This window comes from Streptomyces sp. Edi2, from assembly GCF_040253635.1.
Lineage (GTDB): Bacteria > Actinomycetota > Actinomycetes > Streptomycetales > Streptomycetaceae > Streptomyces.
Window position 1 is genome coordinate 5,720,398 of sequence record NZ_JBEJGX010000003.1, and the last position, 922,746, is coordinate 6,643,143.

A 922,746-nucleotide genomic window follows, 5' to 3' on the forward strand; every position below is an offset into this window, starting at 1 on the left:
CGAGTCCCTGGGCGTCAACGTCTACTCGTACAAGTACGCGGCGGTGCTGGTCTCCGGCGCCCTGGCCGGCCTCGGCGGTGCCTTCCTCTCCATCGGGGTGCACTTCTACCAGGACGGGCAGACCGGCGGCCGCGGCTACATCGGTCTCGCCACGATGATCTTCGGCAACTGGCGTCCCGGCGGCGTCGCGATGGGCGCGGGCCTGTTCGGCTTCATGGACGCCATGCAGCTGCGCAGCGGCGGCCCGACCGTCCACGCCCTGCTGCTGGGCCTGGCAGCCCTGCTCGCGGTGATCGCGCTGCTCAAGCTGCGCGCCGCCAAGCGCACCCAGGCCGCGCTGTCGGCGGTGGCCGCGGTCGTCCTCATAGGCTGGTACTTCCTGGCCGACACCGTTCCGCTCGAACTGGTCGAGGCGAGCCCGTACATCGCCACCCTGCTCGTCCTCGCCCTCTCCGCCCAGCGACTGCGGCCCCCGAAGGCGAACGGCAGGCCCTACCGCCGAGGACAAGGCAGATGACACCACCGGTGCCGGTCGACTGGACCGCACTGCGCGCGCAGGCCCGGGACGCGATGTCCCGGGCCTACGCCCCTTATTCCGGCTACCCCGTCGGCGCCGCCGCCCTTGTGGACGACGGCCGCACCATCGCCGCCTGCAACGTCGAGAACGCCTCCTACGGCCTGGCCCTCTGCGCCGAATGCGGCCTGATCTCCGAGCTGTTCGCGGGCCGGTCCGACGGTGACGGGCCCGCACCCCGGCTGACCGCCTTCACCTGCGTGGACGGCACGGGCGCCCTCCTCGTCCCGTGCGGCCGCTGCCGCCAACTCCTTCACGAACACGGCGGCCCCGACCTCCTGGTGGACACGATGGCGGGCATCCGTCCGCTCTCGGAGCTGCTGCCGGATGCGTTCGGGGCGGGGCATTTGAGGGGGTGACGGGGAGCGGTGGGTGCCGGTGACTCCATCCCCGCCACCCACCGCCCCCGGCACCACCCGCTCACCGGGCAAGACGCAGGTCGATCCAGGGAATGCTGTCCCCCGGCAGCAGATAGCGCTCGATCTCGACAAACCCGTGCTTGCGCGCGAACCGCAGCCCGTCCTCGTTGGAGGACAGCACCACGGTCTCGATCACTTCGGCGCCCAACTCCCGCGCCCTGCTGAGCCCGTGCGCATACAGCTCCTCCCCGAACCCCTGACCACGATGAGCTTCCAGCACACGGGCGATCACGGTCACCGTCAGCGCGTCATCGGCAGGCGGACGCACCGTGCTGCACCCGATGAGCTCGTCACCGGCATACGCGACCTCCAAGTGGTGACGCTGCGCCCGTTCCCGTACCTCCTCCAGCGAGAGGAGGTGGGTAGGGATGATCACGTTGTGGACGTACTGCCAGTCCTTGAGGGCAGCATCGCCCTCCGGCTGCTGAATACGAAGATCAGACATCGCAGCAGAACAGCCGAGTCCCTCCCGCACGTCAACTCCGTTCAGGTGGGACGAATGGTCAGGCCGTCACGGCATCGGTCGAGTCATCTGCACTTCGGACACTTCGAGCAATCCGTCGAGTTCGACCTTCCCCCTGGTCTGGCCCGGACTCACCACCAGTCCGTCCCGGCGCACGATGTCCAGGAGCCGTTCGGCCAGGGGCAGGACCATATGCCGGCCCCAGCATCGTTCGCTTACGTGGCCGAAGGGGAGATATCCGGGGTGGTTGTCTCCGTCCAGCTCTTCCCAGCGGTCGGGATGAAACGCGTCGGGTTCGTCCCAGAGATTGGGGTCGCGGTGGCTCAGCAGGGGAAGCAACAGGACATCGTCTTTCGGGCCGATCCGTGCGTCCACGTCCGAGAACTCCGGAGAAGCCATTCGCAAGATGTTCCATGAGGGGGGAAGCAGTCGGAGTGCCTCAAGGAGGATGTTCCGATTCGATACGTCATCGCTGAACGGAGCCCCGAGCCACAGGGCGTTGGTGACCAGCGCGGATACGGTGAAGCACACTGGTGCTGCCACCCGCCGATACAGGTACATGGCATAGCGCCGGTCACCGTAGGTCTTGGAATCGAGCACGAGAGCGGCAAGTTTCGACAGCGGCACGTCCTGCCCGGGCCTGCCCAGCAAAGCGGCACCGGAGGCGACGGCCGACCAGGTCAGTTTCGGCGTCAACTCCAGCCTGCGGTCGACCAGAACCCGGAATCGCAGACGTTCGTTCCCGAAAACGAGATTCCGCAGATAAACATGCGCCACGTGCGGCCACCGGCCGGTCAGGTCGACCGCCTCATCGAGGGGACGTTGCAGCGCGTTCCGCACGTCCGAGCCCACGGCTTGCATAAAAGTGGACGCATCCGTACGGGTAACGAGCCGCCCCTGGACGGGTTTGAAGGTGGGCCTCTCCTCCGCGTTGGCCGGCCTGCTGCAGAGTAAGCGGTCCATCAGCTCGGCGCCGGATACCCCGATCGTGTCGGACTCCAGACGAAAAAGCGACGCACCACGATAACGACTTAACAGTTCGTCGATTCTCGGCGCGAACTCGATGACCCGACCGCTCTCGCCGACGCGGTGCATAGGCATGGCTGAACTCCGTGGGTAGGCAGCTCGCGCCGGCCAGAATTCCTGACCGACGCGAGCCCGGCAGGGAAGCTGTCTAATTAAATCCAGCCGTACCAGGCGTATGCCTTGAGGCTCTTTTCCGGACGGAACTTCTTGACGATGCGAACGAGTTTCATGAGCACCTCCATTTGCGTGGCGAACGGGATACTTATGCGACGGCAGAAGATGTAGAGACCGGGCGGAATTCCCGGCATTAATTTCAACTGCCGTGGAAAGTGAAGACCTATTCGGTGAATGTGTCAAGTGATCCACATCACTAGCTGAATTGCCTCATTCGCGTTTCGAATTCATCCGCATTCGCATCTCGGCAAATCATCCCTAATTAACTCATTAGCGCCCAATACGGGTATCAAAAGAGAGTGGATGGCGTCGAATGAGGTGGTTTAGTCGCATATGTATGACATGAACATGTTCTATAGGGGCGGGTCGAAGGTCTCCGGTCCCTGCTCCGGCGCGGCGGCTCTCCAACACGGAAAACCGTGAAGCGGTGGTGAAGCCGGCGCAGTCGGTCGTCAACTGGCCCTCAGGCCCGGATCAGTTCCAGTCCCTCGGCCACTGCGGGCAGTTCGCGATGGGGCCTGTTGCCACTTCGCCACTACAGTCGCCGCATGACTGACTTTCTTCAGGTGTCCACGGCAACGGAGAACCGCGAAGCGGCGGTGAAGCTGGCGCAGTCGGTCGTCTCTGCACGGCTCGCAGCCGGTGCGCAGATCGTCGGCCCCGTCGGGTCGGTGTTCTGGCACCAGGGCGAGTTCGGCTCAGGCGAAGAATGGCAACTCGTCCTCAAGATTCGTGCCGACCGTTACCACGAGGTCGAGACGCATCTGCTCAAGCACCACCCCTGGCAGAACCCCGAAGTCTCCGCAGTGCCGATCGTTGCCGGGGCGAATGGCTATCTGCGCTGGCTGGAGACAACCACGGCACTGGACTGACGTCAGGCCCGGGCCAGTTCCATACCTCGGTCATCTCGGGCAGTTCGCCGGTGAGAGCTGAGCTGGCGCAGGGGCGATTTCAGCGTGTGGCGGGCATGTTGCCGTCGCGCCAGTCGTTGAGGCGCTTTCGGATGCTGGGCACCATCGGAAGCGCATCACTCTCTCCGGGCTCAAACCACCGGACGTCCGTGGATTCTTCGGACACCGCCAGCTGCCCGCCCAACGGTCTCGCCAGGAAGCAGATGGATAATTCCTGCCGCACTTCGCCATCGTCGTAGGCGAAGACGTGATGGGGGGTTGGTGTAGGTGCCCACGATTCCTACGACTTCGACATGGAACCCGGTCTCTTCGCGGGTCTCCCGAACTGGGCAGTCCGGCAGTGACTCGCCAATATTCATGGCCCCACCGGGAAGTGCCCACATGTCGTTGTCGCGCCGACGCTGAAGCAGGACGCGCCCGGAGTCGTCGACCACAACCGCAGATGCCACCGGAACCAAGCTGTTCGCGGCAGGGGCATGAGGGTCGTTCTCGTAGTCGCGCCTACTCATCGCCGCCGCCTTCCCGCACCGGAGAGCCCCTTCCACAGTTCTTCTACGCACTCGGGATTGCACACCCGCGCCTTTAGCTCTGCCCCGGGTATCTGCCCACGGACCCCGTACGGGCCGTACGCTGGCTGGGACGGCTACGCCACCCAGAGGGGGCACGCATGGATCTGTCGGACGAGCTCGGCACCGGCGAGCGGATCAGGGTTCTGCGGGAGTCGCGCGGTATGACTCGTGCCGCCCTCGCCCACCTCTGCGGGCGTGGCCCGGACTGGCTGAAGAAGATCGAGACCGGCGAACGTGAACTCGGTTCCCATACCCTGCTGTTGCGCCTCGGTGCCGCGCTTCAGGTGTCCGACCTCTCCGTTCTCACCGGGAACAGCGACGGCCCGGCGCAGCTGGTGCCGCTCGCAGGCTGAACCATCCGGCCATGCCTGAGATCTGGACCGCGGTGATGAACCGGTCCCTGACCACCGTGGCCAGGGGCCCCCTCGAACCGGCTGTGCTGCAAGGGCGCGTCGACCAGACATGGCGCCTGTGGCACACCACCGATCGCAACCGCACCGAGGTGGGGGCCTTGCTCCCCGGCCTCATCCGCGACGGGGAAGCCGCCGTGCGGGCGCTCGACGGTGACCAGCGCCGTGCCGCCCTGGTGGCGTTGTCCGACGTATACCGGCTCACGGGCCAGGCCACCGCCTACGTCGCTCCCGCCGAGCTGGCGTGGGTCGTCGCCGACCGTGCCCTGTCCGCTGCGCAGGACGCTGACCAGCCTGCCGCCATAGCTGCCGCCGCTTGGAACATGGGCAACATCCTGCGCGAAACGTCGTATCCGGAGGAGGCGTTGCGCATCGTCGCTGAGGCCGCCGACCTCATCCGGCCGCACCTCGATGACGCTCCCGACGACTGGCGCGGCATCTACGGTGCGCTTCAGCTGCACGCCGCGGTCACGGTGGCGCGAGAGGGCCGCGAGGGAGACGCGTGGCGGTACTGGGACAAGGGCGACCAGGCGGCGAAGTCCTTACCCGCCTCGTACGTCCATCCCTCCACCGTGTTCGGCCGGGCCAATGTCGATTTCCACGCTGTCAGCGTCGCGACCGATCTGCGCAAGGCGCAAAAGGCCCTTGGGCTCGCTGACGACCTTGATCCGGATGTGATGCCCTCCCGCGAGCGGCGTGCCCGGCTGTGGGTGGAAGTCGCCCGAGGGCACCTACAGCGCGGTGACCGGACCGCCGCCCTGCATGTGATGCAGATGGCCCACCGGATCGGTGCCGAGACCGTCACCTACACGCCGTCCGCCCGTGTCGTGGCCGCCGATCTGTGGCGCTCCGCGCCGCGCGCGATGCGTAAGGACGCTGGGCGGCTGGCCGAGGCCGTCGGGGCCGCGACCGCCTGACCAGAGGGACATACAGGGACAGGGGGACAATCTGTCCCCTTTTCCCTTGCACCGGCCCCTACGGTGGCGCACCTGCCTCCGCGCCGACCGAACGGGGTGACACATGAATCCGGGCGCCCGATTGCACGCATCGACCCGCCGGGGTGAACCGCCCTCCGGCGACGGCGTCACGGGAGAGATCCGCGTACCGCTGGCCCTGTACGCCGTCGATGAGCACCGCGGCACTGTTGACCTCGTTCTGTCGCGCGCGGATGCAGCATTGCTGCTTGCCTCGCTCGTGGAGGCCCTCGGCGCCCCCACCCACGCATCGTGGCCTCAGCGCCCGGAAGGCGCGCGGTGATCAGCCAATCCGGCTTGAGGATGTCGCGAACACCCCAAGCCCTGCCCGCCAACAAAGACCCCCGCGACGTTGCTGCGTCCGGGGGCGTGGCCATCAACCCCTGGGAGGTTGACGACATGGCGAAGACTATCGCCAGGATCTTCGAATCGCTGCTGCGGCTGTTACTGCCCGCACGAGGGCGTCACCGGTCCTTCGGCTGTCTGCCCACCGTGAGGTGTGAGGACGCGCCGACCCTCGTGCTTGCCCGTGTGCCCGGCGGAAGAGAGGGGCTGTCGAGCCCGGACGGGAAGCCGTGTTTCCTCGTGGGCGACGGGACCAGCTACGTGTCGCGGCTCGCCGACAACGTGGAGGCGGAGCAGCTCGACTCCGCCGCCGACCTCATGGACGAAGCGCGCCGCGTCTTTGCCGCCCGGACGTGGACGCCCGGAGAACTTCACCTGCTGGCCGTGGAATTGGCCAGCTCGCTCGCCAACGTGCACCGGGTGGCGAAGAGCAGAGGCGCGCGCCTGCCCGTGCCGGACGACGAGGGCCCCAATGCCGACGGTGACGGCCCCGATGCCGATGAAGCTCCGAGCGACCACGACATCAACGGCGAAGATGCCGGGCCTCGGCTTCCGGCGGAGTCGTTCGGCTGAGCCCGGCACGGTGCGCAGGCAGGCAGTCGGTTGCGCTGGCGCCACCGGAATCCATCCGCCGAGATCCACCACCGGAATCCATCCATCGAAAGAAATTCGAGAAAAGGGGAAGCAATGCCCACCACAGTTGAGGAGTGTCGGCCCGCCGGAGCAGACTGCCGCCGTGTACGCGAGTGTCGTCAACCCTGACGACCTCCCTCATGAGGCCATCGCCACCACCGCCCATATGTTCCAGGAGTGGGTACCCAAGGCGTACGAGGTGCGGTTGACGGTCGTCGACGGCGAGATCTTCGCGGCCGAGATCCATGCCGACTCGGACGCCGGCCACATCGACTGGCGCAGTGACTACGACAGCCATACCTATAAGGTCTGTGACCCGCCGTCCGAGGTGGCCGCCGGCGTGCGGCGGATGCTGGAACGGCTCGCCCTGCCGTATGGCGCGTTCGACTTCGTGGTGACGCCGGAGGGGCAATGGCGATTTCTGGAGGTCAACCCGAACGGGCAGTACGGATTCATCGAGCAGCCGACCGGACTGCCGATCACGGCCGCGATCTGTGACTACTTGGAAGGAGCTGCCCTGTGACGCAGGTCCTCGAGGACGAACAGCACGTTATCCGGGCACGTGTCTCACTCACCCGGCAGATCGACCGCGGAGGCGTGGTGCTGTCGTCGCCTCTGGCAGAAGCGTTTCTCAACGTCCCCCGGCATCCGTTCGTCCCTGCCTTCTACCGGCGCCAGGGTGAACGGTTCATCCCCTGGCGGATCACCGACGGTGACGCGGAGGCATGGCTCGACGCCGTGTACACGGACGACTCCCTCATCACCGAAGTGGACGGTGTACATGCCGAGCAAGCCGCCCCCGGCGGAGTGACCGGCGTACCTACGTCATCCTCAACCGCGCCGGGCCTCATGGCGGACATGCTCGACGCCCTCGACGTGCACGAAGGGGATGAGGTCTACCTCTGATCTTGCGCAGTGCTCCGTCCTTGAGGGCGGAGGTGAAGCGCATCCCTGGCCCGGAGGCGCGTAGCGCCGGAGTTCTCTGCGCCTGCGGGGCGACGGTCAGACAGGCCGTTTCTGGTTCTCGATGTACTGCTTTACGACGGTCAGCGGTGCGCCGCCGCAGCTTCCGGCGAAGTAGGAGCCGGACCAGAAGTGTCCGCCCCACAGGTACCGGCGGACGTGGCTGTCGTACTCCTTGCGCAGCAGGCGGGCCGAGACGCCCTTGAGGGAGTTCACCAGCTTGGAGAGCTGGACCTTGGGCGGGTAGTGCACCAGGAGGTGCACGTGGTCGTCCTCGCCGTTGAACTGCTTGAGTTCGGACTCGAAGTCCTCGCAGACCTCCCGCATGATCTCCTCACAGCGCGTGAGCATGGCGTCCGTCATAGCCTTGCGCCGGTACTTCGTGACGAAAACCAAGTGGACATGCAGGTTGCAGACGACGTGACGTCCGGTACGTACGTCGGGATTGGGGTTCCATCTCGGTGACATGAACCAAATGATAGAGTGATCGCGTGAACTCGGAACTTGGCCTGGTCAAGCGGAAGTTCGGGCATCGAGCCCGTCTGGCGCTGTCGCCTGCCGAGCTCCGGGCCATGGACGATCAGGCGCACGCGGCCCGTACCATGTGGAACTGCCTGCACGCGTGGTGGCAGATGATGCCGAAGGAGAAGCGGTCTCTGGCCGCTGCGGACGCGGCGATCCGCCAGGCCCGCAAGGACATCGACTTCCTCGCCGTACTTCCGGCGCAGGGCGCTCAGGCGGTCCTCAAGACGTACTTCCAATCCTGGAAGAACTGCTGGGACGGCCGCGCCGAGGAGCCGAACTTCAAGGGCCGGTTCCGGCCGGTGATGTCCATGGGCATCCCCCAGGGCCGCGACCTCCAGATCAAGCGGGTCCACCGCCGATGGGGCATGGTCAACATTCCCAAGGTCGGACGTGTTCGCTTCCGCTGGACCAAAGACCTGCCCGTCGGCAAGCAGGCAGACAGCGACAACCGGATCACCGGAGCCCGTCTGGTCAAGGACGGCCTGGGCTGGCACATCGCCTTCCGGATCACCATCCTGGACCGCACCCCCGAACCCCACTCGGGGCCGGAGGCCGGCATCGACATGGGCGTCAACATCCCCGTGGCGCTCTCCGACGGCAACCACCACGACCACGGACGCCCGCCCCGCCTCCCCGACGGCACCTGCGACCGGGACAAGTGGCTGAACCCCGACGAGAAGGCCAAGCTGCTCCGCCTGGAACAGCGCGCCGCGCACCGCAAGACCTTCCGCAAGCCGAAGGAGAAGACCTCTCGACGCCTGCACCGCACCTACGACCAGATCCGAGCACTGCGCGCAAAAGCCACGCGCCGCAGCATCGACTGGCAGCACAAGACCACCACGACCCTCGCCGAGCGGTACAGCGTGATCGTGGTGGAAGACCTGCACATCACGAACATGACCAAGTCCGCGAAGGGCACCGTCGAGAACCCCGGTAAGAACGTCAAGCAGAAGTCTGGTCTCAACCGCTCCAGCCTCCAAGAGGCATGGGGCCGCACCGTGACCATGCTGACGTACAAGACCGCCCGCCAGGGCGGAGCGCTGGTCAAGGTTCCCGCGCCCTACACCTCCCAGCGCTGCTCCGCGTGTGGCTTCCTCACGCCCGGCAGCCGGGAAACGCAGGCTCGGTTCGTGTGCAAGAACCCCGACTGCGGATGGACCGGCAACGCCGACCACAACGGAGCCCGCAACGTCTTGTACCTGTACCGGATCGGCCACGTGGCGATCCCGGCTGCCGGGAGGGCAGTCGTCAGGCGCACTCGCGGCGTCAAGCCCGCCACCGCAAGGTAGACGGGAATCTCCTTCCTGAGCTTGCGAAGGGAGGAGAGCACTTCAAGAAGCAGGGGCCGGTAGTGGCTACAACGCCGCGATGCTCTGCCACCTCGCCGGTGACAAGCACGTCACCACCATGGATCGCTCCGGCACCCTCACGACCCTGGCCCGCGAGCGGCTCAGCGGCGTCGGCTTCGACCCGCTCGTGATCCACGGCGACGGCGCACGGGATGTCCCGCCCGAGGCGACGTACGACCGCATCATCGCCACGGCCTCGGTACGCCGCGTGCCGCCCTTGTGGCTGGAGCGATGCCGTATCGGCGGCATCCTCGTCGTGCCTCTCAAGGGCACGCTCGCCGGGGGAATGATCGCCCGGCTCACGAAGCTGCCGGACGGCACGGCGGCCGGGCGCATTCTCCCTACGCCTGCCGCCTTCATGCCGCTCAAGAGCGGTAGCGAAGCCGATGTGAAGGTACCCGAGATCCCCGACAGCCCATCGCGTGAGGCGGCGCTCTCCGGGCGTGTGCTGGATGACTGGACGTTCTCGTTCTTCGCTCAGCTTCACATGCCGCGCAGCCTCCACCGTACCTACGGCCGGAGCGAGGACGGCCGTCACATCACGACGTTGCACGACCCTGTGGACGGCTCGGCCACCCGCATCGAGGACATGCCCGAGGCGACGCCGCTGGTGAGCTCCACCGGACCGCGCGATCTGTGGGCACCGGTCGAAGACGCACACCAGCTTTGGCGGCGACTCAACCGGCCACGACGTGAGTGGTTCGGTATCGAGGCCAGCCCCGCTGGGCAGACCGTGACCTACACATCACCGAACGGCCAGGAGCATCGCTGGACGGCATAGCCATGAACCGGCGACAGGGCCGATGTGCTGCTCCCCGGGGACGAGCACTCCTCCTGGATTCTGGAAGCCGTCGGCGAGTCCCGCCCCCGGTCCAAAGCGCGCGGAGGTGGCCCGCAGGAAGTGCGCGGCGGAGAAGGCCAGGCGAGTTCCCGCTCAAGGCAACCCCCGCCAGGGGGTTAGCTCTCGTCCCCGCCCGCCGTACGCCGTGACTCCTCGACGATCTGCTGCAGGGCCGCCGCATGCGCCTCCAGTGCCGCCCGCCCGCCGTCGCTGAGATTCACCCAGGTGCGGGGGCGGTTGCCGACGTACCCCTTGCGCACCTCGACGTATCCGTGCGACTGCAGCGTACTGATCTGCTTGGACAGGGCGGAGGGGGACAGCCCCGCCGACTCCTTTACCCAGCCGAACTCGGCCCACTGCACGCTCGCGAGCAGCGAGACGATCGTCAGCCGGGTGGGGTCAAGGAGTACGGGATCGAAGTCAGCGCGTGCCATCGACGGTGCTGCTTCCTGTGCGACTGCCGCTGCGTACGGCGACCTTGAGCAGCGCCCGCTGCCAGCGCGGCCCGAACACGGCCAGGGCGCCGCCGCCCACCACACCCACCGCGGTCCGCCAGTACGGCACGTCGAGGTGCCAGTCCGGTTGCAGCAGTTGGAGGGCGACGCCGGCCAGGACGACGGCAAGCAGCGTCAGCAGTGCGTAGCGGCGGAACGGCGCGGAGATGTCCTCCCTGCGCGGCCGGACGGGCTGGCCCAGCATTGCCGAGCCGCTGCGTGTGTTGAGCAGCGCGACATAGCCGACGGTGAGTATCGCGATGGCCGGTGAGGTCCAACCGGCCGCTTCCTGTCCGACGAAGTCGGGGGCTGCGAAGCCCGCGCCGAGCACGACGCCGAACAGGACCGACACCCACCGGGAGTTGGTGGCCGAGTCGTGCGCCTGGTCCCGGTGCCGGTCCATGTCCCTGAGCGCCCGGGCCGCCTCGGCTGCCGAGGGGCGGGGGTCGCCGGGACCGGACGGCGATGACGTTGATGACATGACTGTCTCCTCGAAGGGGGCTCTGTTGCCTCGGTGGAATCAGTTTCCTGAGAAGAAACTAGTTTCCCGCACCCGATTCGTCAACGGGGTGTCAGATGCGCCGGATCCTTCTCCGCCCCCGGTCCGGTCCCGGCCTCCGCCCCCGCCCTCCCTGGCCACCCCGCCGTCTATGCGTGTAGAACGGACCCATCCGTTCGAAAGGAACCCTCCATGGACGTCATCTCCGTCATCCGTACCAAGCGCGACCGCGGTGAGCTGACCCCCGATCAGATCGACTGGGTCATCGACGCCTACACCCGCGGCGAGGTCGCCCACGAGCAGATGTCGTCCCTCGCGATGGCCATCTTCCTCAACGGAATGAACCGCACGGAGATCGCTCGCTGGACGGCCGCGATGATCGCCTCCGGTGAGCGGATGGACTTCTCGTCCCTGCCCCGCCCCACTGCCGACAAGCACTCCACGGGCGGCGTCGGCGACAAGATCACGCTGCCGCTCGCCCCGCTCGTCGCCGCCTGCGGCGCGGCCGTCCCGCAGCTCTCCGGCCGGGGGCTCGGCCACACCGGCGGCACCCTCGACAAGCTCGAAGCGATCCCCGGCTGGCGCGCGAGCATCTCCAACGCCGAAATGCTGGACGTCCTGCGCGACGTCGGCTCCGTCATCTGCGCCGCCGGCGACGGCCTGGCCCCCGCCGACAAGAAGCTCTACGCACTCCGCGACGTCACCGGCACCGTCGAGGCCATCCCGCTGATCGCCTCCTCCATCATGTCCAAGAAGATCGCCGAGGGCACCGGCTCCCTCGTCCTGGACGTCAAGGTCGGCTCCGGCGCCTTCATGAAGGACCTCGCCAACGCCCGCGAACTGGCCGCCACGATGGTGGAGTTGGGCACGGACCACGGCGTGAAGACGGTCGCGCTGCTCACCGACATGGCCACCCCGCTCGGCCTGACCGCCGGGAACGCCCTCGAAGTCCGCGAATCCGTCGAGGTACTGGCCGGCGGCGGCCCCCAGGACGTCGTCGAGCTGACCCTCGCCCTCGCCCGCGAAATGCTCGACGCGGCCGGGCTCAAGGACGCCGACCCGGCCAAGGCGCTCGCCGACGGCTCCGCCATGGACCACTGGCGCCGCATGATCAGCGCCCAGGGCGGCGACCCCGACGCGGCCCTCCCGGTGGCCCGCGAACAGCATGTCGTCACCGCGTCCTCCTCCGGCACCCTCACCACGCTCGACGCCTACGCCGTCGGCCTCGCCGCCTGGCGCCTGGGCGCCGGCCGCGCCCGCAAGGAGGACCCGGTCCAGGCAGGCGCGGGCGTCGAGATGCACGCCAAGCCGGGCGACACGGTCACCGCCGGCCAGCCCCTGCTGACCCTGCACACCGACACCCCCGAGAAGTTCCCCTACGCCCTGGAGGCCCTGGACGGCGGCGTCCTCGTCGGCCCGGAGGACGCGGCCTTCGCCGCCACCCCTGTGGTGCTGGAACGTATCTCCTGACCTGGGGCTTTCCCATTCGGGTGAACGGGATCGGTGGACCATCACCGGTCCCGTTCGGCATGCTGGATCGGTGACGTACCGATAGAGGAGACCGCCATGGCAGCAGTCATCGCTGAGCGCCCCCACCCAGCCGATGAATCAGGCTGGGAAGAGGCGCTGAGGATCTGGGAGCGGACCAACGCTCCGGAGGGCTGCAAGGTGGAGATCATCGAGGGGATCGTCACCGTGGCACCACCGCCGGAGAGCGACCACAACGACACCGCGGACGAGCTTCAGCGGCTGCTGTACACCGTCATCCCGCGGGACTGGGGGATCTACCAGACCCAGGGGCTGACCGTTCCCGGCAAACACGGGCTGTTCGTTCCCGACCTGGCCGTCATCCCCAAGAAGCTGCTGCCGCGTCCAGGTGAGCGCCGGACGGCTGATGTGGCTCAGCTCATCGTCGAGATCACCTCTCGTTCCAACGCGAATCATGATCGCATCGAGAAACTGAACGGCTATGCGGCGGCCGGTGTCCCCTTGTACCTGCTCTTGGATCCCTGGCACTCCGGAAAGCCGACCGCAACGCTGTACGGAGAGCCGGCGGGTGGTTTGTACCGTGTGCTCGAGACCATGAAGTACGGCGACGAGATGCACCTCCCCGAGCCGTTCGAGGTCACCGTCGACACGGCACTCTTCCCCGCCGGCTGAGGGAGCTGACGACGAAGGGCCCGCCCCACCAGGACAGGTGGAGGGACGGGCCCTTCGGTCTGAGGGGCGGCGGTTACGCGGCCTTCTCCAGGTGGAGGAGGCGGCGTTCGGCCACGGCCTTGCGGGTGGCGTAGAGGGTGATCGAGGCGGCGCCGACCATCGCGGCCAGGCCCAGGAGGACGGTGCCCTCCCAGCCGACGGCGTGGAAGGCGGCGGCGCCGAGGGCGCCGCCCAGGCTGCTGCCGACGTAGTAGGCGCACTGGTACAGCGCCGACGCCTGGGCGCGCGCCGTCTTGGCGGTGCGGCTGACCGAGGACGAGGCGACCGCATGGCCCGCGAAGAAGCCCGCGGTGATCAGGACCAGGCCCGCCAGCACCGCGTAGACGGAGTCGGAAAGGGAGAGCAGCAGGCCCGTGGAGGTGGTGCCGACGGCCAGGTAGAGGGCGCCGCGGCGGCCCGTGCGGGCGACCAGCTTGCCGGCCGCGGCCGAGGAGACCGTGCCGACCAGGTAGATCACGAAGATCGAACCGACGATGCCCTGCGGGAGGTTGAACGGTTCGGAGACCAGGCGGTAGCCGATGACCGTGTAGACCGCGCCGAAGACCGTCATGAACAGTCCGCCGATGGCGTAGAGGCGGCGCAGCAGCGGGTCGGCCAGGTGGCCGCCGAGCGTACGGGCCAACGCCCGCGGGCCCACCGAACGGGGCGCGAAGTGCCGGGCCTTGGGGACCAGCAGCCGGAACGTCACCGCACACACCACGGCGAGCACACCCACCGCGGCCAGCGCGGCCCGCCAGCCCCACGCCTGGGCGACCCAGCCGGTCACGATCCGGCCGGACATGCCGCCGATGCTGTTGCCCGCCACGAACAGTCCGATGGCCGCCACCAGCGCCTTGGCGCGCACCTCCTCGGCCAGAAAGGCCATCGCCGACGCCGGCAGTCCGGCCAGCGCCACACCCTGGATGCCGCGCAGCGCGATCAGCGCACCGAGCGACGGGGCGAACGGGACCAGCATGGCGATCAGCGCGGCGACCGAGAGGGACACCGTCATGACCGTGCGTCGCCCGAAGCGCTCGGAGACCGCGCTCAGCGGGATCACTCCGAGCGCCAGGCCGAAGGTAGCCGCGGACACGGTCCAGCTCGCCTGGTCCGGGCTGACCCCGAGGTCGGTGGAGATCGCGGGCAGCAGCGCCTGCGTGGAGTAGAGGAGGGCGAAGGTCGCCACTCCGGCGGCGAAGAGGGCAAAGCTCATCCGGCGGTAGCCGGGGCCGCCCGGCCGCAGCTTGTCCGACTCGGGGTCGGGGGCGGTGGCGGAAAGAGAAGTGTCAGTGGACGACGAGGGAGAGGCGGCCGCACGGTCGGTGACGGACGCCCCGGTATCAGCGGGAGGCATGCTTCGAAGGTAGGCCGCCGCGTTTCATGCGTCCAATGCATGGAAACGCCATAATCGATGCTGTGACACATGATCCCAGCTCGCAAGGGCCGCTGTTGCAAGGTCGCAACAGAAAAGATGTTGCCGGAGCACCGCGGGCCGGTGCGGAAACGGGGGAGGCGGCCGAGCTCGGGGGCGATTCCTGGGCGGTGGTCCTTGCCCCGCGGCTCGCCCAGTTCACCGCCGTCGCCCGGCACGAACACGTCACCCGCGCCGCGCTGGAGCTCGGCATGCCGCAGCCGACGCTCAGCCGTGCCCTCGTCCGCCTGGAGGACGACCTCGGCGTCGCCCTCTTCGCCCGCCATGGCCGCACCCTCTCCCTCACCACGGCCGGCCGGGCCTTCCTCGCCTCCACCGAGCGCGCGTTGACGGATCTGGAGCGGGCCACGGAGTCCGTACGGGCCGATGTCGACCCCGCCGCCGGGAAGGTGGCCTTCGGCTTTCTGCACACCCTGGGCTCGGAGACCGTGCCCGGCCTGATCCGGAGCTTCCGTGCCGACCACCCGCGCGTCCGTTTCCAGCTCGTCCAGAACTACGGCGAGGCCATGATCGAGCGGATGCGCGCCGGCGGCCTCGATCTGTGCCTGACCTCGCCGGTCCCGGACTACCCGGACCTGGTCGCCCGCCGGCTCGACGAGCAGAAGCTGCGTCTGGTCGTCCCGGACGACCATGCGCTGGCCGGCCGGAAGCGGGTCCGGCTCGCCGAGGCCTCCGGCGAGCTGTTCGTCACCCTCGAACCCGGCTACGGGCTGCGCCGGATCACCGACGCGCTGTGCGCCGAGGCGGGCTTCACCCCGCGGATCGCCTTCGAGGGGGAGGAGGCCGAGACGCTGCGCGGCCTGGTCGCGGCAGGCCTCGGCGTGGCGCTGCTGCCGCCGCCCGCCGTACCGCGCCCCGGAGTCGCCGAGCTGACGGTGACGGCCCCGCGCGCGGTCCGCGAGATCGGCGTCGCCTGGCTGGACGGGCAGCCCGACACCCCGCCGGTCGCCGAATTCAAGAAGTTCCTGCTGAGCCGGCGGGGGAAGCTGCTGCCCAGGTGAGGGGCACCGGTGCGCCAGTGCCTTACCGCTTCACTCCCTCATCCTCACCCCGGTCCGGCCTCGCCCCCTCTCCTCGCTCCCTCTCCTCGGCGCCGCAGACTCGTAGTCCTTCGGTGCCTCACTCCCTCGGTCCCTCAATGCCGCAACGACGCCCCGAACCCCGCGGCCAGTGGCATGCGCAGGCCCAGCGGCGGGGGTGCGGCCAGGGCGTCCTTCACGGGGCGGGCGTAGTCGCGGGCGAAGAGGGAGCCGAGCATGAAGTCGGCGGCCAGGGAGAGAACTTCGGCGCGGTGCTGGTGCAGGGAGTGGCCGTCGGAGTGCACCTCGAAACGGCAGGTGTCGCGGTTGACCTTCTTGGCGCGCTCGGCGTAGCGGTAGGAGAGATCGGGGTCGGTGCGTTCGTCGTTGGTGCCGTGGACCAGCAGGACCTGCCGGCCGATGAGCTGTTTCACCGGATCGGGCCGCTCGTCGCTCCGGCCGGGGTCGGGCAGCCAAGGGGCCAGCGCCATCACGGAGTTGACGGCGGGGTGGCCCGCGGCGTGCAGGGCGGCGCGGGCGCCCATGCCCGTGCCGACGAGGCAGACCGGGACGTCGCCGTAGCGGCGGACCACCTCCTCCAGGGCCCAGGTGGCATCCCGTGCCGGGTGGGCGTCGGGTCCGTTCCAGCCGCTGCAGCGGTAGCGGACGACATGGGCCGTCAGGCCCTCGGGGCGCCCCGCCTTCGCCAGCCGGGCAGCCAGGGGACGCACCGCCAGCGCCGCTACCGGCGACGGACGCCGCACCCCGGTCGGTCCGCCTCCGGGCAGTAAAAGAGCGACCCCGCTCACCTCCCGGCCGGTGCCCCGACCGCCGCTACCCCGCCACCGGAACGCCTCGCGCGCCCCTTCCTTGCCGGCCGTTCCCAGCGGTTTTCCCAGCCGGGCCTCGCGCACCGGCAGTGCTTGCTGAGCCATGTGCAGAACGATGACAGAAGGTGGCGTGCCCGCCACCCCGTGGACGGGTCACTGTTACGTATCGTTCGATGAGTTCTACGCGCGTAGGGGCTAGAGTGCCGAGATGACGAGCGAGACCACCACACTCCCGACCAGTGAACAGATCCTCCGTGCCCCCAAGGTGCTGCTCCACGACCACCTCGACGGCGGGCTCCGGCCGGCCACGATCGTCGACCTGGCCCGTGAGACCGGCTACGAGGGCCTGCCCGAGACCGACCCGGAGAAGCTCGGGGTCTGGTTCCGTGAGGCCGCCGACTCCGGCTCGCTCGAGCGCTACCTGGAGACCTTCGCGCACACCTGCGCCGTCATGCAGACCCGTGACGCACTGGCCCGGGTGGCCGCCGAGTGCGCCGAAGACCTTGCCGCGGACGGTGTGGTCTATGCCGAGGTCAGGTACGCGCCCGAGCAGCACCTCGAACAGGGGCTGACCCTCGAAGAGGTCGTCGAGGCGGTCAACGAGGGCTTCCGTGAGGGCGAGCGGCGGGCCCGCGAGAAGGGCCACCGCATCCGCGTCGGCGCCCTGCTCACCGCGATGCGGCACGCCGCCCGCGCCCTGGAGATCGCCGAACTCGCCAACCGCTACCGGGACACCGGCGTCGTCGGCTTCGACATCGCGGGTGCGGAGGCCGGTTACCCGCCCACCCGCCACCTCGACGCGTTCGAGTACCTCAAGCGGGAGAACAACCACTTCACCATCCACGCCGGTGAGGCCTTCGGTCTGCCGTCCATCTGGCAGGCCCTGCAGTGGTGCGGCGCCGACCGCCTCGGCCACGGTGTCCGGATCATCGACGACATCGAGGTCGCCGACGACGGCTCGGTCAAGCTCGGCCGGCTCGCCTCGTACGTCCGGGACAAGCGCATCCCGCTGGAGATGTGCCCGAGCTCCAACCTGCAGACCGGGGCCGCCCCCTCCTATGCGGAGCACCCCATCGGCCTGTTGCGCCGACTGCAGTTCCGGCTCACGGTCAACACCGACAACCGGCTGATGAGCGGCACGGACATGTCCCGGGAATTCGAGCACCTGGTCAAGACCTTCCGATACACGCTCGATGACATGCAGTGGTTTACAGTCAATGCGATGAAATCAGCGTTCATTCCTTTCGATGAACGTCTGGGCATGATCAATGACGTCATCAAGCCCGGTTACGCGGAATTGCGGGCCGAATGGCTGTTCCGTCCCCAGGGCTCAACTGGCCCTGTGAACAGTGCTTCTGACTCTGCGTGAGGAGCTAGCGCGAGCTTATAGCGCAACGGCCGGTGGAATGTCCACCGGCCGTTTTTTCTTTCCTCGTGGCTGTTTGCGGCGCCGGTTGCCGCATCAGTAGGTTGATTGGCCGGTCAAGCCCCCATCACGAGGACGTAATTCGATGAAGCAGGGAACCATCAAGACTCTCGGTACCGTCGCGCTCGGTGCCGCCTTCGCCGTCACCGCCGCGGGCGTCGCCAGCGCCGCCCCGGCGATCGGCACCTCCGACACCACCGGGGTGCTGAAGAGCCTGCCGGTGAAGGACGCCGCCAAGACCGTCTCCGGTCTCACCAAGGCCAAGCCGGCCGGCAAGAACGTCAAGAACGTCAAGACCAAGATGAACTCCCAGGGCAACAAGCTGCTGGGCGGCCTGCAGCCCGGAAGCCTCCTCGGCGGCTGACGCCGGACGCGGCCCGGCCCCCCGGGGGCCGGGTACCGCGCCGTGCCCCAGCCGTACGCCCTGGTGCGTACGGCCGGGGCATCGTCATGTGCGGCCGTACGGGCCGGTCACCAGGCGGCGGCGCCGGTGGCCTTCTCCTCCGAGGGGAGGAGTATCCACAGCGCCAGATAGAGCAGGAACTGAGGGCCGGGAAGCAGACACGACACCACGAAGAGCACGCGCATCGTCGTCGGGGTCGTACCGAAGCGACGGGCCAGGCCCGCGCACACTCCGGCGATCATTCGGTTGTTGCGGGGGCGGACCAGTGCGGCGGCCATGAGGACGGCTCCTTTGCGACTCGGTGGGGCGTTTGCCCCGATGTCTCAAAGGTAGGTCCGGCTGCCGGAGAGAGCATCAGCCTTCGGGGCCAGTCCAACCCTGGGGATTGTCGGGGTTGCATCCCCGAGATGCCCATGGCGGCGGCGCAGCCGGCAGCGCGCCCCGGGGACGACCGCCAGGTGCACCACGGCCACCCCGAAGGTGCCCAGCAGCACCGAGTCGATGTCCGGGACCCGGCCGGGCACCCCTGACTGCAGCAGCTCGATGGCCAGCGCGATCATCGCTCCGGCGAAAGCGGTACGGGTCAGGGACACCAGTGGCGAAACGTTCAGGCGGCCCGCGGAGAGGGGCAGCAGCACCCCCAGGGGCGCCAGCAACAGCACCGAGCCGCCCAGATGCTGGACGACGTCCCACGACCAGCCGCGCGCCAGCTCGGCACGGATCGTCGCCAGTGGTTCGAGATTCGCGGCCGGCACCCACGGCACCGTGCGGGAACGCAGTGTCAGCCAGGCGACGGTCGACAAATGCGCCACGAGGAGGAGAAGTCCGGTGACGCGCATACGGGGAGCGGCGGTGGTGCCGGGGCCATGAGGCTGCACACAGGCCAGGACGCGGGGAGTGGGGGCTGCGGTTCCGCCCAGTTGCGCCCGTCTTGAGCCGCCCGATCGGCCGTGTCAGCAGCGTCGGACCCGTCGTGGTGACCCGTCTTCCCTCGACCGGTCACCCCTCTTCCGGCGCGACAGTCGTCCCTCCTCCGGCAGAGATCATCCCTCTTCCGGCGACGGGTCGTCCTTCCTCCGGCAGCGGGGCCCCCCTCTCCCGGCAGCGGGTCATCCCTCTTCCGACATGGGATCGCCCCACCCGGCGTTCTCCGCGATGTCGGGATTGGCCAGCACGTCCGCCGAGCAGTCGTAACGGTGCGCCGTATCGTCGCCCGGCCCGCCCAGCACGGCCGCATGGGTGCGGCCCAGCGCCGGGCTTGCGCCGTAGGTGCACACGAGCTGCGCCAGCGCGAACGACGGCAGGTCGTCCGGCCGGATGCTCAGCCGCAGCGCATCCGCGGGGTCGCCGTCGCGCGGCCCCGTGACCTTGACGTCCCGGGGCAGTGCGCTGCTGAAGCCGGCCTTCTCTTCGTCCGCCGACGGATCGCGCTGCAGCTCGTGGAGCAGGGCACGGGCGGTCGGCAGCCGTGGGTCGTCGGCCTTGGATGGGGGCACTGCCCGCTCGACCTGCGCCAGCGCCGAGCCGCACACCAGATACACGATCGCCTGCGAGCCCGGACCCGTGTCCGTGCCCGCGTCCGCGCCGGACGACGCCGATGCCGAGGGCGCCGGGCTCGCCGGGGCCTTGCAGCTCACCCGTGAGGGCGCGCCGCCCGCGTCGACCGGTACGGACGTGCCCCGGATCCCGCAGCCCGCGGCCGCGAGCGCGAGCACCGCCACGGCGGCGGTGCGCCGTCCTGTGCGCCTGCCCGGCCTCATCGCCCGCCCTCCGTGCCCTCGTCGTCGGCCGTGTCGTCGTTCCGCCGGTCGCCGTCCGTCAGAGGGGAGGCGTCCATCGGCAGGTGCAGGGTGAAGACCGCGCCGCCCTCGGGGAGGTTGGCCGCGGTGATCTCTCCGCCGTGGATATGCGCGTTCTCCAGCGCGATCGACAGGCCCAGACCGCTGCCCTCCGACCGCGGCCGGGAGGCGCTGGCCTTGTAGAAGCGGTCGAAGACGTGCGGGAGGACTTCCTCCGGGATGCCGGGGCCGTGATCCCGGACGCGGATCACCAGCTTCCCGCTCCCGGGCCGCCCCTCGCCCGACGCCTTGCCGGCCCGCTCCGGCCCGCCACCTTCCGTACCGGCCGCCGGCCCACCGGCCACATCAGCCTCGGCCGCGCCGCCTGAACCGCCTGAACGCCCTGAACTCCCAGGACCGCCTGAACCACCCGGACCGCCCGCACCACCCGGACCGCCGCCGGCAGAGACGGCCGTGCTGCCCGTCCGGCCCCCGCCGTCGCTCGCCGGGCCTTCCGTGCTGACCGAAACCCGCACCGGCGAACCACCGTGCTTGAGGGCGTTGCCGATCAGATTCGCCAGGATCACATCGAGCCGCCGCGGGTCCAGCCGGACCACGATGCCGCGGTCCGCGTCCAGTTCGACCGCGTCCAGCCAGGCCCGGGCGTCGATACAGGCGGTCACCTGGTCCGCGACATCGACATCGTCCAGCACGAGACGGGCCGTGCCCGCGTCGAAGCGGGTGACCTCCATCAGGTTCTCCACGAGGTCGTTGAGCCGCCGGGTCTCGCTGACCACCAGCTGCACGGCGGGCGCGATCATCGGGTCGAGGGAGTCGGCCTCCTCCTCCAGCACCTCGCTGACGGCGGTGATCGCGGTCAGCGGCGTCCGCAGCTCGTGCGACATATCGGCGACGAACCGCCGGGACGCCGCCTCGCGCCCGCTCAGCTCCTCGACCCGGTGCTCCAGACGCTCCGCCGTACGGTTGAACGTCCGGGAGAGGTCGGCGAGTTCATCCGTGCCGGTCACCCGCAGCCGGGTGTCCAGCCGCCCCTCGCCGAGCTGCCGTGCGGCATGCCCCAGCCGCTGTACGGGCCGCAGCACCGTCGTCGCGGCGGCCTGCGCCAGCAGGGCCGAGCCGACCAGCGCGAGCGCCGTGGCGATCCCCAGCGACCAGGCCAGTGAGGTGAGGTCCTGCCGCTCGGCGGCCAGGGACTTCATCATGTAGCCGGTGGGCCCGCCGCCGATCACCTTTGCCCCGGCGACGAGGTAGGGCGTGTCCTCGACCTGCTTGCGCTGCCAGTAGAGGTGGTGCGCGTACCGGTTGGACTCGTCGACCGGACGCACCTCGTTGACCGCGTGGCGGAGCTGCACGGGCACGTTGTCGAGCGTCAGCAGGTCCTTGTCCGTGGTGGCCGCGCAGTCCTTGCCCTCGCGGTCCACGCCTATCAGCAGCACCGTGTAGTTCTGCGGCCCTGCCGCCATCTGCCGGGCGGCATCCTGCAGTTCGGCGCACCGCGGATGCAGCGGCAGCGACCGCGTGTTGTCCTCCAGCGCCTTGCGGAAGTCCTTGAGGACGGCGTTTTGCGTGCGGTCCAGAACGGTGTTGCGGTTGAGCCAGTACGCGATGCCCGAGGCGGAGACCGCGGCGGTCAACGCCACCAGCGCAAAGACCACGACCAGCCGCAGCCGCAGGCTGGTCCAGCGCAGCAGCCCCGAGGGGCGGCCGAGCATCCGCAGCACCCGCCGGCCGGCCGCGGGCGCACCGTCGCCGCCGGCCCCGTCGCCCGCACCGTCCTCCGTCGTCGCACCGCCCGTGGAACGCTTGCTCACTGCGGCGAGTCCAGCCGGTAGCCGACGCCGCGGACCGTACGGATCAGGGTCGGGGAGGACGGTACGTCCTCCACCTTCGCGCGCAGCCGCTGTACACACGCGTCCACCAGGCGCGAGTCGCCGAGGTAGTCGTGCTCCCACACCAGCCGCAACAACTGCTGCCGGGACAGGGCCTGGCCGGGCCGGCGGCTCAACTCCAGCAGCAATCGCAGCTCGGTCGGCGTCAGTTGCAGATCCTCGCCGTTCTTGGTCACCGTCATCGCCGACCGGTCGATCATCAGCGAGCCGAACGTCGCGGAGTCACTGGACTCGCGCTCGCCACGGCGCAGTACGGCCCGGATCCGGGCGTCCAGCACCCTTCCCTGCACGGGTTTGACGACATAGTCGTCGGCGCCGGACTCCAGGCCCACCACGACATCGATATCGTCGTTACGCGCGGTGAGCAGGATGATGGGCAGCTGGTCCGTACGCCTGATCCGCCGGCACACCTCGAAACCGTCGATGCCCGGCAGCATCACATCCAGCACGATCAGGTCCGGGCGCTGCTCGCGCAGCAGCTTCAGGCCGTCCTCGCCCGTCGCCGCGGTCACCACACGGTGACCCTGGCGCGACAGCGAGAGTTCGAGGGCCGTGCGGATGGCGTCGTCGTCCTCGATCAGCAACAGGAAAGGCACGTCAGCCATTCTGGCCCATGGGACGCCTGGAGATCGACCAGTGGCGCTCTCGTACACAAGGCCCGCACCCGTGCGGCGTCCGCGACGCGCCGCACCGGCCCCTGTGACAGGCCTGTGACAGTCGGCGGACAACGCGATGAAACTGGGTTGGCAGTCTTTGGGGCATCGGGAGAGATCAACACCCGGACAGCACGAACGAACCGAACGAGCTGGCTCTACGACGGGGGGCGCGAGATGAACACACTGCACGGCACCACTACCAGCGCAGTTATCACGCGGCTCCATGACGTCAGGACCGGCGAGAAGTCCGGTGCAGGCCGGGTGTGCACCCGCAGCATCGGGCGCCAGCGGCCGCCGTACATGGTGGCCATCGACGCCACGACGGTCACGCAGGTCGGGGCCGACGGGGAAAACCGGGGGCACGGGGGCAACGCCGCCCACGGGGGAAACAACGGGGGAACGGAGTACAGGGAGGACACGGGGGAACGGCGCTCCGCGTCGGAGACGGCAGAGGCCGAAGCGGCCTTCACCGCCTACGTCCAGGAGCGCCGCGCCTCCCTGTACGCCACCGCCTACCACCTGACCGGCGACCGCTACGAGGCCGAGGACCTGCTGCAGAGTGCGCTGTTCTCGACCTACCGGGCGTGGGACCGGATCAGCGACAAGGCGGCGCTCGGCGGCTATCTGCGCCGCACCATGACGAACCTGCACATCAGCGCCTGGCGCCGGCGCAAGCTCAACGAGTACCCGACCGAGGAGCTGCCGGAGACGGCGGCCGACGTGGACGCGATGCGCGGCACCGAGCTGCGCGCCGTGCTGTGGCAGGCGCTGGTCCGGCTGCCCGAGACGCAGCGCACGATGCTGGTGCTGCGCTACTACGAGGGCCGTACGGACCCGGAGATCGCGGACATTCTCGACATCAGTGTCGGCACGGTGAAGTCGAGCATCTGGCGCGCCCTGCGCCGGCTGCGCGAGGACGAGGTCCTCAGCTTCGGCCGTGACCAGGAAGAGTCCTTCGGCGAGCTGGTGGCCTGAGGATCGGGGGAGCCCGAGGGGGATCGGGGGAACCGGGGGGAACGCCCGAGGGGGTAAAGGGGATACCCGGGGTACCGGGGATACGGGGGAAAGTAAGGGGAATACGGGGGAAGAGGGAGCGGGTTCGGGCGGCCGGGGGGTCTGCCCGAGCCCGCTTCTTCGTGTGTGGGGCCCGCCCCGGGACGGCCCGTCCCCGGTGCGGCCCCGGCGGCGACCGGCCTCGCTCTACGCGTCCACCGCATCCACCACGTCCGCCGCCCGGTCCGCTCGCGCCGCCGATATACGGGCCAGGGCCTCCGGCTTGGCACAGGGGTGTGCGCCCAGCGCGGCGTGCCGGGCGACGACGGACCTCTCGTTGCGCAGCAGGCGCAGGCCCCGGCGGACGAGGTAGGGGGCCGACTTGCGGCCCTCGCGCAGATCCCGTGCCAGCCGGCGGCGGAAGGTGGTGCCCGGGCGGCCGCGCAGGCACAGCGCGTCGGCCAGCAGTCCCGCCGCATGGCAGTCCGCGATGACATCGGCGGCGAAGATGCCCTCCGCGATGAACAGCGGGGCGCCGCCGAGGTCCAGCCCCGACACGCCGACCCGGGCGCTGGTTGCGATGTCGTAGACCGGCACGTCGGTGCGCCCCGAACGGCACAGCGCGTCGATGGCCGCGACCGCGGCGGCGGCGTCCCAGGACAGCGGCGCGTCCCAGTCGGCGCCGCCGCCGTCGGGCAGTTGCGGCAGCGTCGGGTCCGTCCCCTCCTTGTAGAAGTCGTCGAGACGGAGGACGGGCAGTCCGCTGCGTGCGGCCAGGGAGGTCTTGCCGGAGCCCGAGGGGCCGGTCAGCAGAATGACCCGGGCGCGGGCGCCTCCTTGCTCATGGGGGTCCTCCCGCTCGGGCGAAGCCGAGCGCGGGGGAGGGGCCGGGAGCGCGGGGGAGGGCGGCGGCTGGGTGCGGGAGTGGGAGCTCACGGGCACCCATTGTCGCGTATGGGGCCGTGTGGGGTACCCCTGGCGCGCGAGGTGGATCGGCTCCCCCGCCTCAACTACTCTACGGAGTCAATCGATTACTCGACCGCTCTCGCTCGCGCAGCGCTTCGACCCCTCCGAATCCCCAGGCAGGTGCCCATGCCCTCCCATGCACGTCTCAAGTCCAGCCGCATTCCGCGCACTCTGCTGCGGGCGGGGCTGGTGATCTCCGCGGCCGGTGCCGCGATCGCGGCGGGTGGTGCTGCCACGGCGTCCGCCGCGCCCGCCGCCGCGGAACGCCCCTCCGACACCGGCGCCACCGCCTCGGCACTGACCGGCGCACTGCTGAACTCCGCGGCCGGCCTCAGCACGGTCAAGAACCTCCCGGTGAACCCGCTGGCCAACACCCCCGTCGACCCGCTGGCCAACACCGTCAGCACCCAGATCGCCGACTTCAAGCCGGTGAGCACGTCGCTGCTGACCGGCGCGCTCTCGCACGGCGGTGCGCTCAGGGATCTGCCGCTGGTGGGGACGTTGACGAGGGTGCTGCCGGGCTGAGGGGCGGTGCGGGCGGCGGGCGCTGCCGGTTGCGCCCGCCGCCCGTGCCGGTTGCGGTCGCCGCCGAGGTGGTTGCGCCCGCTGCCGGGCCGGTTGCGCCCGCCGTCGTGCCGGTCCCGGATCAGCGCCCGTGGAAGGCCGTGACCATCGCCTGCATGTCCTCCTGGAACGAACAGCTCAGCGCGAGCCACGAGCCGTCGACGAAGACCAGGTCGAAGCGGCCGCGGGGGAACGTCATGCGCGGCCTGGGCCGCAGCTCCGCAATGTTCGAGAGCTGTACCTGGGCGGCGACTTCCAGCTCGGGCTCGTGCTCCCGCCACCCGGTGGCCTGGTCCGTCAGCACGAACAGCCGCCGGTCGGTGAGCGCCTGGTGCCGGGGCGAGCCGCCCGCGTTGGTGACCTGGACGAGGAACCGGCCGGCCATGCTGGTCCAGCTGCCCTCCATGGGCTTGGATCGCGGAGTTGCCGGGCGGCGGCCGGGCGGGCCACCGGCCGGGATGCCGTCGTCGTGCGGCGAGTCAATAGTAGTTAAAGATGCGGACAGCAGTGTGGGGCCCCGCCCAAAAGCGGGGCCCCACAAGGGCATTGGTGACGGTGCGCCGTAAGACGGCCGGAACAGGCCCGGCGCAGCCCTCCGTCAGGCTTAGACGCCCATTGGATGCCACACGGTCTTCGTCTCCAGGAAGCTCAGCAGGCGGCCGGTGCCGGGGTCGGCGGTCCAGTTCACCGTCCCCGGGCGGAGCACCCGCTTGAGGTTGTCGGCCGCGGCCTTCTCCAGCTCCGTCGCCAGCTCCTGGCCGGCACCCGCGAGATCGAGGGCGTTGACGTCCTGGTGGGCGGCGAGCGGAGCGCCCAGCTCCGCCGTACGGCCCGAGAGGATGTTGACCACGCCGCCCGGGAGATCGGACGTGGCGAGCACCTCGGCCAGCGACAGGGCGGGCAGCGGGGCGTCCTCGGCGGCCGCCACGACCACCGTGTTGCCGGTGACGATCGCCGGGGCGATCACCGAGACGAGGCCGAGGAACGATGAGTCCTGGGGGGCCAGGACCGCGACCACACCGGTCGGCTCCGGGGAGGAGAGGTTGAAGTACGGCCCGGCCACCGGGTTGGCGCTGCCGGCGATCTGGGCGACTTTGTCGGACCAGCCCGCGTACCAGACCCAGCGGTCGATGGCCGCGTCGACCTGGGCGGCGGCCTTCGCCTTCGACAGGCCCTCGGCGGCGGCCACCTCGGCGGTGAACTGGTCGCGGCGGCCCTCCAGCATCTCGGCGACGCGGTAGAGGATCTGTCCGCGGTTGTAGGCCGTGGCGCCCGACCAGCCGCCGAACGCCTTACGGGCGGCGGTCACCGCGTCCCGGGCGTCCTTGCGGGAGGCCAGCGGCGCGTTGGCGAGCCATGTGCCCTTGGAGTCGGTCACCTCGTACACCCGCCCGCTCTCGGACCGGGGGAACTTGCCCCCGACGTACAGCTTGTAGGTCTTGAGCACACTCAAGCGGTCAACAGTGTTCATCAGCGCGCGCCCTCCGGGCTCGACGGGGCGAGGTACGCCTCCAGACCGTGCCGGCCGCCCTCGCGGCCGTAGCCCGACTCCTTGTAGCCGCCGAAGGGCGAGGCCGGGTCGAACTTGTTGAACGTGTTGGACCAGACGATGCCCGCACGCAGCTTGTTCGCCATCCACAGCATCCGCGAGCCCTTCTCCGTCCAGATGCCGGCGGAGAGTCCGTACGGGGTGTTGTTGGCCTTCTCCACGGCCTCCGCGGGGGTGCGGAAGGTCAGCACGGACAGCACCGGGCCGAAGATCTCCTCGCGGGCGATGCGGTGCGCCTGGGTGACGCCGGTGAACAGCGTCGGGGCGAACCAGTAGCCGGAGGAGGGGAGCTCGCAGGACGGCGACCAGCGCTCGGCGCCCTCGGCCTCGCCCGCGTCGGCCAGCGCGGTGATCCGGGCCAGCTGCTCCGCGGAGTTGATGGCGCCGATGTCGGTGTTCTTGTCGAGCGGGTCGCCCACGCGCAGGGTCCGCATCCGGCGCTTGAGGGCGTCCAGCAGCTCGTCGGCCACCGACTCCTGGACCAGCAGGCGCGAGCCCGCGCAGCAGACGTGGCCCTGGTTGAAGAAGATGCCGTTGACGATGCCCTCGACGGCCTGGTCGAGCGGCGCGTCGTCGAAGACGATGTTCGCCGCCTTGCCGCCCAGCTCCAGGGTGACCTTCTTGTCGGTGCCGGCGACCGTACGGGCGATGGCCTTGCCGACCTCGGTGGAGCCGGTGAAGGCCACCTTGTCGATGCCGGGGTGCCCGACCAGGGAGGCGCCCGTGGAGCCGTCGCCGGTGAGGATGTTGACGACACCCTTGGGCAGGCCCGCCTGGCGGCAGATGTCCGCGAAGAACAGAGCGGACAGCGGGGTCGTCTCGGCGGGCTTGAGGACCACGGTGTTGCCGGTCGCCAGCGCCGGGGCGATCTTCCACGCGAGCATCAGGAGGGGGAAGTTCCAGGGGATGACCTGGCCGGCGACGCCCAGGGGGCGCGGGTTGGCGCCGTACCCCGCGTGGTCGAGCTTGTCGGCCCAGCCCGCGTAGTAGAAGAAGTGCGCGGCGACCAGCGGCAGGTCGGCGTCCCGGGACTCGCGGATCGGCTTGCCGTTGTCCAGGGACTCCAGCACGGCCAGCTCGCGCGAGCGCTCCTGGATGATCCGGGCGATCCGGAAGAGGTACTTGGCCCGCTCGGCGCCGGGCAGCGCGGACCACTTCTCGAAGGCCTTGCGGGCGGCCTTCACGGCACGGTCGACGTCCTCGGCGCTCGCCTGGGCGACCTCGGAGAGGACTTCCTCGGACGACGGGGAGACGGTCTTGAAGACCTTGCCGTCGGAGGCCGGGGCGAACTCGCCGTCGATGAACAGGCCGTAGGACGGCGCGATGTCGACGACCGCGCGGGACTCGGGTGCGGGTGCGTAATCGAAGGTCATGGGAGCCTCAGTCCACCGTGACGTAGTCGGGGCCGGAGTAGCGGCCGGTGCTGAGCTTCTGGCGCTGCATCAGCAGGTCGTTGAGGAGGCTGGAGGCGCCGAAGCGGAACCAGTCGGCGGTCAGCCAGGGCTCGCCGAGGGTTTCGTTGACCATGACCAGGTACTTGATCGCGTCCTTGGTCGTACGGATACCGCCGGCCGGCTTCACCCCGACCTGGACGCCGGTCGTGGCGTGGAAGTCGCGGACCGCCTCCAGCATCAGGAGGGTGACCGGCGGGGTGGCGTTGACGGCGACCTTGCCGGTGGAGGTCTTGATGAAGTCGGCGCCCGCGAGCATCGCCAGCCAGGAGACCCGGCGGACGTTGTCGTACGTCTGGAGCTCGCCGGTCTCGAAGATGACCTTGAGGTGCGCGGCCGTGCCTCCCCCAGTCTCCGACCGGGAGGTGCCCCCAGGGCGGGCGCAGGCCTCCTTGACGGCCTTGATCTCCTCGAAGACGTCCATGTAGCGGCCGGAGAGGAAGGCGCCCCGGTCGATCACCATGTCGATCTCGTCGGCGCCGGCCGCGACCGCGTCACGGGTGTCGGCGAGCTTGACCGGCAGCGCGGCGCGGCCGGCCGGGAAGGCGGTGGCGACGGACGCGACGTGGATACCCGAGTCGCCGAGCGCTTCCTTGGCCGTGGCGACCATGTCCGGGTAGACGCAGATCGCCGCGACCTTGGGGCTGGTGCGGTCGGTGGGGTCCGGGTGGACGCCCTTGGCGCACAGCGCCCGGACCTTGCCCGGGGTGTCCGCGCCTTCGAGGGTCGTCAGGTCGATCATCGAGATGGCGAGATCGATGGCGTACGCCTTCGCCGTCGTCTTGATCGAGCGGGTGCCGAGGGTGGCGGCGCGGGCTTCGAGGCCGACCGCGTCGACACCGGGGAGGCCGTGGAGGAAGCGGCGCAGCGCACCGTCGTCGGCGGTCACGTCCGCCATTGACGCCAGACGCCCCGCGGCTTCCTTGCCGTATGCGGGAACAGTGATGGGCATGGTCACGAGGTGAGCATATCTACGCGCGTAGCGCCATGTCATCCCCTTCGGCTGTCCGAATCCGGCCGGACGGGGGCGGGGGAGAGGGGGAGCCGGCGGCCCCCACGTGCCCGGTTACCAGCCCCTGCACGCCCGGTCACCGGCGCCGGATGCGACCGTACCCGGGCCCCGAGGCGCTCCCCGTCCCGCGTGCGAATGATGCCGTAACGCAATGTCCGGCATCCGGACGGTCAGGCAGAATCGGCGGCATGACGACCCAGGACCGGTCCACCCCGCCCCAGCAGCAGTACGCGGAGCGCAGCTACCGCTCGCCCGCGGCCCTCGCGGGCGGCGTACTGCTCCTCCTGCTCGGCGGCTGGCTCGGCGGCGACGCGCTGCTGCGGGGCGCCGCGCACACCAAGCTGATGGCGGTCTTCGCGCTGCTCATCGGCGTGCCGCTGGTGGTCGCCTACACCCTGCGGCCGCTGGTGCGGGCGGGCGATGACCGGCTGATGGTGCGCAATCCGTTCCGTACGGTCACGCTGCCGTGGGGCGCGGTGGAGACGCTGCGCGCGGCGTTCTCGACCGAGGCGGTCAGCAGCTCCGGCACGACGTACCAGCTGTGGGCGATCCCGGTCTCGCTGCGGCAGCGGAAGAAGGCCGGCCGGCAGGCGCGGCGGGGTGCCGCGCCCGGGCCCCGGTTCGGACCGCAGGCCGACGCCGGCCCGGCGCCGCTCGCGCTGGCCGACCAGGCCCTCGCGGAGCTCCGTGAGGTGCGGGAGCGCGCCGAGGGCCGCGAGAGTGCCCAGGGCGAGCCGGTGGTGCGCTGGGCGTACGCGATCATCGCGCCGGTCGTGGTGGGCGCGGCCGGGCTGGCCGTGATGGTGGCGCTGTAAGGGCGGTGCTGTAAGAGCGGCGCTGTAAGGGCGGCGCACCGTCACCCCGCCCCTCAGCAAACCCCTGAGAAAACCCCGGGAGCCCCCTCAGCAAACCCCGGGGGGCCTCCGGAAACCCCGGAAGCCCCCGGAACACCCCTCAGATTCCGGCCGCCGCCGCCATGTCCCGCTTGAGGGACGCCAGCGCCGTGGCGGCCTTCGTCCGGGCCGCGAGCAGCGCCTCGGGAGAGGCCACCGGGACCACGACCTCCAGGTAGCACTTGAGCTTGGGCTCGGTGCCGCTGGGACGGACCACCACGCGGGCGGCCTCGATACCGGCCTCCGGCGAACCGGACAGGTAGTAGCGCAGGCCATCGGTCGGCGGCAGCGTCTCCGTGCCCTGGTTCAGGTCGTCGGCCCGGGCCACGGCCAGGCCCGCCAGCGCGGTCGGCGGCTGCTCGCGCAGCGTGCGCATCGCGTCGGCGATCAGCGACAGGTCCTCGACGCGGACCGAGAGCTGGTCGGTGGCGTGCAGCCCGAATTCCAGCGCCAGGTCGTCGAGCAGGTCGGCGAGGGTGCGCCCGGACTGCTTGAGCTCCGCGGCCAGCTCGGTGATCAGCAGTGCGGCGGTGATGCCGTCCTTGTCGCGTACACCCTCCGGGTCGACGCAGTAGCCGAGCGCTTCCTCGAAGGCGTACCGCAGGCCGTCCACCCGCGCCAGCCACTTGAAGCCGGTCAGCGTCTCCTCGTACGGGAGCGACGAGGCGGCCGCGATACGGGACATCAGCTGGGAGGAGACGATGGTCGTCGCGAAGGTGCCGGACGCGCGCTTGCTCACCAGATGGGCGGCGAGCAGCGCGCCGACCTCGTCGCCGCGCAGCATCCGCCAGCCGTCCGGCGTACCGGGGTCGGGGACGGCGACGGCGCAGCGGTCCGCGTCGGGGTCGTTGGCGATCACGATGTCGGCGTCCGCGGCCCGGTCGCGGGCGGTGGCGAACGCGAGGTCCATCGCGCCCGGCTCCTCCGGGTTGGGGAAGGCGACCGTCGGGAAGTCCGGGTCCGGCTCGGCCTGTTCCGTGACGACCACCGGGGCCGGGAACCCGGCCCGGGCGAAGGCGCCGACGAGGGTGTCCCGGCCGACGCCGTGCATCGGGGTGTAGACGACCTTGGTGTCCCGGGGAGAGCCGGGCGTCAGGACCGCGTCGGTACGCGCCAGATAGGCGTGCAGGACCGCCTCGTCGAGGGTTTCCCAGCCGGCCTCGGGGCGCGGTACGCCGGCCAGCGGGCCGACCGCGGCGATCTCGGCGGCGATCTCGCCGTCCGCGGGCGGCACGATCTGTGAACCGTCGCCCAGGTAGACCTTGTAGCCGTTGTCGCGCGGCGGGTTGTGGCTGGCGGTGACCTCGACACCGGCCACCGCGCCCAGGTGCCTGATCGCGAAGGCCAGGACCGGGGTGGGCAGCGGGTGCGGCAGCACCGCGGCGCGCAGGCCCGCGCCGACCATCACGGCCGCCGTGTCGCGGGCGAAGTCGGCGCTCTTGTGGCGGGCGTCGTAGCCGATGACGACCAGCCCGGCGCCGTCGCCCTGCGCCTTGAGGTACGCGGCGAGACCGGCCGCGGCGCGGATGACCACCGAGCGGTTCATCCGCATCGGGCCCGCGCCCAGCTCCCCGCGCAGCCCGGCGGTGCCGAACTGGAGGGTGCCGGCGAACCGCGCGGCCAGCTCGGCCGCGATTCGGTCGTCGCCGGCGGCGGCCTCGATGAGCTTGGACAGCTCCTCGCGGGTCTCCGGGTCGGGGTCCTCGGCCAGCCATGCCTGGGCCCGGTTGATCAGCTCCGCGGGATCGGTAGCCACGTGATGCTCCTGACGGTGAATGCGGGTGGGGGCGCGCTGGGGGCAGCTGCCGGGGGAGACCCCGCCCGGCTCGTCACGCATACCCGCCCAGCGCATGAGGGGAGCCGCAGAACCGGCCAATGCCGCTGGATGGCAGCGTGCGGGAGACGGCGGCGCCGCACGGCGGGGCGGGCCGGCCGGCGGCCCGGGCGGTGCGGCGGGCGCCCGGCCGGTGCGGTGGGGACGGCGGGGGGCGGCCCGGCGGGTATGTCGCGCACCCGCCGCGGCCGTCGCCCGTCATCGCCCCGGGTCCGGCGCCGGAGCGCCGGGGTGCCTCAGAGCTTGCCGAGCACCTGGGCGAGCAGGCTGCCCATCCGGGTCGCGGAGTCGCGGCCGGCCTGCAGCACCTCTTCGTGGTTGAGCGGTTCGCCCGTCATACCGGCGGCGAGGTTCGTCACCAGCGACAGCCCGAGCACCTCGGCGCCGGCCTCCCGCGCCGCGATGGCCTCCAGGACCGTGGACATGCCGACCAGGTCGGCGCCCAGCGTCCGGATCATCTTGATCTCGGCCGGGGTCTCGTAGTGCGGGCCGGGGAACTGGGCGTAGACGCCCTCCTCCAGGCTCGGGTCGACCTCCTTGCACAGCGCGCGCAGCCGCGGCGAGTACAGGTCCGTCAGGTCGACGAAGTTCGCGCCGGCGATCGGGGAGGTGGCGGTCAGGTTGAGGTGGTCGCTGATGAGGACCGGCTGGCCGGGGCGCATGCCGTCGCGCAGACCGCCGCACCCGTTGGTGAGCACGATGGTCTTGCAGCCGGCCGCGGCGGCGGTACGGACGCCGTGCGCGACCGCGGCGACGCCACGGCCCTCGTAGTAGTGCGTACGGCCCAGGAAGACCAGCGCCCGCTTGTCGCCGATCCGGTACGAGCGGATCGTGCCGCCGTGTCCGGCGACGGCCGGCGGCGGGAAGCCGGGCAGCTCGGTGACGGGGAATTCGTGCTCGGGCGCGCCCAGGGCCTCGGCGGCCGGCGCCCAGCCGGAGCCCATCACCAGGGCGACGTCATGGGTCTCGGCGCCGGTCAGCTGGCGCAGACGGGCGGCGGCGTCGGCGGCGGCGCCCTGCGGGTCGCGCGCGATGTCCGGGGTAACAGATGCGTTCACGCGGACGAGGGTAGCCGGTAATCCCCTACGCGCGTAGATGTGTCTGCTCACGGGACCGGGATCGTTCTCTTGTGGTTTTTGCCAAAGGCGTCGTCCCGGGCGCGTCGCGGCACCCGTACGGCGGTGCGTCCCGGGGTACGCCCGGCGCGCGTCCGGCCCGCGTCCCGTGGTGCGCCCGGCGGTGCCCCCGCCCCGGCCGCCCCTCAGCAGGGCCGCTTGCGCAGCTCCATCACATAGTCGTGCGGTGCGCCCGCCGACTCCGCGGCGTCCGCGATCTCGCCCAGATAGCGGGCGGACGGCAGACCGCCCTCATAGCCGTTGAGGACGTAGATCCACGCCGTCTCGTCGCCGTCGAGGGTGTGCACCCGCACCCGCATCCGGCGGTAGATGTCCATGCCCACGCCCTCCCAGCGGTCCATGGACTCCTCGTCCATGGGCGCGATGTCGTAGAGCGCGACGAAGAGCTGGGAGGCGGGGGATTCGACGACCGTCGCCAGCGCGCCCTCCCAGCCCATCTGCTCGCCGCCGAAGGTGAGCCGCCAGCCGTCCAGCCAGCCGGTGCCGCGCAGCGGCGAGTGCGGTGCGCGGCGGGACATCAGCCGCGCGTCGAGGTTGCCGGCGTACGCGGCGTAGAGCGACATGGTTCCGAGGGTACGGGAGGTTGACCGCCGGGCCCGTGGTACCGGAGGTTCGCACAAGAGGCCTGGCCGGACGCGCCCCGGCTGCCCGTGGAGGGCACAGGCCGCCCCCGGGGGAGAGCGGCGTACGGGTGTGCGGGACAATGGAGTACGTGACTCGGATCGTGATCATCGGTGGCGGACCCGGCGGATACGAAGCGGCCCTGGTGGCCGCCTCTCTCGGCGCGGAGGTGACCGTCGTCGACTGCGACGGTCTGGGCGGGGCGTCGGTGCTGACCGACTGCGTGCCGTCGAAGACTCTTATCGCCACGGCCGAGGTGATGACCACCTTCGATTCGTCGTACGAAGAGCTCGGCATCATCGTCGAGGACGACACCCCGTACAAGGACCGGCCCGCCCGGGTCGTCGGCGTCGACCTCGGCAAGGTCAACCGACGGGTCAAGCGCCTCGCGCTCGCCCAGTCGCACGACATCACCGCCTCCGTCACCCGGGCCGGTGGCCGGGTCATGCGCGGCCGCGGCCGGCTGGAGCCGGGCCAGGCGCCGGACGGCTCCCGCAAGGTGACGGTCACCGCCGCCGACGGTACGACCGAGGGTCTGATCGCGGACGCGGTGCTGATCGCCACCGGCGCGCACCCCCGCGAGATCCCCGACGCGCTCCCCGACGGCGAGCGGATCCTGAACTGGACGCAGGTCTACGACCTCGACGAGCTGCCCGAAGAGCTGATCGTGGTCGGCTCCGGTGTCACCGGTGCCGAGTTCGCCGGTGCCTACCAGGCGCTCGGCTCCCGCGTCACCCTCGTCTCCTCCCGTGACCGCGTGCTGCCGGGCGAGGACCCGGACGCGGCCGCCGTCCTGGAGGACGTCTTCCGCCGCCGCGGCATGAACGTCATGTCGCGCTCCCGGGCCCAGTCCGCCAAACGGGTCGGCGACCGCGTCGAGGTCACCCTGGCCGACGGCCGCACGATCTCCGGTACGCACTGCCTGATGGCGGTCGGCTCCATCCCCAACACCGAGGACATCGGCCTGGAAGCGGCCGGCGTCAAGCTCAAGGAGTCCGGCCACGTCTGGACCGACAAGGTCTCCCGCACCACCGCCCCCGGTGTGTACGCGGCGGGCGACTGCACCGGCATCTTCGCGCTGGCGTCGGTCGCCGCGATGCAGGGCCGGATCGCGATGTACCACTTCCTCGGCGACGCGGTCACGCCGCTGAACCTCAAGACCGTCTCCGCGAACGTCTTCACCGACCCGGAGATCGCCACCGTCGGCTACTCCCAGGCCGACGTGGACAGCGGCAGGATCGACGCCCGGGTCGTGAAGCTCCCGCTGCTGCGCAACCCGCGCGCCAAGATGCAGGGCATCCGCGACGGCTTCGTGAAGCTGTTCTGCCGCCCCGGCACCGGCATCGTCGTCGGCGGTGTGGTCGTCTCCCCGCGCGCCAGTGAGCTGATCCACCCCATCTCGATCGCGGTCGACAACAATCTGACCGTCGAGCAGATCGCCAACACGTTCACGGTCTACCCGTCACTGTCCGGCTCGATCGCCGAGGTCGCCCGCCAGCTGCACGTCCGCAAGACGGCCGGCGAGTAGACCGGCAACGACTGGACGGGCGGCGAGCAGACCGGCAGCGGGACGACAATCGGACGACGGCGGTCGGGCGATGGGAATGTTTGTGCCACTGCTGAGCACTGCGGATGAAACGTGCCTGCGCCGGCCGGGGACCGGTCCGGCCCGCCGGACCGTCGCCGCGGGAGCCTCGCACGGCGGCTGACCAGGCGCCGAGCGGGTCCCGCCGCGCGGCCGTTCGGCGTCCGCACGACATATGCATACCGCATACCACGTCACGCTCCGCGGTGCGCAGAACTTCCGTTAATTGGTGCAACCTGCTGAAAACAGACGGTCGTTGGCGTTACTGTCAGTTTCGTGTTCGCTGCAGAACGTCGCCAATTGATCCTTGAAATGGTGCGCGCCAATGGAGCCGTATCGCTCCGGGAGCTCGCCCGCGTCGTCCAGACCTCCGAAGTAACCGTACGGCGGGACGTGCGGGCGCTGGAGGCAGAAGGGCTGCTCGACCGCCGCCACGGCGGTGCGGTCCTCCCGGGAGGCTTTACTCGCGAATCCGGATTCCCACAGAAGTCCCATCTAGCGACCGCGGAGAAGACGGCCATCGCCGATCTCGCGGCCGGCTTCGTCGAAGAGGGCGAGGCCATCGTCGTCGGCGCCGGAACGACCACCCAGGAGCTGGCCCGCCGGCTCGCCCGGGTCCCCGGTCTGACCGTCGTCACCAACTCCCTACTGGTCGCCCAGGCGTTGGCCCATGCCAACCGCGTCGAGGTCGTGATGACCGGCGGCACCCTGCGCGGCTCCAACTATGCGCTGGTCGGCAGCGGTGCCGAGCAGTCCCTCCAGGGCCTGCGGGTGTCCCGCGCCTTCCTGTCGGGCAGTGGCCTGACCGCCGAGCGCGGCCTGTCCACCTCCAACATGCTCTCCGCCAGCGTCGACCGGGCGCTGGTGCAGGCGGCGGGGGAGGTGGTGGTGCTCGCCGACCACACCAAGCTCGGGTCCGACACGATGTTCCAGACCGTGCCGACGGATGTGATCACGCGACTCGTCACGGACGAGCCGCCGGGCCACGACGACCGCGCCGCCACGGAGCTGCAGGCGCTGGCCGACCAGGGCGTGCAGATCGCCGTCGCCGGCGGCCCGGCCGCGGGCCGCGGTCCGGGACAGCCCGGGATGGAGGGGGGTGCCGGGGACCGGAGAGGCCCCCGGCGGGACGTCCCGCTGCCCGGCCAGCGGCGCAGCCATGCGCCGGGCGGCGGGGGCGGCGGCCCGCAGCTCCGCTCGGCCACCCCCCTGTCCGAGGCCTCGGGCGGCCGGGTCGCCGACCTGGCTCCGCGACGGCGCTGACCCCAGGAGCCGGAGGCGCGCCGCCCGGGCGCGCCGCCCCGGCCCGGGGGCGTCGGCACACTCCTACGGCTTCCGCGCGCCGCCCTTCAGCCCGCTCAGGGTGAGGGTCAGCAGCCGGTCGGCGAGCTGGGGGTCGTCCGGAGACTCCTCCACGGCCAGTGAGATGCCGTTGGTCAGCTGCATCAGATCGCTGATGCTCACATCGGGGCGTACCGCCCCGGCCTGCTGGGCGCGGGTCAGCAGCGCGTCACCGGCCTCCCGCATCGGCACGCTGCACCGCGCCATCCCCGAACTGTCGTCCGCCGATGCCGTCATCAGCGCACGCGACAGCCCGCGGTAGGTACTGGCGTGGGTGATGATCGCGCGCAGCCATTCCACCAGCGCGGCGCACGGCTGCGGCGCGTCCGCGAGCTCCCTGGCGTGCGTCAGCAGGGCGTCCACCTCGCCCTGGAAGACCGCGCCCATCAGCGCCGTCCGGTTCGGGAAGTGGCGGTAGAGGGTCCCGATGCCGACGCCGGCCCGGCGCGCGATGTCCTCCAGCGAGGTGTCCGTGCCGTGCTCGGTGAAGGCCGTACGGGCCTCGGTCAGCAGCCGCTCGTAATTGCGGCGCGCATCGGCCCGCATGGGGCGCACCTCCGGTGTCCGCGCCGCTCCGTCCGGCACCGGCCCCCGCCCCGACTGCCGCTGCCCTGCCGTCTCGGTCCCCATCGCCGTCCTCCCTCGACCGGGCCGGTCGCGGCCCGGTGGGTCCAGGATGCCATTGCGCACCAGGGAGCAGCTCAGGCAGCCGGTCTGCTGCTCCGCGCGGCCACGCAATCCGGGTCGTGGCACCGGACGACCGGTGCGCCCACCGGCCGTCTCCGCCGCACCCGGCCGCTGAGCGCGGCGGCGGCGAACGGCGGGTGCTTTCGCGGACCGCCGTCCACGTTGTCCGTGTCCTCTTCGGCGGATGTTGTTGCGGCCTGCCGAGGGGCCTCTCTCAACTGCCCTTATGCGAGGCCCACTTGGATGCTCGGAGCCCTCCCTGTGGCACCGCGACGTCAGTCCTCCAGTCTCCTGACGCGGTCGCGGAGGGCCGACAGGACGAGGCGGCCGTAGCGGCTGGTGAAGGCGATGGCTGTGACCAGGGTGGCTGCGCCCAGGGCGGCGAGCAGGTGGCCGGGGGCGTGGTCGTCGAGTACCTGGAGGATGCTCAGGGCTGTGCCCAGGGGGAGGCCGAGGATGGTGAGGACGCCGAGGGCGCCGGCGATCTGCTGGCTGTCCTGGGTCTGGACGAGCCGGGCGTAGTCGGCCGCCTCGGAGAGGATTTCCGCGAAGCGGGTCGGCAGGCGGTACTGCGCCTGGTAGGCCAGAAGCAGTTCGTTCGCCGGGCCGTGGGCGGTCAGATGCTGCCGCCAGTACGTGCTGCGGAAGCCGGCGATGTGCCGTTCCAGCGCGGAGACACGGGAGCCGAGCTTCGGGCCGTCGAAGACCCCGGAGAGCGAATCGGTGAGTTCGTCGATGTGGTCGCGCTGAACGGTGCCGAGCAGCAGCGCGTCGAGGTAGATCGTGCGGTGGTGCAGGGCCGCGAAGTCGTAGAAGTCGCCGTCGCCCCGGTCGGGGCGGTGTCCGAGGAACGCCGCGCCGTGGCGGAGCACGAGAGCGCTCCAGTCGGCGGATATCCGCACGGTGTGCTCCGTCTGGGACGGCAGGTTCTCCGGCGCTGCGGGGTAGTCGGTGCCCGTGGACCGGGATGCCAGCTGCCACAGCCAGCCGTCGGCCGTCCGGGGGAGCCGCCCGCCCTGGCGTAGAGCGGCCGTGTGCTCCGCTCCCGGGGTGAGGAACGCGATGGTGTACGGGCGCGCGATGGCAAAGGGCGACTCGACGGCCCTGGGTTCCGCCGCGCCGGCGAGAAGGGCGGCCGGATCCAGAGGGCCGTCGAGGGGATCGGCATCCGCCGTGTGGCGGTGTCCGATGGCCCGCAGGGTCTCCAGGAGCGCGGGGCCTGCCACGGTGAAGTGCAGGACCGCCAGCGCGTGCCGGCGGTGCCGGTCGGTCACGGTGCGCATCACTTCCATGCCGTGCAGATGCAGCGCGCCGTGGGAGATGTCCGCGAAGCGGTGCCAGCGGCAGGGGCGCCCCGGTGTTCCGTACAGGACCCGGGCCGCGGCCGGCGTGAAGTACGTCTGCCGGGTGGGAGTGTCGGTGCGGCGGCTGCCGAGCTCGAACGGTAACGGTCCCTCGGCCCACGAGGGCAGAGCGGGGAGCTGGACGGGGAGGATGACGGTGATCGCCTGGCGGACGCCCGTCAGGGAGCCGAGTTCCATGGTCACGGGCTGGGTGCCTCCTCCTGCCTGCGCCTTCCGGCGCCGGCGTGATCTGCGTGGGGCCTGGGAACGGTTCCTTGTCCCCACGCGAGGACGCCGCACGCCGCCGCCCCGTTCCCGTCGCCGGCCAGAGGCGCCCCGACGCGGTGAACCGTCTCGGGCGGTCCTCCTGGCCGGTGACTCGCCGGTGCGGCGTGTCCGGCCCGCCGGGTGGACGCGCGGAAGAGGGCCGGTGAAGCCCCGGCGTCCCCCCGTGGTCGCGCAGCCGAACACCGTGCCGGGGCCGCAACGTCCCGCCGCGAGTGGTCATCAAACCAGGCGCAACGAGGTCTTCCGGGGGTTTCCGGAGGCTCTGGAATACGCCGTGACGGGCCGCCGGGGAAGCGGAGCGCGGCGCGGAACACCTGAGGAAGAGTCATGGGACTGACCAGCCGATCGCTGTTGTATGCCGTGGCCGCGGTCGCCGTGGTCTGCGTGGGGCTCACGCTCTGGCTGTGGCCGCGGTTCGCCGGGCGCGGGCCGCGGGCGCTGCTGGGGCGGCTGGGGGTGATCGCCGCGACGCAGCTGGCCGTCGTGGCGGCGCTCGGGCTTGCCGTGAACGCCAATTTCCAGTTCTACGGCTCCTGGCACGAACTGCTCGGGCTGTACGACGATGCGCCGGCCGCCGTCGGCAAATGGGGCGACGCGGGGACGGCCGGGCCCGCCGGCGACCCGTCGAAGGGCCTGGTGCAGGCCTCGGGGGCGGACGGGCTGGACAAGGTGCACGGTCTGCCGAAGGGGGAGCCGTCCCTGGTGGGCAAGGTCGAGCCCGTGCGGATCGTCGGAAAGCGGACCCGGGCGGTGGACCCGGCGTACGTCTACCTGCCGCCGCAGTACTTCCAGCCCCAGTACGCCCGCCAGCGGTTCCCCGTCATCGTCGCGCTCAGCGGCTATCCGGGGGGCACCTTCCTGCTGGGCCAGCACCTGCGGCTGCCGCAGACCGCCGGCCGGCTGATCCGGGAAGGCCGGATGCAGCCGACCGTCATCGTGATGCTGCGGCCCACCATCGCGCCGCCGCGCGACACCCAGTGCGTCGATGTGCCGGGCGGCCCGCAGGCCGAGACCTTCTTCGCCCGCGATGTGCCGGACGCGCTCAAGTCCCGCTACCGCGTCGGCCACGACCCCGGCGGCTGGGGCGTCATGGGCTACTCGTCGGGCGGCAGCTGCGCGCTCCAGCTCGCGATGCGGCATGACCGTACGTACACCTCGGCGGCCGCCCTCTCGCCCGACTACAACGTCAGCAACGACCCCACTACCGGCAATCTCTTCGGCGAGGGACGGGGCCGGGTCCGCAACCGCCAGGAGCACGACCTGATGTGGCGGCTGCGGCACCTGCCCGCTCCCCGGGTGGACGTCCTGGTGGGCACGAGCCGCACCGGCGAGAAGAACTACCCGGCGGCCCGGGCCTTCCTCGCCGCGGTCCGGCCTCCGATGAAGGCGGACTCGATCGTCCTCGCCCACGGCAGCCACAACTTCGCCACCTGGCGGCGCGAACTGCCCGCCGCGCTGCAGTGGATGAGCCGGTCACTGAGCTTTCCGGAGGACGTGGTGGGCAACTCGTAGCGGGGCGGAACGGATGCGAGGGGCCCCCGGCCGGTGCCGGGGGCCCCTCGCGCGTGGACGGGACGCCGTCGCGTCAGTCCTTGATCTCGCAGATCACGGCGCCGGACGTGAGGGCGGCGCCGACCTCGGCGGTCAGGCCCTTGATGGTGCCGGCGCGGTGCGCGTTGAGCGGCTGCTCCATCTTCATGGCCTCCAGGACGACGACCAGCTCGCCCTCGGCGACCTGCTGGCCCTCCTCGACGGCCACCTTGACGATGGTGCCCTGCATCGGGGAGGCGAGCGCGTCGCCGGACGCGGCGGAGCCGGACTTCTTGGCGGCCTTGCGCTTGGGCTTGGCACCGCCGGCGACCGCGGCCCGGGCCAGCGGCATGCCCAGCGAGGACGGCAGCGAGACCTCCAGGCGCTTGCCGCCGACCTCGACGACGACCGTCTCGCGGGAGTCGGCCTCGCCCTCGTCCGCGCCCGGTGCGGCGAACGGGGGAATCTCGTTGGCGAACTCGGTCTCGATCCAGCGGGTGTGGACCGTGAACGGCTCCTTGGAACCGGTGAGTTCGGGTGCGAACGCCGGGTCCGTGACGACCGCGCGGTGGAAGGGGATGGCGGTGGCCATGCCCTCGACGGTGAACTCCGCCAGCGCACGGGCGGCACGCTGCAGGGCCTGCTCACGGCTGGCGCCGGTGACGATCAGCTTGGCGAGGAGGGAGTCCCAGGCCGGGCCGATGACGGAACCGGACTCCACGCCCGCGTCCAGGCGCACGCCCGGACCGGCCGGGGCGGCGAAGGCGGTGACCGTGCCGGGGGCCGGGAGGAAGTTGCGGCCCGGGTCCTCGCCGTTGATACGGAACTCGAACGAATGGCCGCGGACGGCCGGGTCGTCGTAGCCGAGCTCCTCGCCGTCGGCGATCCGGAACATCTCGCGGACCAGGTCGAGGCCGGTGACCTCTTCGGTGACCGGGTGCTCGACCTGGAGGCGGGTGTTGACCTCCAGGAAGGAGATGGTGCCGTCCTGGCCGACGAGGAATTCACAGGTGCCGGCGCCCTCGTAGCCGGCCTCCTTGAGGATGGCCTTGGAGGCGCGGTACAGCTCGGCGTTCTGCTCCTTGGTCAGGAACGGGGCCGGGGCCTCCTCCACCAGCTTCTGGTGGCGGCGCTGCAGCGAGCAGTCACGGGTCGAGACCACGACGACATTGCCGTGCTTGTCGGCCAGGCACTGGGTCTCGACGTGCCGCGGGCGGTCGAGGTACCGCTCGACGAAGCACTCGCCGCGGCCGAACGCGGCAACCGCCTCGCGCACCGCGGAGTCATACAGCTCCGGGACCTCGTCGAGGGTCCGGGCGACCTTCAGACCACGGCCGCCGCCACCGAAGGCCGCCTTGATCGCGATCGGCAGACCGTGCTCCTTGGCGAAGGCCACGACCTCCTCCGAACCGGAGACCGGGTCGGGGGTGCCGGCGACCAGCGGGGCACCGGCCCGCTGGGCGATGTGCCGGGCCGCGACCTTGTCACCGAGGTCGCGGATGGCCTGCGGGGGCGGCCCGATCCACGTCAGCCCCGCGTCCAGGACGGCCTGCGCGAACTCGGCGTTCTCCGACAGGAAGCCGTATCCCGGGTGGATGGCGTCCGCACCCGAATCGGCGGCGGCAGCCAGGACCTTGGCGATGTCCAGGTAACTGGTGGCAGGAGTGTCACCGCCCAAGGCGTACGCCTCGTCTGCCGCGCGTACGTGCAGTGCGTCCCGGTCGGGGTCGGCGTAGACGGCCACGCTTCCGATCCCCGCGTCCCGGCATGCACGGGCAACGCGAACAGCGATTTCGCCACGGTTGGCGATGAGCACCTTGCGCACGATGGGTCCTTCCTTGGCGCTTCGCCGTAACAAATGGATGCGGCGATTTTAGGGACTGGCGACACCGCGTGCCGACCCGTTCCCTGGGGTGAGCTTGCCCACACGGAGTGTGCTCGGGGCGCCAGTGAGGAACCTAAGTCCCCTGGTATCCCAGGGTAGGCCTGGATTCCTGGGCTTCGCGTCGCGCCCCGGTGTGGCTTAGGTCTCGCGCTTCGGGCGTCCAGCGGATCGTCAATTCTTTGTGGAGTCCCTACGAATGGGCGAAGGAAACTTTGCGGGCGGCTCGGTCCGTCGGCGTGCCGTCACCCATCCGGTCGCCGTCGCCCGCACCCGCCCGCGCACAACCCTTGCCCAGCTTTTACCTTCCGCAGAACTCTTCCCCAGGAGGGGGGACCCCCATGTAGCGTGCGCGATGTCCTGTACCCCGCGGTAACAGGGGCGTCAGCGGCATCTGTGGCAGCAGTGGCATCAACGGCATGAGGCGTCGGCAGGGCGCGTCGGCCCGGCACATGGCGGAAGTGGGTGGACGTGGTGGTGGCACGACGGCCGGTGGCCTTGGCCGCGGCGGTGGTACTGGTCCTGGAAGCGTTCGGGATCGTGCTGCTCAACTGGATTCTGAGCATCGTCGTGGACAGGCAGCAGATGTCCCTGGCCGGGCTGCAGCCCCGCGCGATGTCCGCCGGCTCGTGGGTCGGCGGCATCGTCTTCGGCCTCTACCTGCTGTTCTGCGCCGCCGTTCTGCTCCGCACCGCGATACGCGACCGCGCCCCCGGCGGCTTCACCCGGATCGCCCTCATCAGCTGCGCGGTGGTGCACGGCGTGCTGGGCGCCTTCGCCGTCGGCCTGGTCGGCTGGGTGGCCTTCCTCGCGATGACGGTGGTGCTGGCGCTGCTGGTGCTGACCCTGGTGGCGTACGGGGAGGGGCGTCCGGGTGAGGAGCGCGGGGCCCCGGAGAACGGCACGAACTCCCCGAATGCCCCGAACACCCCGAACTCCCCGAATGGAGCATCGCCCGCGGCCCCTTCGTCCGCCTGACCGCCCCGGACACCACCGGCCGAGCAGGCCCGAACTCCGGCCGCAGTGGGCCGGATCGAGGCCGTCCGGAGCCCCGCGACACGCCCGGGTAGGCTCACGCGCGGTGTCGTCGGACGGGGGATGGTGCGGATGTATGCGCCAGTTGCGGGTGAAGCGGGCGGGGCGAGAGCCGGGTACGGGGGACTGATCGGTCCGTACGTGGTGCTCCGCCCTCTGGATGACGAGCGGTCCGGGGTGCCCGTACCGGAGCAGCGGTTCATCGGGCGGAGCGCGGACGGGGACCGTACGGTGCTGATCGGCGTCCCGCTGCCGGAGACCGACCCCGGGCGGTTCCTCGCCGAGGCGGAGGCCTCGCGCTATCTGCTCGGGCCGTGGGCCGCACCGGCCGCCGAACTCGCCGCGCCCGGCGACGCGCCCTGGCACGCCCGCCCCTACCTCCCCGCGATCCCGCTGCCCACCGCGCTCGCCCTGTACGGCGGGCCGCTGCCCGAGCGGACCGTACGGGCGCTCGGCGCGGCCCTGATGGAGACCCTGATCGTCGGGCACGGGCAGGGCCTGGCCCATGCCGGTGTGTCGCCCGCCGCCGTGCTGCTGGCCGCCGACGGGCCCCGGCTCACCTGCTTCGGGGCGGTGCGCGCCGCGGCCGAGGACGGCACGCCGCGCTCCGGGCTGCCCGGCCTGGAGTCGGGGAGCCTGCCGCCGGAGCAGGCCGCCGGCGGGCGGCCGCAGCCGATGGGCGATGTCTACGCACTCGGCGCGACCCTCGCGTACGCCGCCACCGGGTACACCGTGCCGGAGCGGGAAGAGCTCCCCGCCGCCCTGCGGACCGTCGTCACGGGCTGCCTCTCCCGGGACCCGGCGGCCCGGCCGCGCCCCGCCGAGGTGCTGGACGCGCTCAGCCCGATTGCCGACGAGGGCGCGCGAGTACCCGGGCCCGAAGCTGCGGGTGGCGCCGCCGGCCCCCTGCCGCCCGCCACCGTGCTCGACGCCGCCGGAAACCCCGCGGGCCGCGCCGCCGCCGCGCTCGGCCCCGGTTGGCTGCCAGGACGGCTCATCGCGGCCCTCGCCCGCCAGTCGGCCGAGGTGCTCGCCGCCACCCTCCCGACTCCGCCCGCCGCACGCCAGGACTGACGCCCGCCATGCCCTTTCCCCTCGCCCATGACGACCCGCCCGGCCTCGGCCCGTACCGCCTCATCGCCCGGCTGGGCAGCGGCGGCATGGGCACCGTCTACCTGGCCCGCTCGCCGGGCGGCCGGACCCTGGCGCTCAAGACGATGCACGCCCGGATCGCCACGGAGACCGCATTCCGTACCCGCTTCCGGCTGGAGGCGGATGCCGCCCGGGTCATCGGCGGCCGGTACGGCGCCCAGGTCGTCGACGCCGATCCGCTCGCCGAAACCCCGTGGATGGCCACCGAGTACGTCCTCGGCCCGCCGCTCGACGAGGCGGTGGAGCAGGCCGGTCCGCTGCCCGAGGCGACGGTGCGCGCCCTCGGGGCGGCGCTGTGCGGGGCGCTCGGGCAACTGCACCAGTCGGATGTCGTCCACCGCGACCTCAAGCCGTCCAACATCATGGTCACCGCGCACGGCCCGAAGGTCATCGACTTCGGCATCGCCCGGGCCCTCGGCGACGACCGGCTGACCCACGCCGGTGCCGCGGTCGGCACCCCGGCCTTCATGTCGCCGGAGCAGGCCACCGGAGAGGAACACGCCCCGGCCGGGGACGTCTTCGCGCTCGCCGGGGTCCTGGTCTTCGCCGCCACCGGCCGCGGCCCGTTCGGCAACGGGCAGCCGGCCGACCTCCTCTACCGGGTGCGCTACAGCGAGCCGGACCTCACCGGCGTGCCCGCGGCCCTGGTCCCCGTCCTGTCCCACTGTCTGGCCAAGGATGCCGCGCAGCGTCCGACGACCGCCGAGCTGGCAGCTCAACTGCACGACGGCACGGGGGAGTTCGCCGACCAGTTGCCGGACGTGGTGCTCGCCGAGATCGGGCGGCGGGCGAGCGAGGTCTGGCAGGTGGTCCCGCAGCGGCTGCCCGCACCGCCCGGCCCGCCGCCGACCGTGCCGTCCGCCGGCGCCCCCGCCCGCCGCCTGTCCCGCCGGGGGCTGCTGATGGCGGGCGCCGGGTCGGTGCTCGGCGTCGCGGGGGCCGGGGCGGGGGTGTGGGCCTGGCTGGGCGCGAGCGCGCCGGCGCCGGGGCCCGGCACCGGGCCCGGGTACACCGAGCCGAAGCCGGGGCCGAGCGTCAGCGCGGTGAAGAAGAAAAAGCTGGACTCGGTGTGGCAGAAGCAGTACGGCGGCCCGGATGACGACCAGAACCCCGAAGTGCCCCTGCTCGCCGGTGACCAGGTGGTCCTGGTGGCCAATGCAGGGGCGCGCGGTGTGGACGCGAAGTCCGGGGCGTCCCGGTGGACGTTCTCGCTGTACGCGGATGACTCGTGGCAGGTCGCCTCGGACGGCACCCGTGTCTATCAGATCGCGAGGGACGAGCATCGTGACGCGAACGGCTCGCTGCGGTCCGTCTCGTGGTTCCTCGCCCGCGTGGACCTCGTCACGGGCAAGGCAGGCAAGCGCCTCGCCCCGGTGTCGGACGACCGGGACAACGGCCTCATCAGCCGGTTGCTGGCCGTCGCCGGCGACACGGCCTACCTGGCGATCTCACACGGGAAGGTCAAGCGGTACGAACGGCAGCTGCCCTGGTCCGTGAGGGCGGTGAACCTCCGCACGGGGAGCCCGGAGTGGACCGACCCGCTGCCGTTCCACTCCGCCGAGAGCGACGAGAACCACTTCCTGTCCGCCAAGGTCGTCGGCCACCTCCTGGTGGTCCTGCAGCAGATGAACGACGGCACGGTCCGGATCGCGGCCCGCGACACCCGTACCGGGAGGGTGGTCTGGGACAAGCCGTGGAAGGGCGCCGACCGGCGGCTCGTACGGGATCCGCTCACGGCCGACGACCAGCATCTCTACCTGGGCTACGGCCCGTTGCGGGCGCTGCGGCTGAGCGACGGCGGGCAGGCGTGGGACACGGCCGCCACCCGCCCCGGGAAGACGTACGGGCCGCCGGCCCTCAAGGGCGGGGTGCTGTACGCGGTGGAGAAGGGCCTCGGCCTGGTCGCGTTCGGCACCGGAAGCGGAAAGCCGCGATGGGCGGAGAAGAGCGCGGAGGGCCCGCGGGCGGACCACGTCGTCCATCCGGTGATCGGTTCCGCGTACGCCTACACCTACAGCCACACCGACCAGCTCCTCCGGGCCGTCGGCCTCACCTCGCACACCACCGAGCAGTTGTACAAGACCAGCGGGACCCGGTTCACCGCCCATGAGAAGAGCGGGATGGTCATCGCCTCCGGCCCCGACTTCCTCGCCGGCTTCCCCCTCCGCTGAACGCGCCACCACGCGATACGACCCGCCACGACCCGCCACGACGCGCCTGATCCTGCTGAACCCGCCTGCACCTGCCTGCATCTGCCTGAACCGCCTGAAGGACACCGCCCATGAACCCCCTCGGCACCGGCGATCCCCTCCGCCTCGGCCCGTACCGCCTGCTCGGTGTGCTCGGCGAAGGCGGTATGGGCAAGGTCTACGTCGGCCAGGACACCGAAGGCACCGTGGCCGCGGTCAAGGTGCTGCGGCCCGAACTCGCCGACGCGCCGCAGCTCGCCCAGCGCTTCGTCCGCGAGGCGCAGGCCGCACGGGCCGTGACGAGCACGGGCGTGGCGGGCGTCCTGGGGGCGCAGACCGAGGGCGGCCGCCCGTGGATCGCCACCGAGTTCCTGGCCGGGCCGACCCTCGATGAGGCCGTCGAGGCGTACGGCCCCCTCGACGAACCGGCCCTGCGCGCCCTCGCCGCGTCGATCGCACGCACCCTGGCGGACATTCACGCCACCGGCCTGATCCACCGCGACCTCAAACCCCCGAACATCGTCCTGACGTCGGCCGGCCCCCGCGTCATCGACTTCGGGATCGCCCGCCCCGAGCACGGCCTCACCCTCACCTCCACCGGCCAGGTCCCGGTCACCCCCGGCTACGGCGCCCCCGAACAGGTCCTGGGCCGGCGCGTGGCCTCCTCGGCCGATGTCTTCTCCCTGGGCGCGGTCCTGGTGTACGCGGCCAGCGGGCATCGCGCCTACGACGCCTCCCACATCGCCGCCCTCCAGTACAAGGTCGTCCACGACGAACCCGACCTGGACGGCGTCCCGGAAGCCCTGCGGCACCTCATCGCCCCCTGCCTCGCCAAGGACCCGGCCGCCCGGCCCGCGCCCGCCGAGATCGCCGCCGCCTTCGCACCACCGCGCGGCGCCGAACGGGCCTGGGGGCGCGGCCCGGTGGCCGAGGCGATCAAGGAGCGGGAACGCGGCATCCACGATCTGACCGCGCCGACCCTGCCCGACGGCGGCTCCGGTCGTCCGGTGACCCGGCGCAGGCTGCTGACGGGCCTGGCGGCGGGCGGAGCGGTGCTGGCCGCGGGCGGCGGCGCCGCGGCGGTCTGGTGGCCCCGTGAGCCGCGGCAACCGGCCGCGAAGCGCGATCTCTTCGCCTTTCCGCCCGCCGCCAGGACCCCGAAGGCGCATGTGCTCGACGCGGACAACGGCGACTACCTCAGCGGCGGCGAGGTGAAGCCGCTGTGGGGCCCGGTCGACGTCCTCGCCGACGACACGCCCGCGCCGCTGCCCGTACGGGACGTCATCGTCTTCGGCGCCCGCGGCGGCGGGATCGCCGCCCACAACGTCGTGGACGGCAAACGCCGTTGGGCCGCCCGCGGCGTCAGCGCGACCGGCCGCTACCTCTCCCTCTCGGACCGGCTGATCGCCGCCCTCGACACGAAGGGCACGATCCGCACGTTCGTCGCGTCGACGGGCGAGCCCCGCTGGACCGCCGACGCCGGGGCGAGCGTCCTGCTGGCCGCCGACGACGAGGCGGTCTACGTCCTGACGAAGGACCATCAACTCCGCGCCGTCCGGAGCTCCGACGCCACGATCCGCTGGACGGCGAAGATCGCCGCCGGCTACCGCACCAAGGTCGAGCCGCCGGGCGCCGTCGCCCACGGCCGCCTGGTCCTGTCCACCGGCGACGGCAATGTGTTCGCCGTCGACACGGCCGACGGCCACCAGGTGTGGGACCTGCCGGGCCAAGGGGGCGGCCTGATCCGCCCGGCCGTCCACGGCACCACCGTCTACCTCAACGGCAAGACGCTCACCGCCCGCCGGATCCGCGACGGCAAGAAGCTGTGGTCGGTCGACAAGCGGGATGCCTGGGACAAGCACGAGGACTGGGGTCCGGCGACGGTCTTCGACGACCGCACCGTCTGCGCCGCGCACGGCAGATGGCCCAGCATCAGGAAGACCGGCGACGGCAGCGAGATCCAGGGCGGGAACGGGGAGAGCATCCTCGGGCTCCCGGTGTTCATCCACGGGCGCGCCCTCTGGTCCATCGAGGGCGACCCCTGGTACAAGGTGTTCGCCGCGGATCTGTCGACCGACGTCCCCGTCCTGACGTACAAGCTCCCCGCGGCCGAGCGTTCCTGGCTGGTGGCGGACGGCAACCGGGTGTTCGTCCTCCACGGCACGTCGCTCTACGCGCTGCCGGTGCCCTGAGTGCCAGGGTGCGCCGGGGCCCGGGGGTGCCGGGGACGGGCCTCGGTCCGGCCGGGGCCGGTGCCCGGCCGGACCGCATGGGGGGCCGGGCCGCTCAGCCCTTCACCGGCGCATGCTCCCGCAGCACCTCCATGAACGCCCGCATCCACTCCGGCTGGTCGTTCCACGCCCGCGCCGAGACGACCTTGCCGTCGACGACCGCAGGGCCGTCGACGAAGATCCCGCCGCCCATCGCCACATCCGGCGCGCAGGCGGGGTAGGCGGCGGTCCGGCGGCCCTTGAGGACGCCGAGGGGGGCCAGGGTGGTGGCCGCGTGACAGATGTGGGCGACGGGCTTGTCCTCGTCGAAGAAGTGGGTGACCACCCGGCGGTAGTCGGAGTCGTTGCGCAGGTACTCCGGCGCCCGGCCGCCCGGGAGGACCAGCGCGGCGTACTCCTGCGGGTCGACCTCGGACAGGGCGAGGTCGGACGGCCAGGAGTGGCCCTCGCGCTCGACGTAGGTGTCGAAGCCCTCGACGAAGTCGTGCACCACGAACCGCAGCTTCTTCCGCGACGGGGCCGCGACCTGCGTCTCGTACCCCTCCTCCAGCATCCGCTGGTAGGGGTAGAAGAACTCCAGGTCCTCGGTGGCGTCACCGGCGATGATCAGGATCTTGGGCATGGTGCGGACTCCTCACAGGACAGGGGCCGTATCGGATCCATCGGTTCCCCACTCGGCGCCCTCGAATGCGTCGTCCGCCCACGCGCCCGCCCACGCGCCGTCCCGCTCGCCCACACGCCCGTCCCGCCCGTTCACACGCCCGGCCCGTCGGCCCGCCGACGCGCCCGCCCCGCCCGCCGGCGCCCCGGACCTACCCGCCCGCCGGCCCGCCCCGGAGCCGGGCAGCGCCGCTCAGGTCCACAGCTCCGTGATCGCCACGTCCAGGCCGGCCAGCAGACGGCGCAGCAGCGGCAGGGAGAGGCCGATGACATTGCCGGGGTCGCCGTCGATGCCGTCGATGAAGGGGGCGGAGCGGCCGTCGAGGGTGAAGGCGCCCGCGACGAACAGCGGTTCGCCGCTCTCGACGTAGGCGGCGATCTCGGCGTCGGTGGGCTCGCCGAAGCGGACCGTGGTCGAGGCGGTGGCGGAGACCTGGCGGCCGCCCGCCGCCGTGTCGATGACGCAGTGCCCGGTCTGCAGGATGCCGGAGCGGCCGCGCATGGACTTCCAGCGGGCGGTGGCATCCTCGGCATCGGCGGGCTTGCCGAGCGCCCGCCCGTCCAGCTCCAGGACCGAGTCGCAGCCGACGACCAGCGCACCGGCGGCCTCCGGGCGGGCGGCGACCGCGGTGGCCTTGGCCTCGGCCAGGACACGGGCCAGCTCACCGGGCGTGGCGGCGGTGAGCGCATCCTCGTCGACGCCGCTGACGATGACCTCGGGCGCCAGCCCGGCCTGGCGCAGCAGGGCCAGCCGGGCGGGGGACTGGGAGGCGAGGACGAGACGGCGGGGGCGGGGCTCTTCGGTCATGTCCGCCATCGTACGGAGCCGCGGGCCCCGCCGGGGCGCCCGGACTACTTGTTCAGCACCGCCTCCATCACGGACTTCGCGATCGGCCCGCCCAGCTTGCCGCCGGCGATCTCCGACCGGGGGATGTCCATGTCCTTGGGGTCGACGAAGACGGCGACCGCGACCGGGGAGGAGCCGTCGCTCTGCTTGGCGTAGGAGACGAACCAGGCGTAGGGGCGCTCGTCGTTGACGTTCGCGCCGTGCTGGGCGGTGCCGGTCTTGCCGCCGACCGTCACGCCGTCGATCTTGGCCTTCGAGGCGGTGCCCTCGTTGGCCGTGTACTCCATCATCTGCTGCACCTTCTTCGCCGTGTCGGCGGAGACGGCCTGGGACTTCAGCTTCGGCTTGATCTTCTCGATCGTCGACAGGTCGGGGCCGCGCAGCTCGTCGACGATGTGCGGCATCATCACCTTGCCGTCATTGGCGAGCCCGGCGGCCACCATCGCCATCTGCATCGGGGTGCTGGTGAGGCTGCCCTGGCCCATACCGGTCAGCGCGGTCTGCGGCTTGTCGAGCTTGTCCGGGTAGAGGCTCTTGCTGGCCAGCATGTCCCCGAGCTCCTTGTCGTAGACGTCGGAGTTGAAGCCGAACTTCTCCGCGGTCTCGCGCATCTTGTCCTTGCCGACCTTCAGCGCGGTGTCGAGGAAGACGTTGTTGCACGACCACTGCATGCCGGTCTTCAGCGAGGCCTTGTCGCAGGGCGCGCCCGGGACATCGTTGCCGATCTTCGTCGTGCTCTGCGGGAGCTGGTACGGAGCGGGTGCGTTCGAGGGGGCGTCGATGTCCGACACCACGCCGTTCTCCAGGGCCGCCGCCGCGGTGAGGATCTTGAAGGTGGAGCCGGGCGCATAGGTCTCGCGCAGCGCCCGGTTGCTCAGCGGCTTGGTCTTGTCGGTGTCCATCTCCTTGAACTTCCGGCTCTCGGCGTTGGAGATGCCGGCGAACACCGACGGGTCGTAGGAGGGGGTGGAGGCGAGCGCGAGGACCCGGCCGTCGCGCGGGTCGAGGGCGACCACCGCACCCTTGGCGTTGAGGTCGGTCAGCCCCTTGTACGCGGCCTTCTGCGCCTTGGGGTCGATAGTGGTGACGACATCGCCGCCGCGCGGCTTCTTGCCGGTCAGGATGTCCTGGGCGCGGTTGAAGGCGAGCCGGTCGTCCTTGCCGCTGAGCACCTTGTTGTAGATGCCCTCCAGGAAGGTCGTGCCCTGCGCCTGCGAGGCGAAGCCGGTGATCGGCGCGTACATCGGGCCGTCCTTGTACGTCCGCTTGTACTTGAAGTCACCTGAGGTCGCCACCGAGCCGGTGACCGGCTTGCCGCCGACGATGATGTTGCCGCGCGGGTAGGAGAACGCCTCGATCTTGACGCGCCGGTTGTGGGGATCGTTGGCGAGTTCGTCGCCCTGGACGAACTGGACCCATGTCGCGCGGGCCAGCAGGGCCAGCACCAGCACCCCGCAGAAGACGGCTATATGCCTCAGCGGCCTGTTCATCGCTCTCCCACTCCCGGCTGGACGCCGCTCCGCGGCCGGCCGCCCGAATTGCACTGTCGAGAGAGAAAGAGGCTGTTTCAGCGGTGATGGTTGCGAGCGGAAACTGTGAGGGTTACCTCCCCGCGGACGGGAACGGCTACCTCCCCGAGATCAGAACCATCAGCACCACCGCGACCACGGCCAGCACGATGCCCATTCTGCGGAGCTTGGCCTGCACATCGCGCAGCTCCTCAGGAGGCTCATCGGGCGGATCTGACCACAGCATGTCTCGATCCTGAGCCCGATGTGCCCGTGGCGCCTGAGTACGCGTACTCAGGCGCCACGGGCACAATGGACTAGTCAATGCACTATGCACCGACCTGACGCGGCCGGTCACCGCGCCCATACCGGCCGGTCAGTGCGGCCAGTAGCTCGTCCGCCAGGCCCGCGGGCCGGGGTGCGGCATCCGCGCCCGCGCCGGAACCGTGGACGCGGGATCCGACCACTCGGTGCCGCGATCGGCTCCCTCGGGCGCGACGGAAGCGGCAGCCGCCGCGCGGACCTGCACCACCGCCAGTGCGGCGGCCAGCTCCTCGGGTGTGGGATTGCCCCGTACGACCCTGATCACCGAAACGGCCCTCCTTCGCTGGTTCTGGTTGTGCCGGTCAGAGCGGAATGTTGCCGTGCTTCTTCGGCGGCAGCGCCTCGCGCTTGTTGCGCAGCGTGCGCAGCCCGCGCACGATGTGCCGGCGCGTCTCGGACGGCATGATCACCGCGTCGATGTAGCCGCGCTCGGCCGCGACATACGGGTTGAGCAGGGCGTCCTCGTACTCCTGGATCAGCTCCTGGCGCCGCTCGTCCTGCGCGGCCTGGTCCTCGATCGAGGCCAGCGTGCGGCGGTGCAGGATGTTGACCGCGCCCTGGGCGCCCATGACGGCGATCTGCGCGGTCGGCCAGGCCAGGTTGAGGTCCGCCCCCAGGTGCTTGGAGCCCATGACGTCGTACGCGCCGCCGAACGCCTTGCGCGTGATGACCGTGATCAGCGGGACCGTCGCCTCCGCGTAGGCATAGATCAGCTTGGCGCCGCGCCGGATGATCCCGTCCCACTCCTGGTCGGTGCCGGGCAGGAAGCCGGGCACGTCCACGAAGGTGATTACCGGAACGTTGAACGCGTCGCAGGTCCGCACGAACCGCGCGGCCTTCTCCGAGGCCTTGATGTCCAGGATGCCCGCGAACTGCATCGGCTGGTTGGCGACCACACCGACCGCATGGCCCTCGACCCGCCCGAAGCCGGTCAGGATGTTCGGCGCGAACAGCGCCTGGGTCTCCAGGAACTCGTTGTCATCCAGGACATGCTCGATCGCGACATGCATGTCGTACGGCTGATTGGCCGAATCCGGGATCAGGACGTCCAGCTCGCGGTCCGTGTCCGAGGTCTCCAGGTCCGCCTCCTCCGGGAAGGCCGGCGCCTCGGAGAGGTTGTTGGACGGCAGGTAGGACAGCAGGCCCTTGACGTACTCGATGGCGTCCTTCTCGTCCCCCGCCATGTGGTGCGCCACACCGGAGGTGGTGTTGTGCGTACGGGCGCCGCCCAGCTCCTCGAAGCCGACGTCCTCACCGGTCACCGTCTTGATGACGTCCGGACCGGTGATGAACATGTGCGAGGTCTGGTCCACCATGACCGTGAAGTCGGTGATGGCGGGGGAGTAGACCGCGCCGCCCGCACACGGGCCGACGATCAGGCTGATCTGCGGGATCACACCGGAAGCATGGGTGTTGCGGCGGAAGATCTCGCCGTACATGCCCAGCGAGGCCACGCCTTCCTGGATGCGCGCGCCGCCGGAGTCGTTGATGCCGATGACCGGGCAGCCGGTCTTGAGCGCGAAGTCCATCACCTTGACGATCTTCTCGCCGAAGACCTCGCCCAGCGCCCCGCCGAAGACCGTGAAGTCCTGGGAGAAGACGGCCACCGGGCGGCCGTCGACCGTGCCGTAGCCGGACACCACACCGTCGCCGTAGGGGCGGGTCTGGTCCAGCCCGAAATTGGTCGACCGGTGCCGCGCGAACTCGTCCAGCTCGACGAACGAGCCCTCGTCCAGCAGCAGATCGATGCGCTCACGCGCCGTCAACTTTCCCTTTGCGTGCTGCTTTTCCACCGCACGGGCGGAACCGGCATGCGTGGCCTCTTCGACCCGCCGCTGCAGGTCCGCCAGTTTGCCCGCGGTGGTGTGGATGTTTGCTTCCGGCTCGGACATCGGGATGCGGCTCCTGCTCGTCCTGGACTGGTGCTCGTACTGAGGGTGGTACGGGATTGGCTACCGATCCGTAGCGTATCGGCGGGACTGCTCAGCGGCACTGCGTCGTTGACCACACCTAGGCTGGCCCCATGACGTCTCAACCACCGGAAAACCGGGACAAAGATGCCGGTCGCTGGAGCGATCTGGGCCGCCCTCCGCTGAACGCCACGGCGTTGCGCCGCGCCCTCGTACGGCCCGACTCGCTCTGGACCGCCCTGGACGTCGTCTCCGCCACCGGCTCCACCAATACCGACCTGGCGGCCCGCGCGGCACAAGGGGAGGCAGAGGGCGCCGTCCTCATCGCGGAGGAGCAGTCGGCCGGCCGCGGCCGCCTCGACCGCACCTGGTCGGCGCCCCCGCGCTCGGGCCTCTTCCTCTCCGTCTACCTCATCCCCCAAGTCCCCGTGGCGCGCTGGGGCTGGCTCCCCCTGCTCACCGGAGTCGCCACCGCCGCCGCCCTCTCCCGGACGGCCGGCGTCGACACGGCCCTCAAGTGGCCCAACGACCTGCTGGTAACTTCCGCGGACTCCGACGCCCTGCGTCCCGGGGGCACCCTCACGGAACGCAAGGTGGGCGGCATCCTCGCCGAACGCGCCGGCCCCGGCGTCGTCATCGGCATCGGCCTCAACGTCTCCCTCACCGCCGCCGAACTCCCGGTGCCCGCCGCGGGCTCACTGACCCTGGCCGGCGCCAGTACCACCGACCGTGACCCGCTGCTGCGCGCCGTACTCCGCTCCCTGGAGCACTGGTACACCCAGTGGCAGTCCGCCGACGGCGACCCCGCCACCAGCGGCCTCCACGAGGCCTACGCCGCAGGCTGCGCCACCCTCGGCCGCTCCGTACGCGCCGAGCTCCCCGGCGACACCGCCATCACCGGCGAGGCCGTAGCCATCGACGCCGACGGCCGCCTGGTACTGGCCACCGCAAACGGCGTACAGCAGCCGGTGGGCGCAGGGGACATCGTCCATTTGCGCCCGGCTACGGAGGCGTAGCGGCAGATCGGGCGGGGCGCCCACCGGGGGCTGTATGAGTGACGGCTACCGGGGCGGCCGCCGTTGTTCGTCTCCGTGACGGCACCGGGGGCGGCGGGACGGCCGCCGACGGAGTGGGGTGGGCCGCCCGGCGGCGCCCGTGTCAGTGACGGCAACGGGTACGGCGGGACGGCCGCCGACGGAGTCGGGTGGGACACCCGCGACGCCTGTGTCAGTGACGGCAACGGGTACGGGGGACGGCCGCCGACGCCCATGTCGGTTGTCTGTGACGGCAATGGGTACGGCGGGAGGGCCGCCGACGACGTAGGCCGGAGGGGATGCCCGGTGCCCCGCCCGCAGGACCGGAGCGAACGCCGGGGCACTCTATGCCACGTACCAGGGCCGCCCGCGCCGTGGGGGCACCTCCCGGCCGAAGGCTGGGGGAGGGGTACCGGGCGTCCCCTCCGGCCCCCCACCCACGGCGGATACGCGCGACACCGGCCCCCACCACCCGCTGAACAGCACTGAACCGCACCGAACCACACCCCCCGCCGCGCCGACCCACCCCCACCACTTCCTTGTCCATAGCCAACATGTGAGAGTGAGCCAGAGCACACCTGCCGTATCGTTGAGGCGGTCCGCCAGGGAGCGGACCACCGGCGAGCAGTGATCGGAAGGGCAGTGCGCAGGGATCGGACAGGGAGCGGCCGGTGACCGCCGACGACTCGGGCGCCACCCCGCGCGACATGGACACCGAGGACGACGCCGTGCGCGACGTCCCCGTCGACGATCCCGCACGCGGCTGGGGCGACACCGCCACCGGCAGGGGCGAGACCACCGCCAACGGCGACGAGAACAACATCGCCGTCCGCCTCGAACATCTCATCCTCGGCGCCGACCGCCGCTACACACCGTTCCAGGCGGCCCGCGCCGCCGGCGTCTCCATGGACCTCGCGGCCCGCTTCTGGCGGGCCATGGGCTTCGCCGACATCGGCCAGGTCAAGGCCCTCACCGAGGCCGATGTGCTGGCCCTGCGCCGGCTCGCCGGCCTCGTCGAGGCCGGCCTGCTGAGCGAGGCCATGGCCGTACAGGTCGCCCGCTCCACGGGCCAGACCACCGCCCGTCTCGCCGACTGGCAGATCGACTCCTTCCTGGAGGGCCTGACCGAGCCGCAGGACTCCGGCCTGACCCGGACGGAGATCACCTACCCGCTGGTCGAGCTGCTGCTCCCCGAGCTGGAGGAGTTCCTGGTCTACGTCTGGCGCCGCCAGCTCGCCGCCGCCACCGGCCGCGTCGTCCGGGCCCAGGACGACGCGGAAATGGTCGACCGCCGCCTCGCCGTCGGCTTCGCCGACCTGGTCGGTTTCACCCGTCTGACCCGCCGCCTGGAGGAGGAGGAGCTGGGCGAGCTGGTGGAGGCGTTCGAGACGACCTGCTCCGACCTGGTGGCCGCGCATGGCGGCCGGCTCATCAAGACCCTCGGCGACGAGGTCCTTTTCTCCGCCGACGACGCGGGTATCGCCGCCGAGATCGGGCTCCGGCTGATCGAGACGATGACCAATGACGAGACGATGCCTGAGCTGCGGGTCGGCATCGCTTTCGGCACCGTCACGACCCGGATGGGCGATGTCTTCGGTACGACGGTCAACCTCGCCAGCCGCCTCACCTCGATAGCGCCGAAGGACACCGTGCTGGTGGACGAGGCGTTCGCCGAGGAACTGGGCCGTATCGGTGACGCGCCGGTCTCCGAGGCCGACGCCGCGGCCGCGGAGAAGGCGGCCGCGGAGGGCACCGGCGCCCCGCCGCCGTCGTACCGCTTCGCCCTCCAGCCGATGTGGCAGCGACCGGTGCGAGGCCTGGGTGTGGTCGAACCCTGGCTGCTGAGCCGCCGCCCAGTTCAGGGCACCGGCGACTGAGCCGCAGGCTCGGCCTCAGGCCCAGCCCCAGGCCCAGCCTCAGGCCCAGCCCCAGCCCCAGCCCCAACCCAGAGAGCCCTCCGGCCCGAGCCGCCGTCCCGTCCCTGTCCCCCAGGCCACCCACCTGGCATGATCCCCACGTCAGGTCAACGCCCGTTAACAGGGAGGGTTGCATGGAACGGCAGGGGCAACGGCAACAATTCGGCGCGGACGGCTGGGTGGCCGTCGAGCGCCACGGCCACAACGGCCACGTGGCGGAGCTGATCATGGACCGCCCGAAGGCCATGAACGCCGTCTCGACGGCCATGGCCGACAGCTTGGCGCAGGCCTGCGCCGAGCTGGCCGCGGACCGCTCCGTACGGGCGGTGGTCCTCAGCTCCACCCACGAGCGGGCGTTCTGCGTGGGCGCGGACCTCAAGGAGCGCAACTCCTTCACGGACGCGGACCTGATGCGCCAGCGTCCGCACACCCGCGCCGCGTACACCGGCGTACTGGAGCTGCCGATGCCCACCATCGCGGCGGTGCACGGCTTCGCGCTCGGCGGCGGCTTCGAGCTGGCGCTCGCCTGCGATCTGATCGTCGCGGACGGTACGGCGGAGGTGGGGCTGCCGGAGGTGTCGGTGGGCGTCATCCCCGGCGGTGGGGGCACCCAGCTGCTGCCGCGCCGGGTGGGTGCGGCGCGGGCCGCCGAGCTGGTTTTCACCGCGCGGCGGGTACGGGCGGCCGAGGCCGCGGAGCTGGGCCTGGTGGACCGGCTGGTCGCGGACGGGCAGGACCGGGCCGGGGCGCTGGAGCTGGCGGCCACGATCGCGCGTCATTCGCCGGTCGGGCTGCGTGCCGCCAAGCGTGCGATGCGTCTCGGGCACGGGCTGGATCTGCGGGCCGGTCTGGAGGTGGAGGACGGCGCCTGGCGCAGTGTGGCCTTCTCCGGGGATCGGGCGGAGGGTGTGGCGGCCTTCAACGAGAAGCGTGAACCGGAGTGGCCTGGGGAGTGACGTTGGCCGGTGGGGGCTGCCGTTGCGCGTCTCCGCCGTGGGTGGGGGCCGGCGTCGGGCGTCTCCGCCGTGGGTGGGGGCCGGCGTCGGGCGTCTCCGCCGTGGGTGGGGGCCGGTGTCGCGCGTCTCCGCCGTGGGTGGGGGGCCGGAGGGGATGCCCGGTACCCCTCCCCCAGCCTTCGGCCGGGAGGTGCCCCCACGGCGCGGGCGGCCCTGGTACGTGGCATAGAGTGCCCCGGCGTTCGCTCCGGTCCTGCGGGCGGGGCACCGGGCATCCCCTCCGGCCTATGTCGTCGGCGGCTGTCCCGCCGTACCCATTGCCGTCACAGACAACCGACATGGGCGTTGGCGGCCGTCCCCCGTACCCGTTGCCGTCACTGACACGGGCGTCGCAGGTTTCCCGGCCAACTCCGTCGGCGGCCGTCCCACCGTCCCCGTTGCCGTCACCGAGACGAACAACGGCGGCCGTCCCGTCCCGCCCCTGGGCCAGGAGCGACCCGAGGAGCCAAGCGACGAGCGGCGCCGATAACGACGCGAATAACGCCTAGGTGTCAATCACCTACGGAAAGGGGCGAAAGGGGTTAAACATTCCTACGCTGTAATAACGGAGCGTGCTCACGGTGACGGAATGCGAGGATCCGGTGACGGGCGAGGGCGATGCGAGGCTGCGGGCCGTGGTGGAGCTGGCGCAGGCGATGGCGGCCGCGCATACACCGCGCGACTCGGCGCACGCCGCGGCGCAGGGAGTGCGCCAGGCCCTGGGGGGATCCTTCGCGGCCATCTCGAAGTGGGAGCGCGAGCTGGGCAAGCTGCGCGTGCTGGTCAACGTAGGCGAACTCGCCGCCGACGAGGAGGAGTTCCCGGACGACGAGAGCTACCCCGTCCATGAATTCCCGGAGATCGTCGGCTTCCTGCACGAGCAGTGGGCGGGCGGTGGCGAGCCCAGTGCCTGGGTGGAGACCGCTGAGGAGCCGCACGACGGCCCGGTGCCCGCGGCCGCGGCGCAGTGGCGGGGCGGGGACGGAGGCGGGGGTGGAAACGGGAGTAGCGGTAGAAGCGGGGTCAGGGACGGGGTCGGCGGCGCCAACCCGCAGCGGGTGGCCGCGCTGCGCCGTCGCGGACGGGGTTGCTGCGTGGTCGCGCCGATCGTGCTGCACGGCCGGGCGTGGGGCGAGCTGTATGTCGCGCGGCGGACGGGCGAGCCGGTCTTCGGCCGGCCGGACGCCGACTTCGCGAGTGTGCTCGCCGCGGTGACGGCCGCCGGGATCGCCCAGACCGAGCGGCTGGCGGAGGTCCGCCGGCTGGCCTTCACGGACTCCCTGACCGGCCTCGCCAACCGTCGTGCCGTCGATATGCGGCTGGACGAGGCGCTGGAGCTGCACCGCAGGGACGAGGTGGTGGTCAGCCTGGTGGTGTGTGACCTCAACGGGCTGAAGCGGGTGAACGACTCGCGCGGCCATGCGGTCGGGGACCGCTTGCTGGAGCGCTTCGGGTCGGTGCTGTCCCTGTGCGGGGCGATGCTGCCGGGCATGCTGGCCGCCCGGCTCGGCGGCGATGAGTTCTGCCTGCTCGCGGTGGGCCCGCCGGCCGACGAGGTGGTCAAGGTGGCCGGTGAACTGTGCGACCGGGCGGGGGAGTTGGACCTCGGTGAAGGGGTGGCGGTCGGAGTCGCCTCGACCGGCGACCCGATCGGGCCGGTGCGCAGCGCCCGCCGGCTCTTCCGGCTCGCGGACGCCGCGCAGTACAAGGCCAAGGCGGCGCGGTCGGGTGAGCCGGTGGTCGCCGGGCGGCACGGCGGCAAGGATGACCCCGTCGTCCGGCTCGCGGACGCCCCGGACCGGCGGTCGGGGCCGGAGCGCCGCCGCTTCCGGAGGTGAGTGCCATGTTCCGTGCCATGTTCCTTGCGCAGGCCCGGGTTCCTTGCCTACGCCCCGTAAGGGGTGATCCCCAAACCTGGTGGTGACATCCGGCGATTCAGTCTCTAGGGTGCCTGAATATGGATATGCACACTGTGGTGCTGGGAACCTCCGGCACGACCGCACAGGACGTCATCGCGGTGGCCCGCGGCGCGGCCCGGATCGAGCTGTCCGAGGAGGCCCTTGCGGCCGTTGCCACCTCCCGCGCCTTCATCGACGAACTCGCCGCCAAGCCCGACCCCGTCTACGGCGTCTCCACCGGCTTCGGGGCGCTCGCCGTACGGCACATCAGCCCCGAGCTGCGTGTGCAGCTCCAGCGCAACATCGTGCGCTCGCACGCGGCCGGCATGGGCCCGCGGGTCGAGCGTGAGGTCGTCCGCGCGCTGATGTTCCTGCGGCTGAAGACGCTCGCCTCCGGGCGCACCGGCGTCCGCCCGCTCGTCGTCGAGACCATGGCCGCCATACTCAACGCCGGCATCACGCCCGTCGTGCACGAATACGGCTCGCTCGGCTGCTCCGGTGACCTGGCGCCGCTGTCGCACTGTGCCCTGACGCTGATGGGCGAGGGCGATGCGGAGGGCCCCGACGGCGTCGTGCGGCCGGCCGGCGAGCTGCTGGCCGTGCACGGCATCGAGCCCGTCGAACTGCGCGAGAAGGAGGGGCTGGCCCTCCTCAACGGCACCGACGGCATGCTCGGCATGCTCGTGATGGCCTGCGCGGATCTCGCCCGGCTGTTCACCTCGGCGGACATCACCGCGGCCCTCTCCCTGGAGGCGCTGCTCGGCACGGACAAGGTCCTCGCGCCCGAGCTGCACGCCATCCGCCCGCACCCCGGGCAGGCCGCCTCGGCGGGCAACATGTCCAAGGTGCTGGCGGGCTCGGGCTTCACCGGCCACCACCAGGACGACGCCCCGCGCGTCCAGGACGCCTACTCCATCCGCTGCGCCCCGCAGGTCGCCGGCGCCGGCCGGGACACCCTCGACCACGCCCGCCTGGTCGCCGACCGCGAGCTCGCCGCGGCCGTCGACAACCCGGTGGTGCTGCCGGACGGACGGGTCGAGTCCAACGGCAACTTCCACGGCGCCCCGGTTGCCTACGTCCTGGACTTTCTGGCCATCGCCGCGGCCGACCTCGGTTCGATCGCCGAGCGCCGTACGGACCGGCTGCTGGACAAGAACCGTTCGCACGGACTGCCCGCCTTCCTGGCCGGGGACCCGGGTGTCGACTCCGGGCTGATGATCGCCCAGTACACCCAGGCCGCCCTGGTCAGCGAGCTGAAGCGACTGGCCGCGCCCGCCTCGGTGGACTCCATCCCGTCCTCCGCCATGCAGGAGGACCATGTCTCGATGGGCTGGTCGGCGGCGCGCAAGCTGCGTACCGCGGTCGACAACCTGACCCGGATCGTCGCCGTCGAGCTCTACGCGGCGACCCGCGCCATCGAGATGCGCGAGGGGCTGACGCCTGCCCCCGCCACCCGCGCCGTGCTGGACGCGGTGCGCGCGGCCGGTATCCAGGGCCCGGGCGGGGACCGTTTCCTGGCGCCGGATCTGGAGGGCGCGTATGCGTTCGTGCGGGCCGGGAAGCTGGTGGCGGCCGTGGAGTCGGTCACGGGCGAGCTGGCGTAACGACGGGGTCGGGGCCGGGGCCGGGGTGCCCCGCCGTCCTCCCCAGGGGTGGCGTCCCTAAGGGGTGTCTCCCTTACGGGGTCTCCCCGCGCTCCGTCTCTAAGGGGTCTCGCCGTGCTCCGCCCCTGGTAGGGGGTTCCCGCTCGCCGTCCCCAGGGGGTCTTCCCGATCTCCGGGGGGGGGAGGCTCAGGCAGCGTCGTCGCGGGTGCGGCGGACCGAGTAGCTGACCAGCCCGGCGCCGAGCGCGAGACAGGCGGCGCCGCCGATCACGTACGGCGTGGTGTCCGGGCTGCCGGTGTCGGCGAGGAGGTGCGGCCGGGTGCCGGTGGAGCCGCCGTCGTCGGCGTCGGAGACCGCTCCGGTGCCCGTGCCCGTCCCGGAGCCGGTGCCCGTGCCGCTGTGGTGCGGGGTGGTCGTCGTGGAACCGCCGCCGGGGCCCGCTGCCGCCCTGCTGCTCAGCCGGTCGGCCAGGCCGGGACCGGTCGCGGCGGATGCCGTCCGCAGACCGGAATCTGTCGCTCCGTCATGTCCCGCGCTCGCATTGGCGGAGGGGACGAACCACAGGGCGAACAGTACCGATCCCGCGGCTGCGGCGGTCAGCAGTGGACGTCGTGCGGTCACGGAAGCGATCCCCCTTGTGGGTTCGGCGAATTGGCCGTTGACCTCAGATGTTAGTGACCGCCGCGGGTCGCGGGGAAGTCAGGACCCGTCCATGCCTAACCTCCGTGCTATGAGCAATGGTGAGACATCACGTTTTGTGCGCCTTCATGTGGAACTGATCATGGAGGTTGCCGACGCCCCGCAGCTGACCGGCGCGGCCCTCGATCACATCAACGGCGACCCGTCGCTGCCCGACGAGGAGCGCAGACAGTCCCTGGAGACGGTCAAGGAGGATCCGGCGGAGGCACTGGCCCACCTGATCGATCCGTTCGACCTCGTCTCCTCGGTGCCGGGCACCGAACTGGCCCAGGCCTCGTGGAGCAGTGAGGAGCTGACCGACTACGACCCCGACGCCGAGTGGAACGCGGCGGAGTGGGATCTGGCGGACGACGCGGACGGGGAGGGCTGACCGCCGCACCTCGTCCCGCCGCCCGAACCCATAGGGCCCCCGTACGGCTGCGCGCCGTACGGGGGCCCATGACGTGGCCGGTGTGGCCGATGCCGGGGTGTGGCTGGTGTGACCGGTGTGGCTGTCGGCTGCCGGGTAGCCCGGCAGCCCGGCACATCGGCAGTCGGGCGGTCCAGCAGGTCGGTAGTCCAGCAGGTCCGGCACGTCCGACTTCGGACTGTGTGTGCCCTGTGACCGATCTACGGGCATAAGTGGCCTTCCCCACACTTCATGGAGGCATGGAACGGGTGAAACGGAAAAGGCGTTTATATGGCGTCGGCAGGAATGCCTACGTCCGGATATGCCTGCGTTCAGTTGGCAGCTCGCTCGGGGAATGATGCGAAATCGGTAGTTACGGAGATGCGTGTGATGACGGACAGCCAGCGCCGGAAGGGGCTCATAGCCAGCGCCACGCTGCTCGGGGGCGTACTCACGCTCGCAGCGTGTGGCGGCAGCACAGCAGCTGACCAAGGCGACGGCGGCGCTGACGGGCCCCGGCACGAGAACACCCAGCAGGTGGACGAGGCGGCCGCGAAGGACGCCTCGCAAGCCAAGATCAAAATTCTGCCGGAGGACGGCGCGACCGGTGCCGGCGTCAACAACGACGCCAAGGTCACGGTCAGTGCCGGAAAGCTCACCGACGTCACCCTGACCTCGGCCGAGTCCAAGCAGAAGGTCGGCGGAACCCTCTCCGCCGACGGCACCTCCTGGAAGCCGGACAAGGCGCTGGACCGCTCGACGAAGTACAAGGTCACCGCGCATGCGAAGGACTCCCGCGGGCGCACGGCCGTGGAGAACTCCAGCTTCACCACCGTCGCCCCGGAGAACAGCTTCGTCGGGAACTTCACGCCGGAGAACGGCTCGACCGTCGGCGTCGGTATGCCGGTGTCGATCAAGTTCGACAAGCCGGTCAAGAACAAGGCCGCCGTCCAGTCCGCGATCAAGGTCGCGTCCAGCAGCAACCAGCAGATCGTCGGCCACTGGTTCGGTGACAAGCGGCTGGACTTCCGCCCCCAGGAGTACTGGAAGGCGCACTCCAAGGTCACCTTGAAGCTCGGTCTCGACGGTGTCGAGGCGTCGCCGGGCGTCAAGGGCATCCAGAACAAGACGGTCAGTTTCAACGTCGGTCACTCGCAGGTCAGCACCCTCGACTCCGCGGAGCACGTGATGTACGTGGTGCGGGACGGCGAGCTCATCCAGACCCTCCCGGTCTCGGCCGGCAGCGACGACCATGCGACCTACAACGGCCAGATGGTCATCTCCGAGCGGTTCGAGCAGACCCGGATGGACGGCTCGACCGTCGGCTTCAAGAAGAAGGACGGCAAGGGCGAGTACGACATCCCCGATGTGCCGCACGCCCAGCGCCTGTCGGACTCCGGCACCTTCATCCACGGCAACTACTGGGGCAAGGGCGTCTTCGGCAAGGCCAACACCAGCCACGGCTGCATCGGCCTGGAGGACGCCAAGGGCGCCAAGGACCCGAAGACGCCCGGCGCGTGGTTCTACAACAACTCGCAGATCGGCGACGTGGTGGACGTCGTCAACTCGCCTGACCAGACCGTCAAGCCGGACAACGGCCTGAACGGCTGGAACATGGACTGGTCGCAGTGGGTGACCGGCAGTGCGGTGCCGGTGCAGTAGTCCGGACTGGCCTGCTGCCCGGCTGCCCGGCATTCCGGTTGTCCGGCAGTCGGGCATTCCGGCTGCCCGACGTGGGACGGCTGGACAGCCGGTGGTGATTCCGCCATGAAGTGACCGACGCCCGGTGGCGCCCCGATCAGGGCACCACCGGGCGTCGTGGTGGCTGCGCGGAGGCCCCGCCGCCGACCATCACCGCGATGCGGGCCAAACCCACCGTGGTGCGGGCCCCGAACCACCGGGAGGTGGGCCCCGAACCACCGCGATGCGGGCCCCAGCCACCGCCCAGCCACCGGGACGCGGGCCCCGAGGCGCCCTCCGTACAGTGAGCGGGTGAGTGAGCGCAGGAGCAAGGGACGCGGGAGCGACGGGCGCGGGAGCGAGGGACGCGGAAGCAAGGGACGCCGGAGCGAAGGACCCGGTGGGCCGTCGTCGGCGGACGCGGCTCGTGAACTGGTCGGGCAGGTGCTCGGCAGCGTCCGCTACGCGCCGGACGGTGCGCAGGCCGAGGACGCTATCGAGGCGGGCGCCTCGATGCTGGCCGCGGCCGAGGCCGGCTGGGAGGCGGTGAGCGCGGCGGTGGTCGCCGCCGCCGTGGCGGGCGTGCGGCAGTGCTGGGCGGGTGGCTGGCAGCCCGCCGACCTGGAGCGGATCGTCCGACGGGACGCATCCGGCACATCAGTCACATCCGGCGCATCCGACGCCTCCCTGGTGGCCGTGGTCGTCGACGCCGTCGCGGCCGACGCGGCCCGGCCGCCGGCCCCGCGGCCTGTCCGGGACACCCGCTGGGCCGAGCAGCTGCGGCAGCTCGGTGCCGAGGTCTGGTGGGCGTCCGACGCCGGCTACCTCGACGCACTGGCCAAGCGCCGCCGCGCCTCCCGCTTCGAGACCGCGTACGACCTACTGACGGCGCTGCGCGCGCTCGCCCGCCTGCCCCGAATCACCCCGCTGCCGGCCCCGCCGCAGCCCGGCCGGGGAAACGGCCCGGCCGGCGCCGCCGCCTCACGTGCCCTCGGGCGGATCCGCGGGCTGCTCGCCAAGGCCGAGGCGACCGACTACGCCGAGGAGGCGGAGGCGCTGTCCGCCAAGGCACAGAAGCTGATGGCCCGGCACAGCATCGACGAGGCGCTGCTCGACAGCGCCGCCGCAGCGGACGGGCAGGCCGGTGGCCCCTCCGCGGTCCGCATCGGCATCGAGGGCCCGTACGAACAGGCCAAGGCGCTGCTGCTCGACGCGGTGGCGGCCGCCAACCGCTGCCAGGCCGTCTGGGCCGCCGACGTCGGCTTCTCGACCCTCGTCGGCTTCGCGCCCGACCTGGAGGCGGCCGAGATGCTCTACACCTCGCTGCTGCTCCAGGCCACCGCCGCGATGCACCGCGCGGGCGACGACCACCATCGCGCTCTCAAGCAGCAGGAGCAGGACCGAGCTCCCAAGGAACGGGGCGGAACCCCCGTCGCCCGCGGCTCCCGCCGTACCCGGGACTTCCGCCAGACCTTCCTCGTCGCCTACGCCGCCCGCATCCGCGACCGGCTCGGGGCGGCCACCGCCGCGGCCACGGCCGCCGCCACCGCCGAGTCCGCCGAAGCGGCCCCCGGCCTCCTCCCGGTCCTCGCCGCCCGCGAACTCGCCGTGGCACAGACCACCGGCGCCCTCTTCCCCGACACCGCCCCGGTCCGCCTCCGCGGCGTACGCGACGCGGACGGCTGGCACCAGGGCAGAGCGGCAGCGGACCGGGCACGACTGGGCGGGGGCGACGGGGAGGGGTGAGCCACGACGAGGCTCCCGTACGCCCTCTACCTACGTGACCCGCGCGCCCCATACGCACGATCCGCGTGTCCGCTAAGACAGCAACCCGCGCTCCAGAGCCGTGATCACGGCCGCCGTGCGGTCCGACACCTCCAGCTTCTTGAAGGCACGCAGGAGATGGGTCTTCACCGTCGCCTCACCGATGAACAGCTCCCGGCCGATGTCGGCATTGGTCAGTCCCTGGCTGACCAGCCGCAGGACCTCGCACTCCCGGGCGGACAGCGGCGGCGGCTCCACCGCCCGCGCCCGGAACAGCTTGGTGGCCAGCGACGGGGTCAGCACGGTCGCCCCGCGCGCCGCGCCGTGGACGGCCTCGATCAGCTCGGCCCGGGAACTGCCCTTGAGGAGATAGCCGGCCGCGCCCGCCTCCACGGCCCGCAGGATGTCGGAGTCGTCCTCGTAGGTGGTGACGATGACCACCTTGCTGCGCGGCGCCTGCCGCAGGATGTGCCCCGTCGCCGCGACCCCGTCCATCCCGCCCATCCGCAGGTCGAGCAGCACGACGTCCGGCAACAGCCGGGTCGCCAGCGTCACGGCTTCCTCGCCGGAGCCCGCCTGCCCCACCACGTCGATGCCCGGGTCGGACTCCAGGATCGCGCACAGGCCCTCGCGTACGACGGGGTGATCGTCGGCGAGCAGCACCCGCACCGCGACCGTGTCCTCAGCGCTCATCATCCGCCGCCTTCCCCCGATGCCCGGCCGCCCTGTCCACGGCCTCGTCCTCGGCCCCGGTCCCGTACGCGGTCTCCTCCCCGGTCCCGTACGCGGTCTCCTCCACGGCCCCGTACGCGGTCTCCTCCACGGGCACCGTCACCTCGACGGTGGTGCCCACCCCCGGCTCGCTCACCACGCTCAGCACCCCACCGGTCTGTGCCACCCGCGCCGCCATGCCCCGCAGCCCGAAGCCCCCGCCGTCCCCCTGGCCCTGCCCCGCCGCACCGCGCTCCTGTTCCCTCCCGGCCGCTCCCGCTGCTGCCGTTCCCGCTGCCACTTCCGCCCCCGCCCCCGCCGCCGCATCGAACCCCTTGCCATCATCGGCAACACGGAGCACGACCTGCCCCGCGTCGTACCGGAGCATCAGCTCCACCGCGCGGGCATCGGCGTGCTTGCGCACATTCGCCCCGGCCTCCTGTGCGGCACGCAGCAGTACGACGTTGACCGCCATCGGCAGCGGCCGCTCGTCCCCCTCGACGGCGAACCGCACCAACAGCCCGCTCTCCGCGATCAGCCCGTCCGCCTGCCGCCGCAGCGCCTGCGCCAAGGAGCTCTCCTGCAGGGACGCGGGCGTCCGGTCGGCCACGAAGGCGCGCGCCTCGACCAGGCTCTCCTTGGCCACCCTCCCGACCAGCGCGAGGTGCTTCCGGGCGACGGCGGGGGCGCCCTCCACCTCCGAATCCGCGGCCTGCACCAGGCTGATGATGCTGGTCAGGCTCTGGGCGAGGGTGTCATGGATCTCCCGTGCCAGCCGCTCGCGTTCGGCGAAGATCCCGGCCTGGTGCGACAGGCGGGCCACCTGCTCGCGGTTCCGCCGCAGCTCCTCGATCAGTTCGGCGTGCTCCTTGTTCTGCCGTACGACGCGTTTGATCCACAGCCCGAGGAGTGCCGACAGGGCGATCCCGAGCAGCGACGCCAGCAGCACGAACAGCACGGTCGGGCCCGCGGCGCCGCCGCGCAGCCACAGGATCGTCACGGGGACGAGATTGCCGAGAACGCCGGCCACCAGCGCCGGCCTGGTCGCCAGACTCATCATCAGCATCGGGATGAGGGCGAACAGCGCGAAAGAGCTCATCAGATCGACGGCAGTGGCGACCCCGAACAGCACGAAGAGTCCGACGGGGAAGACGATGTTCCGCCGGTCGCTCTCATGACGCAGCATCAACGGCCGCCCGAGCCCCGCATACCAGGGCACGATCAGCGTCAGCGCGGCGATGGCGATTACCCGGCCGCCCTCCGGGACCCCGGAAACCTCGGAACCCGCAGAGGCCCCGGAGGCGAACAGCAGCCCCGTGGTGACCAGGTAGCAGATCACGAAGTAGCTGTCCCACAGCCCGAACCAGCGCACCCGCGCCTCGGGCGCGTGCCGCGCCTCAGCCGTCACCGTGTCCCCCTGGATACCACTGTGTCCCCCTGGATATGAGCACCGCGCACCTGGAAGCGGGTGCGGCCGCGCGCCCAGTCCTATCACCCTGCTCCCGGTGCCGCGCTGTCCACCGACCGGTGGACAGCCGAATCCACCGGTCGGTCGTCCCGCAGCAACCTGCCTTCCCCATAACGTCGTTGATGCCCCCTCCGCGGACCTCGGAGAAGACCCAGGGAAAGGCCTAGGACAAGACCCCGGAAAGGCCTCGGGAAAGGCCCCGGACAGGTCCCTGGACAGGAACGGGGAAGAGAATCCGCAGACCGTCGGGAATTCCCGCAAGGGGAACCCTCCGAACCGCAGCGCACCCGCCGAGCAAGAGAATTCGCAGCACCGCAGAAAGGCCCGGATTTCCATGGACCACCTGAGTCAGTTCGCCGCTGCTCTCATCGCCAGCGCCACCATCCTCACCATCATCCTGGCGACCGACCTGGGCCGCCGCCGGGTCACCAACATGCGCATGCTGCGCTCCGTGATAGCGGTCGGCATCATCATTCCGCTCTTCGTGCACTCCTTCCCGACGTCCGGGAACGCGCCTTCATTTCAGCTCATAGGCTGTGGCGTGGGCGTGATCTGCGGCCTGATCGCCGGCGTACTTCTCCCCGCGCACCGCGGCAGTGACGGCCAGATCTACACCACCGGCGGATTCGGCTACGCCCTGGTCTGGGTCGTCCTTTCCTCCGCCCGCGTCCTTTTCGCCTACGGTGCCGAGCACTGGTTCGCCGAAGGCCTGATCCGCTTCAGCATCGAAAACCAGCTCAGCGGCCCCGATGTCTACGCCAATGCCTTTGTCTTCATGTCACTCGCCATGGTTCTCACCCGGACCGCGGTCCTCGTGACAAAGCGCCGCCGTATCCGTCACGCGGCCACCGACCCGGCAGCCACGGAGCAGCCGGCTGCGGTCTGACGGCTCCCCTTTCCCCCGCCGCCGCTCGCAGCGTCCTTCTGTGCTCCATTGCCGGCTGATTGAACGCACACCTCCGGTTGGCCGTACAGATAGCGACGGCGCCGACCTCCCGAGTCCGGTCCGCCGCGCCACCACCGGGCCTCGCACGGAAGGACCTTCGGGTTGTCGCACTTCACGCGCTCTGACCAACTGCCACAGGAGAAGAAGGCACCCCCGACCGGGGACTTGCCGCACGACGGCCCCCACAGCCCCAACGGCCCCCCGGAGCACGCACGGGATGCCAGGGACGCGCCGGATGCCGTGGCCACGCCAGATGCCGCCGCCCGGGCTGCCGTGCCCGCGCCGGACACCACGGCCACGGCATCGGAACAGAAGTCCGCCCCGGAACAGAAGTCCGCCCCGGAAGAGAAGTCCACTCCGGCCAGGCCCACGGACCACGCCACCACCCCGGACAAAGCCACCGACCACGCCCCCCTCCCCACCCACGGCTGGCGCGCCCGCCACCCGGCCGTGGCGCGGGCAGCAGCATGGACCACCACCGTCCTGGCCGCCGCCCTGGTGCTCGTCACCCTCCTCCTGCCGAACGACCCCAACCGCCTCACCCTCGCCGAATTCGTCCGCATACCGGTGGAGGGGATAGCCGGCGCCGCCCTGCTGCTCCTCCTGCCACAGAGGGCACGGCGGTGGGCCGCGGTGCTCGCGGGAGTCGTGCTCGGCCTGCTGACCCTCCTGGACCTCCTCGACATCGGCTTCGTCGAGGTGCTGGGCCGAGGGTTCAACGTGGTGTTCGACTGGGCCCTGCTCGGCGACGGCGCCTCCTTCCTCCAGGACTCCATAGGCCGGACGGGCACGATCGGAGTCGAGATCGCGGCCGTACTCCTCGTCCTCGCCCTGCTCGTTCTCCCCGCACTGGCGGTCGTCCGGCTCAGCAACCTCATGGCCCGACACGCCACCAGGACGGCCGGCACCACCCTCGTCCTCGGTACCGCCTGGGCCCTCTCCGCGGCCCTCGGCCTGCAGATCGCCGGTGCGCCGGTCGCCTCCCGCAGCACCTCCGACCTCGTCCAGGCTCGTATGGACGGCGTGAGCGCGACCCTGAAGGACGAGCGGGCATTCGCCAAGGAAGCGGCGAGCGACCCTTACCACCACACCCCGGGAAGCAACCTGCTCACCGGGCTGCGCGGCAAGGACGTCATCTTCACCTTCATAGAGAGCTACGGACGCAGCGCCGTCCAGGACAGGCTGATGGCTCCGGGCGTCGACGCCACGCTCGCAAAGGGGACCGAACGGCTGCGGGCGGCCGGCTACTCCGCCCGCAGCGGCTGGCTCACCTCGGCGACGTACGGCGGCGGCAGCTGGCTGGGCCACTCCACCTTCCTGTCCGGCCTGTGGATCGACAACCAGCAGCGCTACCGCACCGTCACCGCGGGCGATCACCTGACCCTCACCAGCGCCTTCAAGCGCACCGGAGCCTGGCGCACCGTCGGCATCATGCCCGGCGTCACCAAGAGCTGGCCGGAGGGCAAGTTCTACGGCCTCGACCACATCTACGACTCCCGGGAGCTCGGCTACAAGGGACCCAAGTTCAGCTGGTCGACCATGCCCGACCAGTACAGCCTCGCCGCCTTCGAGCGCCTGGAGCACGGCAAACCGCACGACAAGCCTCTGATGTCCGAGATCATCCTGACCTCCAGCCACAACCCCTGGGCGCCCCTCCCCAAGACGATCGGCTGGGACAAGGTCGGCGACGGCTCCGTCTACAACGGCATCGAGAAGGCCGGCAAGCGCCCCGTGGACGTGTGGCAGCAGACCGACAAGGTGCGCACCGAGTACGGCAAGTCCATCCAGTACTCCCTGAACAGCCTCATCTCGTACGTCGAGAAGTACGGCAACAAGAACACCGTGCTCGTTTTCCTCGGCGACCACCAGCCGGTCGCCAAGGTCTCCGGCGACCACGCCAGCAGGGACGTCCCGGTCGCGATCGTCGCCCATGACCCCGACGTCCTGAAGCGCATCTCCGACTGGCACTGGACGCCCAGCCTCAACCCCGGCCACAAAGCCCCGGTCTGGCGGATGGACACCTTCCGCGACCGCTTCCTGAAGGCCTACGGCTCACACCCCGGCCCCGCCACCACACCTCCGGCCTCCCACACCGGCCGCTGATGCCTGCTGCCAACTGCCCTCAAACGCTCTCCGGCACCCGGGGCTCACCACGGAAAACCTGCGCGGTATGCCAGGTGATGTAGTCGGGGGCGACCTCTGCGCTGCCCCGCTGCGGCCCGACCACGGCCTGTCCGGAGAGGCCGAGCACGTGCTCGCGCGCGGCCCGGCTGTGCCCGATGAACTCCTGGGAGACCGTGATCCGCCGGCCGGGATCCAGGCCCAGCACCCCTCTGTCGAACAGCTTGTGGTGCAGTGAGCACAGGCACAGACAGTTGGCGAGTTCATCGGGCCCGCGGAAGGCCCACCATTGGACGTGGGCGGCCTCCAGCCCGACCGGCACCCGGCCGATCGAACCGTCGAAGCCGCAGAAGGCGCACCGGTATTCGTAGGCGATGAGCACCCGCCTGCGCAGCTCGGCCGCCCGCCGACGCCCCGGGACCGTCCCGGAGGCGACCGGTATCCCCTCCGCCGTCTCCAGGTCGAGCCCCACGGCCGCGGCGATGTCCGGATGGGCCGACGGCGGGAAGTGCCGGTCCAGCAGCAGTTGGGCCAACTGCCCGAGCAACGCCGGATCAGCCGCGAGCGCACCGCGCAGCCCCGCGGCCAGCCGCCCCCGCGCCCCGCTCTCCCGCAGCGCCCGCACCCCTGTCCCCGGACTGCCGTCCCCGCTGTCGGTACGCACCTCCCACACCCCGTCACTGACGAGATGGTGGAACGGATAGGAGGGCGACGTCCGGTGCGTGGGGCCGTAATCCCGCAGCAGCTCGCTCAGCTCGTGCTCGATCTCGGAGTAGCGCATCGGCTGCTGCGGCACATGCTGAAACCGCCCCAACGCATAGAGCATCAGCAACGGCTTGTGCGGCGCCCGCGCTCCGTTCTGCGCCCACTGCCGCAGATTCCCCACCCGCTCCACCCAATCCATAACAGGACTCTAGGCCGAGGCCCCCACGCCAACCATGGAGACGGAGACGGAGACGGAGACGGAGAGGGGGATGGAGACGGAGACGGGGACGGAGACGGGGATGGAGACGGGGATGGAGATGGAGACGGGGACGGGAACAACTCGGAGGCCATCTCACGCGACGCGACAACCACTTGGAAAACCCAAGCACCATGAATACGCTGTGCCCTCATGATCACGAGCGGTGAAAACCACGGGTACGAGCTCTCTATGGACCCGGATCGCCTCGACGTGGAACTAGTGCACCGATGGCTCTCGACGGACGCGTTCTGGGCCCTGGGGCGCACCCGGGAAACCGTCGAAGAGTCGGTGCGCGGCTCGCTGAACTTCGCCCTCTACGACGCCGGCGGCAACCAGGCCGCTTATGCTCGCGTGGTCACGGGACTTGGGACGTGGCTTGCGACAGCAGTTCGCGACCACCTTGCCCCCTACCGGCTCAAGCGCGTTCTCCTGTCGACCCTGGACGCGCACCAGGTCTACGCGAAGGCCGGATTCGTCCCGGTCCCGAACCCCGAGAACTTCATGATCCTCAACGCCGAGGGGTGAGGGGAGCGAACAGTCTGCGGTAACAAATGAGAGCGCAGGCGCTGCTGCCGGCGAAGGCAAGGAAGCGCTGTCGTACCCCTCGTCGGAGTGCAGCTTTCCGGTCCGACGCCTGCCGGGCCCGCGACGCGAGCGAATGGGCGGAATGCCGCACACGAGGGGTACGAGCGCTTGGCCGGTATGCGGCGAAGCGGCGGTGAGCGGTCGTGCTGCCCTCTAGGACATCTAGGAAATCTAGGCGTCTAGGACGTAGGCATACCACTCGGCCGGCGACGAGCCTTCTCCACAACCTCGCGCACCGCATCGGTGACGAGCTGAGGCCGGTTGTTCTGGATGTTGTGGTCGCTCCGTGTCTTGGTGATGTGCTGCGCGCCGGGAAACTGCTGCGCGAGATCTCGCTGCGAGGCACGTTGGGCCCGCCAGAAGACCTGCGGGAAATCCGCCGGAGCATGAACCGGCAGCCGGGCACGGAACGCGTCGGCGTCGAATTCATCCCCGGTCAGCACGACCACCGGGATCTTCGGCACCGTCGGCGCGCCACGCACCTGCCCGAAGACGATCGCGGGACTCTGCCTTTCCACATCTTTCCACTGGGCGATGCGCTTCTTGTCGTCGTTACGGATCAGTGCCAGAAAGGTGCCGAACTGCTGCGGCGTGAGCCGCGATTGCAGAAATTCCGACTCGGCGTCCACGAGGACGAGACCGGACACCTCATGCGGGTACTCACCGGCATAGATCCTGACGATCGGCCCGCCAGCCGACCATCCCGCAAGCACATACGGGCCGGGTACCTTGGCTGCCTTCAGCAGTGCGTGCAGGTCCGCGACATCACCGCGTGCTGTGGTGGGCTGTGCGACCGTCGACGACGTGGTGAACTTCCCGTTCTCCCGCACCGTTCCCGGGCGATCGTAGGAACAGACCCGGGTGAACCGCCCCACCGAGGGATATACGGCAGAACTGCTGGGCTTTCTCCCGCCGCCCGGTCCGGTCACATAGCTCCAGGTGTCCGCGGCCGCGACGAGCCCCGGTACGAGCACGACGGTCGGCGACCCACTGCCATGGCACTCCAGATACATCATGCGGCCATGCCCGATATCGACCAGCCGCCCAAACGACGTCGCGGTCTCCGCGCCGGCGTTCGCCGAGACGGAAGAATGCGTGGTAGATGCACCACAGGCCGTCATGCACAGCGTCGATACGGCCAGAATTCCGGCCCACCCGAGAAAACCTCTTCGCGCGCCACACCCACCCCGGGGGACGATGCCAGAAAGACTCATCTCACTCCGTCGTGATTCTGCGCCAATTCGTCAGGGGGATCCCGACCATGAAATCCGGTGATGGGTCGCATCGAGCTAAGGGTTCAAGGTTCAGGGCTCAGCTCAGGGCTGTCACGGTGCCGTCCGCCGAGGAACAGAAGAACAGAGGAACAGGGGCCTCGGGCGAGAAATAACACCGGGGGGCAACGTATGCGATCTGCCAGACACCGACAACGATGCAGCCTTCGGCGAGTCTTCCCCGGCCGCGATGACCAACAATGACCAATGGCGGCCAACAGCGGCCAACAGCGGCCAACGCCGCCCAGACGCCGACCCAACGATGACCAACGACCGTCACTCAACCGGACTTCTTTACCACTGCCGCCTCCAACCCCATGCTCCCGGAGCGGGCACCGCGGCCGTTTTGATCAGGCGTCGGGCGACCCAGACGCGGGGCGGGGAGTTTCCAGGCGAAGGACAAGGGCACGCAGGGCGCGGAGTTCGGCGTCCAGCGCCTGCGCACCTTCGCGGGTGAGGGCAATCCACGTGCGGGGGCGCCGGCCGGCGTAACCCTTCTCCATGGTGATCAGATCCGACTCTTCCAGCACCTTCAGGTGCCGGGAGAGGTTTCCGTCGGTGAGGGCGAGTTGCTTCTTCAGAAAGCTGAACTCGACTCGGTCGGCTTCTCGGGCAATCGTGAGAATGCCGAGCCGCACGCGCTGGTGGACGGTGTCGTCCAGTGACCGGGTCGGATGGAGTCTTTCCTGTTCCTCGCATGCAGCCGGCGAGTCCTCGACGCTCATGAGGCAGCCGTACCCGCCGGGGCGGCGCCGGACGCGGCTCGGCGACGGGCCACCGCCCACTCGGCCAGGCCGGCAAGGAGCAGGATGGCGGCGAGCAGGCATGCCTTGGCCTGCGGTCCGTCGGTCCAGCCGGGGTCGGCGGTGCCGTTGGGGGCGGCGGGGTGCTGCCAGGGGAGCCATCCACTGCCCCAGGAGGCACCGAGGTAACCGGTGAGCAGTACGGCATGAGCGGCGCCGGCGGCTGCGGCGATCCAGCTGCGTTCGGCCATCCCGAGGGCGAGAAGTCCGATGCCGACCAGGTACCACGGTGACGCGTAACTGTTCTCCAGCAGCTCGGCGTCCCACGACTGGTGCCGGCTGAACAGCAGGGCCATCAGGGCTGCCGTGATTGTTGCGGTGGCTATGGCGGTTGTGCGGATCCACACGCCGCGGCGAGGGACGATACCCCGGGCCTCGCCGCGCAGGCGGTACCAGCGGGCGAAGACGAACCATGCCAGGGGAAGGAGCGCGAACCACACGCCCCAGGCCGCGAAGCGCAGGACGGCGCCGTCGAATTCGCCCCTCAAGCACGGGGTCCCCGGTTCATGGACGACGCACAGGCCGGTCAACTCTGCGTAGGCAAAGGTCGGATAGGACCCGATGGAGCGGCCATGGGCTCCGAAATTGAAGGCGTACCGGGCAACCGGAACAGCCGCCAGCGCAAGCAGGCTGAAGCCGAGAAGGGAGACCCACGAGCCGTTCATCTGCGCGCGGGCCCGGACCCGCAGGCCTTCCGTTGCTGCTAACAGGCCGACCGCATCCGCCCTCGGTTCGGGCCCTGCACTACTCAATGACGGTGTTCCCATCATGCCCCCCCATGCCCCTTGCGGCCCGCGCTTCGGCAGCCCCGGTCAGCGGACCGTCCGGTCGCGGCCGCCACCACTGCACTCACTTTGCAACGCAAAGTACATGGCAGTCAAGAGTAAGTGACAGTGGCTGCACCACAAGTGGCAGCGGCTGCACAGCCCTGAACCAGCGCACGATGTAGACACAGCGGTCCCTTGTCTACGGCGTACTGCCGGCGCGCCCTTACCCGACAGACAGTTCGGCCTCGATGAGGTCGGCCGCGCGATGGGTGCCGCCTTCGGCAGCCATCTCCCGCTGGATGGAGGCGAGTCGGCACCTCACGTCCGGGTCGTCGACGAGCGCGAGCACTGCCGCACGCAGGGTGGCGGCATCGGCCTCGTCCATCGGTACGTGGCGGGCCACGCCGAGCTCCTGGAGCATGTCCGCGTTGCCGAACTGGTCGACGGCCTGGGGGACGGCGACCATGGGCGTGGCGGTGGCCAGCCCCTCCTGGCTGCCACCCGCCCCGGCGTGCGTGATGAAGGCATCCGCCTTCCTCAGGATCGCCAACTGCGGTACCCAGCTGTGCACTTCGATGTTCGCCGGGACCTTCCCGAGATCATCGGCGGTGACATGCTTGCCCACCTGGAGCGCGACATGCCAGCCCGGCAGATCACCGAACGCCTTGACGCACTCGCCGTAGAAAGCCGACTGTTTGGTGAAGGACGAGCCGAGCGAGACCAGCAGCACCCGCTCGGCGTCCGCGGGTCGCTCCCAGTTGCCCTGCGTGGCGCGGTCGCCCTGGCAGGCGCCGACGAACGAGTGGACCTTCTCATCGACCCGGCCGGCGTTCGGCTGCAGTGCCTTCGGGATGAGCACGATCGAGCGGGCGGGGCGGCCGACGAACGGGTCGGGATGCTGCGTGATCCCGTTCTCGGCAAGCCAATGGGTGAACTTCTCGTAGTACGCCCTGCCGCGCTCCGTCTCCTTGGGCTCCGCCCACATCGGCTCGGCAACCTCCTCCTCGTACCCCTCCCATGCGACCAGATTCGGCGAGAGGGAGATCGCGGGAACGCCCCAGCGGTGAGCGAGGACGCGTGCCGGGTACGAGGTGATGTCGTGCAGCACGAGGTCCGGCTCATCGTCTTGGTACGCCGTGATGAGCTGCGGCAGTGCCTGGATCGCGTCGTCCAGGAACGGTTCGACGTTGTCGAGGAGCGTGGTACCCCACGCCGACGGGTCGTCGTCGGGCGAGGGCAGCGTGGTGCGGTACAGGACGGGTTCGGCGCCGGTCTCGGCAACCTTCTCCTCGAAAAGGTGCGGGATCGCGTACGTGACACGGTGCCCACGGGCAGCAAGCTCGCGGATCACTTCGAGGCTCGGGTTCACGTGCCCGTGGGCGGCGATGGAGAACATGGCGATATGTGCACGTCTGCGGGGCTTCGGGTTCATCATGCCCTCACCATAAGCGAGACGAGACGTCTCGTTCAATGCGTTTCCCCGGCAAGTGGATCCACGGCAAGCGGATCCGCAACAAGCACACCCAGTGCACGCGCATCCACAACAGGGCAGTTACGCCCGGGCTGTTGCCCCCCCCGCGGTCACCGTCGTCGGGCGGCCCTCGCCCGCAGCAGCAAAACGCCCGCACCGGCCACCAGGCGCGACAAGAAACCGAGACGCCGAGAAGCCGAGAAGCTGAGGAGTCGAGGAGTTGAGGCGCCAAGGAGTTGAGACGCCGAGAGGTCGACCGTCTACCGCCAACGACGGGGCAGCCGTGCTACTCCGTGCCTCGTTCGTCCCGCAGGAGGCGGCCACGTAGATCCCGGGCGGGATGTTTCCTACGCACGTCCGCCCCTGGGCCGGGCTCGTGCGACCGCCAGGTGAAGACGAAGCGGTTTGCGTCACGGTCGAACGAGATGGCGACGGCGACTTCGGGGATGCTGAACTCTCTCCGGGACCAATCGGTGATCGCTCAGGCCAGCCCCTCCGCCTGGAACTCGGTTTCGGGGAACAGCACGCGGTACACCGTGACCAGCGTCTGCCGTTCCGGAGGCTGGGCTGCCTCGATCGCCTCGGCTGCCAGACTCAATCCGTGCCGCAGCCAGCCGACTTCGCCCGGGGTGAGGCGCAGCCCTGAGCGGTCGGTGGGGGAATGAGCGAGGACAGGCGTGGCGTCCAGCCAGATCCGATGGCTGACCCGCTCGGCGCTGTGCGGGGGAGCTGCCACCGAGGCCGACCCTGCCGTGAGATCGATGGCGATACCCCAGGTGGGGCCGAGCATGCGGTAAACGGTCGTGTGCATCAGCCGCCAGTCGGGAACGCTGTGGTGGGCCGAGGGAAGGCACGAGTCGCACAAACCCGTTCGTGGATCACTCTCCGGAGCGGAGAGCGTAGTCGCGGGTGGTGCTTGCTGCGCAGTCCGTTGCGCTCGCTGAGGTCTACGAGCTGGCCGGCCAGACGTTCCACTTCCGTCACCACGTGACCGGGGATGCCGCCCGCCACGTGGGCGTGGTCGGGGTCGTACTCCCAGCGCCAGTCAGCGTTCTCCGGGCCGGGAGGCCGATGGCGGCGTGGGCCTCGTCCAGGATCCGGCCGATCTCGGAGGCGGCCTGCCGTGCCTGAGCCGCGTCGCCCGATTCGGTACGCGATCTTCCAAGCTAGTCTCCGATGCTTCCCGAAGCTCTTGGTCCTGGGCGCAAGCTCCGCACGAAAAGTGGCACCGACAACAAGAGCAGGGCCCCTTCGGCAGCCAGGCTGACCAGCCCAAGCGGCTCTGTCCAATTGCCGATGTCATCGCTGTAGTCGGGCAGTCCTGGCCCTCTGGAGAGGATGTAGCCCACCAGGGGGCCGAGGGCGACCCCGACCGCCAGCAACCATCCCAGTCGTACGAGGCCGAGGAGAAGCAGCACCGCCGCGACCACGGCCGCGATCTCCAGGACGTGGTAGGCGATGCCTATGTAGGAGGGGTCCCTCGTTGCCGTGATGCCGCCTTGGTCCACGACGTGGATACCGGCCACCACAAGGCACAGCAGAGAGCCCGCCCACCGGGCCACCCAGGTGGCTTCCGGCACCATGGCAGTACGGTGTGACATCGAAGGCACCTTTCCTTCAGGGCCGGGGAACCTGGCGTGCCACAGTCACCTCTGGCTAGCTCCTGAACGGGCAACGCACGGCCCCCGTGTCTACCCCCAGCCTCCGCGGGCAATCGTTTGCTGTCGATCCGCGCAGTGCAGACGGGTGATGCAGGCATCGACTCCCTTTCCGGAGCCTGTAGAACCGCCAATGCCCGATCTGAGCTTGTTCCGCTTTGACGGACACCATTGGTGTGGTGGTCAGGCTGCGAGTGCGGTCTCATATTCGGCGGGACTGCGGTAGCCGAGGCTGCTGTGTAGTCGGTGCAAGTTGTACCAGCCCTCGATGAAATCAAAGATCGCGGTGCGGGCGGCGGCCCGGCTGGGCCAGGCGGCAGTGCCGAGCAACTCTCGCTTGATGGTGGCGAAGAACGACTCGGCGAGCGCGTTGTCCCAGCACTGGCCGGTGCGGCCGACCGACAGCCGGATGCCGAACTGGTCAGCCAGGGAGGCGAATTGCTGACTGGTGTACTGGCACCCGCGATCGGAGTGGAAGATCACCGGACGGGTGGGGCGACGCTGCCGGCAGGCGGCCTTGAGAGCATCGGCGACCAGATCGGTCCGCAGGTGATCGGCTGTCGCCCAGCCCACCACCCGGCGCGAGGCGATGTCGATGACAGTGGCCAGGTAGAGCCAGCCCTCCTCGGTCGGGATGTACGTGATGTCGCCGCACCAGCGAGCGTCGAGGGCCGCTGCGTCGGGCCGGAAGTCCCGGACAACGAGGTCGGGCCGCACGGCAGCTCGTGGATCGGGGATCGTGGTCGGGTGCCGCCGTCTGCGGTGCCGGCCCTGCAGCCCGGCGGCCCGCATCAGCCGGGCGACGCGGCGACGGCCGCATCTGGAGCCCTCACGCTTCAGTGCGGCGTGGATGCGTGGGGAGCCGTAGGTGCCGCGCGAGTGCTCATGGACTTGCGTGATCTGTTCGGTCAGCTCGGCGTCGCGGGCTGCCCGCGGGCCGGGAGTACCGGTGCGGCGGGCGTAGAAGGCGGTTCTGGAGACCCTCAGCAGTTCACACGCTCGTTTGACGTTGTGGCCGCTCTGCTTCTCCGCCTCGATGAACGGGTGCACCGTCACCGGGTCTCCTTCGCGAAGAAAGCCGTGGCTCGCTTGAGGATGTCGACGTCCTCGCGCAGTCGGCGGTTCTCTCGCCGCAGCGCGGCCAGTTCCTCGCGTTCGCTGCTGGTCAGGCCTTCGCGCTCGCCCGCGTCGACCTCGGCCTGGCTGACCCACAGCCGTACTGCCGTCTCGGTCAGATCGAAGTCCTTGGCGATCTGACCGGCCGAGCGGTCACCGCGCCGGCACAGCTCGACGATCTCCGCCTTGAACTCCGGCGTGAACGAACGGCGAGGGCGAGGCTTCTTCTTCCCCATGCTCTCCATGATGGACATCCTCCCGGGGCAGAACCCCTGATCTCTGATGTCCGTCAAAGCGGATCAAGCCCAATCTCTGTAGATCCCCGGATCCGATGCTGACCGTGCCAGAACGAGCGGGGAGCCACGGGGAACCGCGGACATCGGCAGTGCATTAACCCCGCGTCCGCCAAAGTGCACTCACCGCAGGTCAACCGCCGGGTCGCTCAACCTCGCTCCTAACGCGGTGGTCGATCACCGTTCGCACCAGCCCGCGCCCGGTGGACTATAAATGGGCAGGATGGCTGAGGCAGGAGCCGGTTTGGCGAGGCATACGCGCGCCTGATCGTTCGGCGAACCCACCGTCGTGGCTGACTGTCGGTGGCTGATGTCAAGACGGGTGGGGAGTCATGACATGCCAGATGTGTGCCAGAACGGAGGGGTACCCACAGTCATTTAGGGCGCTTATCGGTGCATGAAGCCCTGGAGAGGTCGGGGTTAGTCGCCCGGCTACTGACCTGCAGATCCACCGTGGAGGTTACCTCCAGGCTTACAAAGCAGCGATCGTGAAGGCGGCGCACAGCTGCATCAGCAGCTTCGCGAATCCTCAGCGCCAGCCTTCCGCCACCTGAGCGCTTCTTCTCGCGCTGCGCTGGCCAGAGCTAGCGCAGCCTGCACGGGAAGTGACAGCCGGAGTACCCCCGAACCATCCGTTGTTGTCGATGCCGTCGACATAACCTGGGTCGTGTCGATGCCGGCCTCATCCATGGCTCCCTTCAGTTCCGTCGCAGCGTCCACCGCGCTCCGCCAGCCGGCTACGTAGTCCACGCCGCGTACCCACATCCAGCCGTCCGGTTCCGGAGCCTCGTCGTCGAAGTTCGGGTCCATCGGATCGTGCTGCACAGAACGTCACTCCCAGGAGTAGCAGTTGATTACCTGGGGATGTCACCCGCCGGTCAACGGGCATGACAGCGGCCCCAGTACCATCGGCACCGGGGTCCGCGAGAGCTCCGGACCGGACCACCCCGGATGCTGTCCAGGCGAGGGGTGGTCCGGTCTCACATGTCTTTGGTCAGCCGTTGTCAGGGGTGCTGATGACGACAAGCGGCACGACTATCGCCGCCCAGACGGCCACGATCAGCACGCTGAATAATCGCTGTCTCACAGGCACTCACCGTCCGTTGGCGTCATGCGCCAGAAGCGTGTGACGGTTTCGCGGTACTGGCGGTGCGAGGGATTTCGGCCGGTGTGCGAGAAGGCCCAGTCGCGTGCGACCTCGAACTCTTCCGAGGGGTCTGCTGCGGCGTCGCAGGACATGCACTCCAACTCGTGCACCATCTCGGGGGCTTCTGGAGCGGTCTCCGGCCCCATCGTCCACCTGAGGTAGCGATAGACCGACCTGTTCACAGCCCGCTCCTGCTGTGAGCGTTGAGTTCTGCGACTCGTGAGCTCAGGTCGTCACAGGAACCGAGTGCACGTAGATCCTCCGGACGTGCATCCCATTCGATCCCACCTTGGGGCGGACGCAGTTGTACGTGCGACCACCTGAAGTCCATGACCCGGCCGACTCGGCCGCTCCTGGTGTCCAGCGTCAAAGTGCCCAGCGCAGGGGCTTTCTTGTCGCTCATGCAAGGAGGATCACGGCGGTGCCCAGGACGTAGGAACCTCGCCCAAAACCCATTTTGGGACGTCCCGGAGGAGGTAGAGCGTCCCTAGCAACGTCCCAACTTCCAGGGAGAGACTGCGGATGCCGAACGAGAGGCTTCGTGCCGCCATGGCAGCCGGAGGGTGGACCCATGCCACCCTCGCAGCGAGGGCTCAGGTGGACCCCAAGTCCGTAGAGCGATGGGTCAACTTGGGTCGGACGCTCGACGAGCGACGGCCCTGCTGGCGGCTGAGACGTTAGGAGAAGACGTGCATGCACTTTGGCCGGCGCTCAGGCAAGCACGCTCTGCCCGCGCTGTCAGCTCCGAGCTGGTCGCGTTGTACGACCAGCGGGCGGACGTTCCCGTATCCACGTTCACGGACATGCTGGCGGAGGCCCGCGAGAACATCGACGTACTCGTCTACGCGGCGGTCTTCCTGCACGAGGGATTTCCCCGCCTGAACGATCTGCTCCGTGAGCGCGCCGCCGAAGGGTGCTCCGTACGCATCGCGTTGGGTGATGCGGAGAGCGAGAACGTGCGGCAGCGCGGCGAGGAGGAACGGTTCGGGCACGGCATCGAATCGCGTTGCCGGCTCGCCCTCATGCACTACCGGCCGCTCCTCGGGGTACCCGGAGTCGAGATCCGGACCCACGGAACCACGCTGTACAACTCCATCTACCGGGCGGACGATCAGCTCCTGGCCAATGCCCATGTCTGGGGAGTGAACGCCTACGGAGCGCCCGTGTGGCACCTTCGGCGCAACGGGGATGGTGGAATCTTCGACACCTACGCCCAGAGCTTCGACGCGGTATGGACGACGGCGAAGCCCGTACCCGAGGAGTGAACCCTGTCGCGTACCGAGTACTACGACGATCCCGACGCCCCCGAGCCCAACAGTCTCGTTGTTGCCGCTTCAGCCGTGGTGACCGACGACGAGGGTCGCATCCTGCTCCAGCGGCGCCGGGACAACGACCTCTGGGCCCTGCCCGGCGGTGGCATGGAGATGACCGACTCCCTTCCCGGCACCGCGGTCCGGGAGGTCAAGGAGGAGACCGGGCTGGATGTGGAGATCACGGGGCTGGTGGGGACGTACACCGATCCCCGTCACGTGATCGCCTACACGGACGGAGAGGTACGGCGGCAGTTCAACGTGTGCTTCACCGCGCGCCTCGTCGGAGGGCAGCTTGCCATCTCGGACGAGTCCACGGAGCTGCGGTTCATCCACCCCGATGAGATCGGCGATCTCCCGATGCACCACACGCAGCAGCTTCGTATCCAGCACTTCCTGGAGCATCGGGAGCGCCCCTACCTGGGGTGATGACCCGAGTCATTCCCCGGCCGGAGCCACGCCCACCGGGCAGCTCACGCCCGTCCCACCGATCCCGCAGTAGCCGGCCGGGTTCTTGTCGAGGTACTGCTGGTGGTATCCCTCGGCCGGGTAGAAGGGGCGGGTGGTGTCGGCGGGGAGGATTTCGGTGGTGATGTCGGCGTGGCCGGAGTCGTGGAGGACGGTGCGGTAGGCGTCGCGGGAGGCTTCGGCGGCCTGCTGCTGGGCGGGGGAGTGGGTGTAGATGGCGGAGCGGTACTGAGTGCCGACGTCGTTGCCCTGGCGGAAGCCCTGGGTGGGGTCGTGGGACTCCCAGAAAAGTTTCAGCAGGGTGCCGTACGAGACGATCTTGGGGTCGAAGACGACGCGGACGGCCTCGGTGTGGCCGGTGTGGCCGCTGCAGACCTCTTCGTAGGTGGGGTTCGGGGTGTGGCCGCCCTGGTAGCCGACGACGGTGGTCCAGACGCCCTCGGTCTGCCAGAACTTCCGCTCGGCGCCCCAGAAGCAGCCCAGGCCGAAGTCGGCGATCTGCAGGCCGGCCGGGTAGGGGCCGAGCAGCGGGTTGCCGAGGACGGTGTGCCGGTCGGGGACGGTGAAGGCCCGCTCGGGGCGCCCGTCGAGTGCTTCGTCCGGCGTGGGGAGGTGGGTCTTGAAGCGGGAGAAGAGCATGGGATCAGGCTCCTGGGCTGGGCGGGCGGGACGCGGCTGGTGGCTGGACGCGGATGATCGCTGCGCTGGGCCGGACTCGGTCGATGGCTGGCGGAGAACGTGTGTCTGGGGGAACGCCGGGGGAGTGTGGGGTATTCCGTCCCAGGGCGGTAGGGCGGTAGGGCGGTAGGGCAGTAAGGCGGCAGGGCGGGTGGGTAGACGGAATGGTCGTCGTGGGTGTGAGGGGCAATCGCGGTGGGCGGGCGAGGGCAGATGAACGCTCGTCCGCCGACCCGGTAGCCGTGCCGTCAGCCGCACTGCCAGGTGAACATCGCGCGGTCGAAGCGGCGTTCGGCCAGGTCCTCGGGGCGTATGAGCCAGTAGAGGGCGCCGCAGTCGCCCCACATCATGTCGGCGTCGTTGTCCGTGTCGATCTGGGCCAGCAGGACCCAGCGGAGTGTTTCCTCCTCGATGCGCGGGTCGCCCCACGGCGGGCCGCCGAGGGCTCCGCGGGCGACCTCGGACTCCACCGCGTCCTGTTGGGGGTTCGCGTGGCCGCCGAGGCGGTGTTCGGTGCCTCCGGAGTGGTCGTACAGCGCCTCCTGGAAGTCTTCGCCCCACAGCGGGTGGTCGTCCGGCAGCGAGTCGAACTCCTGCTGGACCACGGGGTGCCAGGTGTACGGGGCGGTCGCCTCCGTGCGTGCTGTCAACGGCACCTCGGGGTAGGGCCGGATTCCTTCCGGTGTGGCGCGTGCGGCGGTGGGGACGTCCGCCGGTGTGTACAGCACGCGTGCGCCCGCCCAGGTGTCGGGTTCATGGGGCGCGACCAAGGCGCTGCCGTCGTCGAGCTGCCCGTCGAAGTAGAAGAAGGCCAGCGTGCCGTCGGTCGGTATGGCGATGTCGAGGGCGGCCGAGGGGAGCAGAGCGCAGTCGAGCGAAGCGATGAAGGCGAGCGGGCCGTGGCCCTCCCAGACGGGCCATTCCGTGTCCTCGGGCAGTTCCGGGAGGCCGCCGAGCCGGCCGACGACCGGGGCGGTCCCGGGGGCCGTCGCCTTCTCCAGTCGCAGGCCCGGTCGCAGCAGGCCGATCCACCGCTCGGCGATCTCGGCGGACAGGTGCGTGTGGGCGAGCGTGTGCAGCGGTTCAACGGTGCTCAGGGTCATGTGGTCGATGATGCACGGGGCCACTGACAGTCGGTTGTGGGTGTGGGATTGAGTCTGCGGGCCGGCGTCGTCAGGGTGCGGAGCCGAGCCGTTCGGAGTCGTTTGGGGCCGAGCCGTTTGGGGCCCCTTGGAGCCGGGCTGTTTGGAGCCGTTCGGGGATGGCGTTCGGCTGGCCCTCGGCTTCCGGCTCGCCCTGTGCCTGTGGCCCGTATCTCCTGTGCGCGCGGCCCGTCCCTCCGGTGTCCGGCCCGCCTCGACGGTCCGGCCGGTCCTCTGCGCACCGCCCGTCCTCTGCACGCGTCTCGCCGCGTGGCCCGCTGCCTTCTGCGCGGCCCGCTGCCCTCCGCGCGGAAGCCGCTTCCGTCTGCCCGCCCGGGCCCGCCCTACTGCCCCGCCGGCGGAAAACCTGCCGCGTTGCCGCCCAGTTGTTCCCAGCCCGCGATGGCCTGGGCGCGGTAGGCGGCGTACTCGGCGGCGGGGCTGCGGCCGTACGACCAGGGGACCGCGCCCACGTGGCCGTCGACCAGGCGGAGCTGTTCCAGGGCCTCGGCGTAGCGCTCGGCGCGGACCAGGAACCAGACCAGCAGGTGGCGGACGTGCGGCGCCATGGGGTGGTCGGCGGGGGCCTCGCGGAGGGCGAAGTGGGCGCCCTCGATCGCGCGCTCGACGACCGCGCTCCGGTAGAGGCTGCGGACCAGGTTGGCCTCGGGGAGGTGGTCATAGACCGCGAAGAGGGGGAGGGCCGGGAGAAGGGTCTTGGCGGGGGCGGTGGCCGCCGCGCGCTCGGCGAAGGCTTCGGCCTCCTTGCGGGAGCCGTGCCACTTCTCGGACCAGTAGGGGAGCGCGGCGAGGTGTGCGCCCATGTGCTGCGGGGCGCGCTGGACGACCTTCGTCCACAGCTCCTCGTAGTCGGCGGGGCGGTCGCCCAGGCCGCGGGCGACGGCCAGCTCGGTGATGTACGGGATCGGGCTGCCGGGCGCCAGCAGGGCCGCCTCCCGGCAGACCGTACGGGCCTCTTCGAGGATCATGCGGAAGTCCTGCGAGCCCGGGTCGCGCAGGGCCTGGACCACCAGGAACTGGGCGTGCGTCTGGGCGCCGCCCGGGTCCTTGGGGGCCTCCGAACGCCAGGTCCGCAGCCAGATCCCGCCGGTCCGCCCGCCGTCGCCGTACCCCGGGGCCGTACCGCGCCGCTGCTGCTCCGTCGCCTCCTCCGCGGCCAGCTCGAACGCGGCGGCGCCGGCCAGCGTCTGCACCCGCTGCCAGCGCCGCTCCCAGTCGTCGCCGGTGGACTTCAGCAGCGCGGCGGCCGGGCGCCAGTCATGTGTCCGGCGCATCTCCTCCAGCGCATCGGCCAGTTCCTGGTCGGGGCCGGGCAACCGGACGTCGAGCTCGTCCAGCGGTACGAAGCCGTAGCCGGCCATCGGGTCGGAGGCCACCACCAGGCCCTGCCGGGTGTGCTGCACGGCCCGCCGGCGCCGCATCCAGGGCAGGAAGACGAAACCGCCGAGCGCGAGCGCGGCGAAGAGAACGAGCAGAGCGTCCATGTGGGGTGTCCTGTACCTGTACGGCTATCGGTAGCGGTGTGGGGGTGGGGGTGGGTGTGGGTGTTGGTGTCGGTCCTGGTGCCCGGTGGCCGTGGGCCGTAGTGGTCACGGCTACCGCTGTAACGCTAACCGTGCGGGGCGAAGGCGCGGCGGGAGCGGCGGGCGCTGGGGCGCTGAGGGGATGGGAGTGGCGGGAGAGTGGCGGGGGAGTCGTAGGGGCGGCTGGGATGGCGGAGGGTGGTGGGGTGGTGACGCGCGGTTGAGGTGATGCGGTGGGGGCCGGTGGGTGGTCCTGCCGTCCTGCAGTTCTTCGTATGTATCCACTATTCGGGCGACCAGAAAGTTCCGAAAAGTAAGGTCGCGAGGCCGACTACCCTCGTTTGGCATGAGCGATCAGCGCGAACCACGCCACCAGCATTTTGAAACCGTTGCCATCCACGCAGGTCAGGAGCCCGACGCGGCCACCGGCGCGGTGGTACCGCCCATCTACCAGGTATCCACGTACAAGCAAGACGGAGTGGGCGGGCTCCGCGGCGGCTATGAGTACAGCCGCAGCGCCAATCCGACCCGTACCGCCCTGGAGGAGAACCTCGCGGCCCTCGACGGCGGCCGCCGCGGCCTCGCCTTCGCCTCCGGCCTCGCGGCCGAGGACTGCCTGCTGCGCACCCTGCTGAGCCCCGGCGACCACGTCGTCATCCCCAATGACGCCTACGGCGGGACGTTCCGTCTCATCTCGAAGGTCGTCGAGCGCTGGGGCGTGGAATGGTCGGTGGCCGACACCTCCGACCCGAAGGCCGTACGCGACGCGCTGCGGCCCCGTACGAAGGCGATCTGGGTCGAGACGCCCAGTAACCCGCTGCTCGGCATCAGCGACATTGCGGCGCTGGCCGGGGTCGCCCATGACGCCGGGATCAAGCTGGTCGTCGACAACACCTTCGCCAGCCCCTACCTCCAGCAGCCGCTCGCCCTCGGCGCGGACGTGGTGGTCTACTCCACGACCAAGTACATGGGCGGGCATTCCGACGTGGTCGGCGGCGCTCTTGTCGTCAACGACGACGCCCTCGGCGAGGAACTGGCCTACCACCAGAACGCGATGGGCGCGGTCGCCGGACCGTTCGACGCCTGGCTCGTGATGCGCGGCATCAAGACGCTCGCCGTCCGTATGGACCGGCACAGCGCCAATGCGGCCCGCATCGCGGACCTGCTGGCCTCGCACAAGAAGGTGACCCGCGTCTACTACCCGGGGCTGGCCGAGCACCAGGGCCACGAGGTCGCCGCCAAGCAGATGCGGTCCTTCGGCGGCATGGTGTCGTTCCAGGTCGCGGGCGGTGAGCAGGCGGCAGTGGAGGTCTGCAACCGTGCCAAGCTGTTCACCCTCGGCGAGTCGCTGGGCGGTGTCGAGTCGCTGATCGAGCACCCGGGGCTGATGACGCACGCCTCGACGGCCGGGTCGCTGCTGGAGGTCCCGAACGACCTCGTGCGGCTCTCGGTCGGCATCGAGTCGGTCGACGACCTGCTGGCCGATCTCACGCAGGCGCTGGGCTGACCCAGGCGACCGACCCAGGCGCTGGGCCTCACGCAGGGACCGGTCTCACGCAGGCTCTGCGCTGACGCACCGGTCGCTCACCGCCGGTCGCTCACCACCCCCCTCCGCGGGAGGGGTGGTGCCGGCCGCGGGGGCAGCCGGTCCAGCAGTCCGCCGCGCGGCCGGCGGTGCCGCCGGGCGGTGTGCGCGATGGCGGTACCGCCCTGCTCCTTAAGAGCTTGGGGGAGGGCGGCCGTCTCCGGGCGGGTGCGCTCGTACGGATCGTCGCCGCGCAGCCGGTCCCAGCCGGCGTATGTCCGCGCGAGTGCGCAGGTCCGCAACTCCTCGGCGGCCGGAGCGGGTCGGGAAGCGGGCTCGCCGGTCAGCAGGTGGCGATGCAGGAGGTGGCCCGCCGCGCCCGCCACGAACAGCTCGACCTCACGGGCCTGGCGGCGCTCCTGCCCCGGCCGTCGCTCTCGTACCGCGCCTCCCGGATGACGGGCACCCGACCGGCCCCCGAACCCCCGACCTCGCGGGGATCCTCAGCCCTCTGGAGGACACCCGGCCCCCTGGGCACCTATGGCACGGCAGCGCGTCCGCCGGGTCAAGAGGTGCGACGTGTGCGGCGTGTGCGACGTGTGCGACGTGCGGCAGTCCGTGGACAGGCGGCCGGGCAGGCGCGCGGGCAGGCAGGCGGCCGGGCGGTCAGGCGCGCGGTTGGCCAGGCGCGGTTGAGCAGGCGGCCCAGGACGTCGCCGGAACGTCACCTCAGGACGTCGGGCCCACCGGCGGCAAGGACGCGGTGATGTCGGAGAGGGACGCGTTGAAGCGCGTCAGGAGCGTGGTGAACGCCGTGCGCTCCTCCTCGGTCCACTGCTCCGTCACCAGCGCCATCAGCGCGCGGCGGGACGTGCGGACCTCCTCCAGGCGGGCGTGGCCGCGCTCGGAGAGCTGAAGCACCACGGCCCGGCCGTCCTCCGGATGGGTGGCACGGCTGACCAGTCCGGAGTCGACCAGCGGGGCGACCTGCCGGGTGACCGTCGAGGAGTCGATGCCCATACCGGCGGCCAGGGCCTTCACGCCCATCGGACCCTCCTGGTCGAGGCGGTTGAGCAGCAGGTAGGCGGCGCGGTCCATGGAATTGCGCGCCTGCCCGACGCCGCCGAGCCGGCTCTGTTCTGCGCGGCGGGCGAAGACGGCCACTTGGTGCTGCAGCGCGTCGAGGAGAGCGGGGTCGGTGTGGGTCGTCATGTCCGAAGAGGTGGGCATGGCCGGGAGCTCGCTTCGATGGAAGTGCGTATGGATGGGAGGACAGCGTACGCGGACCCGGCGTGAGGCGTCCCTGGGCTGTCCATTCCGATAACGCCCCGTAACCCCCGGCGGCCGTACGGGGGCGCGCCGCTCGGTTCCGCCACGTGCCTGATCGCCATTCGGGCAGAAAACGCTCCACGGAGGCCGAACTGCAAGACTGGCGCCATGGCTGCCCACACGCCGCGTACGCCGCACGGAACCTCCGCCTCCGCGCACGGAACCGCTGCCTCCGCGCACGGAACCTCCGCCCTGGCGGACGGAGCCTCTGCCCCGGCGCACCGTGCCGAGGACCCGGCCGCCGCGGTGACGGTCGATGACGTACGCGAGGCGCACAAGATGCTCTCGGGTGTCTCCCGGGCCACCGCGATGGAGGGCAGCCGCTATCTGTCCGGGCTGGTCGGCGCCCCCGTCCACCTCAAGTGCGAGAACCTCCAGCGCACCGGCTCCTTCAAGATCCGTGGCGCCTACGTGCGGATCGCCGGGCTCTCGGCGCGCGAGCGGGAGGCCGGTGTGGTGGCCGCCAGCGCCGGCAACCACGCCCAGGGCGTGGCGCTCGCGGCGTCGTTGCTGGGGGTGCGGTCGACGGTGTTCATGCCGGTCGGCGCCCCGTTGCCGAAGGTCGCCGCCACCCGCGAATACGGCGCCGAGGTACGCATGTACGGCCAGGTGGTGGACGAGACGCTGGCCGCCGCCCAGGAGTATGCGCGCGAGACCGGCGCGGTCTTCATCCACCCCTTCGACCACCCCGACATCATCGCCGGCCAGGGCACCGTCGGCCTGGAGATCCTGGAGCAGTGCCCCGAGGTACGGACCATCGTCGTCGGGGTCGGCGGCGGCGGTCTCGCCGCGGGGGTCGCGCTCGTGGTCAAGGCGTTGCGGCCCGATGTGAAGGTCGTCGGGGTGCAGGCGGCGGGGGCGGCCTGCTATCCGCCGTCCCTGGCGGCCGGGCGCCCGGTGGCGATCGAGGGTCTTTCGACGATGGCGGACGGTATCAAGGTGGGGCGGCCCGGCGAGGTGACGTTCGGGATGGTCGAGAAGCTGGTGGACGAGGTCCGTACGGTCACCGAGGGCCAGCTCTCCAGGGCGCTGCTGTTGTGCCTGGAGCGGGCGAAGCTGGTGGTGGAACCGGCCGGGGCGAGCCCCGTGGCGGCGCTGCTCGCCGATCCGGAGTCCTTCCAGGGGCCGGTGGTCGCGGTGCTGTCCGGCGGCAATGTCGACCCGCTGCTGCTGCAGCGCATCCTGCGGCACGGCATGGCGGCCGGCGGGCGCTACCTCTCGCTGCGGCTGCGGCTGACGGACCGGCCGGGGGCGCTGGCGACACTGCTCGGGGTGCTCTCCCAGGCCGATGCGAATGTGCTCGACGTCGGCCATGTGCGGACGGACCCCCGGCTCGGGCTGACCGAGGTCGAGGTGGAGCTGCATCTGGAGACGCAGGGGCCGGCGCACTGCGACGAGCTGCGCACGGCGCTGCACGAGGCGGGGTACGTCATCGCGGAGTAGTGGCGGTACGGGCTCGAAGGGCGGTACGGGCTCGAAGCGGCGGCGGCACGGGCGCGCACTGGCAGTACGGACTCGAAGCGGTAATACGGGCTCCTGGTGCGGCGGCCCGTACGGGCCCGCGGTGCGGCGGCGCGCCGGTGCGCGCAGATGCCGTGCGAGGTACCGGGATACCGCAAAAGGGATCGCCGCAAAGGGATAGGGCGCAAGGGGCGTGTGGGTATAGCGTGGCGCCCCCCACACGCGCCGACAAACGCCTGTTCCCCTTCTGTTCGTGCGCGGAAAATCGAAATTTGTATCGCGATGTATCGCGTTTGGATGTACCGTCGTGGTCACGGGGTGCCAGGCAGTCGTGGCGTTCCGTTGCGGACTAATGCCGCAGAGCGGGCATAAGCCGCCGATCGTAATATTCGACCTGGAACTGACCCAAGCCATGGGAGAACCCATATGCCAGGCGCCATTTACGCCGAAGGTCTGGTGAAGACGTTCGGCGACGTGAGGGCACTGGACGGCGTCGATCTCGACGTCCCCGAAGGAACCGTCCTCGGAATGCTCGGCCCCAACGGTGCCGGCAAGACCACTGCCGTACGTGTCCTGACGACCCTGCTCCGGCCCGACCGCGGCAAGGCGGTGGTCGCCGGGATCGACGTCCTCGCGCAGCCCGACGAGGTGCGTCGCTCGATAGGCCTGTCCGGTCAATTCGCCGCCGTGGACGAGTACTTGACCGGTCGCGAGAACCTGACAATGGTCGGCCAGCTCTACCAGATGAGCGGACGTGACGCCAAGCGCCGGGCCGCTGAACTGCTGGAACGCTTCCATCTCGGTGACGCCGCCGACCGCACCGCCAAGACCTACTCCGGCGGTATGCGCCGCCGGCTCGACCTGGCTGCCGCACTGGTCGTCAGCCCGCCCGTGATGTTCATGGACGAGCCGACCACCGGCCTGGACCCCCGTAACCGACAGGCGCTGTGGGACGTCATCCAGGAACTGGTGGCGGGCGGCACGACCCTGCTGCTCACCACGCAGTATCTGGAGGAGGCCGACCGCCTCGCCCACGACATCTGCGTCGTCGACCATGGCAAGGTCATCGCCCGGGGCACCTCCGACCAGCTCAAGGCGCGTACCGGCGGCGAACGCGTCGAGGTCGTGGTGCACGCCCCGGAACACCTCACCGTCGCCGACGAGGTCCTGCGCGGCTTCGGCAAGGGCGAGGGCACGGTCGAACCGCACACCCGCAAGCTCACCATCCCCGTGACGGGCGGTGCCAAGCTGCTCGCCGAGGTCATCCGCGAACTGGATGCGCGCGGGGTGGAGATCGACGACATCGGGCTCCGCCGTCCGACCCTCGACGACGTGTTCATCTCGCTGACCGGGCACACCGCGGAGGCGGCGGAGGAGAACGGCGCGGGCGGCAAGGGCTCCGTGGGGCGGCAGAAGAGGGGCGGCAAGGACGGCAAGCCCAGCAAGGACGGCAAGGGCAGCAAGGACGCCGGGGCGGCCGGTCCTGGCGAGTCGGGGCCGGCGGCCCGGGTGGCAGATGCGGGCGCGGGCGTACCGACGGATGTGGCCGTCGGCGTGCCGACCGGCAAGGAGGGCGTGAAGTGAGCACGGTGACCGAAACGGCCGGCGACGCCCGTATCCGTACCCCGCTGTCCCGAGGCGGCTTCAGCCGGTCGGTACGCGACTCCCTGGTCGTCGCCAAGCGCAATCTGATCCGGATGATCCGGATCCCCGAAGTAGTGATCTTCGGCCTCATTCAGCCGATCATGTTCGTGGTGCTGTTCACCTACGTCTTCGGCGGCTCCATCAACGTCCCCGGTGCCCCGCCGGGCGACGATCAGGCCTACCACGAGTTCCTGATGGCCGGGATCTTCGCGCAGACCGTCACCTTCGCCACGGCGGGTGCCGGCGCGGGGATCGCCGATGACATGCACAAGGGCCTGATCGACCGGTTCCGGTCGCTGCCGATGTCCCGCGGTGCGGTGCTCACCGGCCGTACCCTCGCCGACCTCGTGCAGACCGCGCTGACGCTGGTGGTGCTGGCGGTCGTCGCGCTGCTGATCGGCTGGCGTTCCCACGAGAACATCGCCGAGGTGCTGGCCGGCTTCGCACTGCTGCTCCTGCTCGGCTACGCCTTCTCCTGGATCGGCGCGCTCATCGGGCTGACGGTGCGGACGCCCGAGGCGGCCACCTCGGGCGGGCTGATCTGGCTCTTCCCGCTGACCTTCATCTCGAATGCGTTCGTACCGGTCGACGGCATGCCGTCGTTCCTGCAGCACATTGCGGAGTGGAACCCGTTCAGCGCGACGGTGGCCGCCGCCCGGCAGCTGTTCGGCAACACCATCGACAAGGCGCCCACGTCGGTGACCGGGGCCTGGCCGATGGACCACCCGGTGCTGGCCTCGGTGATCTGGTCCGTCCTGATCATCGCGGTCTTCCGGACGCTGGCCGTCCGCAAATACCGGTCGGCTACGGCATGAGCGTCACTGCTTGAGCGGCCCTGGTGCCGCAGACGCGGCGAGTGCCGCAGACAAGGCGAAGCGGCCCGGAACATCCATGGTGTTCCGGGCCGCTTCGCTGTCTCAGGGGTGTCTCGGGCGTCAGCCGGTGTACGGCTTCGCGTCGAGGATCTTCACGGCCGCCTTCTTGCCGTTGGGGAGCTCGTACTCCGCCTCGGCGCCGACCTTCTTGCCGTTCACGCCGGTGCCCAGCGGCGACTGGGGGGAGTAGGTCTCGATGTCCGAGCTCGCGTACTCCCGGGAGGCCAGAAGGAACGACAGCGTGTCGTCCGGGTCCCCGTCGAACGCGATGGTGACGACCATGCCGGGGGCGACGACGCCGGTGGCGGCAGGCGCTTCGCCGACCTTGGCGGTCTGCAGCAGCTGGGTGAGCTGGCGGACACGCAGTTCCTGCTTGCCCTGCTCTTCCTTGGCCGCGTGGTACCCGGCGTTCTCCTTCAGGTCACCTTCCTCGCGGGCCGCCGCGATCTTCTCGGTGATCTCGGCGCGTGCGGGACCAGACAGGTGCTCCAGCTCTGCCTTGAGCTGGTCATACGCCTCCTGGGTAAGCCAGGTGACGTTTTCGCTGGTCTGGGTCACAGGTGCTCCTCGTCGGTACTGGGGATAAATCAAACGCCCTACCAGGAAGGTTTGCGCCTTCACAGGTGGGCGAAACCACGAGCCTAACAATTCCGGCACAAAACGGGGAAGAGGAAATTCACAGCGGCCGCACAGGAACGCATCATCGCTGATCAGAGGCGGTGACGACACGCCCCGCGGGGAAACGGCGCGGTGGGGCGGGGTGCAGTGAGCGGTGGGGCGGGCGATGCGGGTGTGGTGAGGGGTGTGCGGGGCTCAGGGCCATGCGCCGGGGATGCGGGCGGGTCCTGGGCGTGCGGGGTGTCCCGGGGCTGTGCGCCGGGGATGCGGGCGGGTCCTGGGCGTGCGGGGTGTCCCGGGGCTGTGCGCCGGGGGATGTGGGTGTGGTGAGAGGTGTGCGAGGGTGCCCCGGTACCTGGCGCCGGTGTGGCCGGGCGCCTGCCGTGCAGGTCAGCCGTTGCCCGAGGCCGTGCAGCCGACGAGGACGGCATTGGTGGCCCGCTTCGTGGTCCGCACCGTGACCTCGGTGTCCACCTGGGCCGAGCGCTGGTCGACGGTGACGTCCTTGCGGCCGACCTCGGAGCCGTCCTCGGCTTGCGAACGGAGCGTGCACACGCCCTTGCTGCCCGTGTCCTTGACGACCTCGAGGTGCACCTTGACGGCGTGGTCGGAGACCGCGTCCCAGGTGATCACACGGGCGCTGAGGTCCTGCCCGGAGATGTACGAGATGCCGGACCAGCCGATCACACCCAGCAGAGCGGCGCCGAGCACCGCGCCAATGATCTTGAGCTTACGGTCGGCACGCGCATCCGCGGAGCGGCCGTAGCGTCCGTCGGGGAGCCCGTCGCGCACCGCGGTCATGATCCATCCTCCTGGTCGGGGGGACCTGAGCAACGAACCCCCGGGGGGTCCCCGCCCCAGGGAATACAGCGCCCCCTCGCTTCGGTCACTATAGGAGGCATCTTCTCCGGCCCTTTACTGAGGATCGAGTCTTGACTGAGCAGCTGCGATTGATGGCGGTCCACGCCCACCCCGACGACGAGTCGAGCAAGGGTGCGGCCACGATGGCCAAGTACGTGTCCGAGGGGGTGGACGTGCTGGTCGCCACCTGCACAGGCGGTGAGCGAGGTTCCATCCTCAACCCCAAACTCCAGGGAGACCCGTACATCGAGGAGCACATCCACGAAGTACGGAAGAAGGAAATGGACGAGGCCCGGGAGATCCTGGGCGTCAAGCAGGAGTGGCTCGGCTTTGTCGACTCCGGGCTGCCCGAGGGCGACCCGCTGCCGCCGCTGCCCGACGGCTGCTTCGCACTGCAGGACGTCGACGAGGCGGCCGGGCAGTTGGTCAAGTTGATCCGGGAGTTCAAGCCGCAGGTCATCACGACCTACGACGAGAACGGCGGCTATCCGCACCCGGACCACATCATGACCCACAAGATCACGATGGTGGCCTTCGAGGCAGCCGGTGACCCGGAGAAGTACCCGGAGGCCGGCGAGCCCTGGCAGCCCCAGAAGCTCTACTACAACCAGGGCTTCAACAAGCCGCGCACCATCGCGCTGCACGAGGCGCTGCTGGAGCGCGGCATGGATTCGCCGTACGGCGAGTGGCTGGAGCGCTGGAAGCAGTTCGAGCGGCGGGAACGCACGCTGACCACGTACGTTCCGTGCGCCGACTACTTCGAGATCCGTGACAAGGCGCTGATCGCCCACGCCACCCAGATCGACCCCGACGGTGGTTGGTTCCGGGTGCCGATGGACATCCAGCGCGAGGTCTGGCCGACGGAGGAGTACGAGCTCGCGAAGTCCCGGGTGGACACTTCCCTCCCCGAGGACGACCTCTTCGCGGGCATCCGCAACAATTGAGTCCATGATGAGCGCGACCAGCACCCTCGCCCTGACGCACTTCGTCACCCTTGCCGACAGCTTCGACAAGGACAAAGTGACCCCCGGCGTCCTCGGCTTCATCGTCTTCGCGGTCATCGGCGGCGCCGTGTGGCTGCTGATGAAGTCCATGAACAAGCAGATGAAGAAGGTGGACTTCGAGGAGCAGCCAGAAGACGGCGAGGCGGGCAGCACCGCCTCCGCCGCCACGCCGGCCCCCAAGCCGAAGACCAGCTGAGTCCAGCCGAGACCGGATGAGTCCAGCCGAGACCGGCTGAGTCCAGCCGAGACCGGCTGAGAACAGCGGAGAACAGCTGCGGACCGGCCCGGGGGCGGGCCGCCGGTCCGTGAAGACCGGGTGGCGGTCGACGGCCGGCCGATGGACACGGCCGGCTGACCGGCCCGGCGGCTCGTCGGCCCGAGTGGCCGGCGAGCCGGGCCGATCCGCCATGGGACGCCGCCGGAGTAGTGCCGGACGCTGCCGGAGTACCACCGGAGTACGGGTGGGGCGGTGAGCCCTGCCGCGCCTCCTGCGGTGCGGCGTCGCTGTCGCTGGGCGGCTGGCGGTGGGCCCGGTTGCCGCTGGGCGCCCCCCTACCGCTGGGCCCGGTTGCTGGTGGGCCCGGTTCTAGATTGGCCTGGCTACCGCTGAGCCCGGTTGCCGTGGGGCGTCGCTGCCGGCGTGCCCCGCCGTACCCGGGTGCCCCGCCGTACCCGCGTGCCCGGGCCTCACTCCGCCGCGGCCGGGCCGACCGGCACCCCCATGACCTCGCGCGCATGGCGGTTGGGCACCATGCCGAGCCGCCATGCCTGCCACCCCGTCTCCGGCTCCACCCCGCGGTCCAGCAGCAGCGCGAACGCCTCCGCGCAGTCCTCCAGCTTGGAATCGCGGGCCGCATGCTTCTCGCGGATCAGCTGCGCCAGCTCCTCCTGGGCGACGGCCGCGCCCACCACGCTGCCACCCGGCGAGGCGAGCGGCAGCAGCGTGCAGCGCAGGAACCGTGCCCAGTCCTCGCCCCGCCGGTCGCCGTAGCCCGCGAACAGGCCCGCCGCCTCGTCGGCCAGCTCCAGCGCCTGCGCAGCCCGGCCGTTGCCGGCGTCGATGATCAGCAGCTCCAGGCAGGACCACGCCTCCCCGTGCGGGACCCCTATCCGCTGGAAGTCCTTACGGGCGTCCTGCAGCAGCTGCCGGGCGAAGCCGCTGTTGCGCAGCGAGCCGGTCTGCTCCGCCCGCAGATCGCGGGTGACCCGACCGGAGTGATGCCGGGCGCAGGCCAGGCCGTAGCCGTCCTGCATCCGGCTGAACATCGTCCGCGACCGCTCCAGCTGCCGCAGCGCCGCATCGTGCTCGCCGCGCTCCTCCAGCGCCTGGCCCAGGTAGTACATGGTCCAGGCCTCGCCACGGGCGTCCTCGTGCTGGTGGTGCAGCGGCAGAGCCTGCCGGAGCTGGTCCACCGCGGGACCCGGCTCGCCGTCCACCAACCGGGCGCGCGCCAGCTGCGTCATCGCCCAGGCCTCGCCGCGCTCGTCGTGCGTACGGCCGTAGAGCCCCATCGCGGCCTGCAGCGCAGTCTCCGCCGCCGGTACATCGCCCCTGCGCAGATGCACCTGGCCGAGCTGGAAGTGGGCCCATGCCTGGCCGTGGATGCTCTCGCTCTCCTCGTGCAGCTCCAGCGCCTCCCGCAGCATGGCGAGGGCGTCGGCGAGCTGGGCACGGTCCCGCTCCACCGCCGCCAGGGCGTGCAGCGTCCAGGCCCGGTCGCCGTGCATATCCGCGCCGGACTGCAGCTGAAGTGCCTCACGAAGCTTGGCCGCGGCCTCCGCCAGATTGCCCTGCTGCTGAAGCGTGATGCCCAGATCGCGCAGCGCACGGGCGGCGCCGGCCGGGTGCTGCGCCTCGAAGTACAGATCGACCACCGACGACAGCGTGGTCCGTGCCTTGTCCAGTTCGCCGAGCTGCCGGGCCGCCACACCCGTACGCCACTGCACCGAGCGGACCAGCAGCCCCTGCCCGACGGCCCGGGTCAGCTCACTCAGCTCGCCGAGACGGTAGAGGTCCCCGCGCAGCAGGCAGTAGTCGGCCAGCGCGCCCAGCAGATGGGAGACCGCCGCCTGGTCCACGCCCTGGTCGGCGTGGCGCAGCGCGGCCGTGATGAAGCTGGTCTCGTCGTCCAGCCACTGCAGCGCCGCGTCCAGGGAGGTGAAGCCGTGCGAGCCGAAGCGGTCGGCGCGGGTGGATGTCCGGCCGTCGACCAGCCGGATGACCGAGTCGGCCAGCTCCGCATAGCCCCGGATCAGCCGTTCCTGGGCCGCGCCGCGCTCGCCCGGCTCCTCCTCGTCCATCAGCCGGTCGTGCGCGAAGCGGTGCACCAGGGCGTGCAGGCGGTAGCGCCGGCCCCGCACATGCTCGATCAGCCCGGCCCGGGCCAGCGTCGTCAGCTCCCGCTCCGCCTCGGCCTGCTCGACGCCGAGCAGCGCCGCCGAGGCCGCCGCCCCCAGGCTCGCCCGGCCCACCAGCGCCAGCCGGCGCAGCAGCCGCCGCGCGGTCTCCGACTGGTCGGCGTAGCGCAGCCACAGCGCACGCTCCACGGGTGACGCCGGGGCGTAAGCCGCCAGATCCGTGGCCAGTGCGGTGGCGGTGCGCGACTCCAGTGCGGAGCCCGCCACCCGCAGCGCCAGGGGCAGGCCCGCGCACAGTGCGGAGATCTCGTCGATGGCCTGTGCGTCGTAGGGGACCGTCTCGCCCGGCGCGTCGTCGCCGGCCGTGGCGGAGGCGCGCAGCAGCTCTTCGGTGCCCGTGGCGTCCAGCGCTCCCACCGGCAGGTGGTGCACCCAGGCCTCGATGTCCCCGGGCAGCTCCAGCGGCGCACGGGAGGTGACCAGCACCAGGCTGTCGGACCGCTCCGGCACCAGGGTGCGCACCTGCGCGGGATCCGCGGCGTCGTCCAGCAGCACCGTCACCGGAAGGCCCGTCAGATGCTGGTGGTAGAGATCGGTGAGCCGTTTGACGTGCTGCTCCTGGGACGGGCGCTCGCGGAACAGCAGTTGCTCGCGGGGTGCGCCCAGCCGGTTGAGCAGATGCAGCAGCGCGTCCCGGGTCGGGAGCGGCACCTCCCCGGGGGTGTCGCTGCGCAGGTCCACCACACAGGCGCCGCGGAACTGATCGCGCAGCTGATGTGCGGCCCGCACCGCCAGCGCCGTACGCCCCGAGCCCGGCTCGCCGTGGAGTATCACCACCGTCGGCTTGGTCTCCGTGCTCGCGCGGGCCGCGTGCACCCACTGCGCGATCTGTGTCAGCTCCGCCCGCCGTCCGGCGAACGGGCCGTCCGGATGCGGAAGTTGGGAGAAGGAGTGCTCCAGCAGGGACCGCTGCCGGGCCGCGGCGCTGCGGTCCGCGCCGCGCAGCTTCGGCCCGCGGCCGCTCTTCGAGGCGACGGGCGTGGCGGCCGAACCGCCATGGGCGGCCGCCGTCAGCATCCGCTGCTGATCCAGGAACGGCCGGATGCCGCGCACCTCCAGCGCTGTCAGCCACTGCAGCCGCAGCTGCTGCGCACCGCCGGGCCGGTCGCGCATCCCGGCCTCGCGGTGCGCAGCCGGCCAGTGGCCCGCGGTCAGCTTCAGGACCGTGGCGGCCGCGCCCGCCACCACCACGGCGGCCCCCACACCCAGCGCCGGCCCCGCGCCCGTGCCGTACGCAAGGTCCGTACCTAACGCCGCCACCGCCGCCACGGCGGTCGCCACCGCGGGGGTGCCCAGCTCCTTGCGCGACAGCCGCCGGGACAGCGACGGCCGGCCGGCGGCGGCCTCGTCCAGCGCCCGGACATACGCGGTGTACTCCTCGGCGGCGCTGCCCGCCAGATCCTCCAGCGCCGCCCGCGCCCGGCCGAGCAGCGTGTCCCCGTCGAGCCGCCCGCCCGAGCGCCGTACCTCCTCCTCGACCGCCCTGGTCAACAGCGCTTCCGCTTCCGCCCGGTGGCCGTCGCGCAGCACAGCCAGTGAGCCCGGCATGCCATCCCCCTCCAGCAGTTCCAGCAGTGTCCAGCGGTGATCGTCGCCGTACGCACAGTGTTCCGCGTCCGCGTGATTTCCGGCAGGCCTGTGGATAACTCCCTCCGCTCCCGGCTCCCCGTGCCTCATTGCGAGAGGATGGCCCCATGCCGAACCGCCTGGCTCAAGAGACTTCCCCCTATCTGCTCCAACACGCCGACAACCCGGTCGACTGGTGGCCGTGGTCGGCCGACGCATTCGACGAAGCACGGCGGCGCGGCGTGCCGGTCCTGCTCAGCGTCGGCTACAGCTCGTGTCACTGGTGCCATGTGATGGCGCACGAAAGTTTCGAGGACCCGGCCACCGCGGCCCTGCTCAACGAGCACTTCGTGGCCGTCAAGGTGGACCGCGAGGAGCGTCCGGACGTCGATGCCGTCTACATGGAGGCCGTGCAGGCCGCCACCGGCCAGGGCGGCTGGCCCATGACCGTCTTCCTCACCCCGGACGCCGAGCCCTTCTACTTCGGTACGTACTTCCCGCCCGAGCCGCGCCACGGCATGCCGTCCTTCGGGCAGATCCTGGAGGGGGTACGCAGCGCCTGGACCGACCGGCGCGGCGAGGTCGGCGAGGTCGCAGGCCGGATCGTCGCCGACCTGGCCGGCCGGTCCCTGACCGAGTCGCTGCCCGCGGACCGGCGGCCCCCGCGCCCCGAGGAGCTGCACGGCGCCCTGATGGGCCTGACCCGCGAATTCGACACGGTCAACGGCGGGTTCGGCAGTGCGCCCAAGTTCCCGCCGTCCATGGTGCTGGAATTCCTGCTCCGCCACCACGCCCGTACCGGCTCCGAAGGAGCCCTGGAAATGGTGCAGGCGACCTGTGCGGCGATGGCCCGCGGCGGCATCTACGACCAGCTCGGCGGTGGTTTCGCGCGCTATGCGGTGGACGCCACCTGGACCGTGCCGCACTTCGAGAAGATGCTCTACGACAACGCCCTGCTGTGCCGGGTCTACGCCCATCTGTGGCGGTCCACCGGCTCGGACGTGGCGCGCCGCATCGCCGTCGAGACCGCCGACTTCATGGTCCGTGAACTCCGCACCGACCAGGGCGGTTTCGCGTCCGCACTGGACGCGGACAGCGACGACGGCTCGGGCACCGGCAGGCATGTCGAGGGCGCCTACTACGTCTGGACGCCCGAGCAGCTGCGCGCCGTACTGGGCGAGGAGGACGCGGAGTTCGCCGCCGTCCACTTCGGCGTCACCGAGGAAGGCACCTTCGAGGAGGGCGCCTCGGTCCTCCAGCTCCCGGGTGCCGAAGGCCCGGTGGACGCCGACCGGGTGGCCTCGGTAAAGCAGCGGCTGCTCGCGGCGCGCGAGGAGCGGCCGCGCCCCGGCCGGGACGACAAGGTCGTCGCCTCCTGGAACGGGCTGGCCATCGCCGCGCTCGCCGAGACCGGTGCCTACTTCGACCGGCCGGACCTGATCCAGGCCGCCACCGACGCCGCCGACCTGCTGGTACGCGTCCACATGGACTGGCAGGCCCGGCTGCACCGCACCTCCCGCGACGGCGCGCCCGGCGCCAACTCCGGTGTCCTGGAGGACTACGCCGATGTCGCGGAGGGCTTCCTCACCCTGGCCTCCGTCACCGGGGAGGGCGTCTGGGTGGAGTTCGCGGGCTTCTTCCTGGACACCGTGCTGCTCCAGTTCACCACCGAGGACGGCGCGCTCTACGACACCGCGGCCGATGCCGAGGCCCTGATCCGCCGTCCCCAGGACCCGACCGACAATGCGACGCCCTCCGGGTGGACCGCGGCGGCCGGTGCCCTGCTGTCGTACGCGGCGCTGACCGGCAGCGACCTCCACCGGAACGCCGCGGAACGGGCCCTGGGCATCGTCACCGCGCTCGGCGGCCGGGCCCCGCGCTTCATCGGATGGGGGCTGGCCGTCGCCGAGGCCGCGCTGGACGGCCCGCGCGAGGTCGCCGTCGTCGGCCCGCAGGGCGATCCAGCCACCGTCGCGCTGCACCGCGCCGCGCTGCTCGGCACCGCCCCGGGGGCGGCCGTCGCGCTGGGCGAACCCGGGGTGGACGAGGTGCCGCTCCTCCAGGACCGCCCCCTGGTCGACGGCAAACCCGCCGCCTACGTCTGCCGCCGCTTCACCTGCGAGCGGCCGACGACGGATCCGGAGGAGCTGGCGGAACGGCTCGGGGGGTAGTGGCCCGTGGCCAGTGACCCCGGGGCGGTGCCTCCGGGGGAGAGGCGATGAGGCCGGGGGCCTTCGGGATGAGGCGATGAGGCCGGTGGGCCTTCGGGGGTGAGGCGAGGGCGCAGCGCCGGCCCTCTGGGGCAAGCGGCACGACCGCCATCCCCGGGGGCGCCCGCACCTCGACCGCCCTCCTTGGGCCCCCGCCGTAGGAATCGTCCCGAGAGGGCCAAGGGAGCCGTCCGTCCCCGATCACGCCACAGGTGCCGCCCCGAGCGCGTCCGGGCGGCACCCCGGGCAGCCCCAGTCCGGCACCCCCTCCGTCACCTCCCCCCAGCCGGAAGTCCTAGGACCAGCGACCGGTTTGACCTTGACGCGCGCGTCAAGTTCTAGCCTCGACGCATGACACCTCGCACACACCGTGAAGTCCGCCTGGCCGCCCGCCCGCAGGGGCCCGTCACCGATGATCTCTTCGAGATCGTGGAGGTGCCGGTTCCGGAACCCGGACCCGGCCAGGTGCTGGTCCGCAACACCGTGATGGGCGTCGCCGCTGTGATGCGCACGCTGATGGACGAGACCAGCGTGGTGCCGATGCCCTCTTACAAGATCGGCGAACCGCTGCACGGGTCCGCCGTCGGTGAGGTGGTCGCCGCCCCGGGGACCGACCTCAAACCCGGCGACCTGGTGGAACACCACTTCGGCTGGCGGGAATACGCCGTGGTGGACGCCGACCAGGCGCAGCGGCTCGATCCGGGCCTGCTGCCCGACCCGGCCGCCTGCCTCTCCCAGGGCCCCACCGCGTGGATGGGCATGGTGCACGGCGCCGAAGTACGCCCCGGCGACACCGTCTTCGTCACCGGTGCGGCGGGCGGGGTGGGCTCCCTGGCGGGCCAGATCGCCCGGCTGCGCGGCGCCGCCCGGATCATCGGCAGTACGGGATCGCAGGAGAAGGCGGACCGGCTGATCAAGGAACTCGGCTATGACGCGGTGGTGATCCGCGGTGCGGGCCCCATCGAGGAGCAACTGCGCACGGCCGCCCCGGAAGGCATCGACGCGGTCTTCGACAACGTCGGCGGCGAACAGCTGCAGGCCGCCCTCGCCCTCGCCAACCGGGGGGCCCGGATCGCCATCGTCGGAGCGCTCTCCAGCCAGCTCGGCGGGGAGGGCAAACCCACCACCGTCGAGATCGACACCCTCTCGCTGCTCTCCCGCAGCATCACCCTGCGCGGCGTCGCCCTGTACGACCACCTGGACCTGATCCCGGAGTGGAACCAGCGGTTCGGCGAGGGGCTGCGCGACGGCACCCTCACCTTCCCGCACGCCCGGCTGCAGGGGCTCGAACAGGCGCCGCGGGCACTGCGCGAGCTGACCGAGGGTCGCCATCTGGGTGCGGTGATCGTGGAGTTGTGAGGCCGCGGCGCGCCGTCATGAGGTCGCGGCACCAGGCCGTCGTGAGGTCGCAGCACCCGTCATGAGGCCGCGGCACCGGGCCGTCGTGCGGCGAGGCGATTGCCCTGCCATTGTCGGTGCCCGGTTGTAGCCTGCACGCGTGACGACCTTGCTCGGGCAGCGATCCCTTGTCCAGGAGGCCGCGGCGCTACGGGCCGGCACGGACGACCCCGTCGACGCGGCGAACCGTTCGTGTGACCGTATCGACGCCGTCGATCCGCAGGTGCGGGCCTTTGTGCCCGAGGACGGGCGGCGTACGCGGCTTCTTGAGGCGGCGCGCCGGATCGCGGCGGCCGCTCCCCCCGCGGCCGACGCCCGGCCGGTCCTGTACGGCGTTCCCGTAGGCATCAAGGACATCGTGCATGCCGACGGGCTGCCCACCCGCGCGGGCTCGGAGCTGCCACCCGAAGTACTCACCGGCCCGCAGGCCACGGTCGTCGGCCGGCTGTGCGCCGCCGGTGCGCTGATCGCGGGCAAGACGGTCACCGCGGAGTTCGCGGTGACCGCCCCGGGGCCGACCCGCAATCCGCACAACCCGGCGCATACGCCCGGCGGTTCGAGCAGCGGCTCCGCGGCCGCGGTCGCCGCCGGGATGGTGCCGCTGGCCATCGGGACACAGACCGTCGGCTCGATGATCCGGCCCGCCGCCTACTGCGGAGTCGTCGGCTTCAAGCCGAGCTACGGGCGCATACCGGTCGACGGGGTGATCCCCAACGCGGCGAGTTTTGACACCCTCGGGTGCTACGCCACGGAGGTGGCCGGTGTCGCGCTGGCGGCGTCGGTGCTGGTCGACGGCTGGCGGGCACAGGACGGTGCGGGCCGGACGGAGCTCCCGGTACTGGGCGTGCCGGCCGGCCCCTACCTGGAGCGCGCCGACGCCGAGGCGCTGCGGGCGTTCGCGGAGCAGTGCGAGCTGCTGCGGGCCGCCGGGTACGTCGTCCACGAGGTGCCGGTGATGGACGACTTCGAGCAGATCGTGGACCAGCTGTTCACGATGAACCGCTACGAGGTCGCCCGGGCCCACGCCGACTGGTTCGCGCGCTACGGCGACCGCTACCGCCCGGAGACCACCTCGGCCATCCGACAGGGACACACCATCGGGGACGCCGCCTACGAAGCCGCCCGGGAGCGGCGTCAGGCCTTCCGCGCCCGGCTCGCGGCGGACCGCGCCGCGGCGGGCATCGACCTGTGGACCGCACCGTCGGCCACCGGCCCCGCGCCTGCCGGTCTCACCACCACGGGCAGCTCGATCATGTGCCTGCCCTGGAGCAACGCCGGGCTGCCGTCCGTCAGCGTGCCCGCCGGCCGCGCCGCCAACGGGCTGCCGCTCGGGCTCCAACTCGTCGGCGGTTTCGGCGCGGACGAGGACCTGCTGTACGGGGCGGCGGGGATCGAGCGAGTACTGAACGCCGCGGACCCCGGACACGGGGACAGCAGGCCGGACCCGGCGCAGAGGGGCTGAACGCGCCGGAGCGGGGCTGAGCGCCGGAGAGGGCCGGGACGCGCCGGAGGGCCGAACGCGCCGGAGAGGGAGGGGAGATGCGTATCGGGGACGCCGCGGTGGCCGCCGGCATGACGCCGCGGGCGCTGCGCTACTACGAGCAGCAGGGGCTGGTGACCGCCCGGAGGACACCGTCAGGTCACCGGGTGTACGACGCCGAGGACATCCGCCGGCTGAGGGCGGTGCGCGCACTGCGGGACGCGGGGCTGACGGTGGGGGATGTGCGCGCGTTCGCGCATCTGCTGCACACGATGCCGGCCGACGACGTACCGGATCTCATTCCCCGGGACCCTGCCTCCGGCCGCTGTCCGGCCATGGAAGAGGTGGCCCGGCGCCGGCTCGCCGACCTGGACGCCCGTATCGAGCGGCTGTCGCAATTACGGGCACGACTCGCGGCACGCCTGGGCGAACCGGTTGCCGCGGCGCCGGAGCCGGGGGAGCGGGGGAAGCAGCCCGGGCCGGGCGCCACGGTCCGCGCCGGGGCGGACAGCGGCCCGATCTTCCGGCTGGATGCCGCGCTGCCTCCGGGCGCCGCCGCCCTCAGAGCGTGAGGCCGCGCTCCAGTACCTCCAAGGCACGGTGGACCGACTCCTCGGGAACGCCGGTCCGGCCGCTCTCGCCCCAGTGCAGCAGTGCCTCCTGCAGCGCGGCCAGGATCGCGGCGCTGATCACCCGCAGCTGCAGGTCGTCGGCCGGCCGTCCGGAGCGCTCCGCCAGTACGGCGGTGAGCATCGCGGCGTCCCGTGCGGTGTGCTCCGCCGTACGGCCCCGGACGGCGGGCACCTCATGGATCAGCCGGACGCGCTGGACGAGTTCGCCACGCTCCTCGGCGGACATCGCGCGCAGTGCCTCGACGCTGACCTGCCGCACCGATTCGATCACCGGCTCGTCCGCGGGCCGGGCCCGGATTCCGTTCTCCAGTACGGCGTCGTACTCGTCCGTGAGCACGATGTCTTCCTTGGCGGGGAAGTAGCGGAAGACCGTACTCGGGGAGACGTCCGCGGCCGCGGCGATCTGGTCGACGGGGGTCGTGTCGTACCCCTGTTCCTCGAAGAGCCGGTAGGCGGCCCGCCGGATCGCCTGCCGGGTCTGGATCTTCTTCCGCTCCCGTCGCCCGGGCTGCGGCTGCGGTGTCCCGGTCGGCGTGGTGGCAGAGCTGCGTACGGCCATGCGCAGCATTGTCAGGCATCAGGCCGCCTTCCGGAGGCCAACGGCCGCACTCATGCGCGGAACAAACAGGTGCTGGGCAATCATCCGGGCAATCACCGAGCAAGCGCTGGGCAATCCCCGAGCAAGCAGTAGGCAATCTTCGAGCAAGCGTCGGGCAAGCAGTGGGCAAGACCGAGCAATCGCTGAGCAACCGCCGAGCGACCGGGAAGGCCCGGTGTCAGTGGGGCATGTCACGCTGTGAATAGGAAAAATTACGCTCGGGATTGGCGGGGGTGGGACGGTCGCCCGGGGCCGCGGGGTGCCGCCGCCTCAGGCGTGCGAATAGGCCACCAGGGAGATGCCGATGTAGTGCACGACGAACGCCGCCAGCGTGAAGGAGTGGAAGACCTCGTGGAAGCCGAACCACCGAGGTGAGGGGTTGGGGCGCTTGATCCCGTAGATCACGCCGCCCGCGCTGTAGAGCAGCCCGCCGACGATGACCAGTACCAGCACGGCGACGCCGCCGGTGCGCAGGAAGTCGGGCAGGAAGAAGACGGCGGCCCAGCCCATGGCGATGTAGCAGGGGGTGTAGAGCCAGCGTGGAGCGCCGACCCAGAAGACCCGGAAGGCGATCCCGGCCAGTGCGGCCGCCCAGACCGCCCAGAGCAGCGTCTGGCCGCGGGAGCCGGGCATGAGCAGCATCGTCAGCGGCGTATAGGTGCCCGCGATGATCAGGAAGATATTGGCGTGGTCGAGCCGGCGCAGCACGCCGTCGGCCCGCGGCCCCCAATTGCCCCGGTGGTAAAGGGCGCTGACCCCGAAGAGCAGGCAGGCGGTCATGGTGTAGATGGCGCAGGCCAGGCGGCCGCGGGGGCTGTCGGCGAGGGCGGTCAGTATGACCCCGGAGAGGAGCACGGCGGGAAACATCCCGGCGTGCAGCCAGCCGCGCAGTTTGGGCTTGAGGGGCGCGGCCGCGGCGGCGACCGCCGCGGTCGCGGGCGGCGCGCAGGGGGTCTGGCTCTCGGCGGCGTCGGGCGCGGAAGTCATGGCGCAATGCTACCTACGCGACCGTAAGTTACCGGTTCGTGGCGGAGTGGTGACGGTCACCAAAGTGCCCTCTGGACAGAACTCCCTCCGGGTCGGATGATCAAATGAGTGCGGTCGGCACCGGATGAGCGGTCACGAAGCATCCGGGTCGCAGCCCCCAAGGGGCAGGCAAACAAAAGAAGCGGATTTCCCGGCAAAACGGGCATAAATCCGTCCACACCCTCATCTAGGAGCGATCGTGGCGCGCGACAACGCGGCTCCCTCTGCCCATCCGACCCGTCACCAGAACCTCATCTCCTGGGTCGACGAGATCGCAGCACTCACCCAGCCCGACCGGGTCGTCTGGTGTGACGGCTCGGAGGCGGAGTACGAGCGTCTGTGCGAGGAGCTCGTCGACAAGGGCACGTTCAAGAAGCTCGACCCGGTCAAGCGCCCCAACTCGTACTACGCCGCCTCCGACCCGTCTGACGTGGCGCGCGTCGAGGACCGCACCTTCATCTGCTCCGAGAAGGAGGCGGACGCCGGCCCGACCAACCACTGGAAGGCCCCCGCCGAGATGCGGGCCATCTTTACCGGGGGAGACAGCAGCTTCGCTGGTGAGCAGGGCGTCTTCCGCGGCTCGATGAAGGGCCGGACGATGTACGTCGTCCCGTTCTGCATGGGCCCGCTCGGCTCGCCGCTCTCCGCGATCGGTGTGGAGATCACCGACTCCGCCTACGTCGCGGTGTCGATGCGCACCATGACGCGCATGGGGCAGCCGGTGCTCGATGAACTCGGCGAGGACGGCTTCTTCGTCAAGGCCGTGCACACCCTCGGCGCCCCGCTGGCCGAGGGCGAGGCCGACGTGCCGTGGCCGTGCAATTCCACCAAGTACATCTCGCACTTCCCCGAGGACCGCGAGATCTGGTCCTACGGCTCGGGCTACGGCGGCAACGCCCTGCTCGGCAAGAAGTGCTACGCGCTGCGGATCGCCTCCGTCATGGCGCGTGACGAGGGCTGGCTCGCCGAGCACATGCTGATCCTCAAGCTCACCCCGCCGCAGGGCGAGTCCAAGTACGTCGCGGCCGCCTTCCCGTCCGCCTGCGGCAAGACCAACCTCGCGATGCTGGAGCCCACGATCTCCGGCTGGACCGTCGAGACCATCGGCGACGACATCGCCTGGATGCGCTTCGGTGAGGACGGCCGCCTCTACGCCATCAACCCCGAGGCCGGATTCTTCGGTGTCGCGCCCGGCACCGGCGAGCACACCAATGCCAACGCCATGAAGACGATGTGGGGCAACTCCGTCTTCACCAACGTCGCGCTCACCGACGACGGCGACGTCTGGTGGGAGGGCATGACCGAGGAGAAGCCCGCGCACCTGACCGACTGGAAGGGCAACGACTGGACCCCGGAGTCCGGGACTCCGGCGGCCCACCCCAACGCCCGCTTCACCGTCCCGGCCGGCCAGTGCCCGATCATCGCGCCCGAGTGGGAAGACCCCAAGGGCGTGCCGATCTCGGCGATCCTCTTCGGCGGCCGCCGCGCCAGCGCCGTACCGCTGGTGACCGAGTCGCTGACCTGGCAGCACGGCGTCTTCCTCGGCGCCAACGTCGCCAGCGAGAAGACCGCCGCGGCCGAGGGCAAGGTCGGCGAGCTGCGCCGCGACCCGTTCGCCATGCTGCCGTTCTGCGGTTACAACATGGGCGATTACATGGGGCACTGGGTCAAGGTCGGTGCCGACAAGGACCAGTCCAAGCTGCCGAAGATCTACTACGTCAACTGGTTCCGCAAGGACGACAAGGGCCGCTTCGTCTGGCCCGGCTTCGGCGAGAACGGCCGGGTGCTCAAGTGGATCGTCGAGCGCCTGGACGGCAAGGCCGAGGGCGTGGAGACCCCCATCGGTGTGCTGCCCACGAAGGACGCGCTGGACACCGACGGCCTGGACCTCGACGACGCCGACCTCGACTTCCTGCTCACCGTCGACAAGGACGTGTGGCGCGAGGAGGCGGCGCTGATTCCCGAGCACCTCAACACCTTCGGTGACCACACGCCGAAGGAGCTGTGGGACGAGTACCGCGCACTGGTCCAGCGGCTCGGCTAGTCGCCGCGTCGGCTGTCGCACCAGCCGTCGCACCAGCCGCTGCACCGCCTTCGCCCGGCCGGGGCCCCGCACCACGCGTGCGGGGCCCCGGCCCGTTGGGCGACCGGAAAGGCTGCTGGTGTGGGAAAGGCTGCTCGGAAGGGAAAGGCCGCCGGGATGGGCCGGTGGAGTGATGCCGGGGCCGGGAGCCGAGGGTGGCAGGGATCCGGGGTCGGCGACCGAAGAGGCGCCGTCCCGCCCGTCCCGCCCGCAGGCCCAGGCCGAGGCTCAGGCCGTGATGCAGGCCGTGGTGCAGGCCCTGACTCAGGCCGTGGCGAGATCCCGGTCGCGATGCGGTGCGGCGTGTGCCTCCATCCGCTCCGCGGCCAGGGCTATCGCCGCGGCGTCACCCCGGGAGGTGGCGACCGCCAGGGCGTTCCCGGCGAGGGTGTGGGCGCGCTGCTGCAGGGCCTCGGCCCGGGACGGGCTGCCACCGTCGGAGGGCTCGGCGCGCAGCGGGTAGTGACCGCCGCTCAGCCGCGCGACCTGCTCGGCGATGCGCTCGGCGGCGGCAGCGAGTGCGGCGCCGTCCGGCGTGGCCCCCTGGGCTGCGCCACCGTCCTCCCGCGTCGCCAGGGCGTGCAGTTCGTCGGTGACGGTGAGCAGCGCGGTCAGCTGTCCGGCGAGCCGGATGTCCAGCTCCTCCTCGCGGGAGCGGTGCGGGACCTCCGGGGCGGCGGCCATGGTGTGGACCGACTTGGTGCGGATCGGTTCGTACATGGGACGGCCTCCTGAAAGCGTCTACGAGACCATCCTAGCTTAGACGATGTCTAAAGTTGTGATCCGTATAGAAATTGCTCCGGCTCAGCACTGTCCGTAACCGTCGAGGAAGGAGCCGATCCGGGTGACGGCATCCGTCAGATCGTCCGTGCTGGGCAGCGTGACCAGGCGGAAGTGGTCCGGCTCCGGCCAGTTGAAGCCGGTGCCGTGCACGATCATGATCTTCTCGGCGCGCAGCAGATCGAGCACCATCTGCCGGTCGTCCTTGACCTTGTAGACCTTGGGGTCCAGTCGCGGGAAGGCGTACAGCGCGCCCTTCGGCTTGACGCAGCTGACGCCGGGGATCTGCGTCAGCAGCTCGTACGCCGCATCGCGCTGCTCCAGCAGCCGGCCGCCGGGCAGCACCAGTTCGTTGATCGACTGGCGGCCGCCGAGGGCCGTGGCGACCGCGTGCTGGGCCGGCATATTGGCGCACAGCCGCATATTGGCGAGGATCGTCAGCCCCTCGATGTACGAGGCGGCGTGTGCCTTCGGGCCGCAGACCGCCATCCAGCCGCTGCGGTAGCCCGCCACCCGGTACGACTTCGACAGCCCGTTGAAGGTCAGGGTCAGCAGGTCGGGGGCGAGCGAGGCGAAGGGGGTGTGGGTGACGCCGTCGTAGAGGATCTTGTCGTAGATCTCGTCGGCGCAGACGATCAGGTTGTGCCGCCGGGCGATCTCCGCGATGCCCTGCAGCAGCGTGTCGTCGTACACGGCACCCGTGGGGTTGTTGGGGTTGATGACGACGATGGCCTTGGTGCGGTCGGTGACCTTGCGCTCGATATCGGCGAGGTCGGGCATCCAGTCGGCCTGCTCGTCGCAGCGGTAGTGCACGGCGGTGCCGCCGGAGAGGGACACGGACGCCGTCCACAGCGGGTAGTCCGGGGCCGGGACCAGCACCTCGTCGCCGTCGTCCAGCAGCGCCTGCATCGACATCTGGATGAGCTCGGAGACGCCGTTGCCCAGGTAGATGTCGTCGACCGAGAGCTCGATGCCCTTGGTCTGGTAGTGCTGCATCACCGCGCGACGGGCGGAGAGCAGGCCCTTCGCGTCGCCGTAGCCGTGTGCCGTACCGACCGAGCGGAGGATGTCCTCCAGGATCTCGGGCGGGCACTCGAAGCCGAACGCCGCCGGGTTGCCGGTGTTGAGCTTGAGAATGCGGTGACCCGCCGCCTCCAGCCGCATGGCCTCCTCGAGCACCGGGCCACGGATTTCGTAGCAGACGTTGGCGAGCTTCGTTGACTGGATCACCTGCATGACCGCCACCTTACGGCTGCGTAACGACGCCCGCCCGGTGTTCTTCCCCACGTTGGTCAGCGGATGGTGTGGGGTGCGTCACGCAAAGTGACGCTGTGTGGGTGGTGGGGCGAGTGGGCTGACGGGGGCGGGCAGACGCACGGACGGGCGGCCGGGACTGGCTGGGTGGCCGGCCCTGGCGCCTGCCCTGTGTTCCGGGCGCCTGCCCTGTATTCCGGGTGCCCGCCCTGTGTTCCGGCCGTCCGCCCCGTGTTCCGGGCGCCCGCCCTCTGTCAGGTGAACGGGCCTTCGGCCGTGAAGCGGCGCAGGTGGTGGGCGAATGCCTCGGCCTCGCCGGGCGGCCATGAGGACAGGCTCGTCATGATGTGGGCGGCCAGACGTCTGCGCAGCTCTGCCACTGCGGACTGGCCCTGCTCGGTGAGGACGAGCAGATGCGCGCGCCGGTCGGTGGGGTCTGCCTCGCGGCGGATGAGGCCGGCGGCCTCCAGCCGTGAGGCGCGGCGGGTGACGCCGGAGCGGTCGACGCCGGCGTCGGGTGCCAGGTCGGCGGCGCTGCGGGGGCCGGTCCGGGCCAGCGCGCTGAGGACCGGGTACGTCAATTCGTCCACCGCCTCGCCCATGCCCTCGGTGAGCTGCTGGTGCAGCTGTGCGCGGGTGGTGCGCCTGAGCAGGAGGCCCAGTGCGTCGGCGATCTCATGCCCTACCTCGTTCTCCACGCTCTCCATGCTCTCCACGTTCTCCATGCCCTCCATACCGAAAGAATAGCGTGCGCGGCGCACGCAATTGCTGCTACAGTCCAGGAAGTGCGTGCGCCACGCACGCACCTCTCCTCCTCTGAAGGGAACTCCCATGACCCGCACCGGCATCGAGGCCGCCATGAACGACCTGCTCTTCAACAGCGAGATCACCCTGCGGGAGGCCGCCGACCGCCACTTCGCCCCGGAGTACCGCCAGCGCACGGACGGCGAGTGGGCCGACCGCACCGAGTTCCTTGAGCACATCACCCACGTGCGCAGCCTCGTCGCCGGCGGCCATGTCGAGGTGCACGAAGAGCTGTACAGCGGCAGCAAGTACGCCGACCGGCACACCGCGCACATCGCGAAGAAGGACGGCTCGACCGTGAGCATGGAGGTCTATGTGTTCGCCGACCTCACGCCCGACGGCCGGTTCAGCCGCATCGAGGAGACCACTCTGATGCTTCAGGGCTCCGAAGCCGATCGCGGCATCGGCAGTGCCCGGTAGGAAGGCGCCCCCGGGAGCACGGTGCGCGACCCTTGGCCCGCCGCACTCCTGGCCGTCGGCCCCCTTGGTCCCGTCGGCCCCGTCGGCCCCGTCAGTCCTGTCGAGCCCATCGGGCCTGGTGGGGCGCGTGTGGCGGTTGGGGGCGAGTGCGGCACCTCCCTCAAGCGGCACCGTTTGAATGATGAAAAGAGCGGGGCGGTAGCATATGAGCACCGCCTAGCTCGAAAGATAAGCCTGTGACTGCTGTCAATGACGACTCGTTCACCAACTGGAAAAACCGCGAGGAGATCGCGGAGTCGATGATCCCGCTCATCGGGAAGCTGCACCGGGAGCGGGACGTCACGGTCCTGCTCCACAGCCGCTCCCTGGTGAACAAGTCGGTGGTCAGCATCCTCAAGACTCACCGGTTCGCCCGGCAGATCGCCGGTGTGGAACTCTCGGTCACCGAGACGCTGCCGTTCCTGCAGGCCCTCACCGCGCTCGACCTCGGCCCGTCCCAGATCGACATCGCCCTGCTCGCCGAGACGTACCGGACCGATGACCGCGGCCTGACGGTGGAGGAGTTCACCGCCGAGGCCGTCGCCGGTGCCACCGGTGCCGACAAGATCGAGCGCCGTGAGCCGCGCGATGCCGTCCTCTACGGGTTCGGCCGCATCGGCCGCCTCGTCGCCCGCCTGCTGATCGAGAAGTCCGGCTCCGGCAACGGCCTGCGGCTGCGCGCCATCGTCGTCCGCCAGGGCGGCGAGCAGGACATCGTCAAACGCGCCTCGCTGCTGCGCCGCGACTCCATTCACGGGCAGTTCCAGGGCACGATCACGGTTGACGAGGCGAACAGCACGATCATCGCCAACGGCAACGAGATCAAGGTGATCTACGCCAACGACCCCTCGGAGGTCGACTACACGGCGTACGGCATCAAGAGCGCCATCCTCATCGACAACACCGGCAAGTGGCGCGACCGCGAGGGCCTGTCGAAGCACCTGCGCCCCGGCATCGACAAGGTCGTCCTGACCGCGCCGGGCAAGGGCGACGTCCCCAACATCGTGCACGGCGTCAACCACGACACGATCAAGCCGGACGAGCAGATCCTGTCCTGCGCGTCCTGCACCACCAACGCGATCGTCCCGCCGCTGAAGGCGATGGCGGACGAGTACGGCGTGCTGCGCGGCCACGTGGAGACCGTCCACTCGTTCACCAACGACCAGAACCTGCTGGACAATTACCACAAGGCCGACCGTCGCGGCCGCTCGGCGCCGCTCAACATGGTGATCACCGAGACCGGTGCCGCCTCCGCCGTCGCCAAGGCGCTGCCCGAGCTCACGGCCCCGATCACCGGCAGCTCGATCCGGGTCCCGGTGCCGGACGTCTCGATCGCGATCCTCAGCCTGCGGCTCGGCCGTGAGACCAGCCGCGAGGAGGTCCTCGACTACCTCCGCGACGTGTCGCTGACCTCGCCGCTCAAGCGCCAGATCGACTTCACCACGGCGCCCGACGCGGTGTCGAGCGACTTCATGGGCTCGCGTCACGCCTCGATCGTGGACGCCGGCGCCACCAAGGTCGACGGCGACAACGCGATCCTCTACCTCTGGTACGACAACGAGTTCGGCTACTCCTGCCAGGTCATCCGCGTCGTCCAGCACGTGTCCGGGGTGGAGTACCCGACCTACCCGGCCCCGGCGGTCTGATACCGGCGCACGAACCGACTCGGCGTTCCGGCGGGCGGGGCGGTGGTGAGGGCCTGACGGTGCCCTACCGCCGCCCCGTCGCCGTGCGCCGTACCGTCCGTCCCGCCAGGACGTCCGTCCGCCGGCCGTCCTCGATCACGAACCGGCCGTCGATGAGTACATGCGGGATGCCGGTGGGCAGGGTGCGCGGTGCGTCGAAGGTGGCGCCGGCGGCGACCGTTTCGGGGTCGAAGAGGACGAGGTCGGCGCGGTAGCCCGCACGGACGAGGCCGCGGTCGGGGAGCCGCAGGCGGGCGGCCGGGCGGCCGGTCAGATGGGCGACGCACTCCTCCAGGGACAGCACACCCAGCTCGCGGACGTATCTGCCGAGGTACTGGGGGAAGGTCCCGTATGCGCGCGGATGTGGCTTGAGGCCCTGGAGGATGCCGTCGCTGCCGCCGGTGTGCACCTGGTGGCGCATGATCTGGCGGACGTTCTCCTCGTGGCCGACGTGCTGCAGGATCGTCGAGCCCAGGCGGTCGTCGGTCAGCAGACGCCGGGCGGTCACCCACGGCTCCTCGCCGCGCTCGGCCGCGCTGCGGGCGACGGTCTTGCCGACGTAGCCGGTCAGAGCCGGGTCCGCGACACCGGAGATCTCGATGGCGTCCCAGTCGATGGGCACCCCGTGGCAGCCGTCCGCACCGTCGATCTCCATGACCCGGCGGATCCGCTCGGCCGTCGCCTCGTCGTGGAGGCGGGCGAGGATCGCCTCGGGACCGCCCTCGCTCGCCCAGCTCGGCAGCATCGCGACCAGGGTCGTACAGCCGGGGGTGTAGGGGTAGGTGTCGAGGGTGATGTCCGCGCCCGCGGCCAGTGCCCTGTCCAGGAGCGCGAGCAGGTCGGGCGCGCGGCCCTCGTTGACGCCGAAGTTCATGGTGGCGTGCGCCAGATGCAGCGCGCAGCCGGCCTCGCGGGTGAGCGCCACCATCTCCTCGTACGCCTGGAGGGCGCCGGCCCCGTAGGAGCGGTGGTGCGGGCAGTAGTAGCCGTCGTAGCGCGCCACCACCCGGCACAGTTCGGTGAGTTCCGCGTCGGAGGCGTACATGCCGGGGGTGTAGGTCAGACCGGAGGACAGTCCCACCGCGCCCTGCTCCAGACCCTCGGCGACCAGCTGTTTCATCCGCGCCAGCTCGCCGGCGGTGGCGGGGCGGTCGTCCCAGCCGAGGGCGAGCATCCGGACGGTGCCCTGCGGGATGAGGTAGGCGGCGTTGACGGCGATGCCGTGGCCGTCGAAGCCGTGGTCGAGGCGGTCGAGGTAGCCGCCGACGGTACGCCAGGAGAAGTCGACGGAGGTGTCCCCGGGCCCGCCGCCGTTCCAGCCGGTGATCTGGGTGCGGACCTGGGCGAGGGCCCGGTCGTCGACCGGCGCGTACGACAGGCCGTCCTGGCCGATGACTTCGAGGGTGACGCCCTGGGCGGCCTTCGCCTCGTGCGCCGGGTCACGCAGCAGCGCGAGGTCGCTGTGCGCATGCATATCGATGAAGCCGGGGGAGAGGGCGAGGCCGTGGCCGTCCACCACGCGGGCGGCGCCCGGGCGCGGGCCGCCGTCCGACTCGCGGTGGATCGCGGCGATCCGGCCGTCGGCGAGGGCGACATCGGCGCGGTAGGACGGACCGCCGGACCCGTCGAGGACGCGGACGTCGCGGAGCACGGTGTCCATGGCTGGGGCCTGCCTTTCTCGTTGACTTCGGGCCTTCGGGCCTTCGGGCTGTGCCCGGGGGCCGGGGCCGGACCCTTACGGGTCTCGCGGCACCGGGCCCCGGGCGGGGGCCGGCGGTGCGCGCCGCGGGGGACCGGCACGCACCGCCGGGGTCGGGGAGGGGACAGGTGATCCCTGGCCCAGGGTTTCTGGAACTTCTGAGAGCTCCCTAAGGGCAACTAAGGGCAACTAAGGGGCAGTTAGGGCCCTAAGGGAAACCTAGGGTCCCTAAGGCAACCAAGGGTCCCTAGGGTCCCCAATGGCTCCTAGAAGAAGGTGCGGATGAAATCGGTGACCGTGCCGTCCTGCTCGACCAGCGGGATCAACTGCCACTTGTCGAAGGACGTACAGGGGTGCGACAGGCCCAGCCCGACCCAGTCGCCGACCTCCAGGTCACCGGCCCGCTCGGTGCGGACCCAGGCGTGCTGGTCGGACAGCCCGGTGACGGTGACGCCGCCCGCAGGGCGCAGGGTGCCGTCCCGGCCGGACCGTACGACCTGGGCCTGCGGCAGATGCAGGTCGTACGCCGCATCGCGCTTGCCCGCGTTGAGGAACGCCTGCTCGGGCGTGGGGCGGGAGACGACCTGCGCCCAGAGGCGGAAGGCGGGCCGCAGGGCGCCCTCCTCCGGGATGCGGTTGAAGGGGGTGACCTCACGGTAGTGGCCGTCGTCGTGCGAGACGTACGCGCCCGAGCGCAGCAGCTTGAGAGGCGGGGCGGACAGTTCGGGAATGTCGGCGAAGACCTCGGCCACCGCATCGAACCAGGCGCTGCCGCCCGCACTGATGACGATCTGGTCGAGGTCGGCGAACCGGCCCGACGCGTCGAACTCCACAGCAAGGGCGACCAGTCGGCGCAGCCAGGCGGTCACCCGCTCGGGGGTGGCGTCGGGCACCTCGCCCTCGTAGCCGGCGACGCCGACCAGACGGAGGGTGTCCACGCCCGCGATGGCGTCGGCGAGTTCGAGGCATTCGGCCTCGGTCCGCACACCGGTACGCGCGCCCTCCCCGGCGCCGAGCTCGACGACGACATCCACGGGGCGGGTGGCGCCGGCCTCGCGCAGAGCGGCGTCCATCAGCTCGATGCCCCGCAGCGAGTCGACGTAGCACACGAAGCGGAAGCCGGGGTCCGCGGCGAGCTCTCCGGCGAGCCAGCGCAGCGCGGCCGCGTCCACGAGCTCGTTGGCCAGGAAGATCTGCTGGATGCCGTAGTGGCGGTAGACGCGGACCTGGTGGGGGACGGCGGCGGTGATGCCCCACGCGCCGTGCTCCAGCTGGCGGGCGAAGAGCTGCGGTGCCATGCAGGTCTTGCCGTGCGGGGCGAAGGCCAGGCCGTGCCGGGCCGCGTAGGTCTCCATCAGGGCCAGGTTGTGGGCGACCGACTCGGCGGAGAGGGCGAGGAGAGGGGTGGTGAACCCGTCGTGGAAGAGGTTGCGGCGCTCGGCGGCCAGCTCGCCGACGGTCCGGCCCTCGGCGTCCGGGGGCAGCGACTTGAAGCGGTGATCGACCCGCTCGTCCGCGAGTCCCTTGAGTCCCTGCGCGAGCCGTTCACCGGCCATGGGGCCTCCTCGAAAGTCCTCGTTGCACTATCTGCAACAGTCATTGCGCATATCGCTGACCGCTGTCTAACATCCGAGCCATCGCCCGGTCAACGGTGGGAAACGCGTCGGGCAACGGCGGGAAATGCGGCGGGAAGCGGCCGGATGCGGCCGGAGACGGCCGGTTCACCGTGCGGCGCGGGACCGTATCCCGTGCGGCGCGGGACCGTATCCCGTGCGGTGCGGGACCGGAACCCTTGCGGCACCGGGCCGGAACCCTGCGGCACCCGGTCCGGGCAGGCACCACAGCGAAGGAGCGGAACCGATCGTGACCAGGCCCTCGAACGCCGGCGGCACCCCTGTTGCGGGCGGCACCTCCGTTGCGGGCGGCACCTCCGTCCCGGGCGGCACCCCCCTTCCGGACGGCCCCTCCGTCCCGGACGTCGACGTCGTCTGCCTCGGCGAGTCCATGGTCACCTTCCTGCCGAACCAGCCCGGCCGACTCGCCGACGTACCGTCCTTCGACCGCGCCATCGGCGGCGCCGAGTCCAACGTCGCCTGCACCCTCGCCCGCACCGGCCACACCGCACGCTGGATCTCCCGGGTCGGCACCGACGGCTTCGGCGACCACCTGCTTGCCGCCATCGCCGACTGCGGCGTCGATGTCACCCACGTCCGACGCGACCCGCTGCGCCCCACCGGCATCTACTTCCGCACCGCGGGCGACCGCGCAGGCGACACCCACGAAGTCGCCTACTACCGGGCCGGTTCCGCCGCCTCCGCCATGACGGCCGCGCAACTGGACCTGGACGCGGTCCGCTCCGGCCGGGTTCTGCATCTGTCCGGCATCACGGCGGCGCTGTCCGAGGACTGCCTCGGCCTGATGCGTGAGCTGACCGCCCGCCGCCCGGGGCGTCCGCTGCTCTCGTTCGACGTCAATCACCGGCCGGGGCTGTGGCGTGAGCCGTCACAGGCACAGGCGCTGCTCGAACTGGCGCGGGGCGCCGACCTGGTCTTCGTCGGCGACGACGAGGCCCGGGACGCCTGGGGCCTGCACGGGCCGCAGGCCATCAGCGACGCGCTGCCGGAACCTGACCTCCTGGTCGTCAAACAGGGCAAGCGCGGCGCCACCGTCTTCCAGCGCACCACCGAGACGGGCGGGCGCCGCGACGACGCCATCGGTACGACGACCGGCGAGCGCCGCGACGACGGCATCGGTACGGCGACCGGCGGGCGCCGCGACGACCTTACCGGCACCGAGACAGTCGTGGGCCGCGACGAAGCCACCCCCACCCCCACCGCTACCGCCACCCCCACCTTCGTCCCCTCCCTGGCCGTCGACCTCGTGGCGGCCACCGGGGCCGGCGACGCCTTCGCCGCCGGATTCCTCTCCGCCACCCTGCGCGGTCTGCCGGTCCGCACCCGCATCCGTCACGGCCACCTGTGGGCCGCCGCAGCCCTCACCGTCCCCGGCGACCTCGCGACCCCGCCCGGCCGCGCGCACGCCGACCGCCTGGCGGGCCTCGACGACGAGGCCTGGGGGAGACTGCACCTCGGCCCCGGCTGGACCGAAGCCGGCGCTTGCGGCCACCGGGCCGACGAGGAGGTACGGACACCGTGAACGAGCGACGCGAGACAGCCGTCGACGAGAGGCACACCCCCGGCGACGGCAGGGACGGGCGAAGCGAGGCACGCACATGAGCCAGACCGTCGACCGCGCCCTGAGCATCCTGCCGCTGCTCGCCGAGGGACCCGCCGACCTGGGACAGGTCGCCGACCGACTCGGTGTCCACAAGTCCACGGCCCTCCGGCTCCTGCGCACCCTCCACGAACACGGCCTCGTCTACCGCCAGTCCGACCAGCGCTACCGCCTCGGCGCCCGGCTCTTCGCCCTCGCCCAGCAGGCCGTCGAAAACCTCGACGTACGCGAGATCGCCCATCCCCACCTCGTCGAGCTCAACGAGCAATGCGGGCACACCGTCCACCTCGCGGTCCATGAGGAGAACGAGGTCCTTTACATCGACAAGGTGGAGAGCCGCTATCCGGTCCGGATGTACTCCCGGATCGGCAAACCCGTCGCGATCACCGTCGCGGCGGTCGCCAAGCTGCTCCTCTCCGACCTGCCCGAACCCGAGCGCCGCGCCCTCGCGGAGAAGCTCGACTACCCCCTCTACACGCCTCGTTCGACGCCCCACGCCACGGCCTTCCTCGCCGAACTGGCCAAGGTCCGCGAACAGGGCTGGGCCACCGACCTCGGTGGCCACGAGGAGTCCATCAACTGCGTCGCGGCACCCATCCGCGGCACGGACGGCCGCGTGGTAGCGGCCATGTCGGTCTCCGCGCCGAATGTCGTCGTCACCGCCGAGGAACTGCTCACGCTGCTCCCGCTGGTACGCCGCACCGCCGACGCCATCAGCCGGGAGTACTCCGGAACCGCCATTCCCCAGTAACCACCGGCCCGGCCCGGCCCGGCCCGACCTGACCCGACCCGACCCGTAATCACCAACTCCCCCAACCACCACCCCCGTACAGAAAGCCTGAACCCCATGACCGAGAAGACCGCGCTCACCCCGGCCACCCACACCACCCCGCCCGCGAAGTTCTCCCACGGAGTCAAGAAGGGCAACATCCTCCAGGTCGCGGGCCAGGTCGGCTTCCTTCCCGCCGTCGAGGGCCAGGCCCCCACCCCGGCCGGCCCCACCCTGCGCGAGCAGACCCTGCAGACCCTCGCCAACGTCCAGGCCATCCTCGAAGAGGGCGGCGCGAGCTGGGACGACGCGATGATGATCCGCGTCTACCTCACCGACGTGGACCACTTCGCCGAGATGAACGAGATCTACAACGCCTACTTCGAGGAGCAGGGCCTCAAGGAGGCCCCCGCGGCCCGCACCACCGTCTACGTCGGACTGCCCAAGGGTCTGCTCATCGAGATCGACGCCCTCGCGGTCCTGAGCTGAGGCACCGAACCCCTTGCTCAGCCTGCCGTTAGCACCACCGCACGTGCACCGTTCGCCGCACGGCACGGTGCCCCGTACCGACGGGGCGCCGTGCCGCGGTCCCCCCTGCCTGGAGATGCCTTCCAGGGGACACCCCGGACCTCCCGGGAACCGCCCCTGCCTGACAACGGAGTCACCCCATGTTCCTCGCCGCCACGCCCGCCACCCCGCCACCACCACCCCACACCGGTGGACTCATCGCCCTGATACCGGGCACCGCGGGGCTTCTGACGGTCGCCGCCCTGGGCATCGCCCTGCTCCTCGTCCTGATCATCAAGGTCCGGCTGCAGCCGTTCGTCGCGCTGCTGACGGTCTCCATCGCGGTGGGCCTGGCCGCCGGGCTCTCCGTCACCGAACTCTTCGGCACGGTCCAGAAATCCGACGCCGTCTCGATGATCGAGACCGGTATGGGCGGCATCCTCGGGCACGTCGCCATCATCATCGGCCTGGGCACCATGCTCGGCGCGATCTTGGAGGTCTCCGGCGGCGCCGAGGTGCTGAGCTCCCGGCTGCTCCGCCTCTTCGGCGAGCGGCGCGAACCGCTCGCCATGGGCCTGACCGGACTGATCTTCGGCATCCCGGTCTTCTTCGACGTCGGCATCTTCGTCCTCGCCCCGATCGTCTACGCGGCAGCGAAACGGAGCGGCAAGTCGATCCTCCTCTACTGCATGCCGCTCCTCGCGGGCCTGTCCATGACCCACGCCTTCCTGCCGCCGCACCCCGGCCCGGTCGCCGCCGCCGGCCTCTTCAAGGTCGACCTCGGCTGGATCATCCTCATGGGCATCCTCTGCGGCATCCCGGCGGTACTCGCCGCCTGGGGCTACGCGGCCTGGATCGGCAAGCGCCTCTTCGTCCCCGTCCCGCAGGACATGGTCGAGGCCGCCGAGGAGGCCAAGGCCGCGGTCACCGCGGAGAAGGCCGCGGCCGGCGTCAAGCCGCAGGAGGCGCCGGTCGCCCTGGGCACCGTCCTCACCATCATCGGCACCCCGCTGATCCTCATCCTGCTGGCGACCTTCTCCTCCATCGCCCTGGCCCCCTCGGCCGGCCGTTCGGTGATCGAGTTCTTCGGCCACCCCTTCGTCGCCCTGACCATCGCCCTGCTGATGTCGTACTACCTGCTGGGTGTCCGCCGCGGCTGGTCCCGCAAGTCCCTGGAGACGGTCTCCACCGCCTCGCTCAAGCCGGTCGGCAACATCATCCTGGTCGTCGGCGCCGGCGGTATCTTCGGCGCCGTCCTCAAGGGCAGCGGTGTGGCCACCGCCCTCTCCGACACCTTCCACAACGTCGGCCTGCCCGTGATCGTCCTCGCCTACCTCCTCTCCCTCGTCCTCCGCGTCGCCCAGGGCTCGGCCACGGTCGCCATCGTCACCACGGCCGGCATCGTCGTCCCCCTCGTCGAGGGCCAGGGCATGTCCCAGGCCCACCTGGCCCTGATCATCATGGCGATCTCGGCAGGGTCGATCTTCGCTTCGCACGTGAATGACGGCGGGTTCTGGATGGTCAGCAAGTACTTCGGGATCACGGAGCGCGACACCCTCAAGTCCTGGACCGTATTGGAGTCCGTGCTCTCGGTCGCCGGGTTCGCGGTGGCGGCGGCGGTGAGCCTGGTGGTCTAGCCGCCGGTCGCGACATCCCGTCCCTTTCGCGCGCAGGGGGCGCCCGGAATCCGGCGTCCCCTGCGCCTCATGCCGCGCGCCCGTACGCCCGTGCCCCCTCGCGTGGCAGCACCGCCCACAACCGCGTTCCGTCGCCGGGCTCGGACGACTCCCCGAACCCCCACTCACCGTCACAGGCGTGCATCACACAGGCCAGCAACAGAAGCAGAGACCGCCGCCTGCCGTCACAAGCCGCCGCGAGACGGCGATGAGTATGGCGCGGATGCCCGTCATAGAGGCAGACGCGCAGCGCGTCATCGCGATAGCGCAGCGACAGATAGACGCTGTCGGACGGCGTGAACAGGCACGCAGAGGCTGCGAGTTCACCGATCACCTGGGTCGCGGCGTCGGTCACGTCATGCAGTCCGTGCGCTTCCAGGATCGTCCGGGCGGCGGACCGCGCGACGGCCGGACTGGCGAGCGCGGCGGGAAGAGTGAGGCTGTAGGCCAGGTTCTCCGGCACGCGGGGTGTGCGGAGGTCGAGGGGGTGCGGGCAGACGGACATGGCTGTGGGCATAACAACTCCCTTGTGAACACGGGTGGTTGATGTGCGGCAGCCGGTGGCCTGTCTCCCTGGCGCGGTCCCGCCTCTCCCAGGGCAGGAGGATGCGGGCAGGCTCGCGCGATGCGCTTCCGGCTGCGTGGAGCGTGAGTGTTGCGTTACTGACTGTAGGAAGGGGTGTGGCACATTGTCCATCACGGTGAGGGGTAATTACCCCTCACCGTGATGGACTGGTGTGACCGGCGGGGGCAGACTGGCCCTGACCTCAGCGGGAGGAGGAGTTGCATGCCGACCAGGACCACGCCAACGGTGCGCCAGCAGCGACTTGGAGCCGAGCTGCGCAAGATGCGTCTCGCTGCCGGCGCCACCACCGAATACGCCGCGGGGTTGCTGGGCATCGACCGGACGCGGATCTCCAACATGGAGGGCGGGATCAGGCCGGTCTCCCCTGACCGTGTGCGCACGCTGGCCTGCAACTACGCCTGCCCGGACGAGTCGTACGTCGAAGCCCTGGTCGACATGGCTGCGAACCGAGAGCGCGGCTGGTGGGAGCAGTACCGGGGCACGCTCGCCGCTGGGATGCTGGATATCGCGGAGCTGGAATGGCATGCCGCTCGTATCAGTACGACGCAGACGGTCCACGTTCCGGGTCTGTTCCAGACCGAGGACTATGCCCGAGCCGTCTTCACCGCAGTCTTGCCGCCTCCGACGCGACTCGAAGTCGAACTGCGCGTCGCCCACCGTATGGAGCGCCAGCAGGTTTTCGAGCGGCCTGATCCGCCTGGCTATGTTGCCTTCGTCCATGAGGCGGCATTGCGCATGAGGTTCGGCGGAACCGGCGTCATGCGTCACCAGCTCAAGCAGCTATGCCATGCGTCGGAACGCGAGGGTGTCGATGTGCGGGTACTCCCAGTGGACGCGGGCGCGTTTCCCGGGGCAGGGCATGCTCTCCTGTACGCCGGAGGTGTCGTACCTCAGCTCGATACCGTGCAGCTGGACTCGGCCCACGGCCCGGAGTTCACGCACGCCGAAGCCCAGCTCGCGAAGTACCGCGCCCACCTCGACTGGATGGACAACGCGTCGCTGTCGACCCCGGCTTCGCGGGACTTCATCCGTAATGTCGAGCGCTCACTCTAGAAAGGTCATCATGAGAGACGTCAACTGGGAAGAGCCGTTCTGCGGCGAAGGCAACAACTGCTTCCGCCTCGGCACCGACGAAGACGACAACGCCTACATCGCCGTAGCCGGCGCCGAGGACACCTGCATAACCGACAGCCGCGAAGCCCTCCGCACCCTCATCCGCGAGATAAAGGCGGGTAAGGCGGACCACCTGCTCCAGTAGAGCAACTGTCCACACCTGTGGATCAGTAGGGCCGGGAGCGTTCCTGCGCATGGCCTTTCGCTCCTCATGGCCGTCATCCACACGTGTCGCCGAACCCCGCGACTGGTCGGCCGGCTCGTGCAGTTGGGCCACGATGTGTTCCTCCAGGCGCAGCAGACCAGGTGACCTGGGGTTTCGAAGCCGCTGAGATCAGCCGGGGAGGGGGATGAACAGCAGGATGCTGTGGTCGGTGGCGGCGGTGTAGCAGGCAGTGCCAGGGAAGGTGGCGGTGTAGAAGGGGGTGGCGATGGCGAAGACGGGGACGATGGCGTTGTGGATGGTGGCGGTGCCGTTCGCGTCGGTGACGGCGGTGCCGAGGTTGACCGGACCGAAGAGCGTGATGGCGGTGAAGGTCACCGGCTGACCGGCCACCGGCATCCCCGAGGCGGTCGTCAGGGTGGCGCTGAGGGTGGGGATGTAGAACTCGGGCAGCGGGGTCAGCCGGAGCCGGATCGTGCCTGGCTGCGCGGTCAGCGTGGTGGGGGTGGGGTTCAAGGTGACGGGGGTGCTGGTGGTGGAGCCGGTGAAGCAGCTGTCACCGCCGTAGGCAGCGGTGAGGGTGCCGGAGCTCAGGGCGGTGGTGGTGAAGCAGGCCTGCCCCGATGCGTTGACGGGGACCATCTGGGTTTGGCTGTTGGGGAGGGTGAAGGTGACCGTGCCGGTCGGCACTGTGGTGGTGGCTGGTGCCGGGGTGATGGTGGCGCACACGGTCACGCTCTGACCGCAGGTGGAGGGGTTCGGCGTCACCGACAGCGTGGTCGTTGTGGGGGTGGGGTTCAAGGTGACGGGGGTGCTGGTGGTGGAGCCGGTGAAGCAGCTGTCACCGCCGTAGGCAGCGGTGAGGGTGCCGGAGCTCAGGGCGGTGGTGGTGAAGCAGGCCTGCCCCGATGCGTTGACGGGGACCATCTGGGTCTGGCTGTTGGGGAGGGTGAAGGTGACCGTGCCGGTCGGCACTGTGGTGGTGGCTGGTGCCGGGGTGATGGTGGCGCACACGGTCACGCTCTGACCGCAGGTGGAGGGGTTCGGCGTCACCGACAGCGTCGTCGTTGTGGGGTTGGGGTTCACGGTGACGGGGGTGGGGTTGCCGTTCACGGTCGCGGTGAACGTACCGGCGGTGTAGGTGTGGGTGGTCTGCCCACTCCCGGTGGCGTCCAGGGGGACGGTGACCGTGGGGCTGCTGTCCCCGAAGTCCACCACCGCTGTCCCGTTTGGAGTCCCCCCGGAAATGCTGAAGGTCACCGGTTGCCCGCACACCGGCGACGCCGGCGAGGTCGTCACCGTCAACGGTGAAATCTCCGTCACGTTGGCCGAATTGGCATTGGTGACGTAGACATTGCTGTTCGGCGCCGCCGCCACCGAGAACGGGAACGCGCCGACGGGGACGGTTGCCAGGACGGTGTTCGTGGTGCTGCTGATCACCGTCACATTGTTCGAACTGCTGTTGCCGACGTAGACGTTGCCGGTCGGCGCCACCGCCACCCCGAACGGGCCCCCGCCGGTGGGGACGGTGGCCAGGACCGTGTTCGTGGCGCTGTCGATCACCGTCACGTTGTTCGAAACGGTGTTGGTGACGTAGACGTTGCCGTTCTGCGCCACCGCGATCACCCCCGGGACCGAGCCGGCGGGGACGGTTGCCAGGACGGTGTTCGTGGCGCTGTTGATCACCGTCACGTTGTTCGAGGTCTGGTTGGCGATGTAGACGTTGCCGTTCGGCGCCACCGCCGCCGCGCCCGGGAACCCACCGGTCGGGAGGGTGGTCAGGACGGTGTTCGTGGCGCTGCTGATCACCGTCACGGTGTTCGCGTTCCGGTTGGCGACGTAGACGTTGCCGTTCGCCGCCACCGCCACAGCGTCCGGGACCGCGCCGACGGGGACGGTGGCCAGGACCGTGTTCGTGGCGCTGCTGATCACCGTCACGTTGTTCGACGTGCTGTTGGCGACGTAGACGTTGCCGTTCGGCGCCACCGCCAGCGCGAACGGGCCCCCGCCGGTGGGGACGGTGGCCAGGACGGTGTTCGTGGCGCTGCTGATCACCGTGACGTTGCCCGAGCTCTGGTTGGTGACGTAGACGTTGCCGTTCGGCGCCACCGTGATCATGGCCGGGCTTGAGCCGACGGGGACGGTGGCCAGGACGGTGTTCGTGGTGCTGCTGATCACCGTCACGTTGTTCGAATTGGCGTTGCCGACGTAGACGTTGCCGTTCGGCGCCACGGCCACCGCCAGCGGGGTCGTGCCCGCCGGGATCGTCACCGTGGAGAACGCCGCACTGAACGGTGCGGCCACAAGCCCCCGCACAGCGGCCACCTCAGATCCACCGGCCGGTACAACCGGCCGAACCCCGGCTACCGCCGGAACTCCCAACCAACCCGTAGTCGGATTCATGACAAACCTCTCTCAGCTGAGAGGGCCGCCCAAGAACTCCCACCGGGGCCCGCGTCGCACGGCGCCGCTCTACACGAACCGGATCACCGCCTGCACACCGGGACAGAGAGAGGACACGCCGGCACTTTCCACGCCGCCGCGCACCACAGGGGTTGCCTCTCTCCCCGGAGAGATGGGCAACCCACCGGAATACGGTCACCACCATTAACCCGAAATAACCAATACGGCACCATGCCCTTGACTCGACTTCACCCGAACAGGTCAATCCACAACCCACCCCGGGCGCGCCGTACGAGAGGACGAACTGTCACGCGATGTGGCCCGGAACGTGGAGCCGAGCATGGCGGCGAAGCGAGAGGCGGAGCCGCCGGCCGTGAAGGAGGGCGAACCTGACAGGCGTTACCGTCCGCCCGGCAACCTCGTGACGTCCTGCGGCCACAAGAAGTGGGACAGCGTCAACCATCTGTAGATCCGGGAGCCGCCGCCTTCCCTGACAGGGAGGCGGCGGCTCGCGTTCTGGCTGACACCGGGCTCGTGCCCGTCGTAGCCGTCGTGCGTCAACTGCCCTTGCAGTACTGCCCTTCCTTCCCGATCGCCCGGTAAGGACAGTCCGCTATCTCCAGCAGCCGGAGCACCGCCTCGCGGTTGCGGGAGGTCTCCTTCGGGATGACGGTGTCGCGCGGGTAGAAGCCGCCGGAGCCGAAGGATGACGGGTACATCTCGAAGGTGTAGGCGAACACCTTCTGGTCGCCCCACAGCCAGTCGTCGATCGCGCCGTCGGTGATGTACAGGTCGCTGGACTGCTCGGGGGTGTAGCCGTTGGTGGTGGCCATGTCCTTGCCGATGGTGGCGAAGGTGTCGTGGTCGTCCTGGGTCATGCCGGGGCCGGTGTCGTCGTTGGTGAAGCCGAAGGGCCACAGGACCAGTTCGCTGTACGTGTGGAAGTCGATGGCGGCCTTGATCTGCTGCTTGCCGCCGACGATCCGGCTGTGGACGAACTTCGAGACGACCTGGACCTCGGGGGCGGAGGCGGGGGACTTGCCGCGGTAGGTCTCGGAGGAGGGGCTGGACGAAGAGCCGCCGCAGCAGCCCCACTTGAAGTCCCAGTTGCGGTTGAGGTCGGTGCCGACGCTGCCGGATCCGGCGTTGGGCTGGCGGTTCTTGCGCCAGCTGCGGAACGAGCCGGAGGCGATGTCGTAGGCGCCGCCGTCCGGGTTGAGGTCCGGGATGATCCAGATCTCGCGGGAGTCGAGCATCTTGGTGATGCGGGGGTCGGTCCCGTACTTCGAGGTGAACTCGTTCAGGAGGTAGAGGGCCATCTCGACGGTGAGGTGTTCCCTGGCGTGCTGGTGGGCGGTGAAGAGAACTTCGGGCTCCGCCTCGTCCTGGGCGACGTTCTTGCTGAGCTTGAGGGCGAGCAGGGCGCGGCCCTCGTGTGAGGTGCCGATGACCTGCTTGCTGAGGAGTGCCGGGTACTTGGCGACGAGGGCGTCGATCTCCTTCGTGGCCTCGTCGTAGGTGTGGTACTTCGTGTAGCCGGCGGGGAAGTCCTTGACCCGAGTGCCGACGGGGGACGCGGGCTTGGTGGCCGGAGGATCCGGCAGTCTGCGGAGTGAGTAGCCGAGTTGGCGGGCGGCTGCGGCCTGGGCGCGGTTCGCCGTGATGACGACCTTGCGGGCGTGGACCTCGTCGATGGTGGCGCCGGTCGCGGTGAGGGCGGTGCGCTGGGCGGGGGTGGCGAGGCCCGCCACCTCGTACTGATGGGGGAGTTCGGTGCGCGCCGCGGTGCCGGTGGCGGGCCCGTCCACGGGGGCGGCCCGGTCCTGGGCGGCGGCGATCGGAGCGGCGAGCGCGAGGGAGAGGAGCGCGGCGAGGACGGTGGTCCGTCCGCCGCGGAGACGTGGTCGCATGCGGTCTCCTGTGGGGTGTGAGGCGAAGCGACGGCGTCAGTGTTGGTGCGTTGGCATGAGCTGGTCAAGGTGTTGTACGGCCAGATGCGGAGCCGCCGGGCGGGCGTTCCGTAACGGATGGTCCGGGCAATTTCCCATCGTTTCCGCTGAATTGATTGCCACCTCAGGCCGTGGCGCCAACAATGCGCACGACAAAGCCGAACGCGCCTGAGGGGGCGTCGGTGACATAAGCGGAGAGGACCCCCACATGAACAGACCTCTCGTCGGCACCCTGGCCACGGCCGTGCTGGGAGCCGCAGCCCTGGCGGGCACCGTCGGAACGGCCCACGCGGCACCGCAGCACGGGACCCGGAACGTCAAGCAGCAGAGCGTGAAGCAGCAGCACGTCAAGCAGCAGTACACCGAGAAGCAGGGCCTCCGGCGGGGCAAGACCAAGGCGGTGGACTTCGCCGGCACTGTCGCGCTGAGCAACTGCTCCGGATCGGTCGTCCGGATGCCCACCTCGCAGGCGAACGACCCGGCCCTGGTGATGTCCAACGGCCACTGTCTGGAAAGCGGTATGCCCGGCGCCGGCGAGGTCATCGTCGACCAGCCGTCCAGCCGCAGCTTCACGCTGCTCAACAAGTCGGCCGGGCGGGCGGGCACGATCAGGGCCACCAAGATCGCCTACGCCACGATGACCGACACCGATGTCTCGCTCTACCAGACCTCGTCGACGTACGCGCAGATCGAGCAGAAGTACGGGATCAAGCCACTGGAGCTGGCCACCGACCACCCGGCCAAGGGCGCGGCGATCAGCGTCGTTTCCGGCTACTGGAAGAAGATCTACTCCTGCAACATCGACGGGTTCGTGCCCACCCTCAAGGAGGGTGAATGGACCTGGAAGGACTCGGTCCGCTACACCCCGCAGTGCAAGACGATCGGCGGCACGTCCGGGTCGCCGGTGATCGACACCGCCACCGGAAAGGTCGCGGCCATCAACAACACGGGCAATGAGGACGGCGAGAAGTGCACCGTCAACAACCCGTGCGAGGTGGACGAGAACGGCAATGTCACGGTGCACCAGGGCATCAACTATGCCGAGGAGACGTACGGGATACCGAAGTGCTTCGGTGCCGGCAACAAGCTGGACCTGAGCGCGGCCGGATGCGCGCTGCCCAAGCCGGCGGCCGCCCGTAGGTGACATGACGCGAAGTGCGATGCCAGGTCCCGTGCACGGGGTGCGCGGGACCTGGCGCTGTATTGGGGGAGAGGAGGAGGCGGGCCTTCCGTTGGGGGCCGCTGGGCCGGTATTCGCCATTTCACTTCGGGGTGATGGTCAGGATGAGTAGCCCAGAACGTGTTCTCTGGGACGTATCTCTGTGGATAAAGTGCTGAGCGTATGGCGCCTCTGGCGCAGAGCTGTGCCGATCCGCGGTCCCGGGACCCCCGGCGGCCGAAGGGAGTGGGGGAGCGACGTGCCGACCGCGATTGCAGTCACCAGCCCGGACCTCGCGCTGCCCCCGACCGATCGGCAGACCCCGGCCGCGGTCGTCCTCCAGGCCCCGCATCTGCAGCCGTTGGGCGACGCCCTGACGGAGACCGGCGCCGTCCTGGAGCACCACGGCCACCTCATCGTGCTGTACTCCTCGGCCTGCCCGCCGGAACACGTCCGCCGGCTGCACACCCTGCGCGCCGTCCTGGAGAGCGACCGGATCGCCATCGTGCCGCTGCCCCTGCCGCCGCTGGGTGTGGCGTTACTGGCCCGGCAGCTGCGGCAGTTGTCGCTGTGCGACTTCAGCCCCGGCGTGCTGGCCAGCGCCGCGCGGCTGCTGACCCACTACCTTCACACCGGTGCCCTGCTGGGCAGCGTCAGCGGCCTGGACCGGATCGAGGTCGATCTGCGGTCCCATATGAAGTCCTGGCTGCCCGGCGCGCACTTCGCGGTGCTGGCGCATCCCGAGCCGCAGCTGCTGCACGTGGACCGGCACAGTACCGAGGCCGGGCTGCCGGCGCCCGGGTTCGCCACCCAGCTGACGGTGGCCCGCGGCCAGCTCACCTCGGAGTGGGTGACCGGCACGCTGGCCCCGGCCTGGCAGGTGCAAGGGGTGCACGAGGCCCGGCTGCCTGCCGAGTCCGCGCGGTGGTGGGGGACCCAGAAGCTGATCGAATTCGCGGCGGCCATACCGGACGTGGCGGTCCTGCGTCAGCTGGTGGCCTCCGTACGGCGCGAGGAGTGCGGCTGGTGCGGCCTGGAACTCCTCGGCGACCGCTGTGCGTTCTGCGCGGCGCCGCTGGCACGGGAACGGGCGGCGGGGGGTGGCGGCTCGGGCCAGGGGCCGGCGGCCATAGGCGGCCCCGAACACCGGCCGCGGCAGGGGACGACGGGCACTGCGCAGGCTCTTGCTGCGGGTGCTGCGGGTGCTTCGGCGGCTTTGAGTTCGGCTACGGGTGTGGCTTCCGCTGTGGAGCCGGCTTCCGCTGTGGACTCGGATGCGGCTTCGGCGACGGCTCCTGCGTCTGCTCCCGCTTCGTCGGAGGCTTCGGCTGCAGGGTCCTCTGCGGCTCCCTCGGGTGCTGCGGATTCGGCGTCCCCACCTGTAGCCGCACCCTCTCCCGCACCCGCACCGAGCGCTGCCCCGTCTTCCGCCTCCGTCTCCGCGCCCCCTGCACCTCCCCATGCGTCGGCGCCCGGTTCTGCGCCTCCTTACGGGTCGGCGTCCGCTCCGGCCCCCGGGTCTGCTCCAGCCCCCGGTCCAGCTCCGGCCTCCGGAGCGCCGGGTGCGTCCGCCGCTCCCTCGGAACCGGCGGCCGGTCGGCCTCTCTCGCCGTGGGGCGAGCGCGGCCTCTCGCCGGTGACACCTCCCGGTGTGGCCGGGCTGCTCGGCGTGCCGGGTGTACGGGGTGGTGGCCGACCCGGAGAACCGGGGCAGGGGCAGAGCCAGGGGCAGAGTCAGGGGCAGTGGGACGTCCGTGGCCCGGATCTCACGGCGGGCGGCCCGGGCCCCTCAGGGAACCCGTACGGGTCCGGGCGCCCGGTGCCGGGCAACCCCTACGCGTCCGAGGGCCCTCGTGCCCCCGGCCCCCGTGCCCCCGGCCACTGGGACCTGCCCGGTCACCCCGATTTCCCCGGCCCCTCCGAGCAGCACCACCCGCAGCATCACGGCCATTCGCAGCACCCCGGCCACCCGCAGCACCCCGGCCACCCGGAGGGTCCCGGGTACCCGGACCCCTCCGCCCGGCCGGAGGCCCCAGGTACCCCGCGGACGGTGGCCCGAGTGCGCTGAGCCACCCGGGCCGCCCGCGCCCTACCGCCCCCGGTCGCCCACGCCCTACGGCTTGCTGCCGACCGGTCAGCCCCTGCAGCCGACCCCGTCAGCTGCCGTCGGCCGTCCCCGCCGGCCGCCGCCGTCCGGCGGACGACCGCCCGCAACTGCCCACCACCGCCGTCAACGTCCCGACCCCGCCCGCAACTTCGCACCCCCGCCCGCCTCCTGTCCGCCCGTCCGTCCCCTCCCCGTCCCGATCGAGGTCCCTCCCCCATGAACTCACGCCAGCGCCGCGGAGTGATCCTGCTGCTCCTGTCGGTTCTCTGTGCGGTCGGCGCGTTCGTCGGCGTACTGTCGGTGATCAAGAACGTCGAGTCCAAGGTCGGTCCCGAAAAGACGGCGTACCGGCTGAAGTCGGATGTCGCGGCCTATAAAGCGCTGGATCCTGGGCAGTTCGAGAAGGTGAAGATGCCCGAGCGGTGGCTGCCGCCCACCGCCGTGACCGATCTGGACAAGGTCAGCGGCAGGATCGCGGTGACCCCGCTGAAGAAGGGGTCGCTGCTGCAGGACGACATGATCGTCGAACGGCCCGCGCTGAAGGCCGGACAGCAGGAGATCGCCATCATGATCGACGCGGCCACCGGAGTGGCGGGCAAGATCAACCCTGGTGCCCGGGTGAACATCTACGCCACCTTCGAGGGGAAGCGCCCCGAGGACAAGCCGGTCTCCAAGGTCATCGTCTCCGGTGCCCAGGTCATCGACGTCGGCAAGCTGACGCCGCTGGAGGCCAAGGACCCCGGCGACACCAGCACCACCACAGGGCGGCAGGCCGGGGACGCCGTCCCGATCACCTTCGCGCTGAACACCCAGGACGCCCAACGAGTCGCGTACGCGGAGTCCTTCGCCTCGCACGTACGGCTCGCCCTGCTCGCCCCCGGCAGCGAGGCCACCGTCCCGCCGGGCCAGCGCACCTACACCCTCGACGGCGACAAGTGACCCGGAGGCTCAGGTGACCATCCGTATCCTCCCGGCGATCGGCGACCCGGACGCCGCACGAGCGGTGTCCTCGCTGCTCAACCAGCTGCCGGACGCCGAGCCCGCACCCGCCGTCGCCGACTCCGCCGCGCTGCTCCACGCGCTGGCCGGCGCCGCCGCCCAGGGGGCCGGCGGGTCGTTCGCCGGTTCTCCGCCCGAGGCGGGTGCGCCGTCCGGAGTCGAAGCGCTCCCCGAGGTCGTGCTCGTCCATGAGCGGATCGGCCCGACGCCGGCGCTGGAGCTGATCCGCGAGGTGGCGCTGCGTTTCCCCGCCATCGGCGTCGTACTGATCACCACGGACGCCGGGCCCGCGCTGTTCTCCGCGGCGATGGACGCCGGTGCCCGCGGCATCGTCGGACTGCCACTCGGCTACGACGAGTTGGCCGCCCGGGTGCAGGCCGCCGCCCAGTGGTCGGCGGGGGTACGGGTACACCTAGGGGGCAGCCCGGAGGCGGCCCCGGGGCCGGCCGGGACCCTGGTGACCGTGACCGGCGCCAAGGGAGGGGTCGGCGCCACCGTCACCGCCGTGCAGCTGGCGCTGGCCGCACGGGCCGCCGGACGTAGCGTCGCGCTGGTGGACCTGGATCTGCAGTCCGGTGATGTGGCCTCCTACCTGGACGTCCAGTTCCGCCGTTCGATCGTCGACCTGGCGGGCATTCAGGACATCTCCGTACGGGTGCTCCAGGACGCGGTGCACGACCACCACACGGGGCTCGGGCTGCTGCTGGCGCCCGAGGAGGGGGAGCGCGGCGAGGAGGTCGACGACCGGGCGGCCCGCCAGGTCATCGGTGCGCTGCGCTCCCGCTACGAAGTGGTGCTGGTCGACTGCGGCTCCCAGATGCAGTCCGCCAACGCCGCGGCCGTCGAACTCGCCGACGTGGCACTGCTGGTGACCACCCCGGACGTGGTGGCCGTACGGGCCGCCAAGCGGCAGGTGCGGCTGTGGGACCGACTGCAGATCCGTCAGGCGGAGGACACCATGACCGTGGTCAACCGCCTCACCCGTAACACCGAGATCCAGCCGCCGCTGGTCGCCAAGGCCACCGGCACCCAGGTTGCCAGGACCCATGTGCCGGCTGCCTTCAAGGAGCTCCAGCCCTGTGTCGACGCGGGCCGGATGCAGGACCTCGACGGGCGGTCGACGGTCCGGCAGGCGCTGTGGGCGCTGGCGGGCGAGCTCGGCCTGGTCGAGTCACCGGCCGTGCGGCGGGAGGGCCGGGGCAGCCACCGGGCGCGCCCGACACTGACGGGGCGCCGGCGCAAGGCCATAACGCCGGGGGCGGCTCCCGGTTCCGGGACAGGTCAGGGTCCGGTACCGGGGCAGGCCTCCGGGGCGGGGTCGGGGTCCGGTATCCGCTTCGGCGCGCGGCGGGGCTCCCCGGCGGCGGCCGGCGGCTCGGGTCCGTTCGATCCGGCCGGTCCCTACGAGGAGGGCTGAGCGGTGCGGCGCCCACTGGGCGGCAACGACCGGGGGCAGGTCGCCGTGGAGTTCATGGGGATGCTCCCGCTGATCCTGCTGGTCCTCGCGCTGCTGTGGCAGCTGGTGCTGGTCGGCTACGCGTTCTCGCTCGCCGCCCACGCCGCTGACCGGGGCGCGCGGGCCGGTACGGCGACGGAAGGCGGTGGCGCCGGTGCTTGCCATGCCGCCGCCGAGGAGGATCTGCCCAGTTCCTGGCGGGGCGGTGCCGGCATCTCCTGCCACCCCGAAGCAGGCGTGTGGAAGGCGACGGTCCATATCGAGGTCCCGGTGCTCTTCCCCGGCACGGGCAGCTTCCCGTGGCCGGTGCAGGGCTCGGCCGGCGCGGCGAAGGAGGACCCTCGATGAGCGCCGTACGCCCGCCCGACCGGCTCCGGAGGGCCGCCCGGCCTGGTCTGTCTGCCCGGCTCCGGCAGTCCGTCCGGCTCCGGAGGGCCACCCGGCCCGGTCTGCCCGCTCGGCTTCAGCAGCCCGCTCGGCCCGGGCTCCCTGCCCGGCTCGGTCTGCCCCACCGGCTCCGGCGGCCCGCCCCGCTCCGGCCCCCCGCCCGGCTCCGCGGCAACGGCCGCGACCGCGGCACGGTGTCCATCGAATTCCTCGGCTTCCTGCCGATCCTGCTGGTCATCGGGCTGGCGGTGGTCCAGCTCGGCCTGGCCGCATTCGCCGTCCAGCAGGCCGGTACAGGAGCGCGCGCCGCGGCCCGTACCGCCTCGATGGACGAGACCGACCACCCACCCGACCCGGAGACCGCCGGCCGGGCCGCGATGACCGGCTGGGTCGCCCGCGACGCGCAGGTCTCGGTGGACGGCGGCGGGGGCGACGCGGTCAGCGCGACCGTGCGCGTCACCATCCCCTCGCTCCTGCCCGGCGTCGACAACTTCGGCACCGCCTCCCGCAGCGCCACCATGCCCCGCCCGCAGGACCTCGGCGCCCTGGGACTCGGACCCGCCGTGGACACGTACGAAGTGGACACTCACGAAGTGGACACCTACGAAGGAGCACCCCCGCGATGAGCCTGAAAGCCCGGATCGTCGCACCCGAGCCGGCCGGTGAGGCGCGCCAGGACAGCAATTTGGTCGCCGTCTACCGCGCCAAACTGCTCGAAGAGATCGACCTCGCCGAGATGTCCTCGCTGGCCGCGGCCGAGCGCCGCGGGCGGCTGGAACGAGTGCTGGGCCACATCATCAGCCGTGAGGGCCCGGTGCTCTCCACCGCCGAACGCGCCCAGCTCATCCGCCGGGTGGTGGACGAGGCGCTGGGCCTCGGGGTGCTGGAGCCGCTGCTCGAAGACGCCTCGATCACCGAGATCATGGTCAACGGACCCGACCAGGTGTACGTCGAGCGGGCCGGCCGGGTCGAACTGCTGCCCGTCCGCTTCGCCTCGCACGAGCAGCTGATGCAGACCATCGAGCGGATCGTCTCCACGGTCAACCGGCGGGTCGACGAGTCGAATCCGATGGTCGACGCCCGGCTGCCGTCCGGCGAACGCGTCAACGTCATCATCCCGCCGCTGGCCCTGAACGGCGCCACCCTCACCATCCGACGCTTCCCGCGCGCCTACACGCTCGCCGAACTCATCGGCATGGGCACGCTCGACGAGCAGATGCTGATGCTGCTGGCGGGGCTGGTGCGGGCCAAGTTCAATGTGGTGGTCTCCGGTGCCACCGGCGCGGGCAAGACCACACTGCTCAACGCGCTCTCCGGACTGATCCCGGACGGGGAGCGGATCATCACCGTCGAGGACGCCGCCGAACTCCAGCTCCAGCAGAGCCACGTCATCCGGCTGGAGTCCCGGCCGCCCAACGTGGAGGGCAAGGGCCGGATCACCATTCGCGACCTCGTACGCAACTCCCTGCGCATGCGCCCCGACCGCATCATCGTCGGCGAGGTGCGCGGCGGGGAGACCCTGGACATGCTCCAGGCGATGTCCACCGGCCACGACGGTTCGCTCGCCACCGTCCACGCCAACAGCGCCGAGGACGCCCTGATGCGGCTGCAGACCCTGGCCTCCATGTCGGACGTCAAGATCCCCTTCGAGGCGCTGCGGGACCAGATCAACAGCGCCGTCGACTGCATCGTCCAGCTCACCCGGCACGCCGACGGCTCTCGCCGGATCAGCGAGGTCGCCCTCCTCGACTCGCGCGGCCACGAGGACTACCGCATCGCGACGGTCTGCCGCTTCGACGCCGAGCCGATGGGCGCGGACCGCATCGTGCACGGGCGGTTCCGCTACTTCCCGCTGCCGCGGCGGGTCGCCGAACGCCTCTTCATGGCGAGCGAGCCCACCCCGCCCGCTTGCGGCGTCGCCACCGATGACGCCCAACTCGCCACCCGGAAGGCCCTCTCATGACCGGCGGGAACCCCCTCGCCCTGCTCGCCATCGGGTCCGCCCTGCTGTGCGGGGTGCTCGCGATCGCCGGCGTACGGACCTATGCCGCCGGGCACGCCCAGCGGCAGGCCGTCGTCGACCGGCTCGACGACGAGCGCAGGCTGCCGGCCGACGGACGCCGGCGCCGCTTCCCGTCCGTCGACCGCGCCCTGCGCGGCACCCGCTTCGGCCGCCGCCTCGAACTGCGGCTGGCCGCCACCGGCCTGGATGTCACTCCCGGCGAATTCTTCGTCTACATGCTCGGCGCGGTGCTCGCGCTGTGGCTGGTCGCGCAGGCCGCCCTCGCCCCGTTCTTCGGCCCGATCGCCGCGCTGGTCGCCGTCTGGGCGGCGTTCGCCTTCCTCAACTGGCAGCGCCAGAAGCGCATCGAGAAGTTCATCAACCAGCTGCCCGAGCTCTCCCGGATCCTCGCCAACGCCACCCAGGCCGGACTGGCCTTGCGGACGGCGCTGGGCATGGCGGCCGAGGAGCTGGAGGCCCCGGCCGGCGAGGAGCTGGCCAAGGTCTCCGACAAGCTCTCCGTCGGCCACTCCATCGACGAGGCGCTGGGCGAGCTGGCCGAACGCCTCCCCTCCCGCGAACTCGTCGTCCTGGTGACCACCCTGGTGCTCTCCAACCGCGCCGGCGGCACCGTCGTCGGCTCGCTGCGCAACCTCACCACGACCCTGGAGGAGCGCAAGGAGACCCGCCGCGAGGTCCGCACCCAGCTCTCCCAGGTCGTCGTCACCGCCTATGTCGTCCCGCTGCTCGGCATCGGCACCCTGCTGCTGATGAACCGGATCGCGCCGGGCGCCATCGACCGGATGACCTCCTCCTTCCTCGGCCAGCTCGCGGTCGTGGCGGCCTTTGTCCTCTACGGGCTCGGGTTCTTCTTCATCCGCCGGCTGTCCAAGATCGACGTCTAGACACCGAACCGAACCGAACCGTCCCCGGTATCGACACCGGCATCGGTATCCCCAGAGGAACAGGAATGGGAATCGGAATTCTGCTGGCCGCGGCCTTCGCCCTCTCGGTCGCCGGCATCTGCTGCGGTATCGCGCTCTACCGCCGAGAGGCCCGGCTGCCGCCCGACCTGGCGCTGTCCCTGGAGGTCGGCGCGACCCGCACCACGGTGGTCGGTTCGGCCGTGGACCGCACCGGCATGCGCTACGCGCCGCTGGTGCTCCGGCTGATGGGCGACAAGCGCACCGCCCGGGTCCGGCGGCGGATCGACCTGGCCGGCAATCCCGGCGGGCTGACCGTCGACCGGTACGCCGCCCGGCGCGCCGTCTACGGGGCCCTCGGCTTCTTCGGCGCGCTGGTGATGTTCCTGCGCGCTCAGCCGCTGCTCGGCGTCCTGATGGTGCTCTTCGGTCTCTTCTGGACCGAGGTCGGCATCTGGGCCGCGATCCGCCAGCGCAGGGACACCATCGAACGCACCCTCCCGGACTTTCTGGACGTGCTGGCGGTCGTGGTCAGCGCGGGATTGAGCTTCCGTCAGGCGCTGGACCGAGTCGCGGAGAAGTACGAGGGGCCCTGGGCCGATGAACTGCGGATCACGCTGCGTCAGATGGACATGGGCGTCAGCCGCCGGGCGGCCTTCGAGGAGCTACGCAAACGCAACGACTCCGAACAGGTCGCCCAGTTCGTCACCGCCCTCCAGCAGGGCGAGGAACTGGGCTCGCCGATCGTCGAGACCCTGATCCAGATCGCCAACGACATGCGCCGCACCGACGCCCAGAACGCCCGGCGCCGCGCCGCCCGCGCGGTCCCCAAGGCCACCATGGTCGTCACCACTTTTATGGTTCCGGCCACGATGATCCTGCTCATCGCCGGGTTCTTCCTGGGCTCGGGGACCAGCTTCGGCTCGCTGATGGGGGAGTGAATCGTGCCACAGCTCCCGGCCCCGGCCCCGCCCGAGGCCACCTGGCGCCGCCGGTCCTGGCTCGCCGAGCCCAAGTCGACGCACCCCTGCGCGGCCCCTTCCGCCCTTCGCGCCGTCTCCTTCGCCGGCCCCTTCCACGACGGTCATGACGTCGGTCCGCCCTTGCGAATGCACATCTTCGGGCGGGCGGCCGCTGCGTCGGCCACCGTGCGGGCCGCTGGTCCGCCCGCAGTCGGCTGCAGCGGCCCCCATCCGGCCGGATGGGGCCGCTTCACCGTCCGCTTCTCGTCAACTCCTTCGCAAGAGCAACGAGTTGTGTCACAGTGGGTGGGCGGACGATTTCATTCGCGGTACGGCGCGGAGGGGTCGCCCGGTCCACATGGGCAGGGAAACGGGGCATGGTGCCGGAGGGGGAGCGGGGGTGGGTGAGGTGCGACTGAGTGGCCGAAATGCGCCGTTGCGCCCGTCATCTGTGATCCTGAATGAGGATGGGATACGGATTCCCTGTTCCGGGCACGCTGTTCCGGCGTACTTTTCTCGTGTCGTGAGCGCGGCCGACCGCGCCGGCACCACGGGGACTGACCAGCCGGACCAGAGCGGTACGGCCGCCCATGGAGGGGAAGACGATGGCGAAGCGTATTTTGGGGAACGACCGGGGACAGACCTCGATCGAGTACCTCGGCATCATCGCGGTGGTCGTGGCGATCGTCCTGGTCCTGTCGACCACGGACTTCGGCAGCCAGATCGCGAACGCCATCGCCAACAAGATCTCCGACGTCGTCGGTATTTAGGCCCCGTCGCTGCCGTCACCGTCGTGCCGGCCATCACCCCGCGCCGCCGGCGCGACGCCGGGCAGGCCTTTCCGCTCTACATCGTTGCGGTCGCGGGCCTGCTCTTTCTCGCGCTCGCTTTCTTCGCCGTCGGGCAGGCCGCGGCCACCCGCAACGGTGCCCAGACCGCCGCCGACGCGGCCGCGCTCGCCGCCGGCCAGAAGTACCGCGATCTGCTGACCAAGAGCTTCCTCGACGGCGTGCGCGACGGGAGCTACGAGAGCAACCGGGCCGTGTGGAAAGACCTGCTGAACGGGCGCGGCGTGCCATCCGACGAGGCCTGCGAGCGCGCGAGCTGGTTCGCCGGACGCAACGGCGCCTACCTCTCCGGTGAAGGCTCCGCGGCCCGCGGCTGCACGCCGGGCTCCTGGCCCACCTCGTTCGCCGTCGTGGTCAAGACCCGCAAACCCGTGGGCGATTCGGTCATCCCGGCGACCAAAGACGCTCATGGGGAGGCCGAGGCGAAGTCCGTCGTCGAACCCCGCTGCACCCTCGATCCCGCCAAGGACGGTACGGGGGGCACGGGTGATACGGGCGCCACAGGAGGTACGGGTGCACCCGACGGCAAGAGCGACGAGGGAGACAAGGGAGGTAAGGGCGACAAGGGAGGTAAGGGCGACAAGGGAGGTAAGGACGGCAAGGGCGGCAAGGACGCCCCCAAGGCCGCGCCCCTCGGCATCACCTGCGACGGAAAGCGCTGGACGCTCGACCCCGACGACCTCGGGCAGCTGCCCGGTGCCTCCGACCTCTTCTCCGTACGCCTCGCCCATTGAACACCCACCCCGAACCCCCGATGCGCACCCCGCCCCGCCCGCCGCGCATCCCGACCCGCACTCCGGCACCTCCGAGACGACCAGACGACGATCAAAGGAATCGCATCCCATGAGCATTCGGCGCACCACGAAGGCCGCCAGAGGAGCGGTCGCCATGGCGAGCGCTGTCGGCCTGGCTCTCGTCGTGGCCGGCTGTGGTGGTGGCGACGGCGGTACGAAGGGGACGGACGGCGACAAGCCCCCGGCCCGCAGCACCGCCCCCAAGGACAGTGGCCCCGGCAGCCCGGCGGCCGACTCCGACAAGGTGATCGGTGAGATGAAGGGGCCGGACGGCGTGGTGGTCACCCTGCACTCCGTCGTCCGTGACTCCGGTGGGTTCGTCACCGTCAACGGCACGGTGTCCAACCATGGCAACCGCGCCTTCAACGCGATCGACTGGCGTTCCAACGAGACCGATCTGCGGTCCCGTTCCTCGATCTCCGGCGCCACCCTCGTCGACAAGGCGGGCAAGAAGCGGTATTTGGTGCTGCGGGACACCAATGGCGAATGCCTGTGCACGACCGGCCTCAGCGGTCTGATGCCGGGGGCCAGCCGCCCGATCTTCGCGCAGTTCCCGGCACCGCCGGCCAAGGTGACCCAGGTCGACTTTCAATTGCCGACCATGCCCCCCGCCAGCGTGCAGATCACGGACTGAGCGGGCACCGATGACCGCGACCCACAGGCCCGCGCCCCGGATGACCGCGCCCCGGACGACCGCGACCCAGATGCCGGCGACCGAGATGCCCCGGGGACGCCGCGCGCGCCGAGCGCCCCGTACGGCCGTCACCGCCGCCGTCGCCCTGCTGCTGACCGCGGCGCTGACGGTCCCGGCCGCCCACGCCGATCCGCCGGGCCTGACCGAGGACTCCAGCCCCCCGGTCCACATCGACCCCAACGACCCCGATCTGCGCATGGTCCAGGGCGCCAAGCTCGCCCCGTCCAAGGTCCTCAACATCAAGTCCATCGTCGAGACCGACGACGGCTCCGAGCGCCGCCAGGACACCAACGACAATGTGACCTTCTCGCTCCAGGCGGAGGTCCTGTTCGACAAGGACAGCGCCAAGCTGTCGCCGGACGCGCTGTCGCGCATCGGCACCATCGCGGCGGAGATCAAGAAGCAGAACGCCACCCGCCTGCGGGTCTTCGGCTTCACCGACAATCTCGGCTCGGCGAGCCACGGCCTGGTCCTGTCCAAGAAGCGGGCCAACGCCGTCCAGCAGGAGCTGGCCAAGGATCTCGGCTCGTCCGTCAGCTTCGAGATCCGCGGCTACGGCGAGCAGTACCCGATCGCCGACAACGGCACCGAGGCGGGCCGCAAGAAGAACCGCCGGGTCGAGGTCAGCTTCCCGCGCTCTTCGTGACCGGCGGCGCAGATCCAGGCGTAGTCGCAGACGCAGACGTAGGCGCAGGCCCTCGCCGCCGCGGCGTGGGCCGCCGTACTGCAGCGGCGCACGGAGCGGGTCGGCGCGCCCGCCGTCGACTGCCCGGCGTACGCGGCCGGGTAGCGGTCGCCCGGGCACGGCCGGACGCCGGACGCCGGATGCCGGACCGGCCCGTCAGCGGACGGGATCGGCCCCGGGCCGGAGGTCGAGCCGGAGGCCGGGGCGCAGGCCCCAGCGCGCCATCATTCCGGCCTCCGCCTCCAGGACGTGCCGGGCGCGAAGCCGGGGGAGCCCCAGCCGGCCCGGACGCATGGTCCGTACGGCCAGCACGGTGAAGTCCCGGCTCAGATAGGCGACATCGATCGCAAACCGCATCCGGAAGGTGTGCACACTGCTCGCCGGGGTCAGCAGCAGCGCCCCCTCGATGCCGTCGCGGCCCAGCAGCCCGCGGCTGCGGGCACGCCAGGACGCCGCGATCTCCACCGGAATGACCGCCTCCGCGCCGTGCAGGACCCCCGGGCCGTTCTCCCCACGCACCATGCACAGCGTTCTATCAGCTCTCGCATGCCGCATGCCGCATGCCGCATGCCGTATCCGGATCCGCCATCCGTCCCCTGATCCGAAGACGGGCACCCTAAGGTCGGCACGTGCCAGTGATGCTGATGGTTCTCGCCGCCGTCTACGGGGCCGCGGCCGGGGTGCTCCTGCCACGGCCCGCCCATCGGATGGCCGTTGAGCCCGAGGAGGAGTGGTGCGCGGTCTGTCCCCGGGGGCATGCGATCACGGGGGTGGCGCGGGGCTGGCTGGGGCGGGGGCACTGCCCGGACTGCGGGGCGTACGGGCCGGGGGTGCTGCCGATGGCGGCGGCCACCGCACTGGCCTGTGCGGCCCTGGCGGCGGCCACCGGACCGCGGCCGGAACTCGTCGCGTGGCTGGCGATGACGCCGGTCGCGGTGCTGCTGGCGGCCGTCGACTGGCGGGTCCGGCGCCTCCCGGACGTGCTGACGCTGCCGCTCGCCGCGATGGCGGCGGTGCTGCTGGGGCTCGGCGGCTGGTTCACCGATGAGGGCGGGGCGTGGCGGCGGGCGCTGCTGGGCGGGCTCGTCCTGGGCGCGTGCTACCTCCTGCTCTATGTCGTCAACCCGCAGGGCATCGGGCTGGGCGACGTCAAGCTGGCGGTCGGGCTGGGGATCGCCCTTGGGTGGTACGGCTGGCGCACCCTGGTCCACGGCGGGGCGGCCGGCGTGCTGCTCGGCGCGCTCTACGGCGCGGGGCTGCTGATCGTCCGGCGCGGTGCACGGGGAGCGGCCATGCCCCTGGGGCCCTTCATGATCCTCGGGGCGTTCGGCGTGCTGCTCCTGGGTGCCGCCGATGCGGTGGCCTGACGGGACGGGCCGCACCCCCGCCCCCGCACCCGCCGCCGCACCCGCACCGCGCGCAGAGGAGGGGACGGATTCCGCCCGCGGGACCCGTCCCCTTTCTCTGTTCCACGCGCCCGCGCGCCCGCCTGCCCCGGCCCCGCCGGAGAACGGGCCACGCCGCCGCGCGCGCCGGTGCACGAAGCATCCCTCCCGCGGGGTTATGGTGGAAACCCCCCCTCGGGCCGGTCCGTATCCCCCCCACGGACCGGCCCGCTTTTTGTTCCGTGCACCGGCCGGTCCCTGCGCGGGCGACGCACTCGCCGTGGAGACCGCCGGGCACCCGCCCGGGCAGCAGCCCCCCGCGAGCACGCGGCCCGCGGCCGCCGGGCAGGTGCTACTGCCGGACCGGTGCTACCGCCGCGCCCAGATGTTCACGCCGTCCGTCGTCTTCGCGAACTCGTCGATCTCGGCCAGCTCGGCATCCGTGATCGCGGGGGCGTCGAGGGCGGCGATATTGGCCTCCAGCTGGGCGACGCTGCTGGCGCCGATCAGGGCGGAGGTCATCCGGTCGTCGCGCAGCACCCAGCGCAGCGCGAGCTGGGCCAGCGACTGGCCGCGCCGGGCCGCGATGTCGTTGAGGCCGCGGAGGCGGCGGACGACCTCGTCGGACAGCAGGCCCGGGTCCAGGGACTTGCCCAGGGAGGCCCGCGAGCCCTCGGGGATGCCGTGCAGGTACTTGTCCGTGAGCATGCCCTGCGCAAGTGGCGCAAAAGAGATGCAGCCCATGCCCTCGGCTTCGAGAGTGTCCAGCAGCAGATCGTCCTCGGTCCAGCGGTTGATCATCGAGTAGGACGGCTGGTGGATCAGTGCGGGGACGCCCATTTCCCGCAGGATTCCGGCCGCTTCACGGGTCTGCTCGGCGTTGTAGGAGGAAACCCCGGCATACAGGGCCTTGCCCTGCTGGACGGCGGACGCCAGCGCGCCCATCGTCTCCTCCAGCGGGGTGTCCGGATCGAAGCGGTGCGAGTAGAAGATATCGACGTAATCGACGCCCATCCGCTTCAGTGAGGCATCCAGCGACGAGAGGAGATATTTCCGCGAACCCCATTCACCGTAGGGGCCGGGGTGCATCAGATATCCGGCCTTCGTCGACAGAATCATCTCGTCGCGGTAGCCACGGAAGTCCTGCGCGAAGATCTTCCCGAAGTTCAGCTCGGCGGACCCGGGTGGCGGACCGTAGTTGTTGGCCAGATCGAAGTGGGTCACGCCCAGATCGAAGGCGCGGCGCAGGATGTCCCGCTGGGAGCTCAGGGTGCGGTCATCCCCGAAGTTGTGCCACAGTCCAAGGGAGATAGCGGGGAGTTTGAGTCCGCTGCGACCCGTTCTCCGGTACTTCATCGAGTCGTAGCGGGAATCCGCGGCGCGGTAGTCGGTGCCAGTCATGCTCATCTCCCTATCACGTACCTGTGACCTACCTGATTGGGCTGTCGAGACAGCCGAGAAGTAAAGTTGCCCACTTGAGGCGACGGGGCGACCGCCATTGGCACGGAGGGGCTGGACCACACATGCTGCGATCTTCCGGGATGCGCATCCCTTATCCGCCTGCACTGCGCAATCTGGTCTACCGGCTGTACGCGCGCAGGGTGGAGGGTCGCCTGGATCACACCCAGGTGCCCAAGCACATCGGCGTCATCCTGGACGGCAACCGGCGCTGGGCGCGGGCCGACGGGCGGACGACCGAGCAGGGCCACCAGGCCGGCGCGGCCAAGATCAGTGAGCTGCTGGGCTGGTGCGAGGAGACCGATGTCGAGGTGGTCACGCTCTGGCTGCTGTCGACGGACAACCTCGACCGGCCCGAGGGAGAGCTGAAGCCGCTGCTCGGCATCATCGAGAACACCGTCCGCGATCTGGCCTCCGACGGCCGCTGGCGGGTGCACCACGTCGGCAACCGCGATCTGCTGCCGACCGCCACGCAGCAGGTGCTCAAGGAGTCCGAGCAGGCCACCCGCGACAACACCGGCGTGCTGGTGAACGTCGCGATCGGCTACGGCGGCCGGCAGGAGATCGCCGACGCGGTGCGCTCGCTGCTGCTGAGCCACGCCGAGCGCGGCACCTCCTTCGAGGAGCTGGCGGAGATCGTCGACATCGACCTGATCTCCGAGCACCTTTACACCCGCGGCCAGCCCGATCCGGATCTGGTGATCCGTACGAGCGGTGAGCAGCGGCTGTCGGGCTTCATGCTGTGGCAGAGCGCCCATTCGGAGTACTACTTCTGCGAAGTTTTCTGGCCGGCATTCCGGAAGGTCGACTTCCTGCGCGCCCTGCGCGACTACGCCGCCCGGCACCGGCGCTACGGCTTCTAGGCGGCGCCCTGCGGGGGCGCTCGGTCCCCTCCGCGTTCCGCCAGGCGGGTTACTCACACCCCGTAAGCCCGATTCACCCCTGAAGTCCGCGATGTCCCTTCCGTTACGGGGCGTCACCAGGCCCCGTCGGCTCCATGTGCCGCTGACGGGGCCTCTTCTGACTCACCTTCCCCTCGGGTACCACCTTGGCGACGCCGCCGCTCGCCGAGCAGGCGTTACCCAAGGTTCATCGACCGTGCGTCATATGCCGTGGCATGGCTACGCAGGTTCGAGGGAATATCCCTTCCAGGTCGGCGTCCGGAACAAGCCATCGAGCGCCGCATCTCAGCGGACGGCATGGGGTCGTCCGCCCGGGAGGCCCTTTGCACATCACGGAGGTCCGTGCGTACGTCACGGTCGACGCGGAGGGCCGGCGTTCGGCCCGCGCATTGTGGTCCGAGCCCGGTCCGGTCACCAGATGGCCGGGGGTCCCGGAGACGCTGCCCAGCGACAGCTGGCCAGGCGGCGCCCCCGGGAGTACACCGCCCCGCGACGCCGTCGCACCCCAACCTCATCCGAGGGGGTTCGTCCACCCGTGGTGAACATCAAGCAGCGCCGTGAGCACGACCGGCGCACTTATGTCCTCGACACCAGTGTGCTGCTGGCGGATCCAGGAGCCATGGCCCGCTTCGACGAGCACGAGGTCGTGCTGCCGGTCGTGGTGGTCACGGAACTGGAGGCCAAAAGGCACCACCCCGAGCTCGGCTACTTCGCACGGCAGGCGCTGCGCCTGCTGGACGAGTACCGGGTGCAGTTCGGGCGGCTGGACTCGCCCATCCCCATCGGGGATCTCGGCGGGTCGCTCCGGGTCGAGCTGAACCACTCCGATCCCGGAATACTGCCCGCGGGCTTCCGGCTCGGCGACAACGACTCGCGGATCCTCGCCGTGGCGCGCAATCTGCAGGCCGAGGGGTACGACGTCACCGTCGTCTCCAAGGATCTGCCGCTGCGCATCAAGGCGTCCTCGGTCGGCCTGCTGGCCGAGGAGTACCGCGCCGAGCTGGCGATCACCGATTCCGGCTGGACGGGGATGGCCGAGCTGACCGTCTCCGCCGAGCAGATCGACGATCTCTTCGCCGCCGAGACCGCTCATGTACCGGAGGTCTCCGAACTTCCGGTGCATACCGGACTTGTGCTGCAGTCCGACCGGGGCAAGGCGCTGGGCCGGGTCACCGCGGAGGGCGCGGTCCGGCTGGTGCGGGGCGACCGGGAGGCATTCGGGATCCACGGCCGCAGCGCCGAGCAGCGGATCGCGCTGGATCTGCTGCTCGACCCGGAGGTCGGCATCGTCTCGATGGGCGGCCGGGCCGGTACGGGCAAGTCGGCGCTGGCGCTGTGCGCGGGCCTGGAGGCCGTATTGGAGCGCCGGCAGCACCGCAAGGTGATGGTGTTCCGCCCGCTGTACGCCGTCGGCGGGCAGGAGCTGGGCTATCTGCCGGGCAGCGAGGCGGAGAAGATGAGCCCCTGGGCCCAGGCCGTCTTCGACACGCTGTCCGCGGTGACCAGCAAGGACGTCATCGAAGAGGTGGTGGGGCGCGGCATGTTGGAGGTGCTGCCGCTGACCCATATCCGGGGGCGTTCGCTGCATGACGCATTCGTCATCGTGGACGAGGCCCAGTCGCTGGAGCGGAACGTCCTTTTGACGGTTCTGTCCCGTATCGGCGCCAACTCCCGGGTGGTGCTGACCCATGATGTCGCGCAGCGCGACAACCTCCGGGTCGGGCGGTACGACGGTGTGGTTGCCGTCGTCGAGAAGCTGAAGGGGCATCCGCTGTTCGCCCACGTCACGCTGAACCGCTCGGAGCGTTCGCCGATCGCGGCACTGGTGACCGAATTGCTGGAGGACGGCCGGATCTGACCGGTTGTGAACACAGCGCCGCCCGGCAAAGCGAAGGAGCTTAGCCGGGCGGCGCAGTGCTGCGAGTGGATATCCGAAAATCGTTTGCCGTAAACGAGGTGTGAGCTTTCACACCTAGCGGGGAATTGCCTCGCGGCGTCTCGTTCGGGCAGAGTCTGGGTCCTGTCAGGCCCCGCATACGGCAGCATCAGCACCCCCAGCGGTGTGGAACGAACACGAACTTCATAGCGAACAGCCGTATGCCGCCCGAGCACCACGCGGACCCCGAGGGGGACGTACCGGGCCAGTGCCTCCCGTGACCAGTCGGACCCGCCCGCTCAACAGGGTCCGGAACAAGGGGAGGTCAGCGTCAGGGGCACGATTGCGCCCGCGAGGTCACCTATGCGGGCGATGCTGGAAGGAAATCGTGTGAGCCGGATCTCGGTCCGGGGATTCGCCGTGGCATCCGCCACCGCGGTCACCACCGTCGGCGCCGTGGTCGGCGTCGCTGCAGGCAACGAGCCCGCCTCGGTCGGCAACACCGAGGCAACCGCTGCCGACGCGACGATCGCGGACATTCCCGCGGGCGCACAGGCCCAGGTGCAGACGGCTTCCCTGACGCAGCAGGCGGACGACCAGTCCACCCAGGCCGACACGGCATCGCTGAAGTCCGCTCAGGAGTCGGCCCGCAAGGCCGCCGCTGAGACCGCCAAGAGCAAGAAGGACGCGGCGGACGAGGCGAAGGCCAAGAAGGACGCCGACGCGCGTGACAAGAAGGAGCAGGCCGCGTCCCGCTCTTCCGCGCGCGGCGACCTGGGCGACCTCCTCGGCAAGAGCTCGTACTCCATCGCCGACACGCAGTCCATCGCGCGGCAGATGATGGCCGGCAACCAGTTCCAGTGCTTCAGCAACATCGTGGACCACGAGTCCGGCTGGAACTACAAGGCCACCAACGCCGGCTCGGGCGCCTACGGCCTCGTCCAGGCGCTGCCCGGCTCCAAGATGTCCTCTGCGGGTTCCGACTGGCAGACCAACCCGGCCACCCAGATCAAGTGGGGGCTGAACTACATGAACGACCGCTACGGCAGCCCCTGTGGTGCCTGGTCGTTCTGGCAGGCCAACAGCTGGTACTAGGCCCGCCGGCAGTAGCACCGCACTTCCGAAACCCCCGAACGCGGCAGCGTCGGGGGTTTCGTGCGTCCGGCGCAGGTAACGTCGTGCCCGTCAGGTTGTGGCGCGTGGGAGGGGAAGAGGAAGGCACATGTCCAGATTGCCTCAGTGGGTCGGTGGCCTCGGCGCCGGTCTGACCCGGCTCTCACAGCGGATGGAGGATCAGCGCCGCCGTGCGGAAGCCGCGGTGGGGGAATCCCCTGGCGGGAGCCTTCCGGGCTCCTCGGTGGAGGCCGGCGACTCAAAGGAGCTGAGGCCTGCCGGTCCTGCGGATGCCCCCGCGGCCGGCGGTGCGGCGGACGGCGGTCCGGCAGAAAGCGCTTCTGCAGTCAGCGGTGCGTCGCGCGCCGGTGCGCCGGCCACGCTCACGGTTCCCCGTACCCAGCTGCCGGAAGCGACGGACGGGGTGCCGCATCCCGCGACGGAGCTCGCCGTGCCGTCCGCCGATGCCGTCCCGCCGGAGAACGTCCCCCCGCCGCCCTCTTACGCCCCGGCCGTCGCGGCCCGCCCCGATCCGGTCGACGCGGTGCCGTGGGGCGTACGGGTCGCCGCCGAGGCGGGCTGGCGGCTGCTGGTGCTGGCGGCCACGCTGTGGGTCCTCGCGCGCGTCATCACCACCATCGAACTGGTGGTGCTCGCCTTCATCGCGGCGACGCTGATCACCGCGCTGCTGCAGCCCACCGTGGGCTGGCTGCGCCGGCGCGGGCTGCCGCGCGGGCCGGCCACCGCGCTGACCTTCATCGGCGGGTTCGTCATCATGGGCCTGGTCGGCTGGTTTGTGGTCTGGCAGGTCCAGGACAACATCGACTCGGTCTCCAGCCGTATCCAGGAGGGCATCACCGAGCTCAAGGGCTGGCTGCTGAAGAGCCCGTTCCATGTGACCGAGTCCCAGATCACCCAGATCGCCAAGAACCTGCAGGACGCGGTCGGCGCCAACACCGAGGCCATCACCTCGGCCGGCCTGGAGGGCGTCACCGTCGTCCTGGAAGTGCTCACCGGCATCCTGCTGGCGATGTTCACCACGCTCTTCCTGCTCTACGACGGCCGGCGGATCTGGAACTGGGTGCTCAAGCTGGTTCCGAGCGCGGCCCGCGAGGGTGTGGCGGGCGCCGGGCCGCGGGCCTGGCGGACGCTGACCGCCTATGTGCGCGGCACGGTGGTCGTCGCCCTGATCGATGCCATCTTCATCGGTATCGGCCTCTACTTCCTCAATGTGCCGCTGGCCGTGCCGCTCGCCGTCTTCATCTTCCTGTTCGCCTTCATCCCGCTGGTCGGCGCGGTGGTCTCGGGTGCGCTGGCGTGTGTCATCGCGCTGGTCGCCAACGGGGTGTTCACGGGGCTGATGGTGCTGGCGGTCGTGCTGGCCGTCCAGCAGATCGAGGGGCACGTCCTGCAGCCGTTCATCCTGGGCCGGGCGGTCCGGGTCCATCCGCTCGCGGTGATCCTGTCGGTCGCCGCGGGCGGCCTGATCGCGGGCATCGGCGGTGCGGTGGTCGCGGTGCCGCTGGTGGCGGTCACCAACACGGTGGTCGGCTACCTGCGTTCGTACTCCAGGGAACAGGCGGTACGGATGGCGGTGGCCCCGCGCGGCGCCACCGCGATCTCGGTGGCGCCGACCCCGCCCCCGGTGCGGGCCAGGCCGGAGGAACCCCAGGCGTAGGGCGCGTCTTCCGGAGCACCCGGAACGGATCACCCGGACTGGTCCACCCGGACCGGCCGGGCGATCCGGAAGAAGCTTCCCGGCCCGCGCCGGCCACCGGACGCAAAGAACCCCGCAGACGCCAGGTCTGCGGGGTTCTTGTGTGCGGGTGTCCCGCGCGGGCCGGAATTACTCGGCGAGCGCGGCCTCGGCGTCGAGGGTGGCGCCGACGGCCTGCAGGACGGACGCGATCTTGACGGCCTCCTGGATCGTCTCGCGGTCCACACCGGCCTTACGGAGCACCTGCTCGTGCGAGTCCAGGCACATACCGCAGCCGTTGATGGCCGAGACGGCCAGCGACCACAGCTCGAAGTCGACCTTGTCCACGCCCGGGTTGCCGATGACGTTCATCCGCAGACCGGCGCGCAGGGTGCCGTACTCCGGGTCCGACAGCAGGTGCCGGGTCCGGTAGAAGACATTGTTCATCGCCATGATGGCGGCGGCCGACTTCGCGGCGCTGTAGGCCTCGGCGGAGAGGTTGGCCTTCGCCTCCGGCTCCAGCTCGCGCAGCACCTTCGGCGAGCGCGAAGCGATCGCGCAGGCCAGCACGGTGCCCCACAGCTGCTGCTGCGGGAGGTCGCTGTTGCCGATGACCGAGCCGAGGTTCAGCTTGAGGTCCTTGGCGTAGTCCGGTACGGCGGACTTCAGTTCGTCGAGAGCCATGTCAGATCAGCCTCCAGTTCGCTAGCGGAGTGTCACTCGCCCGAGAGCAGCGAGACCGGGTCGAGGGTCTCGTCGCCCTTGGACCAGTTGCAGGGGCACAGCTCGTCGGTCTGCAGGGCGTCGAGGACCCGCAGGACCTCCTTGGGGTTACGGCCGACGGAACCGGCGGTCACCATGGTGAACTGGATCTCGTTGTTCTGGTCGACGATGAAGACGGCGCGCTGCGCGAAGCCGTCCTCGCCCTCGATGCCCAGGTCGCGCATGAGCTCGTGCTTCGAGTCGGCGAGCATCGGGAAGGGCAGGTCGGTCAGGTCCGGGTGGTCCTTGCGCCAGGCGTGGTGCACGAACTCGGAGTCGCCGGAGAAGCCGAGGACCTGGGCGTCACGGTCGGCGAACTCGTCGTTCAGCTTGCCGAAGGCGGCGATCTCGGTCGGGCACACGAAGGTGAAGTCCTTGGGCCACGCAAAGACGATCTTCCACTTGCCCTCGTAGGTCTTGTGGTTGATCTGCTCGAACTCCTGGCCCTTTTCCAGCGAAACGCAGGCGGTCAGGTCGAACTCGGGGAACTTGTCACCGACAGTGAGCACGTACTCTCCTTGTTGCGCAGAAAGTCCCTTTTGGGGCCTTTCCTTGAGGCTTGGACGGGTTACAGACTGCCACAGCAGGCATTGATCAGGGAAATAGCTAGACTGGTTGATGTTGATCGGAGGTGGTTATCAGTGGCTTCACCGGCGAGTCAGGGCGGCAGGCCCCGCCAGCCCAGCCTGGCCCAGCTGCGGGCGTTCGTGGCGGTGGCCGAGCATCTGCATTTCCGCGAGGCGGCGGCCGAGATCGGTATGAGCCAGCCCGCGCTGTCCGGGTCGGTCTCCGCACTGGAGGAGACCCTGGGAGTGCAGCTGCTGGAGCGTACGACGCGCAAGGTGCTGCTGTCGCCCGCGGGGGAGCGGGTGGCCGCGCGGGCCAGGGTGGTACTGGAGGCCGTCGGTGATCTGATGGAGGAGGCGGAGGCGGCCCGCGCGCCGTTCACGGGCGTGCTGCGGCTCGGCGTCATCCCGACCGTCGCCCCGTATCTGCTGCCGGCCGTCCTGCGGCTGGTCCATGAGACCTACCCCGACCTGGACCTCCAGGTACACGAGGAGCAGACCGCCTCCCTCCTGGACGGCCTGTCCCACGGACGCCTCGACCTGCTCCTGCTGGCCGTGCCGCTCGGCGTCCCCCAGGTCACCGAACTCCCGCTCTTCGACGAGGACTTCGTCCTGGTCGCACCCAAGGACCACTGGCTCGGCGGCCGCGGCGACATCCCGCGCCAGGCCCTCCAGGAACTGGACCTGCTGCTGCTCGACGAGGGCCACTGCCTCAGGGACCAGGCCCTGGACATCTGCCGGGAGGCCGGCCGGGACGAGAACACCCCCGTGACGACCAGCGCGGCGGGCCTGTCCACCCTGGTGCAACTGGTGGCCGGCGGACTCGGCGTCACCCTGCTGCCCCGCACCGCCCTCCGCGTCGAGACCGGCCGCAACGACCAGCTCACCACCGGCTACTTCAGCGACCCGGCCCCCTCGCGGACGATCGCCCTCGCCATGCGGGCAGGCGCCGCCCGCCAGGACGAGTTCGAGGAATTCGCAGCGGCGCTGCGGGCGGCGCTGCGGGGGCTGCCGGTGCGGATGGCCGGGGGGTGAGGGTCAGGGGCGGTGCGTGGCGCGGGGCCTGGCATCGTCGAGGGTCTGGGCCACGTCCAGGGAGACTTCGGCTCCGATCGAGTCGGGAAGAGTGACCTTTTCCCCGGCTACATGGATGCGGTGTACTCCGTAGCCGTCTCGCATGGGCTCGGTGAGGACGTGGAGACGTTCGTGCTTGCGGTCGACGATCACATACACGGGGATCCTGGCGGCGCCGTAAGCGGTGACCTTCGTGCGCAGGTCGTTGGCGTAATTCCCGGAAGTGATCTCGAGGACCATGCGGAAGGCTGCCGGGTCGCAGCACTCGTACTGGATGACATGGTCTTCGAAGTCGGCGTCGACAACGGACAGGTCCGGAACGGCGAAATTCTCCGGGCACACCAGCGGCGGAGGGGCGCGCCGCGGCCCGGACGGGACGCACCGGACGGTGCCGCGCTCACTCCGTCCGCAGCCCGTCGGGCCGCATCATCCGCCACAGCGGCGGCAGACTCAGCAGCGTCACAAAGAAGATCATGCCGCCGCCCGCCGCGGCGATGCCCGCCACCACCGGCCAGTCGACCGTCACGGTGCTGTCGATCATCGTCAGCAGCAGCGTCCCCAGCGCCAGCCCGCAGCCCAGCGCCAGGCCCAGCCCGAGCAGCACGGGGAGGGCGGTCTGCCACAGCACCGACCAGCCCAGGGTGGCGCGGCGGGTGCCGTACGCATCGAGGGTGGACAGCAGCCGGCGGCGCTCGTGGAGCTGCTCGACGGTGGAGATGACCAGGCCCGAGCCGATCAGCAGCAGGGTGACTACGGCACCGGCGAACAGGCCCTTGCGGACGCTGATGAACTGCGCGTCATGCGGATTGTCGACGGCGGAGGACTCGTTCATCGCCGGGTCGATGCGGGCCACGGTGTTGCGGATGTACTCCACGGCGTCCGGGGTGCCGCGGTCGAAGTCGACCTTGTACTCCGCGGTGGGGTGGTCGAGCCGGCCGGTGTCGAGCGCGGACGGGGTGGCCAGCAGGTCGTACGAGAAGTGGTCGGGGGCGCGTACGCGGTCCAGGAGCCGGACCTTGCGGGCGGCCGCCGGGACCGTCCAGGGGCGCGGAGGCAGCGGGCTTCCGTCGGTGTACGGGGGGTTGAGGTTGATCGTCGCCCCGGGCGCGAGAGCGGCGTCCCGGTCCGTGGCATCGGTGAGGAACACCTCGCCATCCCGGCAGGAGTCCAGGCGGGCCAGTTTGTGCAGCTCGGCGCAGCTGCCGACGGCGAGCGTCGAGAGCGGTGCGCCGGACACCGGACGCCGGCCCGTCGGCAGCCGGCCGATGTTCGCGTCGATCGTGCCGCGGACCGCCGTCACCCCGGGCGTGGCGCGCAGCGCGCCGAGCGCCCGCTGGGTCTGCGGCCAGCCCTCGGCGTCGGCCCACAGGGCGATCCGCGGAAGCTTGCCGGATTCCGCGTACGCCTGGGCGTAGCCGGCCTGCATACCGGTCATGAGCATATGGATCGCGATGGCGCCGGCCACCGCGACGGTGATGCCGCTGACCGCGCGGGTGGCCGAGCCGCTGCTCAACTGCAGGCGGCGGACCGCGAGTTGCCAGGCGACGGGGCCGCCGTGCAGCCGGCCGACCACCGCGTCCACCAGCCAGGGCAGCAGGACGGTGACGCCGAGCAGCAGCAGGATCGAGCCGGTCGCGAGCCGGAAGGCGTTGAACGGGGTGTCGCGCCACGGCTGCGCCCGGGCCAGCGGCACCAGCAGCGCGATGCCCATGGCGGGCAGCGCCACCCGCCACCACAGCCGGCGGCGCAGCACGCGGCGGTTGCGGACGATGCCCAGCGGCTCGACGGTGATGCCGCGCTGGGCGAACAGCGTCACCAGGACGGCCGCCGTCGGCACGAGCACGGCGATCAGCGCGGCGGCGAGCGGGCCGGGCGTCACGTCCGAGGGGAAGACGTTGACGCCCCACAGCGTGATCACCGAAGCGCACTGCCGGCCGGCCAGGAACAGCGCGCCGCCGCCTGCCAGCCCGAGCAGCGAACCGAGCAGCGCCTCACCGGAGGAGATCCTGCGGGTCGTGGGGACATCGGCGCCGACCAGCCGGAGCGCGGCCAGCCGGCGCTCGCGCCGCTCGTTGCCGAACCGGATGGACGTGCCGAGGAAGGCCAGCACCGGCATCATCAGCGTCACGCCCGTCATGACCACGAGAACCACGGCGGGCGCCCGCATCGGTGGCGCGTCCCAGTTCTTGCCGAAGCGGTCGATGCGGTAGCCGTCGGGCGCGGCGAGCGTGGCGCTCTGCGCGACGTAGGTGAGTTCTTGCGGGCCGAGCAGGCCCTCGTCGCCGATCACGCCGGCCACGTCGTAGTGCAGCCGGTCGCGCAGCAGCGCCCCTTCGGGGGAGTCCAGCAGGTCCTTGAGCGCCGGGGAGACCAGCATCCGTCCGGGGCCGGGGAGACGGCCGATGCCGGGCGGCACGGGCGGATGCGCGCCGTCCGGCCGCACCAGGCGCCCGCGGACCGGCGCACCACGGAAAGTGGTGTCGGCCGCGGCGTAGAGCAGGGTGCGGTCGGAGCGCGGGGGATTGTGTACCTGGCCCAGGTTGTCGCGGGCCTTCTCCCGGCCGTGCCAGGCATCCATCAGGGGCGGTACGGACGAGCACAGCAGCAGGACGGCCACGCCCAGGCCGACGCCGAGTGCGGTCAGCGCCGTACGGGCCCAGCCCTCGCGGCCGCCGCCGGCCGCGAACCGCATCCCCATCGCGAGGTCACGGGCCCAGGCCGCGGGGCCGGTGCGGGGGGCGGCGGACGGGCCCCGGGGGGCGGGCGGTTCGGGGGTGCGGTCGTCACCCCGGTCGTTGTTGCTGCCGCTGCCGCTGCCGCTGCCGCTGCCGCTGCCGCTGCCGCTGCCGCTGCCGCCGGCACCGCCAGTGCCGGTGGGCGAGCGCAGCAGGCTCATAGCAAGCCCGCCAGCATGTCCTTCACTTTGCCGTCCCGGACCACGATCTCCCGGTCGGAGTAGGCGGCGACCCGGGCCTCGTGGGTGACCAGGACGACCGCGGCGTTGGTCTCCCGGGCGGCGTTGGTCAGCAGGGTCAGGACGCGTTCGCCGTTGAGCGAGTCCAGGGCGCCGGTGGGCTCGTCCGCGAAGATCACCCGCGGGCGGGTGGCGAGGGCGCGGGCGACCGCGATCCGCTGGCCCTGGCCGCCGGATATCTCGCCGGGCCGCCGCCCGTGCACCTTCTCGACCTCCAGCCGCTCCAGCCACTCGCGCGCCTGCCGTTCGGCCTCCTTGCGCTTGGTGCCGTTCAGTCGCAGGGGCAGCGCGACATTCTCCAGCGCGGTCAACTCCGGTACCAGCTGGCCGAATTGGAAGACGAAACCGAAGTCGGTACGGCGCAGGGCGCTGCGCTGGGCGTCGCTCAGCGCGTTCAGGGTGTGCGGGCCGTAGCGGACGGTGCCGGAGTCCGGGCTGATGATCCCGGCGAGGCAGTGCAGCAGGGTCGATTTGCCGGAGCCCGAGGGGCCCATGACGGCGACGACCTCACCCGGGTGGATGGAGAACTCCGCGCCGTCCAGCGCCGGTGTCGCCCCGTAGGCCTTGTACAGCCCCTCCGCCGCGAGTTGGGGGCACCGCCCGGCGGAGCTGGGGGAGGATCCCTCCGGCGTCATGCACGGACCGCTTCCGCCAGCTTGTCGAGCCGGGCGGCGGTGAGCTCCAGCCAGCGCAGATCGGCTTCGAGATGGAACAGCGCGTGGTCGCAGATCAGCTGGTCGGCGAGGTCGCCGGTGCGCTTGCGCTCGGTCAGTCCGCGCATCAGCCGCAGATGCTCGGCGCGCTGGGAGTCCAGCAGTTCGGCGGCGTTGCGGCCGGTCATCAGGGCCAGGACGACCTTGGTGTAGAGCGTCGACTGGAGGTACGGCTCGGGCTTCTCCGGGCGGGTCAGCCACTGGGCGACATCGGTGACCCCGGCGTCCGTGATCGCGTACCGCTTGCGCTCCGGGCCTGCCCCGGCCTCCACGGCGTCCACCTCGACCAGGCCGTTCTTCAGCAGCCGGGACATCGTGGAGTAGACCTGCCCGTAGTGCAGCGGGCGGTCCTGGCCGAAGTGTTCGTCGAAGGCCCGCTTGAGGTCGTAGCCATGGCGGGGGCCGGACTCCAGGAGGCCCAGCAGCGTATGACCGATTGACATGACGACCACCTTACTGGGGGCTCTGTCGCTGGTGTATACGCGGTTGGTATAGCGGAGGGGAAGCCCGCTGGTACAGCGGACGGGAAGCCCGCGCCGCATCCCGCGCGGTCCCGGGATCCTGCGCGCGTGGCCCCGGGACCCTGCGCGCGGGCCCCGGGGCACAGGCGCTCCTCACTCCGTCCGCAGACCGTCCGGGCGCATCATGCGCCACAGGGGCGGCAGGCTGAGGAGGGTGACGACGGCGACCAGTCCGGCGGCGCCGCCGACCATCGGCCAGATCACCGACCAGTCGAAGGCGGTCTTGTGCGCCAGCCTCAGCAGCGCCAGGCCCAGTCCGGCACCGGCCGCGAGGGCGAGGGCGAGCCCCAGGGCGACCGGAACGGCGGTCTGCCAGAGCACCGACCAGCCGAGCGTGGCCCGGCGGGTGCCGAAGGCCACCAGGACCGACAGCATCCGGCGGCGCTCGCGCAGTTGCTCCAGCGTCGTCACCAGCATGCCGGCGGCGATCAGCGCGAGTGTCGCGGTGGAGGCCACGATCAGCCCGGTGCGCACGCTGGTGTACTGCTTGTCCCGCTCCAGGTTCTGCAGCGTCCGGACGGCCATCAGCGGGTCGATCCGCGCGGCGGTGTTGCGGACGTACTCGGCGGCATCGGGGACCGCCGGGTCGGTCCGTACCATCGCGCGGGCCGTCGGGTCGTCCAGCGCGGCGGTGTCCAGGGCGCCAGGGGTGGCGACGATGCCGAAGGCGGTCTGCCCCGAGGGGTCCTTGCGGGAGTCGACGATGCGGGCGGTCTCCGGGATGGTCCACATCCGTGGCGCGCCGTCCGGTTTCTCGGTCAGGGCGTCCCGGTTGAGGAGCACCCGGGCGCCGGGGCGGGCGGTCTTGAAGAGGTAGTCGGAGTCGACCGTGCCCGTGCCGTCCTTCACCACGAAGACGTCGCCGTCCTTGCAGGAACCGGTGTGCGCCAGCTCGGCGAGCGAGGCGCAGTCGCCGACCGTGAGCTGGGTGGTCGGGGCGAAGTCCTCGCCCTTGCGGACCGGTCCGGGGCGGGAGGCCGAGGCCTCCAGGGTGGCGATGACGCCGCGTACGCCCTTGGTGGCGCGGAACCGGGTGACCATCTCCCGGATCGTGCCGACATCGTGCGACGGCAGTGTCACGTCCTGCTGCGCCCGGTGCGGGTCCTGCCCGGTGACCTTCATGAAGTCGCCCTGGATCGCGGAGAAGAACAGCTGCAGCGCGATGGCGCCGGCGACCGCGACGGTGATGGCGCTGACCGCGCGGGCCGCCGGGCCACTGCTCAGCTGGAGCCGGCGGGTGGCCAGCTGCCAGGGCACCGGTCCACCGCGGAAGCGCCCCACCACCGCCTCGACGGCCCATGGCAAGAGCGCGGAGGCGCCCAGCAGCACGAGCGCCGCACCGCCCGCGATCAGATACGGATTGGCCGTGCCGGGGTCGGTGCCGACCCGCCCGTTGGCCAGCAGCAGGGCGATGCCCGCCACCGGGAGCGGCAGCCGCCACCACACCCTGCGCCGCCGCCCGGCGCCGCTGCGCACCACGCCCAGCGGTTCGATGGCCACTCCGCGCAGCGCGACGAGGGTGACGCCCACCGCGCACAGCGGGACGGCGACGGCCACCAGGGCCGCCGGTGCGGGGGAGGGCGTGAGGTCGCCGGGGAAGGCGTTGACGTCCCAGACGGTGACCGAGCCGATGCCCTGCCGCGCCGCCAGGAACATCAGCGTCCCCAGCAGCAGCCCGCAGACCGCACCGAACAGTGCCTCCCCGGCGGCCATCCGGCGCACCGTCCGGTTGTCCGCGCCGATCAGGCGCAGCGCGGCCAGCCGCTGGTCGCGCCGCTCGCCGCCGAAGCGGACCGCGGTCGCGATGAAGAGGGCCACCGGCATCAGCAGCACCACACAGGCCACCATGATCAGTACGAGCAGCGTCGAGGGCAGTTCCGACGGGAGCGGCAGGCTGCCGAAGCGGGCGATGCGGAAGGCGCCGTCCTCGTCGGCGAGGGTGTCGCTGACCGCGTAGTAGGCCAGCTCGCCGGGCCCGACCAGGCCCGCCTCGCCGATCGTGCCGACCGTCGTGAAGTGCAGCCGCTCGCGCAGCAGCGTGCCCTCCGATGAGGTGAGCAGCGTCTTCAGGGCGGGGGAGACCACCATCTCGCCGTGGCGCGGCAGCGTGCGCACGCCGGGTGGCGCCGGGGCCTGCGGCCCGTCGGGACGCAGCAGCGCGCCCCTGACCGGGGTGCCGCGGAAGGAGGTCGCGGCGTCGGCGTACAGCAGGGTCGCCGGGGAGCGCTCGACCGGCCGCTCCCCTCTGAAGGCGGTCCGGGCGTCGCCGCGCTGCTGCCGGGCGTCCAGGATGTGCGGGACCGACGCCGCGCCGAGCAGCAGCACCACCCCGAGCCCGACGCCGACGGCCGTCAGGAGCGTACGGATCCAGCCGTCGCGGCCGCCGCCGGCCGCGAAGCGGACGCCCATGGCGAGATCGCGCGCCCAGGAAGTCCGCCCGGGAGCCGGGCCGCTCCCGTGGCGTTGCGCCCGCTCCTCGTGCAGCACGTTCATACCGCCCCCACCTCTTCCCGGGCCACGCCGTCGCGCACCACGACCTCGCGGTCGGAGTAGGCGGCGACCCGGGATTCGTGAGTGACCAGGACGACCGCGGCGCGGGTGTCACGGGCGGCGTCGGTGAGCAGCGACATCACGCGCTCGCCGTTGAGGGAGTCCAGGGCGCCGGTCGGCTCGTCGGCGAAGACGACCCGGGGCCGCCCGGCCAGCGCGCGGGCGACCGCGACCCGCTGGCCCTGGCCGCCGGAGACCTCGCCGGGGCGCCGGTCGGCGACGGTGTCCACCTCCAGGCGCTCCAGCCACTCGCGGGCCTGCCGCTCGGCGTCCGCGCGCCGGGCGCCGTTCAGCCGCAGCGGCAGCGCGACGTTCTCCAGGGCGGTCAACTCCGGTACGAGCTGGCCGAATTGGAAAACGAAGCCGAAGTCCGCGCGGCGCAGGGCGCTGCGTTCGGCGTCGCTCATCGCGGTCAGCTCGCGGTCGCCGTAGTGGACGGTGCCGGAGTCCGGAGGGGTGATGCCGGCCAGGCAGTGCAGCAGGGTCGACTTGCCGGAGCCCGACGGGCCCATGACGGCGACGACCTCGCCCGGGTGCAGGGAGAAGTCCGCACCGTCGAGGGCGGGGGTGGCGCCGTACGCCTTGTGCAGGGCGACGGCCTGGAGCAGGGAACCGGACGGGATCATCCGCAGGCCTCCGGGGGTGCGGGCAGGGGGCTTCGCCCTGGGGGAGGTAGGGGGCATGCCGCGCACTCTACATGAGGTGTATACGCATGATGTATAGCTGGGGATCGCCGGAGCGTGCCGCGCTTTCGGCGGCTTCCGCGCCGGTGACGGGGCGGGGTTGGAGCGGGGCGGGCGGGAGCGGGCGGAGGCGGGAGCGGGGAGAGCTGGGAGCAGGGAAGGCTGGGCGCGGGGAAGGCTCAGTCTCCGCCCGGCCCAGGACCCCGGGGCGGCCCGCCGGCCGCCGGCCCCCCGGGCGGCCCCTCTCCGGCCGGCGGTTCCTTGGGCGGCCGCCCCCGTCGCGGGATCGCCCCCGCGCCCCGGGGCAGCCGGCCCGCGTCGGACAGCGCCTTGCGCAGCAGGAACTCGATCTGCGCGTTGGCGCTGCGGAGTTCGTCGTCGGCCCAGCGCGCCAGGGCGTCATGGATCAACGGGTCCAGCCGCAGCAGCACCTGCTTGCGCCGCTGCGGCCGTCGCGCGGGGGTCCGCCCGCCGTCGGCGCCGGACCCCTCCCGGGTTTCGTCACTCATGCCGAAGCCTCGCTTCGCTCAGCCTCGCATTCGCTCGGCGCGCACCTTTCCATGGTTCGCTCGGCAAGCTCACTCACTGGTAGAGCGAGCCCGTGTTCAGCACCGGCTGGACGGCCCGGTCGCCGCACAGCACCACCATCAGATTGCTGACCATGGCCGCCTTCCGCTCCTCGTCCAGCTCGACGATGCCCTGCTCGCTGATCCGGTCCAGCGCCTGCTCGACCATGCCGACCGCACCCTCGACGATCTGCTGGCGGGCCGCGACCACCGCGCCGGCCTGCTGCCGCTGGAGCATCGCGGAGGCGATCTCGGGGGCATAGGCGAGGTGGCTGAAGCGGGACTCGATGATCCGTACGCCGGCGGCCTGGACCCGTGCGGTCAGCTCCAGGGCAAGCTTCTCGGTGATCTCCTCGGCGTTGCCGCGCAGCGACAGGGCGTTCTCGTCGTGTGCGTCATAGGGGTATTCGATGGCGATGTGCCGGACGGCCGCCTCGGTCTGGGTGGCGACGAACTCCAGGAAGTCGTCGACCTCGAAGAGCGCCTGGGCGGTGTCCTCGACCTTCCAGACCACGATCGAGGCCAGCTCGATCGGGTTGCCGTAGGCGTCGTTGACCTTGAGCACCGCGGTCTCGTGGTTGCGCACCCGGGTGGAGATCTTCTGCGCGGTGGTGAGCGGGTTGACCCAGCGCAGGCCGTCCGTGCGGATGGTGCCGACGTACCGTCCGAAGAGCTGGATCACCCGGGCCTCGCCGGGGGCGACCATCTTCACCCCGGTCATGCAGAAGAACGAACCGAGCAGCAGGGCGACGCCGACGATGATCATCGGCGCTCCCACCGCCTTGTCGCCGCCGTCGCCGAGGATCCCGCCGACGACGATCAGGGCGATGCCCAGCGCCACCCCGAGCACGGTCAGCAGTAGGGCGAGACCGCCCGGAATGCTGTGCGCCGGGACCTCGCGGACCTGCGGGCGGGGCATCTCGGGCGCATCGACGGCGAGGTCTTCGCCGGGCCCCTCGGAGTGGCCGGCGGATGTCTGATCGGACATGGAATCCCCGTTTCTTCCCCTTGCGGCGGGTGATGTCCGCCGCAAGGGGTGATGTCACTGACCTAGCAAACTGATAGCACTTTAATACCGCGATCCGGGGGCTGTCCAGTGCTCGTGCGAGGATCCTCCGGCGGCAAGTTCGCAGGTGAGGCCCGGGCGACGCGCAAAACCCACCCCTTGGTTCCGTCGCGCCGGGTGCTGTTTGTCACGTCGGGAAAAGCCTTGATCGATGAGTATTTGTTGACAGATGCGGTGTTAGCTTCAACAGCTGAGTTAGCTGGGGGCGGAACGACTGGAGTTGCTGAAGCGATGGGCCGAGCGGACGCGAGACGGGCGCGACAGGTAAGCGCCCGCCGGGCCAGAACGAAGGACAAGAAGTCCGGCATAGGCCGCTTCTTCACCTGGAAGAAGCTCCTCGGAGCCTTCCTCGGGGTATGCCTGCTGGGCATCCTCGGCTTCATCGGCCTGTATCTGTACGTGGACATACCCAAGGGCAACAACGAAGCCAAGCTGCAGAGCAACGTCTACAAGTACGCCAATGGCAAGGTCATGGCGCGTACGGGTCTGCGCAACCGGGAGAACGTCCCGCTCAGCCGGATACCCAAGGACGTGCAGCGCACCTTCGTCGCCGCGGAGAACAAGAACTTCTACCACGACTCCGGTGTCGACCTGATGGGCACCATGCGCGGCATCTTCAACACGGTGATGGGCCGCGGCAAGCAGGGTGGTTCGACGATCACCCAGCAGTACGTCAAGAACTACTACCTGAGCCAGGAGCAGACGGTTTCCCGCAAGCTCCAGGAGATCGTCATCTCGCTCAAGGTGGACAACAAGTTCAGCAAGGACAACATCCTCGCCGGCTACATCAACACCAGCTACTACGGCCGCGGCGCCTACGGCATCCAGGCCGCCGCCCAGGCCTACTACGGCGTGGACGTCGACAAGCTCACCGTCTCGCAGGGCGCCTACCTGGCCTCGCTGCTCCAGGCACCGAACCAGTACGACTGGACCCTGGCGACCGACGCCGGCAAGAAGCGGGTCCAGGAGCGCTGGGCCTACACCCTCGACAACATGGTCGAGATGAAGTGGCTCTCCTCGGAGGACCGCCGCAAGCAGAGGTTCCAGCGGCCGAAGGATCCCAAGCCGCTGAGCGGCGTGAGCGGCCAGACCAACTACCTCGTCGAGCAGGCCAAGCAGGAGCTCTTCGCCCAGGGCGTCGACGAGAAGCAGTTCGCGGCCGGCGGCTGGACGGTCACCCTCGGCATCGACAAGAACAAGCAGAAGGCGCTGGAGTCATCCGTCAAGCGCAAGCTGCTCGCCGACCTCGACCCCAAGAAGCGCAAGGTCGACGCGGACGCCCAGCTCGGTGCCGCCTCGGTGGATCCCCACACGGGTCACGTCGTGGCGATGTACGGCGGCGAGGGCCCGCCCAAGCACTACCGGAACAACGCCACCCGCACCGACTACCAGGCCGCCTCCACCTTCAAGCCGCTCATCCTGGCCTCCGCGATGGAGAACAACGCGGTCACCCAGGGCGGCGTCCCGATCACCCCGAACACGATCTACGACGGCCGTAACCGCCGTCCGGTCGTCGGCGGCAAGATCCCCTTCGCGCCGCCCAACGAGGACGAGCACGAGTACGGGAAGATCAGCGTCCAGACGGCGACCAACAACTCCGTCAACGCGGTCTTCGCGCAGATGGGTGCGGACGCCGGCCTGGACGCGATCAAGAAGACCGCGGTCAGCCTCGGCATGGCCGACACGATGGACGTCAAGCCCGCCATGACCCTGGGCACCATGGGCGCCAGCCCGCTCCAGATGGCCGGCGCCTACGCCACCCTGGACAACCACGGCAAAAAGGTCACCCCGACCATGGTCACCAAGGCCACGCACAGCGTCAACGGCGTCGAGACGAACGTCCCGCTGAAGGACCCGATCGGCGACCAGGTGCTCAGCCCCAAGACCGCCGACACCGTGACGTCCGTGCTGACCGGCGTGGTCAACGACGGCACCGCCTCGGAGGCCGTGAAGAACACCGCCTACAAGGCGGCCGGCAAGACCGGCACCTCCGACGACGACAAGTCGGCGTGGTTCGTGGGCTACACGCCCAAGCTGGTCACCGCCGTCGGCATGTTCGGCGAATCGCCCAACGGCGGCCGGCAGGTCACCCTCAAGAACGCCGGCGGCGACGGCCGGGTCAACGGCGGCGGCTATCCGGCCCGGGTGTGGGCGGATTACACCGAGGCGGCGCTGAACGGCAACACCGGCGCGGACTTCGACCTGGACACCAACATGGGTGCCGCGATCCCCCCGACGCCCACCCCGACGCCGAGCCACACGCCGTCGTCCAGCCCGAGCCCGTCCAAGACGCCGAGCGGTTCGCCCTCGCCGCCCCCGTCCAAGACGCCGAGCGGTTCGCCCTCGTCGCCGACCCAGAGCGGACGGCCGAGCCCGCCCATCCCCTCCGGCTCCGGCTCGCCGGGCGGCGGGGCGGACGGCGGCGGTGCCGGCGGCGACGGTGCCGGTGGTGCCGGTGCCGGCGGCGCCGGGAACGAGACCGGCGGCAACAGGGCCGACAGCCTGCCCGGCTTCGGCTGACGCCGTTCGTGCGCACAGCAGCGCGGCCCCCGCCGGTGAGGCGGGGGCCGCGCTGCTGTGACGGAGCGGTGGCGCCTCAGCCGCCGTTCACCTTGTGGGCGATCCGGTCTCCCACGTTCTTGTCGATGTTGCGCCAGTACTGCAGCGCGCGGTCCAGCACCGGGCGGCTGACGCCGTTCAGCAGATGGCCGGAGACATTGCCGACGAGCCGGTCGCGGGCCGCGTCGTCGAGGACCTGGCGGACCATCGTGCCCGGCTGGCCGAAGTCGTCGTCGTCGCGGCGCAGCGTGTAGGCCTCGCGGACCATCTCGCCGCCGGTCTCCCAGCCCGCGGGCTCCCCGTAGCGCAGGGTGTCCGCCGCCGGGCCGCCGTAGCTGTTCGGGGCGTAGGGCCGGGCCGTACGGGCCGGGTCGTACCGCATCGGGCCGTCCTTCGCATACGAGTGGACGGGGACATGCGGCCGGTTGGGCGGCAGCTGCAGGTAGTTCGGGCCGATGCGGTAGCGATGGGTGTCCGGGTAGGAGAACAGCCGGCCCAGCAGCATCTTGTCCGGCGACGGGCCGACGCCCGGCACCATGTTGGACGGTTCGAACGCCGCCTGCTCGATGTGGATGAAGTAGTCCTCGGGGTTCTTGTTGAGCGTCATCCGCCCGACCTCGATCAGCGGGTAGTCGCCGTGCGGCCACACCTTGGTCAGATCGAACGGGTTGAAGCGGTAGTCCGGGGCGTCCGCGAACGGCATGACCTGCACATACAGCGTCCACGACGGGACGTTGCCGCCGTCGATGGCCTCGAACAGATCACGGCGGTGGTAGTCGCCGTCCTCGCCGGCGATCCGGTCCGCGTCCTCCTGGGTGAGGAAGTCGATGCCCTGGTCGGTCTTGAAGTGGTACTTGATCCAGAACTTCTCGCCGCCGGCATTGAGCCACATGTAGGTGTGCGAGCCGTAGCCGTTCATGTGGCGGTAGGTCTTGGGAATGCCGCGGTCGCCCATCAGCCAGGTGACCTGGTGAGCGGACTCCGGCGACAGCGTCCAGAAGTCCCACTGCATGTCGTTGTCGCGCATCCCGTTGTCCGGGCGGCGCTTCTGGGAGCGGATGAAGTCCTGGAACTTGATCGTGTCACGGACGAAGAAGACCGGGGTGTTGTTCCCCACCAGGTCGTAGTTGCCGTCCTCGGTGTAGAACTTCAGCGCGAAGCCGCGGGGGTCGCGCCAGGTGTCGGGGGAGCCCTGCTCGCCCGCGACGGTCGAGAAGCGGGCCAGCATCTCGGTGGTCTTGCCCGGCTGGAAGAGATCCGCCTTCGTGAACTGGCTGACGTCGTTGGTGACCTGGAAGAAGCCGTAGGCGCCGGCGCCCTTGGCGTGTACCACCCGCTCGGGGACCCGTTCGCGGTTGAACTGGGCCATCTTCTCGATGAGGTAGTGGTCCTGGAGCAGGATGGGGCCGTCCGGACTCACAGTGAGTGAGTGTTCGTCGCTCTCCACCGGAATGCCGGCGTTGTTCGTCGTGCGCGGGACGTTGTGCGCGGTGCTGGACATGGAGGAATGCCTCCTGTTTCGACGACTGGGAGTAGGGGTCGGTCAGTCCCGAATTGGGCGAGTCAGTCCCTTACATCCACCCAAGCAGTCAACTACCCCGACGGCACGTCGGCAAGAGTTGGACCCCGTCCGATCTCAGACGGGGTCCAACATATGGGACGGGCGGCCGGGGCCCGCGCGACGTCAGCGGCGCAGCGCCGCCGGAGGCATCGACAGCTCGAACCAGACGACCTTTCCCATGCTCAGACGGGTCGCGCCCCAGCGCCGTGCCATCCGGTTGACGAGGTAGAGGCCGCGCCCGCCCTCGTCCGACGGCCGGGCCTGACGCAGCCGCGGAAGCTGCGGAACGTCGTCACCCACCTCGCAGCGCAGTACGTCCGTTCGCAGCAACCGCAGGGTGATCGGCCGCTCCGCGTACCGCACGGCATTCGTCACCACCTCGCTGACCAGCAGCTCCAGCTGGTCGGTCAGCTCCTCCAGACCCCAGCGCGCCAGCGCCCGCCGGGCCAGCCTGCGGGCCTGCCCGGCCGTCTGGGCCTTCGGATCCAGATACCAGTACGCGACATCGCTCGGCGCGATCCCGTCGAACCGGGCCGCCAGCAGCGCGATGTCGTCATCGCGGTCGCCGGGGCCCAGCATGTCCAGCACCTCGTCGCACATCGGCTCCAGCGGCGGCGGGTTGGGACCCGTCAACCGGGCCGTCTCCGCCAGCCGCTCCCGCAGCTGCTCGATCCCGGTCCATACGTCCCGGATCCGCGACTCGACCAGGCCGTCCGTATAGAGGACCAGCGTGGCGCCCGCCGGGGCGTCCAGCTCTACCGCCTCGAAGTCCACCCCGCCGACGCCGATCGGCGCGCCCGACGGCACCCGCAGCACCTCGGCACGCCCGCCGCGGTGCAGCATCACCGGCGGCGGATGGCCCGCGTTGGCGATGGTGATCCGGTGCGCGACCGGGTCGTAGACCGCGTACACGCAGGTCGCCATCCGGTCCGTACCCAGCCGCTGGGCCTGCTCGTCGAGATGGTGCAAGACCTCCTGCGGCGGCAGGTCCAGCCCCGCCAGCGTCTGCGCGGTCGTGCGCAGCTGCCCCATGATCGCGGCCGAGGTCATCGAGTGCCCCATGACATCGCCGACCACCAGCGCCACCCGGCTGCCCGGCAGCGGGATCGCGTCGTACCAGTCGCCGCCCACCCGCGCGGTCTCGGCGGCCGGCAGATAGCGGCTGGCCAGCCGGACCCCGGTCGGCTGCGGCAGCGAGTCCGGCAGCATCGTGCGCTGCAGCGCATCGGCGATGTACGCCTCACGGCCGTAGAGCACCGCCTTGTCCACGCCCAGCGCGGTGTGCGTCGCCAACTGCGCGGCCACCAGCAGATCGTCCGGCTCGAACGCCGGGCGGTCCGGGCGGCGCAGGAACACCGCCGCGCCGATCACCCGGCGGCGGCCGCGCAGCGGCGCCAGGATCACCCGGTGGCCGCTGGGCAGCCGCGGATCCGGACCCAGCAGTTCCGGCAGCGCCGTCCGCGCCGCCTGCGCCTCGCCGAACAGCGGCCGTACGCCCCGCAGTACCTCGGCCAGCGGGCCGCCGGGCTCCACCTCGGCCAGCTCCGCCGCGCTGCCGCCCATCGCCGGGCCCAGATCGGGCTGCGCGGGCAGCACCGGCAGCCGGCCGCCGTTGGTGTCCGGCTCCTCCGGGATCCGGTCGGTACGGCGCAGCCGCAGCACCACCGGGCCGGTCGGGCGCTCGTCGCCCACCGGCAGCGGATCGCGCAGATAGACGAGGATGGCGTCGGCGAACGTCGGCACCGTCGCCCGGCACAGCCCGAGCACGATCTCGTCGAGGTCGATACCGCGGGCGATCCGCCGCGTCGCCGCCCCGATGAAGCGCAGCCGGTCGCCGCCGGCCTGCCGGGCCGCGGCCACCTCACTGCTCTCGCCCGGATGCGCCGAGCGGGCCGGAGGAGCGGCCGGCGGGTCCTGTGGCGGTTCGGCCTGACCGGGCACCGGGGCCGCGGTGGCCTCCCCGGCCGCCGGGTGCGAGGCCTCACCGTGGGCGCCCGGGCCGGCGGACCGTCCGCCGTGCGGCGCCGGCGACTGGCCCGGCACCGTCCCGCCCGGCCCGCCGCCGGCCGGGCCGCTGCCCTCCCGCGGCCGCCCGACGCCCTCGCCGTCGTGCCGCGGGCGCTGCCCGTGGTGCGGCTCCCCGCCCGGCTCCGGCGCCTCGGCGCGGCCCACCGCGCCCTGCGCCACCCGCCGTGCGGCACGGGCCGTCTCCCGCCCCGCGTCCGCTGCCCCGCCCGGCCGTCCTCCCGCAGGCATGGCCACCTTCCCGTACGTGTCGCCGTATGCCTCCCCGTACGGGTGCGAAACGTCCCGTGCGGTGGCATGCCCGCCGCTGTGAGCGGCGCTGTGATCACTGGTGCGCCCGCCGGTGTGGCCCGCGGCGGCGCCGTCCGCGTCCGCCGACGGGTCCCGCCGCGCCGCGCCGTGGTCCACGGGCGGCTCGCCGCCGCGTGGACCGGAAGAGGCCGTGACGGCGACACCGGCGAGGCCTATGTCGTCACCGCCGCGTACCGCGAACCCGGCGCCGGGCGACGGGGCGAACCCCGCCGCGGGCTGCTGCAGGGAGCTGCGCGGGTCGGGGACCGCGCCGAACGGCGCCGTCCGGGCCGGCCCCCGGGCAGGGGACGCCGAGGGCGCGGCGGTCGAGGCCGACCGCCGCGATTCGTGGGAGGTGGGGTGCTCCGTCACGCGTGGGATTCCATCCGTCCGGGGCTGTGCGCGAAACGCGCCGCGTTGCGAGCGCGCCGCCCGTACGGGACGCGCCGAACGCGCTGCGTGTCAGGCGCGTCGCAGGTGCAGAAAGAGCTGGATCTCGGGTGGTACGTCCGTGCTCGACGGGGCGTATGCGTAGGCATCCTCCCCGACGACGTCGAAACCCGCGTCGTGCACGACCCGGCGCAGGTCGTCCCGCAGGTAACCCGATACCCGGACCGAGTTGCCCAGGAACGGAATGGTGAAGTCGTCCACATCCGCCTCGACCATGGACAGGGCGAGCAGCCCCTCGGGACGTAGCAGATCATGGAGCATGCCCAGTGCGTAAGGGATTTCCGCACGGGGCAGCATCAGAAGGGAAAAATAAGCGGCGATACCGTCGAAAGAGCCGGGTCCGCCGAGCCGGCCGCGGCGCAGATCGGCGATGTCCAGCCGGTGGAAGTCGGCGTCCGGGACGTTCTCCCGGGCCAGTGCGACCATCGAGGGGGAGAGGTCGATTCCCACGACGCGGTGTCCGGCGTCCGAGAGCTGACGGGCCGTCGGCAGGCCCGTACCGCATCCGAGATCCAGGATGCGTGAGCCGGCGGTGAGGGTGTCGCCCAGCCAGGTGCCCGAGGCGAGCTGGCCCTCCTTGTGCGGGAAGGCGACGTCGTACCGGTCGCCGATGGCGTCGAACGCCTCGGCCTGGCCGGCCCGGTCCAGTGCTAACCGGTTGAGCCCCTCGTATCCGTCGTAGTGAGTTGCACTCACGACCTCGCGCCTCCTGCGACCGCAGTCAAGTTCGTTTTCCTGTTCTGGAGTTGCGCCTGTGCAGTCTTGCGGAGGACGATCCTACGTTTGAAGACCCGGGGCGCAGCAAGGGGGCTCGGCCCCGCTCCTCGCCCCGCAGGAAACAGCATTGCCCATAGGCGCAGCTTCCCACGGTTCGCCCCCTTCACTCGTGTGGTTTCACTTCACTCCCTCACGACCGCAAACGATCCGGTGCGCGGTCCCAGTTCTCCGGAAGCCGGGGAACGTCCCAGGCCGGGTCGGGCCGCCAGTCCTCCCAGCCGTCCGCGTACGGCTCACGCCAGGCCGTGATCTGTGCGATCGCGGCCCGGCCCGCCGATCTGACCTCGGCGGCCTGTGCGCCGGTCATCAGCCCGTCCCGCTGCGCCTGCGCGAACTCGTCCTCGTCCCGCCACTCCCAGTGCCGGTCCGGATAGACACAGATGTCGAGAAAGTGGTCCTCGGAGTCAATACCGCCCGCCCAACGGCGGCGCGGCTCCTCCAGATTGACGTACCAGTTCTTGAACTGCCAGTCGCGTTCCCAGAACAGCCACACCGACCAGGGGTCACCGGGCCGGGCCAGCTTCAGCACACCGGTGCCGAACCACTGGTCGTGGCTGGTCCGGCGAGGTTTGGTGTAACGGGTGGACAGCGGCTCGCGGTGCACCGGTGTGCCGTCGGCGAGCACCGGCTTGATGCAGGACGTACCCGGTGCCATCCACACCGCGAGCAGTTCGTCGGTGTCCTGGACAACGGTCATCGGACGGCAGATGTGGAACCGTCCGGCGTCGGCATTGTCGCGGTAGCGCCAGAGGATGTGGTCCCCCGGCGCCCAGTGTGACGTTTCCGCCGCACCGCCCGCCGCCCGTTCCGCCCCGGCCGTCCCGCGTCCGCCGGGCGTCTCGCCTTCCGTCGTGTCCACCATGTCCGCTGTCATGCGCAGATCTTAGTTGCGCGGCAGGGAGCGCGCCGTGACATGAGACGCACCGGGCGTTACGGGCATGATAATGGGGCCGCCCCACGGAACCCCCGCCACAGCAGGGGCGTTGGCGCGGGTGGGATCGGGTGAGGGCCGGGCTCAGGTCCGGATGGGGCTCAGGTTACGGGCGGCGGGCTCAGGGCCGCGTCATCCGCAGCACGTCCAGCGCCTCGTCCAACTGCTCCTCGCTCAGCAGCCCCCGCTCGACATAGCCGCCCTCCAGGACCACCTCGCGGATGGTCTTCCGCTCGGCGAGCGACTTCTTGGCGACCTTTGCCGCCTCCTCGTACCCGAGGTACTTGTTGAGCGGAGTGACGACCGACGGCGACGACTCCGCGTACTCCCGGGCGCGTTCCGCGTTCGCGGTGATCCCGTCGACCGTACGGTCCGCCAGCAGCCGGGAGACATTGGCCAGCAGCCGCACCGACTCCAGCACGTTCTTCCCGATCACCGGCAGCATCACATTCAGCTCGAAGTTGCCGGCCGCCCCGGCTGCCGCCACCGTCGCGTCATTGCCGGTGACCTGCGCCGCAACCATCAGCACCGCCTCCGGGATCACCGGGTTGACCTTCCCCGGCATGATCGACGAGCCCGGCTGCAGATCCGGCAGCGCGATCTCCGCGAGCCCGGTGCGCGGCCCGGACGCCATCCACCGCAGATCGTTGGCGATCTTCGTCAGCCCGACCCCGATCGTCCGCAGCTGACCACTCGTCTCGACGATCCCGTCGCGCGCCCCCTGCGCCTCGAAGTGATCGCGCGCCTCGGTCAGCGGCAGTCCCGTCGCCCGCGCCACCTCGGCAATGACCGCGGCCGGGAACCCGGGCGGGGTGTTGATCCCGGTCCCCACCGCCGTGCCGCCCAGCGGCAGTTCCGCCAGCCGCGGCAGCGATGCCCGCAGCCGCTCGACGCCGTAGCGCACCTGCGCGGCATAGCCGCCGAACTCCTGCCCCAGCGTCACCGGCGTCGCGTCCATCAGATGCGTCCGCCCCGACTTCACGACCTCGGCGAACTCCTCCGCCTTGCGCTCCAGCGCCTCCGCCAGACGCTCCAGCGCCGGAATCAGATCGTTGAGCACCGCCGACGTCGCCGCGATATGAATCGAGGACGGAAAGACGTCATTGGACGACTGACTGGCGTTGACATGGTCGTTGGGATGGACCTCCTGGCCCAGCCGTTCGCTCGCCAGCGTCGCGATGACCTCGTTGGTGTTCATGTTCGACGACGTCCCGGACCCGGTCTGGAACACGTCAACGGGGAAGTGGTCGTCCCACTGGCCCTCCGCGACGGCCGTGGCGGCCTCCTGCACGGCCTCCGCGATGTCCTTGTCCAGCACCCCCAGCTCGCCGTTCACCTTGGCCGCCGCGCCCTTGATCCGGGCCAGTGCCTCGATGTGCGCCCGCTCCAGCCGCTGCCCCGAGACCGGAAAGTTCTCCACCGCACGCTGCGTCTGCGCCCGCCATTTCGCATACGCGGGCACCCGCACCTCCCCCATGGAGTCGTGCTCGGTCCGAAAGCCGCCGGAGTCGCCGAATGCGCCGTTGTCACTCATACCTATGTCAGTGCCCGGGAACGGCAATCTGTTCCCGGACACCGTTCCGATGTCACCTGCCTGCGGGGTGCTCGCCCTGCAGGCCCGCTATGAAGGCGGCCCAGGCGTGGTGGGGGATGAGCAGGGCGGGGCCGTCGGCGTTCTTGCTGTCACGGACGGGGACGAGGGCGGGGTAGCCGTCGGCTACCTCTACGCAGTCGCCACCCTCCTTGTTGCTGTAACTGGACTTGCGCCAGGCGGCGGCGCTCAGGTCGGGACGGGAGGTGCTCAGCACGATATGTGCCCTCCATCGCGGATCGGATCATGTCGAGCGACATGTTCGGCGGTAGGGCCAGAGCCCGGACATGATCGTAGGTGGCTGCGAAGGACTCCACTTCCTCTGGCTCTTCAATGAGCTGCCCGCACTCGGAACTCTCCGCGTAGGCGCAATCGGGGGCGTCACGCAGAGACAGCACCGTCATGGACCCCTCCACAGCGCCGTGCACCCCGCTGCTGAACGGCAGGATCTGAACGGCGATGCGAGGGTCGTCGGCGGTTTCCAGCAGCCGTGCAAGCTGCTCCCGCAGCACGTCCGGGCTGCCGACGGGCCGCATGAGAATGGCTTCATCGAGAACAACCCACAACTCGGGCCGATCCGGTCGACGTAGCAGCCGCCTTTGGCGCCCGAGCCGGGACGCCAGTCGCTCCTCCAACTGATCAGGCGTCTTGAGTGTGCGACCGACACTCAGCACTGCACGGGCGTAGTCCGCGGTCTGCAGCAGACCGGGCACGACTGACGCAGCGAACTGCCGGATGACCAGAGCCCGTTCCGAGCGTTCCATGAAGGCTTTGCCCAGTCAGGGTAGGTCTCGCGGTAGACGTGCGGCCACAACTCCGTCAACAGCTCGTCGCCGCCCACGGCCTTGTCCAGGGATCGTGTCAGCTCCAGAGTCGGCTTGGCGCCGGTGGTCCGTTCGAGCTGGTTGATCCGGGTGGGGTGCGTATGCGTCCGGTGGCCCAGCTGAGTCTGCGTGAGACCGGCATTCAGACGCAGTCTGCGCAGGCGAGTGGCGAAGAGCGCCGCCATCGATGCCGAGGAATCAATTTCTTTGGCCACAGCCTCACTTCCGTCCTTACGGCGGCGGGAGTAAGGCGCTACCCCCTTTCGCAGCGTATGCCGCAGGGCAACGATGTGAACACGGAAAGTGACGATCCGCTCGAAGGTGGGGCGGACGGCAAGAGGCCCCGGCGGTCGCGCGAACGACCCCGGGGCGTGGTCAACGCCGCGAAATACACAGGAGCGTCAACATGGTTCAGCCTATTTGCCGTTGCCTTGCGTGGGTGCGAGCTTTACTCATCCCGCGAGCGCCGGGCCGGCACCGGGCAGCCGCGCCCTCTCCGTGCTGCGGCCCGGTGGCCGTCCGCACGGTCCTCGTACGGCCGTGGAGCCCGCCGCCGCTGCCGGGCCGGGGGTGCCGTCGCAGGCCCATGGAGCCACCGCTGGATGGCGACGCGTCACCTCTCGTCCGCCCCTACTACGCCGCGTACGAGCGGCAGCCGCAGCCGGCCGAGGTGGTCTGGTGAGCGCCGGCCGTACGCCACCGGGTACGTCGGAGCCGCCCCGGCAGTCCCTGATGACCCTGCGGGTCTACACCGCGACTCCCGGCGGCATCGTGAAGGAGGAGCGGACGCCGGTCCATGTCGTGGCCGGTGACCGGTCCGACCTCTACGGGCTCAGCCAGGCCTGGCCGCCCTGCGCCTGCCCGCGTCATCGCGAGCGGTAGCGCCACCGCCCGCCCGCAAACCCGTGGTGGCGGTGCGTCCGGCGCTGGTACCAAGTGGGAATGGAAAGCCAAGCGCTTGACCCCATGGAATGCCTGCTCGCCGAGCGGGCCTGCGAGCGTCTGATCGTCGAGTTCGTCCGCCGGCTCGACCTCGGGGACCCGGGATCGGTGGCGGACCTGTTCACCCCCGACGGGGTCTGGGAGTGGCCGTACGACGACCGCCGGGTGCAGGGACGCGACGCGCTCCGCGCCTACTTCGGCTCCCGGCCCGCGGACCGGCTGTCGCGCCGTATGTGCACCAACATCCTGGTCACCGTCACCTCTTCGGCGACGGCCACCGCCACCACCTACTTCGCCACCTACCGGGTCGACGGCTACCAGGACGGCATGGTGCCGCCCCGGCCCCCGGCCCAAGTGGGGCACTACGAGGACACCTTCCGCAAGGCCGACGGCGCCTGGCTCCTCGCCACCCGGACCACGTTCCTGCCCTTCGCCGGCCCGACGGAACGGCTCGGGGGCGCTGACGGGGCGTGAGGGGGACGGGGCCTGAGGGGGGACGGGGCGTGCAGGTCGACGAGGCGTGCGGGCACGGCCGGAATGATCGGCCCAAACCAACCCGAACGGTTTATGTCTGTCCACGGCCGGGACGCCGGGTATGCGAGATTACGCAATTACGCGAAATTCATCCGGTTTCATGGGGTCGACCTCGTTAAGGAATCCTCATTCCCAGTAAACTCATTGCGTGCATATAGCCACGCTGGTAGCGTCCTTCCCACAAAGATCAACACACTTCAGAGTGTTATTGGGGGATTGACTTCGTGAGCATGCGAAGCAAGGGGATCTCGACCGCGATCGCCTTCGCCATGACCGGCGCAATGTGTGGCATCAGCGCGCAGACGGCAAATGCAGCTTCGGGGGAAGGCGAAGGGGGTGCGGCCGTCGCGCGGACGGCCACAGAAGCACAGATTCACGCTGCCGGCGTCGATGAAATCTGCGCAGTTCTGGGGATCGGCAGTGGCGCGGCAGGCCTTACCAAGGCGCTGGCCAAGGGAGCTTCGTGGGTAGGCATCGGCGCCAGCGTGGGGTGCTATGCGTACACAAAGGCGAAGGAAGCCACGCCCGCGCAAAAGCGGGCAGCCATGATCAAGTCGTACAAGAACTACCAGGCGAAGAGTGACCTCGGGAAGCTCGAGGCGCTTGGTTATTCTTGCCGCAAGGAGGGTGGCGGCGGCGGTGGCGGCACCGACTTCGCCTCCTTCGCGGGGTACCGGGACATCAAAATGAAGGGCGTCACCTACAAGTGCGGCAACATCCGGGACTGACCGGTCGCCGTGCCCCGGGCCATGGAGAGCGGTGCCTGCTCTCCATGGCCCTGGCCGTAGTGGGCTTGCTGTGGTTCACGCAGGACATGGCCCCGTGGGCCACCGCATTGTGCGGGGCCGGTGCGGCTGTGGGAGTGCTGGGAGCGCTCTACTTCGGGTGGCGTTACATTCGCTCCCGCGGGGACTCGCGATAGCGGCGCTCTGGTCGCCGCTTGACGCTCCACGTAATCCGCCTTGACGTCATCGGAAATATCGAACCGCCGAACCGCCGAACCGCCGAACCGCCGAACCGCCGAACCGCCGAACCGTCGAACCGGGCTAAGGATCTGGTCAAGGTCTCCGACGGGTGGTGGACGGCGGGCGATGGGTAGCCGATTGGTATTCCCTGGCCCACCTTGCACGGCTTGCTTGCCTTGCTTGCGGATAAGAAAGTACCGCGAGGTGACAGCTTCAGCTTTCTCCCTCTCTCCCTGGATGCTTTCCTTAGCGCCCGGGGTGCGGCCCCCTGCTCTTTCCTGCGCATTATCCGTACTCGCCCATCGCTCGTAGAGGCACGTTCTTCTGATGGGCCCTTGTTGGCGAGGGGCGGAATTCTGATTTCCAGGCTTCGTTGTCATCCGCCGGCTGAGTCTCTTCGGCGGGAAACGCCCGGTAGGTCACATCCACCGGACAGCCGCGTTCGCCGGGTCCGCGGTGGTCGTCCAGGTCTCCAGCTGGACCGCCTCTCGCTGGAAAGTGCCGCACAGTTCGCCGGTATTTCTTAGTCGCCGTGTTTTCGTGTGGCGGGAATTTGTAGGCAGCGATCGCGCGGCCTCGCACCGCTGACGGCTCTCGGGTTCCTGTGAGACCCAAGGGGCCCCATGCGCGCCCACTTGCCACACCCGATGCCCACACCTGAGGCCCCCGCCCGGCACCCACGCCTGACGCCCGAGTCGGCCATTCCCACCTCCCCTCCAACACCCCACCCCCCAACCTCCCCTCGGTCTTCCGAAGCACCGCCACCGCCTTGAGCGACTGCTCAAAACGCTCTACGCTGCGTTTTGAGCAGTCGCTCAAACTCGTGGGATGGGGGAAGCCGCATGGGGCTGTACGTGGAGGCGCGGATCCGCGCCGGGATCGACGACGTATGGGACCGCAGCCAGCTGCCGGACCAGCATCAGCGCTGGGACCTGAGATTCAGTGAGATCGACTACCTGCCGTGCGTGCCGGGGGAGCCACAGCACTTCCGCTACGCCACCCGCGTCCTGCCGTTGCTCACGGTCGACGGCACCGGCGTCTCGGCCGGTGAGCGGAACCGGCCCGACGGCACCCGGACTTCCGCCCTTCGTTTCTTCTCCGCACACCCGCTGTCGCTCATCGAGGAGGGCCGCGGGTACTGGCGGTACGTCCCGGACGGCGACGCACTGCGGTTCCTCACCGGATACGACTACCGGCCGCGCTGGGGGCGTTTCGGACGGGTCGTCGACCGGCTCCTCTTCCGGCCGCTCATGGGCTGGGCGACCGCCTGGTCCTTCGACCGGCTGCGGCTGTGGTGCGAACGCGGGATCACCCCCGAGCGGTCGCTGCGCCACGCCCTCGCCGAACTGGCCGTCCGTATCGCCGCAGTCGTCGCCACCGCTGGGGCCGTGGCCCCCGTCTCCGCACTCGCCGTGGCAGGCGCCGCGCTGCTGCTGCCGCCGCTGCCCACCACCCCCGCGGCCCGCCGCTGTCTGCGCCGCCCTCCCGAGCGGGCAGCCGGACGCAGCGAGAGCGCTGCCGCCCCGACCGCCCTCCTCACCACCCTGGAGCAGTCATGACCTCGATGACGACCTCGATATTCCAGCGCGCCCTGGGCGCCGACTTCGACCGCCTTCACCCGCACATCCGGCGGCGCTTCTCCGTCGGGTTCGGTAGCGGTGAGGCGTGCATCGGGCGGGGCACGATGGACCGGATCTGGCACGGCCGCAGCTTCGTCCGCCCGTTCCTGGCCCTCGGGGGCAGCCGCAACATCCTCGTCCCGCAGGCCGGCCGGGACATCCCCTTCGTCATCGAGAATGTCCCGTACACGGACTCCTTCGGCCGCGAAACCGTCACCTTCGTGCGGACCTTCTCCTTCCCGCGCCGCCCCCGCCGCTTCGACGCCACCATGGTCTTCAGCCCCGAGCGCGGCTGCGTCGTCGACTACCTCGGCACCCACCAGCACCTCGCCACCGATCTGCACTTCACCGTGGACGACAGCGGGGCCCTGATCATCCGCTCCGGCGAGCACCGCTTCCGGGAGGGGCCGGTCGACGTCCGGGTGCCGGACCTGATCGGGGGCGACGCCGTGGTGCGGGAGTCGTACGACGAGGCGGCCGGGCGGTTCCGTATCCAGGTGCGGGTCGGCAACCGGCGGTTCGGCCCGCTCTTCGGCTACGAGGGGTCCTTCACCGCCGAGTTCGTGAACGTCGCCGAGCGCGGTGTCCGCGCCGGGCTGCGGCCGGTGCGCGAGGAGGCCCGGGCGTGAGCGCCGACACCCGTACGAAACTGCTCGCCGGTGCGCTGCGGACGCTCACCGAACAGGGCCTCGCCAAGACCTCGGCCCGCACCATCGCCGCCACCGCCGGAGTCAACCAGGCCCTGGTCTTCTACCACTTCGGAAGTGTCGACGAACTCCTCGCCGCCGCCTGCCAATACGGGGCGGAACAGCGCGTCGCGCACTACCGCGAACGCTTCGCCCGGGTCGGCAGCGTCGCCGAACTCCTCGAGCTGGGCCGGGAACTGCATACCGAGGAGCGCGCCGCCGGCCATGTCGCCGTCCTCGCCCAGCTCCTGGCCGGCGCCCAGACCCAGCCCCGCCTCGCCCCCGCGACCGCCGCCGGACTCGGCTCGTGGATCGAGGAGATCGAAACGGTGCTGGCCCGGGTACTGGCCGGGACGCCGATCGCCGCCTTCGTGGACGTCGCGGGCCTCTCACGGGCGCTCGCTGCGGGCTTCGTCGGCCTGGAACTGTACGAGGGCGTGGACCCGGACGGGGCACTGGCGGCCCTGGACGCCCTGGAGCAACTGTCAGGCCTGGTCGGCGTACTGGAGGACCTGGGCCCGGTCGCCCAGCGGGCCGTACGGGCCCGGCTGCGGCGCAGTACGGGGCGGCGGGGTCGGAACGACCCGCGTTCAGGCGCGTGACCGGCCGGCATCGTCCCGGGGCCCACTGGAAGGTGCCTGCCCGCTATTCGGGCTTTCCTTCTCCGGGATTCCCTCCGACGAAGAGCATGCGCAGCTCCATCGCCCCCTTGCGTGCCACCTTTGCCTCCTCGTACTCGGCGGAGGCGTACCACTCCTTGAGCCGGCCCATGTCCGGGAACTCGACGACGGTCGCCACCCGGGAGGACGGCCACGCCGCCCCCTCCGCGACCTCGGGCACAGCGCCCTGCACGAGGTAGCGGCCGCCGTAGAGCTGGATGGACGGCTCGGCCAGCGCCCGGTAGTCGAGCGCACGCTCCGTGTCCCACACCTCGGCATCAACGATCACATAAGCAGGCATGTGTCCTCCATAGCGTCGGAAGCTGGCGGCGGCCGCCCCGTCGGGGACCGCACCAACAGCAAACCCAGTCCGCCACCGTCACTCCGTCCCCCCTCCGGGGCTACCTCTCCACATCGGTTTACTCACCAACTCAGCTGGCTCATCCGCCATTCCTCGATGTGTGAGCCTTACCGGGGCGCCCGCACCCTGGTGGCCAGGGCGCGGGCTTCGTCGGACCGCTGAACTCGGCGCAGATCGGTGAGCTGCGGTCGTACTCAGCCGGCCCCGTCCGTCTGCCATGGGGATCGACGGACGGGGCCGATTCAGTCAGCCGCCGTGGCGGTCAGGCATCTACTTGCCGTCACCGCCCTGCGGGGCGGGGTCGCGCGGAGCCTCCGGCGGCAACGGCCCGCCGTCGTGCTTCCCCCCGTCGTCCTCGGCGGTCACCAGGTCGCGGGGGTGCCGGAAGGGGACACCGCGCCAACCTTCGGCATCGGGCGTCCGCGTCTCGTACACGTCGACAGAAGCAGCGCTCATCGACCAACCTCCTCTTTCGTGAGCGGACATGCCGCCGCACTGTCGTGGGCATGGGGCCCGTGATTCTCAGGGATTCGCATGGATTCGCAGGGAATCTCTCCTGCGGTGAGGTCACCCGCCCCGGACGTTCGACCTGTCCAGGGCTTCCACCCTCCGGGGCGGGCGGGGCTCTGCGGCCCAGGAACGCCTTCACCACCGGATCGGCTCAAGGGCCCCGCCGGAGCAGGCGGGGCACGGCACCTTGAATGTGTTACCGCACGTATCGCACCCCTCGAAGCCACAGCATCCCGGACACCAAATGCGGCGGGTAGCGATGCAAAATCCGCAGTAATTTGTGAAAGCCACCTGGGGTGCACTCTTCGCCTCTGTCGGCCGTTTACGCCGTACCCGCAGACCGGCGTGGTCGAGGGAGGCTTTGGCGGTGGTCATGGACCTTTCCGACCAGCGGCCTTGCGCTGCGGATGCGCCGCCAGTTCCACATTGCGATCGGACGCCGCCGAGAAGTCGCCTCTGGCCCGTGCCTCTGCACGTTGCTTCACCAACACGGCACAGACGTCGCATCCCTCGGCCGGCTCGGGAGGGTCAGGCGGGACCGGCAGGTGAACGGGCCGTCCCATGGTTGTCTTTGCGTCGCTCATTGCTGGATGCCTCCCCGGTTCGTCTGCTCGGTAACAAGAAATGGTCTACCGGGGTTGCGGCTGATGTGCCGTTCAGTCGCGTATTCGACTAAAGATCACGAACGACAGGTCGCCGCCCAATCGGCCAGTTTTGCTCGCGCCGGTTCTCCGAATAGCGCGCAGTCCTCATAGCGTGTGAAGTCGTCCAGATAGCTTTTCACGTCTCGAGCATCACGAAGTACAAGGCTCCCGGATAGAGAATCGCTTGCCTTTCCAGCTTTCCGGCCACTGCCTTACTCGTGTCCACTGGAGAATTGGCCAGGCTGGCTCGTGCATATTCGGGGGTGGCCAGCAGGCCGGTAATCATCGAAAGCAGAAAGTAGCGCATGTGAGTACAGGAAGATTCGAGTGCTTTGAGTTCCGCTTGCCGTGTGCCCAGCCCTTTACGGCGCAGCTCGCGAAGGTTGCGCCATTCCGTATTGGCGATCCTGGCCAGACCGGACACTTCTGCAACCACTTCGGGGGTAGCGTCCAGCGCTTTGAGGATCTGTTCTATATCGACAAGGGAGGGACGTACCTTCGCATTCTCGATGCGGCTCACCTTGGACTGCGAGATGTTGCAACGCGCAGCGAGCCGGTCCCCTGAGAGACCGGCCTTCTTGCGCAGTTCTTTCAGTTTGGCAGCCAGGTCCTGCGTGGACCGGTCCAACTGTTCTGGCTCGAACGTCACTCCTTCACGTACTCCAGGAACGGAACGGACTCGGCCACCGCGATCCGCTGATATTCGATGAACGGTGCCGGATCTCCCTCATACACTTCGCGGCTGATCTGAGTACCATCCGCCTCGTAGTGCATGAGTACGACGATGGACTCAGACATGCGAAACCCCCTGTTTCATGGCCCCAGTTGGGCCGGTGCCAACGACGGTACGAGGGTGAAGCCGATGCGTCCATGCACTCTCGCGACTATGCGCGTCTTCGCATAAACCGGGTCTGGGGAAGGCTGTGGCGCGGTCGGTTCGGTGTCTCAAGGCCGGTTTCCGGTGAGCCCGTGCGGGCGCAATGGGGACAGGTATGGCAAGAGCCCCCGACGAAACGTCAGGGGCTCTGTAATGGACTGCCGGTGGGGCCGGGGGATCAGCTTCCCTGGCGCACCGGAATGCTCGTGAACGTGGGTGCCGGGGCCGGGTCCTGGAAGAAGTCGTTGCCCTTGTCGTCGACGACGATGAAGGCGGGGAAGTTCTCGACCTCGATCTTCCAGACGGCTTCCATGCCGAGCTCCTCGTACTCCAGGACCTCGACCTTCTTGATGCAGTCCTGGGCCAGGCGCGCGGCCGGGCCGCCGATGGAGCCGAGGTAGAAGCCGCCGTGCGCGGCGCAGGCGTCGGTGACCTGCTGGGAGCGGTTGCCCTTGGCCAGCATGACCTTGGAGCCGCCGGCCGCCTGGAACTGCTCGACGTAGGCGTCCATCCGGCCGGCCGTGGTCGGGCCGAAGGAGCCAGAGGCGTAGCCCTCGGGGGTCTTGGCCGGGCCCGCGTAGTAGACCGGATGGTCCTTGAGGTACTGCGGCATCTCGTCGCCGGCGTCCAGCCGCTCCTTGATCTTCGCGTGGGCGATGTCGCGGGCGACGACCAGGGTGCCGGTGAGGGAGAGACGGGTCTTGACCGGGTGCTTGGTGAGCTCGGCCAGGACGTCGTCCATGGGGCGGTTGAGGTCGATGGCGACCGCGTCGAGGTCGGGGCCGGCGCCCTCGGTCAGCTCCTCGTGCGTCGTCTCCGGGAGGAAGCGGGCCGGGTCGGTCTCCAGCTGCTCCAGGAAGACGCCCTCGGCGGTGATCTTCGCGACGGCCTGGCGGTCCGCGGAGCAGGAGACGGCGATGGCGACCGGGCAGGACGCGCCGTGGCGGGGCAGGCGGACGACGCGGACGTCGTGGCAGAAGTACTTGCCGCCGAACTGGGCGCCGATGCCGATCTTCTGCGTCAGCTCGAAGACCTTCTCCTCCAGCTCCTTGTCGCGGAAGCCGTGGCCGGTGGGCGAGCCCTCGGCGGGCAGCTCGTCGAGGTAGTGCGCGGAGGCGTACTTGGCGGTCTTCATCGCGTACTCGGCACTGGTGCCGCCGACGACGATCGCCAGGTGGTACGGCGGGCAGGCGGCGGTGCCGAGCGAACGGATCTTCTGCTCCAGGAACTTCATCATGGAGGCCTCGTTGAGGACCGCCTTGGTCTCCTGGAAGAGGAAGGACTTGTTGGCGCTGCCGCCGCCCTTGGCCATGAAGAGGAACTTGTAGGCGCCGCCGTCGGTCGCGTACAGCTCGATCTGGGCCGGGAGGTTGGAGCCGGTGTTCTTCTCGTCCCACATCGTCAGCGGGGCCATCTGCGAGTACCGCAGGTTCAGCTGGGTGTAGGCGTCGTAGATGCCGCGGGAGAGTGCTTCCTCGTCGCCGCCCTCGGTCAGGACCTGCTGGCCGCGCTTGCCCATCACGATCGCGGTGCCGGTGTCCTGGCACATGGGCAGGACACCCGCGGCGGCGATGTTGGCGTTCTTCAGCAGGTCGAGCGCGACGAAGCGGTCGTTGGCGCTGGCCTCGGGGTCGTCCAGGATCTTGCGGAGCTGGGCGAGGTGATCCGGGCGCAGATAGTGCGAAATGTCGTGCATCGCCTCGGCGGCCAGCTTGCGCAGCGCCTCCGGCTCGACCTTGAGGAACGTCCGTCCGTCGGCCTCGAAGGTGCTCACGCCCTCCGAAGTGACGAGGCGGTACGGGGTGGTGTCCTCACCTACGGGGAGAAGGTCGGTGTAGGCGAATTCCGGCATCGAAGGTCATTCCTTACTCGGAGAGGTCCGGCTGGCATCTACGGCAGCGCCTCCACAGCGTAGAACCCCGGGGCGCGGACGCCGCTGTGAGGTCAGGCTCAGTCGGCGGGAGAGCCGTCCTTGCCGATCCCTGGTCGCGATCTATCGCGTTTCGGTACGCTGAGTCCGTGGATGCAGACAACGGGGGACGACCGGGCCCCGAGAACCCGCCCGGACCGCTTCAGAAGCAGGACGAGCGGCAGGGGCGCCAGCCGGTGAACATGACCAAGCCGGTGTCCGCGCCGGCCACCGCGCCGCACGCGCCGCCCGCGGTGGCCGAGGGGGACATCCGGGCGTCCGACGCCGACCGGGACAGGGTCGCCGAGATCCTTCGCGAGGCGCTGGCCGAGGGCCGGCTGGACCCGGAGGAGCACGCCGAGCGGATCGACACCGTCTACCGCGCCAAGACTCTGGGCGAACTGGAGCCCGTCGTACGGGATCTGCCCGCGGCGGGCACAGGGCGCGGGCAGCCGGGCCCGGACGCGTACGTCTACGGGCCCCGCGCCCCGATTCCGGACCAGAACCTGGTCGCGATCTTCAGCGCCTCCGTCCGCAAGGGCAGGTGGCAGGCCCCCGCGCGGATCAACGCCTTCGCGCTCTTCGGCAGCGTCGAGATCGATCTCACCGAGGCGGTCTTCCCGCAGCAGCAGGTCCAGATCAATGTCACGGCCGTCTTCGGCAGTGTGGAGATCCGGGTCCCGGAGAACATCACCCTGCGCAGCAGCGGCTCCGGCGTGCTGGGCAGCTTCGAGGTCGAGTCGCATGACTCCGAGGACGCCGACGCCCCGCAGGTCGTGGTCAACGGCTATGCCGTACTGGGCAGCGTGGAGGCCAAGCCCAAGCGCGGCGCCTGGATCCGCGATCTGCGCGACCGGGTGTGGGAGGAGCACCGGGCACTCCGCCACGAGCTGCGCGAGGAGCGGCGTGAACGGCACCACCAGCTGCGCCACGACCGCCAGGAGTGGCAGGAACGGCTGCGCTCCGCACGGCGCGAGCGCCGGGACCGGTTCCGGTAGGGGCGCGGGAGGGCCCGGGAGGCCGCTGGACTGCGGGTAGGGAGAAGCAGCGGCAGAGCGCGGGTACCCCGAGGCGGGGCCACGCGCCCGCGGGACGCGTACGGCGATCGCTCACCGCCCGTGCGCGGGTGCCCTGTTGAGGCGGCGTGGAGGGGCGCGGAGGCGGCGCCGCCCGCGATTGTCTCGTTGTCGCACGATCGCCACGGTGTGCATAAGCGTGCGTACAGCGGGTAGGGCTGGTGCATCGTCTCTCGTACGGCTGCGGGGTGCGGAAATCGGCCGTGCGCAGCGAGACGGGCAAGGGTGATTCTCGCGCCGAAGCCGTCGTCAGGAGTAGACCGTGCTGCTACCGCATCAGCCCCTGCAGGATGCCGCTGTCGTTCCGTCCCAGCAAGTGCCTGATCGCGACGAGGCCGGTCCCTGGCATTCGGAGGCGGTGTGCCGCCGGGACGAAGCCGGGCTGTTCTTCGCCCCGTCCAAGGAGCCGACCGCCGCGCGGCTGGCCAGGGAAGAGGCCGCGAAGCGGGTCTGCGCCCGCTGTCCCGTGATGGTCGAATGCCGGGAGCATGCGCTGCTCCAGCCGGAGCCGTACGGCGTCTGGGGCGGTCTGACCGCGGCCGAGCGCCGGGTCGTGCTGACCCGGCGGCGGCGCCGGGAGGCCGAGCTCCAGCGAGCCGCCCATATGCCTGCGGCCGGGTAGCCGGCCGCGCAAGGCTTCGGCCCGTAGCACGCACCCCAGGGCGTATGGGCCACTTCGCCCCCGCCGGAGCGTCTCCGGCGGGGGCGAAGTGTGTGGACGGGCGGGCCGGCTGCACGGGCCGGCCGCCCCATCCCGCTAGCTGGGGCGCTCGAAGTCCACCGAGCTGTAGGCACGCAGCTTGGACAGCCGGTGCTGGGAATCGATCTGGCGGATGGTGCCGGACTTGGAGCGCATCACCAGGGACTGGGTGTAGGCGTTCTCGGCGCGGTAGCGCACGCCGCGCAGCAGTTCGCCGTCGGTGATGCCGGTGGCGACGAAGAAGACGTTGTCGCCGCGGACCAGGTCGCCGATCTCCAGCACCTTGTCCAGGTCGTGCCCGGCGTCCAGCGCCCGCTGCCGCTCCTCGTCGTCCTTGGGCCACAGCTTGCCCTGGAAGGCGCCGCCCAGACACTTCAGCGCACAGGCAGCGATGATGCCCTCGGGCGTACCGCCGATGCCCAGCAGCAGGTCCACGCCGGTGCCCTCACGAGCCGCCATGATCGCGCCGGCGACATCGCCGTCGGCGATGAACTTGATCCGGGCCCCGGCCTCCCGGACCTCCTTGACCAGGCCCTCGTGGCGGGGCCGGTCCAGGATGACCACGGTGACGTCCTCGACCGCGGACTTCTTCGCCTTCGCGATCCGCTTGATGTTCACGGCCACCGGCGCCGTGATGTCGACGAAGTCCGCCGCCTCGGGGCCCGTGGCGAGCTTGTCCATGTAGAAGACCGCGGACGGGTCGAACATCGAGCCGCGCTCGGCCACCGCCATCACGGACACGGCGTTCGCCATGCCCTTGGCGGTCAGCGTCGTCCCGTCCACCGGGTCCACGGCCACGTCGCACTCCGCGCCGGTGCCGTCTCCCACGCGCTCGCCGTTGTAGAGCATCGGGGCGTTGTCCTTCTCGCCCTCCCCGATGACCACGACGCCGTTCATCGAGACGGTGTGGATCAGGGCGCGCATGGCCTTCACCGCCGCGCCGTCCGCGCCGTTCTTGTCACCTCGCCCCACCCAGCGACCCGATGCCATGGCACCGGCCTCGGTGACCCGGACGAGTTCCAGGGCGAGGTTGCGGTCCGGCGCCTCGGGGCTGACCTCGAGTGGGGACGGGAGATGATGCTCGCTCATCGAGCGCACCTTTCTGAACGGCGACGGCCGTGAAGGAATGAGGGTGGCTGTGCGGGGGTGCGGGGGGTTTCCCCCGGAGGTTCACAGTATCTCCAGGCCGCCAAAATGAGCAGAGGGCCCTACGCATGAGCAGCATCGGGGGCCCCGGTCACCTGGGTGTTTGCAGGGTGACGGGCTTTGCCGGGGGGCCTGTCGGGGCCGCGGCGGGGATGGGGGACCATAGGGGCGTGGCAGGTATGCGAGGCAGGCAAACGGTGCGGGACATGGTCCTGTCGCTGGCGGTGATCGGCATCCTCGTCGGGGCGATCTATCTCTTCATCCCGCACGACGAGGGCGCGGACGCGGCGAGGAACGCGGTCAAGAAGGTCGACTACCGCGTCGAACTGATCACGGCCCGGCGGGCGGCGCCCTACCCGGTCGCCGCGCCCGAGGGGCTGCCCAAGACCTGGCGTGCCACCTCCGTCTCGTACAAGGCGAGCGAGGACGGCAAGGGCGGTGCCTGGCATCTGGGCATGCTCGACCCGGAGCAGGAGTACGCGGCCGTCGAGCAGAGCGACGCCACGCCGCGGAAGTTCATAAAGGACGTCACGCTCGGCGCGACCAAGGCCGAGGGCAAGCAGGCCGTCGGCAGCAAGAAGTGGGACCGCTACAAGGGCGACAAGTACAACGCGCTGGTCCGGGAGGAGCCCGGGGTGACCACGGTCGTCACCGGCACCGCGCCCTACGGGCGGCTCGCCGACCTGGCCGCCGCGCTGGTGGCGAAGAAGAGCTGAGCGGCGAAGAGCTGCGCGGCGCGGCCGCCGAGCAGGAGACCGCTGAGGCCGCCGCACCCGGGAGGGGTGCGGCGGCCTCGTGCGTGGGGCGGGCGGGGTGTCCTGCGGCGTCGCGCCGTGCGACTGCCGCGGGTTCCCCATGGGGTTCCCGTGGCGCCTCCCGGAGGGGGCTCCCGGCGGGGGGCCCGCTCAGACGGTGGCGACGGCCTCGTCGAAGGTCAGCCGCGGGGAGCGCGGGAAGAACGCGTCGGCGCCCGGCTTGCCGATGTTGATGATGAGGAACGACTTCTGCTTGCCGTCGCCGAAGAACTCCTTGTCGACGCCGGTGAAGTCGAAGCCGGTCATCGGGCCCGCGGCCAGGCCGGCGGCGCGGATGCCGACGATGAAGTAACCGGCCTGGAGGGTGGCGTTCTGGGTCCCGGCGACCTCGCGGCGCGCGGCCTCGGAGAAGAAGGTGTCCTTGATGCCCGGGGCGTGCGGGAAGAGCTGCGGCAGCTTCTCGTGGAAGTCCAGGTCCACGGAGAGGATCGCGGTCAGCGGCGCGCCGAGGGTCTTCGGGCCGTTGGCGCCCATGGCGTGGTTGACCAGGCGCTCACGGGCCTCCTGGGAACGGACCAGGGTTATCCGCAGCGGCGACTGGTTGAAGGCGGTCGGGCCGAACTTCACCAGGTCGTAGATGGCCTGGACCTGCTCGTCCGTCACCGGCTCGTCCGTGAACGTGTTGGCGGTCTGGGCCTCCCGGAACAGGAGGTCCTGAGCGGCGGCGTCAAGGGCGAGAGACATAAAGGCACCTCGGTGAGTGAGCTGGGTTCGGGTTCTGTGGCACTGCAGACAGTAGTGATCATGCACGTACTACAGGGGTCGTACGGCAAAGCACTGTAGTTCAGATAGATTAAGATTCAACTAAAAGAGGGTGCTGTGAGGCGGTTCACAGGGGTGTGCCTCGTTCTGTGCTTCGCTCTTGCGGCTTTTGTGACGGTGAGGGGCGGCGGTCGGGGTCTCTCCCGGTGCGCTCCGCCGCTCTGCATCCTCCGCCGCTCTGCGCGCTCCGGCGCTATGCGCGCTCCGCCTCCGGCTCGTCCGGCGACTCCGCCAGCGCCGCGTCCAGCCGTGCCCGTGCGCCGTCCAGCCAGCGCCGGCAGACCTTCGCCAGTGCCTCGCCGCGCTCCCACAGCGCGAGCGACTCCTCCAGGGTCGTGCCGCCCGCCTCCAGGCTGCGGACGACCTCGATCAGCTCGTCCCGCGCCTGCTCATAGCCCAGCGTGGAGTCCACCGACTCCACCTGGGTCCCGGCGCCGGCCGCCGCACCCTGCTCCGTGTCCGCCGCGCCATCCGTCTTCGCCTTCGCCATGTCTCCCACCCTAAGAGTCTGCCTTTGCACTATTCGGGGGGTGTGACCGCGCCCGGGACGCCGTCCACCCGCACCCTGAACCCGCCCTCGGCCACCCGGGCCTGCAACGCCTCGTCCGCGCCGACCTCGTCCGGTGAGCGCACCGCCGTGCCGTCCGGCTTCTGGAGCACCGCATAGCCGCGCTCCAGCGTCGCCTTGGGGGAGAGCGCGACGACCCGGGCCAGGGTGTGCGTCAGCTCCGAGTCGGCGCGGTCCAGCAGGTGACCCAGGGTCCGCCGGCCCCGCTCCAGCAGCGCCGTGACCTGCTCCTCGCGGTCCTCGACCATCCGCTGCGGCCGTTGTATGCACGGCCGCTGCAGCGCCGAAGCGAGCCCCCGTTCCTCCCGCTGCAGAAAGCCGTCCACGGCGCGCAGCGCCCGGTCCCGCAGCTGCTGGACCCGGGCCAGCTCCTCGCCGACGTCCGGCACCACCTTCTTCGCCGCGTCCGTCGGCGTCGAGGCACGCAGATCGGCGACCAGGTCCAGCAGCGGGGAGTCCGGCTCGTGCCCGATCGCCGAGACGACGGGGGTCACGGCCGCGCTCACGGCCCGGACGAGCTGTTCGTCGGAGAACGGCAGCAGGTCCTCCACGCTGCCGCCGCCCCGCGCGACGATGATCACGTCCACCTCGGGCAGCGCGTCCAGCTCCTGGACCGCCGCGACCACCTGCGGGACCGCATGTACCCCCTGCACCGGCACATTGCGCACCGCGAAACGGACGGCCGGCCAGCGGTGCCGGGCGTTCTCCAGGACGTCCCGCTCGGCGGCGCTCGCCCGGCCGCAGACCAGCCCGATCAGCTGCGGCAGGAAGGGCAGCGGCTTCTTGCGATCCGCGGCGAACAGCCCCTCCGCCGCCAGCGACTTCTTCAACTGCTCCAGCCGGGCGAGGAGTTCACCGACCCCGACCGGTTTGATCTCCGCGGCCCGCAGTGACAGCTGGCCGCGCGGGGCGTACCACTCGGGCTTGGCGTGCACCACCACCCGGGCGCCCTCGCTCACCACGTCGGCGACCTTGTCGAAGACCTGGCGGTAGCACGTCACGCTCACCGAGATGTCGTACGACGGGTCGCGCAGCGTCAGAAAGACCACCCCCGCGCCGGGGCGCCGCGAGAGCTGGGTGATCTGCCCCTCGACCCACACCGCGCCGAGCCGGTCGATCCAACCGCCGATGAGCCGGGACACCTCGCCGACCGGGATCGGCGTTTCCGGGGACGTAGAAACAGCCATACGAGCGAGACTAGCGGCGGGCACCGACAGTGGCGGCACGCTCGCACGGTACGTGGCCCGGCAGGCCGTACCCCGCCTGCCGGTACGGGCCCTGCGCCCAGCCCGCACCCGCGCCCCAACCCCTCACTCCCGCACCCCGCCCCCGCGCACCCACCCCCGGTACTGCATCGCCAGCACCACCAGCCCCACCACCAGCCAGGCCCCACCCACGGCCTGCGCGGCGGCCGAGGCCTCGACGATCACCGCGACCACCACCGCCAGCCCCAGCAAGGGCACCACCAGATGCCGCAGCACGCTCGGCGTCCCGTCCGCCCGGCGGATCCAGAACCAGCCGGTCACCGACGCGTGCAGCAGCCCGAACGCGGTCAGCGCCCCCACGTTCACGACCGAGGACAGCTGGTCGAGCCCGTCGTCCCTGCGGGCCGCCCACACCGCTGCCACCAGCGACACCAGCGCCGCGCCCAGCAGCGCCCTGCGCGGTACCCCGCTGCCCGCGTCCACCTTCGACATCGCCCCGGGCAGCCGCCGGTCCCTGGCCATCGCGAACAGCAGCCGGCCGGCTGCCGCCTGCCCCGCCAGCGCCGCGAACGCCGCGCCGATGGCCTTGCTCACCGCCACCAGGTCGTGCAGCCAGCGGCCCACCGACGCGTCGACGGTGGCGTAGAAGGCGCCGCCCTGCTCGCCCGGCCGGGCCGCCAGCTCCGCCGCGCTCATCGGCATCAGCAGCGCCGCCAGATACGTCTGCGCCGCGAACAGCACACCGGCCACCGCCAGACAGACCAGCACCGCCCGCGCCACACGATCCGGCCCGTCGGCCACCCGGTCCGGCCCGCCGGCCACCCTGCCCGGCCCCCTGGCTCCCCGGGCACCCGCTGTCCCCGCAGGCCCCTGGCCCCCGGCCGCCCCGGCAGCCCCCCGTCCCCCGGCCTCCTCCGCGAACGACGCGATCGCGTCGAACCCCAGATACGACAGCACCGCCACCGACACCGCGGCCAGCACCGCCCGCACCGAGAACCCGCCCTCGCCGGTCAGCGGCTCGGCCCAGCCCCGCGGCGCCCCGTGCGCGACCAGCTCGGCGACCGCCGACACCACGAACACCGCCAGCACCACGATCTCCATCGCCAGCACCGCGAAGCCCACCCGGGCCGCCGTCCGCACGCCCCACAGATTCAGCAGCGTGGTCACGGCCACCGCCAGCGCCGTCCACACCCACTGGTGCACCGACGGCACCAGCGCATGCAGCGCGATCCCGGAGAACAGATACGCCACCGCTGGAATCAGCAGATAGTCCAGCATCGCCATCCACCCGGCGACGAACCCCGCACCCTCGCCCAGACCCACCCGGGCGTACGTATAGACCGATCCGGCTTGCGGGGCGACCCGCACCATCTGGGCGTACGAGTACGCGGTGAACGCCATCGCGACCGTCGCGACGAGGTAGACGGCGGTGACCGCACCGTGCGAGGTGGCCTGCAGCGTGCCGAAGATCCCGACCGGCGCCATCGGGGCGATGAACAGCAGACCGTAGACGACCAGATCCCGGAAGGTCAGCGTCCGCCGCAGCGCACCGGGGCCGCCGGAACCGCTGCCCCTGCCACTGCCCCCGCCGGCCGCGGTGTCCGCGCCGCCGCCGGGCTCCCCGCCGCCCGCCCCCGCACCGCCCGTGCCGCCGCTCGTGCCCGGCATCCTGCCTCCTCGCTCCATGCCGTCCCAGTCTCGGACAACGGCGCGATCTTCCGGAGCGGGCCACGCCTTTACGATGGGACGCATGACTTCCTCGCCCAGCCCGACGCCCGCCACCACCCCGGGCGAAGACGCTCCGCGCCGCAGCGATCAGCGCAAGGTCCTGCTCGCCGCCCCCCGTGGCTACTGTGCCGGCGTGGACCGCGCCGTGATCGCTGTCGAGAAGGCCCTTGAGCAGTACGGCGCCCCCGTTTACGTACGCCACGAGATCGTCCACAACAAGTACGTCGTGAAGACCCTGGAGAAGAAGGGCGCCATCTTCGTCGACGAGACGGAGGAGGTGCCCGAGGGCAACATCGTCATCTTCTCCGCGCACGGCGTGGCGCCCGCCGTCCACGACGAGGCCAAGCGCGGCAAGCTCGCCACCATCGACGCCACCTGCCCGCTGGTCACCAAGGTCCACAAGGAAGCCGTCCGCTACGCCAAGGAGGACTACGACATCCTCCTGATCGGCCACGAGGGTCACGAAGAGGTCATCGGCACCAGCGGTGAGGCGCCCGAGCACATCACGCTGGTCGACGGCCCCGAGGATGTCGGCAATGTCGAGGTCCGCGACCCGGACAAGGTGGTCTGGCTCTCCCAGACCACCCTCTCGGTCGACGAGACCATGGAGACGGTGGACGCCCTCAAGGGCCGCTACCCCAACCTCCTCTCGCCGCCCAGCGACGACATCTGCTACGCCACCCAGAACCGCCAGATCGCGGTGAAGCAGATGGGCGCCCAGGCCGACCTGGTCATCGTCGTCGGCTCCAAGAACTCCTCGAACTCCGTGCGCCTGGTCGAGGTGGCGCTGGGCGCGGGCGCCCGCGCCGCCCATCTGGTCGACTACGCCGAGGAGATCGACGAGGCCTGGCTGGAGGGCGTCGGCACGGTCGGTGTCACCTCCGGCGCCTCCGTCCCTGACGTGCTTGTCCACGGCGTCCTGGACTGGCTCGCCCAGCGCGGCTACGAGGACGTGGAGACCATCACGGCCGCCGAGGAGTCCATCCACTTCTCGCTGCCCAAGGAGCTCCGCCGGGACCTGCGCGCCGAGGCCAAGGCGGCAACCGAGGACTGAGCCCGCCGCGTTCGCCGCGCCGTCCGGGCCACCGGTCGGTGCATCCCGGGGGCGGGCCGCCCCGCCGACGCCTAGCCTTTTCCCATGAGGGTCTTCGGTGTGGACATCGGCGGATCGGGCATCAAGGGTGCCCCGGTGGATCTGGAGCGCGGCGAGCTCACGGAGGAGCGCCACAAGGTGCTGACCCCGCATCCGGCCACCCCGGATGCGGTCGCGGACGGCGTCAGGGAGGTCGTGGACCACTTCGGGTGGTCGGGGCCGGTCGGCGCGACCTTCCCCGGTGTGGTCACCGACGGGACGACCCGTACCGCCGCCAATGTCGACAAGGGCTGGATCGGGCTCGACGCGGCCGGGCTGCTCACCGCGCGGCTCGGCGGCGAGGCCGGCGGCAGCCCCGTCACGGTGCTCAACGACGCCGACGCGGCCGGCCTGGCCGAACTGCGCTTCGGCGCCGGCCGCGGCCGGACCGGCACGGTCATCGTGCTCACCCTCGGCACGGGCATCGGCAGCGCCCTCTTCACCGACGGCCGCCTGGTGCCCAACTCCGAGCTCGGCCACCTGGAGCTGCACGGCCACGACGCCGAGAAGCGGGCCTCCACCAAGGCCAAGGAGGACGAGGAGCTGAGCTGGCAGCACTGGGCGCACCGGGTGCAGAAGTACCTCGCCCATGTGGAGATGCTTTTCTCACCCGAGCTGTTCGTGATCGGCGGCGGGGTGAGCCGCAAGGCGGAGAAGTTCCTGCCGCTGATCGAGGGCGTCAGCGCGGAGATCGTGCCGGCTCAGCTTCAGAACAATGCGGGGATCGTGGGCGCCGCGATGGCGGCGTACGCCGCTCGGGCTGGCGAGCCACCTGCCGCGGACGGTTCCCCGGCCGCGGCCGCTCCCGCTCGGGCGTCCGCCCCGTCGGCCGGTCCTGCGGACCGCGCGGTGCGTTCTGCGGTCGACTCGCCGGTCGGCTGGCCCGACGCCGGGCAATGATCAGCACCCGGCGGACGATCGCGAGCAGCGCGCTGATCAGCGTGCCGGTGTAGAGCCAGCCGGCGTTCAGCGCGAGGACGGTGAACACGCCCATCAGCAGCCCGTCGAACCCGCCCGCGCCGCGCTGCAGCGGCAGCGCACCGAGCGTGAACGCGATCGGCAGCGTGACCGGCGCAATGACCAGGTCGAACGGCCTGACCCAGAGCGCCGCGCCGACCCCGACCAGCACATAGAAGACGCCGTACGGGGCCGGTGCGCCGCCGAGCAGCAGCCGGTCCAGGAAGGCGAAGGCCAGCAGCACCAGCGTCGCCAGCAGCCAGCAGCCGAGCCCGGTGAGCTTGGCCGCCGGCATCCGGCGCCGCAGGACGGGCGGCGGGGACGGCAGCGGGCGCTGCGGACGTGCCCGGTAGACGGTCGCGGACTCCACGCCCTCCGGTGCGGCAGGGGCGCGTCCCGGGGCAGCCGCCCCGGGCACTCGGGCGGGCGCGCGGAGGGGGCCGGCCGGTGCGGGACCGCGCCCCGCGGCCCGTGCGACCGCGGGTGCGGATGCCGGTACGGCCGCGAACCCGGAGGCCCGCATCGCGGTGAGGAAATCGTCGTCGGGGTCGGGGGCCACGGCCTCGGCGGGGCGCGGGAGCCGGGCGTCCTGGCCCGCGGGCGGACGTGCGGACCGCGGCGGGCTGGGCTGGGGGGTGCGCGCTTCGTGTTGCTCCACTCGTCAACGGTAGGCCGCTAAGTGGGATTAACCGGTTACGGGACACGCGCATTGGGCCGAGCCCGTTGCGGATTAGTTCGGCATCCGGAGCCGGGCGGGGGTGCGGCCGGAGCGGGGCGGGGGTGCGGCCGGAGCGGGACGGGGGTGGGTCCGGAGCCGGGTGGGGGGCGCGGCCGGTCCCGGTGGCGGCGGCCCGGCCCCGGCCGCCCCGTAGACTGGTGGATCGGCCCTCCCGGGGCCGTGCCCACCCCACCACCTCGCTCGGAAGTCGAGTCGCCACGTGTCGCTCACGATCGGAATCGTCGGTCTGCCGAATGTCGGCAAGTCGACCATGTTCAACGCCCTGACCAAGAACGACGTGCTGGCGGCCAACTACCCGTTCGCCACCATCGAGCCGAACGTCGGCGTCGTCGGCGTCCCCGACACCCGCCTCGCCAAGCTCGCCGAGATCTTCGCCTCGCAGAAGATCCTCCCCGCCACCGTCGACTTCGTCGACATCGCGGGCATCGTCCGTGGCGCCTCCGAGGGCGAGGGCCTGGGCAACAAGTTCCTCGCGAACATCCGCGAGTCCGATGCGATCTGCCAGGTCATCCGCGCCTTCAAGGACGAGAACGTCGTCCACGTCGACGGCAAGGTCTCGCCCAAGGACGACATCGAGACCATCAACACCGAGCTGATCCTCGCCGACCTCCAGACCATCGAGAAGGTGCTGCCGCGTCTCCAGAAGGAGTCGCGCATCAAGAAGGACGTGGCCGCGAAGGTCAAGGCCGTCGAGGAGGCCAAGGCGATCCTGGAGAAGGGCGACACGCTCTTCTCCGCCGGAATCGTCCAGGGCTCCGGCAACGAAGAGCTCCTGCACGACCTCCACCTCCTCACCACCAAGCCCTTCCTCTACGTCTTCAACGTCGACGAGGACGAGCTGACCGACGAGGACTTCAAGAACGATCAGCGGGCCCTGGTCGCCCCCGCCGAGGCCATCTTCCTGAACGCCAAGCTGGAGGCCGACCTCGCCGAGCTGGACGAGGACGAGGCCCTGGAACTCCTCCAGTCCGTCGGCCAGGAAGAGCCCGGCCTGGCCACCCTCGCCCACGTCGGCTTCAACACCCTCGGCCTGCAGACCTACTTGACGGCCGGCCCCAAGGAAACCCGCGCCTGGACCATCAAGAGGGGCGCCACCGCCCCCGAGGCCGCCGGAGTCATCCACACCGACTTCCAGAAGGGCTTCATCAAGGCCGAGATCATCTCCTTCGCCGACCTCGTCGAAACCGGCTCGGTCGCGGACGCCCGCGCCGCGGGCAAGGCCCGCATGGAGGGCAAGGAGTATGTGATGCAGGACGGGGATGTGGTGGAGTTCCGGTTCAACGTGTAGTCGCACGTTTGCCGCAGGCGACCTGAGTTGCCGAATGCGCAGGTCAAAGGGGTCGGACGCAGAGAGTCCGGCCCCTTTGTCTTCCTTTTTGTCATCTTCCCGCGCCGCTATGGTGCCGGCCTCGCACCGTGGTCTCAGCCGGGCCGGCCCGGGGTGAGCTCGTCCAGGTCGAGGCTGATCTCGAAGGGCAGGGACCGCTTGAGGGCATGGCGGAAGATCCCGGCCGGTGCGTAGGCCCCGGTCGGCCGGTCGAGCTCGTAGACGTGCACGGCGGGGACGGAGTCCTCGTCCTCGATGCACCAGTAGTGGGGGATTCCGGCCTCGGCGTACTTGCGCAGCTTGACGGTGCGGTCGCGGTGGGCGGATTCGGGGGAGACGACCTCGATGACGAGCAGGACGTCCTCCGGGGCGAACCAGGTGCGGTCCGCCTCGTACGGAGCCGTGGTCAGCAGTAGGTCGGGCTCCGGGCGGTTGCGGGCGTCGAGGCGGATGGTCATCTCCCGCTCGGCCTCGACGCCGCCGAGGGCCTGGTCCATGAGAGCCACGGTCAGGCCGGTGACGAGACGGCCGCGCCACGACCGCTGCGGGGACATCATGAAGACGAGTGCTCCGTCGATGAGCTCGGTGTGGCGGGGCGCCTCGGGGAGGCGGTCCAGGTCCTCCGCGAACCAGCCTTCCGCGCGGGGCGGGCGCATCCAGTCGGGCAGTGCGGTCATGGCTCAACCGTAGCGAGTCGGCGGGGTGGGGGCTACGAGATCATCAACGTCCGAGTGGGGCCTGTCCCTTCGGTCAGGACGGCGCGCCGGCCAGGACTTCCACCTTGCCGCTGTCGAGTGAGTAGTACGCGCCCACCACGGCGAGGCTGCCCTTGGCCACGAGCGGGGCCAGGTCCCGGTTGGAGCGCAGGTTGGCCGCGGTCAGCTTGACCTGGGCGCGGGCCATGGTGTCGACGGGGTCGCCGCCGCCGCCCTCGCGGACCGTTTGTTCGTACGCCGGCCGCAGGGCCCTGGCGATTGCCTCCAGGTTGCCGGGCAGGGGCTTGCCGTCGCGGAGGGACTTGTAGGCCGCCTCGACGGCGCCGCAGCGCTGGTGCCCGAGGACCACGATGAGCGGGGTGCCGCTCGTCATGGGGCCGTACTCCACGGAGCCGGTGACGACCGGGCCGACGGCCTCCCCGCCGGTGCGCATCACGTAGAGGTCGCCCAGGCCGGTGTCGAAGAGGAGCTCGGGCGGTACCCGGGAGTCGATGCAGGAGAGGATCGAGCCGAAGGGCACCTGCTTCTGGGCCACGAATTCGCGCCGGCTCGGGTCCCGGTCGGGGTGCTGGAGGTCTCCGCTCACCCAGCGGGCGTTGCCGTCCATCAGCCGGTCGAACGCCGCGGCGGGCGTGGTCGGCCGTGGTGACGGTGAGGGCGATGCCTCGTCCGCCACCGGGGCGGCGCCGGTCGAGGCGCAGCCCGCCAGCGTGGCGGCTGCCGCGACGCCGCCGGCGAGCACCGCTCTGCGATCCGGATGTCCCGCTGCGTCCATGGGCCGTTCTCCTCTGTCCGCCAAGATGCTTCCGTACGTGGTGACCGGGGCGATTGTGCGGCGCGGGGGCGGCGGGCGGCGGCAGGCGCAAGCGGGCGGGGGCCGCTTTGCCACCGACGGCCCACAGGAATCGGCCGGGACGGCGGCGCGAGCGCTGAAGACGCCGAGGCCGCCGCGTAGCATCGAGATGAGGTGAAAGGGGGACAAGGTGCGCTAAAGGGGTGGTGCGGTCGAGGGGGCGGCATGGTGTGGGGGTGTGCGTCATGCCGTGGTCGGCGGGCCCCGGGTGGGGGAGTCGCATCGGGCTTCCGGAGAGGCGCACCGCGCTCCGGGAGGGGCGCACCGTACTCCGGCGTCAGGAAGAGGCGGCGATGGGCGAGCAGATCCCGGCGGGCCCGGATCCGGCGCGGCAGGAGGAGTTCGCCGGGCGGATGCTCCAGGTGCTGAACGACGCCTGTCTGGGGCATTTGTGCAGTCTTGGCCACCGTGCCGGGCTGTTCGACGTGATGTCGGGCCTGCCGCCGGCGACCAGCGCGCAGATCGCCGAGGCGGCCGGGCTGGACGAGCGCTATGTGCAGGAGTGGCTGGGCGGGATGACCGTCGGGGGCGTGGTCGAGTACGCGCCCGAGGACGGGTGCTACCGGCTGCCGCCCGAGCACGCCGCCGTGCTGTCCCGGGCCGCGGGGCCGGACAACATGGCAGCCTTCATGCAGTACTTGGCGATGATGGGTGACGTCGAGGACGAGGTCCTTGCGGCGTTCCGGGCCGGCGGCGGGGTGCCGTACTCCTCGTATCCCCGCTTCCAGGACGTGCAGGCCGAGGAGACGGCGCGGGTGTACGACGCCGCGCTGACCGGCACGATCGTGCCGCTGGTGCCGGGGCTCACGGCCAACTGCACTCCGGGGTCGACGTCTTGGACATCGGCACCGGACAGGGGCATGCCGTCAATCTGCTGGCGCGCGCCTTCCCCGGAAGCCGGTTCGTGGGGAGGGACATCTCCGCCGCGGGCATCGCCACGGCACGGGCCGAGGCCGCGCGGTGGGGGCTGGGCAACGCCCGCTTCGAGGTGGCCGATACGGCCGAACTCACCGGCTCCTACGACCTGATCACGGCCTTCGACGTGATCCACGACCTGGCCCGTCCGGCGCGCACGCTGGCCGCCGTCGCGAACGGGCTGCGGGACGACGGGGTCTTCCTGATGGGCGACATCGCGGCCTCCAGCGAGCTGTCCGAGAACGTCGGCCATCCACTGGGGCCCGCCCTCTACGCCCTGTCGGTTTTCTACTGCATGACCGTCTCCCTCGCGGAGGGCGGCGCGGGGCTGGGCACGGCCTGGGGGCGGCAGGCCGCGCTGCGGATGCCGGCGGAGGCGGGGTTCGGCGAGGTCGAGGCCCGGGAGGTGCCCGGCGACATCCTGAACGTCTACTACGTGGCGCGGAAAGGGTGAAGAGCGGAAGGGGGCAGGCGCCGGGAAAGGCCTTGGCGGGCGCTCAAGCGGGCGCTCAGCGGGGGAAGAGCTGGAAGAGCGTGGCGGGGCGGCCCCGGTAGCGTTCGCCGCCGGTGCGCAGCATCTGCTCGATGAAGGTGCGGGCGTAGGTGTGCGGATCCTGTTCGGTGCCGCGCAGGCCCTTGATGTACGCCCCGTGTGCCGCCAGCGAGTCGATGGCGCGGTCGATGCCGGGGCCGACCTCCGCGGCGTGCGTGGGGTGTGGGGAGCCCGCCACGGCCACCCACCGGACGCCGTTCCAGGGCGCCAGTCCCTTCGCGCCGGCGAGTTCGGGGAAGATCCAGCGGTTGGCGGCGTCGCCCGCGGCGTCGAGGACGGCGCGGCCGACGACCCGGTGGTCCGGGCTGTTCCAGTGGCCGCCGCCCCAGGTGTCGTGGTGGTTGAGGGTGAGCAGCAGCTCGGGACGGTGGCGCCGGACGGCCGCGGACAGATCGCGGCGCAGCGCCCGGCCGGGCTCGATGATGCCGTCGTGGTGGTGGTCGAGGAATTCGACGGTGTGGACGCCGACCAGCCCGGCGCCGGCCCGCTGCTCGGTCTCGCGAACAGTGGCGGCCTCCCCGGGCGCGAGCCCGTCGATGCCGGCCTCACCGCGCGTGACCAGGAGGTAGCTGACCTCGCGGCCGGCGGCGGTCCATTCGGCGATGGCGGCCGCGGCGCCGTATTCGAGGTCGTCGGGGTGCGCGACGACGGCGAGTGCCCGCTGCCAGTCCTTGGGCATGGGGGAGAGCTGGGTTTCGGCGGGCATGGGCTCCCTTTCTTCCCGTCCTGATACCGCGTCCCGCGTTCCGTTGCCGGGTGCTGTGCCGTCTTCCGTTTGCTGTGTCTGCTGTGGTTGCAGTGTCTGCCGTCTGCCGTCTGCCGTCTGCCGTCTGCCGTCTGCCGTCTGCCGTCTGCCGTCTGCCGTCCGCGGCCTGCCGTGCGTTCCGTCGCCGCTCGCCGCTCGCCGCTCGCCGCTCGCCGCTCGCCGCTCGCCGTTCGCCGTGCGCCGTTCGGGCGTCTCTTCGCTTCGGCTCGACCGTGCTTCATCTCTTCGGCTCGGCCGTGCTTCCTTTTCGATCGTGACATGCATGGGCGGCGGCTACCGGGTGGAAAGGATGGGTGGGGTGGCGCGGGGTGGGGTTACGAGAGCCTGTGGTGCCCGGCCTCGGTCGTTTACACGGGCTGAGCTGGGTTTCATCACATCAGGTGAATATCTGGCCCAAGCTTGCGATCGGCAACGCGGGGTTGCCACGCTGTTGCTCACCGTCAAGCTGTTGGGAGGGGCACGTGCCTTTCGGTGAGCAGCCCGCGTACCTCCGCGTCGCCGGCGACCTGCGCCAGAAGATCGTCGACGGGGTGCTGCCGCCGCACACCCGCCTTCCCTCCCAGGCGCGCATCCGCGAGGAGTACGGCGTCTCGGACACCGTCGCCCTGGAGGCGCGCAAGGTCCTGATGGCCGAGGGGCTGGTCGAGGGCCGCTCGGGGTCGGGCACCTACGTCCGCGAACAACCCGTTCCGCGCCGTATCGCCCGCGTCGGCTTCCATTCGGCGGGCGGCTGTACGCCGTTCCGGCAGGAGCAGACGGACGAGCGGGTGCGGGGCACCTGGGAGTCCCACAGCGAGCAGGAGCCGGCCGGTGCGGCGATCGCCGCCCGGCTGCGCATCCCGCAGGACGCCAAGGTGATGAGGACGCGCTATGTCTTCCGGGCGGAGGGGGAGCCGTCGATGCTCTCGACCTCCTGGGAGCCCCTGGAGGTGACCGGGCGGACGCCCGTGATGCTGCCGGAGGAGGGGCCGCTGGCCGGGCGCGGGGTGGTCGAGCGGATGGCGGCCATCGATGTGGTGGTGGACAACGTCGTCGAGGAGGTCGGGGCGCGGCCCGCACTGGCGGAGGAGGCCATGGCGCTGGGCGGGGTCCCCGGGCACGGCGTGCTGGTCGTCTCGCGTACGTACTTCGCGGGCGGCAGGCCGGTCGAGACGGCCGATGTCGTCACCCTCGCGGACCGGCACCGCGTCACGTATCACCTGCCGGTGAAGTAGCCGGGGGCCGCTGCCGCCGACCGCTGCCGCGCACCGCTCCCGTCCCCCCCCCCCCGCACCGCTCCCGTCCCCCCCGCACCGCTCCCGCCCCCCCCCGCGAACCGCTTCCGCCTCCTCGCACCGCTCCCGTCCCCGGCAGACCGCCCCCGCGGACCGCTCGCACTCCTGCTGCCGCGGACCGCTCCCGCCCCCCCCGTATCCCCATGCGCGCGTGCCCGGCCCGCACCTACCTCTACGCCGGCACCTGCGCGAGACGCCCGCCGAGTCCCCCTACGCATGCGCAAGACGCCCCCGCGTCCGCCCCGCAACCTCCTGTGCGCGTGCGCGAGACGCCCCGATCTCACCCTCGGTTCTCTGGCGAGTGTCCGGTTTGCAGTTATTCGTACACAAAATTTGGCTGAAACCTTGTGTTGGATAACTCACAGACCCTCAACTACAGGCCTTTTTCTGGCTGCTGTGGGAAGCCGACGCTCCGATTCGCTCTTACGATGGCGAAGTTTGTGCACGGCACGGGGGAAGACCAGGAGACCAAGCACGTGAGCACGACGAAGACCCCGAGCGCGGAGCAGGGCTCGCACTCGAATTACCGTCGGTCCCTCGGGACCATCGCCCTGACCGCCACGGGTCTCGGGTCCATCATCGGCTCCGGCTGGCTCTTCGGAGCCGAACGTGCCGCCGCCATCGCGGGCCCGGCCGCGATCCTCGCCTGGATCATCGGGGCGCTGGTCGCCCTCACGATCGCGCTCACCTACACCGAGCTCGGCTCGATGTTCCCGAAGGCCGGCGGCATGGTCCGCTACGGCCAGTACTCGCACGGCTCGCTCGCCGGGTACCTCGCGGCCTGGGCGAACTGGATCGCGATCGTCTCGGTCATCCCGGGTGAGGCCACCGCCTCCGTGCAGTACATGAGTTCCTGGGACTTCGGCTGGGCGCATGCGCTCTACGACGGCAAGGAGCTGACCGGCACCGGCGTCGGGCTCGCCAGCATCCTGCTGATCTTCTACTTCTTCCTCAACTGGTTCGCGATCTCGCTGTTCGCGAAGACCAACACCGCGATCACGGTGTTCAAGGTCGTCGTCCCGGTGCTGACCGCGAGCGCGCTGATGATGGCGCACTTCGACACCAGCAACATCACCCACCACGGCGGCTTCACGCCCAACGGCTGGAGCTCGGTCTTCACCGCCGTCGCCGTGTCCGGCATAGTCTGGGCCTACAACGGCTTCCAGTCCCCGCTGAACATGGCCGGTGAGGCCCGCAACCCCGGCAAGTCGCTGCCGAAGGCCGTGGTGTGGTCGATCGTCATCGCGCTGGTCATCTATGTCGCACTGCAGGTCGCGTTCCTGATGGCGGTGCCCGGCGACAAGCTGACCGCCGGCGGTGGCTGGGCCGGTCTCGGCTTCAACTCGCCGCTCGCCGACCTCGCGGTGGCCTGGGGCCTGAACTGGCTGGCGCTGCTGCTGTACGCGGACGCCTTTGTCTCGCCGTCCGGCACGGGCATGATCTACGCGGCCACCACCTCGCGCATGATTCACGGCGTGCAGGAGAACGGTCATCTGCCGGGCATCTTCGGCAAGGTGGACAAGAAGACCGGTGTGCCGCGTCCGGCGCTGCTGCTCAACCTCGCGATCGCCTTCCTGTTCCTCGCGGTCTTCCGCGGCTGGGGCTCGCTCGCCGAGATCGTTTCGGTCGCCACGGTCATCTCGTACATCACCGGACCGGTCGCGGTGATGTCGCTGCGCCGGCTGTCGCCGAGCCTCGCGCGGCCGGTCAAGCTGCGGGCGATGCCGGTCATCGCGCCCATCGCGATGGTCTTCGGTTCGCTGGTCCTGTACTGGGGCCGCTGGCCGCTGACCGGCAAGGTCATCCTGATCATGGCCGTCGGACTGCCGGTCTGGGCCTGGTACGAGATCGGCAAGCCGCTCACCCAGGGCCGCAAGCCGTGGGCCGAGCTGCGTCCGCACCTCAAGGCCGGCGCCTGGATGGTCGTGTACCTGCTGGTCATGGCCGCTGTCTCATACCTGGGCGGCAAGGACTTCGGCGGCAAGGGCTATCTGCCGGAGGGCTGGGACATCCTCCTGGTCGCCGCGATCGGTCTCGCCTTCTACTACTGGGGTGTGCGCAGCTCCTGGCGTAACCCGACGCTGCTCCAGGCCGAGGCGGAGGCCGAGGCGGCGGCCGAGGACGCTGCCGCGGAGGACGAAGCCGCGGCCGAGGGCGTCAAGGCACCCGCCGGCGCCTGAGCCGCCACCCGCACCACGTCATGCATCGCCCGGGACCGCTCGGGATCACCGGCCATTCGCAGGCCTCTTCCGGTACGCCGGAGGCCCGCGGGTGGCCGGTTCGGTACCTCTTTGTGTAAAGCCATATGCGGTGAGTAAAGGTCGGGCGTAGGCTCGGGCATATGCGGATTGCGATGTCGGCATCAGCAGACCAGGGGCGTGCGACGGCGCGCTACGCGGCGGACGGAGGGGCGCAATGACCGAGGGTGGAGCAGTGCTCCCCTGGCTCGTCATCCGCCAGGACGAAGGCGGCAACCGGTATCGCGTGGGCCGCTATGCCACCCGAGCGGAGGCGGAGCGGGTGGCCGACCGGCTCGGACCGCGCGGCCACCAGCAGCTTTACGTGGTCGAGAAGGCCGACCGGGCGACGACCTGAGAGACGGCGAGCGGGAAGCGGGACGAGGGCGGGGGACGTAGGCTGCCGCGCATGACGACCGTGCGCGTAGTGGTGGGCGGAGCGGTGTGCGAGCGCGGGCGGCTGCTTGCCGCCCGGCGCAGTGCACCGCCCGCACTGGCCGGCCGCTGGGAGCTGCCCGGCGGCAAGGTGGAGGACGACGAGACACCCGAACAGGCGCTGGAGCGAGAGCTGCGCGAGGAGCTGGGTGTCGAGGCGGCGGCCCTGGAGCGGATCCCGGGGGAGTGGGTGCTGCGACCCGGCTATGTCCTGCAGGTGTGGACGGCCCGGCTGCTGTCCGGGGCGCCGCGGCCCCTGCAGGATCACGACGAGCTGCGCTGGCTGCTGCCCGGCGAGGAGTCCCAGGTCGACTGGCTGGACCAGGACCGCCCGGCGGTGGCCGAGGCGATGCGCCGGCTGGCGGGGACGGCCGGGGCGCCGAGCGTACGGCCGTAGTCGCCGTCCCGGGGCGTACGGGGCCCTGTAGGCCCTCCTTGCGCGGACCGGCGGGCCGTGCGCACCGCCCCACCCCCGCCCGCCGATATGTTTCATTTGTGCCACAGTGCGCCGCTGCAGGCGGTACTGCGGGATAGATAGCGGGTATGTCCTGATTGACCCCTTCGATGCAGGCAAGGCGACGGGGATTGCCATCGGGCTGGGATGTGATCGGCGTGAGCGACAGCGCAGCGGCAGGGGTCCCGGAGCCGGACTCCGGGCACGTCCGCGGGCGCGGCAGGGCCTCCGGTGCACCCAGCGCCGAATGGAGCTTTCCGGCAGATCCGGGGGCGGTGCGCACGGCCCGCATGGCGGTGCGGCAGGTGCTGGACGACTGGGGCCTGAACGGCGCCGCCGATATGGCCGTACTACTCGTGAGCGAGCTCGTCACCAACTCCCTGCGTCACGCCAGCGGGCCGATCGGAGTCCGTATGGTGCTCCTCAACACCGACGGGCTGCTCGTCGAGGTCTCCGATCCGCTGCCCGACCCGCCGCAGGAGCGCGACGCCGCTCCCGACGACGAGGGAGGCCGTGGATTGCAGCTGGTCGCATGCAGTTCGCGGCGCTGGGGGACCCGTCGCGGAAAGAGTGGCAAGACAGTGTGGTTCGAGCTGTCGGTGGCTGGTTAGGAGACAGGTGGGTCCTGATCGTTGCCAATTCATCGACATTCTGTGGGTGGGCTGCGATCGAGACTGTGCTGTGATCGTGAAGACCGTGTTCCGGATAGCCGGGGTACTGGATACTCAGGCGGGTCCGGTCCGGGCACGATGAGCTGGAGGGGACGGGGCTCGTGAGCGAGATGTCATCTGGCGGGGAAGAACCCGCGCAGGCCGATGGTCAGGGCGGTGCGGACGGCTCCGGTGATCCAGGTGGCCGCCCGCACGAGCCGGCGGGCCCGCCCGTGTGGCAGAGCAGCCGGCCCGGATCGATCTATGACTACATTCGCGTGGCCTCCTTCTCGCTCGGTCCCGACGGGCGGATCGACCAGTGGAGCGAGCGGGCGGAGCACATGCTCGGCATACCCGCGCGGTACGCGCTCGGCAAGGACCCCGTCGAGGCCTTCGTCCCCCGCGAGTTGCGGGCGACCGGGCGCCGCAAGGTGTCCGAGATACTCGACGGCCGGGAGTGGACCGGCCTGGTGCCCTACCGCAAGGGAGAGGGCACGGAAGCCGACGGGCTCGCCGAGATCTATGTGATGCCCTCGCGCGACGAGAACGGTGAGCGGGCCGCGGTCTGCCTCGTCGTCGACGTCCGCGCGCTGCGCGGCATCGAGACCGACCTCGCCGCCTCGCAGGCCGTTTTCGGTCAATCTCCCATGGGCTTCACCCTGTTCGGCACGGATCTGCGGCTGCTGCGGGTCAACGAACGGTTCGCCACCGTCTTCGGCGGTCCGGCGAGCAAGTACCGCGGCTGCGGTCCGCACGACTTCCTGCCGCGCTCCGAGGCCGAGCGGATGACCGTCGCGCTGCGCCGCGTCCTGGACACCGGCGAGCCGGTCACCGAGATGCAACTGGTCGGGATGGCGCCCGGCGAGGACGACCGCCGCCGCTGGTCGGTGTCGCTCTACCGGCTGCACGGCGCCAGCGGCCGCCCGATCGGCGTCGCGGCGCTGGCCGCCGATGTGACGGGCCGTCGGCGGGCCGAGCGCGAGGCCGCCAACGCCCGCCGCAACCTCGCCCTGCTCAACGAAGCCGGCGCCCGGATAGGCAACTCCCTCGATCTGGAGACCACCGCCCGCACCCTCCTGGACGTCGCCGTACCGCAGTTCTGCGATCTGGCCTCCGTGGACCTCTACCAGGGCCTGCTGGCGGGCGACGAGGCCCCGCCCGGCATGAGCGACGGCAGCGCGGAGCTGCGCCGGGTCGCCTTCGCCAGCGCCGTGTCGGACGCCCCGCTCGCCACCGCCCCCGGTGTGCCCGGCGACGCGCCGGGTCCGGTCGCGGTCGGCGCCGTCCACCGCTACCCCTTCAACTCCCCCTGCGCGGGCGCACTGCGGACCGCCCACGCACAGATCATCCCGGGCCGGGAGAGCGACGACGGGCCGGAGCTGGGCGCGGTGGTGCACTCCACCCTCGCCGTCCCGATGGTCGCCAGGGACACCGTCGTCGGACTGGTGCAGTTCTCCCGTACCAAGGGCAGCGAGCCGTTCGGGGAGCGTGACACCGCGCTCGCCGTCGAGCTGGCCGCGCGCGCCGCGGTCTGTATCGACAACGCCCGCCTCTACCGCCGGGAGCACGAGCGGGCCCTGATATTGCAGCGCAGCCTGCTGCCGCCCGGCGACCCCGAGGCCGCCGGTCTGGACATCGCCTGCCGCTATCTGCCCGGCACCACCGCCACCGAGGTCGGCGGCGACTGGTTCGATGTCATCGAGCTCCCTGGCCACCGCACGGCGCTGGTCGTCGGCGATGTCATGGGACGCGGGCTGCGCGCCGCCGTGGCGATGGGGGAACTGCGCACCGCCGTACGGACTTTGGCGCTGCTGGACCTGGAGCCCGCCGAGGTGCTTTCGGCGCTCGACGAGATCGCCCGAGGGCTCGGCGGCGACGGCGAGGGCAGGTCGTCGACCGCGCGCTCCGCCCGCAGCCGGTCCGGGGCCGGCGAGGGCACGGGGGAACAGCGGCGCTCCGCCGGTACCGCCGATCTCTCCGAGGTCTACCTCGCCACCTGCGTCTACGCCGTCTACGACCCGGTCACCCGGCGCTGTACGTTCGCCAACGCCGGGCACCTGCCGCCGGCGGTGGTCGAGGACGGCGAGGACGCACTGCTGCTCGACGTGCCGCCGGGGATGCCGCTGGGGGTGGGCGGCGAACCGTTCGAGGAGATCGAGGTCGAGCTGCCGGACGGGGCGCTGCTGGCGCTGTACACCGACGGTCTGGTGGAGTCCCGCCACCATCCGCTGGAGGAGGGGCTGCAGGCGTTCCGCACGGCCCTCTCGCACGCCGACCGTCCGCTGGAGGACGCCTGCGACCAGGTGCTGAGCGCCATGGACACCTCCCACGGCGAGGACGACATCGCGCTGCTGATGGCGCGGGTGCACGGGCTGCCCAAGGACGCGGTGGGCGACTGGAGCCTGGCGCCGGAGGCCCGTTCGGTGGCCCGCGCCCGGGAACTCGCCCGGGACCAGCTGACGGACTGGGGCCTGCAGGAGCTGGTCGACACCACGGAGCTGCTGGTCAGCGAGCTGGTGACCAATGCGCTACGGCACGGCCACGGCGAGATCCGGATTCGGCTGCTGCTGGACCGCACCCTGGTCTGCGAGGTCTGGGACGCCGATCTCGCCCAGCCGCGCCGCCGCCGGGCCCGGGACACCGACGAGGGCGGCCGCGGACTGCAGCTGGTCGGCCTGCTGAGCCAGGGCTGGGGCAGCCGCCGTACCCCGCGCGGCAAGACCGTGTGGTTCGAACTCGCGCTGCCGGACGGGGAGTCGGCGGCGGTGGACCCGGCCGAGGCGCTGCTGAGTCTGTTCTGAGGAGCTGAGGGCCTGAGTGCCTGAGGACCCGAGTGCCTGGGGAACTGAGGGACCGAGGGCCTGACCTGAGGAACTGAGGAGCCAAGGACGCGGGCGGGACCCAGGGCGTGCACCCCGGGCCCCGCCCGGCCCCTTCCGGTCATTCGCTACGACGCCGGATCTTGTTCCCGAGCCACACCAGCGGGTCGTACTTCCGGTCCGCGGCGCGCTCCTTCAGCGGGATCAGCGCATTGTCGGTGATCTTGATGTGCTCGGGGCAGACCTCGGTGCAGCACTTGGTGATGTTGCAGTAGCCCAGCCCGTGCTCGTCCTGCGCGGTGCGCTTGCGGTCGAGACCGGCCTCCGGGGCCGCGTCCAGCGGGTGCATGTCGAGCTCGGCGATCCGCATCAGGAAGCGCGGCCCGGCGAAGGCCTCCTTGTTCTCCTCGTGGTCCCGGACGACGTGGCAGGTGTCCTGGCACAGGAAGCACTCGATGCACTTACGGAACTCCTGCGACCGGCCCACGTCCTCCTGCTGCATCCGGTACTCACCGGGGCCCAGCTCCGGCGGCGGCACGAACGCCGGGATCTCGCGGGCCTTGGTGTAGTTGAAGGACACATCGGTGACCAGATCGCGGATGACCGGGAAGGCCCGCATCGGCGTGATGGTGATGGTCTCCGTACGGTCGAAGACCGACATCCGGGTCATGCACATCAGCCGCGGCCGCCCGTTGATCTCCGCGCTGCACGAACCGCACTTGCCGGCCTTGCAGTTCCAGCGCACGGCGAGATCGGGTGCCTGGGTCGCCTGCAGGCGGTGGACGATGTCCAGTACCACCTCGCCGTCGTGCACCTCGACCTTGAAGTCCTCCAGGTCTCCGGAGTCCGTGTCGCCCCGCCACACCCGGAAGTGCGCCTGGTAGACGCCGGACTGCTGCTGCTCTTCCTGCGACACGCTCACCGGCTCAGCTCCTCGTCGGTCAGATACTTCGCCAGCTCGTCCTTCTCGAACAGTTCCAGCAGGTCGCGGCGGATCGGCGGGGTCTCGCGGCGGGAGAGGCGGATCTGGCCCAGCGCCGCGTCGGAGGCCCGCGCGTCGCCCTGCGGGTCGGCGAGTTCACAGACCAGGTTGATGTTGCGCCAGGTGCGGTCCATCGCCGGATGGTCGTCGCGGGTGTGCCCGCCCCGGCTCTCCTCGCGTTCCAGCGCCGCCCGCGCCACACACTCGCTGACCAGCAGCATGTTCCGCAGATCGAGGGACAGATGCCAGCCGGGGTTGTACTGCCGGTGCCCCTCGACGCCGGCCCGCCGGGCCCGCACCCGCAGATCGGCCAGCCGTTTCAGGGCCTCGAACATCTCGCTTTCCTTGCGGATGATGCCGACCAGGTCGTTCATCGACTGCTGGAGCTCTTGGTGCAGGGTGTACGGATTCTCCGCCGGGCCCGGTTCGCGGCCGGTGTCCGCCTCGACGAGCTCGGCGCTGAAGGGGCGCAGCGCCTCCGCCTCCGCCGCGTCGATCTGCAGCGGGTCGACGGCCGGCCGTTCGGCCAGCGCCTGGGCGTACTCGGCCGCGTGCAGCCCGGCCCGGCGGCCGAAGACCAGCAGGTCGGACAGCGAGTTGCCGCCGAGCCGATTGGAGCCGTGCATCCCGCCGGCCACTTCACCGGCCGCGAACAGGCCCGGTACGCCGGTCGCCGCCGCGGTGTCCGGGTCCACGTCGACCCCGCCCATCACGTAGTGACAGGTCGGGCCGACCTCCATCGGCTCGGCGGTGATGTCCACGTCCGCCAGTTCCTTGAACTGGTGGTGCATCGACGGCAGCCGGCGTTTGATCACCTCGGCCGGCATCCGGGTGGAGACATCCAGATAGACGCCGCCGTGCGGGGAGCCGCGGCCCGCCTTGGCCTCGGCGTTGATGGCGCGGGCGACCTCGTCGCGGGGCAGCAGTTCGGGCGGGCGGCGGTTGCGGTCCGGATCCTCGTACCAGCGGTCGCCCTCCTCCTCGGTCTGGGCGTACTTGTCCTTGAAGACATCCGGGATGTAGTCGAACATGAAGCGCTTGCCCTCGCTGTTGCGCAGCACCCCGCCGTCACCGCGGACGGACTCGGTCACGAGGATGCCCTTCACCGACGGCGGCCAGACCATGCCGGTGGGGTGGAACTGCACGAACTCCATGTTGATCAGCGGCGCCCCGGCCAGCAGCGCCAGGGCATGCCCGTCGCCGGTGTACTCCCAGGAGTTCGAGGTCACCTTGAAGGACTTGCCGATCCCGCCGGTGGCCAGCACCACCGCCGGGGCCTGGAGCACGAAGAAGCGGCCGGACTCCCGCTCGTAACAGAAGGCGCCGGAGACCTTGCCGTCCGTCTTGAGCACCCGGGTGACCGTGCACTCCTGGAAGACCTTCAGCCGGGCGTCGTACGCGCCGAACTCCTTCTCGTCCTCCTGCTGCAGCGAGACGATCTTCTGCTGGAGGGTACGGATCAGCTCCAGGCCCGTACGGTCGCCGACGTGCGCGAGGCGCGGGTACTCGTGGCCGCCGAAGTTGCGCTGGGAGATCCGGCCGTCCGCGGTGCGGTCGAAGAGCGCGCCCCAGGTCTCCAGCTCCCACACCCGGTCCGGGGCCTCACGGGCGTGCAGCTCGGCCATCCGCCACTGGTTGAGGAACTTCCCGCCGCGCATGGTGTCGCGGAAGTGGACCTGCCAGTTGTCGTGCTCGTTGGCATTGCCCATGCTGGCGGCGATGCCGCCCTCGGCCATCACCGTATGCGCCTTGCCGAACAGGGACTTGCAGATCACGGCCGTCCGCATGCCGGCCTCGCGGGCCTCGATGGCGGCACGCAGCCCGGCGCCGCCGGCGCCCACCACGACCACGTCCCATGCCTGCCGGTCCACATGCGCCATCAGGGGGCACACCTTTCCTTAGGAGATGCTGTCGTCTAGAAGAAACGCGGGTCCGTGATGGCCCCGCTGGCCAGCAGGAAGACATAGAAGTCGGCGACGGCCACGCTGATCAGCGAGGACCACGCGAGCAGCATGTGCCGCTCGTTGAGCTTGCCGACCCAGCCCCACAGCCGGTAGCGCACCGGGTGCTTGGAGAAGTGCCGCAGCCGGCCGCCGATGATGTGCCGGCAGGAGTGGCAGGAGAGGGTGTAGGCCCAGATCAGCACGATGTTGGCGAGGAAGACCAGGGTGCCCAGGCCCATGTGGCCCCAGGCGTAGTTCTCGTCGCGGAAGGTGAGCGCGGTGTCGTAGGTCAGCACGCCCGCGACCAGCACCGCGAAGTAGAAGAAGTAGCGGTGGATGTTCTGCAGGATCAGCGGGAAGCGGGTCTCACCGGTGTACTTCTTGTGCGGCTCGGCGACCGCGCAGGCCGGCGGCGAGGCCCAGAAGCCGCGGTAGTAGGCCTTGCGGTAGTAGTAGCAGGTCAGCCGGAAGCCCAGCGGGAAGATCAGGATCAGCAGCGCGGGGGACAGGCCCCACCAGCTGCCGAAGAGCTCCCAGTTGGGGCCGCCGCGCATGGTGTGGCAGTTCTCCGCCAGGCAGGGCGAGTAGAACGGCGAGACATAGGGCGCGTGGTAGTAGTCGGCGTTCGCGAACGCCCGCCAGGTCGAGTAGACGATGAACGCGAACAGTCCGGCGGCGGTGCAGGCCGGCGCCAGCCACCAGCGGTCGGTGCGCAGATGACGGGCGGGGATGGCGGCGCGCGAGGTGGTGTGCACACCGTTCGCGGGCGCTGGTGGGGAGGGTTCGGTGCCAGTGGCCAACGTCGGTCTCCGTGAAGGGCGCTCCGTCGGGGCGGGGGCGGCGAAGGCACCGCCGGGGCGGGGCGGGACGGGATGAGGGGCGGTGAGCGGGACTCGTGCTGCGTCGTCAGGGCGCGTGGCCGTTCCGGGAGCCGAGCCCCTCGTCCTCGGCATCGGTCCACAGCGCGGAGTCGTACGGGGCGTCGGGGATCGTCACCATCTCCTCGACGACGGCGCTCGGACGGCGGGGCGGACCGGCCGCCACGCTCTGCTTGAGCAGGGTCAGGCTTTCGCGCAGATGGTCCGTGTCGCTGCGGAGCCGGCGGACGTCCAGACAGGCGTCGAGCTGCGCCTCCAGCCGGCCCACCGAACGGACCAGGCCGTCCAGGCTGCGTTCAACCGCCGTCAATTCGTCCTGAAGGGACATAACGTGCCCTCACTTTGAAGGTGTGGTGGGCGATCTCATGCGCCCGAGAGTGTCGCGCGTCACAGTAGGCGTTGGGAAGGGGGCGAGCGTGATTACGACTCGAACCGGTGCGTTCCGGCAACCATGCGCCTCGGCGTAGGTCGAACGCGGATACGACAACCGCCGGTATGCGGGGGTGTTCCGCGCCCCCGGGCGACCCGTTTCAGGCCGCTGAGGGGCCCGGCGTTGGGCCGGGCGGGTGGGCTTGGGGCCCCGGCCGACGTGTCGGGCGGGCACTGCGCGCGCGCTCGCCTTCAGTAGGGGTGCCATAGATGTGATGAGCCCCAAAGTCGGCCGAACGTGGTGTGCCGGTCAGGCCCCTTGCGGCGCACGGCGCGGCGCGGGCGAGCCCGGAGGTAACCGTCATGACCGACCACGACCACCCCTCAGGCCGCCGCGCGGCGTGCCGCCGGCGCCGGTGTGCCGCGCTCATCGCGGCCGGGGTGCTGCTCCCGCTGCCGGCCCTGACCGGATGCAGTGACGAGACCCGGGACACGTCCGTCGCCACATCCCAGGACATCGCCCCCGCGCCCCGCGGCGAACTGAAGAAGGGCGGCATGCTGCGCTGGGCCGTCGATGCGATGCCCGGCACGCTGAACGCCTTCCAGTCCGACGCCGACGCGGCCACCACGCGGATCACCGGCGCGGTGCTGCCCAGCATGTTCACCATCGACGCGAACGGCCGGCCGCAGCGCAACGCCGACTACCTGGACGCCGCGGACATCAGCGCCCGCGACCCCAAGCAGGTCGTCACCTACAAGATCAACCCCAAGGCGCGGTGGAGCGACGGCAGACCGATCACCGCCGCCGACTTCATCGCCCAGTGGACCGCGCTGCGCGGCAAGGACAACGCGTTCTGGACCGCCCGCAACGCCGGTTACGACCGGATCGGCAAGGTCGAACAGGGTGCGGACTCCCGCGAGGTCAAGGTCACCTTTGCCCGCCCCTACGCCGACTGGGAGTCGCTGTTCACCCCGCTCTACCCCAAGAGCGTGATGGGCAGCGCGGACGCCTTCAACGACGGCGCCCGCGAGCAACTGAAGGTCAGCGCGGGGCCGTTCCTCTTCCAGAAGCGGGACGCCGAACAGGGGCGCGTCGTCCTCGTACGCAACCCGAAGTGGTGGGGCGATCCCGCCATGCTCAAGAGGATCGTGCTGCAGTCGCTGCCCGGCGACAAGCGGGCCGCGGCGCTCGCCGACGGGAGCATCGATGTCGCGGCGGTCGACCAGGTCGCCGCGAAGCGGGTCGCCTCCGCCCGGCGCGCCGCCTCCGCCGGCCCCCACAAGCCCGGCGACGGCAACGCGGGCCCGCTGGGCGAGGGGAGCCGGGCCAGGGCCCGCTCGGACGCCAAGGCCGCCGCCGCGGAGAACGCCGTGCTGCGCGGCTACACCATCCGCAAGGCCCTGGAGCCCGCCTACACCCAGCTCGCCCTCAACGGCAGCAGCGGACCGCTGGCCGACGACCGGGTGCGCCGCGCGGTGGCCCGCGCCCTCGATCGCCAGGAGCTCGCGGACACCGTCCTCAAGCCGCTCGACCTGCCGTCCAGGCCGCTCGGCAGCCATCTGCTGATGGCCGAGCAGCAGGGCTACCAGGACCACAGCGATGCGCTCGGCGGCCAGGACACCGGGGCGGCCAAGGCGCTGCTCGCGGAAGCCGGCTGGAAGAGCAACGACACCGACCGCCAGCAGGCCGGCGAGAAGGCTGGCGCACCGGCGCCCGGCGCGGGCCGCGCCGACGGCGAGGACGGCTACGACACCTCGGACGACCGCTACGGGGACGAGCGGGCCGGCGACCGGCCCGACGGCGGGGACGACGGGGATGCCGACGACCGCAACCCGGCCCGCTCCGGCCACGGTCATGCCGCCCCGCCCGCCAACGGCGGCCGGCGGGACGGCATGCGGCCCGCCGCCGCAAAGGCTCCGCTGTCCTTCACCGGCGCGGTCGGCTCCGAGGTCCAGCAGGCCGCCCTGCTGCGGCAGAGCGCGTCGTTCTACAAGGAGGCGGCGGCCAACGAGAAGGACGAGGCGAACGGTGACACCGGGTCCGGGGCGTACGCCAGGTACAAGCAGTACAAGAAGCGCGCGGCACAGACGCTCGGCGCGGCCGAGCTGATCGAGACCGGGCAGGCCCCGAATCTGCCGGGGTCCGGCGGCCACCCGGGCGCCCTGCGCGCGGCCGCCGAGCGGCCCGCCGACGCGGCCTTCGCACCGCGGCCGGCCGGCCACAAGGGGGCCAAGATCGCCGCCGTCAAGAAGAACGGCAGGCCGCTCACCCTGCGCTTCGTGCTCCCCGACGGGGCCGGCTCCGCACAGCTGCGCACCGTCGGACGGCAGATCGCCGAAATGCTCGGCAAGATCGGTGTACAGACCTCCCTCCAGCGGGTCTCCGACGCCAGCTACTTCCAGGACCACATCGCCTCCGGTGACTACGACATGGCGCTGTACTCCTGGCCCGGCACCGCCTACCCGGCGACCGACGCCCGGCCGATCTACGCCAAGCCGCAGCCCGCGCCCGACGGCTCGCTGACCGTCGAGCAGAACTACACCCGGGTCGGCACCGACCACATCGACCAGCTCTTCGACCAGGCCGCCTCCGAGCTGGACGAGAGCGCCGCGCACACGCTCGTCGAGCAGGCCGACGCCAGGATCTGGGCGGCCGCCGGATCGATCCCGCTCTACCAGCGGCCCGAACTGGTGGCCACCAAGAAGACGCTCGCCAACGTCGGCGCCTTCGGCTTCGCCACGCCCCGCTTCCAGGACATCGGCTACCAGATGTAGCAGGGCAGCCACCCTGGCGAATAAAAGGCAAGAAACCGCAGGTCAGGCGGCATAGGTACGGGCTGCGGCGGCCAATGCCGCCGCAGCCCCGTACGATGGGGTGAGGCCGTGGCTTCGTTATGCCCGGCAGGCGCGCGTACCGGATGGACGTGCCGCCACCCACGATTCCGGGAGAAGCGCCGCCAGTATGCCCACGCGCCACGACATTCGTAACGTAGCCATCGTCGCCCACGTCGACCATGGGAAGACGACCCTCGTCGACGCCATGCTCAAGCAGGCCGGTGCGTTCGCCGAACACGCCGCCGAGAAGCTCGACGACCGGATGATGGACTCCAACGACCTGGAGCGTGAGAAGGGCATCACGATCCTCGCCAAGAACACGGCGGTGAAGTATCACCCCAAGGACGGCGGGGACCCGATCACGATCAACATCATCGACACCCCCGGCCACGCCGACTTCGGTGGCGAGGTCGAGCGCGGTCTGTCGATGGTCGACGCGGTCGTGCTGCTGGTCGACGCTTCCGAGGGCCCGCTCCCGCAGACCCGCTTCGTGCTCCGCAAGGCCCTCTCGGCCCGGATGCCGGTCATCCTGTGCATCAACAAGACCGACCGCCCCGACTCCCGGATCGACGAGGTCGTCAACGAGACCTACGACCTCTTCCTGGACCTGGACGCGGACGAGGACCAGATCGAGTTCCCGATCGTCTACGCCTGCGCCCGTGACGGCGTCGCCTCGCTGACCAAGCCGGAGGACGGCACCGTCCCCGCCGACAGCGAGAACCTGCAGCCGTTCTTCACCACGCTGCTGGAGCACGCCCCGGCGCCGGAGTACGACGAGGAAGCCCCGCTCCAGGCCCACGTCACCAACCTCGACGCGGACAACTTCCTCGGCCGTATCGCCCTGCTCCGGGTCGAGCAGGGCGAGCTGAAGAAGGGCCAGACCGTCGCGTGGATCAAGCGTGACGGCACGATGTCCAACGTCCGCATCACCGAGCTGATGATGACCGAGGCGCTGACCCGCAAGCCCGCCGAGAAGGCCGGCCCCGGTGACATCTGCGCCGTCGCCGGTATCCCGGACATCATGATCGGCGAGACGCTGGCCGACCCGGAGAACCCGGTCGCGCTGCCGCTGATCACGGTCGACGAGCCGGCCATCTCGATGACCATCGGCACGAACACCTCGCCGCTGGTCGGCAAGGGCGGCAAGGGCCACAAGGTCACCGCCCGCCAGGTCAAGGACCGCCTGGACCGCGAGCTGATCGGTAACGTTTCGCTGCGCGTGCTGGACACCGAGCGCCCCGACGCCTGGGAGGTCCAGGGCCGTGGCGAGCTGGCGCTGGCGATCCTGGTCGAGACCATGCGCCGGGAGGGCTTCGAGCTCACCGTCGGCAAGCCCGAGGTCGTCACCAAGGAGATCGACGGCAAGCTGCACGAGCCGATCGAGCGCCTGACGATCGACTCCCCCGAGGAGCACCTGGGCGCGATCACGCAGCTGATGGCGTCCCGCAAGGGCCGTATGGAGACCATGACCAACCACGGTTCCGGCTGGATCCGTATGGAGTGGATCGTGCCGTCGCGCGGCCTGATCGGCTTCCGTACGGAGTTCCTGACCCAGACCCGCGGTACGGGCATCGCGCACTCCCTCTTCGAGGGCCACGAGCCGTGGTTCGGCGAGCTGCGCACCCGCCACAACGGTTCGCTGGTCGCCGACCGCTCCGGTTCGGTCACGCCGTTCGCGATGATCAATCTCCAGGAGCGCGGCGTGATCTTCACGGAGCCGGGCACCGAGGTGTACGAGGGCATGATCATCGGTGAGAACTCGCGCGCCGACGACATGGACGTGAACATCACCAAGGAGAAGAAGCTCACCAACATGCGTGCGGCTTCGGCGGACACCACCGAGAACGTGGTCCCGCCGCGCAAGCTCTCCCTGGAGCAGTCCCTGGAGTTCTGCCGCGACGACGAGTGCATCGAGGTCACCCCGGAGACGGTCCGTATCCGCAAGGTCGTCCTGGACCAGAAGGAGCGCGGCCGCACCGCGTCGCGCGCCAAGCGGTAACACCGACGGTGGTCCGGGCCGGGCTGCCGGTCCGGGAAACGGGGCGTCCCTCCGCGTGAGGGGCGCCCCGTTTGCGTACCCGGGCAGGGCGGGGCGGCCCGCGCGGGGGAAGCGGCAGGGGCTCCGCGGCGCCGGCATCCCGGCCACGGCCGGGTTGTCAGTGGTCGGCGGCAGACTGGCGGTATGGCAGCTACAACGAAGATCGAGACCGGGCGCGGGATCGCCACGCTCATCAATGTGTTCACCGTCGCGCCCGAGCGGCAGGCGGAGCTGGTGGCGGTGCTCAGCCGGGCCACCGAGGAGACGATGAAGGACCGGCCGGGGTTCATCTCGGCGAACATCCACGCGAGCGCGGACGGCGAACGGGTCGTCAATTACGCCCAGTGGGAGAGCGAGGAGCACTTCCGGACGATGCTGGGCGACCCGAGTGCGCAGGAGCACATGGCGGAGGCCGCGGCGCTGGCGGAGGGGTTCGACCCGCGGCTGTTCGCGGTGGAGTCCGTGCATCACATATAGGGGTTGCCGGGGCGAGTCCGGGGAGAGGGCCTGGGGGCGCTCCGGGGCGCTCCGGGGCTCTCCCCGGGCTTTCCCGGAGTTCTCCCCGGGCTCTCTCCGGGCTTTCCCGCGGCTTCTCCCCGGGGGCTCCTCCGCTCTGTCCCCGCCCGTGGCACCGGCCGCGGGCGGCGTACCTCCCCGCCCGTCCCCGCTCAGGCATCCGAGGGTTTTCTCCGGTCTTCGGAGCAGTGGCGGTCGCCGCCGAAGTGCGGTACGTCCCCCTTTGCGCTCTGATGTGGCTAGGCATGATCCGGACCTGAGGAGGCGTCATGCGGAGAGCCACGCGCGCGAAGTGGGGCGGCTGCGCCGTCGTCGTCGCCCTCGTGGCCTCGGCCTGCGGGGGCGGGGCCGGCGCAGGCCGTTCCGGGGTGGTCAGCTCGTCCTGGGGTGATCCGCAGAATCCGCTGGAGCCGGCGAACACCAATGAGGTCCAGGGCGGCAAGGTTCTGGAGATGCTGTTCCGGGGGCTCAAGCGCTACAACCCGAAGACCGGCGCGGCGGAGAATGTGATCGCCGACCGCATCGAGACGAAGGATTCGCGGAATTTCACGGTGACGCTGAAGAAGGGCTGGACCTTCAGCAACGGGGAAAAGGTCACGGCCCGGTCCTTCGTGGATGCCTGGAATTATGGTGCGCTGCTGAGCAATAAGCAGAAGAACGCGGCGTTCTTCTCCTACATCGACGGCTTTGCGCAGGTGCATCCGGACCGCGGGCGTCCGCGGGCCAGGACCCTGTCGGGGCTGGTGGTGAAGGACGACCACACCTTCACCGTCAAGCTCAACCAGAATTTCTCCAGCTGGCCCGACACGCTGGGCTACGCGGCCTTCATGCCGCTCCCGCGGGCATTCTTCCGCCACCACGACGCCTGGCTCGGGAATCCTGTCGGGAACGGCCCGTATCTCGTGGACTCCTATGAAAAGGGGTCCGTGCTGCGGATGCGGAAGTGGGGAAAGTACCCGGGTGACGATCCGGCGCGGAACGGCGGAATCGACCTGCGGGTCTATACGGACAACAACACCGCCTACACCGATCTGCAGGCGGGCAATCTCGACCTGGTCGACGATGTGCCGGCCGCGCAGCTCACGCATGTGAAGGCGGACCTCGGGGGCCGCTACATCAACCAGCCGGCCGGGATCATCCAGACCCTGACCTTCCCCATGTACGACAAGCGGTGGAACCATCCGGGCGCGGAGAAGCTGCGGCGCGGTCTGTCCATGGCGATCGACCGGGACCAGATCACCCGGGAGATCTTCCGGCGGACCCGCACCCCCGCCACCGACTGGACCTCGCCGGTGCTGGGGGCGAAGGGCGGGTACAAGGCGGGGCTGTGCGGCGACGCCTGTGTGTTCAACCCGGCCAGGGCGAAGCAGCTCATCAAGGAGGGGGGCGGCATCCCCGGCGGGACGATGACCCTCACGTACAACGCCGATACGGGCTCCCACAAGGACTGGGTCGACGCCCTCTGCAACAGCGTCAACAAGTCGCTGGGCGACGACAACGCCTGCGTCGGCAACCCGGTCGGGACCTTCGCCGACTTCCGGAACAAGATCACGGCCAGGCGGATGACCGGGCCGTTCCGGGCCGGCTGGCAGATGGACTATCCGCTGATCCAGAACTTCCTGCAGCCGCTGTACTACACCGACGCATCCTCCAACGACGGCAAGTTCAGCAACCGCGCCTTCGACAAGCTGGTGAACGAGGCGAACGCGGCAACGGACACCGGCCGGGCGGTCGCGACGTTCCAGGACTCGGAGAAGATCCTCGCCCAGCAGATGCCGGCCATTCCGCTCTGGTACCAGAACGGCAGCGCCGGCTATTCGGAGCGGATCAGCAATGTGGCACTGAATCCGTTCAGTGTGCCCGTCTACAACGAGATCAAGGTCAACTGACTGCGGCGTGAGGGAGGTTGACGCTTCATGGGACGCTATGTGATCCGGCGGCTGCTCCAGATGATCCCGGTGTTCATCGGCAGCACATTCCTGATCTTCTTCATGGTCTACGCACTGGGCGACCCCGTGGCCGCGATGTTCGGCGACCGGGCCCCCGACCCCGCCACCGCCGCGCAGATCCGCCGCGACCTCTACCTCGACGAGCCGCTGTGGAAGCAGTATCTGCACTACATGGGCCAGATCTTCCAGGGAAATTTCGGCACCGCGTTCAACGGCCAGTCGGTCACCGAGCTGATGGCTTCCGCCTTTCCCGTCACCCTGCGGCTGACGGTCATCGCCATCGTGATCGAGATGGTGGCGGGCATCGTGCTGGGGGTGTTCAGCGGGCTGCGCCGCGGCCGGGACATCGACACCACGGTCCTCGTCCTCACCCTCGTCGTGGTGTCCATCCCGACGTTCGTCAGCGGCTATCTGCTGCAGTTCCTGTTCGGGGTGCAGTGGGGCTGGGCCGCGCCGTCCGTCGCCCCCGAAGCGCCACTGAACGAACTCCTGCTGCCGGGGCTGGTGCTGGCCCTGGTCTCGCTCGCCTATGTCACCCGGCTGACGCGGACCTCGATCGCGGAGAACGCCCGCGCCGACTACGTCCGTACGGCCGTCGCCAAGGGCCTGCCCCGGCGCCGGGTCATCACCCGCCATCTGCTGCGCAATTCGCTGATCCCGGTGGTCACCTTCATCGGCACGGACATCGGCGCCCTGATGGGCGGCGCGATCGTCACCGAGCGCATCTTCAACATTCATGGCGTCGGCTTCCAGCTCTACCAGGGAGTCCTGCGGCAGAACTCGCCGACCGTCGTGGGCTTCGTGACGATTCTGGTGCTGGTCTTCCTCCTGGCGAACCTCCTCGTCGACCTGTTGTACGCCGTCCTCGACCCGAGGATCCGCTATGCCTGAGCCCTACGTCCCCAAGGAAGCCATCGGCCACGGCGACGGCGGCTCCGCCGCACTGGCCATCGGCGAGGCGGAGTCGCTGGAGCGGCGGCCCGGTGCGGCCCCGCCGGGCGCCGGGCTCGGCAAGGAGCCCGGCAAGCCCCGCAGCCTGTGGAGCGACGCCTGGCACGATCTGTACCGCAACCCCGTCTTCGTGGTCTCCGCGCTGGTCATCGTGTTCCTGGTGATCATCGCGATCTGGCCGCAGCTGATCGCCACCGGCAACCCGTACCGCGCGGACCTCGCCAAGGCACAGCAGGGCTCCCAGCCCGGCCACCCCTTCGGCTTCGACACCCAGGGCCGCGACGTCTACACCCGGGTGGTCTACGGGGCCCGCGCCTCCATCACCGTCGGCGTCTGTGCCACGACCGGCGCGGCGCTGCTGGGCAGCCTGCTGGGCGGGCTGGCCGGCTTCTTCGGCGGCTGGGGGGACAACCTGCTCTCCCGGCTCGCCGACATCTTCTTCGGCATCCCGGTGATCCTCGGCGGCCTGGTCTTCCTCTCGGTCGTCACCAGCAGCACGGTCTGGCCGGTGGTCGGCTTCATCGTGCTGCTCGGCTGGCCGCAGGTCTCCCGTATCGCCCGCGGGTCCGTCGTCACCGCCAAGCAGAACGACTACGTCCAGGCCGCACGGGCGCTGGGCGCAAGCAACGGACGGATGCTGCTGCGGCACATCGCACCGAACGCCGTCGCCCCGGTCATCGTCGTCGCCACCATCGCGCTCGGCACGTACATCGCGCTGGAGGCGACGCTCTCCTACCTCGGCGCGGGCCTGAAACCGCCCACCGTCTCCTGGGGCATCGACATCTCCGCGGCCTCCACCTACATCCGCAGCGCGCCGCACATGCTGCTGTGGCCCGCGGGCGCACTGAGCATCACGGTGCTGGCGTTCATCATGCTCGGCGACGCGGTGCGCGACGCCCTCGACCCCAAGTTGCGCTGAGGAGCCGGAAGATGACGAACGAGGACGCGGACAGCGGGCCCGCGGACAGCAGGTCCGCGGGCGGCGGCACGGCCCTCGCGGAGGCGCCCCTGCTCGACGTGCGCGATCTGCGGGTCGAGTTCCGTACCCGCGACGGCGTGGCGAAGGCCGTCAACGGCGTCAGCTACCGCGTGGCGCCGGGGCAGACGCTGGCGGTGCTCGGAGAGTCAGGATCCGGCAAGTCCGTCACCGCCCAAGCCGTGATGGGCATCCTCGACTCGCCGCCGGGGTTCGTCACCGGCGGCGAGATCATCTTCCAGGGGCGCGATCTGCTCACCCTGCGCAAGGAGGAGCGGCGGAAGGTCCGCGGCGCCAAGATGGCGATGATCTTCCAGGACTCGCTGTCCGCGCTGAACCCGGTCCTCACCGTCGGGGCGCAGCTCGCGGAGATGTTCGAGGTCCACGAGGGGATGTCCCGTAAGGGCGCCCGCGGCCGGGCCGTGGAGCTGATGGAGCGGGTCGGCATCCCGGCGGCCCGGCAGCGGGTGGGCGACTATCCGCACCAGTTCTCCGGCGGGATGCGCCAGCGCATCATGATCGCGATGGCGATGGCCCTCGGCCCCGACCTGATCATCGCGGACGAGCCGACCACGGCGCTGGACGTCACGGTCCAGGCGCAGGTGATGGACCTGCTGGCGGAGCTGCAGCGCGAGCTCACCATGGGGCTGATCCTGATCACCCATGACCTCGGGGTGGTCGCGGACGTCGCCGACACCATCGCGGTGATGTACGCGGGCCGGATCGTCGAGACCGCCCCCGTCCACCAGCTCTACCGGGCGCCCGCGCACCCGTACACCCGCGGTCTGCTGGACTCCATCCCCCGGCTGGACCAGAAGGGCCAGCGGCTGTACGCGATCAAGGGCCTGCCGCCCAATCTGACCGCCATCCCGCCGGGCTGCCCCTTCCACCCCCGCTGCCCGCTGGCCCAGGACGTCTGCCGCACCGACCCTCCGCCGCTCTACGAGGCCGGGCCCGGCCGGGCCAGCGCCTGCCACTTCTGGAAGGAGACGATCGATGGGGCCCGGTGAGGTCGGCACGCCGGCGGCCGGTGCCCCGGCGGCCGGCACCCCGGAACTGCTGCTGGAGGTCCGCGACCTGGTCAAGCACTTCCCGCTCACCCGGGGCGTGCTCTTCCACAAGCAGGTCGGCGCGGTCCGGGCCGTCGACGGTGTCTCCTTCGACCTCCACCAGGGCGAGACACTCGGCATCGTCGGCGAATCGGGCTGCGGCAAGTCCACGGTCGCCAAGCTGCTGGTCGGCCTGGAGCGGCCGACGGCAGGTCAGATCCGGTACCGCGGCGAGGACATCAGCACCCTCTCCGGGCGGGCCCTGCGGGCCGTACGCCGCAATATCCAGATGGTGTTCCAGGACCCCTACACCTCCCTGAACCCCCGGATGACCGTCGGCGACATCATCGGCGAGCCGTACGAGATCCACCCCGAGGTGGCCCCCAAGGGAGACCGCCGAAGAAAGGTCCGGGAACTCCTGGACGTGGTCGGGCTCAACCCCGAGTACATCAACCGCTATCCGCACCAGTTCTCCGGCGGCCAGCGCCAGCGCATCGGTATCGCCCGCGGCCTCGCGCTGCGCCCGGAGATCATCGTCGCCGACGAGCCGGTCTCCGCGCTGGATGTCTCCGTCCAGGCCCAAGTGGTCAACCTGCTGGAGCAGTTGCAGGACGAGTTCGATCTGTCGTACGTCTTCATCGCCCACGACCTGTCCGTCGTCCGGCACATCTCCGACCGGGTCGCGGTGATGTACCTGGGCCGGCTCGCCGAGACCGGCACCGGCGAGCAGATCTACGAGCACCCCACCCACCCGTACACCCAGGCCCTGCTGTCCGCCGTCCCCGTCCCCGACCCGGACGCCCGCAGCCACCGCGAGCGCATCCTGCTGGCGGGCGATGTCCCCTCGCCCGCCGCCCCGCCCTCCGGCTGCCGCTTCCGCACACGGTGCTGGAAGGCCCAGCAGCTGTGCGCGGATGTGGTGCCCCCGCTGGAAGTGCCGCCGGAATTCCGGGAGACGAAGGCGCCGGCCGGGCACGCCTCGGCATGTCACTTCGCCGAGGAGCGGCAGGTGGTGGCGAGTGAGTGAGTGAGACGAGACGGAGCCCGCCTCCCGTAGGGGAAGCGGGCTCCGGTCCGCGCGGCTTCGGCTTCGTGCGCCTGCTGTCGCTAGTCGGTCTTACCGGCCTCGTCGGCCGGCTCGGCGTCCTCCATCGCGGCCAGCGCCGGGTCGAGGATGATGTCCTCGTCCCGGGCCGCGGTCGTCGGCTCCTCGGGGAAGTGGCAGGCCGTGAGGTGGCCGGCCTGGTTCCCGGTGATCTGGACGAGCGGCGGCTCCTCGGTCGCGCACTTGTCCTGTGCCTTCCAGCACCGGGTACGGAACCGGCAGCCCGAGGGCGGGTTGACGGGGGAGGGGACGTCACCGGCGAGGCGGATGCGCTCGCGGTCCTCCTCCTCGTCCTCCACCAGCTTGGCCTCGGGCACCGCCGAGAGCAGGGCGTGGGTGTACGGGTGGCGCGGCCGGTTGTAGATGTCGTCGCGGGCGCCCACCTCGACGATCTTGCCGAGGTACATCACCGCGACCCGCTCGCTGAAGTGCCGCACGATCGCCAGGTCGTGGGCGATGAACAGGAACGCGATGCCCAGCTCGCGCTGCAGCTTCTGGAGCAGGTTGACGACCTGCGCCTGGATCGAGACGTCGAGCGCGGAGACCGGCTCGTCGGCGATGATCAGCTTCGGCTCCAGGGCGAGCGCCCTGGCCACTCCGATGCGCTGGCGCTGGCCGCCGGAGAATTCGTGCGGGAAGCGGTTGTAGTGCTCCGGGTTGAGACCCACGGTCTCCAGGAGCTCACGGATCCGCTTCTCCCGGCCACCGGGCGGGTTGATCCCGTTGATCTCCATCGGGCCGCCGATGATGGTGCCCACCGTCTGCCGCGGATTGAGCGAGGCATACGGGTCCTGGAAGATCATCTGGATCTCGGACCGGACCGGTGCCAGCTCCTTGCGGCCGGCGTGGGTGATGTCCCGGCCCGCGTATGTGATCTTGCCGGAGGTCGGTTCCATCAGCCGGGTGAGCAGCCGTCCGGTGGTGGACTTGCCGCAGCCCGACTCACCGACCAGGCCGAAGCTTTCGCCGGCGTGCACGGTCAGGTCGAGCCCGTCGACCGCCTGGACCGCACCGACCTTCCGCTTGAACGGGAACCCGCCGTAGATCGGGAAGTGCTTGGTAAGGCCCTCGGCGGTGAGCAGCGGCTCGCCCGGGACGGGCGCGGCGTCGCGAGGCGCCGGGAGGGTGACGTTGTCTGTCATGGTGGTCGCTCCCTAGCCCAGCCGGGGCTTGATCTGCTCGGTGAAGAAGGTCTGCTTCTGCTCGGCGCTCAGGTGGCACGCGGCGGCGTGCCCCGGCTCCAGCAGCGGCCGCTCCTCGGTGCAGCGCGCACCGCCGACCTCGCCGGTGAAGCCGCAGCGCGGGTTGAAGGCGCAGCCGGAGGGCGGGTTGAGCAGGCTCGGCGGCGACCCGGGGATCGGGTGCAGCGCCTCGCTGACGTCCGAGGAGAGCCGCGGCATGGAGCTCAGCAGGCCCCAGGTGTACGGGTGCCGGGGCTGGGTGAGGATTTCCTTGACGGAGCCCCGCTCCACCGCCCGGCCCGCGTACATCACCAGCAGGTCGTCCGCGGTGTTCGCGACCACGCCGAGGTCGTGGGTGATCAGGATGATCGCGGAACCGAACTCCTGCTGCAGGTCCTTGAGGAGGTCGAGGATCTGCGCCTGGACGGTGACGTCCAGGGCGGTGGTCGGCTCGTCGGCGATCAGCAGCTCGGGGTTGCAGACCAGCGCCATGGCGATCATGGCGCGCTGGCGCATACCGCCGGAGAACTGGTGCGGATAGTCGTCCACCCGCAGCGTGGGCTGCGGGATACCGACCTTGGCCAGCATCTCGATGGCGCGCTGCCGGCCCTCGCGCTTACTGGCACCGGTGTGCTTGATGTACGGCTCGGAGATCTGCCGGCCGACCGTGTAGTACGGCGACAGGGCGGTCAGCGCGTCCTGGAAGATCATGGCCATCTTGTTGCCGCGGAGCTTTTCCAGGGTCTTCTCCCGGGCTCCGGTCAACTCCTGGCCGTCCAGGACGATCTCGCCGCCGATCTCGGTGCGCTTCGGGTCGTGCAGGCCCAGGACGGCGAGGTTGGTGACGGACTTGCCGGAGCCGGACTCGCCGACGATGCCGAGCGTCTGGCCGCGTTCCAGGTCGAAGGAGAGGCCGTCGACCGCCTTGACGATGCCGTCCTCGGTGGAGAACCGCACCTGAAGGTCGCGGACGGACAGGAAGGGGTCCGATCCGGTCGGGACCGGCGTGCCCTCGGTCTTGGTGAGTGTGGTCACTTCAGGCTCTCCTAGGACAGGCGCACGCGCGGGTCGATGAGGGCGTACGTCGCATCCACGATGATGTTGAACACCAGGATCAGGGCGGCGCTGAAGATCAGCACACCCAGGATCATGGGCAGGTCGAGGGTGGTGACGGAGTTGATGGCCAGGCGGCCCAGGCCCGCCAGCGAGAAGGTGTACTCGGTGATCATGGCGCCGCCGAACAGCGAGCTGAGGTCGATGCCCAGGATCGTGACGATCGGGATCAGCGAACCCCGCCAGGCGTAGCGCAGGAAGACATAACGCGCCGGCATGCCCTTGGCCTTGGCCGTACGGACGTGCTCCTCCTGGAGCTGCTCGATCATGGTGGAGCGCGACATACGGGTGTACTGCGCGGTGAAGATCGTCGACATCACCAGCCACGGCAGCAGCAGGCCCATGAACCAGCCGGCCGGGTTGCTGGTGAAGTCCACGTACTTGGGGGAGCCCATGAGGCCGCTGTAGACGAAGATGCCGAGGACGATCGGGCCCAGGATGTAGATCTGTACCGAACTGAGCACCATGGACACGCCGGTGACGGTCTTGTCCAGCAGCGAGCCCTTCTTCCAGGCGGCCAGCAGACCGGCGCCCAGGCCGATGACCAGGAAGGCGACCGCGCCGCCGATGGCCAGCGACGCCGTGGTCGGCAGCCGGTCCATCATCGTCGCCCAGACGTCCTGGTGGGTGGCGAAGGAGTAGCCGAAGCAGGGGGCGCTGCAGTGCCCGACGCTGTAGTCGCGCCCCGCGAAGATGCCGACGAGGAAGTCCCAGTACTGCGTCGTCAGGGGCTTGTCGAGACCGAGGTTGTGGTGGATCAGGGCGACGTTGTCGGCGGTGCAGTTCTTGCCGCACGCCATCATCGCCGGGTCGCCCGTGGAGAAGAAGACGAAGAAGGTGAAGGCACTCAGCAGGAGAAGGATGATGACCGCGCCGAGGATCCGGCGGAATAGGAAGGGAAGCATGGCAGTTCGCTGCTCTCAGGACGGCGGCGGCAGTGGGGAGTGAGGATGGCGGGGAAGGCCCCGGAGAGCGCGCGCTCCGCCGTGCCGCGCGCTCTCCGGACCGCCTTCCGGTGCTTGCTGCTGCTTACTTCTTGAGGTACAGCGTGTTCAGGTCCAGGTAGTTGGTGTCGCTGTTGTAGCGGGTACCACCGACGTTGGAGCCGTACAGCTGGAGCACCTTGGTGTAGAAGACCGGCGCGGCCGGGTTGATCTTCTCCACGATGTAGTGGTGCAGCTTCTGCCACTCCGCGGTCTGCTTCGTGACGTCCGCGATCTTCTGGATGCGGTCGATCTCGGAGCTGATGTGCTTGTCACGGATGTGGGAGTAGTTGGCCGCGCCGTCCTGGATCTGCCGCGGGTCGTACGACGGCGGGATGACGGTGGAGGCGTCCGCCCAGTCCTGGCCCCAGCCGGTCATGTAGATGTCGAAGCCGTTGTCGACCTTGCCCATCTGCTGGTACCAGGAGGAGGAGTCGACCTCCTTCTTCTGGACGTTGAAGCCCGCCTTGTTCAGCGCGTCCTCGACGACCGCGGCTTCCTTCTGGCGGATCTCGGTGTTGGAGTAGGCGTAGACGAGCTTCATGCCCGTCTTGCCGGCCTCCTTGAGGAGCTTCTTCGCCTTCGCCGGGTCGCCGTTGGGGTGCGTGAGCTTCCCGTACGGGTCGTAGCCCTTCTCGTAGCCCGCGACGGTCGGGGCGAGCAGGCCGCCGGCCACCTCACCGCCGTAGCTGCCGCCGTTGATGCGGACGATCTGGGCGTTCGGCATGGCGTAGGTGATCGCATCGCGGATCTTCTTGTCCTTGATGCGGTCCATGTTCATGTTCATCTGCCAGACGTAGGGCTGGTAGCCCTGCACCGTCCGCTTGCTGGCGCTGGCGTTGTCCAGCACCTGCTTGGTCTGCGTCGGCTCCACCGCGTTGGTGAAGCTGATCGCGTTCTTGGCCTCGCCCTGGTCGGCCATCAGGCGCTTGGTGGAGTCCGAGAACTGGTGGTTGAAGGTGATGTCGAAGGCGTCGACGTACTGGTGGCGCGCCGGGTCCGTCTTCGGGTCCCAGTTGGTGTTGCGCACCAGCTTCGCGGACTTGCCCTCCTTGAAGGAGGCGAACTTGTACGGGCCGGAGGAGACCGGCTTGACGTCGTAGTTCTCCTTGGTGTCCTTCGCGCTGTCCGGGACGGCGCTGTAGCCCGCGATGGCGAGCGCGTAGGGCACCTGCGACTGCGGCTTCTGGAAGTGGAAGATGACGGTCTTGTCGTCCGGGGTGTCCAGGACGCTCTTGGGCAGGTGGTCGCCCTTGTACGGACCGTCCGGCAGCGCCTTGCGGTACGTGGTCCCCTCGCCCGACAGCCAGGTCTGGAGGTAGCTGGGCCCGTCGGTGATGAACTTCGCGTACATCCGCTCGATGGTGTGGCGGATGTCCTTCGAGGTGATCGGCTTGCCGTCCTCGAACTTGACGCCGTCCTTGAGCGTGTACTTCCAGGTCTTGCCGCCGTCCGACATCTGACCCGCGTCGGTGGCGAGGTCGCCGACCACCGTCTTGTTGCCCTTGTCGTCCTGCTTGTAGGTGGTCAGGCCACGGAAGATCAGCTTGGACAGGTCGCCCAGGTCGCTGACGTACATCTGCGCCGGGTCCAGGTGGTTGAAGCTGTCACGCTGGTAGACGCGGATGGTGCCGCCCTTGCGGGAGCCCTTGACCTCGGCGGCCGGGCCGGTGGAGTCGGCGGCCTTGCCCAGCGGCACCGCCTTGGCCTGCGCCGCGGCGTCCTTGTCCGTCGCCGACTCGTCCTTGCCGTTGCCGCCGCCGCTGCTGCAGCCGGTGAGCGCGAGGGAGGCGGCCGCCAGGGCCACGACCGTCGCGCGTGCTCTGCGCGTAGATAGTGCGTTCATGAGGTTCCAAGCACCTGCCTGTCGGTTGTTGTCCAGATGTGCTGCCTGACGCATCCGGGTAGAGCCCGGCGCGGGGGTGGCAGCCGCCCCCTCACATGGACGATCAGCGCCCGGACTTGGGGTCGAAGGCGTCCCGGACCGAGTCCCCGAGCAGGTTGAAGCACAGCACGAAGATCACCATCGCGGCGCCGGGGAAGATCAGGAAGGTCGGGTCGTTCTCGTAGACCATGCCGGCCGTGTGGAACAGCCGTCCCCAGTCCGGGGTCGGTTCCATGATGCCGACGCCCAGATAGGACAGGCCGGCCTCCGCCGTGACGAACAGCGGGAGCATGTAGGTGGCCTGCACCAGGATGGGCGTGACCACATTGGGGAGCAGTTCCTTGCGGATGATCCGCCAGGGCGAGGCGCCGGTGATCTTCGCGGCCTCGACGAATTCGCGCTCGCGCAGCGACAGCACCTGGCCGCGCAGCAGCCGGGCCAGACCCATCCAGCCCAGCGCCCACTGCACCAGGATCAGCGCCACGACGCGCACATAGGTGGGGGTCTCGTCGCCCGGCGGGATGAAGAACGCGACGACCACGGGCATGAAGGCCACGAAGGTCAGCTGGCTGGGGAAGGCGAGCAGGAAGTCGATGATCCGGCCGAGCCAGTAGTCGGTGCGGCCGCCCACGTAGCCGGCCGTGACGCCCAGCAGGGTGCCGGTGATCACCACGAGGATGGTCACCGCCACCGAGATGCCCAAGGACATCCGCATGCCGTAGAGCAGGTTGGTGAACAGGTCGCGGCCCAGCGCGGGCTCGATGCCGAACCAGAAGTCGCCGGAGATCCCGCCGTTGGCACCCATCGGATAGCCGAAGTCGTCGAAGAGACTCGGGTCCTCGTTGCCGTAGAACGTGTAGGGGTTCTTGCCGTACAGCGAGGCGATCACCGGGGCGAGCGCCGAGACGACGAAAAAGGCCAGCACGATGACGGCGCAGACGACACCGGTGCGGTCCCGCTTGAAGCGTCTCCACATCAGTTGTCCGGGTGAACGGCCTACGAGCTCACCGTCCTTGCCGTCCTTCGCCTTCTTCAGACCTTCCGGCCCACGTCCTGGTGTGTCGGACGTGGTAGCCGCGGTCTGGGATGGACTAGTCATCGCGAAGTGCCCCCGCGCCGAGTTCTCTTGGAACATGAAGCGGCACCGAATGCACCGCTGGATGAGCGGACTGTCGCAAGTGATTTATGGCGGAGTCAAGGGGATCGGGTGTGCTCGTGAACAGGTCGTCTACTTCTTGAGCGAACGTTGCGCAAGTTGGTGCCATGGCGTGCTTGACAGGTGACCCTGATATACGGCATGGGGGACATATCGGTACGAAAGTCTTTAACATGAAGGCAACTTCACTGTCGCAACACCGATATACGGACGCGCCATGATGAACAACGTACGGCCGTGCGGGTGCCGTAGACCGGCCGGAGCGCCAGACGGCGTTCCGGCCGGTTGCTGCTTTGCGGATATTTCGTCCGCCGCTGACTGCGGCTGTGTTGTCCCTGCGCCGGGTCTGGAGTAGACCTGCGGGGAGGCGCCCTCCACGGGGCCGCCCGGGACCACCCAGTACATCGACACGGACGGGGGCTGGCCGTGTCCACAACGCGGGACGGCGTTCTCACCCGCGGCGCACGCGGCATCGGTGCGCTGGTCTGCCTGCTGCTCGCGCTGCTGACCGCGGGCTGGATCATCCGGGACCTGACCATCGCCCAGCACGGCGCGGACGTGTGGTGGACCTGGCTGGGCGAGGCGCGCCGGCCGCGGGAGTTCACCGCCTGGGCGACCTCGGCGCTCGACCCGCTGCTGACGCTCGGCGCGCTCGCCGTCGCGGTCGCCGCGCTGCGCAGCGCCGTCTTGCCGTCCGTGGCCGCGGGCGCACTGCTCTCCCTGGCGGCCGCCACCGCACTGCTGCGCCTCCCGCTGGTGTGGATGCTGGGCGCCGGCTGGCTCCAGGGGCTGGACAGCGGCCTTACGGCGCGGGCGCGGCTGACCGCGATCACCCAGCTCGCCCTGGCGGTCGTGCTGCTCGTGGTGGTCGTGGCGGGCCGGCGACGGGGCAGCCGGGCGGACCGGTATGCGAGGCACGCCGCGCGCGGGCTGCCTCAGGTGGCGTCCTCGGCCTACGGAGTGGTCCGTGCGGTGCCGTCCGGTGCGGGTCCCGAGCGGCCCGGCCGGCCGTACCGGGGAGCGGCCGTCACGGCCGGTGTGCTCCTGGGCGCCGCCGGACTCACCGTGGCCGGCTGGGAGATCCACTGGCAGCAGCGGCTCGACGGGGACGTCTACCGCAAGGGCCTGCTCGGGGACGCGTCCGTCTTCCGCGCCCTGCTGCAGCCCCCGGTGCACTGGCAGGCGGCGGCCCTCGCCCTGCTGGCCCTGGGGGCCGCGGCCGCCGTACTTCGCCGCGCGCCCTGGGCCCGGCCCGCGGCGATGACGGCCGCGGCCCTGCTGCTGGTCCAGGGAGCCCTGGCACTCGTCTTCGCCGTACGCACCGGGGAGTTCGGCCGCCTCGGCGCGCTGCCGCTCCAGGCCCGGCTGGAGGTGGGCACCGCGGCCTTCGTGGCGGCCGCCGGGCTGGCCGCGCTGATCGCGGCGGCCCGCCCCGGCACACCGGACGCCTCCCATCCCACGGACGGTGTGCTGGCGTACGGCTCCGCCCCGGGCGAGGCGCGGCCGCCGCACGCCCCGCCCCCGCCGTCCAGGCTGCCGCCCGGCTGGTGAGACGCCTTCCGGTGTGGCGCCCTTCGGGAAGGTGCCTCCCGGTCATACGCCTTCCGGGTGCGCTACGCCCTCAGGGCGCCATCCCCAACGACCTCTTGAGGAAGTCCACCTGGAGCAGCAGCAGGTTTTCGGCCACCTGCTCCTGCGAGGCCATATGCGTCACGCCGGACAGCGGCAGCACCTCGTGCCGGCGGCCCGCCGCCAGCAGCGCCGAGGAGAGCCGCAGCGCGTGCGCCACCACGACGTTGTCGTCCGCGAGGCCGTGCACGATCATCATCGGGCGGTGCGGCTCGACCGCCCCGGACAGCCCGTCGTCCGTGATCAGCGAGTTCGCGGCGTAGACCGCCGGCTCCTCGTCCGGGTGGCCGAGATACCGCTCCTGGTAATGGGTGTCGTACAGACGCAGATCGGTCACCGGTGCGCCGACCACCGCCGCGTGGAAGACATCGGGGCGGCGCAGCGCCGCGAGCCCCGCGAGATAGCCGCCGAAGGACCAGCCGCGGATCGCCACCCGCTCCATGTCCAGGGGAAAGGATCCGGCCAGTGCCTGGAGCGCGTGGACCTGGTCGTCCAGGGCGACCTCCGCGACGTCGCGGCACATCGCCTTCTCCCACGCGGGGGAGCGGCCCGGAGTGCCCCGGCCGTCCGCCACGATCACCGCGAACCCCTGGTCGGCGAACCACTGGGAGGTCAGATGGGCGTGGTGCGCGGCCACCACCCGCTGGCCGTGCGGACCGCCGTACGGGTCCATCAGCACCGGCAGCGGACCGTCGCCCTCCTGGTAGCCGGTGGGCAGCAGCACCGCGCACGGAATCCGGCGTTCCCCGGCCTGGACGAGCCGGGGGCGGGCGGTCAGCACCGGCTCCTCGGCGCAGGAGCCGATGGAGGCGAGGACCTTCTCGCCGCCGTCGGGATCCAGCCGCACCACGTCCACCTGGGTGCCGGGCCGCTCCAGCGACGCCTGTGACAGCACGGCGACCGAGCCACCGCGCACCGCGGAGGACACCGTCGGATACGCACGCTCGCCGACCCGCTCCCAGCCGCCCTGGTCACCGCTGCCGCGGAACCAGGCGCGGTAGACGCCGATGTCGTGCATGTCGGTGCCGCTCGCGGAGAACAGGACATCGTCCTCGCCGATATCGAGAACGGCCCTCACGTGCAGCGGAGCGCCGGTCAGCGGGCGGGCGCCGACGAACAGTTTCCGCGCGCCGCCCTCGTCCGAGATCCGCACCAGCCGTCCGTCCGGCGTCCAGGCCGGCGCCCCGGGGAACGGCTCAACCCACGCCTCGTCCTCCTCCTCGTGCACCGTCCTGGTCGTACCGGTCGCGGTGTCGACGGCCAGATAGCGCTGGTCGCGCTGGTCGCGGGCCTGGACGAGCAGCAGCGGCGGCCCGGCCGCCGACCAGTGGACGCGCGCAAGATAGGGGTAGCGCTCGGTGTCCCAGCCGATGTCCGTGCGCGAGCCGTCCAGGCCGAACAGCGTCAGCGTGACCCCGGCGTTGCGGGTGCCCGCCGCCGGGTACGCGACCCGCACGGGCTCCCGGTCCGGATGGGCGGGGTCGGCGATCCACCAGCGCTGCACCGGCGCCTCGTCGACCCGCGCCGCCAGCACCGCAGCGCTGTCCGGGGACCACCAAAAGCCCCGGTAGCGGCCCATCTCCTCGGCCGCGATGAACTCCGCCAACCCCCAGGTCACCTCCGGCCCGTCGGGCTCGGCCAGCACCCGGTCCACCGGTCCGGCGCCCGCGGGACCGCCGTTGTCCTCGTCCGTGGTCGTGGCACCGTCCACCGCGACCACCCGCAGCCGGCCGTCCGCCACAAAGGCCACCTGCCGGCCGTCCGGCGAGGGGCGGGGGTCCACGACCGGCCCCTGGACGGGGAGTTCACGGGTGGTGCCGGCCCGCAGCTCGGAGACGAACAGCCGGCCGGAGAGGGTGAACGCCGCCAACTCCACGGCGGCGTCCGTCGCATAGCCGACGATGCCCGCCGAGCTCTCCCGGCTGCGCTCGCGGCGGGCCCGCTCCTGTGGTGGCAGGTCCTCCTCGGCTCCGGCCAGCAGAGTCTGCGGATCGGCGGCCGGGAACTCCTGTCCCGATTCCAGATCGAGCACCCACAACTGCTGGCTGCGGTCGCTGCCCGAACGGGAACGGAGGAAGACGACACGCGCGCCGTCGGGGGAGAGGGCGTAGCCGCGTGGTGCGCCGAGAGTGAAGCGCTGCGTACGGGCGTATTGCCGCGGGAACGAAGGCTGTCCGGTCATGGGCCGAGCCTAAAGGGGGGACCGGCTCACCGTGGTCGCGCTCGTGAAGATCGTGTGCGCCCCCGTTCTGCTTCCGTGCTCCGACTTATGCGCTAGGACGGAAAGTTATGATCTCTTGGGTGCCGTGGGTACGGGGTAAAGAGCCCTTGGCATACCCGGTGCGCGGGTTCGTGGAGACGGCCCGTGTGCCACCAACTCTGTCCGGACCCCGAGTACTTGGAGGTGAGCCGCCGTGGCACTCTCGATTTCGGCGGTGGTGCTGCTGGCGATCATCGTCTTCTTGCTTGTCAAGAAGTCCGGACTGAAGGCCCCGCATGCCTTGGTGTGCATGCTGCTGGGCTTCTATCTGGCCAGCTCGTCCATCGCGCCGACGATCAAGCAGCTGACGACGAACGTCGCGGGCATGCTCGGGAACATCAAGTTCTGACCGGCGCTCGCCCGGTCCCGTTCTGCCCTCGCCCGGTCCCGTCCGTCGCATGCCCGTCCTCCGGCCGGGCGTGCGGGGGCCGGCCGGGATCGCCCGTGGGAGGCGGGGCGGGCGGCTCGTAGGCTGTCGGTATGAGTCCTCAGCCCGCTCCGTCCCGGTCGGTCCCCTCCGGGGGAAGCGCTTCGAGCCCGGCTTCTTCCCGCCGGCTGCTGCTGGTGCATGCGCACCCCGACGACGAGTCGATCGTCAATGGCGTGACCATGGCCAAGTACGCGGCCGAAGGTGCGCTGGTCACCCTGGTGACCTGCACGCTCGGCGAGGAGGGCGAGGTCATCCCGCCCGAGCTCGCGCACCTCGCGCCGGACCGTGACGACACCCTCGGCCCGTACCGCGCCGGCGAGCTGGCCGCGGCGATGGAGGCCCTGGGCGTCACGGACCACCGCTTCCTCGGCGGTCCTGGCCGCTACCGGGACTCCGGGATGATGGGCGCGGTGCAAAACGAGCGGCCGGACGCCTTCTGGCAGGCCCCGCTCGACGAGGCGGCCGCCGATCTGGTGGCCGTGATCCGGGAGGTCAGGCCGCAGGTCCTGGTCGCCTACGACCCGGACGGCGGGTACGGCCATCCCGATCACATCCAGGCCCACCGGGTGGCGATGCGCGGTGCCGAGCTGGCCGCGCAGGCGGATTTCCGGCCCGAGCTGGGCGGTGCGCATGCGATCGGGAAGATCTACTGGAACTGCACCCCCCGGTCCGTGGTCGAGGAGGGCTTCGCGCGGCTGCACGCGGCCGGTCACGGCTTCCCCGGAGTCGCCACCGTCGACGATGTGCCGGGCGTGGTGCCGGACTCCGAGGTCACGGCGGCCCTCCACGGTGATCCTGCGCAGATCGCCGCCAAGACGGCGGCGATGCGGGCGCACTACACCCAGATCGCGGTCGACGGGCCGTTCTTCGCGCTCTCCAACGACTTGGGCCAGCCGCTGTTCGGCTCGGAACACTATCGGCTGGTGCACGGTGTCCCGGGCGCCGCGGTGGGCGCACACGAGGACGATCTGTTCGCGGGTGTGAGCGAAATGCTGGGTATGGAGGAGAGTGTCCGTATCGAGGAGGTGGCGGAATGAGTGCGGCGAAGGGCGGCGGGGGCGACGCCGGAGAAAACGGCCGGGCGGCCGCCGGTAAGGGTGGTGCGGCCGCCGGTGGCAAGGGTGACGCGGCTTCCGGTGGCAAGGGCGGCGCGGCCTCCCGTGAGGGGCAGCGGTCGAGGGCGGGCTCGGGCGGCGGGCCCGGTGTGCGGTCCGGTGTCCCCGTGGTGCCGTCGGCCGGTGCCGCGCTGACCGCGCCGCTGACGCCGGGCCGGGTGGGCATATATGTGCTTCTTCTGGTCGCGGGCGTGCTGGTCGCCCTCGCCGGAACGCTGGTACAAGCGGCCTGGTTCCCCGGCGGGTTGGTACTGGCGCTGGCCGGGGTCGCCGGCCTCTTCTACGGTGGCGTCCGGGCGACCGGCACCTCCGCGGGCGTGCTGGTGCCCGGAGGGGCCTGGCTGGTGACGGTGTTCCTGCTGCTCGGCAACGTCCGGCCGGAAGGCGACTTTCTTTTCGGTGCGGGGGTCGGTTCGTACATCTTCCTGCTGGGCGGCATCCTGGTCGCTGTGATCTGTGCCACCGCCGCCCAGATGCGCACGACGGGCGCCCGGTACGGGCGAGTTGGCGGATGACGTGGTCCATACCGGGACGGATGCCGCGCGGGTCGGGGTGAACGGACCGGGTACCGGGGGTTTGCCCGCGGCGGCGGTGTTCGTACGCTCCCCGGGTGCCCGCCCGCGGCGGACAGTATGGTGGTGCGCGCCGTCGCGCCGCCCTGGGGGCACCCCCCGGCCTGTGGCCGGGGATCATCTCTGACGAGCGGCGGAGCCAACCGGGAGAACCTGCTTTGAGTCGTGAATCTGACAGTTCGTCCTCCGGCCCTCAGGGCCGTGGCGGAGCCGCGTACCCATCAGGGACGCCGCCGTACGGCTCGCCCAGGGGAGATGCCGACGAGGCGCCGGCGCCCGGTGCCGCGGCGCAGCCGGAGGAGCCCAAAACCGAGACCACACTGACGACGCGGATCAAGATCAACATTCCGGGGTCGCGCCCCATCCCGCCGGTCGTCGTGCGCAAGCCCGTCGGTGAGGAGTCCGGCATGAACGGATCGGGTGCATCCGGCGGTCCCGCCGGTTCCCGCGGTACGCCCCGCCCTGCCCGCGGCAGCGAGCGGAACGCGGAGCGTACGGCGAACACCCCCCGGCCCGAGGCCCCGGCGGACGAGGCCCCCGCGGGCGGCCAGGCCGAGAAGACCAGCGACTGGTTCGCGCCGCGCAAGTCGCAGGCCGGATCCGGCGGGCAGTCCTCCACCGGCTCCCATGCCGTGCCGCCCGCCCCTGGCGGTGCGACCCCGCCGCGTGCCCCGTCCGGCGCCAAGCCACAGCAGCGCCCCGACCTTCCGTACTTCTCGGACAACCCGGCCCCGCAGGACGGCGCGTCGCCGTTCGACGGCGGCGCCGGGCCCGGCGGCGGTGCGCGCCAGGGCGGCGGCTCGCCGTTCGACAGCGGTCCGCGCGGCGGCGGTTCGCCGTACGAGGAGGGTCCGCGCGGCGGGGGTTCGCCGTTCGACGGTGCGGCCTCCGGCGGCGGTACGCCGTTCGACGCACCCGCCGGGCCCGCCCGTGAGCACACTCCGTTCGACGCCCCGGCGGGTGGCCCGAACGGTCCGACGACCGGGCCGGCGCGCGGCAGCTCCGCGCTCAACCTCCCGCCCGGCTTCAGCGACCCCGGCGCCGGCAGCGCGCCCCGGATCGACGACACCGCGGAGCTCACCCCGCAGCCGCCGGCGCCGCTGGCCGGGCCGGGCAGCGGCCTCGGCGCGCCCGGCGGTGTCACGGGTGGACTGCCCGGCGGGCCGAAGGGCACGGCGCCCGGCGGTCCTCAGGGCAAGGGCGGCGCGAAGGGCCCGCAGGGCGGCGGCCGCGACCGGGTGTCCGGCGACACGCTGGTCAGCGGCATCCCGAAGGTGCCCGGAGCCGACGGGCCGCCGTCGCCGTTCGCGGCAGGGCCGGCCGATGGCAGCGACCGGGCCGCGCCGAAGCCGCGGCCCAAGATCCCCGAGCCGATCAACCCGCCCAAGACGGGCCGCAACAAGCTCGTTCTCGTGGGCGTGGCCGTGGTGGTCCTGGCCGGTGTCGCCTACGGCGCCGGGCTGCTGCTCGACCACGCCGACGTGCCCAACGGCACCACCGCACTGGGCGTGGACATCGGCGGCACCACCAAGGAAGACGCCGTCAAGAAGCTGGAGACGGCACTCAAGGGCCGCCGCGCCACCCCGCTCAAGCTCACCGTGGACGGCAAGGCCGCGACCCTCGAACCCGACAAGGCCGGCCTGGACATCGACCCGCAGGCGACGGTCCGCAAGGCGGCCGGCCGGGACTACAACCCGGTCTCCGTCATCAGCTCGCTGTTCGGCGGTACCCGCCAGGCCGAGCCTGCGGTGGTCGTCGACGACGAGAAGCTGCAGATCGCGCTGGAGAACGCGGCGGGGCAGGCGGGCGCCGCCAAGGACGGCGGGATCACCTTCGAGAACGGCAAGGCGGTGCCGCACTACGGCGTGCCCCACAAGGCGATCGATGTGAAGGCGTCCAAGAAGAAGGTCACCGACGCCTACCGCACCCGCGCCACGACCGGCAGCGACGCACCCGTGGTGCTGGCCGCCAGCACGCAGCGGCCGCAGGTCGACAAGGCCGCGGTGAACAAGGCGATGCAGCAGTTCGCCGAGCCCGCGATGTCCGGCCTGGTGACGGTCCGTACGGATGCGGCGCACACGGTCTCCTTCAGCCCGCAGAAGTCCATCCCGAAGTTCCTGTCGTTCAAGATCGTGGACGGCGGTCTGGTGCCGTACTACGACCGTCCGGCCCTCAAGCAGCTCTACGGCGACACCTTCAACGGCGTCACCGTGACCAAGGGCGATGGCTCCAAGCACCCGGTCAGCGTCGAGGAGGTGGCGAGCGCCGTCGGCAAGGCGCTTCTCGGCACCACCCCGGCCGAACGGGTCCAGACCATCGCCACGAACGGCAACTGAGCACCGCCACGATCGGCAACCGACCGCCGCCACGAACGGCCAACTGACCGCCGAGCGGCGCAAAGCCGCAGGTAAGAGGCCCCCGCAGGGCGTCTTCCCCGGAGCCCCCGGAGAAGACCCCTAGGGGGCCTCACCCATGACAGATGTCATGCCACAGTGCATACAGCCGACACTGCCGCGCGCGGGCCGGATCCCGGAAGCTGAAGCACATGACGACCACAGCGACCACCACACCCACCACCGCGCAGGGGGCGGACCGGGCACCCGTGGTCAGCTTCCGGCAGGTCAGCAAGAGTTACGGCGCGGTGCGCGCGGTGGCCGACCTGGATCTGGAGCTGTCCCCGGGAGAGACCGTCGCGCTTCTCGGCCCGAACGGCGCGGGCAAGTCCTCGACCCTCGACCTGCTCCTCGGCCTGCGCAACGCCGACTCCGGCAGCGTCACCCTGTTCGGCACGACCCCGCAGCGCGCCATCGCGCAGGGCAAGGTCGGCGCGATGCTGCAGAGCGGCGGCCTGATGGACGGCGTCAAGGTCAAGGAGTTGGTCCAACTCGCCCGCGATCTGCACCCGCGCGGCTATCCGGTCGACCGCATCCTGGCCACCGCCGGCATCACCGACATCGCCGACCGCCTGGTCGAAAAGCTCTCCGGCGGTCAGGCGCAGCGGGTGCGCTTCGCCCTCGCCACGGCCGGTGCCAATGACCTGATCGTGCTGGACGAGCCGACCACCGGTATGGACGTCTCCGCCCGGCAGACCTTCTGGGGCGCGATGCGCCGGCAGGCCGAGCAGGGCCGTACGGTCCTCTTCGCGACGCACTACCTCGAAGAGGCCGACGAGGTCGCCGACCGGGTGATCGTGCTGCACCGCGGCCGGGTGCTGGCCGACGGTACCGCCGCCGAGATCAAGGCCAGGGCGGGCGCCCGCAGGGTCGGCTTCGAGCTCGACGAGCCGGCCGACCGCGAGGCACTGCAGAGCCTGCCGTCCCTGGCCGCCCTGGAGGTCTCCGGGCGCACGGTCCGCATCCAGTCCCACGACGCCGATGCCACCGTCCACGCCCTCTACGGCCTCGGCCTCTACCCGCACCACCTCGAAGTCTCCGGCCTCGGCCTGGAGCAGGCCTTCATCGCCCTGACCACCGCTTCCGACGCGACCTCTGCCACCGCCGAGGAGGCGGCCCGATGACCACTCTGATCAAGCTGGAGATCATCCGCGCCCTGCGCAACAAGAAGTTCATCTTCTTCTCGGTGATCTACCCGACGGTGCTGTACCTGATCATCGCCGGCGGTGCGGACAGCAAGCCGATCCCCGGCATGAAGCTGGACATGGGGCTCTATTTCATGGTGTCCATGGCGGCATTGGGCGCCATGACCGCCGTGCTGCTGGGCAACAGCGAGCGCATCGCCAAGGAGCGGGAGAAGGGCTGGGTGCGGCAGCTGAGGCTGACGGCCCTGCCCGGACGCGGCTATGTCGCCGCCAAGATGGCCGCCGCCGCGACCGTCAGCCTGCCGTCGATCCTGCTGGTCATGATCGTCGCCGCGGCGGTCAAGGGCGTCCGGCTCGAGGCCTGGCAGTGGATATCCATCGCCGCCGGCACCTGGCTCGGCAGCTTCGTCTTCGCCGCCCTGGGCGTTGCCATCGGCTATCTGGCCACCGGTGACGCGGTCCGTCCGATCGCCATGCTGTGCTACTTCGGCCTGGCCTTCCTCGGCGGCCTGTGGATGCCGCTGACGATCCTGCCGCAGTGGGCGCAGAACATCGCAGAATGGCTGCCGACACATGCGTACACCGCGCTCGGCACCGCCGTGGAGGCCGGCGAGGCACCGCATGTGAAGGACATGGCCATACTGGCCGGGTATCTGCTGGTCTTCGCCGCCGGCGCGGCCTGGCTCTACCGCAAGGACACCCGGAAGGCATGAGGCACAGGAGATGGAGAGCGAGCCCTGGGCCGACGGCCCCGTGAGGATCGGGCAGGTGCCCCGCAACCGCCGCCAGGCGGTCGCCAAGACGATGTGGATCGGCGTCTGGCTGCTGTATCTGGCCGGGCCGGTGGGCCGGCTGCTGCAGGCCGGGGTCCCCACCGCCGAGCGGATCTGGGGCGGTCTGGGGCTCACCCTCTTCGTGCTCTCCTACGTGGTGCTGGTCTTCCGGCACATGTGGCGGAAGATGACCAGCCTGCTGCAGTACGGCGCGCCGGCCCTGATGCTGGCGCTGGCCACCGCGCTCTCGTGGACGCTGGGCTTCCCCTGGCTGGTGCTGTTCATCTTCACCAGCGTGGCCTGTGCCGTGGTGCTGCCCTGGCGGGAGTCCCGCTGGGCCATCCCCCTGGTGACCGTGGTGCTGCTCGCCGTCGGGGCGCGCTATCCGGAGATCCGCGGCTACTACCTCTTCGCCTACGGCCTGCCCTCGGTGGGCGTCGGTTTCATGATGGTCGGGGTGCAGCATCTGATCCATACGACCGCGGAGCTGCGCGCCGCCCGCGAGGAGGTCGCCCGCCTCGCCGCCAACGACGAACGGCTGCGGCTCGCCCGTGACCTGCACGACCTCCTCGGCCACTCCCTCTCGTTGATCACGCTCAAGAGCGAGCTGGCCGGACGGATGCTGCCCGACCGGCCCTCCGACGCCGCCCGGCAGGTCGCCGACATCGAGCAGGTCAGCAGGCAGGCGCTGGTCGATGTGCGGGAGGCCGTCACCGGCTATCGCCGGCCGCGGCTCGCCGTTGAACTGGCCGGGGCGCGGACCGCGCTGCGTACGGCAGGGGTGCGGGTCGTCGCCGACCCCGCGCTGGAGGGCGAATACCAGGGGCTGGCGACCGATGCGGAGAGCGTGCTGGCCTGGGCGCTGCGGGAGGCCGTGACCAATGTCGTACGGCACAGCGGCGCCCACCGCTGCGAGCTGTTGCTCGCCGAGGAGTGGGAGGCCGACGAGCGCCGCCGTCTGTGCCTGACGGTGATCGACGACGGCGCCGGCCCGCCCCGCACCCAGCACGACGGCAACGGCCTCAGCGGCCTGCGCGAACGCCTCGCCCTGGCCGAAGGCCGCCTGGAAACCGGCCCCGCCCCGCACGGCCGCGGCTTCGCCCTCCGGGCCTCCGTACCCCTGGGCACGGCCCCGAGGAGTGCCGCGGCCCCCGCCCCGGAGATATCCCCCGAGCCCGTCATAGACCCGGCTTAGGTGTGCGGCCCGGTGCAGGTGTGCGGGGCCCGGCGTACGCACGCGGCCCGGCGTACGCACGCGGTCCGGTGCAGGCGCGCAGCCTGCTCTGCGGGCACGGCGCCGCGGAGGCCGGAGGCCGGACGCGAGGGCCCACGGACATAGCGGGCCCACGGACATAGCGGGCCCACGGACGCACGGGTCCACGGACGGGCAGGCACAGGGGACGCCCGGCCCATGAGTCTCCACAGGCCCACCCCGCCCACCCCCCCCATACGGCTTAAGGTGACCCGCATGATCAGACTGCTGCTGGCGGAGGACCAGTCGATGGTCCGGGAGGCGCTGGCCGCGCTGCTGTCCCTGGAGGACGATCTGGAGGTCGTGGCGCAGGCGGCGCGCGGTGACGAGGTGCTTCCGGCGGCGCGTGCCCACGCCGTGGACGTCGCGCTGCTGGACATCGAGATGCCCGGCATCAGCGGGCTGGACGCCGCGGCCGCGCTGCGTGACGAGCTGCCCGGCGTGAAGGTCGTCATCCTCACCACCTTCGGCCGTCCTGGCTATCTGCGCCGCGCGATGGAGTGCGGTGCCGATGCCTTTCTGGTCAAGGACGCCCCGGCGGCCCGGCTCGCGGAGGCGGTTCGGCGCGTACTGCGCGGCGAGCGCGTCATCGACCCGGTGCTGGCCGCGGCCGCGCTCGCCGACGGCGCCAGCCCCCTGACCGAGCGCGAGCGGGAGGTGCTGCGGACCGCCTCCGACGGCTCCACCAACGCCGAAATCGCCGACGCCCTGCACCTGTCCCAGGGCACGGTCCGCAACTACCTCTCCACGGCCATCCAGAAGACCGGCGCCCGCAACCGCGCGGAGGCGGTCGCGACGGCCCGCGACAAGGGCTGGCTGTAGAAACCCTGATCCCGGACCCGGAAGCCCGGACCCGGAAGCCCGGACCCGGAAGCCCGGACCCGGAAGCCCGGACCCGGAAGCCCGGGCCTGGCCCCGCGGCCGCTGGCAAGGGCCCCCGGCCTCGCGGCCCCGGCCTCGTCGCACCGGGGCCCCTCGCGCCCCCGGCAAGGACCCTGCCCCCGCCCCACTCGCCGCGGGAGCCCCCATGGACTTCGGCCCCTGTGCGGTGCCGGGCGGCGTCCCGCACCCTTGAAGTGTTATGCCTGCCGACCGGCAGACGGAGAGCAACCGCCTTGCTCCCGCGCTGCTCATCCTTGCGATCTTCGTCGTCGCGATCCTGGACGCCACGACCAGCCCTGAGCTGCACATCTCGGCCTTCTTGGGCATCGCCCCGCTCTACGCCGCGCTGCGCTGGTCGTTCCGGGTGACACTCCTGGTGGCCGCCGTCTTCATGGTGTGCCTGACCCTGGTCGATATCTTCACGGTGCCCGACTGGGCTCCGGCCAGCCGGGTCGTCAGCATCTTCGGCGTGGTCCTGGTGGCCGTCTTCTCCCTGGTGCTGTGCCGCACCCGCCTGCAGCGTGAGGCGCTGCACGCCCGTACGCGCATGGTGGCCGACACGGTGCAGCGGGCGATGCTGCGCGAGCTGCCGCTCAGCGCGGGCGCGGTCGAGGCGTACGGCTTCTATGTCTCCGCCCAGGAGGGGGCCCGGGTCGGCGGCGACATCTACGAGGCCATCGAAACCCCGCACGGGCTGCGGCTGATGATCGGCGATGTGCAGGGCAAGGGCATGCCGGCGATCGGCGCGGGCCTGGAGGTGCTGGCGTCGTTCCGGGAGGCCGCCCAGCATGTGGACTCGTTGGAGGAGGTGGCCGAGCGCATGGAGCAGGCACTGGCCCGCTACAACACTCGCTCGGCCGAGCAGGGCGCCGACGAGCGCTTCGTCACGGCGCTGCTGATGGAGGTGCGCGACCCGGTCGGCCTGCCGCAGGGCCGGGTGCTGTCCTGCGGCCATATCCCGTACTACCTGGTGCGCGACGGCAAGATCTACGAACGCCGGGAGGGCGAGGGCGGGCTGCCCCTCGGCCTGGGCACGCTCAGCGGCGAGCCCCGGCACAGCGTCCGGGTCCACCCCGAGCCTGACGATTGGCTGGTGCTGTGCACGGACGGGGTGACCGAGGCGCGCGGCAAGGACGGCGCGTTCTACCCGCTGGCGGAACGGCTGGCCGGGTGGACGGACCTGGAGCCCGCCGAGCTGGCCCGTACCCTCCGCGCCGACCTGGAGAGCTTCACCGACGGCGAGCTCAAGGACGACGCGACCGCGCTGGTCGTCCGCCGCAGCCCCGCCGCCACTCAGTTGAGCATGGAACGCGCCGCGGCGGCCTGACGCCGTATCGCCTTCGCACCGGCCGGGTCGACGGCCTCCACCACCCGGGCGTACTCCTCCAGCTCGGCCGCCCCGGCAAGGAACTCGCCGCGCTGGACGAGTAGCTGGGCGCGCTCCAGGCGCAGCCGCGCCGGATGGCTCGGCAGCAGCAGCGACAGCTCCAGTGCCCACAGCTGCACCGCGCTGTGCTCCGGGCGTGCCTGCGCCCAGGACCGGATGTTGTTGAGCACCCGCAGCACGATCTCCAGCGGATCGGCGGGCGTCATCATCCCCGCGCTCAGCGGCTCACCGGTCGCGCCGGTTACCAGCAGCCCCGCGTCCTCCTCGGTGAGCAGCCGCCCGCCCGCGAACGGATCGGCCAGCACGTGCGCACCGGCCGGATCACCGAAGCCGACGACGAAGTGCCCCGGCAGGGCCACCCCGTAGACGGGTGCGCCGGCCCGCCGGGCCACCTCCATCCACACCACCGACAGCAGGATCGGCAGGCCCCGGTGCCGCCGCAACACCTCGTGCAGCAGGGAGGACTCCAGCCGCCGGTAGTCGGCGGGTGAGCCGCCGAAGCCGCAGCGGGTGCCGAGCAGCTCGGCGAGGTTGCGGGCCCAGGCACCCGGGCCGCCGGCCGGGGAGTACGGGAGGAGCCCGGCCAGCCGGTCCAGCTCGATCTGGACCGCGTCGCAACCCGCCTCGTCCAGCGCGGGGTCGGCCTCGGCCCCGATCAGCAGACACAGCACCGCCAGATCGGGCCGCTCGGCGCGCGCGGCATCGGCGAACTGCCGCCGCCGGGCGGCGCGACCGCCGTCCGGCTCCGGCTCGGGCTCGGGCTCCGGCTCGGGTCCCGGTTCGGGTTCGTGGGGCATGGCAGCGGGCTCCCCGTTCAGTGCCGGCCGCCGCCCGGCAGGGCACGCCGGTAGTGGTAGCCGTGGTGGTCGGTGAAGCCGAGCCGGTCGTAGAACGCGAGCGCGCCCGCGTTGTCCGCCTCGACCTGCAGATATGCGGCCGAGGCGCCCTCCGCGAGGGCCTGCTCGGCGAGCGCCGCCATCACCCGGGTGGCCAGCCCCCGGCGCCGTGCGGCAGGTGCCACCTCGACCGCCGCGAAACCCGCCCAGCGCCCGTCGACGACCAGCCGTCCGATCGCCGCCGTGCCGCCGTCCGTGTCATGCACCGTCGCGAACCACACCGAGGGCCCGCCGGTCAGCACCTTCAGGGCATCCCGTGCGGCCTTGCCGGTCTTGTCTGCCTCGTCGTCCTCACCGGTCTCGCCGGTCACGCCTGCCTCACCGGTCCGGTTGTACAGCCCCAGCCAGCCCGCGCCCGGTTCCCGGGACAGGACGACCCGGGCCGGGGCACCCCCGACGGTGCCGGCAGAAGCGCCCGTGGTGCCCGTGGTGCCCATGGCGTCTGTGTCGATGTCGGCGAGCGGTGCCAGCGCCGCGACCCGGACCCGGGTGTGCCGCTCAGCGGTCCAGCCGCGCTCCGCCAGCGCCGCGGCCAGCTCCTCGTCGGTGCCGGCCTGCCCGGTGGCGACCGTGATCACCGCCGGCAGCCCACGCTCGTCATACCAGTGGCCGATCCGCTCCAGCGCCGTGTCCAAGGGGACGCCCGGGTCGCCGAGCGGCAGGACGGAATTGGCGCGGCGGGTGAAACCTCCGGAGGCCCGCAGCGTCCACTCCCCGAGCGACGCCGTCTCCGCGGCGGGCCAGCCGCGGGCGGCGATCCGCTGGAGCTCCAGGGCGGTGGCCGACGGGCCCCTGCGGCGGGCCGGCGCCGAGGAGGGACCCGAAGATCCCTGCGGGCCGGCCGCCGGGCGGCGGGCGGGCACGACCTTGGCCGCCACCAGCGAGGACTCCTCGATCCTGACGCATTCACCGCTGCGTCGTGTGATGCTCAGCACACCTTCATCCCAGGATGTGAGAACCCCGACCGCGTCCGTGAACGCCGGCTCCCCCGCTCCGCCCCCGGTCAAGCGCCGGACGGATACCCTTTTGCCCACGTCAGCACGGGTGATGCGGACTTCCGCGTGGCCGCCGGCCAGGAATTCCATCGCTCAAACCGCCCCTCTTGTTCGTCTCGCGCCCGGGAACGGAGATACTAGATGGCGGGCATCGACGACGCCGCGCTCCCGCGCGCCCAGCGGCGGTACTGCCAATCGGTCCGCCGGCCCTACCGAGGAGGAACGACAGCGTGACCTACGTCATCGCGCAGCCTTGTGTCGACGTCAAGGACAAGGCGTGCATCGAGGAGTGCCCGGTCGACTGCATCTACGAGGGCAAGCGGTCCTTGTACATCCACCCGGACGAATGCGTCGACTGTGGTGCCTGTGAGCCGGTCTGCCCGGTCGAGGCGATCTTCTACGAGGACGACACCCCGGAGGAGTGGAAGGACTACTACAAGGCGAATGTGGAGTTCTTCGACGAGCTCGGCTCGCCCGGTGGCGCCAGCAAGCTCGGCCTGATCGAGCGGGACCACCCCTTCATCGCGGCACTTCCGCCGCAGAACCAGTAACGACGCGAGGCCCCGGAGGGAGCAGTCCGCCCGCTCCCTCTCGCCTCCGATGACGTCGGGGGCACTCCCAGCGCGAGCTGGGGGAGGTCGCACGGCGCCGACCCGGTCCCGTACGGCCAGCTCGCCGTACGGGACCGGCGCATGAGGCGCCGGCGCCCGGCACCACCGAGAAAGAGAGCACCGTGGGCGCAGCATCGTCCTCCCGGCCCGTCTCCCACCGCCACCCTTCCAGGGAGTCGCTCCGCGACCGTCTTCCTGACTTCCCCTGGGACCGGCTGGAGCCGTACAAGGCCACCGCCGCCGCACACACCGACGGCATCGTCGACCTGTCCGTGGGCACCCCGGTCGACCCGGTCCCCGCGCTGGTGCGGCAGGCGCTGACCGACGCGGCCGACAGCCCCGGCTACCCGACGGTGTGGGGGACGGCCGCGCTGCGGGACGCGCTCACCGGGTGGGCGACCGACCGCCTCGGCGCCCAGGGGCTGGAGCACACCAACGTGCTGCCGGTCGTCGGCTCCAAGGAGCTGGTGGCCTGGCTGCCGACCCAGCTGGGCCTGGGCGCCGGGGACAAGGTCGCCTACCCGCGCCTGGCCTACCCGACGTACGAGGTCGGCGCCCGTCTGGCCGGCGCCGAGCCGGTCGTCTACGACGAGCCCTGGGAGCTGGACCCCAGCGGTCTGAAGCTGCTCTGGCTGAACTCGCCGTCCAACCCGACCGGCCGGGTGCTCGGCGCCGCCGAACTGCGCCGCGCCGTCGCCTGGGCGCGCGAGCACGGGGTGCTGGTCGTCAGCGACGAGTGCTACCTGGAGCTGGGCTGGGAGGCCGACCCGGTCTCCGTGCTGCACCCGGATGTCTGCGGCGGCTCCCACGACGGCCTCGTCGCCGTCCACTCCCTCTCCAAGCGCTCCAACCTCGCCGGCTACCGCTCCGCCTTCCTCGTCGGCGACGCCGCGGTCCTCGGCGACCTGCTGCAGATCCGCAAGCACGGCGGCATGATGATCGCGGCGCCGGTGCAGGCCGCCACCGTCGCGGCGCTGGGCGACACCGCCCACGTCGCCGAGCAGCGCGAGCGCTACGCCCGCCGCCGTGCCGCCCTGCGTGGTGCCTTCGAGGCCGCGGGCTTCCGCATCGAGCACAGCGAGGCCTCGCTCTACCTCTGGGCGACCCGCGACGAGTCCTGCTGGGAGACCGTCGGCGACCTCGCCAAGCGCGGCATCCTCGTCGCCCCCGGTGACTTCTACGGCGTGGCGGGGGAGCGGTTCGTTCGGATCGCCTTCACCGCCACCGACGAGCGGGTGGCCGCCGCGGTGCGCCGGCTGGCGGAGTGAGCCGCGTCTGACCACGCGCAGGGGCCCGGGGAGAGCGAACTCCCCGGGCCCCTGCGCGTCTGCGGGCGGACGGTCCGGTCAGCGGCCGCCGAGCGGAAGGCCGCCGAGCAGGCCCTGAGCCGGCGCAAGCAGGCCCTTGGACGACCCGACCAGGCCCTTGGCCACCTCGAGCGGCAGCGAGTTGGTCGAGACGCCGTGCTTGGCGATCGGGCGGACGGCGCCCTCCGCCTTGTCGGCGGCGCCCTGGGTGAGCGGCATGGCCTTCTTCACGACCGGGCCGGCGGTCTCCACGAGCGCCGGGGCGAGCTTCGTCGCCGCCTTGTTGCCGGCCTCGTTCACCAGGCCGACGCCGTGGCGCGCGGTGTGGTCCAGGGTGCGGCTGGTGTTCTGGGAGTCCAGGGGCGCCGTCAGCCCGCCGAGTGTCTTGGCGGGCAGATCCGCGGCGCTCGCGGAGCCGGCCGCAGCGACCACGGGAGCGGCACCCGCTGCAACGAGCAGGGCGGCTCGGGCGATCCGACGCGTAACGGGGAGGGACATGGTGCTCCTTTTACGGAGAAGGACTCGTACTTCTGACAGATGTGCCATATCCGCCTGGCGGACGCACTGACTACCGCGTCAGAACCCCGAAGGTTGCGGTGAACTCCGGTAAAGAGTTGGTAACGCGTCACATAATCGGGCCTGGATAAAGAAGGGCAATATGCGCATGACCCGATGGACTGCGGAAACGTCACAGCCCTTTGCGCGCAAGGGAATTGGCGGTGTACACGAAAGCGGCGCGCCAACTGCCTTGTGACTCCGGCGAATTGCTGTCTGCACCCCTCCCGGGGGACCCGTCAAACTATTGCTCGGTGATGATACGAACGTCGCGCGCGGCCGCCGCGGAATCGGCCGGCTTCTGCTGCCAGCCCTTTCCCGAATCGGCCGCGGTCCACGTCCGGCCGGCGTAAGAGATCTGTTCGATGCGCAGCTCGGCGGAGTGCGCCATCGCCCACGTCGCCAGCTCCCAGCCGCGCCGCGGGGTATCGCCCACGGCCATCGCACCGGCCGCCCGCACCGGTATCGTCACCCCGCGCCCGCCGCCCGCGCTGCTGCCGCCGGCGGCCGTCCGCGGCAGCACCCGGGGGCCGAACTCCCGCACCAGCTTCTCCCGCACCTTCGTCGCGCCGCCCGCCCGGCTGTCCACCGGGCGGCTCTCGGTGCAGGTCATCGCACCCTCGTCGCGGCCCGTGAGTGCCCCGGTCAACTGCGCGGCGTTCGCCTCGTGTTTGGCGTAGGCCTGCGGATAGCCGCTGTGCTGCACCCGCTGTGCGGCGACGGTCAGCGGCAACCGGGAGTAGCCGGGCACATTCGCCAGATGCCGGTAGAACTCCCCGGCCGAGTAGACCGGATCCATGATCTTCTGCACGGTGCCCCAGTCCTGCGACGGCCGCTGCTGGAAGAGCCCGACCGAATCCCGGTCACCGAAGTCGATATTGCGCAGCCCGGACTCCTGCATGGCGGTCGCCAGCGCGATGGTCACCGCCCGCTCCGGCAGCCCGCGCGAGGACGCCACGGCCGCGATCGTCGCGGCGTTCGCGGCCTGCTCGGGGGAGAGCTCGTAGGCCTCGGCGTCGCCCGCGCCGCGCACCGTGCAGCGCGGCGCCCCCGGGCCGGCGGTGATGTACTGCACCGCGAGATAGCCGGCCAGTCCGATCAGCACGGCGACGGCCGCGGCGATACGCCACGGGCGGGTGCGGCGGACGGGGGCTGAGGGCTGCGCGGACACGCGCCTACCGTACTGGAGTGCTGCGGATAGGGTCGGATCCATGGAGCGCCGCACAGACCACCCCGCCCTCGACCTGTCGCTCGACGCCGCCGCGCTCACCGCGCAGCTCGTCGACTTCCCTTCCGAGAGCGGCAACGAGAAGGACCTCGCCGACGCCGTCGAGCACGCGCTGCGCGGGCTCGGGCACCTGACCGTCGACCGCCACGGCAACAACGTCGTGGCCCGCACCCACCTCGGCCGCGACGAGCGGGTGGTGCTCGCCGGGCACCTCGACACCGTGCCGATCGCCGGCAACGTCCCCTCCCAGCTGGACGAGAACGGCGTCCTGTGGGGCTGCGGCACCTGCGACATGAAGTCCGGCGTCGCCGTCCAGCTGCGGATGGCCGCCACGGTCCCGGTGCCCAACCGCGACCTGACCTTCGTCTTCTACGACCAGGAAGAGGTCGCCGCGCACCTCAACGGGCTCGGCCATGTCGCCGACGCCCACCCCGACTGGCTCGCCGGTGACTTCGCCGTCCTCCTGGAGCCCTCCGACGGCCAGGTGGAGGGCGGCTGCCAGGGCACCCTGCGGGTCCTGCTGCGCACCACCGGTGAGCGCGCGCACTCCGCCCGCAGCTGGATGGGCGGCAACGCGATCCACGCCGCCGCCCCGATCCTGGCGAAGCTCGCCGCCTACGAGCCGCGCCGCCCGGTCATCGACGGCCTCGAATACCGCGAAGGCCTCAACGCCGTACGCATCGAGGGCGGCGTCGCCAACAACGTGATCCCGGACGCCTGCACGGTCACCGTGAACTTCCGCTACGCGCCGGACCGCACCCCCGACGAGGCGCTGGCCCACGTCCGCGAGGTCTTCGCGGACTGCCCGGTGGACGAGTTCGTCGTCGACGACCACTCCCCGGGCGCGCTGCCCGGACTGTCCCACCCGGCGGCCAGGGCCTTCATGGAATCCGTCGGCGGCAGCGCGATGCCCAAGTTCGGCTGGACCGATGTCTCGCGCTTCAGCGCTCTGGGCGTCCCGGCCGTCAACTACGGCCCCGGCTACTCGCTGCTGGCACACAAGAAGGACGAACGGGTCGAAATCGACCGCATCCTCCACTGCGAGGAGCGGCTGCGCGACTGGCTGACCGCCTGACGGCCCGGTCACCGGTCCGGGGACCGGGCGCCGACCGCACGCCTCCCCCTCGAATTCCCCTGCGCTTCACGTCCGCGGATCTACGCTGAAACGGCAAACGATCTGCCAGCGGAGGGAGCACGACATGGCCAGTCCCGAGGGAGCACCGGTCCCCGAGGAGCAGCGGCTGGGTCCCGTACTGCGCCGCCAGGACCAGGTGCGGACCGGCACCACGGACCAGCGTCTGCTGGACTCCGAAGGCCCCTCCGAGTGGGTGCACACCGACCCCTGGCGCGTGATGCGCATCCAGTCGGAGTTCGTCGAGGGCTTCGGCGCGCTGGCCGAGCTGGGCCCGGCCGTCAGCGTCTTCGGCTCCGCCCGTACGCCGCGTGACTCCAAGGAGTACGACGCCGGAGTGCGGATCGGCCGGGCCCTGGTCGACGCCGGTTTCGCGGTGATCACCGGCGGCGGCCCCGGCGCCATGGAGGCCGCCAACAAGGGCGCCAACGAGGCCGGTGGCACCTCCGTCGGGCTGGGCATCGAGCTGCCCTTCGAGCAGGGCATGAACGAGTATGTGAACCTCGGCGTCGACTTCCGCTACTTCTTCGTCCGCAAGACGTGTTTTGTGAAGTACGCCCGCGGGTTCGTGGTGCTCCCCGGCGGGCTCGGCACCCTCGACGAGCTCTTCGAAGCGCTCACCCTCGTCCAGACCCGCAAGGTCACCCGCTTCCCGATCGTGCTGTTCGGCACGGCCTACTGGAGCGGCCTGGTCGACTGGCTGCGCGACACCCTCATCGCCGAGGGCAAGGCGTCGATGCACGACCTGGAGCTCTTCCACCTCAGCGACGACGTGGACGAGGCGATCGCGCTGGTGACCAAGGAGGTCGGGATCTGAGGCCCCTGGCTCAGGCCAGTCCCCGGCGGGCGACCGCCGGGGGCCGGTGGCCGGCGATCGAGGCCACCATGTCCAGCACCTGCCGGGTCTCGGCGACCTCGTGGACCCGGTAGACCCGGGCGCCCAGCCAGGCCGAGACGGCGGTGGTCGCGAGGGTGCCGAGCACCCGTTCCTTGACCGGCCGGTCAAGCGTCTCGCCGACGAAGTCCTTGTTGGACAGCGAGACCAGCACCGGGAAGGGCGTCTCCCCCGCGTGAGCGAAGCCGAGCTCCCGGGGAACGGCCCGCGCCATCTCGTCCAGCCGGCGGGTCGCCTCCAGGCTGTGCCGGGTGTTCTTCCCGAAGTCGTGCCCCGGATCGATCATGATCGCGTCGCGCCGGACGCCCAGCTCCACGGCCCGCTCCGCGAGCCCGAGCGTCACCCGCAGGATGTCTTCCATCACGTCGTCGTAGGTCACCCGGTGCGGGCGGGTACGCGGCTGCGCACCGCCCGCGTGCGTGCACACCAGGCCCACGTCGTAGCGCGCCGCGACCTCGGCGAGCCGTGGATCGACCCCGCCCCAGGCGTCGTTGAGCAGATCGGCGCCGACCTCGCACACCGCCTCGCCGACCTCGTGGCGCCAGGTGTCGACGCTGATCACCACATCGGGGAAGCGCTTGCGGACCTCGGCCACGAACCCGACCGTGCGGCGGGCCTCCTCCTCGGCGCTGACCTCTTCGCCGGGGCCGGCCTTGACGCCGCCGATGTCGATGATCGCGGCACCCTCGGCCACCGCCTGTTCCACGCGGGCCAGCGCGGGTTCGTCACGGAACGTGGCGCCCTGGTCGTAGAACGAGTCCGGCGTCCGGTTGACGATCGCCATGATCACCGGCTCGTGCGCCCCGAACTCGCGATTCCCCAGCCGCAGCATTCCCGCACTCCCTCTCCGTGGTCCGGGAGCGACCCTAACTGTCACACCCGCATGGCACGATCAGTGCAGGCACATAGTCCGGGGAGTTGGTCGTGTTCTGGTTCTTGCTGATCGCGATGGTCGTGGTGGTGGCAGCCGTCACCCTCGTGGTCGTCGGCGGTGGTGACAGCGGTGGGCTGCGGGATTCCGAGCCGGACCGGCTGCACGACCCGCTGCCGGAGGACCGCCCGGTGGCCCGCGCCGATGTGGAGGCCGTCCGCCTTCCGGTGACCGTCCGCGGCTACCGGATGAACGAGGTCGACGACGTCCTGGACCGCCTGGGCGCCGAACTGGCCGAGCGCGACGCCCGGATCGCCGAGCTGGAGGCGGCGCTGGCCGGCGTGCACGCCTCCGCCATGGGCGGCCCGGGGCTGATACAGGACGGCCCGCCCCTGCTCGGACCGATCGAGGAGAAGCGGCTCGCCCCGGAGAAGGACCGGGCGAAGGACCGGCAGCCGGCCGAAGACCCAGGGATGACGCCGGAAGGCGGGGACCGTCCATGAGCGGCGTGGTGACCGAACCGGACGGCATCCCGCGCTGCCCGTGGGGGATGGAGTCGGCACAGATGGCCGACTACCGCGCCTACCACGACACCGAATGGGGCCTGCCGGTCCACGGCGACGACGCCCTCTTCGAGCGGATGAGCCTGGAGGCGTTCCAGTCCGGACTCTCCTGGATCACGATCCTGCGCCGCCGCCCCGGCTTCCGTGCCGCGTTCGCCGGCTTCCGGATCGCCGAGGTGGCGCGGTTCACGGACGCGGACGCCGAGCGGCTGCTCGCCGACCCGGGCATCATCCGCAACCGCGCCAAGATCGCCGCGACGATCAACAACGCCAAGATCGCCACCGAGCTGGCCGCGGGCGAGCTCGACGCGCTGATCTGGTCCTACGCCCCCGACCGGGCCGGCCGGCCGGTGCCGCGGACCGTGCGCGATGTGCAGCCGGTGACCCCGGAGTCGACGGCGCTCGCCAAGGACCTCAAGAAGCGCGGTTTCCGCTTCGTCGGTCCGACCACCGCCTACGCGATGATGCAGGCGTGCGGCCTGGTCAACGATCATCTGGCGGACTGCCATGTCCGCCGGGCCGTGGAGGCGGCGGCCGGCTGACCCGGCCCGGGCCGCCGGTCGCGGGCCGGGGCGGTCGTGGGCCGGGGCGCCGGCCGGGTCGGCTGCACGGAGTCGCCGGGCCGGGTCGGCTGTACCGGGTCGCCGACATTCGGTCACCGAGGCCCGGTCGCCGACACCCGGTCGCCGATGCCGGCTCAGTGTCCCAGGAAGACCGGCTTCTCCTTCTTCACGAACGCCTCGACCGCGATCGCGTGGTCCTCCGAAGCCCCCGCCCGGCCCTGCAGCTCGTCCTCCTTGCCGAGGGTTTCGGCGAGCGAGTGCCCCGCCCCGTAGGCCAGCGACTCCTTGATCGCGGCATAGGCGGCGGTCGGGCCCTCGGCCAGCCGGCGGGCGACGGCCGCGGCCGTCTCGGCCAGCTCGTCGGCCGGCACCACCTTGTTGGCGATGCCCAGGTCGTACGCCTCCTGGGCGCCGATGTTGCGCGGGAAGAGCAGCAGATCGGCGGCCCGGCCATGGCCGATCAGCCGCGGCAGCGTCCAGGACACCCCGGAGTCGGCGGTCAGCGCGACGCCCGCGAAGGAGGTGTTGAAGGACGCGGTGTCGGCGACCACGCGGTAGTCGGCGGCCATGGCGAAGCCCGCACCGGCGCCCGCGGCGACCCCGTTGACGCCCGCGACCACGGGCTTGGGCATCTCGGTCAGCGCCGTCACGATGGGGTTGTAGTGCTCACGCACGGTGTTCATGGTGCCGCCGGAGCCGGTGGCCCGGTCCTCGGCCAGCAGCCCGATGTGCTCCTTGAGGTCCTGCCCGACGCAGAAGGCGCGCCCGGTGGCGGTCAGCAGAACGGCGCGTACGGCAGGATCGGCGGCGGCCTCCTGCAGGGTGTCCCGCAGCAGGACCTTCGCCTCGATGTTCAGCGCGTTCATCGCGTCGGGGCGGTTGAGAGTGATCGTCGCGAGTCCGTCGGTCACGTCATAGAGCACGGTGTCGGCCATAGTGGGAGTCCCCTCCGTCGCGGCTCGGACTGCTCGTCAGCGGCAGCCAGCGCTCAGGATGCCGGAGATCATCGGGCCCCGGCATGTGACGTACATCAAAGATTGCGGGCGCGTCGGAGGTCGGCGGGCGGAGAAGTATTGCAGCCACCTCCCCGAATTGAGGGGGTTTGAGAGAGCGGGTTGCCGAAGGGATGCGGCCCGATGTTGGTCATCGGGTCGTTCGATGCGGGATAATGGCCTGGAAGCAATCTGTTCGATGCCGGTGACACGTGCCTATCCGGGCCGTCGGCTGAGATGAGCTTGATTGAGCTGGTTTCAGGAAGGGGAACGAGCATGGCGGCCATGAAGCCGCGGACGGGTGACGGCCCGCTCGAGGTGACCAAGGAGGGGCGGGGCATCGTCATGCGTGTTCCGCTCGAAGGCGGCGGGCGGCTCGTCGTCGAGCTGACCCCCGACGAAGCCAAGGCCCTGGGTGAGGCCCTGGACAAGGTCACCGTCTGACAAGGGCGGCGCAACCGGCGGTTTCCCGGGGCTGACCCCGGTATCCCCAGCCGAATTACCCCGGCCCCGGCATGTGGCACGTGCGAATGCGCGCCAGGTGCCGGGGCCGTTTGCCTGTCCTGGCGCCGGGCCCGGTCCGGGCCCGGGCCTGCGACCTCCGACCTCCGACCTGCGGTCCTGTGACCTGCGGTCCTGTGACCTGCGGCGGCCGGGAGGCCGGGGCCGGTCAGCCGCGTCTGACCGCACAGAGCAGGCCGTCGCCGACCGGCAGCAGGGCCGGCACCAGCGTGGTGCTCTCCCGGATGGTCCGCAGCAGCTCCCGCAGCCGCAGCACCTCGGCGGGCTGCAGCGACGAGTCGACCGTACGGCCGTCGGCGAAAACGCCCTCGAAGCAGACCAGGCCGCCGGGGCGCAGCAGCCGCAACGATTCAGCGAGGTATTCCAGGCACTCCATGAGGTCGCCGTCGCAGAACACGAGGTCGTAGCCGCCGTCCGCGAGACGGGGCAGCACGTCCAGCGCGTGGCCCGGAATGAAGCGGGCGCGGTTCCCGGCGAAGCCGGCCGCTCGGAACGCCTGCTTGGCGAAGGCCTGCCGCTCCGGTTCGAGATCCACGGTGGTCAGCACCCCGTCGGGCCGCATGCCGTGCAGGAGATAGATGCCCGACACGCCCGTGCCGGTGCCGATCTCGGCGACCGCCTTGGCGTCGACGGCGGCCGCGAGCAGGCGGAGGGCGGCGCCGGTGCCGTTCGTCACCGTACGGATGCCGGCTTCGCGCGCGCAGTCGCGGGACCACCGCAGGGCGGTCTCGGCGCTGTCGTCGATGGTCCCGGCGCCGTACGCCTCGGCGAAAGCCAAGCTCGTCTGCCGGTTGCCGGTAATGGCCCTCTCCTGTCCCCGTAGTTGACGCAACCGTGACTGTATCCGCTGCGTCCGGGAACCCGCAGATGGGACTGGACGTTAAGGACGGGAAGGGGATGACGGGGGGATGCACCGGTGAAGACCGCGCGAGACACGAACCATGAACAGAAGCAGGACCAAATGCAGGTCAAAACTGCTTATCCGGAGCTAACGGGCGAGGTGGATATGGTAGGGGCTCTACTGGACACCACCAGAGCCACCAGGGGAGGTGCGGCTGCGGCGGGTGACCGAGGGGTGCTGAGGCGCTTGAAAAGGTCGTTCGCCGAGCCGAAATCCGTGACAGACACTGCTGACCGTTCCCGTCCCCATGGCCCGAAGGCCAAGGGAGGGGCCCCCGTCGCCGACTCCGCAACCACCGCGACCTTTGCCGCAGACGCGGATGCGCAGGCGTGGACTCCGCCCAGCTGGGAGGAGATCGTCAGCACCCACAGCGCGCGGGTCTACCGCCTCGCCTACCGCCTCACCGGCAATCAGCACGACGCCGAGGACCTCACCCAGGAGGTGTTCGTCCGCGTCTTCCGCTCGCTGTCGACGTACACCCCCGGCACCTTCGAGGGCTGGCTGCACCGGATCACCACCAACCTCTTCCTGGATATGGTCCGCCGCCGTCAGCGCATCCGCTTCGACGCGCTCGGTGACGATGCCGCCGAGCGGCTGCCCAGCCGCGAGCCCTCCCCCAGCAGGTCTTCAACGACACCCACTTCGACGCCGATGTGCAGCAGGCGCTGGACACCCTTGCGCCCGAGTTCCGTGCCGCCGTCGTCCTGTGTGACATCGAGGGCCTGTCGTACGAGGAGATCGCCGCCACGCTCGGTGTCAAGCTCGGCACGGTCCGCAGCCGGATCCACCGTGGCCGCTCCCACCTGCGCAAGGCCCTCAAGCACCGCGCCCCGGCCACCCGTGCCGAAGAGCGTGAGCAGCGGCGGTCGTTGGCCGTGGTGCCCACGGGGGAGGTCGGAATCGCGTGAGCGCCATTGGCGGTCCGTCCCCCGCCGAGCAGCATCTCGGCGACCGCCTCGCGGCTCTGGTCGACGGCGAGTTGGGGCATGACGCACGCGAGCGGGTGCTCGCGCATCTTGCGACATGCGGACGGTGCAAGGCAGAAGCCGACGCCCAGCGCCGGCTGAAAAGCGTATTCGCCGAGACGGCACCCCCCGGTCCTTCCGAGGGGCTGCTGGCACGACTGCAGCAACTGCCCGGTGGCGACCCGGACGGCCCCGGCAGCCGACTAGGCAACGGCAATGGCAGTCGGCTCGGCAACGGCAGCTTCGGACGCGGCGAGTTCGGGCGTGGCGATTTCGGACGCGGCGGATTCGGGCGTGGTGAGTTCGCACGACGTGGTGAGTTCATCCGCGGCGGTGACGCGTTCCGCTATGTCCCCTCCGACAGTCACTCCGGCCATCCCATGGCGGCAATTCCCCTGCAGCCCCGTGGACGCGGCTTCCGGGTGCAGGAGAGCTACCGGACCGCGCAGCGGCGCCGGTTCGCCTTCGCGGCGGCCGGTGCGGTCTCCCTTGCGGCCTTCGCGCTGGGCGGCGCCCTCCCGCTGGAGGCGGCGGTCGATCTGCCCGGCGGACGCGTCGACGGCGGCGGCACGGCCGTCACCCCGCTCGGCGTCAGCCCGGCGGCCGACGCCGGCCCGCTCCTTCGCGGAGAGGAATTTCCCGCCAAGAATTCCCGGTCCGGTGCCTGGCAGCCGTCCGGCGGCCCGACCATGGCCCCGGCCCCCAGCGCCATGACCCTGTACGGCCCCACCGCGGCACCCCCCGCCCCGCAATCCCCGGCGTCGGCGCCCGCCCAGGCCGGCCGCTTCGGCCTGTCGCCCCTGATAGCCGCGACGGGTCCGGCCTCGGCGTCTTACCTCGCACCCCTGGTTGCCAACGCCGGCACCGCCCCGGTGCGGAAGAACCCGCCCGCGCTCCCACCCCTGGAGCCCATGCGCCCGCTGACCGGTTCCGCGGTCGCGGCAGCCCCCTCCGCTGCTGGCTCAACCCCGGCCCAGCGCTGACCGTCTCCTGCGCAGCCCCGCGGGGAACTGGTTGAATCCCTGTGGGCGGCGCACCCCTGACCGGGCGCGTACCGCGAGGTGGTGGTGGCCCGCGCAGGTCCGCGGGCGAATTCTGGGGAGAGCATGGACGACGGTAAGGCCGCCGGGCCGAAGCTGAAGTGGTGGAGCCGCCCGGAAGGCACCCCGCACACCGAACCGTCCGCCGAGGCCCGTCCGCAGGCGGCGGCGCCCGCCGACGGCGCGGCGGGCAGTGCTGCGGACGCCACGACGGTGGCCGGCGTCGCGGACGAAAGGGTGGCCGGCGCCGCGGACGGCGCGGTGGCCGCAGCATCCGGCGCGTCCGGCGCATCCGGTACCTCCGAGGGGTTGGAAGCACAGGACTGGGTCGTGCGTCCACCGGAGCCGCGCACGGACTCCGGGGCGGGCATATCGCCGGAGCCTCCTTTCGGGGGCGCCCGGAGTTCCGCGAGCGCCGGGAGTACTGGGAGCGCCGGGACGTCCGGGAGTGCTGGGAGCGCCGGGAGCGCCGAAGTTGACGTCATGGCCGATGAATTGGCGGCGCCACGCGGAAGGACGGCCGCGGACCGGACGCGCGAGGAGGAGGCCGGAGCCGCGGGCGCCGGGACGAGCGGTGCGCGGCCGGCCCCGTCGACCATGACGCTCGGCCGGGTGACCGGTGCCGCGCGGGACGAGGCGCTGCCCCCGCCAGACGAGGCCCCGGACGCAGCGGCCACGACCACGGCGGCAGCCCCCGTTCCCGCCGCAGGGACTCCGGCGGCCGGGGCTCCCGTGTCTGGCACCCACGCGCCAGGGGCTGCGGTGTCCGGGCCTCCCGCGACCGGGGCTCCCGCCGCAGGTACTCCCGCGTCCGGAACCCCCGCGCCGGGGACCCTTGCGGCAGGGACTGCTGCGTCCGGAACCGCTGCGTCCGCGACTCCTGCGTCCGCGACTCCCGCGTCTGTGGCCCCGAGTGCCACACCGCCGCGGCAGCAGCCGTTGCACGCCGAGGACCCGTACGGCACCCCTCCGTACGGCGGTCCCGGGCCGTGGGCGCCCGCACCGCCCGTACAGCGGCCGGTGGCTACCCCCGCGCGTGGCACCGTCCTCCCGCCGGCCGCCGGCCCGCTGCCCCCGTACGCCGCCCCGGCCGCCCCGCAGGCCGCGATGCCGGGAACGGGCTACCCGGTCCCACCGCAGGCACCGCAGGCACCGCAGGCACCGCAGGCACCGCAGCCACAGCAGGCCTCGCAGGCACCGCCGTCCGCCGCTACGCCCGTCGCCCCGCCCGCGGCGCCGTCCGCTGTGCCGACGGGTGCGCCGGGGCCGGGAGGCGAGGGCCCGACGCCGCTCGCGCACACCGGGGAGCAGCCGCCCCCGGCACGGACGACCGATGCCGCGCACCCCGCGGCCGCCGAGCCGCGCGCCTCCCATCCGGGGCTCCAGAAGCCCGGCCCGCCGCAGCCGTCTTCCGCCCCGGGGGCCGCCACCCGCACCGACGCACCGCAGACCGACGCGACGCATCCCGGCCCAGCGCATCCCGGCCCCGCCCAGCCCAACGCGCCGCAGCCGGACGCACCGCGGACCGCTGCCCGCCACGCCACCGGTCCGCAGACCACTGCCCCGCATGCCACCGGCCCCCAGACCACCCCACAGACCACCCCTCTGGCCGCCGTCCCGGGCCCGACCGTCGGACCCGACGGCTCAGCGCAGAACGGCCCGGACAGCCCGGAAGCTACGCACGGCCCGGACGGCCCCTTCGTCCCCCACCCCGGCGACGGCGGCCCCCGCCCGGCAGCCGCCACCGCCGCGCCGTACGCGTCCCAGCCGCAGCCCTACCCCGGCCTGCCCGGCGACCACGGACCGGCCTGCCCCCAGGGTCAGCACCCGGCCCCCCAGGGTCAGCACCCGGCCCCCCAGGGTCAGCACCCCGCCCCCCAAGGCGCCTGGCAGCACTACGACCCCTGGAGCGCGCCGCTGCAGGGCGGGCCCCTCGCCCCGTCCTCGCACGCGCACGACCGGCGCCGCCGGCGCGGTCAGCTGGTCGCCGGCGCGGTGGCCCTCGCACTCCTCGCGGGCGGCATCGGCGGCTGCATCGGCGCCTACGTCGAGCGCTACGGCGGGATCAACGACATCAGGCTGCCGCAGTCCGCCGGTGACGAGGGAGGCCGCAGGTCCGACAGTGTCGCCGGGATCGCGCACACCGCGCTGCCCGGCGTCGTCACGATCCATGTGCGGGGCAGCGCCGAACAGGGCACCGGCACCGGCTTCGTCCTCGACCGCCAGGGCCACATCCTCACCAACAACCATGTCGTCCAGCCGGCCGGCAGCGGTGGCGAGATCTCGGTGACCTTCAGCGGCGGCCAGACGGCCAAGGCCAAGGTCGTCGGCCAGGACGGGGGCTATGACCTCGCCGTCGTCCAGGTGGAGGGCGTCACGGGACTGCATCCGCTCACCCTCGGCAACTCCGACTCCGTGCAGGTCGGCGACCCGGTGGTGGCGATCGGCGCACCCTTCGACCTCGCCAACACCGTCACCTCGGGGATCATCAGCGCCAAGCAGCGCCCGATCACCGCGGGCGGCGAGAAGGGTGACGGCAGCGACGTCTCGTACGTGGACGCGCTGCAGACCGATGCGCCCATCAACCCCGGTAACTCCGGCGGCCCGCTGGTGGACGCCAAGGCGCGGGTGATCGGCATCAACAGCGCCATCCGGGCGGCCGACAGCGGCAGCGGCCCGGTCGGCGGCGCCCAGGGCGGCAGCATAGGGCTGGGCTTCGCCATACCGATCAACCAGGCCAAGCGGGTTGCCGAGGAGCTGATCAACACCGGCCGGGCGACCCATCCGGTGATCGGCGTGACCCTGGAGATGGAGTACGCCGGTGACGGGGCGCGGGTCGGCGAGCACAGCAAGAGCGGCAAGCCGCCGGTCATCCCGGACGGCCCCGGTGCCAAGGCCGGGATCAAGGCCGGCGATGTGATCACCAAGGTGGACGGCGCCCCGGTGCACAGCGGTGAGGAACTGATCGTCAAGATCCGCAGCCACCGGCCCGGCGACACGCTGGCGCTCACCCTCCGGAGGGGCGGCAAGGACCGCTCCGTACGGCTCAGCCTGGGTTCCTCCAGCACGGGCTGATCGTTTGCATGGTGTTGGTACGGGCGACTCCCGCCCGACGTACGGGGCCAGGTACCGTGATAGGCGGCCTGGCCCATAGGCCGACGAAGGCCGCGGATTACCCAAGGAGCTGCTAGGTGTTCTTCGATATAGGACCCCTCGAGCTGGTGGCGCTCGTGATCCTTGCGGTGCTCGTCTTCGGTCCGGACAAGCTGCCCAAGGTCATCCAGGACGTCATGGGCTTCATCCGCAAGGTGCGGGCGTTCTCCGACAGCGCCAAGGAAGACATCCGCAGCGAGCTCGGGCCGGACTTCAAGGACTTCGAGTTCGAGGACCTCAAGCCCAAGAACTTCGTGCGCAAGCATGTCCTGGACAAGGACGAGTACGGCCTCAAGGACCTTCAGGAGATCCGTAACGGCTTCGACCTGAAGAAGGAGATGGCCGAGGTCACCGACGCCGTCCACGGCCACGACAGCGCCTCTTCCGCCACGCCCTCGAACGGGGCAGGTCCAAGCCTGTCCAAGGAGTCCCCGGCCGCCTCCGCCGGCCGCCCTGACCTGGTGAAGAAGAACGGAAGCCCTCAGCCGGACGAGCGTCCGCCGTTCGACGCCGATGCCACCTGACACACACCGGTATGACCGGCTGTGTTGACGCCTATGGCTATGCTCCGGGTGTCCGGGGTTCGGTCGCCTGAGGGGGGCGGGCCGCCCACGACGCAGGGCAACAAGGAGGCTCCGCGCAGATGGAGACGACGAGTCGGACAGCGGCACAAGGGGTGTCCGCGGAGGCCGGCCGGAAGGTCGACGGCTATCTGCTGGCCGCGTTCCCGTGGTACGGCCTCGACGAGGCGTTCACCGGTCCGCGCTGGCTGATGCAGGTCGGCGCAGCCGCGGACGGCACCGTCGAACACGGCGCCACCGGGCATGGCGAGGAGCCCACCATCAAGGTGGAACCGCCGCAGGACGAGCGGTTCGCGGTCGTGGTGACGGTCGCCAGCCGTCCCGTACGGCGCAGTGCCGACGGCACCGGTGTACTGGAGGCGACCTCGGTCTCGACGGCCGCCTGGCTCGCCGGCTCGGGCCTGCTCGCACAGACCTGGCCCACGCAGATGGACCGGACGCTGCGCCAGGACTGGCTGGATCAGCAGACGATGCTCGCCTGGGAGCTGGCCGACGACCTCGGCGGCGGGAGCTGGAGCGAGCTGATGCTGCCGGTGGACGGCGTGCCGACGTCCTTCGCCTACCGCGAGTCCGAGTACGGCTGGGTGCTGGCCGGCTCGGCGAGCGAGGGGGCCGAGGGGGCCGAGGGGCACGAGGGCGTCCACATCGGTGCCTACGGGCGGGGGATGAGCGCGTACGGGCTGGGCTTCTCGGTGATCAAGGATCTGACCGAGTACGAGGGCTGAGCGGCAGCGCACGAAGAGCGCCGGACGGCAACGCAAAAGGGGCGGGCCCGCACGGGCCCGCCCCTTGCGCGTCCGCCGGCCTCGCGGCGGATGCGCTCTCAGAACTTGTTGCGCGGGGTGATGCCCAGCGACATGCCCTGCAGGCCGCGCTGGCGGCCGCCCAGCTTGCCCGCGATGGTGCGGATCGCCGAGCCGGCGGGGGAGTCGGGATCGGTCAGCACGACCGGCTTGCCCTCGTCGCCGCCCTCGCGCAGCCGGACGTCGATCGGGATCGCGCCGAGCACCGGCACCTGCGTACCGGTCGTCTTCGTCAGGCCCTCGGCGACCCGCTCGCCGCCGCCGGTGCCGAAGACATCGACCATCTCGTCGCAGTGCGGGCAGGGCAGCCCGGACATGTTCTCGACCACGCCGACGATCTTCTGGTGGGTCTGCACGGCGATCGAACCGGCCCGCTCGGCGACCTCGGCCGCGGCCTGCTGCGGGGTGGTGACGACCAGGATCTCGGCGTTCGGGACGAGCTGGGCCACCGAGATGGCGATATCGCCGGTGCCGGGCGGCAGGTCCAGCAGCAGCACGTCCAGGTCGCCCCAGTACACATCGGCCAGGAACTGCTGGAGCGCACGGTGCAGCATCGGGCCGCGCCAGACCACCGGGGCGTTGCCCGGGGTGAACATGCCGATCGAGATGACCTTCACGCCGTTCGCCGACGGCGGCATGATCATGTTCTCGACCTGGGTGGGCTTGCCGTAGGCGCCCAGCATGCGGGGTACGGAGTGGCCGTAGATGTCGGCGTCCACGACACCGACCTTCAGGCCGTCGGCCGCCATCGCCGCGGCGAGGTTGACGGTCACCGACGACTTGCCGACGCCGCCCTTGCCGGAGGCGACGGCGTAGACCCGGGTCAGCGAACCGGGCTGGGCGAACGGCACCTCGCGCTCGGGGGTGCCCCCGCGCAGCGAGGCCGTCAGCTCCTTGCGCTGCTCGTCGCTCATCACGTCCAGCTCGACGGCGACGGAGGTGACGCCCTCGACCCGCTCGACGGCCTCCCGCACATTGCTGGTGATCGTCTCGCGCATCGGACAGCCGGAGACCGTGAGGTAGACCACGACCGCCACCGCGCCGTCCGCCGCGATGTCCACCGATTTGACCATCCCCAGCTCGGTGATGGGGCGGTGGATCTCGGGGTCGTTCACCGTCGCGAGCGCTTCGCGGACCGCGTCCTCGCTCGGGGTGGCGCCTTCGGGCGTGTGGGTAGCCATGTAGAGATAGTACGGCCGCGCAAAGCGCGTCCCAAAGGGGTGGTGGTGGGGCGACGGGAGGGCGGTACGGCGCGTGAGGGTGCCTCCGGAAAGCCCGTCAGCGGTCGCGTTCATCACTCTCCGCGCCGGCCGGCTGCCGCAGCTCCAGATCCCGCAGCATGTCCTGGAGCTCGGAGCGGATCCAGTCGCGGGTGGCGACCTCGCCCAGGCCGAGCCGCAGGGCCGCGATCTCCCTGGTCAGATACTCGGTATCGGCGATGGACCGCTCGTTCTGCTTGCGGTCCTGCTCGTGGGTGACCCGGTCGCGGTCGTCCTGGCGGTTCTGCGCCAGCAGGATCAGCGGCGCGGCGTACGACGCCTGCAGGGACAGCGCCAGCGTCAGGAAGATGAACGGGTACTGATCGAACCTCAGGCCACTGGGCGCCGTGGTGTTCCACAGGACCCACAGGATGATGGTGACGGTCATCCAGACGATGAAGCGGCCGGTTCCCAGGAAGCGGGCGATCTTCTCCGAAAGCCGCCCGAACGCCTCCGGGTCGTACTCCGGCAGGAACGTACGGCGCGGCGCGCGCGGCTGGTCGAGGCGCACCCGCGGCCGGTCCGCGCCCCGGCGCATCGCGGAGGCTCCGTTCGCCCGCGACCGCTGACCGGCGCCGTCCCGCTCCTCACCGGCCATGGGCACTCTCCCCCAGGGGCCGGTCGCCGTTCAGACCGGCCGTGGCCGGGTCGTGCAGCCCGTCCTCCCGCCAGTCGTCCGGCAGCAGGTGGTCCAGTACGTCGTCGACGGTGACCGCACCCAGCAGCGCCCCGCTCTCGTCCACGACCGGGGCGGCGACCATGTTGTACGCGGCCAGATAGCTGGTCACCTCCGGCAGCGGGGTGTCCGGGGGCAGGGCCGGCAGATCGGTGTCGGCGATCGAGCTGACGAGGGTGAACGGCGGGTCGCGCAGCAGCCGTTGGAAGTGCACCAGGCCCAGGTACTTGCCGGTGGGCGTCTCGTCCGGCGGCCGGCAGACGTAGATCTGGGCGGCCAGCGCGGGCGAGAGGTCCGGGTCGCGCACCCGCGCCAGCGCGTCCGCGACCGTCGCGTCCGGGCGCAGCACGATCGGCTCGGTGGTCATCAGCCCGCCCGCGGTCCGCTCCTCGTACGACATCAGCCGCCGCACATCGGCGGCCTCCTCCGGCCGCATCAGCGCCAGCAGCCGTTCCTTCTCCTCCTCCGGCAGCTCGGAGAGCAGATCGGCGGCGTCGTCCGGGTCCATCGCCTCCAGGACGTCGGCGGCCCGCTCGTCCTGCAGCTTGCCGATGATCTCGACCTGGTCGTCCTCCGGCAGCTCCTCCAGGACATCCGCCAGCCGGTCGTCGTCGAGCGCCGCGGCGACCTCGGCGCGCCGCTTGGCGGAGAGGTGGTGGAGCACGCCGGCGAGGTCGGCGGGCCGCAGCTGTTCGAAGGTGGCCAGCAGGCTCTCCGCGCCCTGCCCGTGCTCCTCCAGCGAGAAGCCGGTCACCGCCGACCACTCCACGGTCAGCGTCTCGCCCTTCCGCCGCAGCGCCCCGCCCTTGCCCTTCCGTACGAAGACCTTGTCGATCTCCCAGTCGCGGCGGGCCGGCAGCTGGGTGAGGCCGATGTCGAGGACGGTGACCTCCTCGTCGGTCTCCACCAGGCGCACCCGCCGGTCGAGCAGTTCGCCGAGTACCAGCGTCTCGGACGCCCGCTGCTCGAAGCGCCGCATATTGACCACGCCGGTGATGATGATCTGGCCGGACTCCACCCCGGTCACCCGCGTCATGGGCACGAAGATCCGGCGCCTGCTGATCACCTCGACGACCACCCCGAGCACCCGCGGGGGGCGGTCCCCGACCCGGAGCAGCGCGACGAGGTCCCGCAGCCGGCCGACCTGGTCGCCGTTGGGGTCGAAGACGGCGATGCCGGCGAGATGGGAGACGAAGACCCGGGGAGTCACCACTGCCATGCAGAGTGCCGCCCTTTCTCCCGTTAAGCCCCGAAATAGGGCATCAATCCGGGTTCAGGCTAACGCGCCCCGGCCCGCGCCGCCCCGGTGAAGGAGGCCGTAGGGTGACCGCCACGCTCCCCGCCGAAGACCGTGCGCGGCCCAGGTACGCTGCCGTACTGCTGTCGAGGTCACCCGCATCAGGAGGCACAGCCGACGTGAGCGCAATTCCCCCGGGCGCCGGCCCCCGACCCCTGGCCGGAACCCGTCGTACGCGACGGGCCGCGCTCATGGGGGCGGCTTGTGCGGTACTGGCCGTGGCGGTGACGGGCTGCGGCGGGGAAGACCCGGACGCCGGCACCAACGGCGTGGGGAAGCTGTCCGCCGCGAAGATCGAATCCAAGGCGCGGGCCGCGGCCCAGCGGGCGGACACCGTGCACCTCTCCGGCAATGTCGTCAGCCAGGGCCGCACCTACAAGCTCGACATGCGGCTGGCGAAGGGCGGTGCGAAGGGGGAGCTGACCACGAAGGCGGCCGCCTTCCAGCTGCTGCGGGTCGGCGATGCGCTCTATCTGAAGGCGAATGCGGCCTTCTGGGCCGGCGAGAAGAGCGGCGGCTCGGGCAAGCCCAACCAGGCGGCGGGCAAGCTCGATGGCAAATACGTCAAGGTGCCCGCCGGCGACCCGGTCTACCAGCGCTTCAGCGGCTTCACCGACAAGGACACCCTGCTCGCCGGCCTCCTCGGCCTGCACGGCAAGCTGACGACCGGCAACCGCAGCGATATCGACGGGGTCCGCACCGTCCGGGTGGCCGCCGGCGCGGGCTCCGGCGGCACCCTGGACGTCTCCCTGGAGGGCACGCCCTACCCGCTGCGGCTCCAGCGCGCGGGCGGTGCGGGGGTGGTCCGGCTGGCCGACTGGGGCCGGAGCGTGGACCTCAAGGCCCCGCCCAGGAACCAGGTCGTGGATTACGGCTCCAAGATCTCCGGCAAGGGCTGAGAAAGGCCGGGAAAGCGCTGAAAACGGGCCGAATGAGGCCCGGGCCCCGGGAACGGGCCGCGGCCCTCACCGCCCGGGTTCAGCCCTTTGCGCCACCACCCGGGCTTCAGCCCTTGCGCCCCCGCCGCAGCAGCTTCGGCAGCGCCGCGGGCGCGGGACGCCGGGTGATCGCGGGGGTCGCGAGCGGCGGCGCGGCGTGGGAGTCCGCCGGCATCTGCCCGGGGCGCTGCTCCGCCGCCCAGGTCGGCTCCAGCCGCAGCACCCGGCACTCGCGCGCCCAGCGCTCCGTCAGGGTGTCGGCATCCGGCGCGTTGAGGCGCTTGCCCTTCAGCTCGTCGACGGCGGCCTGCCAGGCCTCGCTCCTGGGTGCCGGCTCGACGACGGTGGCCTGCCAGACGATCAGCCGGCCGCCCTTGTCCTTGCTGCGTACGGTGACCGTCGCTGTACCGCCGTCGGTGAGCCCGAGGTCGTCCAGCGGCTGTTCGCCGTCCCCGCCTCCGACGAGGCAGGCGGCTCCGTCGTGCCACAGATGCCACAGCGCCCGGGCCGGGCCGGTGTTCCCCCGCACCCAGATGAGGCCGGACTTCTTCGTGGCCTCTTCGATGAGCGCCCGATCCTGCAGGGCCTGCGACACGGTCTCCGTCATACGGCCCAGCCTAATGGCCCCGGTCGTGGCGCTCCGGGGCCGCCCGGACGCCGGGACGCGGCGGCCCGGGGCGCGGCGGTCCCTGAGGCCGTGGACCCGGTTGCCGCCGGGTCCGGTGCCGAGCGGCCCGATGCCGCGGGGCCGGGGTCACAGCAGCCACCCCGGCCACTGTGGCCACAGCGGTCAGAGCCACCCGTTGCGCTTGAACCCGCGGTGGATGCCGAAGCAGATGGCGACCGTCACCAGCATCATCGCCGGATAGCCGAACTTCCAGTGCAGCTCGGGCATGTAGTCGAAGTTCATGCCGTAGATCCCGGCGATCATCGTGGGGACGGCGAAGATCGCCGCCCATGCCGTGATCTTGCGCATGTCCTCGTTCTGCGCGACGGCCGCCTGCGCGAGGTTGGCCTGCAGGATGGAGTTGAGCAGATCGTCGAAGGACAGCACCTGCTCGTTGACCCGCGCCAGGTGGTCGGCGACATCCCGGAAGTACTTCTGGATGTCGGAGTCGACCAGCCGCATCGGACGCTCGCTCAGCAGCTGCATCGGCCGCAGCAGCGGCGACACCGCGCGCTTGAACTCCAGTACCTCACGCTTGAGTTGGTAGATCCGCCCGGCGTCGCCGCCCTTGGGGGAGCCCTTGCCGCCGATGCCCTTGCCGTTGGTGCCCGAGCTGAAGACGTCGATCTCCACCTCGTCGATGTCGTCCTGGACCGCGCCCGCGACCGCCATATAGCCGTCGACGACCTGGTCGGCGATGGCGTGCAGCACCGCGGACGGCCCCTTGGCCAGCAGTTCCGGGTCGTCCTGCAGCCGGTGCCGCAGCGCGCGCAGCGAGCCCTGGCCGCCGTGCCGCACGGTGACGATGAAGTCCCGGCCGGTGAAGCACATCACCTCACCGGTCTCCACCACCTCACTGGTGGCGGTCAGCTCGGTGTGCTCCACGTAGTGGACCGTCTTGAAGACGGTGAACAGGGTCTCGTCGTAGCGCTCCAGCTTCGGCCGCTGGTGGGCGTGCACGGCGTCCTCGACGGCGAGCGGGTGCAGCCCGAACTCCTGGGCGATACCGGCGAATTCGGCCTCGGTGGGCTCATGCAGCCCGATCCAGGCGAAGCCCCCCTCGGAGCGGACCGAGGCCATCGCCGCGGCCGGGGTGACGTGCTCGCTCACCCGGCGGCCCTCGCGGTACACGCCGCAGTCGACGATGGCGCTGTTGCTGCAGGCCGGGGCGGACTTCTCGTAGCTGTACGGGGTGCTGTCGCGCCGCCGGGACGGGCGGACGGCGGCGCGCAGGTCACGGATCATCGACATGGCAGGCTCCTTCACGGGCCGGCCGTCAGTGGCGAGCGCGGGGCGCAACGCTGCCCGGAACGTGGACGTACGAGGCGTCATCGGCTGTACGTCCGCAAAGCGGGCGGCGCTCGTGCGAGGGCACTGACGGCAGTTCGCAGAAAACACGGAACAAAGAGTCGAAGGCGCTCTTCCGTCATCTACATCCGGCGCAAAGGTGCTTCCCTGGTTTCGCCGCTGAACGGCGGGGTACGGAAGCTCTCGGATCAGGAGATTCGCTGCGCGAAGGGGATGACAGGAGAACTATCGGTACTGCACGGTCGACTCGGATCCACCGCAGCCCCACCTCCTCCGGCCGGTCCCCGTTGGGGGACGACGTCATTCCCTGAGCAGACGGCAAGGCTATCAGCCGCCTGCGGTGTTACGGCGCCGCTTTGCCCGTTCCATACGAAGAACGAACGACGCTGCGCCGGGTCCCGGACGGAGCCCGGGGGAAGCCCGTGGAGCGGTGACGGCCGGGCGAAGGCTCCGGCCTATGCTCACGGCATGTCTGACGTTCTTGAGCTGGTCGAGGCCCGGTTGCGGACGACCCTGGGCGAGCCGGACGCGCGCGCCGCCGTCACGTTCCTCGGCACCGACCGTATCGAGGTCCTCCGCTTCGTGGACAACGGGGTGGTGCGATACGCCACGCTCGGGATGTCCGCGCAGCCCATGGCCGATCCCACCGCCGTGCTGGCCGATCCGCTGCGCGGTCCGCGCGCCGAACTCCTGCTGTCCGTACGCGCCGGCCGCGTGGAGAGCGACAAGGTGCTCAGGCCGCTCGCCGTGCTCGCCGCGTCGCCGCAGGTCGAGGGGGTGGTGGTGGCTCCCGGGGCCTCGCTGGACGTGGGGGAGCCGCTGTGGCCGGGGGCGGCTTTCACCTCGGTTCTGGTCGCCTCGCCCGGGGGCCTCGTCGAAGACCTGGCGCTCGACGAGCCGAGGGAGCCGGTCCGCTTTCTGCCGCTGTTGCCGATGACGCCCAACGAGGCCGCCTGGAAGCGGGTGCACGGCGCCGAGGCCCTGGAGAAGCGCTGGCTGGAGCACGGTACGGATCTGCGTGACCCGCTGCGTGCGGGCGTATCGCTCGACTGAGCCGCGCGCGACGGTACGACGACGCACGCCCCGTCCACCCTCCGAAGAGGGCGGACGGGGCGTCAGTTTCCGTACGCGGGCGGACCACAGGGTGTGCGCGGGGCCCGGTCCGCCTCAGTCGGCGAAGACCGCGACCGCTTCCTGTCCGGCGTGCCGCGGTACCGGCGCCCCGGCCTCGGTGGTCAGCGCGCGGCGCCGGACGGCGACGATGCCGGCGCCGGTCACCGCGGCCCCGGCCGCGACCACGAAGGGGAGGTGGATATCGGTCCACTCCTCGATCTTGGGCGCGAGGAACGGTGCGGCCGCCGCCGCGAACCACCGGACGAAGTTGTAGCCGGCGCTCGCCACGGGGCGCGGCGCGTCCGAGACGCCCAGGGCCAGCTCCGTGAAGACGGTGTTGTTCAGACCGATGAAGGCGCCGGAGAGGACCGTGCAGGCGATGGCGGTGGTGTGGTCGCCGTAGCCCAGGACGATCAGGTCGGCCGCGAGCAGCAGCAGTGAGCCGCCCAGCACCTTCAGCGAGCCGAAGCGGTGCTGCAGCCGGGGTGCCACGATCACCGAGAACACCGCGAGCAGCACTCCCCAGGCGAAGAAGACCCCACCGGACTTGTACGGCGACATGTCCAGCACGAACGGGGTGAAGGCCAGCACCGTGAAGAACGCGTAGTTGTAGAAGAACGCGGCCACGGCGGTGGCGGCCAGGCCGCCGTGGCCGAGCGCCTTGAGCGGGTCGAGGAGCGAGGTCCTGGCCGCCGGCTTCGGCTGCTCCTTGAGGAAGGCCGTGATGGCGAGGAAGCCGATGGCCATCAGGGCGGCGGTGCCGAAGAACGGGTAGCGCCACTTCATATCGCCGAGGATCGCGCCGAGCAGCGGGCCGCAGGCCATGCCGAGGCCGAGCGCGGACTCGTAGAGCAGGATCGCCGCCGCGGAACCCCCGGCCGCCGCGCCCACGATGACCGCCAGCGACGTCGAGACGAACAGGGCGTTGCCCAGGCCCCAGCCGGCCCGGAAGCCGACGAGCTCGCCGACCGACCCCGACATGCCGGAGAGCGCGGCGAAGACCACCACCAGCGCCAGACCGGCCAGCAGCGTCTTGCGGCCGCCGATGCGGCTGGAGACGAAGCCGGTGACGAGCATCGCGACGGCGGTGATCAGGAAGTAGGAGGTGAAGAGGAGGGAGACCTGGCTGTTGGTGGCGTGCAGGCCCCGCGCGATCGAGGGGAGGATCGGGTCGACGAGGCCGATGCCCATGAAGGCCACGACCGAGGCGCCCGCCGTGGCCCATACGGCCTTCGGCTGGCGGAGGAGGGACGTGCCGCCCTCGTCGAGCGGATCGTCCGCGCCGCTGCCGTGGCTGCTGCCCTTCGTGCCGCTCATGCTGCGGATCTCCTTCCCGTTGCCGGTTGCGTACCCCTGATCCCCGTGGTCTCGCCGGACCGCCGAGATCGTTGATGTTTACACACAATAAGTTAGGTACGCTAAAGAGTGCAAGTGGCAACTACTTTCCCGGCCGGACGGGGCGCGCGGCCGGGAAGTGGCCAAATACGCGGCGGCGTACGTGATTCGGGGCACACCGGTGGGGTGATCGTCCTTGACGCGGCGGCGGGCCAGGAGGACCGTGGAGGGCTATGAGGGGCGAACCCAGTTGCCCGAAGTGCGGAGGCCGGGTGCGGGCGCCCGGTCTCTTCTCCGACACCTGGCAGTGCGCGCTGCACGGCACCGTGCACCCACTCCAGCCCGTCGTCCCGCCGAGCGTCGAAGCGCTCGGCGTTGTCGTGCACCGCGCGCAGGTGCCCGTGTGGATGCCCTGGCCGCTGCCGGTCGGCTGGCTGTTCACCGGCGTGGCCTGCGCCGGTGACGACCGCAGCGGCGGCCGCGCGACCGCGGTGGCCTGCACGGGCCCCGGACCGCTCGGCGGCCCCGGCGAACTGCTGCTGATCGCCGAGGAGCTGGGCGTCGGCCTCGGCTCGCGCTACGCCGGTATCGACGGTCCCGACCCCGGCCCCCATATGTGCGTGGACAAGCCGCCGCATGCCAAGGTGCTCGCCGCCGGCCGCCCGACCGCCCTGTGGCACGTCGACGGTGCGCCTGCGGACCGTGCGGTCTTCGCGGGCGAGGCGCGCGGGCTGTGGCTCTGGGCGATCGCCTGGCCCGAGCAGTCGGGGCTGCTGCTCTACGACGAGCTGGTGCTGACCGATCTGCGCGAGGCGGGCGCCGAGGTGGACCTGCTGCCGTGCGGGGCCATCTCGCCGCGGATTCTGGGCTGAGGGGCGGCCGCCGGAGACGGAGATCCGGAGACGGAGATGTGGTCGCCGAAGGCACGGCTGTCCCAGGCATGGCTGCCGGAGAGGGGCCGCCGGAGCCACTGCCGTCGAAGATGCGGGCCGCCGGAGCCACGGCCGTCGAAGATGCGGACGCCGGTGACGTGGGCGCCGGGGTGGCCTCCCTCACCGTCCGGAGGGCCTTGGGCGCTCCCGGCCGCCCGGTATCCTTCTGGGGTCCCCTGCGGTGTACCGTCACCCGGCCTCCTGCCGGGTCCCGTCCCGTATCTGTCCCGAATCCGCCCCGCAGCAGTCTGGAGTCCGCGTCGTGCGCATCGATCTGCACACCCACTCCACGGCGTCCGACGGGACGGACACCCCCGCGGAGCTGGTGCACGGCGCCGCGGCCGCGGGGCTGGACGTCGTCGCGCTGACCGACCACGACACCGTCGGCGGGCACGCCGATGCGCGGGCCGCACTGCCCGCGGGGCTGACGCTGGTCACCGGCGCCGAACTCTCCTGCCGGCTCGACGGGGTGAGTCTCCATATGCTCGCCTACCTCTTCGACCCCGACGAGCCGGAGCTCGCCCGCGAGCGCGAGCTGGTGCGGGACGACCGGGTGCCGCGGGCCCAGGGGATGGTCGCCAAGCTGCGGGAGCTCGGTGTGCCGGTCACCTGGGAGCAGGTCGCCCGGATCGCCGGCGACGGCGCCGTGGGACGGCCGCACATCGCCACCGCCCTCGTCGAGCTGGGCGTGGTCGGCTCCGTCTCGGACGCCTTCACCTCCGAGTGGCTGGCCAACGACGGGCGGGCGTACGTGGAGAAGCACGAGTTCGACCCGTTCGACGCGATCCGGCTGGTCAAGGCCGCCGGCGGGGTCACCGTCTTCGCGCACCCGCTGGCCGTCAAGCGCGGCTCCTGCGTACCGGAGAGCGCGATCGCCGAACTCGCCGCGGCCGGCCTCGACGGCATCGAGGTCGACCACATGGACCACGACGAGCCGACCCGCGCGCGGCTGCGCGGCCTGGCCGCCGACCTCGGCCTGCTGACCACCGGTTCCAGCGACTACCACGGCAGCCGCAAGACCTGCCGCCTCGGCGAATACACCACCGACCCCGAGATCTACGGCGAGATCGTGCGCCGCGCGACCGGCGCCTTCCCCGTTCCCGGCACGGGCGGCTGAGCCCGCCGCGGCCCGGCGGCCGCCGCGCACGCCCCGTAGCCCGGGACGCCACCGGCACCTGCCCGGTGCCGCCGAGCGGTGCGGATACCGCCCTGCGCCCGCCGTTGCCCGCCCGCCACCACCCCTTCTCTCCTTCCTGTCCTCCCTTCTTCCTTCCTTGGCTGCCTTACGGATCCGCGCCCGCGCGCCGCCCGTGAGCGCTCGTCCCGTACCACCTCTCGCAAGGCCTTCACCGTGTTCGACATCGCTGTCTTCAGTACGCTCTTCGTCACCCTCTTCGTGATCATGGATCCGCCGGGTATCACCCCGATCTTCCTGGGCCTGACCTCCGGCCGGCCCGCCAAGGTGCAGCGCCGGATGGCCTGGCAGGCGGCCACCGTCGCGTTCTGCGTCATCGCCGTCTTCGGCCTCTTCGGCCGGCAGATCCTGGGGCGGCTGCACATCTCGACGCCCGCGCTGATGATCGCGGGCGGGCTGCTGCTCCTGCTGGTCGCGCTGGATCTGCTGACCGGGAAGTCGGAGGAGCCGACCCAGACCAAGGACGTCAATGTGGCGCTGGTGCCGCTGGGCATGCCGCTGCTGGCCGGGCCGGGCGCGATCGTCTCGGTGATCCTCGCGGTGCAGCACGCGCACGGTTTCGCCGCCCAGCTCTCCGTCTGGACGGCGATCGCGGCGATCCATGTGGTGCTCTACCTCGTGATGCGGTTCTCGCTGGTGATCATCCGCGTGATCAAGGACGGCGGAGTGGTCCTGGTGACGCGGCTGGCGGGCATGATGCTCTCCGCGCTGGCGGTGCAGCAGATCATCAATGGCGTGCTGCAGGTGATCCAGGGAGCCTGAGGCCCTTCCCGGGGCCCGGGGGCCGGCCGCGGACACCGCAGCGCCCCCGTACGGCGTACTGAGCTGTCAGTCGTCATACGGGGGCGCTCGTGCGGTTGCGGCCGTGCGCGGGCTCGGCCGGCGGCGTGCTCGCGCCGTCGGGCGGCGGAGCGGGTGTTAGCGGGCGGCGGTGCCGGCCGGGCGGATGTAGATGCGCTGGCCCGTTGCGGCGGCCTGCTGCACGATCCGGTTGACGGAGGCGGCGTCCACGACGGTGCTGTCCACGGCGACACCGTCGACATCGTCCAGGCGCATGATCTCGAAGCGCATACGGCTTCTCCCTTCGTCTGATCCTCCTGCGGAGAACTCTTGGGTATACGAGCGGCCCGGCGTCGCTGCCGGGCGCTCCGTCCACGTATAACGACCTGCCCAGTGCAATCATTCCCTACGCTAAAGAAAAATTTCGACGGCCTAAGTACGAGGCTTCGGCGCGCTTGTGCCCGCGGAGCGGCCGCCCGGAGAATGGGTCCGGTATGAACGACGTCCAGCCCACGGGCCACACCGACCTCACCGCGCTCGCCGCCGGGATCGAGCGCACGAACGAGCTGCTCACCCGGGTGCTCGCGGAGGTCTCCACCACCCCGTCCACCCATGCGGCCTTCGTGGACGCGGGCTATGTCTACGCCGCGGCGGGACGGCTGGTCACCGGCACGGAGGACCGCAAGGCGTTCGATCTCGACGCCGAAGGGATCATCGAGGCCTTTATCGACAAGGCCCGGATGATCTTCCCGGACAGCCGGCTGCTGCGCGTCTACTGGTACGACGGTGCCCGCCGCCGGATCCACACCCAGGAGCAGCAGCGGATCGCCGAGCTGCCCGATGTGAAGATCAGGCTCGGCAACCTCAACGCCAACAACCAGCAGAAGGGCGTCGACTCCCTGATCCGCTCCGACCTGGAGTCGCTGGCCCGGCACCGCGCGATCAGCGACGCGGTGCTCATCGGCGGCGACGAGGACCTGGTCTCCGCGGTGGAGGCGGCGCAGGGCTATGGCGCACGGGTGCATCTGTGGGGCATCGAGGCCTCGGGCGGCCGCAATCAGGCCGAGCCGCTGCTGTGGGAGGTCGACAGCGCGCGCACCTTCGACCTGGAGTTCTGCAAGCCGTACGTCACCCGGCGGATCGGCGTCGAGTGCGGCGACCAGATGACGGGCGAGGGGCCCGCGCCCAGCCGTGCGGAGGTCCGCTTCGTCGGCGCGCAGGTCGCCGCGCAGTGGCTCTCGGAACGCGGCCGCGAATGGGTGGCCGGGCTGCTGCCGGGCCACCCGTATCTGCCCGGCGCCGTCGACCAGGAACTCCTGACCGCCGCGGAGGCGCTGCTGCGGCACTCCCTGCGCAGCCATGCCGATCTGCGGCGGGTCCTGCGCGACGGCTTCTGGGACCACGTCCAGGGGCAGTACTAGGCCCGGACCAGGCTCGTCACCGGCGCCGGCAGCGGGCCCTGCCGGGGCACTCCCCGCTGCGCCGCGGCCCGCAGGCCGTGCCGGCCGCTCAGGCCCTCGCCAGCAGCTCGGTGAGGCGGTCGAAGAAGCCCGTCCAGCCCGCCTCCGCCTGGCGGTACTGCTCGGAGGTGAGGTTGCCGCCGAGCTGGCGGAAGGCCATCTCCGTACGGTCACCGAGATCGGTCAGGGTGACCCGGACGATCTCGCCCTCGGAGCTCGGTGCGGCCGCGTCCTTGAGGGTGAACTCCAGCCGTTCCGGGGCGGCGACCTCGCGGTAGACCCCGGAGAACGGCAGCTCACCGCCGTCCGGCGTGCGCATGACCAGCGTCCAGACCCCGCCGGGCCGGGCGTCCATCGTCATCCGCTCGACCGGCACCGCCAGCTCCCCACCGAACCAGTACGCAAAGTGCTCCGGCGTCGTCCACGCCTCGAAGACCAGCTCACGGCGGACGTCGAAGGTCCGGGTGAGCGCGATGCCGTGGGGGTCGTCCTCGGCGCCGGCCGGGGGAGTCGACGGATTCTCGGTCATGGTCGGGCCCTTCGTGCGAAGCGGTGCCGGCCGGGCGCCGGTGGGGGCCCGCCTGCCTCGATGCTCGCCGAACCACCCCGTGCTGTCCTGGCGACGCCGTCCGCTCGGTCCACACGGGCGGCGGCGATACCCGACGGCCGGGCGGCGCTCAGCCCACACCGCTCCAGAACCCGGCGAGCGCCTCGGCCGTCTTCTGCGGCCGTTCGGCGTTGGGGGAGTGTTCGGCGCCCTCGATGACGGTGCGCCGGGCGGACAGCCGCTCGGCCATCGCATCCATCGACGGCACCGGCCAGGCGTAGTCGACGGCGCCGGAGACGACATGCGTGGCAAGCCCCGTACGGGCCAGCTCCGCCACCCGGTCGGGCTCCGCCAGCATCTGACGGCCGGTCGCGATCAGCTGCTCGGGAACGGTGTTCAGCCAACGGCGATACAGGAACGCGCCGATCTCCGGCGGCGTCGACGCGTCCGCCGCCTCCGGAGGGTCCAGCTCGCGCATCGCCCGCCAGACGCTCTCCATGTCGAGCGTGCCCAGCGCCTCGATCAGCATCCGCACCCGGGCCTGCTGGGACGCCTCGATGGCGGCGGGCCCGGAGCAGAGCACGGTCAGCGAGCGGAACGGGGCCGCGTCGAGCAGTACGGCGGCCCGGGTGACCAGCCCGCCCAACGAGTGCCCCAGCAGATGCACAGGACCGCCGTCCGGCTCCCGCAGGGCCCGCGCCTGGGCCAGCACATCGAGCGCCAACTCCCTTTGCGCGTACGCCCGTTCATCGCGGGGGCCGGAGGATTCGTGCTGCCCGCGCCCGTCCACGGCGACCGCCCGGAACCCGGCCGCGGCGAGCGGAGCCAGCAGGGCGATGAAGTCCTCCTTGCTGCCGGTGAATCCCGGCACCAGCAGGGCGGTCCCGATCGGCGCGGCCTCGGGCCGGGCGTCGTGCACGGCGAACGCGCCGCGCTCGGTGTCGAGTCGGTACGCACGGGCGCACGCGGGCAGTGTGAGGGTGGGCGGCCTGCTCATGGAGTGAGGTTATCCGGGCCGGGCGGAAAACCGGGCCGGGGACGCCGACGACCCGGCGCCCGCACAGTGCGGGCGCCGGGTCGTCGCGCCGGGATCCCGGCGTCAGCCGGGGGAGGCTCAGCTCTCGGGCGTGGCCTCGGCGGCGGGCGCCTTGGCGCGGGTGCGGCGGCGCACCGGCTTGGCCTCGGTGGTCTCCGTCGCCTCCGCGGCCGGCTTGGCCGCGGCCTTGCGGGTCCGCTTGGGCTTGGCCGGGGCGTCCTCGGCGGCGGGTGCGTCCGCCACGGCCTTGGCGGTGGCCGCGGCCTTCCGGGTGCGCTTGGGCTTGACCGGGGCGTCCTCGGCGGGTGCGGCCTCGGCGGTGTCGGCGGCGCTCTCGGCGGCCGGCTTGGCCGCGGCCTTGCGGGTCCGCTTGGGCTTGGCGGGCGCCTCCACGGCGGCCTCGGCCGTGTCCGCCACGACCTCGGCGGCCTTGGGGGCTGCCTTGCGGGTCCGCTTCGGCTTGGCGGGAGCCTCCACCGCGGCGTCCGCGGTGTCCGTGACGGTCTCCGTCACCGCGGCCGGTGCCGTCGCCGCGGCGGCCTTGGCGGTGCTGCGGGTCCGGCGGCGCGGCTTGGCCGGCGCCTCGGCGGGCTCGGCCACGGCCGCGGACTCGGCGATGACCGCCGCGCCCTTCGCCGCCGCGAGCGCGCTCGCCGCGGTCTCCACGGTCTGGAAGCTCCCGCTGTCCTCCGGACGGACGGGGCGGGCCCGGCGGCGGCGCGGCTTCACGGGCTCCGCCGGAGCCTCGGCCGCCACGGGGGCAGCCTGGGTCACCTTGGGGGCAGCCTGGGCTGCCTTGGGAGCGGCCTGGGTCACCTTGGGCTCAGCCTGGGTCGCCTTGGCAGGGGCGCCCCCGGCCTCGGTGGCCGGAGCCGGGACGGCCGCTGCGCCCGAGGCCTGGCTGCCGCGGGTCCGGCGACGCCGGCGCGGCTGGCGCGGCCCGGCGGTCTCCGCACCTTCGGTGCCCTCGGCGACGGCAGGGGACGCGGTCGCCTGCGCCTCGGCGGCGGCCGCCCCGTCCAGCGACGTACCGCCACGGGTACGGCGGCGCTGCCGCGGTGTACGGGTGCGCTGGGGGCGCTCCTCCTCGACGACGGCGCCCTTACGGGGACCACGGCCGCGGCCGCCGGTCTCGCCCAGGTCCTCGACCTCTTCCGCTGCCAGCCCGGCGCGGGTGCGCTCGTCGCGCGGCAGCACGCCCTTGGTACCCGCGGGGATGTTCAGCTGCTCGTACAGGTGCGGCGAGGTGGAGTAGGTCTCCTCCGGCTCGTCGAACGCCAGGTCCAGCGCCTTGTTGATCAGCTTCCAGCGGGGGATGTCGTCCCAGTCGACGAGGGTGACCGCGGTGCCCTTGGCGCCCGCGCGGCCCGTACGGCCGATGCGGTGCAGGTAGGTCTTCTCCTCCTCGGGCGACTGGTAGTTGATGACGTGCGTCACGCCCTCGACGTCGATACCGCGGGCGGCGACGTCGGTGCAGACCAGGACATCGACCTTGCCGTTACGGAAGGCGCGCAGCGCCTGCTCACGGGCGCCCTGGCCGAGGTCGCCGTGCACCGCGCCGGAGGCGAAGCCACGGCGCGCGAGCTGGTCGGCGATATCGGCGGCGGTCCGCTTCGTACGGCAGAACACCATCGCCAGGCCCCGGCCCTCGGCCTGCAGGATGCGGGCGACCATCTCCGGCTTGTCCATGGAGTGGGCCCGGAAGACGTGCTGGGCGGTGTTGCGGACGGTCTGGCCCTCGTCGTCCGGCGCGGTGGCGCGGATGTGCGTGGGCTGCGACATGTAGCGGCGGGCCAGGGAGATGACCTGGCCGGGCATGGTCGCGGAGAACAGCATCGTCTGGCGCTTGGCCGGCAGCAGCTGGATGATCTTCTCGACGTCGGGCAGGAAGCCCAGGTCGAGCATTTCGTCGGCCTCGTCCAGCACCAGGCTCTTGACCTGGGAGAGGTCGAGCTTGCGCTGACCGGCGAGGTCGAGCAGCCGGCCGGGCGTGCCGACGATGACGTCGACGCCCTTCTTCAGCGCCTCGACCTGCGGCTCGTAGGCCCGGCCGCCGTAGATCGCCAGGACGCGGACATTGCGCACCTTGCCTGCGGTGAGCAGGTCGTTGGTGACCTGCTGGCACAGCTCACGGGTGGGCACGACCACCAGGGCCTGCGGCGCCTCGGTCAGCTGCTCGGGCTTGGCGCGGCCGGCCTCGACGTCGGCGGGGACCGTGACGCGCTCCAGGAGCGGCAGGCCGAAGCCCAGGGTCTTGCCCGTGCCGGTCTTGGCCTGGCCGATCACGTCGTTGCCGGAGAGGGCGACGGGGAGCGTCAGCTCCTGGATGGGAAAGGGGGAAATGATGCCGACGGCTTCCAGGGCCTCGGCCGTCTCGGGGAAAATGCCGAGGTCTCGAAATGTAGACAGAATCTTGCCTCTTCTGTGAGACGCGGCGTGAGGCGGCGAAGGGGGTCGTACCGCACCTTCGTACGAGTTCGTACGGGGCCGGCCTGATGATGCGGCCGGTGGGGCGGGACCACTGCCAACGCTCAGGCACTCCTGCCGCGAGCGGTCTCCCTCTTGCCGTGCGTATGTCTGCTACGCGCCGCGTCAGAGGGCGGTCGGTTTGGAGCCGATCGGGCCACCGACCGGGCATCCGCTTCGTGGAACGACCCACCGATACTCGGCAGGTCCAAATACCACTGTACCCCGGATACGGCGCGCTCATCCGAAGGCTTGTATGAGTGAGGAATACATCACGGCCCGGCGCGGCACCGGGACACCGGCCACGACCGCCGTTCGTACGGGGGAACCGGAGTGGCTGACCAGGGCCTTCCCCGGACGGCCGAGCGGGCTATTGTGCCGGTCATGGGAACGCCTGACAACGCCGCCGCTGACGCGCGCACACACACCGGGATCGCCGCCCAGGACTGGGCGCAGGCATCCACCGAGCCCCAGTACCGGGCCGCCGTGATCGATCTGCTCGGCGCGCTCGCCTATGGCGAGCTGTCCGCCTTCGAGCGCCTGGCGGAGGACGCCAAGCTCGCGCCGACGATGGACGACAAGGCCGAGCTGGCCAAGATGGCCTCGGCCGAGTTCCACCACTTCGAGCGGCTGCGGAAGCGGCTTGCGCAGATCGAGGCGGAGCCGAACGAGGCGATGGAGCCGTTCGCCGCCGCGCTGGACGAGTTCCACCGCCAGACCGCGCCGTCGGACTGGCTGGAGGGCCTGGTCAAGGCCTACGTCGGCGACTCGATCGCCAGTGACTTCTACCGCGAGGTCGCGGCCCGGCTGGACTCCGACACCCGCGATCTGGTGCTGGCCGTACTCGACGACACCGGGCACGCCACCTTCGCCGTGGAGAAGGTGCGCGCGGCCATCGAGGCCGAGCCGCGGGTCGGCGGCCGTCTCGCGCTGTGGGCCCGCCGGCTGATGGGCGAGGCGCTGTCGCAGGCGCAGCGGGTCGTCGCGGACCGCGATGCGCTCTCCACGATGCTGGTGGGCGGGGTGGCCGACGGCTTCGACCTGGCCGAGGTGGGCCGGATGTTCTCGCGGATCACCGAGGCGCACACCAAGCGGATGGCGGCGCTGGGCCTCGCGGCCTGACCCGCGAGGGGCGCGCCGGGCGGTTCAGGCCGTCCGGTGCCCCTTCAAGGGGGTGGCCGGCCGCCGAAAGCGCCGGCGCGGCGGGCGCGCCACGACCGACAGCAGGGCCGCGCCCACGGCGATCGCGGCCACCATCACCTGGACGGGGTGGCCCGGGCCGAGGATCGAGCGGGTCAGCAGCGCGCCGAGCAGCGCCGCGACCGGGCCGGTCGCCAGGGTGAGGGCGCGTGCGGGGAAACGGTCGGGCAGCCATCGCGTGGCGGACAGGGCGGTGGCGAAGCCGATGAGCACGGCGCCGAGCGCTTCCCAGATCATGCTGTTCCCTCCCGTGTGACGGTGCCGATCAGCTGAACAAATCGGTCACAGGCGGTCGTACCCAGGGGGCACCGGCAGCAACCCTCCCTGCGCAGGTCCCGTGCCTGATCAGCCCAGCCGGACCGACTCGAACGGCCTGATCTGCGGAAAGGCGGCGGGCAGGGGCCGGAAACGGGCGGGGGAACAGCGCGGTGAAACCGGGGCGATCCGGCAAGATCCGCGGAGAACCGGGGCGATCGGGCGAGGTCCGGGAGAACCGGGGGGAACCGGTGAGACGCGACGGGCCGGCGCGCGGAAGGCGGCAGGAAAAGGGCGGCGGCCCGGAGTGAGATCTCCGGGCCGCCGCCCTTGTCACCTGCGGGCGCCGCATCGGGCGCCCCCTGCTCAGAGCGCGCCGAAACCGACCTTGCGGGCGGTGGGCTCGCCGATCTCCACATAGGCCAGCCGGTCCGCCGGGACCAGGACCTTGCGACCGTGGTCGTCCACCAGGCTCAGCAGCTGTGACTTGCCGCCCAGCGCGTCGGACACCGCGCTCTCGACCTCTTCGGCAGACTGCCCGCTCTCCAGAACGATCTCGCGGGGTGCGTGCTGCACGCCGATCTTGACCTCCACGGCTTTTGTCCCTCCGACGGTCCGGGGATCCCCAGCGTCAGCTGGGGGAGGATGCGCGGTCATCGCGCCGTACGCAGCACACATTAGCCCGGTCCGGGGACGCGCAGGACGCCCTGGACCACGCCTGCAGCGAACACGGTCAGTGCGTGTCGCTGCCGTGCAGCGGGAAGCCGGCGATGCCCTTCCACGCGAGCGAGGTCAGCAGCTGCACCGCGGTGTCCCGCGGCACCTTGCTCTCCGAGGACAGCCAGTACCGGGCCACGACCTGGGAGACGCCGCCCAGGCCCACGGCGAGCAGCATCGACTCGTCCCGCGACAGGCCGGTGTCCTCGGCGATCACCGCGCTTATGGCCTCGGCGCACTCCAGCGACACCTTGTCCACGCGCTCGCGGACCGCCGGTTCATTGGTGAGGTCCGACTCGAACACCAGTCGGAAGGCGCCGCCCGGGTCCTCCACGTAGGCGAAGTAGGCGTCCATGGTGGCGGCGACCCGCTGCTTGTTGTCGGTCGTCGACGCCAGCGCCGTGCGCACCGACTGCAGCAGGGCCTCGCAGTGCTGGTCCAGCAGGGCGAGGTAGAGATCCAGCTTGCCCGGGAAGTGCTGGTAGAGCACGGGCTTGCTGACGCCCGCCCGCTCGGCGATGTCGTCCATCGCGGCCGCGTGGTAGCCCTGTGCGACGAAAACCTCCTGGGCGGCGCCCAGAAGCTGATTGCGCCGGGCCCGTCGTGGCAGGCGTGTGCCCCGCGGGCGCGTCGCCTCGGTCTGCTCGATGGCGCTCACGCTGCCTCCCAGAAGTTGTTCCGTACGCGGTCCGTGCAAGGTGGTGCACCGCGCCCGCCATCGTACTTTTGGGTAACCCGGCTGTGCGCGGTCGAGGCCGAGAATTTCTGCCCGGCACCCCTCGCGGAAGCCGACAAAACCTCCCGGGTCATCGGTATTCGTCTTCGTTGAGCTCCACGACGCGGGCCTGTTCGGCGAGATCCGCCTCGTTCGCCTCGTCCGGATCGTGGGCGGTCAGCGGCTCGTCCCGCTGCGGTGCGAGATCGGCGTACTGCTCGGCGGTGTCCGCTTCGGGGGCTTCGACGTCGATATCGGTGGCGTCGCTCTCGTCCGTGAAGGTCTCCGGGTCTGTCGGGTCGACGCGCATGGTGGCTCCTCTTTCCCGCGTGCTCGTTCGTCGGCTGGTGCCTTTGGCATGAAAGCAGGGGCCGGGGCGGCTGCCCTCGCCTACGAGCGTAGGAGAGTGGCCGCGGCAGCGCGATGCGGTGTGTGACCGCGGACACACGATCGGGGGCGTGATCGTCTCGTAACATCGTTCCCATGTCTTCGACCGAGTCGCCGGACACCGCGACCGCCGCTTTCCCGGTGCCACCGGCCGGCCCCGGCCGGCACGGCGGGGCGGAGACGGTGCGCACCGTGACCCTGCCGGGCCTGACGCTGACCGTACGGGCACCCGCCGGGCCGCCCGCGCACGGCGACGAGGGAGACGAGCGAGCGGAGGAGGCCGCGGGCGGTGGCGCCGCGGAGGAGCGCGAGCCCGCGCTCTACGTCCACGGCCTCGGCGGCTCCTCGCAGAACTGGTCGGACCTGATGCCGCTGCTCGCCGACCGGGTGGACGGCGAGGCGGTCGACCTGCCCGGCTTCGGCCACTCGCCGCCGCCCCACGACGGCAACTACTCCGTCTCCGCGCAGGCCCGGGCGGTCATCCGCCACCTCGACGCGGCCGGGCGCGGCCCCGTCCACCTCATCGGCAACTCCATGGGCGGTGCCGTGTCGACCCGGGTGGCGGCGGTGCGGCCCGACCTCGTCCGCACCCTGACGCTGGTCTCCCCGGCGCTGCCCGAAGTGCCGCCGCAGCTGACCGCGGTGCCCACGGCGCTGCTGGCCGTCCCCGGTATCGTCGGGCTCTTCGGCCGGCTCACCCATGACTGGACGCCCGAGCGCCGCACCCGCGAGGTGCTGGCGCTCTGTTACGGCGACCCCGGCCGGGTCAGCCCGGAAGGGTTCAACGCCGCGGCCGAGGAGTATGCGCGACGGCTGGAACTCCCGTATTTCTGGGAGGTGATGCAGCGCTCGGCCCGTGGTCTGGTGAACGCCTACACGCTGGGCGGACAGCATAATTTGTGGCGTCAGGCAGAGAGAGTTCTCGCCCCCACCCTTCTCGTCTACGGTGGACGCGACCGCCTGGTCTCCTACCGGATGGCGCGGCGGGCGGCCGCGGCGTTCCGCGGTTCGCGACTGCTGACGCTGCCGGAGGCGGGGCATGTGGCGATGATGGAATACCCGGAGACAGTGGCGCGGGCCGTCCGCGAACTGCTCGACAGTGAAGTGACCGATGTGACCGCTGATGCGGGCAGGAGCTGACACGCCCCGTGGGACGCCATAGCCGCCGAGGCCGGCCGGAGACCGTTGCGGAAAGCCCGGAGACGGCAGGTCCGCCCGGCAACACCCCTCCGGGAGACGGTGCGCCCGGCTCCGGGCAGGGCTCCGGACGCCGCAGACGCGAGCCGTTCGGCGGCGATGCGGTGCGCGGCGGACACCCCGAACAGCACGAGCCGGGCGGTGGCTGGGGCGCGTTCCCCGGAGCGCCGTCCTCCCCGGTGGCCTCCGGTCAGGGTGCGCCGAGGATTCCCCGCCCGCGGGCGGAGGCGCCCGGTGCCCCGCTGGTCGCCCCGCCGGGCACCGGCCCGGGGCCGCGGCGCGACTACGTGGATGCCTTCGACGCCAGGTCGTTCCCGGGGGGCCGGGGCGGCGCGGACGACCCGGACGACGATGTGTTCCGGGCCGGTGCGCCCCGGACGGCGGGGCCGGCGGCCGGAGTGCACGGGGCCGGCGGGGACGGCATGCCTTCGGGCGGCCGCTTCCCGGGGCGGTCGGGGGCCTTCGACCGCGACGAGGCCGACGTGCCGTACCCGCGGACCGCATCCGGCGCGGACGGCGGCGAGCCGGGCGACCCGGCCGACCGGGACCCGGCCGAAGGATTCGCGGGCGAGGAGTCGCGGCACGGCAGCAAGAAGGGCGGCATGGGCCGGACGTTCACCGGTGCGGCGGCCGCGGCGGTGACCACCGTCCTCGCCGTCGTCATCGCGGGCCAGGTCGCCGAACAGCACAAGGAGGGCGGCGACCCCCAGACGCGCAGCGGCAACGACCGTACCGACGGGGTCGGCGACGAAGCCTCCAGGTCGCGTTCCCGGCCCACCCAGGACGCCAAGCCTGCCAGTTATGACGAGCAGATGGCGCAGGTCTTCCCGCTGGACGCGCGTCTGGCCGGCAGCGGCAAGTTCAGGCCGACCGGCGGCGACGCCAAGGCGCCGGGCCACGGCAAGGTGATGCGCTACCGCGTTGATATCGAGGAGGGGCTGCCGCTGGACGGCAAGCTCTTCGCCGAGGCGGTGCACAAGACCCTCAACGATGAGCGCAGTTGGGCGCACGGCGGGCAGCGGACCTTCCAGCGGGTGGCATCCGGGAACGCCGACTTCGTGATCACGCTGGCGAGCCCGGGGACCACGGCGGCGTGGTGCGCCAAGTCCGGTCTCGACACCAGCGAGGGAAATGTCTCGTGTGACTCGGCGGCGACCGACCGCGTGATGATCAACGCCTACCGCTGGGCACAGGGCGCCAAGACCTATGGCCAGGACAAGATGTTCGCCTACCGCCAGATGCTGATCAATCACGAGGTCGGCCACCGCCTCGGGCACAACCACGAGGTCTGCTCCCGGCAGGGCGCACTGGCCCCGGTGATGATGCAGCAGACGAAGTTCCTGACGACGGACGGGGTGACCTGCCGGCCCAACTCCTGGCCGTTCCCCACCCAGAAGTGAGCGGGCGGCGCAACGGCGGGCGCCACGGGCGGTGGCCCGTGACCCTCGCATAGCGCGTCGAAACGCCCTTTGGGGCGGAAAGTTACGTGCGTTCACCCCTTCCGGTGGCGCGATGGACAACCGTCCATCGCGCCACCGGCCCTTTGCATAGCTTCTTCCCGCAGGTGGCGGCCGTGCCGCCGGCACGCCAGGGACGTCGATATGGCTGATATGGGAGGACGGGGGTGCACCCGTGCGCATTGGACTGCTCACCGAAGGTGGTTACCCGTATGCGTCCGGTGAGTCGCATGCGTGGTGCGACCGGCTCGTGCGCGGGCTCACCGGCCATGACTTCGAGGTCTACGCCCTGAGCGCCGAGCCCCGCCGGGACGCGCCGCCACGGCCCGAACTGCCGCGCCACGTACGGCTGGTACGCAGTGCGCCCCTGGAGGACGGCTTTCCCGCCGGGCGCCGCCGGGCCGGCGAACCGCGCAGGGGCCGCACCCCCGGACGGCGCGAGCGCCGCCGCTTCGCCGAGTGCTTCGGCGATCTCGTGGCGGCCTTTGCCACGGCGCCTCCAGGAGGCGAGCCGGCCACCCCGGTGGTCCCCGCCCGGGGCGCCGCCCACGGGGGAGCGCCGGCCGGGTATCCGCCCGCCGTCCCCGGCGGTACCCCCGATGAGGTGGTGACCAGTAAAGCGGACCGTTTCGCCGGCGGTCTCTACGGGCTCGCCGAACTCGCCCGCGAGCACCGGGGACTGCCCGCGCTGCTGCACTCCGAGGACGCCGTACGCCTCCTGGAAGCCGCCTGTCACGGGCCCCGCGCGCTGCCCGCCGCGCCGGGCGCACAGGTCAACGATCTGCTGGCCGTCACCGCCGGGCTCGCCCGAGCGCTGCGGCCGCTGTCCCTGGACTGGTACGGCGACCGGCACACTCCCGGGCTCGGCGGTGTGGACCTCTGCCATGCCACCTCCGGTGGCGCGGCCGCCCTCCCCGGGCTGCTGGCCAAGCACTTTTTCGCCACCCCGCTCCTGGTCACCGAGTACGGCGTACGGCTGCGCGAGCACTATCTCGCGCGCGCCTCCGCACCACTGAGTGCGCCGGTGCGCGCGCTGCTCGCCGCTTTCCAGGGCGCACTGGCCGCCGAGACCTATGCGCAGGCCGCGCTGATCACCCCCGGCAACACCCACGCCCGGCGCTGGCAGGAGCGCTGCGGCGCCGACCGCGCCCGGCTGCGCACGGTCTACCCGGGCATGGACGCCGCCCCCTTCGCCGCGGTCGCGGACGCCGGCGCGGACGACTCCAAGACGCTGGTGTGGGTCGGCAGCATCGAGCCCGCCAAGGACCTCATCGGGCTGCTGCACGCCTTCGCCGAGATCCGCAGGGCCGAACCGGAGGCCACCTTGCGGATCGTCGGCGGCGTCGGCCGCGACCCGCAGGCGCCCGGATATCTCGCGCAGTGCCAGGCGCTGGCCGCCCAGCTCTTCCCCGACGAGGCGGCCGACTCCCGCAGCGTCGGCGAGAACCCGGTCAGCTTCGAGGAGATCGGCAGCCCCGAGGTGCCGGACCTGGCGGACGCCTACGCCTCCGGCGCCGTGGTGGTGCTCTCCAGTGTCATCGAGGGTTTTCCGCGCTCCCTGGTGGAGGCGATGTTCTGCGGCCGCGCCACGGTGTCGACCGATGCCGGTGCGGTCTGTGAGGTCATCGGGGGCACCGGTCTGGTGGTGCCGCCCCGTAACCCCCGCGCCCTTGCGGAGGCCTGCACCACGCTGCTCGGCGACCCGGACCGCAGGGCCAGGCTGGGTGCGGCGGCCCGGGCGCGGGCGCTGGAGCTGTTCACCGTCGAGCAGAATGTCGCGGCATTTCGTGGCATCTACCTGGAGTTGATCTCCCATGCCCCGGCCCTCCCGGCCGCCTGCCGTGCGCGGGACGCCCGGGGCGTCCCGCAGCCCTTCGCCCGTCCCGCCGAGTCCCATGTCCCCGGCCGCTGGGCCGCGACCGGTGCCGCCACCCGCGCCGCCGCGCCCGGCGCCCGGGACGCCGTCCCCGCTGCCCGGGACGCCGTGTCAGCCACCTCGGCTGCCGTGCCCGCGGGCCGTACGCCCAGCTGGGCCGTCCCCGCACAGGAGCGGACCGCCGTGCTGCCGGTGCCGGCCGGTGGAGGCGCGGAGGCCGGCGGAGGCGCGGAAGGCGGGGGAGTGGCGGAGGGCGGGGGAGCGACCGGCGTCCGAGGGGCGAGACGGTCGGTGAGATGGGGAGCGGCCGGCGATCGGACAGGCGTGACCGGCGCGGAGGAGAGAGCGAAAGAGAGAGGGCAGTGGTGAGGGTGACGGCTGTGCTGGACGTGATGTGTGCGATGGGCCTGGTGGGCGTGGCACTGGTGACGGGCATGACGGATGTGGCGCACGGCGGGAGCCGGCCCGGGCTCGGGTACAGGCTCCGGCGCGACCGCCGTCCCGGCCGCCCGGTGTACGCCGACCACACCGTCCCCGGCGGCCGCGGCCGCCCCACCCGGCGGCGTATGCCGCACCCCGGCCCCCGCACGGACGGCTGTGCGGCGGCGGCCCGGGGGAGAGGGGACAGGCTGTGACCACTCCCGACCCCGGCGCCACTCGCGCCGCGCCGGCCATGGCGGACGGGGACGCCGCCCGCCCCGCGGCCGCCATGGCGGAGGGGAACGCCACCCGAACCCCGCCGCCGGCCAAGGAGACCACCGCCCGCCCGCCGCGCCGCGGCCCCGCCGACCCCGTACGGTCCCTGATGCACCGCCACCAGGAGCTGTGCGCGCGTGCCGTCGACGCGCTGGAGATCGCCGCCGGCCTGGAGGCGCACGGCGTCACCGACCGGACGGCCGCTCGCTTCCGGCACCGCGACGTCTTCTCGCTGGCCGAAGAGCTCTACGCCCGGGTGCCCCGCGCCGACGCGCCGGACGCCGGGCCGGACGGGCAGCCCCGCCCGCCCGCTCCCGTCTCCGCCCCCGCGCGGGGCTCGCACGCCGTGCGCGGGGCGCTGCAGCTGCTGCCCGGCGCCGTCTGCGTCGCGGCGGTCGCCGCCCTCGCCTCGGCCGGTGCGGCGACTCCCGCCGTACGCACCTGCGTCGGCGCGGCGGGCGGTGTGCTGGTCGCCCTCGCCGTCCGGCTGGCCGTCCGGTCCGGGCCGCTGCGACTGCGCCACCGGGGCGCCGGATCCTGGACCGCCGGCCTGTGGGTCTGCTGGACGGCCGGATACGCGGTCTACGGCGACTGGCTGCTCGGACAGCTGCTGGCGGGCGGCCCCGACCTGCCCGACGCCATGCCCCGGGCCGCCGTCGCCACCGCCGTGGCCCTGGCCTTCGCCCTCGCACCCGCGGCCGGCTGCGCCCACTGGTTCGCGGCGCGCGGGCGGCGCGGGCTGGCCGCCAGCCGCGGCCTCGGAGAACTCGCCGCCCGTGTCCGGCCGCTGCTGCTCGCCGCCACCCTGCTCTTCCTGGGCGCGCTGGTGGCCCTGCTCCTCGGCGCGGACGCGGCCTTCGGGAGCGACGGCCCGACGGCACTGGCCGCGGCGGCCGCCCTGGGGGTGCTGCTCTTCCTCGCCCGGCTGCTGGCCGTGCACGGCTTCCCCCGCGCGGCCGCGACGGGCCTGGCCTCGGCCGCCGCGCTGGAAGCCCTCGCGCTGTCCCTGGTGCTCATCGCCCGGCTCCCCGGCCTGCCCCCGCTCGACGTACCGGTCGAAGCGCTCACCACCGCCGTGGGACCGGCCGCCGTACCCGCCGTGGCCTGCACGGCCGCCGCCGCCGGGCTCCTCTTCTACGGCCTGCGGGCGCTCACCGGCGCCTGCGCGCACTGGCCGGCCCCCTCCGGCCCGGCGGAGGCGCACCGGCCGTGACCCTCCGCACGCACCCCGGCTGGCCCCCTGGCCCCCGGCCCCCTGCCCTCGGACTCCCTGCCTCCGGACTCCCCGCCCTCGGATTCCCCCTCCCCGGACTCCCCGTTCCCCCACACGGGCACCCCCACCACGCACCACCCCCGGAGCGGCACCCCGAAACGGCCGCTTCGACCCCTGACCCGCGGACCTCACCCCCCACCTGCCCCCCGCCCCCGGGGCGGAGGCCGACTCCGCGGAAGCCGACGTACTTCCCTCGATCCGCCTTAGGAGCACGACATATGAACGTCCAGCCGACCACACGCCACGCGCACCGGGGGGTCGCACGATGAGGGTGCTGCTCATCGGTGCCAACGGCTACCTGGGCCGTTATGTCGCCGACTGCCTGCTCGCCGACCCCGCCGTCCAGCTCACCGCCCTCGGGCGGGGCGACGACGCCGACGTCCGCTTCGACCTGGCCACCGGCAGCCCCGGTGCGCTCACCCGCTTCCTCGACGCGGTCCACCCCGGTGTCGTCGTCAACTGCGCGGGGGCCACCCGCGGCGGCGCCCGCGAACTGACCCGGCACAACACCGTCGCGGTCGCCACCATCTGTGAGTCGCTGCGCCGCAGCAGCTGCGGCGCCCGGCTCGTCCACCTGGGCTGCGCGTCCGAGTACGGGCCTTCCCAGCCCGGCTCCTCCACCGCCGAGGACGCGGTGCCGCGCCCCGGGGGGCCGTACGGCGTCAGCAAACTGGCCGCCACCGAACTGGTCCTGGGCTCCGGCCTCGACGCCGTCGTGCTGCGGATCTTCTCGCCGGTCGGCCCCGGCACCCCCGCCGGTTCACCGCTGGGCCGGCTCGCCGAGGCGATGCGCCGCGCCATGCAGTCCGGCGACAACGAACTCAAGCTCGGCGGGCTCGGCGTACAGCGGGACTTCGTCGACGTCCGCGATGTCGCGCGGGCGGTGCACGCCGCCTCGCTGTCCGCCGCGCAGGGCGTCGTCAACATCGGGACCGGCCGGGCCGTACGGCTGCGCGAGGCCGCGTCCGTGCTCGCCCGGGTCGCCGGCTTCGGCGGCGCGCTGCACGAGATCGACTCCCCGCCGGCCCGGCTGGTCATCCCCGGCCCGTCCCCCGAGCACCCGGTCGGCTCGCCGCCCGCCACCTACCCCTACCCGGACGGCTGCGGCACCTGGCAGCAGGCGGATGTCCGCACCGCCCGTGACCGGCTCGGCTGGCGTCCGCGGATCGGGCTGGAGGAGTCCCTGGCCGACATCTGGATGGAGGCCGCCTGCCGTATCTGACCGGCCGCCGGGCCGCCGGGGCGGCGCCAGGGGTGTCTCCCGGAGACGCCTGGGCGTCACTGCCCGGTTACTGGGACGGATTCGTCTCGCGCATCGGAACAGGTGTCTCGGAATGAAGAAGGGCGTGGCAGTGTTGCGGGGAGAGCAAGCTCCCCCACTCTCGGCTCCGCTCGGGCGGGGGGAACCCCATCTAGACCGACCAACGGAGTTCCCGTGTCGCTGCCACCCCTGGTCGAGCCCGCTTCCGAGCTCACCGTCGATGAGGTCCGCAGGTACTCCCGCCACCTGATCATCCCGGATGTCGGGATGGACGGGCAGAAGCGGCTGAAGAACGCCAAGGTGCTGTGTGTCGGCGCCGGTGGCCTGGGCTCGCCCGCGCTGATGTATCTGGCCGCGGCCGGCGTGGGCACGCTCGGCATCGTGGAGTTCGACGAGGTCGACGAGTCGAACCTGCAGCGCCAGATCATCCACAGCCAGGCGGACATCGGCCGCTCCAAGGCGGAGTCCGCGAAGGACACCGTCCTGGGCATCAACCCGTACGTCACGGTCAATCTGCACCAAGAGCGCCTTGACTCCACCAACGTCATGGAGCTCTTCGCCCAGTACGACCTGATCGTGGACGGCACCGACAACTTCGCCACCCGCTACCTGGTCAACGACGCCTGCGTGCTGCTGAACAAGCCGTACGTCTGGGGCTCGATCTACCGCTTCGACGGCCAGGCCTCGGTGTTCTGGAGCGAGCACGGCCCCTGCTACCGCTGCCTGTACCCGGAGCCCCCGCCGCCGGGCATGGTGCCCTCCTGCGCCGAGGGCGGCGTCCTCGGTGTGCTGTGCGCCTCCATCGGCTCGATCCAGGTCAACGAGGCCATCAAGCTGCTCGCCGGCATCGGCGACCCGCTCGTCGGCCGGCTGATGATCTACGACGCACTGGAGATGACCTACCGCCAGGTCAAGGTCCGCAAGGACCCCGACTGCGCCATCTGCGGTGAGAACCCGACCGTCACCGAGCTCATCGACTACGAGGCCTTCTGCGGCGTCGTGTCCGAGGAGGCCCAGGAGGCGGCGGCCGGCTCGACGATCACTCCCCGGCAGCTCAAGGAGTGGATCGACGGCGACGAGAAGATCGAGATCATCGACGTCCGCGAGCCGAACGAGTTCGAGATCGTCTCGATCCCCGGCGCCAAGCTGATCCCCAAGAACGAGTTCCTGATGGGCACCGCCCTCCAGGACCTGCCGCAGGACCGGAAGATCGTTCTGCACTGCAAGACGGGTGTCCGCTCCGCCGAGGTCCTGGCCGTACTGAAGTCCGCGGGCTTCGCCGACGCCGTGCACGTCGGCGGCGGCGTCATCGGCTGGGTCAACACCGTCGAGCCGGAGAAGCCGGTCTACTGACCAGACCCACGGCCTGCACCGGCCGGGGCCTCCACCGAGGCCCGTGAGTCCTGCGCAAAGGCGCCGGTCCGTACCGCACGGACCGGCGCCTTTGCGCGGTGCGCCGCACGTACGGGCGGGGTTTCCCGTCCGGCGCGGCGGCGGCTTCCGCTCAGATCTCGCCCTTGTGGGTGAGGTAGTTGAAGGCCACCCAGCCCGGCAGCACCGGCAGCCAGAAGACCATCAGGCGGAACAGCAGCACCGCCGGGAACGACGTATCGGCGGCGAGCCCGGAGACCGTCAGCGCACCGATCAGCGCGCCCTCGACGGCACCCACACCGCCCGGCGTCGGCGCGGCCGAGCCCAGCGCGTTACCGGCCAGGAAGGCCACCGCGATGCTCGCGTAGCTGATCGTGTCGCCGCCGCCGAACGCGCGGATCGAGGCGTCCAGGCACATCACGTTCGCCGCCGTCAGCAGCAGCATCCCGCCGATGCCGGTGACCAGCTTCCCGGGCCGCTGCAGGATGTCCAGCATCCGCGGGACCACCCCCGCGAACAGCGACCGCACCCGGGTCGAGACGAACTTCCGCAGCGCCGGCACCGCCGTGACGATCAGGACCAGTACGGCCACGGTCAGCAGTCCGGCGATGACCGTACGGGACGGCGAGATCGTCGGGGTCTGCTCCTGGGTGCCGGTCAGGTAGCCGAAGACCAGCAGCAGCAGGACATGGCTGCCCAGACCGAACAGCTGGGACGCGCCGACGCTCGCCACCGCCAGCCCGGGCCGGACCCCGGCGCGCTGCAGGAAGCGGGTGTTGAGCGCCACTCCGCCGATCGCGGCCGGCGCCACCAGCTTCACGAAGTTGCCCGCGATCTGCGCGATCACCGTCCGGACGAACGACACCCGCTCCGTGACGAACCCCAGCAGGCTCATCGCCGCCGCGATATACGTCAGCCCCGAGAAGAGCATCGCGACCAGCACCCACTCCCAGCGGGCCTTGTTGACCATGTCGCCGAGGTTGAAGTTGGTGAGCTGGGACAGCAGGAGGTACACGGCGAAGGCGCCGGCGATCCAGGTGATCAGGATGCGCGGGCTGAGCCGTTCCAGCTTCGCGGGTTCGATCACCGCCGTCGGACGGATCAGCAGCACCTGCCGGCGGATCTGGGCGAGCAGGTCCTCCTCGCGGGCCTCCTCCGAGGCATCGTCCAGGGCCCGCTTCTCGGCGGTCTTCTCCGCATGCCGCTCGGCCCGCATCGTCTTGCGGTCCTTGGGGCCCTCCGCCTCTCGTGACTCCCGTGCCTCCTTGGCGGCCTGGGAGGCCTCCAGCACCGCCTCGCGCTCCCGCTTGGCGCGCTCACGGGCGAGCTGGCGCAGCGTCGCGCGGGTGGTGCGGCTCAGCGCGATCGGCTGCAGCAGCGGCAGGCTGTCGGCGACCGCGTCCGGGCCCAGCACCTCGACGGCCGCGGCCACCGCGCGCTCGGCACCCACCCGCAGACCGCAGGTGGCCAGCAACTGGGCGATGTCCATCCGCAGCACGAGATCACCGGCCGCGATCTCGCCGCCGCGCAGCTCGGTCAGGACGATGGTGCCGGAACGATCCATCAGCAGCGCGTCCCCGACCAGCCGCCGGTGCGCGATGCGCCGCGACTGCAGCGCCTCGACCTGCCGCCATGCGCTGTGCATCAGCGCGTCGGTGATCTCCTCGTCGGCCAGCGAGTCGAAGGTGCGGCCGCCGATGTGCTCGTAGACCAGCATCACCGCGTCCGGGCCGAGCTCGGAGGTGGCGATCAGCTTGGGGGCGTGGGCGCCGGCCGCGATGGCCGCGTACGCCAGCAGCGCCTCTTGCTCCAGCGCCTGGCGCAGCGACTGCAGACTGCGGCGCTGGTTGATGCCGCGCAGCGAGAGCCGGCGCCACACGCGGTAGAAGAAGCCGTGCGCCTGCTGCTCGCGGTCGACGACGGTGACATCGATCGGCGGCCCGTCCTCCAGCGTGACGAGGTAGCGGCGGCCGCGGTCGGGGTGGTCCCAGTGGTCGGTGGTGCCGGCGTCCTCCGCACGCAGCGCCGAGACCGGGTGGAAGCCGACCCGGCGCAGTCCCGCGAGCAGGTTCTGGCCGGTGGGGCGGACATTGGGGGAGCCGACCGCGTAGAGGGTGCCGTAGGCGACGGTCCACCCGATCAGCACGGTCGTGATGATCGCGAACGGGGTGGTGTACCGCCCGACCAGCACCGCGAACGCGTCCAGCAGCAGCACGCACCACATCGCGACCCGCCAGCGCGGCCGCCGGGACATGCCCACCGCCGTCATATAGGCGATCACCGGGGCCAGATAGCTGTGCACCGGAGCGGAGAGCGAACCGTTCTCCAGGGGCTGGGTCAGCGCGTCCCGGATGGAGACGGGCGCGGCATCGGCCACCCACAGATCGGCGGCCAGCGACACCCCGTGGGCGAGGACGGCGGCCAGCACCCCGTCCGCGATCCGCAGCCCGTCGCGCTTGATCAGCCGCTCCACGGCGAACGCCACCGGCACGATCAGCACCGCGACGCTGGAGGTCAGCCCCGCCAGGTTGATCAGCAGCGGGGGCGCCGCCTTCGCGCCGGTGCCGATGTCCCGTGCCAGGCCCTGGGTGGTGCCGTGGGCGAAGGTGGCGAGCCCCAGGACGAGGGCGATCCCGGCGATGCCGAGCAGCAGGCGCAGCAGGTCGGCGGGGCGGTGCACCCGGGCGGGCAGCAGCGGTTCGTCGCCGGAGACCCGGTCGACGTGGAACTCGCCGTACTCGTCGGAGCTCAGGTCGGAACGGTGCGAGCCCGTGTGGGGCTTGTCCGGAGCGGCGTGGGGCCTGTCCGGAGCCGTGGGGGGAGCCGGCTGGGGCTTGCCCAGGGGCGTGCCGGCCTCCGGCTCCTCGCGCCGCTCGCGCGCGGCCGGTCCGTCCTGTCCCTGCTCGGGCTCCTTGCCGTTCCGCTCCTCCTCGCTCTTCTCCTCGTCCCGCTCGGTTGGCTCGGGCTCCTTGGGCTCTTCCGGCCTCTCGGACGCCCCGGGTCGTTCGGCCTTCTCGATCGTGCTCGCCTTTTCGGTAGCGGAAGCCGTGCCCGGCCTCCGTTGGTGCGTCCCCTGTGGCGCCGCCTGCTGCCGCTTCGGCCGCTCGGTCGGTGCGGCCGGTCCGGGCGCGGTGCCTGCGGCGTCGACGGCCAGTGCCTCAGGGGTGCCCGCCTCCCGTGGAGGCGCCGCACCCTGCTGCTCGGCTGTCTCTTCTTGATCTCGTATCACCAGTCACCGTCCGGAAGATGGTGGCACGGCCGACCGGTGGAGGGGGGCATCAGGGTGCATTTCGGGGGTGCGGGAAGCGGAACGCCCTCCCATCACCGGGGCAGTCGCGCCTTGCCGCCGACCTCTTGAAGGCGCCGGACCGTGTGTCCGATCCCATTGTCGGTGCCGTACGGCAGGATGGACCGAATGAGTGGGACCGGAGATGAGGCGGCGGGTGAATTCCCCGCAAACCCGGAAGATCCGGAGTACCCGGAGTACGCGGAACGGGTCCTGGCGGTTGCCGAGCTGATCCCGGCGGGCCGGGTGATGACGTACGGCGATGTCGCGGAGTGGCTCAAGGAGGAGGAGCAGCCCGAAGGGCTGGTGGCGGAGGGCGGTGGCGGGCGAGGGACGGGCGGGCCGCGGCAGGTGGGGCGGGTGATGGCGCTCTACGGCGCCGCCGTGCCCTGGTGGCGGGTGGTGCGCGCGGACGGCCGGCTGCTGCCCGGCAGTGAACTGCGCGCCCTGGGGCACTACCGCGACGAGGGCACCCCCTTGCGGACGGCCCCGCATGCCGCCGAGGACCACATACCGCGGCTCGACATGCGGCGGGCCCGCTGGGACGGGCGCCAGGACGGAGACGCGGACGGCGGCGTGGGTGGTGGCGCGAACGGTGGCGCGGGCGGTGCTGCGGACGGCGGCGCGGCTCCCTAGCGCCGACGGCACCGCGCGACGGGCCGTGGCAGGCTCAGCGGCCCGGACGCGGCCTGGCGTAGCGTCGGGCACTGCCGTCACGACGACGGCTCCGCCGCGCACCGCGCAGCCGGACCACCCCTGACCGGCGGCCCGCGGCGCCGCGCACCACGCACGCACCACGACCAGCACCTCCTCAGGACCGGCGATCCACGTGAGTTCCTCCTTCTCGGCCTCCCCGGCCATCCCGCCGGCGCCGCCCCACCGGGTGGCGCCGCGGGGTGCCGCAGGCACGTACCGGCTGGTGCGCACCCCGCCGGGGCGGGTGGCTCCTCCTGCGTTGGACGCAGCCCAGCGCGCCGTGGTTGACCACCGGCAGGGGCCGCTGCTGGTGCTGGCCGGACCGGGCACCGGAAAGACCACGACCCTGGTGGAGTCGGTGGCCCGCCGGGTGCGGGCCGGCGGCGACCCCGAGCGGATCCTCGTCCTGACCTTCAGCCGCAAGGCCGCCGTCGAACTCCGCGACCGGCTCGCGGCCCGGCTGGCCGACCTGGAGAACCCGGTCGGCGGCGCGCCCGCCACAGGGGGCGGACCACGGGCGGGCATCCCGCAGGCGACGACCTTCCACTCCTTCTGCTACGCCCTGGTCCGCGCCCATCAGGACGCCGACCTCTTCGCCGACCCGGTGCGGCTGCTGTCCGGACCCGAGCAGGATCTCGTCGTCCGCGAGCTCCTGGCCGGACAGGCGGAACTGGCCGGCGCCGGCCGTGCCCCGGTGAACTGGCCGGACGAGCTGCGGGCCTGCCTGACCACCCGCGGCTTCGCCGACGAGGTCCGTGCGGTGCTCGCCCGCAGCCGCGAACTGGGCCTGGGCCCGGACGCCCTCGGCGCCTTCGCCCGGCGCACCGGCCGCCCCGACTGGAGCGCCGCGGCCGGCTTCCTCGCCGAATACCTCGACGTCCTGGACGCCCAGGGCGTACTGGACTACGCCGAACTGGTGCACCGCGCGGTGCTGCTCGCCGAACGCACCGACGTCGCGGCGCACCTGGCCGCCTCCTATGACGCGGTCTACGTCGACGAGTACCAGGACACCGACGTCGCCCAGGTACGGCTGCTGCGCGCGCTCGCCGGCAACCACGGAGCGACGGGGGCGCCGGGCTCCCCGGGACGCACCCTCGTCGCCTTCGGCGACCCCGACCAGTCGATCTACGCCTTCCGGGGCGCCGACGTCAACGGCATCCTCGACTTCCCCGAGACCTTCCGCCGCGGGGACGGCACCCCCGCCCCGGTGGCCGTGCTCGGCACCTCCCGGCGCTCCGGCGCCGCGCTGCTCGCGGCCACCCGGCTGCTGACCCGCAGGATGCCGCTCACCCGCCTCCCGGCCCGGACGGTACGCGCCCACCGCGAGCCGGTGCCCGTACGGGACGGCGGCCGCGTCGAGGTGTACACGTACCCGACGCCCGGCAGCGAGCTCGACAACATCGCCGACATCCTGCGCCGCGCCCATCTGGAAGACGGCGTGCCCTGGCGCGAGATGGCCGTCCTCGTACGCGCCGGGGGGCGCTCACTCCCCGCGGTACGCCGTGCGCTCACCTCGGCCGGGGTACCCCTCGACATCGACGGCGACGATCTGCCGCTGCGCCACGAACCCGCGGTCGCCCCCCTGCTGACGGCACTACGGGCGGCGGCGCGGGCCGCGCTGGGGCAGGGTCCGGCGGGGGCCGGGGCAGGCGGGACCGGCTCGGACGGGGCCGGCTCGGACGGAGCCGGCCCGGACGGTGCTGGCCTGGACGGTGCCGGTCCCGGCGGTCCTGGCGAGGCGGGAGCTGCCGCGGGCGCCGTCGGTGAGGCCACTTCCGGAGACGTCCCCTCCGGTACGGCCGCCCCCGATGACGCCTCGTTCGCCGAGGTCACCCCCGATGACGACCCGTTCGCCGAGGTCGATCCTGATGGCGCCCTGTTCGCCGAGGCCGATCCTGATGACCTCCCGTTCGCCGAGGCCGCCCCCGATCCGGCCTCCGACCCGGCCCCCGCCGGAGTCGCCGCCCGCCCCGTACTCGATGCCGAAACCGCCCTCGACCTGCTGACCTCCCCCCTCGGCGGCATGGACTCCGCCGATCTGCGACGGCTGGGCCGGGCCCTGCGCGAGGAGGAACGGGCCGCCGGACAGACACCTCCGCGGCCCTCCGACGAACTGATCGCCCAGGCGCTCGCCGAACCGCAGCGCCTGGTGGCGCACGACCCCGCCTACGCCCGCGGCGCCCAGCGGCTCGGGCTGCTGCTGCGCAAGGCCCGCGAACTGCTGGCCGGCGGCGGCACCGCGGAACAGGCGCTGTGGGAGCTGTGGGACGGCACCCCCTGGCCGCAGCGCCTGGAGCGGGCCGCCCACCGCGGCGGTGCCGCCGGGCGCAACGCCGACCGCGACCTGGACGCCGTCGTCGCCCTCTTCGAGACCGCCGCCCGCGCCGAGGAGCGCACCGGCGGCCGCGGCGCGCTCAACTTCCTGGAAGAACTCGACGCCCAGGACATCGCCGCCGACACCCTCACCCGCCGCGCGGTGCGCCCCGACGCCGTACGGCTGATGACCGCACACCGCGCCAAGGGCCTGGAATGGCGGCTCGTCGTCGTCGCCGGAGTCCAGGAAGGCCTCTGGCCCGACCTGCGCCGCCGCGGATCGCTCCTGGAAGCCGACCGGATCGGCCGCGACGGCCTGGCCGAACCGCTCACCCCGGGCGCGCTGCTCGCCGAGGAACGCCGGCTGTTCTACGTCGCCGCCACCCGGGCCCGCGAACGCCTGGTCGTCACCGCGGTGAAGGCCGCTGCCGACGACGGCGACCAGCCCTCCCGTTTCCTGACCGAGCTGGGCGTCACCCCCCAGGACGTCACCGGCCGCCCGCGCCGCCCCCTCTCGGTGGCCGCGCTCGTCGCCGAGCTGCGCGCCACCACCGTCGACCCGGATGCCACCCCCGCGCTGCGCGAGGCCGCCGCCCAGCGGCTCGCGAAACTGGCCGCCCTGCACGACGACGATCACCACCCCCTGGTACCGGCTGCCCACCCGGACAACTGGTGGGGCCTGTTCGAACCCACCCACAGCACCGTCCCGCTGCGCGACCGCGACCGTCCCGTGGTCCTCTCCGGCAGCGCCCTCGACCAGCTCGCCAACACCTGCTCCCTCCAGTGGTTCCTGGGCCGCGAGGTCAAGGCGGACACCCCCGCCACCGCCGCCCAGGGCTTCGGCAACGTGGTGCATGTGCTCGCCGACGAGGTCGCCTCCGGCCGCACCCCCGCCGATCTGTCCGTCCTGATGGAGCGCCTGGACTCCGTATGGGACTCCCTCGCCTTCGACGCCCCCTGGAAGTCACGCCAGGAGAAGGAGTCCGCCCGCGCCGCCCTGGAGCGCTTCCTGCGCTGGCACGTCATGGAACGCGAGACCCGTGGCCGGGACACCGCCGCCACCGAGCACGGCTTCGACCTCACCCTCCGGGCCGGCGCCTACGAGGTCCGCATCCGCGGCAGCATGGACCACGTCTCCCGGGACGCGCAGGGCCGGGCGTATGTCGTCGACTTCAAGACCGGCAAACAGAAGCCGACCGGCCCCGAGGTCGCCCGCCACCCCCAGCTCGCCGTCTACCAGCTCGCGGTGCGCGAGGGCGCGGTCGACGACGCCTTCGACGGCCGCACGCCGCAGCTGGGCGGCGCGGAACTGGTGCATCTGCGGCTGGGCGCGGCCCAGAAGGAAGGCGGCGACGCCCTGCCCGCCGTACAGGCACAGCAGCCGCTGGAGGCGGCGGCCCCCTCGGCGGACGAAGGGGGCGCCCCGGCGGAGGCCGGGGGCGAGTGGGTCGGCGAACTGCTCGCCACCGCGGCGGGCCGCGTACTGGAAGAGCGGTTCACCCCGACCACCGGCACCCACTGCACCCACTGCACCTTCCGGGCATCATGCAGCGCACAGCCGGAGGGACGGCACGTCGTCGAGTGAGCGGGGCCGCGGCGCTTGGCTTGTTTCCCACGTTGTCGGCTTCCCCGCCGTGAGGGTTTCTCTTGTTTCGCCTGCGGCGGGCCGGTCCGCTGCGCTTTGCCTCGGACCGTTTTTGGCTTTGGCCGCCGTGGGAGTTCGCCGCCGTGGCGCCTGCGGCGGGCGTGGGTGGTCGGGTGCGGTGCCGCTCCTCCGGACTCCGTCCTGCGGCGCGGCCCCTCCCGTGAGTGGGTGGAAGAACCTGCGTGGGGGTGCACGTGATCGTTTACGTGCACCCCCACCGGCCTTCACCTCCCTCCACCACGGGAGGGGACGGGCCGGAGGGGCAGGGTGTCCGGGCTTTGCTTCCGAAGATCAAAATAAAGAGCAAAGGCGGAGCGCAGCGAAGCGTAAAGCGAAGCAGTCCGGACACCCTGCCCCTCCGGCCCGTCACCGCACCCACAGCCCCGCGCAGCGGCCCCGCCCGCCGCCAGGCGCAACGGCGGCGAACTCCCACGGCGGGACAGTCGAAAGCGGGGTGAGGCAAAGCGCAGCGGACGGGCCCGCCGCCAGGCGCAACAAAGAGAAACCCCCACGGCGGGACAGCCGAAAACGTGGGAAGCAAGCCAAGCGCAGCGGATTGTCAGTGGCGACCGCTACGGTTTTTGTTGTGTCAGCTCGCCTCACCGACCCCGAGCAGCTCAAGCAGCTGCTCGGCATCCCGTTCACGCCGGAGCAGACGGAGTGCATCACCGCCCCGCCCGCCCCGCAGGTCATCGTGGCCGGAGCCGGTTCGGGCAAGACCACGGTGATGGCCGCGCGCGTGGTGTGGCTGGTCGGCACCGGGCAGGTCGCCCCCGAGCAGGTCCTCGGGCTGACGTTCACGAACAAGGCGGCCGGCGAGCTCGCCGAACGCGTCAGGGCCGCGCTCCTCGCCGCCGGAGTCACCGACCCGGACGCGCTCCCGGCCGATGCCGGCGCCACCGCCACCGGCCGGTCCGACGGGCAGCCCACGGGAGAGCCGCGGATCTCCACCTACCACGCCTTCGCCGGCCAGCTCCTCAAGGACCACGGCCTGCGCATCGGCCTGGAGCCCAGCGCCCGGCTCCTCGCCGACGCCACCCGCTTCCAGCTCGCCGCCCGTACGCTCCGTGCCGCCCCCGGCCCCTACCCCGCCCTCACCACCTCCCTGCCCTCCCTCGTGGAGGACCTGCTCGCCCTGGACGCCGAGCTCGCTGAACACCTCGTGGACCCCGCCGCGCTCCGCACGTACGACACCGAGCTCCTGGCCGCCCTCGACGGCGTGAAACTCACCAACGCCGACCTGCGCAAGGCCCCCGAGACCGCCCGCGGCCGCCTGGAACTGCTCGACCTCGTCACCGCCTACCGGGCCGAGAAGCGCCGCCGCGACCTCCTCGACTTCGGCGACCAGATCGCCCACTGCGCGACCCTCGCCACCACCCGCCCCGAAGTCGGCCGGATCCTGCGCGACGAATTCCGCGTCGTCCTGCTCGACGAGTACCAGGACACCTCCGTTGCCCAACGGCTGCTGCTGTCCGGCCTCTTCGGTGCCGGCACCGACACCGGCACCGACACCGGCACCGGCACCCCCACCGGGCATGCGGTCACCGCCGTCGGCGACCCCTGCCAGGCCATCTACGGCTGGCGCGGCGCCTCCGTGGCCAACCTCGACGACTTCCCCGTCCACTTCCCCTTCCAGGACGGCACCCCCGCCCGCCGGTACGCCCTCAGCGAGAACCGCCGCAGCGGCGGCCGCCTCCTCGACCTCGCCAACGGCCTCGCCGCGCCCCTGCGGCGGATGCACGAGGGCGTCGAAGCACTGCGCCCCGCCCCCGGCGCCGAGCGCGACGGCACCGTCCGCTGCGCCCTGCTGCCCACCCACGCCGAAGAGCTCACCTGGCTCGCCGACTCCCTCGCCCACCTCGTCCGCACCGGCACCCCGCCCGGCGAGATCGCCGTGCTGTGCCGCACCGCCGGTGATTTCGCCCGCATCCAGGGCGAACTGGTCGCCCGGGACCTCCCCGTGGAGGTCGTCGGCCTCTCCGGACTGCTGCACCTGCCCGAGATCGCCGACCTCGTCGCCGTATGCGAAGTGCTCCAGGACCCCACGGCCAACGCCGCCCTGGTCCGCCTGCTGATCGGCCCGCGCTGGCGGATCGGCCCCCGCGACCTGGCGCTCCTGGGCCGCCGCGCCCGCACCCTCGTCCACCACACCGCCCCGTCCGACGACCCGGGGCAGCGCCTCGCCGAGGCCGTCGAAGGCGTCGACCCGGCCGAGACCATCTCGCTCGCCGACGCCCTCGACACCTTCCTGGAGGCCGAAGGACCCGGCGACGGGCTTCCCTTCTCTCCCGAAGCCCGGGTGCGCTTCGCCTACCTGGCCGCCGAACTGCGCGACCTGCGCCGCTCCCTCGGCGACCCCCTCATGGACGTGCTCCACCGGGTGCTGGCCGCCACCGGCCTGGAAGTCGAGCTGTCCGCGTCCCCGCACGCCCTCGCCGCCCGCCGCCGCGAAACCCTCGGTACCTTCCTCGACATCGCGGCCGGATTCGCGGCCAAACAAGGCGGCGAATCCCTCGACGGCGACGCCACCCTGCTCGCCTTCCTCGGCTTCCTGCGCACCGCCGTCCAGCACGAAAAGGGCCTGGACAGCTCCCTTCCCGGCGGCGACAACACCATCAAGGTCCTCACCGCCCACAAGTCCAAGGGCCTGGAATGGGACGTGGTCGCCGTACCCGGCCTGGTCGCCAAGCAGTTCCCCAGCGAACAGGCCCGTGAGTCCTGGACCAGCCGGCCCAAGGTCCTCCCGCACGCCCTGCGCGGCGACGCCGCCACCCTCCCCGACGTCGGGGAATGGGCCGCCCGCGGCCTGAAATCCTTCAAGGAGGCGATGAAGCAGCACCAGGAGACCGAGGAACTGCGCCTCGGCTATGTCACCTTCACCCGTCCCCGCTCCCTGCTGCTCGGCTCCGGCCACTGGTGGGGCCCCCAGCAGAAGCGACCGCGCGGCCCCTCCGCCTTCCTGGAGGCGCTGCGCGAGCACTGCGAGGCGGGACACGGCGAGATCGAGCACTGGGCCGGGGCCCCCGAGGACGGCGAGGAGAACCCCGCCCTCGCCGAGGCCGCCACCGAACAGGCCTGGCCGCTGCCCCTGGACCCCACCGCCACGGCCCGCCGCCGCGCCGCCGCGGCCACCGTCCGCGCCCATCTGGAACGCCGTACGGGGGAGGGGTCCGCCGCCTTTGCCGCCGCCCCGCCGTCCCTGTCCGCCCACGACCCCGACTGGCCGCCGCCACCGGCGGATGACGGCTTGGACGCCGATCCGTTCGACATGCCGGAGGCCGCCCCCTTCGACGAGGCCGACCCCTTTGACGAGGCCGACCCGTTCGACGACGACGCTCCGCTCACCGCCCAGCCGGGCGCAGCCCCCGCCGCCGATGCCGCGCCGCACGACACCTCCGAAGCCGGCCCGGCCCCGCTCCGTGCCCACATCGGTGCCCAGCGCTCCACCGAGCCCGACCTCACGGCAGGTACGGACGCCGGCATCGCCCACGCCGGCGAGACCGCGCCGCACACCCTCCTCCCCGAGGAGCGGCGCACCGTCGGGTCCTGGGACCGCGATCTGGACGCCCTCGCCGCCGAGCTGCGCCGCTCCCGCGCCACCGTCCGCGACGTCCCGCTGCCCTCCGCGCTCAGCGCCACCCAGCTGCTCCGCCTCGCCGCCGACCCCGACGGCTTCGCCCGCGAACTGGCCCGCCCCATGCCGCGCCCGCCGCAGCGCGGAGCACGCCGGGGCACCCGCTTCCACGCCTGGGTCGAGTCCCGCTTCGAAGAGCTGACGCTGCCCCTGCTCGGCCCCGACGAGCTGCCCGGCGCCGAAGCGGGCGAGGAAGCCGCCATCGTCGACGAACACGACCTCGAGGCCCTCAAGGAAGCCTTCGCCCGCACCCCCTACGCCCACCGCACCCCCTTCCGCGTCGAAGCCCCCTTCCAGCTCACCCTCGCGGGGCGGGTCATCCGCGGCCGGATCGACGCCGTCTACAAAGAGCCCGGCCCCGACGGCGACCGCTTCGAGATCGTCGACTGGAAAACCGGCCGGGCCCACAGCGCCGACCCCCTCCAGCTGGCCGTCTACCGCCTCGCCTGGGCCGAGCGGTACGGCCTGGAGCCGTCCGCCGTCGGCGCCGCCTTCCTCTACGTCCGCAGCGGCGAGGTGGTCCGGCCCGCCCGGCTGCCCGGCCGCGCCGGACTCGAACGCATCCTGCTCGGCGAGACCGCCGACCGGCGTCCCCCACAAGGCCGATAGGCTCGGGCGTATGAGCACAACCCCGGACAGCGCCGTCCGCGCGTACATCACCCTGCACCGCGAAGCGTTCCTCGAGGACCTCGCCGAGTGGCTGCGCATCCCCTCCGTGTCCGCCGACCCCGAGCGCGCCGGCGACGTACGCCGCAGCGCCGAATGGCTCGCCGCGAAGCTCTCCGACACCGGCTTTCCCACCACCGAGATCTGGGAGACCGACGGCCTGCCCGCGGTCTTCGCCGAGTGGCCCTCGGGGGACCCGTCCGCGCCGACCGTGCTCGTCTACGGTCACCACGACGTCCAGCCCGCCGCCCGCGAGGACGGCTGGCACACCGACCCCTTCGCCCCGCAGACCGTCGACGGCAAGCTCTACGCCCGCGGCGCCGCCGACGACAAGGGCCAGGTCTTCTTCCACACCCTGGGCGTGCGCGCCCACCTCGCCGCGACCGGCCGCACCGCCCCCGCCGTCAATCTCAAGCTGCTCATCGAGGGCGAGGAGGAGTCCGGCTCACCGAACTTCCCGGCCCTGATCGAGAAGCACGCCGACCGCCTCGCCTGCGACGCGGTGATCGTCTCTGACACCGGCATGTGGTCCAGGGACACCCCCACGGTGTGCACCGGCATGCGTGGCCTGACGGACTGCCAGATCGACCTCTACGGCCCCGACCAGGACCTTCACTCCGGCTCGTTCGGCGGCGCCGTCCCCAACCCCGCCACCGAGGCCGCCCGGCTGGCCGCCGCGCTGCACGACGACGACCGCCGGGTCGCCGTCCCCGGCTTCTACGACGGCGTGATCGAGCTCACCGACCGCGAGCGGGAACTCTTCGCCGAGCTGCCCTTCGACGAGGAGGAGTGGCTGCGCACCGCGCACTCCCACGCCCCCCTCGGCGAGGCCGGCAGCACCACCCTGGAACGCATCTGGGCCCGCCCCACCGCCGAGGTCAACGGCATCGGCGGCGGCTACCAGGGCCCCGGCGGCAAGACCATCGTGCCGTCCACCGCACAGCTCAAGCTGTCCTTCCGGCTGGTCGCGGGCCAGAGCGCGGTCGCCGTGCAGCAATCCGTACGCGACTGGGTCGCCGCACGCCTCCCGGCCGGCATCCGCCACGAGATCACCTTCTGGGGCGCCACCCGCCCCTGCCTCACCCCGCTCGACCACCCCGCGCTCCAGTCCCTCGTCCGCGCCATGGGCCTGGCCTTCGAAGACAAGATCCGCTTCACCCGCGAGGGCGGCTCCGGACCGGCGGCCGACCTCCAGGACGTCCTCGGCGTCCCGGTCCTCTTCCTCGGCATCTCCGTGCCGTCCGACGGCTGGCACGCACCGAACGAAAAGGTCGAGCTCGACCTGCTGATGAAGGGCGTCGAGACCGCCGCCCTTCTGTGGGACGACCTGGCGGAGACCTGGCGCCCGGCCTGACCGCACGCGCCCCCGTAACGCTCCGCGCCCGTACGCAGCAATCACCCACGCCACAGGGGGAGTTGGAAACAGCAGTGACCACCTGGACCGACCACACAGCCGGCCGGCCGCTCACCTTCAGCGCGCCGAGCGGAATCGACCGCTCCGCCCATCACCGGCTCGACGAGGCATGGCTGGCGGCGGCCTGGAGCCACCCGACGACGCGTGTCTTCGTGGTGTCCGGCGGGCAGGCGCTGATCGACGACACCCCTGACGGCCGCACCGAGCTGATCACGACGCCGTCGTTCGAGGCGCCGCTGACCGAGGCCCACCGCTACTACCTCGGCACCGACGGCGAGGGTGTCAGCTACTTCGCCCTCCAGAAGGACTCGCTGCCCGGCCGCATGGACCAGTCCGCGCGCCCGGCGGGCCTGCGCGAGGCCGGTCTGCTGCTGTCGCCCCGTGACGCGGGCCTCCTCGTGCACGCCGTTGCCCTCGAAAACTGGCAGCGCCTGCACCGCTTCTGCTCACGCTGCGGTGAGCGCACCGTTATCGCAGCGGCGGGCCACATCCGCCGCTGCCCGGCGTGCGGCGCCGAGCACTACCCGCGCACCGACCCGGCCGTGATCATGCTCGTCACCGACGAGGACGACCGCGCCCTCCTGGGCCGGCAGGTCCACTGGCCCGAGGGCCGGTTCTCCACCCTTGCCGGCTTCGTCGAGCCGGGTGAGTCCATCGAGCAGTCGGTGGCCCGCGAGGTCTTCGAGGAGGCCGGCGTCGTCGTCGGCGAGGTCGAGTACATCGCCAGCCAGCCCTGGCCCTTCCCCTCCAGCCTGATGCTGGGCTTCATGGCGCGCGCCACGTCGTCCGAGATCCAGGTCGACGGCGAGGAGATCGAAGAGGCCCGCTGGTTCTCCCGCGAGGACCTGCGCGCCGCCTTCGACTCCGGCGAGGTCCTGCCGCCCTACGGCATCTCCATCGCCGCCCGCCTCATCGAGCTCTGGTACGGCAAGCCGCTGCCCAAGCCGTGAACACCCGACGGCGAGCCGGGGGAGCAGCCGCACGGCGGCGCGCACCCCGGACGCCGTCGGGCGGCAGGCGGTAGGCAGAAGGCGGCACGCAGCGGACAACAGGCTGTCGACAGCACGACAGCGCCCAGCAGCCAGCAGGCCGTCGGCCGGTCCCACATGGGGGATCCGGCCGACGGCCTGCCGCGTACACGGGGGGGCGCAGCCGTCAGACCATCAAGCCATCCGGCCGTCAGGTCATCCGGCCGTCAGGCCCCGACCTTCTCCTTGACCTGCGCCAGGGACGGGTTGGTCAGCGTCGAGCCGTCGGGGAACCGCACGGTCGGCACCGTCTGGTTGCCGCCGTTCGCCTTCTCCACGAACGCCGCGGACTCCGGGTCGTGCTCAATGTTGATCTCGGTGTACGCGATGCCCTCGCGGTCCATCTGGCCCTTCAGCCGACGGCAGTATCCGCACCAGGTCGTGCTGTACATCGTCACAGTGCCCGCCATGCGTCCCGCGCTCCTTCGTCAAGTCTTGATCCGAAACCGCCCGACGCCCTACTCGGCACTCGGCGCGGCCAAGCACCACAACGTACGACGTGCCCGGGGCATTCCCCGGGGGGACCCCACCCCCACCCCACCCCCACCCCGCCCCACTCCGCCCTCACCGCCCCACCCCGCGAGACCGCCCCCACCGGCCCCCGCACCGCGTCAGCCCCACCGCGCTACCCTCCAGCCGCTGCCGCTGCCGCTGCCGCTGCCGCTGCCGCTGCCGCTGCCGCTGCCGCTGCCGCTGCCGCCCGCTGCTCTCCGCTCGCCGCTGAGAAAAGCAAAGCATCATCCGCTCCCGCGTGCCGGAAGCTGTCCACAGGGCATGTGATGCGTACGACCGGGGTGCGGCGGCTGTGGACGGGCTTCCCGGGCGGCCGCGCGGACCTGGCAGCATGGCGGGGTGACAGCAGCAACGGACTCCTCTCTTTTCCCGCAGGTGCCTGACTCGGCCGACGGGGTGCTCGACGGGCTCGACCCCGAGCAGCGCGAGGTCGCCACGGCTCTGCACGGTCCCGTCTGCGTGCTGGCCGGCGCCGGCACGGGCAAGACCCGCGCGATCACCCACCGGATCGCCTACGGGGTGCGGGCCGGGATCCTGCAGCCCGCGAGTGTGCTGGCGGTCACGTTCACGGCTCGCGCGGCGGGCGAGATGCGCGGCCGGCTGCGGCAGCTCGGCGCGGGCGGGGTCCAGGCCAGGACGTTCCACTCCGCTGCCCTGCGGCAGCTCCAGTTCTTCTGGCCGAAGGCCGTCGGCGGGGATGTCCCGCGGCTGCTGGACCGCAAGATCCAGGTCGTCGCCGAGGCCGCCGCCCGTTGCGGCATCCGGCTGGACCGCAATGAGCTGCGCGATGTCACGGCCGAGATCGAATGGTCCAAGGTCACCCAGACCGTGCCGGCCGACTACCCGGCCGCCGTCACCAAGGCCGGCCGCGAGGCCCCTCGTGATCCGGCCGAGGTCGGACAGATCTACCGCACCTACGAACAGCTCAAGCGCGACCGCGGCAGCATCGACTTCGAGGATGTGCTGCTGCTCACGGTCGGTGTGCTGCAGGACCGGCACGACATCGCCGAGCAGGTCCGGGCCCAGTACCAGCACTTCGTCGTCGACGAGTACCAGGACGTCAGCCCGCTCCAGCAGCGGCTGCTGGAGCTGTGGCTGGGGGACCGCGACACCCTCTGTGTGGTCGGCGACGCCGGCCAGACGATCTACAGCTTCACCGGCGCCACCCCCGACCACCTCCTCAACTTCCGCACCCGCCATCCGAACGCGACGGTCGTCAAGCTCGTCCGTGACTACCGCTCCAGCCCCCAGGTCGTGCACCTCGCCAACGGTCTGCTCTCCCAGGCCAAGGGGCGCGCCGCCGAGCAGCGCCTGGAGCTGGTCTCGCAGCGCGAGGCCGGGCCCGAGCCCGTGTACACGGAGTACGCCGACGAGCCCGCCGAGGCCGAGGGCACCGCCCGCCGGATCCGTGACCTGATCGCCGCCGGCGTGCCCGCCGGGGAGATCGCGGTGCTCTTCCGTATCAACGCCCAGTCCGAGGTCTACGAGCAGGCGCTGGCCGACGCCGGCGTGCCGTATCTGCTGCGGGGCGCCGAGCGGTTCTTCGAGCGGCCCGAGGTGCGTGAGGCAGGCGTCAAGCTGCGCGGCGCCGCCCGCTTCGGTGCCAACGACGCGCTGCTCGACGACGCCATGGACCTGCCGTCCGAGGTGCGGGCCGTGCTCAGCGACATGGGCTGGACGAGCAGGCCGCCGGCCGGCTCCGGGGCGGTACGGGACCGCTGGGAGTCCCTGGCGGCGCTGGTCCGCCTGGCCGAGGACTTCGCCAAGGCCCGGCCCGCGGCCACCCTCGCGGACCTCGTCGCCGAGCTGGACGAGCGGGCCAACGTCCAGCACGCCCCGACGGTCGAAGGGGTGACCCTGGCGTCCCTGCACGCCGCCAAGGGCCTGGAGTGGGACGCCGTCTTCCTGGTCGGCCTCACCGAGGGCATGCTGCCGATCACCTACGCCAAGACGGACGAGCAGATCGAGGAGGAGCGCCGGCTGCTCTATGTCGGCGTCACCCGCGCCCGGGTGCATCTGGGCCTGTCCTGGTCGCTGGCGCGCTCTCCCGGCGGGCGGGCCTCCCGCCGCGCAAGCCGCTTCCTGAGCGGCCTGCGGCCCGGGTCCGGGGCGGCCGCCGGCCGCCGGACGCCGGGCGCGCTCTCCGGGGGCGTCGAGCGCGGCGAGGGGGCGGCGGTGGTGACGCGGCGCCCCCGGCACCGCAGCCCGGCCCGCTGCCGGGTCTGCAACCGGACCCTCACCGACGCGGGCGAGATGAAGCTGATGCGGTGTGAGGACTGCCCCTCGGAGCTCGACGAGGCGCTTTACGAGCGGCTGTGCGGGTGGCGGGCCGAGCAGGCGGCGCGTTCCCGGCAGCCCGCTTACTGCGTCTTCACCGACAAGACCCTGATGGCGATCGCGGAGGCCGTTCCGGGAACCGAAGCGGAGCTTGCGGTCATCTCAGGAGTGGGGCGGCGGAAGTTCGACCGCTACGGCAGTGACGTGCTGGCAATCTGTGCCGGCGAGGAGCTCGTGGGGACCTCGGAGGACGGCTCCGGGGACGCCGCGGAAAACTCGTCGGAAAAATAGTTTGCGCGCGCGGAGCGCATCCCCATAGCCTTCACAAGCAACGGAGACAACGGTTTCTTTCCGAGATCCGATGGATCCGTGCTGTACTTGAACACCCTGGAACGGGATTCCCGGTCCACCGAGACGCCGAGAGGAGGCGAGCCCAGTGATCAGCATCATCGAGACCAACAAAATGACCGATCTCTCGGTCGTCGCCACCTGCCCGCTCGGCTCCTCGCTCCTTGGTACCGGTATGTCCGGCTTCGGCCGTCCGTCCGGTATCGGGGTCGCGCGCCCCGAGGCCCTCGCTGTGCTGACGCGCGGCGAGCGTAGCGAGCGACCGACCGAGGCACCTGCGGTAGCAGCGGCGGCATCGGCGAATGCCTTTGTCTTCGCGGCGGCCAATGGTGCCGGATCCCGGAAGCAGTACCAGACGCAGCATGAAACGTGGGCCTACCGCGGCCACGAACCCTGGAGAGATCCAGCCTGATCGGCACGATCAGGTCGGCACCTTCCAGGGCCGCGGAACCCACACCGGGATCCGCGGCCCTTTTGTTTGCCCACGAGCCCGCCACCAGCCGGGCCGAACAGACGAGGAACACACCACCGTGCAACTGCAGACGCACACCCCGTCCGTAGCCACCGACCTGATCCCTCCGCCCGACCCTCAGGAGAACTCCTTGCTTCCCCTCACCGAGCTCGACGACGAGATCGACCGCCTCGGCGCCGCTGTTCCGTGCCGGACCTACGACCCCGAGGTCTTCTTCGCCGAGTCCCCGGCCGACGTCGAGTACGCCAAGACGCTGTGTCAGACCTGTCCGGTCCGCGAGGCCTGCCTCGCCGGTGCCAAGGACCGCCGTGAGCCGTGGGGCGTCTGGGGTGGCGAGCTCTTCGTCCAGGGCGTCGTCGTGCCGCGGAAGCGTCCGCGTGGCCGTCCGCGCAAGAACCCGGTCGCGGCATGAACACCCTCAGCACAGGAACGATCGACCGTCCCCTCACCCGGGACCCCCAGAAGCAGGACCACACGATGAACCCCTCTCTCACCGACACCCCCGTCCTTGTGAACACCGACGCGACAGAGTCGCGGCAGAACAGGAACCTCGCCATGCAACTCATCCCAGAAGCCCTGGCGCGTGCGCATATGCACCAACGCCTCCAGGAGGCCGAATCGGAACGCAGGGCTCATCGGCTCGCGGCCGCGCGGCGTATGCAGCGGCGCGCCGAGCGCGCGTCGCTCCGTGCCCGCCGGGCGCTGGCGATGGCCGTGATGCAGTAAGGCGCTGATGCCGCCACCCATGGGGTCCGCCCGACAGGGCGGGCCCCGCAGTGCGTTGCATCCCGTTTCGCGGGGCCGGCGGGGATATCGTCGGCTGGTGGACCAGAAGACGCATGAACGCGCGGAGTTGGCCGACGGGAACACGGTGTGCGCCGGCTGCGGCGCGGTCGCCGAGGGCGCCGGGCCGACCTGGACCTGCTCCGTCGAGAACGGTGAGCGCCGCTACTTCTGCGACACCTGTGCGCGGGAGAACATCCGGGCCATCGAAGGGCGTCTGGATTCCAGCTGGTGGTGAGGCCGGGCCGAGGCCGAGCCGCCGCCGAGGCCGAGCCACCGCCGAGGCCAGGCCACCGCCGAGGCCAGGCCAGCGCCGAGGCCGGCTAGTGCCGGGTCGGCCCCCGCCTGGGCAGGCGACGGCCTGGGGCGGCGACCGCCTGGGCCGGCTGACCCCGGGCCCGTCCCGTCGGCTCCGGCCGGCGGAGCAGACGGGACGGGCCTGCCCGGCGCCGCCGGGTCCCGCTCAGACCGTGGTCTCCTCGACGGACTCCTTCCCGAGGTCCGCGCCGATCCCGTCGTCCCCGAGGGCCTGGATACCGGCGACGTCCGGGCCGGCCGGCTCCTCCTCGGGCACAAAGCCGGGCAGCCACGCCTCCAGCTCGTCGCGCAGCCGTACCGTCGCCCCCAGCTGGCACAGCACCCCGATCGTGCTCAGGGTCACCCGGTGGATCAGGAGGTACGCGGGCGGCAGATTGAGCTGTTTGCCCAACTGGTGGGCGGGGGAGCGCGGATCGCCGATCCGGGTGGCCTGATGGCGCATCCAGCCCCGGGTGAAGGTGAACTCGTCCACCAGGGCGGGTTCGATGATCGGCAGGAGGTAGTCCAGCACCGCGTCCGGGTCCAGCTCGATGGACTCCTTGACGAAGCCCTCCTCGCACAGCAGCTGGTAGACGGCGTCCGCCTCGCCCTCCAGCGTCATCCGCAGCGAGGTCCCGATCGTCGGCGGCAGCCCCTCGGGCAGCCGGTCGACGGTGCCGAAGTCCAGCACCCCCAGCCGCCACTCCTCGACCGGGCCGTCCGGGAAGTCCCCGGCCAGCAGCCGGAAGTTGCCCGGGTGCGGGTCGGCATGCAGCAGGCCCGTACGGGCGGGGCCGGAGAAGAGGAAGCGGGCCAGCAGCTGACCGGCCCGGTCCCGCTGTTCGTCGGTGCCGTCCGCGATCACCTCCGACAGCGGCACCCCGTCCATCCACTCCGTCACCAGCACCTCGTCGCACTGGTGGACCACGGCCGGCACCACCACATCCGGGTCGTCGGCGAACTCCTCGGCGTGCGCCCGCTGGGCCGCCGCCTCCAGGGAGTAGTCCAGCTCCTCGGACACCCGGTCGCGCAGCTCGGTGATCAGCGGTTTGACGTCCATGCCCGGGATCAGCGGGCCCAGCAGCCGGGCGAACCGGCTCAGCTGTGCCAGGTCCGACAGCAGCGCCTGGCCGGCACCCGGATACTGCACCTTGACGGCCACCTCGCGGCCGTCGTGCCACACCGCACGGTGGACCTGTCCGATCGAGGCCGCCGCGGCCGGCTTGTCCTCGAACTCTTCGAACAACTCCCGCCAGTCCTCACCGAGCCGTTCCGCCAGTACGGAGTGCACCGTGCTGGTCGGCATCGGCGGTGCCGCCTCCTGAAGCTTCGTCAGGGCGGCGCGGTAGGGGCCGGCGATCTCCTCGGGCAGCGCCGACTCGAAGACGGACAGTGCCTGCCCGAACTTCATCGCCCCGCCCTTCAGCTCGCCGAGCACCTTGAAGAGCTGTTCCGCGGTGCGCTGTTGCAGCTCCCGGCCGACGATCTCGGCGGATCTGCCGCCGATCCGCTTGCCCAGGCCCCAGGTGGCACGGCCGGCGAACCCCAGTGGCAGCGCGGCCAGCTTGGCGGTGCGGGTGACCGCCTTGCGGGGAAGATCAGACATGTGCCCCTCCAACTCACACTGTCCCCCAACCGGGGTTACTCCGTCATTGTGGCGTGTCACGGCCGAGGATCCGAGGCGCCCGCCGCACCGGGTGAACCGGCAGCGCCGCAGCCGCACTCCGGATGCGGCTCGATCCGCACCGTCTGCACGGTGGCACACGGTGCGGCGAGCTCCATCCGCGCCCCTGTGCACGGCGGCAGTTCACCGTCGAGGAACGTCAGCGCCTGGACGGCGGCGACCCCCGCGACCGCGGTGGCCAGCGCGGCATCGCAGGCCGGCACCGCGGGGGAACCACGTCCCGACCGCCACTGCGCCAGCAGCCGCGGCCAGGCCGGCTCCGCGTCCGTACGGCGCAGTTCATCGCAGCGGGCACAGGCCGAACCTCCGGGCAGTACCAAGGGACCCACCACACCCGTGCCCTCGATCACCCCCGCGTAAAGATGCGGGATTCCGGCGGTGAGCAGCGGCTCGGAGAGCACGGGGTCGGGGGCGTAGGCACCGAGCCCGTCGCGCGGGGCGAGCACCACCAGGGACAGTCCGGGTTCGCCGGATTCGCTGACCGGGCCCTTCGGCCGCGGGGTACGGCCCCAGGGGGAGCAGCGGGTGACCAGCCGTCGGGCGGCGGCGTTGCGCCGCTCACCGGTCTGCTCGGCAGGCAGCGCACCGGGCATCACGTCCCACGGCTGGACCGTGCCACCGTCGAACACCTCCACCCGGCCGATCCCCGAGGCCGAGAGCAGCGCCGCGATCGCGGCGCCGACCCGCCCCGCCCCCTTGACCTTGGCCCTGACCGCCCGGCGCGCCCCCATCCGGTCCAGGGCGCCCGCGGGCTCCGGATGCCGTACCGACAGGGACGCCAGGTCGGGCCGCAGCTGTTCGAAGGCGGCGTGGTCCGCCCGTACGGCCTCGGCCGGCGGGCCGCCGGCGGTGGGGGCCTCCAGCAGCCCGGCCGCGCCGAGCCGGTCCACCACACCCCGTACGTGCTCGGGCGGGAGGTCCAGTAACGCGGCCTCCTCGATCAGTTGCTGCAGGGTGCGGGTGCCGTCGATCAGCGAGAGGAAGCTTCCGGTCGCCGTATCGACCGGGCCGACCACCAGCGCATGCGCCGGCGCCACGCCGAATCGCACCGTTTCCCTGTCCCGCCAGCCGCGCCGCAGCGCTGGCTTGAGCATCGGATGCCGCATCTCCGCCCCGTCCTTCGTCGTCCGGCTCCCAGCATGCGCCGTGTCGCGGATTCCTGCGGAAGTTATCCACAGGCAGGGGGTGCCGGTCGTACAAGCGGTGCACGCCATGGAGTGGTTCGGTGGCGAACCGTCCGCGGGGCGGGACTTCCCGCACCGCCAGCGGGTAACGTCGGGCGCGTGCCCGCCGACCCTTCCCACGGCCCAGGGGAAACACCCCTGCGCCGCGCCGCCGACACATCGCGCGGGGCTCCTCCGAGCCCCCAGGCCCGCGGGTCGGGCACCAGTGCCGTCGAGGTGCGCCGCAGCTCACGACGGCGCAGAACGGTCTCGGCGTACCGCGAGGGCAACCGCACGGTGGTCCTGATCCCGGCCCGTATGTCCGAGGCCGAGGAGCGGCGTTGGGTCACCGTCATGCTCGACAAGCTCGCCGCCCAGGAAAGCAAGCGGATGCTGGGCGACGACGAGCTGGCCCGGCGTGCCGAGCGGCTGTCCGGCCAGTATCTGGACGGCCGCGCCTGCCCCGCGTCGGTGCGCTGGGTGACCAACCAGAACACCCGCTGGGGATCGTGCACCCCCGCGGAGGGCAGCATCCGCCTGTCGCACCGCCTCCAGGGCATGCCGGAATACGTCATCGACTACGTCCTGCTGCACGAACTCGCGCATCTGCTCGTCCCCGGCCACGGCCCCCGGTTCTGGCGGCTGCTGGAGGCCTACCCCCGTACGGAGCGGGCCCGCGGCTACCTCGAAGGGGTGGTGGCGGCCGACCGGCTGCCCCATCTGCCCGTCGCCCGCGACGAGTGACCGCGGCACTGGACGGCATCCGCCGCGCCCCGGCATCGCCTGCTGTCGGCGCCAGCGGTTAGCCTGGCCGCGCAGAAGGAACTCACAGCCGGAGCGGGGGATGGACGTTACGTATGGCCAGGGAATTCCAGCGCGGCCACAAGGCCAAGATCGGTGATCTGACGGCGGGAACGGATCTGTACGTCGGCGTGCAGATCGCCGGACCCGGCCTGACCTTCGACATCAGCTGCTTCGGCCTGGACGCCGACGAGCGGCTGTCCGACGACCGGTACTTCATCTTCTTCAACCAGCCCAAGTCGCCCGAGGAGTCGGTCCAGCTGCTCGGGGCGCAGGCCGGCGACAGCGAGTCCTTCCGGGTCACGCTCGACAAGATCCCGCCGCATATCCACAAGCTCTCCTTCACCGCAGCGCTCGACGGTGCCGGCCAGGTCTCGCAGATCGGCCCCGGCTACCTCCGGATCGTGGCCGGCGGCGAAGAGGTGGCCCGCTACTCCTTCGACGGCAGCGAGTTCAGCACCGAACGCGCCGTCATGCTTGGCGACTTCTACCTCAAGGATGTCTGGCGGTTCGCCGCGGTCGGCCAGGGCTTCGACGGCGGCCTCGAGGCGCTGCTGAAGAACTTCGGCGGCGAGGTCGCCGAAGAGGCCGAGGCGCCGGCGCCGCCCACCACGGCACAGGGCGCGCCCGGCTTCGCACCGCCGTCCGGCGCGGCGGCCCCCGCGCCGTCCTTCGGGGCGCCCGCCGCCCCCGCCCCGCAGCAGCCCGCGCCCGACTTCGGCCCGCCCCAAGCGCCCCATGCCAGGCCCCAGCCCACCGTCCCGCAGGTGCACAACGCGCCCACCATCGCCGCGCCGCTGGCCCCGCCCGGTGTGCCCGGCCCGCCCGGGCAGCAGCCGCCGGCCCCGTACGGCCAGCCGGCGCCCGGTCAGGAGCCGTACGGGCAGCCGCAGACCGCGCCCGGCGGCTTCCCCGGCCAGCAGGCCCCGCCCTACGGTCAGCCCGCCCCGTACGGGCAGCCGGGACAGCAGCCTCCGGGCGCCTCTTACGGCGGCGGCCAGGGCCCCGCGATACCCCAGGGCGGTGGCCCCGGCCTAGGTGTCGTGCTGGACAAGTACAAGGAGGCCCCCACCGGTCAGCGCTGGACCCCGCAGAACAGCAAGCTGATCCGCGTCGACCTCGGCGTGGACGGCCAGCCGGTGCTGGCCCGCCAGGGCAGCATGGTGCTCTACCAGGGCAAGGTCGACTTCGGCTACAAGGGCGCCGGTTTCCGCGGCCGGATCGTCGGCAACGCCACCGGCCAGGAAATGCAGCTGATGCGCTGCACCGGCCAGGGGCAGGTCTTCTTCGCCGAGAACAGCGCCCACGTCCACCCCATCGAGCTGCAGGGCGACGCCATCTGCGTGTCCGCCGACGCCGTCCTCGCCTTCGATGAGTCGCTGCAGCACGAGGTCCGCAGGATCGAGGGCCACGGCATCCCCGGTGGCGCCCTGTTCACCATGCAGTTCCAGGGGACCGGCACCCTCGTCATCAAGACCCAGGGCACCCCGGTCGTGCTGCCGGTCACCCCGACCACCTTCGCCGACGCCAACGCCATCGTGGCCTGGTCCGCGGCCTCGCAGGTGATCATCTCCAGCCAGGTGAGCCTGCGCCGGCACGCCTTCCCCGGCCACTCCGGCGAGACCGTGAACCTCCAGTTCCGCGGCGCGCCCGGCAACTTCATCGTCGTCCAGCCCTACGAGGTCTGAGGGAGCCCGCACGTCATGAACCAGCAGCAGCTGTCGGGCTACGCCCCGACCCCGCCCGCCGCCCGTATGGAGAACCACGGCAGCGCCATGGTGAAGATCGCCATGCAGAGCGGCCAGGATGTCTTCGCGCGCACCGGCTCGATGGTCGCCTACGAAGGCTTCGTCCAGTACGAGCCGAACCCACCCGCCGTCCGCCAGATGGCCTCCCAGTGGCTCACCGGCGAGGGCGCACCTCTGATGAAGTGCTCCGGAGACGGTCTGCTCTACCTCGCCGACTACGGCGCCGACGTGGTCTGCATCAACCTCGACGGCGACTCGCTCTCCGTCAACGGCACCAACCTCCTCGCCTTCGACGCGCAGCTCCAGTGGGGCGTGCAGCGCGTCAAGGGCATGGCGAAGTTCGCCGGCCAGGGCCTCTTCAACGTCGGGATCTCCGGCACCGGCTGGGTCGCCCTGACCTCCCGGGGCACGCCCCTCGTCGTCGACTGCGGCCGCGGCGAGGACGAGACCTATGTGGACCCGGACGCCCTGGTCGCCTGGTCGACCCACCTGAAGATGAAGGGCAAGCGCAGCTTCAAGGCGTCCTCGATGATCGGACGCGGCAGTGGCGAGGCCTACCAACTGGGCTTCTCCGGCCAGGGCTTCGTCGTCGTCCAGCCCAGCGAGGACAGCACCGACCGGCTCCGGGCCCGGGGCTGAGGGGGAGGACCGAACACGCCATGCAGAGTCCGCTTTTCGCCTTCACCGAGGCACAGACCCAGGACCGCTACGTCCTGCAGAACAGTCAGCTGCTGCGCGTCGCCCTCCAGGGCCACGAGGACCTCCTCGCCCGTAAGGGCGCCATGGTCGCCTACCAGGGGCTGCTCGAATTCGACGGCAACTACACGACGCCCGGCCAGCAGCGCGCCCGCGCGCACTCCGGCGAAGGCCTCGATCTGATGCGCGTCTCCGGGCAGGGCACGGTCTATCTGGCCAACCTCGCCCAGTACGTCCATGTCGTCGACGTCGACCACGACGGCCTGACCGTCGACAGCAGCTATGTCCTGGCGCTGGACTCCGGCCTCCACTGGGAGGTCGTCTCCGTCGACAGCCAGTACGGCATCTCCGGCACCGGCAAGTACCAGCTCAACATCTCCGGACGGGGCCAGGTGGTCCTGATGACCTCGGGCGAGCCGCTGATGCTGCAGGTCACGCCCGACAAGTACGTCAACGCGGACGCCGACGCGGTGGTGGCCTGGTCCGCTTCGCTGCGGGTGCAGATGCAGGCGCAGACGCACTCCTCCGGGGTGATGCGCCGGCGCGGCAACACGGGCGAGGGCTGGGAGCTCAGCTTCCTCGGCCAGGGCTACGCACTGGTGCAGCCCAGCGAGCTGCTGCCGCCGCAGAACGCCGTCGTCGGCTCCGGTGTGGCCGCCCAGTTCGGTATGGGCCAGCAGGGCGCGCGGGGCATGAACCAGGGCAACATCTTCACCAACTGAGCTCCTGAGAGACGCCGTTGACGCAGGTGCTTCGGTGCCCGCCCCGGGAAGGGCGGGCACCGAGGCGCGTGTGCGGCCGGGAGCTGCCGTTCAGCGGGCCGGTTCGCCCCGCCCTCCCGCGGAGAGCGCGGGCGTCGTCGTCTGGAGAAGAGCCCGGGTGCGCTCGACCAGCTGCACCACCGATGTGTCGGCGACGCCGGGCACCTCGTCGTAGGCGAACCACCGCAGATCCAGTGACTCGTCACTGATCGCGGCCACCGCGTCCGCCGGAGCCAACGCCGCGTACTGGACGTCCAGATGCACCGCGCACGGCGTGTGATGGCGGTCCAGCCGCACCGGGCCGCCGGGCAGCAGCGTCAGCCCCTGCGCGATCCCCGACTCCTCGCGCGCCTCCCGCAGCGCCGCCCCGGCCAGCGAGGCGTCCTCCGGCTCGCAGTGGCCGCCCATCTGCAGCCACATCTCCAGCTTGCGGTGCAGGGTGAGCAGCACCCGGCCGCCGGCCGGGTCGATCACCAGCGCGCTGGCCGTGAGGTGCCCGTCCTTGCAGGGCTTCCACATGCCGTCCTGATGGGCGGCGAGATGGTCCAGATACGCCAGCCGCAGCTGTTCCTGTCCGGTCGACGGCGCGGGCCACTCCTTGAGCACCCGCGCCGCGTCCTCGCGCAGACTCACTTGCCGCCGTCACCCTTGCTCTCGCCGGACGCCTCGTCCGGGCCGTCGTCCTCCCCGGCGGGCTTGCCCGGGGCCGGCTTGTCCAGATCGGGCTTGCCGCCGCTCGCGGCCTCGCCGAGCATCTTGTCGAGCTCGGAGAAGTCCGGCTGCTCGTGGTGCACGAACCCGTCCGGGTCGTCCAGGTCCGCCGCCGTCGGCAGCATGTCCGGGTGCTCCCACAGGCCGTCGCGGCCCTCCAGGCCCCGCGAGTCCGTCAGCGACGCCCACAGCCGCGAGGCGTCCCGCAGCCGCCGCGGACGCAGCTGCAGACCGATCAGCGTCGAGAACGTCTGCTCGGCGGGGCCGCCGCTGGCCCGGCGCCGGCGCAGCGTCTCACGGAGCTTGTCCGACGACGGCAGATGCGGCTTGGCGGCGGCGTGCACCACCGCGTCCACCCAGCCCTCGACGAGGGCCAGGGCGGTCTCCAGGCGGGCCAGCGCCGCCTTCTGCTCCGGGGTGTCCTCGGGCTGGAACATGCCCTGCTGAAGGGCGTTCTGCAGCTCCTCGGGATGCTGCGGATCGATCTGGCCGACCACGTCCTCCAGCTTGGTGGTGTCGACCTTGATGCCGCGCGCATAGCCCTCGACGGCACCGAAGAGATGTGAGCGCAGCCACGGCACATGCGCGAAGAGCCGCTGGTGGGCGGCCTCGCGCAGGGCCAGATACAGCCGCACTTCCTCTTCCGCGACGCCCAGGCCCTCGCCGAACCTCGCGATGTTCCCCGGCAGCAGCGCGGCCTTGCCGGCCGGCCCCAGCGGAAGCCCGATGTCCGTCGAACCGACGACCTCGCCGGCCAGTACGCCCAGCGCCTGGCCGATCTGGGTGCCGAACATCGCGCCGCCCATGGAGCGCATCATCCCGAGCAGCGGGCCCGCCATGGCCTGCATCTCCCCGGGCAGGACATCGCCCATGGCCGATCCGACGCGCTCGGCGAGCGGATTGACCAGGTCCTTCCACACCGGAAGGGTCTCCTCGACCCACTCCGCGCGGCTCCAGGCCACCACGGAGCCGGAGCCCGACGGCAGCGACGTCACACCGTCCAGCCACAGGTCGGCGAGGCGTACGGCCTCCTCGACCGCGCTGCGCTCACCCGGCGACAGGCTCGCGTCCTTGCTGCCGTCCTCGGCGCCCTGCGCGACGGTCTGCCGCGCAATGTCCTTGGCCATGTCCCAGTTCACCGGGCCGCCCTCGTAGGAGAGCATCTGTCCGAGCTTCTGGAAGGCGGCGCCCAGGTCGCCAGGGTTCATCTCGCCGCCGGGGCCGCCCATGCCGCCGAAGAGCGCCGCGAACGGATTGTCCGCGCCGCCGCTCCCGCCGCCGAACCCGAAGGGGTCCGCGGGGCCCTGGCTACCTCCCTGGCCGCCCTTCTTCTTGCCGTTGTCGCCGTCCTCCGGCTCCTCCGGCGGAAGGCCGAATCCAAATGGGGTGTCACTCACGGGTTTCCTCGGCTCGTAGGGCCGCCGACCAGGTGGCCGACGGCGGCTGCCCGACATCACCTCCAGCGTAGACACCTGGACCGCTTCGGGGCTCGGTGCTTCGCTGTCCCGGTGGCTGGGGCAGGATGGACGCCACCTGGTGCGTACGCATGACCACACGTCCGCACTGAAGACAACCGCTGGAGACGCCCGGTGAGTTCCCCAGATCCGACCGTTCGCGCAGCGCGAAACGCTGCGGCCCAGACCGAGAAGGCAGGCAATGGCGCAGGTGGGGCCACGGACCGGCCGCTGCGCCGGCCCGTGGTGGCCGTCACCGGAGCCGCCTCCGGAGTCGGTGCGCTGCTCACCCGTGCCCTGGTCGCCTCCGACGAGGTCAAGGAGGTGGTGGCCATCGATGAGCGGCGCGGCGACGTCGCCGAGGCACACTGGCACGTCCTGGACGTCCGGGACCCGGCCATCGCCGACAAGCTGCGCGGCGCGGACGTCGTCGTCCACCTGGCGCTCGACCTCGACCTGGAGACCGACGACGCGGCGCGCACCGCCTACAACGTGCGCGGCACCCAGACCGTGCTCACCGCCGCCGCGGCCGCCGGTGTCCACCGGGTGGTGCTGTGCACCTCCGCCATGGTGTACGGGGCGCTGCCCGACAACGACGTTCCCCTGGCCGAGGACGCCGAGCTGCGGGCCACCGCGGACGCCACCGGTGTCGGCGACCTCCTGGAGATCGAGCACCTGGCGCACCGTGCGCCCCGCGCGCACCCCGGCCTGAACGTCACCGTGCTGCGCCCCACCGTCCTGGTGGGCGGCACGGACACCGCACTGACCCGCTACTTCGAATCGCCCCGCCTCCTGGTCGTCGCCGGGTCCCGCCCCGCCTGGCAGTTCTGCCATGTCGAGGACCTGGTCAGCGCCCTGGAGTTCGCCGCGCTGGAGAAGGTCGACGGCGAGCTCGCGGTGGGCTGCGACGGCTGGCTGGAGCAGGAGGAGGTCGAAGAGCTCTCCGGCATCCGGCGCATGGAGCTGCCGTCCTCGGTGGCCCTGGGCGCCGCCGCCCGCCTGCACCGCATCGGCCTGACGCCGTCCCCCGCGGGCGACCTGGCGTACACGATGCATCCATGGGTGGTCAGCGGCAGCCGGCTGCACGAGGCGGGCTGGCGCCCCCGGTGGACGAACGAGGAAGTGCTCGCCGAGCTCCTGGAGGAGGTCGCCGGACGGCACACCGTTGCGGGCCGCAGGCTGGGCCGCAAGGACGCCACCGCCGCGGGCGCGGCCGGTGCCACGGTCGCCCTCCTGGGCACCGCCGCACTGGTGCGCCGTGCCCGTAAGGCCCGCCGCCGCATCTGAGGGGGAACCGGGCCCGCCGGGCCGGAGAAGTCTCCGCTGGAGACTTCTCCATACGGCGCCCGGGACGACCGGCGGAATCGGCAATACCCCGCCGTGCCCGCGTACGGCACGATGGGGGTATGTCTGGCACGCCTTCCCCTTCGTCCCCCGGCCGCGACCACCCCGGTGAGCAGGCCGCGCCGGACCCGATCAGGCTCCTGGAGATCCGCGAGCGCGCGCTGTCCGTGGACGAGGTGTTCGCGGCCGTGGGGGACTCGGCGGCCGGCGGTACGGCCCTGTTCGTCGGCACGGTCCGCTCGCACGACAACGGCGCCGACGTCGAGGGCCTGGGCTACTCCGCGCACCCGACGGCCGAGGCGGAGATGCGCCGGATCGCCGAGAAGGTGATCGCCGACTTCCCGGTGCGGGCGCTGGCCGCCGTCCACCGTGTGGGTGATCTGGGCATCGGTGATCTGGCAGTGGTGGTCGCGGTGTCCTGCCCGCACCGCGGCGAGGCGTTCGAGGCCTGCCGCAGGATGATCGACGACCTCAAGCACGAGGTGCCGATCTGGAAGCACCAGATGTTCTCCGACGGGACCGAGGAATGGGTCGGCGTGTAGCGCTGTCTTCTGGGGGTGGAGGTCGGGCGACGGGAGGGCGGGTGGGGGCGTAGCGTCGTCTTCTGGTCGGGCCGGCGTGCTCCGGGAGCGGGGTCCTGCCCGGTGCGTAAGGGCGCTCTCCCGGGGCAGGCGACATGACAGACGCGCAGGCAGTGGCCCTGTGGCCACGGGGTGCGGGCCTTAGAACATGAGGCCGAACCGGTGCCTTGTGTTCCGGTTGCGTAACCCGCCCCCTGGCGTGAGCGTTGACCCAGCAGATGGTTAATCTGCTTATTCGTCGATCGCGGTCGTACAAGGGGTTGGGAGGTCGCTGATGGGTGCGCTCCTCTGGTTGCTGATTCCGGTCGGTGCGGGGCTGATTGCCGCGGTGTGGAGCAGCTGGGCCCTACGGAACCGCAAGGCCGGGGATGTCGCAGAACTCGCGGGCTACGCCCGGTTCCGTGACGCCATGGAAAAGGAGCACGCCGTTCCCGACCCCGCCTCGGATCCCGTCTGACGTTCCCGCTGACGTCACCGCTGACGTTCCTGCCGGGTGCGGACAAGCCGAGCGCCACTCCTAGCGATGACCCTCGCGTACGGGCGGGCCCACGGCCGGGTGTTCGACCTCGTACGGACGGCCCGGCGGGCCGGTTGTCATACCCGTCCCGTACTGTCGTTCCATGCCACGCCGCACCGCGACGCTGCTCGCCTCGATCCTGATGCTGATCGCGCTGCTCTGCGCCGGGGTACTGATCCCCGTGCCCTACTCCGAGATGTCACCGGGGCCGACGGTCAACACCCTCGGTGATCACGACGGCGAGCCGGTGCTGCAGATCTCCGGCCGCAAGACGTATCCGACGACCGGTCATCTCAACATGACCACCGTCCGCGTCACCGGCCCCGACTACCGCATGAACCTCTTCGAGGCGGTGTTCGGCTGGCTCGACCACGACAACGCCGTGGTGCCGCACAAGACGCTCTACCCCGAGGGACAGACGGCCGAGCAGGCCGACCAGGAGAACGCCGAGGAGTTCAGCCAGTCCCAGGAGAGCGCCAAGGCCTCCGCCCTCAATCAGCTGCACATCCCGGTCGGCAGCCAGACCGTGGTGGGTTCCGTGGTCAAGGACAAGCCGGCCGACGGGCGGCTGCACGCGGGCGATGTGATCAAGGCGGTGGACGGGACGCAGGTCAAGCAGGCCGGCGACGTCGCCAAGCTGGTCACCCGGCACAAGCCGGGCGAGAAGGTCGTCTTCACGATCATCCCCGCCAAGGTCGCCGCCGCGGCGGAGAAGCAGGGTAAGAAGCCCGCGAGCGGCGCGCAGCAGATCACGGTCAGCACGCAGAAGGCGGACGACGGCCGCGCCATCGTGGGCATCCAGGCCAACGTGGATCACCTCTTCCCGTTCCCCATCGACGTCAAGCTGGCCGACGTCGGCGGCCCGAGCGCCGGGCTGATGTTCTCGCTCGGCATCGTCGACAAGCTCACGCCCGGGGACCTGACCGGCGGCAAGTTCGTGGCAGGTACGGGCACCATCGATGACAAGGGCAAGGTCGGCCCGATCGGTGGCATCTCGATGAAGACGGTCGGCGCGCGCGACAAGGGCGCCCAGTACTTCCTGACGCCCAAGGAGAACTGCGCCGCCGCGGCCAAGGACACCCCGAAGGGGCTCACCCTGGTCAAGGTCGGCACCATAGGCGACGCCGTCAAGGCCCTGGAGAAGATCCGCAAGGGCGAGACCGCGGGCCTGCCGAGCTGCAGCCCCGCGGGCCACGCCTAGGTCCTGAAAACGGGCCGGTGCCCGGGCCCGACGCGCACCGTCGGGGCCCGGGCACCGGCCCGGCGGACCGCCGTCAGCCCTCGAACGTCGCTGCCAGTGCTTCCGCGAGGCCCGGCACCAGCGCCGAGCCGGTGAGCACCTCGGTCGTGGAGTCCTTCTCGCGCAGCCGCAGCGCCGACTCGCGCCGGCCGTCCCGCAGCACGGCCACCGTCATCCGGACCTCCTGGCGGTCCGGGTGCTTGGCGACCCACTTGGCGAGCTGCGCCTCGTCCATGCCCGCGGGCTCGGAGTCCTCGGCGGACGGCGGCAGCATCAGCCGCTCCACGGTCAGCGCGCAGCCGGTGACGGCGTCGGGCCAGGCAATGGTGGCCAGGAATTCGTCCAGCGGGACGCCCGCCGGGATCTCGTCCTGCTCCACGGGGGTCAGGGATGTGGTGGTGGAGTCGTCGATGCCGAGCTGGGCGGCGAGCGAGGGCTCCTGCGCACGCAGCTTGGCGGTGTCGACGAGGGCGAACAGGCGGGCGGGCTGATCCCAGCCGAGCCCGGCGCTGTACTCGTCGATCTCGAGCACCGCGCGGGTCAGGGGGTCGGCGGCGAGGGGGGTGCCGTCAACGGGGAGGTTGGTCATGCTCAACATCGTGCCTTGTGTACCCCGGAAAGCGGGAACTGAGTAAAGCCTTCGTAAGTTGCATCGGTGGGTCCTACTATCGCCGGGCCTGCTCCACACGACAGCGAACTTCGAGGTGCGCACCTTGGCTTTCCAGATGCCGGACCGCGGCGGAGGCCCGACAGGGCCACGGATCAGAGTCGGCCGACCATCGCGGCGGATCCGGACCCTGCTCATGACATTGGGTGTGCTGGCCGTATTGGCCATGCTTTTCGTGATGTTTGCGGGGTTCTGGACCGATTGGCTCTGGTACCGCTCGGTCAAGTACTCCTCGGTCTTCACCACCACCCTGTGGACCAAGATCGGCCTGTTCTTCGCCTTCGGCGTCCTGATGGCCGTGGCCGTCGGGGTCAACGTCTGGCTCGCGTACCGGCTGCGGCCGCCGCTGAGCGCGATGTCCGTGGAGCAGCAGAGCCTGGACCGCTACCGGATGGGTATCGCGCCCTTCAAGAAGTGGGCGCTGATCGCGGTCACCGCGGTGATCGGCCTGATCGCCGGTGCCTCCGCCTCCGGTGAGTGGCGGACCTGGCTGCAGTGGGTCAACGCCGTGCCCTTCGGCAAGACGGACCCGCAGTTCGGCATGGACATCGCGTTCTACACGTTCGATCTGCCCTGGTACCGCTTCCTGTTGAGCTTCGGATTCGCCTGCGCGGTGCTGTGTCTGGTCGCCGCGGCGCTGACCCACTACCTCTACGGCGGACTGCGGCTGACCAGCCCCGGCTCGCGGGCGACCGCGGCGGCCACCGGTCACCTGTCGGTGCTGCTCGGTATTTTCGTCTCGCTCAAGGCGATCGCGTACTGGCTCGACCGGTACGGCCTGGCGGTCAAGTCCAGCGGCCTGAAGTCGGCGGACAACTGGACGGGCCTGCGGTACGTCGACGCCAATGCCTACCTCCCGGCGAAGACGATCCTGTTCTTCATCGCGGCGATCTGCGCGGTGCTGTTCTTCGCCACCCTCTGGCGGCGGACGTGGCAGCTGCCGGTGATCGGCTTCGGCCTGATGGTGCTCTCGGCGGTCCTCATCGGCGGGCTGTATCCGGCGATCGTGCAGAAGTTCCAGGTCCAGCCGAACGAGCAGGCCAAGGAAGCGCCGTACATCAAGCAGAACATCAAGGCGACCCGGGACGCGTACGACATCCAGGACTCCCAGGTCACGCCGTACAAGGGTGACTACAAGCCCGCCGACAAGGCGGACAGCCAGCGGTTGCGCGACAACGCCGACACCACGGCCGCCATGCGTCTGCTCGACCCGAACGTGGTCTCGCCGGCGTTCCAGCAACAGCAGCAGGTGCGCGGGTACTACCAGTTCCCCTCCACCCTCGACGTCGACCGCTACAAGGACAAGGACGGTGCCGAGCAGGACACCGTCATCGGTCTGCGCGAGCTGAACATCGCCGGTATCCCCGAGCGCAACTGGATCAACGACCACTTCAAGTACACCCATGGCTACGGCGCGGTCGCCGCCAAGGGGACCGAGGCCGCCGAAGGCGGCGGCCCCAAGTACACCGAGTCGGATCTGCCGGCCAAGGGGCAGCTCGGCTCGTACCAGCAGCGGGTGTACTACGGCGAGAAGACCTCGCAGTACTCCATCGTCGGCGGTCCGCAGAAGGAACTGGACTACTCCGACGACAGCGGCGAGAAGAGCTACAGCTACCGGGGCAACAGCGGCGTCAGCCTCGCCAACCCGGTCAACCGCGCGGCCTACGCGGCGGCGTTCGGGGAGCCGCAGATCCTCTACTCCGGAGCGATCGGCAAGGGCTCGCGGATCCTGTACAACCGCACGCCCAAGGAGCGCGTCGAAGCCGTCGCCCCCTGGCTGACCATCGACGGCGACGCCTACCCGGCGGTCGTCAACCACCGGCTCAAGTGGATCGTCGACGCCTACACCACCAGCAACGGCTATCCGTACGCCTCGCGCACCACGCTCGGGGACAGCACGGCCGATTCGCTCACCGACGGCCAGCGGGCGGTGGTGGCCCAGCAGAACCAGGTCAACTACATCCGCAACTCCGTCAAGGCGACGGTGGATGCCTACGACGGTTCGGTGAAGCTCTACCAGTGGGACGAGAAGGACCCGGTCCTCAAGACCTGGATGAAGTCGTTCCCCGGCACGGTCGAGAAGAAGAGCGCCATCAGCCCGGCGCTCAAGGAGCACCTGCGCTACCCGCAGGACCTCTTCAAGGTGCAGCGCCAGCTGCTGACCACCTACCACGTCACGGACCCGGGCACCTTCTACACCGGCTCCGAGCGCTGGCAGATCCCGAACGACCCGACGACCAAGTCGGGCAACGCGGTACCGCCGTACTACCTGAGCATGAAGATGCCGGGCCAGAAGGACCGGGCGTTCTCGCTGACGACGAGCTTCACGCCCAACAAGCGCGACAACCTCGGTGCCTTCATGGCCGTCGACGCCAATGCGACCAGCGGCGACTACGGCAGGATAAGACTGCTGAAACTGCCCTCGCAGACGCCGGTGCCCGGCCCGCAGCTGGTGCAGTCGAAGTTCAACTCCGATCCGAGCATCGCCAATGAGCTCAATATCCTCAAGAAGCTCGGTGACTCGGAGATCGAGTACGGCAATCTGCTGACCGTGCCACTGGACGGCGGACTGCTCTACGTCGAACCGGTGTATCTGCGGGGCGCCAACACCAACTACCCGCTTCTGAAGAAGGTGTTGGTCAGTTACGGCGACAACAAGCCCGTCCTGGAGGACTCCCTCAAGGACGCGCTGGACGTGGTCTTCGGCAAGAAGGCGCCCAGTACGGGCTCGCAGAACCCGCCCGGCGGCGACACCGGAACCGGACAGCAGCCTCCGTCCGGCCAGACGGTGCAGCAGGCTCTGGGCGACGCACAGAAGGCCTACGAGGAGGGCGAGAGGGCGCGCACCTCGGGCGACTGGGCCGGTTACGGCGAGGCCCAGAAGAAGCTCAAGGCGGCGCTGGACCGGGCGGCGAAGGCGTCCCAGAAGGGCGGCAAGCCGGCCGGCTGACCCCGCCGTATGCCCCCAGGCCCGGTGGCCGCCGGTTCGCGCCGGTGGCCACCGGGCCGCGGTGGTCCGGGCCGTCCCGCTGCCGTGATAGGTTGAGGTCAACAACGACGCGGGGTGGAGCAGCTCGGTAGCTCGCTGGGCTCATAACCCAGAGGTCGCAGGTTCAAATCCTGTCCCCGCTACGAAAAGACGAAGGCCCGGATCCTCAGGGATCCGGGCCTTCGTCATGTCGTCATCCCGTCATGTCTTCGGGTTCGTTACCGGTCAAAGCCGGGTCGCGCGGCCGATGTGGGGAAGGTGTGTGCTTGAGTTTGCCAAGTCGTCGTGTCGGGAAGTCGACAAACCGCTGAAGTGACCTCACTGGCTGCGGTATACCAGGTGTACGCGGGTTACAGGTGATGCGACGATGGGTCTTATGGGGGACAAGGCAAGGTTGTTGGAGACGGACCGGTTTGTGCATGCGCCCGACGACGGGCGCGAATCCGAGCTGCCGATGGATGTGATGGAGGCCGCGGAGGCCGCCGAAGCGTCCGATGCCGTGACCGAGTCCGGCCACCGCCGGGCCGCAGAGGCGGGCGACACCGCCGCCATGAGCGCGCTCGGCGCGATGCTGCTGCGCCGCGGTGACCTCGACGGCGCCGAGCCGCATCTGCGTTCCGCGGCCGCCGCCGGCGACCGCGCCGCGGCCAACAATCTCGGCGTGCTGCTGCACCAGCGGGGCTACGGGGACGAGGCGGCCGGCTGGTGGCGGATCGCGGCCGTCGCGGGCTCCGCCGCCGCGGCGCACGCCCTCGGGCGCCACTACCGCGAGCGCGGCGACGAGCCGGCCGCCGAGTACTGGCTGCGTCAGTCCGCCGAGTCCGGGCACTGCCTGGGCGCGTACGCCCTGGCCGACCTGCTGGAGCACCGCGGCGACATCGGCGCCGAGCGCTGGTTCCGTACGGCCGCCGAGCGCGGCCACCGTGAGGCCGCGTACCGCCTGGCCCGGCTCATCGAGGACGGCCGCGACACGGACCGGCGTGCGGTCCCCGCGTACGGCGAGCTGAACCGGCAGGAGGAGGCCGAGCAGTGGTACCGCCAGGCCGCCGCGCGGGGCCACCGGCGGGCCGCGCTGCAGCTCGGCGCGCTGCTGGAGGACCGCGGCGACGTCCAGGAGGCGGGCCGCTGGTACCTGTCCGCCGCCAAGGACGGCGAGGCGCGCGCGGCCTGTGCGCTGGGCTTCCTGCTGCGGGACGCGGGGGACGAGGAGAGCGCCGCCGAATGGTGGCGGCGGGCGGCCCAGGACGGCGATGGCAACGCTGCCAACGCGCTGGGAGCGCTGCACGCCGACCGCGGCGAACTGCAGACCGCCGAGCGCTGGTACCGCGTCGCGCTGGACGCCGGGGACGTCAACGGCGCCTACAACATCGGTCTGCTCTGCGCCGAGCAGGGCCGGGAGGGGCGCGGCGAGCAGTGGTACCGCCGGGCCGCCTACGCCGGGCACTGCGAGGCCGCCAACGCGCTGGCCATCCTGCTGCTGCAGCGCGGTGACGCCGCGGGAGCAGAGCCGTGGTTCTCCAAGGCGGCCGAGGCGGGCAGCGTCGATGCCGCGTTCAACCTCGGCATCCTCTTCGCCGGGCGGGGTGCGGAGCGTACGGCGCACACCTGGTACGAGCGGGCGGCCGCGGCCGGGCACACGGAGGCGGCCCTCCAGGTCGCCATCGTGCAGCTGCGGGACGGTGCGCTGCAGGACGCGGAGCGCAACCTGCGCTGTGCGGCCGGTGGCGGCAGCTCCGAGGCGGCCTTCCGGCTCGCGGACCTGCTCGACCGCCGGGCGGCCGCCGCGGGCGAGGGGCTGGCGGACAGCGAGCGCACGGCGGACGACGAGAGCGTGCAGTGGTACGAGCGAGCCGCCCGCCTGGGCCATCGTCGGGCCCAGGTCCGGGTCGGCATGTTCGCGGCGGCCCGCGGGGATGCCGTGGAGGCCGCCGACTGGTACCGCACGGCGGCCGAGGCCGGCAGCCGCAACGGCGCCTTCAACCTCGGGCTCCTGCTGGCCCGCGAGGGCAGCCTCCCCGAGGCCGCCCTGTGGTGGCAGCGCGCCGCCGAGACCGGCCACGGCCGGGCGGCGCTGCGGCTGGCGCTGCTCGCCGCCCGGCGTGGTGCGCTCGCCGAGGCGCAGAGCTGGTGTGCGCGCGCCGTCGAGCTGGGGCCGCCGGAGGTGGCGGAGCGTGCGGCGCGGCTGCGGACGGCGCTCCAGGAAGAGCTCAGCGCGTAGCGGGTGCCCCACGGGCATCCGGGAGGCCCGGGGCCGGTCCACAGGGCCGGGCCCCGGGCCGCGCGGAAGGAATTTGCGCTGGTCGTCGGCCTGGGGTTAGAGTAAAGCCAACAACGACGCGGGGTGGAGCAGCTCGGTAGCTCGCTGGGCTCATAACCCAGAGGTCGCAGGTTCAAATCCTGTCCCCGCTACTGAAGGCGAAGGCCCGGATTCCTTGAGGAATCCGGGCCTTCGTCATGCTTGTCGCCCGTGGTGGCCGCCCGCGCTTGCCGTCGTGGTCACTTCGGTATCCGGTGGCCGACCGCTTCCGCGTAGAAACTGCGGTCGACGAGCCGTTTCTCCGGCAGCGGGGCACCCCTGGTGACGCCGGCCTCGCGGTAGGCCTTCTGGAGCCGGTCCGCGGTGCCCTTTCTGATCTCCCAGTCCATCCGGAGCGACGGCACCGACGTCAGGATCTTCGCGTCGACGTCGAGCAGCCGTGCCAGCCCGGCGACGAAGGCCTGGCCGGCCTTGTAGTCGCCGGCGAAGTACGTGTTGACCGTGCGGAGGTAGGCGCGCAGGAAGGCGACCCCGGCGTCCGGGTCCCGCTGGAGCAGATTCGGGCCGTACAGGGCGCCGCCGAGCGGTTCGCCCTGCGGCTGGCCGCCGAGGAACGCGTACCTCTTGTCACCGTCGACGCGCCGCCAGACGGGGTCGAGCAGCCAGGCGGAGTCCACCCCGCCGCCGGTCAGGGCGGTCAGTACGTCGGCGGAGCCGAGCTGCTGGAAGGCGACGGAGTCCAGGCCGGCGCCGTGTCCGGCGAAGGTCCTGGCCATCGGGTACATGATCACGGAGCCCTTCCCGATCATGGTGCCCATCCTCGATCCCGCGAGGGAGACCGAGGAAGCGCTCTCGCCGCTCTTCAGACGCGCCCACAGGCCGCTCCTGGACTTCGGGGCGGGGGAGAAGTTGCCGGCCACCCAGCGGATGTCGAAGCCGCCGTTGATGCCGTTGACGACGGCTGCCTCGGGAGCTGCCCACAGGGCGTCCAGCTCGCCCTTGGCCAGCAGTGGCAGGGCCTCCGGGGTGGGCAGGACCTTCAGCCGGACGTCCAGGCCCTCCTTGGCGAACTCGCCCTTGGCCAGGGCCAGGCGCAGCGGGGCCACGTACTCGGCGCTGAGGGTGCCGGTGGCGATGGTGAGCGTGCGGCGCCGGGCGAGGGGGCGCGGGGCCGGGGCGCCCTTGGCGCAGCGTGCCGGGGCGCGGTCGGGGGCGAGGTCGGCGGGGTCGGTCCAGGAGGCCGGGCCGCAGCCCCGTACGGGTTTGACGGTGCGGGGGCCGCGTACGGCGGCGCTGTCCTTGTGGGCGGCGCAGCCCGTGCCGAGGGCGAGCGCGGCGAGGAGCACGGCGACGGTGGGGGTGCGGGTGCGCATGGGACCTCCGTGCGGGCGGTGTCCGGGCGGGCGGACGGTGCGGTCGGTCAGCTGTGGGGGCGGCCCCGGTCGCGGGGTGCCCAGGGGGCCAGCAGACGTCCGGCCAGCCGCACCAGCTCGGAGAAGAGCACGCCGAGGACGGCCACACAGACGATGCCGACGCACATCACGTCGTTCTGGAACAGGGCGCGGGAATCGAAGATCAGATGGCCGAGGCCGTCGGTGGCGGCGATCTGCTCCGAGGCGACGATGACGAGGACGGCCACCCCCGCGGCGATCCGGGCGCCCACCAGGACGGCGGGCAGCGAGGCGGGCAGCAGGACGTGCCGGAACATCTGCCAGGGGCTCGCACCGAAGACCCGCCCGGCGTCGCGGTGACCGGAGGGGACGGCCAGCACCGCCGCCATGGTGGAGATCCAGACGAAGAAGAAGACGGTCGCGGCGACGAGGGCGATCTGCGGGCCCTCGCCGAGCCCGAACAAGTTGAGGAAGACCGGCAGCAGGGCGAGTTTGGGCACCACGTACAGGGCGTCCAGGAGGGGTTCGAGGGCGGCCCGTACGAGGGGCAGCGAGCCCATCAGCAGGCCCAGGACGTAGCCGGCGACGGTGCCGGCGGCGTATCCGGCCAGGACGCGCCGGAGGGTGGCCCACACGTCCGGCCACAGGGCGCCGGCCAGGGCGCGGTCCCAGCCGTCGGCCAGGATCGTGGACGGCGCGGGGTAGATGCGGGCGTCGATCCAGGACAGGTCGGCGGCCAGCTGCCACAGCGCGACGAGCAGGAGCGGGACGGCGACGGCGAGCGAGATCTCCAGGATGCGCCGGCGGCGGTGGGTGCGCCGGGGGCGCAGTTCCCGGGGGCCGGGGCGGCGGACGAGCAGACGCCCGTCGGGGGCGGGCCGGCCGTCCTCGGGACCGGGGCCGGGGGCGCGGACGGGGGCGGTCATGCGGGGACGGCTCCCCCCGCGGCCGGGTGCGCCGCGGTGGTCCGGTCGACCTCGCCGCGCAGCAGCTGCCACAACTCGGCCTTCAGGGAGGTGAATTCGGGGGTGTCGCGGACTTCTCCGGTGCGTGGCCGGCCGAACGGCGGGCGGCGTTCGGCGATGATCCGGCCGGGCCGGGCGGACATCACCAGGACCCGGTCGCCGAGTACCAGGGCTTCGTCGAGGCTGTGGGTGATGAAGAGGGTGGTGGTGCGGGTGGTCTGGGTGAGGGCGAGCAGTTCGTCCTGGAGGAGGGTGCGCAGCTGGGCGTCGAGGGCCGCGAACGGCTCGTCCATCAGCAGGATCTCGGGCTCCACGGCGAGTGCGCGGGCGATGGCGACGCGCTGGCGCATCCCGCCGGAGAGCGCTGCCGGGTAGGCGCCGGCGAAGTCGGTGAGGCCCATCCGGGCGAGCCAGGAGCGGGCCCGTGCGTCGGCCTCCTTACGGGGCACGCGCTGGATGTCGAGGCCGAAGCGGACATTGACCAGTACGGTCTTCCAGTCGTAGATGCCGTAGTCCTGGAAGATCATCGCGGCCGGGCGGTCGGTGCTCGCCCGGATCTCCAGCTCGCCCCCGGTGGGGCGGAGCAGCCCGGCGGCGATGCGCAGCAGGGTCGACTTCCCGCAGCCGGACGGGCCGACGACACAGACGAATTCACCCGCCGCGATGTCGGCGTCGACGGGGCCGAGGGCGGCCAGCGCCTTGCTGCCGCGGCCGAACGAGCGGGTCAGTGCGCGGGCGCGCAGGGCCGGTGGCCGGGCGGACGGGCCGGCGGGTGGGTGGTGCGCTGCGGGGGACGGGTGCGGCTCTCCCACGGGGTGCTCCTTGCGGAGTGCGGACAGGGTGCCGCCGTCGTGCGGGTCCCGGGCCCGGGCAGGCCCGGTGGCCGGAAAGCGCGGCGCGCCGACGATATGACGGCCCGTCAGATTTGGGCAAGGGGCGTGCGGGCATGGGTGCGGGGTGAGCTGATGCGCGGGAGGGGCTGTGGCGCGGGACGGGCTGGTGGGGGTGCGGTGACGGGAGTGCGGCCGGCGGGCGGGCCGGGCACGCGAAGGAGCCCGCGGCCGGGTGGGCGCGGGCTCGACGGTGCGTATGGCGTGACGCGGTGCGCGGGCGGCCCGGGCGGGGGCCGGTGCGCCCGGGCGTCAGGACGGGGCGCTGCAGGTGGGGCAGATGCCCCGGTAGGTCACGGTGACCTCGGAGACCTGGAAGCCGTAGCGCTCCGGCTCGGGCAGGGCGGAGAGCGGGTCGCCCTGGACGTGGACGTCGCGGATCGTGCCGCACCGCGAGCAGATCAGGTGCTGGTGGTCGTGGTGGGCGTTGGGGTCGTAGCGCTTGGCCCGGCCGTCCGTGCTCACCTCGATCACCTCACCGAGCGAGACCAGCTCGCCCAGGGTGTTGTAGACCGTGGCGCGGGAGATCTCGGGGAGCCGGTCGGACGCCAGCGCGTGCACCTCGTCGGCGGTGTAGTGGACGTGGTCCCCGTCGAGGACCTCGGCGACGACGCGTCGCTGCGCGGTCAGCCGCCAGCCGCGTCCTCGGAGCCGTTCCAGCAGGTCACTCATGCCAATCACCTATCAGTCAGATACAGCCAAGGGTAGCAGCGACAGGTCCATCACCGGATCGAGTATGGCTTTCGGGTTCTTCTTGACTTAGACATTGTCCAATGTAGGATCGTGATCGGCGCAAGCCAAGGGCAGGTGTAGAAGACTTTCCAGGAGGCGCACGTGTCGGTAGAGAGCACCACCGGACCGCTGACCACGGAGTCCGGGGCTCCGGTCGGGGACAACCAGAACAGCGAGACGGCCGGCATCGGCGGTCCCGGCCTCATCCAGGACCAGCTCCTGATCGAAAAGCTCGCGCACTTCAACCGCGAGCGCATCCCGGAGCGCATCGTGCACGCCCGTGGCGCCGCCGCGTACGGCACGTTCACGGTGACCGCGGACGTGACCAAGTACACCCGCGCCAACTTCCTCTCCGAGGTCGGCAAGCAGACGGAGACCTTCCTGCGCTTCTCCACCGTCGCGGGCAACCTCGGCTCGGCCGACGCGGTGCGTGACCCGCGCGGTTTCGCGCTGAAGTTCTACACCGAAGAGGGCAACTACGACCTCGTCGGCAACAACACCCCGGTGTTCTTCATCAAGGACGCCATCAAGTTCCCCGACTTCATCCACACCCAGAAGCGCGACCCGTACACCGGCTCGCAGGAGGCGGACAACGTCTGGGACTTCTGGGGTCTGTCGCCGGAGTCCACCCACCAGGTCACCTGGCTGTTCGGAGACCGCGGCATTCCCGCCTCCTACCGCCACATGAACGGCTACGGCTCGCACACCTTCCAGTGGAACAACGCCGCCGGTGAGGTCTTCTGGGTCAAGTACCACTTCAAGACCGACCAGGGCATCAAGAACCTCACGACCTCCGAGGCCGCCGAGACCTCCGGCCTCGACCCCGACAGCCACCAGCGCGATCTGCGCCAGTCCATCGAGCGGGGCGACTTCCCGAGCTGGACCGTCCAGGTGCAGATCATGCCCGAGGCCGAGGCGGCCAACTACCGCTTCAACCCGTTCGACCTGACCAAGGTCTGGCCGCACGAGGACTACCCGCCGATCGAGATCGGCAAGCTGGAGCTCAACCGCAACCCGCAGAACATCTTCGCCGAGGTCGAGCAGTCGATCTTCTCCCCGCACCACTTCGTGCCGGGTATCGGCCCGTCCCCCGACAAGATGCTCCAGGGCCGTCTCTTCGCCTACGGCGACGCCCACCGCTACCGCGTCGGCATCAACGCCGACCACCTCCCGGTGAACCGCCCGCACGCCGCCGAGGCGCGCACCCACGGCCGGGACGGCGTGCTCTACGACGGACGGCACGCGGGCGCGAAGAATTACGAGCCCAACAGCTTCGGCGGACCGAGCGAGACCGGCCGCCCCCTGTGGCAGCCGGCCACCGTGACCGGCCCCACCGGCGAGCAGGCCGCGTCCTCGCACGCCGAGGACACCGACTTCGTCCAGGCCGGCACTCTCTACCGCCTGATGTCGGAGGAGGAGAGGGAGCGTCTGATCGACAACCTGGCGGGCTTCATCTCCCAGGTCTCCCGCGACGACATCGCCCAGCGGGCGATCGAGAACTTCCGCAAGGCGGACGCGGACTACGGCAAGCGACTGGAGGCCGCGGTCCAGGCCCTGCGCGGCTGAGCGTAGGCAGCCCTTTGCGGCTAATCCGCCGCCGCTCTCGCGGAGGTGGTTGATCGCCGTGGGGGTTGCTCAATTGTCGCTGCCGTATACAAGCGAAGAGGCCGGATGCCATGGGGCTTCGGCCTCTTCGTGCGTCCGGTCTCCGTGCTCAGGCCGGTACGGCGTCGGCCCGTTCCGTGGTGGCCGACCAGCAGCGGATGATGTCGCGTACGGACACCACACCGACCGGTTCATGGTCGTTGAGCACGATCAGATGGCGGAAGCCGCCGCGCACCATGGCGTCCGCGGCGTCGTCGAGGGTCCAGTGCGGGGCGGCGAAGACCACGTCCGAGGTGGTGTGGGTCTGGGCGGTCTCCCGGTCGGGGTTCTCGCCCGCACCGAGGGAATTGAGGATGTCGCGCTCGGTGAGGATGCCGATACCGCTGTTGTCGTTGTCGAGGACCACGGCCGCGCCGATGCGGCGGGCCGCCATCAGCTGTGCCGCCTGTCGGAGGGTGTGAGCGGGCCCGATGGTGAGGACCACCGTGCTCATGGCGTCTTTGACGTGCATGGGCATGGAGTGGAGCCACCTCCTTGGTGAATGTGCCTTGCGAAGGGATTCACAAGTTCACAAAGTGGGGGATTCTCATGTTCACATGCCTGTGCCGATGCAACAAGGGGCAACTGCGGGACGGGTGTCCGAATACCCGGCCCGTCGCAGGTCAGCGCGGGGAGTCGCCGAGATAGCCGAGCAGATCCTCATGCAGCAGGCCGTTGGAGGCCGCCGCGTTGCCGCTGTGCGGGCCCGGCTTGCCGTCCAGGCCGGTGAACTGCCCGCCGGCCTCCTTCACGACCACCGCGCACGCCGCCATGTCCCACAGCGAGAGCTCCGGCTCCGCGCAGATGTCCACCGACCCCTCGGCGATCATCATGTACGGCCAGAAGTCCCCGTAGCCGCGGGTGCGCCAGCAGTCCCGGCTCAGGTCGAGGAAACCGGGCAGCTTGCCGCGCTCCTCCCAGCCGGTCAGCGAGGAGTAGGCGAACGAGGCGTCCTGGATGCGGCCGACCTGCGAGACCTGCAGCCGGGTCGCGGAGGTCAGGCTGCGGCCGGTGAAGGCCCCCAGCCCGTCGGCGGCCCACCATCGGCGGTGGAGCGCCGGGGCGGAGACGATGCCGACCACCGGGCGGTCGCCGTTCTCCCCGCGCTCCATCAGCGCGATCAGCGTCGCCCAGACCGGCACTCCGCGGACGTAGTTCTTGGTGCCGTCGATCGGGTCGATGATCCAGCGCCGCGGCCCCGCGCCCTCGCTGCCGAACTCCTCGCCGAGCACCGCGTCCCGTGGCCGGGCCCGCTGGAGCTGACCGCGGATGAGCTCCTCGGCCGCCTTGTCCGCCTCACTCACCGGTGTCATGTCCGGTTTGGTCTCGACCTTGAGGTCGAGGGCCTTGAAGCGCTCCATGGTCGCGGCGTCCGCGGCGTCCGCGAGAACATGGCCGAGGCGAAGATCATCGTGATAGTCGGGCATGGGCGAACAGTATCGATTGGTCTGCGCAGGAGCCACACGGCCGGGCGCCGCCGGGCGTGTGACAGCCCCGGGCTCGCCGGTGTGTGGGTGCCGCGGCGCCCCTTGACAGCATCTGGCGCCGCGTCAATTCTGTGCGCACACCGGCCGCTTGGGCCGGCGGCCGGGGAGGCGACGATGCCCGCAGCGCGTGAATCCCTGCTCGATGCCGCCTACACGGCGCTGACGCAACGCGCCTGGACGGCCGTCCGGATGGTCGATGTCGCGGCCGCCGCCGGCGTCTCCCGCCAGACGCTCTACAACGAGTTCGGCAGCAAGGAGGGGCTGGCCCGCGCCCTGGTCCGCCGGGAGACCGAGAACTACCTCGCCGGGGTCGCCCGGGCGCTGTCCCGGGGTGCCTCGGCCGCCGGGGCGCGGGGCGACGCGGCCGGCCGGGTGGTGGCCGCGGCCGCCTGGACACTCCGGACCGCCCGGGCGAACCCCCTGGTCAGGGCCGTACTGACCGGCTGCTGGAACGACCGGCTGCCGATCCCTTCGGGGGCGCAGGGCGACCCGGCGCCGGTACGGGCCGACCGGCCCGGCCTCCCCGTACAGCGCGCCGCGGTGCCCGCCGAGGCGCCGCTGCCGGGGCCCGCGGAGCTCGTCGGCCGCTTCTGCGACCAGGCTGTCGCGGCGCTGGAGCCCGACTGGCCGGCGGGGGAGTTGCCCGCCCTGGGCACCGCCTGCGAGACGGCGGCGCGGCTGACCCTGGCCTGTGTCGTCGCCCCGCCGGCCTCCGGCGCGGCGCAGGTTCCCGGCGTGGCGCAGGTCCCCGGACGCGTACCGGCTCAGCGGTCGGGCCGGGAGCTGGAGACGGAGGCGGTGTCCCGGCTTGTACGGGGCGCCTTCGCCCGGACGGCGGCCGGTGCATCGCCGGCAGACCAGGGATAGCGGGGCGTTACGACTGCGCTGCCCGGCCGGGGGTGACGGACCGTCACGACTGTGCCGCCCGCCCAGGGGTGGCGGGAGCGTTACGACGGTGGGGAGGAGGGGCCGCACGTGCGCCGGCGGTGACGGGCGCCCTGCACCCCCACGAGCCCCCACGGCCCCAGGGGCACCAGAGCCCCTGGGGCCTGTCTTCAAAGTCCCGCCTGCCTCGCGGCGCCTGGCACGCACTCCCCCACGCCTGAACGGCGCGGGGGGACCCCCATCCGCGTTGTCGGATCATCCCGGTACACCCAGTACCGGGAAGACCCTCCGCCTTGCGATCGCACGCACCAGACACCGCGAGGCCCGCCCTACGGGCGAACGACGGGACTTTGAAGACAGCCCCCAGGTCACCAGACCCCCGCGTCGACCGCCGTGCACACCGCCGCTCCCGCCTCGGTGCGCCGATGGTTCAGTGCGCCGACCCCGACAGCTGCAGACCGACCACGCCGACGATGACCAGGGTGATGGAGACGATCTTGAGAGTGGAGACCAGGTCGCCGAGGAAGACCATGCCGTAGATCGCCGTCCCGGCGGCGCCGATGCCGGTCCACACCGCATACGCCGGGCCGACGTCGAGCTTGCGCAGCGCCAGCGTCAGCAGACCGAAGCTGCCGAGGGCGAAGGCCGCGAAGGCGATGGTCGGGAAGAGGCGGGTGAAGCCGTGCGAGAGCTTGAGGCAGACCGCGAAGCCGGTCTCCAGGATCCCCGCCACCACGACCAGCAGCCACGCCATGTCCCATTGCCTCCGTCAGCCAGAGCCTGTCCTGCATGAGCGACGGCGGGGCGTCAGAATCACTCGTTCGGGCCCCGTCCGGGCGATCAGGGCCTCCTTGGGCACTACGCCGACCTTGGTGTGATTATGCCTTTACCTCCGGCGGGCGGCGGCAAACGTCCAGGGATCAGTCGCCCTCGCGGCGTTCGCGGGTGGCCAGGAGGCGGCGCAGCGAGTAGAGACGGGCCGGATCGGCGTGCCCGTCGGTGACCCACGCGTCCAGCGCGCAGTCCGGTTCGTCGTGGCTGCAGGCGCGCGGGCAGCCGGCGGTGCCGGGCTCCAGATCCGGGAAGGCGTGGATGACCCGGGAGGGGTCCACGTGATGCAGCCCGAAGGACCGTACGCCCGGGGTGTCGATGACCCAGCCCGAGTCCCCGGGCAGCGGGAGCGCCAGCGCCGAGGTGGTGGTGTGCCGCCCGCGGCCGGTGACCGCGTTGACGTGGCCGATGGCCCGGCGGCGCTCCGGGACCAGGGAGTTGACCAGGGTGGTCTTGCCCACCCCGGAGTGCCCGACGAACGCTGTCATCCGGCCCGTCAGCGCGGCCCGCACCCGCTCGGCGGCGCTGCCGTCGGCGAGCTCGTCGCGGTTGGTGACGAGGTAGGGGACGCCGAGCGCGCCGTAGGACTCCAACAAGGTGTCCGCGGAGGCCAGATCGGACTTGGTCAGCACCAGCAGGGGGTCGAGGCCCGCGTCGTAGGCGGCGACCAGACAGCGGTCGATGAGCCGGGGGCGCGGCTCGGGATCGGCCAGCGCGGTGACGATCGCGAGCTGGTCGGCGTTGGCGACCACGACCCGCTCGAACGGGTCGTCATCGTCGGCCGTACGGCGCAACGTCGAGGACCGCGACTCGACCCGGACAATCCGGGCGAGGGTGTCCTTGGCGCCGGTCAGGTCCCCGACGACGGCGACCCGGTCGCCGACCACCGCGCTCTTGCGGCCCAGTTCGCGGGCCTTCATCGCGGTGACCGTACGGCCGTCGACCAGGCAGGTCAGCCGACCGCGGTCGACGGTCAGCACCAGGCCCTCGCCGGCGTCCTCGTGCTTGGGGCGGATATTGGTGCGGGGCCGGTTGCCCTTGGGGTTGGGGCGGACGCGGATGTCGTCCTCGTCGGGGTTCTTTCCGTAGCGGCGCATGGCGGCGGAACCCCTCAGCCTCTCCGGGAGGCAGCGGACGCCGGGGCGAGCATGTCCGTCCACATCGCGGGGAAGTCGGGCAGCGTCTTGGCGGTGGTGGCGACGTTCTCCACCTCCACGCCGTCGACCGCCAGGCCGATGACCGCCGCGGCGGTGGCCAGCCGGTGGTCCTCGTAGGTGTGGAAGATCCCGCCGTGCAGGGGGCGCGGCCGGATGTGCAGCCCGTCCGCGGTCTCGGTGACATCGCCGCCGAGTTCGTTGAGCTCCTTGGTGAGCGCGGCGAGCCGGTCGGTCTCGTGGAGCCGCAGATGCGCCACGCCGCGGAGTGTGGAGGGGGAGTCGGCCAGGGCGGCAACCGCGGCGATGCCCGGGGTCAGCTCGCCGACCTCGCTCAGGTCGACGTCGATGCCGTGGATCCGGCCGCTGCCGGTGAAGGTCAGCCCGTGCTCGGTCAGCTCGCAGGAACCGCCCATGGTGGTGAAGATCTCGCGCAGCGCGTCGCCGGGCTGGGTGGTGTGCTCGGGCCAGTCGGGGATGGTCACCCGGCCGCCGGTGACCAGCGCCGCGGCCAGGAACGGCTGCGCGTTGGACAGGTCCGGCTCGACGACCAGATCGCGGCCGAGCAGCGCGCCGGGGGTGACCCGCCAGACGTTCGGCTCGCCGCCCGCCTCCGGGGTGTCCACCTGCGCGCCGACGCTGCGCAGCATGTCGACGGTCATCCGGATGTGCGGCATGGAGGGCAGGGCCGCGCCGACGTGCCGGACCTCGACGCCCTGGTTGAAGCGCGGCGCGGACAGCAGCAGGGCGCTGACGAACTGGGAGGACGAGGAGGCGTCGATCTCGACCGCGCCACCGTCCAGGCCGCCGCTGCCGAAGACCGTCATGGGCAGCGCGCCGCGGTTGTCGTCGTCGATCCGGGCGCCCAGGGCGCGCAGCGCGTCGATCACGCCGCCGAGCGGGCGCTCGTAGGAGCGGGGGTCGCCGTCGAAGCGGATCGGGCCGTCGGCGAGCGCGGCGACGGGGGGAGGAAGCGCATGACCGTGCCGGCGTTGCCGACGTCGACGGTGGCCGGGCCGTGCAGACCCGCCGGGATGATCCGCCAGGCCTCGCCGCCGCCGGGCTGCGCGGCGGCGCCGGCGGAGCTGGAGGAGGCGGTCTCCTCGATGCCGACGCCCAGGGTGCGCAGCGCCTCGGCCATCAGGAGCGTGTCCCGGGAGCGCAGCGGTCGGCGCAGCCAGCCGGGCTCGGAGGAGAGGGCGGCCAGGACCAGGCCGCGGTTGGTGACCGATTTGGAGCCGGGCACGGTGACGGTGGCATCGACGGCCCCGGCGGCGAGCGGGGCGGGCCAGAGGGCGGGATGTGCGGGGCTCTCGGTCATGCCCCTTACTTTAATGGCTGGGCAAGGGTGCCGATCTTGATCAAAAGCCGTGCAACCCCGCCGAAACGTGGCAGTGATAGTGCGCTCGCGTGCCGGGAGCGGAACGACGGCGTCCAGCTCCGGCGTGACGGCGCCCGGCCCCGGCGTGGCGGCGGACGCTCCGGCGTGGCGGCGGACACCCAGGGCGCGCGGTACGAGGGCCGGCCGGCGCCCGGGGCGGCGGGCCTCAGAGGCCGAGCAGCCAGCGCCCGCCGCCCATCAGGGAGCACAGCGTCACCACGTGGAACAGGCCGAGCCAGACGGCCGCCGGGACATGGGTCAGGCGCGCCAGCTGGTCCGGGTCGGAGTCGACCGCACCCCCGCGGCGCCGCTTGCCCATCAGCTCGAACGGTGGCCGCACCCCGCCCAGCAGCAGGAACCACACCACCGCATAGGCGAACGCCGCCTGCACATCCGCCGTCGTCAGCCAGGAGACCAGCACGAACGCGGCGCCGGTCAGGACGACGGTGAGCACGCCGTACGCATTACGGATCATGATGAGCATCGCCAGCAGCAGCGCGGTCGCGCCCCACAACAGCGCCGTGATGTGGCCCGCGGCGAGCAGCGCGGCGCCTGCCAGGCCCAGCAGGGACGGTGCGATGTAGCCGGCCGCGGCGGTCAGCACCATGCCCAGGCCGGTCGGCTTGCCGCGCGAGACGGTCAGGCCCGAGGTGTCAGAGTGCAGCCGGATGCCGTCCAGGCGGCGGCCGGTGAGCAGGGCGATCAGTCCGTGGCCGCCCTCGTGGGCGATGGTGACGGCGTTCCGCGACAGCCGCCAGGCGGTGTGCGGGACGACGGCGCCCAGGGCGAGCACCGCCGTGATGATCACCAGCCAGAGCGACGGGGCGGGTTGGGTCCCGAAGACCCGGCTCCATATGTCGGTGAGGTGGTCGGTGTCCATGTCTCCCCTTCGTGTGGCATGGCAGTGTGGCATGCATGTGCGGTAGGTATGCAGCGAGTCGTCGTCCCGAGGACCTGGTGGGGGTTTTCGGCGTTCAGCAGTGGGAGCCGACGGAGACCCTGGCGCCCAGTTGGAATGTGGCGCCGACGGACCGGGTGCATGCGGTGCTCGAACGCCCCCTCAAGGGCGCGGCGGCCGGCGCCGCTCAGCCGGACGGCCCGGTGCGCCAGTTGCGGACGCTGAAGTGGGGCCTGGTCCCGTCGTGGTCGAAGTCACCCGAGGCCGCCGCGAAGATGATCAATGCGCGGGCCGAGACGGTGCACGAGAAGCCGTCCTTCCGGCAGGCCTTCGCGACCCGGCGGTGCCTGCTCCCCGGAGACGGTTACTTCGAGTGGGTCACCGACGCCGCGGAGCGGGAGCTGGAGGAGCAGGGCAGGAAGAAGCGGCCCCGTAAACAGCCCTACTTCGTGACGCCCGCGGACGGGTCCGTGATGGCGATGGCCGGGCTCTACGAGTTCTGGCGGGACCGTACGCTGCCCGGCGACCACCCGCTGGCCTGGTGGGTGACCTGCACGGTCGTCACCACGGAGGCCGAGACCACCCCGCTGGCGGGGGACGCCGGCGACGAGGGGCCGCAGTCCCTGGCCGAGATCCACCCCCGGATGCCGCTGGTGCTGACACCGGACCGCTGGGACGCCTGGCTCGACCCGTCCCGCACCGACCCCGACGAGATACGCGCACTGCTGGCCCCGCCGCCGGCCGGGATGATGCGCGCCTATCCCGTCCCGACCGGGGTCAGCAATGTCCGCACCAACGGACCCGAGCTGGTCGCCGAGCTCGACGGTCCGGAGGTGGGCACGCTGTTCTGAGGCGTGTCCGACCTGTGGCGGGCGCGGGGGCCGGGCCGGGCGGCCCTCCCGTATGTCTGTGGTGTCGCCCGTGCTGCCTGGGGTGCCGCCTGAGTGCCTGGGGTGCCGCGCGCACGTCCTGGGGTGCCGCGCGGGTGTCCGCGCTGCCCGTCCGGCTGCGGCACGGGCAGGATGGGCGTATGAGCACTGGCGCGATCGAGACCGACACGGTCGGCACACCGGCGGGCGACGCCCGGATCACCTGGCACCGTGACGCCACGCCGGCACGGGCCGTGGTGGCCGTGAGCCATGGCGCAGGCGGCGGCATCGAGGCACGCGACCTGAGGGCCCTGGCGGCCGCGCTGCCGGCCCGCGGGTACACCGTGGCGCTGGTCGAGCAGCCGTGGCGGGTGGCGGGCAAGAAGCTGGCGCCCGCGCCGAAGACCCTGGACTCCGGATGGACCGCGCTGTGGCCGGCGCTGGAGAAGCCGGGGCTGCCGGTGGTCGCCGGCGGCCGTAGTGCCGGTGCCCGGGTGGCCTGCCGTACGGCGCGGGACCTGGGCGCGCAGGCCGTACTGGCGCTCAGCTTCCCGCTGCATCCGCCGGGCCGGCCGGAGAAGTCCCGGGTGGACGAGCTGACCGGCGCCGGGGTGCCGACGCTGGTCGTCCAGGGCGGCCGGGATCCGTTCGGACGCCCTGAGGAGTTCCCGCCGGAGACGGAGATCACCGAGGTGGCGCACGCCGACCACGGCTTCGCGGTGCCCAAGAAGGCGGGCGTCGGCGAGGCGGAGTCGATGGCCGTGATCACGGATGCGGTGGCGGCCTGGCTGGACGGGATGTTCGGCTGACGGTCTCCTTTCCCTGTCCGTTTCCCCTGGTGCGCTCGTCCTTGTGCGCCCCCCTTGCCGGAGTGGCAAGCGGGCTTGCCGGGCCCCGGCCGTAGTCGCCCGTGGTCGCCCGCAGTCGCCCGCGTCCGGCCGCCGGCCCTTTGAACTCTGCTTCCGGGAATGCCGCGCCCCATGCGGCTGTTGTGCGAGGCGTAGTACTCGAGTACGTCCGGTGAAGCATGAGGAAGAGGAGTCCGCCGCATGGGAATCGCTTGCCCGGCCCGCCCGGCCGCCGACCTGCCCCGGTCGCAGATGGTGAAGCAGCCCGCCCTGGCTGGAGCGGCGGCCGCACCGGATCGTCGTCTATTCTCCGAATCGGGTGGGTCCGCATCCGGATCCAGGACGGTGTTGGAGGAGGTGGGTCCGGTCACCGGTACCGACGCAGGGACCGACGGCACGGCTGAGAACAAGGCTCAGGAGAGCGCCGCCGAGCGCAATGCGCGCTTCGAGCGGGACGCGCTGACGTTCCTGGACCAGATGTACTCCGCCGCGCTGCGCATGACGCGCAATCCGGCCGACGCGGAGGACCTGGTGCAGGAGACATACGCCAAGGCGTATGCGTCCTTCCACCAGTTCCGGGAGGGCACCAACCTCAAGGCCTGGCTGTACCGCATCCTCACGAACACCTTCATCAACTCCTATCGCAAGAAGCAGCGCGAGCCCCAGCGCAGCGCCGCCGAGGAGATCGAGGACTGGCAGCTGGCGCGCGCCGAGTCGCATATGTCGACGGGACTGCGCTCCGCGGAGTCACAGGCGCTCGACCACCTCCCCGACTCCGATGTGAAGGCCGCGCTCCAGGAGATCCCCGAGGAATTCCGTATCGCGGTGTACCTGGCGGATGTCGAGGGCTTTGCGTACAAGGAGATCGCGGACATCATGGGGACACCCATCGGCACGGTGATGTCCCGACTGCACCGAGGCCGGCGCCAACTGCGCGGCATGCTGGAGGATTACGCCCGTGAGCGCGGGCTGGTCCCGGCGGGGGCGGCGACCGCGGACCCGCAGTCCGCGCGCACGACGGAGTCGCACGACCGGAAAGGCTCGGGATCATGAGCTGCGGAGAGCCGCACGAGAAGGACTGCTCAGAGGTCCTTGACCACCTCTACGAGTATCTCGACCGGGAGATGCCCGCGGGGGAGTGCGCAGATTTCCAGGTGCATCTGGACGAATGCTCGCCGTGCCTGGAGAAGTACGGCCTGGAGCAGGCGGTCAAGAAGCTCGTCAAGCGCTGCTGCGGCCATGACGACGTCCCCAGCGACCTGCGCTCCAAGGTGATGGGCCGGATCGACCTCATCCGGGCCGGCGAGACCGTGCCCGAGGTGAGCGTGCTCGAACAGGCCAAGAAGGAACAGGCGCAGCGCGAGCAGGCGGCGGCATCCGAGGAGGGGACCGGTCCGGGCGGGGTGACCGGTTCCACCGATGCACGGAGCCGGACCGCGCGGGCCGAGTAACGCGGCACGTCACCCTAAGGGGTGAGGGACGGGCCGATTCGTCCCGCCCGATCCGCTGATGCACCTTCCCCGGTGCCCCGGCCCCTCTATTCTCACCGGACCCCGACGCACTGCGGAGGCAGCGCGAGGGGTCCCTCTGCTCCCCAAGAGCGTGGGGGAGCGGTGGGCTCGGTGAGGAGGGCGCGATGCGGGGACTTCCGGCGGCCGCGCGAGGGTATATCGGCTGCGCCGTGCTTGCCGCGGCGCTGTGTGCCGCCCCGGCGTCACGGCTCGGAGCCGGCGCCCCCTGGAGCAGCACGCTGGCCCTGGCCACCCTGTACGCGGTGTGCGAACAGCTGCACCGCTGCCCGTTGGTGGGCGGCCGGATACCGTACGGCGCGGGTTCCGCCGGGGCGCCCGGGGCGCTTGTCGCAGGCTGGGCCAGCCCCGTCCTGCTCGCCGGGGTCTTTCTGCTGCCGCCGCCCCTGGCCGCACTGGCCGCCGTCCCCGGAGCGCTGACCGGCCCGGCGAAGGCGCGCTCGGCCGGAGCCCGCAGGCTCTGGCACGCCGCCGAGACGGCACTGGCCTGCTGCGCGGCCGCCCAGGTCTTCCGGGCCCTCGGCCATCACCCGCTGTCCGCACCGCAGTTCCCCGTTCTGCTGCTGCCCGCCGCGGCCGCCGCCACCACCTTCTGTGCGGTGCTCGTGGCGCTCGACGGCGGCGTGCTGGTCGCCGCCGAGCGGCGCCCGCTGCGCACCGCCTGGCGCGGGGCGCTCTCCCGTTCGCTGGGGCCGCATCTGGTGCACGGCCTGGCCGGGCTGATGATGGCGGTGTTGTGGTGCAGCTCGTACGGGCCGACGGCGGCACTGCTGGTGCTGCTGCCGATGTGCCTGTCCTGCTGGGTGTTCGCCCAGTACCACCGTGAACGCACCGCCCACCAGGCCACCATCCGCGCCCTCGTCCAGGCCGTGGACATCAAGGACCGCTACACCCGCGGGCACAGTGAGCGGGTCGGGCGCGCCTCGGTGATGATCGCCCGGGAGCTGGGCATGACGGAGGACCGGGTGGAGGTACTGCGGTTCGCCGGCATCCTGCACGACGTCGGCAAACTCGGCGTCCCCACCCGGCTGTTGCGCAAGGACGGACCGCTGACGCCGCAGGAGCGACGGGTCATCGAGCTGCATCCCGAATACGGCCACGAGATCGTGCGCGGTATCGGCTTCCTGGGGGAGGCACGGGCGGCGATCCTGCACCACCACGAGCGGCTGGACGGGCGCGGCTATCCCTACGGACTGATGGGGCATCACATCCCGGAATGCGCCCGGGTGGTGGCGGTCGCGGACGCCTTTGACGCGATGACCTCGACCCGCTCCTACCGCCGGGCCCGGCCGGTGCCGGCGGCCGTGGCGGAGCTGCGCAAGTGCGCCGGGGCGCAGTTCGACCCGCGGATGGTCCGGGCGCTGGCGGCGGCGCTCGACCGGTACGGCTGGCACCCGGACCTGGTGGCGGCGGCGGACGCGGAGCCCGGTGCGGTGCGGGAGGGGGAGGGCGTCGGCGGCCCGCCGGAGCCCGGTGCGGCGCCAGGGGCCGGTGCGGTGGAGGGAGCCGGTGCGTTGCCGGGAGCCGGTGCGGCGCCGGGAGCGGCCACGGTGCAGGGCGCGGGGGAGCCAGGCGCTGGGGAGCCGGGCGCCGGGAGGCCGGGCGCCGGCGGGCAGCGGCCGGCCCGGCGGTCCGAGCCGCGCCCCGAAGAGGCCGGACGGAAGGGTGCGCGATGAGCGGCGCCCCGGAGCGGTCCCGGCCGCCCCGGCTGCCCTGGCCGTCCGGGAGCCGTTCGGCGGACGGCCGTGCCACCCGGGCCGGGGTGCCTGCCGCACGGGGCGGCGCCGTGATCGCCGCCGTCTACGCCCCGGCCGGCGCGCTGGCCTGCTGGTCGCTCGGCCGGACGCTCTGGGAGGGCCTGGCCGAGCCCGGGATCGCGCTGGCCTTCGGGCTGCTGATAGCGGTGGGCGAGCTGGTGGGCCGGGGCGCGCGGCCGGCGGCCGGGGGGCGGGGGCCGGGAGAGCGGGAGGTCTCCCCGCTCGGCGCGGCCGGCGCCCTCGCGTACGCGCTGCTCGGTGAGGCCGGCGGACGGCCGACGACCCATGGCGTACCGCAGATCGTGGCCGTGGTCCTGGCGGCCGGTCTGGTCGGACTCGTCCCGCAGGTCGCCCGCGGCCGGGGCCCGGCGCTTGACCACCTCGCCCGCCGGATGCTGACCATCGGGTTCGCCGCCACCTGCTTCCAGCCCCTCTACAACACCGGGACCCTGAGCAGCTGGGTGGCCTCAGGACCGGTCTACCCGCTGTTCCTGACCGGCCTGATGGCGCTGACCGCGCTGTGCGACGCGGTGCTGGCGGCCGCACTGGCCCGCGCCCGCACCGGCTGGCCGTACGGGCCGCTGCTGCGCGACGAGTTGCGGGCGCTGCCCGGCATCGGCTCGGCGATCTGTGCCACCGGAGTGGTGATCTCGCTGGCCACTGCGGTCGCCGGGCTCTGGGCGCTGCCGGTCTTCTGTCTGCCGCTGCTGCTGACCCAGTTCGCCTTCCGCCGGTTCGCGGCCGTGCGCACCACCTACCGCCAGACCATCGCCTCGCTGGCCCGCTCCACCGAGATCGCCGGCTACACCCCGCACGGCCACGCCCGCCGGGTGGCCGCGCTCAGCCGCGCCGTGGGCCGTGAACTCGGTCTGAACGCACCGGACCTGGACGTGCTCGAATACGCCGCGCTGATGCATGACATCGGACAGCTCTCGCTCCTCGACCCGGTGCCCGACGGCGCCACCGCGCCGCTGCCGCCCGCGCAGCAGCGCCGGATCGCGCTGCTGGGCGGCGCCGTGGTCCGGCAGACCGGGGTTCCCGCGGAGGTCGCGGTGGTCGTCGAGCGGCAGGCCGATCCGTACCGGGACCAGCCGGTCACGGCGCGTATCGTCCGCACGGTCAACGCCTACGACGACCTGTCGGGGGAGTCGGCGGGGCCGGGCGGCTCGCTGCGCGCCCTGGAGCGGCTGCGGCTGGCCACCGCGCAGGACCACGAGCCCCGGGTCGTCGAGGCGCTGGCCAGGGTCCTGGCGTGCGGCGGCCGGGCGGTGTGAGACGCCGATGCGTGCGGGCGGTGCGGGGCGGCGATGGGCAGTGGCGGCGTGCGATGCCGGTGTGAGATGCCCGACTCCTCGCGCGGCGCGGGACCGGCGGTGCCCGGTCGTCCGGCGTACGCCGCCCCGTCCCGGAGCTGTATGCCCCGGTAAGGCGGGAAACGGTCCCCGGCCGGTCACCAGCCGCCTCAAGGGGCCGTCTCGCCGCTCCCGCCCCCGCATTCGCCGCCCCGCCTGCACAGAGCGCCGGATGTCACGGAACCCATGGGTAATGAGCGCCCTCCGAGATGGGCATGGTTGGATGCGAAGGAAGCCCCTTTCAGGGGGTTCAGGGGGTCGGCGAAGGGCAAGGAGCCGCAGGGGGACCAGCAAACCAGGCTGAGCCCGACGGCAATCTGTGGCAGGTTGTCGAGTGGGCCCCTCAGACGGCCCCGGACGCCGCTCGGCACCCCACCGCAGTGGCACCAAGAGCAACCAGCAGGCGGGAATCGTGAGGATCTTCGGCAAGGTACGGCATCGGCCCTCCGCCTCGTGGCGGCAGGCGACCGACCGCGCTTTCACGCTGATCGGCGACGGCCGTTACGAGGACGCGGGGGCGCTGCTGACCCGCGCCGCGGACATGGAGCCGTGGCTGTCCGAGTCCTGGTTCAACCTTGCTCTGCTGCACAAGTTCCGGCACGACTGGGACCAGGCCAGGGCCGCCGGTCTGCGCGCGGTCGCGCTGCTGGACCGCGAGGCCGGGGCGCCCGACTGGTGGAACGTCGGCATCGCCGCCACCGCCCTGCAGGACTGGCCGCTGGCCCGCCGGGCCTGGCAGGCCTACGGCCTCAAGGTCCCCGGTGAGGGCTCGCCGTCCGGCGAACCGCTCGGTATGGCCCTGGGCAGCGCCGCCGTCCGCCTCTCCCCGGAAGGCGAGGCCGAGGTGGTCTGGGGCCGCCGGCTGGACCCGGCCCGTATCGAGGTGCTGTCCATCCCGCTGCCGTCCTCCGGGCGGCGCTGGGGCGAGGTGGTGCTGCACGACGGCGTCCCGCACGGCGAGCGGACCATTGCCTCGGGCGCCGACGGTGCCACCCGGGCCTATCCGGTCTTCGACGAGATCGAGCTGTGGGCGCCCTCCCCGGTCCCCACCTGGGTGGTGCTCCTGGAGGCCGCCACGGAGGCCGACCGGGACGCCCTGGAGCGGCTGGCGGCCGATGCGGGCTTCGCCGCCGAGGACTGGTCCTCGTCGGTCCGGCTGCTGTGCCGTACGTGCTCGGAGAGCCGGATGCCCAGCGACGAGGGCGACGGCGAGCACCTGGACCCGCACGACCACAGTGAACCGGGCCACCCCGGACCGCTGGGACACCGCACGGCGGGCTCGGGCTCGCTGTGGGTGCCGGAGCGCGAGTGCGGTATCGCGGCGCCGTCCGCCCTGGTGCGCGGTCTGCTGGACGGCTGGGTCGCGGACAGCCCGGACACCCGTGAGTGGCGGGATCTGGAAGAGGTCTGCTGAGCGCCGGGGCGCGCCCCCGTAGGCTGTAGCGCGACTACTCAGGGTTTTCAGGAAGGCGTACGGCGGAGATGGCCCAGCAGCCTGTTTTTGATCAAGACGGTGACCAGCGCGTGGACGAAGCATTCATCGATGACGTCACGGACGCGGAGGAGCGGGAGACCGCCCACCGCGAGCGCGGCACCTCGCGGCCGATCACGGTCGTCGGCAACCCCGTGCTCCACAAGGAGTGCAAGGACGTCACGGAGTTCGACGACGGGCTCGCCCAGCTCATCGACGACATGTTCGCCAGCCAGCGCACCGCCGAGGGCGTGGGCCTGGCCGCGAACCAGATCGGTGTGGACCTGAAGGTCTTCGTCTACGACTGCCCCGACGACCAGGGCGTCCGGCACGTCGGCGCGATCTGCAACCCGGTCCTGGACGAGCTGCCCGCCGAGCGCCGGATCCTGGACGACTCCAACGAGGGCTGCCTGTCCGTGCCCGGCGCCTACGCCTCGCTGGCCCGCCCCGACTACTCCGTGGTCCGCGGCCAGGACGCCAAGGGCGAGCCGGTCGCGATCGAGGGCACCGGCTTCTTCGCGCGCTGCCTGCAGCACGAGACCGATCACCTCTACGGCTACCTCTACATCGACCGGCTCAGCAAGCGGGACCGCAAGGACGCGCTGAAGCAGATGGCCGAGCTGGAGCCGCGCTACCCCGTCGTCGCCAACGACTGACGCGAGCGGGCGCCCGGCCGGCGGCCGGGCGCCTGGACGACGGGAACCGGATCACGAGCCCTGCTGGTAGGCGCTCCAGACCTTCGGCGGGAGGGCCGTCCCCAGCCCGGTGCCGGAACCGCCGACGCCCTGCATCGGCAGCAGGTCGGGCGCGCCCGGCTTGTTGCGGAACATGGTGACGGCGGTGGTCGGTTCGTCTGCGTCACGGGCGCGGGGCGCCGGGTCGGGGCGGACACTGCCCCCCGTCTCCGGTCCGGCGCCGGGAACGGCACCGAGGTCAGGGCCGGCGCCCGAGGGGCTGCCGATGAACCACGCGGACTTCATCCGGTCGCCCGGCTCCGTGCGGCCGGCCGCGACGGCCTGCTGGGATGCCGCGTCCGGCTTCCCCAGGGTGCGCCAGCCGACTCCCTCCAGCGCGGTGGACACCTGCTGGGCGACCCCGGCGTCGAGGACCTGTACGGGCTCGCGGCGGTGCAGGCCGGGCACCTTCTTGCCGTTGTGGGTCATCCCGGTCACCGCGTAGGGGTCGGTGTGCAGCCCGCTGTTGGCGAAGGTGGTGTAGGCGCTCGCCATCCGTATCGCGCTGGGGGCCGAGGTGCCCAGCGGGAAGGTCTGCTCCAGGCGGGCCATGCTCTCCTTGCGCAGGCCCGCGTCCACCGCGAGATCCCGGATCCGTTCCAGCCCGAGTTGCTGCCCGGCCTGGACGAACGGCGGGTTCTGGGCCTTCATCAGGGCACCCATCAGATTCCCGAACCCCATCTTTCGCCGGTCCGCCGCCTGTTCCGTGGTGTCCGGGGCGGCGCCGCCCGGCCGTTGGAGCGCGGCCGCCAGCACGAACGGCTTGAAGGCGGAGCCGGCCGGGACCGCTGTGGTGTCCGCGTTGTTGCTGAAGTGCCGGGTGGCGTCGGCACCGCCGTAGAGGGCGACGATCGCCCCGTCCTTGGGGCGTACGGAGGCCGCGCCGAATTCCACATAATTGTCGGCCGCGCGCTTTTTGGGATCGATGGTGTCCCGGCGGACGTCCTTCACGGCCTTTTCCAGCCGGTGGGTGCGCTGTTTGTCGAAGGTGGTGTGAATGCGGTAGCCGCCGCGTGCCAATTCCTTGTCGGTCAGGCCGGTGTCGGCCTTGATGAACTTATTGGCGACATCCACGAGATAGCCGGTCTGGCCGGCTTGGCTGGTGGGTTTGGACAGGCCCCGGGGCTCCGGGAAGGTGCGGTACTTCGCCCGCTCCTCCTGGCTCATCTTCCCGGTGGTGACCTGCCGGTCGAGTATCCACTTCCACCGGGCCACGGCCCGCCGGTGATTGGCCGCGCTCAGCCCCGGATCGTACTGTTCCGAGCCCTTCAGCAAGGCTGCCAGTACGGCGCCCTGACTGGGATCCAGGTCCTTGGCGTCAATGCCGTAATAGGCATGGGAGGCGGCCTGGATTCCGTAGGAACCACGGCCGAACCAGCTGGTGTTGAGATAGCCGCGCAGAATCTCCTGCTTGGACTTCTGGTTGCTCACCTTCAGCGAGATGACGAGTTCCTTCACCTTGCGGGTGAGGGTCTGGTCCTGTGAGAGATAGGTGTTCTTCACATACTGCTGGGTGATGGTGGAGCCGCCCTGGGTGTCCTCGCCGGAGACCATGTTGACCACGGCGCGGCCGATGCCCTGGAGCGAGACTCCGGAGTCGCTGTAGAAGGTGGCGTTCTCCGCCGCGATCACGGAGTTCTCGACGGAGTCGGGCACCTTGTCGAGGGTGACGTTCTGCCGGTTGACGGCGCCGACGCTCACCATCTGGCTGCCGTCCGCCCAGTAATAGACGGAGGCCTCCTGGCCGGCGAGCGCATTCTCACTCGGTATGCCGACCTGCGCGTACACCACGGCGAACAGCCCCGCCAGGCCGCCCGCGCCGAGCGCCACGACGCTCAGCCACTGTCTCCATGACGGCAGCCAACGGCGCAGACCTCCCCGTCCCTGGCGCGGATAGTCGATGAACCGGCGACGCCCCTTCAGTCCCTTCATGCCCGGGTAGACCTGGCGGGCATGGTTCCGGTTGCCGAGGTAACAGAACGCTCACAAACGGCGGGCGGGCGGGGCGAAGGGGCGTCGCGGTACGTCTTCCAGAACTCGTCCGGAAACCGTCTAGAAGTCGTCGTCGAAGGAGACCGACCCCTCGACGGCGACCTGGTAGGCGGACGCCCGGCGCTCGAAGAAGTTGGTCAGCTCCTGGACGTTCTGCAGCTCCATGAAGGAGAACGGGTTCTCCGAGCCGTAGACCGGCGCGAAGCCGAGTCGCTGCAGCCGCTGGTCGGCGACGCACTGGAGGTATTCGCGCATCGAGTCGGTGTTCATGCCCGGCAGGCCCTCACCGCACAGGTCGCGGCCGAACTGCAGCTCCGCCTCGACGGCCTCCTTGAGCATCTCGGTGACCTGCTGCTCCAGCTTGTCGTCGAAGAGGTCGGGCTCCTCCTCGCGGACGGTGTCCACGACCGAGAACGCGAACTCCATGTGCATGGACTCGTCGCGGAAGACCCAGTTGGTGCCGGTGGCCAGGCCGTGCAGCAGGCCCCGCGAGCGGAACCAGTACACGTACGCGAAGGCGCCGTAGAAGAACAGCCCCTCGATGCAGGCCGCGAAGCAGATCAGGTTCAGCAGGAAGCGGCGCCGGTCGGCCTTGGACTCCAGCCGGTCGATCTTCTCGACCGAGTCCATCCACCGGAAGCAGAACTGTGCCTTCTCCCGGATGGACGGGATGTTCTCCACGGCCGCGAAGGCGGCGGCGCGGTCGTCCGGGTCGGGGAGGTAGGTGTCCAGCAGCGTCAGGTAGAACTGGACGTGCACGGCCTCCTCGAAGAGCTGCCGGCTCAGGTACAGCCGCGCCTCGGGGGAGTTGATGTGCTTGTAGAGCGTCAGCACGAGGTTGTTGGAGACGATCGAGTCACCGGTCGCGAAGAACGCGACCAGCCGGCCGATCATGTGCTGCTCACCCGGCGAGAGCTTGGCGAGGTCGGCGACGTCGGAGTGGAGGTCGACCTCCTCCACGGTCCAGGTGTTCTTGATCGCGTCGCGGTAGCGGTCGTAGAACTCCGGGTACCGCATGGGGCGCAGCGTCAGCTCGAAGCCCGGGTCGAGGAGGTTCTTGGTGCCGGTGGTGGCGGTGTGCGCGGCGGCGTTGGTTTCCGGTGCGGTGGTCATTACTGGCAGGCCTCGCAGGACTCGGGGTTTTCCAGGGAGCAGGCGACCGCCTCGGGGTCGGTGGCCTGCTGCGGTACGGGGGCGGGGGCGGCGGCCGAGGTGCCGCGTGCCGACTGGGCGATCCGGGTGGCCGGCCGTGACCGCAGGTAGTACGTCGTCTTGATGCCGCGCTTCCAGGCGTAGGCGTACATCGAGCTGAGCTTGCCGATGGTCGGCGACGCCATGAAGAGGTTCAGCGACTGGCTCTGGTCGAGGTAGGGCGTACGGGCCGCGGCCATGTCGATCAGGGCGCGCTGCGGGATCTCCCAGGCGGTGCGGTACAGCGCCCGGATCTCCTCGGGGATCCATGCGACGTCCTGCACCGAGCCGTTGGCCTCGCGCAGCGCGTCCCGGGTCCGGGCGTCCCACAGCCCCAGCGCCTTGAGCTCTTCGATCAGGTAGGCATTGACCTGCAGGAACTCACCGGACAGCGTCTCGCGCTTGAAGAGGTTGGAGACCTGCGGCTCGATGCACTCGTACACGCCCGCGATGGAGGCGATGGTCGCGGTCGGGGCGATCGCCAGCAGCAGGGAGTTGCGCATGCCGGTCGCCGCGATACGGGTGCGCAGCGCAGCCCAGCGGTCCGCCCAGCGCGGTTCCGCGTTCGGGTAGTGGTCCGGGTGCAGCACACCGCGCGCCGTACGCGTCGCGGACCACGCCTCGTGCGGGCCGTGCCGCTCCGCGAGGTCGGCGGACGCCTCGTACGCGGCGAGCATGATCCGCTCGGAAATACGGGTTGACAGGTCCCGCGCCTCGGGCGAGTCGAAGGGCAGCCGCAGCCGGAAGAACACGTCCTGCAGGCCCATCAGGCCCAGACCGACCGGGCGCCAGCGGGAGTTGGAGGTCCCGGCCTGCTCGGTCGGGTAGAAGTTGATGTCCACGACGCGGTCGAGGAAGGTGACGGCAGTGCGGACGGTGGCGTCCAGCCGCTCCCAGTCCATCTCGCCGTGCTCGCCCAGGTGGGCGGCGAGGTTGACCGACCCGAGGTTGCAGACCGCGGTCTCCCCGTCGTTGGTCACCTCCAGGATCTCGGTGCACAGGTTGGAGGAGTGCACGACCTGGCCGGGCTCGGCGGTCTGGTTGGCGGTGCGGTTGGCGGCGTCCTTGAACGTCATCCAGCCGTTGCCGGTCTGCGCCAGGGTGCGCATCATCCGGGAGTACAGCACCCGGGCGGGGATCTGCTTGAGCGCCCGGCCCTCGGCCTCCAGCTTGCGGTAGGCGGCGTCGAACTCGTCGCCCCACAGGTCCACCAGCTCGGGGGCGTCCGAGGGCGAGAACAGCGACCAGTCGGCGTCCGCCTCCACCCGGCGCATGAACTCGTCCGGGATCCAGTGCGCGATGTTCAGGTTGTGGGTGCGGCGGGCCTCCTCACCGGTGTTGTCGCGCAGCTCCAGGAACTCCTCGATGTCCGCGTGCCAGGTCTCCAGGTAGACGCAGGCGGCGCCCTTGCGCCGGCCGCCCTGGTTCACGGCCGCGACCGAGGCGTCCAGGGTGCGCAGGAACGGCACGATGCCGTTGGAGTGCCCGTTGGTGCCGCGGATCAGCGAACCGCGGGCGCGGATACGGGAGTACGACAGGCCGATGCCGCCCGCGTGCTTCGAGAGCCGCGCGACCTGGTGGTAGCGGTCGTAGATCGAGTCCAGCTCGTCCAGCGGCGAGTCCAGCAGGTAGCAGGACGACATCTGCGGGTGGCGGGTGCCGGAGTTGAACAGCGTGGGCGAGGAGGGGAGGTAGGACAGCGAGCTGGTGAGGCGGTAGAGCTCGGCGACCTCGTCCAGGGCGTGGTTGCTGCCCTCTTCGGAATCAGCGGTCTCCGCGAGGCCGCAGGCCACCCGCAGCAGGAAGTGCTGGGGAGTCTCGATGACCTGACGGGTGGTGGGGTGGCGCAGGAGGTAGCGCGAGTGCAGGGTGCGCAGCCCGAAGTAGCCGAACCGGTCGTCGGCACCGTCGGCCAGCGCCCGCTCGACCAGCGCGTCCAGACGGGCCGCGTGGCTGCGGACGAACTCCGCGGTCTCGTCGGCGATCAGGCCCTCGCGGTGGCCGACCTCGACGGAGGCGGAGAAGGCGACCGCCCCCTGTCCGGCCGCCTCCTGTGCGATGGCGAGGGTGAGCAGACGCGCGGCGAGCTTGGAGTACTGCGGCTCGTCACCGATCAGTCCGGCCGCGGCATCGATGGCCAGCGACCGCAGTTCGGCCTCGTCGGAGCCCGCGTGCCGGCCGCGCAGGGCGGCGGCGGCCACCTTGCCGGGGTCGGTCGCGGTCAGGTCCTCGGTCAGCTCGGTCAGGGTGCGCAGCAGGGCTACGCCCGGACCGTCCTCGCCCGCTCCATTGCCGGCGGAACCGGCAGGCGTGGCCACCACGGGCGGTACGACCTCGGAGTCTGACGCGGGCTCCGTTGGCGCGATGGTCACGTGATGCTCTCCCTCACTCGGCGGGGGCCGGAGGGGAGGGACGCGAAGGGCGCACGCGGGCATGCGGCACCCCGAAAGCGTCAGGGGTGCGCGGGCATACCGCGCGGCGTCCATCGGCCCAACCCTCGGGGCCCGGACGTTTCGACACCCGCACCCATGGCGGTGCGGACGTACCATCGGCAGGTCCTCGGACTACACGAGCGCACGCCGGAGCCGGTGTCCGGCCGGTCGAGCGCGCTCCCACACCGTTGCGGGACAGTTCCGGATTCGCACCGGATTCCCCTGCGGCGACAGCGAGGACGAGCATACATGTGGTGGTGGCTCCTCGCGTGCACCCCCACATCTAGTGTGTCGTGAGTGATCACACAGTGTCTGTCAGTGGCCTCGGCTATCGTCGGTGACACGTTCTCTGCTCCGTCCCGTGGAAGGGGGAGAAGGCCTCATGACCGCGCTCGCCGGCCGTCCGCACCTCATGGAGACCGAGCATTTCGAAGAGGCCGCCCGGATATTTGCCCGTCTGGACAAGGGCGCGCGGCTGGAGTTCATCGACGGGAAGATCAGAAGCAAGGCCGTACCGGACGGGGACCACGGCCGGATCGTCGAGTGGCTGACGCGCATCTGCCGTCAGGCACGCCCCGAGCTGCGGCTCTGTCCGGATCAGGGCTTGAAGGTGCAGAAATGTCGCGAAGGACGGGCCCGTCCGGATGGCGAACTCGCCCCCGGTGGTGTCTTCGTCGGCCAGAGCGAATGGGCGGATCCCGACCCGGTGCTCATGACCGTCGAAGTCACCGCCTACGACTCGGACACCGACCGGCGTGACCGGGTGGAGAAACCCCGTGTGTATGCGGAGACCGGTATCCCGCTCTATCTGCTGGTCGACCGGGAAGCCCGTCAGGTCGCGGTCCATAGCGAGCCGGATGACGGCCGCTACGAAAACGTCCGCACCGTGCGGTACGGCAAGAAGATCCACCTCCCGGACCCCGTCGGCATCACCCTCGACACCGAGCAGCTGAAGGAGTGGGTGCACTGACCCGGCGCACGAACGGGCCGTCGCGCCCGTAAGGACGCGACGGCCCGTTAGCCGTGTCTCAGCCGGTGGTTCAGTGCCCCGCCGGTGCCCCCGCCGTCGCCGGCGGCAGCTCGACGCTGACGCCCCGGTCGCCGGCGTCCGCCGTGTAGTCGGCGGGGCTGGTCTCGTCGATGCCGTCGGGGGCCTTGGCGGCCTTCAGGGCGAAGGTCAGGACGACCGTGACCACGACGTTCAGCAGGAAGGCGGTCAGACCGATGTAGCCGATTTCGCCGATACCGGGGATCTCCGCGCTGGAGCCGCCGAAGTGCTTCTGGGTCGGGCTGGCGACGCCGTAGGCGGCGAGCGTGCCGTAGAGCATGCCGACCGCCCAGCCGGTCAGCAGCGCCCAGCGGTGGAACCAGCGGGTGAACAGCCCGCCGACCAGCGACGGCATGGTCTGCAGGATCCAGATGCCGCCCAGCAGCTGGAAGTTGATCGCCACGGTCTTGTCCATGGTGAGCACAAAGACCAGCGCGCCCACCTTCACCAGCAGCGAGACCAGCTTGGCGACCTTGTGCTCCTGCTCGGGCGTGGCGTCCTGCTTGAGGAAGTCCTTGTAGACGTTGCGGGTGAACAGGTTGGCCGCGGCGATGGACATGATGGCCGCGGGCACCAGCGCGCCGATGCCGATCGCGGCGAACGCCACGCCGGTGAACCAGCTCGGGAACATGTCCTCGAAGAGCTGCGGGATGGCCAGCTGCGGGTTGCCCTGGATGTCCGTGCCGGCCTTGACCGCCATGAAGCCGAGCAGCGCCAGCAGACCCAGCATCAGGGAGTACAGCGGCAGGATGGTGGTGTTGCGCCGGATCACATTGCGGCTGCGCGAGGAGAGCGTCGCGGTGATCGAGTGCGGGTACATGAAGAGCGCCAGGGCCGAGCCGAGCGCCAACGTCGCATACGCCCACTGGGCGTTGGGGCCGCTGATCAGCTCGCCGCGCGGTTTGCCGGGGACCGGTCCTGGCTGGGCGAGTGCCTTGCCGGCCGAGTCGAAGATCGCGTCGAAGCCGCCGAGCTTGATCGGGATGTAGATGATCGCCACGGCGATGACGAGGTAGATCAGCCCGTCCTTGACGAAGGCGATCAGGGCCGGCGCCCGCAGGCCCGAGGAGTAGGTGTACGCGGCCAGCACGGCGAACGCGATCAGCAGCGGCAGGTCCTTGACGAACCAGTTGGTGTTCTCGCCGCCGCCGATGCCCATCACGTCCAGGACGGCCTGGATGCCGACCAGTTGGAGGGCGATGTACGGCATCGTGGCGAGGATGCCGGTGAGCGCCACGGCCAGCGACAGGCCCTTGGAGCCGAAGCGGCCGCGCACGAAGTCGGAGGTGGTGACGTAGCCGTGCTTGTGCGAGACCGACCACAGGCGGGGGAGGAAGGTGAAGATGAGGGGGTAGACCAGGATCGTGTACGGGACGGCGAAGAAGCCGGACGCCCCCGCCGCATAGATCGCCGCCGGGACGGCCACGAAGGTGTACGCGGTGTAGAGGTCGCCGCCCAGCAGGAACCACGTCACCCAGGTGCCGAAACTGCGGCCGCCCAGCCCCCATTCGTCGAGGTTGGCGGACTGCTCGGCCTTGCGCCAGCGGGCGGCCAGGAACCCCATGACCGTCACGGCCAGGAAGAAGAAGACGAAGACGGCGAGTGCCACGCCGTCGATGCCCTTGGTGGAGGAAGCGGCAAGGGCCTCGGAGGCGCCCGTCGCGGTCGCGGTGAGAGTCACTGGGCAGCACCGCCCTTGCGGGCGCGCTGCTCACGCTGCACGAGCTTGTACGCGATCATGGTGAGCACCGTCGAGACCAGCACCCACGCCATCTGGTACCAGTAGAAGAACGGGATTCCGATGAGCTTCGGCTCGATCCTGGCGTACGAGCTCACCCACAGCATCGCCACGAACGGAGCGATCAGGCAGACCCCGGCCACCACACGCGTGGGGGTGACCACCTGTCTGCGATCCGGCGATTCGACTGACTGTGTCATGGCCATGGCTCCGTCCCCTGGCTGTGGCTGTCTCCTGTGTAATGGGCTGGAAATCTATGGCAGGGCCGTGGCGCGCGTCACTAGCTGTCCGCATATCGGTATGGAGAATCCACCTGGGGACACCCTTGCGGTGCGGGCGATGACCTGGTTTGTCCCGGTTGGGGCGGAATCGGCCGCAGCGGGGGTGGGGTGAGCGGGGCGCGGTTGGGGTGGGGGCGTCGAGGGGCGTGCCGAACCCCGGTAAGTCCGGGGATGTGGCGTGTCGTCGGTCTGTCGGATGGATCGGCCCACGAGGGGGCGGCCGGCCCGTGCGGCGCTCGGTCCGTGGGCGCCGCTCGGTCCGTAACTGGCGCTCAGTCCATGGGGCGCCGCTCGGCCCGTGGTGCCGCTCAGTCCGTGGGGCGGCGCAGCCTGGCGACGAACTTGTAGCGGTCGCCCCGGTAGACCGAGCGCACCCACTCCACCGGCTGCCCCTGCGCGTCGAGCGAGTGCCGGGAGAGCATCAGCATCGGCAGGCCGACGTCCGTGCCCAGCAGACCGGCCTCGCGCGGCGTGGCCAGTGAGGTCTCGATGGTCTCCTCGGCCTCCGCCAGGCGGACGTCGTACACCTCGGCCAGCGCGGTGTAGAGGGAGGTGTACTTGACGAGGTTGCGGCGGAGTGCCGGAAAGCGCTTCGCCGACAGATGGGTGATCTCGATGGCCATCGGCTCGCCGCTGGCCAGCCGCAGCCGCTCGATGCGCAGCACCCGGCCGCCGGTGGCGATGTCCAGCAGGCCGGCGAGCCGGTCGTCGGCGGTGACATAGCCGATGTCCAGCAGCTGGGAGGCGGGCTCCAGACCCTGGGCCCGCATGTCCTCCGTATAGGAGGTCAGTTGCAGCGCCTGGGACACCTTGGGCTTGGCGACAAAGGTGCCCTTGCCCTGGATGCGCTCCAGCCGGCCCTCGACGACCAGCTCCTGGAGGGCCTGGCGCACCGTTGTACGCGAGGTGTCGAACTCCGCGGCGAGGGTGCGCTCGGGCGGGACCGGGGTGCCGGGCGGCAGGGTCTCGGTGATCTCCAGCAAGTGCCGCTTCAGGCGGTAGTACTTGGGTACCCGCGCGGTCCGCGTGCCGCCGCCGCTCTCGGCACCGTTGCCCCCGTCCGTCTCCATGACCCGCCTCTCCGACTCCTGTCGCGCTGCCGTCACCGGCTCCTCCGTACGTAGCGGCTCACATCGTGGCACGGGTGGGTTCCCGCGCTCCCGTGCAGGTCCCCGCTCCGTCAGATGTCGGTCCGGTAACGGACCTGACAGCGACTCTTATACACCCTTGACACTCCAAAAGGTCTAGGCCAAGCTGCGGGGCACTGGTCTAAACCATTAAGGACCACACCCGGTCTTGGGGGGAGAGCGCAATGAAGCGTGGGCTCATAGCGGCGACGGCGGTCGCGGGAATGCTGGGGAGTGTCGCCGCCTGTGGGGCCGGTGGCGGCGGCACGGCGGGCGCCGAGGGCTTCAAGGGGAAGAAGCTGACCGTTTGGGTGATGAGCGGTTCGAATCCGGCGCAGTGGACCGAACAGGTCTCCGAGCAGTTCAAGAAGAAGACTGGTGCCACCGTCGAGTTCAAGGTCCAGCAGTGGAACGGCATTCAGCAGAAGCTGAGCACCGCCCTTTCCGAGGACACCCCGCCGGATGTCGTCGAAATCGGCAACACCCAGACCGCCGCCTATGCCAAGGCCGGAGCCCTGGCCGATCTCGGCGACCTGAAGAAGGAGATCGGCTCCCACTGGAACGACGCCTTCAACAAGGCCTCGCTCGTGGACGGAAAGCAGTACGCACTGCCGTGGTTCGCCGGAAACCGCGTGGTGATGTACAACAAGAAAATCTGGGCCGAGGCCGGCCTCAAGGGCACCCCCACGACGCGCAAGGAGCTCTTCAAGGACTTTGCCGCCATCAAGAAGAAGACCGGCGCCGAGCCGCTGTATCTCCCCGGCCAGAACTGGTACTTCCTCGACGGCCTGACCCTCGGCACCGGCGCCCAGCTGGTGAAGAAGCAGGGCGGCAAGTGGGTCTCCAACCTCGCGGACCCCAAGGTCTCCAAGGCCATGGAGATCTACCAGCAGTACCAGGCCTTCAGCACCGCTCCCAAGAACAAGGACGAGGCCACCCCGCAGCAGAGTGAAATCTTCGCCAAGGGGAAGACCGGGGCCGTCATCGCCATGGGCTACGAGGCCGCCGAAGCTGTCAAGGCCAACCCGGATATCAAGAAAGACATCGGCTTCTTCACCATCCCCGGTGAGACCGCGGCCAAGCCCGAAGGCGTATTCCTCGGCGGCTCCAACTTCGCCGTCGCCGGTATGGGCAAGAACCAGGAACTCGCCAGGGAATTCCTGAAGGTCGCCTTGTCCCAGCAGAACGACGGCCAGATGGTCAAGGAAGCCGGCTGGACCCCGAAGTCCGCCGACCTGGCCGCCGTTGCCCAGAAGAATCCGGCCGCCGCGGCCGCCGCCCCCGCCGCGGAGAAGTCCGGCGGCACCACTCCGCTGATTCCCCAGTGGGCCGCGGTGGAGAACCTGCCGAACCCGATCAAGAGCTATATGACGGCCGTCCTCGGCGGTAAGTCCCCGGCCGACGCCGCCAAGGACGTCGAATCCGAGATCAACGCACGGCTCGCCCGGCAGTAACCGGCGGCTGTCCGCGGGCCGTCCTTTCACGGTCCGGCCGGCACGGACGCAGGCGCGGCACCAGGTGCACCGAGGTCACGGAACGAGGGGGAGCAGGGCCCATGGCAGCGCAGCTCGACGACGCGGCGGGAAGTGCCGTGCCGCAGACCGGTGGGGGAGGGGCCCCGCCCCCACGGCGTGGCCCGGACAGCCGGCGGGCGGGGCCCGGCACCCCTCGTCCGCCCGTTCGCCGCGCCCCTCGTTCCCCCGCCCGCCGCACTCCTCGTTCCCCCGCCCGCCGCGCCCCCTACCTCCTGCTGCTGCCCGCCCTGCTCGCCACCGCGGTCTTCCTGGGCTGGCCCATGGTGCGCAACCTCCTGCTCTCCTTCCAGAACCTCAATATGAAGGAGCTGATCCAGCACCTCACCGACTGGCGCGGGACCGGCAACTACCAGGAGATCCTGGGCAGCGAGCAGTTCTGGCGGGTCACCCTGCGCACCCTGGTCTTCACCGCGGTCAATGTCGTCCTGATCATGGTCCTCGGGACGCTGATCGGGCTGCTGCTGGCCCGGCTCGGCAAGAAGATGCGCCTCACGCTGTCCCTCGCGCTGGTGCTGGCCTGGGCCATGCCGGTGATCGCCGCCACCACCGTCTTCCAGTGGCTCTTCGACTCCCGCTACGGCGTCGTCAACTGGCTGCTGGACAGGGCGGGCTGGCACGCCATGGCCCACTACGACTGGGTCGGCACCCAGCTGTCGACCTTCTCCGTGATCACCATGCTGATCGTCTGGCAGTCGCTGCCCTTCGTGGCCCTGAACCTCTACGCCGCCACCACGACCATCCCCGGGGAGCTCTACGAAGCGGCGCGGATGGACGGCGCTGGCACCTGGCAGGTCTTCACCTCCGTCACCTTCCCCTTCCTCAAACCCTTCTTCCTGGCCACGACGTTCCTGGAGATCATCTGGGTCTTCAAGGCGTTCCCGCAGATCTTCGCGATCAACGAGGGCGGCCCCGACCGGCTCACCGAGACGCTGCCGATCTACGCCTTCACCGAGGGCGTCGGCAACCTCCACTTCGGCATGGGCGCCGCGATCTCCCTGCTGACGATCGTGGTGCTGCTGGCCGTGACCGCCCACTACCTGCGCCTGACGCTCAGGCAGGAACGACACGAGGAGAACGAGCTGTGAAGCGCACCGCTTCCGCGACGGCCCGCCGCCTCTGGCTCAATGCCACGGCGCTCGTGCTCGCCCTCGGCTTCGCCTTCCCCGTCTACTGGATGTTCAGCACGGCCTTCAAACCGACCCGGGACATCATCACCGAAGACCCCGTGTGGTTCCCCTTCCACGGCACCGCCGAGCACTTCGCGACGGCGGTGAACGCCCCCGACTTCTGGGCGCTGGCCCGGAACTCGGTCGTGGTGACCGTGCTCGCCGTCGGCCTGTCACTGGTGATCGCGCTCTGCGGGGCGTTCGCCCTGACCCGGATGCGCTTCCGGGGCCGCCGGGGCATCCTGCTGACCTTTATGATCGCCCAGATGGCGCCCTGGGAGGTCATGGTGATCTCCATCTACATGATCGTCCGGGATGCGGACCTGCTCAACAGCCTGCTGCCGCTCACCTGCTTCTACCTGCTGATGGTGCTGCCCTTCACCCTGCTGACGCTCCGCGGCTATGTCGCCGCGGTGCCCAAAGAGCTGGAGGAGTCCGCGATGGTCGACGGCTGCTCGCGCCGGCAGGCGTTCGGCAAGGTGGTCTTCCCGCTGCTGGCACCCGGCCTGATGGCGACCTCGCTCTTCGGCTTCATCACCGCATGGAACGAATTCCCGCTCGTGCTGGTCCTCAACAAGGAACCGGCCATGGGCACCCTGCCGCTGTGGCTCTCGCGGTTCCAGAGCCAGTTCGGGGACGACTGGGGTGCCACCATGGCCGCGGCCTCGATCTTCGCCGTGCCGATCCTGGTCCTCTTCTTGTTCCTGCAACGCAAGGCGGTCGGCGGTCTCACCTCCGGCGCAGTGAAGGGATAACGCCGCACATGACCTCTTTTGCAGGCTCCGCACGCTCCGTGCGCCCCGCCGACCCCCTCACCCGCGACGCGCTCGCCGTCCTCCAGCCGGGCTTCACCGGCACCACCGCCCCCGACTGGCTGCTGCGCCGGATCGGCGAGGGGCTGGCCTCGGTCGGCCTCTTCGGCCGCAATGTCGCCGACCCCGCGCAACTCGCCGCCCTGACCGACCGGTTGCGTGCCGAACGGGAGGACCTGCTCGTCGCGATCGACGAGGAAGGGGGCGATGTCACCCGGCTGGAGGTGCGCGGCGGCTCCTCCTTCCCCGGCAACCATGCGCTCGGCGCCGTCGACGACACCACCCTGACCCGCGAGGTCGCCCGCGAACTCGGCCGGCGGCTGGCCGACTGCGGTGTCAACCTCAACTGGGCCCCCTCCGCCGACGTCAACTCCAACCCCGCCAACCCGGTCATCGGCGTCCGCTCCTTCGGCGCCGATCCGCACCTGGTCGCCCGGCACACCGCCGCCTACGTCGAGGGCCTGCAGTCCACCGGTGTCGCCGCCTGCACCAAGCACTTCCCCGGCCACGGCGACACCGCCGTCGACTCCCACCACGACCTGCCGCGCATCGCAGCCGATCTGGCCACCCTCCACCAACGGGAGCTGGTGCCGTTCCGCGCCGCGATCGCCGCCGGCACCCGGGCCGTGATGAGCGCCCACATCCTGCTGCCCGCCCTGGACGCCGACCGCCCCGCCACCCTCAGCCCGGCCGCGCTGCACGGTCTGCTGCGCGCCCCCGTCGCGGAGGGCGGCCTCGGCTTCGACGGCCTGATCGTCACCGACGGGATGGAGATGCAGGCCATCGCCGCCACCTACGGCCTCGAACGCGGCAGCGTGCTGGCCCTGGCGGCCGGTGCCGACGCCCTGTGCGTGGGCGGCGGTCTGGCGGACGAGGACACCGTGCTGCGGTTGCGTGACGCCTTGGTGCGGGCGGTGCACGACGGCGAGCTGCCGGAGAGCCGGCTGGCCGACGCCGCGGCGCGGGTGCAGGCCCTGGCGCGCTGGACCCGGAGCGCGGGTGCGGGGGAGGGGGCCGCGCCCGCACCCGGGATCGGCCTCACCGCGGCCCGGCGCGCCCTGCGCCTCACCGCCGACGGCCCGTACGAGCCCCTGACTTCACCCGCGTATGTCGCCGCCTTCACCCCGCTCGCCAACATCGCCGTGGGGGACGACACCCCCTGGGGCGTCGCCGCCGAACTGGCCCGGCTGCTCCCGGGCACCGAGACCACCACCTGCACCGCCGAGTCCGCCGCCGAGGCCGGCAGCCCCGCCGCGCTGATCGGCGGTCTGCTCACGGCGGCCGGGGGCCGTCGCGTCGTCGCCGTGGTCCGCGACGTCCACCGTCACCCGTGGATGGCCGACGCGCTCCGCACCCTCCTCGCCGCCCGCCCCGACACCGCGGTCGTCGAAATGGGCGTCCCCCAGGCCCCGCCCCGGGGTGCCCCGCACCTCGCCACCCATGGCGCCGCCCGCGTCTGCGGCCGCGCCGCCGCCGAAGTCCTCACCGGCCTCCGGGAGCCGTCGAGCGGGGAGTGAACCTGCCCGGGCCCGCCGGTCCGGACTCTAGGGTCTGTCGTCAAAGTCCCATCCGCGTTGTCGGGATCATCCCGGTACACCCAGTACCGGGAAGACCCTCCGCCTTGCGACCGCGCTCGGCATCCACGGTTCAAATGGAGGAGCCGAGACGGAGCGAGCGGTGGGGGCCCCTCTCGCGCCCTTAAGGCGTGGGGGAGAGTGCAGTGCACCAGACACCGCGAGGCCCGCCCTACGGGCGAACGACGGGACTTTGACGACAGACCCTAGAGGCCCTGCCATTCCGGCTTCGCTGCGTAGGTGGCGCGGAAGTAGTCGGCGAGCTTCAGCTCGGCGGCCGCGGCCTCGTCCACGACGACCGTGGCGTGCGGGTGGAGCTGCAGCGCCGACGCCGGGACCAGCGCGGCGACCGGGCCCTCGACGGCACGGGCCACGGCGTCGGCCTTGCCCTCGCCGGTGGCGAGCAGCACCAGATGGCGGGCCTCCAGGATGGTGCCGATGCCCTGGGTGATGACGTGGTGGGGTACCTCGTCCAGGCTGTCGAAGAACCGGGCATTGTCCGCCCGGGTCTGCTGGGTCAGCGTCTTGATCCGGGTACGCGAAGCGAGCGACGAGCACGGCTCGTTGAAGCCGATGTGCCCGTCCGTGCCGATGCCGAGCAGCTGGAGGTCCACCCCGCCGGCCTCGCGCAGCGCACGGTCGTACGCCTCGCAGGCGGCCTGGACATCCTCGGCCGACCCCTCGGGCCCCATGAACGAGTCCTCGCCGAGCCCGAGCGGCCGGACCACCTCGCGCAGGACCACCGAACGGTAGGACTCGGGGTGCCCGGCCGGCAGGCCGACGTATTCGTCGAGCTGGCAGATACGCGCCCGTGACGCGTCCACCGCGCCGGCCCGGACCTGCGCCGCCAGCGCCTCGTAAATGGGCAACGGGGTAGAGCCGGTGGCCACACCGAGCAGCGCGTCGGGCTTACGGCGCAGCAGGGCGGCGAGGGCCCCCGCGATCAGCTCGCCGCCTGCCGTGGCGTCCGGAACGATGACAACTTCCACGCTTGGCCTGCCGTTCTGGAGAATGGTCCATGTGGTATAGACCAATCTAGCAGAATGGAGCCCTCCGGACCCGGCAGCGCTTCCGAACGAAAGGGCACATTTTCCCGTCGGGGTGATGACGCGTCGGCGTTGCAGGCGGGACCGGAGTCGGGACCGGGGCCGGGGTCGTAGTCGTGGCCGGCGAGCGGCACGGCTCGCCGGCAGCCCGGCAAGGGGGAGAGCGAGGAGTGAGGGGCGACGAAGAGGCGGCGCCGCGCCGGAAAGGCCCCGAAAGCACCCGCGGGCCGCGGCGCCGGGACAGGACCCTCAACCTGTCCGGCACCGCAGCCCGGAGCTGACATCGGCCGGCCCCGCCTTGCGGGCGGAAGGTGCCCCTGTGTGCGGTAGGGGCACGGTCCCGTCCAGGGGCCGGTCGATCGGAGGCCTCGGCGCAGTCAGGGCAGAGAGCGCTTCGGCCTCGTTCCGCCCTCCTGTGCGGGGAGAGCGGAGGCCTTTTGCTGAATTCTGGACTAGACCATTCTTACTTGTCCATGCCCGTGCAGAGTCAACAGGTACACCGTACGCCGGTAGGCTCCAAGACGTGCCCTCCATGAACGATCTCGTACGCCAGCACACCGCTCTGAGCGACACCGACCTCGAGTGGCTCCATCTGCTGGTCTCGGAGTGGCAGCTGCTCTCCGACCTCTCCTTCGCCGATCTCGTGCTGTGGGTTCCCACCCTCGACGGCACCCGCTACGTATCGGTCGCCCAGATGCGGCCCAATACGGGCCCCACCTCCTACCAGGACGACATGGTCGGCCATCTCGTTCCCCGCGGCCGCCGTCCGATGCTGGACTCCGCCCTGGACGAGGGCCGGATCGTGCGGGAAGGCGATCCGGAGTGGCGCGAGGAGGTGCCGGTACGCGTCGAGTCCATCCCGGTGCGCCGCGAGGGCCGGGTGCTCGGTGTGATCGCCCGCAACACCAATCTGCTGACCGTGCGCACCCCCAGCCGGCTGGAGCTCACCTATCTGCAGAGTGCGTCGGATCTCGCTCAGATGATCGCTGCCGGAACGTTTCCCTTCCCCGGCCAGCAGGTCGACATGGATGCCTCGCCACGGGCCGGCGACGGACTGATCCGGCTCGACGCGGACGGCATCGTCCAGTACGCCAGCCCCAATGCGCTCTCCGCCTACCACCGGCTCGGCCTCGCCGCCGACCTGGTGGGCCATCACCTCGGCCAGGCCACCGCCGAACTGGCGCCTGCCCGCGGCCCGGTGGACGAGGCGCTGGTCAAGCTCGCCAGCGGCTGGGCCCCCAGGGAATTCGAGGTCGAGGGTGACGAAGGCGTCATTCAATTGCGCGCCATTCCGCTCAAACCGAAGGGAACGCACAGCGGTTCACTGGTTTTGCTGCGCGATGTGACCGAACTGAGACGTCGCGAACGGGAACTGATCACCAAGGACGCCACCATCCGGGAAATCCACCACCGGGTGAAGAACAATTTGCAGACGGTCGCCGCACTGCTGCGGTTGCAGTCGCGCCGGATGGATTCCGAACAGGGCCGCGACGCCCTCAACGAGGCCGTGCGCAGGGTCGGTTCGATCGCGATCGTGCACGAGACGCTGTCCCAGACCCTCGACGAACGGGTCGAGTTCGACGAGATCGCGGACCGGGTGCTGGCCATGGTCGCGGAGATCTCCCCGGGCAAGGTGACCACCCGCCGCACCGGGCGCTTCGGCATCCTGGACGCCGAGGTGGCCACCCCGCTGTCGATGGTGCTCACCGAGGTGCTGCAGAACGCCCTGGAGCACGCCTTCGACCAGGCGGAGCACGGCACGGTCGAGGTCGGCGCGGTGCGCGGCGGCAGCCGTACCGAGCCGCGGCTGCTGGTCACCGTCCAGGACAACGGCCGCGGCCTGCCCGAGGGCTTCGATCCGCACCGTGCCGGAAACCTGGGGCTGCAGATCGTACGGACCCTGGTGGAAGGGGAGTTGGGCGGAAAGTTCGACATGGTGCGGGCGCCCGAGCGGGGTACCCAGGTCATCCTCGACGTACCGGTACGTGCCGAGAAGCAGCACTGAGACCGGGCGGCAGCCGTCAGGTCCGCCGGCCGCCGCCCGGCCGACAGCAGGCCCGGAACAGCAGCAAGCCCCGGACCCATCCGGTCCGGGGCTCAAAGCTCTTGCGATGCGATTACGACCGGGCCGGTGAGCTCCGGGGGTGCATCGGGGGTACTGCGCGCTGCGGCTCGGGGGCCACGGGGCTACTGGCTCAGGCGCTGGCGTTGCGCGCCCGGTTACGAGCGGCACGGCGCTTCATCGCGCGGCGCTCGTCCTCGCTCAGACCACCCCAGACGCCGGAGTCCTGGCCGGACTCGAGCGCCCACTGCAGGCACTGCTCCATGACGGGGCAGCGGCGGCAGACGGCCTTGGCTTCCTCGATCTGCAGGAGCGCAGGACCGGTGTTGCCGATAGGGAAGAAGAGCTCGGGGTCTTCTTCGCGGCAAACGGCGCGGTGACGCCAGTCCATGGCTGCTCCATCTCCTCGTGATGACGGGATCGTTGCTTGTGAATGTGAACGCTTTCACGAATCCCCCCACAAGCAAAGGGCCGAACTCCAGCTGCGAACTGGTGCGGTCCTGTGGAATGAGGAGGAGGATTCGGGCTCTCAAGGGGGCCGGTAAAGCGGCCGTCCCGATCGCCATGAAGAGACTCGCAAACCTCGGCTGCGGATACAACCCCTTCCGGAAACTTTTTTTTGATTCCTTGGTGTCGCCTAGCTCACAGCCGTCATTCCAGGGGGTGGAAACCAGTCTAAACGTTCGAGTGAAAGGACTTTAGGCTCTACTGCTCACACAATCACACGCAGTGCACGGCGAACGCCTGTGAACGTCACACTCGTACGCAGCCCCAGGTGGTCACCGTCCATCTGGAACGGCAGGGGGACCTGCGAATGCAAGGTGAAGTTCGTGAGGTCGTGAAGTGAGAGTGCGTGCTTGCCCCGGGGTCCGCGCTCGGGTGTTGACGCCAGCAGCTGGGTGACATACCGGGTCACTGCGGGCGGGGAGAGCTTGCTCAGTGCGAACAGATCCAGGCCCGTGTCGAACGAGGCTTCCGGGGACGGGTAGATCGGCCGATTGCCCAGGTAGGTCCACGGGGCGGTGTTGCAGATTATGGCCAGCGCGAGGTCCTCGACGCGCTCCGCTGTGCCCTCGGTCCCGCCAGGGCGTTCGAGGGTGAGGATGCCCCGCCGGCGGTTCGCCTCGACCAGGAACTGCCGTACGACCTGTCGCACGTACAGGGCGTGGGTCGAACGCTTGCCGCGTTCGCGCTGCTGCTCGACCCGGCCGACGACGCCGGCGTCGAAACCGAAGCCGGCGCAGAAGGTGAACCAGCGCTCCGGTACGCCCTCGTCCTCGGTCCCCGGTGTGCCCGCGGCCAGCCCCAGGCCGATCGTGCGCTCGCTGCCGTCGCGCAGCGCGTCCAGCAGGGCGCCGGTGGCCTCCACGACGTCATTGGGCAGCCCGAGCGCGCGGGCGAAGACATTGGTGGACCCGCCGGGGACGACGGCCAGCCGGGGATGGGAGTCCGGATCGGGGCCATTGGCCAGCAGGCCGTTGACGACCTCGTTGACCGTGCCGTCGCCGCCGAGCGCCACCACCAGGTCGGTCTCCCCGCTCTCGGTGGCCTGCCGGGCAAGATCACGGGCATGCCCGCGGTACTGCGTCTGTGCGACCTCCAGCTTGAGGTCGCTGGCGAGCGCGTGGGTGAGTACCTCACGGGTGCGGGCACTGGTGGTGGTTGCTGCGGGATTGACCACGAGAAGTGCGCGCATATGGAGCAGCGTACCTACCTGCCGGTACCGGCCATGCCTCCCGTCCGGCTCCGGGGCCGCCCCGGCTGCCGGGGCGCCGGCGCTACCCTGCTGGGGTGAGCAGTCAGCAGAAGCAGTCCGTGTCCCGAGCCGCCGGCGCCCCCACCGCGCCCGAGCCGACCGGCCCGCGGCCCGCCCGGCTGAGCGCCGCGGCGGCGCTCACCGCGGTCGAAGGGCTCGCGCTGGCCGCCCTCGGCGGGTACATGCTGTTCATCGGTCTCGCCGGTTCGCCGGACAGTCCGCAGCAGGCGGAGATGGGCGGGCTGACGGTCCTGGCGCTCGCGGTGCTGCCGCTGGTGGCCGCGCGGGGGCTGTGGCTGCGCCGCCGGTGGAGCCGGGGCCCCTCGCTGATCACCCAGATCGTGGCGCTGCCGGTGGCCTGGACGCTGGTCCACGGCGGCGGTGCGCTGATCGCGGCCGGTATCGGGCTGGCCGTGGCCGCGTTGGTGGTGCTCGTCCTGCTGGTCAATCCGACGGCCACCGAGGCGCTGGGCATCGGGCCGCGGGAGACGCCCTGAGGGCCGTTCCGGTACGGCCTGCCCGGATGGGCGGGCCTGACGGAAGGGGCCGGGCCTGACGCGAGGCTCGCAGGACCTGACGCGAGGGACCGGCCCGATGTGCGGAGCCGGGGCCTGACCTGAGGGGGCGGCGCAGGGCGCGAGGGACCGGGGCCGGACGTACGAGGGGCGGAGCTCGTGAGAGCCCCGCCCGCCCCGTTCAGTTCTCGTTCACTCCTCGACGAGCAGCTTGTCGCGCAGCTGGGCGAGGGTGCGGGCCAGAAGACGGGAGACGTGCATCTGGGAGATGCCGACCTCCTGGGCGATCTGCGACTGGGTCATGTTGCCGAAGAAGCGCAGCAGCAGGATCTTCTTCTCGCGCGGGGGCAGGTCCTCCAGCAGCGGCTTGAGGGATTCGCGGTACTCCACGCCCTCCAGCGCCTCGTCCTCCGCGCCGAGGGTGTCGGCGACGGCCGGGGACTCGTCGTCGGTGTCCGGGACGTCCAGGGAGAGGGTGCTGTAGGCGTTGGCCGACTCCAGCCCCTCCAGGACCTCCTCCTCGGAGATCGCCAGATGCTCGGCCAGCTCGTGGACCGTGGGCGCGCGGCCGTGCCGCTGGGACAGCTCGGCGGTCGCGGTGGTCAGCGACAGCCGCAGCTCCTGGAGGCGGCGCGGGACGCGGACCGCCCAGCCCTTGTCGCGGAAGTGCCGTTTGATCTCGCCGACGACGGTGGGGGTGGCGTACGTGGAGAACTCCACGCCGCGTTCCGGGTCGAAGCGGTCCACGGACTTGATCAGACCGATGGTGGCGACCTGGGTCAGGTCGTCCAGCGGCTCACCACGGTTGCGGAAGCGCCGGGCCAGATGCTCGACGAGCGGGAGGTGCATACGCACGAGGGTGTTGCGCAGCTCGGCGCGCTCGGGGGAGCCGTCGGGCAGCGTGCGCAGCTCGTAGAACAACGCCCTGGCGCCGCTGCGGTCGTGCGGCCCATGCGAATGCTGTTGATCCTGCAGCTGGTGTTCGGGGGCCGGCGCATCGTGCTGATGCGCCTGCTGCCCCGGCTGCTCGCTCTGCTCCATGTGGTCCGCCCGCTCTGCCTGCTCCGCCGCATCCAACCGGCCGCCGTGGTCGTCTACGCCCACCGGATGCGGCCGGGCCTGCTGCTCGGGGATGGTCGCACTGGACGCCATCCGCCCGCCGCGTTCGAGATCTTTCACGGGGCCCCCTGTTCGGTCATGACGGTCCGGGACCGGCGCCGCGCTCCTTGTACAGACTGATGGTGACCGTCTGGTCCTCGGCGACCGTGGAATCGACCTTGCCGGCCAGTGCGGAGAGCACCGTCCAGGCGAACGTGTCGCGCTCGGGGGCGCGGCCGTCGGTTGTCGGGGCCGACACGGTCACCTGCAGTGCGTCGTCGATGAGGCGGAAGACGCAGCTCAGCACACTGCCGGGGACGGCCTGTTGCAGCAGGATCGCGCACGCCTCGTCGACCGCGATGCGCAGATCCTCGATCTCGTCGAGGGTGAAGTCCAAGCGGGCTGCGAGTCCGGCCGTGGCCGTACGCAGCACGGACAGGTAGGCACCCGCAGCGGGCAGACGGACTTCCACGAAGTCCTGAGTCCCGGGCTCGCCTGCGATCTGGGACACCCTCACCTCCAAGGTGGCACAAGCTGGTTGAGCTGGAAATACGCGGTATTCGCGTTGTTCGGGATATTTCCTGCCGGGTCTTTCTCCCCTCGGATGAAAGGAGAACGATCCGGCGCGACACATGGTTCGGCTGTGACGCTATCGCGATCTGCGGGCCGATGTCGCCCGGAAGGAGCGCGGCTGCCGTCCGGCGCGATCCGGCCCCGGTTCGCCCGGCGCCCTCACTGTCACTGATTGTAAAGCCACGGGTACGGACAGTGGCTAGGGGTGTGCACTGTCAAATCGATGCCGATTACGCTCCGTTGACACGCGAGGTGCCCGCAAGGTTGTGCAGTGCCCCTCCAGTGAGCCGGAAGACCGTCCATTCGTCCATGGGCTGAGCACCGAACGACCGGTAAAAACCGATGGACGGTTCATTCCAATCCAGGACTGACCACTCGAAACGCTCGTACCCACGGGCCACGCAGATCTCCGCGAGGGCCGCGAGCAGCGCCTTGCCGTGGCCGCCGCCGCGCGCCTCGGGGCGGACGTACAGGTCTTCCAGGTAGACACCGTGCGTGCCCGTCCACGTCGAGAAGTTCCGGAACCACAGGGCAAAGCCCACCGGGGCGCCGCCGGCCTCCGCGATCAGTGCGAAGGCGGCCGGCTGCGGACCGAACAGGGCCTCCTCCAGCTGCGGCACGGTGGCCTGCGCGGCCTCGGGCGCGCGCTCGTACGCCGCCAGCTCGCCGATCATGGCCAGGATGACGGGAACGTCGTCGGGGGTCGCTTCGCGGATCATGGGTGAAGGCTAAACGGGCGCCCGGCGGCGCTTCACACCAGCGTCTGGTCGGCGAAGCACCAGCGCCAGGACTCGCCCGGTTCGAGCGTCCGCATCACGGGGTGGCCGGTCTCCTCGAAGTGCCGGGTGGCATGCCGGAACGGCGACGAATCGCAGCAGCCGACGTGGCCGCAGACCAGGCACTTCCGCAGCTGTACGGGGTGGCTGCCGACGGCCAGGCACTCCAGGCAGGTCGCGCTCAGCGGGGCCGGTTCGGGGCGCGGCAGTCCGGCAACGTGCGTGCACTCGCTCATGATGGCCAGGTTAGATCGCTGGGACGGGTGGCGAAGGGTTCGGGGACGGGACGGGTCGATGGCAGTGATGCCGCTGTTTTTGCTGGTTGCGGGGAGCGCGGCGGTCGCCGGACTGGCGCGCCGTACCCCCGTCCCCGCGCCGCTGCTGCTGGTCACCGCGGGCCTGGCGGCGTCCTTCATCCCGGGCATCCCGGACTACACGCTCGATCCGCACATCGTGCTGCCGCTGGTGCTGCCCCCGCTGCTGCACACCGCGGCGCTGGACAGTTCGTACCTGGATCTGCGGGCCAATCTGCGGCCGGTGGCGCTGCTGTCGGTCGGGTACGTCCTGTTCGCGACGCTGGCGGTCGGCTATCTGGTCTACCTCGTCATCCCGGGGCTGCCGCTGACCGTCGCGCTCGTCCTGGGGGCCGTCGTCGCCCCGCCGGACGCCGTCGCGGCCACCGCCATCGCCCGCAGGCTCGGGATGCCGCACCGGATCACCACGATCCTGCAGGGCGAATCGCTGTTCAACGACGCCACCGCGATCACCGCCTACAAGGTGCTGCTGGCCGCGGCCCTCGGGGTCGGCGCCACCTGGGGCGACGGCATCAAGGAATTCGCCGTCGCCTCGCTGGGCGGCATCGGCATCGGTGTCGTCCTGATGGTGCCGCTGCACTGGCTGCGGGTCCGGCTGCGGGAGTCGGCGCTGCTGGAGAACACCCTCTCGCTGCTCATCCCGTTCTTCGCCTACGCGGCGGCCGAGCAGTTGCACGCCTCCGGGGTGCTCGCCGTCGTCGTGGTCGGCCTCTACCTGGGGCACCGCTCCTGGCAGGTCGACTTCGAGACCCGGCTCCAGGAGGAGGCCGTGTGGAAGGTGGTCTCCTTCGTCCTGGAGTCCGCCGTCTTCGCACTGATCGGACTGCAGCTGCGGGTCGTGGTGCGCGGACTGGGGGAGTTCGGCGCGGCGCAGGCCCTCTCGTACGCGGCCGTGATGTTCCTCGCCGTGGTCCTGTCGCGCTTCGTGTGGGTCTTTCCCTCGACCTATCTGCCGCGCGTCCTGTCGGCCCGGATCCGGGCCCGTGAGACGGATACGACCTGGAAGGCCCCGGTCGTCGTCGGCTGGGCCGGGATGCGCGGTGTGGTGTCGCTGGCCATCGCGTTCTCCATCCCGTCCACCGTGCCCGGCGACGGCCCCTTTCCGGCCCGCAACCTCGTGCTCTTCCTGACCTTCACCACCGTCATCGCCACCCTGGTCATCCAGGGGCTGACGCTGCCCCCGCTGATCCGCGCGCTGAAGCTGCCGGGACCGGACCCGCAGCGGGAGACGCTGGCCGAGGCGCAGGCGCAGAACGAGGCCTCGCGCGCCGCCGAGGAGCGTCTGGAAGAGCTCCTGCGGGACGAGCGCAACGCCCTGCCCGGGCCGCTCGCCGACCGGCTGCGGACGATCATGGAGCGGCGCCGCAACTCCGTGTGGGAGCGGCTCGGCGCGGTCAACGAGGTCACCGGGGAGTCCGCCGATGAGACCTACCGGCGGCTGGCCCGCGAGATGATCGACGCCGAGCGGCGGGTGTTCGTCAAGCTGCGGGACACCGGGCGGATCGATGACGAGATGCTGCGGACGCTGCTGCGCAGGCTGGATCTGGAGGAGGCCGCGGCCTATCGGGAGGAGGCGTCGTAGTCCGGGGGCGGGGACCGGTCCCTGTCGTGTTCGCCGGAACCGCTGCCGTGTGCCGTGACTCCGGCCCGTGGCCCTTAGCCCGGGCTTGGCTCAGGTGTACCGGTGATCACTGCGGCCACCGTGCTGCCGGGAGGGAAGGCACCCTCCTCGGCCAGCGTCGTCAGCCCGTAGAGCAGCTTGGCGACGTAGATCCGCTCCAGGGGCAGTTGGTGCCGGTCCTCGAAGGCGTCCGCGAACGCGTCCAGTTCCGGGGTGCGGCGGGCGTATCCGCCGCAGTGGAAGCGGGCGTCCAGCCGCCAGTCGCCGCGCGGTCCGCCGAATGCCGCGCGCTGCAGTTCCCCGACCGCCTCCTGGAGGAAGTGCGGATCGCCGCCCTTGAGTACGGGGATACCCAGGGCGCGCTGCCTTGGCGCCAGCCCCGCGGCGAGCCCGGCCAGGGTGCCGCCCGTTCCGCAGGCCACCGCGACGGTGCCGGCGGCTCCGTGCAGCTCCCGGCCCAGCTCCGTACAGCCTTGTGCGGCAAGGGAGTTGCTGCCGCCCTCCGGTATGACACGGAACGCGCCGAAGCGGTCGTGCAGAGCGGCGAGCACGTCCGGGTCATCGGGGCGGCGGTAGCGGGCGCGGTCGAGGAAGTGCAGCCGCATACCGTCGGCGGCGCAGCGGGCCAGCGACCAGTTGAGCGGCGCGGCGGCGAGCTCGTCGCCGCGGACCACGCCGATGGTGGCGAAGCCGAGCAGCCGGCCCGCCGCGGCGGTGGCCCGCAGATGGTTGGAGTACGCGCCGCCGAAGGTCAGCAGCGCGCGGTCGCCCGCGGCGGCCGCGGCGCGCAGGTTCGGCGCCAGCTTGCGCCACTTGTTGCCCGCCAGATCCGGGTGGATCAGGTCGTCCCGCTTGAGCAGCAGCCGTACGCCGCGGCGCGCGAACGTCGTGTCCTCGATCTCCTGGAGGGGTGAGGGCAGGCGCGGGCGCAGGGCGTGCGGATCCGGCAGCGGGCCGGGGGCGGTGCTGGTCACCCTGCCCATTGTCCCGGGTGCCGGTGGTGCCACCGGTGCCGGCGGTGCGGTCCGTGCCCTGCCCGCCTGACGGGAGGTGCGCTACCCGCTCGTGTGCAGGAACGCGTCCCCGTGCGCATTGACGTGCGCCTCCAGGGTGTTGAGTGCGTCCTGGGTCGCCTCGGGTGAGCCGCTGCCCCGGCGCTCGGCGAAGTACGCGGCGCCCAGCTTTCTCAGCAGCTCGTTGCCGGCGCGGTTCTGCTGCACCTCGTCGACCTTCTGCTTGCCCTGGTTCAGTGCGCTCTGGGCCTGTTCCTTCGCGCGGTCGAGAAACCCTGACATGTGCCACCTCCGTGAGGTCCGTGTCGTAAGGGATCAACGGCGCGGACGGCCGTGGGGTTCCCGTGCCAGGCTGAGGGATATGGGCGAAGAGCGCTACTCGGATGAGCCACCCGGCGTATCCGGCGCATGCGGTGAATACGGCGTATCCGAGGTATCCGGTGGATACCGGGAGCGGGCGTCGCGGCTGGCCGGCGCGGTGCTGTGGACGCGCACGGCACCTCCGGCGGCCCGGCCGGTGCTGCCCGACGGCTGTATGGACCTGATCTGGAGCGAGGGCGGCCGGCTGCTGGTGGCCGGTCCGGACACCGGGCCGCAATTCCCGGGAGGTGTCGTTCCCGGCGCCGTTCCTCATGGCATCGAGGGCCCTCATCGCCTGGAGAGCCCTCATCGCCTGAAGAGCCCCCATGGCCTGGAGGGCACGGGAGGCACCCTCTTCGTGGGGCTGCGCTTCGCGCCGGGGCAGGGGCCGGTTGTCTTCGGCGTACCGGCCCATGAACTGCGCAACCGGCGGGTGCCCTTGGCGGACCTGTGGCCCGCCGGCCGGGTACGGGAGCTGGCCGGGCGGCTGGCGGCGGCACGGGAGACGGGTGACGGGGGCGGCGCGGGCGGTGTCGGTGGCATCGGCGGCATCGGCATCGGCGGTGTCGGCGGCGTTGGCCGTGTCCTGGAGGAGACCGCCGGGGCCCGTCTCCAGGACGTTGATGCCACCACAGCACGGGGGCGGACCGCCGCCGTCGCCGCGGCGCTCGCCCGCGGCCGCCCCGTCGCCGAGGTGGCGAGGTCCGTCGCGCTCAGCGAACGCCAGCTGTACCGCCTCAGCCTGGACGCGTTCGGCTACGGCCCCAAGACCCTGACCCGGGTGCTCCGGTTCGTCCGCGCGCTCGATCTGGCGCGCTCCGGGATGCCCCGCGCACAGGTCGCGGCATGCGCCGGATACGCGGACCAGGCGCATCTCGCCCGCGAGGTGAAGGTGCTGGCGGGGGCCCCGATGGGGGTGCTGCTCGCCCCGGGTTAGCGTGTCCGTCATGGACTACCAGGCCGTTCTCGAGGAGGTAGCGGCCCACGCCAGGCCGTATGTGCGACGGGGCAGGGTCGCCGACTACATACCGGCCCTGGAACGGGTGTCGGCGGACCGTTTCGGGATCGCGGTGGCCGACATCCACGGCGAGGTGTACGGCGTCGGCGACTGGGAGACCCCGTTCTCCGTCCAGTCCATCTCCAAGGCCTTCTCGCTGGCGCTGGTGATGTCGCAGAGCCATGACGGCCACGACGACATCTGGAAGCGGGTGGGCCGCGAGCCGTCCGGTACGCCGTTCAACTCGCTGGTCCAGCTGGAGGCCGAGGACGGCATCCCGCGCAACCCGTTCATCAACGCGGGCGCGCTGGTGGTCACCGACCGGCTGCAGACCCTCACCGGCGATGCCAGCACCTCGATGCTGCACTTCCTCCGTGAGGAGAGCGGCAACCCGGACCTCGCCTTCGACCAGGCGGTGGCCGACTCCGAGGCCGAACACGGCGACCGCAACGCGGCGCTGGCGCATTTCATGGCGTCCTTCGGCAACCTGGAGAACCCTGTCCCCAGCGTCATCGAGCACTACTTCTGGCAGTGCTCGATCGAGATGAGCTGCCGGGACCTGGCCGTCGCCGGCGGTTTCCTCGCCCGTCACGGGCTGCGCGCCGACGGAAGCCGCCTGCTGGAGGCCCGCGAGGCCAAGCGGATCAATGCGGTGATGCTGACCTGCGGGACGTATGACGCGGCGGGGGAGTTCGCCTACCGCGTGGGGCTGCCCGCGAAGAGCGGTGTCGGCGGCGGCATCATCGCCGTGATCCCGGGCCGCTGCACGCTGTGCGTGTGGAGCCCCGGACTCGACGCCCGCGGCAATTCGGTGGCGGGCGCCGCGGCGCTGGACCACTTCACGACGCTGACGGGATGGTCGGTGTTCTGACGGGCGGGCGGCCCGGCGCCGTCTGCGCGGGCCCTTCGGCCGTCGGCCCGGCGCCGCCTGTATGGGTTCTCCGGTCGTCCGCCCGGCGCCCCGTTGCCGTTGTGGGCGCCCGGCGGCTGGCGCATCGTGGGCGTAGGAGGTGCACGGCCATGGAGCACGAGATGCGCGCCGAGTACGAGGAAGGCGTCCTGCCGCACGCGGACACGCCGGTGAAGATCTGGCACATGGTGCGGCTGGAAGGCACCCTCGCGATGTGCGGGCGGGAGCTGGCACCGGCCGCCGCCACCCAGACGGCCGAAGTCTGGGGCACGCCCAAGGGAGAGCCCTTCTGCCACAGCTGCGGCGCGATGTACCTGCGCGAGCACCCCGGGGACATCGGCTAGGCGGACATGCCGCCCAGGTCCGGGGCGCACCTGACGGACTCCTGGGTGCCCGGGCGCGCCTACGGCAGCGGCGCGAACAGATCGACCCCATGGCCGTCCGGGTCCTGCACGACGGCGTAGCGCTGCCCCCAGAAGGCGTCCCACGGCGGCTTCTCGCCCGTATAGCCGGCGGCGGTGAGTTCCGCGTAGACGGCGTCGACCCCGGCGGGGTCGGCGCACTCGAAAGCCAGCCCCGTCGGCGTGCCGCCCTGCGGCGGCGTCCAGTCCGGGTCGACGGCCCGCGCGGTCGCGTGGGTGTCCCACATCAGCCGCAGACCGCCCGGGAGCTGCGCCTCTGCGTGCGGGGCGCGGTCCGCCTCGGCGGGGACGTCCAGGCCGAGGCGGCGGTAGAAGGCGAGGGCCGCGGCCATGTCGGCCACCACGATGCCGATGGCGGCGAACCGCGGCGTGGACGGTGTGGTGGAGGACGCTGGTGCGGTGGAGGAAGGGGTACTGGAGGAAGGAGTGCTGGTCATGCGGCGAGCGTAGGGCGCCCGCCGCGCCGCGGTCTTGAACGAATCGGACGTGGTGGCGTCCGCCTCACGGGCAGCGGATGACCTGTCCCGCATACGAGAGGTTGCCGCCGAAGGCGAACAGCAGCACCGGAGCGCCGGAGCTGATCTCACGGCGTTCGACCAGCTTGGACAGGGCGAGCGGCACGGAGGCCGCAGAGGTATTCCCGGAGTCGACGACATCCTTGGCGACCACCGCGTTGACCGCCCCGAGCCGTTCGGCGACCGGCTCGATGATCCGCAGGTTGGCCTGGTGCAGCACCACACCGGCAAGATCGGCGGGGGTGATCCCGGAGCGTTCGCACACCGTGCGGGCGATGGCCGGCAGCTGGGTGGTCGCCCAGCGGTAGACGGTCTGGCCCTCCTGGGAGAACCGGGCCGGCTCGCCCTCGATGCGTACCGCACCGCCCATCTGCGGCACCGAGCCCCACAGCACGGGACCGATCTCCGGCTCGGGCGAGGCGCTGACCACCGCGGCGCCCGCACCGTCGCCGACCAGCACACAGGTCGAGCGGTCCGTCCAGTCCACGACCTCGGTGAACTTCTCCGCCCCGATGACCAGCGCATGGGTCGAGGAACCGGCCCGGATGGCGTGGTCGGCGGTGGCCAGCGCATGGGTGAAGCCGGAGCAGACGACGTTGAGGTCCATCGTGGCGGGGGCGTCCAGCCCGAGCCGGGCGGCGACCCGGGCCGCGGTGTTCGGGCTGCGGTCGGTGGCCGTGCAGGTGGCGACCAGCACCAGGTCGATGTCCTGCGGGGCGAGGCCACTGGCGGCCAGGGCCTTGGCCGCGGCGGCGGACGCCATGGCGTCCACGGTCTCGTCCGGGGCGGCGACATGGCGGGTGCGGATGCCGACCCGGCTGCGGATCCAGGCGTCGTCGGTGTCGACCATCGCGGCGAGGTCGTCGTTGGTGAGCACGCCGGAGGGCTGGTAATGGCCGAGAGCCAGGACGCGTGACCCGGTCATGAAATCCCCTGTACGTGGGTGGGCGGTACGTCACCAGTCTCACCCCTCGCTGCCGACGGGCGGCTGCGTGAACTGCCAATGTTCCGTCGCCAGAACTGGAGACACTTGTCAGAACCGCGGAGATCCCTCTCTGGAGATCCCTGGCGTCTGACCTGCGTCCGACCCGCGCCCGGCCCGGAGCCCGGCCCGCGGGCGGCCCGCAGGGAGCGGGGCGCCCACGGGCGGCGGGGCGGAATCCCGCAGGGGCAGCAGCCCGCCCGATCCAACGGCAGAGCTACGGCGCCCGGGCGTATTGCTCCGCCCGCGGGCGCGTCCCGGAGGCCTGCCGCGGCCGGTGCGCGGCGGCTCTCGCTCCCCGGCCGGTGCCCGGCGGCTCCCCGCTACCCCGCCAGTGCCCGGAAGCGGCGCAGCCGCAGGCTGTTGCCGACGACGAAGACCGAGGAGAACGCCATCGCGGCCCCGGCGATCATCGGGTTGAGGAGTCCGGCGGCGGCCAGCGGCAGCGCCGCGACGTTGTAGCCGAACGCCCAGAACAGATTGGTCCGGATGGTGCCGAGGGTCGCCCGGGCCAGCCGGATGGCGTCCGCCGCGGCGCGCAGATCGCCCCGTACGAGGGTGAGGTCACCGGCCTCGATGGCGGCATCGGTGCCGGTGCCCATCGCCAGCCCCAGGTCGGCGCGGGCCAGCGCGGCCGCGTCATTGACGCCGTCGCCGACCATCGCCACCGAGCGGCCTTCGGACTGCAGCCGTTCGACGACCGCCACCTTGTCCTCGGGCAGCACCTCGGCGATCACCTCGTCGATCCCGACCTCGGCCGCGACCGCCGTCGCGACGGCGTGGTTGTCGCCGGTCAGCAGGACGGGCGTCAGCCCCAGGGCCCGCAGCCGGCGCACCGCCTCGGCGCTGGTGGGCTTCACCGCGTCGGACACCACCAGCACCGCGCGTGCCGCGCCGTCCCAGCCGACGGTGACCGCGGTACGCCCCTCGGCCTCGGCCGCGGCCTTGGCGGCTGCCAGCTCGGGCGTCAGGAACTGGGACGCCTGGTTCAGCAGCTGCTCGCGGCCCACCAGAACGGTGTGCCCCTCCACCACCCCCCGGACGCCCAGGCCGGGGACGTTCGCGAACTCCTCGGGGGTGGGGAGGCCATCCTCGGGGGCCGCCAGGGCGGCCGGGGCTGTCGCCGGGGCGCCGTCCCCGGCCCGCTGCCCGGCACCGGCGCCGGCGCGGGTGGCGATGGCACGGGCGACGGGATGCTCGGAGGCGTGCTCCAGCGCGCCGGCCAGCCGCAGCACCTCCGGCTCCGTGACGCCCTCGGTGAGGTGGATCCCGGTGAGCGTCATCACGCCGGTGGTGACCGTGCCGGTCTTGTCCAGGACGACGGTGTCCACCCGCCGGGTCGACTCCAGTACCTCGGGTCCCTTGAGCAGGATGCCGAGCTGGGCGCCGCGTCCGGTGCCGACCATCAGCGCGGTGGGCGTGGCCAGCCCGAGGGCACACGGGCAGGCGATGATCAGGACGGCGACGGCGGCGGTGAAGGCGGCCACCACGCCCGCGCCGGTGGCGAGCCAGCAGCCGAGGGTGCCGAGGGCGAGCGCGAGCACGGCCGGGACGAAGACCGCGGAGATCTTGTCCGCCAGCCGCTGGGCCGCGGCCTTGCCGTTCTGCGCGTCCTCGACCAGCCGCGACATCCGGGCGAGCTGGGTGTCCGCGCCGACCCGGGTGGCCTCGACGACCAGCCGGCCGCCCGCGTTGACGGTGGCCCCGATGACCGTGTCGCCGGGGGACACCTCGACCGGGACGGACTCACCGGTGAGCATCGAGGCATCCACCGCGGAGGCGCCCTCCAGCACCTTCCCGTCGGTGGCGATCTTCTCCCCGGGCCGTACGGTGAAACGGTCGCCGGCCTGCAACGCCGCGGTGGGGACCCGGACTTCACGGCCGTCCCGGAGCACGGTGACGTCCTTGGCGCCCAGCTCCAGCAGCGCCCGCAGCGCGGCTCCCGCCTTCCGCTTCGCGCGCGCCTCGAAGTACCGCCCGGCCAGGATGAAGGTGGTGACGCCGGCCGCGGCCTCCAGATAGATGCTGCCGCTGCCGTCGGTGCGGGCGATGGTCAGCTCGAAGGGGTGCGTCATCCCCGGCATGCCCGCGGTGCCGAAGAACAGCGCCCAGACCGACCAGCCCAGTGCCGCGAGGGTGCCCATGGAGATGAGGGTGTCCATCGTGGCCGTGCCGTGCCGCAGATTGGTCCAGGCGGCCCGGTGGAACGGCCAGGCCCCGTACGCCACCACCGGCGCGGCCAGGGTCAGCGACAGCCACTGCCAGTTGGTGAACTGCAGGGGCGGCACCATCGCCAGCAGCACCACCGGGACGGAGAGGGCGAGGGAGATCAGCAGGCGCTGACGGAGCGCGGCGAGCCCGTCGCCGTCCGCCTGACCGTCCACCCGGCCGTGGCCTTCGCCGCCCACGGGTCCTGTGGTGTCCGACGCCGGGGCTGGGGCCGGCGGCTCCGGGAGGGCCGCGGTGTAGCCGGTGCGCTCCACGGTGGCGATCAGGTCGGCGGTCCCGACGCCGCTGTCCTGCGCCACGGTCACCCTGGCCTTCTCCGTGGCGTAGTTGACGGTGGCGGTGACCCCCTCCATGCGGTTGAGCTTCTTCTCGATGCGGGCGGCGCACGAAGCGCAGGTCATCCCGCCGATCTCCAATTCGACTCCGTGCTCTCCGACCGCGGTCGTCATGGCTGCTCCTCGGTGTGCTGCGCGTCCCCGTGCCGTCGCTCCGGGAACGTTATACCCCCCTAGGGTATTCCTCGGTCGGTGTCACTGTGTCGCCGGGCCCTCTCCGTCCTCCAGTCGCCCTCTCGTCGCCCCTCCCTGCTCCCTCCTTGCCCTCTCGCTGCCCTTCCCGGCCTCTCGTTGCCCCCTCCGTGTCCGCTCCCCAGCGTCTTCGCCCCGCCGCGCTGCGTAAAACCGCCGCTGCGCCGTATTGCTCCTGCGCGCCCGCGGGCCATACTGGCCCGGTGTCGATGATCAGCAACCTCCGCAAGGCCGTCCGGCTGCCGCAGCCGCGCACCCGGGGGGTCGACCTCAGCCACCCGGCGCGTTCGCCGCTCGGCACCGCCGTGGTGAACTGCGCGGTGTACGTGGACGGCGTGCGGCAGGACGGCGACCATCCGGCCGAGGCCGCGATCCGCCGGGTCCGGGAGTCCGGCAGTGGATTTGTATGGATTGGCCTGCATGAGCCGTCCGAGAAGGAATTCGCCGGAATTGTCGAATTGTTCGGGCTCCACCCGCTCGCCGTCGAGGACGCGGTCTACGCGCACCAGCGGCCCAAGCTGGAGCGCTACGACGATTCGCTGTTCACCGTCTTCAAGACGGTCCGCTATGTCGAGCACGACCGGCTCACCGACACCAGCGAGGTCGTCGAGACCGGCGAGATCATGGTCTTCACCGGGACCGACTTCGTGATCACGGTGCGGCACGGCGGGCATGGTTCGCTGGGCCCGCTGCGCGAGCAACTGGAGTCCGTGCCCGAGCAGTTGGCGCTCGGTCCGTCCGCCGTGCTGCACGCCGTCGCCGACCTGGTGGTGGACGACTACCTCGATGTCGCCGCCGCCGTCTCGATCGATATCGACGACGTGGAGAGTGAGGTCTTCTCCGTGCGCGGCAGCGGCGGGGCCGGCCGGATCTACCAGCTCAAGCGCGAGCTGCTGGAACTCAAGCGTGCGGTGGCTCCCTTGGACCGGCCGATGCAGGAGCTGGCGACCCAGCCGATGGCGCAGGTCGAGCCCCGGATCAAGACGTACTTCCGGGACGTCGCCGACCATCTCGACCGGGTCACCGAGCAGATCACCGCATTCGACGAACTGCTCAACTCCATACTCCAGGCCCACCTCGCCCAGGTCACCGTGGCCCAGAACGAGGACATGCGCCGGATCAGTGCCTGGGTCGCGATCCTGGCGGTGCCGACCATGGTCTGCGGTGTGTACGGCATGAATTTCGACCATATGCCGGAAAAGCACTGGACGTTCGGCTATCCGCTGGTCATGGGGCTGATAGTGACGCTCTGCTGGGTGATCCACCGCGGCTTCAAGCGGAACGGCTGGCTCTGAGGCCCGTCCTCCGGGGCCTGTCCCCTGAAGTCTGGCCGGGGGGCACGGCCGGGGAGCGCTCGGGGGGCACGGTCGGCCGGACCGCCTGCCCGGACCGCCTGCCCGGACCGCCCGCCCGGCGTGGCCCGTGAGCCCGTCGGATGCGCACCCGGGGATGAAGTAAAGAGAAACTTACGGAAGGTCATGGCGTGTTAAAGGCACGCCGCCGATACGCCGGATAAACATGCTCTGACCAGTTCCCCAGTGGGCGGGTGCTGGCGGCGCCGGGACCTCCCCGCGCCCCCGGACGCCGGACCGCGGTCCCCGCCGGTTCTGTGAGGAGAGCACATTGCGGTACGGACAGGCACTGCGTGACGAGATCGCGGCCGAGGGGACGACGCCACTGATCGGCGTCCACGACATGCACTCGGCCTCGATCGCCGCCGCGCACTACAACGGCTTCTTCGTGTCCGGCTTCGGCTTCGCCGCGTCGTACTACGGGCTTCCGGACATCGGGTTCATCGCCTGGCCCGACATGGCCGCCTTCGTGGAGCGGCTGCGCGGCGCCTTCCCCCGCCACCATCTGCTGGTGGACATCGACGACGGCTATGTCGACCCCGAAGTGGCCTGCCATGTGGTGCAGCGCCTGGAGCGGACCGGCGCGACCGGGGTGATCCTGGAGGACCAGAAGCGGCCCCGTCGCTGCGGCCACGCGGACGGCAAACTGCTGCTGCCGCTGGAGGAGTACCTGGAGAAGCTGAACATGGTGCTGGCCAGCCGTACCGATCTGCTCGTCGTGGCCCGTACGGACGCCACGGAGGAGGACGAGATGCTGCGGCGGGCGGCGGCGTTGGCCGGGTCCGACGCGGATGTGGTGCTGGTCGACGGGGTGCGCAGCGTCGAGGGGATCCGCCGGATCCGCGCGGTGCTCGGCACCAAGCCGTTGCTGTTCAACCAGATCGCGGGCGGGAAGTCCCCGCGGCTCTCGCTGACCGAACTGACCGGACTCGGCGTCGATGTGGCCATCTACAGCACCCCCTGCCTGTTCGCCGCGCACCGGGCGATGGAGACCGCGATGGCCGAGCTGAAGTACGCGGACGGACGGCTGCCCGCCACCGGGGGCAGCGGCGGCGAGATCGGTGTCAAGGAAGCCACCGAACTGCTGGCCCGCAACATCAGCCGGCACCACCCCGTACGGGAGACCGTCCTGGCATGACCCGCGGGCGGGGCGGGGCGAGGCACCCGCGCGCCCCGCCCCACCGCTACCGCCCCGCCACCTGTCGCGGCCGGGCCGCGCACCAGCCCGCCGCGATCTGCGGCAGCAGCAGCGCCAGCAGGACGGTCAGCGGGACCGTCCAGCTCCCGGAGAGGTCGTGCACGGCGCCCAGGACGGCCGGGCCGGCCGCGGCGAGGACATAGCCGAAGCACTGGGCCATGCTGGAGAGTTGGGCGGCGTGCCGGGCGTCCGGTGCGCGCTGCACGATGAACAGCAGCGCGAGGCTGATCGCCGCGCCCTGGCCCAGGCCGAGCAGCACCATCCAGAGGTAGGCGCCGGAGGCCGGCGCGACCAGCACCCCGAGGAAGCCGGCCGCGCACAACAGTGCGCCCGCGGCGGCCAGGACGCCGGCCCGCAGCCGGCGGCCGACGACGACCGGTGCGAGGAACGAGCCGGTGATGCCCAGCAGCGAGGAGAAGGAGAGCATCCACCCGGCGTCGCCCGCGCTCATCCCGGCGTCCGTGAGTATCGTCGGCAGCCAGGCGGCGGCCGCGTAGTAACTCAGCGACTGCAGGCCCATATAGCCGGTCACCTGCCAGGCCAGCGGATCGCGCCACAGCCCGCGCACCGGGTGCGCCGCGGCGCGGGCCGCGGCCGCCGGCACCCGTGTACGGGTACGGGCCTGCGGCAGCCAGCAGACCAGCGCGAGGACCGCGAGCATGCCCCAACAGGCCAGCGTGGTGCGCCAGTTCAGACCGGCAGCCTGCTGGAGGGGAACCGTGACGCCGGCCGCGAGCGCGGCGCCGCCGAACAGCGACATCGAGTACAGCCCGGTCATCAGCCCGGCCCTGGCCGGGAAGTCCCGCTTGATCAGGCCGGGCAGCAGCACATTGGCGACGGCGATCCCTGCGCCGATCACCAGCGTTCCGGCGAACAGCGCCACGGTCGAGTCCAGCAGCCGTATCGCGGTTCCGCCGCAGATCAGGGCCATGGTGCCGAGCAGCGACCGCTCCATGCCCAGCCGCCGTCCCAGCCGCGGTGCGACCGGCGCCAGCAGGCCGAAGCAGAGCAGCGGCAGCGCGGTGAGCAGACTCGTGGCGGCGGCCGACATCCCGCTGTCGTCGCGGATGGTGCCGACGAGCGGAGAGACGGCGACCAGGGCCGGACGCAGGTTCAGCGCCAGCAGGACGACGCCGGTGCCGAGGTACAGGGCACGGCGGCCGGCGACGCCGGACGGAGTCGGCCCCGGTGCGGCGGCCGGGCCCCCGGGCAGGCCGGCAACGGAGGTGTCCGGCTCCCCGGATCTGCCGGTGACGGGCGTGCCCGCCGTGGTTGCCGGACCTCCGGGTATGCCGGCGGCGGGATGTGCCTCCGCGACCGCCGGTCCTCCTTCGTCACGCATGTGCGTCGTCTCCAGGGTGAGTGGTGGTGCGGCTGCCCCGGTGGCCGGGCTCCGCGGCGGCCTCGCGCAGGGCGTTCATCGCCTCCGTGAGGTGCGCCAGCGCGGCCCGCTCGGCGGCCTCGGCGTCCCGCGCCTCGATGGCGTCGACGAGGGCGGTGTGCTCGTCGAGCTGATGGCGGACCGCCTCGGGCAGCGGCGTCCCGAGCACGGCCTGCAGCGTCCCGCGCAGCGCATCGCTGAAGTGCTCGTAGAGCTCGGCCAGCACGCTGTTGTGCGCGGCGGCCGCCACCGCGCGGTGAAAGCGCATGTCCGCCTCGATGAAGGCGGCCACCTCGCCGCTCTCCCAGGCCCGGCCGCGCTCCGCCAGCGCGCCGCGCAGCGCGGCAAGATCCTCGTCGGTACGGCGCTCGGCGGCATAGCGCGCGGCATCGCGCTCCAGGCTGGCCCGCACCTCGTACGCCTCCAGGCTCTCGGCCCGCCGCAGCCGCCGCTGGACGGCCGCGCCGAAGCCGCTGCCGGCGCGGACATAGGTCCCGTCGCCCTGCCGCGGCTCCAGCATCCCGGTGTGCACCAGCGCGCGCACCGCCTCCCGGACGGTGTTGCGCCCCACATCCAGCTGCTCCACCAGCACCGGCTCGGCGGGGATCTTCGTGCCGACCCCCCACTCGCCGTCGGCGATCAGCCGCTCCATCTGCTCGATGACCAGATCGACCAGGCTGGTGCGGGCGGTGCTGCGCAGCGGCATCGGCGCCGTCCTTCTCCGTCGTCGCCAGAGGCCCGGTATTCCGGGGCTCTGGCGGGTGCCATTACGGGTGCCATTCCACCGGTGATGGGAACATCCCATGTTTCGCGGTGTCAAACGCACAGGGTTAGCCTGAGGGCGGCGATGATCTCGGGAGAGACATGGACGAGCGAGGCCGCCCTGCGGCGCCCTGGCAGGGGCAGTGGCCGGTGATCGGCGTGGTGGCGGCGGGCGGCGCGCTCGGCGCCACGGCCCGTTACGGCGCCGCGGTGCTGTGGCCCACGGCCCACGGCACCTTTCCCCTGACCACGTTCACCGTCAACGCCGTCGGCTGTGCGCTGATGGGCGTCCTGATGGTGGTCATCACCGAGGTCCGCGCGGCCCACCGGCTGGTGCGCCCCTTCCTCGGCACCGGCATCCTCGGCGGCTTCACCACCTTCTCCACCTACGCCGTCGACATCCAGCGGCTGGTCGCCGCCGGGCGGACGGCAGCGGCCCTGGCCACGCTCGTCGGCACCGTGCTCGTCACGCTCGCCGCCGTGTGGGCCGGGGTGACCGGCACCCGGGCACTTCTCCAACTGAGGCGGCGGACGGCATGACACACGGCACGGCACAACCGGGCGGCGCCCCCGCGCTGCGGCTCACGGTCCTCGTCGGCGAAGAGGACGTATGGCACCACAAACCGCTCTACGCGGAGATCGTGCACCGCGCGCACCATGCGGGGCTGGCCGGGGCCGCCGTCTTCCGGGGGGTCGAGGGCTTCGGCTCCTCCGGCATCGTCCACACCCAGCGGCTGCTGTCCCTGAGCGAGGAGCTGCCGGTGGCGATCGTCGTCGTCGACACGGAGGAGCGGGTGCGGGCCTTCCTCCCGCAACTGGACGAACTCCTCGCGGACGGCGGGCTGGTGACCCTCGACCCGTGCGAGATGATCTCCTACCGGCGCAGGGGCGGCACGGGCGGTGCGAACGGCACGGGCGCCGGGGAGGGCGGACGCGGGTGAACTGGCTGCTGGTGGTGGCCGGTGCCATGGTCGGGGCGCCGCTGCGCTTCCTCACCGACCGCTATGTGCAGTCCCGCCACGATGCCGTCTTCCCCTGGGGCACCTTCACCGTCAACGTCACCGGCTCCCTGATCCTCGGCCTGCTGACCGGCGCGGCCTCCGCGGGCGCCGCCTCCTCGCACGTCCAACTGCTGATCGGCACGGGACTGTGCGGTGCCCTGACGACCTACTCGACGTTCTCCTACGAGACGCTCCGGCTGGCCGCGGACCGGGCCCGGGCGAGTGCGGTGGCCAATGTCGTGGTGACCGTGGCGGCCGGGCCGGCGGCGGCGTTCGCCGGGGTGGCCGCCGGGCAGGCGATCTGGGGCTGACGCCCCTCCGGCCGCCCGCGGGCAGACGAAAACGGTGGGGCTCCGGGGGAGCCCCACCGCACGGACGGTGCAGGAGAGACGAGGGCTGGTGGGGTACGAGTGCCGGCCGCCAGGTCCCGGCTCTCGACAGCCCCCTGCCGTGCGGCTTCCGACCACCGTCAGCTCGGTCGAATCCGCCGGCCACCGCCGAACTTCGTTACGTCACAAGGCCCGTGGGGTACGTCAGGAGGCCTTGCCGAAGTGGACGCCCGCCAGGCCGTTGGCCCAGAGCTGGTCCACCTTCGCGCTCTCGTTCGCGTCCGGCTGGGTGTTCTGGCAGGACGTGCCGGGGCCGCCGCCCGACATCAGCTCGCTGCACGGGCCCTCGTAGTGGTCCGGCAGGCCCAGCACATGGCCGGTCTCGTGCGCGGCCACGCGGGTGGAGTTGTACTCCTGGTTCTGCTGGTAGTCCAGGAAGACATAGCCCTTGCCGTGGCCGTCGGTGCTGGCGTACGAGCCGCGCGGGTCGTTGCCCTCGCGGTACTGGAAGTCGCCGCCGCTGCCCGCCTGCAGCTTCACGTTCGACACGGCGCTGTTCCAGATCGACGCGCTCTGGGCTATCTGGTTCGCGAAGGTCGGGGCCGCGCCGGCGTCATAGGTGACGGTCACCGAGGCGGCGTCCGGGTGCGCCTTCATCTTGGCCCTGGCCGACTTCACCACTGCCTCGAAGAACGCCTTGGTGTCGGCCTTCTCGGCCGCCGAGCCGTTGTAGGCCGCGATGGAAGCGGGGGTGCTGCGGGGGGAGTTGGTGGGGGAGGGGGAAGCTGCCGAAACCGGTGCCGCGGCTGCGAGCGCGGCGACGAGGCCCAGGCCGAGCGCCGCCGACAGCGCCGTCTTGGGAGATCTCATGTGGGGGCTCCTTTGACTCCGAGGGCCGTACGGTCGCCGTGTGGGGCGGCGACCGGGGCCCTGCGGATTTCTTGGTGCCGTTGAGTCTGGACGGAGTTCACCCGGAAGACAGAGATGCCAGGTGGCGATAGCACCGGCCAATACCCCGGGAAAAAGAGCGCGTTCCGGCAGGTTTGAGAGTCTGGTGTGACGTATGCCTACGTCGTTATGCTCCGGACGTGGAGCTCGAGGTACGGCATCTTCGCGCATTGTGCGCCATCGCGGACTCCGGCAGCGTACGCAAGGCGGCCCGGCAGCTCGGCATGACCCAGCCTTCCCTGACGACCCAGCTCCACCGCATCGAGAATGCCCTGGGCGGCCAGCTCTTCTTCCGTGAACCGACCGGCAGCCGGCCCACGCCCCTGGGGCATGCGGTGCTGTGCCGGGCCCGGCCGATAGTGGCCGAAATGCGCGCACTTATTGACGAGGTTGCCTCGGCCTCGCACCACGACCAGGGCACCCGGCTGCACATCGGCAGCACCAACAGCCCCGCGGTCGCCGGGTGGCTGCGCCGGCTCCGGGTGCGGCTGCCGGACACCGACACCACGATAAGAACCGATGTTTCCGCCAATGCGCTGCTCCACATGGTCGCGACGGGACAGCTCGATGCCGCCTTCGTCCACGAGGTCGAAGGCGCGCCCCTGCGGGTCCCCGACGGCCTGGTCGAGCATGAACTCATCGCCAGGGAACCGCAGTTCATCGCCGTGGGGGACACCCATCCCGCGGCCGGGCGGACGGTGGTCCGGGTGTCGGACCTCGCGGACGACCAGTGGATGGTCGATCCGACCGTGGACGGCGAATGGGCGGGACTGCGCCGCATCTGGGCCGCGGCCGGTATCAACCCCCGTGTCGTGCACGGCGACTACCTCACCACGGTGGACCTGGTCACGGCCGGCGAGGTGGTCACCCCCTGCCAGCCGACCGCGCGCTCCCGGCACGGCATGGCGATCCGCCCCCTGTACGGCGACCCGCTGGCCGTCCGCCTCTTCATGGCCTGCCGCCAGGAAGGCACCCCCGCCGCCTCCGCCGACGACCTGTTCGCCGACCTGACCGCCTCGTACATGGAGACCGCCTGGGCGAGCGAGGCCTACCGGGCCTGGCTGGTGCGTCATGGCGGGCTGCTGCCGGCGGGGATCTAGGTGTGCTGTCCGGACAGCACACCTAGGGGCGGCCCGCAGGCGTGAACTCCGCGCCGGGCTGCGCTTCTTATCTTCCTTTTATGATTGCTTCATAGCGTCTCGTTCATGGTGATCAAACGTATTGCTGCCGGAATCGGCGCGCTGATAACGATGACCTTGGCGGGGGTTGCTGCGGCCGCTCCGGGGTCTCATGGGACCGCAGTTCCGGTGTCCCACAAGAAGGCAGCGGCGAACTACTTGTACGCCTCGATCGGTGACTTCGACACCACGGTGAAACCGCTGATGGACCGCCCGGACATCGGCGGGGTGCAGGTGGTGGTGCCGTGGAAGGCACTCGAACCGAAGAAGGACCAGTATGATTTCTCGTCGATCGACGAGGCGCTGAACTACCTGCAGCCGCGTCACAAGAAGCTGGTCGTCCAGATCCAGGACCGGTTCTTCACGCCGCAGGGCAGACTCCCGGGTTACCTGCTGGCCGATCCGGAGTACAAGGGCGGCGCGGCTCCGACGAAGAACGACAGCGGCCTCGGCCCCGGTGAGCCCGGATCGATCGCGGCGCAGTGGAATCCGCAGGTGCGAGGACGCTTCCAGCATCTGCTGAAGGCGCTGGCGCAACGGTTCGACGGTCGTCTGGCCGGGGTGAACCTCCCGGAAACCGCCACCGGAGTGGACACCGGCAAGGACCGCACCGGATACACGAACGATTCCTACTTCCATGCAGAGCTCGACAACATGGCCTACGGGAAAAAGGTCTTCACCAAGACGCCGTTCATCCAGTACGTCAACTTCTGGCCAGGTGAATGGAAAAACGATCACAACTACATGGGGCGGACCTTCGAATTCGCAAAGTCCCACGGCATCGGCCTGGGCGGACCTGACATCCTGCCGAACCGTCCGGCACAGATGGAGAATTCGTACCCGTTCTTCAAGCGTTACCGAGGGAAGTTGCCGCTCGTAGCCATGGCTGTACAGGAACCCGACTTCGAATACACCAATCCCAAAACGGGAAAGCCGTACACCCGCCAGGAGTTCACTGATTTCGGCACGAACACCCTTGGTGCCGACACCATCTTCTGGGCCACCAGCTCGCCCTGGCTGCATCAGTAACCCACCGCTGCGTCACCGAGGCCGTCGCGCTCCTTGCCACCGTGCGCCCACGCTTGCCGAAGCGGCTCGGGCGGCGGGCCGCCTCCTACGGGCCCCCGCCGGACCTTCCCGGCCACGCCGGATATCCGGCGACTCCGGACACCCGGCTCTTCGGCCAACAGTGTGAAAGGCGGCGCCCGGTCTGCCGTGCGCCGCCCCCGCGACGGCGGTGATGTCCGAGACTGGGCTGCCCGAAGGCCGACGAGGCCGAGTCCTGGAGAGACCCCGTGGACGGCACCCTTTCCCTGGTCCTGCTCCTGCTGTTCCTGTGGTGCCTGTGTTCGCGGCGGATGGAGCGCTACGAGCTGACCGCTCCCGCCGCCTTCGTCCTGCTGGGCCTGCTGCTCGGCGAGGGCACCGGCGCCCTCGATATCCACCTCCCGCACGAGACGGTCAAGCTGCTCGCGGAGGTCACCCTGGTCTGGGTGCTCTTCACCGACGCCGCCCGGCTCTCCTTCCGGGCCCTGCGCCCGGAGCTCGGCCTCTACGGGCGGCTGCTGGGGATCGGGCTGCCGCTGTGCGTGGTCCTCGGCACGGTGCTGGCGGCCGCCCTGCTCCCCGGTGTCTCCTGGTGGGCCGCCCTGTACGTCGGGGCCGCGCTCGCTCCGACGGACGCCGCGCTCGGCGCCACGATGATGGTCAACCCGGTCGTCCCCGCGAAGATCCGCCGGCTCATCAACGTCGAGAGCGGCCTCAACGACGGCATCGTCACACCCCTGGTGGTGCTCGCCCTGGCCGGGGTGTCCGCGGCCGAGCACACCGCCCCGCCGGACGCCGCCGGCCATGCCGTGGTGCAGCTCGCCGTCGGTGCGGCGTACGGCGCGGTGGTCGGACTGGCCGCCGGATGGCTGCTGCGGACCACGCTCCGCAACGGCTGGGCGGCCGAGGACTTCGCCGGTGCGGGCGTGCTGGCCCTGGCCCTCCTCGGCTACACCTCCGCGCTCGCACTCGGCGGCAACGGCTTCATCGCCGCCTTCGTCGCGGGCCTGGCCGTCGGATCGACGCACGGCGCGCCGCAGCGGGTGCTCCTGTACGTCGAGCAGTCCGCCGCACTGCTCTCCGTACTGGTCTGGCTGGTTTTCGGCGCCCTCCTGCTGCCGGCGGTGTTCGACCACCTCACCTGGCAGACCGCGGTCTACGCCGTACTGAGCCTCACGGTGATCCGGATGCTGCCCGTGGCCCTGTCCCTGATCGGGAGCGGGCTGGACCTCAAAACGGTCCTGTTCGTGGGCTGGTTCGGCCCCCGCGGACTGGCCTCGATCATCTTCGGCCTGCTGGCGGTCGAGGAGCTGGCGGCCCCCGACGCCCGAGCGGTGGTCCCCGTCGTCACCCTCACCGTCCTGCTCAGCGTCCTCGCCCACGGCCTCACCTCCGCACCCCTGGCAAACCGCTACGGCAAGGCGGCCACAGCCAAGGGCATCGGCCCGGCCGGCACCACAGCGGCCGAACTCCCGGTCAGAGGCATGGCGGCGGGCGGCCTGCACCACGGCCACGGCCACGGCCGGCGCCGGGGCGGTCCGGCGCCGTCGTGAAGGTCACTCCTCTCGCCTGAATTTCTCCTCGCGGCCACTGACAACGCACGCGGCGGCCAGTAACGCCCATCTGGACATGCCCCGGCGGGCGGCGACCACCGGCGGGTGCTGGCGGTGCTGAGATTCCCGGAAGGAAACGGCTGACCCCGGGCGCTCGCCGAAGGCCCGGCCGACGCCGCGGCGGCGAAAAAATTGGTGTGCGGGGCCGACGGAACCGGGTAATGTCTTTGTCATGTTCTTCCAGACGCCGATTTACGAGTGAGAGCGTGATGGGCCCCTGCTGACGTCCTCCGACGTCGCCGCGCCCGTCCCCCACCGATGAATCCGTAGATCACTTCACATCATTCCGGGAGAACCCGTGAGCAAGAACATCAACAACCCCGTGGGCATGGGCGGCGGCCAGCGCAAGAAGCTGTCCCGCGCCGAGCGGCAGAACAACGGTCCGCACCGCAACCTCGACCGCCAGGGTGCCGCCGACCAGAAGGCGGAGCTGGTGCGCAAGATGCGCGAGAAGGCAGGCGCAGCTGAGAGCGCCGGGCAGGCGGGCGACGACACCGCACAGAGCTGACGCAGCGCCGCCGCAGGGCGGCACCGCACGGGGCCGGGCCCGGACCGCGACGCGCGGTCCGGGCCCTGCTGCCGTGCCGGGGCTCTGCTGCCGTGCCAGGCGCGGCCGGCCTCCGTCACCCCCGAAGCCCTCGGCGACTTCTTCGCCCGCTTCGGCCTCCCGGCCGACGACGAGGAAGTGATCGTCTGCACCGGAGACCTGGACGCGCTGGTGGCGGCGCTGTCCTCGGTCAGGCACAGGCAGGTCTCAAGTAGGCCCAGTCATGGCTCGATATCACCGTCCATGGCGTGGTCCGCCGCGCGCTTGGCGTTGGCTGAAATCGGCGCTCTGCTCACGCACTGACGTGGGACCGGGCTGAGGGGCGGAGACGAAGGCAGGTGCAGTTGCTCCTCGGGTAGGCGTCCGCCGTCATCACGCTGCGGATCTACGCGCACCTGTGGCAGGGCGAAGAAGACCGCACCCGCTCCGTCACGGGTGCCCTGCTGGGCGGCGTGGGGAGCGGGTGCGGACGGTGAAGCGATATGACCGGCGAGAACGCGGGTCGGACGCCTGGCCGGAGGTCAGGCCTTCTTCGTCTCCCAGAAGATCTTGTCGATCTGGGCGATGTAGTCCAGGGCCTTCTGGCCGGTGGCCGGGTCGTTCGAACCCTTGGCGGCGCTGAGGGCCTTGAGGGTGTCGTTGACCAGCTGGTGCAGCTCCGGGTACTTCTCGAAGTGCGGGGGCTTGAAGTAGTCGCTCCACAGCACCGAGACGTGGTGCTTGGCCAGCTCGGCGCGCTGCTCCTTGATCAGGACGGCGCGAGTGCGGAAGTCCGCGTCCTCGTTGGCCTGGTACTTCTCCTGGACGGCCTTGACCGACTCGGCCTCGATGCGGGCCTGGGCCGGGTCGTACACGCCGCAGGGCAGGTCGCAGTGGGCGCTGACCTTCACCTTGGGGGCGAACAGGCGCGAAAGCATGTTCAGTCCTTCCTCGTGATCGTCTTCTCAGGTGCGAGATTACTCGGTGCGGGAAGGCTTTTCTTGGTCGGGCCGGGGGTCTTAGGGCAAAAGTCCGGTGCCGGGGTGCGGCTGATGGAGGATGGACCGGTGAGTGGGACGGACCGGGGCTGGACCGGGAGGTACGGGATGCCGGAGCGGGTGCACGAGCGTGGACCGGAGCAGGGCGGGGACGCGGACGCGGGGCGCGGGCGGGGCGGGCTCCTTCGCGCCTTCGGGCTGGCCGAGGTCTACAACCCGTCGATGGTGCCGACGCTGCGGCCCGGCGACCAGCTGGTGGTGCAGTACGGGGCGGCGGTGCGGCCCGGTGACGTCGTCGTGCTGCGGCACCCGTTCCGGCAGGATCTGCTGATCGTCAAGCGGGCCGTGCGGCGGCGTGACGGCGGTTGGTGGGTGCAGGGCGACAACCCGTTCGTCGAGAACGACAGCCGGGAATTCGGGGTCGTTCCCGACGAACTGGTCCTCGCCCGTGCCTGGGTGCGGGTGCGGCCCCCGCGGGGGATTCAGCGCTCGGTCACCGGGGTGCTCTCCTGGGTGGTCTCGGCGGTCCGTCCGGTGCGGCCCGAGCGCTCGCTCTCCAGGCGCTTGCGGGCGCGGTAGGCGGCGACATTGGCGCGGGTGGCGCAGCGGTCGGAGCAGTAGCGCCGCGAGCGGTTGGTCGAGGTGTCCAGGTAGACGTTGCGGCAGGGCTGCGCCTCGCAGATGCCGAGCCGGTCCACGCCCAGGTCGGTGAGGTGGAAGGCCAGGCCCATGCAGGCGGTCGCGGTGTAGCCCGCGGTGGCGTTGGCCGCGTGGTCGGCGATGTGCATGTGCCAGTCGGGGCGGTTGTTGTCGTCGCGGTACTCGTGGCCGGAGATCTGCGGGCTGACCGGGAACTCCATCATCAGGGCGTTGAGGAGGTCCACGGCGCGCACCTCGTCGCCGCCGGCCGCGGCCTCGAAGACGGCGCGCAGCCGTGCGCGGACCGTACGCAGCCGGGTCACGTCGCTCTCGGTCGCGCGCCGGGCGGCCTGCTGGGCGGGGCCGAAGAGGTCGCGTACGGCTTCGACCGTGGTGAGGCTGTCGGTGCCGCGCTCGGGCTGCTCGGTGTTGACCAGTCGCACGGCATAGTCCGAGTAATAGGCCAGTTCCACTTGTAGTCCTTACGGGCGGGGGCTAAGGTGCGGAGTGCTTGCGTGAGGTAATGGGTGTTGTAGCTACGAGGGTATTACTTCATGCCAGGGTATGACGTCTGGGAGGGGAAGCGATGACCGAGACCGTTGCCGGCGCCGATTGGCAGGCGTGGCAGAACAGTTGGGACCGCCAGCAGGAGTGGTACCTCCCCGACCGCGAGGAGCGGTTCCGGGTGATGCTGGACATGGTCGAGGCCCTGGTGGGTCCCGCGCCCCGGGTACTGGATCTCGCCTGCGGCACGGGAAGTATCTCCGACCGGCTGCTGAAGCGGTTCCCCGGGGCCGAGAGTGTGGGCGTCGATCTGGATCCCGCGCTGCTGGCCATCGCGGAAGGGTACTTCGCCGACGAGCGCCGGGTCCGGTTCGTACGCGCCGATCTCAAGGACCCGGCCTGGACGGACCGGCTGCCGCACGACTCGTACGACGCGGTGCTCACCGCCACCGCGCTGCACTGGCTGCACACCGAGGACCTCCGGGGGCTGTACGGGCAGCTCGGCACCCTGGTGCGGGACGGCGGGGTCTTCATGAACGCCGACCACATGCCCGAGGAGGCCACCTTGCGGATCAACGCCGCCGAGCGGGCCTTCCGGCATGCGCGGATGGACGCGGCGAAGGCGGCCGGCGCCGTCGACTGGGCCGAGTGGTGGCGGCTGGCGGCCGCCGACCCGCACCTGGCCGGGCCGACCGCCGAGCGCTTCGAGATCTACGGCGAGCACGCGGACGGCGACACCCCCTCGGCGGCATGGCACGCGGCCGTGCTGCGCGAATCGGGGTTCGCGGAGGCGCGGCCGGTATGGGCCTCGCCCACGGACGCGCTGGTGCTGGGTCTGAAGTAGAGGACAAAGACGGCGGAAGGGCCGCAGCGAGCCTTCTCCCGGGGGAGCAGGTCTCGCCGCGGCCCAAGGAGCCCGGCGCGGGCTCCGGCAGCTCCGGCGCCTTACAGCACCTTCGACAGGAACGACTTCGTCCGCTCGTGCTGCGGGTTACCGAGCACTTCGCGCGGGTGGCCGGATTCGACCACCACCCCGTCGTCCATGAAGACCAGCGAGTCGCCGACCTCGCGGGCGAAGCCCATCTCATGGGTCACGACGATCATCGTCATACCGTCCGCCGCCAGGTCCTTCATGACGTCCAGGACGTCACCGACCAGCTCCGGGTCCAGGGCCGAGGTCGGCTCGTCGAAGAGCATCAGCTTGGGCTCCATCGCCAGCGCACGGGCGATGGCGACGCGCTGCTGCTGGCCGCCGGAGAGCTGCGAGGGGTAGTTCCCGGCCTTGTCGGACAGGCCGACGCGGTCCAGGAGCTTGACCGCCCGCTCCCGGGCGGCCGACTTCGACTCGCCCTTGACCTGGATCGGCGCCTCCATGATGTTCTCCACCGCGGTCATGTGCGGGAAGAGGTTGAAGCGCTGGAAGACCATGCCGATATCGCGGCGGCGGGCGGCGACCTCCTTGTCGCGCAGCTCGTAGAGCTTGCCGTTGTGCTCGCGGTAGCCGACCAGTTCGCCGTCGACGGACAGCCGTCCCGCGTTGACCTTCTCCAGGTGGTTGATGCAGCGCAGGAACGTCGACTTGCCGGAGCCGGACGGGCCGATCAGGCAGAAGACCTCCCGGGGCGCGACCTCCAGGTCGATGCCCTTGAGGATGTGGGCCGCGCCGAAGGACTTGTGGACGCCCTCGGCCTTGACCATCGGGCCGCCGCTCGTACCGGCCGCCTTGCTCGTCGTGATCTTGCTGGTCATCCCACACCTCCGGGGCGGTTGAAGCCGCCGGACAGCCTCGCCTTGGCGCGCTGGAGCGGAGTGAGCGGCAGTTGGCGGCTGGAGCCGCGGGCGTAGTAACGCTCGAGGTAGTACTGGCCGATGCTCAGCACCGTGGTGGCGATCAGGTACCAGGCGGCGGCGAGGATCAGCATCTCCACCACGACACCGGAGTCCCGTCCGACGTTCTGCGCGGCCTGCAGCAGATCGTAGTACTGGACGGCGATGACCAGGGAGGAGGTCTTCAGCATGTTGATGACCTCGTTGCCGGTCGGCGGCACGATCACCCGCATCGCCTGCGGCACGATGATCCGGCGCAGCGTCTTGGCGTGGCTCATGCCCAGCGCGTGCGCCGCCTCGGTCTGGCCCTCGTCGACGGCGTTGAGACCGGCCCGGCAGATCTCCGCCATGTACGCCGCCTCGTTGAGCCCGAGGCCCAGCAGCGCGCACAGGAACGGGGTCATGAAGTCCGACCACTCGTCCTTGTAGATCGGCATGATGTCGATGTACTGGAAGACGAGGCCCAGGTTGAACCAGAGGAACAGCTGGACGTAGACCGGCGTCCCGCGGAAGAACCAGACGTAGAACCACGCGACCGTCGAGGTGACCGGGTTCTTGGACTGGCGCATCACCGCCAGGATCACGCCGCCCACGATGCCGATGATCATCGAGAGCACGGTGATCAGCAGGGTGTTGCGCAGGCCCTTGAGGATGTCCGCGTTGAACATGTACTGGGGAATGGCGTCCCAGTTGACGTTCCCGGCGGCGAAGGCCCGGCCGAGCAGGGCGACCAGTCCGATGACGACGACCGCCGCCACCCAGCGGCCGTAGTGGCGGACCGGGATGGCTTTGATCGGCTCGGGCTGGGGCGGCGGAGCGTCCGCCGGCGGCTGGGCCGACTTGTCGACGTCAACTGACACGGGTGTTGCCTTTCAGCATTCGGCGGGAGGTGCGCGGGGCGGAGGGGTAGGCGTTCGACGGCTCAGGAGCCGCCATTGAGCTGCACCTTCTTGACCGCGGCATCCTTGACGTCCCACTTGTCCAGGACCTTGGCGTACGAGCCGTTCTTGATCGCGAGTTCCAGCGCGGACCGGAGCGCGTCACGCAGCTGCTCCTTGCCCTTGGGGACCGCGATGCCGTACGGGGCCGCCTTGAGCGGCGCGCCGCCGACCATCTGGAAATCCTTGCCGTGACCGGAGACCTTCACCGCATACGCCGCGACCGGGTAGTCGCTGGAGACGGCGTCCACACCGGCGGTGCGCAGCCGGGTCTGGGCCTCGGAGTCGTTGTCGAAGGCCTCGATCGAGATCGGCTGCTCGCCGTTCTTCTCACAGGCCTTCGACTTGTCCTTGGCCAGGTCGTGCGAGACCGTGCCGCGCTGCACCGCGAGCTTTTTGCCGCACAGCGTCTCCCAGCCGTCGATGCCCTTGGTCTTGCCCTTCTGGGTGTAGAGCGACACACCGACGTTGAGGTAGTCGATGAAGTCGACACCCTGGCCGATCTTCTTGCCGGTGTTGCTGTCGATGCCCTCCTGGCGCTCCTTGGTGTCCGTCATCGCCGACATCGCGATGTCGTAGCGCTTGGACTTCAGGCCGCCCATGAGGGTGTCGAAGGTGGCGTTGTTGAAGTTGAGCTTGATGCCCAGCTCCTTGCTCATCGCCTCCGCGAGATCCGGGTCGATGCCCTCGATCACGCCGTTGGAACGGAACTCCACCGGCTTGTACGTGATGTCCGAGCCGACCTGGAGCATGGCCTTTTCCTGGACGTCCTTGGGCAGCTTCTTGAACAGCGGCGCATTGGCGTTGCGGTTCTTCTTCGCCTCGCGCTTGGCGATGGCCGCGTCCGTCTGGTCGCCGCAGGCGCTGAGCAGCAGCAGCGAGGCGGCGACCGCGGCCGCCGCGGCCACGGCCGTGCGAGACCTGCCGGCGGCCGTGCGACGGGTGGTGCTTGCGGTCATGCTGAGCCTCCTGCGAATGGAGAAGCCGATGGAGAAGCCGACGTGACAAAGGGCCGGGGGCACACCGTCGAGCGTCGCGACCTCGGTTGGTGACGGAATCCTGCCATCCGGGCTCCGGTATTCGGACTGTCGTAATGGTCAAAATCGGATAACGGACGGAGGAGGCGAGGTGACGCCCTTGTGGCACAAGGGGAGCCTCCGCCTCCGCCGAGGCCGGGACTCCCTGCCTGTTCCCGGCGTCTCGGGATCCGGACCGGAGGGGGATGACTCTTCTACGTTTTTTGTGTATTTCGCGGCTATTGTCGGAACTCTGAACTCGAGGGTAAGGAATCTGACTCGTCGGGGCCCGCGCCCGTCGGGTAGAAAGGTTCGTTACACCCCTCATCCGGGGCTCAGGGCGCGTGTGCGGCGCGCCCGGCGTCCGAAACCTCCCCGCGCGCGGCGGTCATCCGCCGTGCAGGGCGCGGACGCGGTGCCCGCCCACCCCTCAACCAGGGGGTGGCCACCCTCAACAGAATTTCGATTAAAGGGGTAAGACAAGTGGCAGCGGAGATCGTCAATCCTCGCAGCGACAGCAATACCGGCGCGGGCGCGGGCAGTGCGCCCGACGATGCTTTCGACCCGGCCTTCGCGCTGCATCGCGGCGGCAAGATGGCCATCCAGGCGACCGTGCCGGTCCGCGACAAGGACGACCTGTCCCTCGCGTACACGCCGGGTGTCGCCAAGGTGTGCAGCGCCATCGCCGAGCAGCCCGAGCTCGTCTACGACTACACCTGGAAGTCCCAGGTCGTCGCCGTGGTCACGGACGGCACCGCGGTGCTGGGCCTCGGTGACATCGGCCCGGAGGCCTCGCTCCCCGTGATGGAGGGCAAGGCCATCCTCTTCAAGCAGTTCGGCGGCGTCGACGCGGTGCCGATCGCGCTCGGCACCACCGACACCGACGAGATCATCGAGACCGTCGTCCGTATGGCCCCGTCCTTCGGCGGGGTCAATCTGGAGGACATCTCGGCGCCGCGGTGCTTCGAGATCGAGCGCCGGCTCCAGGAGCGGCTGGACATCCCGGTCTTCCACGACGACCAGCACGGCACCGCCGTGGTCACGCTGGCCGCGCTGCGCAACGCCGCCAAGCTCACCGACCGCTCGCTCGGCCAGCTGCGTGCGGTCATCTCGGGCGCCGGCGCGGCAGGCGTCGCCATCGCCAAGATCCTCATCGAGGCGGGCATCGGCGACGTCGCGGTCTGCGACCGCAAGGGCATCGTCTCCACCGACCGCGGCGACCTCACGGACGTCAAGCGCGATGTGGCCGGCTTCACCAACAAGGGCCGGCTGACCGGGTCGCTGGAGGACGCGCTGGACGGCGCCGATGTCTTCATCGGGGTCTCCGGCGGCACGGTGCCGGAGGAGGCGGTGGCCAAGATGGCGAAGGACTCGCTGATCTTCGCGATGGCCAACCCCACCCCGGAGATCCACCCGGAGGTCGCGCACAAGTACGCGGCCGTGGTGGCCACCGGGCGCAGCGACTACCCCAACCAGATCAACAACGTGCTGGCCTTCCCCGGCATCTTCGCCGGTGCCATGAAGGTGCGGGCCACCCGGATCACGGAAGGCATGAAGCTCGCCGCCGCCGAGGCGCTGGCCGCCGTCGTCGCCGATGAGCTCAGCCCCGACCGGGTCATCCCCTCGCCGTTCGACGAGCGGGTCGCACCGGCCGTCACCGCCGCCGTCGCGGCCGCCGCCCGCGCCGAGGGCGTGGCCCGTCGCTGACCGCGCCGCCACCGGAGTAACCGGAGTCGTCCGCCAACGGGCCGGGCCCGCACCGCACACAGGTGCGGGCCCGGCCCGTTGTGGTGGCGCGGCACGGGGACGCCTGGCGCAGCGCGGGTGACGCGGCGCAGCGCGGGTGGCGCGGCGCAGCGCGGGTGGCGCGGCGCAGCGCGGGTGGCGCGGCGCAATACGGGCGGCGCCGTGCAACACGGATGACGCGGCACGGCGGCGCGGCGCGTGTCACACCCCTGCGCGGTACCGCAGCGCCCGGCCGCGGCCTACGTTGGGATCATGTTTGCTGCCTATGCCGCCCGCATCGACCGTGACCAGCCGCTGAACGGCCTCGAATTGGGGGAGCGCCCGGCCCCTGACGTACGCCCCGGCTGGACGACCGTCAACGTCAAGGCCGCCTCCCTCAACCACCACGACCTGTGGTCGCTGCGCGGGGTGGGGATCACCGAGGACAGCCTGCCGATGATCCTCGGCTGTGACGCCGCCGGAGTGGACGCGGACGGCAACGAGGTCGTCCTGCACTCCGTCATCGGGCAGACCGGCCACGGAGTCGGCGCCAGGGAGAAGCCCTCCATCCTCACCGAGCGCTACCAGGGCACCTTCGCCGAGCAGGTCACCGTCCCCTCCTGGAACGTGCTGCCCAAGCCGAAGGAGCTGTCCTTCGAGGAGGCGGCTTGTCTGCCGACCGCCTGGCTGACCGCGTACCGGATGCTGTTCACCAACGCGGGCGTACGGCCCGGGGACAGCGTCCTGGTGCAGGGCGCCGGCGGTGGCGTGGCGACCGCCGCCATCGTGCTGGGCGCCGCCGCGGGGCTGCGGGTCTTCGCCACCAGCCGGGACGAGGGAAAGCGCAAGCGCGCGCTGGAGCTGGGCGCCGAGGCGGTGTTCGCGACCGGTGAGCGGCTGCCGCAGCGGGTGGACGCGGTGATCGAGACGGTCGGCGCCGCCACCTGGTCGCACTCCGTCAAGTCGCTGCGCCCCGGCGGCAGTCTGGTCATTTCGGGCGCCACCAGCGGCTTCACCCCGAAGAGCGGGGAGCTCAACCGGATCTTCTTCCTGGAGCTGAAGATCGTCGGTTCCACGATGGGCAGCAAGGAGGAGCTGGCCTCGCTGCTCAGCTTCTGCGCGGCCAAGGGCATCCGGCCGGTCATCGATTCGACGCTGCCGCTGGACCGGGCGCGGGAGGGGTTCACGAAGATGGCGGAGGGCGAGCTGTTCGGCAAGGTCGTGCTGACGGTGTGACGTCTGGCGTGCGGTCCCTGCGGTGGCCGGCGTGATGTCGACGTCCCTTCGGTGCGTGGTGTGACGTCCCTTTGGTGTGTATTGGTGCGTGGTGTGACATCCCTTCGGCGAGGAGGCCGGGAAGAGTGCGGATCCTGCGGGCGGAGGGGCGCGCCGCCGCGCCGTGGAGCAACGGCGGCGGGGTGACCCGGGAGGTCGCCGTCCAGCCGCCGGGCTCCGGCTGGGACACCTTCGCCTGGCGGGTCAGCCTGGCGGACGTCACCCGGGACGGGCCGTACTCGCCGCTGCCCGGCGTCCGGCGGATCCTCACCGTCGTCGACGGCGCCGGGCTGGAGCTGACGGTGGACGGCACCGCGCAGCTCCTCCCGGAGCGCTACCGCCCGTTCGCCTTCCCCGGCGGTGCTGCCACCGACTCCCGGCTGCTGGACGGCCGCCCCGTCGTCAACCTCAATGTGATGCTCCGGGAGGGGCGGGCGGCGGCGACCGTGGAGATGGTGCGGGGGCGGGGGAGAGGGAGGGGGAGCCGGGTGGTGTGGCCGGCTGGTGGCGGTGCTGCCGATCGTGGCCGTGACGGGGACCGTGTCCGTGACCCCGACGAGGTCATGGTGGTGGCGGTCGAGGGGCGCGCCTGGCTCGGGGCGCCTGGCGCGTCTCTTGGGGAGCCCGGCGCATCTCCCGGGGTACCCGGCGCCCATGAGGCGCAGTTGGAGCGGTTCGATGCGGCGCTGCTGACGGCGCCGGACGCGGCCGCCGCGGCGTTGTGGACGGATGGCACCGCGGCGGTGATTGCCTTGTCCGCGACCGCGACCGCCCCTGACCGGCCTTAGTGCGCTCGCCCGTCCTTGGGCCTTCTGCCTTACCCCCTTTCGCCTTATGCCTCCCGCCGGCTGTCGGCGCTCCGTGCGTGTCAATGATGGTTGACAAGCTTCGCGTGTCAACGTAAATTGACAGCTATGACCGATGCAACGGATCTTGCCGAGCGGGCCGGTGACCGGGACCCCCGGGTCGGGCTCCGCGCCGTGGCCGCGCTCCGCCGGCTGCTGGAACAGCTCGAAGCCGTGCAGGTGCGCAGCGCCCGCGCGAAGGGCTGGTCGTGGCAGGAGATCGCGGCGGAGCTGGGTGTCAGCAGGCAGGCAGTGCACAAGAAGCACGGGAGGCGCTGATGTTCGAGAAGTTCACGGCCGACGCACGCGCGGTGGTGCGCGGCGCCGCGGAGCAGGCGGACCGCACGGGCAGCGGCACGGTCGGCGAACCGGAGCTACTGCTCGCGCTGCTGGAGCGCACGGACTCGCCGGCCGCCGGGGTGCTCGCGGCGCTCGGCGTCCATGCGCGGCGGGAGTCGGTGGCGGACGCCCTCGCGGCGGTGCGCCGGCGCGGCGGGGTGTCCACGGCCGACGCGGCGGCGCTGGCCGGGCTCGGGATCGATATCGACGAGGTCGTGACGCGGGTGGAACAGGCGCACGGGGTGGGTGCGCTGGCTGCCGACGGACGGGCCGGGCGCAGGAAGCGGACGCGCCGGCTGTTCACGGCGGAGGCGAAGTCCGTGCTGGAGCGCGCCCTGCGGATCGCCGCCGGACGCGGTGAGCGGTACCTCGGTGACGAGCATCTGCTGATGGCGCTGGCCGCCAGGCCCGGACCGGCCGCGGCGGTGCTCGCCGATCACGGGGTGACCTACGTCGAGGTGCTGCGGGCGCTGGGCGAGGAGCGGGGCCGGCGGGCGAGTTGAGGAAGCCCGGGGGCGGGCCCGTACGCGAGGGCGCGTCCCCGGGAGGGACTGCCCGGTGGGCGCGCTGCTGGGATGGGATGCCCGGCGGGCGCGTCACCACGGAGAGCGCGCGCCATGGGTAGCAAGCCCCCACGGGCGGGAAGCCCCCCCACGCGAAGCAAGCACTCCACGGGTGGCAAGGCCCCACCGGCAATCCCCCCGGGCAGCACGCGCCCTACGGATAGCCGACCTTCACCGTCCCGATGCCCAGCGTGCTGTGCCGGGGCAGGTAGCCGGCCTCGAACACCGCGCCCAGGAGGGGTTGGAGCAGCTGTGCCAGCCGTTCGGCACGTGAATGGCCCAGTGCCCGCCACGGGCCGGCAGCCAGCCGGTCCGTGGTCCGCTCGATCGCCTCGCGTTCCTTGCGGGCGCGCTCGGTCGCGGTGCCGTCCGGCGCGATCCAGCCGCGGGCGGCGAGGCGGTGCCGGGCGTCGCTCCACTCCTGTGCGCTCCAGCCGCGCCCCATGAAGTCGGCGGTCGGCGCGGCACCGATCGCGGCGAAGGACACCAGGGCCTCACAGGGGTCGAGTCCGCAGGTCAGCAGGGCCGCCAGATGGCCGTCGCCGCGGTGTTCGCGCAGTACCGTCGCGGCCTGCCAGAGCACCAGATGCGGTGCGTCCGGCCACGGCAGATCGCGGTTGGCGGCGGCCAGCGGGCGGGCGGCACAGCCGGCGTTCTCGGCGGCCTGGCGGGCGAGCCGGGCCGCGTCGGCGAGCTGCGCGGCGCTCAGCCGGCCGCCGGTCAGGGAGGTCAGCGCCCGGTCCATGGCCAGCAGTCGCGCGTCCAGCACCTTGGCCGGGTCCGCGACGGTCCAGATCCGCGGGAGGTGCCGGGCGATCAGCCGCGGACTGAAGGTGTAGTACGTCGCGGCCACCAGTTCAGGACCGGCGGCGCCCAGCGGAGCCGTGCGCCAGGCGAAGTAGCTGGGCCAGCGGGAGGACACGTCATGGCCGAGGTCGGCGGCGACCTGGCGGGCCTCGGGGGCGAAGTACAGCGTGGCGTGCAGTGGCTCCAGCAGGTGCCACATCCGGCGGGCGACCGAAAGGTATTCCGACATCGCTTTACCTCATGGCCTTCACGATGCGTGCGCAGACAGGGAGTGGGGCCGTGGTCGGGAACACGGTCACCGGCCCGCGGAATCGGGCAGCTGGGGCTCCCTGGAGCCCGGCGCCGGACGGAAAGCCGTGCGAAGTAGTGAGTTCCCCGATTACGCGGCGTGAATCCAGAGCGCAGATGGCAACTGTGCGTAGCCGAGGCCCGGTTGGGGGACCCGTTTCCGGCCGCCGTGGCCGCCGTGGTCGCCGTGGTCGCTGTGGCCTTCGTGGTCGGGCGGCTGCCGGACGTCCCTCCCGTACACCCGATATTCGATCGAGTCCGGGCGGTGCCTGTGCGTAGGGTGACCCGGCCGACGGCCCACGGGGGGTCGATGCATCTGAGGAGAGGAAGCAGCGGATGCCGTACCGAGGATGGGCCGACGAGGGGTACGGGGCCTTCGCGGACGAATTCGCCCGGAACTTCGCCGAGCGCGGTGAACTCGGCGCCGCCGCTGCCGTGTTCGTGGGCGGGCGCAAGGTCGTGGACCTGTGGGGCGGTGTCGCCGATGACCGGACCGGGCGGGAGTGGCAGGAGGACACCGTCCTTCCCGTCATGTCCCTCGCCAAGGCCGTCGTCAGCATCCTGGCCCATCTGCTGGCGCAGGACGGGCAGTTGGACCTCGACGCGCCGGTGGCCGCCTACTGGCCGGCGTTCGCCCGCCACGGCAAGGAGGAGATCACCACCCGGATGGTGCTCGCCCACACCGCCGGAATCCCGCTCGTCGAGCGGCAGTTGACGTTCGAGGAGCTGACCGCCTGGACGCCGGTGATCCGCGCCCTGGAGGAACAGAAGCCGCTCTGGGAGCCCGGTACCGCGTTCGAGTACCACGCCCATGCCTTCGGCTTCATCGTCGGGGAGGCGATCCGGCGCCTCACCGGCCGCACGCCCGGCCGCTTCTTCCGGGCGGCCATCGGTGACCCCCTGGGCCTGCGTACCTGGATCGGTATGCCGCAGGAGGAGGTGCCGCGGATGGCCCGCCTCGTCGAGGCGGAGGGACGGCCCCCGCTGCCGAGCGCCGATCTGCTGCCCATGCGGGCCGTGACGATGAACGGCGTCCTGCCCTTCCCCGGGCTCGACGATCCGCACGGCTACAACTCGCCCGCCCTGCTGACCGCCGAATTCCCCGGCGCGGGCGCGGTGTCGTCGGCGCGGAGCCTGGCGGCCCTGTACGCGGCGGTCGCCACCGGTCTGGACGGCGGGCCGCGACTGCTGACCGAGGGAACCGTCACCGACGCGGTCACCCAGCTGTCGGGCGGGCCTTCGTTCTCCGGCTTCCCGGACCTCGGCGCACGCTGGGGGACCGGCGTCCTCCTCGACTCGGCGTTCCGCCGGCTGCTCGGTCCGCGCTCCTTCGCGCACAGCGGTGCGGGCGGCCAATTCGCCTTCGGGGACGACGAGTTCGGGGTCGGGTTCGCGTACACCGCCAACCGGATGGGCGGCCCTGGTGACCAGCGGGTCGAGCGGCTCATCGGGGCGCTGCGGGAGTGCGTCGGGGCCCCGGAGGTCGCCTAGCGGGGCGGGCGCGCATCCGATGCGCGCCCGCCCCGGCCGCTCGGTGTCCCCCGGCTGCTCGGCGCCCCCGGCCGCCCGGTGGCCCCGGCCGCTCAGTCGCCCCCCCGCAGCGAAGCCCCGGTTCCGTCATCCCGGTCCGTGAAGGACCCGTCTCACTCGTCCCGGTCCGTGAAGGAGCCGTACTGCTCCGGATGACGCAGCAGCGCGCCGATGTGGGCGGCGGCCGTCGACAGCCGGCGGCGGGACTCCTTCAGCTGCTCGGCCGTGACGCCGTGATCGCGCGCCGCGTCCCGCAGGTCGTCGCGGAAGCGGTCCAGCAGCCGGTCGAAGTCGCGGGCGGGGTGGTCGCCGGCCGGTTCCTGCGCCCACTCCGGGGCCGGCGGAGCCCCTGCCGCCGGGCCCTCCCCGGCCTTCTCCTCGGTCAGGTCGACGCGCTCGACCGTCACCCGGGCCCCGCTGTCCGCGCCGCCCCGCCCGGCACCGTACGGTTCGTCGCCCTGCCCGGTCCCGTACGGTTCGTCGCCCCGGCCGGCCTCGCGCGGCTCCTCGCCCCGCCCGGTGCCCGACTGGCCGCCGGTGAAGCGCCCGACCTCGCGGGAGACCTCGGACAGCGCCTCGCGCACCGCCCCCGACCAGTCGCCGGACCGCACCGCCCCCTGGGTCTGCTCCTGTACGCGCTTGATGACCCGCTGGACCTCCTCGCGCGCGAACACCTGGGCGTCCCTGGCCTGCTTACGGGCCCGCTGGGCGTCCTGCCGGGCGCGCCGGCTCTCCTCCTTGGCCCGACGGGCCTGCTCCTTCCACTCCTCCTTGGCGCGCCGGAACTCCTCCTTCGCCTGCCGCCAGGACTCCTTTTCGCCGAAGACGGCGTCGAAGTAGTCGGGGGCCTCCGGGAAGGGCCGTTCGGCGGTGTCCCGCGCGGCGTCCGCCGGCCCCCCGCCGTTCCGTCCGGCCTTCCCTGACCCTCCCGCGTCCTTGCGGGCCTGCTGGGCGGCCTCCCGGATCTCGCGGCGCAGATCCCGCGCCGAACCGCTCACGTCCTCCCGGATGTCGGAGGCCAGTGCGGCGACCGACTCCCGGATCTCCAGTTCGAGATCCGCCAACTCGCCACCGCGGTCGGCGAGTTCGGCCCTTCCGGCATCGGTGATCGAGTAGACCTTGCGGCCGCCCTCGGTCGCATGTGTCACCAGGCCCTCGGCCTCCAGCTTGGCCAGCCGGGGGTAGACCGTGCCGGCGGAGGGGGCGTAGAGCCCCTGGAAACGTTCCTCCAGGAGGCGGATGATCTCGTAGCCGTGCCGCGGCGCCTCGTCGAGCAGCTTGAGGAGGTAGAGGCGCAGGCGGCCATGGGCGAAGACGGGGGGCATGCTCAGAGCACCTTCTTCCCGGCGGTCGGGCCGGTGGGGGAGTCGTCGTGCGGACCGGGGGCGGCGTCGCCGGGCGTGCCGGGCCGGCTGTCCCCGGCCTCCGGGGAGGGGCGGCGCAGCAGGGCCAGGCCGCCGGAGACGGTGGTGACCTTGAGTGTGCCGGTGCCCGCGCCCAGCGAGCCGGTGACCTTCTTCGCGCCCCACTGGCCGCTGACCCGCAGGCCGTCGAAGGCGTTGGAGACGGTGCCGCTCGTGGTGTTGGCCTCGACCGTGGCGTCGGCCGGGTCGGGGAGCCGGATGGCGACCTCTCCGGAGACCGTCGTCAAGGCGATGTCGGCGCCCTGCGCGGGGTCCAGATCGAGGACCATGTCACCGCTGACGGAGTCGGCGCGCACTGCCCCGCCCGCCCCGTCGATGACCGTCAGATCCCCCGAGACGGAGTGGAAGTGCAGATCGCCGGAGACCGACTGCGCCTCGACGCTGCCGGAGACCGTGTCGGCCCGCACCCCGCCGGTCAGTCCGACGAGCGTGCTGTCACCGCAGACACCACGGACATCCGTACGTCCCGAGATGCCGGAGATCACCGCACCTGCGCCGACCACGCCCACCTCGACGCGGGTGCCGGCCGGCACGGTCACCGAGACCACCGCGCTGCGGTTCCATCCCTTGCGGTCGAGGAACTTCAGGAAGCCCTTCCAGGGGACGTCCTGGTAGGCGACCGACAGGGTGCCGTTCCGGTAGGAGACGGTCAGCGGCGGGCCGTGCACCTCGCCGATCTCCACGCGGGCCGGGCCGTCGTCCGTGGTGCCGACGACGTTGACGGTGCCGTTGATCACCCGCACGTTCAAGGCGTCGACGGGTTCGGTGACCTCCAGAGTGCGTGGTGAGGTCACCTGTGTCGGTTGGTGCGACCACTCGCTCCCGGCTGACATGCCTGCCTCCCCTGAATCCGCTGTCATGCGCAACGCAACATATCGCGTCTACACCAGACACGATATATCGCGGATGAGGGAAGTCAAGTGTCTGGTTCGGGGGATGGGCCCGGGCGTCCTTGATCGCCAAGGTGCGGAAGAGCGGAACCGCCCGGTGCGGTCGCGGAGTCCTCAGTGGTGTTACCTGATGTCGTGGCGTATGCCATGAAGGAGTTGAACACGTGCGTAGGACAACGGGGTTGCTCTCGGTTCTGGTGCTCGGTGCCGCGGTGGCCGGGCCGGTCGCGTCGGCACACGCCGCGCCCGCCACCGCTTCCGTCTCTGCCGCCGCGAGCTGTCACAGCCTGGTCGTCAAGGCGAACTCGGCGAACAACAAGGCGCTGTCGGCCGACGGCGCCCACAGCTACAAGAAGGCCATCGGCCACAACAAGGCGACCCAGAAGTACGCCGTCCAGGCGCAGGGTGCCTGCCGGCACGCGCGGCACGCGGAGGAGATCCGCGACGCGCTCCGTGGCGCCGAGCAAGGGGCGAGGAGGGCCGAGCTGGACAACAAGAGGGCCTACTACGAGCACGACCCGCGGGCCGGGCGGGCTGCCTTCAACGATGAGGAAGACGTGAAGATGCGGATGCGCAACGCGCTCCGCTACACCTGATCCAGGCCTGTTCGCGTACGGCCCGCCGCCCGCGCGGCGGTGGCCGTACGCGCGGCAACGGGGACCTGCTCGCGCGGGGAGCCCCGTACGGACCGGACCGGACCGGGCAAGCGGCACCTGCCGCGTGGGGCGGTGCCGGTCCCTGCCCCGCCGTACGCCGGCAGGCCCGGCCGGCTGGCAGGCCCGACCGGTTATTCGTCCTCGTCCTCGTCGTCCAGCCTGGCCAGCCACGTGGCCAGCCGCTCCACCGGTACTTCGAAGTCCGGGTTCAGGTCGACGAAGGTCCGCAGCTGATCGGCCACCCACCCGAGGGAGACCTCCTCCTCGCCGCGCCGGCTCTCCAGCTCTTCGATGCCACGGTCAGTGAAATACACGCGCTCTCCACCAGGGGTCATGGGTCATTCCCGGCCAGGATAGGCAGGCTCATGGACCTCTCGCGCCACAGGCACCCGAAGGCTAGCCTGATCACCTTGTCAACGGTCCCGCGGTGATCGGGGAATTGCCGCCCACGGGGAGCAGGAGGCCGTGATGCACGAGCGCGCGCAGCGCATCGAATTGCCCGACGGTACGGAAGTCTGGGCCCGGGTCTCCCGGCTCGACGCCCCGGGACTCGACGGGCCGGACGACGCGGACGCGGCCGACGGCGAATTCGAGGACGTCGGTGCCTGGGACGCGCTCGGCGCCCGCGTCGAGGGGCTGCGCGAGGTGGTCGGCGGGGTCGCTGCCAGTATCCGCCAGGCCACCGAGCGGGTCGCGCCGCACGAGACCAGTGTGACCTTCGGGGTGGAGCTGTCGGCCAAGCCGGGCAAGGCCGTCGCCCTGCTCGCGGACGGCGAGGCCAAGGCCAACCTCTCGGTCACGCTCACCTGGCGTCGCGCGGACGAGGCGCCGCCGGCGGCGGAGCCGCACGGGGGACCCGCGGCCGGCCGCCGGGAGCCGGATGATGCGAGCCGCTGATGACGACTTCCGAGGGCCAGGCCGCCGGCCGCGGTGACCGTGCCCACTACGCACAGCTCCTCGACCATGCCGGGCGCGCCACCGTCGCCCTGCGCCCCGCCCCGGGGACGACCGCGGGACGGCCGTGGGGCAGCGGGGTGCTGATCGCCCCGGGATGGGTGCTGACCTGCGCCCATGTGCTCGCGGCGAGCGACGGGCGGCGCCGCGGCACGGGCCCGGACGGGGTCTTCGGGGTCGCGTTCGGCGGCCGGGTGGTGCCGGCGCGGACGGCGTACGACCTGAGCCGGCCCGACCCGGCGGCCGGGCCCGCCGCCAGCCGCGCGGATCTCGCGCTGGTCCGGCTGCTCGACCCGGAGACCGAGCACCCCTGCGCCTGGCTCAGTGATCAGCCGGCGACGCTCCTGGAGGATGCCTATATCTTCCGCGGCCATGACGCTTCGGGCGCGGGCGCGGGTGCCGACCCGGACCCCGGCGCCGACCCGGGCCGCGGCACCGACCCGGGCCCCGGCGTGGGCGCAGGCCCCGGCGCGGGCGGGGGCGCACGCGCGCGCGGGGAAGCCGCCACTCGGGACGGACGCGGTGCACGGGGGAGGGGAGAGGGAGACGGACACGGCACGCGGGAGCCGGACGGGGACCGCGTCAGCCGGGCGGCACGGGACGGGCGCCGGGCACCTGCCGGCCCCGCGGACCCGCACGCCCTCACCGCCACCCCTGCCGGGCCCGCCACCCCCGCCCTCCCCGTCGACCCCTTCATCGCCGTCCGCTTCGGTGCCCGGGACGCCCGGGGGCTGCAGTTCGGCAGCGATGTACGGGTCACCCCCGGCGCCTCCGGCGGGCCGCTGATCGACTGCGACCGCGGCGAGGTGGTCGGCATCGTCAAGGGCCGCCACCAACAGGACCACGTCGGGCTCGCGGTGCCGGTCACCGCGCTGCGCGGGCTGGGGCCCGAACACCTGGTCCCGGGCGCCGAGGGCCTGGGACCCGACCCGTACCACGCGCTGATGAGCCTGCACGACCGCTGGCACTGGGCCGGCCAGGAGCTCGGCCGCGCCGCCGGGCCGACCTGGTTCGACGCGCAGCACGCGATCATGTCGGGCCGGGGCCGCCTGTGGGGCGTACAGGAGCGGCTGCAGGCGCTGGACCTGCTCGCCCGTCTGCCGGCGCCGCGCGATCCGCTGGTCGTGGAGGCCGCGGTCGGCGAGGTGCTGGACCGCGGGGACCGGCCCGGGGCCTGGGCGCTGCGTACCTGGCGGGACGGCCACGGTGCGCTCTACCAGGGCAGCGACCCGTACACCGAGCTGCGCGCCTTTGTGCACTACCTGCGGATCGTGGCGCAGCTGACCGCCGACGAGGTGCGCGACGTACCGGGCGAACAGGCCGCCGCGGTCCGCGGACAGGCGCTGCGCCTCGCGGAGTTCGTCCAGGCCAAGGCGGTGGTGCTGCAGCCGCAGGACCGCCGAAGGATAGGGCCGGTACGCCGCCGCCCGCGCTCCGTACTCGTCGAGTTCGAGCCGCTGTTCTACGACGAGGGCGGACCGGAGCTCTTCAACTGGTCGGTCAGCGAGGGCTACGGCCAGGGGCAGTGGCTGCGGGTGGACGTCCAGGAGTCGGCCGGCGGGGTGCCGTTCGAGCAGGCGCGGGACCAGGTGCTGCGACGGCTCGGCGGGCGCCTGCTGCGGGCCGACGGCGACGCCGGGCCGGGTGCCCGGGTACGCCTGGAGGTCGCCGTCCCCGAAGGCCGCTGGCACACCGCCGCCGGCCAGTGGGAGGTCGCGGCCTCGACCCGGCGCACCGCCCGGCTGCGGCCGGTGGGCCCCGGGCGCGCCGTGATCCTGCGTGACCAGGGCCGGCGCGAGCAGGTCGACCCGGCCTGGCTGCGCCGCTGGCAGGGCCTGGCCGCCGCCCCCGAGCTGCAGGCGCTGCGCATTGCGCCGCACCCGGGCGGCGGCGCGTCGCCCGGCTCCGAGGAGGCGGTCTGGCGGCTGCTGGAGACGGCCGCCGAGGGCGCGCTGCCCGCGCTGTGCCATACCGTCGCCGACGGCTTCGGGCGGGACGCGGTCGGCGCCGTCCTGGACACCGGCTTCCCCGCCGGACTGTGGCCGGCCGGCGGCCACGGCGAGGAGCGGGTCTGCGATGCCGGATGCGAGGAATTCCACCGCGGGGTACGGGAGTTGCTGCAGGGCTCGGGCGGGCTGGCCCGGCTCCCCGAGCTGGTCCGGCAGCTGCGCGCCAAGGCCGCCGGGGCCGCCGAGGAGGGCATGCACTGGGCCCGCGACCTGGTGCTCCTCTACGACGACCCGGAGGACCCGATTCCGCCGCTCTTCCCGGACCGCCCCCAGCTGTCCCCGCGATGAACCGGGCACGGAGCCGCCTCCGACGGGGCGGCTCCCCGACACAGACCGGGCGCCGCGCACGCCCCCCTGCGCCTCGCACGCGCCCGGTGCCCGCCCCTGCCCCGTCCGCCCCTGCCGCGGCAAGTGGCGCCCCGTACATGGCACTTGGCCGCCCGCGATGCCCCCGCGGAAGACCGGAAACCGCCCCGTGCGCTTCCGTCCGGCTGAGTACTGTCATAGCGTCGTGGAAGACTTGTCCGTGAGGCGCACCTGCGTGATGGCGGGTGGCGGACGTGGGGGAGGCCGGGGTGGACGATGCCGACGTCTCCGGCGATCCGCCATGACCATCGCTCCTGACCGAGGCCTGGCCGGCGACGAGGAGTTCCGACGTGAGCGACTGGCTCATCTACCGTGGCGCGGGGGCACCGCACGACGGAATTGAGCACCTTCCGCCGCCACCCCCATGGCGTGATTTCGACGGTGGCCCTCTGGTGGCGCCGCCGGCCGCCCTCGACCCCTCCTCCGAGCGCAGGCTCGGCGTGCAGCACCGCGAAGCCAGCCACCACCGCCCCGGCGAGACCGAGCGCGAGCTGGTCAACGCCGCCCTCTATCTGCGCCGTCCGCTGCTGGTGACCGGCGCGCCGGGCAGCGGCAAGAGCACCCTGGCGCATTCGGTCGCCTACGAACTCGGCCTCGGCCGGGTGCTCGGCTGGCCGGTCGTCAGCCGCAGCACCCTGCGCGACGGCCTGTACGACTACGACGCCATCGGCCGCCTCCAGGACCTCCAGATCGCCCGCGCGGCCCCGGGCGCCGCGGACGACGGGGCCGCGGGCGAGGCGGACCCCACCGACGAACCCGGCGGCGGCATCGGCCGCTACATCCGCCTCGGCCCGCTGGGCACGGCCCTGCTGCCCGCCGCCCGGCCCCGCGTCCTGCTCGTCGACGAGCTCGACAAGAGCGATATCGACCTGCCCAACGACCTCCTCAACGTGCTGGAGGAAGGGGAGTTCCGGATTCCGGAGCTGGAGCGGCTGGCCGGATCCGCCCCCGAGGTGGAGGTGCTGAGCGACGACGGCGCGCGGGTGACGGTGCGCGACGGCCGGGTGCGCTGCCACGCCTTCCCCTTCATCGTCCTCACCAGCAACGGCGAACGCGACTTCCCTGCGCCCCTGCTGCGCCGCTGTATCCACCTCCACATCCCGGTGCCCGACAAGGAGCGGCTGGCCGCCATGGTGCGGGCTCACTTCGGCGAGGGCGCGGCCGAGCGCTACGAAGCGGTGATCGACGGCTTCCTGGACCGCGAGCCCGGCGATGTCCGCGCCGTCGACCAGCTCTTCAACGCCATCCACCTTACGCAGAAGGCCGGCTGGACGGACGAGGACGAGGAGGAGACCCGGCGGCGTCTGACGGCGGAGCTGATGCGGCCTCTCGACCGGACGAGGTGAGTGCGGTGTCCCTCGGGGAGGCCGGACCGGGCCCCCTCGACGAACTCGTCGCCCGGCTGACCGCGGCGGGGGTGCCGGCCGACGCCCGCGGGATGGCCGACGCCCTCTGGCTCGCCCAGTGGATCACCCCGGACGCCTCACGGGCCGACGGCTCCGCGGAGGCCGGACCCGCCCGCACCCAGGAGCCCGGTGGTCCGGATCCGGCCACTTTCCGGGTGGGACCGGCCGTCTCCGTGGATCCCGGGGACGCCCGTGGGACACCGCAGGGCGGCGACGACCCCGGCCCTGCGGACGCGGACCCGTCCTCGTCCGCCCTCCGCGACAGCGCCCGGCGCCGGGTCGCGGAGCTGCTGCCCACCCGGGACGAACGGCTCCCCGACCCGGACCGGCGGCGCCTGGGCGAGGTCGCGGTCCCGATCGCCTCCGCCTTCCCCGGGCTGCTGCCGTTGCAGCGGGCGTTGCGGCCCATCCAGCGCTACCGCCCGCCGGTCGCCCCGGCCCGACGCAAGCTGGACGAGCCCGCCACCGCCGAACTCTCCGCCCATGCCGAAATGATCATCCCGGTGCTGCGCGGGGTGCACCGCCGGGCAGCCGCGCTCCGCCTGCTGATGGACGGCTCGTCCTCGATGGCCGTCTGGGAGCAGATGCTGCACGACCTGCGCCAGGTCTGCGAACGGGTCGGCGCCTTCCGCGATGTGACGGTGCACTACCTCCATCCGCACGGCCCGGACATCGGCGTCGCGGCGGCCCCGGGCCCCGGCCGCCCGCTGCGCCCCGCCGACCAGCTGCACGACCCGACGGGCCACCACCTCACCCTCGTGGTCAGCGACTGCGCGGGCCCGCTGTGGCGGGACGGCCGGATGCAGCGGCTGCTCTACCGCTGGGCGGCCGACGCCCCGCTCGCCGTGGTCCAGCCGCTGCCGCAGCGGATGTGGGCGCGTACCCTCCTGCCCGCCGTGGCCGGCACCCTCGTCCGCCGCCAGGGCTCCTACCAAGCCCTGGGATTCCGCCCGTCCCGCCGTCGCCGGCGCCCCGCCGGGACACCGGGCGCCGCGCACGCAGCGCCCCGCGAACGCGCCATCCCGGTCCTCTCCGCCACCCCCTCCGCCCTCGGCTCCTGGGCCCGGCTGGCCGCCGCCGACGCCGGCCTCTCCCTGCGCGGCGCGGCCTGTGTCGTACGGGCCGACCACGGCGCCGGACAGCCGGTCCCGCCGCCGCCCGAGCCCGAGCGCGCCGCACCCGCCCGTATGGTCCGCGAGTTCGACCAGCAGGCCTCCCCCGCCGCCCGGCTGCTCGCCGTCCACCTCTCGGCGGTCCCGCTCGCGCTGCCCGTGATCCAGCTCGTCCAGCGCGCGATGCTGCCGCAGACCGGCCCGGCCGAGCTGGCGGAGGTGCTGCTCAGCGGCCTGGTCACGCAACTCCCCGCCGAGGAGGGGACGCCGGGGGAGCAGGCCGCGGTGAGCGGGCCGTGGTACGACTTCGTGCCCGGTGTACGCGACGAACTCCTCGGCCGGCTCAGTGCGGGCGAGGCCGCCCTGGTCCTCAAGCACTGCTCGCTCTACATCGAGCGCACCTTCGGCCGCAGCGCCCGCAACTTCCCGGCCGTCGCGGTCGCCATGCTCTCCGGCAGCGGCCGGGAGCCCGAGACCGGCCAGCGCGCCGTCCCCGAACCCTTCGCCCGGGTCTCCGAGCGCGTCCTGCGCCGCTTCGAACCGGCCCTTCGCCCGCCCGCCCGGCGGCCGTATGCACCCGACGGCCCGGCCGCGGAAGGCGCCGCCCTCCTGGAGCGCTACGAACAAGGCCGCGCCGTCCGGGATCTGATCGAGGCCGTCCGGCTGCTGCGCGCCGCCACCGAGCGGCTGCCCGTGGCCGGCACCGACCTCGCCCGCGCCCTGCTGCACGCCTGGGCGAAGTGGCGCCAGCCGGACGCCCTGGAGGAGGCGGAGCGCGCGGCCCACGCCGCGGAGCGGGCCACGGCCGAGGGGGCCGCCGGTGACCAGGAGGCCGCCACCGCCGCCCGCGAGGCCGAGCGCACCCGGGCGCTGATCGTGCTCGGCCGGGTCGGCCACGCCCGCGCCGGGGAACGCCACAGCGCCGGCACACCGGCCGAGGAACGCGGCGCGCTCGCCGACGCCGCCCGCCGTCTGCACGCCGCCTGCGGGCTGATGAGCCTGCTCGACCCCCGCGTCCTGGAGTGCATGGTGCTGCGCACCGAGGTCCTGCGCCGCCTCGCCGCCCTGCCCGCCCCCGACACCGGGCCGGGGACCGACGAACTGCCCGGGGCCGGTGACCTGGCCGCCGACGACCCCCTCGACGAGGCGGAGCGCTGCCTCACCACCCTGCTCGACCAGTGGCCCAGCGGCGAGCAGGTACCCGGCGAGGTCTACGCCGCCCGGGGCGGTGTCCTGCTCGACCAGGCCCGGCGGGCCGCCCGCGGCCACGAGGAAGGGCCGCAGCCCGCCCGGGCGCTCGCGGTACGGGCCGCCGACGACCTCGACACCGCCACCGTCCTGCTGCGCCGCCGCGGCAGCACCGCCGACCGGCTGGTCTGCGGGACGCTGCTCGATCTGGCGGCGGCCCGCGAACTGCACGACGGCGCGGGCCTGCCGTCCGTACTGCCCCTCCTCGAACGCGCCCGGGCGATGGCCCGTGCGCTCGACGACCCGGCGCTGGAGGCGGCCGCCCTGCGCCGTACGGCCGCCGTCCAGCGCGCCGTGCACACCCGCACCGGCGCCCTGCCGGCCCTCGACGCCGCCCTCGCCGCCCTGGCCGCCGCGCTCCGCCTGGCCACCCCCGATACGCCCGAGCACAGCGCGCTGCTGGCCGAGCGCGGCGCGGCGCTGCTGCTGCGCGCCCGGCAGGAACCGGCCGGCGGACCGGGCAAACGGCTGGCCAACGAGGCGGTGCACGTCCTGCGCGAGGCGCTGGGCCGGGCCGGGCCGCAGGACCCCGACCTCGGCCACCACCGGCTGCTGTTCGGCCGCGCCCTGCGACTGCGCTACGAACGCCAGCCCTCCCTCGCCGATCTGCACGAGGCCGACTGGATCCTGGAGCTGGCCGCCCGCGGTGTGGACGTACCGGACGCGGTGCAGGCCGAGGCGTGGCTCGAAGTGGGCGACATCCAGCTGCTGCTGGACCGCCGCTTCGACTCCCGCGAGCGTCATGACCGGGCCGCCGCCTGCTTCCGCCGCGCCGCCGCGGCCGCCCGGCGGGCCGGCAGCCCGCTGCTGGCCGCCCGGGCCCACCACCGCCGCGGCGAGGTCCTGGAGGCCACGGCCGGGCCCCGTTCCGCGCTGCACGCCTACCGCGAGAGCTGGGAACAGTGGCAGCGCGCCGCGGAGGAGACCGGCGCCGAGGCCCAGCGCACCCGCGCCCGTATGCGCGCCCTGGAAACCACCGCCTGACCGCCCCGAGCGCCCGTCCATCGGCCTGGCCGTCCGCACCGGAACGTGTTTCCGTGGACGGGAGTCCGGGAACACACCCGTCCAGCCGGCCAGAGGAGAGCAGCGTGGCGACTATCCCCCGCACCGAACCGGCGGTGGCCGCCCGGCCGGGGCCGTCGGCCGAACGGCTGCCGGATTTCGCCGGGGTTGACGTGGGCGTTCTCGCGGCGCGGACGGATCATGCGGTGCTGGGAGAGGTGGCGGCACTGCTGCTGCGCAACTGGCCGTCGGCGGACGAGGCCGTGGCGTACTACGAGGACGGCCCGGAAAAAGCCTTGCATTGACAGGCAAGAACGACGGTTTTTGGGCAAACGTGCAAGGGAACCGGCCAGTTGCCGAGGGAATCCGGTTCCTCGATCGCGGGCCGAGCCATGTACCAGTCAGCGGGCGGGAGCTGTCGATCCCGTACCTCGACGCAGGCAGACGAGTCCAGGGGGCGACGCCGTGGCGGGGGAGCAGACCGGCCGGACGGCCGTCGTACCCTTCCGGCAGTTCGTCCTGAAGGTCCACAGCCGCTGCAACCTCGCCTGCACCTACTGCTACATCTACACCGGCCCTGACCGCAGCTGGCGCACCCGCCCGCCGACCGTCCCGGCCGCCACCGTCCGGCAGACCGCCCTGCGCATCGCCGAACACGCCCGCACCCACCGGCTGCGCGAGGTCCGGATCGATCTGCACGGCGGCGAGCCGCTGCTCACCGGTCCCGGCCCGCTCCTGGAGCAGGCCGCCGCGATCCGCGCCGCGCTGCCCGGCGGCTGCACCGCCGAATTCGGCCTGCAGACCAACGGCACGCTCCTCACCCAGGAGATGCTCGACACCCTCGCCGCCGCGGGATTCCGGCTCGGACTCAGCCTGGACGGCGGCACCCCCGGCCTCAACCGCCGCCGGACCGACCACGCGGGGCGGCCCTCCTGGCCCGCGGTCTCCCGCGCCGTACGCCTGCTCCGCGACCGGCCCGAGGTGTTCGCCGGCATCCTGTGCACCATCGACATCACCGCCGACCCCGCCGAGGTCCACGACTCCCTGCGCGCCCTGGACCCCCCGATGGTCGACTTCCTCCTCCCGCACGCCAACTGGTCCAGCCCGCCCCCGGCCACCGCCGCGAGGGGACCCATGGGGCCGGCCGGCCGCACCCCGTACGGCGACTGGCTGTGCACCGTCTTCGACCTGTGGTGGGACGGCGGCCCCGGGCCCCGGGTGCGGGTGTTCACCGAAATCCTCGGCCTCCTCCTGGGCCGCCCCAGCTCCAGCGAGGCGGTCGGCCTCTCCCCGGTCGTCGCCCTGGTCGTCGACACCGACGGCGCCATCGAACAGGTGGACTCGCTCAAATCCACCTATGAGGGCGCCGCCGCCACCGGCCTCGACGTCTTCCACCACACCTTCGACGAGGCCCTGGCCCACCCCGGCATGGCCGCCCGCCGCAGCGGCCGGGACGGCCTCGGCGCGCAGTGCCGCAGCTGCACCCTGGTGGAGGTGTGCGGCGGCGGCAACTACGCCCATCGCTACCGCGCGGACACCGGCGGATTCGCCCACCCGTCCGTCTACTGCGCCGACCTGGAACGCCTGATACGGCATATCGCGGCCCGGCTGGACGCCACGATCGCGCTCAACTGACCTGCCGTCCACCTGACCTGACGCACTGTCGTCATATGGGGGGACACTTGGGCTATCGTGCCGAAGAGCCAGGGCGTGCCGGATGAGACAGCCTCTGCAGCGCGCACCATCGCATCCCAGGGAGACGGTCGCATGGTCGATCAGGCCACCTTTTCCGGTCCCACCGGCGCAGGCGAGCACATCACCATCAGCTATGCGGGCTTCACCCGGCCCTGGGCGGCATGGATCGCCCATCAGCTGGAAGCGCAGGGCCACGGCACCACCCTGCTGCGCTGGGACCCCCAGGCGGACACCGCGCTGGTGGCGGAGCTGACGGGGCTGCTGGAGGCCGAGGGCCGGCTGCTGATCGTGCTCGACGACTGGTACTTCCGGCTGGGCCCCAAGACGCAGGAGGAGTGGACGACGGCACTGCGCGAGGTGGTCTCCCCGCACGCCGACCGGTTCGCCGCGGTGAGCGTGGCCACCCAGTCGCTGCCCGCCACCGCGTCCCTGCTGCGGCCCGCCGACCTGCGCGACCTGGACGCCCGCGAGGCCAACCGCAGGGTGCTGCAACGGCTCGGCATCGCCGGGCAGGGCCGGGTCGTGGACGAGGAGGCGCCCGGCGCGCCCCGCTTCCCGAACAACCCGCCCGAGGTGTGGAACATCCCGCGCCGCAACAACCGCTTCACCGGCCGCGACAACGTCCTCGAAGAGCTGCACGGCAAGCTGGCCGGCTCCGGGGCCGGCGCGGGCCCGCCGCTGGAGACCCGGATCGCGCTGTACGGCACCTCCGGCGTCGGCAAGAGCCAGATCGCCGCCGAATACGCCCACCGCTTCGGCAACGACTACGACGTGGTCTGGTGGATCAGCGCCACCAACCGCGGCGCCGCCCGCGAACAGCTCGCCGAACTCGCCACCCGGCTCGGCCTGCCCGTGGGCCGGGAGCTGGGCGACCGCATCCGCGCCGTCCACGAAGCGCTCCGCGTCGGCCGCCCCTACCGCCGCTGGCTGCTGATCTTCGACAGCGCCGACGACATGGAGCAGATCGAGGACCTGGTCCCCGACGGCCGCGGCCATGTCCTGATCACCACCCTCACCCGCGACTGGTCGGGCTCCGGCAGCGCGCAGGAGATCGAGGTACTGCCCTTCCACCGCGTCGAGAGCGTCGCCTACGCCCGGCGGCGGGCACCGCGGCTGACGCCGATGGAGGCCGATCTGCTCTCCGACGCCGTCCAGGACCTGCCGCTGCTGCTCGCCCAGACCGCCGCCTGGCTCGACGCCAACCCGATGTCCCCCAAGGAGTACATCGAGCTGATCCGCCGCGGCGAGCCCAGCCTCGTCGGCATCCGGATCTCCTCCGACTACCCCATGGCCTTCCAGACCAGCTGGGCCATAACCCTCAACACCCTGCGCGAACGCAGCCCCGCCGCGGTCGAACTCCTCAAGCTGTTCGCGTTCTTCGCCCCGGACACCATCCCCGTCCCGATGCTCGCCCAGGCCCGCCGCGGCGACCTGCCCGAACACCTCGCCGACCTGGCCGCCGAGCCGATCAGCTGGAACACCGCACTGCGCCGGCTGACCGAATCCACCGCCGTACGCCTCGACTACCAGGTCTCCGAGGACGCCGACCCGGCCGTGGAGACCGCGCTGATGCACCGGCTCTACCACCGGTTCCTGCGCAGCGACATGACCGAGGACGAGCGCGACCTGATGGCGGCGACGGCCTGCCGGGTGCTGGTCACCGCCGACCCGCAGAACCCCGCCGACACCCGCTGCTGGGAGCGCTACGCCGAACTCATCCCGCATCTGGAGCCGGCCGGGGTCCTCGACAGCCCCGAGCCCGCGGTCCAGCAACTGCTGCTCAACTGCGTCGAATACCTCCGGGTCCGCGGCGAATACCGCATGGGCCTGCGGCTGTGCGAACAGTTCATGTCCCGCTGGCGCACCCGCCTCGCGGCCACCCAGCGCACCATGCTCGTCCTCACCCACCAGCACGCCAACATGCTGCGCAGGCTCGGCCGCTACCGCGAGGCCGAGGCGGTCGGCAGCGCCGTCGTCGACCAGCTCACCGCCGAGCGGGACGCGGCCGACGCCGATCTGCTGCGGGCGCAGGACGGCCTGGCCGGCACCCTGATCGCGCTGGGCTCGTACGCACAGGCCTATGACCTCTTCGACGCCGTCTGGCGGGCCTATACCGACCTGCTCGGCCCGGAGGCACCCCGCACCCTTTCCTCGCGGCACAACCTCGGCACGGTCCTGGCGCTGCTCGGCCGCTACGAGGAAGCGCTGGTCACCCACCGCGACGTGCTGGCCTTCCGGGAGCGCGAACTGCGCGCACGGCACCACCTCACGCTCAACGCGGGCACCGCCTACGCCCGTACGCTGCGCCTGCTCGGCCGCTACCGCGACGCCACCTCCGCCCAGGAGCTCAACGCCCGGCTGCATCTGCAGGTGATGGGCCCGCACACCCCGCAGACGCTGCGTGCCGAGCACAACCTCGCGCTGTGCCTGCGGCGCTCCGGCGACACCGCCCGCGCCGCCACGCTGCTGGCCGACCTCGTCGAGCGCTCCCGCCGGGTGCAGGGCCCCCGCCACCCCGAGACGCTGATGGTGCGTGCGGACCACGCCACCTTCCTGCGGGAGCACGGCGACCTCGGGCACGCCCGCGACCTCGCCGAGGAGGTCGCCGAGCGCTACCGGGCGCTGGCCGGCGAGCGCCACCCGTACACCGTCGGCGCCCTGGGGAACGTCGGGCTGGTCCGCGCCGAGTTCGGGGACCAGGCACAGGCGCTGGACCTCGCGGACCGGGCGCTTGCCGGGATGACCGGGGCGATGGGCCCCGACCATCCCTGGACGCTGGGCTGTGCGCTGAACGCCGGTGCCGCCCGTAACCGGGTGGACGACGAGGAGGGCGCCGTGGAACTGGGCCGCGCCACACTGGAGCGCGCCAAGGCGACGCTGGGCGACACCCACCCGCTGACCCTCTCCGCGAAGACCGCACTGGCCGAGGACCTGCGGGCGCTGCGCCGTGGCCAGGAGGCGGCGAAGCTGGAGCAGGAGGCAATCGGACAGCTCTCCGAGACGCTGGGCGCCGAACACCCGCACACCCTCTCCGCCCGGCGCCGCCGCCGCCCGTACTGGGACTTCGAACCGCAGCCCGTCTAGCCCGGTCCAGCCCCCCGGCGTCAGAACCCGGCATGCGGAAGGGCCCGCCCCCACCGGGGACGGGCCCTTCCGCTGTTTCACCACCGGTCACTCGGCGGCCCGGCGCCTCAGGCGTCGAAGGCCTCCGCGACCAGCTGTGCCTGCTCCGCCTGGTGGCGCTTGGCGGAGCCGACGGCCGGCGACGAGGAGTGCGGCCGCGAGATGCGGCGCAGGCGCTCGCCGTGCGGGACATCGGCACCGACGGCCAGGTCGAGGTGGTCGATCAGGTTGAGGCCGAGGAACGGCCACGCACCCTGGTTCGCCGGCTCTTCCTGGGTCCACAGGTACTTCTCGGCGTTCGGGAACTTGGCGATCTCCGCCTGGAGCTCCTTGCCGGGAAGCGGGTACAGGCGCTCGATGCGGACGATCGCGGTGTCGTTCGCGCCGCGCTTCTCGCGCTCGGCCTCCAGGTCGTAGTAGACCTTGCCGGAGCAGAAGATGACCTTGCGGACATCCTCGGCCTTGACCGTGGAGTCGCCGATGACGGGGCGGAAGCCGCCCGTCGTGAACTCTTCCGTCTTCGACGCCGCGGCCTTCAGACGCAGCATCGACTTCGGGGTGAAGACGACCAGCGGCTTGTGGTGCGGGTTGTGGACCTGCCAGCGCAGCAGGTGGAAGTAGTTCGACGGCAGGGTCGGCGCGGCGACCGTCATGTTGTTCTGCGCGCACAGCTGGAGGAAGCGCTCGATCCGGGCCGAGGAGTGGTCCGGGCCCTGGCCCTCGTAGCCGTGCGGCAGCAGCAGGGTGACGCCGGACGTCTGGCCCCACTTCTGCTCCGCCGAGGAGATGAACTCGTCGACGACCGTCTGGGCGCCGTTGACGAAGTCACCGAACTGCGCCTCCCACATGACCAGCGCCTCCGGGCGGGCCAGGGAGTAGCCGTACTCGAAGCCCATCGCCGCGTACTCGCTCAGCAGCGAGTCGTAGACGTTGAAGCGGGCCTGGTCCTCGGAGAGGTAGAGCAGCGGCGTGTAGTCGTCGCCGGTCGCACGGTCGATCAGCACCGCGTGGCGCTGGCCGAAGGTGCCGCGGCGGGAGTCCTGGCCGGCGAGCCGGACCGGGGTGCCCTCCATCAGCAGCGAGCCGATGGCCAGGGTCTCGCCCATGCCCCAGTCGATGGTGTCGTCCTCGACCTGGGTCGCGCGGCGCTGCAGCTGGGGCAGCAGACGCGGGTGGACGGTGACCCGCTCGGGGATGTTGACCTGGGACTCGGCGATCCGCTTGACGACCTCCTGGGAGATCGGGGTGTCCACGTGGACCGGGAACTCGGCCTGGGGCTGCGGCACCTCGGGGGCCACCGGGGCCGTCGAGGCGTCGCGGACCTCGGTGAAGACCTTCTCCAGCTGGCCCTGGAAGTCCTGCAGCGCCTGCTCGGCCTCTTCCAGCGTGATGTCGCCGCGACCGATCAGGGACTCGGTGTAGAGCTTGCGCACCGAGCGCTTCTTGTCGATCAGGTCGTACATCAGCGGCTGGGTGAAGGCCGGGTTGTCCGACTCGTTGTGACCGCGGCGGCGGTAGCAGATCAGGTCGATGACGACGTCCTTGTTGAACGCCTGGCGGAACTCGAAGGCCAGACGGGCAACGCGGACGACGGCCTCGGGGTCGTCGCCGTTCACGTGGAAGATCGGCGCCTCGATCATGCGGGCCACGTCGGTGGCGTACATGGACGAGCGTGACGACTCCGGGGCGGCGGTGAAGCCGACCTGGTTGTTGATGACCACGTGCACCGTGCCGCCGGTGCGGTAGCCGCGCAGCTGGGACATGTTCAGCGTCTCCGCCACCACGCCCTGGCCGGCGAACGCCGCGTCACCGTGCAGCTGGATCGGCAGGACCGTGAAGTCCGTGCCGCCCTTGTTGATGAGGTCCTGCTTGGCACGCGCGATGCCCTCGACGATCGGGTCGACGGCCTCCAGGTGGGAGGGGTTCGCGGCCAGCGAGACCTTGATCTGCTCGCCGTCCAGGCCGGTGAAGACGCCCTCCTGGCCCAGGTGGTACTTCACGTCGCCGGAGCCGTGCATCGACTTCGGGTCGAGGTTGCCCTCGAACTCGCGGAAGATCTGCGCGTAGGACTTGCCGACGATGTTGGCGAGGACGTTGAGGCGGCCGCGGTGGGCCATGCCGACGACGACCTCGTCCAGCCGCGACTCGGCCGCGGAGTCGATGACCGCGTCCAGCAGCGGGATGACGGACTCGCCGCCCTCCAGCGAGAAGCGCTTCTGGCCGACGTACTTCGTCTGCAGGAACGTCTCGAAGGCCTCGGCGGAGTTCAGCCGGCGCAGGATGCGCAGCTGCTCCTCGCGCTCGGGCGACTTGTGCGAGCGCTCGACCCGGTCCTGGATCCACTGGCGCTGCTTGGGGTCCTGGATGTGCATGAACTCGATGCCGGTGGTGCGGCAGTACGAGTCGCGCAGCACGCCCAGGATGTCGCGCAGCTTCATCATGGACTTGCCGGAGAAGCCGCCGACCGCGAACTCGCGCTCCAGGTCCCACAGGGTGAGGCCGTGCTCGGTGATGTCGAGGTCGGGGTGCTTGCGCTGGTGGTACTCCAGCGGGTCGGTGTCGGCCATGACGTGGCCGCGGACCCGGTAGGAGTGGATCAGCTCGAAGACCCGCGCGGCCTTGGTGACGTCGTCGTCGTGCGAGGCGTCGATGTCCCGCAGCCAGCGGACCGGCTCGTAGGGGATCCGCAGCGACTTGAAGATGTCGTCGAAGAAGTCGTTCCCGCCGAGCAGCAGCTGGCTCATGATGCGCAGGAACTCGCCGGAGGCGGCGCCCTGGATCACCCGGTGGTCATAGGTGCTGGTCAGCGTCATGACCTTGGAGACACCCAGCTTGTTCAGGGCGTCCTGGGAGGTGCCCTGGAACTCCGCGGGGTAGTCCATCGCGCCGACGCCCATGATCATGGACTGGCCGGGCATCAGACGCGGCACGGAGTGCACCGTGCCGATGCCGCCCGGGTTCGTCAGCGACGCGGTGACTCCGGTGAAGTCGTCCATCGTCAGCTTGTTGTCGCGGGCCCGGCGGACGATGTCCTCGTAGGCCTGCCAGAACTCGAAGAAGGTCAGCGTCTCGGCCTTCTTGATGGCGGCGACGACGAGCTGGCGGTCGCCGTTCGGCTTCACCAGGTCGATGGCCAGACCGAGGTTGATGTGGTCGGGCTTGACCAGCGTCGGCTTGCCGTCCTTCTCCGCGAAGGAGTAGTTCATCGACGGCATGGCCTTGAGGGCCTGCACCATCGCGTACCCGATGAGGTGGGTGAAGGAGACCTTCCCACCGCGGGCGCGCTTGAGGTGGTTGTTGATCACGATGCGGTTGTCGAAGAGCAGCTTCACCGGGACCGCGCGGACGGACGTGGCCGTCGGCAGCTCCAGGGAGGCGTTCATGTTCTTCGCAACGGCAGCCGAAGGGCCGCGCAGCGTGACGAACTCGGGACCGGCCGTGACCTCGCCGTCGGCCTGCTGAGCGGCGGCCTTGGCGGCCGGCTTGGCCGGCGCGGACTTCGCCGGCGCGGCCTTGGCCGGGGCCGGCGCGCTCGCGGCCGGCTTCGCCGGGGTGGCGGCGGCCGGCTTCGGCTCCGCCGCGGCGGGCGCCGCCGGGGACGACTGCGCCGGAGCGGCCGGCGCGGGGGCAGAGCCCTCCGCCGGCTGGCCCGGCGCGGTGGCGCCGCCCGGCTTGTAGTCGGCGAAGAAGTCCCACCAGGCTCGGTCTACCGAGTTCGGGTCCTGGAGGTACTGCTGGTAGATCTCGTCGACGAGCCACTCATTGGGACCGAACGCGGCGGCAGGGTTCTTACCCTGCCCCTCTTGGTCGGTCGAGATGCTCGAGCTGTTGGGGGACTGTAGCGACACGGCGGCAACCGCCCTCTTCCGCTTCCTAAGGTGGTGGACAGCGGGAATAAAGGCTACGCCTGTTGTGACCCCGGATGCAGGCTGGGAGGGTCACTCGTCGCGTACGTCACATTCCCGGACGGGTTTCGGGGCAGGACTTGGCGGGAAAAGCACGAGGTTTGCCTGTGTGCGGGTAGGGGGCATCGCCAGGGGACCCGCACAGAAGTGCTCCCACCACCGACCCTACGTCAGCGGCCGTCAGCTTCGAGTTGACTCCAACCCCGGAAGAGTGACCCGGATCCGGCAACCACGTGGGGATTCGGCCACGCCGATGCGTCCGCCGTGCAGGTCGACGGCCCAGCGCGCGATGGCCAGGCCCAGGCCCGTCCCCCCGTCGGAGCCGGGGCCCGAGGGGGCGGGGCCGCCGCGGTTGAAGCGCTCGAAGACCCGGTAGCGCTCCGACTCGGGGATGCCGGGCCCCTCGTCCTGCACGTCCAGCTCCAGGCTCTCGGGCCCCTCGCCGCGGCGCGCGTGCACCGTGACCCGGCCGTGCCGCGGACTGTGCTTGATCGCGTTGTCGATGAGATTGGCCACGACCTGGTGCAGCCGCTCGGCATCCGCGTGCGCGGTCAGCTCGGGCGGCGAGACATCGAGGTGGAGGTGGACATCCGTACGGGTGTGGGTGCCGGAGCCGGCGACCCCCGACAGCCCCGACAGCGTGGAGGCGCCGCGGCTCATATTGGCCTCCTTGAGCACCCCGGACAGATACGGCCAGACCTCGAAGCGCCGGGCGTGCAGCGGCACCACCCCGTTGTCCAGCCGGGACAGGTCGAGAAGGTGCTCGACCAGGCGGCCCAGCCGCTCGGTCTGCTGCAGCGCCGTCCGCATGGTTTCCGGGTCCGGCTCGCTGACCCCGTCGACGACGTTCTCCAGGACGGCGCGGAGCGCGGCGATCGGGGTGCGCAGCTCGTGCGAGACATTCGCCACGAGTTCCTTGCGGTGGGTGTCCACCGCCTCCAGATCGGCCGCCATCCGGTTGAAGGCGTTCGCCAGGTCGCCGAACTCGTCGCGGCGCTCCGAGCGGACCCGGCGGCTGTAGTTACCGTGCGCCATCGACCGGGTGACGTCCGTCATCTCGTCGAGCGGAGCGGTCAGGCTGTTGGCCACGAACTGGGTGATCAGCAGCGAGGCGATCACCGAGAAGATCGTGATCACCCGCAGCTCGGTGGCCGAGTGCATCGCGACGAAGACCAGCAGCGTGGTGATGATCACCGAGACGCTGACCAGCGCGCCGAGCGCGGCCTTCACCGAGCGGTACGGGTCGAGCGGGCGCAGGCCCTCCCAGACCCGCCGCCCCAGCTCACGCACGGGCGTGTGCCACCGCCGCCGCGTCATGCGGCGGGGGTCTCCAGGGCGTAGCCGACGCCGTGGACCGTACGGATGCGCTCGGCGCCGATCTTGCGGCGCAGCGCCTTGATGTGGCTGTCGACCGTACGGGTCCCGGAGGCGTCCGCCCAGTCCCACACCTCGGCCAGCAGCTGCTCACGGGAGAGCACCGCGCGCGGGGTGTTCGCCAGGCAGACCAGCAGATCGAACTCGGTGGGCGTCAGATGGACGTCAGCGCCGCGCACCCGCACCCGGCGCTGGGCGTGGTCGATCTCCAGCTCGCCCAGCCGGAGGATGCCGCTGCGCGGGGTGTGCGCGGCCAGCGCCGCGCGCTCGACCCGGCGCAGCAGGACGTGCACCCGGGCGGCCAGCTCCCGCATCGAGAACGGCTTGGTCATGTAGTCGTCGGCGCCGACGCCGAGGCCGACGAGCATGTCTGTCTCGTCGTCCCGGGCGGTGAGCATCATCACGGGCACCGGCCGCTGGGCCTGGACCCGGCGGCACACCTCCAGGCCGTCGAAGCCCGGCAGCATCACATCGAGGACCAGCAGATCCGGCTGCCAGGCCTCCGCGGTCTCCACCGCGGCCGGGCCGTCGGTCGCCGTCTGCACCTGGAAGCCCTCGGCGCGCAGCCGGGCCGCGATGGCCTCGACGATCGTCGGGTCGTCCTCCACGACCAGTACCCGGCGCTGGGCGCCCGGCGTGGCGGCGGCGCCGCCCTGCGTTGTCTGAGTCTGGTCCATCGCCCGCCCCTGCATCCCCTGCGTGGTCGCGTATTGCTGGGCAGCAGCGTACGGGCATGGTGTGAGTGTCGGCTACGCGCCCTTCCGCGCGAGATGGACCACGTCAGGGACGCCTCGGACAACGGGGATCTCTTCCGTATGTACCCCGCTGAATCCGGCATTTCGCAAGGCTTCCTCGAAGGCCGGCGAGGGCTGCGCGGACCAGACGGCGAGCACCCCGCCGGGGGTCAGGCGGTCCCGGCAGGCGGCGAGTCCGCCGGGGGAGTAGAGGCTGTTGTTGTCCTCGGTGACGGTCCAGTCGGGACCGTTGTCGATGTCCAAACACAGGGCGTCGTAGGTGTCTTGGCCCGCTGGGGCCCGCAGGTGGGCGACCAGGTCGGTGTGCAGGATCTCGCTGCGCGGGTCGGCCAGCGCCTGTGCCGAGACCGCCGAGAGCGGGCCCGTGCGGTGCCAGTCGATGACCGCTTCCTCGCGTTCGACGACGACGATCCGGCCCCAGCGCGGCACTTCGGCCGCTCTGGCCAGCGAAAACCCGACACCGAGGCCGCCGATCAGCACGGAGGGCCGTACGCGGTCGGCCGGCAGCGCGGCCAGGGCGGCGTCGATCAGCAGCCGCTCCGACCGGCCGTCGGAGGTGTCCATCAGGAAGCAGCCGTTGGCGATGATCTCGTAGACCGTGGGTGCGGCGGGGGCGTCGGAGGTCTCAACTCCGGTTCCTGCGGGGGGTCCGCCCCGCTGTCGCAGCACCACTTCACCGTACGGGCCCTCGCGGCGGTCGAGGGTGCGCGGGGCCTCGGGGAGGCCGGTCGTTGCCTGCGTCGGAGTAACGGGAGCCATGGCGCCATGGTGGCGAATACGGGCCGCGCCGGTCCAACGTCACGGGCAGGGTTCCGCCGTCGGCGGCACGGACGCGACGCCCCCGTGGACAGTTGCCTTATGTGAGGGATATCACTCACACAGCTTCTTCATGGGTTGAGCATGCAGGCTGGTCCGCGACGTAGGACAAGGCAGGGAAACCACGGCCGGGGGGCACGGGCGTGGCTGACCGGATCCGCCAGGGACGGAAGGGGCCTCGGACAAGTGAGCTGGCTGGGAACCGCCGCGAGAGCACGGGCCGATCGCGCGCCGTCCGTCATACCGGGGACGGGCAACGGGCCGGGCGCGGCGCCGGCCGTCCCCCCGGACCTGCTGCCGGGCATCCCCCGGCAGCGCCCCTCCCGGCCGGCCCTCGTGACGGCGGAGCAGGCGGCTCTGCCGGCGCCCCCGCGACGAGGGCCGTGGCGGCTGCTGCCCACTCCCGCCGGCACCCCTTTCACCTTCGGTTACGCCCTTCTCCTCGTGGCCACCTCGCTCTTCGCCGAGTACGCCGACCCGGCGCTGGTCTCCGACCTGCTCCAGGGCTCCAGTACGGACGTCGTCCACCTGGCACAGGCCCCGCTGCTGGTGCTCGTCGCCAGCGCCCTGTGGATCGCGGGCGGGATGACCTCCGCGTACGCCATCGGCTTCCTCTTCGTCCTGACGGCGCTGGAGCGGCGGATCGGCGGGCTGCGCACCGCCGCCGTCTTCTTCGGCGGCCATGCGCTGGCCACCCTCGCCACCGAGCTGCCCGTCGCCTTCTCGGTCGCCGCCGGCCGGCTGCCGGAGAGCTCGCTGCACCGCCTCGACTACGGCATCAGCTTCGGCGTGATGACCAGCATCGGAGCCCTCGCGGGCCTGTTGCCCGCCTGGTTGCGCTGGCCCGTGCTGGCCGGCGTCGGATACGTGGCAGTGACCGATCTGCTCGCCGGCCTCGACCCGATGACCGACTGGGGGCATCTGCTCTCGCTCACCCTGGGGGTGGTGAGCTGGCCGCTGGTGCGCCGCTGGCGCACCCGGCACGCCCGGCCCGCGCCGCTCCTGGGCGGCCTGGGGCATCAGGCGCTGCGGGGCGTGCGGACCTACTGAGCGCCCTCCGGCCGCGGGCTCACGGCCGCGCGGTAGGTATGGGTGATGGCGTAGGCGCAGCCGCCCAGCAGCGCCACGCCGGACAGCACGCCGCTGACGAAGGGCACCCAGGCCACGGCCGAGGTCGCCGCCATGACCAGCCCGGTCACTCCGAGCGCGGTCAGGGCGACGCCGGGGACGGCGATGCTGCGCCGCTTCCAGACCGCCGACAGCGCGACGAAGTGCAGACCGACGATCAGCGCGGTCCAGGCCACGGCGGTCGGCTCGGGGGCGCCCGCGGCCCGGAGCGCGAGATTGCCGCCGATCAGCAGCACCACCTCGGCCCCCACGACGAACGCGAACCGCCCCCGGAACCAGTCCGCCCGCGGACTCCCGGCACCGTCGGCGGGCTGTCCGAGGCGCCCGGCCCGCAGCGCAAGCGTCAGCAGCCCGGCGAAGGTGAGCACCGCGAGCACCCGCAGGGCGATACCGAGCGCGGGATTCAGCGGGGCGTGTGCGTTGGCGACCACGAAGACCGTGCCGAAGAATGCGCCGATGAAGATTCCGGACATCCGCTGCAACATGCGGTGAAGGTAGCAGTCATGACGGGGTGTGAGGAGGCAGACGCCGGGCTTTTCCGCGCGGTCCGCCCGGCCCCGGCCGACGCCCGGCCCCGCCTGAGCCCTGCACCGGCCGTCTCCGGTCCCGGCCGGACCGCTAGCCCAGCCACATGAGCATGCCGTCCCCCTGGTCCGCCGCCGTGCGGAAGAACGGCCGCAGCTGCTCGTAATGCTCGCGCACATAGTCCAGGGACTCGCCCCGCTCCCAGACGATCGACGGGTACACCTCCGCCGCGGCCAGATCCTCCGGGCCGACGCCGTCCGTCAGCCGCTCACCGGATATCTCCGCCAGCGCCCCGGCGGCGGCCCGCACCTGCTCGGGGGGGAGGTAGCGGGGCGGGCCGTAGCCCCAGTCGTCGGCATCCGGGACGGCCGCCTCGCCATGGACGATGTCCACCGGGAAGGCCGCCCGGCGCAGCAGGAACCCGAGCGCGTCCCAGGCCTTGTCGACGTCCATGCAGCGCGCCGGCGCGGACGGCGAAGACCCGTCCGCCTCTGCCTCTGCCTCCGCCTCCATCCACTCGCCGACCAGCTCCAGCGCCCACTCGGGATCGCCCAGGGCGCGGTCGAGTTCGGCCGGGGTGACACATGCGTACTGTCCGATCATGCTCATGGTCCCGAGGCTAGAGGCGACCACTGACAACGCCGGTCGGCGACGGGGCCGTTGCTCTCCCGTTGCCCTCCCGCGGCGAGCGCATCCGGCCGGGCGCGGTGCGCCGCGGCCGCCTGGGAGAATGGCGGCTCCTTCCGAGCGCGGCCTCGTGCGGCGCTTGCCGGCCGCAGGAGTGCACCCGCCTTGTCCCCAGACCGCATGCCATCGACCGACCACGGGCCATCGATTCCGGACACCGCCGACCTCGGCCTGCAGTCCGACTGCGGCAGCTGCTTCGGGCTCTGCTGTGTCGCGCTGCCGTTCGCGGCCTCGGCGGACTTCGCGATCGACAAGGACGCCGGCCGGCCCTGCCCGAACCTGCAGACGGACTTCCGCTGCGGCATCCACACCGACCTTCGCCGGCGCGGCTTCTCCGGCTGCACCGTCTTCGACTGCTTCGGTGCCGGGCAGAAGGTCTCTCAGGTCACCTTCGGCGGACGGGACTGGCGGCAGGCCCCGGAGACCGCCCGGCAGATGTTCGACGTCTTCCCCGTCATGCGGCAGCTGCACGAACTCCTCTGGTACCTGGCCGAGGCGCTGGCCCGGCCGGCGGCCCGTCCGGTGCACGCCGAGCTGCGGGCCGCACTGGAGAAAACCGAAGGCCTCACCCGCGCGGGCGCCCAGGAGCTCACGGCGCTCGATGTGCCGGCCCACCGGGGCGAGGTCAACGCCCTGCTGCTGCGCACCAGCGAACTCGTACGGGCCGGGGTGCCGGGCCGCAAGAAGGAGCGGCGTGGGGCCGATCTCATGGGGGCCCGCCTCAAGGGGGCGCATCTCCGGGGCGCCAACCTCCGGGGCGCCTACCTCATCGCCGCCGACCTCAAGGGCGCCGATCTGCGCACGGCGGACCTGATCGGCGCCGATCTGCGGGACGCCGACCTCAGCGGTGCCGATCTCACCGGTGCCCTCTTCCTGACCCAGTCGCAGCTCAACGCGGCCAAGGGCGACGCGGCGGCCAAGCTGCCGCAGGGCTTGTCCCGTCCCGCCCACTGGTAGCGCGCCGCGCCCGATCGCTCACAGCGAACGCACAGCGGGGAACATCTCCCGGCCCGGCTGCATTGAGTGGGTAAAGCTCAACTTGTTTGCCGAAGGGGAGATCATGGCTTCGACGTCCACACCGCTCACTCTGCCCGTGCTGCCCCTCGATGACGAGGTCGTGCTCCCCGGCATGGTGGTGCCCCTGGACCTGTCCGACGCGGACGTACGGGCAGCGGTGGAGGCCGCGCAGGCCGCCGCCACCCCGGGTAACAAACCGCGGGTGCTGCTCGTTCCCCGCGTCGACGGGACGTACGCCGGGATCGGCACGCTCGGGCGGATCGAGCAGGTCGGGCGGCTCTCCGACGGCGATCCCGGCGCGCTGATCCGGGGCCTGGGCCGGGTGCGGATCGGTTCCGGCACGACCGGGCCCGGAGCCGCGCTCTGGGTGGAGGGCACGACCGTCGAGGAGACGGTCCCCGATCCCCTGCCCGGCGCGGTCGGCGAACTCGTCACGGAGTACAAGGCGCTGGCCACCAGCTGGCTGCGCAAGCGCGGCGCCTGGCAGGTCGTCGACCGCGTCCAGCAGATCGAGGACGTCCCGACGCTGGCCGACAACTCCGGCTACTCGCCGTTCCTGACCACCGAACAGAAGGTCCATCTGCTGGAGACCACCGATCCGGTCGCCCGGCTGAAATTCGCCACCGAGACGCTGCGCGAGCATCTGGCCGAGCAGGACGTCGCCGAATCCATCGCCAAGGACGTCCAAGAAGGCGTCGACAAGCAGCAGCGGGAGTTCCTGCTGCGGCGGCAGCTGGAGGCGGTCCGCAAGGAACTCGCCGACCTGAACGGCGATCCGGAGGACGAGAGCGACGACTACCGCGCCCGGGTCGAGGCCGCCGACCTGCCCGAGGACGTCCGCAAGGCCGCCCTCAAGGAGGTCGACAAGCTGGAGCGGTCCAGCGACCAGAGCCCCGAGGGCTCCTGGATCCGCACCTGGCTGGACACCGTCCTGGAACTGCCCTGGAACGCACGCACCGAGGACGCCTACGACATCACCGGCGCCAGGGAGGTGCTGGACGCCGACCACTTCGGCCTGGAGGACGTCAAGGAACGGATCACCGAATACCTGGCCGTCCGCAAGCGGCGTGCCGAGCGGGGCCTCGGCCTGGCCGGCGGGCCGTCGAAGGGGACCTCGGGCGGCGATGCGGGCCAGGGCGGCGGGCGGCGGGCGGGCGGCGCCGTGCTGGCGCTCGTCGGGCCGCCCGGGGTCGGCAAGACCTCGCTCGGCGAGTCCGTCGCGCGGGCGATGGGCCGGAAGTTCGTCCGGGTCGCGCTCGGCGGCGTCCGGGACGAGGCGGAGATCCGGGGCCACCGCCGTACGTACGTCGGCGCACTGCCCGGCCGGATCGTACGGGCCGTCAAGGAGGCCGGGTCGATGAACCCGGTGGTGCTGCTCGACGAGATCGACAAGGTGGGCTCCGACTTCCGGGGCGACCCGGCCGCCGCCCTCCTGGAGGTCCTGGACCCGGCGCAGAACCACACCTTCCGTGACCACTACCTGGAGGTCGAACTCGACCTCAGCGATGTGGTCTTCCTGGCCACCGCCAATGTCCTCGAAGCCGTCCCCGAGCCGCTGCTCGACCGGATGGAGCTGGTGCGCCTGGACGGCTACACCGAGGACGAGAAGGTCGTCATCGCCCGGGACCACCTGCTGCCGCGCCAGCTGGAGCGGGCCGGTCTGGAGCCCGGCGAGGTGACCCTGGAGGACGACGCGCTGCGCAAGCTGGCGGGGGAGTACACCCGCGAGGCGGGCGTACGGAATCTGGAGCGTGCCGTCGCCAGGCTGCTGCGGAAGGTCACCGCACAGCACGAACTGGGGGAGCGGGAGCTGCCGTTCACGGTCGGCAGCGACCAGCTGCGCCCGCTGATCGGGCGGCCGCACCACACCCCCGAGGCGGCGCAGGACCCCGCCGAGCGGCGCACCGCCGTCCCCGGGGTGGTCACCGGACTCGCGGTCACCGGCGCCGGCGGCGATGTCCTCTATGTGGAGGCCTCGCTCGCCGATCCGGAGACCGGCGCCTCCGGGCTCCAGCTGACCGGCCAGCTCGGTGACGTGATGAAGGAGTCCGCGCACATCGCGCTGTCGTTCCTGCGCTCGCACGGCGCCGAACTGGAGCTTCCGGTCGCCGACCTGAAGGAGCGCGGTGTGCATCTGCACGTACCGGCGGGCGCCGTCCCCAAGGACGGGCCGAGCGCGGGCGTGACGATGACGACGGCGCTGGCCTCGCTGCTGTCGGGCCGGCAGGTCCGGCCGGAGGTGGCGATGACCGGTGAGGTCTCGCTGACCGGGCGGGTGCTGCCGATCGGCGGCGTCAAGCAGAAGCTGCTGGCGGCGCACCGTGCCGGGATCACCACGGTCATCATCCCCCGGCGCAATGAACCGGACCTGGACGACGTACCGGCCGAGATCCTGGACTCCCTGGAGGTCCACCCGGTCGCCGATGTCCGCCAGGTGCTGGAACTGGCGCTGACCCCGGCCGCGAACGGGGCCGCCCCGGAGATATCGGTCGCGGCCTGAGGGGCTCGGTCTGACGGACCCGGCCTGACGGACACGTCATGACGGTCGCGGACCGACGGACGCGGGCGGGAAGCGGTACGGGCCCCTGTCGCACCCGGTGTGCGGCAGGGGCCCGCTCGCGCGTACGGCCCGGGCGTGGAGAGGGGCCGCACGCCCGTGCATCAGCCGTTGGCGAGGGCCTTGAGCCGGTCCAGCACGCCGTTGAAGCGGTTGTGGTCACCGACCGTGGTGCCGGACGAGGTGTACTGCCAGATGGTGTGGAAGCCCCAGCCGGCCGGGAGTTCGCCGGCCGAGGAGCCGTAGCGCGGTATCCACAGGGGGTTGACGGCACCGAAGGCGGCGGAGTTGCCGGTGCACTGCTTCCACCAGCTGGTGGAGGTGTAGATGACGGCGTCCCGGCCGGTACGCGCCTTGTAGGTGGCGAACCAGTCCTTCATCCAGTTCACCAGGCCGGCCGCGCTCAGCCCGTAACAGGTCGCGCCGTAGGGGTTGTACTCCATGTCGAGCGCGCCGGGCAGCGTCTTGCCGTCCCTGGACCAGCCGCCGCCGTGCTTGACGAAGTAGGTGGCCTGGGCGGCACCGCTGGAGGTGTCGGGTGTGGCGAAGTGGTACGCGCCCCGGATCATCCCGGTGTTGTAGGACCCGTTGTACTGCTGCGCGAACGACGGGTTGGTGTAGCTGGTGGACTCGGTCGCCTTGACATAGGCGAAGCGGACGCCGCTGTTCCAGAGCGTCGACCAGGCGACGCTGCCGTTGTGGCTGCTGACGTCCACACCCTCGACGGACGCGAGCGGCGACGCCGGCGGTGCGGTGCCGGCCGCGGTGCCCTCGTGCCGGGCGATCTGGGAACCGGCCCAGTCCTGGCCGGGGTGGCGGGGCTCGGGCGCGCGCCGGGTGGCCGTGGCGCCGGCGGTGCCCGGCAGCCCGAGGAGGAGGGCGAGGACCGCGAGGAGGACCCCGGCCAGGGTGGTGAGGGAGCGTGCGGGTCGGTGGGGGAAGCCGGATCTGAGCACGGACATACGTGCCTCCGAAGATCTCGGTGGGTGACCTGAGGGGGGGAGGAACTGAGGGGGGAGGAGCTGAGGGGGAGGAGCTGACGGCATGGCGCAGGCGTGCGGGCGCGGCGGTGCGACGTCCAGGACGCGCGGCGGACCGTTGACAGCCCGGGCTCTTGTTATGCCCATGCCAGAAGCAACGTACGCGCGTAGAACGGCGTGACAAAAGAGGGGCACCGTGCTGCCGTTGGTCTACTCCTGCGAAATACTGGCCGAGCTGCGGCTTCAGCCGCCGATGGCGGAAACTTTCAGGTGAGGGAAAGCGAGAAGGGGCGCTGACGTGCACAACACCGGAGCCGACGGTTCGGCGGCGGACGGCGAACCAATTGGTGTGGACCACGTATTTCTGGCCCTGGAACGCGAATTGGCGGTATTTCTCCGCCGGGCCCGTGCCTCGTCCGGCGAACTGGCACGAGAGGTACATCCCGACCTGGAGCCCTCCGCGTACGGCCTGCTCGTCCGGCTGGCCGACGCCGGCACCCAGCGGGCCACCGGCCTCGCCGGCTTCTTCGGCGTCGGCAAGGCCACGATGAGCCGCCAGCTGCACGCCCTGGAAAAGCTCGGACTCATCGCCCGCGAGCCGGATCCCGCCGACGGCCGGGCCGTCCTGGTACGCCTCACCGACGAGGGTCGCGACCGCTTCACCCGCGTCCGCACCGGCCGCCGCGCCCAGTACGCCCGCCGCCTCGCCTCCTGGGACCGCACCGAGGTCGCCGAACTCGCCCGCCTGCTGCACCGGCTGAACGCGGAGCAGGAGGGGGAGGAGGTCTGAGGCGCGCCTCCCCCGGGGCGTCGTCCTGCACGGTGGGGGAGCGGGCCGCCTCGCACCCCGGACCCGCACCGCCGTGGTGCCGTTCACCGACGGCGGGAGAAATTTCCCGTCCGCCGGTTTTTTGTCACGACGTCACAAAAACCGGCGCACACGACCCGGTGCCCCATAAGCCCGGCCTCAGAGGATTCACCGCGCCACAGGAATCACGCCGTTAAGCGTCACGCCGTCACGCCGTCGCGCCGTCACGGCGCCACGAAGATCACCGCTGCGTCATCCCGCGCCTTGCCGCGCGGATGCGCCGCGCCCTCCGGGTCCGCCGCCTCCGCCGCCCGGACCCGGTCGATCAGCGACTGCGGGCCCTGCCCGGCCACCAGCGCCACGCAGTCGGCCCAGGAGCCCTCACGGAAGACCTCCGTCCAGCGGCTCGCGCCGTCGCTGAGCGCGGTCAGCGACCGCAGACCGGAACGCGGCACGCTGCCGGACACCGCCCGCGCTGCCACCGCCGGGTCGGCGGCCGCGGTGAAGAAGCCCCCCTCCGCGTTGCGCAGCGCCTCGACCGCGCGGGCGTACTTCCGGCCCGCCGCGGCCCGTTCCGCCGAGCCGCGGGGCAGTGCCCGTACGGCAGCGCGCCGGTCGCGGACCGCGGGCGGCAGCTCGTCCAGCCGCGGGTCGAGCACCGGCTGCGCCGAGCCGTCCGCCCGCTCCAGGAGCAGCACCGAATCGGACAGGACGAGGTACTCGACGGTGTCCCCGGACCACCGTGCGGCGACCACGGTTGCCTGCGGAGTACGGGCGTGAGAAAGGTCACAGGTCGCCCGGTGAGAATCGGCCGTCCGGGAGATGGCCGAGGAAAGAACCTCAGCGAGCGTCATATCCCGGTGTGAAACCGACAGTTCGAGCATTGCGCCACCGAGGCGCGCGGTGAACCACGGCACCGTGTGGCGGCAGCCGTAGTCCTCCTCGGGGGGTGTCACCCCGTCCAGCAGGACGAGGGCTCCGCCCTCGCCGGCGGCCGGCAGGGCGACCGATGCGTAGTCCTCGTTTGGGCGTTGGGGGTCGCCCGGCTCGGTGGCGAGTTCGATGCGCATGGCCGCCAGTCTGCCCCAGGCCCCGGCTCCGCCCCCGGTGACAGGAGCTGACAGCGGCACCGGAGGGTGGCCGGAGCGGCGGCGTACCGGAGGTAAGGACCGCCGGGGCGGCGGCGTGCGGGCGCGCATCCTTCCAGGAGCCGGACGCATCTCCAAACCCGTTCGGGGGTTGGGCGGCGTTGCGGCCGAAAACGTTGGCGCACGGAAGTTGATGGTCAAACTCCGATTGATGTTCACTCGTTCAGGTGGCCGGGCATGTGTTGCCGAGCCACTGCGCGGCGCCGGTGGAATGGTCGTTGCCCGGTCATGGGGTGGGGCCAGGACGTTCGTCGCGACGCGCAGAGCCGGGCTGTTTCCCCTCGCGGAAGTGTGTGCTGCTGCGTCTTCGCGCAGGTCCGCCCCCGTGAGCGGAGAGCGAGCCGGGTCCGCGACGCCATATGGCGTGGACAGGCGAGACAGGAATGCGAGCAGCGGTGCGGAAGATGCGGCTTCGAGGCGGCGCAAGGAAGCCGGGATCACCGGCCGGTTCGGTCTCGGGACCGAATGCGGGCTCGGGTCCTGGTACGGGTCCGGGTATGACGGAGGGTGGCGAGGACCGGACGGGACGGAGTCCCGCACGCGTGCGCAACCGGCTCGTCGGGGCGGTCGCGGTCGTGGCCGCCGCCGTCCTCGGCTCCGGCGTCCCCGGGCTGACGGCCACGGCCGACGACGCCACCCACAGTCAGCAACTGGTCGATCTGGCCGAACTGAACGCGCAGGCCATCGCGCTGGCGCACTCCCTAGCCGACGAACGCGACGGTATGACCGCATACGTCGCCACCGGGCACGGCAGCCGCACGGCCGCGGGACTCGGCAACTCCGTCAACGGCGCCCGGGCCGCCCGGACGGGCGACGCCGCGGCCCTGCGCGCCCAGCGGGCCCGCGTGGACCGGCAGATCGGCGAACTGCGCTCCGAGGCCCAGCACGCCTCGGGCGAGACCGCGGTGTACAAGGCCGCCGCCAAGCTCCTGGGTGCGCTGCCGCAAACCCGTCAAAAGGCGCTGTCCGCGGGTGCATCGGCCGAGCAGATCCATAACGCCTACACCCAGACGATCCAGGCGCTCGGTGCGATCAGCGACGACATCGCCCGTGAGCTGCCCGCCCGCGCGAACTCCGCCGACGCCGACATCCACGCGCTGCCCGCCCTCGGCCGCGCCACCGAACAGGCCGCGAGCACCCGGGCCCTGCTGCTCGCCGCGCTCAAGGCGGGCGGCAGCCAGCCCCGGCTGACGACCCTCGCCCAGGTCGCGAACCTTCGCGAACAGGGCGCGCTCGGCGACTTCCAGCAGGCCGCGAGCCAGGGCGCCAGGGACCGTTACGTCCGCACCGTCAACGGCGAGGACGTCAACACCGCCGAGCGCTATCTGGCCCGGCTCACCGACCAGCCCCGGCTGGACGCCACCGATCTGCGGCTCAGCCGCCAGCGGGTCCAGGCCACGCTCACCAGCCGCATCGGACTGATGCGCGGCGTCGAATCCGCCATGGCCACCGCCGACATCCAGCACCTCGGCGCGCTGCGCGACGACGACGTCACGGAGCTGGAGATCCGCATCGGCCTGGAAGGGCTGTGCCTGCTGCTGGCCGTCGGCGCCGGCGTCTGGGCCGCCCGCTCCCTGACCCAGCCGCTGGCCGCGCTGCGGATCGGCGCCAAGCGGCTGGCCGCCGACCCCGCACACGAGGACCCCCTCACCTACAAGGGCCGCAACGACGAATTCGCCACCACCGTCCGGTCCGTCAATGCGCTGCACGCCCAGGTCGGCGAGCTGGCACGGCGCACCGCCGAGCTGGAGGGCGAGCGCAAGCGGCTGATCAGCGGCCGGCAGCGGCTGGTCGCCGAGCGCGAGGTGCTGCAGGAGCAGGGCGAGGGCCTGAAGGAGGAGATCGCCGATCTCACCGAGCGGCTGGCGGCCCTGCACGCCGGTGTGCACGGCCGGTTCGTCAACCTCTCGCTGCGCACCCTCGGCCTCGTGGAGCGCCAGCTCGGCGTCATCGAGTCGCTGGAGGAGAGCGAGCAGGACCCGGAGCGGCTGGAAACCCTCTTCAAGCTCGACCACTTCGCCGCCCGGATGCGCCGCAACAGCGAGAACCTTCTCGTCCTGGCGGGCGCCGAGCAGTACAGCAGCAACCACCAGGGGCCGGTACCGCTGCTGGACGTGATGCGCGCCTCGATCAGCGAGATCGAGCGCTACGAGCGGGTGCGTATCCAGTCGCTGCCGCCGCACTCCCAGGTCGCCGGATTCGCCGCGGACGACATCAGCCACCTGGTCGCCGAACTCCTGGAGAACGCCACCGCCTTCTCGCCGCCGGACGCCCATGTCGAGCTCTCCGGCTGGCTGCTGGAGAGCGGCGAGGTCATGCTCTCCGTCCAGGACGAGGGCATAGGGATGACCTCGGAGCGGCTGGCCGAGCTCAACGAGCGGCTGATGGACGTCGAAGCCGCCTCGTCCTCCGAGAGCATCGACGAGGCGCTGGGCCTGGGTCTGTACGTCGTGGTGCGGCTGGCCGCCCGGCACGGTGTCCGGGTCCAGCTGCGGGACGCGAAGCAGGGCGGCGTCACGGCCGTCGTCGTCCTGCCCGGTTCGATCCTGCCGACCCGCCCGGCGCCGTCGGCCTCCCCGGCGAGTGCGCCCCAGGACGTGGTGCACAGCCCGGGCCTGCCCGGCTCCGTCGCCGAGGCGAACTCCAACGCGCTGCCGACCCGGGTGGCCCGCAGGGACCCGGCAGCCGTGGCCGGTCCTCCGACCGCCGCCGCGGCTCCGGCCGGTGGGCCCGGCCAGGGCCCGGCCCAGGACACCCCCGCGCCGGCCGGGCAGCCCCACGGCCGGGCGGCCGCACCGGCGGCCGGTCACGACGGCACCCCGGACACGGACCCCGACCCCGCCGCCGACCCGTTCGTCGCCGCCGCGGAGCGCGCGATCGACGCGGCCGGATTCGGCGTGCCGGACGGACCGGCACCCACCGGGCCGCAGCCCGCGGGCCCCACCACGTACTCCGGTTCCGAGCCGAGCCCGTACGGCCCGCAGTCGCCCGGCCCCTATGCCGCCACCACCAGCGGCGCCGGCGAGCACCTCCGGCCCGAGGACGACGCCACCCCGGCGGCGGACCCGGCCGCGAGCCGGTCCGCGGACCGGGCGCCGGACGGCGCCGGAGCACCCTCGTCCGACCCGTACGCCATCGGGCCCGACCAGCACACGGGCCCCGGGACGGACGCGGCACCCACGGACACGGCCGCGGCACCCGCCGACGTGTCCCCGGCCGGAACACCGGCCGACCCACAGACCGCCGCCGCCCCGCCTGCGGGGGAGCGGCGGACGACCTCCATGGGGCTGCCCAAGCGCACCCCGAAGGTCGTGGCGCAGCAACAGGCGCCGACCGCACCGCGCAAGAGCGGTTCGGCCAATGCCGAGGCGCTGCGGCGCCGCCTCGGCGGATTTCAGGCGGGGGCGCGAGACGGCCGGCGCGAGGTCGAAGCCGAGATCGCGGAACGCACAGCGGAGCTGACCATCCCACAGACGGACACCGACGGAGCGGGGGCCCCGGGAGAGAGCCACGTTGTCGAGGAGGCACGCGATTGAAGGCGCAAGCGCCCACTGCTTACGGACAAGGTCTGAGCAGTCAGGCAAGGAATCTGCATTGGCTGCTGACCAACCTGGTCGACGAGGTACCGGGAATCCACTCGGTCGCGGTGGTCTCCTCCGACGGCCTGCTGCTGTTGTCGTCCGACCCGGGCCGGGCGGAGGAGGTGGCACGGCCGGGCGGGGGTGACGGTCCGCGGGGATCCAGCGCGGACCTGGCCACCATCGTCTCCGGGCTGGGCAGCCTCACCCAGGGTGCCGCGAAGCTGATGGACGGCGGAGCGGTCAAGCAGACGATGATCACGATGGACGAGGGCAGTGTGTTCGTCATGTCGATCAGTGACGGCTCGCTGCTCGGGGTGCACGCCACCCCGGACTGCGACATGAGCGTCATCGCCTACCACATGGCGCTGTTCGTCGGCCGGGCCGGACATGTCCTCACCCCCGAACTCCGCAGTGAATTGCGTAAGTCGATGGAGAGCCCCCAGTGAGCGAACGTACTGAGCGAACCATGGAGAGGTGCGCCCCGAGCGAGTGCGAGGGCGGACGAAGCGAGGTTTCGGCATGAGCAGCTCCCGCAAACTCCCCGTACGCAGCGGGGAGCGCAAACCCTCGCGCGTGCGGCCGTACTCGCTCACCGGCGGCCGGACGCGGTTCGGCCATGTCCTGCTCGTCGAGACGTTCGTGGCCGCGCTGGAGGCGCCCGAGGAGCGGCGCGAGCTGACCTCCGGCGGCTGGGGCGACCGGGTGATGCCGGAGATGCGCGCGATCGTCGAGCTGTGCCGCCGGATGCGCTCGGTCGCGGAGATCTCCGCGCTCCTCAAGATGCCGCTGGGCGTGGTACGTGTACTGCTCAGCGACCTCGCCGACCAGGGAAAGATTCGCGTTTACGGCACCGGGCACGGCTCCGACCGGCCCGACCGCGCGCTGCTCGAAAGGGTGCTGAGTGGACTTCACAGGCTCTGACACGATATCGGCCGGGCCCACGGCGACCCCCGGTTCCGTGAGCCCGTCCGACCCGGCGGCCACGGCCGCCGACGCGGGGCTGCAGAGCTGGCAGACGGACCGTTCGCGGGCGCCGATCGCCACCAAGATCGTGGTGGCGGGCGGTTTCGGCGTCGGCAAGACCACGTTCGTCGGCTCGGTCTCGGAGATCACCCCGCTCCAGACCGAGGCGGTGATGACCCAGGCCAGCGCGGACACGGACGATCTGACCGCCACCCCGGACAAGACCACGACCACGGTCGCGATGGACTTCGGGCGGATCACCCTCGACCAGGAGCTGGTGCTGTACCTGTTCGGCACGCCCGGACAGCAGCGCTTCTGGTTCATGTGGGACGACCTGGTGCGCGGCGCGATCGGTGCGATCGTGATGGCCGACACCCGGCGTCTGGAGGACTGCTTCCCGGCACTGGACTACTTCGAGAGCTGCGGACTGCCGTATGTCGTCGCGGTCAACCACTTCGAGGGGACCGAGGCCTTCGCCGTCGAGCATGTGCGCGATGCGCTGACCGTGCCGCCGCACGTGCCCGTTGTGATCATGGACGCGCGGAAGCGGGTCACGGTGATCGAGTCGCTGCTCGCGCTGGTCGGCCACGCCCTGGAGACCGCGCCCGAGTAACCGGCCCCCGTACGGGGCCACGGCCCCGTGCGGGCCACCCTCCCCCCTTCCCCTCCCCGAACACCAGCAGTAGCAGAGAAGAGTGCCGCCATGCGGAAAATACTCGTCATCGGAGCCGGCCAGTCCGGTCTCCAGCTCGCCCTCGGCCTCCAGTCCCAGGGCTACGAGGTCACCCTCATGTCCAACCGCACCGCCGACGAGATCCGCGCCGGCCGGGTCATGTCGACGCAGTGCATGTTCCACACCGCGCTCCAGCACGAACGCGACCTCCAGATCAACTTCTGGGAGAACCAGGCCCCGCGCATCGAGGGCCTGGGCGTCTCGGTCGCCGCCCCCGGCAGTCACGAGTCCCCCGAGGGCTCGCAGCGCGCCATCGACTGGGTCGGCAAGCTGGACGGCTATGCCCAGTCCGTCGACCAGCGGGTGAAGATGGCCGGCTGGATGGAGACCTTCGCGCAGCGCGGCGGCCAGCTCGTCATCCACGGCGCGGCCGTCTCCGACCTGGACTTCTTCGCGAGCCGCTACGACCTGACGCTGGTCTCGGCCGGCAAGGGCGAGCTGGTGTCCATGTTCGGCCGGGACGCTTCCCGCTCGCCGTACGACACCCCGCAGCGCGCGCTCGCCGTCTCCTACGTCCACGGCATGGGCCCGCGCCCCGAGCACCCCGACTTCGAAGCGGTCCGCTGCAACCTGGTGCCCGGCGTCGGCGAGCTGTTCGTCATGCCGACGTACACCACCTCCGGCCGCGCCGACATCCTCTTCTGGGAGGGCATACCCGGCGGTCCGCTGGACGCCTTCCAGGGCGTGAAGGACCCCAACGAGCACCTTGCCCTGACGCTGGAGCTGATGGAGAAGTTCCTGCCCTGGGAGTACGCCCGCGCCACCAAGGTCGAGCTGACCGACGCCAACGGCACGCTGGCCGGCCGCTACGCCCCCACCGTGCGCAACCCCATCGGCCGGCTGCCCTCCGGCGGTCTGGTGCTCGGTGTCGCGGACGTCGTGGTCGCCAACGACCCGATCACCGGCCAGGGCTCCAACTCGGCCTCCAAGTGCGCCGCCTCCTACCTGGCCTCCATCGTCGAGCACGGTGACCGGCCCTTCGACGCGGAGTGGATGCAGGGCACCTTCGAGCGCTACTGGAACACCGCCCAGCACGTCACCAAGTGGACCAACGCGATGCTGGCCCCGCCGCCGGAGCACATCCTGAACCTCATCGGCGCGGCCGGCCAGCTGCAGCCCGTCGCCGACCGCTTCGCCAACGGCTTCAACGACCCGTCCGACTTCGAGAACTTCTTCTACGATCCGGACAAGACGAATGCGTATCTGGCTTCTTTGACGGGCTGAATACCGCCTGCGGCGGGGGCTGTCTTCCCGCGTGGGTGGGTGGCACCGCCGTGCTTGTTCCTCCCCGCCTTCGGCGGGGAGGGGGTGTTTTTGCGGGCTGCCGCCGCGGCGCGTGTTTGTGTTGTGGTGCGGTGACGGGCCTCCGGCGGTGGGGTGCGGGACTGTTTCGCTTTACGCTCCGCTGCGCTTCGCCTTTGCTCTTTCTCGGAGCCTGCGGAAGCAAAGCCCCGCACCCACCGCCTCCGGCCCGTCCCCTCGCGTGGGTGCGGCGGTTGTCCGTGGGGGAGTGGTGAGGGGCGGGGGCCGCGCCGGTGTGTGGAGTGCGGCTTATGTGTGGCTCAACGGGGCTTGCGCCAGGGCCACTTGGGGCCGTCGTCCGGCGCCTTGCCCTCCGGGGCGTACTCGTACTTCCAGCCGCTGGGCAGGCCCAGGCGGCCCACCCGTGCCGGGACGCGGCGGTAGACATGGACCGTCGGCGGGCGGCCGTCGTCGTGCGGCACCGGGACCTCGTACGTCTTCGGCGGCCGGCCGGTCATGCCGACCAGGACGGGGAGGACCCGGCCGTCCAGCGGGCCCCCGACGAAGAGGGTGTTCTCGCTTCTCACGTCCTCAGTGTCACACCGCTACGGCCGGGCGGCCGGTCACAGCAGATGTCCGGCGTCGCTCACGACGGGCAGGATGCGGCGGGCCAGGACACCGGCCGGGCCGTCGGCAGTCTCCAGCTTCAGCGCCGCCCGGGTCACCCGCGCGGTCTGCGGGTCCGTGGCCGCGGTGGCGGTCAGCAGCGCGACGAAGTGGTCGACCAGCCAGTCCCGCAGCTCGTCGAGGGCCGGCTGCTTGTCCTCGTCCAGCCAGATCAGCGAGGCGGCCTCGACGGCGGTGATCCACATGCGGACGGTCATCCGCAGCCGCAGGCCCGGCTCCGGCTCGCCCAGATGCCGCAGGATCTGGTCGGCGGCGGCGCGCCGTACCTCGTCCACGATCGCGGACGTACGGGTGGTCTCCACGACGCTGCCGCCCTGCAGCAGCGCGCTGAACCCTGCGTCGTGCTCGTCGACGAAGGCCAGATAGCGGTCCAGCGCGCGCGAGAGCCGGCGGGTGAGCGGTCCGGTCTCCGGCTCGGCGAAGCAGCGCTCCAGGACGTCGGCCGCGCTGCGCAGCGCGGCCTCGTACAACTGCTGCTTGCCGCCGGGGAAGTAGCGGTAGACCAGCGGGCGGGAGACCTCGGCGGCGGTGGCGACGTCGTCCAGCGAGACGTCCTCGGGCGCCCGGTGCGCGAACAGGCCCAGCGCGGCGGTGAGCAATTGGCTGCGGCGCTGCTCGACGCTCAGCCTGCGGTAGGCGGGTCGGGGTACTGCTGGGGCGGTGCCGCTGCCGTTCATGAACAGCAGCGTAACCGCCCCGGGTTCCGCCTCGCACAGGTGCTCGGGGGGTACGGGTTCCATGCCGGGGGCTTCAGGCCAGCAGTCCCGAGCTGCGCCACAACCTGCGGCCCACTCCGCGCAGTACGCCGATCTCGTCCAGGAAATCGGTCAGCCGCCGGGCGCCGGACTGCATCACCTCGCGGCGGTGGCCGCTGGCCTTGACCTGGGCGACGGCCTCGCGCAGGTCCAGGCCCACGTGGGTGTAGACGGCCGGGTTGACGAAGGCGAGGGAGAAGACCCGGGCCGCCTCGCCGGAGCTGATGCGGGTCAACTCCCGCTCCCAGCGCGGCGCGGTGACCATCTGGCGGCGCAGCTCCTCACGGGCGTAGCGCACATGCCGGGCCTCCTCGACGACATGGATGCGGGTCACTCCGCGCACGATCGTCTGCACCCGCTCGTCCGGGAACGTCAGCCGCTGCATCCAGTCCAGGATCTCCTCGCCGAGCAGGGTGCAGGCGAACGAGCCCGGGGTGGTGGAGACGGTCTTGAGGACCCGGGCGAGCTGGTGGTTGAGCCGGGAGACCGGGTACGCCGGCGCGCCACCCTTCTGGATCATGCGCGCGAACATCTTGGAGTGCCGGCACTCGTCGGCGATCTCGGTGAGGGCGTAGCGGACATGTGCGCTGGTCACCGGCTTGTCGTAGATGTGCCGGACGAGCAGCTGCATCAGGATGATCTCGAACCAGATGCCCAGCGAGGCGAGCGAGGCGGCCTCGTGCCGGGAGAGGTCCTGCTGCTGTTCGACCGACATCCGCTTCCACAGCGGGGTGTCGTAGAGCGAGACCAGCTCCGGCGGCCAGAACCACTTGCCCTCTTCGAGGGGGGCGTCCCAGTCCAGTTCGGTGTCGGGGTCGAAGGAGTGCTTGGCGGAGGAGTCGAGCAGCCGCTCGGCGACCTGCTCCCGGTCCTTGAGCAGGCCGAGGGCGTCCCGCAGGACCTCGGTGTCCGTCGCGGTCATCTCGGTGGGTGCGCTCGTCATGGCTGTGGCTACCTCGCTAGTGGGTCAGGGCCGGCCCGTGGTCACCTCTTATGAGACTGCGTGTCAGTAAGGGCGTCAATCCCCTGCGCACGACTTATTGACCCGTCGGTAAGAAACGTGTGAGCCTGCCAACGACCGCCCACGACAAGGCGTTTGGCGAGCCGAGGAGGCGTCCGTGCCGACCCGAGATCTCTACGTACAGGACCCTGGCGACCCCGTGTGGAAGGTGCCCGCCTCCGGTGCGGCACGCTTCAGCTGGGACTACGACGACGGGCGCGACCGGCTGCTGGCCCTCTACCAGAAGGGCAAGGACAAGCAGTGGGACGCCACCCTGCGGATCGACTGGGGCCTGGAGGTCGACCCCTTCGACCCGCTCGGCACCCCGGACGAGTCGATGTCCCTGTACGGCACCAGGTACTGGGACAAAATGACCGAGAAGGACCGCGGGGAACTCCGGCAGCACTACACCTCCTGGCAGTTCAGCCAGTTCCTCCACGGCGAACAGGGCGCCATGGTCTGCGCGGCACGGATCGTGGAATCCGTCCCGGACCTCGACGCGAAGTTCTACTCCGCCACCCAGACCATGGACGAGGCGCGCCACGCCGAGATCTACAGCCGCTTCCTCCAGGAGAAGATCGGGATGCTCTACCCGATCAACGACAATCTCCAGGCCCTGCTCTCCGACACCCTCAAGGACTCCCGCTGGGACATGCCGTACCTCGGCATGCAGGTGCTGATCGAGGGCCTGGCGCTGGCCGCCTTCGGCATGATCCGCGACACCACCACCAAGCCCCTGCCCAAGCAGATCCTCGCCTACGTCATGCAGGACGAGGCACGCCATGTCGCCTTCGGCCGCATGGCGCTGCGCGACTACTACAAGCAGCTCACCGACGCCGAACTGCGCGAACGCGAGGAGTTCGTCATCGAGGGCTGCTACCTGATGCGCGACCGCCTGCGCGGCCTGGAAGTCCTCGAAAACTTCGGCATTCCGCACGACGAAGCCGCCGAATTCACCGAGAGCTCCGAATTCCTGCACCTCTTCCGCAAGCTGCTCTTCAGCCGGATCGTGCCCTGCGTGAAGGACATCGGCCTGTGGGGCGAACGTCTCCAGCGCGCCTATGTGGACATGGGCGTCTTCGAGATGGGCGACTCCAACCTCGATCTGCTCATGGCCGAGGACGAAGAACTCGCCGAAAGGCTCGACGCGGAACGCTTCGCGGCCGAGGAGGAGGCCCGTACGGCGGAGGTCGCGGCGGCCATCGCGGAGGGCGCGGACGAGGCCTGAGCGGGCGGTGGATGTCAGACCCCTGTGCTGTCGTTGACGCAGTGACGTCGGGCAACGTCCGACGGCGTTCGAAGCGAAAGGGCAGTGCATGAACCGCGAGCAGTGGCGGCCGTTCCTGAAACGCTGGAGCGAGGAGTGGATCGCCGGGCACGACCGCGAGGGGGACGGGCCCCTGGAGGACGCGGTCGTACGGGACGGGTGGCTCGGGTTCGCCCCGGCGGGCGCGGACGAGGTCGCGGCAGCCGAGGCCCGCCTGGGCCGGCCGCTGCCGCCGTCGCTCCGCGAGTTCCTGCTGACCACCAACGGGTGGCGGAACACCGGGTTCTTCATCTACCGGCTCGCGGGCGCCTCCGAGCTCGCCTGGCTGGCCGACAGCGATGAGTCCAGCTGGATCGAGGCGTACAGCGACACCGAGTTCGCCGACGAGGACGAGGGCGAAGAGCCCGAGGGCGAGATCCTTGCCCGCGCCCTGTGCCTCTCTCTCGACTGCGACGGCGCGGTGATATTCCTCGACCCCGCGGACGTCGACGAGCGGGGCGAATGGGCCGGCTACTGGCTCGCCTCGTGGTCGGGGGAGGGGCCGAAGCGCTTCGGCTCCTTCCATGACCTGATGTGCGACCAGTACACCTCGTTCCGCCGCCTCCGGGACCGGCGGGCGTAACGCGGGTCCGCGGGGACGCCGCGAGGGCGGAGCCGTTGGCGGTGGCACGGCTGCGGGGCCGTGCCGTCCGTGAGCCGGTGGTGGGGAGTCCCGTACTCGGCGGGTTACGGGGCCGTGCCGTCCGCGAGCCGGTCGTGCAGGAAGTCCCGCACCCGGCGGCCGAGTTCGCCGGCCTGGCCGTACGGCATGGAGTGGTGCCCCACGCCCGCCACGGTCCCGATCCGTACGCCTGGCGTCCGTCCGGCCCGTGCGGCGACCCGGCGCAGAGCGTGTGCCCGGCTCTGTTCCGCCAGCAGCACCAGGGTCGGCACCGGCGCTCCGCCCGGCCCGGCGACGCCCGGACGCGGCCCCGTGACCACCTTCGCGGTACGGAACTCGGCACCGCCCAGGCCCATCAGCCGCACCAGTTCCGGCGCGGGCGGCGCACCCCGCGTCTCCCACTCCAGAAACCGCCGGGTGCTGCGCTCACCGGGCCGTACGAACAGCGGCAGTGCGTGCAGCAGGTACGAAAGACGGAACCCGGCGAAACACTGGGTGGGATCGAGCAGCACCAGCCGTTCCACCCGGTTCGGCGTCCCGGGGGAGCCGGAGGGCTGTCCCCCGGCTGCGTGCACCGCGTAACTCAGCGCGAGCCAGCCGCCGTACGAGTGCCCGAGCAGCGCGGCCGACTCCAGTCCGAGGCCGCTGAGCACGCCGTCGAGCCAGGCGAACAGATCCTCCGGCCGCCGGATTGCCCGTCCGGAGTGCACGCTGAGTCCCGGTGCGCCGATCTGGTCCACGGCATGGACCCGGTGCGTACGGGCGAGCGCGGCGACCTGGGCGTACCAGATGGCCGAGGTCGTGCCGCCGCCGTGCAGCAGTACCAGCGGCGGGGCGCCGGCCGGCCCGCAGACATTGACCCGGGTGCTGCCGAACTCCGACAGCAGATCGAGCCGTTCCACCGGGACCGGCCAGAGCGCCATGGCCTGCTCGTAGGCGGCACGAAAGGCGGCGGAGGGGGAGTGCGCGGGAGAGCGTGGGGCGGGCGCTGCTGTCATGGTGCACCTCCGGGACGAGGGGAGCGGGGAACGAGGTGGAGCGGAGAGCGAGATGGAGCGGTGAACGAGGAGCCTCAGCAATACCTCGTTCGGCAAGTATCTCGGTGAACGAGGTAATAATGCAGGAGTCCGGCACGGGACGTCAGGAGCGCGGCGGAAGATGTCGTGGGTCCGGGAACACACCATGAGCCCGGAAAGGGAGGCGATGAGGCATGACGAGGCGGCAAGAACCTGATGAGTCGGTGGAACGCGCCGAGTCGGTGGCGCCCGATGATGAATCGGTTGACCGAAGGGAACCGGTCGAATCCGTTCAACCGGTTCAACCGGTTCAACCGGTTGAATCCGCTGAACCGGCCGGGATGGACCTGGTCCACCTGCTGCGTGAGGTGACGCTGCGACTCGACCTCGCGGGAGCGCGGTTCGCCGGCCACAACGGCCTGCACCCCACCGATCTCCGGGCCCTGATCAGCCTGCTGGACGCGGCCCGCAACGGCGCCGAGTCCACCCCGGGGCGGCTCGGCGAGCGGCTGGGCCTGAACTCCGCCGGCACCACGGCGCTGATCGACCGCCTGGAACGGCTCGGCCTGATCCGCCGGGTCCGCGACACCCGCGACCGGCGCCGTGTCCTGCTGGAGGTGGAAGAGCGCGCGGTCACCCTGGGCCGGTCGTTCTTCGGCCCGCTGATCGACCGCACCATCGCCCTGCTGGCCACCTTCGAGGCCGGGGAGCAGGCGGCGATCCGGCGGTTCCTGAGCGGGGTGCGGGACACGGCCGTGCAGGAATAGGCGGCGCCCGCCGGGATTGCTCAGGGCGCGCCGGCCGGGATCGTCGCGGGAGGGCTACCGCTTACCGGACCGGGCCAGCCACCGCCCCTCGTGCCGGGACACCTCGATCGGACGGCCGAAGCACGCGGTCATCCGCTCTCCCGTCAGCACCTCGTCCACTGGGCCGCGTGCCTGCACCCGGCCCTCGCGCAGCATCAGGGCGTGGCCGATGGACGGCGACAGCTCCTCCAGGTGGTGGGTGACGGTCACGGTCGCCAACTCCGGCCGTGCCAGGGCCAGCCGGTGCAGCGCATCGATCAGATCCTCGCGGGAGGGCAGGTCGAGCGCGTTGAACGGCTCGTCGAGCAGCAGCAGGCCGGGGTCGGCCATCAGGGCGCGGGCGATCAGGATCCTGGCCCGCTGGCCGCCCGAGCACACCCCGAACGGCCGCTCCGCCAGCTCCTTGCAGTCCAGCTCGGCCAGCAGCTCATGGGCGCGCTCGCGGGTCGCCTCGTCGTACTTGCGCCACAACGGCTGCACGGTGCCGGTCGCCCCGGTCAGGACGACCGTGTGGCCCGTCGCGTCCTGCGGAACCTTCTGTGCGCCGGAGACCAGCCCGATGACGGCACGGAGCTCGCGGACGTCCACGGACCCGAGCCGGTGCCCCAGCACCTCGACGGTGCCGACCGTCGGGAACATCAGCGCCCCGACGAGACGCAGGATGGTGGTCTTGCCGGCGCCGTTCGCGCCGAGCAGTGCCCAGTGCTCACCGGACCGTACGCTCCAGTCGACGGCGTCGAGGATGATCTGGCCGGTGGTGTACCGCTTGACGCCGACGCCCTCCAGGGCGGCGATCACGCGGGCTTCCGCGGCGGCGGCCGGCTGCGACGAAGGCTGCGTAGAGCTCATCGCCGCAGACTAGCTGTGTACGACACCTTTCTGCGGAGGTGTCCGATGTGTGGACCCCACCGTGCAACGGAAACGGGCAACGGAAACGGGCAACGGAAACGGGCAACGGAAACGGGCAACGGAAACGGGCAACGGAAACCGGCAAGGGAAACCGGCAATGGGCATAGCCCGGAGACGACGGCCCCGTTACCGCCGGGTCAGCCCCAACAGCTCCCGCACCCGTGCGTACTTCGCCGTCAGCCGCTCCCGCGTCGGAGCGTCCAGCACGGCCAGCCGCTCCGGATCGGCGTTGTGGGCGAGGTCGGACTCCTTGACCAGCAGCGCCCCGGGCGTGGCCAGGATCCGCGCGGTGTACTCCTCGACCGGCTCGTCCGCCCGCTTGGTGACGGCCAGGATCATCGCCTTGGTCGTCCTGCCCAGCGCCGCACCGGCCAGCCACTCCCGGCTCAGTGCCCCGTCCTCGATCGCGTCGTGCAGCCAGGCCGCGGCGATCTGCTCATCGCTGCCGCCCCGCTCGCGGACCCCCGCCGCGACCGCGGCCAGATGTTCGGCATACGGGCGGCCCGCCTTGTCGGTCTGACCCGAGTGTGCGCGCCGGGCCAGCGCCTCCACCTCGGCCAGGGACAACAGCGGGGGCGGAGCAGGTTCCATGGACGGGATCGCATCAGCCATACGGCCATTGTGACGTCAGGACGGCCACGGGACGGGCGCGGGGCGGGCACAGGACCGGCAACCGGGCTCAGCGCAAAGGGCTCAGCCCAGAGCCGCCGCCATCACCGCCCGTGCGATCGGCGCCGCGCTCCCCCCGCCGCTGATGTCCGCACGGTCGGCGGCCGCGTCCTCGACCACCACGGCCACGGCCACGGCCGGCTCGTAGCCGTCCTTCTGCCGCGCCCAGGAGATGAACCAGGCATACGGCGTGCCCTCGTTGCGCACACCGTGCTGCGCGGTGCCGGTCTTGCCGCCGACCGTGACGCCCTTGATCGCGGCGAGCCGCCCGCTGCCGTGCTCGACGACGTCGACCATCATGTCCTGGAGCTGCTGCGCCGTGACCGGATTGGTCACCTGGCGGGTGGGGCGGTGCGGATCGGCCGCGACCACGACACCCCGGGCATCGGTCACCTTGTCGATGAGCGACGGCGCCGTCAGCTGGCCCCCGTCGGCGACCGCCGCCGCGACCATCGCCATCTGGAGCGGTGTGGCGGCGGTGTCGTACTGCCCGATGGCCGAGAGCGCGACCTGCGAGGCGTCCATCCGCGTATCGAAGTTGCTCGGCGCGACGAGTGAGGGGATGGACAGCCGCCGGTCGTTGAAGCCGAACCGCCGGGCCGTATCGGCCATGCCGCGCAGCCCGATCTCCGCGCCCAGCCGCGCGAAGACGGTGTTGCACGAGGCCCGGAAGGCGTCCTTGAGCGAGGCGTCCTCGCAGCCCTTCGCGGCATTGCCGAGCCGGGTGTCGGTGCCGGGCAGAGGGTAGGGGTCGGGCGAATCGGTGGGCGCGTCGATATCGGTGACCTTGCCGCTCTCCAGCGCCGCCGCCGCGGTGACGACCTTGAACGTGGAGCCGGGCGGATAGGTCTGGCGCAGCGCCCGGTTGAGCATCGGCTGCTGCTCGGCACCGTTCAGCCGGCGCCAGGCCTCGGTGACCCCGGCGCCATTGCCGGACAGCTCGCCCGGGTCGTACGACGGCGTACTCACCAGCGCCAGGATCCGCCCCGTACGCGGCTCGATCGCGGCCACCGCGCCCTTCTTGCCCCCCAGCCCGTCGAACGCGGCGCGCTGCATCCGTGGGTTGATGGTGGTGTGGACGCTGCCGCCCGGCCGGTGGGCGCGGGTCAGCCGGTCCCACCACGGGAAGGTGGCGAGCCGGTCGTCGGCCCCGGAGAGGATGCCGTCCTCGGCGCTCTCCAGCAGGGAGGTCCCGTAGGTCTGTGAGGAGTAGCCGGTGACCGGCGCATACAGCGGCCCGTCGGTATAGGTGCGCTCGTAGCGCAGCCGCCCCCCGCTGTCCCGGGAACCGGTCACCGCGCGGCCGGCGACGAGCACGGCACCGCGCGGCTGTGCGTAACGGACGATCGGCCCGCGGCGGTTGGCCGGACTGGCGCTGAAGCGTTCCGCGTCGACGACCTGCACCCGGGCGGCGTTGACCAGCAGCGCCACGAGGAGGAGGAAGGAGAAGGCCGCGGTGAGGCGAATACAGCGGATCAACGGCCGGCCTCCGGGGAGCGTGCGTCGCGCGCGTCATCAACGGGCGCCGGCGACGGGGCGGCCGGCTGCCGGCCCTGCGCCCGGGGCGCGCGCTGCGCCTCTGGCTCCCGCTGCGCCTCTGACTCCCTCTGCTCCCCGGACCTCCTTTGCCCCCCGGACCCCCTACGCTCCCCGGAATCCCTCTGCTCCCCCTTGGATGCGCTCACCGCCTCCGGCACCTGGGGCTTGGCCGGTTTCAGAAAACCGACCACCCAACTCCCGGCCCCGAGCCCCGTGCCACTCCCGGGAAGGCTCGCCGCACTGCTCCTGCCGTCGTGCGTGCCCGGGCTCCTGCCGTCGTGGGCGCCCGCGCTCCCGCCGTCGTGCGTGCCCGCGCTCCTGCCGTCGTGGGCGCCCGCCCTCCTGGCAGCATGCGCCACACCGCTCCTGGCCTCGTCAGCCGTCTCGCCCGCCTTCTCGCCCGCCGCCCCGTCCGTGGTGTCGCCCGCCGCCTCGTCCGCCGCGGGGTGCCCGGCAGCCCTCCCCGCCTTCCGGTTCCTTCTCCCAGCCCTCCCCCCACGGCCGGTCCTCGCCCCTTCCGCACCCGCCGGCATCCGCGCCCGATTACTGATCCGCAGCAGCAGCGCGATGATGATCCAGTTCGTGACGACGGACGATCCGCCCTGTGCGAGGAACGGCATCGCCATCCCCGTCAGCGGAATCAGCCCCATCACCCCGCCCGCGATCACAAAGACCTGGATGGCGGGCAGCGCCGCGAGGCCCACGGCCAGCAGGCTGCCGAACGGGTCCCGCACCGCGACCGCGGCACGGTAACCGCACGCCACCAGCAGCGCGTACAGCAGGAACAGCGCGGTCAGCCCGGCCAGCCCCAGCTCCTCGCCATAGGTCGCCAGGATGAAATCGGACTTCATGGCGAAGCCGATCAGATACGAGTGGCCCTGGCCGAGGCCGGTGCCGAACATCCCGCCGGCGGCGAACGCGAACAGCGACTGGGCGAGCTGACCGGGCCCCTTGCCCGCCGCGATACCGGCGAACGGGTGCTGCCAGTCCTCGACCCGGCTGTGCACATGCGGCTCCAGCGTGCCGACGGCAACCGCCCCGAGGCCCGCCAGGAACAGCCCGATCGCGATCCAGCCGGTCCGCCCGGTGGCCACGTACAGCAGGACGACAAAGATCCCGAAGAACAGCAGCGAGGTCCCCAGATCGCGTTCGAGCACCAGCACGGCGACGCTGATCAGCCAGATCGCGACGATCGGCCCGAGCACCCGGCCGGTCGGGAGACGCAGCCGCCACATCCGGCGCCCGGTGTGCGCCAGCGCGCCGCGGTTGGCGGCGAGGTAGCCCGCGAAGAAGACGGTGATCAGCACCTTGGCGAACTCGCCCGGCTGCAGGGAAAATCCGGCGAAACGAATCCAGATCTTCGCCCCGTTGACGGCGGGAAAGAGAATCGGCGCCGCCATGAGCACGAGCGCCAGCGCCGCGCACACATAGGCGTACCGCTGCAGCATCCGGTGGTCCCGCAGCAGCACCACCACCGCCGTGAAGAGCGCGACGCCGACGGCCGACCACAGCAGCTGGGTGGGCGCGGCGTGGTTGCGGGGCGTCTCCTGGTCGAGCCGGAAGATCAGCACCAGCCCGACGCCGTTGAGCAGCACAGCGGTGGGAAGGAGCAGCGGATCGGCGTACGGGGCGCGGAAGCGTACGGCGAGGTGCGCGAGCAGCGCGAGCCCGCCGAGCCCCGCGCCGTAGCGGAGCGCACCACCCGGCAGGGCATGCCACCTCGCCAGCCCCACGGCCACATATCCGCAGACGCTGATCAGGACGGCGCCTAAGAGGAGGGCCAGTTCGACGCCCCGCCGCTTGGGGAGTGACGGCAAGGGTGGGGGAGTGTCCGCCGGGCGCGCGGCGGCCGTCGCCCTTGCCATTGCCGTCATGTCTGGCAACGTAGCAAGCGGCGGTCGTTATTTCCGTTATGTCGGATACGACGTTCGGGCGTCCGCGCGGACGCCCGCGTGTGGGTGCGTCCCCGTATCCGTTTTCGGCGTAGATCCAGTATCGCCCGATCCGGCCCTCCCTGTCACCGTTCCCCGGAATGATCTTCGCGCCGCGAAAGACCCCTAGCGTGGTGAACCGGAACAGGCACAGACCACAGGCGCCCGCCACAGGCGAACCCCGCGAACGAACCCCGCGAACGAAGCCGCCAACGAAGCCCGCGAACGCAGACCACGTACGAACCCCACATACGCACCCCGCGTACGCAGACCATGGAGCGAACGTGACAAACGACCACAGCACGACGGCCCTGTCGGCGGAACTCATCCGCATGGCTCAGGCGGACCAGAGAACGTCACCCGGCGCGAACAGCGACAACCCCGCGGAACAATTGGCCTGGCGCCGCCTCTCCGCGCAGCACGGCGACCGGCTCCACCAGATCATGGACGAGTACGGCTGGCCGACGGCGGAGCTGGTCGGTGACGATGCCGCTCGCGGCGCCTGGCTGATTGCGCAGCACGCCGACCGTCAGCTCGATGTGCAGCGGCGTGCGCTCCGGCTGATGGAACAGGCGGTGGAGGCGGGCTCGGCAAGCCCGCGCGAGCTGGCTTTCCTGCGCGACCGGACGCTGGTGAACGAGGGCCGCAAACAGATCTACGGCACACAGATCGCGGGGGTCGTCGGGGGCTCACCCGTCCCGTGGCCCTGCGAAGACCCCGAGCGCATGGACGCCCTGCGGGAGGAGGCGGGCATCGAGCCCTTCGACGAGTACGTCGCCAAGTTCGCGATGAGCTGAGGCGCGACTCGGGGCCTCGGGGCCTTGGGGCACCCGGCCTCAACACCAGGGCGGGGCCTCCCCGTCGCTCACGATGTCCCGCCGCGAGGACCAGGCGTACGAGGCATCGGAGAGCTTGTACCAGACCGGGTTCCCCTCGATGCGCTCCGCCTTGACCCGGCAGACGATCCCCACCCTGGACCCGTACTCCTTCGAACCGACCACGCGGTAGTGGGTGCTCGGGCCGATGCGCACCACCAGCCCGTCCTCGGCGACGACATGGCCCTCGGACACGGCGAAGTTGTCGCCCTCGCTCCCGTCGGTCGCCAGGGCGGGGCCGGCCGCGACGATTCCGGCCAGCACACCGGAAAGAGCACACAGGGCGAAGAGGCCGAACAGGCCGCGCTTACCGGACTTCGACTGCGGAAACATGCGCTTCCTCCTGCGAAGGGGAGAGTCCCCGGGGATCGATTCCCTGCGGGATGAGATGAGCGAAGCTGCCGGGCGTCACCTGACGGACGGGTCGGGGCCTGCGCCCCGCCGGTGCGGTGCCTGTCGCACCCTTCCCCGGCTGTGAGTGCGGCTTCCCGCTCACGCGCCGCTCTCTCGCGCCACGCCGGGCCCGCCCCTCACTTCGTTCCCTCCTCACGCTAAAGACGCTCCGGAGAGTCCGCAACTCGTCACCATCCGTGACGCCGCGTCGGCAGGCCTCACTACTCACCTCCGGATGCCCTCGCCACTCCGGAACCACCCCCTCCTCCCCTCTCCTTCTCCCTCCACTCCCAACGCGCCCCCAAGGAGGCGCACTTGCCACGCCCGGCACTGCAAACCCACCGCCCGGAACCAGGGGCACCTCAGGACACGTCACGGGCGCCTCGGGGTGCAGCAAGGGCGACTCGAGGGCATCTCAGGGGTGTCTCAGGGGCACCTCAGGGCCCGCTCGGGGTCATTCCGGGTTGTTCCGTGAACGCGCCCAATGGCACTTTGTAAACTCGTCCAGACCGAATAGAAGAAGAAGGCCGAGGCCGAGCTCGTCACGCTGATGCGGGCGACCGAAGACATCGGTCGATGGCATGGACCAGTGCCATGACCACCGTAAGCGAGGGGCTATGGCGTACGTCACACCGGTGCACGCCGAGTGGAGGTTCCGTGCTGCCCCGGCCGCCTTGGGCTGCGGAGCGCGGGGGACCGTCCCCCTCGACGAAAGGCAGTATTAGCGTCATGACGACTCTCCGTTCCCGGATCATCGCCTGGGCCGGCCGTATGTATCTGGCGAGAACCCGGAAGAAAGGCTTCGACCTGTCTCGAATGTCTTTCTTGCCCGAGTCCGTCCTGATGCCATTGCGGCGCGATGGGCTCAACCCTGTGGGTGATCTGGCCGCCGTCCGGGAGCGGGAACCCGTCAGTAAGCTCCCGGTGCCGATTGCCGCCAACGTCTGGCTGGTCACCGGCTACGACGAGGTCAAGGCAGTCCTGGGAAAAGCCAATGCCTTCAGTTCGGACTTCACCAACCTCGTCGGCAAGGCCGGCGCCGGTGCCGAACAGAACCCCGGTGGACTCGGATTCGCCGACCCGCCGGTGCACACCCGGCTGCGCCGTCTCCTGACGCCCGAATTCACCATGCGCCGCCTCAGCCGGCTCACCCCCCGTATCCACGAAATCGTCGAGGAACGCCTCGATGCCATGGAAAAGGAGGGCAAAAACGGAGATCCGGTCGACATCGTCCACTCTTTCGCCCTCCCCATCCCTTCCCTCGTCATTTGCGAACTCCTCGGCGTCCCCTATGAAGACCGCGCCGACTTCGAACGCCTCAGCGCCGCCCGCTTCGACCTTTTCAGCGGCGCAAACGCCTCCTTCGGCGCCATATCCGAATCCCTTTCCTATTTCCGGGACATCGTAAAAAAGCAGCGCGAAAATCCGGGCGACGGCCTGCTCGGGATGATCGTGAAGGAACACGGCGACTCGGTCAGCGACGAAGAACTCGCGGGCCTCGCCGACGGCGTCCTCACCGGCGGCTTCGAAACCACCGCCAGCATGCTGGCCCTCGGCGCCCTGGTCCTCCTCCAGGACCCCAAGCACTTCGCGGCCCTCCACGACGGCGACGACGTCGTCGACGGCTACGTCGAGGAACTTCTCCGCTACCTGACCGTCGTCCAGGTCGCTTTCCCGCGCTTCGCCCGCGAGGACCTGGAAATCGGCGGCGTCGCGATCGCCTCCGGAGATGTGGTGCTGTGCTCCCTGAGCGGCGCGGACCGGGACGGCAAACTGGGCCCGGAAATGGAACAGTTCGACCCCGCCCGCAATGTCCCCTCCCACCTCGCCTTCGGCTACGGAATCCACCGCTGCGTAGGCGCCGAGTTGGCCCGCATGGAACTCCGCGCTGCCTACCCCGCTTTGGTGCGCCGCTTCCCGAACATGCGCCTCGCCGCCACACCGGAGGAACTGGAATTCCGCAAACTCTCGATCGTCTACGGAATCGAATCCCTCCCGGTGCGGCTGGACGGCTGACTTCTCAGCCCTACGCGCCCACTGACCGGGCGCTTGGCTGAGCCGCCGGGTGCCCGGTCTTCGCCTGTGGCCGATCGGTGGGGGCTGGCGCCGATCAATCGCCTTGGGAGGTCTGAACCAGAGCCTGCTGAAGTACAGCCTCGGTCACGGAGGGTGCCGCGCAGTAGAATGCGCACCTTGTCCTGGATCTCTGGGGCAGTGGAGTTGATCACACCAGGCCGTGCGTCAGCAGCACTTTGTAGGCATTGCGGATCAAGCGGTCTATGTTCAGCCGGGAGTGAACGACTTGAACGCCGAGGCCTTGGATGCGGCACGGTCAGCGACCCACCTGTCGCTCCGCCGGACCAGATCCGGACCCATGATGACGCCAACTCCAGTGGTACTCGAAGCCCTGCGCCGTATGGACGCGGCCCCTGGGCCGAAGCCGGCGGGGGAGCGCCTACCAGGGACCGTTCGCTCATGAGAATCGATGGGCGTTCCCAATAGCCAATCCGTCTGTCCACCGGCAGCGGCTCGCCTGGTTTCGCGTCGGACCACTGCCAGAGCAGCCGGCCGGTATCCGTGCCCCGCACCCTTGCGATCGCCGTTCCTGTGGGAATTTCCCAGCGAAGAAGGTGGCTCGGCCAGTGTCGGCAGGTCTCGGACCATGTTGCACACCCGCTATGGTCCCCATACGGCGAACGTGGTGGGTTGGCGGAGCAACGCAGCAGCCCCCTTGAGATCGGCCAGGCGGGACGCGAGCGTCGCCTCTGCCAGACGCCGTGGAAGTGCTGCGCTGAATTTCAGCCCAGTCAGGGCGTGAGGGTCCACTGCGGGTAGGCACAGCCGTTCGGCGCCATCCGTGATGGCCAGTTTCCATTCTTGAGCGGTTACGTCCTCGCGCAGCCGGATATAGGCATCCGTGGGGCGCTGCAGGGGGTCAGCGATGGACGTGAGCGTGGCGGCCAGTGTGGCGTTGGCGCGGAATCCGCCCCAAGTCCACCAGCGGGTGTTGGTGTCGCGGCCACCCCGTACAATCACGGTCCCGCCCGGATGCACCAACTCGGAGCAGCCCTGTCGGGCCTGGGTAAGGGCGCCCTCGGCACGCCGGGTAAGTGCGACCGGTGGTGTCGCGCCGAGCAGCACCTCGCGTGCCGCCTGCGAAAGCTCGTACGAAGCGCCGCGAGCAAAGCTCCCCCCGCCCCAACGGGCCCTTCCACCCCCGTCCACCGGCTCGACGAAACATCTGCGGCGCGACCAGTCGATGTAGGTCACCTGCCAGCTGCGTCCGGCAAGCAGCAGTCTGCGAGGGCCGACGATCTCGTCGGTCAGCAACGCTGGATCCGTCGTACCGATCAGGGTGCGACCGGTCAGCACGGTGAACTCGGGCGCCGCGGCGAACACCGCGGTGAGATCCATGAAGTGCCGGAAGCCGAAACGCTGTTCCGCCTCGGGGCCGATGAACATCAGACCGCTGTCCCGATCCACATAACCTTCGTCGATCAGATAGCGAACGATTGGCACCGCCGAGGTCCCGAACGGGCCGAGCCCACCCCACCATTCCTGCCAGACCTGGTCACCGACCTGGTGTTCCTGAAGGCATAGAGCGAGGATCTGCTGGGCTGCGATGTGCCGGGGTTCCGGCGGCGCGACGACGGGTTCCACCCAGCCGCGGGACCAGAGCAGGAGGAGGGCAGCCGCTGACAGCAGACCGGGCTCGTCCACCGCCAGGAAGAGGCAGTTGCGTAGTGAGCCGGGGCGCCGTCCGGTGCGGCCGAGACGTTGCAGAAACGAGGCGACCGTGCCGGGCGCGTCGATCTGGATGACCCGGTCCAGATCACCGACGTCGATGCCGAGTTCCAGCGTACTGGTGGAGACGATCACACAGTCACGGGCCTCGGCGAAGGCTTCTTCCGCCCGACGCCGCTCATCGGGGGACAGCGACGCATGGGAAAGAAAGGTAGTGACGCCCTTGGCGCGTAGCGATTCGCCGAGCTTCTCGACGTCACGACGCGACTCGCAGAACACCAGGCGCTTTTCACCCTGGTGGAGGGCTGCGATCACCGTGGCCGCATTGGCCAGCGAACCCACGTAGTCGAGTTCGATAGCACCGGGCGGAGGCAGCGCTGGAGTTTTCTCTCGTAGGTGCGGAGCGACTACCTGTGCCGAGCGTTTGCCGGCCCCGGACCCTTGAAGCCAGGCCAGCAGGTCTTGCGGATTCCCCACCGTCGCGGAGAGCCCTACGCGCTGCACCGGCCGCTCGGCCACACGCTCCAGGCGTTCCAAAACGGCCAGCAGGTGCCAGCCCCGGTCGTCCCCCGCGAAGGCGTGGACCTCGTCGACGACGATCGAGTGCAGTCCCGAGAAGAACGTCCGGTGGTCGACGTTGGTACTTACCAACATCGCTTCCAGCGACTCCGGGGTGGTGAGCAGTACATCCGGCCGATCGCGCAGGATGCGTTTGCGGCGCGTCTGGGGGATGTCGCCGTGCCAGAGTGCAGCAGTGCGACCGAGCCACGACGCGTACATCTCCAGCCGGGGCAGCAGATTGTTCAGCAGCGCCTTGAGCGGACAGACGTACAGCACCGAAGTGCCGTTCCAGTTCTCCTTGGCCATCCGCGACAGCAGGGGGAAGCACGCTGCCTCGGTCTTTCCACCGGCGGTGGGGGCCAGCAGCACAGCGTCGGAGCCGTCCATCAGTGGCGCGATCGACTCTTCCTGGAGCGGCCGCAATCCAGTCCATCCCAGAGAGTTCACGAGGTGGTGGACCAGCCCCCGGTGCAGTCGGTCCAGCGAATCGGTGGCTCCGGGGACCTCCGTCACGGAAGCTCCAGTGCGATGTCGTCAGCGCTGGTGACCGCCGCAGCGTTGCGTTCAACCTCGCTCAACTCGGTCGTGTTCACGGTCAGGGCATAATGCTCACGCGGGTTGAAGTCCTCGAACTGATCGACACGGTCGAGGACGTCGCTGACCAGCTTTTTCAGGAACAGCCGGGGAGCGACTCCCACCTTTCCGCCCAGCGCCCCACCCACGGCTTTGGCTAGATCGGCGACGTAGGCGTTGTCCGCGACCGTCGTGATGCGGTCCGGGCTCGAAGAGCCGCTCGCGTACAGGTCACGGATGGTGAGTCCCAGGCCGACGAGCGAGTCGCGTGTGAAGCCGGAGAGCCGCAGCTGCACCGAGCGCGGATTGTCGAAGCGGGGATCGGTGGTGAAGTCGGTGGCCAGACGTTGAGCCAGCGGAGCCAGACGCTGTACGCCCTGTTGGCCGTCGAAGAACGCGGGCGTCCCGGTGATCAGCAGGTAGAGCCCAGGGAAGCGCCCGGAGTGCACCTCGTCGATCAGCTGGCGCAGCGCGTTCAACGCTTTGTCCCGCGCGTCGGAGCGCACCCGCTGGAGCGTCTCCACCTCGTCCAACACGACGAAAAGCCCTGCATGCCCGGAGTCGCGCAGCACGGTGAGAAGGCCCTGCAGGAAACCGAGCGCGCCGAAGTGGTCCAGATCCCCCCGTACCCCTGCTGCCTTACGGGCCGTGGCGGCGACGTGTGGCTGTCCGCCGAGCCAGGCCATCACTGCCGACGCCGCAGCCTCGTCGCCCGCCGCGAGAGCGGAGCGGTACCCCCGCAGTGCGATGGCGAACGACGGTGCGTGCCGGGAGACCTCGACGAGCCGGGCCGTCATCAACCGTTCGACTTCGTGAGGCAGGGCCTCCTCCGAGGCCCCGGCGGCGAGTGCGTCCTCTTCCAGTGCGTAAGACCACGCATCCACCACGGGCCGCAGCGCGCTCGGCGGGAAGCCGGGGGTGGCCAGCCGTTCGGTGAGGCGGCGGTAAACGGTCTCCAGCTTATGCAGAGGTGTTTCGTTCTCGGAGATCTGGATCTCGGCGACGGCGAAGTTACGGCGCTTGGCGCGTTCGCCGAGCCACCGGGTGAAGAACGTCTTGCCGGATCCGTACTCGCCCCGGACCGCCTTGAAGACCGAAGCCCCTGACGCGACGGCGTCGAGTTCCGTGTCGAGCGCCTGCTCGAAGCGTCCCAGACCTGTCGCGAGGAGGTCGAGTCCGCTCTCGGGGACGGCACCACGCCGAAGGGCATCGATCACGTCGCGGCGCCGGGTGGCACTGACGGGTCTGCTGCGGCCGGGGCTGTCTGTACTCACCCCGCCAGTCTCGCACTACGGCAGGTTTCTGGGGCCCCTGCTACCGGACTTGACGCCTCGTTAGTCACTTGATGCAATTGTGGGTTCACACCGTTCTGCCTTAACCGGGGGGAAGACCCAGCGTGGCGCTCGACGGCCTCAATCTAGGCGCTGTACTCAAGGACGTCGCATCCGGAGTCCTTCAGCTTCCTGATTTCCAGCGTGATTGGAAATGGGATGATGAACGCATCCGGGCCCTCATTGCGACAGTGACGCTCGACTATCCGCTCGGCGTCGTGATGGCACTGCAGACCGGCGGTGCCTCGCAGTTCAAGCCCCGCACCCTCAACGGCGCGGAGGCCGCCGAGGGGAGGACGCCCGAGTTGCTGCTCCTTGACGGCCAGCAACGCATGACCTCCCTCTACCAGGCGCTGTACCGGGACCGTCCGGTGGAAACGGTTGACACGCGGGGCAAGCCACTTGAGCGCTGGTACTACATCGACATCGCCAAAGCCGTCGGGGCACCCGCCGACCGCGATGACGCGGTCGTCTCCGTCCCGGAGGACAGGATCCTCAAGGCTGATTTCGCACGCAGGGTCGTTCTCGACCTGAGCACGGTCGAGCAGGAGTGCGCCGCGGGATTCTTTCCCCTCCACATCGTGTTCGACCCGCATCGTGTGAACCAGTGGCTTCAGGAGTTCGTGAAGGTCGATCCGGCGAACTGGGGCGTTTGGAGCGAATTCCAGCAGCATGTTCTCAACCATGTGCAGCAGTTCCAGGTTCCTATGATCAAGCTTCCGGCCTCCACCACCATGGACGCTGTATGCGCTGTGTTCGAGCGGGTGAATACCGGTGGGGTGTCACTCAACGTCTTTGAACTGCTCACCGCCACGTACGCCGGCAATCAGGAGCATGTGGCGGAGCGCGGCGACTACTACCGTCTCCCGGTCGAGTGGGAGCAGATCAAGAAGGATCTGACCTCCTCCTACCCGGTCTTCGGCCGTATGGAAGCTGGTGTTGAGGACGGGCTGAGCAGCAGTGACTTCCTGCAGGCCGTCGCCCTTGTCCGCACCTGGGAGGAGAAGCAGGCGAGGCTCCGCACCTCAGTGTCCTGCAAGCGTCGTGATCTGCTGCGCTTGCCGCTGGCGGACTTCCGGCGCCTGGCGCCGCGGGTGGCCGAAGCCTTCAAATGGGTGGGCGCGTTTCTGGAGCAGCAGTGCATCGTGCGCACGGCTGACCTCCCGTACCGCACCCAGCTCGTCCCCTTGGCGGCTGTCCGGGCCGTCCTCGGCGAGGCGACCGACACGCCCGGGGCGGACGAGCGGATCGCTCAATGGTACTGGTGCGGTGTGCTCGGCGAGATGTATGGCGGATCGACCGAGAGCCGATTCACCCGCGATGTGGAGCAACTGATCGGCTGGATCGACCCTCAAGGGGCCGTTCCCTCGAACGGCGATCCTCGAGAGACCATTCCCGACACGGTCACCGAAGCAGCCTTCCTGGATGACCGGCTGGACAGCCTGACCACACGCAACAGCGCCGCCTACAAGGGCATCTACGCGCTGTTGGTCAAACAGGGTGCGGTCGACTGGTACTTCACCGAGGCACCGCTCACGGCGGGCCGGCTGATTGAGCACAACGTGGACGTGCGGCAGATCTTCCCCAAGGGGTGGATCGCCAAGAACGCCCCGGCCGAAGCCGCCAAGGCAAACTCGATCGTCAACAAAACGCCGCTGTCCTTCCGGGCCAGCCGGAGCCTCACCGGGTCTCCCGCCGTGTATCTCAAGTCGCTCATGCTGGAATCCGGGATGCGGCCCGAATGGTTCGACGACGTCCTCGCCACGCATCTCATCGATCCGTCCACCCTGCACGAACCGGACTTCGAGCGCTTCTACGACAGCCGGGCACGGCAGCTCCTGGACCTGGTGAGGTCCGCCATGGGCAAGCGCACAGTCTTCCGTGACACGGTGGGTTGGTGAGTCGGGCGATGGCGCAGACACCGTCCGAGGAGCAGCTTCGCGCGCTCCAGGGCAAGATGATTCCGGTCGCCGATCTCCTCGCGCTCTTCGGTACCCGAGTGCGGAACGACCAGTCTGTACCTTTCATCACGCAGATCCTGAAGGACGCCGGGCTCTCGACGGTCCCTTACTTCGCCAACTGCAACCTCCGGGCCGATGTCCACGTCGTGCCCCAGGAATCCGTCGCGGTTCCGGAGCAGGACGGTGAAGACGAGGCGGACGCGGAACAGGACGGGCTGACGCAGGGGACACTGCCGCAGCATTCCTTCCGGATCGGCGATCTCCCGGCCGCGCATAACGGAGTCGATTCCGTGCCGTCCACCGCGCAGGTCAAGACGGCCACCCATCTCATGCTCACCAAAAACTACTCCCAGGTTCCGGTCATCGACGGTACGTCGACGCTGCGGGGCGTGGTCACCTGGGGTTCGGTGGCCAGGATGTATGAGAGAAACGAGCACACCACCCTGCTGAACGCGGTTGTGGATGACCCGCCGATTGCAGATGTCCGCAGCGACTTCTTCTCCTTGCTGCCGATGATCAGCGAGTACGGCTACCTGCTCGTACGCGACATGAGTGGTCGTATCACCGGAATCGTGACGGCCGCAGATGTCACTGAGCGCTTCGAGGCGACGGCGTGGCCCTTCTTCGTCATCGGAGAGATCGAGTTCCGGCTCCGCAAGTGTCTTGGTGCGGCGCTCGAACCGGATGCCATCCGTGCGGTGCAACGGAAGAACAAGCAGACGGGCCAGATCACGGATCTGATGTTCAACGGTTATGTGAAGCTGCTCGACGGCCATCAGCAAAACGCGGACCTCTGCCAGAAGGCCGATCAGAACTGGCAGGCACTCGGCTGGACGCTCGCGGACCGCGTCCAGTTCGTGCGGCAGCTCGACCGGGTGCGGGAGATCCGCAACATGATCGCGCATTTCGACCCTGAGCCGCTGTCGAAGAAGCTCTGTGAGGAACTGCGCCAGTTCCTAGGGCTGCTCCGCCAGTACAGCTGACGGTCGGCGTGGTGCCGGACCGGTTGTCCGGTCCGGCACCACGCAACACGTCTCAACCCGTCACGTCAGCTCGAACTGGTCGCGCAGCAGTCCCGTGTGCAACCGCAGCGTCCGGCCGTCCGGCAAGGTCTCCAGTACCTGCACACCGTCGTGGTTCAGCAGCTGTCGTAGTACGGCGGCGAAGCCGTCGGCCGCTCTGGACGCCGGCAGGCCGATGCGCTGGGCCAGGGCCGTCACCGGAAGCGTGCCGCCCGCGTCCAGCAGGGCCCGCACGGCCTTCTCCACCCGCGGCAGATCCGGCTTGCGGGCGAGCAACTGCACCTGGGCACCGAAGACCTCGGACGCCAGCAAGCCGCTGACCAGAGTGTCGTCCGGCGACACCAGCTCGGCGGAGAGCAGGGCATCTTCGCTCTGTGAGGGAACCACAGCCACTTCGAAGAGCGAGTCGTGGCTTTGGGCCAGCTCGGTGGCCTGCTTCGACGGCTTCTTCGCGGGTGCGGAGATCGCGGCAGGCCGTACGGGCGCTCGCTCGGGAGCGTTCGGGGTGAGTGTCCACCACGGCGGCTGCTGACTGCCCAGCTCACGCCAGCCGCTGGGCGGCTCCGCGCCGAACGGGAGGAAGGCGAGTACCGGAATGGCGACCTCGGCCAGGGAGGCGCCGCCGTGGTAGCCGGCCTTCTGTGAGGTGTAGCGGGAGTCGGCGTCCCAGAGCGCGACGATCTCACCGCCAGGATCAGGCGCGATCACGCGCGGTCCCGAGAGCACGATCTCCGTCTCGGCGAGCGGGCCCCCTCCGGACCGGTGCCGAGCGGATTCCACACCGTCGGGGTCGGTGTCGACCCGCACCCCATGCCGGTCGATGACATGCCCGTGATCGCTGGTGAGAATCACAGCGCGGCCCTGGCCGGCGGCAAAACGCAGCAGGTCCAGAAGCCGCCCTATCTCGCCGAGCCGCCAGGCCCCGTCGCCGAGCTTCTGCTCCGTGGCAAGCCGGTCGTCGATGGTGTTCAGCACCACAGCGACATGCGTGCGGTCACTGATCAGTGCTTCATGCAGTTCCGGCCCAATGGGATCGCCGCTGGTCTCGCCTCGCAGATCATCCTTGTGGAAGACCCCGGCCTGGTCTTCTCCCCAGAAGCGGTGCTCGGGGAAGAGTTTTCTCTCGTCGGCCTGCGTGCCCCTCATGAGCCGGGCGGCGAACAGCGAGGTCCGCGACACAGCCGTGACGGTGGGCAGCGCGGCGGCCATCGCCCGGCGCCGCGGGGCACCCTTTGCCTTGGGCAGCGGGTCGTACTCCACCCAGTGGTCGCGCAGTTCCTCGGCGAGCTGGGCGGCGATGGCGGCGCTCATCCCGTCGAGCACCAGCAGCAGGACCCGGCGCTTCCCCGCCTTCACCACAGGGGCGACGACGGTCGGAAGGAAGGACTCCACCGTCAGCATGCTCTCGGGAGTCCGGCCGGCTGTCGCATGGGTGGCGAGGCACTGGGCGAAGCTCCGGTCGATCTCGCGGCGGCGGGCACGTACGGAGGTGCACAAGGCGTCGTAAGCGGACTTCAGCGTCGCGTCCACATCCCCGCCGGACTCGATGTGCTCCAGCGCAAGATCCACCCAGCCGGTTTCGGCGACATGGCGGTTGATGCTGGCCGCCACACTCTCGCTCTCCACCGCCGGTTCGGTCGCGAGCCACTGGATGAGCCGCTGTGCCATCCGCGCCCGTTCGGCGCGGGGGCGGGCATCGGGCTCTGGCGCGAGCCGGTGATCGTTGAGCGCCTCCACCGCCCGCGCGATCCGCGCCTGGCCGCCGTCCAGGAGAGCCTCCCCGACGGTGGTGAACCGGGCCTCGAGTCCCGCGGCCAGCAGAGGGCTCCTATGGGTGGCCGGTTCTGCGCCGAACTGCCGCGCCAGGGAGACCGCACGGTCGAGCGCGGCGCCGGACAGCCGACGCGCGGTCGCCGACGACTCTTCGTGATCCGACCGTCCGGTCAGCAGCAGCCCGGAGACGAATTCCTCGCAGGACCGTCCGAAGGCCGCTACGAGTGTGTCAAGGGCCTCCCCATGAGCGGGCGGCTCTTCCCCGAACCATCGCTCGGCGCGCCCCCGGGCCCGGTAGTTCTCGGCGTCTGCTGCCGCGTCGGAATGCCCCCACAGCGCGGCGCAGACGAGACCGAAGGCGACGGCGTCCGGACCGTGCTCGGCCTCGACCAGGGCGAGCAGCCCCCGCCCGGCCTGCCCCGCCTGCTCCGACTTCCCGAGGAACTGCCGGATACCGGCACGCTCAGGTGCGCGCAGCGCCAGAAAGCGGTCCGGGCCGCCGGAGGCCAGCGACCACCTCAGCAGGGAGTGGATGTCGAGTTCGTCGCCGTTCGTCGAAAGCGGGTGCTGGTCACGGTCCGGGTCGTACCGGCCGATGCCGAGCCTGCGGAGCGTGAGTTCGCTGAGCGCCTTGTCCCGGGACAACACTCCGCCGGGCAGCTGGGGCCAGCCACCCGGCGGGGTGGCGTCCAGCAGCGACTCGGCGGCCCAGTTCTCATTGACCAGCCGGCTGTCGGTGTGGAGGGCGCCAAAGCTTTCCCGGACGACATCCCACGTGTCCACGGCGTTGACTCGGTGCCGGTGCACCTTGGCCAGCAGGTCGGGGCCGAGTTCGGCCTCCTCCCGGTCGGTGAGCACCACCAGGACGTCGGGGCCCGTTGCCGAGGGTGCCTGATGCGCCAGGACCAGCTCGTATGCGGCAAGCGGCGAGGGCGCGGTCGCGACAGCCGCCTGCCGCCGTTCGCCCCACGGCAGTTCAGCCGGGCCGTCCCAGCAGGGTGCGGCGCGCAGCAGCACGGCCCGGCGCTTACCCGGGGGTAGTCCCCGTTGCGACACCAGGTACTGGGTGATGGTGGCGGAGTTGAGCCGCACCGCGCTCGTGAGGGTCTCCACGCTCGCACTGGTCGCCGTGGTCACCGCACATGCCTCATTTCGTTCATTCCACGACCCGCCAGCTGATCTCGATCGTCGCATCGGGCTCGGTGGCGGCCAGTTCGTCCAGCTCCGCCCGGAGCTGGACGATTGCCTGGGACGCCTTCGCCCGGCCCCCGCCCGAGCGGCGCGCGGCACGGGGGCCGGGAAGCGGGTGCTTGGTCGACACGGGAGGCTGAGCGGTCTTGTTGTCCAGGCTCACCTCATTGGGGCTGGTGCGCGGGGCCGCCGGAGACACAGGGGTGGCGGGCGTGACCGCGGGCGGCTGCGGTCGGACGGCAGCCTGGCTGCGCTCGATGACCGCGACGATGGACTTTCGCGCGTCCCGCAGAGCGTCCTCGAGCCGCATGGTGCGCTGATCGGCACGCGCGGCGCCGCGCAGCGCCTCCAGCACCGCCTCGCCCTGCGGCCCGTAGTTGGGGGCAAGCCTCAGCATGTCCCAGGCCGCGACGACCATCGCGTCGGCTACGGCCTTCGCCTGCTTGATCGAGGCCCCGTACCGGCTGGCGGACGCCTCACCCAGGTCGAAGCCGGCAAAGGCAGTGATGATCTGTTTCGCTGCCGCCGAACCTCCGGTCGGGCCCTGGGAGAGGACGTACAGCTCGCCCAGCAGGTCACGCGAGCGACGGGCGAGGGTGAGCCTGCCCGACGCGGGTTCATCGGCCCCGTTCAGGCCGAGCAGCGTCGCGTGCTTCTCCAGCTCCTCGACGAGCGTGTCCACTTGCGGCTTGTATTCGCGGGCCCTGCTGGTGATCTGCCGGGCGAAGTGGCTGACCAACCGTCCTCGGCGCAGCTTCGGGGGCTGCTCCCCGAAGATGTCCCAGAACCGGCTCCCGGCCTCTTCCCAGACCGATTCCTCCGGCAGCGGCTGGGAGCGCAGCGCGTCCTGAGGCTTGATGGCCGAGAGCTCGGGGGAGGGGTCGAGCACGCTGCCGGCGCGTACCCACACCCGGTCGTCCATCTCGGCGTAGGCGGCGATTACCAGGTTGGCGAGGAAGGGGGCGAGCCCCATCGGCTCGGGCTGGTCGATCCACTCCGTGAGCTGGACCACGCTCAGGTCGCTCGGCCCCGCGTCGTTACGGGCCTGCAGGTTGAAGTGGTCCACCCAGCGGTTGGAGGGCCGGAAGTACGCCTCCTTCTGCTGGCCGAGCCCGAGTGGCGTCGCGATACGCCGCATCACTGGCCGGTCCTTCGAGGGGATCTCGACCTGCCGGTCGGCGGATTCCGCCGCCGCCCGGATGTGTCCGAACACGGTGCGCGCGTCACTGGGCTTGACCGCGGTGTTGGTGCCGTCAGGGTCCAGGTCCGGATGCGCGGGGAACTGATGCGCCAGCAGCTGCTTCACGATGTGCCGAGCCCCGTCGGACAGCGTCTGCCCGATGGAGACCCGCAGCTCGGGGACGTCACGCAGCGGTTGGAAATGGTCGTCGAAGGACACATCCACGTCGACAGCCTTCTTGTCGGCACACGCGTACGCCTCCTTGAAGGCCGCCTTCACCTTCTTCCGGAGGGCGTCGCGCTGCCCCTCGAGGAGCACCTTGGCGCGTGCCCGGTTGTCGGCGTTGAGGTGCTGGGCGTAGGAGGTGTCGAAGCGCCGCTGGTCGGCCAGCGCATAGTCGATGACGACCAGCTTCTGGAAGTCCTTGTAGCGCGCGGCCGACAGGTAGGCGGGGATCCATCCCACGGTGCGGGGCCCGGCGCCGGACGGCGGGCGCAGGCCGCGCATGCGGTTGACGGCCTCGACGGACCCGTGCTCGCCCTCGTGGTAAGGCAGGTCGACCACCAGCCGCCACAGGCCGTCCTGGCTCGGGGAGAACTCGTGGTCGGGCATGTTCTCGGTATCGGTGACATTGCCGATGACGACCTCGGCCGTCCGGTTCGACCCGCGCCAGACCAGAGTCAGCTCGTCCGCGCCCATGCGGTCGTGGACCTCGAGGCCCAGTTCTTCGGCAAGGATCCGCGTGGCCAGGGCCCGGCGGTTGGACTGGTTGTTGTTGACGTTGGCGTTGGCGATCACGGAGTCGACGTCCACCCCGGCCAGTTCGAGCCGTACGCCGGGATTGGTCTTGGTACCGGTCGGCTTGATCTCGGCGAAGCGGGTGGCCCACTCGTCGACCTTCGTCTGGATCGCTCCGACCTCGGCACCGGGGATGGGGGAGAGGACCGAACCGTGGTTCAGCGCCCCGAGCCGCCGGATCGTGAGATCGCGGAGCGCGGGCACGCCGGGGGCGAGCGCCGACAGCAGCAGGGTGCACATCAGCCGGTTGTCGCCCACGAAGCCCCGGCAGCGGCCAAGAAGCTGCTGATCGGTGATGCTCTCCCGGCGGTGCTGATACCGCTCGACGTCCTCCTCGGTGATCTCGTACGTGCCCAGGAGGTACGGCCGCAGCTTGGTCCGGTACAGCTTGTCCGCGACCTTGAACTCCACCTTCAGGCTGTCCACGAACGGCCTGTCGCCGCCGTCCGCGATGACCGGGTACAGATCGCCGAGCGGAATCAGGTTCGCCAGCGTCGCATCGTCCCGGTGATCGGCGAGGAGCTGGCCCATGAGCTTCAGCCCGGTGCGGGAGCGCTGCAGGGCGGAGGAGATATGGACGAGGGTGTCCATGAAAGCGGGGGAGAAGGGGTACGTCAGCCGGAACGACTCCTCGTCGGCCCCGGTCGTCGCCTCGTCCGAGCCGAGCAGCACGTCCCAGATCTGCGGCCCGACCCGCTTGATCTTTGTGAAGGCGCCGTCCAGCTTGGCGGCGGCCTCCGCGTTCTTAGGCTTCAGGAGGCGTGCGTGCGCGATCTGGGGAAGGTTGCGGTCCTCCAGCGTGATCTTGTCGAAGCGGCCGGAGGCCAGGTTGAGGCTGTCCTGGATCGCGGTCTCAGCCGCGCCGGAAGTCTCTTCGCCGACGAGTTCGCGCAGGTCTCTCTGGCGGGCGATGAAGGAGACGATCGGGATGGCCCGGCGTGAGTCGGCGCCCTCCACGAAGTTGGTGATCTTGTCCGTCTCACGGGAGACGAACTTCTGGTCATGGATCCGGTTGGCGAGCCAAAGGATCAGCTCGTCCATGAAGAGGATCAGCCCGTCGTAGCCGAGCGACTTCGCATGCTCGGCGATCACGGCGAGGCCGGCATCGAGAGAGATGAAGCCGTGCTCGTCCTCGGCAGCGTTCCTGGCGAAGCCCGGGAACCAGGTGACGCTCGCGTCATGGACGAGCTTCGCGCGTAGCTCGGCCGGGGTACTGGGGTTGATGAGGTTGAGATTCACCTCGCCGCCGTCCAGCTCCTCGGCGGCCAGCGCGGTGTCGAGGAGCTCCGGCGTCCAGGCGAACGGCTCGCCCCACTCGTCGTCGTTATCCTCGTCGGCGCCGGCGGCGCCGGGGGTGGGAGCGTCGGCGAGCCCGTCGATGAAGGTCTGGTCGCCCACGCGCCGACGGTGGGAGCGGATGTCCTCGAAGAGGGAATCGGTCCGGTAGACCTGGGGAGTGGGAGCGTCCTTGTGCTGGGGCAGGCCCTTGACGTGGCTGACGTAGCCGCCGAGGACCCGCTGCTCCAGGGACTTCGCGCCGAGCATGTGGTACGGGACGAGGAGGAAGCGCTTGCCCTCGCTGCCCAGCCACTCGTGCTTGGCGAGGACCGGATCGAAGTCCCCGCGGCTGCGGACTGCCGGTTCCCCCCGGAGGAGGGCGTGCAGGACCGCCATGAAGTGCGACTTACCGGAACCGAAAGAGCCGTGGAGATAGGCGGCCTTCGAGGTGTGCCCGTCGAGGGACGCCTTGATCAGGCCGAGCGCCTCGTCGAAGTTCTCGAGGAGCCGCTCGGTGACGACGTAGTCCCGCAGCGCATGGGCTGCCCCCTCGTCTGTGACGGCCTCCGCGAGCTTCAGCACGAAGTCGGAGGTGGAGATCGACGTCTTGATGTCGATGACGTCGCGGAGCAGTGGGGCCGTGCCGGGGGCGTTCGGGGCCATCTGTGTCTCGCTTCTCCTGGTTCCTGCGTCCTGGTCGTGCGTGCGGGCCTGGACAGCAGGGCGATCCCCCGGCCGGGGCAGCAATCACGGATTGTTCCCGCGTGCTCCCGGAGTGTTGTCATCAGCCGTCGCGCTGACGGCTGCGGCCCGTCCTCGATCGTAACGGTTGCATACGAGGTGGGAGCGGTGCGTGCGGTGGGCGGTACACGCTCCGCCGCGCTCGCGCAGTCGCTGTGCCGGGGCGCCGCCTCAGTTCAGGTGTGCGAGGAAGGCTCTCCAGGCGGTGTGGCTGAAGCGTATGACGGGACCGGTGGGGCGCTTGCTGTCGCGGACGTGGACGAGGTGGGGGAGATTGTCGGCGATCTCGACACACTCGTTATTGCCACCGCTGTACGTGCTGCTGTGCCAGCTTGCACCCGACAAGTTCGGCGTTATGTGGTGTCCACTTTTCATGCTCTGTGCTCCTTGGCCCTGCGACGGATGATGCCGCGGGACTCCACTGGTGAGAGCGCAGATGTGCGGGCGGCCCCGAAGAGATCTTGGTAACGGGCGACCTCGGTCTCCTGCTCCAGCCACATGGAGCCGGTCGGGTTGTCGGCCAGCACCACGTCGAGTGCTCCCAGCTCGGGGAATCCCAGCACTACGTACGGCCCGAACATACTCGCATGGGCTCCCCGCGAGAACGGCAGCACCTGGATGGTCACGTTGGGGTTTTCGCAGACGTCCAGCAGGTGCTGTAGCTGCGTCTTCATCACCTCTGGCCCGCCAACCTGTTGGAGGAGCACGGCCTCCGACAGAACTGCCCAGATACGCAGAGGGGAGTCGCCGGTGAGGCGTTCCTGCCGGGCGAGACGCACCTGGACGAATGCCTCGATCTCGTCTGCGGTCTGCCATTGCTGCGAGGCCACGGTCACGGCTCGGATGTACTCAGGGGTCTGAAGCAGGCCGGGGACAAGTTGAGCCTGGAACGTGCGGATGGAGCTGGCCATCGCTTCCAAGGCGATGTAGTCGCGATACGTATCGGCAAGAACCGAACCGTACTGATTCCACCAGCCCTCCCTGCGCCGGCGATTGGCCTTGCGCGCCAGCGCAGCCAGCCGCTCTCTCACCTCAGCGTCGGCTACGCCGTACGCCTGCAGCATCGCCGTCAGGTCCGGGAGCCGCAGTGCCACGCGTCCGTTTTCAATCCGGCTGACCTTGCCTTTGGTGCAGTCGAGGGCCTCGGCGGCTTGCGTGGTGGTGAGACCTGACGCGTCTCGCAACCGCTTCAGCTCATCGCCAAGTTGGCGGCCGAGGACGGTTGATGGGTTCGGGCTGGTGCTCTTCGCAGGCATGCGTATAGCTCTAGCAAGACGGCGGCCCCGGCGGGCTGAGATTAACTCGGAAGAGCGAAAATCGGCATGATTCCAATTGGCAACGTTGCAGATTCGCGCGGTGTCTGGTCATTCTGCTGGCCATGGACATCGGTGTCCTGCGGCTCGAAGCGCAATCTCGGCCATGGGATCCCGGACGCACTTCGACCCTCTGGGGGCCGCCATGGCTGCACCGAACGAAGTCACCTTCCGACTATCCCGTCGCCGCAGCAGCGTTCGAAGGGCGCGAGCGTTGCTGTATGCCGTACTCGGTACCTGGGGAGCAGGCCAAGACGTGTGGGAGACAGGAGAGTTAGTTCTATCCGAGCTGGTGACCAACGCGCTGCAGGTGCGTGTGCCGCGTGACCGGCTGGTGGGTGTGCGGATCGAGTGGCTGGTGGAAGACGACCTGCTGAGGCTGGAAGTCAGCGATGCAGGTGAAGGGAAACCGGAGGTGCGGGCGCCTGGAGAGGATGAGACGGGCGGGCGCGGGCTGCTGCTCGTGGAAGCGCTGGCCCATCGCTGGGGCTTTGAGCAACGCGCGTGCGGGATCGGCAAGACCGTCTGGGCTGAGCTAAAGGCTCCGCATCTCTTTACGGAACGCGACGGGATCGCGATCGCTGCGGCAGCGGTCCGCGCAGGTCAGTGCGTACGAGTACGGGGCGCGTGGCGCAAGGTACAGAGGGTGGGCGCTGAGCGGTCAGCGCTGGGCGGCGGGTGCACCATCGTGCTCGAATTGGACGAGGGACCGGCACTGCTGATGGATGCCACCGCACCGTTGACCGTGCGAGACACTGGCGTGTCCTCCCCGGGCAGAGGCAGGGAGGACACGCCGGGCTAGAGATCAGCCCTTGGCCGAGCGCCGGCCACGAGCGGCCGGGGTGGGCCGCCAGGCCCGCAGATCGTCGTCGGTCAGACCGTGTTCACCCTGCTGGGTGGCGCGGTAGCCCGCGAAGAAGGCCGCGGGGGAGCTGCCGTAAAGCGGGTCGAAGTCGTCATGCCACTGGTCGAGCCAGGGCTGAAGTTCGAGCAGACCCGCGAGCAGCGGCGTCATCTCCTCGGAGGACAGCCCGTCATGGTTCGTGAAGTACGTGGCGAGCGCCTGCGCCTGCTCCCGGTGGTCCCAGCCCGCCCAGCCGAACAGGTTTGGTGTACCGGAGATCGCGCCAGTCGCGTACGAGATGAACCGCTCCTTGGGCACGTCCAGCTTGCCTCGGGCACGCCAGTAGGACGGCTTGAGGAAGTCGGCCGAGGTGTACTTGGGCGGCACGGGGATGGTGCCCCGGATCTTGCGTTTGGCGGGCTCGTCTGGAACGGCATCCTCTTTGCGCTGGAGGTCCCAGACGTGCTCCCAGTCGACGCGTTTCTTCAGACCGCTGAGTTTGTAGCGAAGCGCAGGGAGGAACGGTACGTGCTCCTCGGCGAGAAGGCCGGCGACGACTGTCGCGAGCTCTGCGCGGGGGGCATACAGCTCCGCGACGGACACGAAGTTCTCATCGGACGAGAGAGCGGAAGCGAGCTCGTCGCGGGTGAGGATGGTCGGCTGCCCGTCCGGGAGCCACAGCTCGCGCTTCTCCATGTGATCCAGCAGCCAAGACTTGAGCGCATGCTCTTGGAGGACGTCCCACGCCTCGGTTGCCCAGCGGCGTTTGTACTCGGGGCGCTCCACCATGCCGATGGCGCGTGACGTCTCTATGGCATCGATGCGCTTTTGGACGACGGCTTTGTAGGCATCGGACCAGTGATCAGGGATCTCAGTGATGGGCTTGGAGTTATGTCGCTTGAACCACTCGTCGGATGCCTCACCCTTCTTGACGCCCCGGGCGAGCACAATCTCGAAGGCGCGTTCACCAAGGGCGAGTTCGGGGACCTCGGATTCGGCGGCGCGGAGGTCTATGGCGTGCAGGTCGTAGAGGGCATAGACGTGCCAGTCCAACTCTTCCTGGAGCGCGATCATGCGGGCGCGGGTGGACTCCCACTTGGTGCGGGCCGCACGGAGTGAAAGTGCGGTGGGGGTGGCGGCATTCGGAGCGGCAAGCGCGGCGGGGCTAGTGGCAATGAGCTCCTGTGCCAGTGCATCCAGGGCGCCCACTAGGCTGCAGGGCTGAGCGAGAGGAACAGGAAACTTCTGAATTTTGGTACCAGTGAACTCGTAGAAACGTTCCCAGTCTTGCGACTTGAAGCCCTCGTTTACCCCCTGGCTACCCTTGTCATGGCTCATCATCTTGAGCCAGAAGCAGGCGGTGGAACTATTGAGCAGTCCAAGAATCCTAAGGTGATCCTCTTCGCTTGCTGTCTCAGGCAGCTTTATCATCGGCGCGGACTGTTTAAATACCTTACCTCCGCGGTCAAGCGTGAAGTGGTTGTGCGTGGCGACGAATCCAAAGACGATCGATCGTGATGTTCGCAGCTTCTCGCGGTAAAGTTCTCCGTACTCATACCACTGGATCGCCGGAATGGTGTCGATGAACTTCCCAAAGCGCTTGCGTCGTTGCAGGACACGTCGATTCGGCCACATTGCCCGGATCGTTTCTGGGATTGCCGCGGACTTTATGGTCGCAAGATTGCCATCGTATGGCCAGATGCTGGTGATCTCGGGTGCAATGGAGTAGTTGCGAACGACGTCTCCCGTGACCATTGGGATCGTCGTTTCGATGCCCTGGCGTCGGGCGGATGACGCATTGGGGAAGAAAAATGCGTCATCCTCGGCGGTGATCCCGCCGAACCCGACATCCAGCGCCAACATTTGGCGGAGACGAGCAACTGTGCTCTCTTCGATTCGCTCTACGAGCTCAAGGCCACCGTCCGTTAGGATCCAGGGTTGTTTGCCAAAATACCGTTCACGTGCGAGGTCGTCAACCGATACCCAAGAGCTCGATGAACCCGGTTGGTCGATCTGGCTGACGATGGCCTTCCAGACCAGTCCATCAGCTGCCCTTTTGGGAGCCGAGGGTTCGCCTTGAATGCTCCGGACGGTGCGAATCTTTTCTGTTCGAGTTTCCCCTGAGCGGCGCCGCCCAACAAGAATCACTGTCGGTGTACCGTGTCCAGGGATGTAAGCCCCTGAGGTGTCAATGACCTCAGTCAGCTCGATCTTGTGGGCGAAATATTCCTCAATCAGCTTGTTCCCGAACTCCCTCTTCATGAAGGAGTTCGCGGTGATTTGACCGACCATGCCATATCCGCGCCCGTTGCTGTCCCCAATCTTCGATAGCTGGAAGAAGAGCTCGGCGAAGGGGACGGAAAGTGCGTACTTACCCGCACAAGACGCGTACAGCTCCCGATAGAGCGCGTTCAGATTCTTATCCTTGACTGTGATGTAGGGGGGATTACCCACCACTACGCCATAGCGCCCTCGTTCGAGAATGCGCGGGTATTCGTGCACATCCTCCGTTGCGTATGCGAAGTCGACCAGCCGCTTCCCGGACTCTTCTCCGATGAGTTCAAGTTCTAGCTGGCGGTCCTGGATGAGCGAGTCACCCACCGCCAAGTGGATCGGCCAGTCGTATTTGTTGGCCGCCGTCAGAGTCCGAACATTCCCCGCCGCCATCCCAGCCATCAGCAACCGGAACCGCGCAATAGCCACCGCGAACGGGTTGATATCCACCCCGTGCACCGCATTCAGTGCATCCCGCACCCGCTCATGCACATCCCGCCCCGGCTCCCGCTCCGCGAACAGCCGGACCATCCGCCGGAAAGCGCCCAGCACGAAGTGTCCCGACCCGCACGTCGGGTCGATCATCTTCAGCTCGCCGAACTTTCCGCCCAGCTCCCGCACCACCGGGTCCATCGTCCGGTCGAGGATGAACTCCTCCACGAACTCCGGGGTCTGGAGCAGCGCGTACGTCTTCCGGGCCGACTCCGACAGCCACTGGTACAGGTCACCCAGGAACCGGGTGTCCCACCCCTTCGTGGGGTCGTCCTCGTCCAGCGGGTCGGTGAAGTCGTGGACCAGCTTGTCGCTGTCGTCGCCCTGGCCCCGCTCGCGCCAGAACTCCACCAGCGCCCGAGCCGCATCGTGCGACAGCGGAATCTGGTACAGCGGGTTGCGCCGCTTGTCGAACAGCAGCTTTCCGGCCTGGCCCGCGCCCAGTTCCTCGAACGCCCGCTCCAGCCAGCCCCGGTAGGTCGGGTCCGGGTCCTCCTCCACGTACTGCGCGTACCGAGCCTCCGCCAGGTCCCGTCGTTCCGCGTCGGGCCCCGCCAGATACGGCTCCGCAATCAGCCGGTTGTCCTCACAGAACCGGACGAACACCGTGCCCAGCACCCACGCCACCGCGACCTGCGTGACCCGCTCGTCCAGCCACGCGTTCCACGTCGCCGCCGTACGTCCCAGCCTGCGCGCCTCGTCGTACTCGGCCCGCAGCCGGCCCGCGTGCGACTCCGCCGCGCGGACCTGCTCGACGCGGTCCGCCGACAGGTCGCCTTCAGCCAGACGAGCGTCCAGCCAGGCAACCCACCTCGGGGTTGCCGGATTCGCCTTGCTCGCCTTCTCGTACTCCTGCCGCAGCGGTTTGAGGACCGACTCCCCGTCCTTGACCTGTTTGGCGAGGTCCGCCTCGATCGTCTTGACCTGCTTGATCAGGTCGGCCCGCAGCGCTGCAGCGTCAATCACGTCGTCGTGTCTCCCGTACGTCCCGTAAGTCCCGTTGTCCCCATGGCCTCGGCAGCGTCCACGCTCACGCCGCTACTCGTCCCCTGGCAAGCCCGCTGCCGATGCCTCGGCCCGGTGGGCATTCGCCACCCAGGACTCCGGCAATTCGATCCATTCTCCCAGCCCGGACTGGTAGGGCACAGCCGTTGTCCCCAACCTCGGGGGTCGCGCCGGGTCGCTCTGCGGACACAGCAGCCACAGCCCGCGCCCCCCGTCCCGTGCGGCCTCGGCCAGCCGTTCCAGCACCGCCATCGCGTCGTAGCGCGCGAACGCACCCGCGTCCGTCAGCAGCACCGGCTGCGCAGGGGACCCCGAGCCGGGCGGCGCCCCTGATACCAGCTCTCGCAGCCGGGGCTCCACCGCGCCCCAACTCGTCCGTGCGTACTCGCCGAACCTCATAGCCGCCTTCGACCCCGGCTCCGCCGCGTCCGCGCGCAGGATCGTCTCCCAGGTCGGCTTCGGTCGCGGGTCCACCTGCTCATGGAGGGCCTGCAGGAACAGGTCGGTGACCGACACCGCCTCCGCCCCGAAGCGGTCCGTCGTGAGCTCGCGCACCGCGTGGCCGGCGAGTCCCGTCCGTACCGTCAGCACGCGGAAGCCGTCCCGCCGGGCCGAGGACTGCAGCCGCTCCTCGGCCACCACCGCGCCCGCGAGCTGCGGGTCGTCGGAGTATCGGTGGGCGGTGAGGGTGCCGGTGGCCTGGCGGGCGGCGTCCGACGACAAGTACGTGGAGCCGCCATCCGCCTGGCAAGGGATGTAGCGCAGTGTGCCGGTGCCCTCGCGGGTCTTCAGTTCCAGATCGAACCCGGCGTCCCGCAAGGCCTTCGTCAACGGCCCCCCGGTCGGCAACGCGTGCCCGCGCAGCTCGTTCAGCAGCTCGGGGAAGCGTGCCCGTACCCGCTCATGGACGTCCTGGCTCGTCAATCCCGGCTGCCGGGCGTCCGGCACGCCGGGGATGAGAGGTACGAGACCTGCCTGGGTGAGGCGCAGGGCCCGCACGAGAGGCAGATTCCGCGGGTAGATCTCCAGCCGGGGCGTCGCGGCGGCCCGGCGCGAGGCCGCGGCGGCGACCTCCACCAGGCGCCGCTCATCCCAGTCCACGGCCTCGCTCGGAGGTGTGATGGCGCCCAGCTCCGCCAGAACCGTCGCCGCGGTCGGCAGCGTGTCGAGCTTCGCCAGCCGGTCGGCGACTTTGCCCAGCCGCTGGGCGTAGTGGAGCAGACCGGGCCCGGACGGCGTCTCGGGCGCGTCGTCGGAGCCGACCTCCAGGGCCAGCAGTCCCGCGCCCATGCTCTCGTCCGCGGCGTCACGGTTCGGCGCGTGCTGGAACTCCGCCTCGTCCGGAACGAGTTGCTCGACCTCCACCACGGCTCGTACGGCGGCCAGCGCCAGCGCCCGGCGCTGCTCGCGCTCGGGCAACTGGGTGCCACGCCGCACTGCGAGGGCGTCCGCGACCTCCGCGGCCGAGGCGACCCGGCCGAGCCCCCGCAACAGCTCCAGGATCTCGGCGCGCAGTACCCGCACCGCCGGGTTCCGCTTCCACCGGGTGCGCTGGGTCTTCAGCATCTGCGGGATACGGCCGGCCGACAGCCCGAGCGCGCCCGCGACGTCCTTCTGCTTGGGCCACACCCCGATCCCGGGCAGCGTGCCCTGCTCGTCGGGGAGGCGCAGCAGCAGTCGCACCATCTCGCACTCGTTGCGGTTCGCCCCGTCCTTCTTGAGCTCCGGTACGAAGATCGTGGCGAGCGTGTCGAGGCTGACGCTGCGCAGCGCGCGTTCGGGCAGTCCTGTGGTGCTGCCGCCCTCCGCCATCGCGGTCGCGAGCGCGGCCTCGGCAGCCGACAGCTCTTCCTTCGCCGCCTTCCGGCCCTCGGGAGTGAGCGGGGTCGTCGGCTGCTCGGAAAGCCGCTGCCGCCATTCCTTGATGCGGCGGAGGACTTCCTTGCGGGTCTTGGCACCCAGGCCGGGCGCGTTGACGAGCTGATGCCGGCTGTAGTCGAGCAGACCTCCGACATCGTTGACGCGCAGTCCGTAGACGAAGGACTCGGCGGCCGGGCTGAGGCCCGAGGCCGAGATGGAGGTCTCACGGCGGGCCTGGGCAGCCAGCCGGTCGCGCTGCTGCTCGGCGCTCTCCTCCTCGGCGGCGGGGATGGGGGCGTCCTGGGCCGGTGCCGCCTCCGCTCCGGGAGCGCTCACGCGGCCCGGCGCGGAGGAGGGCTGACGCGAGCGGCGGGACGACGGCTTCGCCTCGTCCATGGCCAGGAAGATCTTCTTCCAGGCGTCCCGCATCGGCTTGAGGTCGGGAAAACGCTGAGCAGCGTCGCGGTGCAGCGCCGTCCGGAAGAACTCGATCAGGCCGTTCTGCACGGCCGGGTCGAACGCGTCCGCCGCGATCTTCGGGTACGGCTCCTTCTCGGGGTCGGTCTGGCGCGGTGACACCTTGCCGCCGCCCCAGACCGGAAGCTCGCGGGAGGCCATCTCGTGGAGGGTGACGGCCAGGGCGTACCGCTCTGCGTGCCCGTCGTACACCGAGCGATCGGTGAGCGTGCCGATGAACGGGTCCAGGTAGCCGTCGGTCCCGGCCCCGGTCTCCTGCACGGGGTAGCCGGCCAGCGAGAAGTCGATCAGCACCAGCTCACGGGTGCGGTTCGGGCGGATACGGATCGCGATGTTGTCCGGCTTGATGTCGCGGTGCCACACGCCCTCACCCTCAAGGAAGTCCACCGCCCCGAACAGGTAGTCGCCGTAGGCCTCGAGCTGGTCCACCGACAGTCGGCCGTGTTCCCGCAGCTGGCGGGCGACCGTCTCCTCGCGCCGCCTGCTCCTCCGCTCCCCAGGTGCGGCAGGCTCGCCCTCGGCCTCGCGCTCGTCACCGACATACTCCATGACGAGGACGGTGCGGCCGCCGATGCGCTGCGGCTCCGGCTCGACGAGACGGATGATCCGTGAATCGGGGCGCAGCCGCCCCATCACCTCGGCCTCGTGGGCCAGCGTCTCGCCGCGGCTGTCCGACATGGCGACCTTCAGCACCGCCAGGGACTTCGAGAAGCGCACCTCCGGGCCGGTTGTCAGGTCCCGTACGAGGAAAGCGCGGCTGGTCGACCCCGTGCCGAGGCGGCGCCTGACCTCCCAGCGACCGGCCAGCACATCGCCCGCGACCGCTTCCCGAGGGTCCTTCTCGGTCCCGGCCGGGCGTATGGGGTCAGCGGGTGCGGGCTCGGTCAGAACCGCCTCGACGACTTCCAGCATGTCCAGGAAGTCGTCCACCGAGTCCAGCCGGTCGTCGACGTGATAGGCGGTGGCCGCCTGAACCAGCTCGTCGATGTACTCCGACAGGCCGTCCACCACCGCGCTGGGCCGCAGCCCCTCGCCCGCCTCGTAACGGGCCAGCAGCTCGGCCTGGCTGGCGGCCGGAGCCTTGCCGGTGGCCAGCAGGTAAGTGAGGACGCCCAGGCCGTAGATGTCCAGCGCAACCGGGTCGGCCTTCAGCGCGGTCAGCTCCGGGGCGAGATACGGATCCGCGCCCTCCGCGAGATGGGCCCCGGCGCGCGAGAACGTCGTCGGAGCGAAACGTTCGCCGCCACTCGGCGCGCCGTATTCGGAGCCGCGCTGGACCGCTACCTGCCAATCAGAGATCTGCAGATGCGGGCTGAGCCAGCCTGAATCCTCGCCGTCCGTGCTCGCCGCCCGGCCCCGGGCGCGGGGCATCACATGGATGGCGCGGGCTGCCAGGGTGCGGTGGTAGATCCGGCGGCCGTGCGCCGAGCGCACGGTCTCGGCGAGCTGCCGGACCAGCGCCATCCGGCTAAGGATGTCCAGCTTCTCTCCGTACTGCGCCAGATATTCATCCAGGCGCAGCGTCCGCGGATCGAAGTCGAAGATCAGCGCGGGTCCTGCCGAGTGCCCTGACGGGTCGTACTGCTTCAGCTGCACGACACCGGGGTGCTTGAAGCTCCTGAGCACCTCGCCCTCGCGCCGCGCCGCGCGCTCCACCGATGCCCGCAGTTCGGCGTCCGATCCGCGCTCCCGCAGGTAGACGCGGATGCGGGCGGCCTCCGGCAGCTCGCTGTGCCGGGCCAGATAGTCCGCCCACGTCGGTCCCGATTCGAACGACTTGCGGTGCAGCAGATAGGGGCCGACCTTGTGCTCGGCGTCACTGCAGGCGATGCCCACCCGCTCGAGGGCGGACTTGATCCGGCGCGACCGCGACCTGTCGATCCGGCGGTGCTCGTCGCGTGGGGGCTCCGACAGCATCAGGGCGAGCTGATGGACGGTGTAGAGGCCGTGCTGATCATGGGAAGGCAACCGGTTCCGCAACGAGGTATCGGTGAAGCAGACGACCTCCGACACCCACACCCGCTCGCCCTCCTGGGCCAGAAGCTGTGCCAGCTCCTTTGCCTTCTTGTTCGCCAGGTGGAGCGGATTACCGTGCGCGATCTGCCGGCCGCTGGGCTGAGTCTGGAGCCACGTGCCGTTGCGGGACTCGACCGAGCCGTGCCAGTCCTTCAGCTCGATCAAGTACACACCGCCGGGAGCGACCACGAGCAGATCGACTTCCCGCACGTGGCCGCTGTGCGCGGTAAAGGTGAAGTTCGACCAGGCACGCCAGGGGTCGCTGTCGGGGAGCTTCTCGCGGATGTCCTCCAGCCCCCGGCGCTCGTGCTGGAACTCGGATTCGGTGACCGTGACCCACCGGCCGTCCCGCATGAGCCATCCCCGCTTCGTGTCCACGTCGATCTGTGCTGATTGGGGCTGTTCGGCAGCAATACCCGGTCCAGATCGTAACGGGTCGCGCGGTGTGCGGAGCTGATAAGGCGAAACCGCCTCGGAGTTGGCTGCCTCCGTCTCCCGGCCGCGCGCAGATACATAGGAAGAGGTGGCACAACTGCGTTTGCCGGGCAGGTTGAGGGTGATGGCGAACAGCTGCCCCGGTGGATGATGCCCGGGTTCAAGCTCCATGATTCGCCAGGCCTGGTCGAAGGGGCCGTAAGTGCCGGGTACGGAATGGAGCCGCCTGGGGCCTGCCACCACCTCAGGCTGATTCAGTGCGGCGTCGTCTGCTTCGTCGCCCGTCAGGCCAAGCCGCAGGAGAACGCTTCGGCAGAGGGGCAATTCCTGCTTGAACACCACGCTGCGTGTCTTTAGGTTGCGGCGAACAAAAAGGCTCGGACTCAGCGATGACTGAGTCCGAGCCTTGATACACGACACTTTCGCAAGTCGGCGACACAATCGTGCCAACTCGAGCGGAAGTGCCCCCGGCAGGATTCGAACCTGCGCACACGGCTCCGGAGGCCGTTGCTCTATCCCCTGAGCTACGGGGGCGTTGCCGCCTGTGTTCCTGTGGCGACGGGTAGAACCCTACCAGCTCTGATGGGGTGTTCATGAACAGGTTTCGCGGGTCGTGGGGGAGGGGGCCGGGAGGGGTGGCGGCACCTTGTGCCGGAGCTTTTAGCGCATCGCGGGGAGGTGGCGGTGGCGGTCGGGTAAAGGTCCCTCGCACGGGGGCGGAAGTGGGGAAAACCGGGACGCAGTCTCAGGCGGCGTCCTAGTCTCATGGTGTGCCTGGCTTGTCCGGTCGGATCCTCGTTGTCGACGACAACAAGGTGATCCGGCAGTTGATCAGGGTCAATCTCGAGCTGGAGGGCTTCGAGGTCGTGACCGCGGCTGATGGTGCCGAATGTCTGGACGTGGTGCACCACGTGAGACCTGATGTCGTGACCCTTGATGTGGTGATGCCGCGGCTCAACGGGCTGCACACCGCGGCGCGGTTGCGTTCCGATCCGCGGACGTGGGACATCCCGATCGCCATCGTCAGCGCATGTACCCAGAGCGAAGTGGACAACGGCGAGTCGGTGGGGGTGGACGCGTTTCTCGCGAAGCCGTTCGAGCCGGCGGAGCTGGTGCGGACCGTGGGGATGCTGGTGCGTGAGAGGCGCCAGCGGGAACGTGGGCCCGAGGGTGGGGCCGCGGACGGCGACGGGGACGGGGACGGGGAGAGCGACGGGGGTGGACGTGCGGTGGAGCGTGGAGCTTCGCCCGACGGGATCGCGGCGTCCGGCGGAGTCGCGGCGTCCGGTGGAGTGCCGGCCTCCGGTGGTGTCGGCATGGTGGATGCGGGTGGGGAGTAGCGCGATTCGCGTGCGGTGAGCCGGGGTGGTGCCGCGTGCTGTGAGTCCGGGGCCGCGCCGGGACGTGCCGGGGTCGTGCTCGGGTGTGTGCCGGAACCGTCCTGGATCGTCGCGTGGAGTGTCCACAGGGCGAAACCGGGTCGCAGACCTACCCCTGGTCTCCCATACGCTTGTCCTGTGACCCCCGCTGAGCTCTCCCGCACCGTCCTGCGCTCCGTGCGTGGTGCGGTGGAGGAGCAGGAGCTCTCCGTGCCGGTGCCGGCGCGGATCGTGGTCGAGCCGCCGCCGCGGCCCGGGTGTGGGGACTACGCCTCCAATGTCGCGTTGCAGCTCGCGGGGCCGGCGGGAAGGCCGGCCCGCGAGGTCGCAGAGATTCTGCGGAAGCGGCTGGCCGGGAGCGCCGGGATCGCCCGGGTCGAGATCGCCGGACCCGGCTTTTTGAACTTCACCCTCGGGGACGGGGCGCTGACCGCGCTCGTACGGGAGGTGCTGGCGCAGGGGGACGGCTACGGCGGGACGTGGGCGGGGCGGAGCCCTGATGCCTTCGCTGATGTCGCCGGTGATGCCTTCGAGGGAGCCTCCGATAGAGCCTCTGATGGAGTCTTCCGTCCGGTGGCCGGTTCCGCGGCGGGTGGCGCCCGTGAGGCCGTGGTCGGCGAGGTGCTGGCGCGGATCGGCGCGGCGGCCGGGACCGGTGGCCGACGGGGCGGTGGCCGCCGGGCCGGTGGCCATCCCGCGCTCGCGCCCGTTCCGTACGACCTCGCCACCCTCACCGCCCGGCTCGGCTCCGACGAGGCGCGCTGGGTGCTGTTGCGGCCGGCCGCGCACGATCCGGTGCGGGTGCCCGAGCGGCCGGTGCAGCGGGAGAGCAATCCGCGCTTCCGGGTGCAGTATGCGTACGCGAGGGCGCGGGCGCTGGTGCGGAACGCGGGTGACCTGGGGTTTGTGAGCGAGCCGGGGGATGTGGGGCGTCCGGCGGCGGCCGACGGGCCCGCGCCCACGGCCCGGCGCGCGCCGGAGCAGGCGCCACAGCAATCCGCACCCGCCGACGCCGAGTCCTTCCCCGGCCTCCAGGCTCTGCAGACCCTGCTGGCCACCTACCCCTCCGCCATCGACGACGCTGCGCGACTGCGGGCACCGGACCGTGTGGCGCGCCATCTGGAGGCGACCGCGGACGCGTTCTTCCGGTGGCATGACGACTTTCCGCCGCTGCCCGTCGGGGAGCAGAAACCCTTGGCCGTGCACCGTGCCCGGCTGGCCCTTGCCGAGGCCAGCGGGACGGTGCTCGCCAACGGCCTGCGTCTGCTCGGCATCTCCGCTCCCGCCCACCTCTGAACGACTTCGAGGGGATCTCCACCGCCATGAGCCGCTCCGCGCACCCTGCAGGGCCCCGGCACGCTGACGTACTGCCCGAGGGGCACTACGCCGGGCCGCCCGCCGATCTCAACACCCTCGACCCGCGGGTCTGGTCCCGTACGGTCTCCCGCAACGCTGACGGTGTGGTCACCGTCGGCGGGCTGGACGTCGCCGCGCTCGCCGCGGAATTCGGCACTCCGGCGTACTTCCTGGACGAGGACGACTTCCGGGCCCGCTGCCGGGCGTGGAAGGACGCCTTCGGGCCGGGGGCGGATGTCTTCTACGCCGGGAAGGCCTTCCTGTCACGGGCCATCGTCCGCTGGCTGAACGAGGAAGGGCTGAATCTCGACGTCTGCTCCGGCGGCGAACTGGCCACGGCACTGGCGGCGGGAATGCCGGCCGAGCGGATCGCCCTGCACGGGAACAACAAGAGCACCGAGGAAATCACCCGGGCCGTGGAGGCGGGGGTCGGGCGGATCGTGCTCGACTCGTTCCAGGAAATCGTGCGGGTCGCGCATATCGCGCAGCGGCTCGGCAAGCGGCAGCGGGTGCAGATCCGGGTCACGGTCGGTGTCGAGGCGCATACGCATGAGTTCATCGCGACCGCGCACGAGGACCAGAAGTTCGGTATTGCGCTGGCGGACGGGCAGGCCGCGGAGGCCGTTCGTCGTACGCTGAAGCTGGACGGGCTGGAACTCATCGGAATTCACAGCCATATCGGGTCACAGATTTTCGATATGGCGGGATTCGAGGTGTCCGCGCGCCGCGTGGTGCAGCTGCTGACCGAAGTGCGTGACGAGCACGGTATCGAGCTGCCCGAGATCGATCTGGGCGGCGGGCTCGGCATCGCGTACACCTCGGACGACGATCCGCGGGAGCCGCACGAGATCGCGTCGGCTCTGGGCGACATCGTGAGCAAGGAGTGCGCGGCGGCGGGGCTGGGCGTGCCGCGGCTGTCGGTCGAGCCGGGCCGGGCGATCGTGGGCCCCACCGCCTTCACGTTGTACGAGGTCGGCACGGTCAAGGAGCTGGACGGCCTGCGGACGTATGTGTCCGTGGACGGCGGGATGTCGGACAACATCCGCACGGCGCTCTACGACGCGGAGTACAGCGTGGCCCTGGTGTCGCGCACCTCCGATGCCGCGCCGATGCTCTCGCGCGTGGTGGGCAAGCACTGTGAGAGCGGCGACATCGTCGTACGCGATGCCTTCCTGCCGGCCGATGTGGCGCCGGGGGATCTGCTCGCGGTGCCGGCCACCGGTGCGTACTGCCGTTCCATGGCGAGTAACTACAACCACTCGCTGCGGCCGCCCGTTGTCGCGGTAAAGAATGGTCAGGCCAGGGTGATCGTCCGGCGGGAGACGGAGGAAGATCTCCTGCGGTTGGATGTCGGGTAGGACCGGATCGCCGGGTCCCGGACCCGGATGAAATAAATGTCTCGGCATCTGGACGTAGGGCGGAAACCTCCGTCCGGTGCGTGAGACTTGTGCAAGAGCAAGCTGGAATTCGCTGATCGATGAGAAGCAGAGGTCAAATGATGCGTACGCGTCCGCTGAAGGTGGCGCTCCTGGGCTGTGGTGTTGTCGGCTCAGAGGTGACGCGCATCATGACGACGCACGCCGATGACCTCGCCGCCCGTATCGGTGCGCCCGTGGAGCTCGTCGGGATCGCCGTCCGCCGCCCCGACAAGGTGCGCGAGGGCGTCCCGGCCGAGCTGGTCACCACCGACGCGACCGCGCTCGTCAAACGGGGCGACATCGACGTCGTGATCGAGGTCATCGGCGGTATCGAGCCGGCCCGTACGCTGATCACCACCGCCTTCGAGCACGGCGCGAGCGTGGTCTCCGCCAACAAGGCGCTGGTCGCGGCGGACGGTGCGGCGCTGCATGCGGCGGCCGAGGCCAATGGCGCGGACCTCTACTACGAGGCGGCCGTCGCCGGCGCGATCCCGCTGGTACGGCCGCTGCGCGAGTCCCTGGCCGGCGACAAGGTGAACCGGGTGCTCGGCATCGTCAACGGCACCACCAACTTCATCCTCGACAAGATGGACTCGACCGGCGCCGGCTACAGCGAGGCGCTGGACGAGGCGACCGCGCTCGGCTACGCCGAGGCCGATCCGACCGCCGACGTCGAGGGCTTCGACGCCGCCGCCAAGGCCGCGATCCTGGCCGGTATCGCCTTCCACACCCGCGTGACCATCGACGATGTGCACCGCGAGGGCCTGACGGAGGTCACCGCGGCCGATATCGCCTCCGCCAAGCGGATGGGGTGCACGGTCAAGCTGCTGGCCATCTGCGAGCGGGCCGCGGACGGGGCGTCGGTGACCGCGCGGGTGCACCCCGCGATGATTCCGCTGACGCATCCGCTCGCCTCCGTCCGTGAGGCGTACAACGCGGTCTTCGTCGAGGCCGAGGCGGCCGGCCAGCTGATGTTCTACGGGCCGGGCGCGGGCGGCGCGCCGACCGCCTCCGCGGTCCTCGGCGACCTCGTCGCGGTCTGCCGCAACAAGCTCGCCGGTGCCACCGGACCGGGTGAGTCCGCCTACACCCGGCTGCCCGTCAGCCCCATGGGCGCGGTCGTCACGCGGTACCACATCAGCCTCGATGTGGCCGACAAGCCCGGTGTTCTCGCCCAGGTCGCCACGATCTTCGCGGAACACGGCGTATCGATCGATACGGTCCGTCAGTCGGGCAAGGACGGCGAGGCATCCCTCGTCATCGTCACCCACCGAGCGGCGGACGCGGCCCTGTCGTCGACCGTCGGGGCTCTGCGCGAGCTCGACACCGTCCGTGGTGTCGCCAGCATCATGCGGGTCGAAGGGGAGTAAAGGAACCCATGTCTGCCAATTCCACTGTGACCACGGCAAGCAGCCAGTGGCGCGGCATCATCGAGGAGTACCGCGACCGGCTTCCGGTCAGCGACACAACCGAGGCCGTCACCCTCCGCGAGGGCGGCACGCCTCTCGTACCGGCGCAGGTGCTCTCCGAGCGCACCGGCTGCGAGGTGCACCTCAAGGTCGAGGGCGCCAACCCCACCGGCTCCTTCAAGGACCGTGGCATGACGATGGCCATCACCCGCGCCAAGGAGGAGGGTGCCAAGGCGGTCATCTGTGCCTCCACCGGCAACACCTCCGCCTCGGCGGCCGCCTACGCGGTCCGGGCCGGCATGGTCTGCGCGGTGCTCGTCCCGCAGGGCAAGATCGCGCTCGGCAAGATGGGCCAGGCGCTGGTCCACGGCGCGAAGATTCTCCAGGTCGAGGGAAATTTCGACGACTGTCTGACGCTCGCCCGGCGGCTGTCCGACAACTACCCGGTCGCACTTGTGAACTCCGTGAACCCGGCGCGTATCGAGGGCCAGAAGACCGCGGCCTTCGAAATCGTCGACATGCTCCGCGACGCACCCGACATCCATGTGCTGCCCGTCGGCAACGCCGGCAACATCACGGCGTACTGGCGGGGCTACCGGGAGTACGCGGCCGACGGCATCGCCTCGCACACCCCGCGGATGTGGGGTTTCCAGGCCGCCGGCAGCGCGCCGATCGTGCGCGGTGAGGTCGTCAAGGACCCGCAGACCATCGCCACCGCGATCCGCATCGGCAACCCCGCCTCGTGGTCCTTCGCGGAGCAGGCGCGGGACGAGTCCGGCGGCTTCATCGACTCCGTGACCGACCGTCAAATCCTGTCTGCCTACCGCCTGTTGGCCGCGCAGGAGGGGGTCTTCGTGGAGCCCGCCTCGGCCGCGTCCGTCGCCGGTCTGCTCAAGGCCGCCGAGGAGGGCAAGGTCGACCCCGGCCAGCGCATCGTCTGCACGGTGACCGGCAACGGCCTCAAGGACCCGGACTGGGCAGTGGCCGGAGCGCCGCAGCCGGTCACGGTTCCGATCGACGCGGACGCCGCGGCGGAGCGCCTCGGCCTCGTCTAAGGCGGCCCGGCGCCCCCGCGCGGGGGCGCCGCCGTACGGCAGGACCTGCGCGTACGGCACCGGGCGAGGGGGCGGCGGACGCCCCTTTGCCCCTTGCAGCAAAGTGTGCAAAGGCTGCAAAGCCCGGGGAAGGCAGCGTCGGGGCACAGGAAGGCGCGCGACACGCATCGTGCGCCTCCTGTGCGCCCTATGTCGCGACAGAACCTTCCTTCGATAGGCTGGAGCCAACTCCCCTCCCCACGGCATAACGCAGTGGCGTTCAGGGCAGGTCAGAACAGACCCCACGAGCCGGCCGGGCACTTCGGTGCCGCGGCGCTGTGTGGGCCAGTACCGCAGTATCAATCAAGGAGAGTCATCGAGCGATGGCCGGTCCCGCGTTCCGCGCCGCCGCCGTCCGGGTGCGCACCCCCGCTACCAGCGCCAATCTCGGTCCCGGCTTCGATGCCCTGGGTCTTTCCCTGGGCCTGTACGACGATGTCGTGGTGCGCGTCGCCGACTCCGGCCTGCACATCGACATCGCAGGTGAGGGCGCCGACTCCCTGCCGCGCGACGAGAGTCATCTGCTCGTCCGGTCGATGCGCACCGCCTTCGAGCTGCTCGGCGGACAGCCGCGCGGCCTGGAAATCGTCTGCGCCAACCGCATTCCGCACGGCCGCGGCCTGGGGTCTTCCTCCGCCGCCATCTGCGCAGGCATCGTCGCCGCCCGCGCGGTGACGATAGGCGGTGAGCAAAAGCTCGACGACACCGCGCTGCTGGAGCTGGCCAACGAGATCGAGGGCCACCCCGACAATGTCGCCGCCTGCCTGCTGGGCGGGTTCACGCTCGCCTGGACGGACGCCGGCACCGCCCGCGCGATCCGGATGGATCCCGCAGATTCCATCGTTCCGGTGGTCTTCGTCCCCGGAAAGCCGGTGCTGACCGAGACCGCCCGTGGACTGCTGCCGCGCACCGTCCCCCATGTGGACGCCGCGGCCAACGCCGGCCGCGCCGCACTGCTCGTCGAGGCGCTGACCAGGCGCCCCGAGCTGCTGCTCGCCGCGACCGAGGACCGACTCCACCAGGAATACCGCGCTCCCGCGATGCCGGAGAGTGTGGCCCTGGTGAACCGACTGCGTGCGGACGGCGTCCCTGCAGTCGTGTCCGGTGCGGGCCCGACGGTGCTCGCGCTGGTCGAGGACGCGGCGGCCGAGAAGGTCGCGGCACTGGCGGGAGAGGGGTGGGCGGCCAACCGGCTGACCCTCGACGCGGCGGGCACCTGCGTGCTGCCGCTCGCCGGGTGATCACGCGGGTGATCGACGATTGCCGGTCTTTGAGAGGGGGAATGTTTGTTGGACCCGGTAGTGTTAACCTCAAGTCAGTACTCGACGCCTGAGCGGCGCGGTGCTTCGTGTCCCCCATAGGGACCACCTTCTTCCGGGAGCCTCCCAAACTGCTTGGAGCCATGGCCTGAGCAGGAGTGAGCACGCTCCGGAATCGGCGTGACGACATGGCCAGTCTGCATCTCTTCACGCCGGAGCCATGAACTGATTCTCTCCGCCACTTCCGGCGGGACCACCGCCCCGGCCCGGTCCACAAGACCAAGGACCCAGCCGGACAGCACAACCGGTCGCCGAGCCAGACAGGCCGACGCCCGCTCCAGGGAAGGACCCTTCGTGAGCGACACCACCGATCTGATGGGCGCGCGCACCGATGGCAGTGCCACCGAGCCCGCCGCGGACGCTCCCGCCGCTCCTGCTACCGCACGGCGCCGCCGTTCCGGCACCGGCCTTGACGGCATGGTCCTGGCGGAGCTGCAGCAGGTCGCCTCCGGCCTCGGTATCAAGGGCACCGCGCGGATGCGCAAGAGCCAGCTGATCGAGGTCATCAAGGAGAAGCAGGCCGGGGGCTCCTCCCAGGCCGCTTCAGGCTCGGGTTCCGCGGCCAAGGCCGACGCGCCCGCCGACACCGAGACCAAGCCCAAGCGCCGTACGACCTCCAAGGCCCGTACCGGCGAGGACAGCGCGGAGCAGACCGCAGGCAAGGCCGCCAAGGGCGGCAAGGCCGCGGACAAGTCCGGCTCCCAGCAGCAGATCGACATCCCCGGCCAGCCCGTCAGCGACGAGCAGCCGGCCGGCGAGCGCCGCCGGCGCCGTGCCACCGCCGCCGCGGGCAGCCCCGAGGGCGCCTCGGGCGACGTCAAGACCGAGACCAGGGTCGAGGCGAAGACCGAGGTCAAGGCGGATGCCAAGACCGACACCGCGACCGCCCCGCAGGAGACCGGCGAGGGCCGGCCGGGCAAGGGCGAGCGTCAGGACCGCGGCGACCGCGGCGACCGCGGCCAGAAGGGCGACCGCGGCGACCGCGGCCAGCGCCAGCGCGACCGCGGTGACCGCCGCAAGGGCGACGCCGGTGACGGCGGCGGCCAGGGCGGTCAGGGCGGCCAGGGCGGCCAGCGCCAGCGCGACCGCCGCACCGATGACGACGACGACTTCGAGGGCGGACGCCGGGGCCGTCGCGGCCGCTACCGCGACCGCCGGGGCCGTCGTGGGGGCCGTGAGGACTTCGGCAACGAGCCGCAGGTCACCGAGGACGACGTCCTGATCCCCGTCGCGGGCATCCTCGACATCCTCGACAACTACGCATTCATCCGGACCTCCGGCTACCTGCCCGGCCCGAACGACGTGTACGTCTCGCTCGCCCAGGTCCGCAAGAACGGCCTGCGCAAGGGTGACCACGTCACCGGCGCGGTCCGCCAGCCCAAGGACGGCGAGCGGCGCGAGAAGTTCAACGCGCTGGTCCGGCTCGACACCGTCAACAGCGTGGCGCCCGAACAGGGCCGCGGACGGCCGGAGTTCGGGAAGCTGACGCCCCTTTACCCGCAGGAGCGGCTGCGCCTGGAGGGCGAGTCGGGCGGCCTGACGACCCGGATCATCGACCTGGTCACGCCGATCGGCAAGGGCCAGCGTGGTCTGATCGTGGCCCCGCCGAAGACCGGCAAGACCATGATCATGCAGGCGGTCGCCAACTCGATCACCCGCAACAACCCCGAGTGCCACCTGATGGTCGTCCTGGTCGACGAGCGTCCGGAAGAGGTCACCGACATGCAGCGGTCGGTGAAGGGCGAGGTCATCTCCTCGACCTTCGACCGCCCGGCCGAGGACCACACCACCGTCGCCGAGCTGGCCATCGAGCGTGCCAAGCGCCTCGTCGAGCTGGGTCACGACGTGGTCGTCCTGCTGGACTCGATCACCCGTCTGGGCCGTGCGTACAACCTCGCCGCCCCGGCCTCGGGCCGCATCCTGTCCGGTGGTGTCGACTCGACCGCGCTCTACCCGCCGAAGCGCTTCTTCGGCGCCGCGCGCAACATCGAGGACGGCGGCTCGCTGACCATCCTGGCCACCGCGCTGGTCGAGACCGGCTCGCGGATGGACGAGGTGATCTTCGAGGAGTTCAAGGGCACCGGCAACCTGGAGCTCAAGCTCGACCGCAAGCTCTCGGACAAGCGCATCTTCCCGGCGGTGGACGTGGACGCGTCCAGCACCCGTAAGGAAGAGATCCTCATGGGCAGCGACGAGCTCGCCGTCGTGTGGAAGCTGCGCCGGGTGCTGCACGCCCTGGACCAGCAGCAGGCCATCGAGCTGCTGCTGGACAAGATGAAGCAGACGAAGTCCAACGCGGAGTTCCTGCTGCAGATCCAGAAGACGACGCCGACCGCGGGCAACGGCAACGACTGACGCCCGCAGGGCGCACCGGCGCCGTACCGCACAGCCCCCCTCACCCTTTCGTGGGTGAGGGGGGCTGTGTGCTGCTGCGGCCGGGGGCGGCGGAGGCCGCGGGGCGGCGTCGGGCGGGCCGCCCGGGCCCCGTGGGCCGTACACATGCCGCGCTTGAGACCTTCCGCACAGATCCATGTAAGCCGCATGGTTTCAGCCATGCCGGGAAAAGGGCCGAAAGCCCAGGTGGGAAGGACCAAGGTCCTGGGCCTGCGGAGCGGACCCCCGCGCATTTCTAAGAAATCGCTCATGACTCGCTGTGCAACCCTTCCCGTCGACCTCCCGTCTGACAAGGAGCAACGGGCCGTGTCAGCACACAGCACGGCGGCGGCGAGGGGCAGCCGAGCGAATGAGGACTGAGGAGCAGATGGCGGACAGCAACGGGACCGCGAAGACGGCCGAAAGCCGTGCCCGCGGCATACGTGCCACGGGCCGCCGGCGCAAGGGCCCGACCCGACGCCGCCGAGCGCTGACCATCACCCTGTGCACGCTGACCAGCGTCGTACTGCTGGGTGGGGCCGGACTCGGCTACGTCTACTTCAAGCTCAACGGCAATCTGAAGGGCGTCGACATCAACGCCGCCCTCGGACACGACCGGCCGAAGAACGTCGACGACGGTTCGATGGACATCCTCGTGATGGGGTCCGACTCCCGCGCCGGCAAGAACGGGGAGTACGGCAAGGACGAGGGCGGCGCCCGTTCCGACACGGCGATGATCGTGCACGTCTACAAGGGCCGTAAGAAGGCCAGCGTGGTCAGCGTCCCGCGGGACACCATGATCAAGCGTCCCGACTGCACCACCAAGGACGGCAAGGACGCCCCCGGTGCGCAGCGGGCGATGTTCAACACGGCGTTCGAGGTCGGCGGGCCGGCCTGCGCGGTCAAGACCGTGGAGTCGATCAGCGGGGTCCGGATGGACCACTTCGTCGAGGTCGACTTCACCGGCTTCAAGAAGCTCATCGACGCGCTCGGCGGGGTGGAGGTCACCACCAAGAAGCCGATCGACGACAACAACAGTCATCTGCACCTGCCGGCCGGCAAGCACACCCTGGGCGGCGAGCAGTCGCTCGGCCTGGTCCGCACCCGGCACGGGGTGCCCGGCGGCGACGGCAGCGACCTGGGCCGCATCCAGCTGCAGCAGGCGTTCATCAAGGCCCTGATGAACCAGGTCAAGAACGTCGGGGTGCTCACCAACCCCACCAAGCTCTACGACATCGCCGACACGGCCACCAAGGCCATCACCACCGACACCGACCTCAACTCGGTCAGCGAACTGACCGGCCTGGCCAAGAGCCTGGGCAACATCGGTTCGGACCACATCGACATGGTGACGCTGCCGGTGACGTACGACCCCGCCAACCCCGACCGCGTGGTGCCGCTGATGAAGAAGAGCGAGCAGGTCTGGGACGCGCTGCGCCAGGACAGGGACATCCCCAAGTCCGCGATCAAGGGCTCGGCCGGTGACCAGGGCGGCACGGACAAGTACGTGAAGTAGCCGGAAGGCGGCGGTTCCGGGGTCCGGCGGCCCCGGAACCGGCCCGGGGAATAGCTGCGGCCCTACCCCGGTTTTGGGAGATACGGCTAGTCCTGGCAGACTGGACCGTCGGCCCCGGTTCACGTGACGCAACCCGCAGCACGACCCGGTGCACTCCCGAACCTAGGAGAATCCCTTGAAGCGCGACATCCACCCGGAGTACGTCGAGACCCAGGTCAGCTGCACCTGTGGCGCGTCCTTCACCACCCGTAGCACGGTCGCCGGCGGCACCGTCCGCGCCGACATCTGCTCCGAGTGCCACCCGTTCTACACGGGCAAGCAGAAGATCATGGACACGGGCGGCCGCGTGGCCCGCTTCGAGGCCCGCTTCGGCAAGGGCGCTGCAGCCGCCAAGAAGTAGCGACCCGCACGGCGCCGGTCTCCGGTCGCCCCTGCCCAGGGGTGACCGGACCGGCGTTTTGTCGTCCTGGCCCTTGGCTCCCGTACGGGGGGCCGGGGCCCGCGGCGCAGCCGCAGATGTGCCAGCGCCCCGGTACCCGGGTCACCACAGCAGCCAGTAGAGGAACCCCACGATGTTCGAGGCGGTCGAGGAACTGATCGGCGAGCACGCCGATCTCGAGAAGCGGCTGGCCGACCCCGCGGTCCACGCCGACCAGCGCGAGGCCATGCGGCTCAACAAGCGCTACGCGGAGCTCACCCCGATCATCGCGACGTACCGCGACTGGAAGCAGACCGGTGACGACATGGAGACCGCGCGCGAACTCGCCGCGGACGACCCGGACTTCGCCGACGAGGTCAAGGAGCTCGACGCCCGGCGCGAGGAGCTGACCGAAAAGCTGCGGCTGCTGCTCGTCCCGCGCGACCCCAGCGACGACAAGGACGTCATCCTCGAGGTCAAGGCCGGCGAGGGCGGCGAGGAGTCCGCACTGTTCGCCGGTGACCTGCTGCGGATGTACCTGCGCTACGCCGAGCGGGCCGGCTGGAAGACCGAGATCCTGGAGGCCAACGAGTCCGACCTCGGCGGCTACAAGGACGTCCAGGTCGCCGTGAAGACCAAGGGCGGGGGCGGCGCCACCGAGCCGGGACAGGGCGTCTGGGCACGGCTGAAGTACGAGGGCGGGGTGCACCGCGTCCAGCGCGTGCCCGCCACCGAATCGCAGGGCCGGATCCACACCTCCGCGGCCGGCGTGCTGGTCACGCCCGAGGCCGAGGAGGTCGAGGTCGAGATCGGCCCCAACGACCTGCGGATCGACGTCTACCGCTCCTCCGGGCCCGGCGGCCAGTCCGTCAACACCACCGACTCCGCGGTGCGCATCACCCACCTGCCCACCGGCATCGTCGTCTCCTGCCAGAACGAGAAGAGCCAGCTCCAGAACAAGGAGCAGGCGCTGCGTATCCTGCGCTCCCGGCTGCTGGCCGCCGCCCAGGAAGAGGCCGAGAAGGAGGCGTCGGACGCCCGGCGCAGCCAGGTCCGCACGGTTGACCGCTCCGAGCGCATCCGTACGTACAACTTCCCGGAAAACCGCATCTCGGACCACCGGGTCGGCTTCAAGGCGTACAACTTGGACCAGGTGCTCGACGGCGAACTCGACCCGGTCATCCAGGCGTGTGTCGACGCCGACTCGGCCGCCAAGCTCGCCGCCGCCCAGTAGGCCCGCAGGACCCGTACGCACCGGCCCCAGCCCCGTCCCCGGGGCGCCCCGGGCACCGGCACCGCACCATGAAGACGCAGCGCACTAGGAGGAAGGCCCCGTGAACCTTCTGCTCGCCGAGGTGGCCCAGGCCACCCAGCGGCTGGCCGACGCCGGTGTGCCCTCGCCGCGCTTCGACGCCGAGGAACTCGCCGCGTTCGTGCACGGCGTCAAGCGGGGGGAGCTGCACCACGTCAAGGACGCGGACTTCGACGCCCGCTACTGGGAGGCCGTCGCCCGCCGCGAGGCCCGTGAACCGCTCCAGCACATCACCGGCCGGGCGTTCTTCCGCTACCTCGAACTCGCCGTCGGGCCCGGGGTGTTCGTACCCCGCCCGGAGACCGAGTCGGTGGTCGGCTGGGCGATAGACGCCGTACGGGCCATGGACGTCGTCGAGCCGCTGATCGTCGATCTGTGCACCGGCTCGGGGGCCATCGCGCTCGCCCTGGCCCAGGAGGTGCCCCGCTCGCGGGTGCACGCCGTGGAGCTGTCCGAACAGGCGCTGGAGTACGCCCGCAAGAACGTCGAGGGGTCCCGCGTCGTTCTCCATCAAGGCGACGCGCTGACCGCGCTTCCCGAACTGGACGGGCAGGTCGACCTGGTCGTCTCCAACCCGCCGTACATCCCGCTGACCGAGTGGGAGTACGTCGCACCCGAGGCACGCGACCACGACCCCGAGCTCGCGCTGTTCTCGGGCCAGGACGGCCTGGACACGATCCGGGGCATCGAGCGGACCGCACACCGCCTGCTGCGCCCCGGCGGAGTGGTCGTCATCGAGCATGCCGACACCCAGGGCGGGCAGGTGCCGTGGATCTTCACCGAGGAGCGGGGCTGGGCCGATGCGGCCGACCACCCGGACCTCAACAACAGGCCCCGTTTCGCCACCGCGCGCCGGGCGACGCCATGACGCGTTCCGCTTCGGCGCCTGATGCAGCCGATGCATCCGAAGTATTCGTTTCGCACGAGGAGGTCCCGTAATGGCACGGCGATACGACTGCAGCGACGCGACCGACCGCACCACCGGTCTGCGCGAGGCCGCCTCGGCCGTCCGCCGCGGTGAGCTGGTCGTGCTGCCCACCGACACCGTCTACGGCATCGGTGCGGACGCCTTCAGCGCCGAGGCCGTCGGCGACCTGCTGGAGGCCAAGGGCCGCGGGCGCGGCATGCCCTCCCCGGTCCTCGTCGGGTCCCCCAACACCCTGCACGGCCTGGTCACCGACTTCTCCGAGCAGGCCTGGGAGCTGGTCGACGCCTTCTGGCCCGGGGCGCTCACCCTCGTCGCCAAGCACCAGCCGTCCCTGACCTGGGACCTGGGCGAGACCCGGGGCACGGTCGCGGTGCGGATGCCGCTGCACCCCGTCGCGATCGAGCTGCTGACCGAGTTCGGCCCGATGGCCGTCTCCAGTGCCAACCTCACCGGCCACCCGTCCCCGCAGGACTGCGACGCCGCACAGGAAATGCTCGGCGACTCGGTCTCGGTCTACCTCGACGGCGGTCCGACGCCCGCCGCCGTGCCCTCCTCGATCGTCGATGTCACCGGCAAGATCCCGGTGCTGCTGCGCGAGGGCGCGCTCAGCGCGGAGGAACTGCGCAAGGTGGTACCCGAGCTCGAGGTGGCCAATTGATGGCGCCCCTGGGGCGTGGCATAGCGGGACCAGGCACCGGCACCCACCCACCTGTACCCCCCTCACCCCCTTTTCGGATCCTCCACGTCAGCACCGGCAACGTCTGCCGCTCGCCGATCACCGAGCGGCTGCACCGCCGTGCCCTGGAGCTGCGGCTGGGCGACGCCCGCAGCGGCGGGCTGCTCGTGGAGAGCGCCGGCACCTGGGGCCACGAAGGCGCGCCGATGGAGACCCACGCCGCGACGGTGCTCACCGACTACGGCGCCGACCCGGCCGGGTTCCTCGGCCGGGAACTGCTCGACGAGCACGTCATCCGCGCCGACCTGGTGCTCACCGCCACCCGTGACCACCGTGCCCAGGTCATCTCGATGGGGCACTCCGCGGGGCTGCGCACCTTCACGCTCAAGGAGTTCAACCGGCTGGTGCGGGCGATAGACCCGGCCACGCTGCCCGACCCCGACCCGGACCTGCCGGACGGCGGGCTGGTCGAGCGCGCCCGTGCGCTGGTCGGCGCCGCCGCGGCGCTGCGCGGCTGGCTGCTGGCGCCCAACCCGGAGTCCGACGAGGTCTACGACCCCTACGGGGCGCCCATCACCTTCTTCCGCTCCATCGGCGACGAGATCAACCAGGCGCTCGACCCGGTCGTCACCGCCCTCACCGGGGTCCCGGCGAGGGCCTGAGGCCTGCCCTCCCCGCAGACCGGGGAGACGGCCCTCGGGGGCCCTGTGCGGGCGGGCGGACCCGGTCGGCCCGCACACCGCGCCCGAACGCCCCGCCGCGCCTACATTGGGACTACGTCCCCGTACGAGGCCCGGAGCAAGCGATGCCTGCCACCACCGCGTCACCCCGTCACGAGACCCCGGCCGGCCCTTCCCGGGCCGCCGAGCCCGCCGCCGGGGCGGCCGAGACCGCCGAGGACCGCGCACGGGCCGCCGCCCGTGACGCCGCCGCCCGGCCGGCCGGCGCCCCGGACTTCGCCGCCCTGCTGCACCAGGACCCCGAGATCGCCGGCGTACTGCTCGGTGAGAGCGCCCGGCAGAGCGACTGTCTTCAGCTGATCGCCGCGGAGAACTTCACCTCACCGGCCGTCCTCGCGGCCCTCGGCTCCCCGCTGGGCAACAAATACGCCGAGGGGTACCCGGGGGCCCGCCACCACGGCGGCTGCGAGATCGTCGACCTCGCCGAGCGCATCGCGGTGGAGCGCGCCAAGGCCCTCTTCGGCGCCGAACACGCCAACGTCCAGGCACACTCCGGGTCTTCGGCCGTACTGGCCGCCTACGCCGCCCTGCTGCGCCCCGGTGACACCGTCCTGGCCATGTCCCTCCCGCACGGCGGGCACCTCACCCACGGCTCGCCCGCCAACTTCTCCGGCCGCTGGTTCGACTTCGCCGGCTACGGCGTCGACGAGGAGACCGGGCTGCTGGATTACGACGCGATCCGGGAGCTGGCCCGCGCCCGCCGGCCCAAGGCCATCGTCTGCGGTTCGATCTCCTACCCCCGGCACATCGACTACGCCGCCTTCCGCGATATCGCCGACGAGACCGGCGCGTATCTGATCGCCGATGTCGCGCATCCGCTCGGGCTGATCGCCGGGGGAGCGGCGCCCAGCCCCGTCCCGTACGCGCATGTGGTGTGCGGAACCACACACAAGGTGCTGCGCGGGCCGCGCGGCGGGCTGATCCTGTGCGGCGGGAAGCTGGCCGAGCGCATCGACCGTGCGGTGTTCCCCTTCACCCAGGGCGGCGCCCAGATGAACGCGGTGGCGGCCAAGGCCGTCGCCTTCGGGGAGGCCGCCACGCCCGCCTTCGCCGCGTACGCCCATCAGGTCACCGCCAATGCCCGGGTACTCGCCGGGGCGCTGGCCGGACAGGGCCTGACGGTCACCACCGGTGGCACCGACACCCACCTGATCACCGTCGATACCGCTCCCCGCGGCCTCGACGCCCGCACCGCCCGGGGACGGCTCGCCGCCGCCGGGATCGTGCTGGACACCTGCGCGCTGCCGTGTGCCCAGGCCCCCGACGCCCCGGCGGCCCGCCGGACCGGCCTGCGGCTGGGGACCGCCGCGGTGACCACGCAGGGCATGGGCGAGGCGGAGATGACGGCGGTCGCCGAGCTGGTCGTGGCGGCGCTGGAGGAGGACGGTACGGCCCGCTCCCGGACCGTCGCATTGGTCCATGGCTTTCCGCCTTATCCCGATCGCGGGTGACGGTGGAACCATCCGCTGACGCCAGGCGTCTATTCCTGTATTCACGGCCAGGGGGCTGACACGCATAGGGTGTGGGGCTGTGATGGCCAGCTATACCAATGGGGCAGCCCGTGCGTGAATACCTGCTGACGCTGTGCGTCACGGCCGCGGTGACCTACCTGCTGACCGGGCCGGTACGGAAGTTCGCGATCGCGGCCGGTGCGATGCCGGAGATCCGTGCGCGTGATGTGCACCGCGAGCCGACACCGCGGCTCGGCGGTATCGCCATGTTCGGCGGCCTGTGCGCCGGTCTGCTGGTGGCCTCGCACCTGACCAACCTCAAGAGCGTCTTCGAGAACTCCGACGAGCCCAGGGCGCTGCTCTCCGGCGCCGCCCTGATCTGGCTCCTCGGCGTCCTGGACGACAAGTGGGGCGTGGACGCCCTGGTCAAGCTCGGCGGCCAGATGATCGCCGCGGGCGTGATGGTCCTGCAGGGCCTGACGATCCTCTGGATCCCGATCCCCGGCGTCGGCACGGTCTCGCTGACCCCCATGCAGGGCACCCTGCTGACCGTCGCCCTCGTCGTGATCACCATCAACGCGGTGAACTTCGTCGACGGCCTGGACGGCCTCGCCTCCGGCATGGTGTGCATCGCCGCCGCGGCGTTCTTCATGTACGCGTACCGGATGTGGTTCGGCTACGGCATCGAGGCGGCCGCGCCGGCCACGCTGTTCTCGGTCGTCCTGATGGGCATGTGCCTCGGCTTCCTGCCGCACAACATGCACCCGGCGCGCATCTTCATGGGCGACTCGGGCTCGATGCTGATCGGCCTGGTGATGGCCGCGGGCGCGGTCTCGGTGACCGGCCAGGTCGACCCGGACCTGCTCAATGTGAAGGCGGGCGGTCTGCGTGAGGCGACCCACGCGATGGTGCCGGTCTACATCCCGCTGCTGCTGCCCCTGACGGTCATCGCGGTGCCGGTCGCCGACCTGATCCTGGCGATCGTGCGGCGTACGTGGAAGGGCCAGTCGCCGTTCGCGGCCGACCGCGGGCACCTGCACCACCGGCTCCTGGAGATCGGGCACTCGCACAGCCGGGCCGTGCTGATCATGTACTTCTGGTCGGCCCTGATCGCGTTCGGCGCGGTGGCCTACTCCGTGAACAACGCCAGCATGTGGATCGTGCTGGGCATCGTGCTGCTGAGCGCGGTCGGGCTGGTGCTGCTTCTGCTGCCGCGCTTCACCCCGCGCACGCCGCGCTGGGCGGAGTGGATGGTGCCGCCGCGCTACCGCCGGGTCTCCCGTGCAACGGCTCCGCAGGCCCCGGCCGCGGAATGGGACGAGGAGAGCGTCGCCGGGCCGCAGGAGGAGCGGGAACCGGTTCCCGCGGGCATCAACGGGGCCACCGCGATCGGCGACCGCTCACGCTTCGTGGAACACCGAAGGGCGGACAGTCACCACTGATCCGCGGTTCCGGTCGCCCGAACGTGCGACAGGAATCGGGTCGCTTGACCCCATACCAGACAAAAAGCTGGCTGTCAGTGCACCAACGCGCAGGTTCACGCTCAGGTGTGACAGGGTCCACACGAACCAGGTAAAGACCTCATCAAATAGTTTGTGATACCGTTCACGAAACCCGGCGATAGAGCCGAAGGGCCGTAGTGCGACTGCCCTTGGGCCGCAGGTTCCGCCTCAGGCCGGGTCTACGCTCGTCCACGACGACACACCCCACATCTTTTGCCGGAGCGCCGCCATGCAGTCGAATGACGCCCGACTACTCCTTCACGCCGTTGTGCCCACCCTCGCCACCGGCGCTGTCGCCGTTGCCGTGAGCGCTGTGGTCGCCGGTGCGGCGGGAGCGCTCGGCGCCGTCATCGGCACGGTGCTGGTGCTGCTCGTCATGGGGGCCGGCCTGGTCGTCCTGCAGAAGACGGCGAAGAACCACCCGCAGCTGTTCCAGATGATGGGACTGCTGCTGTACACGGTGCAGATTCTGTTCGTGGCGGTCTTCCTGATCGCGTTCAAGAACACCACGTTCTTCGACACCAAGGCCTTTGCGTTCACGTTGCTCGGCGCCACCCTCGTATGGATCGCGGCACAGACCCGCGGGCATATGAAGGCGAAGATTCTGTACGTGGAACCCGACTCCGCCGAATCGAAGAAGGCGGAGACGGCGGGGTCGCCGACGTGACACGTAGGGCCGAGATAAAAGCCCACTTGCGGGCCTGCTATCGTCCGGTTTCAACTGCGGCACAGTTGGCGCAGGCGGCTGAGCTCCCGGGTTCCACTCAATGGAACGGGAAGTTCTCGCGGCCGATGCCTGTGATGTGGCCGGGCCCAGCGCCCGCCAGCCGCCCCCTAATCCGTAAGACCAGTCCAGTGCCGCTCCGTGGCTCAACGCCGCGCCGACACAACGAGGTTGCCGTACCCATGCGCCACGCTGAAGGAGCTCGCGGTGAGTGCTGAAACGATGCTCGCCTTCGAGACCGACTGCCACATCTTTTCCGGGTGCGGCTTCCCAGCTCCCGGGCTTCAATCGTTCGTCTTCAAGCCGCTGTTCACCATCAACGGCTTCGAGTTCAACAAGGTCATGCTGCTGGCGCTGCTCAGCACCGTCGTGGTCGTGTGGTTCTTCTGGGCGGCGTTCGGCAAGGCCAAGGTGGTCCCGGGCAAGCTGCAGATGATCGGCGAAGCGGGCTACGACTTCGTCCGCCGCGGGATCGTCTATGACGCCCTCGGGAAGAAGGAGGGCGAGAAGTACGTCCCCTTCATCGTCTCGCTGTTCTTCTTCGTCTGGATCATGAACCTCTGGTCGATCATTCCGATCGCCCAGTTCCCGGTGACGTCGATCATTGCCTTCCCGGCCGGTCTCGCCGCCATCGTCTACATCACGTGGGTCACCCTGACCTTCAAGAGGCACGGCTTCGTCGGTGCGCTGAAGAACTTCAGCGGCTACGACAAGTCGCTCGGCCCGGTCCTGCCGATGCTGGTCGTCATCGAGCTCCTCTCGAACCTGATCATCCGGCCCTTCACTCACGCGGTACGGCTCTTCGCGAACATGTTCGCCGGTCACCTCCTGCTGCTGATGTTCACGATCGCCACCTGGTACCTGCTGAACGGAATCGGCGTGGTCTACGCCGGCGCCTCGTTCATCATGACCATCCTGCTGACCGCGTTCGAGCTGTTCATCCAGGCCGTCCAGGCGTACGTCTTCGTGCTCCTGACCGCGAACTACATCCAGGGCGCGCTCGCCGAGCACCACTGAGCCCCCGCTTTCCCAGCCCCATAGACGCCCGGTGGCCAACCCCCACCGGTCCGTGAAAGAGAAGGAAGTAACGGCATGTCCGCTGCTCTCGAGACTGTCAACCTCGCCGCCGGCGTCACCGGCAACCTCGGCTCGATCGGTTACGGCCTCGCCGCGATCGGCCCCGGCGTCGGCGTCGGCATCATCTTCGGTAACGGCACCCAGGCCCTGGCCCGCCAGCCCGAGGCGGCCGGCCTCATCCGCACCAACCAGATCATGGGTTTCGCCTTCTGTGAGGCGCTCGCCCTGATCGGCATCGTCATGGGCTTCCTCTTCAGGACCTGATGGACCGCTGCAAACCCGCTGACAGACGGAAGGCATTGATGTGAACGCCCTGGGCTTCAACATGGCGGCGGAGGTTCCTGAGAACCCCCTGATCCCGCCGATTCCAGAGCTGGTCATCGGCCTGATCGCTTTCTTCATCGTCTTCGGCTTCCTGGCCAAGAAGCTCCTCCCGAACATCAACAAGGTTCTGGAAGAGCGCCGGGCGCTCATCGAAGGCCGCATGGAGGAAGCCGAGGCGAATCAGGCCGAGGCTCAGCAGGTGCTCGCGGACTACCGGGCACAGCTGGCCGACGCCCGCCACGAGGCCGCGCGCCTGCGCCAGGAGGCGCAGGAGCAGGGCGCGACGCTCATCGCTGAGATGCGCGCCGAGGGCCAGCGGCAGCGTGAGGAGATCATCGCTGCCGGTCACGCCCAGATCGAGGCGGACCGGAAGCAGGCTGCGCAGGCGCTGCGCCAGGACGTGGGCAAGCTCGCCGTCGACCTGGCCGGCAAGCTCGTCGGGGAGTCCCTCGAGGACCACGCCCGGCAGAGCCGGACCATCGACCGCTTCCTCGACGACGTCGAGGCCAAGGCGGCTTCGGACGCGACGAAGGCTGAGGCCGGACGATGAACGGAGCGAGCCGCGAGGCACTCGCCTCCGCACGCGAGCAGTTCAACGCGCTGACGGATGACACCTCCGTCGACGCCGCGAAGCTCGCCGAGGAGCTGGCTGCCGTCACCGCTCTGCTCGACCGCGAGGTGTCGCTGCGTCGGGTCCTGACCGACCCGGCGCAGGCCGCCGAGGCGCGTGCCGAACTGGTCGGACGACTGCTGGGCAACCAGGTGGGCGGCCCGGCCGTCGACCTGGTGTCCGGCATGGTCCGGGCCCGCTGGTCGCGTTCGCGTGACCTGACGGACTCGCTCGAGGAGCTGGCCTACAGCGCCGACCTGGTCGCCGCGCAGCGGGCCGGCCAGCTCGACGACGTCGAGGACGAGCTCTTCCGGTTCGGCCGGATCGTCAGCTCCAACGGCGAGCTGCGCGGTGCGCTGACCGACCGGAACGCGACCGTCGCGGCCAAGACGGAGCTGCTGCGTGCGCTGCTGGGCGGCCGGGCCAACCCGGTCACCGAGCGCATCGTGATCCGTCTTGTCGTACAGCCGCGGGGCCGTAGCCTGGAAGCGGGGCTCGACGCCCTCTCCAAGCTGGCGGCGAGCCGCCGGGACCGGATGGTCGCGGTGGTCACCTCCGCGGTGCCCCTCAGTGAAGGGCAGCGGCAGCGCCTGGGCGCTTCCCTGGCGCAGCTGTACGGACGGCAGGTCCACCTGAACCTCGACGTGGACCCCGAGGTCCTCGGCGGAGTCCAGGTCCGGATCGGCGACGAGGTCATCAACGGAACCATCGCGGCGCGCCTCGAAGAGGCAAACCGGCGGATGGCCGGCTGACCCAGCCACACCAACTCAAGAGCTGCACAACCGGCGGTCGGACGCCGGACCAGCCGGCCGGACCCACGAGGTCCGGCTGCGGTCCGGACGACGCCCCGGGGACCAGCACAAGCATGACGGCGGCCCGAGTTGGGCCGTAAGCGGAAACCCCCTGGGGGACAGACCCCCGGACACCCGCAAGTAACTTCGGGCCCAACAAGGAGAGCAGGGAACCCAGATGGCGGAGCTCACGATCCGGCCGGAGGAGATCCGGGACGCGCTGGAGAACTTCGTCCAGGCGTACAAGCCGGACGCGGCCTCGCGCGAGGAGGTCGGCACGGTAAGCGAGGCCGGAGACGGCATCGCGAAGGTCGAGGGCCTTCCCTCGGCGATGGCGAACGAGCTGCTGAAGTTCGAGGACGGCACGCTCGGTCTTGCGCTGAACCTGGAAGAGCGCGAGATCGGTGCGGTGGTCCTCGGCGAGTTCAGCGGCATCGAGGAGGGCCAGCCGGTGCAGCGCACCGGTGAGGTGCTCTCGGTCGCCGTGGGCGAGGGCTACCTCGGCCGCGTCGTCGACCCGCTGGGCAACCCGATCGACGGCCTCGGCGAGATCGAGTCCGAGGGCCGCCGCGCCCTGGAGCTGCAGGCTCCGGGCGTCATGGTCCGTAAGTCGGTCCACGAGCCCATGGAGACCGGCTACAAGGCCGTCGACTCCATGGTGCCGATCGGCCGTGGCCAGCGTCAGCTGATCATCGGCGACCGCCAGACCGGCAAGACCGCCCTGGCCGTCGACACGATCATCAACCAGCGCGACAACTGGCGCTCGGGCGACCCGAAGAAGCAGGTCCGCTGCATCTACGTCGCCATCGGCCAGAAGGGCTCCACCATCGCGTCCGTGCGCGGCGCGCTGGAGGAGGCCGGCGCCCTGGAGTACACCACCATCGTCGCCGCCCCGGCGTCCGACCCGGCGGGCTTCAAGTACCTGGCGCCCTACACCGGCTCGGCCATCGGCCAGCACTGGATGTACCAGGGCAAGCACGTCCTGATCATCTTCGACGACCTCTCGAAGCAGGCCGACGCCTACCGCGCCGTGTCCCTGCTGCTGCGCCGTCCGCCGGGCCGTGAGGCCTACCCGGGCGACGTCTTCTACCTGCACTCGCGTCTGCTGGAGCGCTGCGCCAAGCTCTCCGACGAGATGGGCGCCGGCTCGATGACCGGTCTGCCGATCGTCGAGACCAAGGCGAACGACGTGTCGGCGTTCATTCCGACCAACGTCATCTCCATCACCGACGGCCAGTGCTTCCTGGAGTCGGACCTCTTCAACGCGGGCCAGCGCCCGGCGCTGAACGTCGGTATCTCCGTCTCCCGTGTCGGTGGCTCGGCCCAGCACAAGGCCATGAAGCAGGTCTCCGGCCGGCTCCGCGTGGACCTCGCCCAGTACCGCGAGCTGGAGGCGTTCGCCGCCTTCGGTTCCGACCTGGACGCGGCCTCCAAGCAGCAGCTGGAGCGCGGTAAGCGCATGACCGAGCTGCTCAAGCAGGGTCAGTACGCCCCGTACCCCACCGAGGACCAGGTCATCTCCGTCTGGGCCGGTACCAACGGCAAGATGGACGACGTCCCGGTCGAGGACATCCGCCGCTTCGAGCGGGAGCTCCTCGACCACCTGCACCGGGAGAAGAAGGACCTGCTGACCAGCATCGTCGAGGGCGGCAAGATGTCCGACGACACCATCGGCGCGATCTCCGAGGCCGTCGACGGCTTCAAGCGGCAGTTCGAGACCTCGGACGGCAAGCTGCTCGGCGAGGACGCCCCGGCCGGCACCAGCAAGTGACGACGGAAGGGACCTGATCCATGGGAGCCAAGCTCCGGGTCTACAAGCGTCGCATCCGCTCCGTCACCGCGACCAAGAAGATCACCAAGGCGATGGAGATGATCGCCGCCTCGCGCGTCGTCAAGGCGCAGCGCCAGGTGGCGGCGTCGACGCCGTACGCGAGTGAACTGACCCGCGCGGTGACGGCGGTTGCCACGGGCTCGAACACCCAGCACCCGCTGACGACGGAGGCGGAGCGTCCCTCGCGGGCCGCGCTGCTGCTCATCACGAGCGACCGTGGTCTGGCCGGCGGCTACTCCTCCAACGTCCTCAAGGCCGGCGAGCAGCTCACCGAGCGGCTCAAGGCCGAGGGCAAGGAGGTCGACGCCTACATCGTCGGGCGCAAGGGCGTGTCGTACTACAGCTTCCGCGAGCGCAAGGTCGTGGAGTCGTGGACCGGCTTCACCGACAACCCGACGTACGCGGACGCCAAGGCGATCGCCGCACCGCTGATCGACGCTGTCCAGCAGGACACCGCCGAGGGCGGCGTGGACGAACTCCACATCGTCTTCACCGAGTTCATCTCGATGATGACGCAGACGGCGCTCGACGACCGGCTGCTGCCGCTCAGCCTCGACAAGGCGGTGGCGGAGTCGGAGGAGACGGCCAAGGGCGAGATCCTTCCGCTGTTCGAATTCGAGCCGTCGGCCGAGGACGTCCTCGACGCCCTGCTTCCGCGGTATGTCGAGTCGCGGATCTACAACGCGCTTCTGCAGGCCGCCGCCTCCAAGCACGCCGCCACGCGCCGTGCGATGAAGTCGGCGACCGACAACGCGGAAGAGCTCATCAAGTCGCTCTCGCGGCTTGCCAACGCGGCCCGACAGGCCGAAATCACCCAGGAAATCAGCGAGATCGTCGGTGGCGCCAGTGCTCTGGCCGACGCGACCGCGGGGAGTGACTGACCACTATGACCACCACTGTTGAAACGGCCACGGCAACGGGCCGCGTCGCCCGGGTCATCGGCCCGGTCGTCGACGTGGAGTTCCCCGTCGACGCGATGCCGGACATCTACAACGCGCTGACCGTCGAGGTCGCCGACCCGGCCGAGCAGGGCAAGCTCAAGACCCTGACCCTCGAGGTTGCCCAGCACCTGGGCGACGGCATGGTCCGTGCGATCTCCATGCAGCCCACCGACGGTCTGGTCCGCCAGGCCACGGTGACCAACACCGGCAACGGGATCACCGTCCCCGTCGGTGACATCACCAAGGGCAAGGTGTTCAACACCCTCGGTGAGATCCTGAACAAGCCGGAGGCGGCGTCCGAGGTCACCGAGCGCTGGGCGATCCACCGCAAGGCCCCGACCTTCGACCAGCTCGAGTCCAAGACCGAGATGTTCGAGACCGGCGTCAAGGTCATCGACCTGCTGACCCCGTACGTCAAGGGCGGCAAGATCGGTCTGTTCGGTGGTGCCGGTGTCGGTAAGACCGTTCTGATCCAGGAAATGATCTACCGCGTGGCCAACAACCACGACGGTGTGTCGGTGTTCGCCGGTGTCGGCGAGCGCACCCGTGAGGGCAACGACCTCATCGAGGAGATGACGGAGTCCGGCGTCATCGACAAGACCGCGCTGGTCTTCGGTCAGATGGACGAGCCCCCGGGCACCCGTCTGCGCGTCGCCCTGGCCGGTCTGACCATGGCGGAGTACTTCCGCGATGTGCAGAAGCAGGACGTGCTCTTCTTCATCGACAACATCTTCCGTTACACCCAGGCGGGTTCCGAGGTCTCCACGCTGCTCGGCCGTATGCCGTCCGCGGTGGGTTACCAGCCGAACCTGGCGGACGAGATGGGTCTGCTGCAGGAGCGCATCACCTCGACCCGTGGTCACTCGATCACCTCGATGCAGGCGATCTACGTCCCCGCGGACGACCTGACCGACCCGGCGCCGGCCACCACCTTCGCCCACCTGGACGCGACGACCGTTCTGTCGCGCCCGATCTCGGAGAAGGGCATCTACCCGGCGGTCGACCCGCTGGACTCGACGTCCCGGATCCTGGACCCCCGCTACATCACGCAGGAGCACTACGACTGCGCCTCGCGCGTCAAGACGATCCTGCAGAAGTACAAGGACCTCCAGGACATCATCGCGATTCTGGGTATCGACGAGCTCGGCGAGGAGGACAAGCTCACCGTCCACCGCGCCCGTCGTATCGAGCGGTTCCTGTCGCAGAACACCCACGTGGCGAAGCAGTTCACCGGTGTCGACGGCTCGGACGTCTCGCTGGACGAGTCGATCACCGCGTTCAACGCGATCGCGGACGGCGACTACGACCACTTCCCCGAGCAGGCGTTCTTCATGTGCGGTGGCATCGAGGACCTGAAGGCCAATGCCAAGGAGCTGGGCGTCTCCTGACCCCGGCACCGGTCCCGGGGGCGGCCCTGGCCGCCCCCGGCCCGTACGACCACTAGTATTTGACCCAACATCTGCCGAGCCAGGCAGGTGGAGACCCGAGGAGCCATCGTGGCTGAGCTGCACGTCGAGTTGGTCGCCGCGGACCGTCAGGTCTGGTCCGGCGAGGCCAGCCTGGTCGTCGCGCGCACCTCGTCGGGCGACATCGGCGTCATGCCCGGACACCAGCCGCTGCTCGGCGTGCTGCAGTCGGGCCCGGTGACGATTCGTACGACCGGCGAGAGCGGGGACGGCACCGTCGTCGCCGCGGTGCACGGCGGCTTCATTTCGTTCGCCGACAACAAGCTGTCTCTGCTCGCGGAGATCGCGGAACTGTCGGACGAGATCGATGTCCAGCGCGCGGAGCGGGCCCTGGAGCGAGCGAAGTCGGACGCTGACGCGGCCGCCGAGCGTCGCGCCGATGTCCGGCTGCGTTCGGTGACGGGCGTTCACTGAGCCCCGTCACCGACGAGATCGATCCTCAGCCGCGGGCTGCCCGGAGTTGTCCGGAGCGGCCCGCGGCTGAGGCAATGCAGATGCGTTACTCTCCTCCACGCCCGACCGGCGCGGGGGAACCCCCATCGAGGCGAGGAGGTCGGTCGAGATGGTCCTCGCTCTGCTTGTGAGCGGCGTGGTCGTGGTACTGGTGCTGCTGGGGCTGTTCGTCTTCGGACTGAGGCGGCGGCTCATCCAGCGGTCCGGTGGCACCTTCGACTGCAGCTTGCGCTGGCATGTGCCGGAGAACGAGACCGGTGGCAAGGGCTGGATCTACGGTGTGTCGCGCTACAACGGCGACCGGGTCGAATGGTTCCGGGTGTTCTCCTACGCGCCCCGGCCGCGCCGCCTCCTGGAGCGCTCCGCCATCGAGGTCCTGGAACGCCGCACCCCGCAGGGTGAGGAAGAGCTGGCGTTGCTCTCCGACTCCATCGTGCTCGCCTGCCGGCACCGCGGCACCCGCCTGGAACTGGCGATGAGCGAGGACGCGCTCACCGGCTTCCTCGCCTGGCTGGAGGCGGCACCGCCTGGCCAGCGAGTCAATGTGGCTTAGAAAATAGCGCCTCGCTGGGTGGGGGTGCCCCCGGACGGAGTCTGGGGGAGAGTCAATGTGGCTTAGAAAATAGCGCCTCGCTGGGTGGGGGTGCCCCCGGACGGAGTCTGGGGGAGAGTCAATGTGGCTTAGAAAATAGCGCCTCGCTGGGTGGGGGTGCCCCCGGACGGAGTCTGGGGGAGGGTGAACGTGGCCTGATTCGGGTGGTCCGGGGAATATCCTCGGTCGCTGCCGGATTGTGGCCCCGCAGGGGGGCCGTGCGTCCCCTACGGGATGCGTTCGGCCGGCCCCTACGGAGTCCGCCGGCGGGCCTTGTGCGCCGCCGTCGCGCCGCCCCCCTCTCAGCCCGCCGCCGCCCCTCCCGGGCCCGTCGCCACCTCTTCCCCGCCCCGCTCCCTACGGCCCGTCCACCCCCAACTCCTGTGCCAGTACGGCTGCTTGCACCCGGCTGCGCAGTTCCAGCTTCGCCAGCAGCCGGCTGACATGTGTCTTCACGGTGGCCTCCGCCATGGCCAGCCGAAGTGCGATATCGGCGTTCGACAGCCCCCGCCCCAGACACCCCAGCACTTCCCGCTCGCGTGGCGTCAGTGCGTCCAGGACCGCCGGGTCCGGTGCCTCACCGTCCCGCGCGGGCCGCCGGAGGGCCGTACGCGGGCTGGCGAACTCCGCGATCAGCCGCCGGGTCACCGCCGGAGCGATCAGCCCCTCGCCGGACGCCACGGTGCGCACCGCGGTCAGCAGCGCGGCCGCGTCGCTGTCCTTGAGGAGAAAGCCCGCCGCCCCGGCCCGTAGCGCCCCGAAGACATATTCGTCCAGGTCGAAGGTGGTCAGCACCAGTACGTCCGCCAGCTTTTCGGAGACCACCTGCCGGGTGGCGGAGACCCCGTCGAGGCGGGGCATCTGGATGTCCATGAGGACGAGGGCGGGGCGCAGCTCGCGGGCGAGCCGTACCGCCTCCTCGCCGTCCTCGGCCTCCCCGACCACCTCGATGTCGGGGGCGGAGCGCAGAATGAGGACCAGCCCGGCCCGTACGGCGGACTGGTCCTCGGCGACGAGTACCCGGATCGGCTGCGCGTCGGCGCCTGTCATCGTTGTTCTTCCTCCTCGGCGGCGGGCAGCGCTGCCCGCACCAGCCAGACTCTGCCGGCCGGCCCGCTCTCCGGGCCGGCCTCGAATGCTCCGCCCAGCAGGGCGGTCCGCTCGCGCATCCCGACCAGGCCGCTGCCGGAACCGGGCGCACGGGGGCCGGGGCGGTCGGCGAACGGGCTGCGGACGGCGACGGTGAGCGCCCCGCCGCGGTCATGGGCGATGCGCACCCGCACCTCGCCGGGCGCGGCGTGCTTGAGTGCGTTGGTCAGCGATTCCTGGACGATGCGGTACGCGGCCAGGGCGACCGGCGCCGTCGGCTTCGGACCGGCTCCGGGCCCGTCCGGGCTCCGGGCGTCGTCCAGCTCAAAGGTCAGTCCGCTGCTGCCGCCGCTCGTACGGGCCTGGTCGATCAGGGCGTCCAGCCCGTCGAGCGTGGGGGTCGCCGCGGGCTCCTCGTCCCCGTCGGCCGTCTTCGGGTCCCGCAACAGCCCGATGAGACGGCGCATTTCGGCCAGACCTTGCACGCTGTTCTCACGGATCACCCCGAGCGCTTCGCGGGTCGCCGACGGGTCGTCGATGGACTGCGCTGCGGTGGAGTGGATGGCGATGGCGGACAGATGGTTGGCGACCATGTCGTGCAGCTCGCGTGCCATCCGGGCCCGCTCACCGAGCACGGCCTGCGTCCGGTCGACCTCGGCCAGCAGCGCGATCTGCTCGGCCCGCAGCTGTGCGGCCTGCGCGGCGTCGCGGTGATTACGGATGATGAAGCCGGTCCAGGCCGGGGCGATGGTGATCAGCGCGATGCTGATGATGACCATCACGACCTGCGGGTCCTGCCAGGCCGCGGTCAGGCCGATGGCCGTCAGGACGGTGACCAGGACGGAGTGCAGCGGGATCCGGCGGGCCGCGTTCGCCGGTCCGTAGAGCACCGCCGCATAGACCACGTCCGTGAACATCAGGACGGTGGCGACCAACGTGCCGGCGCTGATGTCCAGCACCAGGGCAGGCACCGCGAGGGCCAGCGCCGCCATCGGGGCCGTACGGCGCATCAGTGCCGCCACCGACATCACGGTGAGCGCCACCAAGGTGAGCGAGGGGGACAGCCCCAGGCGCGAGGGCCCGCCGTGCAGATCCATCGCCCAGAGCAGCAGCCCGCCGAGCAGCCCGCCGCCCGCGATGAGCACATCGAGACGGTGCGGCCGGCCGGGGGCGGCGGGGGATCTGGCGGTCACTGCTCCATCAAACACGGCGCCGGGGCCCGCTGCCCCCATGTCCGGCGCATCCCCGTGAGCCGCGTGCTACATCGAAAGATGCAGTCCGGATCATCGCGCGCGACGACGTGGCGGGCGGCGGCCGCTGGAAGGCTGGAGGTGTTCGGTGGAGAGCCCTGAAAGGAGACAGCCGTGATCGTCGTGCTGATCATCGCCTGCGAGGTCGGCTTCTGGGTGCTGCTGGCCCTCGGCCTGGCGCTGCGTTACCTGGCCAAGATGCCGCGGACCGGAGCGGCGGTGCTCCTGATGGAGCCCCTGCTGGAGCTGGTCCTGCTGATCGTCACGGCGATCGACCTGAAGAACGGCGCACCGGCGGACTGGAAGCACGGCCTGGCCGCCGTCTACATCGGCTTCACGGTCGCCTACGGCCACTACACGATCAAGTGGGTCGACGGGCACTTCGCCCACCGCTTCGCGGGCGGCCCGAAGCCGGCCAAGCCCGGCTACGGAATGGCCCGCTTCAAGCACGAAGGGAAGCTGTGGCTGCGCACGGTGGTGATGGCGGTGGTCGCGTGCGGGCTGCTGCAGGCCGCGATCTGGTACGTCGGTGACGGCGGTGACACGAGCTCGCTGCACGAGTGGCAGGGCACCGCGCTGAAGATCGTCAGCATCCACGGTGTGATCGCGCTGAGCTACCTCGTCTGGCAGAAGAAGGACCCCCGCGGCCGGACCGCGGTCCCCGGGGAAGCGGCCCGGCAGGAGCAGGAGACGCTCCGCTAGGACGCGTCCCCGCCGCCTGCCGGCCCGCCCGCCTGTCTGCTGCGCCCGCCCGGCCGCCGCCGCTCAGCGCTCTCCGCCGGGCACCCACAGCACGTCCCCGACCTCCTTGTTGGCCGTACGGGCCAGAATGAACAGGAGGTCGGAGAGGCGGTTGAGGTAGGTGGCCGTCAGCGGGTTCATGGTCTCGCCGTGCTCCTCGAAGGCGGCCCAGGTCGCGCGCTCCGCGCGGCGGACGACCGTGCACGCCTGGTGGAGCAGGGCGGCGCCGGCCGTTCCGCCGGGAAGGATGAAGCTGCGCAGCTTCTCCAGCTCCGCCAGGAAGCGGTCGCAGTCCGCCTCCAGCTTGTCGATATAGCTCTGCTCGACGCGCAGCGGCGGGAACTCCGGGTTCTCCACCACGGGTGTCGACAGGTCCGCGCCGACGTCGAACAGGTCGTTCTGCACCCGCAGCAGCACCGCCGCGACGTCCTCGGGGAGCGAGCCGAGCGCCAGGGCGACGCCGATCGCCGCGTTGGCCTCGTTGGCGTCCGCGTAGGCCGAGATCCGCGAATCCGTCTTGGCGGTACGGCTCATGTCGCCCAGGGCGGTGGTGCCCTTGTCGCCGGTGCGGGTGTAGATGCGCGTCAGATTCACCATAGGGCGAGCCTACGCCGCGGACCTGCGGAAGACCCGGGTGCAGTAGGTCACGGAGAGGGTGGCGAAGACGGCCGCCACCAGCACGCCGTAGAGCATGGCCGAGGAGGCGTACGAGCCGACGAAGGCGGCCCTCACCGCGTCCACGAGATAGCGCAGCGGCATGAAGTGCGACAGCACATCGAGCCACTTGGGCCCCAGCGCCATCGGCAGCATCAGCCCGGACAGCAGCATCGAGGGCATGGTGACGGAGTTGATGACCGGTCCGAACTCCTGCGGTGTGCTCACCCTCAGCGCCAGCGCGTACGACAGCGAGGCCAGCGCCACGGTCAGCACGGCGACGAACCCGAAGCCGATGAGGATGCCGGGCAGCGGTGCCCGCAGCCCCATGGCCAGCGCGGCCAGCACCAGCAGCACCGCCTGGAAGACGAACAGCGCGGCATCCCGCAGCACCCGCCCCAGCAGCAGCGCCGGCCGGCTCACCGGCGTCACCCGCATCCGCTCCACGACCCCGTGCTGCTTCTCGACGATGATGCCGAAGCCGCAGAACGCAGCCCCGAACAGGGCGAGTTGGAGCAGCAACCCGGGCACCAGCATCTGCCAGGAGCTGCCGGACGAGGACAGCGGCAGACCGGTCAGCAGCGGCCCGAAGAAGAGCAGGTACAGCAGCGGCATCAGCACCCCGAAGAGCATCTGGGGCCTGGAGCGCAGGGTCTGGCGGGCGTAACGCCCGAAGATCAGCCCGGTGTCGGAGAGGAAGGAGGAGAAGGAGCGCCAGGGGGATGAGGAGGGCGAGGAGGGCGAGGTGGGCGAGGAGGACAAAGAGGGCTCCTAGACGGCGACGGGGGCCGGGTCGTGGGGCGTGGCGCCGCGCCCGGTGACGGCGAGGAAGGCGTCCTGCAAGGACGCGTCGGGGGAGCCGGCATGGGCGCGCTTGAGGGCGTCCGGAGTGCCCTCGGCGACCACCACGCCCTTGTCGACGATCACCAGCCGGTCGGCCAGCGCATCGGCCTCGTCGAGGTAGTGGGTGGCCAGGAAGACGGTGGTGCCGTGTTCGGTGCGGATCCGGCGGACCAGGTCCCACAGATCCGCACGGCTGCCCGGGTCGAGCCCGGTGGTCGGCTCGTCGAGGAACAGCACCTGGGGACGGTGGGTGAGGCCCATGGCGAGGTCGAGCCGGCGCCGCTGGCCGCCGGAGAGCGTGGCGATCGCGCGGTCGAGCAGGTCGTCCAGGCCCAGGTCGGCGGCCAACTCCTCGGCCCGGGTCAGGGCTTCGGCCTTGCCGAGACGGTAGAGGCGGGCCTGGGTGACCAGTTCCTCGCGCAGCGAGATGTGGGGGTCGACGCCGCCGGACTGGGCGACATAGCCGGTGGCGCGGCGGACGCCCGCCGGGTCGCGGACGAGGTCGCAGCCGGCGACGGTCGCGGTGCCTGCGCTGGGCGCCAGCAGGGTCGTGAGCATCCGCAGGGTCGTGGTCTTCCCGGCGCCGTTGGGGCCGAGGAAGCCGAGGATCTCGCCGCGCTCGGCGGTGAGATCGATGCCGCGTGCCGCCTCGACGGTGCCGCGTGGGGTGGTGAAGGTCCGGGCGAGTCCGGATGCGTGGATGACGGGCATGCCCACAGAAAAATAGAGCGACTGAAAAATTGCAATGCCCCCAAAATTTAATGGAGCCCAAAGAAAGGTAGGGTGAGGGCATGGCAGAAGGGCTCAGGGAGCGGAAGAAGCGGCAGACCCGCCAGTACATCTCGGACGTGGCCACCGGCCTGTTCCTGGAGCGGGGCTTCGACGCGGTGACCATCGCGGAGGTCGCCGAGGCCGCGGATGTCTCCGTGAACACCGTCTACAACTACTTCCCGGCCAAGGAAGACCTCTTCTTCGACCGGAGCAAGGGCGTCGTGGACCGGCTCTCGCGCTTTGTGCGCGGCCGGGCGGCCGGGGAGTCCGCGGCCGCCGCCGTGCTGCGGGAGCTGCGCGACGAGGTCGAGGCGGTCTCGCCGCGGGTGGGGCTGATGGAGGGTTACGACCAGTTCATGCGGGTGGTGCACGGGGCGCCCGCTCTCAAGGCCCGCCTCTGGTACATGCAGCAGGAGACCCATCTCAACCTGGAGGAAACGCTGCGGGAGGAGACCGGCGCCGCGGCCGGCGATCCGCTGCCGGGCCTGATGGCGGGCCAGATCGGCTGGGTGCACCAGAGCCTGATGGGCTGGATCACGCACCAGATGCTCGCCGGGCGCAAACCCGCCGAGGCCTCCCGGGAGGCTCTGGTCCTGCTCGACGAGATGGCGGAGCTGCTGGGGGAGAAGGTCCTCAACTACGCCGTACGGGCGACCGACTGACGGCGGGCTGTCCGGATCCGCGCGCCGCCCGCGGGCCCCGTCGGTGTGACGTCCGTCATCTGAGACGTGACGCGCATCTCTTACCCTCCAAACGATCGCTCACGAGCGCTAACGTCACCCAGGACCGTCAAATGCACAGGGTGTGAGGGGACAGCAGTGGCAAAGAAGCTCGCCGTCATCGGGGCCGGACTCATGGGGTCCGGTATCGCGCAGGTCTCCGCCCAGGCGGGCTGGGACGTGGTTCTCCGCGATGTGACGGACGGGGCGCTGGCCCGGGGCAAGGGCGGTATCGAGGCCTCGTTCGAGAAGTTCGTCGCCAAGGGCAAGCTGCCGGCGGCCGACGCCGAGCAGGCGCTGGCCCGCATCACCACCACGACCGACCTGGAGGCCGTCGCCGACGCCGATATCGTCGTCGAGGCCGTCTTCGAGCGGATCGATGTCAAGCGCGAGATCTTCCAGTCGCTGGACAAGCTCGTCAAGGACGAGGCGGTGCTGGCCTCCAACACCTCGGCCATCCCGATCACCAAGATCGCCGCGGTCACCTCCCGTCCTGAGCGGGTCGTCGGTACGCACTTCTTCTCGCCGGTGCCGATGATGCAGCTGTGCGAGCTGGTCCGCGGCTACAAGACCAGCGACGAAGCCCTGGCCACCGCCCGGCAGTTCGCCGAGTCGGTCGGCAAGACCTGCGTGGTCGTCAACCGCGATGTGGCCGGCTTTGTCACCACGCGCCTGATCTCGGCACTGGTCGTCGAGGCCGCCAAGCTCTACGAAGCGGGCGTGGCCAGCGTCGAGGACATCGACACCGCCTGCAAGTTGGGCTTCGGCCATGCGATGGGACCGCTGGCCACCGCCGACCTGACGGGCGTCGACATCCTGCTGCACGCCACCGACAACATCTACACCGAGTCCCAGGACGAGAAGTTCGCACCGCCGGAGATCATGCGGCGAATGGTCGATGCGGGCGATATCGGTCGCAAGAGTGGGCAGGGCTTCTACGAGCACTGAGGCCGCGTCAGCCCCCTCGGGCCGGCGGTGTCGCCCCGAGGGGTGAATTCGGTATCGGTTCGCTTACAGGCGGCAACTTCGCCGCATGAGAGGCAGTCAGTTCTGTAGACGTCCAGGCGTCACCACCCATGACATCGGGGAGCGCATATGCACATCAGGGGCGACCACGCCGAGCTGGTCGTCGGGGGCCGCCTCGACGTCCGCAGCGCGGCGGACGCCCGTACGGCCCTGCACGCTGCCGTCGACTCCGGTCGGGGCGATCTCGTGCTGGACCTGACCGAGCTGGATTCCTGGGACGCCACCGGCCTGGGCGTGATCATGGGCGCGCACCGCCGCGCCGGCCGGGTGGGCCGCAGGCTGGTGTTGCGCGGCGTGCCGCCCCAGATGCAGCGCCTGCTCGTCGCCACCCGGCTGCACCGCATCCTCGCCATCGAGGGCGGCATCGAGGCGGAATCACTCCCGCGGGTGTGAGGCGGGCGCGGCGGGCCGCCCGGTGTCCTGTACATGGGGCCGGTGTCTCGCATCCCGGTCGGGCCTCCCGCTCGCGGGTCAGGCCTCCCGCGCGCGGTCCGGGGCGTTCCCGGGCGATCAGGATCGCGCCCGAAGCGTGACGAAAGCTGAAGAGCCGGGCCAAGGAAATGTCGTAAACCGCGTGATACCGACCAATCCGGGAAGTTCCGGTCAGGACCGGCCCCCGGTGGTGCACCCGCCCGCTCTCCAGGTCTAAGGTTCGGTTCCCGCCCGTATGTCATCATCCGCGGCGGGCACCGGACCAGACGCGACGGCTGAGGACGACCTGCCGGAGCCGGGGGAGTGCGGACGGCCGGAAGCGCAGTCGGCACGCCAGATCTGGGAGCTTGCAGCATGGACCCGAACAGCCACCGGGGACCCGAGGAGTACGGCGAGCAGGACAGACCCGCCGGGCCGCCGGCCCCCGCGTCCGGCGGCGCGCGCAGCGGCTCGGGCGGGCCCGCCCGCGTCGTCCGTCTCGTCTCGGGCGCCTACCTCGTCACCGTCAACCCGGTCGACGGCAGCGAAATAGAACCCTGCCCGCCCGGGGAGCGCCCCGAGGCACCCAGCAGGCTCGACCCGCAGGAACGCGCCGCGGCCGCCCGCGCCGCCGCGCCCCCGGTGCCCCCGGGCCCGCCCGGGTCCGACGGGCCCGAGAGCGTGCTCGAAGAGCGCACCGAGGACACCGAACGCCTGGTCCGGCTGCTCTCCCGCGGCCGCTCGGTACGCGTCACCGGCCCCTCCGGCTCGGGCCGCACCCGGCTGCTGGACGCCGTCGCCACCGCCTGCGCCGACCTCGCCCCCGACGGCGTCATCCGGCTCTCCGGCTACCACCGCACCGTCACCGACCTGCTGTACGCGCTGCACGCCGCCGTGTACCGGGCTCCGCAGCACCGCCCCGACCGGGCCGAACTGCAGCGCCTGATCGTGCAGATCGGCGCCATCGTCGTCCTGGACGACCTGGAATTCGGCGGCTCCGCGCTCGACGAACTGCTCGACGCCACCCCTGAATGCGCCTTCCTGATCGCCGCCACTCCCGACGTCGCGGCCCCCAACCCCGGCTCGCACCTCGAAGAGGTCTTCCTCGGCGGTCTCGGCCGGGCCGGCTGCGCCCGGCTGCTGGAGCGCGCCGTGGACCGGCCGCTCACCGACGACGAGGAGGCCTGGTCCGCCGACCTCTGGTTCGAGTCCGAGGGGCTGCCGCTGCGCTTCGTCCAGGCCGCCGCGCTGCTGCGGCAGCGGGACCGGATGCGGGAGGCACCGGGTGCCCTCGACGACGGCTACGGCCTCTTCCCCGAGGAGGGGGCGGCCGGCGCCGGCACGGCGGCAGGCATCGCCACCGGGGCCGGCACCGATACCGCTGCCGATGCCTCCGACGCCGGGCCGGGCGAGCAGGCCGAGGTGCCCTTGCCGTCCCTCGGCGAGGCCGCCGCGCCCGCCCCGCTGCTCGCGTCGCGGCTGGGCGCCGCCGCCCAGGAGACGCTGCGCTTCGCCGTCGCGCTCGGCGGTGAGCTGCCCCACCAGGCGCATCTGCCGGCCCTCACCCAGGACACCCACGCCGACGCCGCCCTCGGCGAGCTGCTGGCCTGCGGCCTGATCACCCCGGTCGGCAGCCACTACCGGCTCGCCGCCACCGTCCAGGAGCAGTTGGAGGCGGCCGGCTACGCGGAGGGCGCGGCCGCACGGGCGCACACCGCCGCTCAGCACTACGCCTGGTGGGCCGGTCACCCCTCGGTCACCCCCGAGCGGGTCGCCGCCGAATCCGATGTGGCGCTGGCAGCCATGGGCGCACTGACCGGAAGCCGGGAGAGCGGGCACGCCAGCGCGGCCGTGCTGCTCGCCCGTACGGCCGCCCCGGCGTTCGCTGCCGCCCTGCACTGGAACGCGTGGGAGCGCAGCCTGCGGCACGGCCAGGAGGCCGCGCGGCTGGCCGGGGAGGTAGCCGAAGAGGCCTACTTCCACCACGAGCTGGGCGTACTGGCGCTGTGCACCGGCAGCCTGGACCGGGCGCGCGCCGAGCTGGAGGCGTCCATCGGGCTGCGTGGGGTGCTCTCCGACCGCAATGGCGCGGTGGCCGGACGGCGTGCCCTGGCGCTGGTCACCGACCGTTCGCGGGCCGAAGCTGCCGCGGCGGCCACCACCGCGTTCCCGCAGGCGGCCGGCGCGGTCTCCGCCCGGAAAACGGAGGCCTCGAAGAAGCCGGCCGCCACACCGCGCGACACCGCCGCGACCGCCAAGCTGCGGGCGGCACGCGCCGAGGAGACCGCGGCCACGATCACCGCCCGGGGCGCCTCGGCGACCGCCGCCACCACGGCCGTCCCGGCCGTGGCCGGGAGCGGCACCAAGACCGGCAAGGGCGCTCTGCGGGTGTTCGGCGGGGCGCGCCGCAATGTCGTGGCCGCGGGCGCCGGCGCGCTGCTGGCGGCCGTCCTCGGCACCGTCGTCACCCTCGGGGCGACCGGTGGTGACCACCCGCACGACGACAAGGTCAGCACCGAGCAGACCACGGACGACGGCGACAGCAGCGACCTGCCGGCCGAACAGCCCGCCACGGGCTCCAGCCTGCCGCCCACCGGCCCCGGCACCTCCCGGCCCGGCACCCCCGCCACCTCGCAGAGCCCGTCGCCGTCCGTCAGCGACCCCGCCACCAGTGGCTCGCCCACCGATCCCAGCACATCGCCGACGGACCCGACGACCGGCCCGACCGAGCCGACCGGGCGGCCCACCACGCCCACCGGCCGGCCGACCCACACCCGCCCGCCGACGGACGACCCGTCGGACCCGACACCGACGGACGACCCGACGGACACCTCGCCGGATCCGACGCCCACCGACGACCCCGGCACGGGCAAGCCGACGACACAGAGCCCGTCGCAGTCGGTCGCCAACCCCTCCGGCAGCTCCTCCGGCGGCAGTGGCTCCGCTCCGTCGGACGGAACGGCCCCCTCCGGCTCCGGTACGCAGAGCGCCCCGGCCGGCTGACGGCGCCCCGCACCCTCCCGGCCGGCGGTCGGGCAGCAGACAGCGCGAGGGCCCGGTACACACGTACCGGGCCCTCGCGCTGTGCGCGTACTGTGCGGCCGCCGCGCCCGGGGCCGCGGGGTCAGAACAGCCGCAGCTTGTCGTCCTCGATGCCACGCAGCGCGTCATAGTCCAGGACGACGCAGCCGATACCGCGGTCGGTGGCCAGCACCCGCGCCTGCGGCTTGATCTCCTGCGCCGCGAAGATGCCCTTCACCGGCGCCAAGTGCGGGTCGCGGTTGAGGAGTTCGAGATAGCGGGTGAGCTGCTCGACACCGTCGATCTCACCACGCCGCTTGATCTCGACGGCGACGGTCTGGTTGTCGGCGTCCCGGCACAAGATATCCACCGGGCCGATGGCAGTGGGGTATTCACGCCGAATCAGCGAGTATCCCTCGCCCAAGGTTTCGATCCGGTCCGCCAGCAGCTCCTGGAGGTGCGCCTCCACCCCGTCCTTGATGAGCCCCGGGTCGACGCCGAGCTCGTGCGAGGAGTCGTGCATGACCTCCTCGAGGGTGATGATCAGCTTCTCGCCCCCCTTGTTCACGACCGTCCACACCTCCCCGTCGCCCTCCTTGAGAGTGCAGGGCGGCGACATCCAGTTGAGGGGTTTGTAGGCCCGGTCGTCCGCGTGAATGGAGACGGAGCCGTCCGCTTTCACCAGGATGAGGCGGGGGGCCGAGGGGAGATGGGCAGTGAGCCGGCCCGCGTAGTCCACGGAGCAGCGGGCGATGACGAGACGCATGGGGTGAAACGCTACTCGACCGGAGGCCCCCCACGCGATTCGCCCTGGACCACCGGGCCTTTACGGGGGAAATCCCCGCACCCCCGGCGCTCACCAATGGCCGGTTGTATGTGCAATCTCCTGGTGCGGGCACCTTGCGCGGCATACCGTTACAGCGGGGGGTTGTGAATCGAACACGCTCCGTCGCAATGCCCCCAGTCCCGTCCCTAGGCCCCGTCCGTCCCGGCGGGGCCGCGAGAGGAGAACCTCATGTCGCTCGACGTCTCACCGGCCCTCCTCGAACAGGCCGAGCGAGGCGAGGTCGACGAAGCTGCATTTGTCGACTGCGTCCGGACCTCCCTGCCCTACGCATGGGGGATGATCAGCTCTCTGGTGGCCCAGCTGAAGGTGGACGGCGGAGAGTTCGCCGACAATCAGACGCCGCCGCCGGACGAGCAGGCACGCGGCCAGCTGCTGCGCGCACTGGCGAGTGACGCCATCCGTGGTTCCCTTGAGCGCCACTTCGGTGTGCGGCTCGCCTTTCAGAACTGCCACCGTGTCGCGGTTTTCCCGCTCGACCCGGTGGTGGACGACCGACTGGCCCGTTTCACGTCCATCCGGGGTCAGCTGCTGAACCAGTCGCCCGAACTCCGCGACTGCTGAACGGAGTTGCTGCCGCTGCGCACACGGTGATGACCAGCACCGTGCCGGTGCGCCAGCGGCAGCACCACTCACCGCAGGGCGACCGTTCGCTCGTACCGCTCCCTCGTACGGCGCCCCTGCACCCTCCTGCTACCGCATCGCAGGCACCGTCACCGGCACCCGCGCGCGGTATCCACACCCGGCCTCCGCCTGCCGTCCGCCCTGCCGGGCCCGGTCACTCCAGCTGCGACAGCACCTCCGTGCCCAGCCTGCGGACGTTCTCCTCCGTCGCCGCAAGGTCGCCGGAGCCCTCGACGAGCAGTGCGAAGCGTGTGATGCCCGTGCGCTCCGAGGTCGCCGCCAGCCGGTCCGCGCACCACTGCGGCGGGCCGACGGGGTGCAGCCCGCACAGCAACTCCGTATAGGCCAGCGGATCGCGCATCGCGCGATAGCGGCCGTCGACCGTCACATGGGCGCCCAGGCCCTGCCGCAGCCAGCCGGGCATCGCCTTCGTCAGGGTCTCCCGCGCGGCCTCGCGGTCGTCGGCGATCTGCACCACGCCGGCCGAGACATGCGCGGCCGCGGCCACCTCGTCGCCGTCCAGCCCGGCCTCCCGCGCGGTCGTCCGCCACAGGGCGACCATCTCCGCCTTCTCCTCGTCGCCGCAGTGCATGCCCAGCAGCATCGGCAGCCCGCGCGCGGCAGCCGTGCGCACCGACGAGGGGGAGGTGCAGGCGACCACGACCGGCGGGCCCGGCGGCCCGGCACCCGGATCGTCCGGAACGGTCAGCGCCTCGGCCGGACGCGGTACCACCGCCACTTCGCGGAACGTATAGCGCTTGCCCTGCGCGCCGACCCGGGGCTCCCGCAGCCAGCGCATCAGCAGATCGAGCGATTCCGGGAAGCCGTGGTCATACGCTTCGAGTCCGGAACCGAACACCTCCAGATCGACCCACGGACCGCCCCGGCCGACGCCGAGGGTGAACCGTCCGTCGGAGGTGAGATGCAGCAGCGCCGCCTGCTCACCGAGTGCCACCGGATGCTGGGTCGGCAGCACGCTCACCGCCGTCCCGACCCCGATCCTGCGGGTCCGGCCCAGCAGCAGCCCGGCCAGCGTCGCCGCGTTCGGGCAGACGCCGTAGGGTACGAAGTGGTGTTCCGCCAGCCAGACATCGTCGAGTCCGGCCTCCTCCGCGACCTCCGCGGAGCGCACCGCGCGGTGCAGTGCTTCCCCCTGTCCCTGACCGGGGAATTGAGCGGCCAGGATGAAAGCCCCAACGCGCATCGCTCTCTGCCTCCTCGCAGCCGACGCGACTCCCCACAGGCAACAACGTGTGACACGTGCCAAGGGCACGGCCTGACGCGAAATTTCCTGATGATCGCAGAATCCTGCCGAGCGGCGTCCACCCCTGACCGCGCCGCGTACGCTGGTGACAGCCCGTGACTCCGTACATATCCGAGGTGTTCTGTGTCCCCGCGCCGAAACCGCCAGCACGGCGGTGCGAAGCCCTTTGACCGCACGGGCGGTGACCCCTACGGCCGGATGGGGTCGCCTCCCGGCAGCGGCGGCTGGGAGACCGCCGAGGAGTGGCGCGGCGAGGACTGGGTCGTGCGGCACGTCGGGGGCGGCGGCGCGGCCAAGCGCTACCGCTGCCCCGGCTGCGACCAGGAGATCCCGCCCGGGGTCCCGCATGTGGTCGCCTGGCCGCAGCACGGCGACGTCGACGACCGCCGGCACTGGCACAAGGCGTGCTGGAACGCACGGGACCGCCGGAGCGCGCGGCTCCAGCGGTCCCGTAACGCGCCCCGTTACTAGGGCAGTTACTTCTTTTTGAAGCTCAGGGCAGCATCCTGCCCGCTCCTCGGCGCCCGGGGGCGCCGGTGCGGCCGGACCGTCTCGGACGTCACTGACTCCGACGTCACTGACTCCGACGTCACTGACTCAGACGTCGCGCTTGTTGATGACCGCGTAGGCGGCACCGAGGGTGACGGCCGTCAGGCCCGTGACGATCCACAGGGGGTCCCAGCCGGTAGGTCCGGAGCCCATGAGGTTGCCGCTGAACATCACGCTGAGCTCGCTGGGGAGCGCGTACTCCATCAGCCAGGTCTGGACGTCTTTGAGGCTTTCCGCCTGCATGAAGATCGCCAGCACCAGCGGCAGCAGATAGACGCCGATCATGAGGGTGATCGCGCCCGCGGAGTGGCGCAGCAGGGCGCCGACGGCCAGCGAGAGCAGCCCGATCATGGCGACGAACAGGCTCACCCCCACCGTGGCCTGGAACCAGTCCGCCCCGGTCGGTACGTTCTTGATCTCCAGGCCGCTGACCATGGAGTACTGCGCGATGGCCACCAGGGTCGTGGTCACCAGGGCGAGGACGAAGCTCAGGGCGAAGAAGACGATCGCCTTGGCGGTCAGGATCCGGGCGCGGGCCGGGCAGGCCGTGAGGGTGGTGCGGATCATTCCGGTGCCGTACTCGGAGGTGATCACCAGCACGCCCAGCGTGATCAGGGGGATCAGGCCCATCATCATCCCGAAGGTGCCATAGCTCAGGGGTGAGTCGGGGCCGAGCGTGTCACTGTGCCCGGCGACGACCGAGCCCGCCAGCAGGCCGATGCCTACCGTCAGGAGGATCATCACGCCCAACGTCCAGAGCGTGGACTGCACCGAGCGGATCTTTGTCCACTCGGAGAGCAGCGCATGGCCGAGGTGGGTGGGGCGCACCGGGATGGGCGAGACATAGCCGCCCGGTCCGCCGGCGTAGGCCTGCTGGGGGTGCGGCTGGGCGGGAGGCTGCGGGGTCTGGCCCTGGGCCAGGCCCTGACCCTGGGCCGGTGCCTGGGCCTGGAGCATCATCGTGCCCGCGTCCTTGCCCGGGCCATGTGCGGCGAGCGGCTGCGGTACGGGCGCCTGCTGGGCCTGCTGGGGCTGCGGAGCCTGCTGGGCCTGGAGCGTCATGGTGCCCGCCTCTTTGGCGAGCGAGGGCTGCCCAGGGGCCTGCTGGGCCTGGAGCATCATCGTGCCCGCTTCCTTGGCGGGTGGTGCGGGCTGCCCGGGTGCCTGCTGCGCCTGGAGCATCATCGTGCCGGCCTCCTGGGCGGGCGCGGGCTGCTGCGGCGGGTGCTGCTGCGGCGCGTGCTGCTGTGCGGGCTGCTCCGGACCGGCGGGCTGCGCCTGGGCCGGGGTGCCCTGCTGCTGCGGTGCGGCGCCCTGCGGGGCGGCGGGCGGCATCGGAGGCGCGGCCGGCATCGGCTGCTGCTGCGCGCCGGTGTCGTGGGGTCCGCGCTCAGGCTGCGGCTGGGGCTGCGGCTGCTGAGGGCTGGTCATCGGGCGTCCTCGTGGTGCGGCGTGGGCTGGTCGGCGGGGGAGGCGGGCGGCATCGGCGCGGCGGGCTGCTGCCCGTACGGGTGAGGTGCGCCGTAGAGCTCGGGTGACCCGTACGGGTGACCTTGAGCCTGCGCGGGCGGCGGATAGCCCTGCCCCGGAGCCGCCCCGGCCGCCTGCTGCGCGTACGGGTCCTGCTGGGCGTACGGGTTCGGCTGCCCCTGGCCGGGAACGCCGGCCGTCGCCTGGCCCGGCTGCCCTGCCGCGTATCCGGGTCCGCCCGCAAACCCCTGCGGTGCGGCGCCCTGCGGGGCGTACCCGGCGGGGGCGCCCTGCAGGCCGGCCCGCTGGTCGTGTGTCGAGCGGTAGTCCACGGCGCCCTGGGTCAGCTGCATATACGCCTCTTCCAGCGACGCCTGGTGCGGCGACAGCTCCCACAGCCTGACCTGGGCCTGGTGCGCGACATCGCTGATACGGGGGAGCGGCAGCCCGGTCACCCGCAGCGAGCCGTCCGGCTCGGGCGCGACCTGCCCGCCGGCCTCACCGAGCGCGGCGGTCAGCTTCTCGCGCTGCTCCGGCTCGGTGTCCGGCGTACGAACCCGGGCGAAATCGGCGGAGTTGGCCGAGATGAAGTCCTTGACCGGCATGTCCGCCATCAGCTGTCCACGGCCGATCACGATCAGGTGCTCGGCGGTCAGCGCCATCTCGCTCATCAGATGCGAGGAGACGAAGACCGTACGGCCCTCGGCCGCCAGCTGCTTCATCAGATTGCGCACCCACAGGATGCCTTCGGGGTCGAGGCCGTTGACCGGCTCGTCGAAGAGCAGCACCTGCGGGTCGCCGAGCAGCGCCGCGGCGATGCCCAGCCGCTGGCCCATCCCGAGCGAGAAGCCCTTGGAGCGCCGCCTCGCGACGTCCTGGAGACCGACCACCCCCAGCACCTCGTCGACCCGGCGGGCGGGAATGCCGGACAGCTGGGCGAGCGAGAGCAGATGCTGGCGCGCGCTGCGGCCGCCGTGCACGGCCTTGGCATCGAGCAGCGCGCCCACCTGGCGCGGAGCATTGGGGAGGCTGCGGAAGGGCCGGCCGGCGATGGTGGCCCGCCCCGAGGTCGGTGCGTCCAGGCCAAGAATCATGCGCATGGTGGTCGACTTACCGGAGCCGTTGGGCCCCAGGAAGCCGGTCACCGTGCCCGGCCTTACCTGGAACGACAGGTCGTACACGGCCGTCTTGGCGCCGTAGCGCTTCGTCAGGCCGACTGCCTCGATCAATTCTCCGCCCCTCGCGAGATCGTCGGGGCAGAGGCGCGCGCCCTCGTACCCCCGTGAGGATTAGGAGGCTATCCGGCCGTTGACGGTTCCCGTCAATTCCTCGCGCCTCCGACTGCCCCGCCGGGCTCCGGATTTGCCGTCGCGCGGCGTCGCGGCTGTGCGGCTGTGCGGCCGTGCGGCTGCGCGGCTTGGCGGCTTGGCGGCCGCGCGCTCTCGCCGTTGCGCCTGCGCCCGGCGAGGGGCGCCGGGAGCAACCGCGCTGCTCAGGGACGGAACGCGGACGCGGGGGACGAGCATGCGGGCATGGATGAGGGCGTGGATCCGGACGCGGAGGGGAGCCGGTCTCCTCCGCCATGCGCTATCTGCTGGGCGCTGTCCGCCGGGCGCGATCCGTTATGCGTCACGCTTTTTCAGGAGTACGAATCCGCCGATGAGTGCCGCGGCCGTCCAGGCGATCATGATTGCCAGCCCGCCCCACGGGCCGTACGGCACATCGCTGTTGGCGGGCGTCACCACTTGCATGATCTTTTTGCCCGCCTGGTCCGGCAGAAAGCGGCCGATTTTCTGGGTCGCCGTGACATTTCCGAGAATATTGGAAATGAGGAAGAAGAACGGCATCAGAATGCCCAGCGAAAGCATCGGGCTGCGCAGCATGGTGGCTACCGCCATCGAGAACAGCGCGATCAGCGTCATATAGAGCCCGCCGCCGATCACCGCGCGCAGCACGCCCGGATCCCCGATATGCGCCCGGAGATCGCCCAGCACCGACTGCCCGGCGAAGAACGTCACAAAGCTGGTCACCAGACCGACGGCGAAGACCAGTGCGGTGGCCACCAGCAGCTTGCAGAACAGGAAGGTGCCACGCTGCGGTACGGCCGCCAGCGAGGCGCGGATCATGCCGGTGCTGTACTCGTTCGACACCACCAGCACCCCGAAGACGATCATCGCGAGCTGGCCCAGCCCCATCCCGGCGAAGCTGATGTTGGTGGCGTCGAACGCCACCCGGGCCCTGGCCGGCATCGAGTTGAAGTCGCTGCTGGTCAGGCTGCAGATCAACACCCCCAGCCCCACGGTGACCACGACGGCGATGCCCAGCGTCCACACCGTGGACCGCACCGATCTGATCTTGGTCCACTCCGACCGAATGACCTGCCCGACCGCCGCCATCCGTCAGCTCCTCTTCTTCTTCTGCCAGTCCGTGCCCCAGCCGGTCGGCTGCGGTTCGCCCGGCCGTGCCCCGGCCGTCTGCGGCTCTTGCGGGGGCCGCGCCGCCGGCGACCATCCGCCGGCCTGCGCGGGCACCGGTTCGCCGCCGTGTGCGTGGTACTCCACCGACTCCGCCGTCAGTTGCATGAACGCCTCTTCCAGGGACGCCTGCTGGGGGCTCAGCTCGTGGAGCACCAGCTGATGTGCGGCGGCCAGCTCGCCCAGCCGCTCCGCGGGCACCCCGTCGACCTCCAGCGAGCCGTTGCCGGCCGCCACCGCCTGCATGCCCTCGGCGTGCAGCAGATCCAGCAGCTTCTCCTGCTCCGGGGACCGCATCCGGACGTAGGACCGGGAGTTCTGGTGGATGAAGTCCTTCATCGAGGTGTCGGCCATCAGCCGGCCCTGCCCGATCACGATCAGGTGCTCGGCGGTCAGCGCCATCTCGCTCATCAGGTGTGAGGAGACGAAAACGGTGCGGCCCTGGGCCGCGAGGTTCTGCATGAGCGTGCGGATCCAGTGGATGCCCTCGGGGTCGAGGCCGTTGACCGGCTCGTCGAAGAGCAGCACCTGCGGATCGCCGAGCAGCGCCGCGGCGATGCCGAGCCGCTGGCTCATCCCGAGCGAGAACCCCTTCGTCCGCTTCCTGGCGACCGCGCTCAGCCCCACGGTGTCCAGTACCTCGCCGACCCGTCTGCGGGGAATGCCGTTGCTCTGCGCCAGACACAGCAGATGGTTGGCGGCGCTCCGGCCGCCGTGCACCGACTTCGCCTCCAGCAGGGCCCCGATGTACGTCAGCGGGTCCTGCAGTTGGCGGTAGTGCCTGCCGTTGATCCGGACCGTGCCCGACGTCGGGTTGTCCAGGTCGAGCATCATCCGCATGGTCGTCGACTTGCCCGCACCGTTGGGCCCGAGGAAGCCGGTGACGATACCGGGCCGCACCGTGCAGGTGAGGTGGTCCACGGCGACCTTGTCGCCGTAATGCTTGGTCAGCCCCTCGAGCTCGATCATGTACAGCACGCTAGGCCCGCTCCGTGGCCCCTGCCACCGGTGCGGGGCCGCCCGGCTGACCCCCCCGTACGCACCGCGCCCCCGCACCGCCACAGAGGCGGTACGGGGGCGCGGTCCGGACCGGCGCGAAACCTGCCCGGTGGCACCACCCGGCGTTGGCCGGGGGAGGGGCAGCGGGTCGGTGGTCCGGCGGGTCAGCGGGTCTGCTGGGCGGGGACGCCGTGCGAGGCGGTCTCGTCCTCGCCGGGGGCGCCGGCCGCGGCCACCGCCGCACCGGTCAGCGTCGCCAGCATCTCGCGGACGTTGGTCAGCTGGGCGTTGATCGAGTCGCGGCGGTTGGTCAGCGCCGCCAGCTCGCGCTCGGATTCGCTGCGGATACGATCCGCCTTGGCATTGGCGTCCGCCACGATGTCCTCGGCCTGGCGCTGCGCGGTCTCCACCGTCTGGCGGGCCCGGCGCTCCGCGTCCGTCCGCAGCTTCTCGGCCTCCAGGCGGAGCTGCTCGGCGCGGTGCTCGATCTCCGCGAGCCGCTTCTCGGCCTTGGCCTGACGCGAGGCCAGGTCGCGCTCGGACTGCTCACGGCGCTTGGCGAGGTTGGTCTCGAAGTCCGCTGCGGCCTGGGCGGCCTTGGCGCGGGTCTCCTCGAAGAGGGAGTCCGCCTCCTCGCGCTTGGACTGCGCGTCCTTCTGCGCCTCGGCGCGCAGCGTGGCCGCCTCGCCCTTGGCCTTCTCGACGATCCGGGAGCCCTCGTCCTCCGCCTTCGCCTTCCGGTCGGTGGCGAACTGCTCGGCGTCGTTACGGACCTGCTGGGCGGCCGACTCGGCCAGCTCACGGTGCTGCTCGGCGGCCCGGCGGGCCTCTTCGCGCAGATCCTTCGCCTCCTCTTCGGCGAGGCGGAGGATCTTCTCCACGCGCGCACCGAGGCCCGCGTAAGACGGTTCGGCGTCATTGACCTGCGCCTGGGCGTTCTGCGTTTCGAGGTGCAGCTCCTCGATCCGCTTTTCCAGCGACGTGATGCGGGCCAGCGCGCTGTCGCGGTCGGCGACGAGCTTCGTAATGCGGTCATCCACCTGACCGCGGTCGTACCCACGCCGCACGAGCTCGAAGCCGAAGGGGGAGGAAGTGTCGCTCATGGGGTTCCTGTCGAAGAGACCGGTGAGGTGATAAGGAGAATCCTAGGGGCCATCACGGCGTGTCATCGAGTCATTGCCGGTTTGATCTGGAGAATGACCCCTCATTTGAGTGGCTACCCTTCAGACTGCTTGCCACTCGAACGAGTTGCCCCCGCGCCCGCGGCCGCCTTCACCCCGCCGCCCTTGCCTTCCCCGTTTCCGCCGGGTGCCTCGAACGACTCCAGCGCCTCCAGAACGTCCTGAACGCGGCTGATTTCGGCGTTGATGTCCTCGCGCCGGCGCACCAGGACCTCCAGCTCCCGCTTGCCCTCGTCCACGATCCGGGTGGCCTCCGCCTCGGCCTCGCCGCGCATCCGCTCCGCGTCGCGCACCGCCTCGGCCTTCTTGTTCTCGGCCTCCTTGATCAGGCCCTCGGCCTTCTTCACCGCCGAGATCCGGACCTTGCTCGCCTCGCTGTTGGCGTCCGCCACCATCCGGTCGGCCTTCTCCTCGGCCTCCACCTGCTGGGCGGTGGCCTGCGCGATGAGCTTGTCGACCCGTTCGCCGGCGTTCTTCATCGTCTCCGCGGACTCCCGGCGGGCCCGCTCGTGCAGCTCCTCGACCTCGGACTCGATCCGCTGGCGCAGCTCCTCGGCGCGCTCCCGGATGCCCGTGGCGTCGCCGCGGGCCTCTTCCAGCAGCGTGTTCGCGTCCGTACGGGCTTTCTCCACCCGGGCATTGCCGTCGGCCGTCGCCTCCGCGAGGAGCCGGTCGGCCTCCGTGCGGGCCGCGCCGACCATCGTGTCGGCCTGCTCCTCGGCGGCGGTGGCGGCCTTCAGGGCCTCCTCCTGGGCCTTGGCGACGAGCTGGTCCGCCTGCTCGGCCGCGTCCCCGCGGCGCTTGGCGGCGTCCTTGCGCGCCTCGTCGATCAGCCGGTCCGCCTCCTGCTGCGCTTGTGCCCTGGTCCGCTCGGCCGCCGCCTCGGCGTCCTCCTTGACCTTCGCGGACTCGCCGCGGGTGCGGGTGGCGTGCTCCTGGGCGGCGGTGACCGTCTCGGCCGCGTCCGTGCGCAGCCGGTCCGCCTCCGCGGTGGCCGTCGCGACCATGCGGTCCGCCTGCTCGCGGGCATCGGCCCGGGTGCGGTCCGCGTCCCGTTCGGCGTCCGCGGTCGTCTCCGCCGCGTCCGCGCGCAGCCGCTCCGCCTCGGTCGCGGCCTCCGACATCAGCTGGTCGGCCTGCTCGGCCGCGTCCGAGCGGGTCTTGTTGGCCGCCTCGCGCGCCTGGTCGCCGGTGTGCTCGGCGTCGAGACGGGCCTTCTCCAGCGCCTCGGCCGCCTCGGCCCGCAGCCGCTCGGCCGCCTCGGTCGCCTTCGCCACCAGGGTCTGCGCCTGCTGCTCGCCCTCGGCCCGCAGCCGCTCGGCGTTCTGCCGGGCCTCCTGGACCGTACGGTCCGCGTCGTCCTGCGCCGACGAGGTCAGCTCGGTCGCCTCGGTGACGATCCGTTCGGCCTCGGCGCGGGACTCGGTGATCAAGCGGTCGGCCTGCTCGGCGGCGTCCGAGCGCATCCGGTTCGCGTCGTTGCGCGCCTCCGCACGGGCCCGTGCCGCATCCTGCTCGCCCGCGGTCAGCGCGTCCGAGGCGTCGGTGCGCAGCTGCTGTGCCTTCGCCGTGGCGTCCGCGACCAGCTTCTCGGCCTGCGCGGTGGCCTGGGCCACCAGCCGGTCGGCCTGCTCGGCGGCCGCGGACCGTGCCGTATCGGCCTCCCGGCGTGCCTCGTCCAGGACACCGGCCGCCTCCGTGCGGAGCGCGTCGGCCTCCTCGATGGCCTCGGAAACCGCCCGCTCCGCCAGGGACTTCGCGGCCTCCTGGGCCTCCTGGGCCTCCTGCCGCGCCCGGGCGGCGTCCTGCGAGGCGCGCTCCCGCTCCTCGTAGGCGTCCTTGCGGACCCGGTCCGCCTCGTCCTGTGCCTCGGCCTTGGTGCGCTCCGCGGCATGCTCGGCCGCCGAACGCAGTCCGGCGATCTCTTCACCGGCCTGCTCGTGCAGCCCCGCGACCGCGTCCCGCACCTGCTGTGCGGTCTGCTCGGCCGCCGCCACCAACTCGCTCGCGCGCCGGTCCGCTTCCTCGACCAGCCGCTCGGCTTCCTCCTGCGCCTCGCCCACCCGCGTACGGGCCGCGGACAGCAGCTCTTCGCTCTGCTCGCGCGCCGCGGTCCGCTCCTGGTGGGCCTCCTCGCGGGCCTCGCCCAGCAGCTGCTCGGCCTCCCGGCGCCGCCGCGCGGCCTCCTCCTGGGCCGCGGCCAGCGCCTGCGCCGCCTCCGCGCCGGTGCGCTCCGCGGCCGTCGCGGCCTCGGCACGCACCCGATCCGCGGTCTCCTGCGCCTCCGCCTTCAGCCGCTCCGCCTCGGCCGACGCCTCGCTGCGCAGCCGCGTCGCCACCGACTCGGCGTCGGCACGTGCCGTCGAGGCGTCGGACGCGGCCTCCGTGCGCAGCCGTTCGGCCTCCTCCTCGGCCTGCTGCGTCAGCAGCCGGCGCCGCTCGGCCGACTCCGCCTTGAGGCGGGCCGCCTCCTCCTGCGTCTCCCGGCGCAGCCGCTCCGCCTCCGCGCGGGCACCGCGCAGCGACTCCTCGGCGGCGGTGACCTTCTCCTCCGCCTCGCCGTGCAGCCGGTCCAGCTCGGCCTGCGCCCCGGTCCGCAGCTCCTCCGCGGCCTCCTCGGCCGCCACGCGCAGCCGCGCGGCGGACTCCTCGGCCTCGGTGGTCACCATCTCCGCGGCCTGGGCGCCCTCGGTCAGCAGCTCCTCGGCCTCCGAACGGGCCCGCTCCAGCGCCTCCTCGGCCTGCCGGCGCAGCGCCGTGGCGCGCTCGATGGCCTCCGTCCGCACCCGCTCGCTCTCCGCGACGGCTCCCGAACGGGTCTCCTCGGCATCGGCCTTGGCCTTGGCCAGCAGCTCCTCGGCGGAGCCGGCCGCCTCCTCGATCTGCTGGACCGCCTCCCGGCGGGCCTCGCTGCGGATCCGCTCGCCCTCGGCGACCGCGTCCGCGCGCAGCTGCTCGGCCTCGCCGCGCAGCCGCCGTGCCTCCTCCTGGAGTTCGGCGGTCTTGGCGCGGTACTCCTTGGTGTCGTCCTTCGCCGCGCCCTTGAGCTGGGCCGCGGTGTCATGCGCCTCTTCGCGCAGCCGGTCCGCCTCGGCCTCGGCCTCGCTGCGCAGCCGTTCGGCCTCCTCCGCGGCCGCCTTGGTGGTGGCCTTGGCGTCCTCGGAGGCCTTGGTCAGCACCTCCTCGGCGGTGCGTGCGGCCTTCGCCAGCTGTGCCGCGGCGTCCTCCGACGCCTGGGACCGGGCGGCCTCCTGCGCCTCGGCGATCAGCCGGTCGGCCTCCGCGCGGGCGTCCTCGCGCAGTTGCTCGGCCTCGGCCTTGAGCGCTTCGGCGTCCTTGGTGGCCTCGCCGACCAGCCGCGCGATCTCCGCCTTGGCCGTACGGGTGCGCTGCTCGTTGTCCGACTCGGCCGCCGTCAGCCGCTTGGTGGCGCTCTGCTGCGCCTCCTCGACCAGCTTCTCGGCCTCGGCGCGCGCCTCGCGCAGCGCCTTGTCGGCCTCCTGGACGCGGGTCTCGGCGGTGCGGGTCAGCTCCGCGGCCTGCCGGCGGGCCTCCTCCGACTCGGTGCCGACGCTGGTCCGCAGCTGCTCGGCCTGATCGGTGGCCTCCTGGGCCTGGTTGGAGGCGGCGTTCAGCAGCCGCTCGGCGTCCGTACGGGCGCGGCGCAGGATGCTTTCCGCTTCGGTACGGGCCTCCTCGGCCGCGGTGCCGAGCCGTTCACGGGCGCGTTCGGCCAGCCGCTGCGCCTCGTCCCGTGCGGCCGACAGCGCCTGTTCGGCCTCCCGGCGGGACTCCTCCATCAGCCGGCGGGCCTGCGACTCCGTCCGGGCACGCAGCTGTTCGGCCCAGGCGACGTTCTCGTTGACGTGCGATTCGACGGTCTGCCGGCGCTCGTTGAGCTCTTCGTCGAGCCGCTGGCGGCGGGTGACCGCCTCGGCGTGCAGCTCGGCCTCCAGCCGGGACTGCCGCTCGGCCTGCTCCTGCAGCAGCCGCTGGGTCTGCGCCCGGGCCTCGCGCAGCTCGCGCTCGGCGTCCGTACGGAGTTGGTCCGCCTGGATCTGCGCATTGCGCAGCAGCTGCTCGGCCTGATGACTGACGTTGTCGTAGGCAGGACGGGTCGCGAGGTTGCGGCGCGCCTCATGGAGCTTGGCGCGCAGCACCTCGACCTGGTAGCCGAGGTCGTCGGCGTGCTGGACGGCCTTGTCCCGCTCGCTCTTCAGCCGCTCCATCTCGGCCTCGAACTGCGAGAGGTGGTCGTCAGCCTCGTAGCGGTCGTTGCCCCGCACTGCGCGGTCCCATCCGTCCCCTGGTCATGGTGGCGGCCGTCTCCGGTCCTGCGGTGCTCGTCCCGTACACGTCACGTCGTACCGGACTCGCGCCCATCGGAGCTGACCCTTCCGAAGAAATGGTGTCAGATCATCGGCAGAGTATGGACCGAGCCCCACTCCCTTACCCCGGCCGAAGCAGCACTCTACCGGCCGGGGAAGGTGAAGGTCAGTGCTCTTCGGAGGTGGCGGGCGCCGCGGTGACGAGTTCGGTGAGCACTCCGTGACAATCCTTGGGGTGCAGGAAGGTGATCCGGGACCCCATCGAACCCGTCCTGGGCTCGTCGTAGAGGACCCGGACGCCCTTGCCGCGGATGGCCTCGGAGTCGTCGTCCACGTCCGCGGTGCCGAAGGCGATGTGATGGACGCCCTCGCCGTTCTTGGCAAGCCACTTGCCCACCGCGGAGTCCTCGCGGGTGGGCTCCAGGAGCTGCAGATACGAGGCGCCGCCGTCCGACGTCCCGTTGATCTTGATCATGGCTTCCCGGACTCCCTGCTCCTCGTTGACCTCGGTGTGGAACACCTCGAAGCCGTACGTGGCACGGTAGAACTCGACAGTCTTGTCGAGGTCGAAACAGGCGATCCCGATGTGGTCGATTCGCGTCAGCATGGCTCCAGTGCACCCCTCGCATGGCCGGTTACGCAACGTGCGCGCGATCACACCCGCTTGCCGGTGACCCGCGGCGTACCGCTCAGTACATTGACCGGTAACCCTCGTTAACTTCCCTGCAAAGGAAGGCCGCACCGCATGTCTGCAACGAACGGCACGAACGGCAGCACCTCAGTGATCGTGGCGGGAGCGCGCACCCCCATGGGGCGGCTCCTGGGATCCCTGCGGACCTTCTCCGGCGCGGACCTGGGCGGTGTCGCCATCAAGGCGGCGCTGGACCGGGCGGGCATCGGCGGCGACCAGGTGCAGTACGTGATCATGGGCCAGGTGCTCCAGGCCGGGGCGGGGCAGATCCCGGCGCGCCAGGCGGCCGTGAAGGCCGGCATCCCCATGAACGTCCCCGCGCTGACCGTCAACAAGGTCTGCCTCTCCGGTCTCGACGCCATCGCGCTGGCCGACCAGCTCATCCGTGCGGGTGAGTTCGACGTCATCGTCGCCGGTGGCCAGGAGTCCATGACCAACGCCCCGCACCTGCTTCCGAAGTCCCGCGAGGGCTTCAAGTACGGCGCCGTCGAGATGCTCGACGCGATGGCCCACGACGGCCTCACCGACGCCTTCGAAGACATCGCAATGGGCGAGTCGACGGAGAAGCACAACACCCGTTTGGGCATCGCCCGGCCGGAGCAGGACGAGGTCGCCGCGCGCTCTCACCAGCGGGCCGCCGCCGCCCAGAAGAACGGGCTCTTCGAGGCCGAGATCACCCCCGTGGAGATCCCGCAGCGCAAGGGCGAGCCGGTCGTCTTCAGCAAGGACGAGGGCATCCGGGGCGAAACCACCGCGGAATCGCTCGGCAAGCTCCGGCCGGCCTTCGCCAAGGACGGCACGATCACCGCCGGCACCTCCTCGCAGATCTCCGACGGTGCGGCCGCCGTCGTCGTCATGAGCAAGGCCAAGGCCGAGGAGCTCGGTCTCGAATGGATCGCGGAGATCGGTGCCCACGGCAATGTCGCCGGCCCCGACAACTCGCTCCAGTCCCAGCCCTCCAATGCGATCAACCACGCGCTGGGCAAGGACGGGCTGACCGTCGCCGATCTTGACCTGATCGAGATCAACGAGGCGTTCGCGGCCGTCGCCGTGCAGTCGATGAAGGACCTCGGGGTGTCCCCGGAAAAGGTGAATGTCAACGGCGGCGCCATTGCGCTGGGTCACCCGATCGGGATGTCCGGAGCCCGCATCGTGCTGCATCTCGCGCTGGAGCTGCGCCGGCGGGGCGGTGGCGTGGGTGCCGCCGCGCTCTGTGGCGGCGGCGGTCAGGGCGACGCGCTGATCATTCGCGTACCGGGTAAGTAACCGAGTGCCCGTACGCGCACGCGTACGGGCGGGCCGATTCGCGGACCGCGAACCGAAGGAGCCGAGCGGCGATGGTGGACGTCCCACAGCTGGTGGAGCAGGCACGGCAGGGCCGGCCGAGGGCCGTGGCCCGGCTGATCTCCCTCGTGGAGGGGGCGTCACCGGAGCTGCGCGAGGTGATGGCGGCCCTGGCGCCGCTCACCGGCAATGCCTATGTGGTCGGGCTGACCGGCTCGCCCGGCGTCGGCAAGTCCACCACCACCTCCGCGCTGGTGACGGCGTACCGCAAGACGGGCAAACGGGTCGGCGTCCTTGCCGTCGACCCGTCCTCGCCGTTCTCCGGGGGCGCGCTGCTCGGCGACCGGGTACGGATGAGCGAGCACGCCTCGGATCCCGGCGTCTACATCCGCTCGATGGCCACCCGCGGTCATCTGGGCGGCCTGGCGTGGGCCGCGCCGCAGGCGATCCGGGTGCTGGACGCGGCGGGCTGCGACGTCGTCCTCGTCGAGACGGTCGGCGTCGGCCAGTCCGAGGTGGAGATCGCCTCGCAGGCCGACACCAGCGTGGTGCTGCTCGCGCCCGGCATGGGCGACGGCATCCAGGCGGCCAAGGCCGGAATCCTCGAGATCGGCGACGTCTACGTCGTCAACAAGGCCGACCGGGACGGCGCCGACGCCACGGCCCGCGAGCTCAACCACATGCTGGGGCTGGGCGAATCCCGTACGCCCGGTGACTGGCGGCCGCCGATCGTCAAGACGGTCGCGGCGCGGGGCGAGGGTGTCGACGAGGTCGTCGAGGCGCTGGAGAAGCACCGGGCCTGGATGGAGGAGCGGGGCGTCCTGGCCGAGCGGCGGCGTTCCCGGGCGGCGCATGAGGTCGAGACGATCGCGGTCACGGCGCTGCGGGAGCGGATCGGGGATCTGCGGGGGGATCGGCGGCTGGATGCGTTGGCGGAGCGGATCGTTTCCGGTGAGACGGATCCGTATCGGGCGGCGGATGAGTTGGTCGACGGGCTGACGAACGGGGACTGAGGCCGTTTGTTTGTCTGCGGCTGTGTCGTGGCTGGGCGCGCAGTTCCCCGCGCCCCTTTTGGGGCGTGGTCGATGCCAGCCGGTTTTTGGCGGCCTGGTCTGTTGGGGCTGGCGCCTTTGCGGGGTTCGTGGGTACCGCGGGGGCCGGAGGGGACGCACCGGAACCCGTCCTCGGCGCGGGCGCATCTGGTACGTGGGAGAGATCGACCCGGCGTTCGCTCCGGTCCTGCGGGCGGGTCCCGGTACATTCCCTCCGGCCTTCGTCCGTTCCCGTCTGCCGCCCGGTGGCACCGTCCGTCACCGATCGCAAGCGCATGCCGGCTTCGGCCAAGGAGCACCTGGGGCGGTGTCGGCCGGGCGACGACGGCCGGATGACGACGGCTGGGCGGCCGACAACCTGCTTGCCCGCTCGGCCAGTGCCTGCCAAGGCCTGGTCGGCTCAGACCTGGCTGTTGTGGCTCGGACCCGGTGGTTGCCCGGTGTCCTGCCAATGCCTGGGCGCGGCTTGGGCCTGGTGGTTGCCCCTGTCCTGCCGAGGGGGGAGCGGGTGTTGGCCGTAACAGTCATCGGTATGGCGGGACAGTCGCCAACGGACGGCGGTCGGAGGGGATGTCCGGTGCCCCGCCCGCAGGACCGGAGCGAACGCCGGGGCAACCTATGTCACGTACCAGATCCGCCCGCGCCGTGGGGGCACCTCCCGGCCGAAGGCTGGGGGAGGGGTACCGGGCGTCCCCTCCGGCCCCCCAACCCACAACGACTGGGCGAAACGGCCCCAGCCACCGGCAACCCGCACCGGGTCCAAGCAGCGAAGCAACCTCGTGACCGGCCGCAGCCACAGGCAAGGTGTCAGTGGTCCGGCCGCGCAGCGACCACGTGTCCGGGCTGAGCCTCGAACGGCCGTGGCGCCACGACAACGGCCCCCGCCCACAACAGGGTGGGCGAGGGCCGGGGTGAGCGGGGCGGGGCTCAGTCGTCCGCGCCGTCGTTGTCGTCGTCGTCCGTGTCGTGCGCCGGAGCGGCGCTCAGGGTGCCGGACTGCGGGTCGACCAGGAACTTGTGCTCCTTGCCGTCCTTGGTGAGCGTTTCGACCTCCCAGGCGGCCTTGCCACGGTGGTCGTCGTCCAGTTCGACGGACGTCACCTTGCCGTGCGAGGCGGCGGTGCGGGCGGCGGCCGCGGCGTCGGTCCTGGCGTTCTTGGCGGCGGCCTGCTCCTGGGCGTCGTCGTCATCCCCGCGGTCGACGTGCTGGTTCAGCACCCGCGCATTGCCCGCGTCGAGGGTGATCTCGTGCGACTTGCCGTCCTTGCCCAGCACATCCGCGTCCCAGACCAGGCCGGGGCGGTCCGCGTCCAGGTCGAGGCCGGTCAGGGTGCCGGGGACGGCCTTCAGCGCGGCGGCCGCGGCGTCCGGTGCGCTCACCTTGGCGGCGTTGGCCTCGCGGATCTCCTCCTGGCCGTTCGCGTCGTCGTCCTGCATCGGGATGCTGGAGCGGCCGTCCTGCACCTGCGCCGTGCCCGAGGCCTGCGGACCCGCGTGCTGGGCGGCCGTCCGGGCCGGGAGCTGCCCGCCGGAGGCGTTGGCGGAGCCGGCGCCGTTGCCCACCGCGACGGCGGTGACCGTACCGCCCGCGACGAGTGCGGCGGCCGCGGCGGTGGCGATGATCAGATGGCGCTTCATGTGTGTTCTCCCCTTGCGATCGGCTGTGTCCACACACTCGCTGAACGAAGCTGAAGGGGACCTGAAGGAGCCTGAAAGGGGCTTCAGGAAAGCGATGGCATGGTGAACGCATGCACCCGCCTGTCACCCGCCACAGCCCGCCCGGAGGCGCGCGCCGCCCGTTCCGTCTGCTGATCGTGGAGGACGAGAAGCGGCTTGCCCTGTCGCTGGCCAAGGGCCTGATGGCCGAGGGGTACGCGGTGGACGTGGTGCACGACGGCCGGGAGGGGCTGCGCCGGGCGGCGGCGGACGGCTATGACCTGATCGTGCTCGACATCATGCTGCCGGGGATGAACGGCTACCGGGTGTGCGGGGCGCTGCGGGCCGCAGGCCACGACGTGCCGGTGCTGATGCTGACGGCCAAGGACGGCGAGTACGACGAGGCCGAGGGGCTGGACACCGGGGCGGATGACTATCTGACCAAGCCGTTCTCGTATGTGGTGCTGGTGGCACGGGTGAAGGCGCTGCTGCGCCGGCACGGCCGCAGTGCGCTGCCGGTGCTGCGGGTGGGGTCGCTGACCATCGACCAGGGCGCGCAGCGGGTGGAGCGGGACGGCGGAGAAGTGACGCTGACGGCGAAGGAGTTCGCCGTGCTGGAGCAGCTGGCGCTGCGGGCGGGCGAGGTGGTCTCCAAGGCAGAGATCCTGGAGCACGTCTGGGACTTCGCCTATGAGGGCGATGTCAACATCATCGAGGTGTACGTGAGTGCACTGCGGCGCAAGCTCGGTGCCGGGCACATCGTGACGGTGCGCGGTGCCGGATACCGGCTGGTGGCGGGTGAGTAGGGCGCTGGGCTCCGTACGGGCCAGGGCGGCGGCCGGCGCGACCGCGGTGGTGGCGCTGGCGCTGATCGCGGCGGGGACGGCGGTGCTGCTGGTGCTGCGCGGCAATCTGCAGGACCAGGCCGGGCTGCGGGCCAACCTCGCGGCGCGGGAGGTGGCCTCGCAGATCGCGACGGGCACGGCGTACGACAAGCTGAAGCTGCCGGAGGGTGAGGACGGTCCGGTGGTGGTCGCCGATGACGACGGACGGGTGCTGGCGGCCGGCGAAGACGTGCGGGCCGTCGACGGGAAACCGGTGGGCGGCGCGCGGCAGAAGCCGGACACGGGGAGCGTCGGGCCGGGTACGCCGGGGGAGGACGACGACGATGACGACGACCGCAGCGGGCTCGAACCCGGTGAGGTCGATCGGGACGTCCACTACCGGGACGGGACCGCGAACGTCGACGGGAAGGTGGCCGACTACCGGTTCGCAGTGGCCGAGGCCAAGGACACCCGGGGCGAGGAGGCGACGGTGCGGGCAGGGGCGGCGCTGGCGCCGGAGCGGGAGGCCGTGGGCTCGGTGCGCGACGCCATGCTGATCGGGCTGCCGCTGCTGCTCGTGGTGGTGGCGGGGGTGACCTGGCTGGTGACCCGGCGGGCGCTGCGGCCGGTGGAGGGGATCCGCGGGGAGATGGCCGCGATCACGGCGAGTACGGATCTGAGCCGCCGGGTGCCGGTGCCGTCGTCGCAGGACGAGGTCGGCCGGCTGGCGCGGACGACCAACGAGACGCTGGCGGCGCTGGAGTCGTCCGTGGAGCGGCAGCGGCGGTTCGTCGCGGACGCCTCGCACGAGCTGCGCAGCCCGATCGCGAGTCTGCGGACCCAGTTGGAAGTGGGGGTGGCGCATCCGGAGTTGCTGGATGTGCCGGGTGCGGTGGAGGACACCGTACGGCTGCAGCGGCTGGCGGCGGATCTGCTGTTGCTGGCGCGCCTGGATGCGGGGGAGCGGCCTGCGGACGCCCGGGTCGATCTGGCGGCGATGGTGCGCGAGGAGAGCTCGCAGCGGGTCGCGGACCGGATCCCGGTGCACGTCGGGGAGCTGGCGGGCGCAGAAGTGGCCGGGTCGCGCGGTCAGTTGGCGCGGGTGCTGGGGAACCTGCTCGACAATGCGCAGCGGCATGCCGCCGGGGCCGTGCGGGTGGCCGTGGTGCGTGAGGGGGAGTGGGTGGTGCTGCGGGTCGGGGACGACGGGCCCGGGGTGCCGGAAGACGAGCGGGAGCGGATCTTCGAGCGGTTCGTACGGCTCGATGACGCGCGGGCGCGGGACGACGGCGGGGCAGGGCTGGGGCTGGCCATCGCGCGGGACGTGGCGGTGCGGCACGGCGGCTCGCTGGGCGTGCGCACGGGGTCGGTATTCGAGCTGCGGCTGCCGGTGGCCGGCTGATCCGGCGAGGCCCTGGCCGCCCGGCCCCGGCCCGGTCAGGGGGCCGAGGCCGGCCGGTCAGAGGCCGCCGCGCTCCTTGCGGAGGTGTTCGGCGACGGGGCCGAGGGAGGTGCGGAGCGCCTGCAGGTCCTCGGTGCTGAACAGGTCGATGAAGTGCTTGCGGACCGAGGCGACATGGTGCGGGGCGACCCGGCGCATGGTGTCCCAGCCTTCGTCGGTGAGCACGGCGTAGAGGCCACGGCGGTCCGACTCGCAGCTCTCACGGCGCACCAGGCCGGCGTTCTCCATCCGGGTGATCTGGTGCGAGAGGCGACTCTTGGACTGCAGCGTGCTGGCTGCCAGGTCGCTCATCCGGAGGCGTCGGTCCTCGGCCTCGGAGAGGTTGACCAGGATCTCGTAGTCGTTGTTCGTCAGGCCGAACGGCTGCAGATCACGCTCGAGTTGGTGCATCAGCAGCCTGCTGACGTCCAGGTGGGTGCGCCAGGCACACTGCTCCTGGTCGGTCAGCCAGGGGGTGTCACTGTCGGTCGTCATGGAATGATTCTACCCGTAAAAGTTGAATAGTGAATTAATTGGGTGGGGGCGGTGACGCCGGCGGCCGGAGGTGGACGTTGGTCAGACGTTCGAGGTCACCGTCCGCAGAGTATCGCTCACAGCCCGAAGCGGCGTTGGAGGCTCCCGAGGTTGCCGGGGAGCTGGGGCAGTTGTGAGCCACTTTGCGGAACGTGTCCGCCCCCGCCCGGAACGCCCGCCTCGGTGGGAACCGCCCCGGTTGCCAGCTCCGGCATCAGCTGCTCGGTGGACTGCAGCAGGACCGTGCCGGCGCCGACGAACTCGAACTGGTGCTCCTCGCCGGACGCTCCGCCGATGCCGGTGTGCGCCCGCAGCCCGCCCAGGAATCCCCGCAGGTACTGGTGGTCGTAGTGGTGGCACGGGGAGGGGCAGTCGGCCCAGCCGACGAGCGCCTGCGGGTCGACCCGGATCGGCGGTTCCATGAAGACCACCGGGCCGTTGGAAGCGGCCACGAACTTGCCGGTCCCGATGAGGGTGAGGAAGCCCGGGATGATCGATTGCTTCAGCGCGAGAGATGGCTGAAATGCGAGCAGATTGCCGGAGCGAATCGTCAGGTTGCCGTCCTCCAGATCGAAGGAGTTCACGTCGAAGGCACGGTCCGCGAGCAGCATTTTTCCGCGGCCCTCGGCGACGACCCAGTCCGCGGCGTGCAGTGGCGAATGGAAACTTCCGGCGATCAGGCGGTCCAGGCGGCCGTGTCCGATGCCCTGGAAGTCGATCTGCCCGTAGTAGGCGATCATCTTCCCCTTCTGCAGGAACCACTGGCCGTTCAGGTCGACGCTGAAGGCGTAGGCGTTGACGTTGTCGTCGGCGGGGAGCGACGAGACGTCGTGGACGACGGGACCGGTCACAGCTTCTCCTCCGACGCCTGGACGTAGACGGTGCCCTGGCCCGACAGCTCCAGCTGGAAGGCCTCGCCCGAGCCGCGGCCGACCATGTCGCGCCAGCCGAGCGCCGTGGACAGTTTGTTGCGGACGTCGCCGCGGTGGGCGACATAGGCCTGAGGGTCGACATGGACCGGGCGCTGGGGCGTGATCGGCAGCTCGATGACGCCGCCGTGCGCCATCACCGCGGCCGATCCGACGCCCTTGAGGGTCGTGGTGAACAGCCCCTGGCCGGTGACCTGGCCGCGCACCATGCCCATCACGCCGCCCTGCGCGCCCATGAACATCGTGCCCTGCTGGAGCGAGCCGTCGAAGGCCAGCAGCCGGTCGGCCTCGACGTACAGCGTCTCGCCGGTCAGGTCGACGACATGGACGTGATGGCCGCCGTGGCCGAACATGACGGTGGCGGTGGGGGCACCTCCCTGGTCATTAAGACCTTGGGGGACTTCCACGGTCATCAGGGGGGTGGCCTCACCGGCGATCCGGCGGCCGATCATGGAGCCGATGCCGCCCTGGCCGCCCTGGATGTTCGGGGTGAACGCGACCTCGCCGCGGTAGGCGAGCATCGCGCCGCGCTGGCTGTACATCCGCTGGCCCGGCCCGATCCTGGCCTCCACCATGCGGGAGTTGAGCGCCGTGAACGGCATCAGACCTCACCTCCCATGGTGTTGCGCTCGCTGGGCTGTACGTAGACCAGGCCCTCGCCCTCGAAGCGGATCTGGAAGGACTCGCCGGAGCTCTCGCCGAGGACGGTGCGGAAGTTCACCCCGGTCTGGAAGTGCTGCTTGAGGTCGCCGGTGTGGGCGACATAGGCGCCCGGGTCGACCTGGAGGGGGTACTGCTTGGTGACCCGCAGCACCACCGCGGGGCCGTGGGAGGTGATCGCCGCCTGGCCGCTGCCCTCGACGGTGGTGGTGAACAGGCCGTTGCCCTGGGAGGCGCCGCGCAGGCCGGTGAAGGTCGTGCCCGTCCGCAGCGCGGCGTCCGTGCACAGCAGATTGCTGGCCTCGACGTACAGCTTCTCGCCCTGCAGCTGGACGAGGTTGATCTCGCCGGCGCGGTCCGCGAAATAGCAGGTGCCGTGGCCCTTCACCTCCATCACGGCCATCTGTTCACCCGTGAGCCGCCGGGTGACCATGCCCCGCAGGCCCTCGCCGCCGCCGGACATCTTCTTGAACGACATCTGGCCGTCGTACGCGACCATCGCACCGTTTTTCGCCTTGACGGCGTCGCCCGTCATATCGACGGCGAGCACCTTGCTCCCCTGGAGCCGAAACTGAGCCACGGGTCAGACCGTAGTCGGCCGCGGCCGCCCGGGGCAGGTCCTTCGGCCCTGATATCGCCCTGATCCCGCCCTGAATTCCGCCGGGGACCGGCCCGGGGGTGCTCCGCGCCTCCCCCGGCGCGGTGATCGCCGGAGCGGCTGTAACAATAGGGCGAAGCTTGTGAACCCTTGCACAAGCAGTGCCCGCCCGTCGCCCGACCTCCACCCCCAGAAGACGGCGCTGCGCGCCGACTGCCCGCCCGTCTCCCGACCTCCGCCCCCAGAAGACGGCGCTGCGCGCCGACCGCCCATCTGCCACCCGAACGAGGTTCCCGTGGACATCAAGACCGCCGCCGCCCTGCACCGACTGCGCCTGGCATCCATCCCGGAGGCGCTTTCCTTCCCGGCGCTGCTGATCTTCGGCACCGGCTTCCGCCTGGCCTTCGACTACGACTCCCTGGTGATGCCGCTCGGTCTGATCCACGGACTGCTGTTCATCACGTATGTGGTGCTGCTGCTGGACGTGTGGAACCGCACCAAGTGGTCCTTCAAGCGCGTCGCCTTCTTCTTCGTGCTGGCGATCCTGCCGTTCGGCGGCCTCTACGGGGACAAGGTGCTCAAGCGCGAGGAAGAGGCCGGTGTGATCGCGGCCCGCGCCCGCAAGGAAGGGGTCCTGAACACATGATCGTCGCCTTCTCCGTGAGCCCCCTGGGCGTCGGCGAGGACGTCGGCGAGTACGTCGCCGACGCGGTCCGGGTCGTCCGCGAGTCGGGGCTGCCGCACCGCACGGACGCGATGTTCACCTCCCTCGAAGGCGAGTGGGACGAGGTCATGGACGTCGTCAAGCGCGCGGTCGCGGCCGTCGAGGCGCGCTCCGGGCGGGTCTCCCTGGTGCTCAAGGCCGATATCCGGCCCGGCGTCACGGACGGACTGACCTCGAAGGTGGAGACCGTGGAGCGGTACCTCGCCGAGGGCGACGCCCGTCGCTCCTGAGCGGTGGTCCCGCGGCACCCCGAGCGCTGCCCTCGCCGCCGGGGGAGAGGTCCGTGCGGCGGGCACAGGGGCGGGCACAAGGGTGCCCGGCCCGGCCCGACCGCTTCCCGGTACCGAAAACTGAGACACGGCTGACCACCATTTGAGCGCCGGGTAGGGTCGGAAGCGTGCCGAAGCCGCTCAGCCTTGCTTTCGATCCCATCGCGCGCGCCGACGAACTGTGGCAGCAGCGATGGGGCGCCGTGCCCTCGATGGCCGCCATCACTTCGATCATGCGCGCCCATCAGATCCTGCTGGCCGAGGTAGACGCGGTCGTCAAACCGTACGGGCTGACCTTCGCCCGCTACGAGGCGCTGGTGCTGCTGACCTTCTCCAAGGCCGGCGAGCTGCCGATGTCCAAGATCGGCGAGCGGCTGATGGTGCATCCGACCTCGGTGACCAACACCGTGGACCGGCTGGTGAAGTCCGGTCTCGTGGCCAAGCGGCCGAACCCGAACGACGGGCGGGGCACGCTCGCCACCATCACGGACAAGGGCCGCGAGGTGTGCGACGCGGCGACCCGCGAGCTGATGGCGATGGACTTCGGGCTCGGGACGTACGACGCCGAGGAGTGCGGGGAGATCTTCGCGATGCTGCGGCCGCTGCGGGTGGCGGCGGAGGACTTCCAGGACGAGTAGCGGGCGCCGCGGCCTTGCCCGGCGGGCCCGGCGCACGCAGGGGGGCGGCGAAGATCGCCCCGGAACGGGCCGTTACGCTCGGGGCATGAAGCGAAGCGTCCTGACCCGTTACCGGGCGATGGCCTACATCACCGCCGTGATGCTGCTGGTGCTCTGCACGTGCATGGTTTTCAAGTACGGCTTCGGGATGGGCAAGGACCTCACCCTCGTCGTCTCGCAGATCCACGGCGTGCTCTACATCATCTACCTGGTGTTCGCCTTCGACCTGGGCTCCAAGGCCAAGTGGAAGTTCGGCAAGCTGCTGTGGGTGCTGATCGCGGGCACGATCCCCACCGCCGCCTTCTTCGTGGAGCGCCAGGTGGTGCGGGAGATCGAGCCGCTGATCGCCGATGACGCTCCGGAGCCGGTGAAGGCCTGACCGCAGCCGGGTCAAGGCCTGACCGCACCGGCTCCGCCCCGACGCGGTCCGACGGCACCCCTGCCGACCTGCTCATACGCGCCTGTCCCGGAATCGGGCGGGCGCGTTTGTGCTGTCCGGGGTTCGTTACGGAAGGTGACCTGAGTGGCGCGAGAGGTAACTCATGGGGCTCTCCCGTCGACAAGTAGTAGGACGTCCAAGTAAATTCGACGGTATGGACGCTGACGCGATCGATGAGGGCCGCCGCCGCTGGCAGGCTCGGTACGACTCCGCCCGGAAGCGGGACGCGGACTTCACCACGCTCTCGGGCGATCCCGTCGAGCCGGCGTACGGGCCCCGGCCCGGGGACTCGGTCGAGGGGTTCGAGCGGATCGGGTGGCCGGGCGAGTACCCCTTCACGCGGGGGCTGTACCCGACCGGCTACCGCGGGCGGACGTGGACGATCCGCCAGTTCGCCGGCTTCGGCAATGCCGAGCAGACCAACGAGCGCTACAAGATGATCCTCAAGGCGGGCGGCGGCGGCCTCTCCGTCGCCTTCGACATGCCCACCCTCATGGGCCGGGACTCCGACGACCCGCGCTCGCTGGGCGAGGTCGGCCACTGCGGTGTCGCCATCGACTCGGCGGCCGACATGGAGGTCCTGTTCCAGGACATCCCGCTGGGTGACGTCACGACGTCCATGACGATCAGCGGGCCCGCCGTCCCGGTCTTCTGCATGTATCTGGTGGCCGCCGAGCGGCAGGGCATCGACCCGGGCGTCCTGAACGGCACCCTGCAGACGGACATCTTCAAGGAGTACATCGCACAGAAGGAATGGCTCTTCCAGCCCGAGCCGCATCTGCGCCTGATCGGTGACCTGATGGAGCACTGCGCGCGCGGCATCCCCGCGTACAAGCCGCTCTCGGTCTCCGGCTACCACATCCGCGAGGCGGGCGCGACGGCCGCGCAGGAGCTGGCGTACACGCTGGCCGACGGCTTCGGCTACGTGGAGCTGGGGCTCTCGCGCGGCCTGGACGTCAACACCTTCGCCCCCGGACTGTCCTTCTTCTTCGACGCGCATCTCGACTTCTTCGAGGAGATCGCCAAGTTCCGTGCCGCGCGCCGGATCTGGGCCCGCTGGATGCGGGACGTCTACGGCGCGACGAGCGAGAAGGCGCAGTGGCTGCGCTTCCACACCCAGACCGCCGGTGTCTCGCTGACCGCCCAGCAGCCGTACAACAACGTCGTACGGACCGCCGTCGAGGCGCTGGCGGCCGTGCTCGGCGGCACCAACTCGCTGCACACCAACGCGCTGGACGAGACCCTGGCGCTGCCCAGTGAGCAGGCCGCGGAGATCGCGCTGCGCACCCAGCAGGTGCTGATGGAGGAGACCGGCGTCGCCAACGTGGCGGACCCGCTCGGCGGCTCGTGGTTCATCGAGTCGCTGACCGACCGGATCGAGGCGGACGCCGAGAAGATCTTCGAGCAGATCAAGGAGCGCGGCAGGCGGGCGGTCCCCACCGGCGAGCATCCGATCGGCCCGATGACCTCCGGCATCCTGCGCGGCATCGAGGACGGCTGGTTCACCGGCGAGATCGCCGAGTCCGCCTTCCAGTATCAGCAGGCGCTGGAGAAGGGCGACAAGAAGGTCGTCGGCGTCAACTGCCACCACGGCTCGGTCACCGGCGACCTGGAGATCCTGCGGGTCAGCCACGAGGTCGAGCGCGAGCAGGTGCGGGTGCTCGCGGCCCGCAAGGAGGCCCGGGACGACGCCCGGGTCGAGGCCTCGCTGAAGGCGATGCTGGAAGCCGCCCGGGCCGGCGGCAACATGATCGAGCCGATGCTGGAGGCCGTACGGGCCGAGGCGACGCTCGGCGAGATCTGCGGTGTGCTGCGCGACGAGTGGGGGGTCTACACGGAGCCGGCGGGGTTCTGAGCCGGTCCTCCGCCCCGCCGCCGACGGCCGTTGGCAGCGGGGCGGAGGCCGTTGGCAGCAGGGCTTCGACGACCGGCCCTACGCTGCGGCGACCGGCATCCGCAGCCGGAACAGCGCCCCGCCCCCCGGCGCCCGCTCGGCGGTGAGTTCGGCGTCATGGGCGCGGGCGATCTGGCGGGCCATGGCCAGGCCCAGGCCGGAGCCGGGCAGGGCGCGGGCCGCCTCGGCGCGGTAGAAGCGGTCGAAGACGTGCGGGAGGTCGGCCTCGGTAATACCGGGGCCGTGGTCGCGGACCGTCAGGGCCAACTCATCGGCGGAAAAGGTGAGTTCGGTGTCGACCGGGCCGCCCGGTGGGGAGAACTTCGCGGCGTTGTCGAGGAGGTTGGACAGCAGCCGGGACAGCCGGGGCGGCACACCGGGGATCGCGACTTGGGCCGCGGCGGGGGCGATGGCGGTGGTGAAGGTGATCTCCGGCCAGTGTTCGCGGGCCGCGCCCACCGCGTGCTCCAGGAGGGCGGCCGGGCGCACCTGCTCCACCAGGGGCTGCGGCTCCTCGTCGCGGGCCAGTTCGATCAGGTCGTTGACAAGGGTGGTGACCTCGCGCAGCTGGCGGCCCAGTGCGGCCGAGGCACGGTCGCGCTGGGCGTCGGTCAGCCGGCCGGCGCGGGCCAGGAGTTCGGCGTTGGTGCGCAGCGCCGTCAGCGGGGTGCGCAGCTCGTGGGAGGCGTCGGCGACCAGGCGGCGCTGCGCGGCGACGGACTGTTCGAGCTCGCCGAGCATGGTGTTGAAGCTGGTGGCCAGGCGGGTGATCTCGTCCTCCCGGGCGGGCGGGCCCGGGGGCAGTTCGATGCGGTGGCGGGCGTCGCGGGTGGCGGCGATGCGTTCCGCGGTGGCGGTGAGCCGGGCGACCGGCGCCAGGCCCGTACGGGACACCCAGTAGCCGAGTGCGGCGGCCAGCAGGACACCGGCGCCGCCGACCGCGGACAGCGCCCAGGCGGCCTGCTGTACGCCCCGGTCGACGGTGTCGGAGCGCTGGGCGACCTGCACCGCCTCGTCCTTGTCCGCCAGGCGCGTGGTGAGCATCCGGACCGGATGGCCGGCCACCGTCAGCTTTTGGTAGAACGCCGCGCGCCGGCCGTCGGCGACCTGCCGGGTGGCGTCGGAGACGGGCAGCACATACCGCTCGCGCGGGTCCTTGGCGGGGTCGGACGGCACGATCTGGATACAGGCCGAGGCCGGGTACTGGCACAGCGTGTCACTCGGCGTCGGGCCCCAGTCGTGGCGGTCCCGGACGGCCTGGGCGGCCGTCTGGGTCAGGTTCAGCCCCAGCTGACGGGTCATCTGGTAGTCGATGATGGAGAACGCGGCCGCACAGACGCCGACCGCCACCACGGCCACCGCGGACGAGGCGGCCAGCGCCAGCCGGGTGCGGAGCGGACGGCGGCGGCGCCAGCGGGCCCCCAGGCCGCGGTTGCCGGTCACGCGCCCTCCGCGTGGTCCAGGCGGTATCCCACCCCGTGCACGGTGTGGACGAGGCGGGGCTCGCCGCCCGCCTCCAGTTTGCGGCGCAGATAACCGATGTAGACGGCCAGGGAGTTGGAGTCGGGGCCGAAGTCCCGGCCCCAGACGCGCTCCAGGATCACCTCGCGCGGCAGCACCTGCCGGGGGTGCAGCAACAGCAGCTCCAGCAGCGCCCATTCGGTGCGGCTGAACTCCAGGGGACGGCCGGCCCGGTGGCCGGTGCGGGTCACGGGGTCGACGACCAGATCGTCGAAGGCGAGCCGGGAGTCCTCGGCGGCCGTGGCGGAGGCCCGGCGCAGCAGGGCCCGGACGCGGGCCACCAACTCGTCCAGGGCGAACGGCTTGACGAGGTAGTCGTCGGCGCCCGCGTCGAGCCCGTCGACCCGTTCACTGACCGAGTCCAGGGCGGTCAGGACGAGGATCGGGGTGCGGTCGTCCAGTGCGCGCAGCCGGCGGCAGACGGCCAGGCCGTCCAGCACGGGCATCATCACGTCCAGGACGAGGACGTCCGGCTGCCAGCCGGCGACCTCCGAGAGGGCGGCCAGGCCGTCGGCGGCGCCCCGTACCGTATAGCCCTCCACGGCGAGGCCGTCCTCGACGGCGGCACGTACCTCCGGTTGGTCGTCGACGACGAGGATCTTGGGGGCTGGGGTGTTCCCGGGCGTGGGCGGCATGGACATAGGCTGCCAAACACCTCTCTTAGAAGCTTCTTAGGGCGTATCGCGAGCGTGGCGGCCATGCGCACACCACTCTCCGTCGTGATCGGTGCGGGCGGCACCGGCGGCCATATCTATCCGGGACTCGCTCTCGCTGACGCGCTGTGCCGGGCCGTGCCCGATGCGGTGATCTCCTTCGTCGGGACCGAACGCGGCCTGGAGACAGAGCTGATCCCCCGGGCCGGATACCGGCTGCACACCGTCGACATGATCCCCTTCGACCCCTCGCTCGGCGCCCGACGCTATCTGCTGCCGGCCGCGCTGCTGCGCTCGGGTACCCAGTGCCGGGCGATCCTCAAGGAACAGAAAGCCCAGGTCGCGGTCGGTATGGGCGGCTATCCCAGCGCCCCCGTGATCGTCGGGGCCAAGATGGCCGGGCTGCCGAGCCTGGTCCATGAGTCCAACGCGGTGCCCGGCCGGGCCAACAAGTTCGCGGCCCGGCTCACCCCGCACATCGCCCTCGCCTTCGACCGCAGCCGGGAACATCTGGCGGGCGGCGAGCGGGCCGAGACGGTGGGGATGCCGCTGGTGGGCCCGCTGGCCGAGCTGGACCGGGCGGGGCTGCGGCCCGCCGCCCGCCGGGCCCTGGGCGTACCGGACGGCGCCCGGCTGCTGCTGGTCAACGGCGGGAGCCTGGGGGCGGCCCGGCTGACCGAGGCGGCGGTGGGCCTGGCCGGCCGCTACCGGACGCGCAGCGACCTGCGGCTGCTGATCAAGACCGGGCCGGCGGCCCTGGAGCAGACCCGGGCCCTCCTGGCGGCGAACGGCGGGGACGCGGTCGCCGAGGCCGTGCCGTACCTGGACCGGATGGATCTGGCGTACTCCGCCGCCGATCTCGTGGTCTGCCGGGCCGGTTCGGCGACCGTCGCCGAGCTGGCCACCATCGGGATGCCGGCCGTCCTCGTGCCGTATCCGCATGCGCCGGGCGACCACCAGACCCATAACGCCCGGGTGCTCTCGGACGCCGGGGCGGCGCTGTTGCTGCCCGATCCGCAGACCACGGCGGAGCGGCTGGACGCGCTGGTCACCCCGCTTCTCGACGATCCGGCCCGGCTCGCCGCGATGGGCGCGGCCGCCGACCCGGGCACCCATGCGCAGGCCGCCGGCCTGCTGGCCGACAAGGTGCTGGCGCTCGCCGGCCACCCGCAGGTCCACCACCACCCCACGATGAAGGAGTCAGCATGAACAGCAGCACACAGCAGTGGACGGGCCGCCGGGTCCTGGTCACCGGGGCCGAGGGGTTCATCGGCTCGACCCTGGTCGACATGCTGGTGGAGGCCGGCGCCGAGGTGCGCGCGTTCGTCCATTACAAGCCCTACGCCGAAAAGGGAAATCTGGCGCGCTATTTGGTGCCGGGCGGCCCGGTCGAGATGGTCGCGGGCGATGTGCGGGACGCGGGCCGGGTGATGGACGCTGTCGAGGGCTGCGACACGGTCTTCCATCTGGCCGCGCTGATCGGGATCCCGTACAGCTACGACTCGCCCGGCGCGTATGTGCAGACGAACGTCGTCGGGACGGAGAACGTCGCGGAGGCCTGCCGCCGGCATGCGGTGCGGCGGCTGGTGCACACGTCCACCAGTGAGGTCTACGGGACCGCGCTGACCGCGCCGATCGGCGAGGACCACCCGCTGCAGCCGCAGTCGCCGTACTCCGCCTCGAAGATCGGCGCGGACATGATGGCGCTGTCGCACCGGCACGCCTTCGAGCTGCCGGTGACGGTGGTGCGGCCGTTCAACACCTACGGCCCCCGGCAGTCCGCGCGCGCCGTGATCCCCACGATCCTGGCCCAACTCCACGCGGGCGCCCGGCAGATCAAGCTGGGCTCGCTCACCCCGACCCGCGACTTCACGTATGTCACCGACACCGCGGCCGGCTTCCTGGCGCTGGCCGACTGCGACCGGGCACTGGGCGAGGTCGTCAACCTCGGCACCGGGCGGGAGATCGCCATCGGGGCGCTCGCCGAGGCGCTGATAGCGGCCTCCGGCCGGGAGGCCGAGGTGGTGGTGGACCCGGCGCGGCTGCGGCCGTCCGGCAGCGAGGTCGAGCGGCTGCTGTCGGACAACTCCCGGGCGCGCGAGTGGGCTTCGTGGCGGCCGGAGGTCACGCTGGAGCAGGGGCTGAAGCAGACCTCGGAGTGGGTGGCACAGAACCTGCACCTGTTCGCCGCGGACCGCTACCAGGTCTGATCCGCCTGCCGGTTGTGACCTGCGCCGCGGCGGGCACCTCGGTGCCGCGCCGCGGCCGGCACCCGTCCGCCGGGCTCAGCCCTGGTCGCCCAGAGCGGAGAGCCCGGTGAGGAAGAGCGCCGTGAAGTCGCGTCCCCACGCGGCATCCACGGGCTCCCCGCTGACCAGGGTGCGGTGCACGATCGCCCCGGCGATCACATCGAAGATCAGGTCCATGTTGCGGGCGGCGTCCCGCTCGCCGTCCGCACCGGGTGTGTCCGGGGGTAGTTCGCCGCGGGCCTGGGCGCGCGAGCGGCCGAGCAGGACCAGCCGCTTCTGGCGGTCGACGATCGCCGAGCGGATCCGTTCGCGCAGCGCCTCGTCGGCGGTGGACTCCGCGACCACGGCCATCAGCGCCGTCTTGGTCTCCGGCCGCGCCAGCAGTGCCCCGAACTGCAGCACCACGCCCTCGATATCGGATTGCAGGGAGCCCCGGTCGGGGAGTTCGAGCTCGTCGAAGAGGACCGCCACGGCGTCCACGACGAGCTCGTTCTTGTTGGCCCAGCGGCGGTAGAGCGTCGTCTTGGCGACACCGGCCCGGGCCGCCACATCGCTCATGGTCAGCCGCCCCCAGCCCAGATCGACGAGTGCGGCCCGGGTCGCGTGCAGGATCGCGAGATCGGTCTCGGCGCTGCGCGGGCGGCCCGTGCGGCCCTTTGGGGAACTGGCGGAGTGGTGCATGCGGGCGACCATACCGGGCAGTACGGGAGATGCCGCCCGTGAGGCAGATCACCCCTCGCGGGGCCGGACCCGGTGGTGATGCGGGGCCGACGGCGAGTTACGCTACGGGTCGTAGCGTAAGAGTGACAGCCACTGGCCGTGGGTGGGGACCCATGGCCGCGCACGACGGTCCTCCTCGGGACCGCACGACGGCCCTCCTCGGGGCCAGTACGGGCAGCGATCCCGGACGTACGCCGGCATTCCGGCGGGGCGTACGGACGGGGTGCGGTGCCCGGTAACCCGGCCCGGCGGCAGCACCGGACCGGCACTTTGCAGCACCGCCGCACGACCGATCGCATCGCAGACCGCAGCGCTTTCCGGATCGCTTTCCGGAACGGCCCGCCCAGGGGGGAGGATGGACCCATGCAGCCACGCAATATGTCCATGAGTGGAGTCGTCGACCTCGCAGCGGTGAAGTCGGCGGGGGAAGCGAAGCAGAAGGCGGAGCAGGCACGTGCCGAGGCCGCCCGTACGGGCCAGGCACCCGTGAGCGGTGCCCGCCTGGTGTTCGACGTCGACGAGGCGGGGTTCCAGCAGGACGTCCTGCAGCGCTCGACCGAGGTCCCGGTCGTCATTGACTTCTGGGCCGAGTGGTGCGAGCCGTGCAAGCAGCTGGGTCCGCTGCTGGAGCGCCTCGCGGGGGAGTACGCCGGCAAGTTCGTGCTGGCCAAGATCGACGTCGATGCCAACCAGATGCTGTTCCAGCAGTTCGGGGTGCAGGGCATCCCGGCGGTCTTCGCGGTCGTCGCGGGACAGCCGATCCCGCTCTTCCAGGGCGCGGCCCCGGAGTCGCAGATCCGCGAGGTGCTCGACCAGCTGGTGCAGGCCGCCGAGCAGCAGTTCGGCATCGTGGGAGCGCCGCTCGACCCGCAGGCCGCGGGGGAGGCGGAGCAGGAGGCCGCGGCCCCGGCGCCGGCCGGTCCCTATGACGCACTGCTGGAGGCCGCGAACCAGGCGCTGGACTCCGGTGACCTGGGCGGTGCCGTCCAGGCGTACAAGAACGTGCTCAACGACGACCCGGCCAACCCGGAGGCCAAGCTCGGCCTGGCGCAGGCCGAACTCCTCCGCCGGGTGCAGGATCTCGACCCGCAGGCGGTGCGCAAGGAGGCCGCGGAGAATCCGGCCGATGTGCAGGCGCAGATCCGTGCCGCGGACCTGGACCTGGTCGGCGGTCATGTCGAGGACGCGTTCGGCCGGCTGGTCGACGCGGTGAAGCGGTCGGCGGGTGACGACCGGGAGGCCGCGCGACTGCGGCTGCTGGAGCTGTTCGAGGTCATCGGCGCGGAGGATCCGCGGGTGACGGCGGCGCGTACCGCGCTCGCCCGGGTGCTGTTCTGACCGCTCTCATCGGACTCGCCCGCTTCTGACCAGTACGACCTTCGCGAGTCGCCCGAACAAACGACACAGCGGCCACGTTTTACCAAAACTTGGTAATCGTGGCCGCTGTTACTTCAAGTAAGTCTGAGCGACCCCCTTGCGCCGCTGTGTCCGCAATTGCCCAATGTCCCCTCACTGTTAGTGGCGACGGTATGTGTCCGCTTGATTTCAGTGGGTCGTGGCAGGGTTATCGGGCCGTTACCCGCAAGTAACGAGCCCCTTGTGCCGCGGCTCCGAATGGACCACGATCGGCCACGCTCGGTCCATTCCCGCAGCCCGGCATCCGGTCGGCGTCGCGGGGTACTTGGGTCCCCACCGAGTGGTCGGCGGCAGGTGCCGCCGGCGGTGGACAGGGGGGTCTCTGCCCCACCCGGCAGGGCCTGTCCAGGAGGTTGCGCGAGAGCGTGGCCAGTGGTTGTCGCTCGGGGGTGATCGCCGGTGTTCGGAACACGATGTGCCTCCGAGGCAGGCGCTCTCCTTCCCGAGGACGTAGCACTTCTCCCATCCCAGGCACGGCTGTCCCAACGGGGGCGGCGCGTACCGGAGATGTACGTCCGAGAAGGAGGAAAGTCATGGAGTCCCTGGCTCGTGGCGGGACCAGATGGAAGCGGTTCGCCGTCGTCATGGTGCCGAGCGTCGCGGCGACCGCCGCGATCGGTGTCGCCCTCTCGCAGGGTGCGCTCGCGGCATCGTTCAGCGTGTCCGGTCAGCAGTTCAAGGTCGCTACCGACCGGCTGGACGGCACCGGATTTGTTCAGTACGGAGCCATTGACGCCCAGAAGGGCGGCAAGCAGGTCCCGGTGGCGGTCTCGGGGTTCTCGAACGCCAAGATCAAGAACCTGTGCCAGTCGGTAGTCGTGCCGGTGCCGGTCTTCGGCGATGTGTCGATGAAGCTGTCGGCCGGTGGCGGTGACACGCCCGTCGAGGCGAAGAACCTCTACATCGACCTCGACCAGCTGTCCGCGGACGCGACCTTCAACAACATCGACATCGGTGTTGCTGCGGGCTCGACGACCAAGGGCCCGGGGATGCACAAGGGCGACAAGGCCGACCCCGGCTCGTTCGCCCAGCAGGCCGACTCGGCCACGCTGACCCACGTCAGGCAGCGGGCATGGGCCACGACGGCCGGAACGTTCAAGCTCAGCGGCCTGAAGATGAGCGTCGCCAAGGGCAAGAGCGAGTGCTACTGACGCACTGAGCGTGCGGGCGCGGGGCGAGCTGTGCGGCATTCGTCGTTCCCCGTGCCCGTACGCCGGGTAGCCCAGTAGGACACCCAGCACAGAACCACCGATTTGCCAGTCCCGAGGAGCTGTACGACATGAGCGCCGACACGCGACCACGGCTGATCGAGACCATCGGCCGGAAGCGGCTTTCGTTCCGGGAGTGGCGCGCACACCGCCCGTTCTGGGGCGGCATGCTGACTCTGCTGGCCGGCATCCCGATCATGTACATCCCTTACGCGAATCTCACGATCGGTTCCCTGACCGTCCGCATGGCGACCACCGCCGGCGCCGGCTCGCTGATCATCGGCGTACTGCTGGTCGTGCTCGGCCTGACCATGTGGTTCCAGCCCGCTTCGCGCGTCTTTGCGGGTGTGGCGGCGATTCTGCTCTCCCTCGTCTCCCTGGTCGTCTCGAACTTCGGTGCCTTCCTGATCGGCTTCCTCCTGGGGCTGATCGGCGGTGCGCTGGGAGTCTCGTGGGCACCGGGCAAGGACGGGCGGAGCGGGGACGACGCCGGGGAGCCGGCCCGCAAGACGGTTGCCGGACCGGTGGTCGCTACGCACCCCGCGCCGGCCGACGGTCCCGGGTCGGTCATCGGACTGGACGACCTGTCAGGAACGAGCCCGACCAACGGAACGAACGGGAGGCACCGTGCCGGGTGACGAGCTGCACGAGAGCGCAGCTGCCGGGGCGAGAACCGGGCCGAGGCACGCGGCGCCGAGGAAGCCGCTGCTGACTCGGCTCCACGTGCCCGCGGGCAAGGCGATAGCCATTGCCGCCATGCCGTCCGCCGTGCTCATGGGCATGGGGCTGACGCCCCAGATGGCGATTGCCAAGCCGGCGCCCAAGAGCCCCTTCAAGGACGGCCCGTGCGTCACCGCCCCGGACAAGGTGGACGACAAGGACGCCAAGTCCAAGGACGGTGCGGCGGACAAGAAGGACGACGCGCAGAGCAAGGACGACGCCCAGGGCAAGGACGACACCAAGCCGTCCGGCGAGCCCTCCGCCTCGCCCTCGGCCGGCAAGGACGCCGGCAAGGCGTCCGAGCCCGCGCCGTCCGGTTCCTCGAAGACCGAGGAGCCTTCGGGCTCCGCGACCCCGTCGCCGTCGTCCTCCGAGGAGAAGAAGGACGACAAGGGGCTGCTGGGCGGCATCGGTGATGCGCTCGGCGGTCTCTTCGGGGACAAGTCGGAGGACTCCTCGGCCTCGCCGAGTCCGTCGGCGTCCGAGCCGGCCTCGCCGAGCCCTTCGCCGTCCGCGTCCAAGGACGCCGGCTCCGCCACCGACAAGGTCACCAAGCCGGTCACGGACACGGTCAACGGCCTCAAGGACGGCGCCGGCAAGGCCGGGGACGCCGTCAAGAACGGGTCGAAGACGGTCAACGACACCGTCCACGGCGCGGTGGGCACGGCGGACAACGCCCTGCCCGGCGGCGGCCTGGACGGCAAGGACGCCAGCGGCAAGAAGTCCTTCCCCTGCGTCGTCGAGAACAAGCAGAAGGGCAAGGCCGAGCAGACGCCCGCCACCCTGCCCGACGACCCCTGGCACCTGGAGTCCAGCGCGCTCACCCTGCGCGGCCTGAACTACGAGGGCGTCGTCAACGTCCAGACCCAGAACGGCCACACCAAGCAGGCCCTGAAGTTCACCGCCGACAGCGTCGACATCGGCGATCTGCACCAGATCGTCGACGACCCGACGTCCGGCAAGCACTACCACGTCCAGGGCGCACCGGGCTCGACGTCCACGATCCGCGGCGGCAAGGTGACGATGTACACCGAGCGGCTGCAGGGCAACCTCTTCGGTCTGATCCCGATCGTCTTCGACCCCGAGCACCCGCCGCCGATCAACGTCCCGTTCGCGTACTTCACCAAGGTGAAGATCGACCAGGCGGGCCAGTTCGGCGGCAACCTCCACATCCCGGGTCTGCACCAGTCGATCACGGACTGAGGATCACCTGCGCGGGCCGGGGATCACCGGCCCTTCCGGGAGCCGCAGAAAACGGCGGTGGGCCGTCCCCTTCCGGGGGCGGCCCACCGCCGTTTCGTGTGCCGGGGGCGTCAGGCCTGCTCGCCGCCGAGGTGGTGCACCCGGACCATGTTGGTGGTGCCGGGGACGCCGGGGGCGAACCGGCGGTGATCAGCATGGTGTCGCCCTGGCTGTAGCGCTTGAGCTTGAGCAGTTCGGCGTCCACCAGGTCGACCATCGCGTCGGTGTTGTCGACGTGCGGCACGACGAAGGCGTCGACGCCCCAGCTCAGCGTGAGCTGGTTGCGGGTGGACGCCTCGGTGGTGAAGGCCAGGATGGGCTGGGCCGCGCGGTAGCGGGAGAGGCGGCGGGCGGTGTCACCGGACTTGGTGAAGGCGATCAGCGCCTTGCCGTCCAGGAAGTCCGCCATCTCGCACGCCGCACGGGCCACCGAACCGCCCTGCGTACGCGGCTTCTTGCCGGGCACCAGCGGCTGCAGGCCCTTGGAGAGCAGCTCCTCCTCGGCCGCCTCGACGATCTTCGACATCGTCTTGACGGTCTCGATCGGATAGGCGCCGACGGACGACTCGGCGGAGAGCATCACCGCGTCGGCGCCGTCGAGGATGGCGTTGGCGACATCGGACGCCTCGGCGCGGGTCGGCCGGGAGTTGGTGATCATGGACTCCATCATCTGGGTCGCCACGATCACCGGCTTGGCGTTCCTGCGGCACAGCTCCACCAGGCGCTTCTGCACCATCGGGACCTTCTCCAGCGGGTACTCCACCGCCAGGTCACCACGGGCGACCATGACGGCGTCGAAGGCCATCACGACCTCCTGCATGTTGGCGACCGCCTGCGGCTTCTCGACCTTGGCGATGACCGGGACCCGGCGGCCCACCTCGTCCATGACGCGGTGCACGTCCTGGACGTCCTTGGCGTCCCGCACGAAGGACAGCGCGACCATGTCGCAGCCCATCCGCAGGGCGAACTTGAGGTCTTCGATGTCCTTCTCGGACAGCGCGGGGACGTTCACCGCGGCGCCGGGCAGGTTGATGCCCTTGTGGTCGGAGATGACCCCGCCCTCGATGACGATGGTGCGCACCCGCGGGCCGTCGACCTCGACGACCTGCAGGGCGACATTGCCGTCGTTGATCAGGATCGGGTCGCCCTTGGACACATCGGCGGGCAGGCCCTTGTAGGTCGTACCGCAGATGGTCCGGTCGCCGGGGACGTCCTCGGTGGTGATGACGAACTCGTCGCCGCGCACCAGCTCCACGGGGCCGTCGGCGAAGGTCTCCAGACGGATCTTGGGGCCCTGGAGGTCGGCCAGCACGCCGACCGCGCGGCCGGTCTCCTCGGAGGCCTTGCGGAGGCGGTGGTACCGCTCCTCGTGCTCCGGCTGGGTCCCGTGGCTCATGTTGAATCGGGCCACATTCATGCCGGCCTCGATCAGCGTCTTCAGCTGGTCGTAGGAGTCGACGGCGGGGCCCAGGGTGCAGACGATTTTGGAACGGCGCATGGGCGGAATCCTATCGGTTTGTTTAGCGGCGGAATATATCGGTAGGCGGAAACACCGAGACCTAGGCGCTGACCAGGGCGTATGTCTGCTGGGCGATCTCCAGCTCCTCGTCCGTGGGTACCACGGCGACCGCAACCCGGGCGTACTCCGGCGAGATCAGCCGGGGCTCGTCGGACCGTACGGCGTTGAGCGAGGCGTCCACGGCCATCCCCATCTCCTCCAGGCCCGCGACGGCGGCCTCGCGTACCGGGGCGGCGTTCTCCCCGACGCCCGCGGTGAACGCCACCGCGTCGACCCGGCCGAGCACCGCGCTGTAGGCGCCGATGTACTTCTTCAGCCGGTGGATGTAGATGTCGAAGGCGAGCGCGGCCCGCTCGTCGCCCTCGTCGATCCGGCGCCGGATCTCCCGCATGTCGTTGTCGCCGCAGAGCCCGATCAGTCCGCTCTTCTTGTTGAGCAGGGTGTCGATCTCGTCCGCCGACATCCCCGCCACCCGCTTGAGGTGGAAGGTGACCGCCGGGTCGATGTCGCCGGAGCGGGTGCCCATGACCAGGCCCTCCAGCGGGGTCAGGCCCATCGAGGTGTCCACACAGCGGCCGCCGGCCACCGCCGAGGCGGAGGCGCCGTTGCCCAGGTGGAGCACGATGACATTGACCTCGGAGGGGTCCTTGCCCAGCAGTGCCGCGGTCTTGCGGGAGACATAGGCGTGCGAGGTGCCGTGGAAGCCGTAGCGGCGGATGCGGTGCGCATCGGCGGTCTCCACGTCGATGGCGTAGCGGGCCGTGTACTCCGGCATCGTGGTGTGGAAGGCGGTGTCGAAGACCGCGACCTGCGGCAGGTCGGGGCGCAGCGCGCGGGCGGTGCGGATGCCGGTGATGTTGGCCGGGTTGTGCAGCGGGGCGACCGGCACCAGCCGCTCGATCTCCTGGAGCACCGCGTCGTCGATCAGGGTCGGCTCGGTGAACTTCAGCCCGCCGTGCACCACCCGGTGCCCGATCGCGGCCAGCTGCGGGGAGTCGAGGCCGAGGCCGTCGGCGGACAGTTCCGCGGCGACGGCCTTCAGTGCGGCCTCGTGATCGGCGATCGGGCCTTCGGTCTCGCGCTTGTCGCCCCCGGTGGCCAGCGGGGTGTGGGTCAGGCGCGAGGTCTCTTCACCGATCCGCTCGACCAGGCCGACGGCGAGCCGGCCCGCGGCGGAGCCGCCCTCCGACTGCGTGTCGTGCATGTCGAGCAGCTGGTACTTCACCGACGAGGAGCCGGAATTGAGGACGAGGACGCGGGTGCCGGTGGCAGTCATGGAGCGCTTTCCGATGGGGGGCGGGGACGGGGAGCGGCCGGGTCAGGCGGCGGGGCCGGCGCCGGGACGGGCGCCCTGTGCCTGGATGGCGGTGATGGCCACGGTGTTCACGATGTCCTGGACCAGGGCGCCGCGCGAGAGGTCGTTGACCGGCTTGCGCAGCCCCTGCAGGACCGGACCGACGGCGACCGCACCGGCCGAGCGCTGCACGGCCTTGTAGGTGTTGTTGCCGGTGTTGAGGTCCGGGAAGATCAGCACGGTGGCCTTGCCGGCCACGTCGGAGTCGGGGAGCTTGGTCTGCGCGACCGCCGCGTCCACCGCCGCGTCGTACTGGATCGGGCCCTCGACCAGCAGATCGGGGCGCAGCTCGCGGACGATCTCGGTGGCCTTGCGGACCTTGTCGACGTCCGCGCCGGAACCGGAGGTGCCGGTGGAGTACGACAGCATCGCGATCCGCGGCTCGACGCCGAACTGAGCGGCGGTGGTGGCCGACTGGATGGCGATGTCCGCCAGCTGTTCGGCGTCGGGATCCGGGTTGACCGCACAGTCGCCGTAGACCAGGACCCGGTCGGCCAGGCACATGAAGAACACCGAGGACACGATCTGGGCGCCCGGCCGGGTCTTGATGATCTCGAAGGCGGGCCGGATGGTGGCGGCGGTGGAGTGCACCGCGCCGGAGACCATGCCGTCGGCAAGACCCTCCTGGACCATCAGGGTGCCGAAGTAGGAGACGTCCGCGACCACGTCGAAGGCCAGCTCGATGCTGACGCCCTTGTGGGCGCGCAGCGCGGCGTAGCGCTCGGCGAACCGCTCGCGCAGCTCGGAGGTCTGCGGATCGATGATCTGGGCGTCCGCCAGGTCGATGGCGAGGTCGGCGGCGCGCTTGCGGATCGCCTCCTCCTCGCCCAGCAGCGTCAGATCGCAGACATCGCGGCGCAGCAGCACATCGGCGGCCCGCAGCACCCGCTCCTCGCTGCCCTCCGGAAGGACCACCCGGCGGCGGCCGGAGCGGGAGCGCTCGATCAGCTCGTGCTCGAACATCATCGGCGTGACCCGGCCGGAGCGGGCGACGGAGATGCGGTTCGTCAGCTCCACGGTGTCCACATGCCGCTCGAACAGGCCGAGCGCGGTCTCCGCCTTGCGCGGCGAGGCGGCGTTCAGCTTGCCCTCGATCGCGAACAGCTCGCCCGCGGTCGGGAAGGAGCCGCCGGGGACGGAGACCACCGGGGTGCCGGGGGCGAGCCGGGCCGCCAGCGCCATGATGTCGGGGCCGGGCCGCTCGTCCAGGGTGAGCAGCACCCCGGCGATCGGCGGGGCACCGGCGCTGTGCGCGGCGAGCGAGCCGATGACCAGGTCCGCCCGGTCTCCGGGGGTCACCACGAGAGCGCCGGGGGTCAGCGCCTTGAGGAAGGTCGGCAGCATGGCGCCGCCGAAGACGAAGTCCCTGGCGTCCCTGGCCAGGCCCGAGTCGTCGCCGAGCAGCACCTCGGCACCGAGGGTGTGCACGATCTGGCCGACGGTCGGCGCGGAGAGCGAGCCGTCCTCGGGGAGCGCGTAGCAGGGCACGGGGAGCCGGGCGGAGAGCCGGTCGGCGACCGCCGCGCGGTGCTCGGGGGCCACCCGGTTGACGACCACGGCCACGACATCGCAGCCCAGCGAGTGGTAGGCGCCGTAAGCGTTGCGGGCCTCGGCGCGTACGGACTCCGCCTCCTGGCCCTGGCCGCCCACGACGGCCAGCACGGCGGCGCCGAATTCATTGGCGAGCCGTGCGTTGAGGTTCAGCTCGGCCGGGAGGCTGGTGGCGGCGAAGTCCGAGCCGAGGACCAGGACGTACTCGTAGTCCCTGGCCACGGCATGAAAGCGGTCGACGAGCCGGGAGACCAGCTCGTCGGTGCCGCGTTCGGCCTGGAGGGCGGACGCCTCGTCGTAGCTGAGGCCGTACACGGTGTCGGGGGACTGGGTGAGCCGGTAGCGGGACCGCAGCAGGTCGAACAATCGGTCGGGCCCGTCGCCGTGGGTCAGCGGGCGGAAGACCCCCACCCGGTCGACATGGCGGGTCAGCAGCTCCATGACCCCCAGCTCGACGACCTGGCGGCCGTCGCCGCGGTCGATACCGGTTACGTACACGCTCCGCGTCACGTGTGCTCTCCGATCCCATCGATGGCCACAAGGTCAAAATAAGTCGTTATTGTGGGCGTGCCCCTCTTGACAATACCTGCGCGTGTGGATAGGCCGCTCTCCCAGTTTCCCTTGTGGAGCCCGTGCGAGGACAGTGGGGGTGAGGTCCGTGGAGGGGGAGGGCGGGCCGGCCCGTGAAACAATCGGACCGGCTCACACGAACCAACAGCGAGCACAGGAGACACAGCACGATGCGTATCGGAGTCCTCACCGCAGGCGGCGACTGCCCTGGTCTGAACGCTGTGATCCGGTCTGTTGTCCACCGTGCCCTCACCGGACACGGTGACGAGGTCATCGGTTTCGAGGACGGTTTCAAGGGACTGCTCGAAGGCCGCTACCGCAAGCTCGACCTCGAGGCGGTCAGCGGCATCCTGGCCCGTGGTGGCACCATCCTCGGCTCGTCCCGGCTGGAGCGCAACCGGCTCCGCGAGGCCTGCGAGATGTCCAAGGACCTCTCCAAGGACTACGGCATCGACGTCCTGATCCCGATCGGCGGCGAGGGCACCCTCACCGCCGCCCGGATGCTCGCGGACGCCGGGATGCCGGTCGTGGGCGTCCCCAAGACCATCGACAACGACATCTCCTCCACCGACCGCACCTTCGGCTTCGACACCGCCGTCGGCGTCGCGACGGAGGCGATCGACCGCCTCAAGACCACCGCGGAGTCGCACCAGCGCGTCATGGTCGTCGAGGTGATGGGACGGCACGCCGGCTGGATCGCGCTGGAGTCCGGGATGGCCGGCGGCGCCCACGGCATCTGCCTGCCGGAGCGTCCCTTCGATGTGAACGACCTGGTCACGATGGTCGAGGAGCGGTTCGCCCGGGGCAAGAAGTTCGCGGTCGTCTGTGTCGCCGAGGGTGCCCACCCGGCCGAGGAGACCATGGACTACAAGAAGGGCGCGATCGACCAGTTCGGCCATGAGCGCTTCACCGGCATCGGCAACCACCTCGCCGTCGAACTGGAAAAGCGCCTCGGCAAGGAGGCCCGCCCGGTCATCCTCGGCCACGTCCAGCGCGGCGGCACCCCCACCGCGTACGACCGGGTGCTCGCCACCCGCTTCGGCTGGCACGCCGTCGAGGCCGCGCACCGCGGCGACTTCGGCCGGATGACCGCGCTGCGCGGCACCGACATCACGATGGTGCCGCTGCACGAGGCGGTCACCGAACTCAAGACGGTGCCCGAGTGGCGGATGGACGAGGCCGAGTCGGTCTTCTGAGCCCCGCTGCTTCGCGGGCACCAACGGCCTCCCGGAAGCACCAACGGCCGGAAGCACCAACGGCCTCCCGGAAACACCAACGGCGCGCCTGTCCTCGGCCGAGGACAGGCGCGCCGCCTTTGTGGGGGGTGGCGGTCAGGTGGTCACTGGGCGCCGATGGCCTCCAGCATGTTCAGCCGGGCCGCGCGGCGGGCCGGCCACAGCGCGGCCAGGATGCCCACGGCCACCGCGATCAGGACGAACAGCGCGAGCCGGCCCCAGGGCAGCAGCAGCTCGTAGGTGGGCAGGCCCTGGCTGACCAGGTTGCCGGCGGCCCAGGAGCAGAAGACGCCCACCGCGATGCCCAGGCCCGCGCCGAACAGCGCGATGACCACCGACTCCAGCCGGACCATCTGCTTGATACCGCTGCGGGCCAGGCCGATCGCCCGCAGCATCCCGATCTCGCGGGTCCGCTCGAAGACCGACATGGCGAGGGTGTTGACGACGCCCACCACCGCGATGATGACGGCCATGCCCAGCAGCCCGTAGGAGACGTTGAGCACCATCTCGATGTTCCCGGCGTTCTCCGTGCGCAGGTCGGCGTGGTCCTGGACCTTCAGCAGCGGGCTGTCACCGAGGGTGTGCCGGATCTGCTTCTCCAGCGCCTCCGAGGGGCCGTTCTGGGCCTTCACCAGCAGCGACTGGGCCTTCGGCTGGAACTGGTGCGGCGCCGCCAGCGAGGCGGCTCCGATCGAGTCGCCGAGCAGCTCGTTGTCCGCGTAGATTCCGACGATCTTGAGCTTCGCCTTCTTCTTGTCGAAGAAGGTGGCGTCCAGGGTGTCGCCGGTGTGCCAGCCCTTCATCTTGGCCATCTCCTGGGAGACCGCGATGTCGTTGCCTCCGGCGCCCTTCAACGAACCGCTGATGAAGTCCAGTTGGGCGACCTTGCCGATCGCGCTGAGGTCGGTGCCCATCAGGCCCATGGTGGCATTAGGGGTCTCGAAGCCCGAATCGCGCAGCGAAGCCGCCGCCTCGACGCCCGGGAGGTCCGCCACCTTCTGCGACAGCTTGGGGTCCAGACCGGTGAACGTCACGGTCCCGATCTTGTAGTCGGCCTTCAGCCCCTGGGCCGTCATCTTGTCCATGGCCTGGCCGGCCGAGTTTCCGACGACCGTCATGCCGGTGATCAGGGTGAGGCCGATCATCAGCGCCGAGGCGGTCGCCGCCGTACGGCGGGGGTTGCGCAGCGTGTTCTCCTTGGCCAGCTTGCCGCTGATGCCGAAGAGCCGGGTGGTGACGACGCCCGCCAGCGAGACCAGCGGCCGGGACAGCATCGGCGCGAGGATGATGACGCCGGTCAGCGTCAGCATGGCGCCCACCATCGCGATCGGCAGGTCGTCGGCCTTCTTCAGCGTGGAGACGTAGCACATGGTCGCGACGCCGAGGCCGCCGATGACCGTGCCGAGGGAGTTGCGGAGCACCAGGCTGCGCAGCGCCGGCGGCGCCTCGACGGTGTTGAGCGCCTCCACCGGCGCGATCTTCGCCGCCTTGCGGGACGGCAGCCAGGCGGCCAGTACGGTGACCACGACGCCCACACCGAGCGCGGAGAGCACCGCGGCCGGGCTGATGACGATCGGTCCGTCCGGGAAACCCGCGCCATTCGCTGCGAGCACCGCCTGCAGACCCACGGCGAGGCCGATGCCCAGCGCGAATCCGACGGCAGAGGAGATCAGGCCCAGCAGGGCCGCCTCCGCGAGTACCGAGCGCACGACCTGACGGCGGGAGGCGCCGATCGCACGCATCAGGGCGATCTCCCGGCTGCGCTGGGAGATCAGCATGGTGAAGGTGTTGGCGATGATGAAGACGCCGACGAACAGCGCGATCCCGGCGAAGGTCAGCAGCGTCTGGCTCAGGGCATTGTTCTGGTTGGCGACCCTCCTGGACTGCTCGGCGGCGAGCTCGGTGCCGCTGGTCGCCGTGGCACGGTCCTTGGGCAGCACCTCGCGGATCTTGGCGGTCAGTGCCTGCTGATCGGCGCCGGGCGCGGCACCGATCACCAGCTCGTCGAACTGGCCGGGGTGCAGGAACAGCTTCTGCGCGGTGGCGGTGTCGAAGAGCGTCAGGCTGCCGCCCGCGGTCACCTGCGGGTCCTCGGTGGTGACGATGCCGACCAGCCGCTTCGTCAGCACCGGGCCGTCGGTGGCGAGCCGCACGGAGTCACCGATCTTGCGGCCGGACGCCTTCGCGGTCGCCTCGTCCAGCGCGATCTCGTCGTCGGCGGTCGGTCCGCGGCCCTGCATCAGCGGGTAGCGGGCGTCGTAGCCGTCCTTGTCCGGCTGGAAGTTGGTGGCGAGGTTCTGCCAGTCGTTGCCGAGCGGCACGTTGTCCGGGCCGGCGACGGTGGCCGTGCCGTTGACATTGCTGCGCACGGACCGCACGCCGGGCAGTGCGCGGACCTTGTCCGCCAGCTTCTCGTCGACAAGGGTGCTCCGCTTGTCGTCCTTGGCGGGGCCTGAGGAGGGGGCGGGGTCCTTGGCCTGGACGGAGACGGCCACCCCGTCGAGGTTCTTCTCGGACGCCTTCTGGACGGCCGAGCCGACGGTGTCACTGAAGATGAGGGTGCCGGCGACGAAGGCGACGCCGAGCAGGACCGCGAGTGCGGTCATCATCAATCGGGCTTTGTGCGCAAGCACGTTGCGCAGGGCGGTTCGCAGCATGGTGGTGGTGTCAGTCCTGGTCCGGTGGCTCGGGATGAAGGGCAGCGCGCCGGGGAGCGCGGTGGTGCGGGGTACCGGGCGTCAGCTCGTACGTCCCTTGGTTTCGAAGAGCCGCATCCGGTCCAGGACGGTGTCCGCGGTCGGCTCGTGCAGCTCCTCGACGATGCGACCGTCGGCGAGGAAGACCACCCGGTCCGCATAGCCGGCGGCGACCGGGTCATGAGTGACCATCACGACCGTCTGCTGCATCGCCCGCACCGACTCCCGCAGGAAGCCCAGCACTTCGGCGCCCGAGCGGGAGTCGAGGTTGCCGGTCGGCTCGTCCGCGAAGATGATCTCCGGCTGGGCGGCCAGTGCCCGGGCGACCGCGACCCGCTGCTGCTGGCCGCCGGAGAGCTGGGCCGGCCGGTGCGACAGCCGCCCGGACAGGCCGACCGTCTCGATGACACGGCTGACCCACTCCCGGTCCGGCTTACGGCCCGCGATGTCCATGGGCAGCGTGATGTTCTCCTGCGCGGTCAGCGTCGGCAGCAGGTTGAACGCCTGGAAGATGAAGCCGATCTTGTCGCGGCGCAGCCGCGTCAGCTGCTTGTCGTTCAGCGAGGACAGCTCCACGTCGCCGATCCGGGCCGAGCCGGACGAGATCGTGTCCAGTCCGGCCATGCAGTGCATCAGCGTCGACTTGCCGGAGCCGGACGGACCCATGATCGCGGTGAACCTGGCCTTGCCGAAGTCGACCGAGACGGAGTCCAGCGCGACCACACGGGTCTCCCCCTGGCCGTAGACCTTGCTGAGGTCCGTGGCACGGGCGGCGACGGCAGCGTCGGCGCGAGTGGGGGCGGGAAAGGCGGCCGGGTGGGACACGGGGAACTCCTGGAGAAGGACGGACGTTTCGATGTCCCTATTCTCGAAGGCACAGGCCCCCGTGCACCTCGGCCGCAAGGACCGAAAGCCGCACCGGCCGGAAGTTGCATCGGCACCCCCGGCGTCATCCTCTGGACGGACGGCCGTCCGACCTGGGGCCGACGGGGCATCTCGGGGATGACCCGGAGGCCCGGGAGAGGCGGGAGGGGATTCTCAGGGCCGCGGCTCGCCGGCCCGGGCCCAGAATTCCGCCAGGATGCCGTCGAGAAAGGCACGTCCCGCCCTGCCGGATTCCTCGGCGCCGGCCGAGCCGCCCCAGTTGAGCGTAGCGGTCATGGTCGACTGATAGGCGCTGTGCAGCTCCTGCAGGACGGCGCGGAGTTGCGGCCCGGGCAGCGGTACGACCTTGCCGACCGGCCGGACGTAGGCCTGCCAGCGGGTGGTGACGGCGCTGGTCAGCAGCTCGGTCAGCCGTCCGTCCCGGCCGGTGAAGCGGATCAGCGCGGGCAGCGGCAGGGCCAGCGCCTCGGCGAGCGCCGCGGCCTGCCGGTCGCTGCCGCTCCACCCCCCGCCGGCCTCCAGGCGCTCGTACGCGGCCCGGTCCATGCCGATGCGCAGCGCGAGGTCCGCCGCCGCGAGGCCGAGCGTCAGGCGGTGTTCGCACAGGGTGCCCGGTGCGCCGAGCAGTTCGCCCGGCGCGCACCACAGGGCACCGGCCAGCGCGGTCAGTTCGGCCTCCGTGGGCGCGCTCTCGCCCCTTTCCCAGGACGCCACCGTCGCCGGCGCCACCGGTATGCCGAAGGCGGCCCGGATTCCGTAGGCGACATGGGCCGGGGTCATCCCCAGGGCCTCGCGCAGCCGGCGGGCGGCCTCGGCGTCGAAAGGGGGTCTGCGGGGCTCCCCGCCTTGCGTATGCACCGGCACACGGTAAGTGACGGTCCCGCCGCCCACCTATGGTGCGGATGCCCAAGCCCGAGGCTCGTAGGAACCCACCAGCCGGCCGGTTTTCCGTGCGGTCCTGCGGGTTTCCGTTCCCCGGACTTCGTCCGTCGGTCTCCGTCAGCGGTGGGTGTGCTTGATGAAGGTCAGGAGAATCAGCGGCGCGGCGGGGCGCCCGGCGCGACCTCCAGCCGGCCACGGTGGGCTGCCCGCTGAAAGCAGGCCACCGGTCACCGCCGCTCAATGGCCCGACCACCGGTAGCGCAACTCGGGGCGGCCGACCTGGCCGTACTGGGGGGCGCGGGCGGCCCGGCCGCTCTCCACCAGATGTTCGAGATAACGGCGGGCGGTGATCCGGGAGATGCCCACATCGGCGGCCGCCTCGGTCGCCGTCAGCCCGCTCCCGGCGGCCCGCAGCACGTCGGTCACCGCCCGCAGGGTGGCCGCAGTCAGCCCCTTGGGCAGCGCGGCCGGACGCGGTGCGCGCAGCGCCGCGATCGCCCGGTCCACCTCGTCCTGCCCGCTGGCCTCGCCGGTGGTGGCGCGGAACTCCGCGTAGCGGGTGAGCCGGTCGCGCAGGGTGGCGAAGGTGAACGGCTTCAGTACGTACTGCACCACGCCGAGCGAGACGCCCTCGCGCACCATCGTCAGGTCCCGGGCGGAGGTGACCGCGATGATGTCGGCGGTGTGCCCGGCCGCGCGCAGCGTCCGCACCAGCGCCAGCCCGTGGCCGTCGGGCAGATAGAGGTCGAGCAGCAGCAGATCGACCGCGTGCGCGTCGAGATGACGGCGCGCGTCGCCGCCGGAGTGCACGGTGCCGGAGACCGTGAAGCCGGGCACCCGTCCCACGTACAGGGCATGTGCGTCGGCGGCGACCGGATCGTCCTCGACGACGAGGACCCGGATGTCGGAAGGGGTCACCGGGCTCCTCCTCTCGCTCCGGAACGGGCCGTGCCCCGCGCGTCGTTCATGCCGGCGCGCCCGTCCGCAGCGGCAGCCGTACGGTGAACCGCGCGCCGCCTTCGGGTGCCCGGTCCAGGGTGACGGTGCCGCCGTTGCGGCGTACCGCCTGCTGGACCAGGGCCAGGCCCAGACCGCGGCCCCGGGCGGGCGCGGCCGTGCCCTGCTTGGTGCTCCAGCCCCGCCGGAAGATCTCCTCGGCGGCGCCCGCGGACACCCCGGGGCCGCTGTCGGCCACCCGCAACAGCAGCTCGCCGCCGTCCGCCCGCGCGGTGACGCGCACCCGCGGCGGACCGGTGGCGGTGTGCTCGTGGGTGGGTGCGGCGGCGTCGAGGGCGTTGTCGAGGAGATTGCCCAGCACCGTCACCAGGTCGCGGGCCGGCAGGCCGGGCGGCAGCAGCCCGTCGTCGATCCGGCTGTCGGCGGTCAGGGTCAGTTCGACGCCCCGCTCGTTGGCCTGCGCAGCCTTGCCGAGCAGCAGCGCCGCGAGTACCGGCTCGGCGACCGCGCCGACGACCTGGTCGGTCAGCGCCTGGGCGAGTTCCAGCTCCGCGGTCGCGAACTCCACGGCCTCCTCGGCCCGCCCCAGCTCGATCAGCGAGACCACGGTGTGCAGCCGGTTGGCGGCCTCGTGGGCCTGCGAGCGCAGCGCCTCGGTGAAGCCGCGTACCGAGTCCAACTCCCCGGACAGCGCCTGGAGTTCGGTGTGATCGCGCAGGGTGACCACGCTGCCGCGCCGCTCCCCGCCGGAGACCGGCGCGGAGTTGACCACCAGCACCCGTTCGCGGGTCAGCTGCAGCTCGTCGACGCGGGGACCGGGCGCCAGCAGCGCCTCGGTCAGCGGCTCCGGCAGCCCCAGCTCGGTGACGAGACGGCCCACCGCGTCGTCCGACAGCCCCAGCAGCTCCCGCCCGCCGTCGTTGATCAGGGCGACCCGGCGCTGCCCGTCGAGCATCAAGAGCCCCTCGCGCACGGCGTGCAGCGCGGCCTGGTGGTACTCGTGCATCCGGCTGAGCTCCGCCGCGTTCATCCCATGGGTGTGCCGGCGCAGCCGGGCATTGATCACATACGTCCCCAGGCCGCCGAGCGCCAGCGCGCCCGCGGCCACGCCCACCAGCGCCAGGACCTGGTTGCGCAGCTGCTCACTGATCGTCTCGATGGTGATCCCGGAGCTGACCAGGGCCGTGATCCGGCCGCCGCGCCGGGGGTCATGGACCGGGGCGACGACCCGTACGGACGGCCCGAGCACCCCCATGTGTGTCTCGGGGAAGACCGTGCCGTGCAGCGCGGGGCCGATGTGCCCCAGGTACTTCTTGCCGATCGCGGACGGCTCGGGGTGCGTCCAGCGGGTCCCGTCCGTGGCCATCACCACCACGAAGTCGACACCGGCATCGCGCCGCAGCCGCTCGCTGTACGGCTGGAGCGCGGCCGTCGGGTCCTTGGTGCGCGCGGCGGCCACCACCGCCGGGGAGTCGGCGACGGCGGTGGCGGCGGCCGTCGCCTGCCGCCGTGCGGTCTCCTCCGCCTGCCGTCCCGCGCTGAGGTACGCGAAGAGCACACAGCCCACGACGACCGCCGCGACCAGCACCACCTGCATGGCGAAGAGCTGCCCGGCGAGGCTGCGGGGACCGCGCAGCCGCCGGGGCGGGCGGGGTCGGGGGAGTCGCATACAGAACAGTCTGCACGGTCACTTTCGAAACCGTCCGGGCGGTCACTTTTACGTGAACGAAATGTACGTAAGGGTGACGGGCGCCACAGCGGCGTGCATAGTCGCCGGAACTTGTTGTGCGACAGAGCCGCAGATCAGCGCACAGCCGTAGACCGAGGAGGCAGCCGTGGCTGCACAGACCCCGACGTCCGGGGGCACCACCGAGGAGACCGCGCCGGCGAAGCGGGACCGGACCCACTTCCTCTATATCGCCGTGATCGGGGCGGTACTGCTCGGCATCATCGTGGGCTTCGCCGCCCCCGGTGTCGCCGTCCAGCTCAAGCCGCTCGGCACCGGGTTCGTGAACCTGATCAAGATGATGATCGCGCCGGTCGTCTTCTGCACCATCGTGCTGGGCGTCGGCTCGGTGCGGAAGGCCGCCAAGGTCGGCGCGGTCGGCGGACTGGCCCTCGGCTACTTCATGGTGATGTCCACCGTGGCGCTGGCCATCGGCCTGGTCGTCGGCAACCTGCTGGACCCCGGCTCCGGTCTCCATCTGACCGAGTCCGTCCGGCACGCGGGCCACGCCCAGACCGGGGGCGGCGGGGAGTCGCTGTCCGACTTCCTGCTCGGCATGATCCCCACCACCCTGGTCTCCGCCTTCACCCAGGAGCAGGTGCTCCAGACGCTGCTGGTGGCGCTGCTGGTCGGCTTCGGGCTGCAGTCGCTGGGCGCGGCGGGCGAGCCGGTGCTGCGCGGTGTGGGGCACCTCCAGAAGCTGGTCTTCCGGGTGCTGTCCATGATCATGTGGGCGGCGCCGGTGGGCGCCTTCGGTGCCATCGCGGCGGTGGTCGGCGAGACCGGCCTGGACGCGCTGAAGTCCCTGGCCGTCATCATGATCGGCTTCTACACCACCTGTGTGCTGTTCGTGATCGTGGTGCTCGGCACGCTGCTGCGGCTGATCGCCAAGGTCAGCATCTTCCGGCTGCTGAAGTACCTCGGCCGGGAGTTCCTGCTGATCCTGTCCACCTCCTCCTCGGAGTCGGCGCTGCCCCGGCTGATCGCGAAGATGGAGCACCTGGGCGTCGGCAGGCCGGTCGTCGGCATCACCGTCCCCACCGGCTACAGCTTCAACCTCGACGGCACCGCCATCTACCTGACGATGTCCTCGCTGTTCGTGGCCGAGGCGATGGGCAAGCCGCTGCCGCTCGGCCAGCAGATCTCGCTGCTGGTGTTCATGGTCATCGCCTCGAAGGGCGCGGCGGGCGTCACCGGCGCGGGACTTGCGACCCTGGCCGGCGGCCTGCAGTCGCACCGCCCCGAACTGGTCGACGGCGTGGGCCTGATCGTCGGCATCGACCGCTTCATGAGCGAGGCGCGCGCCCTGACCAACTTCGCCGGCAACGCGGTGGCCACCGTCCTGATCGGCACCTGGACCAAGGAGATCGACCAGGCCAGGGCGGCGGAGGTGCTGGCCGGCCGGTTGCCGTTCGACGAGAAGACGATGGCCGACGACGCCTCCGCGGAGCCGGCCGCCCCGGAGGTCGTCGAACCACGGGACGGCGCGATGACGAAGACGTCCGCCAAGGTCTGATCCCGGCCGCGGGAAGAGCGGAGGGGCGGGCGCCGGGTGCGGCGCCCGCCCCTCCGGCGTGACCGGGCGCCACACCGCTGGACACCGCGGCACACCCCGCGCACCGGCCACTCTCGGGCCCGCAGCCGTGAGGTGGTCAGGCCGGCCGTAGCCAGAGGGTGGCCAGCGGGGGGAGGACGGGGGAGACGGAAGCGGTGCGGCCGTTCCAGGGGGTCGGTTCGGCCTTGAGGGCGTCGGGGTTGGTGATGCCGCTGCCGCCGTAGCGCGGATCGTCGGTGTTGAGCACTTCCCGCCAGGCGGGGACGTGGCCGGGGACGCCGAGCCGGTAGGCGTGGCGGACGACGGGCGAGAAGTTGGTGACCGAGATCAGCGGAGAGCCGTCGGCGGCGAAGCGCAGGAAGGAGAAGACATTGTCCTCGCGCGCGTCGCCGTCGATCCAGGAGAAGCCGGCCGGATCGGTGTCGCGCTCCCACAGCGCGGGGGTGGCGGCGTAGCGGCGGTTCAGCTCGCGGACGAGATCGCGTACGCCCCGGTGGTCGGGCTCCGCCTCGTACGACGGGTCGAGCAGCCACCAGTCCGGGCCGTGGCTCTCCGCCCACTCCGCTCCCTGGGCGAACTCCTGCCCCATGAAGAGCAGTTGCTTGCCGGGATGGGCCCACATGAATCCGAGGTAGGCCCGGTGGTTGGCCCGCTGCTGCCACCAGTCACCGGGCATCTTCGACACCAGTGCGCGCTTGCCGTGCACCACCTCGTCGTGCGAGATCGGCAGCACATAGTTCTCGGAGTAGGCGTAGATCATGGAGAACGTCATCTCGCCGTGGTGGTACTTGCGGTGCACCGGCTCCTTGGAGACATAGCCGAGGGAGTCGTGCATCCAGCCCATGTTCCACTTCAGCCCGAAGCCCAGACCGCCGAAGCCGCCGGGACCCGCATGGTGGGTGGCGCGGGTGACGCCGTCCCAGGCCGTGGACTCCTCGGCGATGGTCACGACACCGGGGCAGCGGCGGTAGACGGTGGCGTTCATCTCCTGGAGGAAGGCGACCGCATCGAGGTTTTCCCGGCCGCCGTGCACGTTCGGGGTCCAGCCGCCGTCCTCGCGCGAGTAGTCGAGGTAGAGCATCGAGGCGACGGCGTCCACCCGCAGGCCGTCGATATGGAACTCCTCGCACCAGTACACGGCGTTGGCGACCAGGAAATTGCGGACCTCGGTGCGGCCGTAGTCGAACTCCAGGGTGCCCCAGTCCGGGTGCGCGGCCCGTGCCGGGTCCTGGGGCTCGTAGAGCGGGCGGCCGTCGAACTCCGCCAGCGCCCAGTCGTCGCGCGGGAAGTGCGCCGGCACCCAGTCCATCAGCACGCCGATGCCGGCCCGGTGCAGTGCGTCGACCAGGAACCGGAAGTCGTCCGGGGTGCCCATCCGGGCGGTGGGTGCGTAGAACCCGGTCACCTGATAGCCCCACGAGCCGCCGAAGGGGTGCTCGGAGACCGGCATGAGCTCGACGTGGGTGAAGCCCAGGTCCTTGACATAGGCGGGGAGCTGCACCGCGAGCTGGCGGTAGGTGAGGCCGGGACGCCAGGAGGCCAGATGCACCTCGTAGACGGAGAACGGCGCCTCGTGCACGGGCCGTTCGCCGCGCCGGGCCATCCAGTCGGCGTCCGTCCAGCGGTAGTGCGAGGCCTCCACGACCGAGGCGTTGGCGGGCGGGCATTCGGTCCGCCGGGCCATCGGGTCGGCGCGCAGGGTCCGCGAGCCGTCCGGCCGGGTGATCTCGAACTTGTACAGCTCGCCCTCGCCGACGCCCGGCAGGAAGAGCTCCCAGACACCCGAGGAACCCAGCGAGCGCATCGGGTGGCCGGTGCCGTCCCAGTAGTTGAAGTTGCCGACGACCCGCACGCCCCGGGCATTGGGCGCCCAGACGGTGAAGCGGGTACCGGTCACCCCCTGGTGCTCCGTGATCCGCGCGCCGAGCGCCTGCCACAGCTGCTCGTGCCGGCCCTCGGCGAGCAGATGCAGATCCAGCTCGCCGAGCGCGGGCAGGAAGCGGTAGGGGTCCTGCACCTTCAGGGCGTTGTCGCCGTAGTCCACCAGCAGCTCGTAGTCGGGGACCGTGCGCAGCGGCAGCACCCCGGCGAACAGCCCGTCGCCCTCGGCGGGCAGGTCCGCGCGCAGCCCCTTCGCCAGGACCGTGACGCCCCGGGCGCAGGGCTTGAGGACCCGGATGAGCAGTCCGCCGCGTACAGGGTGGGCACCGAGCAGCCCGTGCGGATCGTGATGGGCCCCGTCCAGGAGCCGGCCGCGGTCCTCGTCGGACAGCGGCGCGGCGGACCGGACCCCATGGCTGCCGGCTCCCGGCGGCGCCGCACGGGACGGGCCCGCGGGCGCGGCCGCCCGGCCGGGCGCCGAGACCTCCCGGGGCGCGGACGGCCGGGTGGGTGAGGCACCGGCCGCGGGGCCGGCGAAAGTGCCCCGCGCGGCCACCGCGGGTGCGACGGCCGGGGGCCGGGACGTCGCCGCGCGGCCGGACCGCCCCGCCGCGCTGTCGTCGGCCGCGCCCGGAGCGGGCGTGGTGTCGGGGGTGGTGGGACGGGACGGCGGGCGGGCGGTCACGAGAGGCCTCCTCGGGGCGGGGCGGGGCGGGGCGGTGCGGTTCGGGGCGGTGCGGTTCGGGGCGGTGCGGGGCGTCGGTCGGGTCTCGGGGCCTACGGGGCGTACGTGCGGCGGATCGGCGGTTCGTCTGCGGCCCCTCACCCCCGGCCGTTGCCGGGCCCGGCGGAACCGGCTGCCCCGCCGGGCCGCCTGCCCGACGGGCTGTCCGCCCCCGTGCCCTGCTCCCCGCCGGCCGCCAGCCGCCGGATGGCGGCCATCGGGACGGACAGCCAGTCGGGCCGGTGCCGGGCCTCGTAGAGCACCTCGTAAACGGCCTTGTCGGTCTCGTAAGCGCGCATCAGTTCGGGCGCCGAGCGCGGATCGAGCCCGCCGGCCTCCGCATAGCCCCGGCAGTAGGCGTCACGGGTGCGCCGGGCCCACTCCAGCGACCAGGGGTCCCCGCCGGCCGGGCCGCTGCGCGCGGCATAGTCGAAGGACCGCAGCATCCCCGCGATATCGCGCACCGCCGGCTGGAGGCGGCGCCGCTCGGCCAGCGGGCGGGCCGGTTCGCCCTCGAAGTCGATCAGCGACCAGCGGCCCTCGTCGGCGGAGCGCAGCGTCTGGCCCAGGTGCAGATCGCCGTGGATGCGCTGGGCGGCCCAGCTGCGGCCGTCGTGACCGGTCGCGGCCAGCGTGTCGAAGGCGGTGCGCAGCCGGGCGCGGTAGGGCTGCAGTACGGGCACCGCGCGGGCGGTGGCGTCCAGCCGTTCGTGCATCTGGGCGGCGATCACTTCCAGCTGCGGGCGGCGCAGCTCGGTGGTCGGCAGCGTCTGGGCGAGCGCGGTGTGCACCTCGGCGGTGGCATGGCCGAGCGCCCGCGCCGAGCCGGTGAAATCGGCGCGGACGGCCAGCGCGTTCAGCGCCAGCTGCCAGCCGTCCGCCGAGCCCGGCAGGAACGGCTGCAGCACGCCCAGCGTGGTCGCCTCGGCGGCCGCCGACTCGTACCAGGCGGCGGGCGCGGGCACCCGCGGACACTTGGCGTCCGCCAGCGCCCGCGGCAGTTCCAGGTCCGGGTTGACCCCCGGCTCGATCCGCCGGAAGACCTTCAGGATGAAGGAATCCCCGTAGACGATCGAGGAGTTGGACTGCTCGACCGCGATCGGCCGGCCCGGCAGCCCGGAGGGGATCTCGGCGTCCGGCTCCCGGCAGAAGCGCAGCGCCCCGAGCCGGCCCGGTACCCGCAGTCGCTCCAGCAGCAGCCCGCACAGCCGGTTGTCGAGCAGCGCGTCATAGACGGTGCGGCCGCGCAGCGGACCGCCGCCGGGGCGGCCGATCACCGACGGCGCCAGCTGCGGCGGCAGCGCCGGATGCACCCCCAGCAGAAGCTGGTAGCAGTCTCCGCCGACGGGCCTACGGCTCGGTGGCGCGCTCTGCTGGGCGCGGACGAGCAGGAGCAGCAGGCCGGGGGCGCTGCCGTCGGTGCACGGCAGCAGTTCGGTCGCCGAGAGCAGGCCGAAGCCGGTGAGCAGCCGCCCCTTACCGGCGAACCAGCGCTGGCGCGGTACCCATTCGGCGAGCAGGGGTGCCAGCGAGGACAGCAGATCGGGGGCGGCGGCGAGCGGGCGCTGATCAGGGGTGTTGCGGGTGGCACGGGTCGAGGCGGTGTCCGACATGGCGTCGCGTCCTTTCCCCGGGCACACGACATATAGGGCAAAGTGTCCCGGAATGCGGCCTTGACTGTGCGATGGCGCGGTGGGGGTACCCCCAGACGGAGGCTGCCGGTGGTGCACCCGGACGCGGTCCGGGGGCGGGCACCGGGCGAGCCCGTCCGTACGGCAGCGGCGATTCCGGCGTGCCCTGCTCCGCTGCGCGGCGGGTTCCCTCCCGGGCCGGGGGGACCGACGATGGCTCACCCGGCCCGTGCGGTAGTAGGGAGGGTGCCCGGGCGAAAGGTCAAAAAACGCCCGTACGCGCCAGGCGGCCGCGTACGGGCGTCTTTCCGGCACCCGTGCCCGGTCAGGGCGCCGGATGTTATCCGGAGTTTCTGCGCAGCCGGAACCAGTAGAACCCGTGGCCCGCGAGGGTCAGCAGGTACGGCAGCTCCCCGATGGCGGGGAAGCGGACGCCGCCGATGAGTTCCACCGGATGGCGGCCGGAGAACGACCGCAGGTCCAGCTCCGTGGGCTGGGCGAAGCGCGAGAAGTTGTGCACGCAGACCACCAGGTCGTCGTCCGCGCCACCGGCGCCCGGCGCCTCCCGCAGGAAGGCCAGCACCGCCGGGTTGGTGGAGGACAGCTCGGTATAGCTGCCGAGCCCGAACGCGGGGTTCTGCTTCCGGATCTCGATCATCCGGCGGGTCCAGTGCAGCAGCGAGGACGGCGAACTCATCGCGGCCTCGACATTGGTGACCTGGTATCCGTAGACCGGATCCATGATCGTCGGCAGGGAGAGCCGGCCCGGGTCGCACGAGGAGAACCCGGCGTTGCGGTCCGGGGTCCACTGCATCGGTGTCCGTACCGCGTCGCGGTCGCCGAGCCAGATGTTGTCGCCCATGCCGATCTCGTCGCCGTAGTAGAGAATCGGCGAACCCGGCAGGGACAGCAGCAGGGCGGTGAACAGCTCGATCTGATTGCGGTCGTTGTCGAGCAGCGGGGCCAGCCGTCGGCGGATACCGATATTGGCGCGCATACGCGGGTCCTTGGCGTACTCCGCATACATGTAGTCGCGCTCTTCATCCGTGACCATTTCGAGGGTCAGCTCGTCGTGGTTGCGCAGGAAGATGCCCCACTGGCAGCCGGACGGAATCGCCGGGGTCTTGGCGAGGATTTCCGAGACCGGATAGCGCGATTCGCGCCGCACCGCCATGAAGATGCGCGGCATGACCGGGAAGTGGAAGGCCATATGGCATTCATCGCCGCCGACGCCGTAATCGCCGAAGTAGTCGACGACGTCCTCCGGCCATTGATTGGCCTCGGCCAGCAGTACGGTGTCCGGGTAATGGGTGTCGATCTCCGCCCGGACCCGCTTGAGGAAGGCGTGCGAGGCCGGCAGGTTCTCGCAGTTGGTGCCCTCCTCGGCGTAAAGGTAGGGCACCGCGTCCAGCCGGAAACCATCGATCCCCAGGTCGAGCCAGAAGCGCAGGGCGGAGATCATCTCCTCCTGGACCGCCGGGTTCTCGTAGTTGAGATCCGGCTGGTGGGAGAAGAACCGGTGCCAGAAGTACTGCTTGCGGACCGGGTCGAAGGTCCAGTTGGAGGCCTCGGTGTCGACGAAGATGATGCGGGCGTCCGCGTACTGCTTGTCGTCGTCGGCCCAGACGTAGTAGTCGCCGTACGGCCCCTCGGGGTCGGTGCGCGACTCCTGGAACCACGGGTGCTGGTCGCTGGTGTGGTTCATCACCATATCGATGATCACCCGCATGCCGCGGTGGTGCGCGGCGTCCACGAATTCCACGAAGTCGGCCAGATCGCCGAATTCGGGGAGCACCGCGGTGTAATCGGCGACATCGTAACCGCCGTCCCGCAGGGGGGATTTGAAGAACGGCGGCAGCCAGAGGCAGTCCACCCCCAGCCATTGCAGATAGTCGAGCTTCGCCGTGATGCCCTTGAGGTCGCCGATGCCATCGCCATTGCTGTCCTGGAAGGAACGCACCAGGACTTCGTAGAAGACGGCTCGTTTGAACCAGTCGGGATCGCGGTCCTTCGCCGGGGTGTCCTCGAAAGTGTCGGGGACAGGCTCATTGACGATCAATTGGGTGACCCTCCGATCGGTGAGGACGGTCGCAGCGACAGCACATGGGCAGGCGCGAGAGAGCGGCCCGGCTCCAGGCGCACATAGTTGTCCCTGCCCCAGTGGTAGGTATCGCCGGTGAGCTCGTCGCGCACCGGAAAGGACTCGTGCCGGCCGAGGCCGAGTTCCGGCATGTCCAACGACACCGTTGCCTCGTGGGTGTGGTGCGGGTCGAGGTTGACCACCGTGAGCACCGTGTCGGCCCGGTCGCCGTGCCCCTCGTGCTTGGAGAAGGCGAGGACGGCGTCGTTGTCGACGTGGTGGAAGTGCAGGTTGCGCAGCTGCTGCAGGGCAGGGTGCCGGCGGCGGATGCGGTTGAGCGTGGTGATCAGGGGGGCGATGGTGCGCCCCGCTCTGGCCGCCGCATCCCACTCGCGCGGCCTCAGTTGGTACTTCTCCGAGTCGAGGTACTCCTCGCTGCCGCGGCGCAGCGGCGTCGACTCGCAGAGCTCGTATCCGGCATAGACGCCCCAGGTGGGGGAGAGCGTGGCGGCCAGGACGGCACGTACCTCGAAGGCGGTACGGCCGCCCTCCTGGAGGTAGGCGTGCAGGATGTCCGGGGTGTTCACGAAGAAGTTGGGCCGCAGGTAGCCCGCGCTCTCGCCGGACAGCTCGGTCAGGTAGTCGGTGAGTTCCTGCTTGGTGTTGCGCCAGGTGAAGTACGTGTACGACTGGTGGAAGCCGATCCGGGCGAGGGTGTGCACCATGGCGGGGCGGGTGAATGCCTCGGCGAGGAAGAGCACGTCCGGGTCGGTGCGGTTGATCTCGCCGATCACCTTCTCCCAGAAGGCCACCGGCTTGGTGTGGGGGTTGTCCACCCGGAAGATCCGTACGCCCTTGGCCATCCAGAAGCGCAGCAGGCGTTCGGTCTCGCGGACCAGCCCGCGGAAGTCGGCATCGAAGGCGATCGGGTAGATGTCCTGGTACTTCTTCGGCGGGTTCTCGGCGTAGGCGACCGAGCCGTCCGCCCGGCGGTGGAACCACTGGGGGTGCAGGGTGACCCAGGGGTGGTCGGGTGAACACTGCAGCGCGAAGTCCAGGGCCACCTCCATCCGCAGCTCGCGGGCGGTGCGGACGAAGTGGTCGAAGTCCTCGAAGGTGCCCAGGTCCGGATGGAGGGCGTCATGGCCGCCGGCCGGCGAGCCGATGGCCCAGGGGGAGCCGACATCGTCCGGGCCGGCCGACAGCGCATTGTTGGGGCCCTTGCGGAACGAGGTGCCGATGGGGTGGACCGGCGGCAGATAGACCACGTCGAAGCCCATGGCGGCGACGGCCGGCAGCCGGTCGGCGGCGGTGCGCAGGGTCCCGCTGACGGCGGTGCCGTCCGGGGTCACGGTGGCGCCCTCGGAGCGCGGGAAGAGCTCGTACCACGAGCCGTACAGGGCCCGCCGGCGCTCGACGACCAGCGGCATCGGGCGCGAGACGGTCAGCAGCTCGCGCAGCGGGTGGCGGTCCAGCGCCCCGGTGACCTGGGGGGAGAGCGCCGCGGCGAGCCGGGTCGCGGCGGGCAGCTCGGGGTTGCGCAGGGTGTCCACGGCGCTGAGCACCGACTCCCGGCCGTCGCTCTTGGGGACCTCCGAGGCGGCCCGCTCGTGGAGCTCCGCGCCCTCGGCGAGTACCAGCTCGGTGTCGATGCCCGCCGGGATCTTCACGGCGGCGTGCTGCCGCCAGGTGGTGACCGGATCGGACCAGGCCTCGACGGTGAACGACCAGCGGCCCTCGATGCCGGGGGTGACCTCGGCGCTCCAGCGGTCGCTGCCGGGTGCCTGCTCCCGCATCGGGGTCCAGGGGCCGCAGCGGCCGGCCGGATTGCGCAGCACCACATTGGCCGCGACGGCGTCATGCCCTTCGCGGAAGACGGTGGCCGAGACCTCGAAGGTCTCGCCCACCACCGCCTTCGCCGGGCGGCGGCCGCAATCGATCTGCGGGCGGATGTCCAGAACAGGAATGCGACCGATCATGGGCTCACCTGAGTTTGTGGCGCTTTGCTAGGTTTGGTCCTTTGTATCCGCTCCACGGCGGGGGTGCCGGGTGCGCGCATGGGCGCTCCTGTCCGCTTTCACTCGGCTGGCGGATGGCGCGGCGGGGCGGGTCGGCGCTCCTCCGGCCTCCGGTCGGTGGTTCCCCCGGTGGCTGCTGTGCAGGTGGGCGGTGCGGGTGAGCACGGGCGTACCCGGTGAGACTTCCCGCGGGCGGCGGCCGGGCGGCTGCCGGGCGGGCCGGCGGACGGTGTCCTGCGGGTGCGTGGCCCCGGGCCCGCCGTGCGCCGGCGGACACCCTGCCGCCCCCTCGCGAGAGACTGCGGCACTGCGCTGACACGGTCGGCGTTCGCCTCCTCAACTCGGTGTGATCACAGCGGAGTTGCGGTGTGCGGATGTCCGGTGCCGCGCCGGTTCTCCTCGGCGCCCACCTCGCAGCCTCCCCCCAGGAGGTAGTCCGTACAAGAGCGCATGAGGGGGTGAAATCGGCCATATCACGGGACGCGGCGGTAAGGGCTGTCCCGTCGGGAGGTGCCCCGGCACCCGGACAGGGGCGCCCCGGCCCCGTCGGGAGGCGCCCGGCCCCGGACGCGCGAAAGCGGTGTCCGGAGAAGTTCTCTCCGGACACCGCTCGCTGCAGGGTGGTCTCACCCCGAAACGGTCAGCGCGTTGCCGCGCGGCGCGTTACTTGACGGCGACGCCGTCCCACGCGGCCTCGACACCCTTGACCTCGGGGCTGCCGGCCTTGTACAGGTCGGTGGCCGCCTTGACGGTCGCCTCACGGGCGGCCTTGTAGTCGGTGTTCGAGGTCATGTACTCGGTCAGGGCCTTGAACCAGATCTTCTCGGCCTTGTCCCGGCCGATGCCCTCGACCTTCTTGCCGTCCTTCGTCGGGCTGTCGTACTTGACGCCACCGATCTCCTTCGGGCCGCTGCCCTCGGACAGCAGGTAGAAGAAGTGGTTGGCGACACCCGAGGAGTAGTGCGGGTCGAGACCACCGGTGCTGGAGTCCCAGAAGTCCTTCGACTGACCGTCCTTGGACGGCTTGTCCATGTAACGCAGCGGCTTGCCGTCACCGTTGATGTTGATCTTCTCGCCGATGAGGTAGTCGCCCGGGTCCTTGTCGTTCTTGGCGTAGAACTCGACCGAGGTGCCGAAGATGTCCGAGGTGCCCTCGTTGAGGCCGCCGGACTCACCGCTGTAGGTGAGGTTGGCGGTGGCGGCGGTGACACCGTGCGACATCTCGTGGGCCGCGACGTCGAGGGCGGTCAGCGGGGCCTTGTCGCCCTCACCGTCGCCGTACGACATGCAGAAGCAGTCGTCGTCCCAGAAGGCGTTCACGTAGTTCTTGCCGTAGTGGACGCGCGAGGTGGCACCCTTGCCGTCACCCTTGATGCCGTTGCGGCCCTGGACCTTCTTGTAGTAGTCCCAGGTCTCGGCGGCACCGTAGTGGGCGTCGACGGCCGCGGTCTGCGGGTCGTCGGGCTTGCCGGTGCCCCACTTGTCGTCCTCGTCCGTGAAGGCCTTGCCCTCGCCGGTCTCGCTGTTGCCGAGGTTGAGGGTCTTGTGGCCACCACGGTCGGCGTCGGTCAGCGTGAAGCCGCTGCCCTCCTTGGAGGTGCCCAGGTCGACGGAGCCGCTGAACTCGCTCTCGCCCTTGCCGGTGCGGATGTCGTCGTACTGGAAGATCTTCTTGCCGCTGTTGGCGTCGGTGATGATGTGCATCCGGCTGGGCGTGCCGTCCTTCTTGACGCCCTTGACGGTGGTGTCGTAGGCGAGGACGGGGCTGCCGGAGGCGGCCCAGACGACCTTCTTGGGCGTCTGCGCGTCGGCCTTCTTGCCGCTGAGCGACTTCACCGCGGTGCCCTGCGCCGACTGCGCGGCGGCGGTCGGGGCTATCTTCGCCGTGGTGGAGGCCACCTTGACCGACTTGCCCGTCGACTTGGTGGTGCTCTTGATGGCGCCGCCCTTGGCGGTGTGCACGACCATGTCGCCGCCGAGGACGGGCAGCCCGTCGTAGGTGCGCTCGTAGCGGGTGTGCGTGGTGCCGTCGGCGTCCTTGATGACGTCCTTGACGACCAGCTTCTCCTGTGCGCCCAGGCCGAGTTCCTTGGCGGTCTGCGCCTTGGTGGCGCTCGCGTCACGCAGCAGTTCCGCGCGGTGCGAGGCGCTCAGCTTGAGGGGCGAACCGTCCGCGGTGGGGGCCTGGACGGTGGAGGCACCGGCGGTACCTGCGGTGATGCCGGCGGCCACGAGGGCCGCCGCTGCGAGGGAGATACCGGCGATACGGGTCTTACGGGACATGTGGGGGGTCACGCGTGCTCCTTCAACTTTGCCAAGAGGTGGGGGTGCAAAGCGATGCGGGTGTGACGTGCGTTCGGGAAGACTGTCATTCGAACGCGTGCATGTCAGGAGGGTGTTCGGGAATTGGCTGAAAATTGTCCGTAGAGAGGTGATCGCTGTTCGTATAACGGAGCTGGGCGCCACCCCCGAGGATCCGGGGATGACGCCCAACATCGTTGTCCTGCAGGCAAGTTGTGACCTGCGATGATCCATTGGCCCTTGGCTGTGTCACACGAAGGTGACGGCCGGGTGCCGACGGAGGATCAGAACGTCAGCTTCCAGCCGTTGATGTAGCCGGTGTCCTGAGAGTAGACGTCCTGAACCCGCAGCTTCCAGGTGCCGGAGGCCTTCTCCGAGGAGGCGTTGACCGTGTAGGTCGTCTTCACGTCGGCCGCCGAGTCGAAGGCGCTGGAGTTCTTCAGCCGGTAGGCCGTGCCGTCCGGGGCGATCAGGTCCACGACCAGGTCACCGCGGTAGGTGTGCACGATGTCCACCGCGACCTTGAGGGTGCTCGGCGCATTGCCGGTGCGGCCGACATTGATCGGTGAGGTGACCGCCGCGCCCGCGTCCGGAATCGCCACGTCGTCGGCGTTCTCGAAGACACTGCCGCCGCCGGACGCGTTGACCGTCCAGGTGAAGGTGGCGTTACCGGTCTTCTTCGCGGCGTCGGTGACCGTGACCGACACATTGCTGGTGCCGGCCGTGGTCGGCGTACCGGAGATCAGACCGGTGGACGTGTTGAGCGACAGCCCGGCGGGCAGGCCGGTCGCCGCGTACGTCAGCGCGCCCGCGGTGCCGCTGCTCGCCTTGATCTGCAGGCTCGCCGCCTGGCCCACGGTGCTGGTCTGGTTGCCCGGGTTGGTGACGGTGACCCCGCCGCCGTCAGGGACGCGGGAGCCGACGTTCACCGCGGCCCAGGTGTTGGCGACCGTGTTGTACGACGCGCTGCCCTGGCCGAACAGGTCCGCCGCGGCCTGCAGGGTGGCGGTACGGGCGCCCGCGTAGTCGGTGTTGGCGCTCATGTACTGGCTGAGTGCCTTGAACCAGACCTTCTCGGCGTTGGCCCGGCCGATGCCCGGGACCGGCTGTCCGTCGGAGGTCGGGCTGTCGTAGTGGACGCCGCCGATGTCCTTCGGGCCGCTGCCCTCGGACAGCAGGTAGAAGAAGTGGTTGGCGACACCGGACGAGTAGTGCACGTCCTTGTTGCCGACGCCGCTGGACCAGTAGTCGGCCGAGGCACCGTCCTTGGACGGCTTGTCCATGTAACGCAGCGGGGTGCCGTCGCCGTTGATGTCGATCTTCTCGCCGATGAGGTAGTCACCGGGGTCGGAGGAGTTGTTGGCGTAGAACTCCACCGCGGTGCCGAAGATGTCCGAGGTCGCCTCGTTCAGGCCGCCGGACTCACCGCTGTAGGTGAGGTTGGCGGTGGCGGCGGTGACACCGTGCGACATCTCGTGGCCGGCCACGTCGATGGCGGTCAGCGGGGAGTTGTTGCCGCTGCCGTCGCCGTACGTCATGCAGAAGCAGCCGTCGTCCCAGAAGGCGTTGACGTAGCTGTTGCCGTAGTGCACACGGGAGTAGGCGCCCACGCCGTCACCGCGGATGCCGCTGCGGCCGTGCACGTTCTTGTAGTAGTCCCAGGTCTCCTGCGCGCCGTAGGCCGCGTCGACACCGGCCGTCTGGGCGTTCTGCGGCGTGCCGTCGCCCCAGGTGTCGTCCGCGTCGGTGAACAGCGTGCCGGTCCCGGAGGACCCGTGCTTGAGGTCGTACGTCTTGTGGTTGCCCCGCGCGCCGTCGGTCATCGAGAAGTTCGGGGCCGAGCCCGAGGTCCCGAGGGTGACCTTGCCGCTGTATTCGCTGTTGCCGATGCCCTTCTCGATCCCCTGGTACTCGAAGATCTTGGCGCCGGTCGTGGCATCCGTGATGACGTGCAACTGGCTGGGGGTGCCGTCGTCCTGCAGCCCGCCGACCACCGTCTCGTACGCGAGCAGCGGCTTGCCGTCGGCGACCCAGACCACCTTGCGCGGTGCCTTCGCGGCCTCGGTCTTCTTCGACCCGAGCGACCGGGCGGAGGTGACGGCCTTCGCCTCGGCCGCGGCCGGCTTCACCTTCGCGGTGGTGCTGGCGACCTTGATCTGGGAGCGCAGGGCCTTGGTGACGCCCTTGAGCGTGCCGCCCTTGCTCTCGTGCACCACGAGGTCGCCGCCGAGGACGGGCAGCCCGTCGTAGGTGCGCTCGTAGCGGGTGTGGACGGTGCCGTCGACGTCCTTCGAGACGTCCTTGACGACCAGCTTCTCCCGCGCGCCGAGCTTGAGCTGCCGCGCGGTCTCGGCGGTGGTGGCACTGGCTGCCCGTATCAGCTCCGCACGCTGGGACGGGGACAGCTTGGCCGGCAGGGCGCCGGGATCGGGGGTGGCATGCGTGGTGCCCGGCCGCGGGGCGGCCGCCGTGCCGGTACCGGCCTGGACGCCGACTGCCAGCATTGCCGTGACGGCGACGAGTGCACCGGTCGCAACGGCGCGTCCATGGGGGGTGCGTCTCACACTGACTCCTTCTGCGGTGGCCGCCCGAGTGGCGTGGCGGCCGAGGGGGACCGGGCGGCGAAGCGGCCGTCCGGGCAGAGCGAGGCAGAACTCTTGGAGCGTGTGGGGGGAGACGTACGGGGGGTGCTGGATGTACGGGTGTTACGGGTGGCGCTGGGCGTACGAGTGGTACGGGTGGTACGCGTGGAACAGAGCGAGCAGGGAGAACCTGCGTCCACCGCGGGATGTGGTGCTGTGGGGATCCGTGCGGCGGTTGCGGGGAAGAGTCCCACCACCGGTGGCTTGTTGTCAGGCACCGTTCAACGAATTGGCCGGAAACCGTCCGTTGCGCGAAATCGGTGTTCGGAAGACGGACGGCCCGTGATCGGCCGCGCGATCCGTTCCCGCCCGTTCAAACCCCCGAAAGCCGTGAGAACAGCAGCTCATAGCCGTCCGGATCCCGTCATCCCGTCCCCGCCGACGGCGGTCACCCGAGGCGAGGTGGGTCAGCCGGGCGTTCCCCGGCCGTGCCAGGAGTGCCACAGCGCGGCGTAGGCGCCGCTCGCCGCCACCAGCTCGTCGTGCGTGCCGAGTTCGGTGAGCCGGCCGGCCTCCATGACGGCCACCCGGTCCGCGTCGTGCGCGGTGTGCAGCCGGTGCGCGATGGCGATCACCGTACGGCCCTTCAGGACGGCGGCCAGGGCGCGCTCGGTGTGCCGCGCCGTACGGGGGTCGAGCAGCGCGGTCGCCTCGTCCAGGATCACGGTGTGCGGATCCGCCAGCACCACGCGGGCCAGGGCCAGTTGCTGGGACTGCGCGCCGTCGGGGCGGTGGCCGCCGGCGCCCAGCTCGGTGTCCAGGCCCTCGGGCAGCTCCTCGGCCCAGTCGGCCCCCACGGCGGCCAGCGCGGCGCGCAGCGCGGCGTCCCCGGCACCGGGCGCGGCGAGCAGCAGATTGTCCCGGACGGTGCCCAGGAAGACGTGGTGCTCCTGGGTCACGAGGACGACCTGCCGGCGCAGCACCTCCGGGCCCAGCGCGGCGACCGGCACCCGCCCGACCGTCACCGAGCCGCTGCGCGGCGCGTCGATGCCAGCCAGCAGCCGCCCCAGGGTGGACTTGCCGGCCCCCGAGGGGCCCACCACGGCGAGGCGTTCGCCGGGGCGGACGGTCAGGTCCACCCCGCACAGGACGTCGCGGGGCGCGGGGTGCGGGCCGTCGTCGCCGGTGGCGTAGGCGTAGCGCACGGAGGTGACGTCGATACGGTCGTCGACGGGGGAGAGCGGGGCGAGAGGGTCGGCGGGAGCGGCCGTGGCGGCAGGGGCGGGCGACGGCTCCCGGGAGGGACGGGGCAGGAGGGCCGCAGGGCCGGTCCCGTCGGCCCGCCGGACCCCGCCCAGGCCCTCGACGCGGGCGAACGCGGCGCCGCTGCTCTGCAGTTGTTCGACCCGGAAGAGGATCGTCTCCAGCGGCTCGGACAGCTGCCGCAGATACAGCGCGGCGGAGACCACCACGCCCAGGCTGACGGCGCCGTGCCCCCGCAGCGCCCCGCCGGCCAGCAGCACACCGGCCACCGGGAGGACGTATGAGGCGTCCACCGCGGGCAGCAGCACGCTGCGCAGGAACAGCGTGCGGGTACGGGTACGCCGGCAGCGCTCGATGGCCCGCTCGCACGCCGCCCGCCGGCGTTCCCCGAGCCCCAGGGCCTCGACGGTGCGGGCGCCCGCCGCGGTGGCCGACAGCAGCTCGGCGAGCGCCGAGGTCGCCGCTCCCTCCGCCAGATACGCGGTGTGCGCCCGGCGCAGATACCACCGGACCGCGACCAGGCCGCACAGCAGCCCCAGCCCGCACCCGCCGAGCAGCGGATCGAGCACGACCACCGCACCGAGCAGGAACAGCGCCTGCACCACGGCGACGCACACCTCCGGTGCGGCGTCCCGCAGCGTCTCGGCGACCGCGGTGACATCGGACGTGCCCCGGGCCGTCAGATCGCCGGTGCCCGCCCGCTCCACCGTCGCGGCGGGCAGCGCCAGCGCCCGGTCGACGTACTGCTCCCGGACCCGCGCCACGGTCCGCTCGCCGAAGCGGTACCCGACGAACCGGGCGTACCGCGCCAGCAGCAACTGCGCCACCGCGCACACCAGGATGACCAGGGCCAGCCGGTCGACCGCGCGCACCCCGCCGCCGTCCCGCACCGTGTCCACGATCCGGCCGAGCAGCCAGGGGCCGGCCAGCCCGGCGCCGGCGGCCAGCGCGTTGAGCGCCAGCATCAGGGCGAAGGCCCGGCCGTCGCGCCGGATCAGCCGGAGTGCCGCCCGCCGGGTCGTGGCCGGATCGGCCACCGGCAGCGCCGCACCGTCCGGCAGCTCGTCATCGGCCGGGGGCCGGGTGGGGGCCACCGTCATCGTGCGTCCTCCTCGCTCACGGGCACCCCGGCCGCGCCCAGGGGGCCGGTGCCGTCGCCCTCCGCGTCCTCGCCGCGGGAGACCAGGCGGCGGTATCCGGGCCGGGCGGCGAGGAGTTCACGATGAGTGCCGATGGCCGCGACCGTGCCGTGGACGAGGAAGCACACCCGGTCGGCCCGGTCGAGCAGCAGGGGCGAGGTGCTGGTGACCACCGTCGTCCGGCCCGCGCGGGCGGCGTGCAGCCGGGCCGCGATACCGGCCTCGGTGTGCGCGTCGACCGCCGAGGTCGGCTCGACGGCGAGCAGCACCTCGGGGTCGGCCAACAGAGCCCGCACCAGGCGCAGCCGTTGCCGCTGCCCGCCGGAGAGATTGCGGCCCTGTGCCTCGACCGGGGCGTCGAGCCCGCCCGGCAGACCGCGCACGATGTCCTCGGCCAGCGCCGTGCGGACGGCGTCGTCGATCGCCTCCTCGGTCCGCTCCCGCCGTCCGCCGATCACCTCGCGCAGCGTCCCGGCGAACAGATCCGCTTCGTTGTCCGCCACCAGGAGCCGGTCGCGGAGCTGTGCCGGCGCGATCTCGTCGAGACGTACCGCGCCCCAGGTCGCGGCCGAGTCCGCGAACCGGCCGAGGCGGTCGATCACGGCAGCCGACTCGGCGGGACGGGCGGCGACCAGCGCGGTCAGCTCCCCGGGCACCGCCGCGACGCCCGACGCCGGATCGTGCAGGACGGACGGGTCGCGGGGAGCGTCCCGGTCCGCGCCGGCCTTCCCGGCCCGGTCCGCGCCGTCCGGCTCCAGCGCCAGGAACCGTACGACCCGCCGGGCCGCGACCAGCCCCCGGGTGAGGCCGTAGCCGCCCTCGATGAAGTACGACACCGGTCCCACCAGCGCCGCCGTATAGCCGTAGACCGCCACCAACTCGCCCAACGTGAGCGTGCCTTGGGCCGCCATCCGGGCCGCCGGCCAGGTCACCGCGGCCAGGAAGAGCGTCGGCAGGCCGATCCCGAGCGCCTGGACCCAGCTCGTCACCGCACCCACCCGGTACCCCTCGTCGCGCAGCGCCCGCGAGGCGTGCCGGTAGCGGTCGGCGAACACCGCTTTCCCGCCGAGGCCGTTCAGCACCCGCAGGCCGCCGACGAGATCCGTCAGCCGCGCCGCCAGCCCGCTTTGCCGCTCGCGGTAGCGCGTCTGCGTCCCTTGCAGCCGCCCCAGCAGCGGCCCGACCAGCACCGCGAGCAACGGCACCCCCAGCAGCACCACTCCGGCCAGCAGCGGCGAGACGTTCAGCAGCAGGACGGCGACGACCGCGTACGCCAGCACCCCGCCGACACCGGGCCCGGTCATCGTCAGCGTCTGGCTGATCACCGCGACATCGCCGATCCCGATCGCGACGACCTCCCCGGCCGTCGCCTTGCGGGGCAGCGCCGCCCCCAGCCGCACCGTCTGGGCCACGAGGGCACGCACCGTACGGAAGGTGGCGTCCATCCGGATCCGGGTCATCGTGCGATGCCGCATGACCGCCATCCAGGCGTTTATCACCCCGACCCCGAGCAGCACCGCCACCCAGCCGAGCAGCACCGGCGTCCGGCCCGGGGCCAGCCCGTCGTCGATGGCCCGCGACAGCACGTACGGCGGCAGCATCAGCCCCACCATCCACAGACTCCCGTACGAGGCGCCCGCCACCACCCGCCCCCGCTGGCAGACCACCAGCCACCACAGATAGCGCCCGGCGCGATGCGGGGCGGGCCCCCTCGCGCCAGGCACGGGGGCGGGCCCCCTCGCGCCGCCGCCCTCGGACTCCGTCATGCTGACCGCCCCCTCATGCTGTCCGCCCCGCCCCTCATGTCGTCCTCGCCCCGGCTGAACCGACGCTTGTTTCGACGCCGGTGGGGGCCGTGGTTGCGTGGATGGCCTTCCTCCCGCCCGGTCGATGGCAGCGAGTGAGGTGTCGATCTTCTCGGTGAACTCCGTTTCCGGCAACCGGAGTTCACCGGGCGTGCGGAGGGCCGGGCTCGCCTCGACAGGTGCCCGCCGTCCCTATGCGGCGCCGAGCCGCACCGGGCCGCCTTCGACCTCGCCCACCGTGCCGGCCTGCCCTGCACCCGTCCATGCCGGAGAGGCCGCAGGGCCGGAAAGCATGTGGGAGGCGATCGACGTCCTCGGTGCTCACCGCATCGGCCACGGTGTGCGCTGCACCTCCGACACCGCACTCCTGAACCGGCTCCGCGCCGACGACATCGCCCTGGAGATGTGCCCCACCAGCAATGTGCAGACCGGCGCCGTCCCCAGCCTGGCCCACCACCCCGCCACCCCGCTGCTGGCAGAGGGGCTGCTGGTCACCATCAGCACCGATACCCGCACCACCTCCGCCACCACCCTGCAGCGCGAGTTCGCCTCGCTGCAGCAGGCCACCGGATGGACCGGCCAACACGAAGCCCTCGCACAGGAAAACGCCGCCCGAGCGTCCTTCAACCACCTGAGCGGGCAGTGGGGTTGAAGCAAGAGCCCGGAGACTCTGGCCGGCGCTGCGCTCGTGACGTCGCGCGGACCGGGGCGGCGCGCAGGCGGACCGGGGCGGCGCGCAGGCGGGCAGGTCCGACCGGTGTCAGTCGCCGGCGAGGATGAAATCGGCTATCGCGGCAGCGACGGCTTCGGGCTGCTCATCGGGGATGAAGTGTCCGGCGTCGGGCACGACGACTCCGGTGACGTCGTCGGCCCATGGGCTGACGGAGGCCGCCATGTCCGGGATGGAGCCGTGGCTGCTGGAGATTCCGAGGACGGGCACAGTCAGGTGCTGCCGCTGGAGCGCCTCGTGGTTCTTGCGCGCCGACTCGGCGGCGTCTCGGTAGTAGGCAAGGGCGGCGCGGAGGCCACCGTCGACGGCGACGGCCGCTGCGTAGTGGTCGAGCTCGGCGTCCTCGAATGTGTCGGGAGCGAGGGCCTTCACTTTCAGGAACCAGCCGACGTAGTCCCGTTCGCGTCCGGCAAGCAGCGTCTCGGGCAGGTCGGGCACGAGGTGGAACGCGAAATGCCAGGTCTTCCACGCCCGATCCGGGTCGGTGGGAATCGCTTCGGGAAGGGTGATGCCGGGAATTCCGGCGTCGAGCAGAGCGACCCCGCGCAGTTGACTCTCGCATCCGAGTGCGAGGGAGAAAGCGACCCAGGCGCCGATGTCGTGGGCGGCCAGCCAGTAAGTCGGCACTCCGAGAGCCTTCACGGCGGCGTGGACATGCGCGGCGACCGTGTGCGTGTCGTAGCTGCGCTCCGGACGCTCGGAGTGGCCCTGACCCGGCAGGTCGATCGCGATGACGTGGAACCGGCCGGCGAGGGTGGGCATGACCTTTCGCCATGCCCACCAGGTTTGCGGGAATCCGGCGAGCAGGACGAGGGCCGGGCCGGCCGGCCGTCCGCCTTCGACGGCATGAAGGCGGACGCCGTCGGCATCAACCCAGCGGTGAGTGAAGCCCGCCAGGTCGTGCAGGGGCAGATCGGGGACAGGGTTACTCTCGCGGACGTGCCGAGCGCTGGTCGCAGGGTCACTCACGGGGATCCTCCGTCGGTGTCGGGTGTCCTGGTCAGGGGCTTCGCCCGGGGGTTGGGCCCACGAGCGCAGTGCAGCTGCCCGGAGGGGCCGGCGTGCTGCTCGGCGTCCGGGTCCCGACGCCCTGGCCGGTGAGGCCCGGTAGCAGGACAGGGACGACGAGCCGGGCTGCCATGTCGCGCTGTGGAGGACGCCCGGCCATGACCAGGCTTGGACGCTAACACATCTTGAACTGGTTGGTTCAAGATGGAATGGTGCGGTGCAACACGGACCATCGACACACCGGCTAGGAAGTGCCACGTGGCAGGCAAGAAGCAATTCGACATGGACACGACACTTGACGCCGCGATGATCCAGTTCTGGCGCGCGGGCTACACCGACACCTCGGTGGACGATCTGTCCCGGGCAACCGGCCTGAACCGCAGCTCCCTCTACTCCTCGCTCGGCGACAAGGACACGCTCTTCCTGCGCTGCTTGGATCGCTATGCCGCGCGCTACGGCGACAAGTACGACGCCGCCCTGTCGTGTGCAGCCTCGGAGCCTCATACAGCCGTTCGTGCGTTCTTCGACGTCACCCTCGCGCGCATCGCCGATCCCGAACTGCCGGACGGATGCCTGGTCGCCCAATCGGCCATGGCAATTCCGGTGCTGAGCCAGAGCGTCGCGGCTCGCGCGAAGGAGGCACTGGGCTTCCAGCGCTTGCGTCTGCGCGCCGCACTGAAGGCAGGCCGATTGACCGACCAGGACGCCGATGCCTTCGCTGAACACGTGGCCGCCGTGAACCAGTCTCTCGCCGTCATGAGCAGAACCGGGGCGAGCCCGGCGCAGCTCCTGGCCATTGTGGGCGTCACCGTCGACGCGCTCTCACAGGTGTCGCGCACCCGCAAGTAGCGCTGCGGACCGGTCCGTCGTGGACGCTCATCCATGGCCCATGGCCCATGGCCCATGGCCCATGGCCCATGGCCCATGGCCCATGGCCCATGTCACGTGTCTGTTGTCCATCGAAGCGCGCAGCCAGCCTACGAACTGGCCGGCTACCCGACACTCTCCCGCCATGCCTGGTGCAGCTCGGCGAACCGGCCCCGTCCGGCGATGAGTTCCTTCGGCGGGCCGTCCTCGACGATCCGGCCGTCGGCCATGACCAGGACCCGGTCGGCGATCTCGACGGTCGAGAGGCGATGCGCGATCACCAGGGCCGTACGGCCTTGCAGCACCGTGGCCATGGCGCGCTGCACCGCGCGTTCGCCGGGGATGTCCAGCGAGCTGGTGGCCTCGTCGAGGATGAGGACGGCGGGGTCGGCGAGCAGGGCGCGGGCGAAGCTCACCAGTTGGCGCTGGCCAGCGGATATCCGGCCGCCGCGCTTGCGGACATCGGTGTCGTAGCCGTCCGGCAGAGCGGTGATGAAGTCATGGGCGCCGATGGCCTTCGCGGCGCCTTCGATCTCCGCGCGGGTGGCGTCCGGGCGGCCGAGGGCGATGTTGTCGGCGACTGTGCCGGAGAACAGGAAGGCCTCCTGGGTGACCATGACGACACCGAGGCGCAGGGTGGTGGTCGACAGCGCCCGCAGATCGACGCCGTCGAGCAGCACCTCGCCCTCGGTGGGGTCGTAGAAGCGGGCCAGCAGCTTGGCGAGGGTGGACTTGCCGGCGCCGGTGGCACCCACCACGGCCACGGTCGCGCCCGCCGCCAGGGTCAGATCGAAGCGGGGCAGCACCTCGCCGCCCGAGCGGTAGGCGAACCGGACACCGCGGAAGGCGACCTCGCGGCCCGGCCGGTCCGCCGCGACGGCCGGCAGCGCGGCAGGTGTCCCGGGCTCCGGGACGCCGGGGCGGAGGGCCAGCAGGCCGGCGATCTTCTGGAGGGAAGCGGCCGCGCCTTCATAGGCGTTGAGGAACATCCCGAGCCGGTCGATGGGGTCGTACAGCCGCCGGAGATAGAGCACCGCGGCCGCCAGCACACCGAGCGCCAGCCCTCCCGTGGCCACACGGTAGGCGCCCCACAGGACGAGCGCGGCGACTGTGGTGTTGGCCACCAGCCGGGAGAGGACGACGTAGCGCGCCATCTCCAGGGAGGTGGCGCCGTTGATCCGGGCGTGCCGGTGGTTCAGCCGGGCGAAGGCGGCGTCGTTCGGGCGCTCGCGGCGGAACGCCTGTACCGGGCGGATGCCGCCCAGGGTCTCGGTGAACTTCACGATGACGCTCGCCATCGCCGTGGACTTCGCGCTGTAGACCCGGTGCGAACGGTGCCGGAAGGAGCGTACGAGCAGGCCGAGCGGTCCGGCGGAGACGAGGGCGGCCGCGCCGAACCCCCAGTCCAGCCAGATCAGGGTGACGGTGATGTAGACCGCCGAGAGCACGACCGTGATCAGCTCCTGCAGCCCCTCCTCGAGGAGTTCACGCAGCGACTCCACGTCCGTGGTGGCGCGGGAGATCAGCCGGCCGGACGTATAGCGCTCGTGGAAGTCCAGGCTCAGCGCCTGCGCATGCCGGAAGATCCGGCCGCGCAGGTCGAGCAGCACATCCTGGCTGACCCGGGCGGAGAGCTGGATGAAGCCGAACTGCAGCCCGCCGGACGCCACCGCGCACAGCACCGCCGCCACCGCCACGGCGATCAGCGGCCCGTGATCGCCCGCCCGCAGTGCCGGTACCGCGCGGTCGAGCGCATAGGCGACCAGCAGCGGACCGGCCTGTACGGCAGCCTGCTGGAGCAGCAGCGCAACGGCCACCCACCGGACCCGGCGCCGGTGCGGCGCCAGCAGGGAAGCCAGGAGGGTGCGCGCGGCCCCCTTGGGGGTGGGGAGCAGATCGTGGGCGAAGGCGTCGGTGGCGGGGGAGCCCTCGGGCTCCGGAGTGTCGTCGGCCTCCGGGGTGCCGTCGGTCTCTGCGGGGCCCTTGGTCTCTGCCGGGCCCTGGGTCTCTGAGAGGCCCGGCTCCGGGGTTCGCTCGGTCTCCGGAGTGCCCACGGTCCCCGGCGGGTGCGGTGTGGCAGGCGGGTGTTGCTGCGGGTCGCGGCCTCCCTCGGGGCCGTCGGGCGGGAGACCGGTCGCGGTGGTGGTCATCGGGCGCTCTCTCCCTCGCCGGACATCAGGACGGCGTACTCGGGGTGGTCCCGGAGCAGTTGGTGGTGGGTGCCGACGGCGGCGATCCGGCCGCCGGACAGCAGCGCCACCCGGTCGGCGAGCAGGACCGTGGACGGCCGGTGGGCGACGACCAGAGCGGTGGTGGCCGCCAGGGCCCGGCGCAGCGCCGCCTCCACCAGAGCCTCGGTGTGCACGTCGAGGGCGGAGAGCGGATCGTCGAGGATCAGGAAGCGCGGCCGGCCGACCACCGCCCGGGCCAGGGCGAGCCGTTGCCGCTGCCCGCCGGACAGGCTCAGTCCCTGCTCACCGACCTGGGTCGCGCTGCCCTCGGGGAGGGCGTCGACGAATCCCTCGGCCTGCGCCACCGCCAGCGCCCGCCGGAGGTCACTGTCCTGGGCGTCCTCGCTGCCCATCAGCACGTTCTCCGCGGCGGTCGCCGAGAAGAGGGTGGGCTCCTCGAAGGCCACCGCGACCAGCGCACGGGCCTCGTCCCGGCTGAGCGTCGCCAGATCGCGCCCGTCGAGGGTGATCCGGCCCGCGGTCGGGTCGTACAGCCGCGGCACCAGCGCCGTGAGCGTGGTCTTCCCGCTGCCCGTCGCCCCGACCAGCGCCATCGTCTCGCCGGGCCGGATGTGCAGGGTGATGTCCTTGAGGAGGGGCGGGGCGTCCGGCGGCGCATCGGGGTAGCGGAACTCGACGCCGGAGAAGACCAGTCCGCCGGTGCCGGGCGCCGCGGGGGAGTGCGAGGCCGGGGTGTCCGTGGGCCGTGCGGTGGCGTCCGGCGGGCCCGTGGGCGGTGCGTTCCCGGCCCGTGCGTTCGCGGCGTGTGCGTCCGCGGCCCGTACGTCCCCGCCCTTTATGCCCCCGACCCGTACGCCCCCGACCCGTACGCCCCCGGTCTCCCTGCCCGTCGACGATGCCTCCACCGCGGGCTCGTCCATGACCTCGAAGTACCGGTCGGTGGCCGTTGCCGCCTCGTTGCTCATGGCCAGCAGGAAGCCGATCGACTCCACGGGCCAGCGCAGCGCCAGCGCGGTCGAGAGGAAGGCGACGAGGGTGCCCGCGGACAGCGCGCCGTCGGCCACCTGGAGCGAGCCGAGCACCAGGGCGCCGCCGATCGCGAGCTCCGGAAGTGCGGTGATGAAGACCAGGATCCAGGCCAGCAGCCGGGCCTTGCGGAGTTCGGAGGTACGCAGCGCATGCGTCAGCTTCCGGAAGGACCGGGCCTGGCTGCGATGGCGTCCGAAGCCCTTGATGATGCGGATGCCGAGCACCGACTCCTCGACCACCGTCGTCAGATCGCCGACCTGGTCCTGGGCCTGGCGGGCCGCGCGCCCGTACTTCGCCTCGAAGACCGAGCACAGCACCATCAGCGGTGGCAGCGGCGCCAGCAGCACCAGGCCCAGAGACCAGCGCTGGACCATGAGGATCACCGCGCCCACCAGGATGGTCACCCCGTTGACGAGCAGGAACGTCAGCGGGAAGGTGAAGAACATCCGTAACAGCTGGAGGTCGGTGGTCCCCCTCGACAGCAACTGGCCCGAGGGCCAGCGGTCGTGGAAGGCGACCGGCAGCCGCTGCACATGGCGGTACAGCGCCTCGCGCATCGCCGCCTCGACCCCGGCCAGCGGACGCGCCACCAGCCGGCGCCGCAGTCCGAACAACAGCGCCTCCGCCAGCCCGAGCAGCAGAAGGAAGGCGCCACCGAGCCATACCCCGCCCGGATCGCGCTCGGCCACCGGCCCGTCCACCAGCCACTTGAGCACCAGCGGGATGACCAGGCTGATGCACGAGGCGAGTACCGCCACGCACGCGGCGGTGCCCATGCGCGCCCGCACCGGGCGGATGAACGGCCACAGGCGCAACAGCGAGCGCACTGCGGAGCGCTGAGGTAAGTCGGTCCGGTCGGGCGGGGGCGAGGTCTGCGCGGTATCGGCCATCACTCGCGAGCGTAAGGCGCGTCACTGACAACGCTCATGCCATTTTTCCGCCCGGCGCCCTCGCCGGCGGTTTCCTGCCGCGCCCCCGCCGCCCCGCCACTGTCCTTCCGCCCGCCACCGTCCTTCCGTCCCACCGCCGTCCGTCGCCCCGGGCGCCGTCCCGCCGCCCCCTCAGCCCGGCACGGCCCGGAACAGCACCACCGACCGCCCGGCCAGCGTCAGCGAGCTGCCCGCCGGGTACGGCGGCTGTTCCGCTCCCGGCCGGCCCTCCTGCGCCGTGTCGACGAGGAGGTCGTAGGCGCGGGCCCAGGGCGGTCCGGGGAGGGTGAATGGGCAGGGCCGGTCGGCGGCGTGGAGCACGGCCAGGAAGCTGTCGTCGACGATGCGGATGCCCCGGGCGTCGCGTTGGGAGATGTCGTTCCCGGAGAGGTACATGCCCAGCGTGGCCCCCGGGGTGTACCAGTCCTGTTCGGTCATCTCCGTACCGTCCGCGGTGAACCACGCGAGGTCGCGCAGCCCGCCCTGCTGATGCGGCCGCCCGGAGAAGAACGCCCGGCGGCGGAGCACGGGGTGCGCGCGGCGCAGGGCGATGAGACGGGCGGCGAGATCGGCCAGCGGGCGCCATTCCAGGTCGTCCAGCAGCGACCAGTCCAGCCAACTGGTCGCGTTGTCCTGGCAGTAGGCGTTGTTGTTGCCGTGCTGGGTGCGGCCCATCTCGTCGCCGGCGACCAGCATCGGCACGCCCGTCGACAGCAGCAGGGTGGTCAGCAGGTTGCGCAGCTGGCGGCGGCGCAGTGCGCGGACCTCCTCCTCGTCGCTCTCGCCCTCGGCGCCGCAGTTCCAGGAGCGGTTGTCGCCGGTGCCGTCGCGGTTGCCCTCGCCATTGTCCGCGTTGCGTTTGTGCTCGTAGGTGACCAGGTCGCGGAGGGTGAAGCCGTCGTGCGCGGTGATGAAGTTGACCGAGGCGTAGGGACGGCGGCCGCCCCAGGCGTAGAGGTCGCTCGATCCGGAGAGCCGGTAGCCCAGGTCGCGGACGTCGTGCTGGGCGCCGCGCCAGAAGTCGCGGACGGTGTCGCGGTAGCGGTCGTTCCACTCCGTCCACAACGGCGGGAAGGCCCCGACCTGATAGCCGCCGGAGCCCACGTCCCAGGGCTCGGCGATCAGCTTGACCCGGCGCAGCACCGGGTCCTGGGCGATCACCGCGAGGAACGGCGAGAGCATGTCGACATCGTGCATGGAGCGGGCCAGCGCGGCCGCCAGATCGAAGCGGAAGCCGTCCACGCCCATCTCGGTGACCCAGTAGCGCAGCGAATCGGTGATCAGGCGCAGGACATGGGGCTGGACGACGTGCAGGGTGTTGCCGCAGCCGGTGTAGTCGGTGTAACGGCGGGCCTCGGCGGCCAGCCGGTAGTAACCGCGGTTGTCGATGCCCCGCAGGGAGAGCGTCGGGCCCAGCTCGCCGGCCTCCGCGGTGTGGTTGTAGACGACGTCGAGGATCACCTCGATGCCCGCGTCGTGCAGCGCCCGCACCATCCGCTTGAACTCGCCGACCTGCTGCCCCCGGGTGCCCGTGGCGGCATATCCGGCGTGGGGCGCGAAGTAGCCGAGGGAGTTGTAGCCCCAGTAGTTGCGCAGGCCCCGGCGCACCAGGTGGTCCTCGTGTGCGAACTGGTGGACGGGCAGCAGCTCGACGGCGGTGATGCCGAGCCGGACCAGGTGCTCCAGCGCCGCCGGGTGCGCGAGCCCCGCATAGGTGCCGCGCAGCCGCTCCGGGATACCGGGATGGCGCATCGTGAAGCCGCGCACATGCAGTTCGTAGAGCACGGAATCCGGCCAGGGTGTCTTGGGCCGGCGGTCGTCCTGCCATTCGTCGACGCCGCCCTCGTCCCCGGTGTCCTCGCCGACCACGACGCCCTTGGGGACGTACGGCGCCGAGTCCCGGTCGTCGCGCACGGTGTCGGCGACCTGCTGCTCCGGCCAGTCCCGGACATGCCCGTAGAGCTGTGCGGGCAGCGCCGAGCCCGCACCGGACGGTTCCGTACGGGTGCCGAAGTCACCGTCCACGGCCCTGGCATACGGGTCCAGCAGCAGCTTCGCCGGATTCCAGCGGGCGCCGCTCCAGGGGTCCCAGCGGCCGTGCACCCGGTAGCCGTAGCGCTGGCCGGGGTGGACACCGGGCAGAAAGCCGTGCCAGATCTCATGGGTGAGCTCGGTCAGCGCATGGCGCGTCTCGCGCTCCGCGTCGTCGAAGAGACACAGTTCCACGGCCTCGGCGCCGCCCGCCCACAGGGCGAAGTTGGTGCCGGCGATGCCGTCGGGGCCGGTGCGATAGCGGGCGCCCAGTGGTGTGGGGCTGCCGGGGCGGATGTCCGCGGGTGGGGCGAGTGGTTCATCCGCCACCGCCTCCTGCTCGGGTGCGCTCGACACGTGCCGGCCTCCTGCGGCTCATGGCTCGGTCGGGCGGCGGGCCCCGGCACGGGGGTACCCCCGGCGTCCACCGGGAGAGTCCGGCCGTGCAGGTGTCCCCCGCCCTCCCCGTTGTTCTTCCCGCAACCAGGCGTTGCCTCACGCTTCCCGCGGCGGAGGCTCATCGGTCTGCCCCGCCCTGACCGTGACATCCCGTTACACGGCATACGTCCTAACCTGGGCATCATCCGTCACAATTCGGTATATGACCGCCCATCAGCAGAACCGATCAGGGGACCGAGCGAAGACCCGTGCGGACGTCCGTGTGCGGGGCAGGGGGCGGGGCCGGGTGCCGGACCGGGGCCGGGCGAGCGGGCGAGCGGCGGTGCGGGCGGCCCGCCGGGTCCGCGTCGTCCTCGCCGCCGCGGCCGGGCTCGCCTCAGTGGTGGCGCTGGCCGGCTGCAGGGACGCCGAGGTGTTCGTCGGCGGCACACCGCGCTCCCCGGGGGCGGCGATCAGCGTCGTCCCCCATGACGGGGCGCACGGTGTACGGGCCGACGGGCGGTTCGAGGTCCGGGTGCCCGAGGGGCGGCTGGAGCGGGTCGAGGTCAGCCGGACCGGTGGCGCCGGCCGGCAGCCCGTCGCCGGGCGGATCACCCCGGACGGTATGACCTGGCGCCCGGCGGCCGGGCGCCTCCAGGCCGGCGCGAAGTACAGCGTCGACGCGGTGGCGCTGGACGGTGCGGGCCATCGCTCGGCCCGCCACACCACCTTCACCACCGCCGTGCCCGTCCGCCGCTTCACCGCCCACTTCTCGCCGCAGGGCGACGCCACGGTCGGCACCGGCATGATCTTCTCGTTGGTCTTCAACCGGCCGGTCGCCGACCGCGCGGCCGTCGAACGCGCCGTCAAGGTCAGCGCCCGGCCCGCCGTCGGAATCGCCGCCCACTGGTTCGGCCACCGCCGGCTGGACTTCCGGCCCCGGGAGCGCTGGCGGCCGGGCACCGTGATCACCGTCGATCTGCGGCTGCGCGGGGTGAAGGCCGGGCCGGGCGCCTACGGGACGCAGCGCCGGACCATCCGCTACCGGGTGGGCCGGGACCAGGTCAGCGTCATCGATGCCGCCCGGCACACCATGACGGTGCGCCAGGGCGGCCGGGCGGTGGTGGTGCTGCCGGTCACCGCGGGCGACGACGCGAACCCCACCTACAACGGGACGATGGTGATCCTGGAGCGGCAGTCGAGGACGCGGATGGACGGCGACACCGTCGGTTTCGGCGGCGAGTACGACATCCCGGACGTGCCGCACGCCATGCGGCTCACCAGGTCAGGGACCTTCCTGCACGGCAACTACTGGGCACCGCCCGAGGTCTTCGGCGGCCTCAACACCAGCCACGGCTGCGTCGGGCTGAAGGACATCAAGGGCGGCGGCCCCCACACCCCGGCCGGCTGGTTCTTCGGCCACTCGATCGTCGGCGACACCGTCGTGGTGGAGCACTCCCCGGAGCGTACGGTCGCGCCGGACAACGGCCTCGGCGGCTGGAACATGCCCTGGGAGCTGTGGCGGGCCGGGTCCGCGCTGGCCCGGCCGGCGGCCGCCCCGGCAGCCGTCCGCCCCCTGCCTCCGCACCACCCCCGCAGTTGGGACTAAACGGTGACGTTCACGGGGAGTTCACTGTCACCGCGGTGTGGTTATCTAACGGCAAGCGCACGGCTGTCCGCTTCCGCGCGCGCGGGGGCCGCGGGCCGTGCGAGGGGGAAAGGGGCCAGTCGTGAACGTCCAGCCGAATTCGGGGGTGCCGGCTCGCCGGCGTCGGTGGCCGGTCAGGGGCGGGGGTGCGCCGGCCCTGCTGGTCGGCGCGATGCTGCTGCTGGTGACCGCATGCGGCGGTGACGTCGATGACGGCAAACCGGCCGGCAAGGCGGGGGAGAAGGACGCCTCGCAGGCGGCGGTGACGATAGCGCCCAAGGACGGCGCGCACAACGTCGCCACCAGCGGCGCGCTGAAGGTGACCGCCCAGAAGGGCAGGCTCAAGTCCGTCAAGGTCAAGGACGGCAAGGGCAACGAGGTCGATGGGAAGATAGCGGGCAGCGGCGCCCTGTGGCAGCCGAGCGGCCACCTGGGCGCCTCGACGGAGTACACCGTCGACGCCATAGCGGTGGACGGCAAGGGCCGGGAAGCCGCCGAGCACTCCCGCTTCACCACCCTCGTCCCCAAGAACACCTTCATCGGCCAGTACACCCCCGAGAACGGCCAGCAGGTCGGCGTCGGGATGCCGGTCTCGATCCACTTCACCCGCGGTATCACCGACCCCAAGGCCGTCGAGGACGCCATCAAGGTCAGCGCGAAGCCGTCGGTCCCCGTCGAGGGCCACTGGTTCGGCAACGACCGGCTCGACTTCCGCCCCGAGAAGTACTGGGCGGCCGGCACCAAGGTCACCCTCAAGCTCGACCTCAACGGCGTCGAGGGCCGGCCCGGGGTCTACGGCACCCAGGCCAAGGAGGTCTCCTTCACCGTCGGCCGCAGCCAGGTCAGCACGGTCGACGCCGAGTCGAAGAAGATGACCGTGGTCCGCGACGGCAAGAAGATCAAGACCATCCCGATCACCTCGGGCGGGCCGGGCACCGAGACGTACAACGGCAAGATGGTGATCAGCGAGAAGCACCAGGTGACGCGGATGAACGGCGACACCGTCGGCTTCGGCGGCGAGTACGACATCAAGGACGTCCCGCATGCGATGCGGCTGAGCACCTCCGGCACGTTCATCCACGGCAACTACTGGTCGGGCCGCGCGACCTTCGGCACCCGTAACGCCAGCCATGGCTGTGTGGGCCTCTTCGACCAGCGAGGTGGCGGCGACAGCTCCACCCCGGCGGCGTGGTTCTTCCGTAACTCCGTCGTCGGCGATGTGGTCATCGTCAAGAACTCGCACGACGAAACGATCCAGCCGGACAACGGCTTCAGCGACTGGAACCTCTCCTGGGAGAAGTGGAAGGCCCGTCAGTAGGCCCGCCGAGTAGGCCGTCAGCAGATCCGCCCACAGGCGCATCGGTGGCCCCGGCAGCGGGACGGCCGGAAGGCGAGCGGGCCCGGCGCACTGTGACGCAGTGCACCGGGCCCGATGCCGTTAACGCGTACTAGCCTTCCCGCATGACTGTGAATCTCGAGGTCGCCGACGGCGTCGGCACCATCCGCCTGGACCGTCCGCCGATGAACGCACTGGACATCGCCACCCAGGACCGGCTGCGCGAGCTGGCCGAGGAGGTCACCCGCCGCGACGATGTGCGTGCCGTGGTCGTCTGGGGCGGCGAGAAGGTGTTCGCGGCCGGCGCGGACATCAAGGAAATGCAGGCCATGGACCACCCGGCCATGGTGGTGCGCTCCAAGGCCCTGCAGGACTCCTTCACCGCCGTGGCCCGGATCCCCAAGCCGGTGGTCGCCGCGATCACCGGCTATGCGCTGGGCGGGGGCTGCGAGTTGGCGCTCTGCGCCGACTTCCGGATCGCCGGCGACAACGCCAAGCTCGGCCAGCCGGAGATCCTGCTGGGCCTCATCCCCGGCGCCGGCGGCACCCAGCGGCTGGCGCGGCTGGTGGGCCCGTCCAAGGCCAAGGACCTGATCTTCACCGGCCGTCATGTGAAGGCCGACGAGGCGCTTGCGCTCGGCCTGGTCGACCGGGTGGTGCCGGCCGCGGAGGTCTACGAGCAGGCGCACGCCTGGGCGGCACGGCTGGCGGCCGGTCCCGCACTGGCACTGCGGGCCGCCAAGGAATCCGTCGACGGAGGCCTGGAGACCGACATCGACACCGGCCTCACGATCGAACGCAACTGGTTCGCGGGGCTGTTCGCGACCGAGGACCGGGAGACCGGCATGCGCAGCTTCGTCGAGGAAGGGCCGGGCAAGGCCAAGTTCCTCTGAAACGAGTGTTGTTGGCGGTACTGCTGAGGTTTGAGCCGGGTGCAATGCCTCGTCCGGGCGAACGAAGGAAGTCTTAATTGCGCCTTAAGGCAACCTTGTTGAGGTGCCCGGCCGCTTCCTCGCAGGCCCGATGTCCCGGCAGGTCAGCCGGGGTGCACCGGATCCTTAACTGCCGTTGGCATATGTCTGGCCGGAGGGCTGGAACCGACGATTCCGGACAATCGATTCCGTCGGTTCCGCTCCCCTGGACGCCGTGCAACGGCCATGATGGGAGGCATGGCGGGCCTCGAAGGAATGGAGCAGCCGCGGCCCCGGAGCGATCCGGCCGCCGCACGATGGGACATCCCCGGTCCGGACGCAGACACCGCACCGGCCCCTCGCGCACCGGCCTTTGCGGCCCCCGATCCGGCCGGTGACCCGGCTCTCGGAGAGGTGCGGTTGCCCTCGCGCCCCCAGTCCGCCGGTATCGCGCGCCGGCTGACCGCCGCCGTACTCCTCAGGCAGTGGTCCCTGACGCCCCAGCTCGCCGAGCACGCCGTGCTGCTGGTGTCCGAGCTCGTCGGCAACGCCGTGCGGCACACCGGCGCCCGCACGTTCGGGTTGCGGATGCTGCGCCGCCGCGGCTGGATCCGGATCGAGGTGCGCGACCCGTCCCGCGGCCTGCCCTGCCTGATGCCGGTCCAGGAGATGGACCTCAGCGGCCGCGGCCTCTTCCTCGTCGATAAGCTCTCCGACCGCTGGGGGGTGGATCTGCTGCCCCGCGGCAAGACCACCTGGTTCGAGATGCGGATCGCCGACCGCTGACGGGCGGTTTGCCCACGACTGGGGGCGGCGCGGGGCGGTCAGGCCCCGGCCCTGTCCGGCCGGGCCCGCCTCGCCCCGGTCCGGCTTGCTCCTGCCGCCCGTGCCCCGGCGGTCCCCGTGCCCCGGCGGTCCCCGTGCCCCGGCGGTCCCCGTGCCCCGGCGGCCCCGAGGCCCGCTCCGGTGGGTGCTCCGCTCGCGCGATGACGATCCGTAGGATGGGATATTCATGTTCGCGCACCAAGCCCGGGAGAGGAGGGGGACATGCACCACGTGCGCCGGTCGGCCACGCTGACGCTGCTGCTCCTCCTCGCCGTCACCTTCGGGCCGCTGCTGTGCCGCATCGGCGGCGACCAGGCCTGGCTGGCAGGCCGGGCGGCAGCGGCCACGGCTGCCTGGCGGGCCGACGGTGCGACGGCAGCTTCCCCGGAGGCGGCGGCTTCCCCGGCGGCGGCGCGCGGGGCGGCGAGCCCGGCCGCGAGCCAGGCGGACGGCGACGCATCGCCGGACGGGGACGCAGCGGCGTCCGGCGACGAACCGCCGCGTCCGTCTGCCGTCGCCGGCGCACCGCGGCTCGACCCCGGTGCCCCGATCGCAATGGCCCACGCGCCCAAGAAGTGCTCGAACCGGCATGCCCCGGGGCCCGCGGAGTCCGCCCCGCTGCCCACACCGCACCGCGGTGAGCCCCTGGCCCCCGCCACCACCGGCCCGGGGCCGCTCGCCGCGGATCTGCCCGCGCAGTGCGCGCTCGCCCGGCCACCGACGGACAGCGCGCCCGCCCGCGACCGCACCCCGCTCCTGCCCGTACTGCGGATATAGGCCGCCGTCCCGACGCACACGGCCTGACCTTCCCCTCCGTACGTCTGGAGCTTCCGCATGCCCGTTTCCGCCTCTCCCACCCGCAAACTGGCCGCCATCGGCGCGGTCATCGCCCTTGTCGTCGCCGTCATCGCCATCGGGGTCGCCGTCGGCAAGTCCGTCGAGGGCGACCGCGGCACCGGCCGCAGCAACGCCCCCGAGGCCGCCGCCTCCGACGCGCCCGCGGAGGACCCCGCACAGCAGAAGATGTTCGACGACCTCGCCAAGCGGACCACCCGGCGCGAGGACGGCGATCCGCTGGCCGTCGGCAGGAAGGACGCCCCGGTGGTCCTGGTGGAATACGCCGACTACCAGTGCTCGTTCTGCGGCCGCTTCACCCGCGAGACCCAGCCCGGACTGATCAAGAAGTTCGTCGACGCGGGCACCCTGCGCATCGAATTCCGCAACTTCACCGTCTTCGGCGCCGACTCCGAGCGGGCCGCCCGTGCCTCCTGGGCCGCCGGGCAACAGGGCAAGTTCTGGCAGCTCCACGACGAGCTGTACGCCAAGACCCGTAAGGGCAAGGCGCTTGCCGAGGACAAGCTCGTGGAGCTGGCCCGCAGCAGCGGTGTGGCCGATATCGACAAGTTCCGTGCGGACATGAAGAGCGAGGACGCCGAGCGCGCGCTGAAGAAGGATCAGGCCGAGGGGTACCAGCTCGGGGTGCAGTCCACGCCGTCCTTCCTCATCAACGGCCGCCCGGTCGCCGGGGCCCAGCCCGCCGAGGTCTTCGCCCAGGGCATCAAGGACGCCGCGGCGCGGGCGGACAAGAAGGGGCCGACGGACAAGAACGGGTCGAAGGCGAAGGACGGACCGGCGGCCAAGGGAGCCGGGGAATGAACGACATCGGCTACCTGGCGGCGTTCCTGGGCGGTGCGCTGGCGCTGCTCAGCCCGTGCAGCGCGCTGCTGCTGCCCGCGTTCTTCGCGTACTCCCTCTCGACGCCCGGCCGGCTGGTGGCCCGTACGGGGGTGTTCTATCTGGGGCTGGCCACGACGCTGGTGCCGCTCGGCGCGGCCAGTACGGTGGCCAGCCGGCTGTTCAACGGCCACCGCGATCTGCTGATCGCCGTCGGCGGCTGGGTGGTCATCGCGATGGGGCTGGCCCAGATTTTCGGCCTGGGCTTCGCCTCCCGGCGTGCCCAGGAGGCCGCGGCGAAAATCACCCCGCGGTCGGCCGTCTCCACCTTTCTGCTCGGCTGTGTCTACGGGCTCGCCGGTTTCTGCGCGGGCCCGATTCTCGGCGCGGTGCTGACGGTGACGGCGGTCAGCGGCTCACCGGTGTACGGCGCCTCGATGCTCGCCGTCTACGCACTGGGCATGGCGCTGCCGCTGTTCGTGCTGGCGCTCTTGTGGGACCGCTGCAAACTCGGCACCCGGGGCTGGCTGCGGGGCCGTGAATTCACCCTCGGAAAACTGCGGCTGCACACCACCTCGGTGCTGTCCGGGGTGTTCTTCATCGGTATCGGCGTGCTGTTCCTGCGTTTCAACGGGACCAGCGCGCTGCCCGGAATCCTCGACGCGGACGACGAATTCCGGGCCGAGGAATGGGCGGCGCGGATCGGGAACGCCGTACCGGACTATGCACTGATCGCGGTGGCCGCGCTGATCGTCGCCGCGGTGCTCGGCCGTATTGCGCTACGGCCCGAGAAGAAGCCGAGGAGCGAGGCCGACCCGTCGGAGTCCGGAGCGGAACGGCCACGGGAAGGGGCCGAATAGCGGCGGAGTGCCGCCGGTGGGGCCGGGCCGTTCCGGCGGGGCCGGGCCGTTGTGGAACGGCACCGGACTCCGGCCCCCCGGGCGGCACCCAGGGGCACCGGATCCGTGAGCCCCGTGGGCGGCCCCCCGGGGCTCACCTGCTCACTCACAACCACACGTTGTCGTTGACCGACCCCAGGCCGGTGCCCGACAGCCGCCGGTGCAGGGCCAGCGCCTGGTCCTCGGTCAGCGAGGCCACATGGTCCGCGCAGGCACGCAGCCGGTCGCCGTGCAGCGCCAGCTCCTCGGCGCGGTCCGGCGGCAGCAGCTCGGGTGCGTCATGGGTCCAGCGCAGCAGCTCGCTCACCACCCGCCGCTTGCCGTGCTGCTGGGTGGCCAGCGCGGGCCGGTCGATGACGTAGCACCACACCAGCTCCTTGAGCAGATCGCAGGCGGCCCGCCGCTCCGGCGGGATCACCAGCTGCGCGCCGTAACGGATCGCCGCCCCGCCGCCCACCTCCAGCTCGATCCCCCGGGTGAAGTACGAGATCAGATCGGAGGTGCGGCGGTTGACCGCGACCGCGTCCTCATGGCTGCCGCTGTACGGGGCGGGCACCGCCAGCCGCTTGCCGATGTCGGCCATCATCACCAGCGCCGCGTCCCGGTCGAACGGTTCGCCCTCGCGCGCCCGCTTGGCCTGCACATAGTCCAGGAAACGGCGGATCTCCCGCTCGGTGTCGGCGCCCGCCGCCCCGTCCGGCGGGAACAGCGCGGCCAGCGGGATCAGGCCCGTACGGTAGAAGTCCTCCACGTCGTGGCAGGCGTAGGTGACATCGTCCGCCCAGTCCATGACCTGCTCCTCGACCGGTACGGCGGTGTCCGTACGGCCGGCCCGCACCCAGGCGAACGCCTCCCGGTCGGCGACGTACACCCCCCACTTCACATGCCGTGCCGGGTCCTGGTCGACGGGCGCCCGCTCCCACGGGTATTTGGTGGCGGCGTCCAGACAGGCGCGGGTCAGGTGCAGTCCGCGATGGCCCGGGTACTTGTGGGCGGCGAGGAAGGTCAGCACCCGCAGGGTCTGCGCATTGCCCTCGAAGCTGTCCAGCACACCGTCGGCGAAGTGCAGCTCGTCCATCGTGGCGCGCAGCGCCAGCTCACCCGCGTGCCCGAAGGGCGGGTGGCCGATGTCGTGGGCCATGCACGCCGCCTCGACGAGCGCCGGATTGGGCCCGCCGTACCGGCGCTCCAGCCGCTCCGCCATCCGCCGGCCGAGCTGCGCCACCTTCATGGAGTGGGTCAGCCGGGTGTGGTACGCGCCCAGCTCGGCGCTCGCCACCACCTGGCTCTTGCCGGCCAGCGCCCGCCACTGGGTCGAATACAGGATCCGGTCGACGTCGTGCTCGAAGCCGGACCGCTGCCCGTCATCGGGCACCCGTCGCCGGAGGGAGTGCTGCTCTAGGTCCTCATCGCTGTATGTGGCAGGTCGCATGCGCGGATGGTAGCCCTGCCCTGTCGGACGGGGACCGGCCGGTGGGCCGGGGGACCTGCGTCACCGGCTTGCCCGGACACCCCCTAGGCCGTCATCCGGCGCCGCCAGTGGGGATGCGTACGGGTATGGGGGCGGGCGTGCGCCGGGTGGGCGTCCGCCCGGCGCCGGCGGTCGTTGCAGAGCAGGCACTTTCCGTAGCCCGGCGGAAGCGGATCTTCCGGGTCGCCGTACAACGGGTCGACCGCGCCATGGGGATGTATGGCGCAGCCGGTCGGGCCGGTATCCGTGCCCAGCGAGCCGGCAGCGGTCAGTGCTTGCCGGAGGACGTCGACGAGCTGGTCCGCATCGCGCCGGTTGGGCGCGGACTGCAGGGACGAGGCAAGGTCGGAGGCGGTGGTCAGCGCGGTCTGGAGTTCGCGCAGGTTTGCGTAACCCATGCCTCGGAGCGTAGGCGGACCCACTGACAGTTGATCTTCCGATCGCACTTCGCGGCTTCCCATGGCGGGATGCATGCCCGCTCATGCCCACGATTTAGCACCGGGACGGTGACGGTCCCCTTGCCGGTCCATGACGGGACGGGGAGCGGGACGGGCATGCCGGGGCCGGGGAGAACCCCCGGCCCCCAGTCGAGTCCGCCCCTCAGGGTGCGATCGGCAGCGCCCGCTTGTGCTCGGTGAGGCGGTAGCGGCGGACGATGGCCTGGGCGGCCGCGGCGTCGACCGGGTTGCCCTCCAGGTAGTCGTCGATCTGGTCGTAGCTCACACCGAGCGCGTCCTCGTCCGGCTTGCCCGGGTCGAGGGTTTCCAGGTCGGCCGTCGGCACCTTGTGCACCAGCTCGGCGGGGGCGCCCAGGGCCGCCGACACCGCGCGCACCCGGCGCTTGGTCAGCCCGGTGAGCGGCACCACATCGGCCGCGCCGTCACCGAACTTCGTGAAGAAGCCGGAGACCGCCTCGGCCGCGTGGTCGGTGCCCACGACCAGGCCGTCGTGGGCACCCGCGACGGCGTACTGCGCGATCATGCGCTGGCGTGCCTTGATGTTGCCCTGGACGAAGTCCTGGTGGTGGGCGTCACGGAAGACGAGCCCGCCGTCCACCGCGGCCTGCAGCGCCGCATCGCTCGCCGGGCGGATGTCGACGGTCAGCTCCCGGTCCGCGCGGATGAACTCCAGCGCCCGCTGGGCATCCTTCTCGTCCGCCTGGACGCCGTACGGCAGCCGCATCGCGTAGAACGTCGCCTCGTGCCCGGCGGCGCGGGCCCGCTCCACGGCGAGCTGGCAGAGCCGGCCCGTGGTCGTGGAGTCGACGCCGCCGCTGATCCCCAGGACCAGCGAGCGCAGGCCCGTGGAGGTCAGCCGCTCCGTGAGGAAGGCCACCCGGCGCTCGATCTCCTGCTCGGCGTCGAAGGACGCGGTCACCTGGAGATCCCGGGCGATCTCCTGCTGCAGGGCCTTGGACGCCGGGTCGCTCACGGCTGCTCCTCTTGTTCTCGTGCTGCATCGGCTGTGCTCGTGCAGCGTCTGCGTCGTGTTTCTCGTGCCGCGTCGCGTGGTGCGGTGACGCGTTGTTCCGGTGTCGCCCACGCAGCGTTGTTCTTCGTTCTTCTGCGCTGCGTACGCGCGGTTTCCGGCGGCGCGGAAAGGCGCGCCGTGGCAAACCTTATGCCGGGTGCGCCCACGTCTTGAGGGCGGCCTTGGTCGAGAAGTCCGCGACGTCCTTGTCCAGCGGCTGGTCGGTGTACTGATGAATGCGCCACTTCGCCTTGATCCGCGGATGTCCGGCGGAGACGTAGTCGGCGATCCACAGGCCGTCGGCCGCGTAGGAGGTGGTGTCGTGGTTCAGCCAGAAGTCGCGGTTGCAGTAGAGCAGCACGCGGTGGGTGGGGCGGAGCTTCTTCACCGCGCGCAGGAACTGGTCCTTCTGCGCAGTGCTCGCGTAGGTCCCCTCGCCGGTGCGCTCCCAGTCGCAGGCGAGGAGGTCGCCCTGCACCGATGCGCATTTCTCGACGAAGTATTTCGCCTGGGCGGCGATATTTCCCGGCCACAGGAAGTGGTAGAAACCCACCACGCAGCCCGCTTTACGGGCCTTTGACGCCTGTGCGGACTGGTGCGGATTGATGTAGGAGCGGCCTTCGGTGGCCTTGACGAAAACGAAGTCGAGCCCCTCGGCGGAGTACGAGGTGTTGTAGGAGCTGACATCGACACCATGCAGCATGAACGGCCTCCTGCCGATCGGACCTGCGGATTCGAAGCGTCAACTGCGTGCATCCTCAACTGCGTTGCCGCGGTGCCGGGTCTTCGTTTCCCTCGTGTTTCTGCACTCCCGTGATCAGATGCTTCCGCGAGCCGGCGTTCCTGCGTGCGAAGCAGTCTCGTTCCAGCAGTTCAGCATGCTTGCCACCTGGGACGCCAGATTGTGGTAGGGAAGTTCCTTGCGTCGCGGTCAAGTTGAGGCCTTGTCCCGCGGTCAAGTGAGCTCCTTGCGCGACGGCCAAGTGGGAGCTTGTGCCGCGGTCGCATGACGACGGGTGTGCCGGGTGCTGCAATCGCATCGCGGCGGGCCCGGTCTCGCAGTCCGGACCGGCCCACTCCCCGGTGGGGCGCCGTCCGGCCCGCTCTCCGGGGCGCCGCTTCAGCGCCGCAGGGCCCGCCGCACCAGCCGCCGCGCGACGCCCCGGGCCCGGCCGAGGGTGCGCCGCCAGGCGCGGACGGCGCGCGTCGACCGGAGCTCCCGGAAAAGGAGCTCATAGCGCTCGGCGATCGGCTCCGGGTCGTACCGGTGCGAGCTCTCCAGCGCGGCCCCGGCCATGTCGCGCCGGCGCTGTGGGTCCTCGATGAGCTGGAGGAGTGCGCCGGCCATCGCCCGGCCGTCGCCGCGCGGCACCAGCAGCCCGTCCGCACCGTCGTGAATGATCTCGGCCGGGCCCAGCGGGCAGTCGGTGCTGACGACGGGAACGCCGCAGCGCATCGCCTCGACGAGGGTCATGCCGAAGGACTCGGCGTCCGAGGCCGAGGCGACGATCGACGCCTTGGCGAACTCCGCCTCTATCGGGGAAACCGGCCCGGTCAGCTCCGCCTGCCCGTTCAGTCCGAGCCCGTCGATCAGCCCCTGGAGCTGTGCGCGCTCGGCGCCGCCGCCGTGTATCCGCAGCCGCCAGTCGGGGTGTTTGGCGGCGACCGCGGAGAACGCCTCGATCAGCAGGTCGAAGCGCTTGCCACGGACCAGCCGGCCGGCCGCCGCGATCACCTTCGAGGTGCCCCGGGACGGCGGGCCGTCCGGTGCGGGCACGATGTTGGGCACCGCCAGGACTCGTACGCCCGGCAGCGGCATCCGTGCGCGGTAGACCGCGGCATCCGCCTCGGTGGTGGTGACCAGGGCGTCCAGCGTCCGGTAATGGCGGGCGAGTTCGGCCCGGAGCCGCTTGCTGTGGGCGTCGTGTCTCAGGTGCTCCTGGGCGATCCGCAGGGCCCGGCGGGGGCCGAACCGCGCCAGGTAGACATTGATGCCGGGCCGGGTGCCGATCAGCACATCAGCCTCGGTGCTGCGCAGAAACTCCGCGGCCCGGACGTCGGTCAGCCGGCTGTACTGGTGGTGCCGCTTCTCGGCGAGCGGGAAGTCCTGCGCGGGCTCGCCGAACAGCGGATCGGCCATGTCCTCGCTGCCGACGCGGGTGTCCACCAGCGGCACCAGCCGCACCCGGGGGTCCACGGTGAAGCGCGGGACCTCGCGGTGCCGCAGCATCGAGACGATCTCGACGTCGTGCCGGTCGGCGAGCGCGGCGGCGAGGTTGAAGGTGGTGCGGACGGTGCCGCCGATGGCGTAGGCGTTGTGGAGCAGGAGGGTGATCTTCATGCGGTGTGGTGCTCTTCCCCGATGAGGTGTGCCGAGTCGTCCGACCGGCCGGTACGCTCGCGGCCGCGTCGTCGCGACCGGCCCGTCCGGCACCGGGCCACCGTGGCGGTAAGGGGTAAGCCGATGGCGTGGCGAGGGTGAGAGCCCGGTAAGAACCCCGGGTGAGATCCGGGTAAGAAAGCCCCGGCAGGACCGGCCGCCCGGCATTGCACCTCCGGGCCCTTGGCAGACTTGCCGCGTGACCCATTCCGTACTGCTCGCCGAGGACGACCGGCCCATCCGCACCGCGCTGGAGCGTGCCCTGACCCTGGAGGGGTACCGGGTTACCGCCGTCGCCGACGGGATCCAGGCGCTCGCCGCCGCGCACCGAGAGCGGCCCGATGTGATCCTGCTGGACGTGATGATGCCGGGGATCGACGGGCTGCAGGTGTGCCAGGTGCTGCGGGCCGAGCAGGACCGCACCCCGATCCTGATGCTCACCGCCCGGGTCGAGACCGCGGACCGGATCGCCGGTCTGGACGCCGGTGCGGACGACTACGTGGTCAAGCCGTTCGAGGTCGAGGAGGTCTTCGCCCGGCTGCGGGCGCTGCTGCGGCGGACGACGGCGGGGACGGCGACGGACGAGGGCGGTGCGGGCACCGGTCCCGGTGTGACGGACGAGACAGAAGAGGGGGAGGGGTCGTACGACGCGCGCGTGGCGGACAGCGGTGTCGTCGAGGCGGCGGATCTGCGGATCGACGGGCCCTCGCGCCGCGCCTGGCGCGGAGAGCGGGAGCTGGAGCTGACCCGGACCGAATTCGAGCTGCTGGAGCTGCTGGCCCGCAACGCCGGAATCGTCCTGGACCATTCGACGATCTACGACCGGATCTGGGGCTACGACTTCGGTCCCGGCTCGAAGAACCTCGCGGTGTACGTCGGCTACCTGCGGCGCAAGGTCGATGTCCCGGGCAACCGCCCGCTGATCCACACGGTGCGTGGCGTCGGTTACGTGCTGCGGGAGGACTGAGATGTCCCGGGCCCGCGACCGGTCCGGCACCGGACGCTCCACCCCGCCCGGCCGCCGGCTGTGGGCCCGGCTGCGCGCGCGGCTGCGGGCCTGGGCGGGCTCCTGGCGCAGGGGCGGGTCGGCAGCCTGGCTGCGCACCCGCAAGCCCGCCAGCCTGCGCACCGCCTTCGCGGTGGCGTTCGCCATGGGGGCGGCCGCGGTGACCGTCCTGGTCGGGTTCCTCAGCTACGACGCGGCGGCCCGGCTGGTGCGGGTCGACGAGAGGTCGGTGTTCTCGCAGGTCGTACGGGATCTGCGGACCCAGGTCCAGGAAAAGCCGTTCCAGCCCACCGACTACACGACGGTCGACCCCGACCACGACGGGCCGCGCGACGACCTCACCCGGCCCACCCGTACCGATGTGCAGATCCTGGGCGCCGACGGCCGGATCGTCGAGGCGGGGCACCCGGCCCTCCCGGCCGGTACCGGGGAACGCAAGGTCGCCGGTGACGCGCGCGCCGGCCACCTCGCCGAACGGGAAGCGGAGATCGGCGACGAGGAGTACCACGTCGCGACCGTGGCGCTCGGCGGCGGCCGCGGCGCCGTGCAGGTCGCGCAGAAGTTCAGCGAGACCGAGGATCTGCTCTCCGCGCTCCAGCAGCGCACCGCCCTGCTGGCCGCCGCGGTCATCGCGCTCTCCGGCGCGGGCGGCTGGTGGCTGGCGCGCCGGATCACCGGCCGGCTGGTGCGGCTGACCTCGGTCGCCGAGAACGTGGCGGAGCACGGACGGCTGGACGTCCCGGTCCCGGTGGCCGGGCGGGACGAGGTCGCCCGGCTCGGGCGGGCCTTCGACGACATGCTCGGCCGGCTCGCCAGCGCCGTCCAGGACCAGCAGCGCCTCGTCCAGGACGCAGGACACGAGTTGCGCACCCCGCTGACCTCGCTCCGTACGAACATCTCGCTCCTGAAACGGTTCGACGAACTGCCGCCGGACGCCCGCGACGAGCTGCTGGCCGACCTGGCGGGCGAGGCCCGTGAACTCAGCGACCTGGTCAATGAGCTGGTGGACCTGGCGGCCGGGCAGCGGGACGACGACCCGCTCTCGGAGGTGAGCCTGGCCGAGGTCGCCGAGAAGGCCGCCGCCTCGGCCCGCCGCCGCACCGGCCGGGAGATCACCGTACGGACCGTCCGCCCGGCGGTGGTCGAGGGCCGGTCCGCCGCGCTGCACCGTGCGCTCACCAATCTGCTGGAGAACGCCGCCAAATTCGACGCGGGCGGCACGGAGCCGATCGAGGTCGTCGTCACCGGAGCCCGCATCGAGGTCCTGGACCGCGGCCCCGGTATCGCGGACGCCGACCTCACCCGGGTCTTCGACCGCTTCTACCGCGCCGCGGCGGCCCGCGGTCTGCCGGGCTCCGGACTCGGCCTCGCCATCGTCCGCGAGATCGCCACCGCCCACGGCGGCCACGCGTTCGCCGCGAGGCGTGCCGGGGGCGGGGCGATGTTGGGGTTCACGGTGGGGACTCGGGCTTAGCGGTTCGCTGCGCTTTGCTTTTGGCCCACGTTTTTGTCTGGCCCGACGTGGGGGATTCTCACCGTTTTTCGCCCGCTGCGCGGTGCGCCCGCCGTTGCGCCTGCGGCGAGCGTTGTGCCTGCGGCGGGCGTTGCCGCTGCGCGGGGCGGGGTCCGCTGCGCGGGGCTGTCGGGGTGCGGTGACGGACCTCCGCGGGTGGGGTGCCGGACTGCTTCGCTTTACGTCCGGCACCCCACCCGCTCCGGCCCGTCCCCTCCCGTTGGTGGGTGGGAAGAAGGCCGGTGGGGGTGGCTGTGACTGGTCAGGTGCGCGTCGTGGACGTAGGGAATGCCCGTAGGCACAGGGGAACGGCCGTGGGCACAGGGAGATGGGCCTGGCGCGGCGAATGACCCTGGCACGGGGAAATGTCTGTGATCGACGCCCGCCCCCACCCACCTTCACCATCTCCCCCACGGGAGGGGACGGGCCGGAGGGGCCGGTGTGTGGGACGTAAAGCGAAGCAGTCCCACACACCGGCCCCGCAGGCCCGTCACCGCACCCACAGCCCCGCGCAGCGGACCCCGCCCGCCGCCAGGCGCAACGGCGGGAAAGCCAAAAACAGGGGCGAGGCAGCGCAGCGAACCGGCCCCGCGCAGCGGACCCCGCCCGCCGCCAGGCGCAACGGCGAGAAGCCCCACGGCGGGACAGCCGAAAACGGGGCAAGGCAACGCGCAGCGAACGGGCCGCCAGGCGAAACGGCGGGCGCACCGCGCAGTGGGCGAAAAACGCCGAGCAACCCCCACGGCGGGGCGGCCGAAAACGTGGGCCAAAAGCTAAGCGCCGCGAACCGTTATCGCCCGGCCGATTCCACCGTCTCGTGCAGATCCGTCGCGGCGTCCAGGGCGGAGGCCGCGGAGAAGGTGACGCAGGCGAGCAGGGCGGCGGCGATCAGCCGGCGGCCGTGGACGGCGGCGCGTAGCGAAGGGGCAGAGGCCTGCTCGGGGGCCAGCAGGGCGGCGACCCGGCGGGGCACCGGGCCGGTGGTCGCGGCGAGGACGGTGCCGGGACGGTGGGCACCCGCGGCGCCGGGGCGGGCGGCCAGGGCGGCGCGGCCGATGGCGCGGGCCGTGACGCGGCGGTCGCCCACCCGGGTCGCGGCGGTTTCGTCGGCCCAGCGCTCCAGGGCGTAGGCCAGCGGGGCGCGCAGGGACCGGAGCAGCGGATGGCAGACCGCGGCCAGCGCGGCCGTGAGCAGGAAAAGGTGGTGCCGGCCCGCGAGATGGGCGCGCTCATGGGCGAACAGCGCCTCCCGCTCGTCCGGGGGCAGCGCCCGCAGCATCCCGGCCGTGACCACGACCCGGCCCGGCCGTCCCGGCAGGGCGTAGGCGTCGGGCGCGGCGTCCGGCAGGACGCACAGATCGCCGGAGGTGGGGTGGGCGTCGGTGGCGAGCCGGGCGGTGCGCAGTTCGGTGTGGTGGCGGCGGGCGCGGTGGACGACGGCGAGGGCGACGGCGCCGAGCAGGCAGGCGGCGGCACCGGCAGCGGGGACCGACGCCGCCGGATCGCCGGCCGGCAGCGGCAGGGAGAGATGGTCCAGAGCGGCGACCGGCGGCAGTCGCAGCGCCCCGGCGGTCAGCAGCAGGCCGAGCGCCGCGGTCGTACAGCCGGCCAGCACGACCGCGCAGCCGGTCAGCAGCCAGGCCGCGGCGCGCGGCGGCAGCGACTCCGCCAGCCGACGGGCGGCCGGCACCGCGAGCAGCGGCATCAGCAGGGGAATCCATACGGCGACGATCATGGTGCGGCCCTGGGGGGCGGGGCCGAGCCGGAGCCGGGGGCGAAGCCGGAACCGGTGCCGGGGGTGGGGACGGTGCCGGCGTCGCGGGCGGGGACGGTGCCGGCGTCGGGGGCGGGGACGGTGCCGGCGTCGCGGGCGGGGACGGTGCCGGCGTCGGGGGTGGAGTCGATGTCGAAGCCGGGCCCGGAGCCGGTGCCGGAGCCGAGCCCGGATCCGGGCTGCGAGCCGGCTCCCGGTCCCTCGGAGGTGCCGTCCACGCTCTCCAGAAGGGACCGCAGCAACTGCTCGTCCTCGCTGGTCAGCTGCGAGACGAAGCGGGCGAGCGCGGTGCCGCGGTCGTCCTGCTTGTCGAGCTCGCTGCGCATCCGCCGGGCGGTCAGCCCGGCGGAGTCCTGTATGGGGGAGTACACGAAACCTCGGCCCGCCCGGGCCCGGGAGACCGCCCCCTTGTCGTGCAGCCGGGTGAGGATCGTGGTGACGGTGGTCCGCGCGAGCCGGCCGCCGAGCCCGCTCTGCACCTCGGCGGGGCTCAGCGGCCCGGCGGCCGCCCAGAGCGCCGCGAGCACGCTCGCCTCCAGCTCCCCGGCCGGGCGCCGCTGCACGGGTGATGTGTCCGACATGGAACGCCCTTCACCTTTTCGTCGTCTACAGTTCCGTAGACCGTCTACGAGACTGTAGTCGGTCGGGCCGGCCGGAAGCCGGGCCCGCAACCCATTATGGGAGGGGCCGCTGACATGTCCGCAGCCGCCGCATTTCCGCAGGTGACAGCGGTCGTCCAGGCCGTGAATGTGCTCGATGCCGGCTCCCTGCTGGCCGCGTTCGGTGCGCTGGGCGTCGCCGTCGTGCTGTTCGCCGAGACCGGGCTGCTGGTCGGCTTCTTCCTGCCCGGTGACTCCCTGCTGTTCACCGCCGGACTGCTGTGCGCCCCGGGCGCCGGCGGCGCCGTGCACCTCGCGCTGCCCCAGGTCCTCACGGCCGCCGCCGTCGGTGCGCTCGCCGGAGCCCAGACCGGCTACTGGATCGGCCGGCGCGGCGGCCGCGCCCTGCTGGCCCGCAGCCGCGCCCGCCGGCTGCACGAGGGCGCCGCCCGCGCCGAGGAGTTCCTGGCCCGCTACGGCCACGGCAAGGCCATCGTCCTCGCCCGTTTCGTCCCCGTCGTCCGCACCGTGCTGAACCCGCTGGCCGGCGCCCTGGGCGTGCCCGCCCGCACCTTCGCCTTCTGGCAGATCGCCGGCGGCCTGCTCTGGACGCTCGGCCTCACCCTCGCCGGATACGCCCTGGGCACGTCGGTACCGAACGTCGACCGCTACCTGCTGCCACTGGTCGCCCTGGTGGTGCTGGTGTCGCTGGCCCCGCTCGCCGTCGAACTCCTCCGCTCCCGCAGCCGCCCGCAAACGGCCCCCGACCACCCCACTCCGCCACCCGAGGCCTGAGCCCCGCCACCCGACGCCTGATCCGCGCCCCTCGAAGCCCGGTCCACGCCGCCCCGCCCGTCCCCGTCAGGCGCCCTTCGCACCGAGCCGCGCAGTGCTCCGCAGAGCCGGGGAGCGCCGAGCCGCAGAGCACCAGCCGCCAAGGAGAACCCCGTGACCCATCTCGCCTTCGGGGGAGCCTCGGTCGACGGCGGCCCGTACACCCGGATCGCCGAGCGGTGACGGCGTCGGAGCCGGAACCGGAACCGGGACGGCGGCCGGAACCGGAATCCGAACCGGAACGGGCGCCGGGGACGCAGCGGCCGGACCCGGAGCCCGCCCGGGAGCCGGCCCCGCCCCCCGACCCGGAGCCGACCCCCGGCCCCGACCCGCACCCCGCCCCATGGCGGCGCCCCGCCACCGCCCCGCTCCTGACCCTCGCCGCGGTCTGCGCCGCGCTCTTCGCCGCCGTGGCCCTCACCGTGTCCCTACGGCACGGAGCCCCACTCGCCCCCGAACGGGCCGCCCTCCACTGGTCCACGGCTCACCACGGCGAGCCGCTGCGCTCCCTGGCCCGCGCGCTGACCGCCACCGGCAGCGGACCGGTTCCCTATCTGCTGGTGGTGCTCGCCGGCCTGATGGCCGGCCGCGGTGCGGCGGGCCGGCTGCGCGCCGTGATCTGCGCCGTCGCCGTCCTCGCCATCGGCCAGGCGATCCGCTACGGCCTGATGGAACTGCTCGCCCGCCCCCGCCCGCCGGCCGCCGTCTGGGCCTCGTACGCCTCCGGCTACGCGTTCCCCTCCGGCCACGCCACCACCTCGGCGCTGGCGGCCGGAATCCTGGCCTGGGGCATCGCCCGGCGCGCCCGCCCCTCCGTGGCCCGCACGTGGTGCGTGGTACTCGCCCTCTGGGCCGCCGGAGTAGGCCTCACTCGCGTCTATCTGAGTGTCCACTGGCCGGGTGATGTTCTGGCCGGCTGGCTGCTGGCGGCCACCCTGCTCGCCCTCGCACTGCTCCTGGAACCCTTCGCCTGCCCCCGCCGGAACAGCCCGGTTCCGCCCTCTCATCGCGCACATTCCCATGAATAGCTGACGATAGGACCAGGTCTTCCCCAAGGCGGCATGGACGCATCCCACGCCGAGCAGCACTGTCCTGGGCACCGGGACGGCGGCAGCGATTCCGCCACGGCGCCGCTCACAGCACGCACCACCGCAACACCAGGGGGCCCACCGATGAACCAACCACTCAACCCCTCGCCGCCGCGCCGGTCAGCCGACCGGACCGCAGCGTCCAGCGCCCCGCCCGGCCGCTGTCCGGCCGCCGCAGCCAAGGACCCCACCCCGTGCGAGGGCTCTCGGGACGCCGCCACCATCGTCGACCGCCAGGGCAGGGAGGTCGCCGGCTGCGTCCACCACTGCGCCCGCCTGCTGGCCGGCCTCGAAGGCGCCCGAGTCCACCCCTTCGTCCCCACAAGCCAGGCCCTGGACGTCTACTCCCGGGCCCGCGAACTCCCACCCTTCGCCTGGGAAATCGGCAGATAGCCGGACAGACAACCCGGCAGGCGACCGCCCCGCCGGGCACAGGAGTCACGCCCCGGCGGCTCACCTTCAGGGCCCGCTCTCAAGCACCGCCGTGCCCCTCACGGGCCCCGCAAGCGCGGACCAGGCTGGCGTCAACGATCGTGCCGCCTCGTGACTCTCGGGTTCGCATACCGAAGGCGGCGAACGCCAAAGACAGCGCAGCTGGCGCAAGTTCCGGGCTACCGAGGCGGGGTCAGGGAGACGAGGCCAAGCAGCAAGATGCCCTCCCCGTTGCCCTCAGCGCCTCAGAAGGAATCTGAGGGGCTTTCGGCCGTGTGAAGCGGGAGGCAACCCCAGCCTGGGCAAGGCAAGGCCCTGACCGCGCGGAAAGATGCAAACGCGCTGGTCAGGGTCTTCAGGGCCTTCAGGGCCTTCGGGGCTGTCAGGGCTCCGAGGTCAGCACTCGATGATGTTGACGGCGAGGCCGCCGCGGGCGGTCTCCTTGTACTTGACGCTCATGTCGGCGCCGGTGTCCTTCATGGTCTTGATGACCTTGTCGAGGGAGACGTGGTGGCGGCCGTCGCCGCGCAGGGCCATGCGGGCGGCGGTGACGGCCTTGACGGCGGCCATGCCGTTGCGCTCGATGCACGGGATCTGGACGAGGCCGCCGACGGGGTCGCAGGTCAGGCCGAGGTTGTGCTCCATGCCGATCTCGGCGGCGTTCTCGACCTGCTCGGGGGAGCCGCCCAGGACCTCGGCGAGGCCGCCGGCGGCCATCGAGCAGGCGGAGCCGACCTCGCCCTGGCAGCCGACCTCGGCGCCGGAGATGGAGGCGTTCTCCTTGAAGAGCATGCCGATCGCACTGGCGGCGAGGAGGAAGCGGACCACGCCCTCCTCGTCGGCACCGGGCACGAAGTTGATGTAGTAGTGCAGGACCGCGGGGATGATGCCGGCCGCGCCGTTGGTGGGGGCGGTCACCACCCGGCCGCCGGCCGCGTTCTCCTCGTTGACGGCCATCGCGTAGAGGGTGGTCCACTCCATCGCGCGGGCGGCCGCGTCGCCCTCGGAGCGCAGGGCGCGGGCGGCGTTGGCGGCGCGGCGCCGCACCTTCAGGCCGCCGGGCAGGATCCCCTCGCGGGACATGCCGCGCGTGACACAGGCCTGCATGACCTGCCAGATCTCCAGCAGCCCGGCCCGGATCTCCTCCTCGGTGCGCCAGGCCTTCTCGTTCTCCAGCATCAGGGCGGAGATGGACAGGCCGGTCTGCTGGGACAGTCGCAGCAGTTCGTCGCCGGTACGGAAGGGGTGGGTCAGAACGGTGTCGTCGGGCACGATCGGGTTCTCGCCCGCGACCGCGTCCTCGTCGACGACGAAACCGCCGCCGACCGAGTAGTAGGTCTTCTCCAGCAGAGGTGCGCCGGAGGCGTCGTACGCGAAGAGCGTCATGCCGTTGGCGTGGTAGGGCAGGGCCCGGCGCCGGTGCAGGATCAGCTCGGCCGACTCGTCGAAGTCGATCTCGTGCGCGGCGCCTATCTCCGCGCCCATCAGCCGCAGCCGCTTGGTCTGCCGGATGCGCTCGACCTCGGCGTCGGCGGACTCGACGTCGACGGTGCGGGGGGAGTGGCCTTCCAGACCGAGGAGGACGGCCTTGGGGGTGCCGTGGCCGTGGCCGGTGGCGCCCAGCGAGCCGAAGAGCTCGGCGCGCACGGTGGTCGTCTGGGCGAGCAGACCGTCCTTCTTGAGGCGTCCCACGAACATCCGGGCGGCGCGCATCGGGCCGACGGTGTGGGAACTGGAGGGGCCGATGCCGATGGAGAAGAGGTCGAAGACGGAGATGGCCACGGGGGCGGACTCCCTTGTCTGCTCGTGGTGGACGGTGGAGCGATGAAGCGGATGGGACGGTGGAGCGGTGGAGTAATGGGGCAGAGGGGACGTTTCTGCGCCGTTGGTCGAGGGTAGCGCGGACGTGGTCCGGTGCCGTCGGACGGAAGCCGTCGGGTGCGCGACGCCGCGGGTAACGAACGGTGACGGGCGGTGAGAGGAGGCGAGGGGGTGACGGGCGTCGTCGGTCGGTGTGGACAGCTGCGGGTGTGGATGGGGGCCAGGGCGGATGGAGGCCGGGGTGGACGGAGGCCTGGAGGCCTGGAGGCCAGGGGCAGGTGGCGGCACCGGGCCGTGCACCGGCCGGTCCGCCTGCCGGGCAGGCGCGGGTCCGGTCGTGTTCGGTCGTGCCTGCTTCGTGCCCGGTCCTGATCCGCGTGCGGGGGGACCGGCCGGAAACTGCCTTCCCTCCCATGAGGGGGCGGCTGCCCGCCACCGCACCGGTCATGCATGCTACGCCCGCCCCACCGGCAGCCCCTGCACCCGCATGAAGACCGGAGGGGCCCCGAAGGGCCCCGGAAGAGCCCCGGAAGAGCCCCGGAAGAGCCCCGGAAGAGCCCGGAAGCGGCGGGAAGAGCCCCGAAGAGAAGCAGAGCCGGCAGACCATGAGCCCGGGACCGACGACCCCGGGCTCACCGTCGTGCGCCGTCGTGCACCCCCCCGCCCGCCGGTCACCGGCGGGCAGCGGGCTCAGTGCATGAGTCGCGTCACAGGGACGGGTACAGCGGGAACTTCTCCGCGAGTGCGGTGACGCGGGCCTTGAGGGCTTCGGCGTCGTAGGCGGGCTTGAGGGCCTCGGCGATGATGTCGGCGACCTCGCGGAAGTCCTCGGCCTGGAAGCCGCGGGTGGCCAGCGCCGGGGTGCCGATGCGCAGACCCGAGGTGACCATCGGGGGCCGGGGGTCGTTGGGGATCGCGTTGCGGTTGACCGTGATGCCGACCTCGTGGAGGCGGTCCTCGGCCTGCTGGCCGTCGAGCTCGCTGTCGCGCAGGTCGACGAGGACGAGGTGGACGTCGGTGCCGCCGGACAGGACCGAGACGCCGTGCTGTGTGACGTCGTCCTGGACGAGGCGTTCGGCCAGGATCCGGGCGCCGTCGAGGGTGCGCTGCTGGCGCTCCTTGAAGTCGTCGGAGGCGGCGACCTTGAAGGAGACGGCCTTGGCGGCGATGACGTGCTCCAGGGGCCCGCCCTGCTGGCCGGGGAAGACCGCAGAGTTGATCTTCTTGGCCAGCTCCTGGGTGGAGAGGATCACGCCGCCGCGGGGGCCGCCGAGGGTCTTGTGGGTGGTGGTGGTCACGACGTGGGCGTGCGGCACCGGGCTGGGGTGCAGGCCGGCGGCGACCAGGCCGGCGAAGTGCGCCATGTCGACCATGAGGTAGGCGCCGACCTCGTCGGCGATGCGCCGGAAGGCGGCGAAGTCGAGCTGGCGCGGGTAGGCGGACCAGCCGGCGACGATCAGCTTGGGGCGGTGCTCCTTGGCCAGGCGCTCGACCTCCTCCATGTCGACGAGGTTGGTCTTCTCGTCGACGTGGTAGGGCACCACGTTGTAGAGCTTGCCGCTGAAGTTGATCTTCATGCCGTGGGTCAGGTGCCCGCCGTGGGCGAGGTTGAGACCCAGGATGGTGTCGCCCGGCTTGATCAGGGCGAACATGGCGGCGGCGTTGGCCTGCGCGCCGGAGTGCGGCTGGACGTTGGCGGCCTCGGCACCGAACAGGGCCTTGATGCGGTCGATCGCGATCTGCTCGACGACATCGACGTGCTCGCAGCCGCCGTAGTAGCGGCGGCCGGGGTAGCCCTCGGCGTACTTGTTGGTGAGGACGGAGCCCTGGGCCTCCATGACGGCGACGGGGGCGAAGTTCTCCGACGCGATCATTTCGAGGGTGGACTGCTGGCGGTGGAGTTCGGCGTCGACGGCGGCGGCGACATCGGGGTCGACCTCGTGGAGGGAGCTGTTCAGAAGCGACATGAGTCTTCCTGGGGGAGTCAGGGGGCGCGATCGGGGTCCGGCCGGACGGCGGGTCCGGAGGAGCTTTGGCCCGGGCGGTGCCGGACGGGGAGCCGGCGGCTCAGCTCTGGATGAAGGCGGCGTACTCGTCGGCGGAGAGCAGTTCGCCCGGCTCACCGCCGAGCTTCACCTTGAACAGCCAACCGCCCTCGAACGGGGCGGAGTTCACCAGCGAGGGATCGTTGACGACATCCTCGTTGATCTCGGTGATCTCACCGTCGACGGGCGAGTAGAGATCGCTGACCGACTTGGTCGACTCCAGCTCGCCGCAGGTCTCGCCCGCCGCGACCGTGGCACCGACCTCGGGGAGCTGCACGTAGACGACGTCGCCGAGCGCGTTGGCCGCGTGCTCGGTGATGCCGACCGTCGAGACGCCTTCCTCGGCGCCCGACAGCCACTCGTGCTCCTTGCTGTAGCGCAGCTGCTGGGGGTTGCTCATGGCTCGATTCTCCTGTACGCGAGGGTGTGGTGGTGAAGGGGGTCGCCCCTGGTGACGCCGAGGGGGAGGGGCTTGCACAGTGAGACGCACGGGTGCGCGCCGCTGCCGGGTCCGCCCCGGGTGAGCTCCTGCTTCTGCTGTCTGTGCTACTTCTGCCGCTTGTAGAACGGCAGAGCGGTGACCTCGTACGGCTCATGGCTTCCACGGATGTCCACGCACACACCCTCGGTGCCCGGTGTGGCGTAGGCGGCATCGACGTAGGCGATGGCGACCGGCTTGCCGAGGGTGGGAGAGGGGGCCCCGGAGGTGACCTCACCGATGACCGTGCCGTCGGCCGCGACGACCGGGTAGCCGGCGCGCGGGACCCGGCGGCCCGTGGCGATCAGGCCGACCAGCTTGCGCGGCGGGTTCGCCTCGGCGCGCTCGGCGGCGGCCGCCAGCGCCGTACGGCCGACGAAGTCGCCGTTGTTGGTCGTCTTCTCGAACTTCACGACCCGGCCCAGACCCGCGTCGAACGGCGTGGTCGAGGTCGTCAGCTCGTGCCCGTACAGCGGCATGCCCGCCTCCAGGCGCAGAGTGTCCCGGCAGGACAGGCCGCAGGGCACCAGACCGGCGTCCTGGCCGGCCTCGGTCAGCGCCTCCCAGAGGGCGACCGCGTCGGCCGGCCGGACGAACAGCTCGAAGCCGTCCTCGCCGGTGTATCCGGTACGGGCGATCAGCGCCTGGACGCCGGCGACGGTGCCGGGCAGGCCCGCGTAGTACTTCAGGCCGTCCAGGTCGGCGTCGGTGACCTTCTTCAGGATCCCGGGCGACTCCGGGCCCTGCACCGCGAGCAGCGCGTAGGCGTCCCGGTCGTCGCGGATCGCGGCGTCGAAGCCGCCCGCCCGCGCGGTCAGCGCATCCAGCACCACCTGGGCGTTGGAGGCGTTGGCGACGACCATGTACTCCTGGTCGGCCAGGCGGTAGACGATCAGGTCGTCCAGGATGCCGCCCTGGTCCTCACAGATCATGGTGTAGCGGGCGCGGCCGGTCCTGACGCCCCCGATGTTGCCGACCAGCGCATAGTCGAGGAGGTCGGCGGCCTGCGGGCCGGTGACGGTGATCTCGCCCATGTGGGAGAGGTCGAACAGGCCGGCGCGGGTACGGACGGCGATGTGTTCGTCACGCTCGCTGCTGTAGCGCAGCGGCATGTCCCAGCCGGCGAAGTCGGTCATGGTGGCGCCGAGCGCACGATGGGTGGCGTCCAGCGCGGTACGGCGGGGGGCATCAGTCATGGTTCCGGGCTCCCAGGCAGGGGTGACAAGACGTTCTCCCCATCTGTCATCGGAACCTGAGAGGTTCACCGGGATCCCGCGAACGGACCCGGTTTGCACCTTGGGTGGAGCCGCCCCGTGTGCCGGGCTGCGGCTCGCTTTTCAGATCTGCCTCGCCTGCGCGGTATAGGGGCCTGAGAGATTCAAGGGAGGACTTGCTCCTTCGGCGCCCCGCCATGGCGGCCGGGGACTCTCCCGCGCGGGTTCAAACGGCCGGTATGCAGTTGGCGGTGCACAGGTGAGACGCGATGTGCACGTGGCGGCCACATCATTGCACGGGATCGCCCGATAGAGGAGCCCCTGCTGTCACCCCGCCCGTGACGTGGGCAGATCGGACAATAGCCTTGATGGGCATTACCTTTTCTTGACACTCTGCGGGTAGGGGACGGACTCGAACCGGAGCAGAACCGGACGGGGAGGACGATCGCGTGCACAGTGAAGCGGCATTCGGAGCCACTTCAGACGTCGTGCCTCCGGCCGTCGCGCCTCCGGCGACCGCGCCCGCGGTGCCGCCCGCCGCCGGGCCCCGGGCCGGCCGGAGGCCGCGGCCCGTCGTCCGGCCCGGGCGCGGCGCCGAAGTCGTGGACCTGAGGGGCCGCGGACGGGCGAGGGGGGCCGCCGAGCTGCGGTTCCCGGCCGGTGACCTGGTGGTGGTCTCCGGTCTGCCGGGCAGCGGCAAGAGCACCCTGATGCACCGTGTCGTACCGCCGCTGGACGCACACGGCGCCGTGGTGCACCGCATCGATTCGCAGGACGTCCGCGAGCGCTGGGAGCACGGCAGGCTGCGCCGGCTGCCGTACGCCCTCTACCGTCCGCTGGTCCGGGCCGCCCACTACCTGACGCTGGGCCGTGCGCTGCGCTCGGGGGGCAGCGTGGTGGTGCACGACTGCGGCACCCTGGCGTGGGTGCGTGGCTGGATCGCGCGGTCGGCGGTGCGCGGCGGCCGCGGGCTGCATCTGGTGCTGCTCGATGTGCCGCCCGAGGTGGCGCTGTCCGGCCAGGAGTCGCGGGGGCGCGGGGTGTCGGGGTACGCCTTCGCGCGGCACCGCGGGGCGGTGGGCAGGCTGGTCGGCGCGGCCGAGTCGGCCCGGCTGCCGAAGGGCTGCCACTCGGCCGTCCTGCTCGACCGGCGGGCGGCGAGCGCCCTGGAGACGGTCAGCTTCGACTGAGCGCACCGCCACCGTGCCCCGAGGGTCCCTCCGCACGCCTTCTCGTCTAGGGTCTTTGGCCAGATGGCGCGGTTCGGAACGGGTGGGTGCACATGACATTTCCGCAGCAGGGGATACCGCAGCTGGCGTGGCCGGCGAACGAGCTCGAAGAGGTGCTGGCCGCCGCGGCCGGGCACCCGGGCGCCGGTGGCCGGATCGTCGAGGTGCTGGGCCGCAGCAGGGTCTGGGTGCCGCTGCCCAACGGCGGCGGACCGGAGAGCGCCGGTCCCGGCACCCGCGGCCTCGATCTGCCCACCGTCGAGCTGCACGGTGCGGCCTATGTCCCGGTCTACAGCTCCGAGCAGGAGTTCTTGCGGGCGGTCGGCGCGCATATGTCCTTCACCGTCGCCCCGGCACGGGAGTTCGCCCGCGGGCTGCCCCCGCACATCGGCATCGCGGTCAACCCGGACGGCACGATCGGCGTCCCGCTGCCGCCTCCCGCGGTGGCCGAACTGTGCCGGGAGGGGCGCCAGGAGCGGACCGGTCTGCCCAGCGGCGGCCGGGTGCGGCTCTTCGAGCCGGACTGGCAGGACGAGCCGGTGGACTTCCTGGCCGCCGCCGGACTGGAGTTCTCCGGCGCCGGAATTGTCCTGACTGCCCGGCGTGCCCTGGCAAGTGTCGAGGGCGACACGCCCGCGCTGTTCGTCGGTGTGCAGATCGGTGCGGACCCCGCGGCACTGCACGACGGCACCGCCCGCGAGGCGGTACTGTCAGCCCTCGGACGTGCGCTCGGCGCAGTGCCGGTGCCCTGGCCCGTACAGCTCGTCATGCTCGACCTCGCCCAGGGCGACCCGGTCGCCGACTGGATGCTGGAGCGTGTGCGGCCCTTCTACTCTCGGGACCACTCGTAAGCTGGATGGATGACGGGCGGGCGCACCCATGACGTGCCCTGCGGACGAAGGGACGGACCACGTGAGCGCGGGTGCGCATCAGGGGCCGGCGGCGGCCGGAGCACTGGAGCAGCTGCTCCAGCAGGTCTCGCCCGGCCGTTACGACGCCTATGAGGCGCTGCTGCAGGCGCTCGCCGCGGGCCAGGTCTGGATGCTGCTGTGGCACGGCCGGGCCGGTTCGCCCGATGCGCAGTACGGAAACATGGAGGTCGAAGGCCTCGGCTATGCGCCGTGTGTGACCTCGGCGCCCGAGCTCGCCGCCTCCGGCTGGAACCGCGACCACGAGGTCGTCACCGGCCTGGAGATCGCCGCCTCGCTCTTCCCCGACCGCTGGGGCCTGTGGCTGAATCCGCATGCCTCCGGCGGGGGTGTCGGCATCCCGTGGCTGGATCTGCGCCGTATCGCCGGTGGTCTGGACCGGCTGCCGGCCGGTCCGCTGCGGATCTCCGAACCGGTCATCGACATCCCGCAGTTCTACGCGCTGCTCGCCCAGAACGCACACCGGACGCCTGCCGTGCGGTCGCTGCGCCGGGCCTGGGTGCAGCCGGCGCTCGGTGCCCCCTATCTGGCGATCGGTCTGGATCTGTACGACACCGGCCAACAAGCGGTGGATTCGGTGCGGTTGATGATCCAGCAGTCGATCGGCGCGGTGCCGGACGGTCTGCCGGTCTCCACCGTCGCGATGAACGACGAGTTCGACCCGGTCGGCATGTGGATGCGGGCCTCCACGCGCCCGTTCTTCGACCGGGACGGCTACGCCCAGCCGCCGGGTCAGCCGGCCCAGGCTCCCGCGCCGTCGTACGGCTACGGCTACCCGCGCCCTTACTGACAGCCTGTCTCCGGCGCCCCGGGGGTAACGTCCGGGCGCCGGTCTTGTGGTGAATTGCCCCTGTATGCCCCGCGGTTGAGGACCTCTCCCGCGGGCGATCGCTCCGCTCAGCCCGAACTTTTGTCCGTATAACGGAAGGCAGTGGAGCACATCACAGTTGCGCATCCTTTCCCCATCAGGGCTGGTGACTGATCGAGAAAGGGATGAAGACTCCGGAAACAACAGACCTCGGTCCTTTGTACGAGCGTCATCCCACGGCGTCGCGTAAGCCTGAGAACTTCCATAGTGCGAACTTCCGCGATGTCCGCAGGAATTGCTGCACCGAACTTGCACCAGTGATGTGAACCAGGCCGCAATCCGCGGCGGGCAGGGGCCGGCCACCGTCGGCCGAGAGGGGTCAAAGGCACTGTGACCGCACCGATCGAGACCACCGGGGCGGCTGCTGAGGCGCAGCCGGAAGCGGTGCTGAAGGGCGTCGAGACAAAGCGGATCGAGGGGCGTTCGCTCGGTCAGATCGCCTGGCTGCGCTTCAGGCGGGACAAGGTTGCGGTGGCCGGTGCCATCGTTGTCATCCTGCTCATCGTCGTCGCCGCGCTCTCCCGTCCGATCCAGGCCCTGCTGGGACTGGACCCGAACAATCCCCACCAGTCGCTGATCGACCCCAACACCACGCTCCCCAAGGGCGACCTCGGCGGCATGAGCGCTGACCACCCCCTGGGCGTGGACCCGAAGTTCGGCCGCGATCTGCTCGCCCGGATCCTGGAGGGCTCCTGGGTGTCGCTGATCGTGGCGTTCGGCGCGACGGTGCTGTCGGTCGCCATCGGCACCGTGCTCGGTGTGGTCGCCGGCTTCTACCGCGGGCGGGTGGACGCCCTCATCAGCCGGATGATGGATGTCTTCCTGGCCTTCCCGCTGCTGCTGTTCGCCATCGCGATCTCCGCCTCGCTGCAGGGCGGCGCCTTCGGCATGGAGGGCCTGCCGCTGCACATCTCGGTGCTGATCTTCGTGATCGGTTTCTTCAACTGGCCCTACATGGGGCGGATCGTGCGCGCGCAGACCCTGTCGCTGCGCGAGCGTGAATTCGTCGACGCCGCCCGCGGCATGGGCGCGCGCGGGCCGTTCATCCTCTTCCGGGAGCTGCTGCCCAACCTGGTGGGGCCGATCATCGTCTACTCGACGCTGCTGATCCCCTCCAACATCCTCTTCGAAGCGGCCCTGAGCTTCCTGGGCGTCGGCATTCAGCCGCCCCAGGCGTCCTGGGGCGGCATGCTCAACCAGGCGGTCAAGTACTACGAGGTCGACCCCCAGTACATGATCGTCCCCGGCCTCGCGATCTTCGTCACCGTGCTCGCGTTCAACCTGCTCGGTGACGGGCTGAGGGACGCGCTGGACCCGCGCAGCCGCTGACGGCCGCCGCGGGCACCCGCTCCGACACCCCCAGTGCGTTACTGCGTTTCCGCGTTACTGCGTTACTGCGTTTTGAGATTTGACCTTTCTCGACGAACGAAGGGGACACCGACCATCATGCGAAGGTCAGTTCCGGTCGCGGCTGTCGCGGCCATCACCAGTGCGGGCCTTTTGCTGGCCGGCTGCAGCGGGGGCAACGGCTCCTCGGAGGGCTCGGGCGAGGCGAACGCCGCCACCAAGGGCGTCGTCAACGCCTCGGACGCGAAGGGCGGCACGGTCACCTATGCGATGAGCGACGCCCCCGAGTCCTTCGACCCGGGCAACACCTACTACGCCTTCATCTACAACTTCAGCCGCCTCTACGCGCGCCCGCTCACCACCTTCAAGCCGGGCCCCGGCGCCAAGGGCAACGAGCTGGTCCCGGACCTCGCCGAGTCGATGGGCAAGCCCAGCGACGGCGGCAAGACCTGGACGTACAAGCTCCGCAAGGGCGTCAAGTACGACGACGGCTCCACGGCCACCTCGCAGGACGTCAAGTACGCCGTCGAGCGCAGCAACTTCGCGCGTGACACCCTCTCGCTGGGCCCGAACTACTTCCAGCAGTTCCTCAAGGACAACGACGGCGGCTACAAGGGTCCCTACAAGGACAAGACCAAGGCCGGTCTGAAGTCCATCGAGACCCCGGACGACCAGACGATCGTCTTCCACCTCAAGAAGCCGTTCGCCGAGTTCGACTACCTGGTCAGCGCCCCGCAGACCGCCCCGGTCCCGCAGGCCAAGGACAAGGGCGCGGACTACACCAAGTCCGTGCTGTCCACCGGCTCGTACAAGTTCGAGAGCTACCAGGAGGGCAAGAAGCTCACCCTGGTCCGCAACCCGCAGTGGTCCGCGAAGACGGACCCGCTGCGCAAGCAGCTGCCGGACAAGATCGTCCTGAACCTGAAGGTCGCCCAGTCGACCATCGACAAGGACCTCCAGTCCGGTAACACCCTGGTGGACCTGGCAGGACGTGGTGTCGACGGGCAGACCCAGGCCCAGCTCCTGACGAACTCCAAGGAGAAGGGCAACACCGACAACACCCTCGGCCAGCGCCTGGTCTACACGGCGCTGGACACCAAGGTGAAGCCGTTCGACAACATCGAGTGCCGCAAGGCCGTCGAGTACGCCATCGACAAGAAGGCCGTACAGACCTCCCTCGGCGGCCCGATCCGCGGTGAGCTGGCCTCCACGGTCCTGCCGACCGACATCGAGGGCTACCAGAAGTACGACCTGTACCCGCAGAAGTACGACGGCGACAAGCTGGACCTGGCCGAGGCCAAGAAGCACTGGGCGAAGTGCGGCGCCGGCAAGACCACGACCACGATCCTGGCCCGCAACGACCGCCAGGACGAGGTCGACGCGGCCACCTCGGTCATCGACTCGCTGAAGAAGATCGGCGTCACCGCCAAGATCCAGTCGTACCCCACCAGCAAGTACTTCTCGGACTACGCCGGTGTGCCGAAGTTCAACAAGAAGAACAACGTCGGCATGATCATGATGCAGTGGGGCTCGGACTTCCCGACCGGCTACGGCTACCTGCAGCAGATCCTGAACGGCAAGGCGATCAGCCAGTCCGGCAACGCCAACCTCTCGGAGCTGGACGACCCGGAGATCAACAACCTGCTCGACAGCGCCATCGCCAACACCGACAAGGCGGCCCGCGAGAAGGCGTACGCCGAGATCGACAAGAAGACGATGGAGCAGGCGGCGATCGTTCCGCTCACCTACTTCAAGGTCCTGATGTACCGCTCGCCCAAGGCCACCAACCTGGTGTCCACCTCGGCCTTCAGCGGTCAGTACGACTACCTCAACATCGGCGTCAAGAAGTAGCAGCCCTGGAAGGCAGGTGAAGGCATTGGTGTCCGCGGGCCGGTGGTGAACCGGCCCGCGGCGCCGACGCCGCATCCCCGTGTTCTCGTACATCATCCGCAGGTTGATCAGCGCAGTGGTCCTGCTGCTGATCGTCAGCGCGGTCACTTTCGGCATCTTCTTCCTGCTGCCGAAGCTGGCCGGGCAGAGCACCGACCAGCTTGCCCAGCAGTACATCGGAAAGGCCCCCACGCCCGCGGACATCGCCGCGGTCAAGAAGAATCTCGGCCTGGACAAGCCCGTGTACGAGCAGTACTGGGACTTCCTCAAGGGCATTTTCGTCGGCGTCGACTACAAATTCGGTCCGGAAGCGGCCAAGTGCCATGTGCCGTGCTTCGGTTACTCCTTCAAAACCCATATCGAGGTCTGGCCGGAGATCCAGAACCGGCTTCCGGTGACGCTCTCGCTGGCCGCCGGCGCGGCCGTGCTGTGGGTCGTCTCCGGTGTCGCCACCGGCGTGCTCTCCGCGCTGCGCCCCGGCTCGTTCTTCGACCGGATGGCCATGGGCGTCGCGCTGGCCGGCGTCTCCCTCCCGATGTTCTTCACGGGAGCCCTGGCCCTGGCCCTGTTCACCTACCAGTGGCCGATATTCGAGCGCAGCGACTACATCTACCTGACGGACGATCCGTTCGGCTGGGCCCGGACCCTGGTCCTGCCCTGGGTCACCCTGGCCTTCCTCTACTCCGCGCTCTACGCCCGGCTCACCCGGGCGGGCATGCTGGAGACGCTGAGCGAGGACTACATCCGTACGGCCCGCGCCAAGGGCCTGCGCGAGCGCAAGGTGGTCGTCCGGCACGGCCTGCGGGCCGCGCTCACCCCGATCATCACGGTCTTCGGCATGGACCTGGGCCTGCTGCTCGGCGGTGCGCTCATCACCGAACAGGTCTTCTCGCTCAAGGGAGTCGGTGCCTTCGCCGTCGAGGCGATCAACGCCAACGACCTCCCGAACATCCTCGGCGTCACCCTGCTCGCCGCGTTCTTCATCGTCATGTGCAACCTGGTGGTGGACGTTCTGTACGCCGCCGTCGACCCGCGGGTGAGGCTCTCGTGACCGACTCCTCAAAGGACCAGACCGAGACCGCCGTGGGCGAGCCCGCCGCGGCCGGCTCCCGGCCCCCGTCCGCCTTCCTCGAAGTGCGTGACCTGAAGGTTCACTTCAACACCGACGACGGGATCGTGAAGTCGGTCGACGGCCTGAACTTCACCCTGGAGAAGGGCAAGACGCTCGGCATCGTCGGCGAGTCCGGCTCCGGCAAGTCCGTGACCTCCCTCGCCGTGATGGGCCTGCACCGCGCCTCGCGCCAGCAGCGCAGCAAGGTGAACATGTCCGGCGAGATCTGGCTGGACGGCAAGGAGCTGGTCTCGGCCGAGCCGGACGAGGTGCGCCGGCTGCGCGGCCGCGAGATGGCGATGATCTTCCAGGACCCGCTGTCCGCGCTGCACCCCTTCTACTCGGTCGGCAGCCAGATCGTGGAGGCCTACCGCGTCCACCACGACGTGGACAAGAAGACCGCGCGCAAGCGGGCGATCGAGATGCTGGACCGGGTCGGTATCCCGCAGCCCGACAAGCGGGTGGACGACCATCCGCACCAGTTCTCCGGCGGTATGCGCCAGCGCGCCATGATCGCGATGGCGCTGGTCAACAACCCGGAGCTGTTGATCGCGGACGAGCCCACCACCGCCCTGGACGTCACCGTCCAGGCGCAGATCCTGGACCTGATCCGCGATCTGCAGAAGGAGTTCGGCTCGGCGGTCATCATCATCACCCACGACCTCGGGGTGGTCGCCGAACTCGCCGACGACCTGCTGGTGATGTACGGCGGACGGTGCATCGAGCGCGGCCCGGCCGAGAAGGTCTTCTACGAGCCGCAGCACCCCTACACCTGGGGTCTGCTCGGCTCCATGCCGCGCATCGACCGTGACCAGACGGACCGGCTGATCCCGGTGAAGGGTTCCCCGCCCAGCCTGATCAACGTCCCGTCCGGCTGCGCCTTCAACCCCCGTTGCCCGTACGCGGACATCCCCAAGGACAACCTCACCCGTACGGTCCGCCCCGAACTGCGCGAGGCCGGCGGCGGGCACTTCTCCGCCTGCCATATGTCGCAGGAGGAGCGGGAGCGTATCTGGACCGAAGAGATTGCGCCGAAGCTGTGACCGAGACGACTGACGACCAGAACAAGAAGATTCCGCTCCAGAAGACGGCGGACGCCCCCGCGAAGCCTGCCGCAAAGGCTTCCCCCGACGCCGAGCCGCTGCTCAGGGTCCGCGGTCTGGTCCGGCACTTCCCGATCACCAAGGGCCTGCTCAAGCGGCAGGTCGGGGCGGTGCAGGCGGTCGACGGCATCGACTTCGACGTCCGTCCCGGGGAGACCCTGGGCGTCGTCGGCGAGTCCGGCTGCGGCAAGTCGACGATGGGCCGGCTGATCACCCGGCTCGACGAGCCGACCGGCGGCTCCATCGAGTTCCAGGGCCAGGACATCACCCACCTGTCCTCGGGCCGGCTGCGGCCGATGCGCCGGGACGTCCAGATGATCTTCCAGGACCCGTATGGCTCGCTGAACCCGCGGCACACCATCGGTGGGATCGTCTCCACCCCCTTCCGCCTCCAGGGCGTCGAGCCCGAGGGCGGGGTGAAGAAGGAGGTGCAGCGGCTGCTGGAGCTGGTGGGCCTGAGCCCGGAGCACTACAACCGCTATCCGCACGAGTTCTCCGGCGGCCAGCGGCAGCGCATCGGCATCGCCCGCGCGCTGGCGCTCAAGCCCAAGCTGGTGGTCGCCGACGAGCCGGTCTCCGCGCTCGATGTGTCGATCCAGGCGCAGGTCGTCAACCTCATGGACGACCTGCAGGAGGAGCTGGGGCTGACGTACGTCATCATCGCCCACGACCTCTCGGTCATCCGGCATGTGTCGGACCGGATCGCGGTGATGTACCTCGGCAAGATCGTGGAGTTGAGCGACCGCAAGGCGCTCTACGAGTCGCCGATGCACCCGTACACCAAGGCGCTGCTGTCCGCCGTGCCGGTGCCCGACCCCAAGCGGCGCACCCAGCGCGACCGGATCCTGCTCAAGGGCGATGTGCCCTCACCGATCAACCCGCCCTCCGGCTGCCGGTTCCGCACCCGCTGCTGGAAGGCGACCGAGGTGTGCGCCACCACCGAGCCGCCGCTGGTCGCGCTGCGGACGGGGCACCAGGTGGCCTGCCACCACCCGGAGAACGCGGAGAACGCAGAGAACACAGCAGGCGCAGCGGACACAGCAGGCCCGGGGAACACCGGAATGGCGGGCGGTAAGGCCGCAACCGGCAAGTAACACTTGGGACTTGGCAAAGTCCTGGGTGGAACGCGGCGGGAGAGTGCAGAGTCAGCACGGTTGTTCGATCTTGAGGCGAACTTCATCCGTGTGTCCGAAGGGATGGCTCATGGCACTCTCCCGTTCCGCACGTCGCACCTCCCGCTGGCTCGCGCTGGCCACCGCGGTGGCCTCGGCCGCCACCATCGCCGCCGCACCCGCCGCGTCCCCCGGCGCGCCGGGCATCGGCGACCCGTACTTCCCCCAGCTGGGCAACGGCGGCTTCGACGCCCTGCACTACGACCTAGGCGTCAGCTACCAGCCCGGCAGCGGCCGCCTCGACGGCCGCACCACGCTCACCGCCAGGGCCACCCAGAACCTCTCCGCCTTCGACCTGGACCTGCAGAAGCTGACGGTCGACTCGGTCCGGGTGAACGGCCGGCGGGCGCACTTCTCCAGATCCGGCGACGAGATATCCCTGCGCCCCGACTACCCGCTGCGCCGTGGTAAGAAGTTCACCGTCACCCTCGCCTACCACGGCGTCCCCCAGGCGCTGAGCGGTCCGATCGTCTTCGGCTCCGACTACGGCTGGATGAAGACCAAGGACGGCGTCTTCGTCGCCTGCGAGCCGAACGCCGCCTCCACGTGGTTCCCCTCCAGCGACCACCCCGCCGACAAGGCGACCTACGACATCCGTATTGACGCCCCCAAGGGCCTGACCGGTGTCTCCAACGGGCGCCTGATCAGCTCCGGGGAGGCGCACGGCCGCTCGTACGCCCACTGGCGCGAGAGCCGTCCGATGGCGACGTACCTGGCCACCGCCACCATCGGCAAGTTCGACGTCCGTACCGGCACCACCCCCGGCGGCACGCCCGTCTACGTCGCCATCGACCCGACCCTGCCCACCGGCAACGTCGATGTCTACGGCGTCACCTCCGAGGTCACCGACTACTGGTCGAAGGTCTTCGGCCCGTACCCCTTCGAGGTGACCGGGGCGATCGTCGACGACATGCCGCAGGCCGGCTTCTCGCTGGAAGTGCAGTCCAAGCCCGCCTACTCGGCCGTGCGCAGCGAGGGGACCATCGTCCACGAGCTGGCGCACCAGTGGTTCGGTGACTCGGTCTCCGTCAAGCAGTGGAAGGACATCTGGCTCAACGAGGGCTTCGCCAGCTATGCGCAGTGGCTGTGGACCGAGCACCGCGGCACCCTGAGCGCCCATGACGCCTTCCGCAAGGCCTACGACGCCTGGCCGGCCGGTGATGCCTTCTGGAAGGTGAAGGTCGGCGATCCGCAGCGGGACACCATGTTCGCCCAGGCCGTCTACTCCCGGGGGGCGATGACGCTGCAGGCGCTGCGCGAGCGGATCGGGGACCGGGCGTTCTTCAAGCTGCTGCCGGCCTGGACCTCCGCGCACCGCTACGGCAATGCCGGCACCGCCCAGTTCATCGCGCTCGCCGAGAAGATCTCCGGGCAGCAGCTGGACGACCTCTTCACCACCTGGCTGAACACCGACAGCAAGCCGGCGCCGCCGGCGAACTGAGCACCGGCCGCCGCGGTCAGCCGGAGTCCTGCTGCCCGCGCCGGTCGCGAAGCTGCTGCGACCGCGGCAGGTGCAGTCCGAGGTAGACCGCGCTCATCCGCAGCGCGAACACCACCCCCGCCGAGATCGCCGCGGCGGGGGTGGCCCCGGTGCCGAGGTGGTGCAGCAGGAGGTAGCAGCAGCCGCCGGCCAGCGCCGCGATCGCATAGACGTCCTCCCGCAGCAGCAGCGGCGGGAACTCCCCGCACAGCACATCGCGGATGACCTCGCCGGCGACCCCGGTCAGGACCGCCAGGATGATCACGGCGAGCGGGGTGGCGCCCGCCTCGATCGCGGCGCGGGCCCCGATCACCGTGACCACGGACAGCCCGATCGCGTCGACCACCAGCAGTGATTTGTGCGGCAGCTGCCAGAACCGCAGATAGATCATGGTGCCGACGCCGACACAGATGATCACGGTCAGCAGCACCCAGTCGTGCGTCCAGTACAGCGGACGCCGGTCGAGGATGACATCGCGCAGCGTGCCGCCGGAGATCGACGCGGCGAAGGCGAGCACCAGGCCGCCGAAGGGGTCCATATTGGCGCGATAGGCGGCCAGCACCCCGCTCGCGGCGAAGGCGGCCACACCGACCAGGTAGAGGACGTGAAGCATGGCGCTCATCATCGCAGGCCCGGACGGGATGCTTCCGTTCGAGGCCGTTAAAACTGACACTACCGGTCGGTAACTATCCGGTGTAGCGTGCAACCCATGGCTCTGGTGAACCGAGGCAACAGCGAGTTCGACCGCGATACGGCGGTCACCCGCCGCGCCCCCGGCGTCTATGACGCCCACCTCTCCGCCGGCTGGACGATCATCCAGGCGGTCAACGGCGGCTACCTCCTCGCCCTCATGGGCCGCGCCCTGAGCGACGCCCTCCCGCACCCCGACCCGCTCTCGGTCACCGCGCACTACCTGACGGCCTCGGTCCCCGGCCCCGCCGTGATCCGTACCGACGTGGTCCGCACCGGCCGCACGATGTCGACCGGCACCGCCAGCCTCGTCCAGTTCGCGGAGGACGGCAGCGAGATCGAGCGACTGCGGGTGCTCGCCGCGTACGGCGACCTCGACGCGCTGCCCGACGACGTCCGCACCACCGCCAAACCGCCGGCCATCCCGCCGTACGAGCACTGCCTGGGCACGGACAGTGCCCCCGACGGCCGCCCCGCCATCCCCGGCAGCACCGCCATCGCCGAGCGGCTCGCGCTGCGCCTGGACCCGGCGACCGCGGGCTGGGCCGTCGGGGCCCCCTCCGGCAAGGGCGAGATGCGCGCCTGGTTCGGCCTCGCCGACGGCCGCGAACCCGACCCGCTCTCCCTCCTGCTGACCGTCGACGCCCTCCCGCCCACCGCCTTCGAGATGGGGCTCTCCGGCTGGGTGCCCACCGTCGAGCTGACCGCCCACATCCGCCGCCGCCCGGCCCCCGGCCCGCTGCGGGTCGCCATCACCACCCGCAACCTGGCGGGCGGCTTCCTGGAGGAGGACGCGGAGGTCTGGGACTTCGAGGACCGACTGGTCGCCCAGTCACGGCAGTTGGCGCGGGCGGTGACGGTGGAGTAGCGGGGCGGGCGGGCCTGCTGCCGCCCGCCGGGAAAAGGGGCAGCGAGAAGCAGGGCAGCGGGAAGCGGGGTAGCGAGAAACCGGGCAGCGAGAAGCGGGAACGGCCGGTCCCGCGCACCGCCCGTGCGAGCCCGGTACCGGGCGTCCGGCGGCGTCCCGGCGCCCCGCCGCTCCCGCGCGCTGCGTATGCGCCCCCGGAGCCCGCCGCGTCGGCTCGTAGAATCGTGCGCACCATGGTTTACCTCGACCACGCCGCCACCACCCCGATGCTTCCCGAGGCGGTGCAGGCGATGACCGCCCAGCTGACCGTCACCGGCAATGCGTCCTCGCTGCACGCCGACGGCCGGCGGGCCCGGCGTACCGTCGAGGAGGCACGCGAGTCCCTTGCCGTCTCGCTCGGCGCACGCCCCAGTGAGATCGTCTTCACCGCGGGCGGCACCGAGGCCGACAACCTCGCGGTCAAGGGCCTGTACTGGGCACGCAGGGCCGCCGATCCGGCCCGTACCCGCGTCCTCGCCAGCCCCGTCGAGCACCACGCGGTCCTCGACGCCGTGGAATGGCTCGCCGAGCACGAAGGCGCCCGCGTCGAATGGCTGCCGGTCGACACCTACGGGCGGGTGCACGCCGGGGCGCTGCGCGAGGCGATCGCCCGCAACCCCGCCGATGTCGCGCTCGCCACGGTCATGTGGGCCAACAACGAGATCGGCACCCTCCAGCCGGTCCGCGAACTGGCCGAGGCCGCCGCGGAGTTCGAGATCCCGCTGCATGCCGATGCGGTGCAGGCATTCGGCCAGCTGGAGGTGGACTTCGCCGCCTCCGGGCTCGCCGCGATGACGGTCTCCGGCCACAAGATCGGCGGGCCGTACGGCATCGGCGCGCTGCTGCTCGGCCGTGAGTACGCCCCGGTGCCGGTGCTGCACGGCGGCGGCCAGGAGCGGCACGTACGCTCCGGCACCCTCGACACCCCCGCCATCGCCGCCTTCGCCGCCGCAGGGCGGTATGCCGCCGCCCACCGCGAGGACTTCGCCCGCGACATCGGCGCGCTGCGCGACGACCTGGTCAAGGCCGTACGGGCCGCCGCCCCCGACGCCGTCCTCGGCGGCGACCCGGACCCCGCGGGCCGCCTCCCGGCCAACGCCCACTTCTCCTTCCCCGGCTGCGAGGGCGACTCCCTGCTGCTGCTCCTGGACGCTCAGGGCATCGCCTGCTCCACGGGCTCCGCCTGCACCGCCGGCGTCGCCCAGCCCAGCCACGTCCTGCTGGCCACCGGCATGTCCCCGGAGCTCGCCCGCGGCACCCTGCGGTTCTCGCTGGGCCACACCTCCACGGCGGAGGACGTGGCGGCGCTGGCAGAGGCCATCGGCCCGGTGGTGGAACGGGCGCGGAGTGCGGGGCTGAGTTAGGGCCTGTCTTCAAGGTCCCCTCGTTCGCCCGTAGGGCGGGCCTCGCTAGCGGGTGGCGCCACGGTGCTCCGGTGCGGGCGTTGCTCCCGGTGTCCCAAATGTCCCCGGTGTCCCCGGTGCTCCCGTGGGGGCCTGTGCGCCGCCGTTGCCCCGGCCCCCGGGGTGCGGTGGCTTCTGTACGGGACGGCGCAGCTCGGCCCGTACGAGCCCCAGATACCGGTCCCAGTCCCAGTGCTTCCCCGGGTCGGTGTGATCCGTCCCCGGCACCTCGCCATGCCCCACGATGTGCTCCCGGTCGGCCGGGAAGCCGTAGTGCCGGCATATCCCGGCCGTCAGCCGCGCCGACGACGCGTACATGGCAGCCGTGAACGACTCCGGCCGGTCGACGTACCCCTCGTGCTCGATCCCGACGCTCCGCTCGTTGTAGCCGCGGTTCCCCGCATGGAACGCCACATCCAGCTCGCGGATCATCTGCGCGATATGCCCGTCCTTCCGGACCACGTAATGGGCGGCGGCCTCGTGATACGGGTCCTGGAAGACGTCCAGCGCGGTCCCGTAGCTGCCCTGGACGACGTGGATGACCACCCGGTCGATCCCGTAATCCGCCGGCCGGTCGGCCCGCCGATAGTTCTCCGGGGACGCCGCGATCCACTGCGCGCCCCGGAAGTCCACCACGCCCGACGTACGCGGCTTCTCGTTCCCCGGCAGCAGCCACCACCACCGCGCCGGCTCACCGCTCGCCACCAGCGCCGCGACCCCGGCGGCCGCCGCCCCGCCGCCCCCGATCCACAGCGCCCGCCGCCGGGTGAGACCGGGCGCCGGCGCGGCGGCCCCCCGGCCCTCGCTCGGCTCCCCGCCGCTTGTGCCGGCGCCGTCCGCGCGGCCTGTGCCGGCGCTGTCCCCGCCGCCGTCCCCGTCCCTTTTCCCCATGCGCTGCATAACGCTTTCGGCACTGTCGGCGGTTCCGTCTACCCTGGACACGCTATGACTGATGACGCACCCCGCCGCCTCCGTGTACTCGCCGCCATGTCCGGCGGTGTCGACTCCGCCGTTGCCGCGGCCCGCGCCGCCGAGGCCGGCCACGACGTGACGGGCGTGCACCTCGCGCTCTCCGAAAACCCGAAATCGTTCCGCACCGGCGCCCGCGGCTGCTGCACGATCGAGGACTCGCACGACGCCCGCCGCGCCGCCGACGTCATCGGCATCCCCTTCTACGTCTGGGACCTCGCCGAACGCTTCCGTGAGGACGTCGTCGACGACTTCATCGCCGAGTACGAGGCCGGGCGCACCCCGAACCCCTGCCTGCGCTGCAACGAGAAGATCAAGTTCGCCGCGCTCCTGGACAAGGCCCTGGCCCTGGGCTTCGACGCCGTCTGCACCGGCCACTACGCCACGGTCGTCGTGCGCGAGGACGGCACCCGCGAACTGCACCGCGCCTCCGACATGGCCAAGGACCAGTCGTACGTCCTCGGCGTCCTCGACGACCGCCAGCTGGCGCACGCCATGTTCCCGCTCGGCGACACCCTCACCACCAAGGCCGAGATCCGTGAAGAGGCCGCCCGCCGCGGCCTGTTCGTCGCCAAGAAGCCGGACAGCCACGACATCTGCTTCATTGCCGACGGCGACACCCAGGGCTTCCTCGCCAAGCGGCTCGGCGCGGCTCCCGGCGACATCGTCGACGAGTCCGGCGCGGTCCTGGGCACCCACGAGGGCGCGTACGGCTTCACGATCGGCCAGCGCAAGGGCCTGCGCATCGGCCACCCGGCCCCCGACGGCAAGCCGCGCTACGTCCTCGACATCTCGCCGGTCGACAACACCGTCACGGTCGGCCCGGCCGACTCCCTCGACGTCACGGCGCTGACCGCGATCCGCCCCCGCTGGTGCGGCCGTCCCCCGACGGCCGGCCCCGCCCCGTACACCGCCCAGCTCCGTGCCCACGGCGGAGAGACCGAGGTCACGGCGGAGGTGGTGGACGGCACCGAGCTCCAGGTGACCTTCACGGAGCCCGTCCGCGGCGTGGCCCCCGGCCAGGCGATCGTCCTCTACGACGGCAGCCGGGTGGTCGGCTCGGCGACCATCGCCACTACGGAGCGACGGGTATGGGCGGAGGCCTGAGAGCCCTCCCGTAACCCCCGGCGGCGAAGCGGAAAGTCCGCTGTCCGGGTGTAGTTGCACCGGGACAGCGGACTTTCCCGGCTCTCTGCCGGCGGGGGGTTTCGCCGGGTGGAGAGCGGTCAGAGGCGGGCCGGGTGGTCAGCCGATGGGGTTGACGAAGGTGGCCGGGTGGGTGGCGCTCCGCTGGTCGACGAGCGTGCCCCAGGGCCATTCCACGGTCAGCGAGGTGGTCTCGTTGGGCGGGGTGACGTCCGCGAAGGCGGGCTGGTAGAAGCCGGTCTCTTCCTTGGTCATGGCGACGTTGATCGTGAAGTCGGTGCTGTCCCCGGGCTGCAGGGTGATCGAGCTGAACTTCTTCGACGAACGGGCCAGCGACCAGCGCTCGCCGCCGTTCTCGGACTTGAGGTCCACGCCCGGGAAGCCGCCGATCTTGCAGGCGCTGCCGCCCTTGTTGGTCAGGACGATGCTGGTGGTCGTCGCGCCGCCCGCGTCCGGGTCCGGAGCCGCGTCGCCGCCCGTGGCGAACGCCGCCTTCAGACCGGAGGTGTGGCAGCGCTGGACACCCGGGCCCGCCTTGCCGCCGGTGGCGTGGGCGCTGCCCGACTGCTTGGCTGCGCCGTCCGCCTTGGTGCCGGAGCCGGCCTGGGTTCCGGAGCCCGCCTGAGCACCGGAGCCCTGAGTACCGGAGCCCTGAGCACCGGAGCCCTGGGCATCGGAGTCCTGCGCTCCGGTGGAGGAGCCCGCGCCGCCGGTGGCGGAGACCGCGCCCGCGTCGGTGCGGCCGGCGGGCTTCGCGCCGGTGGCGTCCGCGCCGGAGCAGGCGGTCAGGGTGAGGCCGGCGGCTGCGGTCAGAGCCGCGGCGGCAAGGCGCAGGGTGCGGCGGCGGCGAGCGGTGCGGACGGTGGCGCTGGAGCTCATTGTGGGGTCCCCCGGGGCAGTCGGTGTCGGTGTTTCCTCGGTACGTCACCCACTCTGCTCGGGGCCGCTACCGCCGGCCTGCCGCGGCGCTAACGTCCGGCTAACACCGGTGTGGGCAGCGGCAGGAGGCTCAGGAGAATCCGAAGAACCAGGCGCGGCCGACTGGTTCGCCGCCCACCACTGACAAATGTCATGCCGAAGTGAGGACAGTCGAAACTGTTGCGGTGCCCGGCCCTGCCCGAAGCTGAAGACGTCGAAGAAAGTCGCCGTTCAGAGAGCAATTCGGGGGAGCCCACCGTGCACCGGAGTCAGAGCGAGAGCGAGAGCGAGAGTCAGCGCCCGAGCCGGGACCAGGTCCGGGAGCAGAGCCGGGAGCAGGGGCAGGTCGCGGACGGTGTGACGCCGAATCCGCTGGCGCAGAGCTTGCTGCCGCTGGTCCTGGACGTGGGGATTCCGCTGGCGTCGTACTACGTCCTGCGCAACGGTTTCGGGCTCAGTGAGGTCGCGGCGCTGGGCTGGAGCAGTGTGGTGCCGGCGCTGCGTACGGTCTGGGGCCTGGTGCGGGGCGCCGGGGTCAACGGCCTTGCCCTGGTGATCCTTGTCGTCAACGTGGTGGGCCTGCTGCTGAGCACGATGACCGGCGATCCGCGGCTGATGCTCGCGAAGGACAGCGGGGTGAGCAGCGTCGTCGGCATAGCGATGATCGTCTCCGTGTTCATGGGGAAGCCTCTGATGACCGCCGGCCTCAAGCCGTTCGTGACGAAGGGGAACGCGGCGAAGAACGCCGCCTGGGACCGGCTGATGGCCGGGTCCGCACGGTTCCGGCGGGCCGAGCGGAGGTTTTCGCTGATATGGGGGACCGTCCTGCTGGTCGAGTGTGGGGCGCGGGTGATCGGCGCCTACACCGTCCCGGTCCACACGATGGTCTGGCTGGGGACCGTGCTGACGGTGGTTGCCATCCTGCTGGCGATGGTCGTCGCAGGGGGCAGCTGCGCCGAGCCGATGGAGAAGATGGTCCGGACCGAGGCGGAGCACGCCGGCGGCCACCAGGACGGTGAAGCGGTGGCGGGCGTGACCGCCGCTGCGTCGACCGCCACCGGGAGCTGAAGGGCTCAGGGGCCCCCGGGCCGGGTGCCGACTCACGGGAGGGCAGCGTGAGTGGGCCATTGATGAGCCGTCCAGCTCCTGCTGTTGCACTCACGGGCATGGCGCGAAGCGTGGGATACCTGTCGTTGACGCCATCCGCGCCAGGTCAGAGGGTGGACGAGTGAAGCAGCGCCGCATCGCCTTTGTGATCTTCGAGGACTTCCAGCCTCTTGACCTCTTCGGCCCGTACGAGGTGTTTCAGTACGCCCACCGGCTCACCGACGCGTACTCCTGCCAGATCGTGGCATCGCAGCCGGGACCGGTGCGCTCCGTCAGTGGTCCTTCGATACACGCTCCCTACGGCGTCGCCGATCTGAACCCCGCGGAGATCGACACGGTGGTGGTGGCGGGCGGTGACGGTGTCGACCAGGCTCGGCACGATCCGGCCCTGACAGGCTGGATCGCCGATGTGGGGGCCGGCGCCCGGCGCGTCGCCTCGGTCTGCAGCGGGGTGTTCCTGCCGGCAGCCGCCGGACTGCTCCGGGGACGGCGGGTGACCACCCACTGGGCGCGTGAGCAGCAGCTCAAACGGGAGCATCCCGAGCTGGTTGTCGACTGCGATCCGATCTTCCTCAGGGACGGGCGGATGTGGACGTCGGCCGGGATGACGGCAGGGATGGACCTCGCTCTCGCTCTGGTGGAGGACGACGTGGGCCGCGAGGTCGCCCACGCCACCGCGCAGGAGATGGTGCTGTTTCTGCGCCGCCCCGGTCCCCAGTCGCAGTTCAGCGTGTCGTTGTGGTCGGCGCAGCCTGCCACCGACCCCGTCCGCGCGGTGGTTTCGGCGATCCACGCCGATCCCGGCGCCCGGCACGGCATCGCCGACCTCGCTGCGCACGCCGGGCTGAGCCCCCGTCACCTCCAGCGCAGGTTCACCGCCGAGCTCGGCACCCCGCCCGGCACCTACGTCGAGGGCGTACGCATCGAGGCTGCCAAGCGGGCGCTCGTCGAGGGCGAGCACCCCGTCGAGGCCCTTGCCCGGCGGTACGGCTTCGGCACCGCCGAGACGCTACGCCGCGCGTTCCACCGGCACTTGGGCGTCTCACCGTCCGATTACCGCGACCGATTCCGATCCACCAGGGAGTACATATGACCACCTACGGTCTGCTGATCTTCGACGGTGCCGAGGAGTTGGATTTCACCGGGCCGTGGGACGTGTTCACCGCCTCCTCCATGCTCCGCGATCATGCCGACACGGCGGTGCTCATCGCTGAACGCCCTGACGCCGTCCGCTGCAACAAGGGCATGCGGGTCCTGCCGGACCACACTCTGGACGACCACCCTCCGCTGGATGTGCTGCTGGTTCCGGGTGGCAACGGGACGCGTCGCGAAGTGTCCAACCCCGTGCTCATCGACTGGATCCGCAAGACCGCCGCCGGCGTCGCCTGGACGACCAGTGTGTGCACCGGGGCCCTGCTCCTGCACGAGGCAGGCCCGGCGCGCGACCGCCGGGTCGCCACCCACTACCAGTTCGAGGAAGCCCTGCGGGCCAGGGGCGAGATCACCGTGGTCGACGACGCCCGTTTCGTCGTTGACGGAAACCTGGTCACCAGCCAGGGCGTCTCGGCCGGAATCGACATGGCCCTGTGGCTCATCGGCCGTCTCCACGGCCGGGCGCACGCCCGCGCGGTCCGCCGGTACATCCAGTACGAGCCGGCTCCGCCCTACCTCGCCGACGAGCCGGCCGTCGCCCAGGACCCCGGAACCGTTCAGCTCCCCGCCACGCCGCATCCGTCAGCTCACCCCGCTCCACCCCGCGATCATGTCTCGGACACGGCCTAGGGGTGTTGTCCGGGGAACGACGGAACCAAGGGCCACGGCCGCAGGACCGCAAGACCGCAAGACCGCAAGACCTTCAAGACCCGACGTTCCGGAGCCGGTGGGAGGAGCAGGGCCGTCATGCGACGGTCCACCGCGTCGTCCGGCCGGGCCGGGACGTCCCGGGGGACGGGCCGGCCGGGACCAGCCGCATCACGGGGGTGGGCTGGTCCCGGTCGGTCAGTGGGACCGGTCGGCGGTTACGGGGGAGGTGAGGAGCGGGACGGACATGACGGGCATTGTCCGGTCCGTCGGTGTCCGTGTAGGGGTGGGTGGGGTTCTCGTGCCCGGTGAGGCGTGGGGACACAGTCCGCCGGTCAACTGTGAGGTGTTGCACAGGCCGTGCCGCGGCGGGGGGACGGGGCGTGGGGAGTGCCGCCAGATGGGCCGCTGCCGGTGTCCTGACCTGCGGAGACGGGGCGGGGGAGAGGAGGGGGCGGGGCGTCAGGTGGTTGGCGGGATTGCGTAAGGGAACGGCGTGTCGTGCATCCCACAGTCGATCGGCGGGATGACCCCCATAAAGTCGGCAACGCGACGGGACGTCAAAGGTGACGGGTCGAGGAGTGGTGACGATAAGGACTCACAAGGAGTTGTTGCACTTGTGAGGGCTCGTCAGGGTCCGGACCGCAGACGGCCTCTCCGCGGCCACGAAGGGAACGGAAGTCATGTCGACTGTTCAATCTGAGGTCAATCCCGGCATTCATCGTGCCGGGCCGGCATCCCTGTACGCCGAGCTGGTCCGGCGAAATCCCGGGGAGCCCGAGTTCCACCAGGCGGCTCTCGAGGTGCTGGAGACGCTGGCCCCCGTGCTGACGGCCCGCCCGGAGTTCGCCGAGGCGAAGATCCTGGAGCGGATCTGCGAGCCGGAGCGGCAGATCATGTTCCGGGTTCCCTGGCAGGACGACTCCGGGGCGATTCACGTCAACCGGGGCTTCCGGGTGGAATTCAACAGCGCGCTCGGCCCGTACAAGGGCGGTCTGCGCTTCCACTCGTCCGTGAATCTGGGAATCGTGAAGTTCCTCGGCTTCGAGCAGATCTTCAAGAATTCCCTGACCGGGCTGAACATCGGCGGCGGCAAGGGCGGCAGCGACTTCGATCCGCACGGCAAGTCGGACGCCGAGGTCATGCGCTTCTGCCAGTCGTTCATGACGGAGCTGCACCGTCATCTCGGCGAGCACACGGACGTACCGGCGGGCGACATCGGCGTCGGCGGGCGGGAGATCGGCTATCTCTTCGGCCAGTACCGGCGGATCACCAACCGCTGGGAGCCCGGTGTGCTGACCGGCAAGGGGCTGGCCTGGGGCGGCTCCAAGGCCCGTACGGAGGCCACCGGGTACGGCAATGTGCTGTTCACCGAGCAGATGCTCAAGCAGCGCGGCGAGGAGCTGGACGGGCAGCAGGTGGTGGTCTCCGGGTCCGGCAATGTCGCGATCTACACCATCGAGAAGGCGCAGGCGCTCGGCGCCAACGTGCTGACCTGCTCGGACTCCGGCGGCTATGTCGTCGACGAGAAGGGCATCGACCTGGCGCTGCTGCGGCAGATCAAGGAGGTCGAGCGCGGCCGGATCAGCGAGTACGCCGAGCGGCGCGGGGTGTCCGCCAAGTATGTGCCCGGTGGGCGGGTGTGGGACGTCGCCTGCGATGTGGCGCTGCCGTCGGCGACGCAGAACGAGCTGGACGAGGACGCCGCCCGGATCCTGGTCCGCAACGGCGTCAAGGCGGTCTCCGAGGGCGCCAACATGCCGACCACCCCGGCGGCGGTGACGCTGCTCAAGGAGGCCGGGGTGGCCTTCGGCCCCGGTAAGGCCGCCAACGCGGGCGGTGTGGCGACCAGCGCGCTGGAGATGCGGCAGAACTCCTCGCGCGAGGCATGGTCCTTCGAGCGTACGGAGGGCGAGCTCGCGACGATCATGCGCTCGATCCACCACCGCTGCTACGAGACCGCGGAACGGTTCGGGCTCCCCGGTGACTATGTGGCCGGCGCCAATATCGCCGGCTTCGAGCGGGTCGCCGACGCGATGCTGGACCAGGGGCTGATCTAGCGGGAGGGCACGGGCAGCGGGGCGGCCTGTACGGGCACCGCCCCGTGGCCCGGGCCGGGCAACGAACCTGTGGCCGGCTCGCCCCGTACGGGCATCGCCCCGCCGCCCGGCCCGTCCCCTACGGGCTGCCCGTTGCCCGCCCCCGCCCCTGGCTGCCTGCGCCCGGCCCGGCCGTTCCCCACGGGCCGCCCACCGTGGCCGCCCACCGTGGCCGCCCGGCCCGGCACGCCCCCGCGACCGCACGCCCCCGCGACCGCACGCCCCCGCGACCGCACGCCCCCGCGACCGCACGCCCCCGCGACTGCGCGGCCCCACAGCCCCGCGCCCCCGCTCGTAAGGTGGCCGCATGAATATCTGCGTCTTCTGCTCCGCCGCCGACCTCGACGACCGTTATGTCACCCCTGCCCGCCGGTTCGCCGAGCTGATCGGCAAGGGCGGGCATGCACTGGTCTGGGGTGGTTCGGACACCGGCCTGATGAAGGTCATGGCCGACGGGGTGCAGGACGCCGGGGGCAAGCTGATCGGCGTCTCCGTGGAGTTCCTGGCGCACAAGGCGCGCGAGGGCGCCGATGAGATGGTCGTCACCAAGGACCTCGCCGAGCGCAAGGCACAGATGCTGGCGCGCGCCGACGCCATCGTCGTGATGGTCGGTGGCACGGGCACGCTGGACGAGGCCACCGAGATCCTGGAGCTGCGCAAGCACGGGATGCACACCAAGCCGGTGGTGCTGCTGAACACCGCGGGTTTCTACGACGGGTTGAAGGAACAGTTCCAGCGGATGGAGGCGGAGGGGTTCCTTCCGATTCCGCTCACCGACCTGGTCTTCTTCGCGGCGGACGGCGTCGGTGCGCTGGCCTACCTGGAGGAGAAGGCGGGCATCGTGGCCTGAGCCACCGCGCTCCGCGTCCCCGGCGCCGCTCGTTAGGATCGGTCCCATGGGTACGCACTTGATCACGGGAGCAGGATCGGGCATCGGAGCGGCGGTCGCACGGCGGCTGGCACAGCGCGGGGAGGACCTGTGGCTGCTGGCGCGCAACGCGGTCCGGGCCAAGGAGCTGGCCGCGCAGTTCCCCGGCGCCCGCACGCTCGTCGGTGACCTCGCCCTGCCCGAGAAGCTGTCCTGGGCGTTCGGACAGCAGCCGCTGCCGGACCGTATCGACTCCCTGGTGCACAGCGCGGGCGTCATCGAGCTGGGCGCGGTCGGCGATCTGCCGGCCAAGGCCTGGCAGCGCCAGCTCGCCGCCAACCTGGTCGCGCCCGCCGAGCTCACCCGGCTGCTGCTGCCGCTGGTACGGGTCGCCCAGGGGCATGTCGTCTTCGTCAACTCCGGTGCCGGGCTCCATGCGAACCCCCAGTGGGGCGCGTACGCGGCCAGCAAGCACGGCCTGAAGGCGCTGGCGGACTCGCTGCGGGCGGAGGAGCACGGCAACGGCGTCCGCGTGACCTCGGTCTACCCGGGTCGGACGGCCACGCCGATGCAGGAGAGCACCCACCAGCAGGAGGGCAAGGAGTACGACGCGTCCCGCTGGATCGACCCGGAGTCGGTCGCCACGGCCATCCTCACGGCCGTGGATCTGCCGCGGGACGCGGAGATCAACGACGTGTCGGTGCGGCCCGGCCGGTAACCGGTAAGCCGGGATGCTCCTGCGGGGCGGGGGCTTCCGCCGCGGCAACGTGCGCTGCACGCACGAGTGACCGCTGAAGCGAAGCCAGGCCGCGGCGGCGGGGTGCGGTTTCCGTCGGATGGGCGGGCCAAGCGGCTCGTACGCACCGATGCGGGGCGGGAGTTGCGGATGGGCCTGCTGCGATCTGCTGCGGCGGATGGGAACCGCCTCCCCCCTCGGCCACCCGGCGCGCGGAGCGGGCCGCGTTGCGCGAGGAGCGGGCCGTGTCGCGCAAGGACCTGCTGAAGGCGCTGGGACGGCCGCCGTACGCGCCGCTGCGGACCTCCGGCATCCACACCTGGCGCACCCCGCCCGCCGTGACGCCGCATACCCTGCCTGGGTGAGCGAGAACAGCACGCAGAAGTGGGCCGCGGGCGCGGCGACCGGGATCGGATCGATGCCGGGCGGTGACGCGCGCGAAGCGGCGAAGACCGTCACCGGATCGCTGGAGGCCTTCCCGTACCTGCCGGAGCTCCCGGCCCGGGGGCCCGGAGCCGACATGATCGGGCGGACCCTCGGAATGCTCGTCGAGGTCTACGGCCATGTGGAGCCCAGCGGCTGGCGGATCAGCGACCGGCCGGGCCGCGACACCCGGCGCGCCCACTCCTGGCTCGGAGAAGATCTCGATGCCCTGGAGGAGTTCACCCAGGGCTACGAGGGGCCGCTGAAGGTCTCCGCGGTCGGCCCGTGGACCCTGGCCACCGCTCTGGAGACGCGCAACGGCGAGGCGGCCGTCGGCGATCCGGGGGCCTGCCGGGACCTTGCGGCGTCCCTGGCGGAGGGGCTGCGCGGCCATCTCGCGGACGTACGGCGGCGGGTGCCGGGCGCCCGGGTCGTGCTCCAGCTCGACGAGCCCTCGCTGACGGCCGTGCTCCAGGGACGGGTGAAGACCGCGAGCGGCTACCGCACCCACCGCGCCGTGGACCGGGCGGTGGTCGAGGGCGCGTTGCGTGATCTTGTCGCGGTGGCGGAGGGCGGCCCCGTGGTCGTCCACTCGTGCGCGCCCGAGGTGCCGTTCGGGCTGCTGCGGCGGGCCGGTGTCACGGGCATCTCGTTCGATTTCTCCCTGCTCACCGAGCGTGAGGAAGAAGCGATCGGAGAGGCCGTCGAGGGCGGTACGGCGCTGTTCGCGGGCGTGGTGCCGGGCGTGGACAGCCGATTGTCAGACCCTGCCGGTAGCGTCATGGGTGTCAGGACGCTGTGGCGCAGGCTGGGGCTGACGCCGGGGACTCTGAGCGAGTCCGTGGTGATCACTCCCGCGTGCGGACTCGCGGGCGCTTCGCCCGCTTATGCCCGCTCGGCCCTCGCCCACTGCGTCCGGGCGGCGAGATCACTCGCAGACAACCCTGAGTGACCGCACTCAAGGACCACGGGAGGACAAGACGGTGGCTGGCGAACAGCACGCAGCTCAATCCGACGTGCCTGCGGCGGCGCGGGAGAAGCACGCGCAGCTCGCTGAGCAGATCGAGGAGCACCGCTTCCGGTATTACGTGAAGGACGCCCCGGTCGTCAGCGACGCGGAGTTCGACCGGCTGCTGCGCTCCCTGGAGGCGCTGGAGGACGAGCACCCCGCGCTGCGCACCCCCGATTCACCGACCCAGAAGGTCGCCGGGGCGTACGCCACGGAGTTCACCGAGGTCGAACACCGCGAACGGATGCTGTCGCTCGACAACGCCTTCGACGGCGAGGAGTTGGCGGGCTGGGCCGAGCGGATCGCCGGTGAGCTGGGCGGCGACCCCCGGAGCGCCGGATACCACTTCCTGTGCGAGCTGAAGGTCGACGGCCTCGCGGTCAACCTCACCTACGAGCACGGCCGGCTGACCCGCGCCGCCACCCGCGGCGACGGTCGTACGGGCGAGGACATCACGCCCAACGTCCGGACGATCGCCGAGATCCCGCACCGTATCCAGGGCGACCGGATCCCGGATCTCGTGGAGGTGCGCGGGGAGGTCTACTTCCCGATGGAGAAGTTCCTGGAGCTCAACGAGCGGCTGGTGGCCGAGGGCAAGCCGCCGTTCGCCAACCCCCGTAACGCCGCCGCCGGTTCGCTGCGCCAGAAGGACCCCAAGGTCACGGCCGGGCGCCCGCTGCACATGGTCGTTCATGGCATCGGCGCCCGCGAAGGCCTGGAGATCGACCGCCAGTCGGAGGCCTACGACCTGCTCAAGGGGTGGGGCCTGCCGACGGCCACGCACAACAAGGTCGTCGACTCCCTGGCGGCGGTGCGCGAGTTCATCGCCCACTACGGCGACGCCGAGACCCGCCGTACGGCCGTCGAGCACGAGATCGACGGTGTGGTGGTCAAGCTGGACGAGATCCGGCTGCAGGGGCGGCTGGGGTCGACCTCGCGGGCGCCGCGCTGGGCGATCGCCTGGAAGTACCCGCCGGAGGAGGTCAACACCAAGCTCGTCGACATCCGCGTCGGCGTCGGCCGTACGGGCCGGGTCACGCCGTATGCCGTGGTCGAGCCGGTGACGGTGGCCGGCTCGGAGGTGGAGTTCGCCACCCTGCACAACCAGGACGTGGTCAAGGCCAAGGGCGTGTTCATCGGGGACACCGTCGTGATCCGCAAGGCCGGCGACGTCATTCCGGAGATCCTGGGCCCGGTCGTCGACCTGCGGGACGGCAGCGAGCGGGAGTTCGTGATGCCGGCCGAGTGCCCCGAGTGCGGGACGGCGCTGCAGCCCGCCAAGGAAGGCGATATCGACCTGCGGTGTCCCAACGCCCGTGCCTGCCCCGCCCAGATCCGCGAGCGGCTGTTCTATCTGGCGGGCCGCAAGTGCCTGGACATCGAGAACTTCGGCTATGTCGCGGCGACGGCGCTCAGCCAGCCGCTGGAGCCCGCCGAGCCGCCGCTGAAGGACGAGGGTGATCTTTTCGGCCTCTCCATCGAGCAGCTGCTGCCCATCAAGTCGTACGTCCTCGACCCCGACTCCGGCCTGCCCAAGCGCGATCCGAAGACCGGCGAGGAGAAGGTCGTCACCTTCTTCGCCAACCAGAAGGGTGAGCCGAAGAAGAACGCCCTGGCCATGCTGGAGAACATCCAGGCGGCCAAGCAGCGCCCGCTGGCCCGGATCATCACGGGCCTGTCGATCCGGCATGTGGGCCCGGTGGCGGCCGAGGCGCTGGCACGGGAGTTCCGCTCGATCGACCGCATCCGGGACGCGGACGAGACGGAGCTGGCCGCCGTCGACGGCGTCGGAGCCACCATCGCCGCCTCGTTGAAGCAGTGGTTCGCCGTGGACTGGCACCAGCAGATCATCGAGAGCTGGCGGGCCGCCGGCGTCCGGATGGAGGAGGAGAAAGCGGGCGACGAGGGCCCGCGTCCCCTCGAAGGCGTCACCGTCGTCGTAACGGGCACACTTCAGTCACACACCAGAGATGGCGCGAAAGAGGCCCTACAGAACCTCGGAGCGAAGGTGACCGGTTCCGTTTCGAAGAAGACCGGATTCGTAGTGGTGGGCGACAACCCTGGTTCGAAGTACGACAAGGCCATGCAGTTGAAGGTCCCCGTGCTGGACGATGATGGCTTCGCGGTGCTGCTGGAGCAGGGTCCTGACGCAGCGCGAGCGGTAGCTGTCACTCCGCCTGAGGAGGAGTGAGGTGTCACCCCATCGGCGCATACCAGATTGATCCGCGACGCCGGGTCGCATTCGGGCAACCGTCGTCGATCGCTGCCCGTGGCGGCCTTCCGCGGCCTACTGTTGAGGAGTGCGCCTGCCGTGGCGCGGGCACAGCCGGCTGTGAGAGGGATCGGAATGAAACCGACCGACAGCGCCGCTCCGGCGTCGCGGCTCCGGCGGCTCGTCGTGCCCGCGCTGCCCGCGACCATCGTCCTCGTGGCGGGCCTCGCGCTCGTCACGGGTGTCATCGTCACCCTCGGCAAAGGTGAAGCGCTGTTCCCCGGCGCCTCCATAGGCTGGTCGCTGGCGATCCTCACCGGCATCATCGTCGGCCATCTGGTCGCCCTCGGCCGGGACCGCTGGTGGGGCGGCACGGGCTCCGGCGCCGCCCTGTCCCTGGCCGTCCTGCTGCTCTACGGCTGGGTGCCCGCCACCCTCGTCAGCCTCTCCGTCGTGGTCCTGGTCGGCGCCGCCCGGCGGCACCGCTGGCGGCAGGCCGTGGTGCACGGTGCCGTGGACGTCCTCGGCATCGGCGCCGCGGCGCTCGGCCTCGCCGCGTTCGGCGTGGTCTCCAGCGTCCGCCACCCCTGGGCCCCGCCGTCCTGGAACCTCGCCGTCCTCCCCGAAGTCGTGGTCACCGCCGCCGGCTACCTCTTCGTCAGCCGCGGCCTCCTGTGGGTCAGCCTCGCCCCGCGCACCGGCCAGCTGCCCGCCATCCCCCGAACGGCCGTACTGCGCCAGGCACTCGTCGGCATCGCCCTGCTCGGTATCGCCCCGCTGATCGCCGTCTGCGCCCTCTACGCCCCGCTGCTGCTGCCGCTGTTCGCGGTCCCGCTCATCGCGCTGGACTCCACCCTCTGGATAGCCCGCGCCCGAGCCGAGGAGCAGCTGCGCGACCCGCTCACCGGCCTGCCCAACCGCCAGTGGCTGCTGGAGCGCACCTGGACCGCGCTGGACGACGCCGAGCGCGTCGGCTCCCGCTCGGCGCTGGTCCTCATCGACCTGGACCGCTTCCGCTCCGTCAACGACACCCTCGGCCACCTGGCCGGCGACCGCCTGCTGCTGCAGATCGCCGACCGCCTGCGGCACGCCCTGCCGCGGGGCGCCGAGGCGGCCCGGCTCGGCGGTGACGAGTTCGCCGTCCTGCTGCCCACCACCGACTCCCTCACCAGCTCCCAGCGGGTGGCCCGTTCCCTCGTCGCCGCCCTCGGCTCCCCGCTGGACCTCGACGGACTGACCCTCGTGCTCGAAGCCAGCGCGGGGGTCGCCGTCTTCCCCGACCACGCCCTCGACGCCGAAGGGCTGCTCCGCCGCGCCGACGTGGCCATGTACCAGGCCAAGCGGGACCGCAGCGGTGTCGAGCTCTACGAGGCCAAGCGGGACGGCAACACCCCCGACCGCCTCGGCCTGTTGGGCGATCTGCGCCGCGCCCTGGACGCCGGCGACGTCGAGCTGCACTACCAGCCCAAGGTCGGCTTCGACGGCCATGTCGCCGGGCTGGAGGCGCTGGTCCGCTGGGTGCATCCGGACCGCGGCCGGGTGCCACCGGACGAATTCATCGCCATCGCCGAGTCCTCCGGGCTGATGCCCCGGCTGACGGAGTACGTCCTCGAAACGGCGCTCGCCCAGGTGGCACGCTGGCGCGCGATGGGCCTGGAGGTGCCGGTCGCCGTCAATGTCTCCCCGCGCGATGTGCACTCCCCGGGCTTCGCCGGAGCGGTCGCCGCCCGGCTCGCCCGGCACCGCGTCCCACCGGGCGCCCTCCAACTGGAGATCACCGAGCACGTCCTGCTGGAGGACCCGCAACGGGCCGCCGACACCCTCGCCGGGCTCACCGCGCACGGCGTGAAGATGTCGCTCGACGACTTCGGCACCGGCTACTCCTCCCTCGTCCATCTGCGGCGGCTCCCGGTGAGCGAGCTGAAGATCGACCGCTCCTTCGTGGCCCGGCTGGCCGTCGACAACGAGGACGCCGAGATCGTCCGCTGCACCCTCGACCTCGCCCACTCCCTCGGCCTCCTGGTCGTCGCCGAGGGCGTCGAGGACGACGAGACCTGGGAGCGGCTGCGGGACCTGGGCTGTGATGCCGTACAGGGCTGGCTGGTGGCCGCCGCGATGCCACCTGACGAGACCACGGCATGGCTGAGAGCCCGCGGCGAGCGCGGCTGGCAGCGTGAATCGGAGACGGCCGCCCTGGCGGCGGAGAAGGCCGCCGAGCGCCCTTCGGGACAGGTCTTGAACTGACCCGGCCCTTACCGGCCGTCCCGTGTCCCCGCTCCGAAGAACCTGCACAGACGCCCTCAGCAGTGGTCCGGCCCGAGGAACAGGAGCCGTTGGACGGCGGCGACGTCGGTGTGTCCGGCGACGGCGAAGTGTCCGGCGGCAGTGACGTGCCGGGCGACGGTGACGCCCCCGACGCGTCCGATGTCTCCGACGCCATCGGCGCCTCCGACGCCACCGATCCCACCGACCCAACCAACCCCACCGGCATCTCCGACGCGTCCCGTGAACCCGCCCCCTCCCATGGGCCTGAGGCGACGGAGGAGGCAGACGGGCCATCCGGGCCGGAGGCTTCCTAGGTGGCGGTCGGTCCAGGCCCCGCCCGACCCCCTCGCACGGCGGTTCGGGCATGGCAGGATCGGCGCATGGTTCAGGGCAACGAGTACCTTCTGGACAACCGGCAGGCCGAGGCGGGTACCCGCTTCGACGCGCTGGCCGCCCTCTTCGACGCCTCGACGTTCCGGCACTTCGAGAGGGCCGGGATCGAGGAGGGGTGGCGGTGCTGGGAGGTCGGTGCCGGAGGACCGACCGTCGCCGCGTGGCTCGCCGAGCGCACGGGGCCCAGCGGGCGCGTGCTCGCCACCGACATCGACGTGTCCTGGGCGGAGACGGCCGCCGCCCGGGGAGTCGAAGTGCTCCGCCACGATGTCGCCCGCGACGAGCCCCCGGCCGGTCCCTTCGACCTGATCCACGCCCGCCTCGTCCTCGTCCACGTCGGCGACCGCGATGCCGCGCTGCGCACCATGGTCCGGGCGCTGCGCCCCGGCGGCCGGCTGCTGATCGAGGACGCCGACCCCGCCCTGCAGCCGCTGATCTGCCCCGACGTGTACGGCCCCGAGCAGGAGCTCGCCAACCGGCTGCGCAGCGGCTTCCGTCAGCTGCTGCAGCAGCGTGGCGCCGACCTCGCCTACGGGCGCAAGCTGCCGCGGCTGCTGCGCGAGGCCGGCCTCGCCGATGTCGAGGCCGACGCCTACTTCCCGATCGCCTCGCCCGCCTGCGACGCCCTCGAAGCGGCCACGGTCCATCAGGTGCGCGACAAGCTCACCGCCGCGGGCCTCGCCACCGACGACGAGATCGAGCAGCACCTCGCCAACATCGCGGCCGGGCGTCTCGACCTCGCCACCTCACCGATGATCTCGGCCTGGGGCCGCCGGCCCGTCGAAGACGCCCCCGGCCGCACCTAGCCGCTCCCGGCCGGCCGCCCCTGGTCACTCCTGTCCGGCCCTTCCTTGCCACCCCTGCCCAGGGGCGGCGCCCCGGCACGCCACGGGCCGCGTCACCCTCCGGCGGATCGTGAAATCGCCCCGCGCCCGGCGCTCACGGCCGCCCGTGGCGAAACGGTTTCGCGGCAGCTCTTGCGTACGCCATAGGATTGGGCCGGAAAAGTTCACAGGAGCATTCGACGAGAAGACTCCGCCTGGACTCTCCGCCCGGAACACTCCGCCCAGAACACCAGAGGATCGCTGCATGCCTGGCATCACGCGCGAGGAGGTCGCCCACCTCGCCCGGCTGGCACGTCTGGAGCTGAAGGCAGAAGAGCTCGACCACTTCGCCGGACAGCTCGACGACATCATCGGCGCGGTCGCCCGCGTCTCCGAGGTCGCCGACCAAGACGTACCGCCGACCTCCCACCCGCTGCCCCTGACCAACGTCATGCGGCCGGACGAGGTCCGTCCGTCGCTGACCTCCGAGCAGGCGCTCTCCGGCGCCCCGGCCCAGGAGCAGCAGCGTTTCAAGGTGCCGCAGATCCTGGGGGAGGAGTGATCGTGAGCGACGCACGCGCGGCCGCCGGGCCGCACCCGTCCGCGAAAGCCGCACCTCTGCGCCGCGCGGGCGGAGAAGCGAACGAAGAAGCAAGGGCCATGGCTGACCTGATCAAGCTCACCGCCGCCGGGATCGCGGCGAAGATCGCCTCCGGCGAGGTCACCGCCGTCGAGGTGACCGAGGCCCATCTGGCGCGCATCGAGGCCGTCGACGAGAAGGTGCACGCCTTCCTGCACGTCGACCGCGAGGGCGCGCTCGCCCAGGCCCGTGCCGTGGACGAGAAGCGCGCCCGCGGGGAGAAGCTCGGCCCGCTGGCCGGCGTCCCGCTCGCGCTCAAGGACATCTTCACCACGGAGGGCATTCCCACCACCGTCGGCTCGAAGATCCTCGAAGGCTGGATCCCGCCGTACGACGCGACGCTGACCAAGAAGCTCAAGGCCGCCGACGTCGTCATCCTCGGCAAGACCAACATGGACGAGTTCGCCATGGGGTCCTCCACCGAGAACAGCGCCTACGGCCCGACCGGCAACCCCTGGGACCTCACCAAGATCCCCGGCGGCTCCGGCGGCGGCTCCAGCGCCGCCCTCGCCTCCTACGAGGCCCCGCTCGCCATCGGCACGGACACCGGCGGTTCCATCCGCCAGCCCGCGTCCGTCACCGGCACGGTCGGCGTCAAGCCCACCTACGGCGGCGTCTCCCGCTACGGCATGGTGGCGTTCTCCAGCTCCCTGGACCAGGGCGGCCCCTGTGCCCGTACGGTCCTGGACGCGGCGCTGCTCCACGAGGTCATCGCCGGCCACGACCCGCTGGACTCCACCTCCATCGACGCGCCGGTCCCGGCGGTCGTCGAGGCGGCCCGCAACGGCAGCGTCGAGGGCATGCGCGTCGGCGTCGTCAAGCAGTTCCGCGGCGAGGGCTACCAGGCCGGCGTCATCCAGCGCTTCGACGAGTCCGTCGAGCTGCTGAAGGAGCTGGGCGCCGAGATCGTCGAGCTGGACTGCCCGTCCTTCGACCTGGCGCTGTCCGCGTACTACCTGATCGCGCCCTCGGAGTGCTCCTCCAACCTGGCCCGCTTCGACGCCATGCGCTACGGCCTGCGGGTCGGCGACGACGGCACCAAGTCCGCCGAGGACGTCACGGCCCTGACCCGCGAGGCCGGCTTCGGCCCCGAGGTCAAGCGCCGGATCATGCTCGGCACCTACGCGCTGAGCTCCGGCTACTACGACGCGTACTACGGCTCCGCCCAGAAGGTGCGGACGCTGATCACCCGCGACTTCGAGAAGGCCTTCGAACAGGTCGACGTGATCGTTTCGCCGACCACGCCGACCACCGCCTTCCCGATCGGCGAGCGCGCCGACGACCCGATGGCGATGTACCTCGCCGACCTGTGCACGATCCCCACCAACCTGGCAGGCAACGCGGCGATGTCGCTGCCCTGCGGCCTGGCGCCCGAGGACGGGATGCCGGTGGGCCTGCAGATCATCGCTCCTGCCATGGCCGACGACCGGCTCTACAAGGTCGGTGCCGCGGTCGAGACCGCGTTCACCGCCAAGTGGGGTCACCCGCTGCTCGAGGAGGCACCTGCACTGTGAGCGCCATGACCAAGAAGGCCAAGAACTTCAAGAAGTCCAAGGGCGGGCTGTACCTGTCGATCGGCAGCACCGCCTTCGGCGCCCTCAGCGTCGCCAAGCAGGCCAAGCTGGCCCGTCAGGAGAACGACACGCTCCGCCTGATCGACGCCGCCGTCTCGGCCGCGGCGATCGTCACCGGCCTGGCGATCCTCTACCGCGAACTGAAGCGCCTGGGCGACGACGACGTCCTGCTGGGCTGAGAGGGAAAGTTTCACCGTGACTGTCACTGACCTGGTGTCGTACGAGGACGCCCTCGCGGCGTACGACCCCGTCATGGGCCTGGAGGTCCATGTCGAGCTCGGCACCAAGACCAAGATGTTCTGCGGGTGTTCCACCACCCTGGGCGCGGACGCCAATGCGCAGACCTGCCCCACCTGTCTCGGCCTGCCCGGCTCGCTGCCGGTCGTCAACGCGATCGGCGTCGAGTCCGCGATCAAGATCGGCCTGGCGCTGAACTGCTCCATCGCCGAATGGTGCCGCTTCGCCCGGAAGAACTACTTCTATCCGGACATGCCGAAGAACTTCCAGACCTCCCAGTACGACGAGCCGATCGCCTTCGACGGCTACCTCGACGTGCAGCTGGAGGACGGGGAGATCTTCCGGGTGCACATCGAGCGCGCCCACATGGAGGAGGACACCGGCAAGTCCACCCACATCGGCGGTGCCACCGGCCGTATCCACGGCGCCCGGCACTCCCTCCTGGACTACAACCGCGCCGGTATCCCGCTCATCGAGATCGTCACCAAGCCCATCGAGGGCGCGGGCGAGCGGGCCCCCGAGGTCGCCAAGGCGTACGTCGCCGAGCTGCGCGAACTCATCAAGGCGCTGGGCGTGTCCGAGGCCCGGATGGAACAGGGTCAGATGCGCTGCGACGTGAACCTCTCGCTGCGCCCCAACGGCACCGAGACGTTCGGTACCCGCTCGGAGACCAAGAACGTCAACTCCCTGCGCTCCGTCGAGCGTGCGGCCCGGTTCGAGATCCAGCGGCACGCCGCGGTGCTCTCCTCCGGCGGCACGATCGTCCAGGAGACCCGGCACTTCCACGAGGAGGACGGCTCGACCACGGCCGGCCGCATCAAGGACAACGCCGAGGACTACCGCTACTTCCCCGAGCCGGACCTGGTGCCGGTGGCCCCCTCCCGCGAGTGGGTCGAGGAACTGCGGGCGGGCCTGCCCGAGCTGCCACGGCTGCGCCGTAACCGGCTGCGCGAGGAGTGGGGCATCTCCGAGCACGACATGCAGTCGATCCTCAACGCGGGCGCGGTCGACCTGATCACCGCCACCGTCGACGCCGGCGCGGACTCCGCCTCGGCCCGTAAGTGGTGGATGGGCGAGTTGGCCCGCCGCGCCAACGAGGACGGCGTGGACCTGGCCGCCCTGCCGATCACCCCCGAGCAGGTCGCCCGGGTCACCGCGCTGGTGGCCGACGGCTCGCTCAACGACAAGCTGGCCCGCCAGACCATCGAGGGCGTGCTGGCCGGCGAGGGTGACCCGGACACCGTCGTCGAGAAGCGCGGCCTGAAGGTCGTCTCCGACGAGGGCGCCCTGGGCACCGCCGTCGACGAGGCCATCGCCGCCAACGCCGCCATCGCCGACAAGATCCGCGGCGGCAAGGTGGCCGCGGCCGGCGCCCTGGTCGGCGCGGTCATGAAGGCCACCCGCGGCCAGGCGGACGCGGCCCGGGTGCGCGAACTGATCCTGGAGAAGCTGGGCGTCGAGGGCTGACGGACCCACCCGTCCGGCAGCGCTGAGCGGCCGTCCTCCCGGGAAAACACTCCCGGGAGGACGGCCGCTTCGTCGTACCGCCCACCCGATCGGCCCGGCCCGACCGGGAATGCCGGAGCCTGCCGCCATGCTGTGATCAAGGAGAGGCCCCTCCGCAGTCCGAGGCCGAGTCCGAGGCCGAGGACGGGGCATCACCCTTGGGCCAGTTGGAGGAACGGTGCAGCACGAATCTCTCGCCGCGAGGATCGGCCGGGTCGGCGTCTGGCACGGCGGGCTCGGCGGGGTGCCGGCCGCCGCCGCGCGCCGGGCGGCGGCCGAGATCGAGCAACTGGGGTACGGCGCCCTGTGGTTCGGCGAGACGCCGGCTTCCGAGTCGGTGAGCCTGGCCGGTCTGCTGCTGGCCGCCACCGAGCGGATCACGGTCGCCACCGGCATCGCCAACATCTGGGTCAGGGACGCGTCCGCCGCGCACGCCGCCGCCCGGACCCTGGCCGAGGCGTACGACGGACGCTTCGTGCTCGGGCTGGGGGCGAGCCACGCCCCGCTGGTGGATGCGCGCGGCCACAGCTACGCCAAGCCGCTCGCGGCGATGCGGGCCTATCTCGACGCGATGGACGAGGCCCCGTACGACGGCCCGACGGCCGATCCGGCGCCGGGCCGGGTGCTGGCGGCGCTCGGCCCCAAGATGCTGGAGCTGGCGCGGGACCGGACGGACGGCGCCCACCCGTACTTCGTCACCCCCGAACACACCGCCCGCGCTCGCGACATCCTCGGCACCGGCCCGCTGCTCGCGCCGGAACAGGCCGTGCTGCTGGAGTCCGACCCCGCGACGGCCCGCTCGCTGGCCCGTGAACACCACACGCGCCGCTATCTGCAGCTGCCGAACTACACCGGCAATCTGCGACGGCTCGGCTTCGGGGACGAGGACTTCCTCGGCGGCGGCAGCGACCGGCTGGTGGACGCGATCGTGGCGTGGGGGGACGTGGACGCCATCCGCCGGCGGGTCGCCGAGCACCACGAGGCCGGAGCGGACCATGTGGCCCTGCAGCCCGTGGCGGCGGACCGGGGTCTGGGGCTCGACCAACTGCGGGAGCTGGCACCGGCGTTGCTCGGGTCCTGACGGGCCGACGGGCCGACGGGCCGCCGGGTTGGGGGGGCGGATGGCAGGCACCTTGCGTGCCGCCGCCCCCTCCACCCCGCCTTCAGGAGGCGGTGCCCGTCGCCTGCCGCTCGGCCGGGGTGTCCTTATGGCTGATCGCCAGGTAGGCCACGAGGAGCACGATGGGCACGATGAGCGCCAGGGTGACCGGCCCCGTTCCCCACCCGAGGCCGCCGCGGGCGGTGGAGACGCCCATCCAGTCGGCGAAGGAGGCCCCGAGCGGGCGGGTCAGCACGTACGCCCACCAGAAGGCGGCGACGGCGTTGAGGCCGAGGAAGCGTCCGGACAGCGCGGGCACCGCGATCAGGGCGGCGAACAGGATGCCGGAGGGGAGGTACCCCCAGCGCAGGGTGCCCGCCGTGAGGTCGCCGACCGCGGTGCCGAGGGCGAAGGTGGCGAGCACGGTCGCCCAGTAGAACGCCTCGCGGCGGCGGGTGCGGATGCTGTGGATCGAGAGCGTTCCCTCGGACACGTACCAGGCCGTCAGGATCGCGGCCAGCCCGGCCGAGAAGGTGAGGACCGAGACCGTGTACGGGATGCCGGCGATGACGTGGACGACATCGGCGGCCATGGTGCCGAAGACGCTGACCATGACGATGGCGGACCAGTAGATCCAGGGCCGGTAGCGGGTGGTCCGGAACTGGAGGATGAGCAGGGCCACCAGCCCGGCGAGTCCCAGGCTGCCGGCCGGTATCGGGCCGAGCGTCCGGCCGAGGTAGTCCGAGGCCGTCTCTCCCATGCCGGTGGTGAGCACCTTCACCCCCCAGAACACGGCCGTGACCTGCGGCACCTTGCTCCAGCCCGGCCCGTGTCCGGCGTCGGGCACGGGGGTGCCGGACCGCCGCTCGCCCACGGGTCGTGCTGGCGCCTCGCTGTTCGGCTGTGCCATCGTCATGTCCGCCCTCCCGGCGCGGTGCGCCGTGTCCGCGACCTGCTCGATCCCGGGCGTCGTTCAGCCGCTCACGCGTACCGGTGAGCGGCGCCCAGCTTTCGTCTACACGACTGTAGACGATCAGGTGGGGTGCGCTGCGCCCGCCCTCGGGTCCGTGGCGCCGGGGCCGCCGTACCCGCATTCGGGCCCGCTGGGGTCGTCCGGTGGCGCGGAGCGCCGGAGGATCGTCCTGACAGCTCGGCGGAAGGGTGCGTACGGGAGCAGCGAAATGGGCGAGGACCCACGGCATGGCGACCGGCCCGACAGCGGGGCCGCCGAACACGGCGCCGAGGTACACGGCGGGGCCGCGGAACCCGGCTGGGAACCCGCCGGGGCGGGCGGCTCAGGAGGCGGCCTGGACCGCAGACGGTTCCTCGGGGCCGCCGCCGTGGGGGCCGCCGGTCTCGCCGTGGGAGTGACCGCCGGCTGTGGCTCCACGTCAGGCGGGGGACCCGGTGCCGGCCCCACGGGTGGCGACCAGCCGGACCTGGCCGCGGAGCGGGACCGGCCGGGACACCCGGACTGGCGGATCCGCTCGGCCGGTCCGCCCGATGCGGTCCAGGGCTACACCGACAAGGTGAGCGTCCTGCCCGGCGAGGAGTTCGGACTGTACGTCTCGACCACAGCACCCGGGTTCCGTGTCGCGGCCTACCGGGTGGGCTGGTACCGAGGGGCCCAGGCCCGGCGGGTCTGGCACTCGGACCGGGTCGCCGGACGGCGCCAGCGCCACCCGAGGCTGCTGCCCGGGACCCGCAGCGTACGAGCGGACTGGGAGCGCACCCTCCGTGTACGCACCGACGGTTGGCCGCCGGGTGCCTATCTGCTCCGGCTGGATGCCGAGCACGGGCACCAGCGGTACGTCCCGATGGTCGTCCGCTCGGCCCGCACCACAGGCCGGACGGTGCTGATGCACGCGGTGGCCACCTGGCAGGCGTACAACGCATGGGGCGGCTACAGCCTCTACCGGGGCGCGGACGGCGGGTACGGCACGCGCTCGCTGGCCGTCAGCTTCGACCGGCCCTACGACACCAACGGCGCCGGGAAGTTCCTGGTCTACGAGCGCGCACTGGTGGTCCTCGCGGAACGGCTCGGCCTCCCGCTGGCCTACACCACCGGGGTGGACGTCCACCACGACCCGTCGGCGCTGCGGGGCGCCACGGCGGCGCTCTCGCTCGGCCACGACGAGTACTGGACCCCACAACAGCGGGAGCATGTCACCCGGGCCCGCGACGCCGGCACCAATCTGGCCTTCCTCGGGGCCAATGCCTGCTTCCGCCGGGTCAGGCTGGAACCGGGTCCGGGTCCCGGTCCGGGGCAGGGGCAGGGTTCGGGGTCGGGTGCGTCCGGTGCTCTGCGCACGGTGGTCTGCTACAAAACCGCCTACCGGGACGATCCGCACTTCGCCGGCCCGCACCGGGCCCCGCCGACCCACGACTTCCGCCAACCACCCGCCGCCGACCCGGAGTCCGCCCTCACCGGTGTCTTCTACGAGGGCTACCCGACGGATGCGCCCTATGTCGTGCACAACGCGGACCACTGGCTCTTCGCGGGGACGGGCGCGAAGCGGGGCGATGCCTTCGACCACCTGGTCGGGGTGGAGTACGACCGGGTGACCCCACAGGCGCCCACGCCGGAGCAGCTGGAGATCGTCGCCCACTCACCGCTGGTCTGCAACGGCCGGCGCAGCCACGCGGACTCTGCCTACTACACCGTGCCGAGCGGCGCCGGAGTCTTCTCCTCCGGAACGATGCGCTGGGTCGAGGCCCTGATGGCCGGAACGCACGACGACGGCCGTGACCACGGCATGGACGACCGGACACGAGCCTTCGTCACCCGCACCACCGAGAACCTGCTCCGCGCCTTCGCCGTGGCACCCGCGGCGAAGATCCGGCCTGCCCCGCGGAACAACGTCGCTGCTGTGTACGGGGCTTAGGGGCACCTGCCGAATGATCTTGTTGTGCCGCGGTGCGGCGGGGCCGTCCCCGCATCCGGGGTGAGCGTTGCTGGAGTTGGCCCTACTGAGATTGGGGGGACAGCCGCAGTGAGCACCGGCGCCGGCGCTTCTAGCGTCTGACGGTGTGAAATGTTTACCGAACAAAGCGAAGAAACTTCCCTTTGCGTATGCGCCGGCCGGAGCGGTGCGCGACCGCGTTGGCCGCGGCCTCGGCCGTGCCGGTGCTCGTTGCCCCGGCGGCGAACGCAGTGGCCCGGCCGGCCCCGTCAGCCGCCTGCGATGCGGCCTGCGGCGCGGTCACCGACTCCTTGGGCGGGGCCCGCACTCGCACAGTTACTTCCCGGCCCCCGAGCGGCAGGGGTCTGAGCGCCAGGGATCCGAGCAGGAGGGCCGGGAGCAGCAGGGCTGGGAACAGCCGGGCCCGGAGCGGCCGAACGGCACGCCGTTGGCCGACGGAACCGCCGACTTCCGCGCCGTCGTCGACAGCGCCTTCTGCGCGGGCGACCGCACCTCTCATCAGACCGAGGAGCCCGCGTGATCACCCTCAGCCCGGCCCTGCGCCGCGCCTGGGCAGCGGGCGTCGCCCTCGCTGCCTGCTTCGCCGCTTCCCCCGCCGTGTCCGCGGCCACCGTGCCCCCTGTCGCGGACCGCGACCGCGCCGCGGCACTCGCCGGACACGGCACCGGGCCCGGGCTCGACCGCTACTACCGGCAGCGCCTCGCCTGGGGCAGCTGTGTCCAGGGCCCTGACGACTCGATGGGCCATGGCCTGGAGAAGGCCGGTGTGCGGTGCGCGGAGGTGACCGTGCCGCTGGATTACGCCGATCCCCGGGGCCGGACGATCACCGTCGCGATATCCCGGCTCCAGGCCACCGACACCCGCCACCGCATCGGCTCGATGCTCCTCAACAACGGCGGCCCGGGCGGCCCTGCCCTCCAGTCCCCGCCGGACGCCCGCAAGGCGATGAAGGCGGTCGGCCCGCGCTACGACATCATCGGCTTCGACCCGCGCTTCGTCGGACGCAGCACCCCGCTGGACTGCGGTTGGCCCGTCGGCACCAGCATCCTCTCGGCCGGTCTCAGCCGTGCGAGCTTCGAGCGCCAGGTCGCCTTCCAGAAGGGCCTGGCCGACAAGTGCCGGGCCACCAACGCGTCGGTGCTGCCGCACATCAGCACCCGCAATACGGCGCGCGACATGGACGTCATCCGCGGTGCGCTCGGCGAGCGGAAGATCTCCTACCTCGGCTACTCCTACGGAACGTACTTGGGCACGGTGTACACCCAGCTGTTCCCCGGCCGCTTCGACCGGACGGTGCTGGACGGGGCGCTCACCCCGGACGGCTACGGCCCCCGGCTGCTTCAGGGTGCCGAGCCCGAGAACGAGCGGGCGCTCTCCGACTGGGCCGCCTGGGCGGCGCGCCGCAACGTCACCTACGGCCTCGGCCGCACCCGCGCCGACGTGCTCGCCACGGTCCGCAGCGTCGTCGCGGCGTCCGCGCGCGGCCTGACGGTGGGCACCGCCCCCGACGTCTTCCGCCTCGACGACACCCAGGTGCCGTCCCTGATCACTGCCGAGATCGCAGACGACACCGACGCGCAGCGAGCTGCCCTCGGCGAGCACATGGCCGTTCTGGCCAAGGCCGTGAGCGGGCAGCCGACCCGGCTGTCTCCGCAGTTCGCCGCGGCTCTGCGGAGCATGCTGAACGGCGAGGACGCGAAATCCGCCGGGGCGCAGACCGCGATCATCTGCGGGGACAAGCCGGCCCCCCGCGACCCGGAGCGCTACTGGCGGGACATCGAGCGCAGCCGCGCCGAGCACGCGCTCTTCGGCCCGCTGACCAACAACATCGGACCGTGCGCCTTCTGGGACCGGCCGCGCGAGAAGCCCACCCAGGTGCGCCACGACGCACCGGCGCTGATCGTGGCCGCCACCGGCGACCCGCGCGCCACGTACAGGAACAGTCTCGCGCTGCACGGCCTGCTGCCGAGCTCTCAGCTGATCACCCTCAAGGGCGCGAACCGGCACGGGATCTACGGCAGATACGGCAGCGCCTGCGTGGACGGCAAGGTCAACCGGTACCTGGCCACCGGCAAGCTGCCGAAAGATGACCAGACCTGCGTCAAGCGGGCCGACTAGGTGTGACGGGCGCGGCCGGGCCCGCCCGGCCGCTTCCCGGTTCAGTGGCCCAGTCGCTCCAGGGCGGCGAGCGGGTAGCGTTCCCCGGCCACCGCGCCGTCGGGCACGGCTGCCCGCAGCCGGGCCGCCTGTTCCGGGGTCAGCGCGGTACCGGCCGCCGCGGCGTTCTCCTCCAGATACGCCCGGCGCTTGGTGCCGGGGATCGGGACGATGTCCTCACCCTGGGCGAGCAGCCAGGCGAGGACGGCCTGTGCCGGGGTGCAGCCGAGGGCCTGGGCGACCGTGCGAACGGCCTGGACCAGGCGCAGATTGCGGTCGATGTTCGCCTCGGAGAACCGGGGCCAACGGCGCCGGGCATCCTCGGCGGTGAGCTCGTCGCGGGACGCCAGCGCACCCGTCAGCATGCCGCGCCCGAGCGGTGAGTAGGCGACGACGCCGATGCCGAGTTCCCGGCAGGTCGCCAGCATCTCGCCCTCCACGACCTCGCGGGTGAAGAGGGAGTACTCCAGTTGTACGGCGCTGATGGGGTGGACGGCGTGCGCCCGGCGCAGCGTCTGCGGACTCACCTCGCTGAGGCCGAGATGGCGTACGGCGCCGGCGGCGACGAGGTCGGCCATCGCCCCGACCGTTTCCTCGATGGGGACGGCCGGGTCGCGGCGGTGCAGGTAGTAGAGGTCGATACGGTCCGTACCGAGCCGGCGCAGCGAGGCGTGGCAGGCCTCGCGCACCCAGGCGGCGGAGCTGTCGACCTCGTTCACCCGCCCGGTGGCGGCGTCGTGCCGCAGCCCGAACTTGGTCGCGACGACCAGTCCGTCCCGCTGCCTCGCCGTACGGCCGCGCAGCCACCGGCCAAGGAACTCCTCGTTGGCGCCCCGCCCGTAGGCGTCCGCGGTGTCGAGGAGGGTGACACCGAGCTCGGCGGCGCGGTCCAGGGTGCGCACGGACTCCGCGTCGTCCGGAACGCCGTACGACGTGGACATCCCCATACAGCCGAGGCCGAGCGCAAAGACGCTCGGCCCGTGCGTACCCAGCTGACGCTGCTGCATCGCCGCCTCCGTCCCCGCCCCGGTCCCGGCCCCTGCGCCGGTCAGACGGAGACGTTGGCGATGAAGGCGGCCCAGGCGGGGGCGCTCAACGTGAGCGCCGGACCGTCCGGGTTCTTGGAGTCGCGGACGTGAATGGCGTGGGGGCAGGTGGCGACCTCGACGCAGTCGCCGCCCTCGCTGCCGCTGTAGCTGGACTTGTGCCAGTCGTAGGCGACTTCGATGCAGTTGCCGCCGGCGCTGGCGCTGTAGCTGGACTTGAACCAGCTAAGACCGTGAGAGACGTGCTGGGCTGCTGTGCTGGTCATGGCTCTCCTAGCAAGTCGTCCAGCAGGCTCTTCGTCTCCTCTGGTGTGAGGGCCTGCGATCGCAGCATCCCATATTTCTGTTGGTAACCACTGACCTCGTCCGGATCATCGACGAGGAAGCTGATCCGTTGCGCTTCGATGTAGGCGAAATGCTCGTGTTCGGGTGTCTCCAGCAGGACCAAAGGACCGTCCAAGGAAGCATGGGGGCATCGGGCTGTCGGCATGATCTGGAGCCCCAGAAAAGGGAGTTCGGCGCACGACCGAAGATGGCGGAGCTGGGCACGCAGGATCTCCGGGCCGCCGATCGGCCGGTGGAGTGCGACCTCTTCCAGGATGAAGTTGAGCATGGGCCGAGGCTTCTCGCGCTCCAGCAGCTTCTGTCGGCTGATGCGTCCGGAGACCCATTCCTCGACCTGGTCGTGCTCCAGAGGCGGGTAGAGGGAGGCGAAGGTTGCCCGTGCGTACGGCTCGGTCTGCAACAGCCCAGGCACCACCTGGTTCTGGTACGACAGCAGCGTCAGTGCCTCCTCCTCGTGTTCCACCAGGTCCTGGACGAAGGCGGGCAGCTTCTCCCGCTCCGGCACCTTCGCCACCGCGACCGCTAACGCCCCCTTGGTGCCCAGGACTTCGTCCATCGTCTCGGCCAGGTCGAGCTTCAGCGGTCTGCGGCCCTGCTCGACCGAGCCGATGGTGTCCTCGTGTACTCCCACCCGCTCGGCCAGCATGGGCTGGGTCATGCGGGCGGCCTTCCGGAAGTGACTCAGCTGGGCGCCGATGACATGCCAGGAAGTGATCCGCTTCGGTTTGTTCGCCGGGTGCATGCGCTCTGCCTTCCCCTCCCCGCGACGGCGTGACACCGCCAGATGTCGTACAACGAATCCGTACGACCTGACGCTGTGGTCCAGCATAGTCACGCAGTGTGACAGTGGCGCCATGCAAAAGGAGATGCAGGAACAACTCTGCGCCCGCACCGCGTTCTACCGCCGCGAGCACCGATCGGTCTCGGGGGCGCGGCAGTTCGCCCGTACCGCCCTCCCCGACTGGGACCTGGACCACCTCGCGGACGATGTCCTGCTGTGTGTGAGCGAACTGGCCACCAACGCCCTGCTGCACGGCGTGCCGCCCGGCCGTGGGTACCGGTTGTGCCTGTCGCTGGACGAGGGCGGGCTGCTGCGGGTCGAGGTGCACGACAGCGGTACCGGGGAGCCGCGATTGCCCGTGCCGCTGCCGTACGACGGTGACGAGGACGAGGGCGAGTCCGGGCGGGGGTTGCTGTTGGTGTCCGCGCTCGCCGACGCGTGGGGCGTCGGCGAGCGCGTGCCGGGGAAGATCGTGTGGTGCGAGTTCCGCTGCTACGGCAAGAACTACGGCAAGAACTGCGCCACGGGCTACGGCAAGAACTACGGCAATCCGTGAACGTGCGGGCCGACCGCGTTCGACCAGGCGTTGCCGTTCGCCGCGTCCCAGTTGGTCGACCAGGTCATGGCGCCGCGGAGGCCGGGGTAGGTCCGGGCGGGCTTGAAGGAGCCGCAGGAGGTGCCCCGGGTGAGGCAGTCCAGGGCCGCGTTGACGACGGACGGGGCGACATAGCCGCTGCCCGCGCCCCGTGTGGAGGCGGGCAGGCCCAGACCCACCTGCGAGGGGTCGAGGCCGCCTTCGAGCTGGATGCAGGCCAGGGCGGTGAGGAAGTCGACGGTGCCCTGGGAGTAGACCTTGCCGTCGCAGCCGAGCATGGAACCGCTGTTGTAGTACTGCATGTTGACGACGGTGAGGATGTCCTTGACGTTCAGTGCGGTCCGGAAGTAGCCGCCCGAGGTGGACTGCATGTCGAGGGTCTGGGGAGCCATGGTGAGGACGAGGTTGCCGCCCGCCTTCTGGGAGAGCGAGCGCAGTGCCTGGCTCATGTAGGTGGGGTTGAGGCCGTTTTCGAGGTCGATGTCGACGCCGTCGAAGCCGTACTGCTGCATGAGGGTGTAGAGGCTGGCGGCGAAGGTGGCCGCCGATGTGGCGTCGTTGACCGAGACGGCGCCCTTCTCGCCGCCGACGGAGAGGACCACCGACTTCCCTGCCGCCTGCTTGGCCTTGATGTCGGCCTTGAACTGGTCGACGGTGTAGCCGCCCAGGCCGGCCGAGTCGAGGGTGAAGGTGACGGCGCCGGGTGTGGTGGTGGCGTCGGCGAAGGCGACCGCGATGATGTCGTACTGGCCGGGGATTTCGCTGATCTTCTGGACGGTGGCGCCGTTGTTGAAGTTCTGCCAGTAGCCGGTGACCGCGTGCTTCGGAACGGCGGGGGTGCCGCCGCTTCCCGAGGGGGCGGTGGTGGCCGTGATCTGCGCCGAACGGGCCGATTCTCCGGCGGCGTTGGTGGCCGACACCTGGAAGCGGTAGGAGGTGGCGGGGGACAGGCCCAAGACCGTCGCCGAGGTGCCGTGCACCGCTTCGTATGGGGTGCCGTCGCGGTAGACGGTGTAGCCGGTGGCGCCGGGGACCTGGTTCCAGGACAGGGTCACGGAGGACGGGGTCACCGCGTGGGCGGTGAGGCCGCCGGGGGTGGCCGGGGCCTCCGGTCCGGGGTCGGTGCCGCCCCCGCCGTCGGGTCCGAGCACGCTGAAGTCATCGGCGAGGTAGGCGGGTTGGCCGTACCAGCCATGGGTGTAGACGGTGACGGAGGTCGTTGTGGGGCCCGTGGTGAAGGAGGTGCTGAGCTGCTGCCAGTCGGTGGCGGACGGGGTCCAGGTGGAGACGTCCGTGGTGCCGGTGCCGGAGGCGCCCAGGTAGACGTAGGAGCCCTGGACGTATGCGCTGAGGCGGTAGGCCGAGCCGGGCTTGACGGCGACGGTCTGGGAGCAGGTGGCGTTGTCGGAGGTGGTGGGAGTTGCCTTGAGGGCGCCGGTGCCGCTGTGGACGGGGGAGCCGACGGTGCTGCCGCTGTCTGCCGAGCAGGTCCAGTTGCTCAGGCCGGACTCGTAGCCGGCGTTCCTGGCGGCGTTGACCTCGGCGGCGGCGGCCGAGGCGGAACCCGAGAGGGTGGCCGCCGCGGTGGCGAGGGCCGTCAGTGCCGCGGCGAGGAGGCGTCTGTGGCGGGCAGGGCGGGTGTGGTGGGTGTGGCGGATGTGTCGGGTGTGGCGGGCATGTGCCGTACGAGGCATGGCTGTCTCCGGTGTCGAGGGGGGAACACGGGGAGAACTGCAGCAAGACGGTGGCCACCGCTCCTGGGCACAGAATGGTTCAGACCAATAGGGCGGTCAAGAGGTCTGGCGCAACGGGGACTTGGGGGCGTGTGCGCGACGGCGTGGGTACGGGGGCCACCGGGAACGCCCGGATCGCCGGGTCCGCCGGGTCTGCCCGGGGTCACAGGGGCGGTGCGCCCTGCGGTGCCCCCTGCGGCGTGCCCGCGGCCGGTTGCGAGGCCGGGGGCGCCTCCGGGGTCCCGCCCTCCGGTCGACCCACCGGCTCGCCCTCCGTCGTGGCTGTTGCGTCCGCCATATCTGCCATGTCCGCCGTGGCCGCCGGCGCCGTGGCCTGCCGGCCCCAGGTCGTACCGACGAGGATCAGGACCGCCCCGGCGGCGCCGAGCAGGCCGGGCCGGTCCCCGCCTGCGGCGACACCGATCACGGCTGCCCAGAGCGGCTCGGTGCCCAGCAGCAGGCTCACGCGGGACGGTGAGGTGCGGCGCACCGCCCACATCTGCACGAAGAAGGCGAAGAGCGTGCACATCAGCGCCAGATGGAGGAGCGAGGCCCACTGCTGGGGGGAGTACGCGGCCGCGACCGCCACCGGTGAAACGCCGGTGAAGAGTGACGCGAGCGCGAAGACGGCGATGGCGCCGGTGAACTGGACGACCGTGAGCGCCCCGGAGTCGGTCGAACGGATCGACGTCATACGGCCCATGGCCATGACGTACACGGTGCGGGCGACCGCCGCGAGCAGCATCAGGAGATCGCCGGACGACGGGGCGGTGAACCCCGACCCCTGGGTCAGCAGGGCCACACCGGTCACGGACAGCGCCGCCGCGCCGAGGAACGCCCCGGTGGGGCGGGTGCGGGTCGCCACGGCCTCCGCGAGCGGAGTGAAGATCATGGTCAGGCTGATGATGAGGCCCGCGTTGGTCGCCGAGGTGTGCACCACCCCGAACGTCTCCACTACCAGGACGCCGGACAGGAGCATGCCGAGGACCACACCCGCGCCGGTCTCCCGGGCGCTCAGCCGGGTGATCCCGCGGCCCGCGACCACCGCCATCACCGCAGCGGCCACCACGAACCGCAGCAGGAGCAGGGCGACGACCGTGGTTGCGGTGGCCAGCTCCTTGGCGGCCAGATAGCTGGAACCCCAGACGACGGCTACCAGGACGACCGGCAGATCGATGAGCCAGAGGGGCCGGTTGCCGGGGCGGGCGGTGCCGGAGGTCAGGGTGGTCATGGTGCTGGAAGTCCTTGTCCGACGAGGGCGGCCGTGCGGCTCTGCGAGTGCGGCCGTGCGGCGGGGGAGGCCGCCGGGTCCCGGAGGGGAGGCCGACATGATCTTCCCAGGGGAGTGCGCCCGCTGGGAACAGCCGTCGCGCGCCGGAACCGGCCACCTCCGCCCCCGGCGGCGCCGCGGTCCGTCCCCGGGCAGGGCACCGTGCGACCGTCACAGGTCCCGGGATGCGCTACGGCCGCTTCGGCAGGCGCTCCCGCGCCCACAGTTTCACGTCTTTCCACTCGCGCGAGCGCTGCCCGAAAACGTCCCGCCCGTCGTCCGCCGCGACCGCCACCGTGTCGGCGAGGTCCGGGGTCCGGCTCAGGAAGAGCGGATCGCGGGCCCGTACGACGAACCGTACGACCAGGAAGGAGACCGGTGGCTCGGGGACGATGCGGCCGCGGTGGTCGGCGACCTGCTCGCCCACCGGAAACTTGCCGAACATGACGCCGACCGGGGCGTACAGGTTCTTCAGGGCCCAGTGCGGCCACGCCAGCACCTCCCGTCCGGCGCCGCGGACCGCGATGTTCTCGCACACCAGCGCACCGTGCCGGCGGTTCGCCTGCGTCCGGATCCACTCCGCGCTGCGTACTCCCGCCTCGAACACGGCCTCCTCGACCTCCGGCACGCCCCCGGCCGCCTCGTACACCGTCCAGTTCGTCAGCCCGCCCTCTACGGACGGTGCGAGGTACGGGCAGTGGGCGGACATCGCCTGCACGTACTCCGTGACGTGCACCGTCGTGGGACCGGTGGTGCGGCTTTCGACGAGGCGCAGCGCCCCGGCGGCGGAGGGGAGGGCCCCGTCGGGGCGCACGGCGGTCATCGGGCGGCCACCTCCTGTGGATCCCCGGCGCCCCCGGCACGGGGCGGGACGGTCAGCAGCGGCTTGTAGTAACCCTGCGGATGCGGCTCGCCGATCAACTGGCCGTCGGCCTCGACCCAGGCGTGAGCGGCGAAGGGGTGCGTACGGACGCCGGTGCACCAGGTAGGCCAGACGCCGCGGGCCCGGCACAGCAGCGCGGTGGCGATCGAGCGCTGCAGGCAGTTCTGTCCCGCACAGCGCAGGCTCACGGACACCACCTGGTCGCGCGCGGTTCGGGCCTGCCGGGCGCCGGCCGGAGACGCCCCGCGGCGCGCGCATTCGAGCACGGTGCGCAGCCGGGCGGGCTTGAGGCGGGCGAGCGGACGGGCCGCGCCGACGGCGAGCAACGGCAGGAGGCGGCGGCGCAGGGGAAGCCGGGGCCGCTCGGCCAGTGTCATGGACTGGCTCATGGGGCCACCGTGAGTCCGGCGGCGCGCAGTTGGCGGATCACGGCGCCGACATCGTCCGCGGCCCGCTGCGGGTCGACGCCGTAGGAGGCGGCGAGGCCGGCGGCGATGGTCTCGGGGGTGTCGCCGTCCAGCAGACGGTGCAGTACGCGGCTGCCGGTGAGGTTGAGCTGCCAGTAGCGGCCGGTGCGTTGGTGCAGCAGTACCGTGCCGTCGTCGGTGTCCGTCATGGAGACGTCGGAGTGGAGCCGCATACGGGTCAGACCTTCCGTGGGGCGGTGCCGTCACTGTGCGGGGTGGCGTTGCTGTGCGGGGTGGCAGTGCTATGAGGGGTGGCAGTGCTGTGAGGGATCGCGTGGGGGTGCGGAGTGGTGCCGTGGCGTCCGGCGGTGGTGCGCGGCCGGGTTTCGGCGGTGCGCAGCCAGGTTTCGCAGCCGAGCAGGTTCTCCAGCGCCTGGGGCATCGTGTTGTCCGGCTGGGGGAGGGTCAGCCGCCGGCGGAGTTCCCCGGGGTCGATCAGGCCGCGGGCCGCCAGCTCGGAGTCGGCGAACACCTCCAGGATGGCGGGCAGGTTGCGGCGCAGGCCCCTTCTGATGTCCTCGCCGAACTCGCCCTTGGTGGACCGGGCCCGGATCCGGTCGGGCACGATGTCCCGCATCGCGGCGGCCAGCAGGGGCTTGTACCGCCACGGTCCGGCGTGTTCATGGGCCGGTACGCGCAGCACGGCGTCGAGCACGGTGTCGTCCAGGTAGGGCATGTCCAGCTCCACCCCGGACTCGGCGTACAACCGCGCCAGCAGCCGGTAGCCGAAGGTGTTCGAGCGGACCACCATGAGCATCGTGTGGGTGGCGAGGTCGTCGGCCAGGGGCTGCGCCTCATCGGCGGTGCGCTGCAGGGCCGCGCGGGCCAGTTCGATGCCCTCGGCGGTCATCCAGGGCGCCGCCCGCACGGCCCCCAGCCCCCAGCCCAGCGTCGGGCGCCGCACGGGCGGCCGGGGTGCGGTCAGCAGGCCGGCCTGGGCCTGCCACCACGAGGCGCAGGTACCGGGGTTCGCGATATCGGCGAGGGTGGCCTTCAGCGGCCAGCGGGTCAGTGCGCAGTACGCCCGGACGTGCTTCAGCGCGGTCAGCGGATGACGGCGCAGCAACGTGTGCAGATAGCTGGGCATGGGGGAGAACAGCTCGTCGCCGCCGTGTCCCGCCAGGTGGCGGCGGGAGCCGCGGTCGGCGAGCAACCGGGCACCCCGGCGGATCCGGGCCGTCGCACGCGTCAGCGAGAGGGGTTCCTCGGCACCGGCCGCGACGTCGGGGTCGGCGAAGATCTCGGGGAGTTCGTGCTGCGGAACGACCAGGTGCTCGGCGCGGTCGAGCAGCCCTGCCGCCAGCCCCGCGTAGGCCGCGTCGTCGTTGCCCGCCTCGGCTTCGCCCCAGCGGAAGGTCAGCAGCTCCGGGGTGCTGCGGGCCGCCAGGAAGCTCAGGGAGGTGGAATCCAGCCCGCCGGAGAGGTCGGCGCTCAACCGGCCCCCGGGAGGCGGTCTTTGCTCCAGTACGGCCGACAGAGTGTCCCGTACCGCCCTCGCCCCGTCCTCGAACGACCGGTCCTGCACGGGCGGTTGCCACCACCGCACCTCCCGGTCCCGGTCGCCGTCCCACCGCAGGAAGGTGTCCGGGGAGAGGGTGTGGATGCCCGACCAGGCACTGCGCGCGTTGGCCGGGAAGGGCACCTGGAGGCCGCAGGCCACGCGCAGGGCCAGCGCTTCCTCGTCCACCGTGCTCCCGGTCACCGCCGCGAGCAGATCGGACCGGTCGGCGGCGATGCGGACCCCGTTCACCCGGGTGTGGAAGACGCGGCGCAGCCCGGAGAGGCTGCCCTGGAACCGGACCGCCCCGTCCACCGAGGCCACGAGGTGGCAGGAGCCCAGCAACGAGGGCACGACGCGGTCCACGTCAGGGAGCCGGGTGAGGCCGGCGGCCAGCCGCGCCAGCCGGTCGGCGGAGACCGGGGAGGGGCCGATCACGGCGAGCCGCGCCGGGCCCGCCGAGGCCACCCTCACCTGATCGCGGGTCCAGCGGCCGACCAGCCACGGTCGCCCGGAGGCGTGGGGGATCACCTGGGCGCCGGCGAACGGTAAGCGCGCCCGGACCTCCGCCCCGTCGGCGGTGTCGGGCAGGACCACGAACCCCGCACTCATCCTTGGTGCCCTCCCCCGTCGTTCCCCTGTCGTACCCCGCGGTCCGGCCGGCCGCGGAGCGCGCCGGCGGGCCGTACGGCATGCGTCCGGATGCCGCGGCGGTCCGGCGCCGTCATGAATGACCGGCGCCGCCATGAAATGAAGGAAGAAGGAGACCGGCTCCGCGCGGGCGGACCCGGCTCCCCCGTCGTCGCGTCGGCGGAATTGCGGCCGGACGGTTTACCAGTAGTAGTTGAAGAACCAGTCGGGCGACGTGCCGTGCCAGTTGCCCAGCGTGTCCTCGGTGAATTCGCCGACCTCGACCAGCATCGGCGGGATGTACTCCGTGGGGGCTTGCGCCTGCTCAGCGTGCTCGTTCATGGCAACCTCCGCTACCAGCAGTGAGTGACACGGACTTACGGTGCCGGAATTTAGCACCGGGCGGGCACCGGGAATATGACCTGTACCGCATAAGTCGGCCAGCGGAATGCCGGGAGTTCACGAGATTGTCAGGTCTCCGTGGGTGTCGCCGGGAAAACGGACGGCCGAAAAAAGTTGCCGCGTGCGCCGTCCGCTCCCCGGGCGCACGCGGCGGCTGCGCAGGGGCACCGCGCGGGCTCTACGGCGCGGGCGCCCGGCCTTCGCCTTTCCCCAAGTCGTCGACTCCGCTGTCTGTTGCCCGTCGCGGCCCTCCGCTAGCGTCCCGGGCGCCCCTCGCCATGGGTCGGGCGCAGACCGACGACGGGCTGAGGGATCGTCGACTGGGAGGTCGGGCGTGGCATCGGAGATATCTCGCAGACACTTACTGGGAGTCGGGGCGGCGGCGCTGGGGGCCGCGACGGCCGGGTCGCTGCTGCCGCCGTCGTTGCAGCAGGCGCTGGCGGCCGGCGCGGCGGGGCCGGCGCGCGGCGGGGGCGGGCTCGCGGACCTCAGGCATGTGGTCGTGCTGATGCAGGAGAACCGCTCGTTCGACCACTACTTCGGGATGCTGCGCGGCGTACGCGGCTACGGCGACCGCAACGCCGTCGAACTGCCCGGCGGCCGGAGCGTCTTCGAGCAGCCGGGGTGGCTGGGCATCGGGACCGTGTTGCCGTTCCCGGTGCGCGGGGCGGCCGCCGCACAGCGCAAGGACCTGCAGTACATCGGCGCGCTCGACCACGGCTGGGACGGCGGGTCCAGGGCGTGGAACGGCGGCTGGATGAACAACTGGGTCACCGCCAAGTTCCCTGCCACGATGGCGCACTACGACCGGCAGGACGTCCCGCTGCACTACGAACTCGCGGACACCTTCACCGTCTGCGACGCCTACCACTCCTCGATCCACTCCTCCACCAGCCCCAACCGCAACCACCTCGTGAGCGGCTGGACCGGCTATGAGCCCGACGGCAAGCGGGCCGTGGGCAACGACGCCTACGCGGAGGACACCCACACCGGCTACACCTGGACCACCTATGCCGAGCGGCTGGAGAAGGCCGGCCGCAGCTGGCGGGTCTACCAGGAGTGGGACAACTTCACCGACAACAACCTGGAGTTCTATGCGACCTTCAAGGCGGTGGCGAAGCAGGCCCTGGTGAAGGCCGACGGAGCGCAGCACATGACCGGCTACTACGGGAAGCTGGCGGGCGCCGACGAGGCCGGGCGCCGGCGGCTGCGCGGGCTGCTGGAGGAGGGCGTGGGCTGCCTCGGCCCCGCCGAGCGCTCCCTGTTCGAGCGGGCGCTGCGCCGCGGTGAGCCGGGCAGCACGGCGACCGCGTTCGCCGCCGATGTGGCGGCCGGCGCACTGCCCGAGGTGTCATACCTCGTGCCGTCCGCCGCGGACTCCGAGCACCCCGGCTCGTCCTCGCCCGCCCAGAGCGCCACCCTCGTCTACAAGGTGCTGGACGCACTCGGCAGGAACCCGGAGGTCTGGCGGCACACCGCGCTCTTCCTGACGTACGACGAGAACGACGGGTTCTTCGATCATGTGCCGCCGCCGGTCCCGCCCGCCGGGACGGACGGGGAGTTCTGGGACGGCCGGCCGACCGGTCTGGGCATGCGGGTGCCGATGCTGGTCATCTCGCCGTGGACGGTCGGCGGCTACGCCTGCTCGCAGGTCTTCGACCACACCTCGATCACCCGGTTCCTGGAGCGCTGGACGGGTGTCGAGGAGCCGAACATCAGCGCCTGGCGGCGCACCGTGTGCGGCGATCTGACCGCCGCCTTCGACTTCTCCCGCGGGCGCCGGCAGCCGCCGGTGCCACAGCCCGGGGCGGTCCCGCCGTTCAGCGGGCGCTGGCTGCCCTGGCCGCCGGTCCGGCAGGCGCTGCCGCGGCAGGAGGGCGGCAGCCGTCCGGCCAGGGCGCTGCCGTACCAGCCGGATGCCGACGGCGGCTTCGACCCGGGCGCCGCGGTCTTCCGGATGGCCGTACGCAATGACGGAGAGGCTTCCGTACACCTGGCGCTCTACCCGTACGCGAAGGAGTTCGCCGCCCCGCAGCACCGGGACGTGCGGGGGAAGGGGAGGTGGGAGGTGCCGGTCAAGGACGGGGCGTACCGCTTCACGGTGACCGGGCCGAACGGCTTCCGGCGGGAGTTCGCCGGGACGGGGCGGGGCGCCGCCGCGGCCGTCATGATCGGGACGCGGACCGATGCCGGGCGGCAGGAGCTCCACCTGACCCTCACCAACCCCGGCCGCACCGACCTGACCTTCACCCTGGAGCCGCTGGCGTACGCGGCCACCGCGCCGCGCACGGTGAAGGTGAAGGCCGGCCGCAGCCGCACCGTCGCCCATCCGGCACAGGACGCACACGGCTGGTACGACCTCGGTCTCTCGGTCGCCGAGGACCCGGCCTTCCACCGCCGGCTGATGGGACACGTGGAGAACGGCAAGGAGTCGGTCACCGGCTGAGGCACGGCATACGGGCGGGGCCGGAATGCGGGGCGGTGCCGGGGCCCGAGGTGGGGACGGGACGCGGGGACGGGTTCCCCTCCCGCCCCGAGTTCCCCATTTCCGACTCTTTGTGGGGAAGTCCACAAACACCTCAAAGGATCTCCCCGGGCTGACACCCTGCACGGAAGAAGGGGGTCCGCCGCTCCCTCACGGGCTGGCGGCGGGCTCGCCCGTCCCCCGTACATCCGCGCTCGGCACCACCCGCTCCCGGGAGATATCGACGCACAACCCCGGGAAGCAGACGAGGTCCGTGACCGCTCTGGCTCGGTGGTGTCTCAGGCGCCGCATCGTGGTGATCGTGCTCTGGCTGGCCGCCTTCGCGGGGGTCGCGGCCGCCGCGGCGGTGACGGGGTCGGCGTACTCCAACAACTACGAGGTGCCCGGCACCGAATCCGGACGGGCCTCGGCCCTGCTGGACCGGGCCTTCCCCGGGCAGTCCGGGGACAGCGACACCCTCGTGTGGCACACGGACTCCACCACGGTGCGGGCCGCCACGGTCCGTACGACGATGACGCACACGCTTGAGAAGATCGCCGAGCTGCCCGGCGTCGCCGAGGTGCACGGCCCCTACGGCGGGCCCGGCACGGACCCGACCGGCGGCCGGGGCGCGCAGCAGATCAGCAAGGACGGGCACACCGCCTACGCCTCCGTGCTCTTCGACCGCGCCACCGACGACCTGGACCCCGCACAGGTCCGCACGGTCGTCGACACCGCCCGGGCCGCCGCCGGCAACGGCCTCCAGGTCGAGCTGGGTGGCGCGGGGATCGCGCTGACCGAGGCGCCGCGTGCCCAGCTCGCGGAGATCATCGGGCTCGGCGCCGCGGCCGTGGTGCTCTTCCTCGCCTTCGGGTCGCTCGCCGCGACCTTCCTGCCGATCGTCACCGCGCTGGCCGCCGTCGGCACCGCCTCGGCCGGCATCACCCTGCTCAGCCATGCGATGACCGTCGCCGACTTCGCCCCGATGCTCGGCATGCTGATCGGCCTCGGCGTCGGGATCGACTACGCGCTGTTCATCGTCACCCGGCACCGCAAGGGCCTGCGCGCCGGCCTGCCGGTCGGCGAGGCCGCCGTCCGCGCAGTCTCGGTGTCCGGGCGCGCGGTCGTCTTCGCCGGGGCCACCGTCTGTATCGCGCTGCTGGGCATGCTGATCCTGCGGCTGAGCTTCCTCAACGGAGTCGCCCTCGCCGCCTCGCTCACCGTCGTCCTGACCGTGGCCGCGTCCGTCACCCTGCTGCCGGCGCTGCTCGGACTGATCGGGATGCGGGCGCTCAGCCGCCGGGAGCGCCGGAGGCTGGCCGAGCACGGGCCCCGGCCCGAGCGGCCCGCCGGTATCGCGGCCCGCTGGTCCGGGTTCGTCGAGCGGCACCCCAAGCTGCTGGGGGTGGCCGCGGCGGCTGCCATGGCCGTCCTCGCCCTGCCGACCCTCGGACTCCATCTGGGCACCTCCGACCAGGGCAACAACCCGGCCACCTCGACCACCCGCAAGGCCTACGACCTGCTGGCGGGCGGCGGGTCCGGCGACGCCCGCGGGAGCGGCTTCGGGCCCGGATTCAACGGGCCGCTGACGCTCGTCGGCACCCTGGACGGCGCGGGGGACCGGGTCGCCTTCGACAAGCTGCCGCAGCGGCTGCGGGACACGCCCGGTATCGCCCAGGTCAGCGCTCCCGAGTTCGACGGCAGCCACAGCACCGGTGTGATCACCGTCGTCCCCACCACCTCACCGCAGTCCCGGCAGACCTCCGACCTGGTGGAACACCTGCGTAGCGAGGTGCTGCCCGCGGCCGAGGGCGCGAGCACGCTGCGGGTGCGGGTCGGCGGCATCACCGCGAGCTACGACGACTTCGCCGCCGTCATCGTCGGCAAGCTGCCGCTGTTCATCGGTGTGGTCATCGCGCTCGGCTCGGTCCTGCTGCTGCTCGCCTTCCGCAGCATCGGCATCCCGCTCAAGGCCGCGCTGATGAACCTCGCGGCCGTCGCCTCGTCCTTCGGGATCGTCGTCGCGGTCTTCCAGTGGGGCTGGGGCAGCGAGCTGCTGGGACTGGGCAGCGCCGGCCCGATCGAACCGTTCCTGCCGGTCATCATGGTGTCGGTGCTCTTCGGCCTGTCCATGGACTACCAGGTGTTCCTGGTCTCCCGGATGTACGAGGAGTGGCAGCTGACCCGGAACAACTGCCGGGCGGTACGGGTCGGCCTCGCCGAGACCAGCCGGGTGATCAACTCGGCGGCAGTCATCATGATCGCGGTGTTCGCGGCCTTCATCCTCAGCGGGGACCGGACCATCGCGATGTTCGGCATCGGCCTGGCCTGCGCCGTCGCCCTGGACGCCTTTGTGCTCCGTACGCTGCTGGTGCCCGCCCTGATGCACATGCTGGGCGGCGCCAACTGGTGGCTGCCGTCCTGGCTCGACCGGTGGCTGCCCCGGATCAGCATCGAGCCGCCGCCGGAGCCGGGCGCGGCGGCGGGGCTGCCCGGGCCGCAGGGCGGGGAGAAACCGCTGGTGGGGGTGTAGGACCCGGCGCCGGACGCCCCCGCGCGGCGCCCCGCGGACGGCGTGTCGCCATCTGCCGCCCGCCGGCCGCCGCCATTCTCATCTCACTCTCAGACGCGGCACCTACGGTCGCGCCCATGGGAACGACCAGGACGACCGAGAACCGAACCGACGACGAGAAGACCGTGCCGGCGCAGGGGGCCAAGGAGACTGCTGCGATCCCGGAGACCACCGAGGCGGAGGCGGCCGGAAAGGCCGCCGCCAAGGCCGATGAGCAGGCCGATGACAACGCCGCCCTCGCCGCGCAGGACGAGGCCGGTGACCTCGAGGCGGACGACGGCGTCGACACCCTCGACCGCGACCCGGACACCGCCGGGTCCACCACCGGGATCGCCGCCGGCGCCGGTGCCGTCGTCGCCGCGGGGCTGGGCCTCGCGTCCGTCACCGGCACCTGGCTGGGCACCACGCTCGCCGAGCGCGCGAACCTGATGGGCCAGATCAAGGTCCAGTCGGGCAAGGCCCAGGCCGCCGACCAGATCTCCGCCGTCTACGGCGCCTCCTGGCACACCAACGCCCTGGTCAACGGCTTCTTCGCGCTGCTCGCCGTGATCGCCGCCACGGTGGTGGTGACCACCACCCGGCACCGCCCCACCTGGGTGAAGGCCGTCGCCTGGGGCGGACTGGTGCTCGGCGTGCTGGGGATCCTGATCTCCGCGGGCATGTACCTCGACCTGTTCGGGAGCATGCCGACCGTGCCCAAGGCTCCCGCGGGCGGCGCCGGACCCGCGGCTCCGTAACCCGGTAACCCGTAAGGACCTCCGGGAACTCCGCAACTCCGTAAGGACATCCGGGCCGCTTTCTGAGCACCGTACGGGTGCCGCGGGCGGTGCCTAAGGAACCACCGGGCGATACCGCGGGTTTCTGAGCACCGCCCGGGGCCGAAGATCGGGAACTCTCCCGATGTGGCGGACCCCCCTTGGCGACGAGGCTTGAGCACATCGACAAGCCGTCGAGTGACCACCTCACCGCCATCAGGGGAGACACGCCATGTACCGCTCCGAGCTGGAGATCCGGATCCGTCACGAAGAGCTGCGCCGCGAGGCCGACCGGCAGCGCCTGGTGCGCGAGGCGGCCGGGTCGGCCGAGGCCCCGCGGAACGGGCGCCGTGGCGCGGCCCGTTCCGGGACGGACGAACCCGGAGGGCGGGTGAGTACACGGGGCGGGTGGTGGCGGATACGCCGCGCCGCCGCCTGACCGCGGCGCTCACATGACGCCTCAGGTGCCGGGCCCGCCGCCCGGCCCCGGCTGTCCGCCCGGCCCCCAGCCGTCCGCCCGGCCCCCAGCCGTCCGCCCGGCCCCAGGTGCCTTCCGCACCGGGCCGGGCGTTTCGCGTACCGGAGCCCCCTGCCGGAATGTCAGACCCCTGTGCGATGCTCACCGGCGTGGAGACCAGGTCCGTCAGTCCCGTGTTCATCGGCCGTGCGGCCGAACTCGCCGCGCTGGGTGACGCGCTCGCCCGCGGCACGGCGTCCGGCGAGCCCCAGGCGCTGCTGATCGGCGGTGAGGCCGGAGTCGGCAAGACCCGGCTCATTGAGGAGTTCTGCGAGTCGGCCCGCGCCGCCGGCGCGCTCGTCGCCTGCGGCGGCTGCATCGAGATCGGCTCCGAAGGCCTGCCCTTCGCGCCGTTCTCCTCGATCCTGCACACCCTCAACTGGCATCTGCGCGACGAGCTGGCCGCCGCCGTCGCAGGACAGGAGGGCGAACTCTCCCGCATCCTGCCCGAATTGGGGGAGACTCCGGGCGAGGCACACGACGAGGAGATCGGCCGCGCCCGCCTCTTCGAGCTGACCGCCCGCCTCCTGGAGCGGCTTGCCGCCCACCGCACCCTCGTCATTGTCGTCGAGGACCTTCACTGGGCCGACCGCTCCACCCGCGAACTGCTCGCCTACCTCCTGCGCTGCCTGCACGACGCGCGCGTCCTCCTGGTGGCGACGTACCGCTCGGACGACATCCACCGCCGCCACCCCCTGCGCCCCTTCCTGGCCGAGATCGACCGGATGCGCACGGTCCGCCGCGTCGAACTCGCTCGCTTCAACCGCGAGGAGGTCCGCTCCCAGATCGCCGGGATCCACGGCAGCGACCCCGAAGAGGACACCGTCGACCGGGTGTTCCGGCGCTCGGAGGGCAACGCCTTCTTCGTCGAGGAGCTGGCCCGCGGCCTCGCCGATGGCGCGCTGCACGGCCTCAGCGACCCGCTGCGCGATCTGCTGCTGGTGCGCGTCGAGGCGCTTCCCGAGGACGCCCAGCGGGTGGTGCGCACGGCCGCCGAGGGCGGCTCCACGGTCGAACACGAACTCCTCTCCGCCGTCTGCCGGATGCCCGAGGACGACCTCATCGAGGCACTGCGGTCCGCCGTCGGCAGCAACACCCTGGTGCCCACCCGGGACGGCACGGGCTACCGCTTCCGGCACGCCCTCGTCCGCGAGGCCGTCGTGGACGACCTGCTGCCCGGCGAGCGCACCCGCCTCAACCGCCGCTACGCCGAGGCACTGGAAGCCAACCCCTCGCTGGTCCGTGCCGAGGTCTGCGCCGCCCGGCTGGCCAGCTACTGGTACAAGTCCCATGACGCCGCCAAGGCGCTGCCCGCCGTCCTCGCCGCCTCCGTCCAGGCCCGCCGCCGCCATGCCTACGCCGAGCAACTGCGGCTGCTGGAGCGCGCCCTGGAGCTGTGGGACGACGCGCCCACCGAGGTCCGCCAGGGCGTGCGCCCGGTCGACTACGCCGAGGCGTACCCGCCCTGCGGCTGCCACGACGGCGACGCCCTGCGCTTCCTCGACCTGCTCGCCGAGATCGCGGTGGCCGCCCGGCTCTCCGGCGACAACGAACGCGCCTTCACGATCGTCAAGCGCGCCCTGCGGTCCCTGCGCGGCGAGAGCGACCCTTCCCCCGGCTCTCCCCACGGTGCGAGCGGCGGGGACCCCCTTCGTACGGCATGGTTCCTGGTGCAGCGCTCCCGGCTCTGCCAGTGCACCGGCCGTGGCAACGGCTGGGAGGACCTGGGCGCCGCCCAGGAGCTGATGCGCGGCCTGCCGCCGTCCTCCGTGCACGCCGAGGTGCTTGCCGCCGTCGCCAGCTGGGCGATCCTGCACGACCCGGGTCCCGGCAGCTTCGCGACGGCCGAACGCGCCGTGGAACTCGCCCAGTTGGTGGGCGACGAAGAGGCCGAGCTCAACTCCCGGCTGACCCTGGCGGGGCTGCGGGTCGACTCCGGGGAGGTCGACGCGGGCCTCGACGACTTCCGTGCCGCCCTGGGCCGCGCCGTCGACCGCGGCTACTTCGCCGTCATCGCCCGCGGCCACATCAACTTCCCGTCCGCCCTGGAAGGCGTCGGCCGCTCCCGCGAAGCCGTCGAGGTCACCGAGCAGGGCATCGAACTCACCACCCGCTACGGCCTCAAGGACAGCACCAGCTGGGTCCTGGGCAACCGCTCCGAATCCCTGCAGTCGCTGGGCCGCTGGGAGGAAGCGGGACGGGCCGCCGCCGATGCCCGCCGCCTCGCCCAGAACCCCCGGACCATCGCGCTGGCCGCCAGCCGCCACACCGGCCTCGCGCTGAACGAGGGAGACTTCGCCACCGCCGCACGCGAACTGGCCGTCGCCCAGGAGCACTACGGCACCCACGACCCGCAGCCGCAGAACGTCCTGGTCATGGCGCGGCACGCGCTGCGGATCGCCGCCCACCAGGGCCGCCTCCTCGATGCCCGCAGCATCCTCCAGCAGGCCCTGGACGCCGGTTTCCCGCCCGGCACCCAGCGCTACGCCTGGCCGCTGCTCTGGTCGGCCGCCACCGCCGAAGCGGACGCCCGCGGACTTCCCGCCGCCGGGCCGGGCCGGGCCGCGGTCCTCGCCCGCGTCCGGGAGGCCGCCAAGAAGCTGCCCCGGCTCTGCCCGGTCTGGGCCGCCTACGGCCTCGCGCTCGACGCCGAACTCCGCCGCGCCGAAGGCCGCGAAACCCCCGACTCCTGGGCGGAGGCGGTCGCCGCCTTCGAGCCCCTGGAACGCCCGCACGAGCTCGCCCGGGCCTGCTACCGCTGGGCGGAATCCCTCCTCCACGGCAGCGAGCGGGCCACCCTCGGACTGCACGGCCGCACCCCGCGCGAGGCCGCCGTACTCCTGCTCAGCCAGGCGCACACCGCCGCCGCGGCGATGGGCGCCCGCCCGCTCGCCGAAGAACTCGCCCTCCTCGCCCAGCGGGCCCGCGTCCCCCTGCCCGGTCTGCAGCCGGAGTCCGCGACGGAGCCGGCGTCCGGTGCCGCCCGCGCGGCGGCCGCTGACCCGTCACCCGCCGGCGCCGTCCCCGCCGAATCCCTCGGCCTGACACCCCGCGAACGTGACGTACTGCGGCTGGTCGCCGACGGGCGCAGCAACCGCCAGATAGCCGACACCCTGTTCATCTCCCCGAAGACCGCCAGCGTCCATGTCTCCAACATCCTCGCCAAGCTGGGCGTCTCGGGCCGCGGCGAGGCGGGCGCGGTGGCACACCGCCTGCGCCTGTTCGGGGAGCCGGCACCCGGTCCGGGAGCTGCCGTGTCCTCCTGACCGCTCCGGCTCCTGGCCACTCACCCTCAGGGCCGTTCCCGGTCCTGTTCCCGGCCGGGTTCCCCGCCCGGTCGCTGCCGGGGTGCCCTGACGACGACGGTCCCCGAGGAGAGATCGATCGGGCCCTTGCCGGGGTCACCGTCACCCACGTCATCCACGACGAGCGACATCTTCTGCCGCTCCTCGTCGGTGTGCTTGCGCCCCGGCGCGAACAGTTCTTCCGCGATGTTGAACATGGTGCCCTGCCCCCTCGTCGGTTGACACGCACCCGTCCCCTGCCCCCGAGTGTAGGCAGGCCATCCGAAAAGAGGATCAGCCCGGTCAGCTCACCTTGAGGCGGAGAATCCGGTCATCGCCCTTGTGCGGTGTGCCCCGCCCGTCCGTGTTGCTGGTGACCAGCCACAACGCCCCGTCATCGGCCGCCACGACGGTCCGCAGGCGGCCGTAGGTGCCCTGCAGGAAAGCCTGCGGAGCCGCCACCGGCTTCGTCCCGTTCAGCGGGATCCGCCACAGCCGTTCGCCGCGCAGCGAGGCCATCCAGACCGAACCCTTGGCGTAGGCGATACCGCTGGGCGAGGCGTCCGCGGTCTTCCACACCTCGACCGGGTCCGTGAACACGGTGCCCGCGGTCCCGCCCCTGGCCTTGCCCTTGCCCTCGACCTCGGGCCAGCCGTAGTTCCTGCCCGGCTCGATCAGATTGAGCTCGTCCCAGGTGTTCTGGCCGAACTCCGAGGCCCACAGGCGCTTGTCGTCGTCCCAGGCCAGGCCCTGCACATTGCGGTGGCCGTAGTCGTACACCACCGAGTCCGCTTCCGGATTGCCGTGTGCCGGCTGCCCGTCCGGCGTCATCCGGAGGATCTTGCCGCCCAGGGAATGCTTGTCCTGCGCCAGTCCGGTGTCCCCGGTCTCACCGGTGCCGGCGTACAGCATCTTGTCCGGGCCGAACGCGATCCGGCCGCCGTTGTGGATCTGGCCCTTGGGGATCCCCTTGAGGATGGTGTCGGGCGCGCCCAGCTGATTGCCCCGGGGGCGCTTCTCGTCGTAGATCATGCGGGCGATGCGGTTGTCGGACGCGGTGGTGAAGTACGCGTACACCTGGTGGTCCGCGCCGAACGTCGACGACACCGCGATCCCCAGCAGCCCGCCCTCGCCTCCGGGATCCACCCCCGGCACCGATCCCAGCTCGGTGATCTTCCCGCCGTGCGCCGCGACCCGGAAGATCTTCCCGGTGTCACGGGAGGAGACCAGCAGATCCCCGCCCGGCAGCACCGCCACGCCCCACGGCGACTTCAGTCCGGTCGCCAGGGTGCCGGTCACCTGCACCGAGCCCTTGGCCGGCGGCGCGGCCGACGACGCGGTGGCGCTCGGCGAGGCCGCTCCGCCGCGGTTCTCCGCCGGGGTGGAACTCCCCCCGCCCCGGGGCTGCGCGCCGCCGGACGTGCAGCCCGCTGCCAGGAGCAGCGAAGCGGCGGCCAACACGGCGGTCCGGAAACGGCGTTGCACGGCAGGGGTCCTCTCGTCGGCAGGACGTGGAGTGGACCAGAACACCACACCGCGGCCTCACCGCGCCGCGCGTTGTCCGTTCCCGCGCCACTCCCACCTGCCATGATCCGGCCGGGGCGGCCGTGCCGCGAGCGGGACACGCGCAGCCCGGGCGCCGCGCCGTTCTCCCGGCCCCGGGGGCGGGCAGCTGCGGTACGTGGCCCGCTCGGTGCCGGGGCCCGTCGGTACGAGGGTCCGTCAGTACGAGGACCCCTCAGGGCCAGGACCCGCCACTACCAGGACCCGTCACTACCAGGACCCCTCAGTACCAGGACCCGCGCGCCGGTGGCAGCGCGGCGATCTCCGCCAGGTCCTCGCGGGCCAGTGTCAGCTGCGCGGCGTTGGCGTTCTGCGCGGCCCAGCGTTCCTTCTTCGTGCCCGGCACCGGCACCACATGCCGGCCCTGCGCCAGCACCCACGCCAGCGCCACCTGCCCCGGTGTGGCGCCGTACCGGGCGCCGACCCGCCGCAGCCCCGCCACCACCGGCTGGTTCGCCGCCATCATCTCGGCGGTGAAGCGGGGGTGGCGGGCCCGTATGTCCTCCCGTTCGAAGCCCTGCCCCGGGGTGAGGGTGCCGGTCAGATAGCCGTTCCCCAGCGGCATCGCCGCGAGGAACCCGACCCCCCGCGACTCACACCACGGCAGCAGCTCCTCCAGCGCCTCCGGCGACCACACCGACAGCTCCGCCTGCACGCTGCTGACGGGGAACACCTGCTGGATGCGTTCCAGTTGGGCCAGCGTGCCGTCGTGCATCCGGGAACGGGGACGTGCCCCGCCGCCCGCCGGGCGCCGCTCCGTACGGGCCGCGCGGGACGGCCGTACCGCCTGCGCGCCCACCGCACACAGCCCCAGCGACCGCACCTTCCCCGCCGCCACCAGCTCCGCCATCGCTCCCCAGGTCTCCTCGACGGGCACCTCGGGGTCGGCCCGGTGCAGCTGATAGAGATCGATACGGTCGGTCTGCAGCCGCCGCAGCGAGGCGTCGCAGGCCCGCTTGACGTAGCCGGGCCGCCCATTGGCGACGATGTGCTGCTCGCCCACCAGCAGCCCGCACTTCGTCGAGACGAACGCCTCCGCCCGCCGCTCCTTGAGCACCCGCCCCACCAGCAGCTCGTTGGTGAACGGGCCGTACATATCGGCGGTGTCCAGCAGGCTGCACCCCCGGTCCAGCGCGGCGTGCACGGCCCGCAGCGAGCTGTCCAAGCTGCGCTGCGACTCGGTGTACCCCCAGCTCATCGGCATACAGCCGAGCCCGATGGCCCCCACGTCGAGAGCCGCCGCACCGATTGTCCTGCGCTCCACCTGGCTGTGCCTCCGTCCCCTCGCCCCCGATCAAGGGCCAGACCAAACTAACGTCTGAACGGAACGTCTCTTCGCATAGCCTGCGGCCATGGCAACCGCAGACCAGCGCACCGATGCGCATGACGTATGGCTCCCGGTCCCGCCCGACGAGATCGACGGCCTCCCCGGCGGTCTCCGCTACGTCCACTGGGACGCCGGCCCCGACTACCCGGCCGACCCGGCCCGCTGCGTCTTCTACGCCGTCCCCTACATGAAGGACACGGAGACCAGCCTGCGTCCGCTGTCCCGGATGAGCCGCGTACGGGTGGTGCAGACCCTCACCGCCGGTGTCGAGAACATGCTCCCGGGGCTGGAGTGGATGCCGTCCGGAGCCCAACTGTGCAACGCACGGGGGCTGCACGACGCCAGCACCGCCGAGCTGGCGCTCACCCTGATCCTCGCCGCACTGCGCGATGTCCCGGGCTTCGTACGGGGCCAGGACGCGGGGGAGTGGCGGCACGGCTTCCGCCCTGCGCTCGCCGACAAGTCGGTCCTCATTGTGGGCTATGGTTCGATCGGCAGTGCCATCGAGGACCGGCTCACACCCTTTGAATGTGCGCGGGTGATGCGCGTCGCGCGCACCGCGCGTGACACTGTGCGCGGTCCTGTGCATCCACTCTCCGACCTGTCCGCCCTCCTGCCCGACGCGGACGTGGTCGTGCTGGCGACTCCGCTCACCGATACGACGCGTGGCCTGGTAGGACCCGATTTCCTGGCGCGGATGAAGGACGGCGCACTGCTCGTGAACATCGCGCGCGGCGGGGTCGTCGACACCAAGGCGCTGCTCGCCGAACTGGAATCCGGACGGCTGCGCGCCGCACTCGATGTCACCGATCCGGAACCCCTGCCCCCCGGGCATCCGCTGTGGCACGCTCCGGGCGTACTCATCACTCCACACGTCGGTGGCCCCAGCTCTGCCTTCCTGCCCCGTGCGAAGCGGCTGCTGCGCGATCAGTTGACGCTTTTCGCGGCCGGCGAGCCCCTGCGGAACGTGGTCGCCACCGCCGACTGACCGCTTGCGGGTAGCAGTACGAGGCCGTACGACTGCAAAGCGTGTTCGTCATTCGCTGACAGTCACGCTCCGTAGAGATGCTATGTCCCTGAGTGACGGAACTGGTGTATCGTCCCGAGCGGGGACGACGCCGGGAAGGACACGGCGCGATGCGAAAGATCCGGAACTCGAGGGGGGCGACGGGCGATGTACAGCCGATGGATGATTCGCGAAAAGCGCGATCCACGACCGCCCACGGGGATACTGCGAGGTCCGCAGGCGCACCGCTCGCGACGCCCGGTACGGACGAGGGGAAGAGTCCGGTGAGCGCCCCCGGGGCGATGCTCTCGCGGCCACCGGCACCGGCCGGCAACCCACCGGGCGTGGTGCCGCAGATCGTCCTCGCCGTGCTCTGCGGCGGCTATGCCGTCGGCGCCGCCTTCGGCTGGGGATCGCCCGAAGTCGCCGCGTTCATGGGGGACTTCGGCCTCAGCTTCGCGGCGTTCCTGGCGGCCTTCTCCTGCGGTCTGTACGCCCGCAAGCGCCGCAGCCGGTTCCGCCCGGCATGGATGCTCTTCGCCGCCTCGTCCGCCATGGCCGGACTCGGCAACGGCGTATGGGGCTGGTACGAGGTCATCCAGGGCACCACGGTCCCCAGTCCCTGCCTGGCCGACTTCTGCTTCCTGCTGTTCGCGCCACCGGCCATCGTCGGCCTGCTGGTGCTCGCCAAGAGGCCGGTGACCAGGGCCGGATGGGTCTGCCTGGGCCTCGACTCCTGGCTGATCGCGGGATCGCTGGTCACCCTCTCATGGAGTCTCGCGCTCGCTCACACCGCCCACTTCCAGGGCCGCAGTGTGGCGCAGAGCGCGCTGTCGCTGGCCTACCCGCTGCTGGACATCGTGCTGGTGAGCATGGTGCTCGCGCTGCACTTCCGGCGCTCCTCGGTGCACCGCTCGGCCATCAACACCGCCGTCGCGGCGCTGGCGCTGACGGTGCTGTGCGACGCCCTGTTCAGCTCGCCGCTGCTGCGGGAGCACTACCGCTCCGGACAGATCCTGGACGCCGGCTGGTTCGCCGGCTCGATGCTGCTCGCGTACGCACCCTGGGTCGCCCGCCGCGCGGGTGAGGAGTGCCCCGAGGAGGACGTCAAGCCCGCCGCCCGCCGGGTCCCGCCGCACGGCAGCCGCCCCATCGCGGGCTCGCTCGCCGCGCTGACCCCGTATCTCGCCGCCGCCGTCTGCACGCTCGGCATCCTCACCAACGTCCTCGACGGGCGCCGCATCGACCGCGTGGTGCTCTTCACCGGCTGCACGGTCGTGCTGGCGCTGGTCGTCCGCCAGGGCATCATGCTGCTCGACAACATCACCCTCACCCAGGAACTGGCGCAGAAGGAGAACCACTTCCGCTCCCTGGTGCAGGGCTCCAGCGACGTCATCATGATCGCCGCCCCGACCGGTGTGCTGCGCTATGTGAGCCCGGCCGCCGCCGGGGTCTACGGCCGCGACGCCGAGGAACTGGTCGGCTCCGAGCTGGCCTCGCTGATCCACCCCGAAGACCTGGGCCGGGTGGTACACGAGGTCCGCAGATTCCTCGCCGCCGTCCCCGAGGACGAACCGACCACCCGTATCGAATGCCGCTTCCGGGCCGGCGAACGGCGCTCCGGCGGCGACGGCTGGCTGAACGTCGAATCCACCGTCAACCGCCACCACGGCGGCCTGATCTTCAACTCCCGCGATGTCACCGAACGCGTCCGGCTGCAGGCCCAGCTCCAGCACAACGCCTCCCACGACGCGCTCACCGACCTGCCCAACCGCGCGCTGTTCACCGAGCGCGTCACCCAGGCCGTCACCGGCCGCCGGGCCAGCGACCACGACACCGCCGTGCTCTATATCGACCTCGACGGCTTCAAGCAGGTCAACGACACCATCGGCCATCAGGCCGGCGACGAACTGCTGGTGCAGGCCGCCCGAAGGCTCGGTGACTCGGTGCGCTCCGGGGACATAGCGGCGCGCCTGGGCGGCGACGAGTTCGCCGCGCTGATCACCGGCGACGGCACCCGCGACCGCGCCGCCCGCGAATTCCGTATCCACGAGATCGCCGACCGGCTGCGCATCAAGCTCTCCGAGCCCTACCGCATCGACGGCCGGGACGTCCGGGTGGCGGCCAGCATCGGCGTCGCCTTCGCCGACCCCGGGGTGAGCCCCGCGGGCCTGCTGCGCAACGCCGACCTGGCGATGTACCGCGCCAAGCAGGCCGGCAAGGGCCGGGTGGAGCTGTACGCACCCCAGATGCAGAGCGAGGTGGCACACCGTGCCGAGCTCGCCACCAAGCTGCGCACGGCCCTGCATGACGGGGCGTTCACGCTGCTGCACCAGCCGGTGGTGGAGCTGTCCGGCGGCCGGGTCACCGCGGTCGCGGCGCACGCCCGCTGGCGCTCCGCCCAGGGGATCCTCTTCACCCCCGCCGAGTTCCTGCGGGTCGGTGACCGCGGCCGGTTCACCGACGACGGCGAGCGCACCGCGGAGCTGGACCGGTGGCAACTGGAGGCGGCCGTCGAGCAGGCCGCGGCGCGCCACCGCGCGGGCTACCCGGTCCCGGTCGCGGTCCGCCTCCCCGCCCGCCGGCTGCTGGACCACGCGCTGTCCCCCAAAGGGGTCGAGTCGCTGCTCACCCGGCACGGCCTGCCCTCGCGCGCGCTGGTCCTGGAACTGTCCGACAGTGATTCCCGCATCCCGCTGGACGACCTGGAGCGCCGGCTGGTCGCGCTGCGCCGCCTCGGCGTACGGATTGCCCTCGACGGCTTCGGCAGCGGATATGCCGCCATCAGCGCGCTGCGCCGGCTTCCGGTGGACGTCCTGCGGCTGGACCGCGGGCTGGTCGACGGAGTGGTGGAGTCCGCCCGGCTGCACAAGATCACGGCAGGGCTGCTGCGGATCGCCGGAGACCTGGGCATGCAGTCCGTCGCCGACGGCGTCGACCTGCCCGAGCAGGTCCTCGCGCTGCGCTCCATGGGCTGTACGCACGGCATGGGCATGGCGTTCTCCGGGCCGCTCGACGAGCACCGGCTGCGGCGGTCCCTGACGCATGCCCACTACCCGGTGCCGGACCTGCCGGGCCAGAGCCGGGCGGTGGTGCTCACCGGCAGCGGGCTGCCCGTCCGGCACGGCGGACTGGCGGGTCCGGATTCGCTCATGCATCCGCCATTGCGCTCAAATAGTGAGACCTCCGTCCCACCCACTTGACACTCGGTGCACGGCGGGGGGAGGGTCTGTGCCATGCGCACCCGAATTCTCGTACTTGGAAAGCGCGTCGGCTGAAGCCGGGTCACTGACGAAACCCGATTCGCACACCGACGCGCTCCCCTCGCTTGCCACCTGGCACGGGGGGTTTTTTGTTGCACAGCAACCTCACAAATCCGTCAAAACCCTCAGCTTCGAGAAGAGACGCAGATGACCGAGCAGGCCTCCGGGGCCCACCATCCGCAGCCGCGGGCCCGTCACTCCGGCGGACCGCAGCAGCCCGCCGCCGTCGAGCACGTCACGGGTGCGCAGTCGCTGATCCGTTCGCTCGAGGAGGTCGGGGCCGACACCGTGTTCGGCATTCCCGGCGGTGCGATCCTTCCTGCGTACGACCCGATGATGGACTCCTCGAAGGTCCGGCACGTCCTGGTGCGCCACGAGCAGGGCGCCGGCCACGCGGCCACCGGCTACGCCCAGGCCACCGGCAAGGTCGGGGTGTGCATGGCGACCTCGGGCCCGGGTGCCACCAACCTCGTCACCCCGATCGCCGACGCCCACATGGACTCCGTCCCGATGGTGGCGATCACCGGTCAGGTCGCGTCCAAGGCGATCGGCACGGACGCCTTCCAGGAGGCGGACATCTGCGGCATCACGATGCCGATCACCAAGCACAACTTCCTGGTCACCGACCCCGCCGAGATCCCGCGGACGATCGCCGAGGCGTTCCACATCGCGGCCACCGGCCGCCCGGGCCCGGTCCTGGTCGACATCGCCAAGGACGCCCTGCAGGCGCAGACCACCTTCGTCTGGCCGCCGCACACCGAGCTCCCCGGCTACCGCCCGGTGACCAAGCCGCACGCCAAGCAGATCCGCGAGGCGGCCCGGCTGATCGCCGAGTCCAAGCGCCCGGTGCTCTACGTCGGCGGCGGCGTGATGAAGGCCGGCGCCACCGCCGAGCTGAAGGTGCTCGCCGAGCTGACCGGCGCCCCCGTCACCACCACCCTGATGGCCCTGGGCGCCTTCCCCGACAGCCACCCGCAGCATGTCGGCATGCCCGGTATGCACGGTGCCGTCACCGCCGTCACCGCGCTGCAGAAGTCGGACCTGCTGATCACCCTCGGCGCCCGCTTCGACGACCGCGTCACCGGCAAGCTGGACTCTTTCGCGCCGTACGCCAAGGTCGTCCACGCGGACATCGACCCGGCGGAGATCGGCAAGAACCGCGCCGCGGACGTGCCGATCGTCGGTGATGCCCGCGAGGTCATCGCCGATCTGATCGTCGCCGTCCAGGCCGAGCACGACGCCGGCCACAAGGGCGACTACACCGCCTGGTGGAAGGACCTCAACCGCTGGCGCGACACCTACCCGCTCGGCTACGACCTGCCCGAGGACGGCAGCCTCTCCCCGCAGCAGGTCATCGAGCGGATCGGGCAGCTCGCCCCCGCCGACACCATCTACGCCGCGGGCGTCGGCCAGCACCAGATGTGGGCCGCCCACTTCATCGGCTACGAACTGCCCTCCACGTGGCTGAACTCCGGCGGCGCCGGGACGATGGGCTACGCCGTCCCCGCCGCGATGGGCGCCAAGGCCGGTCAGCCGGACCGCACCGTCTGGGCGATCGACGGCGACGGCTGCTTCCAGATGACCAACCAGGAGCTGGTCACCTGCGCGCTGAACAACATCCCGATCAAGGTCGCGATCATCAACAACGGCGCGCTGGGCATGGTCCGCCAGTGGCAGACCCTCTTCTACAACCAGCGCTACTCCAACACCGTGCTCCACTCCGGCCCCGAGGCCGACGGCAAGCAGCCGAGCGCCGGCACCCGTATCCCGGACTTCGTGAAGCTGTCCGAGGCGATGGGGTGTGTCGCGATGCGCTGTGAGGACCCGGCCGAGCTGGACGCGGTCATCGCCAAGGCCAATGCCATCAACGACCGCCCGGTCGTGATCGACTTCATCGTGCACGAGGACGCCCAGGTGTGGCCTATGGTCGCCGCCGGCACCTCCAACGACGAGGTCATGGCCGCCCGGGGCGTGCGTCCCGACTTCGGCGACAACGAAGACGACTGAGCCCAGGACGTCACGGACGCACGGAAGATAGAGAGAAGACCATGTCCAAGCACACGCTCTCCGTCCTGGTGGAGAACACCCCCGGCATCCTCGCCAGGATCGCCGCGCTGTTCTCCCGCCGCGGCTTCAACATCGACTCGCTCGCGGTCGGGGTCACCGAGCACCCCGACATCTCCCGCATCACCATCGTGGTCAGCGTCGAGTCGCTGCCGCTGGAGCAGGTCACCAAGCAGCTCAACAAGCTCGTCAACGTCCTGAAGATCGTCGAGCTGGAGCCGGGCGCCGCGGTCCAGCGCGAACTCGTCCTGGTGAAGGTCCGCGCCGACAACGAGACCCGCTCGCAGATCGTCGAGATCGTCCAGCTCTTCCGCGCCAAGACCGTGGACGTCTCGCCCGAGGCCGTCACGATCGAGGCCACCGGGTCCAGTGAAAAGCTGGAGGCGATGCTCAAGATGCTGGAGCCGTTCGGCATCAAGGAACTGGTGCAGTCCGGCACCATCGCCATAGGCCGCGGCGCCCGGTCCATCACCGACCGCTCGCTGCGCGCACTGGACCGTTCGGCCTGACCCTGCGGCCCGACCGGACCGTATGGCGAGACCCACCGACCTTCCTCACCCCGCCCGACGTACTGTGTGGGCACCCGCTAGATCCAAGGAGATACCCGAAGTGGCCGAGCTGTTCTACGACGACGATGCCGACCTGTCCATCATCCAGAACCGCAAGGTCGCGGTCATCGGCTACGGGAGCCAGGGCCACGCCCACGCGCTGTCCCTGCGCGACTCGGGTGTCGACGTGCGCGTCGGTCTGCACGAGGGCTCCAAGTCCAAGGCCAAGGCCGAGGAGCAGGGCCTGCGCGTGGTGACCCCCGCGGAGGCGGCCGCCGAGGCCGACGTCATCATGATCCTGGTGCCGGACCCGATCCAGGCCAAGGTCTACGAGGAGTCCATCAAGGACCACCTGAAGGACGGCGACGCGCTGTTCTTCGGCCACGGCCTGAACATCCGCTACGGCTTCATCAAGCCCCCCGCCGGCGTGGACGTCGCCCTCGTCGCCCCCAAGGGCCCGGGCCACCTCGTCCGCCGCCAGTACGAGGAAGGCCGCGGTGTCCCGTGCATCGCGGGCGTCGAGCAGGACGCGACCGGCAACGCCTTCGCGCTCGCGCTCTCCTACGCCAAGGGCATCGGCGGCACCCGCGCCGGCGTCATCAAGACCACCTTCACCGAGGAGACCGAGACCGACCTGTTCGGTGAGCAGGCCGTCCTGTGCGGTGGCGCCTCGGCGCTGGTCAAGGCCGGTTTCGAGACCCTGGTCGAGGCGGGCTACCAGCCCGAGATCGCGTACTTCGAGTGCCTCCACGAGCTGAAGCTGATCGTGGACCTGATGTACGAGGGCGGCCTGGAGAAGATGCGCTGGTCGGTCTCCGAGACCGCCGAGTGGGGCGACTACATCACCGGCCCGCGGATCATCAACGAGAACACCAAGGCCGAGATGAAGAAGGTGCTCGCCGAGATCCAGGACGGCACCTTCGCCAACAACTGGATGGCGGAGTACAACGCCGGCCTGCCGAAGTACAACGAGTACAAGAAGGCCGACGAGGACCACCTCCTGGAGACCACCGGCAAGCAGCTGCGCAAGCTGATGAGCTGGGTGGACGACGAGGCGTAAGCCGATCGGACAGGGGGTCGCGAAACAGCTCGCGGCCCCCTCGTCCATGCGCCCGGCCGGCCGCCGGAGCGCCTTGTCCACCGCGTCGAACCACGCACGGGTGATCCTTACGCACCGGCACAGGACGCACCCCCCAACGCCACTACACTTGCCAACCACAAGCGCGTCAGGCTCACAGCGTCGTGCGTCTTCCACGCGGCTTTCCCCCTTCACCGCCTTCGGCCGTCGGGACGGCCGCCCTCCCCCACAGCCTTGAAGGCGTGGGAGGTACCCCCAGGACTAGTGAGGACTGAAGAGCACGTGAGCCCGAAACCAGTCGTACTGATCGCCGAAGAGCTGTCGCCCGCCACCGTCGACGCCCTCGGTCCGGACTTCGAGATCCGGCACTGCAACGGCGCGGACCGCGCCGAGCTGCTGCCCGCCATCGCCGATGCCGACGCCGTCCTCGTGCGCAGCGCGACGAAGATCGACGCTGAGGCCATCGCCGCCGCCAGGAAGCTCAGGGTCGTCGCCCGCGCGGGCGTGGGCCTGGACAATGTCGACGTCTCCGCCGCCACCAAGGCCGGCGTGATGGTCGTCAACGCCCCGACCTCCAACATCGTCACCGCCGCCGAGCTCGCCTGCGGTCTGCTGGTGGCCACGGCCCGCAACATCCCGCAGGCCAACACCGCCCTGAAGAACGGCGAGTGGAAGCGCAGCAAGTACACCGGCGTCGAGCTCAGCGAGAAGACCCTCGGCGTGGTCGGCCTCGGCCGGATCGGCGTCCTGGTCGCCCAGCGGATGTCGGCCTTCGGCATGAAGGTCGTCGCCTACGACCCCTACGTCCAGCCGGCCCGCGCCGCGCAGATGGGCGTCAAGCTGCTGAGCCTGGACGAACTGCTGGAGGTCGCGGACTTCATCACCGTCCACCTCCCCAAGACGCCCGAGACCGTCGGTCTCATCGGCGACGAGGCGCTGCACAAGGTCAAGCCGTCCGTCCGGATCGTCAACGCCGCCCGTGGCGGGATCGTCGACGAGGCGGCGCTGGCCACCGCGCTGAAGGAGGGCCGGGTGGCCGGCGCGGGCCTCGACGTCTACGCGACCGAGCCCTGCACCGACTCGCCGCTCTTCGAGTTCGACCAGGTCGTCGCCACCCCGCACCTCGGTGCCTCGACGGGTGAGGCGCAGGAGAAGGCCGGTATCTCGGTCGCCAAGTCGGTGCGGCTGGCGCTGGCCGGCGAGCTGGTGCCGGACGCGGTCAACGTCCAGGGCGGCGTGATCGCCGAGGACGTCAAGCCGGGGCTGCCGCTGGCCGAGCGCCTGGGCCGGATCTTCACCGCGCTGGCCGGCGAGGTCGCCATGCGCCTCGACGTCGAGGTGTACGGCGAGATCACCCAGCACGACGTCAAGGTGCTCGAACTCTCCGCGCTCAAGGGCGTGTTCGAGGACGTCGTGGACGAGACGGTGTCGTACGTCAACGCCCCGCTGTTCGCGCAGGAGCGCGGGGTGGAGGTGCGGCTGACGACCAGCAGCGAGTCGCCCGAGCACCGCAATGTGGTGACCGTGCGCGGCACCCTGGCGGGCGGCGACGAGGTGTCGATCTCCGGCACGCTGGCGGGCCACAAGAACACCCAGAAGATCGTTGCGGTAGGTGAGCACTCCATCGACCTGTCGCTCGCGGACCACATGGCCTTCATGCGCTACAGCGACCGCCCCGGTGTCGTCGGCACCGTCGGCCGGATCCTGGGCGAGGCGGGCATCAACATCGGCGGGATGCAGGTCTCCCGGGCCGATGTCGGCGGCGAGGCGCTGGTCGCGCTGACCGTCGACGACACGATTCCCGCGAATGTGCTCACCGAGATCGCCGAGGAGATCGGCGCGACCTCCGTGCGCGCGGTGAACCTCGGCGACTGATTCGCAGGTTCTCGCAGGCCAACGGGCCAGGGCCCGGACCCCGCCACGGCGGAGTCCGGGCCCGGTTGCGTCCGCGAGGGCGGCGTCGCGCAATGGGGAGTGTGCGTGCCCCCGCCGGTGCGTGCGGAAGGAGGGAACGCCATGAATGCACCCCTGGACGACGCCCCCCGGAGCCTGACCGGGCTGCATGTGGTCGATGCGGACGGCGCGAAGGTGGGCAAGGTCCAGCAGGTCTACCGGGACGACGCCACCAACGACCCCGAGTGGATCACGGTGCGCACCGGGCTGTTCGGGATGAAGGAGACGTTCATCCCGCTCGCCGGAGTCCGCCGGACCGGCGACGATCTGCATGTGCCGCATGACAAGGAGACCATCAAGGCCGCGCCGCGGGTCGACGCCGACGGCCATCTCGACCCCTCCGAAGAGGACGAGCTCTACCGTCACTACGGGATGGCCCGGCCGGGTACGGCGGAGGTCGGCGAGGTGCCGGGTCCCGGCGAGGGGTGGGGCCCCGGCGGGGATTCCGGAGCCGGCGGTACGTCGCCCCCGGGCTCCGGCGGGACCTCAGGCACCGGAGGCACGTCGGGCACTGGTGGGAGGCCGCCCGCCTGAGGTGCGCGGAAACGGAGGGGGCCATCCGCAGGACCAACGGAGGAAGGTGTACGACCGTTTAATACGGACGTCTGGTACGAGCGTATGTGCGGCGATAGGCTGCTCCCATGGGACACCGTGAAGACCTTCTGGAGGGCGCCAAACGCTGCCTCCTGGAGAAGGGGTATGCGCGCACCACCGCCCGCGACATCGTGGCCGCGTCCGGCGCCAACCTCGCCTCCATCGGATACCACTACGGTTCCAAGGACGCCCTGATGCGCCAGGCGGTCATCGCGTCCACCGAGGAGTGGGGCGCGAGCGTGACCCAGGCGCCCGCCGCCGCCGACGACGGCGCGGAGAAGGGGGCGGATCCGCTGGAGCGGTTCGCCGCGGTCTGGGACTCGGTCCTGCAACGGATCGCCACGGAACGCGAGTTCATCGCCGCGCAGGTCGAGGTGCTGGGGCTGCTGCCGCGCGACGAGGCACTGCGCGAGGCGATCGGCGAGGTGCTTCCGGAGAGCAGCGAGGGGCTTGTCGCGGTCTTCGAGGGGGTGCCGGACACCGAGGTCGACCCGGAGGCGGCACGCATCGTCGGCTCCTTCTACCAGGCCCTGCTCACCGGCCTGATGGTCCAGTCGCTGCTCACCCCGGACACCATGCCCTCCGGCCGGGACCTGGCGACCGCCCTGCGCCGGGTCACCGCGGGCGAGGTACTGCAGCGGAAGTGACGCCCCCGGCGGCGGGAGCCGGATGCCTGCATAGGGCCGGCCCGAACGCCGGTAAGGTCCGCGGGCACGGTGATCAGTGGCAGCGTCGTCGGGCCGGCCCCGGGTTCTTCTGCGCTGGGCCGCGCGGGTGAATGTCATGTTCAGGGCTGTTCAAGTGGCCGGGGAGGGTGCCTTACTGGCAGAGCAGAAGCCTCACGGGCTGCCCATCCCTCTTCTGGGGACAGGGCTGCCCTGGGACTGACGTTCCGGCTGGTGATGCCCGGTCTTCCGGTGAGGAGACTTCAGCTTCCTCACGGACTGGTTGGCGGATTCGACGGCTCGGGGGTGGCTGACGGCCCCACAGCCAAAGGAGACGTCATGGATTCGACGTACGGTCTGCCGTCCGCCCTCGCGCTTGCGCAGAGCGTCACAGCGGCAACAACTGGTCATGGACCGGGCCAGGTCGACGGGACAGCGCACGAGGCGCTGGCACGGGCCCTCGCCGGAATGCTTGCGCAACAAGCCGCGGCGCCGGGAGCACTCGCTTCTCAGCCCCTGGCAGCGGCGCAGGCGCGGGCGCAGCTGCTGGCCGACTCGCTCGTGCCCGTCGGAACCGGTCCGATCGGCGTGGCGATCACCCCGAACGGCAACTTCGCCTACGTGGCGAACAACGGCGCCGGCACCGTCAGCGTCATCGACACCACCACCAATCCGCCCAGCGTGGTGGCCACGGTCCCCGGCCTGAACGGCCCGATCGGGGTGGCGATCACGCCGGACGGCAACTTCGCCTACGTGACCAACGGCAGCGGTAACACCGTCAGCGTCATCGACACGGCCACCAACACGATCGTCGGTTCCCCGATCACCGTGGGCGCCAACCCGTTCGAGATCGCCATCACCCCGGACGGCGCGTTCGCTTACGTGGCGAACCACGGCTCCGGCACCGTCAGCGTCATCGACATCGCCACGAATGTGTCGGTAGCCACCATCACCGTCGGCAGCACCCCCAACGGGGTGGCGGCGAGCCCCGACGGGGCGACGGTGTACGTCAGCAACTCCGGCAGCGCCTCGGTGAGCGTGATCGACGTCGCCACCAACACCGTCACCGCCACGGTCCCGGTGGGCAGCACCCCGATCGGTATCGGCTTCACCCCGGACAGCAACTTCGCCTACGTGGCGAACAACGGCTCCGGCACCGTCAGCGTCATCGACACCACGACCGGCCCGCCGAGCGTGGTCACCACCATCGCCGGCTTCGGGACGCCGGCCGGTGTGGCGGTCAGCCCGGACGGCTCGCTGGTGTTCGTGGTGAACTTCGGCACCAACAACGTCGGGGTGATCAGCACCGCGAGCAACACGATCATCGCCACCCTGCCGGTGGGCACCCAGCCCTCCCGCGCGGCGGTCACCCCGGACGGCAACTTCCTCTACGTCACCAACAACGGCAGCAACGACGTCAGCGTCCTGCAGATCCGCCCCATCGTGCTGTCGATCAGCCCGTCCTCCGGCACCACGCTCGGCGGCGACGCGATCACCATCACCGGCAGCGGCTTCACCGGAGTCACCTCCGTCACGCTGAACTCCACGCCGGTCCTCGGCTTCACGTTCATCGACGACAGCACCATCACCGCAACCACACCGCCGCACGCCGCCGGAACCGTCCAGGCGACCGTGACCACCAACCTGGGGAGCGGAACGGGCGGCAGCTTCACCTATGTCCCGCCGGCCCCCACCATCACCAGCATCAACCCCGTCTCGGGCAGCACCTCCGGCGGCACCCTCGTCGTCATCACCGGTACGAACCTCACCGGCGCCACCGCGGTCAGTGTCGACGGAGTTCCGGTGGCCGACTTCCAAGTCGTCGACGACACCCACATCGCAGCCACCACCGCGCCGAACGCACCGGGCACCGGACCGGTCTCGGTCACCACGCCCGGCGGCACCGCCACCGGACCGGCGACCTACACCTACGTCACCCCGGCCCCGACCATCAGCGGCTTCATCCCCACCTCGGGCAGCACCGCCGGCGGCACCCAGGTCACCATCACCGGCACCGGCCTGACCGGCGCCACCGCGGTGAGCATCGCCGGAGTCCCCGCCGCGGGCTTCACGGTGCTCAACGACACCACCATCGTCGCCACCACCGCCCCGAGCGGCCCCACCAGCGGACCCGTCTCCGTCAGCACCCCCGGCGGCATCGCGACCAGCGCCACCAACTACACCTACGTGACCTCCGCCCCCACCCTCACCGGCATCTTCCCGACCAGCGGACCGGCCGGCACCACCACCCAGGTCACCCTCTCCGGCACCGGCCTGACCGGCGCGACCAGTGTCACGGTCAACGGCACCCCCGTGCCGTTCACGGTCGTCTCCGACAACGAGATCCTCGCGACCCTGCCGCCGCACACGGCCGGAACGGTGACGGTCACCGTCACCACGCCGGGCGGCAGCGCGAGCATCCCCTTCACCTACACCAGCGACCGGACCCAGTTGACGGCCACTCCCGCCATCGTCCAGGTCTTCCCGCCCCACCCCTACGTCGGGAGGCTGACCGCGACACTCATCGACCTCGACACCGGGCAGCCCCTCGCCGGGCAGTCCATCACCTTCACCACCGGCGGATTCCCCCTGTGCACGTCCACCACGGACGCCCAGGGCGTGGCGGTGTGCAACGCACTCCTGGCCCTGCCGCTGATCATCCTGAACGGCGGATACACGGCCACCTATGCCGGAGACTCCAGCCACCAGCCCGCCACCGCCCACGGCGGGGTCATCACCATCTGAGGGCCGCAGCCGCCCCACCGGCCGGCCCGTCCGACCGGCGCCGACTCCCCCTCCGCGTGGCTCCCTCCGCCCCGGACGGGGAGCCGACGCCTCCGACGCGCCCCGGCCCCTCCCTTCCTGCGGTGGGCCGGGGCGCGTCCATGCCCGGCGGAACGGTCATGTGCGACGGGATCGCGGAGTTGCCGATCCACCGCTGACGAACCACCTTCGTCGCAGGCGAAGTCGCGGATCCCGGATACGCCTCACAGCCGCGCCGCCTTCAGCGCCATGTGCAGCAGCAGCCGGTGTTCGCCGTCGTCCAGGTCGAGGCCGGTCAGCTTCTCCACCCGGCCCAGGCGGTAGTAGAGCGTCTGGCGGTGGATGCCCAGGGCCTGCGCGGTGCGGCTCGCCTGGCCCGCGCAGTCGAGGAACACCTCGGCGGTGCGCGCGAGTTCGGCGTGCGCGGGGGCCAGCAGCGGTCCGATGGCCGGGTCGGGGGCGGTGTCCGGCAGCGCGGTCAGCATGCGGTACGGGCCGAGGGCGTCCCACTGGGTGACCGGGCCCAGCCGGGGTTCGGCGCGGGCCGCGCGGGCCGCGTCCAGCGCTTCTCGCCAGGTAGCCGGGAGGCCGGTCAACTCCGCTGTCCCGGCGCCGATTCCGGCGGCACCCGGGCGGGGCGGGGGGTGCCCGGCGGGGCCGCCGTTGCGCGCGCCGCCGCGTGCCGCCCGCCCCTCGGCAGGTACGGCGCCCGCGCGCGGGGAGCGCAGCAGATGCTCGGCCACCGCATGGGCCGGGCCGAGCGCGCCGGCCGAGCGCAGGCGGACCAGCGCGGCCAGGGCGGGCGCGGCGGCCGCGGGCTGCGGACGGGCGCCCGCCCCGGCGCGCCCGGCGGACCCGTTGGCGGGTTGCGCGGCGGCGTCCGCCTCGTCCGCCCGCCCGGCCGGGGGGACCGGCCCGCCCGCCGGCAGCGCACACGCCGCCAGCAGGCCCGGCAGGCTGGGCAGCGGTGCCACGTCGGTGTCCGAGGTGTCCCAGGGCAGCACCGCGACCAGGGTGAGCGGGATGCCCGGGGTGAAGCGCAGGCTGTCCCGTAGCGCATCGCTCAGGGCGGCCGCCGCGGCCGCCCGTCCGGCGGGCTGTGCGGCCAGCAACTCCCGCAGCAGATCGCCGAGTTCGGATCCGGCGCGGGCCTCGTCGGCCAGCAGTGCGCCGATCCGGGCGGCGGTCTCCATCGCCTGGGCGATCCGCGGGTCGGGCGGCGCGCCGCGGCTGCCCAGTTCGAGATCGGTCAGATGCCCGTCGTCCAGCAGCCAGACATAGCCGTGCACGATGCCCCGATGGCGTACGGGCAGGCAGATCCGGCCCTTGAAGACCCCGGCCGCCGGGTCCGGCGGGATGCGCAGCGCCGTGGTGGCACGGGCGATCCCGAACGCCTCGAACCAGGCCCGTACCGCCGCCGACGAGCGGCGCTGCAGGATCGAGCGGGTCCGCACGGGGTCCATGACCTCGTCGTCGTCGCCCTCGTGCGCGCCGAACGCAATCAGTCCGAAATCCCGGTCCTCCAGCGTCGCGGGGGCGCCGAGCGCCGCCGAGATCTCGTCCACGAGCTGCTGGTAATCGCCCCGCATGCGCCGCCCGGCTCCTCTCCTGTCGTCACACCACCGGTCTCTTCCGGTCGCTTGCCGTCACACCACCGGTCTCCGGCTGCCACACCAGTGGCATCACCAGTACCTCGGACACCTCTCGCATCGCCGGCACCCCTGACCCGGTCGTCACTCCTTCATTCTCATACATCTGTCTGAGATCCCGACCACGAAGGCGTGACAGCTGTCGATGGCCGGGAAGTGGCGGGATCCTTAAGTTTCAGGTGGCTCAATCTTGCCGACGCGTTCCGTCCGTCCGGCGTCCGCCGGTACTTGTCACCCTGATTCGTGGAGGTGCCCATGCTGGGTCCCGTGCTCCTCGCCGCAGCGCGCAGCAACAGCATCCGCCGCATCGTTGCGGCCGCCCCGGTCACCCGCCCCGTGGTGGACCGGTTCGTCGCCGGCGAGCGCCTGGACGAGTCCATGGCGGCCGTGCGGTCGCTGGCCGCGCGCGGCCTGGAGGTCACCCTCGACCACCTGGGCGAGGACATTACCGACCCGGCCGAGGCACTGCGCAATCGTGACGCCTACCTGAACCTGGCCGCCGCCCTCAAGGAGCAGGGGCTCGGGGTCAAGGCCGAGATGTCGGTCAAGCTGTCCGCTTTCGGGCAGGCGCTGCCCGGCGGCCACGAGCTGGCGCTGAAGAACGTCACTCCGGTGGTCGAGGCCGCCGCCGAGGCCGGTACGACCGTGACCCTCGACATGGAGGACCACACCACCGTCGACTCCACCCTTGCGATCCTCGCCGACCTGCGGGAACGCTTTCCCCAGACGGGCGCGGTGCTGCAGTCCTACCTCTTCCGTACGGAGGCCGACTGCCACGCGCTCGCCGGGGAAGGCTCCCGGGTGCGGCTGGTCAAGGGCGCGTACAAAGAGCCCGCGACCGTCGCCTTCCAGGACAAGCGGGAGGTCGACAAGGCGTATGTGCGCTGCCTGAAGATCCTGATGGCCGGGGAGGGCTACCCCATGATCGGGTCGCACGACCCGCGGATGGTGGCCATCGGCCAGGAACTGGCGCACCGCAACGGGCGCAAGCCGGCCGACTACGAATTCCAGATGCTGTACGGCATCCGCGAGGGCGAGCAGCGGCGCCTGGTCGCCGACGGGCACCGTATGCGGGTCTACATCCCCTATGGCACCGACTGGTACGGATACTTCATGCGCCGGCTCGCCGAGCGCCCCGCGAACCTCGCGTTCTTCTTGAGGTCGCTGGCAACCCGCGGCTGAATCGCCCCGCGAGGGCGGGCTTGGGTGGATGCTGGAAGCCCGGGGTGCCTCCCGGACGGCGCCGCCCGCAGCCGCCCACCCGACGCGGCCGCGGCCGCACCACCGACGTACGAACAACCGACGAGCGAAATCGAAGGAGACACGGCCGCTATGGACGCTGTGACCCAGGTCCCCGTGCCGGTTAACGAGCCGGTCCACACCTACGCCCCCGGCAGCCCGGAGCGTTCCCGTCTGGAGGCCAAGCTCAAGGAGCTGGCCGGCAACCCGATCGAGCTGCCGATGACCATCGGCGGAGAGCACCGGATGGGCGGCGGCGAGCGTTTCGACGTCGTGCAGCCGCACAACCACGCCTCCCGGCTCGGTACGTACGCCAACGCCACCGTCAAGGACGGCCAGGACGCGGTGGACGCCGCGCTGGCCGCCGCCCCGGCGTGGCGCGCGCTGTCCTTCGACGACCGCGCCGCGATCATCCTCAAGGCCGCCGACCTGCTCTCCGGCCCCTGGCGCGAGACGATGGCCGCCGCCACCATGCTCGGCCAGTCCAAGACCGCCCAGCAGGCCGAGATCGACACCCCCTGTGAGCTCATCGACTTCTGGCGCTTCAACGTGCACTTCGCGCGCCAGATCCTCGCCGAGCAGCCCCCGGCGAACTCCCCGGGCGTCTGGAACCGCTCGGACCACCGCCCCCTCGAGGGCTTCGTCTACGCGATCACGCCCTTCAACTTCACCGCGATCGCCGGCAACCTCCCGACCGCGCCCGCCCTCATGGGCAACACCGTGGTCTGGAAGCCGTCCCCGACGCAGACCTACGCCGCCGTGCTGCTGATGCAGCTGCTGGAGGAGGCCGGGCTGCCCAAGGGCGTCATCAACCTCGTCACCGGCGACGGCAAGGACGTCTCCGAGGTGGCGCTGACCCACCCGGACCTCGCGGGCATCCACTTCACCGGCTCGACCAAGACCTTCCAGTACCTGTGGAAGACGGTCGGCAACAACATCGAGAACTACAAGACCTACCCGCGGCTCGTCGGCGAGACCGGCGGCAAGGACTTCATCGTCGCCCACCCCTCGGCCGACCGCGCCGTGCTGAAGACCGCCATGACCCGTGGCGCCTTCGAGTTCCAGGGCCAGAAGTGCTCCGCGGCCTCCCGCGCGTACGTCCCGGCGTCGCTGTGGAACAGCGGCCTCAAGGAAGAGTTCGCCGCCGAGGTCGACTCCCTCTCCATGGGCGACGTCGCGGACCTGTCGAACTTCATGTCCGCCGTCATCGACGAGCGCTCCTTCGCCAAGAACAAGGCGGCGATCGACCGCGCCAAGGCCGACCCGACCGTCGAGGTCGTGGCCGGCGGCACGTACGACGACAGCGAGGGCTACTTCGTCCGCCCGACGGTCCTGGTCTCCACCGACCCGGAGAACGAGATCTTCAAGGACGAGTACTTCGGCCCGATCCTCGGCGTCTACGTCTACGACGACGCCGACTACGACGCGATGCTCACCCAGATGGAGTCCGCCTCGGCGTACGGCCTGACCGGTTGCGTCATCGCCCAGGACCGTGCCGAGGCCGCCCGGACCTGCGAGCTGCTGCGCTTCGCGGCCGGCAACTTCTACATCAACGACAAGCCGACCGGCGCCGTCGTCGGCCAGCAGCCCTTCGGCGGCGGCCGCGCGTCCGGCACCAACGACAAGGCCGGCGCCAAGCAGAACCTGATGCGCTGGACCTCCACCCGCTCCATCAAGGAGACCCTGGTCCCGCCGACGGACTACCGCTACCCGCACATGGGCTGACGCCCCGCGCACACCGACGGCCCGGCACCCCTCTCCCCGGGGGCGCCGGGCCGTCGGCGTCTGGTCAGTGCTCGGAGCGGGGCCGGCCGGTGATCGCTTCGCCGATCACAAAGCCTTTGGCAGGGCCTTCGGGGAGTGTGATGTCGGTGCCGTACGGTCTCCGCATCGAGTCGCCGTAGTTCGCTTCTTCAGGAGAAGGGGAGGTCAGTACGGTGACGTGGCCGTGGTCGTCGTAATCGTCGATGATGACGTAGACGGGGATGCCGGCACGGGCGTAAGCGCGGCGTTTGCGGACGCGGTCGCGCAGCTTGTCGTCGTGACCGGGTGAGACGACCTCGACGATCATTGGTACGGCGGATGCCGCCACGCCGATGCCGTCGTCGGTCATGTGCTCATCGGCGTTCGCCAGCGTGATGAAGAGGTCGGGGATCCAGACCTTGCGCTCGTGGACGACGTTCATGTCCTGGCGTGCGACGTACTCACTGTTTGCGAGGAACACCACCAGTGTGTCCCGCAGCAGGTTGGCGATCTGGCCGTGCGAATAGCGGCCTGTGGGCGACACCTCGATGGACCCCTCGATGATCTCGGCGTGAAGGCCCTCGGGGAGTTCCATGGCTTTCCATGTCTGCCACAGATACTCGTCCCGGTCAGGTCCGGGCATCGTGGCCTCCGGCGCCTCGTATACGAGAGCGGTCATGGTGCAGCACCTCCTCCTCAAGTGTGGGCGGGCTTGGCCGGGCGGCACAAGCGACACCCTCAAGCTAGGAAGCTGGAGACGCCCCCGACCTGCGAATGTCCGTAGATCACTCGTTCGAGCACACGCCCGCCGTCTCAGATAGTAGGAAGCCCAAGTAATTGTGCAGACATCACGGCCGAGCTGTCCTAGCGTTGTAGGAAGCCGAACGTAACGCTCCATCGAGCGATTGCGGATGTGGCCCGGTGCGCAAGCGCAGGTGACCCCTGCCGTGCCGAGGCCCCCGCCCTCTTCCGGCCGCTTCTGGATCTACGCATCCCATTTGTTCTCGGGGCTCTGGCATAGGAGACGTGAATCATGGCTGAGACTGCCGTCCGCAGGACCCGTCACTCCGCCCGTACGACCAGCGACGCCGACCGCAGGAACGCTGCGGCCGCCCTCCAGCGCGCCCTCGACCGCCGTGACAACGGCGGCTCCACCGGGCACTGAGATGCTGCGCGCGCGACCCGGGTCGGTGCTGTCGCGGCCGGCGTCGGTGCCCTGCCGCTGCTGCTGGCGGATCCGGCTGTCCGTGGCCCGGTGGCTCTTTCTCTCCTGAACGGTCTGAGCTGGTAGGGGCGCCCGCACGAGGGCGCCCCTCCAGGTGCTCGCTGCTCACTGCGCGGGGGAGCGGGTCACCTCGAAGTGATCGATGCGCTCGCCGGACTCGGCGAGGGCGGTGACCTTCATCCGCGGGCGGTGGCCGGGCGAGACCTCCACGGCGATGAAGGAGTAACCGGTGTAGCGGACCTGGGACCACTCCACGGTGTCCTTGTTCTTCTCCTGGCCCTTGGCCCAGTGGTAGCTGTCGATGTGGTCGACGTCCTTCACGTGGCCCTCGTAGCTGTCGGGCGCGGGGAAGTCGTACAGCGCCCGGCCCGCGCCGCCCGCGGTCACGTACACGATGCCCTCGCGCGTGGTGTCGACGCTCTCGCCGATCGGCATCTTCTTGCTGACCCGGCCGCCCTTGAGGGCGTCGGTCCGCTCGTAGACGTGGTTGTGCCCGTTGATGACCAGGTCCACCTGGTGCTTCTCGAACAGCGGCAGCCAGGCGTCGCGCACCCCGCCGTCGGAAGCGTGCGAGTTGGTGGTGGAGAAGGCGCAGTGGTGGAAGAAGACCACGACGAAGTCGATGCCCTCGGTGGCGCGCAGTTCCGCCAGCCTGCGGTCCAGCCAACGGGTCTGCCGGCCGCCGGTGTAGCCCTGGTTGGCGGGGATCTCGTACGAGACGTCGTTCGCGTCCAGGGCGACGACCGCGGTGTTGCCGTAGGTGAACGAGTAGACGCCCGGGGCGTTCTTGGCGTCCGGGCCGTTCCCCGGGAGCGTCCAGCGGGCGTTCTGGCCGCCGTAGCCGTGGGGGGAGTACCAGGCCTCCATGTCGTGGTTGCCGGTGGTCACCATCCACGGCACGGACTTGGCCACCGACTCGGTCTGGGCGAGGAACTGGTCCCAGACCCGGGCGTCGTAGGCGTCGTGCTCGGAGCCGTCGCCGTCGGTGTCCGCGTAGCAGATGTCGCCCGCGTGCAGGTGGAAGGAGGGGTTCTGACCCAGGATCAACTGGTCATTGGCGAGGGCGTGGTAGCTCACGCCCTGGTCGCCGAAGGCCGTGAAGACGAACGTCCCGGGGCGGGCCGGGGCGGTGCGGAAGGTGCCGACGGTGGAGAAGTGGCGGGGGTCTGCCGGGTCGAAGCCGTCGTGGCCCACGCCGTAGTAGTACGTCGTTCCCGGGCGCAGCCCGTCCAGGGCGGCGTGCAGGTAGTACTGCTGCACGGCCGGCAGCTTGGCGGACAGCGACGGGGTGTGCAGATCGCGCACCTCGGCGTCGATCTTGCGCCCGAGGTCCCAGGGCTTGAGTCCCACCCGCAGATACGGGCGCCGCACGGCGAGCGGTACCTGCCAGCTCACCCGCATCTGGCTCTTGGGGTCGGCGCCGAAGGCCAGGTGGCGGCCGAACGGGGCGACCAGGGCACCGTCGACGCGGGCGGCGGACGACGTGGCGAGCAGGGTGGGGGAGGCCTGGGCCGAACCGGCCAGCAGGCCGGAGCCGGCCACTACTCCCGCGGTCGCGGCCGAGGTGCGCAGCAGCCCGCGGCGGCTCAGCTTGGTACGGAGGTAGTCGTGCTGCTCGGGCATGCTCATCCGGGCCGCAAGCTGCTCCGGTATGCCGACGCTCGGGGTGTGCGAGGGCGGGTGGGTCCCCCGGGTGTTTCCAGTCATGCCGCCGAATCTCGCAGGGCGACCCGACCGCGACGGGGACAGCGGGTGAACGGCGGTTGACCGGCTGCCCACGTGTCCGTATGGCGGACGTTACGTGTCAATCAATGGGACGAAGAGTAGGGTCCCCCCATGTCTCGCAGCATTCGCCTCGCAGTGATCCCCGGTGACGGTATCGGCCAGGAAGTCGTGGCCCAGGGCCTGAAGGTCCTGACCGCGGTCCTCCCGCAGGACGTCAAGCTGGAAACCAAGGAGTACGACCTCGGCGCCCGGCGATGGCATGCGACCGGTGAGACCCTTCCCGACGCGGAGATGGAGTCGCTGAAGCAGCACGACGCGATCCTGCTCGGCGCGATCGGCGACCCGTCCGTACCCTCCGGTGTGCTGGAGCGCGGACTGCTTCTCAAGCTGCGCTTCGCCTTCGACCACTTCGTCAACCTGCGCCCCTCGAAGCTCTTCCCGAACACCTCCACGCCGCTGGCCGGTCGCCCCGACATCGACTTCGTGGTCGTCCGCGAGGGCACCGAGGGCCCGTACACCGGCAACGGCGGCTCCCTGCGTACCGGCACCCCCGCCGAGGTCGCCACCGAGGTCAGCCTCAACACCGCCTACGGCGTCGAGCGCGTGGTCCGCGACGCGTACGAGCGGGCCAACGCCCGCCCGCGCAAGAAGCTCACGCTGGTGCACAAGAACAACGTCCTGGTGTACGCGGGCCACATGTGGAAGAACATCTTCGACAAGGTCGGCCAGGAGTACCCCGAGGTCACCACCGACTACCTGCACGTCGACGCCGCGACGATCTTCTTCGTCACCCAGCCCGAGCGGTTCGACGTGATCGTCACCGACAACCTCTTCGGCGACATCCTCACCGACCTCGCCGCTGCCGTCACCGGCGGCATCGGCCTGGCCGCCTCCGGGAACATCAACCCGACCGGCGAGTTCCCCTCGATGTTCGAGCCGGTCCACGGCTCCGCACCGGACATCGCGGGCACCGGCAAGGCCGACCCCACGGCGACGATCCTCTCCGTGGCCCTGCTCCTGCGCCACCTCGGCTTCGCGCCGCAGGCCGCCCGCATCGAGGAGGCCGTGGCGGCCGACCTGGAGGCCAGGGACGGCTCGGCACGCAGCACGGACGAGATCGGCGACGCACTCGCCGTACGCGTAGCCGGCTGAGGCCCGCAGCGCAGACACGCACCACCGACAGCGCCGGGCCGCACCAGGCCCGGCGCTGTCCGCGTTGGTCCGCTCCGGGCTCACCGCCCGGTGGGGTGCGACCATCGGACCCGGAACACGCCCTCGGTTCCGGCGGCGGAGGCGCACGGGCGATAATCGGACGTGGCATCGCCGCCCGCGAGGAAACTCGGACGTCCCAGTAACGACCGGTACGTTCAAGATTCCGAGCGTGGCCGCCACACACCGCACCGGTGCCGAAAGGTGGGGGCCGCCCCCTGACCCCCGGCCGGAGGGCTGGGCCGGTGACGCTCCCCCAGTGAACGCTGGGAGGTACCCCCAGGTATCGGAACACGCAGTGAAGGACACGCATTCATGACGACGCCCACCATCGAGCTCAAGCCCTCCTCGCATCCGCTCTCCGACGCGGAGCGGGCGCAGATCCTCGCCGCCCCCGGCTTCGGCCGCCACTTCACCGACCACATGGTGACGATCAGGTGGACGGAGGGCCGCGGCTGGCACGACGGCCAGCTCGTGCCGTACGGGCCGCTCTCCCTCGACCCGGCGACCAATGTCCTGCACTACGCGCAGGAGATCTTCGAGGGCCTGAAGGCCTACCGGCAGCCCGACGGCTCCGTCGCCACGTTCCGCCCCGACGCCAACGCCCGGCGCTTCCAGGCCTCCGCACGCCGGCTGGCCATGCCGGAGCTGCCCGTCGAGACCTTCATCGAGGCCTGCGACCTGCTCGTCCAGCAGGACAAGGGCTGGGTGCCGGCGCACGGCGGCGAGGAGTCGCTCTACCTGCGCCCCTTCATGATCGCGACCGAGGTCGGGCTGGGCGTGAAGCCCGCCAACGAGTACCTTTTCGTGGTCATCGCCTCGCCCGCCGGCGCGTACTTCGCCGGGGGCGTCAAGCCCGTCTCCATCTGGCTGTCCGAGGACCGGGTGCGCGCCGTCCCCGGCGGTATGGGCGACGCAAAGACCGGCGGCAACTACGCCGCGTCGCTGCTCGCGCAGGCCGAGGCCGCCGCACACGGCTGTGACCAGGTCGCCTACCTCGACGCCGTGGAGCACAAGTGGGTCGAGGAGCTGGGCGGCATGAACCTGTACTTCGTGTACGGCGACAAGATCGTCACGCCCACGCTCACCGGCTCCCTCCTCGCCGGTGTCACCCGTGACTCCCTGCTGTCCGTCGCCCGCGACCTGGGCTACGCGTCGGAGGAGGCCAGGGTCTCCATCGACCAGTGGAAGACCGACACGGAGAACGGCACCCTCACCGAGGTCTTCGCCTGCGGTACGGCCGCCGTGATCACCCCCGTCGGCACGGTCAAGAGCGCGGGCGGCGAGTGGGTCCAGTCCGGTGGTGAGCCCGGCAAGGTCACGCTGAAGCTGCGGGACGCGCTCCTCGACATCCAGCGCGGCATCGGCGAGGACAAGCACGGCTGGATGCACCCGCTGGGCTGATCCGGGCTGCCCGGGACAGGGGCTGGGGTCTCGCCGTACCCGGCCGGGGCCGTCCGCACGCGAGGAGGGCCGCTGCCCGTACACGACTGAGGCCGCCCCCGACCTTGCTTGCGTCGGGGGCGGCCTCGGCCGTGTCCCGGCCGGCTCAGCCGGCCTCCGCGGGGGCCTCCGCGGGGACCTCCGCGAGGGTCTTCGCCGCGGCGGAGGCCGGGGGAGCGGGCGGTACGGCGCACGGTGCCGCGGCCGGGCGCGGGTCCCGGGCGGTGAGGGCCAGGTAGGCGAGGCCGCTCACGGCCGCCGCGAGCAGGAAGCTGAGGTCGATGCCACCGGTCAGCGGGAGCAGCGGCCCCTGGAACAAGGGCGTGTCCACGCCCATCAGGCCGACCACCGAGCCCAGCGCCCAGGCCACGGCGGCCCGGACGTGCCAGCCCGCCCGGTACCAGTACACGCCGCCGCGGGTACCGCGGTTGTAGACCTGCAGGGACTCCGGGTCGTACCTGCCGCGGCAGCGGACGAAGCCGATCACGGTGATCACCGCCCAGGGCGTGCCGACGGCCGTCATCAGCAGGACGAAGGAGGTCATCGCGTCCTGCGCGGCCCACAGGAAATGACCGGCGTAGACCAGCGTGGTCGAGAGGCCCGCGACGACATAGGTGGCCTGGGTACGGGTGGCGCGCGGCAGGATCGCGTCCAGGTCGAGGCCCATGCTGTAGAGCATCAGACCGGCGTTGCCGACCGAGCCGGCCGAGGCGTTGAGCAGCAGCAGCGCCAGGTACCACAGCGGTGCGCCGGCCACCAGCGGGCCCGCGTAGTCCGCGCCCGCGCCGACGGCGAGCGCGGTGAACGTACCGAAGAGCTGCGGCACCAGGAGGCCGACCAGCAGGCCCAGACAGGTGGCGCCGAAGACCTTCGTGGAACTGTGCCGGTGCGGGGAGATGTAGCGGCTGTAGTCGCCGAGCAGGGTGATGAACGCGATCGGGCCGCTGAGCCCCGCGGAGACGGCGGCCAGCAGCCAGGTCTGCCAGAAGCCGCCGAGCAGATAGCTGCTGCCGTGCGGCGCGGCGGTGGTGAAGGTGCCCGCGTACGCGACGACGCCGACGGCCAGCAGCACGGTCAGACCGATGGCGAGCACCTTGCTCAGCCGCAGCAGCACCCGGTAGCCGTAGACCGCGCCGACCGCGGTGGCGCCCGCCAGCAGGGCGTAGACCAGCGCGTAGGTCGCACCGCTCGACGGCAGTCCGGTCAGGCGGTGCAGCGCGCCGACGACCGCGTCCCCGCCCACCCACAGCGTCAGCGCGGTGTAGCCCAGCGACAGCAGCAGGCCGATGACCGAGCCGATGAGCCGGCCGCGCACGCCGAAGTGGGCTCCGCTGCTGGTGGACAGGTTGGTGGCGCTGCGCAGGGACACCAGCGCGAGCGGGGCGGTGAGGAGGGTGCCGACGGCGGTGCCGGCCGCCAGGGAGGTCACCGAGGGCCAGAAGCCGAGCCCGAAGGAGACCGGGAGCCAGCCGAAGATCACCACGCCGAGGGCGAGGTTCGACCCGAGCAGGATCGAGATCAGGTCGCGAGGGCCGCTGGTGCGTTCCTCCTCCGGGACGGTGTCGACTCCGCGTTGTTCTATCGGCATGAGGGCTCCCCTGAGAGGCCGGACAACAGTGGGCGAGCGGGGCGGGGGTGTGCGGTGCTCCGGGTGCGTGCCGCGCCGTGCGGTGCTCCGGGTACACGTGGCGCCGTGCGGGGGCGGCGGGGTGCCGGGCCCACCGCACGGAGCACCGCTGGGCTGCGCGCCGTGCTCGCGCTGTCGGGATCGTGTGGTGCGGCGCTCTACGGGCCGCCTGTTTAGAGCAGCGCTCAATGTCGCCCATCCCAGTGCCCGCGGTCAATGCTTTCCTCCCGGGCATTTCGTGGTTAGAGTGCTGCTCTAATCGATCGGGAGGAGTGGCGGGATGCGGTTGACCCCGACGGAACGCGACCGGCTGCTGCTGTTCGGCGCGGCCGAGCTGGCGCGGACGCGCCGGGCCCGCGGGCTGAAGCTGAATGTGCCCGAGGCGACCGCGTTGATCGCGGACACAGTCTGCGAGGCGGCGCGGGACGGGCGCCGCCTCGCTCAGGCCATCGAGGCGGCACGCAGTGTGCTCGGCCCGGACGACGTGCTGCCGGGCGTGGCCGATGTGGTCACCGAGGTGCATGTGGAGGCCGTCTTCGACGACGGCTCCCGGCTCGCGGTGGTCGGCGACCCGATCGGTGCCGGTGCACGGGACGGGGAGCACCACCAGGGGCCCGCGCCCGGCGCGGTGCTGCCCGGGCCGGCCGACCCGGAGCCCGCGCCCGCGGTCGTGCTGACCGTGCGCAACACCGCGACCGTGCCCGTCAGCGTCACCTCGCACTTCCACTTCTTCGAGGCCAACCCCCGGCTGGACTTCGACCGCGGCGCCGCGTACGGCATGCGGCTGTGCGTCCCGGCCGGCTCGTCGGTGCGGTTCGATCCCGGCGGCGCCGAGGAGGTCGGGCTGGTCCCGATCGGCGGCGACCGGATCGCGATCGGCTTCGCCGGTCTGGTGGACGGCCCGCTGGACGCACCGGGCGCGAAGGCCGAAGCGCTGCGGCGGGCCGCCGCCTGCGGCTACCTGGGAGCGGAGGAACAGGCATGACCGGCACCATCGACCCTCACGAGTACGCGTCGGTACACGGCCCGCGGGCCGGCGACCGGGTCGTCCTCGGCGACTCGGGCCTGGTCGTCCGGGTCGAGTCCGACGCCCAGAAGCCCGGTGACGAATTCCTGGCCGGCTTCGGCAAGACCGCCAGGGACGGGCTGCACCTCAAGGCCGCGGCGGTCCGCGAGACCTGCGACGTGGTGATCAGCAACGTGCTGGTCATCGACGCGGTCCAGGGCATCCGCAAGGTGTCCATCGGCATCCGCGAGGGCCGGATCCACGCCATGGGGCGGGCCGGCAACCCCGACACCCTCGACGGCGTCGATGTCGTCGTCGGCACCGGCACCTCGATCGTCTCCGGCGAGGGCATGATCGCCACCGCGGGCGCGGTCGACACCCATGTCCATCTGCTCTCGCCGCGCGTCATGGAGGCCTCGCTGGCCTCCGGCGTGACCACGATCATCGGTCAGGAATTCGGGCCGGTCTGGGGCGTCGGCGTCAACTCCCCCTGGGCGCTGGGGCACGCCTTCCGCGCCTTCGACGCCTGGCCGGTCAACATCGGCTTCCTCGGCCGTGGTTCCTCCTCCGGCGAGGCCCCGCTGGTCGAGGCGCTCGCCGAGGGCGGCGCCTGCGGCTTCAAGGTGCACGAGGACATGGGGGCGCACGCCCGCGCCCTGGACACCGCGCTGCGCGTCGCCGAGGAGCACGACGTCCAGGTCGCGCTGCACAGCGACGGCCTCAACGAATGCCTCACCGTCGAGGACACCCTGCGCGTCCTGGACGGCCGGACGATCCACGCCTTCCACATCGAGGGCTGCGGCGGCGGGCATGTCCCCAACGTCCTCAAGATGGCCGGTGTCCCGAACGTCATCGGCTCCTCCACCAACCCCACCCTCCCCTTCGGGCGGGACGCGGTCGCCGAGCACTACGGCATGATCGTCTCGGTCCACGACCTGAAGACCGACCTGCCGGGCGACGCCGCCATGGCCCGCGACCGCATCCGGGCCGGCACGATGGGCGCCGAGGACGTGCTGCACGACCTCGGGGCGATCGGCATCACCTCCTCCGACGCCCAGGGCATGGGTCGCGCGGGCGAGACCGTACGCCGCACGTTCGCGATGGCGGGCAAGATGAAGGCCGAACTCGGGCCGCTGGAGGGCGACGGCCCGCATGACGACAACGCCCGGGTGCTGCGCTACGTCGCCAAACTCACCATCAACCCCGCCCTCGCGCACGGCCTTTCGCACGAGATCGGGTCGATCGAGGTCGGCAAGATGGCCGACATCGTGCTGTGGAAGCCGCAGTACTTCGGTGCCAAGCCGCAGCTGGTGCTGAAGTCCGGGTTCCCCGCCTACGGCGTCACCGGCGACCCGAACGCCGCCACCGACACCTGCGAACCCCTGGTGCTCGGCCCGCAGTTCGGCGCGCACGGGGCGGCCCCCGCCGAGATCTCCGTCGCCTTCGTCGCGCGCGCCGCGGCCGAACAGGGCGGGGACGGGATGCCCACCCGCCGCCGCCGGGTGGCCGTCCGCGGCACCCGCGGCATCGGCCCCGGCGACCTGGTCCACAACTCCCGGGTCGGACAGGTGCAGGTCGACGGGCGCAGCGGCCTGGTCACCCTCGACGGCGACCCGATGCGCTCGGAGCCGGCCGACACCGTCTCGCTCTCGCGCCTGTACTTCCTGTGACGACGCGGCCCGTGACGCCGCCGCGGCCGGCGTGACGGGCCCTGTGCCTGCCGGCCGCCGCGCCTGCCGCCTGCCGCCCCGCCACCCATGACGCCGACCGTCACCCGTGAAGCAGACCCACACCCGTGACGCCACCGACACCGCGAACCGTGAGGACCCCCGCATGAACACCCCTGCCGCCGACGGCTTCCGCATGCCCCCGGAGTGGGCCCGTCACGAGCGCACCTGGATGGCCTGGCCAGGGCCCAACTTCACCTTCGGCGAGGAGGGCGGCGAGGCCCTGGCCGCGGCCCGCCGCGCCTGGGCCGCGGTCGCGCGCGCGGTGCGCCGCTTCGAGCCGGTCACCGTCGTCACGGGACCGGGGCAGTCCGAGGGCGCCCGCGCGCTCCTCGGCGACGGCATCAACCTCGTCGAGCGTCCGCTGAACGACGCCTGGATGCGCGACATCGGCCCCACCTTCCTCACCGACGGCACGGGCCGGCTGGCCGCCACCGACTGGGTGTTCAACGGCTGGGGCGCCCAGGACTGGGCCAGCTGGGACCTCGACGAGAAGATCGCCGAGCAGGTCTGCGGGCTGGCCGGCGCCCGCCGCTATGCCACGCCCCTGGTCAACGAGGGCGGCGGCATCCACGTCGACGGCGAGGGCACCGTCCTGCTCACCGAGACCGTGCAGCTCGACCCGGGCCGCAACCGCGGCCGCAGCCAGGAGGAGGTCGAGGCCGAGATCCACGCCCACCTCGGCACCACCAAGGCGATCTGGCTGCCGCGCGGCCTGGCCGCCGACTACGGCCGGTTCGGCACCCGCGGCCATGTCGACATCGTCGCCGCCTTCGCCCGCCCCGGCGTCGTCCTCGTACACACCCAGCCCGACCCCGACCACCCCGACCACGCGATCTGCCAGGAGATCGCCAAGCTGCTGCGCTCCTCGACCGACGCCAGGGGCCGCCGGCTGGAGGTCGTGGAGGTGCCGGCGCCGACCGTCCTGGAGGAGGACGGCGAGCTGGTCGACTACTCCTACATCAACCACTACCTCTGCAACGATGGTGTGGTGCTCTGCAGCTTCGACGACCCGCGCGACGAGGAGGCGGCCGCGATCTTCCGCCGGCTCTTCCCCGGGCGGACGGTGACCCTGGTGGACGCCCGTACGATCTTCGCAGCGGGTGGCGGCATCCACTGCATCACCCAGCAGCAGCCGAAGGCCTGACCCGCAGGCCCCGTCCAGCCGACCCGGAGGTCCCCGTGCCCGGTCCCGTGCGCCGCCCCCGGCGCCGGCTCAGCCAGCCCCGCGAGCAGGTCCTCGCCGCGGCGATGACGACCATCGCCGCGGAGGGCCTGGACCGGCTGACCATGGCAGGGCTGGGCCGTGAGGTCGGCATGAGCAGCGGCCACATCCTCTACTACTTCGGTACGAAGGACGAGCTGCTGCTGCAGACCCTGCAGTGGAGCGAGGAACAGCTCGGCACCGAACGCCGGGCCGCCCTCTCCCGCCGCGTCCCCGCCCGCGAACGACTGGACGCGCTGGTCGACCTCTACCTGCCCGAGGGCCACCGCGACCCGCGCTGGACGCTGTGGCTGGAGGTGTGGAACCGCTCCCGGAGCGCCGACGACGAGACCCGCGAACGCCAGCTCGACCTCGAACTCGCCTGGCACCGCGACCTGGTGGCCCTCCTCGTCGAGGGCATCTCGAAGGGCGAGTTCCGCCCCGTCGACGCCGAACGCTTCGCGACCCGCACCCGCGCTCTCCTCGACGGCTTCGGCTCCCAGCTCGTCGTCGGCCTCCCGGGCACGGACCGGGAACAAGTCCTGGACCACGTACGCGAATTCCTGGACGAGGCGCTGGAAACCGGTACGGCGCGGCCCTTGAATCCGTGATCTTCGCCCCCTAGCGTCGCCGGATGCGCGTGCGCGACCGAACGCCCGGGGGGACGTGCATGACCGACCGCCCCCTCGCACGCGCCCGACCGACGTGCCTGCTCCACGGGCACGTCCACACGAGGGGAACAGAAGTGATCTCACGGAAGAGGGCCCCGTTCGCGGCCCTGGCCGTCCTCGGTGCCACCGCGCTGCTGGGCCCGGCAGCGCCCGCGGCGAACGCCGCGACCCCGGCCACCGCCAAGGCCTCGGCCACGATGACCAAGTGCGGAGTGCACACCGGTGGCAGCGCCGGGCTCTACTACCACAACTGCTCGAAGAAGTACTGGCACAAGGTGACGGTGGACCACATCATGGCGCCGGACCTGACCTGGTGCATCAAGCCGGGCAAGGACGAGTTCCTGGGCACCGTCGCCCCGCTCCCCACGAAGGTGCGCGGCGCCAAGTACCTGGGGCACTGCAAGCCCTGACCGCAACGGAGGAAGAGGCGGGCGCGGCCCCAGGGCCGCGCCCGCCCTTTCCGCGGGCCGTGTACACAACGCACGCAAGTACGCCCGATCGTTGCCCGCCGTGCTCTTGTCAGCCACCGCACCGATCGACGACCGTAACCGCTGGCCGGTCGATCGGCCCGTGAAGCGAGGAGGCTGGCGTGACACAGCGCCCGGGTGAGACGGATGCAAGCGGTGGCAGGGCCAACTGGCGAAAGATTTGGGTGGGTTCAGCGGGGAACATGGTCGAGTGGTTCGACTGGTTCGTCTACTCCAGCTTCGCGGTGTACTTCGCAGGCTCCTTCTTCCCCGAAGGCAACACCACCGCACAACTGTTCAATACCATGGCCATCTTCGCCGTCGGCTTCATCATGCGCCCCATCGGCGGCTGGCTGCTGGGCCGGATCGGTGACCGGCGGGGACGGAAAGCCGCACTGACGCTCACCGTCACCCTGATGTCCGCGTCCGCGATTCTCATCGCCCTCGCGCCGACCTACGCGGTCGCCGGCTACGGCGGGGTGGCTGTCCTGCTGATTGCCCGCCTCCTTCAGGGCCTGTCCGTCGGCGGCGAGTACGCGGCGAGCGCGACCTATCTCACCGAGGCGTCCGCGGAGGGCAAGCGCGGCTTTGCCTCCAGCTTCCAGTACGTGTCCATGACCGCGGGCCAGCTGATCGGGCTGGCGCTGCAGATCGTCCTGCAGAACACCCTGTCGGACGAGGCGCTGCACGGCTGGGGCTGGCGCATCCCGTTCATCATCGGCGCCCTGGGCGCGGCCGTCGTCTTCTACCTGCGACGGAACATGCTGGAGACCGAGGTCTTCAACGAGGCAGGCGAGACGGTCGGCGGCGACGCGGGCCACGACGGGGCCGGGCGCGGCACCCTCAAGGCACTGTGGCAGCACAAGCGCGAGGCGTTCCTGGTCGTCGCCCTGACGATGGGGGGCACCGTCGCCTACTACACGTACACGACATACCTGACCAAGTACCTGTCGGGGACCGCGGGCCTGCCCAAACAGACCGCGACCCTGGTCAGCTTCTGTGCGCTGTTCGTGTTCATGTGCCTCCAGCCGCTCGCCGGGGCGCTCTCGGACCGGATCGGCCGGCGTCCGCTGCTGATCACCTTCGCGGTCGGCGGCACCTTCCTGACCGTGCCGATCATGTCACTGCTCAAGTACGCCGGCAGCTTCTGGCCGGCCCTCGGCCTGGCCCTGCTCGCCCTGGTGATCGTCACCGGCTACACCTCGATCAACGCCTGTGTGAAGGCCGAGCTGTTCCCCACCGGCATCCGGTCCCTCGGCGTCGCTCTCCCGTACGCCATTGCCAACGCGCTCTTCGGCGGCACCGCCGAGCCGCTGGCACTGCGGCTGAAGCAGTCGGGCATCGAGTCGACCTTCCCCTGGTACGTCGCCGGCTGCGCCGCCGTCTCGCTGATCGTCTACCTCACGATGCGCGAGACCCGCACCATCGACCTGCACCGGGTCGGCCAGCAGGACGAGGACACGGGAGCCGGCCGGGCGCGGGTGGGGGAGCCCGTCGCCGACTGAGTCGCCGGGTGAGTCGCCGCCTGAGGGGCGTCCGCCCTGGACCGGGGCGTCCGTCCTGGCCGGAACCGGCCTTCCCCGCCCGCGGCAGGGCCGGTTCCGGGATAGGCGCCCGGTGCCCCGGCTGGTTGGCTGGCGGTATGAAGATCACGAGACAGTTATGCCTGCCGCTGTTGCTGACCGGCCTGCTGGCCTCGGCCGTGGCGGCCCCGGCCACGGCCACGGCCCGGACGGGCGGGGCGCACCCGGCCACGGCGCCTCCGGCGGCGGTGCGCACGGTCACGGTGCGCCCGGCCGCCGACGACATCCGGGCCAGGATCGCGGCCGTACCCGGGATGCGGGTGGTCAAGGAGAACCCCGCCCCGGCCGGCTACCGCTCCTTCGCGCTGCTCTACCGCCAGCCCGTCGACCACCGGCACCCCGGCAGGGGCAGCTTCGAGCAGCGGCTGTCGCTGCTCCACCGGTCCACCGCCCGGCCGATGGTGCTCTACACCGGCGGTTACGACCTCAACACCGAGGACCCCGGATTCCGTGCCGAGCCGACCAAGATCGTGGACGGCAACCAGATCAGCGTCGAGCAGCGGTACTTCGGCACGTCCCGCCCCCGCATCGCCGACTGGTCGAAACTCGACATCTGGCAGGCGGCCAGTGATCACCACCGGCTGATCCAGGCCCTCAAGCCGGTCTACCGCGCCGCCTGGATCTCCACCGGCGGCAGCAAGGGCGGGATGGCCACCGTCTACCACCGGCGTTTCTACCCGCACGATGTGGCCGGCTCCGTCGCTTACTCGGCGCCCGACAACACCGACGACCGGGACGACACCGCCGAGGACCGCTTCCTCCGGCGGGTGGGCACGCCCGCCTGCCGGAGCGCGCTCACGGCGGTGCAGCGCGCGATGCTGGGGTCCCGGCGTGCGGAGATGGCGGGCCGCCTCGCCCGCTGGTCCGCAGGCCAGGGCGACACGTTCCACACCATCGGCAGCGCCGACCGCGCCCTGGAACTCACCGTGCTGGAGCTGCCCATGCTCTTCTGGATGCAGCAGGGAGAGACGGACGGCTGCGGCGCGATCCCCCGGCCCTCGGCCGACGGCGACGCGCTGCTCACCTGGTTCGCCGGCACGACCATGCTCCCGGCCTTCACCGACCGTGGCCTGGCCGCCATGACCGCGTCCTACTACCAGTTGGGCACCCAGCTCGGCTATGTGTCGTTTGCTGCCCCGCAGCTCGCCGGATTGCTGCGCTACCCCGGCATCCAGGAGATGCGCACCTATCTGCCGCGCAGCATTCCGCTGCGTTTCCAGCCGGACGCCATGCCCGACATCGACCGCTGGGTACGGCACCACGGCAGCGAGCTGCTGTTCGTGTACGGCGAGATGGATCCCGCCCGGGCCGAGCCCTTCCGTACGGGCAAGGGCAGCCGGGACGCGCACGTCTACCTGGCCCCGCACACCAGCCACGTCGTGAGCATCGGGAAGCTGGCGCCCCGGGACCGCGCCCGGGCCACCGCCGCGCTCCGGCGCTGGGCGGCGGTGGACAGTCCGACCGAATGGTGAGACTGCCACGTGTCCGGTCCGGGCGTGTGGCACACTGCGGACCGTGCTCTCGTTCGCCATGATTATTGGCAGCAGGCGCGCCGGTCCGCAGTGACCGCCCCGTACGAACCGAGTACGGCGCGGCCATCGTCGTCCCAGACCCGCGCGCAGACCTCTCGCACCCGCGAGAGGTTTTTTCGTTTCCGGACCACACCGCACCGGAGGCGCAGCGCGAGGGACCATGGAGGGACGGTGGAACCGGTCATTCCGGTAGACCGAGATCCCGACAGGAGCCAGACCAGCATGACGGATGCACATTCCCACCCGTCTCCCGCCACCACCCCGGCCGGAGCCGCTGCGCGGCGCACCTCCCCGAACCCGGTGCACGCCACCCTCCCCGCCGACGCGGTGCCCGACGACTTCCACGTCTTCGACACCACGCTCCGCGACGGTGCGCAGCGCGAGGGCATCAACCTCACCGTCGCCGACAAGCTGACCATCGCCCGGCACCTCGACGACTTCGGTGTGGGCTTCATCGAGGGCGGCTGGCCGGGCGCCAACCCGCGGGACACCGAGTTCTTCGAGCGGGCCCGTACGGAGATCGGCTTCCGGCACGCGCAGCTGGTCGCGTTCGGCGCCACCCGCAAGGCGGGCGTCCGCGTCGAGGACGATCCGCAGGTCGCCGGGCTCCTGGCGTCCCAGGCGCCGGTCATCACGCTGGTCGCCAAGTCCCATGTCGGGCATGTGGAGCTGGCGCTGCGGACCACGCCGCAGGAGAACCTGGCGATGGTCAGGGACACCGTCGCCTACCTGCGCGACCAGGGCCGCCGGGTCTTCCTCGACTGTGAGCACTTCTTCGACGGCTATGCGCTGGACCCGGTGTACGCAAAGGAGGTCGTGCGCACCGCGAGCGAGGCCGGTGCCGATGTCGTGGTGCTCTGCGACACCAACGGCGGCATGCTTCCGGCGCAGGTCACCGCCGTCGTACGGACCGTCTTCGCGGACACCGGCGCGCGCCTGGGCATCCACGCCCAGGACGACACCGGCTGCGCGGTCGCCAACACCCTGGCCGCGGTGGACGCGGGCGCCACCCACGTCCAGTGCACCGCCAACGGGTACGGCGAGCGGGTCGGCAACTCCAACCTCTTCCCGGTCGTTGCCGCCCTGGAGCTCAAGTACGGACGCCCGGTGCTGCCCGAGGGCAAGCTCGCCGAGACCACCCGGATCTCGCACGCCATCGCCGAGGTCGTCAACCTCACGCCCTCCACCCACCAGCCCTATGTCGGTGTCTCCGCCTTCGCCCACAAGGCCGGGCTGCACGCCTCCGCGATCAAGGTCGACCCGGACCTCTACCAGCACATCGACCCGGCGCTGGTCGGCAACACCATGCGGATGCTGGTCTCCGACATGGCCGGGCGGGCGTCCATCGAGCTCAAGGGCAAGGAGCTCGGCGTCGACCTCGGCGACGACCGCGAGCTGGTCGGCCGGGTCGTCGAGCGGGTCAAGGAGCGGGAGCTGGCGGGCTACACCTACGAGGCCGCCGACGCCTCCTTCGAGTTGCTGCTGCGCGAGGAGCTGCAGCGGGCGGCGGGCGGCCGGCCGCGCAGCTACTTCACGGTCGAGTCCTGGCGCGCGATCGTCGAGGACCGCCCGGACGGTACGCACGCCAACGAGGCGACCGTGAAGCTGTGGGCCAAGGGCGAGCGGATCGTCACCACCGCCGAGGGCAACGGCCCGGTCAACGCCCTGGACCGGGCGCTGAAGGTGGGCCTGGAGCGGATCTATCCGCAGCTGGCCCATATGGAGCTGGTGGACTACAAGGTCCGCATCCTGGAGGGCGCCCTGGGCACCGGCTCGATCACCCGGGTGCTGGTCTCCACCAGCGACGGCCGGGGCGAGTGGTCCACGGTCGGCGTCGCGGAGAACGTCATCGCCGCCTCCTGGCAGGCGCTGGACGATGCGTACGCCTACGGGCTGCTGCGGGCCGGGGTCGAGCCGCAGGAGTGAGCGCCGCGGCAGCGGCACGACCGCGGCCCCGCACGACCCTCGGGGGAGAGGGGTGGTGCGGGGCCGCGGTCGTGTGGCGGGCCATGCGGGTCAGGCCTGCGGGGCGGCCTTGACGGCGGAGATGTCGAAGAGGAGCTTGACCTTGTCGCTGACCATCACCCCGCCGGTCTCCAGTGCGGCGTTCCAGGTCAGGCCCCAGTCGGAGCGCAGGATCTCGGCGCTGCCCTCGAAGCCCACCCGCTCGGCGCCGTAGACGTCGGTGGCCGCGCCGTGGAACTCCAGGTCGATGGTGAGCGGCCTGGTGACGTCGCGGAGGGTGAGATCGCCGGTGATGCGGTAGCGGTCACCGGACACCTGCTCGGCGGCGGTGCTGCGGAAGGTCATCAGCGGGAAGGTCTCGGCGTCGAAGAAGTCGGCGCTGCGCAGGTGGCCGTCGCGGTCCGCGATCCCGGTGTCGATGCCGGCGATCTTGACGTCGAGGGACGCGGTGGAGAGGGACGGGTCGGCGCCGTCGAGGTGGAGCGTGCCCTCGTAGTCGCCGAAGGTGCCGCGGACGTTGGTGACCATGGCGTGCCGGACGGTGAAGCCGATGCTGCTGTGGGCCGGGTCGATGGTGTAGTCGCCGGTCAGCGCCGCGAGCGCGGGGTCGGCGTCGAGGACGGCAGCACTGGTGGCGGCGGGGGCGGTGGTGTCGCCGGTGTCGGCGGTGCGCTTGCGGTGGAACAGAGCCATGGCTCCTCCTCGAAGACGGCGCACCGGCTCGGTGCGCAGATTTGTTTAAGCTTCAACGAGATTCACCGTAGCGCCATCTGGTTCAACATTCAACCTCTCTGGATGGGCGGGCTCCGCCGAGCGGGTGGCGGGCGGCGTTGCGGCGCGGTCATTGCCGCCCTCCGGCGGTGCGTGCTAGACCATCGGGAACTCCCAAGTGCGCAGCGCCACCCTCCAGTTGACGCCATGGAGAGGACCGACCGTGCCGCCTTTCCCCGCCACGCCCGTCTGGTCACGCCGAGGATTCCTCGCCACCGCCACTGCCGCCGCCACGGCGAGCGCGCTCGGCCTCACCGCCCACCCCGCCGCGGCCGGCCCCGGTCCGGCCATCGCTCCCGGGGACGAGTTCGCCACCCTCCGCGCCCGCTGGTGCGAGCTCACCCTCGGCAGCGGCTTCGACCCCGCCGCCCCGCCGTACGCCGCCGCCCTCCAGGAGACCGGCACCCTCGCCGACGCCTTCCGGGCGAGCATGCGGCCGGCCGCCACCTCCCTCTGGCCGGACTGCCGCTACGATCCGCCGTCCGGCATCACCCAGAGCTACAGCCGGCTCGCCACCATGGCCCAGGCCTACGCCCAGCCCGGCACCGGCCGCACCGGCGACCCCGGCCTCGCCACCGCCCTGCTCACCGGCCTCGACCACCTCGAAGCCACCGTCTACAACACCGCCACCACCCGCTACGGCAACTGGTGGGAGTGGCAGATCGGCAGCCCCAGACTCCTCCTCGACACCCTCGCGATCCTTGGTCAGCACCTGCCCGACGGCGGCCTCGACGACGCGCTGCGCGAGCGCTGCCTGGCCGCCGTCGACCACTTCGTCCCGGACGTCCTGCTCGGCGACTACACCGGGACCAGCACCGGCGCCAACCGCGTCGACCTGTGCCGGGTGGTCGCGCTGCGCGGCATCCTCGGCCGCGCCCCCGCCAAGACCGCCCTGGCCCGCGACGCCCTCTCGCCGGTCTTCCCCTACGTCACCCGGGGCGACGGCCTCTACGCCGACGGCTCCTTCGTCCAGCACACATGGGTCGCCTACTCCGGCACCTACGGCTATGTCCTGCTGGACGGCCTGGGCCGGCTGTTCACCCTGCTCGGCGGCTCGTCCTGGCAGGTCACCGACCCGGCCCGGCAGATCGTCCTCGACAGCGTCGAGCGGGCCTGGGCCCCGCTGCTCCACAACGGCCTGATGATGGACAGCGTCAACGGGCGCGCCGTCAGCCGCGGCTATCTCCGCAGCGACGAGCGGCACATTCTGCGCAGCGACCACTACCACGGCCATGCGCTGATCGCCGCCATCGCGCTGCTCGCCCAGGCCGCGAGCAGCGCCGAGCGGGACCGCTGGCACGCCATGATCAAGGGCTGGACCGTCCGGGACCGCACCCTGCCCGTCCTCACCGACCGGCAGTACCCGGTCGCCGACCTCGCCCGGCTCGCGAAGATTGCCGACGGCCCCGCGGCCGCCGCCCCCGAACCCGTCGGCCACCGGCTCTTCCCCGCCATGGACCGTGCCGTGCACCGCCGCCCCGGGTGGGCCGCCGGCCTGGCCATGGCCTCCGACCGCATCACGTACTACGAGAACGGCAACGGCGAGAACCCGCGCGGCTGGCACACCGGCGCCGGCATGCTCTATTGGTGGGGCGCCGACTTCGGGGGCGACCAGTACACCGACGCCTTCTGGCCCACCGTCGACCCCTACCGGCTCCCCGGCACGACCGTGTCCACCCGGCGGCTCGCCGACAACGAGGGCGGCGGCTGGGGCGAGCCCAAGCCCGCCGCGCGCTGGGTCGGCGGCACCACCGACGGGGAGTTCGCCGCGATCGGCCAGGACCTGCGCGGCCTGTCCTCGACCCTCACCGCCAGGAAATCCTGGTTCGCGCTCGCGGACTGCCTGGTCTGCCTGGGCGCCGGCATCACCGCCCGCGACGGAGTACCGGCCGAGACCGTCGTCGACAACCGCTGCCTGGGCGAACGGGGCACCGCCGCGCTCACCGTCGACGGCGTACGCCGGCCCGGCACGCTAGGCGTGACCACCTCCTTCCGCCGCGCCCACTGGGTCCACCTCGCCGGACACGGCGGCTACGTCTTCCCCGGCGGCGCGCCCCTCGAGGTGCTGCGCGAGGCCCGCACCGGCTCCTGGCACGACATCAACACGACCTCGTCCACCGAGCCGTTCACCCGCCGCTACCTCACCCTCTGGCAGGACCACGGCACCGACCCGACCGACGCCCGCTACGCCTACCTGCTCATGCCGGGCGCCACCGCCCGCACCCTCGCCGCCAGGGCCGCCGACCGGCGCTGGCTGACCGTGCTCGCCAACGACGCAGGCCGCCAGGCGATCGCCGTCGACCCGCTCGGCGTAACGGCCGCCAACTTCTGGCGGGCCGGCCGCGCGGGGCCGCTCACCAGCAGCGGCCCCGCGAGCGTGCTGGTGCGTGAGCGCCACGGGCGGCGGCGGCCGACCGCGCTGCTGTGCCTCGCCGCCCCGGAGCGCACCGGCGACCCGCTGGAAATCACCTGGTCACGGCCGGTGCGCGCGGTGCTCGCCCACGACCCGGCGATCGAGGTGCTGACCACCGGGCGCGCCCTGCGGCTGCGCTTGACGCCCGGCACGAGCTGCGCCACCCACACCTGCACGGTGCAGCTGGGCTGACCGACGCCGGGGACTTGGCCGATCAACCGGTCACCACAACATCGCTACCCTCCGGTTTGTGGGCCTCATACAGACGCGGGGAAGCGCCGCCACCCGAACGGAGGCCGGGACGCGGGGCCCGTACAGCACGGTTCTGTACTGCCTGCCCACCAAATCGCGTGCGACGTTGTACGAAACCGACATCGGTGCGGGGCGCCTCGCACACGTACCGTCGAGGCATGACCACTGTCGAAGATCTGCCCGCCGGCGCCAACGACGCCCGCGGGCGCGTCGCCGAGCTGCACGCCATCCGCGAGCAGGTCCGGCAAGGACCCAGCGAGCGGGCGACCGAAGCGCAGCGTGCCAAGGGCAAGCTGACGGCGCGCGAGCGGATCGAGCTGCTGCTGGACGAGGGTTCGTTCAACGAGGTCGAGCCGCTGCGGCGGCACCGGGCGACGGGCTTCGGCCTGGAGGCCAAGAAGCCCTACACCGACGGCGTGATCACCGGCTGGGGCACCGTGCACGGCCGGACCGTGTTCACCTACGCGCACGACTTCCGGATCTTCGGCGGCGCGCTGGGCGAGGCCCACGCCACCAAGATCCACAAGATCATGGACATGGCCATCCAGGCCGGTGCGCCGCTGGTGTCGCTGAACGACGGCGCCGGCGCCCGTATCCAGGAGGGCGTCTCCGCGCTGGCCGGCTACGGCGGCATCTTCCAGCGCAACACCAAGGCCTCCGGTGTCATCCCGCAGATCTCGGTCATGCTCGGCCCCTGCGCCGGCGGCGCGGCCTACAGCCCCGCCCTGACCGACTTCGTCTTCATGGTCCGCGAGACCTCGCAGATGTTCATCACCGGCCCCGACGTGGTGCGCGCGGTGACCGGCGAGGAGATCACCCAGAACGGCCTCGGCGGCGCCGACGTCCACGCCGAGACCTCCGGCGTGTGCCACTTCGCCTACGACGATGAGGCCACCTGCCTGGAGGAGGTCCGCTACCTCCTCTCGCTGCTGCCGGCGAACAACCGGGAGAACCCGCCGTCGGTGCCCTGCGAGGACCCCGCCGACCGCTCGGGTGACGCCCTGCTGGACCTGGTCCCGGCCGATGGCAACCGCCCCTACGACATGCGCAAGGTCATCGAGGAGATCGTCGACGACGGCGAGTTCCTGGAGGTCCACGAGCGCTGGGCGACCAACATCATCTGCGCGCTGTCCCGGCTCGACGGCCGGGTGGTGGGCATCATCGCCAACCAGCCGCAGTCGCTGGCCGGTGTCCTGGACATCGAGGCGTCCGAGAAGTCGGCCCGCTTCGTCCAGATGTGCGACGCCTTCAACATCCCGATCGTCACCCTGCTGGACGTCCCCGGCTTCCTGCCCGGTGTCGACCAGGAGCACGGCGGCATCATCCGGCACGGCGCCAAGCTGCTCTACGCCTACTGCAACGCCACCGTCCCGCGGATCTCCCTTGTCCTGCGCAAGGCGTACGGCGGCGCCTACATCGTCATGGACTCGCAGTCCATCGGCGCGGACCTGACCTACGCCTGGCCCACCAACGAGATCGCGGTGATGGGCGCCGAGGGCGCGGCCAACGTCATCTTCCGCAAGCAGATCGCCGAGGCGGACGACTCCGATGCCATGCGCACCCGCATGGTCAAGGAGTACAAGTCCGAGCTGATGCACCCCTATTACGCGGCCGAGCGCGGCCTGGTCGACGACGTCATCGACCCGGCCGAAACCCGCCACACGCTCATCCGGGCCCTGGAGATGCTGCGCACCAAGCATGCGGACCTGCCGGCCCGTAAGCACGGCAACCCGCCCCAGTAGCCACCCCCGCACCCGCTTTTGGCACTACGCCCACCGTGACGACGGAGAACACACCGTGAATCCTGCCCACCGCACCGACTCGATCCGCGTGGAGAAGGGCCAGGCCAGCGAGGAAGAGCTGGCCGCCCTGACCGCCGTCCTGCTGGCCCGCGCCGCCCATCGGCCGGCCGCCCCCACGCCGTCCCGCCCGCACGCGACTGCCGCCCGTTGGCGGCGCCTGGAGCGGCAGAGCGGCTTTCATGGGGCTACCAGCTGGCAGCGGTGACGCTTCGCTGATGTCGCCGACTAGGGGCCCCGCTTGCGGGGTCCCTAGGGCGCGTTTTGCCTACGGGTGCGTTGTGGCTGGGCGCGCAGTTCCCCGCGCCCCCTTGGTGCGCCGTCGCGTCTGTCTCAGTGACGCCGCTTGACGGGTGGGGCTGGCGCCTTGCGGGGTTCGTGGGTGCCGCGGGGGCCGGAGGGGACGCACCGGAACCCTCCCCCAGCCTTCGGCCGGGAGGTGCCCCCACGGCGCGGGCGGCCCTGGTCCATGCATTTGATTGCCCCGGCGTTCGCTCCGGTCCTGCGGGCGGGTCCCGGTACATCCCCTCCGGCCTTCGTGCGTTCCCGACTGCCAGCCGGTGGCACCGTCCGTCACCACACACATGCTGCCTCCGGCCAAGGAACACCTGAGGCGGGGTCGGCCGGACGATGACGGCCGGATGACGACGGTTGGGCGGCCGACAACCTGCACACCTGTCGGCCAGTTCCCTGCCAAGGGCTGGTGCGGCTGAGACCTGGCGGTTGGCCCGCGCCTTGCCAAGGGGTGAGCGGGTGTTGGCCGTAACGGTGATTGGTACGGCGGGACGGTCGCCGACGGACGGCGGTCGGAGGGGATGTCCGGTGCCCCGCCCGCAGGACCGGAGCGAACGCCGGGGCAACCAATCACACGTACCAGATGCGCCCGCGCCGAGGACGGGGTACCGGGCGTCCCCTCCGACCCACCACCCACAACGACTGGGCGAAACGGCCCCAGCCACCGGCAACCCGCACCCGGATTCAGCCGCCACTCGCGCCCCCTTGAGGGATATACCGCCCAACACGCCCTCAACCACCGTGATATGGCGCCTCATTACTTTTCGGACCTGGTATTCCGGTTTGGCAGGTGGTGTCCGGATCAAGGCGTAGGTTCACCCCAACCATGGGGAGCAGAGCTGTTCAAGCCGCTCCACCCGTGCTGGCATGCGCTCGTCAACCCACTCCTGGCGTTCCCGCACCGCGGGCCCTAGGACGACCGGAAGGAAAGCCCATGCTCAGCACGCTCAGTGCTGGTGCCGCCGTGGCATCGTTGCTCCTCGCCGGATCGGCATCCCCCACCACCGCCACCCGGTTCGGCGACGACCCGCCGAGCGGCAAGATCACCATTACCGTCGCCACGGTCAACGGTTCGGGCTGCAGACCCGGCAGCGCCGCCGTGGCCATCGCCCCGGACAACACCGCCTTCACCGTCACGTACAGCGAGTACCTCGCCCAGGCAGGCGCCGGCAGCAAGCCGACCGACTCCCGCAAGAACTGCCAGATCGCGCTGAACGTGCACGTCCCGCAGGGCTTCACCTACGCGGTCGCCCGGGCCGACTACCGGGGCTATGCGTCCCTGGCCCCGGGGGCCAGAGGGCTGGAGCAGGCGGGCTACTACTTCCAGGGCCAGCAGCAGACGGCCCGTAAGAGCCACACCTTCGTCGGCCCCTACGACTCCAACTGGCAGACCTCGGACGAGACCGACGTCGACGCCCTGGTGTACGCCCCCTGTGGCGAGGAGCGCTACTTCAACATCAACACCGAGATGAGGGTGGACGCCAAGTCGGCGGACCCCAAGGCCACCAGCTACATGGCCATGGACTCCACCGACGGCAACATCAACACGGTGTACCACTTCGCATGGAAGGAGTGCCCCGCGCGCAAGTGAGCCCCGGCGCCGGCCCAGGTGCCCGTACAGCGCCGTGTACGGGCACCTGGCACGACGAAGGCCCCCGCACCAAGAGGTGTGGGGGCCTTTCGTCGTACGGGGCGTGCGGGCACGGGGAGCCCGGACGCGTCCCGTGGACCGCTCAGCGCAGCCGGGCCATCAGTGCGTGCTCCACGAGCGTGATGAGCGCGCTCTTGGCCTCGCTGCGGTGCCGGGCGTCGGTCACGATGATGGGCGCGTCCGGGCCGATCTGCAGCGCCTCACGCACCTCGTCCGGCGTGTAGGGCTGGTGTCCGTCGAAGCCGTTGAGGGCGATGACGAACGGCAGGCCGCTGTTTTCGAAGTAGTCGACCGCGGGGAAGCAGTCGGCCAGCCGGCGGGTATCGACCAGCACCACGGCGCCGATGGCACCGCGGACCAGGTCGTCCCACATGAACCAGAAGCGGTCCTGGCCCGGCGTACCGAAGAGGTACAGGATCAGGTCCTGGTCCAGGGTGATCCGGCCGAAGTCCATCGCCACGGTCGTGGTCGTCTTGTCCGGCGCGTGCGTGAGGTCATCGATCCCCGCCGAAGCGGAAGTCATCACGGCTTCGGTACGCAGCGGATTGATCTCTGAGACGGCCCCGACGAACGTGGTCTTGCCCACGCCGAAGCCGCCCGCCACCACGATTTTCGCGGAGGTGGTGGAGCGGGCTGCACCGCTAGAGCTTGCGAAGTCCACTGAGCACCCTTTCGAGCAGTGTCACATCTGGCTGTCCGCCGGCGGTCTCGTCCCCGCCGGGCTGATGGATGGCGACGAGTCCGGCCTCCGCCAGGTCGGCGACGAGGATCCGGGCGACGCCGAGGGGGATGGAGAGAAGCGCGGAGATCTCGGCAACTGACTTGATCTCGCGGCAGAGGTGGCAGATGCGCTGGTGCTCCGGCAGCTGGCCCTGCATCTTCGCGGGGTCGGCGGTCGTGCTGACCAGTGCCTCGATGGCGAGCTGGTAGCGCGGCCTGGTCCGGCCTCCGGTCATGGCGTACGGGCGCACGAGCGGGTTGTTCGAGCCCATGGGGGAGGGCTCGGGAGCGCGTCGCTGCGGCTGCACCGGCTGGATGCGCGGTGCCTGCGGCTGGTCGTACACCGATGGCTCGTACGGCTGGGAGTCGTACGGCCGGGGCTGCTGCTGCGGGGGCCGCTGCGGCCGGCGGCTCGGCGCAGACGGGAAGTTGAAGCGGTTGTTATGGGTCTCGCCCACAGGCCCGGACTGCTGTCCGGAACCATACGGGTATCCGCTCGGGGGCGTTGCCACGTCTCCTCCTCCAACTTGCCTGTCTGACGCCGGTCGCGCCACCGAACCATAAGGCGCGGTGGCGGGAAACGCACTGCCTGTCTTTTAGTTGAGAAGGCTGCCCTGCAGTTCGGCACGCAGATCCGGCGTCAGTACCGTGCCCGCGCGGTCGACCAGCAGGGCCATCTCGTAGCCGACCAGGCCGATGTCGCACTCGGGGTGTGCGAGCACGGCCAGTGACGATCCGTCCGAGACGGACATGATGAAGAGGAAGCCGCGCTCCATCTCCACCACGGTCTGATTGACGCTCCCGCCCTCGAAGATGCGGGACGCGCCGGAGGTCAGCGAGGTGAGGCCGGAGGCCACCGCCGCCAACTGATCGGCTCTGTCACGAGGGAAACCCTCGGACATGGCAAGGAGCAGCCCGTCCGCGGAGACCACGACCGTGTGGGACACCCCGGGGGTGTTGTCCACGAAGTTGGTGATCAACCAGTTCAGATTCTGCGCCGCCTGGCTCATCGGGCTCACACTAACGCTCCTGATCGTAGGTGCTGCCGGGGCCGAAGCCCTGTTGGTCATTCTGGGGGACCCCGGAGGGGTCCGTGCCGACGTTGCGTCCCTGCTGGACACCGCGGCGCAGGTTACTCAGCCTGCCGCGGACGTCCTCCGGGGCGCGGGAGACCTGAGGGCCGCCCTGCGGCGTCTGCTCCGCGGCACCTTCGACCAGGTTGGCCTTGGGCACCCGCCGGGGGAGACCGGAGGAGGTGACTCCGCCCGCCTTCGGCTCGCGCAGCCGCTCCGCCCTCTCCCAGCGATCATCATTGGAGCTGCGCCAGTCGGAGCCGTCCTGGCCGGTCTCCGGCGTGCTCCGCTGCTGCTGCACCTGCGGTGCCTGCTGGTCGCGGCCTCCGCGGCGCGGAAGGCCGGCATCCGTCAGCGACGGTGCGTCGCTCGGTGTGGGGCCCGGACGCTCGAATGGTACGCGCTCGGGGGCGTCAGCGGGAGCGGCAGTGGTATTCCGGTCGGATTCCGCTTCGGTCCCGAAGTAGCCCTCGAACGCCGGGCGTTCGGGCCAGTCATCCGACGGTGCCGCTTCACCGGAGACGAAAGGCTGCTGGCCCGTGGTCTCGGCGAAGCTGCCCTCGCCGAACGCCTGGTGGCCGTGGGCCCGGTCGTCGTAGAGCGGTTGATCGGCTTCCGCATATGCCTGGGGCGGGTAGTCCTGGTAGGTACCGGGAGACTCCTGGTAGCCACCGGCGGACGGTACCTCGTCACGGAAGAGCGGACGCTCGTCCCCCTGGTACTCGGCGGACTGCTCACCGCCCGTCTGGGCTTCCAGGGCTGCCCGGCGCTCCTCGCGGAGCAGCGAGCGGCCCATCATGTCCAGTTCCGCGCCGTCCGTGCGGCCGTAGCGGGTGTCGTCGAAGCCCAGCTCGGCGGCGGTGCGCTGATGGGTGTCGTACGACGCCTGCTGGTGCTCCGGAACGATTCGGGAGACCGTGAAGTCGTCGTCGTACTGCTCCTCGCCGCCACCACCGTGGGTGATCGCCTCGGGCAGCATGACCAGGGACGTGGTGCCCGCCTGCTCGCCGGAGGGGCGCAGCTGCACCCGGATCCCGTGCCGGTCGGCCAGCCGGCCGACCACGAACAGGCCCATGCGCTGGGAGATCGCGGCATCCACACTCGGCGGGTTGGCCAGCTTGTGGTTGATGTCCGCGAAGTCCTCGGGGGTGAGCCCGATGCCCTTGTCATGGATCTCGATCATCACCCGGCCGTCGGGCAGCCGGGTCGCGGCGACCCGCACCTTGGTCTGCGGGGAGGAGAACGTGGTGGCGTTCTCCAGCAGCTCGGACAGCAGGTGCACGAGGTCGGTCACGGCGGTGCCGTGGATCTCGCTCTCGGGGACGCCGGTGAGCTCTATTCGCTCGTAGGACTCGACCTCGGAGGTCGCCGCCCGCAGGACATCGATCAGCGGCACCGGCTGGTTCCAGCGCCGGCCGGGCTCCTCGCCCGCGAGGATGAGGAGGTTCTCGCCGTTGCGCCGCATACGCGTGGCGAGGTGGTCGAGCCGGAAGAGGCTTTCCAACTGGTCCGGGTCCGCCTCGTTGTTCTCCAGGTCGGTGATCAGCTCCAGCTGGCGCTCGATCAGACCCTGGTTACGGCTGGAAAGGTTGGTGAAGATCGCGTTGACGTTGCCCCGCAGCAGCGCCTGCTCGGCGGCGAGCCGGACGGCCTCGCGGTGCACCTGGTCGAAGGCGCGGGCGACCTCGCCGATCTCGTCGGTGGTGGAGATCGGGATGGGCTGCACACGGGTGTCGACCCGGCCCGGGTCGGTCCGCGAGAGCTGGTCGACCAGCATCGGCAGCCGCTGCTCGGCGATGCCGAAGGCGGCGGTGCGCAGCTGGCGCATGTTGCGGCTCATCCGGCGGGCCATGAGGCCGGCCACGATGAACGCGATGATCAGCGCGGCCAGCACGATGCCGGAGTCGACGAAGGTGGACTGCTTGGCGTCCTCGGCGATCTGGTCCGCCTCGTTCACGGCCTTGTCCGCCAGGTCCTTCTCGATGGACCGGTACATGTCGAACTTGACGGTCGCAGCCGCGAAGTAGCTGTCCGAAGTGATGCCGCGCGCGCCGAGCGTCTCCGGCGCCGCACCGGTGGCCATCAGCGTGGACATCTGGTCGATCGACGGCGGGGTGCGGAACGGCCGGCCGGCGGCCTGCGCCTGCGCCTTCGCCCGTGCAATCTTCTGCTGTGCGGCCTGCTTGAGTGCCCTGGCGTCCTTGTTGAGCCGCTCGACGTCCTCCGGCGTACCGCCGGAGGTGTACTCGCCGATGGAGATGCCTTCCAGGTAGCGGTACGACGCAAAGGCGGTCAGCTGCAGCTTGTGCTCCTTGCCGCCCTGCGGGGTCGCCGGGTCCACCAGGAGGTGGGTGCCGATGGAGCGCTCAAGGGACTCGGCGGCCTTGGCCAGCGCGATGGCGTAGACCGTACGACCGTAGGAGGTGATGTTGCCGGTGCCCAGGCCGAGTTCGTTGGCGAACTCGTTCAGCGGGTGCTGGACCTCGACATAGCCCTCTTCGGTCTGCACCCCGTGCAGCCGGGAGGTGTAGGCCGCCTGGCGCAGCTTCTGGAGCTTGGGCTCGGCCTTCTCGAAGTTGGCGAGACGGCGCTTGAGGCCCGGCTTGTCCGGCATGGCCTTGGCGGCCTGGTGGAACCTGGCGGCGGCGGCGTCGGTGGTGTCCCGCGCCTGCTGGACGACGGGGTCGTCCTTCTTGCCCTTCAGCAGCGGCGCCGCGGTGCGGTCCCGCTCGTCGACCAGGGCGGTGCTGTAGGAGAGCGCGGCGCGCACCAGCTTCGCGGTGTTCTCCGCGTCCTGCGCTTCCTGCCAGGTGCCGAACGAGCTGTCCACGCGCAGACCGCCGAAGACCAGGGCGAGCAGCACGGGGATCAGCAGAATGGCGTTCAGGCGGGTCGCCACGCGCCAGTTGCGCGGGGAGTACTTACCGCCACTGACCGGAGGCTTCGCGACCGTATTTTCGGGCGCGTCGGAAGCCGGTAGGCCACCTCTGGGTGGCGGGGTGAAGTTGCCCCGCCGCGATTCCTGCGGCTCGGGGCTCGCCTTGCTTCGCCTCACTCGACCAACAACCTCTCGGCGCCGGCACTGATTTGCTGTGCCGTTTCTTCTGGGCGTTCCTACTCCGGAGTTTCAGCGAATTTCAGCACGTCAGGGCGGTGCGTTCCAAACACTGGGTAAAGGCGGAGCGGGGCCGAAAGGGCCTGAGATAAAAGGGGCGTTAAGGGCGAGCGGCGCCAAAATGCAGGAGATCTGTGAGCGCAGCGAAGCCGGGCATGCGCGCGGGGTGTCGAAACCACGCTGATTCACTGTCGAAACGTTATGAAGCAAATTTGATGGCGTGTCGAAGGACACAGATCCACTCACGGATGCCGGGAACCCGGCCCGGGCAGGGGGGAACGCCCCCGCCGGTGACAACTGCCGTACGGCCCGCTCCCGGTGCGGGAGCGGGCCGCCTGCGCGCTACTGCAGCCGGGCCATCAGCGCGTGCTCCACGAGTGTGATGAGCGCGCTCTTGGCCTCGCTGCGGTGCCGGGCGTCGGTCATGATGATCGGGGTCCCCGGGCTGATCTGCAGCGCCTCACGCACCTCTTCGGGCGTGTGCGGCTGATACCCCTCGAAACCGTTGAGGGCGACGACGAACGGCAGACCGCTGTTCTCGAAGTAGTCGACCGCGGCGAAGCAGTCGGCCAGCCGGCGGGTGTCGACCAGCACCACGGCGCCGATGGCACCGCGGACCAGGTCGTCCCACATGAACCAGAAGCGGTCCTGGCCCGGCGTACCGAAGAGGTACAGGATCAGGTCCTGGTCCAGGGTGATCCGGCCGAAGTCCATCGCCACGGTCGTCGTGGTCTTGTCCTGGACGTGGCTGAGGTCGTCGATCCCCGCCGAAGCGGAGGTCATCACGGCCTCCGTGCGCAGCGGATTGATCTCTGAGACGGCCCCGACGAACGTGGTCTTGCCCACGCCGAAGCCACCCGCCACCACGATCTTGGCGGAGGTGGTGGCGCGGGTGCCGTTCCCGTCGGAGTTGCTGTCAGAGCTTGCGAAGTCCACTGAGCACCCTCTCGAGCAAGGTCACGTCCGGCGTACCGCCGGCCTCACCGCTGCCGCCGGGCTGGTGGATCGCCACCATTCCGGCCTCTGCCAGGTCCGCGACCAGAATCCGCGCCACACCCAGCGGGATGTGCAGCAGCGCGGAGACCTCGGCAACCGACTTCACCTCACGGCACAGGTGGCAGATCCGCTGGTGCTCGGGCAGCAGCCCGGGCAGCTGAGAGGGGTCGGCGGTCGTGCTGACCAGTGCCTCGATGGCGAGCTGGTAGCGCGGCCTGGTCCGGCCTCCGGTCATGGCGTACGGGCGCACCAGCGGCTGGTCACCTTCGCTCCCGTACGGCGCTTGGCTGTAGGCGCCGTACGGGCCGGAAGTGGCAGGTGGCGGGGTCATGGGTCCTCCGGGCGGGACAACTGACGTGTCGTCGGGTTGGGCCGGTGGGGGGTGCGGCACATGGGTGGTTGGGTGCTGAACGGTGCGGCGCTGCGGGCGCCGCTTCAGTGCAGCAGGCTGCCCTGCAGTTCGGCGCGCAGATCGGGCGTCAGGACGGTGCCTGCGCGATCGACCAGCAGCGCCATTTCGTAGCCGACCAGGCCGATGTCGCACTCGGGGTGTGCGAGCACGGCCAGTGACGATCCGTCCGAGACGGACATGATGAAGAGGAACCCCCGCTCCATCTCCACAACCGTCTGGTTCACCGTCCCGCCCTCGAAGATGCGGGACGCGCCGGAGGTCAGCGAGGTCAGGCCGGAGGCCACCGCCGCCAACTGATCGGCACGGTCGCGGGGGAAGCCCTCGGACATCGCGAGGAGCAGTCCGTCCGCGGAGACCACCACCGTGTGCGACACCCCGGGGGTGTTGTCCACGAAGTTGGTGATCAACCAGTTCAGATTCTGCGCCGCCTGGCTTATCGGACTCAACTAACGCTCCTGCTGGTGTGTGGGATCGACAATGCCGTGATTGCCGGTGGACGACGTCCCGGCCTGCCGGCCTTGCTGGATACCCCGACGGAGATTGGTCAGCCGGCCCCGCACGTCGCCGGGCGCACGCGAGACCTGCGGACCGCTCTGGGTGGACTGCTGCTGCGCGGTGCCCGCGACGAGGTTCGCGCGCGGGACCCGGCGGGGCAGTCCGGAGGTGGTGATGCCGCCCGCGGCGGGCTGGCGGATCTGCTCCGCCTGCCGCCAGGTCTCGTCGTTCGGCGAGCTGCGCCACTGCGTGGCCTCGGCGGGCGCCGCGTTGCGGGCGCCGTTGACCGGTGCCTCGCCGCGGGCGCCGCCGCGTGTCTCGCCGTCCTGAGCGGACTCGCGGCGCGGCAGCCGCGGGGCCTCGGGCTCGGCGGCACCCTGGGGCGGCACCCCGGCAGCGGTGGCCGCGGGGGTGTTGAACCAGTTGGACTCGATGGTGTCGAAGATCGGCGTACGGCCGTCACCGGGACCGGCGTCCGCGTTGCCGAGCACATCGGCGGACGGCGCACCGCTGTCCTGCGGCTGCGGCGCCGGGAACTGCCCGGTGCCCTGCGACTCGTCGGCGTACGCCTCGCGCTCGGCGTCCGGCCGCCGGTACTGGCCGGTGTTGCTGCCGGGCTGCTCGTACTGGCCGGTGTTGCTGCCGGGCCGCTCGTACTGGCCGGTGTTGCCGGCAGGCCGCTCGTACTGCCCGGTGTCACTGCCGGACTGCGGGAACTGGCCCGTCTCGTACTGGCCGGTGTCGTACCGCCCGGCGTCGTACTGAGCCGTCTCGTACCGACCGGTCTCGCGCTGACCCGTCTCGGGCCGGCCCGAACCGGTGTCCGGCACGGCGAACTGCCCGGTCTGCCCGGTGTCGCCGCGCTCGTTGCCCGCACCCCGGCCGGCGAGACGCGCGCCGGGCCGGCCGCGGCCGCCCTGGGAGCCGTCCGCGGAGGGCGGGCGGACCGTTGAAGTCGGGACGGGCGAACGCCGCGGTGTCACCGGGGCCGCCGCTCGTCGGCGCGGGCCGCTCGAAGCTGCCGGTGCTCTCCGGTTCTTCGTGGCCGCGGGGCCGGTCCTGCGCCTCGCGGGGTGTCAGCGGCCAGTCGTCGGAGCCGCCGCGCTCACGGCGCGCACCCCAGCTCGTACCGCCCGGCTGCGAAGTGCCCTGGCCGCCCTGGCCGCCGGCCGGAGAACCGCCCGGCAGTTCGGCAGCGGGACCCCGGGCCGGGAGCTGCGGACGCTCCTCACGGCGCGGTGCACCGGTGGGCGGTGCCACGGTGGGCGCCGGGCCGTTGTCCGCGCCGCGGGTGGGCAGCGAGGGACGCGAGTCGCCGGGACGGCCGGCGGCCGGGCGGGCGTCGCCGCCGCGCGCCGGGGCGCCGGGCGAGCCCGCGCCGGGAGGTGCCGTACGGCCTGCCGGTGCCGAGGCACCGAAGGCGTTCGGCGCACCGCCGCCGGGGCCGCCACCGGGCCCGCCGCGGCCGGGCAGCGCGGGGCGCCCGCCGGCCGTGGGACCCGAGCCGACCTGACCGCGCGGCTGCAGCCCCGCGAGTCGGCTGGACTGCCCGCCGCCGTGGTCGCCGGCGGCCTTGGCGTTGCTCGGTGCCGGCTTCTTGCCGCCCTGGGCGACATCGACCGGCAGCATGACCAGCGCGGTGGTGCCGCCGGAGTCGGAGGGCCGCAGCTGGATACGGATGCCGTGCCGCAGCGACAGCCGGCCGACCACGAACAGACCCATGCGCCGGGACACCGAGACGTCCACGGTCGGCGGGCTGGCCAGCCGCTCGTTGATCGCCGACAGGTCCTCGGGCGACAGGCCGATACCGGTGTCGTGGATCTCGACCAGCACTCGGCCGTCGGGCAGCGCGTGACCGGTGACCTTGACCTTGGTCTGCGGCGAGGAGAACGAGGTGGCGTTCTCCAGCAGCTCGGCGAGCAGGTGCACGAGGTCGTTGACGACCCGGCCCGCGACCTCGGTCTGCGGAACGGCGTTGAGCTCGATCCGCTCGTACTGCTCCACCTCGGAGGCGGCGGCACGCAGGACGTCGACCAGTGGCACCGGCCGCGTCCACCGGCGCCCCGGCTCCTCACCCGCGAGGACCAGGAGGTTTTCGCCGTTACGGCGCATGCGGGTGGCGAGGTGGTCGAGCTTGAAGAGGGAGGACAGCTGGTCCGGGTCGGCCTCGCGGGACTCCAGTTCGGAGATCAGCGAGAGCTGACGCTGGATGAGGCCCTGCGAACGGCGCGAGAGGTTGGTGAACATCGCGTTGACGTTGCCCCGCAGCAGCGCCTGCTCGGAGGCGAGGCGGACCGCCTCGCGGTGCACGTCGTCGAAGGCCGCGGCCACCCGGCCGATCTCGTCCCGGCTGTGCACACCGACCGACTGGACGGAGGTGTCCACGTCCTGCGGGTCGGACTCGGACAGCTGCCTGACGAGCTCGGGCAGCCGGTCCTGGGCGACCTTCTGCGCGGTGTCCTGCAGCCGGCGCAGCGAGCGGACCATGGACCGGGCCACGACGAACGCGCCGACCAGCGAGACGCCCAGGACGAGCAGGATCAGCGCACCGCTGATGATCGCGGACTGCTTGGCCTCGTCGCGCAGCTCGCGGGACTTCTGCTCCATCTCCGAGAGCAGCGTGGTCTCGATCCGCGACATCTCGTCGATCTTGACGGTGTCGGAGTCGTACCAGTCGAGGTAGCGGTAGTCCTGGCTGCGGATGCCGGAGCCGCTGGTGAAGGCGCGGTGCGCAAAGGCGACCGCGGCCTTGATCTCGTCGTTGTTGCCGTCCAGACCGCGGGTGAGCGCGCCGGCGTTGTTGGTGTAGATCTGCGAGAAGCGGTCGCGGGCCGCCTTCTCGCTGTCCTCGGCGTTACGGCCGGCCAGCCGGTCGTTGGCGGACAGCTGGGGGCCGCCCTTGTGGGCGAGGCCGGCGCTGACCAGGGCGCGCTGGATCGACGCGTACTCCTTGGCCGACGAGAACGCCGCCAGCGCACGGGTACTGCGGATCATCTCCGGGTTGCTGGTCGCCTGCGCCATGTCCTGGGAGAGCGAGAGCAGCGAGTTGATCAGCTGGTTGTAGCTGGTGACGGTCCGCGCGGAGTTGTCGCCGTCCTTGTAGGCGTTGGCGCGGATCTCGTTGAGGGTGTTGAGCTGGCGGCCGATCTCCAGAACGGTCGCCCGGACACCGGCCATCGTGGCGTCCTGGCCCTGGATGTCACCGGTGGCCTGGTTGAACGACAGCTTGGCGCGGTCGGTCGCCTCACGGGGCGCGATGACGTTCGCGTCGTCCTTGGAGTTGCCGCTGCCGGCCAGCGGACCGGCCGACTTGTCCCGCTCCGCCTGCAACGCGTCGGCGAGTTCGGTCGCCTGCCGGGTCATCTCGGTGAGCAGCTGCATCTTGTCGAGCTGGTCGATGTTCTCCATCGACGTGCCGATGCGCATACCGCCCAGCGTGGTCGCGGCGACCACGGGAAGCGCGAGCAGGGACACCAGACGGGTACTGATGCGCCAGTTGCGCAACGCTATTCGCGAACCGGGGCCGCCGGTGCTCTTCGGCGCCTTGGCCTTGCCGCTGTCCGCAGCGTCATTGCCCGGCGCCTGACCGCCTCCGTCGACGGGCAGAGTGCCCCCGGCGGAACCACTGCTCTGGGCGCGCTGGGGCGAGGAGGCGCGGTCTGTCCCGCCGCGCAGCTCCGGGTCCGCCGCAGCGCTGCCATCCCTCTTGAAACGTCCCTGCACTAGCGTCGCAACCTCTGGACCAGGCGTCCCACCTCGGCGGGACGGTGTCGAGTCGTATGGGGGACCGCTGAGTCCCCCATGGCGGTCGTGAGTGACCGGCGGGCTTCCCTCTCTGGCCGAGAGGGCGGCACCACCGCGCGGCGCTACGTTGCGCCCTGCGCGCCGGCTGAAACGTGCGGCGGTCCGTGGAATTCCAGCACAGTGCAGGATCTCCAACAAGAGCGGAACCGCGCACTGTGACGTGGGTGACGCAATGTACGGAGCACGTCACGACTTGTAGAACGTGCCCCTGTTCATAACGGACGTTTGCCCGCGAGTCGTTCACTCGCAGCGGCTGTCCCAGGTGCGGTGATCGGGAGCGGAACGTGCAGTTCAATCCGTCAATGTCCGTTTCGCCCTGGGATGTTGATCATGGAAAATGCGGCATTTGTCGCACGGTTCGTGAGCAAACTCACAGGAAGATCATTGAGTTTCCCAGCACTTCGCAGGGAATAGCGTGCATAGCCTGACGCTTTACACAGTTGCCGGATGTGACAAGGCAGCTTTCGGCAGGCCCTTTCCCGACCTTTGATGACGCGAGGCAAGCAGCAGTGAAGACGACGACGATGTTCCGCAACATAGCCAACCCGCGGCGCACCACCCTGGCTCACCTCAACGACGCCGGCGAGCTCGGCACCGAGGCACTCCAGGCGCCGCAGCACACCGTCGACCTGCCGGCCCAGACCGCCAATCCCCGCCGCACCGTCCTGATGGACGCGCCCGCGCAGGACGTCCCGGCGTAAAGCGTCACCGGATCAGCAGCGGCCCCGCGATAGCCTGGAGTGTCAACTCCGGCCAGTGATCAATTGAGGGGCAGCGGCAACCCGTGCGCATCGCCAGATTCTCCATCGACGGCAACGTCGGCTTCGGCGTCCTCGAAGGCGACGAACTCGACGTCATCAAGGGGCATCCCTTCGCAGAATTCGAGCGCTCGGGCCAGAAGGTCCCCCTCGACAAGGTCCGGCTGCTGCCGCCCGTTCTGCCCAACAAGATCGTGGCGATCGGCCGCAACTACGCCGATCACGCCGCCGAGCTGGGCAACGCCGTCCCGGACGTGCCGGTCACCTTCTTCAAGCCGTCCACCTCGGTGACCGGCCCCGGCGACCCCATCGCGTACCCCTCCTTCTCCCAGGAGGTGCACCACGAGGCGGAGCTCGCCGTCGTGATCGGCCGCATGTGCCGGGAGGTGCCCCGCGAGCGCGCCAAGGACGTCATCCTCGGCTACACCTGCGCCAACGACGTCACCGCACGCGATGTGCAGCAGCGTGAGAAGCAGTGGGCCAGGGCCAAGGGCTTCGACAGCTCCTGCCCGCTCGGCCCCTGGGTCGAGACCGGGCTCACCCCCGAGGACATCGCCGCGGGCCTCGCCGTCCAGTGCACGGTCAACGGCGAACAGCGCCAGCTCGGCCGCACCAGCGACATGGTCCGTCCGGTCGAGGACCTGATCGTCCACATCACCGAGGCGATGACCCTGCTCCCGGGCGACGTCATCCTCACGGGCACCCCCGCCGGGGTCGGCCCCCTCAACGTCGGCGACGAGGTCGCCGTCACCATCGAAGGCATCGGCACTCTCACCAACAAGGTGATCAAGCGTGGCTAACGCGACCCCCGTCCGCGTCCGTTTCTGTCCCTCCCCGACCGGTAACCCCCATGTCGGCCTGATCCGTACCGCCCTGTTCAACTGGGCCTACGCACGGCACAACAAGGGCACCCTGGTCTTCCGGATCGAGGACACCGACGCGGCCCGCGACTCCGAAGAGTCCTACAACCAGCTGCTGGACTCCTTCCACTGGCTCGGCTTCGACTGGGACGAGGGCCCCGAGGTCGGCGGCCCGCACGTGCCCTACCGCCAGTCGCAGCGCATGGACCTCTACAAGGACATCGCCGGCAAGCTGCTCGCCGCCGGCCACGCGTACCACTGCTACTGCACCACTGAGGAGCTGGACACCCGCCGCGAGGCCGCCCGCGCCGCCGGCCGCCCCTCCGGCTACGACGGCAGCTGCCGCACGCTCACCGACGAGCAGAAGGCCGCGTACGAGGCCGAGGGCCGTACCTCCATCGTCCGCTTCCGGATGCCCGACGAGCCGATCACCTTCACCGACCTGGTGCGCGGCGAGCTGACCTTCACCCCGGAGAACGTCCCGGACTACGGCATCGTCCGCGCCAACGGCGCCCCCCTCTACACCCTCGTCAACCCCGTCGACGACGCCCTGATGGAGATCACCCACGTCCTGCGCGGCGAGGACCTGCTCTCCTCCACCCCCCGCCAGATCGCCCTGTACAAGGCGTTGATCGAGCTGGGCATCGCCAAGGCGATCCCGGCCTTCGGCCACCTGCCCTACGTCATGGGCGAGGGCAACAAGAAGCTCTCCAAGCGCGACCCGCAGGCGAACCTCAACCTCTACCGGGAGCGCGGCTTCCTCCCCGAGGGCCTGCTCAACTACCTTGCGCTGCTCGGCTGGTCCTTCTCGGCGGACCAGGACCTCTTCTCCGTCGCCGAGCTGGTCGAGAAGTTCGACATCGCGGACGTCAACGCCAACCCGGCCCGCTTCGACCTGAAGAAGGCCGAGGCGATCAACGCCGACCACATCCGGCAGCTGGACGTGAAGGACTTCATCACGGCCTGCGAGCCCTGGCTGAAGGCCCCGCACGCCAACTGGGCCCCCGAGGACTTCGACGAGGCCGCCTGGCAGGCCATCGCCCCGCACGCCCAGACCCGCCTGACCGTCCTCTCCGACATCACCGCCAATGTCGACTTCCTGTTCCGCAAGGAGCCGGTCGAGGACGAGGCGTCCTGGACGAAGGCGATGAAGGGCGACCCGGTCGCGCTGCTCACCACGGCCCGCGCCAAGCTCGACGCCGCCGACTGGGCGTCCGGCCCCGAGCCCCTGAAGGAGGCCGTCCTGGCCGCCGGCGAGGAGCACGGCCTCAAGCTCGGCAAGGCACAGGCCCCCGTCCGGGTGGCGGTCACCGGCCGCACGGTCGGCCTGCCCCTCTTCGAGTCCCTGGAGATCCTGGGCAAGGAGCGCACCCTCCAGCGCATCGACGCGGCCCTGGCCAAGCTGGCCGGCTGACCCGCGGCAGCGCCCACGGGCCCGGACGCCGCACGGCTTCCGGGCCTGTGGCCTGTCCGGAGCGCCGGGAGCTACATTGCCGGTATGCCCGTGCGCGCTGTCCTGTGGGACCTTGACGACACCCTCTTCGACTACACCGGCTCGGACCGGACCGGTGCGCTGCGGCACCTGCGGGCCGAAGGGGTCCTTGCCGCCCACGGCGGCGAGGAGGCGGCGCTGGAGCGCTGGCGGACGGTCATGGAGACCGAGTTCGCCCGTTTCCTCGCCGGCGAGGTGGGCTTTCTCGATCACCGCAGGGCCCGGGCCCGGACGTTCCTGGGGACCCCGCTGCTCTCCGACGCCGAGGCCGACGCCTGGTTCGGCCGGTACGTCGCCCATTACGAGGCGTCCTGGGTCCTGTTCCCGGATGCCGCGCCCGTACTGGAGGCGCTGGCACCGCTGGTGCGGCAGGCGGTGCTGTCCAACGCCGCCACCGCCAACCAGGAGCGCAAGCTGGCCGTCCTCGGGATCCGGGAGTCCTTCGAGGCGGTGCTCTGCGCGGATGAACTGGGGTACGCCAAGCCGGCCGCGGAGGCATTCCACGGCGCCTGTAAGGCGCTTGGCCTAACGCCCGGCGACGTGGTCTACGTGGGCGACAAGCTCGATATCGACGCGCTCGGCGCCCGGGATGCCGGGCTGACGGCCGTATGGCTGGACCGTGCGGGCACTGGGGAGGGGGCCGGGGAGCCGCCGCCGCAGGGCGTGCGGCGGATCGCGGACCTTGCGGAGCTCCCGGAGCTGTTGCGCGAAGTTACCGGTTTTGGTGCGCCGTCCACGATCAGGTAATGTTCTTCCTGCGCCGCCCGAGAGGGCCGAAAGGCCCGGCCGGAAAGCGCAAACCAAACAAACCCCCCACGGGGGGTTGAGTTTTGGTGGGCTATGGTGTAATTGGCAGCACGACGGTTTCTGGTTCCGTTAGTCTAGGTTCGAGTCCTGGTAGCCCAGCAAGAGATCTTTCGGTCCACTGTGATCGTGTGGAAGGTTTCTTGATCGCAGTACCAGGCCCCCGTTGTGTAGCGGCCTAGCACGCCGCCCTCTCAAGGCGGTAGCGCCGGTTCGAATCCGGTCGGGGGTACAGATCCTTCCTCTCCGTCTCCTTCGGGTCGCTCCCGAATGCGACGATGTAGAGCCCACGCGACTCCGGTTGCGTGGAGGATCGCTAGGGCCCCCGTTGTGTAGCGGCCTAGCACGCCGCCCTCTCAAGGCGGTAGCGCCGGTTCGAATCCGGTCGGGGGTACTGGTCTAAACCACCATGGGCTATGGTGTAATTGGCAGCACGAGTGATTCTGGTTCATTTAGTCTAGGTTCGAGTCCTGGTAGCCCAGCGCGGTGTGTCCTCGGGACACGTCAACTGCAGGAAAACTTGCCCCCGTTGTGTAGCGGCCTAGCACGCCGCCCTCTCAAGGCGGTAGCGCCGGTTCGAATCCGGTCGGGGGTACAAGAAGGAGAAGCCCTCCGCATCATGCGGGGGGCTTCTTCGTGTCAGCTTCCGCTGCCGAAGCGCTTGTTGGACTCCTCCGACTCCGCCAGCCGGCGCAGGCTCAGCAGCACCGGTTCGTAGAGCACGGTCAGGGCCACCGCCGCCTCCACCTGCTCCTCCCGCGTCGCGAACTCCTCGAGCACGTCCAGGTCCGCGACGGCGAGTTGTTCCGCCTGGCGCGCGTACGGCAGCAGATGCGCGGTGTCGCAGGCATAGCCGAGGCGGTCCAGTGCCGTGATGGCGGTGACGAGCATGCCGAAGGCGGGCGAGGTGGCGAGGCCGGAGCGCCAGCCGAGGAGTTCCAGCAGCTCATCGGCGGTGTTCCGGGCGGCGGCCGTTGCCGGGTCCGTTTCGTCGGGCTCCGGGCCGCAGGGGAGTGCCCGGACGGCCGCGCCCAGCCGGTGGTGGTGGTCGAGCGAGTCGTCCTCGATGGCGGCCAGGACCTCGCGCGCTGTGGTGACGGGCACCCGGCCGACCTGGATCAGGGCCCGGACGAGCCGGAGCCGGCGCAGATGGTCCTCGCCGTACTCGGACTGGGTGGCGGTGATCCGGCGGCCCGGCGGCAGCAGCCGTTCGCGCAGGTAGTACTTGATCGTCGGGGTGGGTACCCCGCTGCGCTCGCTCAGCTCTGCCAGTCGCATCCCTTGTGCACCTTTCCCTTGCATTCCCTCTTGGAGAGTGTCACTATCCAAGCATGGATAGTGATGCTATCCAAGGTGTCCGGTGTGACGAAGGGGGCTGTCATGAGCGGCAAGCCGATGCAGGGACGGATGACGGCGGACGGTGAGGGCGGCGTGGTGGTCTTCCTCATCGGGATGCGGATCAACAGCTGGTGGGCGGTGCGGAGTTGGCTTCCGGTGTTCCTGGCGATGCCGCGCATGATCAAGGAGCTGGCCCGTGACCGGGGCCGCGGATTGCTGGGCTACCGCCTGCTCCCCGGGCTCCCGAGGAATCTGGGCCTCATCCAGTACTGGGAGTCGAAGGAGAAGCTGCTGGCGTACGCCGCGGACCAGGGCGGCGAGCACCGCCCTGCCTGGGCGGCGTTCAACCGCCGGGCCCGGGAGGGGCGGGACAAGGTCGGCTTCTGGCACGAGACCTATGTGGTCCCGGCGGGCTCGTACGAGAGCATCTACGTCAATATGCCGTCGTTCGGGCTGGGGGAGGCCCGGGGGACGGTGCCGGTCGGCCGCCGCGGGGAGCGGGCCGCGGACCGGATGGCGCCCTGAGGGCCCGGGGTGACCCCGCGCGGACTGTCCGCGCGGGGCCACCCCTTTTCGGTATGTGGGGCCGCGTCCGGCAGCGGCCCTTGTCCCGGCCCGCCCTGCCGCGGGGCGCTCAGCCGGTGCGTTTTCGGTATGTGTGGCCGCAGCTCACGGCGGCCTCTGCTCTGGCCTGCTCCGCCGCGGGGTGCTCAGCCGACGGGCGGCCTTTTTCGGCATCGTGACCGCAGCCCGCACCCCACGGCGGCCCCTGCCCCGGCCCGCCCCGGCCGCGGGGTGGTCAGCTGGTGCGCCGCAGGCCCTCGGAGAGGCGGGCTGCCGCGTCGATGACCGCCTGGGCGTGCATCCGGCCGGGGTGGCGGGTCAGCCGCTCGATCGGGCCGGAGACCGACACGGAGGCCACCACGCGGTTGGAGGGGCCGCGTACGGGGGCGGAGACCGAGGCCACGCCCGGCTCCCGCTCGCCGATCGACTGGGCCCAGCCACGGCGCCGTACGCCGGAGAGGGCGGTGGCCGTGAAGCGCGCGCCCTGCAGGCCGCGGTGCAGCCGCTCGGGCTCCTCCCAGGCCATCAGGATCTGGGCGGCCGAGCCCGCCTTCATGGGGAGCGTGGAGCCGACCGGGACGGTGTCCCGCAATCCGGACAGCCGTTCCGCCGCCGCCACGCAGATCCGCATATCGCCCTGCCGTCGGTAGAGCTGGGCGCTCTCGCCCGTCACGTCGCGCAGGTGCGTGAGCACCGGGCCGGCCGTGGCCAGCAGGCGGTCCTCGCCGGCCGCCGCGGCCAGCTCGGACAGGCGGGGGCCCAGGATGAACCGGCCCTGCATGTCCCTCGCCACCATCCGGTGGTGTTCCAGAGCCACGGCCAGCCGGTGGGCCGTGGGTCGTGCAAGCCCTGTCGCCGCGACCAGCCCGGCGAGGGTGGCCGGACCGGACTCCAGAGCGCTCAATACCAGAGCTGCCTTGTCGAGAACGCCGACGCCGCTAGAGTTGTCCATGCAACGATACTCGCGTCTCACACTGTGAAACGCAAGTTCAATTTTCCGGGGAAGTCGTCAATCTGTAGGTGTGGCCCTGGACCAGGGTCACGGCGTAAGGCCTGGCAGGGGGACTTCTGCGGGCATCGCGCACGGACGAGAAAGGCCGGCGATGCGGCCGGCCGGAGGGAAAGCGATGGGACGGACACTCGCGGAGAAGGTCTGGGACGACCATGTCGTCCGGCGCGCGGAAGGCGAGCCCGACCTTCTCTTCATCGATCTGCACCTGCTGCACGAGGTCACCAGCCCGCAGGCGTTCGACGGCCTCCGCAAGGCCGGCCGCCAGGTGCGCCGCACGGACCTGACCATCGCCACCGAGGACCACAACACCCCCACCCTCGACATCGACAAGCCGATCGCCGACCCGGTCTCGCGCACCCAGCTGGAGACGCTGCGCAAGAACTGTGCGGAGTTCGGCGTCCGGCTGCACCCGCTGGGCGATGTCGAGCAGGGTGTTGTCCACGTCGTGGGACCGCAGTTGGGACTGACCCAGCCCGGCACCACGGTGGTCTGCGGTGACAGCCACACCTCCACCCACGGAGCCTTCGGCGCGCTGGCGTTCGGCATCGGCACCAGCCAGGTCGAGCACGTCCTGGCCACCCAGACGCTGCCGCTGGCGCCCTTCAAGACCATGGCGATCACCGTTGACGGCGAGCTGCCCGAGAGCGTGACCGCCAAGGACCTCATCCTGGCGATCATCGCCAGGATCGGCACCGGCGGCGGCCAGGGCTACGTCCTGGAATACCGCGGCTCGGCCATCGAGAAACTCTCGATGGAAGCCCGGATGACCATCTGCAACATGTCGATCGAGGCGGGCGCGCGGGCGGGCATGATCGCCCCCGACAAGACCACCTTCGACTACCTGCAGGGCCGCGACCACTCGCCGCAGGGCGAGGAGTGGGACGCCGCCGTCGCCTACTGGAAGACGCTGCGCACGGACGAGGATGCGGTCTTCGACGCCGAGGTGCACATCGACGCCTCGGCACTGGCCCCGTTCGTCACCTGGGGCACCAACCCCGGCCAGGGCGCACCGCTTTCGGCGAGCGTCCCCGACCCGGCTTCGTACGAGGACGCCTCGGAGCGCTACGCCGCCGAAAAGGCCCTCGAGTACATGGGGTTGACGGCGGGTCAGCCGCTGCGCGAGATCAACGTGGACACGGTCTTCGTAGGTTCGTGCACCAACGGCCGCATCGAGGACCTGCGCGCCGCGGCCTCGATCCTGGAGGGCCGCAAGGTCGCCGACGGCGTCCGGGTGCTGATCGTGCCCGGCTCGGTCCGGGTCTCCCTGGAGGCCGTCGCCGAGGGCCTGGACAAGGTCTTCACCGCGGCGGGCGCCGAATGGCGGCATGCGGGCTGCTCGATGTGCCTGGGGATGAACCCCGACCAGCTGGCGCCCGGTGAGCGCTCCGCGTCCACCTCCAACCGCAACTTCGAGGGCCGGCAGGGCAAGGGCGGGCGGACGCACCTGGTCTCGCCGCAGGTTGCCGCCGCAACGGCGGTTCTCGGCCATCTGGCCTCACCGGCCGATCTGTCCGATGCAGCCGTCGCCACGCCCGCGGGAGTCTGAACCATGGAAGCTTTCACCACCCACACAGGCCGGGCCGTCCCGCTGCGCCGCAGCAATGTCGACACCGACCAGATCATCCCTGCTCACTGGCTGAAGAAGGTCACCCGCGACGGCTTCGAGGACGGGCTGTTCGAGGCCTGGCGCAAGGACCCGCAGTTCGTCCTCAACCAGGAGCGGTACAAGGGTGCCACGGTGCTGGTGGCCGGCCCCGACTTCGGTACCGGCTCCTCGCGTGAGCACGCCGTCTGGGCGCTGCAGAACTACGGCTTCAAGGCCGTCATCTCCTCGCGGTTCGCGGACATCTTCCGTGGCAACTCCCTCAAGAACGGACTGCTGACGGTGGTCCTGCCGCAGGAGACCGTGGACCGGCTGCAGCAGCTGCTGGAGGCCGACCCGGCCGCCGAGATCACCGTTGACCTGGTCGGCAGGCAGGTCCGCGCCGAGGGTGTCAGCGCCGACTTCGAGCTGGACGAGAACGCCCGTTGGCGTCTGCTGGAGGGGCTGGACGACATCAGTCTCACCCTTCGGGAGGAGTCGGCCATCGTGGAGTACGAGGCGAACAGGCCGTCGTTCAAGCCGCGTACCCTCGAGGTCTGACCTCGGGTTTTATGGCTCAAAGCTATATTGCGTACGATGCGCCCCCTGTGCAGTTGGCAGGGGGCGCTTCTGCTTGTCGAGGGCGCTGTTGAGGCCCCGTGAAGCGACAACTCGCCGCAGATGGCACAATTAGCGCATGGAACGCGACGACCAACTCGAGCTCTACGGTCTCGTCGCCGACCGGCTCAAGGACGCGCATACAAAGGTGCGCACACTGCAAGTCCCGGAGGGCGTACGGATGGCGCTGACCCGGAAGCTGCTCGTCATCACGGCCGCGGCTAAACACGATCTTGCGGACGCGGCAAGGCGTCTGGAGTGGTTCATGGAAGACCTCGACGAAGGTCGTTATCCCGAAGATGTGCGCGCCGACGGAAGTCCGTGAAGGTCGACTTCGTTGCGGCACAAGGGTGATTAGCCCGTTTCGTGTTTGATTTGCGGTATATATCTGCCTAACGTGCGAAAAAGCTTGGAAACTTTCGTTCCAGCAATGTCTCCGAAGGGGAAGACGTGAACAAGGCGCAGCTCGTAGAAGCCATTGCCGACAAGCTCGGCGGCCGCCAGAACGCCGCGGACGCGGTGGATGCCGTACTGGACGCAATCGTCCGTTCAGTTGTCACCGGCGACCGCGTTTCGGTCACCGGATTCGGCTCGTTCGAGAAGGTTGACCGCCCAGCCCGCTACGCCCGCAACCCGCAGACGGGTGAGCGCGTACGGGTCAAGAAGACCTCCGTTCCGCGCTTCCGCGCCGGTCAGGGCTTCAAGGACCTGGTCAGCGGCTCGAAGAAGCTCCCCAAGGGCGGAGAGGTCTCGGTCAAGAAGGCACCCAAGGGCAGCCTCACCGGTGGTACGGCCATCAAGAAGGCCGCCGCCAAGAAGGCCACCGCCAAGAAGGCCACGGCGAAGAAGGCCGCCGCGAAGAAGACGACGGCGAAGAAGACCACCGCGGCCAAGAAGACGACCGCCAAGAAGACGACGGCGAAGAAGGCCGCCACGAAGGCCACCGCCAAGAAGGCGGCCCCGGCCAAGAAGACCACCGCGAAGAAGGCCACCGCGAAGAAGACCGCCCCCGCCAAGAAGGCGACGGCGAAGAAGGCCCCCGCGAAGAAGGCCACCGCACGCAAGACCACCGCCAAGAAGACCACCGCACGCAAGCGGTAATTCAGCAGCGGCGACGCCACGCGTCGGGCCGGTCTCCCTTCGGGGAGCCCGGCCCGCGGTGCGTCCGGGCCCTTCGGGTGGGCACCTCCCCGGCCCCCCGGTCCTTCCCGCTCCCTCCTGGTCCTTCCCGGCACACGGGCGGGAGAAGGGGCCCGGGGCCTGCTCGTCTAGGCTCTCTCCCATGCAGGCCACCGCGTATACGTACGACTCCCAGACCCGCTCCGGCAGCGTGCTGCTGGACGACGGCACCCCGCTGCCCTTCGACGCGGCGGCCTTCGACGCCGGCGGTCTGCTGCTGCTGCGGCCCGGTCAGCGGGTCCGTATCGAGGTCACCGGCGAAGGGGACGACCGGCAGATCGCCCTGGTCACGCTCCAGACCCTCTGACAGGTCCCGCCCCGGCGCTCCGACCGGTCACGCTCCGGATGCTCTGACCTGCGGCGGCACCGGCCGTGGTGCGCCGTCCGGCGCCTCGGTGGCCGTGGCCGCCCGACCCGCCCCGCCCGCCAGATGCGGCGCCTGGAGCGCCGTGTGCGGGCCCACGCCCAGCGCCAGCGCGGCCAGCAGATCCTCGCCGGTGTCCACGTCCCGGCGTACCGACGGCACCGTGGACGTGGTGATCTCCCGCGCCCCGGAGGCCAGGTGACGGGCCCGGGACGGACCTCCGAATGCCGGTTCCAATTCCACTCCGGAAGTCGCGGTCAGAAGTGTTGTCCCGATATCCGCCGCATCCGCGAGAAATGCACGCGGAAATAGCGAAGCGGAATGGAGCACCTGTTCCAGTTCGGCGGGGCGCAGCGCCGGAAGGTCGGCGTTGAGCGCGGCGAGGGCCGCGCCCGGGCGACGCGCCCGGACCGCGCCCGCTCCATGGGCCAGTGCCGCGTTGAGACCGCGGGCCGGTGTGTCGGGCACAATGCGCGCGCCGAGCGCCGCCAGGCGCCCCGCGGCCAGCTGGTCATCCGTGACAACCGCCACATCCCGGACGTCTTTGCAGGCCAGCGCCGCTGCCACGGTATCCAGGGCAAAAGCGAGGGCCAGCCGGGGCCGGAACTCCTCACCGGCGGCCGGGGAGAGCCTGCTCTTGGCCTGCAGCAGCGGTTTCAGCGGTACCACCAGGCTCCAGCCCACATCCGCTCCGTCTCGTCGCATCGGCGCCATTCTCACCTGCTGCCGCCGCTCTCCGGGAGCGTCGGGGTTACGGTGTCCTCGACATAGCGGGTACCTGGGGCGACACTTGTGCGGCTGCCGGCCCGCAGCAGCTTTGCAGGTCCCACAAGGAGGGTGTCCCAGTGTCCCGCCGCAGAATCGGCTTCTGGTACCGCTTGGCCGCGGTCATCTGCAAACCGCCGCTCTTGGTTCTGTTCAAGCGGGACTGGCAGGGAATGGAGCACATTCCGGCCGACGGCGGATTTATCACCGCGGTCAACCACAACTCGTATCTTGATCCGCTCTCCTATGCGCACTATCAGTACAACACCGGGCGGGTCCCCCGATTCCTCGCCAAGGCCGGACTCTTCAAGAGCGGCTTTGTCGGCCTGATGATGCGCGGCACCGGCCAGATCCCCGTCTACCGGGAAACCACCGACGCCGCCACCGCCTTCCGCGCCGCCGTCAGCGCCATCGAGAAGGGCGAATGCGTCGCCTTCTACCCCGAGGGCACCCTCACCCGCGACCCCGAGCTGTGGCCCATGCAGGGCAAGACCGGTGCCGCCCGGGTGGCATTGCTGACCAAGGCGCCGGTCATTCCCGTCGCGCAGTGGGGCGCCAATGACGCGATGCCGCCGTACGCCAAGGAGAAGAAGCTCCGCCTCCTGCCGCGTAAGACGCTGAGGGTGCAGGCCGGACCGCCGGTCGATCTGAGCGCGTTCTACGACCAGGAGCCGACCGCCGAGGTGCTGCGGGCCGTCACCGAGGTCATCATGGCCGCCATCACCGAGCAGCTGGCCGTCGTGCGCGGCGAGCCCGCGCCGACCGAACCGTACGACTGGCGCAAGGCGGTCGCCAGGGAGCGCCGCGCCGCCCGGGAAGCCGCCAAGGCGGCCCAGGGCGCCGCTGCGGCCACGGCCCCCGCCGAGCGGACCGCCGCCCCGGAACCGGCCGTCGGCCCGCAGCAGGCCCGAAGCACCCAGCAGGCACAGGAGGATGAAAGCAAGTGACGCGCTGCGCCGTCTACGGCACGGGGTCCTGGGGTACCGCCTTCGCGATGGTGCTCGCCGACGCAGGATGCGAGGTGACCCTGTGGGGACGCCGTGCGGCCCTGGTCGACGCCGTCAACAACGGCCGTACGAACCCCGACTACCTGCCGGGGGTCGAGCTGCCCGCGTCCGTACGGGCCACCACCGACCCGGCGGAAGCGGCGCGCGGCGCGGAGTTCGCCGTGCTGGCGGTGCCCGCCCAGACGCTGCGCGGCAATCTCGCCGAATGGGCGCCGCTGCTGCCCGACGGGACGGTCCTGGTCTCCCTGATGAAGGGCGTCGAACTGGGCACGGCCAAGCGCATGAGCGAGGTCATCGAGGAGGTGGCCAAGGTCCCCGCGGAGCGCGTCGCGGTGCTGACCGGGCCCAACCTCGCCAAGGAGATCGCCGCCCGGCAGCCCGCCGCCGCCGTGGTGGCCTGCGCCGACGAGGCGGTCGCCCGGCGCTTCCAGACCGCCTGCCACACCTCGTACTTCCGCCCGTACACCAACACCGACGTGGTGGGCTGTGAACTGGGCGGCGCGGTCAAGAACGTCATCGCACTCGCCGTCGGCATCGCCACCGGTATGGGCCTGGGCGACAACGCCAAGGCGTCCCTGATCACCCGCGGTCTGGCCGAGACCACCCGGCTCGGCCTCGCCATGGGCGCCGACGCGCACACCTTCGCCGGGCTGGCCGGGATGGGCGACCTCGTCGCCACCTGCTCCTCGCCGCTGTCGCGCAACAACACCTTCGGCACCAACCTCGGCCGCGGGATGACGCTCCAGGAGACCATCGCGGTCACCAAGCAGACCGCCGAGGGCGTCAAGTCCTGCGAATCCGTACGGGATCTGGCCCGCAGGCACGGCGTCGACATGCCGCTCACCGAGACGGTCGTGGAGATCGTCCACGAGGGCAAGCCGCCGATGGTCGCCCTCAAGGAGCTGATGTCGCGCAGCGCCAAGTCCGAACGGCACTGAATCCGGCTCGGAAACCGGCACGCAAACCGGCGCCGGAACGTCCGGTCCGGTCCCGTTCCGTCCGGGAGCCCGGCCCCCGGCAGCCGGGCGGCCGTCGGCACGACGCCACCAACGGCCGCCACAGCACTGACTCCGCGCCGGTCAGCAGGTACCCTCAACCCGATATGAGCAGCGAGACCTCCCCACACAAGCCCCGCGTCGCCGTCGTGTTCGGCGGCCGCAGCTCCGAGCACGCGATCTCCGTGGTCACGGCCGGCGCCGTGCTGCGCGCCATCGACCGCGAGAAGTACGACGTGCTGCCCATCGGCATCACCACCGACGGCCGCTGGGCGCTGACCGCCGACGACCCCGAGCGGATGGCCATCGCGGACCGGCAGCTGCCCTCGGTGGCCGCGCTCGCCGAGTCCACCGAGGGCGCCGTGGTGCTCCCCGTCGACCCCACCAACCGTGAGGTCGTCTACAGCGAGCCGGGCTCGGTCCCCAAGGCGCTGGGCGAGGTCGATGTCGTCTTCCCCGTGCTGCACGGCCCCTACGGCGAGGACGGCACCCTGCAGGGCCTGCTGGAGCTCTCCGGAGTGCCCTACGTCGGCTCGGGCGTGCTCGCCTCCGCCGTCGGCCAGGACAAGGACTACATGAAGCGGGTGTTCACCTCCTTCGGGCTGCCGGTCGGCCCGTACGAGGTCATCCGCCCCCGCGAGTGGGAAAACGATCCGGCGGCCGCCCGCAGGAAGATCGTGGACTTCGCCGGCGAGCACGGCTGGCCGCTCTTCGTGAAGCCCGCCCGGGCCGGCTCGTCCATGGGCATCACCAAGGTCGACGACCTCGGCGGCCTGGACGAGGCGATCGAGGAGGCCCGCCGGCACGACCCCAAGATCCTCGTGGAGTCGCTGCTGCGCGGCCGCGAGATCGAGTGCGGGGTGCTGGAGTTCGAGGACGGCCCGCGGGCCAGCGTGCCGGCCGAGATTCCGCCGGTCACCGCGCACGACTTCTACGACTTCGAGGCCAAGTACATCGACTCGGCGGACGGGATCGTCCCGGCCCCGCTGAGCGAGGAGCAGACCGCGAAGGTCCAGGAGCTGGCCGTCGCGGCCTTCGAGGCGGCGTCCTGCGAAGGACTGGTGCGGGCGGACTTCTTCCTGCAGGACAACGGCGAGTTCGTGATCAACGAGATCAACACGCTCCCCGGCTTCACGCCCATCTCGATGTACCCGCGGATGTGGCAGGAGAGCGGTGTGAGCTACCCGGAGCTGATCGACCGGCTCCTGCAGGCCGCGCTGCAGCGCTCCACGGGACTGCGCTGAGCCGGCGGCCCCCCCGGCGGCCGGTCCGCCGCTACAGGGGAGACACCCCTAGACCCCGGTGGGAACCGTCTTCTTCACGGCGCCCCCGAGATCGGTGAGTGCATCGACCTCGGGGGCGTACTTCCCGGGAACGGTCACCTCGACGAAGGCCTTGCGCAGCACCGTCGTGAAGCGGTAACCGTCGTCCTGCTTCTCAAAGAGCCATTCGACCCCGTTGACTTCCGCCGAGTCGGCACCGGGGTTGTAATGTTCACTCCCGTACGTCAGGACGTCGGGCTTCGGCACCCCGCAGCGCAGTTTCACGGCAGGATCGCCCCATATGGCAGTGAAGTCGGATTCGGGCTCGGGGGTACCCCGCTCCAGCCCGTCCACGGTCGCCGGCAACTCCTTGTGCAGCGCCTTGCAGTACCGCGCGCCCGCCCCCGTGGGGGCGGGCACGGCCACGTCTTCGGAAGGGGAGCAGCTCACCGCGGCGAACAGCACGGTGAGTACCGGAAGGGCCAGGTACCGGCGGCGCGTAGAGATCACCCGGCCGAGGATACGGGGAGCTAGAGATGGACGACCGGGCAGGTAAGAGTGCGCGTGATGCCTTCCACTTGCTGGATTTTGGCGACCACCATGCGCCCCAGCTCATCGACCGTGCCGGCTTGAGCGCGCACGATGACGTCATAGGGGCCGGTGACATCCTCGGCCTGCAGCACACCATGGATCGTGGAGATCGTCTCGGCTACCGCCGAGGCCTTGCCGACCTCGGTCTGGATCAGGATGTAGGCCTGTACCACGGAACCTCCAGGGCGGCTACGAGGATCATGTGGGAAGAAGGGACGCCACGGTACCGCGTCACCGAGCGGAGCGGGGAGACCCGCGCGGTGAACACGGCAAGTACGGCACAGTCGTCAGCCACGTACGGACCGTCCGTACACATGGGAAGGGCAACAGCATGAAGGGCACCGTGGGCGAGCTGGGGGAGTTCGGGCTGATCAGGGAGCTCACCTCCCGGCTCACCACCACTCCGGCCGTACGGATCGGGCCGGGTGACGACGCCGCGGTGGTCACCGCGCCGGACCGGAGGGTGGTCGCCAGCACCGACATCCTCCTGGAGGGCCGGCACTTCAGGCGCGACTGGTCCACCGCCTACGACGTCGGCCGCAAGGCCGCCGCACAGAACCTCGCCGACATCGCGGCGATGGGCGCGGTGCCCACGGCGATCCTGCTCGGCCTGGTCGTGCCCGCGGAACTCCCCGCCACCTGGCCGACCGAGCTGATGGACGGGCTGCGCGACGAATGCCAGGTGGCCGGCGCCGCGGTCGTCGGCGGGGACGTGGTGCGCGGCGACACCATCACCGTCTCCATCACCGCGCTCGGCGATCTGCGCAACCAGGAGCCGGTCACCCGGGCCGGCGCCCAGCCCGGCGACGTGGTCGCGGTGACCGGCTGGCTCGGCTGGTCCGCCGCCGGGCATGCCGTCCTCTCCCGCGGCTTCCGCTCGCCGCGCGCCTTCGTGGAGGCCCACCGCCGCCCCGAGCCGCCGTACCACGCGGGCCCGGCCGCCGCCGGACTCGGCGCCACCGCCATGACGGACGTCAGCGACGGACTGGTCGCCGACCTCGGGCACATCGCCGAGGCCAGCAAGGTCCGGATCGATCTGCGGTCCGCCGGGATCGACATCCCCTCGCAGATGTCCGACATCGGCACGGCCGTCGGCGTGGACCCGATGCAGTGGGTGCTCAACGGCGGCGAGGACCACGCGATCGTCGCCACCTTCCCGCCCGAGGTGAAGCTGCCCGCCCGGTGGAAGGTCATCGGCGAAGTGCTCCACCCCTCCGCGCTGCCCCAGGTGACGGTGGACGGTGCCCCCTGGGCGAAGGCCGGCTGGGACCACTTCGGCGACAACGGGGATGCCGACTAGGTCCCGTACGGCCACGGGCGGCGACACCACGGGCGGCGACACGAAGGGCGACTCCCCCACGGGCGGTGACGCCACGGGCGCCCGCAGGGCCGCGGGGTGCCGCCGAGTAGATTCGGCGGTATGCACATACCTCCACGCGTCCTGACCGTCGCCGGGTCCGACTCCGGCGGCGGCGCGGGCATCCAGGCCGACCTCAAGACGATGCTGGCGCTCGGCACCCACGGCATGAGCGTGCTCACCGCCGTCACCGCCCAGAACTCCCTGGGCGTACAGGGCGCGTGGGAGCTGCCGGCCGAGGCCGTACGGGCCCAGTTCCGCAGCGTCGTCGACGACATCGGCGTCCAGGCGGTGAAGACCGGGATGCTCTCCTCGGCCGAACTCGTCGAGACCGTCGCCGAACTGCTCGCCGGACTGCGGGTCCCCGTCGTCATCGACCCCGTGGGGGTCTCCAAGCACGGCGACGCGCTGCTCGCCGCCACCGCCCTGGACGCGGTCCGCACCGTGCTGCTGCCGACGGCGACCGTCGCCACCCCCAACCTGGACGAGGTCGCCCAGCTGACCGGTATCCGCGTCGAGGAGGAGGCCGATATGCGCCGGGCGGCCGCCGCGATCCTGGACTTCGGCCCGCGCTGGGCGCTCATCAAGGGCGGCCATCTCCCCGCCGGCCGTGGCGAGGACGCCGTCGATCTGCTCACCGACGGCACCGAGGAGCACTGGCTGCGCGCCCCGCGGCACGACAACCGGCACACCCACGGCACCGGCTGCACCCTCGCCAGCGCGCTCGCCGCGCAGCTCGCCAAGGGGGACACGGTCCCGCAGGCCACCGCGGCGGCGAAGGACTATGTCACCGGCGCCCTCGCGGGCGGTTTCCGGCTGGGCGCGGGCATCGGCCCCGTGGACCACGGCTGGTGCTGGCGCGACATGCACTGAGGGCGTCCACGGACGGTGTGCACCGTGGCCTCGCGGCCGGGCGGAGCACTTGCGGCGCCCGGCCCGGGGAACGCCGGGAGCCGTACCCGGCCCGGAAAGGGAAGAAGCCGGTCCACCACGAAGGTGGACCGGCTTTCCAAGCAACCGGCTGGGCTGCGCTACGGCTTAGACGTCAGCGCGAGACCTTGCCGGCCTTGATGCACGAGGTGCAGGCGTTCAGCCGCTTCGGCGTGCGCCCGATCACTGCACGCACCGTCTGGATGTTGGGGTTCCAACGACGGTTGGTACGGCGATGCGAGTGCGAGACACTCTTGCCGAAGCCCGGCCCCTTGCCGCAGACGTCGCAGTTGGCAGCCACGGGTCACTCCAAAGACTTCAGATGCACTTACGGTGAAATCCCGACGAGCCGAGTGCATTGCCCGAACGGCGCCGTCAGGAGAGGAATGGCCCGATTCGCATCGGGCAACCGGAGCAGCATACAACGACCGCTCCCGTAGAACGAAACTACCACGCACCCACCGGCCCCCGCCCCGGCCCCGCCCCCGCAGCGCGGCTACTGTGCGGTGGCATCCCGCGACTCAGGAGGACGACGTGCCGTACCCGCTCGACGCCGCCGCGGTCCGCTCCTGGTGCGGGCTGGCCCTGGAGGCGCTGGGACGGGAACGCGAGCGGATCGACGCGATCAACGTCTACCCGGTGGCCGACGGCGATACCGGCACCAACCTCTATCTGACCCTCGAATCGGCGGCCCGCGCGGTCGAGGCCGCCTTCGACGGGCACGCCTCGGCCGGTACCGCCCCCCGTCTCGCCGATGCCATCGGTGCCATGGCACACGGCGCCCTGATCGGGGCGCGCGGCAACTCCGGCACGATCGTGGCGCAGATGCTGCGCGGGATGACCGAGGTGCTGGCCGCCACCGACGGCTCCGCCGACGCCCTGCGGCGGGCGCTGCGCCGGGCCGCCGCGTCGACCTACGAGGCCGTCGCCCACCCCGTGGAGGGCACCGTGCTGACGGTGGCGACCGCCGCCGCCGATGCCGCGGAACGCTCCGCGGGCGGCGATGCCGGGGCCGCCGGGGTCGCCCGCGCCGCCCACGAAGGCGCCCGCAGCGCCCTCCAGGAGACCCCGGGGCAGCTCGCGGTGCTGGGCAGGGCGGGTGTCGTGGACGCCGGTGGCTGCGGGCTGGTCGCGCTGCTGGGCGCGCTCGCCGATGCGCTGTCCGGGGAGGTCTCGGCGGTTCCGGTCGCCGTACGCCCCGATGCCCCGCTTCCCGAGGCGGCCGGCTGTGAGGTCGCGGGCCGGGTGGCGGCGGCGAACGGCCGGGGGCACCTGGACGGGCCCGCCTTCGAAGTGATCTATCTGCTGGAGGCCGGCGACGCCGCCGTGGCGGGGCTGCGGGCCCGGCTCGACGCGCTCGGCGACTCCCTGGTGGTGGTCGGCGGGGACGGCCTGTGGAACGTCCATGTCCATGTCGACGACGCGGGCGCCGCCGTGGAGGCCGGCATCGAGGCGGGCCGCCCGTACCGGATCCGGATCACGCACTTCGGCGGTGCCCGGGCCAAGGAACCGGAGATGACGGCGCGGGCCGTGGTCGCGGTGGTGCCGGGTGCCGGGCTCGCCGGGCTGTGTGCCCAGGCCGGCGCGACCCCCGTCCCGGTGCGGCCCGGGGAGCCGCCCGCCAGTGGCGAACTGGTGCAGGCGATCCGGCAGGCGCACGCCCGTGAGGTGATGCTGCTGGCGAACGACGCCGACCTGCGGCACACCGCGGCGGCCGCCGCCGAGGAGGCCCGCGCCGAGGGCGTACGGGTCGCGCTCATCCCCACCCGCTCCGCCGTCCAGGGCCTGGCGGCGCTGGCCGTGCACGAACCGGGCCGCAGTTTCGACGAGGACGTGGTCGCGATGACCGCGGCCGCGGGCGCCACCCGTTACGCCGAGCTGGCCCTCGCCGAGCGGCAGTCGTGGACGATGGCCGGCGTCTGCCAGGCCGGGGACGTCCTGGGCCTGATCGACGGCGATGTCGCGGTCATCGGCTCCGACCTCACCGGCACCGCGATGACGGTGCTCGACCGGATGCTGTCGGCGGGCGGGGAGATGGTGACCCTGGTCCTCGGCGCGAAGGCGCCCGACGGGCTCGCCGAGCGGCTGGAGGAGTACGTCCGCGAGCGTCATCTCGCGGTGGACACCGTCGTCTACGACGGGGGCCAGCACGCCGCGCCGTTGCTCATCGGCGTGGAGTGAGCGCGCGGGCCGGTACGCACGTACCGGCCGGTGCGTGCGGGGCCGGTGAGCGTACGGGCCGGTGCAGGCGCCGCAGGGCCGGCGGGAGCGCGCCGGGCAGGTGAGCCGGCCGCGATTGTCACAGGCGTGGTGTGCAATAGAGGCGTGGCAGCGCTCGACGAACCTCTCAAGAAAATTCTCGGTGGTACCACCGCAAAGGTGCTGGCCGAGCATCTCGACCTGCATACGGTCGGCGACCTGTTGCACCACTACCCGCGCCGTTACGCGGAGCGTGGTGAACTGACCCGCCTCTCGGACCTCCCGCTGGACGAACACGTCACGGTCGTCGCCCAGGTCGCGGACTCCCGGGTGCTGAAGTTCAACGGAGGCCGGGGACAGCGCCTCGAGGTGACGCTCACCGACGGCAGCGGCCGCCTCCGGCTGGTCTTCTTCGGCAAGGGCATCCACAAGCCGCACAAGGATCTGCTGCCCGGCCGCCGAGCGATGTTCGCCGGCAAGGTGTCGGTCTTCAACCGCAAACTCCAGCTCGCCCACCCCGAGTACGCGCTCCTCGACGGCGATGCCGAGGACGCGGCCGAGGAGGTCAGCGCGGAGGTCAACGCCTTCGCAGGGCAGCTCCTGCCGATCTACCCGGCCTGCCAGCAGATGGCGTCCTGGAAGATCGCCAAGGCGGTCGACGCGGTGCTGCCCAGTGCGCGCGACGCCGTCGACCCGCTGCCTGAAGCGCTCCGGGACGGCCGGGAGCTGGTCCCGCTCACCGAGGCGCTGCTCAAGATCCACCGCCCGGCGAGCAAGGCCGATATCGCCGCCGCGCGGGACCGGCTGAAGTGGGACGAGGCGTTCGTCCTGCAGGTCGCGCTCGCCCGGCGCCGCCTCGCCGAGACCCAACTCCCGGCGGTGGCAAGGACGTCGACCACCGGCGGCATCCTCGACGCCTTCGACGCGAAACTGCCCTTCACGCTCACCGACGGCCAGCAGAAGGTCAGCCGGGAGATCTTCGACGACCTGGCGACCGAACACCCCATGCACCGCCTCCTCCAGGGCGAGGTGGGCTCCGGCAAGGCCCAGCCGCTGGATGCGCTGGTGCTGACGCCGCGCGGCTTCCGCCCCATGGGGGAGATGGCAGTCGGGACCGAAGTGGTGGTGCCCAGCGGTGAGCTCGCCGTGGTGGACGGCGTCTTCCCGCAGGGCGAGCGCGAGGTGTGGCGGCTGGTGCTCTCGGACGGCAGCGCCGTCGAGTGCGACGACGAGCATCTGTGGATCGTCCGGACCGGCGATGCCCAGGAGAGGGTGCTCACCACCCGCGCACTGCGCCGGGACCTCCACGACCCCGAAGGACGCCCCCGGTGGTCCATCGACGCGGCCGTGCCGGTGGACCTCGACGACGGCGGGGCACGGCCGCTCGATCCGTATCTGGTGGGGCGGCAGCTCGCGGAGGACGGCGGTCCGGCGGCCCGGGTGCCGGAGGCCTACCGTAACGCGCCGCTGAAGGACCGGCTGGCCGTACTGCAGGGCCTGCTGGGTGCCGTAAGCGGGCCCGCGGGCGCCCGTGCGGTGTTCCGTGCCGCGCACCGCCCGCTGGCCGGCGACCTCGCATGGCTGGTGCGCTCGCTGGGCGGACGGGCCCGGCTGAGCGCCGCGGGGGAGGGGACATACGACGTCGACGTGGCGCTGCCGGAGGAGGGCGGGGAAGGCTTCCGGCGCACCATCCGGGCCATCGAGTACGCCGGCCGCAAGCCCGTCCAGTGCATCAGCGTCCGGCACCCCGGCCACGCCTATGTGACCGACCACTTCACCGTCACCCACAACACCATGGTCGCGCTGCGCGCCATGCTCGGCGTGGTCGACAGCGGCGGCCAGGCCGCGATGCTGGCGCCGACCGAGGTCCTGGCCCAGCAGCACCACCGCTCGATCACCGAGATGATGGGGGAGCTGGCCGAGGGCGGGATGCTCGGCGGCGCGGAGCAGGGCACCAAGGTGGTGCTGCTGACCGGATCCATGGGCGCCGCGGCCCGCCGGCAGGCGCTGCTCGATCTGGTCACCGGCGAGGCCGGAGTCGTCGTCGGCACCCACGCCCTGATCGAGGACAAGGTGCAGTTCCACGACCTGGGCCTGGTCGTCGTCGACGAGCAGCACCGGTTCGGCGTCGAGCAGCGGGACGCGCTGCGCGGCAAGGGCAAGCAGCCGCCGCATCTCCTGGTCATGACGGCGACCCCCATTCCGCGTACGGTCGCCATGACCGTCTTCGGTGATCTGGAGACCTCCGTCCTGGACCAACTCCCCGCCGGACGCTCGCCGATCGCCACCCATGTGGTGCCCGCCAAGGACAAGCCGCACTTCCTCGCGCGCGCCTGGGAGCGGGTCCGCGAGGAGGTGGCGGCCGGGCATCAGGGCTATGTGGTGTGTCCCCGGATCGGCGACGAGGAGGACGCGCCCAAGGGGGCGAAGAAACCGGCCGGCTCCAAGGGGGCCGAGGACCGGGCGGGTTCACCGGAGGACGCGGAGGAGAAGCGGCCCCCGCTCGCGGTGCTCGACATCGCCGGGCAGCTCGCCGAGGGGCCGCTCGCCGGGCTGCGGGTGGCGGTTCTCCACGGCCGGATGGCGCCGGACGACAAGGACGACGTGATGCGCCGGTTCGCCGCCGGTGAGCTGGATGTGCTGGTGGCGACGACCGTCATCGAGGTCGGGGTGAACGTCCCGAACGCCACCGCCATGGTGATCATGGACGCCGACCGCTTCGGCGTCTCCCAGCTGCACCAGCTCCGCGGCCGGGTCGGCCGTGGCTCCGCCCCCGGCCTGTGCCTGCTGGTCAGCGAGATGCCCGAGGCCAGCCCGGCCCGCGCCCGGCTCGCCGCGGTGGCCGCCACCCTCGATGGCTTCGAACTCTCCCGTATCGACCTGGAACAGCGGCGCGAGGGTGATGTGCTGGGGCAGGCGCAGTCCGGCGTCCGCTCGTCGCTGCGGATGCTCGCGGTCATCGAGGACGAGGAGGTGATCGCCGCCGCCCGCGAGGAGGCCACCGCGCTGGTCACCGCCGATCCCGAGCTGACCGGATATCCGGAGCTGCGGATCGCCCTGTCCGCCCTGCTGGACGAGGACCGGGAGCAGTATCTGGACAAGGGGTGAGCGGGGGCCGCGGCCCTTGCCGGGCGCGTCGGGCGGCGTCCGGCCGCCCGCCCACCGCTCAACCTCCCCGCCCCCACGTGAGATCGATCACCACCGGGTGCGCCTCCGGGAAGGCCCGGCCGGACGCCGGGCCCCGGTCGACGGAATATCGTGGAGGAGCGGAGCCCGCCCGGCTCCTCCTCACCGACCACGCGCAACGTAAGGACGGGCCCATGACCCGCGTGATCGCCGGTACGGCCGGCGGCCGCCGCCTGGCCGTACCCCCGGGAAACGGCACCCGCCCGACCTCCGACCGAGCGCGCGAGGGCATGTTCTCCACCTGGGAATCCCTCGACGGGCCGCTCGGCGGTGCCCGGGTGCTCGATCTCTACGGCGGCTCCGGCGCGGTCGGCCTGGAAGCGCTCTCCCGCGGCGCCGCACACGTCCTGCTGGTCGAGGCCGATGCCCGCGCCGTGCGCACCATCCGGGACAACGTCCGCGCGGTCGGCCTCCCGGGCGTCGAGGTCCGGGCCGGCAAGGCCGAACAGACCGCCGCCGCACCGCCCCCGGGTGAGCCGTACGACATCGTCTTCCTGGACCCGCCCTACGGGGTGACCGACGCGGAGCTGTGCGAGATCCTGCTCACACTCCGTGGTCAGGGCTGGCTTGCCGACGACGCACTCGTCACCGTGGAACGCAGTACCCGAGGCGGCACGTTCCCGTGGCCGGACGGTTTTGCAGCGATCAAGGCCCGTCGCTACGGCGAGGGGACGCTTTGGTACGGTCGCGCCGCTTCGACGTCCGCCGAATCGGCGTCAGTAAGCGTGTCATGACCGGATCGGAGAGCGAGGAACCCGAGTTGCGCCGCGCCGTCTGTCCGGGGTCATTCGACCCCATCACCAACGGGCACCTGGACATCATCGCCCGTGCCTCCAAGCTGTACGACGTCGTCCACGTCGCCGTGATGATCAACCAGTCCAAGCAGGGGCTGTTCACGGTCGACGAGCGGATCGACCTGATCCGCCGGGCCACCGCCGAGTACGGCAACGTGGAGGTCGAGTCCTTCCACGGCCTGCTCGTCGACTTCTGCAAGCAGCGCGACATCCCCGCGATCGTCAAGGGGCTGCGAGCCGTCAGCGACTTCGACTACGAGCTGCAGATGGCCCAGATGAACAACGGCCTGTCGGGAGTGGAGACGCTGTTCGTCCCCACCAACCCCACCTACAGCTTCCTCTCCTCCAGCCTCGTCAAGGAGGTCGCCGCCTGGGGCGGTGACGTCTCCCATCTGGTGCCGTCGTTCGTCCTGGAGGCGCTGACCGAGCGCCTGCGGAACAAGGGCTGACGCCCGCCGGGCGCACCGGACCGATGCCCGGCTGATGGGGCGTCAGTTGGTGTCGGGGAAAGGGGCCGTGGACGTACAGTCGTCCCGTTCCGTCGTTCCAACCCCTCAGAGAGTGGCGAGTCCAAGGTGGACGTGCAGAAGAAGCTCGACGACATCGTCGCGACCGTCGGCGGTGCCCGGTCCATGCCCATGTCGGCCTCGTGCGTGGTCAACCGCGCCGAGCTGCTTGCCATGCTGGAGGAGGTGCGGGCGGCGCTCCCGGGCTCCCTCGCGCAGGCGCAGGAGCTGCTGGGCGGCCGGGAGCAGATGGTCGAGCAGGCGCGGGCCGAGGCGGAGCGGATCATCGAGACCGCGCACACCCAGCGCGGGTCGCTGATCTCCGACACCGAGGTCGCCCGGCAGTCCCAGGACGAGGCGGACCGGATCCTCACGGAGGCCCGCCGGGAGGCGGAGGAGATCCGCGCCGAGGCCGACGACTACGTCGACAGCAAGCTCGCCAACTTCGAGGTCGTGCTGACCAAGACCATCGGGTCCGTCGACCGCGGCCGCGAGAAGCTGCTCGGCCGCGGCCCCGGGCAGGGCGAGCAGGAATTCCCGGACGAGGACGGCACCCAGGCCCCGGAGCGCAGCGCCGATCCGGAGACCCTGCGGCAGCGCGCCGACGCCTATGTGGACGCCAAGTTCGGCTCGTTCCAGGCCGTGCTGACCAAGACGCTGGAGGCGGTCGGCCGGGGCCGCGACAAGCTCCAGGGGGCCCGTGCGGTCGATGAGCTGGGCCTCCACCTGGCCGCGCAGGGCGACCCGCAGTCCGGACACCAGGCCGACGCCGACTATCTCGCCGGCCTGGCGGGCATCGGCGCCGAGCAGGAGCAGCAGCCGCCCCAGGCACCCCCGATGCCCCAGGCGCCTCCCATGCCCCAGGCGCAACCCCAGCCCCAGGTCCAGGAATACCAGCAGCCCCTCCAGCCCCAGCTCCAGCAGCAGGGCTACTACACCGACCCGGCGGTCTACCAGCAGCAGGACGTCTACGGCTATCAGCAGCCGCAGGAGGTCCTGTACGCCCAGCACCAGGACCCGTACGGCTACGACTGGCAGCAGGCCCAGCAGCAGGCCCAGCAGCAGGCCCAGCAGCAGGCCCAGCAGCAGGCCCAGCAGCAGGGCTACGACCCGAACGCCTACCTCCAGCAGCAGGTGCCCCAGCAGCCGCAGCAGCCTCCGCACGGCCACCCCGCGCAGCCCGGCGCCCTGGACGAGACCAGCCTCTTCGACACCAGCATGATCGACCTGGACCAGCTCCGGGCGTACGAGGAGGGGCGCCAGTAGGCGGCCCCGCCCGCGGACCGGAGAGGGGGCCGGGAGCGGATTGGGCCTATCGGGGCCCGTCCAGTATCCTGGCTCTTCGGTCGCGCGTATCTCCGCGATCTCTGCTGCCCGAATCCTGTCCGGCAGGAATACGGACGGCACGGAAAACCCACAGAAAGCAGGAAGCCATCAACGCCCGCCTCGACCACCGTTCCCCTCTCGTGTTCGACACACGCGAGCTGGGCCGGCGTCCCGGTGCGCTCAAGAAGGCCTCCCGCTCCGTCGAGGCCCCCCGGGACCTCGGCAATGAGGTCATCGGCGTGCCCGAGGGCGCACCGGTCGAGCTCGACCTCCGCCTGGAATCGGTCATGGACGGGGTGCTTGTCACAGGCACCGGCCGTGCAACCGTCAAGGGGGAGTGCGTAAGGTGTCTGGAGCCGCTGGAGCGAGAGCTCGACGCGGACTTCCAGGAGATGTTCGCCTACCCCGACGCCGACGCCAGGGTCCGTGAGGACGCCGACGACGACGCCGAGGACGAGGAGGACACCCTCTTCCTCGAGGACGACCTGTTCGACCTCGAACCCGTGCTGCGTGATGCGGTGGTGCTTGCACTGCCGATGCAGCCGGTGTGCCAGGACGACTGCCCGGGCCTGTGCTCCGAATGCGGAGTGCGGCTGGCGGACGACCCGGACCACCACCACGACGCCGTCGACATCCGTTGGGCGGCACTGCAGGGACTCGCCGGGACCGTCAAGGACGGCGAGAAGGACAACATGGGCGGCGCCGAAGCGGGCGTCGACGAGAAGCAGGAGAAGTAGCCGTGGCTGTTCCGAAGCGGAAGATGTCGCGCAGCAACACGCGCCACCGCCGGTCGCAGTGGAAGGCTGCGGTCCCCACCCTGGTGGCATGCGCTAGCTGCCACGAGCCGAAGCTGCAGCACATCGCGTGCCCCAGCTGCGGCACCTACAACAAGCGCCAGGTCCTCGAGGTCTGAGCGGCTGGTGACAGGCTTCATGTCAGACGCCAATTCGACTTCCCGCAAACGCGGGGATGAACCGACTCCGGCGGACACGGCCTCGTCCCACACGCTTCTGGAAGGGCGGCTCGGGTACAAGCTCGAGTCCGCCCTTCTGGTGCGTGCGCTGACACACCGCTCGTACGCATACGAGAACGGCGGTCTGCCCACCAACGAGCGGCTGGAATTCCTCGGGGATTCGGTGCTCGGCCTGGTGGTCACGGACACGCTGTACCGCATCCACCCCGATCTGCCGGAGGGCCAGCTGGCCAAGCTCCGGGCCGCGGTGGTCAACTCGCGTGCGCTTGCCGAGGTGGGCCGCGGCCTCGACCTCGGCGCCTTCATCCGCCTCGGACGGGGCGAAGAAGGCACGGGCGGCCGGGACAAGGCATCCATCCTCGCCGACACCCTGGAAGCGGTGATCGGCGCGGTCTATCTCGACCAGGGCCTCGATGCGGCCGGCGAGCTGGTGCACCGGCTCTTCGACCCGCTGATCGAGAAGTCCTCCAGCCTGGGCGCGGGCCTGGACTGGAAGACCAGCCTCCAGGAACTCACCGCGACCGAAGGCCTCGGGGTTCCGGAGTACCTGGTCACGGAGACCGGACCGGACCACGAGAAGACCTTTACTGCTGCCGCCCGCGTCGGTGGTGTCTCGTACGGCACCGGCACCGGCCGCAGCAAGAAGGAAGCCGAGCAGCAGGCGGCCGAATCCGCGTGGCGCGAGATCCGCGCCGCGGCGGACGAGGCGGCCCAGGTGGCCGAGGCGGCCAAGGCGGCAGAGCCCGCCGAGGCCGTCGAGACCGCCGGAGAAGACACCGTCGGCTAGCCGTACGGCGCACGCCTCTGCGGCGCGGCACCCCACCCCCGTTGCGCTTCGGCGCACCGGGGGTCCTTCTTGTCCGGAGCCCCGTGCGCGGTGCCGGGCGACCCGCTGGGCCCCCGGAGGGGAGAGGTACGCTGCGGCTGTCGTCCCCCAGCTGTCCCAAGGAGTCCCGTGCCCGAGCTGCCCGAGGTCGAGGTCGTACGCCGCGGACTGGAGCGCTGGGTCAGCGGCCGCACGATCGACGAGGTCGAGGTGCGGCATCCGCGCGCGATCCGCCGGCACACGGCCGGCGCGGCCGACTTCGCGGCCCGGCTCATGGGTCTGCAACTCGGCGCGGCACGCAGGCGCGGCAAGTACCTCTGGCTCCCGGTGACCGGCGGGGGCCCGGCCGCGCAGACCGCCGCCGAAGGCCTTCCTCCGAGGGTCACGCCATCCGTCACCCACGGCCTGGCGATCCTCGCCCACCTCGGCATGAGCGGCCAGTTGCTCGTCCAACCGCAGGATGCCCCGGACGAGAAGCATCTGCGCATCCGGCTCCGCTTCGCCGACGACCTCGGCACCGAACTCCGCTTCGTCGACCAGCGCACCTTCGGCGGCCTCTCGCTGCACGACACCGTCCCCGGCGACGCGGACCACCTGCCCGACGCCATCGCCCATATCGCCCGCGACCCGCTCGACGCGGCCTTCGACGACGCCGCCTTCCACGACGCGCTGCGCCGCCGCCGGACCACCGTCAAACGGGCGCTGCTCGACCAGACGCTGATCAGCGGCGTCGGCAACATCTACGCGGACGAGGCGCTGTGGCGCAGCAAGCTCCACTACGAGCGGCCGACCGCCACCTTCACCCGCCCGCGCACCGCCGAACTGCTCGGCCACGTACGGGAGGTGATGGATGCCGCGCTCGCCGTCGGCGGCACCAGCTTCGACAGCCTCTATGTGAACGTCAACGGGGAGTCCGGCTACTTCGACCGCTCCCTGGATGCCTACGGCCGCGAGGACGAACCCTGCCGCCGCTGCGGCACCCCGATCCGCCGCCGTCCCTGGATGAACCGTTCCAGCTACTTCTGCCCCCGCTGCCAGCGGCCGCCGCGCGGCTGAACCCGGCGGGCCGGCCCGGTCGCCGGTTCAGCTCCCGGGGTGCCGGGCGTCATAGCGTTCCCGGGCCTGGAGCACCTGCGGCATCCGGTCCTCCACCAGGGCGATCAGCAACTGCAGTTGGCGGGCGACCTGGTGGCCCAGCGGTGTCAGCGCGTAATCCACCCGGGGCGGGTTGGTCTGCTGCGCCTCGCGGTGGACGAGTCCGTCCCGCTCCAGTGCCTGCAGGGTCTGGGCCAGCATCTTTTCGCTCACGCCTTGTACCCGGCGCCGCAGTTCGTTGAAGCGGAAGGTGCCGTCGAGCAGCGCGCCCAGCGTCAGGCTGCCCCATCGGTCGGTGACGTGCTTGAGCGTGTCACGGGAGGGACAGTTGCGCGCGAACACGTCGTAGGCCAGGTCGTCCGGGCAGCCGGACGGGGGCTCCTCGGCGGTCTCTGCGGGATTCTCGGTGGCCATACCGACACCATACCCTTACACAGCGCTAACTAATAGATTGCGCTTTCTAAAAGTTAGTGCTTTTCTTCTCCCATCACCTTCCGACGTCCCCGGGTGCCGACCGTCCCGGGATGCCGTGACCTTGAGGAGAAACCGCCGTGACCAGCTCCGCCCTGCCCGCTCCCGTCGTCTCCGTCGCCTACCACTCCGGCTTCGGCCACACCGCCGTACTGGCCGAGGCCGTCCGCGCCGCTGCCGCCGGGGCGGGAGCCACCGTCCACCTGATCAAGGTCGACGAGATCACCGAGGCCCAGTGGGAACTGCTCGACGCCTCCGACGCGATCGTCTTCGGTTCGCCGACCTATATGGGGACGGCTTCCGGGGCGTTCCACACCTTCGCCGAGGCCACTTCCCGGCGCTGGGCGACCCGTGCCTGGCAGGACAAGCTCGCGGCCGGCTTCACCAACTCCGCCTCCAAGAGCGGGGACAAGCTGCACACCCTGCAGTTCTTCACGGTGCTCGCCGCCCAGCACGGCATGAGCTGGGTCAGCCTCAACCTGCTCCCCGGGTGGAACTCCTCCACCGCCTCGGAGAACGACCTCAACCGGCTCGGCTTCTTCCTGGGGGCCGGCGCCCAGTCCGACAACGACCAGGGCGCGGAGGCGGTCCACAAGGCCGATATCGCCACCGCCGAACACCTCGGACGCCGTATCGCCGAACAGGCCCGCATCTTCGCCGCGGGCCGCGCCGCCGTTGCCGCCTGACCGGCGGGTCCGGGGGCAACCCCGCACGCGAGACGCCCGCGCCGCCCCGTGGTCCGTCACGGGGCGGCGCGGGCGTCTCATGTCTTGGTGACGGCCGGGCCCCGGCCGGGCGCCGTCCGGCCCGGCTCTAGAAGCCGAAGTCCTGCGTCCACCACGGGCCGCCCGGCCCGACATGGGCGCCGACCCCGAGGGTCTGGTAATCGCAGTTGAGGATGTTGGCGCGATGGCCGGGGCTGTGCATCCAGGAGTCCATCACGGCCTGGGCGGTGGCCTGTCCGCGGGCTATGTTCTCGCCGCCCAGGTCGTCGATGCCCGCGTCTCGGGCGCGGTCCCAGGGCGTGTCCCCGTCCGGGTCGGTGTGGTCGAAGAAGCCGCGCCGGGCCATGTCGTCACTGAACTGCTGCGCGAGCCCCGCCAATTCCTTGTCCGCCGTGACGGGAGAGCAGCCGGCCCGGTCGCGCTCCTGGTTGACCAGGGACAGGACCTGCGCCTCGGCGGACGACTGGGTGTCGGCGGTCTTCGACGGCGCCGCGCTGCGTACGGACGCTGCCGAGGACGGCCGGCCGGCGGGCACGGTGGACCGGCGGGTGTCGGACTTTCCGGCGGGGGAGGCGGCCGTCCGGTGCGGAGAGGGAGACGTCGAGGGGGTGGTGGGGGAGGAGGGGCGGCCGGTGCCGGGGGCCGTGGCGCGGGCGCTGCCGCGGCTGGCCTGTTCCGTGGCGCGGTCGGACGGGGTCGCCGACCCGCCGGCCGGCGTCCCGGTGGCCTCCGGCAGCGCGCCGGCCCGGACGCGGTCCCCCTGGTCGCCGCTGGTCCCCCCGTCGAACTGGCCGTGACCGGGGAGCAGTCCGGAGGCGACCGCGACGGCTCCCATCGCCATCACCGCGGAGGCGCCGAGCAGTCCGGTGCGTACGGGGGCCCGCCCGCGGCGCGGGGCCGCGCGATGTCCGCGGCGCAGGTCCGCGTCCGACGGGCCCGGGTGCCCGGCCGACGGTGCGTCAACAGGCCCCGCACCGTGGGCATCGGGGGCTGGTGGAGCAGAGCGTCGGTGGCGGCCCATCCGCTGTCTTCCTTCCACCGGTGCAAGCACCGGCTCCACTGGAGCGGCTACCGCCGCAGCGCTTCTTGGGCGTCAAGATGGCTCACCCATAAGAGTGAGCCTCGCTTGTCGGGGGACTGTACGCCATGACGGATGGGCAGAAGTGACCGCTGAGCAATTGGACAGTTAACGTGCACACATGAACGAAGCTGTCCGTGTGACCGCCTGGGTGCGTGGTCAGGTCCAAGGCGTCGGGTTCCGTTGGTTCACCCGGGCCAACGCCCTTCGCATCGGCGAACTCGCCGGATTTGCGGTCAATCTCGGTGACGGCCGCGTCCAGGTGGTCGCCGAGGGCCCGAAGGACCACTGCGATGCGCTGCTGGACTGGCTCCGTACCGGAGACACGCCCGGGCGGGTCGACGGAGTCACTGAGATATGGGACACGCCCCGGGGCGGTTACGACGGCTTCGAAATCCGCTGAGCGGGTCCGCCGGAACCATCCGTACGGCCGTCACAGACGATCTTGTAGAGGCGCCCTTGTCAGCTGCTCACAGGAGATAAGGCCTGGTGGTTGCCAATCCGGCCGACCCGTGCAAGGCTGCCGCTGTACGGATGATCTCTACGCCCCCGCGGGACCTTTCTGGGGAGTCGGCGCAGCGCCCTCGCGGCCGCGCACTCTCAGGTGCCCGAGGATACGGGGCGTGATCGTGTTGACCGTCAAACCGTTTGGTGAGACTCTGGAATCCCCGCGCACCTTAGCTGTTTGGCATTGAGTACACGCAGAGAATGACAAGCACCGCGGGTGCGAATCCCTCACGACCCACACCGCTTCGGTCGGTCACTCATTGTGGAGGACCATCCATCATGGCAAAGGCGCTTCTCGGTTACGTCGGCGGCTCCGACCCCCGAGTCCTCTCCGAGATGCGACGGCTTCAGCAGCGCGTCCAAGACCTTGAATCCGAACTTATTCGGATGCAGGCCGAAAACGACATGCTGTCCGCTGCCGCACGTCACGACGACTCGATGCTCGACCTCGACGTACCCCAGGCGGAGCCCGCGCTCACCTGACCTCAACCCAATGGCCGGTAGGGCTGCGCGGCAGCCGCTTGAGGACCGCTCTCTTCAAGATCTGCAAGGGACGCTTCGGCGTCCCTTCGTCGTTTCCCGCTCTTTCGTTTCCGGCCTATTCGGACCTTCCGGCCACTTCAGCCGTGCCGCCCCTCCCTTACCGCATGATGTGCCCTGCGCTTTCGGCAATGAAACCGAAAATGAACGGTGCGGTATACCCGGGGGCCGTACGGGCGGGTGATCGGGACCGGAATGTTGGGGGTCGTCCCCCGATGGGCGGCCGGTAGAGTCCCACGGCGTGCATCTCAAGAGTCTGACCCTGCGAGGTTTCAAGTCCTTCGCCTCGGCCACGACGCTCCGGTTCGAGCCGGGCATCACCTGCGTCGTGGGCCCGAACGGCTCCGGCAAGTCCAATGTGGTGGACGCGCTCTCCTGGGTCATGGGCGAGCAGGGAGCCAAGTCGCTGCGCGGCGGGAAGATGGAGGACGTCATCTTCGCCGGGACGACCGGGCGGCCGCCGCTCGGCCGGGCCGAGGTCTCGCTCACCATCGACAACGCCGACGGTGCACTGCCGATCGAATACGCCGAAGTCACCATCACCCGGATCATGTTCCGCAACGGCGGCAGCGAGTACCAGATCAACGGAGACACCTGCCGGCTGCTGGATATCCAGGAATTGCTCTCCGATTCCGGTATCGGCCGGGAGATGCACGTCATCGTCGGGCAGGGCCAGCTCGACTCCGTGCTGCATGCCGACCCGATGGGGCGCCGGGCCTTCATCGAGGAAGCGGCCGGTGTCCTCAAGCACCGCAAGCGCAAGGAAAAGGCGCTGCGGAAGCTGGACGCGATGAAGGCCAACCTCGCCCGTGTCCAGGACCTGACCGATGAGCTGCGGCGCCAGCTCAAGCCGCTGGGACGGCAGGCCGCGGTCGCCCGGCGCGCCGCCGTCATCCAGGCGGACCTGCGGGACGCCCGGCTGCGGCTGCTCGCCGACGACCTCGTCACCCTGCGCCGGGCGCTGCGCGCCGAGATCGCGGACGAGGCGGCGCTCAAGGAGCGCAAGCAGGCCGCCGAGGACCGGCTGCGCACCGCCCAGCAGCACGAGGCGGCGCTGGAGGAGGAGGTGCGCACCCTGACGCCGCGGGTGCAGCGCGCCCAGCAGACCTGGCACGAGCTCTCCCAGCTCGCGGAGCGGGTGCGCGGCACGATCTCGCTGGCCGAGGCGCGGGTCAAGAGCGCTTCGGCGGCCCCGCCGGAGGAGCGGCACGGGCGCGACCCCGAGGACATGGAGCGCGAGGCGGCCCGGATCCGCGAGCAGGAGGCGGAGTTGACGGCCGCGCTGGAGGCGGCGAGCCGGGCGCTGGAGGACACCGTCGAACACCGTGCCGGACTGGAGCGGCAGTTGGCGGACGAGGAGCGGCGGCTGCGGGACGCGGCCCGGGCCATCGCCGACCGCCGTGAGGGCCTGGCCCGGCTGAGCGGGCAGGTCACCGCCGCCCGTGGGCGGGCCGCCTCGGCGCAGGCGGAGATCGGCCGGTTGGCCGAGGCCAGGGACGACGCCCGGCGCCGGGCGGTCACCGCTCAGGAGGAGTACGAACAGCTCAAGGCCGAGGTCGACGGGCTGGACGCGCACGACGAGGAGATCGCCGGTCGGCACGAGGCGGCCCGCCACGAATTGGCGGAGGCGGAGTCCGCGCTGTCCGCGGCGCGGGAGGCGCTGACCACGGCCGAGCGCGAACGGGCCGCGACCGCCGCACGGCATGACGCACTGGCGCTGGGGCTGCGCCGCAAGGACGGCACCGGTGCGCTGCTGGCCGCCGCAGGCCGGCTCACCGGCGTGCTCGGTCCGGCGGCGGAACTGCTGACCGTCACCCCCGGTTTCGAGATCCCGGTCGCGGCTGCCCTCGGCGTGGCCGCGGACGCCCTCGCCGTCACCGGCCCGGGCGCGGCCGCCGAGGCCATCAGGCTGCTGCGTACACAGGACGCGGGGCGGGCGGCGATGGTGCTGGGAGGAGGCGGGAGCCGGCGGGGGACGGGGCGGGTGCCTGCGCAGTCGGCGCGGGCTGTGGAGGACGTGGCGGATGTGACGGCCGCGGAGGCCGTGGGGACCGCGGACTCCGTGGACGCGGTGGGGGCTACGGGGATTGGTGAGGTCCCGAATGTCGCAGAGGTTCTGAGTATCCCGCATATCCCGAGTGCTCCGGTTTCCCCGGATGCCTCGGAGGCTGGTGAGGCCATTCAGACTGCTGAAGCCACTGAGACCGCTGAGGCCGCTGAGGCCACCGAGGCCGTTCGGGTGTCGGCGTGGAGCGGGGCCGGTGGGGCCGACAGGGCCGAAGGGGCCGTGGTGGACGCCGGTGCGGGCGGCGCGGCCGGGGTACCCGGGGCATCCGGCGCACCCGGGTCCGCCGGGCCCCGGCTCCCCGGCCCCCGTTCCGGGCCCGTACCCGCGGAGGAACTGGTTCGGGGGCCCGCGGAGTTGACGGCCGCCGTGGCCCGGCTGCTGCGGGACGTCGTGGTGGTCGGGACGCTGGAGGACGCCGAGGAGCTGGTGGCCGCGCGGCCGGAGCTGACGGCGGTGACCGGTGAGGGCGATCTGCTCGGGGCGCATTTCGCGCACGGCGGCTCCGCCGGTGCGCCGAGCCTGCTGGAGGTGCAGGCGTCCGTCGACGAGGCGGCCGCCGAGCTGGAGGAGCTGGCAGCGCGCTGCGAGGAGTTGGCGCGGGCGCAGCGGGCCGCGGCGGAACGCCGTACGGAGTGTGCCGCGCTGGTGGAGGAGCTGGCCGAGCGGTGGCGAGCGGCGGACCGGGAAAAGTCGAAGGTCGCCGGGGACCTCGGCCGGCTCGGCGGGCAGGCGCGGGCGGCCGCGGGGGAGGCCGAGCGGTCGGACGCGGCGGCGGACCGGGCCGAGGAGGCGCTGGCGCGGGCCGTCGAGGAGGCCGAGGAGCTGGCCGAACGCCTTGCGGTGGCCGAGGAGGAGCCGGGCGTCGGCGACGAGGAGCCCGATACCTCGGCGCGGGACCGGCTGGCCGCCGACGGTGCCAATGCGCGGCAGACCGAGATGGAGGCCCGGCTCCAGGCGCGGACGCACGAGGAGCGGGTGAAGGCGCTCGCCGGGCGGGCGGACGCGCTGGACCGGGGGGCGCGCGCCGAACGCGAGGCGCGGCTGCGGGCCGAGCGGCGGCGCGCGCGGCTGCGGCACGAGGCGCAGGTGGCCGGGGCGGTCGCCGCCGGTGCCCGGCAGCTGCTGGCCCATGTCGAGGTGTCGGCCGTACGGGCCGAGGAGGAGCGGGGTGCGGCGGAGCGGGCCAAGGCCGAGCGGGAGCAGGCGCTGGTGGCCGAGCGCAACCAGGGCCGGGAACTGAAGTCCGAGCTGGACAAGCTGACGGACTCGATGCATCGCGGCGAGGTGCTGGGCGCGGAGAAGCGGCTGCGGATCGAGCAGCTGGAGACCAAGGCGCTGGAGGAGCTGGGGGTGGAGCCGGCCGGGCTGATGTCCGAGTACGGCCCCGAGCAGCTGGTCCCGCCGTCGCCGGCCGCCGAGGGCGAGGTGCTTCCGGAGGATCCCGGGCATCCGCGCCATCAGCCGGTGCCCTATGTACGGGCCGAGCAGGAGAAGCGGCTCAGGGCGGCCGAGCGGGCGTATCAGCAGCTCGGGAAGGTGAATCCGCTGGCATTGGAGGAGTTCGCCGCATTGGAGGAACGGCACAAGTTCCTCAGCGAGCAGCTTGAAGACTTGAAGAAGACCCGGGCCGACCTGATGCAGGTGGTCAAGGAGGTCGACGAGCGGGTGGAGCAGGTCTTCACCGAGGCGTACCGCGACACCGCACGCGAGTTCGAGGGCGTCTTCGCGCGGCTCTTCCCGGGCGGCGAGGGGCGGTTGGTGCTGACCGATCCGGACGACATGCTGGCGACCGGGGTGGATGTGGAGGCGCGCCCGCCGGGGAAGAAGGTCAAGCGGCTGTCGCTGCTGTCCGGTGGCGAGCGGTCGCTGACCGCGGTGGCGCTGCTGGTGTCGATCTTCAAGGCGCGGCCCAGCCCGTTCTATGTGATGGACGAGGTGGAGGCCGCCCTGGACGACACCAACCTGCAGCGGCTGATCGGGATCATGGAGGAGCTGCAGGAGAGCTCCCAGCTGATCGTGATCACGCATCAGAAGCGGACGATGGAGGTCGCGGACGCCCTTTACGGGGTATCGATGCAAGGCGACGGCGTTACCAAGGTCATCAGTCAGCGGCTGCACTGAGCGCGGGAGCGGTGGAGCGGAGCCGCGTCGGCAGGGGGTGATATCGACCGGAATCGGCATCTGCCGTGACCCTGCTCGGGGCCGTCATTGATCGCCCGGAGTGTCCGACACCGCATCAGTTCAGAACTTGAACGAACTGCCTCTTGAGTGGCCGAGAAACAAATTCATCTCGGCCTATTGACTTCGAAACTTGAAGGCATAGTCTCTGCAACGTCGCTTTTACCTTCAAGTGGTGGGTGCCTCCAACCTATGCACCACTTGTAGGGCCAGCCCCCTAACCCGGCAGCGCAGCCGGGCCACTGGAGTTCACGTTGACCAGCACCGCGCAGCCGACGGGTTCGGAAGGCCGCAAGGCCCGTCCCGAACATCTCGGCCATGTCATCTTCATCACCGCGGCTGCCGCGATGGGCGGCTTTCTCTTCGGCTATGACAGCTCTGTCATCAATGGTGCCGTCGAGGCGATCCGTGGCCGCTATGAGGTCGGTTCCGCCGTACTCGCCCAGGTGATCGCCGTTGCGCTGATCGGCTGTGCCATCGGCGCCGCCACCGCGGGCCGGATCGCGGACCGCATCGGCCGTATCCGCGTGATGCAGATCGCCTCGGTGCTGTTCACCATCAGCGCCGTCGGCTCCGCTCTTCCGTTCGCCCTCTGGGACCTCGCCTTCTGGCGGATCATCGGCGGCTTCGCCATCGGTATGGCCTCGGTCATCGGCCCGGCCTATATCGCCGAGGTCTCGCCGTCCGCCTACCGCGGCCGTCTCGGCTCGTTCCAGCAGGCCGCGATCGTCATCGGCATCGCCATCTCCCAGCTCGTCAACTGGGGCATCCTCAACCTCGCCGACGGCAAGCAGCGCGGCGTCATCGCCGGCCTGGAGGCCTGGCAGTGGATGCTCGGCGTGATGGTCATCCCGGCCGTCCTCTACGGTCTGCTCTCCTTCGCGATCCCCGAGTCGCCGCGGTACCTGATCTCCGCCGACAAGGTCGACCGGGCCAAGGGGGTGCTTGCCGAGGTCGAGGGCAAGACCGTGGACCTCGACAAGCGGGTCGCGGAGATCAAGGACGCGATGCGCCGCGAGCACAAGGCGTCGTTCAAGGATCTGCTCGGCAGCAAGTTCGGCTTCCTGCCGATCGTCTGGGTCGGCATCGGACTGTCGGTCTTCCAGCAGCTGGTCGGCATCAACGTCGCGTTCTACTACTCCTCGGCGCTGTGGCAGTCCGTCGGCATCGACCCGAGCGCTTCGTTCTTCTACAGCTTCACGACGTCGATCATCAACATCATCGGCACCGTGATCGCGATGATCTTCGTCGACCGGATCGGCCGCCGCCCGCTGGCGCTGATCGGCTCGGCCGGTATGGCCCTCGCGCTCGGCCTGGAGGCGTGGGCCTTCTCCGCCAAGACCGCGGCCGGCACCCTGCCGGCCACCGAAGGCACCGTGGCCCTGATCGCCGCCCATGTCTTCGTGCTCTTCTTCGCCCTCTCCTGGGGCGTCGTGGTCTGGGTCTTCCTCGGCGAGATGTTCCCGAACAAGATCCGCGCCGCCGCGCTGGGCGTCGCCGCCTCCGCGCAGTGGATCGCCAACTGGGCCATCACGGCCAGCTTCCCGAGCCTGTCGGACTGGAACCTCTCGGGTACGTACGTCATCTACATGGTCTTCGCTCTGCTCTCGATCCCCTTCGTGCTGAAGTACGTCAAGGAGACGAAGGGCAAGGCGTTGGAGGAGATGGGCTAACCCCCCGCCAGTCCTTCTCCTCAGCACTGGGTACTGCCCCGGGTCAACAGGGACCCCGGGCAGTACCCGTTTTTTGTGCCGGGACGCTGCTTCTTCGTGCCGGTGCGCCGCGGCGTCTCAGACGTCGTCGCCGGCCCGGGGCGCGCCGTCCGCCGCACGGAACGCCCGCCGGTACGCGGACGGCGTGGTGTGCAGCGCGCGCTGGAAGCGCCGGCGGAAGTTGACCGCCGACGACAGGCCGACGCGCAGCGCGACCGCCTCGACGGGCAGGTCGCTCTCCTCCAACAGGGCCCGGGCGGCGCCGATACGGCGGTCCAGCAGCCATTGGCCGGGACTGGTACCGAGCTGGTCCGCGAACCGCCGGGCGAGGGTGCGCGGGGAGATCCCCAACTGCCGGGCCATGTCCTCGACGGAAACCGGCCCGGCCAGCCGGCCGGCCGCCCACTCCAGCAGCGGGGCCAGTGAGTGCCGCATGCCGGGGGCGGGGCCGGCACCCTCTCCCGGGGGCGGCGCCGCGTACTGGGTCTGGCCCCCTTCGCGGTGCGGCGGCATGACCATGTGCCGGGCGATCCGTGCGGCATGGGCCGCGCCGTGGTCGCGGCGTACGAGATGCAGACAGAGGTCCACCCCGGCCGCCGCTCCCGCGCTGGTCGCCAGGTCGCCGTGATCGATGTACAGCACCGCGGGGTCCACCTCGATACGGGGGAAACGCTCGGTGAGGGTGGCCGCCAGACTCCAGTGGGTGGTCGCCCGGCGGCCGTCCAGCAGCCCGGTCTGTGCCAGCGCGAAGGCACCGGAACAGATGCTGACCAGCCGGGCGCCCCGCGCATGCGCGCACCGCAGCGCCGAGCGGACGGCGGGCGCGAGCGGTTCCCCGGCCGGTGTCCAGCCGGGGATCACGACGGTGTCCGCGGTCTCCAGCGCCGGCAGGCCGCGGGTCACCACCATGTCGTACCCCGCCGTCGTCGGTACGGGGCCGGGCCGCGGCGTACACACCCCGAAGTCGTAGCGGGCGGGCAGCCCGGGGCGCCGGGTGCCGAAGACCTCGGCGGCGCAGCCGAGTTCGAAGACCGACTGGGGCGGGCGCACCAGTGCCACCACGCGGTGCACGGGGTCCTGCTGCGGGTCGTGCCGCGGCGATCCTGGCATGGCAGGAAAGTACCTCAGGGCGTCATTTCTGACACTGGGGGAGTGTCTTCCGTCCGGCGAGGCTGGGGACATGAACGATGCGAAGACGATCACGGACGCGGCCATGGGCGCGGCCACGGACGCGGCCACGAATGCGGCCAGGGACGGGCAAGGGACGAGGGACGGACGGGGCGCAGGGGGAGCCGGTCTGACCCCGGGCTACGTATGGACCGCGGTGGACGACGCCCCGGTCAAGGAGCTGTTCCCCGGCATCCGGATCAGGCCGCTGTGGACCGGCGGCAACGGGGCGAAGGCCCAGGTGCTGGAGATGGATCCGGGCAGCTGCTGGGAGGGCATCGATGTACACGCACCCGGGCCCGAGGAGGTCTTCGTGGTGTCCGGCACCTTCAACGACGGTGACGGCGACCACCCGGCCGGGTCCTTCCTCCATGCGCCGGCCGGCTCCTGGCACGTCCCGCAGTCGGCGGCGGGCTGCACCCTTTTCGTCTTCTACCCGGAAGGCTGAATCCGCCCCGGCCGTCAGCCCTTGAGGCATGGCACACCTCTTCGGCGGGCGTCAGTCCTTGAGGCGCGGCAGCACCTCCTCGGCGAACAGATGCAGCGAGCGCCACCCCTCGTCGACGGGCATCCCGCCGCACAGCGGATGCAGGATCAGCGAGCCTCGGGCGCCCGCCTGCCGGGCGAGCCGCAGGCACTCGTCCGGGGTGACGATGCGGTAGACGCCCTCCTCGCGCAGCGCCGCGACGTCCCGGGCCGACGAGCGCACCGCGGAGCGGGTGCCGGCGGACTGCCAGGAGGCGTACATCCGGGCCTCGTGCAGCAGATGGTCCCCGTACGCGGCCCAGGTGCGGCCCGGGTCCTCGGAGAGGTGGAGGAGCGAGGTCCGTTCGGGCGGCTGCAGCACCCAGCCTTCGGTGCCGAAGGCGGTGCGCTGCTCGTGGTAGTAGGCCTCCAGTTCAGGGAGGTGGGCACTGGGGAAGAAAGGGAGGCCCAGGCGGGCCGCGCGCCGGGCGGCGGCCCGGGAGCTGCCGCCGATCAGCAGCAGGGGGTGCGGCCGGGTGTACGGGCGGGGAGTGACCCGGACCGTGCGCCCCCGGTAGGTGAACGGTTCACCGGTCCAGGCGGACAGCAGGGTCTCCAGTACCTCGTCCTGGAGCGCGCCGCGGCCCCGCCAGTCCTTCCCGTGTGCCGCGTACTCCTCGGGCCGGTAGCCGAGACCGGCGACGGTGACCAGCCGGCCGCCGCTGAGGAGGTCGAGCGAGGCGAGGTCTTCGGCCAGCCGCAGCGGGTCGTGCAGCGGGGTGATCAGCGCGGAGACGGTGACGCCGATGCGGCGGGTGGTGCCGAAGACGGCGCCCGCGAAGGTGAGCGGGGAGGGCATCCAGCCGTTGGTGGTGGCGTGGTGCTCCTCGGTCTGGACCATGGTCAGGCCGCGGTCGTCGGCGAAGGCGGCCATCTCGACGGCGGCCCGGTAGCGGGCGGACAGCGCGGCCGGCGTGGGCGCGGGGTCGACGAGGTTGATGCGCAGGACCGTGACTGGCGGGCCAGGCAGGTCGGACAGGTCAGGCGGGTCGGGCAGGGCAGACATGGCAAACGTCCCCTTCGCCAAGGCGGTTGGCGAAGGGGACGCTAGCTGACGTTACGTCAGACCACTAGAGGGCGGTCGCGGTCCGCGGGGCGGGCCGGGTCAGCCCGCCTCGACCGGCTGCCGGGCCCCGGCCGCATCGCCGTCCCCGGCCGCCGGGACGGACTCCCGGGGCGCCGGCAGTACGGCGAAGACGACCGCGGCGATCGCGATCGTGGCCGCCCAGCCCAGGCCGTTCTCGCCGATCCAGGTGGTGGCCAGCGGGCCGGTGAACCACTGGACCTTGGTGAAGCACAGGCCCGCGGCGAGGGCGACCGCCCAGGCGGTCATGGCCTGCCAGCAGAAGCCGCCGGTGTACCAGTAGCGGCTGGTGCGGCCGGTGTTCATCAGGCTGTCGGCGTCATAGCGCACCGCCAGCTTGCGCCGCCGGGCCATGTCGACGCCGTAGACGCCGATCCAGGCGGAGAAGGAGACCGCGAGCAGCGTCAGGAAGGCGATGAACTGGCCGATGAAGTCCTGGGCCACCAGCATCATGAACAGGCCGCCGACCAGGCTGATGACGGCATTGATGCTGACCGCGAGGGCGCGCGGCAGCTTGACGCCCATGGTCTGGGCGGTGAAGCCCGCGGAGTACATCGACAGGCTGTTGATCAGCACCATGCCGACCAGCGCGGTGACCAGGTAGGGCACCGCGAGCCAGGACGGCAGGATGGTGCCGAGGAACGACATCGGGTCGGTGTTCTGGCCGGCCAGCTTCGGGTTCGAGACGGCCATCACGCCGCCCATCAGCACCATCGGCAGCAGCACCAGGGCCGCGCCGGAGACGGTGGTGCCGACGATCTTCTTGCCGGACGTGGAGCGCGGGAGGTAGCGGGCGAAGTCGGGGCCCGTGGGCACCCAGCTGATGCCGCCGGCCGCGATGGTGCCGATGCCCGCGATCACCATGGCGGTGGTGCCGGCCTTCTTGGCGAAGATGGCGTCCCAGTCCATCGTGGCGACCAGGTAGACCAGCACCATGATGCTGAACAGGCCGAACAGGTACGTCGAGTACTTGTTGCAGATGTTGAGCGCCTTGCGGCCCAGGCCGCTCACCAGGTAGGTGACGGCCACGAAGGCGAGCAGGGTGACGACGACGAGGACGTCGTTCTTCTGGATGCCCAGCAGCAGATGCAGCACGGTCAGTACCGCGTAGGCGCCGGTGACCGCGTTGATCGTTTCCCAGCCGAAGCGGGCGACCCACAGGATCGCGCCGGGGAAGTAGTTGCCGCGGACGCCGAAGGCGGCCCGGGAGAGCATCGCGCCGGGGGCACCGCCCCACTTGCCCGAGACCGACAGCACGCCCACCATGCCGAACGCGACGGTCGCGGCGATCACGGCCACCAGCAGGACCTGCCAGAAGTTCAGCCCGTTGTTGACCACGAGCGAGGCGCCCATGGTGAGCAACAACACGCTGATGTTGGCGGCGACCCAGGTCGGGAAGAGCTCGCGGACGCGGCCCTGGCGTTCGTGGTCGGGAACGGGCTCGATGCCGCGGGTCTCGACGGCGCCTTCGGTTGCGGGAGCGGAAGCGGACGTGGTGGTGCCCATTGGTGCAGGTATCTCCATGCGGGGATCTGGAGGCACCCCCGGGGGGGAGGTGCAGGCAGCGACTGTGGTGCCTTGGCCAGAATTGGTTGCCAGGACTCTACGCGCGTTGCGCGGCCGCCCACCATCGTACTTTGATCCAACTTCTACCGATTCGTTCCGTTGGACCCCACGACGAGAACGAGTGTCGCCCACCTTCGTCGAACGGTCCAGTCGAGCGTTTCTGACCAGGCCGGAGGCGGTACGGACCGTCGCCGTCCCGGTACGGACCGTCGTCCCGCCCACTCGGTGGCGGCTCGTCGCGGCAGCTCCCCGGGGGTCACCTGCGGGTCATCGGCCGGCGGGGAGATCCACGTCTCGTCACCGGCCCGCTCGCGCTCTTCGGCGACCATTTCCGGCCACTCCCGGCGTCCGTTCCCGCCCGCCGTGGCTTCGGCGCGTGCGGTCCCCACGGGCGGGGCGTGGCTGATACTGGAGGGGTTATGGAAACCGTGATCCTTGCCGTCATCATCGCCGTGGTCGTGCTCGGCGCGATCAGCGGGCTCGTCGTCAGCGGCCGCAAGAAGAAGCAGCTGCCGCCGTCCCCGCCGGCCGCCCCGAAGCCCTCCGTTACCGCGCCCCCCGCCGAACCGCAGGTCGGCGAGGAGGCCGAGACCCCCAGCGACGAAGAACGTCGCACCATCGAAGAAGTCACGCTGCCCACCGCCGAGGCCCCCGTGGCCGAAGCACCGGCCGCCGAGCCCGAGGCGCCCGCCGCGCCCGAGATCGAGGTCCCCGAGCCCACCGCGGGACGGCTGGTCCGGCTGCGTGCCCGGCTCTCCCGCTCCCAGAACACCCTGGGCAAGGGCCTGCTGACCCTGCTGTCCCGGGAACACCTCGACGAGGAGACCTGGGAGGAGATCGAGGACACCCTGCTGACCGCCGACGTCGGCGTCGCTCCCACCCAGGAGCTCGTCGAGCGGCTGCGCGAGCGGGTCAAGGTCCTCGGCACCCGTACCCCCGAGGGGCTGCGCGCCCTGCTGCGCGAGGAGCTGCTCACCCTCATCGGCACGGACGCCGACCGCACCGTGCACACCGCCAACGGCATCGGCAACGGCGGCGACGAGATCCCCGGCGTCGTCATGGTCGTCGGCGTCAACGGCACCGGCAAGACCACCACCACCGGCAAGCTCGCCCGTGTCCTGGTCGCCGACGGCAAGTCCGTGGTCCTCGGCGCCGCCGACACCTTCCGCGCCGCGGCCGCCGACCAGCTGCAGACGTGGGGCGAGCGGGTCGGTGCCCGTACGGTCCGCGGACCCGAGGGCGGCGACCCCGCCTCGATCGCCTTCGACGCGGTGAAGGAAGGCATCACCGAGGCCGCCGATGTCGTGCTGATCGACACCGCCGGCCGGCTGCACACCAAGACCGGGCTGATGGACGAGCTCGGCAAGGTCAAGCGGGTCGTCGAGAAGCACGGCCCGGTCGGCGAGGTGCTGCTCGTCCTGGACGCCACCACCGGCCAGAACGGCCTGGTCCAGGCCCGGGTGTTCGCCGAGGTCGTGGACATCACCGGGGTCGTGCTCACCAAGCTCGACGGCACCGCCAAGGGCGGCATCATCGTCGCCGTCCAGCGCGAGCTCGGCGTCCCCGTCAAGCTCGTCGGCCTGGGCGAGGGCGCGGACGACCTGGCGCCGTTCGAGCCGGAGGCCTTCGTCGACGCCCTGATCGACTGAGGTCGCGGCCAGGGCGCCACGCCCCGGACCGTCATCGGCCCCCGGACCCGCACACGGCGGGTACCGGGGGCCGGCGTCATTCCCCCTAAACGCCCGGGCCCGGTGTCGTGCCCCTGGCGCCCGCGCTCCGGCGTCGTGCCCCTGGGGGCCCGGGCCTTCCGGTCGCGTACGCGGCGCCCGCTCCCGTGCGCCGCACGTCCGGGGAGGCGGGAGCGACCCCGGGCTCACACCGCTGAGCGGTGGCACACATACGCCAGGGTGCCCACCACCAGCCGCGCCTGCGGCGGCCGGCCCGCGGTGTCAAGCGTCGGCGGGCGCAGCCAGCGCATGGGGCCGTGGCCGCCGAGGTCGGAGGGCGGTGCGGTGATGTGGTCGCCGGGGCCCAGGGACCGCAGATCGAGCGTCGCGTCGTCCCAGCCCATCCGGTAGAGCAGATCGGGGAGTTCCTTGGCCGCCCCGGGGGCGACGAAGAACAGCGCCCGGCCGGTCGGGGTCACCGCGACCGGGCCGAGCGGCAGGCCCATCCGCTCCAGGCGTGCCAGGGCGTTGCGTCCCGCGGCCTCCGGCACGTCGAGGATGTCGAACGACCGGCCCACCGGGAGTAAGAGCGCGGCGCCCGGTGTCTCCGCCCAGGCCGCGGCGGCCGTCTCCCAGCTCGCCCCGGCCGCCAGCTCCGCGGCGAAGGCCAGCGGATGGGCGCCGGGCGCGGGGCAGTCCGCGGCGCCGCACGAGCAGTCCGTGCCTCCGCTGCCCGCGCGCACCGCCCGGGCGCCGGGGACGACATCCCAGCCCCACAGCCCGGTGTACTCCGCCGCCGCCGTGATGTCGGTCGAGCGGGCGCGGCGCCGGGAGCTGGAACGCATCTCTCGGATGCCGCCGATCGTGAAGCCCATGCCCCCTCCAACGGGTGGTGCGTGCCAGTGGTTACGAGTCGGCGGGTTGACGGCGTCGTGCCCTTCACGCTCCGTCGCCGGCCCGTGGTGCCGGTGGTGTGACGTGGTGTGCCGGGTGGTGCGGTGTGCCGTGCGAGCCCTGGCGCGCTTCGCTCCGCCCGGCCTCGCTCGACCTGTGTCAAGTCAATCGCGGGAGCCTGTCGGGGAGTTCATACGAAGGGGTGGCGAATGGTGGCGTTTCCGCAATCGCCCTCGCGCGAGGGGTGATCGTAGGATTACTTTCGGTGCACGAACCCCGGAGAGGCATCATTCGCACGGGTATGCCGGTGGCAACCACCGGTGGGGCACAGGCCAAAAGGTGTGGCCGGAATCCGTGGTCGGGTAGATGTACCCCGGACAGGCGTCGCAACAGGCGGCAGGCTGTGGCGGGTTCGCGGCACGCGCCGGGTATCCGGGCACCGGGCACAGACATCAAGGCAGCTATCGGGATGGGGGCTTCCAGTGGGAGGCAACGGCGGCAGTGGCGGCACCGACGCCGCCAAACAACCCAACGCACAGCTGGGTTCGTGGTTCATGCGCAGCGGCTGGTCCAAGGGGGAGCTGGCGCGGCAGGTCAACCGCCGGGCACGCCAGATGGGCGCGCACCACATCAGCACGGACACCTCACGGGTCCGCCGCTGGCTCGACGGCGAGCAGCCGCGCGAGCCCATCCCGCGGATCCTGTCCGAGCTGTTCTCCGAGCGCTTCGGCTGTGTGGTCGGCATCGAGGAGCTGGGGCTGCGCTCCGCGCACCAGTCCCCGTCCGTCTCCGGCGTGGACCTGCCCTGGGCCGGGGCCCAAACGGTCAGCCTCATCAGTGAGTTCTCGCGCAGCGACCTGATGCTGGCCCGCCGCGGCTTCCTCGGCACCTCCCTCGCCCTCGCGGCCGGCCCCAGCCTCATCGAGCCGATGCAGCGCTGGCTGGTCCCGGTCCCGGCGGGCCAGGGCGACGCGGCGGAGCCCGACCGTGCCCGGCGGCCCGCACGGCTGTCCAAGCCGGAGCTGGACCTTCTCGAGTCGACGACCGCGATGTTCCGGCAGTGGGACGCGCAGTGCGGCGGCGGGCTGCGGCGCAAGGCCGTGGTCGGCCAGCTCCACGAGGTCACCGATCTGCTCCAGGAGCCGCAGCCCGCGGCGGTGTCCAAGCGGCTGTTCAAGGTCGCCGCCGAACTCGCCGAACTGGCCGGCTGGATGAGCTACGACATCGGGCTGCAGCCCACCGCCCAGAAATACTTCGTGCTGGCCCTGCACGCGTCCAAGGAGGCCGGCGACCGGCCCCTGGGCTCGTACATCCTCTCCAGCATGAGCCGGCAGATGATCCACCTCGGCCGGCCCGACGACGCACTGGAACTCATCCATCTGGCCCAGTACGGCAGCCGCGAAACGGCCACCCCGCGCACCCAGGCCATGTTGTATGCGATGGAGGCCCGCGCCTACGCCGGGATGGGCCAGCCCAGCAAGGTCAAGCGGGCCGTCCGGATGGCCGAGGACACCTTCTCCGACGTGCTGCCCGGCGAGCCCGAACCGGACTGGATCCGCTTCTTCTCCGAGGCCGAGCTGAACGCCGAGAACGCCCACTCCTACCGCGATCTCGCCTATGTCGCCGGCCGCAGCCCCACCTACGCCTCGCTCGCCGAGCCCGTCATGGCGCGCGCCGTGGAGCTGTTCGGCCAGGACCCCGAGCACCAGCGTTCGTATGCGCTCAACCTGATCGGGATGGCCACCGTGCACCTGCTGCAGAAGGAGCCCGAAGCCTGCGCGGCGATGGCGCAGCAGGCGATCCCGTTCGCCCGGCAGGTCCGCTCGGAGCGGGTCAACACCCGGCTGCGCAAGACCGTGGACACCGCGGCGCGGGAATTCGGCGGCGTCGCCGAGGTGATCCGGCTCAGCGACGAGCTCACCCGCCAGCTTCCCGAATCAGCGGCGGCCGTCTGACGGCACGCCCTCCCCGGACTCCGGCCGCGGCCGCCGCCCCGTACAGCCCGACTCGGCTCCCCCATGCCAGGTCACGCGGGCGGCAGCCGCGGCCGGGCTGTTCTTTGCGCCTAAACCGGCGCCGCTTTCGCGGAGGGGGTTGGGCGCCGTGGGGGTTGCTCAATTGGCGTTTTCGGTGGGAACGGGGGGATGTGGGGGCGGTCTGCGGCTGGTCTGGTGGCTCGGGTGTGGGTGATCCGGGGGTGATCTGGGAGTTCACCGGGGTGTAACACGGGGGCCTTCTTCGTCACGGTGGGGAAACACCCGCAAGGTTTGGCCGAAACCACGCTGCGACAACCTCATCGCGAAGCCGGCCCACCAGAAACACGCCCGCACGGGCCGCATCGACGACGAGGAGACGCCGATGCCCCCAGGCATCCTGACGCTTGCAGCAGACAAGGTGACGCTCAGCCCGGCGAACACCGGGTTCATGCTGATCTGCTCCGCCCTGGTGATGATCATGACCCCCGGGCTCGCCTTCTTCTACGGCGGTATGGTCCGGGTCAAGAGCGTGCTCAACATGCTGATGATGAGCTTCATCAGCCTGGGCATCGTCACCATCCTGTGGGTCCTGTACGGCTTCGGACTCGCCTTCGGCACCGACAAGGGCGGCTTCATCGGCTGGAACGGCAACTTCGCCGGCCTCAGCCACATCGGCCTGACCGAGCTGTGGGGCACCAGCACCATCCCGGTCTATGTCTTCGCGGTCTTCCAGCTGATGTTCGCGGTCATCACGCCCGCGCTGATCAGCGGTGCACTCGCCGACCGGGTGAAGTTCACCGCCTGGGCGCTCTTCATCGCCCTGTGGGTCACCGTGGTGTACTTCCCCGTCGCCCACTGGGTCTGGGGCGAGGGCGGCTGGCTCTTCGAGCTGAAGGTCATCGACTTCGCGGGCGGTACCGCGGTGCACATCAACGCCGGCGCCGCGGCGCTCGGCGTGCTCCTCGTCGTCGGCAAGCGCATCGGCTTCAAGAAGGACCCGATGCGGCCGCACAGCCTGCCCCTGGTGATGCTCGGCGCCGGGCTGCTGTGGTTCGGCTGGTTCGGCTTCAACGCCGGCTCCTGGCTCGGCAACGACGACGGCATCGGCGCGGTCGCCTTCGTCAACACCCAGGTCGCCACCGCCGCCGCGATGCTCGGCTGGCTGGCGTACGAAAAGCTCCGGCACGGCTCGTTCACCACGCTCGGCGCGGCTTCCGGCGCGGTCGCCGGCCTGGTCGCGATCACCCCGGCCTGCGGCGCGGTCAGCCCGCTGGGTGCCATCGCGGTCGGTGTGATCGCCGGTGTGCTGTGCGCCATGGCCGTCAATCTCAAGTACAAGTTCGGCTACGACGACTCTCTGGACGTCATCGGTGTCCACCTCGTCGGCGGTGTCGTCGGCTCGCTGCTGATCGGCTTCTTCGCCACCGGCGGGGTGCAGAGCAAGGCCAAGGGCCTGTTCTACGGCGGCGGCCTCGACCAACTCGGCCGGCAGGCCGTCGGTGTGGTCTGCGTACTGCTGTACTCCCTGGTCGTCTCCTACGTCCTTGCCAAGGCCATCGACCTGGTGATGGGCTTCCGGGTCGGCGAGGACGAGGAGGTCGCCGGCATCGACCAGGCCGCACACGCGGAGACCGCGTACGACTTCGCCGGCGCGGGCGGCGGCACGGTCGGCCGCAAGGGACCGGCACTCGGCGAGGCTCTGACGAAGAAGGTGGACGCGTGAAGCTCATCACGGCAGTAATCAAGCCGCACCGGCTGGACGAGGTGAAGGACGCCCTGCAGGCCTTCGGTGTGCACGGTCTGACGCTCACCGAGGCCAGCGGCTACGGCAGGCAGCGCGGGCACACGGAGGTGTACCGCGGCGCCGAGTACACCGTCGATCTGGTGCCCAAGATCCGCGTCGAGGTGCTGGTCGAGGACGCCGACGCCGAGGAGCTGATGGACGTCGTCGTCAAGGCGGCACGCACCGGCAAGATCGGCGACGGGAAGGTCTGGAGCATCCCGGTCGACGACGCGGTACGGGTGCGGACCGGGGAGCGGGGACCGGACGCACTGTGAGGCCACCGCCACCCGCCGCCGTGGCGCGGCTCCGGAACCGGCGGCACCCGCTGCCGTGCCGGAGCGGACGCCCGGCGGCGGATGGCAGCCCGGCCCGCGGCGGCCCAGACTGAAGGTGCCCCAGGGCCGTACGGGGACGACGTGACCGCGGGGGACCAGACGACCGAGGAGCGCGCGAGGTGACGGAGAGCGTCGAGGAAACGGCAGGACCGGACGGAACACCGGGCCCGGCGCGGGAGCCCGCGCACGACGGCGGCTACCCGGCGGCCCGGCTGCGGCTCCTCCAGGACGAGGCGGCCATCGGACCCGATCGCCGCGCCGACCTCGCCCGGCTGACCGACGACTGGCTGGCCGGCCTGCTGCACCGGCACGCCACCGAAGCCGGCCTGTCCGGCACCGCCCTGGTCGCCGTCGGCGGCTACGGCCGCGGCGAACTCTCCCCGCGCAGCGATCTCGACCTGCTCCTGCTGCACGACGGCCGCGCCGCCCCCGCCGACCTCGCCGCGCTCGCCGACCGCCTCTGGTACCCCGTCTGGGACCTCGGGCTGGCCCTCGACCACTCCGTTCGCACCCCCGCCGAGGCCCGTAAAGCGGCCCGCGACGACCTGAAGGTGCAGCTGGGCCTGCTCGACGCCCGGCACCTGGCCGGCGACGCCGAACTGACCGGCGCGCTGCGCACCACCGCCTACGCCGACTGGCGGGCGAGCGCCCCCAAACGGCTCCCCGAGCTCCACGACCTGTGCCAGGAGCGCGCCGAGCGGCAGGGCGAGCTGCAGTACCTGCTCGAACCCGACCTCAAGGAGGCCAGGGGCGGGCTGCGGGACGCCACCGCGCTGCGTGCGGTCGCCGCCTCCTGGCTCGCCGACGCCCCGCGCGGCGGCCTGGAAGCCGCCCGCACCCGTCTGCTGGACACCCGCGACGCGCTGCATCTGACCACCGGCCGCGCCACCGACCGGCTCTCCCTCCAGGAACAGGACCAGGTCGCCGGCGCCCTCGGCATGCTCGACGCGGACGCCCTGCTGCGGCAGACCTACGAATCCGCCCGCACCATCTCCTACGCCGCCGATGTCACCTGGCGGGAGGTCGGCCGGGTGCTGCGCGCCCGCTCCGTCAAGCCCATGCTGCGCGGGCTGCTGCACGGCCGTACCGCGGGCAAGGGCGAGCGCTCACCGCTCGCCGAGGGCGTCGTCGAACTCGACGGCGAGGCGGTGCTGGCCCGTACCGCACGCCCCGAGCGGGACCCGGTGCTGGTCCTGCGCGCCGCGGCCGCCGCCGCCCAGGCCGGGCTGCCGCTGGCCACCCACTCGATCCGCCGGTGCAGCACGGCCGCCGCCACCCGGCCGCTGCCCGTGCCCTGGCCCGCCGAGGCCCGCGAACAGCTGGTGACGCTGCTGGGCGCGGGCAGCCACACCGTCCCCGTATGGGAGGCACTGGAGGCCGAGGGCATCATCACGCGGCTGCTGCCCGACTGGGAACGCGTCCGCTGCCGCCCCCAGCGCAACCCCGTCCACACCTGGACCGTGGACCGCCACCTCATCGAGACCGCGGTCCGCGCCTCGGCCCTGACCCGCCGGGTGCACCGCCCCGACCTGCTGCTGATCGCCGCCCTGCTGCACGACATCGGCAAGGGCTGGCCCGGTGACCACTCGGTGGCCGGTGAGACCATCGCCCGCGACGTGGCGGCCCGGCTCGGCTTCGGCGCCCGCGACACCGCGGTGATCGCCACTCTCGTACGGCACCACCTGCTGCTCGTCGAGACCGCCACCCGGCGCGATCTGGACGACCCGGCGACCGTGGGCGCGGTCGCCGAGGCGGTCGGCAGCACCGGCACCCTGGAGCTGCTGCACGCCCTGACCGAGGCCGATGCCCTGGCCACCGGCCCCGCCGCCTGGAGCGCCTGGCGCGGTGGACTCGTCGCCGACCTGGTCAAACGGGTCACCGCGCGGCTCGCGGGGGAGCCCCGTACGGAGGTACGCGACGCCGATGAGCCGACCGCGGAGCAGGAGCGGCTGGCGATCGAGGCCCGGCGCACCGGCGGCCCGGTCCTGGCGCTGCACACCCGCTCCGAACCCGCCGCCGGAACCGGGGACGGGTCCGCGCCGCCCGACCGGGAGCCGGTCGGTGTGGAACTGCTCATCGCCGTACCCGCCCACCGGTCACCCGGCCGCCGCCCCTCGACGAGCCCGGCGGGCACACCGGGCGTCCTGCCCGCCGCGGCAGGTGTGCTGGCCCTGCACCGGCTCACCGTCCGCGCCGCCGACCTGCTGCTGCTCGACCCCGTCGACGACGGCCCGGTCCTGCTGCTGCGCTGGCGGGTGGCCGCTGAATACGGCTCGCTGCCGCGCCCCGACCGGCTGCGCGCCGACCTGGCCCGCGCCCTGGACGGCTCCCTCGACGTCCCCGCCCGCCTCGCCGAGCGCGAACGCGCCTACGCCCGCCGGGCCCGAGCCGTGCTCGCCCCGCCGCCGCGGGTCACCGTGGTCACCGGCAGCTCCCGCACCGCCACCGTCATCGAGGTCCGCGCCCAGGACGCACACGGTCTGCTGCACCGCATCGGCCGCGCCCTGGAGAAGGCCGGCGTCGCCGTCCGCAGCGCCCACATCAGCACCCTGGGCGCGAACGCGGTGGATGCGTTCTATGTCACGGGGGCGGACGGGGAGCCCCTGTCCGACGGCGCGGCCCATGAGGTGGCGGCGGCCGTGGAGCGCGCTCTGCAGTAGCGGCCGGGGCGCGGGGAAGGAGCGGCGGGGAGCGGGGCAGGACCGGTTCGCTTGCGCAGCCCGATACCCTGGAACCCGACTGAAGCCTGCCCCCGACCCCGAGGATCGACGACCGCCGTGTTCGATACGCTTTCCGACCGCTTGGCGAGTACTTTCAAAAACCTCCGGGGCAAGGGCCGCCTGAGCGAGGCGGACATCGACGCCACGGCGCGCGAGATCCGTATCGCGCTGCTCGAAGCCGATGTCGCCCTCCCCGTTGTCCGCGCCTTCATCAAGCAGGTCAAGGAGCGTGCCACCGGCTCCGAGGTCTCCCAGGCGCTGAACCCCGCCCAGCAGGTCATCAAGATCGTCAACGAGGAGCTCGTCGGCATCCTCGGCGGCGAGACCCGCCGGCTGCGGCTCGCCAAGACGCCCCCGACCGTGATCATGCTGGCGGGTCTGCAGGGTGCCGGTAAGACCACCCTCGCCGGAAAGCTCGGCCGCTGGCTCAAGACGCAGGGGCACGCCCCGCTGCTGGTCGCCTGTGACCTCCAGCGCCCCAACGCCGTCAACCAGCTCCAGGTCGTCTCGGAGCGCGCGGAGGTCGCCTTCTACGGCCCCCAGCCGGGCAACGGCGTCGGCGACCCGGTCCAGGTGGCCAAGGACTCCATCGAGTACGCGGGCACCAAGCAGCACGACGTCGTCATCGTCGACACCGCCGGCCGTCTGGGCATCGACCAGGAACTGATGCAGCAGGCCGCGGACATCCGCGACGCGGTCAGCCCCGACGAGGTCCTGTTCGTCGTCGACGCGATGATCGGTCAGGACGCGGTCAACACCGCCGAGGCGTTCCGCGACGGCGTCGGCTTCGACGGCGTGGTGCTCTCCAAGCTCGACGGTGACGCCCGCGGTGGTGCCGCGCTGTCCGTCGCGCACGTCACCGGCAAGCAGATCATGTTCGCCTCCAACGGCGAGAAGCTGGACGACTTCGACGCGTTCCACCCGGACCGCATGGCGTCCCGCATCCTCGGCATGGGCGACATGCTCAGCCTGATCGAGAAGGCCGAGCAGACCTTCAGCCAGGACGAGGCCGAGAAGATGGCGGCCAAGCTGGCGAAGGGCCCCAAGGAGTTCACCCTCGACGACTTCCTGGCCCAGATGGAGCAGGTCCGCAAGATGGGCTCCATCTCCAAGCTGCTCGGCATGCTGCCCGGCATGGGGCAGATGAAGGACCAGATCAACAACCTCGACGAGCGCGAGGTCGACCGCACGGCCGCCATCATCAAGTCGATGACCCCGGCCGAGCGCCAGGAGCCGACGATCATCAACGGCTCGCGCCGGGCCCGTATCGCCAAGGGTTCCGGTGTCGACGTCAGCGCGGTCAAGGGCCTGGTCGAGCGGTTCTTCGACGCCCGCAAGATGATGTCCAAGATGGCCCAGGGCGGCGGCATGCCCGGGATGCCCGGCATGCCGGGGATGCCTGGCATGGGCGGCGGGGCCCGCAAGAAGAAGCAGGTCAAGCAGGCCAAGGGCAAGCGCAAGAGCGGTAACCCGATGAAGCGCAAGGCTGACGAAGAGGCCGCCGCGGCGCGCCGGGAGGCCGCCCAGTCCGGCAACCCGCTGGGCCTGCCGCAGGGCGGCCAGGACCCGCAGAACTTCGAACTCCCCGAGGAATTCAAGAAGTTCATGGGCTGACCCTCCCGCGCCCTCGCGCGTCCGCGCGCAGCTTCGGCTGACGAGCCCCCGGCCTCCTGTGGGTGGTCGGGGGCTCTGCCGTGTCCGGCGGATGGGGGCGCATTGGAGCGGGCAGGGGGCAGACGCGGGGCGGGCGCCGGCCCCCGCGCCCCTGCCTCATCGCCCCCGGGCCGGCCCGGCACCGCCCTCCGGGCCGTCGTCTGCCCGGCCGTCGGCCACCCCGCCTCCGCCCGGAGCCGCCGGCCCGTCGTCCGCCCCGTCCCGCCCCGTGAGAAACCGCAGCGGGTTGCGCCGCGTCAGCCGGTCGATCAGCTCCTCGTCCACGCCCGCCGCCCGCAGCCGCGGCAGGAAGGACCGGAACAGGTGCCCGTAGCCCATCCCGCCCTCGCTGAGCAGATAGCCGTGGCGGGAGACATCGCAGCTCAACAGCACCCGGTCGGCGTATCCGGACTCCAGGAGGGCCAGCAGCAGCCGCAGCCGCGCCCGGTCGCTCCGGTAGCTCTCCTTGCCGACGGTGTCGAACGCGATGTACGCACCGGCCGCCGCCAGTTCCCGGTGCACCGCCGGATCGTCGAGCAGGTCCTGATGGCCGATGCTGACCCGGTGCGGCGGGAGCCCGGCCGCCGTCAGCAGCTCCAGCTGGGCCAGGCCGCCGCGGCCGAACTGGGCATGGGTGGCCACCGACAGCCCGGTCGCCGTGGCGGCGAGCGCCGCCGCGGTCAGCGTCCGCGCCTCCGGCTCGCTCGGCACGTCGCCGTGGCTGCCGACCTCGCCGATCACCCCGGGACGGATCCCGGAGCCACCGCAGCCGCGCTCGATCTCCCCGACCAGCGTGCCGGCCAGCCGCTCGGCGCTGGTGCGGCTCAGCTCCGCCGGATGGAAAGGCTCGTAATACCAGCCGGTCGCCGCGATGACCGCCACCCCCGAATCCGCGGCGATCCGGGCCATCGACGCCACATCGCGCCCCATGCCCCGGCAGGTGAGTTCGACGAGCAGGCCGAGCCCGAACTCGGTGCGCAGCGACGCCAGTTCCTCGGTGATCGCGGCGCGGTGCCCGGCAGTCAGGGTCGCCGCGCTGTCGGCGCCCCGGGTCAGATCGAGCGCCAGATGCTCATGGGCGAGCACCGGCCCGCGTACGGCGGAAGCGGGCAGGGTGCCCGAGACGGTTTGCAGCAGATCGCTCATCAGTGCCTTCCCGGCCCGCCCGGCGCGGCCGAAGCCTGTCCGGGAACGGGCCCCGTCAGGAGGTGAGAGGGGTGAACAGGTCCAGCCAGTACAGGACGTTGAGCAGGACACCGCCGGCGACGACCGCGGCGGGCCCCGCGGCGGTGCGGACCACCACCCGCCCCATCGCCTCGTTCAGCAGGTACAGCCCGCCGACGAGCAGGATGCCCAGCCCGCCGCCCATCGCCTGGGCGGCCAGCAACGAGCCGAAGAGCAGCGCCAGTTGCAGTGTCGCGCCGATCGCACCGCGTAGCTGCTCGGAGGAGTCGCGCACCGACGGCAGCCCGCCCAGCACCCGGCCGATCCCGCTGAGCGCCAGCACCTCGGCGGCGAAGACCAGCGCCCCGCACACCAGCGCCCACCACGGGCTCGGCAGCAGATAGCCGAGCGGGTAGACGAAGGTGAAGCCCGCGATGCCATACGCACCGGAGGCCAGCGCGGTGGTGGCGATGAGCGGCAGGAACCCGAAGGCGCGGTAGAAGTCGACCTGCGCCGCCTCCACGGTGCGCCCCTTGGCGATCAGGAAGCTTGCCGCCTCCCCGCCGCCGAATATGTGCAGCTGTGCCAGCAGACACACCCCGGCGCCCAGCGCCATGAACAGCGGCAGATGGCGGCGCAGGCGGGCTGCGCTCGCGCTGAACAGCGACACCATGGGGTCCTCGTCCGGCCCGGCGGGCAGCTCGTCCGCTGCTTTCGTCCGGTCTTCTGCTGCTCCCGTTTGCCGGCCCGCCGCTCCCGCTTGCTCGTCCGCCGCCTCCGCCCGCTCGTGCGCCGTCCCCGCCCACTCGTGCGCCGTCTCCGCCCGCTCGCCCGCTGCCCGGACCCGCTCCCTGCGCCGCTGCCGTAGATCCCTGGCGACCGCGAAGCCGATCAGCAGCAGCACTCCGGCGGCCATCGCCGGCGCCCCGGCGAACACCTCCGGCAACAGCTTCATCGTGACGACGACGAGAGCGAGCTCCACCACCCCCGCCACCGCGCCCGGCAGCCTGCCGAACTGCTTGCTGATCGCCAGCACCGGGAACAGCGTGAACAGGAACAGGATCGGCGTCGCCATCCGCTGCATGGCCGTCAGAAAATCGACCGGCAGCTCGTGTGCCACCTCATTGGCGCCCTTGAGCCCGAACACCACCACCGCGCCCCAGGCACCGCCCAGCACCGGCGCGAGCCACTTCCTCGGCGCGAGGATGCCCAGCAGATCGGTCGGCAGGAACACCAGCCAGGGGTTGAGCACACCCGACGACAGCGCCATGGGCGCGCCGAGTCCGAAGATGAAGCCGGCCGACAGGCCGAAGGAGACCGCACCGGTCGCGCTGCGGGTGGCCCGCCCCTGGAGGAAGTCCAGCAGGAACGGCCGTACGCCGTCGTTGAACACCGCCAGTGCCCGATGCGCCAGGTACGCGGTCAGCGCGCACACCCCGATGACGGTCAGCTGCCCGGCCGTGGAGAAGTCGAGGGCGCCGGCCGCGGCAGCCGGGCCCGGGGGCGCGGCAGCGGGGAGGCTGCCCACGCGTCAGGCCGTACGGGCGGCGATGGCGCGGGCGAGCACCGGGGTGACCGCGTCCATCCGGTCGACGGCGTAGCCGAACACCTGCTTGCCCTCGTCGAGCAGGGCCTCGATCTGCTCCGTGGTGGGGACCGACCGTCCGAAGGTGTGGCAGACGGCCGCGCCCAGCAGCCCGACCAGCACACCGAGCGAGGCCCCGGCCCCGGTGTGGCAGGTGCCGAGGAAGTAGTCCGCCTGCCCGGCCCGCAGCTGCACCGCCGCGTCCATGTCGTTGCTGACGGCGATCTCGACGCCCGGCAGCCCGAGGCCGGTCACCTGGCCGGCGACCTCGGATTTGCCGAGGCCACCGGTGAGGATCTTGGTCATGGGGTGTCCCTTCGCGGTCGGGCCGCGGACACCGCCGCGCCCGCATGCCATACGGCCAGATGCAGCGCCAGGAAGTTGACCTCCGGGCCGGGGAGCAGCGCGCCCAGCTCGCTGTGGGCCCGTCCGGCGACGTCGCGGGCCCGCGCCAGCGCCTCGGGACGGTCCGCGAGCTCTTCCGCCACCGCCGCGTCCGTACGGAACGAGTCGACGGTCTCGCCGTCCAGCAGCCGGGTCAGCGCCATCAGCAGATGGCCGGCCAGCATCCCCGCGCTGTCCTCGGTGACCGGCCGTCCATCGGCGGCCAGGGCCTCCAGCTCGGCCGTCACGAACGCGGCGACCTCCGGCCGCACCTGCCCGCTGTCGCAGAAGAGCCGGATGCGCCGGGCGAGACGGGATTCCATGGGCGGCCGTCCTTCCCTCGAAGGTCACAGTAACCAGGATTCTGTATTTTGCTCACTGACGTGCCGTCACTTCTTACCGGCGGCAGAGGCGTCGGCTCAGTACGCCGGAACGCGCTCGCCCCGCAGCACCTCGCCCTGCACGGCCGTGACCCTGGACAGCTTCACTACACCCCGCACGGCCGCCAGTGCCGCGGCCGCCGCCCCGCCGGTAGGGCCTATCAGCGCGGCACTCGTATGGCGCACCGCCAGATCGCGGGTGAACTCATTGCCCAGCGGCAACACCTGCACCTGGCCGAGCGGTTGTCCCGGTACCTCGTCGAGATTCCACACCGCCGCATCGGCCCGGCCCCGCGCCAGCTCCTCCCACGGCTGCAGGGAGGGACACGGCACCCACTCCACGTCCGGGCGGTGCGCAAAGAGCCGTTCGGTGAGCGTCCGCTGATCCTCCGAGGCCTCGTCGACGACGACCCGCAGACCGGGGGAGTCGAGCGTGCCCCCGGGCCGCAGCAACAGCCCGTGTTCGCCGGCGTAGGTGCCCGGTCCCAGGTCCGCGATCAGTTCGAGCGGCTGCTGCCCGATCAGTTGGTCGGCGGCGGAGCGCGACAGCACCGCCAGCGCGGCCCTGCCCTCGGCCACGGCTGCGACCCGGGCGGCCGCACCCCGCAGGAAGGTGATCGCGAACGGTGCGCCGGCTTCCTCGAACGCGGTCCGCAGCCCCGTCGCGAGGCCTTCGAAACGCCGGGAGTGCGGCAGTGGCATCACCGCCGGCACCGTGCCGAGGCCGGACAGGCGCCACAGGAGGGCCCGGTCCGACTCCACGAGGAAGGTACCGAGATGGCCCCGGGCGACGGTCGTGATCGCGCCCGTCTCCTCCAGGAGCCGGAGCGCGGCCTGCGCCGTGCCGTTGCCCACCCCCAGCCGCTCGGCGACGTCACGGACCCGCGGCAACCGTGCCCCCGCACCGTCGGCCTCCTGCAAAAGCAGCAGAGCCGCCAACTGCCGGGCGGCATGCCCGTTGCGGGTCAGGAACCGCTCGTCGAGGCCGTCGGGACCGTGGATGCCGTTCACACAAATGACAGTAAACAGGATCCTGGATACTGCCAAACGCCCGCCGAAATGCCGCCCCGACGCCCGCCCCCGGCACCGGCACCGCCGCCGCCCCCGGCCCCGCGCTACCTCGTCCGCGCGATCAGATAGCGGAAGACATTCGGCATCCACACCGTCCCGTCCGCCCGCTGATGCGGATGCAGTGCCTCCGCGAGCTCCTTCTCCACCTGGCGCTGCTCGGCCGCCTCCAGCGCCGCGTCGAACAGCCCCGTCGACAGCAGCCCCCGCACCGCGCTCGCCAGGTCGGCGTACCCGAACGGGCAGGCCACCCGGCCCGAGCCATCGGGCCGCAGCCCGGCCCGCTCCGCCAGTTCCTCCAGATCGTCCCGGCCGCTGGGCCACCACCCGGCCGAACCGGCGGCGTCCTCGTCCCCGGGACCGGCCGGCCGCTGCGCCACCCGCAGCAGCCCGGCCGTGGCACACCGCTCCACCGGGCCCCAGCCGCCCAGCACCACCGCACTGCCGCGCTCCGCCAGCCCCGCCGCCGCGGTGAGCGACGCCGTCAGCCCTTCGACGGTGCTCACGCAGCCCACCGGATGGAAGGCCGTGACCACATTGAAGGCGGCGTCGCCGGGCGCCGCGTCCTCCAGGCCGCCGCTGACCAGCCGGGTGTGCTCCGGCATGCCGTCCGGCGTAAGCCGTTCACGCGCCAGCTCCAGCCGGGACTCGTCCGCATCCACCCCGCTGACCTGCGCGCCCCGCGCCGCCGCGAGCAGCAGCGCCAGCCCGGAGCCACACCCCAGCCCCAGCAGGCGGGTATGGGGTCCGACCGCCAGACGGTCGTACGCGGCCTCGTAGAGCGGCACCAGCATCCGCTCCTGGATCTCGGCCCAGTCACGGGTGCGCGCCCGTGACCCGGCCGGAACGGGAGGGTCGTCGCAGCGCATGGATCCGGAGTGCGGAAGCTGGTGCCGCACGAGCGTCGGTGACATCGATAGCGCCCCTATTCGCCGAGAACCCGAAGCTGTTCCGTACCGATCGCCCCCGTGTTCGCGCGTGGTGCGCCCCCGCGATCCAGACAACTGCGCATTCGTCCGGGCGTCCAGGGGGTGCGCCGGGGTTGTCTCCCGCGCGCCCCCGTGTGCGCCGGGCCCGCTCCCTGGAGCGCCGTTCCAGGGTGCCCCGGCCGGCGCCGTTCCGCCACGGCAGCGCACGCCGCCCGGACGCTCCCCGCGCCCCTGGTGCCGTCCGGCCACCCGCCTCCACCGCCCCCTAGGGTGGGGTGCGAGCCGGTGCCGGCCGGGCACCGGCACTCCCCGTACCATCGCCGCGATGATCATTGCCCCGGTATACGACCGGCTACGCCATGCGGCGTACGCGGGGATACATACCGGCTTGAGGTGCCCTGGGCGTCTTCTGCGCAGATCTGCGCACCCGGCCCTCGGCACGCCTCATGACCGTAAACTGACTGGTACGTGCAAATTATTTGGGATGCCCCGGAATCGGAACACCGGGCGTCCCCGGCTCGTTGTCACGACGTGAGCACGACACCGCCTGTCCTCGCCGCCGAACTGGCGCTCGCCTGGGCCGATATTCAACGGCACCACCCCGAGCTGCCGGACCTGGCCGCGCCCGAGTCCCTGATCGGAGAGTCCTCGTCCGCCTGCGGCGCCGAACTCTCTTTCGAACGGCTGCTCCATGAGGCAGTCCATGGCATCGCCGCCACCCGCGGCATCCGTGACACCTCCCGCGCAGGCCGCTACCACAACCGCCGCTTCCTGGCGATCGCCGAGGAGCTGGGCCTGGACCATGCCGACGAGCCGCACCCCAGCAGCGGCTTCTCCCTGGTCACGCTCAACCCCGAAGCCAGAAGGCGCTACCGCTCCACCATCGAACGCCTGTCCAGGGCCCTCAAGGCGCACACCGCCGCCACCGCCACCGACACCACCCGCAGCTTCCGCGGTCCGGCCGCCCGGCACGGCTCCTCCGGAGGGGGCGTCCGCGTCAAGGCCGTCTGCGACTGCGGGCGCAACGTCCGCGTGGTGCCCTCCGTGCTGGCCCAGGCGCCGATCGTCTGCGGCGGCTGCGGCAAGCCCTTCCGGATCCCCGAGGTGGCCGCGGTCGGCTGACCCATGGGCGTGTGGCACAATGGCTAGCTGTACTCGACAGTCGCACAGGACCCCTCTCTCCTCCGGCTGACGCGTCCATCGGGCACCCCGAGTACCGCAACCCCACGTGGCATCCCGTTGTGCCCCACCACGTCAAGACCAGGAGACACCACTCCCGTGGCAGTCAAGATCAAGCTGAAGCGTCTGGGCAAGATCCGCGCGCCTCACTACCGCATCGTCATCGCCGACTCCCGTACCCGCCGTGACGGCCGGGCCATCGAGGAGATCGGCCTGTACCACCCGGTGCAGAACCCCTCGCGCATCGAGGTCGACTCCGAGCGTGTCCAGTACTGGCTGGGTGTCGGCGCGCAGCCGACCGAGCCCGTCATGGCCATTCTCAAGGTCACCGGCGACTGGCAGAAGTTCAAGGGCCTGCCGGCCCCGGCGCCCATGAAGGTCGCCGAGCCGAAGGCCGACAAGCGCGCCCTCTTCGAGGCCGCGGCCAAGGACTCCGGCAACGAGCCGAAGGGTGAGGCCATCACCCCGAAGGCAAAGAAGGCTGACAAGAAGGCGGACGAGGCTGCGGCCGAGTCCACCTCCGAGTCGACCGAGGCCTGAGCATGCTCGAGGAAGCCCTCGAGCACCTCGTCAAGGGCATCGTCGACAACCCCGATGACGTGCAGGTAGCCTCGCGCACCCTGCGCCGCGGGCGCGTGCTGGAGGTCCGGGTTCACCCGGAAGACCTCGGCAAGGTGATCGGCCGCAACGGCCGTACCGCCCGTGCCCTGCGGACCGTCGTGGGCGCCATCGGCGGCCGGGGCATCCGCGTCGACCTCGTCGACGTGGACCAGGTCAGCTGACAAGTTGAACACCGGCTCGGGCCGGGGAGGGCCCTCGGGCCGTCCCCGGCCCGAGTTCGTTGGTGAGGGTGCAGCCACCCTCACCACCCTCCATGGACAAACCGCCACGGTCCTCGGCCGCCTCCGCGAGAGCGGCGGCGGTGCAGCCGCAAGAAAACGGGAGAGAACAGCGTGCAGTTGGTAGTGGCACGGATCGGCCGCGCCCACGGCATCAAGGGCGAGGTCACGGTAGAGGTGCGCACCGACGAGCCCGAACTGCGGCTCGGCCCGGGCGCCGTCCTCGCCACCGAACCGTCCTCCGTCGGACCGCTGACCATCACGGCCGGCCGGGTGCACAGCGGCCGGCTGCTGCTGCGCTTCGAGGGCGTCGCGGACCGCACGGCCGCCGAGGCGCTGCGCAACACCCTGCTGATCGCGGAGGTCGACCCCGAGGAAGTCCCCGAGGACCCCGAGGAGTTCTACGACCACCAGCTGATGGACCTCGATGTCGTCACCCGCGACGGCACCGTCGTCGGCCGGATCTCCGAGATCTCCCACCTGCCCTACCAGGACCTGCTGGTCGTCCAGCGGCCCGACGGCAGTGAGGTGCTGGTCCCGTTCGTCTCCGAGATCGTGCCGGAGATCGACCTGGAGGAGCAGCGCGCGGTCATCGACCCGCCGCCCGGCCTCCTCGACGACAGCCAGGCGGACATCGCCGGCAGCCGCGGGGACAGCTGATGCGGCTCGATGTCGTCACGATCTTCCCGGAGTACCTCGAACCGCTGAACGTCTCCCTCGTCGGCAAGGCGCGCGCCCGCGGGCAGCTCGATGTGCGCATCCACGACCTGCGGGAATGGGCCCACGACAAGCACAACACCGTCGACGACACCCCCTACGGCGGCGGCCCCGGCATGGTCATGAAGCCCGAGCCGTGGGGCGAGGCGCTGGATACGATCCTCGCCTCCGGTGAGGGCGCACCGGTGATCGTCGTGCCCACCCCGAGCGGCGCCCCCTTCACCCAGCAGCTCGCCGTCGAGCTCTCGGCCAAGCCCTGGCTGGTGTTCACCCCGGCCCGCTACGAGGGCATCGACCGCCGCGTCATCGAGGAGTACGGCGACCGCGTCGAGGTCCGCGAGGTCTCCATCGGCGACTACGTCCTGGCCGGCGGAGAGGCACCGGTGCTGGTCATGGTCGAGGCGGTGGCCCGGCTGCTGCCCGGCGTCCTCGGCAACGCCGCCTCCCACCAGGACGACTCCTTCGCCCCCGGCGCGATGGCCGACCTCCTGGAGGGCCCCGTCTACACCAAGCCTCCCGAGTGGCGCGGCCGGGGCATCCCCGAGGTGCTGCTCAGCGGCCACCACGGCAAGATCGCCCGCTGGCGCCGTGACGAGGCCTTCCGCCGCACCGACCTCAACCGCCCCGATCTGATCGAGCGCGCCGACCCCGCCGCGTTCGACAAGCACGACCGCGCGATCCTGGCCGCTCTGGGCTGGTCAGCGGGCGAGGACGGCCGATTTGGGCGGACGACCGGGGCCGTGGAAGAATAGGCCGCTGCCGTGTGAGTCCGGTGCGCGCCCCTGCCACAGGGGGAACGACGCCCGCCCGACACAGCGGCATCCGACACATCATTTCCGATATCCCGTTGATGACCTGTGGCATCAGCGAAGAAAGCAGTAGGTCATGCACCTTCTCGACTCCGTCGACGCCGCGTCGAAGCGCAGCGACATCCCGGCCTTCCGCCCGGGTGACACCGTCAACGTCCACGTCCGCGTCATCGAGGGCAACCGCTCCCGTGTGCAGCAGTTCAAGGGCGTTGTCATCCGCCGTCAGGGCGCCGGCGTGCGCGAGACCTTCACGGTCCGCAAGGTCAGCTTCTCCGTCGGCGTCGAGCGCACCTTCCCGGTGCACACCCCGATCGTCGAGAAGATCGAGGTCGTGACCCGCGGTGACGTCCGTCGCGCCAAGCTGTACTTCCTGCGCGAGCTCCGCGGCAAGGCCGCGAAGATCAAGGAGAAGCGCGACAACTGAGCCGGGCCGTCCCGGCGCACGATTTTTTGCGCCGGGGCAACGCAAACCCACGCTCGCGTACGGGGTCCGGATCCGGCCGGATAGGCTCATGGCCCGATGGACACCGACGCACAGCTCACGGAGCGCGACCCCTCTCCCACCCCCGAACAGGGGCCGGAGCAGGGGTCGCGCTCCGCGCGTTTGCTCGCCCGCGCGGCCGGGCTGCGCCAGCGGCCGGCCACCCTCCTCGCGCTCTGCCTGGCCTTCGTCCTGTTGCTCAGCGCATTCGTCGCGCAGCCTTTTCTGATTCCCAGCACCTCCATGGAGAACACCCTGCAGGTCGGGGACCGGGTGCTGGTCAACAAGCTGGCGTACCGTTTCGGCAGCGAGCCGGCGCGGGGCGATCTGGTGGTGTTCGACGGCACCGGCTCCTTCGTTCACAGGGAGCAGGAGGAGAATCCCGTCACGGGACTGCTGCGCGGAGCCGGCGCGGCGCTGGGCCTGGCCCGGCCAGCCGAGACCGACTACGTCAAGCGCGTGATCGGCATCGGCGGTGACCACGTGACCTGCTGCGACGAACGGGGGCGGATCGAAGTGAACGGTGAGCCCGTGAATGAGGCGTATCTCCACCCCGGGGACGCGCCGTCCTCGGTGGATTTCGACATCGTGGTGCCGGAGGGCAGGTTGTGGGTCATGGGGGACCACCGCGCCAGATCCAGTGACTCCCGCGACCACCTCGGCGACCCCGGCGGCGGCACGGTCCCGGTGGAGAAGGTCATCGGCCGCGCGGACCTGATCACCTGGCCGGCGAGCCGCTGGCGCACCTTCGAGCACCCACGATCCTTCGACCGGATACCCGCCGCGGCAGGCCCCCATGGGTAGCCGCGGACGCCCCCGCCACGGCGGCAAGGGCACCGCCCGGCCCGGAAGGGGCGCCGACAGCCCCCGGCGGGGCCGGGGCGGGCCGGGGCCCGGCCCCGACGCCCCGTACAGCGACAGCGGGGCGTACGGCGACACTCAGGAAACCGGCGGGAGCGACGGCTCCCGGGCGGGCGGGACCGCGACCGGCAGGCGGGCGGGACGGACCGGGACGGGTGGCCGGGCCGAGCGGCGGCGTATGGCGCGGCGCATCAAGCGCCGCAGACAACGCTCCTACCTCAAGGAAATCCCCATCCTCGTCGGCGTGGCGCTGGCCATCGCCCTCGTCCTGAAGACCTTCCTCGTCCAGGCCTTCGTCATCCCGTCCGGCTCCATGGAGCAGACGATCAAGATCGGCGACCGGGTGCTGGTCGACAAGCTGACGCCGTGGTTCGGCTCCAAGCCGGCGCGCGGCGATGTGGTGGTCTTCAAGGACCCCGGAGGCTGGCTCAAGGGCGAACAGAACAAGCCCCCCGCCGACGGCGGCGCCTTCCAGCCGGTCAAGGACGCCATGACCTTCATCGGGCTGCTGCCGTCGGCCGACGAGCAGGACCTGATCAAGCGGGTCGTGGCGGTCGGCGGCGACACCGTCAAATGCTGCGACGAACAGGGCAAGGTCACCGTCAACGGCACCCCGCTGACCGAACCGTACATCCATCCGGGCAACCCGCCCTCCACGCTGAAGTTCACGGTGAACGTCCCCACCGGACGGATCTTCGTGATGGGCGACCACCGTTCCAACTCCGCGGATTCGCGCTTCCACCTGGACGAGCCGTACCGTGGCACGGTCTCGGAGGACGGCGTCGTGGGCCGGGCGGTGGTGATCGGCTGGCCGTTCAGCCACTGGCGGCGCCTGGAAGAGCCGGACACCTTCACGACCGTGCACGACGCGCCGGGCGCCAAGGCGTCGGCGGCAGGCGCTCCGCATAGGCTGTCCCCTGAGAGTTTGACCGTACTCCCGACCCCTGCGGAACTCCCGCTCGTTATGGGAGTGGTGGGCCTGCGCCGGTTGACGGGCAGGCGAGTGCGTGGAGTGAGGAGCAGATGTGGGGGACTTGGCGGTCGGCGCGCGGTCCGGAACCGAAGAGCCCGAAGAGCCGGCAGGACGTGGTGAGACCACGCGGCCGGCGGCGAGTTCCGTGCATCAGTCACCAGCTCGGTCAGGGGCGCAGGCCCAGAGTTCACCTTCGGCGGACCCTTCGGACACGTCCGATACGTTGGACATGTCAGCGGGCAAGGAGGAGAGCGGCGGCATGAAGAAGGCCAAGAAGCCGCGCGCCTTCTGGAAGGAGCTGCCGATCCTCATCGGGATCGCGCTGCTCCTCGCGCTGCTGATCAAGACATTCCTGGTACAGGCGTTCTCGATCCCGTCCGACTCGATGCAGGACACCCTGCAGCGCGGGGACCGGGTTCTGGTCGACAAGCTGACGCCGTGGTTCGGCTCCAAGCCGCAGCGCGGCGAAGTCGTCGTCTTCCACGACCCGGGCGGCTGGCTGAACGAGACGCCGACCCCTGAGCCCAACCCCGTACAGAAGGTCCTCAGCTTCATCGGCCTGATGCCCTCGGCCGAGGAGAAGGACCTGATCAAGCGGGTGATCGCGGTCGGCGGCGACACGGTCGAGTGCCATGGCACCGGCCCCGTCAAGGTCAACGGCAAGGCGCTCGACGAAGACTCGTACGTCTTCCCCGGGGCCACGCCCTGCGGCGACCGCGCGTTCGGCCCGATCCACGTTCCCAAGGGCCGGATCTGGGTCATGGGCGACCATCGCGACGACTCCCTCGACTCCCGCTACCACCAGAACCTCAAGGGCAACGGCACGGTCTCGGAGAACGAGGTCGTCGGCCGGGCGTTCACCATTGCCTGGCCCATCAACCGCTGGGCGACGCTGCCCGTGCCGGACACCTTCGACCAGCCCGGAATCAACAAGGCCATGGCGGCGACGCCGGCGGCCCTCGGCCTGGCCGGTGCGGTGCCGATCGTGATCTGGCGCCGCCGGAGGCTGACCGGAACACGTAACCCCAGGTAAGGTGCCGTCCCGGATCTTCGACGCGGGCGCGGTCCGCGGGGTGGGAGCGCTGGGATGAGCAGCAATACGGAACGCAGGACCGACGGCCGCGGCCGGACGACGGGCAGTGTGCTGTCCGGTCTGGCCGTGGCCGTCGGCTGTGTGCTGTTCCTGGGCGGCTTCGTATGGGCGGCGCTGATCTACCGCCCCTATACGGTGCCGACCGACTCGATGACGCCGACGATCGCGGTCGGGGCGCGGGTCCTGGCGGAGAAGGTCGACGGCTCCGAGATACGCCGCGGCGACATCGTCGTCTTCAAGGACTCCACCTGGGGCAACCAGCCGATGGTCAAGCGCGTCGTCGGCGTCGGCGGTGACAAGGTCTCCTGCTGCACCGAGCAGGGTCGGCTGACCATCAACGGAACCCCCGTCGAAGAACCGTATCTGCAGGGCAGCGGACCCGCGTCACCCATCGGCTTCAAGGCAAAGGTCCCCACCGGCCAGCTCTTCCTGCTCGGTGACCACCGCAGCGACTCCCTCGACTCCCGCGTCCACCTCACCGATGGCGACCACGGCTCGGTACCGCGCAGCGCCGTCAACGCCCGGGTCGACGCGCGCGCCTGGCCGCTCGGCAGCGTCGGCGTGATGCAGCGCCCGGCGGCCTTCTCCGCCTTCCCCGGCGGCACCTCGCAGCCCGGCCCGGTGCGACCCATCACCTTCGCGGTGGTCGCCGGCGCGGTCCTCATCCTCGTCGGTGCGGCCTACGGGCCCCTGGCCCGGCGTAGGGCGCGCAAGGGTGCCTGAGGAGGCAGGGCGGGGCGTCGAGGGTCCGGCCGCGGCCCAGGAGGCGGCGGCCGGTGACGTAGCGGACGCTCCCTTGGTGCGCCAGGTCTCCCGCATCGTCCTGCTCGACCCCGACGACCGGATCCTGCTGCTCCACGGCTTCGAACCGGCCCGCCCCACCGACAGGTGGTGGTTCACCCCCGGTGGTGGCCTGGAAGGCACGGAGACCCATGAAGAGGCGGCCCGCCGCGAGCTCGCCGAGGAGACCGGCATCACCGACGCCGTCCTCGGCCCCGTCCTGTGGAAGCGCCGCTGCGCCTTCCCGTTCGACGGGCGGCGCTGGGAGCAGGACGAGTGGTATTACCTGGGAAGGGCCGACCGGACTGTCACCGACACCGGCGGGCAGACTGACCTGGAGCGACGCAGCGTCTCGGGACTGAGGTGGTGGACTTCGGAGGAACTGTCCGCCTCGCATGAGACGGTGTATCCAACCAGACTCGCCGAGCTGCTGCGCACGCTGCTCGACGAAGGGCCCCCTGATGCGCCGGTGCTCCTGGAGACCGAGCGGGTCTGACGCACAATGGGGGGACGCACGGCTGAAGGGGATCTGCCATGAGCGCCGAGGACCTCGAGAAGTACGAGACCGAGATGGAGCTGAAGCTCTACCGGGAGTACCGCGACGTCGTCGGACTGTTCAAATATGTGATCGAGACCGAGCGGCGTTTCTACCTCACCAATGACTACGAGATGCAGGTGCACTCGGTTCAGGGAGAGGTGTTCTTCGAGGTGTCGATGGCCGACGCCTGGGTCTGGGACATGTACCGCCCGGCCCGCTTCGTCAAGCAGGTGCGCGTCCTCACGTTCAAGGACGTGAACATCGAAGAGCTCAACAAGAGCGACCTGGATCTTCCGGGGAGCTGAGGCGGCCGGAAGCGGCGGAGGGGGCGGGCTCCGAGCCTGCCCTGAACCCGCCCGGCGTCACCCGCACGGGTGAGCGGGTTATCCACAACCGGCTCACTGTCCACCAAGATCCAACAGGTCGGGGCGGGAGCGTCACAGTCGGTGCCGGAGGTGGTACCGCATGAACGCCATGCAGGCCGGCCGCAAGGCCGGGAACGACGCACAGACCGCGGAGCCGGCGCGGAGGGCGCGCTCAGGAGCGCCGCCCACGGAACGCAAGCCATCCAAGGGACGCAAGTCACCGGCGGTGAGGAAGCAGGCCGTCAAGCAGCCTGCTCACGGGGCACCGGTCGCCGAACGGGCAGCCGCCGTGCCACCGGCGCCCGGTCCGAAGACGGCCACCTCGACGACGCCCGGCCTGACGGCGGCCAAACCGGCCGACACCCGGCGGCGCGCACTCGGCCGCTATGGCGAGGACCTGGCCGCCCGGCGGCTCATCGAGGCCGGTATGCGCATCCTGGACCGCAACTGGCGCTGCCGCGACGGAGAGATCGACATCGTCGCCGCCGACGGCGACGCCCTGGTGGTCTGCGAGGTCAAAACCCGCCGCGCCGGCTGGTACGAACACCCCATGGCGGCCGTACGTCCCGAGAAGACCGCCCGCCTGCGGCTACTGGCGGAACGCTGGCTCGAACGGCACGGTGGCCCGCCACCCGGAGGCGTACGGATCGATGTGGTCGGTGTCCTCCTGCCGGCCCGCGGCGCCCCGGTCGTCCAGCACGTCCGAGGGGCGGCCTGATGGGATTCGCCCGGACCTGCTCCGTCGCGCTGGTGGGCGTCGAAGGCGTCGTCGTCGAGGTCCAGGCCGACCTGGAACCCGGCGTCGCGGCCTTCACCCTCGTCGGACTGCCTGACAAGAGTCTCATCGAGTCCCGCGAGCGGGTGCGGGCCGCGGTCGTGAACTCCGGCACCGAGTGGCCGCAGAAGAAGCTCACCGTCGGCCTCAGCCCGGCATCCGTGCCCAAAGGCGGCAGCGGCTTCGACCTGGCCGTGGCCTGCGCGGTCCTCGGCGCCGCCGAACGCCTCGACCCCCGCGAACTCACCGACCTGATGATGATCGGCGAACTGGGCCTGGACGGCCGGGTCCGTCCCGTACGCGGAGTGCTGCCCGCCGTACTGGCCGCCGCCGACGCCGGATACCGCCAGGTCGTCGTCCCGGAGCAGACCGCGGCCGAGGCCTCGCTGGTCCCCGGCGTCTCCGTCCTCGGCGTCCGCAGCCTGCGCCAGCTCATCGCCGTCCTCGCCGACGAACCGGTACCCGACGAGGAAGATCCCCGCGAAGAAGGGCGCCCCGACCCGCTGCTCGCCGGGCTGGTGATGCCCGGCACCGGCGTCAGCGCGGGCCTGCCGACCGGTGGCCACACCCCCGACCTCGCGGACGTCGCCGGACAGCACAGCGCCCGCCGCGCCCTGGAGGTGGCCGCCGCCGGACGCCACCACATCTTCTTCAAAAGCCCGCCCGGCGCCGGCAAAACCATGCTCGCCGAACGCCTCCCGGGGCTGCTGCCACGACTGTCCCCCAAGGAATCCCTGGAGGTCACCGCCGTCCACTCGGTGGCCGGCACCCTCCCACCGGGACAGCCGCTCCTCCACCGGCCGCCCTACTGCGCCCCGCACCACTCCGCGACGATGGCATCCCTCGTGGGCGGCGGCACCGGACTGCCACGCCCCGGGGCCGTATCCCTGGCCCATCACGGTGTGCTGTTCGTGGACGAGGCCGCCGAGTGCAGCCCACGCGTCCTGGACGCGCTCCGCCAGCCATTGGAATCCGGCCAGGTCGTCGTCGCCCGCGCGGCGGGCATGATGCGCATGCCCGCCCGTTTCCTCCTCGCCCTTGCCGCCAACCCCTGCCCGTGCGGACGGCACGGCACCCCCGGCGGCGACTGCGAATGCCGGCCGTCGTCCATCCGGCGCTACCGAGCCCGGCTCTCCGGGCCCCTGATGGACCGGGTGGACCTCCGGATCGCCGTCCAACCGGTCGCCCGCTCGGAACTGGTCGCCCTCGGCCGCGGCGCCGAATCCACCGCGACCGTCGCCGAACGCGTCCACGCCGCCCGCGAGCGCGCCGCAGCCCGCCTCGCCGACACTCCATGGCGGACCAACAGCGAGGTGCCAGGCCATGAACTGCGCACCCGCTGGCAGGTCGACCCGGGCGCTCTGGCCCCGGCTGAACGTGACCTCGAATGCGGTCTCCTCACGGCCCGCGGCCTCGACCGAGTCCTCCGCGTCGCCTGGACCGCCGCCGACCTGTCCGGCCGCGACCGCCCCACCGGCGAAGACGTCAACTGGGCCCTGGAACTCCGCACGGGGGTACGCCGCGGCGCGCCGACAGCAGCGGGCGGGGGCGGGGGCAAGCGCACGGCCACGACGACCGCCGCCCAACCGCAGGGACAGGTGTGAGCGATGACCAGCACCGACGCATGGGGCTTTGCCACGAGTGATCCCGTCACCGCCACGCCGGGCCGGAGCCGGCAGCCCGCCCCGACCGAGCCGGGCCCCGCCGCACACACGGCAACCGAGCCACATCCTGCACAGCCGATGGCAGCCGGCCGGCGGTCCGCCCGCCGCGAGGGACACGAACCGCAGCGCACCGCCCGCGCCGCCCTCACCCGCATCCTCGAACCGGGTGACGAAACCGCCGGCCGCTGGTTACGCGAAATGGGCCCGGTGGCCCTCTGGCACGCCCTCTCCGACGACGCGGCGGACCCTCCCACGGGCTCCACCCCGGCCAAGATCGCGGGCCTGCGGCTACGGGCCGCCCGGGCCCGCCCCACCGCGGACCTCGATGCCATGACCGCGCTCGGCGGCCGGTTCCTCTGCCCCGGGGACGACGAATGGCCCGGCCAGCTCGACGACCTCGGGGACGCCCGCCCCATCGGCCTGTGGGTACGCGGGGCGGCCAACCTCAGGCTGTGGGCGCTGCGCTCCGTCGCCGTCGTCGGCGCCCGGGCCTGTACCGACTACGGCGCGCACCTGGCCGCGACCCTCAGCGCCGGACTCGCCGACCGGGGCTGGGCCGTTGTCTCCGGAGCCGCATACGGGGTCGACGGCGCGGCTCACCGCGGCGCGCTGGCCGCGGACGGCGCAACCATCGCCGTCATGGCCTGCGGCGCCGACCACGCCTACCCCCGGGGCCACACCGAGTTGATCGGCCGGATCGCCGAACAAGGCTTGGTGGTCGCCGAGTTACCGCCCGGCGACCATCCCACCCGCAGCCGCTTCATCCAGCGCAACCGCGTCATCGCCGCACTCACCAGAGGCACCGTCGTCGTGGAGGCCGAGCTGCGCAGCGGCTCACTGGTCACCGCCCGGCAAGCGCTGGCCCTCGGCCGCTTCACGATGGGCATGCCGGGCCCGGTCACCAGCAGCCTGTCCGCCGGGGTACATCAACTCCTGCGCGGCGAGGCCGCGGTGGTCACCGGCGCCGACGAGGTCATCGAACTCGTCGGCAGCATCGGCGACCTCGCTCCCGAGCAGCAGGGCCCGACCCGCATCCGCGACCTCCTCGATCCCGTCGCGACCCGCGTACTGGAGGCGCTGCCCGCGCGCGGCAGCGCGGGCACCGGCCGTCTGGCGGAGGAAGCCGCCACGCCCCGCGAGGTCACACAGCGCAAACTCTTCGAGCTGTTGTCCCTCGGATTCGTGCAAAGGTGCGGTGATCGCTGGGAGTTGGCGCGACGCGCCGAGAGGACTGAGGGTTCCCGGCGAGGCGGTACTTGACCTGGGGCGAACGGGTGAAAGGGTGAGGGGAATGACCGCAGAATCCAGGTTTGCCGTGCTTCGGGGCACGGGGCCGATCCATGGGGAGACGGCGATGTGGCGCAGGGGATGGACGAGGTCCCGCACACCGCGTCACCGCGTCCGCCCGCACGGCCCTCCCGGGGTCCGCGTCCGGCTCCCTGTCCGGGTGTCGCCACGCCGTACGAGGTAACCCTGAGGTGCGGGCAGCGGAACGTATCTGCGCACGCCCGAACCTGCCGTCCTCGCGCACCGCGACGCTTCGGTCACGCTACGCTCACAGGCACTTCAACCCTCATACATCCATCCACCCGTGTCTCGGCAGAACGGCTCAAGGCGACGAATGCCCCAGCACACCTCCGGGTCTGATCGTGCGGCTGTACCACCCGCCGCGCGCGGCAGCGTGCGCCCCGCCCCGCCCACCTCGCTCGACGAGTTGTGGCGCTCCTACAAGGCGTCGGGCGACGGGCGGCTGCGAGAACAGCTGATCCTGCACTACTCGCCGCTGGTCAAGTACGTCGCCGGCCGCGTCAGCGTCGGCCTGCCCCCCAACGTCGAACAGGCCGACTTCGTCTCCTCCGGAGTCTTCGGACTGATCGACGCCATCGAGAAGTTCGAACCCGAACGCGCCATCAAGTTCGAGACCTACGCCATCACCCGGATTCGCGGCGCAATGATCGACGAGCTGCGCGCTCTGGACTGGATTCCGCGCTCCGTGCGGCAGAAAGCCCGTGCCGTCGAACGCGCCTACGCCACCCTCGAAGCGCAGCTGCGCCGTACCCCGTCCGAGGCCGAGGTCGCCGAGGAGATGGGCATTGCGCTGGAGGAACTCCACGGCGTGTTCAGCCAGCTGTCCTTGGCCAACGTGGTCGCCCTGGAAGAGCTCCTGCACGTCGGCGGCGAGGGGGGCGAACGGCTGAGCCTGATGGACACCCTCGAGGACACGGCCGCCGAGAACCCCGTCGAGATCGCCGAGGACCGCGAACTGCGACGGCTGCTCGCGCGCGCCATCAACACCCTCCCCGAGCGCGAGAAGACCGTGGTCACGCTCTACTACTACGAAGGGCTCACGCTCGCCGAGATCGGCAATGTCCTCGGCGTCACGGAGAGCAGGGTCAGCCAGATCCACACCAAGTCCGTACTCCAGCTCAGAGCGAAGCTCGCCGACGTCGGACGCTGAGTCACCCTCCGGACGCCCGGGCTTTTCGCGGGCCGTGTCGCCATGCGGAGTGCCACGCGGGGCGTGCCATCCGTAGAGTGGTGAGGTGCCCAGGATTCGAGCGGCCTCTGTGGCCGAGCACCGGACGATGCAGCGCGGCGCCCTTTTGGACGCTGCCCGTACCCTGCTGTCCGAAGGCGGTACGGAAGCACTGACCTTCCCCGCCCTCGCCGAGCGCACGGGCCTCGCGCGCTCTTCCGTGTATGAGTACTTCCGCTCGCGCGCCGCTGTCGTGGAAGAGCTGTGCGCCGTCGACTTCCCCGTATGGGCCGCCGAGGTGGAGGCGGCGATGGAGAGCGCCGACACGCCCGAGGGGAAGGTCGAGGCATATGTGCGACGGCAGCTCGCCCTGGTCGGTGACCGGCGCCACCGGGCCGTCGTCGCCATTTCGGCAGGTGAACTGGACGCCGGTGCCCGGGAGAAGATCCGCGCGGCCCACGGCGGACTGATCGCCATGATCGTCGAGGCGCTTGCCGACCTCGGCCATGCACAGCCCCGACTCGCGGCCATGCTCCTCCAAGGAGTCGTCGACGCCGCGGTCCGCCGTATCGAACTCGGTGCCGCAGAAGACCCGGACGAGATCACGGAGGCGGCGGTCGCCATGGCCCTCCGTGGCGTCCGCGGCTGAGGGGGCCTCCCCCCCCGCCCCCCTCCCACCCCACCTCCGCCCCACCCCACTCGTTGGCTCCGCAGCCCGCAGCCCGCAGCCCGCAGCCCGCAGCCCGCAGCCCGCAGCCCGCAGCCCGCAGCCCGCAGCCCGCAGCCCGCAGCCCGCAGCCCGCAGCCCGCAGCCCGCAGCCCGCAGCCCGCAGCCCGCAGCCCGCAGCCCGTCGGTCGGTCGTCGGGCTCGTCGTGCAGCGATGGCGGGCCTCGCTCTACAGGGCTGCCTCTGCGGCAGACCCGCACTACGCCCGAGCGCCACTGCTCCCTATGCTCTGCCCCTCCGGCTCCCGCTCCCGGCTGTCAGGGCTGGCTCGTGACCACCCACCGTCCCGCCGGAGGCTGAGCTGCTCTCTACCCGGCTGCGTCGGCACGTCCTTTTTGTCCCCAGTCGGCCCAGTCCGATGGAGCCGGCCGAGTGCCCAGACGGCCGCTGCCACGAGCCCGGCTGCTCCGATGAGGGCGGCTCCTGTCGGCGCCGGCTCCCGGTGCTGAGCTGTTGGTTTCGCCGCTACCGCTGCATGCGCCGGGCCGGCTGTTCCCGAATGCCGGGGGACCGTGAGGTCGGCCGCAGGTACGGGAACCCCGAAGACCGGCAGCAGGCGCGAGGGGCCGCCGCGGAGCATGCTGCGGGGCAGCAGGGAGAACGGATCCAGGTAGCTCTTGCCGCGGCGCAGGCCCCAGTGGAGGCATGGCGCCCGGCAGTGGAACGGGCCGCGCTGCAGGATGGCGACCGGCTGACCTGCGGCGACGCGTTGGCCCTTGTGGACCGTGGGCCGCACGGGCTCGTAGGTGGTGCGTAACGGAGGGCGGCCCGAGCGGGATACCTCGATCGTCAGGACGCCACGGCCGGCGACGGTTCCGGCATACGCCACCCGGCCGGGTGCCGCTGCCCGTACCACTGCGCCGGTGGGCGCGGCCAGGTCCACACCCCGGTGCCCAGCCGCCCAGGGTGAAGGGGGCGGCTCCCAGCCGCGCACCACCGTGGGCCCTATGCCGTCGGCCCCTCCCACCGGCCACGCTCTGTCCCCACCAGAAGGGTCGGCCCGCGCCGATGCCTCGCGACGGGCTGCCGCTCCGGGGCGTGCCACCGGCTCGCGACTGGGCATTTCCGGCACATCCTGGGCGTGCGCTCCGCCCGCCGGTGGTCCCACTCCGTCGGCACGTGCCGCACCCGCAGGCCCATCCGCCACCCTCTCCACCTGGTGCTGCATTCCGCGCTCCGCCCTCACGGCCAAGGACGGAGCGGCGGCAGCGCTCGCCGGTACGGGAAACAGAGCGGCGAGCAGGGCGGTCGCGGCAGGGGCCAGGAGTACACGCAGAGCACGGGCCGGGAAGAAGCAGCTCGGCCCATATCCAGTCGGTTCCGCGCGCGGCGTCGGCGGTAAGGATGTCGGCGGCCGGAAGCGTGGCCGGGGAGGGAGGACAGGAGGAGGGAGGACTGGAAGAGGGAGAGGACAGCGCGGTGGAGAGGGCGAAGGAGCAGGAGAAAGAGGCGGAGGGCAAAGAGGCGGGGAAGGGAACAGGGGCGGGGAGGCGAGCGGGGACTGGGAGGGGGCGGGAGACGGGACGAGGTCCGGCGGGCGCTGCGGTTGGCTGCGATCCGGCTCGTGCCGCCTGTCGCGGTCCGGCTCGTGCCGCCCGGTGCGGGCCCGCCCGGGTCGGCCGCAGTGGACCGTGCCGGGTTGCCCGCGATGGACCGGGCCGGGCCGGTGCCCGCGGAAGCGGCTGACGGCGCGGCGGAGCGTGGTCGAGCCGGAGCCGGAGCCAGACCCCGGCCCGGAGCCGAAGCCAGACCCCGACCCGGAGCCAGACCCGGATCCGGATCCGGATCCGGAGTGTGGTTCAGGGCGTCGTCGAGTGGTCGGTCGCGGAGTGCGCTGCAGGTTCGGTTGTGTGTTCCGTCGCATGTCCCGACGGTGGCGCAGTCCGCCGCCACGCGGGGATCTTGGTCGGAAGCTGTGGATCGGCGGGCGGTTGTGGACAACGGTGTCACCCGCGCGGGGATCGAAATGGTGTGTGTCGCCCGGTGCATCGGCCGTCCCGTACACTTCTGATGGCGATCCGGGTCACCGGGTCGACTTCGCACGCCCCGCCGTCAGTGCACCAGTCCCTTTCGGGCAGCACGACGGCCGCGCTCCTCGGTCCTTGGACGGCCCCGCAAGGTGCTTTCCTCGGCAGGCGCGTCGGGGCGTCAGGCACCGCGGCCGACCGGCCGCAGTGGAACCGAGCAAAACAAGGAGTACGGCCATGGCCGTCGTCACGATGCGGGAGCTGCTGGAGAGCGGCGTCCACTTCGGGCACCAGACCCGCCGCTGGAACCCGAAGATGAAGCGCTTCATCTTCACCGAGCGCAACGGCATCTACATCATCGACCTGCTCCAGTCGCTGTCGTACATCGACCGCGCCTACGAGTTCGTCAAGGAGACCGTCGCCCACGGCGGCTCGGTCATGTTCGTCGGCACGAAGAAGCAGGCCCAGGAGGCCATTGCCGAGCAGGCGACCCGCGTGGGCATGCCCTACGTGAACCAGCGCTGGCTCGGCGGCATGCTGACCAACTTCTCGACCGTCTACAAGCGCCTGCAGCGCCTGAAGGAGCTCGAGCAGATCGACTTCGAGGATGTGGCCGCCTCCGGCCTCACCAAGAAGGAGCTCCTGGTCCTCTCCCGCGAGAAGGCCAAGCTGGAGAAGACCCTGGGCGGTATCCGCGAGATGCAGAAGGTGCCCAGCGCCGTCTGGATCGTGGACACCAAGAAGGAGCACATTGCCGTCGGTGAGGCGCGCAAGCTCAACATCCCGGTCGTCGCGATCCTCGACACCAACTGCGACCCGGACGAGGTCGACTACAAGATCCCGGGCAACGACGACGCGATCCGCTCCGTCACCCTGCTCACCCGCGTGATCGCCGACGCCGTCGCCGAGGGCCTCATCGCCCGCTCCGGTGCCGCCACCGGCGACCAGAAGCCCGGCGAGAAGGCTGCTGCCGCCGAGCCGCTGGCCGAGTGGGAGCGCGACCTGCTCGAGGGCGAGAAGAAGGCTGACGACGAGGCCCCCAAGGCCGAGGAGAAGCCCGCCGAGGAGGCCGCTCCGGCCGCCGAGGCCGAGAAGCCGGCCGCGGACGCCGAGCAGGCCTGACCCGCAGCATCCGGCTGATGACGGCGGGGGAGGGCGCCACGAGCGCCGCCCCCGCCGTCCACCCGTAGATCTTTCGACTTCGAGATTTCGAGAAGAGATTCACAGACCATGGCGAACTACACCGCCGCTGACGTCAAGAAGCTCCGCGAGCTCACCGGCGCCGGCATGATGGACTGCAAGAAGGCCCTGGACGAGGCCGAGGGCAACGTCGACAAGGCCGTCGAGGCGCTGCGTATCAAGGGCCAGAAGGGCGTCGCCAAGCGCGAGGGCCGCTCCGCCGAGAACGGCGCCGTGGTCTCCCTGGTCGGCGACGACAACGCCTCCGGTGTCATCGTCGAGCTGAAGTGCGAGACGGACTTCGTCGCCAAGGGCGAGAAGTTCCAGGCCGTCGCCAACGAGATCGCCGCGCACATCGCGAAGACCTCCCCGGCCGACATCGAGGCCCTGCTCGCCTCCGAGATCGAGGCCGGCAAGACCGTCCAGGCGTTCGTCGACGAGGCCAACGCCACGCTGGGCGAGAAGATCGTCCTGGACCGCTTCGCGCAGTTCTCCGACGGCTACGTGTCGGTCTACATGCACCGCACCATGCCCGACCTGCCGCCGCAGATCGGTGTCCTTGTCGAGCTCGACAAGGAGAACGCCGAGGTCGCCAAGGGCATTGCGCAGCACATCGCCGCGTTCGCCCCGAAGTACCTCGCCAAGGACGACGTCCCGGCCGAGGTCGTCGAGGCCGAGCGCCGCGTCGCCGAGGAGACCACCCGCGCGGAGGGCAAGCCCGAGGCTGCCCTGCCGAAGATCGTCGAGGGTCGCGTCAACGGCTTCTTCAAGGACGCGACGCTGCTCGGCCAGCCGTACGCGCTCGACAACAAGAAGTCCGTCGAGAAGGTCCTGCAGGAGGCCGGTGTCACCCTGAAGCGCTTCGCGCGCATCAAGGTCGGCATCTGAGCCTGTCGCGAAGGCAGCGAATGACCTGCGGCCCCGCTAGGGTCGTAGGCAGTCGGCCGCTCAACGGCCGGCCGCAGATGTGACGAGGAGGCCATTGCCGCACAGGGATCTGAACCAGACCCACGGCAATGGCCTTCTTCGTATGTGCACGAGGAGAGCTCAATGATTCACGGTGCCGACGGCGCGCACGCAGACCATGCCGGCCACGGCGGCAGGCGACGCTTCCTGCTGAAGCTGTCGGGCGAAGCATTCGCCGGCGGCGGGGGACTGGGCGTCGACCCCGACGTCGTGCACGCCATGGCCCGCGAGATCGCCGCCGTGGTGCGCGACGGCTACGAGATCGCCATCGTGATCGGCGGCGGCAACTTCTTCCGCGGCGCCGAACTCCAGCAGCGCGGCATGGACCGGGCCCGCTCCGACTACATGGGCATGCTGGGCACGGTCATGAACTGTCTGGCCCTCCAGGACTTCCTGGAGAAGGAGGGCATCGACTCGCGCGTCCAGACGGCGATCACCATGGGTCAGGTCGCGGAGCCGTACATTCCGCTGCGTGCGGTGCGCCATCTGGAGAAGGGCCGGGTCGTCATCTTCGGCGCCGGCATGGGCATGCCGTACTTCTCCACCGACACCACCGCCGCCCAGCGCGCCCTGGAGATCGACGCCGAGGCCATGCTGATGGGCAAGAACGGGGTGGACGGCGTCTACGACTCCGACCCCAAGAAGAACCCCGACGCGGTGAAGTTCGACGCCCTCGAATACGGCGAGGTCATCACCCGGGACCTCAAGGTCGCCGATGCCACCGCCATCACGCTCTGCCGGGACAACAAGCTCCCGATCCTCGTCTTCGAGCTGCTCGCCGAGGGTAACATCGCGCGCGCGGTGAAGGGTGAGAAGATCGGCACGCTCGTCAGCGATCAGGGCACCCGGGCCTGACGGCCCCAACTGCCGTGGTTCCGTACGGGCATCGGCCGGTACGGGCGGCAGCTCCCGGCCCGGGCAAGACCCCGGTACGGGGATGGACAACGGCCTGCCGGTCGGACACCGTGCAGGAGAAGACGCGCGGCAGGGGCGAGGCTCTGCTTCTTACCGAAAAGACCAGGAGCAAGTGGTGATCGAAGAGATCCTCCTCGAGGCCGAGGAGAAGATGGAGAAGGCCGTCGTGGTCGCCAAGGAGGACTTCGCCGCGATTCGCACCGGGCGTGCGCACCCGGCGATGTTCAACAAGATCGTGGCGGACTACTACGGTGCGATGACGCCGATCAACCAGCTGGCGTCGTTCTCGGTTCCCGAACCGCGGATGGCCGTGGTGACCCCGTTCGACAAGAGCGCGCTGCGCAACATCGAGCAGGCCATCCGCGACTCCGACCTCGGCGTCAACCCGAGCAACGACGGCAACATCATCCGGGTGACGTTCCCCGAGCTGACCGAGGAGCGCCGCAAGGAGTTCATCAAGGTCGCGAAGAACAAGGGCGAGGACGCGAAGATCTCGATCCGCAGCGTCCGCCGCAAGGCCAAGGAAACGCTCGACAAGCTCGTCAAGGACAAGGAAACCGGCGAGGACGAGGTGCGCCGCGCCGAGAAGGAGCTCGACGACACCACCGCGAAGTACGTCGCGCAGGTGGACGAGCTGCTCAAGCACAAGGAATCCGAGCTCCTCGAGGTCTGATGAACGAGTCTTCCTGGGGGGCCGCCCCGCCCGGCGCCGGACACCGGGCATCGCCCGACCACGGACCGGCCTCCTCGCTCCGCGGGGTGGCGCCCCCCGCCCCGGCCGGTCCCGGGCACGGCTGGGGCGACCCGGACCGGACCCGGCCCCTGCCCTTCGTGCCCGGGCCAGGCGGACACCAGGACGACGACCGGGAACGTCGGGACCTCCGGGACAGCCGGGATCACCTGGACGACCGGGGGGCTGCTCGACCGAGCGGCCCCCTGTTCCGCGACGAAAAGCCGCAGGAGCCCATGCCCACCCCTCTTTCCGGGTCCGACAGCTCGCCGGACTCAGAGAAGCCGAAGAAGAAGAGCGCGGGCCGCAATCTGCGCGCCGCGATAGGGGTCGGTATCGGCCTCGGCGCGATCATCGTTGCGTCGCTCTTCGTCTACAAGCCTGTCTTCATCGGCGTGATAGCGATCGCCGTTGTGGTGGGCCTGTGGGAGCTGACCTCGCGGCTGGCGGAGCGCAAGGACATCAAGGTGCCGCTGGTGCCGCTCGCGGTCGGTGGCACCGCCATGGTGGTCGCCGGATACGTCCGTGGTGCCGAGGGCGCCTGGGTGGCGATGGCGCTCACCGCGCTGGCCGTCCTCGTCTGGCGGATGACCGAGGCACCCGAGAACTATCTGCGGGATGTCACCTCCGGTGTCTTCGCGGCGTTCTACGTGCCCTTCCTCGCGACGTTCGTGGCGCTGATGCTCGCGGCCGAGCCCGACGGGCCGGAACGGGTGCTGACTTTCCTGATGCTGACGGTCGTCAGCGACACCGGCGCGTACGCGGTCGGCTGGCGGTTCGGCCGGCACAAGCTCGCGCCGCGGATCAGCCCCGGAAAGACCCGCGAAGGACTCGTCGGCGCGGTGCTCTTCGCGATGGTGGCGGGCGCACTGTGCATGGAATTCCTGATCGTGCACGGAGCCTGGTGGCAGGGCCTGCTGCTCGGCCTCGCCGTCGCGGCCAGCGCCACCCTCGGCGACCTCGGCGAATCCATGATCAAGCGCGATCTCGGCATCAAGGACATGGGCACCCTGCTCCCCGGCCACGGCGGCATCATGGACCGCCTCGACTCCCTGCTGCCGACGGCCCCGGTCGTCTGGCTGCTGTTCGTGATCTTCGTGGGATCCGGCTGAACCCAGGGACCACAGAGGGAAGCGGGCTGTCCGGTTTCGGCGTCTCCCGGCTTCCTTGCGCATGAAGGTCTCCCGATACCTGTGAGGGGCCCGCCGCACCGAGCGGCGGGCCTCTTTCGCGTGTGCGGGCGGCGGGGAGGGACAGCGGTAGGGAGAGGGCATGCGGGGAGGCCGGCCTTGTCATGGGAATCCGAGGAGTACTCGCAACCCGCGGTAGCGGGTGCAACCTCGACCAGAATCGTGAGCGCGGGCCGGCCGATTCGGGTCGATCGCTCCGTCAGTGGCCACGGCCGCCGACGTGGTCGGTGCCGCTGTGGTCGTCGTGGGCGACGATGGTCCACGGGCGCATCAGGTCGTCGTCTTCGTGTTCGAGGATGTGGCAGTGGTGGACGTACGTCGCCGGGAGCTTTGTGCCGCTGTTCGGGATCGACGCGATCGTCTCCGTCGGCGGGCTGAATTCCTGAACGATGATTCTGGTCACCGTCTCCGGATAGGACTTGAAGGTGTCCTTGTCGCACCGCGCTTCGTCCGGGTCCGGCGGACTCGGTGGGCCGGTGAGATAGTTCGCCAACACCGGCCGGTCCTCCGGTTTGCGGCCACCGTCGAGCCACTTTTCGTAATCCGCCTGGTAGGCGGCTGCGTCGATCGGCTGCCTGTTCAGCACCTGGAAGTTGACGAGATGGACATGCATCGGGTGGGCGTCGTGGTTGGGATTGATGTACTCCCAGATTTCCGCCGAGCCCGCCTTGATGAAGTCCTGGGACGGCTCCATGAAGGGCAGCGCGTTGAACGTCATGGTGCCGAAGAGCTTGTGCTGGTACGTGACCCATTCCCGCCGGCGGATACCCGGTTTCGGCTCGATGGGTGCGACCGCCGGCAGCTGGAGTTTCTTGGGCGGAGTCGTCTTGTCCGCGCCTCCGGACAATCGCTTGGTGACCCGGAACTGCATGATTTCCGAGATCACCGGCCCCATGCCGGGCATGCCGGGGTAGTGGACCGGCGCATGGTAGTTCGACAAGGTGATGTTCGTTCCCATGGGCATCTGGCTGAAGTCGACGATCAGGTCGTACCGCTCGGCCGGCGAGATCAGGAAGTTCAGCATCTGCAAGGGAGCACGGAAGCCGCCGTCGGTGCCGATCAGCCAGAACGGCAGTGTGGGCTGCGGCAGTACGTCCCTGGGAACGTCGAACCTCAGCCGCCAGAAACGCTCGTTCGACGCGTTGAGAATGCGCAGCCGGTAGCGTCGCGGCTCGACCGCCAGGAAGGGGTACGCCTTCCCGTTGACGACCGGGGTGTCCTCGCCCTCCCGCTGGGCCATGGTGTAGGCGAGTGAGCCGTCCCGGTGGAAGGTCCGGTCCTGCAGGATGAGGGGGACCTCGAATTCGCCTCGTGGCAGCCCGAGCCGTTCGTCGACGGGGTCACGAATGAGGTAGAGACCGGCGAGGCCCGCATAGACATTGACGCTGGTCATTCCCATGCCGTGATCGTGATACCAGAGCATGCACGAACGGTCGTGATTGGTGTAGGCGCAGATCGCTTCGTTGGGTTTGACTCGGCTCGGGTCCAGGGTGGTGTAGGACTCGGCATGGAAGCCGTCCGGGCTGAACGAATGCAACGGCATTCCGTCGGACTGTGGTGCCGTGAAACCGCCGTGTTGGTGTACGACGTTCCACACGTTGATATTCGGGGGAAAGGGTGGCTCGCTCTTGTAGGGAGGCGGAGGGCTCGGGGCGAGCTGGGGGTCCCCGTTCCGAATACCGTCGATCACGGACTGGAACAGGTGAGTGGTCGGCAGGTGGTTGCGGTATTTGACGACCGTCGGGTGGTCCCTGGTCACGCTGAGAGTCGGCCCCAGATAGCCCATGCCGATCGGCTTGCGAGGGTCGTTCGGGTTCGCGGCCCAGTAACCCCATACGATTGCCGGCCCGAGATCCCGGTGGAAGCGCCACGATCCCTTCCGCATCGTGATCTCGTAGTAGTCGGCGCCCGGATAGACAGAAGGATCCGAAATCGCTGTCATCGGCCTGGGCAGCGGATCGACGTACCTCTCCAGCGGAGGGGTCTGCGGCACCGCGCTGTCCGCAGACCCTGTCCCGTGAGCGGGCGACGCATCGTCCTGAGCTCCCAGAACACCCCGTGAGAGCATCATGCCCGCACCACCCAAGGCACCGGCCGTAGCGCCGGCCATGAGGAATTTCCTTCGCCCGAACATCGTCGCCAGCCTTCCATCGCCGCACGTAACGTCCCAGGGGTACAGGGCTGTTTCGAAACGTTGCCGCAGCACGCCGGTCCGGTCCGGGAAAGCCACTCATTGAGCCGATCTCGGTAGTAATTCAGCAGCCAATACAGAGGCTGATGCAGTAGTCATCGGAATGAGGAGGAGAATTGCATCGTCACTGCCGGTCCGAATGCATGTAAAACGGTCTTATCTGAATGGTCGAACGCGTTCAACTCGTTCGCGGTCGCTTCCGTTGGACGGCGAGTCCGCTCGGTCCGTGAGTCAGCGCCGTGGTGTGTCATCTGCAAGCGCCCTGAATGGGCGGCCAATTCACTGCACATTTTTCTGGCGCGTAGCAATTGGTTGAGCGGCGGGCCGTGGGCCGCATTTTGGCGCTTTTGGGTGTGCCATGTGAATGACAAAAGGAAATCGTGGGTGATCGTCCGCTCACCGCTCCGGCCTGGGTCTCCCTGGGCGATCTGCCGCACTGGACGCACAATGCCTGCACCCGGAGAACTCTGTCTCTGCGGTTGACGAGAAGCCCCCTACCAGCGGTTTTGCTGCCGGTAGGGGGCTTCTTGTCGGGCCGTGGGCCGTGGCTGGGCCGTGAGCGGTTCCAGCAAGGCCATTAGCTACTTCAGCGCTGAGGCCACGGCGGACTCGTGCGAGGGGCAGTAGACGGGAGGCGCTTCGGTAACGAGGGCCAGGCCCTTCACTCCGGGGTACGCAGCCTGGATGGTCTTGAGTACTTCCCGGGGGCTGTCGCCCGCGTCCAGCTCGGTGCAAACGAGCTGCCCCTGAACGCCGAGGTCGTCAGCCTCCACCTGCCTGAGAACGGGAGCGCGAACCTTGACGGCGCCGGCGTATTGCTCGTCCTTGTCGGAAGGCGAGGGCACATCGTCTGAGGCATCCGACGAGGGAGCCGGAGACTTCGAGACCTCAGGGTGCTTGGAAGCCGCGGGCAGCCCGCAGGCGGCACGGGTGGCAGCCACGGAGAACATGACGGGTCCGTCGCCGTGCGCATCCTGCTTGCAGATGATCCACGTATCGAAGGTGGAGTCACTTCGATCGGCTTTGGTTTTCGCGTCCTCATACGCCGGCAAGGTCATCGACGGGCTCAGGTCGTCCTCTGCTTCGCTCTTGGTCTTGCCGACGTAATCACCAATGGTTGGACGAGTCGAGGGGGCTTCCTTGGCCTCCTTCTCGGGTGTGGCATCGCCGCACCCTGCCAGAGCGACGAGCAAAACCGCGCAGGCGGCCGCGTTGCGTCCTCGCATTCGCCATCATCCCCCTGTTTCTGAAACTCTCAGTCGGCGAACCGTAGCGGTCCGCAGCTGCCCGTGTCCCCAGATTCCAATCAGCTGCAGAACCACAGGCCCGGGGCGTCACTCCGACTGGAGAAGCTGATCCACTGCCCGTCGTGCGCGCTCACGGCTGGTGGGCATCAGGTGCGCGTAGACGCGAAGCGTCATGGCGGGGTCCGAGTGGCCGAGGTACTCGCTGACCGCCTTCACGCTCTCGCCCGCGTCCAAGAGCACCGAGGCATAGAAGTGCCGTAGGGCGTGCATGCCGTGTTCCCGCGCGGAGGCATAGGGCTTACCTGCCTGCGGTCTCGGGATGAGGCCAGCAGTTGCGAGAGCGGGCTTCCACTCCTGGACGTTGAAGTTGCTGCGCCAGACGATCCCGCGGGCCGAGTTCGTGAAGAGCAGTCGTCGGGTGACACGACGGCCGTCCGGCCTCTGCCACGGCAATTCGACGTCCACGGGCGGGTGATTCTCGATGTGATGCTTCAGCGCGACCGCGACACACGAGGGCAGCGGCACGTCCCGCTCCTTGTTGCCCTTTGGCGGAGCGAAGACCGCCACACCACGGATCAGCTTGACTTGAGTGACCACGCGAAGGGTGTCGCTGTCGAAGCGGACGGCGTCCTCGGCCAGGCCGATGATCTCTCCTTGTCGCAGTCCGCAGCCGCTTCCGACATCCACCATCGCGCGGTAACGCTCCGGCAGTGCTGCACGGACAGCTCGGACCTGGACGGGTAACCAAGGGGCGACCCGGCCCGCGGAGACCGCTGGCGGACGTACGGAGCCAGCACTGCAAGGGTTCCGAGCCAGGTACCCGTCGTCCACGGCAGCCGAGAGCACGGCCCGCACATTCGCGTAGATGGTGCGGGCGTACGTGCCCGCAATGGGGGCCTTCTCCAAGGCATGGACGAACTCCCGGATGTGGACAGGCCGGAACGCCCCGAGCGGTCGGGAGCCGATGTTGGGGAAGGCGTGGAGACGTAGCCGGGTCTCGACAGCGATGCGGGTAGTCGGGTCTGTCGTCTGTCCGGTGAGCCAGCGCTCCGCATACTGCTGGAAGGTGACCCGCGCGGCCTTCGGGTCGACGTACTGGCCGCGGAGCATGTCGGCCTCTGTCTGCGCGAGCCATTCCTCGGCGCGGCGCTTCTGGCGGTCGGGGAACGATCTACTCTTCTCCGTGCCGTCCGGGCCGACGTAACGGGCGCGGTAGCGCATACCGGTGCCGTGGCGGTCTGTCTTCTGCCGGTCCGGTTTGCCGTCCGGCCCGGTCACCGTCTTGTACCAGCGATCTTGGATGTGGCCGGCCATCAGGCTGCTTCCCCCATCTGTCCGGCGATCCAGCTACGCACGTCTTCGGGATCGAAGCGCAGGTGTCGGCCGACGCGGAAGCCGCGCGGGCCGGTGTGCTTGCGGCGCCACTGATAGACGGTCTCGACCGGTACGCCGAGGAGTTCGGCCAGATCCACCGGCGTGAGGTAGCGCGTGGGCAGAGAGCGTGTCATCGGCGTGGCTCCTCGGGTGTGCTGGTGGCGGCTAGGGACGAGGACAGCCATTGCTCGGTGGGGCTGAGGCCGGTGCCGGCGTAGGTCCACCGGGCGAGGACGAGCGTGGTCTCGCCGTCCTCCTGGTCGTGCGGCTCGGATGGGGTGTCTCCGTGTGCGATGGCGGCTTGCAGGCGGCGCCATTGGGCGCGGGCTTCGCGGAGGGCGCCCAGGGTGGTGGAGTAGCGGCGGGTTTTGGTGGAGAAGTGGCCGCGGAAGCCGAGCATGTGCGCCCAGGCCCGCAGCCGGAGGTCTTCGAGGTCCTTGCGGGCGCCGAGCGCCCAGGCGGTGCGGATGAGGCGTTCGGCGTGCGGGGAGATATCGAGGCTTGCGAGTTCGGCGGCGAACTTCAGGGGTCGGTCGAGGGTGCCGGTCGCTGTCTCGGCGCCCTTGGTGGCGTACTTGGCGATGTAGGCGGCAACGGCGCGGTCGGTCAGCGTGGTGCCGCCGTCGAGGTCGGTGCCTTTGATGGTGCGGACGTCGAGTTGGCGGCCGAAGGCGAAGGAGTGCGCGCGGCCGTCGAGGACCGGGCCGACCACGGTGGCGTGGGCGGCAGCTGCCTTGATGGCGTCCGTCAGCATCTCGGCGCCTGCCCAGGGCGGGGGAGGGGTGTCGCCGCCCGCGGGGCCGTCGAGGCGGATGACAGCGTGGAAGTGGACGGCGCCGCGCTTTTGATACTCGGCGACCTTGGCGAAAGAGACGCGGGCGTGTTGCGCGAATTCCCGCTGGGTCAGTCCGGCCCGGCGGGCGATCTCGCGGCGCAGGTAGATCGTGAAACGACGCCAGAGCATGCCCGCGTGCGCGTTCCAGAGCACGGCAGCCTCGTAGTCGTAGCGGTCGGGGGAGAGCGGGGTACCGAGTGCGGCGTCCTCCTGGTCGTGGTGTCGGCCGCAGCGGCACGGGCGGGTACGGCCACCGGGCGCGGAGGGGCGGTTGTGGACCGGTCCGAAGCTCGGGGCGGTGAAGGTGGCGAAGACACGTGGGTGGGAGGTGACCCGATCCGGGATGCCTTTGCCGCCGCGGAGTCCTGCGGTGATCAGGTGGTAGGTGTCGCGCCGGTAGGTCTCGGCGCAGGTGGGACAGCGGGTGGTGCGACGGTTGCCGCAGCGCACCAGGAGGTCACCGGCAGGCAGGTCGTTCGAGTCCAGGTGGTGAAGGGCGGGGCCGATTTCGCCGGTGGCGGTGTCGATGCGGTGTTCGGTGCGGTGGCCGGCCAGACGGATGGGGCGGGTGCAGCCGCCGAGCGTGGCCAGCTGCCGCACGAGGCCGGGCAGGGTGCCGGACGCGGCGAGTTTCCCCAGGTCTGTGAGCGGGGGAGGGGTGCTGCGGGTGATGATGGACTTCTCCTTTTCGGCTTCTGGTCGAAGAGGGTCGGGCTACCGGGGCGGTGGATGCTTGGCGGTATCGAGGCCGCCCCGGTAGCCGCTTCAGTGATGACGCTGGTTGTTGAGCAGGGAGCGCAGGACCACAGCGGCGATGGCCGTGGAGACGGCCGAGACGGCGACGGCGGTCAGCAGCACGGTGAGGATCACGCCGCCCACCAGGACGATCGCCACGGCGCCTGCACCGACCGAGGGCAGCGGACGGCGAGGAGCCCTCGCAGGCCCGGCGGCGGGATGGCAGGAACAGACCGGCGTTTGGACGTGAGTAGCGAGACTTGAACCCGCGATGTGAGCGGATGGCGCTGGAGCCGTGGGCAGTTGAGGTCGGAAGAGCATGAGGTCGTCTCCCTTCAGCGGTGGGTGCCGTTGACGATCTCGACACCGCTGCGGGTGCCGGAGTCGATGGCGGGGGCCAGGAAGGTGCCGGCGAGGTAGAAGCCGAAGAGCGCGATCACGACGACGATCCAGATGCGGACGCCGAGGAACTTCACGGCTCCCCAGGCGATGAGGCCGAGGACGACGACCAGAGGCAGGCTTACGGTCATGGGGCAGGGCTCCTCTTCAGCGCACCGGGCAGCGGTGCGTACGGGCGGCGAGTTCTGCGGCGGCACGGGAGTCGTAATCGACGGCGAAGCCGCAACGTGGGGCCGTACAGGCAGCGGTGTGCTTCTCGCGGCCCCGACCGTCGTGGTAGGTGCCGACCTGGACCGGGCCGAAGCGGATCACGCGGCGAAAACGCGGCTGGGCAGCCATCAGCGGGTCTCCTTCTCGGCGGTGAATTCGGCGGCGTGGCCGATCAGCCAGGCGCGGATCTCGTCGCCCTCCAGGCGGTCGGCGGTGACGATCACCGGCTCGGCGACGAGCACGGCCTCGGTGAAGCGGTTTTGGCGGGTGAGTTCAGCTGCGCGCTTCAGGGCGCGGAGCGTGGATCGACGCAAGGTGGCTCCAGTTGGTTAGGTGAGGTGAGTGGCGATGGCCTCGGCGAGCGGGGCCGGAACGCCGAGTCGGGCGCGGAGTGTTGCGGTGTCGATGGGTGCTCCCGTGCGGGTGTGGTGCTCGGTGGCGATCTTTCGGGCGTGGGTGATGAGGGCGGCGGGAACGTGGTCGGCCGGGGGAGAGGGAGGCGCGGGCTCGGCGACGAGTTCGGGCGTTCTCGCGCGGACGGGCGGTTCGACTTCGTGCTGCTCTTCCGGTGCCGGTGCCGGTGCCGGTGTGTCGCTGACGTCCGAGTCGGCGATCACGTCCGCGCGATCGGTGGCGGGGCCGTGGGCGAGCAGGGTGCCGCCGAGAAAGGCAGCTGCCGGCCAGCCGGCCACCAGTACGCGGAGCCAGGGCGGAACGTGGCTGAGGTCGAGGAGTCCAGCGGTCGCGATGTTGGCGCCGAGGCTGGCCGCAAGGGCCACCAGGAACCACGACCACCCGGCCGCCTTGGACTCTCCGGACCGCAACCGTTTCCAGGCGGCGACCATCAGCAGGTCGACGCTCACCGGGTAGGCCCACGCCTTCCAGCCGTCCTGGCCCGCGGCTACCGCCAGGTCGTGCAGATGCGCGAAAGACAGCGCGGCGGCGATGACCGCTTGGACCAGTACGGCGTCAACGCGGACGGGCGGTTTGCGCACTGCTCGCCTCCTTCCGGTTTCGGACATGGCAGGGGTAGGGACTTGGCGTGAGGCGATCACGCCGGCCGGGGTGAGAAGTGGGTCAGCCGTTGGCGGGACGAGGCTTGGCCAGGGTGACGGGGAGCGTCACGGGCGGGGCCGGAACGTGGGGCCGGAAGGGCTCCAGCGCCGGTACATCAGGTACGAGTTCGGCCGTCTCGCGGCAGGTCGCCGCGGCATCGGCGAGGGAGAGGTACGGGGTACGGATGCGGATCCAGCCGCCGGCCGTGTCGCCGGCCACGGCGAGGCCCGGCACTTCAGCAGCGATGGTCGAGGCGACACCTACCGCCTCGGGTGCGATGTCGCCGAGCGCCATCTTTGCCGAGGCTTCGTCGTTGACGCGGTGGCAGACGCGCCCGGTGAGCTGGGCCCGGAGCATGGTGGCGCCCTTGCCCAGCTCGGCACCGAAGCGTTGCCCGCAGATTTCCAGGTAGATCCCGGCGGCCCGACCGAGCTGAGCCAGCCGGATCAGCTGGGTCACCATCTCGTCGCGCCGCTCCTCGTCCTTTCTGGTGGCCACAAGGAACAGCTCGGCCACCTCGTCCACGAACACCACGATCGGGTGGGGGCGTTCACCCTCCGGCAGCCCCCAGACATCCGAAGTGATCACTCCATCCGGCGCGCTCGGCTCGATGCCCTGACGGGCCTTGATCAGGTCGTACCGGTCCTCCATTTCCTTCACCAGCACGGGCAGCAGGTTCGCCGCTTCGTCCGGATCCGTTGCCAGCGCGGACAGCCGAGGAGCGAACGGCGCCAGCTCCACACCGCGCTTGCAGTCGATCCCGACGAGCGCCACGGGCTGTGCGGCCAGCCCCGTCAGCAGGTTCCGCAGGAACATCGACTTGCCCGACAGGGCCGCCCCCAGCACCAGTTGGTGAGGGACTGCCCGATAGTCGCGGACAAACGCGGTTGCGTCCTCCCGAAGCGCCACCGGGACCGTCAGCAAGTCACTCCCGGTGCGGCGAGGCATCTTCACCTTGCTCAGCACGTCGAAGCCGACCAGCCGCAGTTCAACCACACCCGGTTCGAGGCTCACGACATGCACGGCGTGAACACCCCAGGCGTGCCGCAGCCTCTCGGCCGAAGCCGCCACGTCCGCCGGCTCTTGTCCGGGAGCGAGCCGAATGCGGACGCGCAGCCCCGTAGAGGTAGGGCGTGGAATGCCCCGCCTCGGCGGCACCGGCCGAACCTCCCGACGCGTGGTCGCCCGCACAGCCAGGGCCCGCAGCCGGGACGGCTCGACGGTCAGCCCGCAGGCGTCCATGGTCGAGCCGTACGAGGCCATCAGCCGGACAACCGACAGCGGAAGCCCCACCGTTGACCAGTAGGCCGCCGGGTGTGCCTTCCGGGCGTAGGCCGCTCCACCTATGGCGGCGATCGGCCCGCCCAGCTCCACCAGCGTCGTGACGTCAGGCACGACTATCAGCCCTCCTGCCCGGCCGGGTAGGCACCGGCAGCGACCTCAGCCGCCCGGTAGGCAATGCCGTGACGAGCCTGGCCGTTGAAGACGCTCTCCCAGGGCCGCGCGACCAGGCCCGGCAGGGAGACAGGCGCCCCGACGACCAAGCCGTCGGTAACCCCGCTCTCGGGGACGGTCACCGAGATCAGCGACGATTCCCCTTCATCGATGTAGACAACGCCGACCTTCATCAGCGCTTCGCCGCTCACGGCGTCCTTCGCGATCTCGCCCGTCTTGCGGTCCTTGACCTTGGGCTCCGGCGCCTCGGTCAGCAGGATCGTGGCGGACGAGGTCTCGACACGGATTACACGCACAGATTTCCCCTTGGTTGAGTACCTGCCAGGCGACCTGACAGGTTGACTTAGCAAGTTCGAAGCTGGGGAAGGCAGGTTGACTTGTCAAGTGATTCGGCCGGTGCTGCTCCGCGGTCGTGGACTTGGTGCACCGGTCTCCGCGATGAGGGATGGCGAAGGCGCTCCCCCCTCTTAGCCACCATTGCCATGGTTGCCGCCGAGGTCCAGCTGCACAGATGGACTCAAACGACAGCGTTTGTTCACGGGTTCGGGCGGTGTCTGGTGATCGTCGGCCCTCTGGATGTGCACGGGGCATGCCGACAGTCGCGTTCCGGCGCCGTCTGCTCCCCTGCTTGTCCTGTGCCGCGGATCCACGTGATCACGGACGCATAATGACTGCTTCGTCGGCCTCTGAGATGGCAGCATCCCGTGTCATGGCAGACGACAGCACCAGCAGGTTTCAGGCAGGCCAGACGGGACTCGTTGTCAGGATCCCGGAGGCGGAGCCGGTAGTTCGCGCTTGGCGTGAACGGTTCGATCCGTCAGCCCGGGCAGGAGTGCCAGCACATGTCACGGTGCTTTTCCCGTTCCTCGAAGAGAGCCGAATAGATGCGCAGGTCTGCTCGGCTCTCACTGATGTGCTCGGCAGTCATCATGCGTTTGACCTACGGTTTGAGAGCTGTGGGCGGTTTCCGGGGGTGCTGTATCTCGCTCCTGAGCCAGACGCGCAGTTGCGGTTGCTCACTGAGGTGATCGCTGACCGGTGGCCCGAAGCGCCGCCCTATGGAGGCCAGTTCGCCGAGGTCGTGCCCCACCTGACCGTTGCTGACGGTCAGGAGGATGCCGTTCTGGATGAGATCGAGGCTAACCTGCTCGGCGGACTCCCCTTCGCGTCCCGGGTCGCGTCAGTTGGCCTCATGGTGCATGACGGTGCGAAGTGGCAAGAGCGGGCGTCGTTTGCACTCCTTGAGTGAACGGGACATGAGCTTGGCAGGCCCACCGCACGGGCAGCGGACTAGCGTGAAGACGACAGTCAGCCACCTTCGACCTGCTCGGCACCGGCTCGGGTGCCGGCCAGCCGCTAGGCGAAGTCAGCCGAGGCGATAGGTGCCTTCGAGTTCCTGCCGATCCCCAGGCAGCAGCACATCCGTGACCTGGAGCGCCTGCCCCGAGACATCGCAGGCGACGACCAGCACGCTCAACACCGGCTCACCCTTCGGAAGCGCCAGCAGTTCGGCCTCTTCCTTGCTTGGCAGGCGGGCCGAGACGCGCTCGGTGACATGGTCGAAGCGCACGCGCTTACGGGACTCGACGTGCGCACGCAGCCCCTCCGTCAGGGGAGTCGAGTCGGCGAGGTCCGTGCCGTCGACCATGGCGGCCGGAAAGTACGTGGAAGCCAGCTCCACCGGCTCGCCCTCATCCTCGACCAGCAACCGGCGGACGAGCACCGTGGCCCGCTTGGGCACGCCGAGAATCGCAGCGACCCGGGGAGGGATAGGTACCTGGCCGACGTGGACAAGGCGACCGGACGCGGCCGACTCGTCCCGCTCCAGCGCGTCACGCCCCCGCTGGTCCTTCTGCTCGACCACTTCAGGGCGACCGCGAACGATCGTGCCGTATCCCTGCCGGGACTCCAGCCAGCCGTCCCGCTTGAGGAGTTCGAGAGCCCGAACGACGGTCGGGCGTGACATGCCGAAGGCTTGAACCAGCTGATTTTCGCTCGGTACGAGAGTGCCGGCCGGGTACGTGCCGTCCTCGATGCGACCCTGGAGCGTCTGCGCAAGCCGCACATACTTCGGTGCAGCCACTTCGTACGCCATAGCCCGCCGCCCACTCACATCAGCCAAGTCAACCTGTCAACCAGACTACTCAAATGAATAGGCAGTGCATACCCACGCCCCCCGCGAGCAACGCAGAGCCCAGGCCCATCAAGGTTTCCAAGCCTCATCGACCGTGAACGAGACGACCGTCCCGCCGAAGTGGCTGGGGCCTGCGCTCCAGGAGTCTGCCAGCGCGTTGACAAGGTGCAGGCCCCGTCCGTGCGCTTCATCAGCGCCGGCCTCGCGCATGCGGACCTTCGCAGGAAACCCGGGATTGTGCACGTCCACTCGCAGCGCCTCACCGATACGCCACCACTCCACGCGCACCCGCCAGGAGTCCTCTGCCTCTCCGTAGCGAACAGCGTTGGTCACCAGCTCGGAGATCATCAATACGCAGTCGTCCACCGAGCAGGCCAGCTCATGCGGATCCGTGAATTTTCTGAACCAGCGCCGAGCCCGTGCCACGGACTCGGGCACCGGGTACAAGGTCATGGCGCCGATGTACACGGGCTCAACCCCCGGCCCCTCAGGGCCTCCGATGACGTTGCTCATCCCGCCCTACTCCCTACCGGTGCCGCCGCAGTCCAGGCAGCGCCGCTTGGACGTAGCACGGGCGCGAGCGTCAGCCGCGGAGGCCGCCAAGGCTGAGCGGGAGCCGACCCGCTTCCAGCCTCGGCCCCGGCATCCACGGCACGCGGCCGCGGCGACGTGTCGTAACTCCGCAGGTGTCTGACTCACGCCCGTGCCCCCTTCCGAGTAAGTGGCCTTAGCCACTTACTGGATAGTGGCATTAGCCACTTGGAGTCGCAAGCGTTTCGCCAGAGAACCAAGGCTTTCTACCCGATCGGGTATCCCTGCTCGAACGCCCAACGGCTGGGCGGGTACGTCGCTTCGGCGAACTCCAGAGGGCGATCCTGCAGGTCATAGACGACGTGATGGACGATCAGCACCGCTGACCCCGGCTCCAGCTCCAAGTCGGCCGCCTCATCCTTGGTCGCGAGGCGAGCGCACATCCGGTCCTCGGCGTAGCTGCCCTGACGCCCGGTCATGGTCTCGACGTACATCAACGTGCCCTCCTGGATCCGGTCTGGATCCCGGAGCTTCGGCGCGCGCTCACCCACGTCGGGGCCGAACCAGGAGGTGGAGAGCGTGATGGGTCCGGAGTCGTTCTTGGTGACCCGTCGCCGATGCACCGCACGGGCGCCGGCGGCCAGGTTCAGTGACTCCGCCACGTAGTCCGGCGCCTCCAGCCAACCCGCGGAGGTGATCACCGCGTACTCGCCCGGTGTGTAGATCTTGCCGGTCTGCTTGGCCCGCCCGTACAGCTCACGAGCGCGGCGGTTGACCGCCAGACCCCGCACGTACGTGCCCGAGCCCTGTCGCTTCTCGACCAGCCCCTGGTGCCGCAGAGCCTCCAGTGATCGTGCGGCCGTCGGGCGCGACACGCTCCAATCCGCGGCCAGTTGACGTTCCGACGGCACTTCGTCACCAGGCCGCAAGTCGCCCCGCAGGATCTGATCGCGAATGTGGTGCGCGATCTGAAGGTACTTGGGCTGGGTCTCCTCGATCTTCGGCATCCGTTCCCCCTTCCCTAAGTGGCTATTACCTCTTGCCACTATAGAGTGAGTGGCTAGTACAGCAGCCCGTACGCTGACGCACGTGACGCGCTTGATCGTGGCAGCAGGAGGAGGCGGCGACGCTGTCGCCGCAGCGATGCTGGATACCGCCCTCTATCGCGGCGAGGCTCCGGCGGTGGTCCTCACCTACGCGTGGGACCGCCTCTTGGTCGACCCCATTCCGGGCCCAAGAGGGCCGGCCAACTTCACGGGCCTCCGCCCCCTCACCCGAAGCGTCCAAACGGTCCCCGCCGACGCAGCACCGATTGCCCCCGCAGGCTCCACGCTTCCCCGACTGGCCGCGGAACTCCCGCAGACCTTCGCGCTCATCGACCCGCACCACGGCGCCGAAGGCATGGTGCGCCAACTCGAAGAAGTCGTTCAGCATTTGGAGCCCGACTCCGTCGACCTCCTGGACGTGGGCGGCGACATCCTCGCCCAGGGCGACGAGCCCACCCTCCGCAGTCCACTCGCCGACGCCCTCACCCTCGCGGCCTGCTGCGAACTCAACTTTCCCGTACGCCTCCTAGTCGCGGGCCCCGGCCTTGACGGCGAACTCCCCGCCGATGCCCTACGCGACCGCCTGGGTCCCGTTGCGCTGACGCTCACCGCCGAGCACGTCACACCCGTTAGCTCCGTACTGGAGTGGCACCCCTCCGAGGCAACGGCCATGCTCGCCGCCACCGCACGAGGCGCCCGCGGCCTGTGCGAAGTACGTGACGCCGGCCTGCCCGTCCCGCTCACCGACGACGGCCCTGTCGTGTACGAGGTCGACCTCGACGAGGCCCTGAACCGCAACCAGCTCGCCCGAGCCATCCTCGACACCGAGAACCTGCACCAGGTCGAGCAGCACAGCCGCGAGATCTGCGGCTTCTCCGAAATCGACTACGAACGCAACAAGGCCAGTTGGCTCGGCAGCCAGGCGTCCCGGGAGCTCGACCCGGCAGCTGTCCTCCACCAGCTCGACAAGTTCGAGGCCGACGCCCGGTCCCGCGGAATCACCCACACAACGTTCCGCCGGCTCACCGAAGCCTTCGGCCTCAATGGCCACCAGCGCCAGGACCTCAGAGCACTCCTGCTTAGCAGCCACCCGGAGCAGTACCAGGCCCCGCTCTGGCACATCCCGTCCGGAGCTTGAGTAACAACTTTCTCTACGAGTTCAAGGCTCGCTGCGCTCGCAGTGCTCCCGGCCTCCTTAACTGCAAGCAGTCTGATGCAGAAATCAGAGGTGCCGCGCACAGCGCGGCGGCGCCGGCCGGTCGCCGCCGCGCCGCCCCTCTCTGCCTTCGTCACCGGGGCCGCGCGCCGCCGCCCGTCCGCGCCCACAAGGGGCGAAGACCAGGCCAGGGCTGGGCCGAGACGGCACAGCCGAAGTTAGAACTGCGGGGGCTGGGGCCGGTCGGCTCCACGGCTTTAGCCACCTCCCCGGTCAGGGTCCCGCGTCGAGCAAGACCAGGGGGCCACTCGTGCACATTGCGGGCAGGCCCAAAGCCTGCCCGAGTTGCCAACCAGCGTACGGCCCCCTGATCATGCTCGACCCCAGACCGGGCAGGCCACCGGCCAAACCCGCTCCGCCGACCTCGTGCATGCGTCACAGAACCCGTTGCGCGTGCGCCGCAATTTCGACTTGGTGGGGTTGCCCGGGAGTCGCACCACGTCGTTGAATCTGCTGCGCGCTAGCCCATACCAAGTCGGGGTGTCCGGAATTAAGTAGAAGCCGGAGCTCACGCTCCTGATCCGCATTGGGAACAAGCTCGTAAATGTCCGCGACGAGTATTTCCAAGGAGTCCGCGTAGGGGCTATATCGAATTTTGTCAACGTCACGGCGCACGTAATTATGCAAAATGTGAGGGAAGTTTTCCGGCGTGAGTATGCCCGTAGCCACCAACTCTTCTTGAAATTCCCGCCAGGGAGAATCCTCCCTACCTTCCCGAGAGTCGAACCAATTAAAGAATTCAGCAATTTTATCCCCCGGAACCCTCACACGCAGATCTCCTGTGCTGGCGGGGTCCAAGGGGATCAGGTCATCACTTGCCACTCCCATCGAAGACAATTTCGAGCTACCTTGCGAGGATAGCTTGTGAACGCCTCCGACCGGCTGAAATTGAGGGAATCGCTTCCCGCGTATTAGAAGGTACTTGTCGTCTAGCTTCACTCGAAACAAGTAAGCTGTGGAGACTCGAATCTTTCGATTCCTGTACCTAGCGGAATACCATATGTGTCGGAGCTGCCGCCGATTTTTTCCAATCTCATCCAGCAAGGGAATGAACATACCCACACTGAACCCGGCAACCAAATTTACTGCTGTCGGGTTAGGGATGTAGAAACTCGCGGTGCCAGAAATTATGGCAGCCAGTAGATAAGATAGAAGTCGAAACATCGATGTCCTTAACTAGCGAGGCAACGGCACATCCGGATCCGTCAAAAGGTAGCGGCACACCCAAGTCAGTTCAGATTCAGAGGAAGCCAGTCTCCGCAAGAGATCTGTCGAGACTGACCGAGCTTCGTACATTGCAACGAGCAGTGCCCGTCGAACGCTGGTATTTGCTTCGTCCTCGTATTGGCGCCGCAAGAGTTGCCCGTCAGCTGGCGAGCTGAAGCGGCCGAGATATCGCGCAGCAAATTCCCGGGGCAAGTTCGATTTATTCTTATTCTGCAGGATGGCCCATGCGAAATCTTTAATTCTCCGCGATCTTATCTGCTGGCGAGTCGCTGACTGCAGTATGCGCTGTTCGAGATGGTCGTAATCCTTCTCGGCCACCCGGCCTAGCGTGGAAGAGAGGGCACGCCCAATTGGCAGTCGGCGACTCGGGAAACATTCAAGGTAGTCGAGCAGTTTGTTGGCCAAGTGATGGCTATCGACCAGGTTATCCATCACCCACGAAATGGCCCGGTCATCCTTCTCCCACTCGCCCATACGGTAGAGGGAAAACTTGATGTCGCGATCTCTCTGGATTGGTACGGTGGCCTCTGTGAACAACTTGTACAAACGCTCTCCGGCCCCAACTTCGCCGATCTTTAGGCCGTAATTGATGGCATCTTTCTCCAAGTCTTCAAGCTGCGTTACTGAGTCCGAATGTTCGTAGATATTGGTCTTTGCTGAAGACATGGATAGTCGACGGGAACGCAAGATCGAGTTTATCTCCAGCAAGATGCTACGCAGGGAAGGCCAGTCGGTATCGAACAACATCATGTCGTCCGAATATCGCAAGTATTTAACTCCGGCCCGATGGATGAATTCATCGACTGGCAGTAGGTACATGTTGGCAAGGATTCCCGAGGCGTCAGGTCCTTGCGGGATTCCCCACGCGTGACTTGAAGACTGAAACATGAGCAAATATCTTTGCAGACGCTCCAGTACTCTTGGGTTGGCCTCCAGTGCCTGGAGGTCCAGGGAAAGGGTGCTCACGTCGATGTGTTCATAAAAGGAGACCACGTCGGTTCGCGCCAGTTGAAACGGCGCGGAATTGATGATCTCTACACCCTTTTTCTGCATCGACACCCATGAGTTAACGGGGGTCCAAAATTCCTTACCTCCATTGTTCCATCGTGCGCTATAAACTGTATCTCTAATTTGATGGTCAATTAGATCGCCGATGGCGAATACCAGAGTGTCGTAGACGAGCCTGTCATGAACTGATAGTCGCGCTATGGGGCGTACGCTTACTGGGTTCTTCGGCAGGTCAATTATTTCAACGTAGTCAGGCCCAACCTGCCCGCTCCTCAGGCTGCTTAATACTTCGGATCGAAAAAGTGGCCAGCTCGAATTTATGTCTTCCAGGTTTATTACATCCGGGATCTCTGATTGCCCATGTCCGCCGTAGAGCCTTGCCCAGGCCTTGTCTAAGAAGAGAGCGCGCACGCGAGTCATAGTGTTTGTGTGGGCTCCTTGCTCCATGCCCCGGAGAGACGTCCTTCCGGGTAAGCGTCAGCGCGCCTAGAGTATCCAACTGGAGCATCCAGCTTCGGCAGTTGACAGATCTCAGGGGCAGCGATGCGCGCAGGCTGGGGCCTACACCGCGCCCCCGCCGCCGTACCGCGGCTCGATGCAGGCCGTCGATCGAAGTTCAAAGCGATGGTCACCCGCTTCGCTGCCGGACACCCATGCCTGCGATGAGGGACCCATACCCTTGGTCAATCAGGAACACGATGAACCATGATCCGTCGGAAGTGTCAAGGCGGCCGAGCTGAACGGGTTCATTACGTTGGCGGGGTAGCTGCACTGCTTCAGCCCCAGCGCCTCGATCCGGAGACTCCTTGGAGCCAGCGTTCGTAGACCCGGGCGATGGCTTCAGTGGGGGAGGGCCCGTCCCAGACCACGTGGTCGCCACCGTTCAGCAACGCCGCACGAGCCGCGGTCGTAGCCTCAATGCCTTCAGTGGATAGTCGAACGAGCACGTTGCGGGCCCCGGCTCAGAACCCTGTGGTGGAGCACCGAAGTGCAGCAATCAGCGTGATCGCAGCCGGCCGCTCAGCCTGCGCGCACGTCTGACTGGTCGGGCAGACGGCAGCGACCACTCCGCCGTTAGTTTCGCGCTAGAGGTTGACACAGTGAGCAGTCCGAGTGCCGTCACGATTCAACCCTGGGCCGTCCCTGGGCCGTGCGAGGCCGGCCACCAATGACAGAAGGCCACAGCGGGTGACCACCCCCTCACCGCTCCGACCTGGGTGCCCGTAAACGATCTGCCACACTGGACGCACCATGCCTGCACCCGGAGAACTTACTTTTGTCGCGCCGCGGGGGGCCAAGAAGCCTCCGCGGCACCTTGCCGATCTCAGTCCCGTCGAGCGTCGCGAAGCGGTGGCGGCGATCGGGGAGAAGCCGTTTCGCGCCAAGCAGCTGTCGCAGCACTATTTTGCCCGTTATGCGCACGATCCGGCGCAGTGGACCGACATCCCGGCGGCGGCGCGCGAGAAGCTGGCGAGTGAGCTGTTGCCGGATCTGATGAAGGTCATGCGGCACATCTCGTGTGACGACGACACCACGCGCAAGACCCTGTGGAAGCTGCACGACGGCACGCTCGTCGAGTCCGTGCTGATGCGCTACCCGGACCGGGTCACCATGTGTATCTCCTCGCAGGCCGGCTGCGGGATGAACTGCCCGTTCTGCGCGACGGGGCAGGCGGGCCTGGACCGTAATCTGTCGACCGCCGAGATCGTGCACCAGATCGTCGACGGGATGCGTGCGCTGCGCGACGGCGAGGTGCCGGGCGGGCCGGCGCGGCTGTCGAACATCGTCTTCATGGGGATGGGCGAGCCGCTCGCCAACTACAAGCGGGTGGTCGGGGCGATCCGGCGGCTGACCGACCCCGAACCCGACGGGCTGGGGCTGTCCCAGCGGGGGATCACCGTCTCGACGGTCGGGCTGGTGCCGGCGATGCTGCGGTTCGCCGATGAAGGGTTCAAGTGCCGGCTCGCGGTGTCGCTGCATGCGCCCGATGACGAGCTGCGCGACACCCTGGTGCCCGTCAACACGCGCTGGAAGGTGCGTGAGGTGCTGGACGCGGCCTGGGAGTACGCGGAGAAGTCCGGGCGGCGGATCTCGATCGAGTACGCGCTGATCAGGGACATCAACGACCAGGCGTGGCGCGGTGACCTGCTGGGGCGGCTGCTGAAGGGCAAGCGTGTCCATGTGAACCTCATTCCGCTGAATCCGACGCCCGGCTCGAAGTGGACCGCCTCGCGCCCCGAGGACGAGCGGGCGTTCGTCCAGGCCATCGAGGCACACGGCGTGCCGGTGACCGTCCGCGACACCCGCGGCCAGGAGATCGACGGCGCCTGCGGGCAGCTCGCGGCCTCGGAACGCTGACCGCCCGCTGGTACTGTGTGATCGAACAAATGCACCATCCGACAGGGGAGCGCCACAGCGCTGAGAGTGCGGAAGCGTCGTAGACCTACGGTGCCCGCAGACCCTTGAACCTCGCCCGGGTCATTCCGGGTAGGAAGTTCGGTCGTCACTCATGCTGTTGCGCCCCGCTCCGGGTCCCCTCCCTGCGTCTTCGGACGCCGGGAGCCGTGGACACGGGGCGGGGCCGCGTCTCTTCCTGGCCAGCCAGGAGGAAATCAGTGAGCACCACGAGCAGAATCACCGCCACGGCGGTCGCCGCCGCGGTCGGCCTGTCCGCGCTGGCCGCCTGCGGTGCCCCGGGCGGGGGCGCGGACGCCAAGACCGTCACGCTCGTCAGTCATGACTCGTTCAACGTCTCCAAGTCGGTCCTGAGCGCTTTCGAGAAGGAGAGCGGCTACAAGGTCAGGATCCTCAAGGGCGGGGATGCCGGGAAGGCCGTCAACCAGGCGATCCTGTCCAAGGGCAATCCGCAGGGCGATGTGTTCTTCGGTATCGACAACACGCTGCTCTCGCGCGGTCTGCACGAGGGGCTTTTCAGCCCGTACAAGGCCAAGGGGCTGGCGGACGTGCCGGCCGGGCTGCAGCTCGACAAGGGCGAGCACCGCGTCACCCCGCTCGACTACGGCGACATCTGCGTCAACTACGACCGCGGCTACTTCGCCCGGCACAAGATCGCGCCGCCGAAGACCTTCGACGATCTGCTCGAGCCCCGGTACAAGGGGATGCTCGTGACGGAGAATTCCGCCACCTCCTCCCCGGGACTCGCCTTCCAGCTCGGCACCATCGCCAAGTACGGGCAGTCCGGTTGGCAGGGTTACTGGAAGAAGCTCAAGGCCAACGGCGCCGAGGTCGTCGACGGCTGGGAACAGGCCTACTACGACCGGTTCTCGGGCTCCGCGGCCGGCAAGGCCAAGGGCAAGGGCGACAAGCCGCTGGTGGTGTCCTACGCCTCCAGCCCGCCGGCCGAGGTACTGGGCAAGAAGCCGGCTCCCAAGGAGGCGCCGACCGGAGTCGCGGCGGGCACCTGCTTCCGCCAGATCGAATTCGGCGGCCTGCTCAAGGGGGCGAAGAACGAGAAGGGCGGTAAGGCGCTGCTGGACTTCCTGCTGAGCAAGCAGTTCCAGGAGGACGTACCGCTGCAGATGTTCGTCAACCCGGCACGCGAGGACGCCAAGGTGCCGGAGCTGTTCACCAAGTACGGCACGACGATCGACAAGCCCACGACCCTGCCTCCCGAGACGATCACCAAGAACCGCGAACAGTGGATCAAGCAGTGGTCCTCGCTCGTTCTGAAGTAGCCCGCAGCCGGCGTCCGCGGCCCGTACGGGGAACGGCGGCGCGGCTCGGCCTGATGGCGGTGCCGCTCGCCTTCTTCGCGCTGTTCTTCGCCTACCCCGTCGTGGCGATCGTCGGACGGGGCCTCACAGACGGCGGACAGTGGCAACTGGGCCGGTTCGGTGCCGTGCTGAGCGACCCGGACATCGTCCACGTGCTGTGGTTCACCGTCTGGCAGGCGGCGGCCTCCACGGGGCTGACCCTGTTGATCGCGCTGCCCGGTGCCTATGTCTTCGCGCGGTTCGACTTCCCCGGCAAGCAATTGCTGCGGGCGGTGGTGGCGGTGCCGTTCGTGCTGCCGACCGTCGTCGTCGGCTCGGCCTTCCTGGCGCTGGCCGGGCGGGGCGGAGTGCTGGACGAGCTGTGGGGCCTGCGCCTGGACACCTCGGTGTGGGCGATCCTGCTCGCGCATGTGTTCTTCAACTACGCCGTGGTCGTCCGGACCGTCGGCGGGCTCTGGGCCCAGCTCGACCCGCGTCAGGAAGAGGCGGCGCGGATGCTGGGGGCCGGACGGTTCGCGGCCTGGCGCAGGGTGACCCTGCCCGCCCTGGGGCCCGCCGTCGCGGCCGCCGCGCTCATGGTCTTCCTCTTCACCTTCACCTCCTTCGGGGTGGTGCAGATTCTGGGCGGGCCCACCTTCGCGACGCTGGAGGTGGAGATCTACCGGCAGACCGCGGAGTTCCTGGACCTGCCGACCGCCGCCGTCCTCACCATGGTCCAGTTCGCGGCGGTGCTGGGCGTGCTGGCGGTGCACGCCTGGACCGTGCGCCGCCGGGAGACCGCCCTGCGGCTCGTGCCGGCCTCGCAGACCGCACACCGGCCGCGCGGCCGCGGCCAGTGGACGCTGCTGTGGGGGACGCTCGCCATCATCACCGTCCTCCTCATCGTGCCGCTCCTCGTGCTCGTGGAGCGGTCGTTCGCCGGGCCGGACGGCTACGGCGCGGTGTTCTACACCTCGCTGCGGTCGGCCGCGAGCGCCGACAGCACCTTCGCCGTCGCGCCCCTGGACGCCCTGTGGAACTCCCTCGCCTACGGGGCGGCCGCCACGGCGATCGCGCTCGTGGTGGGCGGACTGGCGGCCGCCGCGCTGACCCTCCCCCGCCTCCGCAAGGGCCCGTCCGGGCGGACGGCCCTGGTCAGCCGGTTCGTCCGGGGCTTCGACGCCCTGCTGATGCTGCCCCTCGGGGTGTCCGCGGTGACCGTCGGCTTCGGATTCCTGATCAGTCTCGACACGCCGCCGCTCGATCTGCGCGCCTCGTGGTGGCTGGTGCCGCTCGCCCAGGCGCTGGTGGGGGTGCCGTTCGTGGTCCGGACGATGCTGCCGGTCCTGCGGGCGGTCGACGGACGGCTGCGGGAGGCCGCCGCCGTGCTCGGCGCCTCGCCGTGGCGGGTGTGGCGCGAGGTCGACCTGCCGATGGTGCGGCGGGCCCTGCTGATCGCCGCGGGCTTCGCCTTCGCCGTCTCCCTCGGTGAGTTCGGCGCGACGGTCTTCATCGCGCGGCCGGACCAGCCGACGCTGCCGGTCGCCGTGGCACGCCTGCTGGGACGTGCGGGAGAGCTCAACTACGGGCAGGCGATGGCCCTGTCGACCCTCTTGATGGTGGTGTGCGCCGGTGCCTTGCTGGTACTGGAGCGCCTGCGCCCCCTCGACCACTCCGGGGAGTTCTAGATGACGGCACGGGCCGGTACCACGGCGCAGGAACTGCTGCGGCTGGGCGGGGTGACCGTCCGCTTCGGCAGGGCGGGGCGTCCCGCACTGGACGCGGTGGATCTGGATGTCGCTGCGCACGAAATCGTGTGCGTCCTGGGGCCGAGCGGCAGCGGCAAGTCCACCCTGCTGAGGGTGGTCGCCGGGCTCCAACAGGCCGACGCGGGAGCGGTGTTGCTGGAGGGGCGGGAGCAGTCCGGGGTGCCGGCCCACCGGCGCGGGGTCGGCCTGATGTTCCAGGACCACCAGCTCTTCCCGCAGCATGACGTCGAGGGAAACGTCGCCTTCGGGCTGCGGATGCGGGGTTCCGCACGCGGCGAGCGGGAGCGCACGGTCGCCGAACTGCTGGACCTCGTCGGACTGCCGGGCGCCCAGCGGCGCGCCGTGGCCTCCCTGTCGGGAGGCGAACAGCAGCGGGTCGCACTGGCCCGTGCGCTGGCCCCCCGCCCCCGCCTGCTGATGCTGGACGAACCCCTCGGCCAGCTCGACCGCGGGCTGCGCGAACGGCTGGTCGTCGAACTCCGGCGCCTCTTCGGTGAACTGGGGACCACGGTGCTGGCGGTCACCCACGACCAGGGCGAGGCCTTTGCGCTCGCCGACCGGGTCGTGGTGATGCAGGACGGCCGGATCGCACAGACCGGCACCCCGCTGGAGGTCTGGCAGCGGCCCGCCACCGAATTTGTCGCCCGCTTCCTCGGCTTCGACAATGTGGTCGCGGCGACGGTCCAGGGCGAGGCCGCGGCCACCCCCTGGGGGAAGGTGCCGGTCCCGGAGGGCACTGCGGACGGGCCGTGCCGCCTGCTCGTCCGTCCGGCCGGGGTGCGGCTGACCGCCGCCCCGGAAGGCCTGCCCGGTACGGTCACGGCCCGTACCTTCCGCGGCACCCATGTTGCGCTGCTGCTCCAGCCGGCCGGCGGTCCGCAGGTGGAGGCGGCCTGCGCGCTGCGGGACGCGCCGGAGGTGGGGGAGCGGGTGGGCATCTCCTTCGCGGCGCAGGATGTGGTGGTGCTGGGCGGGACGGAGGCGGCGGGCTGATCGCCTTGGGTGCGGCGGGCTGATCACGCCGGGGCCGGTGCACTGATCAGGCCGGACCCGGCGGGCTGATCACGTCGGGGCCGATGGACCGATCACGCCGGACTCGACGGGCTGAGCACGCCGGATACCGCGGGGCCGGTCACGCGAAGCGGGCCCCTCGACTCGTGGGGGCGCGGGGGTTTCAGCGTGCCGCCACTTCCGTTTTCGCGTCATCCGCCGTCGGCGCGCCGGGCTCGTCCCCCGGCTCCGGTTCGCCGAACCAGGCGACCGCGACGGCGCCCGCCACGGCTACCACGAACCCGAGGACGGCGACCCAGGCGAAGCCCGGACGCGAGGAGTCGCCCAGCCACAGCACCCCGAGAATGCCCGGGACCACCGTCTCGCCCACCACCAGCGCCGCCGTGGCGCCGTTCACCGAGCCGATCTGCAGCGCGACGGTGTGCAGATACATGCCCCCGATTCCGGCCACCAGAATCGCGTAGAGGGCGGGGTCGCCGAGCAGCGACGGCAGATGGAAGGGGTCCACGCCGTTCAGTACGCGCACGCCGATCCCGAGCGCCCCGAAGCCCAGGCCGGAGAGCAGGCCCGCGAGGATCGCGGCCCGTCCACCGAGCAGCCGCACGATCAGGGTGCCGCCGAGGATGAGTACGACGGAGGCGGCGAGCAGCCACCAGTGGGCGGCGATCGGCGTGTGGCCGCTGCCTTCCGGCCCGGCGGCCGTGGCCAGCAGCACCAACGCCCCGCACACCACGCCGATGGAGGACCACTCGGCCCGGGAGAGCCGGATCCCGAGGAGCTTGATGCTCAGCACCGCCGTGATCACGAGGTTGGCGCTGATCACGGTCTGGGAGAGGAACAGCGGCAGCAGCCGGGCGGCCAGCGCGCCGAGCCCGAACCCCAGGAAGTCCAGCACCGTGCCGACCATGAACTCCCAGGTCACGGCCGCCTTCGCGGTGGACGCCAGGCTGGGGCCGCCGTGCTGTGTGACACCGGTGGTGGAGGCCTCGGCCGCCTCCCGGCGGGCGGATTTGCGGGAGCCCACCGCCTGCAGGACCGATCCCGTGCCGTAGCAGGCCGATGCCGCCACGGCCGTCAGAAGACCGATGATCACCAAGAGCTCCGTTCGCCCGCTGTCTGAAACCGTCTGTTACCTGCCCGGCCTGCCAGACGCGCATTTCGGGACGGGAGTTGCCTCACCGGCCGAACTCGCCGTCCGGCCGGCCGGGGAGGGCCGCGCCGGGGCGCGGGCCCTGGTCCGGCGCGTGGCGTGCGCGGAACCGCCGGTGGGTCAGGAATCGGCCCCGGACCGGAGGCGGGACAGCGCCTCGGGAGCCTCGTCCACCGAGTCGACCAGGGCAATCCTGGCCGCCATGGGGCGGTCCGCCGCGAGGGCCCGGAGAAGGGGCCAGGTGGGGAGCGTCTCGGTCCAGTGCTCGCGGTTGACCAGCACCATCGGGGTCGGCTCGCCCCGCGACCCGTAGTAGTTGGGCGTCGCGTTGTCGAAGATCTCCTGTACGGTCCCGGCCGCGCCCGGAAGGAAGATGACGCCCGCATTGGAGCGCGCCAGCAGGCCGTCCTCGCGCACCGCGTTGACGAAGTACTTCGCTATGTGGGACGCGAAGACGTTCGGCGGCTCATGGCCGTAGAACCAGGTGGGGATGCCGACCGACGCCCCGCCGCCCGGCCGGCTGTGCCGGATGCCGAAGGCCGCCCGCGCCCATTCGGTGATCGATTCCGTGAAGTGCGGTGCCTTGGCGAGCTGTTCCAGCGCCGTGTCGAGCATGCCGTCCTCGAAGGGCGCGGCGTACGCCCCGAGGTTCGCCGCCTCCATCGCACCGGGGCCGCCACCCGTCGCGACGGTCAGGCCGTCCCGGGTGAGCCGGCGGCCGAGCCGGGCCGCGCCCGCGTAGTCCGCACCATCGCGCCGCAGGGCGTGGCCGCCCATGATGCCCACCACCTGTGCGCCGGCGAGGTGTTCGTCGAGGGCGTCCGAGACGGCGTCGTCGTGGATGCTGCGCAGCATCGAGGAGAAGATGTCGCCGTCCGACTTGGTCTCCTGGTACCAGCGGTACGCGCGGGCGTCCGGGGTGGCGTCGTAACCGGCCTCGGCCAGCTGCGTGAAGAGTTCGTCCGGGCCGTAGAGGCTGCCACGGTAGGGGTCGAACGGCAGGTCCGGTACGGGTGGGAAGACCAGGGAGCCCCCGGCCCGTATCTTGGCGGCGGCGTCCGGCTCCATGACGCAGCCGAGGAACACCGACTCCGTGGTGTCCGTGCTGAGCAGCGCGAACGTACGGTCCGTCAGATCGACCGACTGGACGCGGTGTCCGGCGAGACTGCCGGCGGTGACCACCCGGTCGAACTCTGCCAGCGATTCGATTTCGTGGTCGTGGTTGTCGTCGTGGGCCGGGAAACGGCGGGGCGCTGAGGTCTCTGCATTCGACACGCCCGTCATGTTAGGACCGCAGCGATGCCACCAGAGGACCGAGGTGCCCGTCCGCGGCCGCCGCGTCGAGTGCGGCGCGCAGTGCGCCGTCGTAGGTCGGGCGCGCCTGTGCGTGGATTTCCCGGCCCTGATCGGTGATCACGCTGTACACCCCGCGCCGGTCGTCGGGGCACAGGTCGCGGCGGGTCAGGCCGGACGACTCCAGGCGGGAGGCCAGTCGGCTCACGGAGCTCTGGTTGAGGCCGATGAGGTCGGCGAGCTCCTGCATGCGCAGCTCGCCGTCGTCCGCGTGGACCAGCCTGGCGAGGGCGCGGTACTCGGACAGTCCGATGCCGTGGTGCTGCTGCAGGGCCTTCGCCAGCTCCTGCTCGACGCGTGTGTGCAGCGCTCCGAGCCGGTCCCAGTGCTCCTCGTCCATCGCCCTCCGCCTTCTTCTGCCGTGCGCCGACGGGCTCTTGACAGCAGGGTACATGCAGCGGAAACTAATGCATGTGCATGCAAGTGATGCAGGTGCATGGAACTGAGGGGGAATCATGACGACGGTGATGACGGCGTCGGCGGCGGGCTCCTCGCTCGCGGACGTGGTGAAAGTGGGCATCTTCGTGACGGACATGGCTGCCGGCCTCGGCCATGTCATCGCCCTGCGCGGGGAGTTCCTGCCCGAGCCCTGCCCCGCGGACACCCTTCTGGAAGTGGCATCCCTGGCCCGGCCGGACTGGCGGATAGAGGTCGAGGTCACGGCTCTTGCCCGCTGAGGGGTGAGCGTCACCTTCCGGGACGGGCGGGCAGCGGCACGGCCGGTCGGCCGGCCGGGGCGGGCAGCGGTGAGAGGGGTGGCGCGGGCGGAGACGGGGCGGGAGCCGTCGCGCCCTCGGTGCGCCGGCCTTCCCCCGGTCCGCCCGCCCCCTCAGTGCACGAGCGGAAGCGTGGCCATCTCCGCGACGGTCCAGGTCAGCGGAGCCAGGACGATCACCAGCGCCAGGGCGCGCAGGGCCGCGGCCCGGTAGAGGACGGAGGCGGAGGCGCCCAGGCGCCGGAGGGCGGCCGTGGTGTGGGCGCGGGCCGAGCGGGATTCCACCGCGGCGGTGAGCGCGCTGGCGGTGACACAGGCGAGGACGACGGCCGCGCCGACGGCGGTGAGCGGTCCGAAAGGGCGGGAGGACGAGGCTTCGTACACCTTCATGGCGGCGTACGCGGCGGAGCCGACCGCGCACAGGACACCGAGCGGGCGTCCGAGGCGGTGCGACTCCTCCTGCAGTACCCGCCCGGACAGCAGGCGCAGTGCGCCGGGCCGTCCGGCGCAGAGGAGCCGGCCGCACAGATGCACCAGCCCGGGTCCGGCCAGCACCAGGCCGAAGGCCGACAGCGCCCAGCCGGCCAGGACTTCCGGCGGGCTGCCGATCAGCCGGCCGGGGAGCGGCAGCAGCCCGGTGTGGGCGCCGGGAGCACGGCTGGTGTACGCCTCGATCGCCAGGCCGGCCGCGGCCAGGGCGATGCCCCACGGGAGACCGGAGGGCGGGGCGATCGTGGGGCGGCTTACGTCCTCGGAGGCGCCGGCCTCGTGGCGGGGGCGCAGGGCGACGGCTGTGGCCGCCGCGGCGGTCAGCGGAACGGTGGCCAGCAGCATGAGGGCGCCGACGAGCGGTACCGGATGGCCGGCGCCGAGCAGGTCGGCGTCGAAGAGCGGGACGGCGGACGGGTCACCGAGGTCGCCGCGGAGACGGAGGAAGGCGAGGAGCGCGGCGAGGACACCGAGCACACAGGTCAGTGCGGTGGAGAGCGTGGCGAGCAGGGTGAGGCGGAGCGGGCCCAGGCCGGCGGCGGTCATCCCGCGCTGGAGACGGGCGGCGGGATCCGTGCGGGCCGTGGACACCGCGAACTGGGCCGTGGCGGCGAGCGGGGCCGTGCACCACAGCAGGCGTACCAGCGACTCGTCGGCCGCGGACGGGTGGCCGGCGGCGTGGCCGACGGTGGAGAGCAGCAGGAAGCCGGTGCCGCCCGCCGCGACGGCGACGCCGAGGCGGCGCAGCAGGACGAGGGGGTGAGAGCCGCGGGCTAGACGGAGAGCGAGCACGCTGCCCTGCTTTCCTCATCGGAGGAACCGGCGGTCTCGGCCGCGGCGCTGGACTGGCGGCCGTCGACGAGCGCCAGGGACCGGTCGGCGAGCGTGGCGACCTCGGGGTCGTGGGTCGCCAGGACGACGGTGATCTGGTGCGAGCGGGCCGCGGTGGTCAGGGTGCGCAGCACCTGGGTGCCGTCGGAACGGTGCAGCGGGGCGGTCGGCTCGTCGGCGAACAGCACCTGGGGGGTGGTGGCGAGGGCACGGGCGATGGCGATGCGCTGGCGCTGGGACTGGTCGAGCCGGGCGGGACGGCGGTTCGCGCACATGCCGACGTCGAGGCGGTCCAGCCACTCGACGGCGGTGTGCTTGGCGGAGCGGGTGCCGGTGCCGCGCAGGAGGAGGGGGAGGGCGGCGTTCTCCCAGGCGGTGAGTTCGGGGACGAGGTGCGGTTCGGTGTCGATCCAGCCGAACCGGTCCAGACGCAGCCGTTCGCGGCTGGGGGAGGAGAGGGTGTGCACGGGGGCGCTGTTGAACCAGATCTCGCCCTCGGACGGGACGAGTTGACCGGAGAGACATTTCAGAAGGGTGGTCTTGCCACTGCCGCGCGGGCCGGTGACGGCGAGGATCTCGCCTTCGCGGACGCCGACGGAGACTCCGGCGAGGGCCGAGGTGCCGCCGTGCGCGTAGTGCAGGCCGCGGGCCCAGAGAACGTCGTTGTCAGGCGGGGCCACCATCTGCGCACCTCTTGTTGTAGGCGTCGAATCGTTCCCCCGACCGGGTGAACGACCATGGAGGGTATCGGTCACCAGCACGGTAAGGACTGGTGACCCCCGGTATTCGTGGCTTGGCAGCACAACGGCCCAGATTCACTCGTATGGCTTGAAGTGAGTGAATCTGAGCCGCTGGATGTTCGGTGTTCAGTTGTGGACGAGTGCACCAGGAGGTGACGTGAGGGTCACAGCTTGGCCCAGGCCTCGGTGAGGACGGAGCGCAGGATCTGCTCGATCTCGTCGAACACCGGCTGGTCCGCGATCAGCGGCGGCGCGAGCTGGATGACCGGGTCGCCACGGTCGTCGGCGCGGCAGTAGAGACCGTTGTCGTACAGCGCCTTGGAGAGGAAGCCGTACAGGACGCGCTCGGTCTCCTCGTCGTTGAAGGACTCCTTGGTGACCTTGTCCTTGACGAGCTCGATGCCGTAGAAGAAGCCGTTGCCGCGGACGTCGCCGACGATCGGCAGGTCGTGCAGCTTCTGCAGGGTGCTCAGGAAGTTGCCCTCGTTGTCGAGGACGTGCTTGTTGAGGCCCTCGCGCTCGAAGATGTCGAGGTTGGCGACGCCGACGGCCGCGGAGACCGGGTGGCCGCCGAACGTGTAGCCGTGCAGGAAGGTGTTGTCGCCCTTGTAGAACGGCTCGGCCAGGCGGTCGGAGATGATGCAGGCGCCGATCGGGGAGTAGCCCGAGGTCATGCCCTTGGCGCAGGTGATCATGTCCGGGACGTAGCCGAACTTGTCACAGCCGAACATCGTGCCGAGGCGGCCGAAGGCGCAGATGACCTCGTCGGAGACGAGCAGCACGTCGTACTGGTCGCAGATCTCGCGGACCCGCTGGAAGTAGCCGGGGGGCGGCGGGAAGCAGCCGCCGGCGTTCTGCACCGGCTCCAGGAAGACCGCGGCGATGGTCTCGGGGCCCTCGAAGAGGATCTGCTGCTCGATCTGGTCGGCGGCCCAGCGGCCGAAGGCCTCGGGGTCGTCGCCGTGGATCGGGGCGCGGTAGATGTTGGTGTTCGGGACCTTGTGCGCGCCGGGGACCAGCGGCTCGAAGGGGGCCTTCAGGCCGGGCAGACCGGTGATGGACAGGGCGCCCTGCGGGGTGCCGTGGTAGGCCACCGCGCGGGATATCACCTTGTGCTTCATCGGCTTGCCGGTGAGCTTGAAGTACTGCTTGGCCAGCTTCCAGGCGGTCTCGACGGCCTCGCCGCCACCGGTGGTGAAGAAGACCTTGTTGAGGTCGCCCGGGGCGTGGTGGGCCAGGCGCTCGGCGAGCTCCACGGCCTTGGGGTGGGCGTAGGACCACACGGGGAAGAAGGCCAGCTCCTGCGCCTGCTTGTAGGCGGTCTCGGCGAGCTCGACCCGGCCGTGGCCGGCGTTGACCACGAAGAGGCCGGCCAGGCCGTCGATGTAGCGCTTGCCCTTGTCGTCGTAGATGTTGGTGCCCTCACCGCGCACGATCGTGGGCACGGGGGCATTCTCGTACGACGACATGCGGGTGAAGTGCATCCACAGGTGGTCGTAGGCCGTCTTGGAGAGGTCGCCGCTCATCGTTATCTCGTTCCCCAGGTGTAGGTCTGCTTCCGGAGCTTGAGGTACACGAAGCTCTCGGTGGTCCGGACGCCGGGAAGCGTGCGGATCCGCTTGTTGATCATTTCCAGAAGGTGGTCGTCGTCCTCGCAGACGATCTCGATGAGGAGGTCGAAGGAGCCTGCCGTCATGACGACGTACTCGACCTCTTCCATGGTCGTCAGGGCGTCGGCCACGGGGTCGAGGTCACCTTCGACGTTGATGCCGACCATTGCCTGCCGGCGGAAACCGACCGTGAGGGGGTCGGTGACCGCGACGATCTGCATCACGCCTTGGTCGAGCAGTTTCTGTACGCGCTGGCGTACCGCCGCTTCGGACAGGCCGACGGCCTTGCCGATCGCGGCGTACGGACGGCGCCCGTCCTCCTGGAGCTGCTCGATGATCGCCAGGGAGACGGAGTCGATCGACGGGGTGCCGGTCCTGTCATGACCGTTACGGGGAGCCACGCCGTTCACTGTGCACGAGCCTCGTCTGTCTTGCAACCCTGAATCGATGAAATTAGTCGTGTCGCGATCGAAAATGCACTGATTCCGTTGTTCCCGGGTGGCGGGTGTGTCGAAAACGTGGGTTCCATGGCTAGGGTGGAGCCACATCACCGGATATCTGACTGAAGGGGGCGCACAGTGACCACCGCACTGCGTCGTCTGCGCAACTACATCGACGGGGAGTTCCGGGACGCCGCCGACGGGCGGACCACGGAGGTGGTCAATCCCGCCACGGGTGAGGCGTACGCCACCGCCCCGCTCTCGGCCGCCGCCGATGTGGACGCGGCCATGGCTGCCGCCGAGGCCGCCTTCCCCGCCTGGCGCGACCTGATCCCGGCCGAGCGCCAGAAGGTCCTGCTCAAGATCGCCGACCGTTTCGAGGAGCGGGCGGAGGAACTGATCGCCGCCGAGTCCGAGAACTGCGGCAAGCCGATCGCGCTCGTACGGTCCGAGGAAATCCCGCCGATGGTGGACCAGATCCGCTTCTTCGCGGGTGCCGCCCGGATGCTGGAGGGCCGCGCGTCCGGCGAGTACATGGACGGCTTCACCTCCATCATCCGCCGTGAGCCGGTCGGCGTCTGCGCCCAGGTCGCGCCGTGGAACTACCCGATGATGATGGCCGTGTGGAAGTTCGCCCCGGCGCTGGCCGCGGGCAACACCGTCGTCATCAAGCCGTCGGACACCACCCCGGCCTCCACGGTGCTGATCGCCGACATCATCGGCAGCGTGCTGGACGAACTGGGCCACTCCCGCGGCGTGTTCAACGTGATCTGCGGTGACCGCGAGACGGGCCGCCTGATGGTCGAGCACAAGGTCCCCGCGATGGCCTCGATCACCGGCTCCGTGCGGGCCGGTATGCAGGTCGCCGAGTCCGCTTCCAAGGACCTCAAGCGGGTCCACCTGGAGCTGGGCGGCAAGGCGCCGGTCGTCGTCTTCGAGGACACCGACATCCCCAAGGCCGTCGAGGACATCTCGGTCGCCGGCTACTTCAATGCCGGCCAGGACTGTACGGCCGCCACCCGTGTCCTGGTCCACGAGTCCATCCACGACGAGTTCGTCGCCGCGCTGGCCAAGGCCGCCGCGGAGACCAAGACCGGCGCGGTCGACGACGAGGACGTGCTCTACGGCCCGCTGAACAACGCCAACCAGCTCAAGCAGGTGAAGGGCTTCATCGAGCGGCTGCCCGCGCACGCCAAGATCGAGGCGGGCGGCGAACAGGTCGGCGACAAGGGCTACTTCTTCGCCCCGACCGTCATCTCGGGCCTCAAGCAGGACGACGAGATCGTCCAGCACGAGGTCTTCGGCCCGGTCATCACCGTCCAGTCCTTCTCCGACGAGAAGCAGGCGGTCCAGTGGGCCAACGGCGTCGAGTACGCGCTCGCGTCCTCGGTGTGGACCAAGGACCACGCCCGCGCCATGCGGATGTCCAAGACCCTCGACTTCGGCTGTGTGTGGATCAACACCCACATCCCGCTGGTCGCCGAGATGCCGCACGGCGGATTCAAGAAGTCCGGCTACGGCAAGGACCTTTCGGCCTACGGCTTCGACGACTACACCCGCATCAAGCACGTGATGACCTCGCTGGACGGCTGACCCGGCCGATCCGGGCCGGCCCAACGGCCGATCCGGGGATCCGCACCGTCGGGCGGCGCGGAATGCTCGACACACCGTCGCGGGCGGAGGCCCGGCAATGGACGCTCTGTCTCTTGCCGCCTCCGCCCGCGGCACGTGAGAGTGCACGCCATGGCTGATCTTTCGCGGCGTGCGCTGCTCCGGGGTATGGGCGGAATGGGTGTGACGGGGGCGCTGGCCGCCATGACCGGCTGCGGGGTGCCGCCCGCGTACGTCAAGGAGGCGGACCGCGGCGGAGCGGACCGGTCGGCACAGGACCACAGGCTCGTCTTCGCGAACTGGCCCCTCTATATCGACGTCGACGAGCACCACAAGCAGCGCCGGCCCACCCTCGACGCCTTCGAGCGGCGCACCGGGATCTCCGTGACGTACACCGAGGAGATCAACGACAACGACGAGTTCTTCGGCAAGATCAGCCCCGCGCTGATGAACCATCAGAGCACCGGCCGGGACCTGATCGTCATCAGCGACTGGATGTGCGCCCGGTTCGTACGGCTGGGGTGGGTGCAGAAAATGGACCGGGCGGCCCAGCCGCATGTCGCCGCGCACCTCGATCCGCTGCTGCGCACCCCGCACTTCGACCCGGGCCGTACGCACTCCGTGCCCTGGCAGTCCGGGATCACCGGCATCGCCTACAACCGCAAGAAGCTCGGCCGGGAGATCAAGCACACCTCCGACCTGTGGAAGGACGATCTGCGCGGCCGGGTCACCCTGCTCTCCGGGCTCGACGAGTCGTTCGCACTGCTGATGCAGGGCGAGGGGGTGGACATCACCCGCTGGAAGGCCGACGACTTCTACCGGATGACCGACCGGATACGGCGCCTGGTGAGCAAGGGCCACATCAGGCGGTTCACCGGCAACGACTACATCAAGGACCTGGACTCCGGGGACGTGCTCGCCGCGCAGGCCTACTCGGGCGATGTGATCCAGCTCCAGGCGGACAACCCGGACATCGAGTTCGTGGTGCCGCAGGAGGGCGCCGAGCTCTGGGCGGAGAGCCTGCTGATCCCCAACCTCGCGGAGCACAAGCGCAATGCCGAGCGGCTGATCGACTACTACTACCGGCCGGAGGTCGCCGCGGAGCTGGCCGCCTGGGTCAACTACGTCTGTCCCGTACCGGCCGCGCGCGAGGTGCTGGCCTCGTCCAAGGACAAGGAGCGCGCCGCGCTCGCCGAGGACCCGCTGATCTTCCCCGATGACGCGATGCGCAAGCGGCTGGCCATCGCCCGCGACATCACGTCCAAGGAGCGGCCCGCATTCGCCAAGGAGTGGAACGGGATCGTGGGGTTGTAGGGGTTGTAGGGATTGCAGGGGGCGTACGGCACAGGGGGCGGCCCTGTGCCGTACGCCCCCTGTGCCGTCTCGCCGGCCGCCGTCGTGGCTATCCGCGCCAGGCCGCCGTGTAGCTGTCGATCTCGGCCGTCAGCCGCGTCTTGGCGGCGGTGTCCATGAAGGAGGCGGTGACGGCGTTCCGGGCGAGGCCGGCCACACCGTCCGCGTCCAGGCCCAGCAGCCGGGCGGCTACGCCGTATTCGGTGTTGAGGTCCGTTCCGAACATCGGCGGGTCGTCGCTGTTGATCGTGACCAGCACGCCCGCGTCGACCATCTCCTTGAGCGGGTGTTCCTCCAGGGTGCGCACCGCGCGGGTGGCGATGTTGGAGGTGGGGCAGACCTCCAGCGGGATGCGGTGCTCGGCGAGATGGGCGAGCAGCGCGGGGTCCTGGGGGGCGCTGGTGCCGTGGCCGATGCGCTCGGCGCGGAGTTCGGTGAGTGCGTCCCAGATGGTGCCGGGGCCCGTGGTCTCGCCGGCGTGCGGCACGGAGTGCAGACCGGCGGCGATGGCGCGGTCGAAGTACGGCTTGAACTGCGGGCGGGCGACGCCGATCTCGGGGCCGCCGAGCCCGAACGAGACCAGTCCCTCGGGCTGCAGGTCGCAGGCGATCCGGGCAGTTTCCTCGGCGGCCGCCAGGCCCGCCTCACCGGGGATGTCGAAGCACCAGCGCAGCACCACGCCCAGCTCCGACTCCGCCGCCTTGCGGGCGTCCTCGATGGCCTCGACGAATGCGGCGTCCGGAATGCCACGGCTGGTCGAGCTGAAGGGGGTGACGGTCAGTTCGGCGTAGCGGATGTGCTGGCGGGCCATGTCCCGGGCGACCTCGTAGGTCAGCAGCCGGACGTCCTCGGCGTCGCGGATCAGGTCCACGACGGAGAGGTAGACCTCGATGAAGTGCGCGAAGTCGCGGAAGGTGAAGTAGTCGACCAGCGCTTCGGGGTCGGTGGGGACGGCGGAGTCGGGGTGCCGCGCCGCCAGCTCGGCGACGATGCGCGGGGAGGCCGACCCGACGTGGTGGACGTGCAGCTCCGCCTTGGGCAGGCCCGCGATGAAGGCATCGAGATCGGACAACGGTTCCTCCTGGACAAGGGATGCGCAGTGTGCGCGGAGAGGCCCCGTCATGCTAAGCGGGGCGCGGGCGGCCGCGGGGCGCAGGTCTGCGGACCGGCCTCGGCGCCCTGCCTCCCAGGGAGCCGCGGCCCCCCGGGGAAGCCCCGGCCCCCCAAACCCCGGCCCCCAAAAAAACCGGCCCACGGCTTCGAGCCGGAAAGCCCGGCCCACCCAAGGCCCGGCCTACGGCTTGGGGCCGCCCCCTTCCCGCAGTATCTGCCGTGCCTCCATCAGCGCGAAGCCCAGCAGATTCAGACCCCGCCAGCGCTCCGGGTCCGCGGCCCTCTCGTCGTCCGCGGCGAGTCCGATGCCCCATATGCGGTCCATCGGGCTGGCCTCCACCAGTACCCGGGAGTTCGTGCCCAGCAGGAACTCCCGCAGCGCGGCGTCCTGGCCGAATTTATGGACGCTGCCCTCGACGACCAGGCCGAAGCGCTGCCGCTGCCAGGTCTCCTCGTCGAAGCCGCGGACCCGGCGCCCGGCGTCCTTGGCCTGCTTGGGGTGCCCTGCCGCGATCGCGCGCTGCTCCGCCTCCGCGTCGTCGAACAGCCTGGCCTTGCCGGCCATCATCCAGTGCTCGGCGGTGGCGTACCGGACCCCGTCCACGGTGAAGGGGGAGGGCCACCACTGGCTGAAGCAGCTCGGGCCGAGGCTGCCGTCGCGCCGGGGGCTGTGGCCCCAGAAATGGACGTATTTGACGGGCTTGCCGCCGGCGGTGGCGCGGCACAGTTCCCCGACCGAGCGCGGCCCGTCCGCGGCGCGCCCGGCAGCTTCCCCCGTGGTGATCCCTGTGACGTCGTGCATCATGCCGGGATTCTGTCAGCGGGCACTGACAACGTGTCGGGGCTTGTACGGCAAGAATCGCAGAATTCGTCGCGTAACCAAAAGGCAACAACGGAATCCCTTGTTGAGACCCCTTTACTCTGTCAAGATCGGCCATCGATTCCGGAAATAGCTACGCCAGGCAGTGCCGCTGAGCGGCCCCGGTGCCCGGCGGAGGAGAACACCATGGATCACCGATTCGATGCCACCGAGCGGTTCGCCGAGGGCGCCCAATTCATCGCAGGCAGTCTCCGGAGCGGCAGTTCCGGACGTACCCAGGCCGTCGTGGACCCGGCCACAGGCGAGACGGTGTACTCCTATGAACTCGCAGGTACGGCGGATGTGGACGCCGCTGTGCAGGCAGCGCAGCGGGCGTTTTCGGAGTGGGGCGGTGCCACGCCGGGCGAGCGCTCCGACGCCCTGCACCACTTCGCGGCCGCGCTCGCCGAGGACGCCGCCGACCTCGCCGCCGCCGAATCGCTGAACTGCGGAAAGCCGATCAAGCTCAGCGAGGAGTTCGACGTACCGGGTTCGGTCGACAACGCCGCGTTCTTCGCGGGCGCCGCCCGTCATCTGGAAGGCAAGGCGGCCGGCGAATACAGCGCCGACCACACCTCCGTCATCCGCCGTGAGCCCATCGGTGTCGTCGGCTCCATCGCCCCGTGGAACTATCCGCTGCAGATGGCCGCCTGGAAGGTGCTGCCGGCCATCGCCGCGGGCAACACCATCGTCCTCAAGCCCGCCGAGATCACCCCCTTCACCTCGCTGCTGTTCGCGCAGGCCGCCCGGCGCGCGGGGCTGCCGGACGGCGTCATCAACATCGTCTCCGGGGCGGGCAGGGACGCCGGCGAGCACCTGGTGGGCCACCCCTCCGTGGCGATGACCTCCTTCACCGGCTCGACCGGCGTCGGCAAGCGCGTCGCCGAGATCGCCACCGGCACCGTCAAGCGGCTGCACCTCGAACTCGGCGGCAAGGCCCCCTTCGTCGTCTTCGACGACGCGGACCTGGAGGCCGCCGTCCACGGGGCGGTCGCCGGCGCGCTGATCAACACCGGCCAGGACTGCACCGCCGCCACCCGCGCCTACGTCCAGCGCCCGCTCTACGACGCCTTCGTCAGCGGCGTCGCCGATCTGATGGCGACCGTACGGCTCGGCGACCCCTTCGACCCGTCCACCGACCTGGGCCCGCTGATCTCGCACGCCCAGCGCGACCGGGTGGCCGGCTTCGTCGAGCGGGCACGCGGCTACGCCACCGTCGTCACCGGCGGCGAGGCGCCCCAGGGGGAGCTGGCCAAGGGCGCGTACTACCGGCCCACACTGATCGCCGGGGCCGCCCAGGACAGCGAGGTCGTGCAGTCCGAGATCTTCGGTCCGGTGCTGGTCGTGCTGCCCTTCGACAGCGACGACGAGGGCATCGCGCTGGCCAACGACACCCCCTACGGGCTGGCCGCCTCCGCCTGGAGCCGGGACGTCTACCGCACCGGCCGCGCCAGCCGCGAGATCAACGCGGGCTGTGTCTGGATCAACGACCACATCCCGATCATCAGCGAGATGCCGCACGGCGGGGCCAAGGCCTCCGGCTTCGGCAAGGACATGTCGGCCTACTCCTTCGAGGAGTACACGCAGGTCAAGCACGTCATGTACGACAACACCGCGGTGGCGCGCAAGGACTGGCACCGCACGGTCTTCGGGGACCGCCCGTAAGGGACGCCCCGCCTGGGCCCCCGGGGCCCTTTCCCTGCGGCCGGCGCCGCGGGCCTCGTCATCACCGGCCGAGCGCCGGGCTCATCCCCTGAAAGGGCACTGCGCATGGAGCACCACGAGCAGCCCGAACCCCTGTCCGCGGCCGAACTCACCGCCATGCGCCGCAGTGCGACCGACGGCCGGCTCGCCATGACCCGCCGCTCCCTGCTGCGCGCGGGGGGCGCCATGGCGGCCGCGGCCGGCGGCCTCGGGGCCCTGGCGTCCTGCGGAATCCCGCCCGCGGGCCGTACGGACGCCGGCCGCTCCGAGGACCACTCCAGGGCGGAGAAGCGCCTCAACTTCTCCAACTGGACCGAGTACATGGACGTCAGCAAGGACGGCAAGCACCGGCCGACGCTGGACCGCTTCACCCGGCGCACCGGCATCGCCGTCAAGTACACCGAGGACATCAACGACAACGACGAGTTCTTCGGCAAGATCCAGGCCCAGCTGGCGGCCGGCCAGGACACCGGCCGCGATCTGATCGTGCTCACCGACTGGATGTGCGCACGCATGATCTCCCTCGGCTGGATCCAGCAGCTCGACCCGGCCAACCTGCCGCACGCCTACGCCAACCTCTCGGCGCAGTACCGCGACCCCGCCTGGGACCCGGGCCGGGCGCACTCCTACGTCTGGCAGGGCATCCCGGCGATCATCGCGTACAACAAGAAGGCCACCGGCGGGAAGAAGGTCGACTCCATCAGCCAGCTGCTGGAGGACCCGCAGCTCAAGGGCCGGGTCGGCTTCCTCTCCGAGATGCGCGACAGCGTCGGCCTGACCCTGCTCGACATGGGCAAGCGCCCCGAGGACGTCACCGCGGACGACTACGACGCGGCCCTCGCCCGGCTCCAGAAGGGCGTCGACTCCAAGCAGATCCGCCGCTTCACCGGCAACGACTACACCAACGACCTGGACAAGGGCGACCTGGCCGCCTGTGTGGCCTGGGCCGGGGACGTCGTCCAGCTCCAGAACGACAACCCGGACATCGCCTACGCCGTCCCCAAGTCCGGCTACATGGTGTCCACCGACAACCTCATGGTGCCGAACAAGGCCCGCCACAAGCAGAATGCCGAACGGCTCATCGACTACTTCTACGAGCCGAAGGCGGCGGCCCGGCTCGCGGCGTACATCAACTACGCCTGCCCCGTCGACGGCGTGCGCGACGAACTCGCCAAGATCGACAAGAAGGCGGCGGACAACCCGCTGATCCTTCCGGACAAGGAGATGGCGGCCCGGTCGCACTCCTTCCGTGCCCTGAGTGCCAAGGAGAACAAGGAGTTCGCCCAGAAGTTCTCCGACCTCACCGGCGCCTGACCCCACCCGCCGGGCCCGCCCGAGCCGTTTCGCCCTCCGACCCACGGGACGACCGACATGACCCACACCGCGACCCCCCAGAGCAGCGGCGGCGACGTCCGCCTCCACGGGATAAGCAAAACCTACGGCTCCTTCACCGCCGTTCATCCCCTCGACCTGACCGTCCCCGCGGGCTCCTTCTTCGCGCTGCTGGGCGCCTCGGGCTGCGGCAAGACCACCACCCTGCGCATGATCGCCGGACTGGAGGAGCCGACCACCGGGACCGTCGAGCTCTCGGGCGAGGACGTCACCGCCCTGCCGCCCTACAAGCGCCAGGTCAACACCGTCTTCCAGAACTACGCCCTCTTCCCGCACCTGGACATCTACGAGAACGTCGCCTTCGGCCTGCGCCGCCGCGGCATCAAGTCCGTCAAGAAGCAGGTCGAGGAGATGCTCGACCTCGTCCAGCTCGGCCCGATGGCGCGCCGCAAGCCGCAGCAGCTCTCCGGCGGCCAGCAGCAGCGGGTCGCGGTCGCCCGCGCGCTGATCAACCACCCGCAGGTGCTGCTGCTCGACGAGCCGCTGGGCGCCCTCGACCTCAAGCTGCGCCGCCAGATGCAGCTGGAGCTCAAGCGCATCCAGACCGAGGTCGGCATCACCTTCGTGCATGTGACCCACGACCAGGAGGAGGCCATGACGATGGCCGACACCGTGGCCGTGATGAACGGCGGCCGGGTCGAACAGCTCGGCGCCCCCGCCGACCTCTACGAGAACCCCGGCAGCACCTTCGTCGCCAACTTCCTGGGCACCTCCAACCTCATCGAGGCCGAGGTCGTCGAGGCCGGCGGCGAGGAACTGGTCCTCAAGGCCGGTGCCGCCACGCTGCGGCTGCCGGCCGGCCGGTGCAGCGCCACGGCCCGCACCGGCGAGAAGGTGCTCGCCGGCTTCCGGCCCGAGAAGGTGACCCTGGCGCACGCCGACGACGCCGGGTCCCTCGCCGAAGGCCGCAACCGGCTGCCCGCGCGGATCAAGGACGCCAGCTTCATCGGAGTCTCCACGCAGTATGTGATCGAGGCTCCGGGCCTGGGCGAACTCGCCGTCTACGAGCAGAACATCGAGCGCGACGGGCGCCTGGTCCCCGGCGCCGAGGTGGTCCTGCACTGGAGCCCGGCACACACCTTCGGGCTGGATGCCACCCAGGACATCCAGGCCGGCGCGGACCTCGACGAGGAGGCCGCATGACCACGACCGAGACGCCCGCGCCACCGGACGGGCAGGCCGGGGCCGCCCCCCTGGAGGTGCGCAAGACCCCCGCCCGCAAGCGCCTCGTCCCCTACTGGCTGCTGCTGCCCGGCATCCTGTGGCTGATCGTGTTCTTCGCCGCCCCGCTCGTCTACCAGGCGTCGACCTCGATCCAGACCGGCTCCCTCGAAGAGGGCTTCAAGGTCACCTGGCACTTCGCCACCTACTGGGACGCGCTGGGCGAGTACTGGCCGCAGTTCGTCCGCTCGGTGGGCTATGCCGCCGTGGCCACCGCGCTCTGCCTGCTGCTGGGCTACCCGCTGGCCTACCTCATCGCCTTCAAGGCCGGCCGCTGGCGCAACGTCGTGATGATCCTGGTCATCGCCCCGTTCTTCACCAGCTTCCTGATCCGTACGCTCGCCTGGAAGACCATCCTGGCCGACGGCGGACCGGTCGTCGGCCTCCTGAACGCGCTGCACGTCCTGGACGTCACCAGCTGGCTCGGCCTCACCGAAGGACAGCGGGTGCTGGCCACCCCGCTCGCGGTGGTCTGCGGACTGACCTACAACTTCCTGCCGTTCATGGTCCTGCCGCTCTACAGCTCACTGGAGCGCATCGACCCGCGCCTCCACGAGGCCGCCGGTGACCTCTACGCCCGCCCGTCCACCACCTTCCGCCGGGTGACCTTCCCGCTGTCCATGCCCGGTGTGGTCGCCGGCACCCTGCTCACCTTCATCCCGGCCGCCGGTGACTACATCAACGCCGAACTGCTGGGCTCCACCGACCAGAAGATGATCGGCAACGTCATCCAGTCGCAGTTCCTGCGGGTCCTGGACTACCCGACCGCCGCCGCCCTCTCCTTCCTCCTCATGGCGGCCATCCTCGCCATGGTCACCCTCTACATCCGCAAGTCCGGGACGGAGGACCTGGTCTGATGGCCGTCCACGAGACCACCCGAGCCGCCGCGGCCCGCACCCCGAACCGGGGCCTGCGCTGGCTGCGCCGCCACATCATCACCATCGCGGGCCTGTGCACGCTGGGCTATCTGATCCTGCCCAACCTCGTGGTGATGGTCTTCTCCTTCAACAAGCCCAACGGCCGCTTCAACTACCAGTGGCAGCGCTTCTCCACGGACGCCTGGAGCGATCCGTGCGGCGTCGCCGACCTGTGCGGTTCGCTCGGCCTGAGCCTGCAGATCGCGCTGTGGGCCACCGTCGGGGCGACCGTCCTCGGCACCATGATCGCGTTCGCGCTGGCCCGCTACCGCTTCCGCGCCCGCTCCGGCGTCAACACCCTGATCTTCCTGCCGATGGCGATGCCCGAGGTCGTCATGGCCGCCTCGCTGGCGACCCTCTTCCTCAACATGGGCATCCAGTTCGGCTTCTGGACGATCCTCATCGCGCACATCATGTTCTGCCTGAGCTTCGTGGTCACCGCCGTCAAGGCCCGGGTGATGAGCATGGACCCGCGACTGGAGCAGGCCGCCCAGGACCTCTACGCCTCACCCGTCCAGACCTTCCTGCGGGTGACGCTGCCGATCGCCGCCCCCGGCATCGCGGCCGGCGCCCTGCTGTCCTTCGCCCTGTCCTTCGACGACTTCATCATCACCAACTTCAACGCCGGGTCCACCGTGACCTTCCCCATGTTCGTCTGGGGATCGGCGCAGCGGGGCACTCCCGTTCAGATCAATGTCATCGGCACGGCGATGTTCCTGGTCGCCGTGTTGTGCGTAGTCATGGGCCAGCTGGCCGGGGCCCGCCGCAAGAGGAGCAAAAGGAGCTGAGAACCATGGCACGAGCTGCCATGACCCCGTCCGCCGCGTATGCGCTCGCGGACGCCGAACCCACCCCCTTCTGGCTGGCCGACAAGGACCGCCCGGCCGCCCGGCCCGCCCTCGTCGGCGACGAGACCTGCGATCTGCTCGTCGTCGGCGGCGGCTACTCGGGACTGTGGACCGCACTGATCGCCAAGGAACGCGACCCCGAGCGCGATGTCGTCCTCATCGAAGGCGCCGAGATCGGGTGGGCGGCCTCCGGGCGCAACGGCGGCTTCTGCGCCGCCTCCCTCACCCACGGCCTCGGCAACGGCCTGGCCCGCTGGCCGGACGAACTGGCCACCCTCGAAGAGCTCGGCATCCGCAATCTCGACGCCATCGGGGAGGCCGTCGCCCGCTACGGCATCGACTGCGCCTTCGAGCGCACCGGCGAGATCGACATCGCCACCGAGCCCCACCAGATCGCCGAACTCGAGGAGTTCGCCGAGGACGCCGCGGGGCTCGGGCTCGACCGGCACACCTTCCTCGACCAGGACGCCCTGCGCGCCCAGGTCGACTCGCCGACCTTCCTCGCCGGCCTGTGGGACCGCGACGGCGTCGCCATGGTCAACCCGGCCCGTCTCGCCTGGGGCCTGAAGCAGGCCTGCCTGGGGCTCGGCGTCCGCATCTACGAGCGCACCCGGGCCACCGACCTCGCGTCCGAAGGCCTGGGCATGGCCGTCCGTACGCCCTACGGCCGGGTCTTCGCCCGCCATGTGGCACTGGGCACCAACGCCTTCCCGTCGCTGGTCAAGCGGGTCCGCCCGTACGTCGTCCCGGTCTACGACCACGCCCTGATGACCGAGCCGCTGACCGACGAACTGCTCGCCGCCATCGGCTGGAAGAACCGCCAGGGCCTCTCGGACTCCAACAACCACTTCCACTACTTCCGCATCACCGAGGACAACCGCATCCTGTGGGGCGGTTACGACATCGTCTACCGCTACGGCGGCGGCGTCCGTGCCGAATTCGACCACCACCCGGCCACGTACGAAAAGCTCGCCCGGCACTTCTTCCGCTGCTTCCCGCAGCTGGAGGGGCTGCGCTTCACCCACACCTGGGGCGGCGCCATCGACACCTGCTCCCGCTTCTCGGCCTTCTTCGGCACCGCGCACGCAGGACGGGTCGCCTATGCCGTCGGCTACACCGGACTCGGCGTGGGCGCCACCCGCTTCGGTGCCGAGGTGATGCTCGACCTGCTCTCCGGCGAGCGCACCGAGCGTACGGAACTGGAGATGGTCCGCAGCAAGCCGCTGCCGTTCCCGCCCGAGCCGCTGCGCTGGGCCGGCATCGGGATCACCCAGTGGTCGATGACCCGGGCCGACACCCATGGCGGACGCCGCAATCTGTGGCTGAAGGCCATGGACAAGGTGGGGCTGGGCTTCGACAGCTGACGCGCAACGGGGCGGGGGGCGATCCCCTTTGCGGGGGCGGGCGATGACGGTCCTCGATTGCTGACGTCCCACGAGGGGCGGGCGACGGTGCGTGGCACGCCCCTGGTGCGGCCGGACGGTACGCCGCGGCCGGGGTCAGGGGCCGTCCGGCCCCGCCCCGTCGGACGCCTCCCGGCGCACCGCCCGGCCCCGGCCACCGTCCCACCGGTCACTCACCGCGCACCACCCGGCCCCCGCCGCCGGCCCACCGCTCGCACACCGCACACCACCCGGCGAGCAGCACGCCGGCCAGGCACCAGCTGCCGAGGACGTCCAGCGGCCAGTGATAGCCCCGGCGCACCAGGCCGATGCCGACGCCCGCATTGAGCAGGGCGACGAGCACGACGGTGACCGGGGCCGTGGCGCTGACTTTGGGCGTGACCTGGGCCGAGGCGGTGGGCGTGCCCGAGGCCGTGGGCGTGGTGGCGGCCGCCGGAGGGTGCGGACGGGCGGCGGTCGCGCCGACGCCGGCCCGCACACCCCGCCGGCCGCGGATCAGCAACAGCCCGGCCACGCCGTACGCCACGGCCGCCGTGGCGCCATGGCCCGACGGGTAGAAGGCGGGCGCAGCGCCGGCCATCTGCGGCGGGCCCGGCCGGGCGAGCCACAGCTTGAGCGGGACGACCAGCGCGGGCACCGCGGCCAGTGCGAGGCCGGCGGCGAGCGGCGGCAGCCACCAGCGCACCGGCGCAGGGCAGTGGACCGTGCCCTCGCCGCCGCCCTCGACGTCCTCGCCCGCCTCGATGCTCCTGACACCCTGGCCGGCCCGCCACCCCGTCCACCCCACCCACACCATGACCACCGACAGCACCGGCAGTGCCACGGCCGTATTGCCGAGATCGGCGAAGAACTCGGCGAGCCCGGCGGGGATGCTCCAGGAGGCAACGATGCGGCCGAGCCGTTCGTCGAGGGTGCGCAGCGGGCCGTGACCGGCCACCTGCCAGGTGAGCACGGCGAAGAGCAAGGCGCTGAGCAGACCGGCCGTCAGCGGCGAGAAGCGCAGGGAGCCGTGACCCGACGGGTCCGCGGAGGGAAAAAGGTTCGGCCGCCTCGGAACAGGGGGGGTGGTTCCGAGGCGGCCGCGCTGACCGGTGTCCCGCGCGCCCCGGGGGGTATGGGGCGGGCGGACATCCGATCGGTGAGGATTCCCGGAAACCCCTGTGACAGGGGCACCGGTGTTGTGCGCGAGGGCACGGCCTGATCGGAACCGGGGAAGTGCCGACCGGGCGTCGCCCGCAGTCCCCTGCGAGCGGGGTGTTTCTCTCATCTGCAGGAACCGTACGGCACCGCGAGCGCCCCGGACAGTCGCATTACCCGGCCGCCATCGGCCCCGCACATCTTCTTCACGCGATGCCTCCAGTTACGCGCGTCCGCACGGAAATGAGCAGAGAAATCAGTACAGAAGGGGTACGTGGCCGAGCACGTCCACGAGGGCACCCAAGGGCGCGTCCACGGATACGAAGCGGGCGCGGCCCGGGACACGGGAGAAGCCGTGTCCCGGGCCGCGCCGGGGTTCTTGCCGCCCCGTCGTCGTGTCCGCGGGCGTCCGTTGCGTGCCGCTCAGAGCGAGGCGAAGGCGCTTTCGAGGATGTCCAGACCCTCGCCCAGCAGGTCCTCGCCGATGACCAGCGGCGGCAGGAAGCGCAGCACGTTACCGTACGTACCGGTGGTCAGGACGAGCAGGCCCTCCTGGTGGCAGGCCTTGGCCAGCGCGGCGGTGGCCTCCGGGTTCGGGTCCTTGGAACCGGACTTGACCAGCTCGATCGCGATCATCGCGCCGCGGCCGCGGACCTCGCCGACGATGTCGTACTTCTCCGCGATCGCGTTCAGCCGGGCCTTCATGACCTCGCCGATCCGGCGGGCCTTGGCGTTGAGGTCCTGCTCGCGCATGGTCTCGATCGAGCCCAGCGCCGCGGCGCAGGCCACGGGGTTGCCGCCGTAGGTGCCGCCCAGGCCGCCCGCGTGCGCGGCGTCCATGATCTCGGCGCGGCCGGTGACCGCGGCCAGCGGCAGGCCGCCCGCGATGCCCTTGGCGGTGGTGATCAGGTCCGGGACGACGTTCTCGTCCTCGCACGCGAACCACTGGCCCGTACGGCAGAAGCCGGACTGGATCTCGTCCGCGACGAAGACGATGCCGTTCTCCTTCGCGAAGCCGGCGATCGCGGGCAGGAAGCCCTTGGCCGGCTCGATGAAGCCGCCCTCACCGAGCACCGGCTCGATGATGATCGCCGCGACGTTCTCCGCGCCGATCTGCTTGGTGATCTGCGAGATGGCCTGGTCGGCGGCCTCCTGCGCACAGTTCTCCGGGCCCGTCAGCCAGCGGTAGGGGTAGGCCAGCGGGACGCGGTAGACCTCGGGCGCGAACGGGCCGAAGCCGTGCTTGTACGGCATGTTCTTGGCGGTGAGCGCCATCGTCAGGTTCGTCCGGCCGTGGTAGCCGTGGTCGAAGACGACGACCGCCTGGCGCTTGGTGTAGGCACGGGCGATCTTGACGGCGTTCTCGACGGCCTCCGCGCCGGAGTTGAACAGCGCCGACTTCTTCGCGTGGTCGCCCGGCGTCAGCTCGGCCAGCAGCTCACAGACCTCGATGTACGGCTCGTACGGCGCCACCATGGCGCAGGTGTGGGTGAACGCCTGGAGCTGCGCGGTGGCCCGGCGGACGACCGCCTCCGCGCTGTTGCCCACCGAGGTCACCGCGATGCCGGAGCCGAAGTCGATCAGCGAGTTCCCGTCCACGTCCTCCAGGACGCCGCCACCCGCGCGCTTGACGAACACGGGCAGCACGGCACCGACGCCGGCGGCCACCGTGGCCTGCTTACGGGCCCACAGCTCCTGCGACTTCGGGCCGGGGATCGCGGTGACGACGCGACGCTCCTGGGGGAGGGCCGGGCCTCCGGACAGTTCGGTCATGGCAGTCTCCTGGAGTGGAACGGGGGACGTACAGAGGTGTTGTTCTCGCAGGCTAGGGGCGGCCGGGCGGGTCTGGCATGTTCCGTTCGGGAGAAGTGCGCGTGTTGCGTTGTCCGCACCGGACATAGCGGCGGGCCGCGGCCAGTAGATTGTGCGGCGGCGCGCCCGGCAGCGGCGGACACCAGCGCGGGCATGACAATGGCACCGCGGCCGCACGACGCGGCCGGCGGCGCCAGGACGCAGCAGGCCACGGCTCAAGGGGGACAAGGGGCACCGGATGGACACCGAGGGCACGCACGACGCACAGCACACCGCTCCCCAGCGGTCGGACGGAGCGCACCGACCCGAACCCGCGGTGCCGCGCCCCGCGGCACCACCCACCCCGCCGGCCGCCGGGCCGCGCACCCCGCCACCGCCCGCCGCCCCGCCGGCCGTGCCGACCATGCCCGCCACCCCGCCGGCCACCGCGCCCCGCGGCTCCGCGGCTGTCGAACCGGCGCTGCTGAGCTGGCTGCGCACCCCGCGCCCCGGCGCCGCGCCCGGCATCTGGACCTACGGTCACCGGCCCCGCCCCGCGCAGGAGGCCGACCGGGTCCCCGGACGGCAGCTGATCAGCGGCGCGGTGATCTCGTTCCTGTGCGGGTGGCTGCTGTGGTCGTTGCTGTGGAACGGATACCTCGGCGGTTACTGGCTCTGGCCGCTGCTGCTGCTCACCCCGGACTCCTGGCGGTCGGCCGGCGGCGACAAGATGGTCTACGTCTGGGCCACCTACCTCTACTACGGGCTGGTGCTGGCGCTTCTGGTCGTCGTCTTCGGCCGCATGGGCCGCTGGCCGGAGCTCGTCCGCCGCTTCCTGGGACCGGTCCTCGGCCGCTTCCGCAACGGTGGCCCCGCCGTCCCCAGGCCCCAGCCCGCCGCCGACCGTGCGCAGTGGCCCGACCTGCGGGCGCACGGCGCCGCGGACGCCGCCGAAAAGCTCACCGCCGAGGCGCAGGCCGGCCGGATGAACGATGTGGATGTGGCCAGGATCGAGCGCGCCTGGCGCTCGGTGCGGTCCGGCAAGAACTCCCTGGCCTCCTTCACCGACACCGTGCTCCGGCAGGGTGCGGCGGCTTGTGCGCACCCGTCCGGGCGGCGCGACCTCCCGCGGCGGACCGCCCATCACGATCTGCTCGCCCACCAGGTCCGTATCGGCACCGCCGCCGACCACCAGCGCAACCCGTACCAGCACCGCGGCGCCGGATGCGCGCTGGACCCGGGGGTGCTGGGCACCTCGCTGCTCGCGGTCGGGCCCGCAGGCAGCGGCAAGACCACCCGGGTCGTCAAACCGGTGGTGGAGTCGATGTGCTTGCAGGCGCTGGCCGGGCAGTCCGCGGTGATCGCCGTCGGACCGGCCGGTTCCGACCTCGGTCCTGACGAGGCGTTCGACGTGGTGGTCAGGGTCGGCCGCCCCGATCCGGACTGCGACCTCGACCTGTACGGCGGCACCACGGACCCCGACGAGGCGGCCGGCATCCTGGCGGAGGCACTGGTCGGCGATCTCGCCGAGCAGCTGCCGGGCGGCGACAGTCGGCGCGCGGCGACCGCGCTGGCCCAGCTGCTCGGCCCCTTCCGGGCCGCCCATGACCGCTTCCCCACCGTTCCCGAGCTGCGCGAACTGCTGGACGGCGCCCCCTCGGCGATGTCCGCGCTGCGCACCGCCCTGCAGGACGGCGGCGCTCAGACCCTGCTGCGCGAACTCGACGCCCGGGTGCGCCAGTCGGAGCGCCCCGGCGATCCCGGCGTGCTCCTCGCCGACCGCCTCGCCCTCCTGGACCGGCCCGCCTTCGCCCCGTTCTTCGACCCCACGGGAGGAACCCGCCAGGTCTCCCTGCGCGCCCTCGACCATCCGCTGCGGGTCCGTGTCGAATTGCCCGAGCGCGGCCATGCGGAAGCGTCACGGATCCTCGCCCGGCTGGTTCTGGCGCAGTTCACCGAGTGTGCGGTGGCCCGCGCCGACCGCTCGTTGTTCGCCTGCCTGGTGCTCGACGAGGCCGCCCACACGATTACGGCCGAGGCGCTGCGCGGTCTGCAGCGGCTGCGCTCGGCGAACGCCGGCGCGGTGCTGACGCTGCGCTCATTGGACGACATCCCCGATGCGCTGCGCGGCACGCTGCTGGGCACCGTCGGCTGCCGGATGGCGTTCGCGGGCGTGACGACGTGGGACGGTGCCAGGTTCGCCGAGGTGTGGGGCAAGGAGTGGGTGGAGACCCGTGATGTGACGGACCGGCAGATCATTGCGGAGGGTGCCGCGATGAAGGCATTCCACCTCTTCCGTCACCTGGTCACCGGCAAGGCGGTCACCGCCAAGGCCGTCACCGTGCGCACCGTGGAGCGCGAGCGGTGGTCCGCCTCCGATCTCGCCAACGCCGTTCCGCCCGGTCATGCGGTCCTCTCGGTGACCTCGGTGGCCGGGGAGCATGCGCCGCCGGTGCTGGTGGATCTGCGGTCCTGAGGGCGGTGGGGGCCGGCCGGCGCCGGTCGGACGGTCGGTGGTCGGTTCGTGGGCGCTGATGGGGGCGACCGGGGTGGCAAGGCCCCCGTCGCCCCCTCGTCGCGGGCCCGTGCCCGCCGGGCCGGGCGGATTTGGCTGGAGCGGAGCTCCCCCGGATTCCTCCGCTGAGGCAGAATCGGCAGTGGCCGTTCATACGAGGCGGCGTAAAGAATCGGTCTGTGACCGGGTCGGTGGCCGGTTGCCGTCCCCCTGGTCGTCCCACGCAGTCGTCGACGTCATGAAGGTTCCATGCCGCACACCCTCGCTTCCCTGGTCAACCACACCGCGCTCAAGCTGACCGTGCTCGCGGGCGAAGGGCGGCTGGAGGTGCCGGTGCGCTGGGCGCACGCCAGTGAGCTGATCGATCCGGTGCCCTACATGGAGGGCGGGGAGTTGCTGCTGATCACCGCGCTCAAGCTGGACGCGGAGGACGCCGAGGCGACCCGCAGGTATGTGCGGCGGGTCGCGGAGGCCGGGGTCGTCGGGCTGGGATTCGCGGTCGGGGTCAATTACGAGGGCGTTCCGCAGGCGCTGGTCGAGGCAGCCGGGGAGCAGGGGCTGCCGCTGCTCGGGGTGCCCCGCAGGACCCCGTTCATCGCGATCAGCAAGGCGGTCTCGGCCGCCGTCGCCGCCGACCAGTACCGCGCGGTGACCGCGGGGTTCGAGGCGCAGCGGGAGCTGACCCGGGCGGCGCTCAGCGCCGAGGGGCCGGCCGAGCTGCTGGCCCGGCTCGCGGCGCATCTGGACGGCTGGGCCGCGCTCTACGACGCGTCGGGCGCGGTGGTGGCCGCCGCCCCCGACTGGGCGGCCCGCCGCGCGGCCCGGCTCGCCGATGATGTCGGGCGGCTGCGCGAGCGGCCCGCCCCCGCCAGCTCGGTCGTCAGCGACACCGACGGAGACGACCGGGTCGAACTGCAGTCACTGGGCACCGGGCGCCGGGCCCGCGGTGTGCTCGCGGTCGGGACCGGTGCGCCGCTCGGCACGGCCGAGCGCTACGCCGTGCACTCCGCGGTCGCGCTGCTCACCCTGACCACCGAGCGGTCCCGGGCGCTGCAGGACGCCGAGCAGCGGCTCGGTGCCGCGGTGCTCAAGATGCTGCTCGCGGGGGAGCCGGACCATGCGCGGGCGGTGGCGGGCCGGCTCTACGGCGGGTTGCTGGACGCGCCGTTCCGGATGGTGGTCGCGGAAGCGGTGGCCGGCGAGGAGCAGGGATCGGCGGCGGCCGCGGGCGGCGGGGCATCGGGCGTTCTCGACGGGCTTGCCGATGCGATGGACTCCGCGGCCGCGCGGACCGGTGAGGCGGTGCTCGCGGTGCCGGACGGCGGCCGGCTGATCGTGCTGGTGGCGAACGGCGGGGCGGCCGCGGATGCCTGTGCGGCGTACGCCGCCGCGGTCGAGGCCCGTACCGGCGGGCAGCCGCGGTCGGGTGGCCGGGCAGGGAGGGCCGAGGCGGGCCACGCGGCGGGAGTGGCCATCGGGCTGTCGGCGCCGACCGGGCCGATGGCCGCCGCGAACGCCTACCGCCAGGCCGAGCAGGCGCTGTCGGTGGCCCGCAGGCGCGGCCGTGCGCTGGTCGAGCACGAGGATGTGGCGGCCGGTTCCGTGCTGCCGCTGCTCGCCGACGACGCCGTCCGTGCCTTCGCGGACGGGCTGCTGCGGGCGCTGCGGGAGCACGACGCCCGGGGACGCGGTGACCTGGTGGCCTCGCTGCGCGCCTGGCTCGCCCGGCACGGCCAGTGGGACGCGGCCGCCGCCGACCTGGGCGTACACCGCCACACCCTGCGCTACCGGATGCGGCGGGTGGAGGAGATCCTGGGCCGCTCGCTGGACGACGCGGATGTCCGGATGGAGCTGTGGCTGGCGCTCAAAGCGACGTCGGGCGCCCCGGGGGAGTAGCCAGGCCAGGGGAAGGAGCCGGGCCGGCGGGGAGTGAGGGGCCGGCCTGCCCCGGGCGGCGCCCCCGTACGCCCCTCCGCCGCGCTCCGTACGCTCCCTCCGTCTCCTCCACGGCGGCCCCTACGCTCCCTCCGCCCCCCCACCGCGGGTCCGCGTGCCCCCTCCACCCCATCCCACACGCTCCCCTCCACCACGGAGAGACGGCCCCGCCGATTACTACGCTTCGGACAAGCGCCACGGCGCCGCCGCACCCCTACCGTGGATCCCGAGTCAAAACCGCAGAGCCGCTCCCTGAGCCATGCGCATCACCCACCACTTCTGAAGGGCCGGGTTCCACTGTGCCGATCCCCACTGCTGCAGCCCCCACCGCCTTTTGGCTCGCCGGCCGCGAGGCCACCGGCGAGGCCACCTTCGACGTCACCTCTCCCTGGGACGGACGCCTCGTCGGCACGGTGAGCGTCCCCACCGAGGCCCAGGTCGAGGAGGCCATCGCCGCCTCCGTCGCGGTCCAGGACGAGCTCGCCGCCACCCCGGCGCACGTCCGGGCCGCCGCGCTGGACCATGTGCACCGCCGGCTGGTGGAGCGTACGGAGGAGATCGCCCGGCTGATCTCCGCGGAGAACGGCAAGCCCATGAAGTGGGCGCGCGGCGAGGTCGGCCGGGCCGTCTCCGTGTTCCGGTTCGCCGCCGAGGAGGCCCGCCGCTTCAACGGCGGCGAGGCGCAGCGCCTGGACACCGACGCGGGCGGCGCCGGCCGGCTCGCCCTGACCCGCCGCTTCCCGCGCGGCACGGTCCTGGGCATCGCCCCGTTCAACTTCCCGCTGAACCTCTGCGCCCACAAGATCGCCCCGGCCATCGCGGCCGGTGCCCCGATCCTCCTCAAGCCGGCGCCGGCCACCCCGCTCTCCGGCCTGATCCTCGGCGAGCTGCTGGCCGAGACCGAGCTGCCGGCCGGTTCCTGGTCGATCCTCCCGGTGCCCAACGACCGGATGCCGGCGCTGGTCCAGGATGAGCGGCTGCCGGTCGTCTCCTTCACCGGCTCCGAGAAGGTCGGCTACGCCATCCTCGACTCGGTGCCGCGCAAGCACTGCACCCTGGAGCTCGGCGGCAACGGCGCCGCCGTCGTCCTGCCGGACTACTCCTCCGAGGCGGACCTGGACTGGGCGGCGCAGCGCATCGCCACCTTCTCCAACTACCAGGGCGGCCAGTCCTGCATCTCCGTACAGCGGGTGATCGCCGACGCCTCCGTCTACGACCGTCTGGTGCCCAAGATCGTGGCCGCCGTCGAGGCGCAGGTCACCGGCGACCCGTCGGACGATGCGACCGAGGTCGGCCCGCTGGTCGACGAGAACGCCGCCAAGCGCGTCGAGAACTGGGTCGACGAGGCCGTGGAGCGCGGCGCGAAGCTGCTCGCGGGCGGCAAGCGCGACGGCGCCTCCTACGCGCCGACCGTGCTGGCGGACGTGCCCGCCGATGCCACCCTCGCCTGCGAGGAGGTCTTCGGCCCGGTGCTCACCCTCAAGAAGGCCGACGGGGAGGCGGAGGCCTTCGCGGCCGTCAACGACTCCAAGTTCGGCCTCCAGGCGGGCGTGTTCACGCATGACGTCCAGGCCGCCTTCCGCGCCCACCGCGCGCTGGAGGTCGGCGGCGTGATCGTCGGCGATGTGCCGTCCTACCGTGCCGACCAGATGCCGTACGGCGGCGTCAAGCAGTCCGGTGTGGGCCGCGAGGGCGTGCGGTTCGCGATGGACGACTACACCTACGAGCGCGTGCTGGTCCTCACCGGCCTCGCGTTGTAACCTCCGCCCCCGATCCGACCTGATCCAACCCGGCCCGATCCGATCGGACCGATCCGACCCGGTCCGGAAAGGTGGACAGCGGCGGCCTTCCCTTGGGCCGTCACACCACCGGACCCGGCCGACGTCCCCGGCGCCGGCCCTTGACGCGGCGCGCTCCGGCACCCTGTTTCCGGAGCGCGCCGCGTCCCCCGTTTCCGGCACCACCTCTCCCGTCATGCCGGATCTTGACGGTAAGCGGCACAGACCCCTCTCTTCCTCCTGTCTGAGAGGGAGCCGCGGCGGTCCCCCGGGGGAGGTGCCGGGGCCCTGTGTACAACCAGCGCGGTATGCCGTACCCCCCGAACGGCGGAGGGCGGCGAGCGGTCCCGGACCGGCGCCAGGGGGGTATGTCCCACTTGGTATGGAGTGGCCTTCCGCGCGGCCCTCTCCCGCCGCCTCCCGTGGTGCAACCCGCCCGGATCGGGTAACTCTCACAAGTAGCGCTGTCCAGCGGCCGACCGGCCCGCCGGCGCTGAACTCCCGATCCCGCGGCGAGGTGAGCTCCTGATGACCGCTCCATCCATCCGCAACGTTTCCGAGCGCGAAGCGCGCCAGGTCGCCGAGGCGGCCCGCGAGCAGGACTGGCGCAAGCCCAGCTTCGCCAAGGAACTGTTCCTGGGGCGTTTCCGGCTCGACCTCATCCATCCGCACCCCACCCCCGCGGTGGACGACGTACGCCGTGGCGAGAAGTTCCTCGCCACGCTGCGCGACTTCTGCGAGAGCGAGATCGACGGCGCCCGGATCGAGCGGGAGGGAAAGATCCCGGACGAGACCGTGCACGGGCTCAAGGAGCTCGGCGCGTTCGGCATGAAGATCGACGCGAAGTACGGCGGCCTCGGACTCACCCAGGTCTACTACAACCGCGCCCTGGCCCTGGTCGGCACCGCCAGCCCCGCCATCGGCGCGCTGCTCTCCGCGCACCAGTCGATCGGCGTACCGCAGCCGCTGAAGCTGTTCGGCACCAAGGAGCAGAAGGAGACCTTCCTGCCGCGCTGTGCCCGTACGGACATCTCGGCGTTCTTGCTGACCGAGCCCGACGTCGGCTCGGACCCGGCCCGGCTGGCGACGCTGGCGGTCCCGGACGGCACGGACTACCTCCTCGACGGGGTCAAGCTGTGGACCACCAACGGGGTGGTCGCCGACCTGCTGGTGGTGATGGCGCGGGTGCCCGCCTCCGAGGGGAACAAGGGAGGCATCACGGCCTTCGTCGTCGAGGCCGACTCACCCGGCATCACGGTCGAGAACCGCAACGCCTTCATGGGCCTGCGCGGCCTGGAGAACGGCGTGACCCGCTTCCACCAGGTACGCGTCCCCGCCGCCAACCGCATCGGCCCCGAGGGCGCCGGCCTGAAGATCGCCCTCACCACCCTCAACACCGGCCGGCTCTCGCTGCCCGCGATGTGCGTCGGCTCCGGCAAGTGGTGCCTGAAGATCGCCCGCGAGTGGTCCGCGGCCCGTGAGCAGTGGGGCAGGCCGGTCGCCAAGCACGAGGCCGTCGGCGCCAAGATCTCCTTCATCGCCGCCACCACCTTCGCCCTCGAAGCGGTCGTCGACCTCTCCTCCCAGATGGCCGACGAGAACCGCAACGACATCCGCATCGAAGCCGCCCTCGCCAAGCTGTACGGCTCCGAGATGGGCTGGCTGATGGCCGACGAACTGGTCCAGATCCGCGGCGGCCGCGGCTACGAGACCGCCGACTCGCTCGCCGCCCGCGGCGAACGCGCCGTCCCCGCCGAGCAGATGCTCCGCGATATGCGCATCAACCGGATCTTCGAGGGCTCCACGGAGATCATGCATCTGCTGATCGCCCGCGAGGCGGTGGACGCCCACCTGTCGGTCGCCGGGGACCTCATCGACCCCGACAAGACGCTCGCCGACAAGGGCCGGGCGGCGGCCAAGGCCGGCGGGTTCTACGCCCGCTGGCTGCCCAAGCTCGTCGCAGGGCCCGGCCAGCTCCCGCGCACCTACCAGGAGTTCGGACAGCTGGCCGGTCATCTGCGCTACGTCGAGCGGACCTCCCGCAAGCTCGCCCGTTCCACCTTCTACGCGATGTCCCGCTGGCAGGGCCGGATGGAGACCAAACAGGGCTTCCTCGGCCGGATCGTGGACATCGGCGCCGAACTCTTCGCGATGAGCGCCGCCTGCGTACGGGCCGAGTACCTGACCGAGACCGCTGACCACGGCCGCGAGGCACAGCAGCTGGCCGATGTGTTCTGCCGGCAGGCGCGGATCCGCGTCGAGGAGCTGTTCGGCCGGCTGTGGACCAACACCGACGAGCTCGACCGCAAGGTCGTCGACGGGGTCCTCGACGGCAGCTACACCTGGCTGGAGGAGGGCATGATCGACCCCAGCGGCGACGGCCCCTGGATCGCCGATGCCACCCCGGGCCCGAGCCGGACGGACAACGTCCGGCGGCCCGTTCGCTGAGCGGCCCGCGGCTTCCCGCACCCCGGGGCCGGTCCGGAAGCCCGGACCGGCCCCGGGGCATGCGGCCCGCAGCGGTGGGCGGGCACGCATGATCGGCATGACCCGCCCTGGGTGTCCGCGGCCCCCCGGCGACCGGCCACAATGGACCACATGACGGACTCCCTCGCCCACCCGCATCTGCGCTTCGAGCCGGCCGCCGCCGACCCCGACGGCCCGAGCGGCCCCCGTTCCCTGGTCATCCTCGGCTCGACCGGGTCGATCGGCACGCAGGCGATCGACATCGTGCTGCGCAACCCCGAGCGGTTCCGGGTGACCGCGCTCTCCGCGGCCGGCGGCCGGGTCGAGCTGCTCGCCGACCAGGCGCACCAGCTGCGGGTGAGCGCCGTGGCCGTGGCGCGCGAGGACGCGGTGCCCGCGCTGCGCACCGCGCTGGCCGACCGCTACGGCGCGGGCGAACCGCTGCCCGAGATCCTGGCCGGGCCTGATGCGGCCACCGATCTGGCCGCCTCCCCCTGCCACACCGTCCTCAACGGCATCACCGGCTCCATCGGACTCGCCCCGACCCTGGCCGCGCTGAAGGCGGGCCGGGTGCTGGCCCTCGCCAACAAGGAGTCGCTGATCGTCGGCGGCCCGCTGGTCAAGGCCGTCGCCGCGCCCGGCCAGATCATCCCCGTCGACTCCGAGCACTCCGCGCTCTTCCAGGCGCTGGCCGGCGGCGAGCGCGCCGAGGTCCGCAAGCTCGTGGTCACCGCCTCCGGAGGCCCGTTCCGCGGCCGTACGAAGCAGGAGCTGGCAGCGGTCACGCCCGAGCAGGCGCTGGCCCACCCCACCTGGTCGATGGGCCCGGTCGTCACCATCAACTCCGCGACCCTGGTCAACAAGGGCCTGGAGGTCATCGAGGCGCACCTGCTCTTCGACGTCCCGTTCGACCGCATCGAGGTCGCCGTCCACCCGCAGTCCTACATCCACTCGATGGTGGAGTTCACCGACGGCTCCACCCTCGCCCAGGCCAGCCCGCCGGACATGCGGATGCCGATCGCGCTGGGCATCGGCTGGCCCGAGCGGGTCCCGGACGCCGCACCGGGCGTGGACTGGACGAAGGCGCAGACCTGGGAGTTCTTCCCGCTGGACGAGGAGGCCTTCCCCTCCGTCCCGCTGGCCCGCCACGTCGGTGATCTGGGCGGCACCGCCCCCGCCGTCTTCAACGCCGCGAACGAGGAATGTGTGGACGCGTTCCTCCAGGGCGGGCTGCCCTTCACAGGGATTGTGGATACGGTCGCCGCAGTGGTCTCCGAGCACGGGACGCCGGCCGGGGGAACTTCCCTGACGGTCGCGGACGTCCTGGAGGCGGAGACCTGGGCGCGCGCCCGCGCCCGCGAACTGGCCGCCCGTGCGGCACGGACACCTTCGGAGGCTCGCGCATGACGACCTGGATGACCATCCTCGGCATAGTCGTCTTCGTCGTCGGTCTGCTGTTCTCCATTGCCTGGCACGAGCTCGGCCACCTCTCCACGGCCAAGCTGTTCGGTATCCGCGTGCCGCAGTACATGGTGGGCTTCGGGCCGACGATCTTCTCGCGTAAGAAGGGCGACACCGAGTACGGCATCAAGGCCGTTCCGCTCGGCGGCTACATCCGCATGATCGGGATGTTCCCGCCCGGCGACGACGGAAAGCTGCAGGCCCGCTCCACCTCGCCGTTCCGCGGCATGATCGAGGACGCCCGCTCGGCGGCCTTCGAGGAGCTGCAGCCCGGCGACGAGAAGCGGCTCTTCTACACCCGTAAGCCCTGGAAGCGCGTCATCGTGATGTTCGCCGGGCCGTTCATGAACCTGATCCTGGCGGTCGTGATCTTCATGAGCGTGCTGATGGGCTTCGGCATCAACACCCAGACGACCTCGGTCGGCTCCGTCTCGGACTGTGTCATCTCGGCCGCCGCCAAGACCGACAAGTGCCCGCACGGCGCCAAGGACTCCCCGGCCAAGGCCGCGGGCCTGCGGGCCGGCGACAAGATCGTGTCGTTCAACGGCCACGCCGTCCCGGACTGGGGCGCCCTGCAGCAGCAGATCCGCGACACCACCGGGCCCGCCGCCCTCGTCGTCGAGCGGCACGGTGCCCGTACGACCCTGCACGCCGACCTGATCGAGAACAAGGTCGCCAAGACCGACGGCCACGGCGGCTATGTCCCCGGACAGTTCGTCACCGCCGGATTCCTCGGCTTCACCCCGGCCAGCGGCGTCGTCCAGCAGTCCTTCGGCCAGTCCGTCGACCGCATGGGCAACATGGTCGAGCAGGGCGTCTCCTCGCTGATAAACCTGCCCGCGAAGGTCCCGGACCTGTGGAACGCGGCCTTCAACGGCGGCGAGCGCAAGCAGGACTCCCCGATGGGCGTGGTCGGCGCGGCCCGGGTCGGCGGCGAGGTCTTCTCCCTGCACATCCCGCCGGAGCAGCGGGTGGCGACCATGCTCTTCCTGGTCGCCGGCTTCAACCTCTCGCTCTTCCTGTTCAACATGCTGCCGCTGCTGCCGCTGGACGGCGGGCACATCGCCGGCGCCCTGTGGGAGTCCGTCCGGCGGGCCTTCGCCAAGATCGTCCGGCGCCCCGACCCCGGCCCCTTCGACGTGGCCAAGCTGATGCCGGTCGCCTACGTCGTCGCCGGGATCTTCATCTGCTTCACGCTGCTGGTGCTCGTCGCCGACGTGGTGAACCCGGTGAAGCTGACCTAGAAAGTACGTTTGGCGGCGGCCGGACACCTCCGTGGCGTTTGGAGGTGTCCGGCCGTCTCCTTTCGTGGCGCCACAGGGGCGCGATGTGCTCATCGCAACTCCGGTGCCGTAATCTCGAAGACCGGAGCCCGCCGCTGCGGGGCCTAGATCCACACCTTGGGGTTGCTCGCCAGATGACTGCCATTTCACTGGGAATGCCGGACGTACCGACCAAACTTGCCGACCGCCGCGTCAGCCGCAAGATCCAGGTCGGCCCGGTCGCCGTGGGCGGAGACGCACCGGTCTCGGTGCAGTCGATGACGACCACGCGGACGTCCGACATCGGTGCCACACTGCAGCAGATCGCCGAGCTGACGGCCTCCGGCTGCCAGATCGTCCGGGTCGCCTGCCCGACGCAGGACGACGCCGACGCGCTGCCGGTGATCGCCCGGAAGTCGCAGATTCCGGTCATCGCGGACATCCATTTCCAGCCGAAGTACGTCTTCGCCGCGATCGACGCCGGCTGCGCCGCGGTCCGCGTCAACCCCGGCAACATCAAGCAGTTCGACGACAAGGTCAAGGAGATCGCCAAGGCGGCCTCCGACGCCGGCACCCCGATCCGGATCGGCGTCAATGCCGGCTCCCTGGACCGCCGCCTGCTGCAGAAGTACGGCAAGGCCACCCCCGAGGCGCTGGTCGAGTCCGCGCTGTGGGAGGCGTCCCTCTTCGAGGAGCACGGCTTCCGCGACATCAAGATCTCGGTCAAGCACAACGACCCGGTCGTGATGGTCAACGCCTACCGCCAGCTCGCCGCCCAGTCGGACTACCCGCTCCACCTCGGTGTCACGGAGGCCGGCCCCGCCTTCCAGGGCACCATCAAGTCCGCCGTCGCCTTCGGCGCACTGCTCAGCGAGGGCATCGGCGACACCATCCGCGTCTCGCTCTCCGCGCCGCCCGCCGAAGAGGTCAAGGTCGGCATCTCCATCCTGGAGTCGCTGAACCTGCGCCAGCGCCGGCTGGAGATCGTCTCCTGCCCCTCCTGCGGCCGCGCCCAGGTCGACGTCTACAAGCTCGCCGACGAGGTCACCGCGGGCCTGGACGGCATGGAGGTGCCGCTGCGCGTCGCCGTCATGGGCTGTGTCGTCAACGGCCCCGGTGAGGCCCGCGAGGCCGACCTCGGCGTCGCCTCCGGCAACGGCAAGGGCCAGATCTTCGTCAAGGGCGAGGTCATCAAGACCGTCCCCGAATCGAAGATCGTCGAGACCCTCATCGAAGAGGCCATGAAGATCGCCGAGCAGATGGAGAAGGACGGCATCGCCTCCGGCGAGCCGACCGTGGCCATCGCCGGCTGACCCGGCGCCGCCCGCAGCTCCCTAGGGCGTGTCAAAGTCCTGCCTGGCTCGCGATGCCTGGCACGCACGCTCGCTGCGTTGTCGGGATCGTCCACGTAGACCCACTACGAGGACGACCCTCCGCCTTGCGAGCGCACGCACCAGACGCCGCGAGCCCCGCCCTCCGGGCGAACGACGGGACTTTGCGGACACGCCCTAGCCCCGCCGCCCGCACCGGGCCGCGGGGCTCGCGGCTGCCCGGGACACATCCGTCCCCGGCGCCCGGGTGCTCCCGCGCAGGTGGAGGTAAAGTGCCAGGACCTGCTTCCGCCTGACCTCCCAGGCCCGTAACGGTGAGGCTTTCCGACACGTGCTGACGACCACCACCATCAAGGTCCTCGAGCCCGGGGACCTCGACGATGCGCTCGCGGTCCTGGACCGCGACCCGGTCGCCAACGCCTTCGTCGCCGCCCGCGTCCAGGTCGCCGGCCTCGACCCCTGGCGGCTGGGCGGCGAGATGTGGGGCTGGTACGTCGGCGGCCGCCTGGAGTCGCTGTGTTACGCCGGCGCCAACCTCGTGCCGGTCTGCGCCACCCCCGAAGCCGTCCGCGGCTTCGCCGAACGCGCCCGCCGCCAGGGCCGCCGCTGCTCCTCCATCGTCGGCCCCGCCGAGTCCACCGCCGAGCTGTGGTCGCTCCTGGAGCCCTCCTGGGGACCGGCCCGCGAGATCCGCGCCCACCAGCCGCTGATGGTCACCACTGCACCGGCCGCCGAGATCGCCCCCGACCCCTACGTCCGGCGGATCCGCAAGAACGAGATGGACCTGATCATGCCCGCGTGCGTGGCCATGTTCACCGAAGAGGTCGGCATCTCCCCGATGGCCGGCGACGGCGGGCTCCTCTACCAGGCCCGGGTCGCCGAACTCGTCGGCTCAGGACGCTCCTTCGCCCGTATCGACAACGGCAAGGTCATCTTCAAGGCCGAGATCGGCGCCGCCACCCAGCGGGCCTGCCAGATCCAGGGCGTGTGGGTCGACCCCGCCTACCGCGGCAAGGGCCTGTCCGAGACCGGTATGGCCGCCGTGCTGCGCTACGCCCTCAACGACGTCGCCCCCGTCGTCAGCCTCTACGTCAACGACTTCAACACCGCCGCCCGCGCCTCCTACCGGCGGGTGGGCTTCGAGGAAGTCGGCGCGTTCATGAGCGTACTTTTCTGACCCGCCGCCTTGTACGCTCCGAGCATGGATGACGTCGCGGTCGGCCCGCTTGATCTCGCTGCCCGCGTGGACGACGCGCTGGCCGTCCAGGCCGTCGCGTTCGGCCTGAGCGCCGAGGAGACCGCCGTCCGCCGGCACATCGTGCTCCGTCACCTCACCAGCCCCGGCGCCCGCGCCCTCGGCGCCACCACCCCCGCAGGCCGGCTGGTCGGCTTCGTCTACGGCATGCCCAACGACCGCGCCCACTGGTGGTCCACCGTTGTCGAGCCCTACCTCCGAGGCGAGGGCCTGGACCACTGGCTCGACGACTCCTTCACCATCACTGAGCTGCACGTCCACCCCGACTACCAGCACCGCGGCATCGGCCGGACACTGATCACCCGCATCACCGACGGCGCCGCCCAGCCACGCTCCATCCTCTCCGCCATCGACACCGAAAGCCCCGCCCGCCGCCTCTACCGCTCCCTCGGCTACCAGGACATCGCCCGCCGCGTCCTGTTCCCGAGCGCCCCCACCCCGTACGCGGTCATGGGCGCCCCCCTCCCCCTGAAACGCCCCTGAACGGACCCCAGAGAACAACAAGGGCCCGCCCCCACCCCCGTTCACTTTCTCCACTCACGGGAGGGGACGGGCCGGAGGGGCCTGGTGTGTGGACGTAAAGCGAAGCAGTCCACACACCAGGCCCCGGAGGTCCGTCACCGCACCCACAGCCCCGCGCAGCGGCCCCGGCCCGCCGCAGGCGAAACAAGAGCAACCCCCACGGCGGGACAGCCGGAAACGCGGGAAGCCGGCCAAGCGCAGCGGATACGCATTTCCGCGGAACAGACCCCTACGGCTAACCTCCAGGGAGTCACCTTTCTTACGCAGGAGAAACTTCCATGGCCCACGCCGCACAGGTCCAGCGCATGTCCCGCTTGATGATCAAGACACTGCGCGACGACCCGGCCGACGCCGAGACCGCCAGCCACAAGCTGCTCGTCCGCGCCGGGTACGTCCGCCGCTCCTCCGCCGGCATCTGGACGTGGCTGCCGCTGGGCAAGAAGGTCCTGGAGAACGTCTCCCGCATCGTGCGCGAGGAGATGGACGCCATCGGCGGCCAGGAGGTCCTGCTGCCGGCCCTGCTGCCCAAGGAGCCCTACGAGGCCAGCGGCCGCTGGGAGGAGTACGGCGACCTGCTCTTCCGCCTCAAGGACCGCAAGGGCGCCGACTACCTCCTCGGCCCCACCCACGAAGAGATCTTCACCCTCACGGTCAAGGACCAGTGCACGTCCTACAAGGACCTGCCGGTGATCCTCTACCAGATCCAGACCAAGTACCGCGACGAGGCCCGCCCCCGCTCCGGTGTGCTGCGCGGCCGCGAGTTCCAGATGAAGGACTCGTACAGCTTCGACACCACCGACGAGGGCCTGGAGCAGTCCTACGCCCTGCACCGCGAGGCCTACACCAAGATCTTCCAGCGGCTCGGCCTGGACTACCGCATCGTCTCCGCCGTCTCCGGCGCGATGGGCGGCTCCGCCTCCGAGGAGTTCCTGGCTCCCGCCGCCGCCGGTGAGGACACCTTCGTCGACTGCCCGGCCTGCGACTACGCCGCCAACACCGAGGCAGTCACGGTCAAGGTCGAGGCCGCCGACGGCTCGGCGCACGGCCCCGTCGAGGAGCTGGACACCCCCGACACCCCGACCATCGAAACCCTCGCCGAGCACCTTGGCGTACCGGCCTCGGCGACCCTGAAGAACCTCCTGGTCAAGGTCGACGGCGAGATCGTCGCGGTCGGTGTCCCCGGCCACCGCGAGGTCGACCTCGGCAAGCTCGGCGAGCACCTGGCACCGGCCACCGTCGAGCTGGTCACCGCCGAGGACTTCACCGACCGCCCCGAGCTGGTCCGCGGCTACGTCGGCCCGCAGGGCCTGGCCGGCAAGGCGTTCCGCTACATCGCCGACCCGCGTATCGCCCCCGGCACCGCCTGGGTCACCGGCGCCAACAAGGAGGGCAAGCACGCCAGGAACGTCGTCGCCGGCCGGGACTTCGAGGTCGACGACTACCTCGACGTGGTCGTCGTCGAGCCCGGTGACCCCTGCCCGAAGTGCGGCACCGGCCTGAAGATCGACCGCGCCATCGAGATCGGCCACATCTTCCAGCTCGGCCGCAAGTACGCGGACGCCTTCGGGCTCGATGTGCTCGGCCAGAACGGCAAGCCCGCCCGGGTGACCATGGGCTCGTACGGCATCGGCGTCTCCCGCGCGGTGGCCGCCCTCGCCGAGCAGACCCACGACGAGAAGGGTCTGTGCTGGCCCCGCGAGGTCGCCCCGGCCGATGTGCTCGTCGTCGCGGCCGGCAAGGCCAAGCAGACCGAGCTCGCCCTGGAGGCCGGCGAACAGCTCGGCGCCGCGGGCCTGCGGGTCCTCGTCGACGACCGGGCCGGCGTCTCGCCCGGCGTGAAGTTCACCGACGCCGAACTGCTCGGCGTGCCGACCATCGTCGTCGCGGGCCGCCGCGCCGCCGAGGGCGTCGTCGAGGTCAAGGACCGCCGCACCGGCGAGCGCGAGGAGCTGACGGTCGAGGAGGCCGTCGCCCGCCTCGGCGCGTAATCACCGCACGAACGAACGGGCCGGCCGCCGGGCACACCCCCCGGCGGCCGGCCCGTTCGTCCGTCCCGCCGGGGGAGACACCCCCTACAGCCAGGCCGCTGTGGCCGGACCGCTACAACCAGGCCCCTACAGCCAGGCCGCGAACTCCAGCAGCAGCTCGCCGCGCTGCCGGTCGCCCACCGCCGCCTCCCGTACACCGATGTCCACCGCCCGGTACAGCGTCCAGTCGCGCAGCCGGTCCCGGTCCACCTCCAGGGAGTCGGCCAGCTTGGCCACCCTGCGGCGGGCCGCGGCAGCCGCGCCGGACCCCGCCGCCAGATCCTCGAACCGGTCCAGCACCAGGGACGCCAGGTCGTACGCTCGCTCGCCCACCACCGGCGACGGGCCGACCGCCAGCCAGGGTGCCCGCTCACCGGCCAGCACCTTGCCCTGCCGGAACGCGCCGTGCAGCACAAAGTGCTCGTCGGACCCCTCCGGAAGGGCGCGCCGCAGCTCCAGCGCCTGGTCCACCAGCGGCGCGGCCGACTCGGTCAGCGCCCCGGCCGTCCGCAGCGCCTCCGCGGCCTCCTCGGTACGCCCGGCCAGCGTCTCGAAGGGATGCTCCGGGGCCGCCGGCACCCACAGCCGCCGCACCGTACCCGCCGCCTCCAGGAGCGCCTTGGCCTCCGGCAGCGACCGCAGCGACACACCGCCCTGCAGCCGCTCCAGCAACAGCGCACCGCTGGCGGCATCGGACCGCAGCAGCCGCACCGCGCCCCAGCCGTCCCAGACCTCCAGCGCCGCCCCCTCGTGCCCCGACACCCGCCCGGGCACCGGGAACTTCAGCGCGGCGGGCGACTGGTCCTTCTGCCGTACGAGGGCGACCAGACTGCTGCGGCCACCGGGGGCCTGCACCCGCTCCAGCGTCAGATCCCAGGCCTCCAGCCGCTGCTGAACCAGCGTCGGCAGCGCATCGAGCCACTGCCGTACGGGACTTTCCGGATCGCCGCTCAGCGAACTCACCAACCGCTGCGGCGGTTCGATGGGTGCCGTTGCCATGCTTGAGCTGTCCCCTTCCTGGGCCGTGACCGCCGCGGGCGGTCGTTCAGAGCGCGCCCGCGGAAGCGCTCGCGGCGCCGGCGCCGGAGCCGGTGGCGGCCGCGGCCCGCTCCACGAGCCCAGGGAAGGCTACGCCGCTGCCGCGCCAGCGCACCGCCCGCACCGCTGCCTCGCGCAGCGCGGCCGCCGCCTCGGTGCGCCGGGCCGCGGCGCCGGCCCGTACGAGATCCGCGTAGACGGCCGCCAGCCGGTCCTCCAGCTCCGCCGCCAGCCGGAGGGCGGCGGCCGCGTCCGGGACCGGGAAGGGCAGTTCGTAGGCGGCGGCCGCGGCACGCGGGGTACCGCCCAGGTCGCGCACCTCGCGGCGCAGCGCGTCCCGGCGCGCACGATGCCCGTCGTACGCGGCCTGCGCCTCCTTCCGCCGGTCGCCGGCGACCCGCCCGCCGACCACGCCGTAGCCGTAGACCGCCGCATGCTCGGCGGCCAGCGCCGCCTGCACCGCGGTCAGCTCGTCGTGCCCGCCGTCCGCGTCCTCCCGCCCGTTCCTGCCGTGCACCGCTGTGGCCCTCATCCGCTCGCCCCTTCGCCGGTCGCTGCTCCTGTCCGTGCTGCCCTGCCCGTCATCCGGCCGGCTCCGTCAGCAGATACGCATGCGCCGCACCGGCCGCCGCGACCGAGGCGAGCAGCCGGGCCAACTCCGGGGGCGCGGCGGTCAGGGCCTTGGTACGGACGTCCGCGAGCTTGCGTTCGGCGTCGGCCAGGGCGGTCCGTGCGGCCCGTTCGTCCCGGGGGACCTGGGGGTCGGACGGCCGCCGGGAGCCGTGCGGCGCGGGACCGGAGGCCGGCGCACCGGCATCGCGCGCCGGGCCGCCGCCGTCCCCGCCGCCGGCCCCGCTGCCGGGGGAGGGGGCGGCCCGCTCGCCGGTGAACGCCTCGGCGTGCCGGGCGACTTCCGAGCGCAGCGGGCGCAGCCGCGACTCCAGCGCCGGATGCGCGGCCAGCGTGGCGTCGTAACGCGCCAGCAGGGTCGTGCTGTCGCGGGCGGAGCGTCCGCGCAGCCGGTCGGCGGCACGGGAGTGTTCGGCCCGGCCGGGGCCGTCGTCCGCCGAGCAGCCGGTGAGCAGCGCCACGCCCCCGAGGGCGGCGCCGGCCAGCAGGGTCCTTCTGCGTGTGAGCGCCACTTTCGGCACGTTGCACTTCCCGGGGTCTTTCGTCGTGATCACCGCAGGCGAGAGTATCCGTGACCACCCACCGAATCGTCAGTACCCCGCCGGAACCGATAGGCTTTGACCCGACACGCGACCCACCCACAACAGCACACGCGGCCGAGGAGTCACCCGGATGAGCACGACCCAGAGCGAGAGGCTGCGCGGATTGCTTGAACCGCTCGTCGCCGCGCGAGACCTGGATCTGGAAGAGATCGAGGTGACACCGGCAGGCAAGCGGCGGGTGCTGAGGATCGTGGTCGATTCCGACGAGGGCGTCCAGTTGGACGAGTGTGCCGAGCTGAGCCGTGAGGCCTCCCAGGTCCTGGACGACTCCGATGTGATGGGCGGCGCCCCGTACACCCTTGAGGTGACCTCTCCCGGCGCCGACCGCCCGCTGACCGAGCTGCGGCACTACCGCCGCGCCGTCGGCCGCCTCATCAAGGCCCAACTCCACGAGGGCGGCGAGCTGGTGGCACGGATCACCGCCGTCGACGACTCGGGGCTGGACCTCGAGGTGCCGGGTGTCAAGGGCCGCAAGCCGACCACCCGCCGGGTCTCCTTCGACGAGATCGCCAAGGCGCGGGTCGAGCTGGAGTTCAACCGCAAGGCCGACAAGGCCGACAAGCGTGACGCGCAGCAGGACGAGAAGATCGACGAGAACAAGGAGGAGGCGTAGCCGTGGATATCGACATGAGTGCCCTGCGGGGACTGGTGCGGGAGAAGGAGATCTCGTTCGACCTGCTGGTCGAGGCGATCGAGTCGGCCCTCCTCATTGCCTACCACCGCACCGAGGGCAGCCGCCGGCGGGCGCGGGTGGAGCTGGACCGCAACACCGGCCATGTGACGGTGTGGGCGAAGGAGGATCCGGAGGACCTGGAGGAGGGCGCCGAGCCCCGCGAATTCGACGACACCCCCTCCGGTTTCGGGCGGATCGCCGCGACCACCGCCAAGCAGGTCATCCTGCAGCGGCTGCGGGACGCCGAGGAGGAGATCACCTTCGGCGAGTTCGCCGGGCGTGAGGGCGATGTCATCACCGGCGTCGTCCAGCAGGGCAAGGACCCCAAGAACGTCCTGGTGGACATCGGCCCGATGGAGGCCATGCTGCCGGTGCAGGAGCAGGTCCCCGGCGAGGACTATGCGCACGGCACCCGGCTGCGCTCGTACGTCGTCCGGGTGGCCAAGGGCGTCCGCGGCCCGTCCGTGACGCTGTCGCGCACCCACCCCAATCTGGTGAAGAAGCTCTTCGCGATGGAGGTCCCGGAGATCGCGGACGGCTCGGTGGAGATCTCCGCCATCGCCCGCGAGGCCGGCCACCGCACCAAGATCGCCGTACGGTCCGCCCGCTCCGGCCTGAACGCCAAGGGCGCCTGCATCGGCCCGATGGGCGGCCGGGTGCGCGCCGTGATGGCCGAGCTGCACGGTGAGAAGATCGACATCGTGGACTGGTCGGACGACCCGGCCGAGCTGGTGGCGAACGCGCTGTCGCCGGCCCGGGTCAGCAAGGTCGAGGTCGTGGACCTGGCGGCCCGTTCCGCCCGGGTGACCGTCCCCGATTACCAGCTGTCGCTGGCCATCGGCAAGGAAGGGCAGAATGCCCGGCTCGCCGCCCGTCTCACGGGCTGGCGGATCGACATCCGTCCGGACACCGAGCAGCCCGCACCGCAGGACTGAGACCGTTCCACTACGGACGGTGGCGCCGCGGCCCGGCGAAAATCGGTGGTGCCGCGGCGCTCCGACCGGAATTCTGAGCAGCCGTTCCGCCTTTACCCCATAGGGGTCGGGCCGGCGCGGGGAGGTAGACTTAAGCAGTGTCTGGTCGGACGCATGCCCGCGCATGCCCTGAGCGAACCTGTCTGGGATGCCGGGAGCGAGCGGCCAAGGGTGATTTGCTGCGCATCGTGGTGATCGAGGGTGAGTGTGTCCCCGATCCTCGCGGTACGCTGCCCGGCCGGGGTGCTTACGTGCACCCGACACTGGTCTGCCTCGACCTGGCGGTTCGCCGCCGGGCGTTCAACCGGGCCTACCGGGCCCGGGGACCGTTCGACGCGACGGCGCTGCGCCGGTTCATCGAGCGGACGCCCGTCGAGCAGCCGCCGTTGCAATAACGCACAGCAGCACGAAACGCACAGCGCACGGAAAACCGTGCGGTCAGGTACCTCGCGAGTCGGAAGTAGGTCGAGATTGCGATGAGCACTCGATGAGTACGCGATGAGTACGCCCATGAAGTAGCGACGGTCCGGTGGACAACCCGGACCTAGAAGGAGCGAAGTGGCTAAGGTCCGGGTATACGAACTCGCCAAGGAGTTCGGCGTTGAGAGCAAGGTCGTCATGGCCAAGCTCCAAGAACTTGGTGAATTCGTCCGTTCGGCGTCCTCGACGATCGAGGCGCCGGTTGTTCGCAAGCTGACCGACGCTTTCCAGGCAGGCAGTGGCAATGGCCGCGCCGCCGGTAAGCCCGCGGCGCCGCGCAAGTCGGCCCCCGCGAAGCCGTCCGCGCCGTCTCCGGCGCAGGCCGGTGGCACCTCCCCTGCCCCCAAGGCAGCGGGAGAGCGTCCTGCTGCCCCGAAGCCGGGCGCCCCCAAGCCGGGCCCCGCGGCTCCGGCTCCGGCTCCGGCCCCCGCGGCCGCCGCCGAGGCGCCGCAGGCCCCCGCAGCACCCAAGAGCACTCCCGCCGCCGGCCCCACCCCGGGCCCGCGGCCCACGCCGGCCCCGAAGGCGCCGGCACCCAAGCCCGCTCCGGCCGCCCCCGCGCAGCCCGAGTTCCAGGCTCCGCCGTCCGCGCCGGCCGCTCCCGCCGCCGGCCAGTCGGCTCCCCGTCCCGGTGCCCCCGGCCCGCGTCCGGCCCGTCCGGCGCCCGGCCAGGGTGGTCAGGGCGGTCAGGGTGGACAGGGCCGCGGTAACGCTCCGCGTCCCGGTGGCGAGCGTCCGGCCGCGCGTCCCGGCGGCCGTCCCTCCGGCCCCCGTCCGGGCAACAACCCCTTCACGTCCGGTGGCTCCACGGGCATGGCCCGTCCGCAGGCCCCCCGCCCCGGTGGCGCCCCGCGTCCCGGCGGCCAGGGCGGTCCCGGCGGCCCGCGTCCGCAGGGCGGCGGCCAGGGCGGCCCCCGTCCCCAGGGCGGCGGCCAGGGCGGCGCGCGTCCCACCCCCGGTGGTATGCCCCGTCCGCAGGGTGCCGCTCCCGGTGGCGCTCCGCGTCCCGGCGGTGGCGGCGGTAACCGTCCGAACCCGGGCATGATGCCGCAGCGTCCCGCTGCCGGCCCGCGTCCGGGCCCCGGTGGTGGCGGCGGTCGCGGTCCCGGCGGTGCCGGTCGTCCCGGCGGCGGTGGCGGCGGCGGTCGTCCCGGTGGCGGCGGCTTCGCCGGTCGTCCCGGCGGCGGTGGCGGCGGCGGTCGTCCCGGTGGCGGTGGCGGCGGTTTCGCCGGTCGTCCCGGCGGTCCCGGTGGTGGCGGCGGCTTCGGCGGTCGTCCCGGCTTCGCCGGTCGTCCCGGCGGCCCCGGTGGCCGTGGTGGCACACAGGGTGCGTTCGGCCGTCCCGGCGGTCCGGCGCGTCGTGGCCGCAAGTCGAAGCGGCAGAGGCGTCAGGAGTACGAGGCCATGCAGGCCCCGTCGGTGGGCGGCATCATGCTGCCCCGTGGCAACGGTGCGACGGTTCGCCTGTCGCGCGGTGCCTCGCTGACGGACTTCGCCGAGAAGATCAACGCCAACCCGGCGTCGCTCGTCCAGGTCATGCTGAACCTGGGTGAGATGGTCACCGCGACCCAGTCGGTCACCGACGAGACGCTGCACCTGCTCGCCGACGAGATGAACTACGTCGTCGAGATCGTCAGCCCGGAGGAGGAGGACCGCGAGCTTCTCGAGTCCTTCGACATCGACTTCGGTGAGAACGAGGGCGGCGAGGAAATGCTCGTCGCGCGTCCGCCGGTGGTGACCGTCATGGGTCACGTCGACCACGGTAAGACGCGACTGCTGGACGCGATCCGCAAGACGAACGTCATCGCAGGCGAGGCCGGCGGCATCACCCAGCACATCGGTGCCTACCAGGTCGCGACCGAGGTCAACGACGAAGAGCGTCGGATCACCTTCATCGACACCCCGGGTCACGAGGCGTTCACCGCCATGCGTGCCCGTGGTGCCAAGTCGACCGACATCGCGATCCTCGTGGTGGCGGCCAACGACGGTGTCATGCCGCAGACGATCGAGGCGCTGAACCACGCCAAGGCGGCCGAGGTGCCGATCGTGGTCGCGGTCAACAAGATCGACGTCGAGGGCGCCGACCCGACCAAGGTGCGCGGCCAGCTCACCGAGTTCGGTCTGGTGGCCGAGGAGTACGGCGGCGACACCATGTTCGTCGACATCTCCGCCCGTGAGGGTCTGAACATCGAGCAGCTGCTCGAGGCCGTGGTTCTGACCGCGGACGCCTCGCTCGACCTGCGCGCCAACGCGGAGCAGGACGCGCAGGGCATCGCGATCGAGGCCCACCTCGACCGTGGCCGCGGCGCCGTGGCGACCGTCCTGGTCCAGCGCGGCACGCTCCGCGTCGGCGAGACGATGGTGGTCGGCGACGCGTACGGCCGGGTCCGGGCCATGCTCGACGACAAGGGCAACCACGTCGAGGAGGCCGGTCCTTCGACCCCGGTCCTGGTCCTGGGTCTGACCAACGTCCCGGGCGCCGGCGACAACTTCCTGGTGGTCGACGAGGACCGTACGGCCCGTCAGATCGCCGAGAAGCGCGCGGCGCGCGAGCGCAACGCGGCCTTCGCCAAGCGCACCCGCCGGGTGTCCCTCGAGGACCTGGACAAGGTGCTCAAGGCCGGCGAGGTCCAGCAGCTCAACCTCATCATCAAGGGTGACGCTTCTGGTTCCGTCGAGGCCCTGGAGTCCTCGCTGCTCCAGCTCGACGTCGGCGAAGAGGTCGACATCCGCGTGCTGCACCGCGGCGTCGGTGCGGTCACGGAGTCCGACATCAACCTGGCGTCCGGCTCCGACGCGATCGTCATCGGCTTCAACGTGCGCGCCGAAGGCCGTGCCACGCAGATGGCCGACCGCGAGGGCGTCGACGTCCGGTACTACTCGGTCATCTACCAGGCGATCGAGGAGATCGAGGCGGCCCTCAAGGGCATGCTGAAGCCGGAGTACGAGGAGGTCGAGCTCGGTACCGCGGAGATCCGCGAGATCTTCCGCTCGTCCAAGCTCGGCAACATCGCGGGTGTGCTCATCCGCTCCGGCGAGGTCAAGCGCAACACCAAGGCGCGCCTGGTCCGCGACGGCAAGGTCGTGGCCGAGGACCTCAACATCCAGGGTCTGCGCCGCTTCAAGGACGACGTCACCGAGATCCGCGAAGGCTTCGAGGGCGGTATCAACCTCGGAAACTTCAACGACATCAAGATCGACGACGTCATCGCGACGTACGAGATGCGCGAGAAGCCGCGCGGCTGATCGTGCAGCGGCCCGCGCGTGGCCCGGTCCACCTGAGGTGGTGGCCGGGCGACGGGCGGGCGGCCGGCCGGGGCCGGTCGGCGGAAGGTATTTCCGTCGATCGGCCCCGGCCGTTCCGTGTACGGTTCGAAAGGAAACGGACACCTAAGGCCCCACGGGCGGCTCAGCCCGTCTTGCATGTACGTAGGGACGCTGTCCTTCGACCTGCTTCTCGGCGACGTACGGTCGCTGAAGGAGAAGCGCTCCGTCGTCCGCCCGATCGTCGCCGAGCTGCACCGCAAATTCGCGGTGAGCGTCGCGGAGGTCGGGGACCAGGATCTGCACCGCAGGGCCACCATCGGCCTGGCGGTGGTATCCGGGGACACGGGACATCTCACCGATGTCATGGACCGCTGCGAGCGCCTGGTCGCCGCACGGCCCGAAGTGGAGCTGCTGTCGGTACACCGGCGGCTGCACGGCGACGATGACTGACCCGGGGACCGGGCAGGCCGCCGCCGGTGGAAGCACAATTGTGGAAGAAAGAAGGAGACGGACCAGTGGCCGACAATGCGCGGGCGAAGAAGCTGGCGGACCTCATCCGGGAGGTGGTCGCCCAGAAGCTGCAGCGCGGTATCAAGGACCCGCGGCTCGGTTCGCACGTGACCATCACGGACACCCGGGTCACCGGCGACCTGCGGGAGGCTACGGTCTTCTACACGGTCTACGGCGATGACGAGGAACGGGCCAGCGCCGCCGCCGGGCTGGAGAGCGCCAAGGGCATCCTGCGCTCCGCGGTCGGGGCGGCGGCGGGGACGAAGTTCACGCCGACCCTGGCCTTCGTGCCGGACGCCCTGCCGGAGAACGCGAAGACGATCGACAACCTGCTCGACAAGGCACGGGCCTCGGACGCCAAGGTGCGCGAGGTCTCCTCGGGCGCCCAGTACGCCGGCGAGGCCGACCCGTACCGCAAGCCGGGCGAGGACGACGACGAGGGCACCGCGGCAGAATGAAGCGTGAGAGCAACAAGCCCATCCAAAGGGGCGAGCGCGATGCGCTCTCCGGCAAGGGTGGTGGTGGGCGACGGGCGGGCCTGGTCATCGTCGACAAGCCGGCCGGCTTCACTTCGCATGACGTGGTGGCGAAGATGCGCGGGATGGCGCGCACCCGCCGGGTCGGGCACGCCGGCACGCTCGACCCGATGGCGACGGGCGTGCTCGTCCTGGGCATCGAGCGGGCCACCAAGCTGCTCGGCCATCTCGCGCTGACGGAGAAGGAGTACGTCGGCACGATCCGGCTCGGGCAGACGACGATCACCGATGACGCCGAGGGCGAGATCACCGCGTCGAAGGCGGCGCACGGGTTCGCCCGTGAGGACATCGACGCGGTGGTCGGCCGGCTGTCCGGCGCGATCATGCAGGTCCCGTCGAAGGTCAGCGCCATCAAGATCAACGGCAAGCGGTCGTACTCGCGGGTCCGCGACGGCGAGGACGTGGAGATCCCGGCCCGGCCGGTCACCGTCTCCTCGTTCCTGGTGCACTCCGCGCACGAGACCGAGGCCGAGGACGGCACCCCGGTGACCGATCTGCTGGTCTCCGTCGAGTGTTCGTCCGGTACCTACATCCGCGCCCTCGCCCGCGACCTGGGGGACAGGCTGGGGGTCGGCGGCCATCTGACGGCGCTGCGCCGCACCCGCGTCGGCCCGTACAAGCTGGACCGGGCGCGCACCCTCGACCAGCTCCAGGCCGCCGTGGACGACACCGAGGGGGAGGGCCTGCCGGTCATGCCGCTCGGGGACGCGGCCGCCGCGGCCTTCACCCGCTGGGATGTGGCCGAGCCGCAGGTCCGGCTGCTGCTGAACGGCGCACGGATCCCGATGCCGCGGTTCGAGGGCAACGGCCCGATCGCGGCGTTCGGGCCGGACGGCCGGTTCCTCGCGCTGGTCGAGAACCAGGGCGGGAAGGCGAAGAGCCTGGCGGTGTTCGCGGTCTAGTGCGGCGGTTGCCGTACGCGGGGCCGGCGATCAGGCACCCGTAGAGCAGCACCTGTAGGGCCGGGCCCGGAGGCGCGCAGACGCGCTCCGGGCCCGGCCCTTTGCGTGTCCGTATGCGGTCTGCGCTCCCCTCCGCCTGCTCCCCCGTCGCCTTCCCCCTCTCGCCTGCTGTCGCGGCTCACCTGTTGTCTCTCCGGTTCCGCGCAGGTTCCGGCTATTCACTCATTCGGTGAGGCGCTTGAAGTGAATCAAGGCGTGGACGGGGGCGCGTTGCCAAGCGGGCCTGTCGAGACGATCACCGCCTGCCTACCGTGCGGGGGACGGCACAGGGTGAGAGGACCGGCGATGGCATTGCTGGATGCCGATGCGGACACGGCACTGGTGCGGATCCGTGATCTGGCAGGTCGGACACGTGGTACGGGGTTCCTCGCGGACCACGACGGCACCGTGATCACCAGCCACGAAGCGGTGGACGGCGCCGCGCAACTGGTGTTGCAGCCGATGGCGGACGGTGCCGGAGGCGGCGCGGCCGGGGGCGGCGGATGGACGTGCGTGGTGGCGGCCGATGCGCTGACGCCCCTGCCGGAGGCCGGGCTCGCCCTCGTACGGGCCGGCGGCTTCGGGCCGCACCGGCTCACGCCGCTGCCCATCGCCGCGGCCCGGCCGGCCGCGGGCACGGCAGTACGGCTCTGGGCGGGCGGCTGGCTGGACGGCACGGTCGCCGGGCCGGGCTCCGGGGTGATGTACACGGCCACCGAGCGCGTCCACCTCCTCGACGACACCCTGGAGCTCGGCCTGTGCGCCGGAGGCCGGGAGGCGCTGCGACTGCGCGGACTGGCGGTCGGCGGGCCGGTGCTGGACGCCCGGACCGGAGCGGTGCTCGGCATCCTCGGCACCGCGCTGCACCCCCAGGCTCCTGGCCGCGGCCGGGCGGGGGAGAGCGCCTTCGGGCGCCGGGCGGGCGGCTTCGCGATTCCGCTGCGCGCGGTCGCCGAAGGCGCGCCACAAGGCGGGCTGGCCGCGCTGCTGGAGCGCAATGCGGCGACCGTCCCGGCCTACGGCAGCGAGCTGAACCCGGCCGGCGCGCGGCATCTTGCCGAGCTGTCGATGCCGTCGACGGACTCCGCCGAGCCCCCGCGGCCGTGGCGGGAGCCGGTCGAACGGCCTGAGGCGGCCGCCGAGTTCGCGCGCTTCGAGGAGGGCCACGGGACGGCACGGGCAAGCGTGCTGGGGCTGGTGGGGCAGCCGGGATGCGGCCGGAGCACGGAACTGGCCGGGCTCGCGGCACGCCGGGCCCAGGGCCCCGGCCCCGCAGCGACCCTCTGGCTGCGCGGCGCGGAACTGCGGTCCGACGACGACGGGGTGCGCACCGCCGTCGAACGCGCCCTGCGGTCCGCCGGCCGGATCGTCGCCCGGGAGGGCCGCACCGCCGGTGACCCGGCGGACACCACCTCCCAGGCCGTCGCGCGGGAGGCGGCCGCGGCCGGGCGTCCGCTGCTGGTGCTCCTCGACGGGCCGGAGGAGATGCCGTCGGCCCTGGCGCAGGGGGAACGGCTGGCCGGGTGGACCGCCGCGACGGCCGAGTGGCTGTGCACCACCGGTGTGCGGCTGGTGATCGCCTGCCGTCCCGGGTACTGGGAGCGGGCCGGAGCGCTCTTCCCGCCCGGCCTGCTGCACCGGCCGCTGCGTCCGGCGCCCGCGCTGCCCGCCTGCATGGAGCTCGGTGACCTCACCGAGGAGGAGGCGGAGCGCGCTCGCGGCCACTACGGCCTGCCGCCCGGCGCACCGGCCGCGCCGGACGCACGCCATCCGCTGGCCCTGCGCCTGCTGGCGGAGGTCGGCGCGGCGTTCACCGAGGGGGACGGGGCAGGGCGGTGCGCCGACGGGGCGGCGCCGGGCCTCGGCACACCCGACCGCCACCAGATCTTCGACGCTTACCTGGACCTGGTGTGCCTGCGCATCGCCGTACGGCTCGCGGCCGGTCACCGGCCCGCGCTGCGTGGCACCGCCGTGCGCCGGCTGGCCGCCCAGGTCGCAGGGCAGGTGCACGAGGCGGCCCGGCGCTGCCTCGGCCCCGGCCCTGGCGCGCTGGACCGGACGTCCTTCGAGGAGGTGTTCCCGAGGGAGCCCGGCTGGGCCCGTGCGGTGCTGGACGAGGGACTGCTGGTGGCGGCCGGTACCGGATTCCGCTTCGCCCACGAGGAGTTCGGGGAGTGGCTGCAGGGCGCCCATGTCGACCTCGACCTGCTGCCCGTCCCCGGACACCGCGTCGGGCCGGCCGTCCAGGCGCTGCTGCTGCTCGGCAGACGCGAGGGAACGGTGCAACTGACCTTCCGGCTGGCCGAGTTGGTGCCGATGGCGACCGCCCCCGGGGTGGCTCAGGTGACCGCCCCCGTGACTGCCGCCGGGGCCGGTTCACCGGCCGCGCACGCCGTGGACGGACGCAGGTGGGCCGCTCATCTGCTGTCCGGTGTGCTGCTCCGGGTCCCTGACGCGGGGCCGTACACGGGCGTCTTGCGGCTGCTCGCCGACCGGATCACGGAACGGTCCCTCCGGGCGGGCGGCTTCGGGCAGACGGGGCTGGCGGCCTTCGGACCGTGGTTCTGGGAGCGGCTGGCGCTGGCCGACGAGGACCGGATGGACCTGCTGCGCCGCCTGCTGCCGGCCGATGGGCCGCCGTGCGGGCCGGGGCGGCGGCCGGCCGGTGCGAAGCGGTGCGCGGGGGAGGGGGTGGAGGTCGAGGCGGCTGCGAAGGTGGGGGCGGGGGCTACGGGAGCTGGGGCGTACGGGGCGCCGTTGCGGGCCGCGTGGCCGTCGGGGTCGTCGGGGACCGGGCCGTCCTCGCGCTCCGTGTGGCCGTCAGCGTCCGGTTCGTCATCGCTGCCCGACCGGTTGTCGGTGTCCCCTCCTTCCTCGTCGTCCCATCCTTCGTCGTGGTCCGGACATCCTTCGTCGTGGTCCGGTTCATCTCCATCAGCTGGTCCGTCCCTGTCGCCCGGGCCGTCCTCGTGGTCCGACCGGTTGCCGGCGTCCGGCCCGTCCGGGCCGCCCAGCCCGTCCGATCCGCCCGATCCGTCCGGTCCCGCGCCGGGTAATTCGTCGCCCCCTGCCGTAGCCGCCGACGGTCCGGGTGCCGGCCACCGCTTCGCGCCGCCGCCGCGGGTGCGCGTCCACCCCGCCGACGACCCGGCGTCCGACCGGGACGGCGACGGACGGCCGGACGCCACCGGTGGCCCGTGCTCCGCCCCCGCGCGGGCGGGCACCCCCGCCCGGGCGGACACCGGTGGCAGCGCGTCCGCAGCGGCCCCCGCAACCGGGACCCGGCCCGCCGCGGCACGCTCGCCCCGGTTTCTCGATGCCGCGGGCACACTGCTGTGCGCGGATCCGCAGCGGATGCAGCCGTTGCTGTGCGACTGGTTCGACGACGCCCGCCCGCTGCAACGCCCCGGCGCGGCGGACGGCGGTCCGGGCCGGCCCGTAGAGCCTGTGCCCGGCGAGATCACCGTGGCCACCGCCGCGCAGGCGCTGCTGCACACCCATCGCCACCGGGCGCTCGACGCCCTCACGGAGGCGCTGGTGGAGGCCGCACACCCCAGGGGCGACGAGCTGATGGACGCGCTCGCCGAGGACGAGCCGGCCGCGGTGTGCCGGGCCGTGGACCGGTGGGCGCACGACGTGCGCCCTGAGCGGCGGGCCGCCGCCGTGTCGTACGGTCTGCGGGCCGCCCGGCACGTGACCGCGGGAGCCGACCGCGCCCTGCTGCGCTACGCGGCCCTCTGCCTTCTCGCCCGGAGCGCCGACAGCGCCCACCACGGCTCCGCGCTGGCCCTGCTGATGGGTGACCCGGCCACGCGCTCCCGCTTCCTGGACCGGGCGCTGGCCCGTTTTGTCGCGGGGGACCCGCAGCTGCCGCCCATGGTCTTCACCGCCGCCCTCGCCGACCACCCCGAACCGGTGCTGACCGCCTTCCGGGCCCGGCTGATCGGCGGCGCGGGGCCACCGGTGGCGGCCGCCCTGCTGCGCATGCTCGCCCGTGCCGATGCGCCGGACCTCGTCGCCCGCGTCGCCGACCTCGTCCGTGACTGCGCCCGGCACTGTCCGGAGCGTGCCGCACGGCCGGTCGCGGAGTTCATCGACCGCCGCCTCGAACGGGGCCCGGCCGCCCGCGCCGCGCTCCGCCCGCTCGCCGTGGAGCTGCTGACCGGCTTCCCCGTAGCGGTCCGGTGCGCGCTCGCCGCCGTGCTGGCCGAGACGGGGCGTGGCGATTCGGTTGCGTTGCGCCGCGAACTGCTCGATGCGCTGCTGGCGCAAGAGGCCTCGTATGCGGTGCCGCGCCGCGCCTACGAGGAGAGCGGGGGCCGGGACACCCGTGTGCTGGAGGCGCTGTTGGAGGCCGCCGCCGAGGGCGCGGAGCGGCGGCCGGCGGAGCGCACCAGGGAACTGGTGCACCGCACCGGGATGCTGCTGGTGCGCACGCCGGCGGGCGCGGCCTGCTTCGACCGGCGGCTGGTGGAACTGGGGCGGCGGCTGCCGGGTTTCGCACGGCGGGTGCAGGACTGGGTGACGGACGAGCCGGGGGAGTGGGCGGCAGTGGTGGGCCCCGGCGCCCGTGCCACGCTCGCCGGGTGTCACAGCTGACGGGCGGGACCGTTGGCCGGGGCTGTCGGGGCGCGCCAAGGGGCTGCGGGGGTGCGGCAGGAGGCTGCGGGGGTGTGGCAGAGGGCTCTGCGGCGGCCGGGCGGTGTGGGCCGGGGGCACCGGGCGGCCCGGGGGGAGGAGGAGCCCTTCGTGACCCGCGGGACCGTCCGTGGGATCAGGGCCGCACCGGGGCCGGGACGGCTGCCCTGAGCCACCCTTCGCGCGGAGCATCACCCGCGGCATGGCAGTCTTAGACCTGCGCCATGCCGAATTGGCGCAATGGACGGACAAGGGTTCGGGCGAGGAGCGGGCACTGTGCAGCGCTGGCGTGGCTTGGAGGACATCCCTGAGGGCTGGGGACGCAGCGTCGTCACCATCGGCTCCTACGACGGAGTGCACCGCGGCCACCAACTGATCATCGGCAAGGCCGTCGCGCGCGCCCATGAGCTGGGGATCCCCGCGGTGGTCGTCACCTTCGACCCGCACCCGAGCGAGGTCGTGCGGCCCGGTACCCATCCGCCGCTGCTGGCGCCGCACGACCGGCGTGCGGAGCTGATGGCCGGTCTGGGGGTGGACGCGGTGCTCATTCTCCCGTTCACCAAGGAGTTCTCGAAGCTGGCGCCGGCCGATTTCGTGGTCAAGGTGCTGGTCGACAAGCTGCACGCCCAGGTCGTCGTCGAGGGCCCCAACTTCCGCTTCGGGCACAAGGCGACCGGCAATGTCGAAACCCTCGCGGAACTCGGGACCACCTACGACTACACCGTGGAGGTCATCGACCTCTACGAGCGCGGGGCGGCGGGCGGCGGCGAGCCGTTCTCCTCCACGCTCACCCGCCGCCTGGTCGCCGAGGGCGATGTGGCCGGCGCGATGGAGGTCCTCGGACGGCCGCACCGTGTCGAGGGCGTCGTCGTACGCGGTGCCCAGCGCGGCCGTGAACTGGGCTTCCCGACGGCCAATGTGGAGACCCTGCCGCACACCGCGATCCCGGCCGACGGCGTCTACGCCGGCCTGCTGCAGGTCGAGGGTGAGGCAATGCCGGCGGCCATCTCGGTCGGCACCAACCCGCAGTTCGACGGCACGGCACGGACCGTCGAGGCGTATGCCATCGACCGCATCGGCCTGGATCTGTACGGGCTGCACGTCGGGGTGGACTTCGTCGCCTACATCCGCGGCCAGGAGAAGTTCGACACGCTCGACGCGTTGCTGGAGCGGATGGCGGTCGATGTGAAGCTGGCCCGGGGGCTGGTCGCGGAGGCGAGCTGACCGCCACCGGTTGGGGGTGATCGCGGCGGCTGGGGCCTCCGGTTCCGGCTTGCCGGCCTTCCGCCTTTCTTCCTGCGATGGCGGACCTTCGCTGCCGCTTCCGTTTCCCCGGTCTGCCTTTCCGGCGGCTTCCCCGGCCTGCCTTTCCGGCGGCGAAGGCCTTCACCTCCGTGGGTTGCCGGCCCCTGGCCCTCTCACGAGTGTCGGCCCCGCCTCCCGCGCTACGGGTGCTTCCGCTCCCGCGGCCGTCAGTGGGTACCGGCCCTTCCCTCCCTGTTCTGATCCGGCGCACCCCCCCGTATGTTTTTCCCCGCCGCCCACCCCCCTTCGGGGGGTGGGCGGGTGTGGAGGTGCGGTCTGGCCAACTCGGGGTTCGGCGGGTGCTGCGGAGGTGCGGTGTCGCCAATTCGGGTCGGGCGGCTGTGGACGTGCGGTCTGGCCAACTCGGGTTGGGTGGGTGGTGGAGCTGCGGTATCGCCAACTCGGCTGATTTCATGCGGAGTTCGACCGAGAGGGGTTCACTCGTCCGAGGGATGACGTGCTACAGGGCGGGGCCGGCATCTCACTGATGCCGGCCCCGCCCCGTGGTGCGCCATGCTCGTGCCGTTACGCCCGTGCGCTATGCCCGCCTCACTGCGGAGGCGGCTGCTGCTGCCATCCCGGTGCCAGGCCGGGGTGTTGTTCGGGCTGCGGTGCGTCCGGAGCGGGCTGTTGCTGCTGCCAGTGGGCCGGCGGCTGGGCGGGCTGCTGGGCGGCCTGCTGGGTCCAACCGCCTTGCTGGGGCGGGTAACCGGCCGGCGGCTGGCCCTGCTGCGGCTGCTGTTGCGGCTGTGCCTGTGGGGGCTGGCCCTGCTGAGGCTGCCCCTGCTGGGCGTACTGCTGCTGGGCGTACGGGTCGCCGCCCATCTGCTGCTGCGGGTACATCCCCGCTGCCTGCTGTGCCCGCGCGAAGTCCTCGGCCACCAGGGCGGAGAGGTTGAAGTACGCCTCACGGGTCTTGGGCCGCATCATGTCCAGGTCGACCTCGGCACCTGCGGCGAGATGCTCGTCGAAGGGGACGACCACCACACCGCGGCAGCGGGTCTCGAAGTGCGACACGATGTCATCGATCTTGATCATCTTGCCGGTCTCGCGGACACCCGAGATGACCGTGATACCCCGCTGCACCAGGTCGGCGTAGCCGTGCGCGGACAGCCAGTCCAGGGTGGTGCTCGCGCTGCTCGCACCGTCCACGGACGGGGTGGAGATGATGATCAACTGGTCGGCGAGGTCGAGCACTCCACGCATCGCGCTGTAGAGCAGACCCGTACCCGAGTCGGTGAGGATGATCGGGTACTGCTTGCCGAGGACGTCGATCGCCCGTCGGTAGTCCTCGTCGTTGAACGTCGTGGAGACCGCGGGGTCCACGTCGTTGGCGAGGATCTCCAGGCCCGAAGGGGCCTGCGAGGTGAACCGGCGGATGTCCATGTAGCTGTGCAGATGCGGGATCTCACCCACCAGGTCACGGATGGTCGCACCGGTCTCGCGCCGCACCCGTCGGCCGAGCGTGCCGGCGTCCGGGTTGGCGTCGATCGCCAGGATCTTGTCCTGCCGCTCGGACGCGAGGGTGGAGCCCAGCGCGGTGGTCGTGGTGGTCTTGCCGACGCCGCCCTTGAGGCTGATCACCGCGATCCGGTAACAGGACATCACCGGCGTGCGGATCAGCTCCAGCTTGCGCTGGCGCTCCGCCTCTTCCTTCTTCGCGCCCAGCTTGAACTTGGACGGCTGGGCATTGGCGCCCGGCTTGCGCTTCTTGGGCTGGTTGCGCAGCAGCCGGTCGGAGGTCAGTTCCACCGCGGCGCTGTAGCCGAGCGGCGCGCCGGGAGCGGCCCGCTGCTGCGGCTGCTGCTGACCCGGCTGCGAGTACGACGCGTAGTTCGCCGCCGCGTTCGGGTCGCCGGCCTGCTGCCCGGGGAGCGGCTGGTAGGCCTGCTGGGGCTGTTGAGCCTGCTGGCCCTGCTGCGTTTGCTGCGCCTGCTGGGCCTGGGCCTGCTGAGCGTGCTGGGCCTGCTGCGCCTGGGCCTGCTGAGCGTACTGAGCCTGCTGGGCTTGCTGCGCCTGCGCCGCCTGGGCTTGTGCCGCCTGGGCCTGTGCTGCTTGGGCCTGCGCAGCCTGGGCTTGTGCCGCCTGCTGGGCGGCGGCCTGCTGCTGGCTGTAGCCGGCCTGCGCCTGCTGGGGGTACTGGCCCTGCTGCGGGTAGCCCTGCGCACCGGCCTGCGGGTAGCCCTGCGCGCCGGTCTGCGGATAGCCGTAACCGGACTGCTGCGCCGCTGCGTGCTGCTGCGGCTGCTGCTGGCCCTGCTGGGGGTAGCCATAGCCGGACTGCTGCGCCGCTGCATGCTGTTGCGGCTGCTGCTGGCCTTGCTGGGGGTAGCCGTAGGAGGTCTGCGGGTAGCCGTACGCGGCCTGCTGCTGGCCTGGGACGCCCTGCTGCTGTTGCGGGTAGCCACCCTGCTGGGCGGGCTGTCCCTGCGGGTAGCCGGCCTGCGGCTGCTGCGCCTGCTGTTGCTGCTGCGCCGCTGCGTGCTGCTGCGGCTGCTGCTGGCCCTGCTGGGCGGCCTGCGCCTGCGCCTGCGCCATCCGCGGGTCCGCCGGCTGGAACTCCGCCGGCAGTGGCGGCAGGGTGCCCTGCCCGGGCACACCCTGCTGCTGTCCCTCCGCCGCAGCGCCCCACGGAGCACCCTGCTGAGGCACGCCCTGCGGAGTCGTCTGCTGCGGGACGCCCTGGTGCGGAACCCCCTGCTGGGGCGCGCCCTGCTGGGGCGCGGCCTGTTGTGGCTGGGGCTGCGGCTGCGACTGGGGTTGCGGCTGTGGCTGCGCCTGGGCCGGGGCGGGCTGTCCGCCTTGCACCGCGGCATCGGGCGCGGGCGGGGGAGGGGTGACCGCCTCAGGGGCGGGAGCTCCGCCCTCGGCGGCGTGCGGCGGCTGCGAGGCCTCGGGCTGCGGCACCGTGGTGGGTGCGGCCTCCGGCGTCACCGCGGGCGCGGCGTCGGCCTCGGGCTCGGGCCTTACTTCCGCCTCGGCCTCGAACTTGGCCTCGGCCTCGGTCGCGCTCGCTGCCTTCGGATCGTTGTCATCGTCGTCGCCCCAGAGGGAGAACGACGGGTCGACACCCGTGCCCGAGCGGCGATTGGCGGCGTCCGCAGCGTCGTCCGTGGCCGGTGCAGACGCCGCGGTCGGCTCGGGGCCGGGAGTTGTGGTGGCCGGTGTGGCATTGCCGGCCGCCGGTGCGTCACTGCCGGCCAGCGGTGCGCCGATGCCGGCGGCCGGTGCGTCATTGCCGGTGTCCTGCGGGCGCAGGGTCGGGAAGCTCGGCGGAGCGGCCTCCACGGGCGGCGGGGTCGCCGGCACACCCTGCGGCGGAACCCCGGGCGCACCCTGCTGCGGCTGCTGCGGCTGCTGTGGCGGAATTCCGGGCGCCCCCTGGGCGGGCCCGGGCAGCGGCCGGCCGGTGGGCGGGCCGAGCGGGGGCTGGGCGGCGGCGGGCGGAGCGGTGGGCGAAGACGCAGGAGGAGTCGCGGGGGAGGCGGCACTCGTGCCCCCACCACTGGTGTCGTTGCTCGCGTACCAGGCCGGTGCGGCGAAATCGATCTTGAACTCACCGGTCAGGTCGAACTCGGACTGGTCGTCGTCAGGATCGTTTCCGTCCGGACGGAAAGCCTCCTGCTCGTTCACTGTGCCTCCTGGTGTACTGCAACGCACCTGAACGGCAGGACCGGATACAGGCGGATCGATCGGATGTAGCGGAAGTCGGAACACACCACCCGGGGTTGCGCCAACACTAACTGTCTCCGTCCCCGTATCGACTGCCGTCGTGCTGTGCTCCTGCGGCTCTCCTGCACAGCCTAATCAAGACTCGGCCCATAGCGGCAGTCGGTGCCATATCGTCTTCAAGCCCCTCGGCACGCTGACGGGCGCACCCGTGGGTGCGCCCGTAACGCCGTGCCTGCGGCCGGTGGTGTACGTGCGGAGCGCGGTGCCCCGAAGGGCAACCGGCCCGCGGGGTCGGTCAGTCCATACGGCGCGGGCCGCCGAGCAGGTTGGTCTCCGCGTCCGTGGGCTGGGTCATGACGAACTGGTGGCCGTCGCGCGAGCACCACAGCATGGCGTTGTCGCTGAGCGTCGGCAGCACCGCGCCGACCTGCTCCGGCAGCCGCATGATTCGCGTCACAACCTCGGTCTCCTCGGGCGAGAGCCGCTGCAGACCGACCAGGTCGGCACGGCTGAGCATCTGCGGCGACCGCGGCCCCAGGAAGGGCAGCACGGTCAGCACCGACTGCCAGGGGCTCGGGGCGAGCTGATTGCGCGGCGGCCGTGCACCCATGTCCCGTACGACCAGCACCGGGCTGGAAACCGACGGACCCTGGGGCGCGATCTGACGCACATCGTGGACGGAGACGCACTGCTGCCCGCCGCCCGCGGCCTGCGCCATCTGCCCCCAGGCCGGCGGCCGCGCCGTCTCGACCGCGACCCGTGCGCCGGTGGCGACCGTACGCAGCGCCAGCACCTGCGCCATCCACATGCTGCCGACCAGCGCGATCTCCAAGGGCGCCGGTCGCAGCAGGCTCAGCACGGCGGGCTGGTTCTGCGGGTCGATGCCGATGATCACGCCGTCGTCACCGACCGGCAGGGTCAGCGAGGCGAGTGATTCCGCGGTCAGGATGTGCGGGCTGCGCCGCGGGCCGCGCAGGCCGAAACCGGGCCGGGGCTGCGGGCCGTTCGCACCCGACTGCCCTTCGTCCGGGCGCGGCTGGTGCGAGAGGCGGCCGCCGCCACCGGTGCCGCCGCCCGCGACGGGGGGATTGCGCCAGCCGTTGCCGCTGGTGTTGACGCGGGGCTGATAGGTGGGAGAGGCCATCAGCGGGTACCTCCGAGGGGAAGCGTGGCCAGCAGGCCGGGCAGCTGTTCCCGGTCGAGCCGTACGAGCCCGACCTTCACGGAACCGGAACGGCGCTCCAACTCGCTCTGCGCGGCGGAGAGCTCGTTCTCACTGCGGGTGGAAAGACGGACGTAACCCGAGATGGCCGGGGCGCGGCCGTTGCCGTGCGTGGCGGCCAGCGTGAAGGTGCTGGCCATCGCCCTGGTGCTGGTCAGCAGCTGGGTGACGGCCGCCAACGGGGCACCGCCCTGGCCCAGTTGGGGCCACCGGCCGATCCAATAGGTGGTGTGCCAGCGGTCGTCGCAGCGCATCGCCCGGGTTGTCTCCTGGGTGCGGCGGGCCGCCCGGCCGTCGCGCCCCATCGCCCCGTTGGCGGCCCGCGGGCTGACGCACACCGCGGTGCCGATCGCGGCCACGACCTCCCGCTCGGCGAGCACCTTGGCGCGTACACCGTGTGCGGTCAGCCGGCTGACGAGCTGGTCGGCGGCGCGCAGCAGCGAACGCTTGGCGCCCTCCATCCCGCCACCGCGGGCCTCGATCGCCTCCGAGCACAGCTCGGGGTCGAGCTTCAGGGCGATCCACGTCAGCTGCAGCGCCGGCGTCTGCGACTGGGCCTGCAGCGGCGCATACGAACGGGCCGCGACGGCCTGTTCGGGCAGGTGCGGGGCCGGCGCGGGCTGGGTGTACTGGACGAACTGCACCGATTCGAGGTGGATGTCCTCGATGTCGAGCGCGGTGTGCAGCACCTCGAGCGGCAGCATGTGGCTGCCGCGCTGCGGCCGCAGCGGCTCGTCACGGGCATCCACCTGGACGAGAGCCGTCAGGAACGTCCCGTCACCGACGAAGCCGATGGCGCGCTGGTCCGATTCGGTGGTGAACTCGTAGGTCCGCAGGGCCGGTTCGCACTCCACCACCGGCGCGAAGGCGGGGTCCACGCCCTGCGTCGCCGCGAGCGCGGAGTTGCTGTCCTTGCCGCGGCGCTTCATGGCGCGCACGGTCGTGATCCATTCCGGCAGCGGAATCCTCCGCCGCCGGCCGAGCGCGAAAATGACCAGAAGAGCCGCGATCACAATGGCCGCGGTCAGTGCGGCCGGGTGGATCGTCCAGCCCACCAGCACCAGCGCCGCGGCGAGTTCGATGATGGCCAGCTGCTGGACGCGCACCCCACCGATGGTTCCGGCCTGTTGGCGCAGCCGCGGTGCCACCGGACCGGCCGGACGGGCCGCGGAATCCCCGCCGCCATTTCCTCTGTTGCCCGAAGCTGTACCGTTTTGGTCAGCATTTCCCGCGTATTGCGGGGCAGCGGAAGGCTGTTGCTGCTGTTGCCGCCCATTGCGGCGTCGAGCCCTGGTGGCGCTGGACATCCCCCGGCCTGCTCCTCTACTGGTGGTGTGGCCTCTGGACGTGTCGGTCGCCCGCTGAGACTGGTGCGTTGGAAGGTGGCACCCGTACCGTACGGGTCGATCGACACACGGCATAGTAGAGGGCGCTACGGCGTGAGTGCCGGGGGCGGTCGAGGTAGATCCGACAGGCGGGGAGAGAAAGCAACAATGGCATCACGTCGGGACGAGCTGAATGCGTATTCGTTTGCTCGAAAGCGCACGAATGCGGCATTTCTGAAGCCGCTGCCGAACGGATCGATCGAGAGCGCCCCCAAGCCGCTCAAGGCGGTGGTGCCGAGTATCGTCATGGGTGTCGTGATGCTCGTGGGATTCGGTGCGTGCGGCATTCTCAAGCCGGTTGCACCGCAGGGGTGGGACGAGGTCGGCAAGAATGTCATCGTCGGGGACGAATCGACCACGCGTTACATCGTCCTGGAAAGCCACCACCAGAAACTGCTGCACCCCATCCTGAATCTCTCCTCCGCCCGGCTTCTTATCGACCCGCAGTTCAAAGTCGTCAAGGTCAAGGAATCCGAGCTGGACGGAAAGCTCCCGCACGGGCCCGCCCTCGGTATTCCGTACGCGCCCGACCGGCTGCCCGGCTCCGAGGACGCCGACAAGCCGAAGACCTGGGCGGTGTGCAACCGCCCCGGCACCGGCACCAACTCCAAGCCGCAGCAGGCCGTCTTCGTCCTGGCCGGCAAGGACAAGAAGCTCGTCGAGGACAAGGGCAAGCTCGACGTCCATCAGGCGCTGTACGTCGAGGACCCCAAGGGCAAGAAGTGGCTGGTCGACAACCACGGCATGGCCTTCGGGTTCAACTCCACCCGGATGGGCGGGTGGGCCGGCAGCAGGGTGGACGGTGACGCCCTCCTGCGCCGGATCGTCTTCGGCCCCAACGCCCAGCCGCAGAAGGTGTCGCAGCAGTACATGGACACCCTGCTCACCCTCCCTGACCAGCTCTCCATCAGCATGCCGCAGGTCGAGCAGGCCGGAACGATGACCAATGCCCCCAAGGTCCCGGAGAAGGGCAAGCGGGTCGGCTCGATCCTCGAGGACAGCGACGGCCAGAAGTACGTCGTGGAGAAGGACGGCGTCGAGCAGGTGACGAAGTTCGTCGCCAGGCTGCTGGAGCAGGGCTCGAACGCGAGGAAGCTGCACTCCGACGGTTCGCCGATCGTCCCCGTACCCGTCGCCGCCAGCAGCATCTCCCCGAAGAAGGACGACTCGGGGAACCTGACGACGTACCTGGGGAAGACGTTCGGCGACTTCGATTCGCCGTGGCCGAAGGAAGCGGTCTCCCCGGCCAACAACTTCGGTTCGCAGGGCGGCGGGCTGGTCACCCCCACGCGCAGCGGCGTGTCCTGCAGTGTCTACAACGGCACCAACAACAAGTACCCGGGCGGCGAGGAGAAGCAGCTCGGCTACCCGAACGGTGTGCCGGACATGCAGACCTGGGTCGGCAAGGACTACCCGGCCAAGCTCGCCAGCGGCGCCAGCTCGTACGTCACCCCCGGCAGCGGCCTGCTGTACACCGAGGTGCCCACGCCCCAGGCGAAGAGCGGCAGCCTTTTCCTGGCCACCGACACGGGGCTGCGCTACTCCGTGCCGCGGAACAACGACGGCGGGGACAAGGCCGGCAACGACAAGCAGGAAGTCGACCAGTCGAGGCTTCACCTCGGCTACGGCGGCACGCACCCGCCGCTGATTCTGAAGGCCTGGTCCACCCTGCTCTCCGAGGGGCCGGCGTTGGACATCCGCAGCGCCAAGAAGCCGCAGTCGTCCTGAGGGGAGTACCAGGTCCTGAAGGGCCTGGGCTTCAGAAGTGCACGAGGTCCGCGCCGTTCCGTCACGGGAATCGGCGCGGACTTCGGTGTCCGCATTCCGTGCACCGTAGAATTCACCGCGGTCGCCGCGGCCTTCCGGGTGCGATCTTCGTTACTTCCCTGCGCCCGGACCTGACCGATAGCATCGCTTTCGTCCGGTTCCTTTGAACGGCGTTTCCATGGCGGCCAGTTGACGATGTTGTGATCCCGTCACAAGAACGCTCCCCCTGTTGGGAACAGGCTTATGGAGTGGTTAAAGTAGCCAATGGCGTCAGCAGGAGATGCCTACCGCGGGAGCGCCTGTGGCGGCATGCCGCGGTACGACGTACAAGTCTCATGGGGGACGTTGACTATGGCTGGTCAGCAGTACACAACCACCGAGGAGGAGATGGTCGCGTTCAGCGGCAAGATCTCCTCGGTCAACCAGTCGATCCAGGGCGAGATCTCTCGCCTGAACACGGTCGTCGACACCATCACGTCTGGTTGGAAGGGTGCTGCGGCCTCCTCGTACAACCAGCTCCAGTCCAAGGTGAACGAGGACGCCACCCGTCTCAACCAGCTTCTGGGTGAGATCAAGGAAGCGATCGACTCGACCACGAAGAACTACTCCGCCTCCGAAGAGGAGCAGGCCCAGTCGATCTCGCACATCTCCGCCTCGGCTTCCCCGTTCGGATGATGGAGCCGCGCCGCATTCCGCGGCGCAACGGCTCAGCGGCCTCAGCCCGGGCCGGGCGGGCAGTCCCCGCCGGCCCGCTGTGGCACGTGCATCGACCAGGCTTCAGCAACTCCTGAGGAGACACCATGTCAGGCCAGATCCTCGTCAATTTCGCGACGATCTCGCAGGCCAGTTCCGACGTGCGCGGTACGGCCAACAACATCCGCCAGCAGCTCGACGACCTCGAGGCGGGCGTCAAGAAGATCGCCGCCAGCTGGGAAGGTGCCGCGCAGGAGGGCTACCAGGCCCGCCAGCGCGAGTGGGACCAGCGCGCGGCCTCCCTGCACTCGACGCTTGAGGCCATCGCCAAGGCGCTGGACCAGGCCGCCCAGAACTACCAGGCCACCGAGCACAAGAACTCCGGTATCTGGGCGGGCTGACCTCACGGCAGCAACGGTACGGATAGCGACCGGCTGAGCAGCCCGAAGGCTCGCACAGTGGTCAATGAGGGCGAGCGCGCTGCATCAGTGCGCTCGCCCTTCTGCCGTCCGATACCGCTCCGCAATACCCCCGCCATCTCCTCCACACCGCCCCTTTCTCCGCCGTTTCCTCACTCCTTGCCCCTCACTCCTCGCCCCGACCGTTCCGTCACACATGGAGAGCAGACAACCCGTGGGATCTCGCGCCATTGGTCATCGAGCCGGGCACCGTCGCCGAGCGGCGAGCGCACTGGTTCTGGCGGTGTGCATTGCCGGCTTGACGAGCGTGACCGCCGCACCGGCGATCGCGGACGAGAACGTGCCGCTCAACAGCGGTGAGTGCAAGTTCGGCACGGACAACATCGCCGAGACCCCGTGGTCGCTGCAGCGGCTCCTGACGAATCAGCTGTGGGCCAACGGAATGAAGGGGCAAGGAATCCGTGTCGGTGTCATCGACACCGGTATCGACGACGGTAACCAGCAGCTGAAAAGCGCGATCGGCAGCGGCGGCAAAACCTTTGTCAAGGGCAAGCCGACCGAGGACAAGGTCGGTCACGGCACCAAGGTCGCCGGCATCATCGCCGCCCGCCCGATCAGGGGTTCCGGCTTCTTCGGAATCGCGCCCAAGGCCACCGTCATCCCGTTCCAGCAGACCTCGGCCGAGAAGGCCGGAACCGCCGACAGCCTCGCCAAGGCCGTGGACAAGGCCGTGGCGGAGGGCGTTGACATCATCAACATCTCCCAGGGAACCGGCGCGGACCGACGCCTTCTGCCCACCCTCGAGCAGTCGATCGCCCGCGCCAACGCCAAGGGCATTCTGGTGGTCGCCTCGGCCGGCAACGGTGGTGCCGACGGCGGTGAAAAGAACATGTACCCCGCCGCGTACTCGAACAAGTACCCCAACGTCTTGGCAGTGGCCGCCTCGGACCGCAACAACGAGCGTGCGCCCTTCTCACAGTCCGGAAACTTCGTCCAGATCGCCGCCCCCGGCGTCGACATGGTCTCCACCGTCCCCGACGGCGGCAACTGCGTCGACCAGGGCACCAGCTTCTCCGCGCCGTACGTAGCGGGAGCCGCAGCCCTTCTCAAGGCCAAGCACAAGGACTGGTCGCCGCAGCAGCTCATCTGGCATCTCGAACAGACCGCCGAGCGTGTGCGCAAGGACCGCGACAACTTCATCGGCTGGGGCGTCGTCGACCCGGTGGCGGCTCTCAACGACGACACCGAGCCCACTGCCGAACCCAAGCCGGACAAGCCCTCGAACATGGCTGACGGCTCCGATATCCATCCGGTCGCGGTCACACTCGGCGAGAGCCCCGAGGACCGGCGTGCCCGTGTGGCCGTCTACATTGTCGGCGGCGGGCTTCTGGCCGTCGGTACGGTGGTGGGTTGCGCCATCGCACTTCGTGACTGGCGTCGGAAAACTTCATAGCAAACACGGGGAGGCCAAGGATGGCTAACGATTCCTACCGCGTCGATCTTGACAGGCTCGATGACGTCGTCAAGAAGCTCAACAACGTGCTCAAGGACATGCAGAGCGCCTCGGGCAAGGCGAAGAGCGGGACACACCTTCCGGAAGGCTCGCTGGGCAAGGGGTTCGAGGAGGAGGGCGAGCTGCGGCAGAAGCATGCCGATATGAAGACCTTCATCGAGTCGGACGTACTCGGTAAGCTCGAGCATTTGATCGGTGATCTTCAGAAGAAGACTTCGAAGGCTCATGGCGCCTATCAGGACCAGGAGCAGGACACGAGCAATGCGATGAAGAACGGTCAGTCTTCATCGCAGAACAAGTACTCCTGAGTGGCAGTCATGAGCTCACAGAGGAAGAGGGGGTAGGGACGTGGGTAGTCGCGCGGACGATAAGTACGCACCACAGGACAAGTGCTATGCCATCGAGAACTCCACGAAGTTCTACAAGGTTGACTTCATGGCGCTGAAAGCCATGGTGGCCGATGCGAAGCCGGAGACAGTTGCCGGCGTTTCCCAGGCCTGGAAACAGGTGCACGACGCGATGGTGGTCGACAGCGGCGGTGGCATCCGCGCCTACTTCGACAAGGCCATCGACGAGGTCTTGGAGCACTGGGACGGCGACGCCGCGAAGGCGTTTCGCGAGCGTGCCAAGAAGATCAGCGAGAACATCGGGAACGGTGCTCTGTACGCCAAGAACGTGAGCGAAGGCATGGGCCGCGCACACGAGGCCCTGAGTTCGTACAAGCAGCACCTCGACGGCATGGAGATGCCTGACTGGGGCGACCGTGCCTGGGACTGGGCGACCGACCACATCGACCGCCAGGACAAGAACGCTGACGCACAGCTTGCCGGTGGGAAGAGCGCGACTCAGGTCGTCAAGGACAATGAAGACGACCTGTCAGCGCAGAAGGAGACGCAGCTGAAGGCTGCGGCGACCATGGAGTACCTGGGTGCCGCCTACCGGACCAATGCGGTAGCTATCGGGAAGCCCACGCGTGTAGGGGTTGACGACGACCCAACCTCCATTCCGCCGCCGGACAACTCGGGAATCCCGCCGGTTCACTACCCCCTGCCGGCAGCTGTCACCAAACCCAAGGGAATGTCGAAGGGCTCGATGAAGCCCATGGAGAAGGGGCCAGGGTTCTCGGGCGACGGTGTGAAGACGCCAGGGATCAGCGGGGGTATCGGCAACACGATGCCGGCCCCGGGCTCCCTCACGCCGCATGTGGGCACGGGTCTTGAAAGCCTGACTCCTCCGCAAGGCGGCGTGGGCCCCGGCGGAGGCGGCGGAACCATCCCAGGCGGTGGTGGCATCGGCCCCGGCACCGGAGGCATGAGTGGTGGCACCGGCCCTGGCGGCGGCACCGGCCCCGGCCTCGGGGGGCTTCCCGGTGTGCCGGGCGGCATGAACGGTGGCGCCGGTGGTCGTTCTGGTGGGACCACGGGGAGCGTTGGTGGTCGTACTGGCGGGACCACGGGCCCCGGGGCTGCCGGGCGTGGGGCTGGACGTGCAGGCATGCCAGGTATGGGCGGCGCGGGTGCGGCAGGCGCCAAGGGCGGTGCCAAGGGGGCCGGGGGAGCCGGGCGTGGTCTTGGCCTCGCTCGCCAGAAGGGTGGCGTGGTCGGCGCTGGTCCAGGAGGCAAGGCGGCCGGTGGCTCCCAGGGCGGCTCGGGTCTCCACCGAAGTCGCGGGGGTGCTCAGTCGGGCGCCGCGGCTTCCGGTAGCCGTCGGTCGGGCGGGATGCCCGGGGCGCACGGTATGCATGGAGCCAAGGGCAAGAACGACAAGGGCCAGAACGGCGAGCGGCCGGACTACCTGGTCGAGGACGAGGAGACCTGGACGACCGACCGCAATGTGGCTCCCAAAGTGATTGAGTAGCTAGCCTTCGGGTGTGACAGCGGCGGAAACGAGGTGGGCCCGCAGTCTTCGGGCTGCGGGCCCCAACCTGTTGAGGAGAGGTGTTGCAGCATGAGCTTCACGCGGACGCTGCGTGCAGTTGGCGGCGTGGCGGTGGCAGGAGCACTGCTCTTCACCGCCGCGCCGACCGCTTCGGCGGACTACATCAGGGACGGGCAATGGGCGCTTGATGCGTTCAATCCACAGAAGGTGTGGAAAGAGTCGACCGGCAAGGGTGTCACCGTGGCGGTCATCGACTCCGGTGTCAACGGAGACCACGTCGACCTCAAGGGCAATGTTCTCCCGGGGAAGAGCTTTGCCGGCGACGGCGGTACGGCAGATCATGAAACCGGTGACGATCACGGTACCGCCATGGCGGCCCTGATTGCGGGCCATGGACACGGGCCCCATCACGCCGACGGAATCATGGGTCTGGCGCCGGATGCGAAGATTCTGCCGATCAAGCGGAGCGAAGCGATCGGTGGCTCTGAGAATCTCATCGACGGCGCGATTCGATACGCAGTTGATCACGGCGCAAAGATCATCAACATGTCTTTTGCCGGTGCCCCTCTGAGCTACGAAGAAAAGAGTGCAGTCAGCTACGCCCTCAAGAAGGACGTGCTGCTGGTTGCCGGCTCCGGTAACGATGGCTCCAGTAAGCCTCTTTACCCTGCGGCAGCGCCCGGTGTTCTGGCTGTAGGCGCAGTGGGGAAGGACGGGAAGGTTCTTTCCCGGTCGAGCTATGGTCCCCACATCCGGTTGATTGCTCCCGGCGAGGATATTTATTCTGCCGGCACTTCGAAGAAGTACCGGCAGGCCACAGGCACCTCCGACTCAACGGCCTACGTATCGGCCGCCGCAGCCCTCGTGCGCTCGAAGTACCCGGATCTCACCGCGGGGCAGGTCGCCAATCGCCTCACGAAGACGGCGATCACTCCCGACGGCAAGACGGGCATCTCGTCTCCTGACCCCAAGTACGGCTACGGGGTGATTCGCCCCTACCGCGCCCTCTCGGAGAACGTTCCCGTCGGCTCGAAGAACGGGCCCCTCATCATGCCGAAGGACACGGAGCCTTCCGCCGGTGCCGGCGCGGATGCGCCTGGGGGGAGCCCTTCGGCGAGCAGTGGTGCTGAGAAGAGCAGCGGCGTGACCCCCCTGGCGATTGTCGGTATCGCCGTGGGTGTGTTCGTGGTGCTGGGGATCGTCATCGGTGTGATCGTCGCCAGTAAGAAGCGCCGGAATGGTCCGCCTCCTGGTGGCCCTGGCTTCGGCGGTCCGAACGGTGGTGTGGGGGTTCCCCCGCAGTACCCGGGTTCCTACCAGCAGCCGGGTGGTCCTGGCGGGTACCAGTCGGCACCGCCCAACTATCCTCCTCGCCAGTGAGGATGCATCGGACGCAGAGGCCGTAGCGGATGTAGAGGGCGTAGGGAGTATGCGCCCCGGGAGCTCATCGGCCGGCATGAGCCGGTCGGCGTAGCCAGAACGCCGCCAGGGGTGGAACCGCAGTTGATGACTGTGGTTCCACCCCTGTTGTGGTCTGGGCAGCGGGACGGACGAGCCGGCGCCGAATGGCTCAGCCGAACACCGAACGCACCTCGTCCGTGACGTCCTGGTGGCGGGTGGCCGCGCCGCCCGTGTGGCGGTCGACATGGCGCTGTGCGTGGTCCAGGCCCCGGTTGGTGAGGTCTTCCTTGGCGTGGTCGATATAGGTGCTGGGGTCGGCGAGGCTGGTGACGCCGTCCTTGTACTCCTGGGCGCCTTCCTTGATGCCGTCGACGTATTCGCCGGCTTTCTCCTTGCCGATGTCGGCGGTTTCGCCCCAGTCGACTCCGTCGCGGGCGCCGAAGTGGCTTTCGATGCCCTGCTGCGCGACGTTCTGGGCCATCTCCGTGGCGGCCTCTTGGGCCTTTGCCTTGCCCTCTTCGACGATCTTGTCCTTGGCGATTTCCTTCGCCTGATCGATGACCTTGTCCTTGACGGTTTCCTTGACCGTCTTCTTGACGTAGTCCGCCGCGATTTTGCGGGCTTCCTTCGAGACGGCCTTCTTCGCCATCTTCTTGATGGCATCCATGGTGGCGTGCTCCATGGCTTTGGTGGCCGCCTCCATGACCTCGCGTTTGATCTTGTCGAGGATCTGGCGGACGATCAGGCGGGTCGCTTGGGTGGCGCCCGCGGCACCGAGTTCGGACAGGCCCAGGGTGAATGGCGCAGCGGCCTGTGCCGCGATGAGCTCGGTGGCGAGCATGACGAGCTGGACAATGACGGCGATCTTGCCGGCGAGAACGGCGAGGGCGGCGGCATCGAAGGCGACGGCGATGACCTCGGCCGCCGCGGCGGCGTCACGAAGGTAGTGGTCGCCACTGTCCCCGCCGCCGGAATAGGAACCCCATTCGTGGGAAAAGCCCTCGATCGCCTCTCCGGAGTTGGCGGAGACGACCTCACGGGCTGCCGAAGAGCCCTTGGTGGAGGTTTGATTGACCGCCTCGGCGAAGTTGCGCCAGGTCTGGGCGCACTCGTGGAGCTTGTCCTCGTCGGCGTCCGGCCAGTTGTAGCCGAGCAAATCCAGGACCCAAGCAACCTCGCCTGGCAGCGTCAAAGACACAGTGATCGTCCCCCGTGCAGTGGTAGCCGATTGCGGAGTGCAATGGCGTCGGTGAAGGAAAGCGTGAGAGGGGTGGTGGCGGTGGCCCGTGGGGAGGCCCCGCCGCTGCTCGGCCGCGCCTTCGAGGCGCTGCGGGAATGCGGCCGGGAAGGGCCTCGGCGGGGCTTTCGGATGCCCCGGCGCCCGGGTTCACGGGAGGGATACCCACCGGGCGTCAGATGGCGGGGCGGCCGACCGCGCTGATGGTGTGGATGCCCTGCTCGTCGGATTGGGTGTACGAGCCGGCCATGTTCTGGAGCTTGTCGCCGATACTTTCGAGGCGTTCGCCCAGGGAGTCCATCGATTCGAACATGCCGTCCCGGATGGGCGTGTAGATCGTTTCGAAGGTATCGCCGAAGTCGCAGTTCTCCCAGGGGCTGCCGAGGCCTTCAAGATCGTCTTGAAGCTTCTTCGACGCCTTGGAGAAATCGCTGCCGATGTGGACGAATGCGTCGCCCTGCCTGCGCAGTACATCCGGATCGACGTCAAATGCCTTGCCTGCCATCCTTGCCCCCGTCATGCGTCGCCCGCAGATACTTGTCGCATCCTCAACCAATCACACATTAGGCGATCTGGGCGCAAGCATGTCAAGGCGAGGTGTGTGGAGAGAGCGTGGGCATCCTGCGGCTCAACCTCGTGCGAATGCAGGGGAATTGGCCTCGGTCGCGGCATTGGTGAATCTTGCGAGGGGGCGTGCCCGGGGGTTCCTCCCGGCGCTGCTGAAAGGGCAGGTTAAGTATTGGTGCGCCGTTGGTCAATTATTCGAGGCCGGAGGCAGGGGGCTGTGACGTCAACTTGGGGCCTTATGGAGTGGGTCGTACGGGTGGGCCTGACATGTTGACGGTTGAGAGCGAGCGGATGCAGGAAATTCGACCGTCGAGCATCGGACGTCGAGCATCGGACGTCGACCGTCGCGTGCCGCGTGCCGCGTGCCGCGTGCCGCGTGCCGCGTGCCGAGCGCAGGCGGTCGGCGGTCGGCCCTCAGTAGTTGGTAGCCGAACCGGCCCTGTCTGTCCGACCAGTTGGCGGCGACCCAGGGGGAGCGGCGCGGCCCGGTGATCACTCGTCCCGTAGCATTCCCGCTCATGGACGCAGCCGGCGCAGAAGAGCCCCTACCCGAGAGCCGAGTGGGGATGACGCCCCGTCAGGCCAGGCGAATACGCATGGTCCTGGCCTCGGTATTGATGGCCGCTATGGCGGTGGTGCTCGTGGTGCGCCTGGCGTCGCGTACGTCGGTGCTGGTGGTCGGGGTGTACGGGGCCGCGCTCGTGCTCTGTGGCGTGGTGATCGAACTCAGCCGGAACGGGCGTACCCGCCTCGGCACCTGGCTGCTGGGCATCGGCCTGGCGGCCGCACTGGCGGCCGACTGGCTGCTGCCCTGAGGGGTGGGGGAGGGGCGAGCGCCGGGCGTAAAGGCGGCCCGCCCCCGAGGGTGTCGCCTGCCCTCAGAACAATCCGTGCCACATCTGCTCGATGACCAGCGACCACCAGTTGCCGTCGTCGTCCAGCGCCCAGGAGTCGATCGCCGCGATCCGTTCCTGGAAGGCGGCGACCGCCGCACCCGCCGCGTACGGGTCCATGCCCTCCATCTGCCGGCGCGTGGTGACCAGCAGGGCGAGCGAGCGCAGGTACGCGGACGCGGTGCGGTTGACGAACCGGCCGCCGCCCGAGGACGGCTGGACCGCCCAGACGGTGCCGACGAGGCTCTGGTTCTGCTCCGGAGCGGTGCACTGCACGGCGAGTGTGTAGAGCCCGTCGGTGCCGATCCGGACGTAGCCGGCGAGGGTCGTCAGGGTCTCTTCGCGGGCCTCGGTGCCGGTTTCCCGCAGGTGGGCCGCCACGTCCGTGAACAGGCCGCCGGCGGGGGGCGCTTCGGGCCGGTCGGCGGTGAAGAAGTACGGCACCCGCTCGGGCAGTCCGGCCCAGACCAGGGTGTTCTTCGTCGTCCCGGGGAGCCGGGTCGCGGCGAGGTCGTCGGCGTCCGGGCGGTGGACGCCCTGGGGCCCGAAGACCTCCACGAGGTGCTTGCCGAGGGCCACGTCCCGCATCGGCGGCGCGGCCTCGACGCGCTCCGGCACCGGCAGTCGGTGCGGCCGCGGCGGCTCGGGCCGCCCCGCCAGCTGGTGCATCATCCCGACGTGCCGCACCAGTCCGGCGACGCCCTCGGCCCGCTCCTCGGGACGCATGCCGTAGCCCTCGGTGCAGGAGAACGTGGCGTTCGTGAAGGTGCGGAGGATGAAGTCACCGGGATAGCCGCCGGGCAGCAGGGCCGACCGCAGATCGGTGTGGACGGCGCGGACGTCCGCGGGGTTGATGCCCAGCCGCTGCAGCTCGTCGTGGAGCTGGTACTCGGCGGGCGGCTGCCCGGGAGCCGAGACCCGGGCGAGGCTGGTCTCCTCGCCGGTCGCCGGGTCGTGGTAGGTCGCGACGGCGGTGTTGCCGGGGCCGGTGACCGGACGCCCGGCGGGCGCCGAGGGGGCCGCTCCGGCACCGGCGCCGTGCTTCTGCCGGTACATCCGGACGACCTCGTCGACCGGCACCGACGGCCACACCGTCAGTTCGCCGGACGCCCGGTCGACCACACCGCAGGCGGCACCGACCTCGGCGGGCGGGCGTCGCTGCCCGGTGTGCGGGTCGACCTCCGGGGGCGGCGGGACGGCCCACACCACCCAGCCGAGGTCGAACTCCTGCAGGGCCACCTCCCGCGGCGGGGCCTGATGCCCCTCGGGGTTGAGCCAGCGGGCCGCGGTGGCGTGAGCCTGCGCCTGGGTGATCACGAGTGGTCTCCTTCGAGGCCGTCGCGGCCATCGAGGCCGTCGGACGAAGCGGAGTCGGCGGTGCCGGTGCGCTGGGCCGGCACGGTGGGCGCGGGCGCGGGAGCCGCGGCGAGGATCTGCCGGGCGGTCACACCGCGCGCGGTGGCGACGACCAGCACCCCGTCCGGTGAGAGATCGGCGCCGGTGAACGGGGTGTCCGAGAGCAGCGCGGCCACCACTTCCTCGCTTGCCCTGGCCCATACCCGCAGATAGTCGGCGCCGCGGCTGAGCCCGAACGGCGCCGCCTGCCGGTCCTGTGCGGAGGGCAGCTGTACCTGTGCCGGATCGGCGTCGATATACCCCGGACGCAGCAGATCGTGGACGAGGAGCGCCCGGTCGCCGGCAGCGGACGCGTCGCCGTCCGGGCCGGGCACCGTCACCGTACGGGCACCGGGGGTCCCCTCGGGGACGAGGAAAGCGGCCACGGGGCGGGGAGCGGTGGCGGGGGACGCCGGTACGGGCCCGGCGTCGCTGCCGTCCGGGGCCGGGGCAGCCGCGCCGCCGGAGACCGTGGCCGTCTCCGCCGGCGTCCCGTCCGGGCTGCCGGTCCCGTCTGTGCCGCCGGTCGTGTCCGGTCCCCCGGGCGAGCCCGCCGTCGCACCGTCCCCGCTCTGCGGGGGCAGGGAACCCGTGGTCACGGCGCGGACGCCGACCAGCGGCACGCTCCACAGCGTCCGCCACGGCAGGGTGAAGCCGAGCGTGTGCAGCGCGTCCGCGTAGGCCACCAGCCCGTCCTCGACGAACGCGGACTCCAGGAACGCCGCTCGCAGATCGGCCGGTGCCTGGGAGCGGGTGAGCAGCGGGGCGGTGCGCAGGTACGTACGGGCCGGCGCGCCCAGCTGCTCCGGCGGTACGGCTTCGATGGCGGCGCGCATCGTCACCGGGTCGGCGTGGGCGAACAGGCCGGGGTCGGTGAGGAGTTGGGGCAGGAGGCCGGCCTCCAGGGTGTGCGCCGCCAGGTGGTCGCGGATGTACGGATCGGCCTGCGCCCAGTCCTGCTGGGGCACCGCTTCCAGCAGCGCCATGGCGATCTTGGTCTGGGCGTCGCGGACGTCCGGCAGACCGGAGCGGATCTCCTCGGCGATCCCGGGGTGCGTCAGGCGCAGCAGCGTACGGCCGTCGCCGGCCTTGGGGCCGGCCCCACCGCCATCCGCGGTATCGCCCCTCCCCCTGCCTTCTCCTTCTCCCTGTCCCCGTCGCCCTCCCCGTTCCCGTCGCCGTCGGCGCCCCGCGAGGGCTCGACCGGCTCGATGAACGGCGCGGCCAGCAGCATGCCGTCGGCGAGGTCCTGGCTCATGTCCCGTCCGGCGACGGCGCTCGCCAGCGCACCCCACAGCTGGACGGGCAGCCCCTTGCCCTCGGCGAACGCCAGCGGCGCCAGCATCAGCCGCAGGGTCTGCGGATCGGCGCCCAGCCGGCGCGCATGCAGATCGAGCACCTCGCCGACGCTGCCGGGCAGCAGGGAGGGGTCCGCCGGGTCGAAGCCCGCGGGCTGCACGATCAGCGACTGCACGGCGAGCTGGAGGGTCAGCCGGTTGCCGTCCGCGCGCGTGGCGAGGGCTTCGGCGAGCGCCCGGCGGGCCGACGGATCGGTGGTGTACGGGACTTCCGGCGCCCCCGCGTCGGGGGTGAGCGCGGTTTCGGCGTGCCGCACCAAGCCCTTGGGGTCGGCCCACTCGGGCGCGTCGAGATCGATGATCTGCGCCTTGCCGGGCGGCAGCGCCCCGGCCAGCTCCGCGGCCAGTTCGCGCGGCACCTCGGCGAGCAGGTGCACCGTTTCGGTGGCGGCGAGCGGTTTGAGGACATCCCGGACGACGCGCGCCGGCTCGTTCGCGGCGCGTACCGGACCGGCACGGTCGACATCGGGCACCACAAGGGTCACCGGCTCTTCACGAGCGGCGAGTTCGGTGAAGATCTCCTCGTCGCGGTCGGCGCTCAGCCCGAAATGATCGGAGATGAGCCACAACAGCTGCGCCGCGGTGCGCCCCGCGGGGAGCGGTACGGCGGGCTCCGGGAGGTCGGGGGGCACCGTCGCCGGGTCCAGATCGTCCAGCGGCAACTGCTTGCGGTGGCCGGGGTCGCACATCATCAGGAAGCCGGTGACCAGGCGCGAACGTCCGCTGCCCGGGTTGCCGGTGAGCACGATGACGCGCGGCGCGCCCGGCCACCGCATACGCCAGGCCGCGAGCGCACGGAGCACGGCGGTGCGGCCGCCGACGTACGGATGCGGTGCATATCCGGCCGCCGCGGCTTTTCCTTCGCCTGAGGCGCTCATGGCTTCCTCGTCCCCGATCAATCCCGCCTCCACCTTTGTGGATTCCTGCGTGTTCCGGCTCGATCTTATGATCCGTGCCGCACGCGGAGGATGGCGCGGGGGCGGCTGTGCCGGAACTGAAACCGGCAGGCGGGGGCCGGTGTGCTGCGATCGTCACCGAAGACGGGCGAGGGGAGAGTGAAGTGAGTTGCTCCCAGGGCCTGATGTGGAGAAAACGAGATCACCGTGTGCGGAAAGAAAGCAGATCCGTCCGAATGATGACGCGGTGGATCTGCTTTCTTCCGTAGCGGATTCCGTGCTGTGTGAATGGATTTCGGCGAGAGGCGATGAGAGGCGAGAGGCAAGCACCGCGGACCGCCCCGCGGTGCTCACCGGTCAGTTCCGGTGCCCGCCGCTCCGGCCGCCGCGCCGAGGGGCGGTCACGACGGTGCCGGAAGGGCCGTCACGCTCGGCGCGCTCCTCGTCCTCCTTGGCCTCCTGCTCCTTCTGCCACGCGGCGAACTTCTCGCGGGACTCCTCGCGCTCGGCCATGGTCTGGTTCTCCGCGGCCCGCCGGATCTCGTTCATCCGGTCGCCCAGGGCGTCCATGTACCCCGGCGTCGCGATGGCGTCCTTCATGCCGATGCGCCCGGAGAGCACCTCCTTGGCCATCTCCTGGAGCTTGCCGCCGACGTTGGGGTTGTCCGCCAGGACCTTCAGCGCCTTGCGCAGCCGGTGCGCCTGCTCGGGATCCTGGGCGACGTCCATCAGGTCTTCGTCCTGGATCTGCCGCTCATTGCTCATGTCTGCCCCCTTGAACGTGATGGCACAGGCCGCGAGTGCGGCACCGGCGTGCCGAAGTCTAATGACGGGTGTGAACGGGACGTCAAGGCGGGGGTTGTCGGTATTGCCGGATATTGCGGCATGCCGAATTCCGTGGTTTTCCGCCCGCCCGCTGTGCAGAGGGCTTCGGGCCTATTGCCGGTGTGCTAGACCTGAAACGATGGCGGCAGGCAGCCGTCATGCAATACGGGGAGAAATGATGTCCGATGAAGTCCGGCTCAGCACCGAGGAGTTGCAGGGACTCGGTGCGACCTTCGAGATACGCGCGGAAGAACTGAGCCGGCAGCTTGCCGCATTCAGGCGGCGGGCGGATGCCGAGGCCCTGCGGGACGGATTCGGCAGCGACGAGGCGGCCCGGCCCCACCGCGAGCGGTACGAGCAGGCCGAGCAGGCGCTCGTCCAGCTGCAGCAGCGCCTCGCGGAGGTCGGCAGAGGGATCAAGGAGACCGCCGCGAATGCGCAGGCGGCCGAGGAAGAGCTGGCCGAGATGATGCGGAGCGTCCAGTGAGCGAGCGAGGCAACCCCGAGGCCCTGCGGGAAGCGGCGGCCGGCTGGCGGGAGATGGGCAAGCACCTCGACGGCCTCGTCCGCGATCTGGACCGGCACGTCGGCACCGCGGCAGCCGCCAACTGGCACGGCCCGGCCGGAGAGGCGTTCGCGGGGGAGTGGCACCGCCTCAAGCGGTCCGTGGACGATTCCGTTCCGGTCTTCGAACTGGCCGCCGCCGACCTGGAGACGGCCGCCGCGCAGCCCGCCGACGACCGGGGCGAGAAGGACCACGGCGCACCACCGGTGCACCACTCCGCCGATGGCGCGCAGTCGTCGTCCGGCCCCGAGATCGCCTACGGCTTCATGGCGCTCGGCCAGCTCGCCAATGGCCTCGGCGGCGCGTTCGGCAGGAGCGGTGGTGGCGGCCAGGGCTCGCGGCCGTCCGTACGGCACGAATGGGCCACCTCCTCGGCGGCGCAGGGGCCCGACCCGTTCGGCCCGGAGCAAGGCGGCGGGGCCACGGGGCGGGGCGGCGAGGGCGTCGCCAAGGGCGTACGGAGCGGGCTGCCCGGGACGGATCCGGATCCGGCGCCGGGCTGTGAACGGGACCTGAAGGCCCGGCCGCAGAAGAAGGAAGCGGCAGCCCCCACCACCGAGCCCGCCGGCCGGGCCGCGGCGCCCGCCGCCCCAGTCGCGACCGCGACCGCCACCGCCCCCGAACCCCAGGCCCCCGCCGCGTCCGGCGGCCCCGCACCCGACATCACCCGGCACGGGGCCTTCGGCTGACGCACCCGGCCGGGCACGTCCGGAACGCCCGGCACGCACGTACAGCGCGGGCACACCAGACGCACCAGGCACACCGGACGCACACACAAAACA

Annotated in this window: 782 protein-coding genes, 8 tRNA genes, 14 pseudogenes and 2 riboswitches (1 of these 806 only partly in view); of the genes and pseudogenes, 460 read left to right on the forward strand and 344 right to left on the reverse strand. The window is 71.1% G+C overall.

Annotated features, from left to right (window positions below):
- Positions 1–517, forward strand: partial view of an ABC transporter permease gene (locus ABR737_RS28610; protein ID WP_350253369.1) — the 3' end only. Its footprint begins 764 nt before the window's first position; only the last 517 of its 1,281 coding nucleotides appear in the window; the start codon falls outside the window, past its left edge; its stop codon occupies positions 515–517.
- Entirely contained in the window at positions 514–933 is a 420-nt protein-coding gene (locus ABR737_RS28615) for a cytidine deaminase (RefSeq protein WP_350253370.1), read from the forward strand. The genes ABR737_RS28610 and ABR737_RS28615 overlap by 4 nt, the downstream gene beginning before the upstream one ends.
- A gap of 61 nt (positions 934–994) precedes the next feature.
- On the opposite strand, the gene ABR737_RS28620 is transcribed toward ABR737_RS28615, so the two are convergent.
- The 3 genes from ABR737_RS28620 to ABR737_RS28630 form a co-directional block, all read right to left on the reverse strand.
- The gene (locus ABR737_RS28620) at positions 995–1,438 is read right to left on the reverse strand and encodes a GNAT family N-acetyltransferase (protein WP_350253371.1); all 444 of its coding nucleotides are present in this window, start codon (positions 1,436–1,438) and stop codon (positions 995–997) included.
- Between the two features lie 66 nt (positions 1,439–1,504).
- Positions 1,505–2,557: a cytochrome P450 gene (locus tag ABR737_RS28625; protein ID WP_350253372.1), complete on the reverse strand. Its 1,053-nt coding sequence runs from the start codon at positions 2,555–2,557 to the stop codon at positions 1,505–1,507.
- 77 nt (positions 2,558–2,634) lie between these two features.
- Positions 2,635–2,790 (reverse strand): tryptorubin family RiPP precursor, encoded by a 156-nt coding sequence (locus ABR737_RS28630; protein WP_350253374.1) that lies wholly within the window; start codon positions 2,788–2,790, stop codon positions 2,635–2,637.
- A gap of 414 nt (positions 2,791–3,204) precedes the next feature.
- On the opposite strand from ABR737_RS28630, the gene cutA reads away from it, so the two are divergent.
- The gene (gene cutA, locus ABR737_RS28635) at positions 3,205–3,528 is read left to right on the forward strand and encodes a divalent-cation tolerance protein CutA (RefSeq protein ID WP_350253375.1); all 324 of its coding nucleotides are present in this window, start codon (positions 3,205–3,207) and stop codon (positions 3,526–3,528) included.
- A gap of 79 nt (positions 3,529–3,607) precedes the next feature.
- Here cutA and ABR737_RS28640 read toward each other — a convergent pair.
- A pseudogene (locus ABR737_RS28640) lies at positions 3,608–4,076 on the reverse strand (NUDIX domain-containing protein).
- A 158-nt stretch (positions 4,077–4,234) separates the two neighbouring features.
- Here ABR737_RS28640 and ABR737_RS28645 point away from each other — a divergent pair.
- The 6 genes from ABR737_RS28645 to ABR737_RS28670 all read left to right on the forward strand — a co-directional run bounded on the left by ABR737_RS28645 (position 4,235) and on the right by ABR737_RS28670 (position 7,404).
- Complete coding sequence (locus tag ABR737_RS28645) at positions 4,235–4,489, forward strand: helix-turn-helix domain-containing protein (RefSeq protein WP_350253376.1); 255 nt, start codon at positions 4,235–4,237, stop codon at positions 4,487–4,489.
- Between the two features lie 11 nt (positions 4,490–4,500).
- Complete coding sequence (locus tag ABR737_RS28650) at positions 4,501–5,463, forward strand: XRE family transcriptional regulator (protein ID WP_350253378.1); 963 nt, start codon at positions 4,501–4,503, stop codon at positions 5,461–5,463.
- A gap of 103 nt (positions 5,464–5,566) precedes the next feature.
- Positions 5,567–5,803, forward strand: a complete 237-nt coding sequence (locus tag ABR737_RS28655) for a hypothetical protein (RefSeq protein ID WP_350253379.1) — start codon at positions 5,567–5,569, stop codon at positions 5,801–5,803.
- Positions 5,800–6,438: a hypothetical protein gene (locus tag ABR737_RS28660; RefSeq protein WP_350253381.1), complete on the forward strand. Its 639-nt coding sequence runs from the start codon at positions 5,800–5,802 to the stop codon at positions 6,436–6,438. Before ABR737_RS28655 ends, ABR737_RS28660 begins: the two co-directional genes overlap by 4 nt.
- 163 nt (positions 6,439–6,601) lie before the next feature.
- On the forward strand, positions 6,602–7,021 hold the full coding sequence (locus ABR737_RS28665; protein ID WP_350253382.1) for an ATP-grasp domain-containing protein: 420 nt from the start codon (positions 6,602–6,604) through the stop codon (positions 7,019–7,021).
- Positions 7,018–7,404, forward strand: a complete 387-nt coding sequence (locus tag ABR737_RS28670; protein WP_350253384.1) for a class I SAM-dependent methyltransferase — start codon at positions 7,018–7,020, stop codon at positions 7,402–7,404. The genes ABR737_RS28665 and ABR737_RS28670 overlap by 4 nt, the downstream gene beginning before the upstream one ends.
- A 96-nt stretch (positions 7,405–7,500) precedes the next feature.
- Here the strand turns inward: ABR737_RS28670 and tnpA are convergent, their stop codons facing one another.
- Positions 7,501–7,929, reverse strand: coding sequence for an IS200/IS605 family transposase (gene tnpA, locus ABR737_RS28675; protein ID WP_350253385.1), 429 nt, complete (start codon positions 7,927–7,929; stop codon positions 7,501–7,503).
- A gap of 23 nt (positions 7,930–7,952) precedes the next feature.
- Here tnpA and ABR737_RS28680 point away from each other — a divergent pair, with 23 nt between their 5' ends.
- Both ABR737_RS28680 and ABR737_RS28685 read left to right on the forward strand, forming a co-directional pair.
- Positions 7,953–9,275 carry an RNA-guided endonuclease InsQ/TnpB family protein gene (locus tag ABR737_RS28680; protein WP_350253387.1) on the forward strand — a complete coding sequence of 441 codons (1,323 nt, stop codon included), beginning with the start codon at positions 7,953–7,955 and terminating at the stop codon, positions 9,273–9,275.
- A gap of 43 nt (positions 9,276–9,318) precedes the next feature.
- A pseudogene (locus ABR737_RS28685) lies at positions 9,319–10,116 on the forward strand (methyltransferase domain-containing protein); the annotation flags it as partial.
- Positions 10,117–10,292: 176 nt separating this feature from the next.
- Here ABR737_RS28685 and ABR737_RS28690 read toward each other — a convergent pair.
- Positions 10,293–10,610: a transcriptional regulator gene (locus tag ABR737_RS28690; protein WP_350253389.1), complete on the reverse strand. Its 318-nt coding sequence runs from the start codon at positions 10,608–10,610 to the stop codon at positions 10,293–10,295.
- Positions 10,597–11,151: a hypothetical protein gene (locus ABR737_RS28695; protein ID WP_350253391.1), complete on the reverse strand. Its 555-nt coding sequence runs from the start codon at positions 11,149–11,151 to the stop codon at positions 10,597–10,599. The genes ABR737_RS28690 and ABR737_RS28695 overlap by 14 nt, the downstream gene beginning before the upstream one ends.
- A gap of 210 nt (positions 11,152–11,361) precedes the next feature.
- Here ABR737_RS28695 and ABR737_RS28700 point away from each other — a divergent pair, with 210 nt between their 5' ends.
- Both ABR737_RS28700 and ABR737_RS28705 read left to right on the forward strand, forming a co-directional pair.
- Positions 11,362–12,639, forward strand: coding sequence for a thymidine phosphorylase (locus ABR737_RS28700; RefSeq protein ID WP_350253393.1), 1,278 nt, complete (start codon positions 11,362–11,364; stop codon positions 12,637–12,639).
- 96 nt (positions 12,640–12,735) lie between these two features.
- Positions 12,736–13,329 carry a Uma2 family endonuclease gene (locus ABR737_RS28705; RefSeq protein ID WP_350253394.1) on the forward strand — a complete coding sequence of 198 codons (594 nt, stop codon included), beginning with the start codon at positions 12,736–12,738 and terminating at the stop codon, positions 13,327–13,329.
- Between the two features lie 73 nt (positions 13,330–13,402).
- Here ABR737_RS28705 and ABR737_RS28710 read toward each other — a convergent pair whose 3' ends face one another.
- Positions 13,403–14,722: an MFS transporter gene (locus ABR737_RS28710; protein ID WP_350253396.1), complete on the reverse strand. Its 1,320-nt coding sequence runs from the start codon at positions 14,720–14,722 to the stop codon at positions 13,403–13,405.
- Between the two features lie 62 nt (positions 14,723–14,784).
- Between ABR737_RS28710 and ABR737_RS28715 the strand changes: the two genes are divergently transcribed.
- Complete coding sequence (locus tag ABR737_RS28715; protein ID WP_350253397.1) at positions 14,785–15,801, forward strand: LysR family transcriptional regulator; 1,017 nt, start codon at positions 14,785–14,787, stop codon at positions 15,799–15,801.
- 134 nt (positions 15,802–15,935) lie between these two features.
- Here the strand turns inward: ABR737_RS28715 and ABR737_RS28720 are convergent, their stop codons facing one another.
- Positions 15,936–16,754, reverse strand: coding sequence for an alpha/beta fold hydrolase (locus ABR737_RS28720; RefSeq protein ID WP_350253399.1), 819 nt, complete (start codon positions 16,752–16,754; stop codon positions 15,936–15,938).
- 103 nt (positions 16,755–16,857) lie between these two features.
- Between ABR737_RS28720 and ABR737_RS28725 the strand changes: the two genes are divergently transcribed.
- Together ABR737_RS28725 and ABR737_RS28730 are read left to right on the forward strand one after the other, a co-directional pair.
- Positions 16,858–18,018: an adenosine deaminase gene (locus ABR737_RS28725; RefSeq protein WP_350253400.1), complete on the forward strand. Its 1,161-nt coding sequence runs from the start codon at positions 16,858–16,860 to the stop codon at positions 18,016–18,018.
- 142 nt (positions 18,019–18,160) lie between these two features.
- Positions 18,161–18,439, forward strand: a complete 279-nt coding sequence (locus ABR737_RS28730) for a hypothetical protein (RefSeq protein WP_350253402.1) — start codon at positions 18,161–18,163, stop codon at positions 18,437–18,439.
- A gap of 107 nt (positions 18,440–18,546) precedes the next feature.
- Here the strand turns inward: ABR737_RS28730 and ABR737_RS28735 are convergent, their stop codons facing one another.
- The 5 genes from ABR737_RS28735 to afsQ1 form a co-directional block, all read right to left on the reverse strand.
- Positions 18,547–18,756, reverse strand: coding sequence for a PspC domain-containing protein (locus ABR737_RS28735; protein WP_030087060.1), 210 nt, complete (start codon positions 18,754–18,756; stop codon positions 18,547–18,549).
- 45 nt (positions 18,757–18,801) lie between these two features.
- On the reverse strand, positions 18,802–19,356 hold the full coding sequence (locus ABR737_RS28740) for a VanZ family protein (RefSeq protein ID WP_502964389.1): 555 nt from the start codon (positions 19,354–19,356) through the stop codon (positions 18,802–18,804).
- A 231-nt stretch (positions 19,357–19,587) separates the two neighbouring features.
- Complete coding sequence (locus tag ABR737_RS28745) at positions 19,588–20,238, reverse strand: hypothetical protein (RefSeq protein WP_350253403.1); 651 nt, start codon at positions 20,236–20,238, stop codon at positions 19,588–19,590.
- On the reverse strand, positions 20,235–22,088 hold the full coding sequence (locus ABR737_RS28750; protein WP_350253405.1) for an ATP-binding protein: 1,854 nt from the start codon (positions 22,086–22,088) through the stop codon (positions 20,235–20,237). Before ABR737_RS28750 ends, ABR737_RS28745 begins: the two co-directional genes overlap by 4 nt.
- Positions 22,085–22,762, reverse strand: coding sequence for a two-component system response regulator AfsQ1 (afsQ1, locus tag ABR737_RS28755; RefSeq protein WP_048830120.1), 678 nt, complete (start codon positions 22,760–22,762; stop codon positions 22,085–22,087). The genes ABR737_RS28750 and afsQ1 overlap by 4 nt, the downstream gene beginning before the upstream one ends.
- Before the next feature lie 234 nt (positions 22,763–22,996).
- Here afsQ1 and ABR737_RS28760 point away from each other — a divergent pair, with 234 nt between their 5' ends.
- Entirely contained in the window at positions 22,997–23,797 is an 801-nt protein-coding gene (locus tag ABR737_RS28760; RefSeq protein ID WP_350253406.1) for a SigE family RNA polymerase sigma factor, read from the forward strand.
- Positions 23,798–24,022: 225 nt separating this feature from the next.
- On the opposite strand, the gene ABR737_RS28765 is transcribed toward ABR737_RS28760, so the two are convergent.
- Positions 24,023–24,751, reverse strand: coding sequence for an ATP-binding protein (locus ABR737_RS28765; protein ID WP_502964390.1), 729 nt, complete (start codon positions 24,749–24,751; stop codon positions 24,023–24,025).
- Positions 24,752–24,907: 156 nt separating this feature from the next.
- Between ABR737_RS28765 and ABR737_RS28770 the strand changes: the two genes are divergently transcribed.
- Complete coding sequence (locus tag ABR737_RS28770; protein ID WP_350253408.1) at positions 24,908–25,306, forward strand: hypothetical protein; 399 nt, start codon at positions 24,908–24,910, stop codon at positions 25,304–25,306.
- A 121-nt stretch (positions 25,307–25,427) separates the two neighbouring features.
- Here ABR737_RS28770 and ABR737_RS28775 read toward each other — a convergent pair whose 3' ends face one another.
- The 4 genes from ABR737_RS28775 to deoC form a co-directional block, all read right to left on the reverse strand.
- Entirely contained in the window at positions 25,428–25,751 is a 324-nt protein-coding gene (locus ABR737_RS28775; protein WP_350253410.1) for a hypothetical protein, read from the reverse strand.
- 198 nt (positions 25,752–25,949) lie between these two features.
- Positions 25,950–26,816: an aldehyde dehydrogenase family protein gene (locus ABR737_RS28780; protein WP_350253411.1), complete on the reverse strand. Its 867-nt coding sequence runs from the start codon at positions 26,814–26,816 to the stop codon at positions 25,950–25,952.
- The gene (locus ABR737_RS28785; protein WP_350253413.1) at positions 26,816–28,267 is read right to left on the reverse strand and encodes an aldehyde dehydrogenase family protein; all 1,452 of its coding nucleotides are present in this window, start codon (positions 28,265–28,267) and stop codon (positions 26,816–26,818) included. Before ABR737_RS28785 ends, ABR737_RS28780 begins: the two co-directional genes overlap by 1 nt.
- 7 nt (positions 28,268–28,274) lie before the next feature.
- Positions 28,275–29,297 (reverse strand): deoxyribose-phosphate aldolase, encoded by a 1,023-nt coding sequence (deoC, locus tag ABR737_RS28790; RefSeq protein WP_350256953.1) that lies wholly within the window; start codon positions 29,295–29,297, stop codon positions 28,275–28,277.
- Positions 29,298–29,545: 248 nt separating this feature from the next.
- On the opposite strand from deoC, the gene ABR737_RS28795 reads away from it, so the two are divergent.
- On the forward strand, positions 29,546–30,172 hold the full coding sequence (locus ABR737_RS28795) for a PH domain-containing protein (protein ID WP_350253415.1): 627 nt from the start codon (positions 29,546–29,548) through the stop codon (positions 30,170–30,172).
- Positions 30,173–30,311: 139 nt separating this feature from the next.
- On the opposite strand, the gene ABR737_RS28800 is transcribed toward ABR737_RS28795, so the two are convergent.
- The 3 genes from ABR737_RS28800 to ABR737_RS28810 all read right to left on the reverse strand — a co-directional run bounded on the left by ABR737_RS28800 (position 30,312) and on the right by ABR737_RS28810 (position 33,783).
- Positions 30,312–32,006, reverse strand: a complete 1,695-nt coding sequence (locus ABR737_RS28800; protein WP_350253416.1) for a phospho-sugar mutase — start codon at positions 32,004–32,006, stop codon at positions 30,312–30,314.
- A gap of 314 nt (positions 32,007–32,320) precedes the next feature.
- Complete coding sequence (locus tag ABR737_RS28805; RefSeq protein ID WP_350253417.1) at positions 32,321–33,142, reverse strand: purine-nucleoside phosphorylase; 822 nt, start codon at positions 33,140–33,142, stop codon at positions 32,321–32,323.
- A 203-nt stretch (positions 33,143–33,345) separates the two neighbouring features.
- Positions 33,346–33,783 (reverse strand): gamma-glutamylcyclotransferase family protein, encoded by a 438-nt coding sequence (locus ABR737_RS28810; protein ID WP_311627088.1) that lies wholly within the window; start codon positions 33,781–33,783, stop codon positions 33,346–33,348.
- Between the two features lie 140 nt (positions 33,784–33,923).
- Here ABR737_RS28810 and ABR737_RS28815 point away from each other — a divergent pair, with 140 nt between their 5' ends.
- Together ABR737_RS28815 and ABR737_RS28820 are read left to right on the forward strand one after the other, a co-directional pair.
- Positions 33,924–35,369: an NAD(P)H-quinone dehydrogenase gene (locus ABR737_RS28815; RefSeq protein ID WP_350253419.1), complete on the forward strand. Its 1,446-nt coding sequence runs from the start codon at positions 33,924–33,926 to the stop codon at positions 35,367–35,369.
- A gap of 333 nt (positions 35,370–35,702) precedes the next feature.
- Positions 35,703–36,689 carry a DeoR/GlpR family DNA-binding transcription regulator gene (locus ABR737_RS28820; RefSeq protein ID WP_350253420.1) on the forward strand — a complete coding sequence of 329 codons (987 nt, stop codon included), beginning with the start codon at positions 35,703–35,705 and terminating at the stop codon, positions 36,687–36,689.
- 63 nt (positions 36,690–36,752) lie between these two features.
- Here the strand turns inward: ABR737_RS28820 and ABR737_RS28825 are convergent, their stop codons facing one another.
- Both ABR737_RS28825 and ABR737_RS28830 read right to left on the reverse strand, forming a co-directional pair.
- A complete protein-coding gene (locus ABR737_RS28825; RefSeq protein WP_350256954.1) occupies positions 36,753–37,313 on the reverse strand; it encodes a TetR/AcrR family transcriptional regulator in 561 nt (186 codons plus the stop codon).
- Positions 37,314–37,729: 416 nt separating this feature from the next.
- Entirely contained in the window at positions 37,730–38,995 is a 1,266-nt protein-coding gene (locus ABR737_RS28830; protein ID WP_350256955.1) for a hypothetical protein, read from the reverse strand.
- Between the two features lie 417 nt (positions 38,996–39,412).
- On the opposite strand from ABR737_RS28830, the gene ABR737_RS28835 reads away from it, so the two are divergent.
- Positions 39,413–40,597: an alpha/beta hydrolase gene (locus ABR737_RS28835; RefSeq protein ID WP_350253421.1), complete on the forward strand. Its 1,185-nt coding sequence runs from the start codon at positions 39,413–39,415 to the stop codon at positions 40,595–40,597.
- A 73-nt stretch (positions 40,598–40,670) separates the two neighbouring features.
- Here ABR737_RS28835 and ABR737_RS28840 read toward each other — a convergent pair whose 3' ends face one another.
- Complete coding sequence (locus ABR737_RS28840; protein WP_350253422.1) at positions 40,671–42,440, reverse strand: acetyl/propionyl/methylcrotonyl-CoA carboxylase subunit alpha; 1,770 nt, start codon at positions 42,438–42,440, stop codon at positions 40,671–40,673.
- A gap of 534 nt (positions 42,441–42,974) precedes the next feature.
- On the opposite strand from ABR737_RS28840, the gene ABR737_RS28845 reads away from it, so the two are divergent.
- From ABR737_RS28845 to ABR737_RS28860, 4 genes are all read left to right on the forward strand, one after another.
- The gene (locus tag ABR737_RS28845) at positions 42,975–43,475 is read left to right on the forward strand and encodes a hypothetical protein (RefSeq protein ID WP_350253424.1); all 501 of its coding nucleotides are present in this window, start codon (positions 42,975–42,977) and stop codon (positions 43,473–43,475) included.
- A 129-nt stretch (positions 43,476–43,604) separates the two neighbouring features.
- The gene (locus tag ABR737_RS28850; RefSeq protein WP_502964391.1) at positions 43,605–44,606 is read left to right on the forward strand and encodes a serine/threonine protein kinase; all 1,002 of its coding nucleotides are present in this window, start codon (positions 43,605–43,607) and stop codon (positions 44,604–44,606) included.
- A gap of 8 nt (positions 44,607–44,614) precedes the next feature.
- Positions 44,615–46,855, forward strand: coding sequence for a protein kinase domain-containing protein (locus ABR737_RS28855; RefSeq protein ID WP_350253426.1), 2,241 nt, complete (start codon positions 44,615–44,617; stop codon positions 46,853–46,855).
- 110 nt (positions 46,856–46,965) lie between these two features.
- On the forward strand, positions 46,966–49,065 hold the full coding sequence (locus ABR737_RS28860) for a protein kinase domain-containing protein (RefSeq protein ID WP_350253427.1): 2,100 nt from the start codon (positions 46,966–46,968) through the stop codon (positions 49,063–49,065).
- Between the two features lie 94 nt (positions 49,066–49,159).
- On the opposite strand, the gene ABR737_RS28865 is transcribed toward ABR737_RS28860, so the two are convergent.
- The 6 genes from ABR737_RS28865 to ABR737_RS28890 form a co-directional block, all read right to left on the reverse strand.
- Entirely contained in the window at positions 49,160–49,726 is a 567-nt protein-coding gene (locus ABR737_RS28865; RefSeq protein WP_350253428.1) for a DJ-1/PfpI family protein, read from the reverse strand.
- Positions 49,727–49,957: 231 nt separating this feature from the next.
- The gene (locus ABR737_RS28870) at positions 49,958–50,572 is read right to left on the reverse strand and encodes a nucleoside triphosphate pyrophosphatase (RefSeq protein ID WP_350253430.1); all 615 of its coding nucleotides are present in this window, start codon (positions 50,570–50,572) and stop codon (positions 49,958–49,960) included.
- Between the two features lie 44 nt (positions 50,573–50,616).
- The gene (locus tag ABR737_RS28875; RefSeq protein ID WP_350253431.1) at positions 50,617–52,101 is read right to left on the reverse strand and encodes a peptidoglycan D,D-transpeptidase FtsI family protein; all 1,485 of its coding nucleotides are present in this window, start codon (positions 52,099–52,101) and stop codon (positions 50,617–50,619) included.
- A gap of 136 nt (positions 52,102–52,237) precedes the next feature.
- The gene (gene mmpB / locus ABR737_RS28880) at positions 52,238–52,366 is read right to left on the reverse strand and encodes a morphogenic membrane protein MmpB (protein ID WP_328384907.1); all 129 of its coding nucleotides are present in this window, start codon (positions 52,364–52,366) and stop codon (positions 52,238–52,240) included.
- A gap of 129 nt (positions 52,367–52,495) precedes the next feature.
- Positions 52,496–52,708: an acyl-CoA carboxylase epsilon subunit gene (locus ABR737_RS28885; protein WP_350253432.1), complete on the reverse strand. Its 213-nt coding sequence runs from the start codon at positions 52,706–52,708 to the stop codon at positions 52,496–52,498.
- A 37-nt stretch (positions 52,709–52,745) separates the two neighbouring features.
- A complete protein-coding gene (locus tag ABR737_RS28890) occupies positions 52,746–54,335 on the reverse strand; it encodes an acyl-CoA carboxylase subunit beta (protein WP_350253434.1) in 1,590 nt (529 codons plus the stop codon).
- Between the two features lie 131 nt (positions 54,336–54,466).
- Between ABR737_RS28890 and ABR737_RS28895 the strand changes: the two genes are divergently transcribed.
- The 5 genes from ABR737_RS28895 (at position 54,467) to hutH (ending at position 61,800) form a co-directional block, all read left to right on the forward strand.
- On the forward strand, positions 54,467–55,369 hold the full coding sequence (locus tag ABR737_RS28895) for a biotin--[acetyl-CoA-carboxylase] ligase (protein WP_350253435.1): 903 nt from the start codon (positions 54,467–54,469) through the stop codon (positions 55,367–55,369).
- A gap of 689 nt (positions 55,370–56,058) precedes the next feature.
- Positions 56,059–57,264, forward strand: a complete 1,206-nt coding sequence (locus ABR737_RS28900) for an adenylate/guanylate cyclase domain-containing protein (RefSeq protein WP_350253437.1) — start codon at positions 56,059–56,061, stop codon at positions 57,262–57,264.
- 173 nt (positions 57,265–57,437) lie between these two features.
- Positions 57,438–58,259 (forward strand): enoyl-CoA hydratase/isomerase family protein, encoded by an 822-nt coding sequence (locus ABR737_RS28905; protein ID WP_350253438.1) that lies wholly within the window; start codon positions 57,438–57,440, stop codon positions 58,257–58,259.
- Between the two features lie 695 nt (positions 58,260–58,954).
- On the forward strand, positions 58,955–60,136 hold the full coding sequence (locus ABR737_RS28910; protein WP_350256956.1) for a GGDEF domain-containing protein: 1,182 nt from the start codon (positions 58,955–58,957) through the stop codon (positions 60,134–60,136).
- A 119-nt stretch (positions 60,137–60,255) separates the two neighbouring features.
- Positions 60,256–61,800, forward strand: a complete 1,545-nt coding sequence (gene hutH / locus ABR737_RS28915; protein WP_350253440.1) for a histidine ammonia-lyase — start codon at positions 60,256–60,258, stop codon at positions 61,798–61,800.
- A gap of 187 nt (positions 61,801–61,987) precedes the next feature.
- Here hutH and ABR737_RS28920 read toward each other — a convergent pair whose 3' ends face one another.
- Entirely contained in the window at positions 61,988–62,422 is a 435-nt protein-coding gene (locus tag ABR737_RS28920; protein ID WP_350253442.1) for a hypothetical protein, read from the reverse strand.
- 109 nt (positions 62,423–62,531) lie between these two features.
- On the opposite strand from ABR737_RS28920, the gene ABR737_RS28925 reads away from it, so the two are divergent.
- The 3 genes from ABR737_RS28925 (at position 62,532) to ABR737_RS28935 (ending at position 66,314) form a co-directional block, all read left to right on the forward strand.
- A complete protein-coding gene (locus ABR737_RS28925; protein WP_350253444.1) occupies positions 62,532–62,870 on the forward strand; it encodes a hypothetical protein in 339 nt (112 codons plus the stop codon).
- Between the two features lie 408 nt (positions 62,871–63,278).
- Positions 63,279–64,550 (forward strand): L,D-transpeptidase, encoded by a 1,272-nt coding sequence (locus ABR737_RS28930; protein ID WP_350253445.1) that lies wholly within the window; start codon positions 63,279–63,281, stop codon positions 64,548–64,550.
- 462 nt (positions 64,551–65,012) lie between these two features.
- Entirely contained in the window at positions 65,013–66,314 is a 1,302-nt protein-coding gene (locus ABR737_RS28935) for a DUF2786 domain-containing protein (RefSeq protein WP_350256957.1), read from the forward strand.
- A gap of 72 nt (positions 66,315–66,386) precedes the next feature.
- Here ABR737_RS28935 and ABR737_RS28940 read toward each other — a convergent pair whose 3' ends face one another.
- Entirely contained in the window at positions 66,387–67,025 is a 639-nt protein-coding gene (locus tag ABR737_RS28940) for a response regulator (protein ID WP_350253447.1), read from the reverse strand.
- Positions 67,015–68,451 carry a sensor histidine kinase gene (locus ABR737_RS28945; RefSeq protein ID WP_350253449.1) on the reverse strand — a complete coding sequence of 479 codons (1,437 nt, stop codon included), beginning with the start codon at positions 68,449–68,451 and terminating at the stop codon, positions 67,015–67,017. Before ABR737_RS28945 ends, ABR737_RS28940 begins: the two co-directional genes overlap by 11 nt.
- A gap of 394 nt (positions 68,452–68,845) precedes the next feature.
- On the opposite strand from ABR737_RS28945, the gene ABR737_RS28950 reads away from it, so the two are divergent.
- Together ABR737_RS28950 and ABR737_RS28955 are read left to right on the forward strand one after the other, a co-directional pair.
- The gene (locus tag ABR737_RS28950) at positions 68,846–69,397 is read left to right on the forward strand and encodes a hypothetical protein (protein WP_350253450.1); all 552 of its coding nucleotides are present in this window, start codon (positions 68,846–68,848) and stop codon (positions 69,395–69,397) included.
- Positions 69,398–69,559: 162 nt separating this feature from the next.
- Positions 69,560–71,560 (forward strand): alkaline phosphatase family protein, encoded by a 2,001-nt coding sequence (locus ABR737_RS28955; RefSeq protein ID WP_350253451.1) that lies wholly within the window; start codon positions 69,560–69,562, stop codon positions 71,558–71,560.
- Positions 71,561–71,579: 19 nt separating this feature from the next.
- On the opposite strand, the gene ABR737_RS28960 is transcribed toward ABR737_RS28955, so the two are convergent.
- Entirely contained in the window at positions 71,580–72,482 is a 903-nt protein-coding gene (locus ABR737_RS28960; RefSeq protein WP_350253453.1) for a phosphorothioated DNA-binding restriction endonuclease, read from the reverse strand.
- Between the two features lie 210 nt (positions 72,483–72,692).
- Between ABR737_RS28960 and ABR737_RS28965 the strand changes: the two genes are divergently transcribed.
- Complete coding sequence (locus tag ABR737_RS28965; RefSeq protein ID WP_350253454.1) at positions 72,693–73,067, forward strand: GNAT family N-acetyltransferase; 375 nt, start codon at positions 72,693–72,695, stop codon at positions 73,065–73,067.
- A 69-nt stretch (positions 73,068–73,136) separates the two neighbouring features.
- Here the strand turns inward: ABR737_RS28965 and ABR737_RS28970 are convergent.
- From ABR737_RS28970 to ABR737_RS29020, 11 genes and pseudogenes are all read right to left on the reverse strand, one after another.
- A pseudogene (locus tag ABR737_RS28970) lies at positions 73,137–73,265 on the reverse strand (IS5/IS1182 family transposase); the annotation flags it as partial.
- A 41-nt stretch (positions 73,266–73,306) separates the two neighbouring features.
- Positions 73,307–74,341: an alpha/beta fold hydrolase gene (locus ABR737_RS28975; RefSeq protein ID WP_350253456.1), complete on the reverse strand. Its 1,035-nt coding sequence runs from the start codon at positions 74,339–74,341 to the stop codon at positions 73,307–73,309.
- A gap of 407 nt (positions 74,342–74,748) precedes the next feature.
- Positions 74,749–75,123 (reverse strand): transcriptional regulator, encoded by a 375-nt coding sequence (locus ABR737_RS28980; protein WP_350253458.1) that lies wholly within the window; start codon positions 75,121–75,123, stop codon positions 74,749–74,751.
- Complete coding sequence (locus ABR737_RS28985; RefSeq protein ID WP_350253460.1) at positions 75,120–75,953, reverse strand: hypothetical protein; 834 nt, start codon at positions 75,951–75,953, stop codon at positions 75,120–75,122. Before ABR737_RS28985 ends, ABR737_RS28980 begins: the two co-directional genes overlap by 4 nt.
- 238 nt (positions 75,954–76,191) lie before the next feature.
- Entirely contained in the window at positions 76,192–77,403 is a 1,212-nt protein-coding gene (gene mgt, locus ABR737_RS28990; RefSeq protein WP_350253461.1) for a macrolide-inactivating glycosyltransferase, read from the reverse strand.
- Positions 77,404–77,920: 517 nt separating this feature from the next.
- Positions 77,921–78,229, reverse strand: coding sequence for a hypothetical protein (locus ABR737_RS28995; RefSeq protein WP_350253462.1), 309 nt, complete (start codon positions 78,227–78,229; stop codon positions 77,921–77,923).
- Between the two features lie 376 nt (positions 78,230–78,605).
- Positions 78,606–79,040 carry a hypothetical protein gene (locus ABR737_RS29000; RefSeq protein ID WP_350253463.1) on the reverse strand — a complete coding sequence of 145 codons (435 nt, stop codon included), beginning with the start codon at positions 79,038–79,040 and terminating at the stop codon, positions 78,606–78,608.
- 240 nt (positions 79,041–79,280) lie between these two features.
- The gene (locus ABR737_RS29005) at positions 79,281–80,153 is read right to left on the reverse strand and encodes an IS3 family transposase (protein ID WP_350248784.1); all 873 of its coding nucleotides are present in this window, start codon (positions 80,151–80,153) and stop codon (positions 79,281–79,283) included.
- On the reverse strand, positions 80,150–80,458 hold the full coding sequence (locus ABR737_RS29010; protein WP_502964272.1) for a transposase: 309 nt from the start codon (positions 80,456–80,458) through the stop codon (positions 80,150–80,152). Before ABR737_RS29010 ends, ABR737_RS29005 begins: the two co-directional genes overlap by 4 nt.
- A 558-nt stretch (positions 80,459–81,016) precedes the next feature.
- Positions 81,017–81,316, reverse strand: a complete 300-nt coding sequence (locus ABR737_RS29015; protein WP_350253464.1) for a hypothetical protein — start codon at positions 81,314–81,316, stop codon at positions 81,017–81,019.
- 273 nt (positions 81,317–81,589) lie between these two features.
- A complete protein-coding gene (locus tag ABR737_RS29020) occupies positions 81,590–81,835 on the reverse strand; it encodes a DUF7848 domain-containing protein (protein ID WP_350253466.1) in 246 nt (81 codons plus the stop codon).
- Between the two features lie 340 nt (positions 81,836–82,175).
- Between ABR737_RS29020 and ABR737_RS29025 the strand changes: the two are divergent.
- Together ABR737_RS29025 and ABR737_RS29030 are read left to right on the forward strand one after the other, a co-directional pair.
- Positions 82,176–82,918, forward strand: a pseudogene (locus ABR737_RS29025) (XRE family transcriptional regulator).
- 3 nt (positions 82,919–82,921) lie between these two features.
- Positions 82,922–83,392 (forward strand): NUDIX domain-containing protein, encoded by a 471-nt coding sequence (locus ABR737_RS29030; RefSeq protein ID WP_350256958.1) that lies wholly within the window; start codon positions 82,922–82,924, stop codon positions 83,390–83,392.
- A 9-nt stretch (positions 83,393–83,401) separates the two neighbouring features.
- On the opposite strand, the gene msrA is transcribed toward ABR737_RS29030, so the two are convergent.
- From msrA to ABR737_RS29045, 3 genes are all read right to left on the reverse strand, one after another.
- A complete protein-coding gene (gene msrA, locus ABR737_RS29035) occupies positions 83,402–84,070 on the reverse strand; it encodes a peptide-methionine (S)-S-oxide reductase MsrA (RefSeq protein WP_350253467.1) in 669 nt (222 codons plus the stop codon).
- Positions 84,071–84,357: 287 nt separating this feature from the next.
- Entirely contained in the window at positions 84,358–85,212 is an 855-nt protein-coding gene (locus tag ABR737_RS29040; protein WP_350253469.1) for a YwqG family protein, read from the reverse strand.
- 383 nt (positions 85,213–85,595) lie between these two features.
- A complete protein-coding gene (locus ABR737_RS29045; protein WP_350253470.1) occupies positions 85,596–86,756 on the reverse strand; it encodes a hypothetical protein in 1,161 nt (386 codons plus the stop codon).
- A gap of 385 nt (positions 86,757–87,141) precedes the next feature.
- Here ABR737_RS29045 and ABR737_RS29050 point away from each other — a divergent pair, with 385 nt between their 5' ends.
- On the forward strand, positions 87,142–88,302 hold the full coding sequence (locus ABR737_RS29050; protein WP_350253472.1) for a cystathionine gamma-synthase: 1,161 nt from the start codon (positions 87,142–87,144) through the stop codon (positions 88,300–88,302).
- Positions 88,303–88,379: 77 nt separating this feature from the next.
- Here the strand turns inward: ABR737_RS29050 and ABR737_RS29055 are convergent, their stop codons facing one another.
- Positions 88,380–88,706 carry a hypothetical protein gene (locus tag ABR737_RS29055; RefSeq protein WP_502964392.1) on the reverse strand — a complete coding sequence of 109 codons (327 nt, stop codon included), beginning with the start codon at positions 88,704–88,706 and terminating at the stop codon, positions 88,380–88,382.
- A gap of 343 nt (positions 88,707–89,049) precedes the next feature.
- Positions 89,050–89,550 (reverse strand): MarR family winged helix-turn-helix transcriptional regulator, encoded by a 501-nt coding sequence (locus ABR737_RS29060; protein ID WP_350253474.1) that lies wholly within the window; start codon positions 89,548–89,550, stop codon positions 89,050–89,052.
- 207 nt (positions 89,551–89,757) lie between these two features.
- Here ABR737_RS29060 and ilvA point away from each other — a divergent pair, with 207 nt between their 5' ends.
- The 3 genes from ilvA (at position 89,758) to ABR737_RS29075 (ending at position 93,569) form a co-directional block, all read left to right on the forward strand.
- On the forward strand, positions 89,758–91,092 hold the full coding sequence (gene ilvA / locus ABR737_RS29065; protein ID WP_502964393.1) for a threonine ammonia-lyase: 1,335 nt from the start codon (positions 89,758–89,760) through the stop codon (positions 91,090–91,092).
- A gap of 444 nt (positions 91,093–91,536) precedes the next feature.
- Positions 91,537–92,694, forward strand: a complete 1,158-nt coding sequence (locus ABR737_RS29070) for an ATP-binding cassette domain-containing protein (RefSeq protein ID WP_350253476.1) — start codon at positions 91,537–91,539, stop codon at positions 92,692–92,694.
- Positions 92,691–93,569, forward strand: coding sequence for an ABC transporter permease (locus tag ABR737_RS29075; protein WP_502964394.1), 879 nt, complete (start codon positions 92,691–92,693; stop codon positions 93,567–93,569). The genes ABR737_RS29070 and ABR737_RS29075 overlap by 4 nt, the downstream gene beginning before the upstream one ends.
- 120 nt (positions 93,570–93,689) lie before the next feature.
- Here ABR737_RS29075 and greA read toward each other — a convergent pair whose 3' ends face one another.
- Positions 93,690–94,187 carry a transcription elongation factor GreA gene (greA, locus tag ABR737_RS29080; RefSeq protein ID WP_030088184.1) on the reverse strand — a complete coding sequence of 166 codons (498 nt, stop codon included), beginning with the start codon at positions 94,185–94,187 and terminating at the stop codon, positions 93,690–93,692.
- Positions 94,188–94,637: 450 nt separating this feature from the next.
- A complete protein-coding gene (locus tag ABR737_RS29085; protein WP_350253478.1) occupies positions 94,638–95,048 on the reverse strand; it encodes a DUF4307 domain-containing protein in 411 nt (136 codons plus the stop codon).
- 131 nt (positions 95,049–95,179) lie between these two features.
- On the opposite strand from ABR737_RS29085, the gene mca reads away from it, so the two are divergent.
- Both mca and ABR737_RS29095 read left to right on the forward strand, forming a co-directional pair.
- A complete protein-coding gene (gene mca, locus ABR737_RS29090) occupies positions 95,180–96,052 on the forward strand; it encodes a mycothiol conjugate amidase Mca (protein WP_350253480.1) in 873 nt (290 codons plus the stop codon).
- 4 nt (positions 96,053–96,056) lie between these two features.
- Positions 96,057–96,308, forward strand: a complete 252-nt coding sequence (locus ABR737_RS29095; protein WP_350253482.1) for an RAMP4 family protein — start codon at positions 96,057–96,059, stop codon at positions 96,306–96,308.
- Between the two features lie 491 nt (positions 96,309–96,799).
- Here ABR737_RS29095 and ABR737_RS29100 read toward each other — a convergent pair whose 3' ends face one another.
- A complete protein-coding gene (locus ABR737_RS29100) occupies positions 96,800–100,078 on the reverse strand; it encodes a tetratricopeptide repeat protein (protein WP_350253484.1) in 3,279 nt (1,092 codons plus the stop codon).
- 146 nt (positions 100,079–100,224) lie between these two features.
- Here ABR737_RS29100 and ABR737_RS29105 point away from each other — a divergent pair, with 146 nt between their 5' ends.
- The 4 genes from ABR737_RS29105 (at position 100,225) to ABR737_RS29120 (ending at position 105,756) form a co-directional block, all read left to right on the forward strand.
- Entirely contained in the window at positions 100,225–102,267 is a 2,043-nt protein-coding gene (locus ABR737_RS29105) for a thioredoxin domain-containing protein (RefSeq protein WP_350253486.1), read from the forward strand.
- A 390-nt stretch (positions 102,268–102,657) separates the two neighbouring features.
- Complete coding sequence (locus ABR737_RS29110) at positions 102,658–103,665, forward strand: zinc-binding dehydrogenase (RefSeq protein WP_350253488.1); 1,008 nt, start codon at positions 102,658–102,660, stop codon at positions 103,663–103,665.
- A 139-nt stretch (positions 103,666–103,804) separates the two neighbouring features.
- Positions 103,805–105,166, forward strand: coding sequence for an amidase (locus tag ABR737_RS29115; protein WP_350253490.1), 1,362 nt, complete (start codon positions 103,805–103,807; stop codon positions 105,164–105,166).
- Between the two features lie 77 nt (positions 105,167–105,243).
- A complete protein-coding gene (locus ABR737_RS29120; protein ID WP_350253492.1) occupies positions 105,244–105,756 on the forward strand; it encodes a MerR family transcriptional regulator in 513 nt (170 codons plus the stop codon).
- On the opposite strand, the gene ABR737_RS29125 is transcribed toward ABR737_RS29120, so the two are convergent.
- Both ABR737_RS29125 and trhA read right to left on the reverse strand, forming a co-directional pair.
- Complete coding sequence (locus tag ABR737_RS29125; protein ID WP_350253494.1) at positions 105,746–106,384, reverse strand: TetR/AcrR family transcriptional regulator; 639 nt, start codon at positions 106,382–106,384, stop codon at positions 105,746–105,748. The genes ABR737_RS29120 and ABR737_RS29125 overlap by 11 nt on opposite strands.
- Positions 106,385–106,684: 300 nt before the next feature.
- On the reverse strand, positions 106,685–107,401 hold the full coding sequence (gene trhA / locus ABR737_RS29130; RefSeq protein WP_350253496.1) for a PAQR family membrane homeostasis protein TrhA: 717 nt from the start codon (positions 107,399–107,401) through the stop codon (positions 106,685–106,687).
- Between the two features lie 238 nt (positions 107,402–107,639).
- Between trhA and ABR737_RS29135 the strand changes: the two genes are divergently transcribed.
- Positions 107,640–109,484, forward strand: a complete 1,845-nt coding sequence (locus ABR737_RS29135) for a phosphoenolpyruvate carboxykinase (GTP) (protein WP_350253498.1) — start codon at positions 107,640–107,642, stop codon at positions 109,482–109,484.
- Between the two features lie 303 nt (positions 109,485–109,787).
- On the opposite strand, the gene ABR737_RS29140 is transcribed toward ABR737_RS29135, so the two are convergent.
- From ABR737_RS29140 to ABR737_RS29150, 3 genes are all read right to left on the reverse strand, one after another.
- Positions 109,788–110,243, reverse strand: coding sequence for an SCO4983 family protein (locus ABR737_RS29140; RefSeq protein WP_350253500.1), 456 nt, complete (start codon positions 110,241–110,243; stop codon positions 109,788–109,790).
- Positions 110,244–110,327: 84 nt separating this feature from the next.
- A complete protein-coding gene (locus ABR737_RS29145; RefSeq protein WP_350253502.1) occupies positions 110,328–111,539 on the reverse strand; it encodes a pyridoxal phosphate-dependent aminotransferase in 1,212 nt (403 codons plus the stop codon).
- 272 nt (positions 111,540–111,811) lie between these two features.
- Positions 111,812–112,291, reverse strand: a complete 480-nt coding sequence (locus tag ABR737_RS29150) for a MarR family winged helix-turn-helix transcriptional regulator (protein WP_502964395.1) — start codon at positions 112,289–112,291, stop codon at positions 111,812–111,814.
- Between the two features lie 97 nt (positions 112,292–112,388).
- Here ABR737_RS29150 and ABR737_RS29155 point away from each other — a divergent pair, with 97 nt between their 5' ends.
- Positions 112,389–112,781: a nuclear transport factor 2 family protein gene (locus ABR737_RS29155; RefSeq protein WP_350253504.1), complete on the forward strand. Its 393-nt coding sequence runs from the start codon at positions 112,389–112,391 to the stop codon at positions 112,779–112,781.
- Between the two features lie 236 nt (positions 112,782–113,017).
- Complete coding sequence (locus ABR737_RS29160) at positions 113,018–114,466, forward strand: glyceraldehyde-3-phosphate dehydrogenase (protein WP_350253505.1); 1,449 nt, start codon at positions 113,018–113,020, stop codon at positions 114,464–114,466.
- Between the two features lie 64 nt (positions 114,467–114,530).
- On the opposite strand, the gene ABR737_RS29165 is transcribed toward ABR737_RS29160, so the two are convergent.
- Together ABR737_RS29165 and ABR737_RS29170 are read right to left on the reverse strand one after the other, a co-directional pair.
- Complete coding sequence (locus tag ABR737_RS29165; protein ID WP_350253507.1) at positions 114,531–116,165, reverse strand: N-acyl-D-amino-acid deacylase family protein; 1,635 nt, start codon at positions 116,163–116,165, stop codon at positions 114,531–114,533.
- Between the two features lie 305 nt (positions 116,166–116,470).
- Positions 116,471–117,760, reverse strand: coding sequence for an amino acid deaminase (locus tag ABR737_RS29170; protein ID WP_350253509.1), 1,290 nt, complete (start codon positions 117,758–117,760; stop codon positions 116,471–116,473).
- A gap of 448 nt (positions 117,761–118,208) precedes the next feature.
- On the opposite strand from ABR737_RS29170, the gene ABR737_RS29175 reads away from it, so the two are divergent.
- The 4 genes from ABR737_RS29175 (at position 118,209) to ABR737_RS29190 (ending at position 122,351) form a co-directional block, all read left to right on the forward strand.
- The gene (locus tag ABR737_RS29175) at positions 118,209–119,360 is read left to right on the forward strand and encodes a sugar kinase (RefSeq protein WP_502964518.1); all 1,152 of its coding nucleotides are present in this window, start codon (positions 118,209–118,211) and stop codon (positions 119,358–119,360) included.
- A gap of 76 nt (positions 119,361–119,436) precedes the next feature.
- Complete coding sequence (locus ABR737_RS29180; RefSeq protein ID WP_350253513.1) at positions 119,437–120,189, forward strand: IclR family transcriptional regulator; 753 nt, start codon at positions 119,437–119,439, stop codon at positions 120,187–120,189.
- Between the two features lie 96 nt (positions 120,190–120,285).
- Positions 120,286–120,696, forward strand: a complete 411-nt coding sequence (locus ABR737_RS29185; protein WP_129294426.1) for a RidA family protein — start codon at positions 120,286–120,288, stop codon at positions 120,694–120,696.
- Positions 120,697–120,875: 179 nt separating this feature from the next.
- On the forward strand, positions 120,876–122,351 hold the full coding sequence (locus tag ABR737_RS29190; protein ID WP_350253515.1) for a GntP family permease: 1,476 nt from the start codon (positions 120,876–120,878) through the stop codon (positions 122,349–122,351).
- A 67-nt stretch (positions 122,352–122,418) separates the two neighbouring features.
- Here the strand turns inward: ABR737_RS29190 and ABR737_RS29195 are convergent, their stop codons facing one another.
- On the reverse strand, positions 122,419–122,907 hold the full coding sequence (locus ABR737_RS29195; RefSeq protein ID WP_350253517.1) for an ATP-binding protein: 489 nt from the start codon (positions 122,905–122,907) through the stop codon (positions 122,419–122,421).
- 270 nt (positions 122,908–123,177) lie between these two features.
- Between ABR737_RS29195 and ABR737_RS29200 the strand changes: the two genes are divergently transcribed.
- Both ABR737_RS29200 and ABR737_RS29205 read left to right on the forward strand, forming a co-directional pair.
- Positions 123,178–124,029, forward strand: a complete 852-nt coding sequence (locus ABR737_RS29200) for a helix-turn-helix domain-containing protein (RefSeq protein ID WP_350253519.1) — start codon at positions 123,178–123,180, stop codon at positions 124,027–124,029.
- 10 nt (positions 124,030–124,039) lie between these two features.
- Positions 124,040–124,234 (forward strand): hypothetical protein, encoded by a 195-nt coding sequence (locus tag ABR737_RS29205; RefSeq protein WP_350253520.1) that lies wholly within the window; start codon positions 124,040–124,042, stop codon positions 124,232–124,234.
- 189 nt (positions 124,235–124,423) lie between these two features.
- On the opposite strand, the gene ABR737_RS29210 is transcribed toward ABR737_RS29205, so the two are convergent.
- Positions 124,424–126,568 carry a virginiamycin B lyase family protein gene (locus ABR737_RS29210; RefSeq protein WP_350253522.1) on the reverse strand — a complete coding sequence of 715 codons (2,145 nt, stop codon included), beginning with the start codon at positions 126,566–126,568 and terminating at the stop codon, positions 124,424–124,426.
- Positions 126,569–126,995: 427 nt separating this feature from the next.
- Between ABR737_RS29210 and ABR737_RS29215 the strand changes: the two genes are divergently transcribed.
- Positions 126,996–127,124, forward strand: coding sequence for a hypothetical protein (locus tag ABR737_RS29215; RefSeq protein ID WP_350253524.1), 129 nt, complete (start codon positions 126,996–126,998; stop codon positions 127,122–127,124).
- A gap of 88 nt (positions 127,125–127,212) precedes the next feature.
- Here ABR737_RS29215 and ABR737_RS29220 read toward each other — a convergent pair whose 3' ends face one another.
- On the reverse strand, positions 127,213–128,565 hold the full coding sequence (locus ABR737_RS29220; protein WP_350253526.1) for a M14 family metallopeptidase: 1,353 nt from the start codon (positions 128,563–128,565) through the stop codon (positions 127,213–127,215).
- A 247-nt stretch (positions 128,566–128,812) separates the two neighbouring features.
- Here ABR737_RS29220 and ABR737_RS29225 point away from each other — a divergent pair, with 247 nt between their 5' ends.
- The 13 genes from ABR737_RS29225 to ABR737_RS29285 all read left to right on the forward strand — a co-directional run bounded on the left by ABR737_RS29225 (position 128,813) and on the right by ABR737_RS29285 (position 141,581).
- Entirely contained in the window at positions 128,813–129,748 is a 936-nt protein-coding gene (locus ABR737_RS29225; RefSeq protein ID WP_350253528.1) for a S1 family peptidase, read from the forward strand.
- A gap of 274 nt (positions 129,749–130,022) precedes the next feature.
- Entirely contained in the window at positions 130,023–131,831 is a 1,809-nt protein-coding gene (locus tag ABR737_RS29230; RefSeq protein WP_350253530.1) for a hypothetical protein, read from the forward strand.
- Positions 131,832–132,086: 255 nt separating this feature from the next.
- Complete coding sequence (gene cpaB, locus ABR737_RS29235) at positions 132,087–132,809, forward strand: Flp pilus assembly protein CpaB (protein WP_350253532.1); 723 nt, start codon at positions 132,087–132,089, stop codon at positions 132,807–132,809.
- 13 nt (positions 132,810–132,822) lie between these two features.
- Positions 132,823–134,286: a CpaE/TadZ family protein gene (locus ABR737_RS29240; protein WP_350253534.1), complete on the forward strand. Its 1,464-nt coding sequence runs from the start codon at positions 132,823–132,825 to the stop codon at positions 134,284–134,286.
- Between the two features lie 3 nt (positions 134,287–134,289).
- Entirely contained in the window at positions 134,290–134,673 is a 384-nt protein-coding gene (locus ABR737_RS29245) for a TadE/TadG family type IV pilus assembly protein (protein ID WP_350253536.1), read from the forward strand.
- A gap of 233 nt (positions 134,674–134,906) precedes the next feature.
- On the forward strand, positions 134,907–135,338 hold the full coding sequence (locus ABR737_RS29250) for a TadE/TadG family type IV pilus assembly protein (protein ID WP_350253538.1): 432 nt from the start codon (positions 134,907–134,909) through the stop codon (positions 135,336–135,338).
- On the forward strand, positions 135,335–136,675 hold the full coding sequence (locus ABR737_RS29255; RefSeq protein WP_350253539.1) for a TadA family conjugal transfer-associated ATPase: 1,341 nt from the start codon (positions 135,335–135,337) through the stop codon (positions 136,673–136,675). The genes ABR737_RS29250 and ABR737_RS29255 overlap by 4 nt, the downstream gene beginning before the upstream one ends.
- Entirely contained in the window at positions 136,672–137,619 is a 948-nt protein-coding gene (locus ABR737_RS29260; RefSeq protein WP_350253541.1) for a type II secretion system F family protein, read from the forward strand. The genes ABR737_RS29255 and ABR737_RS29260 overlap by 4 nt, the downstream gene beginning before the upstream one ends.
- Positions 137,620–137,684: 65 nt before the next feature.
- The gene (locus ABR737_RS29265; RefSeq protein ID WP_350253543.1) at positions 137,685–138,578 is read left to right on the forward strand and encodes a DUF5936 domain-containing protein; all 894 of its coding nucleotides are present in this window, start codon (positions 137,685–137,687) and stop codon (positions 138,576–138,578) included.
- A gap of 626 nt (positions 138,579–139,204) precedes the next feature.
- Positions 139,205–139,369: a membrane protein gene (locus ABR737_RS29270; protein WP_018089307.1), complete on the forward strand. Its 165-nt coding sequence runs from the start codon at positions 139,205–139,207 to the stop codon at positions 139,367–139,369.
- Positions 139,370–139,392: 23 nt separating this feature from the next.
- Positions 139,393–140,181 (forward strand): pilus assembly protein TadG-related protein, encoded by a 789-nt coding sequence (locus ABR737_RS29275; protein ID WP_350253546.1) that lies wholly within the window; start codon positions 139,393–139,395, stop codon positions 140,179–140,181.
- 109 nt (positions 140,182–140,290) lie between these two features.
- A complete protein-coding gene (locus ABR737_RS29280; protein WP_350253548.1) occupies positions 140,291–140,875 on the forward strand; it encodes a hypothetical protein in 585 nt (194 codons plus the stop codon).
- Between the two features lie 70 nt (positions 140,876–140,945).
- A complete protein-coding gene (locus ABR737_RS29285; RefSeq protein ID WP_350256962.1) occupies positions 140,946–141,581 on the forward strand; it encodes an OmpA family protein in 636 nt (211 codons plus the stop codon).
- A gap of 195 nt (positions 141,582–141,776) precedes the next feature.
- On the opposite strand, the gene ABR737_RS29290 is transcribed toward ABR737_RS29285, so the two are convergent.
- On the reverse strand, positions 141,777–142,142 hold the full coding sequence (locus ABR737_RS29290) for a DUF192 domain-containing protein (protein WP_350253550.1): 366 nt from the start codon (positions 142,140–142,142) through the stop codon (positions 141,777–141,779).
- Between the two features lie 116 nt (positions 142,143–142,258).
- Between ABR737_RS29290 and ABR737_RS29295 the strand changes: the two genes are divergently transcribed.
- The gene (locus ABR737_RS29295) at positions 142,259–142,987 is read left to right on the forward strand and encodes a prepilin peptidase (RefSeq protein WP_502964519.1); all 729 of its coding nucleotides are present in this window, start codon (positions 142,259–142,261) and stop codon (positions 142,985–142,987) included.
- Between the two features lie 387 nt (positions 142,988–143,374).
- On the opposite strand, the gene mgrA is transcribed toward ABR737_RS29295, so the two are convergent.
- The gene (gene mgrA / locus ABR737_RS29300) at positions 143,375–144,406 is read right to left on the reverse strand and encodes an L-glyceraldehyde 3-phosphate reductase (RefSeq protein WP_350253553.1); all 1,032 of its coding nucleotides are present in this window, start codon (positions 144,404–144,406) and stop codon (positions 143,375–143,377) included.
- Positions 144,407–144,546: 140 nt separating this feature from the next.
- Between mgrA and ABR737_RS29305 the strand changes: the two genes are divergently transcribed.
- From ABR737_RS29305 to ABR737_RS29320, 4 genes are all read left to right on the forward strand, one after another.
- The gene (locus ABR737_RS29305) at positions 144,547–145,326 is read left to right on the forward strand and encodes an isoprenyl transferase (protein ID WP_350256963.1); all 780 of its coding nucleotides are present in this window, start codon (positions 144,547–144,549) and stop codon (positions 145,324–145,326) included.
- A 574-nt stretch (positions 145,327–145,900) separates the two neighbouring features.
- The gene (gene phoH2 / locus ABR737_RS29310) at positions 145,901–147,223 is read left to right on the forward strand and encodes an RNA 5'-3' helicase PhoH2 (RefSeq protein WP_328384847.1); all 1,323 of its coding nucleotides are present in this window, start codon (positions 145,901–145,903) and stop codon (positions 147,221–147,223) included.
- Positions 147,224–147,631: 408 nt separating this feature from the next.
- The gene (locus tag ABR737_RS29315) at positions 147,632–148,336 is read left to right on the forward strand and encodes an aggregation-promoting factor C-terminal-like domain-containing protein (RefSeq protein ID WP_350253555.1); all 705 of its coding nucleotides are present in this window, start codon (positions 147,632–147,634) and stop codon (positions 148,334–148,336) included.
- Positions 148,337–148,463: 127 nt separating this feature from the next.
- Entirely contained in the window at positions 148,464–150,032 is a 1,569-nt protein-coding gene (locus ABR737_RS29320; protein WP_350253557.1) for an AI-2E family transporter, read from the forward strand.
- Between the two features lie 168 nt (positions 150,033–150,200).
- On the opposite strand, the gene ABR737_RS29325 is transcribed toward ABR737_RS29320, so the two are convergent.
- Together ABR737_RS29325 and ABR737_RS29330 are read right to left on the reverse strand one after the other, a co-directional pair.
- Complete coding sequence (locus tag ABR737_RS29325; protein WP_088799700.1) at positions 150,201–150,734, reverse strand: alkyl hydroperoxide reductase; 534 nt, start codon at positions 150,732–150,734, stop codon at positions 150,201–150,203.
- A 32-nt stretch (positions 150,735–150,766) separates the two neighbouring features.
- Positions 150,767–151,321 carry a peroxiredoxin gene (locus ABR737_RS29330; RefSeq protein WP_350253559.1) on the reverse strand — a complete coding sequence of 185 codons (555 nt, stop codon included), beginning with the start codon at positions 151,319–151,321 and terminating at the stop codon, positions 150,767–150,769.
- Between the two features lie 132 nt (positions 151,322–151,453).
- On the opposite strand from ABR737_RS29330, the gene ABR737_RS29335 reads away from it, so the two are divergent.
- On the forward strand, positions 151,454–152,413 hold the full coding sequence (locus ABR737_RS29335; RefSeq protein ID WP_350253561.1) for a hydrogen peroxide-inducible genes activator: 960 nt from the start codon (positions 151,454–151,456) through the stop codon (positions 152,411–152,413).
- A 3-nt stretch (positions 152,414–152,416) separates the two neighbouring features.
- Here ABR737_RS29335 and ABR737_RS29340 read toward each other — a convergent pair whose 3' ends face one another.
- The 8 genes from ABR737_RS29340 to ABR737_RS29375 form a co-directional block, all read right to left on the reverse strand.
- Complete coding sequence (locus tag ABR737_RS29340; RefSeq protein WP_502964396.1) at positions 152,417–152,794, reverse strand: Uma2 family endonuclease; 378 nt, start codon at positions 152,792–152,794, stop codon at positions 152,417–152,419.
- A 55-nt stretch (positions 152,795–152,849) separates the two neighbouring features.
- Positions 152,850–155,348, reverse strand: a complete 2,499-nt coding sequence (locus ABR737_RS29345; protein ID WP_350253563.1) for an FtsX-like permease family protein — start codon at positions 155,346–155,348, stop codon at positions 152,850–152,852.
- Entirely contained in the window at positions 155,345–156,061 is a 717-nt protein-coding gene (locus tag ABR737_RS29350; RefSeq protein ID WP_350253565.1) for an ABC transporter ATP-binding protein, read from the reverse strand. The genes ABR737_RS29345 and ABR737_RS29350 overlap by 4 nt, the downstream gene beginning before the upstream one ends.
- Entirely contained in the window at positions 156,058–156,582 is a 525-nt protein-coding gene (locus ABR737_RS29355; protein ID WP_328384839.1) for a PadR family transcriptional regulator, read from the reverse strand. Before ABR737_RS29355 ends, ABR737_RS29350 begins: the two co-directional genes overlap by 4 nt.
- 171 nt (positions 156,583–156,753) lie before the next feature.
- On the reverse strand, positions 156,754–159,153 hold the full coding sequence (locus ABR737_RS29360; protein ID WP_502964397.1) for an FtsX-like permease family protein: 2,400 nt from the start codon (positions 159,151–159,153) through the stop codon (positions 156,754–156,756).
- Positions 159,150–159,836 (reverse strand): ABC transporter ATP-binding protein, encoded by a 687-nt coding sequence (locus tag ABR737_RS29365; protein WP_350256965.1) that lies wholly within the window; start codon positions 159,834–159,836, stop codon positions 159,150–159,152. Before ABR737_RS29365 ends, ABR737_RS29360 begins: the two co-directional genes overlap by 4 nt.
- Positions 159,837–160,072: 236 nt before the next feature.
- Positions 160,073–160,402 (reverse strand): type II toxin-antitoxin system antitoxin, encoded by a 330-nt coding sequence (locus ABR737_RS29370; RefSeq protein WP_350253567.1) that lies wholly within the window; start codon positions 160,400–160,402, stop codon positions 160,073–160,075.
- Between the two features lie 73 nt (positions 160,403–160,475).
- Positions 160,476–161,447 carry an SPFH domain-containing protein gene (locus tag ABR737_RS29375; protein ID WP_350253569.1) on the reverse strand — a complete coding sequence of 324 codons (972 nt, stop codon included), beginning with the start codon at positions 161,445–161,447 and terminating at the stop codon, positions 160,476–160,478.
- A 309-nt stretch (positions 161,448–161,756) separates the two neighbouring features.
- Here ABR737_RS29375 and ABR737_RS29380 point away from each other — a divergent pair, with 309 nt between their 5' ends.
- Positions 161,757–164,045 (forward strand): transglycosylase domain-containing protein, encoded by a 2,289-nt coding sequence (locus tag ABR737_RS29380; RefSeq protein WP_350253571.1) that lies wholly within the window; start codon positions 161,757–161,759, stop codon positions 164,043–164,045.
- Between the two features lie 76 nt (positions 164,046–164,121).
- Here the strand turns inward: ABR737_RS29380 and ABR737_RS29385 are convergent, their stop codons facing one another.
- From ABR737_RS29385 to ABR737_RS29420, 8 genes and pseudogenes are all read right to left on the reverse strand, one after another.
- Positions 164,122–165,585 carry a catalase gene (locus tag ABR737_RS29385; protein ID WP_350253573.1) on the reverse strand — a complete coding sequence of 488 codons (1,464 nt, stop codon included), beginning with the start codon at positions 165,583–165,585 and terminating at the stop codon, positions 164,122–164,124.
- 183 nt (positions 165,586–165,768) lie between these two features.
- Positions 165,769–167,901, reverse strand: a complete 2,133-nt coding sequence (locus ABR737_RS29390) for a SpoIIE family protein phosphatase (protein WP_502964520.1) — start codon at positions 167,899–167,901, stop codon at positions 165,769–165,771.
- A gap of 522 nt (positions 167,902–168,423) precedes the next feature.
- Entirely contained in the window at positions 168,424–169,107 is a 684-nt protein-coding gene (locus tag ABR737_RS29395) for a class I SAM-dependent DNA methyltransferase (RefSeq protein ID WP_350253577.1), read from the reverse strand.
- 211 nt (positions 169,108–169,318) lie between these two features.
- Positions 169,319–170,062: a cytidylyl-2-hydroxypropylphosphonate hydrolase gene (fomD, locus tag ABR737_RS29400; RefSeq protein WP_502964398.1), complete on the reverse strand. Its 744-nt coding sequence runs from the start codon at positions 170,060–170,062 to the stop codon at positions 169,319–169,321.
- A gap of 178 nt (positions 170,063–170,240) precedes the next feature.
- A complete protein-coding gene (locus ABR737_RS29405; RefSeq protein ID WP_350253579.1) occupies positions 170,241–171,653 on the reverse strand; it encodes a class II fumarate hydratase in 1,413 nt (470 codons plus the stop codon).
- A 52-nt stretch (positions 171,654–171,705) separates the two neighbouring features.
- Positions 171,706–171,927 (reverse strand): DUF397 domain-containing protein, encoded by a 222-nt coding sequence (locus ABR737_RS29410; RefSeq protein WP_350253581.1) that lies wholly within the window; start codon positions 171,925–171,927, stop codon positions 171,706–171,708.
- A gap of 82 nt (positions 171,928–172,009) precedes the next feature.
- Positions 172,010–172,474, reverse strand: a pseudogene (locus ABR737_RS29415) (DUF5753 domain-containing protein); the annotation flags it as partial.
- Positions 172,378–172,719 carry a helix-turn-helix domain-containing protein gene (locus tag ABR737_RS29420; protein ID WP_350256967.1) on the reverse strand — a complete coding sequence of 114 codons (342 nt, stop codon included), beginning with the start codon at positions 172,717–172,719 and terminating at the stop codon, positions 172,378–172,380. The gene ABR737_RS29420 and the pseudogene ABR737_RS29415, both read right to left, overlap by 97 nt.
- Before the next feature lie 493 nt (positions 172,720–173,212).
- On the opposite strand from ABR737_RS29420, the gene ABR737_RS29425 reads away from it, so the two are divergent.
- The 6 genes from ABR737_RS29425 (at position 173,213) to ABR737_RS29450 (ending at position 177,882) form a co-directional block, all read left to right on the forward strand.
- Complete coding sequence (locus ABR737_RS29425; protein WP_350253583.1) at positions 173,213–173,416, forward strand: hypothetical protein; 204 nt, start codon at positions 173,213–173,215, stop codon at positions 173,414–173,416.
- A gap of 60 nt (positions 173,417–173,476) precedes the next feature.
- On the forward strand, positions 173,477–173,950 hold the full coding sequence (locus ABR737_RS29430; protein ID WP_350253585.1) for a nuclear transport factor 2 family protein: 474 nt from the start codon (positions 173,477–173,479) through the stop codon (positions 173,948–173,950).
- Between the two features lie 290 nt (positions 173,951–174,240).
- The gene (locus ABR737_RS29435) at positions 174,241–174,738 is read left to right on the forward strand and encodes a hypothetical protein (protein ID WP_350256968.1); all 498 of its coding nucleotides are present in this window, start codon (positions 174,241–174,243) and stop codon (positions 174,736–174,738) included.
- A 1,079-nt stretch (positions 174,739–175,817) separates the two neighbouring features.
- Complete coding sequence (locus ABR737_RS29440) at positions 175,818–176,534, forward strand: hypothetical protein (protein ID WP_350253587.1); 717 nt, start codon at positions 175,818–175,820, stop codon at positions 176,532–176,534.
- Positions 176,531–177,223 (forward strand): DUF4166 domain-containing protein, encoded by a 693-nt coding sequence (locus tag ABR737_RS29445; protein ID WP_350253589.1) that lies wholly within the window; start codon positions 176,531–176,533, stop codon positions 177,221–177,223. Before ABR737_RS29440 ends, ABR737_RS29445 begins: the two co-directional genes overlap by 4 nt.
- Positions 177,220–177,882, forward strand: a complete 663-nt coding sequence (locus tag ABR737_RS29450) for a TetR/AcrR family transcriptional regulator (protein WP_350253590.1) — start codon at positions 177,220–177,222, stop codon at positions 177,880–177,882. The genes ABR737_RS29445 and ABR737_RS29450 overlap by 4 nt, the downstream gene beginning before the upstream one ends.
- Positions 177,883–177,925: 43 nt before the next feature.
- On the opposite strand, the gene ABR737_RS29455 is transcribed toward ABR737_RS29450, so the two are convergent.
- The 5 genes and pseudogenes from ABR737_RS29455 to ABR737_RS29475 form a co-directional block, all read right to left on the reverse strand.
- Positions 177,926–178,240 (reverse strand): DUF1330 domain-containing protein, encoded by a 315-nt coding sequence (locus ABR737_RS29455; protein ID WP_350253592.1) that lies wholly within the window; start codon positions 178,238–178,240, stop codon positions 177,926–177,928.
- A gap of 330 nt (positions 178,241–178,570) precedes the next feature.
- Positions 178,571–178,756: a hypothetical protein gene (locus ABR737_RS29460; protein WP_350253594.1), complete on the reverse strand. Its 186-nt coding sequence runs from the start codon at positions 178,754–178,756 to the stop codon at positions 178,571–178,573.
- An 834-nt stretch (positions 178,757–179,590) separates the two neighbouring features.
- Positions 179,591–180,103, reverse strand: coding sequence for a Scr1 family TA system antitoxin-like transcriptional regulator (locus ABR737_RS29465; RefSeq protein WP_350253596.1), 513 nt, complete (start codon positions 180,101–180,103; stop codon positions 179,591–179,593).
- Positions 180,100–180,243 (reverse strand): annotated as a pseudogene (locus ABR737_RS29470) (DUF6879 family protein); the annotation flags it as partial. The pseudogene ABR737_RS29470 and the gene ABR737_RS29465, both read right to left, overlap by 4 nt.
- A 266-nt stretch (positions 180,244–180,509) precedes the next feature.
- The gene (locus ABR737_RS29475) at positions 180,510–182,183 is read right to left on the reverse strand and encodes a fumarate hydratase (protein ID WP_350253598.1); all 1,674 of its coding nucleotides are present in this window, start codon (positions 182,181–182,183) and stop codon (positions 180,510–180,512) included.
- A gap of 167 nt (positions 182,184–182,350) precedes the next feature.
- Between ABR737_RS29475 and ABR737_RS29480 the strand changes: the two genes are divergently transcribed.
- Positions 182,351–183,238: a DUF1707 SHOCT-like domain-containing protein gene (locus tag ABR737_RS29480; protein WP_502964399.1), complete on the forward strand. Its 888-nt coding sequence runs from the start codon at positions 182,351–182,353 to the stop codon at positions 183,236–183,238.
- A gap of 340 nt (positions 183,239–183,578) precedes the next feature.
- Positions 183,579–183,938 carry a WhiB family transcriptional regulator gene (locus ABR737_RS29485; protein ID WP_088799725.1) on the forward strand — a complete coding sequence of 120 codons (360 nt, stop codon included), beginning with the start codon at positions 183,579–183,581 and terminating at the stop codon, positions 183,936–183,938.
- 135 nt (positions 183,939–184,073) lie between these two features.
- Here the strand turns inward: ABR737_RS29485 and glpX are convergent, their stop codons facing one another.
- Positions 184,074–185,105 (reverse strand): class II fructose-bisphosphatase, encoded by a 1,032-nt coding sequence (gene glpX / locus ABR737_RS29490; RefSeq protein ID WP_350253600.1) that lies wholly within the window; start codon positions 185,103–185,105, stop codon positions 184,074–184,076.
- Positions 185,106–185,341: 236 nt separating this feature from the next.
- Between glpX and ABR737_RS29495 the strand changes: the two genes are divergently transcribed.
- The gene (locus ABR737_RS29495; protein ID WP_350256970.1) at positions 185,342–185,878 is read left to right on the forward strand and encodes a DUF4245 domain-containing protein; all 537 of its coding nucleotides are present in this window, start codon (positions 185,342–185,344) and stop codon (positions 185,876–185,878) included.
- A gap of 189 nt (positions 185,879–186,067) precedes the next feature.
- Here the strand turns inward: ABR737_RS29495 and ABR737_RS29500 are convergent, their stop codons facing one another.
- The 4 genes from ABR737_RS29500 to ABR737_RS29515 form a co-directional block, all read right to left on the reverse strand.
- Positions 186,068–186,661, reverse strand: a complete 594-nt coding sequence (locus ABR737_RS29500; RefSeq protein ID WP_350253602.1) for a malonic semialdehyde reductase — start codon at positions 186,659–186,661, stop codon at positions 186,068–186,070.
- 271 nt (positions 186,662–186,932) lie between these two features.
- Positions 186,933–187,229, reverse strand: a complete 297-nt coding sequence (locus tag ABR737_RS29505; protein ID WP_350253604.1) for an exodeoxyribonuclease VII small subunit — start codon at positions 187,227–187,229, stop codon at positions 186,933–186,935.
- A 29-nt stretch (positions 187,230–187,258) separates the two neighbouring features.
- Positions 187,259–188,494 carry an exodeoxyribonuclease VII large subunit gene (xseA, locus tag ABR737_RS29510; protein WP_350253606.1) on the reverse strand — a complete coding sequence of 412 codons (1,236 nt, stop codon included), beginning with the start codon at positions 188,492–188,494 and terminating at the stop codon, positions 187,259–187,261.
- A 123-nt stretch (positions 188,495–188,617) separates the two neighbouring features.
- A complete protein-coding gene (locus ABR737_RS29515) occupies positions 188,618–190,180 on the reverse strand; it encodes an APC family permease (protein ID WP_350253608.1) in 1,563 nt (520 codons plus the stop codon).
- A gap of 82 nt (positions 190,181–190,262) precedes the next feature.
- Between ABR737_RS29515 and ABR737_RS29520 the strand changes: the two genes are divergently transcribed.
- Both ABR737_RS29520 and ppgK read left to right on the forward strand, forming a co-directional pair.
- Entirely contained in the window at positions 190,263–191,294 is a 1,032-nt protein-coding gene (locus tag ABR737_RS29520; protein WP_350253610.1) for a 4-hydroxy-3-methylbut-2-enyl diphosphate reductase, read from the forward strand.
- Positions 191,295–191,378: 84 nt separating this feature from the next.
- Positions 191,379–192,272, forward strand: a complete 894-nt coding sequence (gene ppgK, locus ABR737_RS29525; protein ID WP_350253612.1) for a polyphosphate--glucose phosphotransferase — start codon at positions 191,379–191,381, stop codon at positions 192,270–192,272.
- Between the two features lie 13 nt (positions 192,273–192,285).
- Here the strand turns inward: ppgK and ABR737_RS29530 are convergent.
- Positions 192,286–192,852, reverse strand: a pseudogene (locus ABR737_RS29530) (DUF6542 domain-containing protein); the annotation flags it as partial.
- Between the two features lie 415 nt (positions 192,853–193,267).
- Here ABR737_RS29530 and ychF point away from each other — a divergent pair.
- Complete coding sequence (ychF, locus tag ABR737_RS29535; RefSeq protein WP_350253614.1) at positions 193,268–194,356, forward strand: redox-regulated ATPase YchF; 1,089 nt, start codon at positions 193,268–193,270, stop codon at positions 194,354–194,356.
- 134 nt (positions 194,357–194,490) lie between these two features.
- Here ychF and ABR737_RS29540 read toward each other — a convergent pair whose 3' ends face one another.
- Together ABR737_RS29540 and ABR737_RS29545 are read right to left on the reverse strand one after the other, a co-directional pair.
- Entirely contained in the window at positions 194,491–195,072 is a 582-nt protein-coding gene (locus tag ABR737_RS29540; RefSeq protein WP_350253616.1) for a Uma2 family endonuclease, read from the reverse strand.
- Between the two features lie 73 nt (positions 195,073–195,145).
- Entirely contained in the window at positions 195,146–195,886 is a 741-nt protein-coding gene (locus ABR737_RS29545) for a carbonic anhydrase (RefSeq protein WP_350253618.1), read from the reverse strand.
- 506 nt (positions 195,887–196,392) lie between these two features.
- Between ABR737_RS29545 and ABR737_RS29550 the strand changes: the two are divergent.
- Together ABR737_RS29550 and ABR737_RS29555 are read left to right on the forward strand one after the other, a co-directional pair.
- Positions 196,393–196,503: pseudogene (locus ABR737_RS29550) on the forward strand (transcriptional regulator); the annotation flags it as partial.
- A gap of 296 nt (positions 196,504–196,799) precedes the next feature.
- Positions 196,800–197,333 (forward strand): class I SAM-dependent methyltransferase, encoded by a 534-nt coding sequence (locus ABR737_RS29555; protein ID WP_350253619.1) that lies wholly within the window; start codon positions 196,800–196,802, stop codon positions 197,331–197,333.
- Between the two features lie 55 nt (positions 197,334–197,388).
- Here the strand turns inward: ABR737_RS29555 and ABR737_RS29560 are convergent, their stop codons facing one another.
- Positions 197,389–198,138, reverse strand: a complete 750-nt coding sequence (locus ABR737_RS29560; RefSeq protein ID WP_350253621.1) for a PIG-L deacetylase family protein — start codon at positions 198,136–198,138, stop codon at positions 197,389–197,391.
- A 521-nt stretch (positions 198,139–198,659) separates the two neighbouring features.
- Here ABR737_RS29560 and ABR737_RS29565 point away from each other — a divergent pair.
- From ABR737_RS29565 to ABR737_RS29590, 6 genes are all read left to right on the forward strand, one after another.
- On the forward strand, positions 198,660–199,412 hold the full coding sequence (locus tag ABR737_RS29565; protein WP_350253623.1) for a GntR family transcriptional regulator: 753 nt from the start codon (positions 198,660–198,662) through the stop codon (positions 199,410–199,412).
- A gap of 488 nt (positions 199,413–199,900) precedes the next feature.
- Positions 199,901–201,652, forward strand: coding sequence for an APC family permease (locus ABR737_RS29570; protein ID WP_350253625.1), 1,752 nt, complete (start codon positions 199,901–199,903; stop codon positions 201,650–201,652).
- A gap of 235 nt (positions 201,653–201,887) precedes the next feature.
- On the forward strand, positions 201,888–202,067 hold the full coding sequence (locus ABR737_RS29575) for an SPOR domain-containing protein (protein WP_350253627.1): 180 nt from the start codon (positions 201,888–201,890) through the stop codon (positions 202,065–202,067).
- A gap of 51 nt (positions 202,068–202,118) precedes the next feature.
- A complete protein-coding gene (locus ABR737_RS29580; RefSeq protein WP_350253629.1) occupies positions 202,119–202,541 on the forward strand; it encodes a (deoxy)nucleoside triphosphate pyrophosphohydrolase in 423 nt (140 codons plus the stop codon).
- Between the two features lie 206 nt (positions 202,542–202,747).
- Complete coding sequence (locus ABR737_RS29585; protein ID WP_350256971.1) at positions 202,748–203,209, forward strand: ATP-binding protein; 462 nt, start codon at positions 202,748–202,750, stop codon at positions 203,207–203,209.
- Positions 203,210–203,379: 170 nt separating this feature from the next.
- Entirely contained in the window at positions 203,380–206,049 is a 2,670-nt protein-coding gene (locus ABR737_RS29590; protein WP_350256972.1) for a SpoIIE family protein phosphatase, read from the forward strand.
- Between the two features lie 139 nt (positions 206,050–206,188).
- On the opposite strand, the gene ABR737_RS29595 is transcribed toward ABR737_RS29590, so the two are convergent.
- The 4 genes from ABR737_RS29595 to ABR737_RS29610 all read right to left on the reverse strand — a co-directional run bounded on the left by ABR737_RS29595 (position 206,189) and on the right by ABR737_RS29610 (position 210,198).
- The gene (locus ABR737_RS29595) at positions 206,189–206,989 is read right to left on the reverse strand and encodes a succinate dehydrogenase/fumarate reductase iron-sulfur subunit (protein WP_350253631.1); all 801 of its coding nucleotides are present in this window, start codon (positions 206,987–206,989) and stop codon (positions 206,189–206,191) included.
- Complete coding sequence (locus ABR737_RS29600; RefSeq protein WP_350253633.1) at positions 206,986–208,929, reverse strand: fumarate reductase/succinate dehydrogenase flavoprotein subunit; 1,944 nt, start codon at positions 208,927–208,929, stop codon at positions 206,986–206,988. The genes ABR737_RS29595 and ABR737_RS29600 overlap by 4 nt, the downstream gene beginning before the upstream one ends.
- 35 nt (positions 208,930–208,964) lie before the next feature.
- Positions 208,965–209,792 (reverse strand): succinate dehydrogenase subunit SdhC, encoded by an 828-nt coding sequence (gene sdhC / locus ABR737_RS29605; RefSeq protein ID WP_350253635.1) that lies wholly within the window; start codon positions 209,790–209,792, stop codon positions 208,965–208,967.
- Positions 209,793–209,898: 106 nt separating this feature from the next.
- Entirely contained in the window at positions 209,899–210,198 is a 300-nt protein-coding gene (locus ABR737_RS29610) for an Rv0250c family protein (protein WP_350253637.1), read from the reverse strand.
- 404 nt (positions 210,199–210,602) lie between these two features.
- Between ABR737_RS29610 and ABR737_RS29615 the strand changes: the two genes are divergently transcribed.
- The 8 genes from ABR737_RS29615 to ABR737_RS29650 all read left to right on the forward strand — a co-directional run bounded on the left by ABR737_RS29615 (position 210,603) and on the right by ABR737_RS29650 (position 221,580).
- Complete coding sequence (locus tag ABR737_RS29615; RefSeq protein ID WP_350253639.1) at positions 210,603–213,014, forward strand: ABC transporter family substrate-binding protein; 2,412 nt, start codon at positions 210,603–210,605, stop codon at positions 213,012–213,014.
- 187 nt (positions 213,015–213,201) lie between these two features.
- The gene (gene typA, locus ABR737_RS29620) at positions 213,202–215,073 is read left to right on the forward strand and encodes a translational GTPase TypA (RefSeq protein ID WP_350253641.1); all 1,872 of its coding nucleotides are present in this window, start codon (positions 213,202–213,204) and stop codon (positions 215,071–215,073) included.
- 183 nt (positions 215,074–215,256) lie between these two features.
- On the forward strand, positions 215,257–215,589 hold the full coding sequence (locus ABR737_RS29625) for an antibiotic biosynthesis monooxygenase family protein (protein WP_350253643.1): 333 nt from the start codon (positions 215,257–215,259) through the stop codon (positions 215,587–215,589).
- Positions 215,590–215,897: 308 nt separating this feature from the next.
- Positions 215,898–217,517, forward strand: a complete 1,620-nt coding sequence (locus ABR737_RS29630) for a peptide ABC transporter substrate-binding protein (protein WP_350253645.1) — start codon at positions 215,898–215,900, stop codon at positions 217,515–217,517.
- A gap of 27 nt (positions 217,518–217,544) precedes the next feature.
- Positions 217,545–218,468, forward strand: coding sequence for an ABC transporter permease (locus ABR737_RS29635; RefSeq protein WP_350253646.1), 924 nt, complete (start codon positions 217,545–217,547; stop codon positions 218,466–218,468).
- Positions 218,461–219,447 (forward strand): ABC transporter permease, encoded by a 987-nt coding sequence (locus tag ABR737_RS29640; protein ID WP_350253649.1) that lies wholly within the window; start codon positions 218,461–218,463, stop codon positions 219,445–219,447. The genes ABR737_RS29635 and ABR737_RS29640 overlap by 8 nt, the downstream gene beginning before the upstream one ends.
- 11 nt (positions 219,448–219,458) lie before the next feature.
- Entirely contained in the window at positions 219,459–220,514 is a 1,056-nt protein-coding gene (locus tag ABR737_RS29645) for an ABC transporter ATP-binding protein (protein WP_350253650.1), read from the forward strand.
- A complete protein-coding gene (locus ABR737_RS29650) occupies positions 220,501–221,580 on the forward strand; it encodes an ABC transporter ATP-binding protein (RefSeq protein ID WP_350253652.1) in 1,080 nt (359 codons plus the stop codon). The genes ABR737_RS29645 and ABR737_RS29650 overlap by 14 nt, the downstream gene beginning before the upstream one ends.
- 80 nt (positions 221,581–221,660) lie before the next feature.
- Here ABR737_RS29650 and ABR737_RS29655 read toward each other — a convergent pair whose 3' ends face one another.
- The 5 genes from ABR737_RS29655 to ABR737_RS29675 all read right to left on the reverse strand — a co-directional run bounded on the left by ABR737_RS29655 (position 221,661) and on the right by ABR737_RS29675 (position 227,919).
- A complete protein-coding gene (locus ABR737_RS29655) occupies positions 221,661–222,800 on the reverse strand; it encodes an ABC transporter ATP-binding protein (RefSeq protein ID WP_350253654.1) in 1,140 nt (379 codons plus the stop codon).
- A 12-nt stretch (positions 222,801–222,812) separates the two neighbouring features.
- On the reverse strand, positions 222,813–223,874 hold the full coding sequence (locus ABR737_RS29660) for an ABC transporter ATP-binding protein (protein ID WP_350253656.1): 1,062 nt from the start codon (positions 223,872–223,874) through the stop codon (positions 222,813–222,815).
- 11 nt (positions 223,875–223,885) lie between these two features.
- Entirely contained in the window at positions 223,886–224,857 is a 972-nt protein-coding gene (locus ABR737_RS29665; protein ID WP_350253658.1) for an ABC transporter permease, read from the reverse strand.
- Positions 224,858–224,981: 124 nt separating this feature from the next.
- Positions 224,982–226,781, reverse strand: a complete 1,800-nt coding sequence (locus ABR737_RS29670) for an ABC transporter substrate-binding protein (RefSeq protein WP_350253660.1) — start codon at positions 226,779–226,781, stop codon at positions 224,982–224,984.
- Positions 226,782–226,884: 103 nt separating this feature from the next.
- On the reverse strand, positions 226,885–227,919 hold the full coding sequence (locus ABR737_RS29675) for an ABC transporter permease (protein WP_350253662.1): 1,035 nt from the start codon (positions 227,917–227,919) through the stop codon (positions 226,885–226,887).
- Between the two features lie 483 nt (positions 227,920–228,402).
- Between ABR737_RS29675 and ABR737_RS29680 the strand changes: the two genes are divergently transcribed.
- Positions 228,403–229,527, forward strand: a complete 1,125-nt coding sequence (locus ABR737_RS29680) for a hypothetical protein (protein ID WP_350253664.1) — start codon at positions 228,403–228,405, stop codon at positions 229,525–229,527.
- Positions 229,528–229,597: 70 nt separating this feature from the next.
- Here ABR737_RS29680 and ABR737_RS29685 read toward each other — a convergent pair whose 3' ends face one another.
- Positions 229,598–231,787 carry a S9 family peptidase gene (locus ABR737_RS29685; RefSeq protein WP_350253666.1) on the reverse strand — a complete coding sequence of 730 codons (2,190 nt, stop codon included), beginning with the start codon at positions 231,785–231,787 and terminating at the stop codon, positions 229,598–229,600.
- Positions 231,788–232,019: 232 nt separating this feature from the next.
- Between ABR737_RS29685 and ABR737_RS29690 the strand changes: the two genes are divergently transcribed.
- From ABR737_RS29690 to ABR737_RS29730, 9 genes are all read left to right on the forward strand, one after another.
- Positions 232,020–232,214 (forward strand): hypothetical protein, encoded by a 195-nt coding sequence (locus ABR737_RS29690; RefSeq protein ID WP_006603310.1) that lies wholly within the window; start codon positions 232,020–232,022, stop codon positions 232,212–232,214.
- Between the two features lie 131 nt (positions 232,215–232,345).
- Positions 232,346–233,332: an N-acetyl-1-D-myo-inositol-2-amino-2-deoxy-alpha-D-glucopyranoside deacetylase gene (gene mshB, locus ABR737_RS29695; RefSeq protein ID WP_350253669.1), complete on the forward strand. Its 987-nt coding sequence runs from the start codon at positions 232,346–232,348 to the stop codon at positions 233,330–233,332.
- Positions 233,329–233,925: a DUF6113 family protein gene (locus ABR737_RS29700; protein WP_350253671.1), complete on the forward strand. Its 597-nt coding sequence runs from the start codon at positions 233,329–233,331 to the stop codon at positions 233,923–233,925. Before mshB ends, ABR737_RS29700 begins: the two co-directional genes overlap by 4 nt.
- Positions 233,926–234,140: 215 nt before the next feature.
- Positions 234,141–236,318 carry a peptidoglycan binding domain-containing protein gene (locus tag ABR737_RS29705; protein WP_502964400.1) on the forward strand — a complete coding sequence of 726 codons (2,178 nt, stop codon included), beginning with the start codon at positions 234,141–234,143 and terminating at the stop codon, positions 236,316–236,318.
- A 209-nt stretch (positions 236,319–236,527) separates the two neighbouring features.
- On the forward strand, positions 236,528–237,499 hold the full coding sequence (locus ABR737_RS29710; protein ID WP_350253675.1) for an ABC transporter ATP-binding protein: 972 nt from the start codon (positions 236,528–236,530) through the stop codon (positions 237,497–237,499).
- Positions 237,496–238,233 carry an ABC transporter permease gene (locus tag ABR737_RS29715; protein WP_350253677.1) on the forward strand — a complete coding sequence of 246 codons (738 nt, stop codon included), beginning with the start codon at positions 237,496–237,498 and terminating at the stop codon, positions 238,231–238,233. The genes ABR737_RS29710 and ABR737_RS29715 overlap by 4 nt, the downstream gene beginning before the upstream one ends.
- Before the next feature lie 55 nt (positions 238,234–238,288).
- Positions 238,289–239,488 (forward strand): sensor histidine kinase, encoded by a 1,200-nt coding sequence (locus ABR737_RS29720; RefSeq protein ID WP_350253679.1) that lies wholly within the window; start codon positions 238,289–238,291, stop codon positions 239,486–239,488.
- A 273-nt stretch (positions 239,489–239,761) separates the two neighbouring features.
- A complete protein-coding gene (locus ABR737_RS29725; protein WP_350253681.1) occupies positions 239,762–240,367 on the forward strand; it encodes a response regulator in 606 nt (201 codons plus the stop codon).
- 259 nt (positions 240,368–240,626) lie between these two features.
- A complete protein-coding gene (locus ABR737_RS29730; RefSeq protein ID WP_350253683.1) occupies positions 240,627–241,754 on the forward strand; it encodes a PP2C family protein-serine/threonine phosphatase in 1,128 nt (375 codons plus the stop codon).
- Here ABR737_RS29730 and ABR737_RS29735 read toward each other — a convergent pair.
- Both ABR737_RS29735 and ABR737_RS29740 read right to left on the reverse strand, forming a co-directional pair.
- A complete protein-coding gene (locus ABR737_RS29735; protein WP_350253685.1) occupies positions 241,721–242,611 on the reverse strand; it encodes a transglutaminase family protein in 891 nt (296 codons plus the stop codon). The genes ABR737_RS29730 and ABR737_RS29735 overlap by 34 nt on opposite strands.
- 17 nt (positions 242,612–242,628) lie before the next feature.
- Positions 242,629–243,795 (reverse strand): GNAT family N-acetyltransferase, encoded by a 1,167-nt coding sequence (locus tag ABR737_RS29740; RefSeq protein WP_350253687.1) that lies wholly within the window; start codon positions 243,793–243,795, stop codon positions 242,629–242,631.
- Between the two features lie 140 nt (positions 243,796–243,935).
- Between ABR737_RS29740 and fdxA the strand changes: the two genes are divergently transcribed.
- The gene (fdxA, locus tag ABR737_RS29745) at positions 243,936–244,256 is read left to right on the forward strand and encodes a ferredoxin (protein WP_350253689.1); all 321 of its coding nucleotides are present in this window, start codon (positions 243,936–243,938) and stop codon (positions 244,254–244,256) included.
- A gap of 182 nt (positions 244,257–244,438) precedes the next feature.
- Positions 244,439–245,584, forward strand: coding sequence for a succinyldiaminopimelate transaminase (gene dapC, locus ABR737_RS29750; RefSeq protein WP_350253691.1), 1,146 nt, complete (start codon positions 244,439–244,441; stop codon positions 245,582–245,584).
- A 78-nt stretch (positions 245,585–245,662) separates the two neighbouring features.
- Here the strand turns inward: dapC and ABR737_RS29755 are convergent, their stop codons facing one another.
- Both ABR737_RS29755 and ABR737_RS29760 read right to left on the reverse strand, forming a co-directional pair.
- On the reverse strand, positions 245,663–246,121 hold the full coding sequence (locus tag ABR737_RS29755; protein WP_350253692.1) for an ATP-binding protein: 459 nt from the start codon (positions 246,119–246,121) through the stop codon (positions 245,663–245,665).
- 301 nt (positions 246,122–246,422) lie between these two features.
- Positions 246,423–247,349, reverse strand: a complete 927-nt coding sequence (locus ABR737_RS29760) for a VldE C-terminal domain-containing protein (RefSeq protein WP_350253694.1) — start codon at positions 247,347–247,349, stop codon at positions 246,423–246,425.
- Between the two features lie 40 nt (positions 247,350–247,389).
- Here ABR737_RS29760 and dapE point away from each other — a divergent pair, with 40 nt between their 5' ends.
- Positions 247,390–248,481 carry a succinyl-diaminopimelate desuccinylase gene (gene dapE, locus ABR737_RS29765; protein WP_350253696.1) on the forward strand — a complete coding sequence of 364 codons (1,092 nt, stop codon included), beginning with the start codon at positions 247,390–247,392 and terminating at the stop codon, positions 248,479–248,481.
- Positions 248,482–248,605: 124 nt separating this feature from the next.
- The gene (locus ABR737_RS29770; RefSeq protein ID WP_350253698.1) at positions 248,606–249,355 is read left to right on the forward strand and encodes an LOG family protein; all 750 of its coding nucleotides are present in this window, start codon (positions 248,606–248,608) and stop codon (positions 249,353–249,355) included.
- A gap of 10 nt (positions 249,356–249,365) precedes the next feature.
- On the opposite strand, the gene folP is transcribed toward ABR737_RS29770, so the two are convergent.
- On the reverse strand, positions 249,366–250,265 hold the full coding sequence (gene folP / locus ABR737_RS29775) for a dihydropteroate synthase (protein WP_350253700.1): 900 nt from the start codon (positions 250,263–250,265) through the stop codon (positions 249,366–249,368).
- A gap of 92 nt (positions 250,266–250,357) precedes the next feature.
- On the opposite strand from folP, the gene ABR737_RS29780 reads away from it, so the two are divergent.
- Together ABR737_RS29780 and ABR737_RS29785 are read left to right on the forward strand one after the other, a co-directional pair.
- Positions 250,358–250,807, forward strand: coding sequence for a DivIVA domain-containing protein (locus ABR737_RS29780; protein ID WP_350253702.1), 450 nt, complete (start codon positions 250,358–250,360; stop codon positions 250,805–250,807).
- Positions 250,804–251,409 (forward strand): DNA-3-methyladenine glycosylase I, encoded by a 606-nt coding sequence (locus tag ABR737_RS29785; RefSeq protein ID WP_350253704.1) that lies wholly within the window; start codon positions 250,804–250,806, stop codon positions 251,407–251,409. Before ABR737_RS29780 ends, ABR737_RS29785 begins: the two co-directional genes overlap by 4 nt.
- A gap of 155 nt (positions 251,410–251,564) precedes the next feature.
- On the opposite strand, the gene chcB is transcribed toward ABR737_RS29785, so the two are convergent.
- A complete protein-coding gene (gene chcB, locus ABR737_RS29790; RefSeq protein ID WP_350253706.1) occupies positions 251,565–252,365 on the reverse strand; it encodes a 2-cyclohexenylcarbonyl CoA isomerase in 801 nt (266 codons plus the stop codon).
- A gap of 333 nt (positions 252,366–252,698) precedes the next feature.
- Between chcB and ABR737_RS29795 the strand changes: the two genes are divergently transcribed.
- Positions 252,699–252,866 (forward strand): DUF3117 domain-containing protein, encoded by a 168-nt coding sequence (locus ABR737_RS29795; RefSeq protein WP_006603288.1) that lies wholly within the window; start codon positions 252,699–252,701, stop codon positions 252,864–252,866.
- A 226-nt stretch (positions 252,867–253,092) separates the two neighbouring features.
- Here ABR737_RS29795 and ABR737_RS29800 read toward each other — a convergent pair whose 3' ends face one another.
- Positions 253,093–253,689 carry an O-methyltransferase gene (locus ABR737_RS29800; RefSeq protein ID WP_502964521.1) on the reverse strand — a complete coding sequence of 199 codons (597 nt, stop codon included), beginning with the start codon at positions 253,687–253,689 and terminating at the stop codon, positions 253,093–253,095.
- Positions 253,690–254,061: 372 nt separating this feature from the next.
- Here ABR737_RS29800 and sigE point away from each other — a divergent pair.
- From sigE to ABR737_RS29825, 5 genes and pseudogenes are all read left to right on the forward strand, one after another.
- Positions 254,062–254,753 (forward strand): annotated as a pseudogene (gene sigE, locus ABR737_RS29805) (RNA polymerase sigma factor SigE).
- On the forward strand, positions 254,750–255,793 hold the full coding sequence (locus ABR737_RS29810) for a zf-HC2 domain-containing protein (RefSeq protein WP_350253710.1): 1,044 nt from the start codon (positions 254,750–254,752) through the stop codon (positions 255,791–255,793). Before sigE ends, ABR737_RS29810 begins: the two are co-directional and overlap by 4 nt.
- A 960-nt stretch (positions 255,794–256,753) precedes the next feature.
- Positions 256,754–258,925 (forward strand): trypsin-like peptidase domain-containing protein, encoded by a 2,172-nt coding sequence (locus ABR737_RS29815; RefSeq protein ID WP_350253712.1) that lies wholly within the window; start codon positions 256,754–256,756, stop codon positions 258,923–258,925.
- A gap of 116 nt (positions 258,926–259,041) precedes the next feature.
- Positions 259,042–259,527: a sec-independent translocase gene (locus tag ABR737_RS29820; protein ID WP_350253713.1), complete on the forward strand. Its 486-nt coding sequence runs from the start codon at positions 259,042–259,044 to the stop codon at positions 259,525–259,527.
- A gap of 119 nt (positions 259,528–259,646) precedes the next feature.
- Entirely contained in the window at positions 259,647–260,309 is a 663-nt protein-coding gene (locus tag ABR737_RS29825) for a hypothetical protein (protein ID WP_350253715.1), read from the forward strand.
- A 98-nt stretch (positions 260,310–260,407) separates the two neighbouring features.
- Here ABR737_RS29825 and ABR737_RS29830 read toward each other — a convergent pair whose 3' ends face one another.
- From ABR737_RS29830 to ABR737_RS29840, 3 genes are all read right to left on the reverse strand, one after another.
- The gene (locus ABR737_RS29830) at positions 260,408–261,568 is read right to left on the reverse strand and encodes an Mrp/NBP35 family ATP-binding protein (protein ID WP_350253717.1); all 1,161 of its coding nucleotides are present in this window, start codon (positions 261,566–261,568) and stop codon (positions 260,408–260,410) included.
- A 97-nt stretch (positions 261,569–261,665) separates the two neighbouring features.
- A complete protein-coding gene (locus ABR737_RS29835) occupies positions 261,666–262,244 on the reverse strand; it encodes a DUF1003 domain-containing protein (RefSeq protein WP_350253719.1) in 579 nt (192 codons plus the stop codon).
- Positions 262,234–263,541, reverse strand: a complete 1,308-nt coding sequence (locus ABR737_RS29840; protein WP_350253721.1) for a magnesium transporter MgtE N-terminal domain-containing protein — start codon at positions 263,539–263,541, stop codon at positions 262,234–262,236. The genes ABR737_RS29835 and ABR737_RS29840 overlap by 11 nt, the downstream gene beginning before the upstream one ends.
- A 197-nt stretch (positions 263,542–263,738) precedes the next feature.
- On the opposite strand from ABR737_RS29840, the gene ABR737_RS29845 reads away from it, so the two are divergent.
- The gene (locus ABR737_RS29845) at positions 263,739–264,518 is read left to right on the forward strand and encodes a hypothetical protein (RefSeq protein ID WP_502964401.1); all 780 of its coding nucleotides are present in this window, start codon (positions 263,739–263,741) and stop codon (positions 264,516–264,518) included.
- 106 nt (positions 264,519–264,624) lie between these two features.
- Here the strand turns inward: ABR737_RS29845 and ABR737_RS29850 are convergent, their stop codons facing one another.
- Both ABR737_RS29850 and ABR737_RS29855 read right to left on the reverse strand, forming a co-directional pair.
- Positions 264,625–265,164 (reverse strand): hypothetical protein, encoded by a 540-nt coding sequence (locus ABR737_RS29850; RefSeq protein ID WP_350253723.1) that lies wholly within the window; start codon positions 265,162–265,164, stop codon positions 264,625–264,627.
- A 183-nt stretch (positions 265,165–265,347) separates the two neighbouring features.
- Positions 265,348–266,475: a magnesium and cobalt transport protein CorA gene (locus ABR737_RS29855; RefSeq protein WP_350253725.1), complete on the reverse strand. Its 1,128-nt coding sequence runs from the start codon at positions 266,473–266,475 to the stop codon at positions 265,348–265,350.
- Positions 266,476–267,000: 525 nt separating this feature from the next.
- Between ABR737_RS29855 and ABR737_RS29860 the strand changes: the two genes are divergently transcribed.
- On the forward strand, positions 267,001–267,585 hold the full coding sequence (locus tag ABR737_RS29860) for a suppressor of fused domain protein (RefSeq protein ID WP_350253727.1): 585 nt from the start codon (positions 267,001–267,003) through the stop codon (positions 267,583–267,585).
- 114 nt (positions 267,586–267,699) lie between these two features.
- On the opposite strand, the gene ABR737_RS29865 is transcribed toward ABR737_RS29860, so the two are convergent.
- Positions 267,700–268,962: an MFS transporter gene (locus ABR737_RS29865; RefSeq protein WP_350253729.1), complete on the reverse strand. Its 1,263-nt coding sequence runs from the start codon at positions 268,960–268,962 to the stop codon at positions 267,700–267,702.
- A gap of 251 nt (positions 268,963–269,213) precedes the next feature.
- Here ABR737_RS29865 and ABR737_RS29870 point away from each other — a divergent pair, with 251 nt between their 5' ends.
- The 3 genes from ABR737_RS29870 (at position 269,214) to ABR737_RS29880 (ending at position 271,869) form a co-directional block, all read left to right on the forward strand.
- Positions 269,214–269,852 (forward strand): DUF6758 family protein, encoded by a 639-nt coding sequence (locus ABR737_RS29870; protein WP_350253730.1) that lies wholly within the window; start codon positions 269,214–269,216, stop codon positions 269,850–269,852.
- A gap of 322 nt (positions 269,853–270,174) precedes the next feature.
- Positions 270,175–271,029 (forward strand): PHP domain-containing protein, encoded by an 855-nt coding sequence (locus tag ABR737_RS29875; RefSeq protein ID WP_350253732.1) that lies wholly within the window; start codon positions 270,175–270,177, stop codon positions 271,027–271,029.
- A 234-nt stretch (positions 271,030–271,263) separates the two neighbouring features.
- On the forward strand, positions 271,264–271,869 hold the full coding sequence (locus ABR737_RS29880; RefSeq protein WP_129294305.1) for a MarC family protein: 606 nt from the start codon (positions 271,264–271,266) through the stop codon (positions 271,867–271,869).
- 156 nt (positions 271,870–272,025) lie between these two features.
- Here ABR737_RS29880 and ABR737_RS29885 read toward each other — a convergent pair whose 3' ends face one another.
- Positions 272,026–272,178 (reverse strand): DUF8834 family protein, encoded by a 153-nt coding sequence (locus tag ABR737_RS29885; RefSeq protein WP_350253734.1) that lies wholly within the window; start codon positions 272,176–272,178, stop codon positions 272,026–272,028.
- 203 nt (positions 272,179–272,381) lie between these two features.
- Between ABR737_RS29885 and ABR737_RS29890 the strand changes: the two genes are divergently transcribed.
- Positions 272,382–273,308: an NYN domain-containing protein gene (locus ABR737_RS29890; RefSeq protein WP_350253735.1), complete on the forward strand. Its 927-nt coding sequence runs from the start codon at positions 272,382–272,384 to the stop codon at positions 273,306–273,308.
- Between the two features lie 88 nt (positions 273,309–273,396).
- On the opposite strand, the gene ABR737_RS29895 is transcribed toward ABR737_RS29890, so the two are convergent.
- From ABR737_RS29895 to ABR737_RS29905, 3 genes are all read right to left on the reverse strand, one after another.
- Entirely contained in the window at positions 273,397–273,876 is a 480-nt protein-coding gene (locus ABR737_RS29895; RefSeq protein WP_350253737.1) for an SRPBCC family protein, read from the reverse strand.
- Positions 273,877–274,024: 148 nt separating this feature from the next.
- Positions 274,025–274,891, reverse strand: a complete 867-nt coding sequence (locus ABR737_RS29900; protein ID WP_350253739.1) for an alpha/beta fold hydrolase — start codon at positions 274,889–274,891, stop codon at positions 274,025–274,027.
- Positions 274,892–275,008: 117 nt separating this feature from the next.
- Positions 275,009–277,216: a DEAD/DEAH box helicase gene (locus ABR737_RS29905; RefSeq protein WP_350253741.1), complete on the reverse strand. Its 2,208-nt coding sequence runs from the start codon at positions 277,214–277,216 to the stop codon at positions 275,009–275,011.
- A gap of 564 nt (positions 277,217–277,780) precedes the next feature.
- On the opposite strand from ABR737_RS29905, the gene ABR737_RS29910 reads away from it, so the two are divergent.
- The gene (locus ABR737_RS29910; protein WP_350253742.1) at positions 277,781–278,518 is read left to right on the forward strand and encodes a ferritin-like fold-containing protein; all 738 of its coding nucleotides are present in this window, start codon (positions 277,781–277,783) and stop codon (positions 278,516–278,518) included.
- A gap of 24 nt (positions 278,519–278,542) precedes the next feature.
- Here ABR737_RS29910 and ABR737_RS29915 read toward each other — a convergent pair whose 3' ends face one another.
- The 4 genes from ABR737_RS29915 to ABR737_RS29930 form a co-directional block, all read right to left on the reverse strand.
- A complete protein-coding gene (locus tag ABR737_RS29915) occupies positions 278,543–278,833 on the reverse strand; it encodes a hypothetical protein (protein WP_350253744.1) in 291 nt (96 codons plus the stop codon).
- 384 nt (positions 278,834–279,217) lie between these two features.
- Positions 279,218–279,445, reverse strand: coding sequence for a DUF3107 domain-containing protein (locus tag ABR737_RS29920; protein WP_129294298.1), 228 nt, complete (start codon positions 279,443–279,445; stop codon positions 279,218–279,220).
- 139 nt (positions 279,446–279,584) lie between these two features.
- Complete coding sequence (locus tag ABR737_RS29925; RefSeq protein WP_350253745.1) at positions 279,585–280,226, reverse strand: TetR/AcrR family transcriptional regulator; 642 nt, start codon at positions 280,224–280,226, stop codon at positions 279,585–279,587.
- Positions 280,227–280,374: 148 nt separating this feature from the next.
- The gene (locus tag ABR737_RS29930) at positions 280,375–280,593 is read right to left on the reverse strand and encodes an Rv3202a family protein (protein WP_350253746.1); all 219 of its coding nucleotides are present in this window, start codon (positions 280,591–280,593) and stop codon (positions 280,375–280,377) included.
- Positions 280,594–280,766: 173 nt separating this feature from the next.
- Between ABR737_RS29930 and ABR737_RS29935 the strand changes: the two genes are divergently transcribed.
- From ABR737_RS29935 to moeZ, 7 genes are all read left to right on the forward strand, one after another.
- Positions 280,767–281,810 (forward strand): alpha/beta fold hydrolase, encoded by a 1,044-nt coding sequence (locus ABR737_RS29935; RefSeq protein WP_350253748.1) that lies wholly within the window; start codon positions 280,767–280,769, stop codon positions 281,808–281,810.
- A gap of 8 nt (positions 281,811–281,818) precedes the next feature.
- Positions 281,819–283,267 carry a DUF3152 domain-containing protein gene (locus ABR737_RS29940; protein WP_502964402.1) on the forward strand — a complete coding sequence of 483 codons (1,449 nt, stop codon included), beginning with the start codon at positions 281,819–281,821 and terminating at the stop codon, positions 283,265–283,267.
- A gap of 232 nt (positions 283,268–283,499) precedes the next feature.
- Complete coding sequence (locus tag ABR737_RS29945; RefSeq protein WP_350253750.1) at positions 283,500–285,569, forward strand: DUF3492 domain-containing protein; 2,070 nt, start codon at positions 283,500–283,502, stop codon at positions 285,567–285,569.
- A complete protein-coding gene (locus ABR737_RS29950; RefSeq protein WP_350253751.1) occupies positions 285,566–285,835 on the forward strand; it encodes a hypothetical protein in 270 nt (89 codons plus the stop codon). Before ABR737_RS29945 ends, ABR737_RS29950 begins: the two co-directional genes overlap by 4 nt.
- Positions 285,832–287,109 carry a hypothetical protein gene (locus ABR737_RS29955; RefSeq protein WP_350253753.1) on the forward strand — a complete coding sequence of 426 codons (1,278 nt, stop codon included), beginning with the start codon at positions 285,832–285,834 and terminating at the stop codon, positions 287,107–287,109. Before ABR737_RS29950 ends, ABR737_RS29955 begins: the two co-directional genes overlap by 4 nt.
- A gap of 325 nt (positions 287,110–287,434) precedes the next feature.
- Positions 287,435–288,391, forward strand: coding sequence for an NAD-dependent epimerase/dehydratase family protein (locus ABR737_RS29960; protein WP_350253755.1), 957 nt, complete (start codon positions 287,435–287,437; stop codon positions 288,389–288,391).
- Positions 288,392–288,604: 213 nt separating this feature from the next.
- Positions 288,605–289,783, forward strand: a complete 1,179-nt coding sequence (gene moeZ / locus ABR737_RS29965; protein WP_350253756.1) for an adenylyltransferase/sulfurtransferase MoeZ — start codon at positions 288,605–288,607, stop codon at positions 289,781–289,783.
- A gap of 151 nt (positions 289,784–289,934) precedes the next feature.
- Here the strand turns inward: moeZ and ABR737_RS29970 are convergent, their stop codons facing one another.
- Positions 289,935–293,030: a lysylphosphatidylglycerol synthase domain-containing protein gene (locus tag ABR737_RS29970; protein ID WP_502964403.1), complete on the reverse strand. Its 3,096-nt coding sequence runs from the start codon at positions 293,028–293,030 to the stop codon at positions 289,935–289,937.
- 186 nt (positions 293,031–293,216) lie between these two features.
- Between ABR737_RS29970 and ABR737_RS29975 the strand changes: the two genes are divergently transcribed.
- From ABR737_RS29975 to nudC, 5 genes are all read left to right on the forward strand, one after another.
- On the forward strand, positions 293,217–293,723 hold the full coding sequence (locus ABR737_RS29975; RefSeq protein ID WP_350253758.1) for an MGMT family protein: 507 nt from the start codon (positions 293,217–293,219) through the stop codon (positions 293,721–293,723).
- A 283-nt stretch (positions 293,724–294,006) separates the two neighbouring features.
- Positions 294,007–297,681: an ATP-dependent helicase gene (locus tag ABR737_RS29980; protein ID WP_350256976.1), complete on the forward strand. Its 3,675-nt coding sequence runs from the start codon at positions 294,007–294,009 to the stop codon at positions 297,679–297,681.
- A 646-nt stretch (positions 297,682–298,327) separates the two neighbouring features.
- Complete coding sequence (locus ABR737_RS29985) at positions 298,328–301,984, forward strand: ATP-dependent helicase (protein ID WP_350253760.1); 3,657 nt, start codon at positions 298,328–298,330, stop codon at positions 301,982–301,984.
- 10 nt (positions 301,985–301,994) lie between these two features.
- Complete coding sequence (locus tag ABR737_RS29990) at positions 301,995–303,395, forward strand: dipeptidase (protein ID WP_350253761.1); 1,401 nt, start codon at positions 301,995–301,997, stop codon at positions 303,393–303,395.
- A gap of 74 nt (positions 303,396–303,469) precedes the next feature.
- Entirely contained in the window at positions 303,470–304,405 is a 936-nt protein-coding gene (gene nudC, locus ABR737_RS29995; RefSeq protein WP_350253763.1) for an NAD(+) diphosphatase, read from the forward strand.
- 245 nt (positions 304,406–304,650) lie between these two features.
- Here nudC and ABR737_RS30000 read toward each other — a convergent pair whose 3' ends face one another.
- Entirely contained in the window at positions 304,651–304,893 is a 243-nt protein-coding gene (locus ABR737_RS30000) for a mycoredoxin (protein WP_088799819.1), read from the reverse strand.
- Positions 304,894–305,335: 442 nt separating this feature from the next.
- Between ABR737_RS30000 and ABR737_RS30005 the strand changes: the two genes are divergently transcribed.
- The 5 genes from ABR737_RS30005 to ABR737_RS30025 all read left to right on the forward strand — a co-directional run bounded on the left by ABR737_RS30005 (position 305,336) and on the right by ABR737_RS30025 (position 309,114).
- A complete protein-coding gene (locus ABR737_RS30005) occupies positions 305,336–307,564 on the forward strand; it encodes an ATP-dependent DNA helicase UvrD2 (protein ID WP_350253765.1) in 2,229 nt (742 codons plus the stop codon).
- A 145-nt stretch (positions 307,565–307,709) separates the two neighbouring features.
- Complete coding sequence (locus ABR737_RS30010) at positions 307,710–308,033, forward strand: hypothetical protein (RefSeq protein WP_350253767.1); 324 nt, start codon at positions 307,710–307,712, stop codon at positions 308,031–308,033.
- A gap of 118 nt (positions 308,034–308,151) precedes the next feature.
- Positions 308,152–308,505, forward strand: coding sequence for a WhiB family transcriptional regulator (locus tag ABR737_RS30015; protein WP_026169602.1), 354 nt, complete (start codon positions 308,152–308,154; stop codon positions 308,503–308,505).
- Positions 308,502–308,819, forward strand: a complete 318-nt coding sequence (locus ABR737_RS30020; RefSeq protein ID WP_350253769.1) for a putative WhiB-interacting protein — start codon at positions 308,502–308,504, stop codon at positions 308,817–308,819. The genes ABR737_RS30015 and ABR737_RS30020 overlap by 4 nt, the downstream gene beginning before the upstream one ends.
- A 97-nt stretch (positions 308,820–308,916) precedes the next feature.
- Positions 308,917–309,114 carry a hypothetical protein gene (locus tag ABR737_RS30025; RefSeq protein ID WP_328384728.1) on the forward strand — a complete coding sequence of 66 codons (198 nt, stop codon included), beginning with the start codon at positions 308,917–308,919 and terminating at the stop codon, positions 309,112–309,114.
- 225 nt (positions 309,115–309,339) lie between these two features.
- Here the strand turns inward: ABR737_RS30025 and ABR737_RS30030 are convergent, their stop codons facing one another.
- Positions 309,340–310,779, reverse strand: coding sequence for an ABC1 kinase family protein (locus tag ABR737_RS30030; protein WP_350253771.1), 1,440 nt, complete (start codon positions 310,777–310,779; stop codon positions 309,340–309,342).
- Between the two features lie 56 nt (positions 310,780–310,835).
- On the reverse strand, positions 310,836–311,963 hold the full coding sequence (locus ABR737_RS30035) for a ThiF family adenylyltransferase (RefSeq protein WP_350253773.1): 1,128 nt from the start codon (positions 311,961–311,963) through the stop codon (positions 310,836–310,838).
- A 177-nt stretch (positions 311,964–312,140) separates the two neighbouring features.
- On the opposite strand from ABR737_RS30035, the gene ABR737_RS30040 reads away from it, so the two are divergent.
- From ABR737_RS30040 to ABR737_RS30055, 4 genes are all read left to right on the forward strand, one after another.
- Positions 312,141–312,764, forward strand: coding sequence for a M48 metallopeptidase family protein (locus ABR737_RS30040; RefSeq protein ID WP_350253774.1), 624 nt, complete (start codon positions 312,141–312,143; stop codon positions 312,762–312,764).
- Positions 312,765–312,877: 113 nt separating this feature from the next.
- Entirely contained in the window at positions 312,878–314,509 is a 1,632-nt protein-coding gene (locus ABR737_RS30045) for a TerD family protein (protein ID WP_350253776.1), read from the forward strand.
- Positions 314,510–314,524: 15 nt separating this feature from the next.
- On the forward strand, positions 314,525–315,208 hold the full coding sequence (locus ABR737_RS30050) for an AIM24 family protein (protein WP_350253778.1): 684 nt from the start codon (positions 314,525–314,527) through the stop codon (positions 315,206–315,208).
- A gap of 20 nt (positions 315,209–315,228) precedes the next feature.
- Complete coding sequence (locus ABR737_RS30055; protein ID WP_350253780.1) at positions 315,229–315,987, forward strand: AIM24 family protein; 759 nt, start codon at positions 315,229–315,231, stop codon at positions 315,985–315,987.
- A gap of 90 nt (positions 315,988–316,077) precedes the next feature.
- Here ABR737_RS30055 and ABR737_RS30060 read toward each other — a convergent pair whose 3' ends face one another.
- Both ABR737_RS30060 and ABR737_RS30065 read right to left on the reverse strand, forming a co-directional pair.
- Entirely contained in the window at positions 316,078–316,659 is a 582-nt protein-coding gene (locus ABR737_RS30060; protein WP_350253781.1) for an NUDIX hydrolase, read from the reverse strand.
- On the reverse strand, positions 316,656–318,134 hold the full coding sequence (locus ABR737_RS30065) for a zinc-dependent metalloprotease (protein ID WP_350253783.1): 1,479 nt from the start codon (positions 318,132–318,134) through the stop codon (positions 316,656–316,658). The genes ABR737_RS30060 and ABR737_RS30065 overlap by 4 nt, the downstream gene beginning before the upstream one ends.
- A 192-nt stretch (positions 318,135–318,326) precedes the next feature.
- On the opposite strand from ABR737_RS30065, the gene ABR737_RS30070 reads away from it, so the two are divergent.
- The 4 genes from ABR737_RS30070 to ABR737_RS30085 all read left to right on the forward strand — a co-directional run bounded on the left by ABR737_RS30070 (position 318,327) and on the right by ABR737_RS30085 (position 321,834).
- A complete protein-coding gene (locus ABR737_RS30070) occupies positions 318,327–319,478 on the forward strand; it encodes an SDR family oxidoreductase (RefSeq protein WP_350253785.1) in 1,152 nt (383 codons plus the stop codon).
- Between the two features lie 119 nt (positions 319,479–319,597).
- Positions 319,598–320,077, forward strand: a complete 480-nt coding sequence (locus ABR737_RS30075; RefSeq protein ID WP_350253786.1) for a molybdenum cofactor biosynthesis protein MoaE — start codon at positions 319,598–319,600, stop codon at positions 320,075–320,077.
- Positions 320,078–320,390: 313 nt separating this feature from the next.
- Positions 320,391–320,573 (forward strand): hypothetical protein, encoded by a 183-nt coding sequence (locus ABR737_RS30080; RefSeq protein ID WP_350253788.1) that lies wholly within the window; start codon positions 320,391–320,393, stop codon positions 320,571–320,573.
- Positions 320,574–320,736: 163 nt separating this feature from the next.
- Complete coding sequence (locus ABR737_RS30085; protein ID WP_350253789.1) at positions 320,737–321,834, forward strand: YlbL family protein; 1,098 nt, start codon at positions 320,737–320,739, stop codon at positions 321,832–321,834.
- Between the two features lie 73 nt (positions 321,835–321,907).
- Here the strand turns inward: ABR737_RS30085 and ABR737_RS30090 are convergent, their stop codons facing one another.
- Positions 321,908–322,462, reverse strand: a complete 555-nt coding sequence (locus ABR737_RS30090) for a PPA1309 family protein (protein WP_350253791.1) — start codon at positions 322,460–322,462, stop codon at positions 321,908–321,910.
- A 214-nt stretch (positions 322,463–322,676) separates the two neighbouring features.
- On the opposite strand from ABR737_RS30090, the gene ABR737_RS30095 reads away from it, so the two are divergent.
- The 4 genes from ABR737_RS30095 to ABR737_RS30110 all read left to right on the forward strand — a co-directional run bounded on the left by ABR737_RS30095 (position 322,677) and on the right by ABR737_RS30110 (position 327,938).
- Positions 322,677–325,490, forward strand: coding sequence for a UPF0182 family membrane protein (locus ABR737_RS30095; RefSeq protein ID WP_350253792.1), 2,814 nt, complete (start codon positions 322,677–322,679; stop codon positions 325,488–325,490).
- Between the two features lie 108 nt (positions 325,491–325,598).
- Positions 325,599–325,672: transfer RNA gene (locus ABR737_RS30100), tRNA-Met, on the forward strand.
- A gap of 224 nt (positions 325,673–325,896) precedes the next feature.
- Positions 325,897–327,747, forward strand: coding sequence for a tetratricopeptide repeat protein (locus ABR737_RS30105; protein ID WP_350253794.1), 1,851 nt, complete (start codon positions 325,897–325,899; stop codon positions 327,745–327,747).
- 117 nt (positions 327,748–327,864) lie between these two features.
- A tRNA-Met gene (locus ABR737_RS30110) sits at positions 327,865–327,938 on the forward strand.
- A gap of 87 nt (positions 327,939–328,025) precedes the next feature.
- Here the strand turns inward: ABR737_RS30110 and ABR737_RS30115 are convergent.
- The 4 genes from ABR737_RS30115 to ABR737_RS30130 form a co-directional block, all read right to left on the reverse strand.
- Positions 328,026–329,159 carry an ABC transporter substrate-binding protein gene (locus ABR737_RS30115; RefSeq protein WP_350253796.1) on the reverse strand — a complete coding sequence of 378 codons (1,134 nt, stop codon included), beginning with the start codon at positions 329,157–329,159 and terminating at the stop codon, positions 328,026–328,028.
- Between the two features lie 47 nt (positions 329,160–329,206).
- Positions 329,207–330,103: an ABC transporter permease gene (locus tag ABR737_RS30120; protein WP_350253798.1), complete on the reverse strand. Its 897-nt coding sequence runs from the start codon at positions 330,101–330,103 to the stop codon at positions 329,207–329,209.
- Positions 330,100–330,954, reverse strand: a complete 855-nt coding sequence (locus ABR737_RS30125) for an ABC transporter ATP-binding protein (RefSeq protein ID WP_502964404.1) — start codon at positions 330,952–330,954, stop codon at positions 330,100–330,102. Before ABR737_RS30125 ends, ABR737_RS30120 begins: the two co-directional genes overlap by 4 nt.
- 330 nt (positions 330,955–331,284) lie before the next feature.
- The gene (locus ABR737_RS30130) at positions 331,285–331,704 is read right to left on the reverse strand and encodes a Fur family transcriptional regulator (RefSeq protein WP_088799853.1); all 420 of its coding nucleotides are present in this window, start codon (positions 331,702–331,704) and stop codon (positions 331,285–331,287) included.
- A 162-nt stretch (positions 331,705–331,866) separates the two neighbouring features.
- Here ABR737_RS30130 and ABR737_RS30135 point away from each other — a divergent pair, with 162 nt between their 5' ends.
- Positions 331,867–333,330, forward strand: a complete 1,464-nt coding sequence (locus tag ABR737_RS30135) for a catalase (protein ID WP_350253800.1) — start codon at positions 331,867–331,869, stop codon at positions 333,328–333,330.
- 148 nt (positions 333,331–333,478) lie between these two features.
- Here ABR737_RS30135 and ABR737_RS30140 read toward each other — a convergent pair whose 3' ends face one another.
- The gene (locus ABR737_RS30140; RefSeq protein ID WP_350256978.1) at positions 333,479–333,880 is read right to left on the reverse strand and encodes a CBS domain-containing protein; all 402 of its coding nucleotides are present in this window, start codon (positions 333,878–333,880) and stop codon (positions 333,479–333,481) included.
- A gap of 151 nt (positions 333,881–334,031) precedes the next feature.
- Positions 334,032–334,835 (reverse strand): histidinol-phosphatase, encoded by an 804-nt coding sequence (hisN, locus tag ABR737_RS30145; protein ID WP_350253802.1) that lies wholly within the window; start codon positions 334,833–334,835, stop codon positions 334,032–334,034.
- 174 nt (positions 334,836–335,009) lie between these two features.
- Here hisN and ABR737_RS30150 point away from each other — a divergent pair, with 174 nt between their 5' ends.
- Positions 335,010–335,762, forward strand: a complete 753-nt coding sequence (locus tag ABR737_RS30150) for a TetR/AcrR family transcriptional regulator (RefSeq protein ID WP_350253803.1) — start codon at positions 335,010–335,012, stop codon at positions 335,760–335,762.
- A gap of 448 nt (positions 335,763–336,210) precedes the next feature.
- On the opposite strand, the gene ABR737_RS30155 is transcribed toward ABR737_RS30150, so the two are convergent.
- From ABR737_RS30155 to ABR737_RS30170, 4 genes and pseudogenes are all read right to left on the reverse strand, one after another.
- Positions 336,211–336,534, reverse strand: a complete 324-nt coding sequence (locus ABR737_RS30155) for a DMT family transporter (protein WP_086716806.1) — start codon at positions 336,532–336,534, stop codon at positions 336,211–336,213.
- A 166-nt stretch (positions 336,535–336,700) separates the two neighbouring features.
- Entirely contained in the window at positions 336,701–337,708 is a 1,008-nt protein-coding gene (rsgA, locus tag ABR737_RS30160) for a ribosome small subunit-dependent GTPase A (protein WP_350253805.1), read from the reverse strand.
- Positions 337,709–337,722: 14 nt separating this feature from the next.
- A pseudogene (aroA, locus tag ABR737_RS30165) lies at positions 337,723–339,086 on the reverse strand (3-phosphoshikimate 1-carboxyvinyltransferase).
- Positions 339,087–339,312: 226 nt separating this feature from the next.
- The gene (locus ABR737_RS30170; RefSeq protein WP_350253807.1) at positions 339,313–340,026 is read right to left on the reverse strand and encodes a M50 family metallopeptidase; all 714 of its coding nucleotides are present in this window, start codon (positions 340,024–340,026) and stop codon (positions 339,313–339,315) included.
- 35 nt (positions 340,027–340,061) lie between these two features.
- Between ABR737_RS30170 and ABR737_RS30175 the strand changes: the two genes are divergently transcribed.
- The 8 genes from ABR737_RS30175 (at position 340,062) to def (ending at position 348,526) form a co-directional block, all read left to right on the forward strand.
- Positions 340,062–340,895 (forward strand): SOS response-associated peptidase, encoded by an 834-nt coding sequence (locus ABR737_RS30175; RefSeq protein WP_350253809.1) that lies wholly within the window; start codon positions 340,062–340,064, stop codon positions 340,893–340,895.
- Between the two features lie 179 nt (positions 340,896–341,074).
- A complete protein-coding gene (locus tag ABR737_RS30180; RefSeq protein ID WP_350253810.1) occupies positions 341,075–341,722 on the forward strand; it encodes an alpha/beta hydrolase family protein in 648 nt (215 codons plus the stop codon).
- Between the two features lie 396 nt (positions 341,723–342,118).
- Positions 342,119–342,814, forward strand: coding sequence for a sigma-70 family RNA polymerase sigma factor (locus ABR737_RS30185; RefSeq protein ID WP_350256979.1), 696 nt, complete (start codon positions 342,119–342,121; stop codon positions 342,812–342,814).
- Entirely contained in the window at positions 342,811–343,212 is a 402-nt protein-coding gene (rsrA, locus tag ABR737_RS30190; protein WP_350253811.1) for a mycothiol system anti-sigma-R factor, read from the forward strand. Before ABR737_RS30185 ends, rsrA begins: the two co-directional genes overlap by 4 nt.
- 185 nt (positions 343,213–343,397) lie before the next feature.
- The gene (locus tag ABR737_RS30195; RefSeq protein ID WP_350253812.1) at positions 343,398–344,966 is read left to right on the forward strand and encodes an HD-GYP domain-containing protein; all 1,569 of its coding nucleotides are present in this window, start codon (positions 343,398–343,400) and stop codon (positions 344,964–344,966) included.
- Positions 344,963–346,321, forward strand: a complete 1,359-nt coding sequence (locus tag ABR737_RS30200) for an HD-GYP domain-containing protein (protein ID WP_350253813.1) — start codon at positions 344,963–344,965, stop codon at positions 346,319–346,321. The genes ABR737_RS30195 and ABR737_RS30200 overlap by 4 nt, the downstream gene beginning before the upstream one ends.
- Before the next feature lie 490 nt (positions 346,322–346,811).
- Entirely contained in the window at positions 346,812–347,813 is a 1,002-nt protein-coding gene (locus ABR737_RS30205) for a tetratricopeptide repeat protein (RefSeq protein WP_129294260.1), read from the forward strand.
- A 68-nt stretch (positions 347,814–347,881) separates the two neighbouring features.
- A complete protein-coding gene (gene def, locus ABR737_RS30210; protein ID WP_350253814.1) occupies positions 347,882–348,526 on the forward strand; it encodes a peptide deformylase in 645 nt (214 codons plus the stop codon).
- A gap of 51 nt (positions 348,527–348,577) precedes the next feature.
- On the opposite strand, the gene ABR737_RS30215 is transcribed toward def, so the two are convergent.
- The 3 genes from ABR737_RS30215 to ABR737_RS30225 all read right to left on the reverse strand — a co-directional run bounded on the left by ABR737_RS30215 (position 348,578) and on the right by ABR737_RS30225 (position 354,159).
- A complete protein-coding gene (locus tag ABR737_RS30215; protein WP_350253815.1) occupies positions 348,578–350,536 on the reverse strand; it encodes a transglycosylase domain-containing protein in 1,959 nt (652 codons plus the stop codon).
- Between the two features lie 120 nt (positions 350,537–350,656).
- Positions 350,657–351,709: a ribonucleotide-diphosphate reductase subunit beta gene (locus ABR737_RS30220; protein WP_350253817.1), complete on the reverse strand. Its 1,053-nt coding sequence runs from the start codon at positions 351,707–351,709 to the stop codon at positions 350,657–350,659.
- Positions 351,709–354,159 carry a ribonucleoside-diphosphate reductase subunit alpha gene (locus ABR737_RS30225; protein WP_350253818.1) on the reverse strand — a complete coding sequence of 817 codons (2,451 nt, stop codon included), beginning with the start codon at positions 354,157–354,159 and terminating at the stop codon, positions 351,709–351,711. The genes ABR737_RS30220 and ABR737_RS30225 overlap by 1 nt, the downstream gene beginning before the upstream one ends.
- Before the next feature lie 215 nt (positions 354,160–354,374).
- A riboswitch (cobalamin riboswitch) is annotated at positions 354,375–354,441 on the reverse strand.
- Between the two features lie 160 nt (positions 354,442–354,601).
- On the opposite strand from ABR737_RS30225, the gene ABR737_RS30230 reads away from it, so the two are divergent.
- Positions 354,602–355,189 (forward strand): Uma2 family endonuclease, encoded by a 588-nt coding sequence (locus tag ABR737_RS30230; RefSeq protein WP_350253820.1) that lies wholly within the window; start codon positions 354,602–354,604, stop codon positions 355,187–355,189.
- 70 nt (positions 355,190–355,259) lie between these two features.
- Here the strand turns inward: ABR737_RS30230 and mctP are convergent, their stop codons facing one another.
- From mctP to ABR737_RS30245, 3 genes are all read right to left on the reverse strand, one after another.
- The gene (mctP, locus tag ABR737_RS30235; protein WP_350256980.1) at positions 355,260–356,885 is read right to left on the reverse strand and encodes a monocarboxylate uptake permease MctP; all 1,626 of its coding nucleotides are present in this window, start codon (positions 356,883–356,885) and stop codon (positions 355,260–355,262) included.
- Between the two features lie 59 nt (positions 356,886–356,944).
- Complete coding sequence (locus ABR737_RS30240) at positions 356,945–357,205, reverse strand: DUF3311 domain-containing protein (protein ID WP_350253821.1); 261 nt, start codon at positions 357,203–357,205, stop codon at positions 356,945–356,947.
- 389 nt (positions 357,206–357,594) lie between these two features.
- A complete protein-coding gene (locus tag ABR737_RS30245) occupies positions 357,595–358,356 on the reverse strand; it encodes a GntR family transcriptional regulator (protein ID WP_088799881.1) in 762 nt (253 codons plus the stop codon).
- 242 nt (positions 358,357–358,598) lie between these two features.
- Between ABR737_RS30245 and ABR737_RS30250 the strand changes: the two genes are divergently transcribed.
- From ABR737_RS30250 to ABR737_RS30265, 4 genes are all read left to right on the forward strand, one after another.
- A complete protein-coding gene (locus ABR737_RS30250) occupies positions 358,599–359,867 on the forward strand; it encodes an extracellular solute-binding protein (RefSeq protein WP_350253823.1) in 1,269 nt (422 codons plus the stop codon).
- A gap of 101 nt (positions 359,868–359,968) precedes the next feature.
- Positions 359,969–361,033, forward strand: coding sequence for a carbohydrate ABC transporter permease (locus ABR737_RS30255; protein WP_350253824.1), 1,065 nt, complete (start codon positions 359,969–359,971; stop codon positions 361,031–361,033).
- Positions 361,030–361,869 carry a carbohydrate ABC transporter permease gene (locus ABR737_RS30260; RefSeq protein WP_350253826.1) on the forward strand — a complete coding sequence of 280 codons (840 nt, stop codon included), beginning with the start codon at positions 361,030–361,032 and terminating at the stop codon, positions 361,867–361,869. Before ABR737_RS30255 ends, ABR737_RS30260 begins: the two co-directional genes overlap by 4 nt.
- Positions 361,870–361,877: 8 nt before the next feature.
- Entirely contained in the window at positions 361,878–363,443 is a 1,566-nt protein-coding gene (locus ABR737_RS30265) for a glycoside hydrolase family 3 protein (protein ID WP_350253828.1), read from the forward strand.
- A 263-nt stretch (positions 363,444–363,706) separates the two neighbouring features.
- Here the strand turns inward: ABR737_RS30265 and nagB are convergent, their stop codons facing one another.
- Positions 363,707–364,489: a glucosamine-6-phosphate deaminase gene (gene nagB / locus ABR737_RS30270; RefSeq protein ID WP_088802339.1), complete on the reverse strand. Its 783-nt coding sequence runs from the start codon at positions 364,487–364,489 to the stop codon at positions 363,707–363,709.
- Positions 364,490–365,078: 589 nt separating this feature from the next.
- Between nagB and ABR737_RS30275 the strand changes: the two genes are divergently transcribed.
- On the forward strand, positions 365,079–366,551 hold the full coding sequence (locus ABR737_RS30275; protein WP_350256981.1) for a sensor histidine kinase: 1,473 nt from the start codon (positions 365,079–365,081) through the stop codon (positions 366,549–366,551).
- 190 nt (positions 366,552–366,741) lie between these two features.
- On the opposite strand, the gene ABR737_RS30280 is transcribed toward ABR737_RS30275, so the two are convergent.
- Both ABR737_RS30280 and ABR737_RS30285 read right to left on the reverse strand, forming a co-directional pair.
- Positions 366,742–366,999 (reverse strand): WhiB family transcriptional regulator, encoded by a 258-nt coding sequence (locus ABR737_RS30280; RefSeq protein ID WP_003983230.1) that lies wholly within the window; start codon positions 366,997–366,999, stop codon positions 366,742–366,744.
- 321 nt (positions 367,000–367,320) lie between these two features.
- Positions 367,321–368,304, reverse strand: coding sequence for a diacylglycerol/lipid kinase family protein (locus ABR737_RS30285; protein WP_350253832.1), 984 nt, complete (start codon positions 368,302–368,304; stop codon positions 367,321–367,323).
- A 95-nt stretch (positions 368,305–368,399) separates the two neighbouring features.
- On the opposite strand from ABR737_RS30285, the gene ABR737_RS30290 reads away from it, so the two are divergent.
- The gene (locus tag ABR737_RS30290; protein ID WP_350253834.1) at positions 368,400–368,861 is read left to right on the forward strand and encodes a hypothetical protein; all 462 of its coding nucleotides are present in this window, start codon (positions 368,400–368,402) and stop codon (positions 368,859–368,861) included.
- Between the two features lie 210 nt (positions 368,862–369,071).
- Here ABR737_RS30290 and ABR737_RS30295 read toward each other — a convergent pair whose 3' ends face one another.
- The 4 genes from ABR737_RS30295 to ABR737_RS30310 form a co-directional block, all read right to left on the reverse strand.
- The gene (locus tag ABR737_RS30295) at positions 369,072–370,031 is read right to left on the reverse strand and encodes an RNA polymerase sigma factor SigF (RefSeq protein ID WP_350256982.1); all 960 of its coding nucleotides are present in this window, start codon (positions 370,029–370,031) and stop codon (positions 369,072–369,074) included.
- 43 nt (positions 370,032–370,074) lie between these two features.
- Positions 370,075–370,488 (reverse strand): ATP-binding protein, encoded by a 414-nt coding sequence (locus tag ABR737_RS30300; RefSeq protein WP_006603191.1) that lies wholly within the window; start codon positions 370,486–370,488, stop codon positions 370,075–370,077.
- 292 nt (positions 370,489–370,780) lie between these two features.
- Positions 370,781–371,269 (reverse strand): GNAT family N-acetyltransferase, encoded by a 489-nt coding sequence (locus tag ABR737_RS30305; RefSeq protein WP_350253836.1) that lies wholly within the window; start codon positions 371,267–371,269, stop codon positions 370,781–370,783.
- Positions 371,270–371,301: 32 nt separating this feature from the next.
- On the reverse strand, positions 371,302–371,562 hold the full coding sequence (locus ABR737_RS30310) for a UBP-type zinc finger domain-containing protein (RefSeq protein ID WP_350253837.1): 261 nt from the start codon (positions 371,560–371,562) through the stop codon (positions 371,302–371,304).
- A gap of 58 nt (positions 371,563–371,620) precedes the next feature.
- On the opposite strand from ABR737_RS30310, the gene ABR737_RS30315 reads away from it, so the two are divergent.
- Positions 371,621–373,222 carry a Na+/H+ antiporter gene (locus ABR737_RS30315; protein WP_350253839.1) on the forward strand — a complete coding sequence of 534 codons (1,602 nt, stop codon included), beginning with the start codon at positions 371,621–371,623 and terminating at the stop codon, positions 373,220–373,222.
- Between the two features lie 74 nt (positions 373,223–373,296).
- On the opposite strand, the gene ABR737_RS30320 is transcribed toward ABR737_RS30315, so the two are convergent.
- Positions 373,297–374,244, reverse strand: a complete 948-nt coding sequence (locus ABR737_RS30320; RefSeq protein ID WP_350253840.1) for a 1-aminocyclopropane-1-carboxylate deaminase/D-cysteine desulfhydrase — start codon at positions 374,242–374,244, stop codon at positions 373,297–373,299.
- Between the two features lie 72 nt (positions 374,245–374,316).
- A complete protein-coding gene (locus ABR737_RS30325; protein ID WP_088799906.1) occupies positions 374,317–374,556 on the reverse strand; it encodes a hypothetical protein in 240 nt (79 codons plus the stop codon).
- Between the two features lie 79 nt (positions 374,557–374,635).
- On the opposite strand from ABR737_RS30325, the gene ABR737_RS30330 reads away from it, so the two are divergent.
- From ABR737_RS30330 to ABR737_RS30340, 3 genes are all read left to right on the forward strand, one after another.
- Positions 374,636–375,571, forward strand: a complete 936-nt coding sequence (locus ABR737_RS30330; RefSeq protein ID WP_350253842.1) for a helix-turn-helix transcriptional regulator — start codon at positions 374,636–374,638, stop codon at positions 375,569–375,571.
- A 10-nt stretch (positions 375,572–375,581) separates the two neighbouring features.
- Positions 375,582–376,502 carry a glutaminase gene (locus ABR737_RS30335; RefSeq protein WP_350253844.1) on the forward strand — a complete coding sequence of 307 codons (921 nt, stop codon included), beginning with the start codon at positions 375,582–375,584 and terminating at the stop codon, positions 376,500–376,502.
- 149 nt (positions 376,503–376,651) lie between these two features.
- Positions 376,652–376,885 (forward strand): hypothetical protein, encoded by a 234-nt coding sequence (locus ABR737_RS30340; protein ID WP_350253846.1) that lies wholly within the window; start codon positions 376,652–376,654, stop codon positions 376,883–376,885.
- A 59-nt stretch (positions 376,886–376,944) separates the two neighbouring features.
- On the opposite strand, the gene ABR737_RS30345 is transcribed toward ABR737_RS30340, so the two are convergent.
- The 3 genes from ABR737_RS30345 to ABR737_RS30355 form a co-directional block, all read right to left on the reverse strand.
- The gene (locus ABR737_RS30345; RefSeq protein ID WP_350253848.1) at positions 376,945–377,400 is read right to left on the reverse strand and encodes a VOC family protein; all 456 of its coding nucleotides are present in this window, start codon (positions 377,398–377,400) and stop codon (positions 376,945–376,947) included.
- 64 nt (positions 377,401–377,464) lie between these two features.
- The gene (locus tag ABR737_RS30350) at positions 377,465–378,403 is read right to left on the reverse strand and encodes a beta-ketoacyl-ACP synthase III (RefSeq protein ID WP_350253850.1); all 939 of its coding nucleotides are present in this window, start codon (positions 378,401–378,403) and stop codon (positions 377,465–377,467) included.
- A 380-nt stretch (positions 378,404–378,783) separates the two neighbouring features.
- Positions 378,784–381,138, reverse strand: a complete 2,355-nt coding sequence (locus tag ABR737_RS30355) for a heavy metal translocating P-type ATPase (RefSeq protein WP_350253852.1) — start codon at positions 381,136–381,138, stop codon at positions 378,784–378,786.
- 287 nt (positions 381,139–381,425) lie between these two features.
- On the opposite strand from ABR737_RS30355, the gene ABR737_RS30360 reads away from it, so the two are divergent.
- Positions 381,426–382,511: a magnesium and cobalt transport protein CorA gene (locus tag ABR737_RS30360; RefSeq protein ID WP_350256983.1), complete on the forward strand. Its 1,086-nt coding sequence runs from the start codon at positions 381,426–381,428 to the stop codon at positions 382,509–382,511.
- A gap of 328 nt (positions 382,512–382,839) precedes the next feature.
- Complete coding sequence (locus ABR737_RS30365; protein WP_350253854.1) at positions 382,840–383,706, forward strand: isocitrate lyase/PEP mutase family protein; 867 nt, start codon at positions 382,840–382,842, stop codon at positions 383,704–383,706.
- 46 nt (positions 383,707–383,752) lie between these two features.
- On the opposite strand, the gene ABR737_RS30370 is transcribed toward ABR737_RS30365, so the two are convergent.
- Together ABR737_RS30370 and ABR737_RS30375 are read right to left on the reverse strand one after the other, a co-directional pair.
- On the reverse strand, positions 383,753–385,108 hold the full coding sequence (locus ABR737_RS30370) for a CynX/NimT family MFS transporter (protein ID WP_350253855.1): 1,356 nt from the start codon (positions 385,106–385,108) through the stop codon (positions 383,753–383,755).
- The gene (locus tag ABR737_RS30375; RefSeq protein ID WP_350253857.1) at positions 385,101–385,853 is read right to left on the reverse strand and encodes a FadR/GntR family transcriptional regulator; all 753 of its coding nucleotides are present in this window, start codon (positions 385,851–385,853) and stop codon (positions 385,101–385,103) included. The genes ABR737_RS30370 and ABR737_RS30375 overlap by 8 nt, the downstream gene beginning before the upstream one ends.
- Positions 385,854–386,011: 158 nt before the next feature.
- Here ABR737_RS30375 and crcB (ABR737_RS30380) point away from each other — a divergent pair, with 158 nt between their 5' ends.
- From crcB (ABR737_RS30380) to crcB (ABR737_RS30390), 3 genes are read left to right on the forward strand one after another with little or no spacing between them, the layout of a single operon-like run.
- Positions 386,012–386,449: a fluoride efflux transporter CrcB gene (crcB, locus tag ABR737_RS30380; protein ID WP_350253859.1), complete on the forward strand. Its 438-nt coding sequence runs from the start codon at positions 386,012–386,014 to the stop codon at positions 386,447–386,449.
- A complete protein-coding gene (locus ABR737_RS30385; RefSeq protein ID WP_350253861.1) occupies positions 386,446–386,850 on the forward strand; it encodes a DUF190 domain-containing protein in 405 nt (134 codons plus the stop codon). The genes crcB (ABR737_RS30380) and ABR737_RS30385 overlap by 4 nt, the downstream gene beginning before the upstream one ends.
- Positions 386,847–387,221, forward strand: coding sequence for a fluoride efflux transporter CrcB (crcB, locus tag ABR737_RS30390; RefSeq protein WP_350253863.1), 375 nt, complete (start codon positions 386,847–386,849; stop codon positions 387,219–387,221). The genes ABR737_RS30385 and crcB (ABR737_RS30390) overlap by 4 nt, the downstream gene beginning before the upstream one ends.
- 222 nt (positions 387,222–387,443) lie before the next feature.
- Here crcB (ABR737_RS30390) and snpA read toward each other — a convergent pair whose 3' ends face one another.
- Positions 387,444–388,109 (reverse strand): snapalysin, encoded by a 666-nt coding sequence (gene snpA, locus ABR737_RS30395; protein WP_350253865.1) that lies wholly within the window; start codon positions 388,107–388,109, stop codon positions 387,444–387,446.
- A 218-nt stretch (positions 388,110–388,327) separates the two neighbouring features.
- On the opposite strand from snpA, the gene ABR737_RS30400 reads away from it, so the two are divergent.
- The 4 genes from ABR737_RS30400 to ABR737_RS30415 all read left to right on the forward strand — a co-directional run bounded on the left by ABR737_RS30400 (position 388,328) and on the right by ABR737_RS30415 (position 392,533).
- Positions 388,328–389,287, forward strand: a complete 960-nt coding sequence (locus tag ABR737_RS30400) for a LysR family transcriptional regulator (protein ID WP_350253867.1) — start codon at positions 388,328–388,330, stop codon at positions 389,285–389,287.
- A 105-nt stretch (positions 389,288–389,392) separates the two neighbouring features.
- Positions 389,393–390,394 (forward strand): hypothetical protein, encoded by a 1,002-nt coding sequence (locus ABR737_RS30405; protein ID WP_350253868.1) that lies wholly within the window; start codon positions 389,393–389,395, stop codon positions 390,392–390,394.
- Positions 390,395–390,660: 266 nt separating this feature from the next.
- Positions 390,661–391,965: a cation:proton antiporter gene (locus tag ABR737_RS30410; RefSeq protein ID WP_350253870.1), complete on the forward strand. Its 1,305-nt coding sequence runs from the start codon at positions 390,661–390,663 to the stop codon at positions 391,963–391,965.
- Between the two features lie 358 nt (positions 391,966–392,323).
- Entirely contained in the window at positions 392,324–392,533 is a 210-nt protein-coding gene (locus ABR737_RS30415; protein WP_350253872.1) for a DUF6243 family protein, read from the forward strand.
- A 560-nt stretch (positions 392,534–393,093) separates the two neighbouring features.
- On the opposite strand, the gene sodN is transcribed toward ABR737_RS30415, so the two are convergent.
- On the reverse strand, positions 393,094–393,489 hold the full coding sequence (gene sodN / locus ABR737_RS30425) for a superoxide dismutase, Ni (protein WP_030085982.1): 396 nt from the start codon (positions 393,487–393,489) through the stop codon (positions 393,094–393,096).
- Between the two features lie 168 nt (positions 393,490–393,657).
- Here sodN and sodX point away from each other — a divergent pair, with 168 nt between their 5' ends.
- Positions 393,658–394,128: a nickel-type superoxide dismutase maturation protease gene (sodX, locus tag ABR737_RS30430; RefSeq protein ID WP_350256984.1), complete on the forward strand. Its 471-nt coding sequence runs from the start codon at positions 393,658–393,660 to the stop codon at positions 394,126–394,128.
- Here the strand turns inward: sodX and ABR737_RS30435 are convergent.
- Entirely contained in the window at positions 394,032–394,661 is a 630-nt protein-coding gene (locus tag ABR737_RS30435; protein WP_350253873.1) for a CGNR zinc finger domain-containing protein, read from the reverse strand. The genes sodX and ABR737_RS30435 overlap by 97 nt on opposite strands.
- 113 nt (positions 394,662–394,774) lie before the next feature.
- Between ABR737_RS30435 and ABR737_RS30440 the strand changes: the two genes are divergently transcribed.
- Positions 394,775–395,536, forward strand: a complete 762-nt coding sequence (locus tag ABR737_RS30440) for a class I SAM-dependent methyltransferase (protein WP_350253875.1) — start codon at positions 394,775–394,777, stop codon at positions 395,534–395,536.
- A 101-nt stretch (positions 395,537–395,637) separates the two neighbouring features.
- Here ABR737_RS30440 and ABR737_RS30445 read toward each other — a convergent pair whose 3' ends face one another.
- From ABR737_RS30445 to ABR737_RS30455, 3 genes are all read right to left on the reverse strand, one after another.
- The gene (locus tag ABR737_RS30445) at positions 395,638–396,390 is read right to left on the reverse strand and encodes an amino acid ABC transporter ATP-binding protein (protein ID WP_085923012.1); all 753 of its coding nucleotides are present in this window, start codon (positions 396,388–396,390) and stop codon (positions 395,638–395,640) included.
- 47 nt (positions 396,391–396,437) lie between these two features.
- Positions 396,438–397,379, reverse strand: coding sequence for an amino acid ABC transporter permease (locus ABR737_RS30450; protein WP_350253877.1), 942 nt, complete (start codon positions 397,377–397,379; stop codon positions 396,438–396,440).
- Positions 397,380–397,441: 62 nt separating this feature from the next.
- A complete protein-coding gene (locus tag ABR737_RS30455; RefSeq protein ID WP_350253879.1) occupies positions 397,442–398,416 on the reverse strand; it encodes an ABC transporter substrate-binding protein in 975 nt (324 codons plus the stop codon).
- 540 nt (positions 398,417–398,956) lie between these two features.
- Between ABR737_RS30455 and ABR737_RS30460 the strand changes: the two genes are divergently transcribed.
- The 5 genes from ABR737_RS30460 (at position 398,957) to ABR737_RS30480 (ending at position 403,160) form a co-directional block, all read left to right on the forward strand.
- Positions 398,957–400,180 carry an NAD(P)-dependent malic enzyme gene (locus ABR737_RS30460; RefSeq protein WP_350253881.1) on the forward strand — a complete coding sequence of 408 codons (1,224 nt, stop codon included), beginning with the start codon at positions 398,957–398,959 and terminating at the stop codon, positions 400,178–400,180.
- A 291-nt stretch (positions 400,181–400,471) separates the two neighbouring features.
- Entirely contained in the window at positions 400,472–401,434 is a 963-nt protein-coding gene (locus ABR737_RS30465; protein WP_350253882.1) for a zinc-binding dehydrogenase, read from the forward strand.
- Between the two features lie 125 nt (positions 401,435–401,559).
- Positions 401,560–402,261 (forward strand): HutD/Ves family protein, encoded by a 702-nt coding sequence (locus ABR737_RS30470; RefSeq protein WP_350253883.1) that lies wholly within the window; start codon positions 401,560–401,562, stop codon positions 402,259–402,261.
- 126 nt (positions 402,262–402,387) lie between these two features.
- Entirely contained in the window at positions 402,388–402,597 is a 210-nt protein-coding gene (locus tag ABR737_RS30475) for a helix-turn-helix domain-containing protein (RefSeq protein ID WP_093491771.1), read from the forward strand.
- On the forward strand, positions 402,597–403,160 hold the full coding sequence (locus ABR737_RS30480; protein ID WP_350253885.1) for a Clp protease N-terminal domain-containing protein: 564 nt from the start codon (positions 402,597–402,599) through the stop codon (positions 403,158–403,160). The genes ABR737_RS30475 and ABR737_RS30480 overlap by 1 nt, the downstream gene beginning before the upstream one ends.
- Before the next feature lie 214 nt (positions 403,161–403,374).
- Here the strand turns inward: ABR737_RS30480 and ABR737_RS30485 are convergent, their stop codons facing one another.
- Entirely contained in the window at positions 403,375–404,256 is an 882-nt protein-coding gene (locus ABR737_RS30485) for an SCO6745 family protein (protein WP_350253886.1), read from the reverse strand.
- A 395-nt stretch (positions 404,257–404,651) separates the two neighbouring features.
- Here ABR737_RS30485 and ABR737_RS30490 point away from each other — a divergent pair, with 395 nt between their 5' ends.
- Positions 404,652–405,806: a serine hydrolase domain-containing protein gene (locus tag ABR737_RS30490; RefSeq protein WP_350253888.1), complete on the forward strand. Its 1,155-nt coding sequence runs from the start codon at positions 404,652–404,654 to the stop codon at positions 405,804–405,806.
- A 152-nt stretch (positions 405,807–405,958) separates the two neighbouring features.
- Here the strand turns inward: ABR737_RS30490 and ABR737_RS30495 are convergent, their stop codons facing one another.
- Positions 405,959–407,170, reverse strand: coding sequence for a PadR family transcriptional regulator (locus ABR737_RS30495; protein ID WP_350253889.1), 1,212 nt, complete (start codon positions 407,168–407,170; stop codon positions 405,959–405,961).
- Positions 407,171–407,172: 2 nt separating this feature from the next.
- Positions 407,173–408,102 carry a DUF4097 family beta strand repeat-containing protein gene (locus ABR737_RS30500; protein ID WP_350253891.1) on the reverse strand — a complete coding sequence of 310 codons (930 nt, stop codon included), beginning with the start codon at positions 408,100–408,102 and terminating at the stop codon, positions 407,173–407,175.
- A 221-nt stretch (positions 408,103–408,323) separates the two neighbouring features.
- On the opposite strand from ABR737_RS30500, the gene ABR737_RS30505 reads away from it, so the two are divergent.
- The gene (locus tag ABR737_RS30505; RefSeq protein WP_350253893.1) at positions 408,324–408,755 is read left to right on the forward strand and encodes a hypothetical protein; all 432 of its coding nucleotides are present in this window, start codon (positions 408,324–408,326) and stop codon (positions 408,753–408,755) included.
- 191 nt (positions 408,756–408,946) lie between these two features.
- Here the strand turns inward: ABR737_RS30505 and ABR737_RS30510 are convergent, their stop codons facing one another.
- Complete coding sequence (locus ABR737_RS30510) at positions 408,947–409,129, reverse strand: DUF6104 family protein (RefSeq protein ID WP_088799957.1); 183 nt, start codon at positions 409,127–409,129, stop codon at positions 408,947–408,949.
- Positions 409,130–409,283: 154 nt separating this feature from the next.
- Here ABR737_RS30510 and ABR737_RS30515 point away from each other — a divergent pair, with 154 nt between their 5' ends.
- The 7 genes from ABR737_RS30515 (at position 409,284) to fxsT (ending at position 421,691) form a co-directional block, all read left to right on the forward strand.
- A complete protein-coding gene (locus tag ABR737_RS30515; RefSeq protein WP_350253895.1) occupies positions 409,284–409,712 on the forward strand; it encodes a CU044_2847 family protein in 429 nt (142 codons plus the stop codon).
- Entirely contained in the window at positions 409,712–412,066 is a 2,355-nt protein-coding gene (locus ABR737_RS30520; protein WP_350253897.1) for a VMAP-C domain-containing protein, read from the forward strand. The genes ABR737_RS30515 and ABR737_RS30520 overlap by 1 nt, the downstream gene beginning before the upstream one ends.
- A gap of 368 nt (positions 412,067–412,434) precedes the next feature.
- Entirely contained in the window at positions 412,435–413,490 is a 1,056-nt protein-coding gene (locus ABR737_RS30525) for an AAA family ATPase (protein WP_350253898.1), read from the forward strand.
- A gap of 5 nt (positions 413,491–413,495) precedes the next feature.
- Positions 413,496–416,894 (forward strand): SAV_2336 N-terminal domain-related protein, encoded by a 3,399-nt coding sequence (locus ABR737_RS30530; protein ID WP_350253899.1) that lies wholly within the window; start codon positions 413,496–413,498, stop codon positions 416,892–416,894.
- Positions 416,895–416,998: 104 nt separating this feature from the next.
- Positions 416,999–417,217 carry a YxD-tail cyclophane-containing RiPP peptide gene (locus ABR737_RS30535; RefSeq protein ID WP_350253900.1) on the forward strand — a complete coding sequence of 73 codons (219 nt, stop codon included), beginning with the start codon at positions 416,999–417,001 and terminating at the stop codon, positions 417,215–417,217.
- A 160-nt stretch (positions 417,218–417,377) separates the two neighbouring features.
- Positions 417,378–418,547 (forward strand): FxsB family cyclophane-forming radical SAM/SPASM peptide maturase, encoded by a 1,170-nt coding sequence (locus ABR737_RS30540; RefSeq protein WP_350253901.1) that lies wholly within the window; start codon positions 417,378–417,380, stop codon positions 418,545–418,547.
- 132 nt (positions 418,548–418,679) lie between these two features.
- The gene (fxsT, locus tag ABR737_RS30545; RefSeq protein ID WP_350253903.1) at positions 418,680–421,691 is read left to right on the forward strand and encodes an FxSxx-COOH system tetratricopeptide repeat protein; all 3,012 of its coding nucleotides are present in this window, start codon (positions 418,680–418,682) and stop codon (positions 421,689–421,691) included.
- A gap of 107 nt (positions 421,692–421,798) precedes the next feature.
- Here fxsT and ABR737_RS30550 read toward each other — a convergent pair whose 3' ends face one another.
- From ABR737_RS30550 to ABR737_RS30565, 4 genes are all read right to left on the reverse strand, one after another.
- Positions 421,799–425,578, reverse strand: a complete 3,780-nt coding sequence (locus tag ABR737_RS30550; protein WP_350253905.1) for a multifunctional oxoglutarate decarboxylase/oxoglutarate dehydrogenase thiamine pyrophosphate-binding subunit/dihydrolipoyllysine-residue succinyltransferase subunit — start codon at positions 425,576–425,578, stop codon at positions 421,799–421,801.
- A 237-nt stretch (positions 425,579–425,815) separates the two neighbouring features.
- A complete protein-coding gene (locus ABR737_RS30555) occupies positions 425,816–426,952 on the reverse strand; it encodes a HAMP domain-containing sensor histidine kinase (protein ID WP_350253906.1) in 1,137 nt (378 codons plus the stop codon).
- Entirely contained in the window at positions 426,949–427,686 is a 738-nt protein-coding gene (locus ABR737_RS30560) for a response regulator transcription factor (RefSeq protein ID WP_350253908.1), read from the reverse strand. Before ABR737_RS30560 ends, ABR737_RS30555 begins: the two co-directional genes overlap by 4 nt.
- A gap of 72 nt (positions 427,687–427,758) precedes the next feature.
- A complete protein-coding gene (locus ABR737_RS30565) occupies positions 427,759–428,523 on the reverse strand; it encodes a spermidine synthase family protein (RefSeq protein ID WP_350253910.1) in 765 nt (254 codons plus the stop codon).
- A gap of 243 nt (positions 428,524–428,766) precedes the next feature.
- On the opposite strand from ABR737_RS30565, the gene ABR737_RS30570 reads away from it, so the two are divergent.
- Positions 428,767–429,630, forward strand: coding sequence for a rhomboid-like protein (locus ABR737_RS30570; protein ID WP_350253912.1), 864 nt, complete (start codon positions 428,767–428,769; stop codon positions 429,628–429,630).
- Here ABR737_RS30570 and ABR737_RS30575 read toward each other — a convergent pair.
- Both ABR737_RS30575 and ABR737_RS30580 read right to left on the reverse strand, forming a co-directional pair.
- Entirely contained in the window at positions 429,624–430,193 is a 570-nt protein-coding gene (locus ABR737_RS30575) for a hypothetical protein (RefSeq protein WP_350253913.1), read from the reverse strand. The genes ABR737_RS30570 and ABR737_RS30575 overlap by 7 nt on opposite strands.
- 133 nt (positions 430,194–430,326) lie before the next feature.
- A complete protein-coding gene (locus ABR737_RS30580) occupies positions 430,327–430,842 on the reverse strand; it encodes a YfbM family protein (RefSeq protein WP_350253915.1) in 516 nt (171 codons plus the stop codon).
- 198 nt (positions 430,843–431,040) lie between these two features.
- On the opposite strand from ABR737_RS30580, the gene ABR737_RS30585 reads away from it, so the two are divergent.
- Together ABR737_RS30585 and lon are read left to right on the forward strand one after the other, a co-directional pair.
- On the forward strand, positions 431,041–431,877 hold the full coding sequence (locus ABR737_RS30585; RefSeq protein WP_350253916.1) for a pentapeptide repeat-containing protein: 837 nt from the start codon (positions 431,041–431,043) through the stop codon (positions 431,875–431,877).
- A gap of 103 nt (positions 431,878–431,980) precedes the next feature.
- The gene (gene lon / locus ABR737_RS30590) at positions 431,981–434,437 is read left to right on the forward strand and encodes an endopeptidase La (RefSeq protein WP_350253918.1); all 2,457 of its coding nucleotides are present in this window, start codon (positions 431,981–431,983) and stop codon (positions 434,435–434,437) included.
- Positions 434,438–434,598: 161 nt separating this feature from the next.
- On the opposite strand, the gene ABR737_RS30595 is transcribed toward lon, so the two are convergent.
- Positions 434,599–435,456, reverse strand: a complete 858-nt coding sequence (locus ABR737_RS30595; protein ID WP_350253920.1) for a lysozyme — start codon at positions 435,454–435,456, stop codon at positions 434,599–434,601.
- Between the two features lie 316 nt (positions 435,457–435,772).
- Between ABR737_RS30595 and ABR737_RS30600 the strand changes: the two genes are divergently transcribed.
- The gene (locus ABR737_RS30600; protein WP_350253922.1) at positions 435,773–436,264 is read left to right on the forward strand and encodes a MarR family winged helix-turn-helix transcriptional regulator; all 492 of its coding nucleotides are present in this window, start codon (positions 435,773–435,775) and stop codon (positions 436,262–436,264) included.
- A 242-nt stretch (positions 436,265–436,506) separates the two neighbouring features.
- Here the strand turns inward: ABR737_RS30600 and ABR737_RS30605 are convergent, their stop codons facing one another.
- Positions 436,507–437,352, reverse strand: a complete 846-nt coding sequence (locus tag ABR737_RS30605) for a hypothetical protein (protein ID WP_350253923.1) — start codon at positions 437,350–437,352, stop codon at positions 436,507–436,509.
- A 620-nt stretch (positions 437,353–437,972) separates the two neighbouring features.
- Here ABR737_RS30605 and ABR737_RS30610 point away from each other — a divergent pair.
- From ABR737_RS30610 to ABR737_RS30630, 5 genes are all read left to right on the forward strand, one after another.
- Positions 437,973–440,966: a nitrate- and nitrite sensing domain-containing protein gene (locus ABR737_RS30610; RefSeq protein ID WP_350253925.1), complete on the forward strand. Its 2,994-nt coding sequence runs from the start codon at positions 437,973–437,975 to the stop codon at positions 440,964–440,966.
- On the forward strand, positions 440,963–441,457 hold the full coding sequence (locus ABR737_RS30615; protein ID WP_350253927.1) for a roadblock/LC7 domain-containing protein: 495 nt from the start codon (positions 440,963–440,965) through the stop codon (positions 441,455–441,457). Before ABR737_RS30610 ends, ABR737_RS30615 begins: the two co-directional genes overlap by 4 nt.
- 73 nt (positions 441,458–441,530) lie before the next feature.
- A complete protein-coding gene (locus ABR737_RS30620; protein WP_350253929.1) occupies positions 441,531–441,932 on the forward strand; it encodes a DUF742 domain-containing protein in 402 nt (133 codons plus the stop codon).
- A 37-nt stretch (positions 441,933–441,969) separates the two neighbouring features.
- Positions 441,970–442,587 carry a GTP-binding protein gene (locus ABR737_RS30625; protein WP_350253930.1) on the forward strand — a complete coding sequence of 206 codons (618 nt, stop codon included), beginning with the start codon at positions 441,970–441,972 and terminating at the stop codon, positions 442,585–442,587.
- A 90-nt stretch (positions 442,588–442,677) separates the two neighbouring features.
- Positions 442,678–443,931, forward strand: coding sequence for a styrene monooxygenase/indole monooxygenase family protein (locus ABR737_RS30630; protein WP_350253931.1), 1,254 nt, complete (start codon positions 442,678–442,680; stop codon positions 443,929–443,931).
- 338 nt (positions 443,932–444,269) lie between these two features.
- On the opposite strand, the gene ABR737_RS30635 is transcribed toward ABR737_RS30630, so the two are convergent.
- From ABR737_RS30635 to ABR737_RS30645, 3 genes are all read right to left on the reverse strand, one after another.
- Entirely contained in the window at positions 444,270–444,536 is a 267-nt protein-coding gene (locus tag ABR737_RS30635) for a DUF8847 domain-containing protein (RefSeq protein ID WP_350253933.1), read from the reverse strand.
- 36 nt (positions 444,537–444,572) lie between these two features.
- The gene (locus ABR737_RS30640; protein ID WP_350256985.1) at positions 444,573–445,313 is read right to left on the reverse strand and encodes a TetR/AcrR family transcriptional regulator; all 741 of its coding nucleotides are present in this window, start codon (positions 445,311–445,313) and stop codon (positions 444,573–444,575) included.
- Between the two features lie 73 nt (positions 445,314–445,386).
- Positions 445,387–446,334, reverse strand: coding sequence for an AurF N-oxygenase family protein (locus ABR737_RS30645; RefSeq protein WP_350253935.1), 948 nt, complete (start codon positions 446,332–446,334; stop codon positions 445,387–445,389).
- Positions 446,335–446,509: 175 nt separating this feature from the next.
- Between ABR737_RS30645 and ABR737_RS30650 the strand changes: the two genes are divergently transcribed.
- A complete protein-coding gene (locus tag ABR737_RS30650) occupies positions 446,510–447,619 on the forward strand; it encodes a ferritin-like domain-containing protein (protein ID WP_350253936.1) in 1,110 nt (369 codons plus the stop codon).
- Between the two features lie 88 nt (positions 447,620–447,707).
- Positions 447,708–448,280 carry an SMI1/KNR4 family protein gene (locus ABR737_RS30655; protein ID WP_350253937.1) on the forward strand — a complete coding sequence of 191 codons (573 nt, stop codon included), beginning with the start codon at positions 447,708–447,710 and terminating at the stop codon, positions 448,278–448,280.
- A gap of 104 nt (positions 448,281–448,384) precedes the next feature.
- Here ABR737_RS30655 and ABR737_RS30660 read toward each other — a convergent pair whose 3' ends face one another.
- Positions 448,385–449,317 carry an alpha/beta fold hydrolase gene (locus ABR737_RS30660; protein ID WP_350253939.1) on the reverse strand — a complete coding sequence of 311 codons (933 nt, stop codon included), beginning with the start codon at positions 449,315–449,317 and terminating at the stop codon, positions 448,385–448,387.
- Between the two features lie 359 nt (positions 449,318–449,676).
- Here ABR737_RS30660 and ABR737_RS30665 point away from each other — a divergent pair, with 359 nt between their 5' ends.
- Positions 449,677–450,102: a MarR family transcriptional regulator gene (locus ABR737_RS30665; protein WP_350253940.1), complete on the forward strand. Its 426-nt coding sequence runs from the start codon at positions 449,677–449,679 to the stop codon at positions 450,100–450,102.
- A 54-nt stretch (positions 450,103–450,156) separates the two neighbouring features.
- On the opposite strand, the gene ABR737_RS30670 is transcribed toward ABR737_RS30665, so the two are convergent.
- From ABR737_RS30670 to ABR737_RS30685, 4 genes and pseudogenes are all read right to left on the reverse strand, one after another.
- Complete coding sequence (locus ABR737_RS30670) at positions 450,157–450,990, reverse strand: ABC transporter ATP-binding protein (protein ID WP_350253942.1); 834 nt, start codon at positions 450,988–450,990, stop codon at positions 450,157–450,159.
- A 186-nt stretch (positions 450,991–451,176) separates the two neighbouring features.
- Positions 451,177–451,662, reverse strand: coding sequence for an HD domain-containing protein (locus tag ABR737_RS30675; RefSeq protein WP_350253944.1), 486 nt, complete (start codon positions 451,660–451,662; stop codon positions 451,177–451,179).
- Positions 451,663–451,743: 81 nt separating this feature from the next.
- Positions 451,744–453,198, reverse strand: coding sequence for a penicillin-binding transpeptidase domain-containing protein (locus tag ABR737_RS30680; protein WP_350253945.1), 1,455 nt, complete (start codon positions 453,196–453,198; stop codon positions 451,744–451,746).
- A 587-nt stretch (positions 453,199–453,785) separates the two neighbouring features.
- Positions 453,786–455,123 (reverse strand): annotated as a pseudogene (locus tag ABR737_RS30685) (FtsW/RodA/SpoVE family cell cycle protein); the annotation flags it as partial.
- 350 nt (positions 455,124–455,473) lie between these two features.
- On the opposite strand from ABR737_RS30685, the gene ABR737_RS30690 reads away from it, so the two are divergent.
- The gene (locus tag ABR737_RS30690) at positions 455,474–455,986 is read left to right on the forward strand and encodes a DUF6624 domain-containing protein (RefSeq protein WP_350253947.1); all 513 of its coding nucleotides are present in this window, start codon (positions 455,474–455,476) and stop codon (positions 455,984–455,986) included.
- 39 nt (positions 455,987–456,025) lie between these two features.
- Here the strand turns inward: ABR737_RS30690 and ABR737_RS30695 are convergent, their stop codons facing one another.
- On the reverse strand, positions 456,026–456,397 hold the full coding sequence (locus ABR737_RS30695) for a hypothetical protein (RefSeq protein ID WP_350253948.1): 372 nt from the start codon (positions 456,395–456,397) through the stop codon (positions 456,026–456,028).
- A gap of 789 nt (positions 456,398–457,186) precedes the next feature.
- On the opposite strand from ABR737_RS30695, the gene ABR737_RS30700 reads away from it, so the two are divergent.
- On the forward strand, positions 457,187–458,473 hold the full coding sequence (locus tag ABR737_RS30700) for a cytochrome P450 (protein ID WP_350253949.1): 1,287 nt from the start codon (positions 457,187–457,189) through the stop codon (positions 458,471–458,473).
- Positions 458,474–459,133: 660 nt separating this feature from the next.
- Here ABR737_RS30700 and ABR737_RS30705 read toward each other — a convergent pair.
- Entirely contained in the window at positions 459,134–461,275 is a 2,142-nt protein-coding gene (locus ABR737_RS30705) for a DEAD/DEAH box helicase (RefSeq protein ID WP_350253950.1), read from the reverse strand.
- Positions 461,272–462,609, reverse strand: coding sequence for a BREX system ATP-binding protein BrxD (brxD, locus tag ABR737_RS30710; RefSeq protein WP_350253952.1), 1,338 nt, complete (start codon positions 462,607–462,609; stop codon positions 461,272–461,274). Before brxD ends, ABR737_RS30705 begins: the two co-directional genes overlap by 4 nt.
- 122 nt (positions 462,610–462,731) lie before the next feature.
- On the opposite strand from brxD, the gene ABR737_RS30715 reads away from it, so the two are divergent.
- Entirely contained in the window at positions 462,732–464,567 is a 1,836-nt protein-coding gene (locus tag ABR737_RS30715; RefSeq protein ID WP_350253954.1) for a GmrSD restriction endonuclease domain-containing protein, read from the forward strand.
- An 8-nt stretch (positions 464,568–464,575) separates the two neighbouring features.
- Positions 464,576–465,610, forward strand: a complete 1,035-nt coding sequence (locus ABR737_RS30720) for a CBS domain-containing protein (protein ID WP_350253956.1) — start codon at positions 464,576–464,578, stop codon at positions 465,608–465,610.
- A 60-nt stretch (positions 465,611–465,670) separates the two neighbouring features.
- On the opposite strand, the gene pglZ is transcribed toward ABR737_RS30720, so the two are convergent.
- From pglZ to ABR737_RS30740, 4 genes are all read right to left on the reverse strand, one after another.
- Entirely contained in the window at positions 465,671–468,559 is a 2,889-nt protein-coding gene (gene pglZ / locus ABR737_RS30725; RefSeq protein WP_350253958.1) for a BREX-2 system phosphatase PglZ, read from the reverse strand.
- 19 nt (positions 468,560–468,578) lie between these two features.
- Positions 468,579–472,532, reverse strand: a complete 3,954-nt coding sequence (gene pglY / locus ABR737_RS30730; RefSeq protein WP_350253960.1) for a BREX-2 system ATPase PglY — start codon at positions 472,530–472,532, stop codon at positions 468,579–468,581.
- A 249-nt stretch (positions 472,533–472,781) separates the two neighbouring features.
- Entirely contained in the window at positions 472,782–472,955 is a 174-nt protein-coding gene (locus tag ABR737_RS30735) for a DUF397 domain-containing protein (RefSeq protein WP_350253962.1), read from the reverse strand.
- A 26-nt stretch (positions 472,956–472,981) separates the two neighbouring features.
- Positions 472,982–473,866 carry a helix-turn-helix domain-containing protein gene (locus ABR737_RS30740; protein WP_350253963.1) on the reverse strand — a complete coding sequence of 295 codons (885 nt, stop codon included), beginning with the start codon at positions 473,864–473,866 and terminating at the stop codon, positions 472,982–472,984.
- Between the two features lie 202 nt (positions 473,867–474,068).
- On the opposite strand from ABR737_RS30740, the gene ABR737_RS30745 reads away from it, so the two are divergent.
- Positions 474,069–474,725: an ATP-binding protein gene (locus ABR737_RS30745; protein ID WP_350253964.1), complete on the forward strand. Its 657-nt coding sequence runs from the start codon at positions 474,069–474,071 to the stop codon at positions 474,723–474,725.
- A gap of 3 nt (positions 474,726–474,728) precedes the next feature.
- On the opposite strand, the gene pglX is transcribed toward ABR737_RS30745, so the two are convergent.
- From pglX to ABR737_RS30760, 3 genes are all read right to left on the reverse strand, one after another.
- Complete coding sequence (pglX, locus tag ABR737_RS30750) at positions 474,729–478,304, reverse strand: BREX-2 system adenine-specific DNA-methyltransferase PglX (RefSeq protein ID WP_350256986.1); 3,576 nt, start codon at positions 478,302–478,304, stop codon at positions 474,729–474,731.
- 267 nt (positions 478,305–478,571) lie between these two features.
- Entirely contained in the window at positions 478,572–483,245 is a 4,674-nt protein-coding gene (gene pglW / locus ABR737_RS30755) for a BREX system serine/threonine kinase PglW (RefSeq protein ID WP_350253966.1), read from the reverse strand.
- Positions 483,246–483,788: 543 nt separating this feature from the next.
- Positions 483,789–483,860 (reverse strand) — tRNA-Arg (locus ABR737_RS30760).
- Between the two features lie 236 nt (positions 483,861–484,096).
- Between ABR737_RS30760 and ABR737_RS30765 the strand changes: the two genes are divergently transcribed.
- The 25 genes from ABR737_RS30765 to ABR737_RS30885 all read left to right on the forward strand — a co-directional run bounded on the left by ABR737_RS30765 (position 484,097) and on the right by ABR737_RS30885 (position 510,987).
- On the forward strand, positions 484,097–484,666 hold the full coding sequence (locus ABR737_RS30765) for a response regulator (RefSeq protein ID WP_350253968.1): 570 nt from the start codon (positions 484,097–484,099) through the stop codon (positions 484,664–484,666).
- A gap of 177 nt (positions 484,667–484,843) precedes the next feature.
- Positions 484,844–486,001, forward strand: coding sequence for an ArgS-related anticodon-binding protein NrtL (nrtL, locus tag ABR737_RS30770; protein WP_350253969.1), 1,158 nt, complete (start codon positions 484,844–484,846; stop codon positions 485,999–486,001).
- Between the two features lie 26 nt (positions 486,002–486,027).
- The gene (lysA, locus tag ABR737_RS30775; RefSeq protein WP_350253971.1) at positions 486,028–487,419 is read left to right on the forward strand and encodes a diaminopimelate decarboxylase; all 1,392 of its coding nucleotides are present in this window, start codon (positions 486,028–486,030) and stop codon (positions 487,417–487,419) included.
- A 137-nt stretch (positions 487,420–487,556) separates the two neighbouring features.
- Positions 487,557–488,849 (forward strand): homoserine dehydrogenase, encoded by a 1,293-nt coding sequence (locus ABR737_RS30780; protein WP_350253972.1) that lies wholly within the window; start codon positions 487,557–487,559, stop codon positions 488,847–488,849.
- Between the two features lie 8 nt (positions 488,850–488,857).
- Positions 488,858–489,943 carry a threonine synthase gene (thrC, locus tag ABR737_RS30785; RefSeq protein WP_350253974.1) on the forward strand — a complete coding sequence of 362 codons (1,086 nt, stop codon included), beginning with the start codon at positions 488,858–488,860 and terminating at the stop codon, positions 489,941–489,943.
- A gap of 362 nt (positions 489,944–490,305) precedes the next feature.
- Positions 490,306–491,223, forward strand: a complete 918-nt coding sequence (gene thrB, locus ABR737_RS30790) for a homoserine kinase (protein WP_350253976.1) — start codon at positions 490,306–490,308, stop codon at positions 491,221–491,223.
- Positions 491,224–491,595: 372 nt separating this feature from the next.
- The gene (gene rho / locus ABR737_RS30795; protein WP_350253978.1) at positions 491,596–493,656 is read left to right on the forward strand and encodes a transcription termination factor Rho; all 2,061 of its coding nucleotides are present in this window, start codon (positions 491,596–491,598) and stop codon (positions 493,654–493,656) included.
- A gap of 406 nt (positions 493,657–494,062) precedes the next feature.
- Complete coding sequence (locus ABR737_RS30800; RefSeq protein WP_350256987.1) at positions 494,063–495,190, forward strand: LCP family protein; 1,128 nt, start codon at positions 494,063–494,065, stop codon at positions 495,188–495,190.
- A 175-nt stretch (positions 495,191–495,365) separates the two neighbouring features.
- Positions 495,366–495,590 carry a 50S ribosomal protein L31 gene (gene rpmE, locus ABR737_RS30805; RefSeq protein ID WP_350253979.1) on the forward strand — a complete coding sequence of 75 codons (225 nt, stop codon included), beginning with the start codon at positions 495,366–495,368 and terminating at the stop codon, positions 495,588–495,590.
- Between the two features lie 172 nt (positions 495,591–495,762).
- Positions 495,763–496,842: a peptide chain release factor 1 gene (prfA, locus tag ABR737_RS30810; protein ID WP_350253981.1), complete on the forward strand. Its 1,080-nt coding sequence runs from the start codon at positions 495,763–495,765 to the stop codon at positions 496,840–496,842.
- A gap of 100 nt (positions 496,843–496,942) precedes the next feature.
- Positions 496,943–497,788 carry a peptide chain release factor N(5)-glutamine methyltransferase gene (gene prmC / locus ABR737_RS30815; protein WP_350253982.1) on the forward strand — a complete coding sequence of 282 codons (846 nt, stop codon included), beginning with the start codon at positions 496,943–496,945 and terminating at the stop codon, positions 497,786–497,788.
- A 70-nt stretch (positions 497,789–497,858) separates the two neighbouring features.
- Positions 497,859–498,506, forward strand: coding sequence for an L-threonylcarbamoyladenylate synthase (locus tag ABR737_RS30820; protein WP_088800044.1), 648 nt, complete (start codon positions 497,859–497,861; stop codon positions 498,504–498,506).
- The gene (locus ABR737_RS30825) at positions 498,506–499,186 is read left to right on the forward strand and encodes an arsenate reductase/protein-tyrosine-phosphatase family protein (protein ID WP_350253984.1); all 681 of its coding nucleotides are present in this window, start codon (positions 498,506–498,508) and stop codon (positions 499,184–499,186) included. Before ABR737_RS30820 ends, ABR737_RS30825 begins: the two co-directional genes overlap by 1 nt.
- 143 nt (positions 499,187–499,329) lie before the next feature.
- Entirely contained in the window at positions 499,330–500,715 is a 1,386-nt protein-coding gene (gene glyA, locus ABR737_RS30830) for a serine hydroxymethyltransferase (RefSeq protein ID WP_350253985.1), read from the forward strand.
- 98 nt (positions 500,716–500,813) lie between these two features.
- Positions 500,814–502,157, forward strand: coding sequence for an MraY family glycosyltransferase (locus tag ABR737_RS30835; RefSeq protein ID WP_350253986.1), 1,344 nt, complete (start codon positions 500,814–500,816; stop codon positions 502,155–502,157).
- A gap of 289 nt (positions 502,158–502,446) precedes the next feature.
- The gene (locus ABR737_RS30840; protein ID WP_350253988.1) at positions 502,447–502,884 is read left to right on the forward strand and encodes a Cg1360 family ATP-synthase-associated protein; all 438 of its coding nucleotides are present in this window, start codon (positions 502,447–502,449) and stop codon (positions 502,882–502,884) included.
- 279 nt (positions 502,885–503,163) lie between these two features.
- Entirely contained in the window at positions 503,164–503,958 is a 795-nt protein-coding gene (gene atpB / locus ABR737_RS30845; RefSeq protein ID WP_350256988.1) for a F0F1 ATP synthase subunit A, read from the forward strand.
- Positions 503,959–504,033: 75 nt separating this feature from the next.
- Positions 504,034–504,282: an ATP synthase F0 subunit C gene (atpE, locus tag ABR737_RS30850; RefSeq protein ID WP_190839367.1), complete on the forward strand. Its 249-nt coding sequence runs from the start codon at positions 504,034–504,036 to the stop codon at positions 504,280–504,282.
- Positions 504,283–504,322: 40 nt separating this feature from the next.
- Positions 504,323–504,892, forward strand: a complete 570-nt coding sequence (locus tag ABR737_RS30855; protein WP_350253990.1) for a F0F1 ATP synthase subunit B — start codon at positions 504,323–504,325, stop codon at positions 504,890–504,892.
- Positions 504,889–505,704, forward strand: coding sequence for a F0F1 ATP synthase subunit delta (locus ABR737_RS30860; protein WP_350253991.1), 816 nt, complete (start codon positions 504,889–504,891; stop codon positions 505,702–505,704). Before ABR737_RS30855 ends, ABR737_RS30860 begins: the two co-directional genes overlap by 4 nt.
- Positions 505,705–505,921: 217 nt before the next feature.
- The gene (gene atpA, locus ABR737_RS30865; protein ID WP_350253993.1) at positions 505,922–507,514 is read left to right on the forward strand and encodes a F0F1 ATP synthase subunit alpha; all 1,593 of its coding nucleotides are present in this window, start codon (positions 505,922–505,924) and stop codon (positions 507,512–507,514) included.
- A 20-nt stretch (positions 507,515–507,534) separates the two neighbouring features.
- Positions 507,535–508,455 carry a F0F1 ATP synthase subunit gamma gene (locus tag ABR737_RS30870; protein WP_350253994.1) on the forward strand — a complete coding sequence of 307 codons (921 nt, stop codon included), beginning with the start codon at positions 507,535–507,537 and terminating at the stop codon, positions 508,453–508,455.
- A gap of 5 nt (positions 508,456–508,460) precedes the next feature.
- The gene (atpD, locus tag ABR737_RS30875) at positions 508,461–509,903 is read left to right on the forward strand and encodes a F0F1 ATP synthase subunit beta (RefSeq protein WP_350253996.1); all 1,443 of its coding nucleotides are present in this window, start codon (positions 508,461–508,463) and stop codon (positions 509,901–509,903) included.
- A 108-nt stretch (positions 509,904–510,011) separates the two neighbouring features.
- On the forward strand, positions 510,012–510,395 hold the full coding sequence (locus ABR737_RS30880) for a F0F1 ATP synthase subunit epsilon (RefSeq protein ID WP_085922935.1): 384 nt from the start codon (positions 510,012–510,014) through the stop codon (positions 510,393–510,395).
- A gap of 148 nt (positions 510,396–510,543) precedes the next feature.
- On the forward strand, positions 510,544–510,987 hold the full coding sequence (locus tag ABR737_RS30885) for a DUF2550 domain-containing protein (RefSeq protein ID WP_088800059.1): 444 nt from the start codon (positions 510,544–510,546) through the stop codon (positions 510,985–510,987).
- Positions 510,988–511,383: 396 nt separating this feature from the next.
- Here ABR737_RS30885 and ABR737_RS30890 read toward each other — a convergent pair whose 3' ends face one another.
- Both ABR737_RS30890 and ABR737_RS30895 read right to left on the reverse strand, forming a co-directional pair.
- A complete protein-coding gene (locus ABR737_RS30890) occupies positions 511,384–512,076 on the reverse strand; it encodes a response regulator (RefSeq protein WP_350253997.1) in 693 nt (230 codons plus the stop codon).
- Entirely contained in the window at positions 512,073–513,347 is a 1,275-nt protein-coding gene (locus ABR737_RS30895; protein WP_502964405.1) for a sensor histidine kinase, read from the reverse strand. The genes ABR737_RS30890 and ABR737_RS30895 overlap by 4 nt, the downstream gene beginning before the upstream one ends.
- A 132-nt stretch (positions 513,348–513,479) precedes the next feature.
- On the opposite strand from ABR737_RS30895, the gene ABR737_RS30900 reads away from it, so the two are divergent.
- Positions 513,480–514,067, forward strand: a complete 588-nt coding sequence (locus ABR737_RS30900) for a hypothetical protein (protein ID WP_350254000.1) — start codon at positions 513,480–513,482, stop codon at positions 514,065–514,067.
- A gap of 63 nt (positions 514,068–514,130) precedes the next feature.
- Here ABR737_RS30900 and ABR737_RS30905 read toward each other — a convergent pair whose 3' ends face one another.
- The 3 genes from ABR737_RS30905 to ABR737_RS30915 all read right to left on the reverse strand — a co-directional run bounded on the left by ABR737_RS30905 (position 514,131) and on the right by ABR737_RS30915 (position 516,314).
- Positions 514,131–514,703: a cob(I)yrinic acid a,c-diamide adenosyltransferase gene (locus ABR737_RS30905; RefSeq protein ID WP_088800066.1), complete on the reverse strand. Its 573-nt coding sequence runs from the start codon at positions 514,701–514,703 to the stop codon at positions 514,131–514,133.
- A 9-nt stretch (positions 514,704–514,712) separates the two neighbouring features.
- Positions 514,713–515,441 carry an ABC transporter permease gene (locus ABR737_RS30910; protein ID WP_350256989.1) on the reverse strand — a complete coding sequence of 243 codons (729 nt, stop codon included), beginning with the start codon at positions 515,439–515,441 and terminating at the stop codon, positions 514,713–514,715.
- Between the two features lie 90 nt (positions 515,442–515,531).
- Positions 515,532–516,314, reverse strand: coding sequence for an ABC transporter ATP-binding protein (locus ABR737_RS30915; RefSeq protein WP_350254001.1), 783 nt, complete (start codon positions 516,312–516,314; stop codon positions 515,532–515,534).
- An 80-nt stretch (positions 516,315–516,394) separates the two neighbouring features.
- Between ABR737_RS30915 and ABR737_RS30920 the strand changes: the two genes are divergently transcribed.
- The 4 genes from ABR737_RS30920 (at position 516,395) to ABR737_RS30935 (ending at position 521,533) form a co-directional block, all read left to right on the forward strand.
- Positions 516,395–517,036, forward strand: coding sequence for a TetR/AcrR family transcriptional regulator (locus tag ABR737_RS30920; protein WP_350254002.1), 642 nt, complete (start codon positions 516,395–516,397; stop codon positions 517,034–517,036).
- Positions 517,037–517,192: 156 nt separating this feature from the next.
- Positions 517,193–518,041, forward strand: coding sequence for a 3-hydroxyacyl-CoA dehydrogenase family protein (locus tag ABR737_RS30925; protein ID WP_350254003.1), 849 nt, complete (start codon positions 517,193–517,195; stop codon positions 518,039–518,041).
- Between the two features lie 147 nt (positions 518,042–518,188).
- Positions 518,189–518,512, forward strand: coding sequence for an STAS domain-containing protein (locus tag ABR737_RS30930; RefSeq protein WP_086718276.1), 324 nt, complete (start codon positions 518,189–518,191; stop codon positions 518,510–518,512).
- A 393-nt stretch (positions 518,513–518,905) separates the two neighbouring features.
- The gene (locus ABR737_RS30935) at positions 518,906–521,533 is read left to right on the forward strand and encodes an ATP-binding protein (RefSeq protein ID WP_350254004.1); all 2,628 of its coding nucleotides are present in this window, start codon (positions 518,906–518,908) and stop codon (positions 521,531–521,533) included.
- 121 nt (positions 521,534–521,654) lie between these two features.
- Here ABR737_RS30935 and nucS read toward each other — a convergent pair whose 3' ends face one another.
- On the reverse strand, positions 521,655–522,317 hold the full coding sequence (gene nucS / locus ABR737_RS30940; RefSeq protein ID WP_350254005.1) for an endonuclease NucS: 663 nt from the start codon (positions 522,315–522,317) through the stop codon (positions 521,655–521,657).
- Between the two features lie 249 nt (positions 522,318–522,566).
- On the opposite strand from nucS, the gene ABR737_RS30945 reads away from it, so the two are divergent.
- On the forward strand, positions 522,567–522,959 hold the full coding sequence (locus tag ABR737_RS30945; RefSeq protein WP_030080104.1) for an SCO5389 family protein: 393 nt from the start codon (positions 522,567–522,569) through the stop codon (positions 522,957–522,959).
- 214 nt (positions 522,960–523,173) lie between these two features.
- Here the strand turns inward: ABR737_RS30945 and ABR737_RS30950 are convergent, their stop codons facing one another.
- Positions 523,174–524,223 carry an LLM class flavin-dependent oxidoreductase gene (locus ABR737_RS30950; protein ID WP_350254007.1) on the reverse strand — a complete coding sequence of 350 codons (1,050 nt, stop codon included), beginning with the start codon at positions 524,221–524,223 and terminating at the stop codon, positions 523,174–523,176.
- 183 nt (positions 524,224–524,406) lie between these two features.
- Here ABR737_RS30950 and ABR737_RS30955 point away from each other — a divergent pair, with 183 nt between their 5' ends.
- Positions 524,407–524,754 (forward strand): Rv1322 family protein, encoded by a 348-nt coding sequence (locus ABR737_RS30955; protein WP_350254008.1) that lies wholly within the window; start codon positions 524,407–524,409, stop codon positions 524,752–524,754.
- 126 nt (positions 524,755–524,880) lie between these two features.
- Here the strand turns inward: ABR737_RS30955 and ABR737_RS30960 are convergent, their stop codons facing one another.
- The 7 genes from ABR737_RS30960 to mce form a co-directional block, all read right to left on the reverse strand.
- The gene (locus tag ABR737_RS30960; protein ID WP_350254009.1) at positions 524,881–526,263 is read right to left on the reverse strand and encodes an ABC transporter permease; all 1,383 of its coding nucleotides are present in this window, start codon (positions 526,261–526,263) and stop codon (positions 524,881–524,883) included.
- Complete coding sequence (locus tag ABR737_RS30965) at positions 526,260–527,531, reverse strand: ABC transporter ATP-binding protein (RefSeq protein WP_350254011.1); 1,272 nt, start codon at positions 527,529–527,531, stop codon at positions 526,260–526,262. The genes ABR737_RS30960 and ABR737_RS30965 overlap by 4 nt, the downstream gene beginning before the upstream one ends.
- A gap of 393 nt (positions 527,532–527,924) precedes the next feature.
- Complete coding sequence (locus tag ABR737_RS30970) at positions 527,925–528,698, reverse strand: ABC transporter permease (protein ID WP_350254012.1); 774 nt, start codon at positions 528,696–528,698, stop codon at positions 527,925–527,927.
- Positions 528,699–528,701: 3 nt separating this feature from the next.
- Positions 528,702–529,745 (reverse strand): ABC transporter ATP-binding protein, encoded by a 1,044-nt coding sequence (locus ABR737_RS30975; RefSeq protein WP_350254014.1) that lies wholly within the window; start codon positions 529,743–529,745, stop codon positions 528,702–528,704.
- A 194-nt stretch (positions 529,746–529,939) separates the two neighbouring features.
- The gene (locus tag ABR737_RS30980) at positions 529,940–530,878 is read right to left on the reverse strand and encodes a coiled-coil domain-containing protein (RefSeq protein WP_350254016.1); all 939 of its coding nucleotides are present in this window, start codon (positions 530,876–530,878) and stop codon (positions 529,940–529,942) included.
- A gap of 113 nt (positions 530,879–530,991) precedes the next feature.
- A complete protein-coding gene (gene scy, locus ABR737_RS30985) occupies positions 530,992–535,242 on the reverse strand; it encodes a polarized growth protein Scy (RefSeq protein ID WP_350254017.1) in 4,251 nt (1,416 codons plus the stop codon).
- Between the two features lie 208 nt (positions 535,243–535,450).
- Positions 535,451–535,891 carry a methylmalonyl-CoA epimerase gene (mce, locus tag ABR737_RS30990; protein ID WP_350254019.1) on the reverse strand — a complete coding sequence of 147 codons (441 nt, stop codon included), beginning with the start codon at positions 535,889–535,891 and terminating at the stop codon, positions 535,451–535,453.
- 174 nt (positions 535,892–536,065) lie between these two features.
- Here mce and ABR737_RS30995 point away from each other — a divergent pair, with 174 nt between their 5' ends.
- Positions 536,066–537,241, forward strand: a complete 1,176-nt coding sequence (locus ABR737_RS30995; RefSeq protein WP_350256990.1) for an acetyl-CoA C-acetyltransferase — start codon at positions 536,066–536,068, stop codon at positions 537,239–537,241.
- Positions 537,242–537,312: 71 nt separating this feature from the next.
- Positions 537,313–538,272: a methylmalonyl Co-A mutase-associated GTPase MeaB gene (gene meaB, locus ABR737_RS31000; RefSeq protein WP_030981966.1), complete on the forward strand. Its 960-nt coding sequence runs from the start codon at positions 537,313–537,315 to the stop codon at positions 538,270–538,272.
- Between the two features lie 966 nt (positions 538,273–539,238).
- Here meaB and ABR737_RS31005 read toward each other — a convergent pair.
- Entirely contained in the window at positions 539,239–539,949 is a 711-nt protein-coding gene (locus ABR737_RS31005; protein ID WP_350254021.1) for a PepSY domain-containing protein, read from the reverse strand.
- Between the two features lie 110 nt (positions 539,950–540,059).
- Here ABR737_RS31005 and ABR737_RS31010 point away from each other — a divergent pair, with 110 nt between their 5' ends.
- Both ABR737_RS31010 and ABR737_RS31015 read left to right on the forward strand, forming a co-directional pair.
- Positions 540,060–540,773, forward strand: a complete 714-nt coding sequence (locus ABR737_RS31010) for a response regulator transcription factor (RefSeq protein WP_350254022.1) — start codon at positions 540,060–540,062, stop codon at positions 540,771–540,773.
- Positions 540,766–542,193, forward strand: coding sequence for a sensor histidine kinase (locus tag ABR737_RS31015; RefSeq protein ID WP_350254024.1), 1,428 nt, complete (start codon positions 540,766–540,768; stop codon positions 542,191–542,193). The genes ABR737_RS31010 and ABR737_RS31015 overlap by 8 nt, the downstream gene beginning before the upstream one ends.
- Positions 542,194–542,250: 57 nt before the next feature.
- On the opposite strand, the gene ABR737_RS31020 is transcribed toward ABR737_RS31015, so the two are convergent.
- The 4 genes from ABR737_RS31020 to ABR737_RS31035 form a co-directional block, all read right to left on the reverse strand.
- A complete protein-coding gene (locus ABR737_RS31020) occupies positions 542,251–542,727 on the reverse strand; it encodes a MarR family winged helix-turn-helix transcriptional regulator (protein WP_350254025.1) in 477 nt (158 codons plus the stop codon).
- A gap of 116 nt (positions 542,728–542,843) precedes the next feature.
- The gene (locus tag ABR737_RS31025; RefSeq protein WP_350254026.1) at positions 542,844–543,617 is read right to left on the reverse strand and encodes an AIM24 family protein; all 774 of its coding nucleotides are present in this window, start codon (positions 543,615–543,617) and stop codon (positions 542,844–542,846) included.
- Positions 543,614–544,297 carry an AIM24 family protein gene (locus ABR737_RS31030; protein ID WP_350254028.1) on the reverse strand — a complete coding sequence of 228 codons (684 nt, stop codon included), beginning with the start codon at positions 544,295–544,297 and terminating at the stop codon, positions 543,614–543,616. The genes ABR737_RS31025 and ABR737_RS31030 overlap by 4 nt, the downstream gene beginning before the upstream one ends.
- Entirely contained in the window at positions 544,297–544,935 is a 639-nt protein-coding gene (locus ABR737_RS31035) for an AIM24 family protein (protein WP_350254029.1), read from the reverse strand. The genes ABR737_RS31030 and ABR737_RS31035 overlap by 1 nt, the downstream gene beginning before the upstream one ends.
- A gap of 313 nt (positions 544,936–545,248) precedes the next feature.
- Between ABR737_RS31035 and ABR737_RS31040 the strand changes: the two genes are divergently transcribed.
- The 5 genes from ABR737_RS31040 to icmA all read left to right on the forward strand — a co-directional run bounded on the left by ABR737_RS31040 (position 545,249) and on the right by icmA (position 548,917).
- Positions 545,249–545,599: a DUF3817 domain-containing protein gene (locus ABR737_RS31040; RefSeq protein WP_350254031.1), complete on the forward strand. Its 351-nt coding sequence runs from the start codon at positions 545,249–545,251 to the stop codon at positions 545,597–545,599.
- A complete protein-coding gene (locus ABR737_RS31045; RefSeq protein ID WP_129294148.1) occupies positions 545,596–545,907 on the forward strand; it encodes an MTH1187 family thiamine-binding protein in 312 nt (103 codons plus the stop codon). The genes ABR737_RS31040 and ABR737_RS31045 overlap by 4 nt, the downstream gene beginning before the upstream one ends.
- Before the next feature lie 167 nt (positions 545,908–546,074).
- Positions 546,075–546,584: a MarR family winged helix-turn-helix transcriptional regulator gene (locus tag ABR737_RS31050; RefSeq protein WP_350254032.1), complete on the forward strand. Its 510-nt coding sequence runs from the start codon at positions 546,075–546,077 to the stop codon at positions 546,582–546,584.
- An 85-nt stretch (positions 546,585–546,669) separates the two neighbouring features.
- Positions 546,670–547,002: a DUF3817 domain-containing protein gene (locus ABR737_RS31055; RefSeq protein ID WP_350254033.1), complete on the forward strand. Its 333-nt coding sequence runs from the start codon at positions 546,670–546,672 to the stop codon at positions 547,000–547,002.
- 214 nt (positions 547,003–547,216) lie between these two features.
- On the forward strand, positions 547,217–548,917 hold the full coding sequence (icmA, locus tag ABR737_RS31060; protein ID WP_350254034.1) for a coenzyme B12-dependent isobutyryl-CoA mutase large subunit: 1,701 nt from the start codon (positions 547,217–547,219) through the stop codon (positions 548,915–548,917).
- Positions 548,918–548,995: 78 nt separating this feature from the next.
- On the opposite strand, the gene ABR737_RS31065 is transcribed toward icmA, so the two are convergent.
- Both ABR737_RS31065 and ABR737_RS31070 read right to left on the reverse strand, forming a co-directional pair.
- The gene (locus ABR737_RS31065; protein WP_350254036.1) at positions 548,996–550,399 is read right to left on the reverse strand and encodes a sensor histidine kinase; all 1,404 of its coding nucleotides are present in this window, start codon (positions 550,397–550,399) and stop codon (positions 548,996–548,998) included.
- Positions 550,396–551,118, reverse strand: coding sequence for a response regulator transcription factor (locus ABR737_RS31070; protein ID WP_350254037.1), 723 nt, complete (start codon positions 551,116–551,118; stop codon positions 550,396–550,398). Before ABR737_RS31070 ends, ABR737_RS31065 begins: the two co-directional genes overlap by 4 nt.
- A gap of 57 nt (positions 551,119–551,175) precedes the next feature.
- Between ABR737_RS31070 and ABR737_RS31075 the strand changes: the two genes are divergently transcribed.
- Complete coding sequence (locus ABR737_RS31075; protein ID WP_350254039.1) at positions 551,176–552,339, forward strand: UDP-N-acetylglucosamine--N-acetylmuramyl-(pentapeptide) pyrophosphoryl-undecaprenol N-acetylglucosamine transferase; 1,164 nt, start codon at positions 551,176–551,178, stop codon at positions 552,337–552,339.
- Complete coding sequence (locus ABR737_RS31080) at positions 552,336–553,340, forward strand: GDP-mannose 4,6-dehydratase (RefSeq protein ID WP_350254040.1); 1,005 nt, start codon at positions 552,336–552,338, stop codon at positions 553,338–553,340. Before ABR737_RS31075 ends, ABR737_RS31080 begins: the two co-directional genes overlap by 4 nt.
- A gap of 75 nt (positions 553,341–553,415) precedes the next feature.
- Here ABR737_RS31080 and ABR737_RS31085 read toward each other — a convergent pair whose 3' ends face one another.
- Positions 553,416–554,072 (reverse strand): TetR/AcrR family transcriptional regulator, encoded by a 657-nt coding sequence (locus ABR737_RS31085; protein ID WP_502964406.1) that lies wholly within the window; start codon positions 554,070–554,072, stop codon positions 553,416–553,418.
- A gap of 390 nt (positions 554,073–554,462) precedes the next feature.
- Here ABR737_RS31085 and ABR737_RS31090 point away from each other — a divergent pair, with 390 nt between their 5' ends.
- The 4 genes from ABR737_RS31090 (at position 554,463) to ABR737_RS31105 (ending at position 558,646) form a co-directional block, all read left to right on the forward strand.
- Positions 554,463–555,437: a tetratricopeptide repeat protein gene (locus tag ABR737_RS31090; protein ID WP_350254044.1), complete on the forward strand. Its 975-nt coding sequence runs from the start codon at positions 554,463–554,465 to the stop codon at positions 555,435–555,437.
- 611 nt (positions 555,438–556,048) lie between these two features.
- A complete protein-coding gene (locus ABR737_RS31095) occupies positions 556,049–556,666 on the forward strand; it encodes a DUF6230 family protein (RefSeq protein WP_350254046.1) in 618 nt (205 codons plus the stop codon).
- A 128-nt stretch (positions 556,667–556,794) separates the two neighbouring features.
- Positions 556,795–557,361 carry a DUF6114 domain-containing protein gene (locus ABR737_RS31100; protein WP_350254047.1) on the forward strand — a complete coding sequence of 189 codons (567 nt, stop codon included), beginning with the start codon at positions 556,795–556,797 and terminating at the stop codon, positions 557,359–557,361.
- An 85-nt stretch (positions 557,362–557,446) separates the two neighbouring features.
- Positions 557,447–558,646, forward strand: coding sequence for a hypothetical protein (locus tag ABR737_RS31105; RefSeq protein WP_502964407.1), 1,200 nt, complete (start codon positions 557,447–557,449; stop codon positions 558,644–558,646).
- A 110-nt stretch (positions 558,647–558,756) separates the two neighbouring features.
- On the opposite strand, the pseudogene pyk reads toward ABR737_RS31105, so the two are convergent.
- The 3 genes and pseudogenes from pyk to pta all read right to left on the reverse strand — a co-directional run bounded on the left by pyk (position 558,757) and on the right by pta (position 563,619).
- A pseudogene (pyk, locus tag ABR737_RS31110) lies at positions 558,757–560,183 on the reverse strand (pyruvate kinase).
- A 61-nt stretch (positions 560,184–560,244) separates the two neighbouring features.
- Positions 560,245–561,480 carry an acetate kinase gene (locus tag ABR737_RS31115; protein ID WP_350254049.1) on the reverse strand — a complete coding sequence of 412 codons (1,236 nt, stop codon included), beginning with the start codon at positions 561,478–561,480 and terminating at the stop codon, positions 560,245–560,247.
- A gap of 42 nt (positions 561,481–561,522) precedes the next feature.
- Positions 561,523–563,619, reverse strand: coding sequence for a phosphate acetyltransferase (pta, locus tag ABR737_RS31120; protein ID WP_350254051.1), 2,097 nt, complete (start codon positions 563,617–563,619; stop codon positions 561,523–561,525).
- 230 nt (positions 563,620–563,849) lie between these two features.
- Here pta and ABR737_RS31125 point away from each other — a divergent pair, with 230 nt between their 5' ends.
- On the forward strand, positions 563,850–564,875 hold the full coding sequence (locus ABR737_RS31125) for an ATP-dependent 6-phosphofructokinase (RefSeq protein WP_350254052.1): 1,026 nt from the start codon (positions 563,850–563,852) through the stop codon (positions 564,873–564,875).
- A 143-nt stretch (positions 564,876–565,018) separates the two neighbouring features.
- Here ABR737_RS31125 and ABR737_RS31130 read toward each other — a convergent pair whose 3' ends face one another.
- From ABR737_RS31130 to ABR737_RS31150, 5 genes are all read right to left on the reverse strand, one after another.
- The gene (locus ABR737_RS31130; RefSeq protein ID WP_350254053.1) at positions 565,019–567,571 is read right to left on the reverse strand and encodes an ABC transporter permease; all 2,553 of its coding nucleotides are present in this window, start codon (positions 567,569–567,571) and stop codon (positions 565,019–565,021) included.
- Positions 567,572–567,652: 81 nt separating this feature from the next.
- A complete protein-coding gene (locus tag ABR737_RS31135; protein WP_350254054.1) occupies positions 567,653–568,435 on the reverse strand; it encodes an ABC transporter ATP-binding protein in 783 nt (260 codons plus the stop codon).
- Between the two features lie 213 nt (positions 568,436–568,648).
- Positions 568,649–569,359, reverse strand: a complete 711-nt coding sequence (locus ABR737_RS31140) for a helix-turn-helix domain-containing protein (RefSeq protein ID WP_350254055.1) — start codon at positions 569,357–569,359, stop codon at positions 568,649–568,651.
- A gap of 255 nt (positions 569,360–569,614) precedes the next feature.
- Positions 569,615–570,295 carry a response regulator gene (locus tag ABR737_RS31145; RefSeq protein ID WP_350254057.1) on the reverse strand — a complete coding sequence of 227 codons (681 nt, stop codon included), beginning with the start codon at positions 570,293–570,295 and terminating at the stop codon, positions 569,615–569,617.
- 46 nt (positions 570,296–570,341) lie between these two features.
- The gene (locus ABR737_RS31150) at positions 570,342–572,003 is read right to left on the reverse strand and encodes a sensor histidine kinase (RefSeq protein ID WP_350254059.1); all 1,662 of its coding nucleotides are present in this window, start codon (positions 572,001–572,003) and stop codon (positions 570,342–570,344) included.
- A 166-nt stretch (positions 572,004–572,169) separates the two neighbouring features.
- Here ABR737_RS31150 and ABR737_RS31155 point away from each other — a divergent pair, with 166 nt between their 5' ends.
- Positions 572,170–573,576 carry a cation:dicarboxylate symporter family transporter gene (locus ABR737_RS31155; protein ID WP_350254060.1) on the forward strand — a complete coding sequence of 469 codons (1,407 nt, stop codon included), beginning with the start codon at positions 572,170–572,172 and terminating at the stop codon, positions 573,574–573,576.
- A 136-nt stretch (positions 573,577–573,712) separates the two neighbouring features.
- Here ABR737_RS31155 and glgB read toward each other — a convergent pair whose 3' ends face one another.
- The 8 genes from glgB to ABR737_RS31195 form a co-directional block, all read right to left on the reverse strand.
- Positions 573,713–575,887, reverse strand: coding sequence for a 1,4-alpha-glucan branching enzyme (gene glgB, locus ABR737_RS31160; RefSeq protein ID WP_502964522.1), 2,175 nt, complete (start codon positions 575,885–575,887; stop codon positions 573,713–573,715).
- A gap of 431 nt (positions 575,888–576,318) precedes the next feature.
- The gene (locus tag ABR737_RS31165; RefSeq protein WP_350254064.1) at positions 576,319–577,833 is read right to left on the reverse strand and encodes a maltokinase N-terminal cap-like domain-containing protein; all 1,515 of its coding nucleotides are present in this window, start codon (positions 577,831–577,833) and stop codon (positions 576,319–576,321) included.
- A gap of 358 nt (positions 577,834–578,191) precedes the next feature.
- Positions 578,192–579,910, reverse strand: a complete 1,719-nt coding sequence (treS, locus tag ABR737_RS31170) for a maltose alpha-D-glucosyltransferase (protein ID WP_350254066.1) — start codon at positions 579,908–579,910, stop codon at positions 578,192–578,194.
- Complete coding sequence (locus ABR737_RS31175; RefSeq protein WP_350254067.1) at positions 579,907–581,910, reverse strand: alpha-1,4-glucan--maltose-1-phosphate maltosyltransferase; 2,004 nt, start codon at positions 581,908–581,910, stop codon at positions 579,907–579,909. Before ABR737_RS31175 ends, treS begins: the two co-directional genes overlap by 4 nt.
- 702 nt (positions 581,911–582,612) lie before the next feature.
- A complete protein-coding gene (locus tag ABR737_RS31180; protein ID WP_350254069.1) occupies positions 582,613–584,244 on the reverse strand; it encodes a M4 family metallopeptidase in 1,632 nt (543 codons plus the stop codon).
- Between the two features lie 290 nt (positions 584,245–584,534).
- Positions 584,535–586,814: a M4 family metallopeptidase gene (locus ABR737_RS31185; protein ID WP_350254070.1), complete on the reverse strand. Its 2,280-nt coding sequence runs from the start codon at positions 586,812–586,814 to the stop codon at positions 584,535–584,537.
- A 485-nt stretch (positions 586,815–587,299) separates the two neighbouring features.
- On the reverse strand, positions 587,300–589,195 hold the full coding sequence (locus tag ABR737_RS31190; protein WP_350254071.1) for an ABC transporter ATP-binding protein: 1,896 nt from the start codon (positions 589,193–589,195) through the stop codon (positions 587,300–587,302).
- Entirely contained in the window at positions 589,192–591,000 is a 1,809-nt protein-coding gene (locus ABR737_RS31195; protein WP_350254073.1) for an ABC transporter ATP-binding protein, read from the reverse strand. The genes ABR737_RS31190 and ABR737_RS31195 overlap by 4 nt, the downstream gene beginning before the upstream one ends.
- A 331-nt stretch (positions 591,001–591,331) precedes the next feature.
- Between ABR737_RS31195 and ABR737_RS31200 the strand changes: the two genes are divergently transcribed.
- Positions 591,332–591,691, forward strand: coding sequence for a hypothetical protein (locus tag ABR737_RS31200; protein ID WP_350254075.1), 360 nt, complete (start codon positions 591,332–591,334; stop codon positions 591,689–591,691).
- A 108-nt stretch (positions 591,692–591,799) separates the two neighbouring features.
- Here ABR737_RS31200 and ABR737_RS31205 read toward each other — a convergent pair whose 3' ends face one another.
- Entirely contained in the window at positions 591,800–592,738 is a 939-nt protein-coding gene (locus ABR737_RS31205) for an alpha/beta fold hydrolase (protein ID WP_350254077.1), read from the reverse strand.
- A 297-nt stretch (positions 592,739–593,035) separates the two neighbouring features.
- Between ABR737_RS31205 and ABR737_RS31210 the strand changes: the two genes are divergently transcribed.
- Positions 593,036–593,626: a TetR/AcrR family transcriptional regulator gene (locus tag ABR737_RS31210; RefSeq protein WP_350254078.1), complete on the forward strand. Its 591-nt coding sequence runs from the start codon at positions 593,036–593,038 to the stop codon at positions 593,624–593,626.
- A gap of 143 nt (positions 593,627–593,769) precedes the next feature.
- Here the strand turns inward: ABR737_RS31210 and ABR737_RS31215 are convergent, their stop codons facing one another.
- The 3 genes from ABR737_RS31215 to glgX all read right to left on the reverse strand — a co-directional run bounded on the left by ABR737_RS31215 (position 593,770) and on the right by glgX (position 600,182).
- A complete protein-coding gene (locus tag ABR737_RS31215; RefSeq protein WP_350254079.1) occupies positions 593,770–595,794 on the reverse strand; it encodes an ATP-binding cassette domain-containing protein in 2,025 nt (674 codons plus the stop codon).
- The gene (locus ABR737_RS31220; protein ID WP_350254081.1) at positions 595,791–597,755 is read right to left on the reverse strand and encodes an ABC transporter ATP-binding protein; all 1,965 of its coding nucleotides are present in this window, start codon (positions 597,753–597,755) and stop codon (positions 595,791–595,793) included. Before ABR737_RS31220 ends, ABR737_RS31215 begins: the two co-directional genes overlap by 4 nt.
- Positions 597,756–597,926: 171 nt before the next feature.
- Positions 597,927–600,182 carry a glycogen debranching protein GlgX gene (gene glgX, locus ABR737_RS31225; protein ID WP_350254082.1) on the reverse strand — a complete coding sequence of 752 codons (2,256 nt, stop codon included), beginning with the start codon at positions 600,180–600,182 and terminating at the stop codon, positions 597,927–597,929.
- Between the two features lie 244 nt (positions 600,183–600,426).
- On the opposite strand from glgX, the gene ABR737_RS31230 reads away from it, so the two are divergent.
- The 7 genes from ABR737_RS31230 (at position 600,427) to ABR737_RS31260 (ending at position 607,457) form a co-directional block, all read left to right on the forward strand.
- Entirely contained in the window at positions 600,427–601,812 is a 1,386-nt protein-coding gene (locus ABR737_RS31230) for a L,D-transpeptidase (RefSeq protein WP_350254083.1), read from the forward strand.
- Positions 601,813–601,933: 121 nt separating this feature from the next.
- On the forward strand, positions 601,934–603,169 hold the full coding sequence (locus ABR737_RS31235) for a L,D-transpeptidase (protein WP_502964408.1): 1,236 nt from the start codon (positions 601,934–601,936) through the stop codon (positions 603,167–603,169).
- Between the two features lie 143 nt (positions 603,170–603,312).
- Positions 603,313–604,080 carry an enoyl-CoA hydratase/isomerase family protein gene (locus ABR737_RS31240; protein ID WP_086719563.1) on the forward strand — a complete coding sequence of 256 codons (768 nt, stop codon included), beginning with the start codon at positions 603,313–603,315 and terminating at the stop codon, positions 604,078–604,080.
- A gap of 276 nt (positions 604,081–604,356) precedes the next feature.
- Positions 604,357–604,884, forward strand: a complete 528-nt coding sequence (locus tag ABR737_RS31245) for an ATP-binding protein (RefSeq protein WP_502964409.1) — start codon at positions 604,357–604,359, stop codon at positions 604,882–604,884.
- Between the two features lie 261 nt (positions 604,885–605,145).
- Entirely contained in the window at positions 605,146–605,700 is a 555-nt protein-coding gene (locus ABR737_RS31250; protein ID WP_350254086.1) for a hypothetical protein, read from the forward strand.
- 57 nt (positions 605,701–605,757) lie between these two features.
- On the forward strand, positions 605,758–606,579 hold the full coding sequence (locus ABR737_RS31255) for a DsbA family protein (RefSeq protein ID WP_350254087.1): 822 nt from the start codon (positions 605,758–605,760) through the stop codon (positions 606,577–606,579).
- Positions 606,576–607,457, forward strand: coding sequence for a cytochrome c biogenesis CcdA family protein (locus ABR737_RS31260; RefSeq protein WP_350254089.1), 882 nt, complete (start codon positions 606,576–606,578; stop codon positions 607,455–607,457). The genes ABR737_RS31255 and ABR737_RS31260 overlap by 4 nt, the downstream gene beginning before the upstream one ends.
- Positions 607,458–607,602: 145 nt before the next feature.
- On the opposite strand, the gene dgt is transcribed toward ABR737_RS31260, so the two are convergent.
- The 5 genes from dgt to ABR737_RS31285 form a co-directional block, all read right to left on the reverse strand.
- Positions 607,603–608,928 carry a dGTP triphosphohydrolase gene (dgt, locus tag ABR737_RS31265; protein ID WP_350254091.1) on the reverse strand — a complete coding sequence of 442 codons (1,326 nt, stop codon included), beginning with the start codon at positions 608,926–608,928 and terminating at the stop codon, positions 607,603–607,605.
- A gap of 83 nt (positions 608,929–609,011) precedes the next feature.
- Entirely contained in the window at positions 609,012–609,365 is a 354-nt protein-coding gene (locus ABR737_RS31270) for a hypothetical protein (protein WP_350254092.1), read from the reverse strand.
- Between the two features lie 202 nt (positions 609,366–609,567).
- Positions 609,568–610,398: an NAD(+) synthase gene (gene nadE / locus ABR737_RS31275; protein WP_350254094.1), complete on the reverse strand. Its 831-nt coding sequence runs from the start codon at positions 610,396–610,398 to the stop codon at positions 609,568–609,570.
- 187 nt (positions 610,399–610,585) lie between these two features.
- Positions 610,586–611,140, reverse strand: coding sequence for a GH25 family lysozyme (locus tag ABR737_RS31280; protein ID WP_350254096.1), 555 nt, complete (start codon positions 611,138–611,140; stop codon positions 610,586–610,588).
- 417 nt (positions 611,141–611,557) lie between these two features.
- The gene (locus ABR737_RS31285; RefSeq protein ID WP_350254098.1) at positions 611,558–612,778 is read right to left on the reverse strand and encodes a glycosyltransferase family 4 protein; all 1,221 of its coding nucleotides are present in this window, start codon (positions 612,776–612,778) and stop codon (positions 611,558–611,560) included.
- Positions 612,779–613,016: 238 nt separating this feature from the next.
- Here ABR737_RS31285 and ABR737_RS31290 point away from each other — a divergent pair, with 238 nt between their 5' ends.
- Positions 613,017–613,784 (forward strand): response regulator transcription factor, encoded by a 768-nt coding sequence (locus tag ABR737_RS31290; RefSeq protein ID WP_350254099.1) that lies wholly within the window; start codon positions 613,017–613,019, stop codon positions 613,782–613,784.
- 1 nt (position 613,785) lies between these two features.
- Positions 613,786–615,297, forward strand: coding sequence for a sensor histidine kinase (locus ABR737_RS31295; RefSeq protein ID WP_350254101.1), 1,512 nt, complete (start codon positions 613,786–613,788; stop codon positions 615,295–615,297).
- An 829-nt stretch (positions 615,298–616,126) separates the two neighbouring features.
- Here ABR737_RS31295 and ABR737_RS31300 read toward each other — a convergent pair.
- Complete coding sequence (locus ABR737_RS31300) at positions 616,127–617,071, reverse strand: M56 family metallopeptidase (protein WP_350254102.1); 945 nt, start codon at positions 617,069–617,071, stop codon at positions 616,127–616,129.
- Between the two features lie 251 nt (positions 617,072–617,322).
- Positions 617,323–617,691: pseudogene (locus ABR737_RS31305) on the reverse strand (BlaI/MecI/CopY family transcriptional regulator); the annotation flags it as partial.
- A gap of 114 nt (positions 617,692–617,805) precedes the next feature.
- On the opposite strand from ABR737_RS31305, the gene ABR737_RS31310 reads away from it, so the two are divergent.
- The 3 genes from ABR737_RS31310 to ABR737_RS31320 all read left to right on the forward strand — a co-directional run bounded on the left by ABR737_RS31310 (position 617,806) and on the right by ABR737_RS31320 (position 620,024).
- Positions 617,806–618,504, forward strand: coding sequence for a DedA family protein (locus tag ABR737_RS31310; RefSeq protein ID WP_350254103.1), 699 nt, complete (start codon positions 617,806–617,808; stop codon positions 618,502–618,504).
- A 218-nt stretch (positions 618,505–618,722) separates the two neighbouring features.
- Positions 618,723–619,571: a phosphatase PAP2 family protein gene (locus ABR737_RS31315; protein ID WP_350254105.1), complete on the forward strand. Its 849-nt coding sequence runs from the start codon at positions 618,723–618,725 to the stop codon at positions 619,569–619,571.
- 144 nt (positions 619,572–619,715) lie between these two features.
- Entirely contained in the window at positions 619,716–620,024 is a 309-nt protein-coding gene (locus tag ABR737_RS31320; RefSeq protein WP_350254106.1) for a hypothetical protein, read from the forward strand.
- Between the two features lie 435 nt (positions 620,025–620,459).
- Here ABR737_RS31320 and ABR737_RS31325 read toward each other — a convergent pair whose 3' ends face one another.
- The 4 genes from ABR737_RS31325 to gcvT all read right to left on the reverse strand — a co-directional run bounded on the left by ABR737_RS31325 (position 620,460) and on the right by gcvT (position 625,603).
- Positions 620,460–621,845 carry an L-serine ammonia-lyase gene (locus tag ABR737_RS31325; RefSeq protein WP_350254107.1) on the reverse strand — a complete coding sequence of 462 codons (1,386 nt, stop codon included), beginning with the start codon at positions 621,843–621,845 and terminating at the stop codon, positions 620,460–620,462.
- A gap of 746 nt (positions 621,846–622,591) precedes the next feature.
- Complete coding sequence (gene glyA, locus ABR737_RS31330; protein ID WP_350254108.1) at positions 622,592–623,851, reverse strand: serine hydroxymethyltransferase; 1,260 nt, start codon at positions 623,849–623,851, stop codon at positions 622,592–622,594.
- Positions 623,852–623,951: 100 nt separating this feature from the next.
- Positions 623,952–624,329 (reverse strand): glycine cleavage system protein GcvH, encoded by a 378-nt coding sequence (gcvH, locus tag ABR737_RS31335; RefSeq protein WP_350254110.1) that lies wholly within the window; start codon positions 624,327–624,329, stop codon positions 623,952–623,954.
- A 146-nt stretch (positions 624,330–624,475) separates the two neighbouring features.
- The gene (gene gcvT / locus ABR737_RS31340) at positions 624,476–625,603 is read right to left on the reverse strand and encodes a glycine cleavage system aminomethyltransferase GcvT (protein WP_350254112.1); all 1,128 of its coding nucleotides are present in this window, start codon (positions 625,601–625,603) and stop codon (positions 624,476–624,478) included.
- A gap of 151 nt (positions 625,604–625,754) precedes the next feature.
- Positions 625,755–625,850: riboswitch (glycine riboswitch) on the reverse strand.
- A gap of 298 nt (positions 625,851–626,148) precedes the next feature.
- Between gcvT and ABR737_RS31345 the strand changes: the two genes are divergently transcribed.
- From ABR737_RS31345 to ABR737_RS31385, 9 genes are all read left to right on the forward strand, one after another.
- The gene (locus ABR737_RS31345) at positions 626,149–626,811 is read left to right on the forward strand and encodes an AAA family ATPase (RefSeq protein ID WP_502964523.1); all 663 of its coding nucleotides are present in this window, start codon (positions 626,149–626,151) and stop codon (positions 626,809–626,811) included.
- 92 nt (positions 626,812–626,903) lie between these two features.
- A complete protein-coding gene (locus ABR737_RS31350; RefSeq protein WP_350254116.1) occupies positions 626,904–627,701 on the forward strand; it encodes an enhanced serine sensitivity protein SseB in 798 nt (265 codons plus the stop codon).
- A gap of 61 nt (positions 627,702–627,762) precedes the next feature.
- Positions 627,763–628,569, forward strand: coding sequence for an enhanced serine sensitivity protein SseB C-terminal domain-containing protein (locus ABR737_RS31355; protein ID WP_350254118.1), 807 nt, complete (start codon positions 627,763–627,765; stop codon positions 628,567–628,569).
- Positions 628,570–628,977: 408 nt separating this feature from the next.
- Positions 628,978–629,976: an ABC transporter permease gene (locus ABR737_RS31360; protein ID WP_350254120.1), complete on the forward strand. Its 999-nt coding sequence runs from the start codon at positions 628,978–628,980 to the stop codon at positions 629,974–629,976.
- A gap of 117 nt (positions 629,977–630,093) precedes the next feature.
- Entirely contained in the window at positions 630,094–631,845 is a 1,752-nt protein-coding gene (locus ABR737_RS31365) for an ABC transporter substrate-binding protein (RefSeq protein ID WP_350254122.1), read from the forward strand.
- Between the two features lie 79 nt (positions 631,846–631,924).
- The gene (locus tag ABR737_RS31370; protein WP_350254124.1) at positions 631,925–632,935 is read left to right on the forward strand and encodes an ABC transporter permease; all 1,011 of its coding nucleotides are present in this window, start codon (positions 631,925–631,927) and stop codon (positions 632,933–632,935) included.
- Positions 632,932–634,038, forward strand: coding sequence for an ABC transporter ATP-binding protein (locus ABR737_RS31375; RefSeq protein ID WP_350254126.1), 1,107 nt, complete (start codon positions 632,932–632,934; stop codon positions 634,036–634,038). The genes ABR737_RS31370 and ABR737_RS31375 overlap by 4 nt, the downstream gene beginning before the upstream one ends.
- Positions 634,035–635,192 carry an ABC transporter ATP-binding protein gene (locus ABR737_RS31380; RefSeq protein WP_502964410.1) on the forward strand — a complete coding sequence of 386 codons (1,158 nt, stop codon included), beginning with the start codon at positions 634,035–634,037 and terminating at the stop codon, positions 635,190–635,192. The genes ABR737_RS31375 and ABR737_RS31380 overlap by 4 nt, the downstream gene beginning before the upstream one ends.
- A 109-nt stretch (positions 635,193–635,301) precedes the next feature.
- Positions 635,302–636,711, forward strand: a complete 1,410-nt coding sequence (locus ABR737_RS31385; protein WP_350254127.1) for a M1 family metallopeptidase — start codon at positions 635,302–635,304, stop codon at positions 636,709–636,711.
- A 16-nt stretch (positions 636,712–636,727) separates the two neighbouring features.
- Here the strand turns inward: ABR737_RS31385 and ABR737_RS31390 are convergent, their stop codons facing one another.
- Positions 636,728–637,363, reverse strand: coding sequence for a trimeric intracellular cation channel family protein (locus tag ABR737_RS31390; RefSeq protein WP_350254128.1), 636 nt, complete (start codon positions 637,361–637,363; stop codon positions 636,728–636,730).
- 96 nt (positions 637,364–637,459) lie between these two features.
- On the opposite strand from ABR737_RS31390, the gene ABR737_RS31395 reads away from it, so the two are divergent.
- Both ABR737_RS31395 and ABR737_RS31400 read left to right on the forward strand, forming a co-directional pair.
- Positions 637,460–638,308, forward strand: a complete 849-nt coding sequence (locus tag ABR737_RS31395; protein ID WP_350254129.1) for a thioesterase family protein — start codon at positions 637,460–637,462, stop codon at positions 638,306–638,308.
- 233 nt (positions 638,309–638,541) lie between these two features.
- On the forward strand, positions 638,542–639,711 hold the full coding sequence (locus tag ABR737_RS31400; protein WP_350254131.1) for a cysteine desulfurase family protein: 1,170 nt from the start codon (positions 638,542–638,544) through the stop codon (positions 639,709–639,711).
- Positions 639,712–639,756: 45 nt separating this feature from the next.
- Here the strand turns inward: ABR737_RS31400 and ABR737_RS31405 are convergent, their stop codons facing one another.
- Positions 639,757–640,641 carry an N-acetylmuramoyl-L-alanine amidase gene (locus ABR737_RS31405; protein WP_350254132.1) on the reverse strand — a complete coding sequence of 295 codons (885 nt, stop codon included), beginning with the start codon at positions 640,639–640,641 and terminating at the stop codon, positions 639,757–639,759.
- A gap of 54 nt (positions 640,642–640,695) precedes the next feature.
- Here ABR737_RS31405 and mnmA point away from each other — a divergent pair, with 54 nt between their 5' ends.
- Complete coding sequence (gene mnmA / locus ABR737_RS31410; RefSeq protein ID WP_350254133.1) at positions 640,696–641,826, forward strand: tRNA 2-thiouridine(34) synthase MnmA; 1,131 nt, start codon at positions 640,696–640,698, stop codon at positions 641,824–641,826.
- 138 nt (positions 641,827–641,964) lie between these two features.
- Here the strand turns inward: mnmA and ABR737_RS31415 are convergent, their stop codons facing one another.
- Positions 641,965–642,744, reverse strand: coding sequence for a DUF4232 domain-containing protein (locus tag ABR737_RS31415; RefSeq protein WP_350254134.1), 780 nt, complete (start codon positions 642,742–642,744; stop codon positions 641,965–641,967).
- A gap of 396 nt (positions 642,745–643,140) precedes the next feature.
- Here ABR737_RS31415 and ABR737_RS31420 point away from each other — a divergent pair, with 396 nt between their 5' ends.
- The 16 genes from ABR737_RS31420 to ABR737_RS31495 all read left to right on the forward strand — a co-directional run bounded on the left by ABR737_RS31420 (position 643,141) and on the right by ABR737_RS31495 (position 661,557).
- Complete coding sequence (locus tag ABR737_RS31420) at positions 643,141–643,851, forward strand: VC0807 family protein (protein ID WP_350256993.1); 711 nt, start codon at positions 643,141–643,143, stop codon at positions 643,849–643,851.
- A gap of 160 nt (positions 643,852–644,011) precedes the next feature.
- Positions 644,012–644,983 carry a GlxA family transcriptional regulator gene (locus tag ABR737_RS31425; RefSeq protein WP_350254135.1) on the forward strand — a complete coding sequence of 324 codons (972 nt, stop codon included), beginning with the start codon at positions 644,012–644,014 and terminating at the stop codon, positions 644,981–644,983.
- Positions 644,980–645,672 carry a DJ-1/PfpI family protein gene (locus tag ABR737_RS31430; RefSeq protein WP_350254137.1) on the forward strand — a complete coding sequence of 231 codons (693 nt, stop codon included), beginning with the start codon at positions 644,980–644,982 and terminating at the stop codon, positions 645,670–645,672. Before ABR737_RS31425 ends, ABR737_RS31430 begins: the two co-directional genes overlap by 4 nt.
- A gap of 701 nt (positions 645,673–646,373) precedes the next feature.
- Positions 646,374–647,750, forward strand: a complete 1,377-nt coding sequence (gene gdhA, locus ABR737_RS31435; RefSeq protein WP_350254138.1) for an NADP-specific glutamate dehydrogenase — start codon at positions 646,374–646,376, stop codon at positions 647,748–647,750.
- Positions 647,751–648,096: 346 nt separating this feature from the next.
- Positions 648,097–648,639 (forward strand): LOG family protein, encoded by a 543-nt coding sequence (locus ABR737_RS31440; protein WP_350254139.1) that lies wholly within the window; start codon positions 648,097–648,099, stop codon positions 648,637–648,639.
- Positions 648,640–648,685: 46 nt separating this feature from the next.
- Entirely contained in the window at positions 648,686–649,375 is a 690-nt protein-coding gene (locus ABR737_RS31445; RefSeq protein ID WP_350254140.1) for an SDR family oxidoreductase, read from the forward strand.
- A gap of 379 nt (positions 649,376–649,754) precedes the next feature.
- Entirely contained in the window at positions 649,755–650,768 is a 1,014-nt protein-coding gene (locus tag ABR737_RS31450; protein WP_350254141.1) for a methionine synthase, read from the forward strand.
- Between the two features lie 31 nt (positions 650,769–650,799).
- Positions 650,800–653,016 carry an NAD-dependent DNA ligase LigA gene (gene ligA / locus ABR737_RS31455; protein ID WP_350254142.1) on the forward strand — a complete coding sequence of 739 codons (2,217 nt, stop codon included), beginning with the start codon at positions 650,800–650,802 and terminating at the stop codon, positions 653,014–653,016.
- A gap of 156 nt (positions 653,017–653,172) precedes the next feature.
- Positions 653,173–655,281, forward strand: a complete 2,109-nt coding sequence (locus tag ABR737_RS31460) for a putative bifunctional diguanylate cyclase/phosphodiesterase (protein ID WP_350254143.1) — start codon at positions 653,173–653,175, stop codon at positions 655,279–655,281.
- A 62-nt stretch (positions 655,282–655,343) separates the two neighbouring features.
- Positions 655,344–655,616 (forward strand): hypothetical protein, encoded by a 273-nt coding sequence (locus ABR737_RS31465; protein ID WP_350254144.1) that lies wholly within the window; start codon positions 655,344–655,346, stop codon positions 655,614–655,616.
- A gap of 66 nt (positions 655,617–655,682) precedes the next feature.
- Positions 655,683–656,501: a class I SAM-dependent methyltransferase gene (locus ABR737_RS31470; protein WP_350254146.1), complete on the forward strand. Its 819-nt coding sequence runs from the start codon at positions 655,683–655,685 to the stop codon at positions 656,499–656,501.
- A 283-nt stretch (positions 656,502–656,784) separates the two neighbouring features.
- A complete protein-coding gene (gatC, locus tag ABR737_RS31475) occupies positions 656,785–657,081 on the forward strand; it encodes an Asp-tRNA(Asn)/Glu-tRNA(Gln) amidotransferase subunit GatC (RefSeq protein WP_274913123.1) in 297 nt (98 codons plus the stop codon).
- A 98-nt stretch (positions 657,082–657,179) separates the two neighbouring features.
- Positions 657,180–658,673, forward strand: coding sequence for an Asp-tRNA(Asn)/Glu-tRNA(Gln) amidotransferase subunit GatA (gatA, locus tag ABR737_RS31480; RefSeq protein WP_350256994.1), 1,494 nt, complete (start codon positions 657,180–657,182; stop codon positions 658,671–658,673).
- A gap of 5 nt (positions 658,674–658,678) precedes the next feature.
- Entirely contained in the window at positions 658,679–658,912 is a 234-nt protein-coding gene (locus tag ABR737_RS31485) for a hypothetical protein (RefSeq protein ID WP_030087700.1), read from the forward strand.
- A gap of 16 nt (positions 658,913–658,928) precedes the next feature.
- Complete coding sequence (gene gatB / locus ABR737_RS31490) at positions 658,929–660,437, forward strand: Asp-tRNA(Asn)/Glu-tRNA(Gln) amidotransferase subunit GatB (RefSeq protein WP_350254147.1); 1,509 nt, start codon at positions 658,929–658,931, stop codon at positions 660,435–660,437.
- A 217-nt stretch (positions 660,438–660,654) separates the two neighbouring features.
- Positions 660,655–661,557, forward strand: a complete 903-nt coding sequence (locus ABR737_RS31495) for an LLM class F420-dependent oxidoreductase (protein ID WP_350254149.1) — start codon at positions 660,655–660,657, stop codon at positions 661,555–661,557.
- Between the two features lie 82 nt (positions 661,558–661,639).
- Here ABR737_RS31495 and ABR737_RS31500 read toward each other — a convergent pair whose 3' ends face one another.
- Positions 661,640–662,491 carry a COG4705 family protein gene (locus ABR737_RS31500; protein ID WP_350254150.1) on the reverse strand — a complete coding sequence of 284 codons (852 nt, stop codon included), beginning with the start codon at positions 662,489–662,491 and terminating at the stop codon, positions 661,640–661,642.
- 265 nt (positions 662,492–662,756) lie between these two features.
- On the opposite strand from ABR737_RS31500, the gene ABR737_RS31505 reads away from it, so the two are divergent.
- Both ABR737_RS31505 and ABR737_RS31510 read left to right on the forward strand, forming a co-directional pair.
- Entirely contained in the window at positions 662,757–664,460 is a 1,704-nt protein-coding gene (locus tag ABR737_RS31505) for a N,N-dimethylformamidase beta subunit family domain-containing protein (protein ID WP_350254152.1), read from the forward strand.
- Positions 664,461–665,015: 555 nt separating this feature from the next.
- Positions 665,016–666,617, forward strand: coding sequence for an alpha/beta fold hydrolase (locus ABR737_RS31510; RefSeq protein ID WP_350254153.1), 1,602 nt, complete (start codon positions 665,016–665,018; stop codon positions 666,615–666,617).
- A 41-nt stretch (positions 666,618–666,658) separates the two neighbouring features.
- Here the strand turns inward: ABR737_RS31510 and ABR737_RS31515 are convergent, their stop codons facing one another.
- The 3 genes from ABR737_RS31515 to ABR737_RS31525 are packed head-to-tail and all read right to left on the reverse strand — an operon-like array spanning position 666,659 to position 668,789.
- Positions 666,659–667,663 (reverse strand): aldo/keto reductase, encoded by a 1,005-nt coding sequence (locus tag ABR737_RS31515; RefSeq protein ID WP_350254154.1) that lies wholly within the window; start codon positions 667,661–667,663, stop codon positions 666,659–666,661.
- A gap of 41 nt (positions 667,664–667,704) precedes the next feature.
- Entirely contained in the window at positions 667,705–667,968 is a 264-nt protein-coding gene (locus tag ABR737_RS31520) for a DUF397 domain-containing protein (protein ID WP_350254156.1), read from the reverse strand.
- On the reverse strand, positions 667,965–668,789 hold the full coding sequence (locus ABR737_RS31525) for a helix-turn-helix domain-containing protein (RefSeq protein WP_350254157.1): 825 nt from the start codon (positions 668,787–668,789) through the stop codon (positions 667,965–667,967). The genes ABR737_RS31520 and ABR737_RS31525 overlap by 4 nt, the downstream gene beginning before the upstream one ends.
- A gap of 112 nt (positions 668,790–668,901) precedes the next feature.
- On the opposite strand from ABR737_RS31525, the gene ABR737_RS31530 reads away from it, so the two are divergent.
- Positions 668,902–669,384, forward strand: a complete 483-nt coding sequence (locus tag ABR737_RS31530; RefSeq protein WP_350254159.1) for an ATP-binding protein — start codon at positions 668,902–668,904, stop codon at positions 669,382–669,384.
- Here the strand turns inward: ABR737_RS31530 and ABR737_RS31535 are convergent.
- The 7 genes from ABR737_RS31535 to ABR737_RS31565 all read right to left on the reverse strand — a co-directional run bounded on the left by ABR737_RS31535 (position 669,369) and on the right by ABR737_RS31565 (position 676,246).
- On the reverse strand, positions 669,369–671,117 hold the full coding sequence (locus tag ABR737_RS31535) for a chitinase (protein ID WP_350254160.1): 1,749 nt from the start codon (positions 671,115–671,117) through the stop codon (positions 669,369–669,371). The two genes, ABR737_RS31530 and ABR737_RS31535, sit on opposite strands and share 16 nt — an antisense overlap.
- 202 nt (positions 671,118–671,319) lie before the next feature.
- Entirely contained in the window at positions 671,320–672,387 is a 1,068-nt protein-coding gene (locus tag ABR737_RS31540; RefSeq protein WP_350254161.1) for a DMT family transporter, read from the reverse strand.
- A 229-nt stretch (positions 672,388–672,616) separates the two neighbouring features.
- Positions 672,617–673,249, reverse strand: a complete 633-nt coding sequence (locus tag ABR737_RS31545; RefSeq protein ID WP_350254162.1) for a hypothetical protein — start codon at positions 673,247–673,249, stop codon at positions 672,617–672,619.
- Positions 673,246–673,698: a lasso peptide biosynthesis B2 protein gene (locus tag ABR737_RS31550; RefSeq protein WP_350254164.1), complete on the reverse strand. Its 453-nt coding sequence runs from the start codon at positions 673,696–673,698 to the stop codon at positions 673,246–673,248. The genes ABR737_RS31545 and ABR737_RS31550 overlap by 4 nt, the downstream gene beginning before the upstream one ends.
- Positions 673,695–673,949, reverse strand: coding sequence for a lasso peptide biosynthesis PqqD family chaperone (locus ABR737_RS31555; protein WP_350254165.1), 255 nt, complete (start codon positions 673,947–673,949; stop codon positions 673,695–673,697). Before ABR737_RS31555 ends, ABR737_RS31550 begins: the two co-directional genes overlap by 4 nt.
- 5 nt (positions 673,950–673,954) lie before the next feature.
- Positions 673,955–675,886, reverse strand: a complete 1,932-nt coding sequence (locus ABR737_RS31560; protein ID WP_502964411.1) for a lasso peptide isopeptide bond-forming cyclase — start codon at positions 675,884–675,886, stop codon at positions 673,955–673,957.
- A gap of 219 nt (positions 675,887–676,105) precedes the next feature.
- Positions 676,106–676,246: a lasso RiPP family leader peptide-containing protein gene (locus tag ABR737_RS31565; protein ID WP_350254166.1), complete on the reverse strand. Its 141-nt coding sequence runs from the start codon at positions 676,244–676,246 to the stop codon at positions 676,106–676,108.
- Positions 676,247–676,640: 394 nt separating this feature from the next.
- Between ABR737_RS31565 and ABR737_RS31570 the strand changes: the two genes are divergently transcribed.
- From ABR737_RS31570 to ABR737_RS31590, 5 genes are all read left to right on the forward strand, one after another.
- Positions 676,641–678,752, forward strand: a complete 2,112-nt coding sequence (locus ABR737_RS31570) for a phosphocholine-specific phospholipase C (protein WP_350254168.1) — start codon at positions 676,641–676,643, stop codon at positions 678,750–678,752.
- Between the two features lie 292 nt (positions 678,753–679,044).
- Positions 679,045–681,303 (forward strand): MMPL family transporter, encoded by a 2,259-nt coding sequence (locus ABR737_RS31575; RefSeq protein ID WP_350254169.1) that lies wholly within the window; start codon positions 679,045–679,047, stop codon positions 681,301–681,303.
- A 116-nt stretch (positions 681,304–681,419) separates the two neighbouring features.
- On the forward strand, positions 681,420–682,079 hold the full coding sequence (locus ABR737_RS31580; RefSeq protein WP_350254170.1) for a hypothetical protein: 660 nt from the start codon (positions 681,420–681,422) through the stop codon (positions 682,077–682,079).
- Between the two features lie 250 nt (positions 682,080–682,329).
- Positions 682,330–682,536 (forward strand): hypothetical protein, encoded by a 207-nt coding sequence (locus tag ABR737_RS31585; RefSeq protein ID WP_350254172.1) that lies wholly within the window; start codon positions 682,330–682,332, stop codon positions 682,534–682,536.
- Positions 682,537–682,712: 176 nt separating this feature from the next.
- Entirely contained in the window at positions 682,713–685,880 is a 3,168-nt protein-coding gene (locus tag ABR737_RS31590; RefSeq protein ID WP_350256995.1) for a helix-turn-helix transcriptional regulator, read from the forward strand.
- A 26-nt stretch (positions 685,881–685,906) separates the two neighbouring features.
- Here the strand turns inward: ABR737_RS31590 and ABR737_RS31595 are convergent, their stop codons facing one another.
- From ABR737_RS31595 to ABR737_RS31605, 3 genes are all read right to left on the reverse strand, one after another.
- Complete coding sequence (locus ABR737_RS31595) at positions 685,907–686,116, reverse strand: DUF6191 domain-containing protein (protein WP_350254173.1); 210 nt, start codon at positions 686,114–686,116, stop codon at positions 685,907–685,909.
- 85 nt (positions 686,117–686,201) lie between these two features.
- On the reverse strand, positions 686,202–687,383 hold the full coding sequence (locus tag ABR737_RS31600; RefSeq protein WP_350254175.1) for a PQQ-dependent sugar dehydrogenase: 1,182 nt from the start codon (positions 687,381–687,383) through the stop codon (positions 686,202–686,204).
- Between the two features lie 301 nt (positions 687,384–687,684).
- On the reverse strand, positions 687,685–688,725 hold the full coding sequence (locus ABR737_RS31605; RefSeq protein WP_350254176.1) for an aldo/keto reductase: 1,041 nt from the start codon (positions 688,723–688,725) through the stop codon (positions 687,685–687,687).
- An 88-nt stretch (positions 688,726–688,813) separates the two neighbouring features.
- Between ABR737_RS31605 and ABR737_RS31610 the strand changes: the two genes are divergently transcribed.
- The 9 genes from ABR737_RS31610 to ABR737_RS31650 all read left to right on the forward strand — a co-directional run bounded on the left by ABR737_RS31610 (position 688,814) and on the right by ABR737_RS31650 (position 702,704).
- Positions 688,814–689,776, forward strand: coding sequence for a 2-hydroxyacid dehydrogenase (locus ABR737_RS31610; RefSeq protein ID WP_350254177.1), 963 nt, complete (start codon positions 688,814–688,816; stop codon positions 689,774–689,776).
- Positions 689,777–690,078: 302 nt separating this feature from the next.
- Positions 690,079–692,997: a putative bifunctional diguanylate cyclase/phosphodiesterase gene (locus tag ABR737_RS31615; protein ID WP_502964412.1), complete on the forward strand. Its 2,919-nt coding sequence runs from the start codon at positions 690,079–690,081 to the stop codon at positions 692,995–692,997.
- Between the two features lie 207 nt (positions 692,998–693,204).
- Positions 693,205–695,064, forward strand: coding sequence for an acetolactate synthase large subunit (locus ABR737_RS31620; RefSeq protein ID WP_350254179.1), 1,860 nt, complete (start codon positions 693,205–693,207; stop codon positions 695,062–695,064).
- 41 nt (positions 695,065–695,105) lie between these two features.
- Complete coding sequence (ilvN, locus tag ABR737_RS31625) at positions 695,106–695,630, forward strand: acetolactate synthase small subunit (protein ID WP_350254180.1); 525 nt, start codon at positions 695,106–695,108, stop codon at positions 695,628–695,630.
- Between the two features lie 100 nt (positions 695,631–695,730).
- Entirely contained in the window at positions 695,731–696,729 is a 999-nt protein-coding gene (ilvC, locus tag ABR737_RS31630) for a ketol-acid reductoisomerase (RefSeq protein ID WP_030087743.1), read from the forward strand.
- A 300-nt stretch (positions 696,730–697,029) separates the two neighbouring features.
- Entirely contained in the window at positions 697,030–698,622 is a 1,593-nt protein-coding gene (serA, locus tag ABR737_RS31635; RefSeq protein WP_350254182.1) for a phosphoglycerate dehydrogenase, read from the forward strand.
- A 141-nt stretch (positions 698,623–698,763) separates the two neighbouring features.
- Positions 698,764–699,234, forward strand: a complete 471-nt coding sequence (locus ABR737_RS31640; RefSeq protein WP_350254184.1) for a PRC-barrel domain-containing protein — start codon at positions 698,764–698,766, stop codon at positions 699,232–699,234.
- A 107-nt stretch (positions 699,235–699,341) separates the two neighbouring features.
- Entirely contained in the window at positions 699,342–699,941 is a 600-nt protein-coding gene (locus tag ABR737_RS31645) for a TetR/AcrR family transcriptional regulator (protein ID WP_350254186.1), read from the forward strand.
- Between the two features lie 357 nt (positions 699,942–700,298).
- Positions 700,299–702,704, forward strand: a complete 2,406-nt coding sequence (locus ABR737_RS31650; RefSeq protein WP_350254188.1) for an IPT/TIG domain-containing protein — start codon at positions 700,299–700,301, stop codon at positions 702,702–702,704.
- Between the two features lie 242 nt (positions 702,705–702,946).
- On the opposite strand, the gene ABR737_RS31655 is transcribed toward ABR737_RS31650, so the two are convergent.
- Positions 702,947–704,311, reverse strand: coding sequence for a helix-turn-helix domain-containing protein (locus tag ABR737_RS31655; protein WP_350254190.1), 1,365 nt, complete (start codon positions 704,309–704,311; stop codon positions 702,947–702,949).
- 315 nt (positions 704,312–704,626) lie between these two features.
- On the opposite strand from ABR737_RS31655, the gene ABR737_RS31660 reads away from it, so the two are divergent.
- Entirely contained in the window at positions 704,627–705,553 is a 927-nt protein-coding gene (locus ABR737_RS31660; RefSeq protein ID WP_350254191.1) for a proline dehydrogenase family protein, read from the forward strand.
- 150 nt (positions 705,554–705,703) lie between these two features.
- The gene (pruA, locus tag ABR737_RS31665; RefSeq protein WP_350254193.1) at positions 705,704–707,335 is read left to right on the forward strand and encodes an L-glutamate gamma-semialdehyde dehydrogenase; all 1,632 of its coding nucleotides are present in this window, start codon (positions 705,704–705,706) and stop codon (positions 707,333–707,335) included.
- A 64-nt stretch (positions 707,336–707,399) separates the two neighbouring features.
- Here pruA and ABR737_RS31670 read toward each other — a convergent pair whose 3' ends face one another.
- Positions 707,400–708,032, reverse strand: a complete 633-nt coding sequence (locus tag ABR737_RS31670) for a Uma2 family endonuclease (protein WP_350254194.1) — start codon at positions 708,030–708,032, stop codon at positions 707,400–707,402.
- Between the two features lie 354 nt (positions 708,033–708,386).
- On the opposite strand from ABR737_RS31670, the gene ABR737_RS31675 reads away from it, so the two are divergent.
- Entirely contained in the window at positions 708,387–708,518 is a 132-nt protein-coding gene (locus ABR737_RS31675; RefSeq protein ID WP_088800221.1) for a hypothetical protein, read from the forward strand.
- 165 nt (positions 708,519–708,683) lie between these two features.
- Here ABR737_RS31675 and ABR737_RS31680 read toward each other — a convergent pair whose 3' ends face one another.
- Positions 708,684–710,285: a fibronectin type III domain-containing protein gene (locus ABR737_RS31680; protein WP_350254196.1), complete on the reverse strand. Its 1,602-nt coding sequence runs from the start codon at positions 710,283–710,285 to the stop codon at positions 708,684–708,686.
- Positions 710,286–710,414: 129 nt separating this feature from the next.
- Between ABR737_RS31680 and ABR737_RS31685 the strand changes: the two genes are divergently transcribed.
- Together ABR737_RS31685 and ABR737_RS31690 are read left to right on the forward strand one after the other, a co-directional pair.
- Positions 710,415–711,455: a 3-isopropylmalate dehydrogenase gene (locus tag ABR737_RS31685; RefSeq protein WP_350254198.1), complete on the forward strand. Its 1,041-nt coding sequence runs from the start codon at positions 710,415–710,417 to the stop codon at positions 711,453–711,455.
- 372 nt (positions 711,456–711,827) lie between these two features.
- Positions 711,828–712,916: a branched-chain amino acid aminotransferase gene (locus ABR737_RS31690; RefSeq protein ID WP_350254199.1), complete on the forward strand. Its 1,089-nt coding sequence runs from the start codon at positions 711,828–711,830 to the stop codon at positions 712,914–712,916.
- A gap of 145 nt (positions 712,917–713,061) precedes the next feature.
- On the opposite strand, the gene ABR737_RS31695 is transcribed toward ABR737_RS31690, so the two are convergent.
- The gene (locus ABR737_RS31695) at positions 713,062–714,543 is read right to left on the reverse strand and encodes a cytosine permease (protein ID WP_350254200.1); all 1,482 of its coding nucleotides are present in this window, start codon (positions 714,541–714,543) and stop codon (positions 713,062–713,064) included.
- Between the two features lie 319 nt (positions 714,544–714,862).
- On the opposite strand from ABR737_RS31695, the gene ureA reads away from it, so the two are divergent.
- The 8 genes from ureA (at position 714,863) to cimA (ending at position 724,698) form a co-directional block, all read left to right on the forward strand.
- On the forward strand, positions 714,863–715,567 hold the full coding sequence (gene ureA / locus ABR737_RS31700) for an urease subunit gamma (protein WP_350254202.1): 705 nt from the start codon (positions 714,863–714,865) through the stop codon (positions 715,565–715,567).
- Complete coding sequence (locus ABR737_RS31705) at positions 715,564–717,258, forward strand: urease subunit alpha (RefSeq protein WP_350254203.1); 1,695 nt, start codon at positions 715,564–715,566, stop codon at positions 717,256–717,258. Before ureA ends, ABR737_RS31705 begins: the two co-directional genes overlap by 4 nt.
- 163 nt (positions 717,259–717,421) lie before the next feature.
- Entirely contained in the window at positions 717,422–718,462 is a 1,041-nt protein-coding gene (locus ABR737_RS31710) for an agmatine deiminase family protein (protein WP_350256997.1), read from the forward strand.
- 35 nt (positions 718,463–718,497) lie between these two features.
- The gene (locus ABR737_RS31715; RefSeq protein ID WP_350254205.1) at positions 718,498–719,130 is read left to right on the forward strand and encodes a TetR/AcrR family transcriptional regulator; all 633 of its coding nucleotides are present in this window, start codon (positions 718,498–718,500) and stop codon (positions 719,128–719,130) included.
- A 134-nt stretch (positions 719,131–719,264) separates the two neighbouring features.
- The gene (locus ABR737_RS31720; protein WP_336050069.1) at positions 719,265–719,600 is read left to right on the forward strand and encodes a hypothetical protein; all 336 of its coding nucleotides are present in this window, start codon (positions 719,265–719,267) and stop codon (positions 719,598–719,600) included.
- A gap of 260 nt (positions 719,601–719,860) precedes the next feature.
- Entirely contained in the window at positions 719,861–721,162 is a 1,302-nt protein-coding gene (locus ABR737_RS31725) for an MFS transporter (RefSeq protein WP_350256998.1), read from the forward strand.
- A gap of 137 nt (positions 721,163–721,299) precedes the next feature.
- Entirely contained in the window at positions 721,300–722,712 is a 1,413-nt protein-coding gene (locus ABR737_RS31730) for a S28 family serine protease (protein ID WP_350254206.1), read from the forward strand.
- A gap of 282 nt (positions 722,713–722,994) precedes the next feature.
- Entirely contained in the window at positions 722,995–724,698 is a 1,704-nt protein-coding gene (gene cimA, locus ABR737_RS31735; RefSeq protein WP_350254209.1) for a citramalate synthase, read from the forward strand.
- A 90-nt stretch (positions 724,699–724,788) separates the two neighbouring features.
- On the opposite strand, the gene ABR737_RS31740 is transcribed toward cimA, so the two are convergent.
- The gene (locus ABR737_RS31740) at positions 724,789–725,430 is read right to left on the reverse strand and encodes a YceI family protein (protein ID WP_350254211.1); all 642 of its coding nucleotides are present in this window, start codon (positions 725,428–725,430) and stop codon (positions 724,789–724,791) included.
- A gap of 241 nt (positions 725,431–725,671) precedes the next feature.
- Between ABR737_RS31740 and ABR737_RS31745 the strand changes: the two genes are divergently transcribed.
- From ABR737_RS31745 to ABR737_RS31760, 4 genes are all read left to right on the forward strand, one after another.
- Positions 725,672–728,113, forward strand: coding sequence for a polysaccharide lyase 8 family protein (locus ABR737_RS31745; RefSeq protein ID WP_350254212.1), 2,442 nt, complete (start codon positions 725,672–725,674; stop codon positions 728,111–728,113).
- 218 nt (positions 728,114–728,331) lie between these two features.
- A complete protein-coding gene (locus ABR737_RS31750; protein WP_350254213.1) occupies positions 728,332–729,915 on the forward strand; it encodes an acyl-CoA carboxylase subunit beta in 1,584 nt (527 codons plus the stop codon).
- 55 nt (positions 729,916–729,970) lie between these two features.
- Positions 729,971–730,180 carry an acyl-CoA carboxylase epsilon subunit gene (locus ABR737_RS31755; protein WP_350254215.1) on the forward strand — a complete coding sequence of 70 codons (210 nt, stop codon included), beginning with the start codon at positions 729,971–729,973 and terminating at the stop codon, positions 730,178–730,180.
- Between the two features lie 1,020 nt (positions 730,181–731,200).
- Positions 731,201–731,857, forward strand: coding sequence for a DUF4360 domain-containing protein (locus ABR737_RS31760; protein ID WP_350254216.1), 657 nt, complete (start codon positions 731,201–731,203; stop codon positions 731,855–731,857).
- 142 nt (positions 731,858–731,999) lie between these two features.
- Here the strand turns inward: ABR737_RS31760 and ABR737_RS31765 are convergent, their stop codons facing one another.
- The 8 genes and pseudogenes from ABR737_RS31765 to ABR737_RS31800 form a co-directional block, all read right to left on the reverse strand.
- Entirely contained in the window at positions 732,000–732,578 is a 579-nt protein-coding gene (locus ABR737_RS31765) for a GTP-binding protein (protein ID WP_159469791.1), read from the reverse strand.
- The gene (locus tag ABR737_RS31770) at positions 732,559–733,149 is read right to left on the reverse strand and encodes a DUF742 domain-containing protein (protein WP_350254218.1); all 591 of its coding nucleotides are present in this window, start codon (positions 733,147–733,149) and stop codon (positions 732,559–732,561) included. Before ABR737_RS31770 ends, ABR737_RS31765 begins: the two co-directional genes overlap by 20 nt.
- A gap of 84 nt (positions 733,150–733,233) precedes the next feature.
- Complete coding sequence (locus ABR737_RS31775; RefSeq protein WP_018087204.1) at positions 733,234–733,647, reverse strand: roadblock/LC7 domain-containing protein; 414 nt, start codon at positions 733,645–733,647, stop codon at positions 733,234–733,236.
- A gap of 10 nt (positions 733,648–733,657) precedes the next feature.
- Positions 733,658–736,765, reverse strand: coding sequence for a sensor histidine kinase (locus ABR737_RS31780; RefSeq protein WP_350254220.1), 3,108 nt, complete (start codon positions 736,763–736,765; stop codon positions 733,658–733,660).
- A gap of 402 nt (positions 736,766–737,167) precedes the next feature.
- Positions 737,168–737,761: a GTP-binding protein gene (locus ABR737_RS31785; RefSeq protein WP_350254221.1), complete on the reverse strand. Its 594-nt coding sequence runs from the start codon at positions 737,759–737,761 to the stop codon at positions 737,168–737,170.
- Positions 737,742–738,152, reverse strand: coding sequence for a DUF742 domain-containing protein (locus ABR737_RS31790; RefSeq protein ID WP_030087818.1), 411 nt, complete (start codon positions 738,150–738,152; stop codon positions 737,742–737,744). Before ABR737_RS31790 ends, ABR737_RS31785 begins: the two co-directional genes overlap by 20 nt.
- Positions 738,153–738,256: 104 nt before the next feature.
- The gene (locus ABR737_RS31795; protein WP_350254223.1) at positions 738,257–738,679 is read right to left on the reverse strand and encodes a roadblock/LC7 domain-containing protein; all 423 of its coding nucleotides are present in this window, start codon (positions 738,677–738,679) and stop codon (positions 738,257–738,259) included.
- Positions 738,680–742,451 (reverse strand): annotated as a pseudogene (locus ABR737_RS31800) (sensor histidine kinase).
- A 605-nt stretch (positions 742,452–743,056) separates the two neighbouring features.
- Between ABR737_RS31800 and ABR737_RS31805 the strand changes: the two are divergent.
- The 9 genes from ABR737_RS31805 (at position 743,057) to ABR737_RS31845 (ending at position 747,041) form a co-directional block, all read left to right on the forward strand.
- A complete protein-coding gene (locus ABR737_RS31805) occupies positions 743,057–743,233 on the forward strand; it encodes a hypothetical protein (protein ID WP_350254225.1) in 177 nt (58 codons plus the stop codon).
- Positions 743,234–743,316: 83 nt separating this feature from the next.
- A complete protein-coding gene (locus ABR737_RS31810; RefSeq protein ID WP_350254226.1) occupies positions 743,317–744,090 on the forward strand; it encodes a fumarylacetoacetate hydrolase family protein in 774 nt (257 codons plus the stop codon).
- Positions 744,083–745,564 (forward strand): glutamate--tRNA ligase, encoded by a 1,482-nt coding sequence (gene gltX / locus ABR737_RS31815; protein WP_350254227.1) that lies wholly within the window; start codon positions 744,083–744,085, stop codon positions 745,562–745,564. The genes ABR737_RS31810 and gltX overlap by 8 nt, the downstream gene beginning before the upstream one ends.
- Before the next feature lie 84 nt (positions 745,565–745,648).
- Complete coding sequence (locus ABR737_RS31820; RefSeq protein WP_350254229.1) at positions 745,649–746,389, forward strand: HAD family hydrolase; 741 nt, start codon at positions 745,649–745,651, stop codon at positions 746,387–746,389.
- Positions 746,390–746,476: 87 nt separating this feature from the next.
- Positions 746,477–746,548, forward strand: a tRNA-Gln gene (locus ABR737_RS31825).
- Positions 746,549–746,605: 57 nt separating this feature from the next.
- Positions 746,606–746,678, forward strand: a tRNA-Glu gene (locus ABR737_RS31830).
- A gap of 89 nt (positions 746,679–746,767) precedes the next feature.
- A tRNA-Glu gene (locus ABR737_RS31835) sits at positions 746,768–746,840 on the forward strand.
- Between the two features lie 16 nt (positions 746,841–746,856).
- Positions 746,857–746,928: transfer RNA gene (locus ABR737_RS31840), tRNA-Gln, on the forward strand.
- A gap of 40 nt (positions 746,929–746,968) precedes the next feature.
- Positions 746,969–747,041, forward strand: a tRNA-Glu gene (locus tag ABR737_RS31845).
- 44 nt (positions 747,042–747,085) lie between these two features.
- On the opposite strand, the gene ABR737_RS31850 is transcribed toward ABR737_RS31845, so the two are convergent.
- A complete protein-coding gene (locus tag ABR737_RS31850; RefSeq protein ID WP_350254230.1) occupies positions 747,086–747,724 on the reverse strand; it encodes a MerR family transcriptional regulator in 639 nt (212 codons plus the stop codon).
- Between the two features lie 102 nt (positions 747,725–747,826).
- Here ABR737_RS31850 and ABR737_RS31855 point away from each other — a divergent pair, with 102 nt between their 5' ends.
- Entirely contained in the window at positions 747,827–748,309 is a 483-nt protein-coding gene (locus tag ABR737_RS31855; protein WP_350254232.1) for a DUF4188 domain-containing protein, read from the forward strand.
- A 274-nt stretch (positions 748,310–748,583) separates the two neighbouring features.
- Here ABR737_RS31855 and ndgR read toward each other — a convergent pair whose 3' ends face one another.
- Entirely contained in the window at positions 748,584–749,300 is a 717-nt protein-coding gene (ndgR, locus tag ABR737_RS31860; protein ID WP_350254233.1) for an IclR family transcriptional regulator NdgR, read from the reverse strand.
- 175 nt (positions 749,301–749,475) lie between these two features.
- On the opposite strand from ndgR, the gene leuC reads away from it, so the two are divergent.
- From leuC to ABR737_RS31885, 5 genes are all read left to right on the forward strand, one after another.
- Positions 749,476–750,906: a 3-isopropylmalate dehydratase large subunit gene (leuC, locus tag ABR737_RS31865; RefSeq protein WP_350254234.1), complete on the forward strand. Its 1,431-nt coding sequence runs from the start codon at positions 749,476–749,478 to the stop codon at positions 750,904–750,906.
- A gap of 3 nt (positions 750,907–750,909) precedes the next feature.
- On the forward strand, positions 750,910–751,503 hold the full coding sequence (gene leuD, locus ABR737_RS31870; RefSeq protein ID WP_350254236.1) for a 3-isopropylmalate dehydratase small subunit: 594 nt from the start codon (positions 750,910–750,912) through the stop codon (positions 751,501–751,503).
- Between the two features lie 136 nt (positions 751,504–751,639).
- On the forward strand, positions 751,640–751,885 hold the full coding sequence (locus ABR737_RS31875; protein ID WP_350254238.1) for an SCO5555 family protein: 246 nt from the start codon (positions 751,640–751,642) through the stop codon (positions 751,883–751,885).
- A gap of 125 nt (positions 751,886–752,010) precedes the next feature.
- Positions 752,011–752,661: an HU family DNA-binding protein gene (locus ABR737_RS31880; RefSeq protein ID WP_350254240.1), complete on the forward strand. Its 651-nt coding sequence runs from the start codon at positions 752,011–752,013 to the stop codon at positions 752,659–752,661.
- A 181-nt stretch (positions 752,662–752,842) separates the two neighbouring features.
- Positions 752,843–753,046: a hypothetical protein gene (locus ABR737_RS31885; protein ID WP_350254241.1), complete on the forward strand. Its 204-nt coding sequence runs from the start codon at positions 752,843–752,845 to the stop codon at positions 753,044–753,046.
- A gap of 27 nt (positions 753,047–753,073) precedes the next feature.
- Here ABR737_RS31885 and cofC read toward each other — a convergent pair whose 3' ends face one another.
- On the reverse strand, positions 753,074–753,817 hold the full coding sequence (cofC, locus tag ABR737_RS31890; RefSeq protein WP_502964413.1) for a 2-phospho-L-lactate guanylyltransferase: 744 nt from the start codon (positions 753,815–753,817) through the stop codon (positions 753,074–753,076).
- A 131-nt stretch (positions 753,818–753,948) separates the two neighbouring features.
- On the opposite strand from cofC, the gene ABR737_RS31895 reads away from it, so the two are divergent.
- From ABR737_RS31895 to ABR737_RS31905, 3 genes are all read left to right on the forward strand, one after another.
- On the forward strand, positions 753,949–754,815 hold the full coding sequence (locus ABR737_RS31895; protein ID WP_350254243.1) for a lysophospholipid acyltransferase family protein: 867 nt from the start codon (positions 753,949–753,951) through the stop codon (positions 754,813–754,815).
- Complete coding sequence (locus ABR737_RS31900) at positions 754,812–755,813, forward strand: NAD(P)H-dependent glycerol-3-phosphate dehydrogenase (protein WP_350254245.1); 1,002 nt, start codon at positions 754,812–754,814, stop codon at positions 755,811–755,813. Before ABR737_RS31895 ends, ABR737_RS31900 begins: the two co-directional genes overlap by 4 nt.
- Before the next feature lie 164 nt (positions 755,814–755,977).
- A complete protein-coding gene (locus ABR737_RS31905) occupies positions 755,978–757,114 on the forward strand; it encodes a D-alanine--D-alanine ligase family protein (protein WP_350254247.1) in 1,137 nt (378 codons plus the stop codon).
- Positions 757,115–757,162: 48 nt separating this feature from the next.
- On the opposite strand, the gene ABR737_RS31910 is transcribed toward ABR737_RS31905, so the two are convergent.
- Both ABR737_RS31910 and ABR737_RS31915 read right to left on the reverse strand, forming a co-directional pair.
- Positions 757,163–757,642 (reverse strand): DUF3515 domain-containing protein, encoded by a 480-nt coding sequence (locus ABR737_RS31910; protein ID WP_350254248.1) that lies wholly within the window; start codon positions 757,640–757,642, stop codon positions 757,163–757,165.
- 20 nt (positions 757,643–757,662) lie between these two features.
- The gene (locus tag ABR737_RS31915) at positions 757,663–757,896 is read right to left on the reverse strand and encodes an Lrp/AsnC ligand binding domain-containing protein (RefSeq protein WP_350254250.1); all 234 of its coding nucleotides are present in this window, start codon (positions 757,894–757,896) and stop codon (positions 757,663–757,665) included.
- Between the two features lie 158 nt (positions 757,897–758,054).
- Between ABR737_RS31915 and ABR737_RS31920 the strand changes: the two genes are divergently transcribed.
- Positions 758,055–759,023: a thiamine-phosphate kinase gene (locus ABR737_RS31920; RefSeq protein ID WP_350254252.1), complete on the forward strand. Its 969-nt coding sequence runs from the start codon at positions 758,055–758,057 to the stop codon at positions 759,021–759,023.
- Positions 759,024–759,143: 120 nt separating this feature from the next.
- Positions 759,144–759,953, forward strand: coding sequence for a bifunctional hydroxymethylpyrimidine kinase/phosphomethylpyrimidine kinase (gene thiD, locus ABR737_RS31925; RefSeq protein ID WP_350254253.1), 810 nt, complete (start codon positions 759,144–759,146; stop codon positions 759,951–759,953).
- A gap of 172 nt (positions 759,954–760,125) precedes the next feature.
- Here thiD and rpmB read toward each other — a convergent pair whose 3' ends face one another.
- A complete protein-coding gene (gene rpmB, locus ABR737_RS31930) occupies positions 760,126–760,311 on the reverse strand; it encodes a 50S ribosomal protein L28 (protein WP_018087178.1) in 186 nt (61 codons plus the stop codon).
- Between the two features lie 233 nt (positions 760,312–760,544).
- On the opposite strand from rpmB, the gene ABR737_RS31935 reads away from it, so the two are divergent.
- From ABR737_RS31935 to mutM, 9 genes are all read left to right on the forward strand, one after another.
- A complete protein-coding gene (locus ABR737_RS31935) occupies positions 760,545–762,191 on the forward strand; it encodes a DAK2 domain-containing protein (RefSeq protein WP_350254255.1) in 1,647 nt (548 codons plus the stop codon).
- Between the two features lie 144 nt (positions 762,192–762,335).
- Positions 762,336–765,317, forward strand: coding sequence for a helicase-related protein (locus ABR737_RS31940; protein ID WP_350254257.1), 2,982 nt, complete (start codon positions 762,336–762,338; stop codon positions 765,315–765,317).
- A 212-nt stretch (positions 765,318–765,529) separates the two neighbouring features.
- A complete protein-coding gene (gene rsmD / locus ABR737_RS31945; RefSeq protein WP_350254258.1) occupies positions 765,530–766,129 on the forward strand; it encodes a 16S rRNA (guanine(966)-N(2))-methyltransferase RsmD in 600 nt (199 codons plus the stop codon).
- Positions 766,126–766,638 (forward strand): pantetheine-phosphate adenylyltransferase, encoded by a 513-nt coding sequence (gene coaD / locus ABR737_RS31950; protein WP_088800261.1) that lies wholly within the window; start codon positions 766,126–766,128, stop codon positions 766,636–766,638. The genes rsmD and coaD overlap by 4 nt, the downstream gene beginning before the upstream one ends.
- Positions 766,639–766,764: 126 nt before the next feature.
- On the forward strand, positions 766,765–767,961 hold the full coding sequence (locus ABR737_RS31955; protein ID WP_350254260.1) for a F0F1 ATP synthase subunit B: 1,197 nt from the start codon (positions 766,765–766,767) through the stop codon (positions 767,959–767,961).
- Between the two features lie 167 nt (positions 767,962–768,128).
- Positions 768,129–768,758 carry a YceD family protein gene (locus ABR737_RS31960; RefSeq protein ID WP_502964524.1) on the forward strand — a complete coding sequence of 210 codons (630 nt, stop codon included), beginning with the start codon at positions 768,129–768,131 and terminating at the stop codon, positions 768,756–768,758.
- Between the two features lie 2 nt (positions 768,759–768,760).
- On the forward strand, positions 768,761–768,934 hold the full coding sequence (gene rpmF / locus ABR737_RS31965) for a 50S ribosomal protein L32 (RefSeq protein ID WP_030087884.1): 174 nt from the start codon (positions 768,761–768,763) through the stop codon (positions 768,932–768,934).
- 19 nt (positions 768,935–768,953) lie between these two features.
- The gene (gene rnc / locus ABR737_RS31970) at positions 768,954–769,781 is read left to right on the forward strand and encodes a ribonuclease III (protein WP_350254263.1); all 828 of its coding nucleotides are present in this window, start codon (positions 768,954–768,956) and stop codon (positions 769,779–769,781) included.
- A 168-nt stretch (positions 769,782–769,949) separates the two neighbouring features.
- On the forward strand, positions 769,950–770,876 hold the full coding sequence (gene mutM / locus ABR737_RS31975) for a bifunctional DNA-formamidopyrimidine glycosylase/DNA-(apurinic or apyrimidinic site) lyase (protein ID WP_350254264.1): 927 nt from the start codon (positions 769,950–769,952) through the stop codon (positions 770,874–770,876).
- 27 nt (positions 770,877–770,903) lie between these two features.
- Here the strand turns inward: mutM and ABR737_RS31980 are convergent, their stop codons facing one another.
- Positions 770,904–771,329, reverse strand: coding sequence for a winged helix-turn-helix transcriptional regulator (locus tag ABR737_RS31980; protein ID WP_350254266.1), 426 nt, complete (start codon positions 771,327–771,329; stop codon positions 770,904–770,906).
- 152 nt (positions 771,330–771,481) lie between these two features.
- Here ABR737_RS31980 and ABR737_RS31985 point away from each other — a divergent pair, with 152 nt between their 5' ends.
- Positions 771,482–772,072, forward strand: coding sequence for a flavodoxin family protein (locus ABR737_RS31985; RefSeq protein ID WP_350256999.1), 591 nt, complete (start codon positions 771,482–771,484; stop codon positions 772,070–772,072).
- Between the two features lie 127 nt (positions 772,073–772,199).
- Here the strand turns inward: ABR737_RS31985 and ABR737_RS31990 are convergent, their stop codons facing one another.
- Positions 772,200–773,132 (reverse strand): CAP domain-containing protein, encoded by a 933-nt coding sequence (locus tag ABR737_RS31990; protein WP_350254267.1) that lies wholly within the window; start codon positions 773,130–773,132, stop codon positions 772,200–772,202.
- A 178-nt stretch (positions 773,133–773,310) separates the two neighbouring features.
- Between ABR737_RS31990 and ABR737_RS31995 the strand changes: the two genes are divergently transcribed.
- The 4 genes from ABR737_RS31995 (at position 773,311) to ABR737_RS32010 (ending at position 780,155) form a co-directional block, all read left to right on the forward strand.
- Positions 773,311–773,592, forward strand: a complete 282-nt coding sequence (locus ABR737_RS31995; protein ID WP_350254269.1) for an acylphosphatase — start codon at positions 773,311–773,313, stop codon at positions 773,590–773,592.
- Between the two features lie 383 nt (positions 773,593–773,975).
- On the forward strand, positions 773,976–774,179 hold the full coding sequence (locus ABR737_RS32000; protein WP_030084672.1) for a hypothetical protein: 204 nt from the start codon (positions 773,976–773,978) through the stop codon (positions 774,177–774,179).
- 298 nt (positions 774,180–774,477) lie between these two features.
- Positions 774,478–778,425 carry an AAA family ATPase gene (locus ABR737_RS32005; RefSeq protein WP_350254271.1) on the forward strand — a complete coding sequence of 1,316 codons (3,948 nt, stop codon included), beginning with the start codon at positions 774,478–774,480 and terminating at the stop codon, positions 778,423–778,425.
- Positions 778,426–778,736: 311 nt separating this feature from the next.
- Positions 778,737–780,155 carry a sugar porter family MFS transporter gene (locus ABR737_RS32010; RefSeq protein WP_350254273.1) on the forward strand — a complete coding sequence of 473 codons (1,419 nt, stop codon included), beginning with the start codon at positions 778,737–778,739 and terminating at the stop codon, positions 780,153–780,155.
- A gap of 117 nt (positions 780,156–780,272) precedes the next feature.
- Here ABR737_RS32010 and ABR737_RS32015 read toward each other — a convergent pair whose 3' ends face one another.
- Positions 780,273–781,304 (reverse strand): GlxA family transcriptional regulator, encoded by a 1,032-nt coding sequence (locus ABR737_RS32015; RefSeq protein ID WP_350254274.1) that lies wholly within the window; start codon positions 781,302–781,304, stop codon positions 780,273–780,275.
- 187 nt (positions 781,305–781,491) lie between these two features.
- On the opposite strand from ABR737_RS32015, the gene ABR737_RS32020 reads away from it, so the two are divergent.
- Complete coding sequence (locus ABR737_RS32020) at positions 781,492–781,809, forward strand: cupin domain-containing protein (RefSeq protein ID WP_350257000.1); 318 nt, start codon at positions 781,492–781,494, stop codon at positions 781,807–781,809.
- A gap of 51 nt (positions 781,810–781,860) precedes the next feature.
- On the opposite strand, the gene ABR737_RS32025 is transcribed toward ABR737_RS32020, so the two are convergent.
- Entirely contained in the window at positions 781,861–782,892 is a 1,032-nt protein-coding gene (locus tag ABR737_RS32025; protein WP_350254276.1) for an LLM class flavin-dependent oxidoreductase, read from the reverse strand.
- A 99-nt stretch (positions 782,893–782,991) separates the two neighbouring features.
- The gene (locus ABR737_RS32030) at positions 782,992–784,476 is read right to left on the reverse strand and encodes a purine-cytosine permease family protein (protein WP_350254277.1); all 1,485 of its coding nucleotides are present in this window, start codon (positions 784,474–784,476) and stop codon (positions 782,992–782,994) included.
- A 479-nt stretch (positions 784,477–784,955) separates the two neighbouring features.
- Between ABR737_RS32030 and ftsY the strand changes: the two genes are divergently transcribed.
- Positions 784,956–786,185 (forward strand): signal recognition particle-docking protein FtsY, encoded by a 1,230-nt coding sequence (ftsY, locus tag ABR737_RS32035; protein ID WP_093491687.1) that lies wholly within the window; start codon positions 784,956–784,958, stop codon positions 786,183–786,185.
- Between the two features lie 224 nt (positions 786,186–786,409).
- Here ftsY and ABR737_RS32040 read toward each other — a convergent pair whose 3' ends face one another.
- Positions 786,410–787,078 carry a bifunctional DNA primase/polymerase gene (locus tag ABR737_RS32040; protein WP_350254280.1) on the reverse strand — a complete coding sequence of 223 codons (669 nt, stop codon included), beginning with the start codon at positions 787,076–787,078 and terminating at the stop codon, positions 786,410–786,412.
- Between the two features lie 501 nt (positions 787,079–787,579).
- On the opposite strand from ABR737_RS32040, the gene nsdA reads away from it, so the two are divergent.
- The 5 genes from nsdA to ffh all read left to right on the forward strand — a co-directional run bounded on the left by nsdA (position 787,580) and on the right by ffh (position 795,525).
- Complete coding sequence (gene nsdA, locus ABR737_RS32045; protein WP_350254281.1) at positions 787,580–789,052, forward strand: transcriptional repressor NsdA; 1,473 nt, start codon at positions 787,580–787,582, stop codon at positions 789,050–789,052.
- Positions 789,053–789,455: 403 nt separating this feature from the next.
- Positions 789,456–790,796: an ammonium transporter gene (locus tag ABR737_RS32050; protein WP_350254282.1), complete on the forward strand. Its 1,341-nt coding sequence runs from the start codon at positions 789,456–789,458 to the stop codon at positions 790,794–790,796.
- Positions 790,793–791,131: a P-II family nitrogen regulator gene (locus ABR737_RS32055; RefSeq protein ID WP_088800278.1), complete on the forward strand. Its 339-nt coding sequence runs from the start codon at positions 790,793–790,795 to the stop codon at positions 791,129–791,131. Before ABR737_RS32050 ends, ABR737_RS32055 begins: the two co-directional genes overlap by 4 nt.
- Before the next feature lie 179 nt (positions 791,132–791,310).
- Entirely contained in the window at positions 791,311–793,851 is a 2,541-nt protein-coding gene (locus ABR737_RS32060; RefSeq protein WP_350254283.1) for a [protein-PII] uridylyltransferase, read from the forward strand.
- Positions 793,852–793,968: 117 nt separating this feature from the next.
- The gene (ffh, locus tag ABR737_RS32065) at positions 793,969–795,525 is read left to right on the forward strand and encodes a signal recognition particle protein (RefSeq protein ID WP_350254285.1); all 1,557 of its coding nucleotides are present in this window, start codon (positions 793,969–793,971) and stop codon (positions 795,523–795,525) included.
- Between the two features lie 156 nt (positions 795,526–795,681).
- On the opposite strand, the gene ABR737_RS32070 is transcribed toward ffh, so the two are convergent.
- The 6 genes from ABR737_RS32070 to ABR737_RS32095 all read right to left on the reverse strand — a co-directional run bounded on the left by ABR737_RS32070 (position 795,682) and on the right by ABR737_RS32095 (position 801,059).
- Positions 795,682–796,710: a phosphotriesterase family protein gene (locus ABR737_RS32070; RefSeq protein ID WP_350254287.1), complete on the reverse strand. Its 1,029-nt coding sequence runs from the start codon at positions 796,708–796,710 to the stop codon at positions 795,682–795,684.
- 55 nt (positions 796,711–796,765) lie between these two features.
- Positions 796,766–798,256, reverse strand: a complete 1,491-nt coding sequence (locus ABR737_RS32075; protein ID WP_350254288.1) for a YhfT family protein — start codon at positions 798,254–798,256, stop codon at positions 796,766–796,768.
- 3 nt (positions 798,257–798,259) lie between these two features.
- A complete protein-coding gene (locus ABR737_RS32080; RefSeq protein ID WP_350254290.1) occupies positions 798,260–798,619 on the reverse strand; it encodes a DUF2620 family protein in 360 nt (119 codons plus the stop codon).
- The gene (locus ABR737_RS32085; protein ID WP_350254291.1) at positions 798,616–799,020 is read right to left on the reverse strand and encodes a transcriptional antiterminator; all 405 of its coding nucleotides are present in this window, start codon (positions 799,018–799,020) and stop codon (positions 798,616–798,618) included. The genes ABR737_RS32080 and ABR737_RS32085 overlap by 4 nt, the downstream gene beginning before the upstream one ends.
- Before the next feature lie 96 nt (positions 799,021–799,116).
- Complete coding sequence (yhfZ, locus tag ABR737_RS32090) at positions 799,117–800,088, reverse strand: GntR family transcriptional regulator YhfZ (protein WP_350254293.1); 972 nt, start codon at positions 800,086–800,088, stop codon at positions 799,117–799,119.
- A gap of 104 nt (positions 800,089–800,192) precedes the next feature.
- Positions 800,193–801,059 carry a methyltransferase domain-containing protein gene (locus tag ABR737_RS32095; RefSeq protein ID WP_350254295.1) on the reverse strand — a complete coding sequence of 289 codons (867 nt, stop codon included), beginning with the start codon at positions 801,057–801,059 and terminating at the stop codon, positions 800,193–800,195.
- A 546-nt stretch (positions 801,060–801,605) separates the two neighbouring features.
- Here ABR737_RS32095 and ABR737_RS32100 point away from each other — a divergent pair.
- The 17 genes from ABR737_RS32100 (at position 801,606) to ABR737_RS32180 (ending at position 815,273) form a co-directional block, all read left to right on the forward strand.
- Positions 801,606–802,196 carry a hypothetical protein gene (locus ABR737_RS32100; RefSeq protein WP_350254296.1) on the forward strand — a complete coding sequence of 197 codons (591 nt, stop codon included), beginning with the start codon at positions 801,606–801,608 and terminating at the stop codon, positions 802,194–802,196.
- A 156-nt stretch (positions 802,197–802,352) separates the two neighbouring features.
- On the forward strand, positions 802,353–802,793 hold the full coding sequence (gene rpsP, locus ABR737_RS32105) for a 30S ribosomal protein S16 (RefSeq protein ID WP_030080385.1): 441 nt from the start codon (positions 802,353–802,355) through the stop codon (positions 802,791–802,793).
- Between the two features lie 2 nt (positions 802,794–802,795).
- Positions 802,796–803,035, forward strand: a complete 240-nt coding sequence (locus tag ABR737_RS32110) for an RNA-binding protein (RefSeq protein WP_350254297.1) — start codon at positions 802,796–802,798, stop codon at positions 803,033–803,035.
- 171 nt (positions 803,036–803,206) lie between these two features.
- The gene (gene rimM, locus ABR737_RS32115) at positions 803,207–803,752 is read left to right on the forward strand and encodes a ribosome maturation factor RimM (RefSeq protein WP_350254299.1); all 546 of its coding nucleotides are present in this window, start codon (positions 803,207–803,209) and stop codon (positions 803,750–803,752) included.
- Positions 803,752–804,561, forward strand: coding sequence for a tRNA (guanosine(37)-N1)-methyltransferase TrmD (gene trmD / locus ABR737_RS32120; RefSeq protein WP_350254300.1), 810 nt, complete (start codon positions 803,752–803,754; stop codon positions 804,559–804,561). The genes rimM and trmD overlap by 1 nt, the downstream gene beginning before the upstream one ends.
- Before the next feature lie 133 nt (positions 804,562–804,694).
- Positions 804,695–805,042 (forward strand): 50S ribosomal protein L19, encoded by a 348-nt coding sequence (gene rplS, locus ABR737_RS32125; RefSeq protein WP_018087148.1) that lies wholly within the window; start codon positions 804,695–804,697, stop codon positions 805,040–805,042.
- A gap of 96 nt (positions 805,043–805,138) precedes the next feature.
- Positions 805,139–805,903: a signal peptidase I gene (gene lepB, locus ABR737_RS32130; protein WP_350254302.1), complete on the forward strand. Its 765-nt coding sequence runs from the start codon at positions 805,139–805,141 to the stop codon at positions 805,901–805,903.
- Entirely contained in the window at positions 805,896–807,053 is a 1,158-nt protein-coding gene (gene lepB, locus ABR737_RS32135; protein WP_350254304.1) for a signal peptidase I, read from the forward strand. Before lepB (ABR737_RS32130) ends, lepB (ABR737_RS32135) begins: the two co-directional genes overlap by 8 nt.
- Complete coding sequence (gene lepB, locus ABR737_RS32140) at positions 806,986–807,966, forward strand: signal peptidase I (protein ID WP_502964414.1); 981 nt, start codon at positions 806,986–806,988, stop codon at positions 807,964–807,966. Before lepB (ABR737_RS32135) ends, lepB (ABR737_RS32140) begins: the two co-directional genes overlap by 68 nt.
- A gap of 54 nt (positions 807,967–808,020) precedes the next feature.
- Positions 808,021–808,749, forward strand: a complete 729-nt coding sequence (gene lepB / locus ABR737_RS32145; RefSeq protein WP_350254305.1) for a signal peptidase I — start codon at positions 808,021–808,023, stop codon at positions 808,747–808,749.
- Between the two features lie 73 nt (positions 808,750–808,822).
- Complete coding sequence (locus ABR737_RS32150) at positions 808,823–809,302, forward strand: NUDIX hydrolase (protein ID WP_350257002.1); 480 nt, start codon at positions 808,823–808,825, stop codon at positions 809,300–809,302.
- A gap of 38 nt (positions 809,303–809,340) precedes the next feature.
- Positions 809,341–809,649, forward strand: a complete 309-nt coding sequence (locus ABR737_RS32155; RefSeq protein ID WP_003980220.1) for a DUF2469 domain-containing protein — start codon at positions 809,341–809,343, stop codon at positions 809,647–809,649.
- Between the two features lie 397 nt (positions 809,650–810,046).
- Positions 810,047–810,427 (forward strand): YraN family protein, encoded by a 381-nt coding sequence (locus ABR737_RS32160; RefSeq protein WP_350257003.1) that lies wholly within the window; start codon positions 810,047–810,049, stop codon positions 810,425–810,427.
- The gene (locus ABR737_RS32165; protein WP_350254308.1) at positions 810,427–812,088 is read left to right on the forward strand and encodes a YifB family Mg chelatase-like AAA ATPase; all 1,662 of its coding nucleotides are present in this window, start codon (positions 810,427–810,429) and stop codon (positions 812,086–812,088) included. Before ABR737_RS32160 ends, ABR737_RS32165 begins: the two co-directional genes overlap by 1 nt.
- A gap of 138 nt (positions 812,089–812,226) precedes the next feature.
- Positions 812,227–813,408: a DNA-processing protein DprA gene (gene dprA / locus ABR737_RS32170; protein ID WP_350257004.1), complete on the forward strand. Its 1,182-nt coding sequence runs from the start codon at positions 812,227–812,229 to the stop codon at positions 813,406–813,408.
- 361 nt (positions 813,409–813,769) lie between these two features.
- On the forward strand, positions 813,770–814,606 hold the full coding sequence (gene whiG / locus ABR737_RS32175; protein WP_088800290.1) for an RNA polymerase sigma factor WhiG: 837 nt from the start codon (positions 813,770–813,772) through the stop codon (positions 814,604–814,606).
- 127 nt (positions 814,607–814,733) lie between these two features.
- Positions 814,734–815,273: a TetR/AcrR family transcriptional regulator gene (locus ABR737_RS32180; protein WP_350257005.1), complete on the forward strand. Its 540-nt coding sequence runs from the start codon at positions 814,734–814,736 to the stop codon at positions 815,271–815,273.
- 277 nt (positions 815,274–815,550) lie between these two features.
- Here the strand turns inward: ABR737_RS32180 and ABR737_RS44000 are convergent, their stop codons facing one another.
- Entirely contained in the window at positions 815,551–817,215 is a 1,665-nt protein-coding gene (locus ABR737_RS44000) for a murein hydrolase activator EnvC family protein (protein WP_502964415.1), read from the reverse strand.
- A gap of 340 nt (positions 817,216–817,555) precedes the next feature.
- Here ABR737_RS44000 and rpsB point away from each other — a divergent pair, with 340 nt between their 5' ends.
- The 5 genes from rpsB (at position 817,556) to ABR737_RS32210 (ending at position 822,220) form a co-directional block, all read left to right on the forward strand.
- On the forward strand, positions 817,556–818,440 hold the full coding sequence (gene rpsB / locus ABR737_RS32190) for a 30S ribosomal protein S2 (protein ID WP_350254310.1): 885 nt from the start codon (positions 817,556–817,558) through the stop codon (positions 818,438–818,440).
- A gap of 108 nt (positions 818,441–818,548) precedes the next feature.
- A complete protein-coding gene (tsf, locus tag ABR737_RS32195) occupies positions 818,549–819,385 on the forward strand; it encodes a translation elongation factor Ts (RefSeq protein ID WP_350254311.1) in 837 nt (278 codons plus the stop codon).
- A gap of 162 nt (positions 819,386–819,547) precedes the next feature.
- Positions 819,548–820,318 carry a UMP kinase gene (gene pyrH / locus ABR737_RS32200; protein WP_088800294.1) on the forward strand — a complete coding sequence of 257 codons (771 nt, stop codon included), beginning with the start codon at positions 819,548–819,550 and terminating at the stop codon, positions 820,316–820,318.
- 175 nt (positions 820,319–820,493) lie between these two features.
- Complete coding sequence (frr, locus tag ABR737_RS32205) at positions 820,494–821,051, forward strand: ribosome recycling factor (RefSeq protein WP_030087489.1); 558 nt, start codon at positions 820,494–820,496, stop codon at positions 821,049–821,051.
- Complete coding sequence (locus ABR737_RS32210) at positions 821,051–822,220, forward strand: phosphatidate cytidylyltransferase (RefSeq protein WP_350254313.1); 1,170 nt, start codon at positions 821,051–821,053, stop codon at positions 822,218–822,220. The genes frr and ABR737_RS32210 overlap by 1 nt, the downstream gene beginning before the upstream one ends.
- Positions 822,221–822,497: 277 nt before the next feature.
- Here ABR737_RS32210 and ABR737_RS32215 read toward each other — a convergent pair whose 3' ends face one another.
- From ABR737_RS32215 to ABR737_RS32270, 12 genes are all read right to left on the reverse strand, one after another.
- Positions 822,498–824,528 (reverse strand): multicopper oxidase family protein, encoded by a 2,031-nt coding sequence (locus ABR737_RS32215; protein WP_350254314.1) that lies wholly within the window; start codon positions 824,526–824,528, stop codon positions 822,498–822,500.
- 542 nt (positions 824,529–825,070) lie between these two features.
- The gene (locus tag ABR737_RS32220) at positions 825,071–825,715 is read right to left on the reverse strand and encodes a DUF732 domain-containing protein (protein ID WP_350254316.1); all 645 of its coding nucleotides are present in this window, start codon (positions 825,713–825,715) and stop codon (positions 825,071–825,073) included.
- Between the two features lie 108 nt (positions 825,716–825,823).
- Entirely contained in the window at positions 825,824–827,050 is a 1,227-nt protein-coding gene (locus ABR737_RS32225; protein ID WP_350254318.1) for a tyrosine-type recombinase/integrase, read from the reverse strand.
- Entirely contained in the window at positions 827,050–827,244 is a 195-nt protein-coding gene (locus ABR737_RS32230; RefSeq protein WP_350254319.1) for a helix-turn-helix domain-containing protein, read from the reverse strand. Before ABR737_RS32230 ends, ABR737_RS32225 begins: the two co-directional genes overlap by 1 nt.
- Entirely contained in the window at positions 827,241–828,557 is a 1,317-nt protein-coding gene (locus ABR737_RS32235) for a replication initiator (RefSeq protein ID WP_350257006.1), read from the reverse strand. The genes ABR737_RS32230 and ABR737_RS32235 overlap by 4 nt, the downstream gene beginning before the upstream one ends.
- A gap of 153 nt (positions 828,558–828,710) precedes the next feature.
- The gene (locus ABR737_RS32240) at positions 828,711–828,839 is read right to left on the reverse strand and encodes a hypothetical protein (RefSeq protein WP_350254321.1); all 129 of its coding nucleotides are present in this window, start codon (positions 828,837–828,839) and stop codon (positions 828,711–828,713) included.
- A 176-nt stretch (positions 828,840–829,015) separates the two neighbouring features.
- Positions 829,016–829,210 carry a hypothetical protein gene (locus ABR737_RS32245; protein ID WP_350254323.1) on the reverse strand — a complete coding sequence of 65 codons (195 nt, stop codon included), beginning with the start codon at positions 829,208–829,210 and terminating at the stop codon, positions 829,016–829,018.
- Positions 829,211–829,226: 16 nt separating this feature from the next.
- Positions 829,227–829,418, reverse strand: coding sequence for a mobile element transfer protein (locus tag ABR737_RS32250; RefSeq protein ID WP_350254325.1), 192 nt, complete (start codon positions 829,416–829,418; stop codon positions 829,227–829,229).
- On the reverse strand, positions 829,418–829,603 hold the full coding sequence (locus ABR737_RS32255) for a hypothetical protein (RefSeq protein WP_350254327.1): 186 nt from the start codon (positions 829,601–829,603) through the stop codon (positions 829,418–829,420). Before ABR737_RS32255 ends, ABR737_RS32250 begins: the two co-directional genes overlap by 1 nt.
- A gap of 15 nt (positions 829,604–829,618) precedes the next feature.
- Complete coding sequence (locus ABR737_RS32260) at positions 829,619–830,284, reverse strand: DUF2637 domain-containing protein (RefSeq protein WP_502964416.1); 666 nt, start codon at positions 830,282–830,284, stop codon at positions 829,619–829,621.
- Positions 830,285–830,366: 82 nt separating this feature from the next.
- A complete protein-coding gene (locus tag ABR737_RS32265) occupies positions 830,367–831,740 on the reverse strand; it encodes an FtsK/SpoIIIE domain-containing protein (RefSeq protein ID WP_350254330.1) in 1,374 nt (457 codons plus the stop codon).
- A gap of 5 nt (positions 831,741–831,745) precedes the next feature.
- Positions 831,746–832,096, reverse strand: coding sequence for an SCO3933 family regulatory protein (locus ABR737_RS32270; RefSeq protein WP_350254331.1), 351 nt, complete (start codon positions 832,094–832,096; stop codon positions 831,746–831,748).
- A 413-nt stretch (positions 832,097–832,509) separates the two neighbouring features.
- On the opposite strand from ABR737_RS32270, the gene ABR737_RS32275 reads away from it, so the two are divergent.
- Complete coding sequence (locus ABR737_RS32275; RefSeq protein ID WP_350254333.1) at positions 832,510–833,049, forward strand: 2'-5' RNA ligase family protein; 540 nt, start codon at positions 832,510–832,512, stop codon at positions 833,047–833,049.
- 117 nt (positions 833,050–833,166) lie between these two features.
- Here ABR737_RS32275 and ABR737_RS32280 read toward each other — a convergent pair whose 3' ends face one another.
- The 3 genes from ABR737_RS32280 to ABR737_RS32290 all read right to left on the reverse strand — a co-directional run bounded on the left by ABR737_RS32280 (position 833,167) and on the right by ABR737_RS32290 (position 835,472).
- Positions 833,167–833,895 carry a GntR family transcriptional regulator gene (locus tag ABR737_RS32280; RefSeq protein WP_350254334.1) on the reverse strand — a complete coding sequence of 243 codons (729 nt, stop codon included), beginning with the start codon at positions 833,893–833,895 and terminating at the stop codon, positions 833,167–833,169.
- Between the two features lie 108 nt (positions 833,896–834,003).
- On the reverse strand, positions 834,004–834,447 hold the full coding sequence (locus ABR737_RS32285) for an ATP-binding protein (protein ID WP_350254335.1): 444 nt from the start codon (positions 834,445–834,447) through the stop codon (positions 834,004–834,006).
- Between the two features lie 284 nt (positions 834,448–834,731).
- Entirely contained in the window at positions 834,732–835,472 is a 741-nt protein-coding gene (locus ABR737_RS32290; protein WP_350254336.1) for a GntR family transcriptional regulator, read from the reverse strand.
- A gap of 82 nt (positions 835,473–835,554) precedes the next feature.
- Here ABR737_RS32290 and ABR737_RS32295 point away from each other — a divergent pair, with 82 nt between their 5' ends.
- A complete protein-coding gene (locus ABR737_RS32295; RefSeq protein WP_502964417.1) occupies positions 835,555–836,649 on the forward strand; it encodes a DUF1152 domain-containing protein in 1,095 nt (364 codons plus the stop codon).
- A 453-nt stretch (positions 836,650–837,102) separates the two neighbouring features.
- Here ABR737_RS32295 and ABR737_RS32300 read toward each other — a convergent pair whose 3' ends face one another.
- Positions 837,103–837,891: an SMODS-associated NUDIX domain-containing protein gene (locus ABR737_RS32300; RefSeq protein ID WP_350254338.1), complete on the reverse strand. Its 789-nt coding sequence runs from the start codon at positions 837,889–837,891 to the stop codon at positions 837,103–837,105.
- Positions 837,892–837,903: 12 nt separating this feature from the next.
- Complete coding sequence (locus tag ABR737_RS32305; protein WP_350254339.1) at positions 837,904–839,373, reverse strand: RNA-directed DNA polymerase; 1,470 nt, start codon at positions 839,371–839,373, stop codon at positions 837,904–837,906.
- A gap of 840 nt (positions 839,374–840,213) precedes the next feature.
- On the opposite strand from ABR737_RS32305, the gene rlmN reads away from it, so the two are divergent.
- The 4 genes from rlmN (at position 840,214) to ABR737_RS32325 (ending at position 845,437) form a co-directional block, all read left to right on the forward strand.
- Positions 840,214–841,320, forward strand: coding sequence for a dual-specificity RNA methyltransferase RlmN (gene rlmN / locus ABR737_RS32310; protein WP_327224352.1), 1,107 nt, complete (start codon positions 840,214–840,216; stop codon positions 841,318–841,320).
- 257 nt (positions 841,321–841,577) lie between these two features.
- The gene (locus ABR737_RS32315) at positions 841,578–842,657 is read left to right on the forward strand and encodes a thiamine ABC transporter substrate-binding protein (RefSeq protein ID WP_350254341.1); all 1,080 of its coding nucleotides are present in this window, start codon (positions 841,578–841,580) and stop codon (positions 842,655–842,657) included.
- Complete coding sequence (locus tag ABR737_RS32320; protein ID WP_502964525.1) at positions 842,633–844,363, forward strand: ABC transporter permease; 1,731 nt, start codon at positions 842,633–842,635, stop codon at positions 844,361–844,363. Before ABR737_RS32315 ends, ABR737_RS32320 begins: the two co-directional genes overlap by 25 nt.
- On the forward strand, positions 844,364–845,437 hold the full coding sequence (locus tag ABR737_RS32325; RefSeq protein ID WP_350254343.1) for an ABC transporter ATP-binding protein: 1,074 nt from the start codon (positions 844,364–844,366) through the stop codon (positions 845,435–845,437).
- Between the two features lie 181 nt (positions 845,438–845,618).
- Here ABR737_RS32325 and ABR737_RS32330 read toward each other — a convergent pair whose 3' ends face one another.
- From ABR737_RS32330 to ABR737_RS32340, 3 genes are all read right to left on the reverse strand, one after another.
- The gene (locus tag ABR737_RS32330; protein ID WP_350254344.1) at positions 845,619–846,548 is read right to left on the reverse strand and encodes a DMT family protein; all 930 of its coding nucleotides are present in this window, start codon (positions 846,546–846,548) and stop codon (positions 845,619–845,621) included.
- 177 nt (positions 846,549–846,725) lie between these two features.
- On the reverse strand, positions 846,726–847,880 hold the full coding sequence (locus tag ABR737_RS32335; protein WP_350254347.1) for an LOG family protein: 1,155 nt from the start codon (positions 847,878–847,880) through the stop codon (positions 846,726–846,728).
- 10 nt (positions 847,881–847,890) lie between these two features.
- Positions 847,891–848,298 (reverse strand): MarR family winged helix-turn-helix transcriptional regulator, encoded by a 408-nt coding sequence (locus ABR737_RS32340; protein ID WP_350254349.1) that lies wholly within the window; start codon positions 848,296–848,298, stop codon positions 847,891–847,893.
- A gap of 115 nt (positions 848,299–848,413) precedes the next feature.
- On the opposite strand from ABR737_RS32340, the gene ABR737_RS32345 reads away from it, so the two are divergent.
- Positions 848,414–848,635, forward strand: a complete 222-nt coding sequence (locus ABR737_RS32345) for a RidA family protein (RefSeq protein WP_350254350.1) — start codon at positions 848,414–848,416, stop codon at positions 848,633–848,635.
- A gap of 152 nt (positions 848,636–848,787) precedes the next feature.
- On the opposite strand, the gene ABR737_RS32350 is transcribed toward ABR737_RS32345, so the two are convergent.
- The 4 genes from ABR737_RS32350 to ABR737_RS32365 form a co-directional block, all read right to left on the reverse strand.
- Positions 848,788–849,954, reverse strand: a complete 1,167-nt coding sequence (locus tag ABR737_RS32350) for a hypothetical protein (RefSeq protein WP_350254351.1) — start codon at positions 849,952–849,954, stop codon at positions 848,788–848,790.
- Complete coding sequence (locus ABR737_RS32355; RefSeq protein WP_350254353.1) at positions 849,936–850,676, reverse strand: ABC transporter ATP-binding protein; 741 nt, start codon at positions 850,674–850,676, stop codon at positions 849,936–849,938. The genes ABR737_RS32350 and ABR737_RS32355 overlap by 19 nt, the downstream gene beginning before the upstream one ends.
- A 221-nt stretch (positions 850,677–850,897) precedes the next feature.
- The gene (locus ABR737_RS32360) at positions 850,898–852,259 is read right to left on the reverse strand and encodes an aspartate aminotransferase family protein (protein WP_350254355.1); all 1,362 of its coding nucleotides are present in this window, start codon (positions 852,257–852,259) and stop codon (positions 850,898–850,900) included.
- A gap of 2 nt (positions 852,260–852,261) precedes the next feature.
- Complete coding sequence (locus ABR737_RS32365) at positions 852,262–852,753, reverse strand: Lrp/AsnC family transcriptional regulator (protein WP_350254356.1); 492 nt, start codon at positions 852,751–852,753, stop codon at positions 852,262–852,264.
- A gap of 168 nt (positions 852,754–852,921) precedes the next feature.
- Here ABR737_RS32365 and ABR737_RS32370 point away from each other — a divergent pair, with 168 nt between their 5' ends.
- Entirely contained in the window at positions 852,922–854,376 is a 1,455-nt protein-coding gene (locus ABR737_RS32370; protein WP_350254357.1) for a gamma-aminobutyraldehyde dehydrogenase, read from the forward strand.
- A 150-nt stretch (positions 854,377–854,526) separates the two neighbouring features.
- Complete coding sequence (locus tag ABR737_RS32375; protein ID WP_350254358.1) at positions 854,527–855,708, forward strand: polyamine ABC transporter substrate-binding protein; 1,182 nt, start codon at positions 854,527–854,529, stop codon at positions 855,706–855,708.
- Between the two features lie 88 nt (positions 855,709–855,796).
- Here ABR737_RS32375 and ABR737_RS32380 read toward each other — a convergent pair whose 3' ends face one another.
- Together ABR737_RS32380 and ybiA are read right to left on the reverse strand one after the other, a co-directional pair.
- Positions 855,797–856,870: an adenosine deaminase gene (locus tag ABR737_RS32380; RefSeq protein ID WP_502964418.1), complete on the reverse strand. Its 1,074-nt coding sequence runs from the start codon at positions 856,868–856,870 to the stop codon at positions 855,797–855,799.
- Positions 856,871–857,041: 171 nt separating this feature from the next.
- Entirely contained in the window at positions 857,042–857,665 is a 624-nt protein-coding gene (ybiA, locus tag ABR737_RS32385) for a riboflavin biosynthesis intermediates N-glycosidase (RefSeq protein WP_350254361.1), read from the reverse strand.
- A gap of 201 nt (positions 857,666–857,866) precedes the next feature.
- Between ybiA and ABR737_RS32390 the strand changes: the two genes are divergently transcribed.
- The 6 genes from ABR737_RS32390 to ABR737_RS32415 all read left to right on the forward strand — a co-directional run bounded on the left by ABR737_RS32390 (position 857,867) and on the right by ABR737_RS32415 (position 865,165).
- Positions 857,867–859,384, forward strand: coding sequence for a gamma-aminobutyraldehyde dehydrogenase (locus tag ABR737_RS32390; RefSeq protein WP_350254362.1), 1,518 nt, complete (start codon positions 857,867–857,869; stop codon positions 859,382–859,384).
- A gap of 105 nt (positions 859,385–859,489) precedes the next feature.
- Positions 859,490–860,737: a polyamine ABC transporter substrate-binding protein gene (locus ABR737_RS32395; protein WP_350254364.1), complete on the forward strand. Its 1,248-nt coding sequence runs from the start codon at positions 859,490–859,492 to the stop codon at positions 860,735–860,737.
- Between the two features lie 57 nt (positions 860,738–860,794).
- Positions 860,795–861,958: an ABC transporter ATP-binding protein gene (locus tag ABR737_RS32400; RefSeq protein WP_350254365.1), complete on the forward strand. Its 1,164-nt coding sequence runs from the start codon at positions 860,795–860,797 to the stop codon at positions 861,956–861,958.
- Positions 861,955–862,893 (forward strand): ABC transporter permease, encoded by a 939-nt coding sequence (locus ABR737_RS32405; protein ID WP_350254366.1) that lies wholly within the window; start codon positions 861,955–861,957, stop codon positions 862,891–862,893. The genes ABR737_RS32400 and ABR737_RS32405 overlap by 4 nt, the downstream gene beginning before the upstream one ends.
- A complete protein-coding gene (locus ABR737_RS32410) occupies positions 862,893–863,741 on the forward strand; it encodes an ABC transporter permease (RefSeq protein ID WP_350254368.1) in 849 nt (282 codons plus the stop codon). Before ABR737_RS32405 ends, ABR737_RS32410 begins: the two co-directional genes overlap by 1 nt.
- Positions 863,742–863,746: 5 nt before the next feature.
- A complete protein-coding gene (locus ABR737_RS32415) occupies positions 863,747–865,165 on the forward strand; it encodes an NAD(P)/FAD-dependent oxidoreductase (protein WP_502964419.1) in 1,419 nt (472 codons plus the stop codon).
- Positions 865,166–865,373: 208 nt separating this feature from the next.
- Here ABR737_RS32415 and ABR737_RS32420 read toward each other — a convergent pair whose 3' ends face one another.
- Both ABR737_RS32420 and gabT read right to left on the reverse strand, forming a co-directional pair.
- On the reverse strand, positions 865,374–866,168 hold the full coding sequence (locus ABR737_RS32420) for a phosphatase PAP2 family protein (RefSeq protein WP_350254370.1): 795 nt from the start codon (positions 866,166–866,168) through the stop codon (positions 865,374–865,376).
- Positions 866,169–866,764: 596 nt separating this feature from the next.
- A complete protein-coding gene (gene gabT, locus ABR737_RS32425; protein WP_350254371.1) occupies positions 866,765–868,114 on the reverse strand; it encodes a 4-aminobutyrate--2-oxoglutarate transaminase in 1,350 nt (449 codons plus the stop codon).
- A gap of 277 nt (positions 868,115–868,391) precedes the next feature.
- Between gabT and ABR737_RS32430 the strand changes: the two genes are divergently transcribed.
- From ABR737_RS32430 to ABR737_RS32475, 10 genes are all read left to right on the forward strand, one after another.
- Positions 868,392–870,608, forward strand: a complete 2,217-nt coding sequence (locus ABR737_RS32430; protein WP_350254373.1) for an ATP-binding protein — start codon at positions 868,392–868,394, stop codon at positions 870,606–870,608.
- Between the two features lie 288 nt (positions 870,609–870,896).
- Complete coding sequence (locus tag ABR737_RS32435) at positions 870,897–872,543, forward strand: PucR family transcriptional regulator (RefSeq protein ID WP_350254375.1); 1,647 nt, start codon at positions 870,897–870,899, stop codon at positions 872,541–872,543.
- 338 nt (positions 872,544–872,881) lie between these two features.
- Positions 872,882–874,342 carry an aldehyde dehydrogenase family protein gene (locus ABR737_RS32440; RefSeq protein ID WP_350254376.1) on the forward strand — a complete coding sequence of 487 codons (1,461 nt, stop codon included), beginning with the start codon at positions 872,882–872,884 and terminating at the stop codon, positions 874,340–874,342.
- 546 nt (positions 874,343–874,888) lie between these two features.
- Positions 874,889–876,808: an acyl-CoA dehydrogenase family protein gene (locus ABR737_RS32445; RefSeq protein ID WP_350254377.1), complete on the forward strand. Its 1,920-nt coding sequence runs from the start codon at positions 874,889–874,891 to the stop codon at positions 876,806–876,808.
- Between the two features lie 150 nt (positions 876,809–876,958).
- Entirely contained in the window at positions 876,959–878,233 is a 1,275-nt protein-coding gene (gene dxr / locus ABR737_RS32450) for a 1-deoxy-D-xylulose-5-phosphate reductoisomerase (RefSeq protein ID WP_350254378.1), read from the forward strand.
- Positions 878,230–879,531, forward strand: a complete 1,302-nt coding sequence (locus ABR737_RS32455; protein ID WP_350254380.1) for a M50 family metallopeptidase — start codon at positions 878,230–878,232, stop codon at positions 879,529–879,531. The genes dxr and ABR737_RS32455 overlap by 4 nt, the downstream gene beginning before the upstream one ends.
- Before the next feature lie 173 nt (positions 879,532–879,704).
- Positions 879,705–880,862 carry a flavodoxin-dependent (E)-4-hydroxy-3-methylbut-2-enyl-diphosphate synthase gene (ispG, locus tag ABR737_RS32460; protein ID WP_350254381.1) on the forward strand — a complete coding sequence of 386 codons (1,158 nt, stop codon included), beginning with the start codon at positions 879,705–879,707 and terminating at the stop codon, positions 880,860–880,862.
- Between the two features lie 349 nt (positions 880,863–881,211).
- Positions 881,212–882,057, forward strand: coding sequence for a GNAT family N-acetyltransferase (locus ABR737_RS32465; protein ID WP_350254382.1), 846 nt, complete (start codon positions 881,212–881,214; stop codon positions 882,055–882,057).
- 24 nt (positions 882,058–882,081) lie between these two features.
- A complete protein-coding gene (locus tag ABR737_RS32470; protein WP_350254383.1) occupies positions 882,082–882,618 on the forward strand; it encodes a GNAT family N-acetyltransferase in 537 nt (178 codons plus the stop codon).
- Positions 882,619–882,935: 317 nt separating this feature from the next.
- Positions 882,936–884,645 (forward strand): proline--tRNA ligase, encoded by a 1,710-nt coding sequence (locus ABR737_RS32475; protein WP_350254384.1) that lies wholly within the window; start codon positions 882,936–882,938, stop codon positions 884,643–884,645.
- A 126-nt stretch (positions 884,646–884,771) separates the two neighbouring features.
- On the opposite strand, the gene ABR737_RS32480 is transcribed toward ABR737_RS32475, so the two are convergent.
- From ABR737_RS32480 to ABR737_RS32490, 3 genes are read right to left on the reverse strand one after another with little or no spacing between them, the layout of a single operon-like run.
- Positions 884,772–885,683, reverse strand: a complete 912-nt coding sequence (locus ABR737_RS32480) for an aminoglycoside phosphotransferase family protein (protein WP_350254386.1) — start codon at positions 885,681–885,683, stop codon at positions 884,772–884,774.
- A 46-nt stretch (positions 885,684–885,729) separates the two neighbouring features.
- Positions 885,730–886,254, reverse strand: coding sequence for a ferritin-like domain-containing protein (locus ABR737_RS32485; protein WP_350254388.1), 525 nt, complete (start codon positions 886,252–886,254; stop codon positions 885,730–885,732).
- 49 nt (positions 886,255–886,303) lie between these two features.
- A complete protein-coding gene (locus ABR737_RS32490) occupies positions 886,304–886,864 on the reverse strand; it encodes a hypothetical protein (protein WP_350254390.1) in 561 nt (186 codons plus the stop codon).
- A gap of 160 nt (positions 886,865–887,024) precedes the next feature.
- On the opposite strand from ABR737_RS32490, the gene rimP reads away from it, so the two are divergent.
- From rimP to ABR737_RS32535, 9 genes are all read left to right on the forward strand, one after another.
- Positions 887,025–887,567, forward strand: a complete 543-nt coding sequence (rimP, locus tag ABR737_RS32495; protein WP_350254391.1) for a ribosome maturation factor RimP — start codon at positions 887,025–887,027, stop codon at positions 887,565–887,567.
- Positions 887,568–887,569: 2 nt separating this feature from the next.
- The gene (nusA, locus tag ABR737_RS32500) at positions 887,570–888,562 is read left to right on the forward strand and encodes a transcription termination factor NusA (RefSeq protein ID WP_350254393.1); all 993 of its coding nucleotides are present in this window, start codon (positions 887,570–887,572) and stop codon (positions 888,560–888,562) included.
- Between the two features lie 137 nt (positions 888,563–888,699).
- Positions 888,700–888,996 carry a YlxR family protein gene (locus tag ABR737_RS32505; RefSeq protein ID WP_350254394.1) on the forward strand — a complete coding sequence of 99 codons (297 nt, stop codon included), beginning with the start codon at positions 888,700–888,702 and terminating at the stop codon, positions 888,994–888,996.
- Positions 888,997–889,159: 163 nt separating this feature from the next.
- Positions 889,160–892,327: a translation initiation factor IF-2 gene (gene infB / locus ABR737_RS32510; protein ID WP_350254396.1), complete on the forward strand. Its 3,168-nt coding sequence runs from the start codon at positions 889,160–889,162 to the stop codon at positions 892,325–892,327.
- Between the two features lie 177 nt (positions 892,328–892,504).
- On the forward strand, positions 892,505–892,798 hold the full coding sequence (locus tag ABR737_RS32515; RefSeq protein WP_350254398.1) for a DUF503 domain-containing protein: 294 nt from the start codon (positions 892,505–892,507) through the stop codon (positions 892,796–892,798).
- Positions 892,799–892,863: 65 nt separating this feature from the next.
- Positions 892,864–893,316, forward strand: coding sequence for a 30S ribosome-binding factor RbfA (gene rbfA, locus ABR737_RS32520; protein ID WP_350254400.1), 453 nt, complete (start codon positions 892,864–892,866; stop codon positions 893,314–893,316).
- On the forward strand, positions 893,313–894,296 hold the full coding sequence (gene truB / locus ABR737_RS32525; protein WP_350254401.1) for a tRNA pseudouridine(55) synthase TruB: 984 nt from the start codon (positions 893,313–893,315) through the stop codon (positions 894,294–894,296). Before rbfA ends, truB begins: the two co-directional genes overlap by 4 nt.
- 345 nt (positions 894,297–894,641) lie before the next feature.
- Positions 894,642–898,934 (forward strand): NACHT domain-containing protein, encoded by a 4,293-nt coding sequence (locus ABR737_RS32530; protein WP_350254403.1) that lies wholly within the window; start codon positions 894,642–894,644, stop codon positions 898,932–898,934.
- Positions 898,935–899,249: 315 nt separating this feature from the next.
- Positions 899,250–900,197 carry a bifunctional riboflavin kinase/FAD synthetase gene (locus tag ABR737_RS32535; protein ID WP_350254404.1) on the forward strand — a complete coding sequence of 316 codons (948 nt, stop codon included), beginning with the start codon at positions 899,250–899,252 and terminating at the stop codon, positions 900,195–900,197.
- Between the two features lie 630 nt (positions 900,198–900,827).
- On the opposite strand, the gene ABR737_RS32540 is transcribed toward ABR737_RS32535, so the two are convergent.
- The 3 genes from ABR737_RS32540 to eccE all read right to left on the reverse strand — a co-directional run bounded on the left by ABR737_RS32540 (position 900,828) and on the right by eccE (position 906,320).
- A complete protein-coding gene (locus tag ABR737_RS32540) occupies positions 900,828–903,911 on the reverse strand; it encodes an SCO5717 family growth-regulating ATPase (protein ID WP_350254406.1) in 3,084 nt (1,027 codons plus the stop codon).
- Between the two features lie 334 nt (positions 903,912–904,245).
- Positions 904,246–905,094 carry a hypothetical protein gene (locus tag ABR737_RS32545; protein WP_350254408.1) on the reverse strand — a complete coding sequence of 283 codons (849 nt, stop codon included), beginning with the start codon at positions 905,092–905,094 and terminating at the stop codon, positions 904,246–904,248.
- Positions 905,094–906,320, reverse strand: a complete 1,227-nt coding sequence (eccE, locus tag ABR737_RS32550; protein ID WP_350254410.1) for a type VII secretion protein EccE — start codon at positions 906,318–906,320, stop codon at positions 905,094–905,096. Before eccE ends, ABR737_RS32545 begins: the two co-directional genes overlap by 1 nt.
- Before the next feature lie 345 nt (positions 906,321–906,665).
- On the opposite strand from eccE, the gene eccB reads away from it, so the two are divergent.
- From eccB to ABR737_RS32585, 7 genes are all read left to right on the forward strand, one after another.
- On the forward strand, positions 906,666–908,285 hold the full coding sequence (gene eccB / locus ABR737_RS32555) for a type VII secretion protein EccB (protein WP_350254411.1): 1,620 nt from the start codon (positions 906,666–906,668) through the stop codon (positions 908,283–908,285).
- A gap of 390 nt (positions 908,286–908,675) precedes the next feature.
- Positions 908,676–908,999: a WXG100 family type VII secretion target gene (locus ABR737_RS32560; protein ID WP_350254413.1), complete on the forward strand. Its 324-nt coding sequence runs from the start codon at positions 908,676–908,678 to the stop codon at positions 908,997–908,999.
- 125 nt (positions 909,000–909,124) lie between these two features.
- Positions 909,125–909,418 carry a WXG100 family type VII secretion target gene (locus ABR737_RS32565; RefSeq protein WP_006602760.1) on the forward strand — a complete coding sequence of 98 codons (294 nt, stop codon included), beginning with the start codon at positions 909,125–909,127 and terminating at the stop codon, positions 909,416–909,418.
- 325 nt (positions 909,419–909,743) lie between these two features.
- Positions 909,744–910,889, forward strand: a complete 1,146-nt coding sequence (gene mycP / locus ABR737_RS32570) for a type VII secretion-associated serine protease mycosin (protein WP_350257010.1) — start codon at positions 909,744–909,746, stop codon at positions 910,887–910,889.
- A 20-nt stretch (positions 910,890–910,909) separates the two neighbouring features.
- Positions 910,910–911,257 (forward strand): hypothetical protein, encoded by a 348-nt coding sequence (locus tag ABR737_RS32575; RefSeq protein ID WP_350254415.1) that lies wholly within the window; start codon positions 910,910–910,912, stop codon positions 911,255–911,257.
- A gap of 40 nt (positions 911,258–911,297) precedes the next feature.
- Positions 911,298–912,806: a hypothetical protein gene (locus ABR737_RS32580; RefSeq protein WP_350254417.1), complete on the forward strand. Its 1,509-nt coding sequence runs from the start codon at positions 911,298–911,300 to the stop codon at positions 912,804–912,806.
- A 90-nt stretch (positions 912,807–912,896) separates the two neighbouring features.
- The gene (locus ABR737_RS32585; RefSeq protein WP_350254419.1) at positions 912,897–914,207 is read left to right on the forward strand and encodes a S8 family serine peptidase; all 1,311 of its coding nucleotides are present in this window, start codon (positions 912,897–912,899) and stop codon (positions 914,205–914,207) included.
- Between the two features lie 190 nt (positions 914,208–914,397).
- On the opposite strand, the gene ABR737_RS32590 is transcribed toward ABR737_RS32585, so the two are convergent.
- Both ABR737_RS32590 and ABR737_RS32595 read right to left on the reverse strand, forming a co-directional pair.
- A complete protein-coding gene (locus tag ABR737_RS32590; protein ID WP_350254420.1) occupies positions 914,398–915,426 on the reverse strand; it encodes a WXG100-like domain-containing protein in 1,029 nt (342 codons plus the stop codon).
- 214 nt (positions 915,427–915,640) lie between these two features.
- Positions 915,641–915,970, reverse strand: coding sequence for a WXG100 family type VII secretion target (locus ABR737_RS32595; RefSeq protein ID WP_350254421.1), 330 nt, complete (start codon positions 915,968–915,970; stop codon positions 915,641–915,643).
- 580 nt (positions 915,971–916,550) lie between these two features.
- Between ABR737_RS32595 and ABR737_RS32600 the strand changes: the two genes are divergently transcribed.
- On the forward strand, positions 916,551–916,847 hold the full coding sequence (locus tag ABR737_RS32600) for a hypothetical protein (RefSeq protein ID WP_350254423.1): 297 nt from the start codon (positions 916,551–916,553) through the stop codon (positions 916,845–916,847).
- Positions 916,848–916,910: 63 nt separating this feature from the next.
- On the opposite strand, the gene ABR737_RS32605 is transcribed toward ABR737_RS32600, so the two are convergent.
- The 4 genes from ABR737_RS32605 to ABR737_RS32620 form a co-directional block, all read right to left on the reverse strand.
- Positions 916,911–918,242, reverse strand: a complete 1,332-nt coding sequence (locus ABR737_RS32605; RefSeq protein ID WP_350254425.1) for an SUKH-4 family immunity protein — start codon at positions 918,240–918,242, stop codon at positions 916,911–916,913.
- Positions 918,239–919,306: a hypothetical protein gene (locus ABR737_RS32610; RefSeq protein ID WP_350254427.1), complete on the reverse strand. Its 1,068-nt coding sequence runs from the start codon at positions 919,304–919,306 to the stop codon at positions 918,239–918,241. Before ABR737_RS32610 ends, ABR737_RS32605 begins: the two co-directional genes overlap by 4 nt.
- A 71-nt stretch (positions 919,307–919,377) precedes the next feature.
- On the reverse strand, positions 919,378–920,556 hold the full coding sequence (locus ABR737_RS32615; RefSeq protein WP_350254428.1) for a hypothetical protein: 1,179 nt from the start codon (positions 920,554–920,556) through the stop codon (positions 919,378–919,380).
- Between the two features lie 375 nt (positions 920,557–920,931).
- Positions 920,932–921,339, reverse strand: a complete 408-nt coding sequence (locus tag ABR737_RS32620) for a hypothetical protein (RefSeq protein ID WP_350254430.1) — start codon at positions 921,337–921,339, stop codon at positions 920,932–920,934.
- Positions 921,340–921,577: 238 nt separating this feature from the next.
- Here ABR737_RS32620 and ABR737_RS32625 point away from each other — a divergent pair, with 238 nt between their 5' ends.
- Complete coding sequence (locus ABR737_RS32625) at positions 921,578–921,886, forward strand: hypothetical protein (RefSeq protein WP_350254431.1); 309 nt, start codon at positions 921,578–921,580, stop codon at positions 921,884–921,886.
- Positions 921,883–922,653, forward strand: coding sequence for a WXG100 family type VII secretion target (locus ABR737_RS32630; RefSeq protein WP_350254432.1), 771 nt, complete (start codon positions 921,883–921,885; stop codon positions 922,651–922,653). Before ABR737_RS32625 ends, ABR737_RS32630 begins: the two co-directional genes overlap by 4 nt.
- Positions 922,654–922,746 lie beyond the last annotated feature (93 nt).

What these genes read in the sequence shown, in the direction of transcription:
- ABR737_RS30035 (WP_350253773.1), bottom strand. Translation starts at nt 311,963, where the DNA reads ATGCGGCATCCGATGCTCAAGCCAGCGCTGCGGCGCGGCTGGCGGGAC.
- ABR737_RS30335 (WP_350253844.1), top strand. Translation starts at nt 375,582, where the DNA reads ATGGACTACCAGGCCGTTCTCGAGGAGGTAGCGGCCCACGCCAGGCCG.
- ABR737_RS30295 (WP_350256982.1), bottom strand. Translation starts at nt 370,031, where the DNA reads ATGGCGTCCAGTGCGACCATCCCCGAGCAGCAGGCCCGGCCGCATCCG.
- ABR737_RS29850 (WP_350253723.1), bottom strand. Translation starts at nt 265,164, where the DNA reads ATGACGGAGACCGTGTCGCAGGCCCTGCAGGATCGGGCGCTCATCGAA.
- ABR737_RS31440 (WP_350254139.1), top strand. Translation starts at nt 648,097, where the DNA reads ATGAATATCTGCGTCTTCTGCTCCGCCGCCGACCTCGACGACCGTTAT.
- ABR737_RS31990 (WP_350254267.1), bottom strand. Translation starts at nt 773,132, where the DNA reads ATGGGCCGCCACCGACGCTCTGCTCCACCAGCCCCCGATGCCCACGGT.
- ABR737_RS29285 (WP_350256962.1), top strand. Translation starts at nt 140,946, where the DNA reads ATGCCGGCGACCGAGATGCCCCGGGGACGCCGCGCGCGCCGAGCGCCC.
- ABR737_RS32565 (WP_006602760.1), top strand. Translation starts at nt 909,125, where the DNA reads ATGTCAGGCCAGATCCTCGTCAATTTCGCGACGATCTCGCAGGCCAGT.
- ABR737_RS31415 (WP_350254134.1), bottom strand. Translation starts at nt 642,744, where the DNA reads ATGAGCTCCAGCGCCACCGTCCGCACCGCTCGCCGCCGCCGCACCCTG.
- ABR737_RS32340 (WP_350254349.1), bottom strand. Translation starts at nt 848,298, where the DNA reads ATGGACGAGGAGCACTGGGACCGGCTCGGAGCGCTGCACACACGCGTC.
- ABR737_RS28700 (WP_350253393.1), top strand. Translation starts at nt 11,362, where the DNA reads ATGGACGTCATCTCCGTCATCCGTACCAAGCGCGACCGCGGTGAGCTG.
- ABR737_RS31875 (WP_350254238.1), top strand. Translation starts at nt 751,640, where the DNA reads ATGGAACGCGACGACCAACTCGAGCTCTACGGTCTCGTCGCCGACCGG.
- ABR737_RS29895 (WP_350253737.1), bottom strand. Translation starts at nt 273,876, where the DNA reads ATGACCGAGAATCCGTCGACTCCCCCGGCCGGCGCCGAGGACGACCCC.
- ABR737_RS31115 (WP_350254049.1), bottom strand. Translation starts at nt 561,480, where the DNA reads ATGACTGCCACCGGCACCCGCGTCCTCGTCCTCAATTCCGGCTCCTCG.
- ABR737_RS31920 (WP_350254252.1), top strand. Translation starts at nt 758,055, where the DNA reads ATGAAGGGCACCGTGGGCGAGCTGGGGGAGTTCGGGCTGATCAGGGAG.
- ABR737_RS32595 (WP_350254421.1), bottom strand. Translation starts at nt 915,970, where the DNA reads ATGGCAGGCAAGGCATTTGACGTCGATCCGGATGTACTGCGCAGGCAG.
- ABR737_RS30555 (WP_350253906.1), bottom strand. Translation starts at nt 426,952, where the DNA reads ATGACGCGGCGGCGGTGGCACACGCCCGTGCGTGAGCTGGGGCGGCGG.
- glyA (WP_350254108.1), bottom strand. Translation starts at nt 623,851, where the DNA reads ATGTCGCTTCTGAACAGCTCCCTCCACGAGGTCGACCCCGATGTCGCC.
- ABR737_RS28965 (WP_350253454.1), top strand. Translation starts at nt 72,693, where the DNA reads ATGATCACGAGCGGTGAAAACCACGGGTACGAGCTCTCTATGGACCCG.
- ABR737_RS28705 (WP_350253394.1), top strand. Translation starts at nt 12,736, where the DNA reads ATGGCAGCAGTCATCGCTGAGCGCCCCCACCCAGCCGATGAATCAGGC.
- ABR737_RS29380 (WP_350253571.1), top strand. Translation starts at nt 161,757, where the DNA reads ATGGGCCGAGCGGACGCGAGACGGGCGCGACAGGTAAGCGCCCGCCGG.
- ABR737_RS31590 (WP_350256995.1), top strand. Translation starts at nt 682,713, where the DNA reads ATGCTCACCGGCGTGGAGACCAGGTCCGTCAGTCCCGTGTTCATCGGC.
- ABR737_RS31685 (WP_350254198.1), top strand. Translation starts at nt 710,415, where the DNA reads ATGTCTCGCAGCATTCGCCTCGCAGTGATCCCCGGTGACGGTATCGGC.
- ABR737_RS31010 (WP_350254022.1), top strand. Translation starts at nt 540,060, where the DNA reads ATGCACCCGCCTGTCACCCGCCACAGCCCGCCCGGAGGCGCGCGCCGC.
- ABR737_RS29015 (WP_350253464.1), bottom strand. Translation starts at nt 81,316, where the DNA reads ATGGACCCGAACTTCGACGACGAGGCTCCGGAACCGGACGGCTGGATG.
- ABR737_RS30180 (WP_350253810.1), top strand. Translation starts at nt 341,075, where the DNA reads ATGAGCACTGGCGCGATCGAGACCGACACGGTCGGCACACCGGCGGGC.
- ABR737_RS29170 (WP_350253509.1), bottom strand. Translation starts at nt 117,760, where the DNA reads ATGGCCGGTGAACGGCTCGCGCAGGGACTCAAGGGACTCGCGGACGAG.
- ABR737_RS28770 (WP_350253408.1), top strand. Translation starts at nt 24,908, where the DNA reads ATGCCCTCCCATGCACGTCTCAAGTCCAGCCGCATTCCGCGCACTCTG.
- dapE (WP_350253696.1), top strand. Translation starts at nt 247,390, where the DNA reads ATGGAGCGCCGCACAGACCACCCCGCCCTCGACCTGTCGCTCGACGCC.
- coaD (WP_088800261.1), top strand. Translation starts at nt 766,126, where the DNA reads ATGACCGGATCGGAGAGCGAGGAACCCGAGTTGCGCCGCGCCGTCTGT.
- mmpB (WP_328384907.1), bottom strand. Translation starts at nt 52,366, where the DNA reads ATGCTGTGGTCAGATCCGCCCGATGAGCCTCCTGAGGAGCTGCGCGAT.
- ABR737_RS30170 (WP_350253807.1), bottom strand. Translation starts at nt 340,026, where the DNA reads ATGGACACCGACCACCTCACCGACATATGGAGCCGGGTCTTCGGGACC.
- ABR737_RS28950 (WP_350253450.1), top strand. Translation starts at nt 68,846, where the DNA reads ATGGACCACCTGAGTCAGTTCGCCGCTGCTCTCATCGCCAGCGCCACC.
- ABR737_RS30825 (WP_350253984.1), top strand. Translation starts at nt 498,506, where the DNA reads ATGGCGCCCCTGGGGCGTGGCATAGCGGGACCAGGCACCGGCACCCAC.
- mshB (WP_350253669.1), top strand. Translation starts at nt 232,346, where the DNA reads ATGAGTCCTCAGCCCGCTCCGTCCCGGTCGGTCCCCTCCGGGGGAAGC.
- ABR737_RS30265 (WP_350253828.1), top strand. Translation starts at nt 361,878, where the DNA reads ATGACCTCTTTTGCAGGCTCCGCACGCTCCGTGCGCCCCGCCGACCCC.
- ABR737_RS29835 (WP_350253719.1), bottom strand. Translation starts at nt 262,244, where the DNA reads ATGGCCGGTGAGGAGCGGGACGGCGCCGGTCAGCGGTCGCGGGCGAAC.
- ABR737_RS32155 (WP_003980220.1), top strand. Translation starts at nt 809,341, where the DNA reads ATGAGCGCCGAGGACCTCGAGAAGTACGAGACCGAGATGGAGCTGAAG.
- ABR737_RS31030 (WP_350254028.1), bottom strand. Translation starts at nt 544,297, where the DNA reads ATGCCGTTCACGGCGCTCAACTCCCGCATGGTGGAGGCCAGGATCGGG.
- ABR737_RS30860 (WP_350253991.1), top strand. Translation starts at nt 504,889, where the DNA reads ATGAACGGAGCGAGCCGCGAGGCACTCGCCTCCGCACGCGAGCAGTTC.
- ABR737_RS31215 (WP_350254079.1), bottom strand. Translation starts at nt 595,794, where the DNA reads ATGACCACCACCGCGACCGGTCTCCCGCCCGACGGCCCCGAGGGAGGC.
- ABR737_RS32085 (WP_350254291.1), bottom strand. Translation starts at nt 799,020, where the DNA reads ATGGAATCCCGTCTCGCCCGGCGCATCCGGCTCTTCTGCGACAGCGGG.
- ABR737_RS29440 (WP_350253587.1), top strand. Translation starts at nt 175,818, where the DNA reads ATGGGGCTGTACGTGGAGGCGCGGATCCGCGCCGGGATCGACGACGTA.
- ABR737_RS32230 (WP_350254319.1), bottom strand. Translation starts at nt 827,244, where the DNA reads ATGACACGCTCTCTGCCCACGCGCTACCTCACGCCGGTGGATCTGGCC.
- ABR737_RS32360 (WP_350254355.1), bottom strand. Translation starts at nt 852,259, where the DNA reads ATGAGCGGCGACCTCTCCAAGACGGCCTACGACCACCTGTGGATGCAC.
- ABR737_RS29975 (WP_350253758.1), top strand. Translation starts at nt 293,217, where the DNA reads ATGAGTGGGACCGGAGATGAGGCGGCGGGTGAATTCCCCGCAAACCCG.
- atpD (WP_350253996.1), top strand. Translation starts at nt 508,461, where the DNA reads ATGACCACCACTGTTGAAACGGCCACGGCAACGGGCCGCGTCGCCCGG.
- ABR737_RS28735 (WP_030087060.1), bottom strand. Translation starts at nt 18,756, where the DNA reads ATGGCCGCCGCACTGGTCCGCCCCCGCAACAACCGAATGATCGCCGGA.
- ABR737_RS29355 (WP_328384839.1), bottom strand. Translation starts at nt 156,582, where the DNA reads ATGTCAATCGGTCATACGCTGCTGGGCCTCCTGGAGTCCGGCCCCCGC.
- ABR737_RS32560 (WP_350254413.1), top strand. Translation starts at nt 908,676, where the DNA reads ATGGCTGGTCAGCAGTACACAACCACCGAGGAGGAGATGGTCGCGTTC.
- fomD (WP_502964398.1), bottom strand. Translation starts at nt 170,062, where the DNA reads ATGACAGCGGACATGGTGGACACGACGGAAGGCGAGACGCCCGGCGGA.
- ABR737_RS30230 (WP_350253820.1), top strand. Translation starts at nt 354,602, where the DNA reads ATGACCGCGCTCGCCGGCCGTCCGCACCTCATGGAGACCGAGCATTTC.
- ABR737_RS31640 (WP_350254184.1), top strand. Translation starts at nt 698,764, where the DNA reads ATGAATGCACCCCTGGACGACGCCCCCCGGAGCCTGACCGGGCTGCAT.
- ABR737_RS29675 (WP_350253662.1), bottom strand. Translation starts at nt 227,919, where the DNA reads ATGACTAGTCCATCCCAGACCGCGGCTACCACGTCCGACACACCAGGA.
- ABR737_RS31820 (WP_350254229.1), top strand. Translation starts at nt 745,649, where the DNA reads ATGCCCGTGCGCGCTGTCCTGTGGGACCTTGACGACACCCTCTTCGAC.
- ABR737_RS30050 (WP_350253778.1), top strand. Translation starts at nt 314,525, where the DNA reads ATGAACCAGCAGCAGCTGTCGGGCTACGCCCCGACCCCGCCCGCCGCC.
- ABR737_RS30500 (WP_350253891.1), bottom strand. Translation starts at nt 408,102, where the DNA reads ATGTCAGCCGGGAGCGAGTGGTCGCACCAACCGACACAGGTGACCTCA.
- ABR737_RS32285 (WP_350254335.1), bottom strand. Translation starts at nt 834,447, where the DNA reads ATGAGCAACGTCATCGGAGGCCCTGAGGGGCCGGGGGTTGAGCCCGTG.
- ABR737_RS30085 (WP_350253789.1), top strand. Translation starts at nt 320,737, where the DNA reads ATGCCACGCCGCACCGCGACGCTGCTCGCCTCGATCCTGATGCTGATC.
- ABR737_RS30255 (WP_350253824.1), top strand. Translation starts at nt 359,969, where the DNA reads ATGGCAGCGCAGCTCGACGACGCGGCGGGAAGTGCCGTGCCGCAGACC.
- ABR737_RS29435 (WP_350256968.1), top strand. Translation starts at nt 174,241, where the DNA reads ATGCGAAGCAAGGGGATCTCGACCGCGATCGCCTTCGCCATGACCGGC.
- rsmD (WP_350254258.1), top strand. Translation starts at nt 765,530, where the DNA reads ATGACCCGCGTGATCGCCGGTACGGCCGGCGGCCGCCGCCTGGCCGTA.
- ABR737_RS29795 (WP_006603288.1), top strand. Translation starts at nt 252,699, where the DNA reads ATGGCGGCCATGAAGCCGCGGACGGGTGACGGCCCGCTCGAGGTGACC.
- ABR737_RS31095 (WP_350254046.1), top strand. Translation starts at nt 556,049, where the DNA reads ATGGAGTCCCTGGCTCGTGGCGGGACCAGATGGAAGCGGTTCGCCGTC.
- ABR737_RS31005 (WP_350254021.1), bottom strand. Translation starts at nt 539,949, where the DNA reads ATGAAGCGCCATCTGATCATCGCCACCGCCGCGGCCGCCGCACTCGTC.
- lon (WP_350253918.1), top strand. Translation starts at nt 431,981, where the DNA reads ATGGCTTCGACGTCCACACCGCTCACTCTGCCCGTGCTGCCCCTCGAT.
- ABR737_RS31230 (WP_350254083.1), top strand. Translation starts at nt 600,427, where the DNA reads ATGACCGCCCATCAGCAGAACCGATCAGGGGACCGAGCGAAGACCCGT.
- ABR737_RS29730 (WP_350253683.1), top strand. Translation starts at nt 240,627, where the DNA reads ATGCCTGCCGACCGGCAGACGGAGAGCAACCGCCTTGCTCCCGCGCTG.
- ABR737_RS31705 (WP_350254203.1), top strand. Translation starts at nt 715,564, where the DNA reads ATGACCGGCACCATCGACCCTCACGAGTACGCGTCGGTACACGGCCCG.
- ABR737_RS32395 (WP_350254364.1), top strand. Translation starts at nt 859,490, where the DNA reads ATGGAGCACCACGAGCAGCCCGAACCCCTGTCCGCGGCCGAACTCACC.
- ABR737_RS29360 (WP_502964397.1), bottom strand. Translation starts at nt 159,153, where the DNA reads ATGAACGTGCTGCACGAGGAGCGGGCGCAACGCCACGGGAGCGGCCCG.
- ABR737_RS29100 (WP_350253484.1), bottom strand. Translation starts at nt 100,078, where the DNA reads ATGCCGGGCTCACTGGCTGTGCTGCGCGACGGCCACCGGGCGGAAGCG.
- ABR737_RS30465 (WP_350253882.1), top strand. Translation starts at nt 400,472, where the DNA reads ATGTTTGCTGCCTATGCCGCCCGCATCGACCGTGACCAGCCGCTGAAC.
- ABR737_RS29010 (WP_502964272.1), bottom strand. Translation starts at nt 80,458, where the DNA reads ATGGAGAGCATGGGGAAGAAGAAGCCTCGCCCTCGCCGTTCGTTCACG.
- fxsT (WP_350253903.1), top strand. Translation starts at nt 418,680, where the DNA reads ATGGTCGATCAGGCCACCTTTTCCGGTCCCACCGGCGCAGGCGAGCAC.
- ABR737_RS29915 (WP_350253744.1), bottom strand. Translation starts at nt 278,833, where the DNA reads ATGATCTGGGAAGCGCTCGGCGCCGTGCTCATCGGCTTCGCCACCGCC.
- ABR737_RS29045 (WP_350253470.1), bottom strand. Translation starts at nt 86,756, where the DNA reads ATGGACGCTCTGCTCGTTCTCTTCGCCGCGCTCGCGCTCGGCGGTTTC.
- ABR737_RS32375 (WP_350254358.1), top strand. Translation starts at nt 854,527, where the DNA reads ATGGCTGATCTTTCGCGGCGTGCGCTGCTCCGGGGTATGGGCGGAATG.
- ABR737_RS29060 (WP_350253474.1), bottom strand. Translation starts at nt 89,550, where the DNA reads ATGCCCACCTCTTCGGACATGACGACCCACACCGACCCCGCTCTCCTC.
- ABR737_RS31245 (WP_502964409.1), top strand. Translation starts at nt 604,357, where the DNA reads ATGGCGGGCCTCGAAGGAATGGAGCAGCCGCGGCCCCGGAGCGATCCG.
- ABR737_RS29590 (WP_350256972.1), top strand. Translation starts at nt 203,380, where the DNA reads ATGTCATCTGGCGGGGAAGAACCCGCGCAGGCCGATGGTCAGGGCGGT.
- ABR737_RS31645 (WP_350254186.1), top strand. Translation starts at nt 699,342, where the DNA reads ATGGGACACCGTGAAGACCTTCTGGAGGGCGCCAAACGCTGCCTCCTG.
- hisN (WP_350253802.1), bottom strand. Translation starts at nt 334,835, where the DNA reads ATGCCCGACTATCACGATGATCTTCGCCTCGGCCATGTTCTCGCGGAC.
- ABR737_RS31505 (WP_350254152.1), top strand. Translation starts at nt 662,757, where the DNA reads ATGGGCGAGGACCCACGGCATGGCGACCGGCCCGACAGCGGGGCCGCC.
- ABR737_RS28975 (WP_350253456.1), bottom strand. Translation starts at nt 74,341, where the DNA reads ATGAGTCTTTCTGGCATCGTCCCCCGGGGTGGGTGTGGCGCGCGAAGA.
- ABR737_RS30920 (WP_350254002.1), top strand. Translation starts at nt 516,395, where the DNA reads ATGGCAGAAGGGCTCAGGGAGCGGAAGAAGCGGCAGACCCGCCAGTAC.
- ABR737_RS30520 (WP_350253897.1), top strand. Translation starts at nt 409,712, where the DNA reads ATGACGACTTCCGAGGGCCAGGCCGCCGGCCGCGGTGACCGTGCCCAC.
- ABR737_RS31460 (WP_350254143.1), top strand. Translation starts at nt 653,173, where the DNA reads ATGAAACCGACCGACAGCGCCGCTCCGGCGTCGCGGCTCCGGCGGCTC.
- ABR737_RS30820 (WP_088800044.1), top strand. Translation starts at nt 497,859, where the DNA reads ATGGCACGGCGATACGACTGCAGCGACGCGACCGACCGCACCACCGGT.
- ABR737_RS28780 (WP_350253411.1), bottom strand. Translation starts at nt 26,816, where the DNA reads ATGAACACTGTTGACCGCTTGAGTGTGCTCAAGACCTACAAGCTGTAC.
- ABR737_RS31885 (WP_350254241.1), top strand. Translation starts at nt 752,843, where the DNA reads ATGCAGGCCACCGCGTATACGTACGACTCCCAGACCCGCTCCGGCAGC.
- ABR737_RS29910 (WP_350253742.1), top strand. Translation starts at nt 277,781, where the DNA reads ATGGGAACGCCTGACAACGCCGCCGCTGACGCGCGCACACACACCGGG.
- ABR737_RS28930 (WP_350253445.1), top strand. Translation starts at nt 63,279, where the DNA reads ATGACGGACAGCCAGCGCCGGAAGGGGCTCATAGCCAGCGCCACGCTG.
- dxr (WP_350254378.1), top strand. Translation starts at nt 876,959, where the DNA reads ATGACGGACTCCCTCGCCCACCCGCATCTGCGCTTCGAGCCGGCCGCC.
- ABR737_RS31080 (WP_350254040.1), top strand. Translation starts at nt 552,336, where the DNA reads ATGAACAGCAGCACACAGCAGTGGACGGGCCGCCGGGTCCTGGTCACC.
- ABR737_RS29325 (WP_088799700.1), bottom strand. Translation starts at nt 150,734, where the DNA reads ATGGCTCTCGACGAACTGAAGTCCGCCGTACCGGACTACGCCAAGGAC.
- ABR737_RS31500 (WP_350254150.1), bottom strand. Translation starts at nt 662,491, where the DNA reads ATGACGATGGCACAGCCGAACAGCGAGGCGCCAGCACGACCCGTGGGC.
- ABR737_RS32180 (WP_350257005.1), top strand. Translation starts at nt 814,734, where the DNA reads ATGCAGCGCGGCGCCCTTTTGGACGCTGCCCGTACCCTGCTGTCCGAA.
- ABR737_RS29165 (WP_350253507.1), bottom strand. Translation starts at nt 116,165, where the DNA reads ATGGACACCGTGCTCCGCGACGTCCGCGTCCTCGACGGGTCCGGCGGT.
- ABR737_RS28835 (WP_350253421.1), top strand. Translation starts at nt 39,413, where the DNA reads ATGGGACTGACCAGCCGATCGCTGTTGTATGCCGTGGCCGCGGTCGCC.
- ABR737_RS31740 (WP_350254211.1), bottom strand. Translation starts at nt 725,430, where the DNA reads ATGGCTCTGTTCCACCGCAAGCGCACCGCCGACACCGGCGACACCACC.
- ilvN (WP_350254180.1), top strand. Translation starts at nt 695,106, where the DNA reads ATGTCCAAGCACACGCTCTCCGTCCTGGTGGAGAACACCCCCGGCATC.
- ABR737_RS31020 (WP_350254025.1), bottom strand. Translation starts at nt 542,727, where the DNA reads ATGACGACCGACAGTGACACCCCCTGGCTGACCGACCAGGAGCAGTGT.
- ABR737_RS32250 (WP_350254325.1), bottom strand. Translation starts at nt 829,418, where the DNA reads ATGGCTGCCCAGCCGCGTTTTCGCCGCGTGATCCGCTTCGGCCCGGTC.
- ABR737_RS30315 (WP_350253839.1), top strand. Translation starts at nt 371,621, where the DNA reads ATGGCAGTGATGCCGCTGTTTTTGCTGGTTGCGGGGAGCGCGGCGGTC.
- lepB (WP_350254304.1), top strand. Translation starts at nt 805,896, where the DNA reads ATGGGTAGCCGCGGACGCCCCCGCCACGGCGGCAAGGGCACCGCCCGG.
- glpX (WP_350253600.1), bottom strand. Translation starts at nt 185,105, where the DNA reads ATGAGCGAGCATCATCTCCCGTCCCCACTCGAGGTCAGCCCCGAGGCG.
- ABR737_RS28745 (WP_350253403.1), bottom strand. Translation starts at nt 20,238, where the DNA reads ATGAGGCCGGGCAGGCGCACAGGACGGCGCACCGCCGCCGTGGCGGTG.
- ABR737_RS30350 (WP_350253850.1), bottom strand. Translation starts at nt 378,403, where the DNA reads ATGACCGGGTCACGCGTCCTGGCTCTCGGCCATTACCAGCCCTCCGGC.
- prfA (WP_350253981.1), top strand. Translation starts at nt 495,763, where the DNA reads ATGTTCGAGGCGGTCGAGGAACTGATCGGCGAGCACGCCGATCTCGAG.
- ABR737_RS30105 (WP_350253794.1), top strand. Translation starts at nt 325,897, where the DNA reads ATGGGTCTTATGGGGGACAAGGCAAGGTTGTTGGAGACGGACCGGTTT.
- ABR737_RS29095 (WP_350253482.1), top strand. Translation starts at nt 96,057, where the DNA reads ATGATGAGCGCGACCAGCACCCTCGCCCTGACGCACTTCGTCACCCTT.
- ABR737_RS32000 (WP_030084672.1), top strand. Translation starts at nt 773,976, where the DNA reads ATGGCAAAGGCGCTTCTCGGTTACGTCGGCGGCTCCGACCCCCGAGTC.
- ABR737_RS29225 (WP_350253528.1), top strand. Translation starts at nt 128,813, where the DNA reads ATGAACAGACCTCTCGTCGGCACCCTGGCCACGGCCGTGCTGGGAGCC.
- ABR737_RS29770 (WP_350253698.1), top strand. Translation starts at nt 248,606, where the DNA reads ATGGCCAGTCCCGAGGGAGCACCGGTCCCCGAGGAGCAGCGGCTGGGT.
- ABR737_RS31385 (WP_350254127.1), top strand. Translation starts at nt 635,302, where the DNA reads ATGGCACTCTCCCGTTCCGCACGTCGCACCTCCCGCTGGCTCGCGCTG.
- sodX (WP_350256984.1), top strand. Translation starts at nt 393,658, where the DNA reads ATGCCGGAGCGGGTGCACGAGCGTGGACCGGAGCAGGGCGGGGACGCG.
- ABR737_RS30155 (WP_086716806.1), bottom strand. Translation starts at nt 336,534, where the DNA reads ATGGCGTGGCTGCTGGTCGTGGTGGCGGGGATCCTGGAGACCGGCTTC.
- ABR737_RS29390 (WP_502964520.1), bottom strand. Translation starts at nt 167,901, where the DNA reads ATGCCTGCGGGAGGACGGCCGGGCGGGGCAGCGGACGCGGGGCGGGAG.
- gatA (WP_350256994.1), top strand. Translation starts at nt 657,180, where the DNA reads ATGGCTGACCTGATCAAGCTCACCGCCGCCGGGATCGCGGCGAAGATC.
- ABR737_RS29755 (WP_350253692.1), bottom strand. Translation starts at nt 246,121, where the DNA reads ATGTCCCTCCCCGTTACGCGTCGGATCGCCCGAGCCGCCCTGCTCGTT.
- ABR737_RS30240 (WP_350253821.1), bottom strand. Translation starts at nt 357,205, where the DNA reads ATGACACAGTCAGTCGAATCGCCGGATCGCAGACAGGTGGTCACCCCC.
- ABR737_RS28725 (WP_350253400.1), top strand. Translation starts at nt 16,858, where the DNA reads ATGACGAGCGAGACCACCACACTCCCGACCAGTGAACAGATCCTCCGT.
- ABR737_RS29885 (WP_350253734.1), bottom strand. Translation starts at nt 272,178, where the DNA reads ATGCGCTTCGAGATCATGCGCCTGGACGATGTCGACGGTGTCGCCGTG.
- ABR737_RS29150 (WP_502964395.1), bottom strand. Translation starts at nt 112,291, where the DNA reads ATGGAGGGCATGGAGAACGTGGAGAGCATGGAGAGCGTGGAGAACGAG.
- ABR737_RS32600 (WP_350254423.1), top strand. Translation starts at nt 916,551, where the DNA reads ATGGACGCAGCCGGCGCAGAAGAGCCCCTACCCGAGAGCCGAGTGGGG.
- ABR737_RS31540 (WP_350254161.1), bottom strand. Translation starts at nt 672,387, where the DNA reads ATGACCACCCTGACCTCCGGCACCGCCCGCCCCGGCAACCGGCCCCTC.
- ABR737_RS32390 (WP_350254362.1), top strand. Translation starts at nt 857,867, where the DNA reads ATGGATCACCGATTCGATGCCACCGAGCGGTTCGCCGAGGGCGCCCAA.
- ABR737_RS31905 (WP_350254247.1), top strand. Translation starts at nt 755,978, where the DNA reads ATGAGCAGCGAGACCTCCCCACACAAGCCCCGCGTCGCCGTCGTGTTC.
- ABR737_RS30200 (WP_350253813.1), top strand. Translation starts at nt 344,963, where the DNA reads ATGAGCGGCGCCCCGGAGCGGTCCCGGCCGCCCCGGCTGCCCTGGCCG.
- ABR737_RS32380 (WP_502964418.1), bottom strand. Translation starts at nt 856,870, where the DNA reads ATGACGGGGCCTCTCCGCGCACACTGCGCATCCCTTGTCCAGGAGGAA.
- ABR737_RS30485 (WP_350253886.1), bottom strand. Translation starts at nt 404,256, where the DNA reads ATGTCGGAATACCTTTCGGTCGCCCGCCGGATGTGGCACCTGCTGGAG.
- ABR737_RS31300 (WP_350254102.1), bottom strand. Translation starts at nt 617,071, where the DNA reads ATGATCGTCGCCGTATGGATTCCCCTGCTGATGCCGCTGCTCGCGGTG.
- ABR737_RS32610 (WP_350254427.1), bottom strand. Translation starts at nt 919,306, where the DNA reads ATGGCGCTGCTGGAAGCGGTGCCCCAGCAGGACTGGGCGCAGGCCGAT.
- ABR737_RS30195 (WP_350253812.1), top strand. Translation starts at nt 343,398, where the DNA reads ATGCGGGGACTTCCGGCGGCCGCGCGAGGGTATATCGGCTGCGCCGTG.
- ABR737_RS31775 (WP_018087204.1), bottom strand. Translation starts at nt 733,647, where the DNA reads ATGAGCCAGGCGGCGCAGAATCTGAACTGGTTGATCACCAACTTCGTG.
- ABR737_RS30835 (WP_350253986.1), top strand. Translation starts at nt 500,814, where the DNA reads ATGGGGCAGCCCGTGCGTGAATACCTGCTGACGCTGTGCGTCACGGCC.
- cofC (WP_502964413.1), bottom strand. Translation starts at nt 753,817, where the DNA reads ATGGCGCCGATGCGACGAGACGGAGCGGATGTGGGCTGGAGCCTGGTG.
- ABR737_RS30595 (WP_350253920.1), bottom strand. Translation starts at nt 435,456, where the DNA reads ATGTCCGTGCTCAGATCCGGCTTCCCCCACCGACCCGCACGCTCCCTC.
- ABR737_RS31655 (WP_350254190.1), bottom strand. Translation starts at nt 704,311, where the DNA reads ATGCGGGGCGATTACCAGCAGCTCGTGGACGAGATCTCGGCGGCGCTC.
- ABR737_RS30915 (WP_350254001.1), bottom strand. Translation starts at nt 516,314, where the DNA reads ATGCCCGTCATCCACGCATCCGGACTCGCCCGGACCTTCACCACCCCA.
- ABR737_RS28995 (WP_350253462.1), bottom strand. Translation starts at nt 78,229, where the DNA reads ATGCTCGGCCCCACCTGGGGTATCGCCATCGATCTCACGGCAGGGTCG.
- ABR737_RS29960 (WP_350253755.1), top strand. Translation starts at nt 287,435, where the DNA reads ATGAGGGTGCTGCTCATCGGTGCCAACGGCTACCTGGGCCGTTATGTC.
- ABR737_RS29140 (WP_350253500.1), bottom strand. Translation starts at nt 110,243, where the DNA reads ATGTACGAACCGATCCGCACCAAGTCGGTCCACACCATGGCCGCCGCC.
- rsgA (WP_350253805.1), bottom strand. Translation starts at nt 337,708, where the DNA reads ATGCGCCGCTACGGAAAGAACCCCGACGAGGACGACATCCGCGTCCGC.
- ABR737_RS31190 (WP_350254071.1), bottom strand. Translation starts at nt 589,195, where the DNA reads ATGACGGTGGCCCCCACCCGGCCCCCGGCCGATGACGAGCTGCCGGAC.
- snpA (WP_350253865.1), bottom strand. Translation starts at nt 388,109, where the DNA reads ATGAGATCTCCCAAGACGGCGCTGTCGGCGGCGCTCGGCCTGGGCCTC.
- ABR737_RS32220 (WP_350254316.1), bottom strand. Translation starts at nt 825,715, where the DNA reads ATGCGAGGACGCAACGCGGCCGCCTGCGCGGTTTTGCTCGTCGCTCTG.
- ABR737_RS29255 (WP_350253539.1), top strand. Translation starts at nt 135,335, where the DNA reads ATGAGCCTGAAAGCCCGGATCGTCGCACCCGAGCCGGCCGGTGAGGCG.
- trhA (WP_350253496.1), bottom strand. Translation starts at nt 107,401, where the DNA reads ATGACTTCCGCGCCCGACGCCGCCGAGAGCCAGACCCCCTGCGCGCCG.
- ABR737_RS29540 (WP_350253616.1), bottom strand. Translation starts at nt 195,072, where the DNA reads ATGACCGCACTGCCCGACTGGATGCGCCCGCCCCGCGCGGAAGGCTGG.
- ABR737_RS30565 (WP_350253910.1), bottom strand. Translation starts at nt 428,523, where the DNA reads ATGGCTCCCGTTACTCCGACGCAGGCAACGACCGGCCTCCCCGAGGCC.
- ABR737_RS32435 (WP_350254375.1), top strand. Translation starts at nt 870,897, where the DNA reads ATGCCGCACACCCTCGCTTCCCTGGTCAACCACACCGCGCTCAAGCTG.
- ABR737_RS29370 (WP_350253567.1), bottom strand. Translation starts at nt 160,402, where the DNA reads ATGAGTGACGAAACCCGGGAGGGGTCCGGCGCCGACGGCGGGCGGACC.
- ABR737_RS30175 (WP_350253809.1), top strand. Translation starts at nt 340,062, where the DNA reads ATGTGCGGTAGGTATGCAGCGAGTCGTCGTCCCGAGGACCTGGTGGGG.
- ABR737_RS30745 (WP_350253964.1), top strand. Translation starts at nt 474,069, where the DNA reads ATGGCTGCACCGAACGAAGTCACCTTCCGACTATCCCGTCGCCGCAGC.
- ABR737_RS30325 (WP_088799906.1), bottom strand. Translation starts at nt 374,556, where the DNA reads ATGTCAGGGTTTCTCGACCGCGCGAAGGAACAGGCCCAGAGCGCACTG.
- ABR737_RS31310 (WP_350254103.1), top strand. Translation starts at nt 617,806, where the DNA reads ATGTCCGCAGCCGCCGCATTTCCGCAGGTGACAGCGGTCGTCCAGGCC.
- ABR737_RS30120 (WP_350253798.1), bottom strand. Translation starts at nt 330,103, where the DNA reads ATGACCGCCCCCGTCCGCGCCCCCGGCCCCGGTCCCGAGGACGGCCGG.
- trmD (WP_350254300.1), top strand. Translation starts at nt 803,752, where the DNA reads ATGCGGCTCGATGTCGTCACGATCTTCCCGGAGTACCTCGAACCGCTG.
- ABR737_RS30870 (WP_350253994.1), top strand. Translation starts at nt 507,535, where the DNA reads ATGGGAGCCAAGCTCCGGGTCTACAAGCGTCGCATCCGCTCCGTCACC.
- ABR737_RS29220 (WP_350253526.1), bottom strand. Translation starts at nt 128,565, where the DNA reads ATGCGACCACGTCTCCGCGGCGGACGGACCACCGTCCTCGCCGCGCTC.
- ABR737_RS29215 (WP_350253524.1), top strand. Translation starts at nt 126,996, where the DNA reads ATGGCGGCGAAGCGAGAGGCGGAGCCGCCGGCCGTGAAGGAGGGCGAA.
- cpaB (WP_350253532.1), top strand. Translation starts at nt 132,087, where the DNA reads ATGAACTCACGCCAGCGCCGCGGAGTGATCCTGCTGCTCCTGTCGGTT.
- ABR737_RS29625 (WP_350253643.1), top strand. Translation starts at nt 215,257, where the DNA reads ATGGCAGCTACAACGAAGATCGAGACCGGGCGCGGGATCGCCACGCTC.
- ABR737_RS29405 (WP_350253579.1), bottom strand. Translation starts at nt 171,653, where the DNA reads ATGAGTGACAACGGCGCATTCGGCGACTCCGGCGGCTTTCGGACCGAG.
- ABR737_RS30970 (WP_350254012.1), bottom strand. Translation starts at nt 528,698, where the DNA reads ATGGCGGCGGTCGGGCAGGTCATTCGGTCGGAGTGGACCAAGATCAGA.
- ABR737_RS30245 (WP_088799881.1), bottom strand. Translation starts at nt 358,356, where the DNA reads ATGGAGACGGACGGGGGCAACGGTGCCGAGAGCGGCGGCGGCACGCGG.
- atpA (WP_350253993.1), top strand. Translation starts at nt 505,922, where the DNA reads ATGGCGGAGCTCACGATCCGGCCGGAGGAGATCCGGGACGCGCTGGAG.
- ABR737_RS29155 (WP_350253504.1), top strand. Translation starts at nt 112,389, where the DNA reads ATGACCCGCACCGGCATCGAGGCCGCCATGAACGACCTGCTCTTCAAC.
- ABR737_RS30515 (WP_350253895.1), top strand. Translation starts at nt 409,284, where the DNA reads ATGCACGAGCGCGCGCAGCGCATCGAATTGCCCGACGGTACGGAAGTC.
- ABR737_RS30950 (WP_350254007.1), bottom strand. Translation starts at nt 524,223, where the DNA reads ATGCGCGTTGGGGCTTTCATCCTGGCCGCTCAATTCCCCGGTCAGGGA.
- ilvA (WP_502964393.1), top strand. Translation starts at nt 89,758, where the DNA reads ATGGCTGCCCACACGCCGCGTACGCCGCACGGAACCTCCGCCTCCGCG.
- ABR737_RS29890 (WP_350253735.1), top strand. Translation starts at nt 272,382, where the DNA reads ATGAACGACGTCCAGCCCACGGGCCACACCGACCTCACCGCGCTCGCC.
- ABR737_RS29455 (WP_350253592.1), bottom strand. Translation starts at nt 178,240, where the DNA reads ATGCCTGCTTATGTGATCGTTGATGCCGAGGTGTGGGACACGGAGCGT.
- ABR737_RS29270 (WP_018089307.1), top strand. Translation starts at nt 139,205, where the DNA reads ATGGCGAAGCGTATTTTGGGGAACGACCGGGGACAGACCTCGATCGAG.
- ABR737_RS29740 (WP_350253687.1), bottom strand. Translation starts at nt 243,795, where the DNA reads ATGGAATTCCTGGCCGGCGGCCACGCGGAAGTCCGCATCACCCGTGCT.
- ABR737_RS30250 (WP_350253823.1), top strand. Translation starts at nt 358,599, where the DNA reads ATGAAGCGTGGGCTCATAGCGGCGACGGCGGTCGCGGGAATGCTGGGG.
- ABR737_RS28870 (WP_350253430.1), bottom strand. Translation starts at nt 50,572, where the DNA reads ATGACCGAAGAGCCCCGCCCCCGCCGTCTCGTCCTCGCCTCCCAGTCC.
- ABR737_RS30655 (WP_350253937.1), top strand. Translation starts at nt 447,708, where the DNA reads ATGAACCGCGAGCAGTGGCGGCCGTTCCTGAAACGCTGGAGCGAGGAG.
- ABR737_RS29445 (WP_350253589.1), top strand. Translation starts at nt 176,531, where the DNA reads ATGACCTCGATGACGACCTCGATATTCCAGCGCGCCCTGGGCGCCGAC.
- ABR737_RS29000 (WP_350253463.1), bottom strand. Translation starts at nt 79,040, where the DNA reads ATGTCACACCGTACTGCCATGGTGCCGGAAGCCACCTGGGTGGCCCGG.
- ABR737_RS31725 (WP_350256998.1), top strand. Translation starts at nt 719,861, where the DNA reads ATGGTCGAGTGGTTCGACTGGTTCGTCTACTCCAGCTTCGCGGTGTAC.
- ABR737_RS29175 (WP_502964518.1), top strand. Translation starts at nt 118,209, where the DNA reads ATGGTCACCTTCCTGCCGAACCAGCCCGGCCGACTCGCCGACGTACCG.
- ABR737_RS29855 (WP_350253725.1), bottom strand. Translation starts at nt 266,475, where the DNA reads ATGTCGATGATCCGTGACCTGCGCGCCGCCGTCCGCCCGTCCCGGCGG.
- ABR737_RS32545 (WP_350254408.1), bottom strand. Translation starts at nt 905,094, where the DNA reads ATGGCCTCTCCCACCTATCAGCCCCGCGTCAACACCAGCGGCAACGGC.
- ABR737_RS31580 (WP_350254170.1), top strand. Translation starts at nt 681,420, where the DNA reads ATGGGAACGACCAGGACGACCGAGAACCGAACCGACGACGAGAAGACC.
- ABR737_RS29040 (WP_350253469.1), bottom strand. Translation starts at nt 85,212, where the DNA reads ATGACCCTGAGCACCGTTGAACCGCTGCACACGCTCGCCCACACGCAC.
- ABR737_RS29430 (WP_350253585.1), top strand. Translation starts at nt 173,477, where the DNA reads ATGGAAAGCCAAGCGCTTGACCCCATGGAATGCCTGCTCGCCGAGCGG.
- ABR737_RS29085 (WP_350253478.1), bottom strand. Translation starts at nt 95,048, where the DNA reads ATGACCGCGGTGCGCGACGGGCTCCCCGACGGACGCTACGGCCGCTCC.
- ABR737_RS29110 (WP_350253488.1), top strand. Translation starts at nt 102,658, where the DNA reads ATGACACCTCGCACACACCGTGAAGTCCGCCTGGCCGCCCGCCCGCAG.
- ABR737_RS31515 (WP_350254154.1), bottom strand. Translation starts at nt 667,663, where the DNA reads ATGCAGCAGCGTCAGCTGGGTACGCACGGGCCGAGCGTCTTTGCGCTC.
- ABR737_RS29205 (WP_350253520.1), top strand. Translation starts at nt 124,040, where the DNA reads ATGAGAGACGTCAACTGGGAAGAGCCGTTCTGCGGCGAAGGCAACAAC.
- ABR737_RS31560 (WP_502964411.1), bottom strand. Translation starts at nt 675,886, where the DNA reads ATGAGTGCGGGGTTCGTGGTCCTGCCCGACACCGCCGACGGGGCGGAG.
- ABR737_RS28785 (WP_350253413.1), bottom strand. Translation starts at nt 28,267, where the DNA reads ATGACCTTCGATTACGCACCCGCACCCGAGTCCCGCGCGGTCGTCGAC.
- ABR737_RS31545 (WP_350254162.1), bottom strand. Translation starts at nt 673,249, where the DNA reads ATGACCGCCGTGCGCCCCGACGGGGCCCTCCCCTCCGCCGCCGGGGCG.
- ABR737_RS30215 (WP_350253815.1), bottom strand. Translation starts at nt 350,536, where the DNA reads ATGAAGGGACTGAAGGGGCGTCGCCGGTTCATCGACTATCCGCGCCAG.
- ABR737_RS30930 (WP_086718276.1), top strand. Translation starts at nt 518,189, where the DNA reads ATGCACATCAGGGGCGACCACGCCGAGCTGGTCGTCGGGGGCCGCCTC.
- ABR737_RS31565 (WP_350254166.1), bottom strand. Translation starts at nt 676,246, where the DNA reads ATGAACGAGCACGCTGAGCAGGCGCAAGCCCCCACGGAGTACATCCCG.
- ABR737_RS31595 (WP_350254173.1), bottom strand. Translation starts at nt 686,116, where the DNA reads ATGTTCAACATCGCGGAAGAACTGTTCGCGCCGGGGCGCAAGCACACC.
- ABR737_RS28730 (WP_350253402.1), top strand. Translation starts at nt 18,161, where the DNA reads ATGAAGCAGGGAACCATCAAGACTCTCGGTACCGTCGCGCTCGGTGCC.
- ABR737_RS30080 (WP_350253788.1), top strand. Translation starts at nt 320,391, where the DNA reads ATGGGTGCGCTCCTCTGGTTGCTGATTCCGGTCGGTGCGGGGCTGATT.
- ABR737_RS30320 (WP_350253840.1), bottom strand. Translation starts at nt 374,244, where the DNA reads ATGGGCAGGGTGACCAGCACCGCCCCCGGCCCGCTGCCGGATCCGCAC.
- ABR737_RS29475 (WP_350253598.1), bottom strand. Translation starts at nt 182,183, where the DNA reads ATGCCGGAATTCGCCTACACCGACCTTCTCCCCGTAGGTGAGGACACC.
- ABR737_RS29830 (WP_350253717.1), bottom strand. Translation starts at nt 261,568, where the DNA reads ATGGCTACCCACACGCCCGAAGGCGCCACCCCGAGCGAGGACGCGGTC.
- ABR737_RS29825 (WP_350253715.1), top strand. Translation starts at nt 259,647, where the DNA reads ATGGAGACGACGAGTCGGACAGCGGCACAAGGGGTGTCCGCGGAGGCC.
- glyA (WP_350253985.1), top strand. Translation starts at nt 499,330, where the DNA reads ATGCCTGCCACCACCGCGTCACCCCGTCACGAGACCCCGGCCGGCCCT.
- ABR737_RS32410 (WP_350254368.1), top strand. Translation starts at nt 862,893, where the DNA reads ATGGCCGTCCACGAGACCACCCGAGCCGCCGCGGCCCGCACCCCGAAC.
- ABR737_RS31620 (WP_350254179.1), top strand. Translation starts at nt 693,205, where the DNA reads ATGACCGAGCAGGCCTCCGGGGCCCACCATCCGCAGCCGCGGGCCCGT.
- ABR737_RS30310 (WP_350253837.1), bottom strand. Translation starts at nt 371,562, where the DNA reads ATGAGCGAGTGCACGCACGTTGCCGGACTGCCGCGCCCCGAACCGGCC.
- ABR737_RS32110 (WP_350254297.1), top strand. Translation starts at nt 802,796, where the DNA reads ATGCTCGAGGAAGCCCTCGAGCACCTCGTCAAGGGCATCGTCGACAAC.
- ABR737_RS30220 (WP_350253817.1), bottom strand. Translation starts at nt 351,709, where the DNA reads ATGACCACCGCACCGGAAACCAACGCCGCCGCGCACACCGCCACCACC.
- ABR737_RS30275 (WP_350256981.1), top strand. Translation starts at nt 365,079, where the DNA reads ATGAACGATCTCGTACGCCAGCACACCGCTCTGAGCGACACCGACCTC.
- ABR737_RS32050 (WP_350254282.1), top strand. Translation starts at nt 789,456, where the DNA reads ATGCCCCCAGGCATCCTGACGCTTGCAGCAGACAAGGTGACGCTCAGC.
- ABR737_RS29735 (WP_350253685.1), bottom strand. Translation starts at nt 242,611, where the DNA reads ATGCCCCACGAACCCGAACCGGGACCCGAGCCGGAGCCCGAGCCCGAG.
- ABR737_RS32430 (WP_350254373.1), top strand. Translation starts at nt 868,392, where the DNA reads ATGGACACCGAGGGCACGCACGACGCACAGCACACCGCTCCCCAGCGG.
- ABR737_RS30490 (WP_350253888.1), top strand. Translation starts at nt 404,652, where the DNA reads ATGCCGTACCGAGGATGGGCCGACGAGGGGTACGGGGCCTTCGCGGAC.
- ABR737_RS30980 (WP_350254016.1), bottom strand. Translation starts at nt 530,878, where the DNA reads ATGAGCGACACTTCCTCCCCCTTCGGCTTCGAGCTCGTGCGGCGTGGG.
- ABR737_RS29575 (WP_350253627.1), top strand. Translation starts at nt 201,888, where the DNA reads ATGACCGAGGGTGGAGCAGTGCTCCCCTGGCTCGTCATCCGCCAGGAC.
- ABR737_RS31220 (WP_350254081.1), bottom strand. Translation starts at nt 597,755, where the DNA reads ATGGCCGATACCGCGCAGACCTCGCCCCCGCCCGACCGGACCGACTTA.
- ABR737_RS32015 (WP_350254274.1), bottom strand. Translation starts at nt 781,304, where the DNA reads ATGCCAGGATCGCCGCGGCACGACCCGCAGCAGGACCCCGTGCACCGC.
- lepB (WP_350254302.1), top strand. Translation starts at nt 805,139, where the DNA reads ATGGACACCGACGCACAGCTCACGGAGCGCGACCCCTCTCCCACCCCC.
- ABR737_RS29645 (WP_350253650.1), top strand. Translation starts at nt 219,459, where the DNA reads ATGACGAACGAGGACGCGGACAGCGGGCCCGCGGACAGCAGGTCCGCG.
- ABR737_RS29785 (WP_350253704.1), top strand. Translation starts at nt 250,804, where the DNA reads ATGAGCGGCGTGGTGACCGAACCGGACGGCATCCCGCGCTGCCCGTGG.
- ABR737_RS29700 (WP_350253671.1), top strand. Translation starts at nt 233,329, where the DNA reads ATGAGTGCGGCGAAGGGCGGCGGGGGCGACGCCGGAGAAAACGGCCGG.
- ABR737_RS30090 (WP_350253791.1), bottom strand. Translation starts at nt 322,462, where the DNA reads ATGACCAACCTCCCCGTTGACGGCACCCCCCTCGCCGCCGACCCCCTG.
- ABR737_RS29580 (WP_350253629.1), top strand. Translation starts at nt 202,119, where the DNA reads ATGACGACCGTGCGCGTAGTGGTGGGCGGAGCGGTGTGCGAGCGCGGG.
- ABR737_RS32355 (WP_350254353.1), bottom strand. Translation starts at nt 850,676, where the DNA reads ATGGTGGCCCCGCCTGACAACGACGTTCTCTGGGCCCGCGGCCTGCAC.
- xseA (WP_350253606.1), bottom strand. Translation starts at nt 188,494, where the DNA reads ATGGCTGTTTCTACGTCCCCGGAAACGCCGATCCCGGTCGGCGAGGTG.
- pglY (WP_350253960.1), bottom strand. Translation starts at nt 472,532, where the DNA reads ATGGCCCCGAACGCCCCCGGCACGGCCCCACTGCTCCGCGACGTCATC.
- ABR737_RS28875 (WP_350253431.1), bottom strand. Translation starts at nt 52,101, where the DNA reads ATGAACAGGCCGCTGAGGCATATAGCCGTCTTCTGCGGGGTGCTGGTG.
- ABR737_RS29260 (WP_350253541.1), top strand. Translation starts at nt 136,672, where the DNA reads ATGACCGGCGGGAACCCCCTCGCCCTGCTCGCCATCGGGTCCGCCCTG.
- ABR737_RS30675 (WP_350253944.1), bottom strand. Translation starts at nt 451,662, where the DNA reads ATGGCTGATGCGATCCCGTCCATGGAACCTGCTCCGCCCCCGCTGTTG.
- ABR737_RS28760 (WP_350253406.1), top strand. Translation starts at nt 22,997, where the DNA reads ATGAACACACTGCACGGCACCACTACCAGCGCAGTTATCACGCGGCTC.
- ABR737_RS30115 (WP_350253796.1), bottom strand. Translation starts at nt 329,159, where the DNA reads ATGCGCACCCGCACCCCCACCGTCGCCGTGCTCCTCGCCGCGCTCGCC.
- ABR737_RS30935 (WP_350254004.1), top strand. Translation starts at nt 518,906, where the DNA reads ATGGACCCGAACAGCCACCGGGGACCCGAGGAGTACGGCGAGCAGGAC.
- ABR737_RS29320 (WP_350253557.1), top strand. Translation starts at nt 148,464, where the DNA reads ATGTCCAGATTGCCTCAGTGGGTCGGTGGCCTCGGCGCCGGTCTGACC.
- ABR737_RS31055 (WP_350254033.1), top strand. Translation starts at nt 546,670, where the DNA reads ATGAAGCGAAGCGTCCTGACCCGTTACCGGGCGATGGCCTACATCACC.
- ABR737_RS31195 (WP_350254073.1), bottom strand. Translation starts at nt 591,000, where the DNA reads ATGACGGAGTCCGAGGGCGGCGGCGCGAGGGGGCCCGCCCCCGTGCCT.
- cimA (WP_350254209.1), top strand. Translation starts at nt 722,995, where the DNA reads ATGACGGATGCACATTCCCACCCGTCTCCCGCCACCACCCCGGCCGGA.
- ABR737_RS30895 (WP_502964405.1), bottom strand. Translation starts at nt 513,347, where the DNA reads ATGGGGGCAGCGGGCCCCGGCGCCGTGTTTGATGGAGCAGTGACCGCC.
- ABR737_RS28860 (WP_350253427.1), top strand. Translation starts at nt 46,966, where the DNA reads ATGAACCCCCTCGGCACCGGCGATCCCCTCCGCCTCGGCCCGTACCGC.
- ABR737_RS31295 (WP_350254101.1), top strand. Translation starts at nt 613,786, where the DNA reads ATGTCCCGGGCCCGCGACCGGTCCGGCACCGGACGCTCCACCCCGCCC.
- ABR737_RS31085 (WP_502964406.1), bottom strand. Translation starts at nt 554,072, where the DNA reads ATGGTCGCCCGCATGCACCACTCCGCCAGTTCCCCAAAGGGCCGCACG.
- ABR737_RS29615 (WP_350253639.1), top strand. Translation starts at nt 210,603, where the DNA reads ATGACCGACCACGACCACCCCTCAGGCCGCCGCGCGGCGTGCCGCCGG.
- ABR737_RS29200 (WP_350253519.1), top strand. Translation starts at nt 123,178, where the DNA reads ATGCCGACCAGGACCACGCCAACGGTGCGCCAGCAGCGACTTGGAGCC.
- ABR737_RS29385 (WP_350253573.1), bottom strand. Translation starts at nt 165,585, where the DNA reads ATGTCCAGCACCGCGCACAACGTCCCGCGCACGACGAACAACGCCGGC.
- ABR737_RS31660 (WP_350254191.1), top strand. Translation starts at nt 704,627, where the DNA reads ATGCTGGGTCCCGTGCTCCTCGCCGCAGCGCGCAGCAACAGCATCCGC.
- ABR737_RS31675 (WP_088800221.1), top strand. Translation starts at nt 708,387, where the DNA reads ATGGCTGAGACTGCCGTCCGCAGGACCCGTCACTCCGCCCGTACGACC.
- ABR737_RS30660 (WP_350253939.1), bottom strand. Translation starts at nt 449,317, where the DNA reads ATGACAGCAGCGCCCGCCCCACGCTCTCCCGCGCACTCCCCCTCCGCC.
- ABR737_RS29650 (WP_350253652.1), top strand. Translation starts at nt 220,501, where the DNA reads ATGGGGCCCGGTGAGGTCGGCACGCCGGCGGCCGGTGCCCCGGCGGCC.
- ABR737_RS29840 (WP_350253721.1), bottom strand. Translation starts at nt 263,541, where the DNA reads ATGGCAGTGGTGACTCCCCGGGTCTTCGTCTCCCATCTCGCCGGCATC.
- ABR737_RS28625 (WP_350253372.1), bottom strand. Translation starts at nt 2,557, where the DNA reads ATGCCTATGCACCGCGTCGGCGAGAGCGGTCGGGTCATCGAGTTCGCG.
- ABR737_RS30020 (WP_350253769.1), top strand. Translation starts at nt 308,502, where the DNA reads ATGAACACCCTCAGCACAGGAACGATCGACCGTCCCCTCACCCGGGAC.
- ABR737_RS29655 (WP_350253654.1), bottom strand. Translation starts at nt 222,800, where the DNA reads ATGACAGACAACGTCACCCTCCCGGCGCCTCGCGACGCCGCGCCCGTC.
- thrC (WP_350253974.1), top strand. Translation starts at nt 488,858, where the DNA reads ATGTCTGCCAATTCCACTGTGACCACGGCAAGCAGCCAGTGGCGCGGC.
- ABR737_RS31390 (WP_350254128.1), bottom strand. Translation starts at nt 637,363, where the DNA reads ATGCTTCACGTCCTCTACCTGGTCGGTGTGGCCGCCTTCGCCGCGAGC.
- crcB (WP_350253859.1), top strand. Translation starts at nt 386,012, where the DNA reads ATGGACGAGCGAGGCCGCCCTGCGGCGCCCTGGCAGGGGCAGTGGCCG.
- ABR737_RS28645 (WP_350253376.1), top strand. Translation starts at nt 4,235, where the DNA reads ATGGATCTGTCGGACGAGCTCGGCACCGGCGAGCGGATCAGGGTTCTG.
- ABR737_RS29195 (WP_350253517.1), bottom strand. Translation starts at nt 122,907, where the DNA reads ATGCCCACAGCCATGTCCGTCTGCCCGCACCCCCTCGACCTCCGCACA.
- tsf (WP_350254311.1), top strand. Translation starts at nt 818,549, where the DNA reads ATGGCGAACTACACCGCCGCTGACGTCAAGAAGCTCCGCGAGCTCACC.
- ABR737_RS29545 (WP_350253618.1), bottom strand. Translation starts at nt 195,886, where the DNA reads ATGGACGCAGCGGGACATCCGGATCGCAGAGCGGTGCTCGCCGGCGGC.
- ABR737_RS30840 (WP_350253988.1), top strand. Translation starts at nt 502,447, where the DNA reads ATGCAGTCGAATGACGCCCGACTACTCCTTCACGCCGTTGTGCCCACC.
- ABR737_RS30480 (WP_350253885.1), top strand. Translation starts at nt 402,597, where the DNA reads ATGTTCGAGAAGTTCACGGCCGACGCACGCGCGGTGGTGCGCGGCGCC.
- ABR737_RS32345 (WP_350254350.1), top strand. Translation starts at nt 848,414, where the DNA reads ATGACGACGGTGATGACGGCGTCGGCGGCGGGCTCCTCGCTCGCGGAC.
- ABR737_RS29640 (WP_350253649.1), top strand. Translation starts at nt 218,461, where the DNA reads ATGCCTGAGCCCTACGTCCCCAAGGAAGCCATCGGCCACGGCGACGGC.
- ABR737_RS31650 (WP_350254188.1), top strand. Translation starts at nt 700,299, where the DNA reads ATGGATTCGACGTACGGTCTGCCGTCCGCCCTCGCGCTTGCGCAGAGC.
- ABR737_RS29305 (WP_350256963.1), top strand. Translation starts at nt 144,547, where the DNA reads ATGCGCATCCCTTATCCGCCTGCACTGCGCAATCTGGTCTACCGGCTG.
- ispG (WP_350254381.1), top strand. Translation starts at nt 879,705, where the DNA reads ATGACTGCCATTTCACTGGGAATGCCGGACGTACCGACCAAACTTGCC.
- mnmA (WP_350254133.1), top strand. Translation starts at nt 640,696, where the DNA reads ATGACTGATGACGCACCCCGCCGCCTCCGTGTACTCGCCGCCATGTCC.
- ABR737_RS30780 (WP_350253972.1), top strand. Translation starts at nt 487,557, where the DNA reads ATGATGCGTACGCGTCCGCTGAAGGTGGCGCTCCTGGGCTGTGGTGTT.
- ABR737_RS28655 (WP_350253379.1), top strand. Translation starts at nt 5,567, where the DNA reads ATGAATCCGGGCGCCCGATTGCACGCATCGACCCGCCGGGGTGAACCG.
- ABR737_RS30905 (WP_088800066.1), bottom strand. Translation starts at nt 514,703, where the DNA reads ATGGTGAATCTGACGCGCATCTACACCCGCACCGGCGACAAGGGCACC.
- ABR737_RS31855 (WP_350254232.1), top strand. Translation starts at nt 747,827, where the DNA reads ATGAGCGGCAAGCCGATGCAGGGACGGATGACGGCGGACGGTGAGGGC.
- typA (WP_350253641.1), top strand. Translation starts at nt 213,202, where the DNA reads ATGCCCACGCGCCACGACATTCGTAACGTAGCCATCGTCGCCCACGTC.
- ABR737_RS31045 (WP_129294148.1), top strand. Translation starts at nt 545,596, where the DNA reads ATGATCGTCGCCTTCTCCGTGAGCCCCCTGGGCGTCGGCGAGGACGTC.
- ABR737_RS32165 (WP_350254308.1), top strand. Translation starts at nt 810,427, where the DNA reads ATGGGATTCGCCCGGACCTGCTCCGTCGCGCTGGTGGGCGTCGAAGGC.
- folP (WP_350253700.1), bottom strand. Translation starts at nt 250,265, where the DNA reads ATGCTGCGGCTGGGGAATCGCGAGTTCGGGGCGCACGAGCCGGTGATC.
- ABR737_RS32615 (WP_350254428.1), bottom strand. Translation starts at nt 920,556, where the DNA reads ATGAGCGCCTCAGGCGAAGGAAAAGCCGCGGCGGCCGGATATGCACCG.
- dprA (WP_350257004.1), top strand. Translation starts at nt 812,227, where the DNA reads ATGGCAGCCGGCCGGCGGTCCGCCCGCCGCGAGGGACACGAACCGCAG.
- ABR737_RS30345 (WP_350253848.1), bottom strand. Translation starts at nt 377,400, where the DNA reads ATGACCAGCACTCCTTCCTCCAGTACCCCTTCCTCCACCGCACCAGCG.
- ABR737_RS31995 (WP_350254269.1), top strand. Translation starts at nt 773,311, where the DNA reads ATGAACGAAGCTGTCCGTGTGACCGCCTGGGTGCGTGGTCAGGTCCAA.
- gcvT (WP_350254112.1), bottom strand. Translation starts at nt 625,603, where the DNA reads ATGACTGATGCCCCCCGCCGTACCGCGCTGGACGCCACCCATCGTGCG.
- ABR737_RS44000 (WP_502964415.1), bottom strand. Translation starts at nt 817,215, where the DNA reads ATGCGACGGAACACACAACCGAACCTGCAGCGCACTCCGCGACCGACC.
- ABR737_RS32400 (WP_350254365.1), top strand. Translation starts at nt 860,795, where the DNA reads ATGACCCACACCGCGACCCCCCAGAGCAGCGGCGGCGACGTCCGCCTC.
- ABR737_RS30605 (WP_350253923.1), bottom strand. Translation starts at nt 437,352, where the DNA reads ATGCGCATCGAACTCGCCACCGAGCCGGGCGACCCCCAACGCCCAAAC.
- ABR737_RS29350 (WP_350253565.1), bottom strand. Translation starts at nt 156,061, where the DNA reads ATGACGCCGGAGGGATCCTCCCCCAGCTCCGCCGGGCGGTGCCCCCAA.
- ABR737_RS30330 (WP_350253842.1), top strand. Translation starts at nt 374,636, where the DNA reads ATGGGCGAAGAGCGCTACTCGGATGAGCCACCCGGCGTATCCGGCGCA.
- ABR737_RS30475 (WP_093491771.1), top strand. Translation starts at nt 402,388, where the DNA reads ATGACCGATGCAACGGATCTTGCCGAGCGGGCCGGTGACCGGGACCCC.
- lepB (WP_350254305.1), top strand. Translation starts at nt 808,021, where the DNA reads ATGAGCAGCAATACGGAACGCAGGACCGACGGCCGCGGCCGGACGACG.
- ABR737_RS32455 (WP_350254380.1), top strand. Translation starts at nt 878,230, where the DNA reads ATGACGACCTGGATGACCATCCTCGGCATAGTCGTCTTCGTCGTCGGT.
- ABR737_RS31790 (WP_030087818.1), bottom strand. Translation starts at nt 738,152, where the DNA reads ATGACCCCGCCACCTGCCACTTCCGGCCCGTACGGCGCCTACAGCCAA.
- ABR737_RS31485 (WP_030087700.1), top strand. Translation starts at nt 658,679, where the DNA reads ATGACCAAGAAGGCCAAGAACTTCAAGAAGTCCAAGGGCGGGCTGTAC.
- gabT (WP_350254371.1), bottom strand. Translation starts at nt 868,114, where the DNA reads ATGACCGAACTGTCCGGAGGCCCGGCCCTCCCCCAGGAGCGTCGCGTC.
- ABR737_RS32290 (WP_350254336.1), bottom strand. Translation starts at nt 835,472, where the DNA reads ATGCCGAAGATCGAGGAGACCCAGCCCAAGTACCTTCAGATCGCGCAC.
- rlmN (WP_327224352.1), top strand. Translation starts at nt 840,214, where the DNA reads ATGCCTGCACCCGGAGAACTTACTTTTGTCGCGCCGCGGGGGGCCAAG.
- ABR737_RS30720 (WP_350253956.1), top strand. Translation starts at nt 464,576, where the DNA reads ATGGCGCAGACACCGTCCGAGGAGCAGCTTCGCGCGCTCCAGGGCAAG.
- ABR737_RS31850 (WP_350254230.1), bottom strand. Translation starts at nt 747,724, where the DNA reads ATGCGACTGGCAGAGCTGAGCGAGCGCAGCGGGGTACCCACCCCGACG.
- ABR737_RS30645 (WP_350253935.1), bottom strand. Translation starts at nt 446,334, where the DNA reads ATGACGAGCGCACCCACCGAGATGACCGCGACGGACACCGAGGTCCTG.
- ABR737_RS29725 (WP_350253681.1), top strand. Translation starts at nt 239,762, where the DNA reads ATGATCAGACTGCTGCTGGCGGAGGACCAGTCGATGGTCCGGGAGGCG.
- thrB (WP_350253976.1), top strand. Translation starts at nt 490,306, where the DNA reads ATGGCCGGTCCCGCGTTCCGCGCCGCCGCCGTCCGGGTGCGCACCCCC.
- ABR737_RS32585 (WP_350254419.1), top strand. Translation starts at nt 912,897, where the DNA reads ATGAGCTTCACGCGGACGCTGCGTGCAGTTGGCGGCGTGGCGGTGGCA.
- ABR737_RS28825 (WP_350256954.1), bottom strand. Translation starts at nt 37,313, where the DNA reads ATGCGGGCCGATGCGCGCCGCAATTACGAGCGGCTGCTGACCGAGGCC.
- ABR737_RS29125 (WP_350253494.1), bottom strand. Translation starts at nt 106,384, where the DNA reads ATGCTGCGCATGGCCGTACGCAGCTCTGCCACCACGCCGACCGGGACA.
- ABR737_RS28815 (WP_350253419.1), top strand. Translation starts at nt 33,924, where the DNA reads ATGGAGTACGTGACTCGGATCGTGATCATCGGTGGCGGACCCGGCGGA.
- ABR737_RS29600 (WP_350253633.1), bottom strand. Translation starts at nt 208,929, where the DNA reads ATGGCGCATGTGGACCGGCAGGCATGGGACGTGGTCGTGGTGGGCGCC.
- ABR737_RS28810 (WP_311627088.1), bottom strand. Translation starts at nt 33,783, where the DNA reads ATGTCGCTCTACGCCGCGTACGCCGGCAACCTCGACGCGCGGCTGATG.
- ABR737_RS30075 (WP_350253786.1), top strand. Translation starts at nt 319,598, where the DNA reads ATGTCTGGCACGCCTTCCCCTTCGTCCCCCGGCCGCGACCACCCCGGT.
- atpB (WP_350256988.1), top strand. Translation starts at nt 503,164, where the DNA reads ATGCTCGCCTTCGAGACCGACTGCCACATCTTTTCCGGGTGCGGCTTC.
- ABR737_RS29420 (WP_350256967.1), bottom strand. Translation starts at nt 172,719, where the DNA reads ATGGCGGCGCTCTTCGCCACTCGCCTGCGCAGACTGCGTCTGAATGCC.
- ABR737_RS29860 (WP_350253727.1), top strand. Translation starts at nt 267,001, where the DNA reads ATGTCTGACGTTCTTGAGCTGGTCGAGGCCCGGTTGCGGACGACCCTG.
- ABR737_RS28850 (WP_502964391.1), top strand. Translation starts at nt 43,605, where the DNA reads ATGTATGCGCCAGTTGCGGGTGAAGCGGGCGGGGCGAGAGCCGGGTAC.
- ABR737_RS29050 (WP_350253472.1), top strand. Translation starts at nt 87,142, where the DNA reads ATGAGCGATCAGCGCGAACCACGCCACCAGCATTTTGAAACCGTTGCC.
- ABR737_RS30095 (WP_350253792.1), top strand. Translation starts at nt 322,677, where the DNA reads ATGACATTGGGTGTGCTGGCCGTATTGGCCATGCTTTTCGTGATGTTT.
- ABR737_RS32470 (WP_350254383.1), top strand. Translation starts at nt 882,082, where the DNA reads ATGGATGACGTCGCGGTCGGCCCGCTTGATCTCGCTGCCCGCGTGGAC.
- whiG (WP_088800290.1), top strand. Translation starts at nt 813,770, where the DNA reads ATGCCCCAGCACACCTCCGGGTCTGATCGTGCGGCTGTACCACCCGCC.
- ABR737_RS31535 (WP_350254160.1), bottom strand. Translation starts at nt 671,117, where the DNA reads ATGCCTCGTACGGCACATGCCCGCCACACCCGACACATCCGCCACACC.
- ABR737_RS28925 (WP_350253444.1), top strand. Translation starts at nt 62,532, where the DNA reads ATGAGCAATGGTGAGACATCACGTTTTGTGCGCCTTCATGTGGAACTG.
- ABR737_RS28630 (WP_350253374.1), bottom strand. Translation starts at nt 2,790, where the DNA reads ATGCCGGGAATTCCGCCCGGTCTCTACATCTTCTGCCGTCGCATAAGT.
- ABR737_RS31550 (WP_350254164.1), bottom strand. Translation starts at nt 673,698, where the DNA reads ATGAGCCAGTCCATGACACTGGCCGAGCGGCCCCGGCTTCCCCTGCGC.
- ABR737_RS32095 (WP_350254295.1), bottom strand. Translation starts at nt 801,059, where the DNA reads ATGTCACCGACGCTCGTGCGGCACCAGCTTCCGCACTCCGGATCCATG.
- ABR737_RS31400 (WP_350254131.1), top strand. Translation starts at nt 638,542, where the DNA reads ATGGTTTACCTCGACCACGCCGCCACCACCCCGATGCTTCCCGAGGCG.
- ABR737_RS31285 (WP_350254098.1), bottom strand. Translation starts at nt 612,778, where the DNA reads ATGAAGATCACCCTCCTGCTCCACAACGCCTACGCCATCGGCGGCACC.
- ABR737_RS29070 (WP_350253476.1), top strand. Translation starts at nt 91,537, where the DNA reads ATGCCAGGCGCCATTTACGCCGAAGGTCTGGTGAAGACGTTCGGCGAC.
- ABR737_RS32280 (WP_350254334.1), bottom strand. Translation starts at nt 833,895, where the DNA reads ATGGCGTACGAAGTGGCTGCACCGAAGTATGTGCGGCTTGCGCAGACG.
- ABR737_RS29715 (WP_350253677.1), top strand. Translation starts at nt 237,496, where the DNA reads ATGACCACTCTGATCAAGCTGGAGATCATCCGCGCCCTGCGCAACAAG.
- rimP (WP_350254391.1), top strand. Translation starts at nt 887,025, where the DNA reads ATGAGCACGACCCAGAGCGAGAGGCTGCGCGGATTGCTTGAACCGCTC.
- rpsB (WP_350254310.1), top strand. Translation starts at nt 817,556, where the DNA reads ATGGCCGTCGTCACGATGCGGGAGCTGCTGGAGAGCGGCGTCCACTTC.
- ABR737_RS30975 (WP_350254014.1), bottom strand. Translation starts at nt 529,745, where the DNA reads ATGATCGAGCTCGAGGGGCTGACCAAGCATTACGGCGACAAGGTCGCC.
- ABR737_RS28620 (WP_350253371.1), bottom strand. Translation starts at nt 1,438, where the DNA reads ATGTCTGATCTTCGTATTCAGCAGCCGGAGGGCGATGCTGCCCTCAAG.
- ABR737_RS32475 (WP_350254384.1), top strand. Translation starts at nt 882,936, where the DNA reads ATGGCCCACGCCGCACAGGTCCAGCGCATGTCCCGCTTGATGATCAAG.
- icmA (WP_350254034.1), top strand. Translation starts at nt 547,217, where the DNA reads ATGGACGCTGACGCGATCGATGAGGGCCGCCGCCGCTGGCAGGCTCGG.
- ABR737_RS30360 (WP_350256983.1), top strand. Translation starts at nt 381,426, where the DNA reads ATGATCAGCAACCTCCGCAAGGCCGTCCGGCTGCCGCAGCCGCGCACC.
- ABR737_RS32445 (WP_350254377.1), top strand. Translation starts at nt 874,889, where the DNA reads ATGACCGCTCCATCCATCCGCAACGTTTCCGAGCGCGAAGCGCGCCAG.
- ABR737_RS31165 (WP_350254064.1), bottom strand. Translation starts at nt 577,833, where the DNA reads ATGTCGGACACCGCCTCGACCCGTGCCACCCGCAACACCCCTGATCAG.
- ABR737_RS29295 (WP_502964519.1), top strand. Translation starts at nt 142,259, where the DNA reads ATGCTGATGGTTCTCGCCGCCGTCTACGGGGCCGCGGCCGGGGTGCTC.
- ABR737_RS32480 (WP_350254386.1), bottom strand. Translation starts at nt 885,683, where the DNA reads ATGGCAACGGCACCCATCGAACCGCCGCAGCGGTTGGTGAGTTCGCTG.
- ABR737_RS30285 (WP_350253832.1), bottom strand. Translation starts at nt 368,304, where the DNA reads ATGCGCGCACTTCTCGTGGTCAATCCCGCAGCAACCACCACCAGTGCC.
- ABR737_RS30945 (WP_030080104.1), top strand. Translation starts at nt 522,567, where the DNA reads ATGTCGCTCGACGTCTCACCGGCCCTCCTCGAACAGGCCGAGCGAGGC.
- ABR737_RS31070 (WP_350254037.1), bottom strand. Translation starts at nt 551,118, where the DNA reads ATGTCCATGCCGCCCACGCCCGGGAACACCCCAGCCCCCAAGATCCTC.
- ABR737_RS29560 (WP_350253621.1), bottom strand. Translation starts at nt 198,138, where the DNA reads ATGCCCGCCGAAACCCAGCTCTCCCCCATGCCCAAGGACTGGCAGCGG.
- ABR737_RS32300 (WP_350254338.1), bottom strand. Translation starts at nt 837,891, where the DNA reads ATGTTTCGACTTCTATCTTATCTACTGGCTGCCATAATTTCTGGCACC.
- ABR737_RS31125 (WP_350254052.1), top strand. Translation starts at nt 563,850, where the DNA reads ATGCGTATCGGAGTCCTCACCGCAGGCGGCGACTGCCCTGGTCTGAAC.
- ABR737_RS28720 (WP_350253399.1), bottom strand. Translation starts at nt 16,754, where the DNA reads ATGGCTCAGCAAGCACTGCCGGTGCGCGAGGCCCGGCTGGGAAAACCG.
- ABR737_RS30305 (WP_350253836.1), bottom strand. Translation starts at nt 371,269, where the DNA reads ATGATCCGCGAAGCGACCCCCGACGACGTTCCCGTCATCCTGGCCATG.
- ABR737_RS31350 (WP_350254116.1), top strand. Translation starts at nt 626,904, where the DNA reads ATGACATTTCCGCAGCAGGGGATACCGCAGCTGGCGTGGCCGGCGAAC.
- ABR737_RS30340 (WP_350253846.1), top strand. Translation starts at nt 376,652, where the DNA reads ATGGAGCACGAGATGCGCGCCGAGTACGAGGAAGGCGTCCTGCCGCAC.
- thiD (WP_350254253.1), top strand. Translation starts at nt 759,144, where the DNA reads ATGCACATACCTCCACGCGTCCTGACCGTCGCCGGGTCCGACTCCGGC.
- ABR737_RS31980 (WP_350254266.1), bottom strand. Translation starts at nt 771,329, where the DNA reads ATGGCCACCGAGAATCCCGCAGAGACCGCCGAGGAGCCCCCGTCCGGC.
- ABR737_RS30045 (WP_350253776.1), top strand. Translation starts at nt 312,878, where the DNA reads ATGGCCAGGGAATTCCAGCGCGGCCACAAGGCCAAGATCGGTGATCTG.
- ABR737_RS32620 (WP_350254430.1), bottom strand. Translation starts at nt 921,339, where the DNA reads ATGAGCAATGAGCGGCAGATCCAGGACGAAGACCTGATGGACGTCGCC.
- ABR737_RS30740 (WP_350253963.1), bottom strand. Translation starts at nt 473,866, where the DNA reads ATGCCTGCGAAGAGCACCAGCCCGAACCCATCAACCGTCCTCGGCCGC.
- ABR737_RS32625 (WP_350254431.1), top strand. Translation starts at nt 921,578, where the DNA reads ATGTCCGATGAAGTCCGGCTCAGCACCGAGGAGTTGCAGGGACTCGGT.
- ABR737_RS31750 (WP_350254213.1), top strand. Translation starts at nt 728,332, where the DNA reads ATGACCACTGTCGAAGATCTGCCCGCCGGCGCCAACGACGCCCGCGGG.
- ABR737_RS31530 (WP_350254159.1), top strand. Translation starts at nt 668,902, where the DNA reads ATGCAAAAGGAGATGCAGGAACAACTCTGCGCCCGCACCGCGTTCTAC.
- ABR737_RS30280 (WP_003983230.1), bottom strand. Translation starts at nt 366,999, where the DNA reads ATGGACTGGCGTCACCGCGCCGTTTGCCGCGAAGAAGACCCCGAGCTC.
- ABR737_RS29190 (WP_350253515.1), top strand. Translation starts at nt 120,876, where the DNA reads ATGTTCCTCGCCGCCACGCCCGCCACCCCGCCACCACCACCCCACACC.
- ABR737_RS31430 (WP_350254137.1), top strand. Translation starts at nt 644,980, where the DNA reads ATGACCACCTACGGTCTGCTGATCTTCGACGGTGCCGAGGAGTTGGAT.
- ABR737_RS31075 (WP_350254039.1), top strand. Translation starts at nt 551,176, where the DNA reads ATGCGCACACCACTCTCCGTCGTGATCGGTGCGGGCGGCACCGGCGGC.
- ABR737_RS31200 (WP_350254075.1), top strand. Translation starts at nt 591,332, where the DNA reads ATGTGGGAGGCGATCGACGTCCTCGGTGCTCACCGCATCGGCCACGGT.
- ABR737_RS31090 (WP_350254044.1), top strand. Translation starts at nt 554,463, where the DNA reads ATGCAGCCACGCAATATGTCCATGAGTGGAGTCGTCGACCTCGCAGCG.
- ABR737_RS30640 (WP_350256985.1), bottom strand. Translation starts at nt 445,313, where the DNA reads ATGAACGGCAGCGGCACCGCCCCAGCAGTACCCCGACCCGCCTACCGC.
- ABR737_RS28690 (WP_350253389.1), bottom strand. Translation starts at nt 10,610, where the DNA reads ATGGCACGCGCTGACTTCGATCCCGTACTCCTTGACCCCACCCGGCTG.
- ndgR (WP_350254233.1), bottom strand. Translation starts at nt 749,300, where the DNA reads ATGGACAACTCTAGCGGCGTCGGCGTTCTCGACAAGGCAGCTCTGGTA.
- ftsY (WP_093491687.1), top strand. Translation starts at nt 784,956, where the DNA reads ATGGAAACCGTGATCCTTGCCGTCATCATCGCCGTGGTCGTGCTCGGC.
- rnc (WP_350254263.1), top strand. Translation starts at nt 768,954, where the DNA reads ATGTCAGACGCCAATTCGACTTCCCGCAAACGCGGGGATGAACCGACT.
- ABR737_RS28910 (WP_350256956.1), top strand. Translation starts at nt 58,955, where the DNA reads ATGGCGGCCGCGCATACACCGCGCGACTCGGCGCACGCCGCGGCGCAG.
- ABR737_RS30800 (WP_350256987.1), top strand. Translation starts at nt 494,063, where the DNA reads ATGGCGGACAGCAACGGGACCGCGAAGACGGCCGAAAGCCGTGCCCGC.
- ABR737_RS31610 (WP_350254177.1), top strand. Translation starts at nt 688,814, where the DNA reads ATGGCAACCGCAGACCAGCGCACCGATGCGCATGACGTATGGCTCCCG.
- ABR737_RS29685 (WP_350253666.1), bottom strand. Translation starts at nt 231,787, where the DNA reads ATGACCGGACAGCCTTCGTTCCCGCGGCAATACGCCCGTACGCAGCGC.
- ABR737_RS30030 (WP_350253771.1), bottom strand. Translation starts at nt 310,779, where the DNA reads ATGTCTGATCTTCCCCGCAAGGCGGTCACCCGCACCGCCAAGCTGGCC.
- truB (WP_350254401.1), top strand. Translation starts at nt 893,313, where the DNA reads ATGAAGCGTGAGAGCAACAAGCCCATCCAAAGGGGCGAGCGCGATGCG.
- ppgK (WP_350253612.1), top strand. Translation starts at nt 191,379, where the DNA reads ATGAGGGTCTTCGGTGTGGACATCGGCGGATCGGGCATCAAGGGTGCC.
- ABR737_RS29460 (WP_350253594.1), bottom strand. Translation starts at nt 178,756, where the DNA reads ATGAGCGCTGCTTCTGTCGACGTGTACGAGACGCGGACGCCCGATGCC.
- ABR737_RS28890 (WP_350253434.1), bottom strand. Translation starts at nt 54,335, where the DNA reads ATGTCCGAGCCGGAAGCAAACATCCACACCACCGCGGGCAAACTGGCG.
- ABR737_RS29935 (WP_350253748.1), top strand. Translation starts at nt 280,767, where the DNA reads ATGTCTTCGACCGAGTCGCCGGACACCGCGACCGCCGCTTTCCCGGTG.
- dgt (WP_350254091.1), bottom strand. Translation starts at nt 608,928, where the DNA reads ATGCGACCTGCCACATACAGCGATGAGGACCTAGAGCAGCACTCCCTC.
- ABR737_RS30130 (WP_088799853.1), bottom strand. Translation starts at nt 331,704, where the DNA reads ATGAGTGACCTGCTGGAACGGCTCCGAGGACGCGGCTGGCGGCTGACC.
- mgt (WP_350253461.1), bottom strand. Translation starts at nt 77,403, where the DNA reads ATGATGAACCCGAAGCCCCGCAGACGTGCACATATCGCCATGTTCTCC.
- ABR737_RS31405 (WP_350254132.1), bottom strand. Translation starts at nt 640,641, where the DNA reads ATGGGGAAAAGGGACGGGGACGGCGGCGGGGACAGCGCCGGCACAGGC.
- ABR737_RS29500 (WP_350253602.1), bottom strand. Translation starts at nt 186,661, where the DNA reads ATGTCTCTCGCCCTTGACGCCGCCGCTCAGGACCTCCTGTTCCGGGAG.
- ABR737_RS31730 (WP_350254206.1), top strand. Translation starts at nt 721,300, where the DNA reads ATGAAGATCACGAGACAGTTATGCCTGCCGCTGTTGCTGACCGGCCTG.
- ABR737_RS31280 (WP_350254096.1), bottom strand. Translation starts at nt 611,140, where the DNA reads ATGCTGCATGGTGTCGATGTCAGCTCCTACAACACCTCGTACTCCGCC.
- gatC (WP_274913123.1), top strand. Translation starts at nt 656,785, where the DNA reads ATGCCTGGCATCACGCGCGAGGAGGTCGCCCACCTCGCCCGGCTGGCA.
- ABR737_RS30580 (WP_350253915.1), bottom strand. Translation starts at nt 430,842, where the DNA reads ATGAGCATGATCGGACAGTACGCATGTGTCACCCCGGCCGAACTCGAC.
- ABR737_RS29375 (WP_350253569.1), bottom strand. Translation starts at nt 161,447, where the DNA reads ATGTCCGATCAGACATCCGCCGGCCACTCCGAGGGGCCCGGCGAAGAC.
- mgrA (WP_350253553.1), bottom strand. Translation starts at nt 144,406, where the DNA reads ATGACTGGCACCGACTACCGCGCCGCGGATTCCCGCTACGACTCGATG.
- ABR737_RS28650 (WP_350253378.1), top strand. Translation starts at nt 4,501, where the DNA reads ATGCCTGAGATCTGGACCGCGGTGATGAACCGGTCCCTGACCACCGTG.
- ABR737_RS29990 (WP_350253761.1), top strand. Translation starts at nt 301,995, where the DNA reads ATGAGCACAACCCCGGACAGCGCCGTCCGCGCGTACATCACCCTGCAC.
- ABR737_RS31395 (WP_350254129.1), top strand. Translation starts at nt 637,460, where the DNA reads ATGGCTCTGGTGAACCGAGGCAACAGCGAGTTCGACCGCGATACGGCG.
- ABR737_RS28865 (WP_350253428.1), bottom strand. Translation starts at nt 49,726, where the DNA reads ATGCCCAAGATCCTGATCATCGCCGGTGACGCCACCGAGGACCTGGAG.
- def (WP_350253814.1), top strand. Translation starts at nt 347,882, where the DNA reads ATGGCCCAGCAGCCTGTTTTTGATCAAGACGGTGACCAGCGCGTGGAC.
- ABR737_RS29865 (WP_350253729.1), bottom strand. Translation starts at nt 268,962, where the DNA reads ATGAGCGGCACGAAGGGCAGCAGCCACGGCAGCGGCGCGGACGATCCG.
- ABR737_RS31320 (WP_350254106.1), top strand. Translation starts at nt 619,716, where the DNA reads ATGAACCAACCACTCAACCCCTCGCCGCCGCGCCGGTCAGCCGACCGG.
- ABR737_RS29280 (WP_350253548.1), top strand. Translation starts at nt 140,291, where the DNA reads ATGAGCATTCGGCGCACCACGAAGGCCGCCAGAGGAGCGGTCGCCATG.
- pyrH (WP_088800294.1), top strand. Translation starts at nt 819,548, where the DNA reads ATGATTCACGGTGCCGACGGCGCGCACGCAGACCATGCCGGCCACGGC.
- ABR737_RS28830 (WP_350256955.1), bottom strand. Translation starts at nt 38,995, where the DNA reads ATGGAACTCGGCTCCCTGACGGGCGTCCGCCAGGCGATCACCGTCATC.
- lysA (WP_350253971.1), top strand. Translation starts at nt 486,028, where the DNA reads ATGAGCCGCTCCGCGCACCCTGCAGGGCCCCGGCACGCTGACGTACTG.
- ABR737_RS32485 (WP_350254388.1), bottom strand. Translation starts at nt 886,254, where the DNA reads ATGAGGGCCACAGCGGTGCACGGCAGGAACGGGCGGGAGGACGCGGAC.
- ABR737_RS30890 (WP_350253997.1), bottom strand. Translation starts at nt 512,076, where the DNA reads ATGACAGGCGCCGACGCGCAGCCGATCCGGGTACTCGTCGCCGAGGAC.
- tnpA (WP_350253385.1), bottom strand. Translation starts at nt 7,929, where the DNA reads ATGTCACCGAGATGGAACCCCAATCCCGACGTACGTACCGGACGTCAC.
- ABR737_RS31250 (WP_350254086.1), top strand. Translation starts at nt 605,146, where the DNA reads ATGCACCACGTGCGCCGGTCGGCCACGCTGACGCTGCTGCTCCTCCTC.
- ABR737_RS31555 (WP_350254165.1), bottom strand. Translation starts at nt 673,949, where the DNA reads ATGCGGCTCCACTCCGACGTCTCCATGACGGACACCGACGACGGCACG.
- ABR737_RS30440 (WP_350253875.1), top strand. Translation starts at nt 394,775, where the DNA reads ATGACCGAGACCGTTGCCGGCGCCGATTGGCAGGCGTGGCAGAACAGT.
- ABR737_RS31255 (WP_350254087.1), top strand. Translation starts at nt 605,758, where the DNA reads ATGCCCGTTTCCGCCTCTCCCACCCGCAAACTGGCCGCCATCGGCGCG.
- leuD (WP_350254236.1), top strand. Translation starts at nt 750,910, where the DNA reads ATGGAAGCTTTCACCACCCACACAGGCCGGGCCGTCCCGCTGCGCCGC.
- ABR737_RS32575 (WP_350254415.1), top strand. Translation starts at nt 910,910, where the DNA reads ATGGCTAACGATTCCTACCGCGTCGATCTTGACAGGCTCGATGACGTC.
- ABR737_RS29635 (WP_350253646.1), top strand. Translation starts at nt 217,545, where the DNA reads ATGGGACGCTATGTGATCCGGCGGCTGCTCCAGATGATCCCGGTGTTC.
- ABR737_RS32080 (WP_350254290.1), bottom strand. Translation starts at nt 798,619, where the DNA reads ATGACCAAGATCCTCACCGGTGGCCTCGGCAAATCCGAGGTCGCCGGC.
- ABR737_RS31470 (WP_350254146.1), top strand. Translation starts at nt 655,683, where the DNA reads ATGGTTCAGGGCAACGAGTACCTTCTGGACAACCGGCAGGCCGAGGCG.
- ABR737_RS30355 (WP_350253852.1), bottom strand. Translation starts at nt 381,138, where the DNA reads ATGACGACCGCGGTCGGAGAGCACGGAGTCGAATTGGAGATCGGCGGG.
- ABR737_RS32275 (WP_350254333.1), top strand. Translation starts at nt 832,510, where the DNA reads ATGGCAGACGACAGCACCAGCAGGTTTCAGGCAGGCCAGACGGGACTC.
- ABR737_RS30445 (WP_085923012.1), bottom strand. Translation starts at nt 396,390, where the DNA reads ATGGTCAAGGCCGAGGGCGTCCACAAGTCCTTCGGCGCGGCCCACATC.
- ABR737_RS28695 (WP_350253391.1), bottom strand. Translation starts at nt 11,151, where the DNA reads ATGTCATCAACGTCATCGCCGTCCGGTCCCGGCGACCCCCGCCCCTCG.
- deoC (WP_350256953.1), bottom strand. Translation starts at nt 29,297, where the DNA reads ATGCCCATCACTGTTCCCGCATACGGCAAGGAAGCCGCGGGGCGTCTG.
- ABR737_RS28960 (WP_350253453.1), bottom strand. Translation starts at nt 72,482, where the DNA reads ATGGATTGGGTGGAGCGGGTGGGGAATCTGCGGCAGTGGGCGCAGAAC.
- ABR737_RS31240 (WP_086719563.1), top strand. Translation starts at nt 603,313, where the DNA reads ATGACTGTGAATCTCGAGGTCGCCGACGGCGTCGGCACCATCCGCCTG.
- pruA (WP_350254193.1), top strand. Translation starts at nt 705,704, where the DNA reads ATGGACGCTGTGACCCAGGTCCCCGTGCCGGTTAACGAGCCGGTCCAC.
- ABR737_RS31150 (WP_350254059.1), bottom strand. Translation starts at nt 572,003, where the DNA reads ATGCGACTCCCCCGACCCCGCCCGCCCCGGCGGCTGCGCGGTCCCCGC.
- ABR737_RS29870 (WP_350253730.1), top strand. Translation starts at nt 269,214, where the DNA reads ATGAGGGGCGAACCCAGTTGCCCGAAGTGCGGAGGCCGGGTGCGGGCG.
- ABR737_RS29180 (WP_350253513.1), top strand. Translation starts at nt 119,437, where the DNA reads ATGAGCCAGACCGTCGACCGCGCCCTGAGCATCCTGCCGCTGCTCGCC.
- gcvH (WP_350254110.1), bottom strand. Translation starts at nt 624,329, where the DNA reads ATGAGCAACCCCCAGCAGCTGCGCTACAGCAAGGAGCACGAGTGGCTG.
- ABR737_RS29930 (WP_350253746.1), bottom strand. Translation starts at nt 280,593, where the DNA reads ATGCGCGTCGACCCGACAGACCCGGAGACCTTCACGGACGAGAGCGAC.
- ABR737_RS32040 (WP_350254280.1), bottom strand. Translation starts at nt 787,078, where the DNA reads ATGGGCTTCACGATCGGCGGCATCCGAGAGATGCGTTCCAGCTCCCGG.
- ABR737_RS30630 (WP_350253931.1), top strand. Translation starts at nt 442,678, where the DNA reads ATGCGGAAAATACTCGTCATCGGAGCCGGCCAGTCCGGTCTCCAGCTC.
- ABR737_RS30150 (WP_350253803.1), top strand. Translation starts at nt 335,010, where the DNA reads ATGCCCGCAGCGCGTGAATCCCTGCTCGATGCCGCCTACACGGCGCTG.
- ABR737_RS29520 (WP_350253610.1), top strand. Translation starts at nt 190,263, where the DNA reads ATGACTTCCTCGCCCAGCCCGACGCCCGCCACCACCCCGGGCGAAGAC.
- ABR737_RS32415 (WP_502964419.1), top strand. Translation starts at nt 863,747, where the DNA reads ATGGCACGAGCTGCCATGACCCCGTCCGCCGCGTATGCGCTCGCGGAC.
- ABR737_RS31365 (WP_350254122.1), top strand. Translation starts at nt 630,094, where the DNA reads ATGCGAAGGTCAGTTCCGGTCGCGGCTGTCGCGGCCATCACCAGTGCG.
- ABR737_RS31520 (WP_350254156.1), bottom strand. Translation starts at nt 667,968, where the DNA reads ATGACCAGCACAGCAGCCCAGCACGTCTCTCACGGTCTTAGCTGGTTC.
- ABR737_RS30405 (WP_350253868.1), top strand. Translation starts at nt 389,393, where the DNA reads ATGGTGATCAAACGTATTGCTGCCGGAATCGGCGCGCTGATAACGATG.
- ABR737_RS31270 (WP_350254092.1), bottom strand. Translation starts at nt 609,365, where the DNA reads ATGGGTTACGCAAACCTGCGCGAACTCCAGACCGCGCTGACCACCGCC.
- ABR737_RS30885 (WP_088800059.1), top strand. Translation starts at nt 510,544, where the DNA reads ATGGTCCTCGCTCTGCTTGTGAGCGGCGTGGTCGTGGTACTGGTGCTG.
- ABR737_RS30140 (WP_350256978.1), bottom strand. Translation starts at nt 333,880, where the DNA reads ATGCACGTCAAAGACGCCATGAGCACGGTGGTCCTCACCATCGGGCCC.
- ABR737_RS29290 (WP_350253550.1), bottom strand. Translation starts at nt 142,142, where the DNA reads ATGGTGCGTGGGGAGAACGGCCCGGGGGTCCTGCACGGCGCGGAGGCG.
- ABR737_RS30375 (WP_350253857.1), bottom strand. Translation starts at nt 385,853, where the DNA reads ATGCCGCTGCGCAGCACCGCCCGCACCAGCCTGGTCGATCTGGTCATC.
- msrA (WP_350253467.1), bottom strand. Translation starts at nt 84,070, where the DNA reads ATGCTCTTCTCCCGCTTCAAGACCCACCTCCCCACGCCGGACGAAGCA.
- rplS (WP_018087148.1), top strand. Translation starts at nt 804,695, where the DNA reads ATGCACCTTCTCGACTCCGTCGACGCCGCGTCGAAGCGCAGCGACATC.
- ABR737_RS29120 (WP_350253492.1), top strand. Translation starts at nt 105,244, where the DNA reads ATGCGTATCGGGGACGCCGCGGTGGCCGCCGGCATGACGCCGCGGGCG.
- ABR737_RS30665 (WP_350253940.1), top strand. Translation starts at nt 449,677, where the DNA reads ATGGACCTGGTCCACCTGCTGCGTGAGGTGACGCTGCGACTCGACCTC.
- mce (WP_350254019.1), bottom strand. Translation starts at nt 535,891, where the DNA reads ATGCTGACGCGAATCGACCACATCGGGATCGCCTGTTTCGACCTCGAC.
- ABR737_RS29365 (WP_350256965.1), bottom strand. Translation starts at nt 159,836, where the DNA reads ATGATCCCGTCCGGTTCCCTGCTCCAGGCCGTCGCCCTGCACAAGGCG.
- ABR737_RS28940 (WP_350253447.1), bottom strand. Translation starts at nt 67,025, where the DNA reads ATGAGCGCTGAGGACACGGTCGCGGTGCGGGTGCTGCTCGCCGACGAT.
- ABR737_RS31690 (WP_350254199.1), top strand. Translation starts at nt 711,828, where the DNA reads ATGACGACGCCCACCATCGAGCTCAAGCCCTCCTCGCATCCGCTCTCC.
- ABR737_RS31710 (WP_350256997.1), top strand. Translation starts at nt 717,422, where the DNA reads ATGAACACCCCTGCCGCCGACGGCTTCCGCATGCCCCCGGAGTGGGCC.
- ABR737_RS29515 (WP_350253608.1), bottom strand. Translation starts at nt 190,180, where the DNA reads ATGCCGGGCACGAGCGGCGGCACGGGCGGTGCGGGGGCGGGCGGCGGG.
- ABR737_RS32210 (WP_350254313.1), top strand. Translation starts at nt 821,051, where the DNA reads ATGAACGAGTCTTCCTGGGGGGCCGCCCCGCCCGGCGCCGGACACCGG.
- ABR737_RS28905 (WP_350253438.1), top strand. Translation starts at nt 57,438, where the DNA reads ATGGAACGGCAGGGGCAACGGCAACAATTCGGCGCGGACGGCTGGGTG.
- ABR737_RS30700 (WP_350253949.1), top strand. Translation starts at nt 457,187, where the DNA reads ATGACGACTCTCCGTTCCCGGATCATCGCCTGGGCCGGCCGTATGTAT.
- ABR737_RS29345 (WP_350253563.1), bottom strand. Translation starts at nt 155,348, where the DNA reads ATGAGCCTGCTGCGCTCGCCCACCGGCACTGGCGGTGCCGGCGGCAGC.
- ABR737_RS28775 (WP_350253410.1), bottom strand. Translation starts at nt 25,751, where the DNA reads ATGGAGGGCAGCTGGACCAGCATGGCCGGCCGGTTCCTCGTCCAGGTC.
- ABR737_RS29610 (WP_350253637.1), bottom strand. Translation starts at nt 210,198, where the DNA reads ATGTCCCTTCAGGACGAATTGACGGCGGTTGAACGCAGCCTGGACGGC.
- ABR737_RS29670 (WP_350253660.1), bottom strand. Translation starts at nt 226,781, where the DNA reads ATGAACGCACTATCTACGCGCAGAGCACGCGCGACGGTCGTGGCCCTG.
- cutA (WP_350253375.1), top strand. Translation starts at nt 3,205, where the DNA reads ATGACTGACTTTCTTCAGGTGTCCACGGCAACGGAGAACCGCGAAGCG.
- ABR737_RS28615 (WP_350253370.1), top strand. Translation starts at nt 514, where the DNA reads ATGACACCACCGGTGCCGGTCGACTGGACCGCACTGCGCGCGCAGGCC.
- ABR737_RS30455 (WP_350253879.1), bottom strand. Translation starts at nt 398,416, where the DNA reads ATGACCGCAAGCACCACCCGTCGCACGGCCGCCGGCAGGTCTCGCACG.
- ABR737_RS28710 (WP_350253396.1), bottom strand. Translation starts at nt 14,722, where the DNA reads ATGCCTCCCGCTGATACCGGGGCGTCCGTCACCGACCGTGCGGCCGCC.
- ABR737_RS32070 (WP_350254287.1), bottom strand. Translation starts at nt 796,710, where the DNA reads ATGAGCGATCTGCTGCAAACCGTCTCGGGCACCCTGCCCGCTTCCGCC.
- ABR737_RS29145 (WP_350253502.1), bottom strand. Translation starts at nt 111,539, where the DNA reads ATGCAGGTGATCCAGTCAACGAAGCTCGCCAACGTCTGCTACGAAATC.
- ABR737_RS31670 (WP_350254194.1), bottom strand. Translation starts at nt 708,032, where the DNA reads ATGACCGCTCTCGTATACGAGGCGCCGGAGGCCACGATGCCCGGACCT.
- ABR737_RS31760 (WP_350254216.1), top strand. Translation starts at nt 731,201, where the DNA reads ATGCTCAGCACGCTCAGTGCTGGTGCCGCCGTGGCATCGTTGCTCCTC.
- ABR737_RS29630 (WP_350253645.1), top strand. Translation starts at nt 215,898, where the DNA reads ATGCGGAGAGCCACGCGCGCGAAGTGGGGCGGCTGCGCCGTCGTCGTC.
- ABR737_RS31445 (WP_350254140.1), top strand. Translation starts at nt 648,686, where the DNA reads ATGGGTACGCACTTGATCACGGGAGCAGGATCGGGCATCGGAGCGGCG.
- ABR737_RS28855 (WP_350253426.1), top strand. Translation starts at nt 44,615, where the DNA reads ATGCCCTTTCCCCTCGCCCATGACGACCCGCCCGGCCTCGGCCCGTAC.
- ABR737_RS28795 (WP_350253415.1), top strand. Translation starts at nt 29,546, where the DNA reads ATGACGACCCAGGACCGGTCCACCCCGCCCCAGCAGCAGTACGCGGAG.
- ABR737_RS31585 (WP_350254172.1), top strand. Translation starts at nt 682,330, where the DNA reads ATGTACCGCTCCGAGCTGGAGATCCGGATCCGTCACGAAGAGCTGCGC.
- ABR737_RS32225 (WP_350254318.1), bottom strand. Translation starts at nt 827,050, where the DNA reads ATGGCCGGCCACATCCAAGATCGCTGGTACAAGACGGTGACCGGGCCG.
- ABR737_RS29570 (WP_350253625.1), top strand. Translation starts at nt 199,901, where the DNA reads ATGGCGAAGTTTGTGCACGGCACGGGGGAAGACCAGGAGACCAAGCAC.
- ABR737_RS30620 (WP_350253929.1), top strand. Translation starts at nt 441,531, where the DNA reads ATGAGCAGCTCCCGCAAACTCCCCGTACGCAGCGGGGAGCGCAAACCC.
- ABR737_RS32515 (WP_350254398.1), top strand. Translation starts at nt 892,505, where the DNA reads ATGTACGTAGGGACGCTGTCCTTCGACCTGCTTCTCGGCGACGTACGG.
- ABR737_RS29495 (WP_350256970.1), top strand. Translation starts at nt 185,342, where the DNA reads ATGCGAGGCAGGCAAACGGTGCGGGACATGGTCCTGTCGCTGGCGGTG.
- ABR737_RS29505 (WP_350253604.1), bottom strand. Translation starts at nt 187,229, where the DNA reads ATGGCGAAGGCGAAGACGGATGGCGCGGCGGACACGGAGCAGGGTGCG.
- ABR737_RS30385 (WP_350253861.1), top strand. Translation starts at nt 386,446, where the DNA reads ATGACACACGGCACGGCACAACCGGGCGGCGCCCCCGCGCTGCGGCTC.
- ABR737_RS32025 (WP_350254276.1), bottom strand. Translation starts at nt 782,892, where the DNA reads ATGTCTGCCCTGCCCGACCCGCCTGACCTGTCCGACCTGCCTGGCCCG.
- eccB (WP_350254411.1), top strand. Translation starts at nt 906,666, where the DNA reads ATGGCATCACGTCGGGACGAGCTGAATGCGTATTCGTTTGCTCGAAAG.
- ABR737_RS30495 (WP_350253889.1), bottom strand. Translation starts at nt 407,170, where the DNA reads ATGCCCCCCGTCTTCGCCCATGGCCGCCTGCGCCTCTACCTCCTCAAG.
- ABR737_RS28980 (WP_350253458.1), bottom strand. Translation starts at nt 75,123, where the DNA reads ATGAGCGTCGAGGACTCGCCGGCTGCATGCGAGGAACAGGAAAGACTC.
- ABR737_RS30370 (WP_350253855.1), bottom strand. Translation starts at nt 385,108, where the DNA reads ATGCGTGACGAAGGAGGACCGGCGGTCGCGGAGGCACATCCCGCCGCC.
- ABR737_RS29665 (WP_350253658.1), bottom strand. Translation starts at nt 224,857, where the DNA reads ATGCTTCCCTTCCTATTCCGCCGGATCCTCGGCGCGGTCATCATCCTT.
- gdhA (WP_350254138.1), top strand. Translation starts at nt 646,374, where the DNA reads ATGTCGACTGTTCAATCTGAGGTCAATCCCGGCATTCATCGTGCCGGG.
- ABR737_RS30055 (WP_350253780.1), top strand. Translation starts at nt 315,229, where the DNA reads ATGCAGAGTCCGCTTTTCGCCTTCACCGAGGCACAGACCCAGGACCGC.
- ABR737_RS30695 (WP_350253948.1), bottom strand. Translation starts at nt 456,397, where the DNA reads ATGTTTCCGCAGTCGAAGTCCGGTAAGCGCGGCCTGTTCGGCCTCTTC.
- ABR737_RS31525 (WP_350254157.1), bottom strand. Translation starts at nt 668,789, where the DNA reads ATGCACCCGGCGAACAAACCGAAGCGGATCACTTCCTGGCATGTCATC.
- ybiA (WP_350254361.1), bottom strand. Translation starts at nt 857,665, where the DNA reads ATGATGCACGACGTCACAGGGATCACCACGGGGGAAGCTGCCGGGCGC.
- ABR737_RS31680 (WP_350254196.1), bottom strand. Translation starts at nt 710,285, where the DNA reads ATGACTGGAAACACCCGGGGGACCCACCCGCCCTCGCACACCCCGAGC.
- ABR737_RS31100 (WP_350254047.1), top strand. Translation starts at nt 556,795, where the DNA reads ATGAGCGCCGACACGCGACCACGGCTGATCGAGACCATCGGCCGGAAG.
- ABR737_RS31695 (WP_350254200.1), bottom strand. Translation starts at nt 714,543, where the DNA reads ATGCCGATAGAACAACGCGGAGTCGACACCGTCCCGGAGGAGGAACGC.
- ABR737_RS30960 (WP_350254009.1), bottom strand. Translation starts at nt 526,263, where the DNA reads ATGACCAGCCCTCAGCAGCCGCAGCCCCAGCCGCAGCCTGAGCGCGGA.
- ABR737_RS28895 (WP_350253435.1), top strand. Translation starts at nt 54,467, where the DNA reads ATGACGTCTCAACCACCGGAAAACCGGGACAAAGATGCCGGTCGCTGG.
- pglW (WP_350253966.1), bottom strand. Translation starts at nt 483,245, where the DNA reads ATGCGGGACGGCCGGTGGGTCACGGTCACCGAATCCGAGTTCCAGCAC.
- ABR737_RS31260 (WP_350254089.1), top strand. Translation starts at nt 606,576, where the DNA reads ATGAACGACATCGGCTACCTGGCGGCGTTCCTGGGCGGTGCGCTGGCG.
- ABR737_RS30585 (WP_350253916.1), top strand. Translation starts at nt 431,041, where the DNA reads ATGCCATCGACCGACCACGGGCCATCGATTCCGGACACCGCCGACCTC.
- chcB (WP_350253706.1), bottom strand. Translation starts at nt 252,365, where the DNA reads ATGGCCGACACCGTGCTCTATGACGTGACCGACGGACTCGCGACGATC.
- rsrA (WP_350253811.1), top strand. Translation starts at nt 342,811, where the DNA reads ATGAGCTGCGGAGAGCCGCACGAGAAGGACTGCTCAGAGGTCCTTGAC.
- ABR737_RS32405 (WP_350254366.1), top strand. Translation starts at nt 861,955, where the DNA reads ATGACCACGACCGAGACGCCCGCGCCACCGGACGGGCAGGCCGGGGCC.
- ABR737_RS30000 (WP_088799819.1), bottom strand. Translation starts at nt 304,893, where the DNA reads ATGGCGGGCACTGTGACGATGTACAGCACGACCTGGTGCGGATACTGC.
- ABR737_RS31805 (WP_350254225.1), top strand. Translation starts at nt 743,057, where the DNA reads ATGTTCCGCAACATAGCCAACCCGCGGCGCACCACCCTGGCTCACCTC.
- meaB (WP_030981966.1), top strand. Translation starts at nt 537,313, where the DNA reads ATGGTGGACGTCCCACAGCTGGTGGAGCAGGCACGGCAGGGCCGGCCG.
- ABR737_RS32245 (WP_350254323.1), bottom strand. Translation starts at nt 829,210, where the DNA reads ATGACCGTAAGCCTGCCTCTGGTCGTCGTCCTCGGCCTCATCGCCTGG.
- ABR737_RS32325 (WP_350254343.1), top strand. Translation starts at nt 844,364, where the DNA reads ATGACGGCACGGGCCGGTACCACGGCGCAGGAACTGCTGCGGCTGGGC.
- ABR737_RS30575 (WP_350253913.1), bottom strand. Translation starts at nt 430,193, where the DNA reads ATGTTGCAGCGGATGTCCGGAATCTTCATCGGCGCATTCTTCGGCACG.
- ABR737_RS32530 (WP_350254403.1), top strand. Translation starts at nt 894,642, where the DNA reads ATGGCATTGCTGGATGCCGATGCGGACACGGCACTGGTGCGGATCCGT.
- ABR737_RS29185 (WP_129294426.1), top strand. Translation starts at nt 120,286, where the DNA reads ATGACCGAGAAGACCGCGCTCACCCCGGCCACCCACACCACCCCGCCC.
- ABR737_RS29900 (WP_350253739.1), bottom strand. Translation starts at nt 274,891, where the DNA reads ATGAGCAGGCCGCCCACCCTCACACTGCCCGCGTGCGCCCGTGCGTAC.
- sodN (WP_030085982.1), bottom strand. Translation starts at nt 393,489, where the DNA reads ATGCTTTCGCGCCTGTTCGCCCCCAAGGTGAAGGTCAGCGCCCACTGC.
- ABR737_RS32030 (WP_350254277.1), bottom strand. Translation starts at nt 784,476, where the DNA reads ATGGGCACCACCACGTCCGCTTCCGCTCCCGCAACCGAAGGCGCCGTC.
- nucS (WP_350254005.1), bottom strand. Translation starts at nt 522,317, where the DNA reads ATGCGTCTCGTCATCGCCCGCTGCTCCGTGGACTACGCGGGCCGGCTC.
- hutH (WP_350253440.1), top strand. Translation starts at nt 60,256, where the DNA reads ATGGATATGCACACTGTGGTGCTGGGAACCTCCGGCACGACCGCACAG.
- ABR737_RS29105 (WP_350253486.1), top strand. Translation starts at nt 100,225, where the DNA reads ATGCCGAACCGCCTGGCTCAAGAGACTTCCCCCTATCTGCTCCAACAC.
- ABR737_RS29265 (WP_350253543.1), top strand. Translation starts at nt 137,685, where the DNA reads ATGGGAATCGGAATTCTGCTGGCCGCGGCCTTCGCCCTCTCGGTCGCC.
- ABR737_RS30560 (WP_350253908.1), bottom strand. Translation starts at nt 427,686, where the DNA reads ATGGACCAGACTCAGACAACGCAGGGCGGCGCCGCCGCCACGCCGGGC.
- ureA (WP_350254202.1), top strand. Translation starts at nt 714,863, where the DNA reads ATGCGGTTGACCCCGACGGAACGCGACCGGCTGCTGCTGTTCGGCGCG.
- ABR737_RS31175 (WP_350254067.1), bottom strand. Translation starts at nt 581,910, where the DNA reads ATGATCGGTCGCATTCCTGTTCTGGACATCCGCCCGCAGATCGATTGC.
- ABR737_RS31130 (WP_350254053.1), bottom strand. Translation starts at nt 567,571, where the DNA reads ATGCTGCGAACCGCCCTGCGCAACGTGCTTGCGCACAAAGCCCGATTG.
- ABR737_RS30670 (WP_350253942.1), bottom strand. Translation starts at nt 450,990, where the DNA reads ATGAGCTCTACGCAGCCTTCGTCGCAGCCGGCCGCCGCCGCGGAAGCC.
- atpE (WP_190839367.1), top strand. Translation starts at nt 504,034, where the DNA reads ATGTCCGCTGCTCTCGAGACTGTCAACCTCGCCGCCGGCGTCACCGGC.
- leuC (WP_350254234.1), top strand. Translation starts at nt 749,476, where the DNA reads ATGGGACGGACACTCGCGGAGAAGGTCTGGGACGACCATGTCGTCCGG.
- ABR737_RS29710 (WP_350253675.1), top strand. Translation starts at nt 236,528, where the DNA reads ATGACGACCACAGCGACCACCACACCCACCACCGCGCAGGGGGCGGAC.